Here is a 920676-nt window from a genome sequence, read left to right as displayed (position 1 = left end):
GCACAGGGCGTGGATCGGCTGCGGCGCTTTTGTGCCATGATCGATCGTCTCTACGCGCGTTGCCGCGAAGGTGACCCCATCGCCGCCATTCATGAGCTGATTGACGAGATCGATTATGCCGGCTGGATTCGTCAGAACGCCTCCAGCGAAGTGGTCGCTGAAAAGCGCATGCAGAATGTCTACTTCCTGATCGAGTCGCTGCAATCGACGTTGGAGCGCTTGCAGGAAGAGGACGAAGATGTCGGTATTGAGGATGCCATTGCCCGGCTGGTGCTGCTTGATATGCTCAATCGTCAGGAAGAGGAGGATGACTCAGACCGGGTGCAGCTGATGACACTGCATGCGTCCAAGGGACTGGAGTTCCCCCATGTGTTCCTGCTAGGCATGGAAGAGGAGCTGCTGCCCCACCGCAACAGTATCGAGATGGATACCATCGAGGAAGAACGGCGCCTGGCCTACGTTGGGATCACCCGGGCGAAGCAGACTCTGACCATGACCTTGGCCAAGCAACGTCGGCAGTTTGGCGAGTGGATCGAATGTATGCCCAGCCGTTTTCTGGATGAGCTGCCTCCGGAGGATGTGGAGCATGAGGGGCGGGGGGATGCGCGTCCTGAGCAGAACCGGGCGCGGGGACAGGCGACCTTGAACAGTCTCAAGGGCATGTTCGACGACCTCTGAGGACATTGCCGGGGCGAAATATCAGGTTCCCGCCCCGGCGACTGTCACCGGTTTTTCAACAGGCGTTATCCATATACCAGCTCCGGCAGCCAGGTCGCCAGACCGGTTTGCCAGGCCAGCAGGCCCAGAATAGCCAGCTGGATCAGGATGAACGGAATCACACCCTTGTAGATTTGCCCGGTAGAGATATGTGCCGGGGCCACCCCACGCAGGTAGAACAGGGCAAAGCCGAAGGGCGGGGTGAGGAAGGACGTCTGCAGGTTGATCGCCAGCATCACGCCCAGCCAGATCGGGTCCAGCCCCATGCTGAGCAGGATGGGAGCAACAATCGGAACGACCACAAAGGTGATCTCGATGAAATCGAGGAAGAAGCCGAGCAGAAACACGATCAGCATCACAATCGCCATGGCGCCCACGACACCACCGGGCAGGTCATGAAGGAAATCGCGTACCAGGTCATCGCCGCCGTAGCCACGGAACACCAGGGCGAAAATGGAAGCGCCAACCAGAATGATGAACACCATGGAGCTGACCTGGGTCGTGGAGCGCATCACTTCGTTTAGCGTCTTCAGACTGAAGGCTCCTCGCATGGCAGCCAGCGCCATGGCACCTACGGCACCCACGGACGCCGCCTCGGTCGGGGTGGCAAAACCGCCCAGAATCGAACCCAGCACCAGACCGATCAGCACCACGGGGGGAACCAGTGCCTTGAGTGCGCGTATCCAGAGGTTGGTGATCTGGCTCAGCTCTTCTTCAGGAATGGCCGGCACTGCCTGCGGGCGGGTAATGGCGATGAACACCATATAGCCGATATAGGCCACCACCAGCAGCATGCCCGGAATCAGTGCGCCGAGGAAAAGGTCGCCAACGGTAACGGTTTCCGGCGAAAAGATGCCCTGGTCGATCTGAGACTGCTGGTAGGCAGAGGAGATTACATCGCCCAGCAATACCAGCACGATCGATGGCGGGATAATCTGGCCCAGCGTACCGGACGCGCAGATGGTGCCGGTGGCAATGGCCGGATCATAACCGCGCTTGAGCATGGTCGGCAGCGACAGCAGGCCCATGGTGACCACGGTCGCACCGACGATGCCGGTACTGGCCGCCAGCAGCATGCCCACCAGAGTAACGGAAATCCCCAGGCCTCCGCGCATGGAGCCGAACAGGGCGGCCATGGTGTCAAGCAGTTCCTCGGCGATGCGCGATTTCTCCAGCATCACCCCCATGAATACGAACAGGGGAACGGCGATCAGCACTTCGTTGTTCATCACGCCGAAAATGCGGTTGGGGACTGCTTCCAGAAAGACGCTGTCGAAGTGACCGGTCAGGGTACCGATGGCGGCAAACAACAGACCGGTACCGGCCAGTGAAAAGGCCACCGAGTAGCCCATCAGCAGAATGATAATCGCACCAACGAACAGCAGCAGGGGCAAAAGTTCGATCACAGGGCATGCTCCTCTTCAGCAGGAGGCAGGTGGGCATTTCCGCTCAGGACCAGCAGGCTGCGCAGCAGCTCGGCGATTCCTTGCAGAACCATCATGGCCGGCATTGCCAGCAGGGCCGACTTCAGGATATAGCGATAGGCGATACCGCCGGCTTCCTGAGAGCCTTCCTGCAGTTCCCATGAGGTAGCGACATATTCCCAGGAGATCCAGAACAGGAAAATGCAGACCGGCAACAGCAGGAACAGGGTTCCGAACAGGTTGATCCAGGCCTTGCCCTTCTCGCTGAGTGGGCGGTAGATGATATCGACACGAACGTGTCCGTCATGCTTGAGGGTATAGGCAGCCCCGAGCAGGAACACGAAACTGTGCATGTAGATCACGGACTCCTGAAGGGCGATGTTGCCTTGTTCGAAGACGTAGCGCATGACGACGACGACAAAGGTAACCACGACCATCAGCAGCGTCAGCCAGGCGATCAGGCGGCCGGTCCATTCGCTGAAGCCGTCCAGCAGCCTGACCAGAGCGGCAGCAGTGGGGGATAGATTCATTTTTGTTCTCATTCAGAGTGGACAAACGGTCAAAAGTATATCAGCAAAAACCGGCAGGGCGGCACGCCTCATGACTACAGATCGGGCCGTCAAAACCGTACAATGGTCGAACAGACACCAAGGTGGAGACTTCCCATGACTGAACTGCTCAATCTGGAGCCCGAGCTGGAGACTTTCGAGCCCTGGCAGCTGACAGCCTTTTCGGCAGCGCTGACCGAGCGTATGTTCCCCAATTTTGCGCTCTTCGCACGTTTGGTCGAGTTTGGTGATGCAGCCAAGCTGCGCCAGATCCTCGACGGCGTATGGGATAGCCTGTCCGGCCAGGGCGCGAAGATGAACTTCGAGGTGCAGCTCGACGCAGTCGAGGCCAACATGCCGGATCTGGACGAATTTGACATGTACGGTGCGCTGCCGGCGCTGGACGCCGTGGTGGCGCTGAATGCCACGCTGAACTGCATTCTGGAGAAGGATGCATCGGTCGCGGCCAGTATCGGTCAGCTGTCCCGTGAGTGTGTGGCGACCTTCCTCGAAGTGAGCGAGGGTGATGACCAGATGTCCGACGAAGAGCTGGTCAAGTTGATCAATACCCACGACCTGATGCAGGCAGAAGACGCCTTTCGTGACGAGGTGATTGAGCGATTGCGCAGCCTGAAACACGCCAAGCCCGATTTCATCGCGGCCCTGCGTGAACTGGCACGCAATGAAGGGGTCAGTAACATCGGCATCAGTGACGACGATTGATCATGTTGCGCTTGGGACTGATATTGCTGGTGGTGCCGGCCGTGTTGTTGATGGCTGGCTACATGTTTGACCTTTCGCTGGCCGATGCCTGCCTGGATCAGGGCGGCTCCTGGAACTATCTCACCACTGAGTGTGATGATGCCGGGAAGGATCACCCCTTTGTGCCCTTTATGGTCCGTCACCCGCTCTGGGTGAACGGTGGCATGTTGCTGTCGGTCGTCGGGTTGCTGATTTGCATGGCCGGATTGTACCGCCGTCGCTGAGACCGATACGGAGTTTTCAATGCTGAAAAAGATCATCCTGGCGCTGGTGTTGATACCGGTGCTGATGGGACTGTTTTTGTGGCAGGTACAGCCCGCCTGGTGGCAGGCAATGCAGGCGGAATGGCTCGCGGACTTCAATGCCGAGCGGGCCGAGCAGGCCGAACTCTGGCGCGATCAGGGGCAGGCATTCGCACGGGGCAACGGTCAGACGGCGTGTCTGGAAAAGGCGCTCAGTGACTTCGATGGTTGCACCGGCTTTGAGTGTACCGTCAATCACGGTCGTTTCCTCAGGGCCTGCCTGGAAGCAGCCGAGCCTGACGAAGGGTTCTGCAATGACGTACCTGCGTTTCGCGAAGAGCCGACCGAAGATGATAAAAGCTGGGCCAAGCACGCCTGCTGGGACCGCAACATCCGTGGTGAAGGCTGCCGCCTGCTCATGCGTCAGCAGCAGCTGTTTTGCAGTTCCACCGGCGCCAATGTCACGGCCGGTGGAGATAAGGGCTAGTCAGATCGTCAGGACCAGCTTGCCGCGGATATGCCCCTTGGCGCTCAGCTGATGGGCCCTGGCCGCTTCACTGAGTGGCAGGCTGTCGGCCAGATTAAGCAGAACCTTGCCGGACGAGGCCAGCTTGGCAAGCTCCTGCAGCTGCTGTCCATCTGGACGGGCGCGAATGCCGCTGACATTCAGCCCCTGAGCTTCCCCGGCGGCGATCACCTCAGCCGCAGTGACCGATGGCAGGGTGACCATGCGGCCCTGAGGTGTCAGGCATGCCAGCGCCCGAATCGCGGTTTCACCCCCGACACCGTCAATGATCAGATCCACGTCGTGGATCAGGTTCTCGACCTGCTGACGGCCGTAGTCGATGACATCGTCACAGCCGAGGCTCTGCAGAAAACTCTTGTTGCCGGACGATGCCGTGCCGATCACATAGGCTCCTTTCCACTTGGCCAACTGCACCGCCAGATGACCCACACCCCCGGCTGCCGCCAGCACCAGTACCGACTGGCCGGGCTTGAGCTGACCCTCTTCGAACAGGGCCTGCCAGGCGGTCAGACCCGCCAGTCCCAGACCGGCAGCTGACTGGGGATCGAGAGCGGCAGGGCGGTGTGCGATCTGATCAGCGGGGGCGATCAGGTATTCGGCATAGCAGCCGGTTTCCTTGGGGAAATTGACGAAGCCCAGCACCTCTTCTCCGGCCCTGAACGCCGTCACCCCCTCTCCCAGGGATTCGATGGTGCCGGCGAACTCCCAACCGGGGCAGAAGGGCAGCGACTCGATGAAGGCACTGGCACCGCCCCCTGAACAGGTCTTCCAGTCGATCGGGTTGACGCCCGCTGCACGGTTGCGGATCAACACTTCACCCGGCCCCGGAACGGGCTTGTCGATGTCGTCCAGCTGCAGGTTCTCAGGGCCGCCAAAGGCATGGATGCGTATCGCTTTCATGTTAATCTCCCCGGTTTCTCGGTCCATTCACAGGCCGGTAACAGTCATCTACTGACAGCAAGAGTAAAGTGATCTCCACTGATCTGGCAAACGTTGTTACAAGGAGAATAGATGAAAGGTAACCCTGTTCGTGGCGCCAGCTATCTGCTGCGTGGTGCTGCCATGCTGCCTCAGCCCGGTATTCGGCACTTTGTGCTGGTCCCCTTGATGGTCAATGTGCTGCTGTTCATCGGCGCTATCTGGCTGTTGATCGAACAGTTCGGCGTTTGGGTCGACTACTGGCTGAGTTTTCTGCCTGGCTGGGCCGATTTTCTGACCTGGCTGTTCTGGCCGGTCTTTGCCTTGCTGGTGCTGGTGACCGTCTATTACGGTTTCAGTATCGTGGCCAATCTGATTGCGGCGCCGTTCAACGGCTTTCTGTCCGAAAAGGTTGAAAAGAAGTTGCGTGGCGCGCCGGTGACCGACGAAGGCTGGGCGGAAATGCTGGCGATGATTCCACGGGCCTTGCAGCGGGAGTTGCACAAGCTGGCCTATTACCTGCCGCGCTTTCTGCTGGTCCTGATTATCACCTTTATCCCGGGGGTGAACCTGATCGCGCCAGTGCTCTGGTTCCTGTTTGGTGCCTGGATGATGTCGATTCAGTACTGTGACTACCCGATGGATAACAACAAGGTCAGCTTTCGGCAGATGAAACAGTTGATGAAAGCGCGCCGCGTGACGTCGATCGGCTTTGGCGGTCTGGTGCAGCTGGGTATGCTGGTCCCGGTGATCAACCTGATCCTGATGCCGGCGGCTGTGGTGGGTGCCACTATCTTCTGGGTCGAAGAATACGCCAGCGAAGCGCGAGATATCACTCCCCGTCGTTGACCGGGACGACCATGTCGGGCGGGAAGTGGCAGGTAAAGGTGCTGCCCTTGCCCGGTATGCTGTCGATGCTCAGATGGGCATCGTGGCGGACCAGCACATGTTTGACGATGGCCAGCCCCAGGCCGGTACCACCGCTGGCAGAGGAGCGGCTTTCGTCGATGCGATAGAAGCGTTCGGTCAAGCGCGGGATATGCATGGCCTCGATGCCGATCCCGTCGTCACTGACGGAGAAGTGGCCGCCCTTGTGATCGACCCACCAGCGCAGCGTGATATGACCGTTGTCCGGGGTATAGCGTACGGCGTTGAACACCAGGTTGGAGAAGGCGCTTTGAAGCTCGTTGGCCTGACCCAGCAGGTCGTATTCCTTGTCCACATCCAGACTGAAGCTGTGACCACGGCCAGCGGCCAGGGCTTCGGCGTCTTCATGCATGCGCTGAATCAGATCATGGATCAATATTGGATGTTCATCGCTGATATGGTGGCTGGCCTCAAGGCGCGACAGCAGTAACAGGTCGGTAACCAGACCTTCCATGCGTCCGGCCTGCTGCTGCATCTGTTCAAGGCCGCGTTCCAGCGGGCGTGGCAGCGCCTGATCGAGAAAAGTTTCCAGATAACCCCGAATGACTGTCAGTGGTGTGCGCAACTCATGGGATGCATTGGCGACAAAGTCCTGTCGCGTCTGCTCAAGACGCATCAGACGGGTGATGTCACGCGCCACCAGCAGGCGGTCGCCTTCCCCGAACTTGGTAATCTGGTATTGCAGCTGAATATCGCCATTGATCGGAGATGGCAGTTCCAATGGTTCCTGATAATGCCCCTTGCGGAAGTAGCGCACAAAACGGGGATCACGCAGCAGATTCATCAGCGGTTTGCCGCGGTCAGAGGTCGCTTTTAACCCCAGTAGGCGATCGGCAGAGCGGTTCCACCACTCCAGATTGTTCTGGTTGTCGATGATGACAATGGCGTCGTTGAGCGCGGCCGAGGACTGCTGAAAGCGGGAGATGATGCCGCGCAAATACTGCTCGCGCGAACGACTGCGCTTCTGCAGGCGCGACAGCTCGTCGAACAGATCGCCCCAGGCGCCATCCGCTTCCGGGGGTTCTGAGCCATCCTCGCGCTGTAGCCAGTCACTGAGTCGATTAAACTGACGAACCTGCTTCAGGCTCCACAGCAGAAGTCCCAGGCTGAGCCCTGCCATCGGATAGCCGAATAGAAGGCCAACCAGCAAGCCGGTGGAGGCCAGTGCCATCAGACTGATAATCAGGGCGTGTCGTGATACATGCATCGAGAGGCTCCATCCTGTGGTCGATCATGCCGGTGGGGACCGACAAGTTCAAGCGACCTTGGCCGAGAAGCGGTAACCGGTGCCCCGTACAGTCTGGACCAGATAGTCATGACGCTCACCCAGCGCCTTGCGCAGGCGACGGATATGCACATCCACGGTGCGCTCTTCGACGTAGACGTTGCCGCCCCAGACCATATCCAGCAGCTGGCTGCGGGAATAGGCGCGGTCCGGATGGGTCATGAAGAACTGTAACAGGCGGAACTCGGTGGGTCCCAGATCGACCGGCAGGTCATCGGCGGTCACGCGATGAGAAACCGGGTCCAGTGTCAGGCCGTCGACAGTGACGGGTTCTTCCACACCCTTGGGGGTTGTGCGGCGCAGGACCGCCTTGAGGCGAGCAACCAGTTCACGGGGTGAAAAGGGCTTGGTGATGTAGTCATCAACACCCGCTTCCAGTCCCTTGATCTTGTTGTCTTCATCCGTCTTGGCCGTCAGCATGATGATCGGGATATCGGCGGTCACTTCTTCCTTGCGCAGGCGACGTGCAAACTCGATTCCGCTGGTGCCGGGCATCATCCAGTCCAGCAGCACCATGTCCGGCTTGTTGTCCACGATCTGGGCATGAGCGTCCTGGGCATTGTCGGCTTCGCTACATTCGTAGCCGGCCATTTCCAGGGCAACGGCGATCATCTCACGGATAGGTGCTTCGTCATCGACGATCAGCACGCGTTTTGATGCAGACATCGTTTTCTGCCTCATCTACAGGTGTTATCGGAGGCCTCTATTACAAGACGTTTCCGTTACACTAATATGACACAGACCTGCATAAACGGGTATCTGTCATAAAAGATCAGCAATTTCCTGCGCTTAGCGGCTGGTGTAGTCCAGAATAATCGCGATCAGCACGACCAGTTCGGCATAATGGTTATTGAGAAAGGCGCGGAAACAGGGCATGCGTTCACGGTGGCGAATCAGCCACTGCTGATACATGAAGAAGCCCAGAGCGCCCACCAGTCCCAAGTGGAACCAAAGGCCCATCTGCTCTAATTGCCCTACCCAGATCAGGATGACCAGTGCGGCCAGCTGCAACAGGCCAATGATCAGCTTGTCATGTTGGCCGAACAGCACAGCGGTGGATTTGACGCCTATTTTCAGGTCGTCGTCACGGTCCACCATGGCGTACTGAGTGTCATAGGCCACGGTCCACAGTATCTTGGCTGCGTACAACAGCCAGGCGGTCAGTGGCAGCTGTGCCTGCACGGCGGTAAAGGCCATAGGAATCGCCCAGCCGAAGGCCGCACCGAGCACTACCTGTGGCAAATGGGTATAACGTTTCATGAACGGGTAGACAAAGGCCAGCGCGAGACCGCCGAAGGACATCAGGATGGTCAGGGTATTGGTGAGCAGCACCAGCAGAAATGAGATCAGCATCAGGCCGATGAACAGGCCTATCGCTTCACGCTCAGTGACCCGGCCCGATGGCAGGGGACGTTGATGCGTGCGTTTCACGTGTCCGTCGATATGGCGATCGGCAAAGTCGTTGATTACGCAGCCGGCAGAGCGGGTCAGGAATACGCCAAGGCTGAAGATGAGCAACAGCTCCAGCGAAGGTGTGCCTTGCGCGGCAATCCACAATGCCCAGAGCGTAGGCCACAGCAGCAGGTAGGTGCCAATAGGCTTGTCGGCACGCATCAGATGGATATAGGCCTGCAGGCGCTCTTTCAAAGGGCGTTCGGCTGAAGCTTGCACGGGTTACTCCTGCTCGGTAAATCAGAGCGGGTATTGTACGTGCTCCATCGCCGGGAGAAAAACCTCACATACCAGCAAAGGCTTGTTGTGCAGTCGGAATACGGAGCGCCGGGCCCAGAGCTGGCTGCCGTCATCATCCTGCAGGCAGCAGGCCATCAGCGGGCCGCGTGCCAGGCTGGGATCACTGAACATCAACGACCCCAGGGATCGATTGCCGAGCAGGGCCAGACGTCGCTCGCGGCCGGTCAAGGTCGTGGCGGGCAGCACGGAACGTGCGTAGACCCAGGGGGTGCCGTTACGGCCCAGCAGTTCCACTTCGCGGATCAGGGCCAGCTGACGTGGTGGCATGTTCAGCGCACGGGCTTCATCGCGGGAGGGCGTCGCCCAGCGCTGTGACAGCACGCGCACGGCAAACTCGCCGCCAGCGGCACGGGTCAGGCGTTGGGTCAAGGAGCCGGTGTCCTGCAACCATGGACGCCAATGATGGGGTGCATCATGGACACCATCGGCGCACGTCCAGCGATTCAGTTTAAGCGGATTGAGAAGGGCACTACGGGCTGACACGTCCACCGATTCCAGAAAACGAAAGGTGAGAGTGTAGCATCAGGCAGCGACAACTGCTGACGATAAAAACGTCAGCAGTTGTGCTGTAAGACCAGCGGGCAAGGGCTTACTCTTCGTTGCCCTCATCCTGAAGGCTGCCCTCGGCTTCTTCCTGTACCGTCTGCTTCATCTGCTTGAGGCTCTGGTGGCGCACGTCGGTACCACTGACCTGATAGATCAGGTGCTCGGACAGGTTGCGGGCATGGTCGCCGATACGCTCCAGGCTGCGCAGTACCCAGATCACGTTGAGCACGTTGGAGATGGCACGGGCATCCTCCATCATGTAGGTGACCAGGGAACGCATGGCGGTCCGGTATTCCTGATCGACGTTCTTGTCCTGCTTGGCCACGCGGTAAGCCATTTCCAGGTCATTACGGGCAAATGCAGTGAGCACGTCCTTGACCATGTCGCGTACCAGGTTGCCGATATGGCGGACTTCCTGGAAGCCGCGCTGGTTGGCGCCGCTGTCGGCCAGTTCGATCGCCATCTTGCAGATGCGAGTGGCTTCATCACCGATGCGCTCCAGATCGGCGACTGCACGGCTGATCGATACGATCAGGCGCAGGTCGCTGGCGGCCGGTTGGCGACGGGCGATGGTGGTGGTGCACTGCTCGTCGATCATCAGTTCCATGGCATTGGTCTGCTGGTCGATGCGGCGGGACTGTTCGGCCAGTTCCACATCACCGTTCAGCAGTGCCTCAATGGCATCGCTCACCTGACGTTCAACGATGCCACCCATGGTCAGCATCTGTGTGCGGATTTTCTCCAGCTCTTCGTTGAACTGCTGGGAGATATGGGTCGAGTAATTAGCGTTTTCGAGTTCCACGATCGGTTTCTCCGTTGCTGGCACGGGCCACATTAACCGTAACGGCCGGTGATGTAATCTTCAGTCTGTTTCTTTTCCGGTTTGGTGAACAGTGCGTCGGTAGCACCAAACTCGATCAGATCGCCCATGTACATGAAAGCGGTGTAGTCGGAGACGCGGGCCGCCTGCTGCATGTTGTGGGTCACGATAACGATGGTGAAGTTATCCTTGAGTTCGTGGATCAGTTCCTCGATTTTCAGTGTTGAGATCGGGTCCAGAGCTGAAGCCGGTTCGTCCAGCAGCAGCACTTCCGGCTTCACCGCGACAGTACGGGCGATGACCAGACGCTGTTGCTGGCCACCGGACATGCCCAGTGCGCTCTCGTGCAGGCGGTCCTTGACCTCATCCCAGAGGGCAGCGGAACGCAGTGCCCACTCAACGGTTTCGTCGATCACGCGCTTCTTGTTGATCCCCTGGATACGCAGGCCATAAGCCACGTTTTCGTAGATTGATTTGGGGAAGGGGTTCGGTTTCTGGAACACCATGCCGACACGGCGGCGCAGGTCCGCAACGTTGACGGTGCGATCGTAGATATTGTCACCGTCGAGCAGGATCTTGCCAGTGATGTTGCAGCTGTCGACCAGATCGTTCATGCGGTTGAAGCAACGCAGCAGCGTGGACTTACCGCAGCCGGACGGACCGATGAACGCAGTCACGCGGTTCTTCGGGATATCCATGTTAATGCCGTGGAGGGCTTCCTTGTCGCCGTAGCTCAGGCGCAGGTCCTGAACCTGCAGTGTGATCTGCTCGTCGGCCAGGTTCAGGTTGCTCTCGCCGCGCTGCATGGAGGCAATATCGATGGCGTGGGTTTTGGCTTCGCTAGTCATATCGGTAAACCTTCAAATTATCAGTCTTTAGCGGGCGATTACATCTCAAGCGCTTTGTATTTTTCGCGCAGGTGGTTGCGGATCGCGATGGCCGAGAAGTTCAGCAGGGCGATCACCACCACCAGCAGGAACGCGGTGGCATAGACCAGCGGACGGGCCGCTTCCACGTTCGGGCTCTGGAAACCAACATCATAGATGTGGAAGCCCAGGTGCATGAATTTCTGATCCAGGTGCAGGAACGGGTAGTTGCCGTCCAGTGGCAGGCTCGGGGCCAGCTTGACCACACCCACCAGCATCAGCGGTGCCACTTCACCGGCCGCACGGGCAATCGCCAGAATCACGCCGGTCATCATTGCCGGGCTGGCCATCGGCAGCACCACTTTCATCAGGGTTTCGAACTTGGTCGCACCCAGTGCCAGGGAGCCTTCACGGACCGAGCGCGGGATTCGGGCCAGGCCCTCTTCAGTCGCCACGATCACCACCGGTACAGTCAACAGTGCCAGGGTGATGGAGGCCCACATCAGGCCACCGGTACCGAAGGTCGGTGCCGGCTTGGCTTCCGGGAAGAACAGGTCGTCAATGGTGCCACCCAGGAAGTAGACGAAGAAGCCGAGGCCGAATACCCCGTATACAATGGACGGTACACCGGCCAGGTTGTTCACCGCAATGCGAATCAGGCGGGTCACAAAACCCTGCTTGGCGTATTCGCGCAGGTAGACGGCGGCAATGACACCGAACGGGGTGACCAGTACGGACATCAGGATCACCATCATCACGGTGCCGAAGATCGCCGGGAAGATGCCGCCTTCGGTATTGGCTTCACGCGGCTCGTCGGAGAGGAACTCCCACAGCTTGGCCGCATAATGCATCAGCTTGTCACCGGTACCCATGTTGTTGGGCAGGAAGGCACGGACAACCTTTGCCAGACTGATTTCGACTTCACGACCATCAGCGATCTCGGCCACGAAGCTGTCACGGTTGATCTGGGTGTAGAGGTCGATCAGATCCTGCTGCAGCACTTCATAGTCGGCATTCAGCTCGGCGCGGCGAGCTTCGATGTCGGCATAGGCCTGAGCGTCGGTGGACTGTTTCAGCTCCAGCGAACGCTCTTTCAGGCGCAGGCGTTCCAGCTCGTAGTTGATGCTGCCGATCTTGTGCTTCTCGATCTCCAGGATCTGCTCACGGATCTCCAGTACACGATCAAGTCGATCCTGGAACGTTGCCCAGAGGTTGAGGTACTCATCCGACTTGGCATGGCCTTCGTAACGGGTAACGGTTTCACCGTTTTCACGGATTTCGCGCAGATAACCGTAGAAGTTGCCCCATTCCAGGCGCTCTGCCGCCATGATCATTTCGGGGTAGGTCTTGTCCGTAATCAGGTGGTCCATCGCCCAGACGAAGTCGGCTGAACCGAAATCACGGTTGCCCACCTTGAGCAGGTCACGGCGCATCGCTTCCACGCCTTCCGGAACCTCAACGCCGGCGCCCCGCAGCTGCTCGGCCGGTACCATCTCCTGCTGCACCATCTCACCCATGATGCGGCGGCTTTGCTCGCCCTGAGTGTAGGTGGCCTGGATCACGTCGGCAGGCCAGAAGTGGGCCAGGCCGCGTACGGCGATCAGGCCCAGCAGGCCGACCACCATGATGACACAGATCGCCACAGCGCCGGCATTCAACCAGACCCAGGGAGAGCCGGACTTGGTCCATTCGCTTACTGAATAACGCATCTATCTAATCCTCACTCTCACCGATCACAGGGAACCGTATTTCTTGCGCAGGTGCTGGCGGATCGCTTCGGCCAGGGTATTCACCACGAAGGTGAACAGGAACAGCACGAAGGCGGCCAGGAACAGGGTGCGGTAGTGGGTACTGCCGACCTCTGACTCCGGCATTTCCACCGCGATGTTGGCGGCAAGAGTACGCATGCCCTCGAAAATGTTGACGTCCATGATCGGGGTGTTACCGGTGGCCATCAGTACGATCATAGTTTCGCCGACGGCACGGCCCATGCCGATCATCAGCGCGGAAAAGATACCCGGGCTGGCAGTCGGCAGCACCACGCGGGTCAGGGTCTGCCAGGAAGTGGCGCCCAGAGCCAGAGAGCCGTAGCTCAGGTGCTTGGGTACAGCGAAGATGGCGTCCTCGGTGATCGAGAAGATGGTCGGAATGACCGCAAAGCCCATGGCAATACCGACTACCAGAGCGTTGCGCTGGTCGTAGGGAATGCCGACTTCGTTGCTCAGCCAGGTCGGCATGTGGCCACCGAACAGAGCATCTTCAATGGGGCTTGCCAAACCAAGTCCCACCCAGGTCGCCAGAATTACGACCGGAATCAGCAGGGCAGCGTCCCAGCCTTCCGGCAGCAGGAAGCGGATCTTGTTGGGCATGTTGTTCCAGGCAAAACCGAATAGCACGATTGCCACCGGGATGATCAACAGACAGACGAAGATGCCCGCCAGATTGGCTTCCATGAACGGAGCCAGCCAGAGGCCGGCGAGGAAGCCCAGAATAACGGTTGGCAGGGCTTCCATCAGCTCGATGAACGGCTTCACCTTGCGACGCATCGCCGGCACCATGAAGTAGGCGGTATAGATCGCGCCACAGATGGCCAGCGGCGTCGCCAGCAGCATGGCGTAGAACGCCGCTTTCAGGGTGCCGAATGCCAGCGGCATCAGGCTGTATTTGGGTTCGAAGTCGTTGTTGGACGCGGAAGACTGCCATACGTACTCCGGCTCCTCGTAGCCTTCATACCAGACCTTCTCCCAATAGGCGCTCCAGGAAATTTCTGGATGTTCGTTGTCGACGTGCCAGAAGCTCAGGCGGTCGCCGTGCTGAACCAGCAGGGCATCGGCACGCGGTGCCAGAGCGATGGCGTCGGCTGCTCCGCTGAACAGGGGCTCGCTGAGTGCCTGACGGTTGGCGGTGCTGCTGTACAGGTTCAGGGTGCCGTCAGCGGCCAGGGTAACGATGCCCTTGCGGCGCTGCTCGGTGGTCAGGTTGATAACGGGGCTGCTGTTGTGTTCAAAGCTGCGGATATGGGTCAGCTGGAACTGGTTGGCTTCATCGCGCACGAAAAACCACTGCGACAGCTTTCCTTTGGCGTCGCCGATGATCAGCGAGTTGCCGCCCAGCAGCAGTTCAATGCTGGTGATCTCGGTTTTGGAGACCTCGACCAGCTGCGTGACTTCCGGGTTGCGTCCCAGTGCCATGACCGCAACCTTGCCCTGCGGCAGACTGGCCATCAGCCAGCGTCTGTCCGGGGTCAGCAGCAGCTTGTTCGGTTTGACACCGATGTTGGGCAGGGTGCGGCTGCTCTGTTCGATTTCAACCTCACCGGTGAGGAAGTTCTCGCTCATGGACAGGGCCAGCTCGACCAGCTGGCCCTGACTCAGGGCAATCAGGCTCCATTCGTCGCTGTCGCGGTTGACCGCCAGCTGTTCGATGGGCCCGTCCGCGACCTGCAGGGCGTCTTCGCCCAAGGGATAGACCAGCTCGGGAATAAGCACGCGCTTGCCGTTGGGATAGGTGGCCTTGTAGTTGTGCTTGATCACCTTGACGCCGCCATCGCTGAGGCCGAGCGCGAAGGTCTGGCTGGCTTCAGACAGCAATGTAAAGCTGCTGATCGTGACGCCTTCCGGCAGTGACAGTGTTTCTTCTTTCAATACCTGGCCACTGGTGCTGTCAAAAAAGACCAGTTGACCTCTGTCGGTGGCACGGAAACCGATCTCGGCCTGCTCCTCGACGGCCAGATAGAGCGTACGGCCCTGACCGGGCACGGCATAACTCACTTCCTGCTGGCCGCCCCAGGGCTCGATACTGGCCGAACGGAACAGCGGCGCAACCTCGTACAGCAGGTAGAAAAAGATCATGACGACAGCGAGGATGACGCTGATACCGCCGATGGCAATGCCGCTGGCCGCCAACTTGTCCTTCAGCATGCGCGCCTGTCGCAGACGGCGCTGAGCGGGGGTGTTGAAGTCCAGCTCCGGCACGGTGTTGGTTTGCTCAATACTCATGGTCGAGGGTCCTGAGAAGTGTCGAACTTGATATGGCGGGTACAATAAGTCAAATAGATGACTTTTTTGTTACAGCTGTAACAAAAGCAAAAAAAGGGAGCCCTTGGGCTCCCCTTCCAGATCAGGTTCGGTACCTTACAGGCCCAGATCCTTCATCTGCTTCTCAACAACCTTGGCCGGCAGCGGGATGTAGCCGTCCTTTACGACCACTTCCTGACCTACCTTGGACAGAACCAGCTTCAGGAACTCACGCTCCAGCGGCTGCAGGTCCTGGCCCGGCTTCTTGTTGATGTAAACGTACAGAGAGCGCGCCAGCGGGTACTTGCCGGTTACAGCGTTTTCCGGGGTCGGATCAACATAGTCAGTACCGGACTTGGACAGTGGCAGAGCGCGGACAGATGCGGTCTTGTAGCCGATGCCGGAGTAGCCCAGCGCGTTAACAGAAGTGGAAACGGACTGAACAACAGAGGCAGAACCCGGCTGTTCGTTTACGCCGTTCTGGAAGTCGCCTTTACACAGAGCCACTTTCTTGAAGTAGCCATAGGTGCCGGATACAGAGTTACGACCGAACAGCTGGATGCTCTGATCAGCCAGAGAGCCGCTGACACCCAGCTGGTTCCACTTGGTGATTGATTCCGGAGCACCACACTTGCGGGTAGAAGAGAACACGGCGTCAACCTGGTCGATGCTCATGCCCTGAATGGGGTTGTCCTTGTGTGCAAAGACCGCCAGTGCGTCGATGGCAACAGCGACCGGAGTCGGCTTGTAACCGAACTTCTTCTCGAACGCTTCGATTTCCTTGTCCTTCATCTTACGGCTCATCGGGCCGATGTTGGACGTACCTTCAGTCAGTGCTGGCGGCGCAGTTGAGGAGCCTGCAGCCTGGATCTGAATGTTGACGTTCGGGTAGTTACGCTTGAACTCTTCAGCCCAGAGGGTCATCAGGTTCGCCAGCGTGTCAGAGCCGACACTGGACAGGTTACCGGAAACGCCAGAGGCTTTTTCGTATACCGGCAGGTTCGGGTCGAGCAAGTCGCTTGCCTGAGCAGTGAAACAGGTCGCGGTCATGGCGACGGCTGCAAACAGCTTTTTCATCGGTTTCATCATCGGCTCCTGAGTTAGGAAACGGGTTAGTGAATTGACATGAGCGCACTATAGGGAGGCTTTGTGACGTTAAGATGACAGTGATGGCATTAGCCGTCAGTCCGTGATGACCGGATGTTTTTGGGGCTGTCCTTTGGGTGCAACCTTAGTAGTATATGCACTGCAGCATAAACCGGGGCCTGAGGCTCTTTCCATCCAGTGAGATCGCGATAATGACAACAAGTGAAGATCAGCTGCTGACGCCCGAGGGTGAACTCAGCCTGCAATTGCCAGCAGGGGCCGAGGCAGTGAACATGTTTGGTGATGTCTATGGCGGCTGGGTTGCTTCCCAGCTGGTACTGGCCAGCGAGATTCGCGCCGGTCAGGAAGCGCGGGGGCGCGTCGCCACAGTATCGGTCGGGCGCATGGGGTTCATGTCGCCGGTGATGCGGGGGACAGTGCTGAGCTTTTATACCCGTATTCTGGAGCGCGGACACAGCTCGCTGCGGATTCAGGTCGAGGTCTGGGGACGTTGTCCTGACGGTAATGAGCTGCGCAAGGTAACCAGCGCAGAGTGTGTGCAGGTCGCCATCGACCAGCAGGGCCATATTCGCGCCCTGCCGGAAAAGGGCTGAGCCGGCCGGGCGTGCACCGGCCCGGCCATGCCGTTAGCGCCTCAAAGCATCATCGCGGCGCCGCCGGCGATAATTGCGGTCATCATGATATTGAGCACGACGCCGGCACGCATCATCTGCCGTTGTGGCAGATAACCGGAGCCGTATACGATGGCGTTCGGCGGGGTTGCCACCGGCAGCATGAAGGCGCAGGAGGCCGCAATGGCGATGACCACCGCCATGATGTCCTTCGGCAGTCCCATGGTACCGGCGATACCCACAAAGATCGGTACCAGCAGTGCGCTGCTGGCGGTGTTGCTGGCGATCTCGGTCAGCATGACGACGAAGGCGGCCACGACCAGCAGGAACAGGGGAGCGGATGCCCCAGCCATGAAATCACTGATGCCCTGTGCCAGGAACAGACTGGCACCGGTCGCCTTGAGCATGGCCGAAAGGGTCAGGCCGCCACCGAACAACAGCAGTACGCCCCAGTCTGCCGATTCCTCGATTTTCTTCCAGTTGACCAGCTGCAACATGCACAGCAACAGAATCGCATTCAGCGCGATGATCGAATCCAGCCCCTTGCTGATGCCGATCAGGCCGGACAGCGGCTTGCTGAACAGCCACATGGCCACGGTCAGTGCGAATACGCCCAGCGTCATCCACTGCTTGCCGGTAAGCGGCTCATGGCGATGCACGGCCGGGAAGCGGTGGCTCATCTCCGGGCGACACAGGAAGTAAAGGGCGATAATCATTAACGGCAGCGACAGGACCACGGTCGGAATACCGAACTTGAGCCAGTCGGTGAAACTCAGGCCGACTTCGGCTGCCGCAATGGCATTGGGCGGTGAGCCCACCAGCGTCCCTATGCCCCCGATGTTCGCGGAGTAGGCCACACCCAGCAATACGAACCAGTAGGTGCGCTGATTGTCTTCATAGGGCAGCTGGCGCAGCAGGCCCAGCGCCAGTGGCAACATCATGGCTGTGGTAGCGGTATTGGAGATCCACATCGACAGGCCGGCTGCGGTCAGGAACAGCAGAATCGATGCCGTACCGAGATGTCCACGCGCAAGACGGATTACGTGGCCGGCGATGTGCTTATCCAGCCCCTGTGCATTCAGGGCCGCGGCCAGGCCGAAACCACCCAGGAACAGGAAAATGATCGGGTTGGCAAAGTTCTTCAGCGCATCGGCTACCGAAAACACACCCGCCACCACGGTCAGTACCGGCACCAGCAGTGCGGTTACGGTAATGTGGAAGGTTTCGGTCATCCACAGGATAGCGATGGCCGCCAGAATGGCGAGACCTGTACGCAGCTCGGGTTCCAGCGGGGCCAGAAACCAGATGCCGGCCGCACTGAGCACCGCCAGCAGAAAAGTGATCCACTTGCTGGACATGAGTATCTCCAGAACAGGTTGAAAGGAGCGCGAATTCTACACAGTTGACCCTGCAGGGGCTACTTTGGTCGAGTGTCCTATCAGCCAGTGTAGAAAGCTTCAGCCGAAAAACCAGTAACCGCAGAAGATGGCGGCCACAATGCCGGCAAGATCGGCACTCAGACCACACCAGAGGGCATGGCGTGTGTGGCGGATGCCGACGGCGCCGAAATAGACTGCAAGCACGTAAAAGGTGGTCTCGGTAGAACCCTGAATGATCGACGCGAGCTGGGCGGCGAAGGAGTCGACGCCGTGGGTATTCATGGTCTCCAGCATCATGGCACGGGCGCCGGAACCGGACAGGGGCTTCATCAGCGCCGTGGGCAGCGCGTCGGCGAAGCGGGTATCCAGACCGAACAGGGCAATGCCTTCCCTCAGCAGCCAGATGAAACCCTCAAGAGCACCGCTTTCGCGCAGGACGCCGATTGCCACCAGCATCGCCAACAGGTAGGGAATGATCATGATGGCGGTTTCGAAGCCTTGCTTGGCTCCTTCGATAAAGGTTTCGTAGACGTTGACCTGGCGGCGATGCGCCAGCAACAGGAAAAGCATGATGGCGCTGAACAGCAGCAGGTTGCCGACCAGCGCCGACTGTCGCTGGAGCTCGTCCACACTCAGGGTGGCAAAGTAGCCGATGAACGCCAGCAGCAGGCTGATGCCGATGCCGAACCAGAGCAGCAGGGTCCGCTGCAGCAGATTGATCCTCTGGACCCAGCAGGTCACCAGCAGGCCAACCAGTGTGGAGCAGCTGGTAGCGATCAGGATTGGAATGAACACGGCGGTAGGGTCGGCCGAACCCTGCTGGGCGCGGTAGAGAAATACGGTAATCGGGAACAGGGTCACCGAGGACGTGTTAAGCACCAGGAACAGAATCTGGGCGTTGCTGGCGGTATGCTTGTCAGGATTCAGCGTCTGCAGATCCTGCATCGCCTTCAGGCCCAGGGGGGTGGCCGCGTTATCGAGGCCGAGCAGATTGGCAGACAGGTTCATGGTCATTGAACCGATTGCCGGATGGCGTGGCGGCACCTCCGGCATCAGTCGGGTGAACACCGGACCCAGCAGGCGTGCCAGCGCGTCGACCAGTCCTGAAGCCTCTGCCAGCTTCATCATGCCGAGCCAGAAGGCAAGTGTGCCGATCAGGCCAATGGCCAGCTCGACGGTCAGTTTGGACATGTTGAAGGTGCTTTCCACCATGCGCTGGAACACGCCGGAATCACCCATGCCGAGCCACTGCCAGCAGGCGGCGACAAAAGCGATCAGAAAGAAACCGAGCCAGATCCGGTGCAGCATGGGATACGTCCTGTGGAATGCATGCTTCGATTCTAACGAGCGCAGAAAGGTCTGACCACCGGAGGGCAGATGTAAGGTGCCGATGACGCGTGATTAGCCGCGCCTTGCGGACCAGGCTGGGCTGCCGCTTTCCCTGGTGGCAGCCAGCCGCGTTCACGCAAGAGTCTCCGTCCTGTCACCGTCGGTGACGGGGCTAGTCCTTCAGCCGCCAGCAGGTCACCTCCGAAAGGGTATGCTGGAACTTGCGTCGAGTTTCCCGGATCACGAAGGGTATATCTTCGGGGCCTCGGATCCGCTCGAAGTGCGCATCCAGCACTTCATGCAGACCATCGAGGGTGGTGAAGCTTTCGCCGTCACGCTTCAAACCACCCAGCCATTCCTCCTTCGGCGTGTGCTCTTCGAGCCAGGTATAGGGTGACGCAATGACCAGTACTCCGCCGGGGTTCAGGCGAGTGTGTACCTGTGAGAGAAACTGGTGCGGGCTGTACAGGCGATCGATGAGATTGGCTGCCAGAATCAGGTCATAGCCGCTGAGGATCGGTTTCAGGTTACAGGCATCACCCTGAACGAACTGAACGCGGCCAGCGGTGTGCGACAGATCCAGTGAAGTCAGGTCACGTTCACAGTAGCTGACCAGCTCACCTTCGTCGGCCAATGTATAACGCAGCCGCCCATGCTGCTGGAGCTGTACGCCCAGATTGATCAGGCGAGCAGAGAAATCGACGCCGTCCACATGCTGGAAGTGACGGGCCAGTTCGAAGCTGGCGCGACCGGTGGCGCAGCCGAGGTCCAGCGCCCTGCCGTTAGGCTCGCCAGCAACCTCAATGGCCAGTCGAGCCAGTGTCTGCGGAAAATTGGCCACGCCGAAATATTGATCACCATAGTGGAACTCAGCGTACTGGGAGGCAAGCTCGTCGCTCTCGTAACGAGAGGAAGGTGCCGCTGCCGGCAACTCGCCGGCGACATAGCGAAAACCGGCATGCTGGAAGAAATGGCGTCGAAACGCATAGCGGGCAGTGCGCAAGCTCTCGTTGCCGCAGGAGATCCAGCTGCCGCCCTTGATCAGGTTGTGGCGATCATCAAAGGTCGGCGTGGTGAAGTCGTCATAGAAGGGGTGCACTTCAAACCCTTCGAATGGATAGATGGGAGTCTGCGTCCACTGCCAGACATTGCCGCTGATATCGAAGAAGTCGCCCTGTGCAAAGCGATACACCGGGCAGGATGAGGCGAAATGATCCAGGTGCAGGTTGGCATTGACGAGCTGGCCCGGCCCGGGCTCGGCGACGCGGGCGATGTCATAGAGTCGGTACCATTCGTCCTCGCTGGGCAGGCGAATCGGCTGGTCTGTCTGCTCTGCTTTCCAGCGGCAGAAGGCTTCTGCCTCGTGACAGTTGACCTCGACCGGCCAATCCCAGGGCATGTAGACCTGTTCGCACATCAGCCGCAGTTCCCAGTCGTGCTCGCTACGTACCCAGAACTCGGGGTGCGTAGCGTTGGCAAAACGGCACCAGTTCCAGCCTTCTTCGCTCCACCAGCGTGCATCGGCATAGCCACCGGCTTCAACGAAAGCCAGAAACTCCTGATTGGAAACCAGCATCTGCGCGGCCTTGAATCCTGCCAGTTCAACCTCGCGGTGGCCGTATTCGTTGTCCCAGCCGTAGCGACTGTCGTCTCGCGACTTGCCCAGTTGAACAGTGCCTGCAGGGATGTCGATGAGCTGATTGGCCGGGGCAGGTCCTGAATCGCGACAGGGCGTCCAGGCCGGGTGGGGCCGCACATACTTGAGATCGTGCTGGCGAATCAGCACCGATGAGGTTTCCAGGTGGATGCGCTCGTGCTCGATGCCCATCAGGATTGTCCACCATGGATGATCCCAGCCGATGGGGGTCTGCAGCGGCGTTTCGGCAATCACCTTGTCCACCGTTTGACGAACACGATTGCGATAATCTCGTACGTCGGTGACGGAAGGCCAGTGGTAGTGTTCGTCGTTGAGGTCATCCCAGCTCATTTCGTCGACCCCGACCGCGAAGATGGACTCGAAATAAGGGTTGATGCGTTCTTCTACCAATCCGGCCAGCAGCAGTTTGTTGATGAAGAAGGTAGCGGTATGACCGAAGTAGAAAATCAACGGGTGGCGCAGCGGGATGGGTTTGACATACCAGGCTTCGTCACAGGTCAGCACTTCAAACAGCTGCTCGTAACGGTCGAAGGTATCGTGGAAATAGTCACGAATTTCACGGCGCAGTGTATCCGAGTCGGTATTATCCAGTCTTGGTGTGCGCGAGAAGCGTTCCATGTGCAGTCCTGCCCGGTTGAGACCTTGAGTCAGTTGAGTATAGACAGCCGGTGTGGACGCTGGATGAAAGCCCCCGACCGAATCCTGTGGGGACTGATACTGCTTGAATGGCGGTTTGGATCAGGGCCGGCAGGCGATGCCTGCCGGCGGAGGGCGTTCGGATGGAGCGAGCGCTTAGTCGAGCTGAGACAGGTCGCGTACGGCACCCTTGTCAGCCGAGGTGGCCAGCTTGGCGTAAGCCTTGAGTGCCGCAGAGACCTTGCGCGGGCGCTCTTCGGCCGGTTTCCAGCCCAGCTTGTCCTGCTCGGCGCGGCGCAGGGCCAGCTCCTCATCGGACACCAGCACGTTGATGGTGCGGTTGGGAATGTCGATCAGGATGCGATCGCCGTTCTTCACCAGACCGATGGCACCACCCGCGGCGGCTTCCGGAGACGCGTGGCCGATGGACAGACCGGAAGTACCACCGGAGAAGCGACCGTCGGTCAGCAGGGCGCAGTCCTTGCCCAGACCCTTGGACTTCAGGTAGGAAGTCGGGTACAGCATCTCCTGCATGCCGGGGCCGCCTTTGGGACCCTCGTAACGGATAACGACCACGTCACCGGCTTTCACTTCATCGTTAAGGATCTTTTTAACGGCCTCGTCCTGGGACTCCATGACGTTGGCAGTGCCTTCGAACACCAGAATCGACTCGTCGACACCGGCGGATTTCACCACGCAGCCATCCAGGGCGATGTTGCCGTAGAGCACGGCCAAACCGCCCTCCAGCGAGAAGGCGTTCTCGATGGAGCGGATGCAGCCGTTGGCACGGTCGCCATCCAGTGTCGGCCAGCGGGTGGCCTGGCTGAATGCCTGCTGGGTCGGAATGCCGGCCGGACCTGCCTTGAAGAACTCGATCACTTCAGGCGTCGGGTTGCGCATGATGTCCCATTCGTCCAGCGCGTCCTTCAGCGTGGCGCTGTGTACGGTCGGCACATCGGTGTGCAGCTTGCCGGCGCGATCCAGCTCGCCGAGGATGCCCATGATGCCGCCGGCGCGATGGACGTCTTCGATATGGTATTTCTGCGTATTCGGCGCCACCTTGCAAAGCTGGGGCACAACGCGGGACAGGCGGTCGATATCCTTCATGGTGAAGTCGATCTCCGCTTCCTGGGCGATCGCCAGCAGATGCAGGATGGTGTTGGTGGAGCCGCCCATGGCGATATCCAGGGTCATGGCGTTCTCGAAAGCCTTGAAGCCAACGGCACGCGGCAGGACACTCTCTTCGTTGTTGTCGTAGTAGCGCTTGGCCAGTTCAACAATGGATCGACCTGCACGTTTGAACAGCTGCTCGCGATCGGCATGGGTCGCCAGCATGGTGCCGTTGCCCGGCAGGGACAGGCCCAGTGCCTCGGTCAGGCAGTTCATGGAGTTGGCGGTAAACATGCCGGAGCAGGAACCGCAGGTGGGGCAGGCAGAGCGCTCGACTTCAGCCACTTCCTCATCGGACGCGTTCGGGTCGGCCGCCAGCACCATGGCATCCACCAGGTCCAGCTTGTGCTCGGACAGTTTGGTCTTGCCGGCTTCCATCGGGCCACCGGAGACGAAAATCACCGGGATGTTCAGGCGCATCGCCGCCATCAGCATCCCCGGGGTGATCTTGTCGCAGTTGGAGATGCACACCAGCGCATCGGCGCAGTGGGCGTTGACCATGTACTCCACGGAGTCGGCGATGATGTCACGGCTGGGCAGCGAGTACAGCATGCCGTCATGGCCCATGGCGATACCGTCATCCACGGCGATGGTGTTGAACTCTTTGGCGACGCCACCGGCGGCTTCAATTTCGCGGGCAACCAGTTGGCCCATGTCCTTGAGGTGGACGTGACCGGGCACGAACTGGGTAAAGGAGTTGGCAACGGCGATGATCGGCTTGTGGAAATCCTCGTCCTTCATGCCGGTGGCGCGCCAGAGGGCGCGGGCACCTGCCATGTTGCGGCCGGCGGTTGAGGTCTTGGAACGATACTCAGGCATGGGGCTCCCCTCGGAATCCGGTTCTCAAATAAGCTCGAGTATATCAGATAAACGGCGCACGCCGAGGCCGAAGGAAAGGCCGTATTTTCGTCTACACTGAGCATGAGAACTCAGGCAAAAGGAGCATCATCATGCGTGTCGGCGTGCCCAGAGAGATCAAAAACCGCGAATACCGTGTCGGCATGACCCCGATGGGCGTTCGGGAGCTTGTGGAACAGGGGCATCAGGTGCAGGTGGAGCAGAGCGCTGGCGTGGCGGCCGGCTTCAGCGATCAGGCCTATGAACAGGCGGGAGCCGTGCTGGTGGATGATCCGCGTGCGGTGTTTTCCTGGGCTGACCTGATCGTCAAGGTGAAGGAGCCCCAGCCGATTGAATGTGGCTGGCTCAGTGCCGATCAAGTGCTGTTTACCTATCTGCATCTGGCGGCTGATCGGGCATTGACCGACGCCTTGCTGGCAAGCGGCTGTACCGCGATTGCCTATGAAACGGTACAGGATCGCCACGGAGGCCTGCCGTTGCTGGCGCCCATGAGCGAGGTGGCCGGTCGTATGGCGGTGCAGGCCGGTGCCCATTGTCTGGAGAAAGCACAAGGCGGTCGAGGCGTTCTGTTGGGCGGGGTTCCCGGTGTCAGTCCCGGACGGGTGCTGATCATTGGTGGCGGAGTGGTGGGGGAAAACGCGGCTTACATTGCCTTGGGAATGGGGGCGCAAGTGACCCTGCTGGATAAATCGATTCCCCGTCTGAAACAGCTGGATGAGCGTTTCAACGGCACGCTGAATACGTTGTATTCCACTCGTGAAAACATAGAGCAGCAGCTTTCACAGGCTGATCTGGTGATCGGTGCGGTCCTCCTGCCGGGCGCAGCGGCTCCCAAACTGGTCACCCGCGATATGCTGGCGAGCATGCAGGCCGGGGCGGTGCTGGTGGATGTGGCGATTGATCAGGGCGGCTGTTTCGAGACCAGTCACCCCACCACCCATGATGATCCCGTGTTCGATGTCGACGGTATCGTCCATTACTGCGTAGCCAATATGCCGGGGGCGGTCGCACGGACCTCAACGCTGGCGCTGACCAACGCGACCCTGCCCTATGTGGAGCAGCTGGCGCAGCATGGCTGGCGTCGAGCGTTGCAGGACGTCCCGGGGTTTGCCAGTGGCCTGAATATTCATTCCGGCCGCGTGACCTGTGCTGGCGTGGCCGAAGCTTTTGATCTGACGCTGTATACCCCCGAGGAAGAGCTGGGCGGCGCTTGAAACGCGCTGCTGCTCACTCTATGCTCGGAGGCTCCCATATGAGGAGTTTCTGATGCACGAAAAGAACAAGATACATTCAGATCTCTGGCTCAAGCGTATGATGAAGCTGGGTATTCCACTGGCACTGACCTGTGTGCTCAGCCTGTGGATCGGCCAGTGGATCGGCAGCGGCCTGCTGGGCTGGGTGTTCATTCTGACCCTGCCGCCGGTGCTGGTGATCGGACTGGCTTACAACGTGCGTTATCTGCTGCTGATGCAGCGAGCCAAACGCACCTCTTCCGAATCCTGAAACAAAGCGTGTCGACGAGGTAATCATGGAAAAGAATATCGGTATTCTGGATCAGCTGGTACGCGTATTGATCGGTCTGGTTTTCATCATTCTCATTTTCTTCGGACCCCAAACCTGGTGGGGCCTGATTGGCGTGCCGATTATCGCAATCGCCATTTCGGGTACTTGTCCATTGTACAGCCTGCTGGGTATTCGCACCTGTCGCCGCAGCGCCTGAGGTTCATGCGCTGTTCAGACCACCGGTTCTAGCATCGCAACTCATATATTGTTGGCAACCACATCACCAAATCAGCACCGCAAGGAGGAACGAGGATTGGAGGCGCGATCTAGACGGCAGAGCCGGTTCTGGCTGCCAATGGGACTGGCTGCCCTGTTGGCTGCCATCTCCCAGCCAGCCATTGCCGAGCCCCGAGATGACCGACGTACGGAAAGTGTGGTCAGCTCCCAGCGTGTTGACCTGGTGCAGGCTTCCCGAATCGCTCGGAGCGAGTTGGGTGGTGAGATTATCAAGGCTGAACTGACGCGTTATCAGGGGATGGATGTCTACATGGTCCGTCTGCTGGATCAGGGTCGGGTGCGTGAAGCCCTGGTGGATGCCGCAACGGGGGAAATGCTAACACCGGGACAGAGCGAGAAGATTGAATGAAGGCACTGATCGTAGAGGATGACAGCGACCTGCGTCGTCAGCTCAAGCAGCAGCTGGAGCAGCGTGGCTATACCGTCGAAGAAAGTGGCAATGGCCGTGAGGCGCTCTATCTGGGGCAGGAGTACGAATACGATATAGCGGTCGTTGATATCGGATTACCCGAAGTGTCCGGCCTGGATGTGATTCGAGGCTGGCGTGCCGATGGCAACACCATGCCTGTTCTGGTGTTGACCGCGCGGGGCGATTGGCAGGACAAGGTGGAAGGGCTGGAAGCAGGTGCCGATGATTACCTGGCCAAGCCGTTTCACAGCGAAGAATTGCTGGCCCGGCTGAACGCCTTGGTACGCAGGGCCTCCGGCCATGCCAGTCCGGTCCTTAGCTATGGGCCGTTGGAACTGGATACATCGGCTCGGGTGGTCAGGCTCAACGGTGAAGAGGTGCGTTTGACCAGCTATGAATATCGTACGCTGGAATACCTCATGCTGAATGCCGGCAAGACCATTTCCAAGGCCGAGCTGACCGAGCATCTGTACCACCAGGACTATGATCGCGACAGCAACGTGCTGGAGGTCTTCATCCGTCGCTTGCGTCAGAAGCTTGACCCCGACCAGAGCCTGAAGCCGATCACGACTGTGCGCGGCCTCGGTTACCGCTTCTCGCTCGAGAGCGCCGATCAGGAGTGAGATCGTCCAAGGCCGTCCCGCTGTCACTCCGAGGGCGCCTGCTGCGCGCCTCGGCGGTGATTCTGCCACTGGTTATCGTCTTTGCAGGGCTTGCGCTGCTCAAGGCTTTTCACTCCAGTCTGGAAAACGCCGAAGCGTCCCAGGCTCGCCTGCAAGTGTATCTGCTGCTTGGCGCGATCGAGGTGGATCAGGGGCGCTTGCGTCTGCCTGACAGAGTATTGGACCCCGGTTTCAGTCAGCTGGGGTCTGGTGTTTACGGTTTTATTCACGATCCGGATGGCCGGCTGTTCTGGCGTTCCAACTCGAGCCTGGTACTGCCGGACGAGATGGTGCAACGCCTGCCCAGTCGCGCGTTGAATCCGGGGCAATCGCTGTTCAGTCATTTGCCGGACCAGCAACTTTACCTGTTTCAGTACCCGGTGATCTGGGAAACGGCCGTGGGCGACATGCGCTTCCTGATCTCCGTGCTGCGCAGCGATGAGCAGATTCGCAACGAAATGAAGGACTTCAGCCTGCAGCTGCTGGGATGGCTGAGTGGCGTGTGTCTGGTTGCTCTGCTGGCCCAGTATTTCATCATGCGTTGGGGGCTTCGGCCGCTGGACCTGATGGCCCGCGATCTGGAGCGGATCGAGGCCGGTGACACCGATCGGCTGGACGGCCGATACCCGATGGAAGTGCAGGGTGTCACGGCAAGCCTCAATCGTCTGATCGATGCTGAGCGCAAGCAGCGAGAGCGCTATCGCAATACCCTCGGTGACCTTGCGCACAGTCTGAAAACGCCACTGGCGGTGATTCGGGGGGCTGGCGAAGAAGGGCTCGACTTCGATGCCTATCGTCAACAGGTCGATGAGCAGGCGCAACGTATGCAGCAGATTGTCCAGTATCAGCTGGCCCGGGCCGTGAAAAGCGAAGGGCGGATGCTGGCGCAGGCACTGTTGGTGGCGCCGGTTGTGGAGCGGTTGCTGAATGTGATGGAGAAGGTGTACGCGCGTCAGCCCAAGGAGGTGGAGGTTCGTCTTGACCCGACCGCAGGGTTCGCGGGAGACGAGCGTGACCTGATGGAGCTGCTGGGCAACCTGATCGACAACGCATTCAAGTATGGTGACTCTCATGTAAGAGTCGAAGTGGAACAGGCCGGAGGGGTGCTGCAGATCGCCGTCAGCGACGATGGTCATGGCGTGGCACCGCGGCAGCGCCAGGTGATCCTGCAGCGCGGTGCCCGTTTGGATACCCAAACGCCAGGGCAGGGGATTGGCCTGGCGGTGGCGCTGGATATCGTCAGCAGTTATGACGGTGAGCTGGAGGTCAGCGAGTCCGACCTTGGCGGTGCCTGTTTTCGTGTGATCCTGCCGGGTGAGAAGCTTACGCCAACGGCTTGAAGAACACCTTGGAGTTGCGCTGGAAGTTGTACAGCGCCTTTTTCTCCTGTGGCAACTGCTCCAGCTCGGCAGGGGCAAACCCGCGTTCCACGAACCAGTGTGCCGTGCGAGTGGTCAGTACAAAGAGGCGCTGCAGGCCCAGTGCCCGTGCCTGCGCTTCAATGGCCGCCAGCAGGCGGTCACCGCGCTGGCCGCCACGATAGGTGGTATCGATGGCAACACAGGCCAGCTCACCGATCGCTTCGTCGGCAAAGGGGTAGAGTGCGGCGCAGCCGATGATTGCCCCGTCACGCTCGACGACCGTGAACTGCTCGATTTCGCCTTCCAGCCGTTCTCGTGAGCGGCGAACCAGAATTCCCTTTTCCTCCAGTGGCGCGATCAGCTCCAGAATACCGCCCACATCTTCAATGCTGGCGGGGCGCACCTGCTCATAGGAGTGGCTGACTACCATGGTGCCCTGACCGTCTCGGGTAAACAGCTCGGCCAACAGAGCACCGTCTTCCTGATAGCTGACCAGGTGGCAACGCGGTACACCCTGCTGACAGGCGGTAGCGGCCGCATCCAGCAGGCAGGCGGTTTCGCTGTACGGCTGTTCCGGATCCTCGACCCGTGCCAAATACTGGTGCACCAGACGTGCGGCGGTTTCTGCCAGTAGCTCGCTGCGCAGTTCGCCGCGACTGTCGTGGATACCAGCCTGGGAGCCGAACAGGATCAGCTTGTCTGCCTTGAGCGCGATGGCAGTTTGGGTCGCGACCTCTTCGACCGACAGATTGAATACCTCACCGGTAGGTGAAAAACCCAGATTCGACAGTAAAACGATCTGGTTAAGGTCCAGCAGCCGGCGAATGCCTTCATGATCCACTCGGCGCAACTCTCCGGTATGGCCCATATCGACACCATCAAGCACACCCACCGGGCGAGCGGTGACGAAATTGCCGCTGCACAACCGAATGCGTGCCCCGTGCATGGGGGTGTTGGCCAGGCCCATGGAAAAGCGTGCCTCGATCTCGGTGCGCAGGCTGCCGACTGCATCGATGACGCACTCCAGGATTTCGCTGCTGGTGACGCGCAAGTCATGGTGCAGGCGGGTTTCCAGGCCACGCGCCTGCAGGCGCTGTTCTGCCTGAGGTCGGGCACCGTGAACCAGTACGAGGCGTACCCCCAGACTGTTGAGCAGGGCGATGTCATGTACGGTGTTGGCGAAATGGGTGTCCGCGATCGCTTCACCGCTGAGCATCAGCACGAAGGTTTTACCCCTGTGAGCGTTGATGTAGGGGGCAGAGTGGCGGAACCAGTGGACGTAATCGGTGGTGACGTCGCTCAAAATCAGCTCCTTGTGGGCTCAGAGACAGTAATGGGCTATCAGGCTGCGCAGCAGCTCAACCGTGGGCTTGATCTGGTCCAGTGCCAGGAACTCGTCCGGTTGATGGGCCTGATTGATGCTGCCGGGTCCCAGCACGATGGTATCCATGCCCAGCGCGTCGAGGAAAGGCGCTTCGGTGCCGAAGGCCACGGCCTCGGCGCGGTGGCCGGTCAGCTTCTCGCTCAGACGGACCAGTTCCGACTGCGCAGGGGTTTCAAAGGGCGGAATGCCCGGGAACAGCGATTCGGTTTCGATCTGCACACCGAAGCGGTCACTGAGCGGGCGCAGGCGCTCGCCGATGGCGTTGCGCAGCCCGTCCAGCGTCATGCCGGGCAGGGGGCGCAGGTCATATTGCAGCTCGCAGCTGCCGCAGATTCGATTGGCGCTGTCACCGCCGTGAATGCAGCCCAGATTCAGGGTCGGGACTGATACGGCGAATTGCTCGTTACGGTACTGCTGTTGCAGTTCCTGGCGCAGCTGCAACAGTTGACCAATCGCGGCATGCATCGCTTCCATGGCATTGGCGCCCAGCGAAGGGTCGGACGAATGACCGGAGCGTCCCTGAATGCGAATGCCTTCCATCAGGATGCCCTTGTGCATCCGGATCGGTTTCAGGCTGGTCGGCTCCCCAACGACTGCCGCACGGGCCAGCGGCCGACCGGCCTCCACCAGCGCTCGTGCGCCGGACATGGAGCTCTCCTCGTCCGCCGTCGCGAGAATAATCAGGGGCTGCTTCAGCTTCTGGTCGACAAACTGGCGTGCCGCTTCGATCGCCAGGGGGAAGAACCCTTTCATGTCACAGGTGCCCAGTCCGTAGAGGCGGTTGTCCCGCTCGGTCAGGAAAAACGGGTCTGAGCGCCAGAGTTCCGGATCGCATGGAACAGTATCCGTATGTCCGGCCAGAACCAGCCCTCCGGGTCCCGTGCCCAGCGTAGCGATCAGGTTCGCCTTGCCGGCGTGGCCGGGGATGTGCATGACCTCGGTCTGGAAACCCAGTTGTTCAAGCCATTCGTGCAGGTGCTCGATCACGGTCAGATTGCTCTGATCAAGCGAACGGGTGGCAGAACTGATGGACGGGGCTGCAATCAATCGGTGCAGCATCGTCAGCGTATCGGGTAAGGGTGCGGGCATGATTGTGAGGGCTCCGTTATTTGCCCTCATTGTGCAACCTTTCGTGAAAGGGGTCTATGCCGATCGTGCAGGAGCCGGATGGGCACCGGCTCCTGCTGTCAGGCTCAGGTGAACATGCCCTTGAGCATGAAGAAGAACATGATGGCCAGGATGGCACCGGCCGGCAGGGTCACGATCCAGGAGATGAAGATGGTTCCGACTACCTTCAGGTTCAGGGCGGCCATGCCGCGGGCGAGACCGACACCCAGTACGGCACCGACCAGCGTATGCGTGGTGGAGATCGGCAGACCTGTGCCTGAGGCGACCACGACCGTCGTCGCAGCGGCCAGGGTTGCGGCAAAGCCACGGCTGGGCGTCAGTTCGGTAATGTTCTGACCCACGGTAGCGATGACCTTGTGGCCGTACATCACCAGACCGGCAACGATACCACCACCGCCGAGCAACAGAATCCACGCCGGCATGGCGGTCTTCTGTGCGACTTCACCCCCTGCACTGACGACGCCGACGATAGCGGCCAGCGGGCCTACAGCGTTGGCCACGTCGTTGGAGCCATGTGCAAATGCCATGGCGCAGGCGGTGAACATCATCAAGATACCGAACACCTTTTCCACGCTGGTGAAGTGGAAATCACGGTCGGCATTGGGGTCGACCTTGATTTTGCGCTGCATGAACACACCTACGGCCATGGTGAGCAGGCCGATGATGATGGAGATGCCGGCGCTCTGGAACCAGGTTAGGTGCAGGCCGATGTGCTTCAGGCCCTTGGTGAAGGTCACCATGGCGATGATGAAGCCGACCAGGAAGATGTAGTAAGGCACGTAACGCTTGGCGTTGGCGAAGGGGTTCTCGGTATCCAGAATCAGCTTCTGCACACTCCTGAACAGGAAGAACGCAATCAGGCCTGCAGTGACGGGCGAGACCACCCAACTGGCGACGATGGTGCTGACTTTGGACCAGTGGACCGCTTCCATCGAAACACCCACCGCAGCAAAGCCGACGATGGCGCCAACGATGGAGTGGGTGGTGGAAACCGGCCAGCCGAAATGAGTCGCTACCAGCAGCCAGATACCCGCTGCCAGCAACGAGGCCATCATGCCGAAGACCAGCAGTTCCGGGGTGCCAGCGAGCAGGGAGGGTTCAATGATGCCCTTGCGGATGGTGGCCGTTACGGCACCACCGGCCAGATAGGCACCGGCGAATTCAAACAGGATAGCGATCAGGATCGCCTGCTTCAGGGTCAGGGCACGAGAACCGACGGAGGTCCCCATCGCGTTGGCGACATCGTTGGCGCCTACACCCCAGGCCATGAAAAAGCCGAAGACACAGGCCATGATGACCATGATGTTGCCGTACTGAGCAATGATATCCATTGTTTAGCCTTGGTCGTTTGAGTTTATCGAGCGAGAAGCAGCTGCAGGCGGTTACCAACCTGCTGGGCACGGTTGGCCAGGTCGCCAACCCACTGAATGATCTGGTAGAGGAACATGACGTCGATCGGGTAGAGCTCACGCTCGACCGCGAACAGGGATGAACGCAGCTTGCGCTCATGTTCGTCCGCCTTGTGCTCCAGCTGGTCCAGTTCGGTGATCAGACGTTCGACGATGTCGACTTCGTGACCGCGGAAACCGGCCGCCAGCAGCTCGTCAAGTTCGCTCAGCGCCAGTACGGCCTGTTCGATGGCCAGCAGTGTGGTACGCAGGAGCTCGAGCAACTCTTCCTGAATCGGCTGAGGAATCTGCATCTGACGTCCCAGCATCAAGCCGGCGATGTCCTTGGCGCGGTTGGCGATCTTGTCCTGCATGCGCAGCAGGTCCAGCAGATCGGTGCGGGGCACCGGCAGGAACAGGCTGGCGGGCAGGCGCTGTCGGATGTCACGTTTCAGGTCGTCTGCTTCGTTCTCCAGCACGGCGATGCGTTGCTGGCATTCGGTTGCAGTGTTCCAGTCGTTCTTGATCACCGCCTCGAAAAAGGGGATCAGTTCCGCGGCGCTTGCCTGTGCCTTTACGATGTGTTCCTGCATCGGCTTGAACGGGGAACGAGCAAACATTTGCAGAATTGGGCTGTTTACCATGTTGCGGTTCCTGTTGCAGGTGGAAAATTCGGCGCAAGTATACGTGTTGATGTCATATATCTGTAGTGATGTCGTCACAAAAAAAGCCGAAATCTGACGTCCATCAGCGCAAATCCTTGGGTACACTGGTAAAAAATTTACCGGTGCTGGAATATGGCAACAGAAACCGAACTGAAACTGCAGCTGAATGCTGCAGATGTGGATGCTTTCCGCAATCACTCCCTGTTGAAGGCTGTCACGGCTTCAGAGCCCAGTGTGCTGCTCAATACTTATTATGACAGTGCCGACCTTTTACTGGCCGGGGCTAGGGTCGCGCTGCGCCTGCGCAGGCAGGGTGAGCGGATTATCCAAACCCTGAAAACCAGCGGACATAGCGTCAACGGTCTTCACCAGCGTGGTGAGTGGGAATGGGAGCTGGTGCAGCCTGTGCTGGATATGCAGAAGCTGAGTGGTGAAATCTGGCCGAAGAGTCTGCCGCCTGCAGAGCAGCTGCAGCTGTTGCCGGTATTCACCACCGATTTCGAGCGTGAAACCTGGCAGGTCTGTTTTCAGGGAGCCGAGATTGAGGTGGCGCTGGATCAGGGTCATATCCGCTGCGATTGCCCTGAGGGCGGTGCCCTGCAGGACGAAATCCTGGAAGTGGAACTGGAACTCAAGTCTGGCGAAACAGCCTCCCTGTTGGCGTTGGCCGATGAGCTGGGACGCAGCCTGACGTTGCGTCCGTTCGATCCAAGCAAGGCTCAGCGGGGATATGAGCTGTTTCGGAAGTGCCAAGAGCAGATGCAATAAGGGGAAGGCGATGCAACAGGCAGATCAATGTTTTACCTCCGTACCGGCAGCTCTGCACCCGCTGCTGGAGCGAAACCTGGCCCGCGTTGAGTCCGCGCTGGCCAGCATGCAGGCGCTGCCTGAGGAGTTGCATGCCCAGCTGGCCCGAGTATTGGTCGGCAGTGACTATGTGGCGGAACAATTGCAGCGTCACCCCGACTGGCTGGCCGAGCTGATCAGCAGTGGCGACCTGCAGCAGGCCTATGCGGATTCGACCTATGCTGAACGTCTGCAGGCGCGGCTGAGTACGATTACCGATGAGAAAGAACTGCACCGCCAGTTGCGCCTGTTCCGCCAGCGCGAGATGGTACGCCTGATCTGGCGTGACCTGAATCGGCTCACTGACATGAGGGGCACAACGCGCGAACTGTCCCGCCTGGCCGATGCCTGTATCGACCGGACACTGGACTGGCTGTATGAGCAGGCGTGTCAGCGCTGGGGTGTGCCGCATTCTCGCCCCGATGCCAATGGTCTACGCCACCCGCAGCGGATGGTGGTACTGGGTATGGGCAAGCTCGGTGCCGACGAGCTGAACCTTTCCTCCGACATCGATCTGATCTTCTCCTTCCCGGCCAATGGTGAAACGGACGGTGAACGCAAGAATCTCGATAACCAGGATTTCTTCATTCGATTGGGGCAGAAGCTGATTCAGGCGCTGGATAACCTGACCGTGGATGGCTTCGTCTTCCGTGTCGATATGCGTCTGCGCCCCTTCGGTTCGGCAGGTCCTCTGGCGTGCAGTTTTGCGGCGATGGAAAGCTACTATCAGGATCAGGGGCGCGACTGGGAGCGCTACGCCATGATCAAGGCACGCGTGGTGGCGGGTGACAAGGTAGCAGGTGCGGAGTTGACGCAGCTGTTGCGTCCTTTCGTCTACCGCAAGTACATCGACTTCAGTGCCTTTGAGTCGTTGCGCGATATGAAAGCCATGATCAACCGGGAGGTTCGGCGCAAGGGGCTGGATCAGAACGTCAAGCTTGGTGCCGGCGGTATTCGCGAGGTGGAGTTCATTGCTCAGGCCTTCCAGTTGATACGGGGCGGGCGTGATGCCGAGCTGCAACAGCGGGAACTGCTGAAGATCCTGCCGCTGCTGCCGGACAAGGTCGGTATGCCGGAGGAAGCGGTGGCCGAACTGACCGAGGCTTATACCTTCCTGCGCAACGTAGAGCACGGTATCCAGGCGATCGCCGACAAGCAGACACAGGAACTGCCGGCAGACGAAGAGGGACGCGCCCGTTTGGCTTTTGCTCAGGGCTACGCCGACTGGAATGCCCTGGCCGATGCTTTGGACCGCTATCGTGCGACCGTGTCTCGCCATTTTGCGGACGTCATTGCACCCTCCGAAGAGTCTGAAGCCCAGGACGATGATCTGCGGACCGAGTGGTTGGCACTGTGGCAGGGGATGATGGACGACGAGTCGGCACAGGCCTTCCTCGCCGAACAGGGTTATGGCCAGCCTCAGGTCGCATTGAAGGCTCTGCAGGACCTGAAGGGACTGCGCACGGTACAGATGCTTCAGCAGGTGGCGCTGGAACGGCTTGAGGCCGTATTGCCGGCGCTGCTGGAACAGGCGGGGCAGTGTGACAACCCCGAGGTCACACTGGGACGTGTCTTGGTGCTGGTACAGGCGGTTCTGCGTCGTTCAGCCTACTTCGTACTGTTGGCCGAAAACCCGGCGGCACTGAAACAGCTGGTGCGCTTGTGCTCGGCCAGTGCCTGGTTCGCCGAACAGCTGTCCAGGCAGCCGGTGTTGCTGGATGAACTGATCGACCCGCGGACGCTGTATTCGCCACCGGATCTGTCGGCGTTGAGAACCGAGCTGCGCCAGCAGCTGCTGCGCATTCCCGAAGATGATATCGAGCAACTGATGGAGACGTTGCGCTACTTCAAGCATGCCCACATGCTGAAAGTGGCGGCTTCCGATATCACCGGCGTGTTGCCGTTGATGAAGGTCAGCGACTACCTGACCTGGCTGGCGGAAGCAGTGCTGGAAGCGGTGCTGGAGATCGCCTGGCGCAACTTGACCGAGAAACATGGCACGCCACAGAGAAGCCCCGGTATCCCCTGTGACCCGGACTTCATCATTGTCGGTTATGGCAAGGTGGGTGGGATCGAGCTGTCCTACGGCTCTGACCTGGACCTGGTCTTCCTGCACGATGCGGCTGCCAACCTCGAAACCGATGGTGACCGCCCGATCGCAAACAGCGTCTTCTTCAACCGTCTGGGGCAACGCATCATCCATATCCTCAATACCTTCACGCCGTCAGGCATTCTCTACGAGGTGGATATGCGCCTGCGTCCTTCCGGCAACTCGGGCCTGCTGGTCAGCTCATTGAGCGCCTTCCGCGAGTACCAGGAAAAGGACGCCTGGACCTGGGAGCATCAGGCGCTGGTGCGGGCGCGGGTGGTGGCCGGCAGCCCGGCACTTGCCGAGCGCTTCGAACAGGAGCGTCGAGCTATACTGTCGAAGCCGCGTGAGGTGGAGCAGTTGCGTACCGAAGTGGCCGAGATGCGAGCCAAAATGCGTGAGCATCTGGGCAGCAAACCCTTACCCGAAGACGCCCCTTCGGTGTTCAATCTGAAGCAGGATCGCGGTGGTATCGTCGATATCGAGTTCATGGTGCAGTATCTGGTGCTGCGTCATGCGGCAGACCTGCCGGAGCTGCTGCGCTGGACGGACAATATCCGTATCCTCGACAGCATCGAGGCAGCAGGTCTGTTGACCTCGGATGAAGCTGAGTTGTTGCGTGAAGCCTACAAGGCTTACCGTGCTGCCGGGCATCGTCTGACACTGCAGAACCTGTCCGGTGTGCTCGGTGAAGAGGAGATGCGCGAGTATCGTGAAGGTGTGGCCGCGATCTGGCAGCGCTTACTGGGCGCCTGAGTTTCGCGGGATGCTGAAAGCAAAAAGCCGACGAAAACGTCGGCTTTTTTGTGTCGCCAAGGAAGGGTTACAGGCTGGTCAGCCAGCCATGGGTGTCGGCTGCCTTGCCCCACTGAATGTCGTTCAGCGCGCGGCGCAGGCGCAGGGTGGTTTCACCGACACCGCCGTTGCCGACCTGATATTCCTTGCCCTTGTAGATCAGTGTGCCAACGGCCGTCAGTACGGCGGCTGTGCCGGAGAGTGCTGCCTCGCAGCCCGGGCGAGCGCTGCGCTCGAGCAGTTCTTCCACGGTCAGTTCACGCTCCTGAACATCCATACCCATGTCGCGAGCCAGGGTCAGGATTGAGTCACGGGTGACGCCGTGCAGGAAGGTGGTGTCCAGCGCCTTGGTGATGATTTCGTTACCGTCGATCAGCAGGAAGTTGGCAGCACCGGTTTCCTGAACGTCACCGCCCGGGCAGAACAGTACCTGATCGGCCTGGTATTCGGCGCGTGCTTTCATAATCGGCTGCAGGGCGCCGGCATAGTTGCCGCCGGATTTGACCACGCCCATGTGCGGTGGGCAGCGCATGCCTTCGTCGTCCAGCAACAAACGCAGAGCCTTGTCGCCACCGGTGAAGTAATCCCCGACCGGAGACAGCAGCACGTACAGGCAGGATGTCAGTGAGGGTACGGCTGCCTTGCCGATCGCCGGTTCGGTACCGATATGAGTCGGGCGAATGTACATGGAGCCCGGAGGCGCCGGTACTTCATCGGCAAAGCGGGCAACGATGTCACGGATCATGGATTCCATCATGGCCTCATCGAACGCCGGCAGGGCCAGCAGTTCGGAACTCTGTGCCAAGCGGCGGATGTTTTTGTCCATGCGGAAAATCTTCACCGAACCGTCTTCGTGGCGAAAGGCCTTCAGGCCTTCGAAGCAGGTGCTGGAGTAATGCAGGACGTGAGCCCCCGGGTGCAGCTGCAGACTGTCGCTCGATACCACCTCGGCGTCGCTCCACTGAGAGCCGTCGAACCAGGAGATCGCCATTTCAGGCATGAAAACGGAACCAAAAGCAGACATAAAACCTTCCTAACAAGCTGGTTTGAAAGAGTTCGAGGAGGTGAAACCGCAGGTGCATGGCGCGGAGAGCTGCAGCAATCATAGATTGTATGCATTCATGACAAAAATGGAATGACCCAGACGCAGAAATAGTGTTGCGCGCTTCGATGCAACCCCATGCCGGTGGTACCATTGTCGTTTTGGCGGCAGACATTAGGGGTTATATGTGCCGCCGGTTGCGGAGACCGATGTGAGCGGCAGCGATAACAGCAAACAGATCTGGATCGTCAGCGATGGCAAGCCCGGGCATCTGAACCAGTCCCGGGGACTGGCCGAGGCGATCGCACGCCGGTGTGATGTCTGCATCAGCGAACAGCCGCCGATGGGAAAACTTCAGGCGCTACGGCTCTGTTTCAGTGCCGGTTTGCCCCGGATGGACGAAAAGCCTACGCTGATCATTGGCGCCGGCCATGCCACTCACCTGACGCTTCTGGCGCTGCGGCGGTTCTATCGGGCGCCGGCCGTGGTGCTGATGCAGCCGTCCCTCTCGACCGGCTTCTTCGATCTGTGTCTGATCCCCGAGCACGACCAGCCGCACAAGCGACCCAACATCATCACTACACGCGGAGCGCTGAACCGCATGCAGCCGGGAGAGAAAGTGCCGGGCAGCGGTGTGGTGTTGATCGGGGGACCGTCAAAGCATTTTGACTGGGACGAGACGGCGGTGCTGAGTCAGGTTGAAGCTCTGCTGGCGGCCGAACCACGTCAGTGGCTGATCGGTTCTTCGCGCCGCACGCCAGCCAGTACCGAACAGGCACTGGCAGCGCTGGCAGGAGGCCGCTTTGTGCCTGCGGCCGAGACCGGTCCGGACTGGCTGCCTCAGCAGCTGGGACGTGCCGAGGTCTGCTGGGTGACGCAGGATAGCGCGTCAATGGTGTATGAGGCTCTGACAGCGGGTTGCAAGGTTGGAGTGCTGACGCTCGATGAGCAGGCCGACAACCGCATCAGCCGGGGCGTCGATGAGTTGCGGGCACAGGGGCTTGTCAGCCGGGCGCCGGACTGGACGCTGGAGTGCCTGAGCATGCCCGGGATGCCGTTTAATGAAGCTGAGCGCTGTGCAGAAGCAATTTTGAAAAGAGGTTGGCTGTGAAAGTTGTACAGGTTTTGCCCGCGCTGGAGCTGGGTGGCGTTGAACGAGGAACGCTGGAGATTGCTCGAGGCCTGGTGGCGGCCGGTCATGAGTCAGTGGTGGTGTCTGCCGGTGGACGCCTGGTCGAGCAGCTGGAACGTGAAGGCAGCCGCCATGTGTCCTGGGAGTTGGGCAGAAAATCGTTGCTGACTTTCCTGCAAGCACCGAAGTTTCGCCGCTGGCTGGCCGAGGAGAAGCCCGACATCGTCCACGTGCGCTCACGCATGCCTGCCTGGGTGGTCTGGCTGGCCTGGCGCAAAATGGACCCGGCGACGCGTCCCCGATTCGTCACCACACTGCACGGGATGCATTCGGTAAACCGCTACAGCGCGGTGATGGGCAAGGGGGAGAAGGTGATAGCCGTATCCGAGACGGCGAAACAGTACCTGCTGGAAAACTACCCTGAGGTTGATCCTGCCAAAGTGACCGTGATCCATCGAGGGATCGATCCTGACGAGTTTCCTCGCGGTTACCAGCCGTCTGATGAGTGGAAACAGCAGTTCTACAGCGATTATCCGCAGGCACAGGGCAAGCGTCTTGTTTGTTTTCCTGGACGCATCACGCGCTGGAAGGGGCATCTGGATCTGGTCAATGTCGTTGCTCGACTGAGTCAGCAGCGTCAGGACTTTCATGTGCTGATTGTGGGCAGCGATCCCAAGGACAAGTTTATCCATGAGGTGAGAGCGGCGATCACAGAAGCGGGTCTGGAGGCGTATTTCTCCTTCCTTGGCACGCGCTCGGACATGAAAAACCTGTATGCCATCTCGGATGTGATGCTGTCGCTGACATCCACGACGGCGGAGGCCTTTGGCAGAACGGTGGTGGAGTGTCTGTCGATTGGCACGCCAGTGGTCGGGTATGCCTATGGGGCAGTTGCGGAGACGCTTACGGCTATCTATCCGCAAGGAAAGGTGGTTGTCGGGGATGTCGAGGGTGCGGTTCAGCGGGTCAGCAGTTTGCTAAGCAGCCGAGATGAAATCAGGGAAAATCCATATGTCCTCAGCAATATGATTAATAAAACAATCTGGCTTTATGAAGGCTTAGAGTGTTGTTGATATTATAATTGTGTAATGGTTCATTTATATGTTATTTGAATTTGAGTTGAAAATGGAGTTGTGATGTGTCGTTTTGTTTCTTGGAAAAGAGCTCAGAATGGTGAGTGTGAAATTCCAGTAGCTATTATATCTCTTGCTGGTGCGCGAGATCGAAGGAATATTCTATTGGAAAAGAAATTTCCTTCTGAGTGGGTTGAGGACTATTGGCCTGCTTCAGATATGAGGTATATTCCCTTTGAGGAACTGAATAGCTCTGACTTATACATAAAAATGAAAGAGTTCTATTCTAGAGATATACTTCCAGGAGAAATCGGATGCTTACAATCACATGCTAAAGTTATAGAGTGGTTTTTTAAAGAGACAGAGTCACCCTTGCTTATGATCTTGGAAGATGATGTTACCTCTTCTGAGGCATACAAGGATGGTTGCTTGGAAAAAATTGCTCCTTTCTTATATGAGGAGGCAATAAAAGGAGGTGCTTTTATATGTCATTTAGGTCCGCGAGGAAATCAGTGGAAAAAAGCAGCCTCAGAAAAGATTTTCACGGTGAGGCATCATAAATATAAAATAAGCTTTCATAAGCATGTGGATAAGAAAAGATCTTTGTGGTTGGCTCATGCTTATATAATTAGCAGGGAGGCTGCGAAAAGATATATTAGATGTTTTGATCAGGGCTTCTTAGCAGATGATTGGGGACGAATTAAAGAGATTTGTAAAATGGATATTACCTATGTCGTACCCGGTCTTTTTTATCAAGAAGGAGATATTGAAAGCTCGATAGATCCTGATAATAAAAGAAATTTTTCATTTTCTAATAATGTAAGGAAAAGAGGACTGAAACGATTCTTTGAATATCTTAATGGTTCTTAAGATATTGCAGTGCTTTTAGATATTAAGTAATCCTATAACAAATATTGGCGTAAGATCTTTTGCAGCCATACGAAGATACTGTTTAGATGAAAATTATTAATGTACTGGTATCTAATAAAAAAGGTGGCTTGGAGCAAGCTTTTGTTAATGTATCCAACAGTTTAGTCGTATTGGGTCATAAGGTGGAAGCCTGGATACCTGAAGATGCGCCGTATCAAAGTGCTTTGGACGAGACGGTTGAAATAGTACCTTTTTCTGCTAAAGGCTTTTATGACGTTTTGGCTATGCTGAAAGCCAGGCGACAGCTGCTACGGTCAGCACCAGATCTGATTATCACTCATAACTCCCGTGCGACGAGCATACTGGTTCGGAGTCGGTGGGGGTTACCCTTCCCCGTTTTGGGGTTCTCTCACAGTGATAAGCTTAAGCGCATGCAAGGGGTTGATACTTTAGTTGTTCTCACCGAGAAGATGAGGCAAAACAGCCTGCGCGAGGGTTTTGATGCAAGTCGGGTTGCGATATTTCCTAACATGATTTGGCATGTGCCTGAGCTATCAATAAGGAGAAGTGGGCTGGAGCCGCCTGATCCGGTTAAGTTGGGATTTATAGGTCGGGTCAACCCGGAAAAAGGAATAGATCTATTGCTGGAAGCCCTGAAGTGGCTCAAGCGGCGTGGTTTAGAACTGCGGTTACATATCGCTGGAACCGGTGATAGTGAAAGCGAGATTCGGGAGCTTACGGAAGCTCTGGGGATCAGCGAGGTGGTTGTTTTTGATGGCTGGGTTGATGACATCGCAGACTGGCTGCAGAATATCGATTTGGCCGTTTTTCCTTCTCGGTATGAGTCGTTTGGAATAGTGGTGCTGGAAGCCGCAGCATATGGATGCCCTGTGGTCTCGACCAAAACTGATGGGCCAGCGAGTCAAATTACTCATGACCAAGATGGTTGGCTGGCAGAAGTCAATAGTGCTGAATCGCTCGCTGAGACTCTGCAATATGCAATAGAAAGCTATACAGATTGGCCGAATGTGGTGGGCAAGGCCCACGAGCGAGCGCGCAGGTACAGTATGGACGCATTGTTACCACGGTTACAGCAGTTGCTGGAACGGGCGGTCAATGATGGACGGACACAGTAGGCGTCAAAGGGGCAGGGTAAGTGCCTACCCTTTTAACACAAGTCTTTCTGTTAGAGATAATCTATGGATGCTTTAATTATAAGGGGGGTTATGATACTGCTTCCATACTCATTAAGGTGGTCATCGTCTGAATAAAGTGGGCGCTTGCCAAAGTGCGTAGTGCATGAATGTTGATCGCACAAAATAGTGTGCGGTAAAACCACTTTAGCCATGTTTTCTCTCTCTATGCTCGATATGGTATCTAAAACATCTCTTTGGCGTATGTCAAAATCAGAGCGCTTCGAAACTGGGAGCGAAAACCCGTTATAAATTGATCTAATCATGGTTTCCGGAACATCAAAATCGACTTCAGGCACTGGTCCTACAACAATAACCTGAGCTCCTTTTTCTTTTAATATGGATACCGTGTACTTTAGTGCCTGGTCAAAAGAGGTCTTCTCACCTGTTGCACGGCTAAATATCTCTTTGCTGCTCTGTCCGTCACTTGGTGCGGGGACCGGCGATGCAAGAGTTGCCCATCGACTCACCAGTACTATGTTTCTTATAATGCCCTGTTCTATGCGCTCTAGTATCCCTTGTGCGAGCTCGGCACACTCCTCTCTATTTTTCCGCTTTGAAGTATAAACACCTATAAGTGGTGGGCAGTCGGCCATAGTTGCAAAGACAACGGACTGATCCATTGCGGCAAGCTGTGGACGCAGTGTTGATCCGAGCATTCCTGCGTGCGAGTCACCCCAGACGAGGAAATCAAACTGTGATTTATTTAGTATTTCTCCACATACAGACGCTTTTCTCTGCGACCAACCCTCAATTGCAGGGCATGGGTGACTACTAACATTTACGGTGTCAGAATAAATTGCTAATGCTTCCTCATTCAATCGTTCGGGCAGGCCTTTCGTTTGCTTGATGACAATAAATGCCATGAACACTAACGAAAGTGGAACAGCAAAATGCAAAAGTGTTCTGGTCTCTTTAGATTTGCCTAGTTTACGTGCAGGAAGCTCCACAAACTTGAAAAGTACAATGGCGCTGACAAATGATAATGAGAAAATTAAGGCCTGTTCGACAGGGGTTGTGATCTCAGAGCCAGAATGTAACTCATAAAAAACGATAATTGGCCAATGTGTCAGATATAACGAGAAGGATATTTTACCAACAAAAACGAGTGGTTTTGATAATAAAACCTTGCTGAGATATGAATTTTCATGGTTAAAAGCAATAATAAGCGTAGTGCTTAAGACTGGAATCAATGCAAAAAAACCGGGGAAAAATCCATTGTTTTCGACGCAAATAGTTGAAAACAAAATGCCGGCCATGCCGATGTAGGACATCGATGAATATCTTTCCCTCCATGTGAAGTAACTTTTTCGCTCCAAAATGGCAATAAGTGCACCGACCGAAAATTCCCAGAATCGGTGTGTGGGTAAATAGAAAGCATCACCCTGATCGCCAGACAAGTATATGGAAGATACATTTAGGATGAAGCTTCCCACTAAAGTAAAAAACAGTATCTTGGAAATGAGTTCGATGGATTTCTTCCTACTTGCGATCAGAAGCATCAATGGGGCAATAAGATAAAACTGCCCCTCCACACCCAGTGACCATGTATGTAGAAGAGGAGATGACTCTGAAAGTGGAGCAAAATAATTTCCTGACAAATCATTGAAGTGAAAGTTCGACAGGTTCAATGCAGCAGAAAGGGCTGATTTTGAGAAATTGGTTAACTCAGAAGGTGTTAAGATAAACAGTGCAGGTATGAACGTGGCAGCCAAAAGTACGAGAAGAGCAGGTTGTATGCGATAAAGTCTTCTTTTGAAAAAATCCTTGAAAGAAAAGCTACCCTCTTCAATAGAGGGCAGTGTACCTTTAAAAATGACATAGCCCGAAATTACAAAGAAAACATCTACACCAACAAAGCCCCCTTGAAAGTAAGATATACCCAAATGATAAGCTATGACAGATAAAACCGCGATTGCACGAAGTCCATCTATGTCCCGACGGTATGACATTGTAGATCCTTAACGAATTTTATATAGGCTTATATTGGTTTGCTGGATTGATGCTTTAGTATAATATGCTATTTTTTTTCTTGTGTTCTTTCTCGAAAAGTTTTATCTGTCTCAAGAAGCGGCTATATGCGAAGTTTACCGCATAGATATAGCCCATTAACCCTCCGCGCCAATATCCCCTGAAAAAATAGCCAACGATAAAGTATATCCAGAGCTCTGTCAGGATACGAAATGTCGATGGCTTGCGACCACGTGCCAGCATGTCATCGGACTGAGCCTCAGTATATTCGTTCATTTTCTCAATACGCTGATGGAAAGAACGGAGGGAGTCATGTGCCATGCGCCCCTTTAGTTCAGCTGTTTTGCTTCCGGGCAGCATATGAACCCGGTCATGGACAGTGCTGGTACTATAGCGCCCTTTGGATTTACGGTAGAGACGCACAGGCTTGTAGGGCGTATAGGTACTTAGTCGGTTGGAACAGTACAGGCGGTCGTGAATGGCAATGAAATATCCGTCCGCTTGCCGGGAGGATTCTGTAAACAGCGTTACAATTTCCGACTTCAGTTCAGGCAGAATGCGTTCGTCAGCATCAATATTGAGTATCCAGTCATTTTTCGCCTGGTCCTCGGCGAAACGCTTTTGCAGGCCATACCCTGGCCAGTCATGATGGATGACTTTGGCGCCCAGAGCAGCTGCGATGTTTTGAGTACCGTCTGTACTGCCTGAGTCCACTATGATGACCTCATCAACCCAGTCGCGTACGCTCTCGATTGCCATGCCGATTCGCTCGGCCTCGTCTAGAGTGATGATGGTGACACTGATCGGCAGAGTGTTGTTGGTCATGAAATGCCTGTTGGTTTTAAAAAACGAGAGGTTGCTATAATCGCAATCTATTGTCGGGGTAAACTCGTTCGCCTGGCAAGTTTTGTACATCGACAGGAGTTCCCGTGAGCCGGATTCAGACGCTTCAGATTATCGGCAGCAAGAAATTGGGTGGTGCTGAAAGCTTTTTTGTTCGCCTGCACCAGGCCTTCAATCAAACGGCTGATGTTGGCTCAGTTGCTGTAGTGCCTCACAAAAGTGAGCTTCTGCATCAACTGGCTGCGCCGGCAACAACCTGTGCCATGCGAAGCGTTTTTGACCCCTTTTCACGCTTGAGCTTAAGTTCGCTGATTCGCAAAGAGCGTCCGGATATCGTCCAAACCTGGATGGGGCGAGCAACACGTTCGGTAAGCCTGAGGCCTGGCAAGGGGCCAGTGCATGTGGCTCGATTAGGCGGGTTTTATAACCCTGATCATTATCGTCATGTGCATTCGCTGGTCGGAAATACCCGGGGGATTTGTGATTTCCTGATCAGGAATGGGTACCCGTCAGAGCGCGTACACTTCATCAGCAATTTTGTTCCGGCCCCTCAGCCTGTGGATGCTGCAATAAGGCAGCAATGGAAAACTCGTCTTGGCCTCGGTGACGACCTGGTCATTTTTGCACTTGGACGCTTGCATCCAAACAAGGCTTTTGACACCTTGCTGGATGCCTTTTCCGTCTTGCCGAAGGAAATTAACGGGCGTCGTGTACAACTGCTTTTAGCGGGTGATGGCCATTTAGCTGATGCGTTGAAGGATCAGGCCCGCAAGAGTGTTGCTGCCAGTCGGGTTCATTTTCTGGGCTGGCAGTCAGATCCTGCGCCGTTTTTCGCGCTTGCAGACCTTTTCGTGTGCCCATCTCGTCACGAGCCGCTTGGTAACGTGATTCTGGAAGGTTGGGCTCATGGGGTGCCGGTTGTATCCACTCGAAGTGACGGTGCTTTGGAGTTAATAACCGATGGTCGTGACGGCCTATTAACCAATATTGACGCTCGCGAAGAGTTATCAGCAGCCATGCATCAACTGCTAACTGCCCCTGCTGACCAGAAAGAGGCCATGGTGACGGCAGGGCGCCAAACGCTGGAGCATCGCTTTGGTCAGGCTACAATCGTTTCGGCTTATCGTTCCTTGTATGAACAGTTGTTGGGAGGGGTAAGCTGATGTGCGGTATAGCCGGCATATACACTCCTGGCCGTGATATTGAAGGCAGTTTGTGCTCGCAACTGGCCAAGGCGTTATCGCACCGAGGCCCTGACGGTCAGGGACTGTTTTCAGAACACGGGATAGCACTGATTCATACTCGACTTTCAATAATCGATCTTGAAAACGGTCAGCAGCCATTGTACTCCAGCGACCATCGCCAGGTTCTGGTGGCCAATGGTGAAATCTACAATCATGTTGAACTTAGGCAAACTCTGGCTGAGCGAGGGGGCGAATTCAGTACGAAGTCTGATTGTGAAGTCATAGTTTCTTTGGCTGGTAACACAACAGATGCAGGCTTTGCAAATCAGCTGGAAGGGATGTTTGCATTTGCCTTGTTTAACCGTGACAAGGGCGAGTTGCTTCTGGTTCGTGACCGTTTAGGAATCAAGCCGCTATATTACTGTGAAGTATCCGGCGGCATTGCTTTTGCGTCAGAAATAAAGGCCTTGATCGGTGTACTGCCGGAGAGGCCTCGGCCCAATCTTGAGGCTGTGGGGCGCTTTCTGCAGATTAACTTTGCTTCTGGTGAGAATACTGCGGTCCAGGGTATTCGGCGTATTCCTCCAGGTGGGTTTCTAAAGGTCTCACCTGATGGCTGCATTGAATCGGGTCTTTGGTGGTCACTTGAGGAAGCCCTTCAAGAGCAGCCAGCATTTGAGGGTGATGAAGTTGCAGCGCTGACAAAATTTGATCAATTAATGAAAGATGTTCTGCAAAAGCATTTGCGCTCTGATGTGCCGGTAGGCTTATTCCTCTCGGGAGGTATAGATTCTTCCATATTGGCAACAGAACTCAGTCGGTGCCGCTTTGATGAAGAATTTCCCAAGGCTTGGAGCTTGGCCTTTCCCGGATCTTCTGTTCATGATGAGTCCGAGTCTGCCGGAGCTGTAGCGGGAGCCTGCAGTCTTGAGTTGGAGTGTGTGAAATCCGAGCCAATCGAGCTGTTTGATCACCTTGTGTACGCAGTATGGGCCAGTGATGAACTGATGGGTGATTTTGCGTCCCTGCCTACTTTGATGCTCGCTGACAGAGCAGCGCAAAGCCATAAGGTTGTATTAAGCGGTGAGGGTGGTGATGAAGTCTTTGCTGGCTATGGGCGTTATCGTATGACCCCGTTGCAGCAGTGGATGGCCCGTTTACGAGCACCCGGGAGTGGCGGGTTTCGGACCAAAGGGCGCTTTAATCGACCACAGTCACTCTGCCTGATCCAATCATCCCAACGGTCAAATCTTTTTGAGCATTGGCGAACTCCTTTTGTCAATAGTTGGAAAAGGTTTGCATCCTTTGATCGACTTACCCGGATGCAGGCGACCGATATTACAACTTGGTTAGTGGATGATTTGCTGGTCAAGGCTGATCGGATGATGATGGTTAAGGGGGTGGAAGGCAGAGTGCCATTTCTTGATCATCGACTGGTGCTGTTTGGTTTGTCTTTGCCCGTGGCTCTGAAACACCGTGGACGATTGGGTAAATATTTACTGCGCAAGTGGCTGAAAACACATTTGCCCGAAGTTACGCAGGGGCGTAAAAAGGGCTTTTCCGTACCTGTCGTTGATTGGGTTAGATCATTGGATCCACTTCGGCTTGAGCAGGCGCTGATGCGTTCTCCTCTGTTAGTTGACATCGTAGCGCACAAGGAGCTCAGGTCGTTGCTTGTGGCGCTTCCCAAGCTGGACAAAAAACTGGTTGAACCTATTGCTGCATTGCTTCAGCTGGCGATCTGGCATCGCCTTTTCATCGAAGGGTCAGGTGAAAAACCACCTGAAAAAGTAGATCCTTTAGAATGGTTGTTGAGTTAATCATCGTGGTTTCTGATACAGGTAATTCTTGCCCTTTGGGTGAGTCTTGAAGCGTCGATGAACCCACATGTACTGAGCAGGATCTTTTCTGATGGCACGCTCTATCTCAGCATTGATTCGGGTCGCATCAGCTTCCTCATTACCAGTCGGAAAGGGTGTGATTACGGGGAATAATTCCAGTTCATACCCTGAGTCGTCAGGAAGCCTGTGTTGGGCCAGCATAAGAATCGGAGAATCATTAAGGCTGACCATGCGTGTGGTAGCCGTGATGGTGGCTGCCGGGATGCCGAAGAATGGGGCATAGACTGACTGGTGGCTGCCAAAGTCCTGATCGGGAGCATACCAGACAATATGGTTGCGCCTAAGCGCCTTCAGGACCTTGCGAATTTCCGAGCGCTCAATGACTAGTTCAAAGCAGCGCTGGCGACATCGCGTAATCACCTTTTCAAGCAGCGGGTTGTTGTGACGGCGATACATGGCGTCGACTTGATAAAAATTCGAGAACAATAACCCGCCCAGGTCCAGGGTAGAAAAGTGTGCGCCCAGTAGAATGACGCCCTTGCCTTTTGCTAGCGCAGCTTCCAGATGCTCTTGTCCCTTCAGCGTGAAGTGCCCTTTCAGCTTTTTTCGCGGTGTCCACCAGGCCATGGCGGTCTCAAATAGTCCAATGCCGTTGTTGGCGAACACGGCTTTGACCATCTTCGATTGTTTCTTGGCGTCCAGCTCTGGGAAGCAGAGCTGGATATTGACCTCGGTTACATGTCGCCGACGCGGGCTCATGTAAAACAGAATTCGGCCCAAAATGCGTCCAAGGCGAATCTGCCAGCGCCAAGGGAGACGGTTTAGCATCCATAACAGACCGAGACCGATGTAGATCGGCCAGAATCGTGGAGTCAGAAAGTGCTTGTCGATGTCGGTGTGTTGGCTCACGGGCAATCTTGTAACCAGTCATGTCTACACAGATTGTAAAGTGGAGCCTTGTATCGAGCAAACAGACATGGGGTGTGGGGCCCCATGCCGAAGGCTCTCGTGATATGATGAGTTCCTTATTCCGGACCAGATGGCTGAAAGGTTACAGATGAAAATAGCAGTTGCAGGTACAGGCTATGTCGGGCTATCCAATGCGGTTTTGCTGGCTCAGCATAACGAAGTAGTGGCGCTGGATATTGTCCGTGACAAAGTTGATCAACTGAATCGAGGTGAGTCACCAATAGAGGATGTTGAAATAAGCGCGTATCTGGCATCCGGTAAGTTAAAGTTCAATGCCACACTCGATAAGCACGAAGCTTATGCTGGTGCCGATTTTGTGATCATAGCAACGCCGACTGATTATGATCCCCAAACGAACTATTTCAACACCCAAAGTGTTGAAACAGTGGTTCAGGACGTGTTGGAGGTTAATCCACACGCTGTGATGGTGATCAAGTCTACAGTGCCTGTAGGGTATACGCGTGAGTTGAGTGCGCGCTTGAATACGGATAATCTCATTTTCTCGCCAGAATTCCTGCGTGAAGGAAAGGCGCTTTACGATAACTTGTATCCTTCACGCATCATTGTGGGTGAGCAATCCGAGAGAGCTGAGTGCTTCGCAGGTTTGCTCAAACAAGGGGCGCTGAAGCTGGATGTGCCGGTGCTGTTTACCGATGCCACGGAAGCAGAAGCCATTAAGCTGTTTGCCAATACCTATCTGGCAATGCGGGTTGCATACTTTAATGAACTTGACACCTATGCCCAGGCCCATGGCCTGAACACTCGCCAGATCATTGAGGGTGTTGGTCTCGATTCCCGTATTGGTAACCACTATAACAATCCTTCGTTTGGGTATGGGGGGTATTGCCTGCCGAAGGACACCAAGCAGTTGCTGGCCAACTATGATCAAGTACCCAATAACCTGATACGCGCGATCGTGGACTCTAATACCACGCGAAAGGATTTTATCGCCAACGCTGTCATCGCACGCAACCCGAAAGTGGTGGGTGTCTATCGTCTTGTCATGAAGTCCGGCTCGGATAATTTCCGAGCTTCCGCAATACAGGGGGTGATGAAGAGAATCAAGGCTAAAGGTATTGAGGTGGTTGTGTATGAGCCAGTGCTGGAAGATGATCTTTTCTTTAATTCCCGTGTGATCCGTGACTTGGACGAATTCAAGCGGGTCAGTGATGTGATTTTGGCCAACCGTCTGGCAGACGAGATTCGGGACTGTGAAGCCAGGGTCTTCACGCGTGACCTGTTTGGCAGCGACTCCTGAGGCAATACTATGAAAATACTGGTCACCGGAAATGCCGGCTTTATTGGTTTTCACACCACGATGAAACTGCTCCAACGGGGTGATGAAGTGGTGGGTTTTGACAATGTCAATGATTACTACGACATCGGTCTGAAGGAAGCCCGTTTGAAGCGGCTTGAGGAAATTGCCGCTGAAACTGGCGCATATTACCAGTTTATTCGTGCCAACCTTGCTGAACGTGAAGCTGTTGAGTCCTGTTTCGCAGAGCACCGATTTGACCGTGTAATTCATTTGGCTGCTCAGGCAGGGGTGCGGTATTCGATTGAAAACCCACATGCCTATGTGGAAAGTAATGTTGTCGGCTTCGTGAATGTTCTGGAAGCCTGCCGTCAGCAACAGGTTGGGCATCTGACTTATGCCAGCACCAGTAGCGTATACGGTGCCAATACTCGAATGCCATTCAGTGAACATGATGGTGTCAATCACCCAGTACAGTTTTATGCTGCCACCAAGCGCTCCAATGAATTGATGGCTCACAGTTATAGCCACCTGTTCAACTTGCCCACCACGGGGCTTCGTTTCTTCACGGTCTATGGCCCTTGGGGACGTCCGGATATGGCGCCTCACCTGTTTACCAGCCGCATTTTGGCGGGAGAACCAATCAAACTGTTCAATAATGGAAACCACTCGCGTGACTTCACTTATATCGACGATATTGTTGAAGGTGTGATCCGTGCCAGCGACCAGCCAGCAAGCAGTAATCAGGATTGGGACAGTGATCATCCTGACCCTGCAACCAGTCATGCACCTTTCAGACTCTATAACATCGGCAATAGTGATGCGGTCAAACTAGTGGATTTCATCGCAGCGATCGAAGCGGCGACCGGGAAGCAGGCACAGAAGGAAATGTTGCCGTTGCAGCCTGGCGATGTGCCGGATACCTTTGCTGATAGCAGTGCACTGGAGCAAAGCGTCGGCTATAGACCCGCAACGTCTGTTGAGGAGGGTGTACGGCGTTTTGTTACCTGGTATCGAGAGTACTATGCAGTCTAAAACGATTCCTGAAATTGACGCTCATTCGTCAACCGATAGCGCTTGGCAGACCTATAAGCGCCTGTTGGTCTATATAAGACCTCTCTGGTTCATATTCGTCATCAGCTTCATCGGCTTTGCCATCTATGGTGCAGGCCAGGCGCTATCTGCCAAGTGGCTGGAAATGGTGGTGGATACCGTACAGAAAAATGACTATGACCAGCGCTGGTTTTTGGCTGCATCGGTGATGGGCATTTTCATCCTGAGAGGGCTGGGAGGCTTTATAGGCAATTACAGCATCGCGTATGTAGGACGTGAAGTTATACATAGGCTTCGTACTCAGGTCTTTGAGCGCCTGCTGCTATTGCCCTCCGGCTTTTACAGTCATCATTCCAGCGGAGAACTACTGGCTAAGCTGACGTATAACGTAGAGCAGGTCACTGAAGCAGTAACCAGTGCGATCAAGGTGCTGTTTCGCGAGGGACTTACTGTCGCAGGCCTGATGGGCTACATGTTCTACTTGAACTGGAAGTTGACCCTGATATTTATTGCTGCCGGTCCACTGATTGGCTTGGTTGTTTCCATGGCATCCAGGCGGATGCGAAAGTTGAGTCGACGGATCCAAAAGTCGGTGGGGGACATCACAGAAGCGGCCTCAGAGTCGATCAAGGGCTATCAGGTCGTAAGGATTTTTGGCGGTGCGGACGCTGAGCGCGAACGGTTTAATCAGGTCAGTCTGCATAACAAGCGTCAGTTCATGAAGCTGGTGGTAACCCAATCCCTCAATACCCCGATTATCCAGTTGCTGGTCGCACTGGCGCTGTCGGCACTGCTGTTCCTCGCCATGCATCCGGATGTCATGGGCAGCATGACGACAGGCGGTTTTGTGGCCTTTCTGACTGCGGCAGGGATGATTACCAAGCCCCTGCGTCTGCTGACGGATGTAATTTCCATCGTTCAGAAGGGTATTGCGGCGGCCGAAAGTCTGTTCCAGGTGCTGGATGAGCCGGCAGAGGAAGATAGTGGCACCCGTCAGCTGGAGCAGGTGGGTGATATCGAGTTTCGTCATCTGGGCTATGCCTATCCGGGGACGGAGAAGCAGGTGCTGCAGGACATCTGTTTGACGTTGCCGCGAGGTAAAAGCGTGGCACTGGTAGGGCGTTCCGGAAGTGGCAAGTCGACCCTGGCCAGCCTGTTGCCGCGTTTCAATGACGGCTGGAGTGGCGAGCTGCTGATCAATGGTGAGCCGCTGGAGTCATTCACGCTGGAAAGTCTGCGCAGCAATATCTCTCTGGTGAATCAGAACGTGGTGCTGTTCAACGGCACTATCGCCGAAAATATCGCCTACGGCTCCATGGCCGGAGCCAGTGAATCGGCTATTCTGGCGGCGGCCGGGGCCGCTCATGTGATGGAGTTCGTCGAGCGACTGCCTGACGGGATCCACACCCGGGTCGGGGAAAACGGTGTGCTTCTGTCTGGGGGGCAGCGCCAGCGAATTGCGATTGCACGCGCGATCTTGAACGATGCACCCATTCTGATTCTTGACGAAGCAACCTCTGCTCTTGATACAGAGTCCGAGCGACATATTCAGGAAGCACTGGAAGAAGTGATGCGCGGCAGAACCACGCTGGTGATTGCCCATCGGTTATCCACTATCGAAAAAGCGGACATTATCGTCGTAATGGAGGACGGTCGAATCATTGAGCAAGGCTCACATTCTGAACTGCTGGAACGGCAAGGTGCTTATGCAAACTTCCATATTTTGCAGGCTGATTCGGAGTGAGCAAGATGAGCAGCGCGGCTCCGATCTCTTTGCGAGGGCTGTTATGGCTTTTGGCTCTGCAGCTGATCAGCTGGGGGGTGTTGCCGGGACTGCTGGTAGAAAGTCTGCCCTTGGATGTAGTAGAGGGAGTCTACTGGGGGCAAGAGTGGCAATGGGGCTACTATAAGCACCCACCTTTACCTGCCTGGGTAGTGTATCTGTTTGAGTATGCTATTGGGGATGTCGGCCCGTTTCTGCTCAGTCAGATCTGTATCGGGTTGACTCTGCTATGCGTATGGAACCTTGGCTGTCGTCTGCTGGACAAGGAGCGCGCAGCCTTTGGTGTCATGGCGTTGCTCGGTGTGTACTTCTTCACTTGGCCAACCATTGAATTCAACCATAACGTGGCACAGATGCCGATTTGGGCGGCAGCGGTGTTGTTGTTTCATCGTGCCACCATGCATGGCCGCTGGGTTGACTGGCTGCTGTTGGGGCTGCTGTCAGGCTTGGGTCTGTTGACGAAATACTCCTTCATCATGCTGCTGGCTGCCATGTTCCTGTGGTTGGCGCTGCATCCCACCCTAAGAATGATGTTGCGTAAACCGCAGCCCTGGCTGGGGGTATTGGTGATGTTGGCGGTCTTTCTGCCTCACCTGCTCTGGCTGATAGCACATGATTTTTTGCCGTTCAGTTATGCCTCTGCGCGCTCGGCTGCAGCGGCAGCGACTGAATCTCGCTGGCTGGGGCCATTGAAATTTTTGTTGGTCCAGCTTGTGGATCACATGCCACTGTTATTGCTGCTGCTGATCGCCGGCTTTTGGCGTCCGCGTTGTTGGCAGTACCCCGTTGAAGGCTCGTCTTTTCTGTTCTGGGTGGGATTAATGCCCGCTGTTCTGACGGTTTTGGGTGCCATGATCACCGGTGCGGGTACCCGGGATATGTGGGGTGCACCCATGTGGAATCTGTCCGGTTTGATTCTGGCATCGATGATTCCACTTGAGGTGTTGCGTGAACGCTGGCACCGTCTCAGGTGGGCTTTTGCCTTATTCCTGATGCTCCTGGGAGTGTTGATGTTGCTGTTTGTGGGTTTCAAAGATCAAATCCGCAACAAGCCATCACGAACCGGTTGGCCAGATCAGGCACTGGCCGATTCGCTGCTACAGCAGTGGCAGCAGCATACTGAATGTCCGCTTCAGTTGGTCGCGGGTGATTATTGGTTGGCCGAGATGGTTGCCATTACACTGAGTCCGCGTGCTTCTGCCATACCTGATGCAGATAAAGACTTGGCTCCGTGGGTGGATCTACAGCGAGTGCAACAGCAGGGGGTTATGTTGTTGTCTACAAGGCAGTATTCGGATGTCGATACACTCGAGCTGGGTGAGCCTGATATGAGCGGAGAGGTAGTTGTCAGCTGGCCTCGTTTGCCAGAACATGAAGGTCTTAAGGTTCGGTGGTTCGGATGGATGCCAGACGATTGCAGGGGAGCTAAATGAGCCTAAGGCGTGGACATTTTTCTCGTTATGCTCTCATTGGCATCATCAATACGGGGTTACACTGGGCTGTTTTTGGTGTGCTGGTATGGAGTGGCACTAGTCAGGCTGTCAGTAATTTATTGGGTTTCATCGTTGCAGTCAGTTTTAGCTTTTTTGCGAATGCACATTGGAATTTTCGTGCAAAGGCATCGGCTGTGCGATATGTCCTTTTTGCGGGTTTTATGGGGGGGATGAGCTGGCTGACCGGAGCGGCTGCTGACTACATCAAACTGACTCCTTATTTGACCCCCATAGCATTTTCAGTATTTAGCCTGACTGTAGGGTTTGTCTACACACGTCTGATCGTTTTCAAGGAAGCTCCGTGATGAAGATATCGCTAGTTATTCCCGTATTAAATGAGGAAAAGGCCATACCCTATTTTTATAGGGCCGTTCGGGCTTCAAAAGAACTGGAAAATTTTGATATCGAACTAGTATTTGTTGACGACGGAAGTACAGACGAGACAGCCAATATCATCGATGCACTGTCGGTTAATGATCAGAACATTGTCTATATAGGACTAAGCCGCAATTTTGGTAAGGAGGCGGCGCTTTTTGCAGGACTTGAATACGCCAGTGGAGACGCAGTTATTCCCATTGATGTCGACCTGCAAGACCCTATCGAGGTTATTCCTCGTTTAGTGGCGAAATGGCAGGACGGCTACGATGTTGTTCTGGCTAAGCGAGCTGATCGGTCGAGTGACCACTACTTGAAGCGAAAAACGGCGCAATGGTTTTACCAGATTCATAATGCAATTAGCAGCCCTAAAATAGAAGAGAATGTGGGTGATTTCAGGTTGATGTCCAGGATGGTTGTGGAAGCGATAAAGCAACTTCCTGAGCGTAAGCTGTTCATGAAGGGTGTGCTTTCCTGGGTTGGATTTCCAACAACAGTAGTTGAGTATTCGAGGGCTGAACGCGTAGCGGGTGATTCCAAATTTAGTGGATGGAAGCTCTGGAATCTTGCGCTTGATGGTATTACTGCCTTCTCGACAGTCCCGCTAAGAGTGTGGACCTACGTTGGCGTTATTATTGCCTTGCTTGCGTTTTTCTATGCAGCCTGGCTGGTATTTGAAAAGCTGTTTTGGGGTAACCCGGTGCCAGGCTATCCCTCTATAATGGCGGTGATGCTGTTTTTAGGCGGCATTCAGCTCATTGGTATCGGCGTTTTGGGCGAATATATTGGTCGTATCTACACTGAGGTAAAAAGCAGGCCAAGATATATCATCAAAAAAGCCAATAGGCCGGACATCATGAATCAGGCTGACTAATGGTCGCTCGATATCTCTATACGTTGCTTTTTTATTTGCTGGCTCCGCTCCTGCTGTTGCGCCTCTGGTGGCGGGGGCGCAAGGCGCCGGGGTACAGGCGCAACTGGACGCAGCGGTTGGGGCTGGGTCCCGTGATGCATGAGCGCGTCATTTGGGTGCATGCGGTTTCGGTCGGCGAGACGGTGGCAATCGCGCCGCTGGTGCGCTGGTTGCTGGAGCGTTATCCGCAGCATCGTGTGTTGATGACCAGCATGACTCCAACAGGCTCCGAACAGGTCAAGGCCTTGTTCAGTGACCGGGTCGAGCAGCGATTTTGTCCCTGGGACCTGCCTCTGGCCCTGAGAGCCTTTCTGCGCCGCACACGTCCGGAATTGTGCATCATTGTCGAGACCGAGCTCTGGCCCAATCTGGTGGCACAGTGCAGCCGTGCCGGTGTACCGGTGATGTTGGCCAATGCGCGGCTGTCGGCACGTTCTGCTCGCGGCTATCGCAAGTTTGCCGCGCTGACGCGCCCGATGCTGAGACGCTTGAGTCTGATTGCGGCGCAGAATCCGGCCGATGCCGAGCGTTTCATTGCGTTGGATATGCCGGCTGAGCGCGTGGTGGTCACCGGTAGCATCAAGTTCGATTTGCAGCCCGACTGCGACAAGGTCAGAGCCGGGCAGGAATTGCGCCGGCAATTGGGCAATGAGCGTCCGGTTCTGATCGCGGCCAGTACTCATCAGGGTGAGGATGAGGTGCTGCTGGAGGCCTGGCGACAACTCAAGGCGAACTACCCGGAGTTGGTACTGATACTGGTGCCGCGCCATCCCGAGCGCTTTGCCAATGTGGCCCAACTCTGTCGTCGCTACACGGACCAGCTGGTCTGCCGCAGCCGTGGAGAGTCACCAGGGCTGCAGACCGAAATTTATCTGGGCGATACCATGGGCGAGCTGGTGCTGCTGTATGCGGCGGCCGACATCGCCTTTGTGGGTGGCAGTTTCAGTGGTACCGGTGGTCACAATCCGCTTGAACCGGCTGCGCTGGGGGTGCCGGTGGTGATGGGACCGGACTGCTTCAATTTCCAGGTGATTACCGATGCGCTGATCGAGGCGGGTGGTCTGGTGCGTGTCGATGATACGGATGGCTTAATGACGCAACTGTCTGTCTGGCTGGACGATGCGGATGAGCGCCGCGACGCGGGACGGCAGGGGATGGACTTTGTCGAGGGCAATCGTGGAGCGTTGCTGCGACTGCAGCAGGCCGTCGAGCGCCTGCTGCCCTGAGTGAATGCCGTGTTGGCATACTTGCTCAGATATCGCTGAAGTCGAAAGACTCGCCGGCCTGTTCAAGGAACGCGGCCTGCAGAACGTCTGCCAACGGAGCCTTGTCTGTATCGCGTAACCACTGCTCACCATCATGGTCGAAGTGGAAACCACCATTGCGGGTCGCGACCCAGAGCTGTTTGACCGGCGGCTGGCGGGTAAAAATGATCTGGCTGCCGTTTTCACATTTCACCGTCATCATGCCTCCCTGGCTTTCGTAGTCGAGATCGCTCTCGGCGTCGTCCAGGATCTCTTCGATCTGCTCAAGGGTTGCGTCCACCCGGCTCATGAATTCGGATTCGGTCATCGCTGCGTCTCTCTGCATGAAAAATCGATGGATGAGTATAACTCAGCCGCAGGCGGTACTCAGCCCTTGTAGCTGAGGGTATAATCGGTCGATTAATAGCCTGTGGGCGCCGCCCCGGGGATAACCGGATATACAAGGATTGATGATGCTGAAACGCTGCTGGCCAGCCCTGCTGCTGGGGGTTCTGCTGCTGTCGGGTTGTGGTCAGAAGGGCCCGTTGTATCTGCCCGATGAAACCGCCTCACAACATCAGTCACAATGAGAGATTCCATGGACAATTTCGAATACCGCAATGGTCGCCTGCACGCCGAAGAGGTAGCGCTGAGCCGCATCGCCGATGAGTTCGGCACCCCCACCTATGTTTATTCCCGTGATGCGCTGGAACGTGCGTATCTGAGCTATGCGCAGGCGCTGGAAGGCCGTGATGCGCTGGTTTGCTATGCCGTCAAGGCCAACTCCAATCTGGCGGTCCTGAACGTACTGGCGCGTCTGGGGGCCGGTTTCGACATTGTTTCAGCCGGTGAGCTGGAACGTGTGCTGCGTGCGGGTGGCGATCCGGCGAAAGTCGTGTTTTCAGGTGTTGGCAAGCAGCCCGCCGAGATCCGTCGTGCACTTGAAGCCGGTATTCTCTGCTTCAACATCGAGTCCGATGCCGAGCTGGACCGAGTCAACGCCGTGGCGGGCGAAATGGGCGTCAAGGCGCCGGTTTCCTTCCGCGTCAACCCGGACGTGGACGCTGGTACTCATCCCTATATCTCCACTGGTCTGAAGGAAAACAAGTTCGGCATCGCCATCGAAACAGCGGTCGATGTGTATCGCCGTGCCGCCGCGCTGGAGCATGTTGAGGTCGTGGGTATGGATTGCCACATTGGCAGCCAGCTGACCGAGGTCAGCCCCTTCCTCGACGCCATCGACCGCCTGTTGGTGTTGCTGGATACACTGGCGGCAGAAGGTATTCGCATCCACCATCTGGATCTGGGTGGTGGTCTGGGTGTGAACTACACCGACGAGACACCGCCTACGCCAGGCGAATACATTGCGCAGGTGCTGCAGAAGCTGGAAGGTCGTGATTACAAGTTGATCTTTGAACCGGGACGTTCCATCGCCGCCAATGCCGGTGTGATGCTGACCCGTGTCGAGTTCCTCAAGCAGAGTGGTGACAAGAATTTTGCCATCATCGACGGTGCCATGAATGACCTGATTCGTCCGTCGCTTTACGGTGCTTATCAGGAGATTGTGCCGGCCGAGTTGCGTGAGGAAGGTGAGACCCAGGCCTGGGATCTGGTGGGGCCGGTCTGTGAGACCGGTGACTTCCTCGGTAAGGACCGTCAGCTTAACCTGCAGCCCGGCGACCTGCTGGCAGTATGTTCTGCCGGTGCCTATGGCTTTGTCATGGCGTCCAACTACAACACCCGCCCGCGTCCGGCCGAGGTGATGGTGGATGACAACAAGGTGTATCTGGTGCGCGAGCGTGAAACCCTGAATGACCTCATGCGTGGCGAGCAGCTGCTGCCGGCACAGTCCTGAACGGGGAGCGCATCAATGCTGGTACGCTTCACCAAAATGCACGGTCTGGGTAACGATTTTATGGTGATCGATGCCGTTTCCCAGCGTGTACGCATCACTCCCAAGATCGTGCGCAAACTGTCGGATCGCCATCTGGGAATCGGCTTTGACCAGCTGCTGCTGGTTGAACCTCCGAGCCGTCCGGATATGGACTTCCGTTACCGTATCTACAACGCGGATGGTTCCGAAGTGGAACACTGCGGTAACGGGGCGCGCTGTTTCGGCCGTTTCGTCCGCGAACGCCGGTTGAGCATCAAAGACGAGATTCACGTGGAAACCGCCCGTGGCCAGGCGGTGCTCTACCTGCTGCCGGACCGTCAGGTGGATGTCGACATGGGCGCGCCTGAGCTGCAACCTGCCGAGATCCCCTTTCAGGCGGACCAGCAGGCGGTAACCTACAGCGTCGAAGTAAACGGCGAAAGTGTCGAGCTGAGTGCCGTTTCCATGGGTAATCCGCATGGTGTGCTGGTGGTCGACAATGTCGACAGCGCTCCCGTGGAGACGCTTGGGCCGGCATTGGAAGCCCATCCGCGCTTTCCGCAAAAGGCCAATATCGGCTTTATGCAGGTGGTGAACCGGGGCGAGATCCGACTGCGTGTCTATGAGCGCGGCGCCGGCGAGACACTGGCGTGTGGTACCGGCGCCTGTGCTGCCGTTGTGGCCGGACGTCTGCGTGGCCTGCTCGACGAGGAGGTGCTGGTACATCTGCCCGGTGGAGATCTGCGTATCCGCTGGCCGGGTGAAGGGAAGGCCGTGCGCATGACCGGTCCCGCCACAACCGTTTTCGAAGGACAGATCTACCTATGAACGACGCAAGCGAAGTACTGGAACAAACGGAAGTGACCGCTGATCTGGTCGCCGACTATCTGGCTGCGCACCCTGATTTCTTCAGTCAGTACACCCATCTGCTGGAAAAGCTGTATGTACCGCATCAACGCGGTAATGCCGTGTCGCTGGTGGAACGCCAGACTTCACTGTTGCGTGAGCGTAATCAGCAATTGCACGGGCACCTGTCCGACATGATCGATGCGGCCCGTCACAACGATGTTCAGTTCGAGAAGACCAAGCGCATGGTACTGGCGCTGCTTGAAGCCTGGACACTGGATGACGTGGCGGTGGCGATCGAAGAGAGCCTCTGCCGTGACTTCTACGGCGATGAAACCGTACTGCTGCTGTTCAGTGAACGCTCGCTGGACAGCAACAGCGTGCGCACCCTGGCTCGTGCAGAAGATTCGCTGGTGCAACCGCTGATTGAAACCAATCTGCCCAGCTGTGGCCAGCTTTCCGAGGCGATGAACCGCTTCCTGTTTCAGGAGCGCAGCGTCAAGGTGCAGTCAGCCGCCGTGGTGCCTCTGGTCAAGGGGGATACGCTCGGGTTGCTGGCGATTGGCAGTCATGATCCGAACTACTTCCAGAGCAGTCAGGGTACCCTGTTCCTGAGCTATGTCGGCGAAGTGTTGAGCCGGGTCATTTGTCGCATCCTGCAGGAACAGGAGCGCTGAAATGTCCGCGCCGGCCGAAGCCGATTGGCCGCAGCACTTTCTGCACTACCTGCGGGTAGAGCGTCAGCTCTCCCCGCATACGCTGAAGAACTATCAGCGTGACCTTGAAACCCTGCTGGCCGAGATAGGTCAGGATACCCACCCCTGGAGCGAGCTGGACGAAACCGGTCTGCGCTATGCCATCGGAGCCCTGCATGCTCAGGGACAGTCGGGCCGCAGTCTTCAGAGACTGCTCTCGGCGACGCGTACGTTCTACCGTTTTCTGGCCCGCGAAGGTTGGGTGAGCCGTAATCCGGCGCTGTCGGTCCAGGCGCCGAAAGTCGCCAGGCGCTTGCCACAGACACTGGATACTGAACAGGTCGGTGCTCTGCTGGACGTTTCGGGTGATGAGCCGCTGGATATCCGAGATCGGGCCATCATGGAACTGATCTACTCTTCTGGCCTGCGCGTATCCGAGCTGGTTGGCGTGGACCTGCGCGATCTGGACCTGGCCGAGGGAGTCATCGTCGTGCTTGGCAAGGGCAACAAGACGCGTCAGCTGCCGGTTGGCCGAGTGGCCCGGGAGGCGATTCGGCGGTGGCTGCCTGTGCGCCGGATGCTGGCGCATGCCGATGAAGTTGCGCTTTTCGTCGGCCAGCAGGGGCATCGGCTCACGACTCGAGCGGTGGAGCAGCGGCTGCGAAAGCGCGGCATCGAACAGGGCACTCAGGGACGGGTCTATCCTCACCGTCTGAGACACAGTTTCGCCAGCCATCTGCTGGAGTCCAGTGGCGACCTGCGTGCCGTGCAGGAGCTGTTGGGCCATGCCAATATCAGTACCACCCAGATCTATACCCACCTCGACTTCCAGCATCTGATGGAGGTTTATGAACAGGCGCATCCGCGGGCAAGGGAGAAACGCGATGATTAAGTGTGTGACCTTCGACCTGGACGATACCCTCTGGGCGGTCGATCCGGTGATCCATCAGGCCAATCAAACGCTCTGGCAATGGCTGGAAGCGAATGCGCCGCTGTTTACGGCCTGCCATCAGCTGGAGGATCTGGCAGAGGGCTCGGCACTCAGGGGTTCGCTGTTGCAGGAGATGCCGGAGATCGCGCACAGCATGAGTCTGATTCGTATCAAGCTGCTGGAGCGGGGCTGCCTTGCTGCCGGTTACAACGCGACCGAAGCGATCCTGTTGGCAGAGCGTGCCTTCGAGGTGTTCCTGCAGGCTCGGCATCAGGTTGAATTGTTTGAGCATGCTCAGGCGATGCTGGAGCAGCTTCGTCTGGACGGATATATCATTGGTGCGTTGAGTAACGGCAATGCGGATGTGGGCCAGACCCTGATAGGGCATTTGTTCGATTTTCAGTACAACGCCGATACGGTCGGATATGCCAAACCGCATCCGCAGATGTTTACCCAGGCCTTGCACCATACCGGCTTGCGGCCGGAGCAGGTGCTTCATGTCGGCGATCATCCCATCAACGACATTCAGGCCGCGCGAGAGGTGGGGATGTGGACGATCTGGGTGGATCTGCCAGGGCAACAGTGGCCACAGCCGGCCCGTGCCGATGCACGGGTCAGCTGCCTGTCGGAGATTCCGCTGCAGGTGCAGCGACTGGCGTCACAGGGTGAGAACCGAGTGACGCTCTAACCGGCTCAGGTGCGGAAACGAGAGACGGCCGTCTGCAGTTCGGTTGCCTGCTGCGCGACCAACTGGCTGGCATCGGCGTTCTGGCCCACCTGATCGTTGGCGACTGCCATGATGCTGCGGATATGCTCGATATTACGGGTGATCTCGGCGGCCACCGAGGCCTGTTCTTCGGTCGCCGATGCCACCTGAGTCGTCATGTCGACGATGCTGGCAGCACCACTGGTGATGGTGTCCAGTGCCTCAATAGTGGCGGAGGCTTCGGCGGCGCTCTGCTCGCTGTTGCTGACACTCTCCTGCATCAGTCGGCTGACGTTGTGAGTCTGCTCCTGCAGGCTGCGGATGCGCTTCTCGATATCGGCAGCGGACTGCTGTGAACGGGATGCAAGGGTGCGTACCTCGTCGGCCACGACCGCAAAGCCACGTCCCTGCTCGCCGGCTCGAGCGGCCTCAATGGACGCATTCAGCGCCAGCAGGTTGGTCTGCTCGGCAATATCCTTGATCACATCCAGCATGGTGCCGATGCTGTCGCTTTCGCTGCGCAGCTGATCGACAACGCCTGCGGTCTCGCGGGCTTTCTCGGCCATCAACTGAAGGGCATCAATGTTGCTGCGCACGCGAGCAGCGCTCTCGCTGGCATCCTGCTGTGCCCGGGATGCAGTCGCAGCCGTGTTTTCGGTATTGCCGGCGATTTCCTGCATGGAGCTTTCCATCTCCTGAACGGCAGCGGCAACCTGAAGCACCTGAGCCTGTTGCTGGTTCAGTCCCGAGGAGGTATCCCGCGTGGTGGCCGACAGCTGCTCGGCGGCGGTGGCCAGCTGAGCCGAGGTTCCGGCGACACGTGCGATCAGACCGCGGAAGCTGTCCATCATCCGATTGAAGTCTTCAGCCATCCGTGCGACTTCATCCTTGCCGTCGGTGGCGATTCTCAGTGTCAGATCGTGCTCGTCGCTGGCCTGTTTCATGGTGGCCGCCAGTGCGTTGATGGGGCGCAGGATGCTGCGGCCCATCAGCACGGCCGGAATAACCGTGGCCAGAATGGCCAGAGCCATGGCAATAAGCGCAGTAGTCATCAAGCGCTGCTGTTCACTGTCCATGCGTTTGTTGAGGTGCTCCTCCAATTCGACCTGAAGTTCATCCGTGCTTTTGACGGCCTGACGCATCTGGCCCATCAAGCCTGCATCTTCAGTTAGTCCCAGCTGGATATAGGCATCGACCAGGCGTTGAAAGTGCTCACGGTACTGCGCCAATAATGGCTTCAGAGAAGCGCTTTGGGACGGCAGCAGTAACATGTCGAGCTGCTGTTCGAAGAGGGTGGTTTCCTTGAGGAAACGGTCAAGGTATTTGGTATCCAGTCGCAGCAGGAAGTCCTTTTCATGGCGGCGCAGCATCAGCAGGGTGCTGAGAAGCTCGCTGTTGTCGGTGGCGCGGATTTCAGTTTCAACTCCATGAATGGCCGCTCGCAGTGCACCCCGAAGGCCTGACTTTTCATCCAGACCGATTTCGGTCCGCAGTTCGCTGACCGCCGCGAAAGAGCGATCATAGGTTTGCATGCGTTTGTCGAAGGTGTTGAGTTCATCCTGAAGCTCGGGTTCGGGCAACAGCTCTTTCAGTTGTTCCAGCTCGGTCTTGAACTCCGTGTAGGTGTTTTGGAAACGCCCAAGATAGCTGTCATCCAGGCGTGCCAGAAAGTCCTTCTCATAACGTCGCAGGTCCTGCTTGCGCCCTTCTACATGCGCCAGGGTTTCGCTGATCAGTACCAGCTCACGGTATTGCCCCAGGGTATTGAAAATGATCACCCCCATACCGATAAAGCCGACCAGTATGAGTGCGATCAGTGTGCTGAGTTTTTGTTTGATGGTCATGCGCGCAGGTTTCCAGTACCAGGTGACAGGATAAATGCCGGATAACGGGCGTATTAAAGCAGTCTTCAGTCCAGAAACAGGGCCAGCAGGTCATTCAGGAACAGGCGGCCTAGGGGGGTCGGTGCCAGTTTGTTTGTGTCGTTGACCATGAGTTCGCGTTGCCGGGCCTGCTGTAACAGCGCCTCAATCCTTGACAGGCTAACTCCAGTTCGCGTCTCGAACAAGTCCGAAGATACACCCTGAGTCAAACGCAAGGCATTGAGCATGAATTCGAAGGCGCGGTCTTCCGGCATGATGGCCTCTTCACCGGCGAGACGACGTTGTGGATCAAGATAGCCCTTGGGTTGGCGCTGCTTGTGGCGACGGTGAATCTGCAACTGACCATTGGGGTCCAAATGGCTGATCTTGCCGTGGGCGCCGGCGCCGATGCCCAGATAATCACCGAATTGCCAGTAATTGATATTGTGGCGCGCCTGTTGGCCCGGACGGGAATAGGCCGAGATCTCGTACTGGGTGTATCCTGCTGAGTCCAGCAGGCTTTGGCCCTGCTCCTGAATGGCCCAAAGGGCTTCATCGACGGGCAGTTGCGGCGGGCGGGCGTGGAACTCGGTGTTGGGCTCAATGGTAAGTTGGTACCAGGACAGGTGTCCGGGGTCGAATGCCAGGGCCTGTTTCAGGTCGTCCAGTGCCTGGTCAACGCTTTGGTTGGGCAGGCCATGCATCAGGTCGATATTGACGCGTGGAAACAGTGCAACGGCTGCTTCAATGGCGTGCAGGGCTTCATCGGGGTTGTGAATACGGCCAAGGCGCTGGAGGTGTTCGGCATTGAAGCTCTGTACGCCGATGGACAGGCGGTTGATGCCGGCGGCACGGTAAGCTTCGAAACGTGCCTGTTCAAAGGTGCCCGGGTTTGCTTCCAGAGTAATTTCGATATCTTTTGCCAGAGGGCTACGGCCGGAAATGCCCTTCAGCAGCCGGTCGATGGCGCTGGCACTGAACAGGCTGGGCGTTCCACCACCGATGAAAATCGACTCCAGTGGGCGTCCTTCAGCCAATACTAGCTCCGTTTCCAGGTCATCCAGAAGCGTATCTACATACACCGCTTCTGGCAGCTGTTCCGGGGCCGCATGAGAGTTGAAATCGCAATAGGGGCACTTGCGTACGCACCAGGGGATGTGCACGTAGAGTGAAAGCGGCGGCAGCTGGCTCATGCGTGCTTGAGCCAGGGGCCAATGGCATTGATGAATTGGCGTACCGCCTTGCCGCGGTGGCTGTACTGTTGTTTCTGCTCAGAGGTCAGCTCAGCGCTGGCACAGCCCGTTTCCGGTACATAGAACAGAGGGTCGTAACCAAAGCCGTTGTGTCCACGCGGCTCTGTCAGAATGCGGCCATCCCAGCTGCCTTGGCAGATCAGCGGGGTCGGGTCCTCGGCGTGGCGCATGAAAACGAGTACACACTGAAAGCGTGCGCTGCGCTTGTCTTCCGGCACCTGTGCCAGTGCCTGCAACAGTTTGGCGTTGTTTTCATCATCGCCGCAGCCTTCGCCGGCGTAGCGCGCCGAGTAAATACCCGGCGCGCCATTCAGGGCATCCACTTCCAGTCCGGAGTCATCAGCCAGTGCCGGCAAGCCGGTGATACGGGCGGCATGACGTGCCTTGAGGATGGCGTTTTCGACAAAGCTCAGGCCGGTTTCCTCAGCGTCATGCACGGCGAAGTCCGACTGGGGCATCACTTCGATCTGCAAAGGCGCGAAGATTTCACCGAACTCTTTCAGTTTGCCGCGATTGCCGCTGGCCAGAACGATCTTGTTTATCATGTGATTCCGTTATGTCAGTCGACGTAGAAGCGTTGGTCGAATTCAATGGTGTACGCCGGCTTGTTGGGGTCCGGCTGCACACTGAGCGTGATTTTCAGCTGCTCGTCCTCGGTGAAACGAAAGCCACCGATGTAATACAGGGCATTGCCTTCATCAATCTTCTTGAACTCCAGCTGTTGCGCCTGCCCCAGCAGGTTGGCCGCCTGTCCGGAAACCACGGCGGTGCTAGCAGACTTGCTGCCGTCTTCCTCGATTTTCAGCACCGATACATTGACCAGCGCACGGTACTTGCTTCGGATCAGCCCGTTCTGTTGGGCAACTTCAGGGGTGATAAAGCTGGAGTTGAACGCGTTGTAGTGGATTTCATAACGGCCGTCGGACACCGCCTGTTCAGCCAGGGCGATGGGGCTGAACAGCAGTGTCGCAGCGGTCAGTAAACGGCTCAGGGTGGCAGAGTAGAAGCGCATGATGTCCTCCTTATGTTCCCGGGGCGTCCTAGCGGGTGATACGGTAGATGGCGATTTCGCCGAGCATGTTTGGCCACAGCTTAATCCACCAATGGTGGCGATGCTGGTGGTCGACCACGGTACGGTCCAGAATCTGGATGTTGCGGTCGACACACAGTTGCTCGAAATCCTTGAAGGTGCAAAAGTGGATGTTCGGCGTGTTGTACCAAGTATAGGGCAGAAACTTGGATACCGGCATCTTGCCACGGAACGCCAGATAACCACGGGCGCGCCAGTGAGCGAAGTTGGGGAAGGTGACGATGCATTCGCGCCCGATGCGCAGCATCTCGTCAACGATCAGGTCCGGACGGTGCATGCTTTGCAGGGCCTGTGTCATCACCACGGTGTCAAAGCTGTCGTTGCCGATCGAGGCCAGGCCGTCGTCGATATCCTTTTCGATGACGCTGACGCCCTTCTCGATGCAGGCGGTCAGGTTGTCATGATCGATCTCAAGGCCATAGCCGTTCACGCCTTTTTCCTGCGTCAGGTGGGCCAGCAGTTCACCCTCGCCGCAGCCCAGGTCGAGTACCCGCGAGCCGGGCGCAATCCATTCGTTGATGATCTCCAGATCAGCGCGCATCGTTGGTTTCTCCTTTGGCTGTGGGCAGGGCATCAGCGATACGGTTCATGTAACTGCTGAACACCTCCATGTAGCGAGGGATGGGAATCAGGAAGGCATCATGACCCTGAGGCGCATCGATCTCGGCATAGCTCACCGGTTTGCCGGCCGCTACCAGGGCATCGACCAGTTCCCGTGACCGCTCGGGCGAGAAACGCCAGTCGGTGGTAAAGGACGCAACCAGGTACTTGCACTGGGCGGGCGCCAGCGCTGCGGCCAGGTTGTCCCCCTGTTCTCCGGCCGGATCAAAATAGTCCAGCGCCTTGGTCATCAGCAGGTAAGTATTGGCGTCAAAGGAAGAGGAAAAGCGCTCACCCTGATATTGCAGATAGGACTCCACCTCGAACTGGGGGTTGAAGTCAAAACTGAGTTTGCCGTCCCTGAGTTCGCGGCCGAATTTCTCGCGCATGCCGTCATCGGAGAGATAGGTAATGTGGCCGACCATGCGTGCCAGCATCAGACCGGTACGAGGCACGGTGTCATGCTCGTAGTAGTGGCCGTCGTGAAACTCGGGGTCCTTGGTGATGGCCTGGCGAGCCACTTCGTTGAACGCAATGTTCTGGGCGCTGAGCTTGGCGGCCGAGGCGATGACCACGCAGTGGCGCAGCCGCTCCGGATAGCTGATCGACCATTGCAGAGCCTGCATGCCGCCCAGACTGCCGCCCACCACAGCGGCCCACTGTTCAATGCCCAGATGGTCGGCCAGCAGCGCCTGGCTATGTACCCAGTCCTGCACTGTCATGATCGGAAAATCGGGGCCGTAGGGTTTGCCGGTATCCGGATTCAGGCTGATGGGGCCGGTAGAGCCATGGCAGCCGCCCAGATTGTTGAGGCTGACCACAAAGAAGCGATTGGTATCGATAGCCTTGCCGGGGCCGATGGCCGAGTCCCACCAGCCGGGCTTGCGGTCTTCCATGCTGTGATAACCGGCGGCATGGTGGTGACCGGACAGGGCATGGCAGATCAGGATCGCATTGGAGCGATCCGCATTAAGCTCGCCATAGGTTTCAATCATCAAATCCCAGCTGTGCAGCGTACGGCCGCAGCTCAGGTCGAGCGGGTGATCGAAATGGATACACTCGGGGCTGACCAGCCCCACGCAGTCATCGGGTATTACAGCAGGCATGATGGTTCTCACTCGTCAGGATGCAGGAAAGTCTGGGTGGCGCCTCGCGCCTCGATTCGAGCATCACATGTCGTAGTGCAACACCCGGCAGAGCATCAGAAACCTGGCTGTAAACAACGTGGTGTCCTTTTAATTCGTTGAAAGGGCGAGCGCGTCCGGCAGCTTGGCGGGTGCGTGGATGCGCACCCGTTTTTCCCGGCCCAGTTCACCGCTGATGATACTGACATCCCGTTTGGCAACACCGAAGGTCTTGGCCAGAAACTTGACCAGCGCCGCGTTGGCGCGACCTTCGATCGGTGGTGCCGCGATGCGGATCTTAACACTGTCTCCGTGCAGCCCGGAAATCTCGTCGCGGGACGCCTTGGGCTGCAGGTGACAGCGCAGGATCAGATCTTCTCCCTGCCAGCTATAGTAGGGCCCCGCCATGTCAGATGACAACAAAGGGCTTCAGATAGCTCTGCACGATCTGGATCAGCAGGAAAATCAGGATGGGCGACAGATCCAGGCCGCCGATCGGCGGAATGACCTTGCGGGCCAGCGCGAACAGGGGCTCAGTCAGCTGCAGCAGCAGCTGGGGAGCCGGATGGTAGCTGTCCGGGGCGACCCAGCTGATGATCACGGCGCCCAGAGTGGCCCAGAAGTAGATTGTCAGCAGGGTGTTGAGTACGCCGGTCAGCGAGAAGATCAGGACGTGCAACGGGTTGATAGACCCTCCTGCCGACGCGAACAGCGGCGAGAATTGTACCAGCACCAGGATGGCGATCGCCTTGACCGCGAGGGCGACGATCAGCGTTGCAAGGTCAAAACGGCCACGTGGGCGAATGATGCGCTGCAAGGGGCTGACAATCGGCTGCGTCACGCGCACCACCGATTGGGAAATGGGGTTGTAGTAATCAGCCTGGGAAAGCTGCAGGGCAAAGCGCATCAGCAGCAGGAAGGAAAAAATGCCTCCCACCAGGCTGACAATAAGGGTAATCGGATCCTGTCCCATGATCGGTCCTGTCTATCGAGTTGAGGGTCAGTCTTTACACAGCTCGTTGGCCATCTCGACGGCTCGGTCGCGGCAGGCGGTCATCGCCTTGTCCACGATCGCTTCCAGCCCTTCGGTCTGGAAGGTCTTGATGGCCTGTTCGGTCGTGCCCTTGGGCGACGTCACGCGGCGGCGCAGCTCGGCGGCATCCACATCGCTGCTGCTGGCCATGCGTGCGGCCCCCAATGCTGTTTGCAGCGTCAGGTCACGTGCAGTGGCCTCACTCAGGCCCAGCTTGACGCCAGCGGCCGTCATCGCTTCCATCATCAGGAAGTAGTAGGCTGGTCCCGAGCCGGAAACGGCGGTGACGGCATCAAGCTCGGCTTCGCTTTGTACCCAGAGGGCGATGCCCACGGCTTGCAGGATCTGCGTGGCCTGTTCGCGCTGAAGCTCACTGACCCGTGCATTGGCGAACAGACCGCTGGCACCTGTTTGCACCAGTGACGGGGTGTTGGGCATGCAGCGCACAACCGCGACATCCCCGCCCAGCCAGCGCTCCAGCGCCTCGAGGCTGATGCCGGCAGCGATGGAAACGAACAGCGGCTGATGCTGCCGAGCCGCATCGGCCAGTTCGGAGGCGACAGCCTGCATGATTTGCGGCTTGACGGCCAGCACCACCAGGTCCGCTGCGGCGACTGCTTCCCGGTTATCGGTGGTGGTGTTCAGTCCCTGTGCGGCCAGGTCTTCCAGGCGGGCAGACTCGGGTTCAGCGGCCCAGATGTTCTGCGCAGCAAAACCGTTCTCGAGCAGGCCGCCGATGATGGCGCGGGCCATGTTGCCGGCACCGATGAAAGCGACTACGGGTTGTTGGCTCACGAATCTACTCCTGTGGTTCAAGCGTTGTTGGTGGCGCGGGTATTGGCATAGTTGCGCGGGCCGAAGAGCGCGGTTCCGATCCTGACGATGGTCGAGCCTTCGGCAATGGCCGCATCCAGGTCAGCGGACATGCCCATCGACAGGGTGTCCAGCTGCGGCAGGTCTTGCTGCAGACTGGCCATCAGCTCGCGCACGCGGGCGAAAGTTGCGCGTTGAAGAGCCGGGTCCGTCTCCGGTTCGGGTATCGCCATCAATCCGCGCAGGCGCAGGTTGGGCAGTGCACTGACCGCACGTGCCAGCGCGGGCAATTCTTCGGGCGTGCAGCCGGACTTGCTCGCCTCGTCACTGATGTTAACCTGCAGACAGATGTTCAGCGGCGGCAGTGAGTCGGGGCGCTGTTCTGACAGGCGCTTGGCAACCTTCAACCGGTCCACGCTGTGCACCCAATCGAACCGTTCGGCGATGGCACGAGTCTTGTTGGACTGTATCGGGCCGATGAAGTGCCATTCCAGTGACAGGTCCTGCAGTGCTTCGATCTTGTCCAGGGCTTCCTGCAGGTAGTTCTCGCCGTAAGCGCGTTGGCCGCAGGCGTGAAGCTGACGGATTTCGTCCGCGCCCCGGGTTTTGCTGACGGCCAGCAACTGGACGCTTTCGGGCGTGCGCTGGCTGTTCCGGCAGGCGCTCAGGATCTGCTCACGAACACTGTCATACTTGTCTGCTAACATAATCACCCATGAATACTGACGACTGTCATTGGCACGTTATGCCTATTCTGCTAGAACAGTAAAGTTTAATGGAAGCTGCCTCGGATCTCGACTGCTTATGGATATTACTGAACTTTTGTCATTCTCCGTGCAACAGGGTGCCTCCGACCTGCACCTGACGGCCGGCATGCCGCCTATGATCCGTGTTGACGGTGATGTTAGGCGTATCAAACTCCCGGCTCTGGATCACAAACAGGTCCATACGCTTGTCTATGACATCATGAATGACAAGCAGCGCAAGGAGTATGAAGAGAACTACGAAGCGGACTTTTCCTTTGAAGTGCCCAAGCTGGCTCGTTTCCGTGTCAACGCCTTCAACCAGCACCGTGGCGCGGCGGCGGTGTTCCGTACCGTACCGAGCAAGGTGCTGACCATGGAAGACCTGGACATGGGCAAGGTGTTCAAGGATCTGTCCGAGCAGGCGCGAGGCCTGGTGCTGGTAACCGGGCCGACCGGCTCAGGTAAGAGTACCACCCTGGCGGCGATGATCGATTACATCAACGATACCCGCTCCGATCACATCCTCACCATCGAAGACCCGATCGAATTCGTCCACGAGAGCAAAAAGTGCCTGATCAACCAGCGCGAAGTGCATCGTGATACCCACAGCTTCTCCAACGCGCTGCGTTCGGCGCTGCGTGAGGACCCGGACGTGATTCTGGTCGGTGAGATGCGTGACTTGGAAACCATTCGTCTGGCACTGACAGCGGCCGAAACCGGTCACCTGGTGTTTGGCACCCTGCACACTACCTCTGCGGCCAAGACCATCGACCGTATCATCGACGTATTCCCGGCTGCGGAAAAGGACATGGTTCGCTCCATGCTGTCCGAATCCCTGCAAGGGGTCATCTCGCAGACACTGCTGAAGCGGGTCAAGGGTGGCCGAGTGGCTGCTCACGAAATCATGATCGGCACTCCGGCTGTACGCAACCTGATCCGTGAAGACAAGGTAGCGCAGATGTACTCGGCGATTCAGACCGGCGCGGCCTATGGCATGAAAACGCTGGACCAGTCGCTGACTGAACTGATGCAGAAGGGTATCATCTCCCGGGAGCTGGCCCGCGAGAAAGCGAAAAACCCCGCCGCCTTCTAAGGCTGGATGAAACAGGAGCCAAATTGTGGATTTTACCCAACTATTGAAAGTAATGGTGGATCGGGGAGCCTCTGACCTGTTCGTCACCGCCGGTGCGGCGCCGTCGATCAAGGTGGATGGCACTATCCGCCCGTTGACCAAGGAAAAGCTGAAACCCAGCCAGACACGGGCGCTGGTCTACAGCACCATGAACGACAAGCAGTTGGCCGAGTTTGAAGGTACCAGCGAGTGCAACTTTGCCATCAGCGCACCGGGCATTGGTCGTTTCCGTGTCAGCGCGTTCATGCAGCGCAACACGCCGGGCATGGTGCTGCGCTCGATCAACAGCCATATCCCGAGTATGGACGAGCTCAAGCTGCCGAAAATACTGCGTGACCTGTCGATGACCAAGCGTGGTCTGATCCTGTTTGTGGGTGGCACCTCTACCGGTAAGTCGACCTCGCTGGCGTCGATGATCGATTACCGTAACGAGAACCATGCCGGTCACATCATTACTGTTGAAGACCCGATCGAGTACGTTCACAGTCATAAAAAGAGCATCATCACCCAGCGCGAAGTGGGCATCGACACCGAGTCGTTCGAAGTCGCGTTGAAGAACACCCTGCGTCAGGCTCCGGACGTGATTCTGATGGGTGAGATCCGCTCTGCCGAGACGATGAAGTACGCGCTGGCCTTCGCTGAAACCGGCCATCTCTGTCTGGCTACCCTGCACGCCAACAATGCCAACCAGGCACTGGATCGTATCATCTCCTTCTTCGGTCCCGATCATCATGATCAGGTATGGATGGACATGTCCCTGAACCTCAAGGCGATCGTGGCGCAGCAGCTGCTGCCAACTGTTGATGGCAAGGGGCGCCGTGCGGCCATCGAAGTGATGATCAACACCCCGTTGATTCAGGACCACATCCGCAAGGGTGAGGTGCATGAGATCAAGGAAGTGATCAAGAAGTCTGGCAACCTGGGCATGCAGACCTTCGATCAGGCCCTGTTCAACTTGTACCGTGACGGAGTCATTACCTACGAGGTGGCTCTGGCCCATGCGGACTCGGCCAACGATCTGCGTCTGATGATCAAGCTGGATTCCGAGACCAGTGCCAAGGCTGATGCTCAGGAAGCGGATATGCCGAGCTTCACGTTGCAGGATGAGGATGACAGCCTCAACATTACCGGAGATCTGGACGTCAAAGGCATGTAAGCCCGTCAGCGGGAAGTCCATGCTCAGTCCCGAGCCGGGTTTATGCCTGTTTCACCTCAAAACGCCCGATGCACAGCATCGGGCGTTTTGTTTCAAAGCCAGACGTGGCCGCTTGCTGTTGTAGATATCCACTGACTCATTAACCGCTCTGCGTACCTGATTAAGCACACCCGGTTGAGTCCTGATCCCGTAATCCATATGCGCACGCGCAACTCGTTGCCTCATCACGCTCGGCCAAAACAGGGACGGGGATGCGGGAATTTTATTCAGACGGGACAAAAGCATAAAAAAGGGCAGCTAACGCTGCCCTTTTTATCGTCAGTTGCCGGAGCCCTGAGGAAGGGGCAATGCCGGCAGTTGAGGGGCGACGCGCCCGAAATTGGCCTGCATCAACTGGGCGGCGCGTTCGGTTTCTCCCAGGTGTTGCAGCAGGCGCTGAAGTTCGCTGAACGTTTCCACTCGAGGGTCCAGCTCGAAGCTGCGTTCGAAATGACTGATCGCCTGTCCCCACAGCTCGTTGCGCATGCTCAGGCGCCCCAGGGTCAGTTCAAGCTCGGCACAATCGGGGTGTTTCTTCTGCCAGCCCTTGGCGATATTGAGCTGTTTCTGCGGATCCTTGCCGGCAAGGGTGCCATAGGCTTCAACCAGGCCGATATCCCACTTGCGTTTGATCAGGTCCAGCAGCACCTCTTCGGCCTCGGCCTCGGCGCCGATCTGGCGCATCAGGTCGGTGTAGCGGCCAATGAGAGCCGGGTCCCGCAACAGATGCTGTGGCACGGCCTGCCAGCTGCGGCTGAGGGTGCGCAGTTTTTCCTGGTCATCAGCTTCAGTGGGCAGCGTCGTCAGGCTCTGCTCCAGTCGCTGCAGGTGGCACTGTTGTTCCAGTTCGGCCAGTTGAGTGTCATTGAGTACCCCCTGGCGTTTCAGCTCAGGCATTAGCTGAATCAGGGCCAGCCAGTCTTCAAGGCGCAGATATACCTGCTGCAGCAGGCGCAGAACCTGAGTGTTTTTAGGTGCCTGTCGGCGCAGGTTGAGCAGGTTGGCCAGGCAGGGCTCCAGCTGTCCCCGCTCCAACTGGAACTGGGCCTGAGTCAGCCCGATCGCCACTTCGGCCTGAGGCGTGGCCGAGCGAGCCTTGTTCAGCAGTGCATCGGTACCGCTGCTGTCTCCCTGCTCATGGGCGGCACGGGCGGCGGCCAGATAGTTGATGGCAGGCAGGTCCGAGCGCTCGGCAGCCTGGCTAAGGTAACGTTGCGCTTTCCACCAATTGCCTTCTGACAGGGCCACCATGCCCTTGAGGGACTTGCGTTGACTGATGCGCTGGTTGCGGCGGCTTTGCCAATCACGGACCCGAGCGCCAGGCACGCGGATACCCGAGATCAGGTTGAGCAGCCAGTGTCCCAATGCAAAACCTATGATCAGCAACAGCAGCAGTACCCAGAGGCTGGTTTCGATCGTCGTCTGTTTATAGGCGAGCAAAACATATCCGGGGTCCTGCACCATCATCTGTCCCAGCCAGGCGCCAACGACCAGAAAGAGGAGGAGGAAGATGAACAGTTTCTTCATCGATCAACCCTCCGCTCGCAGGTCCTGCATCTGACGCAGGTAGGTTTTCAGACTGGTCAGCGAACCGGAAATGTCAGGCAGTTCCGGTGCAATATTGACGGCCTTGAGTTCTTCCAGGCCACGCAGCATCGCCTGAGTGGTGGCGTTTTTGGCGTCGAAATGGGTGCTGATCCAGTCATGAGCCTTGGTCAGGCTGGCGTCATAGGCCTGCTGCTTGCGCTGCAGCAGTGCCATTTGTGCCTGCTCCAGCATCAGGTGCAGGTTTTGTTGCAGGAAGAAGGTCTGCTCCGGGGACATCAGCGGTTTGACCGGTTCGTCATGATGCTGGATCACAATCAGCGTCTCGAACTTGTCCATCGCCTTGTTCCAGCTGGCCTTGAGACCATCACCCCATGACTGCTCCACACTTTCCGGTGTGATCTCCTCCAGCAGGGCCGGCAGCTTTCGCTTGTCGGTGATCGGAGTAACGCGCAACTCATCCACCTGACGGTTCAGTGCGGCCAGCTTGAGGAAGACGCCTTCAGTGTCCAGGCGAGGCACGGCTTCCAACGCGGCAATATCTTCGGCCAGGGCCTTGCGCACATCATAGAGGGTGACGTCATCGGTTTCGCGCAGGCTGTCATCAGCAGATTTCAGCAACGTGAGCGCGCCGGATGCGGTCTGTTCCATCAGTACGCGCTGGTTGGCCAGGCGCAGCAGGTATTCCACCTCGGCCAGCAACCAGTCCTTGCGACTGACTTCGGCATCGGCGGTGACCTGCTGGATGCTTCGGGTCAGTCGGTCCTGTAACTCGTCGATATTGGCCTTGTCCGCTTCGGCTTTCGCCTGCAGCTGTCCAAGCTGCTGGCTGACGCTGGCAACCGTCTGGGCGGTTTCGGCACGGCCATTGGCGATCAGGGTTTCCACCTGCTGGCTGATCTGGCTCTGCAGCTGGTTGTTCTGCTGTTTTAGCTGCCAGCCTTCCCAGACCAGATAGGCCCCTCCACCCAGGGCGACGACGGAGAGCAACAGGGCCAGTTTACCGGGCCAGGTTGCACCGCAGCGTTTTTCTTTGCTGGACGGGGCGGTCGGAGCGTCCTTTGCAGGCTCTTTGACGGCGTCGGTGTTGTCAGCGGGTTGTTCAGGCGCAGCGGAAACCGCTTCGGTTGTCGTGGCCGTGGGGGTTTTGCTGTCATCAGGCACTGGGGTTGAGGTCTCGCCGTCTTGTTGTTCGGTGGTTTCGTTGCGGGTCTCTTTCATGCCGTTTTCCGATGGTCAGGCGGGTAGCAAGGCATCGACCATTGATTGGTCGTCCGGTCCCTGGGCTACCCGGATTCGGTTGAATCCCAGCGAACGAGCCAGCTCGGCAAGGCGGGCACTGGGAACGATGATCAGGGTGTCGGTCAAGGAGGCGGCTGCGGGTCCACACAGCTGCAACAGATTTCGTAAGGCTTGACCACTGGTGATCAGAATAGCCGATAACGGTTGTGCATAAATAGTACTTTGGATAACCGCAGCGTCATACTCCGGGCAGGCGCGGCGGTATATGTGCGCAAGGTCGACGCGGGCTCCACGCTGGCGCAAGGTTTCGGCCAGCAGTTCTCGGCCGCCTTCGGCGCGCAGTATCAGAACCCGTTCGCCGCTCAGCTGTTGCATGGACGGGTCGGCCAGCAGTGTCTCGGAGTCGAAACCGCCCTCGGCATGCCAGGCTGCAAAACCCAGTTGGTTCAGGGTGTCGGCGGTCTGTTTGCCGATGCCGACCCAGCGCACCCCCAGCGGCAGCTGAGGCCAGTACTCATCGATCCAGTCAGCACCAATACGGGCGGCGTTGGGGCTGACGAAAATGACATCGCGGTACAGGTCCAGATCCAGGATGCAGGCCTTGCACTGCTGATAGTCGGATCCATCCTGCTCGCGGGTCGGGATGATGTCCAACAGTGGGAGAGCAGCAGGTTCAGCTCCCAGCTGCTGCAGGCGGTCGATCTGGCGGGCAGACTGGTGAGCCGGGCGGGTTACCAGAACCCGCTGGCCGCTCAGCGGTTTATCCACGTTCGCTGTAAACCTCGCGCAGAATCTCGTCAGCGCCGGCTGCCAGCAGGCGCTCGGCCAGGGTGATGCCCATGGTCTCGGCCTCGGTGCTGGGGCCCCGGATTTCGTCACGCAGTACGCGTGTGCCGTCCGGGCGGCCCACCAGACCGCGCAGCCAGAGCTCATCACCGTCGCTGTTCAGTGTGGCATAGCAGCCGATCGGAACCTGACAGCCACCTTCCAGACGACGGTTCATGGCGCGTTCGGCCATGACTCGGCTGGCGGTTTCTGCATGGTGTAGAGGCTTGATCAGTTCGATCAACTCGGCGTCGTCGTTGCGGCATTCGATGCCGACGGCGCCCTGGCCGCCTGCCGGAAGGCTCTGTTCGGGCGTGATCTCCTCGCGGATACGCTCGCCCAACTCCAGACGAAGCAGGCCCGCGGTCGCAAGGATAATCGCGTCATATTCTCCGGCATCCAGTTTGCCAAGACGGGTCTGCACGTTGCCACGCAGGAAGCGTACCTGCAGGTCAGGGCGGCGCTCGCGGATCTGTACCTCGCGGCGCAGGGAGGAGGTCCCGACCACTGCGCCCTGAGGCAGATCATCGAAGCGATCATAGTCGTTGCTGACGAATGCGTCGGTCGGGCGCTCGCGCTCACAGATGACCGGTAGACCCAGTCCCTCCGGGAACTCCATCGGTACATCTTTCATTGAATGCACGGCGATATCGGCCTCGCCATTGAGCAGGGCGTGCTCCAGCTCCTTGACGAACAGACCTTTGCCGCCGATCTTGGCCAGCGGGGTGTCGAGGATCTTGTCGCCGCGGGATTCGATCTTGAGCAGTTCCACCTGAATGCCTGGATGGTGCCGTTCCAGCTCCGCCTTGACGTACTCGGCCTGCCATAGGGCCAGCAGGCTGCGGCGGGTGGCGATGCGGATGGTGCGGGACATGAGACTCTCCTTATGCAAGCGTCAACCCGGTATGCGGGGAAATAAACGCGATTGTACCAGAAGGGGATCAGCAACGGCCAAAGGGTGCAGACGCAAGACTGATGCAGGGCAGGGTTGCTATAATCGTCTGCAAACAGACAGGGCCGCTGTGGTGGCCGCATCAGTAGCAGGAGATTCCCGGCATGAGCCAGAAGACCAATCAGCAGTGGGGTGGCCGCTTTAACGAGCCTACCGACGCTTTTGTTGCCCGTTTTACCGCGTCCGTCGATTTCGACCAGCGCCTCTACAAGCAGGATATTCAGGGCTCGGTGGCACATGCACGCATGCTGGCCAAGGTCGGTGTGCTGACCGAGGATGAGCGCGATGCGATCATCCGTGGGCTGGGCGAAATCCGTGTCGAGATTGAGCGCGGTGAATTCGAGTGGTCCGTCGAGCTGGAAGATGTGCACATGAACATCGAAGCGGCCTTGACCAAGAAGATCGGCATTACCGGCAAGAAGCTGCATACCGGCCGTTCGCGCAACGATCAGGTAGCGACTGATATTCGTCTCTACATGCGTGACGAAATCGACCTGATTATGGCCGAAATCAGCCGCTTGCAGCAGGGGCTGCTGGATCTGGCCGAGCAGGAAGCGGACACTATCATGCCGGGCTTTACTCATCTTCAGACCGCTCAGCCGGTGACCTTTGGTCACCACCTCATGGCCTGGTTCGAGATGCTCAGCCGTGATTACGAACGCTTTGCCGACTGTCGCAAGCGCGTCAACATCATGCCGCTGGGAGCTGCTGCGCTGGCCGGGACTACCTACCCGATCGACCGTGCCTATACCGCCGAGCTGCTGCAGTTCGATGCCCCGGCGGGTAACTCGCTGGATGCGGTATCGGACCGTGATTTTGGTATCGAATTCTGTGCCGCGGCCAGCGTGCTGCTGATGCACATGACCCGGATGTCGGAAGAACTGGTGCTCTGGACCTCGGCCCAGTTCAACTTCATCAACCTGCCGGACCGCTTCTGCACCGGTTCTTCGATCATGCCGCAGAAGAAAAACCCGGATGTGCCCGAGCTGGTGCGTGGCAAGAGCGGGCGTGTGTACGGTCACCTGATGTCTCTGCTGACACTGATGAAGTCCCAGCCGCTGGCTTACAACAAGGACAACCAGGAAGACAAGGAGCCGCTGTTCGATGCTGTCGATACAGTGAAGGGATGCCTGCGTGCCTTCGGTGATATGGTGCCGGCAATTGAATCGCGCAAGGAAGAGATGCGTGAAGCGGCGCGTCGAGGCTTCTCCACCGCGACCGACCTGGCGGACTATCTGGTGCGCAAGGGCGTGGCTTTCCGCGATGCGCACGAAATTGTCGGTCTGTCCGTCGCCTACGGCATCAAGACCGGCAAGGACCTGTCAGACATGACGCTGGAAGAGCTGCAGCAGTTCTCCGATACCATTGAGCAGGATGTATTCGAAGTGCTGACGCTGGAAGGTTCGGTGGCGGCGCGTAACCACATTGGCGGTACTGCGCCGGATCAGGTGCGTGCGGCGGTAATCCGCGGTCGTGACCTGCTTGCAGTTCGTGCCGACTGATTCGCTGCGTTGAGTGGAGCGGGTGCCTGGCATCCGTCCTGATGTACAAAAGCCGCCCTTGGGCGGCTTTTGTTTTTCTGCGCATGCGATCAGCGCAGTGTGATATCCACCATCAGGTCACCTGCAATCGCTTCCAGGGCCTGCTGCAGCTCGTCCGGGTCCAGATCGGCCGGGGCCAGCAGTTCCGCTTCAGCCTTGAACAGCTCTTCCGCTGACATCGAACCGGACGTCAGTTCGGTGCTCAGACGCTCGACGTTGATATGGCGGGCCGCCAGCGCCAGTGAGATCTCGCGCACAATGCCCGGCTTGTCGTGGCCGACCAGCTCCAGTGTCATGGGCTGCATTTCGCTGACCGGCGGAGTCTCTTCACTGCGCTCGGCCGTGACCTTGAGTCCCTGTCCTTCCAGCGCCTGAAGTGCGGCGATCAGCGCATCGGCCTGGCTGTCAGGCACTTGGGTAATCAGAATGCCGGCGAACTTGCCTCCCAGGCGTGACATGCCGGACTCCAGCCAGTTACCCTGATGTTCGGCGATGGTGCGGGAGAGGAGTCCGACCAGACCCGGCTTGTCCGGCCCGATGACCGTGAGAACCAAAGATGTCAGCATGATGTTTGGCCTTTTCTTGGATAGGTTTGTGACAACGTTCGTTGTCGTCTTGTAAAGGAATGTATATCAGATGCAGCAGATTATCACCGCTCTATGGCCGGTTTTTGCGTTGCTGATGCTGGGTGCCTGGGCCCGGCGCAGTGACTTTCCCGGCGAGGGCTTCTGGCAGCCGGCAGAGCGAGCGACTTACTATGTGCTTTTTCCAGCCCTTCTGGTTGAGCGCCTGGCGCAGGCACGTTTGGGGGGAGATGCCTCATTGTTGCTGGTCTCCGCAGTACTGGGCCTGTTATTGGCCGGAACTGTTGTCTGTCTGCTGTCGAAGCCGCTGTTAAAGTTGGGAGCAGCGTCTTATACCTCCTTCTTTCAGGGTTCCATGAGGTTCAACACCTATGTGGCACTGGCGATAACGGCAGCGCTGTTTGCCGATGCCGGTATCGTCTATGCAGCCGTAATTACGGCAGTCATGGTGCCGTTGCTCAATTTGCTGTGCATCCTGGTGTTTGCAACCACCGCGTCGGAAAAGCCCTCCTGGAGAAGAGTCATCAGAACCCTGCTGGCAAACCCTCTGATACTGGCCTGTCTGCTCGGAATTGGGCTGAGTCTTCTGGAATGGCCATTACCGGAGGTCTTGACCTCGGTGCTGGAGCTGCTCAGCAGAATGGCGTTGCCGCTGGGGTTGCTGGCTGTGGGAGCTGGCCTGAATCTGCGTGCCTTACGTCATGGTGGGCGAGCATTGGTGGCATCCAGCCTGGTTAAGCTGCTGTTGCTTCCGCTGCTGGCGCTCTCATTGGCAGGTGGATTAGGGTTCGATACAACCATGACGGGGGTACTGGTGGTGTTCGCGTCCGTACCGACCGCGACCTCGGCCTACATTCTGGCGCGCCAGTTGGGAGGCGATGCCGAGTTGATGGCCGCCATCATTACCGCGCAGACTCTGCTATCGATGTTGACCCTGCCGGTGGCATTGATGTTGATTTGAATGTATTCAATAGGCGACATGTTAAGCTTGTAGAAGGCTTCTTTTCGGCGAAGATCATGAAAGATCTGAAAAAGTGGCCCTAAAAGGCAAAAAAAATTCCACAAGACTTGCAAAAAAACGCTTTTATGGAAGACTAGGGTGAGTTTTCGGGGGGTGTTGCCTCGAACTTCAGTCAATTTCCTGTAACTTATTCGCAAAGTTCTGATGCCATGAACAGAAGTCCGGATCTAGTATTGGTGCTCGTTGTTGTCTTTGTTGTCGGTGCGGTCATGACCGGTATCTCGCAAAGTGACCTGCAGATTGCGGCGATGGTTCAGGACGTCTTCAACAGCTGATCCGGTAGAAACAGCAGTCAGTGGCTATCCCGTCCAGCGGCACGTCCCAGGACTCAAGTGGCAGTCTGTCCTGACGCTGGAAATCGTGCGCCAACCCGATGAGCCGAGGTCCCCTGATAGCCTTATTCTGCAGTTTGAAGGCGAAAGTACGGTCGTAATAACCCCCTCCCATCCCCATGCGGCCGCCATCGGCCGAGAATGCAACCAGCGGCATCAGTACCAGATCCAGCGCGAAAGCCGGGCGAACGGGTTTGCCTTGAAGAACGGGCTCCAGAATGCGGTAGCAGTTGCGTCTCATGGGGGTATCACGGTTGTAGGGAGTGAACCAGAGACGGTTGTGACGAATAGGGTGTAGTACCGGCAGGTACAGCTGTTTGCCGAGCCTGCGGCAGGTGTCGACCAGCAGGGTGGGGTCGATTTCGCCGTCGTTGGGCAGGTAGAGTGCGATGTGTCGAGCCTGTCGAAACCAGAGTTGTGTGCGGATGATTCGACAGAGAGAGCGGGCTGCCTGGCGCTGCTGCTGAGGGCTGAGGGCCCTTCTGCGGGCACGCATCTGGCGACGGAGTGTCTTGCGATCCTGCATCATGGTGATAAAGGCTTCCCAGAGTGCCGGTGTCGGTCGTGGCCCTGAACCCTAAGGTTCAGAGTGGAGACGTTCACAGGTGAATTAGGCTTTCCGTCGAGCGGACATGCTCACAACACCTGTTTCACACCTCCTGGGTACTGCTTATCGGCTCGAGGGACTTGACCGACTGTCGAACACTCCAGGAACCTGATTCCATTATACCCTTTCGATAGTCGATGTCAGCCCTTGATATTTTGCCGGACTTTGCTAAGCAGGGGGATTATCCCTTTGTCATAAAAGGGTTTTTCAGGAAGTTGAAGAGTTTTCATGAGCCCTGGAGGGCGGTGTTCGCGCCAGTCCCTGATCAATTTTCTGACCCAGACGTCGGAGGTTGGTCTCAATATTCTGGCGCTGCTCTTCACGGCTCTTGATCAGCTCGTGAGACATGTTCAATGCGGCCATGACCGCGATCCGCTCCAGGCCGATGATCTTGCCCGATTGACGAATATCCTGCATCTTCTGATTCAGGTAATCGGCTGATGCCAGCAGCTCTGCCTCGGCGCCATCCGGGCAGCTGATGGTGTATTCCTTGTCCAGCAGCTTGACAGTGACAGTGCGTGCATCCGCGCTCATGAGTTCTGCTCCAGTGCCTTGAGTCGCTGTATCATCCCTTCGACTTTGTTGCGGGTCTGGTCGTTAAGCTGTACCAGTTGCGCACGTTCTTCGCGCAGTTGCGCATCCTGCTGACGCAGTTGACGATTTTCCAGCTCAAGTTGCTCTACGCGTGCCAGCAGCTGGTCAATCTTTTGTTCAAGTGCGTTGAAATAGTGTTCGCTCATGCCAGACCCCATGCAATAACCCGCTGACTATAAACAGCTGCCATCACAGGGTCAATCGACACTCCGTGGCTCTGTTTATAGTGAAATGCTAGCATAGAGATCAATGCGGTGCCGGTTCTGTCCGGTTACCCTCGGCACAATAGACATAACCCCGGATAGATGATTATGACCCACGAACAGGCCGCTGCAGTTGAACTGCCGGATTTCGATACCCTGGCTGACTGGCTGGTTGAAGAGGGGGCGTTGACCGTATCGCCGTCGGAGCTGCACGGCTTGCTGGCCGGACAGGTGGCCGCCGGTGCCCGTTTTGACCCGGTTACGCTGCTGCAGCGTATACAGGAACTGTTCGATATAGAGCCCTTGCAGGGGGAAGGCGTTCGCAAAAGCATCATGCAGCTTTATCTGGCGACCCTGCAACAGTTTGAAGCCCCTGACTTCAGCTTTGAGCTCTTGTTGCCCGAAGATGATCAGCCGTTGGCGGTTCGTGCCGAAGCGCTGGGCATCTGGTGTAGCGGTTTTCTTAGTGGTTTCGGCCTGCAGGAGCGCAAGGGCCCCCAGGGGCTGTCAGTCGAGGGCCAGGAAACCCTGAGGGACCTTGCCCAAATCGTGCAGATCAGCACCGAGGCCGATGCCGATACTGAAGAAGATGAGGGTGATCTGATGGAAGTGCAGGAATATGTGCGCATGGCTGCCCTGCTGGTATTCAGTGAATGCAACGAACCTGATGGTCAGGCTGCACCGGAAGCTGGCGCCGAAACCCCTGTGTTGCACTGAAGGTTTCAGAGTCCAATGATGAAAATTGCTCAGGATGAATACGCCCGTCGTCGCGCTGCACTGCTGCAGCAATTGCCGGCTGGCAGTGTGGCGCTGGTGTCTGCCAGCCACCTCAAGAGTCGCAATCGTGATGCCGAATATGCGTTCCGGCAGGACAGCGACTTTTATTATCTGACCGGATTCAATGAGCCCGATGCCCTGCTGTTGTTGAGCCCGGGACGCGCCGAGGGAGAGTTTGTGCTCTTCTGTCCGCCCCGTGATCCACAGATGGAGGTCTGGACCGGATATCGTGCCGGTCCAGAGGGATGTGTGCGTGACTTTGGTGCCGATCAAGCGTTTACCCTGAACGAACTGGAGCAGCAGATGCCGCAGCTGCTCGATGGCGTACATCGACTTTACTACGCGCTGGGCAGCGATGAAGCCTTGGATGCCCGGGTGCGCGGCTGGCTGAATCAGGTGCGTGCCCAGGCGCGTCAGGGCGCTCAGGCTCCTGAAGAACTGGTACTGCTGGACAATCTGCTGCACGAGCAGCGTCTGTTCAAGAGTGAAGCAGAACTGAGGGTGATGCGCAGGGCTGCCGAGATCTCTGCCGAAGCTCACTGTCGGGCCATGCGTCTGTGCCGTCCCGGCCTTTTTGAATATCAGTTGGAAGCGGAAATTACCGCTTACAGCATGCAACAGGGGGCTCGCTTCCAGGCTTATTCGCCAATCGTAGGCGGTGGTGCCAACGGCTGTATCCTGCACTATATCGAGAACACTGCCGAGCTGAGAGACGGGGACCTGGTGTTGATCGATGCCGGTTGTGAGCTGGACAATTATGCCAGCGACATCACCCGGACCTTCCCGGTCAACGGACGCTTCTCGCCCGAGCAGAAGGCGCTGTATCAGCTGGTGCTGGACACGCAGCTGGCCTGTATCGACGCCATGCGGCCAGGTGTGCCCTGGAACCGTATTCATGACCTGTCGGTGGAGCTGCTGACAGAAGGGCTGATCAAGCTTGGCTTGCTGCAGGGTGCGCGTGATGCACTGATCGAAGAAGGTGCCTACCGCCGCTTTTACATGCACCGTATCGGTCACTGGCTGGGTATGGATGTGCATGATGTCGGTCAGTACAAGTTCAATGGCGATTGGCGACCGCTGGAGCCGGGTATGGTGATGACCATTGAACCGGGCCTCTATGTGGCGCCTGACGATGAAAGCGTAGCGCCTGAGTGGCGCGGCATCGGCATCCGTATCGAGGATGATGTGCTGGTAACCGAGCAGGGTGCCGAAGTGCTGACAGGCGGCGTGCCGAAAACCATTGCCGATATCGAAGCGCTGATGGCGCAGAACTGAACGGTCGGAGGCATTTAGGATGCAGCAGTATGACCTGATCATCATCGGCGGCGGCATGGTGGGCGCCAGTCTGGCAGCCGCGTTGCTGCCGACGGCTGAAGCGCTGGGATTGCGGATGGCTCTGGTTGAAACTCAGCCATTGCCCGAAGCCGGTGAGCCGGTTTTTACTCCCAGTTATGACGCCCGCTCCACGGCGCTGGCGCAGGGCGTACGCACGCTGTACGGTCGGATGGGGATCTGGTCGGCGCTGGAGTCGCATTTGACACCGATCGACCAGATCCATGTCTCGGATCGAGGGCGCTTTGGCTGTACGCGTTTGCATGCCAGCGAGGAAGGCGTTCCCGCCCTTGGCTATGTGGTAGAAAACCATTGGTTGGGGCAGGTGTTGATCAGTCATCTGAAGCAGCATGCCGGACAGCATCTGACGTTGATATCACCTGCAGAGGTTGAAGCGTTGACGCCCACAGTGCAGGGGCACCAGGCTCGGCTGAAAACGGCACAGGGCGAGCAGTTGCTGTCGGCTGAGCTGGTGGTGATGGCGGATGGTGGTCGTTCTGCGCTGCGCGAGCGTCTCGGCATCCATTATCGTGAGCAGGCCTATGGTCAGCATGCTCTGGTGGCCAATGTTTCTCTGGATCGTCCTCACCACAATGTCGCCTATGAGCGCTTTACCGAAGCGGGGCCGGTTGCCCTGCTGCCGGGTGAGAGCCTCAACGGCAAGGTGCGTTGTGGTCTGGTGTGGACCCTCTCCGATGATGTTCTGGACGAGGTGCTGGCGCTGGATGATGCTGATTTTCTGGCGCGGTTGCAGGATACCTTCGGATACCGGGCCGGGCGCTTCACGACCGTTGGTGAGCGTTATCATTACCCTCTTAAACTGACGCAGGCCGAGGAGCAGGTACGCAGTGGTCTGGTCTTACTGGGCAATGCTGCTCATGCACTGCATCCGATTGCGGGTCAGGGCTATAACCTGGCGTTGCGCGGCGTTGTGGCCCTGGCTGATCTGGTTATTGCCCGCAAGCGGGCAGGCTTGCCGCTTGGAGGGCTGGAAGGCCTGAGTGAGTTTGTCGAACAGCGTCGCCAGGATCAGCAGCGCACCATCATGTTCAGCGACCAAACCCTGAAACTGTTTACCAGTGGCAACCCGTTGCTGCGGCTGGGTCGGGGGCTGGGGTTGCAGTTGCTGGACAGCTGTCCTTTTAGCAAGACCCTGTTTGCACGCGCGGCCATGGGGCTGGATCAACCTGCAGCGCGCCTGCGCTGATATCGGAGGGCCGATAGAATGAATGAGCAGCATTCCGATCAGATAACGGCGGATCTGGCAATTGTGGGTGCCGGTATGGTCGGGCTGGCGCTGGCGCTGGCGCTGGCGCTGGCGCCCTCGGGGCGGCGTATCTGTCTGTTGGAGCAGCGCCCGGGCGACAGTGAAACCTGGCTCGAACAGCTCGCTGAGCAGCCGTCGCAACATTATGACCCTCGTGTGAGTGCGCTCAACCTGGCTTCGGTACGACTGCTCGAGCAACTGGGTGCCTGGGCGTCGATCCAGAATCAATACCGGGCCTGCGCCTATCGCGACATGAAAGTGTGGGATGGCGAAGGCAGCGGTCGCATCCATTTCAGTGCCGATGCGCTGCATGAGGAGTGTCTTGGCTATATCGTTGAGAATTCGGTTATTCAGGCGGGTCTGCTGCAGCAGCTGACACGGTATGACAATCTGCAGCTGCTCACCGGTATTGGCTTGAAACAGCTATCAGCGCCTCATGAGGATGGCAGCCGGCTGCTGGAGCTGAGTGACGGTCGCCGCCTGTCGGTGCCGCTGGTGGTGGGTGCTGATGGTGCGCTGTCGAGAACCCGTCAGTTGAGCGGTGTGGGCGCCACCGAATGGGATTACGGTCATCATGCCCTGGTGACGACCATCACCACTGAACGTGAGCATGGCGAAACCTGCTGGCAGCGTTTTACTGAGGATGGCCCGCTCGCGTTTCTGCCGTTGGCCGGTGATCGGCACAAGAGTTCCATCGTCTGGTCGACCTCCCCGGAGCATGCCCGTGAACTGATGGCGTTGTCTGATGACGCCTTCCGCCAGGCGCTGGTGCGAGCGTCTGATGAGTGTCTGGGGGGGGTTCTGGAGAGTGCAGAGCGTAAACTGATCCCGCTGCGTCAGCGTCATGCGCATCACTATGTGGAAACGGGGCTGGCGCTGGTGGGGGATGCGGCACACACGATCCATCCGCTGGCAGGCCAGGGCGTGAACCTCGGCTTTATGGATGCCGCGGCTCTGGCTGATGTGATCGAAGCGGCCTGGGCGCGTGGTGAGGCGATAGCCGAGGAGCGAGTGCTGCGCCGCTACCAGCGTCAGCGTCGCAGCGCCAATCTGTGCATGTCAGCAGCGATGGAAAGCTTTCGTCGTCTGTTTGCGCCTCAGCCGGCTCCTGTGCGCCTGCTGCGCAGCTGCGGGATGAATCTGATGGATCGTCTCGAACCGGTCAAGCAGCATCTTGTACTTCAGGCTATGGGGTTGTCTGGTGAGTTGCCGCAACGACTGCAGCGGCAGGTCACTTGACAGGCGGTTAAAGATTGATCTGCAGCGCAAATGCCGATACATTGTCTTCCCTTTTTTTTTGTTAACCAGTTGCGACGCGGCTTCGGCTGCAGGTTCGGAACACTGTTGCAGATGAGTTTGCCGATGGGACACAAGACCGCACTTCACGCACAACATCATGCACTTGGCGCCAAACTGGTCGACTTCAGCGGCTGGGAAATGCCGCTGCATTACGGCTCTCAGGTAGAGGAACACAACAAGGTGCGCCAGAGTGCGGGCATGTTCGATGTCTCGCACATGACGATTGTTGATGTGTCCGGTGCCCAGGCGCGTAGCTATCTGCGCCACTTGCTGGCCAACGATGTGGCAACCCTGAAACAGAAGGGTAAGGCGCTCTACAGTGCCATGCTGAATGAGAAGGGCGGCGTCATCGACGATCTGATCGTTTACCTGATGACCGAGCCTGACACCTCCGGGGAATGGTATCGAGTGGTTGTGAACTGTGGTACCCGCGAGAAGGATTTGCGCTGGATGGCTGATCAGGCCGTACGCTTCGATGTGGCGCTGACCGAGCAGCCGGAACTGGCGATGATCGCGATTCAGGGTCCCAAGGCGCGTCAGCGTGTTGAACAGGCGGTCAGTGAGTCCCGTGCGCGCATGATTTCGGAGCTCAAGCCGTTTGTCGGTCAGGAGTCCGAGGGCTGGTTTATTGCACGAACCGGCTATACTGGCGAGGACGGGCTGGAAATCATGCTGCCTGAAGATGAAGCAGCCGATTTCTGGCAGCAGTTGCTGGATGCCGGTGTTGCGCCTTGCGGCCTGGGTGCCCGTGATACTCTGCGTCTTGAAGCCGGTATGAACCTGTATGGCTCCGATATGGACGAGGAGATCTCGCCTCTGGAAGCCGGTATGGGCTGGACTCTGGCGCTGGAACCGGCTGACCGTCAGTTTGTTGGCCGTGAGGCAGTTGAAGCCCTCAAGGCCAAGGGTGTCGAGCGTAAACTGGTAGGTCTGGTGTTGACCGAGCGCGGTGTCCTGCGTGCTCACCAGAAAGTGGTGGTCGATGGGCTGGGCGAAGGTGAAATCACCAGTGGCAGCTTCTCGCCGACCCTTGGGTATTCAATTGCACTGGCGCGTGTGCCGGCTGCAACCGGAACCAGTGCCGAAGTCGAGATGCGTGGCAAACGTGTACCGGTACAGGTGGTTAGACCACCGTTCGTACGCCATGGCGAAAAAGTATTTTCCTGAACGAGCCAGATAGGAACCCGAGATGAGCAATGTTCCGAATGAACTGAAATATGTGGCCAGCCACGAGTGGATCCGTGATGAAGGTAACGGCATCGTGACCATCGGTATCACCGATCATGCCCAGGACCTGCTGGGTGACGTGGTTTTTGTAGAGCTGCCGGAAGTGGGCGCGGAAGTATCGGCTGGTGACGACACAGGTGTAGTCGAGTCGGTCAAGGCGGCTTCCGATGTCTACGCGCCGCTGAGCGGTGAAGTGGTTGCCATTAACGAAGCGCTGGAAGATGCGCCGGAAACGGTTAACTCGGACCCCTATGGCGATGGCTGGTTCTTCCAGCTGAAACTGAGCGATACCAGCGAGTTGGATGACCTGCTGGACGCTGACGGTTATGCCGCTCATTGCGAAGCCGAAAGCTGAGCAGTTGATCTTATCGACCGGATTCCCGTGGGTGAATCCGGCCGACCCCTACCCACTGTCCCGGCCTGTGCCGGGACAGTCATTTCAGACCTAAGACAGAGCACGATGAACCTCAAACCTCTCATTCTTCAGTCGGGTGCCGATCGGCGGCTGCGTGGTGGCCACCTCTGGATCTACAGCAATGAAGTCGATAACAAGGCCACGCCACTGAAAGGCTTCGAGCCGGGCGAGCAGGTGATTGTGCAGGACGCACGCGGCAAGGCGCTGGGCATCGCATCGGTTAACCCCAATACGCTGATATGCGGTCGCCTGATGAGCCGTGACGTGCGTCACCCATTGGATCGTTCATTGCTGGTACACCGCTTCAATGTGGCCAAGTCATTGCGTGAACAGTGTTTCGATACGCCTTGCTACCGAGTGATCTTCGGCGACGCCGATATGCTTCCCGGGCTGGTCGTGGATCGCTTCTACGACATTTTCGTGGTGCAGATTTCCAGTGCCGGTATGGAAGTGATGCTGGAGCAGATCATTGATGCCTTGAATAAGGTGTTCCAGCCTCAGGCGATTGTGTTGCGCAATGATGGCAAGATGCGCGCAACCGAAGGGCTGGAAACCTACATCGAGGTGGTGCAGGGCGAAGTACCTGAATTGGCACCGCTGACCGAAAACGGTGTCAACATGGTCGCTCCGGTGTTGACCGGTCAGAAAACCGGCTGGTTCTATGATCACCGTGAAAACCGCGCGCGCATGCAGACGCTGGTAAAAGGCAAGCGGGTCCTGGACCTGTTCAGCTATGTCGGTGGCTGGGGTGCTCAGGCGCTGGCGGCAGGTGCCAGCGAAGTGGTCTGTGTGGATGCCTCTGTCACTGCACTGGAAGTTGCCGCCGAGAATGCTCGTCTCAATGATGGTGAAACTCGCTTCCGTGGGCTGCAGGGGGATGCTTTTGACCTGTGTAAGGCGCTGGTGGCAGACAAGGAGCGCTTCGATGTGGTGATTGTCGATCCACCCGCCTTCATTGCACGACGCAAGGATATCCGTAACGGCGAGCGAGCCTATGCTCGGATCAACAATCTGGCGATGCGCCTGCTGAGCAAGGATGCCACACTGATCTCGGCCTCCTGCTCCATGCATCTGGCGAAGGACCGTCTGGTAGATATTCTGCGCTCCAATAGCCGTGAGCTGGACCGCAATGCGCAGATCTTCGCTCAGGGCAGTCAGGGTGCGGATCACCCGATCCATCCTGCGATTCCCGAGACAGAGTACCTCAAGTCCTATTTCCTGCGAGTGCTGCCGTCCAGCTGATCGTCGCGCCAGAATCCATGATACCCTTGCGGCTCTGATCGCACGCCGGCCTTTGGGGTCGGCGTATCCTGCGACCTGACAGCACGAGGAAAGTATCGATGGATTATCTGACACTGGGACAATCTGACCTCAAGGTCAGCCGTATCGCCCTGGGTACCATGACCTTCGGGCGCCAGAACAGCGAAGCTGAAGCCTTCGAGCAGCTCGACTATGCGCTGGAGCGTGGTGTCAATCTGATTGATGCTGCCGAGATGTATCCGGTGCCGACCGCGGCAGAATTTCAGGGCCGTACCGAGCTCTTCATCGGCAACTGGATGCGTCAGCGCGGCAACCGAGATCAGGTAGTGCTGGCAACCAAGGCGACCGGCCCGGGAGATATGGTCAGTTATTTGCGCCCGGATATCCGCCATGATGCACACAATCTCCGCATCGCTATCGAAGGCAGCCTCAAGCGGTTGCAGACCGATTACATCGACCTATATCAACTGCACTGGCCGGATCGGAGCACCAATTATTTCGGTCAGCTGGGTTACCGGCACGATCCCGGTCAGCCGGGGACGCCGCTGGAGGAGACGCTGAGTGTACTGGCTGAGCTGGTGCGCGAAGGCAAGGTTCGCTACGTCGGCCTCTCCAACGAAACGCCATGGGGGACCATGAAGTGCCTGCAGCTGGCTGAGCAGTCAGGTCTGCCGCGTATTGTGTCTGTTCAAAACCCCTACAGTTTGCTCAATCGCACCGCCGAAGTCGGACTGGCCGAAGTGTTGCTGCGGGAACAGGTCGGGCTGCTGGCCTATTCACCGCTTGGCTTTGGTGTCCTGAGTGGCAAATATGCCGGTGGTACCCGTCCTGCAGGGTCTCGCCTGGCGCTTTTCCCGGAATACAAGCGTTACCTGACCGAGCAGGGTCAGGCCGCGACGCAGTGTTATCTGGAGCTGGCGGCAGAGTTTGGCCTGGACCCGGCGCAAATGGCATTGGCTTACGTCAACACGCGCCCCTTTCTGGGCAGCAATATCATCGGTGCCACGCGCATGGAACAGCTGAAGGCCAACCTGGATTCTCTGGAGGTCAGCCTTAGTGCAGAGTTGCTGGCGCGCATTGAAGCGATTCATCAGCGTTACCCCAACCCCTGCCCCTGATCAGAACAGGTCCGGGGAAGTGGCTGATGATTCTGCGACGGGATTGACTGGCCGATCGACGGCTCCTTTTGCCATACTCAGGGTAAACCCGAGCGGAAGGAGAAAGCAGCATGATGCAGCAACAGCAAGTTCAGGATCTGATGCAGCCGGTTCCCCACCCATTGCATGTAGATATGTCGCTGTCACAGGCGGTCGATCTGATTCTGCAGTCCGGTCAGATGGGCTTGCCAGTAGTCGATGACGACCGCCAGGTTGTCGGCTTCGTATCCGAGCACGATTGCATCGACTATCTGATCAGCGGCAGCTATCACTGCGACAGTCGTATCCAGGTGAATGACATCATGTACCGGGAGCCGCTCTGTGCGTCACCCACGGAAAGCATCATCGATCTGGTGCAGAAGATGGGGGGCGACAAGCCCAAGACCTGGCCGGTCGCCAAGGATGGGCGGCTGCTCGGTGTGATCAGCCGCCGTCAGATCATGCAGGCGTTGAATGCCAGCATGAAAGGGTGTCGTTCACACGTCTGATGCCGGCATCAGGTCCAGAATGGGCCAGCCCCGTCCCTGAGCGGTTTCGCGCAGACGGTCGTCGGGGTTGGTTGCCACAGGGTTGTCTACCACTTCCAGCAGGGGCAGGTCGTTGTTGGAATCACTGTAGAACCAGCTGCCTGTCAGGCTGTGACCGGTTTCCTTGAGCCAGGCGTTTAGGCGGGTGACCTTGCCGCCCTGGAAGCAGGGTGTGCCGGCAACCTTGCCGGTGAACTGGCCGTCGATCATTTCCGGGTCGGTCGCCAGCAATGCATCTACGCCCAGTCGCTGTGCGATCGGAGCCGTGACAAAGCGGTTGGTCGCGGTAATGATCAGCAGGAAATCCCCTTTTTCACGATGAGACGCGAGCAGCTGTTCCGCCTTCGGCAGAATGATTGGTTCGATGCATTCCTGCATGAATTCGGCGTGCCAGATATCCAGCTGTTCCGGGGTATGCTGGGCCAATGGATTGAGGGCGAAGTTGAGGAACTCGTGAATATCCATCTCGCCACGCAGGTACTCCTCGTAGAAGCGGTCGTTGGCGGCACGGTACTCGTGTTCATCGACGATGCCCTTGCGGCAGAGAAACTCGCCCCAGGCATGGTCGCTGTCACCCCCGATCAGGGTGTGGTCCAGATCAAAAATAGCAAGGCTCACGCAGGACTCCTCAGCATTGGGCCGGCGCCTGGCCGGACAAATAAAAGCGCAAGCATAGACCCGCAGGGGGGGGGGTGCAATCGGCGTTCCAGCCTGCTATTTGCCAAACCGCCGATCTGTGGAACAATAAAAACCAAAACACTTATAGATCGGGATCATAATTGTGATTGATGCAGATGGATTCAGACCCAATGTCGGAATCATTCTGGTTAATTCGCAGGGTCAGGTTCTTTGGGCAAGACGCATCGGGCAGAACGCCTGGCAGTTCCCGCAAGGTGGTATACAGTCAAGCGAAACACCCGAGCAGGCGATGTATCGTGAACTCGGAGAAGAGATCGGACTGTCGCCCTCGGATGTGGAAATTCTGGCGGTAACGCGCGGCTGGCTGCGTTATCGTCTGCCCAAGCGCATGATCCGGCGACACTCGCACCCTGTGTGTGTAGGCCAGAAACAGAAGTGGTTCCTGCTGCGTATGCTCAGTGATGACAGTGCAGTGAGGATCGATCATACCGACTCGCCCGAGTTTGACGGCTGGGAGTGGGTCAGCTACTGGTATCCTCTTGGGCAGGTGGTGTCCTTCAAGCGAGAGGTGTACCGTAAGGCGATGAAGGAGCTGTCGCCCAGGTTGGCGCGCCTCCAGCAGGCCGCACACTAATGACAAGAGGAGCCACCTGATGAGTATGCTGAGTGTGCTGCGCAAGATCGTTCAGGAGGTCAGTACGGCGCCAGACCTGGATTCCGTACTCGACCTGATTGTACGGCGCATTCAGCAGGCGATGAAGACTCAGGTGTGCTCCATCTTTCTGTTTGATCCCACGCGTCAGCGCTATGTGCTGCGTGCAAGTCAGGGGTTGAATCAGGAGGCGGTTGGCAAGGTCAGCCTGTCACCGGCAGAGGGGATCGTCGGGCAGGTGGGGCAGCGTGCCGAGCCGATCAATCTGGAGGATGCCTCCCGACATCCCGCCTTCCATTATCTCAAGGCCACCGGGGAAGAGCGCTTTCATGCTTTCCTGGGTGTGCCCATCATTCATCACCGCAGCGTACTGGGCGTGCTGGTGGTGCAGCAGATCGAACACCGTCGTTTTGATGAAAGCGAAGAAGCCTTCATGGTGACCCTGTCGGCTCAGCTGGCGGGGATTATCGCCCATGCGGAGGCTACCGGTTCAGTCAATTCCGAACAGCAGCCGCAGACACAGGTCAAGCCGCAGCGGGATCGTCATTTCACGGGCGTTGCCGCGGCTTCCGGGGTGGCGATCGGAACCGTCGTGGTGGCAACGCTGGCGGCAGAGCTGGAAACGGTGCCGGATAAACCGGCCAAGGATGTGCAGCAGGAGCTGGACGCTTTCCGAGTGGCGCTGGAAGCGGTGCGTGATGATATCCGTACGGTCAGTAACAGCCTTGCGCGCAGGTTGCGTTCGGATGAACAGGCGCTGTTCGATGTGTACCTGCGCATGCTGGATGATCAGGCATTGGCTGGCGAAATCGAGGCACGTATCAAGGCCGGAAACTGGGCTCAGGGGGCGCTGCGGGAGGTGGTGCTGGCTCAGGTACGCCAGTTCAACTCCATGGAGGATGCGTATCTGCGTGAGCGGGCCAGCGATATACGTGATCTGGGACGGCGCATTCTGGGCTATCTGCAGGAAAGTGCCGGGCCGCAGGAAGTGGAGTGCAGTGAAGAGAGTATCCTGATCGCCGATGAGCTCTCGCCGGCGATGCTGGGTCTGGTGCCTGAAGACAAGCTGGTGGGCCTGGTGTCGGTCAGCGGTTCAGGGACCTCCCATGCGGCCATCATGGCGCGCTCGGTGGGTATCCCGACGGTCATGGGGGTTGTGGACCTGCCGTTCACCCGTCTCGAAGGGCGTCAGGTGATAGTCGATGGCTATTCGGGGCGTGTATATGTCAATCCGTCAGAGCAGTTGCTGGAAGCATTTCGCGAAGTCATGCGCGAGGAGCGCGCCGTGGCCGCCGAATTGGAAGGATTGAAGGATCTGCCGGCGGAGACCACTGATGGTTATCGTATGCCGCTCTGGGTGAATACCGGCCTGGTGGCGGATGTGACCCGCTCGCTGCAACGGGGAGCTGAAGGGATAGGGCTGTATCGTACCGAGATCCCGTTCATGATCCGTGATTTCTTCCCCAGTGAGCAGGAACAGTTGCAAAGCTATCGCAGCCAGCTGGAGGCGTTTGCGCCGCGCCCGGTTACCATGCGAACGCTGGATATCGGTGGTGACAAGGCGCTGCCTTATTTCCCCATCGAAGAGGATAACCCCTTTCTCGGCTGGCGCGGCATCCGTGTCACCCTGGATCATCCCGAGATATTCCTGGTGCAGGTCAGAGCGATGCTGCGGGCATCGGAAGGACTGAATAACCTGCGCATCATGCTGCCGATGGTGACCAGTGTACACGAGGTTGAAGAGGCCATGCGCCAGATCGACCGGGCGCTGCAGGAGCTGCAGGACGAGGGCTACAAGGTTCAGCGGCCGATGGTCGGCGTGATGGTCGAGGTGCCGGCCGCGGTGTATCAGGTGCGCCGGTTTGCGCGCATGGTCGATTTTGTTTCCGTCGGCTCCAACGATCTGACTCAGTACATCCTGGCGGTGGACCGAAACAACCCGCGTGTGGCCGGTCTCTATGCAGCCTACCATCCGGCGGTTCTGAGGGCGCTGCAGTATATTGCCCGTGAGACGCGCAAGGAGGGCAAGCCGGTGTCGATCTGTGGTGAGATGGCGGCCGACCCGGGCGGTGCGCTTTTGTTGATGGCCATGGGCTACGAAGTGCTGTCAATGAACGCCAACAATTTGCCGCGCGTGAAACTGGCGATTCGAGGCGTCAGTCTTGCCCGGGCTCAATCCCTGCTCAGTCGCGTCCTGCGCATGGATGACGCCGAAGAGATCCATCAATATCTGCGCCAGACCCTCAAGCAGCTGGGGCTCGGCCAGTTGACCCGGCCTCGTCTGCCGAATCAGCCTTCCTGAAGGCGCGGCACCAGCGGCGCACGGTCGAGCACAAACTGACGTCGCCCTGTCGGCTGTGCCTTGGCGTCATAGCTTTCCTCAAGCATGAGCAGGCGGCCGCGGCGGTGCTGCAGCATCAAGGTACTGCCTCGGGTGCCATAATCCTCGGACACGATAAAACATGACGATAGCAGGCGCTCCCGTTCCAGCGGCAAACCGGTATCGGGGAGCCGTGCGTCCGCAGGTCGGCTAAGTTCATGCAGCAGGCGCAGCAGCCTGTCAGGCTCAAGCCGGTTTTGCGCCAGCGCCTGTTGCAGGCGGGCACGTGCGAGCAGGGTCTTGGGCCAGGGGGTGTTCAGCAGCGCGTTGCTTAGGCCGAACACGCCTTGATGCAGAGGGCTGCAGCGATCCGTGACATTACTGTAATGAAACCACCCCTGTTCGTCCCGCAGCAGCAGGTTGAAACCGGCAAAGCGAGAGGCATCGAGTTCGGCGCAAAATTTGTCTGCGGGTGTCGAAGAGTTCAGGAAATCGTTGACCAGCTGGCCGCGAGACTGGGCCTGTTGCGGAACCGGGCGGCGCAGGTTGCGATGGTTGGTCACCATGGCAAAGCGGTTGTTGTCTCCCAGGCCCATCCAGCTGCCGCCGGCACGCAGGTCGCGTCCTCCCAGGATAGGCAGGTCGGGCCAGACGCTCAGCGGGCGGGTGGGGCGCGCGTGGAACTCGTCACGATTGGCGATCAGGATAAGTGGCCAGTCAGGGTGGGCGTTCAAGGCAAAAACAGCTAGACACATGGCATCAGGTTTCATCTGCAGGATTCAGGCTCTAAGATAGTCGGCTTTACCCTGCGGATAAACGAACATGTTGATGACTTTAGCACTTTACCTGCTGCTCGGTGCCCTGGCGGGTGTCGTGGCCGGGCTGTTCGGGATAGGGGGCGGACTGTTGATCGTGCCTGTCCTGGTCTTCTCCTTCCAGCTGCAGGGGATGGATCCTGCCGTGCTGACACATATGGCGGTGGCCACTTCACTGGCAACCATTGTCGTAACATCCATCAGTTCGGTGCGGGCTCATCAGCGGCATGGCGCCGTGCGCTGGGAACTGTTCAGGCCGCTGGCAGTCGGTATTCTCGTCGGTGCGATCCTTGGGGTGAATACGGCGGTTCAGTTGAGTGGTGGCGCTTTGCAGATCGCCCTTGGTCTGTTTGTGCTGGTCGTCGCTGTGCAGATGGCGTTCAATCTCAAGCCCGGTGCCGGTGATCAGAAGCCAGGCAAGGGCGAGCTGGGCGTCTCCGGTGGCGTCATCGGCTGGGCGTCCTCGATCTTTGGTATTGGCGGCGGCACGCTGACAGTGCCCTATCTCAGCTGGCGGCGCGTGTCCATGCAGCAGGCGGTTGCAACATCTGCCGCCTGTGGCTTGCCGATCGCGTTGATGGGTGCGATGACCAATATCTGGGTTGGCTGGGATAAGGAGTCACTGCCGGACTGGAGTCTGGGGTATGTCTATCTGCCTGCCTTCGCCGGCATCGTGATGACAAGCTCGCTGACGGCTCCCTTGGGTGCCAAACTGGCCCACAGCCTGCCGCAAGCAGTGCTGAAGAAAGTGTTCGCTGTCTTTCTGGTGGCAGTGGGTATGCGTTTCATTGTTACCAATCTGGGATAAGCATCTATGTGGGTACATGACATCAATCCGCTGGCGCTGGAGCTGGGGCCGCTGAAAATCCACTGGTACGGGCTGATGTATCTGATCGGCTTTGGTGCGGCCTGGTGGCTGGGCAACGTCCGCGCACGCAAGGCCAGCTCCGGCTGGACCGAGCAGCAAGTATCGGACCTCATATTCTGGGGCGCCATTGGTGTGATTCTGGGCGGGCGCATGGGATATGTGCTGTTCTATAACTTTGATTACTTCCTGCAGGATCCGCTCTGGCTGTTCGCCGTCTGGGAAGGCGGGATGTCGTTCCATGGTGGCCTGATCGGTGTGCTGGTTGTATTGGCGCTGTTTGCGCATCGATATGGCAAGACCTTCTTCGAGATCGGCGACTTCGTTGCCCCGCTGGTGCCCATCGGTTTGGGCGCTGGACGGTTGGGGAATTTCATCGGTGGTGAAGTATGGGGGCGTGTGACCGATGTGCCCTGGGCCGTGATCTTCCCGCGGGCCGGTGACAGCCTGCCACGACACCCGTCGCAGCTGTATGAAATGGCGTTGGAAGGTGTGGTGCTGTTTATCCTGCTCTGGTGGTACTCGGCTCGACCGCGGCCGCGCATGGCCGTCTCGGGACTGTTCCTGCTCGGCTATGGCGGGTTCCGCTCACTGGTGGAGCTGGTGCGTGAGCCGGACGGGCATCTTGGCTTTATCGCCTTTGAATGGCTGACTATGGGGCAACTGTTGTCATTGCCGATGGTGCTGTTGGGGGCTTTGCTGATGGGGTTGGCATACCGTCGTCAGGCATAGGGTGATCTGGTCTATGCTGGATAAAGACCATAGAATGGCGGCTATTTGTTTTATAGAGTGGGGCGGCTATGCAGCAGTATCTCGATCTGATGCGGGACATTATCGACAATGGCGTGGATAAGGGTGACAGGACCGGGACCGGGACTCGCTCCCTGTTCGGCCGCCAGCTGCGCTTCGATCTGTCGCAGGGTTTCCCTCTGCTGACAACCAAGAAAATCCATCTCAAGTCGGTTATCTACGAATTGCTCTGGTTTCTCTCCGGCAGCACCGACAACACCTGGCTGCAGGAGCGCGGGGTGCGCATCTGGAATGAGTGGGCGCTCGAGGACGGTGATCTGGGTCCGATCTATGGCAAGCAATGGCGTTCCTGGGCCTGTCCGGATGGCTCAACCATCGATCAGATCGCGACAGTTGTTGAGCAGATCAAGCGTACGCCCAACTCCCGTCGCCTGATTGTGAGCGGCTGGAACCCGGCGGATCTGCCGGACGAGACCATCAGTCCTCAGGACAATGTACGCCAGGGTCGTGCCGCGCTGCCGCCCTGTCATACGCTGTTTCAGTTCTACGTCGCCGAAGGCAGGGTAAGCTGTCAGCTGTATCAACGCAGTGCAGACTATTTTCTCGGTGTACCGTTCAATATTGCCTCCTATGCGCTGCTGACGCACATGGTGGCCCAGCAGTGCGACCTGGAGGTGGGAGAGTTCGTCCACACCTTTGGTGATCTGCACCTCTATCACAACCACCTCAATGATCCGACCATCGTACAGGAGCAGCTGTCACGAACGCCCAAGACGCTGCCGCAACTGAAAATCCGTCGCCGCCCCGCCGACATTTTCAGTTACGAGTATGAGGATTTTGAAGTGGTCGGCTACGACCCGGATCCGGTTATTCGAGCCCCCATCGCCGTCTGAAGCAAGGAGAGTACATGCGTCTGGCCATGATAGTTGCCCAGTCCGAAAATCGGGTGATCGGCATCAACAACAAACTGCCCTGGTATCTGCCGGAGGACCTGAAGTATTTCAAAAGGGTCACACTTGGCAAACCGATCATCATGGGACGCAAAACGTTCGAGTCGATTGGCCGACCGCTGCCGGGACGCACCAATATCGTCATTACCCGTGACAGCGAGTGGAATCATTCCGGTGCCCGAGTCGTCCACAGTCTCGATGAAGGGCTGGCGCTGGGAGAAAGTCAGGCGCTGATTGATGGTGTCGACGAGGCTGTTGTAATCGGTGGTGCCGAAATCTATGCCCTCTGTCTGCCGCGTGCCGATCGTCTCTACCTGACCCAGGTTCATGCCGAAATTCAGGGTGACGCTTTCTTCCCTGCGCTGGAGAGCAGTGAGTGGCTGGAAGTGGCGCGAGAGGATTTCCCCGCGATTGAGCCCAATCCCTACGATTACAGCTTCATTGTTCTGGATCGCAATTCGGGTGAGGGTGCGCATGCTGGATAAATTGCTGTGGGTGCTGGCGGATGGTGCCTTCCACTCCGGCAGTGAGCTGGGGCGGGTGTTGGGTATCAGCCGCAGTGCGGTATGGAAGCATATGCAGCGCCTGCAGGATCTGGGGCTGGAAGTCTACAGCGTCAAGGGGAGAGGTTATCGGCTGCCCGGTGGGCTGGATCTAATCGATACAGAACGTCTACAGGGTTCTCTTGAGGCAGCCGGGCTGACAGATCGACTGGCCAGAGTAGAAGTGGCGATTGAAACCGATTCGACCAATGTTCAGGGACTTCAGGCTCTACAGCAGGGCGTGAGCAGTGGTCTCTTCGTGGCCGAGTATCAGCATGCCGGGCGAGGTCGTCGGGGGCGTCAGTGGCTGAGTCCGCTGGCATCCAGTCTGTGCTTTACGCTGGCCTGGCGGTTCAATACCGGCGTGGCTGCGCTGGAAGGGCTTAGCCTGGCCGTAGGGCTGGCGCTACAGCAGGCACTGGAGGAACTGGGCATTGATCGGGTGGGGCTCAAATGGCCGAATGACCTGTTGGTGGAAGATGCCAAGCTGGCTGGTATTCTGATCGAGCTCAGCGGCGATGCGGCCGGAGAATGTCAGGTTGCCATTGGTGTCGGCCTGAACGTGGCATTGCCAGAGGGTCTGGCGGAACGCCTGGATCAGCCCTGTATTGACCTTCGCACACTTGGTTTCAAAGGTGACCGAACAGAACTTCTGGCCGTACTGTTGCGACAGCTGGTACAGGTGTTGCAGCGTTTTGAATCCGGTGGTTTTGCGCAGTTAAGGCCGGCCTGGGAAGCGGCCAACGTGTTTCAGGGGCGCAATGTGCGTCTGACGTCCGGGGCGCATGTGTTTGAGGGTGTTTGCCTCGGTGTGACCGACCAGGGTGGCTTGCGGTTGCAGACTGACCAGGGCCAGGAAGTCTTTCACGGTGGTGAAGTGAGTGTGCGCGCACATGAGACGGCTTGAACTGGATGCAGGTAATACCTTTATCAAATGGCGCCTCATCGAGCATGAGCAGATCATCGGTCGTGGGCGCTGGCTGACTGCCGAGTTCAGAGCAGAACAGTTGCAGGAGTGCGAGCAGCGTCCGGATGTGGTCTGGTTGGCCTCGGTTGCTGGAGATGGACTCAATCAGGCGCTGGCGGTCGCGGTAAAGGAATATTGGCAGGTTTCACTGCAGCGTGCGCGAAGCGTCGCGCAGGCGGCGGGTGTCCGCAACAGCTATGCAGATCCTTCCCGAATGGGTGTAGATCGCTGGCTGGCGATGCTGGCAGCCTGGAAGCTGGTAGGCCGCTCCTGCTGTGTAGTGGACTGCGGCAGTGCGATTACAGTGGACTTGCTTGATGACCAGGGTCGTCATCAGGGGGGATATATCCTGCCCGGTATCAGGCTTATGCAGCAATCACTGCTCGGCAATACGGCTGAAGTGCGTGTGGATCGAGACGTTGAGCATTATTCGGTGGCGCCGGGGTGTGACACCAGCAGTGCCGTAGCGCATGGCGCCAACCTCTTGTTGTTGTCACTGGCGCAGCAATTGCGGAGCGGGGTTCCCGGGGTTGACGTTGCGGGGGCTGTGCTGGTGACGGGTGGGGACGGTGCTCAACTGGCAAGTTTGATGCCGGGAGCTGAGTTGTGTCCGGATCTGGTCATGGATGGCCTGCGATGGGCGCTGGAGTAAACCAATGATGCGATGGCTGGCGCTGCTGCTACTGTTGCTGAATGCGCTGTTGTTGCTGTGGTATGCGCAGCAGCAGGCAGCAGAATCGCCGCCGCCGCAGTCAGAACAGATCAGTCGCTTGAGGCTGCTGCATGAGTTGGGAGGGGCTGAAACGCTCTTGCCACGAGCACAGGTCTGTTACCAGTTCGGTGAGTTCAGCTCGCGCGCGGAGGTTGAGACGGCTGCAGGTCGACTGCGGGGGCTGGGGTTTGAGGCCGATATATCGAAGGCGCCGCCAGGCGTCATTGGATACCGCTTGCGTCTGCCGCGACCGGCCGAGCCGGGGGCGCAGCTTGAACTTCTGGATCGACTGGCACTTGCGGGCTGGGTGCCGCAAACATTTGGGGGTGACTTTGTGCTGGGGCCTTTCATGGGAGAGGTTGCGCGGCAACAGGCAGAAGCGGAACAAAAGGCCATCCGATCCGTGCTGAAACTTGATCTTGCAATGGAGCCGATTCACGATGAAACCCCACTGTTTCGTATACTGGCGAGCATTGCGGAAGGCAGTATTCAGGAGTCCGGATTAGGGCAAATGATGAAGGCTGGCTGGCCTGGAATAAAAATTGAAAAAAAATTGTGCGAGGGGGTTGCGTACCCCCAATCGGATCAGTAAGATACGCACCACTTCGACAGGCAAGGCCGGTATAGCTCAGTTGGTAGAGCAACTGACTTGTAATCAGTAGGTCCGGGGTTCGACTCCTCGTGCCGGCACCATGTCTGTAGAAGGTTTGAAAGGCTGGTGGGGTTCCCGAGTGGCCAAAGGGATCAGACTGTAAATCTGACGCGCAAGCTTCGGTGGTTCGAATCCACCTCCCACCACCATCTCCGTTAAAGCGGGTATGGTATAGTGGCTATTACCTCAGCCTTCCAAGCTGAAGAGGCGGGTTCGATTCCCGCTACCCGCTCCAAACGGAGCAAAAGGAAATAGCGTTATGCTCATGTAGCTCAGGGGTAGAGCACACCCTTGGTAAGGGTGAGGTCGGCGGTTCAAATCCGCCCATGAGCTCCAGTTTTGATGAAGGGTAGATATAGCGATATGTCTACCCTTTGTCGTATTTGGCGTACTTGAAACGACTTGATCAGGTTGACCTTGCCATGGCTAAACAAGCATTTGAACGTAACAAGCCGCACGTTAACGTAGGTACCATCGGCCACGTTGACCACGGTAAAACCACTCTGACCGCTGCGCTGACTCGCGTATGTGCAGAAGTATGGGGCGGCGCTGCCGTTGCTTTCGACGGTATCGATAACGCACCGGAAGAGCGTGAGCGTGGTATCACCATCTCTACTTCACACGTAGAGTACGAATCACCGACTCGCCACTACGCGCACGTAGACTGCCCGGGACACGCTGACTACGTTAAGAACATGATCACTGGTGCTGCTCAGATGGACGGCGCTATCCTGGTATGTTCTGCTGCTGACGGCCCCATGCCGCAGACTCGTGAGCACATCCTGCTGTCTCGTCAGGTAGGCGTACCTTACATCGTTGTGTTCCTGAACAAAGCGGACATGGTTGACGATGAAGAGCTGCTGGAACTGGTAGAGATGGAAGTTCGTGAGCTTCTGGACCAGTACGAATTCCCGGGCGACGACACTCCGATCGTTGTGGGTTCTGCACTGATGGCTCTGAACGGCGAAGACGAGAACGGTTACGGTACTTCTGCTGTCAAGAAGCTGGTTGAGACTCTGGACGAGTACATTCCTGAGCCGCAGCGACTGGTAGACCTGCCGTTCCTGATGCCGATCGAGGACGTATTCTCTATCTCCGGTCGTGGTACCGTAGTAACCGGTCGTATCGAGCGTGGCATCCTGAAAGTGGGTGACGAGATCGAGATCGTTGGTATCAAGGACACCACCAAGACTACCTGTACTGGTGTTGAGATGTTCCGCAAGCTGCTGGACGAAGGTCGTGCAGGCGAGAACGTTGGTGCGCTGCTGCGTGGTACCAAGCGTGACGAAGTTGAGCGTGGTCAGGTACTGTCCAAGCCGGGTTCAATCACTCCGCACACCAAGTTCGAAGGCGAAGTATACGTACTGAGCAAGGAAGAAGGCGGTCGTCACACTCCGTTCTTCAAGGGCTACCGTCCGCAGTTCTACTTCCGTACCACAGACATCACTGGTGCCTGTGAGCTGCCGGAAGGTGTTGAGATGGTAATGCCGGGTGACAACATCCAGATGACTGTTACCCTGATCAACCCGATCGCGATGGAAGACGGTCTGCGCTTCGCAATCCGCGAAGGTGGTCGTACTGTCGGCGCCGGCGTTGTATCCAAAATTATCGAGTAATTTTCGATAATTACCTGTTGCATGCAGGTGGGGAGGCGCATATAATGTGCCTCCCTGTTACGCAACAGGCCAGTAGCTCAACTGGCAGAGCAGCGGTCTCCAAAACCGCAGGTTGGGGGTTCGAGTCCCTCCTGGCCTGCCATTCCTAATCGGGAATGGTGTCACACAAAGCGCAAGCTTTCATTAAGCCGAGGCTCCAAGCGTGAACTCTAAAGTGACTTCCGAAGGATCTAAACTCGATGGCCTGAAGTGGGTTGTCGTGGTCGCATTGGTGGCGGCTGGTGTTGTAGGGAACTCCATTTTTGCTGGTGAGTCTCTGCTCTATCGTGTGCTGGCACTGGTTGCGCTGGCTGTGGTTGCAGGTTTTGTTGCGCTACAGACGGCTAAAGGCAAAGCATTTTTTCAGCTGTTTAAAGAAGCCAAGAACGAGATTCGCAGGGTTGTCTGGCCGACGCGTCAGGAAACGCTGCAGACGACAGTGATCGTCGTATTGGCTGTGTTGCTGGTTGGGCTGGCGCTCTGGGGGCTTGACTCCCTGTTGGGGTGGCTGGTTTCCGGTGCTATTGGTTAAGAGGTGTAAGCATGGACATGGACAAGAAGCGTTGGTATGTCGTGCATGCCTACTCCGGCTACGAAAAGCGCGTCATGAACGCCCTCAAGGAGCGGATCGATCTGCATGGTATGCAGGATCTGTTTGGTGAGGTGCTGGTACCGACCGAAGAAGTGGTCGAGATTCGTGACGGCAAGAAGCGCAAATCCGAGCGCAAGTTTTATCCGGGGTATGTCCTGGTCCAGATGGTCATGAATGACGAGACCTGGCACCTGGTTAAGAACACTCCGCGTGTGATGGGCTTTATTGGCGGTACGGCAGACAAGCCTGCACCGATCACCGAGAAAGAGGCGCAGGAGATTCTTCAGCGCGTCGAAAGTGGTGTCGATAAGCCGCGTCCCAAGACTGTATTTGAACCGGGTGAGATGGTGCGTGTCATCGACGGTCCCTTTGCTGACTTCAACGGCGTGGTCGAAGAGGTCAACTACGAGAAGAACCGTCTGCAGGTTGCCGTGCTCATCTTCGGTCGTTCGACTCCGGTTGAACTGGAATTTACTCAGGTCGAAAAGGCCTGAGTCTGGTAACGAAGCCGCCCGAGGGCGGTTTCGTTGTTGTAAGAAATGGGGAGCCCCAAGGGCGTTTGAACCCAAAGGAGTAGCTTAATGGCTAAGAAAATCAATGCTTATATCAAGCTGCAGGTAAAAGCAGGTCAGGCTAACCCGAGTCCTCCCGTAGGTCCGGCTCTGGGTCAGCACGGTGTTAACATCATGGAGTTCTGTAAAGCGTTCAACGCACAGACTCAGAGCATGGAACCGGGTCTGCCGATTCCTGTGGTTATCACTGTATACAGCGACCGCAGCTTTACTTTCATCACCAAGACTCCTCCGGCGTCTATCCTGCTGAAGAAGGCCGCTGGCCTGAAGAGCGGTTCTGCACGTCCGAATACTGAGAAAGTGGGTTCTGTTACCCGTGCTCAGCTGGAAGAGATTGCGACCACCAAGATGCCGGACCTGACTGCTTCCGATATGGATGCAGCTGTTCGTACCATCGCAGGTAGCGCACGTTCCATGGGTCTGGTCGTAGAGGGTGATGAGTAATGGCTAAGCTGACTAAGCGCCAGAAGGCGATCCGTGAGAAGGTTGAAAGCGGCAAGCTGTACCCGGTTGCAGACGCAGTAGCGCTGCTGGGTGAGATCTCTGCAGTCAAGTTCACCGAGTCTGTTGACGTTGCTGTGAACCTGGGTGTGGATCCGCGTAAATCTGATCAGGTTGTGCGTGGCTCAAGCGTGCTGCCGAACGGTACTGGTAAAGATGTACGTGTTGCCGTATTCGCTCAGGGTGAAAACGCTGAGAAAGCGAAAGCAGCAGGTGCTGACGTGGTTGGCTTCGATGATCTGGCTGAGCAGGTCAAGGCTGGTAACCTGGATTTTGACGTTGTGATCGCAACTCCGGACGCTATGCGTGTGGTCGGTCAGCTGGGTCAGATCTTGGGTCCGCGTGGTCTGATGCCGAACCCGAAAGTTGGTACAGTGACTCCTGATGTGGCCACTGCTGTCAACAATGCCAAGGCTGGTCAGGTGCGTTTCCGTACCGACAAGAACGGTATCATCCACTGCTCCGTTGGCAAGCTAGGCTTCGAAGGCCAGGCTATCAAGGAAAACGTGGAAGCACTGCTGGCTGAGCTCAAGAAGCTGAAGCCTGCGTCTGCCAAAGGCGTATACGTTAAGAAAGTGACCCTGTCCACTACCATGGGCCCGGGTCTGGCGATCGATCAGTCCTCTCTGAGCTTCTGATCGACGTAAAGGTTTTTTGAGGGTCTTCGTGACCTGTAATACAGAGACGAAGGCCGTCAAAGACCGCAGGTGATGTTCCACCTTCGGGTGGCGGCATCTTAATGGAAACACCAGCCTGCGCAGACGGTGAGATTCACGCGAATCAAAAACCACCGTACTCAGAAGCCCCGCAAGGGGTGGTTGGTAAACAGTCGAAAGACTAAATCCAGGAGTAAATCGTGGCATTAGGACTCGAAGACAAAAAAGCGATCGTCGCTGAAGTCCAGGAAGCTGCCAAGTCTGCTCTGTCTGCAGTTGTTGCCGATTCTCGCGGCGTAACTGTAGAGCAGATGACTGCTCTGCGAAAAGAAGCCCGTGAAAATGGCGTATGGCTGAAAGTCGTACGTAACACCCTGGCTCGTCGCGCAGTAGAAGGCACTGACTACGCATGTCTGCAGGACAGCTTTGTCGGTCCGACCATCATCGCATTCTCCACCGAGCACCCGGGTGCCGGTGCGCGTATCCTCAAGGATTTCGCGAAGAGCAACGAGCAGTTTGAACTGAAAACTGCTGCGTTCGAAGGCGAAGTGGTTGACATCGCAATGCTGGCAAGCCTGCCGACTTACGACGAAGCTATCGCCAAGCTGATGAGCGTCATGAAAGAAGCTGCAGCTGGCAAGCTGGTTCGTACCATTGCGGCAATTCGCGACCAGAAAGAGCAGGAAGCTGCCTAAGACTTCTTCTTGGCTGTTTCTTGAAAGTTTTAACGAGCTATCGCTCTACCCAATTATCAGGATTTGAATCATGTCTCTGACTCACGAAGATATCATCAACGCTGTTGCTGAAATGTCTGTTAAGGACGTTGTTGCTCTGATCGAAGCAATGGAAGAAAAATTCGGTGTTACCGCTGCTGCTGCCGTAATGGCTGGCCCGGCTGGCGACGCTGGTGCTGCTGAAGAGCAGACTGAGTTCACCGTTGTTCTGGCTTCTGCTGGTGACAAGAAAGTAAACGTCATCAAGGCTGTTCGTGGCGCTACCGGTCTGGGCCTGAAAGAAGCCAAAGAACTGGTTGACGGCGCTCCGTCTACAGTGAAAGAAGGCGCTTCTAAAGAAGAAGCTGAAGCTCTGAAGAAAGAGCTGGAAGAAGCTGGCGCGACTGTTGAGCTCAAGTAATCGCGTTGATGCGCAAAAAGCAGCGTAAAACTGCTTGAAAAGCGTATGGCTGGTGGCGTTACGCCACCGGCCTTTTTCCGTTATTTATAGACAGCAAATAAATAATGGCTACACAGCCCGTTCGCAGGCCTGCGAGGGGGACTGGCTTCTCAACCTGGGTGCAGATGCTGGGGAACACTGATGGCTTATTCATATACTGAGAAGAAACGCATTCGCAAGAATTTCGCTAAGTTGCGGCAGGTTATGGATGTGCCATACCTGTTGGCGATTCAGCTCGACTCCTACCGTCGCTTCTTGCAGGACGGCAGCGCTGGCGAAGGACGTCGTGACGAAGGCTTGCACGCTGCGTTCAATTCCGTATTTCCAATTGTCTCTTACTCTGGCAACGCAGCCCTCGAGTACGCCGGCTACCGCCTGGGCGAACCCGTATTCGACGTGAAAGAGTGTCAGCAGCGTGGTATCACCTACGCAGCGCCTCTGCGCGTCAAAGTGCGCCTGGTGATCTATGACCGCGATTCGTCTACCAAGGCGGTCAAAGACATCAAGGAGCAGGAAGTCTACATGGGCGAAATGCCCCTGATGACTGAAAACGGTACCTTTGTTGTAAACGGTACCGAGCGTGTAATCGTGTCCCAGTTGCACCGTTCACCGGGTGTGTTCTTTGACCATGACAAGGGCAAGACTCACTCCTCCGGCAAACTGCTGTATTCCGCACGTATCATTCCCTACCGTGGCTCCTGGCTCGACTTCGAGTTCGATCCCAAGGATAGCCTGTTCGTACGTATCGACCGTCGCCGTAAACTGCCGGCAACGATTCTGCTGCGTGCGCTGGGTTACGAAGCGGAAGAGATTCTGGAAACCTTCTTTGATACCACTGGCTGGACTCTGGAAGACGACAGCATCTGGATGGACCTGATTCCGGAACGCCTGCGCGGCGAAACCATGTCCTTCGAAATCAAGGACCCGGAAGGTAACGTCATTGTGGAAGCGGGTCGTCGTATCACCCCGCGTCACATTCGTCAGATGGCCAAGGCCGGTATGCAGCAGCTGAATGTTCCGGCTGAATACCTGATCGGCAAGGCGCTGGCACGTAACCTGGTCGATCCGACGACCGGTGAGCTGATCGCCAACTGCAACGCCGAGATCACCGAAGAGCTGATCGGCAAGATGCAGGTGCTGGGCATTGATCGCATCGAGACACTGTACACCAACGATCTGGATTGTGGATCGTTCATTTCAGACACTCTGCGTATCGACCCGACCCGCAACCAGCTTGAAGCACTGGTCGAAATCTACCGCATGATGCGTCCGGGCGAGCCGCCCACGAAGGAATCAGCTGAAGGGCTGTTTGAGAACCTGTTCTTCTCTGACGAACGCTATGACCTGTCCGCGGTTGGTCGTATGAAGTTCAACCGTCGCCTGGGTCGCGAAGAAGTGACTGGCAATGGCATCCTGGATAAGGATGACATTCTGGACGTGATGAAGACCCTGATCGACATCCGTAACGGTAAGGGCACTGTCGACGACATCGACCACCTGGGTAACCGTCGTATCCGTTCCGTCGGTGAAATGGCCGAGAACCAGTTCCGTGTCGGTCTGGTTCGTGTTGAACGCGCCGTGCGTGAACGTCTGTCCATGGCTGAGTCCGACAACCTGATGCCTCAGGATCTGATCAACGCCAAGCCGGTGGCCGCTGCGATCAAGGAGTTCTTCGGTTCATCCCAGTTGTCCCAGTTCATGGACCAGAACAACCCGCTGTCCGAAGTGACGCACAAGCGACGTGTGTCTGCCTTGGGTCCGGGTGGTCTGACCCGCGAACGTGCTGGCTTCGAAGTGCGAGACGTACACCCGACTCACTATGGTCGTGTATGTCCGATCGAGACTCCTGAAGGTCCGAACATCGGCCTGATCAACTCGCTGGCGGTATTCGCCCGCACCAACGACTACGGCTTCCTGGAAACACCGTACCGTCGTGTCGTCGATGGCAAGGTAACCGACGAAATCGATTACCTGTCCGCGATTGAAGAAAACAAGTATGTCATCGCCCAGGCCTCTGCAGCCATGGATGATGAAGGTCGTCTGACTGATGAACTGGTTGCAGTGCGTCACCTGAACGAATTCACCGTAATGGGCCCGGAACGTGTCCAGTACATGGACGTGTCGCCGCGTCAGGTGGTATCCGTTGCAGCGTCCCTGATTCCGTTCCTTGAACACGATGACGCCAACCGTGCATTGATGGGTTCCAACATGCAGCGTCAGGCCGTGCCGACTCTGCGTGCCGAGAAGCCGCTGGTGGGTACCGGTATCGAGCGCAACGTGGCTCAGGACTCCGGTGTCTGTGTGGTTGCTCGTCGTGGCGGTGTGATCGAGTCCGTAGATGCTGCGCGCATCGTGGTTCGTGTTCACGATGACGAAGTACAGGCCGGTGATGCCGGTGTGGATATCTACAACCTGACCAAGTACGTGCGGTCCAACCAGAACACCTGTATCAACCAGCGTTCAATTGTGAACCCGGGTGATGTGGTACAGCGTGGTGACGTGATGGCCGATGGCCCGTCTGTCGATCTGGGTGAGCTGGCACTGGGCCAGAACATGCGTATCGCGTTCATGCCTTGGAACGGTTACAACTTCGAGGACTCCATCCTCATCTCCGAGCGTGTGGTTCAGGAAGACCGTTTTACCACTATCCACATTCAGGAACTGACCTGTGTGGCTCGTGATACCAAGCTGGGGCCGGAAGAAATTACTTCCGATATCCCCAATGTGGGCGAGTCCGCGCTGGCCAAGCTGGATGAAGCCGGTATCGTACATATCGGTGCTGAAGTGGGGCCGGGCGACATTCTGGTCGGTAAAGTGACACCAAAAGGTGAAACCCAGCTGACACCGGAAGAGAAGCTGCTGCGTGCGATCTTCGGTGAAAAAGCGTCCGATGTTAAGGACACTTCTCTTCGCGTGAAGACCGGTACTGTCGGCAAGGTGATCGACGTTCAGGTGTTCACCCGTGATGGTGTACAGAAAGACGAGCGTGCTCTGTCTATCGAAAAGTCCGAGCTGGATGCGATCCGCAAGGACCTGAACGAAGAGTTCCGGATTGTCGAGCAGGCAACCTTCGAACGTCTGCAGCGTAAGCTGGTTGGCCTGAGTGCTGAAGGCGGCGCTGGCCTGAAGAAGGGCGAAGTCATCAGTGACGAGTTCCTGGCAGGTCTGAAGAAGTCCGAATGGTTCAAGATTCGTGTCGCAGACGAAGCGATCAGCGAAGAACTGGAACTGGCCAAGAAGCAGCTGGAAGAGCGTCGTGAGCAACTCGACAAGCGCTTCGAAGACAAGAAGAGCAAGCTGCAGACCGGTGATGATCTGGCTCCGGGCGTACTGAAGATCGTCAAGGTTTACGTGGCCACCAAGCGTCGCGTACAGCCGGGTGACAAGATGGCGGGTCGTCACGGTAACAAGGGTGTTATCTCCGTGATCATGCCGGTGGAAGACATGCCTTACGACAAGCATGGTGAGCCGGTAGACATCGTCCTTAACCCTCTGGGTGTACCTTCACGTATGAACGTGGGTCAGATCCTGGAGACGCACCTGGGTATGGCGGCGACCGGACTGGGTCGCAAGATCAATGCCATGCTTGAGCAGGAGCAGGCCAAGGCCGAGAAGGTCAAGGCGCTGCGTGAATTCCTGCACCAGATCTACAATGGTGAACATGGTGGTCGTCCTGCCGGTCATCAGGAAGATCTGGACAGCTTCAGTGATGATGAAATCCTGGAACTGGCGGCTAACCTGCGTCGTGGCGTACCGCTGGCAACGCCGGTATTCGATGGTGCCAAGGAAAGTGAAATCAAGGCGCTGCTGCGTCTGGCAGATATGGACGACAGTGGTCAGGTACGCCTGTACGATGGCCGCACCGGTGACCTCTTCGACCGTCCGGTAACCGTAGGTTACATGTACATGCTGAAGTTGAACCACCTGGTCGACGACAAGATGCACGCACGTTCCACCGGCTCCTACAGCCTGGTTACCCAGCAGCCGCTGGGTGGTAAGGCGCAGTTCGGTGGTCAGCGTTTCGGTGAGATGGAGGTCTGGGCACTGGAAGCTTACGGTGCCGCCTACACCCTGCAGGAGATGCTGACCGTGAAGTCGGACGATGTGAATGGCCGTACCAAGATGTACAAGAACATCGTCGACGGCGATCATCGTATGGAACCGGGCATGCCGGAATCGTTCAACGTATTGATCAAGGAAATCCGCTCACTCGGTATTGATATCGAGCTTGAGAGCGAATAAGTCCTGAATGATCACCAGTCGGGGCCCTTTTCGATAAAGGGCTCCGGCGCAGAGAACTCCGCGAGGAGCTATAGACAATGAAAGATTTGCTGAATCTGCTGAAGTCCCAGGGACAGTCCGAAGAGTTCGACTCCATTCGCGTATCCCTGGCATCACCGGACATGATCCGTTCCTGGTCCTACGGTGAAGTTAAAAAGCCGGAAACTATCAACTACCGTACCTTCAAACCGGAGCGTGACGGCCTGTTCTGCGCCAAGATCTTCGGCCCGGTGAAGGACTACGAGTGTCTGTGCGGCAAGTACAAGCGCATGAAGCACCGTGGTGTTATCTGTGAGAAGTGTGGCGTTGAAGTGACCCAGACCAAAGTGCGTCGTGAGCGCATGGGTCACATTGAGCTGGCCTCTCCGGTTGCTCATATCTGGTTCCTCAAGTCACTGCCGTCCCGTATCGGTCTGATGCTGGATATGACCCTGCGTGACATCGAGCGTGTGCTTTACTTTGAGTCCTTTGTCGTAATCGAACCAGGCATGACCACGCTGGAGCGTGGACAAATGCTGAACGACGAGCAGTACTTTGAAGCGCTGGAAGAGTTTGGCGACGAATTCGATGCGCGCATGGGTGCCGAGGCGGTCAAGGAACTGCTGGCTTCCATCGATCTTGAAGAAGAGTGTCAGCAACTGCGTGAAGAGCTGCCGCAGACCAACTCCGAAACCAAGATCAAGAAACTGTCCAAGCGTTTGAAGCTGCTCGAAGCTTTCCTGAAGTCCGGCAACAATCCTGCCTGGATGATCATGGAAGTGCTGCCGGTTCTGCCGCCGGACCTGCGTCCGCTGGTACCGCTGGATGGTGGCCGATTCGCGACCTCCGATCTGAACGATCTGTATCGTCGCGTGATCAACCGTAACAACCGTCTGAAGCGACTGCTGGACCTGAATGCACCGGACATCATCGTGCGCAACGAGAAGCGCATGCTGCAGGAGTCCGTCGATGCACTGCTGGATAACGGCCGTCGCGGTCGTGCCATTACCGGATCCAACAAGCGTCCGCTGAAATCCCTGGCCGATATGATCAAGGGTAAGCAGGGTCGTTTCCGTCAGAACCTGCTCGGTAAGCGTGTGGATTACTCCGGCCGTTCCGTAATCGTGGTCGGTCCTTACCTGCGCCTGCACCAGTGTGGTCTGCCGAAGAAAATGGCATTGGAACTGTTCAAGCCGTTCATCTTCTCCAAGCTGGAATTGCGTGGTCACGCGACCACTATCAAGGCCGCCAAGAAGATGGTCGAGCGCGAAGAGCCGCTGGTTTGGGATATCCTCGATGAAGTGATTCGTGAGCACCCGGTTCTGTTGAACCGTGCGCCGACACTGCACCGTCTGGGTATCCAGGCGTTCGAACCGGTCCTGATCGAAGGTAAGGCGATTCAGCTGCACCCGCTGGTCTGTGCGGCTTACAACGCCGACTTTGACGGTGACCAGATGGCAGTACACGTGCCGCTGACACTGGAAGCCCAGCTCGAAGCCCGTGCGCTGATGATGTCGACCAACAATATCCTGTCACCGGCGAACGGCGAGCCGATCATCGTGCCGTCTCAGGACGTGGTACTGGGTCTGTACTACATGACCCGTGAGCGTGTCGCTGCCAAGGGCGAAGGCATGGTCTTCTCTGACATCAAGGAAGTCCAGCGTGCCCACGGCGCCGGTCAGGTGCATCTGCAGGCGCGTATCAAGGTCCGTATCCGTGAAGTTATCCGTGATATCGAAGGCAACGTAGAAGAGCGCTATGGCTTGCAGGACACCACTGTCGGTCGTGCCATGCTGTTCGATATTGTTCCGGCGGGACTGCCGTTCTCTCTGGTCAACCAGACCATGAAGAAGAAGGCGATCTCCAAGCTGTTGAACGAAGCCTATCGCCGCTGTGGTCTGAAAGATACGGTTATCTTTGCTGACCAGCTGATGTACACCGGTTTCCGTCAGGCAACCATGTCCGGTTCTTCTATCGGCGTAAACGACTTCGAAATTCCGGCCGAGAAGGTTGAAATCATCGCCGAAGCGGATGCCGAAGTTAAAGAGATCGAGCGTCAGTTCGCTGACGGTCTGGTAACTCAGGGCGAGAAATACAACAAGGTTATCGACATCTGGTCACGTGCCAACGAGCTGCTGGCCAAGAAGATGATGGATAACCTGAAAGTGGATATCGTGACCGATGCTGAAGGCAATCAGATAGAGCAGGAGTCGTTCAACTCCGTCTACATGATGGCCGACTCCGGTGCGCGTGGTAGCGCCGCTCAGATTCGTCAGCTGGCCGGTATGCGAGGCCTGATGGCGAAGCCGGACGGCTCCATCATCGAGACACCGATCGTAGCGAACTTCCGTGAAGGTCTGAACGTACTCCAGTACTTCATCTCCACGCACGGTGCGCGTAAGGGTCTTGCAGATACTGCATTGAAGACCGCTAACTCCGGTTACCTGACCCGTCGTCTGGTTGACGTGGCTCAGGACGTGGTGATTACGGAAGAAGATTGCGGTACCGATCGTGGCGTTATCGTACAGCCGATGATCGAGGGTGGTGATGTGATCGTGACCCTGGGTGAGCGAGTACTGGGCCGTGTTGTGGCCGAGGACGTGCTGAACCCGGCCGAGACCGAAACGCTGATCCCGGCAGGTACCCTGATCGATGAAGCCTGGGTGCATCGTCTGGAAAATGATGAAGCCTACAGCGGTATTGATGAGATCGTGGTTCGCTCTGCAATCACCTGTGAATCTCAGCACGGTATTTGCTCCAACTGTTATGGTCGCGACCTGGGTCGTGGGCATCTGGTCAACCGTGGTGAAGCTGTCGGTGTAATCGCCGCTCAGTCAATCGGTGAGCCGGGTACACAGCTGACCATGCGTACGTTCCACATCGGTGGTGCGGCTTCTCGAGCGGCTGCGGTTGACAGCATTCAGGTGAAGAACGGTGGCGAGATTCGTCTGCATAACCTGAAGTTTGTAGAGCGTACCGATGGTAACCTGGTGGCCACTTCCCGTTCCGGTGAGCTGGGCGTCACCGATGAGCACGGCCGTGAGCGCGAGCGCTACAAGCTCCCATACGGTGCCATCATCAAGGTACGTGACGGCTCCAAGGTCGATGCCGGTGCTGTTGTCGCCAACTGGGACCCGCATACTCACCCGATCGTCACTGAAGTGGCGGGTAAGGTCGAGTTCGTCGGCATGGAAGACGGTATTACCATCAAGCGTCAGACGGATGAGCTGACCGGTCTGTCCACGATCGAAATTCTCGATGCGAAGGATCGTCCGCAGGCTGGCAAGGACATCCGTCCGATGATCAAGCTGGTCGATGCCAATGGTAACGACGTGTACCACCCGGGTACCGAAATGCCGGCGCAGTACCTGCTGCCAGCTAAAGCGATCGTCAACCTGAATGATGGTGCGGAAGTACAGATCGGTGACATCCTGGCGCGTATTCCGCAGGAAGGCTCGGTCAACAAGGACATTACCGGTGGTCTGCCACGAGTTGCCGACCTGTTCGAAGCGCGTAAGCCGAAAGAGTCTGCCGTACTGGCAGAAGTGTCCGGTAGCGTAACCTTCGGCAAGGAAACCAAGGGCAAGCGTCGCATCGTGATTACGCCGAATGACGGCAGTGATCCGGTTGAGACCATGATCCAAAAATGGCGAAACCTGAACGTATTCGAAGGTGAAACCGTTGAGAAGGGTGAAGTGCTGTCTGACGGTCCGTCGAACGCACATGACATCCTTCGAATTCTGGGTGTTAAAGAACTGGCCAAGTACATCGTCAGCGAAATTCAGGAGGTTTATCGCCTCCAGGGTGTTGCGATCAACGATAAGCATATCGAAGTAATCGTGCGCCAGATGTTGCGCAAGGCTGAAATCGTTGATGCCGGTGACTCTGACTTCATTCCGGGTGACCAGGTTGAATACGCGGCTATCGTTGAAGAGAACAAGCGTCTGGAAGCCGAAGGCAAGATTACCTGTAAGTACGAGCGTGTACTGCTGGGTATCACCAAGGCATCTCTGGCAACCGAATCCTTCATCTCTGCGGCGTCGTTCCAGGAAACGACTCGCGTACTGACCGAAGGTGCGGTAACCGGCAAGCGCGACTTCCTGCGTGGCCTGAAAGAAAACGTTGTTGTGGGTCGTCTGATTCCGGCAGGTACCGGTTTGGCGTACCACAGCGAACGCAAGCGTAAACGTCAAATGGCAACAGAGGGCGTCACTGTAAGTGCAGAAGAAGTGCAGCAGGCACTGACGGAAGCACTGAACGCCTCCATGTCGCCAGACGCTGAGTAAATATTGCTCAATAATTGACGTCGGGGGCCGGAATTGATTAAAATTCCGGCCCTTTCGTGCTGGATAGCAATCCGGCTTTTTAATGGTGCTTATAAACCAAACGTGGAGTTTGCTTAATGGCAACAATCAACCAGTTGGTACGCAAGCCGCGTAAGCGCAAGGTACAGCAGAGCGACGTTCGTGCGCTTCAGGCATGTCCGCAGCGTCGCGGTGTATGTACCCGTGTTTACACTACTACTCCGAAGAAGCCGAACTCGGCTCTGCGTAAAGTATGTCGTGTGCGTCTGACCAACGGCTTTGAAGTGTCTTCCTACATCGGTGGTGAAGGTCACAACCTGCAGGAACACTCCGTTGTTCTGATCCGTGGCGGTCGAGTAAAGGACCTCCCGGGTGTTCGTTACCACACTGTTCGCGGTTCTTTGGACTGCTCTGGTGTTAACGATCGTAAACAGGGTCGTTCCAAGTACGGTACCAAGCGTCCCAAGTCCTAATTCCGTCGGTCCGACGGTAGCGCTGTTCCAGCAGGTGGCCGCTTAGGGTTACGCAGCTGTTAAAGCAAGACCGAAAGACGATAAGAGTAAGGGCGGATGTGTATACATACCGCAATATCCTGAAGACCTTAAACAATTTTTAGAGGGCTTATCCATGCCAAGAAGACGCGTCGCTGCGAAGCGTGAAATCCTGCCGGATCCTAAGTTCGGTAACATTACTCTGGCAAAATTCATCAACCACCTGATGGTACACGGCAAGAAATCTGTTGCTGAGCGTATCGTTTACGGTGCGATGGAAAAGATTGAAGAACGCACCAAGCAGGACCCGCTGGAGCTGTTCGAAAAAGCACTGGAAACCGTACAGCCGCTGGTTGAGGTTAAATCCCGCCGTGTAGGTGGTGCTACTTACCAGGTGCCTGTAGAAGTACGTCCCGCTCGTCGTATGGCTCTGTCCATGCGCTGGCTTGTAGATGCTGCCCGTAAGCGTGGTGAAAAATCCATGGCGCTGCGTCTCGCTGGTGAGCTGGTTGACGCTTCCGAAGGTCGTGGTGCTGCTGTCAAGAAACGTGAAGACGTGCATCGCATGGCTGAAGCCAACAAGGCTTTCGCTCACTACCGCTTCTAAACATCAGAGGAAATTGTCGTGGCTCGTAAGACACCTATCGAGCGCTACCGTAATATCGGTATTTGCGCTCACGTAGACGCCGGCAAGACCACCACTACAGAGCGTATCCTGTTCTACACAGGTCTGTCTCACAAGATCGGTGAAGTGCATGACGGTGCCGCTACCATGGACTGGATGGAGCAGGAACAGGAGCGTGGTATTACCATCACCTCTGCTGCTACTACCACGTTCTGGGCGGGTATGAACCAGCAGTTCGACCAGCACCGCATCAACATCATCGATACTCCGGGGCACGTTGACTTCACTATCGAAGTAGAACGTTCACTGCGAGTACTGGATGGTGCTGTAGTGGTTCTGTGTGCATCTTCCGGTGTACAGCCGCAGACCGAGACTGTATGGCGTCAGGCCAACAAGTACGAAGTACCGCGTATGGTGTTCGTCAACAAGATGGACCGCGCCGGTGCAGACTTCTTCATGGTTGAGTCTCAGCTGAAGAAGCGCCTGGGCGCTGTAACTGTGCCGATCAATATCCCGATCGGTGCGGAAGACAACTTCAAGGGCGTTGTCGACCTGATCCGCATGAAAGCAATCATGTGGAACGAAGCAGATCAGGGTATGACCTACGAGCTGGAAGATATCCCGGCTGATCTGCAGGCGAAGGCTGAAGAATACCGCGAGATGATGATCGAAGCGGCAGCCGAAGCCAGTGAAGAACTGATGGACAAGTACCTCGAAGAAGGTGAGCTGTCAGACGAAGAAGTTAAGGCCGGTCTGCGTCAGCGTACTCTGGCTAACGAAATCGTTCTGATGGCAGCCGGTTCTGCATTCAAGAACAAGGGCGTTCAGGCGGTTCTGGATGCGGTCATCGAATACCTGCCGTCTCCGACTGAAGTTAAGGCGATCGAAGGTACTCTTGACGACGCGGCTGAAACTGTTGCGACTCGTGAAGCTGATGACAATGCACCGTTCTCTGCGCTGGCATTCAAGATCGCAACCGACCCGTTCGTAGGTACACTGACCTTCGTTCGCGTCTACTCCGGTGTTCTGAACTCTGGTGACAGCGTGTACAACTCTGTCAAGCAGAAGAAAGAGCGTGTTGGTCGTATGGTGCAGATGCACGCCAACAGCCGTGAAGAGATCAAAGAAGTACTGGCAGGTGACATCGCGGCCCTGATCGGCCTGAAGGATGTGACCACTGGTGATACCCTGTGTGATCTGGACAACAAGATTGTTCTGGAGCGCATGGAGTTCCCTGAGCCCGTAATCGCTGTTGCGGTAGAGCCGAAGTCCAAGGCCGACCAGGAGAAAATGGGTGTTGCACTGGGTAAATTGGCCCAGGAGGACCCGTCTTTCCGTGTTGAAACTGATGAAGAAACCGGTCAGACCATCATCTCCGGTATGGGTGAGCTGCACCTGGACATCATCGTTGACCGTATGAAGCGTGAGTTCAAGGTGGAAGCGAACATCGGTAAGCCGCAGGTGGCCTACCGTGAGCGTATCCGCAGCTCTGTTGTGGCAAACCACAAGTTTGCTCGTCAGTCCGGTGGTCGTGGTCAGTACGGTCACGTAGTGATCGAGTTCAGCCCGAGTGATGATGAAGGGCTGGAGTTCGTGAACGAGATCGTTGGTGGTGTAATTCCGAAGGAATACATCCCGGCAATCCAGAAAGGTATCGAAGAGCAGATGAAGAACGGTGTTATCGCCGGTTATCCGCTCATCGGTCTGAAGGCACGTCTGTATGACGGTTCCTTCCATGAAGTTGACTCCAACGAGATGGCGTTTAAAATCGCCGCATCTCAGGCTCTCAAGAAGTATGCACAGCAAGCAAATCCGTGCCTGCTTGAGCCGATGATGAAAGTTGAAGTTGTAACCCCTGAAGAGTACATGGGTGACGTGATGGGCGACCTGAACCGTCGTCGTGGTCTGGTTCAGGGTATGGAAGACAGCACTTCCGGCAAGATCATCAATGCTCAGGTACCCCTGGGTGAAATGTTCGGTTACGCTACTGACCTGCGCTCTGCGTCTCAGGGTCGTGCGACGTATTCCATGGAGTTCGAGTGCTACGCTGAAGCTCCGCAGAATATCGCCGAAGCCGTTATCAAGCAGAACTGATAAGCCAATTACTGAATCAAGAGGATTTAATTGTGGCTAAACAAGCATTTGAACGTAACAAGCCGCACGTTAACGTAGGTACCATCGGCCACGTTGACCACGGTAAAACCACTCTGACCGCTGCGCTGACTCGCGTATGTGCAGAAGTATGGGGCGGCGCTGCCGTTGCTTTCGACGGTATCGATAACGCACCGGAAGAGCGTGAGCGTGGTATCACCATCTCTACTTCACACGTAGAGTACGAATCACCGACTCGCCACTACGCGCACGTAGACTGCCCGGGACACGCTGACTACGTTAAGAACATGATCACTGGTGCTGCTCAGATGGACGGCGCTATCCTGGTATGTTCTGCTGCTGACGGCCCCATGCCGCAGACTCGTGAGCACATCCTGCTGTCTCGTCAGGTAGGCGTACCTTACATCGTTGTGTTCCTGAACAAAGCGGACATGGTTGACGATGAAGAGCTGCTGGAACTGGTAGAGATGGAAGTTCGTGAGCTTCTGGATCAGTACGAATTCCCGGGCGACGACACTCCGATCGTTGTGGGTTCTGCGCTGATGGCTCTGAACGGCGAAGACGAGAACGGTTACGGTACTTCTGCTGTCAAGAAGCTGGTTGAGACTCTGGATGAGTACATTCCTGAGCCGCAGCGTCTGGTAGACCTGCCGTTCCTGATGCCGATCGAGGACGTATTCTCTATCTCTGGTCGTGGTACCGTAGTAACCGGTCGTATCGAGCGTGGCATCCTGAAAGTGGGTGACGAGATCGAGATCGTTGGTATCAAGGACACCACCAAGACTACCTGTACTGGTGTTGAGATGTTCCGCAAGCTGCTGGACGAAGGTCGTGCAGGCGAGAACGTTGGTGCGCTGCTGCGTGGTACCAAGCGTGACGAAGTTGAGCGTGGTCAGGTACTGTCCAAGCCGGGTTCAATCACTCCGCACACCAAGTTCGAAGGCGAAGTATACGTACTGAGCAAAGAAGAAGGCGGTCGTCACACTCCGTTCTTCAAAGGCTACCGTCCGCAGTTCTACTTCCGTACCACAGACATCACTGGTGCCTGTGAGCTGCCGGAAGGTGTTGAGATGGTAATGCCGGGTGACAACATCCAGATGACTGTTACCCTGATCAACCCGATCGCGATGGAAGATGGTCTGCGCTTCGCAATCCGCGAAGGTGGTCGTACTGTCGGCGCCGGCGTTGTATCCAAAATCATCGAGTAATTTTCTCGCATGATATGAACTGAAAAAGCCCTCTTCGGAGGGCTTTTTTTGTACCTGGTAATAATGTTGACCTGGCTGGTTAAAAATTAAACTTTTGGTTGACGCTAACTTGCTCAATGAGTAAAATTTGCGTCCCCTTCATTCGAGGGGAGGTCGGCTATTGCCGTTAAAAAACTTACAGGAAATGCGTGATCAGAATGCAGAACCAAAAAATCAGAATTCGTCTGAAGGCTTTTGATCATCGCCTGATCGACTCATCTGCTCAGGAGATCGTTGAGACTGCTAAGCGGACAGGTGCTCAGGTGCGTGGTCCGATCCCACTTCCTACTCGCAAAGAGCGTTACACTGTACTGATTTCTCCGCACGTCAACAAAGACGCGCGCGATCAGTATGAGATTCGTACGCACAAGCGTGTTCTGGACATCGTTGAGCCGACAGAAAAGACTGTCGACGCACTGATGAAGCTGGATCTCGCTGCGGGTGTAGAAGTGCAGATCAGCCTCGGCTAATACGCACTGCGCAGAATTATTCAATTAATGAAGCGCTATTTGTGGAATGCGCCTGAAAAGGGCAGCCATAGTGGGTGACAGCCCCGTACACAACTGGCAAGAGGTAAAAACATGTCTGTAGGACTTATCGGACGTAAAGCGGGTATGACCCGCATCTTCACTGAAGATGGCGTGTCCGTGCCAGTCACCGTCATCGAAATGGAACCGAACCGTGTAACCAGCATCAAGACTGTCGAAAACGACGGTTATGCGGCGGTACAGGTGACTACTGGTAGCAAGAAGGCTAATCGCCTGAGCAAGCCGGAAGCTGGTCACTTTGCCAAAGCTGGTGTAGAAGCCGGTCGCGGTTTGTGGGAGTTCCGTCTGAATGGTGACGAGGAAATCAACGTTGGCGATACGCTGACAGTTGAGCGCTTCGAAGCAGGTCAGAAGATCGATGTTACCGGTCAATCCAAAGGTAAGGGTTTCCAGGGTGGCGTTAAGCGCTGGAACTTCGCTACTCAGGACGCGACTCACGGTAACTCCGTTTCTCACCGTGCTCCGGGTTCCATTGGTCAGTGCCAGACCCCGGGTCGTGTATTCAAAGGTAAAAAGATGGCCGGTCACATGGGTGCCGAGCGTTGCACCGTACAGACTCTGGAAGTCGTACGCGTTGACGCAGAACGCAACCTGCTGATCGTCAAGGGTGCAATCCCGGGCGCCACCGGCGGCGACGTCATCGTTAAACCTGCTGTTAAAGCACGCGCCTGAGGAGGATTGCCATGAATCTGAATCTGACTGGAGCCACTGGATCGGTTGAAGTATCCGATCTGGCATTTGGTAAAGAGTTCAATGAAGCGCTGGTACACCAGGTCGTGACTGCCTATATGGCAGCAGGTCGTCAGGGTACTAAAGCGCAGAAAAACCGTTCCGCAGTTTCTGGTGGTGGCGCCAAGCCGTTCCGTCAGAAAGGTACCGGTCGTGCCCGTGCGGGTACTAGCCGTTCACCGCTGTGGCGTGCGGGTGGTGTAACCTTCGCCGCTCAGCCGCGTAACTTTGCTCAGAAAGTAAACAAGAAGATGTACCGCGCTGCGATGCGCTGCATCCTGTCTGAGCTGGTTCGTCAGGAGCGTCTGGTTGTTGTTGAAGACTTCCAGCTGGAAGCACCGAAGACCAAGCAGTTTGTTGCCAAGCTGGATGAACTCAAGCTGGACAACGCGCTGCTGATCACCGAAAACGTCGAGCAGAATCTGTATCTGGCTGCTCGTAACGTACCGCACGTTGACGTGCGCGATGCGGCAGGTATCGACCCGGTTAGCCTGGTTGGTTTCGAGAAGGTCCTGGTGACAGTTCCTGCTCTGAAGAAAATTGAGGAGGTGTTGGCATGAACCCGGAACGCATTTACAAAGTGCTGCTCGGACCGCACATCTCTGAAAAGGCCACAATCGTAGCTGAAGGCAGCGAGCAGGTTGTTTTCCGCGTGGCTAAAGATGCAACCAAGCCGGAAATCAAGAAAGCCGTTGAAGAGCTGTTCAACGTAAAGGTTGCAGGCGTAAACGTCCTGAACATCAAGGGTAAAACCAAGCGCACCATGCGTGGCATGGGTAAGCGTAGCGATGTTCGCAAAGCGTACGTTCGTCTGGCTGAAGGCTCTGAAATCGATTTCCTGGCAGGCGAATAACGAGGGGTTGAACCATGGCAGTTATTAAAGCAAAGCCGACCTCTGCTGGACGTCGTCATGTCGTTAAGGTGGTCAGCGAAGGTCTGCACAAGGGCAAGCCGTTTGCTGCGCTGGTCGAAAAGAAAAGCAAGACTGGTGGTCGTAACAACAACGGTCGTATTACGACTCGTCATATCGGCGGTGGTCACAAGAGCCACTACCGTATCATCGACTTCCGTCGCAACAAGGATGGTATCCCGGCTCAGATCGAGCGTCTGGAATACGATCCCAACCGTTCTGCCAACATCGCGCTGGTGAAGTACGCTGACGGTGAACGTCGCTACATCATCGCACCGAAAGGTCTGCAGGCCGGTGCGCGCATCGTCTCTGGCGATGACGCTGATATCAAAATCGGTAACACTCTGCCGCTGCGTAACATTCCGCTGGGTAGTACTGTTCACTGCGTAGAACTGAAGCCTGGCAAAGGCGCTCAGATCGCGCGTTCAGCAGGAACCTCTGCACAGCTGGTAGCCCGTGAAGGTGCATACGCTACTCTGCGTCTGCGTTCTGGCGAGACCCGCAAAGTGCTGGTCGATTGCCGCGCTACTCTGGGTGAAGTGAGCAACTCTGAGCACAGCCTGCGTCAGCTGGGTAAAGCTGGTGCCAAGCGCTGGCGTGGTGTTCGTCCGACCGTTCGCGGTGTGGCGATGAACCCGGTTGATCACCCGCATGGTGGTGGTGAGGGTCGTACCTCTGGTGGTCGTCACCCGGTTACTCCGTGGGGCGTGCCGACCAAGGGTCACAAGACTCGCAAGAACAAGCGTACTGATAAACTGATCGTACGCCGTCGTCAGGCTAAATAAGAGGAATCAGCTGTGCCACGTTCACTGAAGAAAGGTCCTTTTATCGACCTTCACCTGTTGAAGAAGGTAGAGGCTGCAATCGAAGCTAACGAACGTCGTCCGATCAAGACCTGGTCACGCCGTTCAACTGTGTTCCCGCAGTTCGTTGGTCTTACCATTGCAGTACACAACGGTCGTCAGCATGTCCCGGTTTTCATCACCGAAGACATGGTCGGCCACAAACTGGGCGAGTTCGCTGCGACACGTACATACCGCGGTCATGCAGCCGACAAGAAGGCCAAGAAGAAGTAAGGGGGTAGATGATGGAAGTTATCGCCAAGCACACAGGCGCCCGCATCTCCGCCCAGAAGGCCCGACTGGTCGCTGATCAGATCCGTGGTAAATCTGTGGGCGAAGCTCTGAATATCCTGGCGTTCAGCACGAAGAAAGGTGCGCACCTGGTCAAGAAGGTTCTGGAGTCTGCTATCGCGAATGCGGAGCATAACGAAGGTGCCGATATTGATGATCTGCGCGTGTCAGCTGTCTTCGTCGATGAAGGGATGACCATGAAGCGTATCCGGCCGCGTGCCAAGGGTCGCGCTGATCGCATCCTGAAGCGTACGTCACATATCACCGTCAAGGTGGCAGACTAAGAGCTGATTGCTAGGAGAGTTCAATATGGGTCAGAAAGTCAATCCGACCGGTATTCGGCTTGGTGTCGTTAAGGACCATACCTCTGTATGGTACGCCGACAAGGCTGAATACTCTGCAAAGCTGCTGAATGACCTTCAGGTTCGTAAGTACCTGGATGAGCAGCTTAAGAATGCATCTGTAAGCCGCATCGAAATCGAGCGTCCGGCACAGAATGCCAAGATCACCATCTACACGGCTCGTCCGGGTATCGTGATCGGCAAGAAGGGCGAAGACGTCGAGAAGCTGCGTAACGCTGTTTCCCAGATGATGGGTGTGCCTGTTCACATCAACATCGAGGAAGTACGCAAGCCGGATCTGGATGCGAAACTGGTTGCACAGAGCGTTGCCAGCCAGCTGGAACGTCGCGTCATGTTCCGTCGTGCGATGAAGCGCGCGGTTCAGAACGCCATGCGTCAGGGCGCCAAAGGCATCAAAATTCAGGTTAGCGGACGTCTTGGCGGTGCCGAGATTGCTCGTACTGAATGGTATCGTGAAGGTCGTGTTCCGTTGCACACTCTGCGTGCGGACATCGATTACGCTACCTACGAAGCCCACACTACTTATGGTGTGATCGGCGTTAAAGTCTGGATCTTCAAGGGCGAGATCCTCGGCGGTATCGAACAGGTACGTGCTGAGAAGAACGCGCCCAAGAAGAAAGGTAAGTGAGGTAGACGTCAATGCTGCAACCGAAACGACTGAAATACCGTAAGGTAATGAAAGGTCGCAACCGCGGCCTGGCACAGCGCGGCAGCAAGGTCAGCTTTGGTGAATTTGCACTGAAAGCGACCGGTCGTGGCCGTATCACTGCTCGCCAGATCGAAGCGGCCCGTCGTACCATGACCCGTCACGTCAAGCGTGGTGGTAAGATCTGGATCCGTGTTTTCCCGGACAAGCCGATCACTACCAAGCCGCTGGAAGTACGTATGGGTAAAGGTAAGGGTAGCGTGGAGTACTGGGTAGCTCAGATCCAGCCGGGTAAGGTTCTGTTCGAAATGAGCGGTGTGCCTGAAGAACTGGCTTCTGAAGCTTTTGCTCTGGCTGCTGCCAAGCTGCCGGTTTCCACCACAATTGTTAAACGGACGGTGATGTAATGAAAGCTACTGAACTGCGTGACAAGTCCGTTGAAGAGCTTCAGCAGGCTCTGCTGGGTCTTCTGAAGGACCAGTTCAACCTGCGTATGCAGAAAGCCACTGGCCAGCTGGCACAGACTCACCTGCTGGGTCAGGTTCGTCGCGATATTGCTCGCGTTAAGACTCTTCTGAACGAAAAGCAGGTGACCAAATGAGCGCGGAAAAACGTACTCGGACTGTGACCGGTAAGGTCGTCAGTGACAAGATGGATAAAACCATCACAGTTCTGGTTGAGCGTAAGGAAAAACACCCGATCTACGGTAAGTTTGTGAAGCGCTCCACCAAACTGCATGCTCACGATGAGAAGAATGAGTGTCAGATGGGTGACCTGGTGACAATCGCCGAATCCCGTCCGCTGTCAAAGACCAAAACTTGGTCTCTTGTTCGCATTGAAGAGCGTGCAGCAAAGGTGTAAACTAGTGCGCCTTTGCTCCATTATGCCAGTTCACCGCAGCTGAAATGATGTTGCGGTGACGGTTTATACAGTTTGTGGAGTAGACCATGATTCAGACTGAAACGATGCTTGATGTTGCTGACAACAGCGGCGCCAAGCGTGTGCAGTGTATTAAGGTCCTGGGTGGTTCTCACCGCCGCTACGCCTCTGTTGGCGACATCATCAAGGTGACCGTCAAGGAAGCAATTCCGCGTGGCAAGGTAAAGAAAGGCCAGGTACTTAAGGCTGTCGTAGTACGTACCCGTAAAGGTGTTCGTCGTCCTGACGGCTCACTGATCCGCTTTGATACTAACTCTGCGGTTCTGCTGAACGCCAACGACGCTCCGATCGGTACTCGTATCTTCGGGCCAGTAACGCGTGAACTTCGTACTGAGAAGTTTATGAAGATCATTTCCCTGGCGCCTGAAGTGCTGTAAGACCGCTCTTTGAGTGGTTCTTATGAAGAAAACGCCATTCCCGACAGGGTTTGGCGTTTTTGAGCATGAGAGGGTAGCAGGAAACGACAAGGTAAAATAATGCGTAAGATTCGTCGCGACGATGAAGTCATCGTTATCGCAGGTAAAGACAAGGGCAAGCGTGGCAAGGTAATGCGCGTGCTCGAAAACGATCGTCTGATCGTGTCTGGCATCAATATGGTCAAAAAGCACCAGAAGCCGAACCCGATGCTGGGTCGTCAGGGTGGAATCGTTGAGAAGGAAGCGGCTATCGCTACTTCAAACGTAGCAATTTTCAACCCGCAGACCGGTAAAGGTGATCGTGTAGGCTTCAAGCTGCTTGAAGACGGCACCAAGGTACGTTTCTTCAAGTCCACCGGCGAACACGTCGGCGGTGATAAGTAAGAGAGGTTGGTGCAATGTCAAGACTGAAAGCGCTTTACGAAAACGAAATCAAGCAGAAGCTGAAAGAAGAGCTGAACAGCCCGAACGTTATGGCCGTTCCGCGTGTCACCAAAATCACCCTGAACATGGGTGTGGGTGAAGCTCTGGGTGACAAGAAGCAGCTGGAAAATGCCGTTGCTGACATGACTGCTATCGCAGGTCAGAAGCCGGTAGTGACCAATGCTCGTAAATCCATCGCGGGCTTCAAGGTTCGTGAAGGATGGCCGATCGGCTGTAAAGTCACTCTGCGTGGTCAGCAGATGTGGGAATTCCTGGATCGTCTGGTAGATATCTCTATCCCGCGTATCCGTGACTTCCGTGGTCTGAACCCGAAATCTTTCGATGGCCGTGGCAACTACAGCATGGGCGTTAAAGAGCAGATCATCTTCCCGGAAATCGACTATGACAAAGTCGACAAACTGCGTGGCCTGGATATCACCATCACCACCACCGCGAAGAACAACGACGAAGGTCGTGCACTGCTGACCGCTCTGCAGTTCCCGTTCAAGAAATAAGGCAGGGGTTCCCATAATGGCCAAGGTTTCAATGATTCAGCGTGAGCTCAAGCGCGAAAAACTCGCTACCAAGTACGCTGCCAAGCGTGCTGAGCTCAAAGCAATTATCGCAAACCCGAACAGCTCTGAAGATGAAGTTTGGGATGCACAGGTCGCGCTGCAGAAGTTGCCGCGTGATGCCAGCCCGGTGCGCAAACAGCGTCGTTGCCAGGTTACCGGTCGTCCGCATGCGGTTTACCGCAAGTTTGGACTGTGCCGTAACCAGCTGCGTGAAGCTGCAATGCGCGGCGATGTTCCGGGCCTGAAGAAGGCAAGCTGGTAAGCTTGCAAACGGTAAGCTCAGTGGTCAGGGCAGGTTCGTCCTGCTACCGCACTGCGCTGCACTTAAGAGGACGTTAATAGCATGAGTATGCAAGACACCCTCGCGGATATGTTTACCCGTATCCGCAACGGACACATGGCTGAGAAAGCCCATGTTGCCATGCCGTCTTCCAAGCAGAAGGTTGCTGTTGCAACTGTACTGAAGGACGAAGGCTACATCGCCGACTTCTCTGTTGAAGGTGATGTTAAACCTGTACTGTCTATCGAACTGAAGTATTTCGAAGGCAAGCCGGTTATCGAAGAGATCAAGCGCGTAAGCCGTCCGTCTCTGCGTATCTACAAGAGCGCAGCAGATCTGCCGAAAGTGGCAGATGGCCTGGGTATCGCAATTGTCTCTACCAGCAAAGGCGTCATGACTGATCGCGCTGCTCGCAAAGCAGGCATCGGTGGTGAAGTCATCTGCACGGTCTTCTAAGAGGTATTCCAATGTCACGAATTGCGAAGAAACCCGTAGTTGTACCGGCAGGTGTTGAAGTTAAGCTGGCTGGCCAGGCTCTGTCCATCAAGGGCAAGAACGGTCTGCTGAACCTGGACCTGCACCCGTCTGTTTCTGTTGAACAGGCTGAAGGTCAGTTGGTATTTGCTCCGCGTGATGGCGCCAAGCAGTCCATGGCTCTGACCGGCACCACTCGTGCTCTGGTCAACAACATGGTTGTCGGTGTTAGCGAAGGCTTTTCCAAGACCCTGACTCTGCTGGGTGTTGGTTACCGTGCGCAGGCAAAAGGCAATACGCTTAACCTGACGCTGGGCTTCTCTCACCCGATCGATTACGAACTGCCCGAAGGTGTTTCTGCCGAAACCCCGAACAACACCACTATCATTGTCAGCGGTGCTGACAAGCAGCGTGTTGGACAGGTGGCTGCAGAAATTCGCGCATTCCGTCCGCCTGAGCCGTACAAAGGCAAAGGTGTTCGTTATGCTGATGAATATGTACGCCGTAAAGAGGCTAAGAAGAAGTAAGGCAGGGTCATGAACGATAAAAAGCAAGCTCGTATTCGTCGTGCGCGTCGTTCGCGCATGCAGATGCGTGAGCAGGGCGCAGTTCGCCTTTGCGTGAACCGCTCTCCGCGTCACATTTACGCGCAGGTTATCTCTGCTGACGGCAGCCAGGTTCTGGCTTCTGCCTCCACAGTCGAGAAGGAACTGCGTGAAGGTGCTACCGGTAACATCGAAGCAGCCAAGAAAGTGGGTGCTCTGATCGCCAGCCGTGCTAAAGAAGCAGGCGTATCCAAGGTAGCGTTTGACCGCTCCGGTTTCAAATACCACGGTCGTGTTGCAGCTCTTGCTGATGCTGCTCGCGAAGGCGGCCTGGAATTCTAAAGGTTTCTAATATGGCAAATCACGAACAGAAAGACGGTGAACTGCAAGAGAAGCTGGTTCAGGTAAACCGCGTCGCTAAAGTGGTAAAAGGCGGTCGTATCTTCGGTTTCACAGCGCTGACTGTCGTTGGTGACGGTAACGGTCGCGTAGGCTTCGGTCGCGGTAAAGCGCGTGAAGTACCTGTTGCTATCCAGAAAGCGATGGAGCAGGCGCGCCGTAACATGATCAGCGTTCAGCTGAACGGCCACACTCTGCAGTACCCGGTAAAAGCCCGTCACGGTGCTTCCAAGGTTTACATGCAGCCCGCTTCTGAGGGTACTGGTATCATCGCCGGTGGTGCGATGCGTGCAGTTCTCGAACTGGCTGGTGTTCACAACGTACTGGCTAAGTGCTACGGCTCTACCAACCCGGTAAACGTAGTGCGTGCAACCATCAACGGTCTGAAGCAGATGTCTGCTCCGGAAGATGTTGCAGCCAAGCGTGGCAAAACCGTCGAAGACATTCTGGAGGGTTAAACCATGGCTAACACTGTAAAGGTTACCCTGGTACGCAGCACCATCGGTCGTCTGCCGAAGCACATCCAGACTGTTAAAGGCCTGGGTCTGCGTCGTATCGGCCACACTGTTGAGCTGGAAGATACCCCGGCGGTGCGTGGCATGATCAACAAAGTCAACTACATGGTTCGTGTAGAAGGCGAGTAAGAGGAGTCACCCAATGCGTTTGAATACTCTGCGCCCGGGCGCTGGTTCCAAGCACGCTCCCAAGCGTGTAGGTCGTGGTATCGGCTCCGGTCTGGGTAAAACTTGTGGCCGTGGTCACAAGGGTCAGAAATCCCGCTCTGGCGGCAGCGTCAATCCGGGTTTTGAAGGCGGTCAGATGCCAATTCAGCGTCGTCTGCCGAAATTCGGTTTCACCTCCCGTCAGGCGCGTTACGTGGCTGAAGTTCGTCTGAACGAACTGGCTGCTGCCGGTGTCGACGTTGTCGATCTGGCTGCGCTGAAACAGGCTGACATCATTCGTGAAGAGATCAAATCTGCACGTGTGATTCTGTCTGGTGAGATCAACAAGGCAGTCACCGTTAAAGGTCTGAAAGTGACCAAAGGTGCACAGGCTGCGATCGAGGCTGCTGGCGGCAAAGTCGAGGCGTAAATGGCTAAACAAGGACAAATACCGGCAGGCATGCAGAGCGGTCTGAAAGAGCTTTGGGCTCGTCTCAGATTCGTTCTGATCGCGATCATTGTTTACCGCATCGGGGCACATATCCCGGTGCCGGGAATCAATCCTGATCGCCTTGCTGCGCTGTTTGATCAGAACCAGGGAACCATCCTCAGTCTGTTCAACATGTTTTCGGGTGGTGCTTTGGAGCGCATGTCGATCCTGGCACTGGGTATCATGCCCTACATCTCTGCCTCTATCATTATGCAGTTGATGACCGTCGTGAGCCCTCAGCTCGAGCAGTTGAAAAAAGAAGGGGAAGCCGGGCGGCGTAAAATCAGCCAATACACACGCTACGGAACAGTCGTTCTTGCGACGTTGCAGGCGTTTGGTATGGCGGTTGGTCTGGCAAACCAGGGCGTTGCCTTCGTGGCAGACTTCAGCTTCTACTTCGTTGCTGTCGTGACTCTGGTGGCTGGTGCTGTCTTCCTGATGTGGCTGGGTGAGCAGATCACTGAGCATGGCATCGGTAACGGCATCTCGATTCTGATCTTTGCCGGTATTGTGGCGGGTCTGCCCAGTGCGATCGGTCAGTCCTTTGAAGCGGCGCGTCAGGGTGATCTCAACATCCTGGCGTTGCTGGCCATTGCTGTCCTGGCGATTGCCACTGTTGGTTTTGTTGTGTTCATGGAGCGCGGCCAGCGTCGCATCACCATCAACTATGCGAAACGTCAGCAGGGTCGCCGTGTCTATGCGGCTCAGTCCAGTCATCTGCCGCTGAAGGTCAACATGGCGGGTGTTATTCCGCCGATCTTCGCGTCCAGTATTCTGCTGTTTCCTGCTTCAGTTGGTCAGTGGTTTGGCCAGTCTGAAGGTATGGAATGGTTGCAGGACGTGGCTTTGGCTCTGGGTCCGGGACAGCCGCTGTACATTCTGCTGTTCGCGACTGCGATCGTATTTTTCTGCTACTTCTATACTGCGATTGTTTTCAATCCGCGTGACGTAGCCGATAACCTGAAAAAATCAGGTGCCTTTATTCCGGGGATTCGTCCTGGTGATCAGTCTGCACGGTACATTGATTCCGTGCTGAGCCGCCTGACTCTGTTCGGTGCGCTTTACATCACGGCAGTTTCACTGATGCCCCAGTTTCTGGTGGTGGCGTGGAACGTGCCTTTCTACTTCGGCGGTACTTCACTGCTGATCGTAGTGGTTGTGGTGATGGACTTCATGGCGCAGGTGCAATCGCATCTGATGTCGCACCAGTATGAGTCCCTGATGAAAAAATCGAATCTTAAGGGCGGCGCAGGTTTGCTGCGCTAAGCCTAACGAGGTGGATCATGAAAGTACGCGCATCTGTTAAAAAGATTTGCCGTAACTGCAAGATCGTACGCCGCAACGGTTCCGTGCGCGTGATCTGCAAAGTGGAACCCCGACACAAGCAGCGCCAGGGTTAATCCACAGCTGGCCGGGAGTGGAAGCGCGCAGCCTTGATTTATTTTTGATCAGGGTATATCATTGCGCGCCTTCCACGAACTAAAGAATGATTGGTTCTGGTGAGCATCTCCCAGAACACTAATATGGAGTACATTGAATGGCCCGTATAGCTGGCGTCAATATTCCTGACAATAAGCATGCGGTAATTTCTCTGACTTACATTTTCGGGATTGGCCGCACGACTGCCAAACAGATCTGTGATGCGACCGGTATTGAGCCGAGCACTAAGATCGCAGACCTGTCTGAAGAGCAGCTCGATAATGTTCGTGGTGAAGTTGCCAAGTTGACTGTTGAGGGCGATCTGCGCCGTGAAGTCAACATGAACATCAAGCGTCTTATGGACCTCGGTTGCTACCGCGGCCTGCGCCACCGTCGTAACCTGCCGGTGCGTGGTCAGCGCAGCAAGACGAATGCGCGTACCCGTAAAGGACCGCGTAAGCCGATCCGTAAGTAAGCGATAGGAATTTCCGAATATGGCTAAGCCAGGTAATCGCACTCGTAAAAAGGTTAAAAAGCAGGTTGCGGATGGCCTCGCGCACATCCACGCCTCTTTTAACAACACTATCATCACTATTACCGATCGCCAGGGTAACGCTCTGAGCTGGGCGACTGCAGGTGGCTCCGGCTTCCGTGGTTCCCGTAAGAGCACCCCGTTCGCAGCTCAGGTTGCGGCCGAGCGTGCCGGTCAGGCAGCTCTGGAATACGGTCTGAAAAACCTCGACGTGTTTGTGAAAGGCCCGGGACCGGGTCGTGAATCCGCCGTTCGTGCCCTGAACGGTTGTGGTTACAAAATCACAAATATCACGGACGTGACACCGATTCCGCACAACGGTTGTCGTCCGCCGAAGAAGCGTCGCGTTTAATCTGGAGACGGTAATATGGCTCGTTATCTTGGACCTAAGTGCAAGCTGTCCCGTCGTGAAGGCACCGACCTCTTCCTGAAGAGCGGTGTCCGCGCGCTTGATAGCAAGTGCAAAGCAGAAACAGTACCTGGTGTTCACGGCGCCCGTCGCGGTCGTCTGTCTGAATACGGTCTGCAGCTGCGTGAAAAACAGAAAGTTCGTCGTATCTACGGCGTTCTGGAACGTCAGTTCCGTAGTTACTACAAAGAAGCTGCACGCCGTAAGGGTGCAACTGGTGAAAACCTGCTCCAGCTGCTGGAAGGCCGTCTGGACAACGTTGTATACCGCATGGGTTATGGTTCTACCCGTGCAGAAGCACGTCAGGTTGTCTCTCACCGCCAGATCACTGTAAACGGTCAGGTTGTGAACATTCCTTCCTACCAGGTACAGGCTGGCGACGTAGTAGCAGTTCGTGAAAAAGCCAAAAACCAGCTGCGTATCAAGCACGCTCTGGATCTGGCTGCTCAGCGTGCCCCGGTTGAGTGGGTTGAAGTTGATGCTGCGAAGATGGAAGGTACTTTCAAGTCCCTGCCGGAACGTAGTGATCTGTCAGCCGACATCAACGAGCACCTGATTGTCGAGCTCTACTCGAAGTAATTTTGAACTCTTGACTGGTGGAACTATGCAGCGTTCAGTAAACGAGTTTCTATACCCACGTCACATTGACGTGCAGGAGATTAGCAAAACCCGCGCTAAAGTGACTCTTGAGCCGCTTGAGCGGGGGTTCGGCCATACTCTGGGCAATGCGCTGCGCCGTATCCTGCTCTCTTCCATGCCGGGTTGTGCAATTTCGGAAGTAGAGATCGAAGGTGTACTGCACGAGTACAGCAGCATCGAGGGTGTTCAGGAGGATGTCATTGAGATCCTGCTGAACCTCAAAGGTGTTGCTCTTGCTCTGCATAACGGTGATGAAGCGCTCCTGACTCTTTCCAAGTCAGAGGCCGGTCCGGTGACTGCTGGTGATATCCAGCTGAACCAGGACGTTGAGGTTGCAAACCCGGAACATGTGATTGCGCACCTCAACCCGGGTCATTCGCTGAACATGCAGCTGCGTGTGACGCGTGGCCGCGGTTATGTCCCGGCTGACGCACGTGTGAGCGACGAAGACGAAACTCGTGCCATTGGACGTCTGCAGCTGGATGCCAGCTACAGCCCTGTTCTGCGCGTATCTTATGCTGTAGAAAGCGCGCGTGTAGAACAGCGTACCGATCTGGATAAACTGGTGATCGACATCGAGTCTAACGGCACGATCGACCCTGAAGAGTGCATCCGTCGGGCGGCAACCATTCTGCAGCAGCAGCTGGTTGTGTTTGTCGATCTTGAAGATGCTGGCGAACAGACCCGTGCAGAGCCGAATGAACCGGAGATTGATCCTGTTCTTCTGCGTCCGGTCGATGACCTTGAGCTGACTGTACGTTCCGCGAACTGTCTGAAAGCAGAGCAGATCTACTACATTGGTGATCTTATCCAGCGCACCGAAGTAGAACTGCTGAAGACTCCTAACTTGGGCAAGAAGTCACTGACCGAGATTAAGGATGTGCTGGCATCCAAAGGTCTGTCGCTTGGCATGCGTCTGGAAAACTGGCCTCCGGCCAGTCTGAAAGGCGATGACAAGGTTGCCTCTTGAGTCTGACTTCGTAACCCTAGTTACAAAGGATTTAGAAAATGCGTCATCGTAAATCTGGTCGACACTTGAATCGTACAAGTGCTCACCGCAAAGCGATGTTCAAGAATATGGCAGTGTCTCTGTTCGAACATGAACTGATCAAGACTACTCTGCCTAAAGCAAAAGAACTGCGCCGCTTTGCTGAGCCGCTGATCACTCTGGCCAAGACCGACTCGGTTGCTAACCGTCGTCTGGCGTTCTCCCGTACCCGCAGCAACGAAGCTGTTGGTAAACTGTTCAACGAACTGGGCCCGCGTTACGCGACTCGTCCGGGTGGTTATATCCGCATTCTGAAATGCGGTTACCGCGCAGGCGATAAAGCACCGATGGCTTACGTTGAGCTGGTTGATCGTCCTGCTGGCCTGGCTGTAGTTGAAGAATCTGCTGAAGATTAATCATTACTGCGACAGCATTAAAAAACCCGGTCCGTAAGGCCCGGGTTTTTTTGTGTCTGTGGATAACTTGAATCGGGGGCGAGAGGATTCGCCCCTGATTTGTTAGCCGAGCAACGGCTTGAGGAAGCGGCCGGTGTGCGAGACTGCGCTGGCGGCCACCTGTTCGGGCGTGCCTTTGGCGATGATCTGGCCACCCCCGCTGCCACCTTCCGGTCCCAGATCGACAATCCAGTCAGCGGTCTTGATCACGTCCAGGTTATGTTCGATCACCACAATGGTGTTGCCGTGATCGCGCAGTCGGTCGAGTACGTTGAGCAGCTGCTGGATATCGTAGAAGTGTAGACCCGTTGTCGGTTCGTCGAGGATATACAGTGTTTTGCCCGTATCGCGTTTGCTCAGTTCCCGTGCCAGCTTGACCCTTTGTGCTTCACCGCCGGACAGTGTGGTGGCCGCTTGGCCCAGTCGTATATAGCTCAGACCTACATCAATCAGCGTCTGCAGGCGGCGGGCCAGAGCAGGGATCACATCGAAGAATTCCCGTGCATCTTCGACGGTCATTTCGAGCACTTCGTCGATACTTTTGCCCTTGTAAGTGACTTCAAGCGTTTCCCGGTTATAGCGTTTGCCTTTGCAGATGTCGCAAGGGACATAGATATCGGGCAGGAAATGCATCTCGACCTTGATCACGCCATCGCCCTGACAGGCCTCACATCGACCACCCTTTACGTTGAAACTGAATCGACCCGGTTTGTAGCCGCGGGAGCGTGCTTCTTTCGTCCCTGCAAACAGTTCCCGAATGGGGGTGAAAATACCGGTGTAGGTGGCCGGATTTGACCGAGGCGTCCGCCCAATGGGGCTCTGATCAATATCGATCACCTTATCGAACAGCTCCAGACCTTCAATACGCTCGTGTGGGGCCGCATCCAGTGTGGTGGCATGGTTCAGTTCGGTTGCGGCAACCGGGTAGAGGGTATTGTTGATCAGAGTGGACTTGCCCGAACCGGATACACCGGTTATGCAGGTCAATAATCCCACCGGGATTTCAAGATCGACGCCCTGGAGGTTATTGCCAGTGGCTCCGATCAATCGCAGCATCTGTTCAGGATCAGCCTCCTTGCGTTGTTTCGGGATGGCGATTGAGCGTTCTCCACTGAGGTACTGGCCAGTGATGGACTCGGGTGTGGCCATAATATGCTCCGGCTTGCCGGCAGCAATGACATGGCCCCCGTGCACGCCGGCGCCGGGGCCAATGTCGATCAGATAGTCAGCCATGCGAATGGCATCTTCGTCATGCTCCACCACAATGACGGTATTGCCCAGATCTCGCAGGTGTTTCAGGGTTTCCAGCAGGCGTTCATTGTCACGCTGGTGCAGTCCGATGGACGGCTCGTCGAGCACGTACATGACGCCTACCAGTCCGGCACCGATCTGGCTTGCCAGTCGGATACGCTGTGCCTCGCCCCCTGACAGGGTCTCTGCACTTCGTTCAAGTGACAGGTAATCCAGCCCCACGTTGACGAGGAAGGTGAGTCGGTCCCGTATCTCCTTGAGGATCTTCTCTGCAATTTCGCCCTGTTTGCCACTCAGATGGAGCGTGTTGAAGTACTGCTGTGCCTGGCCGATCGGCATACGTACGATCTGCGGCAGAGTGTGCTCGTCGATATAGACATGACGCGCGTCGCGTCGCAGACGGGTGCCGTGGCAGGACGGGCAGGGTTGCATATTCAGGAACTTGGCCAGATCTTCACGCACGCTTTCCGATTCGGTTTCCCGGTATCGACGTTCCAGATTGTTGATGACGCCTTCAAACGGGTGCAGCTTCTGTACCCGGACACCGCGATCATTACGGTAATAGAAGGCGACCTCTTCATTGCCGCTACCTTCCAGTATCACCTTTCGATGCTTGTCAGACAGCTGTTCAAAGGGGGTATCCAGATCGAAACCGTAATGATCGGCGACAGCCTGTAGTTGCTGATAGTAATAGAGGCTGCGTTTGTCCCAGCCACGAATGGCCCCCTGTGCCAGGGGCAGTGAGGCATCCTGTACCAGCTTTCGGGGGTCAAAGAATTGGCGTACGCCAAGTCCATCGCAGGAAGGACAGGCGCCATGAGGGTTGTTGAACGAAAACAGGCGTGGCTCGAGCTCCTGAATGCTGTGGCCACAGGTTGGACAGGCGAAGCGGGCCGAGAACACCATCTCTTCAAGCCTGTCTTCCATTGGTGCCACCTTGGCGATCCCGTCAGCCAGTTCCAGCGCCGTTTCGAAGGACTCGGTCAGTCGCGTCTGCAGGTCATCCCGGACCTTGATGCGGTCAATCACCACCTCGATGTCATGCTTGCGATTCTTGTCCAGTGCCGGAGCATCATCCAGGTCGACCACCAGCCCATCAATACGGGCACGGACGAATCCCTGAGTACGCAGCTGGTTGAGAGTATGGAGGTGTTCACCCTTACGGCCCTGGACAATGGGTGCCAACAGCATCACCTTGCTGCCTTCCGGCAGGGCCAGTACCTGGTCTACCATCTGGCTGACCGTCTGTGCGGCCAGAGGCAGGTCGTGATCCGGACAGCGGGGCTCACCGGCACGGGCAAACAGCAGGCGCAGATAGTCGTAAATTTCGGTAATGGTACCAACGGTGGATCTGGGATTGTGCGAGGTGGATTTCTGCTCGATGGAGATGGCCGGTGACAGACCCTCGATGTGGTCCACATCCGGCTTTTCCATCATCGACAGAAACTGGCGCGCATAGGTCGACAACGATTCGACGTAACGTCGCTGTCCTTCTGCATAAAGGGTATCGAAGGCGAGTGAGGATTTACCCGACCCGGACAGACCGGTGATCACGATGAGCTGGTCGCGCGGGATATCGAGGTCCACATTTTTCAGGTTGTGGGTACGGGCGCCCCTGACCAGAATCTTGTCCATTACTGCTCCGCTGTAACTGGCAAAAAGAACCATTATAGAGGTTTGCTGCAGGTGGCTAAACCGCCGTTGCGCTATGGGCGTGACTTACTATAGGAAGGCGCTGTGTGGTATTCTCAACCACTAATGAAGCGGCAGGACGCTGCAGCAAGATTCAATCGAACAACGGGAGACAACTGATGGCGCGTGGCATCAATAAGGTGATTCTGGTCGGCAACCTGGGAGGCGATCCTGAGGTGCGCTACATGCCGTCCGGCAATGCCGTTACCAATGTAACACTGGCAACCAGCGAGAGCTGGAAAGACAAGCAGACCGGTCAGATGCAGGAAAGGACCGAGTGGCACCGGGTGGTGTTCTTTAACCGTCTGGCCGAAATCGCGGGTGAATACCTGCGCAAGGGATCCAAGGTCTATGTAGAAGGCTCTTTGCGTACTCGCAAATGGCAGGGTCAGGATGGTCAGGATCGTTACACCACCGAAATCGTTGCCAGTGAAATGCAGATGCTCGACGGTCGTGGTGGCGCAGGTGACGCCGGCGGCTACCAGTCACAGCCTGATCCGATGGGATACGGTCAGCCGCAGCAGCAGGCCCCTCGACGTCAACAGGCGCCGCAGCAGCCGCAGCAGCAGGCTCCCCAGCAGCCGGCGCCTGGCTTTGATGATTTTGACGACGATATCCCGTTCTAAGCTACACTGCTTCTGCGCCTGAAAGCCCCGCCTTCGTTGCGGGGCTTTTGACTTTTATGGGTGAATTTTTTCGTCAATGACAGGTGTGCCGGTGCCATGCTTTGGGGTATGCTCGGGTTTACCGCAACAGCGTAAAAGTCACCTTTTTCAGTCGTTAAGGTCAAAATTTCCAGTATGCCAGCGAGCGCTTATACAACCTCAGCCAAGGTTCTCATCGTCGGGGCGGCGGGCCAGGTAGGTCACGCACTGACCGAACTGCTGGAGCAAGCTTCGGGCGTTGAGCCTGTTGCGCTGGGTCGACGTCAGCTGGATATCACTGACCCCGCAGCTGTCCGCAAACAGCTGGAGAAACATCTGCCGGATTATGTGATCAACTGTGCCGGCTTCAATCGTGTTGATGCGGCTGAACGCCAGCAGGATCAGGCATTGTCGATTAATCGTGACGGGGCGCACAATCTCGCGCTGGCAACGGCTGCACTGAGCATCCCTTTGCTTCATCTGTCATCCGATTACGTATTCGATGGGCACTATGCCAGTGGTTATGGTGAAGAGGATGAAGCTTCTCCCCTGGGCGTTTTTGGTCGTAGCAAATGGCTGGGTGAAGAAGCGATCAGGGCGGCTCAGCCTCAGCATCTGATTCTGAGAATCAGCTGGGTGTTCAGTGCCCGTGGCGAGAACTTTCTTCTGCGGACATTGGAGCAGGCGCGCCACGACAGCCTTATCGAGGCGGCAGATGATCGCCGTGGCTGCCCCACATCGGCGGAAGATGTTGCGCGTGTACTCCTGGCCATACTGCGTCAGCTGACCTGCGGTATCGATGTCTGGGGGACCTATCACTATTGCGGTGCCGAAATCACCACGCGTTATGGTTTCAGTGAGGCTATTCTCGCGGCGGCACGCCAATACGAAGAGCTGAAAGTCGAACGGCTGCAGCCGGTGGCCTCATCCAATCTGCAGGCGCTGGCCCAGCGTCCGGCTTCGTCGGTGCTCAAATGCCGCAAGCTGCTTTCTACCTTCGGCATACGCCAACGCCCCTGGCGCAGTGAGTTGCAGCGTGTCATCAGGGAAATATACGGCGAACTCTAGGCTCGCCGCGTTTCTCTGGCCGATCACACCATCCCCAGTGTTGCCGAATGGGTCATGGCAACCCCCAGAATATAGCCAAGACTCAGCAAGGCCGCGATCAATGCGAGGCTGCGCGTCTTGAGATTCCGTCCCCGTTTCAGCGCTACCGTACCAAAGCCGATATAGGCGACCAGACCCAGCACCTTGGCTGTCAGCCAATGATGGGTCAAGGGATACTGTTCAATGACCAGCATCAGGCCGATCGCGCTGAGCAATAGCAAGGTGTCAATAACATGCGGTACAACCTTCAGCCAACGGGTATTGAGTGCTCGAGGCCAGGTGTAGAGCAGAAAGGCGCGCAGCAGAAAGAGCGCGATGCTCAGGCCCACCATTGTCAGGTGGCTGTGCTTCAGAATCATGTATGTATTCAAGGTGAGTCTATCCCCGTAACCAATAATTGGGTTTTGTGCATATACTGAGACGCAGGCACGGCGTGTAGCAGCCGATCCGTGAACAGAACTATAACCGGCGGCCAGGGTCTTTTGAATCATGAGTCAGAATGATACAGCCCTAATTGATCGCTTCGGGCGGCAGATCCACTACCTGCGACTGTCAGTGACGGATCGCTGCGACTTCCGCTGTGTCTACTGCATGAGTGAGCAGATGCAGTTCCTTCCTCGTGAGCAGGTTCTGTCATTGGAGGAGATGCTGGCGCTGGCGCAGGCATTTACGGAGCTGGGCGTACGCAAGATTCGGCTGACGGGTGGCGAACCACTGGTCAGACGCAATGTGCTCTGGCTGATCGAGCGCTTGGGAGAATTGCCGGTTGAGCTGGTCCTGACCACCAACGGTTCCCAGTTGCAGCGTTTTGCTCAGCCGCTGCGCCAGGCGGGCGTCAGTCGGCTGAACATCAGCCTTGATAGTCTGGATCCCGAGCGTTTTCGCAATCTGACCCGTAACGGCCGACTGGACCAGGTGCTGGCCGGGATCGATGCCGCCTGCGATGCGGGCTTCACCCGTATCAAGCTGAACACCGTCGTGTTGCATGGGCGCAACGAGGATGAAGTACCGGCACTGGTCGAGTATGTACGGTCTCGGGGGCTTGATATCAGTTTCATTGAGGAGATGCCGCTGGGGCGCATCAGTGAGCATGATCGGTCTGAAGCCTTCTGTTCCAGTGACAGTCTCCAGGCCAGACTGGCCGAACACTATACCCTGATTCCAACTGCCGAACGCACAGGTGGGCCCTCCCGTTATTTCCGCATGCCAGACAGCGACAGCCGTATTGGCTTTATCTCGCCGCACAGCCATAACTTCTGTGGCGACTGTAACCGTGTGCGGGTAACGGCGGAGGGGCGTTTACTGCTGTGTCTCGGTAACGAACATTCCGTCGATCTGCGAGCACTACTGCGCCAGCCGGGCTGTGATGCGGAACAGTTGCGCCAGGCGATAGTCGATGCGATGCAGATCAAGCCTGAGCGCCATCATTTCACTCTGGATGAAGAACCCCAGATTTTGCGTTTCATGAACATGACCGGGGGCTGAGCCCCTGTTGATCCGATAACCGATGAGGAAAGCCGGTGAACGACAACAGACTGCAACCGCTGGATATAGCGGTCCTGACCATCTCCGATACCCGTACTCCCGAAACCGACCGCTCCGGCGATCTGTTGGTAGCACGCCTGCAGCAGGCCGGTCACCGTTTGGCCGATCGGGGGATAGTGGCAGATGACATCTACCAGATCCGTGCACGGCTCTCAGCCTGGATTGCGGATGCCGGTGTTCAGGTGGTGATCACCACAGGGGGGACGGGATTTGCTCTGCGTGATTCTACTCCCGAAGCGGTGACGCCTTTGCTGGACAAGCAGGTAGAGGGATTCGGTGAACTGTTTCGGAGCATCTCCCAGGGTGAAATTGGCACCTCCACCATTCAGTCACGTGCCTTGGCTGGACTGGCCAATGGTACTCTGATTGCCTGCCTGCCGGGGTCTACCGGGGCCTGTGCCACAGGCTGGGATCAGCTGTTGGCTGAGCAGCTGGATAGCCGGTTCAAGCCCTGTAACTTCGTCGGCCTGTTGCAGGCGGCTCGGGAGGCTCGTGCATGAGTCCGTTGATCCCGGTCGAGGAAGCGCTTCATCAACTGCTTGAGCTGATGCCATCGCCTTCAGAAGTCGAAGAGTTGTATCTGAAGGATGCCTGGGGACGTGTTCTGGCCGAGCCGGTTGTGGCCGATGTGGACGTGCCGCCAGAGGCCAACAGCAGCATGGATGGTTACGCTGTCAGGGTGGAGGATCTTCAGGCGGTGTCGGTCCTGCCGGTCTCCCAGCGCGTTCCGGCCGGCTCGGCTCCCGTGCCATTGGAGCCGGGTACGGCAGCACGGATCTTCACCGGTGCGCCCATTCCCGCAGGAGCCAATGCGGTGATCATGCAGGAGGAGTCGGTCGAGGAGGGCACTGGAGTGCGCTTTACGGCCGGTGTGCGTCCTTTGCAGAATATCCGTCCCCGTGGGCAGGATATTCAGGCCGGTGAGGCGTTGCTGGCGGCAGGTGAGCTGCTTTCGGCACAGGCGATGGGGGTACTGGCATCGGCAGGCATCGAACGGGTCAGGGTTTATCGACGCCCTCGGGTGGCTCTATTGTCCACTGGCGATGAGCTGGTGCAGCCAGGTCAGCCGCTGGCGCCGGGGCAAATCTACGATGCCAATCGTTTTCTGATCACCGGGCTTTTGCAGCAGGCCGGTGTGGTTTCGATCAGCACCTGGCACGCAGTCGATACGGCAGAAGCCACGGCAGATGTATTGCGCAAGGCAGCCGCCGACAGTGACCTGATCCTTTCCAGTGGTGGGGTCTCCGTAGGCGAAGAGGATCATGTGCGCAATCAGGTAGAGGCCTTGGGTGCGCTGCAGATATGGCGCATCAAGCTCAAACCGGGCAAACCCTTTGCCGCAGGTCATGTTGCGGGGACGCCGTTTATTGGGCTGCCGGGTAATCCGGCCTCGAGCCTGGTGACTTTTTACCTGCTCGCATTGCCGGCTTTGAGGCGGCTTCAGGGGCTGCGGTACAAGCCTTTGTCCGGTTGGACGCTGCCCGCCGGATTCAGTCGTCAAAGGCCCATTGGTCGTGACGAATTCTTGCGCGTGCGGGTAGAAGAGGGCCGCCTGGTACCTCAAGGCAACCAGAGTTCAGGGGTATTGAGCAACAGCCTTAAGGCAGAAGGGCTGGTCAGGGTGCCGGCAGACAGTTGTGTTGAGCCGGGGCAGCCATTGGCGTTTCTGCCTTTCAGTGTGCTGTCAGGCTGACGGCGCATGCCGCCGGTATGCAAAAGCGCGCCTCAACAGGGTAAAATGTGTGCTTTTCAGCAGCTAGAGGCTGATAGCCGCGAATGAATGCACAACGCCAGGTACAAGATCCCTTTCAGGAGATCCGCCCCTATCGAGATAACGAAGTCGAAGCCGTCCTGCAGCGTCTGGTGCGGGATGATGAATGCATTTCGGCCCTGACGCGTTACCAGTTTCCAAATGCTTCAGGGCCGCTGGGCTGGTTGCTGCGACCGCTGGTGCGCATTGCCGTGGCAGCCCGTGTAGGTGATATCGAGGATGTACAGGGCTTCCAGATGATGGTGGCCAGCTACATGCAGAAGATGATCGCCCGCACGACCACCCGGGTGAGCTGTTCAGGGCTGGAGCGACTGGACTCGAACGAGGCCTATCTGTTTGTGTCCAATCACCGTGATATCGCCATGGATCCCGCTTTCGTGAACTGGGTGCGTTATCAGGGCGGCATGTCCACTGTGCGTATTGCCATTGGTGACAACCTGTTGCGCAAGCCATATGTCTCCGATCTTATGCGGCTGAACAAGAGCTTCATCGTCAACCGCTCTGCCAAGGGGCGTGAAATGATGACGGCACTGACTCAGCTCTCGGCCTATATTGATCACAGCGTCTGCGGGGGGCACTCGGTCTGGATTGCGCAACGCGAAGGGCGGGCCAAGGATGGCAATGACCGGACGGATCCGGCGTTGATGAAGATGTTCTACATGTCTCACCGCAAGCAACGCTCCCTGAGTGAAATGGTGGAGCGACTGAATATTGTGCCGGTGTCCATCTCCTATGAACTGGATCCCTGTGATGCTCTCAAGGCGCAGGAGCTGGCGGCCGTGGCGCTGCATGGCAGTTACCAGAAGTCGGAGTTCGAAGATATCAACAGCATCGTGCGGGGCATTACTGGCGACAAGGGGGCTGTGCATGTTGCCTTTGGAACCCCGTTGAGCGGCGAATTCGAATCGCCCGAACAGTTGGCGGCCGAGATTGATCGTCAGATTCACCTCAACTACCGGCTGCACCCGACCAATCTGGCGGCGGCAGGGGAAGAGGTCGATGCCGAGCAACGGCAGGCGTTCGAAGCGCGCCTGGCCAGTGTCGACGCTGAAGCTCGACCTTTCCTGCAGCAGATGTACGCCAATCCCGTCATCAATCAGCGGCAGGCTGAACAGGAGCATTCATGAGCAAGTTGACCCATCTGGACGCCCGCGGTCAGGCCCGTATGGTCGACGTCAGCGATAAGGCGGTGACGGTGCGCGAAGCGCTGGCGTGTGGCTGGGTCGAAATGCAGCCGGAAACCCTGAAGCTGATTCTCGAAGGTGGCCATCCCAAGGGGGACGTGCTGGCAGTCGCGCGCATTGCCGGTATTCAGGCCGCCAAGAAAACGCCTGACCTGATTCCATTGTGCCATCCGCTGATGCTCAGCTCGGTCAAGGTTGAATTGAATCCCGAGCCCGAGCACAACCGCGTCAGTATCGAGGCGCGCTGTCGGCTCAGTGGTCAGACCGGTGTTGAGATGGAGGCCCTGACCGCTGTCAGCATTGCTGCACTGACGCTCTATGACATGTGCAAGGCGGTGGACAAGGGGATGCGTATCGGCGGCATCGAGCTGGTCGAGAAGACCGGCGGCAAGAGCGGAGACTGGCACCGGGAGGAACAGCCATGAAACTGGTTTATTTCGCCCGAATCCGTGAGCAGCTGGGTTGTGATGAAGAGGAGATGGCTTTGCCTGACGGTGTGACCACTCTGGCCGAGCTGATTGAGCGGCTGGTGCAGCTGAGGGGGGAAACCTGGCATCAGGTGCTTTCAGCCCCCGATCTCATCTGCGCGATCAATCAGGAAGTGGCAGCTTTGGATGCCACTCTATCCGATAACGACGAGGTGGCGTTTTTCCCACCGGTAACAGGAGGCTGAGGTGACAACCTCCCAGACTGAGTCCAAGGCAACACCACTGCTGTTTCTGCGTTCACTTTTGTATTACGCCGGCTTCTACCCGGTGACCATGGTGTTCTCCATCATCTGCCTGATCGTGGGGCCTTTGCTGCCGTTTCGGGCTCGCTTCAAGTTTCTGACCCTGATCAACTATTTCTATATCGCCTGGCTGAGAATTTGCTGCGGCGTCAAGGTTAAGGTGACAGGGCGCGAGCACTTGCCCTCAGCTGGCAGCTATGTGGTCATCGCCAATCATCAAAGCGAGTGGGAAACGCTCTATTTTCAGTTGCTGATCCGTCCTCAAGCGGTAGTCCTCAAGCAGGAACTGTTACGCATCCCCTTGTTTGGCTGGGCGCTGGCGCTGCTCAAGCCGATCGCTCTGGACCGTAGCAAGCGCCGAGGCGCGCTTAAGCAGTTGCTGGAGCAGGGCAAGGCGCGTCTGGCAGATGGCATTCCGCTGTTGATCTTTCCTCAGGGGACGCGGGTACCCACCGGTGAACTGGGTAAATGGAACAAGGGCGGCGCCATGCTGGCGGTCAGCAGCGAAGTGCCTATGATACCTGTGGCCCACAATGCGGGGCTGTTCTGGCCCGGTAAATCCTTCATCAAGTACCCGGGAACCGTGGAAGTGGCTGTTGGACCGGCGATCGATACCCGTGGCAAGAGCGTGGAGGAAGTCCATGAGGTTGCGACGGTTTGGCTGGAAAGCACCATGCGTGCCCAGGGGAGTCTGGACTGACTCTTTTGCAGGCATAAAAAAACCGCTCCATGAGCGGTTTTTTTATGGGTGGCTGCTGACTTGCAGAGCCACCTTGGGCGGGATATCGCTTAGCCCTCGTACTTCTCGAACACCAGTGTGGAGTTGGTGCCACCAAAGCCGAAGCTGTTGGACATGACGCGCTTGAGATCGACGTTGTCCTTGCGCTCGGTGACGACCGGCATGCCTTCGGCTTCCGGATCCAGCTCTTCGATGTTGGCAGAGGCGCAGATGAAGTTGTTCTGCTGCATCAGGATCGAGTAGATCGCTTCCTGAACGCCAGTCGCACCCAGCGAGTGGCCAGTCAGAGACTTGGTGGAGCTGACCGGCGGCATATCGTCGCCAAAGGTCTGCTTCATCGCTTTCAGCTCCTGAATGTCACCGGCCGGAGTGGAGGTGCCGTGGGAGTTGATGTAGTCAATCTTGCCGTCAACGGTAGACATTGCCTGCTGCATGCAGCGAACCGCGCCTTCACCGGACGGAGCCACCATGTCGTAGCCGTCTGAAGTGGCGCCGTAGCCCACCAGTTCGGCGTAGATCTTGGCGCCACGTGCCTTGGCGTGCTCCAGTTCTTCCAGTACCAGCATGCCGGCACCGCCAGCAATGACGAAGCCGTCACGGTTGGCATCGTAGGCGCGGGAGGCTTTTTCCGGAGTGTCATTGTACTTGCTGGACAGTGCACCCATGGCATCGAACATGACGCTCAGGGACCAGTGCAGTTCTTCACCGCCACCGGCAAAGATGACATCCTGCTTGCCCAGCTGGATCTGCTCCATGGCGTTACCGATGCAGTGCGCACTGGTCGCGCAAGCGGAGGTGATGGAGTAGTTCACGCCCTTGATCTTGAACGGGGTTGCCAGACAGGCTGACACGGTAGAGCCCATGGTACGGGTTACGCGGTAGGGGCCTACACGACGCACGCCCTTTTCGCGCAGGATATCAGCGGTCTCGACGATATCCGCAGAGGAAGCACCACCGGAACCGGCGATCAGGCCAGTACGTACGTTGGACACCTGGTCTTCGCTCAGACCTGAATCTTCGATCGCCTGCTTCATCGCCAGGTAGGCGTAGGCGGATGCATTACCCATGAAACGACGCAGTTTGCGGTCGATCAGGGCATCCAGGTCGATATCGATGCTGCCGGCCACCTGGCTGCGGAAGCCGAGTTCTTTGTATTCCGGCTGAAACTTGATACCGGAGCGGCCCTGCTTCAGTGAGTCCAGAACTGTTTCCAGGTCGTTACCCAGGCAGGATACGATTCCCATACCGGTCACTACGACGCGTCGCATGTGTAGCCTCTCTTCAAATCAATCAACAATGTGCAGTCTTATTATAGGCAGATCAACGAGCCTGAAGTTCAGGCTCAGAAGCTGTCGGTCTGTTTGAACAGGCCAACGCGCAGGTCCTTGGCAGTGTAGATCACACGACCATCAACGGCGACGGTGCCATCTGCAATGCCCATCACCAGCTTGCGTTCGATGACACGCTTGAGCTCGATGTGGTAGGTCACCTTGCTGGCAGTAGGCAGTACCTGGCCGGTGAACTTGACCTCACCGGAACCCAGCGCACGGCCGCGGCCTTCATTGCCACGCCAGCCCAGGAAAAATCCGACCAGCTGCCACATGGCGTCCAGACCCAGACAGCCGGGCATCACCGGATCGCCGGGGAAGTGGCACTCGAAGAACCAGAGGTCGGGGTGGATATCCAGTTCGGCAATGATCTCGCCCTTGCCGTACTGACCACCTTCGGTGTTGATGTTGATGATGCGATCCAGCATCAGCATGTTGCCGACCGGAAGCTGCGCATTGCCAGGGCCGAACATTTCGCCGTAGCCGCACTTCAGCAGCTCTTCGCGTTCAAATGAGGAAGGTCGTGTCATAAGAAACCGTATTTCCAGAGGCATTTCATCAATATTTCGGCGATTATACCGGTTTGCGGCCTTTCAGGCACGAGCTGTGTCATGTAATTTGCTCATCCATAGGGCTAATGAGGGGTGTAAGGATGGAACATGCATTCTGGCATGCCCGCTGGCAGGAGGGGCGTATCGGTTTCCACCAGGCCGATATCAACCTTTGGCTGCGGCAATACTGGTCCCGTCTGGGCGTTTCCGGGGACGCTCGGGTGTTGGTGCCCCTGTGTGGAAAGTCGAGCGATATGCTTTGGCTGCGTGAGCAGGGGCATCCGGTGGTTGGAGTCGAGCTCAGTGATCTAGCCTGTCGCGACTTCTTTGTCGAGCACGGTACCCAGGTAACGCCTGTGGCGGTTCCGGAAGGGCATACACGAGAGCGCGACGGCATCACGCTCTGGTGTGCCGATTTCCTCGAGCTGGGTGCTGAGCATTGGGGTGAAGTGGCCGCCGTGTATGACCGCGCGGCATTGATCGCGCTGCCACCACCCATGCGGCGCAGCTACGCTGCCCATCTGCGCAGGCAGCTGTCGTCAGGGGTTGAAATGTTGCTGGTGACCCTGGAGTTTCCCGGTGGCGAAGGCCCCCCTTTCTCCGTCACTGAGGCTGAAGTCCGGCAGCTGTTCGAGCCCGGTTTTACCGTCGTGCGTCTGGATCAGGCGGAGGTGGAAAATGAGCGGCGTGAAGTGGTGTACCACCTCACGCGTCAGTGACTCGGGTCAGCTGGTGCGGCCAAGTGCCTGCTCGGTCAACGTGATCAGCGTGTCACGGAAAGAGCTGGCCGGCAGGGTATCCAGTGCTCGGGCGGCTTTGTCCAGCTCGGCCTGGGCTTGCTGGCGAGTGTAGTCGATGGCTCCGGTGCGCTGGACGATATCCATCACCGGTTGCAGATCGTTCAGGCCACCCTCGCGGATGGCATGACGGATGAGCTTGCGCTCTTCGTCGTCGCCGACGCGCATGGCATAAATCAAAGGCAGCGTAGCCTTGCCTTCTGCCAGGTCGTCACCAACATTCTTGCCCATGGTCGCGCTGTCAGATAGGTAATCCATCAGATCATCCACGATCTGGAAGGCGATGCCCAGATGGCGGCCGTAAAGACGCAGCGCTTCGCGGTGGTCGGCGGGCGCGTCGGCCAGAATTGCTCCAACTTCTGTTGCCGCCTCGAACAGCATCGCGGTCTTGCCGAGGATGACCTGCATATAGGATTCTTCGGTGGTATCCGGGTTGCGCTGATTCAGCAGCTGCAGTACTTCGCCTTCGGCAATCACTGTCGTCGCGTTGGAAATCACCTGCATGATTTCCATGCGACCGATCTCGACCATCAACTGGAAGGAACGGGAATAGAGGAAATCGCCGACCAGAACGCTGGGCGCATTGCCCCACTTGGCATTGGCGGTAGCATTTCCACGGCGAAGCTCGGAGTTGTCGACGACATCGTCATGCAGCAGAGTGGCCGTGTGGATAAATTCGATTACGGCCGCAAGCGGGATGTGCTGTTCGCCTTTATAGCCACAGGCATTGGCACTCAGCAGTACCAGCAGAGGGCGCAGGCGCTTGCCGCCGCCGGAAACGATGTAGTGGCCGATCTTTTCCACCAGCGGGACATTGGAGCCCAGGTGGTTAAGAATATAGTCGGTAACGGCATCAAACTGCGGCTCAATCGCCGGATTTAGCTGGTGTGGCTGCATGGACGGGGTTCTGTATATGGACTGAACACCCGCCGCATGCTAGGCGGCGGTCCCGAGAGTGTCAAGTCGGGGGCTTTGGCGGTGCCGTACAGGGTCGGAAAAGGGCAGAAAACCGTGAAAATGCTTGCGGTAAAGTCGGGAAATGCAGTAAAATACCGCGCCTTAAACCTGTCCACCGACGCTCCCTACCATAGGGTGCCAGAGATCCTCAGGATCCCGGCCATTAGAAGTAGGTTTCGTATCCAGTAGCCGGGCAGGTTAACCTTGGAGAAAAGCATGTTTGCAGTAATCGTAAGCGGCGGTAAGCAGTACCGTGTGCAGGAAGGACAGACACTGAAGCTGGAAAAACTGGCTGCTGAAGCAGGTTCCAGCATCGAATTCGACCGCGTCCTGCTGGTCGGCAATGGCGATGACATCAAAGTTGGTGCGCCGGTTGTAGATGGTGCCAAAGTGGCTGCTGAAGTCGTTTCTCACGGCCGTGGCGATAAAGTGACCATCATCAAGTTCCGTCGCCGCAAGCACCACATGAAGCGTCAGGGTCACCGTCAGTGGTTCACTGAAGTCAAGATCACTGGCATCAGTGCCTGAGAAACCGAATAGGAGATTGAAGAATGGCTCATAAGAAGGCTGGTGGTTCAACGCGTAACGGACGCGACTCAGAATCGAAACGCCTCGGCGTCAAGCGCTTCGGCGGCCAGGCTGTTGCAGCAGGCAACATCCTGATTCGTCAGCGCGGCACCAAGTTCCACGCTGGCACCAATGTTGGCCTGGGCAAGGACCACACTCTGTTCGCAACCGCTGATGGCGTTGTGAAGTTCGAGACCAAGGGTCCGAAAAACCGCAAATACGTGAGCGTCGTTCCTGCCTAAGCAGTGAGTGATGACCGCGTTAAAAAGCTCCGCCCAGGCGGAGCTTTTTTCGTTGTAAATCCGGGTGTCGGACAGTCGCTGGCTGCCGGGTATCCGGTCGAGGGTGTATGCTGAAGGGTACCCCCGGAATGACAAGAGTTGGAGGTAACGATGAAATTTGTCGATGAGGCGACCATTACGGTGCAAGCTGGCAAGGGTGGTAACGGCTGTCTGAGCTTCCGGCGCGAAAAGTTCATTCCCAAAGGGGGTCCGGATGGTGGTGATGGCGGTGATGGCGGTTCCATCTTCGTTGAAGCCGATGAGTCCCTCAATACGCTGATTGACTACCGCTTCACCCGTCGCTACGACGCCCAGAATGGTCAGGGTGGTGCCAGTCGCAACTGTACCGGCGCCAAGGGTGAAGATCTGGTGCTGAAGGTGCCGGTGGGCACTACGGTCGTGGACGTAGACACCAATGAGGTGCTGGCGGATCTGACGCATGTTGGTCAGCGCGAAAAGATCGCCCAGGGTGGTTGGCATGGTCTGGGTAACACCCGTTTCAAGAGCAGTGTCAACCGCACTCCGCGCCAGACTACTAAGGGCAGCGAAGGTGAGTTGCGTAACCTGCGCCTGGAGCTGAAAGTGTTGGCAGACGTGGGGCTGCTGGGTCTGCCGAATGCCGGCAAGTCCACGTTGATCCGTTCCATCTCGGCGGCCAAGCCCAAGGTGGCCGACTATCCGTTCACCACGCTGGTGCCGAACCTGGGTGTGGTGCGCACCGAAGCGCATCGCAGCTTCGTCGTGGCGGATATTCCGGGCATCATCGAGGGTGCGGCTGAAGGCGCGGGGCTGGGGATTCGCTTCCTCAAGCACCTGGCTCGTAACCGTGTGCTCTTGCATCTGGTGGATATGGCGCCCTGGGATGAAACCACACCGGCAGAAGCAGCCGTCACGGCGGTGCGCGAGCTGAAGAAATTCAGTGCGACACTGGCACAACAGCCGCGCTGGCTGGTGCTGAACAAGCTGGATATGCTGCCGGAAGACGAGCAGGATGCGGCCTGTCAGGCGGTGATTGATGCGCTGGAATGGGAAGGGCCGGTGTATCGTGTTTCAGCGCTGAACAAGACGGGTCTGACGCCGCTGGTGCATGACCTGCAGGAATACCTGGATCGTCGTGCCGAGGCGATCGCGGAAGAGCCTGAGCTGTTGGAAGAAGAGCGTCGTACGCGTGCGCTGATCGATGAGGAAGCGCGTGAGAATCTGCGTCGCCTGCGTGCTGAAATGCGTGCGCGTCGTGAGGCAGAAGATGACCTGGATGATGATGACTTCGATGATGACGATTACGATGTCGAAGTGGAGTATGTTCGCTGACGGAGTAAGAACAAGGTGACAGCGGGACGTAAAGGCTTGGCCCAGCCGGGGCGCTGGGTGGTCAAAATTGGTAGTGCGCTGCTGACCAATGATGGTCAGGGGCTGGATCAGATCGCCATTGCCGGTTGGGTCGATCAGTTGGTCGAGCTGACGCGGCGCGGTGTCGAAGTGATTCTGGTGTCGTCTGGGTCCGTGGCGGAAGGGATGACCCGTCTGGGCTGGTCCGAACGACCGCGTGAGATTTACCGTCTGCAGGCGGCTGCGGCTGTAGGGCAGATGGGGTTGGTACAGGCCTATGAAACCAATTTTCGTCGCCACGGCATGCATACGGCTCAGGTGCTGCTGACCCACGACGACCTGTCCAACCGCAAGCGTTACCTGAATGCCCGCTCGACCCTGCGTACCCTGATCGAGCTGGGTGTTGTCGCTGTCGTGAATGAAAACGATACAGTCGTCACCAGTGAGATACGCTTTGGCGATAACGATACCCTGGGTGCGCTGGTGGCCAATGCGGTCGAGGCGGATGCCCTGATCCTGCTGACTGACCAGAATGGCCTGTATACAGCGGACCCGCGCTCCAATCCTGATGCCGAACTGATCTCCGAGGCGATGGCCGAGGATGAGCGCCTGGCAGCCATGGCCGGGGGCGGTGGCAAGCTGGGGCGTGGTGGCATGGCGACCAAGGTGCGGGCAGCCAAGCTGGCGGCACGTTCCGGTGCTGTTACGGTGATCGCCAGTGGGCGTGAGCCTGATGTGCTGCTGAAACTGCATGCCGCGGAGCAGGTCGGTACCCTGTTGCTGCCTGAGCGTGAGCCGATGGTTGCGCGCAAGCAGTGGATTGCTGGTCACCTTCAGGCGCGTGGCACGCTGGTGCTGGATGCGGGTGCTGTCGCGGCATTGACCGAGCGGGGTAAGAGTCTGTTGCCGGCGGGGGTGCGTTCCGTGTCGGGAGATTTCTCCCGTGGCGAGATGGTCATCATGATGGATGAGATGGGGCGTGTGGTGGCGAGAGGTCTTGCCAACTACGGTGCCGAGGATGCGCGCCGGATTATCGGCCGCCCGAGCCGTGATATCGAAGCGTTGCTTGGCTTTATGGGTGAAGAGGAGTTGGTGCACCGGGATAATCTGGTGCTGGCCTGACCCCTGAATGACAGGCACAAAAAAACCGGCTGATGCCGGTTTTTTTGTGCTTGATCAGGCGGTAGCTTACGCTGCCATTGCCTTGATGCGAGCGGTCAGGCGGCTCTTGGTGCGGGCGATCTTGTTCTTGTGGAAGATGCCCTTGTTTACGGAGCTGTCCATGATCGGCTGAGCGACCTTGAATGCTTCCTGTGCAGCAGCCTGGTCACCGCTGTTGATAGCAGCGATTACTTTCTTGATGTACGTGCGCGCCATGGAGCGCAGGCTAGCGTTGTGCTGACGACGCTTCTCCGCCTGACGAGCGCGTTTTTTGGATCCTGCGGAATTAGCCACGATCCGGCTCCTTCAATAATTGAGTTGATCAGATTACGGCGCTGTAATGCCGAAAATTAGACGCGACATTATTCATGTACCGGTCATTGATGTCAACCAAATGACCCGCTTTAGACGCTGGACTTTGTCTGTTTTCTAATCAGAGCTATGATCGGCGCACATTTTTGCAAGTGGTAGGGATAGGTTGTGACGGAAGAGGCGAAGAAATCGGGCGCAGGGCTGCTGCGTTCCAGCGGCATCGTCGGCATCATGACGCTGCTGTCGCGGGTGCTTGGGCTTGTGCGCGATGTGGTCATCGCGGGCTATTTTGGTGCCAGCGGCAGTGCCGATGCCTTCTTCGTGGCGTTCAAGGTTCCCAACTTTTTGCGCCGTCTGTTTGCTGAAGGGGCTTTTTCACAGGCCTTTGTACCGGTGTTGTCGGAATATCGCACTCAGCGTGATCTGGCCGCCGTGCAGGTGCTGGTCAATCGGGTGGCGGGCGCACTGGGATCGGTGCTGGTGGCGGTTACCGTGCTGGCCGTCATCGGCGCCCCGCTGTTGGCGGCACTGTTCGCGCCGGGGTTTTACATGACCGGCGGCGAGAAGTTCGCGCTGGCCTCTGAGATGCTCAGAATCACCTTTCCCTATCTGCTGCTGATCTCCCTGACCGCGTTTTGTGGCGCCATCCTGAACAGTTATGAACGCTTCGCCATCCCCGCCTTTACGCCGGTGCTGCTCAATCTTTGCCTGATCGGCTCCGCGGTCTGGCTCAGCCCCATGCTGGAAACGCCGATCATGGCGCTGGCCTGGGGGGTGCTGATGGCAGGGGCGGTACAGTTGCTGTTCCAGTTGCCGTTTCTGGCCCGGCTGCGGCTGCTGCCGGTACCCCAGCCCAGCTTCCGTGACGAAGGGGTGCGCCGGATTCTCAAGCTGATGCTGCCGGCGCTGTTCGGTGTGTCGGTGGCGCAGATCAATCTGCTGCTGGATACGGTGCTGGCGTCCTTCCTGCAAACCGGCAGCGTGTCCTGGCTGTACTATTCCGACCGTCTGTCCGAGCTGCCGCTGGGCGTGTTCGGTATCGCCATCGCCACGGTGATCCTGCCCAGTCTGTCACGCACCCATGCAGCGCAGAATCCTGAGCGCTTTGCGCAGATGCTCGACTGGGGTATCCGCATGATCCTGCTGATCGGCGTGCCGGCAGCACTGGCGCTGGCGCTGCTGGCTGAACCGCTGATCGCCACCCTGTTCCACTATGGCGAGATGACCGACCGCGACGTCATGATGTCGGCCTTGAGTCTGCGCGCCTATGCCTTCGGTCTGTTGGCCTTCATGCTGATCAAGGTGTTGGCACCGGGCTACTTTGCCCGCCAGGACACCCGCACGCCGGTGAAAATTGCGGTCAAGGCGATGATGGCCAACATGGTGTTCAACCTGATCCTGATCTGGCCGCTTGATCATGCGGGGCTGGCGCTGGCAACCTCGCTCTCGGCATTCCTCAATGCGGGCTGGCTGCTGCACGGCCTGCTCAAGGAAGGGGTGTTCCGCTGGCAGCCGGGCTGGGGCGTGATGCTGTTCCGCCTGCTCAGTGCCTCATTGGCACTGGTGGCCGCGTTGCTGCTGATTCAGCAACAGTTGGGCGACTGGCTGCAGGCAGGGCTATGGACACGGGTTCAGTGGATGGCACTGCTGGTCGTGGCAGGGGGCGGTGTCTACCTCCTGACCCTGCTGGCAACGGGCCTGCGTCTGCGCCATTTGCGTGGTTGAACACTTTCTGAGCGGTACTCGCAGTGGCCAGAGTACGATATACTGCGCAGTCCATATTTCTGGCGCTGGTTCAGCAACTGCATGGAACTGATACGAGGCTTACACAATCTGCGAGACCGACACCGTGGCTGCGTTGCCACGATCGGCAATTTCGATGGCGTCCACAGGGGGCATCGCAAGGTACTGGCTCAGGTCAAGGCCAAGGCTGCTGAGCTGGGGCTGCCCAGTGTGGCGATCATTTTCGAGCCGCAGCCGCGTGAGTTCTTCGGTGGTGAGCGTGTACCGCCGCGCCTGACCCGGTTTGACGAGAAGGTGCGCCTGTTGGCCGCTGAAGGCGTAGATCGGGTGCTGTGCCTGACCTTCAATGCCCGTCTGCGCAGCATGTCGGCGGAAGCCTTTATCGACGAACTGCTGCTGCAGGGGCTGGCGGTCAAACATTTCGTGGTCGGCGATGACTTCCGCTTCGGCTGTGATCGCCGTGGTGACTTCGACATGCTCTGTGCCGCCGGTGAGCGCCACGGCTTCAGCGTCGAAGGCACCACTACCTTCCAGCTGGAAGGGGACCGTGTCAGCAGTACCCGCATCCGGGGTGCTCTGCAGCAGAACGATTTTGACCTGGCCGCCGAACTGCTGGGCTGGCGCTATGCCGTCACCGGCCGAGTGATGCATGGCCAGAAGCTGGGCCGCCAGCTGGGCGTACCAACCGCCAATGTGCGCATGCACCGTTATGCATGTCCCCTGCGTGGGGTTTTTGCCGTGCATGCCCATTTCAACGGACGCTGCCTGCCCGGCGTCTGCAACGTGGGCATGAGGCCCACCGTAAGCGGCCGCCAGCCGGTGCTGGAGGTCCATTTGCTGGATTACTGCGGAGAGGAACTCTACGGCCGCCTGATGCGGGTCGAATTCCTCCATTTCATCCGCGAGGAGCGCGCCTTTGATGGGCTGGATGCGCTCAAGACACAGATAGAAGCCGATATTGAACATGTCCGCGCCTGGTTCGCCCAGGCGGGCCGGGACTGACCTTACCTCTGGAAGCGACCTGTTATGACCGACTACAAAGCGACACTGAATCTGCCGGAAACGGCATTCCCGATGCGTGGCAACCTGCCACAGCGCGAACCCGCTCGTCTGGCGCGCTGGGATGAAATCGACCTGTATCGTCAGTTGCGCGAAGCGGGCAAGGGCCGTGAGCCGTTCATCCTGCACGACGGCCCTCCCTACGCCAACGGCAATATTCACATCGGTCATGCGGTGAACAAGGTGATCAAGGACATGATAATCAAGTCCAAGACACTGAGCGGCTTCGATGCGCCCTACGTGCCGGGCTGGGACTGTCACGGTCTGCCGATCGAGCACAAGGTCGAAACCCTCATCGGCAAAGCCGGCGAGAAGGTGCCCTATCGCGAATTCCGTCAGAAGTGCCGTGAATACGCGACCGAACAGGTTGCCGGTCAGAAAGCTGACTTCATTCGTCTGGGTGTACTGGGCGACTGGGACAACCCCTATCTGACGATGAACTTCGACACCGAAGCCAATATCGTGCGTGCGCTGGGCAAGATCATCGAGAACGGTCATCTGGTCAAGGGCTACAAGCCGGTCTACTGGAGTGTGGTCGGTCAGTCCGCACTGGCCGAAGCGGAAGTGGAATATCAGGACAAGACGTCCACCGCCATCGATGTACGCTTCACCTTCGTGGATCAGGACAAGGTGCTGGCGCTGTTCGATACCGCTGCGGGTGAGGCTCCGGTGTCCGTCGTGATCTGGACCACCACTCCCTGGACCATTCCGGCCAACCAGGCCGTATCCCTGAACGGCAACCTGGATTACGCGCTGGTGGAAGCGCACACCGAGCAGGGTGTGGATCGCATGGTGCTGGCCGCGGATATGGTTGACGACATCATGGCGCGCTGGGGTGTGCAGCAGTATCAGGTACTGGCTACCTGCAACGGCAGTGCGCTGGAGCTGCTGCAGCTCAAGCACCCGATCTATGACAAGCAGGTGCCGCTGATCCTCGGTGATCACGTGACCACCGATGCCGGTACCGGTGCCGTTCATACCGCGCCCGACCACGGCATGGAAGACTTTACCGTGGGGCAGGCGTACGGCCTGGGGACCCTGAATCTGGTGCAGGCCAACGGTACCTATACCGATGCGGCCGGCGAGTTTGCCGGTGTGCATGTCTACAAGGCTGATGGCCCGGTGTGTGAAGCACTGGAGCGAGAAGGCAAGCTGGTGCACATGAAGCGCTTCCAGCACAGCTACCCGCACTGCTGGCGTACCAAGACGCCGCTGATCTACCGCGCCACACCGCAGTGGTTCGTGTCCATGGAAGCCAAGGGACTCAAATCCCAGGCGGTGGATGCCATCAAGGGTGTGCAGTGGTTCCCCGAGTGGGGTCAGAACCGCATCGAAGCCATGGTTGATCAGAGCCCGGACTGGTGTGTTTCCCGTCAGCGGACCTGGGGTGTGCCGATCACCCTGTTCACGCACAAGCAGACCGGTGAGCTGCATCCGCGTACGGCTGAACTGATCGAGCAGGTCGCGCAGAAGATTGAGCAGGGCGGCATCGATGCCTGGTTCGAACTGGATGCAGCCGAACTGCTGGGTGACGAAGCGGCCGACTACGACAAGGTCACCGATACTCTGGATGTCTGGTTTGACTCCGGCGTGACCCATCATGCCGTGTTGCGTGAGCGTGACGGTCTGCGTTTCCCGGCCGATATGTACCTGGAAGGTTCCGACCAGCATCGCGGCTGGTTCCAGTCCTCACTGAAAACCTCCATCGCCATCAACGGCTGCGCGCCGTACAAGCAGGTGCTGACGCACGGTTTCACCGTCGACGAAAAGGGCTACAAGATGTCCAAGTCGCTCGGCAACGTGATCGCGCCGCAGGAGGTGACCGACACCCTGGGTGCCGACATTCTGCGTCTGTGGGTGGCGTCAACCGACTATTCCGGCGAGATGGCGGTTTCCACACAGATTCTGCAGCGTACCGCTGACAGCTACCGTCGTATCCGTAACACCGCACGCTTCCTGCTGGCCAACCTGAACGGCTTCGACCCGGCTACCGACATGGTGGACGCGGCCGACATGCTGGCACTGGATCGCTGGGCGGTCGATGCGACTGCTCGCCTGCAGCAGAAAGTGGTGGCGGCTTATGACAGCTACCGTTTCCTCGATGTCTACCAGCAGGTTCACCATTTCTGCGTGCAGGAACTGGGCGGTTTCTATCTGGATATCATCAAGGATCGTCAGTACACCACGCAGCCGGACTCTCTGGCCCGTCGTTCCTGTCAGACGGCGCTGTTCCATATCGCGCAGGCCCTGGTGCGTTGGATCGCACCGATCCTCAGCTTCACCGCTGATGAGATCTACGAAGTCCTGCCGGGCGAGCACAAGGACTCTGTCCTGCTGACCACGTGGTACGAAAACCTGTTCGAACTGGCTGAGGACGATCCCTTCGGTCGTGAGTTCTGGCAGCGTGTCATGGCGGTAAAAGATGCCGTCAACAAGTGCCTGGAAGATGCCCGTAACGAGAAGCTGGTGAAGGCCTCCCTGGCCGCCGAAGCGACCCTGTATGTGGATGACGAGCTGCACGCGGATCTGTCTCGTCTGGGCGATGAGCTGCGCTTCGTGCTGATCACCTCCGAAGCGACCCTGAAGCCGCTGAGCGAGGCCGGTGATGCCCGCCTGACCGATGTGGAAGGACTGAAAGTCGCCGTGGCGGCGTCCGCGCACGCCAAGTGTGGCCGCTGCTGGCACCACCGCGAAGAGGTGGGCAGCAACAGTGAACATCCGGAACTCTGCGGTCGCTGTGTCACCAATGTGGAAGGCGAGGGCGAGCAGCGCGAATTTGCCTGATGACGAACGTCGCTACTCCCACCAAGGAAGCCAGCGCCCTGCGCTGGCTCTGGTTGACCCTGCTGGTGCTGGTTGTCGATCTGTTCAGCAAGTATCTGGCTGACAGTCTGCTGACCTACGCCAGCCCGGTGCCACTGCTGCCGGTGTTTGATCTGACCCTGCTGTACAACACGGGGGCGGCATTCAGCTTTCTGGCATCGGCGGGAGGCTGGCAGCGCTGGCTGTTTGTCGCCATTGCCGTGGGCATGAGTGGCTTCCTGCTGCACTGGATGTGGCGGACGCCCCGCAGTCAGCGTTGCCTGGGTATCGGCCTGGCGCTGGTACTCGGTGGTGCTCTGGGCAACCTCTTTGATCGTAGTGTTCATGGCCATGTGATCGATTTCATTTCGCTGCACTGGGCCAACCACTACTTCCCGGCATTCAATATCGCCGATTGTGCCATCACGCTGGGCACCGGCCTGCTACTGATCGACATGTTCTTCCTCAGTGGCAAAGAGACAGACTGAAACAGGAATCCAAGAATGACAGACGCCGTTATTGGCCCGGGTAAGGCCATTACGCTGCACTTTGCGATCAAGCTTGAAGATGGTCAGGTGATCGACAGCAACTTTGGCGCCGCGCCGGCACAGTTCACCTTCGGTGACGGCAACATCCCCGAAGGTTTTGAGCAGGCCTTGCTGGGGCTGAAAGAGGGCGAGCAGGCACGACTGACCATCGCGCCCGAGCGTGGCTTTGGTATGCACAACCCGAGCAACATTCAGGTGATGCCGCGCAGCCAGTTCAAGGACATGGAGCTGGAACCGGGGCTGGTGGTGTCCTTCCAGGAGCCGGGTGGTGAACTGCCGGGCGTCATCACCGACTTCAACGATGACAAGGTCACCGTGGACTTTAACCACCCCCTGGCTGGCAAAACGCTGATTTTCGAAGTGGAAATCAAAGCGATCGAAGCGGTCTGAGTGCTGAACCCGTGGTTGCCCGGCTCCTGTGCCGGGTAGCCGCGTTCTTGCGCGGGGTGATCGATTCCCGTCTGTGGTGTCCGGATCGCCCATCCATGGCTCTTGCCACGTTGTTCACTGTCCGTCTCCCAATGTGCAGTTCACCTCTCGGTTCGAGTGCAGAACGGATCTTTTTTGATCTGGGTCAGGACAGCGTTACGAGCGCAGACGAAACAGTGTTTTGCGTTGCGAACTTTCCTCCAGCTGCGACCATACTCAGGGATCGGGGCGAAGATTTACTCGTTAACCAGACGGATGGTACTGCGCAGGCAGGTCCCAAGGGCCATGCTGCATTCAGGTGCCCGGGAGTGTTCAGGAAGAGCCGTTGGCTGTTTTCCTGATCGGGTGGGTGCGTTCGGAGCGGGTGACCCCGGCATCATGATTCATCATCGGTTCCACAAGGGGTGGAACTGACTACCAAGACGTAATGAGGGAGCGTCGATTCATGTCCGAATTTCTGATTGTGGGTGCCGGTGTTATCGGTTTGATGACGGCACGCCTGCTGGCTCAGTCTGGAGCCAAGGTAAAACTGATTGAGCGTGGCCAGAGTGCGCGTGAAGCATCCTGGGCAGGGGGTGGTATCGTGTCACCGCTGTACCCCTGGCGTTATCAGGATGAGATCACGGCACTGGCGCTCTGGTCGCAGAGCAGCTACGTGCATCTGGCGCAGGAGCTGCTGGCCGAAACCGGCTGCGACCCTGAGCTGCGCCAGAAAGGCATGTTGATGATCAACGTGGCTGACGAAGCCGATGCACTGGCGTGGGCAAAGCGTTTTCACCGTCCGCTGACCAAGGTGGATGCCGAGTTTATCTACCGCACCGAACCCCATCTGGCACCCGGTTTCGAATCGGCGATCTGGATGCCCGAAGTCGCCAGCATCCGCAACCCGCGCCTGGGACAGGCGCTGCGCAAGAGTGCGCAGCTGAACCCCAACATCACTCTGTGCGAAGAGAGTGAGGTGATCGGGTTTACCACCTTCGGTGAGCGCGTCAACGGCGTGAAAACCGCCCATGGCGAACACAAGGCAGATGAGGTCATTCTGGCCGGAGGCGCCTGGAGCGGTCAGTTGTTGGCGCAGCTGGGGCTGGAACTGCCGGTGGAGCCGGTGCGTGGTCAGATGATGGTGTTCAAGGCCGTTCCGGGTGTGGTCGAGCGTGTGGTGATGCTGGATGGACGCTACGTGATTCCGCGCAGCGATGGCCGGGTTCTGGTCGGCAGCACTCTGGAGCATGTCGGCTTCGACAAGTCCACCACGGAAGATGCCAGCCGGGCGCTGTTCGATACCGCCACCCGCATCGTTCCCGAACTGGCCGATTACGAAGTCGAACACCACTGGGCCGGACTGCGTCCGGGATCGCCGAACGGCGTACCCTTCATTGGTGCCGTGCCCGGCTGGAAAGGGCTGCACCTGAATACCGGTCATTACCGCAATGGTCTGGTGCTGGCGCCGGCATCGACCCGTTTATTGGCCGATCTGCTGCTTGAACGTTCACCCGTGATCGATCCTGATGCATACTCTCCGGCTGGACGTTTAAAAGCACGCTGACATTAGCGGGAGATCGATGAGCACACCTTTACGGGTCCTGATGGCCCAGCTGAACATGCTGGTCGGGGATATCCCCGGCAATACCAGCCGCGTTATTGAAACCGCACTCAAGGCACGGGATGAGCACCAGGCTGATCTCGTGCTCTTTCCCGAGCTGGCCCTGAGCGGCTATCCACCCGAAGATCTGTTGCTGCGCCCCAGTCTGGAGCTGCGTATCGATCAGGCGCTGGAGCGTATCAAGGCGGAAGTCAGCGGTATCACGCTGGTGCTGGGTTACCCCCGTTATGTCGAGGGCGCGCTCTACAACATGGCGGGCGTAATCCGTGACGGGGAGCTGATCTGCGAATATGCCAAGCAGTGCCTGCCCAACTTTCAGGTGTTCGACGAACAGCGTTACTTTGTTGCCGGCAGTCAGCCCGGTGTGTTCGAGCATCAGGGCGTACGCATCGGCCTGAGCATCTGTGAAGACATCTGGCACAGTGGCCCCACGGAACAACTGGCCGAAGCCGGTGTGGATCTGCTGCTGAGCCTCAATGCCTCGCCTTACCACATGGGCAAGGAAACCCAGCGGGCCGAAGTGGTGGCCCAGCGGGCGCAGCAGGTCGGCGTGCCGGTGGTCTACCTGAACCAGGCCGGAGGCCAGGACGAACTCATCTTCGACGGCAACTCGCTGCTGATTTCGGCACAAGGTGAAACCCTGTTCCGCGGTGCGCATTGCGAAGAGGCGCTGTACACGGTGAGCTTTGACCCGGCGACCGGCCAGCTGACACCGGAGCAGACGTCTGCTCCCGCGCTGGAGCTGGAGGCGAGCGTCTACCAGGCTCTGGTCATGGGCGTGCGTGACTACGTCAACAAGAACGGCTTCCCCGGCGTGGTACTGGGTCTTTCCGGTGGTATCGATTCGGCCCTGACTGTGGCCGTGGCGGTGGATGCGCTGGGTCCGGAGCGGGTGGAAGCGGTGATGATGCCGTTCCGCTGGACCTCGTCGATGAGTGTTGAAGATGCCGAGGCGGAAGCCCGGGCACTGGGCATTCAGTATGACGTCGTCTCCATCGAGCCGTTGTATGACAGCTTCATGCAGCAGCTGCAGCCGCTGCTGTCCGGCTATGCGCCGGATACCACCGAAGAAAACCTGCAGGCGCGCTGCCGCGGGGTATTGCTGATGGCGATCTCCAACAAGAAAGGCTACCTGGTGCTGACCACCGGTAACAAGAGCGAGATGGCCGTGGGCTACTCGACCCTGTACGGTGACATGGCCGGCGGTTTCGATGTGCTCAAGGATATTCCCAAGACGCTGGTGTATCGCCTGTCGCGTTACCGCAATTCACTGTCGCCGGTGATTCCGCAGCGCGTGATCGACCGTCCGCCATCGGCGGAACTGGCGCCGGACCAGACCGATCAGGACAGCCTGCCGGATTACGATGTGCTGGACCGGATTCTGGAACTCTATGTCGAGCGCGACTATTCCGCTCAGGCGATCATCGACGAAGGCTTCGAACCGGCCGACGTCAACCGGGTTCTGCGTCTGGTCGACATCAACGAGTACAAGCGCCGTCAGGCACCGGTCGGCCCTCGCGTCACCCAGCGCGGTTTCGGGCGCGATCGCCGTTACCCGATAACCTCGGGCTGGAAGGCCGGTATCTGACCGGCCACTGACACGCGCACTGCGTAGCTATGTGATGTTATCCACAGGCTCAACGTAAAAAGGCCAGCAGATGCTGGCCTTTTTCGTATGTGCAGTCAGAGGGACGCTTACTTGGCTTCTTCTGTTTCCTCGTCGTCGAAGACGCCGAAGGTCATGCGGCTGAACAGGGAGCGTTCGTTCTTGTCCTCTTCGGCGTCGGCACGCTGCTGGGCCTGGGCACGCAGGCGGTCAGACGGCGGAATGGGGCGGGCCGGTTCTGCCGGTTCCACGCCACCCAGCAGACCGAAGGTGGCGGTCTGCAGCAGAGTCGCGCTGGCCTTCTTGAACGGACGGATTTCGTATTCGGGGTAGTTCAGCTGCAGCACTTCCAGCGAGTTCTTGGCCAGGTCATGCATGCCCAGCTCGGTGTAGGCTTCGGCCATGATGGCCAGTGCATCGGGGACTGCCGGGGTTTCCTGCAGATTCTCGACCACGTAGCGGCCACGGTTGGCTGCCGCCACCCAGGCTTCACGCTTCATGTAATAGGCGGCCACATGAATCTCGTGCGCCGCCAGACGGTTTTTCAGGTACTGCATGCGCTTCTGGGCGTCCGGCGCGTACTCGCTTTCCGGGTAGCGGTTGAGCAGGGTGGAGAAGCTCTCGAAAGATTCCAGTGCGGCACCCGGGTCACGCTGGCTGACATCGATCGGCAGATACTTCTCGAAGAAGGAGCGGTCCTGCTCGAAGGCGGTCAGGCCCTTCAGGTAATAGGCGTAGTCCACATTGTCATGGCTGGGGTGCAGACGAATGAAGCGGTCGGCGGCGGCACGGGCCGATTCAGGCTCGTAGCTGCGGAAATAGGCGTAGATCAGTTCCAGCTGGGCCTGTTCGGAGAAGCGTCCGAACGGGTAACGCGCTTCCAGCAACTGAAGCTTCTCGATTGCAAGGGCGAAGTTGTCCGCCTCCAGGGCACTCAGTGCCTCATCGTAGAGCTGTTGTTCGGGAACATCCGGAGCCACTTCCTTTTCCCCCCCAAACCAGGAGCAGGCGGAAAGCAGGCTGAAAAGCACCACTGTGGCGAAGACTTTCAAGGGTCGCATGTTTGATCATTCCTGATACTGGAGCCGGACTCGGCGTGACTGGCCGTATTCAGTTATACTGGCCGGTAATTTCCGGTCTATTTAAACATAACCGGAGCCCATGCCCAAACCTCCGCCGACGAAGAATCATACAGATGTCAGAACAGCTAGAACTCGAAGTACAGGTACCGGCCGAGATGTTCGGAATACGCCTTGATCAGGCCGCCGCACAACTCTTTCCGGATTACTCTCGCTCCCGCATTCAGGGCTGGATCAAGGACGGCAATCTCAAGGTCGACGGTGAGGTCAAGCGCCCGCGTGACAAGCTCAATGGCGGTGAGCGGATCGAGGTGCGGACCGAGCTGGCGCGGATCGAACACCACGAAGCCGAGCCGATTCCGCTCGATATCATTTACGAAGATGATGACATTCTGGTGATCAACAAGCCGGCAGGGCTGGTGGTGCATCCGGCCGCCGGTCATGACAGCGGCACCCTGATGAACGCGCTGCTGCACCATTGCCCCGACATCGCTCAGGTACCGCGTGCCGGTATCGTCCACCGTCTGGACAAGGACACCACCGGCCTGATGGTGGTGGCCAAGACGATTGCCGCGCAGACCGAGATCGTCGCCCAGCTGCAGGAACGCAGCATGGGGCGTGAATATGAAGCGGTGGTCAATGGCGTGATGACCGGTGGCGGCTGCGTGGACGAACCCATGGGGCGTCATTCCAAGAACCGACAGAAGATGGCGGTGGTCGGTCTGGGTAAGGAAGCGGTGACGCACTACCGGGTACTGGAGAAGTTTCGCGCCCATACCCATATTCGTCTGAAGCTGGAAACCGGACGTACCCACCAGATCCGTGTGCATATGGCCCACATCAACTATCCTCTGGTGGGTGACCCGCTCTACGGTGGTCGCTTCCGTCTGCCCAAGGGGTGCAGCCCGGCAATGCAGAAGACGCTGCGCAACTTCCGCCGTCAGGCACTGCACGCCAAGAAACTGGAGCTCTGGCACCCGACTACCGGTGAGCTGGTTTCCTGGGAAGTGGACCTACCCGAAGACATGCAGCAGCTGCTGGCGGTGCTCAAGCGTGATGCTCAAGAGTACGACTACGAACTATGAAACTGATTCTGCCTGAACAGCCTCTGGCACCCGGCGTACAGGCGCTGACCACCACCCGTGACGGCGGTGTCAGCGGTGCCCCCTGGGACAGCCTGAATCTGGGCGATCATGTCGGCGACGACCCCGCCGCCGTGGCCGAGAACCGCCAGCGCCTGCAAACGGCGCTGGGTGTCAGCCAGCCGCAATGGCTGACGCAGGTACACGGTGTTCAGGTGGTTGAAGCGCAGGATGATGGCGTGGTGCGGGAAGCGGATGCCTGCTGGACCCGCCAGCCCGGCGTAGTCTGTGCGGTGATGACCGCCGATTGCCTGCCGGTGCTGTTCGCGGCCGCAGATGGCCGTTGTGTGGCTGCCGCCCATGCCGGCTGGCGCGGGCTGCTCAACGGCGTGCTGGAAGCCACCCTGGCAGCCTTTGATGATCCGGCCCAGGTCAATGCCTGGCTGGGTCCGGCCATCGGTCCGGCAGCCTTCGAGGTGGGACCGGAGGTGCGTGAGGCCTTTCTGGCCGTGGATGCGGATGCCGAGCTGGCGTTCAGTCCGTCACCCCGTCATGAGGGGCGCTGGATGGCTGATCTCTATGCGCTGGCGCGCCGCCGACTGCAGGCCGCCGGTGTGCGGACCATCCGGGGAGGCGAGCATTGCACCCATGACGAGCACGAACGCTTCTTTTCCTACCGTCGTGACGGCCAGACCGGTCGCATGGCGAGCCTGATCTGGATCACATAACCGACCTTGCTGTTCAACGGCTCTGTCCTGAATTCTCTTTTAGCTGACGTCTGCTGATCTGCACGAAAGACACAAAAAAAGGGGCTGCCCGCGATGAAAGAGCAGCCCCTTTGTCGTTCTGTGTGATCTGTCAGGCGCCGATCACACCGCCATCTTCACGCTGCACCACCATGATGGTGGAACGCGGCTTGCTGTTGCCGCCCGCCGGGAAGTGGGACGGTTCCAGATCTTCACCCGGGTGCTGTACGCCGATAAACACGGTGCGATGATCCGGTGAGAACGCCAGACCGGTAATCTCGCAGGCGATGGGGCCGGTGGCAAAACGGCGGATCTCGCCGGTCTGCGGGTCGGCACAGAGCATCTGGTTGTTGCCCATGCCGGCAAACTCGCCCTTGTTGGAGTACTTGCCGTCGGTCTGGATCCAGAGGCGACCGGCGTCGTCGAAGCCGAGGCCATCCGGGCTGTTGAACATGTTGTCGGCGGTGATGTTGTCACTGCCGGCATAGAGGCCTTCAGCCAGGGTCGGGTTGCCGGCGATGGCGAACAGGTCCCAGTCAAAGGTGCTGGCCGTGTGGTCGCCGTTATGCGGCCACCAGCGCACGATCTGACCATAGTTGTTCTTGGCGCGCGGGTTGGGGCCGCCCACCGGCTGGCCGTCCTTGCCGCGGTTCTTGTTGTTGGTCAGGGTGCAGAACACCGCCTTGTTGTCCGGGTGTACGGCGACCCATTCCGGACGGTCCATGGTGGTGGCGCCCACCTGAGTGGCGGCTTCACGGGCAAAGATCAGCACTTCCGCCTGATCGGCAAAGCCGTTCTCGGCGGTGAGTCCGTTCTTGCCGTGGCTCAGCTCGATCCACTCGCCCTGACCCTTGATCTCGCCATCGTTGGCGGAGAAACGGGCCACGTACAGGGTGCCTTCTGCCAGCAGATCACGGTTGGCCTGCTGGTTGTCGGCGTTGTACTTGTCCCTGGAGACAAACTTGTACAGATGCTCGCCGCGCTCGTCATCACCCAGATACACCACCACGTGACCGGACGGATCGATGGTCAGGGCGGCATTCTCATGCTTGAAGCGGCCCAAAGCGGTGCGCTTCTTCGGCGTAGAGGTCGGGTCCATCGGATCGATCTCGACCACCCAGCCGAAACGGTGCGGCTCGTTCGGGTGCTTGGCCAGATCGAATCGCTCGTCGTGGCGATACCACTGATAGTCACGGTTGCCCGCTTTCAGACCATAGCGCTGGTCACGCGAGGGCAGCTCGACCTCATCCTGCGCCGAGGCGAAGTACTTGTGGAAGTTTTCTTCGCAGGTCAGGTAGGTGCCCCAGGGCGTCTGGCCGTTGGCGCAGTTGTTGAAAGTTCCCAGTGCGCGGGTGCCCTTGGGATCGGCGGCGGTCTGCACCAGGGCATGGCCCGCGACCGGTCCGGTCAGCTCCATCGGCGTGTAGGCGGTGATGCGGCGGTTGTAGTCGGAATCCCGATTCACCTGCCACTCACCCTTGGCGTTGCGGTGGATTTCGAAGATGGATACACCGTGCGCCGCCTGGGATTTTTTCACCTCGTCGGCAGTCAGGTCCTGCTTGCCCTGATGGGCGAACAGGTATTCGTAGTTGGTGTATTCGTTGTTCACCGCCAGCAGGGCGCGGTCTTCGCCCAGCGGGAAGAAGCTCATGCCGTCGGTGTTGTCACCAAACTGGCCCGCCTGGGCGGCAGCGTTCTGGGTGCCGGACTCATCGAAGGCGGGCGCGCCCTTGAGAATGGGGTCGCCCCAGGAGATCAGCGGCTTGGCGACATAGCCCTCAGGCACAACGAAGCTGTCGGCGGTACTGGCCGGTACGGCCTTGAAGCCGATCAGCGTGCTCGGGGCCGGGCGCGTTGCGGCGGCCACCGCCTGTGCCAGCGGGCTGGCGGCCAGGAACAGTCCCATCGCCGCAGCACCGCCGCGGAGGAAGTTGCGGCGGCTGACACCCTTGGTGGTCAGGCGGTCAAAATCGGTCTGTTCCAGTTCCGGATGATCTTCGGGATCAAAGCGTTCGTGCTGACTCATGTCACGGTTCCTGTGTTGGGTTACTGCTCTCGGGCAATCGATCAGCGCAATGTTGTAGCAGTGTGCTATTACAAAAATAAGAAAGTCGACCTCTGTATAAGAAATGACTAATTTAATTGCCGCCCCATCTTGAAGCGGCAACAACTGGCCCTATCTATAGAGGTAACAGAAACGCCGAACCGTCTGACCCTGTAATGTCGGACCTGCGGCACAGAGAGATCCACAGGAGACCTCATGCGACCCGACAAATTTACCTCACGACTTCAGGAAGCCCTGTCCGATGCCCAGTCGCTGGCGATCGGCAAGGACCACAACATGATGGAACCGATCCATCTGCTGGCCGCTTTCCTGCAGCAGCAGAACGGATCGGTGGCGCCGCTGCTGCGTCAGGCCGGTGCCGATCGGATGACCCTGACCGCCAGGGTAGGCGAAGCCCTCGACCGCCTGCCGGTGGTGAGCAGTCCCGACGGCGAGATCCGCCTGTCCCAGAACATGGCCCGCCTGTTCAACCTGACCGACAAGCTGGCGCAGCAGCGCGGCGACCAGTACATCGCCAGTGAGCTGGTGCTGCTGGCGATGCTGGACGACAAGGGCGATGCCGGCAAGGTCCTGAAGGACTGCGGCGTGAACCGTCAGTCACTGGAAAACGCGATCAACAACATGCGCGGAGGCGACAGCGTGAGCGACCCCAATGCGGAAGAGACCCGGCAGGCGCTGGGCAAGTACTGCATCGACCTGACCGAGCGTGCCGAGTCCGGCAAGCTGGACCCGGTGATCGGCCGTGACGACGAAATCCGCCGCACCATTCAGGTGCTGCAGCGCCGCACCAAGAACAACCCGGTCCTGATCGGCGAACCCGGTGTGGGTAAAACCGCCATCGTTGAAGGGCTGGCGCAGCGCATCGTCAACGGCGAAGTGCCGGAAGGACTCAAGCGCAAGAAGGTGCTGTCGCTGGATATGGGCGCGCTGATCGCCGGGGCCAAGTTCCGCGGCGAGTTCGAGGAGCGCCTGAAGGCGGTGCTGAACGAACTGGCCAAGCAGGAAGGACAGATCATCCTGTTCATCGACGAGCTGCACACCATGGTCGGCGCCGGCAAGGGCGAGGGGGCCATGGACGCGGGCAACATGCTCAAGCCGGCGCTGGCGCGTGGCGAGCTTCACTGCGTGGGTGCCACTACCCTGGACGAGTACCGCCAGTACGTGGAGAAGGACGCCGCGCTGGAGCGCCGCTTCCAGAAGGTGATCGTCGATGAACCCTCCGAAGAGGACACCATCGCCATCCTGCGTGGCCTCAAGGAGCGTTACGAAGTGCACCACGGCGTCGATATCACCGACTCCGCGATCATCGCCTCTGCCAAGCTGAGCCAGCGTTACATCACCGACCGCCAGCTGCCGGACAAGGCGATCGACCTGATCGACGAAGCCGCCTCCCGCATCCGCATGGAGATGGATTCCAAGCCGGAAGAGATGGACCGTCTCGACCGCCGTCTGATCCAGCTGAAGATGGAGCGCGAAGCGCTGAAAAAAGAGAAGGACGAAGCCTCACGCAAGCGTCTGGAAGAGCTGGAGCACAACATCGGCAAGCTGGAGAAGGAATACGCCGACTTCGAAGAGGTCTGGAAGGCCGAGAAGGCCAGTCTGCAGGGCTCCCAGCAGATCAAGGAACAGCTCGACCAGGCCCGTGTCGAGATGGAACAGGCTCGCCGCGCCGGTGATCTGGCGAAGATGTCCGAGTTGCAGTACGGCCGCATCCCCGAGCTGGAAAAACAGCTGCAGGCCGCGGACAGTTCCGAGCAGCAGGCAGAAGAGCACAAGCTGCTGCGCAACAAGGTGACCGAAGAGGAAGTGGCCGAAGTGGTCGCCCGCTGGACCGGTATTCCGGTCAGCAAGATGCTGGAAGGCGAGCGCGAAAAACTGCTGCGTATGGAAGATGCCCTGCATCAGCGCGTGGTGGGTCAGAGCGAAGCGGTGGTGGCCGTGTCCAACGCCGTGCGCCGTTCCCGTGCCGGTCTGTCCGACCCCAACCGTCCCAACGGTTCCTTCCTGTTCCTCGGCCCGACCGGGGTGGGCAAGACCGAACTGTGCAAGGCGCTGGCCAGCTTCCTGTTCGATACCGAGGATGCGATGGTGCGCATCGACATGTCCGAGTTTATGGAGAAACACTCCGTCGCGCGTCTGATCGGTGCGCCTCCGGGCTACGTCGGTTACGAAGAGGGTGGTTACCTGACCGAAGCCGTGCGCCGCAAGCCGTATTCGGTGCTGCTGCTGGACGAGGTGGAGAAGGCGCACCCGGATGTGTTCAACATCCTGCTGCAGGTGCTGGAAGACGGCCGCCTGACCGATGGTCAGGGCCGTACCGTGGACTTCCGCAACACCATCGTGGTGATGACCTCCAACCTGGGGTCTGACCTGATCCAGAACTACAGCGATGACGACGACTACAACCTGATGAAACAGGCGGTCATGGAAGCCGTGGGCACTCACTTCCGTCCCGAGGTGATCAACCGTATCGACGAGGTGGTGGTGTTCCACAGCCTGCGCAAGGATCAGGTGGCCGGCATCGCCGAGATCCAGCTGGATCGTCTGCGCCGCCGTCTGGCCGAGCGCGAGCTGAGCATCAAGCTGACCAGCACAGCCATGGACAAGCTGGTGGAAGTGGGCTTCGAGCCGATCTACGGGGCGCGGCCGCTGAAGCGGGCGATCCAGCAGTGGATCGAAAACCCGCTGGCGCATCGCTTGCTCGCCGGGGAGTACGAGCCGGGCCGGGAGATCGTGGTCGATGTAGAAGCAGGGGAGTTTACCTTCAGGTAATGGGGCAGGGTCCGCTGGACTATACTCAAACGGCTGAATACCACTCCAATGGGAGGTGAGTCATGTCCAGAATAAAAACCCTGTTCGTTACCGCGCTGTTGGCGTCCACCGTATCTGCACCGGCTTTCGCATACCACTGCCCGATGGATGCCAAGGCGATCGAAAACGGACTCGCCAACATCCAGGTCAGCGACGAAGTGCGCAGCAAGGTTATGCAGCTGCATGATGAAGGCATGGCCGCGCACAAGGCCGGAGACCATCAGGACGCCGAGAAGAAACTGGCCGAGGCGATGCGGATGCTACTGAACGCCGCCGGCATGTAAAACCGCAGGGATTTGAACGAAGTGCAAAAGCCTGCCGAGCGATCGGCGGGCTTTTTTTGTGTTCCCGATCGGGCTCCGATGCTCGGTTGCCCCGAGGGGAATGCGGTGCAGGTTTCAAGTGCCCGGAATTTTACTTAGGTTGGGTAGTCAGCTCAGATCAGGCTGGCTATAGTGTTGGGAATGGATGACAGGGAGTACCGTGCGGGTTGGTTGCAAGCACGGTGGCGTTCAGTACGTGATGAAGGAATATCAGGGATGTTTATACCCCGTCTATGCTTACCTCTTATGCCTTCATGGCTGTCTTCACAGCCAGTACCCGCTGGGCGCCTCTCTGTCGAGCAAAAATACCTTTTTTTCCGTTTGCTGAAAATTAAGCTCTTATTTATCAACCGCTTATGAATTGGCTCGAGAATTAAAAGGTATACCCGATAATAATTATTATGAGGTCGAAGACCTCATTAACAGACTGTTACGCATCAACCATATTCAAATTCTTATGAGGAAGTTTTGAATGAGCTATGAAGTAATAAAAATTGCAGCTGACAAGCTTACATATCGTGAAAAAATGAAGCTTGCCCAGTACCTGATTCAGGCGGCAATAAAAGAAGAAGAAACTCTTAATCCAACAGAACGATTGGTAACCAGCTCCAATGGTCATCAGAATAAGGCTGCTGAGACCAAAAAAGATCTAAAAGGTCAGGAGCTGATCTCGTATGCAAAGGAAAGGCTCGCAAAGTCAAAACCAGGGAAACATCAGTCTTTGAAAAACTTTATTGGCGCTATGTTTCAATTCCAGGGCGGTATTGAAGATTCAAGAATTGATGATATTGTAAACAGCCTAGAAAAAGAAGGATTCCTGACTATTAGTGGCTCAAAAGTTAATTATGCACATTGATGATTAAAACAAATTATGGAGTAGTATATGGAAATCATGGCGTTTATTGGAATCTTAATATTAATCATCGGTGGAATTGGTTTTCTAATAGCGGCGTTTAGAACCAGTGTTCTTTGGGGGTTGGCGTGTCTACTAATATCACCTGTTTCTATAATATATTTAGTATTGCACTGGCCAGAAGCTAAGAACCCATTCTTTCTTCAGCTTGCTGGACTTTCAGTAGTACTTTTTTCAGGATTTATGGGTGCAGATATGCCGCTACCTTAAATTCATAACAATAGTAAGCACTTGACCCAAAAAAGCTACGCTTTTCCGGTCAAGTGTTACGAGCGTTAGCAGTACATGAATATATGGATTTAAAATGAAATTTGATGCGATCAACTTTGAAAATAAGTTCTCTAAATTTACTGAACACTGGTCTCCTCGTGTTGTTGCAGAAATGAATGACTATCAATTTAAGTTAGTTAAAGTTGAAGGTGAATTTGTTTGGCATGACCATCCTGATACAGATGAAGTATTCATCGTTATTGAAGGCACTCTTAATATTGAATTCCGTGATGGCGTTGTTAGCCTCGATTCAGGTGAAATGTTTGTAATCCCTAAAGGTGTAGAACATAAGCCTGTTGCACACAGTGAATGCAAAATTATGCTCGTTGAGCCGAAAGGTGTTGTCAATACTGGTGATTCAGGTGGTGAGCTAACAGCCAAAAATGATGTTTGGGTGTAAAGTACTGCTAACAAGTCAAGCAAGTGGGACGCCGAAAGGCGGCGCCCCTTCTTGAAGCGTTAGTGCTTGAGGAGTGGGAATGTCGCCAATAGAAAAGGATTATCGAGGAATCGATGGATATATATTCCTTACGGCATGTAAGTACTACCGTGCGGCCAATTACATTCCAAAAAGTGACAGAGGTGCACCATATTACGTGAATTTAGCATTTGCTATAGAGTTATTCATAAAGTGTTTAGATGTTTCTACAAAAACAATTTTCGAAAGCGAACTTCCATTTCAAATGATAGAGCATGAGCAAACTATTCATGCACGAATTAGAGGCCACTCTTTGAAAGGTATGTACGAAAGCCTTCCCGAGCAAATGAAAGAGCATATAGCTGAATGCTATTTAGAAGCCACAAACAATAATATATTAGATGATTTAGAAGAAATTAAAAATGTTTTTGTAGAATGGAGATATCATTTTGAACAGCAAAGTATATCGGTGTCAGTGGGTATATTAGAAAGAATTGCCGAGTTTTTTAAAGGTTATATAGACTCGGTGCTGAGCCACTAACTGTGGGTGCTAAGGAGGTTGTTCACGCCGGTTAAGTTCGAGATGCTGGTTATCGCCAAACAAACAGCACAGAACAACCGACATGAACAACCCTCACAAGAATGCCCGAACTACGCCTCATATTCGAGCCCTGATCGTTGATCGAGCCCTCCGTAAGCGGCAGCCGGTGCGAGACATTGCCAGCACTTTTGGTATCAGCACGCACACTGTGTACAAGTGGATTGCTCGTTATCGAGAGGCAGGTGAGGCTGGTCTTGAGTCAGCATCCAGCCGTCCCCACGCCTCACCGAGGCAGATGCCGAAACAGTGGGTTGAGCTGATTCAGAAGATGCGCCTGACACTCAAGTGGACTGCCAAGCAGATCGCACAGGCACTGAGTCTGGCTTACTCCACAGTGACAGCTGTACTGCGCCGACTTAAGCTCAATCGAGCCTCACACCTGGAGCCGGTGCAACCTGCGCAGCGCTACGAACACCCCGCGCCGGGTGACATGCTGCATATGGATATCAAGAAGCTGCCTCGCTTCGACAGGCCCGGCCACCGCGTGACAAACAACCGTCGCCAGAATACCCGAGGTGCGGGTTATGAGTGCGTTCATATCTGTATTGATGATCACAGCCGCTGGGCGTTTGCCCGGGTACTACCAGATGAGCAGCAAGGCACCACAACGCGCTTTTTGGAAAACGCTCTAGCGGCCTACCGCGGAATAGGTGTAGAGGTGAAACGCCTGATGACCGATAACGGTCCAGCCTATCGTTCCCGTCGGTTCAATGCAGTTTTACAACGGGAAGGGATCAAGCATGTATACACGCGCCCATACACGCCCAGAACGAACGGCAAGGCGGAGCGATTTATACAAACAATGATCAGGGAGTGGGCATATGCAGTGCCCTACGCAAACGACATATCAAGGGCCTGGGCGCTGACAGACTGGATCAACCACTACAATAAACAGCGCCCTCATGGCAGTATCGGAAATCTACCGCCGGTGTCTCGAATACCGAAGCTGCGTGAACAAGGTGTTTAGTATTCACAACTAACAAGTAATTGTAGTCGCCCGCAAGCGGGCTGGGACCTCCGCTGCTACGCAGCTCCGGCCCCTAAATTAGGCGTTATGCGCAAGAGAGAAAACCGCATGGAATATAAGAAAGGCGATAGGGTCAAACATCCGAAAATAAACGACTGGGGGCTTGGGGAGGTCCTAGAGGACAGCAACACCGAGTCGGTCAGGGTGTTTTTTGTTGGCGTTGGAGAAAAAGTACTGTCTTTGAAGTATGTCCAGCCAATGAAGATCACAGGAGATGAAGCATCTCATCCAGTCCTTGATAACTTAAAGATCAATAAGTCCGCAAGCGGTATTAAGTATCAAAGCCTGCCTCAGTCTATTCAGTTCTTTCTAGCGCAGTTCCCTGAGGGGTTCTACGGCAAGAAATTCAGAGAGCATGAAAGAGAGTATAAAAATAAGGCACATACTCTAGCCCAAGAGCTTTTGGGGCAGGTGCCTTATGACTCGCTGTTAGAAACTGAGGATTATGTAGAAATCGCCAAACGAGCTTTGAAGATCGTCAATGCGACCAATTTGATATTCCCAAACGAAAAGATGTCGTTAAAGGACGGCTTGGTAGAGCCATCGGCGCAGAAGGAATTTGCCGTCGCATTGCATTCATTGTTGTATGGCAATGGAGTACTGGAGAAGCGGTTTGTTGCTTTTGCCAAAGTCTTAGAAAAAATTGAGGCTGCGAAATGGACAACAGCCACATACTTCTTGTTTATCGTAGATCCTTCTAAATTTATGTTTGTCAAGCCAACCATCACACAATATTCGTCTGAGCTTTGCGGATTCGAGATCAACTATAAACCACAGTTAAACTGGCTTACTTACAAATCTGTCCTGAGCTTTTCCGAGTATCTTTTCTCAGAAATATCTGATTTAAAACCAAGAGATATGATTGATGTTCAGTCATTTATGTGGTGTATCGCGCCCGGAACATATCAAAGCGCATAACAAGTGACTGTGGTGTCCAGCATAAATAATCAGGCTGTTTTTTGACGCCAGAGCTCTTCGTTTTTGAGCATGGTATTGAGCACGACAATGAGCTTGCGCATGCAGGCAATGATGGCCACTTTGGGCAGCTTACCTTGCGCCTTCAGGTGCTCGTAGAAGCGTTTGAACACAGGGTTACATTGGATTGATGACAGCATCGCCATAAACATGACTGTGCGGATACGGTGACGACCTCCCCGGATGCGTCGCTTGCCATTCCAGGTACCGCTTTCGCGGTTCATGGGGGCGACACCAACCAGGGCAGCGATCTCTTTGCGGTTGAGTTTGCCGAGTTCTGGCAGCTCGCTGAGCAGGGTATAGGCGAGGACTTTTCCAACGCCGGGTACACTGGTCAGGATCTCGGTTTTGACACGCCAGTGCTTGACCTGCATAACCGCTTCATCGATCTGTTTGGTGATGGTGTTGATCTGAGTTTGTAAGGAGCGCAGCAAGGTTTTGATGGAGCGGTGTAGCGCCTTGGGTAGGATCTGGAGACGGTTTTTTTCCATCGTCTGCATCTCAAGGAGCTGGCCGCGTCGAATCAGCAAGTCCTTAATAAGACGGGATTGTTTGTCTGGAATCGGCTTGATCTCGGGCTGTATGGTGGCCGCGAAGCGAGCGATGACACCGGCGTCAATCTTGTCCGTTTTGGCCAGTACCCCAATGGCCTGCGCATAACGTCTGACACTGATGGGGTTGACGACGACAATGGGTAGATTCGCCTGGTCGCAGGCAAACACGAAGGCGTGTTCATAGCGCCCTGTGGCTTCGACCACGATGCGTTCGATGTTGCGCTTTTTCAGCACGTGAACGACCTTGAGAATGCTGTCCTCGTCGTTCGGAATTTGAAAATGGAGGTCCAGCGGATGCAGGACGATATCGAGTTTGGATTTGCCGACGTCTACGCCGACGTTGATGCTGATTTGGCTTTCCGTGTTCATGGTAATAAGCTGACTCTGCCTTGCTATGCGGGCTCGGGGCCCCGATGACTGTTCGAGTTATCGCTAAAGAGTCATGCAGCGCTACACACTTGTTATCGGTCTCTCGCAAGAGGAGCCGGCGCTACACCGAGCTGCTGCATGAAGGCCCTCAATGGCCGTTGAGGGTGGGTCCCAATTTACCCGGAAAACACACGGAATTATCCATACAAGTTACTCTAGGTGTGGGTGCTAAGGAGGTTGTTCACGCCGGTTAAGTTCGAGATGCTGGTTATCGCCAAACAAACAGCACAGAACAACCGACATGAACAACCCTCACAAGAATGCCCGAACTACGCCTCATATTCGAGCCCTGATCGTTGATCGAGCCCTCCGTAAGCGGCAGCCGGTGCGAGACATTGCCAGCACTTTTGGTATCAGCACGCACACTGTGTACAAGTGGATTGCTCGTTATCGAGAGGCAGGTGAGGCTGGTCTTGAGTCAGCATCCAGCCGTCCCCACGCCTCACCGAGGCAGATGCCGAAACAGTGGGTTGAGCTGATTCAGAAGATGCGCCTGACACTCAAGTGGACTGCCAAGCAGATCGCACAGGCACTGAGTCTGGCTTACTCCACAGTGACAGCTGTACTGCGCCGACTTAAGCTCAATCGAGCCTCACACCTGGAGCCGGTGCAACCTGCGCAGCGCTACGAACACCCCGCGCCGGGTGACATGCTGCATATGGATATCAAGAAGCTGCCTCGCTTCGACAGGCCCGGCCACCGCGTGACAAACAACCGTCGCCAGAATACCCGAGGTGCGGGTTATGAGTGCGTTCATATCTGTATTGATGATCACAGCCGCTGGGCGTTTGCCCGGGTACTACCAGATGAGCAGCAAGGCACCACAACGCGCTTTTTGGAAAACGCTCTAGCGGCCTACCGCGGAATAGGTGTAGAGGTGAAACGCCTGATGACCGATAACGGTCCAGCCTATCGTTCCCGTCGGTTCAATGCAGTTTTACAACGGGAAGGGATCAAGCATGTATACACGCGCCCATACACGCCCAGAACGAACGGCAAGGCGGAGCGATTTATACAAACAATGATCAGGGAGTGGGCATATGCAGTGCCCTACGCAAACGACATATCAAGGGCCTGGGCGCTGACAGACTGGATCAACCACTACAATAAACAGCGCCCTCATGGCAGTATCGGAAATCTACCGCCGGTGTCTCGAATACCGAAGCTGCGTGAACAAGGTGTTTAGTATTCACATCTAGGGACAAATTTACGCTGCTTTACGCTGCGCTTCGGTTTGCCCCAAACGGGCATTAAACAACCGATTAGCCTATCGCATTATAGATACTCTTATCGCCATGACCCGAACCACTCCAGTACAGCGAGGTGATGCATCTAATCAATGGATGAGCGTCGTTAACGTAGGTGTCCTGTGCTATCTCGCATGCTGGCACGGCCAAATATAGAGATCAGCACCAGGCTGACTGCAATGGCTTGCCATCGGGCCGCTATGCCGTCCCGTTGGGCGGTCATCAAACGGCTGAAATGTGCGGTATTCAGATTGGGCGGATCGCAGTAGAATCGCAACCTTTAAGATCATTATCGGAGTAATCGCCCTATGGGTAGAGCGTATCAGAACCGTAAAGAGTCAATGGCCAAGACCTCGGACATGAAGGCCAAGCTCTACAGCCGTTACGGGCGTGAAATCTATGTCACGGCCAAGTCTGGCGGGGTTGACCCCGATGGTAACCTGGCGCTGCGCGGCCTGATCGATCGCGCGAAGAAAGAGCAGGTTCCCGGGCACGTTATCGAAAAGGCGCTCGACAAGGCCAAGGGCGGTGGCGGCGAAGATTACTCTCCGGCGCGATACGAAGGTTACGGCCCCGGCGGCAGCATGGCCATCATCGAATGTCTGACCGATAACCCCAACCGCACCTTCGGCGACGTGCGCCAGGCGTTCACCAAGACCAAGAGCAAGATCGGTACTCAGGGCAGCGTCAGCCACATGTTCGATCACTGCGCCATCTTCGTCTTTGCGGGCGATGATGAAGAAGCGGTGCTTGAAGCGCTGATGGAAGGGGACGTTGACGTCACCGATATCGAAAACGAAGACGGCAAGATTTCCGTATTCGCCCCCAACACTGAATACTTCAAGGCCAAGACGGCCCTGATCGAGCGCTTCGGCGAGATCGATTTCGACGTCGACGAAATCCAGTTCATCCCGCAGAGCTACACCACCCTGAGTGGCGATGATGTGGCACTGTTCGAGAAGTTTCTGGCGATGCTGAACGATCTGGACGATGTACAGCAGGTGTACCACAACGTCGAGCTCTGAAGGGGCTGACCCCACGCCAATATCGCCCGGTCATGGGGGCGCAGGAGGAGGTGCCACGGCGCCTCCTTTTTTTATCCGCAGACTCTGGCTGCGACGAGTGCCTGGCTTGCACAGTACCTCATCTGACGGTGGAGCTTGTGGGCCTGAACGCATATAGTGAAACTCTGTTCAGTGCTGCCGAGGTCGTTGTTCAACCGTGACAAATCCAAGTCAGTATGACCATCTGGTCCATATCGAAACCCATGAGGAATTGCGGCTCTATGAGCTGATTCCCAACGTGGTCTGGGTGTTTGATATCGACAAGCACGGCTGGTGGTGGGGCAACTCGGCGGCGGTGGCGTTCTGGGGGCTGGATTCGCTGCAGGCGCTTATCGACAAGGACCTGTCCGGCGATACCCAGGGCGCACGTGACCGTACGCTGCAAACCTTTGAGCTGGCCGTGCGCGAAGGCCTCACCGTTGATCCCTGGACGACCTATCCGAACGGCAAGCCCAAAACCCTGCTGATGATGCATCGGGCGGTGTTGCTGGGGCCGGATCGGCATCGCGGCATCATTGCCTATATCAACGAGCAGGTGAACATGGGCGAGCAGCCGGAGAACCTGCTACTGATGGAAGCGATGCGCTACACCAGGGTGCCGGCCACCACCTTTACGCTGGATGGCGACCCGGTGGTGGAAAACCCTGCTGCGACCGATGCCTACAACTACCTCTATGACCAGCCGCTGGACGAGGGCAGCTGTGCCTTTGTCGCCCGCTTTGCCGATCCGGCCCAGGGGCGTGCCTGTCTCAAGCGGGTGCAGGCAGGCGAAGAGGGGCGCTGGGATTTCATCATGCAGACCGCGGAGGGCGCGCGGCGACACAGTCTGGATATTCGCCGTACCCGCCACCCGCTGAACGGCGACTTTCTGTTTCTGGTGGTGGAGTACGATTTCACCGAACTCTATGAAGCGCTGGAAGAGATCGAGGCCGCGCGCGCCAGGTTGCATGATATTGCGATGAAGGATGCGCTGACTGGGGTCAATAGCCTGCATTACATGCAGGAGGCGGCCAAGACCGAATTGGCGCATGCAGCCCGTCATCAGCAGACGCTCTGGCTGATGTTCATCGATCTGGACGGGTTCAAGTCGATCAACGACAGCCTCGGCCACAGCGCCGGTGACGAGGTGTTGTGTGAAGTTGCCAGACGCCTGCAGGCGGTGATCCGTGCGGAGGATCTGCTGGCCCGGATCGGTGGTGACGAGTATGTGGTGCTGCTGTCTCATGCCAGCACCGAAGCGGATACCACCGCCGTGGCCCAGCGTATTCTGGATCGCCTGCAGGAGCCGATCCCGGTTGCGGGTGAGTCGGCCCGTGTCAGCGCCAGTATCGGCATCGCCCGTTTCCCGGACGATGGGGCGGATCTGGAAGCGCTGCTGAAAGCCGCCGACGCCGCCATGTACCGGGTGAAAAAGGACGGCAAGAACGGTTTTGTCTTTGTGCGGCCCGGTGACGAGGCCGAGTAGCCTTTAACGGCGGATACCGGTGCTCTGTCCTTTCGGGCGCCTCGCTTCTGTTGCCGAACAGGGGCGCGCGTGTATGATCTTTCTCGCCGTCGATACCTGCTCTTCTGGCCGGACGATCGGTCGCAAGGGGAATTCCAATGAGTGTCGATATCTGGCTGTACTATCTGCTGGCGGTGCTGGTGCTGACGGCCTCTCCCGGTCCCAGTTCGTTGCTGTGCATGACCCGGGGCGTGACCTCCGGCTGGACGTCGGGGGCCTATACCGCCCTGGGCAGTCTGACGGCGATTACCGGTATTCTGACGCTCTCCTTTACCGGTCTGGGGCTGGTGGTGGCTTCGTCCGATCTGCTGTTCACACTGGTGAAGTGGAGCGGGGCGGTCTATCTGGTTTATCTGGGGATAAAATCGCTGCTTTCCCGGCAGGAAAGTTATGCACAGGCTGAATTGCGCGGGCCCGGCGAGCGTCGCTTCAAGGCCCATTTCGCCAGCGGCTTTATTGTCGGGGCCAGCAACCCCAAGGCGATCCTGTTTTTTACCGCGCTATTCCCCCAGTTTATCGATCCGGCGGCCAATCTCTGGCTGCAGTATCTGGTGTTTGCCGGCACCTTCGTCGTGTTCGAGCTGTCCTGGCTGCTGTTTTACGCCTATCTGGGGTCACGCTCCTCCGGCTGGATTTTTGCCTCCGGCCGGGCCCGGCTGTTCAACCGCCTGACCGGTGGTGTGTTCATCGGTGCCGGAGCGCTGTTGTCCACCTCGAGTCGGATCTGATCCTTCACCACCCGCCCGAGGCCATGAAGCCCTGACCGGCATGGCGTACACTGTTCTGTACGCCGAGACGTTTGCCACAGCCACAAGGAGCCGGTGATGACCCAGGACCAACTGCTGATCGTGCTGATTCTGCTGGCCACCATGGTGATGTTCATCTGGGGGCGATGGCGGCATGACATGGTGGCCGGTGGTGCATTGCTGGCGTGCGTGCTGACCGGGCTGATCGATGCCGAAGCGGCGTTTCTGGGGTTTGCCCATCCGGCGGTGGTGACCGTGGCCTGCGTGCTGGTGCTCAGTCGCGGCCTGCAGATTTCCGGCGCGGTCGATGTGCTCACCCGCCATGTGCTGCCGAAACAGGCCGGGCCGGTGCTCAGTATCGCGGCACTGACCGGACTGGGGGCGTTTCTGTCCGGGTTCATGAACAACGTGGGGGCGATGGCCCTGTTGATGCCGGTGGCGATGCAGCTGTCAGGGCGACTGAACCTGACCCCGGGGCAGGTCCTGATGCCGCTGGCCTTCGGCACCATCCTGGGCGGCATGACCACGCTGATCGGCACCCCGCCCAACCTGATCGTCTCGGGCTTTCGCAACGAGAGCATCGGCAGCGGTTTCGAGATGTTCGACTTCGCCTTTGTCGGGATGGCGGTCGCCCTGTTGTGCGTACTGTTTATCGCTCTGCCGGGCTGGCGGCTGGTGCCGGCGCGCAAGCAGCCGGGTGCCGAGGGCTTCGATACCGGCGCCTATTTCACCGAGGTGCGGGTGCTCGAGGGCAGCAAGGTCGCGGGCATGCATATTCGTGAGGCCGATGCCGCGCTGGGCGAGACCGAAGCCCAGATTACCGGCATGATCCGCAACAACGTCCGTATCAACGCGCCCTTGTCCGGCCGCTATATCAAGGCCGGTGACATCCTCATCATTGAAGCGGACGTGGAAGCGCTGACCGGCGTGATCGGCGCGCTGGGGCTGGCGCTGGAAGAGGCCGAATCCCCGGACGATGACGCGGACAAAGAGACCGGCAAGGGGGATGACGAGTCGGCGTCGAAAAGCGCCAAACCCCAAGGTAAGGATGAGGAGCCGGCCGAGGCTGAGGCGCCGATTGAGGAACCCGGCAGTAACGGCGAGGGCGTTATCCTGATGGAGCTGGTGGTGCGCACCGAATCGGCGCTGCAGGGGCGTTCGGCCAGCGACATGAAGTTACGCACCCGTTACGGCCTGAACCTGCTGGCCCTGTCCCGCGAAGGTTCCCGCTCCCGGGCACGCCTGCGGACCATGAAGATCAAGGCAGGCGATCTGCTGCTGATGCAGGGCTCGGAAGAGGCGTTGAGCGAATTCGCCGCCGATCATGGCTGTATTCCTCTGGCCGAGCGCGAGCTGCATCTGCCCGAACGGGGCAAGGCGCTGGCCGCAACGCTGATCATGCTGGCCTCGGTGGCGGCCGCCGCCTTTGCGCTGCTGCCCACAGCCATCGCCTTTGCCGCCGGGGTGCTGGCGTCCATGGCTGTGCGGACGGTGCCCCTGCGTTCGGTATATGACGCGATCGACTGGCCGGTGATCATCCTGCTCGGCGCACTGATGCCGGTGGCCTCGGTGATGGAAAGCACGGGGACAGCAACACTGGTGGCGGAGCTGCTGATGGAGCACGTGGCACAGGGCAGCACGCTGGTGGCGCTGGGGCTGATCCTGACATTGACCATGCTGATCTCCAGCGTGGTCAACAATGCCGCCACGGCGGCGGCCATGTGTCCGATTGCGCTGGGCACCGCCGCGACCCTCGGCGTGCAGGCCGACGCCTTCCTGATGGCGGTGGCCATCGGGGCGTCCTGCGCCTTTCTGACCCCGGTCGGCCATCAGAACAACACCCTGATTCTGGGGCCGGGCGGTTTCCGCTTCGGCGATTACTGGCGTCTGGGGCTGCCGGTTTCCATTCTGGTCGTGGTGATCAGTATTCCGTTGCTCTGGGTGGTGTGGCCGCCCTGACGGGCGGCGTGATGACGCGTTTACAAATCTTTTACAAAATCCCTACACCCATCTGACCATCCGGCTTTCCGTCGGGCCTAGAGTGCAGACACTACGTTTGCTATCAACTGCACAAGGAGTCGGGTCATGAACATCTTCAACCCTTTAAAACGCGGGATAAGCGCACTTTGGCTGCTGCTGTGCCTGCCGCTGCTGGCGCAGGCACAGGAGGTCAAGCTGGATCTGAGTCTGGCGACGCCGGTCATGACGGCCAACGCCGCGCAAAAGGCCTATATCAAAATCTCACTGGATGGCTTCGCGCTGGAGGGCCATGCCGAACGCACGCCCGCCAATGTGGCGATCGTGCTGGACCGCTCCGGTTCCATGGGCGGCGACAAGATCCGCCACGCCCGCGAGGCGGCGATCATGGCGATCGGGCGTCTGGATGCGCGTGATATTGTCTCGGTGGTGGCCTATGACTCTCAGGTGGAGGTGGTGGTGCCCGCCACCCGTCTGTCTGATCGTGAGCCGGTATATCGTGCGGTGCGCCAGATCCGGGCCGGAGGCAATACGGCGCTGTTTGCCGGGGTCAGCAAGGGGGCGCAGGAGCTGCGCAAGTTTCTCGATCTGAACCGGGTCAATCGAGTCATCCTGCTGTCCGATGGGCTGGCCAACGTGGGTCCCCAGTCGCCGTCCGAACTGGGACGCCTGGGGCAGTCGCTGGCCAAGGAGGGCATCAGTGTCACCACCATCGGCCTTGGGCTGGGCTATAACGAGGACCTGATGACCCAGCTGGCGGGCATGAGTGACGGCAACCATGCCTTTGTGGAAAACGCCGCCGATCTGGCGCGCATCTTCCAGTACGAGTTCGGTGACGTGATGTCGGTGGTGGCACAGGATCTGATCATCGAGATCCGCTGCCTCAACGGCGTACGCCCGCTGCGCCTGCTGGGCCGCGAAGGCGAGGTCGTCGGGGACCGGGTGCGTACCCGCCTGAACCAGCTGTACAGCGAGCAGGAAAAGTATCTGGTGCTGGAAGTCGAAGTGCCGGCGCAGCAGGCGGGCCGCGAACTGGAGCTGGCCAGCGTGCAGGTCGACTACGCCAATCTGGCGACACGCCAGACCGACCGTCTGGGCGGGCGCATACTGGCCAGTTTCAGTGCCTCTGAAGAAGAGGTACAACAGGCGGTGGATAAACCGGCCCTGGAATCGGCGGTGGAGCAGGTGGCGAATGAGTACAGCCGTGAGGCGGTCGAGCGCCGGGATCGCGGGGATGTGGCGGGTGCCAGAAGCCTGCTGGAAAAAAGCGCCGAGTTTCTGGGGTCCCAGGCGCAGGCGCTGAGTTCACCCCGGCTGGAGGCCCAGAAAGAGGAGGCGCTTGAGGATGCAGATGCGATATCCTCGGAGGACGACTGGAATCGTCAGCGCAAGGAGTTGCGTGAGAAGCAATACAAGCGTGCGACCCAGCAAAGCTATTAACTGAGCTGCTCACCGGGGTTTGCGTGATGTTCAAATCCTGGGTTGATTCGGGAGAGCCATGAAATACCGCGCCGTGCTGTTGCTGATCCTGCTGGTGTTGCTGCCCCTGCTGCTGACGGGCTGGCTGGGGTATCGTCTGCAGCAGAACGAGCAGCAGCTGGTTGGCATGCAGCTGCAGAAGCTGATCGAGCAACAGCTGGAGTCGGTGGATCAACAGCTGCAGACGCATTTCCAGCAGCTGGAACGTCTGCTGCGGCGTCAGGCCAGCGATCTCTACCAGCTGGCGGACCCGGACTATTCAGCCGAACAGCTGCGCCGTTTTGTCAAAAGTTCGGCCCAGGTACAGCAGCTGTTTGTACTCGGGGCCGATGATCAGCGCCATTTTCCGCCGCGCCATCAACCGCTGAGTCTGGATGAACAGCGTCTGGTCGAACGGCTGCAGCCACTGTGGCAGTCACCGGGGCTGTTTCGCCCCACCGATGGCGACCCGGTGGCGGCCCTGAACCAGAATGAGTCGGCCCCGGCTGCAGCCGCCGAACGCCAGCGTTTGCTGGCGCCGGCACTGTCCGGGTCGGCGGATTACTTTGCCAGCGGCCAGCTGGTGCAGCGTGCGCCGGCCGAGTTGTCGGCGCCGATCAATGATTATGCCGCCAAGGCGGAGTCCTTCACCCGCCGCGCACCGGCTGCCCCCGCTGTGAGCCGGTCTGCCGAGAGAGCTGAATCGGTCGAATCAGAGGCGGCGGCAGCATCGATTGCCGCAACAGCCGATATCGCCGTGCCTGAAACGACGGCGAGCGGCTGGATCGCCTGGTACGTGGATGCCAGGCTGCTGCATGTTTTCTGGTGGCGTGATCCGGCGGGGCGCACGCTGGGGTTCGTCCTCAATGATGCCCGTTTGCTGTCCGACCTGATCAACCGCCTGCCGGATGCCGCAGCCGGCAGCGAGGCGCTGGGGGATGCGCAGATTCGTCTGCTCGACAGTCAGGGCAGTCCGCTGTACAGCTGGGGCCAGTATCAGGGCAAGGGGCCTGCGCTGCGCAGCCTCGGCTTGAGCCACCCGCTGGGCAGCTGGAGTCTGGAATACCATGCACCGGCGCTGCAACAGGCAGCCGCCCCCCTCTGGCTGACGCTGGTGGCGCCGTTGGTGCTGCTGGGCGCCGGGCTGGCAGCGCTGGGCTATGGACTCTATCGTGAACAGCGACGTGAGCTGGAGCTGGCCGCGCAGAGGGTCAACTTCGTCAATCAGGTGTCCCACGAACTGAAAACGCCGCTGACCAATGTGCGCCTGTACGCCGAAATGCTGGAGCAGCGTCTCGAAGGCGAGGAGGACGCGGCGGTGAGCCGCTATCTGGGGGTGATCACTAACGAAAGCCAGCGCCTGTCGCGGTTGATCGAAAACGTGCTCAGCTTTGCCCGCCTGCAACGCCAGCAGCTGCCACCGGCACCGGAAAGCGCTGACCCGGATGAACAGATCGAACGCATTCTGGGCACCTTTGCTCCGCTGCTGCGCCAGCGCGGCATAGAACCCCGCTTCGAACCGGGCATCGGTCAATGCATGCACTACGATCCGGCCACGCTGGAGCAGATTCTCAACAACCTGCTCAGCAACTGCGAGAAATATGCGCCGGACAGCGGCGAACTGCAGTTGCGCTCATGGCGGGAGGGCACCTCGCTCTGTGTGCGGGTACAGGATGCCGGTCCCGGGATCGATGCCGCTGACGCCGCCCGCGTATTTGAACCCTTCTACCGCAGCAGCAGCCGACTGACCGATGGTATCACCGGTACGGGCATCGGCCTGGGGCTGGCGCGGGATCTGGCCCGTGCACATGGTGGTGACCTTACTCTGGAAGCCAGCGAGCAGGGCGCGCGCTTCCTGATTCGACTGGAGGCCGAGAGATGAAGATTCTGATCGCCGAGGACGACCTCAATATTCGCCTGGGGCTCAAGGACCTGCTGGAGGCCGAAGGCTATGAGTGCCTGGAAGCGGCGGACGGCGAGCAGGCGTGGAGCCTCTACCGCGAGCAGATCGCCGAGCAGGCGGCCCCGGCGCTGGTGCTGCTCGATATCATGATGCCCAAACTGGATGGCTATGCGCTTTGTCGCCGCATCCGTCAACAGGACCAGCAGCTGCCGGTGATCTTCATTACCGCCAAGTCGGAGGAGATCGATCAGGTACTGGGGCTGGAACTGGGCGCCGATGACTACATCAAGAAGCCGTTTGGCAGCCGCGAAGTGATCGCGCGCATCCGTGCCGTCACCCGCCGCTGTCTGACGCAGAGGGCGTCCGCACAGGAAGCCGCAAGCTTCCATATGGCTGATCTGCAGGTGTTCCCCGATCAGTTGCGCGCCGAGCGCGCGGGCCAGAAAATCGACCTGAGCCTGAGGGACCTGCGCATTCTGCAGCATCTGCATCGCAATCGCGGCCGGGTACTGAGCCGAGACGAGCTGTTCGATGCCGGTTGGGGCCGGGAGTATCTGCCCAGCAGCCGCACGCTGGATCAGCATATCTCCAAGCTGCGCAAGGCGGTGGAGCAGGACGCCCAGGCGCCGCAGATCATCGTTACCGTGCATGGAGTCGGCTACCGATTTGATGGTTAATCCGGGCCTTCGGGTCCAAGCGGGCAGGCATTTCGGGCTGTTCTTGTACAGTTGCGAAAAGCACTGCCATGCTGTGAACGTATGCATTCAATCTCAATTGACGAGGTGGCAAGATGAAAATCGGACTGGCTGTACTGATGGGACTGACACTGGCATTTGGCGGGCTGGTGCAGGCGGCACATCATGAAGGTGGCAAGGAGAAGTCGCGTGACATGCCGGCGCAGAGCTATGAAGAGCAGCGCGAGGAAATGAAGCAGGAGCGCGAAGAGATGCGCGAGGAGCGCAAGGAGCAGGATCAGCTCTATCATGACGAGCGCAAGCAGGACGGCGAAGCCTATCGCGGGGAGCGCAAGCTTGAGGGCGAGATGCACCGCGAAGAGCGGAAAGGTAAATAAGCAGGCGCTGCAGTGCCGGGAGCGGAAACATCGTCCACCGGCATAACCGGCAGCGCAGCATTTTTGTCTTGGGGAGAGTCTATGTCCGGCTGCGGCTGTGAAATGGAAGCGCGTAATGCGCAGGAACGGAAGACGCTGCTGATTGTACTGGCGATCAATGCGCTGATGTTTGTGTTCGAGTTCGGGCTGGGCTGGCTGGCCCAGTCCACCGGACTGATCGCCGACTCGCTGGACATGCTGGCGGACGCCTCGGTCTACGCCATCAGTCTCTACGCGATTGGCCGCAGCGAGTTGCTCAAGCGCCGTTCGGCGCGGCTGAGCGGCTTGATGCAGATCGGACTGGCAGCACTGGTGCTGGTCGATGTGGTGCGCCGTTTCATCTACGGTAGTGAACCGGTCAGCACACTGATGATGTCGGTCGGGCTGGTGGCGCTGATTGCCAACGTCATCTGCCTGAGCCTGATCATGAAGCATCGGGACGGCGGCGTGCATATGCGCGCGTCACTGATTTTTTCCGCAAATGATGTCATCGCCAATGCCGGTGTCATCCTGTCCGGTGCGCTGGTCTGGTGGCTGGGTAGCCGCCTGCCGGACTTGCTGATCGGCCTGGTGATCGCGTTGCTGGTGCTGCACGGCGGTATCCGCATTCTCAGGGAAGCGGCCGAGGATGAAGACGGTTGTCAGGAGGGACGATGACTAATCTGCATGACGATATCCCGGCTGAACTGCCGCAGGAGGTGTTTACCGACCTGCTCAACGCCGGCACGGTCCGCATAGAACGCATACTGTCGCACGGCCAGACCTCGCCCGACTCGGGCTGGTATGACCAGGACGAACACGAATGGGTGCTGGTGTTGCAGGGCGGCGGTGAGCTGACCTTCGACAACGGCGACTCGATTCGGCTGGGCCCCGGCGACTACCTGAATATTCCTGCCCATACCCGCCACCGGGTCAGCTGGACCGATTCTGAGCTAACCACGATCTGGCTGGCGGTGTTCTACCGCTGAAACCGGTTCGGGTTTCAGAATGGAGTGTCTGCTGTTTGGCGAGTAAAATGGGATTTCATAAGGACACTGTGGATAAAAAACGACTAAACAACCGTTTTTTGTCGCAACGCAGTCCTCGGGGCTTCAGTCCGAGCACGCTTTGTGGGACAGTGTTGCATCCAGGCAGCAGTGATGAAAAAAACAGGGTTCGATGAGCAAACTGAATATTCTGGTCGTAGATGACGCCCGTTTTATCCGTGAGCGCGTAACCTCCATGGTGCGCGAAGCCTTCCCCGACTTCAATGTGCAGGCGGTGGAAAATGGTTTGCAGGCACGGCAGGCGATGCAGCAGAAAGCCTATGACCTGATCCTGTGTGACTGGGAAATGCCTGAAATGAGCGGGCTGGAAGTCCTGCAATGGACCCGCGCTCAGGACAGCTACAAAACCACCCCCTTCCTCATGGTGACCAGCCGTGGCGAGCGCGAGTACGTGCTCAAGGCCATTCAGGCCGGCGTCAATGACTATCTAGGCAAGCCGTTCACCCGCGAGCAGCTGGTGCAGAAGATGGTCAAGGCGCTGAGCAAGCGTCAGCAGTTGAGCCCCGAGCAGCAGGCCCGTGCGTCGGCGATGCTGGCGGCCGACCAACAGAAAAAGACGACCAGTGCGGCCCCGAAAACCCAGGCCAAGCCGAAGGGGCTGGCCCAGCTGCGTAACAGCCACCAGACTTTCCGCTGTGCCATCAAGGATCTCAACCTGCGTGAGGTCAAGGTGGTCATCAAGAATGAAGGCGTGTTCCCGCAGGTGCTGGAGCAGGTCGTGGTCGATATCGAGCAGCTTTCCGGTGACAGCGTTGCACGGATCAACGGCTTCGTGACCTCGGTGCAGGCCACGGAACAAAAGCTGGATGCGTCTTACGTGGATGTGCGCGTCAGCTTCATGGACGACGACCCTGACAAGCTGGCGCATTTGTCCAAATATATTGCCAGCGTTCGCTGACACGGGAGGTCGTGATGAGCCGTTCACTGCTGCGTCTGGGGTTTTTGACCCTGTTGCTGCTGGGAGGCTGTGCGGCCCCACCTCCGCCCCCTGTCAAGGTGGTGACCGAGCCTCAGATTGAACCTCTGACACTGAATCTGGTGCCTGTTTATGATCGTCAGACCGGCGTGGTACTGGCACAGGCGCTGGTCCGTCACTATCTGCAGGGCCCTCACTATCGCATGTCGACGCCGTTGCTGCTGACGCAGCAGTACCGCGCCGGTACTGAACTCCATACTCCCGATGCCCGTCGGTTGATGGTGACCTATCACAGTGATCAAGACTGGGGCAGCCTGGCCGTGACGGCGGGGCAGGGCAGTATCATGAACGCCTTTCGAGTGCAGCGCGACGGTGAGCAGGGCTATGCATTGGTGCTCAAGCGCGTACGTATCTGTCTCAACACCGGAGCGGATCGCGCACCGAGTTGGCAGGGTGGGCGCTGGGAATTCTCATCCCTTAAACCGGGCCGATTTGAATGCAGCGGCCAGACCAAGGGCTCGCTGTTCCAGCTGGGCTCGGGCCTGCCTGGGGTACTGGGTCCCTATGCCGAAGCCGGTGATACCGTGCTTTATGCCCGCGACTGGAGTACCCTGCAGCAAATCGCCAGCCTGCTGGCGCACCAGTTTCCGCACCTGAAGGTGCCCCGAGTTCACTAACGCCGCCAATGAGCGGCGTCCGTTCCGGAATCGCTTATGCTCAGTTATCAGCACGGCTTCCATGCCGGCAACTTCGCCGATGTGCACAAACATCTGGTCCTGACCCTGCTGCTCCAGTCCCTGAATCGCAAGGCCAAGCCCTGGAGTTACCTGGAAACCCATGGTGGCCGTGCCCGTTATGACCTGAGCAGCGAACAGGCGTTGAAGACCGGTGAGTTCCGTGACGGTATCGCCCGTCTCTGGCAGCAGCCGGTTCCCGAAGCCGTGCAGGAGTATCTGGAGCAGGTGGCCAAGGTCAATGCTGGCGAGGCGCTGACCACCTATCCCGGCTCGCCCCTGCTGGCGGCACAGATGGCCCGTGACGCGGACAACATCAACATCATGGAGCTGCACCCTGCCGAAGCCGAGGCGCTGAAGGGCGTTTTCCGTCAGGATACACGGGTAGCCGTGCATCACCGCGATGGTTATGAGGGCGTGCTGGCACTGTTGCCACCCAAGCCCAATCGGGGTGTGGTACTGATTGACCCGTCCTTTGAGGTCAAGCAGGAATACCGGCAGCTGGTGCGTTTCGTCAACAAGGCCTGCAAGCGCTGGCCCAACGGCTGCTTTGCGATCTGGTACCCGCTGTTACCGGCAGATCTCTGGCGACAGATGAAGCAGGAGCTGGCTGAGAGCGGGATTCGCAAGATCCTTTGCAGTGAGCTGGAAGTGGCTTCGGCTGATGGCGAGCGGGGGATGTATGGCAGCGGTATGCTGGTGATCAACCCGCCCTGGCAGCTGGACCAGACGTTGGCCGAGGTTTCGCCCTGGCTGGTGGAGCAGCTGCAGGTAGAGGCGGGCTGCGGTACCTGGCGCGTGGACTGGCTGGTACCGGAATAAGGCTGAGCAATCGGCGCTTAGTAGAGCGCCTTCTCGTCACGTACGACGTCGATCAGAAGCTCAAGAAAGAGGCGGTCGGCGTCACTGTGTTCAACCGGAATCTTGACGTTGGTGGTGGAGGTCAGCTCGTCGGCGATCAGGACGTGGGCATTTTTGTCGTTGAAGTGCTTGCGCGCGATCTCCAGCGCCCGTTCACTGATCTCCGGTTCCACCAGCACCTTGCGGATAAAGCGCAGCAGCTCGTTGATGACGCGCTCCTTGTTTTTAATCTCGGCAATACTCATCTTGTGCTCTCCGGCAAAGAAACTGAAGTCGCACCTACTATACCGCCAATAACGGGCAACGCCCAGCCTATGCCTTTAGTGGTAAATCGCTCCCCATAGGGTAAGTAGGCGGTTGATCGAATATTGTCAAGGTGCGAAAATGCATGGCTATTTGTTTCCAGGCTTGCGGTGGTAGGAAATCCCGAGACCGCGGGTGGTTTTAAGCGCTACCCGGCTTAAGTCTCAGACAGGTCTGTTGGGCAAGAAGATCCTCGCCCGACCAGCACCCGAACACGGCCATCGTTATCTCCCGTCAGGGAAGGTCGCGGTTGCGACAACATCAGACCGCGAGCGGACGTGTTCATCGTTGCAGAAACGCTGAAACTGTTACACCGGCAGGGTGCCGGTGCTGAGTAGAGGGTACAACAGTGGAATTACTTTCAGGCGCAGAAATGGTGGTACGCGCCCTCAAAGACGAGGGTGTTAAGTACATCTACGGCTATCCGGGCGGCTCGTTGCTACACGTGTACGATGCGCTGTTCCAGCAGGAAGATGTACAGCACGTTCTGGTGCGCCATGAGCAAGCTGCAACTCACATGGCGGATGCTTATGCGCGTGCTACCGGCAAGGCCGGCGTCGCGCTGGTGACATCCGGCCCGGGTGCAACCAACGCCATTACCGGCATTGCGACCGCATTTACCGACTCCATCCCGATGGTGGTGATCACCGGCCAGGTCATGAGCCACCTGATTGGTGAAGATGCGTTCCAGGAAACCGACATGCTGGGCATTTCCCGCCCGGTGGTGAAGCACAACTTCAGCGTACAGCGTCCGGAAGATATTCCGACCATCGTACGCAAGGCGTTCCACATCGCCGAAAGCGGTCGTCCGGGTCCGGTCGTGATCGATATCCCCAAGGATATGACCACTCCGACCGAGCGTTACCCGTACGAATATCCCAAGCAGGTGAAAATGCGTTCCTATACGCCGATCACCCGTGGTCACAGCGGCCAGATCAAGAAGGCAACCGATCTGCTGTTGAACGCCAAGCGTCCGGTGATCTATACCGGCGGTGGTGTCATCCTGGGCGGTGCCAGCGATGAACTGACCGAGCTGTCTCGTCTGCTCAACTTCCCGGTAACCAACACCCTGATGGGCTTGGGCGGTTTCCCGGGTACGGATCGCCAGTTCATTGGCATGCTGGGCATGCATGGCAGCTACGAAGCCAACATGGCGATGCACCATGCCGACCTGATCCTGGCTGTGGGCGCACGCTTCGATGACCGTGTGACCAACGCCACCGACAAGTTCTGTCCGACGGCGAAGATCATTCACATCGATATCGATCCGGCGTCCATCTCCAAGACCGTTCAGGCGGATATCCCCATTGTGGGTCCGGCCAAGGTGGTTCTGGAAGAGATGATTCAGCTGGTCAAGGGCAGCAAGAAGCAGCCGGATGCGGATGCCCTGAGTGCCTGGTGGCAGCAGATCGACGAGTGGCGTCAGCGTCACGGCGGTCGTTACCGCACCGATGACTCCGAGCTGATGAAGCCGCAGCAGGTCATCGAGATGCTGAGCAAGGTCACCAACGGGGATGCTTTCGTGACCTCGGATGTGGGTCAGCACCAGATGTTCGCGGCGCAGTACTACAAGTTCAACAAGCCGAACCGCTGGATCAACTCCGGTGGTCTGGGCACCATGGGCTTCGGTCTGCCGGCGGCCATGGGTGTGAAAATGAACTTCCCGGATGCCGACGTGGCCTGTGTCACCGGCGAGGGCAGTATCCAGATGAACATTCAGGAACTCTCCACCTGCAAGCAGTATGACCTGCCGGTGAAGATTCTCTGCCTGAACAACCAGTCGCTGGGCATGGTTCGCCAGTGGCAGGACATGAACTACGAGTCCCGCCACTCCCAGTCCTACATGAAGTCGCTGCCGGACTTCATCAAGCTGGTTGAAGCCTATGGGCATGTGGGCATGAAGGTCGACAAGTATGCCGACCTTGAAGGTGCCATGCGTGAAGCCTTCGCGCTGAAGGACCGTCTGGTATTCATGGATATCGCGGTCGATCCGTTCGAGCACGTTTATCCGATGCAGGTACCCCGTGGTTCCATGCGTGACATGTGGCTGAGCAAGACAGAGAGGACCTGAGCATGCGCCATATCATTTCAGTCCTGATGGAGAACGAACCGGGTGCCCTGTCGCGCGTGGTAGGTCTGTTCTCCCAGCGTAACTTCAATATCGAGTCGCTCACCGTGGCGCCGACCGAAGACGCGACCCTGTCGCGTCTGACCGTGACCACCATCGGCAATGACCGTGTGGTGGAACAGATCACCAAGCAGCTGAACAAGCTGATTGACGTGGTCAAGGTGGTCGATCTGTCCGAAGGCGAGCACATCGAGCGCGAAGTGATGATGATCAAGCTGAAGGCCAGTGGCCAGATGCGTGCGGAGATCAAGCGTACCTGCGATATCTTCCGTGGTCAGATCATCGACGTGACCCCGACTACCTACACCGTGCAGCTGGTGGGTGCATCCGACAAGCTGGATGCCTTCATCAACGCGCTGGGCAGCGCTTCCATCATGGAAGTGGTGCGCTCCGGTGTGTGTGGTATTGCACGTGGCGAGAAGGTGCTGAGCCTCTAAGGCCCGACCGGTCGCCACAAAAAAACCGCTGCCCGTGCAAACGGCCAGCGGTTTTTTATTGCCTCAGGGCGTGTTGCCTTAGTGAGCATCCAGCTGGTTGCGCTTCTCCTGCCGCCACAGCACCCAGCCCGCGATCAGGACTGCCAGTGTTACCAGACCTACGATGATGGTAGCCAGGGCGTTGATCTCGGGGCTGACTCCCAGACGGACACTGGAGTACACCACCATCGGCAGGGTCGTGGAGCCGGGACCGGACACGAAGCTGGCGACGACCAGGTCATCCAGTGACAGCGTAAAGGCCAGCAGCCATCCTGCGATCAGTGACGGTGCAATGATCGGCAGGGTGATGGCAAAAAAGACCTTGATGGGGCGTGCTCCCAGATCCAGTGCGGCTTCTTCCAGCGACAGATCCATGTGTGCCAATCGACTCTGTACCACTACGGTGACATACGCCATGGCGAAGGTGGTATGGGCGATGACGATGGTGGTCATGCCGCGCCCGGCAGGCCAGCCAATCACCGTTTCCATGGCCACGAACAGCAGCAGCAGTGACAGGCCGATAATCACTTCCGGCATCACCAGTGGCGCGGTGACCATCACTTCCAGTGAGCCGCGGCCACGGAAGCGGCGAAAGCGCACCAGGGCCAGAGCGGCCAGCGTGCCCAGAATAACCGCCAGAGTGGCGGTCAGGGCCGCGATGCGAACACTGAGCCAGGCCGCGCTGAGCAGCGGGCCGTTGTTGAGCAATTCGCCGTACCATTTGGTGCTGAACCCTCCCCAGACGGTCACCAGTCGACTCTCGTTGAACGAGTAAACGATCAGGCTGACGATCGGAATATAGAGGAAGGCATAGCCGAACAGCAGAATGGTGATCAGCAGTGGCAGTCGTCGGTTCATGCGGCAGCCTCCTCTGCGCGGCGCTCGAAGTGACGCAGCAGCACAAACGGCAGAATCAGCGCCACCAGCAGCAGCGCGGCCAGCGAGGACGCCAGCGGCCAGTCCTTGTTATTGAAGAATTCGATCCACATCAGCTTGCCCAGCATCAGCGTATCCGGCCCACCCAGCAGGTCGGGGATGACGAACTCGCCCATCACCGGAATGAACACCAGCATGGCCCCTGCCAGTACGCCCGGCATCGACAACGGCAGGGTGATCAGCAGGAACTGCTTCCACGGGCGGCAGCCCAGGTCAGCCGCCGCTTCGAGCAGGGTCAAATCCAGCCGGATCAGCGTGGCATAGAGCGGCAACACTACGAACGGCAGGTAGTTGTAGACGACGCCGATATAGACCGCGAGCGGGGTGTGCATAATCTCCAGTGGGCTGTCGATCAGGCCCAGTCCCATCAGCAGGTTGTTGAGCAGACCGTTGCCCTTGAGAATGCCGATCCAGGCGTAGATCCGGATCAGGAAGGAGGTCCAGAAGGGCAGAATGATCAGCATCAGCAAAGGCAAACGCCAGTGTGACGGCGAACGAGCGATCGCATAGGCCATGGGGTAGCCGATCAGCAAGCACAACAGGGTGGAGACCGTGGCCACCTTGAGTGAGCCGAGCAGCGCACTCAGGTAGAGCGAATCCTCCAGCAGCAGCTGGTAATTGCTGAAATTGACCACGATGGTAACGAAACCGTCCTCGATTTCGCGGATCAGGTCCAGATAGGGCGGCTGCGCCAGAATCGGCTCGGACAGACTGATCTTGAGCACGAACAGAAACGGCAGCAGGAAAAACAGTGCCAGCCAGAACCAGGGGACGGCGATGATCAGATTACGCGCCGGGGGCAGGTACTGTTTCAGCTTCATTCGGTCAGTACCCCGCAGCTGTTGGCAGACCAGCCCAACAGCACCTCCTCGTCCCAGGTCAGTGGCTGTTCGGCCAGCGCCTGTACGTTCGACTGGGTGAACTGAACCCGTTTGCCGCTGGCCAGCTCCACGTGGTAGATGGACACGTCGCCCAGGTAGGCGATCTCCTTGATCACGCCGCGTAACTGGTTGGGTGCATCGGCGTCCAGATGGCTGATGACGCGCACCTTTTCCGGACGCAGGGCGAGGGTGACCTCCATGCCTGGTACCAGTGGCTGACTGTGACGGACCAGCAATTGGCCGCCCGCCTCGTCACACTGCACCAGCACCTGATCATCGTCCTGCTGCACCACATAGCCTTCGAACAGGTTTACCGAGCCGATGAAGCTGGCGGCATAACGGGTGGACGGGAATTCGTACAGGCGACGCGGCGGGTCCACCTGTTCGATACGGCCCTCATGCATCAGGGCGATACGCGAGGACATGGTCATCGCCTCTTCCTGATCATGCGTGACCACGATAAAGGTGATACCCAGACGTTCCTGAATGTTGACCAGCTCGAACTGGGTCTGTTCGCGCAGTTTCTTGTCCAGCGCGCCCAGTGGCTCGTCCAGCAACAGGATCTTCGGATGCTTGGCCAGTGCCCGGGCCAGAGCGACACGCTGACGCTGTCCACCGGACAACTGGTGAGGCTTGCGCTGGGCGAGCTTGTCGATCTGCACCAGGGCCATCATCTCGGCCACGCGCTCCTGGCGCTCGGCCTTGGCCATGCCTTCCTGTTTCAGGCCGAAGGCGATGTTGTCCGCAACGTTCATGTGCGGGAACAGAGCGTAGGACTGAAACATCATGTTGACCGGGCGTTCATAGGGCGGGATGTCGGTGACATCCTGGCCATCGATGAAGATGCGGCCGCTGGTGGGGGTTTCGAAGCCGGCCAGCATGCGCAGCAGGGTGGTTTTGCCACAGCCGGAAGATCCGAGCAGGGAGAAAAATTCGCCCTGATGGATATGCAGGCTGACATCGTCAACGGCATAGAAGGAGCCGAAGCGTTTGGTGACATTCTCGATACGAACGATCGGTTCGCCTTCCGGTGCCTGCCAGGGCTCCTCGGGCTTGAACTGACGAACACTTGCCATGGGTGGAGAGATCTCCCGATAAAAAGACGCCCCTGATGTCAGGGGCGTCTCAGGTTCAGGTGGTCGGATTTACTGGCCGGTCTTGACGCGGGTCCAGGTGCGGTTCATGTCACGCATCTCGCGCTCTGATGGTGTTTTCAGCACGATCAGTTTCTCGCGTGTCTGTTCGGGCGGGTAGATACCGGCATCGTTGCGGATCTCCTCATCGACCAGATCGGTGGCTGCTGTGTTAGCGTTGGCATAAGCCACATAGTTGGTGATCGGCGCGATCACTTCCGGCTTGAGCAGGAAGTCGATGAACTGGTGTGCGGCTGCCGGGTTCGGAGCATCGGCCGGTACTACCATCACATCGGTCCAGACCACGGCACCCTCGGATGGCACCGCATAGGCCACTTCGACACCGTTGCCGGCTTCGGCGGCACGGTCGCGGGCCTGAAGCACATCGCCAGAGTAGCCGTGGGCCACGCAGAGGTCACCGTTGGCCAGGTCGTTGATGTACTGGGAGCTGTGGAAGTAGCGGATATGCGGACGAATGGCGCTGATCGTGTCAGCGGCTTCGTTGATTGCTGACTTGCTGAAGTCATCAGTGGGCAGACCCTTGTAGGCGCGGGCTGCTACGAAAACTTCCGTGGGGTCATCCATCAGGCTGACGCCGCATTCGGCCAGTTTGGCTACGATTTCCGGGTCGAACACCAGACGCCAGGTATCCAGCGGCATGTCGTCACCCAGGATTTCACGAACCTTGTTCACGTTGTAACCGATGCCGGTGGTACCCCACATGTAGGGCACCAGGTGCTTGTTGTCAGCATCGATATCCGCCAGTGATGCCATGATCACCGGGTCCAGGTTACCCAGATTGCTCAGCTTGCTCTTGTCCAAAGGCTGATACAGGCCGGCCTTGATGTGACGATCCGCAAAGGGACGTGCTGTCGGGAACGCCAGGTCATAGCCGCTGCGACCGGCCAGCAGTTTGGCCTCCAGCACTTCATTGGAATCGTATACGTCATAGACCACCTTGATACCCGTTTGCTGCTCAAACTGAGCAATCGTATCTTCGGCGATATAGTCCGACCAGTTATAGACATGCAGCTCTTCAGCGCTGCTTGCGGCTGCGCCACTCAGCATCAGAGCGGGTAACAGGTATTTGATTCCATTGAACATTTTTTTCATCGCCTTGGATCTCCGGCAACGCTGTGAATGGCAGGGAAATGGGCATCCCCAGGGTGATGTGGCTGCGATCGCAGCGGACACGCTTCAAAGCGAGAATATGGAGTAAAAAACCGCTAAAAAAAAGTATTTTTTGCGCACTGAATAAACTTTTATTCATCGCGGTCCGTACCCTCTTGGGTATTGTTATCGCAACCTGAGTGACGCAGTTGTCTATAGTGTTGGCAGTATAAACGGAGGAATGCATCCATGTGTGATATCAAGGGCTGTGGCTCCAAACCGGTGGCAGAGCTGCCGACGATCTCGATCGAGCAGCGCCGCCGTTTCCTGAAAGGCATGCTGGCGCTGCCACTGGCGGTGGTCTTGGCTGACCCTCTGCTGGCTCAGGCTGCCGGTCAGCGTACCCAAAAGGTTGAGTTGCCTCTGAGTACCGGCAGTGAGGCAGGTGCGCACCTGGCGATCCCCGAGGGTGAAGGGCCTTTCCCCGCCGTCGTATTGATTCATGAATGGTGGGGGCTGAACGACCAGATCAAGGCGGTAGCGGCGGAGCTGGCCGAGCAGGGGTTCATCGCGCTGGCGGTGGACCTGTATGGCGGCAAGGTGGCCGATACCCGAGAAGGTGCCATGGCACTCAAGAACGCGGTTGATCCGGCCGTGGCAACCTCAACCCTGACGGGCTGGATCGACTGGTTGCGCCAACATGAGTTGAGCAATGGTCGGGTCGGGACGCTGGGCTGGTGTTTCGGTGGCGGCTGGTCACTGGATGCCTCTCTGGCAACCCCGGTGGATGCCACGATCATCTATTACGGCAATGTGCGCCGTACGCCTGAACAGCTGGCGTCGTTGCAGGGGCCGGTACAGGGGCATTTCGGCACCCTGGACAAGAGTATCGACGAAGAGATGGTGGGCAGTTTCGAGCGGGCGATGGCGAAGGCCGGTAAAGACCAGCTGCAGATACACTGGTATGTCGCGGATCATGCCTTTGCCAACCCCACCGGTGCCCGCTATGACGAAGAAAATGCGGCGCTGTCCTGGTCCCGTTCACTGGCTTTCCTGCATCAGCATCTGGGCGGCCTCTGATCAGAACGGGAAGAGTAATGGCGTCAGCGTCAGGGTCAGCACCAGTGCCAGCAGCTGCAGGGGAATACCGACGCGGGCGAAGTCGGCAAAACGGTAGTTGCCCGGTGCCAACACCAGCGTATTGACCGGTGAAGCGATGGGGGTCGCAAAAGCGGTCGATGCTGCAATGGCCACTGAAATCATTACCGGCTCAGGGTTGATGCCGAGCAGCTGGGCGGTGCTGAGTGCTACCGGCGCCACCAGCACCGTAGTGGCGGTATTGGAGATGAACTGACTCAGCAGCGATGTGATCAGGAACATACTGGCACAGAGCACCAGCGGACTGCTGTTGCCGATCAGGCTGATCAGGTGCTGGACCATAAAGTCCAGGGCGCCGCTGCGTTCCATTGCCAGTGCCATGGGCAGCATGCCGGCGATCAGGATCAGGCTGGTGGCGTTGAGCGAACGGTAGGCTTCCTTCAGGTTGACGCATCCGCTGAGGATCATTCCCAGTGCCGCCAGCAGGATGGCGCTCAGGTTGTCCAGCCAGCCAGTGGTCATGGTGACCAGCATGGCCAGAAGGATGCCCAGTGCCAGCGGGGCGCGGCTGCCATGGGTGGGGATCTCTTCGAGCTCGGGAGGCAGATTGAGCACCACCAGTTCGCGGCCTTGTCCCAGATTGCGGATCCGTTCCCAGCTGCCGGCCAGCAGGAGAGTATCGCCGGCGGCCAGCTCGGTGCTGGCAAAGTGCAGATCACTCAGTTCACGGTTACGGCGCAAGCCGATCACGCTCAGGCCCAGACTCTCTCGCAGCCGCGCCTGTTTGACGGTCTGGCCACACAGCCGAGAGTCTGGTGGCAGCAGGACTTCTGCGAGCCCGGCGCTCTGCTCGAGTCGACTGACATCGCCCGATGGGCAATCGAGGACGCGCAACGCCTGTTCTTCGCAAATACGTTCCAGGCAGGCGTGATCGGCATACACCAGCAGCTGGTCACCGTATTGCATGCGGGTATTGGCCAATACCGGAATCAGGCTCGACAGCCAGCCGCCACTGCGCGAGATTGCGATCAGAGTGACTTCATATTCGGTTCTCAGCGCCGCTTCGGCCGGAGTCTTCTGCGCCAGGGGACTGCCCGGCAGCACTTCCAGCTTGTGCAGCTGACGGGACAGATCATAGCGCTCATAGAGCGCACGTATGCCCTCACGCTCGTCCGCTTCCGGCGAGTGGTCGGGCAGCAGGCGTCGAGCGATCAGGATGAGGTACAACATGCCTGCCACCAGCACCGCAAGACCGATGGGGGTAAAGTCGAAGAAGCTGAAAGGCTCCAGCCCGCTGCTGCGCATCTGACCGCTGACGATGATGTTGGGCGGGGTGCCGATCAGGGTCAGCATGCCGCCGATCAGGGCGGCGAAGGCCAGCGGCATCAACAGCCGCGAAGGCGCAAAGCCCGAGCGCCGGGACAGGCTCATCACCACCGGCAACAACAGGGCGACGGCACCGGTAGAGCTCATGAAGGCGGAGAGCAGCGCTACAACCGGCAGCAGGAAGAGCAACAGACGGGTTTCGCTGTCGCCGCCCACACGCAGCAGCCAGCTGCCGGTCGCGCTGGCAATGCCTGTTCGCAGCAAACCTTCCCCCACAACAAACAGGGCTGCAATCATTACTACCACCGGCTCGCCAAAACCGGAGACGGCTTCGGCCGGGGTGATGATGCCACTCAGTGCCAGAGAGACCACCAGCATCAGGGCGACCAGATCCATGCGTATCCGATCGCTCAGGAAAAGGGCGATAGCGCCACCGAGCAGTGTAAAGACGATCAGCATGTCTGCGGTCATGACAGGGGCTCCAGATGCGAATCGGGCTCCGGGTCCAGCAGGGACCAGAAGGCATGAATGATGGGCGAGCGCAGCTTGCGCTCCTGAGCAAACAGACCGATTTCGTAGGGTTCCAGCGCAGGCTCCACGGGGAGTACTTCTACCCGGTCGGCCAGAGGGCTGTTCTCGAGCACGATCTGGGGCACCACGCCGATGCCAAAGCCCAGGCTTACCATGCTGACGATCGCTTCGTTACCGGTGACCTGAGCGTAGATGTCGGGCTGGATCTGCTGGCTGGCGAACCATTGGTTGATTCGCTCACGGGAGATGCCGCTTTCCGGCAGGATCATCGGCTGGCGACGCCAGTCGTTCTGATTGAGGGTCTGCTCGACCGGGGCTATGAACAGCAAGGGGGTACGGTCCAGTGGCCGGAAGGCAATGCCCGAGGGCAGTTGCGCCGGGCGCGCGGCGATGGATATCTCTTCGCGGCCGCTTTGTACGCGGGCGACGGCATGTTCAGGGTCACCGGTGTGTAACTTGATTTCCACCTGGGGATAGAGGTGACGAAACCGACTCAACAGTGAATAGAGGAAACTGTAACTGGCGGTGACGGAGCAGTAGACGCTGATTTCACCGCGCAGTTCTCCTGCTCCTTCAAGTAGCGAATGCCGGATTTGCTCCCACTGTTGCAGCGTTTCGCGAGCATACTGGGCAAAACGGTTGCCCTCGGCGGTGAGTTCGACGCGTCGGTTGTCACGCAGAAAAAGCTCCACGCCCAGAGACTCCTCCAGCTGCTTGATGGCGCGACTCAGCGTGGAGGGGCTGACATGGCAGGCTTCGCTGCTGCGGCCGAAATGCAGCGTCTCGGCCAGATTCAGGAACAGACGCAGGGAGCGGGTATCCATAGTGTTTCTTTATATGAAATGTAATGTTTCAAATATATCATTTTACGCAACAGGAAGGATCCCTTAATGTAGCCACCATTGCTATAGTCATTGCGGCTAGACGCACACGAATCCCAATCTTCAAGTCAAAGGATCAGAACCATGCAGGTTTATTACGATAAAGACTGTGATCTCTCCATCATCCAGGGCAAGAAAGTATCCATCATCGGTTACGGTTCTCAGGGCCACGCGCATGCATGCAACCTGAAAGACTCCGGTGTTGACGTGACCGTTGGTCTGCGTGCCGGCTCTTCTTCCCGTGCCAAGGCTGAAGCTCACGGTCTGAAAGTCGCTGACGTGGCTGACGCTGTTGCTTCTGCTGATCTGGTGATGATCCTGACTCCGGACGAATTCCAGGGCCAGCTGTACAAGGAAGAGATCGAGCCGAACATCAAGCAGGGCGCTACCCTGGCATTCGCTCATGGTTTCTCCGTTCACTACAACCAGGTTGAGCCGCGTGCCGACCTGGACGTGATCATGATCGCGCCGAAGGCTCCTGGCCACACTGTACGTAACGAATTCGTCAAGGGCGGTGGTATCCCCGACCTGATCGCGATCTTCCGTGACGTTTCCGGCACTGCCAAAGAAGTGGCCCTGTCTTACGCCATGGGTGTTGGTGGTGGCCGTTCAGGTATCATCGAAACCACTTTCAAGGACGAGACTGAAACCGACCTGTTCGGTGAACAGGCTGTTCTCTGTGGTGGTGCGGTTGAGCTGGTTAAAATGGGCTTCGAAACTCTGGTTGAAGCTGGCTATGCTCCTGAAATGGCGTACTTCGAGTGTCTGCACGAACTGAAACTGATCGTAGACCTGATGTACGAAGGCGGTATCGCCAACATGAACTACTCCATCTCCAACAATGCCGAGTACGGTGAGTACGTAACCGGTCCGGAGGTGATCAATGAACAGTCCCGTGCAGCAATGCGCAATGCACTGAAGCGCATCCAGGATGGCGAATACGCCAAGATGTTCATCGCGGAAGGTCAGACCAACTATCCGTCCATGACTGCACGTCGTCGTAACAATGCCGCTCACCCGATCGAGCAGACCGGTGAGAAACTGCGTGCGATGATGCCGTGGATCGCAGCCAACAAGCTGGTCGACAAAGAAAAGAACTGATGCACTGAACGCATCCTTTCTCCACTGCCGGGCTCATGCCCGGCAGTTTTCGTTATAGGGTTTCCCTCGTTATTCTCCCTGCTCAAATCTTGCCTGCATTAATATGGTGCAGGATGGCACCACTGTTGATCATCTCCTGTCATAAAACTGTTACCAGAACTAAGCAAAAGCTGTGCTACCTTGAATAGGCGTAAGGATTGCATGGATTTGGCACGGTCGCTGCAAAGCAATGGTGATGACCGGTTGCCGTTGATTTCCGGTCTCTCCTTCCAAAGTATGACGCCGAGATCACCTTTAATTGATCCAGGTCGTAAATTGGATTCTGAGTGCTTGAACTCTGCTGGTCCCGTGCTATCAATGATTGCCACTAATAAAAATAACATGATGATAGTGTGAGCACGGACTTGTGCGGTGACCGGATGCAGCACTCGCTATCATCAGTCAAGGAAGCGTTCATTATGTCTACTATCGATTTTTCTGCTCTGTGTGAGCAGGCGAAAGCCTATTCCGGATTTGAACCTGAAGATGCCGCTATCCTGGCCCAGGAAGCTTCCCGCCTTGAGCCCCACCTGAAAACGATCACCGATGCGTTTTACACTGAGTTGCAAACCATTCCTGAGGCGTTGCCGTTCCTTGAGGGCCGTATCGATGCGCTGAAAACGACGCACACCGCTTGGCTTTCCAAGATATTCCATGGTCCCTATGACGCCGAGTTTGCGGCTTACATGCATCAGGTCGGTGTGGTTCATGTGCAGGTGAAACTGCCGGAGAAGTTCATGACCAGTGGCATTGGTCTGATTAACAAGCACCTGATTCCATTGCTGCCTCAGATCTACAAGGATGAACCGGAAATGGTTGGCCCCTTGCTCAAGGCGCTCAATGCAGCGACCAGTTTCTGCCTGTTGATCATGCTGGAGTCCTATCGAGGTCATGAGCTTGAACGCTTCATGGAAGTGACCGGCATCAGCCGGGTTCTGTATAACAATCTGGCGGCGGCCTATCGTAATTCCCGCGAACGCGCCGCCTGATAACGTTTTGAATCGAGTTTAGCCCGCCGCTTTCATCTTCCAGCCTCCTGCCGCCGACTGTCGGGAGGAGGCGCCTCTTGACAGTTGTACCGATTCGTAACACATTCGATTACACCCATTTTCGCAACGGAGTGGTGCATGCGACAGCATGTACCTGGCCGCAAGGACGATTATATCAATGCGACAGATCGACTTTTCTCAGCTCAATCATCAGGCCAAGCAGTTTTCAGGATTTGAACCCGAAGATGAACAGGTGCTGATGCAGGCGCATGCTCTGCTGACCGGGGAGCTGGACCGTGTTACCGATGCCTTCTATCAGGAACTGGGGCGTATCGAGGAAGCCCAGCCCTTTCTGGAGGGGCGGCTGGAGGCACTCAAAAGCACCCACCGGCGATGGCTGGAGCGCATTTTCTCAGGGCCTTATGATGAGGATTTTGCTGCCTACATGCACCATGTCGGTGTAGTGCATGTGCAGGTGCGCCTGCCGGAACGATTCATGGCCAGCGGCATCGGTCTGATCGGCAAGCACCTTATTCCTGTGTTGACCGAAGTCTGCGGCGCGGACCTCGATCGGCTAAGCAGTCTGATGAAAGCAGTCAACGCAGTCACGACCTACTGTCTGATTATCATGCAGGTGTCATACCGAGAACACGAGCTGGCTCGTTTCATGGATGTGACCGGCATTAGTGAAGCGCTCTACGCCAATCTGGCGGCCGCCTACCGTGAAAAGAACGGCAGTTCGTCTAACCAATAGCTCCTCGGCACCAGGTTCAGCTGCAAATACTCCAGTGGGCCTGGACGTACATCCTTGATATTTGGAATAACCGTGCGAGAATGGCGGGCTTTTAATCGCCGCTCGTTACGGTTCCATTTCAACCTTATTTTTCAAGGATGTACTCATATGAGTCAGATCAACTTCGCGGCTCTGTGTGAGCGTGGCAAGGCATGCTCAGGGTTTGATGCAGAAGACGAACAGGTACTTATCGCCGAAGGTGCCAAACTGAAACCCTATCTGGCGGACGTGACCGAGCGGTTTTATCAGGACCTGCAGCAGATTCCGGCAACGGCCCCGTTCCTTGAGGGGCGACTGGATGCGCTCAAAGCCACCCACATAGCCTGGCTCGAGACCGTATTCAGCGGACCTTATGACGCCGATTTTGCTGCGCGGATGCACAAGGTGGGTGAGGTGCATGTGAAGGTCAAGTTGCCGGTTGAATTCATGTCCAGTGGCACTTTGCTGATCAAGAAACATCTGATCCCTATCCTGACGCAAGTCTATGCCGGTGATGTCGAACTGCTTGGGCGCATGGTCAAGGCGGTCAACGGGGTAACCGGGTTTTGCCTGATCATCATGCAGGAGTCCTATCAGAGTTCTTTGCTGGCGCAGGAACTGGACAAGTTCATGGCGATTACCGGTATCAGTCGTGCCTTGTTCAACAATCTTGCCGCGGCCTACAAGGATGATGAGGGCAGTGCTGCAGCCTGATGACATTGGGCTTGAGAGCCACTGTCGAGTAGAATGCAGATTCAGCGTTTTGACAGAGGTTACATCATGAATGATCAGCCACAGGAACCGGTAACAGAGCCCGAAAAAGGGGCGGAGCAGGCAGCCTCGGCCTCCAGTCCACATCGTCGTCGTGGTGTGTACTTGTTGCCAAACCTGTTTACGACCGGTGCGCTGTTTTCAGGCTTTTATGCCATCGTGGCTGGTATGAACGGCCAGTTCGAGTCGGCGGCCATCGCCATTTTTGTGGCCATGCTGCTGGACGGGCTTGATGGGCGTGTCGCGCGCATGACCAATACCCAGAGCCAGTTCGGGGCCGAGTATGACTCTCTCTCGGACATGGTTTCCTTTGGTGTTGCGCCGGCGCTGGTGGCCTATAACTGGGCGCTGGGCGATATCGGCAAGCTGGGCTTTTTTGCTGCCTTCATTTACGCCGCCGGCGGGGCGCTGCGGCTGGCCCGTTTCAATACCCAGATCGGATCCGTCGACAAACGCTACTTTATCGGCCTGCCCAGTCCGGCGGCCGCTGCTACTGTGGCCGGTCTGGTGTGGGTATGCAGCGAGTACAGTGTCGATGTGGCTGGCTGGGAGTACCCGATTGCGCTGTTCGTGGCCTTGGCCGGGGTGCTGATGGTCAGTAATACCCTGTACTACAGCTTCAAGGATGTGGACTTTCGCGGCAAGGTGCCGTTCTGGATTCTGGCGGTTATCGTGCTTTGTCTCGGGATTATCTCGATCAGTACCTCGGTATCCCTATGGGCACTGTTCCTCTGCTACAGCCTTTCAGGGCCCCTGCTGTGGGTCTGGCGGCGTTCTCGTCAACGCGCATAAATATAAAAAAGCAGGCTCCGGCCTGCTTTTTTATTGCCTGTGTGGGCAAAAAGGGAACCGGCTTCGTATGCTTTGTCTAACAGTGCGTAGTATGACAGGAGTTTCCCATGTTGATTCGCAAAGCCCCCGATATCGCCCCTTCAGAGATTACGCCAGAGTCGATCTACCGACAGCGTCGTCAATTCATTAAGGGACTTGCTGCAGGGAGTGCGCTGTTGATGAGTGGGCCTGCAGCGGCACTGTCCGGCAGTGCGCGGGAGGATGAAGGCCTGCGTGCAACAGGACCTGAATGGCTGCAAAAGAAGCTTGAGGCTGCGACCGCCTCGACGGAATTTTCCACGGCAGAGAAGCTTACGCCCTTCGAGCATGTGACCAGCTACAACAACTTCTACGAATTCGGCTTGGGCAAGTCTGATCCGAAAGCCTATGCTCAGGGGTTGCGAACTGATCCCTGGAGCGTTGAGGTCAGCGGCGCAGTTCATAAGCCAGGCCGCTATCATCTTGAGGACCTGCTCAAGGGGGTTGATCTGGAGGAACGAATCTACCGCCTGCGTTGCGTCGAAGCCTGGTCAATGGTGATTCCATGGGTGGGCTTCCCGCTGGCCTCGCTGCTTAAACGATTCGAACCGACCGGCAGTTCGCGTTACGTGGCGTTTACCACCCTGCATGATCCTGAACAGATGCCGGGGCAGCGTTCCCGCTTCGGTACCATCGACTGGCCCTACGTGGAAGGGTTGCGAATGGACGAGGCGATGCATCCACTGACGATCCTTGCCGTTGGAGTGTACGGCAGTGCGCTGCCCTCTCAGAACGGTGCGCCTCTGCGGCTGGTAGTGCCGTGGAAGTATGGTTTCAAGAGTATCAAGTCGATCGTGCGTATCCATCTCGCTGAACAGATGCCGCCGACCAGCTGGAATCGCACGGCACCTCAGGAGTACGGTTTCTACGCCAATGTGAATCCGGCTGTGGATCACCCTCGTTGGAGTCAGTCTACGGAGCGGCGTTTACCGTCTTCACTGTTCAGTCCCAATATCATCGATACCCAACCGTTCAACGGCTATTCCGAGCAGGTCGCCCATCTTTACAGTGGTATGGACTTGAACAAATGGTATTGAGCATGACCGCTGTACACCGTCACCCGGTCGGCCGATGGCTGATCTGGTCGCTGTTTTTCGTCGGCAGTCTGCTGCCGTTGGGGTGGATTACCCTGCAGGCTGTGCAGCAGAAGCTGGGAGCCGATCCGGCCCAGGTGATTGTTACGTTTCTCGGGATCTGGGCCCTGCGCTACCTGTGGGTAACCCTGGCGGTAACGCCGCTACGTCGTCTGTTCGGCATGGGGTGGTTGCAACGCTACAGGCGTATGCTCGGATTGTACGCGCTGTTCTATGCCTCTCTGCATCTGCTGGCGGTGGCCACATTTATCCTCGGTTGGCGTCCGGACCTGTTGCTGAGGGAGCTGACCGAGAGACCCTATATCATCGTCGGGTTTACCGCGTGGGTCCTGTTGTTGCCACTGGGCATAACCTCGACTCAGGGCTGGCAGCGGCGGCTGGGCAAGCGCTGGAAAACGCTGCACTGGCTGATCTATCCGATTGCGCTGCTGGTGCTGTTGCACTTTGCCTGGCTGATTCGTGCCGGCTATCTGGAAGTGTTGATCTATACCCTCATACTGGCCTTTTTGCTCGGATATCGCCTATACCTCAAGGGGAGGTGAGCATCATGTCCGACAAACCAACCCTCTGGCAGACACTGCTCAGTGTGCTGTCCAGTTTCTTTGGCGTGCAGTCCGAGCACAATCGGGAACGGGATTTTCGGAACGGCCGGCCCGTACACTTCATTCTGATCGGGCTGCTGATGGCAGCCCTGTTCGTCATTTCCATCATTTTGCTGGTGCGCTGGGCGCTGATTCTGGGTGGAGCCTGAATCTGCGCTCTGAACTTGCGCTTTCAGACGGCCTGCTATACTCGAGTTAACCGGATCACCTGTGAGGGAGCACGATGAGCCTCCCTCTGGGTCAAGACGGGGAGGCCTGAATGATGGTAAGGACAATAATAACAACCATCGGCTCGGGGCTTGGATTGACGCTGTACTCGGCAACCGCTGCGGCGGCCTGGGAGGTCAATCTGACACCTGGTGTCACGGATGTCAGCCGTTCGGTTTTCGATCTGCACATGACGATCTTCTGGATCTGCGTAGCCATTGCCCTTGTGGTATTTGGCGTCATGTTCTGGTCGATCTTCCACCACCGCAAGTCACGTGGTGCCAAGGCACACAACTTTCACGAGAATACGCTGGTCGAAGTGATCTGGACGATCATTCCTCTGGCTATTCTGGTGGCCATGGCGGTCCCGGCTACCGCTACGCTGGTGCAGATGTATGACTCTTCGGAAGCGGAGCTCGACATACAGGTCACTGGTTATCAATGGAAGTGGCGATACGATTACCTTGACCACGACCTGAACTTCTTCAGCAATCTTTCCACACCGCGCGAGCAGATCACGAACGAGGCCGACAAGCAGGAACACTATCTGCTTGAGGTTGATCGTCATCTGGTGGTTCCGGTGGCAACCAAAATACGCTTTCTGCTGACATCCAATGACGTTATCCACAGCTGGTGGGTGCCGGCACTGGCGGTCAAGAAAGACGCCATTCCGGGGTTCATTAATGAAGCCTGGACCGTCATTGACGAGCCGGGTATCTACCGAGGTCAGTGTGCCGAACTCTGCGGCAAGGACCATGGCTTTATGCCCGTGGTGATCGAAGCCGTCAGCCAGGATGATTTTCAGCAGTGGCTGGCGGATGCGCGGGCGGAAAAGCAGAGTGCAGCCGCGGCGGCCGAGCGTACCTGGACGCTGGATGAGTTGATGCAACAGGGCGAGCAGGTGTACCTGCGTGCCTGTGCGGCCTGCCACTTGCCCAACGGTGAAGGGGTGCCCGGTGCCTTCCCGGCATTGAAGGGGAGTCCGATAGCCTTGGGGGATGTGGCCGGGCATATCGATATTGTTCTCAACGGCAAGAGCGGTACAGCGATGCAGGCGTTCCGCGATCAGCTCAGCGCTACCGAGCTGGCAGCCGTGATCACCTACGAACGCAACGCCTGGGGCAACAGTCTTGGCGAGGCGGTGTCCCCCGTGCAGATTGCGCGCCTGCTGGAGCCGTCAACAGGGGAGGCTGAGCAATGAGTACGCTGGAAACGACCCTGGAGTCTCATGAACATGCACATCATGGCCCGGCCAAGGGAATAGGGCGATGGCTGTTTACAACCAACCACAAGGATATCGGCTCCATGTACCTGTGGTTCAGCCTGCTGATGTTCTTCATCGGTGGCTGCATGGCGTTGCTGATCCGGGCTGAGCTGTTTCAGCCGGGACTGCAACTGGTTGAGCCGGGCTTCTTTAACCAGATGACGACCATGCATGGCCTGATTATGGTGTTCGGTGCGGTGATGCCGGCCTTTGTGGGACTGGCCAACTGGATGGTTCCCATGATGATCGGCGCCCCGGACATGGCTCTGCCAAGGATGAACAACTGGAGTTTCTGGATTCTGCCGTTCGCCTTTGCCATGCTGGTATCTACCCTGTTCATGGATGGCGGTGCTCCCAACTTTGGCTGGACCTTTTATGCGCCCCTGTCCACGACCTATGCGCCTCCCAGTGTGACCTACTTCATCTTTGCCGTGCACATGATGGGAATCAGCTCGATCATGGGGGCAATCAATATCATCGCCACCATTCTCAACATGCGCACGCCGGGCATGACGATGATGAAGCTGCCGCTGTTCTGCTGGACCTGGTTAATTACAGCTTTCCTGCTGATCGCAGTCATGCCGGTATTGGCCGGTGTCGTCACCATGATGCTGATGGATATCCACTTCGGCACCAGTTTCTTTAATGCTGCCGGCGGTGGAGATCCGGTACTGTTTCAACATGTGTTCTGGTTTTTCGGGCATCCCGAAGTCTACATCATGATCCTGCCGGCCTTCGGCATCATCAGTCATATCATCCCCACCTTTGCCCGCAAACCGCTGTTTGGTTATGCCTCGATGGTGTATGCCACGGCTTCGATCGCCATTCTGTCGTTTCTGGTATGGGCGCACCACATGTTCACTGTGGGTCTGCCGCTGGTGGGTGAGCTGTTTTTCATGTTCGCCACCATGTTGATCGCGGTTCCCACCGGGGTAAAGGTGTTCAATTGGGTGGCGACCATGTTCCGAGGTTCCATGACCTTCGAAACGCCGATGCTGTTTGCGCTTGCGTTCGTCGTGCTGTTCACCATCGGTGGCTTTTCCGGGTTGATGCTGGCGATCGCGCCAGTGGACTTCCAGTATCACGACACCTACTTCGTGGTCGCGCATTTCCACTACGTGCTGGTGCCCGGTGCGGTGTTTGCAATCATGGCGGGCGTGTATTACTGGCTGCCGAAGTGGACCGGACACATGCTCAATGAAACCATGGGCAAACTGCATTTCTGGATCAGTTTCATTGGCGTCAACATCACTTTCTTCCCGATGCACTTCATCGGTCTGGCCGGTATGCCGCGACGCATACCGGACTACGCATTGCAGTTTGCGGACTTCAATATGGTGGCGTCTATCGGTGCCTTTATCTTCGGGCTATCGCAGCTGATTTTCCTGTGGAACGTGATTGCCTGCGTGCGGGGTGGTCGCAGGGCAGAGGCTCGTGCCTGGGAGGGTGCCGAAGGGCTTGAGTGGGAGGTGGCCTCGCCGGCCCCGTACCATACTTTTGCCACGCCACCGAAATTGCCGGAGACGCCGCGATGAGCATTCACGCCGATAATCGGCGGTTGGTCAGGCGGCTGGTGCTGGGAGCCGTGTTGATGTTCGGTTTCGGCTTCGCGCTGGTACCGCTCTACGATGTTTTCTGTGAGGTCACCGGGCTTAACGGGAAGATCACTAACACCGGGCCCGTTGTGGTCGATGGGCCTGATCGATCCCGTCAGGTGAAGGTCAGGCTAATTGCTGTCCACAACGAAGGGATGCCCTGGACCTTTGATCCGACCGATAACGTCATAGAGACACATCCCGGAGAAATGAAGCAGACTTCCTTTCGTGCCGCCAACCCGACCGGTCGGCGAATGGTGGCTCAGGCCATACCTTCGGTGGCACCGGCAGAAGCGGCTCAATACCTTCACAAGGTGAACTGCTTCTGTTTCGAGCAGCAGGCCCTTCTGGCCGGCGAGTCGATCGAGATGCCGCTGCTGTTCGTCATCGACAAGAAATTACCCGAGCATATCCGCTCGCTGACTCTGTCCTACACCCTGTTTGATATATCACCGGAAGTATCGACAGCGGCGATGGCCGAGAAGGAGCAATCGCTATGAGCAGCTCAACCTACTATGTACCTGAACAAAGCCGCTGGCCGATTCTGGCGTCGATAGCCCTTTTTCTGCTGGCTTACGGGGCGGGAACCCTGTTGAACGCGATGAATGCGGACCGGGGAGGCGGTCTGGGGCTGGTGCTGCTGCTCGCGGGAGCTTTGATGATGGGGCTGATACTGGTGGGCTGGTTTGGCAATGTCATCCATGAAAGTCGGGACGGGCTTTATTCACCACAGATGGATCGTTCTTTCCGATGGGGGATGAGCTGGTTCATCTTCTCTGAAGTGATGTTCTTTGCCGCCTTCTTCGGTGCACTTTTCTATGTTCGCACTCTGGCGTTGCCCTGGTTGGGAGGAGAAGGTGACAAGGGAGTCAGTCAGATGCTCTGGCCGGAATTCACGGCCCAGTGGCCGTTGTTCAATCCTCCGGATGCCGAGCAATTTCCCGGCCCTCGTGAAGTGATCAGTCCCTGGCATATTCCGCTGCTCAATACCTGCCTGTTGGTTACGTCAAGTTTCACCCTTACGCTGGCGCATAAAGCCTTGCTGAAAAACGAGCGCATGCAGGTCAGGCGCTGGTTATTTCTGACCATTGTGCTGGGTCTGGTGTTCCTCGGTTTTCAGGCCTACGAATATGTCGAGGCCTATCATGAATTGGGGTTGACCCTGCAATCGGGCATCTACGGTGCCACGTTCTTCATTTTGACAGGTTTTCATGGCCTGCATGTGACCTTGGGTACGCTGATGCTGATCATCATTCTAGGTCGCATTGTCGTGGGGCATTTCAGTCCACGCCAGCACTTCGGTTTCGAGGCGGTTGCCTGGTACTGGCACTTCGTGGACGTGGTCTGGATCGGTTTGTTCCTGTTTGTTTATGTGCTTTGAGCCTTACCAGGGAGCGTGAGGGTGCAACTGTCCGGTATTGAAACCATAGATCAGAGCCAGAATCAGCAATGCGCTGAGAATGACCCGCCAAAGGAGGCGATTGGCGGTGGTGCCATCGGATGATGGACTCCTGAGCAGTGACCAGAGGCTGCTGAACAGGGCAACAACGATGGCGATGAACAGGACCAGAATCAGCAGACGAAACATGGGAGTACCTCCTTGGCGAATACCTCCAGTAAAGCGGATAGCCGGCGTCGATTCAAACGTGTGCGGTTGTTGCTCTGGTTGTTGGGTGTCCCTCTGCTGTCATCACTAGGGGCATGGCAGCTTCAGCGTGCTGACCAGAAAGAGACCTGGCTGCAACAGTTGCAAGATGCACCGGCAACGACGGTCACCGGTGCGCTGGAGCGGTTAGAGCATTACGACTGGGTTCCGGTGCGATTTGAAATTGAGCTGGTACCGATAAAGGTGTTTCTTCTGGATAACAGAACCTGGCGGGGCCGCGTGGGGTATGAAGTGGTCGTTCCGGTCCGCGTCGATGAGGGGAATTGGTGGCTTGGAAGTCTGGGCTGGATTGCGGCGCCACCACGCCGGGATCAACTGCCTGATGTTCAGTTGGTCCCCGGCTGGAGGATGGTGGAAGGGGTGCTATCGAGGCCGTTTGAGTCGGTAACCCTGGCTGCCAGCCAGATGGAAGCCGGCTGGCCTAGGCGCATGCAGTCCATGGATCTCCAGCAGATTAGGGAAGCGCTTGCGGTGCCGGTCGAACCTTTGGTTCTGCACCTGAAGACGGCGGTGAGCGAGATGATTATGCCAAGAGAAAACATCTATACAGGGGTAGAGCCGCAACGTCATATCGGATATGCCGTGCAATGGTTCGGGCTGGCGCTGGCGCTGGCGATCTGGCTGGTATGGGTCGGACGCCGGGAACGACGGGAGGTCTCTCATGAACAGTAACCGCAGGGTTTTCTGGCTGATCTGGGGGGTGGGGCTGGTACCCGTGATACTGGCCATGCTGGCTTGGGTGAGTGGAGTTGGCATCCCAGACAGAGGGGTTAATCATGGGGAGCTGGTCCAGCCTGTTCGCACGATTGACCAATGGGGCGGTGAGCTCGACAGGCATACAGGGCACTGGTCACTGGTGCTGGTTCATGAATCGAGCTGCCCTGATGGATGCAACGATCGACTTGAGGCGTTGAAGCGGGTGCATGATGCGCTGGGACGGGAGGCGGATCGCGTGCGAGTTGACGCTAAATTGTCTGGAAATTTGAATCCTGGCATTTGGGTGGTAGATCCCTTGGGCAATCTGGTGCTCAAACATCCCTTGAGTTTCGAGGGGGACGCGCTACTGACTGATATGAGGCGTCTGCTCAAGGCATCGAGGTTGGGATGATGAGATGGTCTCTGCGTCTGGCGACTCTGGCTATTGGGCTAGCTCTGGTCGTGGTGTTACTGGGAGGCTGGACACGTCTCAATGATGCCGGTTTGGGTTGTCCCGACTGGCCAGGTTGCTATGGCACCTGGATTCTTCCCGATGATCATTCCGAGTTGTCTGAAAGACATCCCGGTGTAGTCATTGATCTGCGCAAGGGATGGATTGAAATGGTCCACAGGTATGCGGCTGGCACATTGGGGGTATTGATCCTGCTGATGTCAGTGATGGCGTATCGACAGCGTCATCGTCATGGTTACCCCGTGGCGTTGTCATATGGACTGTTATTGCTGGTGGTTGCTCAGGGCATATTCGGCATGTGGACAGTAACACTGAGATTGCTGCCAGCGGTGGTAACCCTGCATCTTTTGGGGGGGCTGGCGACGCTGACGTTGTTGATCCTTCTACGCCAGAGGCTGATGAGAATGGTGCAAAAGGAGTCGCATACATCCGCAAGTCCCTGGGTGCGATTGATGTTGATGGCCTTATTTGTGCAGTTAGCGCTGGGGGGATGGACCAGCACCAACTATGCAGGATGGGCATGCAGTGATTGGTTTTACTGCCACAGGGATCAAGTGGTCGATTACGATTTTGTGGCCGGGCTGAACCCGGTGATGAGTGTAGGCCCCAATTACGAAGGTGGTTTGCTGCCGGCAGAGGCGCGGGCAGCTATACAGGTCACACACAGGCTGGGAGCCCTGATGCTGTTTGTCGTTTCATTGCTGGGGACAGCAAAGCTTTGGTGTCGTTCAGGGTTAAGGCGGCCACTATGCGGGTACTGGATATTGCTATTGACTCAAGCCGGGCTGGGGGTCGCCAATGTCATCTGGTTGCTCCCGCTCGGGTTGGCGGTTGCCCATCATGCTGGTGCCGTTGCACTGCTGTTAATGCTGATGCACTTGAACTCTCGCGCACGTGTTGCAGAACAGGAGATAAACCATGGCTACCTTGTCGCTCACTGAACATCAAGCTGGTTCAACCTCATGGCGAGACTATCTGGCGTTGTGCAAGTTGAGGGTAGTGGCCGTGATGCTGTTGACACTGGTAGTCGGTTTCTGCCTTGCCTCTCCCTCAGCTCCCGATCCTGTCTTGCTGGCGCTGACCTGTTTGGGGGTAGGGCTGGCGGCGTCATCGGCCGCTGCGATCAATCATGTGCTGGACTTCAACATTGACTGTCACATGGCACGAACAGCCAGACGCCCTTTGCCTCAGGGGCGGCTCAGCCCCAGAAGCGCTCTGATATTTGCCGCCATATTGGGCATATCGGGGATCGCACTGTTGGAATTGACCGTTAATAGTGTCACCGCCTGGCTGACGCTAGCCTCGCTGATCGGATATGCCGTCATATATACGGCGATTCTGAAACGGGCGACTCCCCAGAATATCGTTATAGGGGGTGTTGCAGGAGCTGCTCCACCATTGCTGGGCTGGACAGCTGTTACTGGCAGTGTTGACTATCAGGGCCTGCTCCTGATGCTGATTATTTTCACCTGGACGCCGCCGCATTTCTGGGCGCTCTGCATAGCACGACGTGATGATTATGCTCGGGCTGGTGTGCCGATGTTGCCCAACACGCATGGCGTGCACTACACACAAGTACAAATTCTGCTCTATACACTGCTGACATTGATTGCGACGCTGCTGCCGTTTGTAACGGGAATGAACGGCTGGTTTTATCTGTCAGGGGTAACGTTGATTAACCTGCGCCTGCTTTATTGGGCGCTTAAGTTAAATCATTCAACAGAAGTGGCTGTACCGATGAAAATGTTTCGTTACAGCATTGTGTACATCATGTGGCTGTTTGCCATACTTCTGATAGACCATTACGGGCATCTCTTCGTATAACCCTTCGGGAAAATAAAGCAACCAACGAACGGAAGCGGGCACTATCGAAAATAAAAATTGATGTGGCCCGGGGCCATACCCGGACTGCAAGGAGGATAGACCTATGTTCCTGCAGCATATGATGGGGGTTTTCTACCATCCCAAACAGGAGTGGCGCTCAATACGTAAGGAGCACTACTCAGCCGTACATGTATTCCTTGCCCAAATCAGTATCCTGGCAGCGATTCCTGCAGTATCGCTGTTCATCGGGACGACTCAGGTTGGCTGGAGCATTGGTGGTACCGAGTTCGTCAAGCTCAGTGTCAGCAGTGCCTTACCAGCAGCCATCGCCTTCTATGTTGCCATGTGGGTAGCTGTGGGGTTTATCGCATGGGCGGTACACTGGATGGAAAAAACCTATGGCGGCAATGTCTCATTTGAAGAGTGTCTTGTGTTGACAACTTTCACAGCAACACCGCTATTCCTGTCAGGGTTGGCCGGGCTGTACCCGATGCTGTGGTTCAACGTTATCGTAGGACTTATAGCCTTGTCCTATACAATTTACCTGCTATACACAGGTGTACCGGAGATTATGCAAATCCCTGAAGACAGGGCCTTCTTCTTCTCGACTTCAATTTTAACTGTGGGCTTGTGTGTCCTGGTGGGCCTGATAGCGGCAACTGTAATATTGTGGGGTACATTTGTGCCGCTAAGCTACACCGGTGGATAAAACCGGATCCGCATGGTGAGCGCCCCCCCTTTGAGGGGCGCTCATTTGCGTTTTTAACCTTTTTGAAATCTTTTTACAAAAAGGCGTTGACACCCAGGCGGGGATGCGTAGAATACGCCTCCTCGCTTGAGACGACAGGGTTCGCGAAACACTGAACGGCTTTAGTGAGAAGGAGATAAGTTCTTGAAACTGAATAGGTTTCTGATGTAGAATCTGCCTCCTTGATCTCAATCGGATCGTTGTGAAGTGTTACGACACTGAAACAAAAAACGAAAAAAATGGTTGACATCGAAAATCGGCGTAGTAAGATATGCGCCTCGCTTGAGACAACAGGTTGCGCTACGGCGCGGTTGGCCAAGCCCGCTCTTTAACAAATTGATCAGGTAATATGTGTGGGCGCTTGTCAGGATTGAGCACGCAAAGCTTAATCAAGGCAAGCAACCTAACTGAATATTCATTTAGCGTTGTGTAATACCTTGAGCCGAGTCTGAAGGGATCATTCCTCCTTTCGTAAAAGACTCAACCAAAGATTTAAACTGAAGAGTTTGATCATGGCTCAGATTGAACGCTGGCGGCAGGCCTAACACATGCAAGTCGAGCGGCAGCGGGATCTAGCTTGCTAGATCGCCGGCGAGCGGCGGACGGGTGAGTAACGCGTGGGAATCTACCTGGTAGTGGGGGACAACAGTCGGAAACGACTGCTAATACCGCATACGCCCTTCGGGGGAAAGTGGGGGATCTTCGGACCTCACGCTATCAGATGAGCCCGCGTCGGATTAGCTGGTTGGTGAGGTAAAGGCTCACCAAGGCGATGATCCGTAGCTGGTCTGAGAGGATGATCAGCCACACTGGGACTGAGACACGGCCCAGACTCCTACGGGAGGCAGCAGTGGGGAATATTGGACAATGGGGGCAACCCTGATCCAGCCATGCCGCGTGTGTGAAGAAGGCCTTCGGGTTGTAAAGCACTTTCAGCAGTGAGGAAAGGTGTGTCGTTAATACCGGCATGCTGTGACGTTAACTGCAGAAGAAGCACCGGCTAACTCCGTGCCAGCAGCCGCGGTAATACGGAGGGTGCAAGCGTTAATCGGAATTACTGGGCGTAAAGCGCGCGTAGGTGGTTTGGTCAGTCAGATGTGAAAGCCCCGGGCTTAACCTGGGAACTGCACCTGATACTGCCAAACTAGAGTACGGTAGAGGGCAGTGGAATTTCCGGTGTAGCGGTGAAATGCGTAGAGATCGGAAGGAACACCAGTGGCGAAGGCGACTGCCTGGACTGATACTGACACTGAGGTGCGAAAGCGTGGGTAGCAAACAGGATTAGATACCCTGGTAGTCCACGCCGTAAACGATGTCAACTAGCCGTTGGGGGACTTGATCCTTTAGTGGCGCAGCTAACGCGATAAGTTGACCGCCTGGGGAGTACGGCCGCAAGGTTAAAACTCAAATGAATTGACGGGGGCCCGCACAAGCGGTGGAGCATGTGGTTTAATTCGAAGCAACGCGAAGAACCTTACCTACTCTTGACATCCTGCGAACTTGGTAGAGATACCTTGGTGCCTTCGGGAGCGCAGTGACAGGTGCTGCATGGCTGTCGTCAGCTCGTGTTGTGAAATGTTGGGTTAAGTCCCGTAACGAGCGCAACCCCTATCCTTATTTGCCAGCACTTCGGGTGGGAACTCTAAGGAGACTGCCGGTGACAAACCGGAGGAAGGTGGGGATGACGTCAAGTCATCATGGCCCTTACGAGTAGGGCTACACACGTGCTACAATGGCCGGTACAGAGGGCCGCGAACCTGCGAGGGTAAGCTAATCTCAGAAAACCGGTCGTAGTCCGGATCGCAGTCTGCAACTCGACTGCGTGAAGTCGGAATCGCTAGTAATCGCGAATCAGAATGTCGCGGTGAATACGTTCCCGGGCCTTGTACACACCGCCCGTCACACCATGGGAGTGGGTTGCACCAGAAGTAGCTAGTCTAACCTTCGGGAGGACGGTTACCACGGTGTGATTCATGACTGGGGTGAAGTCGTAACAAGGTAGCCCTAGGGGAACCTGGGGCTGGATCACCTCCTTAAACGATTGCGAAGTTCTGGCAAGCGTTCACACATATTACCTGATCGAAAGTTGAAGCAGACGGAGCTTTAAAACGTGTACTCATAGCTGAGTCCATCTTTTAAAGCTTCTTAGCTTTAAACGCTCTTTAACAAATTGGATCTGAAAGATTGTCTTGTATTGTTTGATACAAGCGCCAACCGGCGATAATCGTTACGAACCATTCATTTTTCCAGACGCCTTCGGGTTATATGGTCAAGTGAATAAGCGTGCACGGTGGATGCCTTGGCAGTCAGAGGCGATGAAGGACGTAGTAACCTGCGATAAGCCTCGGGGAGTCGGTAAACAGACTTTGATCCGAGGATTTCCGAATGGGGAAACCCACCCGCTTGCGGGTATCTCTTAACTGAATACATAGGTTTTGAGAGGCGAACCCGGGGAACTGAAACATCTAAGTACCCGGAGGAAAAGAAATCAACCGAGATTCCCTTAGTAGCGGCGAGCGAACGGGGACCAGCCCTTAAGCTGTGATGTGGTTAGCAGAACACTCTGGAAAGTGTGGCCATAGTGGGTGATAGCCCCGTATGCGAAAACCTATTTACAGTGAAATCGAGTAGGACGGGACACGTGTTATCCTGTCTGAATATGGGGGGACCATCCTCCAAGGCTAAATACTCCTGACTGACCGATAGTGAACCAGTACCGTGAGGGAAAGGCGAAAAGAACCCCTGTGAGGGGAGTGAAATAGACCCTGAAACCGTGTACGTACAAGCAGTGGGAGCCGTTTTCGGACGGTGACTGCGTACCTTTTGTATAATGGGTCAGCGACTTACTTTCAGTGGCAAGCTTAACCGTTTAGGGGAGGCGTAGGGAAACCGAGTCTTAATAGGGCGCCAAGTCGCTGGGAGTAGACCCGAAACCGGGCGATCTATCCATGGGCAGGTTGAAGGTTGAGTAACATCAACTGGAGGACCGAACCGACTACCGTTGAAAAGTTAGCGGATGACCTGTGGATCGGAGTGAAAGGCTAATCAAGCCCGGAGATAGCTGGTTCTCCTCGAAAGCTATTTAGGTAGCGCCTCATGTCTCACCTTGGGGGGTAGAGCACTGTTTCGGCTAGGGGGTCATCCCGACTTACCAACCCGATGCAAACTCCGAATACCCAAGAGTGCAATCATGGGAGACACACGGCGGGTGCTAACGTCCGTCGTGGAAAGGGAAACAACCCAGACCGCCAGCTAAGGTCCCAAAGTTCTAGTTAAGTGGGAAACGATGTGGGAAGGCTTAGACAGCTAGGAGGTTGGCTTAGAAGCAGCCACCCTTTAAAGAAAGCGTAATAGCTCACTAGTCGAGTCGGCCTGCGCGGAAGATATAACGGGGCTCAAACTAGACACCGAAGCTGCGGATGCCTTAGGGCATGGTAGAGGAGCGTTCTGTAAGCCGTTGAAGCGGAAGCTGTAAGGCACCGTGGAGGTATCAGAAGTGCGAATGCTGACATAAGTAACGATAAAGGGGGTGAAAAACCCCCTCGCCGGAAGACCAAGGGTTCCTATCCAACGTTAATCGGGGTAGGGTGAGTCGGCCCCTAAGGCGAGGCTGAAAAGCGTAGTCGATGGGAAACAGGTTAATATTCCTGTACCGCGCATAACTGCGACGGGGGGACGGAGAAGGCTAGGCCAGCGCGGCGTTGGTTGTCCGCGTTTAAGGGTGTAGGTTGAGGAGTTAGGCAAATCCGGCTCCTTAAGACTGAGACCTGATGACGAGACTCTTTATGAGTCGAAGTGGTTGATGCCATGCTTCCAGGAAAATCCTCTAAGCTTCAGGTTATGCGGGACCGTACCCGAAACCGACACAGGTGGTCAGGTTGAGAATACCAAGGCGCTTGAGAGAACTCGGGTGAAGGAACTAGGCAAAATGGTGCCGTAACTTCGGGAGAAGGCACGCCGGTGTTGGTGATGAGACTTGCTCTCTAAGCTGATGCCGGTCGAAGATACCAGGTGGCTGCGACTGTTTATTAAAAACACAGCACTCTGCAAACACGAAAGTGGACGTATAGGGTGTGACGCCTGCCCGGTGCCGGAAGGTTAATTGATGGGGTTAGCTTCGGCGAAGCTCTTGATCGAAGCCCCGGTAAACGGCGGCCGTAACTATAACGGTCCTAAGGTAGCGAAATTCCTTGTCGGGTAAGTTCCGACCTGCACGAATGGCGTAACGATGGCCACACTGTCTCCACCCGAGACTCAGTGAAATTGAACTCGCTGTGAAGATGCAGCGTACCCGCGGCTAGACGGAAAGACCCCGTGAACCTTTACTATAGCTTCACAGTGGACTTTGACATTACTTGTGTAGGATAGCTGGGAGGCTTTGAAGCTCGGACGCCAGTTCGAGTGGAGCCGTCCTTGAAATACCAGCCTGGTACTGTTGAGGTTCTAACTCAGGTCCGTAATCCGGATCGAGGACATTGTGTGGTGGGTAGTTTGACTGGGGCGGTCTCCTCCCAAAGCGTAACGGAGGAGCACGAAGGTACCCTCAGGCTGGTCGGAAATCAGCCAATGAGCGCAAGAGTAGAAGGGTGCTTGACTGCGAGACAGACACGTCGAGCAGGTACGAAAGTAGGTTCTAGTGATCCGGTGGTTCTGTATGGAAGGGCCATCGCTCAACGGATAAAAGGTACTCCGGGGATAACAGGCTGATACCGCCCAAGAGTTCACATCGACGGCGGTGTTTGGCACCTCGATGTCGGCTCATCACATCCTGGGGCTGAAGCCGGTCCCAAGGGTATGGCTGTTCGCCATTTAAAGTGGTACGCGAGCTGGGTTTAGAACGTCGTGAGACAGTTCGGTCCCTATCTGCCGTGGGCGTTTGAGATTTGAGAAGAGTTGCTCCTAGTACGAGAGGACCGGAGTGAACGAACCTCTGGTGTTCCGGTTGTCACGCCAGTGGCATTGCCGGGTAGCTACGTTCGGACGGGATAACCGCTGAAAGCATCTAAGCGGGAAGCCTCCTTCAAGATGAGATCTCACTGGACCCTTGAGGTCCCTGTAGAGCCGTCCGAGACCAGGACGTTGATAGGCTGGGTGTGTAAGCGTTGTAAGGCGTTGAGCTAACCAGTACTAATTGCTCGTGAGGCTTGACCATATAACGCCCAAGGCGTTTGAAATGAATGGTTAGAAAGATTATCGTAGCTCGTAAGAGCACCGGTTGAACGCTTGTAGCGACAACACAGACAGTCACGAATTTCAGATCTGATTTGTACCAGTTTTGCTTGGCGACCATAGAGACGTGGAACCACCTGATCCCATCCCGAACTCAGCAGTGAAACGCGTCATCGCCGATGGTAGTGTGGGGCTTCCCCATGTGAGAGTAGGTCATCGCCAAGCACTTATTTAAGCAGAACCCCGGTCTCGTTGAGGCCGGGGTTTTTGCGTTATGGGCCTGGCGATGACAGCAGAGTCTGTGCCTGTGTGCCTTGAGGGGCGATGACGCTGGTCAACTAGTCTTGTCAGTCAGCAGTTTGGGCTTTACAGGACGTATCCGGTTCTCTCCAGAGGTTATCCCCAGGACGCTATTTCGAGCTCAGATAACAGCTCGGTGTTGTTGACGCTAACGGCTGGGCGGGCTTGATGCTGCAGATAACAGGTTTATCCACAAGCCGGAGCATTGATGGCGGGTGTGGATAAAGGATCAGCGGTATGTGTATCAACAGATGACGCACCCGGTAAGGTGCCTGATTACATGAGACTGGGGATAAAAAGAAGGGCCCTGACGCATCCGTGTCTTAGGGCCCTGTCACCGACTTCCATGTCAGTCGCCGCGTATCTCCTACGCAGACGTCGAGGTGCTGATGCTCCACTCAGCTAGTCACCGCCTGTGAACCTCTGAGATATAGGTTAGTCCCTACGTCTTACCAAAGATATAGGAATAATTCCTAAAAGCCTCATGTAGGTAGGACGGAAAGCGTTAGTGCAATAGTATCGATGACCTATGGCAATAACAGGAAGTCTTTATCGCAGTAGGAGTGAGGTAATGGAAATATTGGCCATGTCGACTGAATCATTACAAGCGGCAAAATCTTCAACGATAACTGGAAGCTGATCTGCAGGCGCTGCGACGACAAAAAAATCGTGCTTAATAAGGATGTGACCTTGAGTTGAGCTAAATACGTCTGGCTTATGACTTGGGTTAGGGGGCGGGCTGCGGCCCCTAAGAGCAGGTCTGTTTTGGCTCAAGAGGCCAAAATAAAAAAGGCCTGCATTCTTTATGCAGGCCTTCGGAATTCTGGTGCCCAGAGGCGGAATCGAACCACCGACACGGGGATTTTCAATCCCCTGCTCTACCGACTGAGCTATCTGGGCTAAGGAGAGCGCATTTTTCCACTATCACTCTTTGCTGTCAAGCATGTGGCTGTTTTTAATTATAATTTTCTTGGTTGCTTTGTGTGAACCGGCTGATCATATGCGTTAGCGCGCTACTGATGCTTGCAAGCTCACCTGCAAGTTGGCGATTGTTATCCGCTTCTGCTGCTGCATCTGATGCAAGGGCGGCGCTCAAGTTTATAGTGTCTTGAATCTGGGTTGTGGTTTGAGACTGCTGTTCGGTGGCGGCCGCAATCATGGCGTTCATGTCGTAAATGTCGCGAATCGCAATATCGATTTCTTGAATTGAATCGCGGGCATCCTCAATTGCAGTGACCGTGGCATCGACCAACCCTTTTTGCATGTCCACACATTGGCTTGCAGTTTTGGATGCGTCGTTAAGCTTGCTAATGATGCATTGAATCTGCTCAGCAGACTGGGCGGTATTATTCGCCAGGTTTCGTACTTCATCGGCTACAACGGCAAAACCACGTCCAGCACTGCCTGCGCGTGCCGCTTCGATGGCCGCATTCAATGCCAGCAAATTGGTCTGGTCTGCAAAACCGTGAATGACGGTCAGTACTTCTCCAATTGCTAATGTATCCTGTCTGAGCTGTTCGATACTGCGCTCGGTGCGCTCGGCTTCCTTGCTGAGTTGGACGGCATATTCGCTGGTTTTGACTATCTGTAGGCTGCCCTGTCTTACCTGTTGCTGGACACGATGTGTTGCTGAGCTTGTATTGCCTGCATTGTTGGCAACGTCCTGATAGGAGTTGGTCAGTTGCTGCATCTGCTCTGCAGATTCAGAGGTTTGTTGTTGCTGCTGTTTAACTACATTCTCAATTCGTGCCGAACTGTTAGTGGCTCTGGCCTGCAGGGCAGAAAGTAGACGGGTCTGTTGGCTCACTTGGCTGATCAACTGTTTAAAGTAGCCCTGAAGCTTGACCAAGGCATCGTCAAGGCTGCGCGCTTCAACAAAACGGCTGCTGAAATGAATGCTGGTACTCAGGTCGCCTTCCGCAAGTTGCCCGATAAAGCGACATGCGGTAATGATCAATGCGGCCAGGCGTTGCAGCAGAAGCCCCATCAAGGAGCCAGTAATCAACAGCAAGGCAACTGAGATGCCAAGTATCCAATATGTATTGTTCAAGATGGCACGGAAGGAAGTATTCAGAGCATCTTCAATCTGTCCCAGATCTTCTTTGAGTGATACCAGTGCGCTAGTCGCAGCCTCCTGGCCACGCTGTTTCAACTGACTGAATTTGCCGGCGTTTTCAAGCTCCTTCGGATAACGGCTCACCAGTTCGTGGACCTGTGAACGTGGTTCATCTCCCAGTTCAACCTGATCCTGAGTGCTGTTCCATCCCATGAGCTCGGCCATGGGATCAATTTCGGTAACCTTGTATATGCCAAGGGGCTTGAGCGACTGGATGCTGTCTGCGGTGGCCTTCATCTGTTCAAGATGCTGCTCAATTGAAATCAGGGTTTCCTGATCCAAAAGAGCAAAGTAGCGTTGGCGCAATAATGTAAGATGATGCAGTTCGGCGAGAAGTTTCGCGCTGAGGTTCAGGTAAGCGATGGCGTCTGACCGTTTTTCATCCTGTTCACTACCTTTAATGGCATATTCACTCAGGCTGTTGAGGCTATATGCCAACTCACGTTCATTATTAATGAGCAAAGCTTGAGGGTTCGCCAACTTGCCAGCGGCCCTTAGTTCCGGTAATGCCTTTGCCTGCATGTGTGAAAGGGCGTCATGAATGCGTTGTCGTGCGGTTTCATCGAACCACAGTGTCTGAGTGTTGGTGTCTAGTGCTGCTTGAATACCTTGCTCAATTGTAATCAGCTCGCTTGCATCACCGGAGAGTAGATAGCGGTTGGCCGGCTGCTCTATCCGGTTTTGTATTTCCAGTGTGTATTGCTGATAGTCAGTATTGTTACTGAAAGCCTCATCCAGTCGCATCAAGGACCAGATGACGGATATCGTAAGCGCAGTCAGCATCACAAGGAGGGTCAGGGACGATAGTCGTGCTACAGTAGAAATCTTCATCACATGCCTGCCTGGGGGATATTTAACGCGCGACAGTGTATGAATGTTCTATGACACTCAGGTGACGGCTGGTCGGAATCAGTGCGTGGACTCCAAGGCGTGGATCGTCTAGAATACAGGGGTTTAACCTGCTAAGAATGCAGGCCCAAAACAGCCAGAACTATTAAAGCGAGGTAAGCGTCCAGTTTTGCCTCGCTTTTTTGCACGTATACTATCCAACTGTCCAGACTATGCAGCGCACGCGCGGGGAGGTTCAATTGACGCGACCAGCCATTCTAGCCCTTGAAGACGGCAGCATTTTCAGGGGAATAGCAATTGGCGCCGATGGTGAGTCCAGTGGTGAGGTGGTGTTTAACACCTCTATGACCGGATATCAGGAGATTCTGACCGATCCGTCCTACTGCCGCCAGATTGTGACCCTGACTTATCCACACATCGGCAACACCGGTGTCAATGCAGAAGATGCAGAGTCTGCCAAGACTTGGGCCGCCGGTCTGGTCATTCGTGACCTGCCTCTGCTGGCCAGCAACTTCCGCAGCGAGAAGGCGCTCGACCAATACCTTATTGATAACAATATCGTCGGCATTGCTGATATCGACACTCGTCGCCTGACACGCATCCTGCGTGAGAAAGGTTCGCAGAATGGGTGCATCATGGCCGGTGATGATCTGGACGAAGAAAAGGCCCTGGCGGCTGCGCGCGCTTTCCCGGGCCTCAAAGGCATGGACCTGGCAAAAGAAGTCAGTGTGACCGAACGTTACGAATGGCGTTCCAGCACCTGGAAACTGGGTGCAGGTCACGAGGACAGAGCTGACGCAGAATTGCCGTTCCACGTGGTTGCCTATGACTTTGGTGTAAAGCACAACATCCTGCGGATGCTGGTCGAGCGTGGCTGTCGCCTGACCGTAGTGCCGGCCCAGACCCCTGCTGCAGAGGTGCTGGCTCTGAATCCGGACGGTGTTTTCCTCTCCAACGGTCCTGGTGATCCCGAGCCCTGTGATTACGCCATTGCTGCAATCCGCGAGATCCTGGAATCCGGTATTCCGGTATTCGGTATCTGCCTGGGTCATCAGCTGTTGGCGCTAGCGTCAGGTGCCAAGACCGTGAAGATGAAGTTTGGTCATCATGGTGCCAACCATCCCGTGCAGGACCTGGACAGCAAGCATGTGATGATCACCAGCCAGAACCATGGCTTCGCCGTTGATGAAGAAACGCTGCCGGCGAACCTGCGTGCAATCCATAAATCCCTGTTTGACGGCTCACTGCAGGGGATCGAGCGTACTGATGTGCCGGCGTTCAGCTTCCAGGGTCACCCGGAAGCTAGCCCGGGTCCACATGATGTGGCTCCCCTGTTCGATCGTTTTATTGAACAGATGAAGGCCCGTCAGGCCTGATAGCGCCCTGATAAGTCAGTGACAGAAACAGAGACGACCGGTTAAGACAGATGCCAAAACGTACGGACATTAACAGTATTCTCATCCTTGGTGCAGGCCCGATCGTGATCGGACAGGCTTGCGAATTTGACTATTCCGGTGCCCAGGCGTGTAAGGCACTGCGTGAAGAGGGTTACCGAGTCATTCTGGTCAACTCCAATCCGGCGACCATTATGACCGACCCGGCGATGGCTGATGCGACTTACATCGAGCCGATCAACTGGAAGACCGTTGCCAAGATTATCGAAAAAGAACGTCCCGATGCATTGCTGCCGACCATGGGTGGTCAGACGGCGCTGAACTGTGCCCTTGATCTGGACCGTGAAGGCGTATTGGCCGAATTCGGTGTGGAAATGATCGGTGCGACGCAGGACGCCATCGACAAGGCAGAGGACCGTGAGCGCTTTGACAAGGCGATGAAAAACATCGGCCTGGAGTGCCCGCGTGCGGCGATCGCTCACAGCATGGAAGAAGCACTGCAGGTGCTGGATTCCATCGGTTTCCCTGCAATCATCCGTCCGTCCTTTACCATGGGTGGTTCTGGTGGTGGTATCGCATACAACCGTGAAGAGTTCATCGAAATCTGCGAGCGTGGTCTGGACCTGTCCCCGACCAACGAGTTGCTGATCGACGAGTCTCTGATCGGCTGGAAAGAGTACGAGATGGAAGTTGTTCGCGATAAAAACGACAACTGTATCATCGTCTGCTCCATTGAAAACTTTGACGCCATGGGTGTTCACACCGGTGACTCCATCACCGTAGCGCCGGCCCAGACGCTGACCGACAAGGAGTACCAGATCATGCGTAATGCATCGATCGCGGTGCTGCGTGAGATCGGTGTGGAAACCGGCGGTTCCAACGTACAGTTCGGTGTTGATCCGAAGACCGGTCGTATGGTGGTCATCGAGATGAACCCACGCGTATCCCGCTCTTCCGCACTGGCATCCAAGGCGACCGGCTTCCCGATTGCCAAGATCGCTGCCAAACTGGCGGTGGGTTATACCCTGGACGAGTTGCAGAATGATATTACCGGCGGTCGCACTCCGGCGTCTTTCGAGCCTTCCATCGACTACGTCGTGACCAAGATTCCGCGCTTTACTTTCGAAAAATTCCCGCAGGCGAATGACCGTCTCACCACTCAGATGAAGTCTGTAGGTGAGGTGATGGCGATCGGTCGCTCTCAGCAGGAATCCCTGCAGAAGGCACTGCGTGGTCTGGAAGTGGGTTCTACCGGTTTCGACCCGATTGTTGATCTGACGGCTGAAGATGCACGTGACACCATCGTTGCCGAACTGTCTCAGCCGGGTGCTGAGCGTATCTGGTATATCGGTGATGCTTTCCGCCTGGGTATGAGCGTAGACGAGATTTACAAGCTCAGTGGCGTCGATCCCTGGTTCCTGGTGCAGATTGAAGACCTGATCAAGGACGAGAAGCGCGTATCTGAAACCGCTCTGAGCGAACTGGATAAGGATCAGATCTTCCGCCTCAAGCGCAAGGGGTTCTCTGATGCTCGTCTGGCAGCCCTTTTGGGTGTCAGCGAGAAGCAGTTCCGCAAGCACCGTCAGAATCTGGGTGTGCGCCCGGTATTCAAACGCGTTGATACCTGTGCTGCTGAGTTTGCCACAGATACCGCCTACATGTACTCCTCTTATGAGGATGAGTGTGAAGCCAATCCATCCGATCGTGAAAAAATCATGGTCATCGGCGGTGGCCCGAACCGTATTGGTCAGGGTATTGAGTTTGACTACTGCTGTGTACATGCAGCACTGGCGGCGCGCGAAGACGGTTACGAGACCATCATGGTCAACTGTAACCCGGAAACCGTGTCGACTGACTATGACACCTCCGACCGTCTGTTCTTTGAGCCAATCACGCTTGAAGATGTGCTGGAAATCGTCAATGTCGAGAAGCCCAAAGGCGTCATCGTTCAATACGGTGGTCAGACACCCCTGAAACTGGCTGTTGCGCTGGAGCAGGCAGGTGTGCCGATTATCGGTACCAGTCCTGAAGCGATCGACCGTGCGGAAGACCGTGAACAGTTCCAGCAGATGCTGAAGCGTCTCGGATTGAAGCAGCCGGAAAACGCGACTGTTCGCAGTCTGGAAGAAGCGATTGTTGAAGCCGGCAAGATCGGCTACCCGCTGGTGGTTCGTCCGTCCTACGTGTTGGGTGGTCGTGCCATGGAGATCGTCTACAAGGAAGATGAGCTGCGTCGCTACATGAACACGGCTGTTCAGGTATCCAACGACGCGCCGGTTCTGCTGGATCACTTCCTTAATGCTGCGGTCGAAGTTGATATCGATGCGGTCAGCGACGGCAAGACCGTGGTGATCGGTGCCATTATGCAGCATATCGAACAGGCAGGCGTGCACTCCGGTGACTCTGCATGTTCTCTGCCGCCGTACAGTCTGGCAGCAGACGTACAGGATGATATGCGCGAGATGGTCCGTAAGATGGCGCTGGAACTCGGCGTTGTGGGTCTGATGAACGTGCAGTTGGCATACCAGGATGGCGAAATCTACGTCATCGAGGTGAACCCGCGTGCCTCTCGTACAGTTCCCTTCGTGTCCAAGTGTATCGGCACTTCGCTGGCGGCCATTGCGGCGCGTGTCATGACCGGCAAGACGCTTGAAGAGCTGGGCTTCACCGAGGAAATCGTGCCCAAGCACTTCAACGTGAAGGAAGCGGTGTTCCCGTTCAACAAGTTTCAGGGGGTCGACCCGATCCTTGGTCCTGAAATGAAGTCTACCGGTGAAGTGATGGGGACCGGAGCGACCTTCGGCGAAGCGTTCATGAAGGCGCAGATTGGTGCTGGTGAAAAGATGCCGTCTGCGACCGGCAAGGCGTTTATCTCCGTACGTGACGTTGATAAGGCAGCTGTTGTGCCTGTTGCCAAAGAGCTTTCAGAGCTGGGCTTTGCGCTGGTGGCAACCGGTGGTACGGCAGCATTGCTGGAAGATTCCGGGTTGACCGTTACGCGCGTCAACAAGGTAGCGGAAGGTCGTCCGAACATCGTCGATATGATCAAGAATGGCGAAATCAGCTATGTGATCAATACGACAGAAGGCCGCAAGGCGATTGCCGACTCCGCTGAAATCCGCCGCTCAGCGCTGCAGCATAAGGTGCCTTACACCACGACCCTGGCAGGTGCTGCTGCAACAGCTGAAGCCTTGAAGTATGGTGAGGAAAAAATGGTCCGTCGTCTGCAGGACCTGCATGCAGGAGTGGCAGAATGAAACGTGTCCCGATGACCGTTGCCGGTGAGCGGATGCTGCGGGAAGAGCTGAGCGACCTCAAGTCGGTTCAGCGTCCCGCTGTAATCGCGGCGATCGCTGAAGCGCGTGAGCACGGTGATCTCAAGGAGAATGCCGAATACCATGCGGCTCGCGAGCAACAGGGGTTTATCGAAGGCCGAATCCGGGAGCTGGAATACAAGCTGTCTCAGGCTCAGGTGATCGATGTCACCGAAATTCCTCACTCGGGCAAGGTGATATTCGGTACCACGGTTGAGCTGATCAATATCGATACCGACGAAGAGGTACGCTACCAGATCGTGGGTGACGATGAGGCGGACATCAAAAAAGGGAAAATCTCCGTTAACTCGCCGATCGCGCGTGCGCTGATTGGCAAGGAAGAGGGAGATATCGCGGCGGTTCAGACGCCTTCTGGTGTTACCGAGTATGAAATTGCCGAAGTGGCTCATATCTGAGCCACCATCGGAACCAAAAAAAACCGCCGAACTCTCGGCGGTTTTTTTATGCTTGCACCTCAGCGCATGAGGTTGGACAGTTTCGGATTGGGTGTCTGCGCTGCGCGATAGATCAGGGCAATATTGCCAATTTCCTGAACCAGCTCCGCTTCGACGATTGCGCAGAGCTCACGAATCAGCTGTTTTTTTACGGTACGATCACCGACTGAAAACTTCACCTTGATCAATTCGTGGTCTTCGAGTGCGCGATCCACTTCCAGCTGGATGTTTTCGGACAGCCCGTTACCAGCCACCATAACGATCGGGTTCAGGTTGTGGCCTAGGGTGCGGAAATGCTTCTTTTGCTCAGGCGTCAAGCTCATACTAGAATATGGTGCCTCTTGATTGGGGGAGTATCCCCGTTGATCAAATAAACGTCTATTTTACCTGACTCCTGAGGTGCTGAGTAGCGTCGTTGGGAGCATGGTCTTCGAGAGGGCTCTGAAAGCGTCATCGGTTGTGTGCTGTAAGGAACATTTTTGCCTCATGCCGATCAAAAAAAGCGCACGGGCCGCGATCAGGCGCATGCTCGGATGTGCATTAGAGTGCGTACAACGATAAAACAGGTTGCGAAGCGGTGCTGATTCAGTAACAGTGACAATCACACGCGGCCGACAGAATTGAGAGAACAGAGGGTGCTCCATTGAACGATATGGCAAAAAATCTGGTGTTGTGGCTGGTGATCGCAGCAGTGCTGCTCACCGTCTTCAACAATTTCAGTGCCGAAAACGAGAGTGGCAAGCTGAGCTACTCCGATTTTGTGGCCGAGGTGCAGGCTGATCGAGTGTCAAAAGTGACGATCGATGGCTATACCATTATTGGCCAGCGCAGTAACGGCGATCGTTTTGAAACCGTACGTCCGGCTGTTCAGGACCCCAAACTGATTGATGACCTGCTGCAGCACAACGTTGTGATCGAAGGTAAGCAACCTGAACGCCAGAGCATCTGGACGCAGCTGCTTGTCGCTTCGTTCCCGATCCTGGTCATCATTGCGGTATTCATGTTCTTCATGCGTCAGATGCAAGGCGGCGGAGGTGGCAAGGGTGGCCCCATGTCGTTTGGCAAGTCTAAAGCGCGCATGATGGCTGAAGACCAGATCAAAACGACTTTTGATGATGTGGCCGGTGTCGAAGAGGCCAAGGAAGAAGTAAAAGAGCTGGTTGATTATCTGCGAGATCCCGGCAAGTTCCAGCGCCTGGGTGGTCATATTCCTCGTGGCGTACTGATGGCAGGGTCTCCGGGTACCGGTAAAACTCTGTTGGCGAAGGCGATTGCCGGTGAAGCGCGGGTTCCTTTCTTCAGCATTTCCGGTTCCGACTTCGTGGAAATGTTCGTTGGTGTGGGTGCGTCTCGTGTCCGTGACATGTTTGATCAGGCGAAAAAGCATGCGCCCTGTATCATCTTTATTGACGAGATTGATGCTGTTGGTCGTCACCGTGGTGTTGGCATGGGTGGTGGTAATGATGAGCGTGAGCAGACACTGAACCAGTTGCTGGTCGAGATGGATGGTTTTGAGGGCACCGAAGGGATCATTGTGATTGCCGCAACCAACCGTCCCGATGTGCTGGACCCTGCTCTGCTGCGCCCAGGTCGCTTTGACCGACAGGTACACGTGGGCTTGCCGGATATCCGAGGCCGTGAACAGATCCTCAAGGTTCACATGCGCAAGGTGCCGTTGGGCGATGACGTCAAGCCGGAGTTGATTGCACGGGGAACTCCAGGCTTTTCCGGTGCCGACCTGGCAAACCTTGTGAACGAGGCTGCCCTGTTTGCTGCGCGTAACAACCGTCGCACGGTGGGGATGGAGCAGTTTGAGCAGGCCAAGGACAAGATCATGATGGGCGCCGAGCGCAAATCCATGGTGATGTCCTACAAGGAACGCCTGAACACCGCGTACCACGAAGCCGGTCATGCGATCATCGGCCGTGTCATGCCGGAACATGATCCGGTGTACAAGGTCTCCATCATTCCGCGTGGCCGAGCCCTGGGCGTGACCATGTTCCTGCCGGAAGAGGATCGATACAGTCACAGCCGTCAGTGGATCATTTCGCAGATCTGCTCGCTCTACGGTGGTCGTCTGGCTGAGGAGATGACGCTTGGTAAAGAGGGTGTCACCACCGGTGCGTCAAATGACATTCAAAAAGCAACGACGCTGGCACGGAATATGGTTACCAAGTGGGGCCTGAGTGAAGACCTGGGGCCGCTTCTCTACGGCGAAGAGGACGATGATCCGTTCGGTCGTGGCATGGGGCAAGGTGCCAAACCGATGTCCGAGGAAACCCAGCGTCGTATCGATGCGGAAGTAAAGCGCATTATCGATGAGTGTTACCAGAAGGCATCCCAGATTCTGCATGAAAATCGCGATATTCTGGATGCCATGGCCGAAGCGTTGATGAAGTACGAAACCATCGGAGCGGAGCAGCTGGATCAGTTGATGGCACGTACTGACGTCACCCCTCCAGACGGTTGGGTTGAAGCACAGGAGCGTGCAGACCAGGCGGAGCGTGATGTGCAGGAAATGAAACAGCGTGGCTCTTCCGAGCATGAAGAACAACAGTCGGATCCTGAGAGGGGTCAGGACGATGCACATCAGGAAACGCCGCGTGATGACAATGACAGTCCTAATGACGATGATCATAATCCCTGGCATCGCCCGGGTGACCGCAGCTAGGTCATGATCTGATATGATAAAGCCGGCCTTATGGTCGGCTTTTTTGTATCCGGCTCAGGCTAAATGTCTTAATAGCGAAGTGGACAGAAACGATGACGGTATTGCAGTGTGCCGGGCGTAAGCTCGATCTATCGACAGCTCAGGTAATGGGTATCCTCAATGTTACGCCGGATTCCTTTTCGGATGGTGGCAGTGTCTACAGTGATCGTAAGCTGTCTGTGGAAATGGCATTGCGTAAAGCCATTCAAATGGTCGATGAAGGGGCAACCTTGATCGATATTGGTGGTGAATCTACTCGTCCGGGTGCCGATCCGGTGCCGGTAGAGGAAGAACTGGAACGCGTGATACCGGTGGTCGAGCGATTAAGCCAGGAAATTGACGTTATTCTGTCCGTGGATACCAGCGCACCGGAAGTGATGCGTGCGGCGGCTGATGCCGGTGCGGGGCTGCTTAATGATGTGCGTTCCTTTTCACGTCCGGGAGCGTTTGAGGTGGCAGCTTCCACTGAACTGGCGCTCTGTGTCATGCACATGCAGGGCAGCAGTCCGGCGACCATGCAGTTGAAACCCGAGTATGAAGATGTGACGGAAGAAGTGGAACATTTTCTGCAGTTTCAACTTCAACGTTGCAGTGATGTCGGTATTGCACAGGATCGACTGCTGCTGGATCCCGGATTTGGTTTCGGCAAGACCCTGCAGCATAATCTTGAATTGCTGAACCGAATGGAGCGTTTGCAGGGGCTGGGTGCGCCTCTGCTGGTGGGAACTTCACGCAAGTCCATGGTTGGCATGACACTGAACAAGCCTGTGGATCAGCGCCTTTATGGCAGTCTGGCAACTGTCGCGCTTGCGATCAGCAAGGGAGCCAAGATCATTCGGGCGCATGATGTCGCGCCAACGGTAGATGTGGTGCGCATGACTGAAGCGGTTATCAATGAAAAAGCGGAGAGTAACGGGTGAGCAGGAAGTATTTTGGAACTGACGGTATTCGTGGTGAGGTAGGGCAGTTTCCGATCACCCCCGACTTTGTACTCAAGCTTGGCTGGGCGGCGGGCTGTGTCTTTGCGCGTGAGGGTCGCAGCAAGATCCTGATTGGCAAGGATACACGTATTTCCGGCTACATGTTCGAATCAGCCCTGGAGGCAGGGCTCTCTGCAGCCGGGGTGGATGTGCTCCTGACTGGCCCCATGCCGACGCCGGCGATTGCCTATCTGACGCGCACCTTCAGGGCTAATGCCGGTATCGTGATCAGTGCTTCACATAATGTCTATTCGGACAACGGTATCAAATTTTTCTCAGCGGACGGCACCAAACTGCCTGACGAGGTTGAACGTGCGATCGAAGCACAGATGGATCTGGCCATGACCACTGTGCCATCAGCGGAATTGGGCAAGGCGCGTCGTATTGAAGATGCTGCCGGTCGCTACATTGAGTTCTGCAAGGGCACACTGCATAACCGCTTCAGTCTCAAGGGGATGCGAATTGTGCTCGACTGCGCCAATGGTGCAACCTACCACGTGGCGCCAAAAGTGCTGAGCGAATTGGGCGCTGAGGTCATCGAGATCGCCTCCTCACCCGATGGGGTTAACATCAATGATGCCTGTGGCGCGACCGATCCGGCACGCTTGCAGAAGGTTGTACTGGCTGAAAAGGCAGATCTGGGTGTGGCGCTGGATGGCGATGGTGATCGCATCATGATGGTCGATCATTGCGGCGAAGTGGTTGATGGTGATGAGATCCTGTTCATTATCGCAACTGCGTTGCAGCAACAGGGTGAATTCGAAGGGGGAGTGGTGGGCACGTTGATGTCCAACTTCGGCCTGGAGCAGGCGCTTAAGCGCAAGAATATTCCTTTTGTGCGTGCCAACGTCGGTGACCGTTATGTCATCGAGCAGTTGCATCAGCGTGGCTGGGTTCTTGGAGGCGAGAGCTCGGGGCATATTGTGTGTGGTCACCTGACAACGACGGGTGATGGGCTGGTAGCGGCACTGCAAGTCCTTAAGGCCATGGTCGATGCTCAACAGGACTTGAACACGCTCAAGTCCGGTATGCAGAAGATGCCACAGACCATGATCAATGTTGCGATGCCTTTCAAGCAGGACCCGATGCTGCATGATGAAGTGCAGGCAGCTGTCCAGGCTGTTGAGTCAGAGCTGGGGCAGCGGGGGCGAGTCTTGTTGCGGCCATCAGGCACAGAGCCGGTTGTCCGAGTCATGGTGGAAGGCGAGGATGCAGCTGAAGTCAAACGCCTGTGCACAGGACTGGCACTGAGTGTTGAAAAAACGCTGCAGGCCCTTGTCAGCTGATTTGGCCTCGGATAATATATGCGCCTCTTTCGTAAGGGGATATCGATGCGCAAGGCACTGGTAATCGGTAACTGGAAGATGAATGGCCTGCAGGCGCGCAATGACGAGCTTGTTCGGTCTGTTGCTTCTGGTGTTGCAGATGAGGCTTTTGCAGGTGTTGATATCGGTCTGTGTCCTCCGTCTGTGTACCTTCAGACGATAGGGCTGCAGCTGGCTGGTACGTCGGTTGCGCTGGGTGCTCAAAATATGAGTCAGCATGCCAGCGGTGCCTATACGGGAGAGGTTTCTGCCGAAATGCTGGCAGATGTGGGCTGTAGTCTGGTCATCCTTGGGCACTCGGAGCGTCGAGCGCTTTTTAACGAAAGTGACGAGGATGTGGCAGCCAAGGTCAAGGCGGCATTGGCCGCGCAGTTGACACCTGTTGTCTGTGTGGGCGAGACTCTGCAGCAGCGTGAAGCAGGTGAGGCTGTATCAGTAGTATCTGAGCAGGTGCTGCAGGCTCTGAGTGACCTTGATGTTGCAATGCTGGAGCAGGTTGTTGTGGCTTACGAGCCGGTCTGGGCGATAGGCACAGGCTTGACTGCTTCGCCGGAACAGGCCCAGGAGATACATGCAGCGTTGAGAAAGGTGCTGAGTGGTCTCTCTACTGACGCGGCCGATAAAGTGCGAATTTTGTACGGTGGCAGCGTGAATGCGGCAAATGCCGATGCGCTGTTCGCGAAGCCTGATATTGATGGTGGTCTCATTGGAGGTGCATCATTGAAGGCTGAAGATTTTATAGCGATCTGCCGTGCGGCGGCAGTCGCCGGCTAAACGGTATCGATAATGGAAAATGTTATTCTGATCGTTCATGTGCTGCTGGCTGCCGCGATTGTTGCTCTCGTGCTGCTGCAGCAGGGCAAGGGTGCTGAAGCAGGCGCCTCCTTTGGTGGTGGTGCATCACAAACTGTATTCGGTAGCCAGGGGTCAACCAGCTTTCTGGGTCGGCTTACTGCAGTCATGGCTGCAGGTGTGTTTGCAACCAGTTTTGCACTGGCTGTCTACGCCAAGCAGAAAGCAGAAAATGTAAATGATGCTGGTATTCCTGCCGCAGAAGTGATTGAATCTGCAGCGGAAGTTCAGCAGAGCCTGCCGGCGCTGGAAAGCGAAAAGGCAGCGCAGCCGGAATCTGATATCCCGGTTGCAGAGTAAGTTTTAAGCCGAAGTGGTGAAATTGGTAGACACGCCATCTTGAGGGGGTGGTGAGCTATGCTCGTGCCGGTTCGAGTCCGGCCTTCGGCACCATTTGTAAAGCAGGCAGGTGTTGTGTATAATGTGCACCTGTTTCTGATGCGGGGTGGAGCAGTCTGGTAGCTCGTCGGGCTCATAACCCGAAGGTCGTTGGTTCAAATCCAGCCCCCGCTACCACTTTTTTTACGAAAAAGCCCCTAGTTAGGGGCTTTTTCGTAGGTGATCAACAGGCATCAGGTGCCGCGTCAGAAATGGGTCCTAAGAGGCCCATTTTTTGTTTCAGGCATTCCCAGAATGAGGTCTTCGTCAGTGTCAGCCAAACTTAATGCCTTGCAGGAATTGATAGAGCCAGCCGTAAAGGCGCTGGGTCTTGAGCTATGGGGGCTGGAGTTCAACTCTGCCGGTCGCCACAGCACGCTGCGTATCTTCATTGAGGGTCCGGAAGGCGTCACCGTGGATGACTGTGCGCGTGTCAGCCATCAGGTAAGCGGCATTCTGGATGTGGAAGATCCGATCCAGGAACAGTACATGCTGGAGGTATCCTCTCCGGGTATGGACCGGCCGTTGTTCACGCTGGAACATTTTCAGGCGTATGCCGGACATATTGTGCAGTTGCGTTTGCGAGTGCCCTTTGAAGGGCGACGGAAGTTCAAAGGCCTGCTGAACGGCGTCGAAGGTGACGAAGTTCTGCTGGTTGTCGATGATGAAGAGTATTTGTTGCCGATCGACTATATCGATCGAGCCAACGTGATTCCCCAGTTTTAACACCGGTTTGAGGTTTGGCGAGGCAGTCGTATGAATAAAGAGATTCTACTGGTTGCAGAAGCTGTTTCTAATGAAAAAGACGTGCCCAAAGGCGTCATTTTTGAAGCGATAGAAGTTGCTCTGGCCACGGCTACAAAGAAACGCTATGACGAAGAGGCGGACATCCGCGTCGAAATTGATCGTGCAACCGGCGACTACGAGACTTGGCGTCGCTGGCTGGTTGTCAGCAATGACGAAGTGCCCGCTTTGGGCACCGAGCTGACGCTGGAAGAGGCGCACGAGATCGATACTAACCTGCAGCCGGGTGATACCTACGAAGAGAAGGTTGAATCTGTTGCCTTCGGTCGTATTGCTGCACAAACGGCCAAGCAGGTCATCGTACAGAAAGTACGTGAAGCCGAGCGTGCCAAAGTGGTCGAGCAATATCAGGATCGCAAAGGCGAGCTGGTAGCAGGCACCGTAAAGAAAGTAACCCGCGACAACATTATCGTTGACTTGGGTAATAACGCTGAGGCGCTGCTGCCGCGTGAGAATCTGATTCCGCGTGAAAGCTTCCGTATGGGTGACCGTGTGCGCGCCGTTTTGCAGGAAGTACGCAGTGAAGGACGGGGTCCACAGCTGATCCTGAGTCGTACCTCCAACTCCATGCTGATCGAACTGTTCAGCATCGAGGTGCCCGAGATTGCGGAAGACGTAATCGAAATTCGTGCTGCGGCGCGTGATCCGGGGGCTCGTGCCAAGATTGCGGTGAAAACCAATGACGGTCGCATCGACCCTGTTGGTGCTTGTGTTGGGATGCGAGGCTCGCGAGTGCAGGCAGTATCCAACGAGCTGGGTGGTGAGCGTGTGGATATCATCCTCTGGGATGACAATCCTGCGCAGCTTGTGATCAATGCCATGGCTCCGGCAGAAGTGGCGTCCATCGTGATTGATGAAGAGAGCCACTCCATGGATGTGGCCGTTGCTGAAGATGCGCTGGCAATGGCGATTGGCCGTAGTGGTCAGAATGTACGTCTGGCCAGTGAATTGACTGGCTGGGAACTGAATGTGATGTCGGAAGCAGAAGCCGCCGACAAACAACAGTCTGAGGTGGGTGCTGTGGTCGACACGTTCGTCAAGCACCTTGATGTTGATGAAGAGCTGGCAGAAGTCCTGGTGGCCGAAGGTTTCACCTCGCTGGAAGAGGTGGCCTACGTACCGGTCGACGAAATGCTCGAGATAGAAGACTTTGACGAAGACCTGGTAGAGGCACTTCGTGCGCGCGCCAAGGATGCCCTGATTAATCTGGCAATTGCCAGTGAGGAGCAACTGGGTGACGCTGAACCGGCAGAAGACCTGCTGACAATGGATGGTATGGAACGACCGCTGGCATTCCAGATGGCGTCTCGTGGCATTGTCACCATGGAAGATCTGGCAGAGCAGTCTGTCGAAGATCTGCTGGAAATTGAAGGGCTGACCGAAGAAAAGGCGGCCGAGCTGATTATGACCGCTCGTGCGCCCTGGTTTGCACAAGAGCAGTAAACGCCAGCGGAAGAGGAGAACACATATATGGCAGAACTAACCGTCAAGAAACTTGCCGATGTGGTTGGTGTATCCGCTGAGCGTCTGCTGACGCAGATGCAGGAAGCCGGCATCAAGGGCAAGAAAGTTGACTCCAGCGTTTCGGAAGAGGAGCGCCTGGCGCTTCTTAGCCATCTGAAGCGCAGCCACGGTGAAAAGGCAGATGCCGCCGAACCGAGCAAGATTACCCTGAAGCGCAAGACCAAATCGCAGCTGAAAATTTCCAGTGCATCCGGTCAGCGTAAAACCGTCAGCGTCGAAGTGCGTAAAAAACGCACCTACGTCAAGCGGTCCGTACTCGAAGAAGAGACCAAGCCAGCAGAAGAAGTGATTGCAGCAGCACCAGCAGAAGCCGCGGTTGAAGCTCCCGTGCAGGAGGTCACTGTGGCCGCTGAGGCTGCTGTACCGGCACCGGCCGCAGAACCTGTCGCCGAGAAAAATGAACCGCCAGCAGCCGTTGCCGAGCCGGTTGTTGCCGATAAGCCGGCTGCTCCAGCCGCAGATGAAGCGACTGCTGAGCCTGTGCATGAAAACCCGCGCCGCAAGGACAAGGAAAAGTCTCGCCGTAATGACGATGATGAGCGTCCGCGTCGTGGCAAAGGTGGCAAGGGTGGTGCCCGTCAGGAACAGGACAGTCGAGGCAGTCGTCGTGCCAAGGGTGGCAAACGTGCGGCAGCAACCGGCGTTCGTGGACGTGGCGGCAACCAGAATCAGCATGGTTTCGAAAAACCGACTGCGCCGGTCGTGCATGAAGTCAGCATCCCTGAAAGCATCACTGTGGCCGAGCTGGCCAAGAAGATGTCCATCAAGGCGGCTGAAGTTATCAAGGTGATGTTCAAGATGGGCGCCATGGCGACCATCAACCAGGTACTGGACCAGGATACTGCCGTACTGGTGGTGGAAGAAATGGGCCATATTGCCAAGCCGATGCAGGAAAACGCTATCGAGGACGCGCTGATTGAAAGTGTTCAGGCGGCTCAGGGCGAGCAGGTTGGTCGTGCACCGGTGGTGACCGTGATGGGTCACGTTGACCACGGCAAAACATCGCTGCTGGACTACATCCGTCGCACCAAAGTCGCGACTGGCGAGGCCGGTGGTATTACCCAGCATATCGGTGCCTACCACGTCGAAACCGACAACGGCATGGTGACGTTCCTGGATACACCGGGACACGCGGCCTTTACCGCCATGCGTGCGCGTGGTGCCCAGCTGACCGATATCGTGGTGCTTGTGGTTGCGGCTGACGATGGCGTAATGCCGCAGACCGAAGAGGCGATCCAGCATGCGAAAGCGGCCGGTGTACCTCTGGTGGTTGCGGTCAACAAGATCGATAAGGAAGAAGCAGACCCGGATCGTGTTAAAAACGAGCTGGCGCAGCGTGACGTGCTTCCGGAAGACTGGGGTGGAGACGTTCAGTTCGCCCATGTATCCGCCAAGAGTGGTGAAGGCATCGATGCACTTTTGGATGCCATCCTGCTGCAGGCCGAGTTGCTGGAACTGACCGCCGTTAAAGATGCACCGGGTCAGGGTGTGGTGGTTGAATCCCGCGTCGACAAGGGTCGTGGTTCCGTATCCACACTGCTGGTTCAGAACGGTACTCTGCGCAAGGGCGATATCGTGCTGGCCGGTCTCCACTACGGCCGTGTACGTGCCATGCTGGACGAGAACGGTAATCCGATCGACGAAGCCGGTCCGGCCATTCCGGTCGAAATTCTCGGCCTGGACGGTACTCCGGATGCCGGTGACGAGTTCACCGTCGTATCCAGCGAGAAGAAAGCACGTGAAGTGGCTCTTTTCCGCCAGGGTAAATACCGTGAGGTCAAGCTGGCTCGTCAGCAAAAAGCCAAGCTGGAGAACCTGTTCGAGAACATGCAGGCTGGCGATGTGAAGTCGCTGAACATCGTCCTCAAAGCGGACGTGCGTGGTTCTCTGGAAGCGATCATCCAGTCTCTGGAAGACCTGTCCACCGACGAAGTGAAGGTGAACATTGTCTCCAGCGGCGTGGGCGGTATCGCGGAAACCGATGCCAACCTGGCACTGGCCTCTTCTGCCATCCTGATCGGTTTCAACGTTCGTGCCGACAACCAGGCCAAGGCCGTGGTTGAACGCGAGGAACTGGAGCTGCGTTACTACAGCGTCATCTATGACATCATTGATGACGTCAAGCAGGCGATGACCGGTCTGTTGTCACCGGAATACCGTGAAGAGATCGTCGGTGTTGCCGAAGTGCGTGATGTGTTCCGTTCGCCGAAGCTGGGTGCGATTGCTGGCTGTATGGTTACCGACGGTACCGTCTATCGCAACAAGCGTATCCGTGTTCTGCGTGACAACGTGGTGATCTACGAAGGCGAACTCGAGTCTCTGCGTCGTTTCAAGGATGCCGTGGCTGAAGTGCGCCAGGGTATGGAGTGTGGTATCGGGGTGAAGAACTACAACGACGTGAAGGTCGGTGACCAGATCGAAGTCTTCGACACCGTAGAAGTACAGCGTACGCTGTAAGCGGAGCATTATGGCACGCGATTTCAAACGAACTGACCGCGTAGGAGACCAGATCCAGCGTGATCTGGCCTCCCTGATTCAGCGCGAAATCAAGGATCCACGGCTGGGCATGGTCACGATTAGTCATGTCAAGGTGAGCAAGGACCTCGGCTATGCCGATGTCTATTTCACCGTCATGGCGTTTGGTGAGCTGTCTGAACTGGACGCGATCAAAAACGCCAGCCAGATCCTTAACAACGCTGCCGGTTTTCTGCGCACCGAGCTGGCCCGCGGTATCAAGCTGCGGGTGATGCCGCAGTTGCGTTTCCACTTCGACGAGAGTGTGGAGCGTGGCCGTCACCTGCATGGCCTGATCGAAAAGGCCTGGCAGCAGGAAGCCAAGCGCGCGGATGAAGACGAAGACAACCACGGGAATTGAACGCTATGGCCCGTAAACCAAAAGGCCGCCCTATTAGCGGCCTTTTTCTGTTGGATAAGCCTCAGGGATTGTCCTCCAATTCGGCATTGCAGCGAGTCAAGCGTCTCTATGGGGCTGCGAAGGCAGGGCATACCGGTGCACTGGATCCATTGGCAACAGGGCTGTTGCCGATCTGTCTGGGGGAGGCGACCAAGTTTTCCCAGTACTTGTTGGACTCTGACAAGCGTTACCTGACAACGGCGAAGCTGGGGCAGCGCACCGATACCTGTGATGCCGAAGGACAAGTGATCGAGGAAAAGCCAGTACCTCAGGATCTGAGCTCCGAGCAGATTGAAGCCCTGCTTGAGGAGCATTTCAAGGGTGAAATTGAGCAGGTTCCACCCGTGTATTCGGCGCTCAAGCTCAATGGTCAGCCACTGTATAAGCTGGCGCGACAAGGGGTCGAGGTGGAAGTCAAGCCGCGTCAGGTTCGAATCCACGAGATCAGGCTCTTGGCTGTGCGTGATGATGAAGTCGACCTGGAGGTGTTCTGCTCCAAGGGAACTTATATTCGCAGCATCGTTGAAGATTTGGGCCTGTTGCTCGGCTGTGGTGCCCATGTGACCGTGCTGAGACGTCTGCAAACCGGTCCTTTTGATGCCTCGCAGATGATGACGCTGGAACAGTTGCAGAGTCTGGCAGAACCGCGTGGTGACGAGGCCGAAAACAGCATACATCAGCGCCTGGATGCGTTATTATTACCGGCTTGGAGTCCGGTGGCTCAGTTACCGGCTCTTGAATTGACGACAGAGGAAGCGGACCGCATTCGTGTGGGGCAGCGCTTTCGTGCCGTCAATGCAGGCTCGCTTCAGGGTGAGCTGCGTCTTTTTGCCAATGGGCAAGACAGTTTCATGGGCATCGGCGAGATCGGTGTCGATGGTGTACTAAAGGCCAAGCGCCTGGTGAGCACCGTCTGATTTGTTTGGCCGTAAGGGCTGACTGACGCTGCACTGAAAATATGCTCGGTGCAGCGCGACTATCAATCCGCAGTACTCGATACTGTGTGCATATTAACCAAGGAGATTACAATGGCTCTTTCTAACGAACAAAAAGCGGCAATCGTAGCTGAATTCGGTCGTGGCGCTGGCGACACCGGTTCTACCGAAGTTCAGGTTGCGCTGCTGACTGCGAACATCGAAGGCCTGCAGGGTCACTTCAAGTCGCACAAGCAGGACCACCACTCTCGTCGTGGTCTGATCCGCATGGTAAACCAGCGTCGTAAGCTGCTGGACTACCTGAAGAAGAAAGATGCTGACCGTTACCTGGACCTGATCGGTCGTCTCGGTCTGCGTCGCTAAGCAGTACCCCTCTGAGGCCATACACTGTATGGCCTCAGTCTTATTTAACCCCGCCATACTGACACAATCATCCAGCCTGTACTCAGTTGTCCATTGCAGGCAGTGAACAACTGAGTACCGGCTTTCAAAGAGGAATGGTTGGTCAGCCCGCGGGATAAACACTCACAAAAGGAGTTTTTATCGTGCAAGCGATTAGCAAAACATTCCAGTTCGGCAAGCATGAAATCACCATCGAAACCGGCAAGGTTGCCCGTCAGGCAACCGGTGCTGTCATGGTGACCATGGGTGGTGTTCAGGTTCTGTGTACCGTTGTTGCGGCCAAGGACATGAAAGAGGGTCAGGACTTCTTCCCCCTGTCCGTTCACTACCAGGAGAAGTACTACGCAGTTGGCCGTATCCCGGGTGGCTTCTTCAAGCGTGAAGCGCGTCCGTCCGAGAAGGAAACCCTGACCTCTCGCCTGATCGACCGTCCGATTCGCCCGCTGTTCCCGAAGGGCTTCATGAACGAAGTACAGGTGATCTGTACCGTCATGTCCGCTGACAAGGTGAACGACCCGGATATCGCAGCGATGATCGGTACCTCTGCCGCACTGGCAATCTCTGGAATTCCGTTCCTGGGCCCGATCGGTGCTGCTCGTGTCGGTTTCACCGAAGAAGATGGCTACCTGCTGAACCCGACCTACGATGAGCTGGCCAAGTCTGAACTGGACATGGTAGTAGCCGGTACCAATGATGCGGTACTGATGGTTGAGTCTGAAGCTCAGGAACTGACCGAAGACGAAATGCTCGGCGCCGTGCTGTTTGCGCACCAGGAAATGCAGGTGGTGATTAATGCCATCAACGCACTGGTGGCTGAAGCGGGCAAGCCGAAGTGGGAGTGGCAGCCGGCTGAGAAGAACGAAGCACTGATTGCTCAGGTGCGTGAGCTGGTGGGTGAAGGCATCGCCGCTGCCTACCAGATCGCTGACAAGATGCAGCGTCAGGGCACTCTTTCAGAGCTGCGCAGCAAGGCTGTTACAGCTCTGGCAGGCAGTGAAGAAGGTCAGCCGTCCGATAAGGAAGTGGCCGGCATCTTCAATTCTCTGGAAAAAGAGATCGTTCGTAACCGTATCATCGACGGTCAGCCACGTATCGATGGTCGTGACAATAAGACCGTGCGTGCCATCGATGTTGAAATCGACATCCTGAAAGGCGTACACGGTTCTGCCCTGTTCACCCGTGGTGAGACTCAGGCCATTGCGACCTGTACTCTGGGTACCAGCCGCGACCAGCAGATCATCGATGCGCTGGAAGGTGAGCGCAAGGATCCGTTCATGCTGCACTACAACTTCCCGCCGTACTCCGTCGGTGAAGCGGGCCGCATGGGTGCGACCGGTCGTCGTGAAATCGGCCATGGCCGTCTGGCGCGTCGTGGTGTTGCCGCGGTTCTGCCGACTCAGGAAGAATTCCCGTACACCATCCGTATCGTATCCGAGATCACCGAATCCAACGGCTCCAGCTCCATGGCGTCTGTCTGCGGTGCCTCCCTGTCCATGATGGACGCGGGTGTTCCGCTGAAGGCACCGGTTGCCGGTATCGCCATGGGTCTGGTGAAGGAAAATGATCGCTTTGCCGTCCTGACCGACATCCTGGGTGACGAAGATCACCTGGGTGACATGGACTTCAAGGTTGCCGGTACCGAAGCAGGCGTAACTGCACTGCAGATGGACATCAAGATCACCGGTATCACCGAAGAGATCATGGAGATCGCGCTGGAACAGGCGCACGAAGCTCGTAAGCACATCCTGAAAGAGATGGCCAAGGTCATCGGCTACGCGCGCCCGGAACTGCCGGATAACGCACCGGCCATGCAGCTGATCAAGATCAACCCGGAAAAAATCCGCGACCTGATCGGTAAGGGTGGTGCGACCATCCGTGCCCTGACCGAAGAAACCGGTGCCATGATCGACATCGAAGATGACGGTACTGTCCGCATCTACGCTGACGACAAGGCCAAGGGCAAGGCGGCTCTGGATCGTGTCAATGCGATCACGGCTGAAGCCGAAATCGGCAAGATCTACGAAGGTAAGGTTGTGCGCATCGAAGAGTTTGGTGCCTTCGTCAACATCCTGCCGGGCAAGGATGGTCTGGTCCATATCTCCCAGATCGCCAAAGAGCGCGTCAACAAGGTTACCGACTTCGTCAACATGGATGATGTTGTGAAAGTGAAGGTCCTCGACGTTGATATGCGTGGTCGTATCAAGCTGTCCATGAAGGATCTGGAAGCGGATGATGCTGTGTCCTGATAGGGGATAACAGCCCTGCCAGAGAAACCCCTGCCGGTTCGCCGTCAGGGGTTTTTTTATGCATGTTGCCAGGGCTGTACGAAAGACCGGGTTTCAGGGGCGCTTGTGCCAGGTTCTGAGTGGATGGTGATTGGCGCTGCAGCTAAAGGGGAGGTGCGGCTGCCGAAGCAGCCGCACGAGAGATCATGAGGGCTGGTCGTCAGCTTTCATCACGCAATAGATGCGGTAGGCGAAAATGGTTGGCAGTACGCCCAGGAACTGGATGACCAGCGACACCAGCATCATCGCGCCTTTTTGGTCGCGCAGAACTTCCCCCATCAGGGTTTCGGCCAGTAGCAGTACACCGAAAATCAGTGCCAGTCCTTGTAGCAGGGGCCAGAAGAAATCGGCTGTTTTTTCCCAGCTGCTTTTCAGGGAATCCACAGGACCCATGCCTTCCATGACACAGTAGAACTCGGCAAAGGCCAGGCGTATGCCAATATAAATGCCGGGTATGATCAACAGGACCAGGCCGAAGGAGATGGCCAGTACCGAGAGGATATAGGTCACCAGCAGTCGGCCCCAGCACGTCATGCTCAGTGCCAGTGCGCGGCCGACCGTCAGTGGTTGGCTTTGGAGTACCGACTGCAGGTAGAACAGTGTCGCGCCCCAGTAGACAGGCATCAAGGCGAGGTCCAGAGCCGAGCTGATGAACATGTTGCGTTGCACCATCTCCATCGGCAGATCCTCGGTATTGCTGGGCAGCTGTTGAATCAGTTGGAACTGCACAAAAGCCAGAAGTGCCAGGAATGGCAGCTGAATCAGTGCCAGACGATTCAGGTGGTTGCGAAAGAAAAACAGGCTTTGACGAAGGTAGTCGAAGGTCATGAGCATCCCTGTGACTGAGGGTTGATCGGTTTACGCAGCCGCACCAGCTTGAACTGGCCAGTATCCAGATGCGTGTGGATATCTGTGAACAGATCGCCGGCCTTGCGTTCCAGTGGAATATGTTGGTTGACCACAAAACAGGCGGTTCCGTTCGCACTCAGCAGGCGCTGCGCAGCGTGGAGAAAACGGTCCGTCAGGTCGCCGTCAACGGAAAAGCCGCTATGGAACGGTGGATTACAGACGATCAGGTCGAAACCTGACGTCAGCCGGTCACCTGCGTTGGACGCGATGACTTCGGCCTGTTCAAGTCCTGCTTTATCCAAATTGTAGCGGCAGGCGGTGAGAGCTGCTGCATTGTTATCGCTGCAGACCAACCGAGTATTATTATTGGTTACATTCAGGGCGAGGTAGCCGAAGCCACAGCCCAGATCCAGAACGGAGCCGTCGAACGGTATGGGGGCATTCAGCATGCTGGGCAAATGTTCTATCAGCAATGCGCTGCCTCGGTCGATCTTGTTCCAGCCGAACAAGCCCGGTTTTGACCAGTATTCATGCTGCGCGTCTTCACAGACCGGACGAAGTTCAGTGTAGCGTTGATGGTCCGGGCACTCACCGGCTTTGCTGCCAGCGCCGATTTCAGCAAGCCAACTCTCCTTGCCCAGCTTCTGCTCCCGGCGGACGCCGCCGAGACAGCTCTCAGCCTTGCGTGCATAGGTGCGTATGCCTTCGCCCTTGTCACCCAGCAGGACCAGACTGCCATCAGGGCAGAGCAGACGTCGGGCTTCGTTAATCAGGAAGTGTACGACGGGCTTTTCCTTGGAGACGCGGTAGAGAATAAGATCAAAATGTTCATCCGCGCAGGCTGATAGATCGAAGTCACTGAAACGGGCCTGCCAGCCTCGTTGCTGCAGGCGCTCAATGACATCGAGGCGATTGCCTACAACCTGAACCGATGGATTGGCGGGCACATCCAGCTGGATATTTTCGTCCACCAGCCAGAGAGTGTTGCCTGTGGCGTTGCGCAACAGGCGGTTGAGTTCGGTGGTCAGCAGGTCCATGTCAGATACTGGCAATCTCTTCGTCGGTCAGTTCACGGTATTCACCCGGCTCCAGCATCTCATCAAGGATGATGGCACCGATCTGCTCGCGGTGAAGGGCTTCAACATGGTTGCCGATGGCGGCAAACATGCGCTTGACCTGATGGTAACGTCCTTCATGCAGGCAGACACGTGCTTCATGTGTCGACAAGATTTCCAGCTCGGCCGGTTTGGTGCGTTGTTTTTCACCCTTGAGCATGAGTCCGTCCGCAAACGTGCGTACAGCATCCTCCGGAATCGGGTCCGAGGTCGTGACATGGTAAACCTTGCCGGTCTTGTGATTCGGGGAGGTGACACGGTGGGCCCATTGGCCGTCATCGGTAAGCAGCACCAGACCAGTGGTATCAATGTCGAGTCGGCCGCAGATATTCAGCCGCTCAACTCTTGGCAGTTCCAGCAGGGTCAGCACTGTCGGGTGGGTCGGGTCGTCGGTCGAGCAGACCACGCCTTCCGGCTTGTTCAGCATCAGGTAGCGGGTACGCGGTGCTTCCAGGGGCATGCCCTGCAGACAGATATCGTCGTTTTCGTCGACCTTGCGTCCAGGGTCGCGTTCCGGCTCGCCATTAACAGTCACTTCGTCTGCATGCAGCATACGCTTGACCTCTTTTCGCGAGAAGTCGGTTACCTGGGTAATATATTTGTCGAGTCGCATGTGAACCTGCAAAACAGTCAAAAGGTCTAGTATATAGTAGCGGCCGAAGCGACCACAGGGCGTTGTGAAAGCCGTGGCCGAATCCGCTAGAATGTCGCTCTAAATTTGATTGTTGAGGTGGCTGTGAAGCTTTTTGTCGATAACCTGACCCATGTGGATTTTTCCTATTTGCACCCCGAGCGAGGTCTGCTCGGCGAGTCATGGGCAGTGCAGCTGGTATTGGATGGCAGTCTGGATGAGCAGGGAATGATCTGTGACTTTGGTGTCGTCAAGCGTCGCGTCAAGCAGTGGCTGGATGCCAATGTTGACCACCAGCTGGTGGTACCCGCGCAGATGAGCGGCTTGAAGCTGAGTACTCTCAACGGTGTTACCGAGGTTGACTGGTGTTACCCGGATGGCCGTCGTTTTCTGTGTCGAGCGCCAGAACAGGCAATCGCCGCGGTGCCGGTCAAGGCGATTGATGAGCGAAGCTTGGCACACTGGTGCCGTGATCAGCTGTTGACGCTGTTTCCTGATCAGGTCAGAGGAGTGGAATTGGCGTTCGTGCCAGAGTCAATTGACGGCCACTTTTATCATTACAGTCATGGATTGCAGCAACATGACGGTAACTGCCAGCGCATCGCCCATGGCCACCGTTCAAAGATCGAGATCTACCGTAACGGTCATCGTGATGAGGCGTTGGAAGGCGTCTGGGCCGAGCGTTTCCGTGATATTTATATTGGTACTCGTGCCCACCTGAACACCGATGCCAATGGCGAGCATCATTATGCCTATATGGCCCCTCAGGGGGCTTTCGAGCTGATTCTTCCGGCTGACTGTTGCTACCTCATTGATACCGAGACAACCGTAGAGCAGATCGCCATGCACCTGGCTGTCGAGATCAAGGCAGACCACCCCCATGACGAAGTCGTCGTGCGGGCATTCGAGGGGATCGGCAAGGGGGCCATTGCCACGGCTTGAGGTGTTGCTATCCTTCTGGATAACCAAAACAGCCGCCTCCTGGGCGGCTGTTTCATTGCGGCTCACACCATGGTCAGTCGCGTTCGATGGCCAGAGCAGTACCCATACCACCACCGATGCACAGAGTCGCAAGGCCTTTCTTGGCATCACGTTTGATCATCTCGTGTACCAGGCTGACCAGAATGCGGCAGCCTGAAGCGCCGATGGGATGGCCAAGCGCGATGGCACCGCCGTTGACGTTGACAATGTCGGTGTTCCAGCCAAGGTCCTTGTTGACCGACATGGCCTGAGCCGCGAAGGCTTCGTTGGCTTCTACCAGCTCCAGATCATCAATGCCCCAGCCGGCTTTTTCCAGTGTTTTGGTGGTGGCGCAGATCGGACCGGTACCCATGATGGCCGGGTCAACGCCGGCAGAGGCATAAGCCTTGATGCGAGCCAGTGGTTTGAGGCCCAGAGCTTCTGCCTTTTCGGCCGAGCAGAGGATCACGGCGGCGGCACCATCGTTGATTGTGGAGCTGTTACCGGCGGTAACAGTACCATCTTTCTTGAAGGCGGGACGCAGCTTGCCCAGCGCTTCGGCGGTGCAGCCAAAGCGAGGCTGTTCATCGGTATCGAAAACAACCGGGTCGCCCTTACGCTGCGGGATGCTGACCGGAATGATCTCATCCTTGAAACGGCCGGACGTTACGGCGGCTTCGGCCTTGTTTTGGGAGGCCGCGGCGAAGGCATCCTGCTCCTCGCGGCTGAAGCCGTACTTCTCGACAATGTTCTCGGTGGTGATGCCCATGTGATAGTTGTTGAAGGCATCCCAGAGACCATCGTTGATCATGGTGTCGACCATCTTCCAGTCGCCCATGCGTGCACCGTTACGTGAGTTGGGCAGAATATGGGGGGATTGGGACATGCTCTCCTGTCCACCGGCTATGATCACGTCAGCATCACCACAACGGATCGCCTGAGTTGCCAGCTGCAGGGCCTTGAGACCTGAGCCACATACCTTGTTGATGGTCAGGGCGGGCACTTCCTGCGGGATGCCGGCATTGATCATCGCCTGACGGGCCGGGTTCTGGCCGCAGCCTGCAGTCAGTACCTGGCCCAGGATCACTTCGTCCACTTCCGCCGGGTTGATACCGGTCTGTTCGATGAGCCCTTTCAGTACAGCAGTACCCAGTGAAGCAGCAGTGAGGGAGGAAAGTGAACCATTGAATGCACCAACCGCCGTACGACCGGCGGCAACGATCACAACATCGCGCATAGTAAGTGTGCCTCTTTCATTCATATCATTATTGATCCTGTGACCATGCTAATGACGCTCGGTGACCGGGATATTGCATCCTGGTGCGCACAGGTCTGGTCACGCATGGGCGTGTAACCACGAGGTCTTTCGAGTCTGCGTGATGTGGGAAGGAGGTGTCAAGTAGACGAAGAGATAAGCTTGATGCACCGCACAAAAAATGTAAGCCCTATATAAAAGGCTTACACTGGCATTATTGTGCGGTGCGAAGAGATTCAGATTTCGATGTTGTCGATCAGACGGGCGCGTCCGAGAAACGCAGCGGCCAGAATGACCTTATCATCCTCAGGAAGTGCCGGCTTTAAAGTATCGCGATTCAGGATACGGAAGTAGTCACGGCGGAAACCGGCCGCTTCCAGAGAGCTCTGTGCAGAGTCCTCCAGAGCCGAAAAATCCTGAGCTCCGTTACGAATGGCCGTGGCCGTTTGCTGCAGGGTACGCTGCAGTAGCGGCGCAAGCGCCAACTCTTCTGGTGTCAGGTAGCCGTTTCGTGAACTGAGTGCGAGGCCGTTATCGGCCCGCTCTGTCGGAACACCGATGATGTCAACGGGAATGCAAAGGTCACGAACCATCTTGCGGATCACGGCAACCTGCTGGTAATCCTTGAGGCCGAATACGGCGATATCCGGTTGCACCATGTTGAACAGCTTGCACACTACCGTGGTGACACCCCTGAAATGGCCCGGGCGGCTGGCGCCGCAGTGAAGATCGGAGAGACCGGGAACTTCTACAAGTGTTTGCTGCTCCTGGCCTTCCGGATAGACTTCTGCAACCGAAGGGGCGAATACCAGGTGGCAGCCTGCGGCTGCCAAATGCTGCTGGTCTTCCGCCAGTGTCCGCGGGTAGCTGTCCAGATCCTCGTTGGCACCGAACTGCAACGGGTTGACGAAGATACTGGTAATAACTACATCTGCCTGCTGCAGAGCTGTTTCGACCAGACGCAGATGCCCCTGGTGCAGGTTGCCCATGGTTGGAACCAGCGCAATACGTTTACCGGCCTGACGGTGCTGGCGCACCGCTGCTCGCAGTTCAGCGATGGTGTGAAGCGTTTGCATTGTTAGTCGAATCCATGTTCATCGGCCGGGAATTGACCGCTACGTACCTGTTCACCGTAGAGACGGAAGGCATCCTGAATGCTATCGGCTTCGGGCATGAAGTTCTTGACGAATTTGGGTGTGCGGCCGGGAGTAATACCCAACATGTCGTGCATCACCAATACCTGCGCGTCGGTATGAGGGCCTGCGCCGATACCAATGACCGGGATCTCGACATTTCGGGTGATCTCGTCGGCCAGCAGTGAAGGCACACATTCCAGCAGCAGCATGCTTGCACCAGCCTGTTCCAGACGTTTGGCGTCTTCCAGCATCTTCAGGGCTGAATGCTTGTCACGCCCCTGGACACGGTAGCCGCCCAGCTTGTTGACTGCCTGGGGTGTCAGCCCCAAATGGGCGCATACGGGGACGCCGCGTTCGGCCAGCAGACTGACGGTCTCACAGAGCCAATCGCCGCCTTCCAGTTTGACGATGTGTGCTCCGGCCTGCATCAGGACAGCGGCGCTTTCCATCGCCTGTTCGGGGGTGGCGTAGCTCATGAATGGAAGGTCGGCCATGATCATGGCGCCCTGATTGCCGCGGGCAACACTGGCGGTGTGGTAGGCCATTTCTTCAACGGTAACGGGCAGGGTGCTGTCCTGTCCCTGCAATACCATGCCGAGTGAGTCACCGACGAGGATCATCTCGATATCGGCACTGCTGACCAGATGTGCAAAGGTGGCATCATAGGCGGTCAGTACGGCAAACTTCTCGCCCGCCTGTTTACGGGCGCTTAGGGTATGCAGCGTGATGTTACTCATAGCATTCTCTTTGTTATCAATGAGACGCCGATCAGTTCGGCCTTGAGCGGATTATAACGATATACGCTCCAACGTGCCCAGTGGGCAATGGACTAGATGCTCGGACAAGGCTGAGCCGTCCGGCAAGAGCAGTTCCGGATCGATTTCAGCCAGAGGCCAAAGCACGAAGTTGCGTTCCAGCATCCAGGCATGGGGAACGGTCAGCCGTTCTGTCGAGATGGTACGGTCATCAAACAACAGAATATCCAGGTCCAATGTCCTTGGGCCCCAGTGAATCTTGCGTACGCGCTGGTGCGTCTGTTCGATCGCCTGAAGGGCATCCAACAGTTGCTCGGGTTCAAGCTCCGTCTCCAGAGCCGCCACGGCGTTGATGTAGTCCGGTTGCCCGGGAGGGCCAACCGGATCCGAGCGGTACAGGGATGAGCGCGCGGCCACGCGGCTTTGGGGAATATCACCCAGCTCAGTGAGAGCGTCGATAACCTGTTGTCGTGGATCATCGAGGTTGCTTCCCAAGCCAATATAGGCGCGTTTCACTCTCACTCTCCCTGGCTATGTTCGTCGTGCTGCGGACGCTTGCGCGGGCGGCGACGGCGCTTACGCTTGGGTTTCTCACCATGCTCTTCCGGCATCATCTCGCGACGACTGCCCGGGTTGGCGGCCTGATACTCTGTCCACCACTGGCTCAAACCGCCCAGATCTTCACCACTGTTCTCACGTAACAGCAGGAGGTCATAGGCGGCACGGAAACGAGGATGTTCCATCAACTGATCAGCACGTCGTCCCTGACGGCGAGGCAAGCGTAGCTGCAGTTCCCAGATTTCACGAACAGGAGTCGAGAAGCGGCGTGGAATAGCGGTGCATTTAACCTGCTCGGCCAGTACCTGGTTAGCGGCTTCATGAAGTAGAGGAACGGGCGGCAGATCAGACGTGGCTTCCAGTTCGCGCATGCGTTGCTGCAGCGGATACCAGAGCAGGGCCGCAAACAGGAACGCCGGGGTAACACTTTTGCCCTGAGCAAGACGACGGTCGGTATTGCACAGTGCATTGATTAGCAGTGTTTCGACCGGATAATCGTCACTTTCCAGTGCCTGGTCTGTCAGTGGAAACAGATACTGAAACAGGCCAAAGCGTTGCAGCTGACGATAGGAGGCTTCACCATGTCCCGATTGCAATAATTTGAGGACTTCGTCGAAAAGGCGTGCCGGAGAGACGTTGCGCATCAATGGGGCCAGTTCGCGGATCGGATTAGCGGTTTCCGGTTCGATCTCGAACCCAAGTTTTGCCGCAAAACGTGCTGCTCGCAGCATGCGTACGGGGTCTTCACGGTACCGCTCGTTGGCATCACCGATCATGCGCAGGCAATTGTTCTGCAGGTCTTCGTATCCACCCGCGAAATCAAGAATACTGTGGTCCTTGATGTCGTAGTAAAGAGCATTGACGGTAAAGTCGCGGCGCAAGGCGTCTTCTTCAATGGTGCCATAGACGTTGTCACGCAGGATCATACCTGTCTCTGCCGTACGAGCCTGGTCGCGGCTGACTTCATCCTGATCATGTGATGCACGGAAGGTAGCAACCTCAATAACCTCACGGCCAAAACGTACATGCAGCAGCTTGAAACGTCGGCCAATCAGGCGCCCGCGGCGAAACAGTTCAACGGCTTCTTCCGGATGCGCTGATGTCGCGATATCAAAATCCTTGGGTTTCAGGCCACGAAGCAGGTCTCGGATACAGCCGCCTACCAGGTAACCTTCATGGCCTGCATCTTCGAGTCGGTAGACCACTTTCATTGCGTTGTCGTCGAGATAGCGACGAGGAATCTGGTGAGCCTCTTCCGGAATACGGCGGTAGCCATCTTCAGTTGCAGGAGCGACGGAAGCGGTGGTGAGGTCAGTGTCAGTATTGCTGGAGCGCTTGCGGATCAGGATCCAGGCGGCCAAAGCGGCAGCGAGCACTGCAATAACGATTAATAGAGTGGTCGGCATGGGTTGAGCTGTGTCCCTGTCTGTAACGTCTCACGGATGGCGCATCATAACACCTGGTTACCCTTAGGGCATAAGGTTGGGTGTAATGGAAACGGAGACAGCAGTGATCGGAAGATGTTGGGTAGCGAGCGAGGAGGGAGTGGGGTGTCGGTCGCAAAGTGACAACGTAAAACTTAGCTTGTTGTTTTTGTTCCTAAGAGCACTGATTGGGGAGCGCTTCTGTGTCACTTCGACGACCGACTAAGCCTCATTGTTATTTTTATTCGAGGCGGGTCTCTCATCTACAGGACCGTTTTTATTTTTATTGCTGGTCAGGCGTCTGAGAGTCGTTGTTGTTGTTCTGATTAGATAAAAGCATTACTCGTGCCAACTTTTTTAAGTTATTGTTTTATAATGATTGTGTTCTTTCGGACTAGTTCTTTGGGTCTATTGCGGGAACAGAGTGTTACCAGAATATACGCAAACTGTTTCCGAGGTGGGTAGTTCGGTAACCATGTTCTGTGTATGGGTATAGGTTCGTCAGTATTGGCTTTAGGGAGCGCTGTCTTCAGGCGGGGCAGGTGAGTTCAGCCTATCTGTAAGGATGCGGGATCACTCCAGCGTTAGGTGTTGAACAAACGCTAGGACTATATTGTTATCCTTGGCCCAAGGGTGGCTGGCGCGATCAGAGGTGTGGAGTAAAGCGTGCTGGTGTACAGAGGTACAGAGGTACAGATGTGTAGGGGGGCTGTGTTAGGGGGGGTATCGGTCGTAAAGTGACAACGTAAAACTTAGCTTGTTGTTTTTGTTCCTAAGAGCACTGATTGGGGAGCGCTGCAGTGTCACTTTAACGACCGATTAAGCCTCATTGTTATTTTTGTTCGAGGCGAGTCACTCATCCGCATAACCTGTTTTTATTTTTATTGCTGGTCAGGCTTCAGTGTGTGCGTTGTTGTTGTTCTGTCTTAAATAAAGCATCATTCATGCCAGTAATCATAACTCTTTGTTTTTAATTGTTATTGATCGTTGGTCTTGATGCTTTGGTATAAAAATAACAACGGAGTGTTACCCAAATATACATCCTGAGGATGTGTCTGGGTATTTGGGTAACACTCTGGGGTGTTACCGGATGTTACCCTTTGGGCTTGCGGGGGATGCCCAGCTTTTGGCGCCGTTCCCAAAGGCTTTTGCGGCTGATCCCCAGTGTCTTGGCGAGTTCGGTTTCGCTCATCTGGTCCTGGTTTTCCAATACAAAGCGCTGGAAGTAATCATCCAGAGACAAGTCAGTGCGCGGACGTTCGCTTTCACTCTGGACGGGCTGTTGAGACTGTCGGTATTGGCTTTCCAATTCGCTAAGGCTCTGTGACTCGACTTCAAGCCCCAGTAAATCAGGCGTGATCTGGTGGCCATCGGCGAGAATGACGGCTCGTTCGATGGCATTTTCAAGTTCACGTACGTTACCGGGCCAGCGGTAACTGCGCAGAAGCTGGCTGGCTTCCGGTGTGAAGCTGAGCTGCTCACAGCCGAGTTTGTGACTCTGCTTTTCCAGAAAGGCTTCAGCCAGTTCGAGGATGTCATTCTCGCGTTCGCGCAGTGGCGGCATACGCAGTTCCATGACATACAGACGATAATAAAGGTCTTCTCGGAACTGACCAGAGCGGGCACGACTCTTGAGGTCGCGGTGAGTCGCGGCAATCAGGCGGACATCGACCGTCAGCGGCTGGACCGCGCCCACGCGGCGAATTTCACCCTCTTGCAGGAAGCGTAACAGGCGGGCCTGGGCCTCCAGCGGCAGTTCGCCGATCTCGTCAAGAAACAGTGTGCCGCCATCGGCTGCTTCAATCAGGCCGCTACGACTGCTGGTTGCTCCGGTGAAGGCGCCTTTCTCGTGACCGAAAAGTTCGGATTCGATCAGTGTTTCCGGAATGGCTGCGCAGTTGACACAGATCATGGGTTTGCCGGCACGAGGACTCTGCTCGTGGATGGATCGAGCGGCCAGTTCCTTGCCTGTGCCGGACTCACCCAGAATCAGTACGGTGGCATCGGTACGGGCAACCTTGGCAATGCGGCGATACAGCTCCTGCATGGCCTGACAAGAACCGATGATCAGGGTCTGACCGTTGCTGTCGTCTTGTGCCATTTCGGTTTTAGCGACGGGAGCAGAGTGCTGTGCCAGAATGCCAGCGACAGTACTGAGCATTTCATCATGATCGAACGGCTTGGCAATGTAGTCGACGGCACCGAGTTTCATAGCGTCTACGGCAGAACGAAGGCTGGCGTAACTGGTCATGATCAACACCGGAACCTGGCCGGCCAGCTCAATCAGGTCGGTTCCCGGTGCTCCGGGCAGTCGCAGGTCAGAGATGATCAGATCAAAGCTGTTCAGGCTGTAGTTTGCGGTAGCATCGGCCACTGAGTCAGCATCGCTGATCTCGTAACCGTTTTTTTCCAGCAGGCGTTTCAATGCCGAGCGGATGATATTCTCATCCTCAACAATCAGAATTCGACTCATCCGGACAAACCTTCTCCATCTGCCTCCGGCTGTTCTGCACTGGCAGAACCTTGCAGCCGGGGTAAAGTGATAATGACCCGAGTGCCTTTGTTCTGTTTCTTGTTGGCCGGACTCACAATCTCGATACTACCATAGTGCTGGGTGATGATGTTGTAGACTAAAGGCAGACCCAGCCCCGTTCCCTTACCCGGCTCCTTGGTGGTAAAGAAGGGTTCGAACAGCTGCTCCAGGTGTTCTTCCGGGATGCCGCAGCCCTCATCAGTGATCAGGATGCGACTGCTGTGTTCATTGACCTCAGAATCGATGAGGATATCGCTCTCGGCGGGAGAGGCGTCACTGGCGTTGTTGAGCAGGTTGACGAACACTTGCAGCAACAGCTGCAGGTCGCCCTGAATCAGCAGTTTTTGATCGACATTATTAACGAAGTGCTGCTGGCGCCCATGGCGGTCCAGCGTCACCAGATGGATCGCTTCCTCAATGCAACTGAACAGGTTCAACGGCTCCAGGTGACCCGGGCCTTCCTGGCGGCCGGTGTGCGCAAAGCGGATCAGCGACTGCACAATGCGGTTGATGCGTCGTGTCTGGTCGACGATCTGATCTCCCGTTTCCAGCACTTCAGGCTGCTCGGTTTCCAGCTTCAGGTTTTGGGCAAGGCATGCAATACCGGTGACCGGGTTGCCGATTTCGTGAGCAACTCCGGCTGCAAAACGGCCAATCGAAGCGAGACGCTCACTGTGCGCCAGTTTGCGCGCCATCAATTGGTGCTGCGTTTCTTCTTCAATCAAAAGTACCACGCCCTGAGCCGGGGTATCATCCAGTCGTGCCTTGTGCAGGCTGAACCATCGCTGAGCGCCTTCCAGTTCGATACACTCGGCACTTTGATGTAAGGCATCAGTGGCCGCAAAGCGCTCCAGCAATTCCGACCAGGGTTTTGGCAGTTGATCAAGCAGAACTCCCAGCGTGCTGTCCGAGGTCAGTCCGGTATAGGCCTCGAGTTCCGCGTTCCAGAACAGAATGCGCTGCTCCGCATCCAGTGTGCAGACTCCAATCGGCAACCTTTGCAGAGTGGCGCGGTGGTAACGGCGCAACTGGTCCAACTCGGCCGCCAGGCCCGACAGACGCTGGTCATAGGCTTCCAGTTGCTGTTCCAGCAGGTGGACATTGCGTGCCTTAAAGCCGCCGCTGCTGGCAGGCGTGTCCAGCGGTTGCAGCAGCGCTGCCGCTTCAACCGGGCCAAGCAGGCCGGACAGATTTTGTTCCAGTTGTGCACGCAGCCGCAAACTGTCCAGCGGGGACAGTCGACCGACGGGTAACTGAAGTTCGTGCAGCGCCCGTCGAACTTCACGCACAGCGGTATTCTCGCCCAGTCGTGGCATCAGTCGATTGACGAAGTCGGCATCACTTTGTACCTGGATTCCCTGGTCCGAGGGGCGGGGGAGGGCATTGAGCAGGCATGCTTCTGCGGCTTGGCGTTCCTCCCTTCGTCCCGGGAACAGCAAGGAAACGGTAACCAGTACCAGGCTATTGGCCAGCAGTGAAACCAGTGCGATCTGATACCCGTGCTCGGCAGGTCTTGCCGGATCCATTCCGGTTTCAAGCGCTCCCATCATGGGCAGTAGCAGGCCCAGTGCCCAGACGGTGAAGCCAGCTCCGACGCCGGCCAGAAAGCCATTGCGACTGGCTGCCGGCCAATACAGTGTCACGAGTACGCCGGGCAGAAATTGCAGGAAAGCGATAAACGCCAGCAGTCCCAGCTGGTTGAGCGCAAACCGGTGGCCGATGAAGTGGAAAAAAAGATAACTGCCGAGCATGACGGCCAGGATGATCAGACGGCGTACCCACAGCAGCCAGGCATAAAATCGCACATTATCCGGCACCTTGACGAGCGGCAACACCACATGGTTCTGCAGCATCGAAGCGAGCGCGACGGTGGCAACTATGATGATGCCGCTGGCGGCGGACAGGCCACCAATGAATGCCAGCAGACTCAGCCAGGGGAGTTGCAGGGTCTGGCCCAGCTGTATCACCAGATACTCGGGGTTGTCGATCGCATTGCTCTTGATGGCCGCCCACAAAATGGGTGGCACCGCCAGGGCCAGCAACAGCAGGAATAGCGGGAGGCCCCAGCTGGCTCGATACAGGCTTTCGGTTGGCAGGTTCTCGGTGAAGGCGACATGAAACATGTGCGGCATGACGAAGGCGCAGGCAAAAAAGGCCAGCAGCAGCACCTGCCAGTGATCGACCGGGGGCTGGCGCAACTGCTGCAGCTGTTCAGGGTGCTCTGACAGCCAGTCGATCAACCCACTGGGGCCATCCAATACCGCAAAAAGGGCATAACCCGCGATGATCAGCAGTGCGAGCAACTTGACCAGAGATTCGGTGGCAATGGCAAAAATCAGACCGTTATGACTGTTACGCAGGGAGGCGTGACGAGCACCAAACAGGATGGTGAACAGTGCAATGACGGCACAGAAACCGATCGCGGCCTGATTGGAGGAAATCTGTGGGTTGAGCATCGGCAGTGAGTCGGCCAATGCCTGAATCTGGATCGAGATCAGTGGCAGGCTGGTGAACAGCATCAGCAGGGTGGTCAGGGTGCCGACCCGGCCGCTGCGGAAACGGAACGCAAACAGGTCCGCTAATGAGCTGAGCTGGTGTCGTCGGGTGATACGCAGAATGGGGATCAGAATCAGTGGGGCCAACAGAAACGCTGCCGATGCGCCCAGATAAGAGACCAGGTAGAGATATCCCGATTGATGGGCGACGCCAAAGATACCGTAAAAAGTCCAGGCGCTGGCAAATACGCCGAGAGCCAGGACATGTACCAGAGGGTGGTGAATCAGGCGATCGGGCAGGCGTTTACGTTCGGTCAACCAGGCTGCACCAAAGAGCAGCAGCAGGTAGCCACAGCCCAACAGCAACAAAGTGGAGAGATCAAAGTTCATGATGTCGTTGACGCCATTCGATGGCCGCCGTGATCAGAATCAGCAGGGCCCAGACCAGGAAAGGTGCTGACCAGTGATGGTCGCTGAACAGCCACCAGTCGATCAGTTCAGGAATCAGTACCAATGCGGCTAATGTCAGCAACAAGAGGCGATGGCGAATCATTGCAGCAAGGCCTGTGTCGAAGCAAGGTGGCCTGAAGGGAATGTATCAGGCGTCAGATGCAGTCTGGCCGGAATGGCATCCGGACGCCAGGATTGAATGCCCCAGTGCAGGAGTTCGTCCAGACTGGCATCGATCAGTTCGGCAGCAGGGTCCTGTCCCAGTAACTGCAGCGCGAGCAGCAGCAGAGTCTGGCGCTCACGGGGATCGATAGCGGGCGCGAGGTTTTGCTTGCTCAGCTTTTGTCCCTGGGCATTGGTAATGACCGGAATATGGGCATAGCGTGGACGCGGGTATCCCAGTTGGTCCTGTAGCTCCATCTGATGCGGGGTTTCATCGATCAGGTCGCTGCCCCGCAGGACCTCGTTGACTCCCTGCTCGGCATCGTCCACGACCACGGCCAGCTGGTAGGCAAACAGTCCATCCCGGCGAAAGACCACGAAATCTCCTTCATGCCCTGACCAGTGGTAACGGCGCACGCCCTGAATTCGGTCATCGAATTGCTGGTCGGCTCGGGTGTGGCGCACGCGGTATGCAATATCCGAGTGTTCATCGGGGGGGTGTCGCAGGCAGTGGCCGTCATATCCCAGAACTCCCCGGGCTCGCAGCTGTTTGCGGCTGCAGCGGCAGGGATAGGCTGTATCGAGTACGATCAGCTGTTGCAGGGCCTCTTCATAGAGCTGCTTGCGCTGGCTTTGGTATACCACTTCCCCGTCCCAATGCAGACCAAAGGCATCCAGCGTACGCAGGATCGAGTCGGCAGCACCGGGCTGTTCACGTGGAGGATCGAGATCTTCAATACGCAGCAGCCAACGGCCGTTTCTGGCTCGAATATCCAGATAACTGGCCAGAGCGGCCAGCAGTGAGCCGAAATGCAGAGGGCCGGTAGGGGAGGGGGCGAAACGTCCGATACAGGGCACGATTAGCGCTCAACCAGCTGTCTGAGGTGCCAGTAGAGGCACCTCAGTTCAGATCTCAGCGGCCGATCTGCTTTTCCTTGATCTCGGCAAGGGTCTTGCAGTCGATGCAGAGGGTAGCAGTCGGTCGTGCTTCCAGACGGCGTATTCCGATCTCGACGCCGCAGGCCTCGCAGTAGCCGTAATCGTCGTCATCGATGCTGTCGAGTGCTTCATCGATCTTGCGAATCAGTTTGCGTTCACGGTCGCGGGTGCGCAGCTCCAGACTGAATTCCTCTTCCTGGCTGGCACGGTCACTCGGGTCAGCGAAGTTGGAGGCTTCCTCTTTCAAGTGGGTGATGGTGCTGTCAACCTCTTCCATCAGCTCACGTTTCCAGGCAAGCAGGATTTTACGGAAATGGTCTTTCTGCGCATCATTCATGTACTCCTCGCCATTATCCAGCGGATAGGGTTCGAAATGCATGAACTGTGTGTTGTTGGTATTCGGCATTGGCGCAGCCTCACGTCATTGGGGGGTCAGACTCTTTCAGAGCGCAATTGCTCCGGCCCAGCGCCCCTGATATGGGAACACTATGTGCTTTAAAAGCCGGTGAAAGTACCAGAAGCCCACTCTTTAGGCTAGACCCCTTTGTGGTTTTTGCCATCCCATTGATATCAGGCAGAAGTTTTGCGGGATACAGCTACGACGAATGTCGATATACTGCGGCGGGTGTTGAATAGAGAGACAAATCGATGAATAGAGGCTGGACTGAACGGGCGCGCGAGATCGATTCGTTCAAGGTAATGGATCTGCTCAAGCGAGCCGCTGAGCTTGACGCTGCCGGGCATGATGTAGTGCATATGGAAGCGGGCGAGCCTGATTTCCCGACGGCTGAACCGATCCTTGCTGCAGCCCAGAAGGCTCTTGCTGCGGGCCAAACCCGCTACACCCCGGCCGGGGGGATTCCCCAGCTGCGTGAGGCGATTGCCGCGTTTTATCAGCAGCGTTATGGCGTCAGCATCACGCCACAGCAGGTGTTGGTAACGGCGGGTGCTTCAGGTGCGCTGCTGTTGGCCTTCGCCCTGCTGGCGGCTCCGGGCAGCCGTTTCCTGCTGGCTGATCCGGGTTACCCCTGCAATCGACAGTTTTTGCGCCTGCTGGAAGCGCGAGGCCAGTTGGTTCCGGTGGGGCCTGAAACCAATTATCAGCTCACGCCGGAGTTGATTGAACAGCATTGGCAAGCCGATACCGCGGGTGTCCTGCTGGCATCCCCTTCCAACCCAACCGGTTCTGTCGTACCGGTCGGGCAGTTGGCTGATATCGCTGCAACGGTCGACCGCCTCGGCGGTGCACTGATTGTGGATGAGATCTATCACGGCCTGACCTATGGCTTCGATGCTGAGACCGTACTCAGTGTGGCACCCAATGCCGTGGTGCTGAACAGTTTTTCCAAGTACTTCGGCATGACCGGCTGGCGCCTGGGATGGCTTGTGGCTGAAGAGGCGGCGGTGGCCGAGATGGAAAAGATGGCCCAGAACCTGTTCATCTCACCGGCAACGCTGTCACAGTACGCGGCACTGGCGGCGTTTGAACCTCAGACGCTGCAGATATTCGAACAGCGTCGGGCTGCCTTTGCGGAGCGTCGGGATCGACTGGTGAGTGGGCTGCGCGAGCTGGGTTTCGGTATTCCTCTCATGCCTGAGGGCGCGTTCTACGTCTATGCCGATGCATCTCATCTGACCGACGACAGCTACGCCTATTGCTGGTCATTGCTGGAAGAGGATCATGTGGCGGTCACTCCGGGGGCCGACTTCGGTTGTAACCATCCGGAGCGCTATATCCGCTTCTCATACACGACGGGGCTGGACCGCATCGAACTGGCGCTGGCGCGTTTGAAACAGCGTATCAGTCGCGGCTGAGGTAGACCTGGCCGTCCCTGACCGTGCAGGACAGTGCATCCAGCTGCTCGCCCGGGCAGGGGCCGGCCACACAGACACCATCTTCGATGCCGAACAGGGCGCCGTGAGTGGCGCACTGGATAAACTGCTTTTCGTAGTCGAGGAACTGATTCGGCTGCCATTCCAGGCGTATACCCCGGTGCGGGCAGCTGTTTTTCCAGGCCAGCACCCGCTCCCCGCGACGCAGCAGGAGCAGGGCTGTGCCGTCATCGAGCTCAAAACCGCGGCCTTCCACCGGGTCGAGTTCATCGATTTGGCATAGATGGATCTCGTTCATATCAGTCCCCAATCAGGCGTTGAGCGCGCAGTTGTGCCATCAGCTGCTCGATCGCTTCGTCATCGCGGGTATCCACTGGCAGCGTGATCAGCTGTTCTTCACTGCTCAGAGGTTGCATGACGCTTAACTGTTCGCGCATGACCTCAACATCCGCATCGGAGGGGTCTCGTCCCTCTTCCTGGCGCCGCTTGAGCCGGGCCTCAATCAGGTTCTGTTCACAGTGGCAGCTGATAATCCTCACGGGCAGGTCAAGCGTGTTGGCCAGCTCGACATAGGCATTACGGGTGCGCTGGTGGATGAACGTTGCGTCAACGACGACCGAGTAGCCAGCCTTGAGCATCAGCGTGGTGGTTTCCAGCAGGTGCTGGAAGGTACGGCTGTTCATCTCAGCGCCATACATTTCCAGCGACATTCCCTGCAGACTGAGCTCGCGGTACAGCCGCTTGCGCTCCACGTCGGAGCGGATACGGATGACACCAACGGCTTCTGCAAGACGTTCGCTGAGGTAACTCTTGCCGCTGCCGCTGACGCCGTGCATCAGGAATACGGCAGGAGAGCGCTCACGGCAGTAGTGTTCCGTCAGTTTCAGATAGTGACGACAGGTGGGCACATCAGGCTGGGTGCCCAGCATTGCGACTTTGGCCCGGACCATGGAGCGATAGGCCTTGTAAAAGTTCAGTAACGGCAGGGCAGAATAGTCGCCGGTCAGCTCCAGATACAGGTTAAGGCAGCGGTTGGCCCAGCGGAACTGCTGATTGGCTTCCAGGTCCATCAGCAGGAACGCCAGATCGGAGATGGTATCGATCCAGCGGAACTCCAGGTTGAATTCGATGCAGTCAAAGAGCCGCAGTTCGTCGTGGAACAGGTTGATATTGGCCAGGTGCAGGTCGCCGTGACACTCACGGACATGCCCCTCGCGCTTGCGCTGGCGCATGAGCCCTTCCAGTGCCCGGAAGTTTTCTGCCGTGCGTGTGGACAGCTGCTGCAGCAACGCCCAGTCATCTGTTTCCAGGTGATCTGGCGGGATGAAACGGTAGTTGTCGGCAACGACTTCCCAGAGGGTGTCGGGTTCACCCCAGGGGCTGTCTTGGGCGACGATGGGAATGCGCTGGTGAAAAGCAGCAATCTGCTCGGCCAGCAGATCAATCCAGTGGGTTTCGAACAGGTGGCGCTGCAGCAGGCGGTCAAGGCGCAGTTCAGGATCGAACTGGTACATTTTGACCGCATACTCGATGATGCCCTCGTCTGCTTCCAGCTCGGGGGTTTCGCTGCTGCCGCCGATCGGAACCAGGCCGATATAAATGTCCGGTGCCAGTCGCTGATTCAGGCGCACTTCTTCCTCACAGCAGTGACGGCGCTGTTCCAGCGTCGTAAAGTCCAGAAAGCCGAAGTTGACCGGCTTTTTGATCTTGTAGGCGTACTCCCCGGTGAGCAGCAACCAGGATATATGGGTTTCGATCACCTCGACCTGTGCAACTGCATGTGGATAGCAGGCTGGGTCGCGCAATGATTCGATCAGTTTGGGTAACATGAGGCTCCAGCTGTTGTCAGCGATGGCATGAGATTATACTGACCCGATGAGTAAAAAGAGAACTCCCCCCGCTAAAGGGCGCCGGACGCGCCGATCCAAACAACCTTCCCTGATGGCTCGAATGCTCCGCTGGCTGTTTAAGCTGGGGCTGGTGCTGACAGTGATCCTGGCCGTTGGTCTGATCTATCTTGATGCTCAGGTACGCAGCAAGTTCGAGGGCAAGCGCTGGGCTGTGCCGGCCAAGGTTTATGCCAGGCCGCTGGAGCTCTACCCCGGACAAAACCTGAGTCGGGATGAACTCAGGCAGGAACTGAAGGGGCTGAACTACCGATTCGTGCGCAGTGCTGACCAACCCGGTGCCGTGGAGTGGGCCAGCAGTCGTGCCCGTATCCATACCCGCGGGTTTAATTTTCCCGATGGTGAGGAACCGGCGCGTAACATGTTGCTGACTTTTTCAGGCAGCACGTTGAGCGATATCCGCGATGCCGAGGGGCGCCGATTGCCGCTGGTGCGACTTGAACCGATGCTGATTGGTGGCATCTATCCCAAGTCCAATGAGGACCGTGACCTGATCAAGCTCGAGGAAGCGCCGCCCCATTTGGCTCAGGCGTTGGTGGCGGTGGAAGATCGCCGTTTCTATGAGCATTGGGGGGTGTCTTTCAAGGGTATTGCGCGTGCCATGTGGGTCAACATGCGTGCCGGTCGCTTCGTGCAGGGGGGCAGTACGCTGACCCAGCAGCTGATCAAGAACTTCTATCTGACATCCGACCGGACGCTCAGTCGTAAACTGCTTGAGTTGCCGATGGCGATGCTGCTGGAGCTGCACTACGACAAGGACGAAATCCTTGAGGCCTACCTCAACGAAGTCTACCTCGGACAGTCAGGAAATCGTGCAATTCACGGCTTTGGGTTGGCCAGTCAGTATTATTTTGCTCGTCCGGTGCAGGAACTGGAGCTGGATCAGGTGGCGCTGCTGGCCGGGATGGTCAAAGGGCCGTCCTGGTATGATCCGCGCCGTCACCCTGAGCGAGCACTGGAACGGCGTAATCTGGTGTTGAAGATGCTGCGTGATCAGGGACAGATCAGCCAGGCAGAGTATGATGATGCACGCCAGCGTACTTTAGGGGTGGTCAAGCAGCGCAGTCTGCACAAGGGAGCCTTTCCGGCCTATCTGGATCTGGTCAAGCGCAAGTTGCGGGAAGAGTACCGGGATGAGGATCTGAGTACGGAAGGGCTGCGTGTATTCACTGCGCTGGATCCATTGGTGCAGACCCGCGCAGAAGCTGCACTCGAGACCAGTATTCAGGGACTGGAGAAGCGTTACGGGCAGAAGGCACAGGGACTTGAAGCCAGTATGGTGGTGACCGATCCACAGACCGGTGAAGTGCTGGCGTTGATTGGTGGTCGGGAGACCCGCTATCAGGGCTTCAACCGTGCACTGGATGCGTTGCGTCCCATCGGCTCGCTGGTCAAACCGGCGGTCTATCTGGCCGCTCTCGAGAAGGGATATACGCTCAATACTCTGCTGGAAGATGAACCGTTCAGCGTCAAGCTGCCGGATGGGTCGCTTTGGCAACCACAGAACTTTGATCATCGCAGCCATGGGCTGGTGCCTCTGCACCGTTCACTGGCGTTGTCCTACAATCAGTCCACGGCCAGATTGGGGATGGAGGTAGGGCTGGAGCGAGTGATCGACATGCTCGAGCGTCTGGGGGCGGAACGTGAGCTCAAGGCCTATCCATCCCTGCTCCTGGGGGCGCAATCGCTTTCGCCGCTGGAACTGGCCAGTATCTATCAGACAATCGCAGCCAATGGCTTCCGCATGCCGCTGAGGGTCATCCGCCGGGTGACTGATGCCGAAGGTGAAGAGCTGTCACGTTATCCGTTTACCCTGAAACAACAGGTCAAACCTGAAGTGGTGCATCTGTTACAGTATGCGCTGCAGGAAGCAGGGCGAGAGGGTACGGCGCGCAGTGCCTATTCGGTATTGCCGCAGAATCTCAACCTGGCAGGCAAGACCGGTACGTCAAATGATCAGCGAGACAGCTGGTTTGCCGGTTTCACCGGTGATCGGCTGGCGGTTGTCTGGCTGGGGCGGGACGATAACTCGCAGCTGCCGTTTACCGGCTCTGGTGGTGCATTGCGGGTGTGGACCGAGTTCATGCGTCGCGAAGAACCTGAGCCTTTCATCGCGACACGGCCGGCTGGCGTCGAATATGTCTGGATCGATGAAACGACCGGCCTGCGCTCGGATGAGCGCTGCGAAGGTTCACGCCTGCTGCCGTTCCTGATGGGTACTGCGCCTGAAGAAAAGGTCGACTGCGGTCTGGACAATCCGGTCAGACGCTCACTGGACTGGTTCCGCAACTGGTTTAACTGAATTCTAGAAGGACGCCATGAAAAAGGTTTATCTGATGGTGGGGCTTGCGCTGGTGGTCACTGGCTGTGCAGGTCCCAACCCTTATGTCTACAAGGCACCTGTAGAGGATCGTAGCCGTACACCTCAGTCCTCTGAGCCGGGGACCGTTGTACCGGTTGACCCTGTGCCGGGCGTAAAAGTCACCCCTATTGGTGGGGCGCCCGTGATTCGGGCGCAGCGCGAGGAAGAGGACAAGCCGGTCCAGATCCAGGCACCGGTCGAGCAGGTTGTGAGTCAGCCCCAGAGCCCCGCCGTGATTGCGCTGCTTGAAACCGCCCGCCAGGACAGCAGCAGCGGCAACCTGCGTACCGCCCAAAACCGTCTGGAACGAGCGCTGCGTATTGCGCCTCGAGATCCTGAAGTGTATATCCAGCTGGCTGATGTACAGCGCCGTCAGGGGCAGTTTCTTCAAGCCGAGCAGGTAGCGCTTAAGGGTGTGAGTGTCGCTGCGGGTCAGAAGAATCCCTTGCGTCGGCTGTGGAGTCTGATTGCGGATATTCGCCAGGAAGCGGGTAATGCGGCGGGCGCTGCTGAGGCCCGCCAGAAGGCAGCGGCCTACTGAGCCGCTGTTTGCCTGGAGGTCTGTTGCAGCAGTGCCCAGCTGAGCAGCAGTAGTCCCGACGCCTGAGCCAGCTGGCGCGCGACTGCTGGCAGCTCAGCAACCATCAGTGTCGAGGCGCTGAGACTGATCAACAACAACGGCGCCGCGACTGCGCAGGCCAGTCGTGAAAGTATCGGCTGCAGGCGCCAGGCCGATACCAACAGGGCAGCGGCCAGCGCCAGGCTGAGCCAGAGCGTGTAGTCCTCTCCAAGCCCCATACGGCGGCATAGCTCGAACAGCGCAAAGAGCGCCAGCAGCCAGCGTCCCCAGCCGGCCTTCGACCAGTACCAGTTCATGGCCAAAGCCAGTGTGGCCGTTGCCAGCAGTGGCAGGCCGGCATATACCGCCAGATTATCCAGCAAGCGCTGCAGCGTGGCGACATCCTGCGAGTCCGGTGTCAGCAGGAGCTGCCCCATTGCTGACATCGCAACAAAGAGCAGACTCAAACTGCTGACTTGCAGCTGCGACTGAGGCGCCTGGGCCAAGGTTTCACTGCGCCGGAACAGCAGCACAGCGCTGGCCAGTGCCACGATCAATAACAGGCTGTTACCGAGCATCGGTGATCAGCCCGCCAGCTTGGCAAAAACACGGTCGGCAGCTGCCAGGGTAGCATCCAGCTCTGCTTCGGTATGGGCGTTGGAGACGAAGCCGGCCTCGAAGGCAGAGGGTGCCAGGTAGATGCCTTCTTCCAGCATGCCGTGGAAAAACTTGCCAAACCGTTCGGTATTGCAGGCAGTGGCTTCGGCAAAGCTGCTGACCGTCTCCTGCTCGGTAAAGAAGAGACCGAACATGCCGCCGACACAACTGGTGGTAAACGGGATGCCATGTCTGGCGGCCATGGCTTCCAGGCCCTGGGTCAGGTACTCGGCCTTGGCGCTCAGCGCTTCATGAATACCTTCCGCCTTCAATGCGGTCAGCATTGCCAGGCCGGCAGCCATGGCCAGCGGGTTGCCGGACAGTGTGCCTGCCTGATAAACGGGTCCCAGAGGAGCGATGTGCTCCATGATCTCGCGCTTGCCACCGAAGGCGCCCACTGGCAGGCCGCCGCCAATGACCTTGCCCAGTGTGGTCAGGTCCGGCTTGATATTGAAGTACTCCTGGGCACCGCCCAGCGCAACGCGGAAACCGGTCATGACTTCATCGAAGATCAGCACGCTGCCGTACTGATCGCAGACGTCGCGCAGGCCTTCAAGAAAGCCTTCCTTCGGCAGGATGCAGTTCATGTTGCCGGCCACGGGCTCGACGATGATGCAGGCGATCTGATCACCGATTTCGGCAAATGCCTGGCGCACGTTGTCGATATCGTTATAGGTCAGGGTAATGGTGTGCTCGGCCAGTGCGGCAGGCACGCCCGGAGAGTTGGGTTCACCCAGTGTCAGTGCGCCGGAACCGGCTTTCACCAGCAGGGAGTCGGAGTGGCCGTGGTAACAGCCCTCGAACTTGACAATCTTGTCACGACCGGTGAAACCGCGGGCCAGTCGGATAGCGCTCATGGTGGCTTCGGTGCCTGAGCTGACCATGCGTACCAGTTCCATCGACGGTACCAGTTCGCACACCAGGTCAGCCATTTCGGTCTCGATAGCGGTCGGAGCCCCGAAGCCCAGACCGTTGTCCAGTGCTTCGCGTACGGCATTGATCACGGGCGGGTATGCATGGCCCAGCAACATGGGGCCCCAGGAGCCTACGTAGTCGATGTAACGCTGATCGTCCTCATCGAACAGGAAGGGGCCTTCACCACGCTTGAAGAAAATCGGTGTGCCGCCCACGCCCTTGAACGCGCGTACCGGCGAATTGACGCCGCCCGGGATGTGGGCCTGAGCGGCCTGGAACAGAGATTCTGAACGTGACATGGGACACTTCCTTTAATCTTGAAAATGGTTGGTTACGAAATCTGAAATTGTTGGGCGAAGCGGTTGGCCTGCCGTTCTATGTCATCGGCAGCAAACAGTGCATGTACCACAGCCACCAGATCGGCACCGGCTTCAATGACCGTGGCCGCATTATCCACGCTGATTCCGCCGATCGCTACTACGGGAACATCCAGCTGTGCCCTTGCCTCCTGCAGCAGGCCGAGCGGGGCGGGTGTGGCACCGGGTTTGGTCAAGGACGGGAAAAATGCGCCGAAAGCGACATGATCGGCACCCTGACGTATGGCGTGATGTGCCAGTTCGAGACGGTCGTGACAGGTTTGGCCGATAAGAGCCTGTTTGCCCAGATATTCCCGTGCGGCAGCGACGCAGCCATCCTGCTGTCCCAGATGGACCCCGTCGGCACCGCTGGCCTGAGCCAGTTCTACATCATCATTGATCAATAGCGGGCAGTCATATTGCCGACAGAGATCCAGCAGCGCGCGGGCCTGGCGCAGGCGCTGTTCATGGTCATGGGACTTGTCGCGATACTGGAGCAGGCGCATGCCGCCTTTAAGGGCGGCCTCTACCTGTTCGAGCATGGCAATATCGGTGGGCATCAGTTTGGCATCGGTCAGGCCGTAAAGGCCGTGCAGTCGGGTCATGACAGGGTCTGTTTCCGGTTGTAATACTCTTCGATCTGCTGGCGGCTGATAAGGCCCAGAGGTTCGTCACGATTGCTGACAACCAGCAGGTAATTCAGCTGCTTTTGCTGCATCTGATCCAGCGCTTCCTTCAGAGTGGCGCGATAGAGTAAAGGTTCAATATCCGATCGTTGGGCCGGGAGGCTCAGCAGGTCAATGGGGGTGCTGTCGTCAGCATCTTCAGGCAAGCCTTCCAGATGTTGACGCAGGTCTGCAGGCGGCATCAGAACCGGTCGTGAGTCGGTGTTTACTAACAGCCAATGCGGCGCAGCTTCGAGCAACAGGCGCGCTTCGGACAGTGAGAGCTGTGAAGGCGTCGGGCTGAAATCACGCTGCATCAGGCTGCCCACCGCGGCACGAGACAGGATTTGTGCCAGCGGTGCCTGCCGAAGGTCCAGTCCCTGGTGCTGCAGGGACGCATGAAAGATCGACGGCAGGCCAAAACCGAATCGGGTGGTCAGATTGGCCACCAGAATAGCCAGCATGCCCGGCAGTATGATGCTGGTGTTCTGAGTCAGCTCCAGCATGGCCAGCAGTGCTGCCAGGGGGGCATTCAGCAGGGCAGCCATCATCGCTCCCATGCCCAGCATGGCATAGAGACCAGTATGAGGGGTATCCGTGATTAATGAGCCGATGGCGCCCAGCAGGGCACCGGCCACCACACCGATGAACAGGGTTGGGCCGATCAGGCCAGCCGGGATACCGAGGCCGATCACGATCGGGGTCAGCAGGCATTTGGCCAGCAGCAGGCCGGCCAAAAATAATATGGGTTCCGGTTCCGTGAACAGGGACTCGATGGTGTCATAACCGCCTCCCATCACCTCTGGCCACTGCAGGGCCACTATACCGGTCAGTAATCCGGCCAGCAGGAAACGAACCGGAAATGGCCAGTGCTTGAGCTTGAGGACCTGCATCTGCAGCAGGTGGAATCCGGTTGCCAGCAGGCCGCATACCAGTCCCAGCACCGCAATCAGTGGTAACTGGGTGAGCTCTTCGATGGACAGGTTGGGGGCAGTAAATACCAGGGCCTCTCCGACCAGTGCGCGAGAGACAATATCCCCGACCAGTGCGGCGACCATGACCGGCAGGAAACCGATCAGGGTGTACTCCAGCAACACCACCTCCATAGAGAAGATGACGGCTGCCAGCGGGGTATTGAAAGTGGCAGCGATCCCGGCGGCAGCGCCGCAGCCCACCAGTACGCGCATGGAGTTGTTGGGCAGATACAGTCGTTGACCCAGCAGGCTCCCAGCCCCGGCGCCAAGGTGCACGGCGGGTCCTTCACGGCCGACTGAATGGCCGCTGGCCAAGGCGATCAGTGCAGCCAGTCCCTGAATAAACAGGTTGAAAATGGGGAGTCGGCCTTCGTAGTTGGTCAGGCGTTCAAGCATGTGGACGATACCAACCGCTCGGGCATGAGCAGGAACCACGGCAAACAACAGGATCAGCAGCAGACTGCCCCCCAGAGGCAGCAACAGGCGATGGATATCATCGAGCTCTTCAAACCGCTCGGCGCCCCCCGGCAGTAGCCAGGCCTGCAACAGGGTGTCGGCTGAGCGAAAGAGGCTGATGAGCCCGCCGGCCGCGAGACCGGCCAGTATGCCCAGTATGACCAGCTGAGGCAGGGCGTCTGCATGCGCCAGGCGCTGGCGAAAATGTTCCAGTGATAGCGGTCGATGTGGCATGATGGCCTGTTCAGGGGATCATAGTCATCTGCTGAGCAGCTAAGTAGTATACCCTAACAGTTTTTACGCACTGATGAGAGGTTGATGTGGTTAAGGTAGGTATCGTCGGCGGCACCGGCTACACCGGTGTAGAGTTGTTGCGTCTTCTGGCAAACCATCCGCAGGCCAAGGTGGAGGTGATTACTTCCCGCTCCGAGGAAGGGATCCAGGTCGCAGACATGTTCCCCAACCTGCGTGGCCACTACGACCTCGCATTTACGGTGCCTGACGTGGATCGTCTGGCTGCCTGCGACGTGGTGTTCTTCGCGACCCCTCATGGCGTCGCCATGAGCATGGCGCCTGAGCTGGTTGACCGTGGCGTTCGTATTATTGACCTGGGTGCGGACTTCCGTATCAAGGATATCGAGCTTTGGGAAAAGTGGTACAACCTGAAGCACACGTGTCCGGACCTGGTTCAGAAGGCGGTCTACGGCTTGCCTGAAGTCAACCGTGATGCGATTCGTGAAGGGCAGCTGATTGGTTGTGCCGGCTGCTACCCGACAGCTGTTCAGCTGGGCTTCCGTCCGCTGCTCGAAAACGGACTGATCGATCACCGTCGTTTGATCGCCGACTGCAAGTCCGGCGTTACCGGAGCGGGTCGCGGTGCCAATGTGGCGATGCTGCAGGCAGAATCCAGCGAGAGTGTGAAAGCATACGGTGTGCCGGGTCACCGTCACCTGCCGGAAATCAAGCAGGGATTGAGCGGCATGGCTGGCCGCCCTGTAGGACTGACCTTCGCGCCGCACCTGATGCCAATGATTCGTGGTATCCACGCGACCCTGTACTCGATCCTGAAAGACCCGGTGGGTCCGGACCTTCAGACGCTGTTTGAAGAGTTCTACCGTGATGAGCCGTTCGTTGACGTGCTGCCGGCGGGGTCCCATCCGGAAACCCGCAGCGTTAAGGGCTCCAACATGTGCCGGATCAGTGTTCATCAGCCGCAGGGCGAAGATACAGTAGTGGTGCTGTCTGCCATCGACAATCTGGTCAAGGGTGCATCCGGCCAGGCAGTGCAGGTCATGAATATCATGTTTGATCTGCCGGAAACCGCTGGCCTGGAGCAGGTTGCATTGATGCCCTGATCTGCCAATACTTGACCGATTTACTCGGTTTAGGCAGAATGCGCTGTATCAAAGAGGGTTTAGTGTAACTATGAGCGATACTGCACAAGCGCCGGCGCTGTTGTTTACTGAAGCGGCGGCCAACAAGGTCAAATCATTGCTGGAAGAAGAGCAGAACGATAACCTGAAACTGCGTGTCTACATCACCGGTGGCGGTTGCGCGGGCTTCTCCTATGGTTTTACGTTCGATGAAAACATGGCGGATGACGATACCGCCGTCGAACGTGACGGTGTGATGCTGGTCGTGGATCCGATGAGCTTCCAGTATCTGGCGGGCGCCGAGGTGGACTATAAGGAAGGGTTGCAAGGTTCACAGTTTGTGATCAACAACCCTAATGCCACTACGACCTGTGGTTGCGGTTCGTCTTTCTCGATCTGAGCCTTTCTGTGGATCATCTTTAAAAACGCCGGCTTTTTATGCCGGCGTTTTTGTATTTGTAGTCAGCCGGTTCAGGCGGGATAAATGGCACCCAGAATACGGTTTCCCTGTGCTCCGGTAACGGCTGCCAAACTGGATGTTTGCCGGTTCAGTGTGCGCATGGCGAACCAGGCAAAGGCTGCGGCTTCTACCCAATCAGGCGCCAGTCCAAGTGCTTCGGTGGACGTGATTTCAGTATCCGGCAGGTGGTGTTGCAGGCGGTTTTGCAATGCGCGATTGTGGCTGCCTCCGCCACAAAGGAATAGCCTGGGATGGTTCAAACCGTGTTGATCGATCGCCTGTGCCAGCGAGACCGCCGTCAGCTCAAGCAGAGTGGCCTGTATGTTCTCGGGTGAGGGTGCTTCATCCAGTGTATCCAGCATCTGCTGCAGCCAGGGAAGGTCAAACTGTTCTCGTCCGGTGCTTTTGGGCGGTTTGCGTTGGAAATAAGGGTGCTCAAGCATTCGTTTAAGCAGTTCAGGTTGGACTTGTCCGCTGGAGGCCCAATTTCCGTCCCGGTCATAGTCCAGCCCGCGTTGTTGCCGTATCCAGCTGTCCATCAGTACGTTGCCGGGCCCTGTATCATAGCCCAGAACAGGCAAATCCTCGTGACCAGGCAGCAGGGTGATGTTGGCCATGCCGCCAAGATTGACAACCACTCGATCCTGTCCCGGTTTACCGAACAGCGCCTGATGAAATGCGGGAACCAGAGGGGCTCCCTGGCCGCCAGCAGCCAGATCGCGGCGACGGAAGTCGGCCACGGTGGTGATGCCTGTCTGTTCGGCAATGCAGGAAGGGTCGCCAATCTGCAGGCTGAAGTGTCGTTCGGGGCGGTGGCGGATGGTCTGGCCATGGCTGCCGATGGCGCAAACCTGTTTGGCGAGGAAGTTGCTGTGAGTCAGAAGTGCATTGGCTGCATCGGCAAACAGTCGGCCGAGCGCAACGTCCAGACTGCCGAGCTGGTCGATTTCATTCGGACCGCAGTGGTTCAGCGTCAGGATCTGTTGGCGCAAAGTGGCCGGTAAAGGGTAGGAAAGGCTGGCATGGAGCTGAAACTCAGGTACAAAGCTGACAAGGACGGCATCGACACTGTCCAGGCTGGTGCCAGACATGAGTCCAATGTAATACTCAGGTTTCACTTCGGGCTTTCCTCGTCACTCAAGGCCAGGTGGATATTGGCATGTTGATTGAGTACCGCCAGTAAACGTTCGGATTCAGCCTGGAAAGCAGCACGCTCCTCGCTGGCGACTGGTTCCGCTGCCGGCAGGGCTACGGTCAGCGGGTTCTTGTGAACGCCGTTGCTGCGGAATTCGTAATGCAGATGGGGTCCGGTGGCCAGGCCTGATGCACCGACATAGCCAATCACTTGGCCCTGCTTGACCCTTGCACCATTATTCAAGCCCTTCTGGTAGCGGCTCAGATGGGCGTACAGCGTTGTGATGTTGCCGCCATGCTGCAGAATGATGGTGCGACCATAACCGCCCTTGGTGCCGCGCCAAATGATTTTGCCATCACCGGCGGCCTTTATGGGTGTTCCGGTGGCCGCGGCATAGTCGACACCTCGGTGGGGGCGTTTCTTGCCCAGTACCGGGTGGTAACGCTCTGGCTTGAAGCGGGAGCTGATGCGGCTGAAGTCCACCGGTGAACGCAGGAAAGCCTTGCGCATGCTACGTCCGTCGGGAGCAAAATACTGACTGTTGCCTTTGCTGTCAGTGAAGCGGATAGCCGAGAAGGTTTTGCCCTGGTTGATGAATTCTGCGGCGAGTATGCGACTCTGATCCAGCGGCGCATCATCGAGATAGTCCTGCTCATACAGTATCCGAAAGCGGTCGCCTTCACGAATATCCAGTGCAAAATCGATATCCCAGCCAAAGATCTCGGCCAATTGCATAATGGTCTTGTTGGAGAGTCCGGCTTCTGACGCGTCCAGAAAAAGGGAGCGGGTAATGGTGCCTTCAGCATAGGCAGTTCGGCTTTCAGGTGTACGTTCAAGTTGCTGGACCTGGTAGCCGGTGTCGGTCAGTTCAATTAGCGTAGTATTCAGTCGGTCCTGGGCATGCCGCAGTTTACGCAGCAGCCCATCCTCTATCAGAAAGGCCAGTGTCTGCCCCGGGCGCAGCCGGGATAAGGCATCGCTGCCACTGACGGCCTGTGAAATGCGGTAGACATCACGTGGACCAAGTCCGGCACGCTTGAATAGCGTGGTCAGGTTATCGCCGCTTTTTACAGGGTATTCAACCCAGTTCTCAACGCGCTGAGGTACAGGTTTGAGAGCTGGGGCGGGCTCTGCCGCAATTTCTGGAGTATCCAGGCTGTCAGGCTTGGGCTCAGGCTCCGACGGTGTCACTGCAGGTGTTGTTGGATTACTGACGGAAGACGAATCGAAAGGGGTAGAATTGACAGGCTCTGCAGGTGATTGCTCTTTAGGCCAAACAAGGACAATGGTGATGACTGCGATCAGAATGGCCATGGAGGTCATCAGGTGTAGTCTTGGCAGACGGCGGAGTTGAAGTATCAGCGGGGTCACTTGAGTACCTATTACAACAGGGCATAAAAATAGAACGACAGCTCAGTATAACGAAAATTCCCGGCCGTTGACGGGATCGCTCATGGCACCTGACATGGAGCATGTTTGTTCAGTCATCAGCGAAGGTTTAGAATGCTGCGTCTGCTTACTTTAATTCAATAGAGAGATTTCGGCGGTATGAACGCAAACAGCTTGATCGATGACCTTAAAGCCCGTGGTCTCATCGCACAGATGACCAATGAAGAGGAACTGGCAGAGCATTTGGCTCAGGGACCGGTTACCCTTTATTGCGGCTTCGATCCGACTGCCGACAGTTTGCATCTCGGTCACCTGGTGCCTCTATTGATGCTGAAGCGATTCCAGGATGCGGGGCATCGACCCATTGCTCTGGTTGGTGGCGCAACGGGTCTCATTGGCGATCCGAGCTTCAAGGACCAGGAGCGTCAACTCAACTCTGAAGAAGTAGTGCAGCAGTGGAGTGAATGCCTCAAGTCTCAGATCAGTCGCTTCATTGAGTTTGATGGCGCAGATGGCGCAATTCTGGCCAACAACTACGACTGGACTTCCGGGGTGGATGTGCTGAGTTTCCTGCGCGATATCGGCAAACACTTTACCGTCAATAAAATGATTGCCAAGGAGTCGGTTAAGCAGCGTATCGAGCGTGAAGGTTCTGGTCTGTCGTTTACTGAGTTTACCTATCAGATTCTGCAGTCGTACGACTTCCAGCAGTTGAACAGCAAGTACGGTTGCACCATGCAGATCGGTGGTTCGGATCAGTGGGGCAATATTGTTGGCGGAATTGAGCTGACCCGCCGTGTGAATGGTGCGTCCACGCATGCGCTGACGTTGCCGTTGATCACCAAGTCCGATGGTACGAAATTCGGTAAAACCGAAGGTGGTGCGGTTTGGCTGGATGCGAAGAAGACCTCGCCTTATGCCTTCTACCAGTTCTGGCTGCAAACGCCTGATGCGGATGTATATCGCTTCATGAAGTTCTTTACCTTCCTCCCGGTTAGTGAGATCGATGCGATTGAAGCGGCTGATCGTGAGCGTGCAGGTCGACCGGAGGCGCAGCGTATCCTGGCCGAGCAGATGACAGCGCTAGTTCATGGTGAGGAAGCACTACAGGCAGCACGTCGTATAACTGAAGCACTTTTCTCCGGAGATCTGTCAGAACTGAGCCTGGAAGACTATGCTCAGCTGGAGCAGGATGGCTTGCCGGCGACTCAAGTACCGGCTGATCTGGGAGAGTTGCCACTGACAACTCTGTTTGCCGATGCTGGGTTGGCCTCATCAGGCAAGCAGGTCAAGGACGCGCTGCAGCGTAATGCCGTAATGATCAATGATCAGGCATGTGGCATGGATCAGAATATGAATGCGGCGGCACTGTTTACCAAGGAAGCCGGGCGTTTCGGTAAGTACTTCCTAGTGAAGTTGGGTAAGAAGAAACACCATCTTTTCTATCTGGGCTAAGGCAGGGAAAAGGCGGGTGTTAAACAGGCGCATTGAGCGCCTGTTTTTATTTTTAACCTTTTTGAAATCTTTTTACAAAAAGGCGTTGACACCCGGGTGGGGATGCGTAGAATACGCCTCCTCGCTTGAGACGACAGGGTTCGCGAAACACTGAGCGGCTCTAGTGAGAAGGAGATAAGTTCTTGAAACTGAATAAGTTTCTGATGTAGAATCTGCCTCCTTGATCTCAACCGGATCGTTGTGAAGTGTTACGACACTGAAACAAAAAACGAAAAAAATGGTTGACATCGAAAATCGGCGTAGTAAGATATGCGCCTCGCTTGAGACAACAGGTTGCGCTACGGCGCGGTTGGCCAAGCCCGCTCTTTAACAAATTGATCAGGTAATATGTGTGGGCGCTTGTCAGGATTGAGCACGCAAAGCTTAATCAAGGCAAGCAACCTAACTGAATATTCATTTAGCGTTGTGTAATACCTTGAGCCGAGTCTGAAGGGATCATTCCTCCTTTCGTAAAAGACTCAACCAAAGATTTAAACTGAAGAGTTTGATCATGGCTCAGATTGAACGCTGGCGGCAGGCCTAACACATGCAAGTCGAGCGGCAGCGGGATCTAGCTTGCTAGATCGCCGGCGAGCGGCGGACGGGTGAGTAACGCGTGGGAATCTACCTGGTAGTGGGGGACAACAGTCGGAAACGACTGCTAATACCGCATACGCCCTTCGGGGGAAAGTGGGGGATCTTCGGACCTCACGCTATCAGATGAGCCCGCGTCGGATTAGCTGGTTGGTGAGGTAAAGGCTCACCAAGGCGATGATCCGTAGCTGGTCTGAGAGGATGATCAGCCACACTGGGACTGAGACACGGCCCAGACTCCTACGGGAGGCAGCAGTGGGGAATATTGGACAATGGGGGCAACCCTGATCCAGCCATGCCGCGTGTGTGAAGAAGGCCTTCGGGTTGTAAAGCACTTTCAGCAGTGAGGAAAGGTGTGTCGTTAATACCGGCATGCTGTGACGTTAACTGCAGAAGAAGCACCGGCTAACTCCGTGCCAGCAGCCGCGGTAATACGGAGGGTGCAAGCGTTAATCGGAATTACTGGGCGTAAAGCGCGCGTAGGTGGTTTGGTCAGTCAGATGTGAAAGCCCCGGGCTTAACCTGGGAACTGCACCTGATACTGCCAAACTAGAGTACGGTAGAGGGCAGTGGAATTTCCGGTGTAGCGGTGAAATGCGTAGAGATCGGAAGGAACACCAGTGGCGAAGGCGACTGCCTGGACTGATACTGACACTGAGGTGCGAAAGCGTGGGTAGCAAACAGGATTAGATACCCTGGTAGTCCACGCCGTAAACGATGTCAACTAGCCGTTGGGGGACTTGATCCTTTAGTGGCGCAGCTAACGCGATAAGTTGACCGCCTGGGGAGTACGGCCGCAAGGTTAAAACTCAAATGAATTGACGGGGGCCCGCACAAGCGGTGGAGCATGTGGTTTAATTCGAAGCAACGCGAAGAACCTTACCTACTCTTGACATCCTGCGAACTTGGTAGAGATACCTTGGTGCCTTCGGGAGCGCAGTGACAGGTGCTGCATGGCTGTCGTCAGCTCGTGTTGTGAAATGTTGGGTTAAGTCCCGTAACGAGCGCAACCCCTATCCTTATTTGCCAGCACTTCGGGTGGGAACTCTAAGGAGACTGCCGGTGACAAACCGGAGGAAGGTGGGGATGACGTCAAGTCATCATGGCCCTTACGAGTAGGGCTACACACGTGCTACAATGGCCGGTACAGAGGGCCGCGAACCTGCGAGGGTAAGCTAATCTCAGAAAACCGGTCGTAGTCCGGATCGCAGTCTGCAACTCGACTGCGTGAAGTCGGAATCGCTAGTAATCGCGAATCAGAATGTCGCGGTGAATACGTTCCCGGGCCTTGTACACACCGCCCGTCACACCATGGGAGTGGGTTGCACCAGAAGTAGCTAGTCTAACCTTCGGGAGGACGGTTACCACGGTGTGATTCATGACTGGGGTGAAGTCGTAACAAGGTAGCCCTAGGGGAACCTGGGGCTGGATCACCTCCTTAAACGATTGCGAAGTTCTGGCAAGCGTTCACACATATTACCTGATCGAAAGTTGAAGAGAGCGTAATCAGCCTGGTGCTGAATATGTAGGCTTGTAGCTCAGTTGGTTAGAGCGCACCCCTGATAAGGGTGAGGTCGGTGGTTCAAATCCACTCAGGCCTACCAATTTCCTCACGGCCTGGCCGATGGGGAAGCGACTCGATGGGGCTATAGCTCAGCTGGGAGAGCGCCTGCTTTGCACGCAGGAGGTCTGCGGTTCGATCCCGCATAGCTCCACCATTCCTTAGATGCCTGGAATGGTCAAGAAAGTTTTAAAACATACGCTCTTTTGAGTTTATCTTTTAAAGCTTCTTAGCTTTAAACGCTCTTTAACAAATTGGATCTGAAAGATTGTCTTGTATTGTTTGATACAAGCGCCAACCGGCGATAATCGTTACGAACCATTCATTTTTCCAGACGCCTTCGGGTTATATGGTCAAGTGAATAAGCGTGCACGGTGGATGCCTTGGCAGTCAGAGGCGATGAAGGACGTAGTAACCTGCGATAAGCCTCGGGGAGTCGGTAAACAGACTTTGATCCGAGGATTTCCGAATGGGGAAACCCACCCGCTTGCGGGTATCTCTTAACTGAATACATAGGTTTTGAGAGGCGAACCCGGGGAACTGAAACATCTAAGTACCCGGAGGAAAAGAAATCAACCGAGATTCCCTTAGTAGCGGCGAGCGAACGGGGACCAGCCCTTAAGCTGTGATGTGGTTAGCAGAACACTCTGGAAAGTGTGGCCATAGTGGGTGATAGCCCCGTATGCGAAAACCTATTTACAGTGAAATCGAGTAGGACGGGACACGTGTTATCCTGTCTGAATATGGGGGGACCATCCTCCAAGGCTAAATACTCCTGACTGACCGATAGTGAACCAGTACCGTGAGGGAAAGGCGAAAAGAACCCCTGTGAGGGGAGTGAAATAGACCCTGAAACCGTGTACGTACAAGCAGTGGGAGCCGTTTTCGGACGGTGACTGCGTACCTTTTGTATAATGGGTCAGCGACTTACTTTCAGTGGCAAGCTTAACCGTTTAGGGGAGGCGTAGGGAAACCGAGTCTTAATAGGGCGCCAAGTCGCTGGGAGTAGACCCGAAACCGGGCGATCTATCCATGGGCAGGTTGAAGGTTGAGTAACATCAACTGGAGGACCGAACCGACTACCGTTGAAAAGTTAGCGGATGACCTGTGGATCGGAGTGAAAGGCTAATCAAGCCCGGAGATAGCTGGTTCTCCTCGAAAGCTATTTAGGTAGCGCCTCATGTCTCACCTTGGGGGGTAGAGCACTGTTTCGGCTAGGGGGTCATCCCGACTTACCAACCCGATGCAAACTCCGAATACCCAAGAGTGCAATCATGGGAGACACACGGCGGGTGCTAACGTCCGTCGTGGAAAGGGAAACAACCCAGACCGCCAGCTAAGGTCCCAAAGTTCTAGTTAAGTGGGAAACGATGTGGGAAGGCTTAGACAGCTAGGAGGTTGGCTTAGAAGCAGCCACCCTTTAAAGAAAGCGTAATAGCTCACTAGTCGAGTCGGCCTGCGCGGAAGATATAACGGGGCTCAAACTAGACACCGAAGCTGCGGATGCCTTAGGGCATGGTAGAGGAGCGTTCTGTAAGCCGTTGAAGCGGAAGCTGTAAGGCACCGTGGAGGTATCAGAAGTGCGAATGCTGACATAAGTAACGATAAAGGGGGTGAAAAACCCCCTCGCCGGAAGACCAAGGGTTCCTATCCAACGTTAATCGGGGTAGGGTGAGTCGGCCCCTAAGGCGAGGCTGAAAAGCGTAGTCGATGGGAAACAGGTTAATATTCCTGTACCGCGCATAACTGCGACGGGGGGACGGAGAAGGCTAGGCCAGCGCGGCGTTGGTTGTCCGCGTTTAAGGGTGTAGGTTGAGGAGTTAGGCAAATCCGGCTCCTTAAGACTGAGACCTGATGACGAGACTCTTTATGAGTCGAAGTGGTTGATGCCATGCTTCCAGGAAAATCCTCTAAGCTTCAGGTTATGCGGGACCGTACCCGAAACCGACACAGGTGGTCAGGTTGAGAATACCAAGGCGCTTGAGAGAACTCGGGTGAAGGAACTAGGCAAAATGGTGCCGTAACTTCGGGAGAAGGCACGCCGGTGTTGGTGATGAGACTTGCTCTCTAAGCTGATGCCGGTCGAAGATACCAGGTGGCTGCGACTGTTTATTAAAAACACAGCACTCTGCAAACACGAAAGTGGACGTATAGGGTGTGACGCCTGCCCGGTGCCGGAAGGTTAATTGATGGGGTTAGCTTCGGCGAAGCTCTTGATCGAAGCCCCGGTAAACGGCGGCCGTAACTATAACGGTCCTAAGGTAGCGAAATTCCTTGTCGGGTAAGTTCCGACCTGCACGAATGGCGTAACGATGGCCACACTGTCTCCACCCGAGACTCAGTGAAATTGAACTCGCTGTGAAGATGCAGCGTACCCGCGGCTAGACGGAAAGACCCCGTGAACCTTTACTATAGCTTCACAGTGGACTTTGACATTACTTGTGTAGGATAGCTGGGAGGCTTTGAAGCTCGGACGCCAGTTCGAGTGGAGCCGTCCTTGAAATACCAGCCTGGTACTGTTGAGGTTCTAACTCAGGTCCGTAATCCGGATCGAGGACATTGTGTGGTGGGTAGTTTGACTGGGGCGGTCTCCTCCCAAAGCGTAACGGAGGAGCACGAAGGTACCCTCAGGCTGGTCGGAAATCAGCCAATGAGCGCAAGAGTAGAAGGGTGCTTGACTGCGAGACAGACACGTCGAGCAGGTACGAAAGTAGGTTCTAGTGATCCGGTGGTTCTGTATGGAAGGGCCATCGCTCAACGGATAAAAGGTACTCCGGGGATAACAGGCTGATACCGCCCAAGAGTTCACATCGACGGCGGTGTTTGGCACCTCGATGTCGGCTCATCACATCCTGGGGCTGAAGCCGGTCCCAAGGGTATGGCTGTTCGCCATTTAAAGTGGTACGCGAGCTGGGTTTAGAACGTCGTGAGACAGTTCGGTCCCTATCTGCCGTGGGCGTTTGAGATTTGAGAAGAGTTGCTCCTAGTACGAGAGGACCGGAGTGAACGAACCTCTGGTGTTCCGGTTGTCACGCCAGTGGCATTGCCGGGTAGCTACGTTCGGACGGGATAACCGCTGAAAGCATCTAAGCGGGAAGCCTCCTTCAAGATGAGATCTCACTGGACCCTTGAGGTCCCTGTAGAGCCGTCCGAGACCAGGACGTTGATAGGCTGGGTGTGTAAGCGTTGTAAGGCGTTGAGCTAACCAGTACTAATTGCTCGTGAGGCTTGACCATATAACGCCCAAGGCGTTTGAAATGAATGGTTAGAAAGATTATCGTAGCTCGTAAGAGCACCGGTTGAACGCTTGTAGCGACAACACAGACAGTCACGAATTTCAGATCTGATTTGTACCAGTTTTGCTTGGCGACCATAGAGACGTGGAACCACCTGATCCCATCCCGAACTCAGCAGTGAAACGCGTCATCGCCGATGGTAGTGTGGGGCTTCCCCATGTGAGAGTAGGTCATCGCCAAGCACTTATTTAAGCAGAACCCCGGTCTCGTTGAGGCCGGGGTTTTGCGTTATGGGGCGGTAGAACCGAGCGCAGAAAAGCAGCCGATCCTGTGATCGACTGCGTTGTCTCTTGGATAACGGGGTTATGCCATCAAGTGATGGCCAGCATCGATATGGATGCGGTTACCGGTCAGTGCGGATGCATGATCGCTGATCAGAAAGGCGGCCATGCGGCCCACATCATTAGGGGTACCCAATCGGTGCAGCGGGGAGCGGCTGACAGCGTCTTCCATCAGTTCGTCAAAGGCATTGATACCGCTTGCAGCTCGTGTCGGCATAGGGCCCGGCGAGAGCGAGTGGACGCGAATATTCTTGGGGCCCAGTTCCGAAGCAAGATAACGGACAGAGCTCTCAAGTGCGGCTTTCACGGGTCCCATGAGGTTGTAGTGTTCAACAACGCGCTCGGCACCGTGATAACTCATCGTTAACAGGGTTCCACCAGAAGGCATTAAATCGCGGCTAAGGCGTGCCATTCGGATGAAGGAGTGGCAGGAAATATCCATCGCCTGGCTGAATCCTTCCGCTGAAGAGTCAATCAGCTGGCCGTGTAGCTCATCCAGCGGGGACCAGGCGATGGAATGGATTACGAAATCCAGTTCACCCCATTCATCTTCCAGCTTTTTGAATACCGCTTCCAATTGCCCCGGCTCGGCTACGTTGCAAGGCAGCAAGAAGCTTGCATTCAGTTGTTTTGCCAAGGGTTCTACAAAAGGCAGCGCCTTGTTGTTCAGGTAGGTCACGCACAGCTCGGCTCCCAGTGATGCCAAGACTTCTGCACAACCGTAGGCAATACTGTGGCGATTCGCGATACCAAAGATCACGCCACGCTTGCCGGTCAGATCGATCATCCTGCTCTCTCCTTAATCACGAGACTTCAATAATGGTGTATTTGGATGACAGTGAAATGAAGCTCAGAGCAGAGCCCATGGGCACCAAAACTCCATGAGCTTCATAACGCGACCTTGAACGCTGCCTGGCAACGATCAAGGTCGTTAGGGAAGGTTTTGAAAGTGTAACTGATTGTTGGAGCTAGGCCTCAGGTAAATCAGGCTGAGGTCTTCCAATGTGATAGCCTTGGGCGTAATCGATACCACTTTGCTTCACCAGTTCCAGTACCTCTTCAGTTTCGACAAACTCGGCTACAGTCTTAAGCTTAAGCTTCTTGGCCAGCTCGGTGATGCTGGTGACAAATGCCAAATCTCTGGGGTCATTGGCCATATTGGCGATGAATTCCCCTTCAATTTTGACGAAGTCGATCGGCAGATACTTGAGATAGTGGAAGGACGAAAAACCTGAACCAAAGTCGTCTATGGCCAATAGGTAACCCGAGTCCTTGAGGCTACGTACGAAGTTTTCCAATAGCGCGATGTTTTTGACCGTATCCCTCTCGGTGATTTCGAACACAATTCGTTCGGGCACCATATTGTACTTCATGGTCAACTCATGCAACGTCTGCAGAAAGTCGCGCACCAATACGGCTCTGGGCGAAAGGTTGATAAACAGCAGGCCGCGGTAATCCCTCTCTTGTACCATGGCAAAGGCCTTGTCCATGACAATGTAGTCCAGCAGGTGGACCTTGCCCATGGACTCCGCTATCTCGATGAATTCTCCCGCGGACATCAACTGCTGATTCGGCAGGCGAAGTCGGCTCAATACCTCCACGGCCGGAATGCCTTCCTCCAGTGGCTGTATTGGCTGGAACACAGGGATGATACTGCGCTCTTCAATGGCGTTGTTGACCAGCAGCATCTTCTGATTGAGGTCGTTGAAAATATCAGCGACATCATCCTGATGGGGAAGGCTGATCCGGTTTTTACCCTGGCTTTTGGCACGGTACATCAGGTTGTCCACAAACATGAACAGGTCCTTGCGATTGTCCGCATGGTCAGGGAAACACCCGACGCCAATTGAACCGGTCACGCGAATGGTTTCTTTGTTATCGGTTTCCAGTGCGAATGACTGCAGACACTGCAAGAGCTGCTCAGATACCTGCTCCGTTTCCTCCTGGGTCGTTTCCGGCAGTATGACCACGAACTCATCGCCGCCGTAACGTGCCAGAATATGGCCCGTTTTCAGCACGTTTTGCATCGACAGGGAAAGTTGACGCAGGAGGGTGTCTCCTGTGGCGTGCCCATAGCCATCATTGATCGCCTTGAAGTTATCAAGATCGATCAGCATCAATGCCACCTGGTAACCATGGCGTTGACTTCGATCCAGTTCGTAGTCCAACAGTTCCCAGAACATGCGCTGGTTATACAGGTTGGTCAGCGGATCGCGAGTTGCGTAGTACTCCAGATCTCGGGTGTATTTGTAGATAGCCTTGACTGAGCCGACAACGTTCAGCAGTGTCGACAGGATGCTTTCCAGTACCAGAACCTTGGTGTTGTCCTTGACGATATCGGCATGTACACCGATGCCGACTATGCCGCCAATCTTGGGCGTTACCACCAACAGAGATTTGGTCTGAAGTTCAATTTCCTCGGCGGCCAGGGCCATCTCGCCACTGCTTTGCACGGCATTATGGTGAATCACGATTTCGCCGGGCAAGGTAAAACTGTCATTGTCACGCAGTCGTTTTAGAACGGCACTTTCCATCATTTTCCGGGTTTCTGCCGTTGGTGGGTGCAGCCAGAAAATCTCCAGGTCAAAGATCTCGTCATCCACTTTGAAAATGGAAAACATGGTGTAGATCTGGATAACCTGGTTTATGTCCAGCATCAACAGGTTGATGTATTCACGCCAGTCTCGTACGACCTCTGAGGTAATCACGAACTTTTCCAGCAGGCGTATTTCGAACTCAAGCAGATCCTTATCTACTGCAATTGATCGCAGTCTTTCTGCCAGCGTTTCGACCTGAGTAAAGATGTGATTGATTTCACGAAACCCCATCTCCTGACGGTGGCTGGACAGCTGATTCAGATCCTGCAGGGAGTCCACACGGGCAATCCCGTTGCTCAGTTCCTCCACGGAACGGTTGACCTTGAATGTGACCTTGCGTACTGCCCAGAAGCCGAATAGCGCCGGCAGGGGAGAAAGCAATAACAGATAAGCCAGCAGGTTACGGGTTGCACTGTCGAACTGGCGCCCCAGGTCCTGATGCACTTCGATCAGCCCCAGGTTGTCGCCGACCTGTGCATTGATATGACAGCCAAGGCAGACCTCACGTGCCTGCAGGGGATACAGAAATCGCTGCTGATCGCCCTCTGTAATTTCCATGCTCTCGCCGCTTTTCATTGCCTGGCGCATCATGGCATCCAGCGGTGGTTGATCAATTTCACCGAAACGTTCGACCACTCGGCTGCCGCGATAGAGCGTCACTGCCAATCCTGATACGTCGTGTTCGGGACGGGATAGCTGCTGAATGAATTGCTCCAGCTGCTGACGGGTCCAGCCTTGGCTCATGACCAGATACATGGAGTTGAACGTACTTTCCGCGACGGCACGTGCCACTTCTTCGGCGTTATCCCGCACACTGGCATAATAAGCTTGCCTGCATACCAGCAGCAGAACCATGAAACCGATGGCCGAAAACAGCAGGGTCCGGTTGAGCAGGTAGCCGCGAATGGAAGGTGCTTGGTCGCGTTCAGTCATTTGGATAAACCATTGTAATTATTGTCGGCGTATTCTAAGCCCTTGGACTGGATCTATCTGTAGACAAATTGTTTGTCGTTGATGCCAGTCAATTTATGACCACAGGTTAATATTCATCCCGGATGAGGCCCCCAAGGACGGTGAACCTATGCAATCCGTTCACGGCGGTAGTATTCTTGCGCCTGAAGCAAGCAGCAGGAGCAGGAGTGTGAGCGAGGTCAACAGGGACGCCCTATCCACAGGTCTGGCGATTATCCACGGCAATCGTTTGGAGTCACTCCGAGAGGTGCTGGTGCACTGGATGCGAAGTAATCCCCTGGGGGTACTCGAGAACGAAACCATCCTGGTGCAAAGCAACGGTATCGCACAATGGCTGCAACTGGCACTGGCGCGCACGCCTGATGATGCCGAACAGCCCGGTTGCGGTATTGCGGCGGCACTGGATATCAAGTTGCCGTCGGCATTCCTCTGGCAGGCCTATCGCGTCGTGCTCGGCGCAGACCAGGTCCCTAAAACCTCACCCTATGACAAATCGCGTCTGACCTGGCGTCTGCTGAGACTTTTGCCCGATCTGATCGAGCAGCCTGAGTGCACACAGCTTCGCCGCTTCCTGGCAGATGATCTGACGGCTCGCAAGGAGTATCAACTGGCCGAGCGTCTGGCTGATCTTTACGACCAGTACCAGGTTTATCGTGCCGACTGGCTGGGAGCCTGGGCTGAGGGGAAAGATCTGTTGATTGATGCTCAGGGGCAGGAACAGCCGCTTCCGGACGAGCAGCGCTGGCAGCCACTGCTTTGGCGTGCCATCCGGGCCGATATGGACGATGCGCAGCGAGGCCTGAGTCGTGCCGATCTGCACCGGCAATTTCTGCAGGCCTGCCAGAATCTGCACAGTCGTCCTCGATCCTTGCCGCGACGGGTGATCATATTCGGTATCTCTGCATTGCCGCAGCAGTTTATCGAGGCACTGTCCGCGCTGGCCGAACACACTCAGGTGCTGCTATGTGTACACAATCCTTGCCGTCACTACTGGGCGGATATCATCGACGGCAAGGAACTGCTGCGCAGCTCTCACCGGCGACAGATGCGCAAGGAGGGCATGCCGGCTGAGATCAGCGATGCCGATCTGCACCTCCATGCACACCCGTTACTGGCGGCCTGGGGCAAACAGGGGCGTGACTATATTCGGCTGCTGGATGCGTTTGATGACCCGCGCCAGTATCGAGACTGGTTCCAGCGCATTGATCTTTTTGATGAGCCCAGTCCTGATCCTGCCTCTCTGTCGATACTGAACCAGATTCAACAGGACATTCTCGAGCTGGAACCTCTGCCCGAGACTCCGCGACTTTGGCAGGAGGGCGATGACTCACTCACCTTCCAGGTCGCTCATAGTCGCCAGCGTGAAGTGGAAATTCTTCATGACCAGATGCTGCAATGGTTTCAGGATGACCCTGATCTAAAGCCGCGCGATATCATTGTCATGGTGCCGGATGTGAACCAGTATGCCCCGCATATCCGCTCGGTGTTTGGCCGCCTGTCGCGTCAGGATCCTCGCTTCATCCCGTTTACGCTGAATGACCAGCAGAACCGTGGACAGGCTCCATTGCTGATCGCGCTGGAGCTGCTGTTGCAGTTGCCGCAGGAACGTTTCGGCATCAGCCAGCTGTTCGACCTGCTGGAAGTGCCGGCCCTGCGTGAGCGCTTTGGTATGGCCGAAAGCGACCTGCCCCAGCTGCAGCACTGGATTCGTGACTCGGGTATCCGTTGGGGGCTCGACAGCGCCCAGCGTGCCGGGCTGGAACTGCCTGAAGGGCTGGAGCAAAACACCTGGCTGTTCGGTCTGAAGCGCATGCTGCTGGGCTACATCATGGGAGATCAGCAGACGTTTGCCGAGATCGAGGCCTACGCTGAAGTGGGCGGACTGGAAGCGGCACAGGTCGGCCCACTGGCAGAACTGGTCGCCGCACTGCTGCAGTTGCGTGAGCACTTGCTGGCCCCCAAGTCCTGTAATGACTGGAGTCTGGTGCTGACTGAACTGCTGGAGCGTTTTCTGCAGCCGGTCAGTGATCAGGACCTGATGTTGATGGAGCGACTGACCCAGCGCCTGCAGCAGTGGCAGGAAGCCTGCATCGAAGCGGCACTGGAGCGTCCATTGCCGCTGGAGGTCGTGCGCGACAGCTGGCTCGACGGCATCGACGAAATGAGCCTGTCGCAGCGCTTCCTCGCGGGGGCGGTCAACATTGCAACCCTGATGCCGATGCGCGCCATCCCCTTCCGTCGCGTCTGCCTGCTGGGAATGAATGATGGTGACTACCCACGGGTGCAGCCCCCCATGGACTTTGACCTAATGGTGGGCCGCTATCGTCCGGGTGACCGCTCGCGTCGCGAAGACGACCGCTACCTGTTTCTGGAGGCACTTTTGTCGGCTCGCGATGCACTCTATATCAGCTGGGTGGGGCGAAGTGTGCGTGACAATGCTGAGCAACCGCCGTCGGTACTGGTCGCCCAGTTGCGTGATCATCTGGAACAGGGCTGGCAGAGCGCGGATGGTGACAAGCTGCTGGAACAAATGACGACGGAACATCCGCTGCAGCCATTCAGTCCGCGCTACTTCGAGCAACATCCACGCCTGTTCACCTATGCTGGCGAATGGCGCGAAGTTCATGAAGGAAGCACGCAGCAGGCGCTGAATACTCTGCCGCCTGTTGAGGTGCCTGAGGCAATCAGCCTTAAAAACTTGCAGCGCTTTCTGCGTTATCCGGTACACACCTTCTTTAATCAGCGTCTGGGCGTCTGGTTTGACACGCTTGAAGAGGTTCAGGAGGAGCATGAACCCTTCCGTTTCGATCGTCTGGACCAGTTCCGACTGGGGTCCGAGTTGATCGAAGCTGGCCTCAAGGCGGAGAGTCACGATCAGGGCATCCAGTTGCAATTGGCGCGCTGGCAGCGTTCCGGTGAATTGCCTTTGGGGCCTTATGCTGAGCGGGCACTGCGTGAGATTGTGAGTCCCGTGACATCGACGTTGAGACACTTGCATCAGTTACAGGTGGATTGGCAGCCCTTGCCTGAGCCTCTGGAGCTGCAATTAACGCTCAGGACGGATGGAGAAGAGGTCGTGCTGGAGGACTGGATAGGGGGGCTCTATCGCCACAGCACTGGCCATGAACTGGCGCTGATACTCTCCTCGCCCCAGGCGATCAGTGACAAGGGGGCGCCCCGCTGGCATCGTCTGGTGCGCGCCTGGCTGGATCACTTGGCAGTCAGTGCTAGCGGGTACTCACTGACTACCTTTCTGGTGGGGCCGGATACCAGCGCTTTGATACGTCCGATGGCGGCAGCACGGGCTCAGGCGCTGCTGAATGATGTCCTAGCGCATTACCTGAAAGCACTCGAACGGCCCGCCCCACTGGCCTGTCGAACCGGCCTGGCGCTGCTGAGTGCGCCGGATGACAAGGAACCGATTGAGATGGCTGCCAATGCCTACAACGGCAACAGCCGTTACCCGGGAGAAGGTGAGACTGACCGCTATCTGCAACGTGCCTGGCCGGAGTTTGATGCCTTGCTCGCCGCAGGCCTGGAAGATTGGGCACAGGCGCTTTATCAGCCGCTGATTGAACAGGGTGAACTGCTGTCAGGAGAGGGGCATGAGTAAGACTACTGCAGCACAGCCACAAATGCTGGATGCGTTGACTTTTCCGTTACACGGGCAACGATTGATCGAGGCCAGTGCCGGTACCGGCAAAACCTTTACCATCGCAGCCCTCTATGTGCGTTTGGTACTCGGTCACGGTGATGCCGAATCAGGCTTTGGTCGTCCACTGCTGCCGCCCGATATCCTGGTGGTGACCTTTACTAATGCGGCGACCCGAGAGCTGCGTGACCGCATCCGCAGTCGTCTGGCCGAGGCTGCTCAGGTGTTCAGAGGCAAGGGCTGGCCAGATCCTTTCCTGCAGCAACTGTTGGCTGAGCCAGAGTACATGGAGGATGAGGCGCGGGCTCTGGCGGCACGCAAGCTGGAGCAGGCCGCCGAGTGGATGGATGAGGCTGCGGTGTACACCATCCACAGCTGGAGTCAGCGCATGTTGACCCAGCATGCCTTTGATACCGGCAGCCTGTTTCGCCAGCAGTTGGAGCAGGACGATACTGAGCTGCTGTCAGAGATGGCGCGTGATTACTGGCGCAGCTGGTGCTATGCGTTGTCACCCGCCGCGGCTGAAGCGCTGAGCGACCTGGCATCCGACCCTGATGGCCTGCTGAAATCGATTCGGCCGCTGCTGCAGCCGGGTGAGCAAAGCGTTTATTTTCAGGGTGAACCCGTCACAGCGGTTCTGTCGCCCGCAGATTATGCTCGGCAACTCAGTGAGTGGTTACCACATAAAGAACGACTTGAAGCACAGGCCCGGGCGCTATGGATCAAAGAGCGGGAGGCGATTGACGCTCAACTGCTCGAAGCGGCGACCAGAAAAATACTGAATAACCAGAGTTACAAGCCTGCTACTCTGCCAGACAAGCTGGCCGAGATGACAGCCTGGGCCGAAGGGGGGGCGCTGTCCGCCGACAAGCTGGAGCACTTTGGTCAGGCCAAGCTGATTGCCAAAACCGCCAAGGCCAAGCAGGGACAGACACCGGACCATCCGGTCTTTGAACTGTTGCAGCAACTGGTGGACTATCTGGCAGGACAGCCTCCGGTACAGCCGGTACAGCTGCATGCTGCACGCTGGATCCAGCAGCGTTTTGCACGCGCTCGGCAGCGCGCTGCGGCACTGGGCTTTAACGACATGCTGGTGCGACTGGACGAGGCGTTGCAGGGCGAAGGCAGCGAGCATTTGGCAAGCAGAATTCGCAACCAGTATCCGGTGGCATTGATTGATGAATTCCAGGATACCGACCCGCTGCAGTACCGTATCTTCAGTCGTGTCTATCAAGGCACTCATCCAGGGGCAGAAATGTCCATGCAGGAACGTTCTGCCTTGCTGATGATCGGTGACCCCAAGCAGGCGATCTACGCTTTCCGCGGCGCGGATATCCATACCTATCTGCAGGCACGACAGGACACCGCCGGCCGGCACTACACGTTGGGTCGCAACTTCCGCTCTTCGAATGCACTGGTCACAGCGGTAAACCGCCTGTTCCAACAGGCCGAGTCCAGCCAGTCGGCGGGCGCTTTCCGTTTTGCTCGTGACGGTGACAACCCGCTGCCATTCATTCCGGTGGAAGCCAATGGTCGCAAGGAGGTGTTTGAGGTCGACGGGGGGCGGCCAGCAGCGTTGACCCACTGGCTGCTGGCCGATGCAGAGGCCGATGGCGTGGCGGTGGGAGACTACCGTCAGCTCATGGCAGAACACTGTGCCAGCGAGATCTGTCGTTTGCTGACAAAGGCTCAGCGTGAGACGGCAGGTTTTCGTCATCCCGATGGGCACCTGACGGCTCTCAAACCCAGCGACATCGCCATCCTGGTGCGCAGTGGCAATGAGGCACGGATTATTCGGGAGGCGTTGGAACGGCGCGCCGTGCGCAGTGTGTATCTTTCTGATCAGGCTTCGGTCTATGCCAATACCGAGGCTGAGGACCTCTGGCGATGGCTGCGAGCCTGTGCCGAACCGGAGCAGGCGGATCGTTTGCATGCGGCACTGGCCACGACAACGCTGGATCTGGGGTATGCGTGGCTTGAACAGCTGAGTCGTGATGAACAGCTGTGGGAACAGGAAGTGGAGCGCTTCCGCGGTTTGCGTGATACCTGGCAGCGACAGGGTGTATTGCCCATGGTTCGCCACCTGCTCGACGGCTTCGAACTTCCGGCCCGACTGTTACAGAAGACCGGCGGTGAGCGTGTACTGACCAACCTGCTGCACCTCGCGGAGTTGCTGCAGAATGCCAGCAGCCAACTGGAGGGGGAGCTGGCACTGATCCGACACCTGCAGGAGCAGATCCTCGACAGCAGCAATGCCAGCGAAGAACATGTCATGCGACTGGAGAGTGATGCCGACCTAGTGCAGGTGGTGACCATCCACAAATCCAAGGGGTTGGAGTATCCGCTGGTGTTCCTGCCCTTCATCTGCAGCTACCGGGAGGTGAGCGCCGACAGTGGCAGCTACCGCTATCAGACCGAAAAAGGCGTTGTGCTGGAGTTGGACAGCAGCCATAAACAGGCTCGGGAAGCTGCCGATACCGAGCGGCTTCAGGAAGATCTGCGTCTGCTGTATGTGGCTCTGACCCGGCCTGTGCATGCCTGCTGGCTCGGGGTGGCGGCCATCAAACGCAACCGCTCGCTCAGTGTGCACAAAAGTGCCTTTGGCCAACTGCTGGGGTGTGCTGACAAGACCGACAGCGCCACCCTGAGTCGCTTACTGCAACCTCTGGTCAGTGATGGTGTCATCGAGATGAGCATGCCGCCACCTATCGACACGACCTTGCTGCCGGAATCTTTATCAACCAAAGCGTTGGCTCCCGCGCGCAGCTGCCACCGGCCGGTGGCAGGTGAACGCTGGTGGATCGCCAGCTACAGTGCCATTGCCCAGCTGCAGGCGCGTGAAGACATCGCAGCACCAGCGAACTCTGAACCGGTCGAAACCGCACGTGAGGAAACCGCGCGTGAAAGCCGGGATGAGACGACTGCCACCGCTGCGGTGGTCGAGTTTGACTATGATCCGCATCATTTCTGGAAAGGACCCCAGGCGGGTACCTTCCTGCACGGTATATTGGAATGGGCTGCTGAACAGGGCTTCGAACAGGTGGCTGATGATGACAGCCTGCGTCAGGACTATCTCGCACCGCGCTGCCAGCGTCGAGAATGGCAGCCCTGGTTGCCGGTATTGGATTGCTGGTTGAAGCAGCTGTTGATCACGCCTCTGCCAATGGGCAGGCACGCTTTACCTTTGGCCGGATTGAGTACATGGCAAGCGGAACTGGAGTTCTGGTTCGAAGTAGCCGATGTGCCGGTTACACGGCTGGATCGACTGATCCGGGAACATGTATTGCCGGGACAGCCGCGGCCATCGCTGGCGCCGCAGCAACTGGGTGGCATGCTCAAGGGATTCATCGACCTGGTGTTCGAGCACGAGGACCGTTATTGGGTGGCCGACTACAAGTCCAACTGGCTGGGGCCGGATGACAGCTGCTACAGCAAAGCGGCCATGCAAGCGGCCATACTGGAGAAACGCTACGACGTTCAGTACGTGCTCTATCTGGTAGCGCTGCACCGGCTGCTTAAGGCGCGCTTGCCGGGCTATGCCGATGACCCGGTCAGCGGTTACCGACACCATGTGGGTGGTGCGCTCTACCTGTTCCTGCGCGGCATCAATGAAACCGAGCATCACGGCTGTTTTGTCGATTGTCCTGAGGCCGCGCTGATCGAAAGGCTGGATCGTATGCTGGCGGGCGAGGAGGTGTCGTATGGCTGAGCAGAATGATCTCTTCGCGACTGAAAGCCGACTGCATGCTGCGCTGACGGACTGGCCCTCGCTGGAGCATCTGCTGCAGCGCTGGCAGGCGCGTGGCTGGATTCGCGCACTGGATCTGGCCCTGGGGCGCTTTCTGCAGGAGCTGGAACCGGATACCTCACCGTTAGTGCTGCTCGCAGGTGTGCTGGCCAGTCACCAGCTCGGACGTGGTCATATCTGTGCCGATATCGACAACCTGCTGTCAGCACCGGATACGGCGCTGTCACTGCCACCGGATGGCGAGTTTGGTGAGGCCCTGCCGGATAGACCGGTTGAGCTGCTGCAGGGAGTTGGGCGCAGCGAATGGCTGGCCGCTTTGCGGGCATCCTCGCTGGTGGGAGCCGGTGATCCGGCTACGCCGCTGGTATTGGAGCCCGAGTCAACGCGGCTCTATCTCTACCGCCAGTGGCGCTATGAAGTACAGGTCGCCGAGAGAATTGCCGCACGTCTCTCGCCGCTGCCGCAGCCGGCAGCCGGATTGAAGCCGCGACTGAGCGAACTCTTTGCACCGGTAGAAGGACGTCTCGACTGGCAGCAGCTGGCCTGTGCTTTGGTGGCCGGTCGTCGTTTCGGCATCATTACCGGTGGTCCGGGTACCGGCAAGACCACCACCGTGGTCCGCCTGCTGGCACTGCTGCAAAGCCTTGCCCGGGATGATGGTCGCGCCCTGCGTATTCGTCTGGCTGCGCCGACCGGCAAGGCCGCGGCTCGCCTGACCGAGTCGATCAGCGGGGCGGTTGGACAGCTGCCACCCCACCTGCAGCAGGATATTCCGCTTGAAGTCACGACCCTGCATCGACTGCTGGGAGCCCGTCCCGGCACGCGCCGTTTTGTCCATCATGCGGATAATCCGCTGCATGCGGACCTGATCGTGGTCGATGAAGCGTCAATGATCGATCTGGAAATGATGCATCAGCTGCTGTCAGCATTGCCGAACAGAGCCCGACTGATTCTGCTGGGTGACAAGGACCAGCTGGCCTCGGTTGAGGCCGGCTCGGTGCTGGGGGATCTCTGTGAAGGGGCCGATCTAGGGGGGTACACCGTCGAAACGCTGAACTGGCTGGAAGGTCAGACCGATCAGGCAGTGGCCGAGTGGCAAGCCGCCGAGGGGGAAACCTCCAGCCAACCACTGGCACAGTCGATTGCGATGCTCAGGTACAGTCACCGTTTTGGTGCCGACAGCGGCATCGGTGCGCTGGCGCGGGCGGTCAACAGCGGTCAGCCGGAGCAGGTACAGCAGGTGTTGCAGGCGGGGTACGCCGACCTCGGAGTGACCATACTCAAGGGAGGCGAGGACCGGATGCTGGAGCGGCTGGTGCTTGAGGGCGGTCATCAGGCACCGGCTGCTGACGGTACTGCCCCCGAAGGGTATCGGCATTATCTGCAGCAGTTGGCAGCCTTGCGTCCGGCCGAAGCGGCACCGGAAAGCCTCGACCATTGGGCCCGCGAGATTCTGGAAGCCTTTGGGCGCTTTCAGCTGTTGTGCGCGCTCAGGCGAGGCCCCTGGGGCGTCGAAGGGCTTAATGATCGTATCGCCACGGCACTGATGAAAGCGGGGCTGATCGAACGATCGGAAGGCTGGTACGAGGGACGACCGGTACTGGTGACCCGCAACGACTATGGCCTGGGGCTGATGAATGGTGATATTGGCATCACACTGGCAATACCTGATGGCCGTGACGGACAGAGTTTGCGGGTGGTGTTTCCGCTGGCGGATGGCTCGTTGAAGTGGGTGCTTCCCAGCCGATTACAGGCGATTGAAACCGTGTATGCCATGACCGTACACAAGTCACAGGGGTCAGAGTTTGCGCATACGGCGCTGCTGCTGCCACCGACAGCCAACCCGGTACTGACACGGGAGCTGGTCTATACCGGTATTACCCGTGCCAGTCGATGGTTCAGCCTGCTGCTGGCACACAGAGGGCGACTGGATGATGCCGTGCGCGTGCGTGTTCGTCGTGCCAGTGGTTTGAGAAGCCGACTGACGGAGTCTGGCAGCATGGTGGGTGACGTCGCCAGATTCTCCCGATGGGCTTTTTAGTCTTTTCAATATGGCATATGATTATTCTTGATTAGAATAACATTAATTAGATATACCGAATTTATCGGGGGATGCCATGTTGAAACGATACTGGCGCCTGACGCTTGCCGGTGCTTTATTGGTCAGCGGCACAGTTCAGGCTCAGGGGGAAGTCACGAATGGTCAACAGGTGGCCATGCAGGGAGATGGCAGCGGGGCACCCTGTCTGGCGTGCCACGGTCTGGATGGAGCTGGCAACAATGCAGCCGGCTTTCCGCGTCTGGCTGGACTGGATGAAAAGTACATCGCCAAACAGATTCGTGACTACAACAGCGGCCAGCGGGTCAGTCCGATCATGCAGCCGAATGTGGATAATCTGAGCGAACAGCAAATTCTTGCTGTGGCGGCATATTATGCCCAGCAGCCGGTTCCGGCTGCGCCAGCCGCAGGCGACGCTGAGTTGGTGGCGCAAGGGGAAAAAATCGCCAAACGGGGGGACTGGAACCATTACATTCCGGCCTGTGAAAGCTGCCATGGTCCCGACAATCAGGGGATGGGCGCAACCTTCCCGGGAATTGCCGGCCAGCATCCAAACTACATCAAGCAACAGCTCAATGCCTGGCGTGCCGGCGATCGTCATAACGACCCCAACCAGCTGATGACCGGCGTGGCTGAACGTCTCAGTGAGCAGCAGATAGAAGCAGTGGCAGCCTACCTGGGAGCACAGCAGGCGGTCGCCGCCAACGGAGGGCCGCAATAATGAACAGCCAGTATCTGATGATAGCCCTCGGAGCCACGGTCCTGAGCCAGGCGGTGCAGGCTGCTGATGTACTTGTGCCGGTGAATCTACCCGAAAGCAAGCCCGGTCAGTATGTACATGAAGCGCCGACCCTCGATGATTTGATGGCTGATGAAACGATCAACCCGGAACTGCGCAAGGTCATCCTCAAGGGATATGACATGTTCATGAATACCCAGCAGTTCCGTGGTGAGTACGTGTTCAACGACATGAACTGCAAAAGCTGCCATATGGGTGAAGGACGCATGAATTGGTCCGGTCCTGTATGGCCTGCAGCCACAACGCTGCCTGACTACCGTGGCAAGAACAAGCACGTCAATTCACTGGAAGAACGTATTGCCGGCTGTTTCTCGTACTCCATGAACGGCAGGCCGCCTGCTTATGGCAGCGACGATATGTTGGCTCTGGCGGCCTACCATCAGTGGCTGGCCAAGCGTGCGCCAGTGTATGAGCGCAACATTGCCGGCAGAGGGTTCAGCCACCTGGGTAAGCAGATTCCCGGTGATGTGAGTTATGAAAAGGGTAAGGCCATCTACGAGTCGAACTGCGCCATCTGCCATGGCAGTGATGGTGCGGGCCAGAGGAAGGATGGCAAGGTAGTGTTTCCGCCGTTGTGGGGCGATGGCGCCTATAACTGGGGAGCGGGCATGACCCGGGTCTTCACTGCGGCTTCGTTCATCAAGAACAACATGCCGTTGAGCAAACCGGGTTCGCTGAGCGATGACGAGGCCTGGAATGTAGCCTGGTATATCAACAGCCAGGAACGGCCTCAAGATCCTCGCTTTACCGGTGACGCGCGGGAAACCCGTGAGCAGTTTATCGGCTTCCACAAACACACTCGCTATGGCACCGAAGTCAACGGTCGTGTGTTGGGACAGCATGATAACACCGGTGAAAAGCCATTCCTCAAGCCTGACAACCTCAAGCCACGTACTTTCGAGTAAGAACGGCATATCGGCGGCAGGCAGGAAGGATGGCCTGCCGTCGCCTTTGAACTTGGGAAACCTTTCCGTTACCGATTGCGTAATGAGAGGCAAGGGCCTTCTCTGGCATAATGCACCTGCAGCCAACCGCGCAAGAGGACAACATGAGCAACACTTTGATCTATAGCCTGATCGCCATCGGCCTGTTGGCCATTGTGATTCTGTCTGCCGTTATTTACCGTCAACTCAGTCGGGCACGAGCCCGGCAACAGCAGCAGGCCGCGCGTGAAGCGGCTGCTCTGGCCGCATTGGAAGAGCGTCATCAGTATCTGCAGGAAAGCATTCGTCTGGTGGCCGGTGCCATCTTGCATGACGAAAAGATGACCCTGACCGAAGGCTGTATCCGTCTCAAGGTACTGTTGGAGAATTTTCGGCCCCAGCTGCTGCAGCAGGAGGCCTATGCCGTGATTACCGAAGTGCATGACAGGACCAGCCATATTCCGATCAAGGAGGAGTGGCAGGCACTGCCGAAAAAACTCAAACGCGAATATCAGCAGGAGATGGAAGCGCTGGAAGCTGAACATCAGGAAGCGGTCAATGCCATTGCCCGTGAACTGAGCAGCGGTGAGCCGCTGAAGTAGGCAGCATGGCCGAATTCTTCATCGCCTTTGTGGTATCCCTGCTGCTGATCGGAGGCCTGGTTGTGGCGCTCATATGGGGGCGTGCGCCGACCTGGCGACCGGATCGGCGTAAGGTGCTGGAGCTGATGCGGCAGGTTCAATCGGGTGATGCACGACGCGATGAATGGGAGATGTTTGTCGGTTTTCCGGTGCTGCATGACCCGGAGCTGGAGTCGATCCGGCGTCGCTGTGTGGATATTCACGAAGGCGACGATACCCATCCTCCGGCCAGTGATGGCCTGGCCCCCTATCTTTATGATCGTGCAGCGCGCAAGCGTCTGGCCGAGGTGCAGCTAGAGCTCGAGCAGCTGATCAGGGATGAGCCCTTCTTTCGCCGTTTCTAATCAGTGATATTGGTGGTGTTCGATCAGCCTGCGCAGACGGAAACAGCGTTTCCAGCACAGGGGAATGTCGCCGGCGACCGCAGCCTGATGCAGATCGGCTACCGCTGCTTCCAGCTCCGGTAACTGGTATAGCCCCGCCAGTCCCAGCAACTGGTGGGCGTGACGCCGGATCACCTCAAGTTGGCCTTCTTCCACAGCCGGGCATAGAGCGTCCAGTTGCTGCTCCAGCTCGCGATGCAGTTCCTCCGGGTCGACATGTTCCAATAGCTCGGCAGGCGTTTGATCCGAGCCCGTTGCAGACACTCTGCAGAGTCGATCCAGGTGGGCGAACAGTTCTGGCAGCTTGACCGGCTTCATCATCACCGCGTCGGCACCGGCCTGCTGCAGTGCCTGATGCTCGTGGGGCATCACATTGGCAGTCAGCGCGATAATCGGTGTCTGTTTATCGAGGCGGCGTATCTGCCGGGTTGCTTCGATCCCGTCCATTTGTGGCATATGCACGTCCATCAAGACCAGATCAGGCCGCTCCTGACGGAAGCGCTCTACTGCCAGCGTGCCAGAGACCGCTGTGATCACTCGGGCTCCCGCCTGATTCAACACCTTGTAGATCAACAACCGGTTGAAGTCGTTGTCTTCGGCCAGCAGTACCTTCAGCGGGCAGCTGAGCTGGTAGTTGCTGGTGTACTCTTGGGCGGTGTTTTGTGGTGTTTCCGACAGTGAACCGGTGGCCAGAGGCAAGGTCAGGGTCAGAGCGACGCGAGTGCCTATGCCTTCCTGGCTTTCCAGTTCCAGATTGCCGCCCATCATTTGCGTCAGGCGATGCGCGATCACCAGACCCAGCCCTGAGCCGCCGTAACGACGGCTGATGGTATTGTCGGCCTGACTGAAGGCCTGGAATAGGTGACGCTGGTGTTCCGGCGAGATGCCGATGCCGGTGTCGCTGACACTCAAGGTCAGCTTGCAGTGGCGGCCCGCACGGATGGCTTGTGCACTGAGGCGAACCTCTCCGTCCTGGGTGAATTTGATTGCGTTGCTCAGCAGGTTGGTCAAGACCTGAGATAGCCGGGTCGGGTCACCGACCAGCGCTTCAGGCAGTTCCGTTGACAGTTCCTCGATCAGGGTCAGTCCCTTATGTTGGGCCATGGGGGCCTGCATCTCCAACAGGTTGAGCAGACATTGGCGCGGGCTGAAGGGAAGCTGTTCCAGCTCAATGGCATCGGACTGGAGGCGGGAAAAGTCGAGGATATCGTCAATGATGGTTAGCAACAGCGTTGAGGTCTGATCGATGATCTGACAGTACTGCTGTTGCTCCTGCGTCAGTTGGGTACGCTGCATCAGTTTGGAAAAGCCCAGTACCGACGTCAGCGGTGTCCGCAATTCGTGACTCATGCGTGCCAGGAACTCATCCTTGGCATGGTTGGCTTCATCAGCCTGCCGTCGAGCCAGAGAGAGGGCTTCGTTCTGCTGCTCCAGATGACGCAGTGTGGTGGTCAGCTGTCGGGTCGCCTTGCTGATCTGTTCAGACTGTTCGCGGCTGGAAGCCTGGATACGGGAAGCCATTCGGTTTATGCCGCGTGCCAGCCTGCCCAGCTCTCCAGAGGCCTGAGTTGTGGCGGCTCGGGTATCCAGCTGTCCCTCCTCCAGCCGTTCCACGACCTGGCTCAGCGCCTGAATCGGACGGGTAATACGCAAGCCAAAACGTCCGGCGACAACGGCCGTCACCAGCAGGCCAGCCCCAATCAGCAGCAGGCTATTCATCAACATTTCGCGGCGCGCACCGGCATGGCCATCGGCCGACAATACCATGGCCACCCAGCCGCTGTTGCCGGGTTGCGGCGCTGCCATGGCCAGTTCCGGGTTGTTCTCCAGCAGCAGTGCGCTGGTGGTGATTGGACTGAAAAACAGCCAGCTTTTATCGAGCGCCTGGTGGGAGGGGCTGGCAGGGCTGAGCTCTACCGGGAAAGTCTGGCTCCGGTGCAGCAGGTTGAAGTCGGCATCGTAGAACAGAATATCGCGCACTTCGGGGTGGGTTTGCCGGGTTTTCTGGCTGAGAATGCGCAGCTGATATCGGTTGCCGCTGATAACACCGAATTCAGCTGCTGAAGCCAGCAGATCAGTGATCAGGTGGCCCCGCTCGAGCATTTTATCGGTACTGTCGGACAGGCGGCTATAGGTGAAGTAGGACCCCAGTATGCCGGCTAGGGTGAGCATCGGAACCAGTGCCAGCAGCAGCACCCTGCTGCGGATACTCAGTTGATTGCCCAATCCCCCCATCAGCGCCTTGCCTCCAGCCGTAACAGTTCCTGCTCCAGTGCTTCGCCTGAGGTTAGTTTCAGATTTAGCGTGCGCGCTGCGACGGTATTGATGCTGACATCAAAGTAAGCGGGGTAACTGGGAGGGGGCAGAGCTTCGCCAGCGGAGAGCCGGTTCAACCATTCACCTGCCTGTTGACCGATCTGGGTGGGCGAGGAGTGAACGGAAGCGGTGGCACCGGCGTTGGTATAACTCTCAGAGAAGCCGATGACGGGCACCTGGTTACGCAGTGACAGATACAGCAGCCATTTGGAGATGGCGCGGTTGAATACTGAACTGTCCGGGATCACCAGAAAAAGGTCGCTGTTCTGGATGACCGGTGTCAGTTTCTCAACGGGGTTATCCTGAGTGGTGAGATAAGACAGCTGCAACTCAAGCCCTGCTTCCTTGCTACCGCTCTCAAGCTCACTTCGTAGTGATTGACTATTATTGCCCAGTGCCGAACCCAGAAAGCGTGCATCGGGCCTGACCAGTTTTGCCAGACGTATCTGTCTCAGCAAGGGCTGGTCGATAAAAATGGCGCTCACCTGTGGCTGCCCCTGTTCAGGCAGTAGCTGTCGTTTCAGTTGCACGAAGGTGGTTGAAGGCAGGAAGCTGCATACCAGACGGGTATCCGGATGGTAGCGACTGAGCATCTGTTCGCAGGCACGGCTGCCAACTGCCAGAATGGTGCCGCGGTGACTGTCGGTGGGAGTCAACTGGTCCGGTGTGGTCACGACAGGAGGCTGCTGTGCCGTCATCATGACAGCATCACGGACCTGGTTGTAACTGGGACTGAAATCGCTGAGTACCAGCAGTACCGGCTCGGCACGCAAACCGGCGCCGAACAGGCAGAATATCAGTCCCGGCAGTAATCTGCGGGTCAATAGTCGGGTGATCCTGTCCAATCCTTGCATCCCTGTGATCATCCAAACTCCGGATTAATGGTACCTGAGCATCAGCTGCAGCCAGACTCGTCGGTCAAACAGATTGTATTCATAGAACTCGGCGTAGGTGGGACCAAAGGCGTTCTGTACCGTCACGGATGCTTCCAGTTCGGTGTCGGCGCCAAGCTGCCAGTTGTGAGCGGCGCGCAGGTCGGTGCGCTGGTAGCTGTTACGCCACCCGCCTTCCAGCCAATCAACACTATCCATATAGTAGTGCATCAGGCTCAGGTTCAGATCACCCGTGGGCTCCCAGTTCAGCATCAGGGATGCGGTGTGCAAGGGGGTTAGAGAATCATCCTGACCGAAAGCCTTACAGACTGACTCGGGGCCTTGATCCCAGTTTTTTACATCATTGTCGGTGTAGGCGTAATTGAGTAAATACCAGAACGAAGAAGTTGGCTGATGCTTGAACTGGAATTCGACACCGGAGTTATTGATGTCTGAAATATTGTCCTGCTGCCTTACACGCGCATCAATCTCGGGTTTACAACCTGCAATTCCAGTATATGGATTATCTGGGTCATTTGGCTCCAGCCATTGATAATTGAAGCGATCCAGCCCTGTAAAATCAGTAGACGGGTCATATGGCCGCCACGCGCTTGAAATGCCTGAACGTATCCTTTCGTGAAAGACACGAGCATCCAGATATCCTCTGTTATCCTCAAAAGCCAGATAGTAACCAAGCTCCAGGGTTTTGATCCGTTCAGGCTTCAGGTCAGGGTTTGTGCTGGCATCGTAGTCGTAGACGGTAATGTCATTGGTGAGACCAGCAATAGTGGGGGCAAAGATTGCGGCATTACCGTAGCGTTCCAGCAATGACGGCAGGCGTTCACTGATTGAATATGACAATCTCCAGCTCTGTTGGCTGCTTGGGTGAAACATCACTGCATTTCGGTATGAAAAGGCGTCATTGCCCTCAGAGCTATCTTCATACATCAGGCCTGAGTTCAAATTCCAGCGCTGTGTTAGTTGCCAGTCGAGGTTACCGAAGGCGCGCCATCGATCTTCTGAAACGCCGCCTGATTGCAGCAGAACGTCACTGTGGATTTGCTCTCTGCGATATCCCAAGCCACCAACCAGATCAAAATTTTTGATACGTTCAGTTATTTGCAGCTCGGTGTCATAGGTATGACTGGTGCCATGCTCGGAGTCTTCACGCAAGGTGTTTACCTGACGATAAGCATCAACCAGCTCTTCCGGTATCCCTTCTTCCTCAATCAAATACTGGCGGGACATCAAATCTGTGCTTAAATCCAGATAATTGTGATAAGCCGTCAACTGCAGGGTACCGGTATCGGAATACAGATTCTGATACTTGATCGACTGGTAGCTGGCATTATGATCACGGCGATTGTATTGATTATCTGCGTCATCTGCCTGACCCACATCGGTATACCCCCGATCCACCCCTGCCTGTATCCACAGGGTATCGGTCAGCGTGGGTGTGTAGCTGCCGCTGAAACTGAGGTAGTTGTGCTTCATGCCGTCTTCGAACAGGTCGGAACCCTCGTTCTGGCCGTGCCCGCCGGACAGACGATAGCTCCACAGGCCCAGGGTATCGGTGTGGCCAAAACGCAGTTCGCGGGTGTCCATGCTGCCGCCGGTGACGTTGACATAGCCACCCTGTTCAGCGGCCGGTTCGCGGGTGATGACGTTGATTGAACCCATAAAGGCGTTGGAACCCTGAGTCGGCACGTTGGAGCCACGGACCACTTCGATGCGGTCGATATCCTCCAGATTGATCCCCAGCGAAGTCCAGTCCACGGTGGCCAGCAAAGGCAGGTAGACACTGCGGCCATCCACCATGACTTCAAGCCGGCGAGGGAAGTCGTCGCTGGCGCCGTGGTAGGTGGTGGCAAACTTGTTGGCACTGACATGGTAGCTCTGAAATCCGGGAACCAGGCGCATCAGGTCGGGGATGTTGCGGGCACCGGACGCTGAAATCATATCGCGGGTAATAATGCTGATGGAGGCCGGTGATTCGGTCAGCCGTTGTGAAAGCCTTGTGGCCGAGGTGATTTCAGGGATTTCGGTGAGAAAAGCCTGTTCGTTCAGGTAAAAGGTTTCATTTGCCTGGGACGGTTGGGCAAAAAGTCCAATTCCCAGTAACGGGGCCAAATAGAGAGGGCATCGTGATCCACGAAAAATCATTCCAGCTCCGGAATAACATCATTATTTGATTTTCAGTCCCACATACAACACGACGGCAGCCATAATGGCGGCTTCGATAATGAAACCGTTTTGCTCAATAATCCAATCCAGCATGAGCCTATTCTACAGTGAGCCTGTGGTTAGACCAGAGCATTTGTTGAGCGCATCCAGCTGTCTCCGGTACTATTTGACCTCTATCATTAGCCGAGTCTGTCATGCACTACCCTGAAACCAAATTGCCGAAGGTCGGTACCACGATCTTTACGCAGATGTCTGCGCTGGCGCAAGAGCATCAAGCGATCAATCTTTCTCAGGGCTTTCCCGATTTTGATGGTCCTGAAGCCCTGCTTGCTCGGGTCGATCACTATATTCGTCAGGGGGCCAACCAGTATGCTCCGATGAGTGGCGTGCCGGCTCTGTGTAACGCCATTGCCGCCAAGGTCGAGCGTTGTTATGGGCGCAGGGTGGATGCAGCCAGCGAAGTCACCGTGACCTCGGGGGCAACAGAAGCACTGTTCGCCGCGATATCAGCGGTGGTGCGACCTGGCGATGAAGTGATCCTGTTTGATCCGGCCTATGACAGCTACGATCCGGCGATTACGCTCAATGGAGGTCGTGCCATCCACCTGCAGCTGCCACCGCCCAGCTTCGCGATCGACTGGGATGACGTTGCTCGTGCGATCACGCCACGGACGCGGATGATCATCCTCAATACACCGCACAACCCCACCGGGCAGACACTGAGCGCGGCCGATATGCAGGCCCTGAGCGAGTTGGTAGCCGGTACCGATATTCTGTTGCTGGCCGATGAGGTGTATGAGCATATCGTCTTCGATGGCGCCGAGCATCAGAGCATCAACCGCTATCCGGCTCTGGCCGAGCGCAGCTTTGTCGTATCCTCCTTCGGCAAGACCTATCACACCACCGGCTGGAAAATCGGCTACTGCGTTGCCCCGGCAGCGCTGACCGCAGAGCTGCGCAAGATTCACCAGTATCTGACCTTCAGCACCAGTACGCCGATGCAACTGGCGCTGGCGGACTATCTGACAACAGACCCTGAACATGATCAGGCACTGCCGGCGTTCTATCAGGCCAAGCGGGATCGCTTCAACGCGCACATGGCGGACAGCCGCTTCAGCTTCACCCCGGCGGCGGGTACCTATTTCCAGGTGATGGACTACAGCCGTATCAGTGACTTGCCGGATACCGAATTCGTGCTCTGGTTGATTGAGAATGCCGGCGTGGCGGCGATTCCGCTGTCGGTATTCTGTCAGCAGCCGCCGGAGATGAAACTGGTGCGCTTCTGCTTTGCCAAAAATGAAACCACCCTGGATCAGGCCGCGGAGCGACTATGCAGAATTTGAGAATCAGTCTTGTCCAGACGCATCTGGACTGGCAACACCCGGCTGCCAACCGTGAACGCCTGACGTCACTGCTGGCTTCGCTGGAAGGTCAGACGGACCTGATCGTGCTGCCCGAAATGTTCACCACCGGCTTTACCATGTCACCAGGCGAGGTGGCCGAGCCCATGTCCGGTCCGACGCTGGCGTGGATGCAGCAGCAGGCGCGCAACCTGGGTGCGGCTGTATGCGGCAGTGTCGTAATCGAAGACAGTGGCTACCGTAACCGCCTGCTGTTCGTGACGCCGGAAGGTGAGGTGCACTACTACGACAAGCACCACCTGTTCCGCATGGCCAATGAGCATGAGTACTACGCGGCTGGTGAAAGTCGCAGCATCATCGAATACAAGGGCTGGCGCATCCTGCCGCAGGTCTGTTACGACCTGCGCTTCCCGGTCTGGTGTCGTAACCGTGACGACTATGACCTGCTGCTCTGCGTGGCCAACTGGCCCGCGCCGCGTCGTCATCCCTGGCGTACGCTTCTGCTGGCACGGGCGATTGAAAACCAGTGCTATGTGGCCGGTGTGAACCGCGTAGGTGAAGACGGCAAGGGACTGGAGTACAGCGGTGACAGCCTGCTGGTGGATTTTAAGGGACAGGCCCTGCTGGATGGTCCGGCCGGTGAGCCTTTCATCAAGACCGGGCTGCTCAACGGTGAAGACTTGAAACAGTTTCGCCACAATTTCCCGGCCTGGCAGGATGCAGATGACTTTGTACTGACGGAAATGACGGGAGTGAGCCAATGATCGATACCGCTGCCCAGCAGATTATCGATGCCGGTCGCTGGATCGACGCTCAGGGCTGGTGCCCGGCAACCGGCGGCAACTTTTCTGTTCGTTTGGGAGCTGAGCGGGCATTGATTACCGCTTCAGGCTGTCACAAGGGGCATTTGAGTGCAGACCAGCTGTTGCAGGTGGATCTGGATGGGCTGCCTCAGGAGAGCCTGCTCAAACCGTCAGCCGAAACCCTGCTGCATACCCGCCTGTATGAACTGGATAGCGGCATTGGTGCCGTGTTGCATACTCACTCGGTGGCCTCTACGGTGCTGTCACGGCTAGAGTCGGGCGACTGGCTGACCATCAGCGGTTACGAGATGCAGAAATCACTGAGTGGCAACCACACCCACGATGCCAGTATCCGCATTGCAATTCTCGACAATGCCCAGGATATGCCGGCACTGGCTGCCGAGCTGAGCCAATGCTGGCAAACCGAGCCTCTGGCCTGGGGGTTCCTGGTGCGGGGGCACGGCCTCTACACCTGGGGACATGATATGAGTGAGGCGCGCCGCCATCTGGAAGGGCTGGAATTTCTCTTTGCCTGTGAGCTGGAGATGCGTCGATTGGGCGCAGGAGTTTGAGCACAGCCATGACCACATTCACCGGCATCAATGCCATTTTGACGGATATCGAAGGCACCACCACCGATATCGATTTTGTCCACAAGACGCTGTTTCCCTATGCGCGTGAGCGCATGGTTGAGTTTATCCACAGTCATCCGGATGAGCCGGCGGTCGCCGAAGCCGCGAGCGCGCTGGGTGTTGCGGTTGATGATCTGGATGCCATCGCCGAAGGGCTGATCCACTGGATTGATCAGGACAAGAAGGAAACGGCGCTGAAGTCGCTGCAGGGACTGATCTGGGTTCAGGGGTATGAGCAGGGTGATTTCACGGGTCATCTTTACCCGGATGCCTATGAAGGCCTCAAGCGCTGGCATGACGCAGGCAAGCAACTGAACATCTTTTCCTCCGGCTCGGTAAAAGCGCAGAAGCTGCTCTACGGGTACAGCGACTTTGGTGATCTTACGCCACTGTTCAGTGGCTATTTCGATACCACCAGCGGTGCGAAACGCGAGCCGGTTGCCTACGAGCGCATCGGTGCAGCGATTGGGCGGCCTGCCAGTGAGATCCTGTTCCTGTCAGATGTGGTGCAGGAGCTGGATGCGGCAGCGGTGACAGGCATGCAGACCTGTTTGCTGGTCCGTGGCGAGCGCCCGGAAGGGGCCGAGCGTCATTGCGCTGTGGAAAACTTTGACCAGATTGAACTTGATTGAGGACGGATACAGCATGAGTGCGATCCAAATTCTGGCTGACCAGAGCGCCGAACTGATCGGCAGCAGTAACGATTATCATGAAATTCAACAGATCCTCAGCGGTATCGGTGTACGCTTCGAACGCTGGGAAGCCGATCGCGAGATCACCCCGGGAATGGCCAACGAGGAGATCCTCGAGGCCTATGCCAAGGAGATCGAGCGACTGAAAAGCGAGGAAGGCTATGTCACCGTAGATGTGATCAGCCTGCAGCCTGATCATCCCGATCGTGCGGCCCTGCGTGACAAGTTCCTCAGCGAGCACACCCATTCCGAAGATGAAGTGCGCTTCTTTGTTGATGGCGAGGGCATGTTCTACCTGCACGTGGAAGACAAGGTCTATCAGGTGCACTGCTGCAAGAACGACCTGATCTCGGTACCGGCCAACACCACTCACTGGTTCGATATGGGGCCGGCCCCCCGCTTTACCGCGATCCGCCTGTTCAACAACCCGGAAGGCTGGGTGGCGAACTACACCGGGAATGATATTGCCGATCGCCACCCCCGCTTCGAACCTGCCGCCTGAGCCGGTTCAAGTCACTTCCAGTGAAGCTGCCCGTACTCCTGGCTTGCAGAGCGGGCAGTTGAAGGGATGCAGGGCTTATCCGCGTATCTGATCGACAGTCGTCGACTCAGCCCTTGGCCGCGATGGCCGTGACGATACCCTCACGGTCATAGACCCCCGTATCCAGTATCCAGCCAGTGACCAGTTCGGCCGGGGTAACATCGAACGCCGGGTTGAAAACGTCCGATGCTTCCGGGCTCCAGCGAACGTCGCCAAAGCTGCCGCTGACGCCTTTTATCTCTTCGGCGCTGCGCTGTTCGATCGGGATCGCCTGGCCGTTGGGACAATGCGGGTCTACGGTCGTCCAGGGCGCCACGACATAGAAGGGCACCTTGTGGAAGTGGGCGTTGACCGCCAGATTGTAGGTGCCCACCTTATTGGCGAAATCGCCATTGGCGGCGATGCGATCGGAACCGACCAGAATGGCATCCACCTGACCATCCCGCATCAGGATGGCCGCCATGCTGTCGCACTGGATCTGATGCGGAATGCCGAGACGGTTCATCTCCCATGCGGTCAGGCGCCCGCCTTGCAGCAGCGGGCGCGTTTCATCGACCCAGACGTGGCTCAGTTTGCCCTGACGGAAAGCTTCGGCGATGACGCCGATGGCCGTGCCTGCGCCTGCAGTCGCCAGGCTGCCGGTGTTGCAGTGGGTCAGTACGCGCGCGTTCTCCGGCAGTAGCTCGGCACCGAATTCGGACATGCGCTGGCACAGGGCAACATCTTCTTCAAACAGTGTTTCGGCGCAGGTGACGAGTGCGGAGGGACCCTGATCAATGACCGCCAACATGCGGTCGAGGCAGTTCATCAGGTTGACCGCTGTGGGGCGGGCTTCACGCAAAGTCGCTGCTGCTTCCCGCAGTTCTGCTTCGCTCCAGCCCTGTTCGGCCAGGTGGGCCAGCAGCAGGGCTGCACCGATACCGATCAGCGGCGCGCCACGAATCTGCAGCTTGCGGATCATCGCCACCATCGCCTCCACCGACTCGCAGGGCAGCCAGCGTTCGCAGTCCGGCAACTGGTGCTGGTCCAGCAGTTCAAGGCGATTGTTCTGGTAGCGCAGTGCAGTGGAGATCAGCTCTTTCATGGCCCGGTTCTCGGCAGTGGTCAAAAGCGGAGAGCTTAAGGGTTATAGGAATATCTGAAAAGAGTCTGAACACCCGAGCGGTTTTTTGTCAGAATGCGGTCATTATCCATTCATGGACAGAACCACAATGATCGAACATAAATTCAATGATGATGCCGCGGTGATCGCCTTTGTTCGCCGCCATACCCGCCTGTTTGCCGAAGATGCCGTGCTCAAGGTCAGTGAGATTGGTGACGGTAACATCAATTTTGTCTATCGCGTGGCCGAGCCGGGTGGTGCCAGCGTGATCGTCAAGCAGGCGCTGCCGTACGTCCGCATTATTGGTGAAGGCTGGCCCCTGTCACTGGACCGGAACCGTATCGAGGCTGAGGCGCTGGTGCTCGAGGCTGAACATGCCGGCGACTGGGTACCCGAGGTCTACCATTACGAGCAGCCGCTGGCGGCCATCATCATGCAGGATGTGGGCGATCATCAGAACCTGCGTCATGCCCTGATTGCGCGCCGTCATTTGCCGCAACTGGCTGAACACCTGGGCCTGTTCATGGCACGCACGCTGTTCCATACCAGTGATATGCGCCTGGATGCCCATCAGAAGAAAGACCTGGTGAAGCGGTTCATCAACCCGGATCTGTGCAAGATCACCGAGGACCTGTTTTTCATCGATCCTTTCTGCGATCACGAGCGCAACGCCATCAACCCGCCGCTGCTCCCTGTCGCTCAAGCGCTGTGGCAGGACGACCTGCTCAAGGCAGAAGTGGCAGAACTGAAGTATGCTTTTCTTAACCGTGCCGAGGCACTGCTGCACGGCGACCTGCACTCCGGTTCCATCTTTGTTACCGAAAACAGTACCAAGGTGATTGACCCCGAGTTCGCCTACTTCGGGCCGATCGGTTTCGATGTCGGTAGCCTGATCGGTAATCTGCTGCTTAACTGGTGTGGTCAGCACCGTTTGGCGGGGGATGAGGCGGAACGTGAAGCCTGGCGCGACTGGCTGCTGGTGCAGCTGGAAAAACTCTGGCACCACTTCAGCCAGGAGTTCGGTCGGCTGATGCGTGAAGACACCCGGGATCCGAGCCTGCAGAACGAACACTGGCAACAGCGTCGTCTGCTGCACATCTGGCACGACAGTCTCGGTTTTGCCGGTACCGAGCTGATTCGCCGCACCATTGGTCTGGCCCATGTGGCAGATCTGGACATGATCGAGGATGAACAGCAGCGGGCTCAGGCTGAAGCAATGGCGCTGCATCTGGGACGCGAGCTGATCATGGAACGTACCCGAATCAGTTCGATGGAGGGGCTGGTCGATCTGATTTGCCAGCTCAACGACTGATAACACGACGAGACATGCGCATTGACGATGGAAAAACGACTGCTGCTTAACTGCGATATGGGCGAGAGCTTTGGTCTCTGGAACATGGGGCTGGATGATCAGGTGATGCCGCTGGTCGATATGGCCAACATTGCCTGTGGTTTCCACGCCTCCGACCCGGTCACCATGACGCGAACGGTGCTGATGGCCAAGCATGCCGGAACGCTGATCGGTGCTCATCCCAGCTATCCGGATCTGGTGGGGTTTGGTCGACGCAGCCTGCAGTGTCATCCTCAAGAAGTGGTCTCGATGATCCAGTACCAGATCGGCGCGCTGGATGGCATTGCCCGGGCACATGGCATGAAGATCAGTTATGTCAAACCCCATGGGGCAATGTACAACGACATGATGAAGGATCACGGCATCCTGCGCGCAGTTCTGGAAGGGGTGACGCAATATGACCGCAGCCTGCCGTTGATGCTGATGGCTACTGCCGATAACAGTGCCGTCAGAGCTATCGCCGAGGAGTTTGACGCCTTGTTGCTCTTCGAAGCCTTTGCAGACCGAGCCTATGATGAGCGCGGATTTCTGGTGCCACGCAGCGTGGCGGGTTCGGTCTACCATGACGAAGCACGGATTCTGCAACAATCGTTGCAGCTGGCCAAAGAGGGGGTGGTGATGACTCTCGAGGGGACTCAGGTAACGCTGGAAGCGGATACCCTTTGTGTGCATGGCGATAATGCCGAGTCGGTCCAGGCAGTGCAGCATATCCGTGCTGCTCTGGACAAGCTCTACGCAGGCAAAGAGGCATGATTCACTGGAGCATCGATAATGCCGGTCCGGATGCGTTGATCATCCGCTTTGGCCGACAGATCGATGAAGCGCTGGTGCCGGTCATTCGCTGTGCGACAGACCGGTTGGCCAGTGAACTTGGCGACCAGCTGCGGGATCTGGTGCCTTCGTATACCTCCCTGATGGTGGTTTACAACCCGCTGCAGACAGACTTTGCCGGTCTGGTGAGCAGGATAAATGGCCTGTTATCCGGGCTGGATATCGCCCATGCCGAAACAGGACGCCTGGTGGAAATCCCGGTCTACTATGCACCCGAAGTTGGACCTGATCTGGAACGGGTGGCGCAGTTGCACGGTATCGATGTTGATGAGGTGATCCACCTTCATTCCGCACGGGAGTATCACGTCTTTGCCATCGGCTTTGCCCCGGGGTTTGCCTACATGGGACAGGTGGATACCGCCTTGAGGACCCCTCGGCTGGAAACGCCGCGGACGCGAGTCCCTCGGGGATCGGTGGCCCTGGCTGATCAGCAGACGGCAGTATATCCGCTGACCTCACCGGGGGGCTGGAACCTGTTGGGGCGCACCGCGATGAAAATGTTTGATCCGACGCTGGACCGACTTTGCCCCGTGTCTGCCGGTGATCGGGTACGCTTTGTCCCCATCACCCAAGCCGAATATCTGGCGGCCGGGGGAGAACTGATGTGAGCGGGCTGCGCGTACTCAATCCGGGAATTCTATCCCTGGTTCAAGATCTGGGTCGTTTCGGTTATCAACACCTTGGGTTATCCACCGGTGGCGCGGCTGATGAGCAGGCCTATCTCTGGGCGAATCGCCTGCTGGGTAATGCGCCCGATGCGGCTGCCATCGAGATCTGCTTTGGGGGACTTCAGCTGGAGGCCGAGATCGCCACTCGCGTTGCTGTGACCGGTGCCGACCTGCAACTGACGTTGAACGGAGAAGCGCAGGACGTTTGGCAGACGATCAACCTGAAACCCGGCGACCGTCTGGCATTTGGGTACCCCAGGCAGGGGGTGCGCGCATATCTTGCCGTGCAGGGAGGCTTCAGGGTAGAGCCAACATTTGGCTCGGTTGCTACAGTCATGCGTGAGCAGATCGGTGGCCTTGATGGAAAGGGCAGCAAGCTGGCATCGGGTGATCGTTTACCCTGTCAGGCCCACTCTCCTGGACGTCTCTTCAGTGTGCCCAGCCGCTTTCGGCCGAACTACGCCCAGCCGCTGACACTCAGAGTCATAGAGGGGCATCAGGTAGAACTGTTTTCGGGAGACATGCTCACTCGATTCTACAGCCAGGGGTACACGATCAGCCCGCAGAGCGACCGTATGGGCGTTCGCCTGCGAGGGCCACAATTACACTCGTTGGTCGACGGGATAATTTCCGAGGGCATCAGCTTTGGTGCCGTGCAGGTACCCAAGGATGGACAGCCGATTATCCTGTTGAAAGACCGTCAGACCATCGGTGGTTATCCCAAACTGGGGACGGTATTCGCGCTGGATGCTTTCATGCTGGCTCAATGCCAGCCGCAGACTGAAGTTCATTTTGCTCCCATGTCTTTGCATGAGGCTCAACGGCAGCTACAGCAGTTCTATCGCTTCTTCGGAGTCTGAACGGAGCTCGGTCGGTATCAGTGCGTCAATAGGTGCTTCACAAATGGTTAAAAAAGCATCAAACTGATCTGCGATCCGAGGGCAGAAACTACATTAACAATAATGTCTGCCGTTTCACCTGAACATCTTGAATGGACATTCAAATGCAGGGCACAGGGAATAGCCGTATTTTCAAGGCTGCAGCCATCAGCCGTGACAAGCGCAAAGTGGCCGGATATGTCATGGGGCTGCTGCTTATCGCCGTTGCGATTACCTACAGCCACTTTATTATCGATCGTCTGATTACCCGCAATAATCAGGATCGACAGACGGTCAACATGGGCTATCAGCAGAACATGCAGGCCCAGCGCATTAATCACCTCGCGTTTCGCTATATCCTCTCTTCCGGTGGGCATGAATCAGATATCTCTCGTCAGCAACTTGCCAGTGCGGTCAACGAAATGTACGACCTGCACCTCAGCCTTTTGAAAACCCCTCCCTCAGTTGAATACGCTGCCGCCGCTGATGCCATCTATTTTGATGCTCAGCATGAACTGGATCTCAAGATCAGAACCTATCTGGGAGCGGCCCGGGAGCTGGCCGAGAAACCGGCGGAACTTCTGGCTCCGGACAGTCCTCTGGCGCGCTTTCTGGAACGACACAACACCGAAGCCTTGCAGCAAGGATTGAATTTGGCTCTGGAGCGTTACAAGGCGGCCGATTCTGACGCGGTGACACAGCTGCGCCGAGTGCTCTGGGGGCTGTTCGTGCTGGTACTGCTGCTGGTCATTCTGGAGTGGCGTTTTGTGTTTCATCCCATATTTAATGGTCTTGAGCGGCAGGCTAACGACTATCGCAAGCAGGCCCATACCGATCCGTTGACCGGCTGCTATAACCGTCGACATTTCATGATAGCAGCGGAGGAGGCGTTTCAGCGGCTACAGCTGGCCGGGGGAGAATGTTCGCTGCTGGTGCTCGATATCGACTACTTCAAGTGGGTCAATGACAGCTACGGTCATTGCACGGGGGATGAAGTGATTCAGGCATTGGTCGATAGCTGTATGGCAAGCTTGAAAAAAACAGATCTGTTTGGTCGTTTGGGTGGGGAAGAGTTTGCCATCCTGCTGCCGGACACAGGCCCGGTGCAGGCTGCGGGCATGGCCGAACAGCTCAGGCAGCAGATCGAGAAGCTTGAGGTTAACCAGTATGACGCCGAAGCCCGGATTACGTTCACGGTCAGTATCGGTGTGACCGATATATCGTCTGGCGACCTCTCGCCGGTTGATGCGATCAACCGTGCCGATATCGCTCTTTATCAGGCCAAGTCGGCCGGTCGTAACCGGGTCATCATCAATGCGTCCGGCAAGGATGATGACCGGAGTTCACCGGCCATTGAAAGCCTGTCGGCATTGGGTGCCGAGTCCTGAATACTGGGCTCAGGTTTCCTGTTCCTGTGCGGGCATCAGTCCGGCCAGCAGACGATCCAGATTGTTGCGCAAGCCGTTTTGTACCTGTTCCAGTGCTTCCTGGAAGCGGCTGTCCTGCTCCACCAGTCCGGTCATGAGATCGCGACCGACCTGAGCCGGTGATTGCAAGAAGCCCAGAGAGGGGGCGCTGACGCTATCGGCCAGGTCTTTCATCAGCTGACCCAGGCGCAGTCCAGGCAGATCCCGGGGTTGTTCCAGATTGCCAACCTGCTCGTAAGTGCTGGCCTGAGCCCAGCTGCGGCTGTAACTCATGTTCAGCTCCATGGATTGCAGCTCACTGGCGTCAAAGCTGATGTCGGCGCTTTGGTCGAACGCTTTTTGCACATCGCCGTTGAAGAACTCGTCCGCTACACCGGAAATATCGCGCACCATCTGCTGCAGGGCCTCCAGCTCGCCTTCGTCCAGTTCGCCCTTGACGCTGAACTGGTACTGGCTGCTCTCGCTGCGACTGACATCCATCCAGGCCACCGCATTGCCTTCGCTGTCAGCCCCGGCCCCGAAGGTGGCGTCGTAACTTTGATTACGACTGAAGTTGATGGTTACCTCATCACCATCCCGGGTTTTCACCGTGAGCGACATGTCTTCAGCGTTGCGGTAACGTTCGGCCGCTCCCATTACGGCCTGTGCTGTCGCCTCACGGCTACCGGGTGCGATGCCGGCCAGCGCTTCGAAGGTAAGCTTCTCCGTCTCATCCACTTGCTCCGCGATGCTGCCATTAAGCACATTGAGATTATCCAGAATGTCGCGGGCTTCCTTGAAACCCTTTTCAACCCCTTTCACTGCCGCTTCGTACATCTGGTTCAAGCGCTCATCCGAAGCACCACGGGCGCGAGCGGCCTCCAGACCCTTGGCAACAAAGCCGCTAATGCGCTCGGCAACCTTGTCGGGGGTAAACTGTTCGGCATCCAGCCCGGAGAGTTTTTCCGCCGTCATTCCCGGAATCTGCTCGGCCAGTTTGCCCAGCAGAACCTGTGTCGGGTTCTGAGCCGCTGTGCCGCGATTCCCCGGCGCTGTCTCTGTCTGTGGGCGGGCTGAGTATATCTGTGGGGTGGAGCTATGGATTTTCATGATCAGCTCGATTTCTTGGATTGATCGAATATTGCACAGTTATCGGCAGGTTGGAGCAGGGCTTGAATGTTGATCTTGTCGTGTTAAAAACACGTAAACGTAAGTATCTGTTATATGGAGAAACATGAATGCGAACACGCGCACCTGATGAGCCATGCCAGCTCTGTGGCCGCAAGATCGCGCTGACCTTCCACCATCTGATTCCACGAAAAATGCATCGTCGGCCGCGCTTTTACAAGCAGTATACCCGAGAACAGCTGAATCAGGGCATCTGGGTGTGCCGTGCCTGTCACCGAGGTATTCACAAGCACTACGACGAGATGACACTGGCCCGGGACTACAACACCCTGGAGCAGCTGCAGACCGATTCGCAGCTGCAGAAGCATGTGGCTTGGGTCGCGAAGCAGCGTCAAGCATGAGCCGTTTGGCCCAGTCTGGTTACCGGAGCCTCTCTGGCCCTGGTGAATTTCGGCTTTCCTCGCAGTCATCTGCGGTTATGATAATGCTATGAACCTGACCTTCCTTGGCACCTCCTCAGGTGCGCCTACCCGTCAGCGTAATGTCAGTGCCACGGCTGTTCAGCCTGAATATGGCCGTGCCTGGGTGATGGTCGATTGTGGTGAAGCCACTCAGCATCAGCTGTTACGGACACGGCTTTCGCCCCTGAAGCTTGATGCCATTCTGATCACGCATGTGCACGGTGACCACTGTTACGGCTTGCCGGGTCTGCTGGCATCCTGCCAACTGAATGGTCGGACCGAGCCATTGACCCTGGTGGGGCCCGCGGCCGTGTGGGCCTATCTGCAAGCGGTGATCGAGCATACCGAGATGCGCATCGATTATCCGCTGAAGTTTATCGACGTATCGAAATCTCTGGCGCTGGAGCAGGGCGGCTTTCATATCACCGCCTATCCTCTGAGCCACCGTTCTGAATGCTGGGCTTACCGGTTGCAGGAGTCTCGGGTGCCATTGAAGCTTGATGTTGCAAGGCTTGAGGCTGAAGGCGTGATGCCGTCACCGCTCTATGGGCGTCTGCAGCGGGGGGAGAGTGTAACACTGGACGACGGCCGTCAGCTTGAAGGCAAGGATTACTGCATCCCCTCGTACCGCGCACGGGCCGTTGTGATCGGAGGGGATAATGACCGGCCTGAACTGTTGGCAGAAGCCTGTCGTGGCGTACAGTTACTGGTGCATGAAGCGACCTACACCGAGGATGTGTTGCAGCAGGTCGGTCCTGAGCCGCAGCATAGCAGTGCCGCGCGCGTGGCGCGCTTTGCCGAGCAGGCAGGCGTCCCTGCGCTGGTGCTGACTCACTTTAGTCCTCGTTATCTGTTGCGGCCGAGGCGAGGAGGCGATCGATCGGTCGATGAGCTGTACATTGAGGCGCAACGATTCTTTGCAGGGACCCTGTTCATGGCCGAGGATTTTCAGACCTACAGGGTCCTGCGAGACGGCAGGGTAGTCGAGGCGTCCGACTAGAAGTGTCATCAGAGTACGGCTTCAATGGCTTCAATCAGCTCCCGGTCATCCGGTGAGGTCATGCTTGAGAACACAGCCGTTACCTGGCCCTCTTTATTGATCACGTACTTGTAAAAGTTCCAGCGTGGGGCTTTGCCGGTTTGGCGGGCAATCTCCCGGAACACAGGATGGGCATCGCTCCCGCGTACCGGAATGGGCGCAAACATGTCAAAGGTCACGCCGAAGTTGTAGCGGCAGACCTTGGCAATCTTGGCTTCATCCTTGGCTTCTTGCATGAAGTCGTTGGACGGGAAACCGACCACCCTCAGTCCTTTCTCCTTGTAGGTCTGGTGTAAGGCCTCCAGACCTTCAAACTGAGGGGTAAAACCGCAGCGGCTGGCCGTGTTGATCACCAGCATTGGCTGCCCCGCATACTGGGATTTCAGGTTGACTACTTCGCTGGAGTGCAGTCGTTTCAGCTGATGATCCAGCAGGGCGTTGAGGTCGGGCTCGGATGCGGCAGCCTGCTGACAGAACAGCAGGCCGAAGATGGTTGCGAGAACAGGTTTCATGGTTGGACTCCTTGCTATAAAAGCTCTTACGCAAAAACACGATTTTGGTTCAGCGCAAAGGCGTACAACCCCGGCCTCTGTTATGTTTAAAGCACCGATGAACGTCAGTCGCCAGTCTGGAGAAGGTCATGGAACCTGCAAGCAGTAGCCGTATTCTGCGTGGAGCAATCGTTGATTGCCTTGATGACCCTGCGATCGCTGGCGAGTCGGCTGTACGCTATTTCGAAGATGGGCTCTTGTGGATCAAGGATGGCAGAGTCCATGCGGTCGGTACAGCGGGTGAGTTGGCGGCACGTCTGCCTGCAAATGTGGACATCGAAGATCGTCGCGGTGGCCTGCTGGTTCCGGGGCTGATTGACACCCATACCCATTACCCGCAGCTCAGCGTAGCGGGCAGTCCCTCCGGTTCCCTGTTTGAGTGGCTGGAGCGTCGTGCCTTTCCAGCCGAGTCGGCGCTGGCTCAGCCGGGGCTGGCGGAAGTGATGGCGCATCGCTTCATCGCCGAGATGCTGCGCAACGGGACAACGACGGCGATGGTCTTTGCCGGGGTACAGCCTGAAAGTGCGGATGCCTTTTTCCAGCATGCACAGCATCTGGGACTGCGCATGGTTGCAGGCAAAGTGTTGCAGGACCGGATGGTGCCTGAAGCGCTGCGTGAGGCACCTGAGCAGACGCTGGAAGCGACTGATCGGCTGATTCAGCGTTGGCACGGACGTGATCGTCTGGCTTATGCGCTGACGCCACGTTTTGCCCCCGCCTGTTCTGAAATGTTGTTGAGTCAGTGCCGTGACTGGCTGCGACAATCGCCCAGTCTTTATCTGCAGACGCACCTGGCAGAGACCGAAGAGGAGTGCGATAGGGTCGCGAAGCTGTTTCCTCGTGATCGCGGGTATCTGGACCTTTATGATCGCTTCGGGTTTCTGCGTGCAGGTACGATCTTTGCCCATGCCATCTATCTTCAGGCTGACGAGCAGCGAAGACTTGGTGAGAGCGGTGCTGCGGTTGCGCATTGTCCTTCCTCAAACCTGCTGCTGGGCTCTGGTTTGATGCCTCTGAGGGCATTGCAGGACACCGATGTCCTGTTGTCGGTCGGTACGGATGTGGGAGCCGGTCCCAGTTGTTCGGTGCTGAAAACACTGGCGGATGCTATCCGCGTCCAGCAGCTGCGTGGCGAGCCCATGGGCATGTTGCAGGCGTTCTATCTGGCGACCTTGGGGGGCGCCAGAGCGCTTAAGCTGGAACAGCAGATTGGCAGCTTTCGTGTGGGGAATGAAGCCGACTTTCTGGTGCTGGACCTGGAAGCGACGCCGGAATTGGCCGAGCGTACCGCTCGCGCGAACAGTCTTGAAGAACTCATGGGACTGTTGATTCTGCTCGGTGATGATCGTTTGGTCGTTGAAGTGAATATTCAGGGACGAAGACTCATCCCGGTGGGAGCCTGATCAGCTGTTCGATTCGCGGGTCGTTTGGCTTGTATGCAAACCGGTGGCACTTGTCGCGGGCAGGCGTACAATGAGCCCATTTCTCAGACAGGGAGTGTCCCGGTGAAACACCTAAGCTTCAGCCTTAGAGGGCTGGCCCCGGAAGTGGTCGTCATGCTGGCTGGCATCGTGGCTGCGCTGCATATCGGCAAGTTGCCGCCGGCAATTCCGGTGCTGCAGGCGGAGCTTGGTGTTACCTTGGTACAGGCCGGTTTTCTGCTGTCACTGGTCCAGTTGGCAGGAATGATCGGCGGGGCGTTGATCGGTGTACTGGCCGACAGCGCTGGTCTCAGGCGCAGTGTTCTGACCGGTTTAGGCATCCTGACAGCCAGCAGCGTGATGGGTGGACTGGCCTCCTCAGCGACAGAGTTATTGTTGTTGCGAGGACTGGAAGGGGTGGGTTTCTTACTGGTTACCCTGTCGGGCCCCGGGTTGATCCGTCAGCTGGTTTCAGTCGAAAAGCTCAGCTTGCGTCTGGGCTGGTGGGGGTGCTACATGGGGTTCGGCACCGGCACTGGCCTGCTGATTGGTCCCTGGCTGATGCAGCAGCTGGGTTGGCAGGGCTGGTGGTGGTTGATCGCGGCGATAACGCTGGTGATGCTGGCCTGGGTGCTGATGGCCGTCCCGGCAGATCGGCGTGATCATGATCCCAGAGCGGGCTCCCCTCTATCAGGGCTTAGAGTACTGGCCGGGCGCTTGAAGCTGACACTCAGCAGTCCGGGGCCCTGGCTGGTGGCGCTGATATTCCCGATGTATTCCGGGCAATGGCTGTCCGTGATCGGCTTCCTGCCTTCCATCTACACACAGGCAGGGCTGGAGGGCGCGGTCGTTGGCGTGTTGACCGCGATTGCGGCGGTGGCAAACGTGGTAGGTAACGTCGCGTCCGGGCGTCTGTTGCAGGCTGGAGTGGGCGCGCGACAACTTCTGTATCTCGGCTTTGCCGTGATGACCCTGACCACCTGGACCGCGTTCTCCTCCATGACCTCTGATATGCCCTGGCTGCGTTATGGCGCCGTGCTCGTGTTTTCGTCAGTCAGTGGCGTGATTCCGGGGGTCCTGTTCTCATTGGCGGTCAGGTTGGCGCCTGACAGTTCAGTGGTGTCGACCTCTGTCGGCTGGATGTTACAGCTGTCGGCACTGGGTCAGTTTATTGCACCACCGATCATCGGGGCGCTGGCGGTATGGGCCGGGGGCTGGCAGTTGACCTGGCTGGCGACAGGGGGGCTGTCCCTGTTGGGGGTGTTGCTGGTCACGCGAGTTGCCCGTCTGCTCTAGATCTGGAAAACAGGTTCCAGCGCCGGTATTGAACGTCTCGGTTGCGGGATATTATCGGCACCGGCCTCTGTCATTGCCCAGTGCACGCGCTCCTCTGGCGTCAGGTGGGGGCGTTTGAGGGCCTCAACTGCGTGTAGCCGCGGCAGTAATCCCTGTCCGTTGGCGACCTGGATTGCCAGTCCCGGCCGTGCATTCAGCTCCAGCAGCAATGGCCCCCGGGTTGCGTCCACCACCAGGTCGACACCCATGTAGCCCAATCCCGTTGCCTCATAGCAACGGCTGGCCATGTTGAGCAGGTAATGCCAGTTGTCGATCTGAATGTCGGCCAGATTCAGCCCGTTGTCCGGGTGCTGCTCAATCGGGCGATCAAACTGGACAGCGTTCAGTGCCCGCCCATTGGCCAGGTTCAGACCCACGCCCACAGCGCCTTGATGCAGGTTGGCCTTGCCGTCAGAGGCATGTGTGGCCAGGCGCAGCATGGCCATGACGGGGTAGCCTTTGAACACGACGATGCGGATGTCGGGCACGCCTTCGTGGGAGTAGCGCGACAGTCGCGGGTCGCAGCGGACCAGTGCTTCGATCACGGCGACATCGGGCGAGCCGCCCAGTGAATAGAGTCCGGCGAGAATGTTGGACAGATGGCGTTCGATATCGGCCAGGCTGACCCGGCTGCCGGAGGGTTTGACGAAGTCATCACCTTTACGGCCGGTGATCACCAGAATCCCCTTGCCGCCGGAGCCTTTTGCCGGTTTGATGGCAAAGCCATCCAGATCGGCAACACGTTCGCGGAAATGGCCAATCTCGTGCTGCTCGCTCACGACCTGCAGCAGCAGGGGGCTGGCTACTTCGTGCTCCTCAACCACCTGTTTGGTTTTCAGCTTGTTGTCGACCAGCGGGAAGGCGCTGCGGTCGTTGTAACGGGCGATGTAGTCGACGTTGCGCTTATTCATGCTTAGCATGCCCTTGCGCTTGAGGTCGCGTGGCCGAATCCAGTCAAACATCACTGATACCTCTTCATGGGGGCAAATCGGCGCAGCTCTGTCAGCTTGTAGCCGGTATACTGGCCCAACAGCAGAATGATGCCCAGTACCACCAGATGCAGTTCCGGGAAGTTGAAGCTGATGTGCTCAGCCAGGGGCGCACGCATCACCAGATAGGCCAGGATTGCTACGATCAGACTGCCAGCTCCTTGAATAAGCACCTCATGGGCGCCTTCCTCCTCCCACAGGATCGACATGCGCTCGATAGTCCAGGCGAGAATCACCATGGGGAAAAAGGTGACCGTCATGCCGGTACTGAACCCCATCTGGTAGCCGATGATGCTGATTCCGGCCGTGATGAACAGCACCAGGATGATCAGGGCCGAGATGCGGGACACCAGCAGCAGGTTGAGGCTGGACAGGTATCCTCGCATCAGCAGTCCCAGAGTGACGACACCCATGAAGGCGGCCAGTCCCGGCAGCAGCGAGGTTTGCACAAAGGCGACGGCAATGAGCACCGGCATGAACGTGCCGGAGGTCTTGATACCGACGAGTATGCGCATCAGGCAGACCACCAGGGCACCAAAGGGCAACAGCAACAGCATGCGGAACATGCCCTGTTGTTCTACCGGCAGCTGGTAGAGGCTGAGTGAGCCGAAGGCGCGTTTATTGGCTTCGGCGCGAACGATCTGCAGGGCTGGTACGGTCTGGCGCAGCATGGAGAAGCGTACAATCGAATCGGTCCCGCCGGTCACATCCAGCAGTGAGCCATCAGTTTCGCGCCAGAGCAGGACATCAGCCGGTACGCCCTGGATGCCGGTTCTGGGGTTGAAGGTCAACCATCGCTCGCCATCATGTACCTGGAGCCAGGGCTGAAGGGTCTGCTGACGGCGGGCATCTTCCAGCTGCAGGCCGTCGGCAATACGGGCCGGAATGCCGGCAAAGTTCAGCAGTCGATACAGTGTCGGAGCCAGGGCGGCATCACTGAGCAGCAGGCGGGTATTCTGGTCAGGCGTCGCGCTGTTGAGCAAGCCGATCAGTTCTCGAGTCATGCTGGCGGGTCCGCTGGAACGTGCTTCCGCTTGCAGCAGCAACGCACGAGCCGCAGTGGCATCGGGTTCTTCCAGAAAAATCTCGGCTGGTTTTATGACGCCCGGCTCCAGCAGAGTGTCACGCTCAGCACTGTCAGGTATCAGGCGGGTTTTAAAGTAAAGCGTCTGCGGTCCGGCGGCATCACGGATGGTCCACTCGGCACGGCGATCACCTTGGTGCTCGGTGATGGCAAAACCATAGCCGGGAGACGCAGCCTGCTCGGTCAGGGTGTGAAAACCGGGTGGCTGATCCGGAATGTTAAGATCGACACTGACGGGTTCTCCCCAGGCCTGAAAGTCGATCCGTGCTTCCACCAGCCATACAGGCTGTTGTGCGCCGGGTAGCCAGGGGACTCCCATCTGCTGGTGGCGCAGTACAGCCAGCAACAGCCCGGCTGCAATCAGCAGTAGAGTCGCCAGGTAGAAAGGCGTTTTGGAATGGCGTATCAAGGGGTATCTCCTGCATCATCGGCTTGCAGCAATGTATCCGGCAGAGTGGTGACATATTCGCGACCGACATCGATCAGCATGACATCACGCAGCACATTGCGGCCAATCAGCATCGGATACGTCAGATGGCTGCGGTCACTGAGTGTGAATTCTGCACTCTGACGGTGATTGCCGATGACGAATGGCAACTCAACCACCGGGCGCCGTTCGGCATCCTCGGTATTGGACTGGATGATGTTGGCATTACGTGAGAGTTCTCGTTCCAGTGTGATGCGCTCGCCCGATTGCGGGTTCTGGATGTCAAACCGCACCCAGTTCCGTCCATCGCGTTCGAAGCGCAGGATGTTGCTGGCATGAAGCGATGAAGTGGTGGCTCCGCTGTCGATGCGAGCATCCAGCATCAGTCCCGGCAAAGCCAGATAGATTTTTTCCACTTCGCCCACCACCAGTTTGCCTTCATAGTGCCCTGAACCAGGCTGGCTGGACGGGGGCAACTGAGTGCGGTTGCGTGCGGGGCGAAGCCTTGAAAGCTTTTCGTTCTGTTCATTGAGCGCGTCTCGCAGCTCCTGGCGCTGAAAATGCTGGTTGCGATTCAGCGTATCGAACTGCTGCTGGCTTAAAGCCGCAAGGGTGTCCAGACGGCTCTGCTGCTGGTGCAGCTGCAGGCTCAGTTGGTCGAGTTCTGCACGCTCCAGAAACAGGTAGCGGTCATGGCTGCAGGCTGCCGTCAGGCTGGCCATGATCAGTAGTGCGATTAGACGAAATTGTTTGAGAAGACTCGGCATTGAACAATCTCCAGGGAGCAGAACCCGACTGACTGGGGCTGTTGGAGGGGCTGATGTTGGCGCGGATAGTGCATTTGTTTGACTGAACAGACGATTAAGTCAGGCTGAAATCATCGACTATGCTGGACGGCAGTCATCGGGGTATTTTCGGGACGTGGAGTTTGGTGGCGCATAAACAAAAACACCCCTGCAGAAAGCTGTATCTATACAGCGCTCTGCAGGGGTGCCTATCCTGCGAAACTGTTGGGGTGAATCTCTCCTTCGGTAACCCGGCAGCCGTTTCCGTTGGCCCTGAGCTTTGCGCCGGTCTTACGACCGTTGCCTTTTCGAGAGAGACTCTTCGCTGGAAAGCGGTTTTAGCTGAACGCATCAGCACAAAACCTGAAATGAACCTTAGCAGCAATTGGCAAAGTTTGCCAAAGAAATAAGCTGTGCCAGATCAAATAAATGCCTTGTTTGTCTCTTTAGTGAGACATTTTTGGCGTGTTTAACAGCGCTGCTTATTCGCAGGCAGCAACATTATCGCGTCTTTCTTGATGATGCATCCGGCTATCAGGTCATACGAAGAGTATTTATTTTCAATAACTTAGCGGTATTTGTAAATATTCTTTCTTTTTGTTTGGTTTTTTGTCTGTTTTCTTGTGCTGTATGGCTTCTTGAATATCAATATTCGAAGCACCTTTCTTAATGTAAGCGGTAGACTGCCTCTCAACCCTGATCCTGTGACAGGCCGCGCTCTGTAGCAGGCATAACAAGAATAATTGCAGTACTGAGGTGCGGTATGACCCGCAAACGATCCCTATCAGTCCGTCTGTATCAATGGTTACAGATTCAATACGGACTTATGTCTTCCCGGTTCCAGTCCCGATGTCATTGTGCTCGGGCATCTCACGTTCAACCTGCAAACTGCCAGCAGTCTTTCGCCTGGAGTCTTATATCCAGATCTGGCTGTGGGTACACACATGCAGTGGAGCGCTGAACAGAGTTATCTACGGCTGACTCTCTGGACAAGTCTTTCGGCTACCAAGGCCCCTGTCGAAAGAGGAATGCGAGTAAACCTCTCCCAACATCCAAAAAGAAAAATAGGTAAGTTCATGAAAGCAAATAAACTTCCACTGGCTCTCGCTGCGCTGGGCATGATTACATCAGCGCCTGTAATGGCGGCTGACAGTGATGACGGCATGAAGGTCAATCTGGACTTCCGTACCTTCTACATGAATCGCGACTTCGATCAGGGTATCCCGGATACGATCGCGGCGGGTCAGGCGTTCCGCTTTGAGCTCCTGTCTCCGTACTGGAATGACATGGTCGGCGTCGATGTCTCCGCCGTTCATGTGGCCAAGCTGGAAGGCGACAAGACCGTAAACTCCTCTGACGTGCTGACGCCGGAAGGTGATGGCTACACCACGCTGGAACAGGCTTACCTGAAGCTGCGTCCGGTCGAGAATGTCGACCTGAAACTGGGTCGCATGATTCTGATGACGCCGCTGCTGAACGACCTGACGTCGCGCATCTCTGCACCGAGCACCCAGGGCTTCTACGGTGAAGCCAAACTGGGCAGCGGCAAGCTGTATGCGATCTACTCCGATAAGGCGTCGATGAACAACAGCGAAAAGTTCAATAAATACCGTGCCGCCAATGGTGAAACCTACGACATCAAGTCACTGGGTGGGACCTATGACTTCGGTAATGGCCTGAGTACTCATCTGCAGTATGCCGTGGCGGACGACTACCAGAAGCAGCTTTATCTGAATGCAAGCTACACCACCAAGCTGGCTGATCATGATGTTTTGTTGGATCTGACCCATATGCGTGGTGAGGCGGATGGCGACCTGTTTGTAGATGAAAACTATGACAGCAACCTGACCGGGCTGACCGGTCGTCTGTCCAAAGGCAACTGGGCATACACGCTGGCCTACCAGACCATCGGTGGCAGCGATGCATACGACCAGAAGTGGAATGATTCGGATGTCGTCGCAGCCGATAATACCCAGTTCTTTACCTGGGGTGCTGTGCAGCTGCTGGACTTCAATGCCAAGGATGAACAGTCGCTGCAGTTCCGTGTCGACTACGATGTGCCCTCCGTTCCGGGTCTGCACCTGATGGCCCGTCATACCGAGTCTTGGGATATCGACTATGCCGGTGGCGATGATGGTCAGCGCCGTGAAACCAACTTTGACGCCAAGTACACGCTGCAGGACGGTGCCGCCAAAGGACTGAGTCTGCGACTGCGTGTGGCGCATGCCGATGGTGACGCGGCGGTCGTGCCGCGTATCAACGATATTCGTTTCATCGCCGAATATCGCACCAACCTGCTGTAACCCCTCCAAAACCGGCGCTGATTATTCATCAACAAGCTCCTGACTCAGCGCCGGACATCATCTGCTGGTATGTGAATCCCGTTACTTGTAAGCGGCTTTTGGGAGGCTTCGGCCTCCATTTTTTTCGCTGCCATACCCCATCAGATCCTCCTGAACCACGAATGTCCTTACCCATGGATCAAGGTGCTCATTCCTGAACGGAGCATGCGTCTCTGGGAGTCCGGCCAAATTGACATGATGATCATCATGCCATAAGGTCACTCGCATGATGATTATCATGCGAGGTGCCTTGTGAGTGTTCGCGAGCAAAAAAAACAGGAATCGCGCAGGAAAATTCTGGATGCAGCAGCACGACGACTGCGTGAGGAAGGGCTTGATGGCGCCGGTATTGCGGCCGTGATGGATGATGCCGGACTCACTCATGGAGCCTTCTATTCTCACTTCAAAAACAAGGATGAGCTGGCGCGAGCTGCATTTGTGGAGGCCTTGTCCGGCAACCGCGAGGGCTGGACGCGAGGGCCTTCATCGGAGCCCCAGACCGATCGCTTCGAACGTCTGGCTCAACGTTACCTGACCAGGGAGCATCGTGACCGTCTGGATCGTAGTTGTGCACTTGCTGCGCTGTGCTCGGAGGCTGCACGTGGGGATGATGCTTTCAAGCAGACATACGAGGCGGAGCTTTACAAGTCGCTGTCAGCCATCATGCAAAAGGAAATTGCGGATCTGGATGAGCAGGAATTCAGTGATGCTTTGGCTTTCATGGCGATGATGTTGGGCTCACTAGCCCTGTCAAGAGCGGTGGATTCGGAACAGCTATCAGAAGCAATACTGGAAGCCGGTAAACGGCATGCCGGTCGAATGACGCAGTGAGGAGTGTATGGAAACAATGAAGAACAAGGCTAATCCCGTACTGGACGATTTTCCGGCCAAGGCGTTTGACAAGATCCGTTATTCGGATACCGACCGCCAGGGGCACGTAAACAATGCGGTGTTTTCAACGTTTCTGGAAACCGGACGGGTTGAGATGCTGCTTTCACCTGAAGAGCCGATGCTGTCAGAAGGCACGTCTTTCGTGATTGCCAATTTGAATCTCCAGCTGTTGGCCGAAATACACTGGCCCGGAAAAGTGGATATCGGCACAGGGGTCCTTAGTATCGGCAACAGCTCGATTCGGTTGTATCAAGGAGTGTTTCAAAATGGGCGCTGTGTTGCCACCGCGGAAACAGTGATTGTTCAGGTAGATGATACTACGGCCCGCTCCTCGAGCCTGAGCGAGCAGGCCAGAGCCCTGTTGTCACGCTATCAGTTTGATCAATAAGCCACGACAGGCAGTCCGCCTGGCGATCGATCCATGCCATCTCTAATGGTCATGGGCGGACTCACTTACGTGTGAGCCCGCCCTGAGTTGAGCGGTCTGAAATGCCAGGCTAAAGCTCATGAATCATCTGATCCAGATCGATTCGGTGTTCGTCGTGGACATGTTCCAGCAAATGGTCGATGAAGAGTCGGGTTTTGGCTGGCAGGTAGTGTCTTGACGAGTAGTAAATCATGACCTGAATGGGGTCGGCTTCATATTCTTTCAGTATGCGGCGGAAGCAGCCCTGTTCGATACAGGTCTCGGCGTATCCAATGCCGACGGCAGCAATGCCCATCCCCATTTCCACGGCTTTCATTGCCGCTGACATGTTGTTAACGATCAGGTTTCCCCGAGGTTCAATCTGAATCAGTTCACCGTTGACCCGGAAGTTCCAGGTTTTCTTTCTGCCTGTGGTAGAGGAGCGGTAGGCGATACAGTTGTGCCCTGAGAGCTGTTCGGGCGTTTCCGGTTCGCCATGTTTTTCCACATATTCACAGCTGGCAACCAGTACCGGTTGAAGCGGGTAGAAGTCACGTGCAATCAGGCGGCTGTCCTGACTTAACATGACACCAATGCCGACATCCGCTCCCTCCTTGACCAGATCACCGATACGATCATCGAATGTAAGATCAAGCTCAATATCGGGGTATTTATCCAGAAAAGAGGGAATCAATGGAAGCACGACCATGCGTCCAAAACTGTCCGGCAGGTTAACTTTCAAGCGTCCATGGGGCGCCTTGTGTTTGTCGGTGCTGAGTCGAATCTGATCCTCCAGTTGCTCAACCAGATGCCCCGTTCTTTTATACAACTCATGGCCGTCCTCGGTCAGAGTGAGCGAATGCGTGGTTCTGTGAAACAGGCGCAGCTCCAGGTTTTTCTCCAGCTGTGCGACTGCCTTGCTGATGGCGGCCGATGAAACACCAAGCTGGCGGGCAGCCGCTGAAAAGTTACCGTTCTTCACGACCGCGATGAAAACGTTAAGCTGATTAGGGATCATGGTTGGCTATCCGGGGCATTTTCAACCGTGTCACAGCCCTGCATGAGGGCTGTGTCGACAGGTCAAGATTTTGGCTCGAAGTCATTGGCGCTATGACGTTCAGCCAGCTGAAGCGACTCCTCACCCCAGACTCGGTTAACCCTGCGTCCACGTTGTACTGCCGGACGCTCGAAAATTTCGTCAGCCCAGCGCTGAACGTGAGGGTAGTCTGAAACCGAGAGAAATTCCGCTGCATTGTACAGGCCGCCTCTGACCAGAACGCCATACCAGGGCCAGATGGCGATGTCTGCAATGCTGTACTCATTACCGGCGATAAAAGGACGTTCGGCGAGCAGGCGATCAAGCACATCCAGTTGGCGCTTCGTTTCCATGGTAAAACGGTTAATCGGGTATTCAAACTTTTCAGGTGCGTAGGCATAAAAATGTCCGAAACCGCCTCCCAGATAGGGGGCCGATCCCATCTGCCAGAACAGCCAGTTCATCACCTCGGTTCGCGCCTGAGGCTCTTGTGGCAGAAAGGCACCGAACTTCTCAGCCAGGTAGAGCAGGATCGAACCGGACTCAAAAACACGGATCGGGCTTTCACCGCTGTAATCAACCAGAGCGGGAATCTTAGAGTTCGGGTTGACCTCAACGAAGCCGCTTGAAAACTGGTCGCCCTCACTGATGCGAATCAGCCAGGCGTCATATTCAGCACCCTCAAGGCCCAACTGCAGCAGTTCTTCCAGCAGAACCGTTACCTTGACGCCGTTAGGAGTGGCCAGTGAGTACAACTGTAATGGATGCTGGCCTTTGGGAAGGGCCTTGTCGTGAGTTGCACCGGCAACCGGACGGTTGATATTGGCAAACTCGCCACCGTTTGCGCTGTCCCAACGCCATACTCGGGGAGGGGTGTATTGCATGCTCATGGATCACTCCTTCAGACGCGCTTGATGAAAGATGGATATGACGATGAAGGCATCCTGTCTGGTTCACCCTGACGAGTGGCGCATGCCTGAGGCCGCTGATGTCAGGCTCTGTCGTTCATCGTGCTGAATGCTTTACGGTGACTCCTGGATAAGAACAGACTACGACAGCCTGAATTGTGGTTGTAGTGGTACAGCGCTTTAAATGGTTTCAACTTATGGTTTTCACCAGCTCTTGATTATTCTGGCTTGTTGGAAAAACAAGTTGCCTCTCGAATCAGCTGCCTGATGGCCTCAAAACGGACCGGCAGTTTGCGGTTACGCTTACCGATGAGATACAGCGGTTGCTTCACTGCCTGTGCGGGAGTGTGGATGACCAGCCTGTCTTTGTGCGGGAAATTGTGAATCGCAGGCTGAGGCAGTACGGTAAAACCGATGCCTTTGGCGACAGGCAGCAGAATCTGGTGTAGCTGATTGATGTAACCAACCTTGGGTAACTGATGAATATCCAGATTTTCCAGCTGCGGGATGCCGCACATCGAACAGTACAGCTCCAGATAGTGCAGGGCGTCCGGGTGGTCGATCAGCCCCAGTGCGTGCAGCCTGTCCGGAATGCCAGGAAGGGTACTGTCCACATCTGGCAGGATCAACGAAAGAGTCTCAAAGCCCAGTGGTTCAACCTCATAAAGTCCGGGCGTGGGCGGGCTGGTGACCAGGCCAAGGTCGATGGTCCCTTCACTGACATGCTGGAGAATCCGCTGATTGGGAGCAGCTTCAAGTTCAATCGTGAGCCCGGGATGCTGTACCTGCATGTCGAGCAGCGCGGGGTAGAGTTCCATAGCCATAGCACCTGAACAGGCAAGCCGGCACAGCCCGCTATGTGGATCGTCTGCACCCAGTTGAGTCAGAAGCTCTGCCTCTTTCTGCTGCAACTCAATCGCATATTGATAAACCGAGCGTCCCTGTTCAGTAAGCTCGAATCCCTTGCCTTCTCGACGCAGCAACATATGGCCGCAGGCTTGTTCCAGCTTGCGGATATGTTGGCTGACGCCGGGTTGGGTCATGTGCAGTTTCTCGGCCGTTTGAGTGAAGTGACCGATTTCGACCAGCGTACGAAAGGTTGTGAGCCAGACAGGGTTTAACATTTAATAACCAATTATTATCAAAATTAAAATAAATGATAATTTCAAATCATATTGGCTCCTGTCTAGTCTTGTTACACGTTTAATGACACCGAATCAGGAGTGAAACATGAATCCTTATCCACGTTCCTTTTCGCATATCGGTATCTCCGTGCCGGACCTGGAAAAAGCCGTCGAGTTTTATACCCAGGTAATGGGCTGGTATCTGATCATGGAGCCAACCGAGATCATCGAAGATGATTCTGCTATCGGCGAGATGTGCACCGATGTGTTTGGCGAAGGCTGGGAACGATTTCGCATTGCCCACCTGTCCACCGGTGATCGTATAGGGGTCGAGCTGTTTGAGTTCAAAAATCAGGAAAATCCCGAGAACAATTTTGAATACTGGAAAACCGGTGTATTCCACTTCTGCGTACAGGACCCGAATCTGGAAGAGCTTGCCGACAGAATCGTTGCTGCCGGCGGTAAAAAGCGTATGCCGGCGCCGCGATACTACTATCCCGGTGAGAAGCCTTACCGCATGATCTATATGGAAGACCCCTTCGGTAATATCGTCGAGATCTATAGCCATAGCTATGAGCTGCATTACGCCAGTGGCGCCTACAAGGGATAACTGACGGGGAATGTTGATATGAAAGGGTGTAATGCCCAGCACGAGTCGAGTTGGCATTCACCCCCCGTTGTGGATGCCGGTACAGCGTTTAATCCTGTAGGAACTTGAATTATGGCTTGGTTTCAACTTTTTTTCATAACGGTTCCAAAGCTGAAAGGGGTACACCTGCAGACCGGCTTCTGATGCAATGGGCATCGGTTTGTGCAAACAGGCTTAAGGCTCTGTGGCCTGTATTTTATCGAATGAGCGAGGAATTATATGACTGACCTCTTTACGCCCGTACAGCTCGGTGCCGTCACACTGAGTAATCGAGTGCTGATGGCGCCACTGACCCGCTGCCGCGCGGATGCGGATCATGTGCCCACGGATCTGATGGCTGAGCATTACGCCCAGCGCGCGTCTGCTGGGTTGATCATCGCCGAGGCGACAATGGCAATGGAAGGCTGTTCGGCGTTCTGGCGTGAGCCGGGTATCTATTCCGAGGCTCAGGTTGCCGGCTGGAGAAAAGTGACCGATGCCGTACATGCCAAAGGGGGCAGGATCTTTCTGCAGATCTGGCACGGTGGCCGTGCGTGCCACCCGCTGCTGAATGAAGGGCGTGAGCCGGTTGCGCCCAGTGCCATCGCCATTACCAACGATCAGGTGCATACACCGGAAGGCAAACAGCCCTACACCGTGCCGCGTGAGCTGCACGATGATGAGATCCCGGCCATCGTTGAAGGCTTCAAGAAAGCAGCTGAAAACGCCAAGCGTGCGGGATTTGATGGTGTAGAGGTGCATGGCGCCAACGGCTATCTGCTGGATGAGTTCCTGCGTGATGGGGCCAATCATCGTGAAGGCCCTTACGGCGGCTCAATCGAGAATCGTGCCCGTTTGCTGCTCGAAGTGCTGGAAGTCGTGACTCAGGTATGGGGTGGTGACCGTGTTGGTTTGCGACTGTCTCCTTTGAACAGCTTCAATAGCATGAAAGACAGCGATCCGGTGGGACTGGTGACCTGGCTGGCCGAGCGGCTCAATGATTTTGATCTGGCCTATTTGCACCTGATGCGCGGTGACTTCTTCGGAGAGCAGCAAGCGGATGTGATTACGCCGGTGCGAGCGCGCTATCGCGGCAAGCTGATTCTGAATATGGGGTATACCGGTGATGAAGCCAGTTCCGCGGTGGCTGCGGGTCAGGCAGACGCCATCGCATTTGGCGTGCCTTTCATTGCCAACCCGGATCTGCCGGAGCGCCTGAAAATTGGAGCAGAATTGAATAAGGCTGATCCGGCTACCTTCTACTCGCCGGGAGCTGAAGGCTATACGGATTATCCGGTCATGGAAGAACGGGCGAATGCCTGACTGAACGAAATGCGGGAGCCTATGCTTCCGCTTTTTTCATGAGATGGCGCCCCAGGCAGGACTCTAACCTGCGACCTGCCCCTTAGGAGGGGGGAGGTTTGGCTGTTTCGGGGTGTTTCATGAAATATCAGGTTGTCTCATGACGTATCAAAAATAATATATAAAACAGTATCTTAAGATTTTTTGCCTGACTCAGGCTGTCTCTTCAACTCTCAATAAAACTCGCGCTATACTGTGCTGGGTGGTGGGCCGCTTGGTGGGCCGCTGATAGGCCAAATATCTGTTGAGCAGAGCACAGCATGACGCAGCACGTACTCAGTTCTCATCGTGAGATTCAGGCACTGAAACCCTCAGGCCACAAAACAGTGGAGCGCTTTCGAGTGTCCTCGCGGCACGGTGCGGGTTTATATATCGAACTGCGCGGAGACCGGGTCAGCAAGCGTTGGGTTTACCGGTTCAGGCTCGGTAACAAGCGACCTGACTATGTGATTGGTACGTTTCCATCGGTTAGCCTGAAACAGGCCAGAGAGATGCACGGCCAAGCTGTGCAGCTGGTCAAGCAGGGCATTGACCCTCGTTACTACCGCGCCGCAGAAGTGGCCAGAAACACACAGGCCTGGACGATGCAGGAAGCGTATTCGCATTGGATACAGCACTATGCATCGAGTCAAGGACGTAGCGGGTACCCGCCAACGGAGAAAACCGTCAACCAGATGCAGCGTCGGTGGCGCTTACATCTGCAAGATGAGTTGGCGTCGTTTCGGGTCATGGACCTGACGCGACCAAAACTCATCGAAGTGCTATCAACAGCGGCCAGCAAGGCGCGAGAGGAGGCCAGGCAGTGTCTGAGCCTTTTAAAGGCACTGCTCGAATACTGTGAGGACATGGAGCAGATCGAGGAAAGCCCGGCAGCGACTATTACTCCGAAGAAGATCAAAGCGCGCCCCTCACCTCCGAAGAAGCGTTTTCTCACCTTGCCGGAGCTTAGGCAGCTACTTATCGTTCTGGACCAAGGGGCCGGACGAGCCAGTCCCAGTACCTGCAATGCGATCAAACTGATTATCGCAACGGGGGCGAGGCGGAGTGAGGTTTCTCAGCTTTGCTGGTCGGAGCTGGATCTTGAAAACGGTGTTTGGACATTACCGGGCCATCGCGTCAAAACTCGACAGGAACGGCGCATTAAACTCTCTCAGTATGCACTGGACGTGCTGCGCCTGCAGCGACAATTCAGTCACTCAGAATATGTGTTTGAGTCGCCACGTAAATGTGGAGCGCCAATAGGCATTGATGTGCTGACCAGAGCGGTCAAACGTTTTCAGGGGCGTGATGCGAAGGAGCAGAATCTGAAAGCGCCACTGGCACATTTAGAATCTTTCGGGGTGCATGATCTGCGCAGAACAGTGACCACTGCATGGACGGATCATCTTGATGTAGACAAGTTGCTGGCTGATGTAATGATCGGTCACTCGGAGCCACGTCTGATCGCTACGTATAACCGTGCGGACCGGTGGCCGATGCAGGTACGAGTCTGGGATCGATGGGGTGAAACGCTAACACGACTGACGTCTGATCAGCACGGGCAGGGTGAAATAGCGCATAACACCAATGTAATTCACGTGCAGTTTGGAAATCGGTAATCGACTGAATACCAATTCAATGGTGTCCGAACTGAACAGAGGCCGTTAGTTAGGCCTCTTTGGTATGGTTTTTGTCACGAAGAGCGCGCCACTGATCGGCTCCGAGCCTGATCCATTCCTGGATCTCTGACTCCCGCCACGACACTCGCCCACCCGAGATTCGGACACGCTGCGGAAACTCTCCGGCCTCCATCTGTCGGTAAATGGTTGCCCGGGAGATCCCAGTCACGTTAACCACATCATTGATATTCATCATTCGATCCAGCATACCCACCTCAATCAAGAACAAATAGCTACTATGATCCACTTGCAGGCCGTCTCGCCCAGCAGATGCGGATGTACATTATTTTGATATGAAAATTGCACCGTTTGGGCTCGTCAAAGTGACAAAAAACCGCAAAAAATCGGTGATGAATATCTGAAGTCGCGTGGTTTTGTGGATATTTACTGTCGACTTGCAAAGGAATCGAATAGGTATCGGGGGCAGGTCAGCTTTTCGAGGGATTTAGAGCGCAGCGTGATTCCGTGATGATTCTCAACTGTTTCTGATTATACTGATGGCATGAAGCATTCAGAGATTGGCCTGAACATTAGAACCTATGATGAAGAGGGAAAAAGCCACTCCCACGACCATCATCAGCTTGTACTCCCCTTAGTGGGAAAGTTGTCTTTGTCAATCGATGCAATGGACGGAGAGGTAGCTCAGCATCGAGCGGCCATCATTCCGTCGGGGAGTGGTCATGGGTATTGTGCGACCGAATATAACCGGTTTTTGGTTGCCGACGTGCCAGAGGGTTTAGCCCCGGCGCTAGACAAGCTACCTTGCTTCGTGGACCTAGATCCAGCATTGCTCCACTACATCCAGTTCCTTCACGCACAGCTTCAAAATGGGACTGAGTCAGATTTCACCCAGCATCAAATGTTGCTTCTTCTGATTCAGTTACTTCAGGAGCGGCACGGAAGCCAGTTGAAGCTGGACCGCAGAGTGCTCGCAGCCAAACAATATCTCGATGACCATTTTAGCCAACCATTATCCCTGTCGGATGCAGCGGCGGTGGCACATCTGAGCATTCGGCAGCTGAACGATCTTTTCCGGCGCCAAGTCGGAATGACACCGCATCAATACCTCACGGAGCTGCGAATGAAAGAGGCTTGGCGGCTTTTGGAGCAGTCAGACCTCAGTATCCAGCGAGTTGCTGATGCCGTCGGTTACTCCTCGTTATCTTCCTTCAGTGACCGGTTCAGAGTCCACTTCGGTAAGTCGCCCAGACACTTCCGCCGTATTTCGAAATAGTTCCGCCAAGATTCAAAAGAACCTTTTACCCGCCCTAGATACCCTCTTTCGAAATTATTCAAACATGAGCATTTCGGGGAGGGTTGCATGGCATCTGTTAAAGCGGCGACGTGGATCGGTTCAATTTCCGTTCTGTTTTGGGGCACTCTGGCGCTGCTGACCAAGCTTTCTGGTGGAGAGATTCCCGAGTTCCAGCTTATGGCCATGACCTTCGGCATCGCGTTTCTGCTGATGTGCTGCCGCTGGCTGCTGTCCGGGCATACGGGCGTGCGGTATTTAAGCCAATCACCGCTCGCGTGGTGCATAGGTGTTGTCGGCTTGTTCGGTTATCACTTTGCCTATTTCAAGGCCATGACGCTGGCACCAGCCGTTGAAGTGAGCCTTCTGGCTTACCTTTGGCCTTTGCTGATCGTTCTGCTTTCCGCTCTCTTGCCGGGCGAAAAATTACGAATTCAGTACATCGTTGGGGCCGTGGTTGCCTTGGCTGGTTGCTGGCTGTTGATCAGCCGAAATACGGACGGGTTTGCCTGGGAGAATCTGCCGGGCTACGTGGTTGCTCTGTCTTGTGCGCTGATTTGGTCCTCTTACTCCGTTCTTAGCAGGCTGGTTCGCACAGTGCCAACAGATGCTGTGGGCTGGTTCTGTGGTGTTACAGCCATTCTGGCTCTGATCTGCCACCTATTGTGGGAGGAAACGGTATGGCCTGAGGGCGAGATGCAATGGATTGGTCTGGTCGGGCTGGGCCTTGGGCCGGTTGGCATCGCATTCTTCACTTGGGACTATGGTGTGAAACACGGGAACATCCAGTTACTGGGAACCCTTGCATACAGTGCGCCACTGATTTCAGTGATCCTGTTGATCTTTGCCGGATATGGTGAGGCTACATTTGCGGTGTTGAGTGCCAGCATTCTGATCGTCATTGGCTCTTTGATCGCTGGGCGAGCGAAAAGCCGGGCGGTCGCCGAGCCCGAAATGTTAACTGACTGATTACTTCAAAGGAGCAGCGAGATGATTACTTGGGACGATTTCGAGAAAATTGAATTGCGTATCGGAACCATTATTGACGTGGCGGATTTCCCCGAAGCGCGCAAGCCTGCCTATAAACTGCGGGTGGATTTCGGGCTGGATATTGGTATCCGTAAGTCGAGTGCTCAGCTCACGAGTCTGTATGACAAGGAATAACTCATAGGTAAACAGGTTCTTGCTGTTACCAATTTTCCGCCCAAGCAGATTGTAGTGGTTCAATGATTCCGGACACCAACGTAGGTGGTAAGATCACCACCATTAACGAGGTGTCTGATGACCAGAAAGCGACGTTCCTTTACTCCGGAATTCAAGCAGGAAGCAGCCAGCCTGGTGCTGGATCAAGGTTACACCATCGCCCAGGCGAGTACGTCCTTGGGCGTGGGTGAAAGCTCTTTGCGGCGCTGGGTTCAGCAACTGACGGATGAGCGTGAAGGCATTACCCCGAAGGGCAAGGCTTTAACCCCGGAGCAGCGCCGTATTCAGGAGCTGGAAGCTCGCTGCAAACGCCTTGAACAAGAGAAAGACATACTAAAAAAGGCTACCGCTCTCTTGATGTCGGACGACATGAATCGTACGCGCTGATAGACCAGTTGAGTGAGCACATGCCTGTTGAAATGGTCTGCAATGCGTTCGATATCAGCCGCTCCAGCTATTACGAGTACCGCCAACGGCGGAACCATATAGACATTGAGCGTCTGGTCCTGAAGGCTCAGGTAAATCGCCTGTTTACCAAGAGCCGCAGTTCTGCTGGCAGCCGAACAATCAAAGGCATGCTCAGCGAGGAAGGCGTTGTTATTGGTCGATTCAAGGTTCGACGACTGATGAGCGAGCTGGGGCTGATCTGTAAGCAACCAGGCCCTCACGCCTACAAGCAGGCCACCCTTGAGCGACCAGACATCCCGACCATCTGGCCCGTGAATTTACAGTAGAACGGCCCAATCAGGCGTGGTGTGGAGACATTACCTACATCTGGAGCGGCCAGCGGTGGAGCTATCTTGCTGTCGTACTGGATCTGTATGCACGGCGTGTTGTTGGTTGGGCAATGTCCTCCAGCCAGGATGCCGACCTGGTTGTCAAAGCTCTGGACCACGCCTGGGAGCAACGCGGTCAACCAGAAAAAGTCATGTTCCACTCGGATCAGGGGAGCCAGTATGCCAGCCGTAAGTTCCGCCAGAGGCTCTGGCGTTATCGAATGACACAAAGCATGAGCCGGCGTGGCAACTGCTGGGATAACGCCCCGATGGAGAGGCTGTTCCGGAGCCTGAAATCTGAATGGATGCCGGCTCTGGGGTATCGGAACCTGCTCGAGGCTAAAAAGGATGTGGGTGGCTATCTGATGGACTACTACAACCGGCAACGACCTCACGCATTCAACAACGGTATTTCACCCGTTGTCGCAGAGGAGAACCTTAAAATACTGTCCGGGATTAGTTGACCACTACAGTCTGCAGGTTTTGGAGAAAATAAGCTCTTCTAATGAGGTGACAAAAGAGAAGCAGTTTGGGTAATTTTTATAACGAGTGCTTGGGTAATCCTCCCCTTTTTGCGTGTTGTCTTCGCTCAGCTGAATTCACCCATCTCAATTGCATCCAGAACACGGGATACCAGTTGCCGTCCTGTAAACGTGTCGAACAGATCCCCGGGCTTGCTACCGCCGAGTGCCGTGATGGGCTGATGCAGCCACTCCTGCGCTCGTTGCTCTGATTCCCATACATCCGTGACTTTCTGTAGCAGCCTCACTGTATCGAGAAATTGTTCCGAATCGGACAGGTTCAGGTGTGGTGTGTTGAGCAGGACTTCACATTGGGTTGGTGGAACACCCAATGCATATGCGATCAGGGCCTGTTGACCCGTTGTATCAATGACGAGCCGTACCCAGTGTCCCGGCACACCGCGTCTGCAGCAGCGGATGAACTCCCAGGGGTTTTGCAGTAATTCAGAAGGGATAACCCCAAAGACGAGATTGCTCCTGCTATTGGATTTCATTCGCTGATCCTGATTGATGCGGGTTACAAAGGCGCTGGCACTTGCTGAGTCTGTCTCTGATTAGATTAATACATACAGCACATAAATCATTGCAACACCCTGATGTTCTTGAACGTTCGGGTGGTTTCTATGATGATGAAGTAAGAAGCAATAGTAAGCTGTGAGTAAAAGCCGCATGAAGGCAAAGGCGCATACCAGTACTCTCGCCAAATTTGTGGTTGGCATTGGTGCATCGGCGGGTGGGCTGGAGGCGATCCGGCCGCTGTTGGCCCAGCTCAGGCCTGCCGGTACCACCGCCTATGTGATTGCCCAGCACATGTCGCCCCAGCATCGCAGTATGCTGGTTGAAATTCTTGCCAAGGAGTGTCCGATCACGGTGGTTGAGGCCAGTGATGGGGCGCCACTTCAAGCGGATATTGTGTACATCAGCCCACCCAACCGTGACGTGCTGGTGCACGATGGAAAAGTGTTGCTTCATGAGCTTGATCGTGACGTTGGCCCCAAGCCCTCGATCGACACCCTGCTTATCTCCATTGCTGAAAGCTTCGCCGAAAAAGGTGCCGGCATCATTTTGTCAGGTACAGGCTCCGATGGCAGTCATGGCTGCCGGGCTATCCGCGCTGCTGGCGGGCTGACCATCGCGCAGACTCCGAAAACGGCTAAATATGACGGCATGCCGAATGCGGCGATTCGGTCGGATGCCGTGGACATTATCCTGGAGCCGGCGGAAATCGGTCGAAATTTGCCGGATATCCTGCAGAGAGCTCAGGGCGACCAGATTCTGCTCGAGGAGCATGGTGGGGATGAGTCTAGTGCCTACGATGCATTGCTGCGCGAGATCTATCAGGCCACTAAGGTGGATTTCAGCGAATACAAGAAAGCGACTCTGCTTCGCCAGACCAATCGTCGACTGACGAGCCTGAGGTTGTCTTCGTTCGCGGACTATCTGCAATATATCCATGAGGATCCTGATGAGCTGCAGCGGCTGAAAAAGAGCTTTCTGATCTCAGTGACCAGTTTCTTTCGCGACGGGGATGCCTTTGACAGCTTGAAAGTTATACTGGAGCAGATGCTTCAAAAGCGGATCAGTAATCGCCGGGTGCGTATCTGGGTGCCCGGTTGTGCCACTGGGGAGGAGGCTTATAGCTTCGCCATACTCTTGCACGAGATTCTCGGCAACCGAGTCGAGGGCTACAGCATCAACATCTTTGGCACCGATATCGACCTCGTGGCCACGGAGATTGCTCGCAAGGGGGTATATTCGGCTGCCGCTTTAGAGGCGCTGGATCCGGGGCTGCTGGATAAGTATTTCGTCAAGGAGGGACGTAATTACAAGGTCAGCAAACGTATCCGCGATATGTGCGTGTTCGCCCGCCATGATCTGGTCAGCGATCCGCCGTTTCTACGGATGAACCTGATTAGCTGCCGTAATTTGTTGATCTACCTGCAGAACAGCCTGCAGGACAAGCTCATCAACAATTTTCACTATTCATTGGCATCTCAGGGCATCCTGTTTCTGGGTAAGTCGGAGTCGATTAGCCGCGCCCGCAGCGGGCTTTTTCATGCGCTGGACGAGCGCAACAAGATTTTCGAGCGCCGGGACGGCGTCAAAACTCGGGCAATCATCGGGGCTTTCGATCCGCTGATCGTCAAGGAGCTGGCTGCCGAGTCGCGCAGGCCTCCACTGGAACTGAAGAAGGAGGCGGTCAACCGCTGTCTGCTGAAGGCCTATGCGCCACCGAGTGTCTTGATCAACAGCGATTATCAGCCGCTGCACTTTTTCGGTGATACCAGTGCCATGCTGACCATTCCAGAAGGCATGGCAGATTTTAACCTGTTGGCGCTGGTGCCGGAGGAGATGCGCACCGAGCTAAGGGCTTTGCTGTACCGTGCACAAAACAGTAGCCATGAAGGACCGATCGAGCATCCGATTACCCTGCAATTGGATGGGAAGCGCACGGCACTGAAGGTGGTCGTGCGGCCTATCCGTACCGAGGACAATCAGGAATCTCTCTTGCTGGTTTCGTTTGAACCACCGCGGGTGCTGTTGGCAGCCGATACAGACGAGGCTGCCGGGGACCACAACACCCGTGCCCGAATTGAGGCACTGGAAAGCGACCTGTCCAGTACTCGCGAGCATTTGCAGGCCGTGATCGAGGAGCTGGAAGCCTCCAACGAGGAGCTGCAGTCTCTGAATGAAGAGTTGCAGGCCGCCACCGAGGAGCTGCAATCCTCCAACGAGGAGCTGAGCACGACCAACGAGGAACTCCAGGCGTCCAACGAGGAGCTGACCACCCTTAATGATGAGTTGCAGGCCAAGTCGGAGGAGCTGGGTCTGCTCAATTCGACGCTGAACAACATTCAGAGCTCGATCAATATGGGCCTGGTGGTGCTTGACGAAGATCTGCGAATTTTGCGTTATACCCCTCGTGCGGTGCGGGTATTCGGGATCACGCCTGATGATATCGGGCGCCGTATTCAGCAGATCTCAACCCGTATGAGAATCGACAACTTTGCCGATGTGCTCGATCAAGTGGTGCGCAATCGCGAGGCCGCCACGCTCGAAGTGTCGAATGAGCAGGAAACCTATATCATCAATGCCTCGCCCTACCTGGTGGCCGACAACTGCATTGCCGGGGTTATCCTTACCTTCTCCGACATCACCGAACTGTCCAGGACCCGGCAGCAGAGGGCAGCGGCAGAGAGCAAGTTCCGCTTGATTGCGGACTCGCTGCATGAAGTGGTTTGGATGAGCTCACGCGACTTCAGTGAACTTCTGTATATCAGTCCGGCCTTCCGACACTACATGGGCTTGGCCGAGCATATCCGCATAGGTCAGGTAGCGACGTATCTGGATGCCATCCACCCGGACGATCGGGCAACCTTCGAACAGGCCGTGCAGCAGGATACCTGGGACGTCAAGTACCGGCTCCAGACCAAAACCGGCAGCACCCTGTGGTTGCAGGACAGGGGCGGCCGCTTCTATGACGAAGCCAATCAGTGTGAGATCTTGATCGGCAGTGCCATCGACATCACTCAAGCAACAGCCTTTGCGCATCAGCTGCAATACAGCGAAGAGAAATTCCGTACGGTGTTTGAAAGCTCCAACGTGGGGATTGTGCTCAGTGATGAGGGCGGTGAGATCCTTGAGGCCAACGCCTTTTTCTGTGGCTGGCTGGGGCTTGACTCTGACACCGTTCGAGGTCGTTCGTTGTCCGACTTCGTGCACTCCGACGACCTTGGCAAGGATGCAGGGCTACTCCAGCAGCTGCTCGCGGGTCAGATTGGCAGTTACAAGACTGAGAAGCGCTATCAGGGGCTGAACGATGAGTTGCGATACGGTCTGATCGATGTGAGCCAGGCTCGCATGGCTGAAGCGCAAGCGGAGGAAGCGCGCACGGTAGTGATCAGCGTGGTACAGGATATTACCGAGCAGGTGCGTTCGCGTCAGCTGATCGACCGTCAGGCCAACTACGATGCCCTGACGTTACTGCCTAACCGTAACTTGCTTCAGGATCGCCTGGACGAGCTGATCAAGCATGCCAAGCGTTCTGGGGAAATCGTTTTTGTGTTGTTCATTGATCTGGATGGGTTCAAGGAGATCAATGACTCCTTTGGCCACGATATCGGCGATATAGTGCTTAAGGAAGTGGCGAGCCGATTGAGTGCTTCGGTCCGGGAAAGCGATACTGTAGCCCGATTCGGCGGTGATGAGTTCGTGGTGCTGGTCAGCGACAGCAATGATATTAAGGCTGTTGACCAGGTGCTGCATAAAATCCTGACCCGCGTGCATCAACCGATTCTGGTCGGTGAACAGTCGTTCATTATCAGTGCCAGCATCGGTGTGTCTAACGCGCCTCACGACAGTGTCGATGCTGTGACACTGATCCGCTATTCCGACACTGCGATGTACATCGCCAAGCGGGATGGGGGCAATGCATTTACATTTTTCTCTCCGGAGCTGAACGAGCAGGCTCAGTGTCGCCATGATCTTAAGCGCGACATGCAGGCTGCGATCACTGATCACCAGCTGGAGCTGTACTTTCAGCCGATCATTGATCCTCATGGTGAGACGGTCTCTCATGCTGAGGCACTGTTGCGCTGGCAGCATCCGGTCAGAGGTATGATTCCCCCGGGTACCTTCATTCCCATGGCCGAAGAAACGGCGCTGATCGAGGAGATCGACCTCTGGGTGTTTGCCCAGGTGGCGGATTACCTGTCCCGTCACACTGACTATGCAGGAAAGATCTCTTTCAATATGACCGCACGTACCCTGATGAGCACGTCGTTTGGTCAGCTGGTCGAGCAGCATCAGGGAATGCTCGAGAGGATGGTGATCGAGATTACCGAAAGGGTGTTTCACAAGTATCCCGAATCGCTGTCCAGTGTGCTACGTCAGCTTCGGCGCCAGGGTTGCCTGATCAGTCTGGATGATTTCGGCACGGGCTATTCCAACCTGGGACGGATCAAAAGCCTGCCGCTCGACGTTATCAAGCTCGACAAGACGTTCACCGATACCGTTTCTAGCAGTCACAGTAAGTATCCGATTATTGAGGCGGTGTTTAACATTGCCGAAGCGATCGGCAGTCGGGTGATTGTTGAAGGGGTGGAATCAGAAGAACAGAAGCAGTATTTCGAGCAGTTCGACAAGGTACTGATCCAGGGATATTACTACTCCAAACCGCTGCCGGAGAACCGCTTCCTCAAATTTCTCGACCAGATGGCATGAGGCAGGTACTTGGTGCTGCGTAAATGCAGTACAGTGGAAACTGGTTTGGTTACCTGTTTCATAACGCCATAGCATTATGGGCACGCTCAGCCACAGTTAGCTGGTTAGACGTTGGTTAAGTTTCAAAAAAGGGGCGGACATCCGCCCCCATCACGACTCCTTCTCGTTTCAGCGGAACTTCTCAATTTCCGAAATTGCCGTATTCCACTTTCGCATCAGCCTTGGCATTCCGGTCGCCAGCAGCGCCCGGCATAGCCGTCTGGCATTAGCCCCATACAGGCTGACATAGTGTGCCCTTCCATCGCGATGCAGATAGCGTGAGGGTTGTGCTTGAGTAATGCTCCCCCAGCTTTGCTCCAGCCAGTCGGCAAAGCTCTCGGAAGCTGTGACCATCTCAATTTTGAGTGTGCCACCGGTGATGCCGATAAAGCCATCACCCTCAATAAGGCCGACATGGAAAGCCAAAATTTGCTCGGGGGTGAGCAACGCTTCATTAGGAGGCTGCAGGGAGAACGTTTTGTTCGGCGTCAGGTTCCAGAACCGCTCCAGATCCTCAATCCACTGTGGGACACCTGAAATGCGCAGCTCAGTCTGGGGGTATTCATCGGCTCTGTATTCTCGGATAACACCGGTGTAACCCGAAGCGGTACGCAGGTATTCCAGCAAGTGACGGTCCTGGGCCTTGAGCGAAATGCCAACCTGATTGATGGTTTTGCCAGCGCTCTCAGGACGAATCCAGCCGTCTGCTGCCAGCAGGCCAGCCAGATAAGAGTTTTCGAGGCTGGGGACACGAAAGAAGTCATGGTCCTTTTCGTACTTGGCCTGTTTGAGCGGGTTTTGAAATGCGACGTTGAGTCGCTGACCACGCTGATTGACTGAGCCTTCGCTGCGGCCCAGTGCCCTCGCGATCTCTGCCCGAGTCATCGAGTGAGCGTGCTGCAGGATAAAGCGGTCCTCCTCAGGAGTATACAGCTGGCAGTCACGGGCATGATGACTCAGCCCCAGTGTGTGAGCTTTACCACGTACCGAGCGATGGGTTCGGCCAAGTGACTGAGCAATCGACAAGGTCGGCGTACCTGTTTCATAGCCCTGCTTCAAGGCCGCTACCTCATCGTCATTCCATGGTCGTTTGTTGATGCTTGTCATACTATGTTCCTTATTAAGTTCATGTGATCAGTTATCTGATCACTCGCACTTTTAACGTATCGCATCTTTTGATTATTTCAACTTACAGTTGATAACCGGAGTGAGCTTGATGCTTAGATTCCATTTGAAAGAATTGATTGCTGAGAAGGAGTTCCAGGAGGGACGACGGATCACGGTGAAAGAAGTGGCAGAGGTAACAGGTATTAACCGTATGACACTTTCCAAAATTATCAATCACCGGGGACACAGTACGGTGACTGACAACCTGGACCGGTTATGTGCGTACTTTGACTGCCCCATTGAAAAGCTCGTGACTTACGTAAAGATGCCGGAGGGTGAGCGTGAAGCAAGATCTAAATGAGAGTGACAGCTTGACTGCTGGTGCTAAGCGCAAAAAACACAAACCGTACCGTGAGCAAACGCCTTTAGGCTTGGAGTCTCTGCTTCAGGAAGGGATTTTTGAGCTGACTGATGAAGATCGAGAATGGATCAATGCGCCTGCTGTGGGGCGGGAAAGGATTGAGTGATGCTAAGTGATAGCAGGCAAAGATCGGTTAGTTTGTTTAATGATCTGGACTGGCCCCGCGAAACCCAGGTGGGATTTGACAACCACTTGGAACAGCAGAGTTCTTGCCTGTATTGGAGCTGCCCGATATCGAGGACATCCTGGCCAGTACCGTCGAATCTGGCGCCCGCAATCGTCGTTTGCTGATCAAGGACAAGTATCAGCGTCAGCGCCGAAAAGAGTACGCCCAGCATATTCATGGCATCGCATCACGGCTAGCCGGTGTAATGCAGGGCCTGCTGATAAGCATCGATCAAGTCACGCTTTGTTGAACTGAATTTCGAACAACTGGAACAGGTCGTCCCCACCGCAGCACTGGAACGTTTTGATCTCCGGCACGAGATGACCAAGAAAGGTATTTTTCGACCGGCGGTATCGATAGGGTAGCGCCAGCTTAATTTTTGTACATTTGATTACCTAGCCCTCTCGTTTTACTCACGGAAAGCAGGTATGCGACATGGACTGTCGTTCTACTTATTTATAGTTACGACTGTCGCTTGGCTCTTGGCGGGCACTGATAGGCAGCTGCGAAACATGAACGTAAGGGCACGATTTGGACGTGTTTGCATGTCATCTATCGACTCCAATTTGCAGCCCTCTCAGAGCCCGCAACCGATATGTAACCTGAAACAGGCATCAAAAAGGATTTTCCGATGAAAAAAATCATTGTGTTCGCTGTCCTGGTTCTCTCTGTGGTGGGCTCTGTCTACGCAGCTAACAACCAAATACTGATGAAGCCCATGAATGCAGTTTTGGCAGAAGATCCACGAAATACCGGCATCAAAATTGAGAGTCACTACAAGGACTATGTCCAACCCTCAGTGCTGGTGATTAACATTGAGTCTATCCCCGGTGACAAGAGCCCCGCTGACGTTTTCCGCATCCTGCTTCAATACGCACACCGGGTGCAGGAAATGGACTTTGAGAACGTTTTACTCAATTCAAAGGGGACGACAAAGTTCATGCTCAAAGGCAGCTATTTCAAAAAGATAGGCACGGAGTACAAGGTTCAAAATCCGGTCTACACCATGCGAACATTCCCCGAGAACGTGTATCTGCCAAATGGCAGTCGGGCATTCTCTTCTTGGAGTGGCGGGTTGCTGGGTGTAACCCGGAAACAGATTGAAGATTTCACGGAGTTTCACAAGCGGTGGTATATAGAGGACATGCTGTAACCATCATCTCACCGGACGACAACCGTATTGCTTCAACTGACAAGGATGCCGCCATGAGTGCACGACAAGATACACTATTCCGCTACCTGAACATGCTGCAGCTCATTCCTCGCGCGCCTCATTACCGTGCGACTTCAACACTTCAGGCGTTGCTGGAAGAGCGAGGTTTCAAGGTGGATATCCGTTCCATTCAGCGTGATTTGGAAAAAATGTCCGGGCATTTCCCCCTTCTATGTGACAAGTCCAGTCGTCCGTTTCGGTGGTCCTTCGACCCTGGGTTCAAAAGTAACCTTCCAGCCATGGATACAGCGACAGCTCTGACGCTGGTAATGGCAGAAGAGTACTTGACTGGCTTGCTACCCCAGGTGGCGATTGACCAACTGGGTGGGCAATTCCACAACGCTCGAAAGTACTTGGATAGCCTTGAGCGAAATAGCTTTGCGCATTGGACACAGCTAGTGAAAGCGATCCCAAACGGGAAAGCACTGATACCCGCACCTATTTCACATGATGTGTGGCAGTGGGTGACCGATGCTTTGCTCAACGGATATGCTTTGGATGTCGAATATCTGAGCCGTGCCAAGAGTCAGGTGAAGTCTTTTGTTCTACACCCACTGGGTCTGGTGGCCCGACACAGTGTGACCTACCTGTTGGCGACCGTGAATGACTACGATGATGTTCGACAGTTTGCACTTCACCGAATTCAATCCGCGACTAGAAGTGATACTGCGCTTAGGCCGAAGGTCGACTTTAATCTTGAGGAATACATAGCCCAAGGAGCCTTTGGGTATCCCGTAGACGGCGGTATGGTCAAACTCAAGGCCAAAGTTCGACCTGATGTTGCCTGGATGCTCTCTGAAACCCCCGTCAGCTCGATTCAATCTCTTGGCGAACCCGATCAGGATGGCTGGGTCTTGTTGGATGCTGAAGTTCCAAACGACCAACAAACTCAATGGTGGCTGCAGGGATTCGGTTCAGCCGTTGATGTACTGGAACCACTGAGTTGGCGCGAAGCCATTCATCAACAAGCTCGGGAAATTCTCGGTTTGGATTAAAAGGGGGGATTTATCAGGCTTCTGCGACATGAACTGTCGCATGCTCTGTCTATGATGCCTGAAACAAACAACGGAGATGGATGACCATGAAAAGAGCAATTGTTTTATTACTTTCCGCTGGGCTCACCGCCACAGCTCAAGCTATGCCTACGGATAAGGAAATTGCTGCCTGTGCCATTGTGGAAGGCGACCTTTCTCGCCTGGAGTGCTACGACACCTTGGCACAGCGCTATGGATTAAATGGCCCGCAAGCACAGTCGGTCAATGTGTCAGGTAATGGGAAATGGGCTGTTAATGTTGAGACGAACCCCATTGATGACAGCAAAACGGTGACTCTTCTCCTTAAAGCCGATGAAGGTCAGAGTCGTTGGGGAAGCCCCGTGGCTATGATTGCCCGATGCCGCAGCAATGAAACAGACCTTTTCATTGTATGGAATGACTACCTGGGTAGTGAAGCGGATGTTCTCAGCCGTGTGGGTACCGAGAAGGCCCGCACTCGCCGCTGGTCTATGTCGACGGATAGTAAAGCAACGTTTCACCCCCAGCCGATCGCTTTTCTTAAATCCATGATGGAGGCAGACAGCTTGGTTGCACAAGTGACGCCATATAACGAAAGCCCGGTGACTGCGATATTTGATATCAAAGGATTGAGAGAGGCCATCAAGCCTCTTCGTGAAACCTGCCACTGGTAAGGGAGAGGGTTATGAAACCGACCACTTTGGGCTGGATGGGCACATTGCTGCTGTTCGTTGGTGTATTCACGCCGATTGTGAGTGTCCCTTTCATGGGGAATGTGAACTATTTTCGTAATGGTGAAGGAGACGGTGTGTTGGTGCTAATCCTTGCCGGCATTTCAGCTATTCTGTTGCTAAAGGAAAAGCTGCGGGGACTTTACTTAACAGCAGGCCTAAGCCTTGCCGTCATGCTATTCAGTTTTTTTCATTTCCAATCTGGTATGTCTGAAGTCAGAACTGAGATGGAGAAAGATCTGGCTGGGAATCCCTTTCGAGGCCTGGCTGACATGGCAATGGAGTCGGTTCAGCTGCAGTGGGGCTGGGCCGTGCTTCTGGTTGGTGTGGGTTTGCAGCTAGCTTGTGCTCACAGCCAAAACAGCAAATGACGCAGGCATCAGACACCATGTACTTTGTGTTGTATCCTTACCCGTTTGAACGAATGGGTTACGAGTATCGGGATGCGCCACTTCAGTTATGACAGTGATTTGACCGGCGGCTCTCTCATGGTGAGAGAGTCTCGGGTCATTGCAGACTTGCTGCTCAAAGACGCAACTCCGGAAGAGTGGCTTGATGCCATCCAGACAGATAATCGGCTCCAGAAGCCCACAGCCGCAACCGCAAGGCGTATAGCGCAATCGGTTCGTAAGCGTCTTGAACGCATGGAGCCTTCGTTCTGGCAAGCGATTCGAGATGGCGATGATGAGCTCGCAACACAAGCATCCTTTTGTGCAGTGCTTGAGCGCAACTTATTGTTGGTCGAGTTTATCGAGTCGGTTCTGCGGGATGCTTTTGTCACCCAGGCCGGTAAGCTGCATATTTGGCAGTGGAGCGATTTTTTGGATGAGCGTGCCCATAAGGATTCCGCCTTGGCCGACTGGTCGATGACGACCAGGCGCAAGACAGGGCAAGTGGCATTCCGGATATTGGCAGAGGTGGGGTTGTTAACCGATACGCGCTCGCTGACGCTTCAGCATCTGCTCGTGCGTCCTGAAGTCAGGGTGTTGCTGGATGATACCTACCGTCATCGTATTCGAGGATGTTTGGAAGTTTCGGGCGCCGCCGCAGGGTGAAATGAGCAAGGAGCCAGCATGAACCAGCCGTTACAAGATCGGCTTAACCAGATCTATGACAAGGTCCAGAGTGAAGAGTTTTTGCAGGGGCAGGGGCTGGGCAATGAAATTGCCTTCTGGATTTTTGATTATCATCCCAAGCACGAGCTTCAGGTACGAGAGCATCTGAGCTTTCTGGTGTCCCAGCTGGGCAAGAAAAATCCGAATATGAAGGTTGCCAGCATAAACTTGCTAGAGGTTATGAGGGATTACCTGGCCAGTCGCAACTTTTTGGAGAAGGCTTGTGCCATGCAGGTTGCGAAGGGTGATACGGCCTTGTTGAAAGCACTTTCCGGCCCAATGCACATGGACAAATTTGCCCCCTTCTTGATGGAGCAAACCCAAGCAGCTGACCAGGATGTGATCTTTTTACACGGCATTGGCTCTGTATGGCCTGTTCTGCGTGCCCACAATCTGCTCAACAAGCTGCATGCGCTTCTGGGGCACAAACCCGTGGTGCTGTTCTACCCGGGGCATTACAACGGGCAAAGCCTGACGCTGTTCAATCAAATACCCAGCAAAAACTACTACCGGGCATTCACGCTGGTACCGCGTGCATAACCCACTGTGACTGGCAAGGATGATGCTGTATGACCATCAAGAATCTTTTCTTTAAGCCTCTCGATCGTTCTATCAATGGTGTGGTTAAAGCCGACCAAAATGATGACGCAACCGTCTGGCAAGAGCTCGATGAGTACGTCGTCACCAATGAGCTGGAAAAGCACTTTCGGCACTTTTTTGAGTCATACAGCACCGACCTGCGTGATCCGTCAATTGCCGGCCGGGTGGGCATTTGGATTAGCGGCTTCTTTGGCTCCGGTAAGTCCCACTTCCTGAAAACCTTGTCTTACCTGTTGGCCAACATTACCGCACACGATGCCGATGGCAGCGAAAAGCAGGCGGTGCAGTTTTTCGATGAGCACAAACTGCGTGATGCCATGATCCGTGCCGACATCGACAAGTCGGTCTCCAATCCTGCTGATGTCATCCTGTTTAACATTGACAGCAAAGCCAGCTCAAACGATCAGGGCAACCCGATTCTCAATGTGTTCCTGCGCGTGTTCAACGAGTACCAGGGGTTCAGTGGCGACCATCCGCATATTGCGCATATGGAGCGCCACCTGACCCAGAAGGGGGTGTATCAGGCCTTTTGTGATGCGTTTGCTGAAGCCTCCGGCATGGAATGGCAGGCGGAGCGTGATGGCTACCAGTTTTATCAGGACGACATTGAGCAGGCGATCGGCAAGGCGCTGAATCTGTCACCAGATGCGGCCCACAAGTGGTTTGAAGAATCCGAAGAGACTTTCTCGGTATCCGTGGAGAACTTCTGCCGTTGGGTGAAGGAATATCTGGACAGCCAAGGGGCTGATCACCGCATGGTATTCATGGTGGATGAGGTGGGCCAGTTCATTGGTTCTGACACTAAGCTGATGCTGACCCTGCAGACGATCACGGAAAACCTCGGCACCATCTGTCAGGGTCGAGCGTGGATTGTGGTGACATCCCAGGCGGACATGGATGCCGTGCTGGGTGAACTGACGTCGTCCAAGGTCAACGACTTCTCCAAAATCGCCGGTCGATTCAAAACACGCCTGTCCCTGTCCAGCTCCAACACGGATGAGGTGATTCAAAAGCGTTTACTGCGCAAAACGCCGGAAGCGGAAGAGCAGCTGCGTTCAACCTGGGCTCAATACGGCGATATCCTGCGCAACCAGATTACGTTTGACCGATCCGGCCCGACGTTGCGCAATTTTGATGGCCCCGAAAGCTTTGTAGCCAACTACCCCTTCGCACCCTATCACTTCCAGTTGGTGCAGAAGGTGTTTGAAGAGATCCGTAAAGTGGGCGCCACCGGTGCTCATCTGGCCTACGGTGAGCGCTCCATGCTGGATGCATTCCAGATGGCGGCTATGAGCCTGGCTAACCAGGAGATCGGTGCGCTGGTGCCCATGCACGCCTTTTATCGGTCGGTCGAAGGCTTTCTGGACACGGCCGTAAAACGCACCATCGACCAGGCCGCTGAAAACTCGGGGCTTGAGCCAGCCGATATCGACATTCTTCGTACCCTGTTCATGATCCGCTATGTGGATCTGATCAAAGGCACCGCCGACAATCTGGTCACGCTGTCGATTGATACCATCGATACCGACAAGCTGGCACTGCGCAAGCGTATTGAAGAATCCCTGTTGCGTCTGGAAAAAGAGAGCTTGATCACCCGCAATGGTGATGAATTCCTGTTCCTGACCAATGAAGAGCGGGACATCACGCGCAAGATCAAAGCGACTGATATCGCCAGTAATGACGAGAACAAGGAGCTGGGCAACCTGATCTTCAAGGACCTGTTTAAGGATCAGAACAAGTACCGCCATCGTCCGAACAAGACTGACTACAGTATTGGCCGCTACCTGGATGGCCACTCACTGGACGGACGCTACGAAGCCGATCTGCGTGTTGAAGTTATCTCTCCGCTGGACTTGGATTACGAGCAGTACGGTGAAGCGGGCTGCATCAACAAATCCACCGAGGGTACAGGGCAGGTTCTGATCAAACTGCCTGACAACAAAACCTTCTTTGATGAGCTGCGAACCTGGCTGAAGACCAACAAGTTCATTCGTTTGAATGACGATGGCACCAGTACGGATCTGACCCGGATACTGGCAGACCGTGGCCGCGAGAACCAGGAGCGCCGCAAGCGCCTGCGGGCCACGCTGGAAGATATGCTGCTCAACGCCGAATGCTATGCCCTGGGCCAGCATCTCAAGCTGAGCCAGAGCAGCCTGTTGTCACGGTTGGATGATGCCTGTCAGTACCTGCTGGAGAACACCTACACCAAGCTGTCCTATCTGCAGGTGCTCCAGCAGGATCCTCTGCGCGAGCTGAAAGCCGTGCTGACCATGGACGACATTGGTCAGATGGGCCTGACACTGGATGGCGAAGCCGGTAACCCGAAAGCCACCAAGGATGTCGAGCAGTACATTGGCCTGCGCGCCTCCGGTAACGACCGTCTTCTGGTCAGCGATATTGTCGAGCGTTTCAGCAAGCGTCCCTATGGCTGGCCGGATAATGAGATCCTTCTGGTACTGGCCCGGTTGGCCGCAGCAGGGCGCCTGACCTTCCACACCGATGGTCCGGCACTGCCACTGGATGAGATGTTTGACCGCCTCACCAATACCCGCAAACGCAGCGAAGTTAAGGTGCAGAAAAAGCGCCTGACCGAGGATGCGGTGCTGAAAAAAGCCCGTAATCTGTCACAGGACCTGTTTAATGCTCTAGGCCCTGAGAACGAAAAAGACCTTTACGAGTTTTACCGGCAGCATCTGGATACATGGCTCACTAACCTGACCGGCTATGAGAACCAGATGAAAACCGGCCACTTCCCCGGTAAATCCAGGGTTGAGGCATCAATACGCACGTTGAAGGATCTGCTATCGAATACCGATAGTGTGGAGTTCTTCAAAGTGCTGACCGATAACCAGGATGACTACCTGGATCTGGAGGAAGACTACCGCGACCTGCATGAGTTTTTCACCAAGCAGCTCCACAGCTGGAAGCAGTTAACAGCTGCAATTACGCACTTCGAGAAAAACCGTCCGGCACTGGAGCGGGATGAAAAAGCAAAATCCGGGCTGAAATCGCTGCATGACCTGTATAAGGCGGACTCTCCCTACAACCAGCTGCACAAAGTCACTGAGTGGATTGAGCAGGTGGAAGCCGTCAACACCGCTTTGCTGGACGAAAAGCGCCAGCATGCCCTGGAACGGGTTGATGAAAAAATTACCCAGCTTCAGGGCGAGATCCAGAAGAGCGGCATCGAAACGCCGGAACTGAGTAACCGGCTGCTGAGGCCACTGCAGTTGATCAAGGCCGATGTTGAGACCGAGTCCAGTATCGCCAACATCTATTTGCTGCAGACAGAAACCGCCAAGGATCGGCTGGACGAGGCCCTGTATGAGCTGGAAACCGCCATACAGGCTGAAGCAGAACGTCAGGAACGTGAAGCAGCGGCTGCATTGAAGGCTGCGGAAGCGGCCAGCACAGCGACAGGCGTGAGTGACGACGCCCCGGCCTTTGTGCCCAAGGTGGTCAAGAAACCGGTTGCGCGGCCCAAGCCGGTTGTCGAAGTCTCCGCGACCAGTGTGTTCAACAAGGTCAGCAGTGGAATCTATTTGGAATCCGACTCGGATATTGAACGGTTTGTGGAGGCGCTGCGCGAAGAGTTGCAGTCTGCAGTGAAGCAGGACAAGCGGGTGCGCCTGAGGTAACGAGCTGACCGTGCGTGTCCCAAAAAAGCGAAAAGCCCCAATGCACTCACAGGGGCTATAACGCCGACCGGGCACTCCCAGTCCACTTGCTGATTACTTTAGAGCGCTGTAAACACGTCGTCAACGGCTGCGGGTGGGGTATATGGCAGTGCAGAGAAATGGATGAACCCGCATGGTGTCGGTGTTTTGATCTGCAATGGGTGCTTGATCTTTTACTGCAAGCTGATCAAGATTGTCCCGTGTCCTAGGACGCAGGACAGATAAGACGAGGCTCTGATGAAAAGTCAAGACATTGTGTTGCTGCTAAAACTGATTTCGCTGCATAAGCACGAAAAAGCCCATGCAGGTGAAAATGGTAAACGATCAGCTTGGCCTAATGATTGGCAGGACTGGGGCGTTGAAATAGAGACCCTGAGTCGTGCTGCAGGTGTGCCGGAGGCGACTGTTTTGCAGGAGCAGCTCTACAGTGTGCGAAACCTTGAACAAGAGACAGGTATCAGTAAATCGCAGGTCAGTGCCAGCCTGAAGCGATGCCTGGACGTAGGGCTTGCCAAGCGAGACCGAAAAACGGATCTTCCGCGCACCAATACCAAGGCTCTGTTCCAGTTTCTGGTACACGGGGTTCGTTACGTTTTTCCGGCCAAGGCCGGCGAATTAACGCGGGGGATCGGTACTTCGTTTGCGGCTCCTGTACTGGAGGGAAAACTGATCTCCGGGGGGGATCTGGTACCCGTATGGCCCGATGCCAGGGGAAACCAAAAGGGGCTGTCCGTCACACCCTTACACCCTTCTGTCCCTTACGCGGTACGGCGTGACCCCGAGCTGTATGCCCTACTGGCGTTGGTGGATGCGATCCGTCTGGGTAATCCGCGAGAAGCCAACTTGGCTGCCGACCTCTTAAAAGCTCAAATGGATGTGAAAGCATGAGTACACAACAGATACAACGTGCGATGCTCAAGCAGGTAGCTGTGGCGCTGGGTCCTGATCTGCGTGCCAGGATGGCGTTTGTTGGCGGCTGCACAACGGCCCTGTACCTGAGTGATGAGTTCACGCTTGAACAAGTGAGACATACCGATGATGTCGATATCATCGTGCATGTGATGGGACGCGCCGACTTCTACACACTGCAAGAAACCCTAAGAAAAGCTGGTTTCCGAGTATCCATGCCGGATCCGGGTGAGAAAACACCTCCCGTCTGTGCCATGCAGCTGGGTGAACTGCGCGTGGATTTCATGCCGGACGACCAGAGTGTTCTTGGCTTCACCAACCGTTGGTATCAACAGGCCCTGAGCACCGCCACACCCTATGAATTGGAGCCTGGGATAACCATTAACCTTGTGGATCCTGTCTACTTTGTTGCGACCAAGCTTGAGGCCTGGAAAGGACGTGGCAACGGCGATGCCCTCAGCAGCCATGACATCGAAGATATCCTGAATGTAGTGGACGGCCGGCCGGAGCTTGTATCCGAGATTGTTGCGGGCCCGACTGAAGTTAAAGCCTATATCGCAGGCGAAATTCGGGCGTTGTTGGACGACAACAACTTCGAGTACGCCGTTGCGAGTCAATCCGGCAACGACAGTGATCGAGAAGACATACTGTTCGAACGTCTGGAAGCATTAGCGAAAGGATGAGTCTGATGCAAATGGAGTGGCAGAGTCGAAAAGGAAACGCCCGATTACACAACTCCGATGCCGTAGCGCTTTGTGCCTGGGATAACAAAGCCGTCATTGCGCTCGTCGATGCGGCTGAGTCCAACACCAGTGTTGAACTTGCCTCACGCTGGGCACGGGCATGTGTTTGGGCTGCTGTTCGCGCACATGATCGCCTGAGTACTTCAGACTCAATCATCTACGCTCTCAAGCATGCTCATACGAAACTCAGATCCCGGCATTTGCATGAGCGTGCCAGCTACCTGATAGCGTCGCTGGACCTGGATCGGCATGAAGGAACTCTGATTTTTGCGGGAGACTGCCTGTTAGGTATTAGCGGCGCGGGTACGCCTGTTTGGCTCAATACCCCGCATACAGTGGAAGCTCATTACCACCATTCTTCAACTGAATGCCCCACGGAAATTCAGGGCGCTGAGCACATCCTGACACGCGCGTTCAAAGGTCGTCGCTTTACCACCCCGGTGCGCCGGTCATTCGTTTGGTCCAAAGGCGTCAGCCTGTTGTTCAGCACCGATGGCCACTGGCGTGAGCATCTGCGTGATGGGGTCTCCCTTACCGATCTACAGGACGACGCCAGCGTTCTGTGCCTCGCCGCTGGGACAACACCACTCAACGTCTTCCAGCACACTGACGCATCGAATCTAATTATTGTTGACCGGGACGATTTGCCCGACATAGATCAGGAAGCGCTATGAACACAGCCAACATCAAGAAATACGCCCCCAAGGCCCGCCAAGACTTCATTGCCGCCATGACTAAACAGGCAGCGCTCTATGGTGTGACGGCCAAAGGCTGTGAGCCAATGGAGATACGCGGTGACCTGGCACTGATCGGCAGCCGCACCTTTCCAAAGGCCATTAGCCGTGCACGCGATGCGTTGGTAAAACGCATTGAGCAGATCGGATTCGCTCAAACGATGGAGCAGGCCGCATACAGCTGGTTTAACCGCCTCTGCGCCATCCGCTACATGGAAATTCATGGCTATCTGGATCATGGTCGCCGGGTGCTCAGCACCGCATCAGGCGAAGCGGGTACGCCTCAGATTCTGGATGATTGTCTTGATATAGAACTGCCGGGCCTGGACAGGGCCAAGGTCGCGGATCTGAAACTGGATGGCACCCAGGATGAAGCCCTTTACCGTGAGTTGCTGCTGGCACAGTGTCATGCCTTGCATGAAGCCATGCCGTTCCTGTTTGAAGAGTTGGATGATGCCACCGAGCTGCTGCTGCCGGACAACCTGACCAAAACCGACTCGCTGATTCGTGCTCTGGTCAGCGCTATTCCTGAAGAGGATTGGCAGGATGTCGAGATCATCGGTTGGCTGTATCAGTTCTACATAAGTGAAAAGAAAGACCAAGTAATCGGCAAGGTCGTCAAAAGCGAAGATATCCCGGCCGCTACCCAGCTGTTCACGCCCAACTGGATCGTACAGTACCTTGTTCAGAACTCGGTAGGGCGCCAATGGCTGCAGACCTACCCGGACAGCCCGCTGAAAGACCAGATGCCGTACTACATTGCACCGGGTGAGCAGCCTGCAGAGGTACAGGCTAAGCTGGATGCTGTCACGCCAGAGAGTATCGACCCTGAATCCATCAAAGTCTTGGATCCGGCCTGTGGTTCCGGCCACATTCTGGTGGAGGCCTACAAGCTGCTCAAATCCATCTACGAAGAACGCGGCTACCGTACCCGTGATATTCCACGGATGATTCTGAACCACAACCTGTTTGGCCTGGATATTGACGACCGCGCCGGCCAGTTGGCCGGGTTCGCACTGATGATGCTGGCCCGCCAGGATGACCGCCGACTGTTCAGCCGAGTCGCCAGTGGTGATGTGAGCCTGAATGTCCTGTCCCTGCAGGAAACCGGGCACCTGGATATGAACCAGCTCTGGCGCTCACTGAACCTTGGGGGCGAGTGGCAGCAGGGCAGCTCGCAGAGCCTGTTTGAGAGCGAACAGGCGGACCTGAGCAGTGCCAAGGCCGATAACCGCTATCAGCTATTGGAGCGCACCCTGGCGCGTTTTAGCGAGGCCAAAACCTTCGGTTCCCTGATTGAAGTGCCTGCGGAAGATGCCGAACCGCTCAAGGAATTACTGGATAAGCTCACCCAGCTGGCAAAGGAAGGGGATTCCATGCAGAAGCCAGCAGCGCTGCAGTTGTTCCCCCATGTGCAGCAGGCGTGGGTACTGGCACAGCGTTATGATGCGGTAATAGCCAACCCGCCTTATATGGGTGGAAAAGGCATGAACGCACAACTGAAAGATTGGGCCAAAAAGTCTTATCCAGACAGTAAATCAGACCTTTTTGCCATCTTCATCGAACGAGGGTTTGAATTACTCAACCCATTTGGCTTTAACGCGATGGTGACCATGCAAAGCTGGATGTTCCTGTCTTCTTACGAAAAGTTGCGCATGAAAATTCTTACTGAGTCGTCCATCGAGTGTATGGCTCATATGGCGAATATGGTTATGGGGATCGCTTTCGGTACAGCAGCCACTGTCTGCAGGAAAGGGGGGCACACCGAAACAAAAGGTGCCTATTGCTATGTTGAGTACGAGGATATTGGCGATGATGATCGGCCAGTTTCCTTTCCCCCGCTCAACGAGAGAAACCTGAAAGCCGCTAAGCAGGCGAGCTCATGAACGTATCCACCACCGATCTCGCTATCGCCTGGCGTAAAGCCAAGGTAGACCTGTACTACTCGACCAACCCGCAGTTGTTCGGGATGGCAGACTACGAAGATAACCTCGTCGAAAATCTTGAGTGCCTTTGTGACCGCATCAATAGTGATGATGAAGGTTGGGTAGTTGATCCTGACTTCCTTGGCGCTTGGATATTGGTACCCAAGTCGATCAATCCCGCTGATGACAAAGAATCCAAAGCAGACTCAGGGCTTATTTTCGCATCACCTGATGACGAATGGACGCGGATGGTTGAGGGCGATGACAAGCCTACCGCAGAGTTCCGGCTCATGGCTCGGTGCAGCATAGATCTCCACGTTCTATCGACATACTGGATGCTTAAAGTCGGAGACAAGTTCGATAATGCACTCAGTGATAACGTGTATGGCAGCCGTCTGCGACGAAACAGACATAACAAGATCAATGAGCAAGCCCTGGGATCCTTCAAGCCCTACCTGAAACCATTCCGAGACTGGCGAGACGGTGGCATCAAAGCTATGAAGTCAGCTTTGGCTGACAAAAAGAAAGTGTTGGCGCTTACGGCGGATGTTAGTAGTTTCTACCATGAGCTGAATCCTGATTTCATGCTGGATGATGACTTCCAAAAGCTGGCAGGTGTTGACCTGAAGGCGCCAGAGGAAAAGCTGCACCGCTTATTCATCACGGCTGTGAAAGCTTGGGCTCAAAGTACGCCGTTAAAGAAGGGGTTACCCGTTGGCCTGCCAGCCTCTGCCGTTATAGCAAATGCTGCCTTGCTCAGAATGGACCAGTTTATCGAGCAGCAAGTTGTGCCACTCTACTACGGCCGTTATGTAGATGACATGATGCTGGTCATGGAGAACACCAGCGGTATTAAGAGTACTGAGAAGTTCTGGGAGTGGATCTTCAGCCGCGATGGAGGCAAAGACCTTTTCAAGAATGAGCAGCGCAGTATCCTGTTCTGTCCACCGTACCTAAAAGGAAGCCGTGTCGCTTTTGAGAACGACAAAAACAAGTTGTTTGTTCTGTCAGGTGAGTCGGGTGCTGCTCTCATCAACGCGATTTCGGAACAAATTAATCATCGTGCAAGCGAATGGCGTTCTTTACCTAACTTGCCTGAATCGCCCGGGACTGTCGCCACTGACCTGCTAAAGGCCACGAATCACGCAGGAGAACAGGCAGACAACCTACGCAAGACAGACGCATTAACGCTACACAGGGCGGGATTTGCTCTTAACCTGCGCGACTACGAAGCCTATGAGCGTGACCTGCCGCCAGATGCCTGGAAGCAGCATCGGTATGCTTTTTATCGTGCGGTTATGGATCATTTGCTTACGCCGGTAAAGTTCTTCGAGCTGTCCCAGTATCTGCCTCGAATTATCAGAATGGCGACGGCATGTCAGGACTTCGAGCGCCTGGGAGAATTGCTTAGGGCGCTGGAGGCGTTGGTTGCGAAGGTTGAACAGCACTGCGAGATTACTATCAAATCAGGCACTTCCGTACCTGATGAAGCGTTTGAATGCTGGAAAACACCACTATATGAATCAATAGCTGAGAGCTTTGTATCCGCTTGGCCTCCAAAACTAAGCCGCGAGGGCAAAATCGCGTGGGAAAAATTCGAAAGCTCATCTGGTGCGGGGACGATTTACGAGTCTCACCTGACCGCGACCCTGGATCTTCGATCCTTTTTGCAAGGTTACCTTGATACCTCTCGTATCCAAAACCTGAACAAAGAGCATTCCCGGCTCTTCAGCTATGACTTGGCACATACCCCTCTGCGCTTTATTGGCCTACCGAAAGAAATGGTGACGCAAAGAGGTGTTCCCGCCCGCAGCAAAATAATGCTCATCGACCCGTCTGGCCTACTTCTCGATGAAGTAATCGCTGGCATTCGAAAGTTGGGAGACTGGATAAAGTTCCAAAAGGGCGTTCCGAGTGGACTGGTCTTCTCAACACGTCCCTTTAGCCTCAACGAGTTATACCTGGTTGCGCCAGACCCGTTTAACCCAACTCAGTGGGAACAGTTAAACGATGCCATCTACGCCTTACGAGGCTTTGAGTTGACGGACCATAAGATGCCTCAATGGGATAGACCCAAGAGGCTGCTGCGCATTCCAGACGGCGAAAAACGGGCCAAGCAAACCATCGCGGTATCAAGTTGGGAAACCAAAGATAGCAGTTTTGTAGCTGCCGTCATGCGCCAGCCTGACCCGGATGTTCGTAAGCGTTTTGAGCGCATTAATCGATTGATTAATGAGCTGATATCCAGACCAGATGGTGCCGGCTACCTGATCCTGCCGGAGCTGGCTCTACCGCCTCAGTGGTTTATGCGCATTGCTGAAAAGCTGAAAGGTAGAGGCATTTCCTTGATCACCGGTGTGGAATACCTGCACGCGCCAAAGAAAAAAGTACGTAACCAGATTTGGGCATCACTGACACATGATGGCCTTGGGTTCCCATCGTTGATGATTTACCGGCAAGACAAGCAGTTCCCCGCGTTGCACGAGGAACAAGAGCTTTTTCGGTTGGCAGGTTTGGAGATGGTTCCGGCTCAAGGTCAGCAATGGAACAAGCCGCCGATTATCCAGCATGGTGATTTCCGCTTTGCATTGATGATCTGTAGTGAACTCACCAATATCCGATACCGCGCAGATCTGCGCGGGGAAATCGACGCCTTGTTTGTCGCTGAATGGAATCCGGATACTGATACCTTCAACGCATTAGTAGAGTCCGCTGCACTGGACATCCATGCCTACATCATTCAGTGCAATAACCGCCAGTTTGGCGACAGCCGCATCCGCGCTCCTTACAAGGATCGCTGGAAGCGAGATCTGCTGCGTGTCAGAGGCGGAAACCACGATTACTGCATTACGGGCGAAATCGACATCCTCGCCCTGCGCCAATTCCAGTCCAGCCACCGTTCACCATCGAAGGGCTTCAAGCCTGTACCCGATGGTTTCAATAACGACATGGCGCACGACCGTAAAGAATTACCGAAAGGGGAATAATTATGAGTCAGGAAAAAACCAAGGATATGAGCCAGTATTTCTATCGGGCTTCGGCGGCGGATTTCATGAAGATTCCTGGTGGGCCGGTGGCTTATTGGATTAGTGAGAAGCAACTAAACTGTTTTGAAAACTATCCTTCTATTTCTAGGTATGCAACCTCCTCAAATGGTGTTCAAACCGGAAATAATGCCATTTATGTTAGACTTTGGTCAGAAGTATCTATTTCAAAAATTAATGATAAGTGGTACCCATACAATAAGGGTGGTGCTTATAGAAAGTGGTATGGAAACTTTGATTACGTTGTTAATTGGCAGGATAATGGAAATGAAATAAAGTCTGAAAAGAACTTTTGCGCACGAGGCGAAGAGTTTTATTTTTCTTCTGGAATTACTTGGTCTGATGTAACAAGCGGAAGACTTTCATGCAGATACTTACCTAATGGTTTCATTTTTGATGCCTCTGGTCCGTCTGCTTTTTTTAAGGCCCCAGATCTTATCGAGATCGGCGTGGCCTTAATGAACACAAAGTTCTCTGATTATTGGTCAAAAATACTAAACCCAACATTACATTTTCAGTCAGGGGATTTTAGAAAGCTAACTTTGGCCCCAGGCTATATTAATGATGAAGTTCGATTGGTCTCTAAATCATTGATAGCTATTGCCAAAAGTGATTGGGATGCTTTTGAAACGTCATGGGACTTCACGGTTAACCCTATGGTAGAAATAGCCCATGATAAGATCCCAATAAGACATGGATATCAGGATCTTTGTGTTAAGTGGGATGAGATGGTTTTAAAAACAATTGAGTTAGAAAAGAAAAACAATAGACTATTCATCGATGCATATGGATTAGCAGGAGAACTGGATCCTGACGTTTTTTCAGAGGAAGTAACTCTTAATTGTAATCCTTTTTATCGATACGGTTCAAAAAAGGATGAACAAGAAATTAGGCTTTTACTTCAATGTGAAACAATTGAAGAATTGTTGTCCTATGCCATTGGCTGCATGATGGGCCGTTACTCCATTGATAAGCCCGGCCTGATTCTCGCCAGTCAGGGCGAAACCCTGGAGGACTACCTGAAGCAGATCCCGTCGCCGCGCTTTATGCCGGATGATGATGCCATCCTGCCGCTGACCGATCAGGAATGGTTTGCCGACGACGCTACCAACCGCTTCCGTGAGTTTGTCCGAGTAGTTTGGGGCGATGAGCACCTGCAGGAAAACCTCGATTTCGTGGCCGAAAGCCTGTGCCTGCACGCTATCAAACCCAAGCGGGGCGAATCCGCCCTGGATACCATCCGCCGCTACCTGAGCACCCAGTTCTATAAGGATCATATGCGCACCTACAAGAAGCGCCCGATCTACTGGTTGTTCAGCTCAGGCAAGCAGAAGGCTTTCGAATGTCTGGTCTACTTGCATCGCTACAACGAAGGTACCCTGGCACGTATGCGTACCGAATACGTGATTCCGCTTACCGCTAAGCTTACTGCCTATGCTGACAAGCTGGAGCAGGATAAGGCCGCCAGCACATCCGCTGCTGAAACCAAGCGCTTGGAAAAAGAGATCAACACCCTGCACAAACAGCAGGCTGAACTGGCTGAGTTTGATGAAAAACTCCGTCACTTTGCAGACCAGCGAATCGCACTGGATCTGGATGATGGCGTGAAGGTGAACTATGGCAAGTTTGGGGATCTGTTGGCTGAAGTAAAAGCTGTGACGGGTGAAAAGCCTCAGTGAGCTACTCGCGAAATAAAAAACATCATGAAGCAGAGTGAACAAGCATGGATCAGACACTCAACGAAAGCTACTTACAGGAAGTTGCCCAAGAGGAATTGGAGATCCTTGATGGGATTATTGAATATGCGGAAAAAATGATTCGTGATGGTGATTTGAAATACAGAGGGCTGAAGCGCAGTGCGTATTCAAAGGCGTTGAAGCTGGATCGTGAGCAGGGAGGCATTACTATTTTTCGACTGGGCATGGAATCCCTAGTCTACCCTAGCCATCGCTCCGGGTATGTTACGCCCCACTCACCTGTTGGTCGGTTATGCTCTGTCGCCGGTATGGGTTATGAGGGCTACTCGCAAGCATGGGGGAGCTATAAAGTCGCAGAAGAACGTCAGTTTCGGCGACACGGCTTTGAAGAGCTGGAGCGACACGCACGAAACTTCATGGCTATGAAAGTTGAGAATAATGATGGTAGTGGCAGAGTTATGGACTTAAGAGCCTTTATTGAAAAAGCGCTTCTTAGCGTAAGAAAGGCTGTTCATCAGACGCCGCCTGAACCACAGGTTCCAACAACCGAACCGAATACAGTGTTGCCGGCGCCTGTCAGTGATCAGTCAGATGGTCAGCCGAGCGAGGAGACTGACACCTTTTCACTTTTGATCGTAGATGATGACGATGAGCAAGCCTTATTATCCTTCTCCGAAATAGATGATCATGAAGACGAGTACGCCGTTGAATCTTCGTCTGGCATAACTCTAGACGATCATTTTTTTCTAAACAGAACCCATGGTCAGGATAAAATTATTTCCCGTGCCCCCGTTGGCCCCATGTGGGTAGAAGGTGTGGCTGGATCAGGGAAAACGTCCGCAGCGTTGGGGCGCACCAAGATGCTCTGCGACTTTAATTCCAATGAAGTCTCTGATCGAGATACATTTCACGCAATTCTGGGCGATGATTTTGATTATTGGGAGGCACAGTTTGCTGGGAAATTCTCCCAAGAAGGCAGCGTTGGCTTTGTTCGTACCGCTGAGCTGATTCAGTACCTCAAAGAAACATGTAGTCAGCTCGGTATGCCTAGCCTGCCTGTTCTTGAGTACCACGAGTTGCGCGCTCGTTTGAGGGCTTATCGAAACCTTGAGTCGTCGGGAATCAACGGTGCTCGTTTTAAGCACAGCAGTGAGCCAGGAGACCCTTTGACCACAACGCTAGCCTGGTTAAACGCCTCGCGAAGAGAGGTGGCGAAGATCATAGCTGAGGACCTTGTTGATCAAGCTACCAGAATTAATAGCGACAAGCTGAACAGCTTTACGTCTAGCCAAAAAGCACTGTTTTCGGTCGCTAAAAAAAATCTTTTGAGTGAAGTCGAAAAGATTGCGTTAGAGCTGAGAGGAGCAAGTTCGCCGGAGCGTGCAATTTATGGCTTGGGAAGGAAGTTGCTTCGAAAAATAGAAGAAGTAACGCAAAAAATTCTCGGGGCAGACTCACTCTGCGTTTTGGTTGGAGGTCGAGTCGTGTATGGCAAGAGTATTCAGGAGCTTGCGCCAAAGCTTGCTGAGTCTGCAACAGACCTTTTTCTCGATACAGGCAGTATTCTGGTTCTCTATGATCTAGAGAAAAATGCTCAAGGTGAAGGTAACGTTAAGCCAGTTACCGTCCCTACAGCCTCAAGCAGGCAATACGAATTTCTGTCTGCTGAGGGCCAGGTTCTATCTTTTGACGAAGCCTTGGAGCTTGCCAGAAATGGTAAGGGCGTTATTGCTAGAGTCCCTAATTTTTCTGAAAAGGGTCGGTTTAATGCTGTATTTATGCCGGTAGATGAACTATTCATTCGTCTTGGCTCATCTGGTTCATTGCTGTACTTGGATGGTGAGGTTCTGAAACGTTTGAAGGTTTACCGTGGCCTTGGTAGTCAGGCGGTGAACGACGTCGAAAAGGAAGAAAGAAAGCTATTTCCACGTAGAATATTTATGCGATCTGCCATAGATTGCTTGGCAAAGCCATTGAAAAACATTGCAGGGTCTTATTCGAAAGCCCTGAGCTCTGCTGCTGCTCATTTCCCGGAAAAACATATCGCACAGGAAGTGTATGAACGGCTAGAAACAAAAAAACTGAATGATTCAGATATAGATCTGCTGTTGTGCCTGGCCCATGACCTGAGCATTGGCGTGAGCTCTACATTACCACCCAGTCTCCGTGAGCCAGCGTATTATCAAAGTGTTTTTGTCGACGAGGTGCAGGATTTCACTGAACAGCAGATTTATCTCATGACCTCACAGGCGGATCCCCTTTTTACTGCTGTTACGGTAGTAGGTGATCGCTCGCAGCAGTTGCTGCGAAATCAAGAAATTCATATTGGAAAATGTTTCCCGATTGGACATTATCCTCAGTTTGTTGAGCTTGACGAGAACCTGCGGCAAAAATCCGAGCCTGAACTTGCATCCTTCAGCGCCAATTTGCGAAATTTACTCAGCAAAGGGAATGAAATAGATATAGAGATTTTTCATTCTGCATTGGAGGTCAGATTTAATGGTGAAGGAGAGCCACATAATCTACGAGATTTTAGTGCTCGCCATGATGAGCTTCAGTATATATGCGAACTGATTTCAGAGACTCCCGAAGATCAGTCACTTGCAGTCGTATTGCCTGATCTTGAGGCTGCCAAACTATTTCACAGTTACTGTGAGGAAAAACTGGACGGTAGTTTCAGGAAAATGAGCATGTCTGAGCATATTGAACTAAATAAAAAGTACCTGGTGCATTTCACGTCTGTCTTACATGTGAAAGGGCTTGAGTTCGATGTTGTGCTACTGCCCATGCTCGACCAGTATGATCTTTCACAGCCAATATTTCGCAATCGGCTTTACGTGGGATGTACACGTGCAAGAAATAGATTGGTCATGAGCAGGTGCGGCATCTCGTCTCAGTAGTATAAAAATGGCGAGATGGTTCTTTTTTGGTAAGCAAGCATACGGCTCAAAATGGATAAATTAATGCATAAGGATCACCTATGGCCAAGTACGAAGTGAAACAAACCGCCGTCAGTCAGGTGCTGGCCGATGTGCGCAGTGACAAAATCGCAATACCGGAGCTGCAGCGCCCGTTTGTTTGGAAGACATCCCAAGTCAGGGATCTTATGGATTCCTTATACAATGGCTACCCGGTTGGTTATCTGATCACCTGGCAGTCGGTTGGTGCGAAGCTCAAGGGCGGGCAGGTCGCTGCTCACCAGCAGATCCTGATTGACGGTCAACAACGTGTCACTGCATTACGTGCAGCCATTGCGGGCCAGCCGGTAGTAGGCAAGCGCTATGAAAAGAAACGAATCGCAATCTCCTTCAATCCACTGACTGAAGAGTTTGCCACTCGCACTCCAGCTATCAGTAACAGCAGCCAGTGGATCCACGATATAAGCGAGTTCTTTTCTGGTAGCAGTCAGCTGACCTTTCTACGTAAGTATTTCGACAAGAACCCTGATGCTGATGAAGCACAAGTCGAGGCGGCGGTTGCAAGGCTGGCCGGTATCGAACACGCACAAGTGGGGGTGATCTCACTTGCGGACAATCTTGATGTCGACACTGTGGCCGAGATCTTTGTTCGCATAAACGCGAAGGGGGTCCCGCTGTCCAGTGCGGATTTTGTGATGAGCAAGATTGCCACTTACGGTGATGAAGGCCGGAATCTGCGAAAGTTGATCGATTATTTTTGCCACCTGTCGGTATCCGGGCATGCCTTTGAAGACATTCGTGAGAATGATGCGGAGTTCAGCGCCTCGGGCCATCTCAACAAAATCCAGTGGCTGAAAAGCCAATCTGATGAGTTATTCCAGCCGGAGTACACCGATGTTATCCGCATTGCCGGTCTAGTGGGCTTTTCCCGCGGTAAGGCTGCAGCCATTGTCAGCGAGCTATCCGGCTTAGACCCGGAAACGCGCAAGATCGATGAAAGTCGTATACCGGACGCCTATGCACGCTTCGGCCATGCACTCGACAAAATGGTGAGCAAGACCCATTTTGAGCGCTTCGTTATGATGATCAAGTCGGCAGGCTTTATTGATGCAAGCATGATCGGCTCCAAGAACGCGCTCAACTTCGCTTATGCGCTGTATCTACGACTGCGTAACAATGACCAGCTGTCTGAAGGCCAGCGCTCACAGCTGGTGAAACGATGGTTTGTGATGACGCTATTGACCGGGAGGGCAGTAGGCAGTTTCGAATCCACCTGGGAAACCGATCTGCGCCGTATTGAAGACCAGGGCGCTGCTGAGTACCTGTACCTGATCGAAACATCCGAGTTGGGCGAGGGGTTCTGGGAGGTTACATTGCCACAGGAGTTGGTATCACCGAGTAAGCGAAGCCCCGCATTTCAGATCTTCCTCGCCGCACTGGTAAGCAAAGGCGCACGGGGCTTTCTGTCAAAATCCATCAATGTTGCCCAAATGATCGAGGGGCATGGCGACATGCACCATATCGTGCCGAAAAATCACCTGATCAAGAACGGTTACCCGAAGCAGGGTGACTACAATCAAGTGGCCAACTTCGCACTCACAGAAACGCCCATCAACATCGCTATTAAGGACTACCCACCGACAGAGTACATGACATGGCTGAGCGGACAGATTGATACGGGTGAGCTGAAACTGGGTGAGATTACCCAACAAAGTGACTTGGAGGCCAACCTGTCCGAGAACGCGATTCCGGCGTTTATCGGTGAAGTGAACGCGGAGAACTACTCTGAGTTTCTTGAAGCAAGACGTAAGCTGATGGCCTTGATGATTAGGGATTACTACTTGGCATTGTGATGAGCAGTGAGCTGGCTGCGTTGGTTTAAGTGAAAAACAGGCATGGGTAAGTTCTGGAGATTATGTGATGGATCAGTCTGTTCTGGAAACTCAGGTTCTGAAGTTGCTGGAACTGCATGCGCCGATCAAGGCGCGTAAGCTGGCCGCCATTTTGGCAGAGGAGTTTGGTAAGCATGTGGATCGCAGCGATGTTAATTCAATCCTGTATCGGCTTAAATCCGAAGGCAAAACGGTAGTTGATAGCAATTATCAATGGCGAATTGGTGGCCAGTCCGTTTCCACTGCAGGAACAGCAAAGCGTGGAAAAAGGGTAACAGCCATGGAGCCGGCGCAGCCGAGTATTGTGTTTACACCAGAGCAGCAGGCGGTCATTGATTTGGACCCGTCTATGCATCTGCTGATTCGAGGGCAGGCCGGCAGCGGAAAAACGACTGTGTTGGCAGCTAGAGCCGGCCGGATCCTGTCAGCCATGAACAAGGGCTCACTGCTTTTCCTTACATACAATTCTGCGCTTTCAGCCTATGTGAAAAGGGCTTTTTCCCAGTCAGGCATGAAAGGTGATATTGATGTCAGAACTTTTCATGATTGGGCACGTAACGCGGCCAAAGGGCTTGGTTTTGAGTTCACAGGCTGGGTAGATGGCAAGGTCCGCAGCGAGCAGATCAAAGCCTGTATCGAAAAAGCCAAGAGCGAGGTCGGGAACCACCGGTTATTTGATTTCCAAGCGTCACCTGAACTGCTCGCTTGGTGGGGGGATGAGATCGCTTGGCTTTTTGGTCAGCATATTACGCATTTGGATGAATATCTTGCCGTTGAGCGTAGTGGCCGGGGTACGGCTATCCGCATATCACAGGAAGATCGGCGCTTTGTCTGGTGTGTTTTCGAGCTCTATGAAGAGTGGCTTGAGAATACCCGGCAAGAAGATTACGACAATCCGGCAGGTCTTATACTGAGAGCGTTGATGGAGCGGGGCGGAGATCTGCCTGATGAATATCGTTACGATCACGTCATGATCGACGAAGTACAGGATTTCGACAAAAGCTGGTTGTTGATAGCTGCAAAAATTCCGCGAGTTTCTCTCAGTATGGCGGGCGATCTTGCGCAAAAAATCTATCGCCGTAGCTTCAGTTGGTCATCTGTGGGCATTCAGGTGCAGGGTGGTCGGTCAAAACGATTGGCTGCAAGCCATCGCACCACCCGCCAGATCATGGATGTGGCAGAATACCTGCTGGCTGATAACGACGTGACTCAAAGCCCTGATTTCACTTCGCCAGATCGACCAACCAAAAACGGCGACAAGGTTAAGCTTTTGCTTGCGGATACCCCTAAGCATGCCTACGAACAAGGCTATGACTGGATTGCACATAAATTCAAGCGCCTACGTTCCACATCGGTTGCCGTTGTTTTGCCCTTTTCCCGCCAGCTGTTTCCTGCACAGAAAGCTCTGGAAAAGCGAGGCGTGAATGTTAAGAGAGCTAAAGGGGCTGGATTGGGTAACTTTGGTGGCGGTGTTGTGGTGACTACCTTTCATCAACTTAAGGGGTTGGAGTTTGATCATGTCGTGATCATGGGGTTGCATGATGCACAGTACCCGGGGCGGCTGCTTGAGAGCATGCCTCAGGAAGATCAGGGTGAGGAAATCAGTCTCATGCGACGTGTGCTATATGTCGCAATGACACGTGCCAAACAGAGCGTGACGTTGGTTGGGTCAGCCCCTTTCTGCCGCTTCTTCGATGAAGTCCCCTCAGAGGTGATGGAACGGGTATGAAAATACGAATCAACAGAGCGAGGCTTTACCCATGAACCTGGTTGAAGAGTAAGAGGCCAGCCTCCAGAGCAGGCGGCCCGGACATAGTGGACACGGCCGCTCCCTAAAATTGTGATGTAAGGGACTACGGTGAAGAACTACACTTTTGCAGTACTGGTTGATGGCGAGAACGCAAGCCCAAAAGACTTTCCGGGAATCATCCGGGAGGTGGAGAAGCAGGGTGATGTTGCCATTCAGCGGGTGTATGCCGACTGGACACAGCCGGCCCACTCAAACTGGAAAGAGACTCTGCATAGAACCGGTGCCCGTCCGGTGCATCAGTTCAATTACGGCAAGGACGCTGCGGATCACGCGCTGATCATGGATGCCATCGAACTGACCATGAATACCCCCAGGATCGATGCCGTTTGTATTGTATCGTCGGATGGTGGCTACCATACCTTGGCCCTCAGGATCCGCGAGAAAGGCCTTTATGTGATGGGCATTGGCAAGCGAAACACACCGGAACGTCTTCGTCGTGCCTGTCATCATTTTGTCTATAGCGACTTGCTCGATTTTGCTTCAGATGATACCGAGGAGACCAAGGAGGACCTGGATCTGGATCGGATTTTGTTGAAGGCCTTCAACGAAGCCCAAGAGGACAATGAAGCCGTGTACCTGGGCATTCTGGGCACTCACATCAAACGTATAGACCCGGCTTTTGACCCGCGTAGCTACTCTTTTAAAACGCTGAAGGGGCTGGTCCAGGCCAGCTCTCATCTATTCAAAGTCGACGATAGCAATAAAAGCCAATGTTTTGTCTCGCTCTGTCCGAGCGTAGTTGGGGGGAAGCTTTACCCTGAAGAAGAGGGCGTGATCTCGCGTTGGATTAATCATTACGGTTTCATCGACAACAGTAACGGCTCATATTTCTTCAACAAAATCAACGTAGTGAGGGAACACAGGGAAGAGGTACTCAAAAAGGGTGACAGAGTTAAATTTAAAGTCATCAAACGCCCTAACTTGAGTGCCGATAGCAGTGCCGAACGGAATGGCAAAGCAAATGAAATTCAGCTGATACAATAGCCTTCTTCAGTCTCACCGCGCCATGAACAGCAATGGATCTGATCTCGGAACACTATGGATACACAACAACTGACCCAAGGCCTGCACCAGGCATTTTTTAATGAGCAACACCGTTTGGTGTTCTGGTACGACCCTGAGCAGAGCTTCAAGGAGTCTGTGTCCGAGTTGGATCTGCCCGATGTCACTGTGCTGAACATGGAAGACCGATCTACGTTGGAAACCAAGCTCTTGCTTGAGCTGGAGGACGCTGAAGGCCGCTACCTGCTGTACTTCCCCGGTCCCGAGCCAGAACCGGAACACGACTGGTTGCTGGATATGAAGCTGTATTCTCGCACCTTCCATGCTGATCGAATCTCCATGATCTTCAACGACCTGGGCCTGCAACAGCAGAGCTTGAGGCAGCACCTGTCTCTACGCGAGAAGTTTTTCAGCAACAAGGCCCGTGTCGAGTCCCTTAAGCGCTATATCCAGCCGGATGCCGATGAAGAGATGCTCGATCTGGGCATGATTGCTGTGGTGATCGGTGCCTTCAGTTCTGATGTGCCGACGATTCTATTCACATTGGCCGATGAGCTGGCTGAAGAGGACGCTGGGCTTGAAACACCACCGCCCTCGCTGAAAGAACTCGAAAAATTCCAGCTGGTACCAGCACTCGTATCTGCACTGCAGACTGAGGTGGGGTACCCGGCTTCAACCGAGGAGCTGAATGGGGAAGCAGGCTTTAATTTTGGTCAGTTCCTGATCCGTCTGCTTACCACCGGTTTCTGTGAAAGCATCGGTGATATTCCGGACTGGGCACGCAGCATTGCCATCTCTACAGCCAATGCCCGGGCGACCTCACGTGCCATGCTGTCACGCTGGCGCGATAGCTCTCGCTACTGCGAGGCCTATGACAAGGTCTCTGGTTGGGTGGCCAATGCCCTCAATATCAAGTCACGTATCAGTGACCTGCCGATTGACTCACTGGCACAGGTAGTTACCTTCCAGGACGTAGAGAACCGCATTCTGGTTGAACTCGTCAGTGCCATACCTCAGGCACAGCCCTCAGCGCTGGCTGTGTTTACCAGGCTCATTTCAGATCGACTCGACGGCTACTGGGCTTCTCGTCACAAGGACGATGATATCCGCCGGCGCTACCGTACTGTTTATACCGCCATTTCTGCCGCGATTGATCTGTTTGCATTGCGCCAACAGCATGCTGATGGTTTCCATTACACCAGTGTTGAGCAGCTGTATAAGGCGTATGAGTCCGAGTTGTATCTGTTCGACATGCATTACCGACACTATTGTGCGGCCAGTCAGAAGGCGCATGTAGAACTGCTGAAGCAACTGGATGAAGCGGTCGAGTCCTGTTATGCCAACTGGTATCTGGATCGTCTGGCATACAACTGGAGCGAGAAGGTTGAATCCGAGCAGGCCTTAGCTGAATGGCGTGTCCCAGGCATTTCTAACCAACAGGACTTTTACCGGCGCTGGGTACAACCCCAATTCGAGGGACGTAACAGCAGCAAGCGCCTTGTGGTGATTATTTCGGATGCCTTACGCTACGAAGCGGCCATGGAGCTCCGTGAGCGCATCAACGTCAAACGCTACAGTGAAGCCAAACTGCACAGCCAGTTAGGCGTGCTGCCCAGTTACACCTCACTGGGGATGGCTTCATTGCTGCCACACCAGGCGCTTGAATACCGAGATGGGACCAGTGGTGATGTCTTGGTGGATGGTCAGTCCACCGCCAACACGGCAGCACGTAATAAAATATTGACGGCTCACAATGGAATGGCAGTAACGGCCGATGATGTGAAAGGCTGGTCCCGTGATCAGGGCCGTGAAATCCTCAAGGATCAACAGCTGGTCTATGTCTACCATAACGTGGTGGATGCCCGCGGTGACAGCGCCTCAACCGAGTCTGAGACATTCGATGCGGTTGAGGATGCCATCGAGGAGCTGACCGAGCTGAGCCGCAAGATCCTGATGCACTTCAACACCAGTACGGTGCTGATCACGGCGGATCACGGTTTCCTGTATCAGCGCAGCAAGCTGGATGCGGTAGATCGCACCGCACTGGTCGACAAGCCGGACAATTTAACCAAATCCAAGAAGCGCTACGTGATTGCTCAATCCCTGCCGGACACAAACGGTGCCTGGAGGGGTAATACCCGGGACACTGCAGGTACAAGCTGCGATACGCAGTTCTGGATCCCGAAAGGTGCGAACCGTTTTCACTTTGTCGGTGGTGCGCGTTTTGTGCATGGCGGTGCTATGCCACAAGAGATCGTAGTGCCTGTTCTGACCGTTCACCAGTTGCGTGGAGAGAAGGCCGCACGACGTGATCGCCGGCCGGTTGAAGTCATCTCCGCACAGACCAACCTCAAAATGGTGAACAACATCCAGCGCTTTGACCTCATGCAGACGGAAGCTGTGAGTGACTTTGTAACGCCTGTAACCTTGTCTGTCGCTATTTATGAGGGTGAACAGAAGGTATCCAGCGAAGAGGTGGTGACATTTGATAGCACGTCGGAATCAGTGAGCGAGCGCGTGAAGTCAGTACGACTTTCCCTGTCAGGAACAGACTTTGACCGCAACTGCGATTACCATCTGGTTCTGAAGAACAAAGACCTGAACACTGAAGTTGAGCGATACCGCGTGGTCATCGACCTGGCGTTTACTGACGACTTCTTTTGATTGAGACATGCACATGGAAATGACGACTGACGCAGACCTGGACCAGCTTCTGAACGAGCATTTTGCCGGCAGGGTGGTCCGTAAAGATCTGACCAAACTCATCAAGGAAGGTGCCAACGTTCCGGTATATGTGCTGGAGTATCTGCTGGGCATGTACTGTGCTTCTGATGATCCTGAAGTGATTCAGAAAGGGCTGCAGAACGTTAAAACAGTACTTGCAGAGAACTATGTACGGCCCGATGAAGCCGAGAAGGTTAAGTCGCTGATCAGAGAGCGTGGAAGCTTCAAGGTCATTGATCGGGTACAGGTTACCTTGAATGAGCGCAAGGACTGCTATGAAGCCAGCTTCAGCAACCTAGGCATCAAAAATGCCGAGATCGGTGCCGGAATCGTCAAAGAGTTCGAGAAGCTGCTGGTCGGTGGTATTTGGGTCATTGCTACGCTCAGCTACTACTACGAAGAAGGGCAGAAAGGTTCACCGTTTGGCGTTACGGTACTGAAGCCGATTCAGATGCCCAATATGAACATGGCCGAGCTCTTCGCGGGTCGTTCACATTTCACAGCGGATCAGTGGCGTGAAACCCTGATACGTTCCACCGGCATGGAACCCGCCACACTGGATAAAGACGTTCAGTGGCACCTACTGGCACGGATGATTCCGTTTGTTGAGAACAACTACAACGTTTGTGAACTTGGGCCACGCGGGACCGGCAAAAGTCATATTTACAAGGAGTGCTCGCCCAATAGCATTCTGGTATCCGGCGGCCAGACTACGGTTGCCAATCTGTTCTATAACATGAGTAGCCGTCGCATTGGTTTGGTCGGCCTCTGGGATCTGGTTGCCTTTGATGAAGTGGCCGGTATCAGGTTCAAGGACAAGGATGGCGTGCAGATCATGAAAGACTACATGGCCTCAGGCTCGTTTGCCCGCGGCCGTGAACAGATCGAAGCATCTGCCTCCATGGTCTTCGTGGGTAACATTAACCAGTCTGTTGAGTCCTTGCTGAAAACCAGCCACCTGCTGGCTCCATTCCCCGAGGACATGATCGACTCGGCGTTTTTTGATCGCTTCCACGCCTACATCCCCGGCTGGGAGATTCCCAAGATGCGCCCGGAGTTCTTCACCGATCGCTACGGCCTCATCGTCGACTACCTGGCCGAATACTTCCGCGAGATGCGCAAACGTAGCTTCTCTGATGCCATTGATCGTTTCTTCAAGCTGGGCAGCAACCTCAACCAACGTGATGTCATTGCCGTGAGGAAGACCGTATCGGGCCTGCTGAAGCTGCTATACCCCCATGCCGGATCCAGCCATGATCTGACCAAGGAAGAGGTTCGCCCCTGTCTTGAGTACGCACTTCAGGTTCGCCGTCGCGTGAAAGAGCAATTGAAGAAGATCGGTGGTATGGAATTCTACGACGTGCACTTCAGCTATATTGACAACGAAAACCTGGAAGAGCATTTCGTTACAGTCAAAGAGCAGGGTGGTGGGGTGCTGATTCCCGAAGGCCCGGGCAAGCCTGGATTTATTCATACCATCGGCTTGAGCAATAAGGGTGTGCCGGGTTTATACCGCCTGGAGCTACAGGTAACCAAGGGTAGCGGCAAACTGGCCACGTCGGGACTGTGGAATTCCACTGCAGCCAAAGAGCAGGTCAAAATTGCCTTTGATTATTTCAAGGCCAATGCATCTCGTATTTCGGGATCAGCCAAGGTCATGGAGCATGATTTCCATCTGCATGTGGTAGAGCTTCAAAATACTGGCCCATTAAATTCTTTGGCATTATCCAGCTTGGTTGCTTTCGCTTCAGGTTTAATGGGTAAGCCTGCACAGGCTCAAATGGTTGTGCTGGGTGATATGAGCTTGGGTGGCAGTGTAACACCCGTACAAAGCATTCCAGACTGCCTGCAAGTTGCATTCGATGGCGGTGGCAAACGCGTGGCACTACCTATGACAAGTGCAGCCGATATTCCATCCATACCGGCAGAGCTGTTTACCAAGTTCCAGACAAGCTTTTATGCGGACCCGGTTGATGCTGTGTTTAAAGTTCTGGGGGTTGACTGAAATTGGCTCTTTGCAGGCGTATAGTGACCAAGGTCAGCTAATTCAGGAAGAAAGGTCATAGCGTTAACATCTCGTGAGCGCACCTGTTCAAGGATTATTTAATGATAATCTCTGAGCTTTTACATAAAAATTCGTGTTTAGATTGCTTAATTATTCATGATCGATTGCTCTATCATATACATGAAAACGTTGGATAAAATACCATGTGCTTTTTGTTTTAGTCCGGATTAACACTTTTCTAATGATGTTGGTAAGCACCTTGTAGATTTTAGGAATTTCTATGAGGTCAGCCTGAATGATTACCTGTTGAGTGAATTGTACGCTTCAGCCGAATCCTGTGACCAGACTGTCGTTGCTGATTTTATTAAAAATGATATCAACCGTCAGAAAAGGGTCGAGATTGCCATCAATCGGGCGAAATAGCTTATGAGGTTGCATACTTTAAGCTTGCTTGTACAAGCTGACTAACTTTGATAGCCTATTCTCGTTCATCGCTGCAGCATGATCTGCAGCGGCAGGCGGAGCTGAACTGCTTAAACACCCAGCAATGTAAATTACCTCACTGAAATTCTCTCTGTCTTGGAGTGCCCGGACATCAGTCCGTCTGCACTACATGTAAATTAATTTCGCTCAGTTAGTCGGCGGATCTGTTGAACTATCCCCTACACTGGACCGAAAGCCTTATGGGCGACCGCCCAAAATGTACAAACCCAAATCGCTCCACCTATCCAATCGAACCAGTTGCGATGTAACTGGCGCGACCACCTGTTAGCTATTTGAAATTGGACAAGCTTTAGTACCTGTCTTGAAGACAGCACTCTGACCAGCCCGTCCTAACGGCTGCCAACAACTTTTTTTTCAGTAGTCGCTGGAAATGAGATGAGCTGAGTTAATGGGCTGTAAGCTAGGTAGTACGTGCCCTCCAGAAAACCTGTCAAGACTAAACCCGGACTAAACTACGGTTTTGCCTGCTACCAGGCGGGTATGTCCGAGGTGGCGTCTCGGAATATGGCTCTGGCCCTCCTACTGATGTCTGCTGGCGTAGCAGCATCAGCCTCACCCCGCATGTGTATGGGGGAACATTCGATATACACATTTAGATGAGGAGAAATTGTCGTGTGTGATTCGACGCGTTGCCGCTGCCCCGATAGTTGGGGCTCCCACTTACTGGTCTATGACGGGGGACGGCGACAGTGCGCGAGTGTTATGGCCGTCCCCCAGGTTTGGACCAGACATTTGGCGCACAAATCACACTTTTTTCATTATTTGGAGTTTTTTTATGGCTAGTAACAACAAGCGTAAACGTTATCAGAAGCCCAACTTTGGGCTTGGTAGAACTATTATGTTTGCAGTGGCTGTTGTGCTGAACCTGTATTACGGTGGCGGGCACTACAAAACCAGAGCTGCGCACGTAAGTCGATTCAGAAAGTTTTTCAAATTTCTGAAGCAGCATGGCATCAACGATGTGCGTAATGTTGGTGTTGAGCATGCTGAGGCCTATGCTCAACACTTGACCAGTCTGCTTGATGCTGGACACATCAGTTTGAGTTATGCACACAATCTGGTCAGCTCGTTCAATGTAGTGATGCAAGCCTTTCGCCGTGATGAGGCTATAAAAATCACCGCATCTGATTACTTTGCTTCGCGTTCATATGTCCGAAAAAAGACCCCGGATATGAATGATGCCTCGATTAATGAGGCGATTGAGATCATGGAGGCAAGAAGTGAACGACGAGCAGTCGCACTACTGAAACTGATCCGATTTTTTGGTCTTCGCCTACGTGAGGGTATTTTGGCTGATCTGGACCGTTGGTGGAATGAATACCAGAAAACTGGTTTTGTGAATGTTATTGACGGTACCAAAGGGGGTAGGAAATCACCTGATCGATTGATTCGTGTTACGCCAGAAGGAAAAGAAGCCCTTGAATATGCAATTTCAGTCAGAGCGAAAGAGTCCAAGAATCTGTTAGCAACCAATGAAAGTTTGATTGGATTTGTGAATACAGTTGTAAAACGCATGCGTAATTTTCTGAAAGAGTACGGAATTGTAAATATTCGTGAAGTGAGGACATATTTTATGGTTGAGCTGTTTGAAGCAGTGACAGGATTAAGGGCTCCTGTTCGTGACAAATCTACACTGGAAAACGAAAAGTTACTTCGGCAGGGATATGAGGCGGTAGCACAAGCTGCAGGCCATGACCGAATTGGTATTGCACGAGCCTATGTTGGATAAAAGGGTATATATGGTTATCAAAAAGCTGGCAAACAATATTAAGGATGTTCATGTTACTAAAACAGTTGACGGAGTGAAAAAGAAAGTTAGTGCCGAGCCTGTTACTGTCCAAAAACATGAAGCCCGTAAACAGCGAATCTTGGAGGCAATTGAAGCTCGCTATCCAAAAATTAAATTTGAGTGGCAGCTGAAGTGCAAACACTTTATGTGGGTTAAAAATGAGTTCCTGAAGGGTTATGCAGAATCAACAAAGCGGGACTATATCCGAACGATGAGGCTGATGATTACGGCACTTGGGAAAGAGCATTGGTTGCATATTCTGGACATTGCCAAGACTGAATCCAAGGGCGGTAGGCCAAGTGCGTTCGCAGTACGTAAGTCCAAACGTATGTACTGATAGAAAAATATCAGGACTCATAGCTCTCAAATGTAGCCATGGAAGGCTATTTCACCTTCGGTATGTACAGTAACAGTATGTACAGTGATGGTAATTACCTGACAGATTCCTCATCACTCGTCAAACAGCCAAGCGGGGGATTTGCAACCTAATTGTGGGTGCTAAGGAGGTTGTTCACGCCGGTTAAGTTCGAGATGCTGGTTATCGCCAAACAAACAGCACAGAACAACCGACATGAACAACCCTCACAAGAATGCCCGAACTACGCCTCATATTCGAGCCCTGATCGTTGATCGAGCCCTCCGTAAGCGGCAGCCGGTGCGAGACATTGCCAGCACTTTTGGTATCAGCACGCACACTGTGTACAAGTGGATTGCTCGTTATCGAGAGGCAGGTGAGGCTGGTCTTGAGTCAGCATCCAGCCGTCCCCACGCCTCACCGAGGCAGATGCCGAAACAGTGGGTTGAGCTGATTCAGAAGATGCGCCTGACACTCAAGTGGACTGCCAAGCAGATCGCACAGGCACTGAGTCTGGCTTACTCCACAGTGACAGCTGTACTGCGCCGACTTAAGCTCAATCGAGCCTCACACCTGGAGCCGGTGCAACCTGCGCAGCGCTACGAACACCCCGCGCCGGGTGACATGCTGCATATGGATATCAAGAAGCTGCCTCGCTTCGACAGGCCCGGCCACCGCGTGACAAACAACCGTCGCCAGAATACCCGAGGTGCGGGTTATGAGTGCGTTCATATCTGTATTGATGATCACAGCCGCTGGGCGTTTGCCCGGGTACTACCAGATGAGCAGCAAGGCACCACAACGCGCTTTTTGGAAAACGCTCTAGCGGCCTACCGCGGAATAGGTGTAGAGGTGAAACGCCTGATGACCGATAACGGTCCAGCCTATCGTTCCCGTCGGTTCAATGCAGTTTTACAACGGGAAGGGATCAAGCATGTATACACGCGCCCATACACGCCCAGAACGAACGGCAAGGCGGAGCGATTTATACAAACAATGATCAGGGAGTGGGCATATGCAGTGCCCTACGCAAACGACATATCAAGGGCCTGGGCGCTGACAGACTGGATCAACCACTACAATAAACAGCGCCCTCATGGCAGTATCGGAAATCTACCGCCGGTGTCTCGAATACCGAAGCTGCGTGAACAAGGTGTTTAGTATTCACACCTAATCATACGCTTGAATCTCCATTTGCATAAACAACACAGAGTAATGGCTAAGGTTAAGCACGTGCCAAGTGGTGGGCCGCTTGGTGGGCCGCTGGGTATTTTAGTGCGAATTTCGAGCTGTCTGAGAGAACGTATGTCACGTAAGTCTTTGAAATAAATGGCGCCCCAGGCAGGACTCTAACCTGCGACCTGCCCCTTAGGAGGGGGCTGCTCTATACAACTGAGCTACTGAGGCGCTGAGAAAACGGAAAGGATTCTAACTTCAAGACGATGTTTTGACTAGGCTTTGCCAAGACTGCGTTGACCTTCATAACGACCCTTGTCGCCTCTCTGGTCATAAATGGTATTGCCCTTGGCATGTCCTTGAAGGAGGGCCAGCAGCTGATCTGCGTTCTGTTTGTTGCGGACCAGCACCTGTTCATTGCGCTGGTTGAGCAACTTGACCTTTTCCAGGGCAGACTCCAGCTTGTGCCAGCCATTATTCAGCCGACCGCTATCCGGCTGTGGCGCCTGGGCGATTAATGCCAGCACTGAATCTCGATCATGGCCAATCTGCAACTGGTCGAGCAGGGCATTTCGCTCACGAATGCTGCGATCAAATGCCAGCAGGCACTCATGCTTGTCGCGATTGCTTTGCTCCAGTGCTTCAAGATCCCGACTTTTCAGAGCGTCCAGTTCTGTCTCCAGAAGCTCTTGCAGTTGCTGCAACAGCTTGATGCCCTGAACAATCAGGCCACCAAGCTGGTTGGTAATCTCGGGGGAGAGCGGTGCAGTCATTCAGTGGTTCAGCCCAGAAGCTTTTCGAAATCGAGCATGCGCTCGGCGATACGCTCGTTGTCGATCTTGTAGCTGCCATTATCGATAGCAGCCTTGATCTGAGCAACACGGTCCGAGTCTACTTCAGCGTTGCCTTGAGAGCTGCTGGAGCGCTGCAGTGCTTGAGCAGCATCGCTGATGCGCACGGTATCACTCTGCGCTGGCTGAGTGTTTTGTGCGGCAGGGGTGTCCGTACGCGGAGCCTTGTCAGCGGCCTGCTCGGTGACTTTGCCGCGGTTACCAGCCGTTTGAACGGACGATAGGCCGGGAAAATCGATAGCCATTTTGAATTACCTCGCAATCAGTTCTATGCAAAGGTATCGGTCGCATTGACTGAAACTTTAAGGTTTTTTGTCAGTGATCAACAATTGTTTTCATTATATCGGAAAGCCGGAGTTGCCGCGAATCTTAGGTCAGGGTACCTGAACCCTGCCTGGGCCAGTGACTTGAGCACGAATTCTGTTGCCGGAGCGATTGTTGGTCACGTCAATAGTGTCACCAATGCGTCCCTGATCCTGAGCGGTGCCTTCGGTTCTGATCAGAACACTGCCGCGTCGTGCTTCAATGATGACCGGGTCGCCGCGATCCACTGCATGGGCTAGAGTTAGCATGCGTGGAGTAATGACGGTGTCGGTGCTGATGTTGATACGGGCCATGCGCCCGCTCACATCCTGTTGGCGTTGGAAGTAGTCACCTCCGAGCGAAGTTACGTCCCGCTCCTGCAGTTGCAACATGGAAGCTCGAATTTGGCTGCCTTTGACTATAGGTGTGGCAGCCATGACCACAGGCTTGAAAACCTGAACCTGTCCGGTCACGAAGAGGCTCCAGCGCGGCTGAGAGCATCCGACCTTGGCTGTGATGCGAGAGCCGCTGCTAAAAGGCAGGTTGACGTTCAAGGGGTGTCCGCATGGAGGGAAATTCAGTTGCGAGCTAATTGGGTTCAGCTGCACCTCGACACGGCTGTCTGGTACTTTTTCACCAAAGTGTTGTTTAATGGCATCAGTTACCTGTTGCGTGATCTGGGTCGAAGGATTGTCAGCTCTTGCCGAAAAGGAGTGAAATAATGCACAAGTTATGGCAAAAACAGCGGCAACAGATGTTAAAGTATGTTTATTCACGCGGGCGTCCTGGCATATAAGGCCGGGATGAACTCATCGTTAGTGACCTCGGGGTTGTTTAGATCATGTCAGGGATCCTGGATACTGTAAACCTGCGTACGCAGATGGTGGGGCAGAACCGTTTGGAGCTGCTGCTGTTCGGGCTGGAAAGCAGTCAGAAATACGGCATCAACGTCTTCAAGGTGCGCGAGGTGCTGCAATGTCCCGAATTGACCGAAGTGCCGCGGCAAACATCGGCTATCAAGGGGATGGCCCATATTCGGGGCGAAACCATTCCGGTGCTTGATCTGTCGGAAGCAATTGGCCGTCGGCCAATACCTGAAGAAGATCAGCCCAAGGCGTTCCTGATTGTAGCTGAATACAACCGCCGTACACTGGCATTCATGGTGCGTAAGGTCGATCGTATCCTGAATACTCAGTGGGACCAGATCATGGCGCCACCCAAGGAGATCGGCAACGAGAACTATCTGACAGCTGTTTTCGAGTATGAGAAAAAGCTGGTTGAAATTCTCGATGTTGAACAGATCCTGGCTGACCTTTATCCGATGTCGACGGATATCAGTGATGATGTGGCCACCAATGAAGAGCGCGAGAGGGCGCGTGAGTACAATGTGCTGATCGTGGATGACTCGGCTGTAGCGCGCAAACAGATGCAGCGTAGTCTCGAGGATCTCGGCGTGAAGGTGTCGGTGGCCAATAATGGCCGTCAGGCGCTGGATCTGCTGAAAGAGCTTTTGAGCAAGGATATCGATGTTGAAGAGCTGTTCCTGATGGTGATCTCCGATATCGAGATGCCGGAAATGGATGGTTATACCCTGACTTCAATGATTCGCGAAGATAAGCGCATGTCCGGCCTGCATGTTGTGTTGCACACATCCCTCAGTGGTGGCTTCAACGTTTCTATGGTCAAAAAGGTCGGTGCAGATGGCTTTTTGGCCAAGTTCAACCCCAATGAATTGGCCGGTGTCGTGGTCAATCGCATGCGACAGGTTGATCACCAGGGTTAAAGGAGCATTGCTGGGTGACTAACGGCTTTAGTATCACGTCGGAGGAGTTTCGGGAATTTAGCGGCTTTCTGGAAAAAAGTTGCGGGATTCTGCTGGCAGAGCACAAGCAATATCTGGTGCAAAGCCGACTTGGCAAGATCATGCAACAACAGGACTGCAAAAGCCTGAAGGACTTGGTGACCCGTCTCAATCGCCCGGGGGGTGGTGCTCTTAAGGAGCAGGTGATCGATGCCATGACCACCAACGAAACGCTTTGGTTTCGTGATATCCACCCCTACGAAATTCTCAGAGATCGACTGCTGCCTGAACTTAAGAACGGCAGTCGTTTCCAGAAGCTGCGGATCTGGTCTGCTGCCTGTTCGACTGGGCAGGAGCCTTATTCGGTCAGCATGATCATCGAAGAATTCAAACAAGCCAATCCGGGGGCGTTTTCGTCCGGTGAGGAAATTCTGGCAACCGATATCTCATCGACTGTGCTGGCGCAGGCCCGCCGGGGTGAGTACGAAATGCTGGCGCTGGGGCGAGGGCTGTCACAGGATCGTCTGCACAAGTATTTCCGTTCGCTGCCCAGCGGCAGTTGGGCTATTAATGACAAGATCAAAAGCCGTGTCCGGTTTCAGAGCCTGAACCTGCTGGGGCCATACAACACTTTGGGTCAATTCGACCTGATTTTCTGTCGTAATGTGCTGATCTATTTTTCATCCGACGTGAAGCTCGAAATCCTGCGCAAGATGCACCGCCAGCTGAAGCCAGGTGGTTACCTGTTGCTGGGTGCCTCCGAGTCACTGTCCGGTCTGTCCGATCTCTACAAAATGATTCACTGCCGTCCCGGCATTATTTACCAGGCCATTTGACGCTGTATAACATTCGCTGAAGCGGCAAAGCATGGTCATGCCTTGCCGCTTCATCCGGTATACGGTTGCCGCTTCTTCCTGCTTTGCCGGGCTTTCTGTTCATCGTAATCCTCTCTGTCCCAGGTATTACCGCACTTCTCTAATACTGGCATATGAATTGCATCCATACATGCGTAGCGAAGTAAACTGTTCACGCATAGTAGGGGATGTATATGGCAATCAGTTTTGATGCAGCACTGGGAGTTCACGATGATGCGCTGGCACTGCGTGCCCGTCGTGCTGAAGTGCTGGCCAATAATATTGCCAATGCCGACACCCCCAACTACAAGGCGCGTGATCTGGATTTTGCCGCCATTCTGGCGGGTCAGGGTCGTGAGTTTGAGCTGCCCATGGAGCGCACCGAGTCCACGCATCAGAGCGAGTACCTGGAGCCTGATATGGCAGCTGACCTGTTGTTCCGTACGCCGCATCAGCCGTCTGTCGATGGCAATACAGTTGAGCTGCAGGAAGAAATGGCCCGTTACACCGATAACGCCATTCGCTACCAGGCGTCTTTCCAGTTCCTGAACAGCAAATTTCAGGGCCTGACTCGCGCAATCAAGGGTGAATAAGCATGTCACTGAGTAACGTCTTCAACATTTCAGGCTCTGCCATGACTGCGCAGACCGTGCGCCTGAATACCACCGCCAGTAACCTGGCTAACGCGGAAAGCGTCAGTTCCAGTGAGGGTGAAACCTACCGTGCCCGCAAGCCGGTGTTCTCGGTCAAGTCGATCGAACCTGAGCAGCTGCCGGAGGCGTATCGTTCACTGGTGCCCGGTCAGGGTGTCCAGGTGGATCAGATCGTTGAGAGTGACGCCCCATTGCGCATGGCTTATGAACCCAATCATCCGATGGCAGACGAAAACGGCTATGTCTGGTACCCGAATGTCAACGTGGTAGAGGAGATGGCCGACATGATCTCGGCTTCTCGTTCCTTCCAGATCAACGCCGATATTATGAACACAGCTAAACAGATGCTGCAGCGTACGCTTACGCTGGGGCAGTGATAGCAGTTGAGAGGAGTGCGCCATGAGTAATGTAAACGGCGTCGGCAATAACAACGTTTATGACCAGATCAACCAGCTGAACAAAAATCAGTCCACCAAGACAGACGGTATGTCTGAGGACCGGGAAATGTTCATGAAGCTGTTGATTGCCCAGCTGCAGAACCAGGACCCAACCAGTCCTGCCGACACCTCTGATTTCATGCAGCAGATGTCGACGCTCAGCAACGTGGAGAGCATTCAGAATCTGGCCAGCACCATGGAGAGCATGAGCAGCACGCTGATCAGCAGTCAGGCCGCTCTACAGGCGTCTTCCATGGTTGGGCAGCGAGCATTCGTGAATACCAACATCGCGCAGTTGCCCCAGACGGGAGGAACGGTTGATGGGTTGGTATCAACAAAGGCCAGCTCCAGTGATATCCGCATTTCCATTTACGACGGAGCAGGCAACCGTGTCGACAGGGTCAGCATGGGTGCCATGCCGCCAGGTGATCACAACTTCGTTTGGCAGGCCAATGAAAACCTGCCTGCCGGTAACTACCGCATCGTGGCTGAAGCGGCCAGTGGTGTGGACGGCACCTATGAAGAGGTGGCGACCTATATGGGATTCAATATTAACAGTGTCACGCTCGGTCAGAACGGTATTGGAATGAAGGTGAACACCAATATCGGTTCCATTGATATGAGTGAAGTGAAACAGCTCGGTTAAGTGAGGTAAACCAATGGCAGGTTTTAATACGGCCGTCACCGGTCTGAAAGCATCCACGACGCTGCTGGATGTGGCCGGTAACAATATCGCCAACTCCAGTACCGTAGGCTTCAAGTCTTCTCGTACCGAGTTTGGTGACATCTATGCTACCGCTGTTGTTGGGGCGGGTTCATCCAATACTCCGGGGTCTGGTGTGACGGTCACCGATATCGCCCAGGACTTCAGTGGTGGCACCATCGAATTCACCAACAGTAACCTGGACCTGGCGATCAACGGTTCCGGTTTCTTCATGCTGGATGATGGCCAGGGCAACATCACCTACACCCGTGCCGGTGCTTTCGAGCTGGACAAGGAAGGCAATATTGTCAGCAAGAACGGCAAGTATCTGCAGGGCTACGGTCTGGATGCTCTGGGTAACCAGCTGCCGATCCAGAATCTGGCAGTGTCCGAGAAGGAAAGCCCGCCCAAGGCCACCGAACGCATCGGTCTGTCGTTTAACATCAATGACAACAAGGACGCTTCTGATCTCAGCCGAGTGTTCAGCAAGACTGATCCGGGCTCCTATACCTACTCCACGACTGTGGGGACATTCGATAGCCTGGGTAACGAACACAGCATACGCTTCTATTTTGCTGAACAGCGCCCGGTGCGAGAGGTGTATGCCTATGAGATGGCGGGTGCCACTTATACTCCTGAAGATACATCTACCGTACCAGTAACTCCTGCTTCGTTCTCTTATCCTTCAGGCGCGCAGCAGATGGAGTTGTCCGGACTGACGTTCGGTGCGGGTGCTGATTTGGAGTTTGACCTATCAGCGGTGAAAAGGGATATAGGAGGGAATGCCTACATTCCGTTAACCACGGATGCCAAGGCTAGATTGGCTGATCCAGTGGACGGTGATCCTCGGATTGATCCGAATTCTGTTTATTATGATGATGCCAATGGTCGTTTGGTTTTCGAATTGAACGCCGAATACTCACAATATGGAGACCCTATTGCTACCGCTGGCGGTACGCCGTTGACAACAGAGTTGGCGACGCAGGATTCGGAGCGTGATGCAAATGAAGTTCAATCAATCTACTTGGACGCCAGTGTCTTTAATGATGCGACAGGGCTACCGAATGAAACGATTATCAACATCAGTGGTAAAGAGATTGTCGTACCTGCAGAAACCAGTGTGCAGGGCTTTGGTGAACTGATTGATGGCGCTGAACAGGCGATCAAGGATCTTAACCCGGATATCGAAACGGTAGAGTTCATCAATGATGGTGAGCCGCGTATCGAGATCACTTGGAAAGCTGAAACAGGTGATCAGCCGTTTGTTGGGGTCTCTATCAACTCGGGCGATGCTTTATTCTTTCGCAACAACAACATTACAACAATGACCCAGTATGCATGGGAAACCAATAAGGGTGACAATTCCTTTGTAGGGGCTTACAGAGCCTATGCGTTCTTGAATGATACTGAACAGCTGAACCTGGGCAAAGCGCCAGATCCGGGTTCAAACAGCCCGTCCAGCTCGGAAGTGGGCCCCATTATGATTAACTTCAACTCGACAACGGGTATTCTGGAGGCGGTTAACGGGGAGGATGTGGGTTCCAGCGGGCTAGCGCCGAGGGTAACAATTCTTGGGGCGGATCCAGCGAATCCTGAGGATACGATATTGGAGTCTGATGTGGACCAGCTGGCAGGTATCCAGCTGGATATTTCCGGTTCCAGTCAGTTTGCCTCCGAGTCGATTGTTAAAAGTCAGTCTCAGGACGGTTATACAAAAGGGGATTTGATCGGGGTCAGCTTCGCCGAAACCGGTGAAATGGTCGCCAGCTACAGTAACGGCCAGCGTGCCAACCTGGGACTGGTTGCGGTCGCGACCTTTGAAAACCAGGATGGCCTGCAGCCGAGTGGTAACACCGAGTGGATCTCGACCCTTGCTTCGGGCAATGCCATTGTGAACCCGCCTGGTACGGGTTTGAATGGTACGCTACGTTCTGCAGCTCTGGAGCAGTCTAACGTGGATCTGTCGGCTGAGCTGGTGAAGCTCATCGAAGGGCAGCGTAACTTCCAGGCCAACTCCAAGACACTGGAAACGCTGAATACCGTGACGCAGGCGATTCTGCAGATCTGATCAGCGACGTTCTTCACGCTATCCAAAACCGGGCATCTGCCCGGTTTTTTGTTTTCTGGCATGAGGTTTGCTTTGTATCAGCTATAGCCCCAAGAACGGCAATCCTTTACCGGAGTAGTTAATGGACAAGGTTCTCTATGTGGCCATGACGGGCGCTCGCGAAAATATGCGCGCCCAACAGGCTCATGCCAACAATCTGGCAAATGCGACCACGACCGCTTTCAAGAGTGATCTTGAGCAGGCCCGTGCCATGCGGGTGCTGGGTGATGGTCATGAGTCGCGGGTGTACTCAATGAGTGAACGTCCAGGCACAAACCTGGAAAGCGGCACTCTGATGCAGACCGGCCGTGATCTTGATGTTGCGGTCGATGGTGAAGGCTGGCTCACGGTCATCGGACCGGACGGCAAGGAAGTGTACACCCGCAATGGAGCGCTGCAGATCAATGCCGCTAACCAGCTGGTAACGGGCAGTGGTTTGCCGGTCATGGGCAACGGTGGTATTCCGATCGTGTTGCCACCGGCCGAAAAAATAGAGATTGCCACTGACGGTACCATCACCATTCGTCCGCTGGGTGAGAATGCTGCTGAGCTGGCACTGGTTGACCAGATCAAACTGGTACGTCCACAACCCGGGCAACTGTTCAAGGGGCAGGATGGCTTCATGCATACCGATAATGACGTCCCGCTGCCGCCGGCATTGGATGTGCAGGTGCGCTCGGGCTATCTGGAAGCCAGTAACGTCAATGCGGTTTCCGATCTGACGGCGATGATCAGCCTCTCTCGACAGTTTGAGATGCAGGTCAAAATGATGAAAACCGCGGAAGAGAACTCCTCTGCCGCCGCCAAAATTCTGCAGATGAGCTGATAACGTTTAAGGAGTTTCAACGATGCATGGTGCCTTGCATGTCGCCAAAACCGGTCTGAGCGCTCAGGATACGCAGCTCAAGGTCATTTCCAACAACCTGGCCAACGTGAGTACGGTGGGTTTCAAAAAGGACCGGCTGGAGTTCGAAGACCTGTTATACCAGACCCGTCGTCAGCCCGGCGCTGCGACCGGTGAGGATTCACAGCTGCCCTCAGGTTTGCAGCTGGGCAGTGGTGTGCGCACGGTTGCGACGCAGAAGCTGTTCTTCAATGGTGACATGCAGATCACGGATCAGCCGTTTGATCTGGCTATCAATGGACGCGGTTTTCTGCAGATTCAGATGCCCAGTGGCGAAATTGGCTATACCCGTAATGGCGAGCTGCATCTGGATGGCGAAAACCGTCTGGTAACCGCCGAGGGTTACCCGGTCGAGCCAGCGATTACCTTGCCGGGAGAAGTGACCAACTTTTCAGTCGGTGGTGACGGTACAGTGACCGTTACCGTTGCGGGTGATCCCGCCCCGGTAGAACTTGGTCAGCTGGAGCTGGCTGATTTTGTCAATCCGCAGGGCCTTCAGGCGATTGGTCAGAACCTGTTTACCGAAACGGCTGCCAGCGGGGCGCCACTGATCGGTGTACCTGGTGAAGAAGGGCGTGGCATCCTTAAACAGGGTATGCTGGAAGGTTCAAACGTCAACGCGGTTGAAGAGCTGGTCGACATGATCACCACCCAGCGTGCGTATGAAATGAACTCAAAGGTGATTTCGACCGCTGATGAGATGCTGGGCTATGTCAGCCAGCAGCTTTGATGAGCTGAACAGAGGATAATGAGGATGAAAGCGGGTATGCGGGCTCTGGCGATGGCAGCGGTGATGGTGCTGGCGGGTTGTGTCAACAAGGCCCCCAAGCCGGACAATCCCTACTATGCGCCTATTCAACCCGTGCAGATGCAGCATCCTCAACCGGCTACGGGGTCCATTTACAATGCGGCCACGAGCATGGACCTGTACAGTGACGGCCGGGCACATCGAGTCGGCGACATCATTACAGTGGTGCTGACCGAACGCACCCAGTCTTCCAAGAGTGCCTCGACCACCGTGGACAAGAGCAACAACATGTCCATCGGTGCGCCCAATCTGCTGGGGCGTGATCTGACGGTTCTGGGCAACCCGCTGAGTGCGTCGATGAACTCTGACTCGGCCTTTGATGGCGAAGGCTCATCGGACATGAGCAACAGTCTCAATGGCAACATCACGGTGACGGTGCATCAGGTGTTGCCCAACGGAGCGCTGCTGGTGCGTGGCGAAAAGTGGCTGACCCTGAATCAGGGGGACGAATATATCCGTGTCAGCGGCCTGGTACGCAAACAGGATATCGGGCCGGATAATACCGTGGAATCCACACGCCTGGCCGATGCACGTATCACTTACAGCGGCACCGGTGCCCCGCATGATTCCAACGTCATGGGCTGGCTGGCACGCTTCTTTATCAGCCCCTTGTGGCCTTTCTGAGGTTTTGACTATGGCTAAATGGTTGCAGTCATTCGTATTGATCCTCATTGCGGTGCTGGCACTGCCGGTGCAGGCCGAGCGGATCAAGGATATCGCCAGTGTGGCGGGTGTGCGTGCCAACCAGCTTGTTGGCTATGGCCTGGTCGTTGGACTTGATGGCACTGGCGACAAAACCAGCTTCACCTCGCAGACGTTCCGCAACATGCTGAACAACTTCGGTGTCGCCATTCCGCCGAATGTGGATCCCAAATCGAAGAACATCGCAGCGGTTGCCATCCATGCCGAGCTGCCTCCCTTTGCCAAACCCGGGCAGACCATCGACATCACCGTATCCACCATCGGCGATGCCAAGAGCCTGCGTGGCGGCAGCCTGCTGATGGCTCCGATGAAAGGGGCCGACGGCAATATCTACGCGATCGCACAGGGCAATCTGGTGGTTTCCGGTTTTGGCGTCGAAGGTAATGACGGCTCACGCCTGTCACTGAACGTACCCAGCGTGGGTCGCATACCCAACGGTGCGACCGTTGAGCGAACCGTGCCCAATGCCTTTGCCCAGGGCGACAGCCTCATGTTCAACCTGAATCAGCCCGATTTCACCACTGCACGGCGTGTGGCGGAACAGATCAACAGCCTGTTGGGACCGGACATGGCGATGGCGCTGGATGCGGCCTCCATCCGCGTGCGTGCGCCGCGGGATCCTTCCCAGCGAGTCTCTTTCCTGTCAGTGCTGGAAAACCTGCAGGTCGATCCCGGTCAGGAAGTGGCTAAGGTCATCATCAACTCACGGACCGGCACCATCATCATCGGTCAGAACGTGCGTGTATCGCCCGTGGCGATCACCCATGGCGGCCTGACTGTGGCCATCAGCGAAAACCTGGATGTGTCCCAGCCCAATGTGCTGGGGGGTGGACAGACGGTAGTTTCACCGCGCAGTGATATCGAAATCGATGAGGGTTCAGGCCGCATGTTCGAGTTTGCGCCCGGGGCAACGCTCAGTGACATTGTGGAGGCGGTGAATCAGGTGGGCGCAGCTCCGGGTGACCTCATGGCGATTCTTGAAGCGCTCAAGCAGGCCGGCGCTCTGAAGGCAGAACTGGTGGTGATCTGATGGCGATCAAAAGTGGATTCGATCCTTCCTCGTCCAGCTTGTTTACCGACCTGAACCAGCTGCAAAAACTCAAGGGACAGGCGCAAAGCGATCAGCAGGCGGCGCTCAAGGGTGTGGCCCAGGAGTTTGAGCAGCTGTTCATGAACATGATGCTCAAGAGCATGCGCCAGGCCAACGATGTGCTGGCCACCGACAGTCCGTTCAACTCCAGCGACGTCAAGTTTTATCAAGAGATGTTCGACCAGCAACTGACGCTGGACCTGTCGAAGAAGGACAGCATCGGTCTGGCCGATATCATCGTCAAACAGCTGAGCCAGAAGCTCGATGCCGTGCCTCGGGCCGATACGGATGACGACGAGCAGCAGGACCGTTCATTCACCGAGCAGATGCTCAATCGTGCGGTCGCCAGCGGTCCCGTCAATCAACCGGCAGGCATGCCCTATAGTGCTCCGGTGGCGAATATTTCTGCTGGGCAGGAGGATGAGGCGCTCGACGAAATGGCGGCAACCGGTTCTTCCAGCGATGAGAGCGGCGATGCCTTGCCGGCCCGTTTTGAAACCCCGGCCCAGTTTATCGAACAATTGATGCCGCTGGCTGAAAAAGCGGCCGCCATGCTGGGGGTGAATCCCTCCGTGCTGCTGGCTCAGGCGGCTCTGGAAACCGGTTGGGGCAAGTTCATTACCCGTGACGCAGGGAGTGGGCAAAGCAGCCGAAACCTGTTCAACATCAAGGCAGACAGCCGTTGGCAGGGTGATACTGTGCAGGTGCAGACACTGGAATATCGTGGCGGTGTGCCGGAAAAGGAACAGGCGCGCTTCCGGGCCTATGACAGCTACGCCAACAGCTTTAACGATTATGTCGATTTCCTGCGCACCAATCCGCGTTATCAGCAGGCACTGGAAAACGGTGCCGACCCGACGCGTTTCGTACGTGAATTGCATAACGCCGGCTATGCCACCGACCCTGAATATGCCACCAAGATCGAACGTATCTTCAACGGTGAACTGCTGGCCGGGCTGGGTCACGGGGCTCAAGAAGGCTGAGAGCCAGCCGATACAGGCTGAATAGAGTCAAACGGGCGCAATAGGGCCGTCTGGGAGAGTAAAAATGAGTTCAAGTATCCTTAATATCGGTATTCAGGCGCTGAACGCCAACCAGACGGCGTTGTCGTATATTGGTCAGAACATTGCCAATGTGAATACCGAGGGTTACACCCGCCAGACCGTCCAGATGGGCACCCAGCAGCCGCCGATTCTGGGGGTGCAGGTCACCGATATCCAGCGGATGACAGACATGTTTCTGGTCAGTCAGGTGTGGGCGGATAACTCGGTATTCAGCAGCAACGAGGCCTTCTCAGAAAAGATTGCACAACTCGACCAGATGCTGGTATCCGATGCTACCAGCCTCTCTGCCTCTATGGATAGTTATTTTGCTGCGCTGCAACAGGTTGTTGACGACCCTCTGTTTATCGCCAACCGAGAGCTGTTCCTTGCGGAGGCTGATTCTCTGGCAAACTCGTTCCAGGACTTTGATCGAAAATTGCGTTCCCAAACTGATCTGATCAATACCGAAATCCGCAGTGTCACCGATACGGTCAACTCGATCACGCAAAATATCGCCGACCTGAACGTTCAGATCAGCTCCATTGAGGCCTCGGGGAAAAGTTCCAACGAACTCCAGGATGAGCGTGATCGGCTGGTCAAGGAATTATCTGGCTATGTCACCACCAATGTTATCTCCCAGGACGGCATCACCTACAACGTCATGATCGGCTCAGGTCAACCCCTGGTGGTTGGCAACAGTGCCGCCAGGCTGGAAGTAAGAAACAGTGAATCGGATCCGACCCAGATCGATATCTTCATGAAAAACGGATCGGGTGTGGATGCCAAGGTCACGGATCAACTGGGAGCAGGTGCCATTGGTGGGCTGATTCGGTATCGAGACCAGGTTCTGCAACCGACGATCAATGAAGTGGGCCGCCTGGCCATTGTGTTCTCCACGACCATGAATGAACAGCACCGCAAGGGCATGGACCTGAACGGTGATATTGGACAAGACCTCTTTGCGCCCATCACCGAAGGTGAAGTCACGGCCCATGCGCGCAATGAAAGTCAAAATACTGTGGCACGCGTCAATTTCTATGATGTTCAGGCACTGACCGGCAGTGACTATGAGTTTGAGCGGACGAGCATTGATGATTTCATGCTGACGCGCATGAGTGATGGTCGCCGTTTCAGCATGGCGGACCTGACCGAGGTTGGTTCGGCTGCAGAGCTGGATCAGTCCGGCGTATTTTATCGTGACCCCGTCAGCGGAACCTTGAATGTCAGTCTGGATGGTATGACCTTCCAGCTAAAGGGTGATCCCGCGGTCGGTGACAGTTACCTGATTCAGCCAACGCGCTCGGGCGGGCAGTTGATGGATACGGCATTGACCAACCCTAAAATGCTGGCACTGGCATCCCCCTTGCGGATAGAGCCTTCGACGATCAATACCGGGAATGCTGAAATCAGTCTGGTCAATGTGACGTCGGCCGAGGATACCTCGCCGCTTCGAAATGGCACGGCGCAGCTGCCGTTGGAAATTGTATTCAACGCACCCGATGAAGATGGAAACATCACCTACAACGTCTACATGAATGCGAATTCCGATAACCCTGTCATCTACGATGGTATGGAGAATATGCCGTACTCTGATGGCGAACCCATGGCCTTCACGCTCGACGGTTATGAAATCACTTTTGACAACCAGCCCAACCCGGGTGACCGTTTCACCATCGAGTTCAACACTGATGGCTACTCGGATAATACCAATGCGCTGGCAATGTCGGACTTGCAGAATCAGTCGTTGGTGAATGGGTACAGTTACCAGGATACCTATGGTCAGATGCTGGCAAAGGTGGGAACGCAGGCCAGCAATGCCCAAATCGCCTATACCGCCAGTCAATCCGTATTGATATCAAGTGAGAATGCCCTGCAAAGTGTCGCGGGCGTCAATCTCGATGAAGAAGCTGCGAAACTGGTGCAATACCAGCAGGCCTATTCGGCTTCAGCTCAACTTATTTCGGCCTATCAGACGATCTTTGACAGCCTGATCAGTGCTGTCCGGAGGTAAGTATGCGCATCTCGACGGGGCAAATATTTGCCAATGCCAACCGTAACATGATGGAAAACCAGACTTCGTTGCTTGAGATTCAGGACAAGCTCTCCAGCGGCAAGAAGTTCACCTCCCTCGCCGAAGATCCGGTCGGTGCCAACCGTGTGGTCTCGCTGAAGCGCGAACTGGCTCAGCTGGACATGTTTCAGGGCAATATCGATGCATCACGGCGCCGTCTGGAGCTGGAAGACGCCACCTTTGCCGATCTGAACACGGCGATGGACCGTATGCGCGAACTCAGTCTACAGGCGCGCAACAACACCAATACCGATGCCGACCGCCAGGCGATTGCTTATGAGTTGGAGCAGCTGGTGGAATACTCGGCCGGTCTGATGAACACCCGTGATGCCAAGGGAGAATACATCTTCTCTGGCAGTAAGGGGACAACCCAGACTTACATCAAACAGGATGACCGCTACTACTACCAGGGCGACAGCACGGCACGCAACATACAGATATCCAGTGCGCTCTATACTCAGTCGACCGATGCCGGTCGAGACCTTTTCGAGTCAATCAGTCAGGCTCCTGAGCTGAGCGTAAGCGGCGAAATGGCAGTTGCTATCACTGGATACGAAGTGACAGATCCGGCTCTTTACGCGGGCCTGATGCGCAGCACCGGCGACCTTGAGCTAAGGGTTACCGTGGGGACTGATGGTGCCTTGCCGCCTTCGGTGCCGGCGCCCGAATATCGCTATTCGCTGCTCGACAGTGCGGGCCGGCCGGTACGCACGGCGCCACCGGAGAATACTCCGATTCAGGATATTGTCTTTGACCCGGCCGATCCGGATGAACGTCAGGTGTCACTGAATTTGGCAGGCATAACCCTGGACCTTACCCTGCCTGATAACACTTTCGTCGATGATACGGCGGTTCAGGTAAGTGGTGAGGGGGAGGCTTATTTTGCCAACACAGCCGGAAACCCGACGCTGAGCGACTCTCAGGTATTCACCGACCTGATCAGTGCAAACGGTCCGCTGACGGTCAAGGTCGCCTATGATCCTGCAGCGGTAGGCTCCGAATACACCTACACGGTTGAAAATGCCGCCGGAGATCCGGTTGCCGTACCGGGTTTGACACCCAATGACGACCTGATCGAGCTCGATGGCTGGCGTGTACAGATGCAGGGCGGCAGCGATCCCTATAGCACAGCGTTTACTTTGGCGCTCGAACCGCCCCAGGCTGCCCGTCTGCGTTTTGAGCAACCGCCCAGCAACGTATTGAATGCAGTGATGGAAACGGTTGAAGCCCTGCGCGAGCCGGTGCAGGGGGATCAGGAAGCCTTGACGCTGCAGAACGAGCGGATTGACCAGGCGCTGAATGAAATCAAGGCCTCACAGGAACGTATCGGCGAATCCATCTCCAAAGTGGGATCACGCCTGCGGACACTGGAAAAGGCGGAGTTTACCAATACCGATTTCAAACTGATGACGGAAGGGACCCTGTCAGCGGTACAAGATCTGGACTACGCCGAAGCCTCTACCGACCTGGCCAAGCGCCAGTTGGCTCTGGAGGCGGCCTATGCCAGCTTTTCCAAAATCCAAAACCTGAGTCTCTTCGACTACATTCGCTGAGGGGTGATCAGCAGGGGACCGCTCAGGGCGTGCTGTAAGCATTACGCATCTTGCGGCCCTTGTTGATCGCCTGCTTTTCTTTTACCAGACGGCTTGTCTCGGCATCTGCCAGTTGCATCAGCTGGTCGTTAAGCCGACGAATCGCCAGCAGCCTGTCTCGCCACTGTGCCGCTTCGGCGGTGCTGCCGATATCGATCTGCTCCAGCTGTGCGACCAGTGTCAGGCGAGCCTGTTCATGCTGTTGAAAGGTATCCCAATCGCCTGCCTTGGCCAGTGTTAGCAGCTGCTGTGTGTCGGCTTCCAGCCGTGTGATCAGTTGTTCGGTATCCATCTCTACCCACCCTTGTCTGTGCGTAGCTACTAGCCTGACAACATTTCCTGACAAAGTCGAAATTTTTTCTAAAGGCCCTGCGCAAGGCGCCGATAACCTCTTCAGGTTCAAAGGGGAATGCTCCCGAACACTGCATCAATACACCCGCCAGACAATGCTGGCAGGCACTGAGGAGAAACACTCATGGCTTTGGTAATCAACTCTAACATCGCGTCACTGAATGCTCAGCGTCAGCTGTCTTCATCCCAGAACACTCTGGACACCACCATGGAGCGCCTGGCCAGTGGTAAGCGTATCAACTCTGCGGGTGATGACGCCGCCGGTCTGGCGATCTCCAACCGCATGACCTCCCAGATTCGCGGTCTGGACCAGGCGGTGCGTAACGCTAACGACGGTATCTCCATGATTCAGACCGCCGAGGGTGCGCTGTCCGAATCTACCAACATCCTGCAGCGTATGCGTGAACTGTCCATCCAGTCTGCGAACGGTATCTACAGCAACGAAGACCGCGCCAGCCTTCAGGCTGAAGTCGAGCAGATGAAGTCTGAGCTGACCCGTATTGCAGAGACCACCTCGTTCAACGGCCAGAAGATTCTGGATGGCACCCTGGGTGAAATCGGTCTTCAGGTCGGTTCTGAGGCCAATGAAACCATCTCACTGAACATGGGCTCTGGGTTCGATGCCGCATCTCTGGGTGCGTCCGAGGGTGGCGTGAGTTCTGGCAGCTTTACATTGGCAGAAACTTCTAGTACTGGTTTGAGCGGCGCATCTGGCAGCCTGGAAACACTGGATGCTGGTGATTTGACAATCAATGGTATTGATATTCCGGCTGCACAAACATCGTCTGATACAGTGTCGTCTTCTGATAACGCTGCTAGTGCTATCTCCTTGGCTGAAGCGATCAATAGTGTTTCCGATGAAACAGGTGTTGTTGCTGAAGCTAACGCAACCACTTATAGCTTGGATATGGCTAATGCTTTTTCTGCGACCTCACTTGGTGATGGTGATCTGGTTATTAATGGAGTTGATTTGGCCGCGGCCTCAGGAATCACTGGGAGTAACGCAGGCTTGGTTGATCACATTAACTCCTTTGCAGATCAGACCGGCGTGACTGCAAGTGTTTCAGGTAACAAGCTAACTTTCACAGCGGTTGATGGCCGAAATATCCAGCTAGAGTCTGATGCTGGTACAGCAACTATTACCGCCACTGCTATTGATACAGTGCAAACAGGGACTGTGACACTACGCTCCAACGAAGCAATTGACATTGGTGGAAACGAACCTGCCGCGTTGGGCTTTGAAGCTGGTGCGGTAGAGGCCAATACCAACCAGGCGATGCAGGATGTTTCTAGTGCTGCTTCCTTCGATTTGACGGTGGTTTATAATGGTGATGCTACTGATGTTTTGACCATTAATGGGCAAGATATTTCTTACGATACAACCGTTGACGCAGAAACTTCCGCTCAGACATTGATGGCAGAAATCAACAAGCACTATGAAACCACCGGAGTGCGTGCGGAAGAGAAGGCTCCGGGAGTTCTTACCCTAACGGGTATTAAGGATGTCGAAATATCCTATAAGACCGCCGGTGGTACAAACACATATACAACATCAAATTTGTCCGATGGTGATGTTGGTGCTGCTTTAACTGCTGCAGGTGCTTCGCAGGTAGTTGATCAGCAAGATTTTGAATCCATGGCTAATGGTGATCTAACCGTTAATGGTTACACTGTAGACTTTGAGGGTGCTGCTAGTTCGTTCACGGACACTTCCTTCTCTTCTGGCTATGCCAGTGCTGCTTTCACTGCTGCAGCCATCAATAATACGGATGGTTTGAAGGACCAGGTTGTGGCAACCGCTTACACAGAAGTTAATCTGGGTAAGGTTTCCGGTGCCGACATGAAAGACGATTTTAGTCTCACCATTAACGGTCTCAATATCGATATCGACAATCCAATCAAGGATAACGATGAAAATGGCAACCTGGTGGGTCAGCTGAATACTGCATTCTCTGGTGCTGCAGAAGGGGACGAAGCGTACGGGTTGGTAGCTTCCATCAATGATGATGGTGAACTGCTGATCTCAGCAGATGATGGTCGCAATATTACGATTTCGGTCGCAGCTGGTTCCGATGTTGGTGGCAATACACAGGTTGTTAACGGGGAGAGCCTGTTGGCAAACTTTGATGTCACACGAGACTCTGCCATTACAGCTAAGGGCACCGTTTCTCTGGAAGCCAAAGATGGCTTTAGCATCAATGAAATCGGCGGTGATAAGCGCTCTCTGGCCGGTATCGAATCCGGAGGCAACAGCGTAGCGGATATCGATATCACTACAGCGGCGGGTGCTCAGGAAGCGATCGATATCCTCGACCGCGCGATCGAAACCATCGGTCAGGCCCGTGGTGACCTGGGTGCGGTGAACAACCGTCTGGACTTCACCATCAGCAACCTGAGCAACGTGTCCGAGAACGCCAGTGCAGCCCGCTCCCGTATCGTGGATGCGGACTTCGCCAAGGAAACCGCCAACCTGTCGCGTGCCCAGGTACTGCAGCAGGCGAGCCAGGCAATGCTGGCCCAGGCCAACGCGCGACCACAGCAGGTTCTGTCACTGCTGCAGTAAGCATCAAGTCGGCGCTATACTTGATGAAAGACAAAGGCTGCCCGCTAGGGCAGCCTTTCCCAGTAAGAGGTACGGGTTATGAGTATCGACACTTCGGGTCTTGGTAGTAATCCCTCATCCATGCAGGGAGCATCTTCCCGTCAGCTGCCTGATCTGCAGTCCAGCGGCGTGACTGTGCAGCAGGTTGCTACGGTGAATGACCGTAACAACGCGGTACAACAAAGCCAGGCAGGCGTTGAAGTTTCAGCAGAAAAACTGCAGGCTGCTGTCGAGAAGATGAACGAATTGATGAAGGAGAGTGATCGCTCCCTTCAGTTTTCCGTTGATGACACCAGTGAAAAGGTGGTCATTAAGGTTGTTGATCAGCAAACGGATGAAGTGATCCGCCAGATCCCGTCTGAAGAAACCTTGAAGTTCTCCGAGTTTCTTCAAGGAATGGTGGGTATGATTTTTGACGAAAAGGCTTGAGGGCTCGCCCCCTGAAGCCAGGGATTGAGGTGGCCTGAATGTCCAACATCATCAACACCCTGGGAGCCGGTTCCGGTATCGACACGACGGCACTGGTATCCCAGCTGGTTGAAGTGGAGCGCGCCCCGCAAGAGGCACGCCTGAATTCCCGCGAACAAAAGCTGGACGCCCAGATTTCGGCCTACGGGACCCTGAAAAGTGCCCTGTCCGAGTTCCAGTCCCTGATGTCCCCCCTTGCTGACAACAACACCTTCAATGCCCGCTCCGTGGCACTGCCTGAAACTGACGTCATTACACCCAACTCGCTGGCGGCGGGTGCCCAAGTGGGGACTTACCAGATCGAGGTGGTGGATATTGCCCGCTCCCAGTCACTGGCAATGGGTTCGACGGATGACAAGAAGGCAGCACTGGGTGCCAGTGGTCAGATGAGCATCCAGTTTGGTGAATGGAGTTACACCGGCGTAGATGCTGACATTCCGGATAACTTCACCATCAACGATGAGCGCGCAGCGCTGAACATCGATATTGACCCCAGTGATACTCTGGAAACGATCGCAAAAAAAATTAATGACTCCGACAGTGGTGTCCAGGCCAGTGTGTTGGGAGTGGACGGCCAGTATCAGTTGATGCTGACGGCGCCTTCGGGAGCCAGTAATGCCATGCAGATTACGGGAGACGATCCATCACTGTCGGCATTCGAGTTCAATAGTACCAATTACGCTTCGGTGACAGAAACGCAGCAGGCCAGTGACGCGGTGCTCAAGGTGAACGGTCTGAGCGTGCGTCGAGATACCAACCAGATCAACGATGTGATCGAAGGGTTCGATTTCACGCTGAACAAGTCCAGCGAAGGTGAAAAACTCACCTTTGCCGTCGAGGCCGATACCGGCGTGGCGCAACAGGCGATTCGTGATTTTGTCGAGGGCTATAACTCGCTCTACCAGACCATGCAGAACCTGACCGGTTACACCCGGGATGAGGACAATAATCTGGTGCGTGGCAGTCTGTCGACGGATGGCCTTGCGCGAAGCATGTTCAGTCAGTTGCGGGGACTCATTGGCGCCGAAGTGGTCGGTGTGGACTCCGGTTTTACCGCTTTGACGAATCTCGGCATTCGAACGCAGCTTGATGGTACGCTGGAGATCGAGGAAGACACTTTCAGCAAGGCGTTCACTGAGAATTACGAATTTATTGAAACGCTGTTTGCCCGTGACACCCGGTCTGGTAGTAACTACGTTGATGTACGCTTGGGCAGCTATGCGTCTAAAACTGTACCGGGCGACTACGAGGTTGAGATTACGCAGGACCCCAGTCGAGGTTCAATCGGTGGAAATGCGATCAGCGCGCTGAACTTTGATGCGGTCACGGATAGCTTCACGACCGCGCTGGACACCTCGGTGGGCGATTACAGCTTCAAGATCTCGGTCGATGGTGTGCAGTCAGATACCATTACCCTCAGCGGAAGTTATGCGTCTGCAGAAGAGATACGGGCAGAGCTGCAGTCACTGATCAATGGTGACAGTAAGATCAGTGAAGCGGGTGCTGGTGTGGATGTAACCTATGATGCCGCAACCGACAGCTTTGCCTTTAACTCTCGCACCTATGGCAAGAGCTCCTCGGTTTCGTTCAGTTCGGCTTCCGCTGATATGGCCAATCTGGGGATTTCCAGTGCGTTGTCCGGCACCGCTGGTAAGGATGTCAAGGGAACCATTAACGGGGAACCCGGCTTCGGGACTGGCCGTGTTCTCTTGCCACCTTTGGGGTCTGACGCATATGGTATGACCTTGAATGTCAGGCCTGGAGCAGCAAGTGAAGGTGTTTTTACGGCAAGCTTTTCGCAGGGCTTTGCAGGCACCATGGACAAGCTGATCAACAGTATTCTGGGCGCGGAAGGTGCAATCGCTTCCCGCGAAACGACCATTACGGATCAGCTGGAAGATGTTAGCTATGAGCGTTCCGAACTGGATCGCAAGATGTCAAGTTATGAGGAGCGTTTGACGCTTCAATATCTGAATATGCAGAAGATCGTCGATAGCTTGAACTCAACGGGCAGTTCTCTGGATGGCATACTTGACCGCTTGCCATTCACAGCCAAAGACTGATTTTTCATCGGGCCAAAGGAGAGCCGAACCAAGATGAATACGAATGCTCTTAATCAGTACAAGAGTGTCAACCTCAATGCGGCAGTGGAAGCGGCAAGCCCACATCAGCTAGTCAGCATGCTGTTCAGAGGTACTCTGGAAGCACTGGCAAAAGCGAGTGGTGGTATTGAGCGAAAGGATATCCAGCTGAGAACCACCCAGTTGAACAAGGCGTGTGAGATCCTGATCAATTTGAAAGGCTCTCTGGACCTGGAAAAAGGCGGAGAAGTCGCCGAGAATCTGGATCGCCTCTATGACTACATGGTGCGCACCCTGATTGAAGCCAACCGCAATAATGACCTAGCAAAAGTGAAGGAAGTGAGTGGGTTGGTTGCTGACATTGCAGAAGGCTGGGCTCAGATTCCTGTTGAGGAGCATCAGACGTCCGCGGATAAGGCTTAACCTCTCTTTTCCGTAATACACGAAACCGGGCCTTTGCCCGGTTTTTCTTTATCACCACTTAGTTGATGTCAATCTATTGACATCCCGAGCCTATCCAGTACCTTTGACAGAATCCTGACGAACCTCTGGATTCTTCCATGCAAGCACCTGACACTTCCATTGCCGGTTTCGAGCTGCTGATTCTGGATGACGATGCCGAACGGCGTCAGTCGCTGCACACCTGTTTTGCCTTTGTTGGCCTCAACTGCCATATTTTTGACTTTGTGACTTGGCTGCAGCAGGGCAAGGCGTTTGATTTGGCCAATATCGGCCTGGTGGTGATCGGCGAGAGCAGCCTGCCGATTGCGATGAGCAAACTGATTGCCGATCTGGATGCCGCGCGTATTCGTCCCAAACTGCTGGCCTGTGAATGGCCCGAGCTGTCGACGGACGATTTTGCCCGTCATGCCATTCTGGGCTTGCTGGCCTCGCCTTACCGTTATCCACAGTTGATGGACTGGCTGCATCTGTGCGGTCTGATGCACGAACAGCAGTTGGAACATGCGCCGCAACAGGCTGAAATGCCCGGTTTTGTCGGGCAGAGCCGGCCGATCCGCGATATCCGTAACATGATCGCCAAGGTCGCGCCGCGGGATATCAGCGTGCTGATTACCGGTGAGTCAGGTACCGGCAAGGAGGTGGTTGCACGCTGCCTGCATGAGCACTCACCACGTTGCGAAGGGCCTTTCGTGCCGGTGAACTGTGGTGCCATTCCGTCTGAATTGCTGGAAAGCGAACTCTTTGGTCACGAAAAGGGCGCCTTTACCGGTGCGATTTCCAGCCGGCCGGGCCGCTTTGAGCTGGCCAATGGCGGTACTCTGTTTCTTGATGAGATCGGCGATATGCCGCTGCCGATGCAGGTGAAGCTGTTGCGTGTGATTCAGGAACGTCAATTCGAGCGTGTCGGTGGCAGCAAGACGCTGGAAGTGGATGTACGTATCGTGGCGGCTACGCACAAGAACCTGGAATTGATGATACAGGACGGCCAGTTCCGCGAAGATCTCTATTACCGGCTGAATGTGTTCCCAATCGAGATGCCGGCGCTGCGTGATCGAATCGACGACTTACCATTGCTGATCAACAACCTCTGTGAGCAGCTGGATGAGGGGACGGTGCTGCAGTTTCACCCGGCGGCGCTGGAGTCACTGAAACGTCACCCCTGGCCGGGCAACGTGCGTGAACTGGCCAACCTGATCGAGCGGCTCAGTATTATTCATCCCGGCGGTGTGATCGGTGTCTCCGAGCTGCCGCCAAAATTCCGTCACCTCGAAGAACCGAATCCCGAACGATACGAGCAGCTTGCGTTGCCGGATACCGATGATGAGCCGGTGACGGAACCGCATGTGAGTGAAGCGGGTATGGCGTCCCTCAATGTGCCTGCCCCTGTGCAGTTGACTGCCGAGGGGATTGACCTCAAGGGGTGGCTGGAAACGCAGGAGCGTGCCCTGATTCGTCAGGCCCTTGAAGAGGGGGGGCAGGTGGTCTCTCGGGCGGCGAGGCTGTTGCAGATCCGACGTACCACGCTGGTGGAAAAGATGCGCAAATACGGAATTGAACGCCAGTGACCGATCGTCATCTGCTTGAACGGCGTGTGGCCGAACTGGAAGCCGAACTGGCTCAGGCGCGACAGTCACAGCAACACCTGCAGGGATTGATCGAGCGCATCCCGGGCGGGGTGCTGGTGATAGGCCAGACCGGACGGATCAACGACTATAACCCTGCCGCCGAAACCCTGCTTGGGCTTGAACTGGCCGGTAAAAGCTGGCTGGAGGTGATCAACCTCTGCTTTGCGCCTCGGCCGGATGATGGGCATGAAGTATCACTGAAGAACGGCCGACGCGTCAGCCTGTCGACCCAGGCGCTGGAGTCCGAGCCGGGGCAGCTGGTCTTCATTACCGATCAAACCCACACGCGTACCCTTCAGGAGCAGCTTCATCACTATCAGCGTCTCTCCGAGATGGGCCGGATGATGGCCTCGTTGGCACACCAGGTCCGCACGCCCCTGTCTGCGGCGCTGCTTTATGCCAGTCATCTGATGGCGCCTGAACTGGATGACGACAAGCGGATTCGTTTCGCCGGCAAGGTGAAATCGCGGCTGACCCATCTGGAGCAGCAGGTACGGGACATGCTGATCTTTGCCCGTGGCGAGACCCGACTGGAAGATCGAGTCGATGGCCGCACCCTGATGGCACGCCTGGAAGACCTGCTGGATCAGCCGCTGACCCAGTACGATGCCGACTGTGACTGTATCAACGAGGCGCCCGATGCATTAATCCAGTGCAATCTGGAGGCACTGCTGGGAGCCGTGCTCAATCTGATCAACAATGCGCTGCAGGCCTGTGGCGAAGGCTGCGAGCTGCAACTGCGCATCAGTCGAGAGGCAGACCGTATGTTGATTGCGGTGTGTGACAACGGCCCCGGCATGGATATGGCGACACTGCAAAAGGCACAGGAGCCTTTCTATACCACCAAGTCGCACGGTACCGGACTGGGGCTGGCCATCGCCCAAGTGATGGCGCGGGCACACCACGGGGCTTTCGAGCTGGACTCAACGCCGGGGCAGGGGACCTGCGCCCGTTTTCGTCTACCTTTATTGAATACTAGCGAACAGGAAGTGACATGAGCGCGACCGTTTTGATCGTTGAGGATGATGTGGATCTGCGCGAGGCGATCACCGATACCCTCGCGCTGGCCGATATTCGTTACCTGGAAGCCGGCAGCGCCGAAGAGGCGCTGGAACTGCTGAAGCAACACTCCGTGGATATGGTGGTATCCGATGTCAACATGCCGGGGATGGACGGGCACGCGCTGTTGGCGCGGTTGAAGGAGACCTTGCCGGCGCTGCCGGTGGCGCTGATCACGGCCTATGGTCAGGTCAGCAAGGCGGTGGAGGCGATTCGCAATGGTGCCGTCGATTACCTGATGAAGCCATTCGAACCGGAGCAACTGATCGAGCTGATTCGCACCCATGCTCAGGGACTGAGCATGGCGACCCGGGATGAACCGGTGGCTCAGGCACCGGGCAGTCGTCAGCTGCTGCAGCTGGCGCAGCGAGTGGCCGCGACTGATTCTACCGTACTGATTACCGGGGAATCCGGCACCGGCAAGGAGGTGCTGGCGCGCTATATTCATGATCACTCCTCGCGCGCGGACAAACCGTTCATTGCCATCAACTGTGCCGCCATTCCTGAAAGCATGCTGGAGGCCACGCTGTTTGGTCACGAGAAAGGAGCCTTTACCGGCGCCGTCAGCAGCCAGCCCGGCAAGTTCGAACAGGCCAATGGCGGTACCCTGTTGCTGGACGAGATCAGCGAAATGGACCTGGGGTTGCAGGCCAAGCTGTTGCGCGTGTTGCAGGAGCAGGAAGTCGAGCGGATCGGTGGTCGCAAGGTGATACCGCTGGATGTGCGGGTGCTGGCAACCAGCAACCGTCAGTTGGAGCAGACGGTCGCCGAAGGCAAGTTCCGTGAGGATCTGTACTACCGGCTCAACGTCTTTCCCCTGCAATGGCAGCCATTGCGTGAGCGGATCGAAGATATCGAACCTCTCGCCTTGCGCCTGCTGGCACACCATTGTCGCAAGATGGGGCGAGCCCCGGCGTCGCTGGACAGTGCGGCGGTGCAAAGCCTCTGTCAGCACAGCTGGCCGGGCAACGTCCGTGAGCTTGATAACGTCATCCAGCGTGCCCTGATCCTGCAAGGTGGCTCGCGAGTGCTGGCATCCGATCTGCACCTGGGCAGCCAGGCGATCCCGCTGACCTCTTCCATGGCTGACGTCGCTCCTGAGACCGTCGAAGAGCCGATTGCGGACGGGTTATTGGGTAATGACCTCAAGCAGCATGAATACCAGCTGATCGTCGAGGCGCTGAAAGCGACCTCCGGAAGTCGTAAGGAAGCGGCCGAAAAGCTTGGCATCAGCCCCAGGACACTAAGGTATAAGCTGGCCCGAATGCGTGAGGAGGGAATTGATCTGGAGTCGATGCTGGCCAGTTAGTGAGTGATCGCTTACCCGGGGCTTTAAGACTTTTGTCGTGATCCGAGTAGACCAATGTCTAATTCAGGGGGATGGATCGGCTTGGGTATAACCCTCTTAACAAAATCGAATGCGTCGACCATATCAATAACAACAAATGCGGCGTGAACAGGTATAACAACAAAACGCAAGTTAAGGGCATCACGATGAGTGAACAAAAAGTATACCCGGTCGATCCGGCTTTCGCTGCCAAGGCGCATATCGACAATGACGCCTATCTGGCGATGTACGAGCAGTCGATCAACGATCCGGAGACCTTCTGGGGCGAGCAGGGCAAGCGTCTTGACTGGTTCAAGCCGTACACCCGCGTCAAGAACACCTCTTTCGATCCGCACAGCGTCGATATCAAGTGGTACGAAGACGGTGAGCTGAACGCCTCCTACAACTGTCTGGACCGTCATCTGGAAACCCGCGGTGATCAGGTTGCCATCATTTGGGAAGGTGATGACCCGAGCGAAGACGAAAAGATCACTTACCGCGATCTGCACGCGCGTGTTTGCCGTTTCGCCAACGCCCTGAAGGCCAAAGGTGTTCAGAAAGGCGATGTGGTCACACTGTACATGCCGATGATCCCGGAAGCGGCGGTGGCCATGCTGGCCTGTGCACGTATCGGTGCGGTTCACTCCATCGTATTCGGTGGCTTCTCACCGGAAGCTCTGGCGGCTCGTATCGAAGGCGCCAACTCCAAGGTGGTGGTGACCTCCAACTACTCCCTGCGTGGCGGCAAGGTGGTTCCGCTGAAAGCCAACGTCGACAAGGCACTGGATAGTCATGATGCCGGCAATCTGGTCGAAAGCGTATTCGTCGTCAAGCGCGTTGATCAGGACGTAGCCTGGAATGACAGCCGGGATGTCTGGTACGAAGAAGCCGTTGCTGCAGCTGATGCTGATTGCCCGGCCGAGCCGATGAACGCCGAAGCACCGCTGTTCATCCTCTACACATCCGGCTCCACCGGTGCGCCCAAGGGCCTGAAGCACACAACCGGCGGCTACATGGTTTATGCATCCATGACGCACCAGTACGTGTTCGACTACCAGGAAGGTGATATCTACTGGTGTACCGCTGACGTGGGTTGGGTAACCGGTCACAGCTACATCGTATACGGCCCGCTGGCCAACGGCGCCACCACGCTGATGTTTGAAGGTGTGCCGAGCTATCCGGACAACAGCCGTTTTGGCCGTGTCATTGAGAAGCACAAGGTTAACCAGTTCTACACCGCTCCGACCGCCATCCGTGCGCTGATGCAGCAGGGGGAGGACGTGCTGGGTGATTCCGACCTGTCCAGCCTGAAATTGCTGGGCTCCGTGGGCGAGCCGATCAACCCGGAAGCCTGGGAGTGGTACCACCGTGTTGTCGGCAAGGGTAATTGCCCGATCGTCGATACCTGGTGGCAGACCGAAACCGGCGGCATCATGATCGTGCCGCTGCCGGGCGCTACTCCGACCAAGCCGGGTTCTGCAACCCGTCCGTTCTTTGGTGTTCAGCCGGCACTGCTGGACAATGAAGGCAACGAGCTGGAGGGTGCTACCGAAGGCAACCTGGTGATCAAGGACTCCTGGCCGGGCCAGAGCCGCTCCATCTGGGGTGATCACGAGCGCTTCACTCAGACCTACTTCTCCAGCTTCAAGGGCGTTTACACCACTGGTGATGGTGCGCGTCGCGATGAGGATGGCTACTACTGGATCACCGGCCGTGTTGATGACGTGATCAACGTGTCCGGTCACCGCATGGGTACCGCTGAAGTGGAATCCGCGCTGGTGGCTCACCCGGCAGTTGCTGAAGCCGCAGTGGTGGGCTACCCGCATGATCTCAAGGGACAGGGTATCTACGTGTATGTCACTCTGCAGACCGGCTTCGAGCAGTCTGATGAGCTGATGAAGGAACTGCGTAACTGGGTTCGTTCCGAGATCGGACCGATCGCGTCTCCGGACCTGATCCAGTTCGCACCGGGCATGCCGAAGACCCGTTCCGGCAAGATCATGCGTCGTATCCTGCGCAAGATCGCTGAGGATGATTTCGGTTCTCTGGGTGACACCTCTACACTGGCTGATCCGAGCGTCGTCGACGACCTGATCGAAAACCGCATGAACCGTAAGGGCTGAGACTAGTCAGTACTTGCTAACAAAACGCTCCCCGGTGTAAGTCGGGGGGCGTTTTTTTGTGTGCAACCAGTCGGCTTGCACTCGCTGAGTGCGGCTTTGTCGACAAAATGGTGCTATTATTCCCCACCGGAAAATCTCAACGTTCGCCACCTTCGGAAAGCCCTGCCCCAGTGCGGCAGTCGCGCCTTGACCGGAGTACCAGGGAGACGATCTATGCAACTGGCCCAGAAGATCATTATTGCTGACGACCATCCTCTTTTCCGCGCTGCGCTGCGTCAGGCGGTGACCCAGGCGGTACCGGGTGTCGAGATCGTGGAAGCGGACAGCCTCGCGGCGGTTCAGGAAGCGGTAGAGAAGCATGGTGATGCTGATTTGGTCCTGCTGGATATTCATATGCCGGGTACGCATGGTTTCTCGGGCCTGGTGTTCCTGCGAGGGCAGCATCCAGGCGTGCCGGTTGTGGTGGTGTCCGGTAGCGAAGAGCCGCATGTCATGAAGCGTGCCATCGACTATGGTGCTTCTGGTTTCATTCCCAAGTCGGCTCCACTGGAGACGATCTCCGAGGCGATTACCGCTGTACTGGAAGGGGAAGAGTGGCTGCCTCAGGAATTGACCGACAACATGGATGATGTCAGTGAAGAAGATCAGCAGTTTGCGGCCGCATTGGCATCGCTGACGCCGCAGCAGTTCCGCGTGTTGACCATGTTGACCGAAGGTCTTTTGAACAAGCAGATCGCCTATGAACTGAGCGTTTCCGAAGCGACCATCAAGGCCCATGTGACAGCCATCCTGCGCAAGCTGGGTGTTCACAGCCGTACACAGGCCGTTATTGCCGCCCAGCGTCTGGGCGTTGAGCCTCCCAAGACCGAGGTCTGATCCTTCCGGCGCAATCCGCTCAATCTGGCTGACAAGGCCGGTGCGCGGGGGCCCTCCGCTATACAGACTACCCGCCGCCTGTGAGGCAGCGGGTTTCTGCCTCAGTCTTGCGTTGCCTGATCCTTTTCCGCGCGCGTATTGGCCACAATCTTGTTGATCATCGCTCTCAGGGCCGCCGGTTTGACCGGCTTGGTGAGCAGTTGCGCGCCTGCGTCCTCGATTTCATCACGAACCTCGTCGGTACGGTCGGCAGTGATCACGATGGCTGGCGAGAAGTATTCCCGTTCCATAGGTTGTCCGGCCAGCCTGGCCAGCTGGCGCAGGGCCATGATGCCGGTATCATGTTCGCCCAGGTGGTAGTCGGCCAGCACGATATCCGGTATCCACTGGCGGGTCTGAAGTGCGTTCAGGGCTTCGTCTGCCGACAGGGCGGTCACCACTTCACACGACCAGCCGTTCAGCAGGGCGCTCATGCCCTCGAGGATCTTGGGCTCGTTATCGACAACGAGTACCCGAACGCCGTTAAGACCTTTGCTGCGAATCCAGCCGCGTTTTTCAGGGCGCGCCTTCTGCGCCTTGCTCGGATCACCCAGGGGCAGTGTAATGCTGAACACCGTGCCTTGGCCCGGCCATGAACGCACGTTGAGCTGATGTCCCAGCATGCGTGCGATACGCTCGGTGATTGCCAGACCCAGACCGAGCCCTTTGACCTGACTGTGCTTGGGGTTGTCGATCCGCTTGAACTCTTCGAACACTTCTCGCAGCTTGTTTTCAGGAATGCCCACGCCGGTGTCCCAGACTTCCAGTCGCAGCTGTTTGCCCACCCGTCGCGCTCCCATCAGTACGCGGCCCGAGCTGGTGTAGCGCATGGCGTTGGAAAGGAAGTTCTGCATGATGCGGCGCAGCAGCGCCTGATCGGAGTAGACCACCTGCTTGCAGCAGACGGTATCGAACTTGAGCGTCTTCTCCTTGGCCAGCACGCTGAACTCGGTGTTGAGCGTCTGGAAGAGTCCCTCCAGAGAGAAGTGGGTCAGCGAGGGTTCCAGTGCCCCGGCATCCAGTTTGGAAATATCCAGAATGGCGGTGATCAGTTCTTCTGCGGCCTTGAGTGAGCCATCCAGGTTTTCCACCAGCTGGCTGGTTTCCTTGCTGTGACTCTGCTGAGCCAGTGCCGACGTAAACAGACGTGCCGCGTTCAGCGGCTGCAAGAGGTCATGGCTGGCGGCGGCGAGGAAGCGGGTTTTGCCGAAATTGGCGGCTTCCGCATCGGATTTGGCCTGGCGCAGTTCATCCTCCATCAGTGCGCGAATGGTGTTCTCCTTGCGCAGCTCCTTATTGACCACCGACAGGGCGTGGGTACGTTCGCGGACGCGCTGTTCCAGATTTTCGTTGGTCTCCTGCAGTGCCTGCTCGGCTTTTCGCCGCTCGGTAATATCCTGATACAGGGTGAAGTAACCCAGTACATCACCATACTCGCCGATATGAGGAATATAGGTGACTTCGGCGTAGCGAGAGCTGCCGTCCTTGGTGGGCAGTCGGGTTTCAAAGCGCTGGCGCTCACCCTGAAGAACAGCGTCAATATACTGACGCCGGTGGATATACTCCTCCACTGGCAGGGCTTCCAGTGCGGATACGCCCGCGATGTTGTGCCGATCGAGTCCGAAGGTATCGGCATAAGCCTTGTTGATAAACAGGAAACGGCGCTCGGGGTCCAGGTAGCCGATCAATACCGGTACATTGTCGGTATAGATGCGAATGTTCTGCTCGCTTTCGCGCAGGGCTTCTTCGATTCGCTTGTGGTCGGTGATGTCCATGTAGGTATTGACGTAGCCACCGTTGGGCATGGGGTTGCCACGTACTTCCAGTACTGTGCCGTCGGGGCGATAGCGCTCGTAGGAGTGGGGCGCTCCTGAGCGAATCGAGTCCAGTCGCATGCGCACCTGATATTCCACGTCGCCCAGTCCGTACTCGCCCTTGATGGCGTTGTAACGGAAGACCTCTTCGATGGGGCGGCCTATGCACACCAGCCCTTCCGGATAATTGAACATTTCGATATAGCGCTGGTTCCAGGCCACCAGGCGCATCTGCTGGTCTACAACGCTGATGCCCAGGCTGATGTTCTCGATCGTGGACTGCAACAGAGAACGGTTGAAACGCAGTGCCTGGGATGCTTCGTCGACGATGGTGACCACATCGCCGATTTCCATCTCTTTCCCGCGCAGTGTGGAGTCCATGACGATACGGGCCGAGGAGGCACCGATGGCGCCCGCCAACAGACGCTCGGTATGCTGAATCAGCTCGGGGGTGGCCTTCTCGGCTGCCATCGGGGGGCCGTCACCCTGCTTCTGGCCGAAGCTGCTGAAGGCCTGTCGGGTTCGGCTCATGCCGAGGAAGCGCTCACTGAGCATCTGCAGATCGCCGACGGTAACCTGGCCAAAGTGACGTGAAGGGTCGGCGATTCCCTTGGCAGAAATGTTCACGAAAGCACTGGCCTGGATGCGGTCGACCAGACGTTGGGACGCTAAACGGGACACCAGCACGAACAGCAGGGTATTGATGCCCAAACTCCAGATGACACCGTGTGTCAGCGGGTCGAGGCCTGTCAGGCCAAACAGGCCCGTTGGGCTGAACCAGTTGTCACTTCCATTGAGCTGAGGCAGCCACTCATAAGGAATCAGGCGTGCGGAATTCAGTGTGGGCAGCACCAGCGTATAGATCCACAGCAGGAAGCCGGCGGTGAGTCCGGTGAGAACACCATGACGGGTGCCTCCCTTCCAGTAGATCCCGCCGATAATGGCCGGCAAAAACTGAATGGCGGCGACAAAGGCCAATAAGCCGAAGGAGGCAAGAGGGCCCTGATCTCCGAGAATACGATAGTAGAAATACCCCATCAGCAGCAGGCAGAAAATCGTGATGCGGCGAACGCGCAGCAGCAGCGCACCCATGTCCTTGGACTGGGACAGATGCAACCAGGAAATGCGGAACAGTAATGGCATGACGATGTCGTTGCATACCATGGTGGCAAGCGTAATGCTGGCGACGATGACCATGCTGGTTGCGGCTGACAGGCCACCGATAAACGCCAGAGTGGCGAGTTTTTCATAGCCCGCATCCAGCGGCAGCATCAGTACGAAGGTGTCGGCATCGACGTTGCCCTCGGTGAAAGTGACCAGACCACCGGTGGCAATTGGCAAAACGAACACGGCCATCAGGATCAGGTACAACGGGAACAGCCAGCGCGCCGTAAACAGGTTTCCGCGTCGGGTGTTCTCGACAATGCTGACATGGAACTGGCGTGGCAGGCAGATCGCGGCGGCACAGGCGAGCACGATCTCGGTCATGAAGCCGGTATTGAGGGTGGTGTCGAAATTGGCGTTATAACGCAGCTGGGCCTGGATCTGAAAAGCAAGGTCATCAAGTCCATCAAAAAGACCGAATACGACGAACAGGCCGATGGCGACAAAGGCGGTCAGTTTAACCAGGGACTCGAACGCCACAGCCAGGACAAGTCCCTCATGATGCTCGGTCGCATCGATGTGCCGGGTGCCGAACAGGATGGCAAAAACGGCCATCAACAGGGCCACGAATAGCGCGGTATCGCTGCCCTTGCTCAATGCCTCTGTCGCGCCGGGTGCCAGGGCATTGTAACTGATGGCCACGGCTTTCAACTGCAGGGCAATATAGGGAATGGTGCCCAGTACCGCAATGATGGTGACCAGCACAGCCAGGCTTTGGCTCTTGCCGTAACGGGACGAGATGAAGTCCGAGATGGTCGTGATGTTCTGCTGCTTGCTGACCAGGAAGATCTTCTCGATGACTCTGATGGCCAGCAAAAAAACGATGACGGGACCCAGGTAGGTTGCCAGAAACTCCCAGCCGGTCGAGGCTGCACGCCCGACGGCACCATAGAAGGTCCAGCTTGAGCAATAGACTGCCAGTGACAATGAGTAGACCACGGGGTTGCTGGCCCATTGCTTGCCGGCACTGCTTTTGTCACCGAAATAGGCAATAGCGAACAGGAGGCCCAGGTAGGCCAGAGATATGAGAATGATGGACCAGCCGGACAACATAAGGTGTCTCTCGTTTCGTGGTTTGACACTGATTCTAACGCTTGGCCATCAGCCTGTAATGTTGACCGTGGCAGAATGAGGCTGTTGAGCTGCCTGGAGCGTCAGGGCACTTGACTATTGTCTTACATGAGCCAAGTCATGTTTTTGACGCAATCGCATAACCTATTGATTAATAAGAGCTAAGTGGTGGTCGAGTATTTTATGGATAGCCTGTTCTACTAAAGTCGGGGTTTTGCTTGATCCCCGTCTTTATGCAAGATCAGGTTGTATTTTCTCGGCTCCAATAACAAGAAATCGGAGAAACACCATGGCAGATGATAAATCCAAAGCTGCTCAATACTGGTCGACGAACCTTCGTCTGATCCTGGGTAGCCTAGTCGTTTGGGCCTTTGTGTCCTACGGCTGCGGCATCCTTTTCCGTCCCTTGCTGTCCGGCATTTCCGTCGGCGGTACAGACCTGGGCTTCTGGTTTGCTCAGCAGGGCTCAATTCTGGCCTTCATCGGTCTTATTTTCTTCTATGCATGGCGCATGAACAAGCTCGATAAAGAGATGGGACTGGAGGAGTAAGTCGATGGATCAGTTTTATATAAACCTGCTGTTCGTAGGCGCCTCTTTTGCGCTCTACTTCGGCATCGCAATCTGGGCCCGTGCGGGTTCCACCAAAGAATTCTATGTGGCTGGCGGTGGTGTCCACCCGGTTGCCAACGGTATGGCTACGGCCGCTGACTGGATGTCTGCGGCTTCCTTCATTTCCATGGCGGGCCTGATCGCTGCCGGTGGTTATGCAAACTCTACCTTCCTGATGGGCTGGACTGGCGGTTACGTCCTGCTGGCGATGCTGCTCGCACCTTACCTGCGTAAATTCGGCAAGTTCACCGTACCTGACTTCATCGGTGACCGTTTCTACAGCAAGCCGGCCCGTCTGGTCGCAGTTGCCTGTTTGATCGTTGCGTCCGTAACCTACGTTATCGGCCAGATGGCCGGTGCCGGTATCGCCTTCTCCCGCTTCCTGGAAGTGGACAAGGACACTGGTCTGGTCATCGCGTCTGTAGTGGTATTCTTCTACGCCGTACTCGGCGGCATGAAGGGCATCACCTACACTCAGGTTGCCCAGTACTGCGTACTGATCGTGGCTTACACCATTCCGGCGATCTTCATCTCCCTGGAACTGACCGGCAACCCTCTGCCGCCGTTGGGTCTGTTCAGCGACCACACCGCTTCTGGCATGCCGCTGCTGGCCAAGCTGGACCAGGTGGTTCAGGATCTGGGCTTTGCTGCCTACACGGCTGACGTACCGAACAAGCTGAACATGGTACTGTTCACCCTGACTCTGATGATCGGTACTGCAGGTCTGCCGCACGTTATCATCCGCTTCTTCACCGTACCCAAGGTAGCTGACGCTCGCTGGTCTGCTGGCTGGGCGCTGATCTTCATCGCTCTGCTGTACCTGACTGCACCGGCTGTTGCTTCCATGGCGCGTCTGAACCTGATCAACACTGTTTACCCGAATGGCGTTGATGCTCAGCCGATCCAGTACGAAGATCGTCCGGAGTGGATGAAGACCTGGGAAGAGACTCAGCTGATCAAGTTCGAAGACAAGAACAACGATGGTCGTATCCAGTTCTACAACGACAAGGCTGACATGTCTGACAAGGGCTGGGCTGGCAACGAGCTGACCTACAACCGTGATATTCTGGTACTGGCGAACCCTGAGATCGCACAGTTGCCGGGTTGGGTTATCGGTCTGATCGCAGCCGGTGGTCTGGCGGCGGCACTGTCCACTGCGGCAGGTCTGTTGCTGGCAATCTCCTCTGCGGTAAGTCATGACTTGATCAAGAATTCCATCAATCCGAACATCTCCGAGAAGGGCGAGTTGATGGCGGCGCGTGCCTCCATGACTGTAGCGATTGTGGTGGCGACCTATCTTGGCATGAACCCGCCGGGCTTTGCGGCTCAGGTAGTGGCTCTGGCCTTCGGTATCGCGGCCGCATCCATCTTCCCGGTTCTGATGATGGGTATCTTCTCCAAGCGCATCAACAACAAGGGCGCCATCGCAGGTATGCTGGCCGGTCTGGTAACCACTCTGGTGTACATCTTCATGTACAAGGGCTGGTTCTTCATCCCGGGTACTGCGAACCTGCCGGACAACGTGGATAACTGGATTCTGGGTATCTCTCCGCTGTCCTTCGGTGCCATCGGTGCGATCATCAACTTTACTGTGGCTTTCGTTGTCTCCAATGCAACTGAAGAGCCGCCGGTTGAGATCCAGGAACTGGTTGAAAGTGTGCGTTACCCGAAAGGTGCTGGCGCTGCCGTTGACCACTGAGTCATAATGACGCCAATGGCAGGTTTCTCTGCCAAGCGTTGAACCACCTCGGGCTTCCAACTGGAAGCCCGACTTTTTTCAGGAAGTGGAAGTATGATCTGGAATCTGATCGCAACTGTAGTCGCTGGTCTGGGGGCTGCGGGTATCGCTCTGATACTGCGCTCGCTGAGTCGCAAGAAGCTCCCGAAGTGGATCGTGCCCGCCTTTGCTGGCCTTGGCATGCTGGGATATCAGATCTATATCGAGTACACCTGGTACGATTTCAAGCGTCAGCAGCTGCCGGAAAATGCTGAAGTGTTGGATGTTCGTAATGACAGCATGATCTGGCGCCCATGGACATACCTCTACCCCATGACCGTCGGCTTTACCGTGATTGATGCCGACAGTTTGCGCGATACTCTGGTGGGTGATGAGCGAGTGGTGGAGTTCGTGCTCTATCGTTTTGAAAAGAGCTATGTTGACCAGGTCAGCCATCATGCCCAACTGCTCAACTGTGCAAGCGGTGAGATGTTCGAGCTGGATGAAACACGCAAGCCGCTATTGAGCTCCCGTGAGATGCTTTCGGCAGATTCTCCCGTCCGCGTACGCGTCTGCCCCTGAACGAGGATGTGTCTCGACTAAAGTCGGGGCACCTTTACCTTCCTGGGTTTGTTAGATTCAGGGATACCCTTAGGGCTATCACCGCAAATAACAACAACAGGATGGTGTCATGTCTACCCAAAGCGAAAGCGCCAGCTCATATTGGCGTGAAAATCTGCGCATCATAACGACCTATATGGTCATCTGGTTCGCGGCCTCTTATGGTTGCGGCATTCTATTCGTTGACGAGCTGGACAAGATCCAGTTTTTCGGCTTCCCGCTTGGTTTCTGGTTTGCCCAGCAGGGCGCGATCTATGTCTTCATCGGTCTGATCTGGGCGTATGTATTCAGCATGAACAGGCTGGATGAAAAATACGACGTGCATGAATAACAATAACAAGTTAAGGATGGCTTCGTTATGAGTCTCGACCTGCTCACCTATATATTTATCGGTGGCTCCTTTGCACTCTATATCGGTATCGCGATTTGGGCCCGTGCAGGATCAACCAAGGAATTCTACGTGGCCGGCGGTGGTGTTCCCCCCGTGGCTAACGGTATGGCCACGGCAGCTGACTGGATGTCTGCGGCTTCTTTCATCTCCCTTGCGGGGATCGTGTCCTTTATCGGCCGTGATGGTGCGGCTTACTTGATGGGCTGGACCGGTGGCTATGTACTGCTGGCGATGCTGCTGGCACCTTATCTGCGCAAATTCGGCAAGTTTACCGTGCCAGACTTTGTGGGTGACCGTTATTATTCCAACCTTGCACGCACCATTGCGGTTGTCTGTACCATCGTTATCTCCTTTACCTATGTCGCTGGTCAGATGCGTGGCGTGGGTATCGTTTTCTCACGTTATCTGCATGTAGAAATTGAAACCGGTGTCATTGTCGGAATGGTCATCGTGTTTTTCTATGCGGTGCTGGGTGGCATGAAGGGCATTACCTACACTCAGGTGGCGCAGTACTGTGTTCTCATTCTCGCCTTCATGGTGCCGGCGATCTTCCTGTCAATGCAGGTAACAGGGCACTTCGTGCCCCAGGCCGGCCTTGGAGCGACTCTGGAAACCGGCAAGTCGGTACTTACAACGCTGAATGAGTTGTCGGTTGAACTGGGATTCGCGGAGTATACCCAGGGGAATAAAACCACCATCGACATGTTCTTCATTACGGCTGCGCTGATGTGCGGTACCGCAGGTCTGCCTCATGTCATTGTGCGCTTCTTCACCGTTCCGCGGGTCAAGGATGCGCGTATTTCAGCCGGTTGGGCACTGATTTTCATCGCGATTCTCTATACCACAGTGCCTGCTGTTGCCGGTTTTGGTCGTGTGAACCTGATTGAAACCATCAACGGTAAGGACAATGCCGGTGTTGAGTACACTCAGATGCCGGAGTGGTTCAAGAACTGGGAAGCCTCCGGACTGATTGCCTGGGCCGACAAGAACGGAGACGGCAAAGTGTATTACTCGGCTGGTAATGCGTTTGAAGGTGGCAAACCTCAGTATGACGCAACGGGCGCGCGTGGCGAGCAGGGCGAGCGACTGACCACTAACCCGTCTGACAGTGCCAGCGAGGTCTATGTGGATCGCGATATAATGGTGCTGGCGAACCCGGAGATTGCCAATCTGCCGGATTGGGTCGTTGCCCTGGTAGCCGCAGGCGCCGTGGCGGCAGCGCTTTCGACGGCGGCAGGTTTGCTGCTGGTGATCTCGACGTCGATTTCACATGACCTGATGAAAAAGACTATCAATCCCAATATTTCCGATAAGCAGGAGCTCACATACGCTCGTCTGGCGGCGATTGTGGCGATCATCATTGCCGGTTACTTCGGGATTAATCCGCCTGGCTTTGTGGCCCAGGTGGTGGCTCTGGCCTTTGGTATGGCGGCATCTTCGGTGTTCCCGGCAATCATCATGGGCATCTTCAGTACGCGCATGAATACTCAGGGAGCGGTAGCCGGCATGGTTGTTGGCCTGACCACTACCATCGCTTACATCGTCTACTTCAAGTTCATGGGTGGTACCGCTGATGAGTGGTGGCTTGGCATTTCACCGGAAGGCTTCGGTACTGTCGGCATGCTTCTGAACTTTATTGTGGCGACGCTGGTATCGCGTATGACCCCTCAGCCGCCGCAGGAAATTCAGCACATCATCGAGGATATTCGTATCCCGCGTGGTGCGGCTGAAGCCCAGGTGCATTAATCGACAGGCGGTGAACAAGCGGGGACATGCCTGAGTGGTGAGGTATGTCCCCGTTTGATTTTGACCTACACAACAGGAGGGCAAGCGGATGCCGAATTCCTTCAAGATGGATAACATCCCGTTCAGCTTGCTGAACGAGGATGAGCAGAACCTGCTGCGGGCCAACCTCGACATTGCTTATTACCAGAAGGGTGAAACCGTTATTGCCGCTGGTGGCGTTCCGGAAGGGGTCCATGTGATCCTCAAGGGTCGGGTCAGTGAAAGCGAAGCCTCTCAGGCCGACGGTCAAGCAGCTCAGCATGTTTATGTGCACTATGAAAACGAGGATTACTTTGGCGGCTGGTCGGCCATCAGAGGGAAGGCGATCCACAACTTTGTCGCCGAAGAGGAAACCATCTGCCATATCCTGCCGACCCGTACTCTGCTTGACTTGATGGCGACCAATGCCCAGTTCGCCGACTATTTTCAGCAGAATCTGGCGGTAAAGCAGGAAATCGTGGCGCAGCATGGCAGCAATCAGGATATGGCCGAGTTCATGCTGGCCAAGATTACGGATGCAGCCGTACGGGACCCGCTGATTGTCGAAGAGGGGACCAGTATTCGTGAAGCCACAGAGCTGATGCGCAGTCATAAGGCGGATTGTGTCTTGGCACGCAAGGGTGGACGTCTGGGCATGGTGACCGGTACCGACCTGTTGGATGCGGTCGTACTTAACCAGCTGCCGCTGGAGGCCGACGTATCAGACATTGCCAGTTACAGGCTGGTGAGCATTGATCACGAGGATTATCTGTTCAACGCCCTGGTGATGATGACTCAGCAACAGATCGAGCGTGTGGTGGTCATGGCTGGCCAGGACATGGTGGGCGTGGTTGAGTTGACGGATGTACTCAGTTATTTCTCCAGTCATTCTCACGTCATCGGCTTGCGTATTGAGCGTGCCGCCAGTATCGATCAGCTGCGTGAAGCCGCTCAGGGCCTGAATGATCTGATCAAGGCGCTGATATCGACCGGAGTCAAGATTCGTTTCACCATGGATCTGTTGGCGGCGATGAACGGTCGTATCATTTCGAAGTTGTTTGACCTGACCATTCCTGCTGACATGCAGCCACACGTATGTCTGATCGTAATGGGCTCTGAAGGTCGCGCCGAACAGATCATGAAAACCGATCAGGATAATGCGCTGATTTTCAGGGAAAACCTGGCCTGGCCCGAGATGCAGGCCACCATGAATCGTTTTAGTGAAACGTTGATATCGTTTGGTTTTCCTCCTTGTCCGGGCAACATTATGGTGTCGAACTCCGAATGGGTTAACTCTGTGGGCGACTGGACCCAGAAGATGAGCGATTGGGCAGCGACCTGTGAGGGTAACTCGCTGATGAAGCTTGCAATTGCGGTCGATGCCAAGCCTGTTGCCGGGAATGAAGCACTGTTCAAGGTGGCGCGTAACTGGTTCTTGCGTCACCTGCGCAATAACGATGTGTTCTTCTCGCACTTTGCACGGGCTGCGGTCGAGTTTGATACCCCGTTGACATTTTTCGGCAACCTCAAGGATAGAGGACAGCTGGATATCAAGAAGGGCGGGATTTTTCCGATCGTGCACGGCATTCGAACCATGGCGCTGGAGCATCGTATTCTCAAGACCAATACCTTCCAGCGCATCGAACTCCTGGTTGAGCAGGGGGTGATGCAAGAGGAGCATGGTAAGGACATGGCTGAAGCATTGGCGCTGTTTATCCAGTTACGCTTGCGTCAGCAGATTCGTCGTGCGGAAGTTGCCGACGATGGTATCGATCCATCACCCAACCAGATCGACCTGCAGCAACTGAACAAGCTGGAACGGGATCTGCTGCGTGATGCACTGCACGTAGTGAAAGGATTCAAGAAACATCTGGCACAGCGCTATCATTTGGGAGGTTAAGCCAACATGATCATCCCGCGCTCCATACGGCGCCTGAAAGAAAAGCGAGAGCACCGAGAAGGCCCCTGGGCTCACCTGTTTGAGGGCTATAAGGGTGATGAGGTCGTGTCCCTGGACTGCGAAACCACCAGTCTGGACGTCAAGAAGGCCGAAATCCTGTCGATTGGTGCCGTGCGGATTAAAGGCCGCAAGGTGATCACCAGTGAACGGCTTGATCTTAAACTGAAGCCTCCCGAGAGTCTGTGCGGCGACTCCATCAAAATTCACAAGATTCGTGCCAGTGATTTGGCAGACGGTATCGAGTTGGAGGATGCGCTGGAGCAAGTGCTGGAGTTTGTGGGTAACCGCCCGATTCTGGGGTATTACGTCAACTTCGATATTCGCATGCTGGACAAGTTCATCCGACCTCGTTACGGTTTCGGCTTGCCAAACAAGGCGATAGAGTTGTCGCATGTTTACCATGACATCATCAAATGGAAGCATGTGGGCGGTGATGTGGATCTGCGTTTCGATACCATTGCGGGCAAACTGGATATTCCGATGCTGGAACGTCACACGGCATTGGGAGACGCGATCACGGTTGCCTTGATGTATGTACGCTTGAAGTACGGCCTGACACCTAACAGTAGTTACTGAGTGTCAAATTCTCGGGTATCATGGCGAAGCGGGCTATTGGCCCGCTTTTTGCTTGAGTGCTAGGGTGAAGTTGACAGGCGTCAGAATGCGTCAGTTAATTGTCGGCTTCTTCGCTACCTTGCTTGAAGAGCAAGGGGGAGCCCCTATAATGTCAAAATATTGCCGCAGGGAGAGAGGGAAGCATGGTCGAACGTGCGGATATCAACAGCCTGCTGTCACAGATGCGCTCAATCAAAGCCGAGATGCAACAGGGCGTGGCTCCCATTGCCAGGCCTGACTTTGAACCACAGGGTATTAGCCGTGCCGAGAGCAACGGGTTTGCGGAGCTGCTCAAGAATGCTGTGGATAAAGTCAACGAGCATCAGCAGGAAGCATCCAGGCTGCGTACAGCCTATGAGCATGGTGATCCATCAGTGGATCTGCCTCAGGTGATGATTCAGGCACAGAAGGCCTCGGTTTCATTCCAGGCGATGACACAGGTGCGTAACCGACTGGTTACGGCCTACGAAGATGTGATGAAAATGCCGATTTAACTCGGTTAACGGTTAGGATTAAATGGATAATTCGGCAACACAGGCCAGCAATAAAGGCAGTTTGATGTCAGGCTTTAACAGTCTGGGCATCCTGCGTCAGCTTGGCCTGATGGTAGGCCTGGCGGCGAGCATCGCTATTGGATTCGCCGTCGTGCTCTGGTCACAGAAGCCGGATTACCGTGTTCTTTTCTCCAATCTCAACTTTGCAGACGCCAATGAGGTGATTGAGCAGCTGAAGCTGTTCAATGTGCCCTACAAGTTTGATGCGGATGGTCGTGCGATTCTGGTTCCTGAAGAGCATGTTCATCAGGCGAGACTGAAGCTGGCGTCGGAAGGCTTTACCGCTGACAAAACCGTTGGCTTCGAACTGCTGGATCAGGACCAGGGATTGGGTACCAGCCAGTTCATGGAAAACGCCCGTTTCCGGCGCGGTCTGGAAGGCGAACTGGCACGCACGATCAGCAGTATGCTGGCGGTTCGATCGGCACGCGTTCATCTGGCGCTGCCCAAGGAATCTGTTTTTGTCCGCGACCAACGCAAACCGCGCGCATCCGTTTTCATTGAAATGTTTTCCGGGCGCTCGCTGTCCCGGGATCAAGTGGTGGCGATTGCCAATCTGGTTGCTTCCAGTATCCCTGAGCTGGCAGTAGAAGATGTCACGGTTGTCGACCAGAAGGGGCGCCTGCTCAATACCCGGGATCAGGATGAGGATGTTGTTCTGGCTGCGAAGCAGCTGGAGTACACCCGTAATGTCGAACAAACGCTGGTCAACCGTGTTAACAGCATCCTTCAGCCGGTGCTGGGGCTGGGGAATTTCCGTGCCGAGGTGTCCACCGATATCGACTTCACGGAAGTTGAACAGGCTGATGAGGTCTACAACCCTGATCTGCCAGCGCTGCGCAGTGAAAAGACCCTGGAAGAGCGGCGTGCATCCGGTGACATCGCGCAGGGGGTGCCGGGCGCACTCTCCAACCAGCCGCCGGGGCCCAATGCTGTCCCTGAAGAGTTTGACGGTGATGCAAGAGGGGGAGCTGGTCGAGCGGGGAATGGCTCCAGTCGAGAGCAGGCGGTGCGCAACTATGAGCTCGATCGTACGCTCAGTTATACCCGTCATCAGACCGGTGTGATCAAGCGCTTGAGCGTAGCCGTGGTGGTGGATGACATGACCACGACCAACCCGGAAACCGGCGAAAACCAGCGCATGCCCTGGTCTGAAAACGAACTGCAGCGACTGCAGGTGCTGGTACGGAATGCAGTGGGGTATTCGGCGGCTCGCGGCGATAGTGTCACCGTGATTAATTCACCTTTCGTGCCGCCCGAGCAGGTCAGTCTGGAAGATCCCGCTTTCTGGGAGCAGGACTGGTTCTGGGATATTATGAAGCAGGTGATGGCCGGCCTGTTTGTACTGCTGTTGATTCTGGGCGTTCTGCGACCAATTCTGAGAAGTCTGGCAGAAGCTGGCAAACACAAGGAAACGCTGAGTCTTGGGCCTGCGGGCGAAATCTCGGCTGACCTTGAAGGACTGGAAGGCGCGGGTGTTGCCGATGACAAGGTCACCTTGGGTGGCAGCAAAGGCGACCGCGGCGTGTTGCCGACGCCAAATGAAAGTTTTGATTATCAGCTGAATGCCATCCGCAGCATGGTGGCAGAGGATCCTGAAAAAGTGGCGCAAGCGGTTCGGCAGTGGGTGATCGAACATGACCGATGAGAGCGATCTCTCTGATATCCAGAAGGCGGCAATATTGCTGATCAGTCTGGGTGAGTCTGATGCGGCCGAGATACTCAAGCATTTGGGGCCTAAGGAAGTGCAGCGTATTGGTGAGGCCATGACCCAGCTGGACAATGTGCCTCAATCCCGTGTTGAAGCGGTCGTGGCTGATTTCATGAATGTGGTCAGTGATCAGACGGGTATTGGTATCAACAACGACCGTTATATCCGTGCGATGCTGAATCAGGCGCTCGGCGAGGAAAAGGCCAAAACACTGATCGACCGAATTCTGTTCAGCACCAATACGTCGGGGCTGGATACCATGCGCTGGATGGACCCGCGTCAGGTTGCAGAAGCGCTGCGCTATGAACATCCACAGATTCAGGCGGTTGTGGTGGCTTACCTTGATGCCGACCAGGCCGCGGCAGTTTTATCCTTTTTCGATGAAAAGGTACGTCTTGAGATACTCATGCGTATTGCCGCGCTGGATCGTATCCAGCCGCAAGCGCTGCAGGAACTCAACGATATGTTCGAAAGTCAGTTTGCCGGCAGCAAGGCCAGTCAGTCGCGTACTCTGGGTGGTGTGCGTTCTGCTGCCAATATCATGAACTTCATGGAATCTTCGCTCGAGGCTGAGTTGATGGAGGGTATCCGTGACAATGATGAAGGTCTGGCAAACGAAATCTCCGATCTGATGTTCGTGTTCGAAAACCTTGCAGATGTCGACGATCGCAGTATCCAGGTTATCTTGCGTGAGATCTCGACCGATAGCCTGGTGCTGGCGCTCAAGGGCGCCGATACGGCATTGCAGGAAAAAATCTTCAAGAACATGTCCAAGCGTGCAGCCGAGCTGTTGCGTGATGACCTCGAGGCCAAGGGGCCGGTTCGCGTTTCTGAAGTGGAAGAGGCGCAGAAAGAGATTCTTACCGTTGCACGTCGCCTGGCTGACGAAGGTGAAATCATGCTGGGTGGTTCCGGTGAAGAGATGATCTGATGAAGAATGATGCTCCGATCCGCATACGTGCAGCTGAAGCCGGTCCGGTTGAGCGCTGGCTGCCGCCTGATGTAGGAGCTGAAGCACCGGTCGTGCAGGCGTTGGCGCGCAAGCCTCAACAACCGTTGGCCGAGGTCGATATCTCTGTTGTCGAGGAAGAGATATTTGCCGAAAAATTGACGCTCTCTCAGTGGGAAGAGCTGTGTGAGGCGGCCCGTCAGGAAGGCTATGCCGAAGGTCTTCGGCAGGGGCAGGACGAGGGGCGTAAACAGGGCTACGAGCAAGGGCTGCAGCAGGGGCTGGAAGCGGGGCAGTCCGAGATCAGTTCGCGTATCCAGCAACTGGATGCGCTGCTGCAACAGCTGCAAACTCCATTGGAACAACAGCGGGAAGCGCTTGAGAGCACTCTGATCCAGCTGGTGGTTGAGCTTTCTGAGGCAACCGTTAAAGCTGAACTCAGTCTCAACATCGATCTGTTGCTGCAGAGTGCTCGTGAAGCTCTGTCTCAACTGCCTGAGGGCAGTGGCAAAGTGGTGCTCAGTGTGCATCCGCAGCAGCATGCAGCTCTGTCTCCTTTGGTCGATGACCTCAATCTCTCGCTTGTAGCTGACGAATCCCTGCTGCCGGGCAGCTGCCGGGTTGACAGTGGCAGCTGTCGTGTCGACTATCAGGTAGAGCAGCGTTTTCGTCAGGTCGCTGATCAGTTGCTGGCGCGTCTGATCAAAACGGTTGACTCTGCCACAACCTGAACCCTCTGTATGGATATACCCAGTGCCGGATCTCGATCAACGCCTCAAGCGTTATCTCCAGTGTGAGTACGAGCCACCTCGTCCAGATGTTGAAGGGCGTGTCACTCGTTTGATCGGGTTAACTCTGGAAGCGGTCGGGCTCAAAGCGGCGCTCGGTGATTACTGCCTCGTGTCTTTGCAGGAAGAAGGCAGTGTTGAGGCCGAAGTAGTCGGCTTCTCGGGTGACCGTATCTACCTCATGCCGCTGGACAGTGTTGATGGTCTGGCCCCGGGTGCTGCCGTACGCCCCAAGGTGGGAGCCAGCCTGGTGCCGGTGGGCTTTGGGCTGTTGGGCCGGGTGATTGACGGCATTGGGCGCCCTCTTGATGGAAAGGGGCCACTGCGGCCCGATGATATGGTGACCTTGCATGGCGAAACGATTAACCCCTTGCATCGTCATCCCATTGAGCAGACGCTGGATGTCGGTGTTCGTGCAATCAACGGTTTGTTGACCGTAGGGCGCGGACAGCGCCTGGGGCTTTTTGCAGGCAGTGGTGTGGGTAAGTCGGTATTGTTGGGTATGATGACACGCTTTACCGAAGCCGAGATCACCGTGGTAGGGTTGATTGGCGAGCGTGGTCGAGAAGTGCGCGAGTTTATTGACCATAGCCTGGGCGCAGAAGGAATGGCGCGCTCGGTCGTGGTGGCGGCACCGGCCGATGACTCTCCTTTGATGCGTTTGCGAGCCGCACAATTGACGACCCGTATTGCCGAGTACTTTCGGGCTCAGGGCAAAAATGTACTCTTGCTGATGGATTCTTTGACCCGTTATGCACAGGCTCAGCGTGAAATTGCGCTGGCGGTTGGTGAGCCGCCCGCGACCAAGGGTTATCCACCTTCAGTGTTTGCCAAACTACCGAAACTGGTTGAGCGGGCCGGTAACGGGAGTACCGGCGGTGGCTCCATTACGGCTTTTTACACTGTGTTGACTGAAGGGGATGACCAGCAGGACCCGGTAGCCGACTCCGCACGGGCCATTCTGGATGGTCATTTCGTGCTGTCGCGCAGTCTTGCCGAACAGGGACACTATCCAGCAATTGACATTGAGGCATCCATCAGTCGAGCCATGCCGCAGATCGTCGACCCCCAGCGGCTGAATCTGGCGCTGCAGTTCAAGCGCCTCTATTCTCGCTATCAACAGAATGCGGATCTTATTGCCGTGGGGGCTTATGCGCGTGGCAGTGACCCAGAGACTGATCGTGCCATCGATATGTTGCCGGCCATTCGTGCCTACCTGCTTCAGGGCATGAATGAACCCATGCCGATGCAGCGTTGTGTGCAGGAACTGGCGATGGTGATGTCACCACCGCCTCAGCAGCAGAATAATGCGCCCCAGGCGCAGATGCTGAGACGAACACCGTGATGCAGGGGTTGAGGTGTTATGAGCAAATTGCGTTCTAAGCGTTTGGAAGTGGTTCTTGCGGTCGCCGAGCGTAAACGCCGTGAGGCTGAGCGCTTTCTGGCTGATGCTCAGCAGCGGGTCAGTCAGGGTGAGCAAGGCATCGGCCAGCTGGAGAACTATCTCTTAGAGTATCAGCAACAGTTCACGGCAACGGGGCGTCAGGGGACCAGCATAGGTGCGCTGCAAACGCGTCAGGCATTCATGCAAAAGATCAGCAGTACCGTTCAGCAGCAGGAGCAGGCGCTGGTGCAGGCGCGGGAGCAGTTGCAGCAGGTTCAGGCTTACTGGCAGCAAACCTATGCGCGTGAGAAAGGCATAGAGCGGTTGATCGAGAAGGCGCGCGATGCTGAATCCCACGAGCGCGAGCGCAAGCTGCAGCAGGAAATTGATGAACGCTCTCAACATGTACGCCCGCGCTATATTTAAGGCTGGCATCTAAATTGCTTATTCTTGCTGTCACCCTTTGCAGGAAAGAGCCATGGCCATCATCAAAACGGGTTCAAACGCAGCGCTGCCGCTGAATCTTGTTGCCTTGCCGAGCGCGCCTCTGAGCGCATCGCCCGCGGCAGCTATGCCCGAGGGCGCTTCTTCAACTCCCGGCTTTCACTTGCTGTTCCAAGGTTCCTTGCAGGCTCAAGGGGGACGAGCGCTTCAGGTCGAAAACGGAAAGTCCTTGCCACCGGGTGGCGAACTGTTGCCGGATGACAGTACTGATACTGAGGCGACGCTTACCGCTGCAACGTCGAGTGAAGAAGGTGCTGCTGAAGGACTGCTAAAAACCTCCGCCGGAGATGAAAGTGCCCTGGTAGATGAGCGACTTGCCTTAGCTTTGCCGGCACAGAGTGAAATCAAAGCTGCGTCTGCTCCCTCATCGGTACATGCTGAAAGCATGGATAAGACTGCGCCTGAGGCGCTGGCAGCGGCTGCCGAGCAGCCGCGTCAGGCCTCACTGACAGAGGCTTCTGCCCGTGCTCAGTTGGTAGCGGAGCAGGGACATGCCGGGCGAGCCACCCCTGATGCTGTCATTTCAGCAGATCATGCCGAACCCTCGACTGAGCTCAGTGATCACGCCCGAATGTCCGCTCAAGCCGCTGAAAGGGCTATGCCCAGTCCGGCTTTGCCGGCAGACGCGGCCGTGGCAGCTTCTGCGTCCACGCAGACAGTATCCGCAACCTCAGCTGATGCTCTTGCCGCAACCGCGCCCACTGGGGTCACGGCTACGGCCAGGGGGCAGGCGGACACTCTCGCTGCTGCAACCACTCCCGCCAAACCTGCTGTCGTAACCGATGCGCCAGCTAAGCCTGAGGCTGCAACTATCCTCGAGGCTACGAAGGTGCAACCTGGGGAGCCCTCCATGGCTGAGCGACCGGCAAATGCGAAGGATGCAGGCCGAGTCACCCCGTCCTCGGCGATGCCGGCAGCCATGACTGTTAATGGCGCCGCACAGGATATTGGGCAGCAGACAATCACAACGGGTCCTCTTGATGTGGCTGCCATCGGCCAGCCAGCTGTAGATGGGCCTGCTGCAGAGAAGGCTTCGCAGGTGGTCCAATCCGCGGGTGTGATGGTGGCGGACGGCACTGAAACCGACAGGACTACGCCCGCCCCGTCAGCGGCTCTGGCTGCAGGTGTTGCCGACTCAGTTGACGTTGATAAAGAGGCTTTAGTACAGCCTGCGGGTACCGTTACGGCCATGACCGATACGTCTGGTGTTACCAGTGCGTCGCGTTCGGCTGGAGTTTCCCCTGAAGTGGTTGATCTGGCAGGCAAAGACGTGCCGGCCAGTTCACTGGGGGCTCGCCCCGACGGGGCGCGCTCAACGCTGGATATGCCCCCCCCCGCGTGTGGACTCTGTTGCCCAGAGTGCTCAACTGCAGGTGCAAGCCGATAGCGGAGAGTCGTCTGATCTCGGCCAGTCATCTCGCCAGGACAACCAGAATGCAGCCTTCAGCGCTGCAGTTCAGGGGCGAGGGCAGAACCATGCGCAAGCAGTCGCTTCTCCGTCCGGACAGACCTTTGCACAACAGTTGCAACAGCAGTTGGCCGAGCCTCGTTGGGGGCGCCAAGTGGGTGACAGGGCGATCATGATGGCTCAACACGGTCCTCGCACTGCCTATATACAGCTCGACCCCCCGGAACTGGGCGCCATGCAGATCAGGGTACACCTGCAGGGGCAGGATCAGGTCAGCATCAGCTTTACCAGTGCCAACCCGGTGGTGAGAGAGGCGCTGGAGCAGCAGATGCCGCGTCTGCGCGAGATGTTTGCCGATCAGGGCTTGAATCTGCAGGACTCATCGGTCTCGGATGAGGCGCGCCAGCAGGGATCCGGGCAGCGTGATCAGGCCGACTCCTTCGGTCGCCAGGGCGGCTATGGCGGCGGTGAAGGGAGCGACGCCGAACCTCTCCCAGTGCCCTCTGTGGCAGTAGGGTTGGTGGACTATTACGCCTGATGCTACAGCCCGAAAAACAGTGTGTTATATTAGGTGCCTGATCGGAAGGACGCTACAACCGGTGGAGGCATGAATGGCGACTAATGCAGCTGTTGAGACCGAGTCGGTCGAGGGCGGCAAGGGCTCCAAGAAAAAACTGATTATTATCCTGGCACTGGCCGCCGTTCTGCTGCTCGGTGGTGGTGCTGGGGCGGCCTATTTTCTGCTGTCCGGTGATGAGGCTGCTGAACAAACATCTCAGGCCGTAGCCGAACCCGTACGCCATGAGGCGATCTACACCAAGGTACGCACGCTGGAAGGTAAGCCGTCCTTCGTTGTCACTCTGCAGTCAGCGGATGACAAGCGTCATTACTTGCAGGCATTTGTTGAGGCGAAAAGTCGCAACCCGGTTGTGGATGAGGCCCTGAAGCTGCATATGCCTTTGATAGTGGCCCGTCTGAATGCATTGTTCAGTGCCCAGTCTTTTGAAGACTTGCAAAGTATTGAGGGTAAAAAGGCCCTGCGTAATGAAGCTACCGCGCTGGTTCAGTCGATCATGCAGGAAAAGATCGGTGAGCCCGGCGTAGAAACCATTCTCTTTACCAATTTTGTTATGCAGTAGGATGAACTAGATGTCGGTCAAGGATCTGCTCTCCCAGGACGAGATCGATGCGCTGCTCCACGGCGTGGATGACGGTGACGTCGACGCCGATGAAGGAGGGAGGGTCGACTCTGAGGATGGCATACAGCCTTATGATCTGGCGAGTCACGATCGAATCGTGCGTGGGCGCATGCCCACGCTGGAGATGATCAACGAGCGCTTTGCCCGGCATACCCGTATCAGCCTGTTCAACCTGTTGCGCCGAACCGCCGATGTCACAGTGGGTGGCATTCAGGTAATGAAGTATGGAGACTATATCCATACGCTGTACGTCCCGACCAGCATGAGTCTGGTAAAGGCACACCCGCTTCGTGGCACTGCCCTTTTTATCATGGATGCACGCCTGGTATTCAGGCTGGTTGATCAGTTCTTCGGTGGTGATGGTCGCCATGCCAAGATCGAAGGGCGAGAATTTACCCCGACCGAGACCCGTATTGTTCATAAGACGCTGGAGCAGCTGTTCGAAGACCTGCAGGATGCGTGGCGACCGGTGATGCCATTGAGGTTTGAGCATGTGGGGCACGAGGTCAACCCGGCCATGGCTAACGCAGTCAATCCGACTGAAGTGGTTGTGGTGAGTACTTTCCAGATTGACCTTGAGGGCGGGACCGGTGAGCTGCATGTCACCATGCCTTACGCGATGCTGGAGCCGGTGCGCGATCAGCTGCTGTCAGGCGTACAGAATACCGAAGAGCAGAAAGATGAGCGTTGGTTGCGTGCCTTGCGTCGTGACATCATGATGGCGACGCTTGAGCTGGATCTTCGGGTGGCTGAGCGTGAACTGACACTGAGAGATGTCATGGAGCTTGAGGCCGGGGATATCATCCCGATAGAGCTGTCTGACAGCTTGCAGCTCAATGCCAACGGTATTCCGCTGTTTAACTGTCAGCTGGGTACTTCGCGTGGCAACCTGGCGGTGAAAATCAAGGATACCATCAAGCGGCCGGACTCCGAATGAGCCGGCCTGCGGAGAGAACAACGTGAGCGACGAGAACAACAACCAGGATCAACAGGCTCTGGCCGATGAATGGGCTGCGGCACTGGAGGAGCAGACTGGCGAGGCGGGTATTGATGCCGATGCCTTGCTGGATGATGTTCAGGCGCAGTCCGCGCCACCGGCTCAGGGGGTCGAGCTGGACGAGCTGAAGGATGAGTCGGTTCCGGTGGCCGACCCCAAACTCGATGTCATTCTGGATATTCCGGTCACCTTGACCATGGAGGTCGGTGGTACTGAAATCGCCATCCGCAACCTGCTGCAGTTGAGTCAGGGCTCTGTCATCGAGCTGGATCGCGTGGCCGGCGAGCCACTGGATGTGAAAGTTAATGGAACCCTGATCGCGCATGGTGAAGTCGTGGTGGTGAACGACCGCTATGGTATCCGCCTGACTGATGTGATCAGCCCACAGGAACGTATCCGGCGGTTGAAATGAGATCACTGCTTGTGATGCTGGCGCTCTTGCCGGTGACGGCGAGTGCGGCAGAAGAGGCCGCGACGCCACGGGCAGAGCTGCCCGATCCTCTATCCTGGGGAAGTCTGCTGCAATTGGCGCTGGGGCTGTTGTTGGTGGTGGGTCTGATCCTGTTGCTCGGTTGGCTGGTCAGACGCGTCAACGGTGCAACGGCCTCGGGGCAGGGGATGAAAGTGCTGGCAGCACTGCCGCTGGGGCAGCGTGAACGGGCAGTGCTGGTGCAGGTCGGACAAGAGCAGATTCTATTGGGCGTGTCCCCGGGGCGAGTCAGCCTGCTGATGCACTTTGAAACGCCTGTTGTCGATTCCGAAGCGGTACGCGGAGCTGCCTTTGCTGATCGTCTGCATCAGGTGTTGGGGCGTGGAGGCCCCGAATGAGAGGGCTGGTCGGCTTATTGCTCATGTTACTGCCGTTTGGCTCAGTGCTGGCGGCGGACACCGGTATCCCGGCGGTCACCCTGGTGACCGGCGAAGACGGCACTACCAACTACAGCGTCACTATCCAGATTCTGGCGCTGATGACATTGCTGACGTTCCTGCCGGCAATGTTGATGATGATGACCTCCTTTGCCCGCATCATCATTGTGTTTGCGATTCTGCGTCAGGCGCTGGGTCTGCAGCAAACACCATCCAACCAGATCATCATAGGCCTGTCGCTGTTTCTGACCCTGTTCATCATGTCTCCGGTGCTGGAAGAGGTGAACACACGAGCCGTCCAGCCCTACATGGCTGAGGAGCTTGCGCCCATGGAGGCTTTTGAAGCGGCGGGAAGGCCGTTTCACGAGTTCATGCTGCGTCAGACGCGTGAAAGTGATCTGAATCTGTTTATGCGTATTTCGGAAACCCCCCCAGTGGAGCGTGCCGAGGAGATACCCTTTACCATTCTGATTCCTTCGTTCATTATCAGTGAGCTGAAGACCGCCTTTCAGATCGGCTTCATGCTGTTCATACCCTTCCTGGTTATTGACCTGGTGGTCGCGAGTGTGTTGATGGCGATGGGTATGATGATGCTGTCTCCAATCATCATTTCATTGCCCTTCAAGATCATGCTGTTCGTGCTGGTGGACGGATGGGCCATGGTGGTAGGTACACTGGCGGCCAGTTTCGGCGTTTAGGAGGGCAAGATGGATCCCGGCATGATACTCGATCTCTTTGGCCAGGCGCTCTGGCTGATCGTGGTGATAGTGGCCGTGATCGTTGGCCCTTCGCTGGCGGTGGGGCTGGTCATTTCGGTTTTTCAGGCCGCCACTCAGATCAACGAGCAGACGTTGAGCTTTCTGCCAAGACTGATCGTGACGCTGTTGGCGGTGATGTGGGCCGGTCCCTGGATTGTTACCCGGATCTCGGACCTGTTCAACTACCTGTTCCTCAACATACCACGCCTGATTTCATAGGCCGGTCATGGAAGTCAGCCTGCTGCAGGTCGAGTATTGGGTTAATGCCTTCCTCTGGCCCCTGTTCAGGGTCATGTCATTCTTCATGGCGATGCCGATCATCGGCACACAGATGTTGCCGACACGACTGCGCCTGGGATTGGCGCTGGCTGTGACCGTGCTGCTGGTACCTGTATTGCCGCCGATGCCGGATTTTGACAGCCTGTCCTTGCAAAGCTGGATTCTGATTGCCCAACAGGTATTGATCGGCAGTTTGCTGGGGTTCTCGGCCAATATTTTGCTGCAAAGCTTTGTTGCGGGCGGTCAAATGATGGCGATGCAGATGGGTCTTGGCTTTGCTTCCATGACCGATCCTGCTAACGGAGTCAATGTTGTGATTGTGGCTCAGATTTATCTGATGCTGGTGATGATGTTGTTCCTGGGCATGGATGGCCACCTGGTGCTGATCGAGATTCTGGCGCAGAGCTTTTATGTGCTGCCGGTCGGGGCGGGAAGTCTCAGCCAGGCCACTCTTTGGCAGATGGCCCTGTCCGGTGGCTGGCTTTTCATGGCGGCGTTGCTGATGGCGCTGCCGGCAGTAACGGCGCTGTTGGTGGTTAACTTTGCCTTTGGCATCATGACCAAGGCGGCGCCTCAGTTGAATATCTTTGCCATCGGCTTTCCCTTCACCATGCTGATGGGGATCTTCATTGTCTGGGCGAGTCTGTCCGGCTTCTTCAGCCACTACCAGGTGTTCGCCGGGGAGTGGCTGGACGTGGTCGCCGGTTTGCTGACAGCGGAGGGGTAAATGGCAGAAGAAACCGGCCAGGAAAAAACAGAAGAGCCAACGGCCAAGCGCCTTAAAGAGGCGCGTGAAAAAGGCGATATTCCCCGTTCGCGAGAGCTTTCTGCAACGGCGCTCCTGCTGGCGTCAGCCGCATCGGCGTTATTGTTCGGCAGTCAGGTGGCGGGCAGTATGATGGATATCATGGTCGAAAGTTTCACCCTGGATCGCCAGGATGTTTTCGATCCCTCAAGGATGTTCACCCATCTCGGTGAGGCCCTTTATGATGGCTTCTTGAGCCTGTGGGGCTTCTTTCTGCTGACCCTTCTGGCTGCGCTTCTCAGTCCTATCGCACTTGGTGGCTGGAACTTCAGCGGTCAGGCCATTCAGCCCAAAGGCAGTCGCATCAATCCCCTGAGCGGGATCAAGCGCATGTTTTCCCTGAAGGCGCTGATTGAACTGTTCAAGGGCTTGGCCAAGTTTCTGTTGGTTGGCTCCTTTGCCATCATGGTGCTCTGGCTCGATCAGCCAGATCTCATTGCGCTGGCGAGAGAGGCAGTGGAGCCGGCGATCGCGCATTCGTTACAGATACTGGGCTGGTCCTTCCTGGTGATGAGCCTTTCATTGATCATCATTTCACTGATTGACGTCCCTTTTCAGCTGTATGACTACAACAAGAAGCTGAAAATGACGATGCAGGAGGTGAAGGACGAGATGAAGAACACCGAGGGTAAACCTGAGGTGAAGGGACGTATCCGGCAATTGCAGCGAGAAATTGCCCAGCGCAGGATGATGTCCGAAGTCCCCGAGGCAGATGTGGTCATTACCAACCCGACTCATTACGCCGTGGCGCTGAAATATGACCAGCTGGGGGGAGGGGCGCCCCGCGTCGTTGCCAAGGGGGCTGATTTTGTGGCCTTGAAGATTCGCGAGATTGCCGAAGAACATGATGTGCCGCTGTTGTCGGCACCGCCGCTGGCACGAGCGCTCTATCATGCGACCGAGGTTGGTGATGAAATCCCGGCGGGTCTTTATCAGTCGGTAGCCCAGGTACTGGCCTATGTCTTTCAGCTCAAGCGCTACAAACAGCGACTTGAGGAAGCACCTACACCACTGCGTGACGAAGATATTGAAATTCCTGAGGAGTTTCGTCGCGATCCCGAGGAGTAATTGGCGGGATTCTTGCATTACTTCTTTGTATACGCGTGTAAAATGTCAAAAAAACATCAGCTGCACCGTTAATAAATACTGGCTTAGTCTGTGATTGGCCGGTCTGTGTCTTTTGTTTGTCGTTTTTTTGACGCTTTGGAGGAAGAGTGGAGCGGGACGCTATCCTGAACAATGTCCGTGGCCTGACGCAGGGGAATCTGGGGATTCCCCTTTTGCTGTTGGTCATTTTGGGCATGGTTACCCTGCCAATGCCCCCCTTCCTGCTCGACGTTTTCTTTACCTTCAACATCGCTTTGTCGATTGTAGTACTGCTGGTCAGTATCTACGCCTTGCGACCGTTGGACTTTGCTGTTTTCCCGACGATTCTGCTGGCGGCAACCCTGTTGCGTCTGGCATTGAATGTCGCATCTACCCGAGTGGTACTGCTGTTTGGTCACGAGGGAGGTGATGCTGCCGGTAAGGTGATACAGGCTTTCGGCGACGTGGTGGTGGGCGGTAACTATGTGGTCGGTATCGTAGTATTCCTGATCCTCGTGATCATCAACTTTGTCGTGGTGACCAAGGGTGCCGGTCGAATTTCCGAAGTAAGCGCACGATTTACCCTGGATGCGATGCCGGGTAAGCAGATGGCCATCGATGCGGACCTGAATGCCGGCCTGATCAATCAGGATGAAGCCCGTGAGCGACGCCGGGAAGTGACGCAGGAAGCAGACTTCTATGGTGCCATGGACGGTGCGTCCAAGTTCGTACGCGGCGATGCCGTGGCTGGTATCCTGATTCTGGTGATCAACCTGCTGGGTGGGTTGGGCATCGGTATGGTACAGCACGGCCTCAACTTTGATATGGCGCTGCAGTACTACTCCTTGCTGACAATCGGTGATGGCCTGGTGGCGCAGATTCCATCATTGCTGCTGTCTACAGCTGCAGCGGTAATGGTCACGCGAGCCAACTCCTCCGAGGCGATGGGGACTCAGGTCTTCCGTCAGATGTTCTCTTCCCCGCGTGCGCTGAGTGTGGCGGCTGCCATACTGTTCATCATGGGTATAGTGCCTGGCATGCCGCATGTTGCGTTTATCGGTCTTGCGGCTGCAGCAGCGGGTGGAGCCTGGTGGATCAAACAGCGTGAAGTGCAGCGGCAGGTCGCAGCGGTAGAAGCGGCAGAGCAGGAGCAGGCGGCTCCCAGCGAGTTGCCGGCTGAAGAGCATAAAGAGCTTGGCTGGGATGACGTCATGCCTGTGGATATGATCGGTCTTGAGGTTGGTTACCGATTGATCCCGATGGTGGATAAGATGCAAGGTGGTCAGCTATTAGGGCGGATCAAGGGCGTACGCAAGAAGCTGTCCCAGGATCTCGGGTTTTTGGTACCCTCGGTACATATCCGCGATAACCTTGATCTGCTGCCGGGCGCCTATCGCATTACCCTGATGGGAGTGATTGCGGGTGAGGCTGAAATCTATCCGGACAGGGAATTGGCGATCAACCCTGGACAGGTTTTTGGCGAACTCAGTGGCGTCAAGGTCAAGGATCCGGCTTTCGGGTTGGATGCCGTGTGGATTGAAAAGAGTCATAAGGAACATGCGCAGACACTGGGCTATACCGTAGTAGATGCCAGTACGGTCGTTGCGACGCATATCAACCAGGTACTGCAGACGCACTCCCATGAACTGCTGGGGCATGAAGAGGTGCAGCAGTTGTTGGATCTTCTGAGCAAGTCTTCGCCCAAGCTGGTTGAGGAGTTGGTGCCGAAGAAACTGTCGATCAGTGCACTCCTCAAAGTTCTGCAGAACCTGCTGATGGAGCAGGTTCCATTAAAGGACTTCCGTTCCATTGCTGAGGCGTTGGCTGAGGCGGTACAGAGGACGCTGGACCCTCTGGCGCTGACAGCGGCAGTGAGGGTGGCGTTGTCCAGACTGATTGTGCAAACCATCAATGGCTCGGAGCCTGAGCTGTCAGTGATTACCCTGGAGCCGCAGCTGGAACAGATGTTGCTGGGCTCCATGCAGCAAGGGCAGGGCGATGAAGGTCTGGTGTTGGAGCCGGGTATGGCCGAGCGCTTGCAGCGCTCGCTGGCTGAAACGGCCCAGCGTCAGGAAATGGCCGGCAAGCCTTCAGTCCTGTTGGTAGCCGCACCGGTGCGTCCGTTGATGGCTAAATTTGTGCGTTATGGGGAACACCAGATTCATGTACTCTCCTACCAGGAGATTCCTGAAAACAAGAAGGTCACCATCGTAGCCACTGTAGGTGGACAAAATGGCTAGGGTTTGGCGACAGGCGGCCGATAAGGGAAGGATATGAAAGTCAAACGTATCTTTGCACCTGATATGCGTCAGGCCATGCGTCGGGTCCGAGAAGAAGTCGGTGCCGACGCGGTCATTATCTCCAACCACCGGGTGGCGGGTGGGGTTGAAGTAGTGGCTGCACGGGAAGATGAGTATGAGGCAGCGCAGGCTGAACTCAAGCGCAACCGTGCATCACGCCCGACAGCTGATCGTCGTGAGGAGCAGATTCGTATTCTCACGGGTTCCCATTCGCATCAGTCGGAGCAGGCCAGTCGTAATGCGGCACTTGAGGCCGAGCTGAACAGAACGCGAGCGCGTATCGCAGAGGCCAGTCGGCGCATGTCCGAGCCGGAGGCCCGTGCAGACCGTAACGTCAACCGGCAGATCAATGACGAAGATGACGAGGATTTGCGGTCCATTCTCGAATCGCTAAAAGCCCGTAACCGTCGCCGTGGAGTTCCTGCTCCTTCAGAACCGACGCGTCCAGCGACCAGTGAGATAGCTCGCTCCACACCGGCACGCAGAGAGCCGGTATATGAATCCGATCCCATGGTGCCGGAAGAAGATCCTGCGTTGCGCAACATGCAACAGGAAATTGAAGAGTTGCGCCGGATGCTGCAGCAGCGCACCGAGCAGGGTCTCGAGCCCAGAATGTCTGAGCCTTCTCATCGGCAGGTCGCCAAACGTTTGCAAAAATTGGGGCTGGGTGCTGCGCTTGTCCGTCAGTTGATGAGCGGTGTTGAAGCCGAACTGAACGTCGACGATGCCTGGCGAAATGTGTTGGCAAGGTTGGCTGATTCCCTTCCCGTACTGGGTGAAGAGCTCATCGAGCGTGGTGGCATGATCATGTTTGTGGGGCCGACCGGTGTGGGCAAGACCACAACCATCGGCAAGCTGGCGGCTCGATATGTGCTTCAGCACGGCAGTTCCAGTGTGGCGCTGGTCACCACCGATTGTTTTCGTATCGCGGCCCATGAGCAGCTGAAGACCTTTGGTCGGATTCTGGATGTACCCGTTCGGGTGGTGGATGAAAATCACAGTTTGGAAGAGGTACTGCAAAGTCTGAGGAACAAGCGGCTGGTATTGATTGATACTGCGGGTATGAATGCTTTTGATCCTCAGGGGCAGCTACAGATGCAGATGTTGTCCGGGGTCACCCTGCGACTGAAAAAATTGCTGGTACTATCCTGTTCCAGTCAGCTCCAGCTAATGCGCAGTGCCTATGACAATTATGCTGAGCTGGGTTTGCAAGGCTGTGTGTTGAGCAAGACTGATGAGTCGGGCAGCCTGGGTGAAGCACTGACTCTTGTGGTCGAGAAGCAGTTGCCGATCGCGTACGTGACCGATGGTCAGAAAATTCCAGATGATATCGGAATCGCACAGCGCAATGATCTTGTCAGTCGGACGGTTGTAATCGCGCAGCGCAGTGCTCGGCCCGAGAGTGGTCTTGATGTCGATGATTCGCTGTTCGGGACGGGGTAAGGAGTAGTTGATGAAACAGACCCATCCCGTCAAGGTGATTGCGGTAACCGGTGGTAAGGGCGGTGTCGGCAAGACCAGTGTGTCCGTCAATCTGTCGGTTGGACTCAGTGAGATGGGGCGCCGAGTGGTGCTTATGGATGCTGACCTGGGGTTGGCGAATGTGGATGTCATGCTGGGACTTCGCCCGCAACAGAACATAGCGGATGTACTGGCCGGGCGCTGCTCTTTGCGTGAGGTTATGGTGCCGGCAGGTGAGAATTTCTGGATTGTGCCTGCTGCTTCGGGCACTCAGGAAATGACGGCGTTGAGTGCCCATGAACACGCCGAGCTGATCCATGCGTTTAACGATATTGCCGATGACCTCGATGTGCTGGTCATTGATACGGCGGCCGGTATTTCGGATTCCGTGGTCAGTTTTGTACGTGCGGCTCAGGAAGTAATGGTGGTAGTCTGTGATGAGCCAACATCGATTACCGATGCGTACGCATTGATAAAGCTACTGAATCGCGACTACCAGATGACAAGGTTCAGGGTTCTGGCCAATATGGTAAGAACAGATACCGAGGGGCGCAGCATGTTCAATAAACTGTTGACGGTTACCGACAGATTTCTGGATGTTACGCTTCAATACGTGGGCTCAATCCCTTATGATGAATCGGTTCGCAAAGCCGTACAAAAGCAAAGGGCTGTGCTCAGGGCAGCACCCAAGGATAAGGCGGCCCTGGCCTACCGTCAGCTGGTCAATAAGGTTGACAGCTGGCCAGTCAGCAACAGCCCCAGAGGACATCTGGAATTCTTTGTCGAACGGCTCGTGCAGGGCGCGCGCCTACCCTGAAAGATGCAGATATGTACAACGTAGTGGAGTTTAAATCAGGTCCGGAGCTGATTCAGGAGTACACCCCGCTGGTGCGGAGGATTGCACATCACCTGATGGCGCGCCTGCCCAGCCATGTGGTGCTGGATGATCTGATTCAGGCCGGCATGATGGGTTTGCTCGAAGCCGCCAGCCGCTATGATGCCGGAAAGGGGGCGAGTTTCGAAACCTATGCGGGAATCCGGATTCGCGGCGCGATCATTGATGAAGTGCGTCGGGGCGACTGGACGCCGCGTTCGGTGCATCGCAATGCGCGACGGGTCAGTGAGGCCATTGCACAGGTAGAGAATCGCACAGGGCGTGATGCCAGCGACAGTGAAGTGGCAGCTGAGTTGGGAATCAGTATCGCAGAGTACCAGTCATTGCTGCAGGATTCGGCCGATAGTCGCTTGTTCAGTTTTGATCAGTTGACTGAAACGACCGAAGATACGCCAGCAGAGCAGTTTACCTCGGCTGAACCAGAGCCTGGGCAGATGCTGGAAGACAGTGGTTTCAAACAGGCGCTGGCCAATGCAATTGGCGGGCTGCCTGAGCGGGAGCGGCTGGTGCTGTCGCTGTACTATGATGAGGAACTGAATCTCAAGGAGATCGGCCAGGTACTGGGCGTCAGTGAATCACGTGTCAGCCAGATCCACAGTCAGGCTGCATTGAGGCTTCGTGGGCGCTTGCGGGACTGGTGTTGAGCGGTATGATCAGCTGGTCAGAGTTTCATTTGGAGATGTTTTCTGAATTGGGAGAAGTGTCTTGAAAAAAGACATCAAAATACTTGTTGTAGATGATTTCTCTACGATGAGGCGCATCATCAAGAACCTGTTGCGTGACCTTGGGTTCACCAATGTCGATGAGGCGGACGACGGCAAGACCGCGTTGCCGATCCTGAAACAGGGTAATGTGGACTTCCTGATTACCGACTGGAACATGCCCGAGATGACCGGTATCGACCTTCTTAAGGAAGTTCGTGCGGACGCCGCGCTTGCTCATATTCCGGTACTGATGGTTACGGCTGAGGCCAAGCGTGAGCAGATTATTGCAGCGGCTCAAGCCGGCGTGAACGGCTATGTAGTGAAACCCTTTACGGCTGCGGTGCTGAAGGAAAAGATCGACAAGATCTTTGAACGTATCGAAGGCTAACAGCTTTATCGAGGAGTTTTGATGGCAGCGCAAACGGCCAGTAAGGTGGATTTCAACGGCTTTGACGAGTTTCTGCGTGACCGAGCACGCACGCTGGTGGCGGAGCTTGAAGCTGGAAACTTGTCTGCAGCAATGGGGCTGATCAACGAGCTCCAATACGCCCGTCATCAGGTGTTTTACAACGAAGTTGGCCACTTGACACGCGGTTTGCATGAGGCGATCAAAGCGTTCTCCAGTGATATGGGTGACAAAATGCCGGTGGGCGGAGACGAAAGTCTCGCCGCTATGGGGGATGCTTCCGACCGGCTGAACTACGTTATTGAACTGACAGAAAAAAATGCGCACGAGACCATGGACCGAGTCGATCGTTCTCTGAGTCTCGTGGATAAACTGGATCAGCAAAGTGAGCGCTTCAAGGAGTTGCTGTTGCTGGTCGGGCAGCTGGAGGGAGATTTTGAAGCCCTCAATGGAACCTACGACCGTACTTGTGAACTGAAAAACCAGTCCGAAAAAACCATCACCGAGTTGCGCACCACTCTGACCGATATTCTGGTGTCTCAGGGGGTGCAGGACATTACTGGTCAGTTGATCCGACGTGTGATCACCCTGGTGACTCAGGTTGAAGGTCAACTGGTGCAGTTAATGGATATGGCGGCGAAGGTTGAACAACTGAGCAGCCTGGATGCGCCGGCAGTGCTGTCACAAGACGATATTCCCGAAGTGTCACCTGCGAAGCCTGAAGCCAAAAAGGACAAGGATCCGATTAAGGCTGAGGGCCCGCAGTTGCCAACGGGAAGTAAGGATGCGGTGTGTAACCAGGACGATGTTGATGACCTGCTGTCCAGCCTGGGATTTTGATAGGAGCTCGCGATGAGTTTGGATGTCGATCAGGAAATTCTGGAAGATTTTCTCGTAGAAGCCGGAGAGATTCTGGAGCAGCTCTCCGAGCAGCTCGTGGATCTGGAGCAGCGTCCCGACGACCGGGATCTGCTGAATGCAATCTTCCGCGGGTTCCATACCGTTAAGGGGGGCGCTGGCTTCCTGCAACTGGATGCGATGGTGGAGTGCTGCCACAAGGCAGAAAACCTCTTTGACCTGCTGCGCAACGGTGAGCTGAGCGTCAGTTCAGAGTTGATGGATGTGGTACTGCAGGCATTGGATGCCATCAATGCCATGTTTGAATCCGTTCGTGCCGGACAGGAACCTGAGCATGCTTCAGCAAACTTGCTGCAAGCGCTGGTGACCTTCGCCGAGGGCGGCGCGCCGGCTCCGGTGGCAAGTGCGCCGGCTCCTGCGCCTGCCAGGCCCGCCCCCGTTGCTCCGCAACCCGCGGCTGAGCCTCTTGCTCCAAATCCCAATACGCCGATGGATGACTTCGAGTCATTGTTGGGCGATTTGGCCGGTAGCCACTCCGAAGTGCCTGCCTCATCGGGCGCAGATGCGGGTAGTGGAGATGACTTGATTACTGAAGACGAGTTCGAAGCCCTGCTCGATGAACTGCACGGTCCGGGCAAGGGGCCGAGTGTTGCTGATGCAGACGGTCCCGCGAACGTTGAAGTGTCAACCAGCGGTGATGATTTGATCAGCGATGATGAATTCGAGGCACTGCTGGATGATCTTCAGTCGTCCGGACAGGGGGCCTTCGCTCATCTTCAGCATCCGCCCGCTGAGGCGCCCAAACCTGCCGTTGCCGCCGTTAAAGCAGAGCCGCGCATGAGTGCGCCTGCGGTGGTCGCGGCTCCACCCATGGTCGAAGAGCCTGTTGAAATAAAGGAAACCAAGGCCAAGCCCTCTGCCAACAAGCCTGCCGCCGAAAGCAACGTACGTGTGGATACGCGTCTGCTGGACAAGATCATGAACATGGTCGGTGAGCTGGTGCTCGTGCGTAACCGTCTGGTGCGCCTGGGTGGAACTCGCGAAGACGAGGAGATGGCCAAGGCACTGGGGACCCTGGATATGGTCACCGCTGACTTGCAGACCTCGGTCATGAAGACTCGCATGCAGCCGGTGAAAAAGGTCTTTGGCCGCTTCCCGCGCCTGATTCGCGATCTCTCGCGCAACCTGAAAAAAGAGGTTCGCCTGGAGCTGCGCGGAGAGGAAACCGATCTCGACAAGAACCTGGTCGAAGCCCTGGCTGACCCGCTGATTCACTTGGTGCGTAATGCCGTCGACCACGGTATAGAAGCACCGGATAAGCGTGCCGCCATCGGCAAGCCGCGTGAAGGCCACGTGCTGCTGTCGGCTGAGCAGGAAGGCGACCACATCCTGCTGATTATTCAGGATGACGGTGCCGGTATGGACCCCGAAATCCTGCGTAATCTGGCGGTCAAGCGCGGCATGATGGATGCTGAAGCCGCTCGTCGCCTGACCGATCAGGAATGTTTCAACCTGATTTTCCAGGCTGGCTTCTCGACCAAGACCGAGGTGTCAGATGTGTCGGGCCGCGGTGTTGGCATGGATGTGGTGAAAACCAAGATCACCCAGCTGAACGGCACACTCAGCATCGATTCCATTCTTGGTCAGGGTACCCGGATCGCCATCCAGGTTCCGCTGACACTGGCAATCATGCCTACATTGATGGTGATGCTGGAAGGCCAGGCCTTTGCGCTGCCATTGGTGAACGTCAATGAAATCTTTAACCTGGACCTGACCAAAACCAATATCGTTGATGGCCAGCAGGTGATCATTGTCCGAGATCAGGCGCTGCCGCTGTTCCACCTCAAGCGCTGGCTGGTACAGGGTCAGGCGGGAGCAGAACTTCCCGATCAGGGCCACGTGGTGATCGTCAGCGTCGGTACGACCCGCGTTGGCTTCGTTGTCGACCAGTTGGTAGGACAGGAAGAAGTGGTGATCAAACCCTTGGGCAGCATCCTGCACGGTACTCCGGGCTTGTCCGGCGCGACGATTACCGGCGATGGCCGTATCGCTCTGATTATCGATATACCTAACTTGTTGAAATATTACGCATCGACCTGAAGCGGCAGGCGTATATGAGGGATCTTTATGCCGGTTAAAGTGCTGATTGTCGATGACTCGGGGTTCTTCCGTCATCGCATCGAAGAGATGCTGCGGGATGATCCCAGGCTTCAGGTGGTTGGTACGGCTGTGAATGGCAAGGAGGCAGTCGAGCAGGTCAAGCGGCTGAAGCCTGATGTGGTGACCATGGATGTGGAAATGCCGCAGATGAACGGCATTGAAGCAGTGCGCATAATCATGCGGGAAGCACCAACCAATGTGCTGATGCTCTCCTCGCTCACCCACGAAGGCGCGCGGGTTACCCTGCAGGCTCTGGAAGCCGGAGCCGCTGATTATCTGCCGAAGGACATTCGCGCCTGGATGGACAAGAACAGCGGCGTTCGCTCCCAGCTGATCGACCGACTGGTCGCGCTGGGCCGTACTCGGCGTTTCCGCCAGAGCAGTGCATTTGAGCGCTCCTACCCGGGACGCGAGCAGAAAGGGACGACGATGGTATTCCGTCCCGATGAAACGCCCCCAGTGCGCCCCTCCCGTACATCACCTGCACCAGCAACTCGGTCGTCAACCACTATGTCGAGCGCAGATATGCGGCGTTCGCCATCTGCACCGGCTCAGCCCTCTGCGTCTGGTGACAGTGCAACCACACTTGCCTCAAGGGTCAAGTTTCCGGACTGTAAGCTGGTGGTCATCGGTGCATCAACGGGGGGGCCTGCCGCTCTGCAAAAGGTCCTGACGCAACTGCCTGCGAATTATCCTTACCCCGTTCTGTTGGTGCAGCATATGCCCAAGACCTTCACTCAGGTCTTTGCTGAACGACTCAATCAGCAGTGTCAGATTCGCGTAAAAGAAGCTGAAGATGGCGACCGCCTGGTTCCTGGTCAGGCATTGCTGGCGCCCGGTGGGCTCCAGATGATGCTGGACCCACGACAGAAGGACAGGGTACGGATCCTTGTCGGCGACGAGCGCATGACGTATAAACCCAGTGTCGATGTGACCTATGCCTCGGCGGCAAAAACCTTTGGTAACAAAGTGTTGGGCGTCATCCTGACCGGCATGGGCTCTGATGGCTGTGACGGTGCGCGGCTGCTGAAGCAGGCGGGTTCAGCCATGTGGGCGCAGAATCGTGAAAGTTGCACTATCTACGGCATGCCTCAGGCGGTGGTCAATGCAGGACTGGCCGATGCCATCCTTGAGCTTGACGACATTGGACCACTGTTGGCGCAGCGCGGATCGCGTTAAGTCGTAGCCTTGCAGACATAACAGGATCATAAACAGATGCAGGTATGGGCAGTTGCTAACCAGAAAGGGGGCGTGGGCAAAACCACCACGGCGATCTCTCTGGCCGGACTATTGGCGGAAGTCGGTTATCGAGTGTTGCTGGTTGACCTCGACCCTCATGGCTCAATGACCAGTTATTTCCGTTATGACCCCGATGAACTGGAGCGCAGTGTCTATGACCTGTTCAGTCAAACGCGTGTTGATGCCGAACAGGTACGTGAGCTGATTCTCGATACCAGTCATGACAGCATCAAACTGATTCCGGCATCAACGGCGCTGGCAACGCTTGAGCGTAAGGCAGTAGCACAGGAAGGCATGGGATTACAGGTTGCCAAGGCGCTACGCCATTTGCAGGCTGAATACGACTATGTGTTGATCGATAGTCCTCCTGTTCTGGGCGTTCTGATGGTCAATGCATTGGCGGCCTGTAGTCACCTGCTGGTCCCGGTGCAAACCGAATTCCTGGCGTTGAAAGGTCTGGAGCGCATGGTACGAACCATCCAGATGATTAATCGCGCACGCAAGAACAAGTTACCGTTTACGATCGTACCGACCTTTTATGACCGCCGTACACAGGCTTCAGTGAATAGTCTCAGGGAGCTTCATGCGCATTACCCGGAGCACCTTTCCAATGCGGTCGTGCCCGTCGATACCAAGTTCAGAAATGCCAGCCTCAAGGGGCTGGTGCCCTCGTCACTCGATGCGGGTAGCAGAGGGGTGCACGCCTATGCCCGTCTGCTGCGTAGTCTGCTGGAACCACGAGAACAGGAGTGACCGATGGCGGATCAAAAGCAAGTTGTCTACGAATATCTCGAAGCTTTGTTGAACGACTCTCCGCTGTTGGACGAGGATGAAACCGGCCAGGTTACTGATGACGTCCAATCGGCGGCTGACGTGCAAGAGGCACCGGAAGAAAATTCGGTTATCGCGGGCTCGACGGAGGCGGTAACGACCAACACAATGGCTGTTGAGCCTGAGCCTGAGCCTGAGCCTGAGCCTGAGCCTGAGCCTGAGCCTGAGCCTGAGCCTGAGCCTGAGCCTGAGCCTGAGCCTGAGCCTGAGCCTGAGCCTGAGCCTGAGCCTGAGCCTGAGCCTGAGCCTGAGCCTGAGCCTGAGCCTGAGCCTGAGCCTGAGCCTGAGCCTGAGCCTGAGCCTGAGCCTGCACCAGCGCCGGCTCCCCAGCCGGTCGCAGCAGAAGCGCCTGAGGCCTTGCCCCTACCTCCTGCAGCAGCCAAGCTGGGAGCTGAGGTCAACTGTATTCTCGTAGACATGCATGGTCTCAAGCTGGCCATACCCTTCGACTTTGTTGAAGGCTCCCTGCACCTGGCCGATATTTCCATGAGCCTGGATGGGCCTGAGTGGATGATCGGACGCTTTGGTCAGGAGCCCGCTTGGACCCGGATCGTCGATACGGCACGATGGTTGATTCCTGAACGCTACAAGCCCGAGTACTCGCGTTATTCGGAAATTGTCATCCTGAAAGGACGCCGCTGGGCGCTGGCCTGTGATGAACTGGTGCAGTCAGTGCGTATTCCGACCGCAGCAATCAACTGGAACCGGGACCCGAACCACCGCGCCTGGTTGATGGGGACCTATATGCCGGAGCGTTGTGCCATTCTTGATATTGAGCACATGCTGCTCGACTTCGAGGCCGCCTGTGTATGAAGTCGATGAAGCCAAGGGCGTGATCAGTTACACTGCACTTTTTCCTAAACTGGTTTAATCGGATCAGGATTCGGGTGTGGCTGAGTATTCTCTGTTCTTCATGCTGTTGCTGACCCTGATCGCCTGTGTGGCGGTCGGGATCTGCCTTTATGTATTGGTGCGTCTCAAGCGCCAGGAGCGGCAGCATCAGGCGTTGATCAACGTGTTGCGCAATGAGATTCGTTCGATGACCAATGGATCCATCGGCATGGGCAAGCGTTTGATGGCGATCGAACGCAAACTCAATATCACGGTAGAGAAGCAGCAAGAGCTGGAGAATCGTGATCCGGGCGCCCTGGCCTATAACCAGGCGGCCAAACTGATGGAGATGGGAGCGTCAGTGGATGACTTGGTGCGTAACTGCGGTATTGGACGCCCCGAGGCTGAACTCATGGCGCTGTTGCACCGTGAACTCCACAGCAACGAGCTGTTGCCGGATCGTCAACAACGTCACTGATTGCCAGCTGTATCGCCACTGTCCCTGAGTCCGTAGGCAAACGCGATGACCTCGGCAATGGCGCGATAGAGCGCCTCCGGAATTTCCTCTCCCAGCTCCAGCCGAATCAGTACTTCGATCAGCTCCGGACTCTGGTGAATGTGGATGTCATGTTCCTCAGCCAGCGCCAGAATCTGTTCTGCTATCAAGCCGCGCCCCTTGGCCACTACGCGCGGGGCACCCGGATTGTCGGGGTCGTACTTCAGTGCAACGGCACTGCGCTCTTTATCCACAGGCTTGTTCATGTATGCACGTCCACCAGGCGGCGTTGGATGTCATTCAGCTTGGGTTGTTGAGGTTTACCCTGGCGTGCCTGGATATGATCAACAATGAAGCCCTTGTCGTGTAGCGTCTGGGTAAAAGGATCCAGCTGTTGCTCTATCCGGCGCAGGGTCGGGAGCGCCTCCGCCCAGAACTGCAGTTGCAGCCGCCAGCCTTCGTGAAGGCTGAGGCGCACATCGACACTACCCTGTTGATGCAAGTCGAAACTCAACGCTACATTCCAGAATGACTGATACTCACCATCAGGGTCAGGGCGCCGTTGCTCGGTGATTGTCAGCTCGGCGTTATCATGGCGTTCCTCCAGGCGAATCGGTATATCCAGCCTGAAAACACGTTCTTGCCCACCATCCGGCAGCTCCTTCCAGGCCTGCAGGCTGCTGACCTGCTGGCTGGTACTGCGTGCCTGAAGGGCTTCTACCAATCGTTGCATCTGTTGACGTGGTTCAGGTGGTAGCTGCTCGGCTGCTTTCAGCAGTTGTCCCAGCTGCTGCTTGAGGTTCAGCGGGGGCTTGTCACTGTTGCCGCTTCGAGCCAGCTGGGATTCGGTCAGCAGACCGCCCTGTTGCAGGTTACGCTGAATGGCTTGGTCAGCGTCGGGGCTGCCGGGGGTAACACTGAACAGGCTGAGCATGGATTGCACCAGCTGACCGATGGCTCCCTGGCCTCTTACAGCGGGTGTTTGGCTCAACTGAACCAGTTGGTTGAGTGCATCGCCGAGCGGAATCTGCTGCGGCAGCGCTTGCCGAAGCGCCTGCTGCAGAGCGCTTTGGGCAGCGGGACTCTTGCCGGGTGATTCGGGAGGAGGTGCTGCTTGCATCTGGACCTGCTGCTCGTTGACCCGTGTCAGTGTCACTTGCTGGCCTGCCTGAAGCGGTCTTGGGCTGATCAGCTGCACTTGCTGGCTTTCGATCCTGAGCTGAACAAGGTGCATGACCGGCTGGCGGGGTTGATGCTGTGACAAGGTCTGCAGCAAAGCGCTACCCGCCAGGCTGACGCGGGCCGCTGCAGGCGGTGTGTTGGCCGACTCACGAGAACTGGTGCCTGAGTTGACCGTATCGGATCGGGCGGGTTGGCCCCGAGTTTCCTGAGGGCTGTTCGGGTTCTGCGGTTTGGGATCAGCTGCAGAGGTGGGTGCGGCCGGTGTTGAAGAAGCACGAACCTCTGGGCTGGTAGGAGGTAGCGGGACTGAAGGGCTGGCAGTGCGCTGACCAGCGGGTGCGGACTGTGCAGGCGTACCGGTTGTCTGTGAGCTTGTGGTGTTTGCAGATGGAGAATTGTTGCTCGAAACAGTCGAAGTAACGGTGGTGCCTTTGTTGCTCGCCCCGGCTGCCAGTGCTTCACCCAGTTGGCTGACTTGTTGCAACTGTGCGCTGAAGACTCTGGCCGGTGTAGTGGATGTGGCCGCGCCATTGGATGGGCTGGCGTTTGGGCTTCCTCCTGCCGCCGGAACGTTTCCCGCAGCCGAGCCTGTCGCCGAAGCGGAGCGACTGGCAGAAGACGGTGGTGGGACAGGCGATGTTTGCCCGGCCTGGCTGCTCTGGACAGAAGGCATTGCTGAGCCCTGAGAGGCCCCCGCTGTGGCTGTGGTGCTGCTGCCGGATAATGTCGAAGATACTGGCGAAGAGGTTGTTGCCGGATTCCTGGCGGCTGGTGTCGGAGGTGCTTGTGGCGGAGTTGTGGGTGGCCGAGGCGGTGAGGACGATGCTGCAGCAGGTGCAGGTGCTTTAGGCGTGGTCGTCGCAGTTGAAGTTGTGGATGTCGCCGCGGGTGTTGACGCTGAGGTTTGTGATTGTGTTGCGGCTCTGGCAGATGTGGGCTCTGCGGTGCCCGGTTGTGTTGGTGTTGAACTGACCACGCGTGCCGGCAAGGTGACATTCAACGGCAGTGCTTGTTGCAGCTGTGCAGCCAAGGTCGCCGGTGCCTGCAGCAACAGAGAAGGGCGTGCCTGTATGACGGCTGCGTTGGGTGTTTGCGGAGACGGCAGCGTCAATTGCAGCTCGCCACCGGGGCTTCTGCTGAGTGTTACCCTGTCCCCTGTATTCAGAGGGGCGCGGGTGATCAACTCAAGCAGCCGGTTGTTGATCTCCACTTGTACCTTGAGCACCTGGCTGCCGGCGTCACCCGAAGATACTTGTCGCACAACGGCTGAAACTTCTCGCCCACCCGTCGGCAACAGCTGGTCTATGGCAGCCGTTTTGGTCGTGCTGCTGGTGATGCTGCTGCTTGAGGTGGTGGTCGTAGGTAGCACCCGTTTACTCCATGCTGGCTTAAAGTTGAGCCTGACGGTGGTCTGCCAATCTGTATATAATGGCGCCTCAGTTCATTATCGACCAGCCGCATGTTTTTTGAAGGGCCTACGCGTGTCTGAACAGCTCTTGTCAGTACAGAAGCTATTTTGCGAACGGGATGATCGGGTGCTGTTCAGTCAGCTCAGTTTTGCCCTTTCTGCTGGGGAAATTGTACAGATCGAAGGCCAGAACGGCAGCGGGAAAACGACCTTGTTACGTATTCTCAGCGGTCTGTCGCGAAACTTTGAAGGTGAAATTTTCTGGCGAGGTGAACCCGTTGCCGAGATTCGAGAGCAATTTTGCCGCGAAATGCTTTATTTCGGTCACCATGCCGGCGTCAAATCCGTTCTGACCCCCGAAGAAAACCTGCGCTGGTACGCTGCCCTGAGTCCCGCGATTGATGCCTCTGGTATTGCTGATGCGCTGGAACAAGTGGGTTTGAAGGGTTTTGAGGATGTTCCCTGCCATTCGCTTTCAGCGGGTCAAAACCGGCGTGTCAGTCTGGCGCGACTGTATTTGAGTCAGGCCCCACTCTGGATTCTCGATGAACCTTTCACTGCGATTGACAAGCGAGGCGTTGCGGCCAAGGAGCAGCTATTGCTGCAGCATGCCCAGCGGGGAGGCAGTGTGATTCTGACCACGCATCATGAGCTGGGTATTCGCGGCCCTGTTCGCAAGATCAATTTGGATCAGTTGGCGGGAACTTCAGCATGAGAATGGACACTAATTCCCGACAATCAGCTGCACCCGGGGTGGCAGGTCTTTTCATGGCGACCTGCCGACGTGAGTTTTTGCTTTCATTCCGACGCAAGAGCGACCTGGTTAACCCGCTGATTTTCTTTTTGATGGTGGCGACTCTGTTCCCGCTGGGGGTAAGTCCTGAGCCCGGTTTTCTGGCCCAGATCGCCCCGGGTGTCGTTTGGGTGGCAGCCTTGCTGGCAACGCTGCTGTCCATGGATGCGCTGTTTCGCTCCGACTATGAAGACGGGTCACTGGAGCAGCTGCTGCTGAGCCCTCAGCCGCTGTTTATAGTGGTGCTGGCAAAAGTAGTCGCCCACTGGATGATGACGGGCCTGGCACTGACTATCATGGCGCCATTGCTTGGCCTGATGCTGTTTCTGCCTTCTGAGGGGATGCCGGGCCTGATGCTGAGCCTGTTGCTGGGAACGCCAACGTTGAGCCTGGTGGGTGCCATCGGTGCGGCCCTGACCGTGGGGCTGAAGAAGGGGGGAGTATTGATCTCCCTGCTGGTGTTGCCGTTGTACATTCCGGTGTTGATCTTTGGATCCAGTGCCGTGCAAGCGGCAGTAACCGGATTGCCGCTGGGTGGCTATCTGGCGTTGCTGGGAGCCTTGTTGGCTCTGGCACTGGGACTGGCGCCGTTGGCAATCAGTGCGGCACTGCGAATTTCGATCAGTAGTTAAAAGAAGAGACATTATGGCCGAGAAAAAATGGATGCCGCGCTGGTTTTACCAACTTGCCTCGCCGCGCTGGTGCTACGAAATTACCGGCAAGCTTTTGCCCTGGTTTTTCGCCGCTGCAGTTGTGTTGCTGATCGGTGGCGCTGTCTGGGCACTGCTCTTTGCCCCGGCTGATTATCAGCAGGGCAACAGCTTTCGCATCATTTATCTTCATGTGCCCTCCGCCATTCTGGCCCAGTCGGCCTATATGTTGATGGCGGTTGCCGGTGCTGTCGGCTTGATCTGGAAAATGAAAGTGGCCGACATGGTGCTCAAGTCGGCGGCCCCGATTGGAGCCTCCATGGCCGTGCTGGCATTGGCTACCGGTGCCATCTGGGGCAAGCCAACCTGGGGCTCCTGGTGGGTGTGGGACGCCCGTCTGACATCGATGTTGATTCTGTTTTTCCTGTATCTCGGTGTCATGGCATTGAACTCCGCGATAGAAAACGAGTCCACTGCTGCTCAGGCATCGGCGGTGCTGGCGCTGGTGGGGCTGGTGAATATCCCGATCATCAAATATTCGGTGGAGTGGTGGAACACCCTGCATCAGCCAGCCACCTTCAAACTGACTGAAAAACCGGCCATGCCGGCTGAAATGTGGCTTCCGCTGCTGGTGATGGTAATCGGCTTCTATTGCTTCTTTGCCGTCAGCCTGATGCAACGGTTGCGGAATGAAATTATCTGGCGTGAACGCCGTACTGGCTGGGTACGCGAACTTCTGAACAAGCAGTGAGGTCGAGGTGAGTTTCGATAGCTTCTCCGAATTTCTGTCCATGGGTGGCCATGGCCTCTATGTCTGGCTCAGTTATGGTCTGGGTGTGGTAATTCTGGTTGCCAACCTGATTGTGCCGAAACTGGCTCGTGATCACCTGCTGAAGGAGCAGAAGCGTCGTTTGCGTCGTGAGGAGGGGGTACGATGACACCGAAACGGAAACAGCGGCTACTGGTCGTGCTGTTCATAGTCTTCGGCGTTAGTGCGGCCGTTGGCCTGACATTGTTTGCGCTTAATCAGAACATCAACCTGTTCTATTCACCGACCCAGATAGCGGCTGGTGAAGCACCGGTTAATACCCGTATCCGTGCCGGTGGCATGGTCGTGGATGGCAGCGTCAAACGTGACTCGGAATCCCTGTTTGTGCGCTTTGATATCACGGACTATGACAAGACGGTCACTGTTGAGTACACCGGTATTCTGCCGGACCTGTTCCGCGAAGGTCAGGGCATTGTGGCTCAGGGCTCACTGAATGAGCAGGGCGTTTTACAGGCCGTTGAAGTACTCGCCAAGCATGATGAAAACTATATGCCGCCAGAAGTGGCCGAAGCTTTGGAAAAGGCCGGAAAAATGCCGATGCCAGAAGGCCAGGAGTTCAATAAATGATCATTCCGGAGCTGGGTGAATACGCCCTTATTCTGGCACTTTGTCTTGCGGTCCTGTTGGCTACGGTTCCACTGGCTGGTGCCACACGCGGTAACACCTTGTGGATGTCCTATGCTCGACCACTGAGCAAGGGGATGTTCCTGTTTACTCTGTTCAGTTTCCTGTGTCTTTCCTGGTCATTCATTGATAACGATTTCTCCGTAGTCTACGTCGCCAGCAACTCCAATACGGCACTGCCCTGGTATTACCGCCTGAGTGCGGTGTGGGGCGGACATGAGGGTTCTCTGCTGTTGTGGGCGCTGATTCTGGCCGGTTGGACGCTGGCTGTGGCGGTGAAAAGCCGCAACCTGCCTCAGGACATCATCGCCCGAGTTCTGGCGGTGATGGGATGGATCTCCATCGGTTTCTATCTGTTCATCCTGTTTACTTCCAGCCCGTTTGAACGTTACCTGCCGGGGTATCCGCAGGAAGGTGCTGACCTCAACCCCCTGCTGCAGGACTTCGGCCTGATCGTGCACCCGCCGATGCTCTATATGGGGTATGTCGGCTTTGCCGTTGCCTTTGCCTTTGCCATCGCAGCACTGCTCAGCGGTCGCCTGGATGCGGCCTGGGCGCGCTGGTCTCGTCCCTGGACTTCTGTAGCCTGGGCATTCCTGACGCTGGGTATCGCTCTGGGCAGCTGGTGGGCCTACTACGAGCTGGGCTGGGGGGGCTGGTGGTTCTGGGACCCGGTGGAAAACGCCTCTCTGATGCCCTGGCTGGTGGGTACGGCACTGGTACACAGCCTGGCCGTCACCGAGAAGCGCGGCGTATTCAAAAGCTGGACAGTCCTTTTGGCCATCTTTGCCTTCTCGCTCAGCCTCCTCGGAACTTTCCTGGTGCGCTCAGGCGTATTGACCTCGGTGCATGCCTTCGCATCTGACCCGGATCGTGGCCTGTTTATTCTGATCATGCTGGCGGTCGTAATCGGTGGCTCTTTGCTGCTCTACGCGCTGCGTGCCGGTCAGATGCGCAGCGAATCCAGTTTTGGTCTGCTTTCGCGCGAAAGCCTTTTGCTGGTCAACAACGTGCTGCTGGTGGTGTCCTGTGCAATGGTACTGTTGGGCACTATCTATCCGCTGATCGTGGATGCCTTGGGCATGGGCAAGCTATCCGTGGGCCCGCCCTATTTTAATGCTCTGTTTATTCCGCTGATGTCGATCATGCTGGTCTTCATGGGAGCTGGTGTCATCAGCCGCTGGAAGCAGACACCGCTGAGCATGCTGGTGCAGCAGCTCTGGCTGCCGGGCATTGCGGCGATCGTTTTGGGGATTGGTGCAACCTGGCTCTATGCCGGTGAGCTGGAACACTGGGTCACGCTGGGCATCGTGCTGGCCTGGTGGGTTGTGCTGGCAGGGTTGCGTGATCTCTACAACCGTCTGCGTCACCGCAGCGAGAAGCTGGCCGGTCTGCTGAAGCAAAGTCGCAGCTACTATGGCATGGTGCTGGCGCATCTTGGGGTCGCGGTTCTGGTCGTCGGTGTGGCGCTGGTGTCCATCTACAGTGAACAGCGTGATCTGCGTATGCAGCCGGGAGATTCAGTCACCTTCCGCAATTACACCTTTGTTTACGAGGGTAACAAGCATGTGGAAGGTCCCAACTACACCTCGGATCAGGGCCAGATCAGGGTGTTGTACGAAGACGAGCCTTATGCCCTCATGCGTCCCGAAAAACGTCTGTATACGGCACGTGGCAATGTCATGACCGAAGCGGCGATCGATCCCGGTTTTACCCGTGACTTGTATGTGGCACTGGGCGAACCGCTGGAAAATGGTGCCTGGGCTGTGCGTGTACAGTATAAGCCCTATGTACGTTGGCTCTGGCTGGGGGGGCTGTTGATGACTGCCGGTGGCTTGCTGGCTGCTTCGGATCCACGTTATCGCAAACGTATGCGTTCGGCTGAAGCCTGATACAGAGAGGTTCTGATGAATAATCGTAAGCTGTTTGCATTTATTCCGCTGGTGATCTTCATCGTGTTGGGCATCTTCCTCTGGCGGGGGCTGTCGATCGATCCTACCGAGCTGCCTTCCGCGCTGGCTGACAACAAGCGGCCGGTGCCGGCGTTCGAGCTGCCATCCTTGACTGAGCCTTCGGTGATGTTGAGTAATGCCGACCTAAAAGGTGAGGTTGCTCTGCTGAATGTCTGGGCCACCTGGTGCCCGACCTGCAAGGAAGAACATGGCTTCCTCAACCGCCTGGCTCAGGATGAAGGCGTGACCATCTACGGGATCAACTACAAGGACGAGCCTGCCAAGGCACGTGAGTGGTTGCGCCGTTATCTCAACCCGTACAAGAAGGTCATTCTGGATGAAAAGGGAACGCTTGGCCTGGATATGGGCGTATATGGCGCACCTGAAACCTATGTGCTCGATGCAGACGGTGTGGTGCGCTATCGACACGTCGGCGCCGTGGATGCCAGTGTCTGGAAAACCCTGCAGCAGGTGATGGCACAGGTTGAGCAGGAGGCGGTGAAATGAAGGCCTTGCTGCTATCCCTGATGCTGTTGTTGCCGTTCTCGGCACAGGCGGCGATTGATGCTTATGAATTCTCTGATGAGCAAAAGGAGGCGCGCTTCCAGCAGTTGACAGGCGAACTGCGTTGCCCCAAGTGTCAGAACCAGAATATTGCCGATTCCGATGCGCCGCTGGCGTCAGACCTGCGACGTGAGGTTCATCGCATGCTGGAAGAGGGAGAGTCGGATGAAGGGATCATCGACTTCATGGTGACCCGCTACGGTGATTTTGTGCTTTACCGCCCTCGTGTTAACGAGACAACCTGGCTGCTTTGGTACGGTCCTTTCGTGCTGCTGGGCATTGGTGTACTGGTCGTTGTTCTGATCAGCCGAAATCGTCGCCAGAGCACGCCGACAGGGCCTAAAGCCTCATCAGAGGTGGGTGGTCAGTATCAGGCCAGTGAGGGCCTCACGACTGAGGAGGCGGAACGCCTGAACAAGTTACTGCAACGGGATTCTGATCAATGACCAATTTGTGGATAGGGATCGGCGTACTGACGCTGATCGCCATCGCCTTCATGTTCTGGCCTCTGCTGCGTCACCAGCGTCTGGTGCGCACGGAAGTGGCAAAACGCCAGCAGCAGAATATTGATATCTTCCGCGAGCGTTTGGCTGAGCTGGAAAATGAACGTGCGCAGGGTACGCTGGCCGATGAAGAGTTTGCCACACTCAAGCTCGAGCTGGAGCGGAACCTGCTGATCGATGCGGAAGAGCAGCCGACACAACCGGTGAAGGCCGCTCGTGTCGGACAGGCGCAGCTGGTAACCGTGACGTTGCTGGCGCTGATGATTCCGGCGGCAGCCCTTGGACTATACAACCACCTGGGACGTGCGGATGACTTGGCGGTGGCATTGAACATGCCTGCACCGGGTGAAGGTCAGCCTACTCTTGAGGAAGCCCTGGCCGCGCTTGAGCAGCAACTGGAAAACAACCCCGAAAATCCGGAAGGCTGGTACCTGTTGGCCAACACCCACATGAACAGCGGCAATTATGCTGCGGGGGTGCAGGCGTTTGAGCAAGTGCTCAAGTATCTGCCGCAGGAAGCGCCTCAGTATCCCAGTGTGATGGGGCAGCTGGCTCAGGCGATGTTTTTTGCCAACGAAGGTCTTATGGATGAGCGCATCCGTACGCAGATTGATGCTACCTTGGCTCTGGAACCCAATGAAATCGCGGCGCTGGGGCTTCTGGGCATTGATGCCTATGAGCAGCAGAATTTTACCGGGGCCATCGAATACTGGCGCAAGGCTCTGATCAATGCTGATGGCGCTGCCGCCGAATCCCTGCGCAGCGGCATCCTGCGTGCCCGTGACGAACTCCGTGCCGCTGGTCAGCCGGTGCCGGACCTTCCCGAATTGGCTGAAGCCCGTATTATCCTGCAGGTGTCGCTGGCACCAGAGTTGGCCGATCGTGTCGACCCGGAGCAGACGGTATTCATCTTTGCGCGCCCAATCGGGGGACGCATGCCGTTGGCGGCCGTGAAGCGCCAGGTCAAGGATCTGCCGCTGGAGATCGAACTGAATGACTCCATGGCAATGACACCTCAAGCCCGACTGTCTTCTCAGCAGGCGGTTGAAGTCAGTGCGCGGATCAGTCAGTCAGGGCAGCCCACGCCTCAATCCGGTGATCTTCAGGGTGCGTTGAGCCCGATTGCTACTACTGGCAACGCCGAGCCTGTTACACTGGTCATCGATCAGGTGGTACAGTAATCTTCGGCGACAATTTAACAGGGTAAGGCGACAACATGGATATCAGTCTGCGCGAGTGGCTTATCATCGGCGGTGTACTGATTGTGATTCTGATTCTGGTAGATGGATGGCGCCGAGTCAGTGCCAACCGCAGCCGTCTGCGGTTGGAAATTGACCGTACCCTGTCCGAGCTGGCAGAAGACGATCCTCACAATCCTGAGCTGCCAAATGGTGGCGCACGCGTACGTGATCCCCAGGGGCAGACCCGTGCTGAAACGCAGAGAGTCGAGCCTGGCTTTGCCGATGATCAGTTCACGGCATCGCCGACACCCGAGCCATCGCTGAAAGAGATGGATCCGCTGTTTGATGATATTCCCTCGGGCGTGGTGCCTTCTCGTTCCGAGGCCAAGCCTGTCAAGAGCCGGAAAAAAATTGACGTGTCTTCCTCTGAGGCTGCTGCGCAGGAAGAGCTGGAACTGACTTTGCCGGCCGACCCAGTATCGCCAGAGTTGAAGCCGTTGGACCTGGATCAGCCGATACCGGTGCTGTTTGACGAAATCAACCCGCGTGATAATCCCGAGCTGCCGGATGATACGCTTGCTGCCTACCGTCAATCGATTGACGATGCGGAGCAGCAGGCAAGTCAGGAAGAGCCAATCTCACGTGCTGATACTGCCCCGGAATTGCCAACTGAGGATTCGGCAGAGATTGCAATCGAAGTGGCGGCGACCGAAACCAACGTTACATCGGATGAGGTTTCCGAGAGTCCGAAAAACGAGTCCACAGACAAGGCGCGCAGTGCGCGAGGGCTGAAAAGTCTGCCAGACCCCGAACATGTTCTGATCATCACCGTGGTCGGTCGCAATGGCAAACATCTGCCCGGGCCTGCGTTGGACAAGATTGTGACCGCCTGTGGCATGGAGTGGGGAGACATGTCGATCTACCACCGCCCGGAGGACAGCAATCCTGATGCGCCCATCCAGTTCAGCATGGCCAACGCGGTCGCGCCGGGGACTTTTGATCCGGATAACCTGGAGGCGCTGGAAACGCCGGCCGTGACCTTTTTCCTGTCGTTGAACGAGCCCTCGGATGCCATGACCGCCTATGAATGTATGCTGGCAACTGCCGAGACGCTGGCCAAGCATCTGGATGGTGATTTGTTGGATGAGGACCGCTCGGTGATGCGTCCTCAGACGAAGGAACACTACCGCGAACGCATCCGCGACTTTGAGATGCATCGACGTCAACGGCGGGCCAACTGAGGCCCGCTTTTGTTTCAACTCGACTTAGCCAGAATTGAATGAGCCTGCCTGAATCCGTATCCACTCGCGCTGAACAGCTGCGCGCCGAGATTGAACAACACAATTACCGTTATTACGTACTCGACCTGCCGAGCGTGCCCGACAGTGAGTATGACCGCCTGTTCCGTGAGCTGCAGCAGCTGGAAAGCGAATACCCCGAGCTGATCAATGCCGATTCGCCGACCCAGCGGGTTGGCAGGAAGCCGGATACCGGCTTTGCCGAGGTCGCACATGAACAGCCGATGTTGTCACTGGATAACGCGTTCAGTGAAGAGGACATGGCGGCATTCGTCCGCCGCCTTCTGGATCGTCTGGGTCTGGCCGCGGACGATAAACTGGATTTTGCCTGTGAACCGAAGCTGGACGGTCTGGCCGTGAGCCTGATGTACGAACAGGGGCGGCTTGCAAGGGCAGCGACACGAGGGGACGGTTATACCGGTGAAGACATCACGCTCAACGTGCGAACGCTGAAATCCGTTCCCTTGCGATTGATGGGGTCTGGCTGGCCGGATCGACTGGAAGTGCGGGGAGAGATTTATATGCCCCGCGCTGGTTTCGAGCAACTGAACGAACAGGCCAGAGCCGCCGACGAAAAGATCTTCGTAAATCCGCGCAATGCCGCTGCCGGCAGCCTGCGTCAGCTGGATCCGGCCATCACGGCCAGACGTCCTCTGGAGTTCTGTTGTTACAGTACCGGTGTTGTGGAGGGAGGCGAGCTGCCGCAAACGCACGCGGCCAGGTTGAAGCAATTGAATGCCTGGGGCCTGAAGATCAATAGCGAGATGCGTGTGGTTCAGGGGCTGGAGGGCTGTCTGGAGTATTATCATGCGCTGGCTTCGAAACGCGACCAGTTGGCCTATGACATTGACGGGATCGTGTTCAAGGTCGACCGTCTCGATCTGCAGGCAGAACTGGGGTATGTGGCACGGGCGCCACGTTGGGCGATTGCACACAAGTTCCCGGCTCAGGAGGAGATTACACGGCTGAAGGCCGTTGAGTTCCAGGTTGGGCGTACAGGCGCCATCACGCCGGTGGCGCGCCTGGAGCCGGTGTTTGTGGGTGGTGTTACCGTCAGCAATGCCACCCTGCACAATATGGATGAGATCGCGCGTCTGGGGGTCAAGGCAGGGGACCATGTGATCGTTCGCCGTGCCGGTGACGTCATCCCGCAAATCGTACAGGTGGTGGAAGACAGGCGAACAGGGGACGAAACCGAGGTACAGATTCCACGCCACTGCCCGATTTGTGGCTCTGATGTTGAGCGCACGCGTCTGGTTAAACGTGGCAAAGGGCGTGAGCAGGTCAGCGAGGGCGCAATCTATCGGTGTGTGGGACGCTTGTCCTGCCGTGCCCAGCTGACTCAGGCGCTGATCCATTTTGTGTCGCGCAAGGCAATGGATATCGATGGCCTGGGCGAGAAGAGTATCGAACAGCTGGTCGAACGTGATCTGGTCAAGTCGCCGGCCGATCTCTATCGCTTGCAGGTCAGTGACTTCCTGACGCTTGAGGGCTTTGCCCAGTTGTCCTCGGAGAATTTGTTCAACTCCATAGCCGCCAGTCGTCAGGTCGAGCTGGCTCGTTTTATCTATGCGCTGGGGATTCCTGAGGTGGGTGAGGGGACTGCCAGAGCACTGGCGGGCAAACTGGGGAACCTGCAACGGTTGCGGGAGGCCGAACCTCTGCTGTTGACCTGGTTGCCTGATATCGGTCTGGAAGTGGCGCATGAGATCCATAACTTCATGCAGGATGATCACAATCGTCAAGTTATTGACGATCTGCTGGCGCAGGGTATCCAGCTGCAGAACGAGCAGGGCGTTGCTGCCGAACTGCAGGGCAGCATCAGTCTGGAGATGTTGATCGAACGTCTGGACGTACCCGGTGTCGCCAAAACCGGTGCTCAGGCATTGGCCAAGTACTTCAAGGCCCTCGAACCCATGCTGGCAGCTGATGAATCAGTGCTGGCCGAGATTCCCAAACTGAGCAAGAAAGCCCGAGAGGGTCTGATCGGCTGTCTGAATCAGCCTCATTGGGTCGCAACTGCGCGTGCACTCGAGACACAGTTACTGGCGTTTGGCATGCACTGGAGTTGTGAACCGGAGAGTCCGGCAGCTGCATCTGCACAGCCTCTTCAGGGGCAGACCTGGGTGCTGACGGGGACGCTGGAGCAGATGACGCGCGATCAGGCCAAGGAGCGCCTGCTGGCACTGGGTGCCAAGGTCAGCGGCAGTGTCTCCGGCAAGACTCATACCGTGGTCGCCGGCCCAGGCGCAGGCTCCAAACTGACCAAGGCCGAGCAGCTCGGCGTGCCGGTGCTGGATGAGGCCGCGTTCCTGGTGCAGTTGGCGGAGTGGGAATCGGCATGATCGTCCCCTGGCAGGAGTTGGCGCCCGAGACGCTGGATAACCTGATTGAGGAGTTTGTCACCCGGGATGGAACCGACTATGGTGATCAGGAATACAGTCTGGCGCAGAAAGTTGCGCAGGTCCGCGTTGCGCTGGCGCGTGCCGAAGCCGTATTGGTCTTCAGTGAGCGCAGTGGCCTGTGTAATATCGTACCGGCCGAGCGAGTCAGCGACTGGGAACAGTGAGGTAGACCCCTATGGAACAATTGGATCAGATCACATCCATGATTGCACTTTCCATGGGGGTAGCCTGGGCCAGTGGCATTAACCTGTACGCTACGGTCCTGATGCTGGGTGTATTGTCCAACATGGGGCATTTGACACTGCCGCCAGGGCTTGAGGTTGTGGGTGATCCGCTGGTGCTGATGGCAGCCGGTTTCATGTACTGTGTGGAGTTTTTTGCTGACAAGATCCCCGGGGTCGACACTGGCTGGGATGGCCTGCATACCTTCATTCGCATTCCAGCCGGGGCTGCATTGGCAGCAGGGGCTGTGGGAGATCTGAGTCCTGCCGTTGAGCTGGCTGCGGCCCTGACTGGGGCTTCACTGGCGGCAGGCAGCCATGCACTGAAGTCAGGCACCCGTGTCCTGATCAATACTTCTCCTGAGCCAGTGACCAACTGGACAGCCTCTTTCAGTGAGGATCTGTTGGTGATTGGGGGGCTTTGGGCTGCACTGAATCACCCGCTCTGGTTCCTTGCGGGACTGGTTCTGTTTATCCTGCTGTTGGTCTGGCTGCTGCCCAAACTCTGGCGGGCGATCAAGCGGGTGTTTGCGGCGATTGCCCGCTTTTTCCGAGGAAGTGGCTCTGTTAATGATTCGTTAACCGATACCGCTACACGGGCATCTGGGCGTGAGCTGCCGCCACGGTAGAGGTTCAGGCCCAGCGATCCAGTCCTTCCTCGTTGATCAAAATACGGATCAGGTCAGTACGGCAGACGATGCCTTGCAGCTTGTCTTCAGCGCTGATCACCGGTACCGCTGTAATCGCATAGCGAACGAAGCTTGCGGCCAGGCTAGTGACGGGAGTATCCGGTGAGGCGACGACCATCTGTTTGTGGTAGGCCTGGCTGATGCTGATGGGTGAGTCTGTCCCATGGCGAATAACGTCCTCCCGTGACAGCAGACCAAGTGCACGCTGCTCACCATCAATCACTACCAGATGGGACACTTCATGGGTTCTCATCAGTTCCCAGGCCTGCCTCAAGCTGGTTTCCAGCGGTGTTGTCAGCACAGGGCTGGACATGATTTGTGCCGCTTTGAGCACCGGGCGCTGCGGTGTGCTCGGTGTTGCCCCACTCTTCTGATAGGTTTTGTAACCGCTGCTGCTTTGCTGAGGAGCCTCGAAGCGCTCGCGCGATAGTTCGATCCGCTTTTCCAGGTCCTGTTGCTGGCGAACAGGATCATCACTGCCGGGAACGGCTGCATTGGCTTGACTGGCGCTCATCGCTTCGACGCCCCGTTGACGGAACAGGGAATCTACAGGCGTCTGGATACGATACCCCTGGTCATATATCACAAGCGCCATAACGTACTACCTCCGCTATTGCACCGGATAAACCCGGCCTATTCTGATTATAGCGTCTGCCGAATCAGATTCTTGATAGTAAAGCGAGCCGGGTTGAGAATGTTCGCCAGCTCAGCTTCCAGTGGCAGGGGCGCTCCGCTGATCAGAGCGGCCACCAACTGGGCACTTATTGGACAGCTGATAAGGCCTTTTGATCCATGCCCCGTGTTGACGAACAGGCCTGGCAGCAGGGGGGGAGGTGTATCAAATGGCCAGCGAGCATCGTCACGGAGTTTGGCATAGGTGTCGATGAAAGCCGGCAGATCCGGAACCGGACCGACCAGCGGCAGGTAATCAGCGCTGCTGCAGCGCAGGGCAACACGGCCCTGCAACGGCTGTGCTGTCAACTGGCTGCCGAGCCGAGGCAGTGCGCGGCACAGAATATCAAGGTTGTGTCGATGCTCTTCTTCACGAACCTCAAGGTCGGTATCCCGAAGTTTGAAAGATGCGCCGAAGCAGTAACGCCCGTTCAGTGGAGGCGAGATGTATCCTTCTCCACACACGACGGTTTTCAGTGGTCTGGCATCATCAGGCTGGTCGGCCTGGCTGGTCTGGCCACGGATCGGCTTGAGGGGCAGATGGACCAGTTGCTCGAATCTCAGTGCTTCATTGGCACAGCAGACCACTACGTGACTGGCCGAGAAGGAGGTTCCGTCCAGCAACCAGCCATTGTCGGCTAGCTGCAGGGCCTGCACCTGAGTGTTGTAATGACACTCGATCAAAGGGTGATCAAGCAGGTGGCGGCAGAAAGTCGGTGGGGACACCCAGCCGGCATCAGGAAAAAACAGCCCGGGGTAGGGACAGTCCTGTCCGGTCAGCGCACTGGCTTCCGCCTCTGAGGTCATGTGTACCAATGAATGGGGATAAGCTCCCGTGTCCACCAGCTGCTGCTGGCGTCTGTACTCCTTGTCACTGGTCGCCAGCTGGAGCACACCGCACAGCTGGCCAATATCCGCCTGCAGGTGATGTAACTGGCGTATCAGGCCTGCCGTGTAACTGAGGCCGGCGAGATGAAAACGACTGTGTGCCGTTGGTTTGGCAGGCAGTTTGGCGTAGAGGGCACCCTGAGGGTTGCCAGAGCCTTCCAGAGCTGGTTCAGGCTGCCGTTCGAGTACGTGCACCCGGTAGCCAAGATCTGCCAGAGCGCGAGCGGTACTGGCCCCGGCCAGCCCCGCGCCAATGACAACGACGGGCTGCTTGCGGGTATCGGGCACAGGACGCTGGAACCAGATCGGTTGGCTGTCGGGACTCCCCGGCAGAGGATCAGCCATGAAGGTGCCACTGATCATCTCCCGCTTGCGACCGAAGCCCGGTACCTTGCGAATTTCAAAGCCAACGGCCTGCAGACCTCGACGGACAATACCGGCGGCGGTGAAGGTGGCACAGGTAGTGCCAGGGCGACTCAGGCGTGCGATCTGCATGAAGAGCTGATCATTCCAGAGCTCAGGATTCTTCGCCGGAGCAAAGCCGTCGAGAAACCAGGCATCCACACGAGCATCCAGCTGTGGCAAGGTCTCCAGTGCGTCGCCGAGTAACAGGGTCAGCAGCACACGGCCCTGATCAAGTCTCAGGGTGAAAAAACCGGGCACCGGCTCGGGATAGCTCTCGATCAGCTGTGCTGCACCCTCGGCAAACTGTGGAAAGGCCGACAGGGCGCGTGCCAGATCCTCTCGCGTCAGTGGATACTTTTCACAGGAAATGAAATGCAGCTGACCCTCACGCGGGGCCTTCTTCAGCCATAGTGCTCGAGCACAGAGAAAATTGAGCCCGGTACCGAAGCCGGTTTCAGCAATGACAAAACTGCCGTGATGATGGGCAGCAAATCGTTCTTCCAGGTGGTTGGCATTGAGGAAAACGTGCTCGGTTTCCGCGACACCTCCCTCACGGTTGAAATAGATATCCCCGAACTGTTCTGATTCGGGAATGGATTCCTGCCACTGCAGACGCGCGGTGGAGAGTTTTTCAATCATGATCGGCAGGCTTGGGCGGTTGCTGCTCGCGCGCGCACTCCATCAGATGCTGGGAGCGGGTACGTCGAAGGGCGCGGTTCTCATGGTGTAATGCAGTTTTGGCCAGCATGTGGGCCGTGATGGGAGCCGTGATCAGCAGAAACAATGTAATCAGCAGCTCATGCAGGCTCAGATACCCCTGATTGTTCGTCATCATCACCATGGAGGCGATCAAAATACCGCCCATGCCCACTGTTGTCGCCTTGGTCGGTGCATGCAGACGGGTGTAAAAGTCAGGCAAACGGATTAGACCGATGGAACCGACCAGCACGAAGATGCCACCGATCAGCAGTAGAATGGTTATCAGCAGTTCAACCCAGAAATTCATCTCAGTTCCTATTCAATGATGTCGCCACGCAGCAGGTATTTGCAAAGGGCCACGGTACTGACGAAGCCGAGCATTGCAATCAGCAGGGCCGACTCGAAATAGAGATTGGTGCCCATATGCATACCGTAGAGCAGGATCAGGGCGATACTGTTGATATACATGGTATCCAGCGCGAGGATACGGTCAGAAAGATCCGGCCCGCGCAGCAAACGCCAGAGGTTGAGGATCAGCGCCACGCAGAGTATGCCGCTGACGATCAGGATAGCGGTGTTCAGCATGCAAAGATCTCCTTGAGCGGGGCTTCGTAGCGGGACTTGATGGTCTCGATCAGGGCCTGCTCGTCGGTCAGGTGCAGGGCGTGTACATACAGCCAGCGGCGATCTTCAGACAGCTCGGCGCTGACGGTTCCCGGTGTCAGCGAGACGGTACTGGCCAGAATGGTCAGCGGCAGTTCTGAGGTCAGTTCCAGAGGCACGGCGACAAATGCGGGCTGGAGTTTGCGCATGGAGCCCATGACCAGCAGTGCAACCTCGACGTTGGCGACCACAATATCGCCCAGTACCCGCAGGACATAGCGGACCGCTAGGAGCGGACGGCGTACGACTGGCTGAGGTATCTGCAACGGGGCACACAGCAACGGAATAGTCAGCGCCAGAAAGGCCCCCAGTACCAGATGACCTGGGGCTGCACTATTGTTCAGCAGCAGCCAGACCACGAACAGCAACAGGCTGTGAACCGGCATCGGCAACCAGCGAAAGCGTTTCATGACTCACCTCCCGGCAGCAGCAGATGAAGTGACTCCGGAACCTGATGCAGCTGTTCGGCTGCAGCCGCCGTGTAATCAGTAATCGGGCCGCCCAAAACCACCATCAGCGGGGCACCCAGCAGCAACAGAGCGACGGCGGCAATGTGCCAGCGTGATGCCGGTTCGGACTGTGATTTATCGCTGCTGCGACGCCAGAAAAGGGTCGTGCCGCCACGGGACAGAGCGATGATGGCGATCAGACTGCTAAGCAGTATACCCGGCCAGGCCCAGAACATTTCGGTCCCGCTCTGTGCAGCCTGCAGCAGCATGACCTTGCCGACAAAGCCCGAGAACGGCGGGATACCGGCAACTGTCAGTGCGGCAACGAAGAACATGATTCCCAGCAGAAACGGCTGGCGTACCTTACGCGACATCACGAAGCGATCACCGGCCTTGCCTCGCTGGTGACTGATCAAATCGGCAATCATGAACAGGGCTGCACATACCAGGGTACTGTGGACCAGGTAATAGAGGCCTGCGGCCGTGGCTTGCTGATTCATCAGGGCGACTGAAATCAGCAGCGTACCGACGGATACGATCACCAGGTTGGCCGTCAGTTCGCGCAGGTTGGGGCTTGCCAGTGCACCGATGCTGCCCGCCAGCAGAGTCAGCAGGGCCAGCGGCCAGATCCAGGGCTGCGCCATGAATGCCAGGTCACCGGCATTGGCACCGAAGATTACGGTATGGACACGGTAAATACTGTAGATGCCCACCTTGGTCATAATGGCAAACAGGGCCGCCACCGGCGCGCTGGCAGAGGCATAGGTACGGGTCAGCCAGAAGTGAAGCGGCAACATCGCAGCCTTGAGGCCGAATACGGCGAGCAGCAGCAGGCCACCGGCCTTGGCCAGCACCTTCTCGCCTTCAGAAAGGGCTGCGACCTTGGTGGACATGTCGGCGATGTTGAGTGTGCCCAGGGTGCCGTAGAGGATGCCGAGCGCGAACAGGAACAGGCTCGAACCGAGCAGGTTCAGCGCTACGTAGTGAAAGCCCGCCTGGGTCTTCTGCTTGCCGCCGCCGTGAATCAACAGCGCATAGGAGGCAATCAGCAGTACTTCGAAGAACACGAACAGGTTGAAAATATCACCGGTCAGGAAAGCACCGTTGATCCCCATGACCTGTAACAGCACCAGTGGGTGGAAATAGGCTCCGGTGCGGTCGTCACCGGCACAGGCATACAGCAGGGATGCCAGACCCAGCAGAGAGGTCAGCATCACCAGCAGGGTTGATAGCCGATCGGCCACCAGAACGATGCCATAAGGGGGCTGCCAGTTGCCCAGCACATACAGCTGGATGCCTTCAGTCTGGCTCTGTTGCAACAGCAGCACGGCGCTGAGCAGGGTCAGTGCCGCGACGACCAGTGCGCCCAGGCGTTGCCGCTCCAGCGTGGTTGCCAAAGGTGGTAGCAACAACAGCAGACCGCCGATCAAAGGTAACAGGATCGGCAGAATGGTGAGGTGTTCGCTCATGCATGCTCCTTCTTGCGGCGCGGCTTCGCTTCAGGCTGCGGCGGCAGGCGACCATCCACATGGTCGTTGCCCAGGTCTGCACGGGCTCGCATCGCCAGAATGACGATAAATGCGGTCATCGCAAAACCGATCACGATCGCGGTCAGTACCAGCGCCTGAGGCAGCGGGTCGGTATAGCTGAAAGACGTGCCGAGGATGGCGGCGCCTTCCAGCTTGAGACGGCCACTGGAAAACAGGAACAGGTTGACGGCATAGGAGAGCAGGGTCAGTCCCATCACCACCGGGAATGTGCGTCCCCGCAGGCACAGGAACACGCCCGAGAAGGTGAGCAGGCCGACACAGGCGGCATATACAGCTTCCATTATTCAGACTCCGGCTGAGTAGGACGATGGCTGGTCGTAAGCTTGCCCAGGTTGGCAAGAATCAACAGAGTGGCGCCGACTACGGTCAGGTAGACGCCCAGGTCGAAGATCATGGCACTGGCCAGCTCGAACTCTCCAATCCAGGGCAGATGGAAGTAGTCGAACCAGGAGGTCAGGAACGGGCGTTCGAAAACCCAGCTGCCGAGACCAGTCAGGGCGGCGATCAGAACACCGCTGGCAATCAGCCACTGGTAGTCGATTTTCAGACGCTCTTTGATCCAGTCCACACCGTGGGCCACGTACTGCTGAACCAGCGCGACCGAGGTCACCAGACCGGCGATGAAGCCACCGCCCGGCAGGTTGTGACCACGCAGGAAAATATAAACCGAGACCAGCAGGGCCAGCGGCAACAGACTCTGTGAAATGACGGCCAGCATCACTGGGTGACGATCACGGGCCCAGGGCCGACCATTCTCGTCACCTGCCGGCATGAACAGGCGCATGCGGGCAATCAGCTTGAAAATACCCAGGGCGGCGATACCCAGCACGGTAATCTCGCCCAGAGTATCGAAGCCACGGAAGTCCACCAGAATGACGTTGACCACGTTGGTGCCGCCGCCTCCGGTTTTGCTGTTGGCGAGGAAGAAGTCGGAAATACTGGTTAACGGTCGTGTCATCAGTGCATAGTTGATGGTGCCGATAATCCCGCCGATGATGGCCGCTATTCCCAGATCACGCACCACCCTGCGAGGCGAAGACTCCTTCGGCGTTTTCTGAGGCAGGAAAAACAAGGCCAGCATCAGCAGGATCACGGTGACCACTTCGACCGAGAGCTGGGTCAGAGCCAGATCAGGGGCAGAGAAGCGGGCAAAAGCAATCGATACGATCAAGCCGACCACAGACAATGTCAGCAAGGCAATCATGCGCTTGCGGTGCCAGATCATGGTGGCCAGCGCGCTGAGGCACAGCAGAACGGCTGCCGTTATCTCAACGGCATCGATCGGCAAGTGCGGCCGCAGACCTGCGGTGGTATTCAGATCCATCAACGGCCCGGCAGTCAGCACCAGCGCGAACAGCAGCAACAGAACCATGTAGCGCTGCAGGGAGCCGTTCTCAAACACCTTATGGGCCTCAGTAGCGCCTGCTACAAGGGACTGGATCAAGCGCTCGAACACCAGCTTGGCATCGGTTTCAGGGAACTGTGCCTGGAATTGAAACAGGTGGCGTCGGTTGTAATAGATGACCAGGCCACCCAACATGGCGATCAGGCTCATCACCAGTGGCAGGTTAAAGCCGTGCCAGATGGACAGGCTGTATTCAGGCAGGTTGCCGGCCAATACGGCAGACGAGGCTGAGGCCAGCAGATCGCCGACGATAAATCCCGGGAAAATGCCCACCAGCAGACAGAGCGCTACCAGAACTTCCACCGGGATGCGCATGTAGCGCGGCGGTTCATGTGGTGTCTTGGGCAGGTCGATCGGCTCTCCATTGAAGAAAACATCATGAATGAAACGGGTCGAGTAGGCGACAGAGAATACGCCGCCCAGCGTTGCCAGCACCGGTACCATCCAGGAGAGGGAGCCCAAGGCGACCTGGTGCAGGGTTTCGGCGAAGAACATTTCTTTCGACAGGAAGCCGTTGAGCAGAGGCACACCTGCCATGGATGCCGCCGCGACCATGGCCAGCGTGGCGGTATATGGCATGTATTTCCACAGGCCGTTCAGCTTGCGCATGTCGCGAGAGCCGGACTCATGGTCGATGATGCCGGCGGCCATGAACAGGGAGGCCTTGAATGTGGCATGGTTGATGATATGAAACACGGCGGCGACAGCGGCCAGCTGTGTATCCATGCCCAGCAACAGGGTGATCAGACCCAGATGGCTGACGGTTGAGTAGGCCAGCAGGCCCTTGAGGTCGTGCTTGAACAGCGCGATGTACGCGCCCAGCAGCAGAGTGGCAAGGCCGGTCAGGCTTACAATCAGGAACCAGAGTTCGGTACCGGAAAGTACCGGGTAAAAGCGTGCCATGAGGAATATGCCGGCTTTGACCATGGTAGCCGAGTGCAGGTAAGCACTCACCGGGGTCGGCGCGGCCATTGCGTGGGGCAGCCAGAAATGGAACGGGAACTGGGCCGATTTGGTAAAGGCACCCAGCAGCACCAGCACCAGCGCGATTGGGTAGGCGGCATGCTCTCTCAGGGTATCGCCGCTGGCCAGTACCACATCGAGGTCGTAACTGCCGACGATCTGGGCAATCAAAAGCAGGCCAGCCAGCAGCGCAAGGCCACCGGCACCGGTGACGGTCAGGGCCATGCGGGCACCCTTGCGGGCGTCACTCTTGTGATTCCAGAAACTGATCAGCAGGAAGGAGCTGATGCTGGTCAGTTCCCAGAACAGCCACAACTGAATCATGTTATTGGACGTAACGATGCCCACCATCGCCGTCATGAACAGGATCAGGTAGGCGTAAAATCGTGACATCGAGTCCTGTTGTGACAGGTAGTAGCGGGCATAGAGGATGACCAGCAGACCGATGCCAAGGATCAGAATACAGAAGAGTAACGCCAGACCATCAAGCCGGAAGGACAGGTCCAGTCCCATGGCAGGGATCCAGCTGAAGCTCTGCAACAGCGTGTTCCCCTGCAACACCTCCAACGACAGGTTAAGCACTATGGCCAGTGCAATGGCAGGGAGTATTGCCGTGAACAGGGCGCAGGCGCTACGCCCGAAACGTTCACTGAGCAGGGGAACCAGGGTGCCAAGGAGTGGCAGTAGCGGGATCCAGAATAAGCTCATCAGCGGGTCGGGCTCCGGTCGGTCTTAGTGAACATGTATTAGAAACGAATGATATTGTCTCAAGGGAATGCCCTTTTATACCGTTTGGCACAGCAGGCGTCTACCGTTGACAAGACGGACAGGACACGACCTCCGTACCCTTGTCGAACTCAGGTACGGAGGTCTGAAGTGGCTGGATTCAGAACAGCAGAGACTGAACGGTGTCCAGTATCTTGGCTTCGGTCCAGGGTTTGGTCAGGTAAGCCGAAACACCAGCGGCCTCGGCTTCGCCGCGGTGCTTGTGGGTCGACCTTGAAGTGATCATCACGACCGGGATATTACTGAACTTGTCACTGTTGCTGATGATCGCCGACAGCTCCATACCGGTCATGCGAGGCATCTCCAGGTCCGTCAGGATCAGCTCGGGTGGATCGGAACGGACCTTGTCCAGTGCATCCAGACCGTCGATGGCGGTGGATACCTGATAGCCACTGTCGCTGAGCAATGTTGCCAGTGTCTTGCGAGCACTCAGGGAGTCGTCAACGACCAGCACATGAGGCAAGCGCAGTTCGAAAGTCGCATCCGACGATTCGTGGGTCGGACCCAGAATGGAGTCGCGGTCAAGGATGCGTGCCTGGAGGTCGATGATCGGCGCGACATCACCGTTGGCGAGGATGGTAACCCCCGGAACACCGGCAATATCCGGCAGGTGTTCGCCCAGAGACTTGAAGACCAGCTCTCGGTGCGCCAGTACCTCTCGTACCAGCACTGCCGCCTTGCGACCATGGTCAAGGGTGACCATCAGTACCGGGTGGATACGGGTGTTGTGGTAGTCCTTGGACGGTTCGCCGATCAGGCTTTCAAGCGTGTAGGCGGGATAGATACCTTCTTCGGTACTGAAAGTCAGGCCGTTATCGGTCTGTTGCAACTCACCATCCAGCGACAGCATGCTCTGTTCGACTGTGTGACTCGAAAGCGCAAACACTCGCCGGCTATCGGAACGTACCAGCAGTGTGTGCACCAGCAGTGACGATGCCGGCATTGAGAGTTCGAAACGACTACCCTGGCCCTGCGTGGAGTCGATGTTCAACGACCCCTGCATTCGGGTGACCTGCTGATACACGACATCCATGCCGATGCCGCGACCGGATAGCTGACTGATCTCGTCTCGGGTCGAGAAGCCCGGTACCAGAATCAGACGCTGGATGTCTCGATCACTGAGTTCGGTATCGGGGCTGATCAACCCCTTGCGCTCGGCGATATCGCGCACGCGCGCAAGGTTGATGCCGGCACCATCGTCTTCGCAGCTGACATGAACCTTGCCGTTCTGCTGACTGAAACGAATGGTCAGTGTTCCGGTTTCGTCCTTGCCGGCTTCGAAACGCAAGTGGGGCGTTTCCAAACCATGGTCGACCGCGTTTCGGATGATGTGCATCAGGGGGTCGGCCAGCTGGTTGAGGATCTGGCTGTCCATCATCACATCCTCGCCCTCGATCACCAGCCGAGCTTCCTTACCGGCAGCGCTGCAGGCCTGGCGCATGATGCGTTGCATACGAGAACTGATTGTTTTGACGGCAACCAGTCGGGTATGCAATACGTTATCCAGAGACTCTTTTTGCAGGTTGCTCTGGCGCACGTGAAGTTCTGCCAGCTGGCGCAGCTGGTGATCCGCTTCATGATCCACTTCACGCACGTCCGCCACCGCTTCCTGCAACTGTGACAGTGTGGTGTGCATGGTGTTGTAGCGGTCCATCTCCAGGGGGTCGAAATTACTGTCACCCTCATGGAGATGATTGTTCAGTGTGAAGTGGTCCTGCAGCTGTTGCTCAAGATCAAACATCACCTTCTGCAGTGCACGCTGACGTTCTCGGTTGGAGCGACTGAGTCGGCGCAGCTGTGTCAGGGTGTCTTCAAACTGCGCATTCAGCGTGCTGGATTCACCCGCGATACGGAACAGGTTGTCGAGGATGCTCACCGGGATACGCAGGTGAGCATGTTCCTTCTCGCCTTCATGGCCGGCAGAGGGTGCCGGTTTGGGAGCGGATTTGGTTTTCGCAGGGGCTGGTTGAGCAGCCTTGTCGGCTTCGGTCAGTGCTTCGGATGCGCATTCGACGCCCTCGGTCTGCAGACGATAGAACCAGGTCATCATCTGCTGGAGTTCATGCTGGGCGTTGTCCGGTGCATCGGATGACTCGGTGATGCTCTCGCTCATTTGAGCCAGGCAGTCAGACGCCTCGGTCAAATCGTGGGTCAGGCGGCTGCCGGGGAACATCTTGGCATTGGTCAAGACCTCGAGAATATCCTCAAGGTGGTGGGTCAGATTGGCCAGGCCTTTGATGCCGGCCATGTTGGCCAAACCCTTGATGGTATGCGCGGCACGCTGAGCGCTGAGCAGAGCGTCAGCTTCATGATCGACCAGAACCGCCTGCAGTTGCTGCTGGAATTCCTCGACCAGCACCGGCAGCTCGTCGTACAGCATCTCCATCAATTGAGGATCGATATCGTCGCTGACGGCCAGGCTGACATCTTCCGGTGTGGCGGTTTCACATTCGATGTCATCCGGGGACTGGATGCTGGCCAGCGCCAACAGGCCGGAGATAAAGGCCGCCTGCTGAGCGTCAGCGTGGATCGGCAGGCACTCATCACTGATGGCATCGATCAGATCTTCCCGAATCCCCTTGTCAGCCAGAGCATCCAGATGCTGATGAATCGCCTGTAGACAGGCGTTGAAATGCAGGCACTGCTCGTCCCCGAATTCCTCCGGGTGTTGGCGGAACCAGGCGAGGTTACGGCTCAACCCCGTCAACAGCAGATGCAGGCCGTTGAGCTGAATCGTGGTACAGGCTCGAGCCAAGGGGGTCAGTGCATCCTGACTGGCTTCCAGCAATGCGTCGGAACAGCTGGTTCCGGCATTTGCCCATTGCTCCTGCAACGCCTGCAGAGAGCCGATCAGCATGGTCAGTATGCCGGGATCGACCGATGGGCCCGCCTGTTCCAGCAAAGCCATGTCGATATCACAGAATGCCGGTTTTTCAACCGCAGTGGCTTCGTTCGGAGCTGTCTCCGGCTCTGCTGACTCCTGAGCGGAATCGGACGTAGATGGAAGAGCAAAGACTTCGTGCAGCAGCTCTCGCTGGCCCTCGATGTCGTCCTCATCCAGAGGCTCGGGCCAGTCCGGAGAGGCCAGCAACTGCAACACCGCTTCGGCGCTGCCCAGTGACTGGGTTTCGATCAGGTCGTGCAACAGCGGTTTGATCTGCTTGATCAGAGGAAGATCCAGATCATCACAGCTACAGATCAGTTCAGTGCTCAGTGCAACCAGATCCGCCAGCACAGGTGTGTCGCTGTCAGCCAGCGGCTCACTCAGGCCTGTGAGCATCTCAGCCAGCGATTCTGGCGAATCAGCCGTATCCAGAATGGACGCTGTATCCGCGTGTACCTGCGTGGAAGCTACCTGTTCAGATTCCGCAGGTAGATCAGGGGTATCCGAAACTGCTCGCTGAGAATCGCCGGCCTCTGAACCTTGTTCGTAAAACCCGTCGAGGAGCGCCCGCTGGTCAGCAATATCCTCGGCCTCCAGCGGCTCGGGCCAGCCATCGGCTCCGAGCAGGTCGATAACGGCGTAGGCATGATCACGCTCAGGGCTGTCGATCAGGGCCATCAATACGGATTTGGCGCGCTCGATGACGGGCAGGTCGAGGCTGTCACAGCTGCTGATCAGCTCGGTTGCCAAGGCGACCAGATCAGCCAATAGTGGGTTGTCCGATTCGGCCAGCGGCTCGTTGAGCTCGTTCAGCAATTCCACCAGCGCCTCGGGGGAGTCAGCATCATTCAATGGTGAGGCAGGCTCAGAATCGGCAGATGGCTCGATAGAGGGCGTCAAGGGCTCGGCTTCAATCGACTGAGGCTCGTCTTCGGTGTCATTAGCGGCCTGGTCGGTCGTGACGGCTTCGGTGAAGACCTCGTCAAGAAGCGCTCTTTGATCGGCGATATCATCAGCGTCCAGGGGTTCAGGCCAGTCATCATCCCCCAGCAGGTTGATAACAGCTGCCGCTGTGTCACGGTTTGGCGACTCGATCAATGCCAGAATGCGCGCCTGAGCTCGTTCAATGATTGGCAAATCCACAGTATCGCAGTGGCTGATCAGCTCGATGGCCAGAGCGACAAGGTCGGCCGGTAAGGGGTTGTCGGCTTCGGACAGCGGCTCGGCCTGAGCCGTCAGCTGTTCAGCCAGTTCTTCCGGAGACACCATGGCTTCTGCTTCTGCTTCTGCTTCTGCTTCTGCTTCTGCTTCGGCAAAGGCTTCGCTCAACAGCTCACGTTGACCTTCGATGTCTTCGGCATCGAGTGGTTCGGGCCAGCCAGTATCGCTCAGCAGGTCGATGGTCGCCTCGGCATTGGCACGGTCCGGTGTATCGATCAGGGCGAGCAATTGAATCTTGGCGCGAGCCAGAATCGGCAGTTCAGGATCGTCACAACTCTCGATCAGCTCGGTTGCAAGCGCCACCAGCTCGGCTGGTAGCGGGTTGTCCAGGTCTGCCAGTGTTTCTGCCTGCTGTTGTAGCGATTCAGTCAATGCCTGCGGCGTTTCAAACGGGGTATCAGCTTCTGCAGACTCGACAGGGGACTCGTCGTCGATGATCAAGTCACCAAGGTCAAACAGAAAGTCTTCCTCTTCATCAGGACTATCCACCGCCGTTGATGCTTCCATCTGGAGCAGGGCAGTCTCGTCTTCCTGTTCTCCCTGAGTGGTCTGCTCGACCTGAATCTGTTGCCAGTCTTCATGCAACAGCTCCGGTAGCGCTTCCAGATCCTCTGGGTCAAGCGGAGACTGCCAGTGACTGCCACTGAGTGCTGACAGGGTCGCTGACAGCTGCTCACCGGCTGGTTGAGCTTTCGCGACCGAAGGTATCAGGGATAAGAGCGTCAGCAGTTGCTGCTGCTGCTCGGCCGAGAGCACAGATGTTGGCTCTTCGGCTTCAAGCAACTCTGCTATTAGAGCCAGAAGGTCGGCGCTGCCGGACCAGCCGGCCTGGAAACAGGCGTCAGCCAGAGGGGGCAGCTGCTCAGTCAGCTGTGCTGGTTGAACTCCGGCGGTATTTCCCAACAGCCTTTCAACTGCAGCAAGTTGGGACTCCGGCTCTGACCATTGCGCCATGTCGGTCGTCACGCTTTACTCCGAATGCTGCAGTTTGAATACGCTGATGGAACGCTGGAGCTCATCTGCGGCGCCTACCAGGCGTTCAGACAGCTGCTTCTGCTGCAGCATTTCGCTGTTGGTCGCCTGGGTGAACTCATTGATACTGCCTGCACGCTGACGCAGGTTCTGAGCCAGCTTGGCCTGGCCTGTAGCGTTCTGCGCGATACGGACAACGGATTCAACCAGAGACTGCGTGGTTGCGCGGGTTTCTTCCATACGCTCACCGGCCTGCTCTGCCAGACGTGTGCCTGCGACTACATCCTCGATTACGGTGTTGATTACGTGGATGGTATCCGCAGTCTCGAGCTGGATGTTGTTGACCAGACTTTCAATCTCGGAGGTCGCTTCGCGGGAGTTCTCCGCAAGACGCTGTACCTCGTCTACTACCACCATCAGACCACGGCCGGCTTCACCGGCAGAGGCTGCGTGCATACTGGCGTTCAGGGACAGGATGTGGGTACGTTCTGAAATGTTGTTGATCAGGTTGATGATGCCGCCGATCTCCTGGGAACGTTCGCCCAGTCGCTTGATTCGCTTCTCTGCCTCGTGAATGGTCTGGCGAATCTTGTTGATGCTGTCGATGGTGGCAGACACCGACTCCTTGGCGTTCTCTGATGTGCTGATCGCTTTTTGCGAGGCACTGTTGGTGACGGCTGCCAGCTTGGCAATCAGCTGCATCGCCTGAATGGCGGAGTCGAGACCTTCGAGGGTTTCGTTGATCTCTTCCTGCTCTTTGGTTGCCTGTAGCAGCACGGCTTCAGACTGGGTTTTAACCTGAATGGAGGTGCTGTTCACCTCCTGGGTTACCGCACTGACTTCACGCAATACGTTTTCGATGGAGTTGGTCAGCTGGTTGATGGAGTCAGCAACTGCACCGGTGATGTCCTCGGCGACCGGAACGCGCACGGTCAGGTCACGCTGACTGATCTTGAACACGCTCTGGATCAGCTCGATGATGGACGCATTGAGCTTCTTGTTCTCGGCAGCCTGCTTGGCCAGCGCTTCCTCTTTTTCATCCAGCAGGGTATCCAGTACGGTAGCCATCTGGCCGAGCTCGTCCTTGGTCTCAAGGCGTGTACGGGCTTCGGTGTCACCGGCACGTACAGCGTCCACGGTATCCTGAATCCGCTGTACCGGGTCCAATACGCCGTACTTGGTGATCGCCAGCGCGATTGCCAAAGCAAGACCCAGTACCACCAGGGAAGCAAAGAACAGTTTGATCATCTGCGACATCGCCGCAGTTCGTGCCTGGCCATCCTGATCCGCATAGACATCGGTAAGCAGCTGCAGGCTGGCGTTCACTTCTCGCAGATCTGACAGCAGTGTGCCGAAGGTCTGCTGCATCAGCGCTGCCTGTATCGTGGGCGAAGCGCCCTGAGAGCGAACTTCAACCAATCGATTCATCTTGTCAGCCAGCCCGAGCGCGTCCAGTCGCTGCTGGATGTTCTGGCGATCCTCGTTGCTGCGCAGGCGTTGCATCAGCGATTTCAGGCCATTGTTAAAGTTCTCGGCCGCGACGGCGAATTCGGTCAAGTTCTTGTCGCTGGGCGACAGACGTGCCTCGGTCAGGGCCTGCTGAACATCCACCAGCATGAAGTCGAGGCGTGAAGTGTCTTCAGCCAGCTGGCGGGTCTGTCGGCTGACAGACTGCGACTGCTCATCGATGACGATGGTCTGATAGTAGGCCACGGCAATTGCGATGATGCCTGCGATCAGAAGCACACCGGAGATGGCGAACTTGATCCCCATCCGTATGTTCTGCAGTTCCCAGAAAAGAGGCATGTCTAGTTCCTTTCAGCAAAATGGACGGCTAAAGGTGTTATTCAAACAACGCAGCCGGTTGATAGAAGGTCTTTTTCAGTTTTATCAGCAGCTCCCGGTGATCAAGCTCGAACCAGGTCGTTTCCAGGGCTCGGTACTGCTCGCTCAGGAAGGGCTGAAGAGGCTTGGGGGCGGGAGATGCTTCGGCGTCAACCATGCCGAGCCGCTCAGGGTCGGTCACTACCGAGGGGATTTGCGTCAGCAGGAAACCCGCTGTATGGGGTTGCTGATCCAGCAGCAAAATCCAATAGGGTTCCCTCATATCGGTACGCTCCTGAGTTGCCAGATAAGGCAAGTCATAGACCGGTACCGTGTGGCCACGATGGTTGATGAAGCCCGCAAACCAGGGCGGGCTGTCTGGCAAGCCGCAGACAGGACTTCGGGATGCAAGCTCGGAGAAGGTGCCAGCTGTCAGCAGGTAATGCTGTCCGGCGAGCTCGAAACCGTGCCGAATCTCGTCAAAGCTGGGGCCGTCTTCCTGAGGGAGGCTAAGGGAAAAGGCAGGGCTGTCGGACTGGATCAGCTCATCCATCAAAGCAGCGCTCCCCTCAACTGAAAGCCTTAACCTGGTCCAGGATTTCCTGGTCAGTGTAGGGCTTGGCAACGATGGCACTGGCACCCTGCAGCTGGGCCCAGACGCGGTCGGCATCCTCGTGCTTGCTGGATACGATCACGACCGGGATGCCTTTGGTTTCGGCGCCGCTGGTAATCTGGCGACAGGCCGAGAAGCCATCCACCTCCGGCATGACGATGTCCATGAATATCAGATCTGGCTTTTCCTGCTCAGCCAGATTGATACCTTGCTGGCCATTGGCCCCGACGATGATCTCCGCACCTGTCGAAACCAGGATCTCGCGCAGCCGCTGCTGCTGTACCGGATCATCCTCTACGATCAGAATCTTGTTGACTGCCATGTGTGTATTTCCAGTATTCGCTCTAATTGATCCAGTCTTTATTTCTTGAACTCACTGACCCAGCGTGAAACACGCTTGATCACCTTCTGGAATTCCACGTGATCGATCGGCTTGGTCAGGTAAGTGGATGATCCTGCCATTATCCCCTTCACTTCGTCCAGAGGGGATGTTTTCGACGATAGCATGATAATGGGGGTTTTTTTCAGCCCCGGCATCTGGCGCAGTCGTGTGCAGGTTTCAAATCCGTCGATACCCGGCATCATGATGTCGAGGAAGATGAAGTCGTAGTGGTTCTTCTCGGCTTTATCCAGAGCGGTTTCGCCGTCATCGGCGAAGTCGATTTCCACCGGCTGATCCATGTGCTGCAGCTCTTTCGCCAGCATCTGTTGCATGGGGTGACTGTCATCAACCACCAGTACCGAGTAGCTGTCATCGCTGTGCTGTTCAGCCAGTTCGGCTTGCTGGCGTCTCACGGCTTCGATCTGGGCATCGTACTTGCTGAACGGATTATCCTTCTCGGCTTCAGCTTCAGTCGTGATGGTCTCGAGTGCCAGCTCCGGTTCTTCTTCGGCCAGAGTATCGACTGAGGTATCGATTGCAGCCTCTGCTGCGCCTGTCTCAACCGGTACTGCAGAAACGTCAGTTTCTTGACGCTCAACTGTTTGTGCAGATGTGCCCACAGCCGTACTTTCGACAGCCTCAGCAGCAATGACTTCTGCTACCACCGGTTCGCTTTGAGGCAGCGGCTCATAGGCTTCCAGTGTGCGCAGCACACGCGATGAAATAAATGGCAGCTTGATATGAGCCTGCTGGTCGCTGTCGGGCTTTTTCTTGTTAACAAGAATCAGTCTTTCCTGATAAGACTCAGGAAATTCTGCGACTTCACTATGGTCATCAAGGGTGTCCCCGAATACCAGCAGTACATCCGGCAGTTCCGCCGGTTCGAATGCAGTCAGAGACAGTGTCTTGCTCTTGGAGAGGGTCAGAATCTTTTCCAGCTTCTTGAGCTGATCTTCCGGGAAACCGATTGTCCCAATCTTCATGCGTCTTCCCTGTTCAGTAAGTCCGGGTAGCTCAGGCCCGCGGACGAGGGTAGGAATGGATGCATATTCAAGCACGTAAATAATGCAGTTCGGTTAAGGTTTTAGACCATCCGAACAGTGATGACAATAGCGTAACTTCATAAAAAGCCATTCTTTTGTTGTGTGTATGCTTATGGAGACGTCAGGGGCTTTTTTGGTAAAACGCATGTTCAGAAAAAAGGGTCTGGCAGGGGGTGGGGTCTGTCTGTCCGTGGGTGTACAGGGGTGAGGTTTTGTTGGTTTTTCAGGCAGGTAGGAGTCATGCCGGCATGACAGTGACGCTGTCATGTGTGCAGTGCATCAGGTAGGAGTAATGGGTGTGTGATGTGGATGGTGGGCCCACCAGGACTTGAACCTGGGACCAACGGATTATGAGTCCGCTGCTCTAACCAACTGAGCTATAGGCCCTAAAAAAGAGCGCCAATGATAGCATGTCCTGTCATTGGCGCAATATGATGAAATTAAACGATTATTCGTCGATAAACGTGCGCAGGTGATCGGAGCGGCTTGGGTGGCGCAGTTTGCGCAGTGCCTTGGCTTCAATCTGACGAATACGCTCACGGGTGACGTCGAACTGCTTGCCCACTTCCTCGAGGGTGTGGTCGGTGTTCATGTCGATACCGAAGCGCATGCGCAGGACCTTGGCCTCACGCGCGGTCAGGCCGGAGAGGATTTCACGAGTGGCTTCACGCAGGCCTTCGCCGGTTGCGGTGTCTACCGGTGAGGACAAGGTGGTGTCCTCAATAAAATCACCCAGGCTGGAGTCTTCGTCGTCACCGATCGGGGTTTCCATGGAGATCGGCTCTTTGGCGATCTTCAGTACCTTGCGAATCTTGTCTTCCGGCATTTCCATGCGTTCGGCCAGCTCTTCCGGAGTGGCTTCGCGGCCCATCTCCTGCAGCATCTGGCGAGAGATGCGGTTGAGCTTGTTGATCGTTTCGATCATGTGTACCGGGATACGGATGGTACGAGCCTGGTCAGCGATGGAGCGAGTAATCGCCTGACGAATCCACCAGGTGGCATACGTGGAGAACTTGTATCCGCGACGGTATTCGAACTTGTCGACCGCTTTCATCAGGCCGATATTGCCTTCCTGAATCAGGTCGAGGAACTGCAGGCCGCGGTTGGTGTATTTCTTGGCAATGGAGATAACTAGACGCAGGTTGGCCTCGACCATTTCTTTCTTGGCGCGGCGGGCGCGGGCTTCACCGATGGAAAGGTCACGGTTGACCTCTTTGATCTCGGCCAGCGTCAGACCCGTGTTTTCTTCAATTTGCAGCAGGCGGCGCTGTGCGCGCTGCAGGTCGGACATGTGGCGACCAATGGCGGCAGCGTAAGGCTTGTTGCTGTTGGCCAGTTCTTCCAGCCATGCGTGGCTGACTTCATTGCCGGGGAAGCTCTTGATGAAATCGGGGCGCGGCATCTTGGCGCGCTGCGTACAGATGCGCATGATGCTGCGCTCCTGCTTGCGGATATTCTCGACACAGTCACGTACACGCTCAACCAGCAGGTCGTAGTAACGCGGGGACAGCTTGATTGGCGCAAAAGCGTTAGCCAGTGCCATGGCTGCGAATTCGATCTCGTCCGCTGAGCCATTGCGGGCAACGGTTTCGTTGAGCTTGTCCAGGCATTCCTGAATCAGGCCGAAACGCTGGCGTGCTTCTTCGGGGTCCGGGCCGCGCTCCTTGTCGTCACTGGAGTCGCTGTCCTTGTCATCATCGTCATCATCGTCGTCATCGCGGTCGTCCTGGTCATCATCGTCCAGGTCGACAGGTGCATCAGTCTCGTCTTCCGGTACGTCAGCATCAGGGTCGATATAGCCGCTGAAAATGTCGCTCAGGCGACCTTCTTCCTGCAGTACCTGATTGTAGGCATCGAGAACGATATCGACGCTGCCCGGGAAGCGTGACAGGGCCATCATCACTTCACGGATGCCTTCCTCAATCCGCTTGGCGATATCAATTTCACCTTCTCGCGTCAGCAGCTCAACGGTACCCATTTCACGCATGTACATGCGGACCGGATCAGTGGTGCGACCGGCATCGGATTCTACTGCAGCCAGTGCGGCTACGGCTTCGTCGTCGGCTTCGTCGGCTGAGTCGCCGCCGCTCAGCAGGAGGTCTTCGGCATCCGGTGCTTCTTCAGCAACACGAATACCCATGTCGTTGATCATGCGGATGATGTCTTCGACCTGATCCGGGTCGGCGATGTCCTCCGGCAGGTGATCGTTAACCTCGGCATAGGTAAGATAGCCCTGCTCTTTGCCTCGGGCGATCAGTTCCTTAAGACGAGACTGCTGTTGGGATGTGTCTGACATAGAACCCCTGCAACGAATGAATGCTGATGTGACTGATGGCGGAAAAATAAGCGCAGTATTATACCCGATCGGGCTGTTTTCGGCTACAGGAAGCTGATTGCTGCACTGCCGGTATAGACCGCTTCGTTAAGAGAATAGACCAGAAATCAGGCGTTTGCCTGAAAAAAACATGCCTGTTTTTTTAATGTTGTCTGTTCAGTAACAGTTGCTGAAGGTCGCGCTTCTCTTCATCTGTTAATGGGGATTGGCGTGATTTTTTCAAGAGTTGATCCAGCTGTGCTTCCTGGCGGCGGGCCAGCAGGCGCTTGAGCGTATCATCGAGCAGGCTGGCAGCGTCCACGTCGCCGAGGATGGGGTCCAGATGCGATATCTCGTTCAGTAGCATCAGGTCGGAACGGTGCTCTTCTGCATCTTGCCAGTCGACCAGTAGAGTCCCCAGTGAGCTGCTGGGGTCTTTTTGCAGATAGTCCAGCAGATTGATCAGGACCTCAATGTTGGGCTCGAGCAGAGTACGAAAACTGTCGGCTGCCGGTGCGCTATGAGCCAGCTCGGGGCGATGCAGCAGTATGGATACCGCCTGATTGACGAGGTTTCGTGAGCCCTGATTTCCGGGGCTGTTGGCGCTCGCAGTTCGGGGGCGCGGTGTGCTTCGAGGGGCGGAATGGTCGGGCCGGATCTGGGTTTCGGCGTAATTGTCGTAGCCGTAGTTGCTGTCATCGTAATGATCATGGCTGGCATATTCGCGAGGATCGTAATGTCTCTCGGCGGATGCAGTGCTCTGAAAGCGGCTGGGGGCAGGCTCGTGAGTGGCCTGGTGCAGGTCGATGACGCTGCTGAGCTGTTCAAGGCTGAGTCCGGTGATGTCACAAATGCGGTCCAGCATCATCTGCTTCAGCAGGCTGGGTTGCATCGAGTTAATCAGGGGCAGGGCTGTGTTGCTGAACCGGGCGCGCCCATCCATGCTGGTCAGATCAGCCTCTTCGCTCATGGATTTGAAGAAGAATTCGCTCAATGGCAGGGCCTGGCTGACGCGCTCGCTGAAGGCGGCCTCACCTTCCTTGCGTACGAGTGTGTCCGGGTCTTCGCCATCCGGCAGGAACAGGAAGCGCGCCTCCTGACCATCCTTGATGACGGGCAGGGCGGTATTCAGGGCGCGGCGAGCTGCCGTGCGACCGGCCTGATCGCCGTCGAAGCAGAAGATTACCTCGGGGACCAGTTTGAACAGGCGCTCCAGGTGTTGCGCCGTGGTTGCCGTCCCCAGAGTGGCAACAGACCAGTGAATGCCGTGCTGAGCCAGGCTGACCACATCCATATAGCCTTCAACAATCAGCAGCCGGTCCAGATGGTTGCTGTGCTTGCGGGCTTCGTAAAGACCGTAAAGTTCACGTCCCTTGTGGAATGTGGGAGTTTCAGGTGAGTTCAGGTACTTTGGCTTGTCGTCACCCAGAACACGGCCGCCGAAGCCGATGACACGGCCTCGTACATCGCGGATCGGGAACATGATGCGATCGCGGAAACGGTCGTAGTGGCTTTGTTTGTCTTCGTTGTGGATCACCATGCCGGACTGTTCAAGCAGGGCGGTCGCGTTGCCGACCTGGTCGAAGTGGCGCAGCAGGTTATCCCAGCCAGGCGGGGCGTAGCCGATGCCGAAAGCGGCGGCAATCTGGCCGCTCAGGCCGCGCTGTTTCAGGTAGCTGACGGCGCGTTGGCGGTCTGTTGACTGGCGCAGCTGTTGTTGAAAAAAGGTGTTGGCCTGTTCAAGGACTTCAAACTGGCGCTTGAGTTGCTGCTCGCGTTGATGGTCAATCTGGCGGCCTTCTTCGCGGGGGACTTCCATGCCAGCGAGCTTGGCCAGCTCTTCAACGGCTTCGGGGAAGTTAAGGCGGTCGTATTCCATCAGGAAGCCGAGCGCATTGCCTCCGGCGCCGCATCCAAAGCAATAATAGAACTGCTTGTCGGGGCTGACCGAGAATGAGGGGCTCTTTTCCTTGTGGAACGGGCAGAGGCCAGAGTAGTTCTTGCCTGCGCGCTTGAGTTTGACGCGGCCGTCTACGACATCAACGATGTTGATGCGGGCCAGAAGGTCGTCAATGAAGTGCTGGGGTATTCGACCTGCCATGTTCGCTCCGCGGACAGGTCAGCGTATGCGGACCCTTAGAGTTTCTGCTTCACCAGGCCGGAGATGCTGCCCATATCGGCGCGGCCCTGAACCTGGGGTTTGACGATTGCCATCACTTTGCCCATGTCCTGCATGGAGCTGGCGCCGGATTCGGCGATGGCGTCATCAATGATCTGAGCAATCTCAGCGTCGCTGAGTGGCTGCGGCAGGAAAGTTTTAATCACCTCCAGCTCCTGCTGCTCCTTCTCTGCCAGTTCGGGTCGCTCAGCCGCCTCGTACTGGGTAATGGAGTCTCGTCTCTGTTTGACCATCTTGTCCAGCACGATCAGGATGCGATCGTCATCGAGTTCGATGCGTTCGTCCACTTCGATACGCTTGATTTCCGCCAACATAAGGCGAATGGTGCCAAGACGAGCTTTGTCTTTGGCGCGCATGGCATCTTTCATCTGTTCTGTAATGCTAGCTTTCAGATCAGACATAGGATGCTCCTTCGAGAGTGCTGTGGGTCAGGTTACAGAGTAATCAGATCAGTACAGACGTACGCGGCGAGCGTTTTCGCGCTGAACTTTTTTAGCGTGACGCTTAACGGCAGCAGCGGCTTTACGCTTACGAACAGAAGTGGGCTTTTCGTAGCATTCGCGACGACGCACTTCAGCCAGGATGCCGGCTTTTTCGCAAGAACGCTTGAAACGACGCAGAGCAACGTCGAACGGCTCGTTATCTTTAACTTTAACCTGAGGCATTAGATTCTCCCGGTTGGTTGTTGATGTTAAGACCTCCTTTTCAGTATATGCAAAGGCGCAGATACAGAAAGAAGGTCGCATATTTTAGTCAGGCGGCAGCAGCGTGTAAAGACAGAACCTCGTGAATTTTGCCGCCAACTGAAGGATAATAGTGCCCTGTTTGAATCGCTTGTACCGAGGGGCCGATATGCGAGTGCTGGGCATAGAAACATCCTGTGACGAAACCGGTGTGGCGCTGTATGACAGTGAGCGAGGCTTGCTCTCTGACGCGCTCTACAGCCAGGTCAAGATGCACGCCGAATACGGTGGTGTGGTGCCGGAGCTGGCGTCGCGTGACCACGTCCGCAAGCTGCTTCCTCTTATTCGCGAAGTCATGGCGAAGGCTGACCTGCAGCTCTCGGATGTTGATGCCGTTGCCTATACCGCCGGTCCCGGCTTGATTGGCGCTCTGATGGTAGGCGCTTCAACCGGGCGTGCACTGGCGCTGGGGTTGGGTGTGCCGGCCGTCGGGGTGCACCATATGGAAGGGCATTTGCTGGCGCCGATGCTGGAAGAAAATCCGCCATCCTTTCCGTTTGTCGCGTTGTTGGTGTCCGGTGGGCATACCCAATTGGTACGGGTTGACGGTATCGGCCATTACGAATTGCTGGGCGAGTCGCTGGATGATGCGGCCGGCGAAGCGTTTGATAAGGCGGCCAAGATGCTGGGGCTGGACTATCCGGGCGGCCCGTTGATTGCCAAATTGGCTCAGCAGGGTAACCGTGACCGTTATCGTTTCCCGCGGCCGATGACCGACCGTCCGGGTCTTGATTTCAGCTTTTCCGGCCTGAAAACCTTTACCCTCAATACCGCCAATGATGCGCGCGATGCCGAAGGCAATATTGACCCCCAGACGATGGCTGATATTGCCTGTGCCTTTGAGGATGCCGTGGTCGATACGCTGGCGATCAAGTGCCGCCGGGCGCTGCAGCAGACCGGCATGAAACAGCTGGTGATTGCCGGTGGTGTCAGTGCCAACCAGCGCCTGCGTGAGCGTCTGGCCGAGGTGGTGAAGAAGGAGCGTGCGGGGCTGTTTTATGCGCGGCCTGAGTTCTGTACCGACAATGGCGCAATGATCGCCTATGCCGGCTGTCAGCGTCTGCTGGCGGGTGAACAGGCTGATCTGACCATTCTGGCAAGGCCCCGTTGGCCTTTGGATACGCTGGACGCGATCTGATCAGAAACGGTGTTCGCGGCCGCTGATCAGCTTGCGAATGTTGCTGCTGTGTCTGAGGATCAACAGCAGCGACGTGATGGTAAACGGCCAGAGCAGTGCGGGTGTCAGCAGGTAGCAGAACAGTGGGGTGACCGCAGCGGTTGCGATTGAAGCCAGCGACGAGATGCGGCCGAACAGAAAAATCAGTCCCCAGAGCAGGAGCTGGCAGAGCGCCAATGGCCAGGACAGCAGCAGGGAGCATCCCAGCGTTGTGGCTACGCCCTTGCCGCCCCTTAGGCTGAAGAAGGGGAACAGGTGGCCGCAAACGGCCGCAAGCATTACCCAGCCCTGTAGCAGGGCTGACGCGCCAGTATTAATTGCCAGCAGCACGGCGGCAGCACCCTTGCCAAGGTCTGCCAGCAAGGTCAGCCCGGCGGCCTGAGGGCCTCCGGTGCGCAGCACATTAGTGGCACCCGGGTTACCAGAACCCTTGCTGCGGGGGTCATCAAGTCCCATTGCGCGACAGATCAGTACGGCGCTGGGAATGGAGCCCATCAGATATGCACAGAACAGCAGCAGGTAATCGGGCATGCAAGAGTCCGCTACAAACGCCAGTCGTGACGATGCACTGCCCGTAAGTGGCGTGATAAATTGACAGGCACCTACAACAAGCATATACAAGCGCGCACCAGGCCTCAATCAACCTGGGCGTAATCGCAGAAACAGGAGACAGGATGGATATCGTTTATATACGTGAGCTGCAGGTCGAGACCGTGATCGGCATCTACGATTGGGAACGGGAAGTGCGCCAGACCGTCAGCCTGGATCTGGAAATGGGAACCGATATTCGTGCCGCGGCGGCGACGGAAGATATTGAGAACACCCTGAATTACAAGACCGTGGCCAAGCGCCTGATCGCGTTTATCAGCGAGAGCGAGTTTCTGCTGGTGGAAACCATGGCCGAAGAGATTGCGCAGATCGTACAGAACGAATTCAAGGTGCCCTGGTTGCGCCTGCGCCTGAGCAAGCCCGGGGCTGTGCGCGGTGCCCGTGATGTCGGCGTGATCATTGAACGAGGGACCCGGGACTGATGGCGCAGGTTTATCTGAGTCTGGGCAGCAATTGTGAGCGTGAGCGCTATATTTGCGCCGCGCTCGATGCATTGGCTGATCGCTTTGGCGAGTTGCTGATTTCGTCGGTTTACGAAAGCGAAGCGGTAGGGTTCGACGGAGACAATTTCTACAATCTGGTTGTCGGTATGGAAACCGAACTGGATGTGGCCACGCTGTCGGCCTGTCTGAAGGGAATTGAAGATGACAACGGCCGTGATCGCAGTGGCCCCCGTTTCAGCGGTCGTACGCTGGATATCGACATCCTGACCTATGGCGATCTGAAACAGCCTGAGGCAGGGGTGCAGTTGCCACGCGACGAGATCCTGCAAAATGCTTTCGTGCTGCGGCCATTGGCCGAAGTGGCTCCCAATGGGCGTCATCCGGTACTGGAACAGTCTTACGCGGAGCTATGGCAGCAGTATGATCGCCAGCAAAAACTCTGGCCTATCGATTTCGACTGGCAGGGGCAGCGAATTTCTCGGGCGGACTCAGCTGTAGAGTGAGCGCCCGCCATCCACCGCCAGTACCTGGCCGGTCACATAACCTGCATTAGCAAGATACAGTACAGCGTCAGCGATATCCTGCGGGCGGCCGGTCCGCGCCAGTACGGTTTTATCCACAACCGCCTGACGTGCCTCCTTACTCAAGGCGGCTTCGGCTTCTGGCCAAAGAATCGGGCCTGGAGCAATACCGTTGACACGCACTTCAGGCGCCAGCTCTCGCGCGAGGCTCAGCGTCATCATCTTCAGGCCAGCCTTGGCTATTGAATAGACGGGATAACCCGCAAGCCCTCGTTCCGCATGCACATCAATCAGATTGATCACGCAACCGCCGGTGCTTTTGAGCAGGGGATACAATGCCTGAGTCAAAAAGAAGGGTGCACGCAGGTTGCTGTTGATCAGTGCATCCCAGTCCTTTTGGCTGACATCGCCTACCGGGGTCGGATAGAAGCTGGATGCGTTGTTCACCAGCAGCTCAAGCGAGCCTGATGCTTTGACCTTCTGCGCCAGTTGCTCCACCTGTCCCATCTGTTCAAGATCGGCCTGTATGCAGGTACAACTGTTATCCCTGAGCTTATTGAGTTCATCGCACAGCTGGGTAGCGTCATCTGCAGATTGGCGGTAGTGCAGGATCAGGTCATAGCCGGCTGTGTGCAGCTGGCGAGCAATCTGGGCACCGATACGACGTGCGGCGCCCGTGATCAATGCACGAGGATGGCTCATCGGTTATCCCCTTCGTGGTATTCCGAGCACAGCTGTTGCTGACGCAGCGCCAACGCTTCTCCCAGGGCCTTGCCCTTGTAACCTTCAGCCATGAGTGCGCGGCTGTCGATCACCTTGATGGCCTTGAGCAACCGTTGCAATGCGGACGGGCGTCCATTCGGCAGTGACGGGAAGATCGCTCGGGTAATGGATACCAGGTCATCCAGCAGCTCGGGTCGGCGTAACAGATCGAGTCCTTTGAGCAGCTGCAGGCGCTGCTCTCCATCCAGACGATCAAACTGACTCAGTGCCTCCGCATACTGACGGACTTTAAGCGCCAGATCCCGGAAACGGTTGGGTATACGCAGCTGCAGGCACAGTTCGGTGATGTCCGCTTGCGCCTCGTTCTGCTCCAGCTGCTCGGTCAGAGTCCAGGTCAGTAAAGCGAATACGCGTTCGGCGGGCTGAGGTAATGCGCCCGGTAACTGTGTGCTGAGCTGCAGCAGACGGTCACAATCAAGGGTACGGCTGTGGGGGAGCAGTCTGGACAGTGCGCCCACTTCCTGAAGCAGTCTGAAAAAATGTGCCGGGGATTGTGTCGCCAGTGCGCGCTGGCATTCCTGCCAGACTCGCTCGGGTGTCAGGTGATCCAGTTCGTCACCCTGACTGAGCTCGCGCATCAACGCAAGGGTTTCGTCCGCGACGGTAAAGCCCAAATGGGCGAAGCGGGCATAGAAACGTGCCACGCGCAGCACTCGCAAGGGGTCCTCAACGAACGCTGGGGACACGTGGCGCAGCAGGCGCTGTTCCAGATCTCGGCGGCCACCCCAGGGATCGTGCAGCTCGCCGTTTTCGCTGCGCGCGATGGCATTGATGGTCAGGTCGCGGCGAACCAGGTCATCTTCGAGGCTGACCTCGGGGCTGGCATGAAAGGTAAAGCCCGTATAGCCCTTGCCGCTTTTGCGCTCGGTGCGGGCAAGAGCGTACTCCTCCCCGCTGTCCGGATGCAGGAAAACCGGGAAATCCTGGCCGACAGGCTTGAAACCGCGTGCCAGCATTTCATCGGGAGTGGCGCCAACGACCACCCAGTCACGATCCTTGACCTCAAGTCCAAGCAGTTCGTCACGAACGGCGCCGCCGACCAGGTAGATCTCCATCAGCGCTCGCAACGATCCGGGCACTGGGCGCGCCAGGCTTCGAAGCCACCATCCAGGCTGTAGACCTCTTCAAACCCCTGGTGGGCCAGATAGGACGCAGCCGACTGGCTGCTGATGCCATGGTAGCAGCATACAATCAGCGGCCTGTCGAAATCGGCCTGGCCAATGTACTCAGGCAGATTATGGTTGTTGAGGTTATAGGCGTTGCTGATGTGAAGCTCGGCAAAGCTGCCCTCGTCACGAATATCGACAATCTGGGCGCCCTGATCGATCAGTTCACAGGCCTGTTCGGTGTTGATGCAGCGGTAATCGGTCAAAACTCATTCTCCGGGTTTGCGGTTGCCAGGGCAGGGCTGGCTGAACCAGCTGCCGTCTTCCAGTCTAACGGCTGTCAGGGCATTTCCCCAAACACAGCCGCTATCCAGCGCAGTAATGCCGGGCAATCGTTTGAAGCCAAGTGCGGCCCAGTGGCCGAACAGCTGGTGACGTTTCATCGGCTTGGTACGGGTGTGCTCGAACCAGGGAGCAAAGCCCCTGGGGGCCGTTTCCAGACCGCCATTGGCTTTGAATTCCAGAGTGCCGTCGGCCTTGATAAAACGCATGCGAGTAAAGTAGTTGGTAATGGCACGCAGGCGGTCCATACCGGTCAGGCTGTCACGCCAGCGATCCGGCTGGTTGCCGTACATCTGCTGGAAGAAGTCGGCCGCATCAGCATGCTGCAGGGCCTGCTCCAGCTCGTGAGCGTACTGTCGGGCCTGCTTCAGTGACCAGATATGGGGGATGCCGGCATGCGTCATCACATACCCAAGGCTCTTGTCGTCATGCAGGAGCGGACGGGACTGCAGCCAATGCATCAACTCGTCGCAGTCGTGAGCGTCGAATACAGGCACCAGCGTTGGGTCCGGCTTGCGGCCGCTGCCATGATAAAGCGCGAGCAGGTGCAGATCATGGTTGCCGAGTACGGTAATGGCACGCGCTCCCAGCTCCTTGACGAAACGCAGTGTTTCCAGTGATCCCGGACCTCGATTGACCAGATCGCCGGTTAGCCAGATCCGGTCGTCATGACCGAAACCGATCTGATCCAGCAGTTGCATGAGTTCCGCGTAGCAGCCCTGAATATCACCGATCGCGAATGTCGCCATGGAGACCCCTGTTATGCAAATGGGGCGATGATAGCCTAGCCCGCTATCCGGGTGAACCTTGGGTCGCCGCACATCAGCCAAAAAAAAGAGGCCCTGAAGGGCCTCAATGATAAAGACGTATGTTGAGAGAACCGCCCTCTGCCCTCGTCCATGATGGCAGAGGCTTGATCGACTTAAAGGTCGAAGGTCTTGCTGATGGTGAATACGAATTCGGAATCCTTCTCGCCGTCACCGTCAAGTTCAGCATCCAGCTGCTTGATGAATGCCAGGCTCATATCCAGGCCCTGATAAGTGGTGCCGTAGCCGGCTTCAATGTAATCACCGTCGTAATCCTGGCCGAATACGCCATAGGTCAGGTAGGCGCCTTCATAGTCACCTGTCAGGCTGAAGAAGGTGTAATCGGCATCGTCGCCGCTGCCGTCAACATTCTCGCGGCCCAGAACGAAGTCGGCACTCAGGAACTTGTAGCCTGCACTGAGGATAAGTTCGTGGTAGTCGGATGCGTCATTAATGGTGTAGAAGTAGCCTGCGTAGCCTACGTCGTAGGTGAAGTCTTCATACTCGCCAGCGTAGCCACCGTAGAGATCATATTCGATCTCGGCATCATCCAGCTGAGCGCCCCAGGTGCCAACGTAGAAACCGTTGCCGAAATCATAGTCGGCACCGGCCATCAGGCTGGCGTTGTTGGCAGTCTGATCGATACCGCGGAACCAGTAATCGCTCATGGCGCCGACGTTAACAGAGAGCTCTGCACTGGCAGCAGCGGAAGCAGTCAGCAGGCCGGCAGCGATCAGGCTTTTAGTGAATTTTTTCATCATCATCCCCTTTCAGTTTCTAATGCTCAGCAAACAGCAAGTGCAGTTTGTTGCATTGGTATTAGCTAGAGGCGTGCCATGTTTGTTAATTATCTTTTTATTCAATTGGTTATATGGAGATTTGTGACAATGATGTTAATCTCTAAGGGGTGAGCGGGTGCGCCATAATGGTGCGTTTTGCTGCATAAGAGGGCGCAACTGCGGTCAAAAGAGGTGCAGATGAATCTGTCGCAAAGCTTTGAGCCGGTCTGGCATCCTAAATGTCGTGTACTGGTGCTGGGGTCAAGCCCGGGCCTGGCATCCTTGAAAGCGCAGTCATACTACGCTCACCCGCGTAATGCCTTCTGGCCGATCATGGCGCGTCTGTGTGGCTTTGAGTCTGGACTCTCATATTGTGCGAGACTGGAGTTTCTTAAGGTGGCTGGTGTGGCGCTCTGGGATGTGGCGCAGCTCTGTGAGCGGCAGGGCAGCCTGGATGCCAATATTCGACAGCAGTCGGTGGAACCCAATGATATCGAGTGGCTGGCAGGGCAGATGCCTGATCTACAGTTGATCGCTTTCAATGGTGGCGCCGCCGAGCAGCTCTACAAGCGCCACTTCAAGTCTCCACCGCCGCTGCAATTCAAACTCATGCCATCGACCAGCCCTGCCCATGCCTCCCTGTCACTTGAGCAGAAGTATGAATACTGGTCAGAGCTGCAGAAGTACTTGCGGGTGCCGGGTTGAGATCTGTCGCTAAAACCGCACGTGTTGAGTGGTTAAATATTGATCGTGCTAGTATGATGGCAAATCACTGTGAGATTGGCTGTCGTCACAGCCATGATGAATCTACACCTGATCGGACAGAGTGCGGTGGGGAATACGATGGATCGACAGCAGCATATTCTTGATCTTACCGGGGATTTTGTCGCCAGCGTCAATCGAGAATTCGGAATAGAATATATTAATCATTCGGGCCGAACCCTTCTTGGTATTGCAGTGAATCATGATCTGCATGCAGAGCCTCTTTATGTTCCCCAGTTCCACGATTCCGCTACCTGGCAGCGGTTGGCCGAAGATATATTTCCGCAAGTTGTAGACCAGGGGCAGTGGAGCGGTCAGCTGACGCTGCATGCGCTGGATGGAGAGACCGTTCCCATATTGATGAAGTTGCTGCCCTACCTGGATGAGACTGGTGAGGTTAGCGGGTTCACGGCGATCGGTCATGACTTGCGGCTGCGTCAGGCGTTGCAGACACAGCAAGCCATGGCGGAGCGTATTCTGGACAGCACCATTGAAGGCATCATGGTCACCGATTCGGCCGCACGGATTCAGCGTGTCAATGCAGCGTTCACCCAGATCACCGGTTACCAGTCTGACGATGTGGTCGGCAAAACACCCAAGTTTCTGCGCTCCAATCATCATCAGCAGTCTTTCTACGACCTGATGAATGCGTCGTTGCAGGAGTCCGGTCGCTGGCAAGGTGAAGTCTGGAACCGTCGCAAGTCCGGAGAGCTCTATCTGCAATGGATGTCGATCAGTGCGTTGCGTGATGACCGGGGCTGTATCAGTCATTTCGTGTCGATCTTTCATGACCTGACCGAGATGCGTGCGAAGGAAGCCGAAATTGAGTTGCTTGCCTTCAGTGACCCGCTGACCGGCTTGGGTAATCGGCACAAGCTGAATCAGGCGCTCAAACATCAGCTCAAGCGCGACCAACAGAGATCGGGTGCTCACCTGGCTCTTTTATGTATCGATATTGGCCAGCTTTCTCCAATCAATGACCGTTTCGGGATGAAAGGAGGAGATGAGCTGATCAAGTGTCAGGCAGAGCGCCTTAACAAACGCCTGGGACGGGACTTGCACTTGTACCGTCTTGTTGGCGACGAGCTGGTTGCACTCATGGTCGATATCACCGATCCAGCCGACGTGGCACGTTATGCCAGCGACTGCATCCGGCAGCTTCAGGAGCCTGTTTTTCTCAATGGTGAAGCGATTCGAATGAGTCCCGCGATTGGTATCGCGCTCAGCCCCAAGGATGCCACTGAGAGCGACGTTCTGTTATCCAATGCACAAACCGCAATGCTGGCGGCCAAACAGCAGGGGCGTGACAGCTATCATTTTTATGACGAAGCGTTGAGCTGTGAGATGCGACAGCGACTGATGCTGGAGCAGCAGTTGCGCTTGGCCGTGAAGTCAGGTGCTTCCATGGGCCTGGAGCTTTATCTGCAGCCTAAGGTGCACCTTGGCAGTCGTCAGCTGGCGGGTGCCGAGGTGCTGCTGCGTTGGCAGCATCCCGAGAAAGGGATGATCTCTCCGGCGGAGTTCATTCCTTTGGCGGAAGAAAGTCGCCTGATCGTTCATCTGGACCGTTGGGTATTTGAGCATACTTGCAAGCTGCTCAGCCATTGGCAGCAGCAAGGGTTTGTGTTGCCGGCGCTGAGTATTAACTTATCTGCCCGCCAGCTGCAGGAGCCTGATCTGGTGGAATGGTGTCAGGCGGTCATCCATGAATATGGCTTGAGTGCCTCGATGATTGAGCTTGAAATTACCGAGACCGCATTCATCAATCTGTCTGACAGTGTGCTGGATCAACTGACAACGCTTCGGTCTGCCGGTTTCCATCTCGCGCTGGATGATTTTGGCACGGGCTATTCCAGTCTGACCTATCTGCGCCGACTCCCGCTGGATGTGGTCAAGATCGATCGCAGTTTTGTGGCGGATATTTCTCAGGATGCCCGGGCAACAACGCTGTTGCGTGGAGTCATGCAGCTTTTGCATGAGCTGGATTTCTCGGTCGTGGCGGAGGGGATAGAAACGACTGAACAGGCGGAATTGCTGCAGCAGATCGGTTGCCGGCTGGGGCAAGGGTTTCTGTATTATCGCCCAATGCCAATCGATGAGTTTGTTGGTTTGCTTGATCAGAAATAATGGCGGGATGGTCCAGTGTGCGCGGCGCTCGAATGTTTGTATCGCACAAACGAAAAAGCCGACTTCTTTCGAAATCGGCTTTCCCTGAATTTGGTAGCGGGGGCTGGATTTGAACCAACGACCTTCGGGTTATGAGCCCGACGAGCTACCAGACTGCTCCACCCCGCATCAACTTGATGAAGCGTATATTACGGATCTGGGGCGCTAAGGTCAAGTCTTTGTTACACTTTTTTATTCTGCTTACGGATCTGTTCAGCCTGGTACCAGGTAATGAACTCTGACAACAGGCGCTGGTCTCGGGGGGACAGCCCGGAAAAGTCAGCGCACCAGATGACACCACTCTTGCGGATCAGGCGTAGAGTGCAGTCGATTCGGTGAACCTGCTTGCCGACCCTGAACTTGATGCGGGAAGGGTAGTACTGCAGCGTCAGAAGCGACTCTGTCGTAAAGGCGATACCGGTGGCAGACAGATTTTCGACTTTAACAGACTCTCCGTTGACCTGTGCTCGTAAGGGAGCATCAGCATCAATCTGCAGTCGATAGGCCCGTCGGCCACTGTCGGCAATATCCGGAATATGGATCTTGGGTTTCATCAGTCTAAAGCCCGTTTTTCCAGCACAAATTCGATGCGGCGGTTGATGGCGCGGTTTTCGGTCGATGTATTGGGTACAAGCGGCAAAGAGGATCCATACCCTGTTGCTGTCAGTCGCTTGGGGTTGATGCCGGCATCTACCATGTAGCGTAGCACTGTTGTGGCGCGAACGGCTGACAGTTCCCAGTTGGACGGGAACTGAGGTGTGCTGATGGGGATGTCATCGGTGTGCCCCTGGATTTCCAGCTTGTAGTCGGGGTTCTGCGCCAGTGTGTCCAGCAGGGCATCCAGCATTGGCAGCATGGCATAGTTGAATGTGGCCGAGCCGGAGTTGAACAGCAGGCCGCCTTTTACTCTGAGACTGAGCTTGCCATCCTTGGGAGTGCCAATTTCAATCGCATCCTGCATTTGCATCTGCTCAAACGCATCATCCAGGTCGCGGTTCAGCCGCTCCCAATCCAGTTTTAAGGCCCGTGCGCGGCGATCTTCTGCAGACTCTTCGCCCTCATCTTTGCTGTTCGCCTTGCTTGGGGATTCCACAATAGCCTCATTGATCTCCTCGGAAGGATTGCCGGGCGCATTGTGTTCCAGTGGTATCAGGTTGTTGGGAGCACCGGAAACCGCGCGCTGAAAAGCGGTCTGGAATGAACGCATGGCTTCGACAAAACGCTCTTTCTCCAAATTGGACATGGAAAAAAGCAGCACGAAAAATACCAGCAGCAATGTCATCAGATCGGCATAGGTCATCAGCCAGCCTGGAGTGCCGGATTCATCCGTGAGTTCACGCCGCCGACTGTTCATGAACGATCCTTGGCAGCCTGAGGCGCCGCTTTGTCAGCCGCTGGCTGTTTGTTGCGGCCAATCTTGATCGGTTTGCGCTGTGCTTCCGGCAGGTATGAGGCCAGCTGTTCATACACATGCATATAGTGGTCATTGGTCAGGATGCTGATGCAGCCTTCACGAATGATTTCCAGATTGGTAACTTCTGTCAGTGTACGTGCATGGAGTTTGCCAGCAATGGGCAGGAAAACCATGGTTGCCAGCAGGGAGCCGTAGAAGGTGGTCAGCAGTGCCACTGCCATGGCGGGGCCGATGGTTTCCGGGTTGCTGAGCTGGCTCAGCATCTGGATCAGACCGATCAGGGTACCCAGCATGCCGAATGCCGGTGCATAGGCCGCCATTTTACGGAAGACGTCCTGGACTGCATGATGGCGGGCAATCAGAGAATCGATTTCATTCTGCAGGGTGTTGCGAATGACCTGCTCCGAGGCAGCTTCTGAAAGCAGGTTGCAGGCACGTTTAAGTACGTGTGAATCGCTTTCAACGTCTCCGAGTTTGAGCAGGCCGTGACGGTGGGAAACCCGGCTCAGCTCAAGCATGGTGTCGATCATTTCCTGAGGGTTGGTGTTGTCACGGGTGAAAACGATCCACGCGGCCTTGAATGCATTGAGTACATCCTTGAATTGTACCGTCAGCAGGGTCGCAGCAATGGTGCCGCCTGCAACGATCATCAGGCCGGGGACATTGAGAAAGACATCGGCATTACCGCCCAGAAAAATAGCGCTGATGATCAGGGCCAGACCTGAGATAATACCGAGAAGCGATGCGAAATCCATGAGCTTGAGTACCCTGTGTCAGTCAGAACTGGCCTGATGGAAACGAAAGCCGAGTATAACAACAGCAAGACGATGACGTCAGACTACTTTATTGGCCTACCGCAATGGAAGCATCCGGAGTGGAACCGCAGCCTGCTTCAGAACCCCGAGCAGGGTGATCTTGAGCAGTATGCGGCCAGTTTCAATTCGGTTGAGGGAAATACCACCTTTTATGGCTTGCCTGGTGTTGCCAGTGTGCGTCGTTGGGGGGATGAGACGCCACCGGGGTTTCGCTTCTGCTTCAAGTTTCCACAGAGCATCAGTCATCAGGGCGCGCTGCGTCATGTGAGTGACGAATTGAGTCTTTTCCTCGATCGGCTGCAGCCGCTGGCATCGAAGCTGGGCATGTTGTGCCTGCAGTTGCCCTCTCGATTCGGTCCGGAACATTTGCCAGAACTGGTGCACTTTCTTGGCGAGCTGCCGGCCGGATTGCGCTATGCGGTTGAAGTGCGACATCTGGCATTCTTCCAGCGCGGTGAAGAGGAACGAAGGTTCAATGATGTCCTGGAGCGCTTCGGCGTGAACAGGATCAGTTTCGACACCCGTGCACTCTTTGCCAACCCTCAGTCAGACCCGATTACCCGTGAGGCTTTGCAACAAAAGCCTCGGTTGCCGCTTCGTGTGCTGGCTACAGGCGACGCGCCGATGCTCAGGTTTATTTCGCCACTGGATCTGCAGCAGGGGCAGCGCTGGTTGCGGCCCTGGGTGGGACAGGTGTTGCGCTGGATTGAAGAGGGCAGGACCCCATTCATTTTCATGCACACGCCGAGTAATGGAGAAGCGCCAGAATTGGCGCGCTGGTTCGCACAAGAGTTGCAGCAGCGCCAGCCAAAGCTGGCGCCGGGGTTTTACGACTGGACGGAGCGCACCCCTGTGCGGCGCCAGCCGGGTCTGTTCTGAGTCAGTGTAATGCGTTGGGTTGGGCGAGGGTGAAGGCAGGGATCAACGCATCGAAGCCGGTACCATCAGCCGTTTCCATGCGGTACTGACCCTGCATGCTGCCCACCTCGGTAGCCAGAACGGTTCCGCTGGTATACTCGTAGGTTTGCCCCGGTTCGATCACCGGCTTCTCGCCGACAACGCCCTCGCCCTCGACTTCCTGTACGTGCTCATTGCCATCGGTAATACGCCATTTACGGCGCAGCAGCTGTACACTTTCCGGGTTGTGGTTGGTGATGCTGATCTGGTAGGAGAAGACAAAACGGTGTGCATCCGGCTCGGACTGGTCCGGCAGATAAGTGGTAACAACGTTGATCTCGACGTTACGGCTGTAATCGGTGGCATCCATCAGTTCGGATCTATCCTCTCGGTATTATTCGCGTGAAGACGGCGCTTCGGCCGCATCGGTCAGGGCGTCGCTGATCGCCACGAATTCGGTCAGAGTCAGCCTTTCGGGGCGCAGGCCCGGATCGATTCCCAATGCTTCCAGTTGTTCGGCACTGATCAGCTGTTTCAAGTTATTACGCAGGGTTTTGCGTCGTTGACCAAAAGCGGTACGCACGACGTTCTGCAGTTGCTTAACATCCTTGGCCGGAACGGGTGGCTTATCATAGGGCACCAGTCGCACGATGGCGGAATCGACTTTCGGTGCCGGTGAAAAGGCGCCTGGTGGCACGATGAACAGAGGCTCAACATGGCAGTAATACTGCGCCATGATGCCCAATCGGCCATAGTGGTTGTCGCCAGGTCCTGCTGCCAGGCGATCGACCACCTCCTTCTGCAGCATGAAGTGCATGTCCTGGATCAGGCCATTGAAGCTGAGCAAATGGAAAATCAGCGGTGTCGAGATGTTGTAGGGCAGATTGCCCACGATACGCAATGGGCGCTCATCATTTTTCAGCCCGGCAAAATCAAACTTCAGCGCATCGGCTTCATGAATGGTGAAAGTATCGGCGTAACGGAAAAACTGTGTACGCAAGACCGGGATCAGGTCTCGGTCAAGCTCGACCGCTTCAAGTTCGCCATTGCAGGCGTTGAGCAGCTCTTCAGTCAGTGCACCAAGGCCGGGGCCAATCTCGACCAGATGCTGGCCTGGCTGAGGGTTGATGGCGCGGATAATGCGGCCGATCACGCCCTGATCATGCAGAAAGTTCTGGCCAAAGCGCTTGCGTGCCTTGTGACCTACGGGTTTTTTACTCATTGGGTCAGTTACCTGATTGGTGGCGCGCCATATCCAGCGCGAACTGAAGAGCCGTCTGCAGGCTGCCCACATCCGCTCGTCCGGTGCCGGCCAGATCCAGGGCAGTCCCGTGGTCGACCGAAGTGCGGATGATAGGCAGGCCAAGTGTGATGTTGGCGGCACGACCGAAGCCCTTGTATTTCAGGACAGGCAATCCCTGGTCATGGTACATCGCCAGCACTGCGTCGGCGTCTTGCAAATGATGTTCGGTAAAGAGGGTGTCGGCTGGCAATGGACCGATCAGTCGGGCGCCACGGGCGCGGAAATCATCCAAAACGGGCGTGATGGTGTCGATCTCCTCCCGTCCCATATGACCGCCTTCTCCTGCATGAGGGTTTAGGCCTGCCACCAATACACGCGGTTGGTCGATACCGAATGAGCGGGTCAGGTCATGAAGCAATACTTCGATCACGTCCTGCAATAGCGGGCGAGTGATCGCAGCAGGTACATCGGCCAAAGGCAGGTGAGTGGTTGCCAATGCAACCTTCAGGCCTTCGGTGGCCAGCATCATCACCACCTTGTGGCTGCCGGTCATCTCCTCAAGAAACTCGGTGTGGCCGCTGAAAGGAATGCCGGCATCGTTAATCACGCCCTTGTGCACCGGTGCCGTCACCAGCGCATCGAAGGTGCCTGACATGCATCCCAGCGTGGCTTCTTTTAGGGTGCTCAGCACGTAGGCGGCATTAGCCGGGTCCAGTTGCCCGACCTGGCTCGGAGCCGTCAGGTCAACAGGATGGCAGTAAAGGCTGCCTGGCGGGGCGGGCTGAGCTGGCGTCGACGCATGGAAGGGCAATATCTGCAGCGGCAGACCGAGCAGCTCGGCACGCGCCAGCAGCAGCTCGGGGTCGGCAACCGCGATCAGCTGGCAGGGGTGTGCCTGCTGTGCCAGCTGAACGCAGAGCTCGGGGCCTATGCCTGCCGGCTCTCCCGGGGTGATGGCAATGCGCGGACAGCTCACGATCAGATCTTGCGCTCAATGTAGGCCTGAGAACGGATCTCGCGCAGCCAGTTGCTCAGTTCCTCGCTGAACTTGCGCTGACGGATGCTGTTGCGGGCCTGGGATTCAAGCATTTCTTCACCGAGGTCTTGGGTACGATAATCCTGGACCTGCAGAATGTGCCAGCCGAAACGGGATTCGAAGGGCTCGCTGATTTCACCCTTGCTGGTGCTGTTCATGACCTGCTCGAACTCGGGTACCATCTGGCCGTCCTGAGTCCAGCCCAGATCGCCGCCCTGAGAGCCACTGGCTGCGTCATCGCTGTAACGGCGAGCCAGTTCATCGAAGGGCTGACCCTCACGCAGGCGCTGGTACAGGTCATCGATGAGGCGTCGGGTCTGCTCGGGGCTGCGGATCTCGTTCGGCGTCAACAGGATATGACGCACTTTCGTCTGTTCAACCAGCTGGACTTTGCCGCCACGCTTGTTTTCCACCAACAGCAGGTGGAATCCGCCAGGCGTACGGACCGGCTGGCTCACTTCGCCGGGAGAAAGCTTGTTGATTGCCTTTGCCAGTGCTTGCGGTAACTCTGACTCACGGCGCCATCCCAACTCTCCACCCTGAAGGGCATTGGGCGCGTTGGATACGGCAATGGCCAGTTCAGCAAAGGGCGTGCCCTGTTCGAGCTGGCGTCGTGCCTCCATCGCCTTGGCTTCAGTCTGACCGATCATCTCGGGGGTGGCGCTCTCAGGCAGCGCAAAGAGGATGTTACGCAGCTGGTATTCAGCCTGAATCTGTTGCTGGCCCAGTTCGGAGTCGAGGAAGTTCTGCACTTCCTGTTCGGATACGTTGATGCGACGGTTGACGCTGCTTTGCTGAACCTGAGTGAGCAGGATTTCGCGGCGGATCTGTTCGCGTGCCAGGGCGTAGTCCTGACCTTCTGCCATCAGGGCGTCACGGAACTGGGGCAGCGTCATGTTGTTCTGCGCGGCGATGCGGTTAAGCGCCTCGTTAAGCTGGCGATCGGAAACGCGGATACCCTGGCTTTCAGCGATCTGCAGCTGGATACGCTCGAGAATCAGCCGGTCCATCACCTGCTGGCGCAGGACGTCCTCCGGTGGCAGCCGGGTTTCCTGGCGCGCGGCGATCTGCTGGCGGACCAACTCAAGACGCTGGTCCAGCTCGCTTTCCAGTACGATATCTTCGTTGACGACCGCAGCGACACGGTCCAGTACCTCGGCCTGCAGTGAAGCCAGTGGGGCTGTCAGCAGCGCCAGGGCCAGAAGGGGCTGTCTGAGTTTAGAAAGCGCCATTGTCATCCTCGTCATATCCGGTGAGTTCTTCCAGGAATTCGCGTCCCTGTCCCTGGCCGAAAGTGCCCAGTCCACGAAGCACAAACTGCAGGAAAATACCGTTGTCGGTTTCAAATTCATTGATGTTGTTGCTCGGGTCTACGACCCAGCTGCGTCCGGTCAGGCGGACTTTCCAGCAGCAGCTGGAATATTCGACACCCAACAAGGTCTCAAGGTTCTCGCTGTTGTCCAGATCCTGCTGCCAGCGGCCATAGCCTGTCCAGCTGTCGCCCAGGGGCCAGCGGAAGGCAATATCCAGCTGCTGGTGAGCACGTGGGTCCGTGGGAGCATCACTGTACTTGTCGATGTTGTCGCGGTAATTCACGTAGAGCAGGCGTTTGTCGTCAGGCAGGAAACTGAGCTTGTAGTTATGCTCCAGCACCTCGAAGCCATCACGGTCAATCTCGCCGTTATGGGTCAGGCGGAGGCTGGGCGTGAGGTTCCAGTTCAGAAGGGTGGCAAGGTTGGAACTGCTTTCTGTCCCAGTGACGTCACCCGGACGCAAAGCGGGTGCCTGGCGATCCTGGAAATAATAGGCCTGAGCAATACCGACCCGCAGTTTTTCCCTGCCCTGTTCCGAGTAGATGGCGCTGGACAGGCCCAGAGTCGCCTGACTGGTGTCGGCAACGCGGTCATTGCCGCTCCAGCCGGTTTCGTGGAACAGGTTGTAATAGGTGAAATCGAGTTGCGAAGAGTCAAACGCCGGGGTCTCGCTCTGATCGTCCGCGTCAGCGTGCAACAGCAGCAGCCTGGGTTCGAGGGTCTGGGTATATTGCCCGTCGGCCAGCTCAAGTGAACGTTCAAGAATCAGACCTGAATCGATGCTCAGCACGTTGGCGCTGACGGTCTGGCTGCCGCCAAGATCGGCATCTCTGTCATTATCCAGATCATACTGGGTGTGCCACAGCATGGCGCTTGGACGCAGGTAGCCCCAGGGGCGCTCAAAAGCCAGCCCCAGTCGGGGACGCAAGTGGATGCGATCGCCGATGGTTGCATCCGCATCGTCGACCGGCGCATAAGTGCCGGTCAGGTCGCGTTCGAAGCGGGTGTATTCTGCGCTGTAACTCACATCAAGCAGGCCGCCGATACGGTTTCGGCCACCGTTGAGCAGAAGCTGCGGTACCCGCTCGTAAGGGGAAGTGCCGTCGATCGTCTGGTAGCCTTGGGTGCGCAGGGTCAGGTTCCAGTCAGGCTGGAGATAGCGCAGTTCGAGCAGCTGATCCAGATGGTCATGCCGCTGGATATCGAGACTGGTGCCCAGGTCTTCGAAATAGTCGTCATCACTGACACGCGTGTAGTCGATGCGGGTGTAGAGTCGTTCCATCGGTGAGCCCTGGTGCTCAAGCCCGAGCAGCCAGCGGGAGTCATCGTACTGACTGTCGTCGGCCAGCCAGGCGGTGCTCAGGACATTGTGTGACCAGCGGTTCATGTAGCGGAATTCGTTTTCCAGCAACAGGCCTCGTTCACTGATCAGGCGAGGTGTCAGGGTGTCATCGAAATTCTCGGCCAGGTTGAAGTAATAGGGCACGGAGATATCGACACCATCGCTTTCGGAGTAGCTGATGCTGGGATACAGGAAGCCGGACTGACGTCGCTCGTCGATCGGGAACGACAGATAGGGTGTGTACAGTACAGGAATGCCTGCCACATCCAGTGTGGCGTGGCGGGCAACACCTCGACCGGTTTCCGGATTGATCTCGATACTATTGGCTGCAATCTGCCAGGCGTTACTGCCCGGCTCACAGTAGGTGATAGAGCCTTCTTCCAGCCCGATGCGACTGTCTCCGAATCGTGTGATCAGGCCGGCTTGTCCACGCATGTGTTCTTCATGCATCACGTACTGAGCATTGTGAAAGCGTGTATCGCCGCTCAGCAGGTTCGCGTCGGCCTGTTCGCTGGTCAACAGCAGTCCTTTTTCACGATAACGGACTTCACCGAACAGGCGAGCATATTGGGCCTGTTGATCAAGTTCGCCGTGGGTACTGGTAATCAGACGTCCGCCACGCTGCAACTGAATGCCACCGTCCAGTCGGGTGACACCTCCAATCTCGGTGGTGGATGACAGAGCGTTGATGTAGATAGGCTGCTGGTCAAGCGGGCGGTCGTCTTCCAGATAAACGAAGTCCGGCTCAACATAACGTCCTCGGCAGGCACCGGGGGCTTCGCCCGGTGCATAGGCGTACCAGTCGAGCGCGGCTGCACTGGCGGGTGTTCGCGTACTCAGGGAGGCAAAGCTTGTTGCCGCGGGAGCAGCGCCCGGAACCTCCTTGCAGTCCCAGCTATTGCCGCTGGCATCACAATTCCACTCTGGCTTGCCGGCAACTGCAACTTGTTGTTCGCGGCCGAGAACCGCGGTGCCGGCAACCTGGGGGGCTCGACCTGGGGCAGGTTGCTGATTGCAGTCCCAGCTGTCACCGGAGGCGACACAGTTCCAGTCATTCTGAGCTGAAGGCGCCGATGCGGTAGCCGGTGTTGCGGTCTGCGTCGGCTGGCTTCCGGCAGGCTCGGGCCAGGCGATGGGGGCCGGTGCCGCCGTCGTGATGACCGCCGCAGCCGGAGCCGGTGAAACCGGCTCAACCGCTACAGTCTCATCAGCGGGTTTTGATGTCGGCACAGAGTCCTGTGATGCGGTACGTGTTTGCTCCGACTGCTGCTGGGATCCATCGCTGCTCGGGATCTGACGCGGCTGAGAAGAGAGTTCATTCTGCTGGGCCTGCTGTTGCATCAGGCTTTCATTGACTTCGCAGTCCCACTCGCCGCTGGGCGTCAGGTTGCAGCTCCAAAGGCGCTCGGGGTTCTCCTGAGCATGCAGTGTCTGTGCACTGATCGCAGCAGCTACCGCCAGTGTCAGTTTAAATGCAGCACGGGTGTCAAAGGGCATCAGGTCGCTATCCAGTTGCGGTCGATGGCTGGTTTCACGCCAGCTCTCAAGTCGAGTACCATATCGAACCATGCATGATAAAGCATTCACAACTTCAAGTGCTAGAGGATAGAAGCGAATGGGGCAGAGGCTGAAGCAGCTTTCACAGTGGGTACAGCAACAGGCGAAAGATCAGGAAATGCAGGTTGCAGCCGAACTGGAGCCGGTTTCCGGTGATGCCAGTTTTCGCCGGTACTTCCGTGCGCGGGGCGAGGAAGGCAGCTGGATTGCCGTGGATGCGCCGCCGGAGCATGAAGACTGTGAACCCTTTATCGCCGTCGCTCAGGGGTGGCTGGCTCAGGGCGTGCCGGTGCCGCGGGTCATCGCCAGCGATCTTGAGCAGGGGTTCATGCTGCTGGATGACTTTGGTGATGAGCTCCTGTTGCCTGGGCTCGATGACGTCAGTGTCGAAGCGCACTACGCTCAGGCAATGGAGATTCTGCGTCAGATTCAGCGCACCAATAATCCTCAGTTGCCACCCTATGACCGGGTGATGCTGGCGCGTGAGATGGCGCTTTTTCCGGAATGGTTTCTGACTCGCCTGCTGGGGCTGGAGCTTTCGGAAGAGGAATACACCCTGATTGGTCTGGTGGCCAAGCTGCTGATTGAGTCTGCGCTGGCGCAGCCGCAGGTCAGTGTTCACCGGGACTATCACTCGCGCAATCTGATGCTGCGGCCCACGCAAGGGCTTGGCGTGATCGACTTTCAGGATGCGGTCAAAGGGCCGGTGACGTACGACCTGGTGTCGCTGCTGCGTGATTGTTACGTTGACTGGCCGGATGAACAGGTCCGGTTCTGGGTGGAAGCTTTCCGGCAGCGCTTGCTTAAAGATGGAATCGAAGTGGCCGAATCCGCCCTGTTCCAGCAGCAGTTCGACTTGATGGGGATGCAGCGTCACCTGAAGGTGTTGGGTATCTTCAGTCGCCTTTGGCTGCGGGATGGCAAGGAGGGCTATCTGGATGATCTGCCGCGGACCCTGTCCTATCTCTATCGCGTATCCGCCCGTTACGAGGAACTGGATACCTTTACCCGCTGGCTGGAGAAGCGAGTGATCCCTGCTTTTGAGGCTCATCCTCGCTTCAAGGATCAGTCGCTGGCGCATTGGTGGGCTTGAATGAAAGCGATGATCCTGGCAGCGGGGCTGGGTACGCGCATGCGTCCGCTGACGCTTACGACACCCAAACCGTTGCTCAGAGTGGGCGGGAAATGCCTGATTGAACATCATATCGAGCGACTGGTCGCAGCGGGTGTCCGGGAAATTGTCATCAACCATGCCTGGCTGGGTGAGCAGATTGAAGCTTACCTGGGCGACGGTAACCGATACGGTGCTCGCATTCGTTACTCCGCGGAGTCAGAACCGTTGGAAACAGGTGGTGGTATTCGTAAGGCACTGCCACTGCTCTGCGATCAAGGTGAATCCGCGTTCATTGTTGTCAACGGGGATCTGTTCAGTACCCAGCCTCTGGCTGACCTGTTGCAGATAAATCCGCCTCCAGGAGGGGCGCACCTGGTCTTGACAGCCAATCCCGAGTGGCACCCGGAAGGCGATTTTGCGTTGGCAGCGAATGGTCAGGTGTCCGTGGATGGGGATTGTCGGCTGACTTTCAGCGGCATGAGTGTGCTGACTCCTGAGTTGTTTGACGGTGTCGATGAGCAGGCCTTTGCCTTGGCGCCGTTGTTGCGACAGGCGATGGCAGCAGGACGAGTTACCGGTAGTCGGCTGCAGGGGTACTGGGAGGATGTGGGGACGCCGGAGCGTTTGCAGGCATTGGATCGGCGCTTGCGGGCCGGTGATATCTGAGAGGAGAGAGCATGCAGGACTTGATCGCCCAACTGAAACAGTTTCGCACCGGTCTGATAGTGGGGGGACTCATTGGTCTGTTGACCGGAGGTCCGATAGGGTTGTTGCTCGGAGGTACTGTCGGGTTTCTGTTGCAGCGCTCACTGAGCAACAAGCTCAGAGCCTATAACCCTCAGCAGCTGTTTTTTCGCGCGACCTTCTGCGTGATGGGTAAGTTGGCCAAGGCCGATGGCCGGGTCAGTGAAAGCGAGATTGCTTTTGCACGTGAAGTCATGACGCGCATGGGGTTAAGTGAAGCGCGTCGAATGGAAGCGATCGAGTGCTTCAACGAAGGCAAGAGTGAAGCTTTCGATATCGCTGAAGTAATGCGGCCACTGGCGATTCTGCTGCGTCAGCGTGCGGCCGTGAAGCTGATGTTCGTGGAAATCCAGCTACAGGCGGCCATGGCAGATGGGGAAGTCAGTGCGGCGGAGCAGGCAGTACTGCAACAAGTGTTTGCTCACTTGCAGTTTTCACAGCAGGAAGTGGAGTTGCTGATGTCGCGGATGAGGGCTGAGGATGCCTTTCGCCGCCATTCCTGGGACTCCCATCAGCATGGCGGTGGCGTGAACGATGCGAGTTTGCTGGCCGATGCCTACGGTGTTATCGGTGTCAGTGCCGAGGCCAGTGACGCCGAGGTGAAAAAAGCCTGGCGCAAACTCATGAGTCAGCACCACCCTGACAAGCTCATCGCTAAAGGACTGCCGGAAGATATGGTGCAGCTGGCCAAGGAGAAAACTCAGGAAATTCAGGCAGCCTATGACCGCATCAAGGCAGCCCGAGGGATGCGCTGAGTCATCGTTGTGCCTGAGGCGCTTGTCGTAAGGCCGCCCGTCCAGGGGGTGTTTGCGGAAGTGCTCCATCGGCGGGTGATGTTTCGGGCTCATCTCTGGGGGTGTGGCTGAGTAGAGTGCGCTCCAGCATGCCTCGAACATGTCTCGCCAGCCGAGGCATATCGCTATGCCATCCCCTGAATACCCCGGGTAACCGGCTTTGATGATATCGGCTAAGCCCCAGACGAGCAGCTTCAAGTCGTCGCAGGCCGGCACTGGGTTCGGCGTCGGGGTAGCCCGGAAGAGGAGCGTAATAGAGGTCGAGCACCTGATGGAATTCGAGCTCTGTCAGCAAAGTCTCCAGTGACGTCTTCGCCAGGGTGTCAGGGGCCGGGTTGATCAGAACCAGTGCGGTGTCTTTCCCTTCTTTGATGGCAAGTATGGTACTCCATATGGCGCCTTTGCCAATTCCAATCAGAACCTGTTGCTTGCCTTTGTTCCGCTGTTCCAGCGCCTGCCATGCCAGATCAAGCCGTTGCTGCAACTGCTCTGGGTATGGCGGTATCTGGGGTGTTGTGATGTCGGCAGAATCGGCAGTTACCTCGGTCGGGGGAGCCGTAGGCGCAGGGACGGCAGGGGGTGGTGTCTCTGCTGCTGTTGCTGGCGAGTCGTTGCCGGGTGACGTTTTAATGGCGGTCATCACCGGCAGAGAACGCTCAGGCAGCTGAGGAAGAGGAGGTGCTGGAGGCTCCAGCGCCAATACGGACCAGCCGTGTTCCGGCAGGTAGGATGTCAGTGCTCGAACTTGCTCCAGCCAGCCTTTACCTGTGCCAGGGTCAGGAATGATCAGCAGTGCACCGTGAGGCCTGGGGGTCATGGCGGGCCGATACAGCAGGCTGAATCGGTCGTCATTGGCCTGGATATCCAGCAATTCATGGCTGCTGTCCAGTTGTTGCAGAACCTGCCGGTTGGCGTCGTCAATGCCGGCGCTGTGGCGTGGCTGTTCGGCCGCCAGGCACAGGGGACTCAGGATGCAGAGCAGAAGCGGGGCATATTTCAACATGCCACGATTATCGAGCCTTCGTTCCCGGCCCGCAAGCCTGTTTTCGAGGCTGAATCCCCTGTCCTCCTTGGGGTACAATGGCGCAAATGTTAACCAACGAACGAATGACCATGGCCGATTTCAAAATTGCTCCTTCCATCCTTTCTGCTGATTTTGCCCGTTTGGGTGAAGAGGTCGAAAACGTATTGGCAGCAGGTGCCGATATTGTTCACTTTGACGTGATGGACAACCACTATGTGCCCAACCTGACCATTGGTCCCATGGTGTGCAAGGCGCTGCGTGACTACGGTATAGAAGCCCCGATCGACGTCCATCTGATGGTCAAGCCGGTAGATCACATGATCGGTGAATTCATCAAGGCGGGGGCCAGTTACATCACTTTCCACCCGGAAGCATCTGAGCATATCGACCGTTCCCTGCAGATGATTCGTGATGGTGGTTGCAAGTCCGGTCTGGTATTCAACCCGGCGACTCCGTTGCATTACCTTGACCACGTGATGGACAAGGTGGACATGATTCTGCTGATGTCGGTCAACCCGGGGTTCGGTGGCCAGAAGTTTATCCCGTCGACTCTGACCAAGCTGCGTGAAGTGCGCCAGCGTATCGATGACAGCGGTTTTGACATCCGTCTGGAGGTGGATGGTGGTGTCGGTATCGGCAATATCGCCGAGATTGCAGCAGCCGGTGCCGATACGTTCGTGGCCGGTTCAGCCATCTTCAATACCGGCGATTACGCGGCCACCATCGCGCACATGCGTGCTGAACTGGCCAAGGTATCCAGTTGATGCGAAGCCTGTTTAATGGAGAGCTGCCTGCCTGCGTGATGTTTGATCTGGATGGCACGCTGGTAGACAGTGCTCTGGATCTGACGGCTGCTGTGGATAACATGCTGCAAGCGCTTGGGCGAGAGCCTGCGGGTGAAGACCGGGTGCGTCAGTGGGTGGGCAACGGCGCGCAGGTGCTGGTTAAGCGTGCCCTCAGTGGCGAGATGTACCCGACCGAGGAGGCAGTGGAGCCTGAGTTGTTCCAGGCGGCTTTTGATGTCTTTCTGGCGGCATATGCGCAAAGCAATGGACGCTACAGCAAGCTGTACCCGGGTGTGGAAGAGCTGCTTGCCTGCTTGCGGCAGGCCAGTGTGCCCATGGCGGTCATCACCAACAAGCCGATAGCGTTTACCACGCCGCTGCTCAAGGCGCTGAGTATTGATCACTATTTCGATCAGGTGCTGGGCGGCGACAGCCTGCCGGTGAAAAAACCTGATCCCCTGCCGCTGCTGACCGTCCTTGAAGCGGCAGGCTGCGCACCGGAACAGGCACTTATGCTGGGGGACTCCCGCAACGACGTGGTGGCTGCACGTGCTGCTGGCTGCCCGGTGATCTGCGTCAGTTATGGTTATAACCACGGAGAGCCAGTGGAAGCCTGCTCGCCCGACCGGGTTGTGGACAGTTTTGCCGAGTTGATGTGAAAGGCGTCCAGATAGCCGGATGGTTCGCTCAATTGGATTGCCAGGTATCTGTGAATAGGTCCTGGCATGGTAAGGCAGCTTGACCGACGTATTGGATATTAACCCTCAGCCAAAAAAGGAATCTGGACTGATGCGCGCTTTTTCACCGATTGTGCTGGCGATTGCCCTTTCGGGTTGCACGACCTATCCACTTGGATTGGACGAGGAAAGCTGGCGAGAGCTATCACCACAGCAAAAGCTTGAGGCGAGCCAGAAACAGGCTGAGCTGGATCAGGCGCGTAATCTCAGGTTGGCTCGGGAAGCCGAGGCGCGCGCTGAAGAAGCGCGTGAGGCTGCCAATAAGCTGATGCTGCTGAGGCACCAGGCTAAATATGGTGAACGGGTCCAGTGTGTGCTGGAGCCGGTCAGTCATCACCGATCAGGGAAGTGGAGGCGGCTTGAACCGGCTGCGCTGGATTTGGTGCTGGGGGTGCGCATGAAGGTTGATCTTTACGAGACAGGCCGGTCCTCGCGGGCTCGTGAAGCCATTGCCTGGTTTGATGGTCAGCGTGTACAGATCTGTCCTGGCGAGTATGCTGCTCGGCATCAACCAGAGGCCTGTGTTGTGGCTGTTGGGCATTATCGAGACTATCGCCGTGGCATGCTGCGGCAGATCGACTCTGACGGTTTCCTCAAGGGAGAGCTGGACTGCAGCTTTGTTGGTCGCGAGCCCTATTGATGCTTTGATCACATGTATTGTGGCAGAAAACAAAAAGACCGGCCTCCATCGCGGAAGGCCGGTCTTTTGTATGGGGTGTGATCAGCGCTATCAGTCGCAGAGCGCGTCCAGCTTTTGCTTCAGGATGCCGGTAACGGCGCCCGGGTTGGCCTTGCCGCCGGTCGCCTTCATCACCTGGCCCATGAAGAAACCGATCATCTTGCCGCGCTTGTCCGGTTCGGCGGCCTTGTACTGCTCCACCTGTTTGTCGGCATTGGCGATCACCTCGTCGACGATCTTTTCGATCGCGCCGGTGTCGGTAACCTGTTTCAGGCCTTCGGCTTCGATGATCTCGTCAGCGCTGCCGCCCTTGCTCCACATGATCTCGAACACCTTCTTGGCGATGTTGCCGGAGATGGTGTTGTCCTTGATGCGGACCAGCAGTCCTCCGAGTTGTTCGGCGCTGACCGGGCTGTCCTTGATATCGGTGTCGTTCTGGTTGAGGAACTTGGCCAGTTCGCCCATCACCCAGTTGGCGGCCAGCTTGGCATCGCCGGACTGCTTGACGACCTGTTCGTAGTAGTCGGCCTGGGGGCGGTAGGCAGACAGCACGCCTGCATCGTATTCGGACAGGCTGTACTCGCTCATGAAACGATCACGGCGGGCATCCGGCAGCTCCGGCAGCGTTTCGCGGATTGCTTCAATGTAGCTGTCGTCGATGATCACAGGCAGCAGGTCCGGACAGGGGAAGTAACGGTAGTCGTTGGCTTCTTCCTTGGAACGCATGCTGCGGGTTTCGTTTTTATCCGGATCGTACAGGCGCGTTTCCTGCACCACCTTGCCGCCATCTTCGATCAGGTCGATCTGGCGCGCCACTTCAGTGTCGATGGCGCGTTCGATGAAGCGGAATGAGTTGATGTTCTTCAGCTCGGTGCGGGTGCCCAGCTCTTCCTGGCCCTTCGGGCGTACGGATACGTTGCAGTCACAGCGCATGGAGCCTTCGGCCATGTTGCCGTCGCAGATGCCCAGCGTGGTGACGATGGCGTGGATCTTGCGTGCGTAGGCTGCGGCTTCCTTGGAGGAACGCATATCCGGCTCGGACACGATCTCGACCAGCGGGGTGCCGGCACGGTTGAGGTCGATGCCGGACATGCCGTGGAAATCTTCATGCAGCGACTTGCCGGCGTCCTCTTCCAGATGAGCGTGATGGATGCGCACGCGGCGCTGTACACCCTCATCGGTTTCGATGTCGACAAAGCCCGGTCCGACAATCGGCTCAGCCAGCTGGGTGGTCTGGTAGCCCTTGGGCAGGTCCGGATAGAAATAGTTCTTGCGCTCGAATACGGAGCGCTTGCCGATCTCGGCGTTGACCGCCAGTCCGAACATCACCGCCATGCGCAGCGCGTTCTCGTTGAACACCGGCAGGGTGCCGGGCAGGGCCAGATCAACGGCACAGGCCTGGGTGTTGGGCTCGGCACCGAAAGCGGTGCTGGCGCCCGAGAAAATCTTGGTCTTGGTGGCGAGCTGGACGTGGATCTCCAGACCGATAACAACTTCCCATTCCATGATTACACCTCCACTCCGGCCGGGATCTGTTTATGCCAGTCAGTTGTCTGCTGGAACTGGTGTGCGATGTTGAGCAGCTTGGCCTCGGCGAAGTAGTTGCCGATGATCTGCAGGCCCACCGGTAGACCGCCGGTCTGGCCGCAGGGTACAGAGATGCCCGGCAGGCCTGCCAGGTTCAGTGACAGGGTGAAGATGTCTTCCATGTACATGGAGACCGGATCACTGCTCTTCTCGCCCAGTTTGAATGCCGGGTGGGGTGTGGTCGGCCCCATGATGACATCGACGTCGTTGAGCACGTTGATGAAGTCCTGTTGAATCATGCGGCGAATCTGCTGCGCCTTGCGGTAATAGGCGTCGTAATAGCCCGCGGACAGGGCGTAGGTGCCCACCATGATGCGGCGCTTGACCTCGGCGCCGAAGCCTTCGCCGCGGCTGCGCTTGTACAGGTCTTCCAGATCGACCGGGTTATCGCAACGGTAGCCGTAGCGTACGCCGTCAAAACGGGACAGGTTGGAGGACGCTTCTGCCGGGGCCAGGATGTAGTAGGCCGGGATGCACAGTTCGGTGTTGGGCAGGCTGACTTCTTTGACGGTCGCGCCCAGTTTCTCGAACTCGGTCACTGCGTTACGCACCTGCTCGGCGACACCGGCGTCCAGCGCCTCGGAAAAGTACTCCTTGGGCAGGCCGATTTTCAGACCGGCCAGTGGCTGGTTGAGTGCCGCGGTGAAGTCTTCCATGTCGCGCTCGGCGCTGGTGGAATCCATGGGATCGAAACCGGCCATGGCATTCAGGATCATGCCGCAGTCTTCGGCGGTCTGTGCCATGGGGCCCGCCTGATCCAGTGAAGAAGCGAAGGCGATCATGCCATAGCGGGATACACGGCCGTAGGTCGGCTTGAGACCGGTAATGCCGCACAGAGCTGCCGGTTGACGGATAGAACCACCGGTGTCAGAGCCAGTGGCCGCAGGGGTCAGCCTTGCCGCTACGGCTGCCGCGGAGCCGCCGGACGAGCCGCCCGGGACGCGCTCGGCATCCCAGGGGTTGCGAACGGCGCCGTAGAAGCTGCTTTCGTTGGAGGAGCCCATGGCGAATTCGTCCATGTTCAACTTGCCCAGCATGACGGTGCCGGCGTTCTTCAGCCGGCTGACAATGGTCGCGTCATAAGGGGAAACGAAGTTGTCCAGCATTTTTGATGCACTGGAGGTGCGTACTCCCTGGGTGCAGAACAGATCCTTGTGTGCGATCGGCAGACCGCACAATGCACCGGCGTTGCCCGCGGCACGGGCCTCATCAGCGGCCTTGGCCTGAGCCAGTGCCTGTTCTTCGGTGACGGTAATGAATGAATTGTACCGGCTGTCCAGCGCGTTGATACGCTGCAGGTAGGCCTGGGTCAGCTCGCTGCTGCTGAAATCGCCGCGCTCCAGCCCTTGGGCGAGCTCGGCAAGTGTCTTGTCAAACATGTCGATGTCCTTGAACCTGAGGGCGGATTATTCGATGACCTTGGGTACCAGGAAGAGCCCTTCCTCGGTGGCGGGTGCGACCGATTGCAGTACTTCACGCTGGTTGCTTTCGGTAACCTCGTCGGCACGCAGGCGCTGTACGGCGTCCAGGGGATGAGCCAGGGGCTCGACCCCTTCGGTGTTGGTGGCCTGCATCTGGTCCACCAGACTCAGAATGCTGTTGAGGGATTGGCCGTAGCTGTCGATATCGGCCGCATCGATCTGCAATCGTGCCAGATGGGCTATCTGTTCCACATCGGATCGGTCCAGTGACATAGGTCCGCTTCTCGCTTTGATCAGTCTGTCCGCTTGAGGGCGGCTTAACGCCGAAAGCCCCGTCGCGATTGAATTTGGAAAGGGTGAATGGCGCATAAGATAGCATGTTTGTACCTTGCCCAAAATCCCTGCCGTTGTTAGAGTTGTGTGCTTTCAGACTAGCGGCCGCTCCGCCTAATCTCAGGGTACCCACAGCAACATGTTCAAGAAAATTAGAGGCCTGTTTTCCAGTGACCTGTCCATTGATCTGGGCACCGCCAACACACTGATTTACGTACGTGACAAGGATATCGTGCTGGATGAGCCATCCGTTGTGGCCATTCGGGTAAACGGCAATCAGAAGTCGGTCGCCGCTGTTGGGGCGGACGCCAAGCGCATGCTTGGGCGTACGCCGGGCAACATTACCGCTATTCGACCGATGAAAGATGGCGTGATTGCCGATTTTCATGTCACAGAGAAAATGCTGCAGTACTTCATCAGCAAGGTGCATGACAACAGCTTTATGACACCGAGTCCGCGTGTTCTGGTGTGTGTGCCGTGCAAATCCACTCAGGTTGAGCGTCGTGCCATCAAGGAATCGGCGATCGGTGCGGGAGCCCGTGAGGTCTATCTGATCGACGAGCCGATGGCGGCCGCGATCGGGGCCGGTCTGCCGGTCGAAGAAGCCAGCGGCTCGATGGTCGTGGATATCGGTGGCGGTACCACCGAAATCGCGGTGATCTCTTTGAACGGTATCGTCTATGCCGAATCGGTTCGCGTCGGTGGTGATCGCTTTGATGAGGCGATTGTAACCTACGTGCGCCGCAACTATGGCAGCCTGATTGGTGATTCGACCGCCGAGCGGATCAAGCAGGAGATCGGTACCGCCTACCCGTCCAGCGAAATCCTCGAGATTGATGTACGTGGCCGTAATCTGGCCGAAGGGATTCCGCGCAGCTTTACACTGAACAGCAACGAGATCCTCGAAGCGCTCCAGGAACCCCTGTCCGCAATCGTGCAGTCGGTAAAAAGCGCGCTTGAACAGTGCCCGCCGGAACTGGCGGCCGACATCGCTGAGCATGGTATTGTGCTGACCGGTGGTGGTGCTTTGCTGCGTAACATTGACCGTCTGGTCAGTGAGGAAACCGGCCTGCCGGTGATCGTGGCTGAAGATCCGCTGACCTGTGTTGCCCGTGGTGGTGGCAAGGCATTGGAAATGCTGGATAAGCATACCTTTGAAATTTTGACCAGCGAGTGACGGTGGCGGTGCGCGGACAGCGTGAATTTGAATGGGGTACCCGGCGACGGTGGACGGTTGTCCGGGAGGTGAGCCATTAATCCCATTTTCCGCGGTCGCTCTCCGCGCCGTCTGTTTCTGCTGCTGGTCGTGCTGGCCGGCCTGCTGATTGTGGCCGACTTGAACTGGCCGAAATTGAAAGAGGGGCGTGCCTGGCTTTCGTTGTTGGTGACGCCGCTGCAGTGGGTCGTCGATATTCCTACCCGGGTAGCAGACAGCCTTTCGGATGTGCTGGTCGATCGTGCCAGTCTGGTGCGGGAGAACGAGGCACTCAAATCCGAAGCGCTGGTGCTAGAGCGTAAGGTTCAACAGATGGCAGCGCTGGCGGCAGAGAATATCCGCTTGCGTGAGCTTTTGGGGGCCGGTGAACGGTTGGAGCCTGAAACGCGTCTGGTTGAGTTGATCGGCGTGAACCCTGACCCTTTCCAGCACGAAGTGATTCTGAACAAAGGCTCTGAGGACGGCGTCTTTGCCGGCCAGCCGGTGCTGGATGCCGGCGGTGTCATGGGACAGGTGGTATCACTGGCTCACTATACCAACCGCACCATGCTGATCACCGATGCCCGCTCAGCCATTCCGGTTGAAGTCAATCGCAACGGTTTTCGCGCCATCGCTCTCGGCAAGGGCGCGCTGGATGAGCTTGAACTGGAACATGTGCCGGATACGGCTGATATCCGCGAAGGTGACCTGTTGGTAACATCCGGGCTGGGCGGTCGTTTCCCGCGAGGCTATCCGGTGGCACGAGTCAAGGAAGTGATCCGGGACCCAGGTCGTCCGTTTACGCTTGTCAAGGCTGAGCCAACAGCGCGTTTGGATCGCAGCCGCCACCTGCTGCTGGTGGATTACCGCGTTGAACCCGCCGGGCTTGCAAAAGGGGCCGTGGATGGCTGAACAGCGTGGCGGCGGCGGGTTGATTATCTTTGCCACCTTTCTGGTCGGCATGGTACTTAGCCAGATGCCGTTGCCGGAAATGCTCGTGTGGGCGCGGCCGGAATGGATCGTCCTGATTTTGATTTACTGGGTGATGGCGCTGCCGCACCGTGTCGGGTTGGGCAGTGCCTTCATGCTCGGTGTGCTGCTCGACGTGGTACGCGGCAGCGTGCTGGGTCTGAGTGCTCTTTCCCTCACCCTGATCGCCTTTTTTGTGCTTGTCTTGTATAAACGCCTGCGCATGTTCCCGCTCTGGCAGCAGTCCCTGATGGTGCTGGTACTGGTCGGTATCAATCAGTTGCTGTTTCATTGGATGCAAAGCATCACGGGCACCACCGGTGACTCCCTGCTGTTTCTGTTGCCGTCCCTGGTCAGTGCCCTGGTTTGGCCCTGGTTGTACCTTCTGCTGCGCGCCGTGCGCCACACCTTCTATATTCAATGAGTGTTATGCCTGAACTGATCCTTGCATCTGCTTCTCCGCGTCGTCGTGAGCTTCTGTCTCAGATCGGTGTAGAGTTTACCTGCCGTCCGGTGGATATTGATGAAACCCCACTGCCGGATGAACCCCCGCGTGCCTATGTGGAACGATTGGCACTGGAAAAGGCGCGCGCCTGCCAGCAGCTTAATCCGGGCACGGTCGTATTGGGGTCAGATACCAGCGTGGTTGTGGATGGATGCATTTTGGGCAAGCCGGTCGATGAAGCGGATGCGGTGCGCATGCTGATGCTGCTGTCTGGTCGTCAGCATCAGGTCATGACTGCGGTCGCGCTTGTGGATGATCAGCGGCAGTGTGTCGAGACAGTCATTACGGACGTTGCCTTTGTCGAACTGGATGAGGCCCGTTGTCGGGCGTACTGGCGCACCGGGGAGCCTTGCGACAAGGCCGGAGCTTATGGCATACAAGGATTGGGAGCGGTGCTGGTACGCGGCATCGAAGGCAGTTACTCTGCAGTTGTAGGGTTGCCGCTGATGCAAACGGCCGCTCTGTTGCAACAGTTCGATATCCCGATCTGGCAGCAGTCGATAATCATTAAAAACAGCTGATCGAGGACACAGAGGATGGGTGAGGAGATCCTGATCAACTTCACGCCGATGGAAACGCGCGTGGCAGTGATCGAAAACGGCATGCCCCAGGAAATCTATGTGGAGCGGGCCAAACGTCGCGGTATTGTCGGTAACATCTATCAGGGCAAAGTGGTTCGGGTATTGCCCGGAATGCAGGCGGCGTTCGTTGATATCGGTCTGGAAAGAGCGGCTTTTATCCATGTGGATGAAGTGGTTGATCAGTCGATGCCCAGCGAACAACGCAACAGCACCTCCATTGCTCAGGTATTGCGTGAAGGGCAGTCGTTGCTGGTGCAGGTGACCAAGGATCCGATCGGAACCAAGGGGGCCCGCCTGACCACCCATATCTCCATTCCTTCCCGTTATCTGGTATTGATGCCAGGCAGCACACATATCGGTGTGTCCCAGCGTATTGAAGACCCGCAAGAGCGTGATCGCCTGCGCGGACAGATGCAGGAACTCATGCAGGACGAGTCGAATACGCCGGAGTGGGGCGTTATTCTGAGAACCGTGGCGGAAGGTGTGTCTGAAGTCGAGCTGGCCAGTGATCTTCAGTTCCTGCGTCGTCTGTGGGACTCCATCCGTAACAAGATCAAGCAGGTCAAGGCACCGGCCATCGTCTATGAAGACTTGCCGCTCAATATGCGTGCTCTGCGGGATATGGCGCATGCCGGCGTCGAGCGCATTCGTATCGACTCGCGCGAAACCTTTCAGCGGGCCAGTGAGTTCGTCAAGGCGCTGGTGCCCGAGATCGAAAATAAGCTCGAGTACTACCCTGGCGAACGGCCGATTTTCGACATGTTCAACGTCGAGGAGGAGATGCAGAAAGCGCTGGGGCGTAAGGTGGAGCTCAAGTCCGGCGGCTACCTGATCTTCGACCAGACCGAGGCGATGACCACGGTTGATGTGAACACCGGCGCTTTTGTTGGCCACCGCAATCTTGAAGAGACCATCTTCAAGACCAACCTGGAAGCGGCAACGGCCATTGGCCGCCAACTGCGTTTGCGCAATCTGGGCGGGATCATCATCATCGATTTCATCGATATGGAAGATCCGGATCATCAGCGTCAGGTGTTGCGCACGCTTGAGCGCGTGCTGGAGAAGGATCATGCCAAGTGCAAGGTCACGGGCGTATCGGAGCTGGGCCTGGTTGAAATGACGCGTAAGCGTACCCGGGAAAGCCTGGAGCAGGTTCTCTGTGAGCCTTGCAGTCACTGCCAGGGACGGGGTTCTCTGAAAACTCCGGAAACGGTTTGCTACGAGATTTTCCGTGAAATCCTGCGTCAGCACCGAGCCTACGACACCGAAACCTATCTGGTCCTGGCGGCTCAGTCCGTGGTGGATCATTTGCTGGATGATGCTTCCGACTATGTTGCCGAACTGGAGGACTTCATCGGCAAAACCGTGCGTTTCCAGGTCGAGCCGCTCTATACGCCGGAACAGTTCGATGTTGTCCTGCGCTGACCGAGCAGGGACATGCGCCGTCATCTGAGCAGGGCCTGGTGGCTCAGTGTCGTTCTTCTGCTGCTGTTGGCACTGCTGCTGACAGCGGCGCGTCTGGGCCTGCAGCACATTGATCGCTGGCGCCCGAATATTCAGGCAGTGCTCAGCGAGATGCTCGGCGTACCCGTCGATATTGGCCGGTTACAGGGGCAATGGAACTATGCCTACCCTGTCCTGAACGCTCAGAACATCAGTATTCGCACCAGTTCAGACGAGGGTATTGAAGGGCACCTTAAGCTGCAGCAGTTGACCCTTGAGCTGGATCCTTTTGCTTCCCTGTTATCCCGTGCACCTGTTTTTCACCGTTTCGAAGCCAGTGATGTCAGTATCCGATGGAACCAGCGGGGTGGTGCCTGGTTACACCGTCCCGGAGCGGCCCCGGGGGCGACGTCAGAAGGGATTGCTGAAGCAGTGTGGGAGCGACTTGTAGCGGTATTGCTGCAACAGCCCTATGCCGTGATCCGTAATGTGGAACTGACTCTGGTGCCAGAGCAGGGGCAGAGTCTTGTCATTACGCCGGCTGACCTGGAGCTGGAGAATGCCCGCCAGGATCATCGTCTGAGCGGGCTTTTCCGGATGCCCCTTCTGGGTGAGGCGGCCGAAATGAAGTTCATCGTTGAGGCCGAGTCGGTTAAGCAAAGAGCGCTGGATGCTCGGTATCAACTGTATCTTGAGTTGAATCATTTGGGCCCGGAACTGTTTCAACTTTTTGGTCAGCAGCTCGGGATTGAACAGCTGAACCTGAATACGCGGATCTGGAGCTCGTTCGATCAACGGCAGTTGCAACATGTGCAGGCAGAGGTCGAACTTGAGCAGCTGGACGTTGCCGAAGCAGGGCTGCCCTATCCGCGTTCAGGGGGCTTCAGTGCCAGCTTGCAGCCAAGGGGGGATGAATACCAGCTGCAGCTGACACAGCTGCAGCTGGCTCATGAAGCAGGTCGCTTTGAGCTCCCCATGCTGATGGTACAGGCACCCTTGTCATTACAACCGCATACTTGGAAGGCTGGTGTAGCCGAGCTGGACCTGGGCGCATTGTCGTCTTGGCTGGCGCAGGCGCCGGGGCTGCCTGTGAAGGCGGGCGAGTTGCTGGAGGCGTTAAACCCTCAAGGCAAACTGCAGCAGTTGAGTGTGCAAAGTCCTGCTGGCGCCAACTGGCAGGATTTACAATTTGAAGCCGATTTGGACCGTTTACAGGTTGCCGCCTGGCATGGTGCCCCGGCACTGGAGGGGATCAGTGGCAGTCTGAAAGCAGGGCTCAGACAAGGACGGATCGACTTGATCAGTGATGACTTTGTCATGCACTTTCCGGAACTGTTCTCGAATCAGTGGCGTTATCCAGAGGCACAGGGACGTATCACCTGGGCGCTGGATGATCGTGGCATTCGTGTCGCCAGTGAGCGTTTGCAGTTGAAGGATCCGCATATTCAGGCATCAGGTCGGTTCAGTATCGATTTGCCCTTTGATCGCGGTGAACAAAGTGAGCTGGTGCTTTTGATCGGCATGACGGACAGCGATGGCTCTCAGGCCTCCATCTACACGCCTGCACGTGAAGTCGGAGAAGGCCTGCATCGCTGGCTTGAGGAAGCGCTCCAAGGGGGGCGACTGAGACAGGGGGGGCTGCTGCTGCGCACGGGAACGCGCAGGAATGACAGTCCACGCGCTCCCGTGGTTCAGCTGTTCTTCGATGTGGCCGAGGGGCAGCTGGCCTATCAACCCGAATGGCCGGCGGTCGAAGATGCGGATCTTTTTGTGCTGGTACGTGATGCGGGACTGGCGATCAATATCAACCGGGCGCGACTGTTGAACAGCACGATTACCTCCGGCTGGGTTTACCTGCCACCCGGAGAGCGTCAATTGCAGATTGAGGCTGAACTCAATGGGCCGGTGGGTGATCTGGATCATGTGCTGAAGGAAACGCCATTGGCAAAGGTACTAGGGCCATCGATTCGTGACTGGTCTTTGAGCGAGGGCAAGGCCCTTAGTCGACTAGGCCTGGGTATTCCGCTGCAGGCGAAACCGCCATTGGTTAACCTTAATGTCGCTCTTGAAGATGTGACCCTTTCAGGACAGAGCGGCAACTTGAATGTCAGTGACATTCAAGGAGTCCTGAAATACACCACGGGTGCAGGGCTGAATGCTGATGGGCTGCAGGGCCGCTTTCTTGAGCAGCCGGTTTCCGCCGATATCAAAACGGAAGGTGAGCGTTACCGTATTCAGCTGGAGGGGCGTGCCGAGATGGAGCGGTTGCAGCGGTGGCTGCAACTGCCGGTGTTGCAGCTGACAAAAGGGACAACTGCCTGGCAGGGGCAGTTGCAGATATGCTCAGAAAGGGAAGAGTGCCCACAACTGGAGATCCAATCCGATCTCCAGGGCGTTGAATTGGAGTTGCCGGGTATCCTGGCCAAGTCTGTACAACAGATAGCACCGCTGAAACTGAAGCTTGGCCTGTCTCCAGAAGTGATGGTCAAATCGTTGGACCTGCAATTGCCCGCCGATGGTATAGCGCCGCTTAAAGTGAGCGCACAGTCGTCTGGCGAGCCACTGGAACTCAGGTTCGAGCACCCTCAGCTGACGGGGAATCTTGTTCTGGCAAACGAGTCTGAGCCGCTATCGCTCGATCTGGAGCATCTGCAGCTGGATGCTCTGATGCCCGCTAAGCAAGCAACGGATGCTGAAGGTGTATCAGCGACACCGGCGGTTGCGAACAGGTTCGGAGGTCAACTGCCGGTTGCAAGGGTGAGAATTCAAGACTTGTGGTTTGCTCAGAAGCCATTGGGAGACTGGCGCTTTGCATTGGAGCCAAGTCCCGGTCGTCTGCGGATTCGTGACCTGCAGGCCTATCCCGAGCAGTTTGTATTGCGAGGTGAAGCCGACTGGATTCAGGCTGAAGGTGGCTCAACGGCGGTGACGCTCAAGCTGGTCGGGGATGATCTGGGGCGGTTGCTCAAAAGCTGGGGTCATGGCCGCGTCATGGAAACGCAGCAGGTTGAAGCCATGTTGCAGTTGCAGTGGCCGAACGCTCCCTGGCAGTTCGACCTGGCTCAGCTAGATGGCGAGTTTCAGTTCAGCACGGCCGAGACGCGCTTGATTGAAACCGCAGACAGCACCAATTTCCTGCGTATATTCGGTATCCTCAATTTCAATTCACTGGCTCGCCGGCTCAGATTGGACTTCAGTGACCTGTTCAAGAGAGGAGTTAGCTTCGACCGTATCAGTGGCCATTATCGCATCGAAAATGGGGTAGCGACGACGCTCGAGCCGCTACGTATGGAAGGGCCTTCTGCCAATATGGCACTCACGGGACATGTAGACCTGGCCGCTGAAGAGCTGGATAACAGGGTCGAGGTGACCTTGCCGATCACCAGTAATGCGCCGCTGGCGGCAATTTTGCTGGGTGCGCCGCAGGTTGCCGGAGCCGTATTTGTCATTGATAAGCTGATCGGCGACAAGCTGGAGCGTTTCAGTACGCTCAAATACAGTCTCAAGGGGCACTGGGATGACCCACAGCTGGAGCTGCAGGCCGGGTCCGAGAACTAGCCGGGCCTGATCAGAACTGAACCGAATCAGGCCTCATACAACTCACGAATATAGCGGAAGAGTTTGCGGGCCTGTGCCGGAGCCTGCTCACGCTGGCGTTCGCGCTGAGCATTTCGTACCAGCTGGCGCAGGTGCTGAATGTCCGCATTGGGACGCTGCTCGATAAAACTCTGCAAATCCTCGTTTGTGCCGTCAATCAGGCGTTCCCGCCAGCGCTCCATCTCGTGGAACAGCTGGTTATGGGTCGCGCTGGCTGAGTCGAAGCGATCGACCACTTCACGGATGGCGTCGGCATCTGCGGTACGCATCAGTTTGCCGATGTACTGCAAATGACGGCGCTTGGCACCGTTGGCCTTGATGCGGGCGTACTCTTCTATCGCAGCGCGCAGCTGACCGTCAATCGGCAGCTTCTCCTGTTGGTCGCGGCGCAGTTCGGTCATTCGCTTGCCCAGCTCCTGCAACTCTTCGGCGTCGCGCTTGAGCTGAGACTTGCTGGGCGGCAGGTCATCGATGTCGTCGTGGTGTTGAGAATCAAAGTCGGTCATATCAGTGTCCATCAAGCAAAAAACAGCGTTGCCAAGCCAAGAAAGGCGAAAAAGCCGACAACATCGGTAATGGTGGTCAGCAGGACGCTGCCGGCCAGAGCCGGGTCAATTCCCACTGATTTTAGTACCATTGGCAGCAGGGTGCCCGCCATGGCGCCTGCCACCAGATTGATTACGATCGCCAGTGCGATCACTACGCCAACGGTCATGTCCTGAAACCAGAGTACCGCGACCACTGCAACGACCAGTGCCCACAGCAGCCCGTTAAGTGCTCCGACAACCAGCTCGCGGTTGAATAGCCAACCAATGTTGGACCGTTCTACATGCCCCAGTGCCTGGCCGCGGATAACCAGCGTCAGTGTCTGGCTGCCGGCAATGCCGCCCATGGATGCCACAATGGGCATCAGTACCGCAAGGGCAACGACCTTATCAATGGTGTCCTCGAACAAGCCGATCACGGCAGATGCGATGAAGGCGGTAATCAGGTTGATACCGAGCCAGACAGCACGTCGCCGGGTCGTTCTCATGATGGGGGCGAAGGTATCTTCGTCTTCGTCAAGGCCCGCCATACTCATAAGTGAGTGGTCAGCATCTTCACGAATAACGTCTACCACGTCGTCGATGGTGATACGGCCCAGCAACTTGCCGCTATCATCGGTGACCGGGGCGGAAATCAGGTCCAGCTGTTCGAACAGTCGGGCCACTTCTTCATCCGGCGTGTCGGCTGTAATGGCATTGACGTCGGTATTCATGATTTCGCGGACCAGAACATCCGGGTCCGTGGTCAACAGCCGGGTCAGCGGCAAGACACCAATATAGGATCCCTTGCGACTGACCACAAACAGGGTGTCAGTGGTTTCCGGGATTTCCTTGTGGCGGCGCAGATAACGCAACACGGTTTCGGCTGTAATGTCGGGCCGGATGGTCACCGTGTCGGTGTTCATCAAGCCACCAGCCGTATCCTCAGGATAGGAGAGGACCTGTTCGACGCGTTCACGGTTCTCCTGGTCCATGATTTGCAGCAGTTCCTTCATTACCCGGTCGGGCAACTGCTGAAGAATATCGGCCATATCATCCGTCTCCAGCGATTCAGTGATCGCCAGTACTTCGGATGCCTCCATGCGGCTCAGAATTTCGGCCTGGGCATCGTCACCGAGATACTGCAGGACTTCGCCTTCCAGTTCCTGGTTAAGCAGATTCCACAGGATCTGGCGTTCGCGGGGCGGGGTTTTTTCGAGCAGGTGCGCGACTTCTACCGGTCGAAGGCCTTTGTTGAGCATGAATCTGAGCTGCTGGAGTTCACCCACTTCAAGGGCGGCACTGAGGGTTTCCAGATTGGATGGGGTATCCGGCTGGCTCATTGGCGGATCTCACTCACAGGGCATGAACAGATACAAAGCTGAGGTAGAACAGATGGCGAGTCGAGACTGTTACTCGGGTTCGTCGAAACGGTTGTTGATCAGCAGTTCCAGGGCTTCGAGTGCCGCCTCTTCATCCTCACCATGGGCACTCAACTGCAATTCCGTCCCTTTGCTGGCGGCCAGCATCATTACGGACATGATGCTCTTGCCGTCAATTTCGCGTGTATCGCGGGTGATGCGGATGTCGGACTGAAACTGGCTTGCGGTCGTGACCAGCTTGGCCGCGGCCCTGGCGTGAAGGCCGAGCTTGTTGATGATGGTCAGTCGCTTTTCAATCATGTTGTTGTCCCGTCGCAGGCTGACTCAGTTCACGGTGTAGCACCTGAACATTATCCATATGCGCGCGGAAATAACCAGCCAGTTGCTCGGTAACATACACGGATCGGTGCTGGCCACCGGTACACCCTATCCCGATCGTAATATAGCTGCGGTTGTTGGCGCGAAAGCGCGGCAGCCACTTATGCACAAAAGTGCGGATATCGTCCACCATTTCAGCGACTTCATCTGACTGGGACAGGAAGTCGATCACCTCCTGATCACGACCAGTGAATCGGCGCAGATCAGGTACCCAATAGGGGTTGGGTAAAGAGCGCACGTCGAAGGTGAAGTCGACATCCAGCGGGACGCCATGTTTGAAGCCAAACGATTTGAACTGCAGCGACAGGGTCTGTTCACTGCGACCGGCGACTCGCAGCTTGACTTCGTCTCTGAGCTCATACAGTGACAGGCGCGTCGTATCGATCCTTAAATCTGCCAGGTTGGCAATTGGCTCCAGCAATTCACGCTCGGTACGTATGGCCTGCTGCAGGCTCTGATCCTGGTCGGTCAAGGGGTGACGGCGGCGTGTGGCATTGTAGCGTCGTAACAGGGTTGCTTCGCCTGCATCGAGAAACAGGGTCTCGCTACTGAGGCCTGGATACTGGCGCAGCTGCTGCATAACGTCCGGAAATTGTTTGAGATTGCTTGGCAGGTTGCGTGCATCAATGCTGACGGCAATTGCCTGAGCCGGATGTGTTTCGGCGAGCATAAGACGAATCAGTTCGGGCAGCAGCAGCGCAGGCAGGTTGTCAATGCAGTAGAAACCGACATCTTCCAGTGCCTGCAGTGCGGTACTCTTGCCCGACCCTGAGCGGCCGCTGAGAACGACCAGGCGCATGCTAGCGCTCCTGGCACAGGCCCTGAACACGAGTGAGCAGACTTTCGGAGTCTGTACAGGCGCGCAGTGCTTCGCGTGTTTCGGAGTCGTTGAACAGTTCCGCCAGTCCGGCCAGTGTTTGCAAGTGTTCTTCAGCCCCCTGCTCGGGCACCAGTAACAGGCAAACCAGATCTACCGGGCGATTGTCGATGGCATCGAAATCGATCGGGGAGGCCAGTGTCATCAGCATGCCTACAGCACGGTCGACACCGGCCATGCGACAATGAGGAATGGCGACGCCTTCACCGATGCCGGTGCTGCCAAGGCGCTCACGATTGATAAGGCCGCTGAAGATGTCTTCAGCGGCCGGGCCATTCAATTGCTCAGCAATTGTTTGACTGGCGAGTTCGAGAACTCGCTTCTTGCTGACCACATCCACATGGCAGAGAGTGAGGGGTGGGGTCAGCAGTTCAGATAGTTGCATGTCGTGACGTGCTGCTACCGGTTATTTGTGGGATTTCATTTTTTCTTTGTGCTTGATGACCTGTCGATCCAGCTTGTCGACCATGCCATCAATAGCGGCGTACATGTCATCGTGCTCGTGAGCCGCAAACACTTCGCCGCCAGCCAGGTGAATATTGGCTTCCGCTTTCTGGCGCTGCTTCTCAACACTGAGTGTGACCTGTGCATTAGTGATGTTATCGAAGTGGCGTTCCAGACGGTCAAACTTGGTGCGTACGTACTCGTCCAGGGCGTCAGTCAGTTCGACATGGTGGCCAGTGATGTTGATCTGCATAGGTATTTCTCCTCGTCATTGGTACGTTCTTTCAGCGTACCTTACTACTTCCATTAAACCAGACGCTTGCGCTCATTAGAAGGTGGAATGTTCATCGCCTCACGATATTTTGCAACGGTGCGTCTGGCGACGTTGATTCCCTGCTCTTTTAACAGCTGAGCGATCTTATTGTCACTGAGTGGTTTGGCTGTATTTTCGTTACTGACCAGTTTCTTGATCAATGCCCGGATTGCGGTTGACGAGGCTGCGCCTCCGTCTGAGGTGCTGACATGACTGGAGAAGAAGTACTTGAGTTCGAAAATGCCCCGAGGGGTGTGCATGTACTTTTGCGTCGTCACCCTGGAAATAGTGGATTCATGCATGTCGACCGCCTCGGCGATGTCGTGCAGTACCATGGGCTTCATGCCTTCTTCGCCCTCCTCAAAGAAATCGATCTGGCGAGCAACGATCTCGGTGGCGACCTTGAGCAGGGTTTCGTTGCGGCTCAGCAGGCTTTTCAGAAACCAGCGTGCTTCCTGCAGGTGATTCTTCAGGTAGGTGTTGTCGGCACTGTTGTCCGCACGCCGAATCAGGTCGGCATATTGGGTGTTGATTTTCAGTCTTGGTGACGCTTCAGCGTTAAGACTGACGTTCCACTGCCCCTGTATCTTGCGCACGATGACATCGGGGATAACGTATTCGGGTGGCTCAGAACTGATCAGCGTGCCGGGTTTGGGATTCAGGGTCTGAATCAGGCCTATCACCTGCTGTAGACTTTCTTCCTTGAGGCGCAGGCGGCGCATCAGGGTGCGGTAGTCATGGCTGCCCAGAAGGTTGAGGTGATCACGCACCAGGCGCATGGCATCACCGAGTAAGGGGGTGCTTTCCGGCAATTGGCGCAGCTGTAGCAGCAGGCACTCGCTGAGGTCACGGGCGCAGACGCCGGCAGGATCAAACTGCTGGACCCGGTGCAGTACCGCTTCGATCTCGTCAATTTCGCTGTCGGCGAAGAGTTGGGGCTCACTTTGTTGGAAATGCTCCAACACTTCTTCGATGCTGGTTCGCAGGTAGCCATCGGCATCAACGGCATCAATCAGCGCGAGGGCGACCATGCGATCATTGTCACTCATTGGTGTCAGGTTGAGCTGCCACAGCAGGTGATCCTGAAGGTCTTCCTCGGTGCTGTCGTTGTCACCCGGATCCCAGTCGCTGTCGCGTTCCGGGCCAGGTGAGCTCTGGTGCTGAAAGGTATCGTCCCATTGGCTGTCAGTTGCCAGCTCGACCGGAATCTGTTCATTCCAGCCCTCTTCGCTGCTGCTGTCATCCCAGCTGTCCTGCTCTTCGGTTGCAGTGGTGTGCTCGGTATCGCGAACACGTTCCTGATCTGAGCTGGAGTCTTGTTTCTCGGTGTCGGTCTCGGCGTTGTCCTGCTCCTCGTCCACTTCCAGCAGGGGGTTGCTGTCCAGTGCTTCCTGAATTTCCTGTTGCAAGTCCAGAGTGGAGAGCTGCAGCAAACGAATTGCCTGCTGCAGTTGGGGGGTCATTGTCAGCTGCTGACCGATCTTGAGTTGTAACGACTGCTTCATATGCAAACTGCCAGGTTGACCGAGTTGGAAATTGACATGACTGCTTTCACTCAGAGAGCAAACTGCTCGCCCAGATAGGCGCGGCGGACCTGTTCGTTATTCAGGATATCCTGAGGGCTGCCCTGTGCCAGGATACCCCCTTCACTGACGATATAGGCCCGCTCACAGATATCAAGAGTCTCGCGTACATTATGGTCGGTTATCAAAATGCCGATATTGCGGGACTGCAGATGTCGAATCGTTTGTTTGATGTCGCTGACCGAAATGGGGTCGACGCCGGCAAAGGGTTCATCGAGCAGGATGAAATCAGGCTCAGTGGCAAGGGCACGTGCGATCTCGACCCGACGGCGTTCACCGCCGGATAGGGCCATGCCAAGACTGTCGCGAAGATGGGTGATATGAAACTCCTCAAGGAGTTCTTCCAGCAGCGTCTTGCGTTGACCCGTAGAGAGATCCTTGCGTGTTTCCAGTATGGCCATCAGGTTGTCATGAACGCTGAGCTTGCGAAAAACCGAGGCTTCCTGTGGCAGATAGCCGATGCCTCGCCGGGCTCGCTCGTGCATTGGTAAACGGGTGACATCATCCTGATCGATACGAATGTTGCCGTGGTCGGCGTTGATCAGGCCGACGATCATGTAAAAGCAGGTTGTTTTGCCGGCACCGTTGGGGCCCAGCAATCCGATGATCTGGCCGCTGCTCATCTCCAGTGAGACGTCACGGACGACCTGGCGTCCCTTGTAGCTTTTCGCCAGGTGCAAGGCCTGCAACTGTTTTACCTGTGTGGACATCAGTTACCCTCGGTCTTCGGCTGGATCACCATCTGTACGCGCTGGCCGGAATCACTGTCACTGCCGTAGGCATTTACCACGGCTTTTTCCATGTTGTAGATGATGCGTTCTCCGGTAAAGGTGTCACGCCCCTGGTCAACACGTGCGGATTCGGTAATGGTGATCTCCTGCTTGTTGACGCGGTAGTCCATGCGTTCGCCGTAGGCCTTGGTGACCGGCTGATTCCGGCTCGGCTGTTGCTGGAATTGAGCCGGATTGCCGGTGGAGATGATGCGCTGTACGCCTGCGTCATTGCGGTGCAGTTCAACCCGCGCACCTCGGATGATCATGGTGCCCTGCACGATTTCAACATTGCCGGTATAAACGGTGATGCCGGAACGCTCGTTCATGCTGGCACTGTCAGCACTGATGTGTATGGGCTGCTGACGGTCATCCGGCAGGGCCTGAGCCAAAGAGGGTAGGGTTAGAAGGGTGGCCAGAAGCAGGTAGCTGAGTTTATTGCACATGGTATTCACCCTTCACGTCCGAGAGCAGGTCTATCCGTTGTTGGTCAAAATACAGGTCCATGCCAATCGCCGACGTCGTGTCCTGACCGCGTTTGATCAGCACCGGTTGGTCGGTGTGAGCGTAGTCACGGGGCGGATAGAGGGTCAATTGGTCTGTTGTCACCAGGCCGGGTAGCCCGGTAGCCGGATTATCATGAAGCTGAACATTACCTGCAAGCAGGATCTGTTCCTGTGAGTCCGGCAGAGTGCCTTCATCTGCACTGAGCAGGTATTCTCGATCGGCTGCGGCCGGGACTCGAGTCAGCGGAGTTTCCAGGATCATGGCCGCTCGATCCGGGTAGTGTTGCATCAGGGGGGTGGTCAGAATCTGACCGACGTTGCCATCATTCTTCCAGCGCGTAATTTCGGCACTGCGGATGAAAAAATCCACTTGCTCCACCGATGTGCTGCTGACCTGGGAATCACTGTCTTCTGGGCTGCCTAACCCCCACCAGAACAGGGGGGCTGCAACCAGCGTCGCGGCGATCAGCAAGCGCTGGCGCTGGCTCAGCATCCACGATACTCCGCATAAATGGCGTCGAGTTTACCTTGGGCGGCCAGTATCAGCTCGCAGAATTCGCGCGCCGCGCCCTTGCCGCCAGCAGCGCCGGTAACCCAGTCGGCTTCCTTGCGAACGAGTGGGTGGCCGTTGGGAACGGATGCGCCGAATGCGCTGGCGCGAATGGCCGCCAAGTCAGGCAGATCGTCTCCAATATAGGCAGTGTCGGCTGCGCAATGACCGCTCTGAGACCAGAGCTCATCCAGGGCAACCAGTTTGTCCTCTCGCCCCTGGCGCAGGTAAGTGATGCCCAGCGCTTCTGCTCGCTGTTCGACCTGCGGTGAACGACGGCCAGTGATGATGGCTGTTTCGATACCGCAGCGCTGGAGCAGTTTGATGCCTAGGCCGTCAAGCGTGTGGAAACTTTTGACTTCACGGCCGTCGGCAAGAAAGTTCAGACGTCCGTCAGTCAGAATGCCATCGACGTCAAATACCGCCAGTCGAATGCAGGTCAGCGCTTCGCGAAGCTGTGGGGAAAGGCTATCCAGTTGCATCAGATGACTCCTGCTTTAAGCATGTCGTGCATGTTGAGGGCGCCAACGGGGCGGTTGTCTTCATCGACGACCAGCAGGGCGTTGATCTTGCGTTCCTGCATCAGGCTCAGGGCCTCAGCCGCCAGAATGCCAGGGCGCACGGAGGTACCTCCGGCCGTCATGACATCCTTGATCAGGGTCGTTGCCAGGTCGACACCCTGATCCAGGGTCCGGCGCAGGTCACCGTCAGTGAAGATCCCGAGCAGGCGCTGGTCCTCGTCCGTAACCGCGGTCATGCCCAGGTGCTTGCGGGTAACTTCCAGCAGTGCCTCGCGAACAGGAGTGTTGGCCTTGACCACCGGGATGTCCTTGCCTGTGTGCATGATGTCATCCACTTTGAGCAGCAGTCGGCGTCCGAGACTCCCGCCCGGGTGTGAGAAGGCGAAGTCTTCACTGCTGAAACCACGGGCCTCCAATAGCGCGATCGCCAATGCGTCCCCCAGCACAAGCTGGGCCGTGGTGCTGGACGTCGGGGCCAGGCCGAGTGGGCAGGCCTCTCGGTCAACCGGAATATGCAGGTTGATATCGGCGGTGCGTGCCAGAGTGGAGCTGGCGTTGGCGGTCATGCTGATCAGTGGTGCCCCCATACGCTTGATCAGGGGCAAAATGGTGACCACTTCAGCGGTTTCACCAGAGTTGGACAGAGCCAGCACAACATCATCGCCGGTAAACATGCCCAGATCACCATGGCTGGCTTCTCCGGGATGAACGAAAAAGGCGGGTGTGCCGGTGCTGGCCAGAGTCGCAGCGATCTTGTTACCGATATGACCTGACTTGCCCATCCCGGTCACAATGACGCGTCCCTTGCAGTGGAACATCAGGTCGCATGCCTGGCTGAAGTTCTGATCCAGATGATTCAGGAGTTCCTGAACGGCCTCCAGTTCAAGCCTGATGGTCTGGCGGCCGGATTTCAGATATTCGGTGGCTGTCATGGGTCTGGTGTTTGCCTTTGATCACAAATTCAAAACACTATTCTACCTCAGACCCGGGGTGAGCACGAACCCCTGCAACCCTGTTTAGATTCACGTTTGCACGTGAGAGTGGTATATTTCGCTGTCAATTTTGGGCCGGGCAGACTGTGCCGGTGGTAAGAAAGGAAGCAGGAGTTTCAGGTAAATGAAGCCTGAGCACGAAAGCATTATCGATATTCGCGGTTTGAGTTTCTTCCGTGGCGAACGGGCAATCTTTGATTCTGTGGATATCACTATTCCTCGCGGTAAGGTCACTGCGATCATGGGGCCTTCCGGCACCGGCAAGACCACGCTGTTGAAGCTGATCGGGGGGCAGTTGCGCCCGGAAAGCGGACAGATCCTGCTGGAAGGCATGGATATTCCCGGGTTGGGGCGCCGCGAACTCTTCGAGGTGCGTGAGCGCATGGGCATGCTGTTTCAGAGCGGTGCTCTGTTTACGGACATGAGCGTATTCGAAAATGTTGCCTTTCCGTTAAGGGTGCATACCGAACTGCCCGAGGACATGATCCGCGATGTGGTTCTGATGAAGCTGCAGGCCGTAGGATTGCGCGGCGCTCGCGACCTCATGCCCAGTGAGCTGTCCGGTGGGATGGCGCGGCGTGTGGCGCTGGCGCGAGCCATTGCGCTCGATCCCGATATCGTCATGTATGATGAACCCTTTACCGGTCAGGACCCCATTGCCATGGGGGTGCTGGTCAACCTGATCCGGCGCTTGAATCAGGCGCTGGGGCATACCAGCATCATCGTTTCTCACGATATCAATGAAACACTTGGGATTGCCGACTACATTTATCTGCTGTCTGATGGCCGTGTCATCGCCAAGGGCACCCCTGAAGAACTTGCCGATATCGATTCGGAACAGGTTCGCCAGTTTATGAAAGGCTTGCCTGACGGGCCCGTGCCTTTCCATTTCAAAGCGCCTGATTACCATCAGGATCTGCTACAGGAATACTGATCATGCTGGATATTCTGCAGAGGCTGGGGCACAAGGCCCTGTCTCGCCTGGCAGCCATCGGGCGAGCCGGTCAGATACTGCTGCAGTCGCTGGTGGCAGCGCCTCAGCCTTTGACCATGCTGCCGCTGATACTGAAACAGATCTACTTCGTCGGTGTTCTGTCGCTGGTGATTATCATTGTCTCCGGTGGCTTCATCGGTATGGTGCTGGGGCTGCAGGGTTACACGATTCTGGTCGATTACGGTTCCGAACAGGCCGTTGGCCAGATGGTGGCCCTGAGTCTGGTGCGTGAGCTGGCGCCGGTGGTGGCTGCTCTGCTGTTCGCAGGGCGTGCCGGTTCTGCCCTGACGGCCGAGATCGGTCTGATGAAGGCCACAGAGCAGTTGGCCAGTCTGGAGATGATCGGCGTCGATCCACTGCGGAGGATCGTGGCACCGCGTCTTTGGGCCGGGTTTATCTGTATGCCGATTCTGGCGATCATCTTTGCTGTTGTAGGCATTTGGGGCGGGGCCCTGGTGGCGGTTGACTGGTTGGGTATCTATGAAGGCTCCTTCTGGGCCAACATGCAGCAATCAGTGGATTTTTACGATGATGTTCTGAATGGCATCATCAAAGCGGTCTGTTTCGGGGTGGTGGTGACCTGGATAGCCGTATTCGAGGGATACGACTGTATCCCGACTTCTGAGGGAATCAGTCAGGCGACAACCCGGACTGTAGTGTACTCATCGCTGGCTGTGCTGGGTCTGGACTTTATCCTGACTGCACTGATGTTTGGAGAACTGTAAACATGCGTATGCGAACCGTCGAAATCGGCGTGGGGGCGTTCATGCTGGCGGGCATTCTGGCGCTGGTAGTCTTGGCGCTGAATGTCAGTGGGCTGAATCTGTCCGAGCAGGCTGGTGGCTACAAGGTGTATGCCCGTTTTGACAATATCGGTGGCCTGACGCCGCGTGCCAAGGTGGCAATGTCGGGAGTGCAGATTGGTCAGGTGACGGCAATCCGCATCGACAAGGATATGCTGATGGCCGAGGTTGAAATGGAAATTTTCAACGACGTGGACTATCTGACTGTCGATAGTTCTGCCAGTATTTTGACTGCGGGGCTGCTGGGTGAGCAGTATATCGGAGTGGTCCCGGGGGCCGAGGAAGATCTGTTGGGTGACGGTGACTTCATTCAGGATACCCAGTCGGCACTGGTGCTCGAAGAGCTGATCGGCAAGTTCCTGTTCAACAAGGTAAGCGAGTAAGACAATGAAACAGTGGATGACAGCCCTGCTGCTGGCAGCAACCATGTGGGTCAATCCGGCTGTGGCCGAAGCGAACTGGCAGGAAGCCAGTGAAGTCGTCGATGCCGCTACGCGGGATATGCTGGCGCTGATGGGGCGTGAAGAGCTGACCCAGGAGGAAAATACCGAACTGCTGATGCAGGAGATCGAAACGATCATCTCGCCTGTGGTGGATTTTCCCTATATTGCCAAGCATGTAATGGGCAAGTATTACCGTCGTGCGTCCGACGCCGAACGTGAGCGTTTCGCTGACGTATTCAAGACGACCCTGCTGCGTACCTATGCCAAGTCCATTGCTGGCTTCGATCTCAAGGAATACAGCATTCAAAGCCCCACCGCTGAAAGTCCTGAGCCGGAAAAACAGGTCATCAGCGTGGATGTCAGCTCCGGTAACGGTGAGATTTACACCCTGGTGTACTACATGCTCAAGCAGGAGCAGCGCTGGACGCTGGTTAATGTCATGGTGGATGGTATCAACCTGCGCATCACGTTCCGCAACCAGTTTGCCGATCTCTACCAGCAGAATCGCACCATCGCTGCGACCATCGATGCCTGGGCGATCAAGATGCAGGACGTCAAGCTGGAGAAAACGGGCAGTGAAGATGACAGCAGCGAAGGTTGAAAGCCAGGGCAACGGCGTAGTCAGGGTTTCGGGTGACCTGACTTTTGCAACCGTCTTGAAGCTGCGCCCGCTGCTGCTTGAACAGCTGCGCAGCAGTGGTTCTCAATGCACACTCGACCTTTCGGGTGTTGAACGCGTGGACAGCTCTGCGCTGTCATTGTGGCTGGTATGTCAACGACAAGCGCTGAAACAGGGCCAACAGCTGAAGTTGTCGGCTGTGCCGGACGACTTCGCGGCAATCGCGGATCTGGTAGGCCTGGATGAGGAACTGACCAGGGCGGCCTGAGCAGAATCGCCTTTTGGCCCTTGTTTCGGTATGATTTCGCCCATTATTTCCGAGTACACGTTAGGCAGGGGAGTCCCGCATGCAGGCTGAAGAAGTCAAACAGATCCTGGAACAGCAGCTCGAAGGCTGCACCGCATACACCGAAGGCGAAGGCTGTGATTTCAAGGTCATAGTGGTTGGTGAGGTGTTTGCCGGACTGACGCCTGTCAAGAAGCAGCAGCTGGTTTACGCCTGTCTGAGTGATCAGATTGCCAGCGGCGCCATTCATGCTGTCACGATCAAAACCTATACCCCGGAGCAGTGGGCAGCGCTGAGCTGACACCACACAGGAAACCCTGATGGATAAACTGATTATTGAAGGCGGCGCCTGCCTGAATGGTGAAGTCCGAATCTCCGGTGCCAAGAACTCCGCACTGCCGATTCTGGCGGCTACGCTGCTGGCCGATGAGCCGGTCACCATCTGCAACCTGCCTCACCTGCATGACATCACCACCATGCTGGAGCTATTGCGCCGCATGGGTGTCGATCTGGTCATTGACGAAAAACTGAGCGTCGAACTGAACGCTACCACAATCACTGACCTGTGTGCGCCCTACGAGCTGGTCAAAACCATGCGTGCTTCGATCCTGGTTCTTGGACCGTTGCTGGCGCATTTTGGCCGAGCTGAAGTGTCCTTGCCAGGTGGCTGCGCCATCGGCAGCCGTCCTGTCGACCTGCATATCCGCGGTCTGGAAGCCATGGGGGCGGACATCAAGGTGGAAGGTGGTTATATCCGTGCCAGTGTTGATGGCCGCCTTAAAGGTGCACGTGTATTCTTCGACGTGGTCACCGTGACCGGCACCGAGAATATCCTCATGGCTGCAGCCTTGGCTGAGGGTGTAACAACGATCGAGAACGCGGCTCGTGAACCTGAAGTCGTTGATCTGGCCAACTGTCTGAATGCCATGGGTGCCGATGTGCGCGGAGCCGGTACCGATACCATCACCGTTCATGGTGTGGAGTCGCTGAAGGGCTGCCGTTACTCGGTGTTACCGGACCGTATCGAGACCGGTACCTTCCTGGTGGCTGCAGCTGCCACCGGTGGTCGTGTGAAGTGCAAGAACACGCGTCCTGATATTCTGGATGCCGTGCTGCAGAAGCTGACCGAAGCCGGTGCCGAAATTGAGACCGGCGACGACTGGATCAGTCTGGATATGCATGGTCAGCGCCCCAAGGCCGTCAGCATCACAACCGCACCTTATCCGGCTTTCCCGACTGACATGCAGGCCCAGTTTGCGGCGCTGGATGTGGTGGCAATGGGTGTCGGCAAGATCCGCGAAACGGTGTTTGAAAACCGTTTCATGCACATGCAGGAGATGATCCGCATGGGCGCAAATATCTCCATCGAAGGCAATACCGCCGTGATCGAAGGTGTACGTCGACTGCAGGGCGCGCCGGTTATGGCGACAGACCTGCGTGCGTCGGCCAGCCTGGTCATCGCCGCGCTTGTGGCCGAAGGGGAGACCGAGATCGACCGTATTTACCATATCGATCGCGGTTATGAATGTATCGAAGAAAAACTGCAGCTACTGGGTGCACGCATCCGTCGTGTTCCCGGCTGAGTGAGCGAAGAGGCCCATGAAAAAACAGCTGACCATCGCCCTGTCCAAGGGGCGCATCCTGAAGGAGACCCTGCCGTTGCTGGCAGCGGCTGATATCGTGCCTGCCGAGGATATCTTCAGCAGCCGTAAACTGATCTTCGATACCAACCATTCCCATATCAAGCTGGTGGTGATTCGTGCCACCGACGTGCCGACCTATGTTGAATATGGCGGTGCCGACATGGGCGTGGCGGGCAAGGATGTGCTGATGGAGCATGGCGGGGCCGGGCTGTACGAGCCGCTGGACCTGGAAATCGCCAAGTGCAGGCTGATGGTGGCGGGCATGAAGGATGCCGCACCCGTCGAGGGCCGCATGAAGGTGGCGACCAAGTTCGTCAACCTGACCCGTGAATACTTCGCGCGTCAGGGGCAGCAAGTCGACATCATCAAACTCTACGGAGCGATGGAGCTGGCGCCGATCATGGGGTTGGCGGATCGAATCGTGGATATCGTCGATACCGGCAATACCCTCAGGGCCAATGGCCTTGAGCCGATGCAGCACATTGCTGACATCAGTTCGCGCCTTGTCGTGGGCCAGCCGTCGATGAAAATGAAGCATGCACTGATTCAGCCTATTCTGGATCAGTTGCAGCAAGCCATCGATGCACGCCGGGAGGAAGCAGCATGAGCATTACCATCAAGCGTCTGGATGCGGCTCAGGCCGATTTCGATCAGCAGCTGGACCAGTTGCTGGCGTGGGAAAGCGTGTCCGATGACAAGGTAAACGGTATCGTCAATGAGGTGATCGCGAAAGTGCGTACCGAAGGCGATTCCGCGCTGGTGGAATACACCAATCGCTTCGACCGTACCTCTGCGAACAGTATTGAGGACCTGGAGCTGGGGCAGGCGCGACTGCAGCAGGCCCTGGACAGCCTGCCGGCTGATCAGCGTGCCGCGCTGGAGAAGGCTGCCGAGCGCGTGCGGGCCTACCATGAGCGTCAGAAAGGCGAGTCCTGGCAGTACACCGAAGCTGACGGCACCATGCTGGGCCAGCAGATCACTCCGATGGATAGAGTCGGGATCTATGTTCCCGGTGGCAAGGCGGCTTACCCGTCTTCGGTCCTGATGAATGCGCTGCCGGCGCATGTGGCTGGTGTCAAAGAGATCATCATGGTCGTGCCTACACCTGAAGGTGTGGTGAACGAACTGGTACTGGCAGCGGCTGCACTGGCCGGTGTGGATCGCGTCTTCACACTCGGAGGTGCCCAGGCGGTGGCCGCACTGGCATACGGCACTGAAACCGTACCCAGGGTGGACAAGATCGTTGGTCCCGGAAATATATTCGTTGCTACGGCCAAGCGAGCAGTATTCGGTACCGTAGGTATCGACATGATTGCCGGTCCGTCGGAAATTCTGGTGGTCTGTGATGGTCAGACCGACCCGGACTGGGTGGCGATGGATCTGTTTTCGCAAGCTGAGCATGACGAGGACGCTCAATCGATCCTGGTGTGTCCGGATGCGGACTACATCGATCAGGTCGAGGCCAGCATTAACAAGCTGCTGCCGACGATGGAGCGTCAGGAAATCATCCGGATCTCGCTTGAGAACCGTGCCGCGCTGATCAAGGTGGCTGATATGGATCAGGCGGCCGAGGTGAGCAACCGCATAGCACCTGAGCACCTTGAGCTGTCTGTGGAAGACCCTGTTGCCTTCCTGCCAAAGATTCGTCATGCCGGCGCAATTTTCATGGGACGTTACACCGCTGAGGCACTGGGTGACTATTGTGCAGGTCCTAACCATGTGTTGCCAACCTCCGGTACAGCGCGTTTCTCATCGCCGCTGGGGGTATACGATTTCCAGAAGCGTTCCTCGCTGATCATGTTCTCGGCTGAGGGTGCATCGGAAATGGGTAAGGTAGCGTCTGTTTTGGCTCGGGGTGAAAGTCTGACGGCTCACGCACGTTCTGCAGAGTACCGAATCAAGGACTGATGCCATCTACTGTACAGGCAATAAAAAAGCTCCTTCGGGAGCTTTTTTATTGCCGTAAACCGCCAGTCTTAATCCTGGTCAGTTGCGTGTTTGCGGTCGTTCACCAATGGTCGCATTCAGGCTCATTTCATGGCCGTTACGCAGAATCCCCAACTCGACCTTGTCCCCGGGCTTGAAACGGGCGATTCGGTTCATTGCCTTGCGACTGGTGGTAACGGCTTCGCCTGCGATCTGCAGCAGGACATCGCCGGGCTGCAGACCGGCCTGATGCGCCGGACCATTGCGGAAGATGCCGGCGATGATCAGGCCCGTGCGATCACCGACGCCAAAGGACTCCGCCAATCGGGGTGTCAGTTCCTGGATCTCGATGCCAAGCCAGCCGCGAATGACCCGGCCATGGCTGATCAGGTCCTGCATGACCTGGCTGGCGAGCGTGGAAGGAATCGCAAAACCGATGCCCTGTGAGCCGCCGGACTTGGAGAAAATCGCGGTATTGATACCAATCAGGTTGCCGTAGGCGTCGATGAGGGCACCACCTGAGTTGCCCGGGTTGATGGCAGCGTCGGTCTGGATGAAGTCTTCATAAGTGCTGAGTCCTAAACGATTGCGACCGGTCGCACTGATGATTCCCATGGTGACAGTCTGGCCGACGCCAAAGGGGTTGCCGATCGCCAGCGCGACATCGCCAATACGCAATTCATCGCTGGCCAGCGTAATGCTCGGCAGGTCATCCAGATCAATCTTGAGTACAGCAAGGTCGGTTTCCGGATCAAGGCCGACCACTTCGGCAACCGCCTCACGGCCATCACGCAAGGCAACCACAATACTGTCGGCGCCACTGATGACGTGGTTGTTGGTGACGACATAGCCCTGCTCGTTGAGGATAACACCGGAGCCAAGGCTGGATTCTATCCGCTCACGCTGTGGTAATTGTTCCGCATTGAAAAACTTGCGGAAGAAGGGGTCGTTTAGCAGCGGGTTGATGGGCTGACGCACCAGTGTACGGGTGTAGATGTTCACCACGGCAGGTGCTGCACGGTCAACGGCATCTGCATAGGAGACGACGCCGCTGCCAATGGCTGCCGGGGTATCAATAGACGCGGCTTCACGGATTTCGACAGTGGTGACCGGTGGTGTAACCAGTTGAGGATACAACTGCAGAATCAGCAGTGCGGCCAGAATGCCGGTGACAACAGGCCAGATCAGATAAGAGACTTTTCGCATCGACTTGCTTGCACCTGTAAATCATTTCAGTATGCCCATTATACGTTTACGTACTTAAGTTGAACAACGCGGGAGATTTCATGGCCGTTGCAATCGATCATCTGGTGCGCTACTGCGACCAGCTGCTGGAGACAGGGCGTTTTCGGGACTACTGCCCCAATGGACTGCAGGTAGAAGGACGCTCCGAGGTGAAGCGGGTAGTCAGTGGCGTAACCGCCTGTCAGGCCTTACTGGATGAAGCCCTGGCCTGGGAAGCGGACCTGGTACTGGTGCACCATGGCTATTTCTGGAAGGGAGAGCCGGTTCAGGTGACCGGCATCAAGCGTAAACGCCTGCATACTCTGCTGGCAGCGGATATGAATCTGGTGGCATATCATCTGCCACTGGATGCTCATGCCGAACTGGGGAATAACGCCCGGCTGGCACAACGTTTAGGGATTACTTTGGAGGGCCCGCTGGAGCCCGGGCAGGAACCGGCGATAGGCAACATCGGCTTACTGGATCAGCCGCTGACTTTGCAGGCGTTTGGTGAGCGGGTTGAACAGGCGCTTGGGCGGGCACCACAGATGATTTCGGGAGGGGATCACCTGATTCAGCGGGTTGCGCTTTGCACCGGTGCCGCCGAGCGAATGATCGATCTGGCGATGCTGCAGGGGGCGGACCTGTTTCTCAGTGGTGAAATTTCGGAACCAGTGGTGCATACCGCCAGAGAGGGCTGTATCCATTACTGTGGTGCCGGTCACCATGCAACCGAACGCTATGGGGTTCAGGCATTGGGTGAACATCTGGCCGAGCATTTTGGTCTGGAGCACCGGTTTATCGATATCGACAACCCGGTATAAGGCTTTTAAAAAGACACGGGCGGGTATTACCCGCCCGCTGGAAGACTGCTGGCTATCAGAAAATCAGGCCTTTGCTCGGCGTGCTTCTTCTGGAGCGTCATCGCCATAGGCGGTTGGGTCGCTGGTAGCGGGATGTGCCGCTAGCTCCTCATCCTGTTTTTTACGGTCAAAGCCGTACTCTTCGGACAGGGTTCCGGCCTCATCCGGCTTCTTCGGCGCATAATCGCGTGGAGGTTCGGGCAGTTCTTCCTGCTCGTGGTTGTCCAGAGCGTCGGTTACCGTGGGAATGTCAGCGTTCATACTCGGGCGCAGCTCATGCTGCAATGCGGCAGATGCGGGCAGACCCGGGCACAGGCTCTCGGCGCTGGCCGCTAGATGCTGATGAACTTTACGGTACTGATCGGTCAGGCCATTGACCAGTTCAGCCGTCTGCTCAAAATGTCTGTTGACCTGGCGCTTGTAGCTGTCCAGCTCGGCGCGCGCATTGTCCAGTTCGTCAACCAGCTCCTGCTCACGATTGGAGCTGCCACCGGCACGTCCCAGCAGAAAACCGATCAGGGCGCCAATGCCAAGGGCGACCAGGGTTACAATCCAGATATTCGTTTGTTCCACGCATCTATCCTCGATCACATAATCTGTTCACAGGGGCATATTAAAGCAAAGCGGCCCTGAAACCCATGCGGACGATCATTATCCTTGGCTCGTCCCGAGTGTCCATTGTCGGTTGGTCGAGCCTGCGGGATCAAGGGGGCCGTAAAAAACGATGTAAAGCTGTCTCGGGACAGGTTTTGATTTTTTGCCTGGCATGGCAATAGTGCGATTTTGTTATAATATCGCGGTAACGCTGGATCCCCTGTTGGGGGAGATGCATATTTTGGGTGGCCGAGCGGCATGGTCACCCCGTAGTGGGACAGGTCGAAATTGAAGTATCAGGAAACCTTGAATGCGATTTATGCACAGCTGGACCGGCTGGGTGATCTGCCGGTATTCAGTGCAACCGTCAACCGTATTCGACAGGTAAGCAGCTCCCGTGAAAGTGACGCCATGGCTTTGGCCATGGCTGTCATGAAGGATGCGAACCTGTCAACCAAGCTGTTGAAAATCGCCAATACGCCCAGCTATAACCGCAGCGGTGGACAGATCAGTGCCGTGTCGCGGGCTGTCGTCCTGATCGGCTTTGAACGCATCCAGAACCTGTGCGTTACGCTGAAGCTGATTGAAAGCTTCAGAAATGAGCAGCCGAACGCGGGTGTTGAGCAACTTTTGATCAGGGCGTTTCTGAATGCTTCGCTGGCGCGTGAGCTGGCGGCCGCCGCGGGTGCGCTCGATATTGAAGAAACCTACATCTGTGGCCTGTTGTATGGCCTGGGTGAAATCATTGTCGCGTTCACGCTGCCGGATACCTATGCCGAAATGTTGCGTCAGCGTGAGCGCGCCAAGGAGCGCTGGCCGCGGATTCAGCTGCAGCAATTGGGGGGTAATTTCAGCGATATCGGGCAGGACCTGGCACAAAGTTGGGGCTTCCCCAAGAATGTGGTCCAGGCGATGGATCCACTGACAGCCGATCAGCTGCGTGGCAATGGTCGCCTCAATCACCGTCTGGCTGTTGGTTGTCATGACTTGTTGGAGCTGGTCTATCGCCGAGATACTGCTGGAGAGTTGGATTACTCCTCGCTACTGGGAGAGCTGGCTGAAACGACTCGGCAGCCTGTGGATAACATGGACCGTTACATCAGCGAAGCTTTTCGTCAGGTCTGTGATCTGGCCGACGAATATGGTGTACAGCACCGTCTGGTCAGTCCACAGCTGAGCCTGTCTGACGACCCTGCACTGGATGAAATGACGCGTAAGCTGGCTTATTACGTGCGTTCTCGGGAGGCTCGCAATCCTGCAGTCTTCCCGGATGAATCGGCTGAACAGCATCAGCCGGCTCGTGAAACCCTGCTGATGGAGCGACAGCTGCACCATCTGCAGCAGATGAACGAACTGATTGCGGCTCCGACCAGTGCCAGTGACATTATTGAGGCGGTCGTGACGGCGATTGCCGAATCCAGTGCGCTTGAGCGGGTGGCCTTCTGTCAGCTGAGTGCAAATGGACAGGAACTCAAGGCACGCATTTGCGCGGGCAAGGATAAGGACAAGGACATACTCAAGACATTTTTCCAGCTGCACCGACAAATGCCCGGAGCACTGTTGTTCTTCCGTATCCTTGAAAAACGGATGACGCTGCTGGTTCCGGACAGTGATGAGCCCGGCTGGCAGGAGCGTCTGCCGGAACACTTCCTGCAGGGAGTTGGTCCCAAGGGCTTTATCATGGCGCCTCTGGTGGTGAAGGACAGAGTGTTGGGGCTGATGTATGCCGACAAGGGGGAGGAGGTCGAAGACCAGGAGTTCAAGGTCTTCAACCAGTTCATGATGCAGGCCCGCCTGGGACTGGAAATGCTGCATAGCCGGCGTTAAGCGGGCCGGCAGTTGCAGACTCAGGACTGTTTCGGTCGGCGGGGTTGCCAGAGTATTCCTTCTCCACCGTCACGGCGACTCAGCACGCGGGCGCATACGAAGAGCAGGTCGGACAGCCGGTTCAGATAGGCGACCCCCTGGGGATTGAGAGTCTCGGCTTCGGCCAGGGTGACGGCACGTCGCTCGGCTCGGCGGCAGACACTGCGGGCCAGGTGTGCCTGAGCTGCTGCCCGGCTGCCGCCCGGGAGAATGAACTCCTTCAGCGCAGGCAATGATTCATTCAACTTATCCAGTTCGGCTTCGAGCCATTCGACCACCTCAATGGTGATGACCGTATAATTCGGATCGGCCACTGCCAGCTCGCCGCCAAGATCAAACAGGTCGTTTTGTACCCGCAGCAGCATATTGCTCAGACTGTCATCAGCCGGCAGCTCTGCCAGCAGGCAACCCAGCAGGCAGTTCAGTTCATCCACATCGCCCAAGGCTTCGATGCGAGGGTGGTATTTGGCTACCCGGCTGCCATTTGCCAGGCCTGTAGTGCCCTTGTCGCCGCTGCGGGTGTATATGCGAGTCAGTCGATTGCTCATACGGATTCCTGCGCTGATGATGAGTGGCGTTTCTGCTTCAGGCTCACATGGGCGGGCTGAACGATCAGTGGGTCCGGCTCCATGTCGATCTCTTCATTTGGTTCGGGATACGGCAGTTGGCTGAGAATGTAGCGCATTGCATTCAGCCGAGCCCGTTTCTTGTCATCCGACTTGATAATGGCCCAGGGGGCATCCGCGGTGTCCGTGTGGAAAAACATCGCTTCCTTGGCCTCGGTATAGGCATCCCACTTGTCCAATGAAGCCAGGTCTACCGGAGAAAGCTTCCAGTGTTTCAACGGGTCCGTGCGCCGTGACTGGAAACGCTCGAATTGCTCATCTCGACTGACTTCAAACCAGAGCTTGAACAGGCGGATGCCGCTGCGCACAAACATCCTTTCAAGCTCGGGGGTCTCGCGCATGAACTCCAGATACTCTGAAGGGGTACAGAAATCCATGACCCGCTCGACTCCAGCCCGGTTATACCAGGAGCGATCGAAGAGTATGATCTCGCCAGCCGCAGGCAGATGCTTGATATAGCGCTGGAAATACCACTGTGTCTTTTCTCTTTCAGTCGGTTTTTCCAGTGCGATGACACGCGCACCGCGGGGGTTCAGGTGCTCCATAAAACGTTTGATGGTGCCACCCTTGCCGGCTGCATCCCGTCCTTCGAAGATGATCAAAACCTTCTGGCCGGTCTCGCGAACCCAGCGCTGTACCTTGAGCAACTCAATCTGCAACAGGCGCTTTTCTGCCTCGTAAGCGTCACGCTTGAGCTTCTTGGTATAGGGGTAAATGTCGTCCAGTACAGGTTTGTCTGCCTTGCTCATCGGGTATATTTCCCTGGGCTCTTGGCCCTTATTGCTTGCAAAAGAGAGAGGTTGACCGGGACTGCTATGCCCAGTTGTTGGGCTTGTTCACACAGAAACCCGGTAATCTGTTCAATCTCGCTGCGACGTCCATGGCGAATATCCTGCAGCATGGACGAGAAGTTGTCCCCTGTAGCTCTGGCGACGGCTGCCGCACGTTCTTCAAGGGGCTCAGGAAAAAGTTCAATGCCGGCTGCGGCTGCGACCTGTTCTACCTCCCGGCAGACACGGCGCATGGTTTCTTGACGTTCAGAGGTCTCGATCAGTGCGCCATTGCGACAGTCAAACAGTGCCGTCAGCGGATTGATGGCGCAATTGATGGCAAGTTTGCGCCACAGGTACGGTCGTATATCAGGGCAGGGGTGAAGCGTAATATCCAGAGTGTCCCAGCCTGAAGGCAGCAGAGGCGAGTGCTGGGTCAACGGGCCTATGTGTGTCTCGCCGCGGCTGACACAGTGCAGCTGGTGACGTGACTCGAGCCAGGCTCCAGCGGTTGTCGTGGCAGTCCAGAGAGAAATGTCCTTGAGCTGCTCCAGCAATTGCTGCTGTTGTCCCATGCCGTTCTGCAACAGTACGACTTCGGCTTCCGGTTGCAGTCGTGACTGTATGGCTTCCATGGCACTCAGGGTATCATACGCCTTGGTTGCGACCAGAAGGTGCCGCACAGGCACTTCAGTGTCAGGCGTTTCCAGCTGGCAGTATGTCTGGTGCTGCTGATTCGCTTCGGTTATCTCAAGCCGGCCATCGCCTGGCCATTGCTCGAGAGTGGTTCGGTTGCGCAGAATCAGACTGACCTGATGCCCTGCCTGGGACAGAAAGTCCGCCCAGAGGCAACCGATGGCACCTGCGCCGAGGATATGCCAGTGCATGGAAACTCCGTAGCAAATGATTTGATCTTAGCCCTGTTGCGACAGGGAGTGAAACCGATATTAACAGGAGAGAGCTATGCCTTCATTCGACGTCGTATCCGAGCTGGATATGCATGAAGTAACCAACGCCGTAGACCAGGCCAACCGTGAGCTGCAAAGCCGCTATGACTTCAAGGGCGTCAAGGCCTCGTTTGAACAGAATGGCGAAACGGTAACTCTGGAAGCAGAGGTGGATTTCCAGTTGCAGCAGATGCTGGAGATGCTGAAGGCGAAGCTGACCAGCCGCAAGATCGATATCAAATGTATGGAAGTGAAAGACCCTGATGTCAGTGGCGTCAAGGCGAAACAGGAAGTGCTGCTGCGCCAGGGGCTGGATCAGCCGATGTGCAAGAAGATCGGCAAGGTGATCAAGGATGCAAAACTTAAAGTTCAGACTCAGATTCAGGGCGACAAGGTCCGTGTAACCGGCAAGAAGCGGGATGACTTGCAGGAAGCGATTGCGCTTTTGCGGGGAGCGGATATCGAGCTGCCGCTACAGTACAACAACTTCCGCGATTGATGATTGGCGGACGCTGTCGTGATGGCAGCGTCCGTGCTTTGGTGTCCTAGTCCTGGCAGCAGAGCAGAAACAACTCTCGTGCCAGTGCCTGCTGGTCGCTTTCACCACTGCGAAGAAAGTCCTCGGCCATCAGCCCGCCCTTGTTCAAAAGGCGGTGTAGTTGTGCTCCTTGCCATTCCAGCAATGTCATTCCGCTGCTTTTGTCACTGATGCTGAGCTTTGGGGTTGGGTGTTCCAGCCAGGCGTTAATTTGAAAGGTCATGAGCATCCCTCCGTTCATGATGAGTATGCTCGACTATAATGGCCTCTTGTTAGCATGTAAATGATAATTGTTATTATTTAATATCGCTTGCGCTGAGTCCGTTAAATCGCTCTCTGAGCATCCAGAGCATGATCAGGGAAGGCAGCACCATGAGGGCAGTTACAATGAAGAAGCGTTCCCAGCTGCCCAGCCAGTCGACTGTATAACCGCTTAAGCCGGCCAACGTGGTGCGGCTCAGGTTGCCCAGGGATGCCAGCAGGGCATATTGCGTTGCACTGAAAGCCCGGCCGGTCAGCAGTGTCAGGAAGGAGACAAAGGCGACGGTGGAAAAAGCGGTTGTAAAGTTATCCACAACCAGTGTCATCAGTAACAGCCACTCGAGCGGGCCTGCGGCGGCGATGACGGCAAACATCAGGTTGCTTGCAGCCATGGCGCTTCCGCCCAGCAACAGTCCTTTGACCACGCCAAAGCGGGTATTGAAGGCACTGCCGAGCAGGGTAAAACTGACGGTGATGAACCAGCCGAACAGTTTGGTGTATTCCCCGATCTGCTCGTTAGTGAAGCCCACTTCCTTGTAGAAAACCACTGACATGCGCCCCAGAAAGGCCTCGCCAATCTTGAACAGGAAAATGAACAGCATCAGCATCAAGGCGACCTTGATACCGTTCTTACGGAAAAATTCAGCAAAAGGCTCAAACACCGTCACGGCAAACCAGGTGATCCAGTGTTTGCCATGCAGCTCGCGCTGATACTGTCGCTCTGCCTGCGCCTGCAGTTGCTCTCGGGCTGTAACCGGTTCGCGTACCAGCAGCGTAAACAGCATCAGCAACAGGATCACTCCGGCCATAAGCAGGTAAATGTTGTTCCAGCCCAGTTGATCGGCCTGGGCAAAGGCCAGGTAACCTGGCCAGGAGTAACCGGTCCACCAGCCAATGATCGCGATTGCTGCGGCCGGAGGCAGAGACGCTTTTTCGTGGGGTGCAAACTGATCGATACGATAGGCATCAACGGCAATATCCTGGGTGGCAGAACTGGCTGCGATGCCGAATGCGAAGAGCCCCGCCATCAGCAGGTGTGAAGCAGGATTTACTGTGGCCAGCAGCAGCGTAAAGATCAGCATCATCAGTTGGGTCAGCAGAATCCAGCTGCGTCGCTGGCCCAGCCGGCCGAGCAAAGGCAGGTGTACACGGTCAACCAATGGTGCCCAGAGGAAGTTGATGGCGTAGACAGTGGCGACACTCCCCAATAACCCGACTTCAGCTCGGGCGACACCGGCGTCAGTGAGCCAGCCGCTGAGGACGCTTCCGGTGAGCAGGAAAGGAAAGCCGCTGCAACAGCCCATCAGAAAGATCCATAACAGGCGGACGTCCCGGTAACGGGCAAAGGTTTCTTTCCAGGCGTGAAGCATTCCGGGCAATTCCCTGCAGGTGAAAGGCGATCAGTATACCAAAGCGAACCGACCGTCGGCTTAATTGCCTTATAAGGCTACGGCCGTGCAGGAAAACGGCCGTAGCGCGAAAAGAGCGTCAGATACGCAGGGCGCCGTCCACCTCGATGCAGCGACCGTTGACGTAGTCGTTCTCGAGGATGAAAGAAACAGTCCGGGCAATCTCTTCTGGCTTGCCGAGGCGCTTGGCCGGGATGCCGGCTGCAATCTTCTCCAGTGCTTCAGGCTTCATGCTCATCACCATCTCGGTACCGATATAGCCCGGAGCGATAGAGGCGGCACGAATGCCGTAGCGAGCCAGTTCCTTCGCCCAAGTGACTGCCATGGCTTCAACCCCGGCCTTGGTGGCGGTGTAGTTGGTCTGACCCATATTGCCGGAGCGGGAGACGGAAGAAATGTTGATGATGCAACCTTCGGAGCCGGTTTCGATCATTTTGGCTGCGGCTTCGCGGGCGCAGAGGAAAGTGCCGGTCAGGTTGACATCAATAACCTGGTTCCACTGTTCCATGGACATTTTGCCCACGACCTGGCCGTCTTTGACCTTCAGGAAAAGACCATCCCGGGTGATACCGGCGTTGTTGACCAAACCGTTGATTGCGCTGAAGTCTCGAGCGATATCGGTGAACAGCTGCTCAACCTGGGCTTCATCCGCAACGTTGGCGATGTAGGTGCGAGCTTCAACGCCCTGCTCCATGCACAGGCCTGCGGTTTCATCCAGATCCGGTTGGCTCAGGTCCACCAGTGCAAGCTTGGCGCCTTTTGCTGCCAGTTCCAGTGCCATTGCACGACCCAGACCACGGCCACCACCAGTTACCACTACGACTTTATCTTTGAGTTCCATCGGGGGAATACCTCTGCTGAATGGAGATTTTATTATTGTGCAGCGCAATATATTGCACTGCAACAATCTAATCGTCATCGTCCAAAAAGTCTATATATGTCACAAAAAAGTCACTAAAAATGGTGAAAATCTGAAAATTTGCATGGCCAAAATGGACGTATTTGTGTGCCTAATTTATTGTTTGTTAAGGGTTTTCCCTTATGATTTTGGCGCCATTCCTTGACGGTTATGGCTTGGTTGAACCGAACAAAAATGGAAGAATCCAAGGCTAGAATCCACGCACAACAACGCGAGAGACCTCATGCGCTTCCTCTTTCTGCTGTTCATCATCATCCCGATAGTCGAAATCACCATACTGATTCAGGTTGGGCAGGCGATTGGCGCCTGGTACACCGTGGGGCTGGTGTTGCTGTCTGCGTTCATCGGCGTCAACATGTTGCGTCATCAGAGCCTGTCGACTCTGGCACGAGCCCAGCAGCGGATGAATGATGGCGAGATGCCGGGGCAGGAAATGGTCGAAGGCATCGTGCTGGCCGTAGGGGGGGCGCTGCTGGTGACGCCGGGTTTTGTCACCGACGTTATAGGCTTCAGTTGTCTGATACCCGGTATACGCAGGCGGGTCGTCAAGGCGTTGCTCAGCCGCTTTACCGTCATTGCGGCCAGTCACACAACTCAAACTCATTTTCAACAGGACTATCATTCAGAACCACATGCCGACCAGGTGCCACCACGTGACGGCGATGTGATCGACGGTGAATACACGCGCCGGGACTGAATTTTATCCACCGTGCTTGAAATCTCATCGATGGCCCTCATCTCTGTGTCATCAGAATGGGGTGCCGTTGACCGAAAAAAAATTGTTGTCCGGGTATTGAAAACCTGTTGGCCTTCCCCCATTTAAGATGCAAATCGTTTTTGGGCATTGAATGCCCCTATTAACAACAACATCGCATTGGATCCTAGATACCAGGAGAACAACCAGATGAAAATTCGTCCACTTCACGACCGTGTTGTAGTTCGTCGCAGCGAAGAAGAGACCACTACGGCTGGCGGTATCGTCCTGCCGGGCTCTGCAGCTGAGAAGCCTAACCGTGGCGAAGTCGTGGCAGTCGGCCCGGGTCGTACACTGAACAACGGTGATGTTCAGGCACCGTCCGTAAAAGTGGGTGATAAGGTCCTCTTCGGCCAATATGCCGGTTCTAATACCGTCAAGATCGACGGCGATGAACTGCTGATCATGCAGGAAAGTGAGATCTACGGCGTCCTGGAAGACTGATATCAGCTTCGCGTCGCTTAAATCGTCAACTTTTTAACTCGATTACAGATACAGGACTAGCTAACAATGGCTGCTAAAGACGTACGTTTTGGTGATGATGCTCGTCAGCGCATGCTGCAGGGCGTGAATATTCTGGCAGATGCGGTTAAGACCACTCTGGGCCCGAAAGGCCGCAACGTGGTACTGGACAAGGCTTTCGGTGCGCCGACCGTGACCAAAGACGGTGTTTCCGTCGCCAAGGAAATCGAACTGAAAGACAAGTTCGAAAACATGGGCGCACAGATGGTCAAGGAAGTGGCTTCCAAGGCCAACGATGTTGCGGGTGACGGTACTACCACTGCGACCGTTCTGGCGCAGGCGATCGTGAACGAAGGCCTGAAGTCCGTAGCGGCTGGCATGAACCCGATGGACCTGAAGCGCGGTATCGACAAGGCGGCGGCTGCGGTCGTTCAGCAGCTGGCCGAGATGTCTGTTCCCTGTGAAGATTCCAAGGCCATCGCTCAGGTTGGTACCATCTCTGCCAACTCTGACGTTGCTGTCGGCAGCATCATCGCCGAAGCGATGGAAAAGGTCGGCAAGGATGGTGTTATCACTGTTGAAGAAGGTTCCGGTTTCGATAACGAGCTGGACGTTGTAGAAGGTATGCAGTTCGACCGCGGTTACCTGTCTCCGTACTTCATCAACAACCAGGACACCATGACCTGCGAGCTGGAAGACCCGTTCATCCTGCTGGTCGACAAGAAAATCACCAACATCCGTGAGCTGCTGCCGGCTCTGGAGCAGGTTGCCAAGGCATCCCGTCCGCTGCTGATCATCGCTGAAGACGTTGAAGGTGAAGCGCTGGCAACTCTGGTGGTCAACAACATGCGCGGCATCGTCAAGGTGTCTGCCGTGAAGGCACCGGGCTTCGGTGACCGTCGCAAGGCGATGCTGCAGGATATCGCGATCATCAGCGGTGGTCAGGTAATCTCTGAAGAGATCGGCCTGAGCCTGGATACCGTGACTCTGGAGCAGCTGGGTACTGCCAAGCGTGTCAACATCACCAAGGAAAACACCGTGATTGTTGATGGTGCCGGTGCCAAGGCTGACATCGATGCCCGTGTTCAGCAGATCCGTGCGCAGATCGAAGAAACCTCTTCCGACTACGACCGCGAGAAGCTGCAGGAACGTGTTGCCAAGCTGGCGGGCGGTGTTGCCGTGATCAAGATCGGTGCCGCGACCGAAGTCGAAATGAAAGAGAAGAAAGCCCGAGTTGACGATGCGCTGCACGCCACTCGCGCAGCTGTTGAAGAAGGTGTGGTACCGGGCGGCGGTGTTGCTTTGATCCGTGCGCTGAGCAAGGTTGAAGGCCTGCAGGGCGACAACCACGATCAGACCATCGGTATCCAGCTGGCCCTGCGTGCCATGGAAGCTCCGCTGCGCCAGATCGTCGCCAACGCCGGTGGCGAAGGTTCCGTGGTTGTGAACAAGGTTCGCGCAGGTGAAGGTGCTTTCGGTTTCAACGCAGGTACCGAAGAGTACGGCGACATGATGGAAATGGGTATCATCGACCCGGCCAAGGTAACCCGTTCTGCACTGCAGGCGGCTGCGTCTATCGCCGGTCTGATGATCACCACCGAAGCCATGGTTGCTGATCATCCGGAAGAAAATGCAGGCGGCATGCCGGATATGGGCGGCATGGGCGGCATGGGTGGCATGGGCGGCATGATGTAATCATGCCCCCGATCCCCTGATCGATACCAAGCCCCGCCACAGCGGGGCTTTTTCGTTTTTGGCAAACCTGCTAGGGTTGAGCGCCTGTTGGACAGCAAAGAATGAACATCGATGAGTGAGCGTAAGGAGCCGGGCCTGAACCCGGAAGGGTTGGAATCCCTGGTCGTTGAGCCGGCGCCGCGTCATGCGGGGCGTGTACCGCAAGCCAGTCAGGACAAAGGGAGTGGTGGTCTCCTGATCACGGTCATTCTGCTGCTATTGGTGGCCGGAGGTGGCTATCTGGGCTACACCCTGATGCAGCAGCAGGAACAGCTGCAGCAGTTGCAGGCGCAGTTGGGACAGGCGCAGTCAAGAGTCGAGTCGCTTGAAGCCTTGCTGGAGGTCACTTCCGACAGTGCGGAGCAGTCCGGCCAGACGCTGCAGCAGCGTTTGCAGGATGTAGACGCTCGCATGAAAGAGCGGTTCACGCATTTCGATTCGGAAATCGCCAAGCTTTGGACCATCGCCTATCAGCGCAACAAGCCTCAACTTGAGCAGCTTGCGGTGCAGCTGAAACAGCTGCAGACTCAGATGGCTGAAGCGGAAAAAACGCTGGTAACTCTGGGCAAGGAGGCTGCCAAAGCGAGCGATGCACTGGCACAGGCCGGTTCACTCAAGGCTGAGCTGGTAGCCCAAAAAGAGGCCTTGCAGGTACGTCTGGCGGCAGCCGAAAAACAAATGGACACGCTTGAGCAAGGTTTGAGACTGGAAAGCGAAGGGCGCCTCAGAGTACAAAAGCAGCTCACCGATCAGCTGACGGAGCTGGCGGGTGGGTCGGATGTCTCTGCCCAGCTGGCACAGCGTATTCGTCAAAATGAACAGGCGATCAAGGCGATCGACGGAACCCGCCGACAGTTGAGTCAGGATCTGTTACGCATTCGTCAGCAATTGAACAGCTTGCAGCTGCGTTTGGAGCAAGGCTGAAACCTCCATGGAGAATCAACAATGATCAAGGTATATGGCAGTGTGTTTTCCCGTGCCGGTATGGTTATGCTGGCGCTGGAGGAGTTGGGGCTTGAGTATGAAGCGGTCGACATGCTGCCGCGCAGCGAGCAGACGCGGTCAGAAGAATATCGGGCATTGAACCCGACCGGTAAGATTCCGACACTGGTGGACGGTGACCTGGTGCTGTTCGAGACCCAGGCCATCCTTTACTATCTGGCGCGCCAGTACGGCAATGGACGCCTGTGGGCTGAAACCCCTGCCGCCGAGGCGGATATCCTGCGCTGGTCTCTGTATATCAGTAACCAGATGGAAGTGCCGGCACTGGATATGCTGATCCAGTTCAAGTTCAGCCAGGGTGAGCCCGATCAGGCTGTTCTCGACCGTGCCAGCGCCGAGTTGAACCGCTTCCTGCCGCTGCTGGAGCAACAGTTGACGGGGCGTGAGTGGATCAGTGGGAATCATTTCACCATTGCGGATATTCATGGCGCCATGGTGCTGAGCTGGCCGAAACTGGCAGGGTTCGACTACAGTGTCTATCCCGAAGTACATCGCTGGATCAAGTCAGTGCTGTCGCATCCGGCACAAAAACGTCTGATGGCTAAAGCAAAAGGATGAAGCAGCCTGTCGCATGAAGACAGGCGTCTGTTATGAACAAGATCAGAACATTTTTTGCATTGCCGATTCCAGAGCGTATCGCGCGGCCTTTGTCTGACTGTGCTGATACGCTGTGTGAATATGACCGCGGGCTGGATGCTCATTGGGTGGACTCATCCAACTACCATTTGACGCTCTGCTTTCTCGGCAACATCAGTCTGGATCAGGTGACCGAGCTGGAGCATTTGACCCGTGAGGCACTGGCGGAACAGTCCGGCTTCATGGTGCCTCTGGATCAGCTGGGCTATTACAAGGCCAATCCGCGGCTGGGGGTTCTGGCTGCGCTGATCAGCGATCATGAACAGCTCTATGCCCTGCATGATCGTATGGTCAATATCGCCAAAAAAGCCGGAATCCGATATGATGAGCGCGACTTCATGCCCCATGTGACGCTGGCACGCCTGCCGGCCAAGAACCGCTTCGAGGCTCCCGAACATTGGCCTCAGCCTGGACTGATCACGCCGGCAGACTCGGTCGTGCTGTTCCAGAGCCGCCCCGGGGAGCGTGGTTCCATCTATACGCCACTGTTTGAAGTCCACCTGTCTGCCTGAGCCCGTGTCCGGACTCAGGCCCGTTAACCTCAAGTAGTTACAGATTCTATGCGAACACCAGAATTGCTGTCCCCGGCCGGGACGCTGAAAAACATGAAGTACGCTTTCGCCTATGGGGCGGATGCGGTTTACGCGGGTCAGCCGCGCTACAGCCTGCGGGTGCGCAATAACGATTTCACCCACGACAATCTGGCCGAAGGCATTCGCATCGCCCATGAGCTGGGCAAGAAGTTTTTCGTGGCGAGCAACATCCTGCCGCACAACTCCAAGCTCAAGACCTACATGAAGGATCTGGACCCGGTAATTGCCATGGGGCCGGATGCTTTGATCATGTCCGATCCCGGTCTGATCATGATGGTCAAGGACAAGTACCCGGATCTGCCGATCCATCTGTCTGTACAGTCCAACACCATGAACTGGGCATCGGTGAAGTTCTGGCACCGCGCCGGTATCGAACGCATCATCCTCTCCCGTGAACTGTCGCTGGATGAAGTGGCCGAGATTCGCCAGCAGTGTCCGGAGATCGAGCTGGAAGTATTTGTGCACGGCTCGCTGTGCATCGCATACTCCGGCCGCTGCCTGCTCTCCGGGTACATCAATCACCGTGATCCGAACCAGGGTACCTGTACCAACGCTTGCCGCTGGAAGTACGATGCTCATGAGGCGAAGGAAGACGAGTCCGGTGATGTAGTGCCGGTACAAGCGCCGGTGCAGTCGTTTGATCCTGCCGAGGCGGCGGCTGGCGAACAGCCTGCCCTGGGTGAAGGCAAGCCGAGCGACAAGATCTTCCTGCTGCAGGAGGAGACGCGTCCCGGCGAATATATGCCGGCGTTCGAGGATGAGCACGGCACCTATATCATGAACTCCAAGGACCTGCGTGCGATCCAGCACGTGCATAAACTGGCCGAGATGGGGATCGATTCGCTCAAGATCGAAGGGCGTACCAAGTCCCATTATTATGTTGCTCGCACCGCTCAGGCTTATCGCCAGGCAATCGACGATGCCGTCGCTGGCAAACCTTTCGATATGAACCTGATGGATGTGCTGGAAAACCTGGCCAACCGCGGTTATACCGAGGGCTTCTACCGTCGCCATGTGCATGATGAGTACCAGAACTATGAAACCGGCAGTTCCGTTGGTGTTCATCAGCAGTTTGTGGGGGAAATCGTCGGCCATGATGCGCAGAAGGGCTTCATCGAAATCGACGTCAAGAACCGCTTCGAGCTGGGTGACACTCTGGAATTGATGACGCCGGCCGGGAACAAGCGCTTCAAGCTCCAGGAAATGCTGAACAAGAAAGGCCAGCATACAGAAGTGGCGCCAGGCTCCGGTCATCGAGTCAGCGTTCCGGTCGACTTCGATACCGATATGACCTATGCGCTGTTGATGCGCGACCTGCCCAATGCACCCGAACGGGGCTGAGGCTGCCGTCGGACAGTGAGGGAGCCTGGCTCCCTCTTTTTATTCCTGATGGATGATACTGGATAGAGGCAATGAGCATGTCGTACACGGCCCCTCAGGATCTTGGCAAATATGCCTTCTTCCGTGCCTTGAGGCCTTTCTCCTTTCCGGTCGCGCTGGTGACCTGTCTGATCGGGATTCTGCTGGCCGCGCAGCAGCAATGGATCGACCCAGTCGAAGCGGTGATGGTGTTGATTGGCGGAGTGCTGTTACAGGCCGGTGTCAACCTGATCAATGATCATGCCGATATCAAACTGCTGAGACAGCAGTCGCAGGATGGACGCCGGATCGAGGCCATTCGCCGCAACTTTCGTGTTGGCATGCTTTGCTTTTTGCTGGCAGCGGCCATCGGCTTTCATTTCGTCATTGAGCGGGGCCTGGGCTTTTTGCTGCTGTGCCTGCTCGGGCTGATTGGTGCCCTGGGCTACACCGTGAGCCCGATCAATTATAAAAACCGCGGGTTGGGCGTGATTCTGGTGTTCTGGCTGATGGGGGTTTTGATGATCGCCGGCAGCGCTGTGGCATTGGGGGCGTCCATAAGTCTTGCACTGGCACTGCATACCCTGCCGGTCAGCCTGCTGGTGTCACTGCTGTTGCTGAGCAACGAGTTGCGTGACTACGAGACCGACCGTCGTGACGGTCTGCAGACACTGGCGGTGAAGATTGGCTACCAGCCTGCAGTGAGAATTTACTTCGGCCTGATGGCTGCCGCCTATCTGGTGGTGGCGCTGTTGATGGCGCTTGGACTGTTACCGGGAGCCTTCTGGCTGTTGTTGAGCCTGCCGCTGGCACTCAAGCCGGTAGGCCTGCTGCAAGCGCCTGCCGGGCAAAGAGGGCCGCTGACGCCAGCCACTGCACGACTGCTGTTGGGGTTCGGTGTGCTTTTCTGTGTGGCTCTGGCCGATCCCTGGCCATTGTCTGTCTAATACCAATACCTGAGAAGTCGCATTGCCAAATTGATGTATAATGCGGCACCAGATTCTGCCAGTGCTCGGACGTGCCCAACCGGGGCGCCTCCGACCGCATGAACACAAACCAAGCCAGATTGGAGAGTCGTCAATGAGCGTTATTCGCCAGGATGATTTCATCAGCAGCATCGCCGATGCGCTGCAGTTCATTTCCTACTACCACCCGATCGACTTCGTGCAGGGTGTGCATGAAGCCTATCTGAAAGAGGAAAACCCGGCGGCGAAAGACGCCATGGCGCAGATCCTGATCAACTCCCGCATGTGTGCCGAAGGCCACCGTCCGATCTGTCAGGATACAGGTATCGTAACCGTATTCCTGAAAGTCGGCATGAACGTGCAGTGGGATGCCAAGATGTCCGTGACCGACATGGTCAATGAAGGCGTGCGTCGCGCCTATATGAACCCGGACAATGTGCTGCGTGCCTCCATCCTGGCGGACCCGGCCGGCAAGCGTCAGAACACCAAGGACAACACTCCGGCGGTCATCCACTACGAGATCGTCGAAGGCGACGAAGTGGAAGTCCATGTGGCGGCCAAAGGCGGTGGTTCCGAGAACAAGTCCAAGATGGCGATGCTCAACCCGTCCGACAGCATTGTGGACTGGATCGTCAAGACCGTGCCGACCATGGGTGCCGGCTGGTGTCCGCCGGGCATGCTGGGTATCGGTATCGGCGGTACCGCCGAGAAGGCGGCCGTGATGGCGAAAGAGTCCCTGATGGATCCGATCGACATCCACGAGCTGCGTGAGCGCGGTCCTCAGAACCGTGTTGAAGAGCTGCGTCTGGAGATCATGGACGCGGTCAACGCGCTGGGTATCGGGGCTCAGGGTCTGGGCGGTCTGACCACCATCCTGGACGTTAAAATCAAGGACTACCCGACTCACGCGGCGTCTCTGCCGGTGTGCATGATCCCGAACTGTGCCGCCACCCGTCACACCCACTTCACCCTGAACGGCAACGGTCCGGCTGTACTGACGCCGCCGAGCCTGGATGACTGGCCGGAAGTGACCTTCGAGGTCGGTGCCAACACCCGTCGAGTGAACCTGGACGAAATTACCCCGGAAGCGGTGAAAGAGTGGAAGGTCGGTGAGACCATCCTGCTGAACGGCAAGATGCTGACCGGTCGCGACGCTGCGCACAAGCGCATGGTCGAAATGCTGAACAACGGTGAAGAGCTGCCGGTCGATCTGAAAGGCCGCTTCATCTACTACGTGGGTCCGGTCGATCCCGTCCGTGATGAAGTGGTAGGTCCGGCGGGTCCGACCACCTCTACCCGTATGGACAAGTTCACTCGCCAGATCCTGGAAAGCACAGGCCTGCTGGGCATGATCGGCAAGTCCGAGCGTGGTCCGATTGCCATCGACGCGATCAAGGACAATCAGGCGGTCTACCTGATGGCAGTGGGCGGTGCAGCTTACCTGGTATCCAAGGCGATCACTCATGCTGACGTTATTGCCTTCCCGGAACTGGGTATGGAAGCGATCTACGAATTTGAAGTGAAGGATATGCCGGTCACCGTGGCCGTCGATACTTCCGGTGAGTCTGTTCACACCACCGGCCCGGCCAAGTGGAAAGATATCATCGCCCACAAGGCGGTTTGATGCTGAATTCCTGATCCACCCCTGATTGATGAAACCCCGCTTCGGCGGGGTTTTTTATTGCCTGTCATCAATGCATCTTCGTGTCTATTGGCAGGCACGTCGATCAAGGAATTGATGCGCAGATTGAATGTATTGCTCAAATAGTAAATAATGCAAATCGTTTTCATTAACCTTACTAATTGAGTTTTACATGGACCGGATGCCATTTAAAGTGGTCATGCTGTCTGTGCCGGTACTGCTGCCTGGATTGTCTCAGGCCGGTACCCTGGAGCAAAACCAGCAAGTCCTGGAGCAGGCTCACAGGCAAGGTGCACAGGTGCAGCGCAGTATTGATCAGCTGGATCAACAGACCCGAGAGAACTACGAAACCTACAGCGCCACCTTGCGTCAGACTGAGCTGATAGAGGCATACAACCGCCAGTTATCACGCATGGTTGAAGATCAGGTGCGTGAATTGGTCGATATCGACGAGCAATTGAACACTCTTGCGCACACCGAGCAAGCCGCCTTGCCGTTGCTGGTAAGGATGCACGCGATGCTGAAACAGTTTGTGGCTCGGGATCTGCCGTTCCTGACCGAAGAGCGTGAGCAACGTGTCGAGCGTCTGGCACGTCTGCTGGACCGTGCCGACATCAGCCTGGCAGAGAAGTATCGCCAGATTCTGGAGGCCTACCAGATCGAGGCGGAATACGGCCGCACCCTGGAAGCCTGGAGTGGCACCCTGGATCAGGGCAATCAAGCCCGTGAAGTCACCTTCCTGCGTCTGGGGCGCGTAGCCTTTTACTACCAGACGCTGGATGGCGAGGAGAGCGGTCGCTGGAGTCGCCAGAAGGGGGGCTGGGAGCAGCTTGGGTCTGACTTCGGCTGGCCGATCCGCAAGGGTATCAGTATGGCCCGGCAGCAGTCCGTACCCGAACTGCTCGAACTGCCTGTGGAGTTGACCTCCATTGACCAGAACGGAGGGGCTTCATGATGGTTTTGACCCGTACACTGACCGTGCTGTTGCTGGTAATCAGCATGCCCACCCAGGCCAATGAGCTGCAGCAGCTGTTGCAGCAGGTGCGTTCCCAGGCAGCCAGTGATCATCAGGTCGATACCGTGCGCCTGGCGGAGTTTCGTTCCGGTCATGCTCGTCAGCAGGCGTTGCTGGAACAGGCCAAGGCACGCCTGGCGAAGGCCGAAGACGAGCAGACCAGGCTTAAAGAGCAGTTCCAAAGCAATGAAGATGCACTGACCTCGCAGGGCAAGACCTTGCGGGTGCGCACTGGCCAGCTGGGCGAAGTATTCGGCGTTGTTAAGCAGCAGGCGCAGGAGCTGAAAGGGCTGGTGGATGACTCCATGATATCCGCGCAATACCCCGAGCGTGCCGAACTGCTGGCTTTTGCGGACCTGAAACGTATCCCGACGCTGAACGAGATGGAAGGGCTCTGGTTCCTGCTGCAGCAGGAAATGACCGCCACCGGTGAAGTCATCCGCTTTACCGCGCCCGTGATTCAGGCGAACGGTGTACGTGGCGATATGGAGGTGCTGCGGATCGGTCCCTTCACGGCGCTGACGCAGCAGGGGCATTATCTGAAATTTGCCGGTGATCAGTTGCAGGTGCTGCCGGTACAGCCAGCCGGCAAGGTGGTTGATCAGGCGCGGGCCTTTGTACAGGGACAGGGTGAAGCCCTGGTGGTGGATCCCAGCCGCGGCAACCTGCTGGCCTTGCTGTCACAAACCCCCAACCTGAAAGAGCGTATCGCTCAGGGTGGACTGGTGGGCTACATCATTCTGGCGCTGGGTGGCATCGGTCTGCTGGTAGCGCTGTGGAAACTGCTGACGACGCTGAAAATCGAACTCAGCGTCCGGGCTCAACTGCGCAATGGCGATGAGGCCTGTGAGCGCAATCCACTGGGGCGTGTGCTGGCGGCAGGTCAGGCGGGTCGCACCTCGGATGAAACCGAGCTGCGCGTGGATGAGGCCCTGCTCAAGGAAGCACCATTGCTGGAGCGCGGACTGACGCTGCTCAAGCTGGTGGCGGCGGTGGCGCCGCTGCTGGGCCTGCTGGGCACCGTCACCGGCATGATCGGCACTTTCCAGAGCATCACCCTGTTCGGCACCGGCGATCCCAAACTGATGGCCGGTGGCATCTCTCAGGCACTTATGACCACGGTGTTGGGGCTGTGCGTGGCCATTCCGCTGCTGTTCTGCCATAGCCTGCTGGCGGCGCGCAGCCGCCGCCTGCTGCAGCTATTGCAGCAGAAGGGGCTGGCGCTGCTGGCGACCCAGCGTGAACAACTCAGCGATGCTGAAGAGGCCCGCCATGCTGCCTGATCTGGCCCAGTTCGAAGCAGCTCTGGCGGGCTTCTTCAATGCCGGTGGACCGGTGCTCTGGTCGCTGCTGCTGGTCAGTCTGGTGCTCTGGGCGCTGCTGCTGGAGAGGATCTGGTTCCGCTGGTTCGATTTCCCGCGCCGTATTCGTCGCTACCGCATGTTACCGGGTGGTGGTCGGCGCCGGCTGGAGCGTGCCGATCTGTTGCTGGACCTGCAGGGTGCCTTGCCCTTGATCCGCACGCTCGTGGCGCTCTGCCCGTTGATCGGTCTGTTGGGCACGGTGACCGGCATGATTCACCTGTTCGACACCCTGGCGCTGAATGGCACGGGTAATCCCCGGCTGATGGCGGCGGGTGTGGCCCGTGCCACTCTGCCGACCCTGGCCGGCATGGTGGTGGCGGTCAGTGGCCTGCTGATCTGGAATCGACTGGCGCGCTGGAGCCAACTGCAACGAACTCGACTGGATGTGAAGGAAGCCAGAGGATGAGGCAACGACTTAATCTGGAGATGATGGACAACGATGCCGAGATCGACATGACGCCGATGCTCGATATCGTGTTCATCATGCTGATCTTTTTTATTGTATCGACCAGCTTCGTGCGTGAAGCGGGGATCGAGATCGAACGTCCGGTATCAGACACCGCCGAGGTCAAGGAAAACCAGGGCGTGATGCTGGCGATCACTGCCCAGGACGAAGTCTGGCTGGACCGCCAGCCGGTGGATGTGCGCATGATCCGGCCGACGCTGGAGCGGCTCAAGGTGGAGCAGCCCGACCTGGGAGTGATGATTCAGGCGGACAAGGACGCCAGGACAGGCCTGCTGGTGCAGGTGATGGATCAGGTCAAGCTGTCCGGTGTGGAGCAGGTTGCCGTGGCGACGCGTGAAGGGACTAACTGATGCGAGTGTTGTTGTTCCTGCCGCCGGCGCTGCTGGTCAGTCTGTTGCTGTTTTTGCTGATGGCGCATCTGGCCGGTATCGGACGCACGGTGGAACCCGAGCCCTCGGTACACACCGCAATCAATCTGCACCGGTTGAAGCTGGACTCGGATATCCAGGTGCGCGAGCGGGAGTCCCTGCCGCCACCTGAGCTGCTGCCGGAGCCGCCGCCGACGCCATCGACACCGGACATGTCATCGCCGGTGGCGATGAATACGCCTTCGGTTGCGCTCAATATGCCGACACCCAAGGTTGAGGTCGGCATGAAAATCAATGCCACCGTCGACCTGTCAGCTGCCCAGCCGATCAGTGTGGCCACGCCGGCCCCATCGCCCGGCATGGCGGTGAACCTGAACGCGACACCGGTATCGCGGATGAACCCGCAGTATCCACGGCGGGCGCTGACCCGCCGTATCCATGGCCATGTGGTGGCCGAGTTTACCGTCGACAGCAAGGGGCGAGTGGTGCCGGACTCGTTCAAGATTATCGAAGCCGAACCGCCGGGCATGTTCGATCGGGCCGTTGAGCGTGCGCTGCTGCGCTGGCGCTTCAACCCACTGACCGAAAACGGTGCCGCCGTCCCTTTCCGGACTCGTCAGCGGCTGGAGTTCAAACTGGAGTAAATCATGAAACGGATGATGCGATCTCTGTGTCTGTCAGTCGGGCTGCCGGTCTGGCTGATATTCAGCGCTGGTGCGATGGCCGAGACGGTGCAGCTGTCGCCGGGCGTGCTGCAGCAACTGAGCCAGGCGCAGCAGGCACTGGCCGAGGGAAATTATCCACAGGCCGAGAAAGTGTTGAAAGCCTTGTCGGCGCTGGAACTGAGCAAGCCTGCCAGGGCTTATACGCTACAGTTCCGGGGCAGCCTGGCGCTGGTGCAACAGCAGTCACAAGCCGCACTCCAGCATTTCGCAGCCGCCTATGCACTAGACGCCTTGCCACAGGCTGATCAGCGACGCCTGCTGCATACTGTGGCCCAGCTGCAGATGGGGCAGGAGCAATGGCGTAAGGGGGTCGCTTCGCTGCAACAGTGGATGCAGCAGGTACGTGCGCAGGGCGGCCAGAGCGAAAACATTCGCGCCGAGGATTATCTGATGCTGGCACAGGGATACTCCCGGCTGGATCAGTGGTCGCGGGTGATCCAGCCGGTCAGGACCGCGATCCAGATGAAAGGACGAGCGCCTGAGGACTGGTATCGCCTGCAACTGGCCGCGCACTTTCAGCTCAAGCAATGGAAGGGCGCGACTTCGGTGCTGGAGTTGCTGGTTAACTGTTATCCACAAAAGGCCCGGTACTGGGAACAGCTGGCCAGCGTCTACCAGATCCGTGACCGCCATGCCGATGCGCTGAGCACCCTCAGGGCCGCCTGGCTGGCCGGACAGTTCAGTCAGGAACACCAGTACATCTGGCTGGCGCAGATGCTGCTGCAGCAGGGGCTGCCGCAACGAGCGGCCGAGCTGCTGGATGAGGCGATGACCAAACAGCAGGTAAAGCGTACGCTCAAGCATGAGCGGCTGCTGGCGCAAACCCAGTTGCAGGCGAAGCTGTATACGGCCGGTCGTGCGACGCTTCACCGTATCGCCCAACGCAAGCCGGACTACCAAACCTGGCGGCAGCTCGCCTACCTGGACATGCAGCTCAAGCATTGGGATGCGATGAAACGAAGCATTGATCAGGCAGTAGTACTCAAGCCAGATGCGGCCGACCTGTTTTTGCTCAGTGGCATTGCCGACGTTAATCGATCGAACTATGACCAGGCTCGGGCCAGTTTTATCCGTGCCCACAAGCATGATGCCACCCGAGCCCAGGCACAAAGCTGGCTCAACTATCTGGATCAGGTTGCGGGGCCGCGTCGGGAGACGGGGCGCAGCTAACGGGCAGAAAAAAGGCGCCGGATATGGCAGGATACGCACTTGTTCAACCAGGTGTAGATCATGCGCAATTCATCCGAATCCCTGTCCGGTCGAGCCCCGCAACAGCAGTGGTCGACTCGAATCTCTTTTGTACTGGCTGCAGCAGGGGCAGCCGTTGGCCTGGGCAACATCTGGAAGTTCCCTTATGTCGCCGGTGAAAACGGCGGCGGCGCCTTTATCCTTGTCTATCTGGCCTGCATAGCGTTGCTTGGCGTGCCCATGCTGATGGCCGAAGTACTCATCGGTCGTCGTGGTCAGCAGAACCCGGTGAACTCCATGGCGTCGCTGGCGCAGGAGGCAGGCGCCAGTCCCGCATGGAAAAATGTCGGTCGGCTGGGTGTGGTGACCGGCTTTCTGCTGCTCAGCTTCTATGTTGTGGTGGCGGGTTGGGCGCTGGCCTACATCCCGCTGACTGCTGCCGGTACCTTCACCTCGATGCAGCCGCCGCAGATCGGCCAGTTGTTCGATAGTCACCTGCAGCAACCGCTGCCGCTGGTCGGCTGGAGCACGCTGGTGCTGCTGCTGACCCTCGGAATTGTCGGCCGAGGCGTGCGTCAGGGCCTCGAGAAAGCGGCCAACCTGTTGATGCCGCTGCTGTTCCTGTTTCTGCTGATCCTGGTGGGCTATGCCGCGACCACTGGCCACTTCGGTGATGCGGTCGATTTCATGTTCCGGCCCGACTTCGACAAGCTCAGCGCCTCTGGTGTGCTGATTGCGCTGGGGCATGCCTTCTTTACGCTCAGCATCGGTGGCGGTGCCATGATGATCTACGGTTCCTACCTGTCGCCGCAGATCTCCATCGCCCGCACCTCGATTCTGGTGGCGGTGCTGGATACGGCGGCCGCGCTGTTGGCGGGGTTGGCGATCTTCCCGATCGTGTTTGCCTACGGCCTGGAACCGGGTGGCGGCCCCGGCCTGATCTTCGTGACCCTGCCGATTGCCTTTGGTCAGATGCCCTTTGGCACTCTGTTTGGCACCCTGTTCTTCGTCATGTTGTCGGTGGCGGCACTGACCTCGGCGTTCTCGCTGATAGAACCCGCCATTGCCTGGCTGACCGAGAAGCGAGGCATGTCACGGCTGCGGGCCAGCGTGCTTGGCGGCAGCGGCATCTGGCTGCTCAGTCTGGGCACGGTGTTCTCGTTCAACATCGGGGCCGACTGGACCCTGGCTGGCAAGACCTTCTTCGAGGCGCTGGACTATCTGATCTCCGGCTGGATGCTGCCGCTGGGCGGTCTGCTGATGGCGCTGTTTACCGCCTGGGTGATGAAACCGGAAACCACGGCACTTGAACTGGGTGGAGACAGTGCGGGTTATCGCCTCTGGCTGCTGCTGATCCGTTTCCTGGTGCCGGTGGTGATTCTGGTGATCTTCTTGCAGGCAATCGGTCTGATCGGGCTGTAACGTTCAGGGGCAGTTCCCGATCTTCGGGGGCTGGTTCAGCAGGTTTCTGCAGAAAAATAAAAAAAGCGCCCGGAAGGGCGCTTTTTGCTGTGTGCAGGGAAGGGCAACTCAGAAACTGTAGGTCGCGGACAGCCAGTAGTTGCGGGACTTGGCCTTGACGTTGTAATCATCGATGTAGTTCGGCTCCCAGGTAACACCACCATCCTCGGTGGTAAAGACCGTCTGGTAGGTGGTGAAGTCCTCGTCCAGCAGGTTGTTGATGCGGGCGTTGAGGGTCAGGTTTCGCGTCACCTCATAGCTCGCGCCCAGGTGATAGAGGGTGTAGTCCTTGTAGTATTCCGGGTAGTCGACACCGTCATCCCAGCCGCGCGGTGTACTGGTGAAGCGCTTGGAGCGCATCTCGGCGGTCAGGTAGGTATTGAGGCTTGGCGTTGCCTGCCAGTTCAGCGTGGCATTGGCCATGTGTTTGGCGGTGCCGCTCAGCGGCTCGCCCTTGTTGTCGCCGCTGGTGATGCGGGCATCGGTGAAGGTGTAGTTGACGCGCAGGTACAGCGTCGGTGTCAGATGCAGTTTACCGGCCAGTTCGACACCGTCGATCTGGGCGCTGTCGATATTGACCAGCTGACTGAAGGTGTAGCCGTTACCGAGTACCTGATTCCATTCCGGCGCCAGGTTGGCACAGTTGTCGGCGTCGGCCGCCGGGTCGTCACAGTGATAGATGCCATCGCCACTCTCGATCTTGTCCTTGAATCTGTTGGAGAACAGTGTGGCGTTAAAGTTATGGCCATCCGGGTGGGAGTAATACACCGCCAGCTCGCTGCTGACGCTGGTTTCCGGTTCCAGGTCCGGGGTGCCATGGAAGGGGCGCGTGCCCTGGCCGCCGAAACCAGTGATACCGTCGTAGAGGTCGCTGGCCTTGGGCGCCTTGTAGCCGGTGCTGACACCGCCTTTCAGTGTCCACTCCGGCGAAATCGCCCAGTTGGCGTAGGCGCGCGGGCTGACGTGGCCACCGAAGATGTTGTGGTGATCATAGCGGACACCACCGGTCAGGGTCAGGTCCTGGGTGATGCTCCAGTTGTCTTCAGCAAACAGGGACCACTGCTTGTGTTCCTGTACGTTACCGGACGCAAAACCGCTGCCATTCATGCCGAACGTACCGTCTTCCATCTCCGCATCCACGTACTGCCCACCGTAGACCAGCCAGTGGTTGCCGATCTGGCTGTCGAATTTAACGTCCAGCGTGGTCTGGCGTGTTTCCAGTGTCCGCTTCTGCCGTGGCAGGAACGCGGCCTCGATCTCGGCATCGGTGGCACCGTTGGCAACCATCTGCGCGTACAGCAGGCGCTCATCGGCGGTCAGTGGCAGGGTGCGGCCATCATTGCTGGTGGCGATATGGTGCAGGCTGACCGTGCTGTGTCCGAAGGACCAGTCGCCTTCGTGGGTCAGAGATACCTGGTCACGGCTGAACTCCTGCTCCAGCGCATATCCGGCACGGGGCAGGCGGTCGACGCTATCGGTGGTGCCCAGCGGGTTGGCTCCGTCCACCGGCACGTTGTCATATTCCTGACGCGAGGTCTCGAGGTCGAGCATCAGCAACTGGTTATCGGTCGGCTTGAAATCGAACCTCAGGCCCAGATTGCGGTTTTCGTTGTCGACTGTCTTGCCGCCGGCACCGTAACCCAGCTCGCGCGGTACCGGGTCACCGTTGGGATCGGTGATATCGTCAAAGTCGGGTGTGGACGCATCGCGCTGGTACAGACTGCCTCGCACGTTAAGGCCCAGCACGCCGTCAATCATCGGGCCGCTGATGGAAAAGTCGGTGGTGCGATCGTTGCCAAAGTCATCGTTGGACTCAATGGTCTGGCTGTGGGACACGGAGCCATGCCACTCGCTGCCAACCTTCTTGGTGATGATGTTGATGACGCCCCCAAGGGCATCGGCGCCATAGAGCGTTGAAGCGGGGCCACGGATGATCTCAATGCGTTCGATCATCTCCCTGGGTGGAATATGGTTGAACTGGTTGCCGCCGAAATTGTTCGGGTAGATGTCACCGATGTTGTTCTGGCGTTTGCCATCGATCAGGATCAGGGTGTAATCGGCCCCCATGCCGCGGATGCTGATCCCGCCCTGACCGGTCTTGTCCGTGGTCTCCCCCACATCGACCCCTTCCACTTCACGCACTGCATCCAGCAGGGTGAGGTAGGGTTTCTGTTTGAGCTCTTCCTGGCTGATCACGGTGATGGAAGCAGGGGCATCGGTCAATTTCTGTTCGATGCCAGCCGCACTGACGACAACAGTGTCCTGATTGATTGTGCTGTTGGCCTGAGCGTTGGCGGCGGCGATGGCGGTGGTAAGAGCCACGGCGGCAGCGTGTTGGGGGGAAATTCTCAAGGTTCAACTCCTTTGCTGGTTGTTATCGGCCTGTTGCTGCGTTGGGCGCGGCATCTCCAAGCGGGGAAGGAGGTTAAAGTTTTGTTAAAATTAAATCAATAGTAAGAATCATTATCATTCGTTGTATGTAAATGATAATTACTATATTCTCTGCGCTCTATCGAGTTCAGGACAGGTTGGCAAATGAAGGACATAGAGGTCACACCCGGAGGGAGCGGAGGAAATCAGGTTGAGGTGTCGGGCCAGCGTCGTTCCACCTGGCTGCGCCGGTTACTCAGCTGGCACTGGATCAGCTCAGCCTTCGCACTGTTCGGCATGATGCTGTTCGCCCTGACCGGTTTCACGCTCAACCATGCCGGCCAGATTCCCGCCTCGAAACAGGTGGTGACGATTAATGAGCAGCTGGCTGACGAGCTGCTGCAGCCTTTGCGTAAGGCGCAGCTGTCCGAAGCCCTGTTGCCGGCAGAGCTTCTGGACTGGTTGTCGAGCCAGCATGAGTTAAGCCTGCCATCAGGTCAACCAGAATGGTCCGAATTCGAAGTTTACCTGTCATTACCTCGCCCGGGAGGCGATGCCTGGCTGAGTGTGGACCTGGAAAGCGGTGAGTTGCTCTATGAGTCCACCGACCGCGGCTGGATTGCCTACCTGAACGATCTGCACAAGGGGCGGAATGCGGGTCAGGCCTGGAGCCTGTTCATCGATTTTTTTGCGCTGGTGTGCGTGGTGTTCAGCCTTACCGGGCTGGCCGTGCTTTGGCTGCATGCCCGTGAGCGGGCTGCGGTCTGGCCGGTCACCGGGCTGGGGGTGATGGTGCCTCTGCTGCTGGCGGTTTTGCTGGTGCATTAAGGAGAGGGTATGCAATGGAAAAAACTGACGGCGGCACTGCTGCTGTCTTCAGCGACGGGCCCGGTGCTGGCGGTCGCGCTCAGTGTGCAGGTGGAAATTCCGTCGCTGCAGGTGGCCGAATATCACCGCCCCTATGTGGCGCTCTGGATCGAAACGGATAAGGGGCGTCATCAGCAGGATCTGGCCGTCTGGTACGACCTGGAGATGAAGGATAACGAGGGGACCAAGTGGCTCAAGGATCTGAGTCTCTGGTGGCGGCGCAGTGGGCGCCAGCTGGAGTTTCCGGTAGATGGCCTGTCGGGGGCTACGCGCCCGGTCGGCACTCATGAGCTGTTTTTTGCAGCGGATTCGCCGCAGCTGGCCAATCTGCCTGAAGGGGCATATCACCTGGTGGTGGAGGCTGCCCGTGAAGTGGGCGGACGCGAAGTGATCCGCCTGCCGTTCCAGTGGCCCGTCACACATACGCAGCAGCAACAGCAGCAGGGCGAGCATGAGCTGGGACGTGTCGCTCTGCAGTTAATGCCCTGAACAGACTATTGAACGAGAAGGAGTGCTTATGAATATCAAACGCTTGAGTGCCTGTGCCCTGCTGGCGCTGGGGTTGGGAGCGGTGGCGACCGCACAGGCACACCGTGCCTGGATGCTGCCGTCGGCTACCGTGTTGTCTGGCGACAATGCCTGGGTCACAGTGGACGGTGCCGTCTCCAACAGCCTGTTCTACTTCGAGCACCATCCGTTGCGACTTGAGCGTCTGGAAATTCTGTCTCCCACCGGTGCCCAGGTTGAAGCCCAGAACAGGGCGGAGGGACGCTACCGTTCCATGTTTGATGTTGAGCTGACCGAAGAGGGAACCTATACCCTGCAGATGCACCGCCAGGGCGCTTTTGCACGCTACCAACTGGATGGCGAACCCAAACGCTGGTCCGGCCCGGTGAACAGAATTGACGAAATTCCGGCCAATGCGACCGATCTTCAGGTCAGCGAAATCGACAGTCGCATGCAGGTGTTTGTCACCCGAGGGGAGCCGAGCAATGCCAACTTCAAGCCGACAGGGCAGGGTATTGAACTGCTCCCCTTGACCCATCCCAACGACCTGGTTACCGAAGAGCCGGTGAGTTTCCAGTTCCTGGTGGATGGCAACCCCGCGGAGGGACTGTCACTGCTCCTCATTCGTGACGGCATCCGTTACCGCGATCAAGTCGGGGAAATTGAATTGACCACCAACGCAGAGGGCCGGGTGGAGCTGGTGTTCGATGAACCGGGCATGTACTGGTTGGAAGTGGAGTTGGAGCAGCCGAGCCAGCACATTGACGGGGCCAAGCGCCGACTGAGCTACAGTGCCACGCTTGAGGTGTTGCCGCTTTGAAAATCGGCCTGAAAAGCCTGTGCTTGTTGCTGGGGCTGGCCTTGCTGTTGGTCTGGCAGCTGGAGGGCCTGGCGTCTGAGCGACGCTGGGGGGCGTCCATTGCACTGGTGTTGTACGCCGGTGTGCTGGCCGCTGCCTTGCGGCGTGCCCGTCCTGATGGGGCGGATACGGATGCTTGCCCTGATTACCGTGTCGCCTATGCCACTGAAACCGGAACGGCCCGCCAGCTGGCTCAGGAAATCTGTAAACGCCTGCGCAAAGCGGGTTTCACGGCCGCGCCAGTGGCACTGAATCAACTCTCGACGGTGCCAGTGCCCGAAAGGGCACTGCTGCTGGTAGTGAGTACCACGGGGAATGGCGATGCACCCAAAACGGGCATCGGTTGGGATGATGGGGAAGTATCGATGCGCTATGCCGGCTGCCCCTTTGCCCTACTGGCACTGGGGGACCGCAATTATCCCCGTTTCTGCGCCTTCGGTCTGGACGTCGCGCTGCACTTGCAGGCGGCAGGCGCCAAGCCCCTGTTTGCCCCGGTTCAGGTCAGCCAGGCGGATCCCAGGATGCTCGATGTCTGGTTTCGGCAGCTGTTGCCGAAAGCTGATTGATGCCGTTGTACCGTCTGTCCGGACTGGGTGCGGATGCGCTCTTCGCTGCGCTGATCGGATTTGCCAAGGCCAGTGGCAAAACCAGTGATACTGAAGGGCGTGGAAACCGTGGCACAGTTCGAGCACGCCCGTGAGCCTGGGGTCGATGCGGTGCAGGAATTCCTGTTTCGGGAGCGCTTTGTCGAGGTGTGGCAACCCGGCGTGGGGGACAATGATCGGCTGGATGGACAACCTTTCATACTGTGAATGAAATCCTGCCGCTCAGTCCGGGACCGGCGGCAGGGAGAGGGCAAGTCAGTCGTCGCAATCCTTGCGCAGTGCCTCGTGACTCTGCTTGCTGTGCTGACCAATGCGGCCGACCAGATCAGAGGCTGCGTCAGCGTCCTGAGCCTGTTCAGCCTGTGCCAGCTGATGCAACAGTTCAGTGAGCTGATCCAGCCCCTGTCGGTACTCTTGCATCATTTCCGGCCGCTGCTCGACAGGCAGGTCGTGCAGCTTCAGGGGCTGCTCATCCGCTGCGGCATGCGTAAGCTGAAGCATTTCCTCACGTGCAAGGCGCATCTGCGACCAGTCTGTTGTCGACAACGCCTGACGGTAAGCCTTGAACTGCTGCTTCAGAGACTCCATCTGTTCACCCAGCTGAGTATCCTGGCAGTGGTTGCTGTGGGCGCTGCCAGTCATTGGCAATACCCACAGGCTCGTTGTTAAAAGTGCAGTCGTTATTGTTTTCAGCATCATGTTTCCTTTTAACCAGATTGTTCTGCTCAGAACCAGAAACGGACACCCAGCAGCCACCGGGTTTCGTCGACCTCATGGCCGCTGTCTCGTGCCAGATCGGCCGAGTCGCCCAGCTTGCGCTCCCAGCTGACGCCCACGTAGGGCGCAAAGTCGGGACGTATTTCCCATGCCAGACGCAGCTCCAGGTGCAGATCGGCCAAGCCGCTGCCCTGGTGTTCGTTCGGGTCGGAGAAGTTGTGTGCAGTCAGGCCGACTTCAGGGCTTAGCACCCATTGTCGCGTCAGGCGGATTTCACGCTCAAGGCTCAATTCAGCCGTGAGGTCGGTGCCGGGGCCTGCCAACAGGTGCATTTCGGTTTCGATGAACCAGGGCGCGGTGCCGCTGACGCCCACCAGGACGCGATCATCACGGCTGTCTGTCAGAGGTTCATGCTGCCACCCCAGTTCCAGGTCCCAGTAGGGAGCGATGGCGCGACGATAGAACAGGCGCAGCTCCTGTTCTTCACTGCGCCCATCCAGTCTTGAGCCTTCGCTGGTCAAGACCAGCTTGTGGAAGTCGGTGCCCAGCCAGCCCTCGATGTTCCAGTTCAGGCGGGTATCGCCTTCACTGTAGGCTCCCTCCAGTTGCTTCACGTCCAGCTTGCCCAGTACCGGGTCGTCACTCATGCCGGCCAGAGCAAGGGAAGGCGTGAGCAGGGCCAGCAGTGGCCAGTGTTTGTGCAGTTTCATACCGTGTCTCCTCAGCTGACCACGACTTTTCGGAACATGCCCATCATGTGAAAGAGCAGGTGGCAGTGGAATGCCCATTCGCCACGGGCATCGGCAGTCACCAGATAGCTCAGGCGGGCACCGGGTTGTACCACCAGCGTGTGTTTGCGCGGCAGATGGGTGGCATCACCGGTCTCAAGGTCGCTCCACATGCCGTGCAGGTGAACCGGATGCGGCATCATGGTGTCATTGACCAGCGTAATGCGGACACGCTCTCCGTATTGCAGGTGGATCGGCTCGGCATCGGCATAACGGATACCATTGATCGACCACATGTAGCGACTCATGTTGCCGGTCAGGTGCAGCTCAATCTCTCGTCCCGGTTCACGGGTGTCCGGCGTGGGATAAAAACTGCGCAGATCGGCATAGGTGAGGACCTTGCGGCCATTGTTGCGCAGCCCGACGCCGGGATCGTCCAGGCGATACTGCGGATCTTCTGCCCGCATATCCACATGGGGGCCGTACTCGCTGTCGGCATGCATGGTCATGCCGGCAGAGAGGGGGTGACCCTGATAGGTTGGTACTGCCCCGTGGCCCGATCCGTGGTGTCCGTGGCCGGAACCATGCTGCATGCCGGCTGGCATGGCGTGGTCGTGAGTCATGACACCGTGATCCATGGCCATGCTCGAGTGATTGGAGTGCGACATGGAGGTCTGACCGGATGGCATCGCGGCATGGTCTTGATGCATCATCCCGCTGACCGGAGCCGACATGCCATGCAGGCTGTGATCTGTGCCCATGGAGGGCATGTCGTGGCTGGAGTGCTCGCCATGTCCGTGCGCGTCCATGGCCATGCCCATATCCATGTGAGTCAGTTCGGGTGCTGGGTCCAGCGCGGGCGGTGTGGCCCGCAGAGCCGGGTCCGGAGTCAGGTGACCGTGGGCGTAACCGGAACGGTCGATCGCCTGGGCAAAAAGGCTGTAGGCCCGCTGCTCCGTCGGCTCGACGATGACGTCGATGGTTTCGGCCACACCAATACGGAATTCGTCCACACTGACCGGTTGCACGTACTGGCCATCACAGGCAACGACAGTCATTTTCAGACCGGGGATACGCAGGTCGAAGAACGTCATCGCTGCCGCATTGATGATGCGAAGGCGCACTTTTTCCCCCGGTGTATACAGGCCGGTCCAGCCGGTGGCCGGTGTCTGGCCATTCATCAGGAAGGTGTAGGTGTAACCCGTGACGTCGGAGATGTCGCGATCACTCATGCGCATCTTTTCCCACATCTGCCGACGAGAGAGAGCGGTGTTCATCCCGTCGCGCTGAATCTCGGGAATGAGGTCATCCGTCAGGCTACGCTCGCGACGGTTGTAGTAGTGACTCATCTTTTTCAGGTTGGCAAAGATCCGCTCAGGCGGCGTATCGCTCCAGTCGGACAGCATTACCACATGGTCGCGGTCGTAACTGAACGGCTCGGGCTCCTTCGGGTCGATGATGATGGCGCCGTAGAGCCCGGTTTGCTCCTGAAAGCCAGAGTGGCTGTGATACCAGTAGGTACCGTTTTGCTGCACATCGAACTCGTAGGTGAAGGTTTCACCGGGGGCGATACCATCAAAGCTCAGTCCCGGGACGCCGTCCATCTCGGTGGGCAGGATGATCCCGTGCCAGTGGATGGACGAGTCGGTATCAAGCCTGTTGTGCACGTTCAGCCGAACACGGTCGCCCTCTCGCCAGCGCAGAATGGGAGCCGGCAGCGATCCATTGACGGTGGTGGCCAACTTTTCCTTGCCGGTGAAATTGACGATCTGGTGGCCGATCTCCAGATTGAAATCAGAGCCACTCAAAACGGGGTGTGACTGTGCTGTCGGCGTAGCTGCTGCCAACAGTGGGCGTGCGTTGAATCCCAGTCCTGTTACCAGGCCACCCAGGGCCAGTCCCTGGACGAAGCGGCGTCGTGAGGGCGCAGCCAGATTGTTGTCCTTGCTCATGAAGTACTCCTGAATTGCTAACGATTGTAGAGCCGCACATACAGTGCAGTGCGGCGGTGATCCGTTGCGTTTCAGGCTCTTGGAGGGCGGTGCAACCCTGACGGGAACAGGGGATGGTAGAGATTCGGTGGCAGGGCGCCGTGCACGTTGCCGGCGCTGCTCAGTTCGGGAAGACCGGTCAATACGGGAGCACAGTGGCTGGTGCAGCTGCTCAAACACTGCTGCCAGCAGGCGAGCTCCCCATCGCTGGAATCAGAGCAGTCATGTTCATGTGCCATCATGCCGCTGGCCGATTGATCGGCAGGCATGGGCGACGCCGATGCCAGAACAGGCATCAGCAACAGCAGCATCAGTGCTGCGGTGCTCAGCAGTCCGGTCAGTCGTTTGGCGTGCATATCAAACATGACAGTCTCGTTTGGAGTTTGGCATAGTATAAAACGCAGACCGGTGCTTCGATCAAGAGTTCCGGCAAGTTCAATTTCCCAGTCATATGCATCAGAGGCACCTTGGCCAACCGCCGTTCTTCTCCACTGTTTTGCTACCTGTTTCGTCCACTGTGGCGTGTGTTGTGGCGTGCCTTGCTGGCTCTCGGAGTTTTGCTCACCCTGCTGATACTCAGCCTGAAGGTGATCGATCCGCCGATCTGGTCCTGGCTGATCTGGCGTGAAGTGACCACACCTGCGGGCTATCCGGATAACTATCGTCACCACTGGGTCGACATTGAGCAGATCCCTGTCAAGGTGCAACTGGCGGTGGTCGCATCCGAAGACCAGCGTTTCCCGTTGCATGGCGGGATTGATCTGCAGGCGGTGCGCGAGGCGGTGGAAGATGCCCTGGACGGCAAGGGGCTTAGAGGTGCCAGCACACTGACCCAGCAGACGGCCAAAAATCTGTTCCTCTGGCCCGGGAGGGACTGGGTTCGCAAGGCTCTTGAAGCACCTCTGGCCTTGATGCTTGAGGGCATTCTGGGGAAGCGGCGTATACTGGAGTTGTATCTGAACATCGCCGAGTTTGCGCCCGGTGTCTATGGCGTGGGGGCGGCCAGTGAGTACTGGTATCAGCGGCCAATCGAACAGGTGAGTGCCGATCAGGCGGCTAGGCTGGCGGCCATACTGCCCAACCCCTGGCTTTATCAGGCGCAGCCGGCCAGTGCGTATGTGCGCCAGAAGGCCGACTGGATTCGCCAACAGATGCAACAACTGGGGCCGGATTGGATTGAACGGCTGGATTAGTCTGGTTATAAAAGGTTCAGTTTTTATTGCATTTGCTGTATAAAAGGCTCCTTCTCGGCGCATGATGACGCCATTCTGCTGCATGGACGCTTGTCGAGTTGCTCGATAAAGCGCGCAACCTCTTGATTCCGTTTGCTGCTTTGCCTACCCGGCGAAGTGGTGAGTAATATTTGACCTGATCGGTCAGGCATGATTCGGATACCAACATGACGAAAAATTCTCCGTTGGCCCTGTTGCCTCTAGGGCTGTTCCTGGCACTGTTTATCGGCAGTGGTCTTTATTATCACGCAGCCGGTACTGACTTTGCGTTCTACCAGATCTCCGCGCCAGTGGCGATTCTGCCGGCTATTGTTCTGGCGTTGATGTTGCAGAAGGGGCGTCTGAACGAGCGCATTGAAACCTTCATTGCCGGTGTTGGCGACAATACCATCATCACCATGGCGCTGATTTACCTGCTCGCGGGCGCGTTTGCCAGTGTCGCCAAGGCGGTAGGTGGCGTTGATGCCACGGTCAACTTCGGTCTCAGCATCATTCCGCCGGAACTGGTATTGCCTGGTCTGTTCGTGATCACTGCCTTTGTGGCAACCTCGATGGGTACTTCCATGGGTACCATCGCGGCCATCGCTCCGATTGCGGTGGGCGTGGCCGAAGCCACCGATCTGTCGCTGCTGCTGACCGTAGGAACCGTGGTGGGTGGTGCCATGTTCGGCGACAACCTGTCGATCATCTCTGATACCACCATTGCGGCCACCCGTACTCAGGGCTGTGAGATGCGCGACAAGTTCCGTCTGAACTTCAAGATCGCACTGCCTGCGGCGTTGCTGACACTGGTGTGGCTGTATGTTCAGGGCAGCAGTGCACAGGTCGAAGCCCCGGGCGATTATGAACTGATCAGAGTGCTGCCGTATCTGGCCGTGCTGTTGCTGGCGCTGTCTGGACTGAACGTTATGCTGGTGCTGTTCGTCGGCATCCTGCTGGCAGGGGCCGTGGGTCTTTTTGCCACCGAAGGCTACAACGTGGCGCAATGGTCCAAGGATATCTATGCCGGCTACACCGGCATGCAGGAGATTCTGATTCTGTCCCTGTTGATCGGTGGTCTGGGTGCCCTGATGAAGTCCCAGGGCGGTCTGGTGTGGCTGGCGGGCATGATCGATAAGCTGTCTCGCCAGAGCGAAGATCCCAGGAAACATCGCCGTTCCGGCGAGTTCAGCATCAGCGCGGCTGTGGCGCTGACCAACGTGTGTACCGCCAACAATACGGTCGCGATCATCATCTCCGGTGGTCTGGCCAAGGATATTGCCCAGCGTTACGGGGTCGATCCAAGGCGCAGTGCCAGCCTGATGGATATCTTCTCCTGTGTGGTACAGGGGATGCTGCCCTACGGTGCCCAGGTGCTGTTGGCCGGTTCTATCGCCAAGCTGTCCCCGCTGGAGATCATTGGCAATATCCACTATTGCTGGATACTGGCTGCGGCGGCACTGATCTCAATCGTGATCGGTTACCCTCAGCCCAAAGCGCGAAGCTGAGCGAAGCAGACGCAAATATCTGCTGTCTGGTGTGAAAACGGCTTCTGTGGATGCAGGAGCCGTTTTTGCTTGGGATAATGGTGGCGCATCGTTTCATCCTGAGTCATTGACGCTGGTCGGAACTGCTCAAAAAGTGCGCTATACTCCCGCCCCATTTCCGAGCGTTGATGTCAGGTTTTCAGATGCCCGCAGTTACCCCGATTTTTGAGTATCCCAAGTACTGGGCTGAATGTTTTGGTCCGGCTCCCTTTCTGCCCATGTCTCGCAAGGAGATGGATCAGCTGGGGTGGGACAGCTGCGATATCATCATCGTCACCGGTGATGCCTACGTCGATCACCCGTCATTCGGCATGGCGATTATCGGCCGCCTGCTGGAGGCTCAGGGGTTCAGGGTGGGTATCATTGCTCAGCCGGACTGGCATTCGGCTGATGCATTCAAGGCGCTGGGCAAGCCCAACCTGTTCTTCGGCGTTGCGGCGGGCAACATGGACTCGATGATCAACCGCTACACGGCAGACCGGAAGATCCGTTCCGACGACGCCTATACGCCGGGTGGCAAGGCGGGCAAGCGCCCGGACCGTGCCAGTCTGGTCTACAGCCAGCGCTGCCGCGAAGCCTATAAGGACGTGCCCATCATTCTCGGTGGCATCGAAGGCTCATTGCGCCGCATCGCACATTACGATTACTGGCAGGATAAGGTGCGTCGCTCCATCCTGCTGGATGCACGCGCCGATCTGCTGCTCTACGGCAATGCCGAACGTGCCGTGGTCGAGGTGGCTCACCGTATCGCCCGTGGCGAACCGGTCAACGAAATTACCGATGTGCGCGGCACGGCGTTTGTACGCAAGGATACGCCCGAAGGCTGGATGGAGATCGATTCCACCCGTATCGACCGTCCGGGCAAAATCGACAAGATCATCAATCCTTACGTCAACACCCGTGACCTGGAAGCCTGTCAGCTGGAAAACGGCCGCGAGGGTGGCGAAACCGCCGAAATGGATGCCGAGGACGAAGTGCAGATTCTGCACATCGAACCGCGGGTGAAGCTGGATCGCAGCAAAACCGTCATTCGTCTGCCGTCGTTTGAAAAGGTCAGCAAGGATCCGGTGCTTTATGCCCATGCCAACCGGGTACTGCATCTGGAAACCAATCCGGGCAACGCTCGCGCACTGGTCCAGTTGCACGGTGATCAGGAGGTCTGGCTCAATCCGCCGCCGATCCCGCTGACCACCGAAGAGATGGATCATGTGTTCGGCCTGCCGTATCAGCGGGTGCCTCATCCGGCCTATGGCAAGGAAGAGATTCCGGCGTACAAGATGATCCGTTTCTCGGTCAATATCATGCGAGGCTGCTTTGGCGGCTGTACCTTCTGCTCCATTACCGAGCATGAAGGTCGCATCATCCAGAACCGATCCCACGAGTCGATTCTCAATGAGATCGAGGAGATCCGTGACAAGGTGCCGGGCTTTACCGGCGTGATCTCCGATCTGGGTGGTCCCACGGCCAACATGTACCGGCTGGCGTGCAAGAGCCCCGAGATTGAGGCGGCCTGCCGTAAACCGTCCTGTGTGTTTCCGGGCATCTGCCAAAACCTGAATACCGACCACAGTTCACTGACCTCGCTCTACCGCAAGGCACGTGATCTCAAGGGCGTGAACAAGATCCTGATCGCCTCGGGGCTGCGCTATGATCTGGCGGTGGAAGATCCCGAGTACGTGCGTGAGCTGGTAACCCATCATGTCGGCGGTTACCTGAAGATCGCACCGGAGCATACCGAAAGGGGCGTGCTCGACAAGATGATGAAACCGGGCATCGGTACTTACGATGCGTTCAAGAAGATGTTCGAGAAGTTCTCGAAAGAGGCGGGCAAGGATCAATACCTGATCCCGTACTTCATTGCCGCGCACCCGGGTACCACCGATGAAGATATGATGAACCTGGCGCTGTGGCTCAAGCGCAACGGTTTCAAGGCCGACCAGGTGCAGGCGTTTTATCCTTCACCAATGGCCACGGCTACAGCGATGTATCACTCCGGTCGTAACCCCTTGCGTAAGCTGACGTACAAGAAGAGCGGGGAAAAGGTGGAGACGGTCAAAGGGGAACGTCAGCGCCGCCTGCACAAGGCGTTCCTGCGTTACCACGATCCTGAAAACTGGCCGCTGCTGCGCGAGGCTCTGACAGCGATGGGGCGTGCCGATCTGATCGGGGATGGTGAAAAGCAGTTGATTCCGGCCACCCAACCGGATGACGCCCAGCATGTCAGCCCACGCCGCAAGAACTCACCCAAGTCGGCTCGCGCCGGCAAAGGTCGAGTGCTCACTCAGCATACGGGATTGCCGCCAAGAGCAGGCAATAAACCGGGTAAGAGCAGCCGCAGCAAGCCGGCTGCCGGTCGCAAGCGACGGGCCTGAACCCGGCTGTTGCAGGTAGGGAGAAGGGGAGCAAGACGGATGTCCCGCTCCCTGTTTTTCAGGTTTTGAAACGCTGAATCATCTGGCTGAGCTGCTGCGCCATCTGTAGCTGCTGCTGGGCATGCTCAGACAGTACGCGCGCGCTGCTGCTGATGGATTCGGCGCTGGTATCGATGCCGGCGATATTGCGACCGATGTCACTGATTGCGGTGGACTCTTCTTCGGCCGCCGCTGCAATCTGGGTCGACATATTGGTAATGTTGTCGATGGCGTCAACGATCGCATCCAGTGCGCTTTCGACCTCCCGCGCACGTTCGGTGGCCACTTCCATGTCGCGCTGATTGCTCTCAACCAGGTCGCTGGCCTCTCGGGTTTCCTGCTGCAGCTTGCGAATGATCTCGTCGATCTCGGACGTGGATGCCTGGGTACGCTGCGCCAGTGTTCTGACTTCATCGGCCACGACCGCAAAACCTCGACCATGCTCACCGGCACGGGCTGCTTCGATCGCCGCGTTCAAGGCCAGCAGGTTGGTTTGCTCGGATACATTGTTGATTACACTGGTGACGTCAGAGATGCGTTTGCTACTGTCGTTCAGGCGGGCGGTCATTTCTGCCAGGCGGCGGCTGTCACTGGCCAGATTGGCAACGGCATGTACGGCTGCGCGCACCTTCTCGTGTCCGTTTTGAGCCAGCGAGTCAGCCTGCTGTGCCGCACTGGAAGCACTGATTGTACTGTTGGCAACATCCTGTACGGCCGTTGAGACTTCTTCGACCGCCGCTGCCACCTGCATGGTTTCATCACTCTGCAGCTTCAGACTTCTTTCCGCTTCCTGCACGATTTGGCTGGTATTTTTCGACTCAGCACTGAGTTGCTGGCTGGAAGCAGCCACTTCGCGGATAGCCGAGGCAAAGGTGTCCAGCGTGTGGTTCAACTGCTCCGCTACGGTACCCAACTCGTCACGGGAATAGACACTGGCACGTACCTTGAGGTTATGTTCGTTACGCACTTCGCGCATGGTCGCTGCCAGCGTATCGACCTGGCGATGCAGGCCTCGAATGATCCAGAAAGACACCAGTCCGACCAGCAGCAGGATACCCAGCAGTGAAGATGCGGCGATCCAGATTTGTTGCAGGGCGGCGTCATGAGCGGAACGGGCACTGCCGAGGAGGCTGTCGGCCAACTGGTCTTCAAACTTTTTCATGGCATTGATGCGATCTGTTGCACGATCGAACCAGAGAGTCCCCTCTACACCAAAATTGCCTTCTGAAGCTTTCTCATGAGCGGTCTGGCGCAGCAGGGTTACGGCGGTGAATTCTCGGGAGTTCGCCAGTGTAGCCAGTGCCTGCACCTTGTCGGTGGATGCCAGTGCACGGAACATGTTCAGGTAGGTGTCCTGCTCCGACACAAGATTGATGAAACGGGAATACAGCCCCGGGCCAAATTGATTGCTGGCGAAGACGTTGCTGAGCACGGCCCGCTCGATACCGGCGCGTTCCTTGGCTTGCATGAATGCGAAAAAAGCACCTGCGCTGCGCGCGATACCGGCATCACTGCTAATGCCCGAGGTTGTCGCGGCGATGCTGAGTAGGTCAGCGTTGAGCTGGGTGTAGTAGCCCAGCGCCTTGCCCAGCGGGATGTTCCGTTGGTCAGCACTGCTGCGAATACTGCTCAGCTGGCTCAGCTGCTGCTCGATCTGTCCCAGCATGCGCCTGATACCTGCCGTCGCAAATTGATGCTGCTGCAGATAGCCTTTCCAGCGTTGCAATGCCTGGTCGGTCAACTGGCGCTGCTGTTGCAGCTTGTCGGCAAAGGCTTGTGTCCCGGAACCGAGCCAGCCGCTGGTGGCACCGCGTTCCTTTTGCAGCTCATGTACGAGTGCGCTGTTGAAGGTGGTCAGTTCGACCTCTTCTTCGAGTATCTGCAACTGTTTGGCCTGCTGATACTCTGTGAGTACCGAACTGCCAAGAAGCATGGACAACGCCAACAGGGGGAGAAAAATCAACAGCAGGATCTTGTGAATGAAGCGAATATTCATGGCGGGTCGTCCCTGAATATGGTGCTCTGGGCACAGAATATGAATGATGTATACCGAAGAGATTAGAGCAGAACCCCTGGGTTTACTACTTAATAATCGATGGCGGGGCCTGTGAAAAATCGGGCAAAAAATGCGTGACAGAGCATTGTAATTGGTCTTGACTGGGGTATGATGCTGTAAAGATATTTTATCCGGTGCTGTCAAGACCGCTTGGAATCGGGATGACAGAAGCCTTTTCAAAGGCAGCCGGGCGACCGGAGTAATCCGGTACGGAGTTAGATTTACTTGATACGACTGTACTTCAGCGGTCTGATAGCCGCCCGCAAGACTTCAACCGCCGCACCCAAGGCTGTGGCAAGAAGCGTATTACCCATCTGTTCGGCACTTCCCGCATCGCAGATGGTTTCCCGCTTGTTTTATCTCCCGCTCTTTTCTCATGTTTCTCACACTTTCCCTTTTGACTATCGCAGCCGTTTCCTTGGGCTTGCACCTGTTTGCCGTCACGGGATAGCAATGAAGCATGTCTACACTGGGGAGATATGAAGTTTTCGGCGGTACTGATGCGATGAGTGTCTGTACCAAGGAAGATTTCCGTTCCTGAAAAGTCGGGAACAGGATGAGCCGGTAGCCAGGAGGCTGCTGGCTTCCGGATCGGCATGAAGCCGGTTCCTAAGATCGGATGGCACCTGGGTGCGTCCAAACATAAGAAAAACCAGCGCATTGCTGGTGTACATGCAAAAGAAAGAGGCAAAAAATGTCACAGCTCGTTACCGGTACCGTTAAGTGGTTCAACGATGAGAAAGGCTTCGGCTTTATCCAGCAGGAAAATGGCCCGGACGTGTTCGTTCACTTCCGCGCTATCAACGGTACTGGTCGTCGTACTCTGCACGAAAACCAGACTGTAACTTTCGAAGTTACCCAGGGCCAGAAAGGTCCGCAGGCTGAAAACGTAACTGTTGTAGCCTAATCGCTGACAGTCCGTATTCGCAACAGCGGGCGCTCTGCCCGCTGTTCTATTTCTACACTTCGTGTTCAGGCACGTGGAACTGCAAGCGGAAGCTGCAGGCCAGTGTCGCTCTCTCCCAAAAGCCAGGGCTGATTAAGCTCTATCGCCTGCTTCAAAAACTGCCATAGCAGACGTACTCGCTGTAGCTGGCGCTGTTCTCCGCGCGCGGCAATCCAGAACTCTCGACATATATCGATCTCCGTTTTCAGCACCGCTTGAAGGATGGGATCCTGCTCTGCCATGAAACAGGGCAGAACGGCCAGTCCGGCGCCTGCGCGAACCGCGTGAAACTGGGTGATGACACTGGTGCTGCGTTGGGCAAAGTGCGGCGGGGAGGGTAGTTCTCTTAATAAGGGATCCAGATAGCAGAGCTGGTCACTGAAGATCAGGTCGTCCACATACCCGATCAGTTCGAAGCGGGACAGCTCACCGATACAGTTCGGAATGCCTCTTTGGTCCAGATAGCCCTCCTCTCCATAGAGTCTGAGCCGGTAGTCGCAGAGCCTTGAAACGACCATCTCGGCATTCTTGGGTCTGTCGATGGTGATCGCCAGATCGGCCTCGTGTCGGCTCAGGTTCACTGCACGCGGCAGTGCCAGCAATTCCACGGTGATGTCGGGATAGCGGCGTTGAAAGGCGGACAGCAGCGGTGTAATGACATAGGTTCCGAACCCTTCGGTGACGCCCAGGCGGATCTGACCGCTCACCTGCAGGTTCTGGTTGCTGATGCTTTCGTTCGCTCCGGTGGCCTGTCTGGCCATCTCTTCTGCAAACAGCAGCAGCTGTTCGCCTGCCGGTGTCAGTCGGTAGCCATGAGTGCTGCGTTCAAATAGTTGTGTGTTGAGATCCGTTTCAAATCGACGAATGCGGCGCGATACCGTCGAGTGGTCTATGTTTAATCGGCGTGCGGCATCGGTGAGCCGGTCAGCACGGGCGACTTCGAGAAAGATCTGGATATCCTGCCAGTTGAGCATATGAATTCCCTGTGCATTTTTGCACAGCCAATGTGCTCGGCTGAGCGTTGTCTGTCAACCGGATGCGCCGCTAGACTCGAATACAGCCTCAAACAGGGTTTTGTTTTGCCTGAATACACAAAAAATATAAGGAGATCAGGTGTATGTCGGTTCGAGAAATTCCACTTTTCATCAACGGCGAAGCGGTACGTTCAGTCAGCAATGATTGGCGCGATGTGGTCAATCCGGCCACTCAGGAAGTGGTTGCACGGGTTCCCTTTGCCACCGAAGAGGAAGTGAACCGCGCAGTTGCGTCCGCCAAGGAAGCGTTCAAGAGCTGGCGCAAGGTGTCACTGGCACAACGCATGCGCATCATGTTGCGCTTCCAGGCGCTGGTGCGTGAGCACACAGCAGAGCTGGCAGCCCTGATTACCGAAGAGCATGGTAAAACCCTGCCGGACGCCGAAGGTGAAGTGGGCCGTGGTCTGGAAGTGATTGAACATGCCTGCTCCATTACCTCACTGCAGCTGGGTGAGATCGCAGAGAATGCGGCCGGTAACGTCAATGTCTACTCGCTGCAGCAGCCACTGGGCGTTGGTGCCGGTATCACCGCATTCAATTTCCCGGTGATGCTGCCCTGTTTCATGTTCCCGCTGGCGATCGCTACCGGTAATACCTTCGTGCTCAAGCCATCCGAGCAGGACCCGACGTCCACCATGCGACTGGTTGAGCTGGCCCATGAAGCCGGTATCCCGGCGGGTGTACTGAACGTGGTTCACGGTGGTCCTGAAGTGGCCAACCAGATCTGTGACCACACCGATATCAAGGCGTTGTCATTCATCGGTTCCACTCACGTTGGCACACACATCTATGACCGTGCCGGTGCCGCCGGTAAGCGCGTGCAGTCGATGATGGGTGCGAAAAACCACTGCGTGATCATGCCTGATGCCAACCGCAGTCAGGCGATCAACAACGTGATCGGCTCCTGTTTTGGTGCTGCGGGTCAGCGTTGCATGGCCAACTCTGTTGTGGTGCTGGTTGGCCAGGCAAAAGAGTGGCTGCCCGAGATTATTGAAAGCTCAAAGTCCATGAAAGTGGGGCCGGGTACCCAGCGTGATGCTGATCTGGGCCCGCTGGTATCGCCGCAGGCGCGTGACCGTGTGGTCAGCCTGATCGATTCAGGTGTTGCCGAGGGGGCGACGCTGGCGCTGGATGGTCGCAACATCAGCGTTGACGGCTATCCGGACGGCAACTTCGTCGGTCCGACCATCTTCACCGACGTGAAGCCCGGCATGCGCATCTATGACGAAGAGATCTTCGGCCCGGTGATGTGCGTAGTTTGCGTCGATACCCTCGATGAAGCGATCGAATTCATCAATGCCAATCCCAATGGCAATGGTACCTCTATCTTCACCAACTCCGGTTGGGCCGCACGCCGTTACGAGGCTGACATCGATGTTGGCCAGGTCGGCATCAACGTGCCAATTCCGGTGCCGGTGGCCTTCTTCAGCTTCACCGGCTCACGTGGCTCAAAGCTGGGTGACCTGGGCCCGAACGGCAAGCAGGCGATTCAGTTCTGGACTCAGACCAAGACCGTGACCTCACGCTGGTTTGAGCCGGACAGCGAGTCAGAAGGCGTCAATACCACTATCAGCATGAAATAAGATTATCTCCGGCGCGGCCCCTCCCTGTGGGCCGCGCCGCTGCATTCTGTTTTCACCCGCAATAACAACAAAAGGAAGTGAAATCATGAGTCAGTTCTCTCGTATTACCACCGCCCTGGGCGCCGGTGCCGCTGCACTGGCACTGTCCACCACCCTGCATGCGGCAGGGCCGTCCAAACTGGACGTGGCCAACACCTTCAACACCAACCTGTTCATCGGCGAAGGTGCCGTGCGTTTTGCTCAGGAACTGGAAACCGTCACCGACGGTAAGGTAAAGCTGAAGGTGCACAACCCGGGCGACCTGGTACCGGCGTTTGAGGTCTTCAATGCGGTGTCTTCCGGTGCAGTGCCGGCAGGCTGGGACTGGATCGGCTACTGGGCAGGTACCGTGCCCGTGACCAACCTTTACGGTGCGCTGCCCTTTGGTCCGACCCCTGAAGCGTTCATGTCCTGGATGTGGTCCGGCGAAGGTACCGAAATTCTGCAGAGTGCCTACGACCAGTACAACGTGAAGGTGCTGCCGTGCTTTATCTCGCCGCAGGAAACCGGTGGCTGGTACAACAAGGAGATCAAGGACATCAAAGACTTCGAAGGTCTGCGGATGCGTATCTCCGGCCTCGGTGCCAAGGTGCTGAACAAGTATGGTGCCTCTACCCAGCTGATTCCGGGTGGCGAGATCTATCTGGCGCTGGAGCGTGGTCGTATCGACGCTACTGAGTTCTCAGTACCTCAGGTTGACCAGATCATGGGCTTCGAGGATGTGACCAAGTACTACTACTTCCCGGGTTGGCACCAGTCAGCCAGCTGGTTCTCGTTCATCATCAACAAGGATGTCTGGAACGAGTATGACGATAACACCAAGGCCAAGTTCGAAACCGCCTGTCGTGCCACCCTGCAGTGGGCCATGTCAGAAGCGCCGGCCGAGCAGATCCGTGTGATCCGCAAGCTGGAAGAGAAGGGCGTTGAAGTAAAACGCTTCCCGGAACCGGTGCTGGCTGAGCTACGCAAGGGCTGGGATGAAGTACGTGAAGAGGAGATGAAGAACAATCCTCTGTTCAAGAAAGCGTACGAATCGCTGATGGAACACAGCAAACTGGTGGATGAGTGGTATGAGCTGCAAGCAACTCCGCGTTAATCCACAGCTGCCCGGCTGGCGCCAGACTGGCGCCCGCTGGTGCGCCTGCCTGGCCTGCCCGTTGATCGGGCTAGGCCGCTGGCTTGGTCGGATCAGCAGCTGGCTGGTGCTGGGCGTCATGCTGGCGGTTCTGGCTACGGTGCTGATGAATGCGCTGGGCATCAATGAGCTGGTGCGCTGGGAAGAAAAGGTCCTGCTGCTGGGCAAGGCGATTACCATCAACACGGTGACCGAGCTGCAGTGGCATCTTTTCGGCCTGCTGACCCTGATCGGGGCCAGCTATGCCATGCATGCCAACATGCATGTGCGGGTCGACATGCTGCACCATCGCATGTCGCCCGCGACCCGACACTGGGTCGAAATCATCGGTCATCTGGTGTTGCTGATTCCGTTCTGTGTACTGATCGCCTGGCTGTCCAAGCACATGGTGCAGATGTCCTATGTTTCGGGAGAGCAATCCAACTACGGCGGCCTGACCGACCGTTTTCTGATCAAGGGAGCATTGCCGGCAGGGCTGCTGCTGCTGGCATTGGGCGCGCTGGGGCAAGTGTTCGATCGCCTGTCGCGCATACTGGATCCGGCACGTGATGTAGAGGAGAGCTCGGATGCTGGATGAATATGGACTGGCCATTGCGATGGTCGTGGCCCTGTTGATAGGGATTTTCAGCGGCTATCCGGTGGCGTTTCTGCTCGGTGGCCTGGGTATACTGTTTGCGTTTATCGGTGACATACCGCTGCCGTTTCTGGGCACGGTCGCGTCACGCATTTTCGGCGGGGTGATCGAGAACTGGCTCTTGATCGCCATTCCGCTGTTCGTCTTCATGGGGCTGATGCTGGAGCGCTCCGGTGTCGCCAAAAACCTTTTGTTGACCCTGCAGCGTCTGTTCGGCAATGTCCGTGGTGGTCTGGCGGTATCGGTGGCACTGCTCGGTGTGGTCATGGCGGCCAGTACCGGCATTATCGGTGCTTCGGTGGTGATGCTGGGCCTGCTGGCACTGCCCGTGATGCTCAAGCAGGGCTACAAGCCCGAGATGGCTTATGGGGTCGTCGCGGCATCCGGCACTCTGGGGATTCTGATCCCGCCATCTATCATGCTGGTGCTGATGGGTTCGATCATGCAGATCTCGGTGGGTGACCTGTTCAAGGCGGCGCTGATTCCCGGGCTGATGCTCGGCGGTCTCTATACCCTTTATCTGCTGATCGCCGCCTGGCTGAAACCGGAATGGGCGCCGCTGGCGAAGGAAGGGAATGCCCCTGAAACCGCAGAGCCGCAGATACCTCTGGCAGTCGCCTTGCTGCGTGATCTGTTGGGGCCGGTGGTGCTGATTGTGGCGGTACTGGGCTCGATCATGGCAGGTATTGCCACGCCGACCGAAGCGGCGGCAATCGGGGCGGCCGGGGCCATGCTGCTGGCGCTGTTCCTGCGTCAATTGAATGTGCAGGCTCTGCGTGATGTCTGCCGATCCACCTCCAAAACCTCGGCGATGATCCTGTTCGTGGTGGTCGGCGCGACCTGTTTCAGCGTGGTGTTCAAGCGCCTGGGTGGCGCGGACATGATCGAAGAGCTGATCACCGGTACCGGCCTTGGCCCCTATGGCCTGCTGCTGTTGCTGATGGGACTGATCTTTCTGCTGGGCTTCTTCCTTGAGTGGATCGAAATCAGCTTCGTCATCCTGCCGCTGCTGTTGCCGGTGGTGGGCGATCTGGACTTCGGTGGCATCCTTCAAGGCGAGGCGGTGATGGTCTGGTTTGCCATCCTGGTAGCCATAAACCTGCAGACCAGTTTCCTGACGCCACCTTTCGGCTATGCACTTTTCTATCTGAAAGGGATCACTCAGGGCGGTGTCAGTATCGGTACCATCTACAAGTCGATCATTCCCTTCGTATTGCTGCAGCTGGCAGGATTGGTGCTCTGCATCCTCTTCCCGTCCATCGTGCTCTGGCTACCGGGGATGACAGAGTAGGGGATAGGTTGATCCAGCCTGTAACAGGGATAAAAAAGCAGCCGTTATCGGCTGCTTTTTCGTTGAACGTGTTTGCTTTGGCTGTCCCCCGCCACAGTTGTGTGAAAGTCGTCCAGTGACGGAGACCTTCCTGATGGCGGTTGTCAAAACTTATACGGCGGTCTCTTCAAGAGCTTCAAGCGGCCCAAAGAACTCATAGCGGATTTGCTCTTCAGGAATATTCAGGGCTTTGAGGTCCCGGTAGCAGTTCTGCATGAACGCCTTTGGACCGAGAAAATAGACGTCGGGACTTTTATCCAGCGGGATAAGGGATTCAAGGCGCATACGGTCAAAGAAGCCCGTGGGTATATCCTTGTCTTCAGGTAGTGGCTCACTGTAACAGTAGCTGACATGCAAATTCTCGTGCTCTGATGCCAGCTGGTCGACTGTCGCCTTGAAGGCATGGGTTGAACTATTCAGAGCGCCATGAGCGAAATGTACTTCGCGTCCGGATGCTAATGCAGAGTGCAGCATACTGATTGTGGGGGTGATGCCAACGCCGCCGGTCAGAAGCACCAGAGGGCGCTCACTTTTTGTCAGAATAAAATCCCCGCAGGGCGGTGTAAGTCTGACTGTCTCGCCTTCCTTAAACTTGTCATGGAGATAATTGGAGACCCTGCCGTTAGGTTCGCGTTTAACGCTGATCCTGTAGTGAGGATTGTTGGGGCTATCGGATAGTGAATAGTTGCGTCGGGTGGTCTCACCATCGATTTCAAGAATAAGAGTTGTGAACTGTCCCGGCTGAAATTCGGCAACAGGCTGGTCGTCCGTGGGTGCAAAGTAAAAAGACGTGATAACCTCGCTCTCGCGTACTTTGCGCACCAGGCGAAATTCACGCTCTCCCCGCCAGCCGCCTGATTTCTTTTCATTATTGCGATAAACACCTTCTTCAGCCGTGATCAGGATATCGGCCAGTTGTTGGTAAGCCTCTCCCCATGCGTTCAATACCTCATCCGTGGCGACATCACCGAATACCTCTTTAATCGCTGCCAGCAAGCATTCGCCAACAATGGGGTAGTGCTCAGGCAGAATGTTCAGCGAAGCGTGCTTGTGGACGATGAGTGACACTGCATCACCCAGTAATTCCAGTCGATCCAAATTGCTGGCGTAAGCGACCACTGCATTAGCCAAGGCTTGACGTTGGGTGCCTTGAGCCTGGTGGGCCTGGTTGAAGTAGGCTTTAACTTGAGGATAGCGCTTGAACATGAGCGGGTAGAACACCTCGGTAATGGCGCGCGCATTCTCTTTCACAGCAGGTAGCGTTGCGGCGATGATTTCCCGGGTTTGATTGGACAGCATGGTTTTCTCCTTGTTGGCTGGCATAGAGCCATCAGTGTTTGCTGTCATATATGCGGGAATTGTGCCAACACTAAAAAGATTGATATTGTTTACATGTTTAGGGTTTTTTGTCTTTATGACATTTAAAAATATTGTTTAAAGAACAATGAGGTTGTGGAAATGACTTCTTTTGCTATGGCGGATTCGATGATATCGGTTGTATCAGACCTCTCTCGCCAGATTCCTGCAGGTACCCGCTATCAGCGTTTGTTGGAATCCATACATTGTCATTTCCACTGCGATGCTGTGGCGCTGCTCAGGCTGCGCGGTACAGCACTCCATCCTTTGGCTGCTTTCGGTCTTTCGGACGATACATTGGGGCGTACTTTTCTGGTCGAAGACAATCCTCGACTGGCACGAATACTTCTGAGCCGGGAGCCAATACGGTTTGAGGCCGATTCTGAATTGCCAGACCCTTATGACGGCCTGGTTGACTCACCTGATACAAGGCTTCATGTGCATGACTGCATGGGCATTGCTCTCTATGTCGAAGACAAGCCTTGGGGAATATTAACGCTTGATGCTCTTGAGCCTGGGGCATTCGACAGTATTGATCCAATGGAGCTTCGCGCCTTTATTCGCCTGGCAGAAGCTTCAATCAAGGTGGCTGGATTAATACAGTCCCTGGAGTTGCAGGTCCGAAAAGAACACGAGGTGGCCAGACTTCTGTCGGAGGATGTGAAGCGTAGCGAGTTGATAGGAGGAAGTCCTGTCATCAAGTCACTGATTGCAGAATTGGATCTGGTCGCCGGATCCGACTTGTCGGTACTGATCAGTGGGGAGACCGGTGTTGGGAAGGAATTGGTGGCCCGCCATATCCATGTGGCTTCGTCGCGTGCTGAAGCGCCTCTAGTCTATGTCAACTGCGCAGCATTGCCGGAAAATCTGATTGAAAGTGAGCTCTTCGGTCATACCAAAGGCGCTTTTTCGGGAGCGACTGGAGCGCGTGCCGGGAAGTTTGAGCTTGCAGATGGAGGCTCTTTATTTCTGGATGAAATAGGGGAGTTACCCTTGGGCATGCAGCCCAAGTTGTTACGAGCGTTGCAAACAGGAGAAGTTCAGCGGGTTGGCAGTGACCGTTATCATCGGGCAGATGTGCGCATCATTGCTGCAACGAACAGAAATTTAAAGCAGGAAGTCGTAGCGGGTCGATTTAGAGCTGATTTATACCACCGGCTGAGTGTTTACCCTGTCCTGGTACCACCTTTGCGTGAGCGGGGGCGGGATGTTTTGCTTCTGGCAGGTCATTTTCTGGAGCTTAATCGCCGCAAGTTGGGGTTAGGCTCACTGCGTCTGGGTCGTAGCGCTTGTTCAGCGCTCTTGGAGTACAGCTGGCCGGGAAATGTACGTGAGCTGGAGCACCTGATCAGTCGGGCCGTGCTCAGATTGTCGGCTTTAAGGAAACAGTCTGGCAGGGTGCTGACTCTCGACGCCGAATTGCTGGAACTCCCCAGAAGTGCTGATTTGCAGGGGGCTGTCAGAGCGGCATGTCCAACACCAGTGGAAGAGCCTGGTGCCAAAAGGGGGCAGAGCCTCAAGGAAGCAACAGACCTGTTTCAAATTGATCTGGTGACAGCCGTTCTGCGCAGAAAGTCCTGTAACAGGACTGCTGCGGCACGAGAGTTGGGCGTCGATCCCGGCAATTTCAACCGCTTGCTGAAAAGGCTGGGAATTAATGTAGAGGAGATTAAGAAGGGGATATGACAGCCCGTGATCGCTTTTCAACCCATCAAGCAAGCGATTAACGTCTTCTCAATTATTTCATATGCCAATGGTTGGCGGGTCAGAATCTCCAGCCGTGAATCACGCCGCCAGGCCGATTCGTTAATGTCGGCCTGCTGGCCGGCATTGCGGTTATAGCTGACCCAGGCATGGCCGATTCTGAGTACGGCCTTGAGTCTTAATATGCCTTCCATCGTGTCCAGCGTGGGCTGAATGGCCTGCCAGTCAAAACGATCCTCGGCAGCAAAGATCCAGCCGTAACTGTAGTAGCCGCCCTGACTGCCGTTTTGGCGCACAGGCTTGCTTGGTTCGGCGACTGTGGGCGGGTTTATCGGTGCCAGAATGTTGGGGCGTGCTGGCGTGGCGGCATGGGCCTGTGGATAACGAGCCTGACGCTGGATCTGGTGATCCAGGTCCAGCCATTCACGGGCCAGTTGGCCATGCGTGGTAGCATGGATCGCTGTCTTGGGCGGAAACAGGTTGGCCGACAGCTCGCGTGCTTCGGTGATATTGGCCTCATCGGCCAGGTCGGTGCGGTTGAGCACGATGATATCGGCCAGGTTGAGCTGATCAATGAAGCTGGGGTGGCGCAATGTCTCGGGTTGGAGCAGTACGCCAGGGTCGAGCAGGCAGATGATGCTGTGCAGTGTCAGTACGCTACGGAACTGTTCGCTTTGCAGGGTATCGATGATGCGCGCCGGGTGGCCGAGCCCTGTGGGTTCGATCAGCAAACGGTCGGGGCGAAAGCGGCGCAGCAATGTGGCCAGAGTGATTGGCAGGCTGGGACCCAGAGCACAGCAGAGGCAGCCGCCCGCCAGCTCTTTCACTTCGATACCGTCCTGTTGTTCGATCAGGCTGCCATCGATTCCGACCTGGCCGAACTCGTTCACCAGTACCGCCCAGCGTTCGTCGTCGGGCTTGTGCTTGAGCAGGTGGTTGATGGCGGTAGTTTTACCGCTGCCGAGAAAACCGGTGATGATGTTGGTGGGAACGGATTGGATGATCGCCTGGCTCACACTCTGTGTACTCCTGATGTTACAGGGTAACGATTGTGGGCCAGGGGGGGATCACTGGCAAGTCAGGCGCAGACCTTTTCGTGCTTGCGCTTGGCTTCCAGATAGCGAGGCATGGGACCAATATCCTCATAAACCGGATCACCGTCCTCAACCCGAATCACCCGGGTGCCGGGCTTGTAGGGCATGTGCGCCTCGATGTCGGTGAGGATGGTATGCAGCAGAATTGGAGTCAGCTCGACGATATCCATGCCGTACACTTCAGCCAGTGCCTGCAACCGGACCATGTCCTCACGGTCGATCGGCAGGGTGACGGTCTGTTGATGGGCATGCCGTTGCGAGTGTTTCTCCAGCTGATCGAGCAGGGTGGCGATGTGGCTGTCGGGCATGGTGTGGCTCCTCTCACTGGACCGGATCGCTCCCTTGAAACCTGCCAAGGGAGCACTCCTGTTCAGCATAGACGACAGCCTGCGGCCATGCACAAACGCGGGTGATCAGCGCTTGATAAAGCCTTTTTTGTTCAGGAACGGCAGCATGTGCGGGCGGGCTTCCTTGACCAGCATGCCGGAGATCTGCTCGCTCCAGGTCATCTCCTTGTTGCCCCCGGTGCGGGTGCGGTAGTAGTCGCGTACCTCTGCGTCGTAGGCGGCGATGTGCTCGGCATCCTGACTGTCATCATAGCGATCCTGCTTGAGCACCACCTCAAGCGGCAGTCGCGGCTTGATTTCCGGATTCTGATCCGGGTAACCCAGGCAGAGGCCAAAGACCGGATAGACCAGTTCCGGCAGTTCCAGCAGATCGGCAACCGCTTCGATCTGGTTGCGCAGGCCGCCGATGTAAACACCGCCCAGTCCCAGAGACTCGGCTGCCACCATCACGTTCTGGGCAAAGAGCGCGCAGTCCAGTGACGCGGTCAGGAACTGCTCGGTGAAGCCGGATTTCATCTCGGCATCGTGCATGCCACAGGCCAGCTGATGGCGCTTCATGTCGGCGCAGAACACCAGGAAGACCGGCGCTTCAGCGACATAGGCCTGGTTGCCGGCCATCTCGGCCAGCGCTCCGCGGCGCTCGCCTGGGCTGACCTGAATGACCGTGCAGGCCTGAATGAAGCTGGAGGTGGCGGCTGACTGACCGGCCTTGATCAGCGTGTTCACGGTGGCCTGATCGATCGGCTCTGCGGTGAATTTGCGGATGGAACGGTGTGCGTTCAGCAGTTCGATCGTTGGGTTCATGCTGTTCTCCGTAAAGGTGTGCTTGGCGCGATTATACATGGATCAAACGGAAGGTCAGGTTGATACGGGGATCATTGCAGCGGCGGCTGCGGGGCAGGCTGTGTTGCCAGTGACGCTGTGTCGGCCCCGCCATCAACAACAAGGACGCGTGCCCCAGATCCAGCCCGTGGGTCTGGCGGCTGGCGTTGTGCCGCAGACGGAAACGGCGCGTAGCGCCTAGGCTGACGGAGGCGATCAGCGGGTTTGTGCCCAGCTCGGATTCGTTGTCTGCATGCCAGCCCATGCAGTCCTGTCCGTCACGGTAAAGGTTGAGCAGCAGGGCATTGAAGGGCTGGTCACAAAGGTTTTCCAGACGTTTTTTTAACGCCTGCAGCTCCGGTAGCCAGACATCACCATCGAGCCGGAGGCCCGAGTAGGTGTACTGGATACCCGGGTCCGACATGAAGGCCTGCAGGCGAGGAATCAGATGTTCCTTGCCGAACAGGCGGATACGGTCCTGACGCCAGTTGACCCCGTGCAGCAGGGTGGCGAGCAGGGAATCGGCTTCCTCGGGAGCGAGAAAGCCGGGGTGGTACTGCAGCTGCGCGTCCGGCAGGGTCAGATCAGTGGCTGTCACGGTCCGCCAGCAGTTCGCGTACCGCATGGGCCAGCGGTTCGGCAATGTCGATCTGGTTGCTCAGGTGCGGGATGCAGGCGGTGGTGACTACGTCCGCAACGGCCGTCAGGCGGCCATAGGCGTCACCCGCGAAAATGCCGTGCACGCCGATGGCGACCGCGCGAGGCAGTCCGGCAGCCTGCAAATGCTTGATCGTTTCCAGCATGGTACGGCCACTGGAAATGATGTCGTCCACCAGCACAGGCGTATGTTCTGCCGCGCTCTCCAGGTCAGGCAATGATACACTGACGTCGTAGTCGCCGCGGCGCTCCTTCTGCAGTACCTGGAAAGGGGCTCCGGCCAGTTCGGCTACATGCGACACCCATTGTTCGCTTTCGCTGTCGGGGCCGATCAGCAGTGGCTTCTTGACCCGTTGTTGAATCCAGTGGGCGATCAGCGGGGCGGCCTGCACCACACGGGATGGGATCGTGTAGATCTCGTCCAGCGAGTTGTAGCGGTGCAGGTGCGGGTCCATGGTGACGAGGTAATCGAAAGCGCCGGACAGCAGGCGGGCAAAGGGTCGCGAACTGACGCACTCACCGGGCTTGAAGCGTTTGTCCTGGCGCATGTAGGCCAGGTAGGGCGTGACCAGACCGACGCTGCGGGCACCGCATTCACGCAGGGTGTCCGCGAGGAACAGCAGGCGCAGGGTGCGTTCGTCCGGGTGAAACAGGTTACACAGAATGACACAGTGCTGGTCGGTACAATCGGAGTGGATACGCAGGTAGCTTTCACCGTCGGGAAAGCGGCGCTGCTCCAGTACGCCAGCCTCTGCTTCGAGCAGGCGCGTCAGCTGTGACGCCAGCGCCGGGTCGGAATCGGGGTTGAAAATCAGCATGGTTGTACCTGTTCTCCAGAGTCGTCGCTGTCCAGTCGGATCACCTCGGTATGGTCGTTGAGATACTCAACGGCATAGTTGAGTTCCCCGGCGTTCTCGGCATGAATCATCAGCAGGATATCCTGACACTCCACCTCGTCTCCCAGCTTGACCGGAATCTCGACGCCGGCAGCCGAGTCGGCGGGCGCTCCGGCCAGCTTGGCGATCTTGGCCAGAATACGGTTGTCGATGTGGCGCACACGGCCCTTGCGTTCGGCCACCAGCGCATAGCGATAGGGGGCCACCGGCGGGTGACGCAACCCGCCCTGAGCTTCACAAATGGCACGGAACTTGGCCCAGGCGGCGCCACTGGAGAGGGTTTCTTCTGCCATGGCGATGCCTTCCTCGACGCTGATGTCCTTGACCATCGCCAGCATGGCACCGGCGACCTGCCCCGCGCGCTGACGCAGATCCTGCGGTGCATCGGGCAGATTTTGCAGCACTGCCAGCAGGTCATGAGCTTCCAGAGCCGGGCCGATGCCGCGACCGACCGGCTGGCTGCCGTCGGTGAACAGTACCTGCAGTTTGAGACCGAGGTTGTTCGCGACGACACGGAAGCTCTCAGCCAGTCGGTCAGCCGCGTCCTGACTGCGCACCTTGGCGGTCGGTCCGACGGGAATATCGATCAGCACATGGGTAGCACCCGCGGCGATCTTTTTCGACAGTACCGATGCGATCAGCTGACCTTCGCTGTCGATGTCCAATGCGCGCTCAACCTGAATCAGCAGATCGTCGGCCGGACTCAGGCGCATGGAGCCGCCCCAGGCCAGACAGCCGCCTTCGGTATCCACCACCTTGCGCATCTGCTCGAGGCTGAGGCTGACCTCGGTCAGCGTCTCCATGGTATCGGCGGTGCCGGCCGGTGAAGTGATGGCGCGGGACGAGGTCTTGGGCACGGTCAGGCCGCAGGCGGTGAGGATGGAAACCACGATGGGGGTGGTGCGGTTGCCGGGCAGGCCGCCAACGCAGTGCTTGTCGACCACCAGTGGCAACTGCCAGTCGATGGTACTGCCGGATTTGACCATGGCCTGGGTCAGCGCGGTGATTTCACGATCATTGAGACTGTCATCGCCGCAGGCTGTGATAAACGCGGCCAAGTGAACGTCGGCATAACGGCCATCGACGATATCGTTGATGATGCTCTGGAACTGAAGGTCGTCCAGTTCATGGCCGTATACCTTGGCGCGGACATGGGAGAGCGACTGGACCGGCTTGGGGTGGGACAGCCAGATTGGATCTTCAGGGCTCAGTTCCAGACGCCGCCAGGCTGACTCGGAGAAGCCGACCTCGTCATCGGCCAGCAGGTCGCTGGTGACGATGTTGAGTGAGGCGATCAGGTGATCGCTGCGGTGGGTGGTAATCAGCACCCGTGACAGGCTTTCAAATCCCTCTGAGCGGCAGACATGACTGTGCTCTGGCAGATACAGCGTCGGTTCGTGGTGGGTATCGATGCCCAGGCGGCGTGCTTTCAGTGGCGCCATCCGTTCGGGGGTCAGCATCATCATCTACAGCTCTCCTCGTGAAACAGCCAAGCGTTCAGTGTAACGCAACTGTTGTCGCAGCGGATATTCATGATGCCCGGATCAGAGCTGTCGAGAGTGGGCGGCTGCTGTTAGAATGGCCGATTCGACTTTGGATCTAGACACTGGATGCGAGCACAGTATATGGAACGCCGTTACCGTTTGGTTCTTTCCTGCCCGGACCGCGTGGGCATTGTATCGATGGTCAGTAACTTCATCTCCAGCCATGGTGGCTCAATCACCGATGCGAACCAGCATTCAGATGTCAGCACCGGCTGTTTCTTCATGCGGGTCGAGATTGACGCCAGCACCTTGCCGTTTACGCTGGATGAACTGAAAAAGGCCTTTGAACCGATCGCCGCTTCGTTCCAGATGGAGTGGGAAATTCACGATTCGGCCCGTCCCAAGCGCGTGGTGTTGATGGCCAGCCGCGAGTCACACTGTCTGGCAGATCTGCTGTACCGTTTTCACAGCAACGAACTGTTTTGCGAGATTCCCTGCGTAATCTCCAACCATGACGATCTGCGTTCCATGGTGGAGTGGCATGGCATTCCCTATCACCATGTGCCCGTCGATCCGGCTGACAAGACCCCGCACTTTGCCGAGGTTAACCGCCTGATCGCAGAGCATGAGGCCGATACGGTCGTTCTGGCGCGCTACATGCAGATCCTGCCGCCGGACCTGTGTGACCGCTATCCGCACCGCATTATCAATATTCATCACAGCTTCCTGCCGTCTTTCGCCGGTGCCAAGCCCTACCATCAGGCCCATGAGCGTGGCGTTAAACTGATCGGGGCAACCTGTCATTATGTGACTCAGGATCTGGATGCCGGGCCGATCATCGATCAGGATGTGACCCGCATCAGCCATCGTGACATGCCGGAAGATATGGTGCGTCTGGGTCGTGATGTGGAGAAGACCGTGCTGGCGCGTGGTCTGCGCTGGCATCTGGAAGATCGTGTTCTGGTGCATGGCAACAAGACCGTTGTCTTTGCCTGATGGCAGCCGCCGGGGACTGGGCTAGTATAAAGTCAGGCCGGCAACTGTTCGGCTCGACCTCATTCGAAAGCAGGAGACTTGCGGATGCTTAGATCTGTAAAAGTGCAGGACTACATGGCGACCAGTCTGATTTCGTTCAGCCCTGAAACCCGTCTGTTCGATGCCATCCGTACGCTGCAGGAATACGGGATTTCGGGTGCCCCAGTGGTCGACGCCGAAGGGCAGTTGCTGGGAATGTTGTCTGAGCTGGACTGTCTGAAAGCAATCCTGACCCTGACCTATCACGAAGAAGAGATGGGCAGCGGCGGTCACGTGTCGGATTTCATGTCGACTCCGGTGGATACCGTTGCCTATGGCGCTGATCTGACCGAAGTGTCGCAGCGCTTCATGGAACTGGGGCGCCGCCGTCTGCCCGTGGTCCATCACGGTAAGCTGGTGGGTCAGATCAGTCGACGAGATGTGCTCAGAGCCGTGGAGGAGTTTGCCAAAGATGGTTGATACAAGAGTCGAGTTTGCTCATGCGTGATTGGTTGCCCGAAGCGCCGGTACTGTTTTATCCGTCGCTGGCCCGTGAACTGGGCAGTGACGAGGCGCTGCTGCTGACGATTTACGCGGATTATGCTCGCCATGCCGGTATGCATGCCGATGATGGCAGCACCGAATGCATTCTGCCGCACAGCCGCTGGCTGCAGCTGGCCGACTTCTGGAGCGAGGAGCGCCTGCGCAGGGCAACCGACAGCCTGGCCAGCCAGGGGTGCCTGCAGGTCAGTCTGAATCAGGGGGGCAGTGTGCGTCTGCGTTTGCTGCCGCGCCCCAAAACCGAGACACCCGCTCATAAGGTGCCGGAACCTCCACCGGCCTTACCGGTACAACCGGTACAGCAGTTGCCGGTCTATGATTCGCCGCCTTCGCGTCCGGTGCGAGGTGAAACCATGATGCAGCGTCGCGGGCCTGCGCCCACCTTTGGGGGCAGTATCGGCTGGCGTCGGCACAAGGATGAGCTGCAGGCAATCTTCGAACAGGCCGAGGAACGCAATCAGCAGCTGCAGTCGATGCAGCTGGGGTGGCAGCCGTCGGACATGTTCCATGCCATGTTGCCTCGGCACTCGATCCCGCCCGAGTTTGCCAGCGAGTGCCTGGATGAGTTCGTGCTGTACTGGCTCGACAAGGACCGCAAGGAGAGCAACTGGGACCAGAAGTTCTTGGCCTGGGTCAAGCGCGAATGGGTGAAGAAACAGACACGTGATGCGCGGGAGCAACGCTACGAGCAGGAACGACAGCCAGTCACGGGGGGCAATGATGAAAACACCCGCTTCGATTCTCGGGAAAAACGCAAACGGATTACCGCAGCCATCATGGACATCAAGGACACCGACTGGTAACGCGACGGCTGACGCGGCACCCAAAACGATCAGTCCCCAGACCAAAACCCTGGTCAACATGATCTTTGCCCGCTTTATGGCAATCTACGGACACAAGTTCAAAAGCTGTTTCGAGACCGAAAATGAACTGCGCCTGGCCAAGCGGGAGTGGGCGCTGAGTCTTGAGGGCTACGGTGAAGCCGAACTGGTGGCGGCGGTCAATCGCTGCAAGGAAACCACGGCCTGGATGCCCAGCATTGCCGAGTTCATCGAGATTCTGCGCGATATCAACGGTGACTTTGGCCTTCCCGGTGTACGCGACGCCTACAGTGAAGCCTGTTTGCATGCCGAGCACCCGACACGCCATCAGTGGTCGCATCCGGCGGTTTATCATGCCGGCCGCGAAACCGGCTGGTTCCTGTTGCGCTCTGAAGAGGAGAGCAAGGCATTACCGGCGTTTCGTTACCACTACGACGTGATCTGCCGCCGGGTGCGTGAAGGTGAAGCGCTGGATCAACCGGTGCCGCCGGCCCTGGAGGACAAGCAGGCCAATACGGTGGCGGACTTTATTCAGCGTTTTACCGCTGAGCACGCACTGACACCCGAAGAGGGTGCAACTCTGCTGTATTACCTCACCCTGCCGCGTGGCAGTCGCATCCGCAAGCGGCTGCAGGCTCAGTCGCAGCAGAAACTGGAGCAGCGCGGCCTGTCGATCAAACTGCCTGACGAGGCAAGCTGAGTGAGCCCGCCCTCAGTGGGCGGGCGGGGCTTCAAAACTCTGACCAAACATCTCACCGATGGCCTGGCCCAGTGCTTCGCTGCGTTCCGGATTGCGGAAGGCCTGCAGGATCAGGGCGCGATGGACGGGCATGAACATCAGTTCGGCCAGAATGCGGCTGAAACCGGCCTGTCCTGCTTCGCCCTGAGCCAGCTGTTCAAGAAAGGCTGTCAGTACCTGTGGCTCCAGCAGGGCGCTTTCGCAACGGGTGGCGATCACGGTGATCACTTCCGGGTCACGGGCGTGGATGCTTTGCAGTACCGCCATCACCCAATGCTGTTTGGCGACTTCGTCCGTGATATTGGACAGGGCACGGCAGAGAGCGGCAACCCGGTTGCTGTTGTCAGTGGTCAGCGCCTGTTGCAGCTGCTGCACCAGCGCCTGCTGCAGAGGGGCTGCAGGCTGGATGTTTTCCAGCAGTGGGCAGAGCATTTCCAGAACCGCAGCGGGCATATCGGACAGGCGCTGACAGAGGGCGGTGCTGTTGTTTTCCTGATCCAGACGGATGATGAAGTCAGCCAGACCCTGATAGGCCAGCGACTGCCATTGTTCCAGTGGCAACTGCCCCTTGAACCAGGCTTGAGCGCGTTCGTAGTGGGGAGACGCCTGCAGTTTCATCTCACGGGCCGCCAGAGCGTGAAAAGCGGCCATGCGGCTCTGGTCAGGGGTGAACGAATAGGGGTTGTCCTTGAGCGCATCCTCGTCCAGCTGGCCATTCTTGCTGTTGATGACGTTCTGCACCAGTCGCTTGAGCAGGTCATCGCGCGCGGCCGGCGCTACCAGTCCCTGCTCATCCAGCGGCAGGCGCAGGAACCAGACCGCATTTTCGTCGCGCTTCCTGGGATTCCAGATCAATACCGCCAGCCAGGCAAGGTGCTGGAAGGGGGTCGGGTAGGGCAGCTGGGAATCCTCGATACGGCGAAAACGCTCCAGCGGCATCTTGCTGATCCGTCGCCCCATGTCGAAGACACGCAGGGCAGCACCAGTGGAACGCAGCAGTTCGGTCAGGGAATCGGGCAGGGTATTTTCAGCAGACATACACGCTCACGCAGTAATATTGAGATCGGCCGTTATCTTAACATCTCGCCGACTGCCATGCCCTTGCACTTTGGGGCCGGGTCGCGAAGTTAAGGCGCTGGCTGTGATAGATTAGAAGACGAATATGCGACAAGGACCGCTGTAACCATGATCCTGACCCTTCTGTTTGCCAGTGCGATGCTGCTGATCAGCATTGTGCTCAGTCCGCTCTCCAATCGCATCGGTATGCCGGTGCTGCTGCTGTTTCTGGGTGTTGGCCTGCTGGCGGGACAATCGGAGCTGGGGCAGCTGATGTCCACCGAGGTGGAAAGCACGTTCCTGGTCGGTCATCTGGCGCTGGCCATTATCCTGCTCGATGGCGGCATGCGTACCCGCTTCGAAACCTTCCGGGTGGGCCTGAAGCCTGCGCTGTCACTGGCAACCTTCGGCGTGGTCATTACGGCAGCCGTTACCGGCTGGGCCGCACATTGGATTCTGGGCCTGCCGCTGCTGCCGTCCCTGCTGATCGGCACCATCATCTCCTCAACGGATGCGGCGGCGGTCTTTGCGCTGCTGCAGAATCACGGTCTGCGGCTGAACCAGCGTGTCAGTGCAACGCTGGAGATTGAGTCGGGCAGCAACGATCCGATGGCGATCTTCCTCACCATCATCCTGCTTGAATTGATTACCCGCAGTACCCCGCCGGGGGTAGGCGAAGCGGCCCTGTTGCTGCTGACCCAGATGGGACTGGGAGCCGTCGGTGGTTTGGCCGGAGGCTGGCTGCTGGCTCGGGTGTTGCCGAAGCTCGCGTTGCAGGCTGCGTTTTACCCGCTGCTGGTCACGGCGGCCGGACTCAGTGTATTTGCCCTGGTCAGCCTGTTCGACGGCAGCGGGTTTCTGGCAATCTACCTGATGGGCATTCAGGTCGGAAACCGGGGACTCCGCAAACTGGACGATATCCTGCAAGTGCATGATGGTCTGGCTTGGCTGGCGCAACTGAGCCTGTTCCTGATGCTGGGACTGTTGCTTTCCCCGCACGACAAGATGGAATATATCCCCGAAGGTTTGGCGCTGGCCGCCGTGCTGATACTGATCGCCCGTCCGTTGGCAGTGTTTATCACGCTGTGGCCCTTCGGGTTCCGCTGGCGTGAACAGCTCTTCATTGCCTGGGTGGGGCTGAGGGGCGCAGTGCCGATCGTACTGGCACTCTTTCCGTTGATGGCTGACATTGAACATGCCGCGCTGTTTCCGATCATCGCCTTTATTATCGTGACCCTGTCTCTGCTGCTGCAGGGGACGACGCTGGCGCGGGCGGCCCGCTGGCTCAAGCTGGAGCTGCCGGCAGAGCCGGCGGCGCTGCGGCGCCTGAATATCGAGTGGGCATCCCCTAAGAATCATCGTTTGATGGTGTTCGAACTGGATGGTGAGCACTGGACGCCCCCGCGCACGCTGAAAGGCGTGCGACTGCCGACGGATATCGTGATGACAGCGGTATTGCGCGATGGCGTCATGCTGCCGTACGAGCCGGATCTGAAACTGCAGAGCGGTGATCAACTAGCCGTGATCGGGGAAGAAGAGGCCGAACTGCCACTGGCGCGTCTATTCAGTTCGGTTGCATCCATTCCGGCGCTTAAGGAGAGCACCTTCTTCGGTGCCTTCGAACTCAATGGCAGTGTTCAGCTTGAAGCGCTTGCCCAGAACTTTGGTATTGAGGTTCCGGTCGAATTGCACAGCCTGAGCCTGGCCGACTACATCGACTCCTGTCTGCAGGCTCCGCCGGTGGTGGGTGATCGGGCAGGACTGGGGTCGATACAGCTGGTGGTCAAGTCGCTGGAGGCGGGGAAGGTGAGCCGGGTAGGTCTAAAGTTCTGATCCTGGTCGCTGACAGTTTTGAAGCGTCATGGTTTAATGCCCGCGCATTCGCAAGGAGTATAGGGAGTCATTCGTGATAGAAGCGATCTGGATTATCTTCGCCTTCGGGTTGGGGATGGGAGTGAAACTGATCGGGTTGCCGCCGTTGATCGGTTATCTGGCAGCCGGCTTTGCCATCGTGGGAGTCGGTGATGTTGCGGGTATACCGGTTGAGGGGACAGAAGCACTGAGCCATCTGGCCCATATCGGTGTGTTGCTGCTGTTGTTCACCGTAGGTCTGAAGCTCAAGGTGCGCAATCTGGTACGGCCTGAGGTCATTGGCGGCGGTGTGTTGCACTTCGGGATTTCGATTGCCGTGTTCACGCCCGCGCTTCATCTGATCATGGGGCTCGACTGGTATACCGCGCTGATGCTGGCGGTGGCGCTCTCCTTCTCCAGTACGGTTCTGGCGGCTAAAGTACTCGAGTCCAAGCGTGAACTGCGGGCCTTCCACGGCCGTGTCGCCATCGGCATTCTGATCGTGCAGGATCTGCTGGCATTGCTGGTGATGGCGCTGGCCAGCGGCAAGACGCCTTCTGCCTGGGCGCTGCTGGTGTTTGCCGTGCCGTTGCTGCGACCGCTGATCTACAAACTGCTCGATATCAGCGGGCATGAGGAATTGCTGGTACTGCTGGGTCTTCTGCTGGCGCTGGTTATCGGCGGCAAGGGCTTCGAACTGGCAGGGTTGAGCTCGGAGCTGGGCGCGCTGGCCTTTGGTGCCTTGCTGTCCGGTCACCGTCGTGCAGGTGAATTGTCCCAATCGCTGTGGAGCATCAAGGAAGTCTTTCTGGTGGGGTTCTTTCTGCAGATCGGCATGGGAGGGCTGCCGGATACCGATGCGCTGATCTTCGCAATCGTGATGGGGCTGGTATTGCCGCTGAAAGGGATTCTGTTCTTCTTCCTGCTGCTGGGCTTCAAGCTGCGGGCGCGCAGTGCTTTCCTGTCCGGATTGAGTTTGACCAACTACAGCGAGTTCGGTCTGATTGTGGCCAGTATCGTGCTGCCCGAGTGGCTGATTCCGCTGGCCATTGCAGTGTCGATCTCCTTCCTGGTTTCGGCTCCCCTGTATCGACTGGCGCACCCGCTTTACGATCGTTTCGGCGCTTGGCTGAGTCGATTCGAGCGCAAGGGTTTTCATCCGGATGAGCAGCCGTTGTCAGTGGGGGATGCCCAGATTCTGATCATCGGTATGGGGCGCACCGGTACGGCCGCTTATGATCATCTGAAGCCACGTAATATTCCGATGCTGGCGCTGGACTCTGACCCGGCCAAAGTGGAGGCGCATGCCAAGGCTGGTCGCAATGTTGTCTTTGCCGATGCCGAGGATGTTCAGCTGTGGAAAAACCTTAAGGCACCGGCACTGAAGTATGTGATCCTGGCTGCCAATGATGTCGAGGCCAAGGTAACGGCCGCCCGACAGTTGCGCCAGTCCGGCTTTGAAGGGGTTATTGTGGCGCACAGCATGTTTGCCGACCACGCCGAGGCGATTACCCGAGCGGGTGCTGACCATACCTATCAAACCATGGCCGAAACCGGCGTGGGTCTGGCTGAGCACATCTTCAGTGCGGCCAAGCTCAAGGAAGAAGCCTGGCTCTGATCAGCTCTTGTCGGAGGGAGAGTGGTCACCCTGATCACTCTCCTGTTCGTTTACGGGCTCCTCTGGCGAAGCTGGCTTGCTGCTCGGGCTGCTGGAGGTCTGAAGCAGGACCAGCATGTATTCAAGCTGCTTTTCGATATTTTCCAGCCGGTTTTCCAGCCGGGTGATGCGATTCAGGTTCTGACGTTCGCGCTCGGCGATTTCGCCTTCATCCTTTTCGATGAAAAACACCGAGAAACTGGCGGTCAGCAGTGAAAACATGCAGATTCCGACCAGAATCAGCACTGAGCCGAACAGGCGTCCTTCGTTGGTGCTGGGCACGATGTCACCATATCCGACCGTGGTCATGGTGACCCAGGCCCACCAGATGCCGTCCAGTGGCCCGTTGAATGCCGGGTCCAGTGCGGCGATCAGGAAACCTGAAATGATCAGAAACAGCAGGCAAACCATCAATGTGGTGCCGAGGTTGTGACGGGAGAGAATGCTCCTCAGGTCCTTGGAAACCTTGAACAGTATCCCGACCATCACCAGCAGTCGCAGGCTTCGGATGGCGCCGGCATAGAATGAGTCATCGCCCCAGAGCGCAGGCAGCCCGGCGAGGATGATCACCAGGCTCATCCAGTTGTTTTTGAGATGACGCCGCTTGTCGTCGACGACGTAAAGCATCAGCCCCATTTCGATGACAAAGCCCAGCCAGATCACCCAGTCGGTGACATGGTGAGCGAAGCCATTGACGATGCCGTCCGCACGCAGATACCAGTCTACGAGTATCCACAGGGCCAGCATCAACATCGGCCATTCCAGGTTTCTGCCCCAACGCCGGGCACGGCTGTTTTCGGCGCTGGAAACGCCGCCGAAGCCCAGGCGAAACATCAGCGAGTGGTGCTTGTCGAAGCTCATAGGCGGCGCCGTTCCCTGTCGTGGTTAGTGGTGTACTCTGAGCGCTTTATCCAGCTGGCCGATCAGGTCAAGCAAGCGGTCGGTGTCTTCCTCCAGCTGTTTGAACACTTCTTCGGCCATCGGCTGAATTTCACTGTTTTGAGGCAGGGGCAATTCCCGGCTGATCATCTCTTCCAGTCTGGGCAGCAGGAGCCATTGCACCCACTCGGTGAAATCCAGCGTATCGACGCAGAACGGCTCGCGGCTCATCAGTGCAGCCGGCTCCGGTGGCTGCGACTGCCACAGTCCTTGAGCCTGCATTTCCATACGGATTTCGATCAGAACGGTACTGACTTGCTGATTTCGGTCCATGGTTACTCCTTGCGCGCAGCCTTGAGCGTATCGGCGATCAGGAAGGCCAGTTCCAGTGACTGGTCCGCGTTCAGACGCGGGTCGCACTGGGTATGGTAGCGGTCGGCCAGACCTTCTTCGGTGATCTGATAGGCGCCGCCGATACACTCGGTCACATCGTTGCCGGTCATTTCAAAGTGGACGCCACCCGCATGAGTGCCTTCGGCGTTATGCACTTCAAAGAAGCCTTTCATTTCGGCCAGGATTGCATTGACGCTGCGGGTCTTGTAGCCGCTGGACGCCTTGATGGTGTTGCCATGCATGGGGTCTGAACTCCAGACGACATGGTGCCCACTGGCTTTGACGGCGCGCACCAGTGGCGGCAGCAGTTCGGTGATCTTGTCGGCTCCCATGCGTGCGATCAATGTGATGCGACCGGGGATTTGGGCCGGATTGAGGATATCCAGCAGGCGCAGCAGATCATCCACTTGCGTGCTCGGGCCTACCTTGATTCCGATCGGATTGCGCACGCCGCGCAGGAACTCCACATGGGCATGGTCCGGCTGGCGTGTACGGTCGCCGATCCAGAGCATGTGGGCTGAACAGTCGTACCAGTCGCCGGTCAGGCTGTCCTGCCGCGTCAGAGCCTGCTCGTAACCCAGCAGCAGTGCCTCGTGGGAGGTGTAGAGGTTGGTTTCCTTCAGCTGCGGTGTATTCTCCGAGCGGATGCCGCAGGCCTCGATGAACGCCAGTGTCTGGTCGATCTGGTCTGCCAGGTGCTGGTATTTCTCGCCCTGAGGGCTCTGCTGTACGAAGCCTTGAGTCCACTGGTGTACCTTGTGCAGGTCCGCGAAGCCACCGGTGGCGAAGGCACGCAGGAGGTTCAGCGTCGCGGATGACTGGTGGTAGGCCGACAGCAGGCGCTGTGGGTCCGGCGTGCGCGCTTCTGTCGTGAAGGCGATGTCATTGATGATGTCGCCACGATAGCTGGGGAGCTCGATACCATTGATTGTCTCGGTATCGGCTGAACGTGGTTTGGCGAACTGGCCGGCCATGCGGCCAATCTTCACTACCGGGCAGCTGCCAGCGAAGGTCATCACCACTGCCATCTGCAGCAGGACCTTGAAGGTATCGCGGATCTTGTTGGCGTTGAACTCGGCAAAGCTCTCGGCGCAGTCACCGCCCTGCAGCAGGAACGCCTTGCCTTCGGCAACCTGTGCCAGGTCCTGGGTCAGTGAACGGATCTCGCCGGCAAATACCAGGGGCGGAAACTCGCCGAGCACCTTTTCGACCTGATACAGGGCGTCCTGATCAGGGTAGTTCGGGTGCTGTTTGATCGGCTTGCTGCGCCAGCTGTCTGGAGTCCAGGGTTCCATGCTCACTCTCTCACTGATGAATGGTTTTCAATGCATTGATCTTACCGCAAATAGATGGTCGCGGCAGCACGCATTCCCGGAACAGCCGGGCTGAGGAATACGTTCTGAGGGTGAGTGGCCGAGTTGTATTGAGAGCTGCGCTAACAGCACTCGGCCCTGTCAGGCTGAGCGGATGCCGTTGAGGTTGCGGAAGGTCACTTCACGGGCGGTGTTGAGGAAGTCGATCATGAAGTCGGCGTCCTTCTGGTCTTCGCGCATGGCGGCGTACAGCGTACACCAGAGCCCTTTTTCGCCCAGAGGGCGAGCCGAGATATATTCCCGCTGCAGGTATTCATGAGCTGCCCAGTTTGGCAGGGCGGATACGCCGCGTCCGCTGGCCACCAGTTGCATGATCATGACCGTCAGTTCGGAGGTGCGGATCTCGCCGGGCTCCACGCCTGCCGGATCGAGGAAACGGGTGAAGACGTCCAGCCGGTCCTGCTCCACCGGATAGGTGATCAGGGTTTCCTGAGCCAGATCCTGAGGCTGGATATGACGCTTGGCGACCAGACGGTGTTGACGGCCCATGACCAGAATCGATTCGTAACTGAACAGGGGGACATAATGGATGCCGGTTCGTTCCTCGGGATCGGAAGTGATGACCAGGTCCAGATCACCTCGTGCCAGTGCTGGCAGTGGCAGGAAGCTGAAGCCGGTGGACAGGTCCAGTTCGACTTCGGGCCAGTGCTGACGAAAATGATCGATCGTAGGCATCAGCCAGTCAAAGCAGCTGTGGCACTCGATGCAGATGTTGAGTCGGCCTGTCTCGCCACCGGCAAGGCGCATGATGTCCCGCTCGGCACTGCGTACCATGGGCAGCAGCTCGTCGGCCAGATTCAGCAGGCGCTGGCCTGCACTGGTGAAACAGATCGGTCGGGTCTTGCGGATGAACAGCGAGCAGTTCAGTCGCTCTTCCAGATCCTTGATCTGGTGGGACAGGGCGGACTGGGTCAAATGAATGCGTTCGGCGGCTTCGACAAGGCTGCCTGCATCACGCAGCGCGGCAAGCGTTTTCAGATGACGAATCTCTATCATGCCCACAGGTCAGGTCCCTCGGGTTGCGGATAAACGCCAGTATAGTACTGAATATTTACTTCTGGCGAATTGCGGCAGTCAGGAGGCCCCGCTGCCGCACTGAGGTGGTCAGGACTTGACCAGCAGGAATTCCAGCAGCGCTTTCTGCGCGTGCAGGCGGTTCTCGGCTTCTTCAAATACGACTGAACGCGGATCGTCCAGCATGTCTTCACTGACTTCTTCACCGCGGTGGGCGGGCAGGCAGTGCATGAAAATGGCGTCTTTGTCGGCCAGATCCATCAGTGCCGGTGAAACCTGATAGCCTCGGAATTCACGGACACGCTCGCGCTGCTCGTCTTCCTGTCCCATGGATGCCCAGACATCGGTCACGACCAGGTGAGCGCCTTTAACAGCCTCTTCAGGGCTTTCAAACACGCTCACCCGGTCGCTGTTGCGTGCCACCAGGTCTGAATTGGGAGCAAAGTCTTCCGGGCAGGCCACGTTGAGTTTGAAGTCGAACTGACGCGCCGCATTGATGTAGGAGTTGCACATGTTGTTGCCATCACCGACCCAGGCGACGGTTTTGCCCTTGATTGAACCACGCTGCTCAATGAAGGTCTGCATGTCGGCCAGCAACTGGCAGGGGTGGTAATCATCGGTCAGGGCGTTGATGACCGGCACCTTGGAATAGCGGGCGAAGGTTTCGACCAGCTCGTGACTGAACGTACGAATCATGACCACGTCAACCATGCTGGAAATCACGCGTGCGCTGTCTTCCACCGGTTCGCCACGTCCCAGCTGGGTGTCTCGGGGCGACAGGAACATGGCGTGACCGCCAAACTGTGCCATGCCGGCTTCAAAGGAAACACGCGTGCGAGTGGATGCCTTTTCGAAGATCATGGCCATGACCTTGTTCTTCAACGGCTCATAGGTTTCGCCCGCGTTACGCATCTGCTTGAGGATAATGGCGCGCTGCACGATCTGATGCAGTTCTTCAGGCGTCATGTCCAGCAGGGTTAAAAAGTGTCGTGTACTCATAAATGGTTTCGGTCGGCGACCTGGGTCGCCGGCTCCCGGTATCGGTTGAATTAATTGCGCTCAGTTGGCGCTGTCACGCTCTTCACCGGCATAAACCCGGATCAATTGAGCAACGGTGTTTACCAGCAAGTCAGCTTCCTGATCGGACATGATCAGGGGCGGCAGCAGACGAACGACACGGCCACCGCCGGTGACGTTCAGCAGAATGCCCTTGATCTTGGCCAGAACGGCCAGCTCACTGCCTGCCTCGGTCAGCTCGATGCCGATCATCAGGCCTTTGTTACGAATCTCTTTCACGTAAGGAGCACCGCCCAGCTGTGCACGGAAGCCTTCGGCGATGTGATTGCCCAGCACCTCGGCGCGCTGGCAAAGTTTATCCTGTTCAATGGTGTCGACAACGGCCAGCGCTGCCGCGCAGGCCAGCGGGTTACCACCATACGTCGTGCCGTGGCTGCCCGGTGTCAGGGTCTCGGCGGCGATGCCGCGGGCCAGGCAGGCGCCGATCGGGAAACCATTGCCCAGTCCTTTTGCAGTTGTCACCACGTCCGGCAGAATCCCGTTGTGCTGATAGGCGAAATAGCGACCGGTCCGACCGTTACCCGTCTGGACTTCGTCCAGCATCAGCAGCCATTGCTGTTCGTCACAGATCTCACGCAGCTGGTTCAGGTAGTCTGCGGCCGGAATATGAATGCCGCCTTCACCCTGGATCGGTTCGACCAGAATCGCGACCACATTGGGGTTGTTACGCGCCACCTGACGTACGGCCTCGACATCATCGAAAGGCACGCGAACGAAACCGCTGACCAGAGGCTCGAAGCCCTGCTGGGTTGCGCGGTTGCCCGTGGCGCTGAGAGTAGCCAGAGTACGACCATGGAACGACTGCTCCATGACAATGATGGCTGGATTATCGATGTTGCGATTGTGTCCGTAGCGGCGAGCCAGCTTGATGGCGGCTTCATTGGCTTCGGCACCGGAATTGGCGAAGAAGACATTATCCATGCCTGAGATACGGGCCAGCTTTTCGGCCAACTCTTCTTGCTTCGGAATGGTGTAGAGGTTTGAGCAATGAATCAGTTTGGCGGCCTGTTCACTGATGGCATAGGTGACTGCCGGATGGGCGTGACCCAAGCCGGTGACGGCGATGCCGCAAAGCGCATCGAGGTATTTGTTGCCAGCAGTATCGAACAGCCAGGCGCCTTCGCCATGTTCGAAGGCGACCGAGAGCCGGTTGAAAACGTTCATCAGTGGCTGCGTAGCCATGGGAGTCTCCCTACAACGCAAAAAGGCAGCCATGGCTGCCGATAAAACAACCATTCTATGAGCAGCAACACGGTTTGGCAATTCCATCCTTGGGCGAAGAGGCGTGAAATCATACAAAAAATAAGGTATTTGGCTTGAATTCTTGCGAAGTGGCACCCAAAAAGAAAGAGAGCAGAAGCAAAGTCGTTCGGTCTAACTTGAGTGGAACACTTGGTTATATGTTAAGCTGTTCTCCAGGCCAGGCCCTAAGTTGGTCTTCAAGATCAGATGTAGTGAAGGTGTTTAGATGAGTGTAGTCGACACGATCAAAGAGCAGATCGAAAACAACGCAATTCTGCTGTACATGAAAGGCACACCCCGTTTCCCGCAGTGCGGCTTCTCTTCGCGCGCGGTGGAAGCCGTGATGTCCTGTGGTGAGCGCTTTGCGTTCGTGAACATTCTTGAAAACCCGGATATTCGTGCCGAGCTGCCGAAATACGCAAACTGGCCGACCTTCCCCCAGCTGTGGATCAACGGCGAGCTGGTGGGTGGCTGTGACATCATTTGCGAGATGGCGGCCACTGGTGAACTGAAAGAGATGATCGCAGCTGCCGCTCAGGCAAGCGGCGACGACGCCTGATTTGAAATAGAGTGCCCTGTTGGCAGCCCGGTCTGCCGGCTTGGCTTATGAAGTAACATTGAAAACCATAATGAATGGAGAAAGAGCATGGGCGTACTGGTAGGTAAACAGGCTCCTGACTTTAATGCAGCAGCTGTTCTGGGCGATGGCCAGATTGTTGATAACTACAACCTCAAGGAAGCAATCAAGGGCAAGTACGGCCTGGTTTTCTTCTACCCGCTGGACTTCACTTTCGTGTGCCCGTCCGAACTGATCGCACTGGATCACCGTATGGATGCTTTCCAGGAGCGTGGCGTAGAAGTGATCGGCGTTTCCATCGATTCCCAGTTCACTCACAACGCTTGGCGTAATACCCCGGTTAACGAAGGCGGTATCGGTCAGGTCAAGTACACGCTGGTGGCTGACGTTAAGCATGAAATCTGCCAGGCATATGATGTAGAAGCCGACGCTGGTGTTGCTTTCCGTGGCGCTTTCCTGATCGACAAGGACGGTGTTGTGCGTTCTCAGATCGTCAATGACCTGCCGCTGGGTCGTAACATGGACGAGCTGATTCGTCTGGTAGACGCTCTGCAGTTCCACGAAGAACACGGCGAAGTTTGCCCTGCAGGCTGGAACAAGGGTGACAAGGGTATGGATGCGTCCCCGACAGGCGTTGCCAAGTACCTGGCTGAAGAGTCTGACAAGCTGTAATTCAGCTTCTCGATCGATCCAAAAAAAACCGCGCTTTTGCGCGGTTTTTTTTCGGACGTTTTCAATCTCGTGTCGCCAGCAGCATGTCCCAGCCGCCCAGGTCTTTCCATTGATTGACGATGGTGCAGAAGAGTTCGGCCGTTTTTACGGTATCGTAGAGCGCCGAATGTGCCTGCTTGCCGTCGAATTCGATGCCGGCAAGATCACATGCCTTGGCCAGAACTGTCTGCCCGTAGGCCAACCCTGCCAGGGAAACGGTATCGAACGTGGAAAACGGGTGGAACGGGTTGCGCTTGATATTGCAGCGTTCCGAAGCGTTAGTGACAAAACTGTGATCGAAGGCAGCGTTGTGACCAACGAGCACGGCTCGTTTGCAGCCGTGGGACTTGATCGATTTTCGGATTGGCTTGAAAATCTGTTCCAGGGCTTCCTGTTCCGCCACCGCATTGCGTGCCGGATCTTCAGGATTGATGCCGGTGAAGTCCAGTGCAGACTGCTCCAGGTTGGCCCCGGGAAAAGGGATGACATTGGCATCGTAACTCTGGTCGATCATCAGGTAGCCGTTCTCATCCATGGTCAGCGTGACGGCTGCAATTTCCAGCAGGGCATCGGTTCTCGGGTTGAAACCGGCTGTTTCGACGTCAACGACGACAGGCAGGAAGCCGCGGAAGCGTTCTGCCATGGGGTGAGGGGCGTTATGGCGGTGAGTCACGAAGATCCTTATTTGCAAGTGGATAATGGCCGCAGGCATTCTAACAGTCTGGCAGGCCGCGTCAAAACACGCTCAAGCGATGGCCTGATCAGCCGTTAACGTGTCTGTATTTGAATCAATGGGAGTCGCAATCTTGAACACCCGCTGTTTGGCCTTGTTACTACTGCTGTTACTACCAGGGTGGGCGCAGGCTGTGGTGTTCCGTGCCTCCATCGACGAGTCGGTGTGGGAGATGGAAACCTCACGCTTTTTCTGTCGGCTCAGTCAAAAGGTACCCGCATTCGGTCGTGCTCTGTTTGAGCATGAGGCGGGCGAGTCTCTGCGTTTCCACCTTCAACCCACGCAGAAAGATCAGTTGGAGGGAGAGGCCCTGTTGATGGCGAGGGCTTCCCCCTGGCAGCCGGGAGAAGCGCCCTTTAGAATCGCGCGCGTCGAAATTGATGCCAAAACGGGCGGGGTGGCTCTGGACAGTGAGGCCGCCAACAAAATGCTGGTTGCGTTACACCGGGGTATGACGCCGACTTTTTCCAGCGATAGCTGGTATCAGAGTGGTGAGCCTGTCGAAGTGGGAATTTCGGCAGCCAACTTTCAGTCAGCCTATAACGATTATCTGACGTGTCTGACGACACTGCTGCCGGTGAACTATCGTCAGGTCGCCAGAACGGCTGTGCTCTTCCCGTCTGCAACCTGGCGCTTGTCAGATGCTACCCGTGAGCGACTGGATTTGATTGCGCTGTATGTCAAAACGGATGACAGCGTGAAGTCGATATATGTCGACGGGCATTCTGACAACTTCGGTCGTCGCCTGTTGAACCGTGACCTGTCCAAGAAACGTGCAGAAGAAGTGACACGTTACCTGGTCAGTCAGGGGATACCGGAAGAGATGATCACAACCCGTTACCACGGTGAGCGCTATCCTGTAGTGCCGAACACCAGTGCCGAAAATCGAGCACGCAACCGTCGTGTTGCCATACGTTTGGAACGTGACTAACGTGCAGGCAGTTCAGCGGCAACCGGCTTTCTGATATATTATTTGCACTTGTGCCGAGTGAATCTTAGCGGCCGGTCGATCATGGTGGTCGGCCGGCAATTGTTTCTGGAGCAGCAACATGTCCGATATTAAAAAGGTCGTCCTGGCGTACTCAGGCGGTCTGGATACTTCTGTAATCGTACGCTGGTTGCAGGACACCTATAACTGCGAGGTCGTGACCTTTACTGCCGACCTGGGTCAGGGTGAAGAAGTTGAACCTGCGCGTGCCAAGGCGGAAGCCCTGGGCGTGAAGGAAATCTACATCGAAGATCTGCGTGAAGAGTTTGTTCGCGACTACGTATTCCCGATGTTCCGTGCCAACACCATTTACGAAGGTGAATACCTGCTCGGTACCTCCATCGCGCGTCCGCTGATCGCCAAGCGCCTGATCGAAATTGCCAACGAAACCGGTGCTGACGCCATTTCTCACGGCGCCACTGGCAAGGGTAACGACCAGGTACGTTTCGAGCTGGGCGCTTATGCGCTGAAGCCGGGCGTCAAGGTGATCGCTCCCTGGCGTGAATGGGATCTGACATCCCGTGAAACGCTTATGAAGTACTGTGAAGATCGCAACATTCCGGTCGACTTCAGCAAGAGCAAGAAGAAATCTCCGTACTCCATGGATGCCAACCTGCTGCATATCTCTTATGAAGGCGGCATTCTGGAAGATCCGTGGGCGGAAGCCGAAGAAGACATGTGGCGTTGGAGCGTCAGCCCGGAGCAGGCTCCTGACGAACCGACCTACCTGACACTGACTTACCGCAAGGGCGACATCGTTGCCATCGACGGTCAGGAAATGTCTCCGGCGACCGTGCTTGAGTACCTGAACAAGGTGGGTGGTGCCAACGGCGTTGGTCGTCTGGATATCGTCGAGAACCGTTTCGTCGGCATGAAGTCTCGTGGTTGCTACGAGACTCCGGGGGGCACCATCATGCTCAAGGCGCACCGTGCCATCGAGTCCATCACTCTGGACCGTGAAGCGGCGCACCTGAAAGATGAACTGATGCCGCGCTATGCCAAGATCATCTACAACGGCTTCTGGTGGTCTGAAGAACGCAAGATGCTCCAGCAGATGATCGACTTCAGCCAGCGTAACGTGAACGGTGACGTTCGTGTGAAACTCTACAAGGGGAGCGTATCTGCGGTGGGCCGTCGTTCTGAAGACAGCCTGTTCGACGAGAGCATCGCAACCTTTGAAGATGATGCCGGTTCCTACAACCAGAAGGATGCGGAAGGCTTTATCAAGTTGAACGCGCTGCGCATGCGCATCGCTGCCGGCAAAGGCCGCAACCTGCTTGAAGACTGATCGTCTGACGACCCCATGTCTTCAGGGCCATGCCGGCGTTGCCGGCATGGCCTTTTTCATATCCAGCGTTCGACGTTTTGCCCGCCTTCGCTGTGCATGCTATTTTTCCATAAGTCCCTGAAAGTGTAGGTCTATGGATACCCTTTTTGCCACCAAAAGAGCGCTTGTCGTTGACAAGCAGCTGGACGATCTCAAGTCCTTGCGCATGCTGCTGCTCAGTTTGGGGTTGGAGCAGGTGTTCGTGGCGTCTTCCGTCAACATGGCGTTATCGATTCTGCGTGAAGAGCCTGTCGACTTCTGCTTTATGGTGCATGATCTGGGCAAGAATGAAAAAAGCGGCTTGCAGCTGTTGCATGAGGCCCAGGCAGAAGGGATTTATCGTCAAAGTACGGCCTATGTATTGGTAGCAGACCCGGAAACATCGGCATTGATGTTTGGCTCTTTGGAGTCCTCACCGGATCTCTGTATCGAAAAGCCCTATCAGACCGCCCAGCTGCGCCTGTCGCTGGAGCGTCTTATGAGAATGAAGCAGTCGCTTCAGCCGCTCCATGCCTGCATGGACGAGGGGCGTTGGAGTGAGGCCCTGACGCTGTGTGAGCAAACTCAGATGCGCTTTCCTGCTCTCAAGGTGTTATCACAGCGGATGCGGGGCATTATTTTATTGCGGCTGGAGCGCTATCCTGATGCTTATCAGCAGTTTGAAGCGCTGCTGGGACAGCGTGATCAGCACTGGATGCGGGTGGGGGCCGGAGTGGCTGCCTACCGGATGGGGGATCTGGTCCAGGCCGAAGCTGCACTTGATCAAGTAATACGTCAGCGTCAGGTCTGTATCGATGCCTTTGATTGGCTTGCACGGCTGCATCGTTTGAAGGGAGAGCTGCAGCAGTCGGTCAATCTGCTGCGCAAGTCCGTGCTGCTGCAGCCAACCGTTGCGCTTTTACAGGCCAGGCAGGGCGATACTGCTGCCCGGTTGAAAGACTGGCGGCTGGCAGTCGATTCCTTTCGTGCAGCGGTTCAGTTCGGGCGTTATTCGGCTTATCAACAACCGGATTATTACTTCGCATTGGCGCAGTCATTGCGAATGCGCCTGGAGGAGCTGCAGGGTGATCAGGCTGCTGCTGCCGAAGCCGAGGCGGTACAGGTACTCGAGCGTTCGGTGGTGGACTTCGATCATGATCCGGTTGCCCAGTTCAGATCCCGCCTGTTGTTGTCGGACTTGCATCGTCAGGGTGGCGAGTCCGGGCGAGCAGAGCAATCGTGTCGTGCTGCCCTGGAATTGTTTTCAGGGCTGCCATTGGAGCTTCAGGCTCAGTGGCTCGACTTGCTGGTGGATGGGCTTGAGCACAGTTCGGTCAGCAGTCAGGCACAGAAAGTGCGTCAGGAGCTGACGCCGAAAATGTTGTCCATCGATTGGGCGCGAGCCAACCTCAAGGGCATGATGCACTTTCGCAAGGCTGAACTGCTGCTTGCCAGAGACGAGTTCGTCATGGCGCATCAGGCCTTGCCACATAATCCCAGTGTCAGCCTGAACCTGCTGCAGGCGGAGATGGAACTATTGAAACGGCAGCATGACAAAGACTCGTCCGCCATGATTCGCCGCTGCGACGATCTGCTGAACGGGCTACATTTTGCTGCCTTGACCCCGCGTCAGCAACACCGTTATCAGGCACTGGCCGAGCGTCTTGCGGGTCTGGTGCTTACAACAGGCAGCCAGCCTTCAACAGGTTCAGAATAACTGTTCGTCTTCCCGGATAAACATATTGTCCTGAACATAGTCGCTGCTGCCGGGGTCTTCAGAGTCAGGGTTGGCCAAAGAGCGAGCAACCTTGCGGCTGAGCAGCTTGCGCTGAGCCGCTGCAGGGAGATCGGTAAATCTTATGATCTGGCGATCAATCAAAGTATCGATCAGGTCTTCCAGTATACGGATGGTGGAAAGGTCAGACTCATCCAGGAAGTCGTTGGCAGCGAAGTTCTCGCCATCCAATGAGAGAAATGCCATTACCTCCGGGTCTGAAGGGTTGGCGGGCTGGGCGTCGGGAATGGCTCGATCGGTCAGCGCGGTGATTTTTCCATCCTTGTCTCGCAGCGCATAAAGCATTTTACATATCCTGAACTAAGCTGATTTTGGATGAAGTGTAGATGCTGTACGCTTAACTGTACCTCTATTGGGACTTTTATTGAATTAAAACACTTGTTAGATTGTGCTCTATTTTCTTCGACCCGGGATACCCTATGCATGGATGTTGAGAAGGACCCTTTACTGCAATGTCTGGTATTGCTGACAGAGCAGAATAATCGCCCCCGTTCACCACAGGTTTTGACGGAGGGGTTGCCTCTTGTCGATGGTCGTCTCACACCCAAGCTGTTCCTGAGGGCAGCCGCACGCGGTGGTTTTGCTGCCAAGCTCGCACAGCGCCCCCTGGGTGAATTATCCAATCTGCTTTTGCCGGCGGTATTGCTGCTTGAGGGCGAAAAAGCCTGCATTCTACAGCGACTGGACTTCGACAAGGGAGAAGCCGATGTCCTTCAGCCCGAGAGTGGTGGTGTCGCACACCTGAATCTCGATGAACTCGAGCAGGCCTATACTGGCCACGTTCTGTTCATGCGGCCTGAATACCAGTTTGGGGATACCAACAGCAGTGAGCTGAATGATCGGAGCGGTCACTGGTTCTGGAGTACGCTTTGGCGTTCGGCACGCATCTATCGTGACGTTTTGCTGGCCTCGGTACTGATCAACCTGTTCGTGTTGGCCAACCCCCTGTTTGTCATGAATGTCTACGACCGCGTCGTGCCCAACCATGCGGTAGAAACCCTTTGGGTGCTGGCGATCGGTGTGCTGGTGGTTTACCTGTTTGATTTCGGCCTGAAAATGCTGCGTTCGTATTTTATCGAAGTGGCGGGCAAGAAATCGGATGTGCTTCTGTCGGCGCGCCTGTTCGAGAAGGTAATGGGGCTGCGCTATGACGCCATGCCGAGTTCGGTTGGTGCCTTTGCCAGTAACCTGCGCGAGTTCGAGAGTATTCGCAACTTCCTCAGCTCCACGACCAATACCGTGCTGATCGACATTCCGTTCATGCTGCTGTTTCTGGTTGTGATCAGCTGGATTGGCGGCCCTCTGGTGCTGGTGCCTGCTCTGGCCATTCCGATGATTCTGATCTACGCACTGGCGATCCGGCCAAGCCTGCGCCGATCAATCGAACGTACCTTCAGTTCGACGGCGCAGAAAAATGGCACCTTGGTGGAATCACTGACAGCCATGGAGACCCTGAAGACACAGCGGGCGGCCAGTCCCATGCAGGCACGCTGGGAAGAAGCTGTGGGTTATATCGCACGCTGGGGACTGAGGTCGAGGATGTTGTCCTCGTCGGTGGTCAGCTTTGCCGGGCTGGTGCAACAACTCGCATCGGTCCTGTTGGTGATCGGCGGGGTCTACATGATCATGGAGCAGAACCTGTCCATGGGGGGGCTGATCGCCTGTGTCATTCTGAGTGGTCGCGCCATCGCTCCCTTGGGTCAGGTGGCCAGCCTGGTGGCAAACTACGAGCAGTCACTGAAAGCATTGAAAACGCTCGATGAGATCATGGCGCTTCCCGACGAACATGAGCCTGACCGGCGCTACCTGCACCGTCCCGATCTAAAGGGGGGGATCGAATTCAAGGAGGTCGACTTTACCTATCCTGGAACCGATTACGGTGCGCTCAAGGGCATCAGTTTCCGTCTCCAGCCGGGGGAAAAGGTAGCGTTGATCGGCCGTATAGGGTCTGGCAAGAGCAGTATTCAGAAACTGCTGCTGGGTCTCTACAAGCCCAGCAGGGGGGCTATTGCCGTTGATGGCATCGACCTGAATCAGATCGACCCTTCTGACCTGCGCCGCAGTGTCGGCTATGTTCCCCAGGATGTGATGCTGTTTGCCGGCAGTGTCCGTGACAACATTACCATTGGCTTGCCAAAGGCCAGTGACGAGCAGATTCTTCAGGCCGCGCGTCTTTCGGGGGTTGAGTCATTCGTCAACCAGCATCCGTTGGGTTTTGACATGCCGGTAGGGGAGCGTGGCAGTGCGCTGTCAGGCGGTCAGCGCCAGGCGGTGGCGCTGGCAAGGGCGTTGTTGCATGATCCGTCCACCCTGATACTGGATGAACCCAGTAACTCCATGGATAACGCTTCCGAGGATTATCTGCGCCGCCAGCTCAAGGATTATGCTGAACACAAAACCGTGTTGATGGTTACGCACAAGATGTCGCTGCTGGATTTGGTTGATCGTCTGATCGTCATCGACGGTGGCAAGGTGGTGGCTGACGGGCCCAAGGATAGCGTGCTTGAGGCGCTGAAACAGGGACGATTGCAGGTGAGGCGCTAGGGGAAAGTCATGGGACGCAATCACACCCCTCGGCGGGGGGATATTCAATACACCAACAGCATCAGTGAAGCGATGCTGGAACAGGCCCCGAAGGGGGCCAGCCTGCTGCTTTGGTCAGGTGCGCTGTTTATCGCATTGGCACTGATCTGGGCCAATTGGGCCGAACTGGATGAAATCGCTCGAGGTGAAGGCGAGATCATTCCATCGCACCAGCTTCAGATAGTGCAGAACCTGGAGGGCGGTATCGTTTCCGAGATTCTGGTGCGAGAAGGGCAGTTGGTTGAGCGTGGTGAGGTGCTGCTGAGAATCGAAGACAAGCGTTTTGCCAGTTCTTTCCGTGAGAACCAGATCCGGGAACTGGAGCTGAAGGCCCGCGCGGTCAGGCTTACAGCGGAGGCTAACGATGAACCCTTCAGCATGCCTACGGATTTCGGCACTGAACATCGCAATTTGATCGAACAGGAGCTGCGCCTGTTTGAGTCGCGCCAGAAAGAACTGATTTCCAACCTGGAGGTTCTGGCCAAGCAGCGCCAGCAGCGTGAGCAGGAGCTGGTTGAAGCCAACTCCCGCATTGATCAGCTCAAGCGCAGCTATGCACTGCTGCTGCGAGAGTTGCGCATCAGTGAGCCGTTGGTCAGGGAAGGCGTGATCTCGGAAGTGGAACACTTGCGCCTTCGCCGACAGGTCAATGATCTGAGTGGCGAAATTTCCAGCATAGAGCTGAGTGTCCCGCGTATTGAAGCGGCCATCAGCGAAATCGAGCAGCGGCAGGAGGATATGGAACTGCAGTTTCGCAACCGTGCTCGTGCCGAGTTGAATGAATTGGTGGCAGAGCAGGTACGCCTTGAGCAAGCCCTGTCGGGCATGCAGGACCGTATCAGCCGAACCGAAGTTCGAGCGCCGATCCGGGGGACGGTCAAGCAGTTGATGATCAATACCATTGATGGCGTCGTCAAGCCGGGTGATCCACTGCTCAGTATTGTTCCCTTCGAAGACAAGTTGCTGGTGGAAGCGAGGATCAAGCCGTCCGATATCGCCAACATCCGCCAGGGTCAGGATGCGGTGGTCAAGGTCAGTGCCTACGACTTCGCCATCTATGGTGGGCTGGATGCCAAAGTGGTCTTTATTTCACCCGGTACCATCATGGATCCAGAGGCTAAGCTACCCTATTACTTGGTAAGGCTGGAAACCGAAGCACCCTATTTGGGTACTGAGTCAGAGCCCCTGCCGCTGATGGCAGGCATGACTGTAGGGGTTGATATTCTGACCGGCAAGAAAAGTGTCATGCATTATCTTCTTAAACCGATCAATCGTGCTACCGAGCGCGCACTGACGGAGCGATAGACATGCAGATAAACCTTTATGCGACCGAATCGGCACTCATGTCGCGCTGGCAGGCCGCATTGCATTCTGATGCCCGCTGCTGTGCCAGCCTTGCCGATGCGATGGAGCGTGAGCCGGGCTCCGTGCTGCTGGTGCACTGGAGTGGACTGGATAAGTCTCAGCAGCAACAGGTTCTGCAGGATGCCGGCAGTGGTCCCCGCGTGGTACTCGTCGATCACCCGACGCTGGAGGAAGGGGAGTGGCTGATCAGTCGAGGCATTGAAGGGTACGCGAATACCTATATCCAGCCTGATCTGTTGCCACAGGTGGTCAAGGCCGTGTTGAAGGGCGATATCTGGACCGGACCAGAGTTGATGCAGGGGTTGCTCAAGCGCTTATTGGCTCGGCAGGGGCCGGTGACCGATCCCGTCGCCGAATGGAATCTGAGTGCACGTGAGCAGCAGGTGCTGGAGCAGCTGGTGCAGGGGCACAGCAACAAACAGATTGCACGCGAATTGGAAATCACGGAACGAACCGTCAAGGCACATGTCAGCGCCATTCTCGAAAAATCGGGTGTGCGAGACAGGATTGAGCTAATTTTAATATTGAGCGGCCAGGTGCCCTCGGAGATCAACAAGCAGGAGCAGGGATATGAAATTTAAACAGTCGGTGCTGGCAGTCACCCTGAGCATAGGGTTCTCAGGCTGGGCATCTGCCGCCACGCTACAGGAAGTGGTCGTGGACAATATCGGACAGAATCCACAGGTACAGCAGGCGTTGCAAAACTATGCTGCGGTGATTCAGGAGATTCGCCAGGCCAAGGCTGGTTACTATCCGACGCTGGATGCCACTCTGGGGTACGGTTACGAGTGGACCGAGAAAGGGAATAGCGACGATGTCGAGTTGAACCGCCGTGAAGCCCGACTCAACCTGAACCAGATGATCTTCGACGGCTTCGCCACCCGCAGTGAAGTGCAGCGTCAGCAAGCACGTGCCGCTTCGCGTGCCAGCAACTACAAGGATACCGCGCAGCGTTACGTGCTGGCAGCCTCACGCGCCTATCTGGAGGTTCAGCGTCGTGAGCAGCTGCTGCAGCTGGCCAAGGAAAGTTTGTACAACCATGTCAAACTCTACGACCAGATTCGTCGTCGATCCGAGTCCGGCATGGGAACGCTGGCGTCGCTGCAGCAGGCGGAAGGGCGTCTGGCGCTGGCTGAAGTCAACATGTTGGCGGCAGACAACAACCTGCGTGATGCCCAGGCGAACTACCGTCGTGTAGTGGGCCAGTCGGTTCCCGAGTCGCTGGAGCCCTTTGACAGTTCGGTACTGAAACTGCCGGCGACACTTGAAGAGGCGGTGGCAAAGGGGCTGGCTAACCAGCCGGTTGCCAGTCTGGCTGAGGCCGATGTGGAAGCTGCCGTAGCTCAGCGCGATGCAGCGAAGAGCCGCATGTATCCGCGTCTGGACTTCGAAGTGGAGCGTCGCTGGGATGACAACATCGACGGTAATCCGGGGTCCGATGAAGATCTGACCGCCATGCTGCGCCTGCGCTACAACCTCTACAACGGTGGCGCAGACAAGGCGCGCATTCGCCAGACCGAACACCAGATCGGTGAAGCCCAGGCGATCCAGCGTGACGCTCAGTTGCAGATTCGTGAAAGTGTAGAGCTGTCATGGAACGCCTATGAAATTCTGCAGCGTCAGCTGGAGTATCTGGAAAAGCACGTTCGCTCCAGTGAAGACACCCGTGACTCCTACAAGAAGCAGTTCGACATCGGTCAGCGCTCCCTGCTTGACCTGCTGGATACCGAGAACGAGGTCTTCTCGGCCAAAAACCAGCTGGCCGAGGCCCGAGTGGACAGCGAGATTGCCAAGCTGCGTATCCTGACGGGTACCGGCGAGCTGCTGGAGGCCCTCAAGGTAGAGCTGCCGCCAGTGGAAGAGAGCGAACCGATGCCTGAACAGGTCGCTGCCAGCGGCCAATAATTGCATCCCTCGGCGCCGCTGGCTTAAAATCCCGCGCAGCCTGAGGTCTTTCTGAAGGGTTGTCCGGCTGGACAACCCTTTTTCATTTAAAGGATGCACCGAGCATGAAGTCACACAAAATTCTGGAAGCACCGATCCCGATGCGCTGGGTCGGGCCGATCAAGATCAGCGGCAATGTGGTCGACGAGAAGCTCAGCGTGCCCCTGGCCACTTATGAAACCCCGCTTTGGCCTTCTGTGGGTCGAGGCGCGCGGGTATCAACGCTTACCGACAAAGGTATTGTCACCACCGTCGTTGATGAGCGCATGACGCGCTCGATTTTGCTGGAAGCCGATGATGCGCTTGCGGCGCATCAGGCGCTGCAGTCGATCAAGGCGCGCCAGGATGATCTCAATGTCGTGGTGGCGACCAGCAGCCGCTTTGCCAAGCTGATCGATATGCACAGCCAGATTGTCGGCAACCTGATCTACCTGCGACTGGAGTTCACGACCGGGGATGCGTCCGGTCACAACATGGTCACCAACGCAGCTGACAAGCTGATCCCCTGGATCCTGAGCGAATATCCGCAGCTGCGTTACTCCTCCATCTCGGCCAATTACTGCTCCGACAAGAAGGCAACGGCCGTCAATGGCATCCTGGGGCGCGGCAAATACGTGATCAGCGAGATTCTGATTCCGCGTGACATCTGTGAACGTCGTCTGAAAACCACGCCGGAAAAAGTGGTTGATCTGAACATCAAGAAAAACCTTATAGGTACCTTGATGGCGGGTGGTCTGCGCAGTGCCAATGCGCATTACGCCAACATGCTGCTGGCGTTTTATCTGGCGACCGGGCAGGATGCGGCAAATATCATCGAAGGATCTCAGGGCGTTGTCCACGCAGAAGTTCGCAATGGCGACCTGTATTTCTCCTGTACTCTGCCCAACCTGATCGTCGGCTCGGTCGGCAACGGCAAGGGCATCGACTTTGTCGAAGAGAATCTGCGTCAGCTGGGCTGCAAGGAAGAACGCGAGCCCGGCGCCAATGCGCGCCGTCTGGCGGCGATTTGTGCGGCTACGGTGCTCTGCGGCGAGTTGTCTTTGCTGGCAGCGCAGACCAATCCGGGTGAATTGATGGAAGCCCATATCAAGCTGGAGCGGTAATGTCCGACCCGACGAACGAGCGCAAGATTGAACATATCCGAGCCATTGAGCGTGATCCCGAAACGGATCGCAACAGCCAATGGTTCGATCGCATCCTGTTGACCAATCGTGCGCTGCCAGAGCTGTCACTGGACGAGATTGATCCGAGTACCGAATTCCTCGGCAAGCAGCTGAGTTTTCCGTTGCTGATTTCGTCTATGACCGGAGGCGACCACGAGCTGGTCCGCACCATTAATACCAATCTGGCCCTTGCTGCAGAACGTTGTCAGGTGGCCATGGCCGTTGGGTCCCAGCGCGTGATGTTTACCCATCCTGCTGCTGAAGCCAGTTTTGCATTGCGCCAACATGCCCCCACTACGGTGCTGATCGGCAATGTGGGTGGTGTACAGCTCAACTACGGTTTTGACCTCGACAAGTGCCAGCGGGCAGTTGATGTGCTGGGAGCGGATGCGCTCTATTTTCATCTCAATCCGTTGCAGGAGGCGGTGCAGCCGGAAGGGGATACCGACTTCCGCGGTGTGGCCGACAAGATCGGTGCCATCAGCCGCCAGCTGAGCGTGCCCGTACTGTTGAAAGAGGTGGGGGCCGGTCTCTCGGCAGCGGATATCGCGCTGGGGCTCAAGCAGGGAGTGACCCACTTCGATGTGGCCGGGCAGGGAGGAACTTCCTGGAGTCGGATTGAGCATCATCGTCGCCATGATGGCAACGATATCGGCATTCGCTTTCAGGATTGGGGACTGCCAACCCCGGTTGCGTTGCAGCAGGCAGCGCCTTTTCTGGATCGGGCGACACTGATCGCCAGCGGTGGTCTCAGAGATGGGATTGATATGGCCAAATCTGTTATACTCGGCGCCTCGCTGTGCGGCATGGCTGCGCCCCTGCTACAGCCGGCGATGGAATCTGCTGAAGCCGTGGTGGCCGTCATTGAGCGGTTGCGGCGGGAATTTATCACTGCGATGTTTCTGCTCGGTACGCCGGATCTGCCGGCGCTGTTCCGAAACAGGGCGCTTATTGTCCAAGAGCGTTGAGGACCCTGGTCAAGTATGTCCGTTGGTATTGACGAAATCAGCTTTTACACTTCCAACTACTATCTCGATCTGAAGACGCTGGCTGAAGTGCAGGGGACGGATCCGGAAAAGTATTACACCGGTATCGGTCAGGAGAAGATGGGGATGGCGGCGCCAGACGAAGATGTCGTCACGATGGCTGCCAATGCCGCTCTGCCACTGATCGAGAGTGCGGGGCCGGATGCCATCAGTACGCTGATGTTTGCCACCGAAACCGGGATAGACCAGTCCAAGGCGGCCGGCATCTACGTTCATCGCTTGCTGGGCCTCAACAGCAACTGCCGTGTCGTCGAGATGAAGCAGGCCTGCTACAGCGCTACAGCGGCGTTGCAGATGGCCTGTGCGCTGGTGGCACGCAAGCCCGACACCAAGGTGCTGGTCATTGCATCTGATATCGCACGCTACGATCTGGATACCCCGGGTGAAGCGACTCAGGGATGTGGTGCGGTCGCCATGCTGGTGAGCAGCAACCCGCGTCTGGTCAGCATCGACCCGGAAGTCGGCAATTACACCGAAGATGTGATGGATTTCTGGCGTCCCAACTATCGATCCACCGCACTGGTCGACGGCAAGTATTCGACCAAGATCTATCTCAAGGCGTTGAAAAAGGCCTGGGAAAACTTCCGTGAAGTCAGTGATCTTGAGTTCGGTGATTTCAGCCGCTTCTGCTATCACCTGCCATTCAGCCGTATGGCGCAGAAGGCGCATCAGCAGCTGGTGCGTCATAATAAGGCAGGGCTTTCGGCAGACGAGCAGGAAGCGCAGATCGGCGATACCCTGATCTACAACCGGATCATCGGGAACAGCTATACCGCTTCCATGTATATCGGCCTGACCTCACTGCTGGAAAACACCGAAGAAGACCTGTCCGGCAAGCGGATCGGTTTCTTCAGCTACGGCTCCGGTTGTGTGGGCGAGTTCTTCTCCGGAACCGTTGTGCCCGGCTACCGCGATGCGTTGCACCTGGAACGGCATCGTCAGCTGCTGGCTGCGCGTCAGGAGATCGGTCATGACGAATACCTGCAGCTGTATCGCAACCAGGTACCTGCGGATGGTGGCGAACACGATTTTGCCGAAGGGACTACCGGTCGCTTCCGTCTGGCCGGTATCTACCATCACAAACGCGAATACGTTCCCAGCTGATGCCCACCGCCTGTGCGCCGGGGAAAATAATCCTCAGCGGTGAACATGCGGTTGTCTACGGTTCACCGGCACTGGCGCTGGCGGTGGACCGCCACATGCGGATCCATTACCGTCCCGACCAGCTGCCGCGACTGAGCTGGCACGCTCAGGAGCGTACCCACGTTCTTGGGCTGGACAAGCTCGCGAACCTGCGTCGTCGTCTCGACAGTCATTTCGAGCGTTATCTGCGCGGTGAGCTGCCGATCACGCGTATCCTGCAAAAGCCTGCGGAGCTGGCGTTTTACGCCGTGGATATGGCCCGGGTCCTCTCCGGGCTGGACATTCACCCCCGAGGCAGTCTGCGCATCGATTCTGATATCCCGATTGGTGCCGGCATGGGGTCCTCGGCCGCATTGATCGCGGCACTGCTCAAACTGTTTGGTCATTTTGATACGCTGGACGAGTTGATTCGGCAGGTACGTCATTGCGAACGTCTGCAACATGGGCGTGGCAGCATTATCGATGCTGCTGCCGTCTGCTCCGGCGGATTGGTACGCGTGCAGGGGGATCAGGTTGAACGCCTGCCGCTATCGGAGGCGGGACTGGGCGACGGTTTTTTCTGGCTGTTTACCGGCACCCCCGCATGCAGCACCGGCGCCTGCGTCGATCAGGTGCGACGTAACTTTGCGGACTCAGCCATCTGGGGCGAATTTGCCGAGACCACCCAAGCATTCGAAGTTGCATTACAGAGGGGAGACAGCCTGATCGAGCCGATCCGTCACAACCACCGTCTGCTGACCCGTATTGGCGTGGTGCCCGCACCGCTGCAACGACTGGCCGAGCTGGTCGAGCAGGCTGGAGGAGCGGCCAAGGTCTGTGGCGCCGGGGCCGTCTCCGGGGATCAGGGTGGACTCATGTTGCTGCTGTTGCCGAAAGGAATGACGCCGGCGCAGCTGCCTCTGCAGTCGGACTGGCACTGGGGTGTCTTGAAGGAGGATCTGGAAGGTGTTCGCATACTCGAAGATTAAGGTCAGCGCTCCTGGCAGCCTGATGCTCATGGGTGAACATGCCGTTCTGTTCGGCGAGCCCGCGCTGGCCTGTGCCGTAGACGCGAAGCTTGTGGTGACACTGCAGCCCCGTCAGGATCGTCTGGTCCGTATTGACAGCGCACTGGGTCAGTACCGCGGCTCACTGGATGCGCTTGAGCCCATGGCTGAGCTGGCCTTTGTGTTGGCGGTCATTGAGCGCTACCAGATGCACCTGTCGCATGGTTTTGATCTGCATATTCTCTCCGGCTTCTCTCACACCGTCGGTCTGGGGTCTTCGGCCGCGGTAACGGCTGCGACGGTCGCGGCTCTGGCGGCCTACTCCGGGCAGAGTACCGAACCTGAAGCACTGTTTCCGCTGGCGCTGGCAGCCGTGCATCAGGTACAGAACGGACGGGGCTCAGGGACTGATCTGGCGGCCAGTCTCTATGGTGGCGTGATCGGCTACGAGATGTCACCGGCCGAAGTGCGGCCGTTACCGGGTCTGCCTTCGATCGCGCTTTACTATAGTGGTTACAAAATGAAGACTCCGGCGGTGCTGGCACTGGTCGAGCAGAAGGCTTCCCGACAGCCTGAACTGTATGCTGGTCTTTACCGGCTGATGGGACAAACCTGCCGGGCTGCAGAGCAGGCGGTGCGTGATCAGGACTGGGTCTCATTGGGCGAATTGATGAATATCTACCAGGGGCTGATGGATGCGCTGGGTGTCTGCGACGCGACGCTGGCCGAAATGATCCATCGCCTGCGTGCAGAGCCGGGATGCCGGGGGGCCAAAATATCCGGGTCCGGGCTGGGCGACTGTGTGTTGGCTTTGGGGCATCTCGATGCTGAACTGCCGTGGGAAGCGATCCCGGTAACTGTGTCTGCAACCGGTGTGGAGATCTCGTATGAAACGAACTGAAGTGGTTGAGCGGTTGCTGCCGAAAGTGGTCAAGGCCTCGGCTTCGGCGGAGCAGTTTGCGCCGAGCAATATTGCCCTGTGTAAATACTGGGGCAAGCGGGATCCTGAGCTCAATCTGCCGATTAACGCGTCCCTCTCGGTATCGCTGGATTATCTGGGCAGCCACACCCGCCTGATTCCGATTGACGGGCAGGTGGACGAGGTGTGGCTCAACGGTCAACAACTGCAGCCGGGCGCCAAATTCAGCCGGAAGGTCAGCGACTTCATCGACCTGTTTCGCCGCGGGCAGGACCTGCACTTCAAGGTGGAAACCCGTAACAATATTCCGACCGCTGCGGGGTTGGCTTCCTCCGCGTCCGGTTTTGCTGCGCTGACGTTGGCACTGAATGATGCCCTGGCGCTCGACTTGCCACCGGAGCACCTCTCCATCATGGCCCGTATGGGCAGTGGCAGTGCCTGCCGTTCTCTCTTCACGGGCTTTGTCGAGTGGGAAATGGGACAGCGTGAGGATGGTTTGGACAGTCACGGCGTGCCGCTTGAACAGCAGTGGCCGGGCTTCTGCATTGGTCTGGTGGAGATCGATGCTGGGGAGAAGGCCACTGACTCTCGCTCTGGTATGCAGCGAACCGTGGAAACGGCGCACCTCTATCAGAGCTGGCCATTGCAGGCCGCCGCCGATCTGAGCAAGTTGCAGCGTGCGATTTCGGAACGCGATTTCGCTCTGTTAGGTCAGACCGCCGAGCAAAATGCGCTGTCGATGCATGCGACCATGATCGCCTCCTGGCCGCCACTGCTGTACTGGCAACCTGAGTCGGTGGCTGCAATGCAGAAGGTCTGGCAGCTGCGTGAGCAAGGGCTGGAGGTCTATTTCACCATGGATGCCGGCCCCAATCTCAAGCTGCTGTTTCAGCATCAAGACCGCGATACCCTGCTTCAGCATTTTCCCACTCTGGAAACCGTGGAGCCCTTCGGTCACTGAGCGTGGCCAGGCGTGAACCCGTGATGCCGCATCCAACGGAGAGTCTGGTTGGTCTGCCACTGACCCGTCGTCAGCGAGATCATCAGGGACGCCTGCAGTTGAGCTATTGGCTGCGCAGCGCCTCCGGTGCCCAAGAGGTTGTGATTGAGGGGGAGTCGGCGGTTGCCTTCATGCCTGAGGCCGATCGTGAACAGGCGACCTCACTGCTTGCCGGCCTGCGCGGCTGCACCTTGCGGCCACTTGCGCTGAGCACCCTGTCCCATGAGCCCGTGTGCGCACTCTATGCTGACAATCTGGCTGATTGGCATGAAGCATTGAGCCGACTGCATCAGGCGGGTATCGCACTGATGGAGGAGGATATTCGCCCGGTCGATCGCTACCTTATCGAGCGTGGCATTTTCGCCGGAGCCAGGGTTATCCACAAGGACGGTCGTGTGGCACTGACGCGCGATCCCTTTATCCCTTCTCTCAGACAGCTGTCACTGGATATCGAGACCACGCTGAGGGCTGATCGCATCCTGTCGATCGCGCTGCAGTGTGGTGAGCAGGAGGTGGTGCTGTTCAACGGTGATATTTCGACGTCTCCCGGGATGATCGCCTGCGCCGGTGAACGGGCCCTGTTGACCGCGTTGATGGAGCAGGTGCGAAGGATGGACCCGGACCTGCTGATTGGCTGGAATGTCATCGGCTTTGACCTGCGTGTGCTGGAACAGCGGGCCCGGGCGCTGGGTATCCGCTTGTGTCTGGGGCGAGATGATCAGCCACTGCGAGTGGAGCCCTCACAGACCGGTCGCTGGTTTGCCCGCCTCAACGGGCGTGTGGTTCTGGATGGCATCGATACCCTCAAAGGCGCAACTTGGCAGTTCGAGCGTTACAGTCTGGAGTTTGTTGCCCGTGAGCTGTTGGGTCGCGGCAAGCTGATCCATGACCCTGAGGATCGCGGAGAAGAGATCCAGCGTCTCTATCGTGAAGAGCCTGAAGCGCTCGCCCGTTACAATCTGGAAGACTGCCGGTTGGTAACCGAAATTTTCAAAAAGGCGGGGCTGATTCCCTATTTGCTGGAGCGGGCACGGTTGACCGGGCTGGCGCTGGACAAGGTAGGCGGCTCTTCACAGGCATTCGATAATCTGTACCTGCCCAGATTGCACCGTGCCGGTTTCGTCGCGCCAAAGTACGCTTCTGGACAGGGGGATCTGGATGTCCCGGGTGGGTTTGTCATGGAGTCGCGCCCCGGCCTTTATCGACACGTACTGGTGTTGGACTTCAAGAGCCTGTACCCCAGCATCATCCGCAGTTTCCAGATTGATCCTTTGGGGCTTGCGATGGGCACTCGTGGTGATGCGCCAGCCGATGCACTGGTGCCAGGGTTTCATCATGCCATTTTTGATCGCCGTCATGCGCTGCTGCCGGCTATCATCGAGCGTCTCTGGCACGCTCGCGATGCCGCCAAGTGTGAGGGGAATTCAGCACTGTCTCAGGCGATCAAGATCCAGATGAACGCCTGCTACGGTGTGCTTGGCTCACGGGTGTGTCGTTTTTTCGATCAGCGACTGTCCGGCTCCATTACCCTGCGCGGCCATCAGATCCTGCAGCAAACTGCCGATCATATCGAGGCGACCTACGGTCATACCGTGATCTACGGTGATACCGACTCCGTGTTCGTGTGGCTGGGGGATGACTGGCCGGACCATGAAACGGATGCCTACGGCCAGCGGTTGGCGACTGAGCTTAATCGCTGGTGGCGTGATCAGCTGCGACAGCGATTCGATATCGACAGTGCACTGGAGCTGCAGTACGAGGCTCATTACAGTCGATTTCTGATGCCGCGCATGCGCCACTCGGAAAAGGGCAGCAAGAAGCGATACGCCGGACTCAAGCGCCAGGCTGATGGCAATGAGAGTATGGTTTTTCGCGGCCTGGAGTCGGTGCGAACCGATTGGACGCCCCTGGCGCGCGAATTTCAGCAGACGCTCTATGAGTGCATTTTTCACGACCGGCCCTGGCGCTACATGTTGCAGCAGCGGGTCCGAGCCGTATTTTCCGGTGATTGTGACAGGGATCTGGTCTATCGTCGCCGCATCCGCCAGCCGCTGGAGGCTTATGTCCGCAATCGGCCACCCCATGTGCGTGCCGCCCAGCAGCTTGAAGACGACCGCCGACGTCAGGGGCTACCGGCGGCCTACCGCGTGGGCGACAGTGTTGCCTACGTGATGACGGTCAATGGCCCCGAGCCGGTCGAGCTGTTGCGCTCCCCCATCGACTATCAGCATTACATAGACAAGCAGCTGCTGCCGGTGGCCGATACCATCCTGCCGTTCATCGGAGAGTCTTTCGCTCAGCTGGTCGCACCGCAGATTGACTTGTTTTAGTCGTCAAAGCTGTAGGGGGTTACCGGCCACAAAGTCCTTGTAACGGATAATGGCTTCCAGTTCACCCTTGTCATTGATCTTGAATTTGTAGATGCGGTCACCTTTACGTCCAATGAAACGGCAGGATGTGGACTTGGTGGTCAGACAGATTTGACCGTCTTGCTGAACACTCCATGTTCCCTTGCGCGGGGACCAGAAACGCTCCTGGAAGAGCTGTCCATCCTTGCGGTAGTAGCTCCAGGTGCTGACCTTGGTGTTCAGGTTATAGGAGCGAACAGTATGTTCATTGAACAATGCTCTAACCTCTGTCGTCAGCATTTCCGGTTCAGGTTGGTTGAGGGTTGAGATTCCTGCGCAGCCACTTAAAACCGTGGCTGCGAGAAAGGGGATGGCAATATGTTTCATAGGGCAGGCCCCCGGTCCTGTTGGATGAAGTTGTGGATCTGATCCAGCATATCGGTGTGTGTAACAGAGTCGCTGAAGCTGTGGCCGACAGACCTCAGTTCGGCGAACCGCCAGGCATTGGTCTTACCGAGTGAACAGCAGAAATGGAACCAGTTGTGAGCCCGTTCCAGCCGTGTCCGTCCTTGTTGAAGGTCAATTTTCCTGCCGCTGCGCAGGCTTGAATCTACGAGGGTGTCATCTGATCCCACCATGACGAGGGTGGGTATCGACAGCAATTGTTGTTTGTTTGCGGGCCTGGGCAGCGTGTGAGGCCAGTTAGACAACCCTCTTGGATAACGTTCTTCAGGGTCGGGAAAGGTATACCAGCCCGCTGCGGCCAGAATCATGGATCGAATACGATGCGGGTAACACAGGGCATAGCGATGGCTGAACTGGGCCCCCCCCGAATAACCAAAGAGGTCGAGCTTCATCCGTGTGATGTCTGGCTGAAGCTGAAGCAGGAGTCTGTTCAAGGCAAGGTCAGCTCTGTCCAGACCGGGGTGTTGATCAAGGCGCTGATAACCAGGGAATTTCCCTTCCGTAAATTCAGGGACCAGCAATTTAATACCTTGTGCCTCGGCGATGGGGATGAAAGCCTCCAACTGTTCTTGGGCATTGCGTGAGATGCCATGCACGCATATCAGCAGGCGTTCCATGTCTCGGAGTGTATCGGGCGTATGCAACCAGGCACCCAGTTCTCCGTTTTCAATATACTCGGGCATCGATGGGATCTCGCGTGACAATAGTTTCGTGAAGGTCAGTACTGGAAAGATCCCAGACAGTGTCAACCCAGTCCGCTGGCGTCTCCGTGGTCTCGGAAGCGAGTATCAGCGTGCCGGTGAAATAGCGCTCGACATTGCGCATGAGTTCATACTCTGACAGTGATCGGCGAAGAATGGGATGATCGATCAGGATCAGAGAGGGTTTTCTCAGCAGTGCGCGACATACCTGAATAGCGAAGCATTCCTGGTCTGAAAAAGGATGTGCGTAGGGCCTGATTCTGGTCTCCAGACCTTCTTCAAGCCTTTCGATGGTCGATGTGAGTCCGCACACGTCAACAGCGCGTTCCAATTCCTCATCGCCGCCGCGGCGCATGCCGTAAGTCAGATTATGCTTGACGGTGCCGCTCCAGAGCATGGGATAGCTATCAATGATGACAACTCGGCGTTTCTGCTCCGTGGCAGAAAGTGTCTCAATCGGTACGCCGTTGATTCGGAATTCCATGTTGGCAACATCGCCGCCTTGGAGGCCAGCCTTGAGGGCAGGCAATAGGCTGTCTGCTGGGTCATGCAGCAAAACCCTGGTATGTGCGCTGGCGGTCAGCACCAGCGGGTGGGGGGGCGGCAAGGCTATTTCGATACTGACCGGCTCGCCAACGGAGGCTTCCAGCTTTTTACCCTGGTCCGTGTGGGCTTTTCGGGCCATGAACCGTTCCAGCTTGTGGCAGGCCAGTCTGTACAAGGTCCAGTACTCATAGACTCTGCCAAGGCGTCGCAATTGAGGCAGCAGGTACAGTCCGAATACCGTGATCATGACAAACTGGTCCATCGTGATGGAGCCGTTTTCGATCCGATAGTACCCCGCCAATGCCAGCGTACCGACCAGAAGCAGACTGGTCAGCTCGGTCAGGGCGCGCAGCAAGCCAACCCATAGAGCACGATGTTTCTGCTGTTTCAGCAGGCGATGACTGAGACGCTCGAAGCGTCTGGACTCTCGTCCTGCCTGATTCATTGAAAGGATCAGTGACACTCCCGATATTTTCTCGGTTGTATAGCTGATCAGGCGTGCACGCTGCTGTCTGACATTGCCGCTGGAGCGATAAAGTGCTCTGCCACATATCCAGTAAACAGGAACGGCCAAAGCCAGCAACGTCATCATAAGGACTACGAGGGTCGGGTCCAGCATCAGCAAAGAGATGGTTGCCACGCCGAGCCAGACGCTCAAAGTCATAATGGGCACCAGTCCCTGAATAATCCAGGTTCTGATAGCTCCCAGATCCCCCGTGAGGCGCATCAGCAAGCCTCCCCGGTTTATGCGTTGTGCTGCCTTGGGAGGAAGGCGAAGGAAATGGCGAAAGACCTGATTGCGCAGGCTATGAATATGCGTCAATGCCAACTGCTCTGAACCGGCTCTTTCCACGAAACGTGTTGCGGTCAGGACAGCGGCCAGTAAAAGCAGCAACAGCCACTGTTCAGAGAGGTTGCTTACCTTTTCAAGCACATGATCACGTAGCTGAGTCATGAAAAAAGAAGGCTCAGGGATTGTGCCAGGCCATTCAGACCCAGAAGGCTTAAGCTTTTCCAATGCTGCTGGCTTTTCAGGCCGATCAAAGGGCTTTCTCCTGCAGTCCGAGAGAACCCAGGTAATGATTTAATGTTGCGAATGACAGCATTTGATCCGAGGTCAGGACGGGTAACCCTGTCGCACCAGCCACCTCATCCATCAGCAAGGGTGAGCGGGTCAGAGTACCGCTGATGCCACGAATGGAAATTCCCAGCCTGGAGAGCGCCTGTGCCAGCAGGATGGCACCCGGCGTACAGTCTGCTGCGATGAAACAACTGTCGATAAGCTTGCGGAAACAGGCGCTTTCGATCACGGCCGAGGTTTCCTGTTGGAAAAAGCCATCCGCTAGCTCGATGATCAGGTAGTCGTGATGTTCATGATGAGCGAGCGCCTTGAATCTCTGTGCCATGGTGACCAGTTCAGTGACAGGGTGCTGCCAGGTGCTGGCCAGACCGGCATCGGTGAAATCGACCGCCGATGCGGCTCCTGCATCCAGAAAACGCCATAGATCAGGCCCCGATCCTGTTCCTGTCAGTTTGCAGGCCATAACACGCGGACCTCCACGACTGAGTGAATGGATCAGGTTGGCTGCCAGGGTGGTTTTTCCGCTGTTCATCCCGGTGCCCGTGACCAGCAACGTCTTGGGGCCGGCCGATGACGAGATCGGAACCAGTGGCGGTAATGAAGCGAATTGCTTCAGGTTGAGGGGAGTGCCGCTGCTGTCTGACAGGGCGCCGATAATCGTTATTTCGGTCGCGGGTTTTACCTGGGCATGCCGCTGAATTTCCCGGCCCGCTATCCCGCCGGCGGCAATCAGGTGTGCCTCATGGCTATCAGGCAGTTCAGCTGCAAACTGATCGGTTGCATAGCGCCTGCCCGCGCAAAGGATCAGCTCATCGCCGGGATAAAGGTGCGCCCTGCGCCCGTTTACCAGCTCGATGCGGGTATGCTGACGCCTGCGAGATACTTTCGCCAGAACCAGGTCACCTTCGGACAGTGGTAACCCTGAAATCAGTTGTGCACAACGAGAGAGATCAGCATGTCGGGTGACAAAACTGCGTTTGGCCTGTTGCAAGCGATTCTGTATATCTGACATGGGACCTTACTTCAGTGATTAGGTTGGATGACCTTGCGGTGCCGCCTTGCAATGGTTCTGCTGCTGGCTTTCTCAGGTGGAAGCAGGTACTCAAGCCGACGGGAGCTTGCACCACTGCGTGTTTCGCGATCGAGTTGCACCGTCATCCCCAGAGCTGGAGACCAACTGATGACGCGCGTCTCTCTGAGTACAGGAAATGACATTTTTTTATGAGCCGTGAAACGTTGGCAGTGGAAACGTTCCACGGCATAACGTTGTTTCCTTAGCTTAAGCTTCGCGCCCGGCAGTACTTCGCAAACCCATTCTCGGGTTTTGCTGGAGCCATCTTCGTACTGACGTCTGAGTTTAAAGCGTCCAATGGTTCCCGCTGGAGCCTGATGCAGTCCTTTGGGATTCCCGGATATGACTGAAACCTGGTAGTTTCGTGAGGGGTAAAGTAAGTTCTTGTATTCAAGCGCAGGGAGTACTGGCGTGAGTGAAACGCCGCTTCCGTACATCCTCCCAGACCGGGTAACCATTGTCGTATGCGACCAGCTTTTCAACGTCACCATCCGAGTAAATCGCCACTGTCCCCAGTGCTGTTTCGGCATGGACGCTGGTGTTGAGGCAAGCCAGACAAAGCAGCCCCGTGCCCAGCATTTTGAATGTTTGCATGGTGATCCCTCTTATCTGGTCTGGCGAGTTGGCAATAGTTGCATCAGTATGACTCCCGTCAGTCTGGCACCTTGAACCTTAAATATGGCTGAAAATGACGTCGGGGTCATGAAAGGAAGGCTTTTCTGGGTCCGTTGACCGAAGAGAAAGCATGAACTTGTGTGCTGATGTGGGTCAAAACCATTGATACGGATCGAATGGTTATTGATCATTCCAGGGAGAATGCATGCCCAAAGAGCCTTTTTCAACTCAGGACACAGCTTCGGCCGGACGGACAGTCGCCAGAGGTATGCACTATCTCGCCTGGATAGTGTTGCTGGCCATGCTGACGGTCTATTTCAACGATTTCGTTGGTGAGCAGCGTAATCCCAACCAGCATCTGAACTATGTCGAGGCCGGCAGTGGTGAGGTGGTACTGGCACGTAACAGGGCCGGTCATTATGTGGCTCCGGGATGGATCAATGGCCAGCCGGTCACCTTTCTGCTGGATACCGGCGCAACCCGGGTCAGTGTGCCGGAAACCCTGGCAGCACGTCTGGGGCTCAGGCGTGGCGCAGAACATAAAACGATGACCGCCAACGGGGTTATCAGTGTCTACGCCACCGAACTGGATCGCGTACAGTTGGGCGGTATCGAGTTGCGCGCAGTGCCAGCGAGCATCAACCCCTTTATGCCGGATGAGACCGTGCTGCTGGGGATGAGCTTCATGCAACACCTTGAGCTGGTGCAGCGGGACGGAGAGCTGACCCTGAGCATTCCGCGCTAGCTTGGGGATAGCCGCTCAAGCAGCAATTAAATCCGATTCTGCCCCTGTTTGAGGGGCGGAACTCTGTCATCGTGTCCGCGGATTTTCCATAATAGGTACAAAGCTTCCGGAGTGCCTCGGAATGGTCTGGGCGCGCAGGGGCATTCATCGTCACAGAACCCGGTCATCTGGACCGTTAAAGGTAAGGCAAGTATGAGCACACCCGAGGTTACCCGTGCACTTTTCGACGAAGTCATGGTTCCCAACTACAACCCCCAGCAGATGGTGCCGGTACGTGGTGAAGGCTGTCACCTCTGGGATCAGGAAGGTCGTGAATATATCGATCTGACCGCCGGCATCGCGGTCACCGCTCTGGGACATTCGCATCCGGCACTGGTCAAGGCGCTGAAAGAACAGGCCGACAAGGTCTGGCATCTGAGCAACGTGTTCACCAACGAGCCGGCTTTGCGTCTGGCGAAAAAACTGACCGAGGCAACATTTGCCGAGCGTGTGTTCTTCTGCAACTCAGGCGCCGAGGCCAACGAGGCGGCGTTCAAGCTGGCGCGCAAATACGCTCACGACCATTACGGCGAAGAGAAATCCGAGATCATCTCTTTCGTCCAGTCCTTCCACGGCCGTACCCTGTTTACCGTAACCGTGGGTGGTCAGCCAAAGTACTGTCAGGGCTTTGAGCCCGTGCCGGGCGGTATCGCTCATGCACCGTTCAATGATCTGGCGGCTGTCGAAGCGCTGGTCTCCGAGCGCACCTGTGCCATCGTGGTAGAACCGGTACAGGGCGAGGGCGGGGTTATTCCGGCTGATCCTGCGTTTCTGCGTGGACTGCGCGAACTCTGCGATCGTCACAATGCGCTGCTGATCTTTGACGAGGTCCAGACCGGCGTGGGGCGTACCGGCCAGCTGTATGCCTACATGGATACCGATGTCACCCCGGATATTCTGACCAGTGCCAAGGGCCTGGGGGGCGGTTTCCCGATCGGTGCTATGCTGACTACAGACAAGATCGCCCAGAGCTTTTCAGTAGGGACTCATGGCACCACCTACGGCGGCAATCCGCTGGCCTGTGCCGTATCGGAAGCCGTGCTGGACGAGGTCAGCCGCCCCGAACTGCTGTCCGGCGTGGCACAGAAGCATGACCGCCTGGTCGCCGCGTTGCAGGCGATCAACGCGCGTCACGGCATCTTTACCGAAGTGCGTGGCAAGGGCCTGTTGATCGGTGCCGAGCTGGTGGAGGCATGGAAAGGACAGGCGGGTCGTTTTCTGGCGGCTGCCCGTGAGCAAGGCGTGTTGATCCTGATGGCCGGGCCGGACGTGCTGCGCTTCGCGCCGCCACTGATCATTCCGGAGGCGGATATTGACGCGGCGATGGCGGGCCTCGAAAAGGCGATCGAGCAGTTGCTGCAAGAGGGGCCGGAGAGCTGATCCGACCCCGGGAGGGGTCATGGATGCAAACCTGTTTTTCCCTTGGCTGGATTGGCTCAATGAGCGCTATTCAGCCATGCTGGAAGCCACCATCAGGCTGGCCGAGATCAATTCGGGCAGCCTGAATGCAACCGGTGTCGATGCCGTTGGTGCGGCACTGGTCGAGCTTTGTCAGCCGTTGGACGGGGAGGTTCAGCGCCTGAACCTTCCCCCCTATATTCTGATTACCCCTGAAGGTGAGCAGGCCCGTTATCCTCTGGGCCATGCCATTCGTATCCGCAAGCGTCCTGAAGCGCCTTTCCAGATCTACCTCGGCGGTCACCTTGATACCGTCTATGCCCCTGATCATCCTTTCCAGCAGGTGCGCTGGATGGATGGAAATCGTCTTAACGGCCCCGGAGTCACCGATCTCAAGGGCGGGTTGCTGGTCATGATCAACGCCTTGCTGGCGTTTGAGCGCACTCCCTGGGCAGATCAGCTGGGCTGGGAAATACTGCTTAACCCCGATGAAGAAATCGGTTCACCTGCTTCGGCTGCACTGATAGCCGAAGCGGCTGAACGGGTGCAGTTGGGGCTGATTTATGAGCCTTGCATGCCGGATGGCAGTCTGGCCGGTGCACGCAAGGGCAGCGGCAATTTCAGCGTGGTGGTTCAGGGACGGGCGGCCCATGCCGGGCGCGAGCATCACCTGGGTCGCAATGCCATTCGTGCTCTGTGTGATTACATCTCGGCGCTGGATCAGCTCAACGGTCAGCGTGAGGGGGTGACCATCAACCCCGGTTTCATCCACGGCGGGGGGGCCGTTAATACTGTACCGGATCGTTGTATGGCCCGTTTCAATATCCGCATCGAACAGCCCGAGGATGAGGTCTGGTGCATGCAGCAGCTGCAGCGACTGGGTGAGACGATCAATCGGCGTGACGGCATTCACTTGCAGCTGCATGGTCGGTTTGGCCGCAAGCCCAAAGTGTTAAGCGCGGCGAATCGGGTGCTCTTTGAACTGGCGCGCAGCTGTGGTGAAGGCTTGGGGCTGTCACTGGAGTGGCATCCCACCGGCGGCTGTTGTGACGGTAACAATCTGGCCGCAGCGGGCGTCCCCAACATCGATACCCTCGGTGTTCAGGGCGGTGCCATCCACTCCAGTGACGAGTATCTCTGCGTCGATAGCCTGGTGCCGAGGGCCCGGCTCAGTGCCTTGTTACTGATGCGCCTGGCTGCTGAGCCCGAGACACGCCAGAGGATTCTCTATGCAGGAGACGGTCATGACTGATGCGCTGATGATTAACAATCACTGGTTTGCCGGCAATGGCAATGAGCTGGTGTCCCTGAATCCGGGTACTGAGGAAGTGGTCTGGCAGGGACGCTGTGCCGACAGGGCTCAGGTGGATCAGGCGGTTCAAGCGGCGCGGGCAGTTGCCGGAAATTGGGCCATGAAGTCAATGGATGCACGTCTGGCCTGTGTTCGGGCCTATGCACATCAGCTGGAACTGGAACAGGACTCGATGGCGCGGCTGATTGCCCGCGAGACCGGCAAGCCGCTTTGGGAATCTCGCACCGAAGTTGCTGCCATGCTGGCCAAGGTCGAAATCTCGATCCGAGCTCAGTCGGAACGGACGGGTGAACGCGGACGGGATATTGCCGGTGGTCAGGCCTGGCTCAGGCACAAACCCCATGGCGTGTTGGCAGTGTTCGGTCCCTATAATTTTCCCGGTCATCTGCCCAACGGGCATATCGTTCCGGCACTGCTTGCCGGCAATGCTCTGGTTTTCAAGCCCAGTGAGCTGACCCCGGCGGTCGCCGACGCAATGGTGCGTCTGTGGCAATCAGCTGGTCTGCCCGACGGTGTACTGAATCTGGTTCAGGGTGACCGGTATACCGGAGAGGCGCTGGCTCAGCATGCGGATCTCGACGGGTTGCTGTTTACCGGCAGTGCCAGTGTCGGTCATCTGCTGCATCGCCAGTTTGCCGGTCAACCTGAGAAGATCCTGGCGCTGGAGATGGGGGGCAATAACCCCCTGATTGTCGATCAGGTCGACGATCCGACAGCAGCCATTCATGAAGTGATCCAGTCTGCCTATCTCAGTGCCGGGCAACGCTGCACCTGTGCCCGTCGGCTGCTGTTGCCGGCCGGTGATTGGGGCGACCGCTTTCTGCATCGACTGACCGAGGTGGTGAACCAGATTCAGGTCGGACTGGCGTTCGACGAGCCTCAGCCGTTCATGGGCAGTCTGATCTCGGCCGGGGCGGCAGAAGGTATCCTCAACGCACAGCAGCACTTGATTGATTTGGGAGGCGTGCCTTTGCTGAAGGCTCAGCGACAGCCTGCCAGTCAGGCGCTGTTGTCTCCGGGACTGATGGATGTCAGTGCCCTCGCCAGCCTGCCTGACGAGGAGTATTTCGGCCCTCTGCTGCAGGTAATGCGGTATCAGGATATGGATGATGCGATCGAGCAGGCGAATGCGACCCGGTATGGATTGTCGGCAGGGTTGCTCAGTGATGACCGCAGTCGATTTGAATATTTCTATGCCCGCATCCGGGCCGGAATCGTCAACTGGAACAAGGCGCTGACCGGCGCATCCAGCGAAGCGCCCTTCGGCGGCGTCGGTGCCAGCGGCAACCACCGCCCGAGTGCCTGGTACGCGGCCGACTATTGCGCCTACCCTGTGTCGGGGCTGGAACTGGATGCGTTGCAGTTGCCTGAGCAGTTGGCGCCCGGATTAAGTTTGGATTAGGCAGGAGGGGATATGGCGACTGAAGTCAATTTCGACGGTCTCGTTGGGCCAACCCATTTCTACGGTGGACTGGCGGTCGGCAATCTGGCCTCGGGCCGTCATGCGGCGCGACCGTCCAACCCCAAAGCGGCTGCGCTCCAGGGACTCAAGAAAATGAAGCGCCTGTTGGACCTGGGGCTTGAACAGGCGGTCCTGCCTCCGTTGGCTCGCCCCGATCTGGCAATGCTGCGGCGGCTGGGCTTCAGCGGCAGCGATTCGGCCGTTATCGAGGCCGCCGCTCATGCGCCGGCACTGCTGCAGGCCTGTTATTCGGCGTCCAGCATGTGGGTTGCCAATGCGGCTACGGTCTCGCCGAGCACCGATACGCCCGATGGCCGCGTTCACTTTACTCCGGCCAACCTGATCAGTCAGTTTCATCGGTCGCTCGAATGTGAGCAAACGGCGCAGTTGCTGCAGCGCATCTTTCATCATCCGGGACATTTCTGTCATCACCCTCCGTTGCCTGCCGCCGCGCCCTTCGGTGATGAGGGCGCGGCGAATCACAACCGTTTATGTCGAGAGTATGGTGAACCGGGCATTGCGATGTTCGTGCACGGTGACTCGGCGCTAAGAGGCGGTCGCCAACCTCTGCGCTTTCCTGCCCGGCAAGGTATCGAGGCTTCAAGAGCCGTTGCGCGTCAGCACGGGCTGAACCCGCACAGAGTGCTGTTGGTGCAGCAAAACCCGGATGCCATTGATCAGGGCGTCTTTCACAACGATGTGATCGCCGTGGCTGACAGACGCATGTTGTTCTGTCATGAGCAGGCGTTCGTGGATCAGTCACGGATCCTGGATACCCTGTACAGGCTGATGGGCGATGAGCTGCTGATTTTGCAGGCCCCTGCTGAGTGGATCAGTCTTGAAGATGCGGTGAATACGTATCTGTTCAACAGCCAGTTGTTGCGTTTGCCCTGCGGCGGCAGATTATTGCTGGTGCCTGAGGAATGCCGCCGGCATGACAGAGTGTGGGCCTGGCTGAATGAGCAGGAAATGTTTGATGATATTGAGGTGATGGATCTCAGACAGAGCATGGATAATGGGGGAGGGCCAGCCTGTCTGCGTTTGCGAGTTGTACTAAGTGATACCGAACTGCATGCGATGCATCAGGGGGTACGCTTGACCGGGCACTTGTATTCGCAGCTGGTGGACTGGGTGGAGCGGCACTACCGTGACAGGCTTCTGCCGGAGGATCTTTCCGATCCACAATTGATGCGGGAAGTACATAGCGCACTCGAGGAGTTGAGCCGTCTATTGGCGCTGGAAGGGTTTTATCCCTTCCAGCAGTCGTAAACAGCTCATATCCCCGGGGAATCAGTCCATCCGCCAGGATGTTCAGGGGATGAGGAAAATCACCAGCTGACGCGGGCCGTGTGCGCCCATCTGCAATTTTTGTTCAATATCGGCACTGCGGGACGGTCCGGTAATCATGTTGACCGTGCGCGGCAGCCGACCCGGTGAAATTTCGCGCAGGCGGTCCCAGGCGTCTTCATAGGGGCCCACGATGTCCTGACGGCTCAGTACCACCAGATGAGTGTCCGGCAGAAAGTTCAAGGTTGTCGGGCTGTCCGGGCGCGAGTAGAGCATCAGGGTGCCTGTTTCGGCAATGCCTGCAAGGGCCAGCGTCAGGCTGGCCTGATCACCGACCTGCCCCACGCGCTGATGACACTCGATCCGCTCGTGCACGGCGGCCCAACCCAGTTGAGTCAGTGTGGCGTCGCTGGCCATTACCAGTTCGTGCTGGTTTTTCTGTTCGAGTGTATCGGCGACAGCCACCGGCAGCTGTTCCAGACTCTCCAGTTCAATCACTTCAGCGGCGGCTTCCTGTGCCATGCGAATGAACAGTTCAACCTGAGCCTCGTGGTCATGCTGGCTGCGCGACGGGATCAGGTTGCGTGGATGCTGCTGCAGGCGCTGGCGCACGGCTTCTCGCTGGGCGTCAGAGGCTTCGGCGCGGCGAAGGCCACGGCGGATATTGGCAAAGATTTCTGCACGGCTGCTCATGGTACTTTTTTCCCCGCTCATGGCTGTTTCTCCTCTTTCTGACGTTCATTCCACTGCTGCATGAAGGTCTTGCCGGTCGGCGTTGGCATGTCTCGATGGTCGGTCCAGCCGGAGGCGAGGGGCAGTTTGCGGATCTTGCCTTTGCTGCCGCCCAGCAAACGCATGAACCTGGATGCGCTGGCCGAGAACAGCCGGTAGAGTCCCGGTCGGGTGGCGAAAAAGGCCCAGCTTCCCAGGCCCCAGCGGACCGCTTTCGGGCTCAGGTGTTTTTCGAACTCTCGTTCACGCCAGTGGCGCATCAGCTTGGGCAGCGGGATGCGAACCGGGCAGACTTCTTCACATTTGCCACAGAACGTGGAAGCATTGGGCAGCAGGCCGGCTTTTTCGATGCCGATCATTTGCGGTGTCAGTACCGAGCCCATGGGGCCTGGATACACCCAGCCGTACGTGTGGCCGCCAACGGCGCCGTATACTGGGCAGTGGTTCATGCACGCCGAGCAGCGAATGCAGCGCAGCATGTCCTGCAGCTGGGAGCCGACCATGTCGCTACGTCCGTTGTCCACCAGAACCACGTGGAAGTTTTCAGGGCCGTCCTGATCATCCGGGCGGCGGTTGCCAGAGGACAGTGTGTTGTACACGGAGAACTCCTGACCGGTGGCAGAACGGGCCAAAAGACGCAGGAACAGGCTCATGTCTTCGAGGGTTGGCACGACCTTTTCGATCGATGACACCACGATATGGGTTTTTGGCAGCGTCTGGGTCAGGTCCCCGTTACCTTCGTTGGTCACGATAATGGTTGAGCCGGTCTCCGCCACTAGGAAATTGGCGCCGGTAATCCCTACGTCTGCGGCCACGAACTGCTTGCGCAGCATCTCGCGGGCCTCGGCCATTAGTTCTGCCGGATCACTGGACTTGGGTCGCTGGTGATGTTCGTGGAACGCCTCGGACACGTCTTCCAGATTCAAGTGGATCGCTGGCGCGATGATATGGCTGGGGTGGTCGCCACGCAGCTGCAGAATGTATTCGCCCAGATCGGTTTCGACAGGCCGAATACCATTTTCTTCCAGGTACTCGTTGAGGTTGATCTCCTCGGTCACCATCGACTTGCCCTTGGTGACAGTCTTGGCGTTCTGCTCGCGGCAGATCTGCAGGATCGTTTTGCGGGCGTCATCAGCCGTGCGGCACCAGTGGACCTGGCCACCGTTTTCAACGACGCGGGCTTCGAATGCTTCCAGATACAGGTCCAGATGTTCGAGGATGTGGTTCTTCAGGTCACGCGCCTGATCGCGCAACTGCTCAAACTCAGGCATGCGGGCGACAGCCGCGGCACGCTTGCCGGGGAAGCCGGCCTTAAGGTTGCCGAGCGCCTTTTGCAGGTTGGCGTCCTGCAGGGCAATGCGGGCACTTTGTTTGAATTCCGGGCTTTTGATCTGCATAGTCGTGCTCCGCTTAAAGTTCCTGACCGAGGTCGTAGCTGGCCTCGCCGATAGCCGGGGAGCGTGCCATGTCTGCCAGCAGCTCCACTACGTGGCGGACCTCCATCTCTCGCCCTTCACGCTTAAGCTTGCCGGCCATGTTGAGCAGACAGCCAAGGTCACCGCCCACCAGGGTTTCCGCGCCGCTGTTTGCGGCAAACTCGGTTTTGTTGCTGACCATGCGGTTGGAAATGTCCGGGTACTTGACGCAGAAAGTACCGCCGAAGCCGCAGCAGGTTTCCGCTTCCTGCATCTCGTTCAGCTCGATGCCGTCAATCTCGGCGAGCAGCTGGCGGGGCTGCTGCTTGATCCCCAGCTCGCGCAGACCCGAACAGGAGTCGTGATAGGTGATTTTGCCCTTGAAAGAGCTCTGGATACCGTTGAACGCGAGTATGTCTACCAGAAAGGAAGTGATCTCGAAGGCCCGCGCCTTGAGGTCTTTGGCACGGGTCTTCCAGGGGTCGTCATCGGCGAACAGTTCAGGGTAATGGTGCAACATGCCGATGCAGGAACCGGAAGGGCCAACCACGTACTGATAGCCCTCAAATGCTGCGATGGTCTGGCGGGCGATCTTGCGGCTGCTGTGATTATCACCGGAATTGAAGGCCGGCTGGCCACAGCAGGTCTGGGCGCTGGGCACTTCCACTTCACAGCCCGCCTGTTCCAGCAGTTTGACGGTGGCGAAGGCCACTTCGGGCCGGAACATATCGGCCAGGCAGGTCACGAACAGGCCGACCTTGATCGGCGGGGTATGAGTATCGGACATGGGGACAGCAACCTCTGTTTATTATCATGCTTCCATTCAAGATAGGTGATGAGTCAGAGTGCGTGAATGCTATACTGTCAACTGGTCTTACCAAGAGGCTGATGACCGTATGAGGGTAGCCCGTGAGTCTGCAGGAAAAGCTTGAATGCCGGTTGTTGGAAGGTGACTGGGTGCCGGGGCAGTCTGTACCTTCAGAGCGAGCGCTGATGCAGGAGTATGGTGCTTCTCGAGGCGCAGTGCGTGAGGCGCTGGCCGGTCTCAGGGCTACCGGTGTGATCGAGACGCATCAGGGAGGGCGTAGCCGTTGCAGCAACCTGTTGGAACCCCATCTCGAGCTGCCTCTGGTGGGGCGAGGAGAGGATATCGAGTTCCAGCTTCAGGTGCTGGAGGCACGCGCCATTCTCGAGGGCGAAGCGGCCTGGTTTGCGGCCCAGAGGGCCAGTGACGAGGAGCTGGAACGCCTGAGTCATGAATATCAGCGGATGTGCGAACGTAACCGGGGTGAAAACACGCTGGAGAAGGCCAAGGCGGATCTTCAGTTTCACATGCTGATTGCTCAGTCCAGTCATCATCTGCTCGTATGTTCATTCAGCCAGTTGTTCTACAGCCGATATTTCAATGCGATCTACAGTGTTCTTTCGCGTACGCTCAGCCGCTTTGGTCGCTATCCGGACGGTATCGCACAGCAGCATGGTGCCATTCATCGCGCCATACAGGCGCGTGATGCTCAGGCGGCTCGTGAGCGCGCCCGGGCGCACATTCTCTACACGTACGATCTGCTGAAACAGTGCCGCTGAATTCGGCGGAAGAGATCGCGCTTTCATAATGCGGGCGTTATAATCGCCTGCCGAGTCGGGCCGACTCCTGGTATCTGTCGCAGCCCCAGGACTCACGAATCAATCTAAGAGACGCTGACCTGTCGTAGGGGCCACGTCTGATAACCAAGGATTACTTCATGCCAGTCATTACACTTCCGGATGCGAGCACTCGCACCTTCAACCATCCCGTTACCGTTCACGATGTGGCAGCTGATATCGGTACCGGTCTTGCCAAGGCCGCGCTGGCCGGCAAGGTCAATGGTGAGCTGGTGGATACCAGCTACCTGATCGAAGAGGATGTGGATCTGGCGATCATCACGGCGCGTGATGATGAAGGTCTGGAAGTGATTCGTCACTCCTGCGCCCACCTGATGGCCATGGCCGTTCAGGAGCTGTTCCCGGGCGCTCAGGTGACCATCGGTCCGGTTATCAATGACGGTTTCTATTACGACTTCGCCTACGAGCGTGCGTTTACGCCTGAAGATCTGGAAAAGATTGAAGCGCGCATGAACCAGCTGGCCAAAGACAACCTGCCGGTGTCCCGCTCAGTCATGGAACGCCCTGATGCAATCAAACTGTTCCAGGACATGGGTGAGAAGTACAAGGTCGAGATCATCGATTCCATCCCGGGCGAAGAACCGCTGTCCTTCTACAAACAGGGCGATTTTATCGACCTTTGCCGTGGCCCGCATGTGCCGTCTACCGGCCACATCAAGGCGTTCAAGCTGATGAGCGTGGCGGGTGCCTACTGGCGTGGCGACTCCAAGAACGAGATGCTGCAGCGAATCTACGGTACTGCCTGGGGTGACAAGAAAGCGCTCAAGGCGCACCTGCACCGTCTGGAAGAGGCCGAGAAGCGCGATCACCGCAAACTGGGCAAACAGCTGAACCTGTTCCACATGCAGGAAGAAGCGCCGGGTATGGTGTTCTGGCACCCCAACGGCTGGACCCTCTACCAGCAGATCGAACAGTACATGCGGACCAAACAGCGTCAGCATGGCTATCAGGAGATCAAGACACCGCAGGTGGTGGAACGTACCCTGTGGGAGAAGTCCGGTCACTGGGGCAAGTTCCAGGAGCAGATGTTCACCACACACTCCGAGAGCCGCGACTTTGCCATCAAGCCGATGAACTGTCCTTGCCACGTTCAGGTGTTCAATCAGGGGCTGCGCTCATATCGTGATCTGCCGCTGCGTCTGGCCGAATTCGGTTCCTGCCACCGCAATGAGCCGTCCGGCTCCCTGCACGGCATCATGCGCGTGCGTGGCTTTGTTCAGGATGATGCGCACATTTTCTGTGCCGAAAATTCCATCCAGTCTGAGGTGGCGGCATTTATCGACTTCCTGCACGAAGTCTATGCGGACTTCGGCTTTACCGACATCATCTACAAGCTCTCCACCCGTCCTGAAGAGCGTGTCGGCTCTGACGAAAGCTGGGACAAGGCCGAAAAGGCGTTGGCTGATGCGCTGGATACCGCCGGTCTGGAGTGGGAAGAGCTGCCGGGTGAAGGCGCTTTCTACGGTCCCAAGATCGAATTCTCGCTGCGTGACTGCCTGGATCGTGTATGGCAGTGCGGTACCATCCAGGTGGACTTCTCCATGCCTGGACGTCTGGGTGCTCAGTTCGTTAACGAACATGGTGACCGTGAAACACCAGTGATGCTGCACCGTGCGATTCTGGGTTCCTTCGAGCGCTTCATCGGTATTCTGATTGAACACTACGCAGGAGCGCTGCCGCTCTGGCTGTCGCCACTGCAGGCTGTGGTGATGAATATTACCGACAATCAGGCGCAATATTGCCGAGAACTGGCAGAAAAACTTGAAAAAGCGGGCTTGCGTGCCACTGCGGACTTGAGAAACGAGAAGATCGGCTTTAAAATCCGCGAGCGTACTCTGCAAAAAGTTCCCTACCTGTTGGTGGTGGGTGATAAAGAGGTCGAGTCCGGAACCGTTGCAGTGCGTACGCGCTCCGGTGAGGACTTGGGTACGTTGTCGGCTGACGCGCTTGTGGATCAGTTGGTTCAGGAAGTGACGCGCAAGGGCCGCCAGGCATAATAAAATCGTCAGGAGATAAAGCTATCAGGCGTGATAACAGACGCGGTGGCCGTGCGCCACTGCCGCCGATTAATGAGAATATCCGTGCCACTGAATGTCGTTTGATCGGTGCGGATGGCAACCAGATCGGTGTTGTTTCGATTTCAGAGGCTCTTGAGCACGCTCAGGAAGCCGAACTTGACCTGGTTCAGATCTCGGATTCTGATCCCATTGTCTGCAAAATCATGGACTATGGTAAGCATCAGTACGAGCAGAAGAAGAAAGCAAATGAGGCTAAGAAGAAACAGTCTCAGATGCAGGTCAAGGAAGTGAAATTCCGTCCGGGTACGGAAGAAGGGGATTATCAGGTAAAACTGCGCAACCTGGTACGTTTCCTTGAATCCGGGGACAAAGGCAAGGTTACCTTGCGTTTCCGTGGTCGTGAGATGGCTCACCAGGAACTGGGCATGCAGCTGATGGAGCGGATCGAAAAGGATCTGGCTGAAATCAGTACTGTTGAACAGCGTCCGAAAATGGAAGGTCGTCAAATGGTCATGGTGCTGGCCCCGAAAAAGAAATAGTCATCCGACTGCTCGACCCGACGCCGCTCTTCACTGAGACTGGCGCCGGGTCTTGTTGTTTCTCCGGTTTGACTGACTAACAAACGAATGCGTGGAGAAAGTTAATGCCTAAGATCAAAACTGTCCGCGGTGCGGCAAAGCGTTTCAAGAAGACTGCTAACGGCGTGAAGCACAAGCAGGCCTACAAAAGCCACATTCTGACCAAGAAAAGCACCAAGCGTAAGCGTCAGCTGCGCCCGATGCTGCAGGTTCATGCTGCTGACCAGGCTCTGGTCAAGCGTATGCTGCCGTATCTGTAAGTTCTCTCTCGGTCATTATTAAGTTTTTATAGGAAGGAATTGCCATGCCTCGCGTAAAACGTGGTGTACAGGCTCGCGCCCGTCACAAGAAGATTCTGAAACAGGCCAAAGGTTACTACGGTGCTCGTAGCCGTGTATTCCGAGTTGCCAAACAGGCTGTCATCAAAGCTGGTCAGTATGCGTACCGTGACCGCCGTCAGCGTAAGCGTCAGTTCCGCGCTCTGTGGATTGCACGTATCAACGCTGCTGCGCGTATCAACGGTCTGTCCTACAGCCGCTTCATCGCTGGCCTGAAAAAAGCCAACATCGAAATCGACCGTAAAGTCCTGGCTGACCTGGCTGTATTCGAGCAGGCTGCCTTTGCTGCGGTTGTCGAGAAGGCCAAAGCTGCACTGGCGTAACCCCACCGATTGGTAGGGATGGACGGCATCGATAATGAAGTACGCAAGTACGGGCGTTGCCGTCCACATATGATCGAATCAAACAGGGGAAGGGTGCGAGCTCTTCCCCTGTTTTTGTTTGGAGCCGGAAATGGAAAATCTTGAGACCCTGTTGGCACAAGGCAAACAGGCGGTTGCTGAAAGCGATACACTGGCTGCGCTGGACGAGATCCGAGTGCAGTATCTGGGCAAAAAGGGCGAGCTGACCTCGCTGTTGAAAGGTCTGGGTAAGTTGTCTGCCGAGGAACGTCCCGCAGCAGGTGCCCGTATCAACGAAGCCAAGGAAGCGCTGCAGGCGGACATCACCGCTCGCCGTGAAACCCTGGAGAGTGCGGCGCTGGAAGCCAAGCTGGCGGCGGAAACCGTCGACGTAACCCTGCCGGGGCGTGGCCAGTCCGTAGGTGGCCTGCATCCCGTTACGCGTACCCTTGAACGTATCGAAGCCTTTTTCGGCAGCATCGGCTACAGCGTTGCCGAAGGTCCCGAGATTGAAGACGACTATCATAACTTCGAAGCGCTGAACATTCCGGCTCATCATCCGGCGCGGGCGATGCATGATACCTTCTACTTTGATGCCCACCGCCTGCTGCGTACCCACACCTCGCCGGTGCAGGTGCGTACCATGGAGTCTCAGCAGCCGCCGATCCGCATTATCTGCCCGGGTCGCGTTTACCGTTGCGATTACGACCAGACCCACTCACCGATGTTCCACCAGGTAGAAGGCCTGCTGGTCGATCGCAATATTACCTTCGCTGATCTCAAGGGCACGCTGGAGCAGTTCCTGCGTGAGTTCTTCGAGGAAGATGTGAAGGTCCGTTTCCGTCCGTCCTATTTCCCGTTCACCGAGCCGTCCATCGAGGTCGATATCGATCGTGGTGATGGCAAATGGCTGGAAGTGCTGGGCTGCGGCATGGTGCACCCGAAAGTCTTCGAATATTCCGGCATCGATCCCGAAGAGTACACCGGTTTCGCGTTTGGTATGGGCGTTGAGCGTCTGGCGATGCTCCGCTACGGCGTGGACGATTTGCGTCTGTTCTTTGAAAACGATCTGCGCTTCCTTGGCCAGTTCAAATAAGACGACAACGCACACAAACAGATTTTTCAGGAAAGCAGCATGAAATTCAGTGAACAGTGGTTGCGCGAGCTGGTCCAGCCGCAGATCGGAACTCAGGAACTGGCGGATCAGCTGAGCCTGTCCGGCCTTGAAGTGGATGGTGTTGAAGGCGTTGCCGGTGACTTCAGCGGGGTCGTTGTGGGCGAGATTCTGAGCGCCGAGCAGCACCCGAACGCCGATAAACTGCAGGTGTGCCAGGTCAGCGACGGCGAGCAAACCGTGCAGGTCGTCTGCGGAGCTCCCAACGCGCGTGCGGGTCTGAAGACCGCTTTTGCCCGTGTGGGTGCGGTTTTGCCGGGTGATTTCAAGATCAAGAAAGCCAAACTGCGCCAGGTCGAATCCTTCGGCATGCTCTGCGCAGAAGACGAGCTGGGTCTGTCCGAAGATCACGGCGGTATCATGGAATTGGCGGCCGATGCGCCGGTCGGTCAGGATATTCGTGAATTCCTCAATCTGAACGACAAGATCATCGATGTTGATCTGACGCCGAACCGTGGTGACTGTCTGAGCATTGCCGGCATGGCGCGCGAAGTAGGCGTACTGAACAAGGCCGCAGTGACCGAAGTCGCTGCTCCGGCTGTTGCACCGGTGATCGATGATCGCTTCGAAGTAGAGCTGGTTGATGGTCACGCCTGTCCGCGTTACCTGGGTCGTGTGATCCGCAACATCAACCCGGGCGTGGAAACACCGCAGTGGATGCAGGAAAAGCTGCGTCGCTCCGGTGTGCGCAGCATCGATCCGGTGGTCGACGTAACCAACTATGTGTTGCTGGAGCTGGGTCAGCCGATGCACGCTTTTGACCTGAACAAGCTCGATGGCGGTATCAAGGTGCGTCTGGCGGAAGAGGGCGAAAAGCTGGTTCTGCTGGATGGTCAGGAAGTTGAGCTGAGCATCGATACCCTGGTGATTGCGGATGCCAAGGGCCCGGTCGCGATGGCCGGTATCATGGGCGGTGAGCCCACCTCTGTCACCGATGAAACCCGTAACATCTTCCTTGAAAGTGCCTTCTTCGCCCCACTCGCAATTGCCGGTCGTGCGCGCAGCTATGGCCTGCACACTGACTCATCGCACCGCTTCGAGCGTGGTGTGGACTGGCAGCTGCAGCGCAAGGCAATTGAACGTGCTACCGCTCTGCTGCTGGACATCGTCGGTGGCGAGCCAGGTCCGGTCATCGAAGCCGTCAATGAAGCTGAACTGCCAGCAGTTGAGAAGGTCCACTTGCGCCACGCCAAGGTGACTTCAGTACTGGCACTGGAGATTCCGACTGCCGAGATCGAAGAGATCCTGACCCGTTTGGGTATGCAGCTGGAAAAGGTTGAAGACGGCTGGCAGGTGACGGTGCCGAGCTACCGTTTCGACATCAGTATTGAAGTGGACCTGATCGAAGAGATTGCTCGTGTCTACGGCTATAACAACCTGCCGGTGCACACGCCCACCGCCAAGCTGCCGATTCCGCCGATTGCTGAAGCGCGCCTGACGCTGCAGTCGCTGCGCCGTCACCTGATCGCCCGTGGCTATCAGGAAGCGATCACCTACAGCTTTATTGAAGCCGAGCTGCAGAAGTCCTTTGATGATCAGCACGATGCCATCGCGCTGGCCAATCCGATCTCCGCCGAGATGGCGGTGATGCGGACTACGTTGTGGCCGGGTCTGGCAAAAGCGCTACAGTACAACCAGCATCGCCAGCAGACGCGAGTGCGTCTGTTCGAAACCGGTCAGCGCTTTCTGCCCAAGGCGGATGAGCTGATTCAGGAGAATGTCATTGCCGGTATTCTGGCGGGCAATCGTGATGCAGAAGGCTGGACGGCCGGTAAGGAGAAACTGGATTTCTTCGACGCCAAGGGTGATCTGGAATCCCTGCTGGCACTGGGCGGTTGCGGTGGTCAGTTCAGTTTTGTGGCGGATCGCCATGTGGCGCTGCATCCGGGGCAAACGGCACGTATCGAACGTAACGGCGAAACCCTGGGATACATCGGTGCACTACATCCGTCACTGGTGAAGAAGCTGGACCTGAACGGCCCGGTTTATCTGTTTGAGGTGACGCTGGATGCCGTTACCGGTGGCAAGCTGCCGCGCTTCAGCTCATTGTCCAAGTTCCCTGAATCCCGTCGTGACCTTGCGGTGGTGGCTGATCAGGCAACGGCCTTTGAAGATATTCGTCAGGTGGTGGCAGCCGAGGCGGGAGAGTTCCTCAAACAGGTCACTCTATTTGACGTTTATCAGGGCCAAGGCATTGAACCGGGACGAAAAAGTCTGGCGCTGGGCTTGACCTGGCAGCACCCTTCGCGCACTCTTAATGAAGAAGAGATCAATAGTGCCGTGAGTGCCGTTGTATCAGCACTCCGCGAGCGTTGTGGTGCAACGTTACGAGAGTAATGACAGGACAGGGTGACCGACATGAGCTCGTTGACCAAAGCCGATATGGCCGAACGCCTCTATGATGAGCTGGGCTTGAACAAGCGCGAAGCCAAAGAGATGGTGGATTCTTTCTTTGAGGAAATTCGTGCAAGTCTGGCCCACAACGAGCAAGTGAAACTCTCCGGTTTCGGCAACTTCGACCTGCGCGACAAGCGTGAGCGCCCGGGTCGAAATCCCAAAACCGGGGAGGAGGTCCCTATCTCCGCCCGCCGCGTCGTGACCTTCCGTCCGGGGCAGAAACTCAAGGAGCGAGTGGAGATCCATGCCGGAAACCAGCCAGACAGCGTCTGAACTGGGCCCCATCCCCTCCAAGCGCTATTTCACGATCGGTGAAGCCGCTGAACTCTGTCAGCTCAAGCCTCATGTGCTCCGGTACTGGGAGCAGGAGTTCCCACAGATACAGCCGGTCAAGCGCAACAACCGCCGCTACTACCAACACAAGGACCTGCTGCTGCTGAGGCAGATTCGCAGCCTGTTGCATGAGCAGGGTTATACCATCGCGGGTGCGCGTCAGTGGCTGTCAGGCAACATGGCCGGCGACGATGCCGCGCGGTATCGACAGCTGATACGCCAGACCATCAGCGAGCTGGAAGAGATCAGGGCACTGCTGAAATCATTCTAGGCTGTTTCTTTGCCATGCCGGTCGACAGGACGAGTGGCTCAGAGCCTTCAGTGGAAAAAGCATTTCAAAAAGCTTCCATTTATCAAAACCTTGGGGTAATATTTCCACCCTCTTCGGAACTGATCATTCAGTTCCCGCCTAGTCGGGGCGTAGCGCAGTCTGGTAGCGCACTTGCATGGGGTGCAAGGGGTCGCAGGTTCAAATCCTGCCGTCCCGACCATTTAAATCAAGCAGTTATCTGTAAAAGATCCTCTCTGTAAAATCACAATGTACACAGCCGTGTACACACATGTATTTAGTCCATTGATTTAGCACTTGAATAGCATTCATATTTAATTCGATTATAATATTAGAAATACCTAATTCTTTATCTATCCATGCCTCTGACAGCTCTGCAAGAACGCTTCATCGATACCTACACCTCTGACCCTCGCAGCGCGACGGCGGCTTATGTTCGTGCGGGTGGTTCTGATGGGCCTGGTGCCAAAGTCACAGCTTGCCGTTATCTACAGCATCCGGCGATTGAGGAAGGCATTCGGCGCCAGCAGGAGCGCTTTCGGCAGGAGCAATGGGCTGTACGGGATGAGCTATTCGTCGAGCTTAAGGGAATTATCCATAGCCCTGATTGCTCGGCTAGCGAGAAGCTGCGTGCAACAGAGCTGTTGTGCAAGCTGTTTGGCCTACTGTAGATAGCTAAGGTGGTGCTGGTTCACACTGGACTCTAGGGCCCAGAATCATCTGGCACTCATCCCCCTTGACTGATTACCCGTGTTGTAAACTATGTTCTGTGACGCGACGCGCCGCCGGAAGACGCTAAAACAGACTACCCCCAAGACGCCTTGATTCGGTCAGGGGCTAATGAAGTGTTTTGGCAGCGTTAGGCGCTGATCGTCAGGTTCAAGCGTCCTTCGGCAGCTGCGCCGAAAATGTAGACCAGGTCTCGCTGGTCAATCCAGCCTTTCCCCCGTCTGTTGCCACCAGTGCGCGCGTCATTGCACCAGTAGCATGTTGAACTTCCGACCCGGCGTCGACTTGAATCGTGCCAGCGGTAGATGCCGCTGCCTCTGCATTTGGGGCAGGCGTCACCAGGCTTTAGATTCATTGCCTGTTCCATGGTTAGCGTTGGTAGGGCGTTGTATTCATGTCTCTGTGTTATGGGGGGGACTGTGCTTTTCAGCGAACGCGCTGGGCCTGAATACCAGTGGTCACCTTTAATGTAGCGATAGAGCGGTTTTCCATTTCGCTGGCCAATAAGCTGCCAGCCCTGAATGACCTTAGCCATGGGGTTTACCTCGAGTGGTGGTAGGTTGTGTGGAGTGACGTTTCGGGGAGGAGCTTATAAATCGCCGCTTTCTGCTAGCGAGTGGCTGCTACCGCAGCCGATGATGATGTGATCGAGTAGCCTGACATCGACCAAAGCCAGGGCATCTTTCAGCCGTTGGGTGATCTGAATATCGGCTCGACTCGGGCTTGAATCTCCGGACGGGTGGTTGTGAGCCACGATCAGTGCAGCGGCGTTGTGGACCAGCGCCCGTTTGACGACCTCTCGAGGGTAAACTGATGCGGCGTTAATGGTTCCGTAGAACAGGACTTCATCAGTGATGACCCTGTGACGGTTGTCTAGGAACAGCACCATGAACACTTCTTGCTCCATGCCTTCAAGCCGTGCGCCGAGGTATTCACGAACAGCATTTGGAGATGTGAGGGCGCTATGTTCTTTGTCCCTGAACTGCTCAATGACCAGTTGGCGTCCAGCCTGGATGATCTGATCAGCTGTCAGTGTGTTTTTGGTCCTGAATGTACCGTCATGTTCACGAATAAAGCCGGACAATGGGTTTGACTCGGCCTTGACCATCGCAGCGTTACCCTCCTTGAACGCGGTGCGCAGAGTGGTTACAGTTACGGTGTTCATGGTGTTTACCTCGTTGCTATTGATAGTGGTTTCGATTGCTGTGGACTCGGCGGCCTGTTGGCGCAGGTCGCCATTCATCTCGTGCTTTCTCATGCTGCTTTCTCCTTCTTGATTACACGCACGTCGTGCGCAGCCCAGTTCAGCAGGTTGCATACACGGTTGACGACTTCTCCCATGCTGCAGCCACGCGCTTGCATGGTCTGCTTCGTAGCTACGTTGGTGACGATGTAAGCGCTCATTGATGATCTCCAGGGTCGTTGGTGGGGGGGGGGCCATAGAAGGTTCCAAACCCCGTTTTTGAGATTTGATCCTCGAAACCCGACTCGAGGTGGGCACCCCCGATTTCTCGGGAACCTACATACCTACCGGCCACATGCCCCTCGACATTTGCCCCACCCTTTCCTACACTGCTCCAGTGTTTAAGACTGCATGGATAGCTACGCATGAACTCCCCACTCAAGATATATCTCTGGTGTCTCCCCCTACTCCTGGTCATTAATCAAGCGTTCTACGGCTTCTGTTTCAAAGCCCATTGCATCGGCGCAGCGCTCCCTAGTGTTGTCATAATGTCCGGCGTCCTTACCGCCGTTATATATTTCAGTGATACCCGCAACAGCGGCTCTGATTACATAGGTTCTAGCGAAGATGATGAAGGAAAGCCGCGATGAAATATCTCGTTACATTTCTCACGTTCGTTGGGGTATTTATCGTCGCTGCCTTTGTTCGCGGTGTTACCGGTGATGTGACCAGCTCTGCTATTGTCAATATCTTCGTAAGTGCTATAACCCTGTTTCTACTCTTCCTCGTCCCGTACAAGGTTTTTAAGTCTTTCAAAGACTGACTATTCCCATCCCCATCGACAAAGGACCGTCGCCATGCAGCATGTGATTCTTATCGGTTTCGGTGTGTTCGCCATGACCCTGTTCCGCGTTCTTCTGAGCGGAGCGGACATCCTCCCTACCCTTGCCTGGGTGACACCCCTGGTCGCTTTCGTCTATTTCGTTCTCGACCCTATGGGCCAGTTTGGTGACGACTGATTTTCGCTGTTTGCACATCGAAAATATTTTGCATTTTTGTGTGTGCTGAAAAAGGAATATGTGCATATGGGGCCACCGCTTAAAATATTGTTCTTGTGCCTGCGAGTGTTCCTGTGATTAATCAGGCTTTTCATGGTTTCTGCTTTAAAGCGAACCGCATAGCTGCCGCGTTCCCCCGTCGTATTGATTTCTGGTGTGTTAACCCAAGTGTATGTATCAGTAAGATGGGTCGTGGTGACCACTACAAAATACTGGCGACAAAGATTGAGGGCTTCGCATGCAGGGAGGTCCTTCTGTTTCCGCTCTACTTGCTGTGGTTGTCGCATTAGCGCTAGCGTCCAGGGAGGTGTGGACGCTAAGACCTTGCCTGGACTGGCGAACCCCGCTGGATATCTAACCACGTCCGGGTAGTCCGGGTAGTCCGGGTAGTCCAGGTAAAAAAGGAAATTGGTGTCATTACTGGCCCCGTGTGTCCCCCGGTTGGTGGTGGGGTATAGGGTGGTGTGCAAAAGAGTTTTATAAGGTGGGCAGCCCGGACACCTTGGACAGATGAGGGCAGTCGTTAGTGCGCATTGCGGTACCAAGTCGCAGCTCCTTCTGCGCCTCTGGAATATTGCCTATATTCCGTCCATACCTACGCCGCATCCTCCCAGTTGATGGGTTGTTGCAGGCTGTTTGTGAACACCTCACGGCAGATTTCGAGGTCTGGGAGCTGGTAACCCCGTTTGCGTCCGGCATCGGTCGCGGGCCGTGAGGGGCTAACACCGGCTAACCGCTTCAAGGTCTTCATCATGATGGGTTTCTTGGCAGGATATCTTTCCCTTTGCTGGGTGGCGAACTGCAAGTAATGCTCATAAAGTGCATCCGTCGGCGCAAACGTTGGCCAAACATCGTTTCCACCAAGGACTGGTTCCATGAGGACGCCCGAACTGGTGCACGGGCCAATCGCACCGCGTAACAGGCAGTCGTACCACCAAGCCGATACGCTGGGGAGACTATAGAGCTTTTGCTCAAGCAGGGCTTCAGTCTTAGGTGACTGGCGGATGTTTGAGCGGATCTCGCGGTTGAGCAGGAAGTGGAGTAATGCTTCCCGCCCTCCCGTATCGAGTTGCTCGGCGATAGCGCGAAAATAATCATGCTTTTGAGCCATCTCGTCTGATACCTGCAGTACAAAATACCGACGCTCGTCGGCGCCAGCTGGCACGGACCACTCGCTGTTGGTTGCCATCATTACGCGAGTGTAGTTGTTAACCATGATGGCATCTTTACCCTTGGCCTCAATCATCCGTTGGGGCTCGGTAATGGCGACCTTGAGCTGTTGCTCTACGCGAGCGTCAGCCGCGAATAGTGCTTCATCAGCAAAGCAGAGCAAGCAGTCCTGCAGGTGGCTGTTAAAGCGGCCAACCAGGTGGTCTGGGTTGGAGATATGCTTGTAGTGCGCACGTGCCCAGAGGCTACCAATGGTATTGGCCGTGAAGCTTTTACCAGCGCCGCGAGCGCCTTTCATCACTATGGCTACACCTGGAAGCCTGGCTGTGTTTTGGAACATATCGGCCAGCCAGTCGAGCAGGTATGTGTAGTAGGCATCGTTACCACTACAGATCACATCGCGCAGATGGTCCAGGAAAAGGCTACAGTCGCCTTCAGTCGGCTGGCATCCCCAGCCTCGGTAGAGGTTGTAGTGCCCGTCCCTATGTCCCTTTTGGCCCGGATCAAAGGTTACGCCGTTGATAAATTTTCTTCGCAACGGATGGTTCAACCATGCAGCGCCGAGCGCTTTACCCTCAAAGCTCCCATCACAGTGCAGCAGCTTGAAGTCGCTGGCGCTGAGATAATCTACTCGCTCCGGTCGCTCGCGCAGCACCACGGCTTTACCCCCGAGCGTAGTAATAGCGTACTCGGCATTCAGCTTTGCTATAGCTGCGGGAGCGCTAGCGTTGTTACGCCTGTCTGTCCGTTTTACGCTGGCGTATGTGGACTGCAGCTTCTCAAGTGGTAAAGGTGGATTACAACGAGATTGGTTCCAGGCCACCAGCATCTCCATAGCAACCTCATCGTTCTGCCTTTCCTTTATCAGACGGCCGCATAGCTGGGTTAGTGCTTGGGTGCGTTCGCCATCGGTCAAATTACGTTGGATATCGAAGCGCTCATTGCTTTGACGGTTTGGCTGCCCGCCGATGTCGCTCAAGTCCAGGCCCAGCCCTTCGATCAGCTCGGCAAGGCTATAACGGGGCTTATCATCATTGATCTCAATAATACGGGTCATAAAAGGCTTGGTGGGTCTGCCATCTTTCATCTTTTGGTGGATGAAACCGGGTGCTCGCGCCAGCCGTGGCAGGTCGCAAACGGACGTGTCGCCCTCAAACCGATATGCCAATGCTGTCTGCACAGTACTGAATTGATCCAGTGAGCAGTCCGATACGAGCCAGTAGCAGTGGTAGCGGTCAGGGCTGGACTCAATAATCACATTGGGGGCAGGCCCACCAGACATCGCTATCGCTTGTACGGGGGACAGAGGCGCACCATCCAGATCCAGGAAAAGGGCACGCACCGCCGTAACATTAGCGGCGCAGCGTTTCCCCTGGACTTGGTTTACGGCGAAGTAAACGCCGCTGTGAGTATTGTTGGTGACCAGGCTATCTTTAAGCTCTTGGTAGGTGCCGTTGAACTCCTTGGGTTGGCCTTTTTGGACAGGCAGGGTCGTGAAGCAATGGGTAGAGCCAGATTCAGTCGCCAACTGATCTAGGAGCCAGGCTGTCTGCTCGGGCTGAACATTAATGGTCATGTGTGTTCTCCTTCACCAGATGATACTGTGCAATACGGTGTTTCAGGCCCAGATCGTCAGTGGCCCATACCATCTGAGTCTTGATCTGGTGGCCGCGTATTCGTAGGTCAGCGATCCGTCCCGCCGCGTGTTGTATGCCGTGTGCACGAATGTCGAAGGTGTTCATTGCCCCCTCCTGCAATAAGGCCAGCAGGGTATTTACTTGTGGTGATGTGGAGCTATCGGGTAGAGCAATGCGGCCAGCGGCCGCATGCTCCAGATTGTGGTTAGATGGCTGCATCGAACCCCTCCAGTACCAAATTGTGGTAGCCGATGGCCTCGAGGTGTGCCCCCAGTGCTTCAATAAGGGGGTGGTGTGAGCCGGCGTCCCGTAATGCGCTATGCAAGGACATAAACCAAGCGATCCGGGGTCTTCGCTCGATAAAATTGCCATCTGCCAGTAACCAGTCGATTGCTTTCTGCTGGTCGCCTGGAGCTGCCCAGTGCGCGCGGTCAGTTTTGCAGTTCGCAAGCAGTTTGCCTAGCGTGTTCATCTGCACATAGCCGAGCTCAAAGCCCTGGCCTACAAACGCTTCCTCCAGTGTGGGCGCAGAAACGTAACCGGCGACTACTTCGACTGGGTGCTTCGATGGGCTGGTGCGCTGTTCCTTCTCGGTGGGTTCATACAGCGCGTTGACACAGGCGGATAGCAGAGCGCGATTCTGGATGTGATCGATATCGATGTGTTTCATCAGTGCGTCTCCTGCGAAAGGGAGTTGATCCAGGCTTCTATATCAGTAAGGCGCCAGCGCTTGGCGTGTCCGATATAAATGGGAGCGGGGACTGACCCGCTTTTTACGAGGTTGTGAAGGTGAGCTCGGCAGATGTCTGCGAGCTCACAGAACTGGCGTTCGTTGACGAGGCGAAGCTCTTGGAAGGGTTGGCTTGTCGCCATGGGCTTATGCTCCTGTATTGATGCTTACGGGAGCCTATGTTGCAGGACGGAGCTCTCCGCCTGTTGAAAGTGTGACAATATGGAGCAAACCCAGCCTTTTGGGCCAGGGGAGTGTGACTTTTGCAACCCAGCTTGCTGTACGGTGCCTACCTATCGTGACTTCCGCGTTAAGCAAAGTTTTGTACAGTCATTTTGAAATGAGGAGAAGTGATAGTTCTTGCCTCCTCCTTCTGGGCGTATAAATTTCGTGTCTGCTGTTGAAATAACTTCCCAGCCCGCGAACCTACCACTAAGTGATTGTTTGCCCTCGTCTACTGCTGAAAGCAACATACCAAACAGCCTCTGGGCATTGGCAGGTGACTCCTGTGCTCTTTGAGTTCCTATCATCCATACGTAGAGTTCTCGCTTTTGATCTCTTGGCGGTTTAACTCTCCCCGCAGCGACTATCCAATCTATGTAGGTCTCCGGGGGGATCTCGTCGATAGTAACCGAGTCGAAGGACGCCCATTCACCATCAGGCTGTGCAAAGTGGGGCGTGTGCTTTTGAGTAGCCCATATCTCGTAGGCAGAAGGTGAGCATGAGGCAGCACTACAGCGGTAAAAATCGACGAACCAGTATGGTAGGCGTTTTCCATAACGGACCCCTCTCTGTAAGCATTCCTGGTAAGGGTCAGAATTGAACTGGATGTCATCTGGTTCGTTACCTGACTGATTGAGCAACGATTCAAGCTCTGCTGGGCTTAAATTAGTTGTGGCTGTTTCGTTCGCAGTTTGGTCGAGTGGATTGTCAAGTTTCTCATCCCCCCTCATGGACTCCAGATACCACTCGGAATGCATGACCAGCCAAGCTAACCATTCAGGGTCATCCGCAAAACACGCAAGCGCATCCTTCGCCGCTTCCGCACGCTCTGGCTCCGTTTGGGAGTCGATGCCCAGTTGTACCATGCAGCGTGCGTACCAGCGGTAAATATCGGTCATTTATGCAGTCCTGATTTTTTGGGGGAGGGGGGGTATATGTGCTTACTCGCAGCGTCTGATCGGAAACTGAACAATGTTACCGTTCTGAGCTTCGGGCTCTTGCCGAGGTGAAAACAGCATACGTAGCTGTCGGTCCCACAATTGGTGTGCTTGGAGCCGTTCATTCCAGTATTCACCCCGGTTGTAGACGGCCAGAACGCCACCAAGAGAGTGGTTAACGCACTTCTCGATGATGTGAGGCGCAACACCCAAGTCGGCTAGACGGGTGACGAAGGTGCGGCGAAGGTCATGCGGAGTGAAAGGGTCGATCTCAAGCTCATCGTAGTGGCGCCTTAAAGCTCTGGCGATACTCTTCTCGTCAAACTGACGGTCAGGGTCACGAGGACTAGGGAAACAGTAGGTTCCGGTCGCCCCCCATTGCCTACTGTACTCGAGCACACGAAGTCCAAGATCGGTTAAAGGCACGCGGTGGGCTTTGCCGTTTTTTGATACCTGCTCAGGAATTGTCCAGGTTCCGGCTTCGAAGTCGACATCGTACCAGCGCATTGAACGCACTTCGCCTGAGCGCTGTCCAGTCAGCAAGAGGAACCAGAGCGCCAGCTTCGTTGTTTCGTGGATGTCGATAGTGGTGCTTGTGATGCGGGCATCGATGGAGCGCAAGGGAAGTTTGGTCAGTAAAGTACTGACTTCATCGAAGGATAGGTTACGCTCGCGAGGCTGCTCAATACCGCCAACTGAGCGGCGTGTTATACGCTCGGCTGGGTTGACCTCGCAGTAGCCTCGTTCAACCCCATAAGAAAACACCTGCTTCAGTAGGGATAGAAGTCGGTTAGCTGCGACCGGTGCGCCGCGTTTAACCACGCCCTGAAGCAGGTCGCTTACCTGGCGCTGAGTAATTTCAGTGGCTGGCATGCGTAGTAATCGACGGGGCAGGTCTGCGTTTAATGCCCGAGCAGCTTGCTCGGGGTCTTTGCGGTCTTTGCGCAGTCGGTTAAGGAACTCGTCACTCAGCTCCTGGAGGGTGCCTTCTGTGGCCTGGTGCTTAGGGTCGACTCCCCGTTCGAGAAGCGACTTGGTATTCCGGTGGGCTTCTTCAGCCTGCTTGAGGCCGATGCTGGGGTAGTGGCCATAGTCGATGCGTTGCTGCATACCATTTAAGCGGTATCGGCCCTGAAAGGTCATTAACCCTTGAGGGTTCTTCCTGCTGATGGGGTAGACGCGCAGGCTTAACCCTTCCCGGTGAGGTATGGAGATCTGCTTATTTATTTCGCCATTTGCCAGCAACTTCTTGATTTGACGAAGCTTACCCTGGTTCAGGTCGCCGCTTGGAATTGAAGTTTCAGCCATGATATGTCCTCTGATGATGTACGCAACAATGTACACACACAGGCGTGTTTATCGCTGTCTATTAAGGGATATTATAGCTGCTGATGAATTACAAGGATTTGAATTATATTGATTTTTTGATAGCTATAGGCAGTGGTAGACAAATCGGTTTCTGCATGGGGTGCAAGGGGTCGCAGGTTCAAATCCTGCCGTCCCGACCATTTAAAGAAAGCTGTTATATGAATCGCCTTATGGCGATTTTTTCGTTTATGGATTCTAAGCTCATTCTGTTCCCAGCTCCGTGACCGTTTGCAAGTCCTTATCCTGTATCAAGACCACTCTGTTATGTTTACCATGAGAATTGATAAAAGGATGGCTTACCTATGCAGCCGGACCCTACCCCTAAATTCTTAACCAATTCCAACTGTACAGTCCGGGATGATAAACCCCTTATATCAGGTGCACATGCCATGAAGAAATCCCGCCACACGAAAGAGCAGATCACCTTCGCCCTTAAGCAGAGTGTATAGGGTAGACCTGTCCCCAAGGTGTGCAGAAAGATGGGCATCTCGGACCCTACGTTGTACACGTGGTGAAATGGTAATCCTCCCCTTTTTAGCTGATGCCAAAAGTAGAGGCTAAGCCACTTTTAGTGGTGGCTGGCCACCATTGGCTTTGTGCGGCCGCTCATGATTGTAAAACCAGAGCCACTGCGTTGCATAATCCTGAACGTCCTCCAGTGTTTCGAATAGATGCTTACTGACCCAGCTGTAGCGGAGCGTTCGATTGTGACGCTCGATGTAAGCGTTCTGTTGAGGCTTGCCGGGTTGAATATACTCAATCCGGATGTCATGTTTACGAGCCCAGTTGGTGAATTCGTGACTGATGAATTCTGGGCCGTTGTCACAGCGAATGTGCGATGGTTTTCCCCTCCACTCAATCAACTGAGACAGGGTGCGTATCACTCGCATGGATGGCAGAGAGAAGCCTGCTTCTATTGCCAGTCCTTCTCGCCGGTAGTCATCGATCACATTGAGCAGCCGGTAGCTTCTGCCATCCGACAGCTGATCGTGCATGAAGTCGATCGACCACACCTGGTTGCGTCGCAGGGGCTGTTTCAACGGCTCCGGCTTATGGCGCTTTAGGCGCCGCCGAGGCCGTATGCGCAGATTCAATGCAAGTTCACAGTAGATACGGTATACGCGCTTATGGTTCCAGCCGAAGCCTTTCACATTACGCAGGTAGTCAAAGCAAATACCAAAGCCCCAGTCTGAATCCTGTTCAGTCAGGCGGATCAACCAATCTGCAATCTCAGCATTCTCCGATGACAGCTTGGGTTGGTACCGGTAGCAGGATTCGCTGATACCAAAGGCAGCACAGGCAAGCCGGATACTGACGCCACGGGAAGCAACATAGGTCTGTGCCATCTCCTTGCGCCGAGACGGCTTCACCACTTTTTTTGCAGTGCTTCCTGGACGATCTCGGCCTTCAGCCGCTCTTCAGCATACATTTTCTTCAGGCGGCGGTTTTCATCTTCAAGCTCTTTCAGCCGAGCCATCAACGAAGCATCCATGCCGCCGTATTTCGCCCGCCACTTATAAAATGTGGCGCTGCTCATCCCATGTTCACGACATAGTTCGGGAACTGGGGTACCTGCTTCCGCTTGTTTCAGTATCGCCATGATCTGGCTGTCGGTGTATCGGGACTTCTTCATGCAGAACCTCCTGCGTATACATTACGAGAAAATTCTACTTTTGAGCACTGCTACTTTTCGGGGGGATTACCAAATAAGTACGGTGGTTTGGGGCCTTCGGAGCTGAAGCTGCTTCAGCCGTTGGTTCTCCTTTTCCAACTTTTTGTTTACTCACAGGGCTGTGTAAACATGCGAAAAGTCTTGGTGCGACCCAATCTCGTCCCTCACCTGTTTAAACGACAATATCTGTCGCCCCGATGGTCAAAAATCTAGTCTGAGCCGGACAGAAAGGGGTATAGGTATGTCAGAACAGTACGACTTGGTGGGTGACATCCACGGCCATGCATCGGCGCTGGAGCCACTGTTGAGGGCAATGGGGTACCAGCCCAAGGGCAAGGGGTACACACATCCAGAGCGCACGCTGGTGATGGTGGGGGACTTGATCGATCGTGGACCTGAGCAGGCACGTGTGCTGGAGATCGTACGTGCGATGGTGGATTCGGGGGATGCTCTGGTCGTCATGGGCAATCACGAATTTAACGCGATCTGTTATGCCACTCTGAACGAGAGCGGTGGCTATGTGCGACCGCATATCTATAAGAATACCTACCAACATCGAGCATTTTTGAAAGCTTTCCCTTTCGGCTCGCGTCGGCATGAGGAGGCAATTGCTTTCTATAAGCAGTTACCTCTCTGGCTGGAGCTGGAAGCGTTGCAGGTGGTCCACGCCTGCTGGCACTTGCCCAGCATGAAGTCGCTACTGCCCTGGCTGGATGATAAAAATCGGATCCGGGATGAGCGCTTCTACCAGCATTATGCTTTGAAGGACGAGCCGCTTTACAGCGCAGTGGAATGCGTCTTGAAAGGTCCTGAAGTGGATCTTCCTGCCGGCGCTGAATTTACTGATAAAGATGGGATTGTGCGCAGAGAGGCGCGTATCAACTGGTGGCAGTTGCACAAGGGCGAAAGCGCCTCATTGGCAGTCAGGCCGGAGCTGCATGATGAGCATGATCTGTCGGTCCAGTATGAGCAGGCCCGGGTGTTTGAGTACAGAGGAGAGACGCTGACCTTTTTCGGACACTATTGGCAGCGAGACTTTGATCCCGAAGGAGTTCGTGGTCAACGCGCGTTTTGTCTGGATTACAGCGTTGCCAAGCAAGGTCAGCTGGTGGCGGCACGCTGGAATGGTCAACGAGAAAACATCGAGTGGTTCGCTATTCATCAGTCAGAGCGAGGCAGTTGCTGATGGAAGCTTTCTCTAATGTTCCGGTTGATCCGGATACCCGTATTCTTGCTAGTCATCTTCTGGACGTTCAAGGTCATCAGGCCTTGCTGCAGCTCTGGAGCTGGGAGGGCCTGTGCGCCATGAGTCTCATTTTCCATGAGGACGAAACAGCATCTCTGAGTGATGAAGCACTGCGCAAACTTGCGATCGTCAGTGGTATTCCGAAGGAGGGTACCAGTTTCACCATCAGCCGGAATAAACAGGGGTATGCCTTCGTAAACTTCAATTTCAGCAATGACTGAGGCCCTGGTGCCCACGTGTGCTGTGTATCGATGTCAGCGAGAGCAAACACGGATCTGCTCTTCAGCGTTCGAATGGGTGCCCCGAAGGGATATAGAGGCTGCTGTCGGTATGTAGAGAGTGCCTGTCATTGAAAAGGTGTTGCCAGAATTTCAGGGAATCAGACGGGCCCAACCGGCTTGGCGATATTTTTGAAAGGAGTCGTTATGACACTTCAGCAGGAGCTTCAGCTTCGTTTGGCAAATGTCGATCGTCGGGAGATCGCTCAGCTGATGGGCTATCGTCCCCACCGCATCGATAAGTGTGTGGAGCGGATTCAGTTACAGCTTACTGATCCTTACCTTGGGCTTGGAAAAGGCCGGTTTGACTTCAAATACAGCGATGAAGGGTTTCTGCGTGCGCTTTGTGAGCTGGTCGGATTGGGTCTTGAGACCTATGAAGATGAGATAGCAGGACTGCGTCGTGAGCTGGATGAACGCAGGCAGGTTTTTAAGTCCTATGTTTTTGTGGATACCGGGTTCCAACGCACGACCGAGCCTGTTTTTGTACTGGCCTTGAGTGAATCTCGGCGGCGTATCTATCTGGATGCTGATACCCGGATGCTGCCCATGGATCAGCAGGTATCTTGTGTGCAAAAAATGGTGCGGGATCACTTTGAAGCTTGTAAAGGTACGCTCGGTATCTGGGGTAATATCCGTCGCTACCTGTTTGTCTATGAGGAAAATGAGCAGCTGATCCTTACCCCTGATGGAATCATCGTAAGAGAAACGGTGAAGGAAGAAGCCGTTTGTGCGCAGCTGTCATCCAAGGGAAAGGTGCTATCTGGGGTATTGTTATATAATCATGCTGGCAACGAAGGATAAGCTTTATTTTTTATTAATTGGAAAAGGAATTGGAATGACAGAAAGTAAAAAATTATCTGATGTAATGCAGCTTATGAAGGGCTTTTCTGTCATTACTTTAATCATAGGATCTTTTATTTATTTTTTGGATGCGTCGGATGAAAAGGTTATTAACTACCTTGAAAAAGAAGGGTATACCAATATCGAGCTTGGATTTTATCGGCCTTTCTCCTGTGAAAAAGGTGAGCCTAACCGTGATAGCTTTAAAGCCAGGGATAATAAAGGACGTGAAATTACCGGTGTTGTCTGCTCGTCAGCAGGTGGTGGTGATTTTAGAGTCATTCTTGACGATTAGATATGGGAATGAATTTTTATTAATAAATATATGAGGTTTTATAACACCTTACGCGCACTGCGATTTCTTGTCGACCCTGCTACCCCCATTGTACCTACAGTTTTGGGGGCTCAAGATACCGGTCTTTCCTATAAGACGTTTTGGTTCACTGCCGAGGGCGTGGGCGGGGTTTTGCTGTTTTTCATGGAAGACCGGCAGCGTGTATACGTTACCGGTTATGTGGAAGATGAAAGTGTTTTTATTGTGGGGCATCATCTAAGGTTTTCACATTATGACCTTGGTTGCTTTGCGGCTTTTATCAGAATGAATCAAAGTGTAATTGAGTGCTATGCACGAGGGGATGAGGTTATACTCTCTCGAATCAGCTCAGAGCTGGCAGACATGTTGGCGCAAGCGTCTGAGCCGATTCCATATAAAATTCATAGCTGATTATTCACTTTCATCGTCATGCTCCGTCCAAGTTGGAAGCATAGACATTGCCAGGCTTTGGTAATCGTCACTGAGGCTTTCATACTCCTCTGTATCTGTTTGGCCTTCTGCTTGCAGTTGCTCCAACTGATCGGACAGTTGCTTGAGTGCTGCTTTCGACATGATGAGTCTCCTGTCTGTGGTATTTGTTGAAAAGAAACAATAGGGGGCTGGGGGCTTTCCTTTAATTGCATTGAGCAGGTCGGTTTGAATCATATCGCAGGGTAGTTCATTGTAATCTGATAAAGGGTTACCGAATGCATCCAGGATATACTTTCCGTATTAGGCCAGATTGCAAATAATCTGAATGCTGGTGTCTGAGACAGTGTCTGGTTGTCCGACGACTCTGACTTTCACATCCTTTTTTTTAGGTATAAAGGAGTACCTGTGAGCATTCCGTTGACCGTGCTGAAACAGGAAAATACGCCCGGGGGCGCAAGGATGTATCAAGGATAACCGCCAGGATCTCGTTAGTTCATGCAGCCCGGTTTTTTCGATGAATCTCTGATCGTTAATGGTCAGTATATTGGAGTACATCTGCGTTCGTCCTGATGCTTAATTAAACCAGATATTACAAGTGCTAAAAGCTCGTAACGATGGGAATGCATGCGCATGCAGGCCACTCTTTTATGTTTTCGGCGTCTGATTTTTTAATACGATCGGCCCCACGGGCACCTTTATTTACGTAGAATAAATAGCATTCATCCTGTCTGAAACTATTGATCCATTCAACAATATCGTCAAGCGTATGCGCCACCCATAGCTCATCCGGGGTAGAGTAATATTTTGGGTCAGAATAAATGCCACAAAAGCCAGGACATACGCCACAATAAAATCTGCCACCTGCATCCGTCTTAATGGTGATGATATCGTCATAAACGATGTCCACTATTTCATCTTCTGAGTCTATGTCAGGGGGGCCAACAGACAGATATAAGAAAGCATCGGCCTGTCCTGTCTCTAAGATGCGAAGCATCAGGTTTGGGTTGAGGCCCGAAAAGGTTACGGATACAAAGCCATCCATCTGTTCTACATTAGGCGGGTACACAAACCGCTTCGCGTTTTTTTCGATCCAGTATTTTGGCCCTTTCTGCAGTGGTATCACGGTGGCGTCTCCAGTTGGTATCCCTGTATCAACGTATCGTCTTGGTGCGACAGATAAGGTCGCCTGTTTTGAGCATCTGCCGATTGTTCTGTCTGTATCGGATTATGCCCATGGGCGACAAGATGTGTCTCTCCCCAAGCTTAAAGTGTGTTTCGTAACCTCGTTGGAAAGGAGCGAAGCACATGGCATCGAAAGCAATACAGATTATGGATGAGCACAGCCGGGTTCCCGTAAAAGCCTGGGTGGACGGGGTCCTGTTCGAGGATGAAGCGCGACAGCAGTTGTTGAACACCTCACAGCTGCCGATTGTGCATCATCACGTTGCGGCCATGCCGGACTGTCATTGGGGGATGGGCGCAACGGTGGGCAGTGTCATCCCGACGGTGAAAGCCATTATCCCGGCAGCGGTGGGAGTGGATATTGGTTGTGGCATGATGGCCGCCATGACGTCACTGACGGCTGCGGATCTGCCGGATTCATTGAAAGGCTGCCGTCTGATGATCGAACAGGCAGTCCCGCATGGTCGTGGTCGCAGAGGCGGCCGGGACCCAGGAGGCTGGGGGCAGCCGCCAGAACATGTAGCACGGTACTGGCAGCAGCATCTGGCCGGTGGTTTCAAATCACTGTGCGAGCGTTATCCGGCACTGGAAAAGGCCAAATACCTGGAACATCTGGGTACTCTTGGTACCGGCAATCACTTCATCGAATTGTGCCTTGATGAACAGGATCGCGTCTGGGTCATGCTGCACTCCGGCTCCCGGGGTGTTGGTAACTTGATTGCCAACCTCTTTATTGAACAGGCACGTTTGGATATGGAGCGGGTTCAGGCCAATCTGCCGGATATCAAACTGGCTTACCTAAGCGAAGGAAGCGAATATTTCGATGACTACATCGAAGCCGTTGCCTGGGCGCAAGCCTATGCCAGTGCCAATCGTGAGCTGATGATGCAGGCCACTCTGCATGGATTGAAGAAAGTCCGAGGGTTACCGGATTTCACCGCGCACCTGGAGGCGATCAGTTGCCACCATAACTACGTGTCCCATGAACATCACTTCGGGGCAGATTGCTATGTCACCCGCAAGGGCGCCGTCAGTGCACGAGAGGGCGAGCTGGGTATTATTCCCGGTTCCATGGGGGCCAAGAGCTACATCGTTCGAGGCAAGGGGAATCCGGAGTCGTTCTGCTCCTGCAGCCACGGAGCGGGACGAGCGGTATCGCGCCAGGACGCCCGCAAACGGTTCAGCGTTGAGGATCACATCAAGGCAACCAAGGGCGTTGAATGCCGCAAAGACAAACGTGTTATTGACGAAACGCCAATGGCTTACAAGGATATTGATGCCGTGATGGCGGCGCAGAGTGATCTGGTCGAAGTTGTCCACACACTCAAACAGGTCGTATGTGTTAAGGGTTGAGGCGCCACGTCCTCAACCCTGTTTAATCGAGTACAAGGGACGTGTCATGCAGAAAGAGTTTGAGGTTGATGGTATTCAGTATGTGATCGCTTTCAGTGAAGCCAGCCACAGCATCATTTTTTATATCGATGCCCTGCAGTCCAAGCGCAAGGTATATGAGCAAACCAGCCTTGAGCGTGGCTTTGGTGACGAGCCACCCGATACCGTCTGGACAATCAGTGAACATACCCGAGCACGCAATATTTTTCGGATCCTTCCGGAAGTGCGTACTTTTATCGACAACGTAATCGCACGTTACAAACCGTACTATTTCACCTATAGCGCCAACGAGCCTGAAAAAGAGCAGGTCTACAGACGCTTTGCTCACAATATCGCAAATCGTTTTGGCTACCAGTTACATGAGTTAAAGCCGGGCTCATTCCGCTTTTACAAGGTTTAGGGGCGCAGGAGGCATTGATGACCGATGCGTTTTCTCAGGGAAATGCCTTCAGACAGGCTGCCGAATACCTGGCTCAGGCACGCAGGTTGGTTATCTTTGCCGGTGCAGGCATGAGTGCTGACAGTGGCTTGCCTACGTTCAGGGATGAAGATGGGCTCTGGCGTCAGCCAGGGTCAAGTCAGTTTGAACTGGCCAGTTATAGACTTTTTGAACAGAATCCTGCCGAGTCCTGGGCGTTCTACACCGCTCGCCAGAGACGCTATGCACAGGCGTCACCTCATTCTGGCTATGCCATCCTGCGACGCTGGTGTGAACACCTGGGCGATGATCACTGCTTTGTGTTTACCTCCAACGTTGACGGCTACTTCCAGCGTGCCGGTTTTCCCGCTGACAGGGTGCTGGAATGCCATGGCTCCATTTGGCAGCACTACTGCAGCCGTCCCGAATGCGAGACCCGGCAATCAGCTACTTCGGAAGCGCAGGGCTGCGAGACAGATATTCGGGTGGCACGCTGTCAGTGCGGCGCCCCGCTGAGGCCGCATGTCATGATGTTTGGCGATCGAAGTTTTGACCATGCACGGTTGCAATCGGCCAGAGCACGCTGGGCAGCATTTCAGCAGTCATTAGGCTCGCATGAGCCTTATGTATTGCTTGAAATTGGTGTGGGTAGCACGGTCACAACGGTCGAGGATGCATGTTGGGCGCTTTCAAGGGGGGCCCTTGCAGTCATCCAGATCAACCCGACCAAGCCTGCACCTGACTCAACGTATTGTGCCTGGATCGCACTGAATGATACGGCACAGGTTGCGCTGGAAAGGCTTGAACGCTTGAGACGTAAGCATTCAGCAAGGTAAGGGCATTGATCAATGCCCCATTCACAGAGGATACACATGAAAATTCTATACCTGCATGGACTGGGTTCGTCTGGCCAATCCTCTACCGTGCAAGGGTTGAGGGCCACAGGGCTGGATGTGGTTGCGCCTGATTACAAGCCGCAACACTTTACCGAAAGCCTTAAGCAACTGGCCTCGCTGGTAGAAAACAAACAGCCTGACATTCTTGTGGGGACGTCCATGGGAGGCTACTACGCCCTGAAACTGTATGAACGCTATGGCCTCAGGACGCTGATCGTGAACACCTGCTTTGATCCGGCAACGTTGTTACAGCATTACCTTCAGGCGCCAGCCATGGACTATGTGACCGGTGAGAGTATCCAGTTTGATCAGTCCATGTTGGACGAGTTTGAGGCAGTAGAAATTCCAGGAAGCACCCGTGCGCAACTTCGGGCTTTGGTTGGCACCCGTGATGACGTGATTGACCCGGATGCACAACGGCAGTTTTATCGACAGCAGGGTATCGAGTGGCATGAGGTGAACTGGGGGCATCGTGTCGAGGATATACCGCTGCTGATCGAGCATGTTGAGCAACTACCCGGTTCTTGAGGATGTTTGGAATATGTCTGAAATAAAACATCCGCTGATTCTGGAGTACCTGGAGTTTATGAAAACTGCTGACCCATTCCTTTTTCCAAGTAATGATGCCGAGTACGAGGCGGCGCTTGAAGCAGTTGAGCAGGCACTTGAGGCATCAGAGGACTAAGAGAGTGATCGGAGAAAGCCGCTAATTAGGGTGTTAAGCGGTGCCATCTATAACTATGAATCCCAAATTCCGACGCTGATTGCATTTGAGCGCCAGGCCATGTCCTCTGGTCTGCACAGCTCAATGTTGTGGGCGTTGATGGATCAACACGGTCTTTCCGACGATGACTTTCCCGAAATTGGTGGTCCTGAAGAAGTACAAAGAGTGTTGCGGAGCCAGTCCATGCTGAAGAGGGAGTCCTTAGAGGCATTGTGTCGCCGCTTTCAGCTTTGCCCTGATCTGTTTGATTTCTTTGCCGTGTACGCTACCGCCAATACTTGATCAATAAGCGTTGGCAATGGAATTAGCCACGTTTTTGTCAGTGTCTACGCTTTATCACAAAGCGACAGGTTCTGTCGTGCTGGCTCCTTATTCTGATTGTATCGATCGGAATGGAGGACTGGTGCATGGAAAAAAATGCATTGCCGAGGCAGCAGAGCACTAGGGACACAGCACTGAAGCTTTCCCACAACTATCTTAAGCGCGCAGCCCTGTGGTCATTGCGTTTATTGGTGGACGCACATGTCTACCGTTTCGTGATTGAAGATGGACGCTTTTGTGAAGATGAGATCCTTGAGCTGGTAGAGCTGCGTGAGTTGCGCGACCAAGAGGTCACGCCGCTGAGAGCTTTGCAGCTATTTAAGTCCCGTCAGCTAGAGTTGGAACGTGAGAACATCCAACCGGCTTTACTGGATCAAAACCTGTCCCGCCTGGCCAAAGCAATTGGGATGCACAGGGTTGAAATGGAAGTGTTGGGGTTTTTGTGTGTTACTGAGCTGCACAATGGCCTCAAAGAAACCTTGTCCAAGGTATCCAATGAGTACGGATTGCCACATGTATCACAGTTGGCAGGGTTGATCTCTGTTGCGATCAGACAGCCGCGTCACCTGGTATTGGAGGCATTGTCAGTCAATGGCAACCTGTGCAGATGCCGGTTACTCGAATTCAGGGACTCCGGCCGTGATTTTAAGCTGCTCAAGAGCATCGACAGTGTGATGCTGTATGAAACGGAAGGGCCTCAGGCGCTTTTGAAGTATTTCACTCGACAGAGCAATCGCACACCTGAACTGACACCGGATGACTTCGCACATATTTCTGATCGATACAAATCACTCAAAAGCTATCTCAAGGCAGTTATTCGGTCTAAGCAGGAGGGGACCAATATTTTGCTTTATGGCCCGCCAGGCACGGGTAAAACCGAGCTGGTACATACGTTGACCAGTGAGCTTGGTGTCGATCTTTTTGAGGTGAGGTATGCCGACTCTAATGGTGTTTTTATCACGGGGCACGGGCGTTTCTCTGCCTATCTGCTGAGCCAGCAATTGCTCCGGGTAAACGTCAAATCGGTGCTCTTGTTTGATGAAATCGAAGACGTATTTACCTACCGCGAACAGACAGGCCAAAAAGCCTGGATAAACAACCTGCTGGAACAAAACCCCCGCCCCACGTTTTGGATCAGCAATGATATCGACACTCTGGATAAAGCCTATCTGCGCCGCTTCGATATGATCATCTGCATGCCGGAGCTGAACGAGGCAACACGCTTCGTTGTGGTCCAGCGCACGCTGAAGGGTATCAACGTGCGGGAAAGCTGGATGCGCAAGATGGCCAGGAAGCAGGGGCTGCAGCCCGCCCACCTGAGCCGTGCCGCCAAGGTCGTCCGCCGACTGAGATTACGTAAACCCGAGCGAGTGGAGCAGATGATGGAACAGTTGCTGAGCAGTCTTTATCAGGCACTGGGCTACCAGTGGGAGCACAAGGAGCGGCGTCCCAGCCAGTCACGCTTCAATCCGGGGCTGTCCAACACGGACTTTCCGCTGGAGCGGTTGGTAGAAGGGCTCAAGCGCAGCGGTCAGGGCCGTGTTTGCCTTTATGGGCCACCCGGTACCGGGAAGAGTGAGCTGGGGCGTTATCTGGAGTGTGTACTGAAGAAACCGCTGCTGATGAAAAAGGCCTCAGATCTGCTCGGCCCCTATGTGGGTCAAACCGAGCAGCAAATGGCTTCGGCGTTTGTCGAAGCCAAAGAAGCGGGATCGATTCTGATGATCGATGAAGCGGACAGTTTTCTGGAGCCGCGATCTGAGGCACGACAGCACTGGGAAGTCAGCCAGGTCAATGAACTGCTGGTCCAGATGGAACAATTTGATGGCATTCTGATCATGTCGACCAACTTCATTGAGCACCTGGACAGTGCCGCCTTGAGGCGGTTCGACTTCAAGGTTCGCTTTGACTATCTGGCGTTTGATCAGGCCTGGTCCTTCTTCAATCGGCTGTTGGGCATGCACCAGACACAACCCTTTTCACCTGTTGAGGTGGACGGAATTGCACCACGCCTTAAGCGGCTGACACAGCTGACACCCGGGGATTTCGCCACCGTTGAGCGCCGAGCCAAAGTATTGGGTGAAGCCCTGACGCCGGAATACCTGATCGCCGGTCTTGAGCAGGAACACGCCATCAAAACGCGTCATCAGCCCCGTGCCATCGGATTTATCAACTGAAACTCCCATCGAAACAAGGATTTGTTATTATGTCGCCCAACAGAAACACGCAATCACAGGGAGGTGGTATGAGTGGTCGCCAAGACACCCTCTTTAGATACCTGGCCATGCTGCAGCTAATTCCGCGTGCGCCCCATTACAGGGCCACGACCACGCTGCAGGCACTGCTGGAAGAGCGCGGCTTCAAGGTCGAGTTGCGCTCGATCCAGCGTGACCTTGAGAAGATGTCTGCCCACTTCCCGCTGTTGTGCGACCGCAGCCAGCGGCCTTATCGCTGGTCGTTCGATCGGGAATTCAAAAGCAACCTGCCGGCACTGGATACGGCAACGGCCCTGACGCTGGTACTGGCAGAGCAATACCTGAGCGGACTGCTGCCCCAGATCGCCATTGATCAGCTATCCGGACAGTTCGAGGCGGCGCGCAAATACCTGGATGGCATCAACGACAACCGGCTGGCGCACTGGAGCCGCTTTGTGAAAGCGATCCCCAACGGCAAGGCGCTGATCCCGGTCCTGATCGAACACGATACCTGGCAGATCGTCACGGACGCCTTGTTGAACCGGTATGCACTGGATGTGGAATACCGTAGCCGCTCCAAAGACGAGCACAAGGCTTTCACTCTGCACCCACTCGGCATCGTTGCACGCCATAGCATGTCTTACCTTCTGGCCACCGTGAACGGCTACGACGACGTGCGCCAGTTTGCGTTGCATCGCATTCTCAGCATCACCCCCAGTGAGCAGCCCTATCGTGCCCAACCGGAATTCTGTGTGGACGACTACATATCCACCGGCGCGTTCGGCTACCCGTTGGATGAACAGAGCGTCCAGCTAAAAGCCCGCATTCGACCTGAAGTAGCCTGGTTGCTGTCGGAAACGCCATTGAGTGATGTGCAAAGGCTTACTGATGAACCGGACGAACAGGGCTGGTGCTGGCTGGAAGCCGAGGTGCCTAACGACCAGCAGACCCAGTGGTGGATACAGGGCTTTGGCTCGGCGATTGATGTGGTTGAGCCGCAGAGCTGGCGGGAAGCGATCCATCGGCAGGCGCGGGAGGTGTTGGGGGGGGAGGCTTAAGTATTTTTTGCTTGGTAGTGGACTATTAGCCAGAAAGCAGTCATGTAAAATGACAGCATCCAGCCTGACATTTATACACAAAGCGCAGATTCCAAGTTGATGGCGTTAAAAGGATTTTCAGAGAAGCAAGCCATGACCGTAACCGCCTATCACGCCAAATACTATGCCTATGAGTTGACTCGACGTCATGCAGCCGATGGTGTCGATCGTCTGTCTCAATCATTGTTCGATGCCAGTGTCGATCTGAACCCGCACCAGATCGAAGCAGCCCTGTTTGCCATGCGTAATCCCCTGCAACAGGGAGTACTGCTGGCCGATGAGGTGGGCTTGGGCAAAACCATTGAGGCCGCACTGGTGCTCTGTCAGCTTTGGGCGGAACGCAAACGCAAGTTGCTGATCATTGCACCCGCCAGCTTGCGTAAGCAGTGGGCTCAAGAGCTGCTGGAAAAGTTTGCGGTACCCACAACCGTACTGGATGCCATCGCGTTGCGGAAACAGTCTGCCGGCAGCGTGATGGATACCCTGCAGCGGCTGGCGGGTAAAAGCGTCATCATTATGTCCTACCAGTTTGCGACCCGGCTGGAGGCGGAACTACGCGCCATCCCCTGGGATCTGGTCGTCATCGATGAAGCGCATAAGCTGCGCAATGCGCACCGTCAAAGCAACCGTACCGGTCAGGCCCTGCGCCGTGCGCTGGAAGGGCGCAAGAAGCTGCTGTTGACGGCCACACCGCTGCAGAACTCGCTAATGGAGTTGTACGGCCTTTCCACCCTGATCGACGAACATCTCTTTGGTGATGAGAAAGCGTTCCGCAAGCAGTATCTGAATAATCCCGATGGGCTGAATGAACTGCGTGAACGACTAAGTGGCTTTACCCAACGCACCTTGCGTAAGGATGTACTGGAGTATATTCGCTATACCGAGCGCCGTGCGCTGACACAGCCTTTTAGCCCCACCGACGAAGAACAGGCTCTCTACGAGCAGGTATCCGCGTTTCTGCTGCGCGAGGAGTCCTATGCACTGCCGAAGCGGCAGCGCCATCTGACCGGTTTGATTCTGCGCAAGCTGCTGGCCTCCAGTACGCCGGCGATAGTGGGTACACTCGAAACCATCCGCACCCGGCTGGAACTGCTGCTCGAGAACGAAGATGCGGCTGATCAGGTGAATCTGCTGGAACAGTGGGCTGAAGAGGATGACCTGGAAACCGATTACCTGGAAGAGCCGGACGAAGACGCCATTCAACCGGATGCAGTCGAGCCCAAAGACAAGACAACGCTGATCAAGGATGAGCTGGCCGAACTCAACACTCTCATCGAGCTGGCACAGGGCCTGAAAACCGATACCAAGGCGCAGTCATTGCTGACCGCGTTGCAGCTGGGCTTTGCCAACATGGCAGAGCTGGGTGCCCCGCAAAAGGCGATTATCTTTACCGAGTCCCGGCGTACTCAGGAATACCTGTACCAGTTTCTTGCCGCCAACGGCTATCAGGACAAACTGGTACTGTTCAGCGGCACCAATAACCACCCCGATACAACGGTGATTTATCAGCAGTGGCTGGAGGAGCATAAGGGCACCGATCGAGTGACCGGCTCGCCTCAGGTCGACCGCCGCACGGCGCTGATCGACCACTTCCGCAAGGATGACGGCAGTGGGGCCGAGATCATGATCGCCACCGAAGCGGCCGCCGAAGGGGTCAACCTGCAGTTCTGCGCGCTGCTCATTAACTATGATCTGCCCTGGAACCCCCAGCGCGTGGAGCAGCGCATCGGCCGTTGCCACCGTTACGGCCAGCGTTTTGATGTGGTGGTGATCAACTTCCTTAACACCCGTAACCAGGCCGACCAACGGGTGCTGGAATTGCTGTCAGAGAAACTGCATCTGTTCTCGGGCGTGTTCGGTTCCTCCGATGAGGTGCTGGGACGGATCGAAAGCGGCATCGACTTCGAAAAGCGCATCCTGTCGATCTATGAAACCTGCCGCCATCCGGATGAGATCGAAGCCGCCTTCAATACCCTGCAGGCCGAGCTGGAAGAGGCGATCAACGATCGTATCAAGGATACCCAAAGCCAGCTGCTGGAAAACTTCGATGAGGACGTGCACGACCGGCTCAAGCTCAGGCTGGATGAAGCCGAAGCGCGGCTGGATAAGCTGGGTCGCTGGTTCTGGGGTGTCACCCGCTATGCACTGCACAAGCAGGCACGCTTTGACCATGGCTCCTATGCCTTTTCACTACAGCAGCCGCCAACGGGTATCGCTGAGCCGGTTGCGCCCGGCCGCTACCAGCTGATCCGTGGCGGTGCGCAACCGGATATGCTGGCCCACGCCTACCGGCTGAGCCATCCGCTGGGGGAGTGGGCGCTGCAATCCAGCCTTGAGGCCGCCACGCCCATTGCCCAAATCACTTTCAACTACAGTGAGCACGGCAGCAAGATCAGCCTGGTGGAAAGCCTGGTCGGCCAGTCTGGCTGGCTGCGGCTGGATCGCCTGCTGGTGAGCGCCTTTGAAACTACCGAAGAGCTGCTGTTCTCCGGCCTGACCGACCAGGGCCAACTTCTGGATCAGGAAGCCTGCGAGAAACTGATGGCCATCGAAGCTGCAGCCAAGGCAACGCCCATTGACGCTGAGCCACCGGCACAGCTGAACGCCAACAGCGAGCGCCATCTCGCCGCGTCGATCGCCGAGATTCTGGAAGCCAACCAACGCCTGTTCAATGAAGAACGCGACAAGCTGGAAAAGTGGGCCGATGACAAGTTGCTGGCCGCGGAAGAGGCGCTGAAAAACACCAAGGCCCGCATTGCCCAGCTAAAGCGTGATGCACGCAAGGCCGCGACGCTGCAAGAGCAATCAGCGATCCAGACCGAGATTGCCGCATTGGAGCGCCAGCAGCGTCGCCAGCGGCAGGATATTTTTGCCGTTGAAGACGAAATCATGGAGCAGCGTGACCAGCTGATCGACTCCTTGCAGCAGAGGCTGCAGGAAACCACCGAGACTGAAACGCTGTTTATCCTGCGTTGGCAGGTGGCTTGAGCCTGGGCGCCTGAATGGTTGGTTAGGGCAGTTATCTGAATATCTCGGATAACTGCCCTGCAAGCACCCGGCGGAGCAGGTTTTCTTTACGAAATTAATTTTAACCGGCTGATCAAACAAGGCAGCCCGGTTGGCCAGAATACGAATGACGAATAATCAGGACTGGCAGTTTTGGAATCAGGAGAGATGACAATGACACATACCGACCAGCAATCAGAAGTAGCGGCACTGGGCTTTAGCCCCGATGCGCTGGCTGAGCGTAAGAACGAACTGCTTGCACTGTTGCGCCAGACGGCGCCGGAAATTGTCTGCGATAACCAGATCGATCTGGAGCGATTGAAAGCACTGCTGGGGCAGGAACGCACTGCACCGGCTGAGCATTACGAACTGAGCTGGGCCGGCAAGACCGAAGCCCGCCGCGAAATCCAGAAAACCACCAGCCATACCCTGCGCCCGTCAGAGGGTAATCCGGAGCAGGCTCCCCATATGCTGATTGAGGGTGAAAACCTGGAAGTGCTGCGGGTGCTGCAGAAGAGCTACTACGGCAAGGTCAAGATGATCTACATCGACCCGCCGTACAACACCGGTAACGACAGCTTCGTCTACCCGGATGACTACTCCGAAACCCTGGATGAGTACCAGCGCCGCACCGGTGAGAAGAACGAAGCCGGTTATCTGAACAAGCAGAGCCTGTGGAAAAAGAACAGCAAGGAAAGCGGCCAGTACCACAGCGCCTGGTTGTCGATGATGTACCCCCGCCTCTATCTGGCCCGTAACCTGCTCCGGGAGGATGGGGTGATTTTTATTAGCATCGATGATAATGAAGCAGCTAATTTGAAGCTGCTTTGTGATGAGATATTTGGAGAGGATAACTTTCTCAGTAATATTGTCTGGCAGAAAAAATATTCGCCACAGAATGATGCGAAGTATTTTTCAGACAGTCATGAGCATATTTTGTGTTATGCAAGAAATATAGAAGATTTTACTATAGGTTTACTGCCTCGTTCAGAAGAGGCTAATGCACGATATAAAAACCCAGATGATGATCCTAGAGGACCATGGAAGTCTAGCGACCTTACAAGGCAAGAGTTCAGAGAAAGGGATTACTATGCAATAGTGAATCCTGATAATGGTATGGAGTTCTATCCACCCTCAGGAAATAGTTGGGGGAGGCCAGAGTCGAAGGTAAAAGAGCTAATTGATGATGGACGTATTTGGTTTGGTCCAAAAGGTACAAGTATTCCATCGATTAAACGCTTCTTATCAGAAGTTAAGCAGGGCATCACTCCTCAAACAATATGGGAGCGTAAAGATGTTGGTGACACACAAGAGGGTAAGAAAATTGTAAAAGCATTATTTGGTAATGCTGCAATATTTGAAACTCCAAAACCCACCCGATTGATTCAACGAGCTATGCTTGTGGCCAATGTCCAGCAAGGGGATATTGTACTAGATTTCTTTGCCGGTTCTGGGACTACAGTTCATGCGGTCATGGAGCTAAATATATCTGATGGTGGTAATCGCCAATGTATCTGTGTCCAGATGCCGGAGCTTTTGGAAGAAAACAGCGAAGCCTATAAAGCCGGCTACCGCACCATCGCCGATATTACCCGTGCCCGTATCGATAAAGTGATCGAAAAGTTTAAGGCTGAATACCCGGAAAAAACCGAGGGCTTGGCCTGCGCTCATTTCACCCTGGCGCCCAGCAACTTCAAGGTCTGGCGCAATGATCTGGCAGATGCGGATGCCATTCGCCAGCAGCTGGAAATCTTCCAGCAAACCGAGAAAACGGATGTTGACGCCCCTGAAAGCCAGACCGCCATGCTGACCGAGTTGTTACTCAAGCAGGGGCTGGGTGCACTGGGTGTGCATGCCATCAGCAAACCCCGAACACTGGATTGTGGTGTGACTCTGCATCGAGTGTTGATGCCGGATGATAGTCAGCTCTGGCTCTGCTTCGAGCCCTATGTGGAGGCGCTGCGTGACGAGATTATCAAGGCCAAACCCGCCCAGATGATCATGCTCAACTCCTGCTTTGTGGGTGAAAAAGCGGACGAGCAGCTGAGCAACCTGCAGCTGGAGCTGGCCGGGCTGGATATCGGTCTACTGGTGATCTGAGGGGAGCGTTATGGCACAAGGAATGAAACTCCAGTTTACCCATCAGGCCTACCAGACGCAGGCGGTGCAGTCGGTGGTCAAGGTGTTTGACGGACAACCGTTGGCCAAAGGCAGCTTCGAGTTGGCCAATACCCATACGGGTACGGCCAGCGTGCAGTACGCGCCTGACGGTACCATCGGCAACAGCTTGCACCTGAGCGCCGAACAGCTGCTGACCAATGTACAACAGGTACAAAAGGCCAACGGACTTGAAGCTGCCAGCGAACTGGCGGCGGAGACCTGGACGTTAACCAGCGCACAGGGTGAAGAGCAGCCAGCCTTTTGTCCGCACTTCTCGCTGGAGATGGAGACCGGCACCGGTAAAACCTACACCTTTATCAAGACCATGTATGAGCTGAACAAGGTGTACGGCTTCAAGAAATTTGTGGTGGTGGTGCCCAGCGTGGCGATCCGTGAAGGCACCATGAAAAACCTGGAGGTTACGCGCAGCCATTTTGCCGCGGACTATGGCAATGAGCCCTGCCTGCCGATCCTCTACAACAGCAATCGTCTCAGTGATCTGCGCCATTTCGCCCAAAGCGATGCCTTGAGTGTGCTGGTGATCAACATCGACAGCTTCACCAAGGACAGTAACAAGATCAATCAGCCGGGTGAGCGGGCCTTTGCACCGATCGAATATATTCGCTCGGTCAATCCGATCGTGATTGTGGACGAGCCGCAGAACTTCGAGACCGATATTCGCCGCAAGGCGCTGCGGGACCTGAACCCGCTCTGTACCCTGAGGTACTCGGCGACCCATAAATACCACTACAACCTGCTGTACTCGCTGGATCCGGTGAAGGCCTACGACCTGGGATTGGTCAAGCAGATCGAAGTGGATGGCGTACAAGCCGACGAAAGCCATAACCAGGCCTTTATCGAGCTGCTGAAGATCGAGCAGAAGCCCAAAGGCATGGCCGCCAAGGTGCGCATTGACGTTAACGAAAAAAACGGCGTCAAGCGCAAGGACGTGACAATCAAGCTGGGTGACGACCTCTATACAAAATCCAAACAGCGTGAAGCCTATGCCAACGGTTATATGCTCACCGAATTTTTGAGTGATCAGGAGATCGAATTTTCCGGCGGCACCCGGCTGCGCCTGAAGGAGCAGCAAGGTGGGTTGACCGATGATGTGATGCGCTTTCAAATCGAACGCACGGTTGCCGCCCACTTTGCCAAGCTGAAAAACCTCAAGCCGATCGGGGTAAAGGTATTGAGCCTGTTCTTCATCGACAAGGTGGCCAACTACCGCAGCTATGATGAAGACGGCAACCCGGTGCCGGGCAAGTTTGCCCAGTGGTTCGAGGAGGCCTTCAACAAATATGCGCAGAAGTATCCGGGCCTGATCCCCCATGCCGCAGAAGAGGTGCACAACGGTTACTTCTCACAGGATAAAAAGGGCAAGGGCAGCAACGCCAAAACAATCTGGATCGACAGTACCGAGCGTGGTTCGAAAAAGGATGATGAGACCTATGCGCTGATCATGCAGAAGAAAGAGCAACTGCTCAGCGAGGATGAGCCTCTGCAGTTTATCTTCAGCCATACGGCCCTGCGTGAAGGCTGGGATAACCCGAACGTGTTCCAGATCTGTACCCTGAATGAAACCCAGAGCCAGATGAAAAAGCGTCAGGAGATCGGCCGTGGACTTCGTTTGGCCGTGAACCAGCACGGGGCGCGAGTAGAGGACAAGGCTGTCAACGTACTGACAGTGATCCCCAACGAAAGCTATGAAGCCTTTGCGCGTACGCTGCAGCAAGAGATCGAAGACGAAACCGGTGTCAGCTTCAAGGGACGGGTCAAAAATGCACGCGCCAAGGCCCGTGTGCAGCGCCGGGCACTCAGCGTCGAAGATGAAGCCCTGTTCAAGGCGATCTGGAACAAGATCAACTACCAAACCCGTTACAGCGTCAAGCTTGATACCGCCGAGCTGGTCAGCCAGTCGGTTGCTGCACTGAAGGACACCCATCAGTACCCCAGGGTACAGGCGCCCAAAGTTCGTTCGCTTCGCGCTCGTTTGGTCATGAAGCAGGAAGGCATTCAAGGCGTCAGGAATGCCGTTGGTGAAACGGATGCCCACTATCAAAGCCCCCGTGTACCTGATGTGTACGCCTATATTCAAAACCGCGTGCACCTGTCTCGGTCGACGCTGTTCGCAATTCTGGAGCAATCGGGGCGTTTGGATGAGCTGCTGATCAATCCCCAGGCGTCTCTGGACCTTGTAGTGACAGCGGTCCGAAAAACGCTGCAGGAGTTGCTGGTCGAGGGTATCGAGTACCACGAGATCAACGGTAAGCGGTACGAAATGACGTTGTTTGACGAACCGGTAGAGACGTACCTGAGTAGCGTTTATCCACAAATACAGGATGATCTGACCACGCCGGTTAGCAAAACCGTGTATGAGGCGCAGCCACTGGATGAAGAAAAGCAGGCAATGGGAGACGCCTTCCCCTGCGTGTTCAGTGACAGCGATGTGGAAAACCGGTTTGCACAGGACTGTTCGCTGGATGAGCGTGTGAAATTCTTCTTCAAACTGCCCGGCCGATTCAGGATCGATACCCCGTTGGGGACTTATAACCCGGATTGGGCAGTGGTGTTCGAAGGCGATACGCGGGTGTACTTCGTGGCGGAAACCAAGTCCAGCACCGTGGAAAGCGACCGCCGCCGTGATGAAAACCTGAAAATCCGCTGTGGCCGCAAACACTTCGAACTCGCAGAGGAGGATGTGGTTTACAAGGATGTGGACAGCTTGAAGGCGCTGATTGTGTGAAAGCTGCTCTTCAGGTTGGCATCTAAGCTTCTGATGTTTATGCCCGATCTGACAGCTACCCCCTTCAGGGCCTTGGCTGTCAGGTCAAAATGATTTCGGTTTTCCATCTCATAAGCTCCGAGCCAGTTACTCTTTAACTGGCTCGGCCTTCGTTCTCTGTTTCATGACTTCACCCTCTGGTCAGCTTTCAGAATATGACCTATATTTAGCACTTAATTTATTCCTTTTATTGAAGGTGCGTTATGCAACAGGTGCTTGCCAACTGCTCAGCCAGCATTTCTGAGCTGAAGAAGAATCCCACCGCCCTGTTAAAAGAATCGGGTGGTGAAACCATCGCCATCCTCAACCACAACAAACCGGCTGCTTACTTGGTGCCTGCCGAAACCTATGAATGGATGATGGATCAGCTGGAGGACCAGGCATTGTCTCAGTTGGTTGAGGAACGCAGACAGCAACGCGATCAGGCAATCGAAGTGAGCCTGGATGACCTATAAAATCAAGTTCATTCCGGCTGCACTGAAAGAATGGAAAAAACTGGCACCGTCATTGCGCGACCAGCTCAAAAAGAAGCTTTCCGAGCGGGCCGAGAACCCGCATGTACCGGCGTCCCGTCTGCGCGGTTACGAATCGGTTTACAAAATTAAAATGAAAACTGCCGGGTATCGTTTGGTTTACGAAGTTGAAGACGATGAGATCGTCATCTATGTGCTGGCGGTTGGTAAGCGTGAAAGAGACGCGGTGTACAAGAAACTTGCAGAGCGACGCTAGCTGATCCTTTGAAATACGCTGCATTGCAGCAGGGAGAGTTGCCAGGATGGCCAAAGCACCACAAACGCGACTGTCTGACTACCTTGAAAAAGTCGTCGCTGGAAAGCCGGTAAACTACAGTGTCTTTGAGAAACTGCTTGAGCTTTTCTGCATCACAAGTCGTCAGCGGCGCACTGTTTGGTGTCGAGCTGGCCGCCCCAATCAGGCCAACAAGCCCGACAGCCACTACCAGAAAGCCCTCACTCCCGATTCAGGGCTTCCAGCAATTCAATTTCAAAAATCAGATTCGCGTTAGGTGGAATCTTGTCACCGAAGCCGCGCTCGCCATATCCCATCTCGGCGGGTACCAGCAATTTGCGTTTGCCACCCACTTTCATGCCTTTGAGGCCCTCGACCCAGGCAGCGATTACTTTCTTGCGGCTCAGTACCGTCTGAAACGGTTGGGCCTTGTCATAGGACGAATCGAACTCGGAGCCATCTTCCAGAAAGCCGCGGTAGTGGGCGGTGATCAAGGCGCCGCCTTTTTTGACTTCAGTCCCTGTGCCTTCGACAAGATCCTCGATCACGAGTTGTTCAAATTCAGCCATTGTGGTTCCTGTGAGTATCGACAGTTCTCGTTTTTCAGTCACTGAAAAGAACGGCCCTGCCCGGCAGAGTACCAGGCAAGGGCCGTCAGGGGGCGGTCATTTTGCTCCCGATTGGTGATCAGTCCTCGCGGCTGGTCACTTCCAGCAGATGGTAACCGAACTGGGTTTTCACCGGGCCCTGGACTTCGTTGATCGGAGCGCTGAAAACGACGTCGTCGAAGGCTTTAACCATCTGGCCGCGGCCAAAGGTACCCAGTTCACCGCCTTGCTTGCCTGACGGGCACTGAGAGTGCTCTTTGGCCAGTGCCGCAAAATCGGCACCCGCCGCGATTTGTTCTTTCAATGCCTGACATTCGGCTTCAGTGCTGACAAGAATGTGACGTGCGCTGGCGCGTGGCATGGGTTTTCTCCTGAACAGTTGGGTAAGGAACTTCAGCATAGTCGTGGCCTTTCTGGATAGGCGAACGGTTGCACCGTTTTAGTGGTGATGACCGCCAACGCCATGTGCGTGACCATGCGCGATTTCTTCATCGGTCGCTTCGCGAACATTGACCACCTCGATATCGTAGGTCAGTGTCTTGCCGGCCAGCGGATGGTTGGTATCGACCAGCATCATTTTCAGGCCCGGCTTGATGACGGTGACCTGGCGCATGCCCTGATCAGTTTGAACCACCGCGACCATGCCGGCTTTCCAGCTGCGTACACCCTTGGGCAGGCCCTGCAGGTGTTTGAGTGGCACGCGCTGCTCCTGGCCTTCCTTGCGTTCGCCGTAAGCCTGTTCCGGTGTCAATGTCAGGTGCAGGGTATCACCGGCGGCTTTACCCTCCAGAGCTGCCTCAATGGCCGGAATCATACCGTCATGACCGTGAAGGTAAGCGATCGGGTCTGAGCCGTGGTTGGTTTCGATCTGGGTATCATCCGCATCGGTCAGTGTGTAGTAGAACTGAACCACTGTGTTGTCGGTAATCTGTGTCAACGCAAGCACCTCATGTACCTATGGCGAAATCGTGCAGTATCCGGCTATCCACAGGGCTTGGCAAGAGAACCTCAAAGTCCAGCCGATGCTGGTTTGCCGGGGTGGAAGGGGGGCTGAGTTTTCGAGTGCTGTACTAAATGCCAAGTCACTTATGGTGGCTAATAGTGATAAGCTGCCTTATCGATTGCTCATTGTGTGCTTCAGGACATGCGCATGCAATCAGGCCAGCTATACACCAATCGATGCGAGTGGCTGGAAGTGGATAACAGGGCCAAGGTGCAAGAAGCTGAAGTGGCAACGTGGCATAATCATTTTTTCGAATCATCTCAAATCCTGTCTTCGTGTCGCTCTCAGCAGGTCGGAATTCATTTCAGAAATCTCACATAGCCAATCGGCTGTGCCAACCAATCGTGAAGTGTTTTATCCCTCAGTCTTCATGATTCTTTCTTAATTACCCCTGGATGTAACAGCAATGCCATTACTGACCATACGCCAGCACAAACAGCATCCGCTATTCAGTTTGATTGAGCAGCAGCGATTTACTCTGTTCATGAAAGAAGTCGGCTCAAGAATGGTCATTTCTGCACTGTTGGCATTTGGACTGAGCTTGCTTTTTATTGAGCAGGTGGAAACCCATTACCTTTTGGTCTGGTATCTGGGCACGATTTCGATCTCGATGCTGTCTTACCGGGTTGTCAGTTACTATAAAAAGGTTGAAGGTGTTCAGCTTGATCGTGCTTCCATAGATCAATGGCGCGGTCGTAACATGCTGCTCTCCGTTGCTTGGGGAGCACTTTGGTCGTCAATGCCATTTATATTTTTCAGTCATGCAACCCCGGATCAGATATATTTTGCACTTGCGGCCGTCATCATGGCGTCCTCTATACCGTCTATCAGTATGGGGTGTTATCCCGAAATTTACATAACCTTTATTACGCCGGTCTTTCTCTCTTTATCGATCAATATATACACCATGGATGGCTTGGGGAGCACAACCTTCTATCTGGCATGTTTTGCATGGCTGACACTCTGTACTTTCAGCCTGATGATACATAAGAATCAGATAGACCTTATCGTCAAATCAGTTGAGCTGGAAAATACCAAGGAAAAGCTTAGCTTGGCCAATGAATCCAAAGACTACATGCTCGGTATTATTGGTCATGATCTGCGCCAGCCGATTCAGTCTGCGAGGCTGTATATCTCACTGTTGTGTGACAAGCTGGGAAAGCCGGAAGCGGGTGAGATGGCAATTGAATCCCTGGACGTAACCCTGGAAAACCTGAATAGAATTGTCAGTAAATCAGACCTGAAAAACCGTGAAACCCTGCTGACAATTGAAACGTTTTCGCCACAATCTCTGATCGACGCTACGCTGCGTCCTCTGGAGCAGATGATCCAGTTGAGTGGAAACAGAATTGACCTTGATCTGGAGAATATATCGCTCAGGACCGATGTTTTTATCCTCGAAAGGATTTTGGAAAATATACTGAGAAACTATCTGTCACAGACGCACCAGAATACGATTAACGTCAGCGTTAAATCATTGGATGGGGAAGTGTACATAAGGGTTTGGTGTCTTGATGTCAAGGGATATGACAGTGCGGAGAAAAGTGCGAATGACGATATTGAGCCACAACTCAAGGGTTATGGGTTGGTCATTATAGAGAGGCTGTGTCGAATACTGCAGATTAAACTATCAGTGTACAAAAGCTCAGAAGAAGGTTGGGTTACCGAGCTTTTATTACCTGATCATATGAACCCTGATATGAGAAGCTAGTCAAGATAGAAGCGCATCTGATCGGCACGATCAATACACTCTATTCTGCTGTTTACGCCCAGGCGAGAATAAAGGTGTCTGATATGAGTCTTGATGGTGTTTTCAGTTACATTCAGGCGTTCGGCAATAAGTTGGTTGCTCTCGCCCGCCAGAATCAGTGCGAGTATGGCTTTTTGACGCAGCGTTAACTCCGGCAGGTCGATGTATTTTAAACGTTTGACCTTGGAGGCGGAGTCAGAGTGAAACCTGTAGCCGTTAATGACGGCTAAAAAACACTCCTTGAATGTTTCAAGCGGGTCTGATTTGAAGATCAAGGAGACTTCGCTGAACAAGCGCTCGTCAAGGTGCAAGCTGTCAGGAGCATCTCCCGTACATAATATGAAAGCACGCTTTCCTTCAAGCTTATTGAGGTGGCGATAGGTTGTCACACCGTCTTCAGCTTCAAGGTTAAGGTCAAGCAGCACAATCGAGATGTCGGGGTTACGCAGAATCTGTTCTTCGGCCTCAGAACAGCTCTCCACGCAGATGGTTTTAATGTCATCGGCGAGCGATTCGAACCATGCGGAGATGGCGCCGGCAAAGAGTCGGTGATCATCAATGATCAATACTTTTCTGGAACTGCACATACGACCAAATCATCCCTGAAACAACGCAGTGCTGATGGATTCAGCACTGCGCACAAGATCGATAACGGTTAGAACAGCCACCGCATATTGACAGAGACGGTCTGCTCCTGAAAGTTTTCCCGACCATGCAACTTGTATTGGGCGGTAATCTCAGTGCCCGAGTCAGTGGTGTATTTGCTGCCCAGTCCGACGTCATATACCCACGCATCCGGCTTGATACCCTGAGTTGTAAAGGTCGCGCCACCTCCGGTAAAGGCCGAGGTCACAGTGGTGCGCTCGTTGAGCAGGTCATAGCCGACGGAGGCATCGGTGATGAGCAACCAGTTCGGGCTTGAGGCATAGGAAAGCTCAGCTCCGACAGACGTGATTAAGCTGCTGTAAGAGTCGCCGTTTACATCAAGATTGAGTGCGCCTGCGCCGGTTTCAGTGTAGCCGTCGATATCAATGTAGGTATAGGCGGCGCCCAGAATAGCTGCCAGGTTTGCCTTATCGGACAAGCCATAGTGCTTTTCCAGTTCAAGATTCAGGTTCGTTGCCCAGCTGTTGTAGTTCGATTGAGCTTGCGCGCTGTTGAACAGAGTGCGATGGGTTTTGTAATCTGAATAGCCCAGTCCTGCCATCGTATTCAGAACAGTGGTGCTGTCGATCATCTTGGTCAGATAACCGGTGATTTGGTAGCTGTGGACATCGGTCGTGTAGCCGCCGATTGGCATCTTGCTGTCAACCTGCCCACGTGCATAGGAGAAAGCGGCGCCAAGGTCCAGTTCTGTCGATACCCTTGTATCCATCCCCATCATGAGCCCGTAGCCATCAATATCATAGCCGGCAACCCCGTCCTGGGTGTCCTGGTCAGCCCAGCTGCCAAAGGGTTGAAGCCAGACATGGCCTGTCGATGCTGGCTCATCACCCGCACTCATGCCTGAAGCCAAACCATGCAGATAGTCGATACGTTCTCCGACCACCGCATTAACCTGGCGCGTGTCGTAATGGGCATGTTGCCCCGTGGCAGCCGATGCAGGTGCCATGGTGGCTGTAGCATTGGCCAGCTCTTCATTGGTTGCGTAGGTACCCAGGGTTTGCACGGCTGAATCCAGCTGTGCATTTCCGGTTGTCTGGTTATTGGCATAATCATTGGCAAAGCCCTGAACAACGCCGGCAGGTCCTTGGGCGGTCGTATTTCCGGCTTCTTCAACTGCTGTAATCAGGTTGCCAGATGAAGGGGTTCCCGGTGAGCCGGTAGAACCGCCACCACTACCGCTACCGCTACCGCTTGAGTTGGTTGATTCTCCCTGGCCGTCTGAGTTCAATATCAGGTCCAGGTCACTGGTGTTACGGACGGTATCAAAGTCGAAAAGAGCAGAGTTATCGGTAATATTGAAGGAGCCGTAATTGATGTTGCCGGTGGCCGTGATGACATTATCAAGGGTTGAACCAACAACGATCAGACCGTTTTGCCGGACATCAACATGCATGGTTGTCTGATCCAGATCCACGTCACCTGTAACAGCCAGTTGACCGTAGGACGTGTCATTGATCACCACCACCTGCAACGTTCCCTGTGATCCACTGAAGTCGCCGGTAATCGTTGGCGTAGCGACACTCAGATTTGATCCGGCGGTTCTATCGGCGGCATCAGGATTCAGTACCAGGGTGCCGCCGGAAAGATTAAAGTTGTCTGCCAGAAAGCTTTGATATCTCAGGGGCGTAAATACAGCTCCGTTGTCGAAGACAACATCGGCACCGGCAACATCAACATGGCCATTGAACACGGCGGAGTTGTTACCTGCGATCGTCAGCAGCCTCAAGTCATTGGTGGCATTTGCGGTGAAGTCACCCGTGATTGTGCCCGAGTTGATGAAGTTGCTCAGATCCGCTGCGGTGCTAATGAATACGGCCGTATTACCAGTGGTCTCAATCGTTCCATTGTTGGTAATAACGGTACCGGAGCCGGAAAAAAGTTGAGGTGCAAAGAACAGTGCCGTGCCGCCACCGGTATTTCGGATAGTATCGTTGTTGGTCATCGAACCCAGGGTGGATCCCACAAAATGAACGGTAGGATTGTTGTATGAGTGGTTGCTGATGACACCATCATTCAGCAGGGTGTTGACGGATGAGCTGCCATTAACGCCATACTGGGTGACAAATATGGCCCGGCCATTATTGGTATTGCTGATGGTTCCTGAGTTCTCCAGATTATCCACTGAGGAGCTGAAAGTAACCTCAAGGGTGCTTTCCGAATCCTGGCTGGTGATATCACCGGAGTTAACGATCGATGAAGCATCTGTATAGGACAGATATAACGCTTTCCCAGAAGCGGCTGGCAATGATGGAGAGGGCGACGCTTGAAGAGTCCCCGAGTTATTTAACGAAAAATCGATATTTGATGATCCATCATTAGCACCGATTGTGTAGATGCCGTTACGGCCGTCAATAGTGCCACTGTTGTTAACGGACGCGGATCCGGGATTTCCTGTGGACTGAGTGATTTCCAGCGCTGTACCGTAATCGCTGTTGATCAGGGCGCCAGCATTATTATTGATGGTCAGGTTGCTGGCACCGTTTGCGTACAGGCCTCGAGCACTGAAGTTTGCAGACGTCGACGATATTGTTCCGCTGTTGTCGATGGAAACGTTATCGGCATCAATACGCATGGCCATGCCACCTGCATTGGTCATTTCACCGTTGCTTGTGAGTGTGATGGTATCGCCATCCGTGTTCACCATGCAGGTTCCGATTGCGCCGCTGTGCGCCTGATCCAGAATGTAATCACCACTGCCGGTTGGAGTTTCCGTGCCACAGGTAAAACCTGTCGCGGCCTCCAGTTTCATCGAAGCCGAAGCCAGCATAACCGCAGAGGCCAGCAAACACAGTCTGAAGCCGTTGGCTTCTACAGGAAAAAAATGCCGAGAAGTCTGATTCATAAATAGCTCTTGAGTCTTGGGGGTCAATTGATGCCCGCAAGCATGCCCCAGCCTCACATGCCTTTCTTCACCCCTGGGGGTGAAATTTCGGTGTATGGACTAGTCTTTTACTGACAGTGAATGATGTTCTTTGGCAGGGTTTCGATCCGGCCAATGCAGGCCGAGATGCATTCCGGCATGGTGGCGGGGCTATCTGTCAGGTATTAAAAGAGACACGTCTGGTGAATTGACCAGCTTGAAAAAGCAGTCAGCGCCGTTTAGAAGGAGACGAATAATCGCCAGGCCCAGATCTTTGGTAATGTGCCCAAGGATTAGCCGCTTTTTTCATGGAAACGGAATGTGAATTTTAAACGACTGGAAACCTTTGTTTGGGTAGCAACCCTGGGCAGCTTCCGCAAGGCGGCAGAACGACAGCATACGACGCAGCCAGCGATATCCAGCCGTATTTCGACGCTGGAAGAGGAGCTGGGTGTAAAGCTGTTCGAAAGGGAAATGGGGCCGGGACCGGTCACCCTGACCTCAAAGGGCAAGGAACTGCTGCCATATGCCGAAAAAATCATCTATATGCAGGAGCAGCTCAGGAAGCGTGCCAACAATGTGCAGGGGGTGTCAGGGCTGCTCAGGCTGGGGGTTTCGGAAACCATTGTACACACCTGGTTGCCTGAATTTCTGCGTCGCCTGAACAACGAAATGCCTCACCTTGAAGTCGAGATGACGGTGGATGTGACCAGTAATCTGCGTGCCGGTCTGCTGGACCGCTCCGTGGATCTCGCCTTTCTTATGGGACCGATTTCAGACCCCAGTATCGCCAACCTGTCGCTGTGCAGTTTTCCGTTGGCCTGGATCGCCAGCCCATCACTGGGGTTGCCTGATCGTTTGCTGTACCTCGAAGAGTTGGCTCAATGGCCGATCATCACCTATGCACGCAACACCAAGCCGTTCGCGGAAATCAGTCAGCGCTTCAGAGCCATTGACGGCGCGCCGGTGCGTTTCATGTCGTCAAGCTCTCTGGCGGCCTGCTACCGGTTGACGGTCGATGGCGTCGGCATTTCAACGCTGCCGTACAGAATGATCACCGATGAGCTGGAGAAGGGCATCATTAACCGGTTGTTCGTCACCTGGACGCCGTCTGAGCTGCAATTTACCGCTTCCTACTCCGCTGTGCCCTATAACCCGATTGCCGAGCGTGCAGCAGAGTTGGCCGTTGCCGTATCAGAGGCATATGCCAGTGAAGGTGTATAAATTTTATTTATCATTAAATAGAAAAAATCATAATTAGACTTTTTTCATCTCTGGATTAGTCTGTAATGAGGTAATCAGTAGATACAAAATTAGAGGCTTAACATGACCAGGCAGGCGGTTTCTTCCTACAAACAGGGGCTGCTCGAGACGGCTCAGACGCTCAGGCAACAGATCCGTGCAGGTGAATTTACCGGCAGCACCAGTGGTCTCGCCCCCGGGCTTATCCAGGGCAATATCGTTATCTTGCCGTCTGACTGGGCTCAGGATTTTCTCTATTTCTGCCAGCTCAACCCGGTTTCCTGTCCTCTGATTGCGGTGTCCCGTCCGGGCGAGCCATTGTTGCCCGAATTGGGCGATGGTATCGATATCCGCAGTGATGTGCCTGAATACAACCTGTTCATTGAGGGTGAGCTGACGCAGACGCTCACGGACATTTCCGATCTGTGGAACGACCAGATGGTGACCTTTGTACTGGGTTGTTCCTTTTCCTTTGAAGAGGCCTTGCAGCGGGCCGGCTTGGCGGTGCGCAACATCGATCTCGGCCGCAACGTGTCCATGTTCGAAACCAGCATGCCGACGACGCCCAGCGCACGTTTTCATGGCAACACTGTCGTGACCATGCGGCCGTTTTCACCGGCTGATGCCATTCGTGCCATTCAGGTCACGACCCGTTTGCCCAAGGCGCACGGTGCGCCCGTTCACATCGGGCGCCCGGATCTGATCGGCATCGATGACCTGCAGGCACCTCACTTTGGTGACAGTGTGCCGGTGCATGACGACGAAATTCCTGTTTTTTGGGCTTGCGGTGTCACGCCGCAGGTTGCAATCCGTAATGCCAAACCCCCGGTTTGCATTACCCACGTCCCCGGCAAAATGCTGGTGACCGACAGGCTCAACGATGAGCTGGCCGTTCTCTAGGCTCAAACAACAACAAGTGGAGACTCATTCATGTTGAAAAAAATTGCCGGTATCATTGCCCTCTCGGGTGCCATGACTGCCACCGCTCACGCTGACACCTGGCATATGCCCACTCCCTACGGCGACGCCAACCTGCCCACCAAAATAGCCTACGAGTTTGCGGATGAAATCCGCGAAAAGAGTGGCGGCCAGATTGATATTACGGTGCATTCGGGAGCTTCCCTGATCAAGCACCCCGAAATCCCCCGCGCGGTGAAGACGGGACAGGTGCAGCTGGGTGAAGTTTTCATCGGCGTTATGGGCAATACCCACCCGGTTTTCAAGCATGACAATATCCCGTTCCTGGCCACCAACTTTGATGATTCCAAAAAGTTGTGGGAAGCCGCCAAGCCCGAGATCGAAAAACTGCTCGACAAGGAAGGGATGCAGCTTCTGTACACCGTGCCCTGGCCGGCACAGAGTCTGTATACCAAGTTCCCGGTGAATACCCTCGAAGACCTGAAAGGCACCAAGATGCGTGCGTACAGCCCGTCGACTTCTCGTCTGGCTGACTTGATGAACACCTCACCGACGACCGTGCAGGTGCCGGAAATTCCGCAGGCGTTCAGCACCGGCATCATCGATGCCATGATCACGTCTCCGTCCACCGGTGCCAACGGTCAGGCCTGGGACTATGTGACACACTACACTGACATCAAGGCGTGGATTCCGAAAAACATCGTGGTAGTGAACAAGCGTGCGTTCCGTCGCCTCGACAAGGAAACACAAGAGGTCATTCTGGCGGCCGCCGCGGCTGCGGAAGCCAAGGGCTGGGCGGGTGTTCGTGAGACTGCCAAGCAGGATACCGAAACGCTGGCAGCCAATGGCATTGTGGTGAGCGAACCCTCAGCAGAGCTGATGGCCGAACTGGAAAAGATCGGCCAGGTCATGATCAAGGAGTGGGAAGCTGAAGCGCCTGTAGAGGTTGGCAAAATCCTCAAGCAATACCAGCAGTAAACTCACTTGGCCCCCGAAACCTTTCGGGGGCCAATGGATGGGGCTATATCCATGTCAGCATTAAAAGACAAACTCTATCTGGCATCCGGTTATCTGTCTGGAGCCTGTATCGTCGCCATCATGCTACTGATACTGGCGCAGATCGTGGGTCGCTTTTTCGGATTCATTATTCCTTCGGCCGAAGACTTCGCCGGTTACTCCCTGGCAGCTTCAATCTTTTTCGGCCTCGCCTATACCTTTCGAGAAGCCGGCCATATCCGGGTCACGCTCGCGATTCAGCGTTTGCCGCTTAAATGGCGGCGGGCACAGGAGTTTGCGGTCCTGCTCTTCGGACTTGTGCTCAGTGGGTTCATGGCCTGGTATTGCTGGTTCATGGTGTGGGAGTCCTATGTATTTGAAGAAATGACGCATGGCTATATCGCCATGCCGCTCTGGGCTCCTCAGGTGCCTTTGGGGCTGGGGGCTTCAGCGCTGACTCTGGCCGTGCTGGATGCCCTTGTGGATGTCCTGCGCGGTGGGCTGCCGAACTATGTCGGCGCTGAAAGTGAAGTCAATCTGGAGGAAGCCTGATGGAGCCGATGACGCTGTCCATTATTCTTGCCATCAGCATGTTGCTGATGCTGGCAGTGGGGATCTGGGTTTCCCTGGCGCTGGTTGGCGTTGCTGCGCTGGGCCTGTTGCTCTCCGGTAACGAGCAGATCGGCTTGTTGTTCGGTACCTCCAGCTGGGGCGCCAGCACAGCCTGGTCGCTGACGGCCCTGCCGATGTTTATCTGGATGGGAGAAGTACTGTTCAGAACGCGCCTGTCTTCCGATCTGTTTGAGGGCCTTGCGCCCTGGCTGGGCGGTCTGCCCGGCAAGTTACTGCATGTGAATGTGCTCAGCTGTGGCATTTTCGCCGCGGTATCCGGCTCCTCGGCGGCCACCGCCGCGACCATCGGCCGCATGACCCTGCCGGAGCTTAAGGCTCAGGGGTACAGCGACCGTATGGCGGTAGGGACCCTTGCCGGTTCAGGGACTCTGGGACTTTTGATTCCACCATCGATCATCCTGATCGTGTATGGCGTCGCGGCGGAAGTTTCCATCGGCCGCCTGTTCATTGCGGGTGCGCTGCCGGGACTGCTGCTGGTAGTTCTCTTCATGGGTTACACCATGGTTTGGGCAACCCTGCACAAGGATGAACTGCCCAAGCAGAGCAAGGAGCAGATTTCACTGGCCGCCAAGATTGCTGCGCTGAGAAAACTGCTGCCCATCATGGGATTGATCGGCTTTGTGCTGGGCTCCATTTACGGTGGCTTTACGACACCAACCGAAGCGGCCGCACTGGGGGTTTTTGGCGCTCTGTTGCTTGCAGCAGTGACCGGCTCACTGAGTCTGGATAGCTTCAAGGACAGTCTGCTTGGGGCCGTGAAAAGTTCCTGCATGATCGGCCTGATTCTGGTGGGTGCGCATTTTCTGACGCTGGCCATGGGTTTTCTGGGGATTCCCAGAGCTCTGACGGAGTGGATCGGCACACTGGGACTGTCTCCGTTTGAACTGCTGATCTACCTGACCGTGTTGTTTGTGATCCTCGGCTGCTTCCTGGACGGTATTTCCGTGGTGGTATTGACCGTCGCCGTAGTGCTGCCGATGGTACAGCAGGCGGGAATCGATCTGCTCTGGTTCGGTATCTATATCGTGCTGGTGGTGGAAATGTCGCAGATTACGCCACCTGTCGGGTTCAACCTGTTCGTGATTCAGGCGCTCACCGGCAAGAACATCCTGTACGTGGCCAAAGCAGCTCTGCCTTTCTTCCTGTTGATTCTGCTGGCGATCATCCTGATCTACTGGTTCCCGGAAATCGTGACCTATCTGCCAACCACCATGACTCAGCGTTAACCAACGGCAGGGTGCCGGGGCAAAGACCCCGGCCGACCAACTTCAATCCGAGAGTACTGCATGAATGCGGCCCAACAGGCTGCAGGGCTTTCTATACCTGGAGATGACCGATGAAACTCAATTGTGACATGGGTGAGAGTTTCGGCTCATGGAGCAAAGGCATGGATGCGGATGTAATGCCTTATATCGATATGGCAAATATCGCCTGCGGCTATCATGCGTCAGATCCCCAAACCATGGACTACACGGTCCAGCTGGCGCAGCAATCCGACGTGATGGTCGGCGCGCATCCGGGATATCCTGATCTGCTGGGATTCGGGCGACGGGAGATGGTACTGAGCGCCGACGAGCTGCGCCTGATGACGGTCTATCAGCTGGCAGCTCTGGACGGAATCTGTCGGGTTAACGGTACCCGGATCCGATACGTCAAACCCCATGGCGCGCTCTACAACCGGATGATGGTTGACGAAGCTACCTTGAGTGCCTTGATGCGGGCTGTCGCTGACTACTCCGGGGACTGTCCGCTGGTTGTCATGGCGACACCGGAGTCGGATTCGGTGCGTCGATTGGCCGATCGACACGGTATCGAAGTCTGGTTTGAGGCCTTCTCCGACCGCGCCTATGACGATCATGGTCGTCTGGCTCATCGCAGTCTCCCCGGTGCGGTGCACACCACGACCGAGGCGATAGAAGCCCAGGTCCTCCAGATCCTGGAGGAGGGGACGGTCACCACCCTGAGTGGTCACCGAATTCCCATCAGTGCCGACACCATCTGCATCCATGGCGACAGCGAACATGCAGTCGCTGCGGCGCGTCATATCCGCGAAGTGGTGAGCCCATGATCCGGATGCACCCTGTCAACGAGAATACCTGGATTCTCTATCCGGGGGATGAGATCAGTGAAACGGTGGCGGCGCACGTGGCCCGGCTGACACAGAGTATCCGTGCATCTCTGGGGCACTGCCTGGTGGATATCATCCCGTCCTATACCAGCGTGCTGGTCAGTTTCGACCTGCAACAGGCCGACCGCTTTGCCATCGAGTCCAGACTGAAAGCGGCCATCGATCAGTCTGAAGCGTTGTCTGAGCAGACCATGACGGCCAGAGAGGTGGTGCTGCCGGTCTATTACGGTCCGGAAGCCGCTTTGGACATGGAGCATATCGCCCGTGAGTGTCAGCTGACTCCGGAGGAGGTGGTTCGACTGCACTCCGAGCAGATTTACCGTGTGTATGCCATCGGCTTCAGCCCCGGCTTTGCCTATCTGGGTAACACCCCGGAGCCGCTGCGAATTGCGAGGAAATCAACGCCAAGGCTCAAGGTTCCGGCCGGCAGTCTCGGGATAGCGGACAACCAAACGGCGATTTATCCATCCCAGACTCCGGGAGGCTGGCAGATTATCGGCAGAACGCCGCTGGAGATGATCGACTGGGACAGCGAGACCCTGACACGGGTGAACGTGGGAGACCGGGTGCGTTTTGAACCGGTTGACCGGGATACGTTCATCAGCATGGGAGGCCGCCTGGATGAGCTTTAAAGTGATTGATCCCGGAATGCTGGCACTGGTTCAGGACGGGGGACGATCGGGTTACCAGCACCTTGGGGTTACCACCGGTGGTCCTATGGATGAGCATGCCTTTGACTGGGCCAACTGGCTGCTGGGCAACCCGAGAGGGGCTGCAGCGGTGGAAATTACCTACGGGATGCTGGTGCTGGAAGCGCTCAGTGACATGACGTTCGCGCTGGCGGGCGCCGATCTGGACGCCAGGTTGAACGGTGACCCCCTGCCGCCATGGCAGACGCGTCAGGTGCAGGCCGGTGATCGCCTGACGTTCGGCTCGCCGGTCAGTGGTCTGCGCGCGTATCTGGCCTTCCCGGGCGGGGTTCAGGCCGTTGCCCGCTTGGGCAGCGTCGCAACGGTTATCCGTGAAAAACTTGGCGGGTTGGACGGCAGTGGCCAACCCTTGCGCAAGGATGATCATCTGCTTCCGGTGGAAGGGGGTGTCGTTGAGCCACGTACCATGCCGGACTGGGCAATCCCCGATTATGCCGAACCACTGAAGATGGGGCTGATACCGGGCTATCAGTATGAATCCTTTTCCGCGGCCCAGCGGATGAAGTTCTTTACCAGCCCCTACACGGTGACCTCCAATATTGACCGCATGGGCTATCGGCTCAAGGGAGAGCCGGTCATCAGTGAGCAAAGCGGGATTATTTCCGAAGGCATCGCCCTTGGGGCCGTGCAGATTCCTCAGGATGGGCAGCCCATTGTGCTGATGCGGGACCGACAGACTATTGGAGGCTATCCCAAGATCGGCTGTGTTTTCTCACTGGACCTGGCCAGGCTTGCCCAGCGTAAGCCCGGAGATAGTGTCGAGTTTCAGTTGCTGGATGTTGCTGAGGCGGAAAACAGGCGCATGTTGTATGACCGCCATTTCAGTGAGTGAAGCAGGGTAACTGGATGGAAAAAAGAGCGCTCTGCACGGGTTGTACAGAGCGCTCGGAGGGCTCGCTGGAGATACCCTGAAGCCAGTGTCTCAGATGTGCCTGCGGGGTGCCTATGGGAAAAAGTCCTAAATTTCTGCCGTAAAACCACTTGTAAAACAGGGGTATAGTCCGCTTTTGCTGATCATGGCCGGATACTGCCGCTGCGCGAATGCCCGTGTCATTCCGATGCTCATCTTGCCATATCCTGAATCTGGAGATCCCGCCTGCTGCCCGTGTCGAGTCTGTGAATTAGTTGAATATTCAACTAATATGTTTGGCTTGTCAGGACGTGTTTTATCGATCGAATCGGGTGTGAGGCAGTTATGAACGCAAATGAAAACAAGAACAAAATGGGCCTGAAACAGGTACTGTCAGCGGTACAGGACGGATTGTTCAGTGCAGAAGACTTCATTGCGGATTGCTTCGACCGGATCGAAAGCCGGGAGGACGAGGTCGGGGCCTGGCAGTGTCGTCTAAGTCGAGAGGCATACCTTGAGCAGTATCGTGGCAACCGCGAATTCTTTGAGCAGAGTCCGCTGAAAGGCTTGCCGGTCGGAATCAAGGACATCATCGATACGGCGGATATGCCCACTGAAATGGGCTCGTCTATCCACAGGGGGCGTCAGCCGGTGGATGATGCCAGCTGTGTGACCCTGTTGCGTGACGCCGGTGCACTGGTGCTGGGTAAAACCGTCACCACCGAGTTTGCCTATTTCCGTCCCGGCAAAACCGCTAACCCTCGTGATCTGACGCGTACGCCAGGTGGCTCATCCAGTGGTTCGGCGGCAGCGGTGGCTGACCATATGGTGCCGGTTGCCCTGGGGTCGCAGACGGCGGCTTCGGTAATTCGTCCGGCGGCCTACTGCGGTTCGGTAGGGTATGTGGGCTCTCGCGGCGAGTTTTCGCTGCGCGGCATTCAGCCCCTCGGCCAGTCACTGGACTCGTTGGGCCTGTTCAGTCGCAAGGTTGAAGATATCGAGCTGCTGCGCGGAGTCCTGCTGCGCCGACAGAATCCGTTCGACTCCAGCGAGGCTCTGAAACCGGCCAAGGTGCTTCTGTGCACCGGTGAAGCCATTGGCGAAACCAGTGCGGACATGGTGGCTGCCATCCGTCAGGTGGAATCGAAGCTGGTGGCTGAAGGTGTTGAGGTGATCGAGCCGGATCTGGGGAACTGGCTGAGTGAACTGGTTGCGCATCACGGCTGTGTGATGGCATACGAAGCCAGCCGCAATCTGGCTTATGAATCCGGTTTCCCGGAACAGCTCAGCGCGCCTCTGAAAGAGCTGATCGAAACAGGCTTGGCGACTTCGCGTGACGATTATCTGGCCTCGTTGCAGGCCGCAGAGTTGATCCGTCAGCAGCTGTTTGAGCGTTACAGTGATGTGGACGCCATTCTGGCCCCCGCCGCACCCGGCGTCGCGCCGGAAGGGCGCGACAAGACCGGAGCGCCTCACATGAGTCGTCCCTGGCAGGTCATGGGGTTGCCCGTGGTGACGCTGCCGGGTCTGGAGGATGCTCAGCAGCTGCCCTTGGGCATCCAGCTGGTTGGCAAGTCGCGGGAAGATGACCGTTTGCTGTGCATGGCGCGCTGGTTGGAGTCCCGCCTGTCTTAAGGGCACTTGCACGGGCGCGGATATGTAGACGACCTGACATCCGCGGGTGCTGATCATTACTCCAAAGTTTGCCGAAATCGGGATTTTGGACTAGGTATTTCATATGGAGCCGATCGTATAGACGAAGGCTCCGAGCTCTTGGCTGCACCTGCGCCGGGTGGACAAGCTGCAAGAGCGGAAAGGGCAGATATCAATGCCGGGTAGGGATCTTTCTGACGGCGTGACACTGACTTCGGGAGTACTCATGCCCATCAGGCTCTTCAAGGACTTTGTTGATGGCAGGATCTGCTATTACTGGTCCGATTACGGTGAGCGACAAGTGAGTCCTGCCATGGCAACCCTTCAGGAAGCCGAGGAGTGGTGGAAGCACTATCAATTCTCCCAGTTTCCTGGACGCGAGCGTCGACAGTCGATTTATGATCGCCGCAGTGATCATCACAAGCGCGAACATGTGGATCGCTTGATCAGTACATCAGGGCTGGTGAATTATGGGCGCAGGGTAACGGATCTGCCGATCAGGGTTGATCAGGACCTGGCCGCCGACAAGATACGGTTGTTGAAACGGGTGGCTGCCGAACATCCAGGGTCAGCACGTTCATTTCATTAGAGGCTTGCTACTGCGTCAGCTGGATGTTTATCCACAGCGTGGAAAGGAACAACGGGGTTTGATGCAGTGTGTTCCGGGCTTCAACGAGCCCCGGTCTTCTGCAGACTGTTGGCCATCACAATGCTGAGCAGTGCATCAATCCCCTGCTGCAGATTACCCTCGTTACTGACATGCAGGGTGTGCTCCGGCAGTGTGGCCACCATCTGTGCATGCCGCGCCAGTCGGCATTCGATTTCTTCGGCGGTTTCCCGCCCACGTTTGATCAGTCGCTGACGTAGCTTGTCCGTGGGCACATGGATCAGCACGGGGACCAGTTCTTCATACAACGTCATCGCTTTTGGCAGGTATTCGCGCGAGCCATTTACGAGTACGTGAACACCTGAATTCAGCCAGGTATCGATCTCGTTGCCGATACCGTAATGGTAGCCGTGTGAGTACCAACACATGGCGAACAGGCCAAGTTCTTCACGCAGGTGAAACTCCGCTTCGCTCAAGTGGATGTGGTTCTCACCCCCAACGTTAGCGGCACGGGTGATATAGCGATGGGCAATGCAGCACCGCACGTCGGGTGGCAGTTGCCGCCGGCAGCCTTCGAGGAGAGAGTCCTTGCCGGATCCCGAGGCCCCGATCAGATAGAAAAGTGTTCCTTTGCCCATCAGCTTGCCCGTATGTAGTTTAGGCCGAATCCAGCTGTGCAGGCCTCGTCAGGATGTTTCACCTTTACAGGTCACACGGCTCATGCATGGATTGGCAAGTGGCCGGTTTTAACCAGGATAATGGTGTCTTCCTCGACATGAGGGCAATGCTCACTCAGGTGCGGGCTGCGCAGCCAGGTGCCGGCCGAGTAACAGCCGTGCTCATCCCTGAATTCACCGGACAGCACCAGTATCTCTTCTCCACCAAAGTGACGGTGCGGTTGAAAACGTTCGCCCGCCGGCCATTTGACCAGTGCAGTGTGCTCACCTTCGAAATCGTGCAGCGGCATCACCTCAAGGCCGCCGATGCCCTCCAGCCAGGGTTGTGTGCCTGTGTCTATACTCACGCTGTGCAGGTCGTCCGCTGCAAACTGGTTCAGTTTGACGAAAATCACGCAGCCCTCTCGGCTGAAAGGCGCATGCTGGCTACCGGGAGGGTTACGGATATAGCTGCCGGCAGGGTAGTCGCCGCTTTCGTCTGAGAAGACGCCTTCCAGTACGAATATTTCTTCACCCTTCGGATGTGGGTGGCTGGAAAAGGCCGTACCAGCCGCATATTCGACGATACTGGTGGTGTGCCCGGACTCTCTCTGCTGCCTTTCCAGCGGTTTGCGGCGGACACCGGGGGCAGGACTGGGCAGCCATTCAAGCTGTCGCGTATCGATCACCAGCCGTTGGCTGAAGTCCATGTTGAAGTCTTCGGGCAAGTCTTTATGTTGCGCTTGATCAGGAACCATATTCGCCTTCTGGGTTCATAATGTTCGTTGATGCTGCTTGTAAAACGGCTGCACGACCGTTAGTTTTCGTTTCTCATCCAACGTCATTGTGAGTGCCCGTGTCGTTACCGAGCCTAGTCCACAGACAGTCTAAAGTGTATCAGGCTTTGCCGCTCTTGCTGCTGAGTCTGTTGCTGCTGGTGGGCCAGTTATCGACCCTGACGCATGCCTCTGCCTTGAAGATCACACATTCGTCTTCGGTAGAACACTGCCAGTCCGGTACCGTTTCTGACTGTCATACTGCCATGGCAGAGGAGTGTTGTACCGATACGCTCAATGACTGTGTGATCAAGTGTGCTCAGGGCTCAGCCTGGGCAGGGACACTCCCGATACAACTTTCGCTGGCGCTGGTCCGTGCCATGCCGCCTCCCGCTGAACAGCGTTTGACCGATCAGCCTCCAGAGCCTCCTTATCAGCCGCCGAGGCTGCTCCCGGCTGCCTGATTGAATCTTTTATTTACGTTGTTTGCGGCGCTATACCTGTACATGAGCGCCGAATGATGGGAGACACACCATGTCTGCACTGCACAAGAATATCCTCGTATCCGCTCTTTCCGGCCTGATGCTGCTGGGAGGAAGTCATGCGCTGGCGGCAGAAGCCGCATCCCCGGAAAAGCCGGTCAGTGTCATGCTGCAGGCGGCCAAGTCCGAGCACTTGAACGTCTACAAAAGTCCGACCTGCGGTTGCTGTGGTGACTGGATTGAACATGCCGAAAAGAACGGCTTCGAGACCAAAACCTTTCACCCACAGAACCTGACCCAGATGAAACTGGATATGGGCATTCAGGGGCGCTTTCATTCCTGTCATACCGCGGTTTCAGAGTCGGGCTACCTGTTTGAAGGTCATGTGCCGGCGAAACTGGTTAAACAGTTCCTGGCCAGCCCGCCCGAGGGCGCGCTGGGCCTGACTGCACCGGGCATGCCGATGGGAAGCCCGGGTATGGAGGTGGATGATCGTTTCCAGCCCTATCAGGTTCTGCTGATGAAGAAGGATGGTGGCTATGAGATCTACGCGACCATTGAGCAGCAGGACCAGCAGTACTGATCAGGGCATGTAAAGGGTGCGGTAGAAGCCGGCGGTGTTCAGTCTGATGGTCACCGCCTGGCTACCGCGGTTTTCCCAATACCAGCCGTGAGTACCCTTGAACGGGGCTCTTAGACTGCCGCTGGCTGATGTCAGGGCATCATCCAGCCAGTAGCTGGTGTACTCTCCTGGTGCAGCATTCTCGGCTTCGCCGTGCATATCCACATGAACCGGGCCTCCTTCGCTGGTCCAGTGAAAACTGATCGGGGCATGGGCTTCCATCACCGCCTTGAGTTCGGCGCCCTGACCCGGCAACAGAGTCAGCGTCAGCGTATCGGACTTGAATGGGCCTTCACCCGTCCAGAGTCGGTTGGCGGGAGCCGGCTCGGACGCTTGCGCTTGCAGGCGGTCGAGGCCGAGCAGGCGGCCGCTACCCAAAGGGTCGATGCCGAATTCCGCCGGCAGCACCAGTGTGATCAGCAATACCAGTGCGATCGTCAGGGTCAACAGGGTCGTCTTCAGCAATCCCTTGTTGCTCATGTGCATAACGTCAGGTGGGGTGTGCATTAATCCTCCTCGCTCAGGGCAGCAGCATGTAGCCTGAGAGCTGATAGCCGGTCAGCAGAAAGCCGAATATCATCAGTAAAGCGTTGCCTGTAATCGCCTGTCGTGATGAGAAACCACGCCCACGCCAGATGTTCAGCAAGGCCAGCATCAGGCCCAGTGCGCAGAGCTGTCCGAGTTCAACGCCCACATTGAACGCCAGAATCTTGCTGACCAGGCCGTCCTCTGGCAACGAAAAGTCCTGCAGTTTGGTGGCAAGGCCGAAGCCGTGACAGAGGCCAAACACCAGAACGGCCAGACGAGTATCCGGGCGGACGCCAAACCAGCGCTGGAACGCGCCCAGATTATCCAGTGCCTTGTAGACGATGGAGAGGCCAATAATGGCATCAATCAGAAAAGGATTGATCCGAATATCACCGAGCACACCCGCCAACAGGGTCAGACTGTGGCCCAGTGCAAAGAGGCTGACATAGAGGGCCACGTCGGTCAGACGATAGAGAAAGAAAATCACGCCAAGCAGGAACAGCAGGTGATCATATCCGGTCACCATATGCTTGGCACCCAGATAGATCCAAACGCTTAAGGCTCCCGAATCGGATTGCTGCATGAACGCGGCATCGGCACCATCGACGCCATGTGCCATGACAGGAGTCGAGAGCAGTCCTGACAGGCATAACAGCCACGCCAGCATGACATGACATTTCTTGGGCAACATGGTCGTAAAGCCAATCTGGTTTGCTGAGAAGGTTCAGACTATCAGTGCGGGAGGGGCCGGTGGCTCCTGCTTTGGTACCCTTGTTGTTGCGCGGATGTCGACTTTCGAAGGAGGGGCTGCAAGCAGCGAGGGATTGTGGGAGGTGGGCTTGCCATGTCGCGAATGAGCACCGGCACGCCAATCCGTGATTGGCGGCCGGAAAAAGTGTGTCAGACTGCCGGGCGTCAGGTTCTGAAACGTTCTACCTGTGATGAAAGCTGAGCGCTAAGGTGGGCCAGTTGTTCAGACGTGAGGGCATTTTCAGCCACCATCTGATCCATATCGCCGGAGAGGCGATTGATCTGGAAGACACCCTGGCTGACCTCCTCGGCGACCGCTGACTGCTCTTCAACGGCGGACGCAATCTGGGTATTCATGTCATTGATCAGAACAACAGCATCGGTGATCGCCATCAGTACCTCGGATGCGGCATCCATGTTGCGGACTCCCTCCGTTGCCCTTTCAATGCAGTTTCGCATAGCGGCACTGGCTTGATGGGTGCTGCTGCTCAATTTAGCTGCATTGGACTGGATACGCTGGGTGCAAGCCGAAGTGTTCTGTGCCAACTGGCGGACTTCGTCAGCAACCACGGCAAACCCGCGACCAGCCTCACCGGCTCGGGCGGCTTCAATTGCCGCGTTAAGAGCCAGCAGGTTGGTCTGGTCGGCGATATTACTGATCAACTCGGTAACTTCTCCGATCTCACGACTTTCCTCTTCAAGCGTATGCATCAGCTTGGCTGTTGTACTTATTTCTGAGGCCAGTGCATTGATTGCACTCCGCGCCAGATCCAGTGTCTGTCGGCCCTCTTGTGCCTGATGACCGGCATTTCGGGTGGTATCGGCCGTATGCTGGGCATTCATGCTGACTTCACGGAAGGAACCCGCCAATTCATTCATGGCTGAAGCCAGATGCTCGGTTTGAGCAAACTGTTGACGTGACTGATCGCTGGCTGCACGAATGCGCTGGGCAGCGTTAGTCAATCGACTTTCCAGCTCCTGGCTGCCTGACTGGGTCTGGTTAATGGCCTGGCGAATCATGAAGATGTAGTTTCGCAGTTCGCTCTCCATCTGAGAGTCCGTTTCCCGGATATCCGTCCGCAAGTCGATGAAACCATCCTGAATCGTCATGTGCGACACCAGTTGCGCCATCTTTTCGGCTTGAACTCCATCATGTTGGAGCAAGCGCGCCATATAGATCAGAAGCGCGGTTTCGAAGATCACGAAGGCTGCATGCAACAGGACAATACTTAAACCCGTCCGCTGCTCAAACACATAGACGCCTGAGCCTTGTTCCTGCAGGTAGTTGAACAGGGCATGGTGGACAGCGATAACACCAGCCGCACCGAGAATGGGTAACCAGTCGCGGTAATAAAGCAAAAAGGCCAGCAATACGAAGATGGCAAAATGGAACTCCAGCATGCCGTGGCTTTGATGAATCAGCAAAGCAGAGTAGACCATGAAAGCTAGGCCCTGAGTGACACGGGTGAGGCGGCTGCCCGGCTGCATTTTCATCAACAGGGTGCAGAGCAACGTGGTGGGCAGCCCGATGACAAGCGCTTCGGTCCAGGTTTGATACCAGTTGGCCAGTCCCAGACTGGCGACCAACAGTATCCATTGAACCCCGGTCATCAAGCGGTCTCCCTGCTGGTACAGGGAGTGCATGGAAAAATGTTGTGTTTGAGCTGTCATGTCGACACTCCATCCGATGCTGTCGACGGGTTGACTGACCAGCGGCACAGGCAACCTCGAGCGACTTGAAAAGTTTGTTGGCGCTGTTCCCCCGTCAGCAGTTGATCCAGCACCTGAGCGACATAGTCGCCACTCTTGGTGCTGCACACCGCCCCCGGGCTCCAGGGGCCCAGGTACTGGGCGCCATGTTGACTCGTCATGATCAGGGCAGCCGGACTGGCTGGTGGATAATTGGCGGCTGAGGCAACACGGACTTCTGCGCCGGGAAACTGCGCTCTTGCATCCGTCTGCTGTGAGTTGTCGGGAACCAGAATACGAAAGTGCACCTCGGAGGTGGCATAACGTGACATAAGCTGACGGACATGAGGCGTGTTGAAACGGGTACAGGGGCAGGTGTTGTCGAAAAAGTGAATAACTTCAATGGGTGCCGCTGGCGTTTGAAGGGTCAGCGCGAGTTGACCTGCGTCGAAAAGGGTATCTCCGGTGTGGGCTTCCAGTGGCTGGTACCAGCGTAACTGGAACCACCAGAATGCGACAGCCATACAGGCTGCCCAGATACATACCAACACTACACTCAGAGCACGAGATGAGAAAATCACCGACAAAAGCATGTTCAATCCTGAGGGGTGCTGATCAACGGGTTTACAGGAATATATAGGACACTGTAGACAGGATTGGATCAGGCGAATAAAACATTTTTATCTTGATTCTGTCCTTTGCAGTGCAAACATCTTTGCGGCCAAGGCAAGATCCTGCTCGGGTCGGTAGTGCTCGATGACCTTGCCGACCAGAATCAGTGTGGGCGATTTCAGTGCATGCTGCACGATCGTGGTGCTCATTGTGGCCAGTGTTGTGCGCAGTGCTCGCTGATCGGCATGGGTACCGCGTTCGACCAGCAGCACCGGCCAGTCATCCGGCAGGCCATAATGCCGCAGTTGAGTCGAAATGGTGTCCGCCATTGAAAGCCCCATATAGAACACCAGCGTTTCGTCTCGACGGGCCAGGTCGGCCCATTCAATGGGACGGTCATCACAGCTGTGCGCCGTAATCAGCCGCAGGCGCGGTGCGGTGACTCGCTCGGTCAAGGGAATGCCACAGCTGGCCGCGCAGCCGGCTGCCGCAGTAATGCCGGGAACGATGCTGAACGGAATATCCGCTGCCCTGAGGGCATCCATCTCTTCGGTCAGACGGCCAAACACCAGAGGATCTCCACCCTTTAACCTGACAACCCGCTGACCTTCACGTGCCAGCTCGACCAGCAGGGTGCAGATTCGGGACTGGCTGACTGAATGCTGACCTTTCTGTTTGCCCACATAGAGTCGGCGAATGTGCCCCGGAATCTCATGCATCAATGCGTCACTGACCAGTGCGTCGTAGACGATGACATCGGCTTTCAGTAGTGCCTTCCAGCCCTTGCGGGTGATCAGGTCAGGATCACCTGGCCCCGCGCCGACAAGATCCACATGTCCTTGAGAAGAACGAAGGTTAACCGGCGTACTCGTGCGCGGCCAGAAATTGAAAATGCCAACTGACGGCAGGGCTGAACGCAGATATTCAAGGGTCATCATTGTCTGAACCTCATAAAAAAAGCGCCTGCCTCCCAACTTCGCAGTGGGGAGAGCAGGCGCCAATGCCTCATGTAAGAGCTATGCAGACAATCTCCGGTCTGGAGAGACTGTCATTTGGATAAAGCAAGATTGATGCCTAAAAGTGATCCGAATGGAACGCGCCTTGCATTGAGAGAGTTGTCATCCTTGATTCAGCCAAGTGAGCGGAGTTTTCAATGCCGACGCATGCATCCCTGATTGAACATTTTCTTCTGGCGGCTCGAAGCAGCGAAATGCGTACTCTTGATCAGCTGGCACATGGCTGCCAACTGGTGGCGGCGGTCTGTGAACTGGTGCACGAGCTGCAGAGGGAGAGGGGGATCTCCAACATCTATCTGGCTTCGGGGGGGGCACGTTTCGGGTCGGAGCGCGAGGAGCAGCGTACACGCAGCGATACCGCAGAGCGGCATTTTTATGAATATCTCCGGCAAATGCAGGAGGGAGAACCCAGCCTTTGGGGCAGCGCCCGACTTTATCACCGTACTGCCCGGGTGCTGTTGCAGCTGGATGACTTGGCCGAGCTGAGACGAGGCATCAGGACATGTTTGCTGGATACTGCGGAAGCGACCCAAGCCTGGTCCGATCTGATCGCGGGGTTGCTGGCGATTGTATTCGAGGCGGCTGATATCGCCACCGATGCGGAAATTTCACGGGCACTGGTGGCATTGTTTCACTTTCTGCAAGCCAAGGAACATACCGGACAGGAGCGCGCCTGGGGTTCCGTCGGCTTTGCCAGCGGCAGCTTCACGCCTGAACTGAAAGCACGCCTCTTACATTTGCGGGAGTCTCAGCAGCGCTGCCTTGATGTCTTCATTCGTTTCACCGGTGAGCAGGAGCGAGTGAACTGGGCGGGTATCGAGACATCGGAGGAAACGGCTGAGCTGGCGCGATTGCGGAGAATGGTGGATGGCTTTGATCCTGCCAGCCCGATTCCGGCAGATGTCAGTGAAATATGGTTTGCCGTGGCGACATCACGCATTGATCACATGCGTCGGTTGGAGCAGCAACTGTCGGCAGCATTGATGGCGATGGCGCAGGCGCGTCTGCAGCAGGCACGTCTGGCGTTGCAGGATAACCGGTCACGACTGCAGGAGGCCTCCGAGCCTGAGTCTGGACCCGTTTCGCCACTGTCATTATTGCTGGAGAGTACAAATGACGAGTCCTCGACAATGCCGGTCAGTGGATCGGTGCGTGCACTTTACGATTTGCTGCAGGAGCAGGCCGAACATCTGCAGGAGATGAGTGATCAGCTGGAAGAGGCACGATCTGCCCTGACCGAACGCAAACTGATTGAGCGCGCCAAGGGATTGCTGATGCAGTATCAGGGCTTGAGCGAGGCTGATGCCTTCGCGGCACTGCGTCGTTCTGCCATGGAGGGACATTGTCGACTGGCCGATGTGGCCTCCCGGGTTATTGGTGCTGCCGAGAAACTCAAAGGCTGACCTGAAAGGGAGCAGATCGGATGAATATGCACCCTGCTGGTGCGCACATCCATGTGCCGGGGTCTGTTATCTCGTTGAAATACGTAAGTTTGTAAACTTGGCACAGCAGATGCAAAAGACTCACTAACAAGAACAACAAGGCCCCATTCAGGGTGCCTGTTAGTCAACTGGACAATGGCGTCCACTTCCAATTGCCGAGGCCGCGGCGATCAAGGAGGTGGGCGCTTTTTTTTTGCGTCGAATTCACCGCGGAGGTGACCATGAAACAGCGCTTGATCGTGATTGGCAACGGAATGGTCGGTCATCACTTTGTGGAACAGTGGCTGGCCAGCGAAGCGGCAGAGGACTATGAACTGACCGTCTTCGGAGCTGAACGCCAACCGGCTTATGACCGTGTACATCTGTCTGAATACTTTGAGCAGCAGAGTGCTGATCACCTGTACCTGGGTGAGCCGGGCTTTTATCAGCAACCCGGCATCGAGCTGCGTCTGGGCGAAGCAGTCACCGCCATCGACCCGGCCGACAAAACGGTTTCCACAGAATTGGGCGAGTACGCCTTTGACAAATTGGTCCTGGCAACCGGCTCCTATCCTTTCGTACCGCCGATCCCCGGGGGTGATCAGCCGCACTGTCTCGTTTACCGAACCCTCGATGACCTGGACGCCATTCGCGCCAGTGCCGATGGTGTTCACACCGGCGTGGTGATTGGCGGAGGGTTACTGGGGCTGGAAGCGGCCAATGCGCTGAAAAGTCTCGGGCTGGACGTACATGTGGTCGAGTTTGCGCCTCGGCTGATGCCGGTCCAGCTGGATGAAGAGGCTGGCGCTATGCTGCGGCGCAAGATCGAGGCGCTGGGTGTGGCGGTCCATACCGATAAGGCGACGCGTGAGATTGTCTCGGGTGAATCCGCTCGCATGAAAATGTGCTTCGCCGACGAGACAGCGCTCGAAACCGACCTGATCGTGTTTTCGGCGGGTATCCGGCCTCAGGATGCACTGGCAAAAGCCGCAGGCCTGGCACTGGGAGAACGTGGTGGGGTCGATGTGGATCAACACTGTCGAACCAGCCATCCTGATATCTACGCAATCGGTGAGTGTGCGGTCTGGAACGGCCGCCACTTCGGGCTGGTGGCACCGGGCTACACCATGGCAAGAGCGGCGGTGTCACACCTGAACGATGATGGCAAGGTCCACTTTCAGGGCGCCGACATGTCCACCAAACTCAAGCTGCTGGGCGTGGATGTAGGCTCCATCGGTGATGCCCACGGTCATACCCCGGGATGCAAGAATTATCGTTATACCGATGAACGCACCGGTGTTTATCGCCGCTTGGTGGTGTCCGAAGATGGCAAGCATCTGCTGGGCGCAATCCTCATTGGTGACAACAGCTACTACGATCCCCTGCTGCAACTGGCGCTGAATGACATGCCGTTGCCGGAGCACCCTGAAGCGCTGATCCTGCCTGCTTCAGAGGGCGGCCTGCCGACCGTGGGCAGTGCCGAAGTGCCGATGACGGCGACCATCTGCTCCTGTCACAACGTCAGCAAGGGTGACATCTGTGAAGCGATGAACGATGGCGCGGTCTCCGTCGCAGACCTCAAGGCCAGTACCAAGGCCGCCACGGGCTGTGGCGGCTGTGCAGCCATGCTCAAAACGGTGCTCGATGCGGAACTGGAAAAACGCGGGGTACAGGTCGACCGCTCCCTGTGTGTCCACTTCAGTCATACCCGTCAGGAGCTGTTTCACCTGATCCGCGTCGGTCAGATCAAGAGCTTTGGCGAGCTGATCAGCCGTCACGGTAGCGGCGGCGGATGCGAAATCTGCAAGCCGGCGGTGGCTTCAATACTCGCCAGTTGCTGGAACGAGCATGTTCATACGCCGGATTTGCTGCCCCTGCAGGATACCAATGACACCTTCATGGCCAATATGCAGAAGAACGGCACCTACTCGGTGGTACCGCGTATCCCGGGTGGCGAGATCACGCCGAAGATGCTGATTGCACTGGGCGAAGTGGGTGACAAGTATCAGCTCTACACCAAGATCACCGGAGGTCAGCGCATCGACCTGTTTGGCGCGACGCTGGACGAGCTGCCGCTGATCTGGGAAGAACTCATCGCAGCCGGTTTCGAGACCGGGCACGCCTACGGCAAGTCCCTGCGCACGGTGAAATCCTGCGTCGGCAGCACCTGGTGCCGCTTTGGCGTGCAGGACAGCGTTGGCATGGCGATCGAAATCGAGAACCGCTACAAGGGGCTGCGTGCTCCGCATAAGGTCAAGATGGCCGTTTCCGGCTGTACCCGCGAGTGTGCCGAGGCGCAGAGCAAGGATATTGGTGTCATCGCCACCGAAAACGGCTGGAACCTCTATGTCTGCGGCAACGGTGGCATGAAGCCGCGCCATGCCGACCTGTTCGCGACTGATCTGGATGACGAAACCCTGGTGCGTTACATCGACCGTATCCTGATGTTCTACATCTACACCGCTGACCGCCTGCAGCGGACCTCGGTATGGATGGAAAATCTGGAGGGCGGGCTGGATTACCTGCGCCAGGTGGTGATTGATGACAGCCTCGGATTGGCTGCAGAGCTGGAAGCCCGCATGCAGCATGTGGTCGACAGCTATCGCTGTGAGTGGAAGGAAGCGGTGGAAGATCCGACCAAGCGCAAGCGCTTCCGCAGCTTCGTCAACTCGGATGAACCGGGGCGGGCACGAATCGTGCAGGTAGTGGAGCGTGGGCAGTTGATCCCGGCGCGTGAACTGGCAGTGGAGGAAGCGTAATGAGCAACAACATGAATTGGCGGGACCTCTGTGGCCGTGATGACCTGATTCCGGGGTCTGGCGTAGCCGTCAAGATCGGCTCCCAAGCGGCTGCACTGTACTGGCCTGAGCCCGGCCGTGAGCAGTTGTTTGCCCTGGCCCACCGTGATCCCTTCTCCCAGGCCGAAGTCCTGGCCTGGGGGCTGTTGTGCGAGCAGGGTGGAGAGTGGTCGGTGGCCGCGCCCTTGTACAAACAGCATTTCAGACTCAACGACGGTGTCTGTCTGGAGCAGCCGGAGGTGGTGTTACCCACCTGGCCGGTGCGCTTCAACGGCGACCGGGTTGAAGTCGGGTTGAGCTGAACCGGAGCGGGAGAGGTTGGCATGCAGACACTATCGGAAACCGGCCTGATTGATCGTTTCGGTCGCCAGATTGATTATTTGCGTCTGTCGGTGACGGATCGCTGTGATTTCCGCTGTATCTATTGCATGACCGAAAAGGTGAGCTTCCTTCCGCGCTCACAAGTGTTGTCGATTGAGGAACTGTACGAGGTGGGGCGCAGCTTCGCCGAGTTGGGGGTGCGCCGCATTCGCCTGACCGGGGGCGAGCCGCTGGTTCGGCGCGGGCTGTTGACGCTGGTGCAGCAGCTCGGTCGTCTGCCGATTGAGCTGTCCCTGACCACCAACGGATCACAGCTGGAGAGACTGGCGGGGCCTCTGGCTGATGCGGGTGTGGATCGCATCAACATCAGCCTCGACAGTCTGCGGGCTGACCGCTTCCAGCGATTGACCCGTAACGGTGACCTGAATCAGGTACTGCGCGGTATCGATGCGGCCCGCGAAGCCGGACTCCGGCGCATCAAGCTCAACAGCGTCATTCTTCGCGGTCGCAATGACGACGAAGTGCTGGCGCTGGTCGCGTTTGCCCGTGAGCGTGGGCTGGATATCAGCTTCATCGAAGAGATGCCGCTGGGCCAGATCAGTGAGCACGATCGTGCCGAACAGTATTGCTCCAGTGAGCAGTTGCGCGCGCGCATTGAATCGCGCTATTCGCTGCTGCCGTCCACCGAGCGCACCGGTGGTCCGTCACGCTACTACCGCATGGCCGACAGTGACAGTCGCGTCGGCTTTATCTCGCCGCACAGCCGCAACTTCTGCGGTGACTGTAACCGCGTGCGTGTTACGGCGGAAGGGCGTTTGCTGCTCTGCCTGGGGCATGAACACAGCGTCGATCTGAGAGCTGTACTGCGTGACCCCACGACTGCACCTGATGCCCTTCAGCACCACATCGTCCAGGCGATGGCACTGAAACCCGAGCGACACGAATTCCGGCTCGATGACGAGCCACATATTCTGCGATTCATGAACATGACCGGCGGCTGATCAAATGGCCGCATCGAGGAGAACAGCCATGTCCGCGACCGAAACCCCATTCCAGCCACTGGCGGCCGCCGTGCTGACCGTCTCCGATACCCGCACGTCGGAGAACGATACCTCCGGCGATCTGCTGGTTGAGAACCTGCAAGGTGCCGGCCATAGGCTGGTGGATCGGGCGCTGGTTGCCGACGATATCTACCATCTGCGGGCGCAGGTTTCCCAGTGGATCGCTGACCCTGAAGTACAGGTGGTGCTGATGACCGGCGGTACCGGCTTCTCACACCGGGACTCGACGCCCGAGGCGATCCTGCCTCTGCTGGACAAGGAAATCGACGGTTTTGGCGAGCTGTTCCGCCATGTCTCCTGGCAGGAGATCGGCACCTCTACCATTCAATCCCGAGCACTGGCCGGGCTGTCCAACGGTACCCTGATTGTTTGTCTCCCCGGTTCCACCGGCGCTTGCCGGACGGGCTGGGAGCTGATCAGCGGTCAGTTGGACAGCCGGTATCGGCCCTGTAATTTCGTCGGTACGCTGATGCGCGCCCAGCAAGAGAGGAGGGCGCTGCCATGAGTTGTGATCAGCAGGGGCTGCTGCCTCTCGAAACCGCGATCGAAGCCTTGCTGTCAGACCTGGAAACTGTGGCGGCTACCGAAACTGCCGACCTGTTGCAGGCCCGCGACCGGGTGCTGGCTGAAGCCGTTCACAGCCGAGTTGATGTGCCACCGGCTGACAACAGTGCCATGGACGGCTATGCGGTCCGCCTGCTGGACCTGATCGCCGCCGGTGAAAACGGGCTGCCGGTCTCGCAGCGCATACCGGCAGGTCGAGCACCAGAACCCTTGCAGCCAGGTACAGTCGCACGCATTTTCACCGGGGCAGAAGTGCCCAGGGGGGCTGATCTGGTGGTGATGCAGGAATTGGCCGAGGTTCAGGGCCATAAAGTACGCCTGCCGCTCGGTGCTGTACCGGGGCAGAACATCCGCCGTCGAGGCCAGGATATCCACAAGGGTGGTCAGCTGTTGCCGGCTGGACGTCGTCTGGATGCGATGGCAACGGCGGTGTTGGCTTCTGCCGGCATTGATCGGGTCAAGGTGTATCGCCCCTTGAAAGTCGCGCTGCTGTGTACCGGGGACGAACTGGTATCACCGGGCCAGCCGCTGGCGCCGGGACAGATCTACAACTCCAACCGCTATCTGCTGTGCGGTCTGATTGAAACACTGGGCATGGAGGTTCTGGATATTGGGCTGGTGGCCGATGATCCGGGCAGCCTTGAGCAGGCATTACTGGGGGCTGCGGCACAGGCCGATGCCATTCTGACCACGGGCGGCGTTTCCGTTGGCGAGGAAGACCACCTGCGGCCCGCCATTGAACGGCTGGGAACCCTGAATCTATGGAAGGTCAATCTCAAGCCGGGCAAGCCCTTTGCGGCTGGCGTAGTCGCGGGTACGCCGATCTTCGGCCTCCCCGGCAACCCCGGCTCGGCGCTGCTCACCTTTGCCTTGCTGGCGCGGCCCTGCCTGAACCGGTTGCAGGGCGACACGGCGCTCAAGCCGTTCACGGTCAAGGCAGCTGCAGGCTTCAGTCGCGAGCGCCGCATCAAGCGGGAAGAGTACGTGCGCGTGTTCTGTGAAGCAGACGGCACCCTGAGGCTGGCCAGCCAGCAGAGCTCCGGAGCCTTGTCCCCCATGCTGCATGCCAATGGCTTCGCCCGACTGCCTGCCAACCAGACGGTAGAAGAAGGGCAGGTGCTGGATTTCTATCCGTTGGATGGGTGGGTGCGCTGAAGTCGGATGAGGTGAGAAAGAACTTAGAAAGTATTCATGTTCAGCACTGCATTTTCCTTCAGCGGCACCTCCAGAGAGTCCATTCGCTGTAACATCCGCATCATCCTTGATTCGCCCGATTCGACACCTTTCACCAGCTGAGGCACCCGTGCAACCGGGATGAGTGAGTGAAGTGGGTGCTTACGTCCTTCGCTGGTCAGATAGAGCCAGTGCTCGGGGTGTTGTCTGCCCGCGTGCAGCAACTGCTCGATGTGCTCGGGACGGATGCCCGGTGTATCGCAGGGCAGGATCAGGAAGGCATCGCCGGGTAGTTCCGGCAGCCACCGGGCAAGGGTGGTCAGGGGGCCGGGAAAATCGTGTTTCAGCTCGGTCAGCAACGGTAGGCCATACAGTGAGTAGAGGCCCGGATTACGACTGCAGTTGAGGTAGAGCTGATCACAGTAAGGGCGCAGGGCGTCGATTGAATACTCCACGCGTGGACGACCTTGCCAGGGCAGCAACCCCTTGTCGGCACCGCCGACGCGGGTGCCGCGCCCACCGGAGAGGATAAGACCAGTGATCATTCGCTTTTGACTCTGTCAGCGTGTGTATCCACCAGTCCTTTCAGCTCGGGCAGGCAGGAGCCGCAGTTGGTGCCGCACTTGAGCTGCTCTCCCAGTGCCTGAGCAGAGTCGGCTCCCGCCTGAATGGCTGCGATAATGTCCGGTTCGCGTACCTGGAAGCAGCTGCAGATAACGGCTCCGGAAACCTGATCGCCCGGCGCTTTGGCTTCAAGTAGCTGGCGCCGGGTGTCCAGATCAATCTGCCGAGCGAACTGCGCGTCCAGCCACCCCAGATCGGGCAATTCATGGTTCGGTTCTACCAGCAGTATCCATTCCAGTCGGCTGTCCCTGATGCCGGCGGCACGGAAGCGTCCGTTGCTCAGATCTTCCAGCCAGAGGCTGGGCGTACCGACCAGGGTTTCGCACCAGTATTGCCAGTTTTCCACAGGTTCAGCGTCGGCCAGCCGGTAGCTGACGCAGTTGGACAGCGGCACTCGCGTCCACCAGTGACCTCTGCCGGGCAGGCCATCAAGCGCGAGAGCGTCGCGCACCAGCAGTCGGGCCTCCCAGCGCATGTTCAGCGGACGCAAATCGGCACGGCCCTGCTTGGATTCGGGTTGCCCTGAAAGCGGATCGACCATCGGGGCAAACAGGGTGCCGCTGCAGCCCTCTTGAGTGAACTGGCGGGTCCAGTGCATGGGAATGAACACCTCGCCCTGTCGCTGCTGATCACTGATGCGGATACGCCCGAGATAACGACCCAGCTCGTTGTGCAGTTCGGCCAGTTGCAGGTGAGTGACCTTAAAGCGCTTGGCATCCAACGGGTGGATCTCGATGAAAGGCTCGGCATGGTGTTGCAACAGGCGGGCGGCACGGCCGGTACGGGTCATGGTGTGCCACTGGTCGCGGATACGGCCGGAGTTCACCAGTAGCGGGTACTCACTATCCGGCTGCTGACTGGGGGCCTGAGGGGTGATCGGCAGCAGCCGAGCCTTGCCGCTCGGGGTGAAAAAATGGCCATCGGCAAACAGCCGTGGGGTGCCCTCGGGAGCCTGCTTGTGTACTGGCCACTGGATCGGCTTCAGGGCGTCGTAACCGGCATCACTGAGCTCGGCCAGCGCACTGATGTCGAAGCCGCGACTGCGGTTGTTCTCGAACCCCGAGAGGCGGGCATGTTCGCGAAAGATGTCGGCCGGCGAGGCGTAATCGAATGCCTGGCCGAAGCCCAGTCGCTTGGCCAGTTCGCAGATGATCCACCAGTCGTGTTTGGCTTCTCCCGGTGGTGGTACCAGCCCACGCTGGCGCGAGATACGCCGCTCCGAGTTGGTTACCGTACCGTTCTTTTCGCTCCAGCCGCTGGCGGGCAGCACGATATCGGCCAGTTCCAGCGTATCGGTATGGGCCATGCATTCGGAGATGATCACCAGCTCGCATTTCTCCAGTGCTCGGCGAACCCGGTTGGCATCCGGCAGGCTGACCAGCGGATTGGTGGCCATGATCCACACCGCCTTGATCTCGCCGCGTTCGATGGCTTCAAACAGGGGGATCGCCTTGTAGCCTTCCTGCTGGGCCATGTTGGGCGCTTGCCAGAAGCGGCCGACCCGGTCGATGAACTCGGCTTGGCTGAAATCCATGTGGGCCGCCAGCTGGTTGGCCAGTCCACCCACCTCGCGGCCGCCCATGGCATTGGGCTGTCCCGTCAGCGAGAAAGGCCCCATGCCGGGGCGGCCAAGGCGGCCGGTGGCCAGATGGCAGTTGATGATGCTGTTGACCTTGTCAGTGCCACTGCTGGACTGGTTCACGCCCTGAGAGAAAAATGTCAATGTTCGCTCGGTGGTACAGAACCACTCCACCAGTTGCTCCAGATCGGCCAGGGGGACATCAGCTTTGCGGGCGACATCGGCCAGGTTTCCGGCAGTGGTGTTGGCCGATTCGAGCGCTGCTTCGAAGCCTTCGGTATGGGATTCGACATAGGCCTTGTCCAGCGCACCGCGCTCGGCCAGTGCAGCGAGGATGGCATTGAAAATCAGCGCATCGCTGCCCGGTTTCAACGCCAGGTGCAGGTCGGCCAGATCGGCAGTGGCGGTGCGACGCGGATCGATCAGAACAACCTTGACGGCAGGGTTGGCGGCCTTGGCCGCGACCATGCGCTGGTAGAGGATCGGATGGTTCCAGGCTGCATTGGAGCCCACCAGCACCATCAACTCGGCGTGATCGATATCCTCATAGCTGCAGGGTTGAAGGTCACCGCCGAAGGCGCGTTTATAGCCGACCACGGTGGATGACATGCATAGTCGTGAATTGGTATCCACATGCGCCGAGCCGATGAACCCCTTCATCAGCTTGTTGGCGACATAATAGTCCTCGGTCAAGAGCTGCCCGGACAGGTACATCGCCACCGAACCGGGGCCATGCTGGCGGATGATCGCTTCAAGCCGTGTGGCCAGAGTGTCCAGTGTCACGCTCCAGTCATGCTCCTGGCCATCCACACGCGGCGTCAGCAGTCGACCTTCCGGTCCGGTCGTTTCGTGCAGGGCGCTGCCTTTGACGCATAGCCGTCCCCGGTTGGCAGGATGTTCGCCATCACCGCTGACGGCGATGACCCGCTGGTCATTCGTGGTGGCACTAACCCCACAGCCGACACCGCAGTAGGGACAGGTAGTCTGGTTCGATAGGCTGGCCATGGCGTACTCCCGAAAAACACAAACGCCCACTCCGTTCGACACGCGAGTGCGATCGGAGTGGGCGTCTTTGCCAGTGATGGTGATTCATTATTACGAGAGGTCTGCAAAAGCAGTGCCAGCAATCAAGCAGGAGTAAGTGGTTGTCAGGACGCTGAAAAGCGAAGGCGGATGAACAAAAAATGCTCAGTTTTGGGGCGGAGTGCCATTTTGCAGTGCAGGCCGACGTCGGGAAGGGCAGAGCCAAAGCCGGTGAAAATCGGCAAAGGGGGCTGATTTACGGCGTTTTTTCTGTTTTGGCACAGCTTCTGCTTTGATCCCAGTAACTGGCGCTGCTTGGGCATCGCCATCACATTTCAGTTCCAACACTGACGGCAAGGGCGCCGTTCCATCAACGGAGATTGATCTCCGGGGCATGGAACGGCGCCTTTTTTGTATTTGGGGAGAAAGATCATGCTGAAACAACCGGGATCATTCAAGCGACTGCTGTTGGCGGCATCCATCGCCATTACTACCCTGACAGCCCAGACAGGGGCTCAGGCCGAAGTAGGGTATCCGGAGAAGGAGGAGCTGAAGTTCGGCTTCATCAAACTGACCGACATGGCGCCGTTGGCGATTGCCTACGAGAAACAGTACTTCGAGGATGAAGGCCTGTACGTGCAGCTGGAAGCCCAGGCCAACTGGAAGGTGCTGCTGGACCGTGTCATCGACGGTCAGCTGGATGGCGCACACATGCTGGCCGGTCAGCCACTGGGTGCAACCATTGGTTACGGTACCCAGGCCCACATCATCACTGCTTTCAGCATGGACCTGAACGGCAACGGCATCACCGTTTCCAATGATATCTGGGAGCAGATGAAGGAACACATCCCGATGGGTGAGGACGGCAAGCCGGTGCATCCGATCAAGGCCGACTACCTCAAGCCGGTGGTGGACAAGTATCGCGCCGAGGGCAAGCCATTCAATATGGGTATGGTGTTCCCGGTGTCCACACATAACTACGAGCTGCGCTATTGGCTGGCGGCCGGTGGCATCCATCCGGGCTATTACGCCCCACACAAGGGGGACACCAGTGGTCAGCAGCAGGCAGATGCGCTGCTGTCGGTAACGCCGCCGCCGCAGATGCCGGCGACGCTGGAAGCGGGCACAATTTACGGTTACTGCGTCGGTGAGCCATGGAACCAGCAGGCCGTCTTCAAGGGTATCGGTGTGCCGGTGATCACCGACTACGAAATCTGGAAAAATAATCCGGAAAAAGTGTTTGGTGTCTCCAAGGCGTGGGCCGACAAGTACCCCAACACCCACATCCGTGTGGTCAAGGCGATGATCCGTGCCGCCAAGTGGCTGGACGAGAACAACAATGCCAACCGCCCGGAAGCGGTCGAAATCCTGTCTCGCCCCACCTATGTCGGTGCTGACGCCGAAGTGATCGCCAACTCAATGACCGGGACGTTCGAGTACGAGAAGGGCGACAAGCGGGAGGTGCCTGATTTCAATGTCTTCTTCCGCCACAACGCCACCTATCCCTACTACTCCGATGCCATCTGGTACCTGACCCAGATGCGCCGCTGGGGGCAGATCGCCGAGCAGAAGCCGGACAGCTGGTACATGGATATCGCCAAACAGGTGTACCGCCCGGATATCTACCGCATTGCGGCCGAAGAACTGATTGCCGAGGGCAAGATGGCGGCCAGCGACTTCCCGGACTTTGCCTCTGAGGATGGCTTCAAGGCGCCACAGACCCAGTTCATCGATGGCATTACCTATGACGGCCGTAAGCCCAACGAGTATCTCGAACAATTCCCGATCGGCCTGAAAGGCAAGGATCAGATCTAAGCCCTGGTCAGCAGTCGGCAGGCATCCGACGGCCTGCTGACTGCCGAAAACCTGCACAGCAGGGGAGATGAAGCATGAGCAGTATTCGCATGACCCTTGCCGGCATGTCCGGCATTGCCGGGGTCAAAGCCAACGACACCTTCGCCAGCTGGCTGAAGCGTATGACCCAGACTCTCGGCCTGCCGCTGATCGGCCTGCTGGTCTTCCTGTTTATCTGGCAAGTGGGGGCCAAGCAGATCGATACCTCGCTGGGCCAGTTCCCGGGACCGACCCAGGTCTATGAGCAGGCCAACGCCCTGATCAGCGAACACTTCAACGAACGCGAGCGGGAAAGCGCGTTTTACGAACGCCAGGAACAGCGTAACGCAGAACGTGTAGCAAAAGATCCGGACTATGTGCCCAAAATCCGTGAATATACCGGTAAGCCGACTTTCTTTGATCAGATCGGTACCAGCCTGGTCACGGTGCTGGCCGGCTTCGCTATCGCCGCCCTGATCGCCATTCCGCTGGGGATCTGCATCGGTCTTAATGGTGCGCTCTACTCGGCGCTGAACCCGATTATCCAGCTGTTCAAACCGGTGTCGCCGCTGGCCTGGCTGCCGCTGGTGACCATGGTGGTCAGTGCCGCCTATGTCAGTGATGACCCCCTGTTTGCCAAGTCCTTCCTGACTTCGCTGTTCACCGTATCCCTGTGCTGCCTATGGCCGACGCTGATCAACACCGCCGTGGGCGTGTCCGCCATCAGCCCGGACCTGCAAAACGTGAGCAAGGTGCTGCGCCTGAACTGGCTGACTCACGTGGTGCGCATCGTACTGCCGTCATCGGTACCGATGATCTTCACCGGTCTGCGCCTGTCGCTGGGCATTGCCTGGATGGTGCTCATCGCCGCCGAGATGCTGGCGCAGAACCCGGGACTGGGCAAGTTCGTCTGGGACGAGTTCCAGAACGGAAGCTCCGATTCCCTTGGTCGCATCATGGTCGCCGTACTGGTGATCGGCCTCATCGGCTTCCTGCTGGACCGCGTCATGCTGCTCATCCAGCGCGCGGTGTCATGGGACAAAAACGCCATTACTCGATAAGGAGACTCCATCATGGCTGCACATCTTGAGTTAACCGACGTTTCCATCGAGTTTCCGACACCGAAAGGGGCCTTCAAGGCGCTGGATGGGGTCAATCTGAAGATCGAGCGGGGCGAGTTCGTCTCTCTGATCGGCCATTCCGGTTGTGGCAAGTCCACGGTGCTGAACATCGTCGCCGGCCTGCATCAGGCCACCACCGGCGGGGTCGTATTGGACGGTCGCGAAGTGAACGAGCCCGGCCCGGAACGTGCCGTGGTGTTCCAGAACCACTCGCTGCTGCCCTGGTTGACTGCCTATGAGAACGTGGAGCTGGCCGTGCGTCAGGTGTTCAAGGGCAAAAAGAGCAAAGCCGAAATGAAGGCATGGATCGAGCACAATCTTGAACTGGTGCACATGACGCATGCCATCCACAAACGTCCGGACGAGATCTCTGGTGGCATGAAGCAGCGTGTGGGGATTGCTCGTGCGCTGGCGATGGAACCCACCGTGCTGCTGATGGACGAGCCCTTCGGCGCCCTGGATGCCCTGACCCGAGCTCACCTGCAGGATTCCTTGATGGAGATCCAGAACGAGCTGAACAACACCGTGATCATGATCACCCATGACGTGGATGAAGCGGTATTGCTGTCCGACCGCATCGTGATGATGACCAACGGCCCGGCCGCCACAGTCGGTGAGATCCTCAAGGTGGAGTTGCCGCGCCCCCGCGACCGCATCGCGCTGGCGGATGACCCCGTGTACAACCATTGTCGCCATCAGGTGCTGCGCTTCCTGTACGAGAAGCAGCGCAAGGTGCAGCCGCTGGACAGCCGGCGCCCAAAGGGTCAGGCAGGGACTGATGCCAAGGCCCGCAAACAGGCCTGAGCGGTGCTACCGGACAAGAGGAACATGTATATGCACGCGGAACTGGTGATCGTCGGCAACGGCATGGCCGCAGCCCGGCTGGTGCAGGAGCTCAAGCAGGGCACTGGCTTTGACGGCCGCATCCTGATGATCGGCCGCGAGCCGCGCCCGGCCTACAACCGGGTGCTGTTGTCGCCGTTGCTGGCCGGTGAGGTTGAAGACCAGGCGCTGGAACTGCACAGCTTCGACTGGTACGTGCAGCAAGGCATAGAACTGCTGTGCAACGATCCGGTGGTGGTGCTGGAACCGGAACGCCACCGCCTGAGAACGGGCAGCGGCAAGCAGATTCAGTATGATCAGCTGGTGCTGGCCACCGGCTCCAACGCCAGCCTGCCGCCGTTGCCGGGTATCGATCTGAACGGGGTCATGGGCTTTCGTACCTGGCAGGATGTGGAGATCATGCGCGAAGCCGCCGCCAAGGGTGGCAGCGCTGTGGTGATCGGTGGTGGTCTGTTGGGTCTGGAAGCTGCCGAAGGCCTGCGCAAACTGGGCATGACCACCCGCGTACTCCAGCGCAGCGACTACCTGCTCAACCGCCAGCTCGACCGTCATGCCGCAACCATGTTGCAGCAAACCCTGGAAGGGCGCGGACTGGAAATCATCACCAGCGCCGGTGTCGAGTGCCTGCAGGGCAATGAAGCGGGGCAGGTCACCAGCGTGATCCTCAAGGATGGCCGAACCCTGCCCGCAAACCTGATCGTCGTCGCCGCCGGTGTCACCCCCGAAATATCCTTGGCCCGCGCTGCAGGCCTCGACTGCGACCGTGCCATCAACGTGGACAGCGAGCTGCGCACCAGCGCTGTGGATATCTTTGCGCTCGGGGAGTGCTGCCAGTTCGAGGACCATACCTACGGTCTGGTCGCGCCGATCTGGCGGCAGGCGAAAGTGCTGGCGAAGGTACTGCGCGGTGAAAGCGAGCAATATGCCGAACAACCGGTGGCCACCCAGCTTAAGGTCAGCGGCATCTCGCTGTTCTCCTGTGGAGAGATCGATGCACAGAACGCCAGCGTGGTGGAGTATCACGACCCCGAACTGGGCGATTATCGCAAGCTGTGGTTACGAGATGAGAAGCTGGTGGGGGCTGTGTTGTTTGGGGATACCCGCCAGAGCAACGATTATTTTGAGGAGTTGTTGACCCGACAAGCGTTTCTGTATTCTGGTCAAATACACTAGGCAGGCTGAGCACCTTCATGAAGCTGTAGGCAAGGTGGCAGCTTTTGTGTTTTATACCAGGCCCCCGATATCTTGTTGCCCTTACTGACCACTATTTGAGTGTATCTGCTTTTGCTCATCATCGCTGTGCTGCAGGTGTGCTCTCAGCTCTTCGTCCTGCTCCATCAGGTGCTGCAGTCGGGAACGGCTCAGGGTGTAAAGCCGAGTCGGCGTCTGCGCGACAACGGAAAGGTCTGGACGACCTTCGCCCAACAGGGCGGACTCGCCGAACGAGTCACCGGCGATCAGGGTACTGAATCGATGTTCTGCGCCGTCGCTGTGATACTCAAGGCGAAGGCTGCCACGGCTGACCATGTACAGGCTGTTGTTTTGACTGCCCTGGTGAATCAGGTGTTCGTGCTTTTCCAGCGTAATCGCTTCGCACTTCTGTGCAATCTGCTGGATCAGTCTTTGGGGCAGCTGTGCAAACAGAGGTACCCGGGCCAGCAACAATGCGGGATCATCGTTCAGTTTCTGGATCGGTTCACCGCGCAGTCTGTTTAGTCGTCGGTCCACATCCTTTTCGATCTCTTCCGCTACACCTTTGGGAATGGTGCCCAGCCGGGCTTGCTCACGTGTGGTTTCCAGTTCTGCCAGCAGGACCACGCGCTTGCTCAAGCGTTCCTGAGTGAGCAGCGCAAATTCGGGGAAGTCATTGTTCAGGCGGTGCAGTTTGTCCACCGCCAGTGTATTCCAGTGCTGATATTGAGCGACCACACGGTTCACGATGTCAGGGCGTGTGGATTCAAGACTGGCCAGATGTTCCAGAGAGTGGATGACGTGGCTGCTCCCCTGAAAATGACCCCAGACCATTTCGTAGTAGTGGCCGATGTGGGCAATTCGCAGTCGTTCGACCAGTCCGTGGAGCGGCGTATTGTCCCCCAGCAGTCTGAACAGCCAATGCTCAATGTACTCATAGTGACGGTGCTGGTTCACCTTATGTAAACCGTGGTCGTAGCGCAGGCTATCCGTCTGCTGTTCCAGAATGCCCAGCAATCGGCGTGCGGTTGATTCACTGAGATGGCCCTGATCGTACATTTCGATGTAGTAGGCTTTCTCCTCGGCCAGCGCGCGCAGGAAGAAAAGGTTGAACTCCTGTTCGCGTGTCAGTTGCTCCTGACGCAGCTGGTTGATCTGTTGTCGAGCTTTGGCGATTGCATGGTGACTGCTCAGGCTCAGTCGATGCGCGATTCGGCTCGAGAACAATCCGCCCTTCTGCAATGCGGGCAGGCGCTGCAGAGCGCGCTGGTGCGCCATCAGGTCGCGTTCGATCAATGCCAGACGGTCAGCCAGAGGCGGCTGATCCAGTTTCATGGCACGCATGGCAGGCTTGATTGTCAGGCCCTGAACCAACAGGGTAAACAGGACCGATCCGGTGACCAGGGCAATAAACAGGTCCTTGAAGGGGTAGTCGGGCAGACTCAACACGATGGCCAGCGCGATTGCACCGCGCAATCCGCCCCAGAACATGATGAAGCGATAGCCCAGACCTATGGGGTCTTGTCCGGGTAAACGACCAACCAGTGGCAGGAGTCCGAAGATGACCAGTGCGCGAGAGGCCAGCAACGCCATTATCACCCAGATCAGCAGGTGCCAGGCCGAGGCCAGCTCCACCAGATTCACCTGCATGCCCAACAGCAGAAACAACAGGGCATTAGCCGTGAAGGCCAGAACCCCCCAGAACTGCTCAAGGTAGATGCGCACCGAGCTGGCGATACGCAGACGTCCCCAGGTGCCCAGCGTCAGACCTGCGCCCAATGTGGCCATGATGCCGCTTACATGGAGCAGCTCCTCTGCGATCAGAAAAGCGAGATAAGCCAGAACACTGGTCAGGCCGATTTCAAGAATGGGGTCTGAGTCGAGCCAGCCGATCAGTTGTCCGGTCAGGTATCCGGTCAGGACACCAAACAGCAGTCCTCCGGCAAAGAGGACAATAAAATCAATGACGCCATTGCCCAGCGCCTGGCTGGACAGCGTGCCGGCGGCCAATACACCCAGCAGAATCTTGGATAGCACCAGCGCGGTGGCATCATTGAGCAGGCTTTCGCCTTCGATCAGAGTGGAGAGCCGGCCGGGGGCTCCAATCTGTCTGAACAAGGCGATCACGGCCACCGGGTCAGTAGCACTGAGAATCGCTCCAATCAGCAGGGACGCCATCAAGTCGAGGTCCAGTGCCAGCCAAACGATGATGCCGATCAGCCCGGTGGATAACAGCAAGCCTGGAATTGCCAGCGACAGTATGGGGACGGCATTGCGGCGCAGTTGGCGCGCATCAAGGTTGTAGCTGGATTCGAAAATCAGCGCCGGCAAAAAGACAAACAGAATCAGGTCGGGCGAAATGCTCAGTGCTGCTTCGGCCTTTTGCAGGGCGGGGATGCTGTCGCCCAGGGCCGTTATGGCGATACCGGTCAGTACCAGTAAGACGGTAAACGGCAACTTCGTAGAGCGCGAAACCTGATAGATGCTCAGCGCGACCAGGAGCAGCGTGAAAATGATGCCAACCAGTTCAGCAACAGGATGGAGTGCGTCCAATGCCAGCTGTCCTCCGGAGGCAAAATTGGTTGCAATGGCCCCGTCAGATATTGGATTGAGGCTTGGGGCAAGTGAAATTTGGCACCAGAGCCTTATCTGCACTTTAGCACTTAGTCGAGTCGAAGGTCACCGCGAGGCTTGACGGAGTCGAGCGCTGCCCTGTCGGGAGGAGGGTGTGCCAGAACAGGAGCTGCTTACTCCTCCACCGTTTCCACCAGTCCCAGCGCAATGGCGATCTGGACCAGTTCGGCCAGAGAGTCCACCTTCATCTTGGTTATCATGTGGGCGCGATGGCCTTCTACGGTCTTGCGGTTGATCCCCAGTTCGTCGGCGGCTTCCTGGTTGGACAGGCCTTTGACAATCAGGCCCATCACCTGCCGTTCGCGGCGGGTCAGGCTGTCGTAGCGCTCCTGCAGGCGGGATTGGGCACTTTTGCGCGCCATGCGGATACGGTCTTTTTCCAGCGCGTTGTGCACATGGTCGATCAGCACCTGATCGTCGAACGGCTTTTCGATGAAGGTCAGCGCCCCTTGCGTCAGGGCGGTGACGGCCATGTCCACGTTGCCGTGGGCCGAGATCATGATCACCGGCAGGTCGATCGCCAGTTCGGCGAGTTTCTTCTGCGCGTTGATGCCGCTCAGGCCCGGCATGCGCACGTCCATCACGATGCAGCCGCTGGCGTCGCCCGGATAGCGGTCGATGAAGTCCAGCGCGTTCTCGAAGGTGTCCACGGTCAGTCCGACGGACTCCAGCAGCCATTTCAGGGAGTCACGGACATCGGCGTCATCGTCGATGACGAATACCTTTTGAGCGTCTTGATCGGAGGTCATGCGTCTTCAGTTAACTGTGTTCACGGTGAATGAGAAGCGGCTGCCGGCGTGCGGCAGGTTTTCCGCCCATAACTCGCCGCCCAGATTCTCTACCAAAGAACGGCTGATGGCCAGACCCATGCCCAGGCCGGTGCCCTTGGTGGAGTAGAAACGCTCGAAGATATGCGGCAGGTCCTGCTCGCGGATGCCGGGGCCCTCGTCTTCGACGGTGATCAGCAGCTGGTTGCCCTCGGGCCTGACGGCGACGCGGACCGTCTTCAGTTCATGCTCGGCTTCGGTGTCGTAGGCTTCCAGGGCATTGACCAGCAGGTTGAGCAGGACCTGTTCCAGCTGGATCTGGTCGCCGCGTACGGCGGGCAGGTGGTCGTCCAGCTGGCAGAGAATACGTACATTATGGCGCTCGGCGGTAGACTCGCAGAACTCGCAGATGCCGTGGACCAGACTGGCGATATCCAGCTCGGTAACCTTGGGTTCCTGCTTGCGGGTGAAGTCCATCATCCGGTGGACAATTTCGCCAGCGCGCAGTGCGGTGCTGATGCTGCGGGTGATCGGCGTTTCGATATCCTGCCAAGTCAGTGATTCGGCACTGGCGAAGCGGCGCTCGATGCCGCGCAGGAAACTGACCATCGCCAGCAGCGGCTGGTTAAGTTCATGAGCAAGGCTGGAAGCCAGTTCCCCCATGGTGATCAGGCGGCTGGCGTGGTCGATCTCGGCCTGATACTGCTTCATCTGCGCCTCGGCGGCTTTCTTTTCGCTCAGGTCACGGGCGACCAGTGACAAGTATTCGATATCGCCGTGCAGCGAGCGATGTACCAGTAGCTCCAGCATCACCGGGATAGCGTTGCCTTCGCGGGTGTGCAGGTTCAGCTCGCCACGCCAGCTGCCTTTCTCCTTGGCGGTTGGCAGGCCATCAGCCAACAGCATCTGAAAACCTTTCTGCACCATCACATCCTGCAGTGACAGTCGGGTGTAGTCGATATGCTCCAGCGTGAGGCAGCGGCGTGCGGCTTCGTTCAGATGGGTGATCTGCAGATCCAGATCGGAAAAGATCACCAGGTCCTGGGTGCTCTCCAGTACTCGTGCCAGTCGCCGGTTGGCCTTGTCAGCCTTGATGCGATGCGAGGCATCACGAGAGACCACGAGGATCTCCTTGATCTCGTGAGTATCGGGATCACGGATGGTGCGGCTGGTGCTTTCCAGCCAGGTATAGTGACCGTCCTTGCAGCGGAAGCGGTAGGTGTGGGTATACAGGCCGCGATCATAGGTGACGCTGGGGGCGCGGTCCTGAAAATCCTTAACGTCATCGGGGTGGTAGAGGTCATAGGCCGACATGCCAACGATCTCCTCCACGGTAAAGCCCAGCAGGTGGGTCACGGCAGGGGAGGCGTAGATGAAGCGCCAGTCATCAGGGGTATGGCGCGAGATCATGTCAGTGGACTGCTCGGCCATCTCGGCGAGCAGGCGGTTGCGCTCGGCATCGTCGCTCAGGGCGGAGCGTCCTTGTTCGGGCGTCAGGGGTTTCATCGGCATTCCGGGCTCTGGGTGTGTCTGGCAGGATACAACACAGGCCAGCGGCATGGGGAGGGGAACGGGCCCCGGCGTCAGAGTGCCGGGGCTTAGTGCGTCATCGATCAGCGCAGGAACTCCATGCTGAAGGCCTTGAACTGGGCAACGTCGGAGCGACGCATCCATTCGAAGCCGACCATCTCGCGGGTGATCAGCTTGACCCCTTCCTTCTCCAGACGGCGCAGAGCGATCTCGGTGTCGAACGGGTTACGCGCCGAGATGGAGTCGGCGACCACGAACACTTCGTAGCCCTCTTCGAGCAGGCGCAACGCGGACTGCATGATGCAGGCCTGAGATTCCATACCGCACAGGACGGCCTGCTTGCGGTCAAGCTGACGGAAGGCGCTGCCAAAGTCGGGATCGTCAATGCAGGCGAAGTGGGCCTTGCCGTACAGGTTTTGGGCGCCCACCAGTTCACGCAGGCTCTCTTCGGTGTGACCCAGTCCCTGCGGGTACTGTTCGGAGCCGATGACCGGCACCTCCATCAGCTGGGCCAGTCGGGTCAGCCACTTGCAGTTGTCCACGAGCCGCTCCTGTTCGTGGACGCCCGGCAGCAGCTTGGCTTGCACGTCAACGACGATCAGTACGGACGTATTCTTATCCAACAGCATTCTCACTCACTCCTTAGCGCTTGTTTGGGATCAGGCCGGACGGCGATCAACCATGTTGGTGGCGATGCCTTCGGCGACCACCTTGTCGCCCACGCGGCAGATGGTTTCGAGTTTCACGCGACGACGCTCGGTGTTGATTTCCACCACGGTAGCGGTGGCGACAACCGTATCACCAATATGAACCGGAGCCTTGAACTTGAGCTGCTGGTCGACGTAGATGGCGCCCGGCCCCGGCAGGCGGGTGCCCAGTACGGCGGAGATCAGCGCGGCGCTGAACATGCCGTGGACGATGCGCTGTTCAAACATGGTGGTCTTGGCGTACTCGGCGTTGATGTGCACCGGGTTGTCATCACCGCTGATGCCGGCAAAGAGGATGACGTCCGCATCGGTGATGGTCTTGGCGTAGCTCGCCTGCATGCCGACTTCCAGATCTTCCAGGTAGTAGCCGTGTAGTGCCTGCATAGAATCCTGCATGTTTTTATTCCTGTTTTTATTTCATGATTCGAGACTTTGGATCTTCAGGTTAGTGGTATTTATTCAAATAGCCAAGGGTTTTTACTTGGTTTTTTAAAAAGGCTCTGCTAGCCTCGATGTACACAACGTCACCCAGCAAGCTCCGAGAGAGGACTTCGCGATGCAGACTCAGCCAGCCAATCTGTTTGAAAGAGCGTTCAAGAAGCTCGTGCCCTACAGGTTCGAAGCGGTGGCCGGCCGGCGGTCGGCGCCCGATATCATGGACCTGGATGCCGATCTGCCGGAGACCGATCTGGCCCATGTCAGGGAGTGGGTCGACAACTGTCTCGACGCCCATGCAGGACAGGTAGAGGCGCGTAATCGGGCGGCGATGCTGGGGCGCATGTACCTCAAGCTGTCGCGTACCGGCAAGGTACGGTTTCTGGGAATGCTGGCAGAGGAATATGGCATCGATGACGCCGGAGTGGAGCAGGCGATCAGTGGCTGGCAGCACGCGCAGAATGGTGAGCGTGCTCGCAAGGCTCACCAGTTGCGCAAGGCGCTGGAACCGAGCCATAACCGGCTGTTGAAACAGTTCACCGGCGTGCCGTCCGGGGTGAAGTTTCTGGTCGACATGCGCGAAGAGCTGCTGGAACTGGAAAAAGAGTACGCGACCCTCGAATCTCTGGAGGCAGATCTGAAAGAGCTGCTGGCGACCTGGTTCGATGTGGGCCTGCTGCAGCTGGAAGAGATCAGCTGGGACTCCAGCGCTGCTCTGCTGGAAAAGCTGATTGCCTATGAGGCGGTACATGAAATTCAGAGCTGGAGCGACCTGAAAAACCGGCTGGATTCCGACCGTCGCTGCTTTGCCTTCATCCATCCGAACATGCCGGATGAGCCGCTGATTTTTGTTGAGGTCGCACTGGTGAACGGGCTGGCCGGCAGCGTGCAGAAGCTGCTGGATGAGCATGCGCCCACGCAGGATATCGACACCGCCGACACGGCCATTTTTTATTCCATCTCCAATGCTCAGGCGGGTCTGGCGGGCATCAGTTTCGGCAACTTCCTGATCAAGGAAGTGGTGAAGAAACTGAGCAGTGAATTCCCGCAGCTCAAGCAGTTCGCCACTCTTTCGCCGATACCGGGCTTCGCCCGCTGGCTGGAGAACTGTACTCCCGCCACCCTTTGTGAACTCCCGGGCGGTGAACAGTGGCTGGGCCTGCCCGCACCGCGCGAGGTGTCCATGATCGAGGCCAGCGACACCCTTGAGATTCGTCAGGAGGCGCTGACCAAACTGGCCGCGGCCTATCTCTGCCTGAGCAAGAAGCACGGCAAGCGAGCGCTCGATCCGGTGGCTCATTTCCACCTGAGCAACGGCGCCCAGGTAGCGCGCCTGAACTGGATGGGCGACGTATCGCAGAAAGGCCTCAAGCAGTCTGCCGGCCTGATGGTGAACTACCTGTATGAGCTGCCCAGAATCGAGCAGCGCAGTGAAGCGTACACATCGGAGGGCGTGATCGCTCAGTCCTCTGCCATCAAGAAATTGCTTAAGTAAGTCATTAACAATAAGAAGGAGAACATCATGACCAATCGTATCGCAGTGGTAACCGGTGCTACCGGTGGTCTGGGCACCTCAATGTGTCAGGCGCTGGTGGATCAGGGACGCAAGGTGATCGGGACTCATCTGCCCAACGAGCAGGCCACGGCTCAGGCTCAGGATTGGCAGCAGACGATGAAAAGCCAGGGCTATTCGGTTGAACTCTACCCGTTGGACGTATCCGACTTCGATGGCTGCCAGGCGTTCGTGCAGCAGGTGGAAGCCGATCATGGCCCGATTGACATTCTGGTCAATAACGCCGGTATTACCAGCGATGCACCGCTGAAGCGGATGGAGCCCGGCCAGTGGAATCGTGTCATCGAGGTGAATCTGAACTCCATGTTCAACATGAGTCGTCAGGTGTTCGAGGGCATGTGTGAGCGCGGTTTCGGTCGTATCGTCAACATCTCCTCCTTGAACGGCGAAAAGGGCCAGTTCGGTCAGTGTAACTACGCTGCCACCAAAGCCGGTATCTACGGCTTCACCAAGTCCATCGCACTGGAAGGCGCGCGCAAGGGCGTGACTGTCAATGCCGTATCACCGGGCTATATCGATACCAAGATGGTACGTCAGGTACCGGAGAAGGTGCTGGAAAGCATCGTGGCCGGTATCCCGGTAGGGCGTCTGGGCCAGCCGGAAGAGATTGCACGAGCCGTAACCTTCCTGACGGCGGATGACGCAGGTTTTGTCACCGGTACCAACCTGTCCGTGAACGGCGGCCAGTACATGGACTAAGGGGACAGACAGCATGAGCGAGTACAGAGCACCCACCCGCGAAATGGAATTCGCGCTGAGACGTTTGGCCGGATTCGATGAAATGGCCAAGGCCTGCAATTACGAGGATGCCTCTCCTGATGTGGTAGCGGCGATCCTTGAAGAGGCAGCCAAGTTTGCCGGCAACGAAATCGCACCGCTCAATCGCAGCGGTGACGAGATCGGTGTGCGTCTTGATGAGGACCGCTGCGTCCAGACGCCGGACGGCTTCAAGCAGGCCTACCAGCAGTATATCGAAGGGGGCTGGGCCGGCCTGCAGTTTGACGCCGAACTGGGTGGCCAGGCGCTGCCATTCTCTCTGGCCATTCCGGTGCAGGAGATGATCCACGCCGCCAATATGGCCTGGGGGCTCTGCCCGCTGCTGTCACAGGGCGCCACCGAGGCGCTCAGTGAAAATGCCGATGAATCACTGAAACAACGGCTGCTGCCGAAGATGATCAGCGGCGAGTGGACCGGCACCATGAATTTGACCGAGCCGCAGTCCGGCTCGGATCTGGCGACCATCCGCACTCAGGCGCGGCCTGAAGGTGATCACTACCGGATTACCGGCCAGAAGATCTTCATCACCTGGGGGGAGCATGACATGGCCGAGAATATCGTCCATCTCGTGCTGGCACGGCTGCCGGACGCACCGCCGGGCGTAAAAGGGATTTCGCTGTTTGCGGTGCCCAAGTTTATCCCTGATGCCGATGGCAACCCCGGCGAACGCAACGACTGCTATGCCCTGTCGCTTGAACACAAGATGGGTATCCACGCCAGCCCTACCTGCGTCATGAGCTATGGCGAAAACGGGGGTGCGCTGGGGTATCTGGTGGGCGAGGAAAACAAGGGGCTGGCGTGCATGTTCACCATGATGAACAACGCCCGACTCACCGTTGGCCTGCAGGGGGTGGCGATCTCCGAACGTGCGCTGCAGATGGCGCGCAGCTACGTGGCCGAGCGTGTTCAAGGGACTGCACCGGGTGATCAGGGGCTTTCGCCCATCGTGCGTCATCCCGATGTACGCCGCATGATGATGACCATGAAAGCGCTGACCGAAGCCGGTCGTGGGCTGGCCTATTCCGGTTGTGTCGCGGTCGACTACGCCAAGCATGCGCAGCTCGATGCCGAGCGTCGTGCCTACTTCCAGCGCCGTGCCGACCTGCTGACGCCGCTGGTGAAAGGCTGGTGTACCGAGATCGCTCAGGAAGTGACGTCGCTGGCGGTGCAGTGCCACGGAGGCATGGGCTTTATCGAGGAAACCGGTGTTGCCCAGCTGTACCGCGATGCTCGCATCCTGCCGATCTACGAAGGCACCAACGGCATTCAGGCGCTTGATCTGATCGGTCGCAAGACCATTCGTGATCGCGGGCTGGCACTGCAGGAATTGCTGGCAGAAATGCGTGCGACAGCTGCAGATGCGCGTGCGGCGGGAGTACTGGAAAGTCAGCGTCTTGACGCTTTCGAGCAATCGATCGCTCAGCTGGAAAGTGCACTTCAGCAGGTGCTGGACAGCAGTGCCAACGAGCATTTTGTCGGTTCTGTGGCCTTCAGCTTCCTGATGCTGACCTCTACCGTCACCGCTGGCTGGCTGATGGTGAAGTCGGCGCTGCTGGCCGCGGACGACAGCGAAGGGGAACTCCTGCCAGCCAGGCAGGCAACCGCCCGGTTCTTTGTCGATCATGTTTTGCCGCGTAGCACCGGCTATCTGGCGTCTGTTCTGGCCGGTGAGGATTCCATCATGGCACTGCCGGAAACGGCACTCTGAGTCAGGCGTTAACGGAGGAAGTATGTATATCAATGGACAATGGGTGACCGAGCGGAGCCACTTTGCAGTCACCAACCCCGCTAACGGAGACGTCATCGGTGAAGTGCCCGACTGTACTGCTGACGATATCGAGGCAGCGATTGCGGCCGCCAGCGAAGCGCTGAAAAGCTGGAAGCAGACTACCGCCTATGAGCGTGCAGGTCTGCTCCACCGCGCCTGGGAAATCATGCTCAGCCGCAAGCAGGCGCTGGCCGAGCTGATGACACGGGAGCAGGGTAAACCCCTCAAGGCCTCGCTGAACGAGGTGCAGTACGGAGCCGATTTCCTGCTCTGGTTTGCCGAAGAAGCCAAGCGCATACATGGTCAGAGCATTCCCTCTTCGCGGGGCAATCAACGTTTCATGACCCAGAAGGTACCGGTCGGCGTGGTCGGGGCGATTACGCCCTGGAATTACCCGATCTCGATGATTACCCGCAAGCTGGCACCGGCGCTGGCGGCCGGCTGCACGCTGGTGCTCAAGCCCGCCGAGCATACCCCGCTGTGCGCCAAGGCGATGGCCGAGGTATTCGAGGAGGCCGGCTTCCCGGCCGGCGTGATCAATGTGATCACCAGTCTAGACCCTGCGCCGGTAGGGGAAGCCTTCTGCACCGATCCGCGTATCCGCAAGCTGACCTTTACCGGTTCTACCGCCGTGGGCAAGCACCTCAATGCACGTGCCGCCGCGCACATGAAACGGGTGTCGATGGAGTTGGGTGGCCATGCGCCCGCCATCGTGTTTCCGGATGCCGATCCTGTGCATGCAGCCAAAGGGCTGTCACTGGTGAAGTTTCTCAACACAGGACAGGCCTGCATCAGTCCTAACCGTATCTTCGTCCATGAGGCGCATGCCGAAGCCTTCCTCGCCGAACTGACCGCACGGGCCAGTCGGCTTCGCGCCGGCAACGGGCTGGATGCCGGCAGCAGCATCGGCCCCCTGATCAACGAGGCGGCACTCGAGAAGGTCGACAGCCAGGTACAGGATGCATTGGCCAAGGGCGCGACCCTGCATACCGGTGGTCAGCGCTTGATGGATGCCGACTTGAGTGGCGGTTGCTTCTATGCGCCTACGGTGCTGTCCGGTGTGACGCCGGAGATGAAAATCTATCGCGAAGAGACCTTTGGTCCCGTGGCTCCGGTGATCCTCTACAAGGATGACGACGATGTGCTCGCCATGGCCAATGATACCGAGTACGGATTGGCGGCCTATGTTTACAGCAATGACCTGTCCACGGCGTTCAAGGCATTTGAAGCACTGGAGTTCGGCATCATCGGCATCAACGATATCAACCCCACCAGCGCCGCAGCCCCCTTCGGAGGCATGAAAAACAGCGGCCTGGGTCGTGAAGGTGCGGAAGAGGGGATCGAGGAGTACCTGGAAACCAAACTGGGCGGCTTCACCCTCTGAGGTGGCCGCTAAACCCGTTCCAAACACCGTGATCTTGATAATAAGGATAAGAAAATGGAAAACATGTTTGAGCATGATCTGGACCCCGTCGAGGCCAATTCACCGGCCCTGACCCCGACCATCTTCATCAAGCGGGCCGCGCTGGCCCACCCTAACCGGACGGCGGTCATCCACGGCGACATCAAGCGGACCTGGCATGAAACCTACCAGCGTTGCCTGAAGCTGGCTTCAGCGCTGCGCAAACTGGGGGTCAAAAAGGGCGATACCGTCGCGGCGCTGCTGCCCAATATTCCCGAAATGCTGGAGTTGCACTTCGCTGTGCCGATGTTGGGGGCTGTGCTCAATGCACAGAATACGCGTCTTGATGCCAAGACCATGACGTTCATGCTCAATCACGGCAATGCTAGTGTGTTCTTCACCGATCGAGAATACAGCGAGCGTGCCCGCGAGGCGCTGGCCGGTTGTGATGCCAAGCCAAAGGTGATCGATGTGGACGACCCTCTGTTTGAGGGGGGCGAGCTGATCGGTGACATGACCTACGATACGCTCTTGCAGACCGGTGATGATGATTTCGAATGGGAGTTGCCGGACAGTGAGCTGCAATCGATCGCGTTGAACTATACCTCTGGCACCACCGGCAATCCCAAGGGAGTCGTGTATGACCACCGTGGCGCTTTTCTCAGTGCGCTGAGCAACGTGATCGGTTTTGGTCTGCCGAATGGGGCGGTGTACCTCTGGACCCTGCCGATGTTCCACTGCAACGGCTGGTGCTATCCCTGGGCGGTAACAGCCGTAGCCGGTACCCATGTCTGTCTGCGCCAGCCGCATCCGAAACCGGTGTTCGAGGCACTGTCCCGGCATGGCGTTACCCATTTCTGTGCCGCGCCCATCGTGCTGAACATGCTGATCAATGCACCTGATGAAGTGAAGCTGCCGTTCAGTCAACAGGTCACGGCCGCGACCGGTGGTGCGGCACCACCGGCCGCCACCATCGAGGCGATGGAGGAAATGGGCATCAAGGTGGTGCATCTCTATGGTCTGACCGAGACCTACGGTCCCAGCGTGGTCTGTGATTTTCAGGATGAGTGGCACCAGCTGAATCCGAAGGAGAAAGCACAGAAGATGTCCCGCCAGGGGATCCCGTTTTTGACCATGTCCGACATGATGGTGGCGGACCCGGCGACGCTGAAACCGGTCCGGCAGGATGGTCTGACCATCGGTGAGGTGTTCCTGCGCGGCAACTCGGTAATGAAAGGCTATCTCAATAACCCCGATGAATCCCGGAAGGCATTCGCCGGCGGCTGGTTCCATACCGGTGACCTGGGGGTTTGGCATCCGGATGGCTATGTCGAAATCAAGGACCGCTCCAAGGACATCATCATCTCCGGTGGTGAGAACATCTCGACGCTGGAGGTGGAAAGCGCCCTTTACCATCACCCGGCTGTGCTCGAGGCCGCCGTGGTGGCCGCGCCGGACGAACACTGGGGTGAGATTCCCTGTGCCTTCATCACCCTCAAGGCCGGAGTCGACCCCGTATCCGAAGAGGATGTGATCGCACATTGCCGGGAACATCTGGCCGGCTTCAAGATCCCCAAGAAGATCGTCTTCACGCCGGAGCTGCCGAAGACATCGACCGGGAAACTGCAGAAGCATGTGCTCAGGGCACAGCTGGGCAGTTAAAACGCCTTGGCCAGGAGTGATCATATGACAGGTCGCTCCTGTGCCAGCGCCGGTTTTCAGGATGGTCCAGTCGGTCTACGGAACCTGTCATGGAGATTACATCTATGTAATCCGGCCGGTTTTTACTTGAGTCCCCCGGCTCAACGCTTTAGATTAAAAGGCGAAATTGACAGAAACTCTTCTGGATGAACAATCGGTGCGTATACGTTCATACACAGCCCTGCTTTTGTACCTGACGACTTTCCTGTTGTCGGTCGTTGCGCGTGCTGACCAGATGCTGCCCATTCCAGTGGATGCACCGTCCCCGGGGTTCGGTCACACCTCGACAATGGCAGAGCATGCCGGGCATTTGATGCCAGACAGGCCGCCGGGATGTTCCGATCATCAACGCATGTCCGATGATGGGCTGCCTCCCAATGGTAGCTGCCAGAGTATGCCTGATTGCTCACCGGATCACTGCTTTTCCTCTCAGGGACTGCTCAATCAGGTCATCGGTGTCATCCCTCATACTGGCCGTGAGTACTTTGTCTCAGGCGGTTACCAACTCCTTTCTCTCGTACTCTCGCCACCCGGCCGCCCTCCACGCTTCGCTTGACGCTTCTGATTTATCGGCCCGGTAGGCCGATTTACACATGTTCCATGGCTTGTCCCCAGTGGGGCAGTCATATGATTGCGTTCAGACGAGGAAGTTATGACGACAGATATCAAGGCCCACCTGCGATGTTGGGGAGTGGTGGCTGGACTGCTGCTGAGCAGCTCGATCCATGCCACCGGTCTTACCCTTGAAGAGGCTGTTGACCGGGCGCTGGCTAATGACATTTGGCTGACGTCCAGCCACTACAATGAAACCGCCAAGCGTGCCATGGCCGATGCGGCCGGGGCGCTGCCTGATCCCAAAATCAGTCTTGCGCTGGCGAACGTGCCCACGGATAGCCTGAACTTTGGACAGGAGGGGATGACCCAGTTTGCAGTTGGGATTTCCCAAATGCTTCCGCGCGGCGATACCCTTGAGCTTAAAGAGCAGCGTTTCAGTCAGGAGTCGCGTTTACAGCCGCTGATGCGTCAGCAGCGCCGTGCACAAGTGCGCATGCAGATCAGTCAGTTGTGGATCGATGCCTGGCAGGCACGTGAGAGCCTTGAGCTGATCCGGCTCAACCGGAGGCTGTTCAAGCAATTGGAGAGTGTCGCAACCTCAAGTTACAGGGTGGCTTTGGGTAAAACACAACAGCAGGATGTGGTGCGTGCCCAGCTTGAATTGACCCAGCTAGAGGACAAGATCAATCGTCTTGAACTGCAGTATGACACCCTGCGTGCTCGTCTTTCCGAGTGGGTGGCCATGCCTCTGGAAAGCTCTGCCGAGGCAGCCGTAATCGCCATCTCGTCACAGCAGCCCGATATGGAGCTGGTGCGTCAGGTGCCGGCCGAGGTCGGCGACGATGGACGCGCACGTTTCTTCCTGCAGCACCCCGCTGTGGTATTGCTCGATCGGCAGGTTGAGGTGGCACAGACGGATATTCGTCTGGCCGAACAGAGCTACAAGCCCGCCTGGGGCGTCAGTGCCAGCTATGGCTACAGAGGCGAAGATCCCATGGGGCGTGACAGGGCAGACCTCTTTAGTCTTGGCGTCAGCATGGAAATGCCCCTGTTTTCCACTCGGCGACAGGATGGTGAACTGGCATCGGCTTCAACTCGGGTAGAAGTAATACGTACCGAGCGGCTGTTAAAACTGCGTCAACTTCTGGCTGCCTATGACACATCACTGGCGGCATGGACGCGTCTGAACGAACGGCTTTCTCTGTATCGCAAACAACTGCTGCCGCAGACCGCACAGGCGGCTGAGGCGGCACTCAATGCCTATACCCGTGATGCGGGGGATTTTGCCGAGGTGGTCAGGGCGCGTATTGCCGAACTGAATGCCCGTCTGGCAGAGATCGAAATCGTGGCCGAGCAGCAGAAGCAGGTCGCCCAGCTCAATTATCTGATGACCCAGGTAAGCCAGAAGGAGGAGTAAACATGAGTGGAACAGTCAAATTCCTGGGTGCCCTGGTGTTGGGCAGTGTCGTGGGCGGTGGTGCGGTTTATGTACTGAATCAGGGGGCGAGCTCCGAGGCCGGCAAAACTTCTGTTGCTTCGTCTGAACCCGAACCCCTGTATTGGGTTGCGCCCATGGATCCCAACTACCGGCGTGACAAGCCGGGCAAGTCGCCAATGGGCATGGACCTGATTCCGGTCTATGAGGAAGATGCGGCCTCCGGGGCCGATGAGGGGCCTGGAACGATCCGTATTTCGCCCGAAGTGGTGAATAATCTTGGTGTGCGTACAGCCAGCGTCGAGCACAGTGCCCTGAGTTTCGAGGTCAGCACGGTCGGTTATGTGCAGTACGATCAGGACAGAATCGTTCATCTGCATCCCCGTGTAGAAGGCTGGGTGGAACGGATTCATGTTCAGGCCGCCGGGGAACCGGTCGAGCAGGGGCAACCGCTGTACGAATTGTATTCGCCGGCATTGGTCAATGCTCAGGAGGAGATGCTGTTTGCGCTGGGCCGAGGTGATACACGCCTGGCACAGGCAGCGGAGTCTCGCTTGCGCTCCCTGAACGTGTCGGATGAAGTGATCCAGACGTTGCGTCGAGAGCGCAAGGTATCACAGACAGTCACCTTCTATGCGCCCGCGACGGGCGTGGTAGACGATTTTACGTTGCGTGAGGGGTTGTTTGTGCAGCCCGGCATGACGCTGATGTCCATTGGCAGCCTGGACGAAGTATGGGTTGAGGCCGAGGTATTTGAGCGTCAGGCCAGCCTGATTCGAACCGGCTTGCCGGTTAGCATGGAGCTGGACTATCTGCCGGGGCGCGAATGGCAGGGCAGTGTGGATTACATCTACCCGACCCTGGACCCGAATACTCGCACCCTGAGGGTGCGTATGCGTTTCGACAACAGTGATCACCTGCTCAAGCCCAACATGTTTGCACAGGTACGCATTCATAATGATACCGATATCGATGTGCTCAGCGTGCCCCGCGAGGCCGTGATCCGTGGGGGAGACAACAATCGCGTGGTGCTGGCGCTGGGCGAGGGCCGCTTCAAGTCTGTACATGTCAAGATCGGGCGCAGTGACGGCAGCAGGGTCGAAGTGCTGGAGGGCATCCGTGAAGGAGAGCAGGTAGTCACGTCTGCCCAGTTCCTGCTCGACTCCGAATCCAGCAAGACCTCTGATTTCAGTCGCATGTACTACGGTGATGCCGATGACAACAGCCCCACCGCTATGGCTGGTGGGAGCCTGACCACACCTGGGCGTGTTTGGGTCGATGCGACCGTCAATGCGGTGATGCCTGAACAGGGCAAGATCAATGTCAGCCATGCGGCTATTCCCGACTGGGGCTGGCCTGAGATGCGTATGGACTTCAGTGTCTCCGAGTTTGTTGATATGTCCGAGTTGGTGCCCGGTGCCCAGGGGCAGATCGAAGTGCTCAAGCTGGATAGCGGCGGTTACGAGGTTGCTGATGTGTTCTTGTCGAATGCAGAGACTGTCAGTGGGGATACTCAGGCAGAAGGCAGCTCGCCCACAGGCACGCCATCCCGTGTCTGGGTTGATGCCACCGTGCATGAGGTGATGCATCAGCACGGCAAGATCAACGTGAGCCATGCTGCAATTCCCGCTTGGGGCTGGCCGGAGATGCGCATGGATTTCAGTGTCTCCGAGTTTGTCGATATGGCGGAACTGGCGCCGGGTGCCAAGGGCCAGATCGAAGTGAGCAAGCTCGACGGTGGTGGATATGAGGTGATTGATGTCTTCATTACCGAGCCGGGAGAAGGCGCTTCGGCTTCGTCCGCAATGGAAAGCATGGATCACAGCATGCACTCCATGGAGCAGGATGTGTCCGGTAACGGCAAGGAGGCGAAATGATTGAGTCTGTCATTCGCTGGTCGGTCTGCAACCGCTTCTTCGTGCTGCTTGCAACCCTGTTGTTGCTGGGTTGGGGCGGCTGGTCACTGAAGAACACTCCCATCGATGCAATACCGGACCTGTCTGATGTTCAGGTGATCATCAAGACCAGTTACCCCGGACAGGCACCGCAAGTGGTCGAGGATCAGGTGACCTATCCGCTCACCACCGCCATGATGTCGGTGCCTGGTGCGGAAACTGTCCGCGGCTTTTCCTTCTTCGGTGATTCCTACGTATATGTAATCTTTGACGAAGATACCGATATCTATTGGGCGCGCAGTCGAGTGCTGGAGTACCTTTCTCAGGTCGCACCATCGCTGCCGGAAAATGCTCGTCCCCAGCTGGGGCCTGATGCAACCGGGGTTGGTTGGGTGTATCTGTATGCACTTCAGGATACCAGCGGCAAGCATGATATCGGCGAGTTGCGCTCGCTGCAGGACTGGTTCCTCAAATACGAGCTGCAAACAGTCCCCGGTGTCTCCGAAGTCGCGGCGATCGGAGGCATGGTCAAGCAATATCAGGTGCAGGTGAATCCTGAAAAGCTGAGAGCCCTCAATATTCCCTTGGCCCAGGTGAAGAACGCGATCCGCCAGGGTAACCAGGAGGTGGGCGCGTCAGTGGTGGAGTTGGCCGAGGCTGAGTACATGGTGCGTGCCAGCGGTTATATCCAGAGCGTGGAGGATCTGAAAAGTATCCCGCTTGGTGTCAACGTCAAGGGTACCCCCCTGCTGCTGAAGGACGTGGCTGAAATCGGTATCGGGCCGCAAATGCGTCGTGGCATTGCAGAACTGAACGGTGAAGGTGAAGTGGTTGGTGGCGTGGTCGTCATGCGCTTTGGCGAAAACGCTCAGCAAACCATAGAAGGGGTAAAGGCGAAACTGGAATCCCTGAAAGCCGGATTGCCCGAAGGGGTGGAGATCATCACCGTCTACGATCGTTCAGGCCTGATCGGTCGCGCTGTCGAGAACCTCTGGCACAAGTTGCTGGAGGAGTTCGTGGTTGTTGCGCTGGTGTGTATGTTGTTCCTGTTTCACGTTCGTTCATCGCTGGTGGCTATTGTCAGTCTTCCGGTCGGCATTCTGGCGGCTTTTGGGGTCATGCATCTGCAGGGCATCAACGCCAATATCATGTCCCTTGGCGGTATCGCTATCGCCATCGGTGCGATGATCGATGGCGCCATCGTGATGATCGAGAACATGCACAAGCATATGGAGCGTACTCCGCTGACGCGGGAAAACCGCTGGAAAGTGGTGGCAGACTCCGCTTGTGAAGTGGGGCCTGCACTCTTTTTCAGCCTGTTGATCATCACGGTCAGCTTTGTCCCGGTGTTTACACTGGAGTCTCAGGAAGGGCGGATGTTCACGCCGCTGGCATTCACCAAGACGTATGCCATGGCCTCTGCTGCGGCTCTGGCGATCACGCTTGTGCCCGTGCTGATGGGATACTTCATTCGCGGCAAGGTATTGCCCGAGCACAAGAACCCGATCAACCGGCTGCTGACCGCCGTTTATTTGCCAACCTTGAAGGGGGTTCTGCGCTATCCAAAGACGACCCTTCTGGGCGCACTTGCGGTACTGGCGCTGGGCTTTTGGCCAGTGGATAAGATCGGCAGCGAGTTCATCCCCAACCTGGATGAAGGTGATCTTATGTATATGCCGACAACCTATCCCGGTATTTCCATCGGGCAGGCAAGGCAGGTACTGCAGCAGACCGACAAGCTGATCGCGACGGTACCGGAAGTCGAAAGCGTTTTCGGTAAGGTGGGTCGTGCCGAGTCGGCCACTGATCCGGCTCCCTTAACCATGATTGAAACCTTCATCCAGCTGAAACCGCGAGAGGAATGGCGAGAGGGCGTCACCACGGAAAGCCTCAAGCAGGAGCTGGATGCTTTGGTCAAGCTCCCGGGAGTGACCAATGCGTGGGTGATGCCGATCAAAACCCGTATCGATATGCTGGCGACCGGAATCAAAACGCCGGTGGGCATCAAGATCGCGGGACCTGAGCTGTCCCAAATACAGGCCATCGGACAACAGCTGGAGACGATTCTGAAGGAGGTTCCGGGGACCGCATCGGTCTATTCCGAGCGTGTGGCAGGCGGTCGTTACATCAAGGTCGATATTCAGCGGGGTGATGCCGCCCGTTATGGCTTGAACATCGCCGACATTCAACAGATTGTAGCCAGTGCCGTGGGAGGAATGAACGTCTCTCAGACCGTCGAGGGACTGGAGCGTTATCCGATAAACGTACGTTATCCACAGGAGTACAGGGATTCGCCTGAACAGTTGGCGTTGTTGCCGATTGTAACCCCCTCTGGCCAGCGGATCGCTTTGGGCGATGTCGCTCATATCTACATTGAAGATGGTCCTCCAGGCATCAAGAGTGAAAACGCACGCCTGAATGGCTGGACCTTTATCGACATTGAAGGGGTAGACCTCGGTAGCTATGTTTCCCGTGCTCAGGCGGTGGTCGCCGATGAACTGGAACTGCCTGCAGGCTATTCGATCAGTTGGTCGGGGCAATACGAGTACATGCTCAGGGCGAAGGAGAAACTGACATATGTAATACCCCTGACACTGGCGATCATTGTGGTGCTGCTGTATATCAACTTCCGCAACCTGACAGAAGTGGCCATCATCATGGGTACGCTGCCACTGGCGATGGTGGGTAGCGTCTGGTTGATGTACTGGCAGGGCTTTAACTTTTCAATCGCGGTGGGCGTCGGCTTTATCGCCCTGGCGGGCGTGGCGGTCGAGATCGGAGTCATCATGCTGGTCTATCTTAATCAGGCGTGGCGGGAGATGCTGCAGCGATGTGCCGCGCACCAGGTATTACCTCGAGAGGAAACACTGCGTCATGCGGTTCTGCATGGTGCCGGTCTGAGGGTGCGTCCCGTTATGATGACGGCCGCTGCAATCATCGTCGGTCTGCTGCCCATCCTTTACGGTAGCGGGACAGGCTCCGAAGTGATGAGCCGTATCGCTGCACCGATGGTGGGCGGGATGGTCAGTGCTGTAGTGCTGACCCTGCTGGTCTTGCCTGTGGTCTATTACCTGTGGCGCCTGCGTTCATTGCATACCCTGACACCTGAATCACTGGCAGAGGCTTTTCCGGTGACCCAATCCAATAAAACCAACGAAAAGGAAACATCCTGATGCGCATGTTCAAATCCCTTTTGGCCGCAGGCCTGATTGCACTTGCTACTCCGGCTCTGGCACACACTGACATGATGGGCAGTCACCCAATGGACGGGGCGATGATGATGGAGCAAGTAGGAGAGCTTAAGCTGAACTTCGGCAAGCCGGTTCGTCTTGTCAATGTAAAACTGATCAGCTCGGACAACCGACCCGTCGCAATCGATTTCAGCCCGATTATGGAACCCGGTACAGATTTCAGCGTGCCCGTGCCTGTATTGAAGCCTGACAACTACACCGTGCATTGGACGACGATGGGAGATGATGGACACAGGATGAAAGGTTCCTTCGGTTTCATGCAGCACTGATCAAACCGGGCTGCCTGTAACTCTGGTTGCAGGCCCCGCCCGGTCAATTAACAGAGGAGAACTCACTATGTGGGGTGATTATCAGGCCCATGGCTGGGGCTGGATGCTGTTTGGCGGCATTCATATGCTGTTGTTCTGGCTGTTGATGGTGTTGCTGATCCTGGCCTTGGTTAAATGGCTGAAAGGGTCGAGTGACTCCGAGAAGCGTGATTCTCGTGAGGCTCTGGCGATTCTTGACGAGCGTTTGGCGCGAGGAGAGATCGATATGGAAACCTACCGCAAGCTCAAACAGGAGCTGCAGCAACGGTAGCCGCGAGGATAATGGGCGTCGGCGGGTGACCGCGGGATTGTTGCCCCGGCTGCGTTCGAAGACTGATGGGTTGAAGGAGGTGCTGTGAGCGGTTGGGAATGGCTGACACTGGCTTCACGCTGGGGGCTTTACCTGGGAATGGTCATCGCAGTGGGGGGAATCGCCAGCGAATGGTTGCTGCAACGTTATCGTGCTTTGGTTCCAACACTAAACCGCTATACGTCGCTAGGCATTTTGGTGGCCCTCCTTGCCTTGGGTGTTCATTTCTTAAGTCGTGCAGGCGCATTGGCGGAAGCCGGTATCGGCGGAATGTTTGACCCTTTGATGCTTCAATTCATATGGCACTCTACGGTGGGCGACGCATTGCTGATAACAGCACTGGGTTTGCTGTTACTGGGGGGCTCCCATCTTGTCAGTATACGCTCCGCGGCTACCGGCATCCTGCGCTGGATACAGCTGGGGACGGCCATAGGCGGGATGGCGATTCTGGCTTTTTCGTACACGCTCAGTGGGCATGTGCAGAGCGAAGGGCTCATTGGTGCGTTGACGCTAACGGTACACGTACTGTTGATATCCTGGTGGATGGGGTCATTGTATCCGCTCTGGTTGGCAACCCATCGTCTCGATTCTGATAGCAGTCATGCGGTACTGGAGGTATTTGGCAGGCTGGCTCTTCCCGCTGTCGTTATGGTGTTAGCCGCGGGCATGTTGTTGAGTTACCGTTTGACCGGTTGGTCAAGCGAGGTGCTGGGCAGTCGGTATGGTTTTTGGCTGATACTTAAAGTGGCGTTGGTGGCAATCATTCTGCTTCTGGCCGCCTTTCACAAGTTCTATCTGGTTCCTGCCCTCAAGCAGGCAGGAGATGCCCGCTCAATGAAGCGTTCGCTGCTTCTGGAAAAGCTTGTTGGTATGGCGATTCTTGCTGTTACTACAGTGCTGGCCGTGCTGGTGGGACCGGGGCATTAGGCTTCAGGAGCGCTCTTCCAGTACATAACCCATGCCTCTGACGGTGTGGATCAGCTTGGTGTCGAAAGGGTCGTCCACCTTACCTCGCAGGCGTCGAACGGCCACTTCGATGACGTTGGTATCACTATCAAAATTCATGTCCCAGACCTGGGAGGCAATCAGTGATCGAGGCAGGATTTCCCCCTGGCGGCGCATCAGCAATTCGAGTAAGGCAAACTCCTTGGCCGTCAGATCGATACGCTGCTGTTGTCGGCTCACTTTCCTCTTGATCAAGTCAAGTTGGAGGTCCGCAACCTTCAGCAGAGTGGATTCGGCGGGAGTGCGGCCGCGGCGCAGCAGGGTTCGTACCCTTGCCAGCAGTTCGGAAAAAGCGAATGGCTTGACGAGATAGTCATCCGCTCCCAGTTCCAGTCCCTTAACCCGGTCATCCACATCGTCCAGCGCCGTCAGAAACAGGACGGGTGTGGCGTTTCCATGTGTGCGAACCGACTGTATGACTTGCCAGCCATCCAGTTCCGGCAGGAGCACATCGAGTATGATTAGGTCATAATGTTCCGTCGTCGCCAATGTCAGGCCTTCAAGACCGGTACGAGCCAAGTCGACACTAAAGCCTGCTTCGCCCAATCCCTGGCGAAGATAATCTCCGGTTTTGATCTCATCTTCTACGATTAACAGCTTCAACGTGATTTCCTCAAGAGTGTGCGGTTGCCTTTTGAATTGAGCCGGTTTCGTACTCGAGCGGCAGTAACAGCATAAAACAGGTTTCTTTGATCGTTGAAGTGACTGAAACATCGCCACCGTGTGCGCGAGCGATGGCACGCGTAATGGGCAGGCCCAGTCCGGTTCCCTCGTTTGATCCATGGAGACGTGAAGGATCGCAGCGATAGAAACGGTCGAAGATATAGCGCATGTCCTGATCGCTGATGGGAGAACCCGGATTACAGACCATGACTTTGCAGTAGGGGGGATGTGTTTCGATCTCTATCCGGATCGCTCCTCCGGGGGGAGTATGGCGTACGGCATTGGAAATCAGATTGCCAAGGGCGCGTTCGATCATCAGGCGGTCGCCGTGCACCCAGCCAAGCCCTTGCCGTTTGAGTTTGACTTGCCGATCTTCTGCTAAAGCTTCATAGAAATCACAGAGCTTGTTGACCTCTTGCGCCATATCCACCTTGTCAGTGGATGGAAGCTGAAGGCCGTTGTCTGCCTTTGCCAGAAAAAGCATATCGGAGATCATGCGCGAGAGTCGTTCAAACTCCTCAAGGTTCGAAGCAAGGATGTCGGAATACTCTTCGCAACTGCGTGCCTGCGACAGTGATACCTGGGTTTGGGTCATCAAGTTGCTCAAAGGTGTACGCAATTCATGGGCGATGTCAGAGGAGAAGTGGATAAGCCGACTGAACGACTCTTCCAGGCGGTCCAGCATGAGGTTCAGCTCACCTCCCAGTTCGGCAATTTCAGCCGGGACGGATTCTATCGGCAGACGCTGGTCAAGCCGTTTGGCAGTAACGGACTGAGCTCGGGCCTTGATGACCCTTAGCGGCGCCAGTCCTTTACGAACCGCCAGCCAGCCAAACAAGGTGCTGAGGAGGGTTGCCAGCAGCATGAAAGTCATCAGTTGGGCAACGAAGGTTTGCATGAACAAGGTATGACGAGTCGTCTCGATACCGCCGCGGATCACCACCGCTGATTCGGTATCATGATTTAACTGATGAAGCAGGGTAATGCCGCGATAACCGGTTCCTTCCTGAGACCACTCTGATCGGTGACGCTTGCCAGGTTGCAGCTGCTGTTCGTGTGCGGGTGGTAATGACAGCGGTGCAGACTCAAACAGCATCTTGCCGGTGCTCGATTCGATGTTCATCACCAGATAGCTATGACTAAGCACGATTTCGCTGAGCATGAGTGCGAGATCACCGCTGTTTATCGGGTCAGGCGTCTGCTCAAGCATGCTGATCACCTGGTCCAGCTTGTCGTCAATCTCAGCAAAATCCTCAGCTGCAAAATGCTGCTCAACCGAGCGTTGTATGAGGAAACCCAGCCCGGCCAGAATGCAGACGGATACCAGTGAAAAAAGCAATGTCAGGCGAAGCGTCAGGGACATCATAAGGGTTCACCCGGTTGGAAATCGGTTCGGTTGTTGAATCAGCCATCGGGCTCGTGCAAGTGTGCCATCCTGCACGCGAAAAAGCCGGATTATGACGAAATTGTAATGTGCCGGTCAGTACGTCGTCGGCACGATGGTCCATACTGTTTGATGAAAACCAGACAAGGAGTATCCGATGGATTCAGAACATCAATCTGCCCAAGGGAAACCCTGTCATCAGCATGGCAGCTCAGCGCAGGCCGCTGCAGTGCCTCAACAGGTACTGATGATTGAGGGGGCTGGCTGTGCCAGCTGTGTTGGCAAGATAGAGTCGGCTATACACCGTGTTCCGGGCGTGCAAGAGGCGAGCATGAACTTTGTCGAACGCACGGTGACGGTAACCGGTGAGGTGTCGGCTGATGTCTTGATTCAGGCGGTGGAGCAGGCCGGCTACGGTGCCAGGGTCACTTCTGAAGAAAGCAGTGCAGAGCTGTTGGATGAAAAGGAACAGGCTGATCGGGAGTACTACAAGCGTTTACTGCGCGAGATGAGCATTGCGCTTGGATTGGGTATTCCTCTGATGATCTATGGCCTTGTCATTGGTGAAATGACAGTAACCACCACCATGGAACGCGTTGCCTGGGGGCTGGTTGGCCTGGCGACTTTGGCGGTGATGCTGGTATCAGGGCGGCATTTTTATGTGGGAGCCTGGAAGTCGGTCCGCAACCATAGTGCCAATATGGATACCCTGATCGCGCTGGGTACAGGAACCGCCTGGCTCTATTCCATGGTGGTCGTGATGGTACCGGATGTGGTCCCCTTGATGGCACGTCATGTCTATTTTGAAGCCACAGCGATGATCATAGGCCTCATCAATCTGGGCTTGGCCCTGGAAGTACGAGCCAGGGGGCGTACATCCGAGGCGATCAAGCGTCTGATCGGATTGCAGGCGAGAACCGCCAGAGTCTTTCGTGACGGGCGAGAAGTCGATGTTCCGATTGAACAAGTGCAAAAGGGTGATCAGGTCAGGGTCAGGCCGGGTGAAAAAATTCCGGTTGATGGCGTGGTATCGGATGGGCATTCGTCGGTGGATGAATCCATGTTAACCGGTGAGCCCATGCCGGTAGAGAAGACCGTTGGCGACGAGATTGTTGGCGGGACACTCAATAAGTCGGGCTCCCTGCTCTTCAAAGCGACCAGAGTCGGCAAAGATACGGCTCTGGCGCGTATCATTTCCATGGTCAAGCAAGCACAAAACTCCAAGCCTCCCATTGGAAGGCTGGCTGATGTCATTTCAGGCTATTTCGTTCCAGCCATCATGATCATTGCGGTCATCAGTGCCTTGATCTGGTTGAACGTTGGACCTGAACCGACGGTTGCCTTTGCCGTGGTTTCGGCCACTACGGTTCTGATTATCGCATGCCCTTGTGCGCTGGGTCTGGCGACGCCGATGTCGGTAATGGTCGGGGTCGGCAAGGCCGCAGAGGCTGGTGTGTTGATTCGAAATGGTCAGGCTTTGCAAACAGCCTCCAAAATTACCGCCATGATTCTGGATAAGACCGGAACCATCACAGAGGGGGCTCCCAGAGTAACCGAGGTGGTCCCGGTCGGTGATATGGATGAGGCGAGTGTTCTGCGATTGGCGGCGACACTGGAGCAGGGCTCCGAGCATCCTTTGGCTCAGGCAATTGTCGAGTCTGCACAGGATCGCGATATTGAGTTGGGAGAAGTCGACGGGTTCAACTCCATCGCTGGCCACGGCGTAGAAGGTCGAGTGGATGACTGCTCATTGCTGTTTGGCAATGAAAAACTGATGCGCGACCGGGAAATCTCAATCGACGCTTATCTGGAGCAAGCGCAGAGTATGGCGGCTCAGGCCCGCACTCCAATGTATTTGGCATCAGGTGAGCGATTGATTGCCCTGATTGCCGTTGCCGACCCGATCAAGGAAGACTCGGTTGAAGCGATTAAGCGGCTACAGAACGATGGTATTCGCGTGGTTATGCTGACTGGAGATAACCGTGACACCGCAAAAGCTGTTGCCGAGCAGTTGGGTATTGAAGAGTTCTTCGCGGAAGTGTTGCCGGAAGACAAGTCAAGCAAGGTTGCCGAGCTCCAGCAGCAGGGTGAAATCGTGGGTATGACAGGTGATGGGATCAATGATGCTCCCGCCCTGGCCCTGGCGGATGTGGGCTTCGCAATAGGCACGGGTACTGATGTGGCTATTGAGAGTGCCGACGTCACCCTTATGAGAGGTTCACTGCACGGCCTTGCTGATGCAATTGCCGTGAGCCGAGCGACCCTGAGGAATATACGGCAGAACCTGTTTGGCGCGTTTATCTATAACGTGGCCGGGGTGCCCGTGGCCGCAGGTGTGCTTTATCCGTTCTTTGGCATGCTGTTAAGCCCTGTTATTGCGGGAGCCGCGATGGCCTTTTCGTCGTTGACAGTGGTGACCAATGCCAATCGCCTGCGTTTATTCAAGCCGGAAGACCACTGAAAGGGAGTCAGTATCATGATGGTGATTAATATACTGGGTGTGCTGTTGATAGCCCTGATCGTCTGGTGGTTTTGGCTTTACCGGGAACCCGCAGCAGCCATGGAAGCCGGGGAGGTGACGATTGAGGTAAAGGACGGTATTTATTCACCGGCGCACATCCGCCTAAAGGCCGGGCAGTCTCTGAGCCTCAAATTCATTCGCAGGGACCCTTCGCCCTGCGCGAGCGTGGTTGTTTTCGAAGATTTTGATGTCAGTGAGGAGCTGCCCTTGAACAAGGCCCGAAAAGTGGAATTACCGCCGATGCAGCCGGGTCGCTATCCCTTTACATGCCAGATGCAGATGTACAAAGGAGAACTCATTGTGGAAAAGGCTGCTGATGCTCATGGGTGACTTCGAGCACAAACCCGGTGTGAAAGAAGTGAACCTGGTCAGCCGTAAAATGAGGTTGGTTGATGTTAAGGCTCAGGCTGAAAACGCATTGGTCGAGGCGGTCAGACAACTGTTCGGGATGGATCGAGTGGTGTTTGATGCCCCTAACGCCACTCTGTATTTCGATTACGATGCGACCCATTGCAGCCTGGATAAGGTAGAGGGCGTTATCCGAAACATGGGTGCGAAGTTCGACACTGGCTGGTGGAGTCGGTTCAAGCGCAGCTACTATCGGTTCGTCGATCAGAATATGAAGGATAACGAGGCGCACGAACCTCACTGCTGTAATAAGGTGCCACGCAAGTAGCGACTATCTCGGTCATCATCACCGAGTTGGAGGAGCGAATGGAGGATGCCAGCAACCACCAGAATCGTCTCACCGCGACTCGGGTTGGTATTGATACCAGTCAGGAGTCGGTGGCCTACATGCGTGATGATTGCCTCATTTGCCGTGCAGAAGGCTTTGGTGGTCAGTCACGGGTTGAAGTTTCAGCCGGAGACAAGAACATCATCGCGCGGTTGAATGTAGTGGAATCGGGAACAGGAATATTATCGCCGGGGTATATCGGTCTCTCGAAGGTCGCATGGGAGCGCTTGGCACTGGAGGAGGAGCGGGAGGTGAGCGTCAGCCACCCGGCATGGGTCAGCTCCTTGAGTCATGTACGCCGAAAAATCTTCGATTTACCACTGAGTCAGAAACAGTTCAATGAGATCGTTCGTGATATCCAGGCTGGCCGATATACCGATGTGCACATTGCCAGCTTTCTAACGGCCTGTGCCAACCGCCTGGATATCAATGAGATCGCATACCTGAGCCGGGCCATGGTTGATATCGGAGCGCGGATGACCTGGCCAGATGCCGGCATCGTGGTAGACAAGCATTGTATCGGTGGCTTGCCCGGCAATAGAACGACTCCGATTCTGGTATCGATAGTGACGGCTGCGGGGCTGGTCATGCCAAAGACATCTTCACGCTCGATTACTTCACCAGCCGGTACCGCTGACACCATGGAGGTTCTCACTCGCGTGGATCTGGATATGGAGACGATCCGGCGTGTAGTGCAGGAGCAGGGTGGCTGCCTTGCCTGGGGCGGTAATGCAAACTTGAGTCCCGTTGACGACATCCTGATTCGGGTCGAAAAAGCGATGGACCTGGATAGCGAGGGCCAGCTGGTTGCCTCGGTGATGTCGAAGAAAATAGCGGCAGGGTCTACCCATATTCTGATTGATATTCCCGTCGGGCCAACTGCCAAAGTGCGTTCCATGTCAGCGGCCAAAGCTCTGAAACAGGTTTTCGAGCGGGTTGGCGCGTGCCTCGGAGTTGTTGTAATGCCCGTCATCACTGACGGTCAACAGCCAATTGGTCGCGGGATAGGTCCGGTTTTCGAAGCTGGAGATGTTCTGGCTGTTCTGCAGAATCGAGAGGATGCGCCGGCAGACTTGCGTGAGCGAAGTATCATGCTGGCCGGTCTGGTGCTCGAAATGGTTGGGCGTTGTGAAGCAGGCCATGGCAAGGCGCTGGCTCAGCAGTTACTCACATCCGGGGCTGCCTGGGACAAGTTCCGAGGGATCTGTGAAGCCCAGGGGGGCCTGAGATCATTGCCACCTGTATATTTTCGATACCCCTTGAGAGCGAAGAGCAGTGGAACAGTTACGGCTATCGACAACCGGAAATTGGCAAATCTGGCCAAGTTGGCTGGAGCGCCTAATGCCAAATCAGCCGGTATTCGATTGTTGGCCAAGGTTGGGGACAGGGTATGCAGTGGAGAAACCCTGCTGGAGATCTGGGCGGAAACGCAAGGTGAGCTTCGTTATGCACAATCCTATTTGGTTCAGGTGCAAGACATGATTCAGCTGGAATAGTGCCTTTGGTCATTACAAGTTAATCACCCGTACCTGAGGGGCACTGTTGCTTAAAGGGCTCCCGCAAGGGGAGCCCTTCGTGAGGCAGGAATTAAAGTCGTTCGAAGATCACGGCGATGCCCTGACCACCGCCGATGCACATGGTCACCAGGGCGTAACGGCCTTCAATACGCTGAAGTTCATAGAGCGCCTTGGTGGCGATATAGGCACCGGAGCAGCCGACCGGATGGCCCAGTGCGATAGCACCGCCGTTGGGGTTGGTCTTGTCGAGATCCAGCCCCAGTCCCTTGGCTACGGCCAGTGCCTGAGCTGCAAAGGCTTCGTTGGATTCGATCACATCCATCTGGTCCAGGGTCAGGCCGGCTTTTTCCAGCGCCAGACGTGATGCCGGGATCGGGCCTTCGCCCATGATTTCGTTGGAGACTCCAGCCAGCGCATAGGAGACCAGTCGTGCGATTGGCTTGTGGCCATCACGTGCGGCGGCTTCCGCAGAGGCCAGTACCAGATAGGAAGCACCATCGTTGATGCCGGAGGCGTTACCGGCGGTGACGGTGCCGTCCTTCTTGAATGCAGGACGCATACCAGACAGTGACTCTGCCGTCGTGCCCGGCTTCACATGTTCATCGGTATCGACGATCTGCTCACCCTTGCGTGTCTTGATGCTGATCGGCACGATCTGGTCCTTGAAACGACCTTCTTCGATGGCGGCGGCGGCACGACGGTGGGACTCGGCAGCAAATGCATCCTGCTCTTCACGGGAGATGTCCCATTTTTCGGCCAGGTTTTCGGCCGTGATGCCCATGTGCCCGGCTCCGAAGGGGTCGCTCAGAGTGGCAACCATCATGTCGACCATGCTGGTATCGCCCATGCGGGCACCGCTGCGCATGGCGGTTGACAGGTAGCCGGAGCGGGACATGACTTCGACGCCACCGCCGATACCGTATTCGTAATCACCCAGCATGATGGTCTGGGCGGTTGAAACCACGGCCTGCAGACCTGAACTGCACAGGCGGTTAACCGCCATGGCGACCGAGTTCATCGGCAGACCCGCCTGAATGGACGCCACGCGGGCGACATAGGCAAAGCGGGAGTCGGTGGGGATGCAGTGACCGGAGGTGACGTAGTTGATCGATTGAGGATCAACGCCCGAGCGCTCGATGGCCGCCTTCATGACCTGCCCGGCCAGTTCTGCCGGCTCCAGCTGGCTCAAGCCACCACCGAATGATCCGATCGGAGAGCGGGCGGCGCTGAGTACAACCACTTCGTTATTCTTGTGCATCTTGGTCTCCATCATGTAGCGGAATAGTCGCGTTAGATATTCGATCCTCCGATCGGGCACCACAAGGTCTGAAGGGACTAGATTACTGTTCCTCCGGGAGCCGGATTGGAGGGTTTTCCCTGAACAACTCAGTACTCTTATACGTGAAAAGCGTGCAAGATATAAGCGCTTGAGCCCTTGTCTGCGCGGATTATCGGCATCTTGTGAACAGAATACCGGCGTCAGGTCTTCCTTCCGGCAGGGGTTGTGCTGAAACATCTCCCATATACCGGGTGACCACCTTGTTGGCCCAGCGCCACACATTTAACTGTTACAGGCACACGTGCATCATGAATATGTTTTCTGCCAGAGGCATCGTTATCGCCACGGTTCTCTATCTGGGCATCCTCGCCGGAGTGATCGTCAATGGCAGCGGCTGGGCAGCACTGGCTGATGCCAAGATCGTGTGGGGCTTTCTTGCATATGGCTGGCCATTCCTGCTGCCGATGGCACTTGTGTTGATCCCTCTGGTTGCCCTGTTGGCCGAGGGCTGTTGTACCTTGTTTGAGCAGGAGGAGACGTCGTAAAAAGCACTCATGGCTGAATGTCTGGCAGCCCTGAAACTGTTGCATGCACCTGCTCCGATGCTTCAGAGGCAGCCTGTAGCATCGGAGCCTTAAGTACCTTCAATGCCCTGACTGCGTTTCAGTAACTCTTGTAGGGCAAAAACTTGCCCGACATCACCATGTTGACCCGGTCACCGTTCGGGTTTTCTTCGCGCTGGATATCCAGAGAGAAATCGATGGCACTCATGATGCCGTCACCAAACTCTTCGTGAATCAGCTCCTTCATGGCGCCACCGTAGACGCTGACGATCTCGTACAAACGATAGAGCAGTGGATCGGTGGGGATACCACCATCGCCCTTGTGTGGCACGATTTGTAGCCAGGCGATGGCTTCATCACTGAGTTCGAACAGCCGACCGATGGTTTCAGCCTGCTCCTTGTTGAAGGTCATCTGGCCGAGGCAGGCGGCGGTAGTCCATTCCTTGGACAGGCCCAGTTCGGCGGCAACGACCTCCCAGCGCAGGCCTTTGCTGACCTTGGTGGCGAGGATCATACGGGTCACGTCTTCTCTGCTGCTGATCATAAGTAACTCCTTGCGTTTTGCTTGCTTAGGGTGTGTGCGTGAGCAGGTAAACCACGGTCAGCGCCAGTCCAAGGGAAATACCCTGCCAGAACCGCACCGGGCTGCGTTCGATCAGCGGCGGTTTGGTGCGGTTAAGGAATCGCTGGCTGGGGTGGCGCAGGTCGTAAATGAATTCCGACAGGTCCTGGTAACGCCTGTCCGGGTCCGGGTGCAGGGCCTGTTTCAGGGTGTCATCGATCCAGGCCGGGATCTCGCGGTCTTCGTCCAGAACCGAGTCATATGACAGACGTTGTTGCGCGGCCCGGGTTCGGGTGCGGGCGACCTGGTTGCCGTAGGGGAAACGCCCGGACAGCATCTGATAGGTGATGACGGCCAGAGAATAGAGGTCGGCACGCCAGTCACCGTATTCGCCGATGAAGTATTCCGGTGCCGAGTAGAGAGCGGTGCCCAGCAAGTGGGGCTGCTCCAATGAATGGGCCGATTCAACGATACCGGCTACACGGGTGGCGCCAAAGTCGATGATGCGCACGGTACCCGCGCTGTCGATCATTACGTTGTCGGGCTTCAGGTCCTGATGCACCATTTCACGGCGATGAAACGCCAGTAGTCCGCGAGCGAGCTGATCGATGATGTTGCGTACACTTTCCAGATCGGGCCAGGGGTGATCACTGATCCACTGGGATAGTGTTTGTCCATCAATATATTCGGTTACGGTATACAGGTAATGACGCGGTCGGTTGGGAGGCATCGCCTTGAGGACATGGGGACTGTTGATGCGCCGGGCGATCCACTCTTCCATCATGAAGCGTTCCAGGTAGGCCGGGTCTTCTCCCAGATCGATGGAGGGCGTCTTGATCACCACCTGCTGCCCAGACTCCATATCCTGCGCCAGAAACACATGGCTGCGGCTGGTCGCATGGAGTTCACGCTGTATGCGGTAGCCTTCAAACACCATCCCGGGTTCCAGTGCGGGGGGAAGAGGCAACTGTTCCACCTGTTGTTGCAACACTTGATGACCCAATGACGGCAGATCATCGACACGCAGAATCTGCAGGGTCAGGTTGTCGGGACTGCCCTGTGCAAAGGCGGTTTCGACAATCGCCCGAGCGGCGTCGTTGAGGTTGTCGGTATGGGTGTCGAGCAGGGCAAGGATGTCAGCGTTATCCACATGCTCGTAGACGCCATCGGTGGCAAGCAGATAAAGGTCTCCGGGTTCAAGAGACAGAATCTGGTAGTCCAGTTCCAGTGAGTCGTCGATGCCCAGAGCACGGCTGAGGTAGCTTTCATGACCGGATATCCACAGGCGGTGGTCCTTGGTCAGCTGTTCCAGTGTGCGGTTGCGGACGCGATAGATTCGCGTATCTCCAACGTGGAACAGGTGAGCACTGCAGGCCTTCAGAATCAAGGCACTGAACGTACAGACATACCCCCGGTTGTGGTCCTGACGGTATTCACTGCTGGCGGTTTGGGCGTAGAGCCAGGAGTTCGTGGCCGAGAGTACCTTTTCGGCGGATGTTTTGACTGACCAGGTTTCTGACGTACAGAAATAGTCATCGAGAAAGGACTTTACGGCGGCGGCGCTGGCGATCTGGCTGACGTCGCTGGAACTGATTCCATCGGCCAGTGCCAGAGCCGCTCCCTTGAGACTGAGCTGGGGCTCTGAAGGGATCAGCGCGCCGTGAAAATCCTGATTGCCGGGCTTGCGTCCCTTGTCAGTGAACTGTCCCAGGCTGAGTTTCAGTCCTGAATTCATGATCTGTGCTCTCCCGGTGGGTTGCTGGGTTGCGCAGAGTAGGGGCAGCGTCCCTCAGGAGACGCTGCGGCTGGAGGATGATGAAATCAGGCAGAGGTGGTCGCCGGTTTGGTGCCTGCAGTGGTTGCCACTTTTCGCTTGGCGCCGGTACGTACATGGGTGGTGTAGAGGGTCAGACCGGTAAAGGCGAGGCCACCGACCAGGTTACCCAGTGCGGTTGGAATCTCGTTCCAGATCAGGTAGTCCGCGACAGAGAAGTCGCCGCCCATGATCATGGCGAACGGGAACAGGAACATGTTGACCACAGAATGCTCGAAGCCCATGAAGAAGAACAGCATGATCGGCATCCACATTGCCAGCACCTTGCCGCTGACATGGGTTGAAATCATGGCGCCGACCACACCCATGGACACCATCCAGTTACACAGCATGCCGCGGATGAAGATGGCAAGCCAGCCATCCGCACCATAGGCGGCATAGCCGACGGTACGCGCTTCACCGATGCTGGCGACTTTCTCGGCGATGGCACCGCCGTCGGTGTTATATCCCATGGTGAAGATGTAGGACATCATGACGGCGACGGTAAATGCCCCCGCGAAGTTGCCCACGAATACCAGCCCCCAGTTGCGCAGGATCTGTGATGGCGTAACGCCCGGGCGCTTGTCGAGCCAGGCCAGCGGCGTGAGCATGAATACCCCGGTGAGCAGGTCAAAACCCATCAGGTAAAGCATGATGAAACCGACTGGGAACAGCAGAGCGCCGATCAGAAATACGCCGGTTTGAACGGCCACGGTCACGGCAAACACAGCGGCCAAGGCCAGTATGGCCCCGGCCATATAGGCTCGGATCAGGGTATCGCGGGTGGACATGTGAATCTTGGCTTCGCCAGCATCCACCATTTTGGTTACAAACTCGGTTGGCATCAGATAGGCCATGGTGATCACCTCTTGTAGAGACAGTCGTTCAGGAGTGCGCGAGAGCCATAAAAAAACGGCGCTCAGACACCACCGGCCGTTGCGGGTGGGGTCTGAACGCCGTTGTCCAATGACACTCAATTTTCTCTGAAGCCTGCGTTGGCTTCATCTACGCTGAACGTTGCAGAGTGTGTGCCAAAATGAAAAAGATTTTTTAAGTGTTTGTTTATGAATCCTTTTTATGTATTGGGTCTTTAGAATTACCAAGCGAGGCGCTGCGCGCAAATGGTGCGTGGCCATACGTTTGTGCGCTGCAATAGCGCACGTTGATCCTTGCCGGGAGTGTTAAAATGCAAGCTACCATCCATTTGATGCACAGGAGTGTCCATGCCTTCCTCTATCAGTCAGCCTTTGCCATTGGCGTTCTTGTTGCAACAGGTCGAAGCCATTGCACGTGAAGCCGGTGCCGCGATCCTTGATATCTACGGTGAAGATGACTTTGGTGTAGAGCATAAGGCCGACGAATCTCCCCTGACGCGGGCTGATCTGGCGGCCAACAGGGTGATCGTGGAGGGCTTGAGTGCTTTGGTGCCGACTCTGCCGATCCTGACCGAAGAGGCAGTGGAGGACTTTACCGGTCCTGATGATCAGGGCCGTTACTGGCTGGTGGACCCGCTGGATGGCACCAAGGAGTTCATCAAGCGTAATGGAGAGTTTACCGTCAATATTGCCCTCATCGAGCAGGGGCGTCCGGTGCTGGGGGTGGTGCTGGCGCCGGTACTGGATACTCTCTGGCTGGCGGCCGAAGATCTGGGCGCCTTCCGCATTGATGGCGAGGGCGAGCGTCAGGCCATCAAGGTCAGTACCCACACACCCGATGCGCCTTGGAAAGTCTACGGCAGTCGTTCACATCTGGGGCCGCATACGCTGGCCTGGATGGAGGCGTTGGGCTCGTATGAACTGATTCGCATGGGCAGTTCGATCAAGCTCTGTCTGGTGGCCGAAGGCAAGGGGGATCTGTATCCCCGGCTGGGGCCGACCTGCCTCTGGGATACGGCCGCCGCGCATGCGGTGATCAGCGCTGCGGGCGGGCAGTTGCTGACCCCGGAAGGGGATGAGCTGAGTTATGCCGACACAACTGAAACCCTGAACCCGCATTTTATCGTGTATGGTGGTTCGAAGCCGGAGTAAGCGCTTGCATGGCTCGAAAGCGAGCTATGCAAGCCAGCCAAACTGCCCCTTGATCCATACTGCCAATCGGCTCAGGAGCCAAACACGGTTTTCAACAGATCAGTGGTGCGTGCCACCGGATTTTCACGGATTTTCTTTTCTTCCTGTGCCAAGCGCAGGAAAAGCCCATCCAGGGCTGCTTCTGTTACGTGATTACCCAGGTTCGGACTCATGCCCTGCAGCATGGGGACCTGCTCTTCAGCCTGTGAGACCAGCAGCTGATATGCCTGAATGACGCCGGTACTGGCCATTGCCTGCTCAATCAGAGGTTTCAGTTTTGCACTGAGTGGATCATGAGTCTTGTCGCGAAAATAGTCGGTGGCGGCGGTGTCACCACCTGAATAGATGCGGCGAGCGTCGTCCAGTGTCATGTTTTCCAGCGTATCCATGAAAATGGGAGTGGCTTCGCTGATCGCCTGTTCGGCGGCAGAGTTCATGCTGGCCTCGAAAGCATCTACCTGTGCGCCCAGACCATAGTTGCGCATCAGTCCGCCAACGGATTCGAGCATGCCGGGCATGGGGATACGGACATCGGCGTGGTTGGCGAAGCCACCATTGGCTGCCAAACGGTCAATGGCTCGTTCACCTCCGACCCGCAAGGCTTCCTTCAAGCCCTTGGCAAGGGTGGCAGTGTCCACACCCTCAGGAACGGCAGTGGAGCTGCTTTCAGAGGAGGTTTGCTGTTGCAGGATCTTTTCTCCCTGTTTCAGCGGGTCATCCCAGCCGGCCTGAGCCGGGGATAGAAGCGTCAGCGACAGGGCAAGGCCGGTGACAATGGATACTCGAGTGTTCATGGTGGAATTCTCCTGAGGGGCGAGCGCCCTGTCAGTATAGTCGGCAGTTCGATCAGTGATGTTTAAGCCATGCTCGCACGGCGGGCCAGCGATTGACCAGCATGGCGAGGAAAATCAGCGCACAGCCGCTGAACTGCAGAGTGGTCATCGACTCGCCTAGCCAAAGCGCAGCCAGTAGTGCGGTCCAGACCGGCTCCAGGGTCATAATGATGGCCGTATGGCTGGGGGGAGCCAGGCTTTGAGCATGGGTCTGCACCAGAAAGCGCAGGCTGGTAGCGATGAGGGCACTGGCGATCAGCCAGCCCCAGATTGCCGGAGGCTGATTGAAGTTCCAGTCCTCAATCAACAGCGAGATGGTGCCGGTTATCAGGCCGGTGATCAGCAGCTGAACTGCTGTGAGAGGCAGTGCTGGCAGGCGCGTGGCGGCGCGGCTGTTGAGTATGAACGTGAACGAGAACAGCAGGGCCGAGAGCAGGAAAAACAGCTCAGCCAGGCCAAGATGGAACTCGCTGTCCAGTGACAGACAGGCGAGCCCTGTAATGACAAAGGGAATCGACAGATAGACGTAGGGGCCTGAGCGGTCACCAAAAAACAGACTGATCAGGGGAACCAGAACCACGCCCAGTCCGGTCAGGAAGGCACCTATGCCGACATGGCTGGTCATCTCCAGTGCCAGAATCCAGAAGGTCAGGGCGGTCCCGAAAAAAGAGCCAACCAGACAGGCACTTTTCCATTGCTGGCCATTGAACATGCGCATGGCAGACCAGCCAATGGCAGCCAGAATCAGGCCCGCGCTGACAAAGCGCAGTGCCATGAACAGAAGTGGGGCGAGGCCCTGAACGGCTTCACGGGAGAAAATCCAGCCGGCTGCTGCCAGTATCGTGGTGAGCAGTAACAGCAGATCGGCTTTATGGTGTGTGGACAAGATCAGCATCCTTTGCGTTGTCATCGGGCAGGGGGCAGAGCCAGGGCAGCATTTTAACAGATCGCATGCTGGTGATGAGGACAGAACAAGTCAGATATGAAAGTCGCTTTGAAGCGGGCCCTCGGGAAGGCAGAAGGTTCAGCCGGCCCTGGCCTCGGTATCAGGCATCAGGAAGTGACCGGTTGAGAGCATTTCTACAATCTTGTCCAGTCGCTCGGGACGGCTGAAGTAGTAACCCTGAAAACGTTGGCAGCCCATTTTGACCAGAGCGGTCACCTGTTTTTCCAGCTCAACGCCTTCCACAACAACATGCATGTTGTGGCTACGAGCGATATAGATGATGCTCTGAATCATGTTGGCGGCTCGTTCGTCGTCGAGCATGCTGTCCACGAAGCTCTTGTCAATCTTGAGCTCGTCGATCGGCAATTTGCGTAACAGGCTCAGCGACGAATAGCCCGTACCAAAGTCATCCATGGAGATACGAATGCCCTCCCTTCGCAGATGTTTGACGGTGCTGAGAACCTGATCGAAATTGTGCATGACAAGGGTTTCCGTGACCTCAAGAACGAGTTCCTGAGGGGGAATGCCCCAGGTATTAAGAGCGTGTAAAACGCTTTGAACAAAGTCGGGTTGTTCAAACTGTATTACGGAGATATTGATGCCGAGATCCAGTGTGATACCGCAGTCTCTGCGCAGTTTGGCGTATTCCGACAGGCTGGTATCCATAACAAAGCGGCCGAGGCTGATCATCAGGCCTGTTTGCTCGGCGACTTCAACAAATTCGGCGGGCGATACGAACCCAAGTTCTTCATCATGCCAGCGCACCAGTGCTTCAAGGCCTACCATATGCCCCTTTTCATCCAATTGCGGCTGGTACACCATGTTCAGCAAGTCGCGGCTCAAGGCATATTTCAAACGTTGTTCAATGGTCAGCCGTCTGAGGTAAGCCATCTCCATTTCGCTACGATAGATACAGAAGGAGTTGCGGCTTTGTTTGGACTTGTACAGCGCCAAGTGAGCACTACGTAACAGGTTGCTGTTGGACTTTCCGTGTTCGGGATAAATGGCCAGTCCCACGCTTGCGGTCAGCTGAATTCGAAAATGTCCGACATCGAAACTCTTGGCCAGTTTTTCGACCAGTGTTTGGCAGGATGTCTGCAAATGCATCAAGTCGGTGTTGTAGGTCGTGATAACAAATTCATCGCCACCGAGTCGGGCAAGCAGATCACCGGAATCCAGCATTGTTTGCAGCCGTCGGGCGAGTTCGATCAGGGCTTGGTCCCCGGCTTCCTGTCCGTAGCGGTCGTTAATGCCTTTGAAGTTGTCGACGTTGATCACGACAACGGTGAAAGGCTTCTGGGCAGCCAGCAGCTCATTCATTTTACCGAGCAGGCCAGCCCGATTGAGGATCCTTGTCAGGTCATCATGGGTGGAGTGGTAAAAAAGCTCCTGGTTGCGCTTCTTGGCGGCGTTATCAATGATGCGGAACAGGAACAGCAAGACTGCTGAGATGCCCAGATAAATCAGCAGGTACTGGACGAATGCGGCAAAGAAATCCTGCCAGATCGGCTTGAAGCGCGTTTCAGAAACAATCCAGAGTTGATAGCGTGGATTGAAGATGGCGGCTGTCAGCGTACGCTGGCCATTCAGTTCGGTGGTGAGTGTGAAGGCCTTATCGAGCTGTTTGATTTCAGCTTCCGTCATCCCCAGTTGAGCTTCATACTTCAGGCGTTTTTCACGTCGCTCTTCCATGGTCGTCAAGGCACGTGAATACCAACTTGTGTGGCTGTCTTCACGTGATATGTATTGCACGTAGCCATCGACTTCCCGGAACAGCATCACGCTATCGTCCGGACCATTATGCAATTGTTTGTCGAAAACGCCGCCACCGGATCCGAGCCGCAACCCGGCTGTCATTACGGCTACGACTTCACCCCTGTCGTTACGCAGTGCCTTGCGTATCGGAATAGTCCAGGTATCACGGGGTTCAGAATAGTAGGTCCTGCCGAGCACCATGGTGTCAGTTTCCAGTGTTTGTGCAAAACTTTCGGCAGTCGCAGGGTAGGTTCGCAGATTGGGCAGTTTCGAAAGATCAAGGTTGGAGCTGACGCGCACCAGCTTTCCGTCCGGTCGAGCAAGGCCAAAACCGATCAGGGCATTGTCGACTTTGAGAACGTTATCCAGCAACGGAACGGCTTCACTGGTATCGAATACATCACCTGTTCTCATCAGTTCTCGACCGATGACATCCAACACCAGCTCTTGGGTTCTCAATACGCTGTCTACCGCCTGAGAAACCAGCTGTGCTCTGCTCATGTGATAGGTTTGATAGCCGATATAGATGGATTGCCAGCGGTTGTACAGGATGACCGAGAGTAAAAGAGCGCCTCCCAGCAGGATCAGCCAGCAGAGCGTCCAGAGATTGCGTTTTAAAACAGCCATGGCACTTGTCCGGAGTGGCACTTGATGAATAATGTCATGGCGCTCTCTGCCCAGGCTAGCGGTGACAATTTGGCTTCAGTATCGTTACTGCAATATATGCCAACACTATAGTAAAGAATACGTTACAACGAGATGTTTCGGTTCACTGGGTCTGGATCAAAATCAGCGTAAAATCATTGGCAAAGTGCAAACAGCTGAGCACGGCTTGAGATACCCAGTTTTTCATAGGCGCGCTTGCGGTAAGTGATCACACTGCTGACGGCTACATCCAGTTCGGCCGCAATGGCTTCGTTCTTCTTGCCACGCAGCACGGCGCGACAGACCTGCTGCTCACGCTCTGATAAAAACGCCAAGGGGCCCTCCAGCCGAAGTCGTTCATTCAGCTCGAAGTGTTTACTGATAAGGATGCTGATCAGGGCGCACACACTCTGGCTGAAGTCTTTGCTGTCGAAACGGGCATCGAAGCCGGGGTCTCTGCGGTAGAGGTTTATATAGTAATTGCCCTGGTCTGTACCGCGAATGATCGAAATCTTGTCGGAAAAGCCGGGTGTCTCGAAGAACGCTTTCCGGTAATGAAGCCCCATGTCACCACTGACCGAGTTGAAACGTACGACTTCCACCGCGCCGGACATGATGGTCTTGAGCGTCTTGAAATTGGGATCCTGCAAATAGTGTCGATCGCTGACGTAAGCTTCTGCCAGACGTTTGCCGGAGGCTTCGCGTGCATAGTCCTTATAGATCAGCGTTGATACCTGTTTGCCGTCCGCACAATAGAACACCATACACTGTTCGGTACCGAACTCGCGCTGGAGCCAATCCAGGAATGCATCATAAAAACCGGTGGTGCCCAGCTGTTCCAGAACATTGAGAATATCCCCGGACGGTATCCAGCCTGGCGTCAGGTTACAGGCAGTATCAGTGGCGGGAAGCGGATCTGGCATCAGCAGTCTCCGTCAGGAAGGTGATTACAGCTTAGTGTATAACGGCGAAGGATATTATGGAGCGGATGGCGTGTAGGGGAAAGCCGGGGGAGGGATACCTGTATCCCAGCACCGCCGTCTCTTTCGGTACTGGAGGTATCCCGAGTGACCGGCCCGGGGGCCGGTCTAGTTGGAAAAGCAGGGATGCCGATTAGAGACCGGCAAGACCCTTGAGTACCTTCTTGAAGGTTGCCAGCTCTTCTTCGCTGAACTGACCAAACATTTTGTCCTGTTCCTGCAGAGAAAGTTTCCACAGAGCCTCTGCCTGATCATGGCCTGCTTCGGTAATGGTGAAGCAATTCTCATTGCAGGTTACCAGGCCTTTGCTCTTCAGGATCTCGATGGCGTTATCCACTTCCTGATCCGGCATGTTGACTTCCTTCAACAGCTCATCACGGCTCAGCTTGGGCGTTTCCTGCAACACCATCAGCATGCGTGCTTCGCTGGTCCGCAGACCGGAAGACAGCTGCAGCGGGGTGTAATCGGCCTGGTAGGCACGTGTGGCCTGCAGCATCAGGTAGTAGTAGTTGTTCTCGAAGCGTGACTTCAGACGCTCGACAGCCGCAGGCTGGTCGTCCTGCTTGGCCGGGAAGCGGGAGTGCGGCATGACCACGGAGTAGCTGCCCTGATGGTACAGCAGGGGGGCGCGGCCTGCGTCTTCGAAAGCGACAACCTTGCCGATCAGGATCCAGTGGTCACCACCGTCTACGGTTTCGTAGGACTCACACTGGAAGCAGGCAGAGGTGTGCGGCAGCAAAGGCGCACCACCGAAACCTTCGGTGTACTCAACGCCGGCGAACTTGTCTTCGCTGGGACGGGCAAAGTGATTGGAAATTTCAATCTGGTCGGCCGCCAGGATGTTCACGGCGAAGTGGGTGGCCTTTTCAAAGATCTCGCAGCTGCCGGAGCGCTTGTCGATGCTCCACAGAATCAGTGCCGGTTCCAGAGAAACGGAATTGAAGCTGTTGGCAGTTACACCGGTCTTGACGCCATCGGGTGTCTGGGCGGTAACAACGGTAATGCCGGTGGCAAAGTTGCCCAGCGCACGACGAAAGGCTTTGGGATCGAATTCAGTGACTTGATTGCTCATATCAGCACCTGGATGTTGGGTTCTTATGTTGGGCTGCAGCACCGCAGTGACATGGGGTGGTTACAGGCACAGATATGCCTGCCGGATTAGCAGCCTGTCCCGTGAAAACAGGGACAGGGCGCACAACTTGCGTGTGCGCCCGGTTATATGCCTTGTAGCGGCTGGATCAGAGCAGGGTGGGATCCGGCTCAAGACCCAGAATTTCACGACCGATGATCTGGGCGCATACATCGTAGTCAGTGTAGGCATGAGCCGCAGTCATGTTGGACTCGCGCCACAGGCGCTGACCTTCACGGTCGGTGTACCAGTTGGAGGCGCCCATCACGGCCCACAGACGGTTAACGGCTTCGACGCACATCTTGATGGCATAGGCCTGGTTGGTACGCCAGTGCGCCAGTGTGTAGCGATCCGGGTACTCGTGACGCTCACCGTATTCCTTGTGCTCGTTCCAGGTCTTCTCCAGGTAAGCACGTGCAGCACAGACCTGCTGATAGGATTCGGCGATACGCAGGATCGGCGGAATGGATTCTTTAACCTGTGCACCGGTGTAGGCACGTACACGGTTCTGGGTGATTTCCTTGTACACGTCGATCATGCGCTCGGCCACACCCAGGCTCATGGCGGCGAAACCACAAGCGAAGTACGGACGGTACGGAGTGTGATAAATCTTGCTGTCCGGGTACAGGGAACGGCCCTTGTGACGGCCTTCCATCATATCCTTGGCTGCCTGGATACGGTGCTCAGGTACAAACACGCCCTTGATGCTGGCGGTTTTGGTACCACTGCCCTGCATGCCGGCTGAGTGCCAGTCATCAATGATGGTGAACTCGCTCTTGGGAATCACGGCAAAGCTGTAGATTTTCTCGCCTGCGTCGTCAAATCGGTTGAAACCAACGATGATCCACTGGGCGTGATCGACACCGGAGCTCCACTTCATGTCGCCGGTGAAGAGAATGCCGCCTTCCACTTCTTCATGCTTGCCGAAAGGTGCGATGGAGCTGGATGCAACAGCGTCCGGGTTTTCACCCCAGAACTCGTCCTGGGCTTCCTTCGGGAACATGGCCATCTGGTGGTTGTGGGTGCACAGCAGGCTGTAGGCCCAGGCTGTGGAGCAGCAGGCACCAGCCAGAGCTGCGATGCAGTCGGTGAATTCTGGCAGGCTAATTTCCAGACCCCCGTAAGCTTTCGGCAGGAAAGCACGGTTCAGACCGATGCCGTGCAGCATATCAATGTTTTCCTGCGGCACCATGCGCAGCTCTTCAGCCTTGCTGGCATTTGCGCGAATGGCCGGAAGGATCTCTTTGAGTTTCTCAAGCATCGGATTGTGCATAGTCATCTGGATCTTCTCTCTTCTAATAGTCTGAAACTGCTGCAACCGCGTTGGGCATTTGGGGAACCGGTTAGCAGCGAAATAGGGATCCGCTAGGATTTACCGATTATGCGGAGCTATGCCGATACAGGAAATGTAAAAAACTGGTTAGTTGTTGTATTTTTCTGTATTCACCCCTGCGTGACGCAGGGGGACCACTTCAGTATAGACAAGCGGAAATGCAGGCAATTCAATCATGATTGCGGGTGAGTGCCAGGGCGGCCAGTGAGCCAACTCCGGTGAGGCCAATAATCAGGGTCATTGGCAGCGGTGAGCCATCATGCAGTGCACCGGTGGTTGAACTGGCCAGAGCGCCCAATCCGAACTGACAGGCGACGGCCAGACCTGCTGCGGCACCGGCCTGTTGAGGATAACGAGACAACAGGCTGGCCATGCAGTTCGAGCCCAGTACACCTGTCACGCTGACGAAGCCCAGCAGGCCCGCCACAATAAGCGGCAAGCCACCCAGCCCCGTCGTGCCTGCAAAGATCAGAACCAGACCAGACAGGGCGGCCAGTCCAGCGCCGGCTACCAGCAGTTTCTGGGTACCGAAGCGGCCGACATAGCGGGCGTTAAGACTGACCAGTACGATAATGCCGCCGATATTGAGGCTGAAAAACCAGGCGTAATGCTGGGGGCTGACGCCAAAATATTCGATATACACGAACGGAGATGCCGTGATGTAGGAAAACATGCCGGCAAAGGTCAGGCCCATGCAGAGAATGTAACCGATCGCGACAGGCTGCATGCCGATCTGAAGATAGGCCTTGAACACCGCCAGAATGCTGGCGTTGCGAGAGTCACCGTGATGTGTCTCGGGAATCTTCCAGGCGCTGAAAACCAGCATCAGCGCCGCGAAGGCAAAGAGCACCATGAACAGCGAACGCCAGCCGGATATCAGAATCAGGTAGCCGCCGATCAGGGGGGCGATCAATGTCGCAATCATGGTGACCAGGTGCATCAGTGACAGCACGCGAGCGGCTTCATTGAGCGGGAAAAGGTCGCGAACGATGGCGCGTGCCAGTACCGATGCAGCAGCACCGCCCAGCGCCTGCATGAAACGCGCCGCAATGAGCCATTCGGCACTGTCAGCCAGGATGCAGCCGATAGTGGCGACCAGATAGAGGCCGATGCCACCCAGCAGCAGACCACGGCGACCGAATTTGTCCGAAAGGGGCCCATAAAACAGCATGCCAATGAACAACCCGATCAGGAAGGCGCTGATGGTCAGCTGAATGCTGGACTCCGGGGCCTGAAGGTCCTCGGCAATGAGAGGCAGGCTGGGCAGGTACATGTCGATCGACAGTGGACCGAAAGCGACGAGCGCGGCCAGCAGTACGATCAGGCGTTTGGGGTTGGCTACCGATGACATCATGGACTCCGGTGTTGTGTCGGGGTTGGCGTCAGAGTTTTGATGAAGCAAATCTTACCACTGTCGGGCATGTATTTAATATATTAACTAGATTGCGGTGTCGAATGTACAGGTCCCATAACAGTCTAGACCTGAAACGAAAACGGCCTGCAAAGGCAGGCCGTTAAGTGCAGGGTGATCAGTCTGGCGCTTAAACGCGGCTTGAACCCGGTTCGAAGCTCTTGGTCACGGAAGCCTGAGGGCCTGGTACCTTGTCGCCGCTGACGGCTGAGACCGGGAAGATGGCATTGATCTGGCCGGTGCCGGAGCTGCCGAAGTAAGGGGTCACCACTTCGGCCTTCTGGTCGTACTCGGACCAGCCCAGAGCGCCCAGCAGCATGGCGGTGTCATGCATGAAGCCTTCGCCGTGACCTTTCACCGCATACTCCGGCAGCATTTCGCAGAAGTCTTCCCATTCGGCATTTTCCCACATGCGCACAACTTCATGATCCAGGCGCTCAAGGAACGGAGACCAGGTCTTGGTGGCAAAGTCCGGAGCCTGGCCGTTCTGAGCAAAGCGGTGCGACAGAGAGCCGGAGGCGAGGATCGCAACCGTACCCTCGTACTTCTCTTCGATCGCCTTGCGCAGTGCCCAGCCCAGGCGTGCACTGTCGTTCAGGTAATGCACGGTGCACATGGCGGAGATGGAGACTACCTTGAAGTGGCGATCTTCGTTCATGTAGCGCATCGGTACCAGAGTACCGTATTCCGGATCCAGGGAGGTGGAATCATGGGCCAGGGTTTCGACACCCTGAGCGTTGCACTCTTCGGCGATCAGGCGACCCAGTTCCGGGTTGCCGTCATATTCAAACTCCATGTTGGAGATGAAGTGCGGCAGCTCGTTGCTGGTGTAGGTACCGGCCCAGTGAGCGGCGCAATTGATATGGTAATTGGCATTCACCAGCCAGTGGGTGTCGAACACCACGATAGTGTCAACGCCCAGTTCGCGACAGCGGCGGCTGATCTCTTTATGGCCATCAATGGCAGCCTGACGGAAGCCTTTCTGAGGACCGTCCAGTTCCGACAGGTACATGGACGGAACGTGTGTGATTTTTGCAGCTAATGCGAGTTTACCCATGAGGCTATCCTCTTCTATTTGTATCGGGCATACACCCGGTCAAGCATTGGGCATCAGGACTGTGGAGTCGATGCCGAATCCGTTGTTAGGCGGCCTGCTCGCCATGCCTGCCAGTGCGCAAGCAGAGCAATACAGGGGGCCAGCAATATGCAGCTGAACAGGGTGGTGATGCCTAGCTCCAGCAGCCAGGGTACCAGCTGAGCGATGGCGGCTCCGGTCAGCAGCTGGATGAAGCCCATCAGCCCTGAAGCCGTTCCGGCCGAGCCGGTCGCGCAGCTGATCGCTGCGGACTGTGCATTGGGCTGGCTCAGCCCGCGGCCAAAGGTAACCAGTGCCATCGGCAAAAACAGGGAAGCGAACGTCAATGCCCCTGACAAAGCGAACAGCAGCAGTATGGCTGCGCCGATCAGCGACAATACGTTGCCCAGCAGGACCATCTGGTCGATGCTGAAGTGGCGTGCCAGCTGAGTTGAGCTGAAACTGCCGAGCATGAAGGCCAGCGATACCGCCAGGAACCAGAGACCGAAGTCTGCGGAATCGCCCTGTAGCTGGTCCACGACCAGGTAGGGGCTGCTGCCGACAAACAGGTAAAAGGCCGAGGCGATTGCCGTGGTGGAAACCGCATAGCCCAAGTATTGACCTGATTGCAGCACTTCGCCATAACGGCCAACCAGACTGCCCAGCCGCAGGTTTGGACTGCGTTCAGTGCAGGTTTCAGGCAGCTGAATCAAAGCGAACAGCCAGACCAGTGCTCCCATCACGATCGACACGTAAAAGACCGACTGCCAGCCACTCCAGAGGTTGAGGTAACCGCCAAGAGTCGGAGCAATCGACTGCGCGATGGCAATTGCCATGACCACGTAACCCATGCGTCCGGCAGCGCCGGCACGGCCATGGACATCCAGAATGATGGTACGTGCCAGCACCATGGCCGTGCTGCCGCCCAACGCCTGGAGCACGCGTCCGGCAATCAGCCATTCCACACCTGTGGCCTGTGCAGCCAACAGGCTGCCGGCGACATGAAGGCCCAGCCCGGTCAGCAGAATAGGTCGGCGGCCAAAAAAGTCGGCCAGCGGTCCTGAAATCAGCTGACCAAAAGCCAACGTCAGCAGGTAGGCGGTGAACGTGAGCTGGATGGTGCCGATATCCGCATGCAGCGCCTGCGCCGCATCCGGCATGGCCGGGACGAAGGCGTTCAGCGCCAATGGACTGGCCATGGCGATGAAAATCAGCAGGATAAGGGAAGGCGGTTGTCTCAACGATTGACCTGTTCAGCTTGAAGGCAGGGGCCGAAGCCCCTGACCTGATCCCTATTTCGGATCGCGAATGACCAGCAGACGCAGTTCGGTCATGTCTTCGATGGCGTAGCGAACGCCTTCACGACCCAGACCACTATCCTTCACGCCGCCGTAAGGCATGTGGTCAACACGCCAGGACGGTACGTCACCGATGACCACACCGCCGACTTCCAGTTCGTTCCAGGCTTTCTGGATCTTGTAGATGTCGCGGGTAAAGATGCCTGCCTGCAGACCGAAGTCTGAGTTGTTGACCTCTTTCAGAGCGGCATCGAAGTCAGTGAACTTGGACAGGATCGCAACCGGACCGAAGGCTTCCTGAGTGTTCACGTTCTGTTCCGGATCCACGTTTTCCAGCAGGGTGGCCTGCAGCATCGCACCCTCACGCTCGCCACCGGCCAGTACCGTGGCGCCGGCTTCTTTGGCTTCCAGAACCCAGTTATGCAGTCGGGTCGCTTCCTTCTCGGAGATCATCGGGCCGATAAAGGTGCTTTCGTCTTTCGGGTCACCGTGTACCAGACCGTTGACTGCGGCGGACAGCTTGTCACGCACTTCATCATAGTGCTTCTCGTGCACCATGATGCGCTGCACGCTGATGCAGCTCTGGCCGGACTGGTAGTAAGCGCCGAAGACGATACGGGCAACGGCATCATCGATATCGGTACCTTCGTCAACGATGCAGGCCGCATTGCCGCCCAGTTCCAGTACCACCGGCTTCTTGCCGGCCTTGGCCTTCAGCTGCCAGCCCACATCCGGAGAACCGGTGAAGCTCAGCAGCTTCAGGCGGTCGTCGGTGGTGAACAGATCGGCACCGTCACGGTGGCAAGGCAGAATGGAGAAGGCACCTTTCGGCAGGTCGGTTTCCGCCAGGATTTCACCGATGATGATCGCACCAATCGGCGTCAGGCTTGCAGGCTTCAGGATGAACGGGCAGCCTGCCGCAATCGCCGGAGCAACCTTGTGCGCGGCCAGGTTCAGCGGGAAATTGAACGGGGAGATGAAGGAGCAGGGACCGATCGGTACACGCTTCCACATGCCGGTGTAGCCTTCGGCACGGGGGCTGATGTCCATCGGCACCACCTCGCCACCGATGCGGGTGGCTTCTTCCGCCGCGATACGGAAGGTGTCGATCAGACGGGTCACTTCACCACGAGCATCCTTGATCGGCTTGCCGGCTTCGATGCACAGGGCAACGGCCAGTTCTTCGGCACGTTCTTCAAAACGCTTGACGCAGTAGTTCAGGATATCCTGACGCTTGTATGCCGGCAGCTTGCTCATTGCTTCGGCGGCAGCATCGGCAGCGGCAATCGCCTGATCGATGGCAGCAGCGTCAGCCATGGCAACGCGAGTGGCCACTTCACCGGTGAACTTGTCGTACACCGCCAGGTCCTGGTTAGGAGCCTGGGCTTCATTGGCCAAGTAGTAAGGGTAGGATGCTTGCAGCATGGGATGGGTCTCCGTCTGCTTAATTTATGTTGGGTTATCGTGTATTCGTTATCGGCCTCCGGCTTGCGCCAGAGGCATCAGGCTTTAGTTAACTTAGTCGATCGGGAAGATCACGTTGGCCTGACCGGTGCCGGAGCTCGGGAAGTATTCGCCAATCAGCTCACCCTTGCCGGTGTACTTGTCCCAGCCCAGTGCACCGAACAGCATGGCTGTATCGTGCATGCCGCCTTCACCGCAGCAGTACTGAGCATATTCGGGCAGCATTTTCAGGAAGGTGTCGATCTCGCCGTTCTGCCACAGTTCCAGCACGCGCAGATCGACCTGCCGGTTGAACTCGCGAGAGATGGTGAACGTGCCGTTGTTGGCTTCATACAGGTCGTTTTCCCAGATCTTGTGCGACAGGGAACCTGAGGCCAGCAACAGTACCTTGCAGTCGCTTTCCTTTACCGCTTCGGTGATAGCCTCTCCCAGCTTGCGTGAGGCTTCCAGGCTGTGCACCGTGCACCAGGCCGCGATGGAAACGATGGGCATGTCGCCCGGTTCCATGAAGTGCATGGGGACCAGGGTGCCGTATTCCAGATCCAGCGTTTCCACCTGGTGAGACAGGGTAAAGACACCTTTCTCGGTCGCCTTGGCTGCGATGGCATCACCCAGAGCCGGGTTGCCGCGGTAGTCATATTCCAGGTTCTGGATGAAGTGCGGGAACTCGTGGCTGGTAAAGCAGCCTTTGAAGCGGGCATTGCTGTTGATGTGGTAGCCGGCGTTGACCAGCCAGTGGGTGTCCAGAACGATCACGGTATCGGCACCGGCCTCACGCGCTCGGCGCATGATCTCGCGCTGACCATCGATTGCCTGTTGGCGGCAACCCTGCAGTTTACCCGGCTGCTCTGACAGCAGCATGGTCGGGACATGTGTAATTTTTGCAGCTAGTACGATTTCGCCCATGGTCACACCTTTTTATTTTGGCGGGTCGACAGATCTGGTCGGTGAGGCAAGGGACTGCCCGGGGGCAAACAGATCAATCCTGAGAATGTCCGCACTTTGTTAACATGTTAAGTAATGCTAGTTAACATGTTATCTAATGTCAACGGCTCCCCGAAAGGGGCGCCGCTAAACAACAGAAAGGATTATTGACAGGGGTCAGGGTTTGATCTGGCAGAGCATGTTGAGCAGTTTGTCCAGCTGCTCCATGTTCTCGCGTGAGAACTGATCGGTGATCTCCTGGTAGCGTGCTTCCAGCGTCGGTCTTACCTTATCGAACATTTCCTTGGCCTTGTCGGTCAGGCTGATCAGCACACGGCGCTGATCTTCTGGAGAGCGACGGCGCTGAATGTAATCCTGCTGCTCCAGGCGGCTGATGATGCCAGTCAGACTGGGACTGAGAATGCAGCAGAGCTCGGCCAGTTGTTTGGATTCCAGTTCGCCATGCTCGTCCAGTGCACGGATGATACGCCACTGCTGCTCGGTCAGGGGGATCTCCTGAAGGATGGGACGAAAGAAGCCCATGGTGACCTCACGGGCCTTGAGCAGCTTGAGCGGTATGGAGTCTTCGTATTTGCGCATGAGAGAGATATTACCCGTTAACTGGCGCTGGCTCGGTTGCATCAATAGATTCCCATAAACGGCAGCATATAGATCAGAACCGAGGCTGCGGTCAGCATCAGCACCGAGTAGGCCAGATTGTTTCTTAGAATGGTGCGGCCGGAACAGTTGAAGCGGGCCTGCAGAATGAAGTTTACACCACTGAACAGGCTACCGGACATCGACACCGAAGTTGCAATTATATAAGCGATCGCCATCAGTGTCGGGGCTGTGGTGACATCCGCCAGCAGTCCTGCGCACGTGGCCACCAGCGCAAACTGGTGAATCCCCAGAAAGGCGAAACCAACGATGCTCCACATCACCAGAATCGCCACGGTGGCATCGGTTTGAGCAAAGGGCAGGCTGAACAGATCAGCGCCGATACAGGCTTTGACCCCGGCCGCCAGGAAGCCGGCACTGAGGAAGAGAGTCACTTCTCCACGGGTATCAGCCAGCCGCTGCAGCACATGGCCACAAACATGGCTGGCCGCTTCGGCGGGTCCTTGTCGCAGTGTCAGCAGCAGGACAGGCGTCAGTACGGCCAGCACCGCCACGACCCCGACCGTGGGCAGCTCTGGCCACACACCACTGACCAGCAGGATAGCTGCGATCAGACATGCCGGCATCATCAGGCTACGGCCTGTCATCGGGTAGCCCTGGTAGTGGTCAAATTCAGGTGTGTAGCGATGACGGGCTTCAATCAGCGTATAAATCAGACCCAATAACGCCAGCGCGAGGGTATAGGGATAGATTGCATAAAGCTCCGTACCGGGCACCTGTTCCAGCACCAGTGGCAGAATGCTGAGAAATGGAGACCAGAGAATGGCTAGACTGAAGCCTCGGGCGAGAATGATCTGTGACAGTGACGACAGCGTGCCCTTGCGTTTGAGCTGTTCGCCGACCAGCAACATCGATGAGAAGTTGGCGACCGAGGAGAGGACATGCATGCCTGCAAGGGTGGTGACAAAGCTGCGTGCGCCTGGCCTGTTGTCCACTGGCTCAAGGCGGGTGCTCAAACGGATGAAATTGACGGCTGCCAGCAGCATGGCCAGCTTCAGATGCTCGCCCAGAATGGCCAGAGGCTGGATGTGGGCGCCGCCATGCCAGGCCCAGGCGATGAACCCGCATCCTCCACCCAGCAACAGATAAATGGGCAGCCGCTGCTTGGGTGTCAGGCGGCTGAACTCCAGCGCGACAAATGTCCAGGCGCAAACCGTAGCAATCTCTGCGGTGTCAGCCAGCTGGAAGGTATCCAGCAGGGCGAGCAGCAGGGTCAGGAAGATCATCAGCCCCGAGAGTGCATCCCGGTAGCCGCTGAATGTGGATTTGGCGGTGGTAGAAACTGTCATACCGCCATTTTATTAATATGTTAATTAGTAGTCCAGTTGTCGTGCTTGTGCTCGTTTCGAAATCGCTGTGCCGTCATGCCGGTATGGCGTTTGAAAAAGCGCGAGAAGTACGCGGGGTCGGTGAAGCCCAGCTGGTAGCAGATGTCACTGCTGGACAGGTCGGTAAAAACCAGCAGACGCTTGGTTTCCTGCACGATACGGTCATGAATCAGCTTCTTGGGTGATCGGTTGGAGACGCGCTGGCAGATCTGATGCAGGCGACTTTCCGAAATTCCCAGCCGATGGGTGTAGTCGGGCAGGTGCATGTGATCACGAAAGTGTTCTTCCACCAGATCGGTAAAGCGGTGGAAAACACGCAAGTCGTCATTATTCACCGTCGTGCTTTCGGCTTCCTTGGGGGACAGTCGCGAAATCTGGATCAACAGCAGCCGCACCAGTGTATGCAGGGTCAGGCGCTTGGCTGAACGCTCGCGATACCACTCGACCTTCAGGTTACGGAAGGTCTGGGTGATCAGTGGCCATTGCAGGCGTTGCTCAGGGTCCAGTTCGTCCCGCACGATACACAGCCCGTGATTGAATTCGGTGTCCATCTCCTGTTGCAGTCCGTCCTTCAGCAACTGCCAGACGATGGATTGATGAATGGTAAGTACATGTCCGCAGGCTGCTCCTTCAGTCAGGAACGAGTGGGGCACGGATGCAGGGGTCAGTAACAGAGCCGGACCGCGGGCGTGGTAGATGCGGTCGTCGATATGGAAGCGAATCTCGCCACGGTCGATATAGTGGATCTGCAGGTACTGGGCGTGACGGTGAACCGGCATGTCGCGGCCATAAAAGGCGGCCAGGTTTTCCAGCACGTCATAGTGAATGGGCGCATCGAGATAGCGCCGGTCATAGTCCTGTCCCAGGATGATGTTGGGAATCCATTCGGTATGGGAGTGATCGCTCATGAGGCGACTATAGCAGAAGTGGGGCAGGGCCGGAGCGCCGTGCGAAAGGCACGGGCTCCGGAGAGGTCTGCGGACAGAACAGGATCAGTTCTTGCCCAGCTGAGGTACCTTGTGAGTACCGTGTGCGATGCAGACGTTCTTGGTTTCCATGTAGAAGTCGAAGCTCCAGTCACCGCCGTCGCGACCGATACCGGACATCTTGATACCACCGAACGGAGACGGCAGGTTACGGTTGTTTTCGGAGTTCACCCACAGCATGCCGGCTTCGACGTGCTTGGCCATGCGCATGGCGCGGCCGGTGTTCTCGGTCCAGATGTAGCCGGACAGACCGTATTCGGTATCGTTGGCGATGGCGATCGCTTCTTCTTCGGTGTCGAAGGAGATGGCGGTCAGAACCGGGCCAAAGATCTCTTCCTGAGCGATGCGCATCTTGTTGTTGGCACCGGTGAACAGCGTCGGCTCCAGGTAGTTACCCGCCGGGTTGATGTTGCCGCGTGCTTCGTCGATACGCTTGCCGCCAACCGCGATGTTGGCGCCATCTTCTTTGGCGATGTCGAAGTAGCTCAGTACCTTGTTGTAGTGCTCAACGTGTACCAGCGGGCCGACTTCAGTGTTCGGATCCAGAGAGTGACCAACCTTCAGGTTGCGTACACGCTGTTCCAGTGCCGCCATGAACTTGTCACGGATGCCGCTCTGAATCAGCAGACGGCTGGAAGAGGTGCAGCGCTGGCCGTTCAGGCTGTAAATCATGAACACAACGGCATCCAGCGCGCGCTCGAAGTCAGCATCGTCAAAGACGATTACCGGGTTCTTGCCGCCCAGCTCGAAGTGCATGCGCTTCAGCGTGTCGGCACCCTGACGCATTACGTGGGAACCGGTGGCGGATTCGCCGACCAGTGCAACGGCCTTGATGGCCGGGTGCTCGGTCATGCGCTTGCCAACGCTCTCACCGAAGCCGTTGACCATGTTCCAGACGCCCTTGGGCAGGACTTCGTCGGCGATCTCGGCCAGGATGTAGGCGCTCAGCGGCGTCAGTTCAGCCGGTTTGTGAACCACGGTGCAGCCTGCAGCCAGCGCCGGGGCGATTTTCCAGGTAGACAGCATGAACGGCGTGTTCCACGGCGTGATGATGCCAACCGGACCGATTGCCTTGCGGATGGTGTAGTTGGTGTGTTCTTCCTGATGCAGTGCCAGACCGTTCTGAGCTTCCGGTGCCTTGTCAGCGAAGAAGCGGAAGTTGGCGGCGCCACGGATAGCCGCCTGCTTCATGAAGCGGATGGCCTGACCGCAGTCCATGGACTCGACCAGCGCGATTTCGTCGGCGCGCTCAACCAGGCGGTCAGCGAACTTGTTCAGCAGACGCTTGCGCTCGGTACCCGGAGTGGCTGCCCAGGCTTCGAATGCATCTTCGGCAGCCTGGCAGGCAGCGTCCATGTCAGCGACAGAGCCGGCCATGATCTTGCCGATGGAGCTGTTGTCGGTAGGGGTTACGTTGTCGTATTCGGTACCGCCGTTACCCAGGGTGAATTCGCCGTTGATGTAGTGGCCGGTGGTGTTGTTCTTGAAGCGCTCCAGGTATTTCTGTGCGCGTTCGAGGTTGGTATCCAGAGTATCGCTCATGGTTCGTCTCCCGTTCAGTTCTATCCTGGAGCCGCTTCGGTCAGGGCTCCAGGACGGGTCTTATTCTCAGTATTTGTCGCCGTAGTATTCCTGCTCGCTGACCATGCGGGTCTCCAGTGAGCAGATGTCTTCGATGGTACAAACGATGGTGTCGCCCGGCTGGCAGTCAACGATTCCGTGTGGTGTGCCGGTGCAGATCATGTCACCCGGGTTCAGGGTCATGACCTTGCTCAGGTATTCGATCACGAAGGGCACGTCAAAGATCATGTCCTTGGTGCTGCCATCCTGAGTCAGCTTACCGTTGACCGTGGTGGTCAGTTTCAGTGCGTTGGCATTCGGGATGTCGGCAGTATCGACGATCCAGGGGCCCATCGGCAGCAGAGAGTCTCGGCTCTTCACGCGCAGGTTCGGGCGGTAGTAGTTTTCCAGGTAGTCGCGGATGGCAAAATCGTTGCAGACGGTGTAGCCAGCCACGTAATCCAGGGCATCTTCACGCTTGATGTTCTTGCCGCTCTTGCCAATCACTGCGACCAGTTCGCACTCGTAGTGCTGGTATTCGATGCCGTCGGGACGGTAGCTGACCTGCTTGTGACCGGTCAGCGTGTTGGCGTGCTTGATGAAAATCAGGGGCTCTTTCGGCGGCTCGAACGCCAGCTCGGTGGCGTGATCCGCATAGTTGATGCCTAGCGCAAAAATGGTACCCGGCTCTTTTACCGGCGGCAGCCAGGTGATCTGATCGGAGTCCAGCGCGACGTCCAGCACTTCACCTTCAGAGGTGGTGATGCGGTCGTTGGCGTCAATGTCGATGTCCAGCTCGCGGCCGTCAAAAATGATGCGTGCGTGTCTCATGGCTCAGGCACCTCCCAGAGTATTTGTCAGGGTGCCAACACCCTCAATGCTTGCTTCAACCTTGTCGCCCTTGGCAACGGCTACGCGGTCACCGGCAAAGCCGACGGCGATGATTTCGCCGGCCTGCAGGGTCATGATGCGTGAAATGATGCTGATCAATTCAGCAACGCTTCGTTCCATGTTGCCCAGCTCGAAAGTGCTCTTCAGCTCGCCATTGACGCTGATCGTTACTGTCAGGGCGTCCGGATTGGCGATCTTGTCGGCAGCAACGATTTCCGGACCCACTGGTGCAGAGGTGTCCAGGCACTTGCCCTTGATATCAGGGCGGTAGTAGCTTGCTTCCGGCAGGGAGAAATCGCCAACGATGGTGTAACCCGCAACGTAATTCAGGGCGTCTTCAGCGGAGACACGGCAGGTTTCCTTGCCGATCACCACGCCTAGGCTGGCACCCACGACCATCTCGGCTACATCGTTACCGTCGAAGTCCTTGGCCCACTCGACTTCAGCGCCATCAACACTCCAGGTGTTGCGTGGCTTGTAGTAGAGCACCGGCTGGGTCGGCGGCTTTTTGTACGGGGCTTCGTTGAATGTGGCATCCAGAGCAGCCAGCTGTGCCTTGTCGTTCAATGCGACACAGACCAGCTTGCTGTTGACCAGAGTGTTTGCAGTCATGATTAACCTTCTCGTGTTGGGACCGGCGATCAATAGCCGGCCTGAGGTTTTTCGTCTTCAACCGGAGCGCCCTGCTTGAAGCGCTGGGCCAGCTTGCGGGTTTCATTGGCCAGGATCATGGTGTCGACACCGACGCCTACGAAGTTGGCACCCTGCTGGACATAGTTCTCGGCCAGTGACGGATCGAGGCAGAGCAGGCCAGCATACTTGCCGGCATCACGAATCTTGTTCAAGCCGGTGTTGATCGCCTCGACGACCACCGGGTTGCCGGCATCGCCGATATAGCCCATGGACGCGGACAGATCGGAGGGGCCTATGAACACGCCATCCACACCTTCCACTTCAAGAATGGCATCGAGGTTTGCCATCGCGCTGGCGGTTTCAACCTGTACGATCAGGCAGATCTCGTCATTGGCTTTCTTCAGGTAACCCGGCACCTGATTCCAGCGTGCGGCACGGGCCAAAGAGGTACCCAGACCACGGATGCCCTGCGGCGGATAGCGCACTGCCTGGACAAGCTGGGCGGCCTGTTCAGCGGTTTCCACCATTGGAACCAGCAGGGTCTGAACGCCGATATCAAGCAGCTGCTTGATCAGTGCGGTGTTGCCTTCGACGCAACGTACGATCGGGGCTACGTCGTACGGAGCCATCGCCTGCAGGTGGGACATGATGGTACGCAGATCGAAAGGGGCATGCTCGCCGTCAATCAGCAGCCAATCGAAACCGGCAACAGCCGCGATTTCGGCAGCGCTGTTGTCCGGGAGACCCAGCCAGAGACCGTACTGGGTTTCGCCGCTGGCCAGCCCCTGTTTGAAGCGGTTTTTTGGCAGTTCCATTCGAGTTTCCCCAGTCGTCGATTAGGCGAAGTTCAGGGTGACGCCACCCAGAGAACCAAAGTCGGCGTGTACGGTGTCGCCGGCCTTGACCGGAACCGGACGCGTGAACGAACCGGACAGGATGATCTGGCCCGGTTCAAGACCAATGCCGTGCGGTGCAAAGCGTTTGCAGACCCAGGTGATGCCTTTCAGCGGGTTGCCCAGTACGCCACCTGCCAGACCGGTCTCTTCGATCTGGCCGTTCAGGTACAGCATGCAGCCAGCCCAGCGCAGGTCGATGTCCATCGGCTTGATCGGGCGACCGCCCATGACGATACCGGCATTGGCCGCGTTATCGGAGATGGTGTCGAATACCTTGCGGGTGTAACCGGTTTCCGGATCGGTGCGCAGGCAGCGAGCGGCAATCAGCTCCAGTGACGGAATCACGTAGTCAGTTGCATCGATGACGTCGAAGATGGTGACGTTTTCGCCGAACAGAGGCTTCTTGAGAATGAACGCCAATTCCACTTCGATGCGCGGATCGAGGAAGTCGGACGCCTTGATGGTCGCGCCGTCTTCAAACAGCATGTCGTCCAGCAGGACACCGTAGTCAGGCTGGTCGATATTGGAAGACATCTGCATGGCACGAGAGGTCAGGCCGATCTTGTAGCCGATTACCTTGCGACCTTCTTCGATCTTGCGGTCAACCCAGGCTTTCTGCACGGCATAGGCGTCAGCCATGTCCATTTCCGGATGCTCCAGGGTCAGTGCCGGAATCTGCTTGCGGTTCACTTCAGCTTCGTACAGGCGATCGGCGCAGGCCTTGATCTGCTCTTTGTTCAACATGCTCGACAACACCTTCTTGTTATCCATTGCGTTCACTGACTGTGCGCGGCAGGTACTGATCGGCGGCACAAACACCGACAGGCAGGCACAGACCATTTAATTGGCATTTTAGTTAACATCTTAACTAAGTCAATACCTCAATATGACAACTTTAACTACAGTTATAGTCAGGATTTACCCCGGTGATCTGGAAAATGTTGCAACTTCAACCTTATTGACAACAGTTAATATGTTAATTAGATTTCGCTCGTTTGCCTTGGCCCCTGTGTGCCTTCATTCGGGGGCAAAATGGCTCAAATCAACCCTTGAGGGAGAGTACCGAGATGCCGCATTTCATTGTCGAATATTCTGGTAATCTGCATGATCGCCTTGATTTTCAAGCGCTTTTTAAAGAGCTGCACGAGTATGTGGTCTCCACTGGTGCTTTCCCGATCGGGGGCGTTCGCAGCCGGGCGATCCGCTGTAACGACTTTCGCGTGGCAGATGGTCGGGAGGACTTTGCCTTCCTGAACCTGAATCTGAAAATCGGGCACGGGCGGGATATGGAGCTGAAAAAAGAGGTGGCGGAGCAAGTGTTCAAGATCCTCTGTGACTGGATGAAGCCCATCACCGATGAAAGTTATGTGCAGATCTCCTTCGAGATGACCGAGCTGGACCCGGTGTTGAAGTTCAACAAGAACAACATCCACCCACTGTTTGCCGACAAGGCATAAGTTCAGGCGAGCGGACACCATAAAGGGACAGCCCCTGATTAAAGGGGCTGCCGAACAATAAGCCGCTGATAGCGGCAAATTAGAAAGACCGTAGCAACAGACGAGAGACCGGGAGATACACCGTGAAGACATTTTTCAAATCCATGGCCAGTGCGGCAGCGCTGACACTTGGACTGAGCGCATCCGCGCTTGTGTCAGCGGAAACAACGCTGATCGTTGGCACCTGGCAGCCGCCGGGTAACCCGATGAATGCCGTTGTTTGGCCGACCTGGGCCGAATGGGTGGAGGAAGCCACGGAAGGGCGTGTCAAGGTCAAGATCGAGCAGGATGTCGGTCACCCGAAAACCTACTTCCAGCTGGTGGAAGATGGCGTAATCAATGCAGGCTGGAGCTACCACGGTTACGGCCCCGGTCGTTTCAAACTGCCGGTTGCCGTTGAGCTGCCGGGCCTTAATGTCAGTGGCGAAGCTGCGTCCGTTGCGCTCTGGCGCACACAGCAGAAATACTTTGCTGAGGCGGGTGAGTTTGAAGGTCTCACGCTGCTGGGTATGTTTACGCATGGCCCGGGTCAGTTGCATACCATCAACCCGATCGAAGACCTGGAAGACCTGAAAGGCAAGAAAATTCGCATTGGCGGTGGCGTTCAGACTGAGCTGGCTGAGCGTATGGAGATCACCGGTGTTGCGGCACCGGGATCCAAAGTATACGAAATGATGCAGCAGGGCGTGATCGACGGTGTTTTCATGCCTGTCACCGAGCAGAAATCTTTGCGCCTGCATGAAGTGGCCCCCAATGTGACCCTGTTCCCGGGTGGCATGTATCTGGGCAGCTTCTCCATGTTCATCGATCCCTATTTCCTGGAAGACCTGGACCCGAGAGATGCTGAAGCGATCCTGAGTGTTTCAGGTGAAAAACTCTCTGCGCTGGCGGGTCGCGCCTGGGATCAGGCCGATGTGGACGGTCTGGAAGCCGCGAAGGCGGCTGGCGTTAACATCAAGGAGCTGGGTGCCAACGATCCGATGACGCTGGAATTCCGTGAACTGATCAAAGGTATGGATGACGCCTGGATTGAAAGTGTTTCCGATCGTGGTGTTGATGCACGTGCTGCTCTGGAAGAGCTGCGCAGCATCGCACGCGAGTACGAAGCGCAGAAGCAGGAGTAATCCATGTCATTCAGTGCCTGGTTGAAAACGCACTATGACGAGAAGGGGCCGGTCCGTTGGCTGGCCTTCTTCCTCGAAGTGGTGTCGGCAAGCGTTCTCTTTATTCTGATGGCCCTGACCTGCGTCGATGTCATTGGGCGTTATCTGTTCAACAGCCCGTTGCATGGCGGCACCGAACTGACCGAGATCGGTCTGGCGGTGATGGTCTTCGCCGCGATGCCGGTCGTGACCTGGCGCGGCGGCCATATCGTCGTCGACCTGCTGGACCGTTTTCTCGGCTCCAGGGTGGTCAAGGTGCTGGCACTGCTGGCTGCGCTGGTGATGTCCTCGTCGCTGTACTTTCTGGCGCTGCGGATCTTCGAGCTGGGCGAGCGTTCCATCCGTCGTGGCGTGGTGACCGAATTCCTGGCCATGCCGTCCGGTTACGTCGTGCAGTACATCGCGATCATGAGCTGGGCCACTGCCTTCGGCATGATCACCTACGGCGTCTATCGCATTCTGTTTCAGAATAAAGCCTAACTTCACTCGGACACAGGTATCTCTTTATGTCAGTTGTACTGATCGGCTTTGCCGTCCTCCTGTTCCTGATCATTGTGGTAAGGATGCCGATCGCATTTGCCATGGGCCTGGTCGGCTTCTTTGGCTTTGCCTTTTTGCAGGGGCTTGAACTGAGCAATATCGCCAACTTCCGCTGGACAGGCGCCCTGTCCATGGCGTCCAACCGCGTGATCGACACCGTGCAGGAATACAGCCTGTCGGTGATTCCGCTGTTTATTCTCATGGGTAACCTGGTCACCCGCTCAGGCCTGTCCCATGAGCTTTACGCTGTTTCCAACGCTTTCCTCGGCCACCGCAAGGGCGGCCTGTCGATGGCAACAGTGGTGGCCTGTGGCGGCTTCTCCGCCATCTGCGGTTCCAGTCTGGCGACCTCTGCCACCATGTCCAAGGTGGCGATGCCGCCGATGCGCAAGTACGGTTACTCTGATGCGCTGGCGACCGCGTCCATCGCGGCCGGTGGTACCCTGGGTATCCTGATCCCGCCCAGCGTGATTCTGGTGATCTACGGTCTGCTGACCGAATCCTCCATCCGTGAACTCTTCGCGGCCGGTTTCATCCCGGGCATCCTGGGTATCCTGCTGTATCTGGTGGCCGTGCGTTATGTCGTCTGGCGTGATCCCAGTGCCGGTCCGGCGGGCGAAAAGACCGAATGGCCCGAGCGTCTGCAGGCGATGAAGGGTGTCTGGGGCGTACTGGTACTGTTCACCGTGGTGATGGGCGGTATCTACCTGGGCATTTTCACCCCGACCGAAGCGGCGGGTATCGGTGCCGGTGGTGCCTTCCTGATTACCCTGTTCCGTGGTCGTCTGACGCTGCGCAACCTGTTCGAGACGCTGACCGATACGGCGCGCACCTCGGCCATGCTGTTTGCGGTGGTGATCGGTGCACTGATCTTCTCCGACTTCATCAACCGTGCCGGTCTGCCGGACATGCTGCTGGAGTTCGTAACCGCGCTGGACGTCGCGCCGATCGTGGTCATTCTGGCGATACTGGGTATCTACATCGTGCTGGGCATGGTGTTTGAAAGCCTGTCGATGATGCTGCTGACGGTACCGGTGTTCTATCCGCTGGTGGCGAGCATGGGCTTTGATCTGGTGTGGTTCGGGATAGTCGTCGTAGTTGTGACCGAGATCAGTTTGATTACACCGCCGGTGGGTATGAACGTCTTCGTACTCAGTGCGGTGTTGAGAGATGTGAAAACGGGCACTATCTTCAAGGGTGTGACGCCGTTCTGGTGCGCCGACATCGTGCGCCTGGCGCTGATCGTATTCATTGCCCCGATCGCGCTCTTTTTGCCGGAGTTGCTTTACCGCTAAGGCGGTAAAGCAACAGCTTCATGTATCAAAAAATTGATGGTATAACGGCAAACAGGTGTACTGTTGTCACCGAAGGGGTGTATACCTTAGTAGATAAAAGCACGATCTACGCCTTGCTTGAAGCGACAAAGTGATACAATATTTATCGTTTAAGACGTTCTTGAGTATCGCAATACAATAATGAAATAAAAAACGCAGGAGCAACATGATGATTAAAACAATAAAGTCTGCCAGCACAGCCGCTATCCTGGCCGCAGGTCTGTCCTTCTCTTACAGCGCTGCCGCAGCAGATCACACTCTGATCGTGGGTACCTGGTTGCCGCCGACAGCTGCACAGAACGCTGTTGTTTGGCCGACTTGGGCGAAGTGGGTAGAAGAAGCGACTGAAGGCCGTGTCGAAGTTAAAATCGAATACGACATGGGTCACCCGAAGACCTACTTCCAGCTGGTTGAAGACGGCGTAATCGATGCTGGCTTCAGCTACCACGGTTATGTACCGGGTCGTTTCAAACTGCCGATCGCAGCTGAACAGCCGGGTATGGGCGTAAACGCAGAAGCGGCTTCCGTAGCTCTCTGGCGTGTGCATGAAAAGCATTTTGCCAAGGCAAACGAATATGCCGGTCTGGAGCTGCTGGGCCTGTTCACACATGGTCCGGGTCAGATCATGACCACTTTCCCGGTTAACAACCTGGAAGACCTCAAAGGCAAGAAGATCCGTATCGGTGGTGGCGTTCAGGCCGCAATCGGTGAGCGCATGGGCATCACCCCTGTGGCAGCTCCGGCGACCAAAGTATACGAAATGATGCAGCAGGGCGTTATCGATGGCGCATTCCTGCCGGTCGGCGAGCAGAAATCACTGCGTCTGGCTGAAGTAACCAAGGATCTGAACATGATCCCGGGTGGCATGTATCTGGGTACCTTCTCCATGTTTATCAACCCGGACTTCCTGGAAGACCTGGATCCGAAAGATCGTGAAGCGATCATGAGCGTATCCGGTGAAAAACTGTCTGCACTGGCAGGCAAGGCCTGGGAACAGGGTGATATCGATGGCCTGGCCTTCGCGCGTGAAAAGGGTGTGAACGTAGTTGAGCATGATGCTTCTTCTGCATTCGTACAGCAGTTCAATCAGCTGACTGAGGGCATGGATCAGGCCTGGATCGACAGCGTATCCGATCGCGATGTAGATGCTGCCGCTGCTCTGAAAGAGATGCGCGCTATCGCTCGCGAGTACGAAGCTCAAAAGCAGGAGTAATCCATGTCATTTAGTGCCTGGTTGAAAGCGCACTATGACGAGAAGGGGCCGGCCAAATGGCTGGCCTTTTTTCTCGAAGCGGTTTCCGCGCTGGTTCTTTTCTCTCTGATGGCGTTGACCTGTGTCGACGTTGTCGGTCGTTACCTGTTCAACAGCCCGCTGCATGGCGGTACCGAGATGACCGAGATCGGTCTGGCGGTGATGGTATTCGCAGCAATGCCGGTCGTGACCTGGCGCGGCGGCCATATCGTGGTCGATCTGCTGGATCGCTTCCTGGGTTCGAAGATCGTCAAGGCGCTGGCCCTGTTTGCCGCACTGGTAATGTCGTCTTCCTTGTACTTCCTGGCACTGCGCATCTTCGAGCTGGGCGAGCGTTCCATTCGTCGAGGCGTGGTCACCGAGTTCCTGGCGATGCCGACCGGTTACATCGTGCAGTACATCGCGATCATGAGCTGGGCAACCGCCCTCGGCATGATCACCTATGGTGTCTACCGTATCCTGTTCCAGGATAAAGACTAACCCGAGGGCAGGTAATATTATGTCAGTAGTATTGATCGGCTTTGCCGTTCTTCTGTTCCTGATCATCGTGGTGCGAATGCCGATCGCATTCGCCATGGGGATCGTCGGCTTCTTTGGTTTTGCCTTCCTGCAGGGCCTGGAGCTGAGCAACATTGCCAATTTCCGTTGGACGGGTGCCCTGTCCATGGCATCCAACCGCGTGATCGATACCGTGCAGGAATACAGCCTGTCGGTGATTCCGCTGTTTATTCTCATGGGTAACCTGGTGACCCGCTCAGGCCTGTCCCATGAACTCTATGCCGTTTCCAACGCTTTCCTTGGTCACCGTAAGGGCGGTTTGTCGATGGCGACTGTTGTCGCTTGTGGCGGCTTCTCTGCCATCTGCGGTTCCAGCCTGGCGACCTCTGCGACCATGTCCAAGGTGGCGATGCCGCCGATGCGCAAGTACGGTTACGCCGACTCTCTGGCCACGGCTTCCATTGCCGCAGGTGGTACTCTGGGTATCCTGATCCCGCCCAGCGTGATCCTGGTGATCTACGGTCTGCTGACCGAATCCTCCATCCGTGAACTCTTCGCGGCCGGTTTCATTCCGGGCATCCTCGGTATCCTGCTGTACCTGGTCGCGGTGCGTTACGTGGTCTGGCGTGATCCCAGTGCCGGTCCGGCGGGTGACAAGACCGAGTGGCCTGAGCGTCTGCAGGCAATGAAAGGTGTCTGGGGCGTGCTGGTACTGTTCACCGTGGTGATGGGCGGTATCTACCTGGGTATCTTCACCCCGACCGAAGCGGCGGGTATCGGTGCCGGCGGTGCCTTCCTGATCACTCTGTTCCGTGGTCGCATGACCCTGCGCAACCTGTTCGAGACATTGACCGACACGGCGCGCACCTCGGCCATGCTGTTCGCGGTGGTGATCGGTGCACTGATCTTCTCCGACTTCATCAACCGTGCCGGTCTGCCGGACATGCTGCTGGAGTTCGTGACCTCCCTCGACGTAGCCCCGATCGTCGTGATCCTTGCGATTCTGGGTATCTACATCGTACTGGGCATGGTGTTTGAGAGCCTGTCGATGATGCTGTTGACCGTACCGGTGTTCTATCCGCTGGTCGCCAATCTGGGCTTCGACCTGGTGTGGTTCGGGATAGTCGTCGTAGTTGTGACCGAGATCAGTCTGATTACACCGCCGGTAGGTATGAACGTCTTTGTTCTCAGTGCAGTATTAAGGGATGTGAAAACGGGTACGATCTTCAAGGGCGTGACCCCGTTCTGGTGTGCCGATATTGTGCGTCTGGCGTTGATTGTATTCATTGCCCCGATCGCACTCTTTCTGCCGGAGCTGCTGTACCGCTAAGCGGTACAGCCTTTCCTGTCCTGCAAGGATAGAGGAGTAGTTGTATGTTCCATGATGTAAAAAAGATTCTGTACGTCTCTGATCTTGAGAAAGGCTCTCGTCCGGCTTTCCGTGCTGCAGTCAGCCTGTGCGGTCACTATTCTGAATCTCAGATCACCTATCTGCATGTGATCGAATCGCTGTCGGGCACCACCCGCAGTGTGCTGAGCAACATGATGGAGAAGGAAGAGATCGACGAAATGCTGCAGAAGGGTGTCGAAGCCCTGAGCGTGAAGATCCGTGAGCGGATCGAACGCTTCTGTGCCGAAGAGCTGGAGGAACATGAAGTCCTCAGCCTCAAGAACATCGATGCGCGTGTGGAAGAGGGCACTCCCTGGCGCAAGATTCTTGAAGTGGCCGATGAAATCAAGGCCGACGTCATCGTTATGGGTACCCGTAAGCACAGCGCACTGGGCCAGATGCTGATGGGCTCCACGGCGACCAAGACGCTGACGCACTCCAAGCGTCCGGTGCTGATTGTGCCGTTGCCTGCTGCCTGATCCTCGCTGTATCCAAGCCCGGCTGTCCTGATGGCCGGGCTTTCCTCAAGACTTTCTACCTTCAATGACTTGCGGCCATGGCCACAACTTGCCAGTACTCCTGCTGCAGACAACAGACATGACTTTTTTGTCTTGGCGCACGTAAGCTGCCACTATATGGACTGTTTCAGTATTCGCCGTTCGGGTGTCAGCGGATGTCTTTTGGGTACTACAAATTTTTCCCCTTTCTGAAGTGGCGAGATCGAGTCACATCAGACAGTCTGAAAGCCGACCTGATGGCCGGGTTGACCGGGATGGTACTGGTGCTGCCCCAGGCAGTGGCTTATGCCTTTATCGCCGGATTGCCGCCGGAGTACGGTCTTTATACTGCGATGGTGTCGGCAGTCATTGCGTCTTTGTTCGGATCGTCCTGGCATCTCATTTCAGGCCCGACCGCGGCACTGTCGATTGTCGTGCTGAGCGTGATCAGCGGACTGGGTGAGTTTTCCACCGAGCAGTATATAGGACTGGTGATCAGTCTGACGCTGTTAACCGGGTTGATTCAGCTGGCTCTGGGACTGTTTCGTATGGGCAGTCTGGTCAACTTCATATCCCATACCGTCGTGATAGGCTTTACCGCGGGGGCTGCGATTCTGATTGCGGTCAGCCAGTTGAAGCACCTGCTGGGTATTGATGTCCCCAGTGGATTATCGATGATGTCTACGGTTGAGCATCTCATGCAGGGAGCCGATGGCTTGAACCAGGTGGCATTGCAAGCGGGACTGGTGACCCTGGGGGTGGCGGTACTGGTTAGAAAATTGAACCGCAAGTGGCCACACCTTCTCATCGGAATGGCCGCGGGCAGTTTGGCCTGTTATTTTCTCGACCCTGCCGGGGAAACAGTGGCATATGTGGGCAGCTTGCCCGGCCAGCTGCCGCAGCCGGTGTTGCCGGAATTCTCCTTTGCGACCTTACAGGCACTGGCGCCCGGAGCCTTGGCTGTCGCACTGTTGGGGCTGATCGAGGCGGTCTCCATTGCGCGGGCCATCGCGGTTCGTTCCAACCAGCAGATTGATGGCAATCAAGAGTTTCTGGGTCAGGGGTTGTCCAATGTGGTCGGCAGTTTCTTTGCATGTTATGCCAGTACCGGCTCTTTCACCCGCTCCGGTGCCAATTATGATGCTGGGGCGCGTACGCCGCTGGCTGCCGTGTTTGCCGCGCTCCTGCTGGCTATTGTGGTACTGGTCGCTCCTCAACTGACGGCCCGGCTGCCACTGGCCGTCATGGCCGGTTCCATTCTGCTGATCGCCTGGAACCTGATCGATTTCAGCGGTATTCGTCATATCCTGTCCAACAGTCGCTCAGAAGCCGCAATTCTGGTGGTGACCCTGTTCTCAACACTGCTGGTCGAGCTGGAATTCGCCATCTACATCGGTGTGATGCTGTCACTGGCGCTCTATCTGCGGCGGACATCACAGCCGCGGGTCACTCAGGTGGCGCCTTTACAGAAAAGCGAGCGTCGCCATATTCGCAATATTGAGCGCTATGATCTGGAAGAATGCCCGCAGCTGAAGATTATCCGCGTCGACGGCTCGCTGTTCTTTGGTGCTGTTGACCATGTCCAGCAGGAGATTCGGCGGCTCACAATGCCCGGCAGCGGAGTCAGGCACATTCTGCTGGTCGGCAAGGGGATCAACTTCATTGATGTGGCGGGTGTGGAGATGCTTCATCAGGAGATCAATCGCCTGCATATGATGAGCGGGGATATCCTGTTCAGTTCATTGAAGGGGACTGTCATGGATGAACTTGAGCGGACGGGCGCGCTCAAGCTGCTGGGGGAACAGCGTTTTCACGATACGCCGCGCTCGGCCATTGCAACACTGATTCCGCAACTGGATCAGGACCGATGTGCCACCTGTACCAAACGCATTTTTGGCGACTGCCCACCGCTCCGCGAGGAATAGCGGCCACAGCGTTATGCCGTGGCCGAGACGTCGCCACCTTGGTCAGTGCTGCAGGAAGTCCAGTACCATTCGGTTGAAGCGGTCGGCATGCTCCCACTGTGCCCAGTGTCCGCACTGGTTAAAGATGTGCAGCTGTGAATTGGGGATGCCGGCAATCAGACGCAGGCCGGTATCCATCGGCACGAAGCGGTCCTGACGCCCCCAGATCACCAGCGTATCCTGTTTGATTTCAGGCAGGCGCGGGCTGAAGTCCGGGAACTGCTTCGGGTTCGCTTCGAGGCTTTTGACGAAGTTTTCCAGGTGATCACGACGCTTGAGCATGTTGTCCAGACGCGCCTGAAACAGTTCTTCGGTCAGGTCACTGGTGTCGAACACGAATACCGACATCATTTTCTTCAGGTTTTCGATGGTGGGCTCACGGTAAAGGCCTTGCAGCAGCTTGATCCCTTCTGCGGGCATCGGCGTGAACAGGCTGGCACCACCGGTACCACCGCCCATCAGGACCAGTTTGCCAACGCGCTCGGGGTTGGCCAGCGTGAAAGCGACGGCGCTGTGTCCCCCCATGGAGTTCCCAAGAATATGGATCTTGTCCAAGTCCAGGGCATCAACCACTGCCTTCAGCGCACGGGCGTTCAGGTCGGAACGTGAACCTGTGCAGACGATGGAGTCGCTTTTGCTCCATCCGGGGCAATCCAGCAGGATGACACGGTAACCGGCCGTTACCAGGGGCTCGATATTGCGGTTAAAGTTGGCCCAGCCGCTGGCTCCGGGGCCTGAACCGTGCAGCATCACGACAGTTTCACCTCCTTCGCCGCAGTCGTTGTAGTGCAGCTTGACCGGCTGTCCGTCCAGGGTGATGTCGATGAAGCGGCTGCTGTCCGCTTCAGTAATGTTCATGCTCATGTCAAAAATCTCCTGTCTCTGAAAACAGTACACCCCGGCATGAGCCGGGGTGAAGGTAAAAGGCTTGCTGGCTTACTGTGGAATCTGTCGGAAGCCGCCATTCAGGTAGATCAGCGCTTCGCCATCATCCCGCTCGCGAGTGGCCAATACCTCACAGAGGAAGGCATGATGAGTACTCTCATCGAATACCTTGACTACGCGACAGTCAAAGTTGGCCAGTGCGTTCTGAAGTGCAGGTGCACCGGTTACCAGGGTGTCCCAGTGACCATACTCGAATCGGGACTCGCCCTGAACATCCTTTATCATGCCCGCGAATGCCTTGGCGATCTCCTCCTGGTCCCCGGCCATGATGTTGACACACAGGGCGCCGTTCTTGAGGATCAGTTCGCTGGCGTAAACCCCTTTATTGACAAAAACGACCAGTCGGGGAGGGTCGGCGGTGACGGAGCAGACAGCCGTTGCTGTCAGGCCGGCTCGAGCCTTGTCATCACCTGTGGTGATGGTGCTGACACCCATGGCGAAATGACGCATGCCGTTGCGATGCGCATCGGCACTGACCATTGGTTTGTCACTCAGGTCTGCATTGGGTGTCCAGTCAAGCAGCTGGTTGATGTGCTGATTCATGGCGCTTTCTCTTGCTATAGGGTCAGAATCCCCCGGCTGCAGGGCCGGGGGCTGCGGGATCAGGCCTTGACGCCAAACGGATTCGGTTGTGGCAGCGGGTTACCCAGCAGGTGGCCACCCAGCAGATCACCGATGTTGTCCTGGTTCTGGGTGATGTGGTTGGCACCCACCAGGATGTCGCGCATCTGGCGCTGCATCGGATTGTTCAGCCAAACGCCACGCGTGGAGGTCTTCTTGAAGATCATGTGTGCAGCCTCGAAGCAGTCACCACCGGTGAACTGGTTGGTGGCGAAGTGGCGGACGCGAACATCGGTCGGTACCAGTTCGCCACGAGACGCATAGCTCCAGGCTTCATCGGTGTTGCACAGCACACGTGCTTCGGCGCCGGTGATCTTGGCCAGTGCTTCACCCAGGCGAGACTTGATGAACGGATCGTTGACCGCAGCTCCGACTGCCTGGTTCAGGTTCTGGCGTGGCACCATATGCTCGACATAGAGATCCACCATGCCGCGGGCCATACCGATGATCACCGAAGAAACCGCTGCGTAGAACACGTAGAAGAACGGCATCTTGAACAGGTTTTCAACCTGGCCGTGGGACTCCTGGTCGTAGGCGCCGATGACGTGGCTGCGGTAGGCCGGTACGAAGACGTCCTTGATTACCAGCTTCTTGCTGCCCGTACCTGCCAGGCCGACCACATGCCAGTCATCAACGATCTCTTCGATCTGCTCACGCTGTACCCAGAAGGAACGGAACACCATCTCACCGTTTTCCTGAACGCGGCCACCCACAAAGGCACCGCCTGCGGCGTGGTCGCAACCGCTGGAGGTCAGCCACTCACCATTCAGACGGTAACCACCTTCAACGGCTTCTACGGTGCCGAAGGGGGCGTAGGAAGAAGAAACCAGCCTGGTATTGTCTTCGCCCCACAGTTCGTCGCCAACCTGTTCGGGCAGCAGTCCCACTTCAAACGGATGAACCCCCAGTACCATCACGTTCCACGCGCTGGATGGGCATCCGCGGGCCAGCTCGATCAGGACACGGTTAAGGACGTTCGGATTCATTTCGTAGCCACCCCAACGCTTTGGCTGCAGGATTTTGAAGAATCCGGCTTCCTGGAAGTCCTTAATGGTTTCCCGGGATACCATGCGAGCTTTTTCGCAGGCGTCGGCACGTTCGCGCAGAGTCGGGATCAGGTCACGTGCGCGCTGTACGATCTCTTCTTCGGTCGGGATCGGGGTAACGATTGCATTCATATCGGGCTCTCCAGATGAATTCGATTTATTGTTCAGCTGTGGTCAGCTCAGGCGGGGGTGGCGCTGACCACGCCGTAGCCCGCAATCCATTCGTTGATCGGACGGTAATAATCCTTGCGTGCCTGGTAAGGGCCGCAGGCAGCCATTGCGGCAAAGGCGGCGACCCAGGTGCGTACCTCGTGGGTAGAGCGTCCTGCCTCTGCAGAGATCTGCTGGATGTCAAAATCATCCACCTGTTCAAGCGCACCGCTCTGCAGCAATTCGATGAAGGCTTCATCCCACGCCGCATTCAGCGGAGTTTGCTGGCACAGTTCTGTGCCATAGATCTTGCCGGCGGCGATGGTGCGGGCTTCACGGGCCGCGCGGGCCTCCGGGGTCGGGTTACGGCCGCAGATCAGGAATTCCTTAACTTCCTCAGGGGAGTCTGCCAGCAGCGGAACGGGGGGCTCATGTGATAAGCCACCGGTACCCAGGATCAGGACACGCTTGTTCAGCCCGGCCAGGAAGCGGCCAACGGCCTCGCCCAGTTTGCGAATGCGACGGTAGGGCACAAACGGAGGTGCCACCGAGTTGATGATGATCGGAATCACCGGGTAGCGGCTCAGGCTGCCGGTCATCTCTTCCAGCGTCTGGGTGCACCCGTGATCGACCTGTAGTCGGTGGGAGAGCGCGATGTCCAGATCACTGTCCATCAGATGGCGGGTCAGCTCCAGTGCCAGTTCGGAGTCAACAGACAAAGACCCCGGTAGAGTGCCATAGTCACCCACCGACTCGGCTGCTGTGGCAACAACAAACGGAGGCATCAGGTCGTAGAACAGGCCGTTGTAGTGGTCAGGTGCGAACACCAGAATAAGCTCAGGATCGAACGCTTCCACTTCTGCACGTGCCGTATTCAAAACCGCGTCCACTTCGGTAACAACATCTGCGCCAGGATCATTTCGGCCACGCAGCGGGGTATGCGACAGGCATTTAAGCATGATGCTCATATCTCTACCTTCTTTTTATCTGTATGCAGGAGCGAGAGACATATTTATGCCAAGCTCCATGCGTATTTTCGGAATGAATAAATGCCGTTTCAGCAGCGATCTAAAATATGATGACCAGATACAATCGCCAGGGTTAATTGGGTTTGTGGAAACCCTTACGATTTATTTAGGATGGATTCTGGACAGAGGGAAAAATAACATCAAGGAAAAACAGACTCGAGGTGCACATAGTGCACAGCGGGTGTGGACAGTGTCAGCGAATCTGCGGAGAAAGGCTGCGCTCGATTCGATTGACGATTGATTGCATCGACTTGAGATAACGCTTTGCCGCTTCTTCAATGGTCATGGCGTCTGCGATGTACACCAGGTTGAGGCAACCCAGTACACGATCTTCATGGCGAATCGGCAGAGCAATGGCGGCGATACGGCCCTCTTCTCCCCAGTCACGGTAGTTGGAGCCGTAACCATCCTGACGGGTTTTGCGGATCAGCTTGTCAACATACTCCGTGTCACGGGCCAGGCGTCCCTGGCTGTCCTCCCGGCTGGCCAGAAGCTGAAGAATCTGATTGCGTTCCTGTTCCGGGCAGTTGGCGATATAGGCGCGACCGGCAGCGGTCAGCAGCATCGGCAGACGACGCCCGACCATGGATCGGTGAAATGAAAGGCGGCTGAAGCGGTGTGTGGTTTCCCGGATGACCATGGCGTCCACATCCAGCGTCGAGATGTCAGTGGGCCAGACGACTTCCTGCAGTAGCTGACCCAGCAAAGGCGCTGCAAACTGGGATACCCACTGTTCATCGCGAAAGCCCTCACTGAGTTCACGCACCTTGAGCGTCAACAGGTAACTGTCGTCGGATTCACTGCGGCGGACATAGCCTTCATGCTGCAGGGTTTCCAGCAGCCGTCGTACGGTGGTGCGATGCAGTCCGGTCTTCTGTGCCAGCTCGGTGATGCGTGCGCCGCCATCGCAGCGGTTGAGACAATGCAGCAGTGACAGTCCGCGCATCAGTCCCTGAACCAGCTTGTACTCGCCCTGTCCCGGAGGATTGTCCCGTTCAGACATGGATAACTCCTTGTGGAAAATTGTGCACATAGTGCACCCTACGTTCGATTTCTGTTGCTGTCCCTGACGCGCTGTTCCTATACTCCGGGACATAATAAAAACATGCCTTCTCGGAGTCCACAGATGATATTCGATGGATCAAGCAGTCACGCCTGTATAAAACTATATAAAGTCATTGGCTTAAATATAGTTAAAATCCGAAGCAAGAGTCGTGAATATATTTCTGTTTTGGCCATTGGTTTTATTCCCGATATCAATCTGTATATGCCTGCTCAGTGTGATATTGGCTTAAGCCAAGATATCAACGTCAGTTAATTCTCCGCATTGCCTGTTTTTATCAACCCGAAACTGCCCCGTCGCCTTACTGTGATGCACTGCCAGGGTATGGAGTCACATGTTGAACGAACAACAGCTAAACGAGATGGCTGAGCGCTTGCGCACAGCTGAAGAAACCAACGAAGCCACCGCACCGGTCCGGGATCTGCTGGATGCTCAGGATGCGGCCTTGGCCTATCGTATCCAGCAGATCAACACCGAGCATGCCGTTGCTCAGGGGCGCCGTATCGTCGGGCGCAAGATCGGCCTGACCAATCCACGCGTGCAGGCTCAGCTGGGTGTCGATCAGCCGGATTTCGGTACGCTCTTTGCCGACATGAGCTTCGGCGACAACGACATCATCCCCGTTAACCAGGTCATGCAGCCCAAGGTCGAGGCCGAGATCGCGTTCATCCTTGAGCGTGACCTCCCGCACCATGACTGTACCCATGCCGAGCTGATGCAGGCGATTGGCTGGGTGGTGCCGGCGCTGGAGATCGTTGGCAGCCGCATCCGCAACTGGGATATCCGTTTTGTCGACACCGTAGCGGACAACGCTTCCAGCGGCTGCTTCGTACTGGGTACACCGGCTCACCGGCTCGATGGCATCGATCTGCGCGGTGCCGAAATGCGCATGACCCGCAACGGTGAAACCGTCTCTACCGGCAGTGGCGCCGAGTGTCTGGGAAATCCACTCAACGCAGCCCTTTGGCTGGCACGGACCATGAGCCGTATGGGCACGCCGCTGAAAGCGGGTGATCTGGTCCTCAGTGGCGCGCTTGGGCCGATGGTGGAGTGTGCCCCGGGAGATCGTTTCGACGCCGAAATCAGTGGTGTCGGCCAGGTGGCCGTCCAGTTTGCGCAGGCAAGCGCCTGAAACTCTTGCAGCAGGAGTCAGAATGAAAAAGACCAAAGTAGCCATCATCGGTTCCGGTAACATCGGTACCGATCTGATGATCAAGATCATGCGCAACAGCGAGTGCCTGGAGATGGGCGCGATGGTGGGCATCGACCCTAATTCCGATGGCCTGGCCCGTGCTGCGCGCATGGGCGTTGCCACCACCCACGAAGGGGTGGAGGGACTGGCGAATATGCCGGTGTTCGAGGAGATCGATATCATTTTTGATGCGACCTCGGCCAAGGCGCATATGCACAACGAGGTGTACCTGCGCGGCAAAAAGGAATCGCTCAAGTTTATCGACCTGACCCCGGCGGCAATCGGTCCCTATTGTGTGCCGGTGGTTAACCTGGAGCAGCATATCAACGAGGGCAACGTGAACATGGTGACCTGCGGTGGCCAGGCGACCATCCCGATGGTGGCAGCCGTATCCCGCGTGGCCAAGGTGCACTATGCCGAGATCGTCGCTTCCATCTCCAGCAAGTCCGCAGGCCCCGGTACCCGTGCCAACATCGACGAGTTCACCGAGACCACCACCAAAGCAATCGAAGTGGTGGGGGGAGCCAGCAAGGGCAAGGCAGTGATCATCCTGAACCCTGCCGAGCCGCCCCTGTTGATGCGCGATACCGTGTACGTTCTGTCAGAGAAGGCCGATCAGGCGCAGGTGGAAGCGTCCGTTGAGGAGATGGCGGCTGCCGTACAAAGCTATGTGCCGGGCTACCGCCTGAAGCAGAAAGTGCAATTTGACGAGATCCCTGAGGATCAGCCGATCCACATTCCGGGTCATGGCCAGTTCAGTGGCCTGAAAACTTCCATCTTTCTGGAGGTGGAAGGTGCGGCCCACTACCTCCCGGCCTATGCCGGCAACCTCGACATCATGACGTCTGCTGCGCTGGGTACTGCCGAGCGCATCGCCAAGTCACTGGTTAACTGAGGACGACAAACATGACCTTCAATCCCGGCAAGAAACTCTATATCTCTGATGTGACGCTGCGCGACGGCAGCCATGCGGTGCGCCACCAGTACTCAATCAAGAACGTACAGAATATCGCCCGTGCGCTGGACAAGGCGAAAGTCGATTCCATCGAGGTCTCGCACGGCGATGGTTTGCAGGGCTCCAGTTTCAACTACGGCTTTGGCGCGCATACCGATCTTGAATGGATCGAAGCGGTCGCTGAAGTGGTCGAGCATGCCCAGATCGCCACGCTGTTGCTGCCCGGCATTGGTACCGTTCACGATCTGGAAAATGCTTACAAAGCGGGTGCCCGCATCGTGCGTGTCGCGACTCATTGCACCGAGGCGGATGTTTCCCGCCAGCATATCGAACATGCCCGCACGTTGGGCATGGATACGGTCGGCTTCCTGATGATGAGTCACATGCAGACCCCTCAGGGCCTGGCCGAGCAGGCCAAACTGATGGAGAGCTATGGTGCCAACTGTATCTACGTGGTCGATTCAGGCGGTGCCATGGGTATGCAGGATATCCGTGACCGTTTTCGTGCGGTGAAGGATGTTTTGGAGCCGTCGACCCAGACCGGTATTCATGCCCACCACAACCTCGCACTCGGTGTAGCCAACTCCATCGTTGCAGTGGAAGAGGGCTGTGACCGTGTCGATGCGTCCTTGGCCGGTCAGGGGGCCGGTGCCGGTAACGCACCGCTGGAAGTGTGCATTGCCGCTTTCGACAAGATGGGCTGGGAGCACGGCACCGACCTGTATGCGCTGATGGATGCGGCTGACGACATCGTGCGTCCGCTGCAGGACCGTCCGGTCCGCGTGGACCGCGAAACTCTGGCGCTGGGTTATGCCGGCGTTTACTCGAGCTTCCTGCGTCACTCCGAAGTGGCGGCTGAAAAATACGGCCTGAAGACCGTCGATATTCTGGTCGAGCTGGGCAAGCGCCGCATGGTCGGTGGTCAGGAAGACATGATCGTGGACGTGGCTCTGGATCTGCTCAAGCGTCAATAAAACCCGAAGGGCCGGCTTTTGCAGGCCCTTTGCTTATGACTTTTTCGACACACCAAGCAACAAGTAATAGCACTTGATAACCATAACAAGACAGGTACGACCCATGAAAAAGACGAAGTTTGCCGCCCTGGCACTGGCTGCTGCCGGTACCCTATTCTCTGCTTCAGCCTGGAGCCAGACCGTGATGCGTTTCGCCAGCTGGATGCCACCTACGCACCCGGTGAATGAAGTGGTGCTGCCCACCTGGAAGCAGTGGATCGAAGAGGCCACTGACAACCGCGTGACGTTGGTGGTCGAGTACAACCTGGGCCACCCGAAGACCATGTTCAACCTGGTGGAAGATGGTGTGGCCGATGCCAGCTGGGGCTACCACGGTTACGTGCCGGGCCGCTTCCGTACAACCCAGATCGTTGAACAACCGTTGCTGGGCGTATCGGCCGAGGCGGCTTCTGTCGCTCACTGGCGTGTGCACCAGAAATATTTCCAGAATACCTATGAGTTTGACGGCCTGGAGCTGGTCGCGCTGGTCACCCACGGACCGGGTCAGATCCACAGTACTTTCCCGGTCAACTCCATCTCTGATCTCCAGGGCAAGAAAATCCGTGTTGGTGGTGGCGTTCAGTCCGTGATTGGTGAAAAAGCGGGACTGGTGCCTGTCTCTGCGCCGGCACCCAAGGTTTACGAAATGCTGCAGCAGGGTGTCATCGACGGCGTGTTCCTGCCGGTCTGTGACGTCAAGAACCTGCGCCTGGATGAGGTGATCAGTGATACTACCCAGCTGCCGGGTGGCATGTATCTGGGCAGTTTCTCCTTCTTCATCAGCCCGGATTTCCTTGATGACCTCGACCCGAAAGATCGTGACGCGATCCTCAGTGTCTCAGGTGAAAAATTGTCTGCACTGGGCGGTTGGGCTCAGGATCAGTCGGACATCGCAGGTCTGGAGCAGGCGCGTGCCAGCGGAGTTAAGATCAATGTGGTTGGCGAGAACGACGCCTTGGCTCAGGAATACAAGGCGCTGGCTGAAGGCATCGATGAAGCCTGGATTGAAAGCGTAGCCGATCTGGCTGTGGATGCACGAAGCGCTCTTGAGGAACTGCGCCAGATTGCCCGTGAGTATGAAGCCCAGGTTGTTGCAAAAGTTCAGGAGTAAGCATGTCATTTGCCGCTTGGCTGAAAGCGCATTATGACGAGAAAGGGCCGGCCAGATGGCTGGCCTTTTTTCTCGAAGTGGTTTCCGCGCTGGTTCTTTTTTCTCTGATGGCCTTGACCTGCGTCGATGTCATTGGGCGTTATCTGTTCAACAGCCCGCTGCATGGCGGCACCGAACTGACCGAGATCGGTCTGGCGGTGATGGTCTTCGCCGCGATGCCGGTCGTGACCTGGCGCGGCGGCCATATCGTCGTCGACCTGCTGGACCGTTTTCTCGGCTCCAGGGTGGTCAAGGTGCTGGCACTGCTGGCTGCGCTGGTGATGTCCTCGTCGCTGTACTTTCTGGCGCTGCGGATCTTCGAGCTGGGCGAGCGTTCCATCCGTCGTGGCGTGGTGACCGAATTCCTGGCCATGCCGTCCGGTTACGTCGTGCAGTACATCGCGATCATGAGCTGGGCCACTGCCTTCGGCATGATCACCTACGGCGTCTATCGCATTCTGTTTCAGAATAAAGCCTAACTTCACTCGGACACAGGTATCTCTTTATGTCAGTTGTACTGATCGGCTTTGCCGTCCTCCTGTTCCTGATCATTGTGGTAAGGATGCCGATCGCATTTGCCATGGGCCTGGTCGGCTTCTTTGGCTTTGCCTTTTTGCAGGGGCTTGAACTGAGCAATATCGCCAACTTCCGCTGGACAGGCGCCCTGTCCATGGCGTCCAACCGCGTGATCGACACCGTGCAGGAATACAGCCTGTCGGTGATTCCGCTGTTTATTCTCATGGGTAACCTGGTCACCCGCTCAGGCCTGTCCCATGAGCTTTACGCTGTTTCCAACGCTTTCCTCGGCCACCGCAAGGGCGGCCTGTCGATGGCAACAGTGGTGGCCTGTGGCGGCTTCTCCGCCATCTGCGGTTCCAGTCTGGCGACCTCTGCCACCATGTCCAAGGTGGCGATGCCGCCGATGCGCAAGTACGGTTACTCTGATGCGCTGGCGACCGCGTCCATCGCGGCCGGTGGTACCCTGGGTATCCTGATCCCGCCCAGCGTGATTCTGGTGATCTACGGTCTGCTGACCGAATCCTCCATCCGTGAACTCTTCGCGGCCGGTTTCATCCCGGGCATCCTGGGTATCCTGCTGTATCTGGTGGCCGTGCGTTATGTCGTCTGGCGTGATCCCAGTGCCGGTCCGGCGGGCGAAAAGACCGAATGGCCCGAGCGTCTGCAGGCGATGAAGGGTGTCTGGGGCGTACTGGTACTGTTCACCGTGGTGATGGGCGGTATCTACCTGGGCATTTTCACCCCGACCGAAGCGGCGGGTATCGGTGCCGGTGGTGCCTTCCTGATTACCCTGTTCCGTGGTCGTCTGACGCTGCGCAACCTGTTCGAGACGCTGACCGATACGGCGCGCACCTCGGCCATGCTGTTTGCGGTGGTGATCGGTGCACTGATCTTCTCCGACTTCATCAACCGTGCCGGTCTGCCGGACATGCTGCTGGAGTTCGTAACCGCGCTGGACGTCGCGCCGATCGTGGTCATTCTGGCGATACTGGGTATCTACATCGTGCTGGGCATGGTGTTTGAAAGCCTGTCGATGATGCTGCTGACGGTACCGGTGTTTTATCCGCTGGTGGCGAGCATGGGCTTTGATCTGGTGTGGTTCGGGATAGTCGTCGTAGTTGTGACCGAGATCAGTTTGATTACACCGCCGGTGGGTATGAACGTCTTCGTACTCAGTGCGGTGTTGAGAGATGTGAAAACGGGCACTATCTTCAAGGGTGTGACGCCGTTCTGGTGCGCCGACATCGTGCGCCTGGCGCTGATCGTATTCATTGCCCCGATCGCGCTCTTTTTGCCGGAGTTGCTTTACCGCTGATTCCATTGCAGGGATCTGCCAGGGACCGGCAGGCCCATCCCTGTATCCTCAAGGTTCTACCATTTCTTCATGCCACACAGCCTGTAAACCCTGATTTACAGTCCTGTCAGAAACATCACGCGTTGCAAAAAATATACAGGCCGAGTGTCCAACGTCTGTTCGATTAGTGTCTATAGTATGGGATAGACGTTCCGTCCTGGCCGTAACAAAGGTCGTGCGTTCAGGGGGTACTGAAACAGGCACGTTGGTACCGCTTTCATGCTCTGAGTCTGCCACTGCAGGCGAGGAGGAATGAAATGAGTGAGTTAGCGGCCTCCCAGCAGCAGGATCCTGAGGAGGTGTTGGTCAATGAGCTGGTCAGCTCTGGTCTGATCAGTGGCAGTGACCTTGAGCGTGTCAGCCAGATGCGCCAGTCGCAGCCTGAGCCGGCTTCCTGGCCAACATTACTGGTGCGCCTTGGCCTGGTCGCGGAGCGCGACATGGCCAACGCCCTTTCCCGCCATCTGAACGAGCCTGTGCTGTCCCTTGCTGAGTTAAGCGCTGACTGTGACCCCGAACCCGGCCTGTCCGAGCGCTTCATGCGTGACAATCAGGTGCTGCCACTGCAGGTTGAAAATGGCCTGCTGACGCTGGCGATGGCCGATCCCTTCAACCATTTCCTGATCGATGCCGTTATCATGGCGCGAGACCAGCAAGTCAGGCCTCGTGTCGCGATTGGCTCGGAGATTGTTCAGGTGCTGGATCAGGTCTATGGCGAAGGCCAGAGCCAGATGGGGGATATCCTCGCCGATGTCACGCCGTCTGAAGATCAGCAGGAAAGCGTTGAAGAGCTGATGGATATAGCAAGCGGTGCGCCGGTAATTCGCCTCGTCAACCTGATCATTCAGCGCGCCGTGGATGCCCGAGCTTCAGATATCCATATCGAACCCTTCGAGAATCAGCTCAAGGTACGCTACCGCATCGACGGGGTGCTTCAAGAGGGGGAAGCGCCGCCGGTACAGCTCTCACCGGCGGTAATCTCGCGCGTTAAAATCATGGCTCGGCTCAACATTGCCGAGCGCCGGTTGCCGCAGGATGGTCGCATCGAGATGAGGGTGCAGGGCAAAGACCTGGACATGCGTGTTTCCACCGTTCCCACGATGCATGGCGAGAGCGTGGTGTTGCGCCTGCTCAATCGAGAAAGCATCTCTTTCGACTTTGAATCCCTTGGCTTTACCGAGGACTGCCACCGTCAGCTGAACGAGCTGTTGGCGATCCCGAACGGCATGATTCTGGTCACCGGTCCGACCGGCAGCGGTAAGACCACCACCCTGTATACCGCCTTGCATCAGCTCAATACCCCGGAGCGCAAACTGATCACGGTTGAGGACCCGGTGGAGTACCAGTTGGCCGGGATCAATCAGATTCAGGTGCAGTCCTCCATCGGGCTGACCTTTGCCAACGCGCTGCGTTCCATCGTGCGTCAGGACCCGGATGTCATCATGGTGGGCGAGATGCGTGACCTGGAAACGGCCCGTATCTGTGTCCAATCGGCGCTGACCGGGCATCTGGTGTTATCCACCCTGCACACCAATGATGCCGTATCCAGCATCACTCGTTTACTGGAGATGGGCGTGGAGGATTATCTGCTGACATCAACGCTGAATGCGGTTCTGGCCCAGCGTCTGGTTCGTGTGCTTTGTCCCCATTGTCGAGAGCCCTATGAGGTGCTCCCTGAAGTTGAGCGTGAATTGGGTCTGTCTCGATTTGCCAAGGCAGAGGGGCCGTTGCAATTATGGCGTGCCTCCGGTTGCTCTCATTGCCAGGGAACAGGGTTTTACGGGCGATTGGTCATCCATGAGCTGCTGCAGATGAATGAAGAGATCCGCCGTCTGGCGCTGGATCATGCTGATGCCGGACGGATGCAGGCAGCTGCCCGTGCGGCGGGGATGCGGACCATGTATGAAGATGGCTGTGCCAAGGCACTGCAGGGGCTCACCAACCTGGAAGAAGTGATCCGGGTGACGCAGGAGTGATTGATTATGCCCCAGTTTCTCTATCGTGCAGTGACCCAGGAGGGTGAAGAGTTCAAGGGTGAACTCGAAGCGCGTGACAGTGACAGCGTAGTGCGCCAGCTCCAGTCCAAAGGGTTGATACCGCTGCTGATTGAACCGGCTGCTCAGGGTAAAGACTTCTGGCATTGGTTGAAACTTGATAACCGTCGTCACACGCAGCTTCAGCAGGTGTATCAGTTCACTCAGGAGCTGTCGGAACTGATGCACGCGGGACTTTCCCTCGACCGCGCACTGACGATCATGTTGCAGGTCAGCCCTGATCCGGCGCAGCAGGCGCTGCTGAAGCGGGTCCAGGAGGGGGTTCAAAAGGGACGTTCACTGTCCAAAGCGCTGCAGGAACAGGACGGACTGTTTACTCCCTTCTATGTCAGCATGGTCCATGCCGCCGAGAGCGCGGGCAGTCTGGATACGGGGCTCGCCGATATGGCGGCCTATATGGAGCGCAGCAAGGCGCTCCGGGAAAAGGTTACCTCTGCACTGCTGTATCCGATGATTTTGCTCGTCGTCGCCATTCTGTCACTGATCATCATCCTGACCTACGTGATTCCCCAGTTCGAACAGCTTTTTGCCGACATGGGGCAGGCGTTGCCTTTGCCAACGCGTGTCGTGATGGCTGTTGCCGACTTTATTCAGGCATTCGGTCCCTGGGTACTCATTGGATTGGTCCTGGTCGGCATAGGGGCAAGGCGGTACCTGAAAGATCCCGAGGCGCGCTTGCGTCTGGATAGCCTGAAACTGGATTTGCCCCTGGTCGGGGGGCTCAATCAACGACTGGAGACCGCCCGCTTCAGTCGAAGTCTGGGGACGCTGCTGCGTGGAGGCGTTCCCATGGTCAGTGCCTTGCAGATTGCACGAGATACCCTGAGCAATGCGCAATTGATCGAGGTGGTGCGTCAAGCCACTGAAGAAGTCCGCGCCGGTCGCCGCCTGGCCGACCCCTTGCAGGCGAGCGGCCGTTTCCCGCTGTTGGCGATACAGATGATCCGGGTGGGCGAGGAGACCGGTGAGTTGGACGAAATGCTGCTGAAAATTGCGGACCTTTACGACCGTGAGGTGGGGGTCAGCATCCAGCGCATGCTGACCATACTGGAGCCGCTGATGATTGTCGGTCTTGGGCTGATGATTGCCGGCATCATCATGTCGATCCTCGTTGCCATCATGTCGATCAATGAGCTGCCGTTGTGACAACACTGGGGCAGCACGAAGAGGTGAAGTTATGAAACAGCGTTATCGCTCCCGATTCCTTGCCCACAGCGGTTTTACCTTGCTGGAACTGCTGGTGGTTCTGGTCATCCTCGGGTTGCTGGCCAGCCTCGTGGGACCTCAGGTATTGCGTCATGTGGGGTCTTCCAAGACTCAGACGGCAGCGCTGCAGATCGAAGAGCTCAGTGCCGCGCTGGATCTGTATCGTCTTGAAGTCGGCAACTACCCCAGCTCTCAACAGGGGCTGGATGCGCTGGTGAGCGCCCCCGGTGGCGTCAGTAACTGGAATGGTCCCTATCTGAAGAAAAAGGTCGTACGCAAGGACCCCTGGGGGAACGACTATCACTATCGCTTCCCCGGTGAGCACGGAGAGTATGACCTTTACTCGCTGGGTGCCGATGGTCGTGAGGGGGGAGATGGAGAGAATCAGGATGTGCGCAGCTGGGAGTAACCACAGAGCCGCTATCCACCACGCAGGCATGACGTTGCTGGAGCTGCTGGTGGTGCTGGTGATCGCGGCGCTGATGTTGGCACTGGTAGCACCGAATATCGGCAAGGTCCTCCCGGGGGCTGAATTCAAGGGCTTTGCACTGCAGAGTGCGGCCCTGCTCCGGGAACTCAGAAGCGAAGCCCTGACCCGTTCGGAGCGGCGTAGCCTTGAGCTCGTGGTCGATGAAGGGTGGTACAGCATTGATGGCTCCCCCCGACTGGCCTGGCCCGAGGATGTCGAGGTGGAGCTGGACGTGCGCGATTTGCCCGGAAGGGAGTCTTTGACGCCGGATAATCCTCAATTGATCTTTTACCCGGATGGCAGCAGTAACGGTGGCGTTTTATCGATGAGCCAGTCCGATGGCGACCAGTATCGAATCCGGGTCGAGGCCTTTACCGGCAGGGTGACGATCGATGGCTAGGTCGGAGACGCCGCAATCCGGATTCACCTTGCTGGAGGTGCTGGTGGCCTTCGTCATTCTGGCGGGCACGCTGGGCGTGATGATGCGCATCAATGCTCAGGCCCTGGATACCAGTATGCGTGCCGCTGAGCGGCAGCAAGCGTTGATGCTCGCCGAATCGCAACTGGACAGAGTGCTGGCGCGTTCTGACTTGTTGCCCGGGACTGAGCGGGGGGACTTTGAACTGGACGGCTTTCGCTGGCAGCTGGAAGTCAGTCCGTTCACGTTTCCGGGCCAGGAGGAACTGGTGATGGAGTCCAGAATCATTCCCTACCGCATTGATATTTCAGTGTATTGGGGGGCGGCATCGGAGCTGCAATTAACGACACTCAGGTTGGGAGTCGCACCATGATGTCCCGTCGCATAAACGGCTTTACGCTGGTTGAACTGCTGATTGCGCTGGTCCTGATGGGATTGGTGATGATGCTGCTGTTTGGTGGTTTGCGGTTGAGTACACGCAGCTGGGACAGCAACGACCGGTATCAGCAGCAGGTGGCGGAACAATTCCAGTTGCAGCAGCTGTTGCGCTATCTGGTGTCACAAGCGAGAAACCAGCGGGTACGTGGGCCGGGCGGAGAGGTTTCGCTGGCCTTCATGGGGGCTGCCGATGAGCTGGTTTTTGTGGCGCCCGGGCGTGCAAGTGAGCCGGATGATTCGCTCTACTGGTACCGATTGTTCATGAGCGATCAGCAGGAGCAAAGTGCGCTGGTGCTTCAGGCCCGTCCTTATGAAGAAGCGGAGTGGGTGGATTGGGAGATGCTGTTTTCCCCCGGTGAACTGACGGCAGAGGGGGAGGAAGTCCTGATCGAAGAGTATGCCCTGATGTCGCTGCCGACCGCTCAACTTGAGTTGAGCTACTGGGAGCAGCCGGATCAGTTTCTGGTGTCACAGGCCGACTGGATTGACCAGCTGCAGCTGCCCAGACTGGTTGAATTCAGGGTTCTGACCCCTGATGCCGAAGTGTCCGCCCGGTCCTGGCCTCCACTGGCCATCGTACTGGAGGAATACAGCCATGCCTTGCGTCAGCGCTAGTCGCGAGAAGGCGGTTAATCCCGTGCCCCGTGGAGTGATTCTGGTCACTGTCCTCTGGGTGCTGGTGTTGTTGAGCCTGATCGCAACGAACCTGTCTTTGGCAAGCCGCAGTTTCAGTCGTCAGACGTTGAATGTGGAGCAGGGAACCCGGGCAGGGCTGGCAGCGGATGCGGGTATCAGCTGGGCGATGTGGAACCTGCAGCAACCGCCCGCCGATGGTTGGCTGGCAGACGGAGCCGTGCACTGGTTGTGGCTGGATCAAACCCGTGTCGGCGTCAGACTGCAGGATGAAAGCGGCAAGCTGGACCTGAATGCGGCACCGGCCGAGCTGTTGGATGCTCTGCTCTTGCCGGTGATCGAGGACAGCCTGCAGCGTGCGCAGCTGGTGGCCGCCATCGAGGACTGGCGTGACAGCGATGATCTGGTGCGGCTGAACGGCGCAGAGGTTGCCGAATATCAGGCTGTGGGCCGTGAGGCTGGCCCGGCCAACCGACCCTTTGCCTCGCTGCAGGAGTTGAACCTGGTCCTGGGCATGAGCAACGAGATATACACCTACCTGTTGCCTCATCTGACGTTGATGACGCGGGTACGCACGGTCAACCCCAGGGTGGCCTCGTTCGAAGTGCTGATGGCGTTGCCCAACGCCAGTGAACAGGTTGTCAGAGACTTCATCGAGCAGCGCCGAGAAGCCTGGGAGCAGGGCCTGCCGTTTCCTGAACTGCCGTTTGATGCTGCTCCCTATACCGATGAACGGCGCAGCGGTTTGCATTTTCGCGTAGACGTTGAAGCCCGCCTGGGGGAAGAGGTTCGCTTGCGGCGTGCGGCTCGTCTGATGAGACAGGGCGCCCGCATACGGCTGACTCCCGAACGACCCTTGCCCGGTGACATACCCTGGGCAGGTCCAGAAGAGGAAGGCACATCATGAAGACACAAGCAGGCCAACTATTCCTGCTGGTCAGTCGAGTCAGAATGTTCTGGAACTGGTGGCTGACCGAGCTGCAAGCAGCCGTACCGGCTCGCTGGCGCAGGCAATTGAAAGCACGGGTGCGTCAGCTGACCTACACCGGCGATGCCTTTGAACTTGAACAGGGTGGCAAGCCCCTGCGGATCGACAGGGACCAGCTGAATGGCAACCCGGCATTAAAAGGTTGGCAGCATCAGGGCAGGGAGCGTAACCCCTTGCTGGTCGTGTTGCCACTGAAGCTGCTGCTGCACAAAGTGATCCAGTTGCCGGCAGCGACCGAGCCCCGGCTTTCGGCCGTGCTGGGATTCGAGCTGGATCGCCATACTCCATTCAGTGCCGATCAGGCCAGTTACAGTTTCAAGGTGCTTAAACGGGATCGGACACTTCAGCGCATTGAGGTTGATCTGTTTGTTTTACCCAATACTCGGCGTGAACAACTGTTGCAGACCCTTAACAATGCGGGCCTGAAACCTGACTGGATCCTGCCTCAGGGGCAGGAGGCTGATCCCCATTTGCGCAATCAGCTGAACCTGTTGCCGGAAAGCCAGCGTCCGCACAAGCAGATTCGCAACCGTTGGCCGTGGCTGGTGCTGGTGGCGGCAGCGTTCGTACTGGCCATCCTGTTCTACTATCAGGACAGGCACTTGCAGGCTTTGCAGGCCGAGGTCGGACCCCTGCAGCAGCAAGCGGAAGAGGCGCAAACGGTCAGGGGGGAGGCCAATACTCTGGAGCAGGGATGGCGCTTTCTTTACGAGCGCCGTATGGCGCAGCCTTCGCCGCTGGTGCTGCTGGATGAGGTGACGCGGCAGCTGCCGGATCACACCTGGATTAATCGGCTGGAACTGGAAGGAGGGGAGCTGCAGCTTCAGGGCGAATCGTCCAGTGCTTCCGATCTGATCAGTCAACTTGAAGGATCTGCGTTGCTGCGCAACGTCAGCTTTACGTCTCCTGTGACGATCAACCCCCGCTCAGGCCGCGAGCGCTTTGGTATTCGTGCCCAGGTGACCCAGGAGGTGCAGCCATGAACGCTTCGTCTTCTACTCGCAGCCGATGGCTGGCACTGGGGCTGTTGTTGCTGGTGGTGCTGTTGCTGGTGCGTGTACTCCTCGTGCCTCTGTGGCAGCACTGGTTTACGACGGCCGATGCGATTGATGCTCTGGAAACACGTATCGATGTCTACGAACGGTTGATCAGTGCCTTGCCTCAGGAGCAGGAACACCTGCGCGTGCTCAAGGCCAATACACCGGTAGCGGAGTGGCTGCTGGAGGAATCGACACCGGCACTGGCTGCGGCCAGGTTACAGCAGCTGCTGCACAGCCAGGCGAGCCGGAATGGGGTCCAGGTTATCAGTACCCAGATCGTCAATGTCGATGATTCAGGCGTGTTACAGCCGGTGGCCATTCAGGCTCACCTGAGAGCGGACCTGTCCGAGCTGGTCAGTTTGCTGTATCAGCTGGAGGCCGGACAGCCGCTGCTGTTTTTCGACAGCCTGGCACTGTTGGCCAACCCCAGGGCTCAGAACCGGACACGGCAGAGCCGCAGCGGCGCCAACGTCAACCAACTGGATGTACGGCTGAACCTGACCGGCTATACAGCAGGGGAGGCTGAGCTATGAACTATCCAATCGGTTTTTTGGTGGCTGTGTTGCTCCTGTTTGGGGTTCACACCTCAGCCAGCGCCGAAACCACGCCTGCTGACAGCGGTGAAGGCCTGCCGGCTTTGTCGTTGCCGCCATTTCCTCCACTGAGCCAATTCAATGAAATTCTGGAGCGCCCCCTGTTCAGCCCCAGCCGCAGACCCGCTGCTGACGACAACGCCATGCTTGGCATGGCAACCGCAGAAGAACTGAGAGAACAGTGGAAGCTCACGGGCATCATGCTGGTCGGAAGCGAATTCAAGGCGATGCTGAGGCAGCGAAATGGTGATCAGCATCGAATACTGGGGACCGGTATGCCGCTGGACGATACCTGGGTCCTGACCGAGATCCACGGCAACGACATCCTGTTGGAAGCCGGAGATGTACAGGTACTGATGCAATTACGAGAACCGAGGGACACCGAACCCAGAGAGGTTCCTGCCAATGAACGTACAGAAGCAAAGGATGAAGGTGCCGATGGTGCGGCATCTCAGCCAGACGAGCCACAACCCAAGGAGGTGTCCAATGAATAACTGCGTCTCTTCAGCTGTGGACCACCCGCGGGGGATCAAGCGCGCGGTGCGCCACCTGATCTTGCTCTTTGCAGTGATGGGGCTTAGCGCCTGTGCACTGGAAGGCACACAGAACCCGAATGCACTGGATAGCCCCTGGCGTCAGCCGGATGAAGGCCGTTACAGCTTCACCTCTACGTCCCGTACGACCAGTGAGGCCAGTGTTTCACCCACCAATGAGGGGGCTCGCTACAGTGTGGAAAGCTCCAGTACTCCCGGAGGGGAAAGCCCTCGCGCCGAGTACTTCACGGGAACGGGTACCTTCATCGACCTGAGCGCATCGCCCCCGGGCGAGCCCATCAACGGCGATATCACCTTCAATTTCCAGGATGCCGAGATCAGTGAAATCGTTCGCACCATTCTCGGCGATATTCTGCAGGTCAACTACATTCTGGATGATCGGGTGAGAGGGATTGCCAACATGCAGACGGTACGCCCGATCAACCGCGAGGCACTGATCCCAACACTGGAAAAGCTGTTGCAGGTGAACGGAGCGGCGTTGGTGGATCAGGGAGACTTCTATGAGGTGCTGCCCATCGACAGTATCAATGGCGGTACAGTGAGCCTCAAAGCCAATTTGAGTGCTGACCGAGGCTACCAGATGCTGGTTATTCCGCTGCAGTATATCGGTGCTCAGGAGATGGTGAAGATTCTGGAACCCATGAAACCGAGGCAGGGCTTGCTGGAAGCGGATGTGCGCCGAAACATGGTGACGCTGGCTGGCACTCAGGCAGAGTTGATTAACCTCAAGGAGACCATCAAGGCATTCGATGTGGATCAGTTACAGGGGATGTCCGTTGGCCTGTTCCGGTTGCAGGCCGTCGACCCTGAACTCTTGATGACCGAACTGGAGGTGATCTTCGGTGATGGCGCTGAAGGTCCCCTGGCGGGCGTCGTCAGCTTCCTGCCGATTGAGCGGTTGAACGCACTCTTGGTGATTACGCCGCAAAAGAAATACCTCAGAGATGCAGGCGCCTGGATTCGGCGGCTGGACCGCACGGAAGGTGCTCAGGGGCTGGGCATGTACGTGTATTACGTGCAGAACGGGCGGGCCGAGAACATGGCTGAAATGCTGGACGAGTTGTTCGCTGGGCAGCGCCGCAGCCGTGCCGACCGTGACAGCAATCAGCCGCGACCCGCGACACCGGCCAGTGAGGACGCAACCGGGGAAGGTGAGAGCGGAGCCGCGCAGAGAGCTGACACGGCGAAGATGAGGACGCAGACGCGAGCACGACGCCGCCAGCGAGCGCGCGAGAGCGGAACAGCGCGCACAGACGCGACGCGCACGCGCAGTGACGCAGGACAGCCAGACAGAGCGCGCGCGAACGCAGACGACAGCGAGACCGGCACGGCCGACAGACCGCAAGAGAGACGCCGAACGACGCACAACACCGACTAGCACATGCATGTCGGTGATGTGATCATTGCCGACAACGAGAACAACGCACGTTGATCATGGCCTCGCCAACTGACTACGACAAGGTTTATCGGGCGATCCAAAAGCTCGATGTACTGCCGTTGCAGGTGCTGGTTGAGGCCACCATCGTTGAAGTGTCGCTGGAAGATGAGCTGCGCTATGGCCTTAACTGGTTCTTCAAGAGTCACCTGAGTGGCTCCAGCAAAGGCGTGGGAACGCTTGGCAGTTTCTCACTGGCCGCTGCTGATGTGATCAACAGTGCCACCTTTGAAGTGTTCAAGGCTGGCGAGACACGTGCCTTGCTGAACCTGCTGGCTTCGGACTCGCGGCTTAACGTGATCTCCTCACCATCGCTGATGGTGCTGGACAACCGCACGGCAGAGATTCGGGTCGGAGATCAGGTGCCGATTCGTACCTCATCGACCACCAATACCGCCAGCGACAACCTCAACACCACGAGCACGATCCAATACCGCGATACCGGTGTGCTGCTGGAAGTGACTCCCAGAGTGAATGCCGGGGGGATGGTGGTGCTCGATATCACCCAGGAAGTGAACGATGTGGCTGAGGAAACCACCAGCTCCTCGATAGACTCACCCACGATCACTCAGCGTCGAATCAACACCAGCGTGGCTGTTCAAAGCGGCGAAACTCTGGTGTTGGGAGGCCTGATCAAGGAAAGTCGCAATAACGGCAGTGAAGGCGTGCCCTACCTGCGCCACATGCCGGTGATCGGCTGGGCCTTCGGCAGCCGTGGCAAAAGTGTATCGCGCACCGAACTGGTGGTCATGATCACGCCCACCGCCGTGACCGATACCGCCGATGCGCGTGAGGTGACCCGAGAATATCAAAACAAGCTGCGAGGACTGGAGTTGCCTGCGCGACCCATGGATAAGCGTTAATCTCCACTGTTAGTTCCCCCTCCTCAACAGGCCCGGCACTCGTCGGGCCTGTTTTATTGTTGGTACTCCTGTTTACTGCTCCTTACAGGCGGTTGAAGCTCTTCCAAGCTATTGATTATTAAGAGCCTGTATAGGCTGGCGTTTCAATTGGCTATCAAGTTGCTGAACATATCCCTCCCTCTTCTACACCATAAATATCTTTGAAAGTCCTTATAAATCATGGCCTTGAATGATTGGCACGTTCCTTGTACCAAACAGGGCACCATGCGGCTTTGGCGATTGAATGACGCCAGGCGTATTTCCCGATGCTGAAGGAGATGAGCCTGGTGGTAGAGGGGTGAGGCGAAGCCTCGATTCTCAACTATTCATCAAGCCATTGTGATGCTGACTGCTGTGGTACCCATACCGGGGCTGCAGTGGTATCGGAGCTGAGGAAAACCGAGCAGTGTGCCAAAGCCGCAATCAGCTACCGAGCGCAAGGGGAGATGGAGCAACTCGACACGGGTTCAACAATAACAAGGCCCATGTCGAAGGAGGTGGGACATGTCGTCCCGAAATTCATATGCCATCAGCTGGCGAAAGCTGCTCTGGATGCCTTTTGCATTGGCCATGTTGCTGATGTCCTGGGCTTCTCAGGCAACTGAACCGGTGCAGATTGGCTTTACTCTGGAAGGCTGTCGTCTGGAAACGGGCGCAACCTATGATCAAACGACCTTTACCTGTACCGATGAAGGCTACGTCACCGGTAACCTGGGTAAACAATGGAACGAGCTGGACTATGTGCCGCACAGGGTCACCCTGCATAACGGTAACGGAGCCCAGACGTTCGACTTCATCGTGGCCGGGGACTATACCCCGAACAGTGTCAGTACCGTGGGCTGGGATGATATCACCGAGCTGACGCTCAATACCGCCCTCTCAGACGGTACCTGTAACCCTGTTGTATCGGGTCCGGTTTCGATCACGCCTCCAGGCGATGGTGCCGGTGGGGCCTACGAGACCATCTATCGTGAGATCGAAGCCACCATGGCAGCCGGTGAAACCTGTGTGTATGACTATGCACAGCGTCTGTCGTTAGGGGCCAGTGAGTTCAGTGGTTCTTCGCTGCAATCCAACCTATGGAACGAGTTTTTCGCGAACTCCAACATCGGTCAGAAGCGTATCCAGTTGCCGGTGGCCGACATTCTGCCGCAGGACCTGAACAAGGATATGAATGCACAGCAGGATACCGTTTACATCTGGAACCTGACCAAAACCGCCACCCCGTCTGATCTGTCGTTCCAGAACAGCTGTGAACGCGACGATCCGATGACCGAAACCACCACCATTCGGATCGAGTGGCAGCGTTTGCCGGGTGAGTCCGGCATGGTCACCGTGGTCACCAACATCTACGCCTACAACCCGGCGCATCTGGATGTTCACGTCAGCGTGACCGACCGGATCTACGGTAATCTGGGCAGTGGCGAGGTGCTTCTGGGCACTGCCAGCGCAGATGATGTGCTGGTACCGGCCGGTGACACCGTCAAGTTGCTGACCCACACCATTCCGGATGTGGATCCTAATGTCTATGGCCTGAACGATATTGCCCATGCCACCTACAAGATCGGTGAAATTGAAGTACCCGGACAGACTGATGCTTTCGCCTCAGCCGAGGTACAGCCGAGCGGTAATGAAGTAGACGCAACTTCAGTCATTACGGATGTGGAAGGCCCGATCTCCGGTTTGGGCTACATGTTCTCGGTTGATTCCGTCGATGGCAGTGGCGACTTTACCGATGGCTACACGCTGGGCAGCATGACCGCTGGTTCGGTGAGCTGGGCATCCACAGAGCAGACAGGCGATGGCTATGTCGAATTCGTCAAAACCATCTACCTGGATGAGCCGCGAGATAGCCAGGGTGAACTGCCGGATACTGCAACCCTGCAGGCCTCCAATGGCTACAGCGTCAGCAAGAATGCCAGTGTAACCTTCGCGGACTACCCGCTGGTTGAACTGACCATTCACAAATCGATCGACCTGACACTGGATGATGGGGAAAGCGCAAGCTTCTTCTTCGATGTCTACCAGGTTGTTGAAGGTGACGACGATCTTCTGGTCGCCGAAAACGTCGAAATCGGCTTCGGCCCGGGTGAACTCAGCAACCATGTGGTTGTGGGTAACCTGGATCCGAATCAAACCTATCGCGTCGTAGAAGTCAGCGGCAGTGATGGTTTTACGCTGGATAGCGAGCAACAGGCTAGCATCCTGCTGCCGATCTGTGGCGGCGATGTCTACTTTGTTAACGAAGCTGAACCCGCCAAGGCCAAAGCGATCAAGGTCACCGTGCCTGCAAGCGAAAGTCCGGCTGGCTTTGAGTTCCTGTTGACCGGCCCGGGGCTGGGTGCTGGCGTTGCCGCAACCTCTGATGGCGATGGCAATGCGTTCTTCAGTGCCGACCTGTTCGAGGGTGAATACACCATCACCGAACTGCCGCGCGAGGGCTGGGAACTGACCGATGTCAGCGGTGGCGAGTCTAACAGTGTGGCAGGTGCTTACTGTACCTTTACGGTTAACCTGCCGGAGAGTGCAGATTACGAGTTCTACTGCACCTTTGAAAACACCAAGCTGGCGACCATCATCATCACCAAAGTCGTGGAGGGTAACAACGCGCTCAACCTGGCGGGTGATTTCTACTTCGACAGCAGTGTGGGCAGCTTCGATGCCTTGCTGGCCGCACAGAGCTGGCATTTCGACAGCAGCGCACTCTCAGGTGACAGTGTGTCCCATACCTTCACCAACCTGTCTCCGGGCAGTTATGACGTGACCGAGATGGACCCGACGCTGAGTCTGTTCAGTCTGACTGACATCAGTTGTACTGACCCGACTGCCGATAGCTCAACCGGCGGCTTTACCGCCAACATTGCGCTGGCAGCTGGTGAGACTGTTGAGTGTACCTTCACCAACACCAAGCTGGCGGCTCCGGGCAACCTGATCATCTACAAAACCACCATTGGTGATATCGGCAGCTTCGACTACGTCAGTGCTGATGGCAGCCTGCCGCCGTTCAGTCTGGCCACCTTGAGTGAAAACACCCCGACCACCGGGCCTCAGGCAACCTTCCTGAACCTGGAACCGGGTGTTTACAACCTCAACGAAGTGGTGCCGACAGGCTGGGATCTGACCGGGCTGTACTGTGTGGATGACCGGGAGATCTATGCCCCGACAACCTGGGATCAGGGTACGGCTGCTGTTAGCGTCAGTATCGATGATGCCGAAACCGTCGAGTGTTACTTCGAGAACACCAAGCGCGGTAAGGTCCTGGTGGATAAGGTGACTTACCCGTCCGGTGACGAGCAGTACTTCGACTTCACCTCCAGTTTCGGACCTTTCGAACTGCAGGATGCAAGTCCGCTGTTTGACTCTGGTCTGGTGGTTCCGGGCATCTACAACGTCGCAGAAGTAGGTGAAGCCGGTTGGGATCTGACCAACTACTACTGCAGCGATGGCAGCGATCCGAGTGCGATCGATCTGGCCCCGGGTGAAAACGTGACCTGTACGTTCGAGAACACCAAGCGCGGTAAGGTCCTGGTGGATAAGGTGACTTACCCGTCCGGTGACGAGCAGTACTTCGACTTCACCTCCAGTTTCGGACCTTTCGAACTGCAGGATGCAAGTCCGCTGTTTGACTCTGGTCTGGTGGTTCCGGGCATCTACAACGTCGCGGAAGTGGGTGAAGCCGGTTGGGATCTGACCAACTACTACTGCAGCGATGGCAGCGATCCGAGTGCGATCGATCTGGCCCCGGGTGAAACCGTGACCTGTACGTTCGAGAACACCAAGCGCGGCCAAATCATCATCACCAAAGTGGTGGAAGGTAACAATGCCCTCAACCTGGCGGGCGACTTCTACTACGACAGTGGTGTAGGCAGCTTCGACGCCATGCTGGCTGCACAGAGCTGGCACTTCGACAGCAGCGCCCTTTCCGGTGACAGTGTCTCCCATGCCTTCATGAACCTGCTCCCGGGCAGTTACGACGTGACCGAGATGGACCCGACGCTGAGTCTGTTCAGCCTGACTGACATCAGCTGTACCGACCCGACCGGTGACAGCTCAACCGGTGGCTTCACCGCCAACATCGAGCTGGCACCAGGCGAAACTGTTGAGTGTACCTTCACCAATACCAAGCTGGCGGCTCCGGGCAACCTGATCATCTACAAAACCACCATTGGTGATACAGGCAGCTTCGACTACATGAGTGCCGATGGCACCCTGCCGCCGTTCAGTCTGGCCACCTTGAGTGAAAACACCCCGACCACCGGGCCTCAGGCAACCTTCCTGAGTCTGGAACCGGGTGTGTACAGCCTCAATGAAATGGTACCGGCAGGCTGGGATCTGACCGATCTCTACTGTGTGGATGATCGCGAGATCTTTGCGCCGACAACCTGGGATCAGGGAACGGCTTCAGTCAGTGTCAGCATCGATGATGCCGAAACCGTCGAGTGTTACTTCGAGAACACCAAGCGCGGCTACATCATCGTCGATAAGGTGACCGATCCGGCAGGCGATCTGCAGGAGTTCGGCTTCAATCCGGACTATGCTGATCCGTTCTTCCTGGCTGATGCCAGCACACCGCACATGTCCGATGCGCTGGTATACGGTATCTACTCCGTAAGTGAAACCGTACCGGATGGCTGGGATCTGACCGACTCCTACTGCAGTGATGGCAGTGATCCAAGTGCCATTGATCTGCAGCCGGGCGAGACCGTGACCTGTACCTTCGAAAATACCAAGCGTGGTATGGCAGAAGTACTGAAAACCGTCTCCGGCATCGCGCCGAATGGTCTCTATCCGGTCTTCAACTTCCAGATTCTGTCTGGCGGTAGTGCGGTTGCCGAAGCGACCAGCGATGCAATCACCGGTTTTGCGACCTTCAGCTGTGTTGCTGGCGCAGACCCGAGCATCTGTGTCGACGTTGGCGGTATGGCCAAGCTGGTACCGGGGGACTACGAGTTCTGCGAACTCGATGTTCAGCCGGGCTGGACGCTGACCGGCAGCGGTAACGAAGGCCTGCTGACCTGGTACTCCTGGAGTATCGGCGAAGACTACATGGGTGAATGTGCCGCCTTCATGCTGAGTCCGGATGAAACCGAGCAGTTCGATGTGGACAATACACCGCCTCCGGGTGGCAAGGCCCACACCATCGGCTTCTGGAAAAACTGGACCAGCTGTGACGGCAAGGGTAACCAGTATGATCGCTGGCTGACCGATCCGGAATTCTACAACATTCTGGATGAGTTCCTGCCGATCTACCTGCACCCGGAAATGGAAGTCAACCTGTGTGCCGTAGGTGTCGATATCCTCGACAAGCGCGACTATGCGGACCCCGCAATGGTGGGTGATGGTAGTAAGAACGCCAGCGATGCCGCCTATGGCCTGGCTGCCCAGCTGATGGCTGTACAGCTGAACATTGCGGCTGAAGCGGCTGTCTGTCCGGAACTGATGGATGCCAAAGTAGCTGCCGAGCAGCTGCTGGTTGAGATCGGTTTCACCGGCACAGGCGACTACCTGAGCAAACCGAAGGGAACCGACCGGTTACTGGCTCAGGAAGCCAAGTACCTGGCCGGAATTCTGGATAGTTACAACAACAACCTGCTCTGCCCGTTCGTCAACGGTGACTGAACAGGGCCCTTCACGGGCATAAAAAAGCCGCAGCGGGGCAACCCGCTGCGGCTTTTCTCGTTGTCAGGAGGGTTACTTGTTATTGCCCTTGCCCTTACTGCCGGAAGTCGTACCGCCAGAGTCGCCAGCGATCAGCTGAATGTAGACAGTGGCCGTCGCTGACTTCTCCCCATCGGAAATGATGTAGCTGAAGCTGTCATCCTGCTTGAACGGCTTGCCCGGTGTATAGGTCAGAGTGCCGTTGGCATTGAGTCGAACTTCGCCCTTGCTGCCCTGGGTAAAGCCGGTGATGCGCAAGGCGCTGCCCTCGGGGTCATGATCATTACTCAGCACCGGAATGGTGACGCTGGTAATGCTGTTCAGCGTGACACTGTCATCAGTTGCGACGGGCGCCTTGTTAACGGTCGGTTCCGGCGTGGGCTCAGGGGCCGCGGCAACACTGATGCTGACAGTGGCTGAATCGGTCGCTCCCTGAGCGTCACGAATGGTGTAGCTCAGGCTGGTGGTGCCGCTGAAGCCGCTGGCAGGTGTGAAGGTCAGAGTCCCGTCTGCATTGATCGCGGCACTGCCCTGATTGGCGTTAACAGAGACCAGTGTGATTGCATCGCCTTCAGGGTCGTAGTCGTTGGCCAGAACTGCAATCTTCACGGCTGTTTCAAAAGCGGTACTGGCGCTGTCGTTGTTCGCGACCGGAGCGCGGTTGGGGGCAGGTGCAACTTCAATGCTGATATTGGCACTGTCACTGCCGCCACGTCCGTCACTGATGCTGTAGCTGAAACTGGTCAGCCCGCTGAAGCCGGTCGCCGGTACGTAGGTGATGCTGCCATCGGCATTAATGGCGGCAGAGCCGTTGGTCGCATTGACCGCGGTGACCTGCAGCGCATCGCCATCAGGATCGGAATCGTTGGCCAGAACCTTCACGGTGACCGGTGTTTCAAATGCGGTGCTGGCGGTGTCGCTCATGGCATTGGGAGCACTATTGGCGATCGGGTTGTCGATCACCAGAGAAACGCTGTCCTGAGCCTGCAGGCTGCCTGAAGTGGCGGTCGCATTCAGTGTGTAATAACCATCCGTCGCCGTATCGGCTGTGGTGATGGTCCAGCCGAGGCTGCGCGTTTCACCGGGTGCCAGTGTCAGACTGGTGCTGGCCAGCGCGTTGTTCCAGCCGGCAGGTACACCGGTGCTCAGGTTATAACTGCTGCTGGTACATGCGCTGCCGTCACGGTTGGTGAGCGTGAGCGTGTAGCTCTGACTGGCACCTGCCTGTGTCCAGACGGTTTCTCCCGGGGTGATGCTCAGAGCCGGTGCGACAGGGGCACAGCTTTCAGCGCTGCCATCCAGCTGGACATTCACGCCAGCGCGACTGCCGTCAACCCACTCTGTTGCCAGGGTGACCCCTGCATCGGTATCGGTGAACTGGCGACCCACTTCCAGAGCAGGATCACGCGTGTCCGTGTAATTGGACGCCGTGCTGCCCGGTGTCATATCCAGCATGAAGCTGCTGTTACCCTTGTTGCTGATGCCGGTATGCACGACCACACCGTTTTGTACGTTGGCGTTGCTGCTCAGGATACTGTCATAGCCGCTGCCCTGACGGTACTCAACATAGAGCCAGCTCTGCTCACCGGAGGCGGCGTCAATGCCGCGGGCAATTTTCAGTGCCTTGGGGCCAGAACCGGGCAGGGTTGCATAGGGCTCGAGTGCGTGCACGCCGCTGCTGGTGACCGTTTGAATGTGGCGGCTGTCGAGCCATCCCAGGCGCTCCTTCTGGAAAGCGGTGAAATGACCGCTGACGCGCCCCATGATGTCGACGCCGTCGCCGTACTCGTCATTGGTGCAGTTGCTGCCCATGACCTGTGAACCACACTCCAGAGCATGTGAGTGGAAGAGGCCCAGGTTGTGTCCCATTTCGTGGGCAATGGTGAACCAGTACATGGAGCCGTTGATCAACATGGTGGAGGTGGTACCACCCACAGAGCCGACACCGGAAAAGCCACAACCGGAGGTGCTGGGCATGGCGAAAATCAGACGGTTGTACTGCCCAAGGTCATAACCGGCATTTCGTGCAGCGGTGGTCGCTGCATCGACAATAGCGGTCGTGTTGCAGCCGGAACTGCTGATTGAGAGATTCAGCCAGGGTGTGACGTCACCGGTCAGCCAGGTCTGACCGAAAGAGTTTTCATGAATAAAGTCGCTGGCCTGATCGAACACGGTGCTGCGTGCCTGCTCGGGTGTCCAGGGCTCGGACCGGTTATCGGTGAAATTGACGTTGATGACCAGCGTGGTCTGGGCGCCCAAGGTCGCACTGGTCGCCTCGGCGGTTCCGCCGTTGCTGCCGCCGGTTGCATCACCGCCTGCGGCCAGCATCAGCTGGTCGGCATCGACCGCCATGTCGCCATCGACAGAAGCGGTGCGCTGATCGTTGAACAGGGCACCGGTCAGCTCCACCTTCTGTCCATGATGCAGCTCGGGACGGTTGCCGGCCACATGCATTTCAAAGCGTTCACCAAAGGGTGTTTTCAGGAAATGACGCAGTTTGTGAGAACCGTCTTCATAGTCTTCATAGAAGACTTCCAGCTCACCGGCCAACTCAACTTTCTGTTCCAGCTTGGCAAGCACATCGGCCGGCATGCCAACCTGTTTCTCTTCCGGAATGGCTGCGCTGAGCACGGCAGCAGGGTTCGAGGCCATCAATTCCAGTAAGAAAGCACGGCGTTGCTCCGCTTTTTCGACCATCTGCTCCGTCAGGCGCGCTTTCTCTGTCCCCTGAGCCTTGGCCCAGCGTTTTTGGATAGCCATCAGTCCCTGAGTGTGTTCAAACGCCTGCTGGCGTGCGGCTTCAGCTTTGGGGTTCGGAGCCGTGAGTGCTGCCTGACCGGGCTGAAGGGCGTGGCCGGGTGCCGCCTGTGCAGGCAGGGTGATGAATCCGAGCGTTGCGGTGATAGCGGTCGCCATCAATGAGCGAGCAAGCGTGGGTCGATCAAGGCGCATGGATCTCTCCTGAATAGTGATAATCGGAGTGATCCTCCAGCCGGGGCAGGGCACATCTCTACTTCGGTAGTCCGGCGGGCCTGATATAACCAGTGCTAAGGGCACATCAGGTTCCGTGACTTTGCGCCACCCGTTTTCACGGGGTTTGCCTTTTCGGTAGAGGATCAAAATTTAATAAAACGTTTATGCCCGGGCTGCCTGCGGATGGAATGTTAATGTTTCATTCAGAATACACTGTATTAACAACGTTACTTATCAGAGAAAATATTGTTATTTCAGTGATATAGCGTCTTTTTCCGCTTAGGCTTATGTATAGGGCATATAACATGTTTCTGTTCGGGATTGATAATAACAAGGAGCAATTGTCGAGTTAAGAGGAGGGTTTTGTGTTAAGTTTAAGTACATGTTTTAAAAGTGATTCGTATAGTTTACAAAAAACATTTTTCTTTTGTTATTTGTTTATTTGATGAAACATTTTTGCTGTGTTAAGTGCAATAAATCCTTGCTCTGTCTTATTTATAAGACGCTGAAAGCGCATAAGTGTTAACTATAATTTACACATTTTCTTAAAAACAGGGCTGGAAAAATTTATAGAATATTTTGTTATAAATGATTTCATAAGTATTCTCACGGCGCTGCTCCCCAGGCTGAGCTACGCTTAGGTTGCTCATCTGCATAAAAGTGAAGGCGGTGAGCTTCATGGCCCGTTTCGATCTCTCAAGCGTTTTCAGGAGGGGAAAGATGAGTCTGCCAGCGCGTTTCTCCGCTAGTGTCATCCATCTGTTGATTTGCCTGGTTGGAATCGGGGCTGTCCTTATGTCTCCGGTTTCTGCAGATGAAGTGTCGGAGCCGGATCCGGCAATGGTAGAACGGCTGAAAGCCGAGGTTATAAAGGAGATTAAAGAGAGCGGTGTGTTGCAGCAGGAGATAGAAGCCGGTATTGAAGCCTACATTGCCCGCGAAAGGGAATCTCGAGTGAAGGCTCAGCAGCAGGCACGTCTTGAGCAGGAGCAGCTGGCTTCACACAACCTTCAGAGCGTGCGCCGTTATACCCAAGGCAGGGATCATCTCTATGGTAACCCGGATGCAACCATCACGTTGGTCGAGTACTCGGACTTTGAGTGCCCCTATTGCAAGCGTTTCCATAACACACCCAAAGCACTGGTGGAGCAGTATCAGGGGCAGGTCAATTGGGTTTATCGACATTTTCCGTTGAGCTTTCACAACCCGGGTGCTCAAAAGCAGGCAGAAGCTTCCGAATGTGTGTTCGAGCAGGGAGGCGATGCGGCTTTCTGGACATTTGCCGACACGCTCTATCAGCAGACCCGGTCTGGCGGGAATGGCTTCCCGTTGGGAAAACTGGGTAGCCTGGTGGAGAAGCTGGGTCTTGATAGAGCCATGTTCCAGCAGTGTTTGGACAGCGGTAAATACGCTGATCGCGTAAAGGAGGATCTTGTAGAGGGCAAGCGTCTGGGGATCACCGGAACGCCGGGAAATGTGCTGATTAATAATGTGACTGGACAGGTGGTACTCAAGGTCGGTGCTCATCCGTCCGGAATTTTTGTCCGTGAAATAGACACGATGCTCTCCGAACCAAACGTCTCGTCCTCCGAATCGGCACAGTAATATTGGCCGATCAATCCTCCGTGCACACCGCTGTCGATGTCGGAACCGGCAGAAAATACAGTGGTGTAACACGGCATTAATAAAGATTTACTACGAAAACCTAAGGAAGCTGTGATTAAGTCCGGGATACCGGGCTGATCCTCTATTCTTATCTGAGCAGCCCCCTCAGGAGCGCGGATTGACCTGTCTTAGGTTGGTCATAACTGCCCTTTGAGGCAGTCCAGACGGATTAACCCTGTGCTCTCAACATCTGATCCACACGAACAACGTTGGCCAGCGCAAATAGCATCGCCAACTTGCCGTCGTTTTTCATCAGTCCGCGATAACGTGCTTTCACAAAGCCAAACTGGCACTTGATGATCCGGAAGGGATGTTCCACTTTTGCCCGCACACTCGCCTTGAGATATTCGGTGCGGATTCTGACTTTGTTGATGCGGGGATGCTTTTTCAGAGCTTGGAGCGTCCCCGGTCTTTCTGCGATGTGCCAATCAGCCCGAACATGCTTCAACTCATCCCGTTTCTCCGCGCCACGGTATCCCGCGTCCGCGAAGATAAAGGACTCATCACCATGCAGTACATGACCGGCCTGATTAAGATCGTGCTCATGAGCCGCTGTCGTCGTGAAACTGTGAGTTACTCCGGTTCGTGCATCAACACCGATATGCGCCTTCATTCCAAAGTGCCATTCATTGCCTTTCTTGGTCTGATGCATCTCCGGGTCACGCTCACCGGCTTTGTTTTTGGTCGAACTCGGAGCCTCAATAATGGTGGCATCAATCAGCGAGCCTTCTTTGAGCAGGACACCGGCTTCCGACAGCCACTGGTTCACCTCTTCAAAAATCTGGCGAGCTAAACCGTGCTGTTCCAGCAGGTGTCGAAACTTCAAAATAGTGGAGTGATCAGGTATCGCCTTGTCCAGTGACAGGCCCGCAAAGAGTCGCATGGATGCAATCTCGTACAGTGCATCTTCCATGGCGGGGTCACTCAGGTTGTACCACTGCTGCATACAGTGAATCCGAAGCATCGTGGACAACGGGTACGGTCGGCGACCGTTGCCTGCCTTGGGGTAATGAGGTTCGATAACCGCTTCGAGACGGGCCCATGGGATCAGCTTATCCATCCGCCCAAGAAACTTCTCTTTCCGGGTCTGGCGACGCTTGTTGCTGAACTCGCTATCAGCGAATGTGAGCTGCTGATCCATCCGAACGTCCTCAATGTGTTTGTACCGGGGATTGTCTCATGCTGGGGACTTGTTCACATGTTCCCTAATCAATTCAAAAGCTTATGTTTTGTGTAGCGGTTTGTTGTACCGCCTTGTATGGATAATTCCGTGTGTTTTCCGGGTAAATTGGGACCCACCCTCAACGGCCATTGAGGGCCTTCATGCAGCAGCTCGGTGTAGCGCCGGCTCCTCTTGCGAGAGACCGATAACAAGTGTGTAGCGCTGCATGACTCTTTAGCGATAACTCGAACAGTCATCGGGGCCCCGAGCCCGCATAGCAAGGCAGAGTCAGCTTATTACCATGAACACGGAAAGCCAAATCAGCATCAACGTCGGCGTAGACGTCGGCAAATCCAAACTCGATATCGTCCTGCATCCGCTGGACCTCCATTTTCAAATTCCGAACGACGAGGACAGCATTCTCAAGGTCGTTCACGTGCTGAAAAAGCGCAACATCGAACGCATCGTGGTCGAAGCCACAGGGCGCTATGAACACGCCTTCGTGTTTGCCTGCGACCAGGCGAATCTACCCATTGTCGTCGTCAACCCCATCAGTGTCAGACGTTATGCGCAGGCCATTGGGGTACTGGCCAAAACGGACAAGATTGACGCCGGTGTCATCGCTCGCTTCGCGGCCACCATACAGCCCGAGATCAAGCCGATTCCAGACAAACAATCCCGTCTTATTAAGGACTTGCTGATTCGACGCGGCCAGCTCCTTGAGATGCAGACGATGGAAAAAAACCGTCTCCAGATCCTACCCAAGGCGCTACACCGCTCCATCAAAACCTTGCTGCGCTCCTTACAAACTCAGATCAACACCATCACCAAACAGATCGATGAAGCGGTTATGCAGGTCAAGCACTGGCGTGTCAAAACCGAGATCCTGACCAGTGTACCCGGCGTTGGAAAAGTCCTCGCCTATACCCTGCTCAGCGAGCTGCCAGAACTCGGCAAACTCAACCGCAAAGAGATCGCTGCCCTGGTTGGTGTCGCCCCCATGAACCGCGAAAGCGGTACCTGGAATGGCAAGCGACGCATCCGGGGAGGTCGTCACCGTATCCGCACAGTCATGTTTATGGCGATGCTGTCATCAATCCAATGTAACCCTGTGTTCAAACGCTTCTACGAGCACCTGAAGGCGCAAGGTAAGCTGCCCAAAGTGGCCATCATTGCCTGCATGCGCAAGCTCATTGTCGTGCTCAATACCATGCTCAAAAACGAAGAGCTCTGGCGTCAAAAAACAGCCTGATTATTTATGCTGGACACCACAGTCACTTGTTAACGTTCGTTCCCCCAATAACGCCTTTTCTTTTCAAAAACTTTCTTAAATTCAGTAGCTTATATTATTGGCACGCCCCTTGCAGTTCAGTTGGCAGCAGTCTTGGGTGCGGGTGAGTGCCGCGTCTGATACTGGAGGGGAGCGCAGATCATTCGTAATGTCGTTTTGTGCTCCCGCTGAAGGTGGCTTCACTCTGGTCACTGCATGGTCGAGGGAGTGTCATGCGACAGGCAGCGTACGAGGGCAAGGGGACCTGTCGAATCCACCGGATACAGGGAGAGCAAAAACAACCACTAATGACTGGGATGGTGGGCGAGAGCGAGCCTTTGTGGTCATGGAGGTGGGAAATGAAATCTTTCAAATATCGATGTACAGCCTCGTTAACGCGATTGTTCAAATTGCTTGCGCTCAGTTTGCCTCTGGTTTTGGTACTGGCATTTAACCCCGGTGATGCATATGCCGTGTGCCAGGGGCCGGCCAGTACGACGCCGTCGCTGTTCGAAGATGATGACGGCGATCTGGCGTATACCGGAACCTGTGCCGATGGTGTGACCGATTCGGACCTGGACTGGAATGACTTCGATCCGGTGACCTGGATCGGAACAGCACCTGATCAGACCGGGTCATCGGAAGCAATGGGCTGGCGCTTCGTGGGTGTCGAAGATGCCCAGGTATCGTCTGATGATATCGGCTTCGTTGGTGGTACCAAACAGGATGATGAGTGTGCCATTGTGCGAAATGCCAAGTCGCTCAACAAGGGTGACCTCAAGCGTATCTATCTGTCTGATAATACGATCAACGGAGACATTTTCCTGAATCTGGCCTGGGTTCGAATTCCTCAGAACTCAACCACCGCTTCGGCCCACGTCGCCTTCGAATTCAACAAGGGCGAAACACCCTGTCCGAGCGGCTCGGATGGACTGGTCGAACGTTCACCGGGCGACATGTTGATCGTGTACGACTTCGAAGGTGGTGATGCTGCGCCGACCATCAAGCTGGCACGCTGGACTATCACTGCAGGCGATTCCTGTGATGTAGCCAGTCATGCACCGCCGTGCTGGGGGACCGCGACTGAACTGGTTTCCGTCGGTGCTGCCGAAGCCGCTGTTAATGTGGGTGGAAGTGTTCAGGACTTCCTTGGGCCTGATGGCGCAGAATGGCTGGGACCGGTTGAATTTGGTGAAGCCGGTATCAACCTGACCGCAGCCGGTGTCTTTGCACCGGGTGTGTGCGAAAGCTTCGGTTCGGCCTTTGCGGTCAGCCGCTCGTCCGGTAACTCGGGTACCGCACAGATGAAAGACCTGGTCGGTCCGACACCTTTCGAGCTGGATAACTGCGGTACCATCATTATCGAGAAAGAAACTATCGGTGGCGATGGCACCTTTGGCTTCTCGGTTTCCGGCCTTGATCTGACCGCGGTATCCACCTCCGGTGGTTCCAGTGTCACCAGTAACAGCTTCAACCTTGTGACCAGCAGCAACTATGACGCTATCACCATCACTGAGGTACCCGTGGGTGTGTACACGGTTGAAGAAATCAGTGCCGGTGCCGGGTTCTCCTTCAAGGATCTGGTGTGTGTGGATGACTCTGATGGTGGTTCCAATAATGTGAACACATCTTCACCGTCCTCCCTGCAGACCGGTGGCTCACCTGTCGCGACTATCCGGATGGATCTGAAGGAGCAGGTCACCTGTACCTTCCGTAACGAACAGGCCTACCTGACCGTTAACAAGGCCGTGGTTAACGCCTGTACCGGCAATAATAACGACGGTGGTGTGTTTGACCTGCTGATTGACGGCTTCGTTGAAGCAAACGATGTGGGTAACGGCGGTACAACCGGCTCGGTAACTGTCGGAGTCGGCAGCCACACTGTCAGTGAAACCAACGGTGACAGTTCAGCCGTCGACGAATACTACGTCGAGATCAGTGGTGACTGTGACAGCAGTGGCAATGTGTCGCTGGTGGGTGGTGACAGCAAGTCCTGCACCATCACCAATGTGCGCTTGCCGCATATCAAGGTGACCAAAGTGGTCAATGGACCGGCTGCCGCATTTGACCTCTATATCGATGGTCAGCTGGTGTTTGATGATGCCGGTAACGGCGATTCCGCTGAAGTGGCGGTTTCCCTCACCGGTCCTCATACCATCAGTGAAAAAGCCAGTGATGGCTCTGATGTAGATCCGGCAGCCTGGTTGACTGCCATAACCTGCAGTGATGGTACTTCTGTTCAGGCTGCTACCAGCCTGTCCGGAATTTCGGCCGGCTCGGGTGAGCTGGTGGAATGCACCATCTACAACAATGCGGTTTCAGCAGCGGCCGCCTGTGTCGAGCCGAACGGTTTGTAACGGCTTGACCTGATATAAACGATTAAAGGCGATGGGGGTGACCCCATCGCCTTTTGCGTTACTTGTTGGGCCCGCTTCCCTTGCCGTTACCCTTGCCGCCTGTGGTGCTTCCATCGGTGCTGCCACTGTCGGTACTGGTGCCGGGAGACACCAGGACGACAGCTGAAGTGGTATGAAGGCCGTCACTGATGGTGTAACTGAAACTGTCTGGACTGTTGAAATTCTTGGCAGCCGAGTAGGTCAGGGTGCCATCCGCGTTGAGGCTGACTCTGCCTTTGCTGCCCTGAGTCACCGCGATCACCTCGATCTTATCGCCATCCGGATCGTAATCGTTACCGAGTACGGCAATGGTGACCGAGCTGCCTTTTGACGTTGTGGCGCTGTCATCATTGGCGATCGGGGCAGTATTGGTTGCCGCGACCACTGTAACGATGACGCTGGCGCTGTCGCTGCCTCCCTTGCCATCAGTCACGGTATAGTCAAAGCGGTCGGTTCCGCTGAAGCCTGCTTTGGGCTGATAGCTGAGCGTACCGTTGGCATTTACGCTGACGCTGCTGTTACTGCTGGCATACACGGCCGCGATGCTGAGGCTGTCGCCATCAGGATCAGAGTCGTTGGCGAGGACGGCAATGGTCAGCGGGCTGTTCTCGGCTGTTTCAGCAGCGTCATTCTGGGCCGTCGGTGCACTGTTGGTGTCGGGTCTGCTGACCACGTAAGTGGCAGTGGTGGTTGCTCCATGGGTGGCGGTTGCAGCACTGATCACGACATCATAGTAGCCATCAATCGCCTCGCTGGCGGAGGTGACGCTCAGGTCCACAGATGCACTCGCACCCGGTGCCAGTTGCAACTGGTTGCTGCTGAAAGCCGCGGTCCAGGCAGAAGGAAGTACGGCTGAGAGGTTAACCGTGGCGTTGCTGCAATTGAGGCTATCGTTATTGGTGATGGCCAGTGTGTAGATGACGCTGCTGCCCGGGGCTACCCAGGGACCGACGCTCGGAGACAGTGACAGTGTCGGTGCTGCAGTCACACAAGGCTGGGGGCCCAGCGCGACATCGACGGCCACGCCATTGGTGTCATTCCACAGAGTGCTGATGGTCACACCGGCTGCAGAGTCGGTAAAGCTGTCGCCCGTCATCAGGGCCGGGTCAGCCCAATCGTCCCAGGGATCACTGGACGGAGTCATGTCGAGCAGGTGGCTGCTGTTGCCATCTGCATCCTTGGCGGTGTGTACGACCACACCATTCTGAACATTGGTATTGGTGGCGAGGAAATTATCGAAGCCAATGGCCTGGCGATACTCGATGTAGTACCAGCTTTTCTGGCCGGTTACCGGATCGACCTCTTTCAGTACACGCAACGCCTTGGGTTTGGTGCCGGGGGCTGTTTCGTAAGGCTCAAGCTCATAGGTGCCGTTGGTTTCGGCGGTGACCAGTCCGTTCAGCCAGCCCAGACGTGCTTTCTGGAAGGCATTGAAATGAGCGCCGTTGCGGTTGCCCATGGTATCGAGCAGGTCGCCATACTGAGAGACAGAACAGTTATCCCCGACAGCAGTGGCACCACAATCACTGGACTTGGAGTGATACAGGCCGAAGTTATGGCCCAGTTCGTGGGCCACGATATTGAGCCTGAAGCTGCCGTTGATCCACGCCGTGCCCGGGTTGCCTCCCATGGTACCCAGCCCGGCCCAGGAGCAGCTGTTCTTGGGGAATACATAGAGGTAGCGGTTATAGCCGGAGGTGTCGACGCCCGCCTGAGCGGCTGCCTCGTTGGCCAGGTTGGCAATGCTGACATAGTCACAGCTGGTGCTGCTCAGCGGCAGGGTATACCAGCCGGTGACGTCACCGCTCAACCAGGTCTGGTTGTTTGAGTTCTCACGGAGGAAGTCGCTGACCTGACCAAAGACCAGATCCTGGGCCTGCTGCCGGGTATACGGCTGATCGGTCTTGTCCTGGAAGTTGACCAGGAAGACGAGAGTACGCTTTTCACCGAAGGTGTTGGCCAGCTCCGCGGCAGGTGTGCCACCATTGCTGCCACCGTCCGGGCCGCCATCGGCAGCCAGGGTGAGAATGCTGTCGTCATCCGATGCCAGTGCCAAGTGACCATCGGTGTTCACATCGTCCAGTAACAGGCCATTGACCCGTACGCGAGCTCCGTTCAGCAGTTCTGGGCGCTTGCCGGCATAGTGCAGTTCGAATCGCTCACCAAAGGGTGTCTTGAGGAAATGGCGCAACCGGTGGCTGCCGTCTTCATAATCCTCGACGAGGGCCTCCAGTTCACCTTCGGTTTCCAGTCGCTGGGAAAGCAGGGACTGAACTTCCGCTGGCATCCCCAGCTGCTTCTGTTCAGGAATGGCGACTCGAATGACCTCAGCCGGATTGCTTTGCAGCAACTCCAGCAGAAAAGCATGGCGTGCTTCGGCCTGAGCCAGAAGCTGCTCCAGCGCTTGTGCCCTGTCACGCCCCTGCGCCTTCAGCCAGCGCTTCTGCAGCGCCAGCAGCGACTGAGTGTGATCGTAGGCTTGCTGTCGAGCTTCAGCAGAGGTCATGTTGGGGGCGGTTGCCGCTGCATGTGAATGAGCATGATCCTGCGCTGCAATTGCAGGCGCTGCTGTAAAGCTCAAGGCTGCGGTCAGGCCAGCGGTTAACAGAATGTTGGCAACAGAGGGACGTGCGCGGTGCATGGATCTCTCCTGAATAGTGATAATCGGAGTGATCCTCCAGCCGGGGCAGGGCACATCTCTACTTCGGTAGTCCGGCGGGCCTGATATGACCAGTGTCAATGGCACATCAGGTTCCGTGACTTTGCGCCACCCGCTTACACGGGTTTTGCCTTTTCGGTAGAGGATCAAATGTTCATTCAGCATCACCCGAGTGGCAGGTGATGGCTGTTCTTCAGCCTCGGTCAGCCGGCAACTGGTTAACCTCTGCAACATGTAAAGCTTTACAGATTTATACAGTTGATAAGTCTGAAAAGTGTTTACTTAATGCTCGGGGCAACCGTTTTTTCCAGCCGTATGTAAAGCCTTTATGACGATTGTTGTTGGTGGCCGATATTAACAGGGAGGGAATTTAAGGTTAAGAGGGGTATTTGCTGTTAAGTTTTTAAAGACTGAGTGTAAAATGGCTCAATAATCTTACAGTCTATAAATCGATAAGCTTAAATGTTAATTAAATGAAACACATTGGTTAGGTAATATTGTTAATTTATCTGTGTCTGTATTCAAGTGGGGACAGGGTTAATTAAAAAGTGTTTCACAAGATTTACATATTGCACTTGGCTGAATAGGGAAAACTTTTTAGATTTTTTTGCTATAAGACATGCGTGTTTACTACACGTGCCCGTCTTTAATGCGGTTGTTCTCATCCCAGAGCGTGATCATTCCAGGCACCGTATGCGTTTCTACAGAGGGGAAGGTGGGCTTGCGACGCCGCCAGGCGGTTGAGTATTCAGTGGCAGTCTCACGAGGCAGGTAGGCATGATCTTCGTCCGCCTGAGATAACAGGGCCTCCTGGGGGCTTTCCGGTTGGCTCCGGATGAGACGGTGATTGGTGAATGCCTTGCGCAAATGCTTCATGACAGCAGCCTCGCCTTGGTCCTGTGAATGCAGCAGTTTTCAGACCAGAAAACAGGGAGTCATTTTAATACAAGGAATTAGAAGAGATGAGGCGCCGCTTTTCGCGCATGAAAGAGTAAATCTGTAAGCCGTGAGCAACAGCAGACTGAGGGGGGCGCTCAGTCTCAGTGTTGTGGGGATTCCTTATGATGTTGCAGGTGATGTTTCTCCATCATTCGATAGAGCGTCACGCGTGAAACTTCGAGTACCTTGGCTGCCTTGGAAACGTTGTGATGGCACTGGGACAGGGTGTGCTCAATCACTACTCGTTCGGCCTCAGCACGGGCTTCTTCCAGTGTTTTAAGTGCTTCCTGAGAGGCGGCTTGAGGGAGCAGCATGCTGCTTTCCAGATTCAGGTCCTGCGGCGTGATCATCTGGTTATCGCTCATGATCATGCCGCGACGGACTCGGTTGATCATCTCACGCACGTTGCCCGGCCAGGCGTGACGGTTGATGGCGTCGATCGCTTCCTGAGTAAAACCTTTCAGCTGACCCTTCTGATCGCTGGCGAACTTGTTGAAAAAGAATCGGGCCAACAGTTCCTTGTCTTCGCCGCGGTCACGCAGTGGCGGCACCTTGATATTGAGTACGCTGAGTCGATAGAAGAGATCCTCTCGGAAGCGCCCCTCCTTGACCGCCTTTTCCAGGTCGATATTGGTGGCGGCGATTACCCGGGTATCAATTTCAAGGCTTTGATTGGAGCCCAAGCGTTCGATGGTGCCCTCCTGCAGGAAACGCAGCAAATGGGCCTGCAGGTTGGCAGCAAGGTCGCCGACTTCATCCAGAAACAACGAACCTTGATGAGCCGCCTCAATGCGGCCTAACCGGCGCTGGCTGGCGCCGGTAAAGGCGCCTTTTTCATAGCCGAAAAGCTCTGACTGAATCAGGCTTTCCGGCAAGGCACCGCAGTTGACGGCGATAAAGGGATGCTCCTGACGGTTCGAGCGCTGATGGATCGCGCGCGCGATCAGCTCCTTGCCGGTACCACTCTCGCCCGTAATCAGTACAGTGGCATCTGTTTGAGCCACCTTTCGGATCTGCTCGAAGATATCCAGCATCTGTGGGCTTGAGCCGACCATTTCGAAGGGGTTGTCATCGTCGAGCTTGCGGCTTTCCAGATGTTGCAGGTGGTAAAGACCATAGGCATGCCCGAGGATGATCGCCAGATGGTCAATGTTGTTCCCGAGGGGCAAAGAGCAGTAATCGTAAAAATTTTCGAACAGCATTCGGCGCAGGCTGACGTCCTGAAGCTGCTCAGGCCAGATAGCGGCTATCCAGGCAATCTGGTGATGTTGCTGGAAAAAATGAATCAAGGCTTCATTGTTCGACCTTTCGCTCCAGTCGAAGCAGGCCAGCCCGACGATAAACGGTTCCGCTTGAAGCAGGCTTTCCGCTTCCGACAGGCTTTCGGTTTTATACAAGCGCCAGCCCTGCAAACTGGCGGGTGACAATTCAGGGTGAGGTCGACTTGACAGGTCGATCAGTATGAGGGGGCGTTCCGTCTCTGGATATTTTCTCTCCTTGGTGTCGTGAGTATTCATCTGCGTCACCTTGCTGGTTTACAACCCAGTTCAGAGCTTGGACTAGACTATTAAAAATTGTAGTCACTCTTGGCAGAGTATGGCTGTATTAATAATCAACCAAATGTTTGAATGCCTGCATCATATTCATGTTGATTCATGTTTATTACAGCTGAATCCTCCCTCCGTCCTGAAAAAAAGCCACTATAGTTAATCCAGGTTGGCAGCCAACAGGCGGGCATGTATATGTACTGTGAATATTTTGGTCTGCGCGAGCCGCCTTTTTCAATCGCGCCCAATCCGCGCTATCTCTACATGAGTGAGCAGCATGAAGAGGCCTTGTCTCACCTGCTGTACGGTATTGATGCCGATGGCGGCTTCATTCTGCTGACGGGGGAGGTGGGTACCGGCAAGACGACCTTGTCACGGCGCCTGATTGAGCAACTGCCCGACACGACGGACTTTGCGCTCATTTTAAATCCTCACCTTCAGCCGGTGGAACTGTTGCAGGCGGTGTGTGACGAACTGCGCCTGACGCCTGATCCTGAGCGCCCCTTGTCGATGAAATCCCTGTGCGACTGTATTTATCGGTATCTGCTCCAGCAGCACGCCTGTGGTCGGAATACATTGCTCATTATTGATGAGGGGCAGCAACTCCCGTTTGAATCTCTGGAGCAACTGCGTCTGCTGACCAACCTTGAAACCAGTGATGCCAAGCTGCTCAAGGTTGTGCTGCTGGGACAACCCGAGCTGCTTCAGCGACTGGCGCAGGACGATCTGCGCCAGTTGTCTCAGCGGATCAGTGCCCGCTTCCACCTGGGGCCTCTGGCCGAGGCCGATCTGCCGCACTACATTCACCACCGGTTGCAGATCGCCGGCTTGAGTCGCCCCGTGTTTCCTCCGGCAACGCTCAAATACCTCTATCGCCTGTCTTCGGGCCTGCCGCGCATCATCAACCAGATCTGTGACCGCGCACTTTTGGGGACCTATGTGCAGACCCGCAATGAAGTCAGCGTAGAGACGCTGGAAAAGGCTGCCCGTGAGGTGCTGGGGAATGTCGAGCCGATGCCGGTTGCCGCCAGTGGACGTCGCCCGCTGTACTTATGGCTGTTGATCGCGTCGCTGGTCGGGCTCTTGGGATGGGGCGCGGGGCTTGCGGCCTCGATGGTGGTTTCAGGCCAGTGGGAGTGGCAACCCCTGGAGCAGGACGCGGAAGTGATAACAAAGATGACAGACGCGGAGCGCCTGGCGATGAGAGCACAGCTTTTTCCCTGGGAGAAAGTGGCCAATCATCAACCGGCTGATGTCGTGCCTCAGGAGGATGAACCTGACGACGAACCGGAAACGAGAGTGGCCGTTAGTCAGCCAGCTCTGATCCCGGTCGCTGCAGAAACGCTTGAGGGCAATCTTGCCGCAGCGCAGCCGCTGGAACAGGTCCAAAGCTGGGAGGATATGCGGCTCTGGACTCCACCGGATGATCCGGATCTGGCACAGGTGCAGGCGTTCAGGGGCTTGTTTCAGCGTTGGCAGTTCGACTATGACCCGCGAAAAGAGCCAGTCGTCTGTGATTTCGCCGAGCGTCAGAGGCTGGGCTGCCTGACGCTGGAAGGGGAGCTGCAGTTGCTGGAACGGCTGGATCGTCCGGCTGTCGTTACGCTGAAGTACCAGCAGCACACCTATGCGGCCCTGCTGATGTCGCTGACACAGGATGAGGCACAGTTGCGCGTCAACACCGAAGTTCGCAGGGTGTCACGAAGCCTGCTGCAGTCACTGTGGGGCGGACAGTTCACACTGCTCTGGCAGTATCCCCCCGGATACCATCAACCGCTCTGGCCCGGTGCCAGAGGGGACGAGGTGGCCTGGCTCAACCAGCAGCTCAGCCTGCAGCTGGATGGACGTGCTGATGCCCCTTTGAAGTCCCGCTATGACGCCGAACTCTATCTGCGAGTAAAGGCATTTCAGCAGCAGCAAGGGCTGGAAGTGGATGGTGTGGCGGGTCCCTTGACGCTGATTCAGCTTAACAGCCTGGTGCTGGCCGAGCTGCCAAGACTGCGCAGCTAGGAGGCGTTCATGTCCTATATTCATGATGCTCTCAAAGCCTCTTCCGAGCAGCGCAAGGCTGCTCAGGGAACACCAGAGCCTGCCTCCGAACCGGCACCGCTTGAGGTGACGCAGCGCCGACGTGGCTGGTCGCCGGGTCTTGTTCTGCTCATTCTGTTGCTTGGGCTGCTGCTGTACTGGTTCTGGCGCACGCCCGTGCAGCAACCGGAGGACTCGGTTGACAGGGTTCAGCCTGCGGCAGCGAAGACTGAACCGGTAGCGGCCGCGCAGGACGAGCCTGACTTGAGCGGTGTAAAGATCGCCATCCGCACGCCCGCGGTCACCGCCGCTCCCCGTCGAGCGGAGGCTCCGGCACGTGCGGAGAGTCCCGATACTGCCCCCTCAGGACCGCCGACAGCGGCGGCATCTGTTGAATCGCCCCCTGCAGCGTCCGACCCCGGACCCTACGCGGACCTGCCTTATTTGCGCCAGTTACCGGTCGATCAGCAGCGCGAGCTTCAGGAGATTCGCTTTACGGTGCATATCTATTCGGACGAACCCGGTTCAAGGCTGGTCAAGTATGATGGCAGGGTCTTGAGGGAGGGGGATTTTGTTCGTCCAGGACTGAGGATTGAGGCGATCATTCCGCGTGGTGTCGTGCTGCAGTTTCGGCAAACCCGCTTCAAGGTTCCCGCGCTTTGAAAACGGCATCAGCGGCTAGATCAGATGTCATCTGAGGCTGGTATACTCCGCGCCTGATTTCAGAGACAGGTAGTATCCGTATGTTTTCCACCATGATTTCCCCGGCGTTTTACGATACCGATGGGCTGGGGCATATCAACAACACCCGTGTTCCTCAGTGGTTCGAGGCGGCGCGTAACGAACTCTTCCGGATCTTTACCCCTGATCTCGATATGAAAAAATGGCAGTTGATCATGGCGCGCATCGAGGTGGATTACCTGGCTGAGCTGTTCTATGGACGCAATGTCGAAGTGCGTACCTTTGTCTGCAAGATAGGCAACAGTTCGTTCACCGTATTGCAGGAAGCCTGGCAGGGTGACAAGCTCGCAGCCCGAGGCAAGGCATTCATGGTACGGTATGATTTTGCCAATGGGCGAGCCATGAGCCTGACCGATGAGCAAAAGGCCAGCCTCGAGGTACATTTCAAGGCCGACACATGATGTACAACCCTGTTTGATAATGACTGGATCACAAGGAGCGTCCATGTCCGAGTCCAACCCCGTAAGTTTTTCAACCGGTTTCAAATGGCTGCTCGGACTGGCGTCGCTGGTGGTCATTCTGGGAGCGCTCAAAATCGCCGAGGCGGTGGTGGTGCCCATGCTGCTGGCGGTCTTTATCGCCATCATCTGCGCACCGCCGCTGGCGTGGATGACCTCCCATCGGGTCCCGCCCTGGCTGGCGATCATGCTGCTGGTGTTTGTCTTGATGATCTTCAGCTGGGTGCTGGTGCTCTTTGTCGGGTCGGCCATCGACACCTTTACCCTGAGACTGCCGACTTATCAGGCGAGGCTGCAGGATGAGGCGGTCAAGCTGCTGCCTTATCTGGAGCGGCTGGGTTTGCCCGTCACCCGTGAACAGCTCCTCAACCACTTCAACCCCGGCTCGGTGATGCGGTTGGCGGGCAATGCGCTGACCAATCTGGGCGGGCTGCTGACCGATCTCATGCTGATCGTGTTCGTAGTGATCTTCCTGCTGCTGGAAGCCACCCTGTTGGGTGACAAACTGCACAAGGCACTCCCCAATGCCGAGCATTCGTTGAATCAGGCCGGTGATTTCGTACGCAAGGTCAACAAATATCTAGTCATCAAAACCACGGTCAGTCTGGCGACTGGCTGCCTGATCACCCTGTGGCTATGGATTCTCGGTGTGGACTTTGCGCCTCTGTGGGGGCTGGTCGCCGCGCTGATGAACTTCATCCCCAATGTGGGTTCGATCATTGCTGCCGTACCCGCCATTCTGCTCTCGGTCGTACAGCTGGGCCTTGGCGATGCGGCGCTGGTCGCGGCCGGCTATATCGCGGTTAACGTGTTGATGGGCAACGTGCTTGAGCCGCGCTACATGGGGTCGGGACTGGGGCTTTCGCCACTGGTCGTGTTCCTGTCCTTGATGGTGTGGGGATGGCTGTTTGGCCCTGCCGGTATGTTCCTGTCGATCCCGCTGACCATGATTGCCAAGATTGCACTGGAACAGAACCCGTCGACCCGCTGGGTTGCCATCATGCTGGGTAACTGACATTTTTTGAATAAACCCTTAGGGCGATCATGGGGTGATCGCTCCGTCAGATGAAGGGGGCTGTGAAGGATTCACCCATGTTGCCAACCGAAAAAGTGCTGCTTGAAATCAAACGCTCGCCGCTGGCGCTGGGCGCAGGCCTGAGGGACCTGACCATTGCGCTGGCAATAGGCTGGCTGGGCTGGCGTGTAATGGCGCCAGTGCCGTTCTGGGACAGCTGGTGGCTGGTCACCGAGTATCGCAAGCTGGCAACTCGCTTCCTGTGGGAAGGAGCCGGTATTCCGGCCAGCTGGATCGCGGCTGCGCTGGGGCTGGTGGCGCTTTGGATCGGCCTGAGTGCCTTGCGCCAACTGGTGACCGAAGTGAGCCGTCGCTATCGGCTGACCGGCCAACGGGTGCTCGCGCACAGCGGAGTACTGGGGCGCAGGGTTGATCAGCTCTACCTGCTCAGTATCGACGGTGTCTCTCTGGAGCAGAGCCTGTTCGGACGTCTGTTCGGCCATGCCAGCCTGATCGTGGCCGGTCGCGGCAATAACCACATTCGCTTTGACTTTGTTCGTCGGCCTGATGAGGTCAGAGACAAGATCGACCGCTGTGTGCTGGCACGTCGCAACCGGACGAAGACATAAAAAAACCGCCCCGAAGGGCGGCAAAATCAGCGTGTCGATGAAGAGAGAGTTGAATCAGTTGCGGATCAGGTGATCGAACGCACCCAGCGCGGCGGTCGCGCCTGACCCCATCGAAATGATGATCTGCTTGTACGGCGTGTGGGTCACGTCGCCGGCGGCAAATACACCCGGCATGGAGGTGGCGCCGTGGCCGTCGATGACGATCTCGCCGCGCTCGGTCAGTTCCAGCGTGTCCTTGAGCCATTCGCTGTTCGGCACCAGACCGATCTGAACGAAGATACCGGCCACGTCCAGTACGTGTGTCTCGTCGGTACGGCGATCCTTGTACTTCAGTCCGATCACCTTGTTGCCGTCGCCCAGCACTTCAGTGGTCATCGCCTGCTTGATGATGGTCACGTTGGGCAGGGACTCGGCCTTCTTCACCAGTACATCGTCGGCGCGCAGGGTGTCCAGCTCCAATTCGATCAGCTCGCCTTTCCTCAGTTTGGCTGCGGACTGCTCGGTGATGACCTCAACCTCGTACGTCCTTGACGTGCTGCTCCTGCAGCTCGGCATCGGCCTTGGACGGGTGGCCACCGGCCTGCAACAGGGCCAGTACCAGCGAGGTGAATTCGTGGCCCATGGGGACACCGGCAAAACTGACGCGCGCAGCTTCACCGGTTCTGGCAATGGCCAGGCTCGGCTTGCTGCGGGCGTCGCCGGCGGGGTGAATCGGGTCTTAGATCTTGCCAACCAGATCCAGAGACGGTGCCAGAGTGGCTTCGCCTTCTTTCCACTTCGCCGGGCACACTTCACCCGGGTGAGAGGCCACGTACTGAGCGGCTTTCACCTTGCGCATCAGGTCGTCAGCGTCACGGCCAATACCTTCGGCCGTGATCTCAACCGCCTGGATGATGCCTTCCGGATCGATCAGGAAAGTCGCGCGGTCTGCCAGGCCCAGGCCTTCACGCATCACACCGAAGTTGTTGGTGATGGTGCCGGTCTGGTCGCCAACCATGTAGTAGTTGATCTTGCCGATGGTGTCGGACGTATCGTGCCATGCCTTGTGGGTGAAGTGCGTGTCGGTGGACACGGAGAAGACTTCAACGCCCAGCTTCTGCAGCTCTTCGTACTTGTCAGCCAGGTCACCCAGCTCGGTCGGGCAAACAAAAGTAAAGTCGGCCGGGTAGAAGAAGAAGACAGCCCACTTGCCTTTCACGTCTGCTTCGGTGATTTCAACGAACTCACCCTGTTTGAACGCAGTTGCTTTGAACGGTTTAATCTCGGTGTTAACGATACCCATTGTGATTTCTCCTGAACTCGATTGAGTGGAACGCTTGAAAACAGGACCCATACTAGCGCTGGCGCTGAAAGTCATGAAATTAATTAAACCTAATAATTTGATAGATTTAGTCAATGAATGTCCCGCCTGAACAATAATAGAAAGCCTTTATGACGTTGATAGGAGGATTCACTTGGAATCGACGCTGTGGTCTGAACTAAGCTGAAGGCTGAATTGGGCCACAACGTAGGAGGCAACACATGCAGACCAATCGCATCGGTTTGGATACGGAAAAATCCACACAGCTGGCAAAGCGCCTGAACGAGCTGCTCGCCAACTACCAGATCTTCTACATGAACGTGCGCGGTTATCACTGGAATGTGCGCGGCCCCGAGTTCTTCGAGTTACATGTCAAGTTCGAGGAACAGTACAACGATCTGCTGTTGAAAGTGGACGAAATCGCCGAGCGTATCCTGACTCTGAGTCAGCAGCCGGTTCATGCCTTCAGTGACTATCTGGAATACAGCTCCATTCGAGAGGCAAAGGATGTGCATGAAGGCAAGGCCTGTGTGCAGGGTTTGCTGGATGGCTACAAAACACTGATCGGTATGCAGCGTGAGATCATGGAACTGGCGGGTGATGCGGACGACGAGGGTACCGCGACGCTGATGAGTGACTACATCACCCAGCAGGAGAAAACCGTGTGGATGTTCAGCGCCTGGATGGGATAAGCCAGGATGCTTCGATGGATATGAAAAAGGCGCCCTGGGGCGCCTTTCTTGCGTTTGGATGATCAGCCTTCCAGCTTCCAGCGCAGCGTTTCACCGGCGCGCAGCGGCACGATGATGTCACTGCCAAACGGCATCTCCGCCGGAACCTGCCACTCCTGCTTCACCAGCGTGACCGTATCGGTGTTACGCGGCAGGCCATAGAAGTCGGCACCATAATGGCTGGCAAAGCCTTCCAGTTTGTCGAGAATGCCCAAGTCTTCGAAGATCTCGGCGTACAGCTCAATGGCGGCATAGGCGCTGTAGCAGCCGGCGCAACCACAGGCGTTTTCCTTGGCGCCTTTGGCGTGAGGGGCCGAGTCGGTACCCAGGAAGAACTTCTTGCTGCCGCTGACAACCGCATCCTGCAGCGCCTGCTGGTGTACGTTGCGCTTCAGAATCGGCAGGCAGAACAGGTGGGGGCGGATACCGCCGACCAGCATGTGGTTACGGTTGTACGCCAGGTGCTGAACCGTGATGGTCGCACCCACGTTGTCACCGTGGGCATTGACGAACTCGGCTGCATCCCTGGTGGTGATATGTTCAACCACCAGCTTCATGTTCGGGTGACGGCCTGCCAGCGGGGTCAGAATCTCATCTAGAAACTGCTTCTCACGATCAAAAATATCCACGTGGTTGTGGGTCACCTCACCGTGTACCAGCAGCGGCATACCCGCTTCGTCCAGGGCTTCACAGATCGCATCCAGCTTGCCCAGGTCCGTGACACCTGAATCGGAGTTGGTGGTCGCTCCGGCCGGATACAGCTTTACGGCTGCCACTTTGCCGGTGGCCTTGGCTGCTGCAATCATCTCCGGCGACGTGTTGTCCGTCAGGTAAAGCGTCATCAACGGATCAAAATCACAGCCTTCGGGCACCTCGGCCAGAATGCGCTCACGGTAGGCCAGAGCCTGCTCGGCATCGGTCACGGGCGGTCTGAGGTTTGGCATTACGATGGCGCGGCCCATCTGGCGGGCAGTGGCGGGTACAACATGCTGCAGCACCTCGCCATCACGCAGATGCAGGTGCCAGTCGTCGGGTCGGGTTATAGTCAGGCGTTCAGTCATCATAATGTCCAGATAGTACGATTTGATGCCGCCAGTATAGCGGATTCACCTGCTTCGTCCGAATGGTTCGTCCAAATGGAACAGGCCAGCAATACTGCTTGTGCGAAATAATCAGGTCGACCAGTGACACGAGATGGTCGGTGAGAAGGGTATTCCGGTGGATCAGAGCGACATCGGTATAGCGGTGAAACAGGGTATTTAAAACTCTGGCTTGATCTGTATTATGGTTGCCCTTGTCCGTAGGCACGGACACTGGGTAAAGCTGTTATCATAGCGCGGTTTTGGCCCTGTCACTGGCAGGGAATAAAAGGAAGGTAGGGATACTTTCCATCGAGAAAACAGAAGGGTTTTGAGGATCGCCCGAGGCAACCTCCGGGCGGTAGCGTGGTTAATCCGCACGAGGCAAAGGATATGCCCTATCAGCGAATCGAACACCACGGTGCACGCTCCGGCGTGACCGGTTCCTGTCACCAGTTACACATTGATGCCGATACCAGCCTGCTGATCGACTGCGGGTTGTTTCAGGGAGCGGAAGCGCAGCGTCAGTCACAGGCAGACCCGCACACCATCGACTTCGATATTAGAAGCGTACGCGCACTGGTGGCCACTCATGTACACATCGACCATGTGGGGCGCATCCCCTGGTTGCTGGCGGCGGGGTTCAAGGGGCCGATCATCTGTTCGCAACCTTCGGCACGCCTGTTGCCGCTGGTGCTGGAAGATGCCTTCAAACTGGGCATCAGCCGTGAAAGCGACAATGTCAAACGCTATCTGGCGAGGGTTGAGCAACAGATCATTGCGCTGCCTTACCGGCAGTGGTTCACGCTGGTCGATACTGCGGAAAACCGGATTAAGATCCGTTTGCAGCGAGCCGGGCATATCCTGGGCTCGGCTTACGTGGAGATCGACTGCAACGGTGAACGGATCGTCTTTTCCGGTGACCTGGGTGCCAGTCATACGCCGTTGCTGCCCGCACCCGAGCCACCAGAGCGAGCCGATGTGCTGGTGCTGGAAAGCACCTACGGTGACCGCAACCATGACGATCGCGAGACACGCAAGTATAGACTCAAGGGCGCGATAGACCGGGCGCTGCGCAACCAGGGCAGTGTGCTGATACCGGCATTCAGTATCGGCCGCACCCAGGAACTGTTATACGAGCTGGACGAGATCCTTGAGGGCCAGCTGCCGGTGATCCTCGATTCGCCCTTGGCCAGCCGCTTTACGGCCGCCTACCGCGAACTCAAACCCTTTTGGGACGAGGAGGCGCATGACCGGTTGCGGCAGGGCCACAAGCCCCTGGCATTCGATACCTTGATCACTGTCGATAGCCATGAGGAACACATCAAAATGGTGCGCCACCTGTCCGCTACAGGCCGCCCGGCCATTGTCATTGCCGGCAGCGGCATGTGCAACGCCGGACGTATCGTCAACTATCTCAAGACGATGCTGGGTGACGAGCGTCATGATGTGCTCTTTGTCGGTTATCAGGCAGAGGGTACGCCGGGGCGGGATATTCAGACCTATGGCCCACGCAAGGGATATGTCGAGCTGGAGGGTGAGCGCTATGACATTCGCGCGAACATCGACACCATCGGTGGATATTCAGCCCATGCCGATCAGCAGGGACTGGTGAGCTTCGTCAAGGGCATGCGGCACAAGCCGAGGGAGATTCGGCTGGTGCATGGGGACAAGGGCGCGAAGCAGGCGTTGAAAGAAGCGTTGGTAGTGGCAGATATGAGCAATACAGAGTTTAAAATATGACCGCGCAAGACATCCGCTGGCATCAGCGCTACCAACAGTAGTGCAACGCTTTCACACTGCTTGAACAGGCTATCCGCATCCAGCAGCCCAGCGTGGTCGAGCGTGCCGGCATTATCACTACACACACCTACAACGAAGCAACCGCCATCGTCGTTGAGCAGAAAATCCGCGATGACGACTATCCGCTGCTGGTGCAATTGCGTGATCGATTCGCAGGTATACTCAACTCATGAGCTTGGAACAGCAAACCGGCCTCACGGCACGCGACTTGGAACTGATCGCCCAGGCCGCCGCACGTGAGCCTGAAATCGAGCACCTGATTTTGTTTGGCTCCCGCGCCAAAGGCAACTATCGCAAAGGCTCAGACGTTGACCTGGCCGTGCAGGGCGCAGGTGTCACCTATGACAGCATCACAACCCTGGCCGAGCAGCTTAATGAAGTAGCACCGCTGCCCTACATGTTTAACGTACTGGACTACAACACCCTGGCAGAACCGGCAATCAAAGTACATATCGACCGCGTAGGGATCGAGATTTACACAAGGACCAACACATGACCCAACTCACCTGCTTCAAAGCCTACGACATTCGTGGCCAACTGGGCACCGAACTCAATGAAGGCATCGCCTACCGTATTGGCCGTGCCTATGCCCAATACCTGAATGCGAAAAAAGTTGTGGTCGGCGGTGATGTACGTGCCACCAGTGAAGCACTAAAGCAGGCCTTGGCACAGGGCATAATGGATGCCGGTTGTGACGTGATCGATCTGGGTATGACCGGCACTGAAGAAGTCTACTTTGCCGCATTCCATCTGGATGTAGACGGCGGCATCGAAGTTACCGCCAGCCACAACCCCGTCGACTTCAACGGCATGAAGCTGGTTAAACGCGATGCTCAGCCGATCAGTGGCGACAGCGGCTTGAAAGAGATTCAGCAGCTGGCTGAACAACAAGAGTTCACCAAGCCAGAGCATACCGGTCAAATCAGCAAGCTAAACCTGCGACAGGCGTACCTGCAGCACCTGCTGACCTACATTGATGTGCAGCAGCTCAAGCCATTGAAGCTGGTCGTCAATGCCGGTAACGGGGCCGCCGGGCCGGTGATCGATGCGCTTGAGGCTGAACTGAAACAGCGTGGTGTACCGATCACCTTTATCAAAGTACACCACCAGCCCGACCCGACCTTCCCCAACGGTATTCCAAACCCGCTACTGGTGGAAAACCGTGATGCCACCGCCCAAGCTGCTGTCGAACACAAGGCCGATATGGGTATCGCCTGGGATGGCGACTTTGACCGCTGCTTCCTGTTTGACGAACAGGGCCAATTCATCGAAGGCTACTACATCGTAGGCCTGCTGGCCGAGGCCTTCCTGAAAAAACACCCCGGCGAAAAGATCATTCACGACCCACGCCTGACATGGAACACCATCGACATCTGCCAACAATACGGTGGCCACGCGATTCAGAGCAAAACCGGCCATGCCTTCATTAAAGAGCGCATGCGCAAGGAAAACGCCATCTACGGCGGTGAAATGAGTGCTCACCACTACTTCCGCGACTTCGCCTATTGCGACAGCGGCATGATCCCCTGGTTACTGGTGGCCGAGCTAATCAGCACCGAGAACAAACCACTCTCGCAACTTATCCACCAGCGCCAGCAAGCCTACCCCTGTAGTGGCGAAATCAACTTCAAGGTGGCGGACGTTAAGGCCTGTATCCAGAAGGTTAAAGCTCACTTTGCGGCTCAAAACCCGTTAATCGATGAAACGGATGGTTTGAGTATGGAGTTTGCCAACTGGCGGATGAATATTCGTGGGTCGAATACTGAGCCGTTGTTGAGGTTGAATGTTGAGAGTTTAGTAAATGATGAAGTGATTAAAAGTGCCCTAAGTAATGTTAAAAAACTGATACTGGCATAAGCATGAGTCTCACTAGCAAGATACCGCTGTGGCCTCTTCAATGTTAGAAATGGGATATTGAGGCTCATCTACGCATGTTTGAAGCCTATCTGACTCTAGCTCTGGTGTTCGCAGTATTGGTACTACTGGCGACCACTCGGCTGCCTGCTGATGTGATCCTCGTTGCGGCTCTGGGCTGTTTAATGATTACTGGTATTCTGACGCCAGCGGAGGCGCTGAATGGCTTTTCCAATCCTGGTGTGATGACCATTGCCGTGCTGTATGTGATTGCGGCCGGGTTAAAGGATACCGGTGCCATTCAATACATTGCGCACGGACTGCTGGGGCAGCCGCGTACTACCCGTCAGGCGCAGGGGCGACTTTTGCTACCGGCTTCACTTCTGAGTGCGTTTATGAACAATACGGCCGTGGTAGCCATGCTGATACCAGCTGTTCAAGACTGGAGTCAGCGCATTCGCATCTCATCGTCAAAACTGCTATTGCCGCTGAGTTATGCCGCTATCATGGGTGGCACGCTTACGCTGATCGGCACCAGCACCAACCTGGTTGTGGATGGTTTGCTGCAACAACAGAAAGGCGTTGCGCTGGGCATGTTTGAGTTGGCGTGGCTGGGTGTACCGATTGTATTGGTCGGTGGCAGCTTCTTGATCCTGTTCGGTAATCGGTTGTTGCCCAGTCGCCAAGGCGCGGTTGAGCAATTGAGCCGGGCACGTGAATACGAGGTGGAGGTAGAGATTGCCCAGAATAGCCCGTTGATCGGTAAAACCATTGCAGAAGCGGGTTTGCGCAGTCTGACCTACACCTATTTGGCGGAAATAGAGCGCCGTGGCAAACGACTGCCAGCCGTAGATCCGGACACCTTGCTGGAAGCTGGCGACGTTTTATTCTTCATTGGTGCCTCAGAGGGCGCCAATGAGCTGCGCAAAATACACGGCTTGCAACCCGCCAGTGAAGCGGTGCAAAAACTGAATATGGCCCATCACCAGCGCCATCTGGTGGAAGCGGTGGTGGGGCCGGATTTCCCCGCACTGGGCAAAACCATCAGGGAATCAGCGTTCCGTACTCGTTACAAGGCAGTGATTCTGTCTGTCTCGCGGGGTGGATCACGACTGCAGGGCAAACTGGGTGATATCCACTTCAATGTTGGTGATACGTTGTTGATGGAAGCCGGTGAAAACTTTGTAGAGCAATACCGCTTCCGCCGGGATTTTTTGTTGGTTAGCTTGCTTAACAACTCGACACCCCCGGATTTTCGTAAGGCGCCGATAGCGCTTGGCTGGTTAGTGTTTTTGATCGGCGTAAGTACAACTGGGCTGCTTAGCATTCTTGAAGCCGCATTGATTGCGACGGGTGGCATGCTCTTGACACGCTGCGTGACAGCCAGTCGTGGTCGTGGGGCTATCGATCTGAGTGTCCTATTGGTCATAGCGGCATCCTTTGCACTGGGTATGGCCATGACCAAAACCGGTGCCGCACAAATACTGGCGGATCTTATTCTGGGTGGAGCAGGCACCACCATGTCACCCTGGGAGGTATTGGCGCTGGTGTATCTGATGACCGTTATATTTACAGAGATGATCACCAATAATGCAGCCGCAGTACTGATGTTTCCGGTTGCCATGGCAGTAGCCGATCAACTCGGCGCAAGTTTTATGCCCTTTGCCATTGCCGTGATGTTCGCAGCATCGGCCAGTTTTATTACGCCCTTGGGATACCAAACCAACTTAATGGTCTATGGTCCCGGTGGTTACAAAATGGTGGACTACCTGCGAATCGGTTTGCCATTAAGCCTGTTGACCGGTGCAACCGCTATTGGGCTGATACCTTTGATATGGAGCTTTTGATGTGTCGATAAATATCCAATCTGTCATTAGCCTGGCAAAACAAGCCGGGGACAACATCATGCGCATCTATCAACAGGACTTTGATATTTACGACAAGACTGACTCAAGCCCGCTGACCGAGGCAGACTTGACCTCTCATCACTGCATTGTACAGGGCCTGGCTGAGTTAACGCCGGATATCCCGGTATTATCAGAAGAGTCTACCGGCAATGAAAATACAGAACGGCTAAGTTGGTCGCGCTACTGGCTGATTGATCCATTGGACGGCACCAAAGAATTCATCAAGAAAAACGGTGAATTTACCGTCAATATCGCATTAATTTACAACCACCGCCCCGTGCTGGGCGTAGTCTACGTTCCAGCCAAACACATTACCTATTATGGCGAAGTCGGGCAGGGTGCATTCAAACAGACACGCACGGAAACCAGCCAGATCAGTCCGGCTGCAATCCCCGAAGATAATGGCACTTGGCGTATAGTGGGCAGCCGTTCACACCAATCTGATGCCTTTAAAGCGTTTGCCTCAGCGCTGCCCAACACCGAAATTGTCGCCATGGGTAGTTCGCTCAAGTTGTGTCTGGTGGCCGAAGGTGCTGCCGACTTGTATCCTCGCTTGGGGCCAACCAGCGAGTGGGATACGGCCGCCGCCCAAGCAGTGGTTGAAGCGGCGGGTGGCCAGGTACTGGAGTACCCCTCATTGCAGCCGTTAAGGTACAACACTCGGGCCGATACACTGTTGAACCCCTGGTTCATTGTCTGTACAGCACCCGCGCCACTTTGGGCTAAGCCATTAACAGCTGCAGCCAGCGCCTAAGCCCTGTCACAGTTTTAAAATCAGGAAAACACGATGTCACTGACTCACCTGCAACGGCTGGAAGCCGAAAGCATCCACATCATGCGTGAGGTTGTCGCTGAAGCGGAAAACCCCGTTATGCTGTATTCCATTGGCAAAGACAGTGCTGTCATGCTGCACTTGGCAATGAAAGCCTTTGCGCCCTCGGTACCGCCGTTTCCGCTGTTGCACGTTGATACCCGCTGGAAGTTTCGCGAGATGTACGAGTTTCGCGACCGCATGGCGAAAGAAGTGGGTATGGATTTGCTGGTGCATATCAATCCGGAAGCTATCGAAAAGGACATTAACCCCTTTACCCATGGCTCGGCTATTCACACCGACATCACCAAAACAGAGGGCCTGAAGCAGGCGTTGGATAAATATGGCTTTGATGCTGCTTTTGGCGGGGCCCGCCGTGACGAAGAAAAGTCTCGCGCCAAGGAGCGTATATTTTCGTTCCGCACGGCGCAGCATCGCTGGGACCCCAAAAGTCAGCGTCCTGAGCTGTGGAAGCTCTATAACGCCCGCAAGCATAAGGGCGAAAGCATCCGTGTGTTCCCACTTTCCAACTGGACCGAGCTGGATATCTGGCAGTACATCTTCCTGGAAAATATTCCCATCGTGCCTCTGTATTATGCTGCCGTGCGTCCTGTAGTAGAACGTGATGGCACCTTGATCATGGTAGATGACGACCGCATGCCGCTAAAACAGGGCGAGAAGCCTGAGCTGCGCAAGGTCCGTTTCCGTACATTGGGGTGCTACCCGCTGACTGGTGCCGTCGAATCTGAAGCCGATACTCTGCCGGCCATTATTCAGGAAATGCTGCTGACCAAAACGTCTGAACGCCAAGGGCGTGTCATCGACCACGATTCCGCCGCATCCATGGAGAAGAAAAAGCAGGAGGGCTATTTCTGATGGCACACGTATCCGAATTGATCAGTACCGATATCGAAGAGTACCTCAAGGCTCATGAAAACAAGGGACTGCTGCGCTTCATCACCTGTGGCAGCGTAGACGACGGCAAGAGTACCCTGATCGGCCGCTTGCTGTATGAATCCAAGATGCTGTTTGAAGACCAACTCAGCGCCATCGAAGCTGACTCGAAAAAATACGGCACCCAGGGCGATGAGATCGATTTTGCCCTGCTGGTTGATGGTTTGGCTGCAGAGCGCGAGCAGGGCATAACCATTGATGTGGCCTATCGCTTCTTTTCCACCGACCGCCGCAAGTTCATTGTGGCCGACACCCCGGGGCACGAACAATACACCCGCAACATGGTCACCGGTGCCTCTACCGCCGATGCTGCAATACTGATGGTGGATGCGCGTAAAGGCATCTTGACCCAGACGCGCCGCCACAGCTATCTGATGTCCCTGATCGGCATTCGTCACATTGTGGTCGCCATTAATAAGATGGATCTGGTGGGGTATTCTCAGGATACCTACAACGCGATCATTGCCGAGTACAGCGCTTTCGCTCGTGAGCTGGGGTTGGAGGATGTCACCTACATCCCAATGTCCGCGTTCAAGGGGGATAATATCGTCAACCATGGTGATAACATGCCCTGGTATCAGGGCACCACGCTGATGTCCTACCTGGAAAGCGTGGAGGTCGACGATGAACGTCTGCAGCGTGGTCCCTTCCGTATGCCCGTACAGTGGGTGAACCGTCCCAATCTGGATTTCCGTGGCTTTGCCGGCACCATCGCAAGCGGCGTGATTAAACCCGGCGATGCAGTCCGAGTACAGCCATCGGGTAAAACCAGTACGGTGGCCCGTATCGTTACTCATAACGGTGATTTGGGACAAGCTGTTGCTGGCCAATCGATTACTCTGACATTGGCAGACGAGATCGACATTTCCCGTGGTGATGTGATCTCGGCTGTTAATGCACCGGCACAAACCGCTGATCAGTTTGATGCCAATATTGTATGGATGCATGAGGAACCCATGCTGCCGGGCCGCCCCTATCTGATGAAAATCGGCACCCGCACCGTGACGGCACAGATCAGCGCTATTAAACACCAGCTCAATATCAACACACTGGAAAAGCAGCCCGCCAGGCAGTTGGAACTAAACGCCATTGGTGAATGTAACCTGAGTCTGGACCGTGCCATCGCCTTTGATGCCTATAAGGACAACCAGGACACAGGTGGCTTTATCCTGATCGACCGCCTGACCAATAATACCGTTGGGGCGGGCATGCTGAATTTCGCCCTGCGTCGCAGCCAGAATATCCATATGCAACATCTGGATGTGGACAAGGCTGTCCGAGCGGCTGCCAAGCGGCAGAAGCCTTGCGTGCTATGGTTTACCGGCCTATCCGGCGCAGGTAAATCCACAATTGCCAACTTGGTGGAAAAGAAACTTCACGCCATGGGCCACCATACCTATTTGCTGGATGGTGACAACGTCCGCCACGGCCTGAATAAAGACCTGGGCTTTACCGATGCCGACAGGGTGGAAAACATCCGCCGTGTGGCAGAAGTTGCGAAACTTATGGTGGATGCCGGGCTGATTGTGATTACCGCCTTTATCTCACCCTTCCGATCAGAACGCCGGATGGCACGTGATTTGTTTGGAGAAGGTGAGTTTATAGAAGTGTTCATCGATACGCCTTTGCAAGTAGCAGAACAGCGCGACCCTAAGGGGCTGTATAAAAAAGCCCGGCGCGGCGATTTGAAAAACTTTACCGGTGTTGATTCAGCCTATGAAGCGCCAGATAACGCAGAAGTAAAAATTGATACGGTTACAACGAGTCAAGAAGCTGCAGCCGATCACTTGGTAAATCTTCTTACTATGAATAATCTGGGATGATGGCTGTTTTTTGCTTTACAGAGAGAACTATCTGATATGAAACTCCTCGTCACCGGCGGTGCCGGCTTTATCGGCTCGGCGGTTATCCGTCATATCATCCAGAAGACTCAGGATAGCGCCGTCAACGTTGACAAGCTCACCTATGCAGGCAACCTGGAAAACCTGAGTGAAGTCGACAGCTCCGATCGCTACGCTTTCGAGCAGGTGGATATATGCAACCGTGCCGAGCTGGAGCGCGTATTTGCTGAGCATCAGCCGGATGCCATCATGCATTTGGCAGCTGAAAGCCATGTAGACCGCTCCATCGATGGACCAGCCGCCTTCATCGAAACCAACATCGTTGGCACCTACACACTGTTGGAAGTGGCGCGCAATTACTGGCAGGGGCTGGATGACGCCCGCAAGCAGGCGTTCCGCTTCCACCATATCAGCACCGATGAAGTCTACGGAGACCTCCCACACCCGGCTGATACCAATCCTGTAAGCGCAAGCTTACCAGCCCACGATACTAAAGTTTCTGTACGAGCGAGCTTATCAGCTCGCGATAATGACCTGCCGCTATTCATCGAAACCACCGCCTACGCACCCAGTAGCCCCTATTCAGCCAGCAAGGCCAGCTCAGACCACCTGGTACGTGCCTGGATGCGCACCTACGGCTTCCCGGTACTGGTGACCAACTGCTCCAACAACTACGGTCCCTACCACTTCCCGGAAAAGCTGGTGCCGTTGATGATCCTCAACGCACTGGAAGGCAAGCCGCTGCCGGTCTACGGCAAGGGCGACCAGATCCGCGACTGGCTCTATGTAGAAGACCACGCCCGGGCACTGTATAAGGTCGTTACCGAGGGTAAGGTGGGCGAAACCTACAACATTGGTGGCCATAACGAAAAGCAGAACATCGACGTGGTACACACCATCTGCGATATCCTGCAAGAACTGGCCCCGGCTGCAACCCACTACCGGGACCTGATCACACACGTACAAGACCGCCCCGGCCACGACCGCCGCTACGCCATCGACGCAAGCAAAATTCAGCACGAACTGGGCTGGCAACCTGAAGAAACCTTCGAGTCCGGCATTCGTAAAACTGTGCAGTGGTATCTCGACAACCTGGAATGGTGCCGCCGCGTACAGGATGGCTCCTACCAGCGTGAGCGCCTTGGGCAGCTCTGATAGCAACGCGTTCAGTTACAAGGACAGACCATGAAAGGCATTATCCTCGCCGGTGGCTCCGGCACCCGTTTGTATCCGATCACCAAGGGCGTGTCCAAGCAGTTGCTGCCCATCTACGACAAGCCGATGATCTATTACCCGCTCTCGGTACTGATGCTGGCGGGTATCCGTGACATTTTGATCATCTCCACCCCCGAAGACCTGCCCAACTTTGAAAAACTGCTGGGCGATGGCAGTAACTTCGGCATTCAATTCAGCTACGCCGAACAGCCAAGCCCGGATGGTCTTGCGCAGGCCTTTATCATCGGTGAAGACTTTATCGGTGATGACAGCGTGTGCCTGGTACTGGGCGACAACATCTTCTACGGTCAGGGCTTCTCGCCCAAGCTGAAACAGGCCGCTGCCCGCACCTCCGGCGCCACTGTATTCGGCTATCAGGTTAAAGACCCGGAGCGCTTTGGCGTGGTCGCCTTCGATGACAACAACAAAGCGATCTCCATTGAAGAAAAGCCCGAACAGCCCAAGTCCAACTATGCCGTGACCGGCCTCTACTTCTACGACAATGACGTGGTGGAAATCGCCAAGCAGGTGAAACCCTCGCACCGTGGCGAGCTGGAAATCACCAGCGTCAATCAGGCCTACCTTGAGCGTGGCGATCTGAATGTCGAATTGCTGGGCCGTGGTTTTGCCTGGCTCGATACCGGCACCCATGAAAGCCTGTTGGAAGCGAGTAGCTTCGTGCAGACCATTGAGCATCGCCAGGGGTTGAAAGTGGCGTGTTTGGAAGAGATCGCCTTCAACAATGGCTGGCTCAGTAAGGAAGCGTTAAAAGAGCAGGGGCAGGCATTAAGTAAAAATGGCTATGGTCAGTACCTGCTCAGGCTGGCGGGTGAATGCCGATGAGCAATTTGGTGAAGCTGATAGATTTACCGCCATTGGGGGATGATCGTGGGTCGCTGGTTGCCGTTGAAGCAAACAAAACAGTCCCTTTTGATATTAAGCGTGTGTACTACATCTTTGGTACCAAGCCAGGTGTCGCGCGCGGGTTTCATGCCCATAAGGCACTAAAGCAAGTAGCAGTGTGTGTGACTGGTAGTTGCCGCATGTTGCTGGATAATGGCCGAGAAAAAGAAGAATTATTGCTTGATTCACCAACGAAAGGACTCGTAATCGAAGATTTGGTTTGGCGGGAGATGCATGACTTCACTCCCGATTGCGTGTTACTGGTACTGGCCAGCGAGCACTATGACGAAGCAGATTATATTCGTAATTATGATGACTTCCTTAAGGTAGTGGGAGTATGAGCTTTATTCATCCACTGGCCGACGTAGCCACTTCATCCATCGGCGAAAGTACACGAATTTGGCAGTTTGTCGTGATCCTGAAAGGCGCTAAGATCGGTAAAGAGTGTAATATCTGCGCTCAAACCTTGATCGAAGGTGATGTCGTTATCGGCGACAGAGTGACATTGAAATCGGGTGTGCAACTGTGGGATGGCACACGTATTGAGGATGATGTATTCATTGGTCCCAATGTTACCTTCACCAATGATCCTTACCCCCGTTCCAAAGAATATCCTGAACAGTTCTCTGGCATCACGATCAAGCGCAATGCCAGCATAGGCGCCAACGCAACCCTGCTGCCCGGCACCACCATCGGTGAATATGCCATGATAGGCGCAGGCGCTGTAGTCACCAAGGATGTACCTGCATACGCTGTTGTGGTGGGTAATCCTGCAAAAGTCATCAGGTATGTAAACAAATGATCCCTTTTCTTGACCTCAAAGCCATTAACGCTCAATACCGCCATGACTTGATTGATGCCGCTACCCGTGTAATCGACTCCGGCTGGTACATTCAAGGGACAGAGCTGAAAGCGTTTGAGTCAGATTTTGCGGCCTACTGCGGCGCCCAGCATTGTATCGGTGTAGCAAACGGCCTGGACGCATTGACACTGACTCTGCGCGCCTGGAAAGAACTCGGCAAATTGAAGGAAGGCGATGAAATCATCGTCCCTGCCAATACCTATATTGCCAGCATCCTTGCGATCACTGAAAACCGACTGCAGCCGGTACTGGTTGAGCCTGACGAGCACACCTACAATCTATGCCCGACTAAAACAGCAGCTGTTATTACCGCCAACACCAAAGCCATCCTTGCAGTTCACTTATATGGTCAGTTGGCCCCCATGCCTGAACTGATGGCATTGGCTGATGAACATGGCCTATTGGTACTGGAAGATTCTGCTCAGGCGCACGGAGCTGCGATCAACGGTAAAAAGGCGGGCAGCTGGGGCCATGCCTCGGGTTTCAGTTTTTATCCCGGTAAAAACCTTGGTGCGCTTGGTGACGCGGGTGCGGTTACGACCAATGATGATGAACTGGCAACAATCATTCGTGCCTTGGGTAATTACGGTAGCCAAAAAAAATATGAAAACCTCTATCAGGGCGTCAACAGCCGCCTGGATGAGATGCAAGCGGCTATGCTGCGGGTGAAGCTACAACACCTTGATACAGAAACCCAACGGCGCAAAGAGATTGCACTGGCCTACGCCAAAGGCATCACACATCCCGCACTGTCACAGCCAATAACAGCGCACAGCACACTGACATCATTGGAAAATCACGTATTCCATCTATACGTTATCCGCACAGCAGAGCGTGAAGCTTTGCAGACGCACTTGGCTAACACAGGCGTCCAAACACTGATTCACTACCCGATCCCGCCGCATCAACAACAAGCCTACGCAAAGTGGAATGAGCAGTCTTGCCCGCTGACAGAAGCCATGCATCAGCAAGTGCTGAGCCTGCCGATCAGCCCGGTGATGACTGATGATCAGGTAGACGCTGTTATTGCCGCCTGTAACAGCTTCGAGATGCCGTAACGCATGACACTGATTAAAACCAGCCTGCTCAATGGCATAGCGGTTGTTATCAAGATGCTGACCTTGCTGGGCCTGAACAAGATACTGGCTATCTATGTCGGCCCATCGGGTTACGCTGCGTTGGGGCAGTTCCAAAATGCAGTGCAGATGATCACAACGCTGGCCAGCGGCGCGATCAATACTGGCGTTACCAAATATACGGCTGAATACCACGAAGACGAAGCCAAACAGCATGCCGTATGGCGAACAGCTGGCACTATCTCATTGGCTGGTTCGGTGTTGGTTGCATTAGCTGTTATTGCGCTCAACAAACCTCTGGCGGGTTGGTTCCTTAAAGATGAGAGCCTTGGCAGCGTTTTTATTTGGTTTGCGGCAACACTGGTGCTATTTGTGTTGAACACCCTCTTGCTTGCCATTCTCAATGGTAAAAAAGAGATACAGCGCTATGTAACCGCCAATATTGCCGGTAGCCTATTTGCTCTGGCGATAACGTCCGTCATGGCGATTCAGCTGGGCCTTTATGGTGCTCTGGTTGCGCTGGCTATTTACCAGTCTTTGACCTTCTTCGTGACACTGTTTCTCACCTACAAAGCCAGCTGGTTCAAACTACGCTACCTGCTAGGCGGTATTGATAAGCAATCTGCCAAGAACCTGGCCAAATTCACCGCCATGGCGCTTACCAGTGCCGCCTGCGTACCGCTCAGCCACATCCTGATCCGTAACCACCTGGGTGAAACCCTTGGCTGGGACGCGGCTGGTTACTGGGAAGCCATGTGGCGACTGAGTGCAGCCTATCTGATGTTGGTGACAACCACATTGAGTGTGTACTACCTGCCTAAGCTTTCAGAACTGCAAGAGCCTGCTGATATTAAAAAAGAAATACTGCAAGGATATAAAATTATATTACCAGTTACGGCTGCGTGTGGGTTGGTTATCTATCTGCTTAGGGATTATATAATACGTGTGCTGTTTACGGCTGAGTTTGTCGAAATGGAAGTGCTGTTTGGCTGGCAGATGGTAGGGGATGGGATTAAAATAGCTAGCCTATTGTTAGGTTATGTTATAATTTCAAAGGGAAAAGCCACCTTCTTTATATTAAAAGAACTGTTAATTAGTATTTTATTTTTATTGCTAGTAGTTTTGATTGTAGATCGCTATTATTTGCAAGGGGTTGTACATGCATATGCGTTGACATACACAGTCAACTTGATAGTGATGGGTATTTATTTACATAAGCAGCGGGTTTTTTGAATAATGTATAAGCTAGTCATCCACATGGGATTGCCAAAAACGGCAACCACATCACTTCAAAATCAGATATTTTTAAAACTTCATCAAGAAGGTAGAATTAACTTCTTGGGGCGTGCTTATACTAGCCATCATCATAATTATTTCAATCCTATAGGCGAAATCATTAATCTGATAAGTTCAGAAGATGAAGTTTATAATGAAGACTTGTTACGTGATCAGTTCAATAAGTTATTAAGCAAAAATAAAGTAAACTTGATTAGTGAAGAATCTTTAACAGTATCAAGTATTATTAAACTTGATACTGTTTATAAAAAGTTAGCAAGCCTATGTAAAGATTGTGAAGTTGAGATATTGCTGGCACTTAGAAATCCCGTTGACTTTATTTATAGTACTTATATTGAAATGCACCGCTGGAAATATCATAGAATTAAGGGGAAAGATACATTCTATAGTTTTTATGAATGTTTAAAGAAAGATCAGCTTAACCCAGAATACGACATGTTTTTTTTTGATAGGTTGTTTAGAAAGGTTAAGAATCAATTTAAAAATATTAATTTTTATTTCTTTGAGGAGTTCAAATTAGATAAAGAAAAATTAACGCATCTACTCTCACAACTACTCGAATTAAGGCAAGATGAGTTGTCATTCGCTGAAACCATGAGAGAAGAAAATAGCCGAATAAAAACTAAGACTGGAAAAGAAGGTGAGTCAATTTCATTAGATCAAATCATACAGCCTTTTATAATAAATCGATTGCCCAGAGTATTTGTTCGAAAAGCCAAAAAGATTAAATTGTTAAAAAAGATGCACCAGGCTTTAATGAGATTTTCTTCATCTATTAGTGTTTCAAATAGACCTGTTCATCCAATTTTAAGCAACACAATGATTATTGATATTAATTCAACATTATTTGTAGATAAGTTATCCTTTTCGGAGGAGTTTGGTGTAAAGCTTGAGGATTTGCACAGATTTCGCTATTGGGAAAATTATGAATAGGAATTATTATTCATTGTAATGCTCACAAAACAGTGTCGATAATCATTCTATGCTTTGAGTTATTAATATATTAATGGCTTTTAAAATCGATAGGTGGCATGTAATAGTGGAAAATGAAAAAAATCCTTTAGTAAGCATTGTAATACCTTGCTACAACCATGATAAATACGTACAAGAATGTATAAGAAGTGTTATCGCGCAAGACTATGAAAATATCGAGCTGATCATAATCGATGATGGGTCGAAAGATGAATCTGTAATTAAAATTCAAGAACTTGTGCCTCAGTGTGAGAAGCATTTTATTCGATTTGATTTCAGAACAAGACCAAATAAAGGTTTGTGTGTGACACTTAATGAGGCGTTGGAGTGGTGTGAAGGGAAGTATGTATCATTTATAGCAAGTGATGATGTCATGCGTCCGTACAAAACACGTGAGCAAGCTTATTATTTAGAAAATAATTTAAATTCAATAGGTGTTTTTGGTGGTGTAGAGGTTTTATACAAGAATAACTATAAAAAAGAAATTAAAAAGAATAAAAATAGCTATAACTTTGATGATATTTTATTGCATAAACATAATCTACCTGCTCCGACATCAATGTTAAGACTAGATAATGTGAGAGCAGTTAATGGCTTTAGAGAAGGTTTTATAATCGAAGACTGGATAATGTGGTTGGATTTAACTGAAGCCGGTGGAAAGTTAGATTATATTGATAAGGTATTTTCTTTATATAGAAGGCATGACAATAATTTATCCGCCAATTTAGAAAAGATGTATGCAGGTAGAATGCAGGTAGTTGAAGTATTCAAGAATAAAAAAAATTACAATAAAGCTAAGGCTCGTGTCAATTTAATACAGGCTAGGGATCTTCAAAATTACAATAAATATGAATCTATTAGGTTTGCATACAAATCAGTGTTGGCCGACTTTGGAATTCTATTTTCAATTTCTTTTATTAAGTTTTTAATAAAATTTTTTATTTTTAAGAGAGGAGGAGTCAACTGATTAATCTTTTTCAAATAAGCGCTATAAAACGGTTTATACCATATAATATATTTCTAGCGCAGAGTTAAATAAGTTAATAAACTTATGGTTTTCAACCTCTAAATATAACGATTAGAAGATCCTTTTATATCTTCGATATTATATTGTTTAATACCTAAGTGTTTGCTAAATTAAAAAATTCGTGGGGTGTTTGATTTGTCATTATCAGTAGGTATTACTATTAACTCAATAAGCTATACCCCTGAAGCATATGCTTATTCTAATTACTTAAAATCAAAGGGTTTAGATGTTCAGTTGGCAGAATCGCATTTACTAGACCCTTTGCACGATGTACATATATACTTCATGGGGCTTTTACCTTTTTGGAAAAAAAAAGGTGCTTGGCGAGAAATACATGAGTACCAGAGCCTTTCAACACCGCCTTTTGCGCGCACAAAAGACTTCACAAAAAAAATTCTTAATCGAAAGCCTGACGGTCGAATTTTTTTAAATCAGCTTGTACATAATCAGCTTGGTTTTCGAGGCGAAGCACCCTTTATTTATCGTGATATGGGGGTTGATGACGCGCTTTTCCAAAAACCAAGTGAAAATCCACTATATGATATTGTTTATTGTGGTTCTATTGGCGGACGTGTGGGGTTGCTTGATGAGCTAAAAAGGTTGTCAGAATTAGGTTTTAAAGTGCTTATGATTGGTAGTGTTGATAATGGTGTACGCCAAGATTTTTCAGGGAATAAAAATATATTCTTTACAGGTAGGGTTGAAAGAAAAGACTTGCCTGAACTCTATCGTAACTGTAGAGCAGGTTTAAACTATACGCCGGACATCTATCCTTTTAACATACAAACAAGCACTAAAACTCTGGAGTATTTGGCATCAGGGTTAAGTATTATTTCAAATAAATATCAATGGGCTGAAGATTTTTTTCTTGAAAATAATATATCAGTTACATGGCTTGACTGTATTCGCAATGTGAAGGATCTTAAAATAAACAATTCAAATCATACAAGTCTAAGTGATGAAGTATCATGGAGTGCAATATTGGATAAATCAAGATTTTATGAGTTTATATTAAATTCATAATAATTGTTAATTTATCAAAGCATTATATATTTCGGCCTTGGGGGTATTTTTGAATACTAAATTTTATTTTTATTTATTTTTATTTGTCCTTGGCTTTAAAGTTATAACATTGTTAGTTATATCTTATATAGGTAATGATTTTTTTGGTGGGGGGAATGACTCCAATTACTATCATGCTTATGCCGTTGGTGATGTGGATGTCGCTGTAAATCTTTGGCCTATCTTACTAAGGTATCTGAATGAATTAGGCTTCTACTCACGTGGCGGAGTCACTTTTCTATTAACTTTGCTTGGAGTATTCGTCATTCCATTCATGGTTGCTAATCTTTCAATAATAAAGTCAAGCTTACTCAAGAATCGCGTTTACTGGGCTGCTGTATTTGTTGTTAGTTGTTATCCTACCCTTACGTATTTGACAACAGATATGTATCGGGATGTTTCTATGGTATTTCTATGGCTGGCTGGTGTGTTTGTTTACAAAAAACTAACAGAAGTAAAAAAAGTATTTTTTAGGATTTGTTTGATTTTATTGGGATTGGTTATCGCATATATTTTATACCTTTTTAGGCCATATTTAGGCTTTGGTTATATAATTTCACTCCTTTTTTCTTCACTATATAGTTTTAAAAGGTACCCGTTTTGGCTTACGCTTGTTGCATTCGTAGTATTGCTTCAGGTGATGTTCTCTATAGGGGTGCTTGAACCGATTCTAAACTATAGATCAATTTTCCATGAGAACATGATTGGCGGGAGTAATATCGGCTTGACGTTTTCTTCTTCATTAACCTTTATAGCTGAGGTTTTGGCATCTTTTGTTTTTCAGATTCTCGGGCTTTACTTAATAAGTTTTTCTGCAGTGGTTGCATTCATACTCGAGTCAGCACCATTTATTTTTTTGCTGATTTATCTTGTTAGAAACCGAAAGTATTCGAATAATTTTATAGATTACCTTATTGTTTTCTTCGTCGTGTATACAACAATATGGTTAATTGGTAATGATAACCTTGGTACAGCCGCTCGACTGCGGATGTTTAGTTATATTTCTATTTTAATAGCATTTTTTATAGTCTATCAGAATAAGATGGCTTACGCTCTCAAGTATAAATAATCATTGGTTTATGTATTAATGAAAATTGTATTAATTTCCCAAAACGCATCACCTGGTCTTTTAATATTTCGTGTTGATTTTATCCGTTATATGGTTTTGTCAGGTCATAGCGTTTATTGCTTTGCATTAGATTACACGGATGAAAGCAAAGCCGTTGTAGAAAGCTTGGGGGCAATCCCTGTTGACTACAAACTTAATAAAACTGGTTTAAACCCAATAAAAGACTGTATTGATACTTTTTCTTTGTCAAAAAAGTTGAGAAAAATAAAGCCGAATGTGGTCTTCAGTTTTTTTGTCAAGCCATCCATTTACGGTACATTGGCAGCTTGGCTTGCAGGTGTGCCCAGGCGTATTGCTATGCTGGAGGGGCTGGGATATATACATACTCCTTCAAAAAACGGAATGAGCCTTAAAAAAAGAGCGCTACAGGCCGCTCATGGTGTGCTGTCGACACTTGGCTATTCAGTAGCAGATGAGGTGTTGTTCCTTAATCCTGATGATCCTAATGATTTGTCACGTAAAAGCTGGATTAACCAAAAAAAAATCAGAGTCATAGGCCCTATTGGGTTGGATTTAGAAAAGTACCCATTCAATCTTCTTGCAAAAAGTAAGCCTGTGCGATTTATATTTATCGCAAGACTTTTGGCTGAGAAAGGAATATTTGAATACCTTGCTGCTGCACGGATAGTAAAGAAAACATATGCTGATGCTGAGTTCATTATTCTCGGTGGGCTAGACTCTTTTAACCCTACTGCACTTTCTGAATCAGAGCTACAGGCTGTTATTGATGAAGGTCTTGTTATTTACCCTGGGCACGTCAGCAGCGTTCATGAATGGATTGCTAACTCACACGTTTTTGTATTGCCATCCTATCGAGAGGGCTTTCCTCGAAGTACACAAGAAGCAATGGCGACTGGTCGTGCCGTCATTACAACGGATGTTCCGGGGTGCCGAGAAACGGTCATTGATGGTGTCAATGGCTTCCTGGTTCCGCCTTGGAACCCAGATGCGCTGGCTCAAAAGATGATCTATCTAATTGAGCACCCTTTAGAGCTGAAAAGAATGGGAGAGGAAAGCCACCGCATTGCAGTCGAGCAGTATGATGTGCATAAGATTAACCCGGTTCTCGCATCGATAGTGACGGGAGAAACACAGTGATTCTGGTAACGGGGGGGGCAGGCTACATAGGTAGCCATACCTGTCTAGAGCTGCTGCAGGCGGGTAAGCCAGTGGTTGTTCTGGATAACTTATCCAATTCATCACCTGTGAGCTTGGCGCGAGTGCAAACGCTTACGGCTCAGGAAATCATCTTTATAGAAGGTGATATACGAGATGAAGTCTGTTTGCGCGCAGTGTTTCAGGCGTATCCGATCAGTGCTGTTATACATTTTGCAGGCCTGAAGGCGGTCGGTGAGTCAGTTGAACAGCCCTTGCGTTACTATGAAAATAACGTGGCCGGTACGGTTTGTTTGCTGCAGGTAATGGCTGAATTTGGATGCAAACAACTGGTGTTCAGCTCGTCTGCAACGGTGTATGGCGATCCTGCCAGTGTGCCGATTCGTGAAGACTTTCCACTTTCTACGACGAACCCCTATGGCAGTTCAAAGTTGATGGTTGAGAACATGCTGCGAGACCTGGCAACAAGCGATGCTGAGTGGTCCATTGCACTGCTACGGTATTTCAATCCGGTGGGGGCGCATGAATCAGGCCTTATTGGGGAGGATCCGGACGGTATCCCCAACAACTTAATGCCCTACATTGCACAGGTAGCGGTGGGCATGCATGAATCACTCAATGTCTTTGGCAGTGATTACCCTACAGCCGACGGCACGGGCGTTCGCGATTACATCCATGTGGTAGATCTTGCCAAAGGGCACCTTAAGGCGCTGGATGCACTGGTGTCTAATCAGGGGGTCTTAACCGTTAATTTGGGGACTGGTCGGGGTTATTCTGTATTGGAAGTCGTCGCAGCGTTTGAGCGCGCATCCGGGCGCAAAGTGCCTTACACTCTGGCTGATCGTCGGCCCGGAGATATAGCTCAATGCTATGCTGACCCAAGTCATGCCAAGCAAGTTCTTGGCTGGCAGGCAGAGTATGATCTCGAACGCATGTGTGAAGATGCATGGCGGTGGCAGAGCCAGAATCCTAATGGATACAAGGGCGAACATTAAATGGCAGTCAATATTCTCCTGACCGGTGCCACCGGTTTTCTCGGCAATCGACTTGCAACGGCCTTGCAGTCCAAATCTGATGTAAACCTGACCGCTGCCGTACGCCGACCTGTTGAAAGCCTCGCAGCGAACATCGTTGAAGTGCAAGGTCTTGATGTCAGTACCGACTGGTCCGCCGCCTTGATCAACCAACAAGTCGTCATCCACGCCGCCGCCCGTGCGCACATCATGAAAGACGAAGTGGCCGACCCGCTGGCAGAATACCGCCGAGTCAATGTGGAAGGCACGCTTAACCTTGCCCATCAGGCAGCAGCGACAGGCGTTCAGCGTTTTATCTTTATCAGTTCAATTGGTGTAAACGGCAATATAAACACGAAGCCGTTCACTGAAGATGATACGCCGAACCCCGCAGAGTTGTATGCCCAGTCGAAGTGGGAGGCGGAGCAGGGCTTGTGGGAAATCCAGCGTGAAACCGGCATGGAGCTGGTGATCATCCGTCCACCGCTGGTATATGGCCCCAACGCCCCCGGCAACTTTGGAAACTTGATGCGCTGGGTTGAAAAGGGGGTTCCGTTACCCTTGGGCGCCATCCACAACCAGCGCTCTTTCGTGGCGGTGGATAATCTGGTTGACCTGATCATCACCTGCATCGATCACCCGGCAGCGGCCAATCAGGTCTTTCTGGTGGGGGATGGGCAGGATCTGTCGACCACCGAGCTGTTGCGAGGCGTTGCAAAGGCAATGGGCAAGCCCTATCGGTTAATCCCGGTCCCGGCATCGATGCTCAAGCTGGGTGCTACAATGTTGGGTAAAAAGTCAGTCGCACAGCGATTATTGGGCTCGCTTCAGGTAGATATCAGCAAGGCGCGTAATCTGCTGGGGTGGGAGCCACCGGTGTCGGTGGAAGAAGGGTTGAAGAGGTGCTTTAAGTGATTCGACTATTTGATTTTGTATTTTCCTTGCTGGGGCTGGTGTGCGGCTTTCCGGTGCTGTTGTTGCTGGCGTTGATCGGCCTTTTTGATACCGGCTCGCCCATCTTTCGGCAGGAGCGAGTAGGGCGGCATAAGAAACCGTTTACGTTGGTGAAGTTTCGTACCATGCGTAAGGACACCGCTTCGGTGGCCAGCCATCTGGCCAGTGCCGATGCCATTACCCCCTTTGGCCGCTTTTTGCGCCGTACCAAGCTGGATGAACTGCCGCAGCTGTGGAACGTGCTCAAGGGTGAAATGAGCCTGGTCGGGCCACGTCCTTGCCTGTTCAATCAGCAAGAGTTGATCGCTGAACGAGAACAACGCGGTGTGCTCAATGCTCGCCCCGGCATTACCGGTCTTGCGCAGGTGAATGATATCGATATGTCCACACCTGAGCTGCTGGCCGAAACCGATCAGGCCATGCTGCAGACCCTGACCGTGGGCGCTTATTTCAAGTACATTTTTATGACCGTTGCCGGGAAGGGAGCGGGTGACAGAGTCAAGTCGTAAGGCTTCCCTGATCTTAATCATGGCGTAAATATCAAATTCAAAGGTTAACTCAAACGTTTGCGTGTTAAGGGATACTAAAATACTCCACGGACGGAGGTTATATGAAACTGATCGTGATCTGTTCGGATGGGACTTGGCAGTCCCCGGAATCCGATCATGCCACCCATATTCTGCGCATGGCACGCGGCATCGCCGCGGAGGATGTGCATGGCCACAAGCAGGTGGTGTTCTATGATGCCGGTGTCGGTACCGGCAGTGACAGGCTTTCCGGCGGCCTGACCGGCAAGGGCCTGGATCGCAACATCCTCGATTGCTACCGTTTTCTGGTTCACAACTACGAAGAGGGTGACCGTCTTTACCTGTTTGGCTTCAGTCGCGGTGCCTACACCGTGCGTTCCCTGGCGGGCTTGATCGCCAATGCCGGCATTGTTCGCCGTGAGCATGCGGCCAAAATAGCCAGTGCTTACTCACTCTATCGTCGCCGTGGTGCTGGCTCAGTGCCTGAGAGCCGCCGTGCGACTGTGTTCCGGCAGGCCTATGCGGTGGCGGATATGAGCCCTGTCCATTTTATCGGTGTGTTCGATACGGTTGGGGCCTTGGGCATACCCGCTCCCTTTTTGGGCACACTGGGTTCTTCCCGTTATCTGTTTCACGATACCGAGCCCGGCCGGGTCATCCATCACGCACGGCATGCGGTTGCCATTGACGAAAACCGCCAGGACTTTGAACCGGCCCTGTGGCGAACCCGTGGCGAGGTCGATCTTCAGCAGGTGTGGTTTGCCGGTGTTCACTCCGATATTGGTGGCGGTTATCCTGACCGCCGCTTGGGGGACCATGCCGCATGCTGGTTGATGCAGGAGGCCGAGCACCACGGGCTGTCATTCGCTCCACACTTTCACCGGGGCTTGATGCCTGACCATGCAGCTCCCCAACACGACGAGTACAAGGGACTTTATCGCGCCATGCGTCTGCAAGTGGTGCGCCATGTTGAGCCGGTCGTCCATGTCAGCGTGCAGCGGCGCTGGCAGGATCAGCAGGTGAAGTATTCCAGCCCGGCGTTGCATGGAATGTTGCAGCGCATCGGCCACGACTGGTCGCGGGTTCAATTGGTGCAATAGGTCTTGTTAGGCGGTCAGCTGGCTCCAGGGATGAATAACGCCGGCCAAGGTCTGTAACCTTCAACCCGGCCTTGCGTATAATCGATGTTCAATGGTGATAGCCTGTTGTACCCGGCCAGGAAAGGACATAGATGAAGAACGTGGAAGCCACCGATCAGCTGCATCAGCGTGCGGCTGAAATGCCAAGCCTGAGTACTCTGTTTGCATTTGATCCAGAGCGGGGCGGTACCTATCGCGTCAGCGGAGCGGGTATCCAGCTGGATTACAGCAAGCAGCGTGTGGATACGTCCGTATTGACGCTCTTGGCCCGGCTGGCCGAGCAGGCCGGTGTCGAGATTGAACGTGCACGTCTCCTGACTGGCGAGGTGGTAAATCGTACCGAGAACCGCGCCGCCTGGCATACAGCCCTGAGAGCTCCGGCAGAACAGCATTCAGAGCCCCAACGGTGTGTAGAAGAGCAGCTGCAGCGCATGACGCAGCTGGTGGATAAAATTCAGTCGGGTGTCTGGCGCGGTTTTTCCGGCAAGCGTATTACCGATGTGGTCAATCTGGGCGTTGGGGGGAGCGATCTTGGCCCGTTGATGGTCACCCATGCTCTGCGTGAATATGCCGAGCCTGCTGCACGTGCGCTCAAAGTGCATTTCGCTTCGACCATCGATGGCAGCCAGTTATTCGATCTGCTGGATCACCTGAATCCTGAAACCACGCTGTTCATCATTTCGTCCAAGTCCTTTACCACCATCGATACCCTCTCCAATGCCGATACGGTTCGTTCCTGGCTAGCCGGGCATTGTGATGATCACGCACTGGTGGTGCGCTGTCATTTTGTCGGTGTTTCTGCATCGGCCCAGCGCATGGCTGACTGGGGGTTGCCGCCGGAAAACCAGTTGCACTTTTGGGAGTGGGTTGGTGGGCGCTTTTCATTGTGGTCGACCATCGGTTTGCCAATCGCTCTGGCGCTGGGAATGAGCATATTCCGACAGCTGCTGGCCGGGGCTCATACCATGGATGAGCATTTCAGGACCGCACCACTGTTGCAGAACCTGCCGGTCATGCTGGCACTTCTGGGTATCTGGAATGTTAACTTCCTTGATATTAGAGCCCATGCCATTCTGCCCTATGATGGTCGATTGAAGTACTTCCCCCCCTATCTTGAGCAGCTGGAAATGGAGAGCAACGGCAAGTCCGTCAGCCAGGCGGGGGAGCCGCTGGATTACTCGACCTGCCCGGTCCTCTGGGGAGAGATCGGTGCCAATGCCCAGCACGCCTTTTACCAGCTTTTGCATCAGGGGACTCAGGCGGTCGCCTCGGACTTCATTCTGTCAGCACGTCGCTATGAGGCACTGGATCATTACGCCCACAGCGAACAGCTACAGGCGCAACATCAGCTGAATATTGCCAACTGCCTGGCGCAGTCCCGTGTGCTGGCGTTTGGAAGTGAAGCGGTTGAGCCCAGTGACAATCCCTGGCGGCAGTACCCGGGCAACCAGCCATCCTCGACGCTGCTGCTGGAGCGTTTGGACCCGCAATCCCTGGGGGCGCTGATCGCCTTGTATGAACACAAGGTGTTCACTCAGGCGGTCATTTGGGACATTAACCCTTTCGATCAGTGGGGTGTCGAGTTGGGCAAGCAGGTCGCCTTGCAGCTGCAGCCGTTGCTGGCGGAGTCTGCCGATATCAGTGGAACGACGCTCGACAGTTCAACCCGTGCGTTGGCGCTGAGTATTCGTGCTCATCGGCTGGCCTCACGCAATCATCAGGGAGACCCGTCATGAGAGTACATGTCCTCGGTGATAACCTGGAGGCCTGGACGCTGGCCGGCGCCCTGGCACAAACCGGCTGTCGTGTCAGTCTGAAGCAGACAGGACTTCCGCGGGCCGATTCCGACATGGGTGAACCGGATCTGCAGCAATTGCTTGAGCAGCAGCAGGCGGCCGGGCGGCTGCAATTGGGCCGTGAGCACGAAGCAGCGGACCTGTTGCTGGTGGCTGAACGACACGCTTCGCAGGAATCTCTGCAGGCTTCAGTTCAAGCGTTTTTGGGCGCTCTGGATGCCCAGGATCAAACCGGAATGCTGGTGGCGCTGGTTCAACCGGTCGCAATTGGTACCACCGAGCAGCTGCAGCAGTGGCTGGATGATCATGGGGCGGGACATGTGCGTGTGCTGTATTGGCCTGCCTTCATCCAATCAGGGCGCGCCCTTGAAAGCGTGACCCGGCCTGAGCGAATTCTGCTGGGCTGTGATGATGAGGCTGCTATCAGGGTGATACGGCGTTTGCTCACACCTTTTAACCGGCGCCGTGATACCTTGCTGGTGATGTCGCCCAAAGAGGCCGAATTAAGCAAGCTGGCAATCAACGGCATGCTGGCAACTCGTATCAGCTATATGAATGAACTGGCCCAGTTGGCGGCTGACAAGGGGATTGATATCGAGCGCGTGCGCCAGGGAATGGGGACTGACTCCCGTATCGGCTTTCAGTATCTTTACCCCGGTTGTGGCTTCGGTGGCGAGTCGTTTCTGGAAACCCTGGCCCAGTTGAATCGAGAGCTGGACAACAAGGAGGAACCCGGGTTGTTGAGCCGGGTGTTTGCCATTAACGAGCAGCAGAAGGACCTGTTGTTTCAGAAGTTCTGGCGTTATTTCAAGGCGGATATTCAGGGGCGCACCGTGGCGCTTTGGGGCTGTGCATTCAAGCCCAACACCTCTGGGGTGGAAGGCAGTCCTGCGTTGACACTGCTGCGTGCGCTGTTGGCCCATGACGTCAAGGTCAGGGTCTATGACCCCATGGCACTGCCAACCCTGCGCCGCACTCTGGGCGATCAGCCGGGGGTCAGCTATATGGACTCGGCCGAGCAGGCGGCAACGGGAGCCGATGCACTGATGCTGGTCACTGAATGGAAAGAGTTCTGGAACCTGGATATGGAAGCGGTGCTGGCCAGAATGAACACGCCGCTGCTGCTGGATGGTCGTAACCTGTTCGAACCTGAACGTATGGCCGAACTGGGGTGGCATTACTCTGGAGTAGGGCGCGGAGTGGCCATTTAAGTGGCCAGGGGTCATGAAGGGCGGGACTATGGTCCGTCGAAGTATTCATATGTATAGGATGAGCGGATGTTCTCGGGTGTGATACGCGCGTTTCTTAACGCATCACGGCGGCAGAAGCAGGTGGTGTTGATTCTGTCGGACCTGGTGATGCTGTTCTCTGCCTGCTGGATGGCCCTGTCGCTGCGGCTGGGTGAGATCTGGTTGCCGATCACCCAGTACTGGATCCCCTGCCTGCTGGTGCCGCTGATCTCGGTACCGGTGATGGCGAAGATGGGCCTCTATCGTGCCGTGATCCGGTACATGAGCCATACGACACTCTGGGTATCGGTCAAGGCCGTGACAATTTCGGTTCTTATTTGGACCGCGGTGATCATGCTGCTGCAGGTGCAGGTGCCGGTGCCGCGCTCCGTACTGTTCATCTACTGGTTTACGGCCGTGCCCCTGGTAGCCGGCAGCCGGTTATATGCTCGCTGGCTGATTCGTCATTGGTTGTCAGCCGGTCGACGTCGCTATGCAGAGGCACCGGCCGTAGTGCTCTTTGGTGCCGGCAGCGCCGGTACTCAGCTGGCATCGGCGTTGAGTCATTCAGTCGAGATGTCGCCCGTGGCCTTTATCGATGACGACCCGCAAAAGCAGGGGACCGAAATTGCCGGGCTGAGGGTCTATGCGCTGGATGCCTTGCCGGATTTGATCGAGCGTTATGGAGTGGAGTCCGTCCTGCTCTCCATTTCCAGCCTCAGTCGCAGTGAGCGCCGCATCATGGTGGAGCGCATCGATGCTTATCCGGTCTCGGTCAAGGTGGTACCCGGTGTGGCCGAGCTGGCCAGCGGCGAGATCGACGTCAGCGACATTCGAGACGTGGATGTAGTGGATCTGCTGGGCCGTGACGCGGTGGAACCGAACGAAGCCTTGCTGAGTGCCTGTATTGGCGGACAGGTGGTGATGGTCACCGGCGCGGGCGGTTCCATCGGCTCTGAGCTGTGCCGACAGATCATCCGGTTACAGCCTCGTGCGCTGGTGCTCTTTGAGCTTTCGGAATACGGCCTGTACGCCATTGAGGGCGAATTGCGCACGCAGGCCGAAGCGCTGGGCGTGCAGCTGTTGCCGGTATTGGGCTCGGTACAGGATCAGGCGCATCTGGAGCAGGTGATGCGTCACTATGGCGTGAACACGGTCTATCATGCGGCCGCCTACAAACATGTACCCATCGTGGAGTTCAACATGGCTGCGGGGCTGCGCAATAATGTGCTGGGCACGCTGCGCACGGCAGAAGCCGCCATCGCCAGCGGTGTCCGTAACTTCGTCTTGATCTCGACGGATAAGGCGGTTCGGCCCACCAACGTGATGGGGGCCAGTAAACGCCTGGCCGAAATGGTGCTCCAGGCTCTCAGTGAGCGTGAGCAACATGCTGGCCACCCTATCCGCTTTGCGATGGTGCGTTTTGGCAATGTATTGGGATCATCCGGTTCCGTGATCCCATTGTTCCGACGCCAGATCGAAGCGGGAGGCCCGGTGACGGTCACTCACCCCGAGATCACCCGCTACTTCATGACCATTCCTGAAGCGGCGGCCTTGGTGATCCAGGCAGGCTCGATGGGCAACAGTGGTGATGTGTTCGTGCTGGATATGGGGAAACCGGTAAAAATCGTCGATCTTGCCCGGGAAATGATCCGGCTGGCGGGGCTCAGGGTCAGGGATGAAACCTGTCCGGACGGCGATATTGAAATTCACTTTACCGGTCTGCGCCCCGGCGAGAAGCTCTATGAGGAATTGCTCATTGGGGGCGATGTGAAGGGCACCGATCATCCCATGATCATGCGTGCCTCCGAAGAGATGCTGTCCTGGCAGCAGCTGGTCCCGGTACTGGAACAGCTTGAGCATTGCACCGGGCGCTGGCAGCATGAAAAGATGCGTGAGCTGTTGCTGAGCACTGTTAATGGTTATCGGCCTGAGTCTGAAATCGTCGACCTGCTCTGCAAGGAGGAGTCTGTTGACAGCCTGGTTGAAAAAGCCGTCTAGGGCGGTGTTGCAAGCCGGGATCAGTTGCATGCTGCTGGTCATGCTGACTGTACCGGTCGCGGCAGCGTCTGATGAGCCTGGTCACAATACGGATCTGAGTCAAAAGCTCAGCGTTCAGGTATCACGCTGGCTTGAACAGGCCGAACAGAACGATGCTGCAGCGCTTTTCAATCTTGGACAGTTTTACCGCAAGGGCGTGGGCATGGCGCCTGATCTTAAGCAGGCTGAATTCTTCTATCGACGCGCCGCAGAACTGGGGCATCGTGCAGCCCAGTTGAACCTGGGTACCCTGTGCTATTTCGCGGACGATGAGCATGGCCGTGCTGACGAGGCGCAATACTGGTGGCAAAAAGCCGCCGAGCAGGGTGAGGCGCAGGCGGCTTTCCAATTGGGTCTGCTGTATTTGAACGGGGCTGGCAAGACGATTTCGGCTGACATTGAGCAGGCCCAGGTGTGGCTCGGGCGAGCCCGTGACAACGGCCACCCTCAAGCAAAAGAAGCGCTGGCACAGGTTGCGCGGCTTATGCAGGCGCGTGATCAGTCCCTGGGTGTCCGTTTTACCGTGCAGATGGGGTCGTTCTCCGATCTGGAGGGGGCGAAAGCGGGGGGGCTGCGGCTACAACAGCGGTTTGCTAGCCTCAAGGGGGTGCCCGTCGAGGTGCGGTCAGCACGACTGGATGACGGTCGAGTGATACACCGTGTGCATGCAGGACATTATGATCGGCGTGATCAGGCTCAGCAGCTCTGCAGATCCCTGCAGGAAGAGGGGCAGAGCTGCTTTGTCGTACAGGAGTAGTGCCGAAGTCAGTTTCTGTGTTTGGTCTTGCGATGGTAACGGGCCTGCAGGCCGATGGCGCAGATCACCACAAAGGTGGCGGCATTAGCCGGTATCTGCAGGTTGAAGTCGGCAAAGGAGTGGATCAGTAGCCCCAGCAGGGCCATGGACACGCCGAAGCCGAGTCCACTGCGGTACCAGGACTGGCGATGCCAGAGTGCACGCAGGGCATGGTTGAGCGCAAGAAGGACGAAGGCGGCCAGCGGCAGGGTGCCGATCAGTCCATACTCGATCAGGAACTGCAGGTAGTCATTGTGGGTATGGTCATAATGACCGCGGAGTTCCGGCCCCGGATATTGCTGGAAACTGCTTTCGAAGGCACCGGCGCCAAAGCCGGTCAGTGGCCGGTCTTCCAGCTGTTGGAGGGCATAGGCAAAGACATCCGTTCGCACGACATTTTTCTGCTGCACGACCACGCCATCTTCAATGCGGTCTTCGATCTGGGTTGTGACCAGACGATCCTTCAACTGCTCCAACCCGAAGAACTGACTGATCACCAGCACATCGATCACGATCAGGCTGGCCAGAATCAGGCCATTACGCAGACGATGTTCCTTGTTGAGCAGGATAAACAGTCCGCCGATGATCAGCAGCGCGGCAAAAAAGGCCGTATTGCCCATGCGTGAACGGGTCATGACCAGTGCGATGACCATGATGACCAGTGCCAGTCGCAGGCGGGCCTTGGGGCCCATCAGCATGTCCAGCAGGCTACGCCAGCGCAGGGGGGAACCGTCTCGCAGGGCCATCAGAAGCCCGATGCCGCAGCCCAGAGCCATGACCATATAGCCGGCCAGATGGTTGCGATTGACGAAGGTGCCGGTGACGACTCCCCGGTTATGAACTTTGGGCTCAAACAGAAGCCACTCGATCCCTGACAGGGTCATGAAGGTGCCATAAAAGGCCTGTAGCGTGGCGCTGATCACCAGAACGCTGACCAGTAACGTCAGGCGGCGACGGGTATGGAAGAGGCCGACGACGAGTATGAACAGGCAGCTGTACCCCAGTCCCAGCATCAGATAATAGAGCGTGCGGCCGACGTCGGTTGTCAGGCCCAGCAGCCACTGCAGCAGTACCCAGAGTTGGGTGAGCAGCAACAGCCCCAACAGGGGGAGAGCGGGCTTCAGGGCACGGTTATGGGACTCGTGCTTCTGCAGTTGCAGTAACCCCCAGCCGATGGTAAGGGCGGCGGCAACCAGGCAGAAAAGCGCACCGGCCCAGACGCGGTTACTACCCATGGGCAGCGGCAGCCACACCAGCAACGCCAGTGTGCCGAAAATCAGGCTGTTTTCCAGTAGTGAACGAGTCTGGCGCATGGCGTTCGGAGGTCCTTGATGCAGTGTGAACAGAAGCGGGGCTGCGTCCGGCAGCAAAACATGCGGCCCGATTTTAATGATCCGGCTCGGACAAGGCCAGCTCATACTTTTGTTTGAAAAAAACTGACAGAAACCTGACGGTTTATGGGGGGGTAAGGTAGAAAAAAAGCTTGTAAAGCAATACACTCCTAACCACTTATAGCTAATTTACTTTGGTGCCCTTTGCCGGACCCATGTCGTTCCGAGCTGGACGAGAAAACCGGTGCGCTCAGACATACAACTTGTGAGGACGTAATCATGCGCAAGACGCTTTCTACTCTTTCCCTGGCCGCTCTGCTGGCTTCCGGTAATGCGCTGGCTGATCAGGCAACCCTGACCGCACTTCAGAATGCCGGTATTCAGATGAGCCAGGCTGTTCAGGATCAGGTGCTGGCGGCATCCGCGACCGATGAAGCGGCGATCGAAGCAGCCATCAAAGCAGTCGTTCAGGGACTGGGCAGCGATACGGCTGCGATTGCCAATGCTGTCAAGGCAGCAGTAGCCGCCAACCCGAGCTTGGCCGCTAAAATCGCAGCGGCTGCGGCTTCTGTTGCGCCTGCGGCTGCGAAGGAATCAATCACAACCGCCGCCGTTGATGCTGCAGTTGAGGCGGGTGTCATGACGCAGGAACAAGCTGAGAGCACTATCACTGCCAGTGTGAATGAAGCGACCACGACACAGCAGACTGGTGGTGAAGGCGGTGGTGATACCCAGAATGTTGAAGGCGACACCACACCGGGTGAAGGCGGTAGCAGCAGCGGTAGCAACAGCCCTGCCTGATGGCCGGATTAAAATTCTGATACAAGCCTGACCGAGCTGTCAGGCTTTTCACCGGACCAATTAGAAAGGCTTTTAAGCATGCGTAAAACATTTACTCTTAACGCCCTGTCGGCTGCCATCCTGCTGGCAGGCAGCAGCAGCGCTCTGGCAATTGAAGCAGCGTCCATGAACCTGGGTGGCATGAAGTTCACCCCGACGCTGCAGCTGTCCGAGCGTTATGATGATAACTTCCGCGAGTCTGGCGATGACGAAGAGTCTTCCTGGATCACGGCCATCAATCCGACATTCGAGCTGGCGGCTCAGGATCGCTTGAATATCTACAAGCTGACCTACTCCTTCAACAGCGAAATTTTCCACTCCAGCCAGCACGACAACAACACGGATCATCACCTGGATCTGGATTCACACATGGAGTTCAGCGCGCGCAGCCGTCTCGATCTGAACGCCGGCTTCGACAGGATCGAAAACGTGGCTGACACCGAGGTGGCGGGTGTGAACGACAAGTTCCATACCTACAACATCGGCGGTACCTACGGTTACGGCGCCAAGTCGGCCACCATGCAGTTCGACCTGTCGGCCAACCAGGAATGGCTGCGTTACGACAATGAAGGCGGCATCAATGACGACCTGGAACGTGACACCACGACTCTTGGTGCGACCGCTTACTACCGTCTGGCACCGAAGACCCGTGCGCTGTTTGAGGTGCGTTACACCGATAATGACTACAAGCTGGCGACGTCTACACTGGACAGCGATTCCATGGCCTATCTGGTGGGTGTCACCTGGGACGCAACTGCCAAGACCAGCGGTACCGCCAAGATCGGTTACGAAGACAAGGAATTCGACAGCGCGACCCGTGAAGACACCAGCGGCAGCATGTGGGAAGTGGGTGTGACCTGGAAGCCGCGCTCCTACTCTGCGTTCACCCTGCAGACCAATCGCAGCCTGGATGAAGGTTCCGAAGGTGCTGAAGACTACATCGAAACCACACGTACCAGCCTGAACTGGAACCACCAGTGGTCTGATCGTATGTCGACTGACGTGAACTACAGCTTCACTGAGGAAGAGTACGAAACCAACCGTGAAGACGAGACCGATGCCTTCGGCGTAGGCGTGAACTACGAGCTGCGTCGCTGGTTGAGCGTGGGTGCCGGCTACAAGTTCAAGGATGTGGACTCTACCGTTGCTTCCGAGAGCTACGATCGTAACCTGTACCAGGTGAAACTGACCATGGGTCTGTAATGGTCCTCGATCTGTGAAAGAGGGGAGTTGATACTCCCCTTTTTTATGTTGGGCCACTTGAGAGGCAAAGCAAAATGATTCAGCGTTTACTCGCGCCCGTCTTACTCATCCTGTCCTTTCTGCTGCCGGCCGGACATGTATGGGCAGCAGGAGACAGCCAGTACAAGCTGGGATCCGGTGATGTCATTCGCATCAATGTCTTCGGTGAAGAGGACTTGAGCTTCGATCAGATACGCATGACCGATGCGGGGACCTTTTCCTACCCCTTCCTCGGGGAGGTGCGTGCACTCGGCAAAACCGTTGCCGAGCTGGAAAACATCATTACCCGTGGACTCAAGGGTGATTACCTGATCGACCCGCGAGTGTCGGTCAGTATCATTGAGTACCGTGATTTCTTTGTGAATGGCGAAGTCAAGAATCCAGGTGGCTATCCCTTCAAGCCGGGACTGACCCTGCGCAAGGCCGTGGCATTGGCCGGTGGTCTGACCGAGCGTGCCTCGGAAAGCAAGATGTCGGTGATTCGGGAGGTGGGCAGAGACAAGCAGACCTTCAAGGCGACCATGGACACGCCGATTCAGCCGGGTGACATCATTACTATCGAGCAGAGCTTCTTCTGATTATGGCAAACACGAACATTCAGCCGGAGAAGGCATCTCTGGCGCAGCGCCTGGCAGATGACGAGATTGATCTGCTGCAGCTCTGGCAGACCATTTGGCGGCGCAAATGGAGCATTATCACCCTGATGCTGGTGGTGATGATGCTGGCCACACTGGTCGTTCTGAGCCTTACCCCAATTTACAAGGCATCTGCCACCCTGCTGATCGAGCAGAAAACAGCCAAGGCCGTATCCATTGAGGATATCTATGGTCTGGAAGGTGGCAGCAGCGAATACCTGCAGACACAGTTCGAATTGTTGAAGTCGCGCGAACTGGCCGAGCGTGTGGTGCGTCAGTTGAATCTTACCCTGCACCCTGAGCTGGACCCGCGTCAGCAGCCGGAACCGCTGATCGACGTGCGTGGGCTTTTCAGCAAGTTCGATGTGCGTGATTGGCTGCCCATGACCACGCCTGATGATCTCGAAGAAACCGAAGAGATGACCGAAGCGCGCATTTTTGACCAGGTGGTCAAGTCATTCATGCAGCGCACGACGATCTCGCCGGTGATGAAAACTCAGCTGGTCAAGGTCGAAGTCGAGATGGCGGATCGCCGTCTGGCGGCTCAGGCGGCGAATGCACTGGCCAATGCCTACATCGAGAGCCAGTTGGAAGCCAAGCTGGATATGACCCAGACAGCGACCAACTGGATGAACGAGCGTCTGGCGGGCCTGAAGGAAAAACTGCAGGAATCCGAGCGCCGTTTGCAGGAGTTCCGTGAAGCGGAAAACCTGGTCGATCTGGAAGGTGTCACGACGGTTGCCGGTGGCGAGCTGTCTCAGACCGGTGATCGTCTGATCGATGCGCGTCGCAATCGTGCTGAAGCTGAAAGTCAGTACCGTCAGGTTGCGTCCATGAAAAGCAGTGGCTGGCAGCGCCTGGCGTCTGTTCCTGCCGTGATGAGCAACCCGCTGGTGCAGCAGTTCAAGGCCGAAGAGGGTCGGGCAAGCTCAAGGGTACAGGAACTGTCCCGTCGATACGGTCCCAAGCACCCGAAAATGATTTCGGCTCGAACCGAGCTGAATGCGGCTAGCGCCAACTTGAAGGCCCAGGTGGATCAGGTCGTTGCATCCATCGAACGTGAGTACCAGCTGGCCACGGCCAATGAGCGTTCGCTGCAGAGCTCGTTCAATCAGAACAAGGAGCAGATACAGGACATCAAACGCAAGGAGTTCAAACTGCGTGAACTTCAGCGTGAAGTGGACACCAACCGCTCCCTGTACGACACCTTCATGACTCGCTTGAAGGAAACCTCCGCAACGTCCGACTTTGAAGCGGTTAACGCGCGAGTGGTTGACCCCGCGGTGGTGCCGGACCTTCCGGTCAAGCCGAAGAAGAGCCTGATTGTGGCGCTGGCCGGTATTCTGGCGTTGATGGCAGGTGTTGCCATGGCGCTGTTGCAGGAATTCCTTAACAACACCTTCAAGAGCACCGAAGATGTCGAGAACAAGCTGAACCTTCCGGTACTCGGTATTCTGCCGATGCTGAAGGGCAAGGAGCGTCAGGACATCGCACGCATGTTCGTGAAGGATGAGGACAAGTCGTTTACTGAATCGATCAGAACCATCAGAACCGGTGTGGTGCTGTCCGGCCTGGATAATCCCCATAAGGTGCTGGTTGTGACCTCCTCCATTCCGGGTGAGGGCAAGAGTTCCGTTTCGGCCAACCTGGCGTTTGCTATGGGCCAGATGGAAAAGGTACTGCTGATCGATGCCGATATGCGTCGTCCAACGGTCGCCAAGAGCTTCGACTTCCCGGTTGGTACGCCCGGTCTTGCCAACCTGGTGGCCGGTACGGCACGTCTGGATGACTGTCTGCACGAACTGGGTGACGGTGTGGATGTGATGACGGCGGGTACGGTGCCGCCCAATCCGCTGGAGCTGCTGTCTTCTCAGCGCTTTGCCAAGGTGCTGGAAGTCCTTGAGAAACAGTATGACCGTATTATCATCGATTCACCTCCCACTCAGGCTGTGAGCGATGCACTGGTGCTGTCGACCCATGCCAATGCGCTGATTTACGTGATCAAGTCAGACGCCACGGCTGTGCCGCTTGCCAAGCGGGGTGTCGGCCAGCTGTTGCAGAACAATGCTCCGGTCACCGGTGTGGTGCTGAACCAGGTCGATATCAAGAAAGCGAAGAAGTACGGCTACAGCTACGGTGGTTACTACGACTACTACGGCTACAGCGGTAGCAAAGAGGCGTAATGTCATGGGCATGATCGATCTGCATAACCACCTTCTGCCCGGAATCGACGATGGCGCCGAAGATGTGAGCAAGTCGATCGAGCTGGCACGCATGGCCGTTGCGGACGGGATTACCCATCTTGTCTGCACGCCTCATATTCACCCAGGGCGTTATGAGAATTCCCCCGCGACTATCGAGCCCGCGTTGGAGCTATTTCGCTCGGCGCTGATTGAAGCCGGCATTACCCTGAAAGTCTCCTCTGCGGCTGAAGTCCGCTTTGGGCTGGAGCTGATGGAGGGCGTGGCGCGCCAGGCTGTTCCCTTCCTGGGGGAGCGGGAAGGGCGCAAGGTGATGTTGCTGGAGTTTCCTCACGGCGAGATTCCCTTCGGTGCCGAGAAGCTGACCCGCTGGCTGATGGATCGCAGGATCACGCCGATGATCGCGCATCCTGAGCGCAACAAGGCCGTGATGAAGTCCCCATCCAAGCTGAAACCTTTTCTGGATCAGGGCTGCCTGCTTCAGGTCACGGCGGCGTCGGTCGCAGGTCGTTTTGGTGAGTCTGCTCAGAGCATTGCTCATCAGCTGTTGGCAGAAGACAAGGTGTTCATTCTGGCGACAGATGCCCACAACAGTTCTCATCGTCCCCCTGTCTTGCGCGAGGGTTTACAGGCGGCAGCTGCCATCGTGGGTGATCGTCAGGCGGCGGCACTGGTAACCACCAACCCCTGGTCGATTGCCGAGGTGCATTTCTGATGCCGACCGCTTCAGATAGCCTTGCCCCTGTGTGGCGTAAGCCCCTGGCTTTGGTGATGCTGTTGCTGGGTGGCGTGCTGCTGGTGGTGGCTTTCCGTGTGCTGGTGGCGGATGTGGCCGCGGTGCAGGCGCAGATGTTTATCGATGACTGGATTGAGAAGCGCAAGGCTCCCCAGTCGCGTGCCTGGCACGTAGCGGATGCTGCAGCCGAGCGAGCCATTCGCTGGTACCCCAGTGAGAACGGCCTCTACCTCACGCGAAGGGCGCAGATCATGGAGTGGCAGCAGCTGAATGCACCTCGTGGTGCGCAAGAGGCGCGCAGTGCCCGTGAAGCGGCGATCAGTCTCTATCGCCAAGCGATTGAAACGCGTCCCCTTTGGCCGTACACCCACAATGAACTGGCTTACGCCAAGCTGCGCAATCTTCAGTTCGATGCCGAGTTCCATCAGGCACTGGCCGATTCTGCTCGCCTGGGGCCGGGTCGTATGCCTGCACATGCGATGAGGGTTGAAATTGGACTCATTGCCTGGCCGCAAATGGATGCCACTGAACGTCAGGGAATCTGGCAATCACTGGAAACGGTGCTGGAGTATGAACCTCGCCGAGCGCAATCGCTGAGGCGACTGGCGCAGCGGGCTCAGCTTGATGTTGAGCTCTGTCGTCAGCTTGACCCGGAACTGCTGCAACGCAGGCGGTGGTGTCAGGGGTAATCGACTTGAGGCTTGCCGATCAGCGCCCGTCTTATGACGGGCGTTTTTGTATTGGTTACAGCTGTGCAAGAAAGGCTTTCAGATCGTCGGCGGTTTCTGCGTGCTTCAATCCGAACGCGATGTTGGCCTGCAACAGTCCTGACTTGTTACCGCAATCGTAAAGATCACCGGTCATGGTGTAAGCGTTCAGCGAGCCCTGTTCAAGGTAGCTTTTGATGGCGTCCGTGAGCTGGATCTCGCCGCCAGCACCTGGCAGGGTAGTGGCCAGCAGCGACATCACACGGCCCGGCAGAATGTAGCGCCCTACAATTGCCAGATTGGAAGGTGCCTGCTCGCGGGGCGGCTTTTCGACGACATCGTACATCGGTGATGATGTTCCTGCCGCAGGGGCATTGCCTTGACAGTCCACCACACCGTAACGTTCGACGTGTTCTTCCGGCACGGCTTCTACCATGATCTGGCCGGTGCCCGACTCAAGGTAGGCGGACACCATGCCCTGCAGGTCACTGCAATCGGTGCGGGAGTCGATCAGCATGTCCGGCAGCATCACGGCGAAATCCTCTTCGCCGATCAGGCCGGCCGCACAGTGCACGGCATGGCCGAGCCCCAGGGCCTTGTCCTGGCGAACGCTAACCAGTTGAACACCTTCCGGCAGTACGTCACGGACGCTGGCCAGCAGCTGGTCCTTGCCCTTGGCTTCCAGAATCTGCTCCAGTTCCGCATTGTGATCGAAGTGGTCCTCAATCGCAGATTTGCCACTGCGGGTAACCAGAATAATCTGCGTAAACCCGGCCGCGATGGCTTCCTCAATGACATGCTGAATGACCGGCTTGTCGACTACTGGCAGCATCTCTTTCGGAATTGCCTTGCTGGCAGGCAGAACGCGGGTGCCCAGTCCGGCAACGGGTATAACGACTTTGCTGAGCATGAAGAATCCTTGGTCTTGAAAAGCTGCTGCGCAGTATACCTTTATTCGTTTATGAATGTGATGACAGCTGCCGGTTGGCCAGCCGCTCGGCGTTACGCAGTGCCAGCGCTTCAATGGTCAGGGAAGGGGCCTCGCCGTTGCCGCTGTTCGTGAACAGGCTGGCGTCGCTGATGTAGAGGTTATCGATGCCGTGAAATTGCCCCTCGGGACTGGTCACCGAGTCTTTGGGGCTTAATCCCATTCTGCAGGTTCCCAGCGTGTGTGTGCTGTTGAGGAAGTCGTAACTGCCATACTCTTCAATCATTCCTGAAGCGCCACACAGTTGAAGAACCTGGCGGCAGGAGGCTTGCATCTGGCCTAGCCGCTCAAGCTCGGTATCCGGTAAGTGGTGGTGAATTCGAGCCAGTGGTTTGCCGAAAGCATCTTTCTTTTCAGGGTCCAGGTCGACAAACGTTCTCGCGTTGGGCATGGCAGCTCCAATGGCGCTGATGCTGAGTGCCTTGCCGAATTGTTGCCGCATGGCCTGCTTGTGTTCTGCGCCCCAGCCAGCAATTGCGCGTTGGGCGTAGTTCACCGGGCCGCTCAGGCGAATTTCGGTTGTGCTGACGCCCAGTCGATACCCTTCGGAAGACGCTTTACAAGGGTCCCAACAGATCATGTCAGCCGGCAGTCCACGGTGAGTCAGAATATCGGCTGAAACCAGTCCGCTGCTTACCCAGTTCAGGTGCATCATCAGATGCTTGCCGATCTGGTCATTCAGCGCCGCTACGCCGGGCGAGTTAAGCAGCAGGCGAGGGGTTTCCATACTGCCCGCCGCAACGATCACCTGGTCACAGGCCTGTCGATGTTCAGTACCCTGTTTGTCTCGATAGAGTACATGAGTGATTTTTCTGTCTTCGCTCATGACCAGTTCCGTGGCCTGACACTCGGTGCGTAATTCCAGCAGCCCCGTTGATTGAGCTTGCTTAATGAAAGTGACATCCACCGAGCCCTTGTCTCCACGCGGGCAACCGAGCTGGCAGTTGGCACAGTAGTTACAAGCCGGGCGGCCGCTCAGGGCGCGGGAAAGTGCTGCACGGGTATTGGCAACCCAGTGAAATTGCTTGCCGCTGTGCTGCTTGACCCACTTTGAAGCTGCGCAGAAGGGGTGGGCCGGTTGAAGTGTCTGCTCACTTCTCCAGCGCGGGTCATTATCTGCTGGGGCATCCCCTGCAACGCCGATGATGGTTTCGGCCAGGCTGTACCAGGGTTCCAGGCTGTCATAATCAAGGGGCCAGACAGGTACCCCCGAGCCTGAAGTCGGTTTAAGGCTGAAAGGCATCATGCGATGAGCTTCACCGGTGAAGTGCAAAGTGCTGCCGCCTACGCCGCGGACATGCTGATGACCAGTCCCGTTGCTCAGCCGGGTGTTGCCTGTATTGATACGCCCACCGACGGCATTCCATGAACGCAGGTGATCCCAACGGGGCACCAGTGTCTGCAGAGGGGCGAAGCTGAAGCGTGACTGGCTGCCCTCCTTGTATGGGAAGCCCTTGAGTTCCCAATCGGGGCGATGGAGGCTGTATTCACTCGACGGGTTGAAAGAGGGGCCTGCCTCAAGGGCAATGACCGGGATCCCCTTTTGGGTCAGCATCCAGGCCGCTGCTCCACCTCCGGCGCCGGTTCCGATTACCACAACGGGAGCGGGCATGATCAGATTTCCTTGTAGCCGTGTGGTTGAGGTGGTTGACTGATCGCCAGGCCTTTCCAGCTGTCGGGGTGACTGTAATAAAAGCCCATGGCGTCATGCCTGAGGCGATTGAACAATTGGAAGGGATAGCTGGATTCCGGTTGTCGAGACATCCACTGCATGAGTGCCTGCTTCTGATGTGGAGGCAGACTCGTGAATTGGCCTCGTGATTGGCGGTCCAGCCAAAGACACCCTTTGCGAATGAAACGCTCCAGCAATGGCCTTTGTTCAGCCTGCTGCCAAATGCGCAGATGGACCTTCAGCGCGGACGCTGAAGGACTATACCCATCTGCAGGAATCAGGATGTCCACGAAGTCGGCGAGTGTGGCCAGGGCTTCGTCATGCTGTCCTGCGGCTACAGGGAGACCCCATGCCAGGCCTAATGAGCCCAGCATGGTGGTGAACTCTCGTCGTGTTATTCCGGCGACTGGGTCTGAATCGGGACGCCGAATGAGCATTCGCTACCGCCGTTGATTGGAATGGTTCCGCTTGGGCAGCGGCTGCGTGTTTCATAGTCGCTAACAGTGTTCACACCGCCATAAAACTGGAAGGGGGTTTCACCTCCAGTATACTGGACGCCAGCCGTCACATGGTTACCCTGTGCACCCAGACTGCCGGCAAAACTCCGATTCTGCAGGCTGTAACCAACACCCAGTTCGCCCTGAACATCTTCATCGCCGGCAATGCCTTTCAACTGAAGCAGGTCGAAGCCCTTGTTGAGGATGAACGAGGTAGACAGGCCGTAACCGGTCACATCACCGTCGACATCGACCTCAACGTTGCGGTAGCCAAGCTCAAGCTGGGGGACAAAGCCCTCACCGAAAACCCAGTTAAAACCAAGGTAGAGCTCGTCGTCATTATAGTCGGCTGGCACTGCCGGAAGTACTGCGTTGCCTGCAAAGCTGGTGGCTGGCAGGGCTGCGCAGGAACATAGCAAGAAGGATAGCAGGGCTTTTTTCATTTCGGTCTTTCCTTGTATTTGCCTTTTAGTGATGCGTTATAGCAACACACATTCTTTAAAAGACATTGGTTAAAAATCCATCAGCGCACTCTACGTGTAACACCTGTTTGAATCAAGCCCGAACGCTTTTGCTCAGTCAGAACTAGCGGAAGTGCTCTCTGAAGTTGCTTCCGCCTTTTCGGCAGCGGCCTTCTGTTGCTTCTGTTCTTCCTGCCACTGGCGCAGCTCTTCATAGTAGAGGTCCCAGACGCAAGGTTCGCAAGCGCTTTCACAGCACTCGCCATCAGCGGGAGGGGTCGGTTTTTCCATCATGATGTATAGGCTTTAACAGTGTTTAGGATAGTGTAACGGTCGCAGGACTCAGTGGCCATGCACCTTTTGGTGGATCATGGAGGCCAGTTTGCACACGCCGGGGCGAGCCAGTTCGCCATCGGTCAGAATCAGGTAAAGCTCTACACTGCGTTCAGTGCTGTTACCGAGTGGCAGGGGCTTTAGCAATCCGTCATCAAGCGCTTGCTGAATTCGTGTTACCGGGTACCAGGCGTAACCAATCCCTTTGCAGGCGGCCAGTACGGATGTGCCTATATCGCTCACTGTCCAGCGCTGCTCTGCCCCTAGCCAACCTGAATCTACGCTGCGACTCCCGGAGTCTCTAACGACCAGCTGACGATGCTGACGCAGGTCTTCCAGGGAAAGTGTGCGGTTCATCTGGTGTAGCGGATGGTCGGGGTGTGCACAGGCGATGAAGCGAACATCCATGAGCTTTTCGCCCAGAAAACCCGGGGGTACGCGACCGCTGATGGAGAGATCCACCTGCCGTTTGAGAACGGCCTCGTCGCTACCGCTGAGCACGGTTTCAAGCAGTTCAATGCGGGTGTGGGGGTGCTGTTCGGCGAACAGAGCCAGTACTTCCAGCATCCATGCGCTCGGGAAGATGGCATCCATGGCCAGGCGAATCTGGGCCTCGTAACCCTGGCTGAACTGCTGGGCAAGCTCTTCTGTTTGCTCTGCCTGTGCCAGCAGACGTTTGGCATGGCGATAGAGTGTCTGGCCCGCTTCGGTCAGGGTGGCCCTGCGGCCTGACAGCTTGAAAACACGCACGTTCAGGCTGCCTTCCAGTTTTTGAATGGCATAACTGACCGCTGACTGGCTTTTGCCGAGCAGTTCGGCTGCCTTGGCGTAGCCGCCGGCATCAACAACTGCCACCAGTGCCTGCCACTGTTCGAGGGTAACCTGCATGCAGTTATTTCCTTTAATTAACAATTGCTTATATCAGCCAATAGCGTAATTCTGGACGCTACTTTCGGCTGCGGATGATGTTACTACTTTGCCGCGGCAACAGGTTGTGGCAATCTGTAAAAAAAATAATAACACCTTAGGGATGAGAGTCATGGCACTTCCGGATTCTTACCTGCGGCCTTTCTGGTGGCGTCTGTTCACCGAGAAGTCTGAACCGTTGGAATGTTTGAGGAGGGCGGCCGAATCGATGTCGAGTGATGTGCTCGATGAGTTCGGGCTTCCACCTCGTTATCATGCGCTCGCAGGGGAGCTGCAACGCCTGATCACACATGTGGATGCTCAGGAGCGAGCCCTGCATCAGAAACGGCAAGCCCTGCAACAGCTGTCAGCAGTTCTGGAGCAGAGCCCCGCCTGTATCATCATTACCGGTCTTGATGGCCGTATTCTCTATGTTAATCCCGGGTTTAGCCGAGTAACCGGTTACACCGAGGATGAGGTGCGAGGCCGTCCGGTCAGCATGCTCAAATCCACACGTACCCATGCGGACACCTTCGGTCAGCTTTGGCGAGACCTTCAGGATAAGGGGGAGTGGCATGGTGAGCTGCTCAATCGCCGCAAGAACGGGGAGCACTATTGGGTGGCGGCCTCTATCTCGGTGTTGAGAGATGAGGCTGGAAGGCCTGAACGTTATTTGTCCATCCAAGACGACATCTCCCTTCGCAAGCAGTATGAAGCCCAGCTTTTCTACCGTTCCAACTATGACCTGTTGACGGATTTGCCCAATCGGCAGTTGATGCTTGATCGTCTCGAGCAGGCACTGGATATGGCGCGCCGCTCCAGGCATCGTTTGGCGACTTTCCTGATTAACCTGCGTCAGTTCCGTCGCGTCAATCAGGCCCATGGTCATGATGTGGGGGATAAGGTGCTCTGTCAGGTTGCCAGCCGGTTGGAGCAGGTGCTGTCACCGACCGAAAGTCTGGGACGCCTGGGTGCTGACGAATTTCTTGTGGTCATGCCCGAGGTCAGTCGATTACAGGCGGTAGAGTATCTGGGACGCTGTTTGCAGCGTCAGCTTGAAGAGCCGTTCTACCATAATGGCGTGGAACTTCGTCTGGGAGGCAGTATCGGCATCTGCCTGTATCCGGGAGATGGTGATACTGCCGAGGTGCTGTTAAGAAATGCTGAAACCGCCATGCAACAGGTGCCTCGTGACAGGGACGGGGGATGCTGCTTTTTCCGTGACGAAATGAACCATCAGGCCCGTCAGGCGCTGGAGATGGAGCGGGCCTTGCACCAGGCGCTGACGGAGGAGCAGTTTGAAGTCTGGTATCAGCCTCTCCTGAATCTGCAGACGAGGCAGGTGAGAGGTGTAGAGGCGTTGGTGCGTTGGAGGAAGCCTTCAGGCGAAATGGTGTCGCCGGATCGTTTTATTCCTCACGCAGAGGAAAGCGGCCAGATTATCGAGCTGGGCCGTTGGGTGTTGAAAAAGGCGGTCAGGCAGGTGGCAGGCTGGCAGCAGGTGTTGAGAAAGCCACTGGGGGTATCGGTTAATATTTCGCCTCGCCAGTTAACGCATCCCGGCTTTGTAGATGAAGTGGCACGGCTGCTTCGTGACTCAGGTTTGGCTGAAGGTACTCTGGAGCTGGAAATCACCGAGTCGATCTTTCTCGATATGAGCTCGGAAGAGGAAATAGTCAGCCTGATCGAGCAGCTGCAGCAGTTGGGAGTTCGCCTGGCGATCGACGATTTTGGAACCGGTTTCTCGGCGCTCGGATACCTGAAGCGTTTCCCTGTGAATACACTGAAAATTGACCGTGAGTTCGTTCGCGATATCCATCAGGACATGAATGCCGCAACTCTTTGCCAGGCCATTATCTGGATGGCACGCGGTCTGCAAATGGATGTGGTGGCAGAAGGAGTGGAGTGCGAAGCTCAACTGGAGATGTTGTCACAATCCGGCGCAGCGACTGCGCAAGGATTCTTTATTGCCAAGCCGATGCCTGCACAGGATGCCCTGGTCACGGTTGCACGAATGGAGGAGAAGGAGCCGGGTTGGTCCCGCATCTGAAGGAGGAGGTTATTAGACCGCTTCGCCCAGATACAAGGCTGAATACGCTGGATAAACTGAGGATAAAATCTGGAGCGGGAAACGAGACTCGAACTCGCGACCCCGACCTTGGCAAGGTCGTGCTCTACCAACTGAGCTATTCCCGCAATGGCATCCCGTAGGGGGTTCGAACCCCTGTTACCGCCGTGAAAGGGCGGTGTCCTAGACCACTAGACGAACGGGACACTTCAATCACTGTCGTTGCCCGACAGCGACGCGAATATTAATGGGGCAGAATTGGAGCGTCAAGCGTTTTTTGACACTTTTTGTTATAGAATCAACATCTTTGGTGTTCGAGTGAATAGGTGACAGGACATGAGTCCGACGCAGACGGGGTTGATCATCGTAGCCGTAATCGTGGTGATGGCAATGATCGCCTTTACCATCCAGACGGTCGAAAACCAGAGGCGTGAACGTCGCATGCGGTTGCTGCTATTGAAGGATCAGGTACGCCGGGCAACTCATTTGTTACACACCTTGCCGGAACACTATATCACCCGTGAAATCCGTGATGTGTTGGTAAGGTACGCGCAGCAGCGCTGGAAAAGCATTCTGGAACTCGAAAGCAGCAATGATAATCGGCAGAAACTCAATGAGTTGAACGAATTTGCCAGCCTGCCTCTGCCGGTCGTTGAGCACCCTGCAGGATCCATGACGCTGCACACTGATCGCAGTCATGCCGAGCGAACGGCATCCTTGTTGCGGGAGCTGTTCCAATTTCTGTCTGAACTGAAAGCCAGCGGCCTCCTGTCCGGTGTGCATGCGTCCGAAGTGATCTATCAGGTCAAGGAGGCCTATACCCGAACACGTATCGATGTTGAACTGATGGATGCGATCGAAGTTGAGGCCGGCCGTGGTGCGGCGGCTGCATTACCCCGTTTTCGGACCGCTTGCTCCAAGCTGCAGAGCCTCAATCAAACCCAGCAGCTGGACCGGCAGCTTTATGAGCTGGGTACACACATGGAAAAACTCCAGATACAAGTCGAGGAAGAGCGCAAGGCACGTGAAGCCGAACAAAAAAAACGGCTTGCAGAAGAAGCTGCAAAGCAGGACCGTTTCAAGCCGGGAGGTTTCAGGCATTAGCGTTAAAACAACTTCATCCTTAAGGGCTTTATCTCTACAATGCCCGCCCTAAGTGTGTTGGCAGGGCGCTTGTAAAAAAGCGGCCCTCTAATAAGTTGAGATTGCCCCCGTGCCCCCAGAACTTAACGCTATTTCGAGTGATCCGCTTGAACGGCTGAGCTTCATGCAAGCCAGTCTGGATCACCTGACCGACCTGGTCATCGTGACTGATGCGAGCTCAGACCCCGCCATCATCTATGTCAATCAGGCTGTCGTTGGCCGGACCGGTTATTCGCGACAGGAACTGATTGGACAAAGCCCGAGAATTTTTCAGGGAGAGGATTCCTGCCCTAAGGCGATTGCGCGAATGGGCAAGGCTATCCGTGCCTGTGTACCTGTAAGAGTGGAATTGCTCAACTATGATCGTGACGGGCATCCCTACTGGGTGGATCTGCATATAACCCCGCTGCGTGATCACTCGGGTACCGTTACCCATTTCGTCAGTACACAGTCCGATGTAACGGAGCGCAAGCGTACCGAAACTGAGTTGTTGATGTTCAGGACTGCGATCGACCAGAGCCCGTCCAGTGTCATCATTACAGATCGTTCGGGGCGTATTACCTACGTCAACAGGGGTTTTGAGCATAATTCGGGGTATAGCAGCGCTGAAGTTATGGGGCGCAATCCCGGTTTTCGTGCATGGAAACCCAAGACGGCAGAAGAAAAACGTCAATTCTGGGACTGTCTCTATGGGGGGCAGGCATGGCGAGGCGAGTTTATTAATCGTCATCAGAGAGGGCATCGCATGGTCAAGCGGGCCGTGGTGTCGCCAGTTGAAAACCCCGAAGGTGCGATTACACACTTTCTCTCGGTTGAGCAGGACATAACCGCCGAGAAGGAAGCTCAGGAGCAGTTGGAATTCCTGGCCTATCACGATCCGGTAACCGAGCTGCCTAACCGTCGACGCCTTTTCAGCCAGCTGAGCGAGTTACTGACGCTAATGCGCCATGACAGGGAGTTTGTGCTGGTACTGATGGATCTCGACGGCTTCAAGCGCATTAACGATGCCTATGGTCACCTGTTCGGTGATCAGTTGCTCAAGGCAATGGGGCAGAGGCTGCAACAGCATGCCATTCGTCACGAAAGTGAGCTGGTGGTTCATCTCGGAGGCGATGAATACTGTCTGCTGTGGCGCCTGGCGGAAGAGAATCCAGAGGCAGATCTGACCCGAAGGCTGGAATCAACACACCGTCTGTTAAGTCAGCAGATGATGATAGAGCGACAGACGTTGTCGATGACCGCTTGCATGGGGATCGCCTGGATTGACGATGCCAGTGAAACCGTCACCTCTATCCAGCGGCGGGCAGACCTGGCCTTATATCAGGCGAAGCAAGGGGGGAGGGGCAGTCACGCCTTTTTTGTCCCTGAACTCGACGCAGTTGCCCGCCGAAGAGTTCACCTTGAGGAAGGACTGCGTCTTGCCATTTTGCGCGATGAGCTGAGTATCGCGGTGCAGGCCCAATGGACGCCTTCAGGTCAGCTGCAGGCAGGAGAAGTGCTGGTGCGTTGGCTCAAGGGGCCTGATGGAAACCCTGTGTCACCGGGGGAGTTTATCCCCGTTGCTGAATCATCAGGCTTGATCAAACCTCTGACGCTGCTGGTGTTCAGCAAGGCGCTGGATCTGGCTGCTGAGCTGCAGGCGCTGGAGCTTGATATTCCGTTGTCGGTCAACTTCAGTACCGAGCTGTTTCGTGATGAGTCGATCATTAATGGTGTGCTGGAGTTGTTGGATGAATCAGGCGTTGCTGCGGATAGGGTGGTGCTGGAAATCACTGAAAGCCTGTTGATCGATACTCAGCCATGGGTGCAGGACAATATGGCCCGTCTGGCTGCTCGCGGACTGAGTTTCTCACTGGACGATTTCGGCACGGGTTATTCCAACCTGGCATATCTCAAGCGGATGCACCTGAGTGAACTCAAAATCGACAAGCGTTTTGTGGATAATCTCCCCGGGGACGAGGATAACAGGACCATCGTACGTTCTATCTTGTCCATCGCGCGTCAGTTTAAGTTGAGGGTTGTTGCGGAAGGAGTGGAGACAGAGGAGCAGATGGCATTTCTGGCTTCACATGGTTGTGACCTTTTGCAGGGCTACCTGCTGCACAAGCCCGAACCGGCCGAGGCCTGGGTTGCGAAACTGAGCAGGCAAAAAAATTAAGAAATTGTAAAAAAAGGGGTTGATCCCATCAGAGGCCATACGTAATATATGCGCCTCCTCGATGAGGAACGCAAAAGCGATTAAAGTAGTGTCCCGTTCGTCTAGTGGTCTAGGACACCGCCCTTTCACGGCGGTAACAGGGGTTCGAACCCCCTACGGGATGCCATGCGGGAATAGCTCAGTTGGTAGAGCACGACCTTGCCAAGGTCGGGGTCGCGAGTTCGAGTCTCGTTTCCCGCTCCAAACGCTTTTGCAAACAGGCTGCGTCCCGTTCGTCTAGTGGTCTAGGACACCGCCCTTTCACGGCGGTAACAGGGGTTCGAACCCCCTACGGGATGCCATCGCGGGAATAGCTCAGTTGGTAGAGCACGACCTTGCCAAGGTCGGGGTCGCGAGTTCGAGTCTCGTTTCCCGCTCCAAATGCCTGTCATTTTTCAGTGTGTCCCGTTCGTCTAGTGGTCTAGGACACCGCCCTTTCACGGCGGTAACAGGGGTTCGAACCCCCTACGGGATGCCATCGCGGGAATAGCTCAGTTGGTAGAGCACAACCTTGCCAAGGTTGGGGTCGCGAGTTCGAGTCTCGTTTCCCGCTCCAAATTTTCTCCTCCGTATTTCCAACGTCTACAGCCTTGAATCTGGGCGACCCATTTATTCTGATTGGGTTCACGACCGGAACGCCGGCCGGATCTAGTCTCGTTTTCCCATTTGAAATCTTCTCCTCGGTTTTTCCAGCTTCTATAGCCCTTAATCGGTGGATCCATTTTTTCTGGTTGAGTTCGAGGCCGTGGTGTCAGCTGGATTGAGTTTCCCTGCTCGGCTTCAAATTTTTCTTTGGGCATCAGGCCTTGTGTGGCTGGTCTTGCACGGATCATCTGTGATGATGTCCGGCAGTCGGCCTGTTGTTATGAATGCAACAGGCCGGTAGTGATCTGGCATCAGTGTCGGGTATCTGAACCCGGCTCGAAAATAGCCTGTCGCAGCTGCAGGTAGTCGATTTCGCCGTGCTGTGCCTCGGCTTCAGCCAGGGCTTCATCCAGTTGCTGGAACTGCTGGATCTCCTCATCACTCATGAAGTGCAGGCACTCACCGCCAAACAGCCAAAAAAGATCGCGCGCCACCAGGTGGACGTACTGCGGGTAAACGCGCACAAAACGCACCATCAGGTCCTGGCCCAGGTCGAAGGCTGCAGGCTGATGCGTATCATAAGCTTCCACCAGTTCGGCAAACTGATCCAGAAACTCCAGATTGACCGGATCGGCCTTGTCGCCCTTGAAAGTATCCTGTTGCATCAGGTTGTTGTAGGCGATCTTCAGCAGGTTGAGGTGAAATGCATGGGAATCGGTCACGCGTTGCTCCAGAGAGTTGCAGATATAAACAGGATCACCCGGGCAGGAAGCCGGGCTGCAGAACAGGTACAATGGAGGGCTTGGGTTGAATTTTCAAGTTCCGGCCCTATCTAGTAGTCCTTTCTAATATAGAAACCGGTTGTTTCTTCCAATACAGGCACAAAGGCAGGACATGACGACAGCTTTATCGATACAGGACCTGCGCAAGGTCTATGGTAATGGCTTCGAGGCGCTCAAGGGTATCTCGCTCGAAGTTCAGCGGGGAGATTTTTTTGCATTGTTGGGCCCCAATGGCGCCGGCAAGTCGACCACGCTGGGCATCGTTTCCTCGCTGGTGAACAAAAGTTCAGGCAAGGTCAGCGTCTTTGGTCATGATATCGATACCCGGCTGACGCAGGCCAAACAGTGTCTGGGGGTTGTGCCGCAGGAGTTTAATTTCAACCCCTTCGAAAAGGTGCTGGATATCGTGGTCACTCAGGCGGGTTACTACGGTATCGGGCGCAAACAGGCCACAGAGCGCGCTGAGCATTATCTGCGCAAGCTCGGCCTCTGGGAAAAGCGTAATGAACGTGCTCGCATGCTTTCTGGCGGTATGAAGCGCCGATTGATGATTGCGCGTGCCCTGATTCATGAACCCAAACTGCTGATTCTGGATGAGCCCACTGCAGGTGTGGATATCGAGCTGCGTCGCTCCATGTGGGATTTCCTGACCGAGATTAATGCGGCAGGCACCACGATCATCCTGACGACGCACTATCTGGAGGAAGCGGAAAGCCTGTGCCGCAATATCGCCATCATCGATCATGGCACCATCATTCAGAACACCAGCATGAAGGCCTTGCTGCAGCAGCTTGATACGGAAACGTTCATTCTCGACCTGAAAGAGGATCTGGATGAAGTGCCGACACTGGATGGATATGTCATTCGTTCGCGGGATGCGCATACGCTCGAGGTTGATGTGCCCAAGTCCGCTGGCCTGAACGCGTTGTTCCAGCATCTGGCCGCCAAGGGGCTGGAAGTCACCAGTATGCGAAACAAGGCGAACCGTCTGGAAGAGCTGTTTGTCTCGCTGGTCGATAAGAACCTGAAACAGGAGAGTGCATGAATACCCGGTTGCTTTGGACCGCCTTCGTTACCATTGTCGTCAAGGAGATCCGTCGTTTCACCCGCATCTGGGTGCAGACTCTGTTGCCGCCCGCGATCACCATGACGCTGTATTTCATCATCTTCGGTAACCTGATTGGCTCCCGCATCGGGGAGATGGGTGGCTTCGATTACATGGAGTACATTGTGCCGGGTTTGATCATGATGTCGGTGATCACGAATTCCTACGGCAATGTGGTGTCCTCCTTCTTCGGTACCAAGTTTCAACGCAACATTGAGGAACTGCTGGTCTCACCGGTGCCCAACTGGATTATCCTGTCAGGTTATGTGATTGGAGGGGCGGCCCGGGGTCTCGGGGTCGGCTTTATCGTGACGCTTTTGTCGCTGTTCTTTACCGACCTGCAGATCCATCACCTGTTCATCACCATTGCGGTGGTGTTGCTGACCGCGATTCTGTTTTCGCTCGGGGGCTTTATCAATGCGGTTTATGCCAAGACCTTTGACGATATTGCGATCGTGCCCACCTTCATTCTGACGCCTTTGACCTATTTGGGCGGGGTGTTCTACAGCATTCAGCTGTTGCCCGAATTTTGGCAGGGCGTGTCCCAGCTCAATCCTATACTGTATATGGTGAACAGTTTCCGATACGGCATTCTGGGTGTCAGTGATATCGATATCGGTTTTGCTTTCGCCATGATCATTGGTTTTATTCTGCTGCTGGGCGGCTACGCTCTGCACCTGCTCAATACCGGCAAGGGGATTCGTGAATGAGCGAACATCATCAGGTCAAGGCGTCTCCGCTGGGGCAGGAGACCGTCTATGCCAACCAGTATGACCCTTCACTGCTGTACCCCATCGCACGCGATCTGAACTGGGAGGCGAAGGGGGTTAAGCGGGCATCCTTACCGTTTCGTGGCCTTGATATCTGGAACGCATATGAGGTGTCCTGGCTGGACCAGGGCGGCAAGCCCGTGGTGCGCATCGCGGAGTTCCGTATTCCGGCCAGCTCTCCAAACATTATCGAATCCAAGTCGTTCAAGCTCTATTTGAACTCGTTCAATCTGAGTCGCTTTGATAATGAAGCTCAGGTGAAAGAGCGCATGAAGCAGGACCTTTCCGCAGCAGCGGGTGGGCCGGTTGAAGTGATTCTGACACCATTGACGGCGCCGGTTGATGTTGTGCAGCTAAAAGGGCGCTGTCTCGACGAGCTTCCGCTTCAGGTGGAGCATTACACTCCTGAGCCCGAGTTGCTCAAGGCTGCGGGGGCAGTTCAGGAAGAAACGCTGGTCAGTCATCTGCTCAAGTCCAACTGTCCGGTGACCGGTCAGCCGGACTGGGCCAGTATCCAGATTCGCTACAAGGGGCCGCAGATCGACCATAAGGGGCTGCTGGCGTACCTGATCTCCTATCGGGAGCATGGTGACTTCCATGAGCAGTGTGTGGAAAACATCTTTATGGATATCTGGCAGCGTTGCCGGCCTCAGAAGCTGAGCGTCTATGCGCGTTATGTGCGTCGTGGTGGGCTGGATATCAACCCCTATCGCTCCAGTATCAATGATGTGCCGCAGAACCTTCGCCTGTCGCGCCAGTAATCTGAATGAGGAACACAATGGAAGCTCTTGACGCTCTGATTAACCGTGTCTCCAGTCCGCGGCTGGAGGGTCCTGCACCATCCAGTGAACAGCTGGAGCAGTTGCTCAAGGCCGCATTGCGGGCTCCTGACCACGGTGCGCTGCGCCCCTGGCGGTTCATCATCACCGAAGGTGAGGGGTTGGTAAAGCTGGGACGGCTGTATGCGGATGCCGCTCGGGCCGATGACCCTGAATTGGCTGATGCGCGCTATGAAAAATACTGCAACATGCCACTGCGTGCGCCCATGGTGATTACCGTCGTGGCGGTGACCAGTGATCATCCCAAGGTGCCGATCAGTGAACAATTGATATCGGCGGGTTGTGCTGCACATTCAATCACTCAGGTTGCTTACGCAATGGGTCTGGGGGCCATGTGGCGTACCGGCGAGATGGCCTATCATCCAAGGGTCAAGCAGGGGCTGGGCCTCCTCGAGGGTGAGGAGATTGTCGGCTATCTCTATCTCGGTCAGAAAAGCCGTGATCGTGAAGCGCCACAGCTGGCGATTGAGGAATTCGTCACCCGCTGGCAAGGTTGAGTCTCTTTTCTCGAATTTGGCATAACAAGGACAGGACCGTGCAGACCAATACCGCTGACTTCTTAAGCTGGCTGAAGACACAGATTCCGCTGCTGGAGCACTTGGGGATCGATCGCCTTGACTGGAATGGTACGGCGCTGGAAGTGCCAACACCTTTGGCGCCCAATGTGAATGACAAGGGGACCGGTTTTGGAGGCTCCCAGGCTGCGATCAGTACCGTAGCCGGCTGGTGTTTGACGACTCTTTGTCTCAAGGAGCGTGGGCTGGAGTGCGATGTCGTGATTGCAGACAGCCATCTGCAGTACCTCAAGCCGGTCACGGCAGACTTCGTTACCCGGGTGTCATTGGCGGACACCGCTGATGCGGATGCGCTGGCCGCCAGGGTGTCAGAGCGAGGCAGGGCCAAGCTCGAGCTGGTGGTGGAAGTGGTCTGCAACGATCAGGTGTGCATGCGGCTGCAAGGGGTCTACGTTGCCATTCGGCGTTAGCGGAATGGCATTACTGCAGGGCGGGTTCTTCAGCGCCTGAGCTTATTCACCCTGACGGGTAGAGGTGATGGTCCGGCTCAGCAGTATTACGGGCACGATGCCCACCAGCACGATCAACAGCGCCGCCAGTGCGCTGGTTTCCAGCATTTCATCAGACGCATACTGGTACACGTAGGTGGCCAGCGTATCGTAGTTGAACGGTCGCAGGATCAGGGTCGCCGGCAGCTCCTTCATCCCATCCACAAATACGACCAGCAGAGCCGTCAGCAGACCGCCCCTGATCAGCGGCAGGTGCACCTTGCGCAGGGTTTGCAAGGGATTCATGCCCAGTGAGCGTGAGGCCATGTCCATGCTGGGTGTCACCTTGGCCAGAGAAGACTCGACACTGCCTGAGGATACGGCGAGAAAACGTACGCAATAGGCAAAGACGATCGCGAAAGGAGTTCCGCTGAGCAGCAGGCCAGTGCCGAAACCGAAATGTTCGCGCATGAAGGCGTCGATGCTGTTATCGAAGGCTGCCAGCGGAATGATGACGCCGATCGCCAGCACAGCGCCGGGCAGGGCATAGCCCAGGCTGCTCAGTCGGGTGGCCAGAGCCAGAGACTTGAAGCCCGGGTAGAGGCGCTTGCTGTAGGCCAGAATGACAGCGACGGCCACTGTGAGCAGAGCGGCAAGTGCTGAAAGCGTGAAGCTATGGCTGGCATGGGCCAGAAAGTCGGCTTCGGTAAACTGATCAAGACGGGGCAGGGCATAGTTGCCCAGCACCATAAAGGGGATCAGGAAGCCCAAGAGTACCGGCAGGGCGCAGGCCAGTGTTGCCAGTGCGGATCTCACCGGTGACAGCGAATAGCGGTCAATGCTGCGGAAACGATCACTGGCGTTGAATTGCTTTTGCCGTGAGCGTGCGATGCGTTCCAGGCTGATCAGCATGATGACGAAGACCAGCATCAGGGTCGCGATTTGAGCAGCAGCCCCCAGGTTGCCCATGTTCAGCCAGGCATCATAAATACCGGCCGACAGGCTCTTGACGGCAAAGTAGTCCACGGTGCCGAAGTCGTTCAGTGTTTCCATGGACACCAGAGACAATCCGACAGCAACCGCTGGGCGTGCGACCGGCAGGGATACGCGGTAGAAGCTTTGCATTGGTGAACACCCGAAGATGCGACTGGCGTCACGGATGCTCATTGACTGTTCCAGAAAGCTGGCGCGAGAAAGCAGGTAGACGTAGGGGTAGAGTACCAGCGTCAGCATGCTGATGGCGCCACCCAGGCTTCGAATTTCGGGGAACCAGTAGTCCTGGGCAGTTTGCCAGCCAAACAACTCACGCAGGAAGCTCTGAACCGGGCCAGCATATTCCAGCAGGTCGGTGTACAGATAGGCAATGAGGTAGGCGGGCATGGCAAAGGGCAGCAACAGCGCCCATTCGAAAATGCGCCGACCGGGAAAGTTGCACATGGTGACCAGCCAGGCGGTACCGACGCCAATGATCACCGACAGGCTGCCAACACCTGCCAGCAGCAGCAGGGTCGTTTTGACATAGATCGGAAGAATGGTATCGACCAGGTGTGGCCAGATGTTTTCCGTCGGAAACAGGGCCAGCCAGAAAACGGCCAGCACCGGTAGCATCACCAGAATGGCACTGCCCCAGGCAACCGAATACCAGCCTGGCATGAAGCGGCGAGGCTTGCGGGTATCGATGAGCGGTGCAGCAGTAGCGGTGATATCGGTCATGATTCGGTAAGACGCACTGAAACGGTAGCCGGGAAGACTACCGTTTCAGCGAGAAAGTGTCGATTATTCAATGACAAATCAGTTGTCAAAACCGACCTTGTCCACCAGGCGGGATGCTTCTGCACGGTGTTTGACGACATCGCCCAGGTTGACTTCGTCAGCCTTGAATTCGCCCATATGCTCCTTCAGCAGGCCGGACCATTCGATACCCGGGCGTACCGGGAACTCGAAGTTGACTTCGGCGTACATCTTCTGAGCCTTTTCGCTGGTCAGGAACTCGATCAGCTTGATGGCCGCTTCCGGATGCGGAGCATGCTTGGCAAGCGCGGCACCGGAGATGCTCATGTGAGCGCCACGGTCATCCTGGTTCGGGAACACAAGGTTAACGGACTTTGCCCATTCAACCTGTTCCGGCTCTTTCTCGTTGGTCAGCATTTTGCCGTAGTAGTAGGTGTTACCCAGCGCCAGATCACACTGACCTTCCTTAACAGCCTTAACCTGCGCGCGGTCGTTACCCTGAGGGTTACGTGCCAGGTTGTCCTTCACGGCTGCCAGCCACTGCTCGGCCTGCTCGGCACCGTTATGCTCGATGAGTGAACCGATCAGAGACAGGTTGTAGGAGTGCTTGCCGCTACGCGTACAGATGCGACCTTTCCACTTAGGATCAGCCAGTTCTTCATACGTCTTGATTTCGCCTGGCTCAACACGGTCTTTGGAGGCGTAGATGATGCGGGAGCGAGCTGTCAGGCCAACCCACTTGTCTTCCTTGGAGCGGTAGTGAGCCGGTACGTTGGCATCGATCACATCGCTATCGATCGGAGCCACCAGGTCACGCTCGACAGCGTCATGCAGGGGGCCGATATCGGAGGTCAGGATGACGTCGGCAGGAGAATTGGCGCCTTCGTGTTCCAGTCGCTCAAGCAGGCCTTTCTTGGAAAAGATAACGTTAGCCTTGATACCGGTTTCAGCGGTAAACGCTTCCAGCAGCGGTTTGATCAAGAACTCCTGACGGTAGGAATAGATGTTCACTTCTTCCGCTGCCTGAGCAACGCTGCCCAGAGTAGAAAGAGCCAAACCTGCCAGTAATGCTTTTTTTGCAGTCATCGTTGTCTCCATAAAATCCGGGTGGGAGCTGTCCCGGTGTCGATACTAGGTAAAAACTTAATGCGAATTATTATCAGTCTTTGTCCTAGTGTCAATGGTATTGAGTATGATTCTTGTTTTCGGTCAATTTTGGAGATTATATAGGGCTTCTCTTACGCAGTGCCTTGCGCTGGATCAGGACTCCAGCGGGAACAGGCGGGACAGCAGAACAGGAACGGCGGTTTCGACTCTGAGAATGCGGCGACCCAGATGGATGGGGCTCAGGCCTGCCTCCTGCATCTTTTCGACTTCATAGGCGATAAAGCCGCCTTCGGGACCGATGGCCAGTGTGGTTGGTGTGTTCGTGGCTGCCGGGCAGGGCTGGGCTTGGTAGGGGTGAGCAACCAGGGCGCGAGTATCGTGCGCCAACGCGGGCAGTTCGTCCTCGACAAAAGGCTTGAAGCGCTTGCGCAGATGAACTCGCGGCAGCAGCGTATCGCCGGCTTGCTCCAGTCCCAGCAGCAGATGCTCTCGGATTTTTTCCGGGCGAAGAATGGGAGTTGACCAGTAGCTCTTGTCAACGCGGTAGGAGTTGATCAGCCAGAGGTCTTTAACCCCGAGTGTAGCGATCGTCTCTAGCGTCCTCTTGAGCATTTTCGGGCGCGGCAGGGCCATGATCAGCTGCAGCGGCAGCGGTTTGGGCGGCGCTTGATCGAAATGGACGCAAAGCTCAATCTGTCGATCACAGATCGCGATGACTTCGCCTTCCCCGATCATGCCGTTGAGTACACCGACTCGAAATTTCTCGCCGATCCGTGCCTGGTGTACGCTGCGCATGTGCTGAAAACGCCGGTCACGGATGCGGACATGATGCGGGTCGAGAAAGTCGGCGGTATAAAGCAGGATCAGGTTCACGAAGAATACCGGGTGGTGGAAAAGCGCCGATCATAGCATCCCTGCTTAATCGGTAAAGAGCTCAGGCAAGCTCCAGTTTTTTCAGGCGGTAGGCAAGTTGCGGGCGTGTCATCCCCAGCAGGCGGGCTGCCTGGGAGACATTGCCGTCAGAGCGGTCCATTGCCCGGCGGATCAGCTGTTCTTCCATCTGCTCCAGGCTGAATTCGTCATTGAGCAGCTGCTCGCACAGCTCCGATTGAGACAGTCCGGTCTCCGCCGAGTTACTGGCAATCTGCTGTGCCAACACGCCCTGACGATTGATACTGTTCAGCGGGTGGGTCGGTTCCGAGAGTGACGGGAAAAAGGCGTCAAGATCGATGGTGTGATTATTGTCGGTCAGAATCACGCCACGTTCGATCATGTTCTCAAGCTCACGGATATTGCCCGGCCACTTGTAATGCATCAGGGCCTGCATGGCCATATCGGAAACGCCCTGGGTCCGTTTGTTGTAGAGCGTGTGGTATTTTTCCAGGAAATGGCTGACCAGCAGCGGGATATCCTCGGTCCGCTCCCGCAGGGGCGGGATGTGAACCGGGTACACATTGAGACGGTAGAACAGGTCGGCTCTGAACTTGCCGTCACTGACGGCCTGTTCCAGGTCTTCGTTAGCCGCAGCCACGACTCGGACGTCGATACGACGGGTGCGGGTATCACCGACACGTTCCATTTCGCTTTCCTGGAGTACGCGCAGCAGACTGGCCTGGGCTCGCGGTGACAGCTCTACGACCTCATCGAGGAAAATGGTCCCGCCGTTGGCGCGTTCAAACTTGCCTTCTCGGGATTGGGTGGCCCCGGTAAACGCTCCCTTCTCGACCCCGAAAAGTTCCGCCTCGATCAGGTCCGGTGGGATACAGGCGCAGTTGACCGCCACGAACGGCTTGTCGGCTCGATCTGAGCTCTGGTGAAGGCCTCGTGCAACCACTTCCTTGCCGACACCGGTTTCACCTTGCAGCAATACCGTGACCTTGCTGGTCGAGGCCCGCCGAATCATCTGGCAGACATTTTTGAAAGCCCCGGATTGGCCCACCGAGTTGAACAGCAGGTCTTCGCTTTGATCACTGTTGCGGAAGTTGTCACGCAACTCGCTCAACTGGCTTTGCAGGCTGAACAGTTCGTCTGCGATACGGTCGGGTAGCAGGTAGCGCTCCAGTTCTTCCTGATCTTCCCACTCCTCGGCGGGCTTGCCCACGATGTGACAGTGGTCCGCACCCATTCCGGCGCAGGCGGTTTCCTTGAAGATGATGTTACGGCCCATAAAGAAGCTGGTGTAGCCGCTGGCGTAACCGATCAGAGTCCAGCAGATGGGTTCATCTGCCGGGCCAAAGTCGTGAAGGTGAACATCCGCTTCGTAGGAATCGAACCAGTCGAATTCTCCATTAAACGTGCCGGCATCTACGTCGAGTTGAAGCGTAACGGGCTTGGCGACAACCATCCCCTTGATGCCGTGAAGCTGGGGGCCGACGAAAAAGGCGGCTTCCTTGGACATGTTCGGGCGAACCTTGGCAACCAGTTCGGCATCTTTCCAGCCGGCATGGTAGCCAAAACGCATCAAGAAGCCTTTTGCACGATGGATACCAAGGGTTTCAATGAGTTCCTTGCGCAAAAGTCCCATGCCACTGGAATGAATCATCAGCATGCGCTGCTCATTCAACCAGATCTTGCCATGTTCACTGTCGAATCGTATCTGGGCCAGCAGGTCACTGATGCCTGTGGCTTCGAAGGTCTGGGTAATAGCCATAGTTGTTTTTATACCGGCTGATAGCGATTTGTGAGCCAAAAGTGGACTGCAGGTCCATTTTTATTGTTGGAGTAATTCGTCTCTTTTGGGAAGCGAAAGTCACGATACTACAACTAAAGTCTTACACTTTGGTAGCGGTTAAAAAACATCCATTCTGATCATTTGATTAAAAAAATCACCGGAATTTTGATCATTTGATCAGATCTGAAGTCAGCCCTGACCATCGGGTGCACGAGGCCATGACCACTGGTGTGATGAGTGAATGAATTCGTAACATGCTGTTTATTATATATTTTTTATCTCTCAGGTGTCTGTTTTTTTAAATTCGGTGATATTTGGCACGTCCATTGCTGTAGTGCTCTGTGAACACATGCGTTGATGAGCAGAGGATAACAATGACAAAACTCGAACTGCACACAAGCAACGATGATCTGCCCAAGCGGCAGGGCTTCGACCGCCTGACCAAGTACATCCGGGTTCGCAGTGAGCCGGATGCTCGCTTTATCGAATTTGATTTTGCCATTGGTGATCCCTCCCTGTTTGTCGAACTGGTGATGCCCAAGGGGGCCTTTGAGGCTTTCTGTGCCGCCAACGACGTTGTGCACATGACTGAAGATCAGATCCGCGAAGTCGACGCCGAAATGGAGAAATGGCGTTACGGCGAGGAAACGCTGATGTCGCATAACCACAACCGAGCTTCCGAATAACAACAACTGCAGCCTGGGAAGAGTTCCATGACCATAGAGATCAAAACCGCCACGCTGGAACCGGTCCGCAATACCTACGCCAATGTGGAGCGTCGCTTCGGTGACAAGCCGGCTACCCGCTATCAGGAGGCCACCTACGACCTCCAATCTGAGACCAACTTTCACTATCGACCGCTGTGGCAGCCCGATCTGGAGCTGAACGATCCGCGTCGCACGGCCATCGTCATGAGTGACTGGTATGCGTTCAAGGATCCACGCCAGTTCTACTACGGTGCCTATGTTCAGCAGCGTGCCAAGATGCAGGAAGTGGCCGAAAGCAACTACAGCTTCTTCGAGAATCGTGATCTTGCACGCTTCCTGAGTGACGACGCTCGGGCTGAAGTCATCCGATATCTGGTGCCGCTGCGCCATGTCGAGCACACCGCCAACCTGAACAACATGTATGGCACGGCATATGGCTACGGCACCGCGATCACTCAGGCGCAGTTGTTTAACGCCATGGATCGTCTGGGTATGGCGCAATATCTGTCGCGTATCGGCCTTATCCTGGATGGTAATAGCGGTGATGCCCTTGTCGAGGCCAAGCAGCAGTGGCTGGAGGCAGATATCTGGCAGGGGCTGCGTGCTCTGTGCGAGGAAACGCTGGTCACCGAAGACTGGTTCGAGGTGATGCTGGCGCAGAACCTGGTGCTCGACGCGCTGATCACCGATCTGGTTTACCGCCAGTTCGACCAGAAACTGAGCGATCAAGGTGCCCAGGATATCGGCATGCTGACAGAGTTCATGCAGTTGTGGAACAAGGACGCTACCCGCTGGATGGATGCCGTACTGAAGACAGCTGTTGCCGAGTCGAATGAGAACAAGGAGCTGCTGCAGCAGTGGATCGAAAAATGGCGTGGCAAGGCTGCCGAAGCATTGTCGCCACTGGCTGAAGCGATGCTGGGCGAAAGCGCCTTGGCCGAAGCTCTTGAGCAGCTGGACAAACGAGTCGCCAAAGCAGGTATCAAGTAACCATTCGGCATCAAATAACAACAAGGAATCCGAGCTATGTCCAAAGTTTATATCGCACTGCAGGATAACGACGAGTCCCGTTACATCGTTGAGGCGATTGAGGAAGACAACTCCGAGGCGACCGTGATCCACATGCCGGCCATGATCCGCATCGAGGCGGAAAACTTCCTCGCGGTGAAGCGTGAAACCGTTGAAGAGAAGATGGGGCGCGACTGGGACGTACAAGAACTGCACGTCAACCTGATCACCCTCGGTGGCAACGTGGATGAAGACGATGATCAGCTGACGCTGACCTGGAACGAATAAGAACAAGGTGAACCCGATGGCAGCCAAGAAACTCAACATCAAAGACAAGTACCGCCTGTTGACCCGTGATCTGGACTGGGAATTTTCCTACCAGGACCGCAACAAGGCGTTCCCGTTCGAGGAATTCGAAGGGATCAAGATCACTGACTGGTCGAAATGGGAAGACCCCTTCCGCCTGACCATGGACGCCTACTGGAAGTACCAGGCAGAAAAGGAGCGCAAGCTCTACGCGATCTTTGACGCTTTTGCCCAGAACAACGGCCAGCTGAACATCTCCGATCCGCGTTACGTTAATGCGCTGAAGATCTTCCTGACCGGCGTTTCACCGCTGGAATACCAAGCGTTCCAGGGCTTTGCCCATACGGGCCGTCAGTTCGGCGGCGTTGGTGCTCGTGTCGCCTGTCAGATGCAGTCGATCGACGAACTGCGTCATGTGCAGACGCAGGTTCACGCCATGAGCCACTACAACAAGTTCTTCGATGGCCTGCAGGACTGGTCGCACATGCACGACCGTGTTTGGTACCTGTCCGTGCCCAAGTCCTTCTTTAACGATGCCCGTGCAGCCGGCCCATTCGAATTCATGGTGGCAATCGGTTTCAGCTTCGAATATGTGCTGACCAACCTGCTGTTTGTTCCGTTCATGTCCGGTGCTGCCTATAACGGCGACATGGCAACCGTCACCTTCGGCTTCTCCGCCCAGTCGGACGAAGCACGTCACATGACCCTGGGTCTGGAAGTGATCAAGTTCCTGCTTGAGCAGCACGAAGATAACGTGCCGATCGTGCAGAAGTGGATCGACAAGTGGTTCTGGCGTGGCACTCGTCTGCTCACCATCGTCTCGATGATGATGGACTACATGCTGCCGAACAAGGTGATGAGCTGGAAAGAAGCCTGGGAAGTGTACTTCGAGGAAGCCGGTGGTGCTCTGTTCAAGGATCTGGCTCGCTATGGCATCCGCATGCCGAAGTACGCCGATATTATCGAGAAAGAAAAAGAGCATGTTTCGCACCAGGCCTGGTGGACCTTCTATACCCACGGTCATGCGGCTGGTTTCCATACCTGGATTCCGACTGACGAAGAAATGGACTGGCTGAGCGAGAAGTACCCGGAAACCTTCGACAAGTACTACCGCCCGCGCTGGGAGCTGGCGAAAGAGATGGAAGCCAAGGGTGAGCGTTTTTACACCAAGGCGCTGCCGCAGCTGTGCACAACCTGTCAGATCCCGATGCTGTTCACCGAGATGGATAACCCGACTCAGATCAGCTACCGCGACTCCATCTACAAGGGTGATCGCTATCACTTCTGTTCCGATGGCTGCAAGGACATCTTCGACGACGAGCCGGAGAAGTTCGTTCAGTCCTGGCTGCCGGTACACCAGATCTTCCAGGGCAACTGTGGTGGCCCTGGTGTCGAGGATATCCTGCGTGACTATTACCAGATGAACGTCGGTGTGGACAACATGGATATCAAAGGCTCTCCGGATGAAGAGCGGTGGAAAAAGTGGAAGGGCGTGGCCTGACAGGCAACTGAGAAGCTGGCTGCGTTGGCTGCGCGTCGTTAAATCAGGCTCAAGTCGGTTATTTCGAAACGTAAATTCCCCCGTTTCGCCGACTTTTGCCCTGCGCAGCCTGCTCCGCCCATGCTTTTCAGCTGCCTGTATATAAAGAACAAGCTGAGGATAAGAATAATGCCAGTACATGCGATTACGCCGGATTACACAGGCGACATCAAAGACCGTTTGGAAAACTTCCACGGCAACCAGATTGTTTATGTGGGCTGGGATCATCACCTGATGTTCTGTGCTGCCTTTGCCTACCCGCTGCCACCGGAAACGCCGTTCCGCACCCTGCGCGATGAAGTGATGCCGGAAGCTTTTTCACTGCATCCTGAGTGGAGCCAGATCGACTGGAACAAGACCGCCTGGCTGCTGGATGGCGAGCCCTTTGAGCCGCAGCTGGACGTGGCTCTGAAAGACCAGGGAGTTGGGCACAAGTCCCTGTTGCGCTTCCAGACCCCGGATCTCAAGGGTTACAAGAGCGCTGGAGTCTGAGGAGAGTCGTCATGAGTTACGAAGTGACCGTAGAGCCGACCGGCGATGTGATTGAAGTGGAAGAGGGGCAGACCATTCTGGATGCCGCTCTTCGCCAGGGTGTCTGGCTGCCTTTTGCCTGTGGTCATGGTACCTGTGCCACCTGCAAGGTGCAGGTGCTGGAAGGTGATGCCGATGTGGGCAATGCGTCCCCGTTTGCCTTGATGGATATGGAGCGTGATGAAGGCAAGGTGCTGGCCTGCTGTGCCATGCCTGAGTCTGACATGGTGATCGAAGCCGACATCGATGTGGATCCTGATTTCCAGGGCTATCCGGTGCGTGACTTTGTCGGCACAGTGACCGATATCGTTGATCTGTCACCGACCATCAAGGGAATTACCTTTGAACTGGACGATGACATGGAATTCCAGGCTGGGCAGTACATCAACCTCCGCATCCCGGGTGTTGAAGGGACTCGTGCCTTCTCCATCGCCAACAAGCCGTCCGACAGTCGTTCCCTGGAGCTTCACATTCGTCTGGTTCCGGGCGGGGCAGGGACAACCTGGCTGCATGAAACCCTGCAGGTGGGGGATACGCTTGATGTATCCGGTCCTTACGGTCAGTTCTTCGTACGCAAGTCGGATGATCAGGGGGCGATTTTCATCGCCGGCGGTTCCGGTCTGTCCAGTCCGCAGTCAATGATCCTTGACATGCTGGAAGAGGGCGACACTCGCCAGATCTACCTGTTCCAGGGCGCGCGCAATGTGGCTGAACTCTACAACCGTGAGTTGTTCGAGGCACTGGATCGCGACCATGACAACTTCCACTACATACCGGCTTTGAACGAACCGCAGGAAGAAGATCACTGGGAAGGCTTCAAGGGCTTTGTCCATGAGGCGGCAGCCAAATATTTCGACAACCGTTTCAGTGGGCACAAGGCTTATCTGTGTGGGCCTCCGCCGATGATCGACGCGGCGATTACCACCTTGATGCAGGGACGTCTGTTTGAGCGTGATATCCATATGGAGCGTTTCGTAACCGCGGCCGATGGTGCTCAGGAGCAGACCCGTTCGGCCTTGTTCAAACGCATATAGGCTCCAGCGTATCTGAGCCGGCGCTCTTGTGGTGGAGCATCCGCTTTCGGGATTACATGTTTCCACTGCAGGCGCTGGCAGGCTTTGTCAGAACATCCGATGATCGAGACAGAGTTGTTGCCCTGCTGGGCAGGAAACGAGGACGAACAATGCATAACAATAATGAAGCACGTCCCGACTCGGAGGTGCAGACAGTTCATCACATCGCCCTCAATGAAGAGGTTGAAAGCTTCAAGGCCAGTCCTGATATCAGTGTGCTGGTAGCGATGGAGCGTGCCGGGCAGCGCCTGATACCTGTGGGCTGTCGTGGTGGCGGTTGTGGCAAGTGCCGCATCCGTATTGTGCAGGGGGAGTATTTCAGCAAACGAATGAGCCGTGCCTGGATTTCACCAGAACAGGAAGCCGAAGGCACGGTGCTGGCTTGCCGGGTGTTTGCCCGAAGTGATCTTGTGATTGAACCGGATCCGCCTGAAATCGGCACCAGCTGTCATGCGGCGGACCAGTCTGGCCAATAGAACAATAAAAGGTGAAGAACATGAAGAAAGGTGTAATGCGTCCGGGACACGTTCAGATTCGAGTTCTGGATATGGATGAGGCTCTCAAGCACTATGTTGACCTCCTGGGCCTGATCGAAATGGATCGTGACGACCAGGGGCGTGTCTATCTCAAAGGCTGGACAGAGGTGGACAAGTATTCCGTAGTACTGCGTGAAGCTGACCGTGCGGGTATGGACTTCATGGGGTTCAAGTGCGTCAGTGAAGAGGCGCTGGATGAGTTGCACAAGGGGCTGACTGAGTTCGGTTGTGAAGTAGAAGTCGTGCCCGAAGGCGAGCTGAAGGACTGTGGCCGTCGCCTGCGCTTCCAGGCACCGAGTGGTCATAGTTTCGAACTTTATGCCACCAAGAAACAGACCGGCAAGTGGGGTTTGAGCAACAGAAATCCTGAAGCCTGGCCACGCGGCCTGCAAGGCATGAAGGCGACCCGCTTTGACCACTGCCTGCTGTACGGTACAGACCTTGATCGTACGCTGGAACTGTTCCGTGATGTGCTGGGATTCGATCTGGCCGAGCAGGTGCTGACGCCCGATGGCAAGCGCGTTGCGCAGTTCCTGACCGTTTCCATGAAGGCTCACGACGTGGCATTCATTGATCATCCAGAACCGGGCATGTTCCACCATGCGTCCTTCTTCCTCGATACCTGGGAAGATGTGCTGCGCGCCGCTGACCTGATCTCGATGACCGATACCTCCATCGATATCGGCCCGACCCGTCATGGCCTGACCCACGGCAAGACCATCTATTTCTTTGATCCGTCCGGTAACCGTACCGAGGTGTTCTGTGGTGGAGACTACCACTATCCGGACCATGAACCGGTGACCTGGGATGCCGGTGAGCTTGGCAAGGCGATTTTCTACCATGACCGTCAGCTCAATGAGCGCTTCCTGACCGCACTGACCTGATCCAGCAGGCGCTTAATCCAGTCTGCAAAAACGCCCCTCGTTCGAGGGGCGTTTTCATTTGGACCTCAGCTCAAGGCCGGATAGTCGGTATAGCCTTTTGCAGTGGAGGCATAGAAGGTGGCGGGATCCTGCTCATTCCAGTCGGCGCCTTGAGCGATGCGAACAGCAAGATCGGGATTGGCAATGTAGGGTTTGCCGAAGGCCACGGCATCTGCATGCCCGTCAGCGACATAATTCTGGGCAGATTCAGCGGTAAAGCTTTCGTTGGCGATGTATACCCCGCCAAACTTTTCCTTCAGCATCAGGCTGATGCTGTCGTCAGCCACGTGCTCACGGGTGCAGATGAAGGCCAGCCCGCGTTTGCCCAGGGCTTCGGCAACATAACCGTAAGTGAGTTCGCGATCACTGCAGCTGACATAGTGGGAATCGGCTCGTGGTGACAGGTGCATGCCGACGCGATCGGCACCCCAGACGGATATCACCGCATCGGTAACTTCCAGCATCAGGCGTGCCCGGTTCTCAAGAGAGCCGCCATACTGGTCGCTGCGATGATTGGTACCGTCCAGCAGGAACTGCTCCAGCAAATAGCCGTTGGCACCGTGGATCTCGACCCCGTCAAAGCCCGCTCGCTTGGCATTTTCGGCACCCTTGCGGTACGCCTCGATAATGGCCGGGATTTCATCGGTTTCCAGCGCGCGCGGCGTGACATAGGGGGTCTTGGGGCGGATCAGGCTGACATGGCCATCCGGGCGAATGGCGCTGGGCGCGACCGGTGTTTCACCGTTCAGGTAACTGGGGTGGGAGATGCGTCCCACATGCCAGAGCTGCAGGATGATCAGGCCACCTTCGGCATGCACGGCATCCGTCACTTTTTTCCAGCCTTCGACCTGTGCCTCGGACCAGATCCCTGGAGTGTCAGGGTAGCCGACGCCCATTGGCGTGATGGAAGTGGCCTCTGAAATGATCAGGCCAGCATTGGCGCGCTGGCGGTAGTACTCCACCATCAGTTCGCCGGGGACGCGATCGGCTTCGGCACGGCAGCGTGTCAATGGGGCCATGACGATTCGGTTGCGCAGGTTCAAGGCACCTGCACGGAGCGGATCAAACAGGGTTGGCATCGGTCACTCCACATGATCTGTAATATGTATTACAGATCATGTGGGTGTTACGCCGATTTTTCAAGCGACGATTAGGGTATCCCGGTTCATGCCTGTTGCAGGCGCTTGCCGGTGATATTGCCAATCACGCCGCCTGCGACCATGAATACCAGGAAGATCCAGCCTGACAGGGAGAAGTTGGCGATCGGGGTGAACAGGGCACCCACGTTGCAGCCGTTGGCAAAACGAGTGCCCAGCCCCATCGCCAGACCGGCGATGACAAGTAGCATGGCTTCCTTCAGGCTCAGGCGCATTTTCGACATGCCGCTGAAGAAACGTCCGGCCAGCAGCAGAGATACTACAGAGCCCAGCATGATACCGATGTTCTGTACATTTACCGGATGACTGAAGAACGGCATGGTGAATGCCTGTACCGGACGGTGAGTGAATTCGGCGATGGCTGCCGGATCGGCGCCGAAGGCAATCAGCAGGCGGCCAAACCACAAACCGAATGGAGTGGACGCACCCCAGCCGGCACCGGTCACCCCCATCAGCAGGACAAACAGGATCACAATAACGGCGATGCCGGTGGTCATCGACCAGCGGGAAACAAACAGTGCTTCATAGGTCTGACGACTGAAGAAAGGGTGCTCACCCAAATTATGGGGCTGCTGTACGGCCTGTGCGTGCTCGGCAGCCACGCCGATATAGGTATTGTTGCGGCGACGGCGTTGCTCATATCGATGCGCCAGCCAGCTGACGCTAGCCGCCAGCAGCGCGGTCAGAACGATCGCACCGAAATAGCCTTTCATTGGATCGCTGGGGAACAGGTCCGGCAGGTAGACGCCCTGATTGGCATAGGTCTGGGTCGAGATCAACGTGTCGGTGATCCAGGGCTGAGTCGCCTGCAGCGGGAAGCCCAGAAAAACGCCTGCACCGAAGCAGGTCAGGATCAGTGCCGGGCGTGTCAGGTTGCTGGAGAAATAGGTCAAGACGCCTGACGCACAGCAGCTGGCGAAGGACATGCCAAAACCGAACAGTAGGCCGCCCAGGATCAGTCCAGCGTTGATCGGGTTGACCCATAGATCAAGGTCGCGCGGGTTCTGATTGTAGAGGAAGGCAGTGGAGGCGATGGCGGTGGCGGTGAACATCAGCATCAGCGCGCGCATCAACTTGGTTGAGCCCGCGCGGTAGGCGCGGTTCACGCTGCCGGCAAAACCGAGGGCGGCACGCGTCAGGGCATAGCCCAAGCCCAGGCCGATCAGCAGGCGGAAGAAGATATCGGGCTCCAGTGCCGAGCCGCCGGCGATCAGAATGACTGTCAGGAGCAGAAATCCGCTCAGGTTTTCAACTTTGTTCATTGGTACTTCCAAAAGGGTAAAACGGCCGAGCCCTCGCTGTCGTGACAACGTGCCCGATTGAAGGGGGGCCATCCTAAGTCTTTTCAGCTATCGATCAATATTACGTAAAGACTAATATGTAATAAGCAAATAACCCTTTTGATTTTTATTCGCCTCCCGAGATCTGCAGTGCTCCCGGAATAGGGAGCGCGGTGACGGGTTAAGGTTTTTGTCTTCCGAAAAATACAGTTAACGATTTGCGCAATTATCCACAGACTCTTTGATGATTTGATCAATTGGAATTGATGATCTGAGCAGGCAGTGTTGAATTGAATGGTCGTGCTACTGGTTTTTGCTTTTCTAACATATTGTTTATAAAGGGATGTGTTTTGTTTTTGGCCTTGATGGTGAATTCTGGCACAGGGGTTGCTGTATCTGGTTGAAGCCGAACATTCGTGCCCATTCATCCAGAAGAACAACAAATGATGAAATCAGAAGCAGAAACCCATGTGGGCAGCCGTGTAGTCAAGCGTCTGCCACTCCAAAATGTCGCCCGGAAGAGAAGTCGTCTAATGCAGGCGCTGACGCTGGGTGGTTGTGCATTTCTTCTGTCCGCCTGTGAAGCCCCTCTCAACCTGTCAGGTGTCGAACAGGAACTGGACAAGTCCGTTCGCCGTACTGATCAGATTCAGTCGCTGGCCGCAACCGAAAAGGTTCAGGTCGCAGTGGGCAGTAATGGTCTGGTGCTGACCCGCCCGAATGCCGAATCTCCCTGGCAGCGTCAGGTGCTGGAAGGTGAACCCAATCTTATCGATGTGGAAGCCTGCCCCGATGGCAGCCTGATCGCGCTGAGTTTTGAGCGTCAGCTCTGGATGGCAGACGTCAACGCGCAGCAATGGCGCCGCTCCGATATTCCGACTCCCGAGAACATGCTGGATGCCGAGTGTGCCCTTGATGGCAGCTACTGGGCCGTGGGCAGTTTCTCCACGCTCATGGTCAGTCGTGACGGGGGGCAAAACTGGTCCGAGAACAGCTTGAACGAGGATGCGATGCTCAGCTCCATCCAGTTCCTGGATCGGTCAACCGGTTATGTCACCGGGGAGTTTGGTGTCGTTGCCCGCACGGATGATGGAGGTCAGAGCTGGGAGACACTCGATTATATTCCTGACGATTTCTACCCCCAGGCCGCGCATTTCAGTTCACGTGAAACCGGTTGGGTTGTGGGCCTGGACGGCATGATCCTGCATACCCGTGACGGAGGGCAGAGTTGGGAGGCCGAGAGTACCCCGGTTGTCGCTCCGCTCTATGGCATTGCTCAAACCGATTCCGGTCTGTTTGCAATGGGTGAGAACGGCACCTTGCTGATCCGTTCGGATGAGCAATGGCAGCGCCTCGGCGCACCGGCAATGCCGGTCTGGCTGCGTTCAGCCATCGAGCAGTCCAATGGCGAACTGCTGGTCGCTGGCGGAGCCGGCACCCTGCTGTCTCTGTCTGTCCAAAAATAACAATACGACGGTTCTATCATGGATAAACGATCTGCCAGTGCCCATAAGGCCACTCACTGGTTGCACAGCCTCGATCAGAAACTGTTCAACTACCCCAAAACCATCCTCACCCTGATTGTGCTGGCCACCATCTGGTTTGCAGCGCAGATTCCGGGCGTGAAGATGTATTCCGATTTTGCGGACCTTCTGCCTCAGACGCACCCGTATATTGAGCTGCATAACGAGATCAAGGAGTCGTTTGGCGGTGCCAACGTGATCATCGTCGGGGTCGAGTTCACCGAACACGATATCTTTGACAACGAAGCTCTGGCGCGCATTCACCGCATTACCCAGGCCGTGGACTCCCTGCCAGGAGTCGACCACAACCTGGTCACCAGCGTAACCCACCGCAATTCGCGCAAGGTCTGGCTGACACCCGAAGGCAACGTTAACTCGGAGCCCTACTACAACCCCGAGCATACTGATCTGAGTGATACTCAGCTGAATGATCTGCGCAAGGATGTGGCTGCGGACCCTCGCGTGCTCGGACCACTGGTCAGCCCTGATCTGCACATGGCGCTGGTCAAGGCGCAGCTGATCGAAGGGAAGCTGGATTATGCGGCCACCTATGAGCATATTCAGAAGATGCGCGAGCAGGAAGCGGCCAACGGCGTCAAGATCCACGTGACCGGTCAGCCAATGCTGGTGGGCTGGGCCTACCAGTATCTGGATCAGATCATAGAGATCTTCCTGTTTACCGCACTGATCATGTTGTCGCTGCTGGTGTTCTACTTCCGCAAGGCGTATGGCATTTTCATCCCGTTGGCGGGCGTCATCGTTTCCTCCATCTGGGGTATCGGCATCATTTCGCTGTTCGGATATAACCTGGATCCGCTCAGCCTGGTGATTCCCTTCCTGATTTCGGCACGTGCCATGTCTCACGGTATCCAGCTGGTCGAACGTTACTATCTGGAGCTGAACACTCACGACAACAACCATGTTGCTGCGCGCCTGACGTTCGAAAGCCTGTTTCGTCCGGGGAGCCTGGGAGTGGTATCCGATGCGATCGGTCTGCTGCTGATAGCCATCGGTTCGATTCCGCTCAACACCAAGCTGGCTCATTACGCATCCATCTGGGCGCTGAGCATCATCATTACGGTGCTGCTGGCGGTGCCGCTGCTGCTGTCTGTATTGCCGAAGCCGAAAAATACCGGCATCAAGCATAACCTGTTCCGTAACGTGGGATATGTCTGTGCCGATCTCATCAGCGGTGAGAAAGCGGCCCGGAAAGCGTTGGGAGTAGCCGCCCTGCTGTTGGCTGCGGGCTTCTATTTCTCGTCCCACGTGGTGATCGGAGAATCCGAGCCGGGCTCACCGATTCTGTACCAGGATCATGATTACAACCGCTCCTCCAAGGCCATCAATGACAGCTTCCCGGGCTCCGAGGAGATGTACATTGTTGCCGAAACCGACGAGCCGGGTGGTATCAAACGTCCCGAGGTGCTGAAGGCGCTGGCGGATCTTGAGCGCCACATGCTGCTGGATCCGGGAGTGGGCGGTGCCAAGGGTATTCCCGATCTGGTCAAGCAGGTGAACCGTCTGCTGCACAACAACGATCCGCGCTGGGCGCAGATTCCGGATGACCCCATGTACGTCGGCGGCCTGATGTTCACCTACATGATGTCCAACCCGATTCCGGGAGCGTTGAAAGAGTTCGTTGACAGTGATGAGCGTGTCGCCAACCTGGTGTTCTATTACAAGGATCACAAGGGTGAAACGCTGCGTCGTGCGGTTCATACCGCCAAACAGTGGATTGCCGAAAACGAAGGTAAGGTGGATGGCCTGACCATCCGTTTGGCCGGCGGCACTATCGGTGTTATCGCGTCCCAGAACGAAGCGGCTTTTGAGACCAATCTCTGGGTGCTGCCGCTGGTGTTCCTGCTCATCTTTGTCATGGTCACCGTTTTCTACACCTCCATCATGGCGGGAACCATGATGTTCGGTGCCATGCTGTTCGCAACCACGCTGACCTATGCCTACATGGGCTTGAGCGGAATGGGCATCAACTCCAATACCGTGCCGATCATCGCTGTTGGTGTCGGCATCGGTATCGATTATTCCATCTACATGATGGACCGCATCCGCTCCGAAATGGTGGCGCTGGGTGATCTGCACGCGGCCGTGCGCCGAGCGATCCGCACCACCGGTCTGGCTGTGAGCTTTACCGCTATCACATTGATTGCCGGCATCGTTATGTGGGTCGTGCTTTCCGATCTGCGTTTCCAGGCTGAAGCGGCCTTGCTGCTGATCGTCATGGTCGTCCTGAACGGCGCTGCGGCAATGTTGCTGGTACCCAGCTGGGTGCTGGTGTTCAAACCCAAGTTCATCTGCAAGGCCTATGCCGATGAGGATGGCGTCATTCACGCCGACACCTCGGAGACGCAGGCGACAGTGGAGGGGGCAGGCGAAGTCTCTCCACAGGAAAAGGAAGTTCCGGCTTCCCTTGTCATGACAACCAAGGCTTAAACCATAAGAGGCCAACACCCATGTCGAAAACAATAACAACGACATTTTCTCATCTCGCTCTGGGCGTAGCAGCAGCTTTGGGCACAGGAATTGCCCTGCCGGCTGCAGCCGCCGAAACCACCTGGGCCGGTTTTGTCGAGAATGCCACTTACTACCGTGATGGCGTCGGCATTTCCAAGTTCCGTAACACTGCGCAGGGGGAATTTGAAACTCGTTTCGAGTCCGATACTTTCCGCTCACTGAAACTGAACGGCGTTTTGCGTGGCACCTATGACGGTGTGTATGACCTGAATGACGACGAGTTTGGCAAGGATGCACAGCATGCCTACCTTGGCCAAAACTGGCATGGTCAGGATACTTCCACCGCAATCCTGACACCCGGTGTCTCCTTTCCGTGTGAGAATGATCCAACTCTGTGTGGCAACCTGGACGGCTACATGGATCATGATGAAAACGATGCCAGGTTCCCGGAATTCAACGACAAGCTGGACTTCATTCGTGAGCTATACGTCAGCGCCGACAAGGAGCTGAACAACGGCGATATTCTCTCGGTGAGACTGGGCAAGCAGCAGGTGGTATGGGGCAAGACCGACCTGTTCCGCGTGCTGGATGTGATCAACCCGGTGGATTACTCTCGCCACAATATCTATGACGAGCTCGAGGATATCCGTATTCCGCAGTGGATGCTGACGGCCGAGTGGCGCATGGGGCCCAACAGTGTTTTTGACGATTCCAACCTGTCGCTGGTGTGGAACTTCGACAAGTTCCGTCCCAATAATCTGGGTACCTGTGGTCAGTCCTACCGTATTCTGGATGCGGGCTGTTTCTTCTCTTCTTCAGCCAACCTTCAGCTGATCCCTGGTGGCCCCTATAGTCAGCCGGTACCCATCATTCATGATGTCGAGGAACCAAACTGGAGTCTCGCCAATACACAGTTAGGCATGAAGTGGGAAGGGGTTTATGGTGATGCAACCTTCTCTGTAAATGCTTTGACTTACCGCCAGCAGTTGCCGTCACTGCACTTCCGTCCTCTGGCGCCGGGTGCTCCTGTACCTGCTGCAGATGGCGTTTTCGATATCAAGTTCCCGCGGGTTAACCTGGTTGGTGGTTCTATCGATTACTACTCCATGGATATGGATGCCGTTTGGCGTCTGGAAATGGCGTACACCGAAGGCGAAGAGATGCCGCGTGATACCAACGGTCACAAGGAAACCGACATGCTTCGGTACGTAATCGGGTTTGATAAGAACATCATCATTCCGGAACTGGGCACCCGCAGTGCCTTCCTGCTGTCCACGCAGCTGTTCGGTGAGCACATCCTGGATCATGAGGCGGATATGCCGAATGACGAGGATAACTGGATCGCCACCGTGCTGTTCAAGGGCTTCTACATGAACAACCGCCTGAGCCCGCAGGTCATCGTTGCTCATGACTTTGCGGCCAAGTCCACGGTCTATGCGCCCAGTGTGTCCTGGACGCCGGACAACCACTGGATGTTTAACCTCGGCCTGAACTTCAAGACCGGCGGCAATGAAACCTTCCCGTGGAGCGTGGCTTCGGCTTTCGGTGATTCCTCAGCTCAGTTTGAACCTCTGGCCCGCTTTACCAACGGCCCGATCGGTGTCGCCAACGAAGAAGATGAAATTCAGCTGACCGTGCGATACAGCTTCTGATCAACGGACTCGATAATAAGGAAAAGAATTATGTTGAAGAAAACACTGCTCTCCGCCGCGATCGCCATGACAGTGGCGACCGGTGCTCAGGCGGCTGATGTATCCGAAGAGATCATTCAGCAATCTTTTTACCCTTACGCAAATGGCGCGCCCACTTTCGAAGGGCTTCAGGCAGGCATGACCATCAACCAGGGTAATGTCGAACAGTTCAAGGACGTGCTGGACCCGGGCATGTACCGGTTTATCAAGAACGGTGATACCGAGATCAAGGTGGGGGCAACGACCTCTTTCGATCTTCATCCGAGCTATGTGGAGGCTACCCGCAAGTACTCCGGTGATGTAGCACTGGGTGCCGGTCACGGTGAGATCTCACCGACAGTTGCCGGCCGTCCTTTCCCGGCTGAGCCTTCCACTGATGACCCGCGTGCGGGTGAGAAACTGGCCTGGAACTACAAGTATGGTTACAACTGGGGGGACTCCGCTGCCATCGCGCCGTTCTACTGGACCATGCGTGACATGGAAAGCGGTAAGAAGGAGCGTGTGCTGAAGTTCAACTTCCACTTCCTGAACTTTACTCACCGTACATCCCAGGAGCCTTATCCGAAGATCGAGCCCAACCCGTCCGAGCTCTTCCGCGGTATCTACGCACAGGTACTGGAACCGTTCGATGTGAAGAACACCCAGCTGTTGATCCACCGCTTCGAGGATGACACCAAGGTCGACAACGCCTACCTGTATCTGGGCTTCCAGCGTCGAGTGCGTCGCCTGTCTTCTGGTCAGACTACTGATGCCTTCCTCGGGACAGACGTCATGATCGAGGACTTTGAGGGCTACAACGGTCGCATCAGTGACATGAAGTGGAACTACCAGGGCACGCGCTACATGCTGATGCCGTTCTTCAACCATAACGAGCTTGCGCTGGACGCCGAGACTCATCAGGACGATGACGGCTATCAGGTTGTGGCTTTCGGCGGCAAGGGTGGCTGTTTCCCGAACATCACCTGGCAGCTGCGTAAGGTGTACGAAGTTGACTCCGTACCTGTCGACGAAAACCACCCGATCAGCAAGCGTACCCATTTCATGGACGCTCAGACGTTCACGATTCCGCGTACCGTGGTGTATGACCGCAAGGGTGACATGTGGAAGAACTGGGTGATCGGCCAGGCGCATCCGGATCATCACCTGCCGGTGAACAAGGGTACCGGTGTATCGATCGATGATGCTTTCACCATGATCGATATTCAGGCCAACCACTGCACTACCGGTCAGTTCAAGGGGATCGTGGATCCTGAAATGAGCCCGGTGGACAAGTTCAGCGTGCAGAACATGCGCGCCTCCGGTAACTGATCCGGAGTTCCCCTCTCATCAGCTCTTTTGGCCCGGGCAACGTCCCGGGCTTTTTTATGGCGCTTCAGTTCCAGTCGGCACCCTGAACCAGATTGTCGTAGATTTTGGCCAGCAGGGTGTTTGCACGGCTGATTTGAGCAGAGGTCAGTCCCTTGAAACTGCGTTTGAACAGCTGGCTGACAGAGCCGCGAATTTCTTCCAAACGATCCAGGCCCTTGTCTGTCAGTGAAACCAGCGTTACCCGCCCATCCTCGGGGGAGGTCTTCAATATGACCAGACCTTCATCCCGCATCCGGTAAAGAATCTTGGTGGTGGTCGGCAGTTTGGCGACGGCGTGATCGGCGATTTCCGAAATACTCAGTTCCGAGTGTTCCTTGAGAATCATGATGATACGCCAGCGCGGTACATCCATATCGACCTTTTTCAACAGGCGCTCCATCTCCTGGGTGTAGCGCGCATTGAGCTGGGCAACCCAGTAAAACGGAAACTCCCGTCGTTTGAAGTTATCGCTTAGCGGGTCGTACATGTCGGCTTTGCGTTTATTGCTCATCGAGAAAAAGACTCTCCGGATCGGACACTGGAAACGCGGGTGTCGATAATAGTTGATTTAGAAAGTATATCCTGATTTGAAATGCAGTGAAATTTTTTGGTGCGTTTTCTTGTTTTTGCTCCATTTTCGAGCTTCATTGTCATCCGTTTTTGGGATCTATACATATCAAAAATGGTTTTTCTTGTATTTCGAGTTTAATCATGTGAAGGTTTTGTTATCGGTTTTTTGCTGTTTTTGTTGATTTTTGTGACTCTTTAATCGTTATTTTGGCGATTTTTTTCTTTTTGGCATGCGCTTTGCTTTTGTCGACTTATCAGTGTTTGAGCGGCCTGATGGGTTAGATTTGTGTCATCCAATTAGTTGACGAATCAAGTGATAGGTGAAATTCTTTGTGCAGCTATCGAGGCAAATGGCAGTCGCCAAAATTGCCTGGAACCGCAGGGAGTTCTTGGCCGGATGGCCTCAGGCGGTTGCGTGGCCGCCTAACAATAAAGACAACAAATACGGGAGCCGAGCGATATGCCTGGTTATCAGATTGATAAATCCCTTTGGGGTGGGGAAGCGGTATTCGATGCCCTGCTGAACGAGGTGCGTGAGCGCCGGCAGGAATTCGAAGATCAGAAGTACATCTCTCAGGACATCATTGAGTCCTTCAAGGATGTCGGTGTTTACCGTGCAATGGTCCCCAAGGCATTGGGAGGCGATGAGCGCACCCCGATGGAATTTCTGCAGATGGTCGAAGCGATGGCCGCTGCCGATGGGTCGGCCGGCTGGGTTGCCAGCTTCGGTATGAATCCCGCCTATCTGGCAGCATTGCCGCCGGAAACCATCGACAAGGTGTGGTCAGAGACCCCGAACATCGTGTTTGCCGGCGGTATCTTTCCGACCCAGCCCGCGAAAAAAGTGGATGGTGGTTACATTGTCAGCGGTCGCTGGAAGTTTGGTAGTGGCTGCATGGGGGCCTCCCTGATCGGCGTTGGCATTCAGCCTGAAGGTGGCGAGCCGTTGCCGCGGATGGCGGTGATGCCTGCCAGCCAGGTCAAGATCGAGCCCAATTGGGATGTGATCGGCATGGTCGCCACCGGCAGTCACGATCTGGTTGTGGAAGAGGTGTTCGTGCCGGAGGAGTGGACCTTCGTGCGCGGCGGCAAGCCCAATATCGATTCTGATTTCTTCCGCTATCCCTCGCTGGCCTTCGCAGCTCAGGTACTGTCCGTGACCACTGCCGGTCTGGCACGTGAAGCGCTGGATGTGGTTCAGGGTATGGCCGCAGGCCGCAAGTCTGTCACGGGCGCGCCGAATCTGGGTGAGCGTGAATATGTCCAGATCGAAATCGCCAAGGCTGAAGCCAAGGTTCGTGCTTCTCGTGCCTTCTTCTACGAAGCAACCGAAGAAGCATGGAACAGTATTCAGGCAGGCGGAACACCCTCGCGTGAGCAGATCAATCTGGTCCGCCTTGCGACCACCAACCTGACCCATGAATGTGCTGAAGCCATCCGCATCGCCTATCAGGTGGCCGGTATGACCAGCACCTACAACGATCATCCGCTGTCCCGCATTCTGCGTGACTCCATGATGGCGACACAGCATGCCTTCATGGGCGCGGTCACCCTTAAAAATGCCGGTGCCATGTTCTTTGGCCACGACCCGTTGCCGGGTTACCTGTAACTGAACAATAACAAGGAGACACACCATGAGTGACAAGAAACCCCTGCGCGTACTTTTTTGCATGGGCATCAACCAGAACTTCATGGATGCGCCCCGTGATGAGCAGCTCGATGTATGGGCGGCTTTCGGTGAAATGTGGAATGGCATCCATGACATGGATGGCGTTGAGGTGATCGGCAACATGGATGATGACCAGAGCATGGTCGGTCCCTCCAGTGGCTATCCCTGGACCACTTACCTGCTGGCAGACGTGCAGGATTACGACACCGTGGTGGCCTGCTGCAACCTGTTCCGCAGCACTGAAGTCGGCAAGGGCCCCTACAAGCTGTGGCGCTATGCCAAGGTTGAAGCGCGAATCGGCCGCGAACTGATTGTTCAGCGTGCCTGAGGACAAGCGAATGACCGAACTGGAGCAGCTGCGTCAGCGAGTCACTGCCCTGGAAGCCGCCCGTGACGTCAGTGCCTGCCTGCATGAATACATGCAGCTGTGCGACTACCTGGATGAAGGGTTCGACCTGGATCCGCTGATGGCCCTGTTTACCGAAGACGCCGTCTGGGAAGGGAAAGGCAAGCGTTATGCCGCGACCTTTGGTCGTCGAGAAGGGCGTGAAGCGGTCAGGGCGATGTTTGAGAAGTACACCCAGCCGCCGGCACATTTCGCACTTAACGTGCACTTTCTGACCTCCGAAAAGGTGAAGGTGCTGAGCGAAACCGAAGCCGAGGGGACCTGGGTGCTGCTGCAGACCGCAACCTTCACGGACGGTCGCTCACAGCTCAGCAGTGCGCTGCTCAATGTACGTTTTCGCAAGGAAGACGAGCGCTGGAAGATCGCTCATTTCTGTACCACCAGTCGCTTCAACCGCCCAGTGGAGACTCCCTGGGACAACCCAAAGCCACTGCCGGTACCTGAAGAATAAGCGCACGGCGGCAGAAACCGTCGAGCGAGCCTGATAAAGAGAAAAAGACCATGAGTGAACTGATCGAAATGCAGAATATCAGCCTGAAAGCGGCTGAGATGGTAGAAGAGGGTCGTGTACACAAGGACCTCTACTCCAACCCGGAGATCTTTGAAGAAGAACTGGACAAGGTGTTCAACAACACCTGGGTCTTTGTTGGTCATGAAAGCGAAGTGCCGGAGGCCGGCAGCTTCAAGACGGCTTACATCGGTCGTCAGCCGGTCATTCTCAGCCGTGACCGCAAGATGAACCTGCACGTGTTGCAGAACCGCTGCCGTCACCGTGGTGCCACGGTATGTGAGGCGCGCAAGGGCAAGACCAAGGCGTTCACCTGTCCTTACCACGGTTGGGGCTATGGCCTGGACGGCAGTCTGCGTGCACTGCCGAAGCCGGAAGAGTATGACGGTGTCTTCGACAAGAACGATATGCCGCTGGAAAGCCTGCGTGTCGAAACCTATCAGGGCATGGTGTTCGCCACGTTCAATGACGGTATCGAGCCGCTGGAAGATTTCCTGGGCGGAGCCAAGAAGTGGATCGATCTGTTCATGAAGCAGGGTGGCGGCTATCCGGTGAAGGTGCTGGGCGAACATCGCTTCAACTTCCCGGGCAACTGGAAGATCCAGCTGGAAAACACCACCGATGCCTATCACTTCCCGATCGTGCACAAGTCGTTTGTGAGCTCGCTGGATGAGGCGACCGCCGACATTTTCGACTTCCTTGATGGTGAAGGCTTTGTCGAAGACCTGGGCAATGGCCACAGCGTGATGGTGATGATTCCGCAGCTGGTCGACCTGGAAGAAGACCTGGATCAGCCGATTCCGGAGCGCTTTGCTTCTCTTGCTCAGGCGCTGCGCGATGAGGGCAAGTCTGAAGATGAGGTCAAGAAGCTGGTGCGCGCTGCACATGGCACCGGTTTCAACCTGAACCTGTTCCCGAATGTGTCCTGCTCGATGGCGTTCTTCCGTGTACTGCGTCCGGTCAGCGTCGGCGAAACCGAGATTCAGCACGTGGCACTGGGTGGTGAAGGTGCGCCCACTGCGTTCAACCGCAAGCGCATGCGTCTGCATGAGCACTTCCAGGGCCCGATGGGCTTCGGTACTCCGGATGATGGCGAAGCCTGGGAGCGTGTTCAGAAGGGCGCCATGGCTGGCACCGACGGCTGGATTCTGGTGAACCGCGGGATGAACAACCTGCATGAATCCAAGGATGGCAATGTGGCCGGTGCGGTGTGCTCCGAAACCGGCATGCGCGGTGCCTACCGCCAGTACAAGAAGATGATGGCCGCCGGAGAGGAGAAATAAGCGATGAAATCCAATACTGAACTGCTGGCACAGGTAACCGAATTCATCGGTTATGAAGCGGACCTGCTGGATCACAAGGGCTATCAGGAATGGCTGTCGCTGTGGACCGATTCCGGTCTCTACATCGTGCCGGCGGACCTGAATGAGACCGATTACCTGAACACGCTGAACCTGGCGCTGGACGATGCCGACATGCGTCGCATGCGTGTCGCCCGACTGGAAAACGGAGAATCCGTTTCGGCGCTGTCCGTGGGTAACACTGTTCGCATGATGTCACGAGTGCGCGTGCTGGAAGCCGGTGATGACGTTGTGATTGCGCGTTGCGCCATGACCCTGAACGAGCTGCGTCACGGCAAGCTGGTGACCTATCCGGCCAACGTGGAATACACCCTGAAGCCGACCTCTGATGGCTTCAAGCTGGAACAGAAAGTCGTCAAGCTGCTGCACGCTGACGGCTTCCTGCGCACTGTCAGCTTCATCTTCTAAGGAGGCCGTCATGTCGACACCCGCACAGTCTCAGGTGGCACTGGTCACCGGTGCCGCCCAGGGCCTGGGCAACCACATCGCCCGGCGTCTTCATGACGCCGGCTACCGGGTGGTGCTCAGCGATATCAATGCCGAAGCGGCACAGCAGGCGGCCGATGCGCTGGATGCCAGTGGCGAAACGGCTATGGCCGTCACCCTCAATGTGGCGCTGAAAAGCGATTTTGAGTCGGCACTGGATCAGGTCCTGAACCGCTGGGGTGCCCTCCATGTGCTGGTGAACAATGCGGCCGTGACCCGTGCGACTCCGGTCATGGAGATTTCGGCTGAAGAGTTCAACGACATCGTCAACATCAACCTGGGCGGCACCTTCGTGGGGTGTCAGGTGATGGGACGCTACATGGCTGATCAGGGCTACGGGCGCATTATCAATATGTCCTCCCTGGCCGGACAGAACGGCGGCACCTCGACCGGTGCTCACTATGCTGCTTCCAAGGGCGGCATCCTGACGCTGACCAAGGTGTTTGCCAAGGAGCTTGCCGCCCGTGGCGTGACGGTGAATGCCGTCGCTCCCGGTCCGATCGACTCACCGATGGTAAAAGCGCTGGTGCCCGAAGAACGGCTGCCCGCATTGCTGGGCGCCATCCCGGTTGGGCAACTGGGCGATGCCGATTTCATCGGCGACATGGTGGTGCAGCTGGCACGTCCCGAGGCCTATTTCACCACCGGTACAACTCTGGATATCAACGGCGGCTTGTTCATGCGCTGAGGCAAGACCTATGACTAGCAGTATCGATAACACACTTATCAACGTGACGGTAACCCGTCGCGATGACCAGACCGACGAAATTGCGGTGTTTGAACTGGCGGCGGCTGACGGCAGCGTGCTGCCGGCCTTTGAGGCCGGTGCCCACATCGATGTGGTGGTGGCCCCTGAGCTGATCCGACAGTATTCCCTGAGCAACGCGCCGGGTGAAACAACCTATCGTCTGGGCATTCTCAACGACCCCAATTCTCGCGGAGGTTCACGACAGATCCATGCCGAATTGCAGGCCGGTGCCCAGGTTCAGGTCAGCGCACCGCGCAATCATTTCCCACTGGAGATGGATGCGGAACACAGCCTGCTGATCGGCGGTGGTATCGGCATCACGCCGATGATTGCCATGGCCTATGCGCTGAAGGCGGCCGACAAGTCTTTCGAACTGCACTACTGCAGCCGCAGTGAAAGCAAGGCGGCGTTTCTGGATGAGCTTAAGCGCGAATTCGGCGACCGTCTGGTGCTGCATTTCGATGATGCCGGCGAAGAGAGTCGTATCGATCCCAAGGCGCTGGCCGAAGCACGCCCGGAATCACACCTGTATGTCTGTGGCCCAAGCGGCTTCATGGATTGGGTCATTGCGCAGGGCAAGGCGGCAGGTTTGCCGGAGAAGCAGATCCATTTCGAATACTTCAGTGCCGACGTCGACATCAGTGGCGAGGCGTTCGAGGTGTACGCCGAAGCCAGTGATGTCACCGTTCAGGTAGGACCCAACGAAAGCATCGCCACCGCGCTGAAAGCGGCGGGTGTAAAGGTTCAGATGTCCTGCGAAGAGGGCGTATGCGGCACCTGCATCTGCGATGTGATTGAGGGAACTCCTGATCACCGTGACCATTTCCTGACCGATGAGGAGAAAGAGGATAACGACCAGATCGCGCTTTGTTGCTCCAGAGCGAAGAGCAGCCGACTGGTTGTGGATATTTAGCCATTTGATGAACCCATGTCGTGACCCAGTCTCGGCAAAAACCGGTTTAACCGGAAACAAAACCCATAGGGGAGTGATAACAATGAAAACGATTCTCCGTGTTGCAGCATCTGCAACTCTTGCACTTCTGGCAACCACCGCTACTACGGCTAATGCTGAAACGCGACTGACCATGTCATCCTGGCTGCCGTCCGGCCACCCGTTGGTCAAGGACGTCATGAAGCCCTGGGCTGAAAGTGTCGAAGAAGCGACCGAAGGGCGCGTGAAGATCATCATGCTGCCTTCAGCGCTGGGTCACCCCAAGGTTCATTATGATATCGCCCGTGAAGGTCAGGCCGATATCACCTACAGCGCGCACGGCTACACGCCTGGCCGCTTCAAGCTCTACAAAATGGTTGAGTTTCCGTTCGGCGGTAACAGCGCCGTGGGCACTTCAGTGGCCTACTGGAATGTCTACAACGACTATCTGAAACAGGCTGGCGAACACAAGGACGTCAAACTGCTGGGTCTGTTCACCCACGGTCCGGGCCACATCCACAACAGCAAGCGCACTGTTAATGCTTCTTCTGACCTCGAAGGTCTGAAACTGCGTGTCGGTGGCGGCATCATGAACGACATCGCCACCGAGCTGGGTGCCGTGACGCTGCAGAAGCCTTCTTCCAGCACCTATGAGCTGGTGTCCAGTGGCGTTGCCGATGGCACCCTGTTCCCGCTGGAGTCTGTACCGGCTTTCAACATTCAGGACAAGACTACACACACCACACTGGTGCCGGGTGGTCTGTACAACTTCAGCTTCTTCCTGGTCATGAACCGCGACCGTTTCGCGGATCTGCCTGAAGAGGACCAGAAGGCGATCGAGTCTGTCTCCGGTGAGGCCTTCGCTCGTCTGGCTGGCCAGATGTGGGATACCCAGGATGCCAAGGGTCTGGAAGCAATCAAGGCCAATGGCAATGAAGTGGTCACCGCCAATGAAGCTTTCCTGACCGAAATCCGCAACGCCAGCGCACCGATGGAAGCCGAGTGGCTGAAAACAGCTGCAGAGCTGGGTGTTGATGGCAAGGCGGCACTGGAAGCGTTCCGCAAGCTGAGCCAAGAGCAGGCTGTGGCGCAAACACGCTGAGGGTAAACGATGAACTCAACTCGCACACAGAGCAATGGTTGGCTGGATCGTGGAGAGGGAGTGCTCAAGACGCTGCTGAATGGAACAGCTGCTCTCGTCATGTTTTTGATGATGGCGCTGACCCTGGTGGATGTCATGGGGCGTTACCTGTTCTCGGCTCCGGTGACCGGTGCCTTTGAGGTGACGGAGTTGATGCTGGCAGCGGTGATCTTTCTGGGATTGCCGCTGATTACCGCTGAGGGTGGCCACATCGCTGTGGACATCCTCGACTCGGCACTGAGTGACCGGGTCCGTGCGGTGCAGTACTGGTTGGTCGGTCTGATCAACGTGCTGGCATTCGGCATTTTCTCCTGGATGCTCTGGGAGCACGCCTTCAAGGTGCTGCGATATGAAGATACAACGGCGGTGCTCCAGATCCCCTATGCCTGGCTCGCCTTTCTGATGGCGGTCACCGCTTCGGTGTCCACCCTGATCCTGTTCATCAAGCTGCTGTTTGACCGAAACGGCAAGACCTCGAGAGGAGAGCAGTAATGGAGGCAAGTCTGATCGGCTTTGCGGCACTGATGGTGCTGATATTGGCCCGGGTGCCGCTGGGGATTGCGATGGGGGTTGTTGGTGTGGTCGGTTTCGCACTGGTCCAGCAACTGACCTATGGCAATCCGCGTGGCTGGGATACCGCGCTAAACATGATCGCATCCACTGCGTTCGATACCGGTCTGGCCTATGGCCTGTCGGTGGTTCCACTGTTCCTGCTGATGGGTAACCTGATTACGGAATCGGGGATGTCCAAGGAACTTTACCGTGCTGCCAACGCCTTCCTGGGACACTTCAAGGGTGGTCTGGCACTGGCAACCGTAGTCTCCTGCGGTGCATTTTCCGCTGTATGCGGCAGCTCCATGGCAACGGCTGCCACCATGTCCAAGGTGGCGATGCCCTCCATGCGTGAATACAAGTATGCCGACAGCCTGGCCACGGGTGCCATTGCGGCCGGTGGCACACTGGGTATTCTGATTCCGCCCAGCGTCATTCTGGTGATCTACGGTCTGATGACCGAAAGCGATATCGGCAAGCTGTTCATTGCTGGTCTGATCCCGGGGCTGATCGGTGTCATCCTGTACATGCTGGCGGTGGTCTTTGCAGTCCGCCTGAAGCCCGAGATTGGGCCGGCCGGCAAACGTTCGACCTGGAAAGAGCGCCTGATCTCGATGAAAGGCGTCTGGGGGATCAACCTGATCTTCATCATCGTCATGGGCGGTATCTATGCCGGTATCTTCACCCCCACCGAAGCGGCGGGTATCGGTGCTTCGGGAGCGTTCCTGATTGCACTGTTCAGCGGCAAGCTGAGTTTCAAGATGTTCCAGCGTTCGTTGACCAATGCCGCACGCACAACCGCGATGCTGTTCTTCCTGGTCATTGGCGCGGTGATCTTCTCCAACTTCATCAACCTGACCGGCATGCCGATGATGCTGAAGGACTGGGTGACCGAGTCCGGCTTCAGCCCTTTCATGGTCATCCTGATTCTGGTGGGCGTGTATCTGCTGCTCGGCTGCGTGCTGGAAAGCATGTCGATGATTCTGCTGACCGTACCCGTGTTCTATCCGATGGTGGAAGCGATGGGCTTCGACCTGATCTGGTTTGGCATTCTGGTCGTGGTGGTAACGGAAATCAGTCTGATCACACCACCGGTTGGCATGAACGTCTTTGTGCTTCGCGGAGTGGTGCCTGATGTAAAACTGTCCACCATCTTCCGCGGTGTGACGCCATTCTGGCTGGCTGACATCGTGCGTCTGGTGCTGATTATCACCATTCCGTCCCTGTCCCTGATGCTGCCGAATGCAGTGGGCTAGGACTCAAGCGACAACCTATAAGAATAATGATGAGGTAACCCAATGAAGAAAGGTGTAATGCGTCCAGGACACGTACAGATCCGCGTACTGGATCTGGATGAAGCGCTCCAGCACTACGTGGACCTGCTGGGCCTGATCGAAATGGACCGAGACGATCAGGGCCGTGTCTACCTTAAAGGCTGGACCGAAGTGGACAAGTATTCCGTTGTGCTGGTTGAGGCTGACCAGCCGGGTATGGATTTCATGGGCTTCAAGTGTCTCAACGAAGCCACCCTTGATGAACTGCAGCGAGCGTTGACCGACTACGGTGTTGAGGTTGACGAAATTCCTGCAGGCGAGCTCAAGGATTGTGGTCGCCGTATCCGTTTCCAGGCACCGACAGGCCACCAGTTCGAGCTGTTTGCCACCAAGGAGCAGACCGGCCGCTATGGCGTCGGTAATCACAACCCGGAAGCCTGGCCGCGTGACCTCAAGGGCATGAAGGCGCAGCGTTTCGATCACTGCCTGTTGTATGGCCCGAATCTGGATCAGACCTATGACCTGTTTCGCGAGGTGCTGGGCTTTGATCTCTGTGAGCAGGTGATGACGCCGGATGGCAAGCGGGTGGCACAGTTCCTGACCACCAGCATGAAGGCCCACGATATCGCCTTCATCGATCACCCTGAGTCGGGCAAGTTTCACCACGCCTCCTTCTTCCTGGAGACCTGGGAAGATGTGTTGCGCGCGGGCGACCTGATTTCGATGACCGATACCTCGATCGATATCGGCCCGACCCGTCACGGTATCACCCACGGCCAGACCATCTATTTCTTTGATCCGTCCGGCAACCGTAACGAAGTGTTCTGTGGCGGTGACTATTTCTACCCTGACCACGAACCGATTACCTGGGATGCGGACAAGCTGGGCAAGGCGATTTTCTATCATGACCGCCAGCTCAACGAGCGCTTCCTGACCGCCCTGACCTGATGCTGGAGAGAGCGTATGTCATTTGATCCCAAAGATTTTCGTCGGGCGCTGGGCAAGTTCCCGACCGGCGTAACTGTCATTACCACCCGAGATGCCGAGGGTAACCCGATCGGCATGACGGCCAGTAGCTTTAACACCCTGTCGATTGAGCCGGCGCTGGTGCTCTGGAGTATCGACAAGGGGGCCTGGAGCCTGGACGCCTTTACCAAGGGCAACGGCTTTGCCATCAATGTGCTGCGTAATGACCAGGTCGAGCTGTCAAACGGTTTTGCCCGTCGTGGCGAAGACAAGTTTGCTGGAGTGAAGACTACCGATTGCTCCAATGGCGCACCCTTGCTGCCTGACACGGCTGCCTGGTTTGCCTGCAAGACCTGGGAAGTGTACGAAGGCGGCGACCACTTCATCATCGTCGGAGAGGTCACTGAATACCACTACGAAGACAATGTCAGCTCGCTGGTGTTCCATAACGGCCGCTACGCCGTACCTGAGAGCCATCCGGCGATGCAGGCACCGACGGAGTCACTGGAAGCACGTGGTTTCCTGGGGGATTACCTGCTGTATCAGCTGCGCCAGACACTCAATGCCTACGCAGCGGATTTTTATCCGCAGCTCAGCCATTACGGTGTTACCGCCGAGGAGTGGCGAGTGCTCACGCTACTGGCAGATGGCCAGCCGATGGCGCAGGAGCAAATCAGCCGCTTCGTGTCCCAGCCGATGAAGGAATTGGCAGATACCGGGGAATGGCTGCAGGACAAGGGCTTGCTGCAGGTAACCGACCAGGGCTTCGCTTTGACCGACAAGGGACAGCAACTGGCGACTCAGCTGTTGGATAAGGCCATCGAGCATGAAAAGCAGGCCATGTCCTGCCTGAGTACAGATCAACAGCAGGTACTCAAAGAAAGCCTTCAACTGTTGCAGAAAGGTTTCGCAGGTTAGTCAGGGCTTCAATCAGGGAGAGAAACCATGAAGAAGATGCGAGTGCTAAGCGTAGCGGTCATGGCTGCCCTCTACGTAACAGGGGCGCAGGCGGCCAGGGTATCCATGGATGTTCAGAGTGCCTGGCCGCTGACGCTGCCGGCCAGTGGTCAGAATGCCGCTCACTTTGCCGAGCGGATCAATGCCAAGGGAGAAGGCAGTCTCAAGGTCAAGCTTTACTCGGCGGGCAAGCTGGTACCGCCGTTGCAGATCTTCGATGCGGTACAGCAGGGCAGTCTTGATGCCGGCTATACCTCGCCGCTTTACGTGGCGGGTCGCTTCCCGGCCGTGCAGCTCTTTGGCGGTGTCCCTTTTGGACCGGATGCCATGGATTATCTCGGCTGGCTCTACAATGGTGGCGGTCTGGATATCTGGCGTGAAATCTATGCCAGACAGGGTGTGGTGCCCGTGCCCTGTGGCCTGATGGACTCCGAGGCTGGGGGGTGGTACACCTTCGAGATCAATACGGCTGAAGACCTCAAGGGCAAGAAAATACGCTTCGCAGGGTTGGCTGGAGAGGTGATGAAAAAGGCCGGAGCCTCGGTTGTTCTGCTCAGCGGCGGTGACATCTATCCCAATCTGGAGCGTGGCGTGATCGATGGGACGGAGTTTTCCATGCCAGCCATCGACGCCGCCATGGGCTTTGAAAAGGTGGCCAAGTACTACTATCTGCCCGGTTGGCATCAGCCCGCGGCCATTAATGAGCTGATCATCAACAAGCGCAAATGGGATGCGATGGATGAAGCCCAGCGTGGGTTGATAGAAGATACCTGTCGCGAGACCCATATCTGGTCGATCACGTCTACCAGCATTCCGAACGCCGAAGCGATCGCCAAATTCAAGGCGGCAGGCACTGAAGTTCGGGCCTTCCCTGAAGAGGTGATGCAGGTGTTCCGCCAGGCAACCGAAGAGGTGATGGCAGAGCAGGCGGCAGCCGATGCCGACTTCAAGCGGGTATGGGATTCATTGCAGTCCTACCGTGAAAAAGTGTCCCTGTGGAGCACTCATAAATCCGACTGAGTCCTGACGGGGCGGGTGGTTGCCCGCCCCGTTATCGTCTTGGAGGTTGATCATGCCTATCCGAGCCTTGGCGGCAAGCCTTGAACGTCTTTCAGTGATCATTGGCAAGAGTGGGGCGCTGATCCTGCCGCTGCTGGTGCTGACCATTCTGGTCAACGTTATTCTGCGTTACGTCTTCGATATCGGCTTGATCGAGCTGGAGGAGTTGCAGTGGCACCTCAATGCCACCGTGGTGATGTGCTGTCTCGCCTTTGCACTTCAGGCGGATGAGCATGTGCGCGTCGACCTGTTGTACAACCGCCTGACATCTTCCGGCCGTGACTGGGTCAATCTGCTGGGGCTTGTCCTGCTGTTTCTGCCCTTCACCGGACTGGTGACCTGGCATGCCTGGAAGCTGGCGGCCTATTCCTGGGAGCTGAAGGAAGGCTCTCCGATGCCATCCGGCTTGCCGGCACGTTACATCATTAAGGGGATCATGGCGGCCGGCATGACGCTGCTGTTGCTGCAGGGGATTGCGCTGCTGCTGAACTGCCTCGTTCGTCTTGCAAGCCGTCGCGCCCACTAGGAGTTGCTGCCATGGATGCCCTTTTTGTCTTTCTGATTTTCGGCACCTTCATGCTGATCCTGTTTTCAGGATTCCCCGTTGCATTTGTGCTGGGTGGGGTCGGCGTTCTGTTTGCAGCACTGGGCAGCGTGCTGGAGCCACTCGAAATTGCCGAAGTGGCCGAGTTGCGCATGATCGGATTCGTCTCCAACCGTGTTTTCGATACCCTGTCGAGCTATTCACTGATCCCCATGTCGATGTTTATTTTCATGGGCTACATGCTTGACCGCTCAGGAATAGCCGAGCGGTTGATTCTGGCGATGCGACGGGTGCTGGGGCCTGCTCCGGGTGGACTGGCGATCGCCGTGGTCCTGATCGGTGTGGTACTGGCGGCCTCCACCGGTATCATCGGGGCTTCCGTGGTGCTGCTGGCGACCATCGCCTTGCCCACAATGGTGCAGTCGGGATATGCGCGTTGGCTCAGCGCCGGTACCGTCGGCGCGACAGGCTGCCTGGGCATTCTGGTGCCGCCATCGATCATGCTGGTGGTGATGGGGGATCAGCTTCGTATACCAGTGGGCGACCTGTTCATGGGCGCCATCCTGCCGGGGCTGTTGCTGGCAGGCTGTTTCATAGTGTTTCTGCTGGGATATGCCTTGCTGCGGCCTGCTGAGATGCCTGCAATGGACAGGACCGAGGAGACCGGCAGCCTCTGGGAACTGTTACGAGACATGGCCGGGGCGCTGCTGGCGCCTTTACTGCTGGTCATCGCTGTGCTGGGCTCGATTCTGGCAGGCATCGCATCACCCACAGAGGCCTCCGGAATCGGTGCTGCCGGCGCGACTCTGTTGGCCTTTTCGGCCAGGCGGCTAAGCTGGCATGACCTGCGCCAGGTCTGCTACCAAACCGGACGCACGGTGGCGTTTCTGTATGCCCTTATTTTTGGTGCGTCCTGTTTCTCAGTCGTGTTGCGCGGTTACGGTGGTGACGAAGTCATTGAAAATGCGCTCTATGCCTTGCCGTTCAGTCCCGAAGGGGTACTGGCACTGGTGATTCTGGTGGTTTTCCTGTTGGGTTTTTTTCTCGACTGGATGGAAATCGTCCTGATTGTGGCACCGCTGGTCATGCCGATTCTGACCGGGTTTGGCTTCGAGCCCGTTTGGGTGGCGATTCTGATAGCGCTTTGTCTGCAAACCTCATTTCTGACCCCTCCTGTGGGCATGGCCCTGTTCTATATTCGAAATGCCACGCGGGATATCAGCATGGTTGAAATCTACAAGGGCGCGATGCCCTTTGTCGCGCTTCAGGTGCTGACGCTTGTGCTGGTCGCGCTGTTTCCGTCGCTGGCGCTGTGGATGCTGAAATAGCGGAATCGCTGCTGGCGTTCTTCATCTACACTGGGTAAGGCCCCCAATAACCGAGGGAGGTCCTATGTACGCACGTCATTTAACCTTCAGGTCTACACCCGACAACAGGCCCGAGATTGAAGCCTTTGCCGGTGAAGTCTACGCGTTCTTTCAAACGCTGGACGGCTTCGTCAGTGTGGTGTTTGGGGTCTCGGAGGACGAAACCGAGTACGGCTCCTTTTCTTTGTGGGATACCCGAGAAGCTGCCGAGAATGCCGGTAGGCGCGCAGGAGAAGAGATTGCGACCAGACATAAGAGGGTCATGATGACCAAGGCGGAAGTGAAATACTTCGAGGCATTCTCCCCGGCACAACTGAACCGAAGAGATTGAGCCTGATCGAATATTGCCTGGTTCTGGCGGTCGTGAGCAGCGATGGCTCGGCCGATTTCCTTTTGGTGAGCTGACGAATGTGGCCAGGTATTTAAAAGGTCGTTGCAGCTGGCCTTGGACAAAATCTCAAAGCCTGACCGACAGGATGTCGATGCTTAATACATGAAGTGGATTTTAATCACGACCTCCGGCGACAAAGTGTCGAAAAGACCAAAAGATGACGAAAGTTGCACTTTGGTTGTACAATCGCGCGTTTAAATTTTATTGATGGTCGCTTGTTCGATCGGGTTGAACCCATGACCGAAAAAAATACCGCCCTTGAATTAATCGATATTCATAAATCCTACGGATCGCTGGAAGTGCTCAAAGGGGTATCCCTGAGTGCCGGTGATGGTGAAGTGATCTCGATTCTGGGCTCGAGTGGTTCCGGCAAGAGTACGCTGCTGCGATGCATCAACCTGCTGGAACGTCCAAGTCGTGGACAGATCAGGATTGCAGGCGAAGAACTGAATCTGGTGACGGGCAAGGACGGCGACTTGCGCGCTGCCAACATCCGTCAGCTCGAACGCATGCGTTCGCGTATCGGCTTCGTGTTCCAGAACTTCAATCTCTGGCCACATAAATCCATTATTGAGAACATCATCGAGGCTCCTACTCAGGTGCTCAAGCAGTCTCGCGACCAGGCGATCAGCCGTGCCGAGGAACTGCTTGATCGCGTCGGGCTGCTGAACAAGCGTGACGCCTATCCGGCCAACCTGTCGGGTGGGCAGCAGCAGCGAGTGGCCATTGCCCGTGCGTTGGCGATGGATCCTCAGGTGCTGCTGTTTGACGAACCCACCTCTGCTCTGGACCCCGAGCTGGTCAATGAAGTGTTGGCCGTGATGCGCTCGCTGGCAGAGGAAGGCCGCACTATGCTGATAGTGACCCACGAGATGCGCTTTGCGCGTGAGGTGTCCAGTCAGGTGGTGTTCCTGCATCAGGGACAGATCGAGGAATCCGGTACTCCGGAAGAAGTCTTTGACCGTCCGCGCTCACAACGAGTGCGAGACTTCATGGCCAGCCACGCCTGAATGACCTCACAAGGGTCTTTTAAGGCAGGCTAACTCCACAAACTCAACTGGTATAACGCTATGAAAATCAAAAAAATTCTGCAGACTGTTGCACTTGGCGCCCTGACTGTACTGGGTAGCACTGCGGCTATGGCTCAGGACAAGGTACGTATCGCCACTGAAGGTGCCTATGCTCCCTTTAATGCCATCAACGAACAGGGTGAGCTGATCGGTTTCGACGTTGAGATTGCCAGGGCACTCTGTGCGGAAATGAAGGTTGAGTGTGAAATTGTCGCACAGGACTGGGACGGTATCATTCCGGGTCTGATGGGACGTAAATATGACGC

The 920676-nt window shown here is 56.3% G+C and carries 853 protein-coding genes, 22 tRNA genes, 6 rRNA genes, 1 other RNA gene, 3 pseudogenes and 3 riboswitches (2 of these 888 running past the window's edge); of the genes and pseudogenes, 600 read left to right on the top strand and 285 right to left on the bottom strand.

Annotated features, from left to right (window positions below):
• Positions 1-678, top strand: the 3' portion of a protein-coding gene (gene rep, locus LN244_RS15885) for a DNA helicase Rep (RefSeq protein ID WP_239040727.1). The gene continues 1338 nt to the left of window position 1, outside the view; the window shows 678 of its 2016 coding nt (coding positions 1339-2016); its start codon lies off the left edge, out of view; it ends in the stop codon at positions 676-678.
• A 65-nt stretch (positions 679-743) separates the two neighbouring features.
• On the opposite strand, the gene LN244_RS15880 is transcribed toward rep, so the two are convergent.
• Together LN244_RS15880 and LN244_RS15875 are read right to left on the bottom strand one after the other, a co-directional pair.
• Entirely contained in the window at positions 744-2123 is a 1380-nt protein-coding gene (locus LN244_RS15880; RefSeq protein ID WP_239040726.1) for a TRAP transporter large permease, read from the bottom strand.
• Positions 2120-2671 carry a TRAP transporter small permease subunit gene (locus LN244_RS15875; RefSeq protein WP_239040725.1) on the bottom strand — a complete coding sequence of 184 codons (552 nt, stop codon included), beginning with the start codon at positions 2669-2671 and terminating at the stop codon, positions 2120-2122. Before LN244_RS15875 ends, LN244_RS15880 begins: the two co-directional genes overlap by 4 nt.
• A 135-nt stretch (positions 2672-2806) precedes the next feature.
• On the opposite strand from LN244_RS15875, the gene LN244_RS15870 reads away from it, so the two are divergent.
• Genes LN244_RS15870 through LN244_RS15860 form a run of 3 tightly spaced genes read left to right on the top strand, consistent with a single transcriptional unit; the run spans position 2807 to position 4180 of the window.
• A complete protein-coding gene (locus tag LN244_RS15870) occupies positions 2807-3412 on the top strand; it encodes a YjaG family protein (RefSeq protein ID WP_239040724.1) in 606 nt (201 codons plus the stop codon).
• Positions 3413-3414: 2 nt separating this feature from the next.
• Entirely contained in the window at positions 3415-3675 is a 261-nt protein-coding gene (locus tag LN244_RS15865; RefSeq protein ID WP_239040723.1) for a hypothetical protein, read from the top strand.
• 19 nt (positions 3676-3694) lie between these two features.
• Positions 3695-4180 (top strand): hypothetical protein, encoded by a 486-nt coding sequence (locus LN244_RS15860; RefSeq protein ID WP_239040722.1) that lies wholly within the window; start codon positions 3695-3697, stop codon positions 4178-4180.
• Here LN244_RS15860 and LN244_RS15855 read toward each other — a convergent pair whose 3' ends face one another.
• Positions 4181-5119, bottom strand: a complete 939-nt coding sequence (locus tag LN244_RS15855; protein ID WP_239040721.1) for an NADP-dependent oxidoreductase — start codon at positions 5117-5119, stop codon at positions 4181-4183.
• Between the two features lie 111 nt (positions 5120-5230).
• Between LN244_RS15855 and cysZ the strand changes: the two genes are divergently transcribed.
• A complete protein-coding gene (cysZ, locus tag LN244_RS15850) occupies positions 5231-5986 on the top strand; it encodes a sulfate transporter CysZ (RefSeq protein ID WP_239040720.1) in 756 nt (251 codons plus the stop codon).
• Here the strand turns inward: cysZ and phoR are convergent.
• The 9 genes from phoR to LN244_RS15805 form a co-directional block, all read right to left on the bottom strand.
• The gene (gene phoR / locus LN244_RS15845; protein WP_239040719.1) at positions 5970-7271 is read right to left on the bottom strand and encodes a phosphate regulon sensor histidine kinase PhoR; all 1302 of its coding nucleotides are present in this window, start codon (positions 7269-7271) and stop codon (positions 5970-5972) included. The two genes, cysZ and phoR, sit on opposite strands and share 17 nt — an antisense overlap.
• Positions 7272-7319: 48 nt before the next feature.
• Positions 7320-8015: a phosphate regulon transcriptional regulator PhoB gene (gene phoB, locus LN244_RS15840; protein WP_239040718.1), complete on the bottom strand. Its 696-nt coding sequence runs from the start codon at positions 8013-8015 to the stop codon at positions 7320-7322.
• A 123-nt stretch (positions 8016-8138) separates the two neighbouring features.
• Positions 8139-9020: a 4-hydroxybenzoate octaprenyltransferase gene (gene ubiA, locus LN244_RS15835; RefSeq protein ID WP_275424697.1), complete on the bottom strand. Its 882-nt coding sequence runs from the start codon at positions 9018-9020 to the stop codon at positions 8139-8141.
• Between the two features lie 21 nt (positions 9021-9041).
• Complete coding sequence (locus LN244_RS15830) at positions 9042-9584, bottom strand: chorismate--pyruvate lyase family protein (RefSeq protein WP_239040717.1); 543 nt, start codon at positions 9582-9584, stop codon at positions 9042-9044.
• A gap of 106 nt (positions 9585-9690) precedes the next feature.
• On the bottom strand, positions 9691-10449 hold the full coding sequence (phoU, locus tag LN244_RS15825) for a phosphate signaling complex protein PhoU (RefSeq protein ID WP_239040716.1): 759 nt from the start codon (positions 10447-10449) through the stop codon (positions 9691-9693).
• A gap of 32 nt (positions 10450-10481) precedes the next feature.
• A complete protein-coding gene (gene pstB, locus LN244_RS15820; RefSeq protein ID WP_275424696.1) occupies positions 10482-11315 on the bottom strand; it encodes a phosphate ABC transporter ATP-binding protein PstB in 834 nt (277 codons plus the stop codon).
• A 38-nt stretch (positions 11316-11353) separates the two neighbouring features.
• Entirely contained in the window at positions 11354-13042 is a 1689-nt protein-coding gene (gene pstA / locus LN244_RS15815) for a phosphate ABC transporter permease PstA (protein ID WP_239040715.1), read from the bottom strand.
• Positions 13043-13066: 24 nt separating this feature from the next.
• A complete protein-coding gene (locus LN244_RS15810; protein ID WP_239040714.1) occupies positions 13067-15331 on the bottom strand; it encodes an ABC transporter permease subunit in 2265 nt (754 codons plus the stop codon).
• A gap of 135 nt (positions 15332-15466) precedes the next feature.
• The gene (locus LN244_RS15805) at positions 15467-16435 is read right to left on the bottom strand and encodes a PstS family phosphate ABC transporter substrate-binding protein (RefSeq protein WP_239040713.1); all 969 of its coding nucleotides are present in this window, start codon (positions 16433-16435) and stop codon (positions 15467-15469) included.
• A gap of 212 nt (positions 16436-16647) precedes the next feature.
• Here LN244_RS15805 and LN244_RS15800 point away from each other — a divergent pair, with 212 nt between their 5' ends.
• Positions 16648-17049: an acyl-CoA thioesterase gene (locus LN244_RS15800; RefSeq protein ID WP_239040712.1), complete on the top strand. Its 402-nt coding sequence runs from the start codon at positions 16648-16650 to the stop codon at positions 17047-17049.
• A 41-nt stretch (positions 17050-17090) separates the two neighbouring features.
• Here the strand turns inward: LN244_RS15800 and LN244_RS15795 are convergent, their stop codons facing one another.
• The 4 genes from LN244_RS15795 to ilvD all read right to left on the bottom strand — a co-directional run bounded on the left by LN244_RS15795 (position 17091) and on the right by ilvD (position 24057).
• Positions 17091-18425, bottom strand: coding sequence for an SLC13 family permease (locus LN244_RS15795; protein ID WP_239040711.1), 1335 nt, complete (start codon positions 18423-18425; stop codon positions 17091-17093).
• Positions 18426-18524: 99 nt separating this feature from the next.
• On the bottom strand, positions 18525-19754 hold the full coding sequence (locus LN244_RS15790) for a nucleoside recognition domain-containing protein (RefSeq protein ID WP_239040710.1): 1230 nt from the start codon (positions 19752-19754) through the stop codon (positions 18525-18527).
• A 193-nt stretch (positions 19755-19947) separates the two neighbouring features.
• Positions 19948-22050, bottom strand: coding sequence for a 5-histidylcysteine sulfoxide synthase (ovoA, locus tag LN244_RS15785; RefSeq protein WP_239040709.1), 2103 nt, complete (start codon positions 22048-22050; stop codon positions 19948-19950).
• A gap of 174 nt (positions 22051-22224) precedes the next feature.
• The gene (gene ilvD / locus LN244_RS15780; RefSeq protein WP_239040708.1) at positions 22225-24057 is read right to left on the bottom strand and encodes a dihydroxy-acid dehydratase; all 1833 of its coding nucleotides are present in this window, start codon (positions 24055-24057) and stop codon (positions 22225-22227) included.
• 131 nt (positions 24058-24188) lie between these two features.
• Between ilvD and ald the strand changes: the two genes are divergently transcribed.
• The 6 genes from ald (at position 24189) to LN244_RS15750 (ending at position 28307) form a co-directional block, all read left to right on the top strand.
• A complete protein-coding gene (gene ald, locus LN244_RS15775) occupies positions 24189-25310 on the top strand; it encodes an alanine dehydrogenase (RefSeq protein WP_239040707.1) in 1122 nt (373 codons plus the stop codon).
• A gap of 52 nt (positions 25311-25362) precedes the next feature.
• The gene (locus tag LN244_RS15770) at positions 25363-25599 is read left to right on the top strand and encodes a hypothetical protein (RefSeq protein ID WP_239040706.1); all 237 of its coding nucleotides are present in this window, start codon (positions 25363-25365) and stop codon (positions 25597-25599) included.
• A gap of 25 nt (positions 25600-25624) precedes the next feature.
• Positions 25625-25816, top strand: coding sequence for a YgaP family membrane protein (locus LN244_RS15765; protein ID WP_239040705.1), 192 nt, complete (start codon positions 25625-25627; stop codon positions 25814-25816).
• A 96-nt stretch (positions 25817-25912) separates the two neighbouring features.
• The gene (locus LN244_RS15760; protein WP_239040704.1) at positions 25913-26245 is read left to right on the top strand and encodes a PepSY domain-containing protein; all 333 of its coding nucleotides are present in this window, start codon (positions 25913-25915) and stop codon (positions 26243-26245) included.
• Complete coding sequence (locus LN244_RS15755; protein ID WP_239040703.1) at positions 26242-26928, top strand: response regulator transcription factor; 687 nt, start codon at positions 26242-26244, stop codon at positions 26926-26928. Before LN244_RS15760 ends, LN244_RS15755 begins: the two co-directional genes overlap by 4 nt.
• Positions 26925-28307 (top strand): ATP-binding protein, encoded by a 1383-nt coding sequence (locus LN244_RS15750; protein WP_239040702.1) that lies wholly within the window; start codon positions 26925-26927, stop codon positions 28305-28307. Before LN244_RS15755 ends, LN244_RS15750 begins: the two co-directional genes overlap by 4 nt.
• Here LN244_RS15750 and argA read toward each other — a convergent pair.
• The 4 genes from argA to LN244_RS15730 all read right to left on the bottom strand — a co-directional run bounded on the left by argA (position 28291) and on the right by LN244_RS15730 (position 32872).
• Positions 28291-29631, bottom strand: coding sequence for an amino-acid N-acetyltransferase (gene argA / locus LN244_RS15745; RefSeq protein WP_408904448.1), 1341 nt, complete (start codon positions 29629-29631; stop codon positions 28291-28293). The genes LN244_RS15750 and argA overlap by 17 nt on opposite strands.
• A gap of 18 nt (positions 29632-29649) precedes the next feature.
• Positions 29650-30801: an acetylornithine deacetylase gene (argE, locus tag LN244_RS15740; RefSeq protein ID WP_239040701.1), complete on the bottom strand. Its 1152-nt coding sequence runs from the start codon at positions 30799-30801 to the stop codon at positions 29650-29652.
• A 104-nt stretch (positions 30802-30905) separates the two neighbouring features.
• Positions 30906-32171: an inorganic phosphate transporter gene (locus tag LN244_RS15735; protein ID WP_239040700.1), complete on the bottom strand. Its 1266-nt coding sequence runs from the start codon at positions 32169-32171 to the stop codon at positions 30906-30908.
• A gap of 23 nt (positions 32172-32194) precedes the next feature.
• Positions 32195-32872: a TIGR00153 family protein gene (locus LN244_RS15730; RefSeq protein WP_239040699.1), complete on the bottom strand. Its 678-nt coding sequence runs from the start codon at positions 32870-32872 to the stop codon at positions 32195-32197.
• Between the two features lie 153 nt (positions 32873-33025).
• Between LN244_RS15730 and LN244_RS15725 the strand changes: the two genes are divergently transcribed.
• Positions 33026-33661 (top strand): CYTH domain-containing protein, encoded by a 636-nt coding sequence (locus LN244_RS15725; protein WP_239040698.1) that lies wholly within the window; start codon positions 33026-33028, stop codon positions 33659-33661.
• A gap of 10 nt (positions 33662-33671) precedes the next feature.
• A complete protein-coding gene (gene glnE, locus LN244_RS15720) occupies positions 33672-36584 on the top strand; it encodes a bifunctional [glutamate--ammonia ligase]-adenylyl-L-tyrosine phosphorylase/[glutamate--ammonia-ligase] adenylyltransferase (RefSeq protein ID WP_239040697.1) in 2913 nt (970 codons plus the stop codon).
• 67 nt (positions 36585-36651) lie between these two features.
• On the opposite strand, the gene LN244_RS15715 is transcribed toward glnE, so the two are convergent.
• Complete coding sequence (locus LN244_RS15715) at positions 36652-37647, bottom strand: branched-chain amino acid aminotransferase (protein ID WP_239040696.1); 996 nt, start codon at positions 37645-37647, stop codon at positions 36652-36654.
• Between the two features lie 229 nt (positions 37648-37876).
• Here LN244_RS15715 and LN244_RS15710 point away from each other — a divergent pair, with 229 nt between their 5' ends.
• The 4 genes from LN244_RS15710 (at position 37877) to LN244_RS15695 (ending at position 41876) form a co-directional block, all read left to right on the top strand.
• Positions 37877-38776, top strand: a complete 900-nt coding sequence (locus LN244_RS15710) for a mitochondrial fission ELM1 family protein (protein ID WP_239040695.1) — start codon at positions 37877-37879, stop codon at positions 38774-38776.
• A complete protein-coding gene (locus LN244_RS15705; RefSeq protein ID WP_239040694.1) occupies positions 38773-39870 on the top strand; it encodes a glycosyltransferase family 4 protein in 1098 nt (365 codons plus the stop codon). The genes LN244_RS15710 and LN244_RS15705 overlap by 4 nt, the downstream gene beginning before the upstream one ends.
• Positions 39871-39933: 63 nt before the next feature.
• Positions 39934-40740, top strand: a complete 807-nt coding sequence (locus LN244_RS15700) for a glycosyltransferase family 25 protein (protein WP_239040693.1) — start codon at positions 39934-39936, stop codon at positions 40738-40740.
• Between the two features lie 86 nt (positions 40741-40826).
• On the top strand, positions 40827-41876 hold the full coding sequence (locus LN244_RS15695) for a glycosyltransferase family 4 protein (RefSeq protein WP_239040692.1): 1050 nt from the start codon (positions 40827-40829) through the stop codon (positions 41874-41876).
• 50 nt (positions 41877-41926) lie between these two features.
• Here the strand turns inward: LN244_RS15695 and LN244_RS15690 are convergent, their stop codons facing one another.
• Positions 41927-43885: an acyltransferase family protein gene (locus LN244_RS15690; protein WP_239040691.1), complete on the bottom strand. Its 1959-nt coding sequence runs from the start codon at positions 43883-43885 to the stop codon at positions 41927-41929.
• Between the two features lie 55 nt (positions 43886-43940).
• A complete protein-coding gene (locus LN244_RS15685) occupies positions 43941-44729 on the bottom strand; it encodes a glycosyltransferase family 2 protein (protein ID WP_239040690.1) in 789 nt (262 codons plus the stop codon).
• 104 nt (positions 44730-44833) lie between these two features.
• On the opposite strand from LN244_RS15685, the gene LN244_RS15680 reads away from it, so the two are divergent.
• Together LN244_RS15680 and asnB are read left to right on the top strand one after the other, a co-directional pair.
• Entirely contained in the window at positions 44834-45910 is a 1077-nt protein-coding gene (locus tag LN244_RS15680; RefSeq protein WP_239040689.1) for a glycosyltransferase, read from the top strand.
• Positions 45910-47751 carry an asparagine synthase (glutamine-hydrolyzing) gene (gene asnB, locus LN244_RS15675; protein ID WP_239040688.1) on the top strand — a complete coding sequence of 614 codons (1842 nt, stop codon included), beginning with the start codon at positions 45910-45912 and terminating at the stop codon, positions 47749-47751. The genes LN244_RS15680 and asnB overlap by 1 nt, the downstream gene beginning before the upstream one ends.
• On the opposite strand, the gene lpxL is transcribed toward asnB, so the two are convergent.
• The gene (gene lpxL, locus LN244_RS15670) at positions 47752-48681 is read right to left on the bottom strand and encodes an LpxL/LpxP family Kdo(2)-lipid IV(A) lauroyl/palmitoleoyl acyltransferase (protein WP_239040687.1); all 930 of its coding nucleotides are present in this window, start codon (positions 48679-48681) and stop codon (positions 47752-47754) included. It abuts the gene before it with no gap.
• Positions 48682-48829: 148 nt separating this feature from the next.
• Here lpxL and LN244_RS15665 point away from each other — a divergent pair, with 148 nt between their 5' ends.
• Genes LN244_RS15665 through waaA form a run of 7 tightly spaced genes read left to right on the top strand, consistent with a single transcriptional unit; the run spans position 48830 to position 56839 of the window.
• The gene (locus LN244_RS15665) at positions 48830-49999 is read left to right on the top strand and encodes a nucleotide sugar dehydrogenase (RefSeq protein WP_239040686.1); all 1170 of its coding nucleotides are present in this window, start codon (positions 48830-48832) and stop codon (positions 49997-49999) included.
• A gap of 9 nt (positions 50000-50008) precedes the next feature.
• Positions 50009-51031 (top strand): NAD-dependent epimerase, encoded by a 1023-nt coding sequence (locus tag LN244_RS15660; protein ID WP_239040685.1) that lies wholly within the window; start codon positions 50009-50011, stop codon positions 51029-51031.
• The gene (msbA, locus tag LN244_RS15655) at positions 51021-52793 is read left to right on the top strand and encodes a lipid A export permease/ATP-binding protein MsbA (RefSeq protein WP_239040684.1); all 1773 of its coding nucleotides are present in this window, start codon (positions 51021-51023) and stop codon (positions 52791-52793) included. Before LN244_RS15660 ends, msbA begins: the two co-directional genes overlap by 11 nt.
• Positions 52794-52798: 5 nt before the next feature.
• Complete coding sequence (locus tag LN244_RS15650; protein WP_239040683.1) at positions 52799-54265, top strand: glycosyltransferase family 39 protein; 1467 nt, start codon at positions 52799-52801, stop codon at positions 54263-54265.
• Positions 54262-54630 carry a GtrA family protein gene (locus LN244_RS15645; RefSeq protein WP_239040682.1) on the top strand — a complete coding sequence of 123 codons (369 nt, stop codon included), beginning with the start codon at positions 54262-54264 and terminating at the stop codon, positions 54628-54630. The genes LN244_RS15650 and LN244_RS15645 overlap by 4 nt, the downstream gene beginning before the upstream one ends.
• Complete coding sequence (locus LN244_RS15640) at positions 54630-55574, top strand: glycosyltransferase family 2 protein (protein WP_239042434.1); 945 nt, start codon at positions 54630-54632, stop codon at positions 55572-55574. Before LN244_RS15645 ends, LN244_RS15640 begins: the two co-directional genes overlap by 1 nt.
• A complete protein-coding gene (gene waaA, locus LN244_RS15635) occupies positions 55574-56839 on the top strand; it encodes a lipid IV(A) 3-deoxy-D-manno-octulosonic acid transferase (protein WP_239040681.1) in 1266 nt (421 codons plus the stop codon). Before LN244_RS15640 ends, waaA begins: the two co-directional genes overlap by 1 nt.
• A gap of 25 nt (positions 56840-56864) precedes the next feature.
• Here the strand turns inward: waaA and cyaY are convergent, their stop codons facing one another.
• On the bottom strand, positions 56865-57203 hold the full coding sequence (gene cyaY / locus LN244_RS15630; RefSeq protein WP_239040680.1) for an iron donor protein CyaY: 339 nt from the start codon (positions 57201-57203) through the stop codon (positions 56865-56867).
• A gap of 127 nt (positions 57204-57330) precedes the next feature.
• On the opposite strand from cyaY, the gene lptM reads away from it, so the two are divergent.
• The 6 genes from lptM to LN244_RS15600 are packed head-to-tail and all read left to right on the top strand — an operon-like array spanning position 57331 to position 61890.
• Positions 57331-57447 carry an LPS translocon maturation chaperone LptM gene (gene lptM, locus LN244_RS15625; RefSeq protein ID WP_239040679.1) on the top strand — a complete coding sequence of 39 codons (117 nt, stop codon included), beginning with the start codon at positions 57331-57333 and terminating at the stop codon, positions 57445-57447.
• Between the two features lie 8 nt (positions 57448-57455).
• Positions 57456-58712: a diaminopimelate decarboxylase gene (gene lysA, locus LN244_RS15620; protein ID WP_239040678.1), complete on the top strand. Its 1257-nt coding sequence runs from the start codon at positions 57456-57458 to the stop codon at positions 58710-58712.
• A gap of 15 nt (positions 58713-58727) precedes the next feature.
• Positions 58728-59558 carry a diaminopimelate epimerase gene (dapF, locus tag LN244_RS15615; RefSeq protein WP_239040677.1) on the top strand — a complete coding sequence of 277 codons (831 nt, stop codon included), beginning with the start codon at positions 58728-58730 and terminating at the stop codon, positions 59556-59558.
• Entirely contained in the window at positions 59555-60253 is a 699-nt protein-coding gene (locus tag LN244_RS15610; protein ID WP_239040676.1) for a DUF484 family protein, read from the top strand. The genes dapF and LN244_RS15610 overlap by 4 nt, the downstream gene beginning before the upstream one ends.
• Position 60254: 1 nt before the next feature.
• Entirely contained in the window at positions 60255-61163 is a 909-nt protein-coding gene (xerC, locus tag LN244_RS15605; RefSeq protein ID WP_239040675.1) for a tyrosine recombinase XerC, read from the top strand.
• Entirely contained in the window at positions 61156-61890 is a 735-nt protein-coding gene (locus LN244_RS15600; protein WP_239040674.1) for an HAD family hydrolase, read from the top strand. The genes xerC and LN244_RS15600 overlap by 8 nt, the downstream gene beginning before the upstream one ends.
• A gap of 5 nt (positions 61891-61895) precedes the next feature.
• On the opposite strand, the gene LN244_RS15595 is transcribed toward LN244_RS15600, so the two are convergent.
• From LN244_RS15595 to LN244_RS15550, 10 genes are all read right to left on the bottom strand, one after another.
• Positions 61896-63752 (bottom strand): methyl-accepting chemotaxis protein, encoded by a 1857-nt coding sequence (locus tag LN244_RS15595; RefSeq protein ID WP_239040673.1) that lies wholly within the window; start codon positions 63750-63752, stop codon positions 61896-61898.
• A 65-nt stretch (positions 63753-63817) separates the two neighbouring features.
• Entirely contained in the window at positions 63818-64963 is a 1146-nt protein-coding gene (gene hemW / locus LN244_RS15590) for a radical SAM family heme chaperone HemW (protein WP_239040672.1), read from the bottom strand.
• A complete protein-coding gene (locus LN244_RS15585) occupies positions 64960-65568 on the bottom strand; it encodes an XTP/dITP diphosphatase (protein ID WP_239040671.1) in 609 nt (202 codons plus the stop codon). The genes hemW and LN244_RS15585 overlap by 4 nt, the downstream gene beginning before the upstream one ends.
• A gap of 14 nt (positions 65569-65582) precedes the next feature.
• Positions 65583-66035, bottom strand: a complete 453-nt coding sequence (locus LN244_RS15580; protein WP_239040670.1) for a DUF4426 domain-containing protein — start codon at positions 66033-66035, stop codon at positions 65583-65585.
• Positions 66036-66063: 28 nt separating this feature from the next.
• The gene (gene metW, locus LN244_RS15575) at positions 66064-66654 is read right to left on the bottom strand and encodes a methionine biosynthesis protein MetW (RefSeq protein ID WP_239040669.1); all 591 of its coding nucleotides are present in this window, start codon (positions 66652-66654) and stop codon (positions 66064-66066) included.
• On the bottom strand, positions 66644-67819 hold the full coding sequence (gene metX, locus LN244_RS15570) for a homoserine O-succinyltransferase MetX (protein WP_239040668.1): 1176 nt from the start codon (positions 67817-67819) through the stop codon (positions 66644-66646). Before metX ends, metW begins: the two co-directional genes overlap by 11 nt.
• A 129-nt stretch (positions 67820-67948) precedes the next feature.
• Entirely contained in the window at positions 67949-68245 is a 297-nt protein-coding gene (locus LN244_RS15565; protein WP_239042433.1) for a DUF167 domain-containing protein, read from the bottom strand.
• 1 nt (position 68246) lies between these two features.
• The gene (locus LN244_RS15560; protein WP_239040667.1) at positions 68247-68810 is read right to left on the bottom strand and encodes a YggT family protein; all 564 of its coding nucleotides are present in this window, start codon (positions 68808-68810) and stop codon (positions 68247-68249) included.
• Between the two features lie 27 nt (positions 68811-68837).
• Positions 68838-69665 (bottom strand): pyrroline-5-carboxylate reductase, encoded by an 828-nt coding sequence (proC, locus tag LN244_RS15555; protein WP_239040666.1) that lies wholly within the window; start codon positions 69663-69665, stop codon positions 68838-68840.
• A gap of 17 nt (positions 69666-69682) precedes the next feature.
• Entirely contained in the window at positions 69683-70390 is a 708-nt protein-coding gene (locus LN244_RS15550; protein WP_239040665.1) for a YggS family pyridoxal phosphate-dependent enzyme, read from the bottom strand.
• A 97-nt stretch (positions 70391-70487) separates the two neighbouring features.
• On the opposite strand from LN244_RS15550, the gene LN244_RS15545 reads away from it, so the two are divergent.
• Both LN244_RS15545 and LN244_RS15540 read left to right on the top strand, forming a co-directional pair.
• A complete protein-coding gene (locus tag LN244_RS15545) occupies positions 70488-71522 on the top strand; it encodes a type IV pilus twitching motility protein PilT (RefSeq protein WP_239040664.1) in 1035 nt (344 codons plus the stop codon).
• 25 nt (positions 71523-71547) lie between these two features.
• Entirely contained in the window at positions 71548-72717 is a 1170-nt protein-coding gene (locus tag LN244_RS15540; protein ID WP_239040663.1) for a PilT/PilU family type 4a pilus ATPase, read from the top strand.
• Between the two features lie 318 nt (positions 72718-73035).
• Here the strand turns inward: LN244_RS15540 and LN244_RS15535 are convergent, their stop codons facing one another.
• Genes LN244_RS15535 through hemC form a run of 4 tightly spaced genes read right to left on the bottom strand, consistent with a single transcriptional unit; the run spans position 73036 to position 77242 of the window.
• Positions 73036-74283 carry a heme biosynthesis HemY N-terminal domain-containing protein gene (locus tag LN244_RS15535; protein WP_239040662.1) on the bottom strand — a complete coding sequence of 416 codons (1248 nt, stop codon included), beginning with the start codon at positions 74281-74283 and terminating at the stop codon, positions 73036-73038.
• Between the two features lie 3 nt (positions 74284-74286).
• Positions 74287-75522, bottom strand: a complete 1236-nt coding sequence (locus tag LN244_RS15530; RefSeq protein ID WP_239040661.1) for a uroporphyrinogen-III C-methyltransferase — start codon at positions 75520-75522, stop codon at positions 74287-74289.
• 15 nt (positions 75523-75537) lie between these two features.
• A complete protein-coding gene (locus LN244_RS15525; protein ID WP_239040660.1) occupies positions 75538-76311 on the bottom strand; it encodes a uroporphyrinogen-III synthase in 774 nt (257 codons plus the stop codon).
• Positions 76304-77242, bottom strand: a complete 939-nt coding sequence (gene hemC / locus LN244_RS15520) for a hydroxymethylbilane synthase (RefSeq protein ID WP_239040659.1) — start codon at positions 77240-77242, stop codon at positions 76304-76306. Before hemC ends, LN244_RS15525 begins: the two co-directional genes overlap by 8 nt.
• Before the next feature lie 182 nt (positions 77243-77424).
• Here hemC and argH point away from each other — a divergent pair, with 182 nt between their 5' ends.
• Positions 77425-78822, top strand: coding sequence for an argininosuccinate lyase (argH, locus tag LN244_RS15515; protein ID WP_239040658.1), 1398 nt, complete (start codon positions 77425-77427; stop codon positions 78820-78822).
• A gap of 89 nt (positions 78823-78911) precedes the next feature.
• Here argH and LN244_RS15510 read toward each other — a convergent pair whose 3' ends face one another.
• The gene (locus LN244_RS15510) at positions 78912-79427 is read right to left on the bottom strand and encodes a glycine cleavage system protein R (protein WP_239040657.1); all 516 of its coding nucleotides are present in this window, start codon (positions 79425-79427) and stop codon (positions 78912-78914) included.
• 70 nt (positions 79428-79497) lie between these two features.
• On the opposite strand from LN244_RS15510, the gene LN244_RS15505 reads away from it, so the two are divergent.
• Entirely contained in the window at positions 79498-80406 is a 909-nt protein-coding gene (locus LN244_RS15505) for an AEC family transporter (protein ID WP_239040656.1), read from the top strand.
• A gap of 209 nt (positions 80407-80615) precedes the next feature.
• Entirely contained in the window at positions 80616-80741 is a 126-nt protein-coding gene (locus LN244_RS16465) for a hypothetical protein (protein ID WP_275424695.1), read from the top strand.
• On the opposite strand, the gene LN244_RS15500 is transcribed toward LN244_RS16465, so the two are convergent.
• The 4 genes from LN244_RS15500 to LN244_RS15485 form a co-directional block, all read right to left on the bottom strand.
• A complete protein-coding gene (locus LN244_RS15500) occupies positions 80731-81327 on the bottom strand; it encodes a 5-formyltetrahydrofolate cyclo-ligase (RefSeq protein WP_239040655.1) in 597 nt (198 codons plus the stop codon). The genes LN244_RS16465 and LN244_RS15500 overlap by 11 nt on opposite strands.
• A gap of 8 nt (positions 81328-81335) precedes the next feature.
• Positions 81336-81515: non-coding RNA, 6S RNA (gene ssrS, locus LN244_RS15495), on the bottom strand.
• Between the two features lie 97 nt (positions 81516-81612).
• Entirely contained in the window at positions 81613-81939 is a 327-nt protein-coding gene (locus LN244_RS15490) for a cell division protein ZapA (RefSeq protein WP_239040654.1), read from the bottom strand.
• Positions 81936-82145, bottom strand: coding sequence for a TIGR02449 family protein (locus LN244_RS15485; protein ID WP_239040653.1), 210 nt, complete (start codon positions 82143-82145; stop codon positions 81936-81938). Before LN244_RS15485 ends, LN244_RS15490 begins: the two co-directional genes overlap by 4 nt.
• Before the next feature lie 165 nt (positions 82146-82310).
• On the opposite strand from LN244_RS15485, the gene LN244_RS15480 reads away from it, so the two are divergent.
• The 9 genes from LN244_RS15480 to LN244_RS15440 all read left to right on the top strand — a co-directional run bounded on the left by LN244_RS15480 (position 82311) and on the right by LN244_RS15440 (position 91424).
• A complete protein-coding gene (locus LN244_RS15480) occupies positions 82311-82919 on the top strand; it encodes a UPF0149 family protein (protein ID WP_239040652.1) in 609 nt (202 codons plus the stop codon).
• An 18-nt stretch (positions 82920-82937) separates the two neighbouring features.
• The gene (gene pepP, locus LN244_RS15475) at positions 82938-84254 is read left to right on the top strand and encodes a Xaa-Pro aminopeptidase (protein WP_239042432.1); all 1317 of its coding nucleotides are present in this window, start codon (positions 82938-82940) and stop codon (positions 84252-84254) included.
• Between the two features lie 19 nt (positions 84255-84273).
• Complete coding sequence (gene ubiH, locus LN244_RS15470; RefSeq protein ID WP_239040651.1) at positions 84274-85518, top strand: 2-octaprenyl-6-methoxyphenyl hydroxylase; 1245 nt, start codon at positions 84274-84276, stop codon at positions 85516-85518.
• Between the two features lie 18 nt (positions 85519-85536).
• Positions 85537-86817 carry an FAD-dependent oxidoreductase gene (locus LN244_RS15465; RefSeq protein WP_239040650.1) on the top strand — a complete coding sequence of 427 codons (1281 nt, stop codon included), beginning with the start codon at positions 85537-85539 and terminating at the stop codon, positions 86815-86817.
• A 123-nt stretch (positions 86818-86940) separates the two neighbouring features.
• Positions 86941-88044, top strand: a complete 1104-nt coding sequence (gene gcvT, locus LN244_RS15460) for a glycine cleavage system aminomethyltransferase GcvT (RefSeq protein ID WP_239040649.1) — start codon at positions 86941-86943, stop codon at positions 88042-88044.
• 22 nt (positions 88045-88066) lie between these two features.
• Positions 88067-88459, top strand: coding sequence for a glycine cleavage system protein GcvH (gene gcvH, locus LN244_RS15455; RefSeq protein WP_239040648.1), 393 nt, complete (start codon positions 88067-88069; stop codon positions 88457-88459).
• Between the two features lie 105 nt (positions 88460-88564).
• Entirely contained in the window at positions 88565-89761 is a 1197-nt protein-coding gene (locus LN244_RS15450; protein ID WP_239040647.1) for a class I SAM-dependent rRNA methyltransferase, read from the top strand.
• A 98-nt stretch (positions 89762-89859) separates the two neighbouring features.
• The gene (locus LN244_RS15445) at positions 89860-90897 is read left to right on the top strand and encodes an NADP(H)-dependent aldo-keto reductase (RefSeq protein WP_239040646.1); all 1038 of its coding nucleotides are present in this window, start codon (positions 89860-89862) and stop codon (positions 90895-90897) included.
• A gap of 110 nt (positions 90898-91007) precedes the next feature.
• The gene (locus tag LN244_RS15440; RefSeq protein WP_239040645.1) at positions 91008-91424 is read left to right on the top strand and encodes a CBS domain-containing protein; all 417 of its coding nucleotides are present in this window, start codon (positions 91008-91010) and stop codon (positions 91422-91424) included.
• Here the strand turns inward: LN244_RS15440 and LN244_RS15435 are convergent.
• Positions 91413-92081: a histidinol-phosphatase gene (locus LN244_RS15435; protein ID WP_239040644.1), complete on the bottom strand. Its 669-nt coding sequence runs from the start codon at positions 92079-92081 to the stop codon at positions 91413-91415. The two genes, LN244_RS15440 and LN244_RS15435, sit on opposite strands and share 12 nt — an antisense overlap.
• A 163-nt stretch (positions 92082-92244) precedes the next feature.
• Between LN244_RS15435 and LN244_RS15430 the strand changes: the two genes are divergently transcribed.
• Entirely contained in the window at positions 92245-92736 is a 492-nt protein-coding gene (locus LN244_RS15430) for an RNA pyrophosphohydrolase (protein WP_239040643.1), read from the top strand.
• A 25-nt stretch (positions 92737-92761) separates the two neighbouring features.
• Entirely contained in the window at positions 92762-95056 is a 2295-nt protein-coding gene (ptsP, locus tag LN244_RS15425) for a phosphoenolpyruvate--protein phosphotransferase (RefSeq protein WP_239042431.1), read from the top strand.
• Here ptsP and LN244_RS15420 read toward each other — a convergent pair.
• Positions 95044-95844 carry an NRDE family protein gene (locus tag LN244_RS15420; RefSeq protein WP_239040642.1) on the bottom strand — a complete coding sequence of 267 codons (801 nt, stop codon included), beginning with the start codon at positions 95842-95844 and terminating at the stop codon, positions 95044-95046. The two genes, ptsP and LN244_RS15420, sit on opposite strands and share 13 nt — an antisense overlap.
• Before the next feature lie 52 nt (positions 95845-95896).
• On the opposite strand from LN244_RS15420, the gene LN244_RS15415 reads away from it, so the two are divergent.
• The 53 genes from LN244_RS15415 (at position 95897) to rplQ (ending at position 133449) form a co-directional block, all read left to right on the top strand.
• On the top strand, positions 95897-96697 hold the full coding sequence (locus LN244_RS15415; RefSeq protein WP_239040641.1) for a sulfite exporter TauE/SafE family protein: 801 nt from the start codon (positions 95897-95899) through the stop codon (positions 96695-96697).
• A 6-nt stretch (positions 96698-96703) separates the two neighbouring features.
• Entirely contained in the window at positions 96704-97486 is a 783-nt protein-coding gene (gene lgt / locus LN244_RS15410) for a prolipoprotein diacylglyceryl transferase (RefSeq protein WP_239040640.1), read from the top strand.
• 68 nt (positions 97487-97554) lie between these two features.
• Positions 97555-98397 carry a thymidylate synthase gene (locus LN244_RS15405; RefSeq protein WP_239040639.1) on the top strand — a complete coding sequence of 281 codons (843 nt, stop codon included), beginning with the start codon at positions 97555-97557 and terminating at the stop codon, positions 98395-98397.
• Positions 98398-98411: 14 nt separating this feature from the next.
• On the top strand, positions 98412-98939 hold the full coding sequence (locus LN244_RS15400; protein ID WP_239040638.1) for a dihydrofolate reductase: 528 nt from the start codon (positions 98412-98414) through the stop codon (positions 98937-98939).
• Complete coding sequence (gene birA / locus LN244_RS15395; RefSeq protein WP_239040637.1) at positions 98929-99903, top strand: bifunctional biotin--[acetyl-CoA-carboxylase] ligase/biotin operon repressor BirA; 975 nt, start codon at positions 98929-98931, stop codon at positions 99901-99903. Before LN244_RS15400 ends, birA begins: the two co-directional genes overlap by 11 nt.
• Positions 99890-100615 (top strand): type III pantothenate kinase, encoded by a 726-nt coding sequence (locus LN244_RS15390; RefSeq protein WP_239040636.1) that lies wholly within the window; start codon positions 99890-99892, stop codon positions 100613-100615. Before birA ends, LN244_RS15390 begins: the two co-directional genes overlap by 14 nt.
• A gap of 4 nt (positions 100616-100619) precedes the next feature.
• A complete protein-coding gene (locus LN244_RS15385) occupies positions 100620-101267 on the top strand; it encodes an SPOR domain-containing protein (protein ID WP_239040635.1) in 648 nt (215 codons plus the stop codon).
• Between the two features lie 25 nt (positions 101268-101292).
• Positions 101293-101368: transfer RNA gene (locus LN244_RS15380), tRNA-Thr, on the top strand.
• A 24-nt stretch (positions 101369-101392) separates the two neighbouring features.
• Positions 101393-101476: transfer RNA gene (locus tag LN244_RS15375), tRNA-Tyr, on the top strand.
• Between the two features lie 11 nt (positions 101477-101487).
• A tRNA-Gly gene (locus tag LN244_RS15370) sits at positions 101488-101562 on the top strand.
• 26 nt (positions 101563-101588) lie between these two features.
• Positions 101589-101663: transfer RNA gene (locus LN244_RS15365), tRNA-Thr, on the top strand.
• Positions 101664-101749: 86 nt separating this feature from the next.
• Positions 101750-102943, top strand: coding sequence for an elongation factor Tu (gene tuf, locus LN244_RS15360; RefSeq protein ID WP_239040624.1), 1194 nt, complete (start codon positions 101750-101752; stop codon positions 102941-102943).
• A 66-nt stretch (positions 102944-103009) separates the two neighbouring features.
• Positions 103010-103085, top strand: a tRNA-Trp gene (locus tag LN244_RS15355).
• A gap of 60 nt (positions 103086-103145) precedes the next feature.
• A complete protein-coding gene (gene secE, locus LN244_RS15350) occupies positions 103146-103514 on the top strand; it encodes a preprotein translocase subunit SecE (RefSeq protein ID WP_239040634.1) in 369 nt (122 codons plus the stop codon).
• 11 nt (positions 103515-103525) lie between these two features.
• Complete coding sequence (gene nusG / locus LN244_RS15345; RefSeq protein ID WP_239040633.1) at positions 103526-104068, top strand: transcription termination/antitermination protein NusG; 543 nt, start codon at positions 103526-103528, stop codon at positions 104066-104068.
• An 87-nt stretch (positions 104069-104155) separates the two neighbouring features.
• Positions 104156-104590 carry a 50S ribosomal protein L11 gene (gene rplK, locus LN244_RS15340; protein ID WP_239040632.1) on the top strand — a complete coding sequence of 145 codons (435 nt, stop codon included), beginning with the start codon at positions 104156-104158 and terminating at the stop codon, positions 104588-104590.
• A complete protein-coding gene (gene rplA, locus LN244_RS15335) occupies positions 104590-105285 on the top strand; it encodes a 50S ribosomal protein L1 (protein ID WP_239040631.1) in 696 nt (231 codons plus the stop codon). Before rplK ends, rplA begins: the two co-directional genes overlap by 1 nt.
• Positions 105286-105503: 218 nt before the next feature.
• A complete protein-coding gene (rplJ, locus tag LN244_RS15330; RefSeq protein ID WP_239040630.1) occupies positions 105504-105998 on the top strand; it encodes a 50S ribosomal protein L10 in 495 nt (164 codons plus the stop codon).
• A 70-nt stretch (positions 105999-106068) separates the two neighbouring features.
• The gene (gene rplL, locus LN244_RS15325; RefSeq protein ID WP_239040629.1) at positions 106069-106437 is read left to right on the top strand and encodes a 50S ribosomal protein L7/L12; all 369 of its coding nucleotides are present in this window, start codon (positions 106069-106071) and stop codon (positions 106435-106437) included.
• Positions 106438-106617: 180 nt separating this feature from the next.
• Positions 106618-110718 (top strand): DNA-directed RNA polymerase subunit beta, encoded by a 4101-nt coding sequence (gene rpoB, locus LN244_RS15320; RefSeq protein WP_239040628.1) that lies wholly within the window; start codon positions 106618-106620, stop codon positions 110716-110718.
• A 77-nt stretch (positions 110719-110795) separates the two neighbouring features.
• Positions 110796-115022: a DNA-directed RNA polymerase subunit beta' gene (gene rpoC, locus LN244_RS15315; RefSeq protein ID WP_239040627.1), complete on the top strand. Its 4227-nt coding sequence runs from the start codon at positions 110796-110798 to the stop codon at positions 115020-115022.
• A 116-nt stretch (positions 115023-115138) separates the two neighbouring features.
• A complete protein-coding gene (gene rpsL, locus LN244_RS15310; RefSeq protein WP_010325525.1) occupies positions 115139-115513 on the top strand; it encodes a 30S ribosomal protein S12 in 375 nt (124 codons plus the stop codon).
• 154 nt (positions 115514-115667) lie between these two features.
• Entirely contained in the window at positions 115668-116138 is a 471-nt protein-coding gene (rpsG, locus tag LN244_RS15305; RefSeq protein WP_239040626.1) for a 30S ribosomal protein S7, read from the top strand.
• Positions 116139-116156: 18 nt separating this feature from the next.
• Positions 116157-118250 (top strand): elongation factor G, encoded by a 2094-nt coding sequence (gene fusA / locus LN244_RS15300; protein WP_239040625.1) that lies wholly within the window; start codon positions 116157-116159, stop codon positions 118248-118250.
• A 32-nt stretch (positions 118251-118282) separates the two neighbouring features.
• Positions 118283-119476 (top strand): elongation factor Tu, encoded by a 1194-nt coding sequence (tuf, locus tag LN244_RS15295; RefSeq protein WP_239040624.1) that lies wholly within the window; start codon positions 118283-118285, stop codon positions 119474-119476.
• Between the two features lie 197 nt (positions 119477-119673).
• On the top strand, positions 119674-119985 hold the full coding sequence (rpsJ, locus tag LN244_RS15290) for a 30S ribosomal protein S10 (protein WP_209287949.1): 312 nt from the start codon (positions 119674-119676) through the stop codon (positions 119983-119985).
• A gap of 111 nt (positions 119986-120096) precedes the next feature.
• Positions 120097-120735, top strand: a complete 639-nt coding sequence (gene rplC / locus LN244_RS15285) for a 50S ribosomal protein L3 (protein WP_239040623.1) — start codon at positions 120097-120099, stop codon at positions 120733-120735.
• Between the two features lie 11 nt (positions 120736-120746).
• Positions 120747-121352 (top strand): 50S ribosomal protein L4, encoded by a 606-nt coding sequence (rplD, locus tag LN244_RS15280; protein WP_239040622.1) that lies wholly within the window; start codon positions 120747-120749, stop codon positions 121350-121352.
• Positions 121349-121645 carry a 50S ribosomal protein L23 gene (rplW, locus tag LN244_RS15275; protein ID WP_239040621.1) on the top strand — a complete coding sequence of 99 codons (297 nt, stop codon included), beginning with the start codon at positions 121349-121351 and terminating at the stop codon, positions 121643-121645. Before rplD ends, rplW begins: the two co-directional genes overlap by 4 nt.
• 14 nt (positions 121646-121659) lie before the next feature.
• Positions 121660-122487: a 50S ribosomal protein L2 gene (rplB, locus tag LN244_RS15270; protein ID WP_239040620.1), complete on the top strand. Its 828-nt coding sequence runs from the start codon at positions 121660-121662 to the stop codon at positions 122485-122487.
• Positions 122488-122499: 12 nt separating this feature from the next.
• The gene (gene rpsS, locus LN244_RS15265) at positions 122500-122778 is read left to right on the top strand and encodes a 30S ribosomal protein S19 (protein ID WP_010324100.1); all 279 of its coding nucleotides are present in this window, start codon (positions 122500-122502) and stop codon (positions 122776-122778) included.
• Between the two features lie 8 nt (positions 122779-122786).
• On the top strand, positions 122787-123119 hold the full coding sequence (gene rplV / locus LN244_RS15260) for a 50S ribosomal protein L22 (protein ID WP_425542769.1): 333 nt from the start codon (positions 122787-122789) through the stop codon (positions 123117-123119).
• A 25-nt stretch (positions 123120-123144) separates the two neighbouring features.
• The gene (rpsC, locus tag LN244_RS15255; protein ID WP_239040619.1) at positions 123145-123825 is read left to right on the top strand and encodes a 30S ribosomal protein S3; all 681 of its coding nucleotides are present in this window, start codon (positions 123145-123147) and stop codon (positions 123823-123825) included.
• Positions 123826-123836: 11 nt separating this feature from the next.
• Positions 123837-124250 (top strand): 50S ribosomal protein L16, encoded by a 414-nt coding sequence (rplP, locus tag LN244_RS15250; protein ID WP_239040618.1) that lies wholly within the window; start codon positions 123837-123839, stop codon positions 124248-124250.
• Entirely contained in the window at positions 124250-124444 is a 195-nt protein-coding gene (gene rpmC, locus LN244_RS15245) for a 50S ribosomal protein L29 (RefSeq protein WP_217335254.1), read from the top strand. The genes rplP and rpmC overlap by 1 nt, the downstream gene beginning before the upstream one ends.
• Complete coding sequence (rpsQ, locus tag LN244_RS15240) at positions 124441-124704, top strand: 30S ribosomal protein S17 (protein ID WP_106591412.1); 264 nt, start codon at positions 124441-124443, stop codon at positions 124702-124704. The genes rpmC and rpsQ overlap by 4 nt, the downstream gene beginning before the upstream one ends.
• 86 nt (positions 124705-124790) lie before the next feature.
• Positions 124791-125159 carry a 50S ribosomal protein L14 gene (gene rplN / locus LN244_RS15235; protein WP_239040617.1) on the top strand — a complete coding sequence of 123 codons (369 nt, stop codon included), beginning with the start codon at positions 124791-124793 and terminating at the stop codon, positions 125157-125159.
• Between the two features lie 99 nt (positions 125160-125258).
• Positions 125259-125582 (top strand): 50S ribosomal protein L24, encoded by a 324-nt coding sequence (rplX, locus tag LN244_RS15230; RefSeq protein ID WP_239040616.1) that lies wholly within the window; start codon positions 125259-125261, stop codon positions 125580-125582.
• 14 nt (positions 125583-125596) lie between these two features.
• A complete protein-coding gene (rplE, locus tag LN244_RS15225) occupies positions 125597-126136 on the top strand; it encodes a 50S ribosomal protein L5 (RefSeq protein WP_239040615.1) in 540 nt (179 codons plus the stop codon).
• A gap of 16 nt (positions 126137-126152) precedes the next feature.
• Positions 126153-126458: a 30S ribosomal protein S14 gene (gene rpsN / locus LN244_RS15220; protein WP_239040614.1), complete on the top strand. Its 306-nt coding sequence runs from the start codon at positions 126153-126155 to the stop codon at positions 126456-126458.
• Positions 126459-126539: 81 nt separating this feature from the next.
• Positions 126540-126932, top strand: a complete 393-nt coding sequence (rpsH, locus tag LN244_RS15215; protein ID WP_239040613.1) for a 30S ribosomal protein S8 — start codon at positions 126540-126542, stop codon at positions 126930-126932.
• Between the two features lie 11 nt (positions 126933-126943).
• Positions 126944-127477, top strand: a complete 534-nt coding sequence (gene rplF, locus LN244_RS15210; protein WP_239040612.1) for a 50S ribosomal protein L6 — start codon at positions 126944-126946, stop codon at positions 127475-127477.
• A gap of 9 nt (positions 127478-127486) precedes the next feature.
• The gene (gene rplR / locus LN244_RS15205) at positions 127487-127837 is read left to right on the top strand and encodes a 50S ribosomal protein L18 (RefSeq protein ID WP_239040611.1); all 351 of its coding nucleotides are present in this window, start codon (positions 127487-127489) and stop codon (positions 127835-127837) included.
• 11 nt (positions 127838-127848) lie between these two features.
• A complete protein-coding gene (gene rpsE / locus LN244_RS15200; protein WP_239040610.1) occupies positions 127849-128352 on the top strand; it encodes a 30S ribosomal protein S5 in 504 nt (167 codons plus the stop codon).
• Between the two features lie 3 nt (positions 128353-128355).
• A complete protein-coding gene (rpmD, locus tag LN244_RS15195; protein WP_239040609.1) occupies positions 128356-128538 on the top strand; it encodes a 50S ribosomal protein L30 in 183 nt (60 codons plus the stop codon).
• Positions 128539-128551: 13 nt separating this feature from the next.
• A complete protein-coding gene (gene rplO / locus LN244_RS15190; protein ID WP_217335263.1) occupies positions 128552-128986 on the top strand; it encodes a 50S ribosomal protein L15 in 435 nt (144 codons plus the stop codon).
• A complete protein-coding gene (gene secY / locus LN244_RS15185) occupies positions 128987-130312 on the top strand; it encodes a preprotein translocase subunit SecY (RefSeq protein ID WP_239040608.1) in 1326 nt (441 codons plus the stop codon). It begins immediately after the preceding gene.
• A 17-nt stretch (positions 130313-130329) separates the two neighbouring features.
• Positions 130330-130446 (top strand): 50S ribosomal protein L36, encoded by a 117-nt coding sequence (gene rpmJ / locus LN244_RS15180; RefSeq protein ID WP_007021200.1) that lies wholly within the window; start codon positions 130330-130332, stop codon positions 130444-130446.
• Between the two features lie 137 nt (positions 130447-130583).
• On the top strand, positions 130584-130940 hold the full coding sequence (gene rpsM / locus LN244_RS15175) for a 30S ribosomal protein S13 (protein WP_239040607.1): 357 nt from the start codon (positions 130584-130586) through the stop codon (positions 130938-130940).
• 19 nt (positions 130941-130959) lie between these two features.
• Positions 130960-131349: a 30S ribosomal protein S11 gene (rpsK, locus tag LN244_RS15170; RefSeq protein WP_106591399.1), complete on the top strand. Its 390-nt coding sequence runs from the start codon at positions 130960-130962 to the stop codon at positions 131347-131349.
• 15 nt (positions 131350-131364) lie between these two features.
• On the top strand, positions 131365-131985 hold the full coding sequence (gene rpsD / locus LN244_RS15165; protein ID WP_239040606.1) for a 30S ribosomal protein S4: 621 nt from the start codon (positions 131365-131367) through the stop codon (positions 131983-131985).
• Between the two features lie 25 nt (positions 131986-132010).
• The gene (locus LN244_RS15160; protein ID WP_239040605.1) at positions 132011-133015 is read left to right on the top strand and encodes a DNA-directed RNA polymerase subunit alpha; all 1005 of its coding nucleotides are present in this window, start codon (positions 132011-132013) and stop codon (positions 133013-133015) included.
• A gap of 38 nt (positions 133016-133053) precedes the next feature.
• Positions 133054-133449 carry a 50S ribosomal protein L17 gene (gene rplQ / locus LN244_RS15155; protein WP_239040604.1) on the top strand — a complete coding sequence of 132 codons (396 nt, stop codon included), beginning with the start codon at positions 133054-133056 and terminating at the stop codon, positions 133447-133449.
• A gap of 102 nt (positions 133450-133551) precedes the next feature.
• Here rplQ and uvrA read toward each other — a convergent pair whose 3' ends face one another.
• Positions 133552-136374 carry an excinuclease ABC subunit UvrA gene (gene uvrA / locus LN244_RS15150; protein WP_239040603.1) on the bottom strand — a complete coding sequence of 941 codons (2823 nt, stop codon included), beginning with the start codon at positions 136372-136374 and terminating at the stop codon, positions 133552-133554.
• Positions 136375-136550: 176 nt separating this feature from the next.
• Between uvrA and ssb the strand changes: the two genes are divergently transcribed.
• Both ssb and rfbD read left to right on the top strand, forming a co-directional pair.
• A complete protein-coding gene (gene ssb, locus LN244_RS15145; protein ID WP_408904447.1) occupies positions 136551-137057 on the top strand; it encodes a single-stranded DNA-binding protein in 507 nt (168 codons plus the stop codon).
• A gap of 174 nt (positions 137058-137231) precedes the next feature.
• Positions 137232-138143 (top strand): dTDP-4-dehydrorhamnose reductase, encoded by a 912-nt coding sequence (gene rfbD, locus LN244_RS15140; RefSeq protein ID WP_239040602.1) that lies wholly within the window; start codon positions 137232-137234, stop codon positions 138141-138143.
• 23 nt (positions 138144-138166) lie between these two features.
• Here the strand turns inward: rfbD and LN244_RS15135 are convergent, their stop codons facing one another.
• On the bottom strand, positions 138167-138541 hold the full coding sequence (locus LN244_RS15135) for a SirB2 family protein (protein WP_239040601.1): 375 nt from the start codon (positions 138539-138541) through the stop codon (positions 138167-138169).
• A 130-nt stretch (positions 138542-138671) separates the two neighbouring features.
• Here LN244_RS15135 and moaA (LN244_RS15130) point away from each other — a divergent pair, with 130 nt between their 5' ends.
• The 7 genes from moaA (LN244_RS15130) (at position 138672) to LN244_RS15100 (ending at position 144112) form a co-directional block, all read left to right on the top strand.
• Complete coding sequence (gene moaA / locus LN244_RS15130; protein ID WP_239040600.1) at positions 138672-139667, top strand: GTP 3',8-cyclase MoaA; 996 nt, start codon at positions 138672-138674, stop codon at positions 139665-139667.
• Between the two features lie 35 nt (positions 139668-139702).
• Positions 139703-140227: a molybdenum cofactor biosynthesis protein B gene (moaB, locus tag LN244_RS15125; RefSeq protein WP_239040599.1), complete on the top strand. Its 525-nt coding sequence runs from the start codon at positions 139703-139705 to the stop codon at positions 140225-140227.
• Positions 140224-141420: a molybdopterin molybdotransferase MoeA gene (locus tag LN244_RS15120; protein ID WP_239040598.1), complete on the top strand. Its 1197-nt coding sequence runs from the start codon at positions 140224-140226 to the stop codon at positions 141418-141420. The genes moaB (LN244_RS15125) and LN244_RS15120 overlap by 4 nt, the downstream gene beginning before the upstream one ends.
• Positions 141421-141503: 83 nt before the next feature.
• Positions 141504-142625, top strand: coding sequence for a 1-acyl-sn-glycerol-3-phosphate acyltransferase (locus tag LN244_RS15115; protein ID WP_239040597.1), 1122 nt, complete (start codon positions 141504-141506; stop codon positions 142623-142625).
• Positions 142622-143107, top strand: coding sequence for a cyclic pyranopterin monophosphate synthase MoaC (moaC, locus tag LN244_RS15110; protein WP_239040596.1), 486 nt, complete (start codon positions 142622-142624; stop codon positions 143105-143107). Before LN244_RS15115 ends, moaC begins: the two co-directional genes overlap by 4 nt.
• Positions 143104-143355 (top strand): molybdopterin converting factor subunit 1, encoded by a 252-nt coding sequence (gene moaD / locus LN244_RS15105; RefSeq protein ID WP_239040595.1) that lies wholly within the window; start codon positions 143104-143106, stop codon positions 143353-143355. Before moaC ends, moaD begins: the two co-directional genes overlap by 4 nt.
• A gap of 1 nt (position 143356) precedes the next feature.
• Positions 143357-144112, top strand: a complete 756-nt coding sequence (locus LN244_RS15100; RefSeq protein WP_239040594.1) for a lysophospholipid acyltransferase family protein — start codon at positions 143357-143359, stop codon at positions 144110-144112.
• An 89-nt stretch (positions 144113-144201) separates the two neighbouring features.
• On the opposite strand, the gene fabB is transcribed toward LN244_RS15100, so the two are convergent.
• Both fabB and fabA read right to left on the bottom strand, forming a co-directional pair.
• Complete coding sequence (fabB, locus tag LN244_RS15095) at positions 144202-145419, bottom strand: beta-ketoacyl-ACP synthase I (protein WP_239040593.1); 1218 nt, start codon at positions 145417-145419, stop codon at positions 144202-144204.
• A 74-nt stretch (positions 145420-145493) separates the two neighbouring features.
• Positions 145494-146009 (bottom strand): 3-hydroxyacyl-[acyl-carrier-protein] dehydratase FabA, encoded by a 516-nt coding sequence (gene fabA, locus LN244_RS15090; protein WP_239040592.1) that lies wholly within the window; start codon positions 146007-146009, stop codon positions 145494-145496.
• A gap of 122 nt (positions 146010-146131) precedes the next feature.
• Here fabA and tmpT point away from each other — a divergent pair, with 122 nt between their 5' ends.
• The gene (gene tmpT, locus LN244_RS15085) at positions 146132-146749 is read left to right on the top strand and encodes a thiopurine S-methyltransferase (protein WP_239040591.1); all 618 of its coding nucleotides are present in this window, start codon (positions 146132-146134) and stop codon (positions 146747-146749) included.
• 6 nt (positions 146750-146755) lie between these two features.
• Here tmpT and LN244_RS15080 read toward each other — a convergent pair whose 3' ends face one another.
• Complete coding sequence (locus LN244_RS15080; RefSeq protein ID WP_239040590.1) at positions 146756-147724, bottom strand: polyprenyl synthetase family protein; 969 nt, start codon at positions 147722-147724, stop codon at positions 146756-146758.
• A gap of 276 nt (positions 147725-148000) precedes the next feature.
• Between LN244_RS15080 and rplU the strand changes: the two genes are divergently transcribed.
• The 4 genes from rplU (at position 148001) to proB (ending at position 151083) form a co-directional block, all read left to right on the top strand.
• Complete coding sequence (rplU, locus tag LN244_RS15075; protein WP_239040589.1) at positions 148001-148312, top strand: 50S ribosomal protein L21; 312 nt, start codon at positions 148001-148003, stop codon at positions 148310-148312.
• Between the two features lie 23 nt (positions 148313-148335).
• On the top strand, positions 148336-148593 hold the full coding sequence (gene rpmA, locus LN244_RS15070) for a 50S ribosomal protein L27 (protein WP_239040588.1): 258 nt from the start codon (positions 148336-148338) through the stop codon (positions 148591-148593).
• A gap of 150 nt (positions 148594-148743) precedes the next feature.
• Positions 148744-149943 carry an Obg family GTPase CgtA gene (gene cgtA, locus LN244_RS15065; RefSeq protein ID WP_239040587.1) on the top strand — a complete coding sequence of 400 codons (1200 nt, stop codon included), beginning with the start codon at positions 148744-148746 and terminating at the stop codon, positions 149941-149943.
• A 15-nt stretch (positions 149944-149958) separates the two neighbouring features.
• Positions 149959-151083: a glutamate 5-kinase gene (gene proB, locus LN244_RS15060; protein ID WP_239040586.1), complete on the top strand. Its 1125-nt coding sequence runs from the start codon at positions 149959-149961 to the stop codon at positions 151081-151083.
• A 66-nt stretch (positions 151084-151149) separates the two neighbouring features.
• Here the strand turns inward: proB and rpsT are convergent, their stop codons facing one another.
• Entirely contained in the window at positions 151150-151416 is a 267-nt protein-coding gene (gene rpsT / locus LN244_RS15055) for a 30S ribosomal protein S20 (protein WP_239040585.1), read from the bottom strand.
• A 249-nt stretch (positions 151417-151665) separates the two neighbouring features.
• On the opposite strand from rpsT, the gene murJ reads away from it, so the two are divergent.
• The 7 genes from murJ (at position 151666) to LN244_RS15020 (ending at position 161206) form a co-directional block, all read left to right on the top strand.
• Positions 151666-153159 carry a murein biosynthesis integral membrane protein MurJ gene (murJ, locus tag LN244_RS15050; RefSeq protein WP_408904469.1) on the top strand — a complete coding sequence of 498 codons (1494 nt, stop codon included), beginning with the start codon at positions 151666-151668 and terminating at the stop codon, positions 153157-153159.
• An 81-nt stretch (positions 153160-153240) separates the two neighbouring features.
• Positions 153241-154179 (top strand): bifunctional riboflavin kinase/FAD synthetase, encoded by a 939-nt coding sequence (gene ribF, locus LN244_RS15045; protein WP_239040583.1) that lies wholly within the window; start codon positions 153241-153243, stop codon positions 154177-154179.
• 24 nt (positions 154180-154203) lie between these two features.
• The gene (gene ileS / locus LN244_RS15040) at positions 154204-157020 is read left to right on the top strand and encodes an isoleucine--tRNA ligase (RefSeq protein WP_239040582.1); all 2817 of its coding nucleotides are present in this window, start codon (positions 154204-154206) and stop codon (positions 157018-157020) included.
• Positions 157020-157526, top strand: coding sequence for a signal peptidase II (gene lspA / locus LN244_RS15035; RefSeq protein ID WP_239040581.1), 507 nt, complete (start codon positions 157020-157022; stop codon positions 157524-157526). Before ileS ends, lspA begins: the two co-directional genes overlap by 1 nt.
• A 15-nt stretch (positions 157527-157541) precedes the next feature.
• Complete coding sequence (locus tag LN244_RS15030; RefSeq protein WP_239040580.1) at positions 157542-157976, top strand: FKBP-type peptidyl-prolyl cis-trans isomerase; 435 nt, start codon at positions 157542-157544, stop codon at positions 157974-157976.
• 484 nt (positions 157977-158460) lie between these two features.
• A complete protein-coding gene (gene thiO, locus LN244_RS15025) occupies positions 158461-159561 on the top strand; it encodes a glycine oxidase ThiO (protein ID WP_239040579.1) in 1101 nt (366 codons plus the stop codon).
• A gap of 16 nt (positions 159562-159577) precedes the next feature.
• Positions 159578-161206 (top strand): NAD+ synthase, encoded by a 1629-nt coding sequence (locus LN244_RS15020; protein WP_239040578.1) that lies wholly within the window; start codon positions 159578-159580, stop codon positions 161204-161206.
• Positions 161207-161313: 107 nt separating this feature from the next.
• Here the strand turns inward: LN244_RS15020 and LN244_RS15015 are convergent, their stop codons facing one another.
• Entirely contained in the window at positions 161314-162285 is a 972-nt protein-coding gene (locus LN244_RS15015) for an outer membrane protein assembly factor BamD (protein ID WP_239040577.1), read from the bottom strand.
• 134 nt (positions 162286-162419) lie between these two features.
• On the opposite strand from LN244_RS15015, the gene rluD reads away from it, so the two are divergent.
• The gene (rluD, locus tag LN244_RS15010; RefSeq protein ID WP_239040576.1) at positions 162420-163388 is read left to right on the top strand and encodes a 23S rRNA pseudouridine(1911/1915/1917) synthase RluD; all 969 of its coding nucleotides are present in this window, start codon (positions 162420-162422) and stop codon (positions 163386-163388) included.
• Entirely contained in the window at positions 163385-164113 is a 729-nt protein-coding gene (gene pgeF, locus LN244_RS15005; RefSeq protein WP_239040575.1) for a peptidoglycan editing factor PgeF, read from the top strand. Before rluD ends, pgeF begins: the two co-directional genes overlap by 4 nt.
• Positions 164114-164243: 130 nt before the next feature.
• Here pgeF and LN244_RS15000 read toward each other — a convergent pair whose 3' ends face one another.
• Complete coding sequence (locus tag LN244_RS15000; RefSeq protein ID WP_239040574.1) at positions 164244-166157, bottom strand: PhoX family protein; 1914 nt, start codon at positions 166155-166157, stop codon at positions 164244-164246.
• A gap of 234 nt (positions 166158-166391) precedes the next feature.
• Here LN244_RS15000 and clpB point away from each other — a divergent pair, with 234 nt between their 5' ends.
• From clpB to LN244_RS14960, 8 genes are all read left to right on the top strand, one after another.
• Positions 166392-168968: an ATP-dependent chaperone ClpB gene (gene clpB / locus LN244_RS14995; RefSeq protein ID WP_239040573.1), complete on the top strand. Its 2577-nt coding sequence runs from the start codon at positions 166392-166394 to the stop codon at positions 168966-168968.
• 62 nt (positions 168969-169030) lie between these two features.
• Positions 169031-169291, top strand: coding sequence for a hypothetical protein (locus LN244_RS14990; RefSeq protein WP_239040572.1), 261 nt, complete (start codon positions 169031-169033; stop codon positions 169289-169291).
• Positions 169292-169802: 511 nt separating this feature from the next.
• Positions 169803-170186 carry a hypothetical protein gene (locus LN244_RS14985; RefSeq protein WP_239040571.1) on the top strand — a complete coding sequence of 128 codons (384 nt, stop codon included), beginning with the start codon at positions 169803-169805 and terminating at the stop codon, positions 170184-170186.
• 27 nt (positions 170187-170213) lie between these two features.
• Positions 170214-170453, top strand: coding sequence for a hypothetical protein (locus tag LN244_RS14980; protein WP_239040570.1), 240 nt, complete (start codon positions 170214-170216; stop codon positions 170451-170453).
• A 94-nt stretch (positions 170454-170547) separates the two neighbouring features.
• Positions 170548-170913 (top strand): cupin domain-containing protein, encoded by a 366-nt coding sequence (locus tag LN244_RS14975; RefSeq protein WP_239040569.1) that lies wholly within the window; start codon positions 170548-170550, stop codon positions 170911-170913.
• Positions 170914-170992: 79 nt separating this feature from the next.
• Complete coding sequence (locus LN244_RS14970; RefSeq protein WP_239040568.1) at positions 170993-171472, top strand: hypothetical protein; 480 nt, start codon at positions 170993-170995, stop codon at positions 171470-171472.
• Positions 171473-171554: 82 nt separating this feature from the next.
• Positions 171555-172499, top strand: coding sequence for an IS481 family transposase (locus LN244_RS14965; RefSeq protein ID WP_239040410.1), 945 nt, complete (start codon positions 171555-171557; stop codon positions 172497-172499).
• A 108-nt stretch (positions 172500-172607) separates the two neighbouring features.
• On the top strand, positions 172608-173477 hold the full coding sequence (locus tag LN244_RS14960; protein WP_239040567.1) for a DUF3553 domain-containing protein: 870 nt from the start codon (positions 172608-172610) through the stop codon (positions 173475-173477).
• A gap of 29 nt (positions 173478-173506) precedes the next feature.
• Here LN244_RS14960 and LN244_RS14955 read toward each other — a convergent pair whose 3' ends face one another.
• Positions 173507-174457, bottom strand: coding sequence for an IS110 family RNA-guided transposase (locus tag LN244_RS14955; RefSeq protein ID WP_239040020.1), 951 nt, complete (start codon positions 174455-174457; stop codon positions 173507-173509).
• Positions 174458-174758: 301 nt separating this feature from the next.
• Between LN244_RS14955 and LN244_RS14950 the strand changes: the two genes are divergently transcribed.
• From LN244_RS14950 to LN244_RS14885, 14 genes are all read left to right on the top strand, one after another.
• Complete coding sequence (locus LN244_RS14950; protein ID WP_239040410.1) at positions 174759-175703, top strand: IS481 family transposase; 945 nt, start codon at positions 174759-174761, stop codon at positions 175701-175703.
• A gap of 369 nt (positions 175704-176072) precedes the next feature.
• Positions 176073-176789 carry a YebC/PmpR family DNA-binding transcriptional regulator gene (locus tag LN244_RS14945; RefSeq protein ID WP_239040566.1) on the top strand — a complete coding sequence of 239 codons (717 nt, stop codon included), beginning with the start codon at positions 176073-176075 and terminating at the stop codon, positions 176787-176789.
• Between the two features lie 196 nt (positions 176790-176985).
• Positions 176986-178293, top strand: coding sequence for a GGDEF domain-containing protein (locus LN244_RS14940; RefSeq protein ID WP_239040565.1), 1308 nt, complete (start codon positions 176986-176988; stop codon positions 178291-178293).
• A 137-nt stretch (positions 178294-178430) separates the two neighbouring features.
• Positions 178431-179060, top strand: a complete 630-nt coding sequence (locus LN244_RS14935) for a LysE family translocator (RefSeq protein ID WP_239040564.1) — start codon at positions 178431-178433, stop codon at positions 179058-179060.
• A gap of 96 nt (positions 179061-179156) precedes the next feature.
• Positions 179157-181037: an SLC13 family permease gene (locus LN244_RS14930; protein WP_239040563.1), complete on the top strand. Its 1881-nt coding sequence runs from the start codon at positions 179157-179159 to the stop codon at positions 181035-181037.
• Between the two features lie 126 nt (positions 181038-181163).
• On the top strand, positions 181164-182495 hold the full coding sequence (locus LN244_RS14925; protein ID WP_239040562.1) for a vWA domain-containing protein: 1332 nt from the start codon (positions 181164-181166) through the stop codon (positions 182493-182495).
• A gap of 58 nt (positions 182496-182553) precedes the next feature.
• Positions 182554-184395: a sensor histidine kinase gene (locus LN244_RS14920; RefSeq protein ID WP_239040561.1), complete on the top strand. Its 1842-nt coding sequence runs from the start codon at positions 182554-182556 to the stop codon at positions 184393-184395.
• Entirely contained in the window at positions 184392-185093 is a 702-nt protein-coding gene (locus LN244_RS14915; RefSeq protein WP_239040560.1) for a response regulator transcription factor, read from the top strand. The genes LN244_RS14920 and LN244_RS14915 overlap by 4 nt, the downstream gene beginning before the upstream one ends.
• A gap of 113 nt (positions 185094-185206) precedes the next feature.
• Complete coding sequence (locus LN244_RS14910) at positions 185207-185488, top strand: hypothetical protein (protein ID WP_239040559.1); 282 nt, start codon at positions 185207-185209, stop codon at positions 185486-185488.
• Between the two features lie 81 nt (positions 185489-185569).
• The gene (locus LN244_RS14905; protein ID WP_239040558.1) at positions 185570-186184 is read left to right on the top strand and encodes a cation diffusion facilitator family transporter; all 615 of its coding nucleotides are present in this window, start codon (positions 185570-185572) and stop codon (positions 186182-186184) included.
• On the top strand, positions 186181-186495 hold the full coding sequence (locus LN244_RS14900) for a cupin domain-containing protein (RefSeq protein WP_239040557.1): 315 nt from the start codon (positions 186181-186183) through the stop codon (positions 186493-186495). The genes LN244_RS14905 and LN244_RS14900 overlap by 4 nt, the downstream gene beginning before the upstream one ends.
• Before the next feature lie 190 nt (positions 186496-186685).
• A complete protein-coding gene (locus tag LN244_RS14895) occupies positions 186686-187471 on the top strand; it encodes a response regulator (RefSeq protein WP_239040556.1) in 786 nt (261 codons plus the stop codon).
• Between the two features lie 14 nt (positions 187472-187485).
• The gene (locus tag LN244_RS14890) at positions 187486-188166 is read left to right on the top strand and encodes a hypothetical protein (RefSeq protein ID WP_239040555.1); all 681 of its coding nucleotides are present in this window, start codon (positions 187486-187488) and stop codon (positions 188164-188166) included.
• A 36-nt stretch (positions 188167-188202) separates the two neighbouring features.
• Entirely contained in the window at positions 188203-189045 is an 843-nt protein-coding gene (locus tag LN244_RS14885) for a 23S rRNA (adenine(2030)-N(6))-methyltransferase RlmJ (RefSeq protein ID WP_239040554.1), read from the top strand.
• Between the two features lie 17 nt (positions 189046-189062).
• Here LN244_RS14885 and LN244_RS14880 read toward each other — a convergent pair whose 3' ends face one another.
• Positions 189063-189329, bottom strand: coding sequence for a hypothetical protein (locus LN244_RS14880; protein WP_239040553.1), 267 nt, complete (start codon positions 189327-189329; stop codon positions 189063-189065).
• A gap of 407 nt (positions 189330-189736) precedes the next feature.
• Between LN244_RS14880 and LN244_RS14875 the strand changes: the two genes are divergently transcribed.
• Positions 189737-191458 (top strand): acetolactate synthase 3 large subunit, encoded by a 1722-nt coding sequence (locus LN244_RS14875; protein WP_239040552.1) that lies wholly within the window; start codon positions 189737-189739, stop codon positions 191456-191458.
• 2 nt (positions 191459-191460) lie between these two features.
• Positions 191461-191952 (top strand): acetolactate synthase small subunit, encoded by a 492-nt coding sequence (gene ilvN / locus LN244_RS14870; RefSeq protein ID WP_239040551.1) that lies wholly within the window; start codon positions 191461-191463, stop codon positions 191950-191952.
• A 78-nt stretch (positions 191953-192030) separates the two neighbouring features.
• Here ilvN and LN244_RS14865 read toward each other — a convergent pair whose 3' ends face one another.
• The 5 genes from LN244_RS14865 to LN244_RS14845 form a co-directional block, all read right to left on the bottom strand.
• On the bottom strand, positions 192031-192849 hold the full coding sequence (locus LN244_RS14865) for an ABC transporter permease subunit (RefSeq protein WP_239040550.1): 819 nt from the start codon (positions 192847-192849) through the stop codon (positions 192031-192033).
• The gene (locus LN244_RS14860; RefSeq protein WP_239040549.1) at positions 192846-193748 is read right to left on the bottom strand and encodes an ABC transporter permease subunit; all 903 of its coding nucleotides are present in this window, start codon (positions 193746-193748) and stop codon (positions 192846-192848) included. Before LN244_RS14860 ends, LN244_RS14865 begins: the two co-directional genes overlap by 4 nt.
• Positions 193745-194884, bottom strand: coding sequence for an ABC transporter ATP-binding protein (locus LN244_RS14855; protein ID WP_239040548.1), 1140 nt, complete (start codon positions 194882-194884; stop codon positions 193745-193747). The genes LN244_RS14860 and LN244_RS14855 overlap by 4 nt, the downstream gene beginning before the upstream one ends.
• 69 nt (positions 194885-194953) lie before the next feature.
• Complete coding sequence (locus LN244_RS14850) at positions 194954-196054, bottom strand: polyamine ABC transporter substrate-binding protein (RefSeq protein WP_239040547.1); 1101 nt, start codon at positions 196052-196054, stop codon at positions 194954-194956.
• On the bottom strand, positions 195978-196211 hold the full coding sequence (locus LN244_RS14845) for a hypothetical protein (RefSeq protein WP_239040546.1): 234 nt from the start codon (positions 196209-196211) through the stop codon (positions 195978-195980). The genes LN244_RS14850 and LN244_RS14845 overlap by 77 nt, the downstream gene beginning before the upstream one ends.
• Positions 196212-196300: 89 nt before the next feature.
• Between LN244_RS14845 and LN244_RS14840 the strand changes: the two genes are divergently transcribed.
• On the top strand, positions 196301-197131 hold the full coding sequence (locus LN244_RS14840; protein WP_239040545.1) for a dienelactone hydrolase family protein: 831 nt from the start codon (positions 196301-196303) through the stop codon (positions 197129-197131).
• Here LN244_RS14840 and LN244_RS14835 read toward each other — a convergent pair whose 3' ends face one another.
• Both LN244_RS14835 and ilvY read right to left on the bottom strand, forming a co-directional pair.
• Positions 197132-198946, bottom strand: coding sequence for an SLC13 family permease (locus LN244_RS14835; protein WP_239040544.1), 1815 nt, complete (start codon positions 198944-198946; stop codon positions 197132-197134).
• Positions 198943-199830 (bottom strand): HTH-type transcriptional activator IlvY, encoded by an 888-nt coding sequence (gene ilvY, locus LN244_RS14830; protein ID WP_239040543.1) that lies wholly within the window; start codon positions 199828-199830, stop codon positions 198943-198945. Before ilvY ends, LN244_RS14835 begins: the two co-directional genes overlap by 4 nt.
• Positions 199831-199962: 132 nt before the next feature.
• On the opposite strand from ilvY, the gene ilvC reads away from it, so the two are divergent.
• The 12 genes from ilvC to LN244_RS14770 all read left to right on the top strand — a co-directional run bounded on the left by ilvC (position 199963) and on the right by LN244_RS14770 (position 210572).
• Positions 199963-200988, top strand: a complete 1026-nt coding sequence (gene ilvC / locus LN244_RS14825; protein ID WP_275424724.1) for a ketol-acid reductoisomerase — start codon at positions 199963-199965, stop codon at positions 200986-200988.
• Between the two features lie 458 nt (positions 200989-201446).
• Complete coding sequence (locus LN244_RS14820) at positions 201447-202016, top strand: protoglobin domain-containing protein (RefSeq protein WP_239040541.1); 570 nt, start codon at positions 201447-201449, stop codon at positions 202014-202016.
• A gap of 178 nt (positions 202017-202194) precedes the next feature.
• Positions 202195-202770, top strand: coding sequence for a protoglobin domain-containing protein (locus LN244_RS14815; RefSeq protein WP_239040540.1), 576 nt, complete (start codon positions 202195-202197; stop codon positions 202768-202770).
• Positions 202771-202917: 147 nt separating this feature from the next.
• A complete protein-coding gene (locus LN244_RS14810; protein ID WP_239040539.1) occupies positions 202918-203502 on the top strand; it encodes a protoglobin domain-containing protein in 585 nt (194 codons plus the stop codon).
• A 66-nt stretch (positions 203503-203568) separates the two neighbouring features.
• On the top strand, positions 203569-204351 hold the full coding sequence (gene pssA, locus LN244_RS14805) for a CDP-diacylglycerol--serine O-phosphatidyltransferase (protein WP_239040538.1): 783 nt from the start codon (positions 203569-203571) through the stop codon (positions 204349-204351).
• 107 nt (positions 204352-204458) lie between these two features.
• A complete protein-coding gene (gene msrP, locus LN244_RS14800) occupies positions 204459-205466 on the top strand; it encodes a protein-methionine-sulfoxide reductase catalytic subunit MsrP (RefSeq protein ID WP_239040537.1) in 1008 nt (335 codons plus the stop codon).
• A gap of 2 nt (positions 205467-205468) precedes the next feature.
• Positions 205469-206065 carry a protein-methionine-sulfoxide reductase heme-binding subunit MsrQ gene (locus LN244_RS14795; RefSeq protein ID WP_239040536.1) on the top strand — a complete coding sequence of 199 codons (597 nt, stop codon included), beginning with the start codon at positions 205469-205471 and terminating at the stop codon, positions 206063-206065.
• Positions 206066-206070: 5 nt separating this feature from the next.
• On the top strand, positions 206071-206274 hold the full coding sequence (locus tag LN244_RS14790) for a DUF2970 domain-containing protein (RefSeq protein WP_239040535.1): 204 nt from the start codon (positions 206071-206073) through the stop codon (positions 206272-206274).
• A 113-nt stretch (positions 206275-206387) separates the two neighbouring features.
• Positions 206388-207533, top strand: coding sequence for a cytochrome c oxidase subunit II (gene coxB, locus LN244_RS14785; protein WP_408904468.1), 1146 nt, complete (start codon positions 206388-206390; stop codon positions 207531-207533).
• Positions 207530-209131, top strand: coding sequence for a cytochrome c oxidase subunit I (gene ctaD, locus LN244_RS14780; RefSeq protein WP_239040533.1), 1602 nt, complete (start codon positions 207530-207532; stop codon positions 209129-209131). The genes coxB and ctaD overlap by 4 nt, the downstream gene beginning before the upstream one ends.
• Entirely contained in the window at positions 209128-209691 is a 564-nt protein-coding gene (locus tag LN244_RS14775) for a cytochrome c oxidase assembly protein (protein ID WP_239040532.1), read from the top strand. Before ctaD ends, LN244_RS14775 begins: the two co-directional genes overlap by 4 nt.
• The gene (locus tag LN244_RS14770) at positions 209688-210572 is read left to right on the top strand and encodes a cytochrome c oxidase subunit 3 (protein ID WP_239040531.1); all 885 of its coding nucleotides are present in this window, start codon (positions 209688-209690) and stop codon (positions 210570-210572) included. The genes LN244_RS14775 and LN244_RS14770 overlap by 4 nt, the downstream gene beginning before the upstream one ends.
• A gap of 3 nt (positions 210573-210575) precedes the next feature.
• On the opposite strand, the gene LN244_RS14765 is transcribed toward LN244_RS14770, so the two are convergent.
• Complete coding sequence (locus LN244_RS14765) at positions 210576-210779, bottom strand: DUF2909 family protein (RefSeq protein WP_239040530.1); 204 nt, start codon at positions 210777-210779, stop codon at positions 210576-210578.
• Positions 210780-210791: 12 nt separating this feature from the next.
• On the opposite strand from LN244_RS14765, the gene LN244_RS14760 reads away from it, so the two are divergent.
• The 8 genes from LN244_RS14760 to rrf (LN244_RS14725) all read left to right on the top strand — a co-directional run bounded on the left by LN244_RS14760 (position 210792) and on the right by rrf (LN244_RS14725) (position 219991).
• On the top strand, positions 210792-211529 hold the full coding sequence (locus LN244_RS14760) for an SURF1 family protein (RefSeq protein ID WP_239040529.1): 738 nt from the start codon (positions 210792-210794) through the stop codon (positions 211527-211529).
• On the top strand, positions 211519-211965 hold the full coding sequence (locus tag LN244_RS14755; RefSeq protein ID WP_239040528.1) for a thioredoxin domain-containing protein: 447 nt from the start codon (positions 211519-211521) through the stop codon (positions 211963-211965). Before LN244_RS14760 ends, LN244_RS14755 begins: the two co-directional genes overlap by 11 nt.
• Positions 211962-212966 (top strand): COX15/CtaA family protein, encoded by a 1005-nt coding sequence (locus LN244_RS14750; RefSeq protein WP_239040527.1) that lies wholly within the window; start codon positions 211962-211964, stop codon positions 212964-212966. The genes LN244_RS14755 and LN244_RS14750 overlap by 4 nt, the downstream gene beginning before the upstream one ends.
• Positions 212944-213849 carry a heme o synthase gene (gene cyoE / locus LN244_RS14745; protein WP_239040526.1) on the top strand — a complete coding sequence of 302 codons (906 nt, stop codon included), beginning with the start codon at positions 212944-212946 and terminating at the stop codon, positions 213847-213849. The genes LN244_RS14750 and cyoE overlap by 23 nt, the downstream gene beginning before the upstream one ends.
• Positions 213850-213952: 103 nt before the next feature.
• The gene (locus LN244_RS14740) at positions 213953-214558 is read left to right on the top strand and encodes a Yip1 family protein (RefSeq protein WP_239040525.1); all 606 of its coding nucleotides are present in this window, start codon (positions 213953-213955) and stop codon (positions 214556-214558) included.
• Between the two features lie 533 nt (positions 214559-215091).
• Positions 215092-216633: ribosomal RNA gene (locus LN244_RS14735) — 16S ribosomal RNA — on the top strand.
• Positions 216634-216864: 231 nt separating this feature from the next.
• Positions 216865-219749, top strand: a 23S ribosomal RNA gene (locus LN244_RS14730).
• Between the two features lie 126 nt (positions 219750-219875).
• Positions 219876-219991: ribosomal RNA gene (gene rrf, locus LN244_RS14725) — 5S ribosomal RNA — on the top strand.
• Together the 16S, 23S and 5S rRNA genes form the textbook arrangement of a ribosomal RNA operon.
• 899 nt (positions 219992-220890) lie before the next feature.
• On the opposite strand, the gene LN244_RS14720 is transcribed toward rrf (LN244_RS14725), so the two are convergent.
• A tRNA-Phe gene (locus LN244_RS14720) sits at positions 220891-220966 on the bottom strand.
• Positions 220967-221021: 55 nt separating this feature from the next.
• Positions 221022-223013 (bottom strand): methyl-accepting chemotaxis protein, encoded by a 1992-nt coding sequence (locus tag LN244_RS14715; RefSeq protein ID WP_239040524.1) that lies wholly within the window; start codon positions 223011-223013, stop codon positions 221022-221024.
• A gap of 257 nt (positions 223014-223270) precedes the next feature.
• Between LN244_RS14715 and carA the strand changes: the two genes are divergently transcribed.
• The 3 genes from carA to greA are packed head-to-tail and all read left to right on the top strand — an operon-like array spanning position 223271 to position 228155.
• Positions 223271-224407: a glutamine-hydrolyzing carbamoyl-phosphate synthase small subunit gene (gene carA / locus LN244_RS14710; protein WP_239040523.1), complete on the top strand. Its 1137-nt coding sequence runs from the start codon at positions 223271-223273 to the stop codon at positions 224405-224407.
• A gap of 50 nt (positions 224408-224457) precedes the next feature.
• A complete protein-coding gene (gene carB, locus LN244_RS14705; protein WP_239040522.1) occupies positions 224458-227682 on the top strand; it encodes a carbamoyl-phosphate synthase large subunit in 3225 nt (1074 codons plus the stop codon).
• Positions 227679-228155: a transcription elongation factor GreA gene (gene greA / locus LN244_RS14700; protein WP_239040521.1), complete on the top strand. Its 477-nt coding sequence runs from the start codon at positions 227679-227681 to the stop codon at positions 228153-228155. Before carB ends, greA begins: the two co-directional genes overlap by 4 nt.
• A gap of 59 nt (positions 228156-228214) precedes the next feature.
• On the opposite strand, the gene LN244_RS14695 is transcribed toward greA, so the two are convergent.
• On the bottom strand, positions 228215-228517 hold the full coding sequence (locus LN244_RS14695) for a YhbY family RNA-binding protein (protein WP_239040520.1): 303 nt from the start codon (positions 228515-228517) through the stop codon (positions 228215-228217).
• 329 nt (positions 228518-228846) lie between these two features.
• On the opposite strand from LN244_RS14695, the gene ftsH reads away from it, so the two are divergent.
• The 14 genes from ftsH to pnp all read left to right on the top strand — a co-directional run bounded on the left by ftsH (position 228847) and on the right by pnp (position 243264).
• The gene (gene ftsH, locus LN244_RS14690) at positions 228847-230865 is read left to right on the top strand and encodes an ATP-dependent zinc metalloprotease FtsH (protein WP_239042428.1); all 2019 of its coding nucleotides are present in this window, start codon (positions 228847-228849) and stop codon (positions 230863-230865) included.
• Positions 230866-230957: 92 nt separating this feature from the next.
• Positions 230958-231824, top strand: coding sequence for a dihydropteroate synthase (folP, locus tag LN244_RS14685; protein ID WP_239040519.1), 867 nt, complete (start codon positions 230958-230960; stop codon positions 231822-231824).
• Positions 231821-233170 (top strand): phosphoglucosamine mutase, encoded by a 1350-nt coding sequence (gene glmM / locus LN244_RS14680; RefSeq protein WP_239040518.1) that lies wholly within the window; start codon positions 231821-231823, stop codon positions 233168-233170. Before folP ends, glmM begins: the two co-directional genes overlap by 4 nt.
• A gap of 45 nt (positions 233171-233215) precedes the next feature.
• Positions 233216-233983 (top strand): triose-phosphate isomerase, encoded by a 768-nt coding sequence (tpiA, locus tag LN244_RS14675; protein ID WP_239040517.1) that lies wholly within the window; start codon positions 233216-233218, stop codon positions 233981-233983.
• Positions 233984-233995: 12 nt separating this feature from the next.
• Positions 233996-234361 carry a preprotein translocase subunit SecG gene (gene secG / locus LN244_RS14670; RefSeq protein WP_239040516.1) on the top strand — a complete coding sequence of 122 codons (366 nt, stop codon included), beginning with the start codon at positions 233996-233998 and terminating at the stop codon, positions 234359-234361.
• 7 nt (positions 234362-234368) lie between these two features.
• Positions 234369-234454, top strand: a tRNA-Leu gene (locus tag LN244_RS14665).
• A 46-nt stretch (positions 234455-234500) separates the two neighbouring features.
• Positions 234501-234577 (top strand) — tRNA-Met (locus tag LN244_RS14660).
• A 132-nt stretch (positions 234578-234709) separates the two neighbouring features.
• Positions 234710-235165 (top strand): ribosome maturation factor RimP, encoded by a 456-nt coding sequence (gene rimP, locus LN244_RS14655; RefSeq protein ID WP_239040515.1) that lies wholly within the window; start codon positions 234710-234712, stop codon positions 235163-235165.
• Positions 235166-235195: 30 nt separating this feature from the next.
• On the top strand, positions 235196-236686 hold the full coding sequence (gene nusA, locus LN244_RS14650; RefSeq protein ID WP_239040514.1) for a transcription termination factor NusA: 1491 nt from the start codon (positions 235196-235198) through the stop codon (positions 236684-236686).
• 27 nt (positions 236687-236713) lie between these two features.
• Entirely contained in the window at positions 236714-239224 is a 2511-nt protein-coding gene (gene infB, locus LN244_RS14645; RefSeq protein ID WP_239040513.1) for a translation initiation factor IF-2, read from the top strand.
• A 10-nt stretch (positions 239225-239234) separates the two neighbouring features.
• Positions 239235-239642 (top strand): 30S ribosome-binding factor RbfA, encoded by a 408-nt coding sequence (gene rbfA, locus LN244_RS14640; protein WP_239040512.1) that lies wholly within the window; start codon positions 239235-239237, stop codon positions 239640-239642.
• Positions 239643-239647: 5 nt separating this feature from the next.
• A complete protein-coding gene (truB, locus tag LN244_RS14635; RefSeq protein WP_239040511.1) occupies positions 239648-240598 on the top strand; it encodes a tRNA pseudouridine(55) synthase TruB in 951 nt (316 codons plus the stop codon).
• Positions 240599-240709: 111 nt separating this feature from the next.
• The gene (rpsO, locus tag LN244_RS14630) at positions 240710-240979 is read left to right on the top strand and encodes a 30S ribosomal protein S15 (RefSeq protein WP_239040510.1); all 270 of its coding nucleotides are present in this window, start codon (positions 240710-240712) and stop codon (positions 240977-240979) included.
• Positions 240980-241161: 182 nt separating this feature from the next.
• Entirely contained in the window at positions 241162-243264 is a 2103-nt protein-coding gene (gene pnp, locus LN244_RS14625) for a polyribonucleotide nucleotidyltransferase (protein ID WP_239040509.1), read from the top strand.
• 183 nt (positions 243265-243447) lie between these two features.
• Here the strand turns inward: pnp and LN244_RS14620 are convergent, their stop codons facing one another.
• The 3 genes from LN244_RS14620 to rsuA are packed head-to-tail and all read right to left on the bottom strand — an operon-like array spanning position 243448 to position 245880.
• Positions 243448-244131, bottom strand: a complete 684-nt coding sequence (locus tag LN244_RS14620; RefSeq protein WP_239040508.1) for a YciC family protein — start codon at positions 244129-244131, stop codon at positions 243448-243450.
• On the bottom strand, positions 244128-245189 hold the full coding sequence (locus LN244_RS14615) for a methyltransferase (protein ID WP_239040507.1): 1062 nt from the start codon (positions 245187-245189) through the stop codon (positions 244128-244130). The genes LN244_RS14620 and LN244_RS14615 overlap by 4 nt, the downstream gene beginning before the upstream one ends.
• A 1-nt stretch (position 245190) precedes the next feature.
• Positions 245191-245880 carry a 16S rRNA pseudouridine(516) synthase RsuA gene (rsuA, locus tag LN244_RS14610; RefSeq protein WP_239040506.1) on the bottom strand — a complete coding sequence of 230 codons (690 nt, stop codon included), beginning with the start codon at positions 245878-245880 and terminating at the stop codon, positions 245191-245193.
• 123 nt (positions 245881-246003) lie between these two features.
• Between rsuA and LN244_RS14605 the strand changes: the two genes are divergently transcribed.
• Positions 246004-246840, top strand: coding sequence for a 6-carboxytetrahydropterin synthase (locus LN244_RS14605; protein WP_239040505.1), 837 nt, complete (start codon positions 246004-246006; stop codon positions 246838-246840).
• A 73-nt stretch (positions 246841-246913) separates the two neighbouring features.
• Here the strand turns inward: LN244_RS14605 and LN244_RS14600 are convergent, their stop codons facing one another.
• The 10 genes from LN244_RS14600 to dksA form a co-directional block, all read right to left on the bottom strand.
• The gene (locus LN244_RS14600; RefSeq protein WP_239040504.1) at positions 246914-248095 is read right to left on the bottom strand and encodes an acetyl-CoA C-acetyltransferase; all 1182 of its coding nucleotides are present in this window, start codon (positions 248093-248095) and stop codon (positions 246914-246916) included.
• Positions 248096-248349: 254 nt separating this feature from the next.
• Positions 248350-249189, bottom strand: a complete 840-nt coding sequence (gene panC / locus LN244_RS14595) for a pantoate--beta-alanine ligase (RefSeq protein ID WP_239040503.1) — start codon at positions 249187-249189, stop codon at positions 248350-248352.
• A gap of 2 nt (positions 249190-249191) precedes the next feature.
• Complete coding sequence (panB, locus tag LN244_RS14590; RefSeq protein ID WP_239040502.1) at positions 249192-249986, bottom strand: 3-methyl-2-oxobutanoate hydroxymethyltransferase; 795 nt, start codon at positions 249984-249986, stop codon at positions 249192-249194.
• 51 nt (positions 249987-250037) lie between these two features.
• On the bottom strand, positions 250038-250520 hold the full coding sequence (gene folK, locus LN244_RS14585) for a 2-amino-4-hydroxy-6-hydroxymethyldihydropteridine diphosphokinase (RefSeq protein WP_239040501.1): 483 nt from the start codon (positions 250518-250520) through the stop codon (positions 250038-250040).
• A 2-nt stretch (positions 250521-250522) separates the two neighbouring features.
• Positions 250523-251968 (bottom strand): polynucleotide adenylyltransferase PcnB, encoded by a 1446-nt coding sequence (gene pcnB / locus LN244_RS14580; protein WP_239040500.1) that lies wholly within the window; start codon positions 251966-251968, stop codon positions 250523-250525.
• Positions 251969-253079: 1111 nt separating this feature from the next.
• Entirely contained in the window at positions 253080-254459 is a 1380-nt protein-coding gene (locus LN244_RS14575; RefSeq protein ID WP_239040499.1) for a sigma-54-dependent transcriptional regulator, read from the bottom strand.
• Positions 254456-257404, bottom strand: a complete 2949-nt coding sequence (locus LN244_RS14570) for a sensor histidine kinase (RefSeq protein WP_239040498.1) — start codon at positions 257402-257404, stop codon at positions 254456-254458. The genes LN244_RS14575 and LN244_RS14570 overlap by 4 nt, the downstream gene beginning before the upstream one ends.
• Complete coding sequence (locus tag LN244_RS14565) at positions 257394-257567, bottom strand: hypothetical protein (RefSeq protein ID WP_239040497.1); 174 nt, start codon at positions 257565-257567, stop codon at positions 257394-257396. The genes LN244_RS14570 and LN244_RS14565 overlap by 11 nt, the downstream gene beginning before the upstream one ends.
• Positions 257564-258484 carry a tRNA glutamyl-Q(34) synthetase GluQRS gene (gene gluQRS, locus LN244_RS14560; RefSeq protein ID WP_239040496.1) on the bottom strand — a complete coding sequence of 307 codons (921 nt, stop codon included), beginning with the start codon at positions 258482-258484 and terminating at the stop codon, positions 257564-257566. Before gluQRS ends, LN244_RS14565 begins: the two co-directional genes overlap by 4 nt.
• Positions 258485-258539: 55 nt before the next feature.
• Complete coding sequence (gene dksA / locus LN244_RS14555; RefSeq protein ID WP_239040495.1) at positions 258540-258971, bottom strand: RNA polymerase-binding protein DksA; 432 nt, start codon at positions 258969-258971, stop codon at positions 258540-258542.
• 242 nt (positions 258972-259213) lie between these two features.
• Here dksA and LN244_RS14550 point away from each other — a divergent pair, with 242 nt between their 5' ends.
• Positions 259214-260380, top strand: coding sequence for a pyridoxal phosphate-dependent aminotransferase (locus tag LN244_RS14550; RefSeq protein WP_239040494.1), 1167 nt, complete (start codon positions 259214-259216; stop codon positions 260378-260380).
• Here the strand turns inward: LN244_RS14550 and LN244_RS14545 are convergent.
• Both LN244_RS14545 and LN244_RS14540 read right to left on the bottom strand, forming a co-directional pair.
• Positions 260367-260696, bottom strand: coding sequence for a Rieske (2Fe-2S) protein (locus tag LN244_RS14545; RefSeq protein WP_239040493.1), 330 nt, complete (start codon positions 260694-260696; stop codon positions 260367-260369). The two genes, LN244_RS14550 and LN244_RS14545, sit on opposite strands and share 14 nt — an antisense overlap.
• A gap of 1 nt (position 260697) precedes the next feature.
• Positions 260698-262227 (bottom strand): bifunctional aminoglycoside phosphotransferase/ATP-binding protein, encoded by a 1530-nt coding sequence (locus LN244_RS14540; protein WP_239040492.1) that lies wholly within the window; start codon positions 262225-262227, stop codon positions 260698-260700.
• Positions 262228-262339: 112 nt separating this feature from the next.
• Between LN244_RS14540 and mrcB the strand changes: the two genes are divergently transcribed.
• A complete protein-coding gene (gene mrcB / locus LN244_RS14535; protein ID WP_239040491.1) occupies positions 262340-264607 on the top strand; it encodes a penicillin-binding protein 1B in 2268 nt (755 codons plus the stop codon).
• A 16-nt stretch (positions 264608-264623) separates the two neighbouring features.
• The gene (locus LN244_RS14530) at positions 264624-265208 is read left to right on the top strand and encodes a tetratricopeptide repeat protein (RefSeq protein ID WP_239040490.1); all 585 of its coding nucleotides are present in this window, start codon (positions 264624-264626) and stop codon (positions 265206-265208) included.
• Here the strand turns inward: LN244_RS14530 and LN244_RS14525 are convergent.
• The 4 genes from LN244_RS14525 to LN244_RS14510 are packed head-to-tail and all read right to left on the bottom strand — an operon-like array spanning position 265202 to position 269483.
• Positions 265202-265804, bottom strand: a complete 603-nt coding sequence (locus LN244_RS14525; protein WP_239040489.1) for a hypothetical protein — start codon at positions 265802-265804, stop codon at positions 265202-265204. The genes LN244_RS14530 and LN244_RS14525 overlap by 7 nt on opposite strands.
• Before the next feature lie 6 nt (positions 265805-265810).
• A complete protein-coding gene (gene hemL / locus LN244_RS14520; RefSeq protein WP_239040488.1) occupies positions 265811-267097 on the bottom strand; it encodes a glutamate-1-semialdehyde 2,1-aminomutase in 1287 nt (428 codons plus the stop codon).
• A gap of 32 nt (positions 267098-267129) precedes the next feature.
• Positions 267130-267759, bottom strand: coding sequence for a thiamine phosphate synthase (thiE, locus tag LN244_RS14515; protein ID WP_239040487.1), 630 nt, complete (start codon positions 267757-267759; stop codon positions 267130-267132).
• Positions 267756-269483, bottom strand: coding sequence for a chloride channel protein (locus LN244_RS14510; protein WP_239040486.1), 1728 nt, complete (start codon positions 269481-269483; stop codon positions 267756-267758). The genes thiE and LN244_RS14510 overlap by 4 nt, the downstream gene beginning before the upstream one ends.
• Before the next feature lie 86 nt (positions 269484-269569).
• On the opposite strand from LN244_RS14510, the gene argC reads away from it, so the two are divergent.
• Both argC and erpA read left to right on the top strand, forming a co-directional pair.
• Positions 269570-270604 (top strand): N-acetyl-gamma-glutamyl-phosphate reductase, encoded by a 1035-nt coding sequence (argC, locus tag LN244_RS14505; RefSeq protein WP_239040485.1) that lies wholly within the window; start codon positions 269570-269572, stop codon positions 270602-270604.
• Between the two features lie 70 nt (positions 270605-270674).
• The gene (erpA, locus tag LN244_RS14500; RefSeq protein WP_239040484.1) at positions 270675-271022 is read left to right on the top strand and encodes an iron-sulfur cluster insertion protein ErpA; all 348 of its coding nucleotides are present in this window, start codon (positions 270675-270677) and stop codon (positions 271020-271022) included.
• 71 nt (positions 271023-271093) lie between these two features.
• On the opposite strand, the gene LN244_RS14495 is transcribed toward erpA, so the two are convergent.
• Both LN244_RS14495 and LN244_RS14490 read right to left on the bottom strand, forming a co-directional pair.
• The gene (locus LN244_RS14495; RefSeq protein ID WP_239040483.1) at positions 271094-272200 is read right to left on the bottom strand and encodes an anhydro-N-acetylmuramic acid kinase; all 1107 of its coding nucleotides are present in this window, start codon (positions 272198-272200) and stop codon (positions 271094-271096) included.
• A complete protein-coding gene (locus LN244_RS14490) occupies positions 272197-273531 on the bottom strand; it encodes an OapA family protein (protein ID WP_239040482.1) in 1335 nt (444 codons plus the stop codon). Before LN244_RS14490 ends, LN244_RS14495 begins: the two co-directional genes overlap by 4 nt.
• A 234-nt stretch (positions 273532-273765) precedes the next feature.
• On the opposite strand from LN244_RS14490, the gene tyrS reads away from it, so the two are divergent.
• The 6 genes from tyrS to rrf (LN244_RS14460) all read left to right on the top strand — a co-directional run bounded on the left by tyrS (position 273766) and on the right by rrf (LN244_RS14460) (position 280733).
• Positions 273766-275061, top strand: a complete 1296-nt coding sequence (tyrS, locus tag LN244_RS14485) for a tyrosine--tRNA ligase (protein ID WP_239040481.1) — start codon at positions 273766-273768, stop codon at positions 275059-275061.
• 532 nt (positions 275062-275593) lie between these two features.
• Positions 275594-277135 (top strand): 16S ribosomal RNA (locus LN244_RS14480).
• A gap of 86 nt (positions 277136-277221) precedes the next feature.
• Positions 277222-277298 (top strand) — tRNA-Ile (locus tag LN244_RS14475).
• A gap of 38 nt (positions 277299-277336) precedes the next feature.
• A tRNA-Ala gene (locus LN244_RS14470) sits at positions 277337-277412 on the top strand.
• A gap of 194 nt (positions 277413-277606) precedes the next feature.
• A 23S ribosomal RNA gene (locus LN244_RS14465) occupies positions 277607-280491 on the top strand.
• Between the two features lie 126 nt (positions 280492-280617).
• Positions 280618-280733: ribosomal RNA gene (gene rrf, locus LN244_RS14460) — 5S ribosomal RNA — on the top strand.
• Between the two features lie 121 nt (positions 280734-280854).
• Here rrf (LN244_RS14460) and fabI read toward each other — a convergent pair.
• Together fabI and LN244_RS14450 are read right to left on the bottom strand one after the other, a co-directional pair.
• Entirely contained in the window at positions 280855-281619 is a 765-nt protein-coding gene (fabI, locus tag LN244_RS14455; protein WP_239040480.1) for an enoyl-ACP reductase FabI, read from the bottom strand.
• Between the two features lie 181 nt (positions 281620-281800).
• Positions 281801-284362 carry a putative bifunctional diguanylate cyclase/phosphodiesterase gene (locus tag LN244_RS14450; RefSeq protein ID WP_239040479.1) on the bottom strand — a complete coding sequence of 854 codons (2562 nt, stop codon included), beginning with the start codon at positions 284360-284362 and terminating at the stop codon, positions 281801-281803.
• 208 nt (positions 284363-284570) lie between these two features.
• On the opposite strand from LN244_RS14450, the gene recC reads away from it, so the two are divergent.
• From recC to LN244_RS14415, 7 genes are all read left to right on the top strand, one after another.
• Positions 284571-288014 carry an exodeoxyribonuclease V subunit gamma gene (gene recC, locus LN244_RS14445; protein WP_239040478.1) on the top strand — a complete coding sequence of 1148 codons (3444 nt, stop codon included), beginning with the start codon at positions 284571-284573 and terminating at the stop codon, positions 288012-288014.
• A complete protein-coding gene (gene recB / locus LN244_RS14440) occupies positions 288007-291762 on the top strand; it encodes an exodeoxyribonuclease V subunit beta (protein WP_239040477.1) in 3756 nt (1251 codons plus the stop codon). The genes recC and recB overlap by 8 nt, the downstream gene beginning before the upstream one ends.
• Positions 291755-293842, top strand: a complete 2088-nt coding sequence (gene recD, locus LN244_RS14435) for an exodeoxyribonuclease V subunit alpha (protein ID WP_239040476.1) — start codon at positions 291755-291757, stop codon at positions 293840-293842. Before recB ends, recD begins: the two co-directional genes overlap by 8 nt.
• A 76-nt stretch (positions 293843-293918) precedes the next feature.
• The gene (locus tag LN244_RS14430) at positions 293919-294581 is read left to right on the top strand and encodes a c-type cytochrome (RefSeq protein ID WP_239040475.1); all 663 of its coding nucleotides are present in this window, start codon (positions 293919-293921) and stop codon (positions 294579-294581) included.
• A complete protein-coding gene (locus LN244_RS14425) occupies positions 294581-295564 on the top strand; it encodes a c-type cytochrome (protein ID WP_239040474.1) in 984 nt (327 codons plus the stop codon). The genes LN244_RS14430 and LN244_RS14425 overlap by 1 nt, the downstream gene beginning before the upstream one ends.
• Positions 295565-295707: 143 nt before the next feature.
• Positions 295708-296184, top strand: coding sequence for a DUF2489 domain-containing protein (locus LN244_RS14420; protein WP_239040473.1), 477 nt, complete (start codon positions 295708-295710; stop codon positions 296182-296184).
• A gap of 5 nt (positions 296185-296189) precedes the next feature.
• Entirely contained in the window at positions 296190-296567 is a 378-nt protein-coding gene (locus LN244_RS14415) for a hypothetical protein (protein ID WP_239040472.1), read from the top strand.
• Here the strand turns inward: LN244_RS14415 and LN244_RS14410 are convergent, their stop codons facing one another.
• The 3 genes from LN244_RS14410 to LN244_RS14400 are packed head-to-tail and all read right to left on the bottom strand — an operon-like array spanning position 296568 to position 301957.
• Positions 296568-298832: a hybrid sensor histidine kinase/response regulator gene (locus tag LN244_RS14410; RefSeq protein ID WP_239040471.1), complete on the bottom strand. Its 2265-nt coding sequence runs from the start codon at positions 298830-298832 to the stop codon at positions 296568-296570.
• An 8-nt stretch (positions 298833-298840) separates the two neighbouring features.
• Positions 298841-299788, bottom strand: coding sequence for an ABC transporter substrate-binding protein (locus LN244_RS14405; protein ID WP_239040470.1), 948 nt, complete (start codon positions 299786-299788; stop codon positions 298841-298843).
• Positions 299789-299800: 12 nt separating this feature from the next.
• Complete coding sequence (locus LN244_RS14400) at positions 299801-301957, bottom strand: TonB-dependent receptor plug domain-containing protein (protein WP_239040469.1); 2157 nt, start codon at positions 301955-301957, stop codon at positions 299801-299803.
• 215 nt (positions 301958-302172) lie between these two features.
• Between LN244_RS14400 and LN244_RS14395 the strand changes: the two genes are divergently transcribed.
• Genes LN244_RS14395 through LN244_RS14375 form a run of 5 tightly spaced genes read left to right on the top strand, consistent with a single transcriptional unit; the run spans position 302173 to position 305968 of the window.
• On the top strand, positions 302173-303321 hold the full coding sequence (locus LN244_RS14395) for a pyridoxal phosphate-dependent aminotransferase (RefSeq protein WP_239040468.1): 1149 nt from the start codon (positions 302173-302175) through the stop codon (positions 303319-303321).
• Positions 303309-304103: an amidohydrolase gene (locus LN244_RS14390; protein ID WP_239040467.1), complete on the top strand. Its 795-nt coding sequence runs from the start codon at positions 303309-303311 to the stop codon at positions 304101-304103. Before LN244_RS14395 ends, LN244_RS14390 begins: the two co-directional genes overlap by 13 nt.
• Complete coding sequence (locus LN244_RS14385) at positions 304100-304714, top strand: methylthioribulose 1-phosphate dehydratase (protein ID WP_239040466.1); 615 nt, start codon at positions 304100-304102, stop codon at positions 304712-304714. Before LN244_RS14390 ends, LN244_RS14385 begins: the two co-directional genes overlap by 4 nt.
• Before the next feature lie 8 nt (positions 304715-304722).
• Positions 304723-305406: an acireductone synthase gene (gene mtnC / locus LN244_RS14380; RefSeq protein WP_239040465.1), complete on the top strand. Its 684-nt coding sequence runs from the start codon at positions 304723-304725 to the stop codon at positions 305404-305406.
• Positions 305407-305419: 13 nt separating this feature from the next.
• Positions 305420-305968 carry a 1,2-dihydroxy-3-keto-5-methylthiopentene dioxygenase gene (locus LN244_RS14375; protein ID WP_239040464.1) on the top strand — a complete coding sequence of 183 codons (549 nt, stop codon included), beginning with the start codon at positions 305420-305422 and terminating at the stop codon, positions 305966-305968.
• A gap of 106 nt (positions 305969-306074) precedes the next feature.
• On the opposite strand, the gene mtnA is transcribed toward LN244_RS14375, so the two are convergent.
• The gene (gene mtnA, locus LN244_RS14370; RefSeq protein WP_239040463.1) at positions 306075-307091 is read right to left on the bottom strand and encodes an S-methyl-5-thioribose-1-phosphate isomerase; all 1017 of its coding nucleotides are present in this window, start codon (positions 307089-307091) and stop codon (positions 306075-306077) included.
• Positions 307092-307218: 127 nt separating this feature from the next.
• Between mtnA and mtnK the strand changes: the two genes are divergently transcribed.
• The 5 genes from mtnK to LN244_RS14345 all read left to right on the top strand — a co-directional run bounded on the left by mtnK (position 307219) and on the right by LN244_RS14345 (position 312225).
• Positions 307219-308421, top strand: coding sequence for an S-methyl-5-thioribose kinase (gene mtnK / locus LN244_RS14365; RefSeq protein WP_239040462.1), 1203 nt, complete (start codon positions 307219-307221; stop codon positions 308419-308421).
• A 27-nt stretch (positions 308422-308448) separates the two neighbouring features.
• Positions 308449-309213: a 5-oxoprolinase subunit PxpA gene (locus LN244_RS14360; RefSeq protein WP_239040461.1), complete on the top strand. Its 765-nt coding sequence runs from the start codon at positions 308449-308451 to the stop codon at positions 309211-309213.
• Complete coding sequence (pxpB, locus tag LN244_RS14355) at positions 309210-309899, top strand: 5-oxoprolinase subunit PxpB (RefSeq protein WP_239040460.1); 690 nt, start codon at positions 309210-309212, stop codon at positions 309897-309899. Before LN244_RS14360 ends, pxpB (LN244_RS14355) begins: the two co-directional genes overlap by 4 nt.
• Positions 309896-310819: a 5-oxoprolinase subunit C family protein gene (locus LN244_RS14350; protein WP_239040459.1), complete on the top strand. Its 924-nt coding sequence runs from the start codon at positions 309896-309898 to the stop codon at positions 310817-310819. The genes pxpB (LN244_RS14355) and LN244_RS14350 overlap by 4 nt, the downstream gene beginning before the upstream one ends.
• Positions 310820-310962: 143 nt before the next feature.
• Positions 310963-312225, top strand: coding sequence for a GGDEF domain-containing protein (locus tag LN244_RS14345; RefSeq protein ID WP_239040458.1), 1263 nt, complete (start codon positions 310963-310965; stop codon positions 312223-312225).
• Positions 312226-312234: 9 nt separating this feature from the next.
• Here LN244_RS14345 and LN244_RS14340 read toward each other — a convergent pair whose 3' ends face one another.
• Positions 312235-313353 carry a DUF5610 domain-containing protein gene (locus LN244_RS14340; protein WP_239040457.1) on the bottom strand — a complete coding sequence of 373 codons (1119 nt, stop codon included), beginning with the start codon at positions 313351-313353 and terminating at the stop codon, positions 312235-312237.
• Between the two features lie 128 nt (positions 313354-313481).
• Here LN244_RS14340 and LN244_RS14335 point away from each other — a divergent pair, with 128 nt between their 5' ends.
• Positions 313482-313772, top strand: coding sequence for an HNH endonuclease (locus LN244_RS14335; RefSeq protein ID WP_239040456.1), 291 nt, complete (start codon positions 313482-313484; stop codon positions 313770-313772).
• A gap of 88 nt (positions 313773-313860) precedes the next feature.
• Complete coding sequence (locus LN244_RS14330; protein ID WP_239040455.1) at positions 313861-314832, top strand: ribonuclease Z; 972 nt, start codon at positions 313861-313863, stop codon at positions 314830-314832.
• A gap of 8 nt (positions 314833-314840) precedes the next feature.
• Here LN244_RS14330 and LN244_RS14325 read toward each other — a convergent pair whose 3' ends face one another.
• The gene (locus tag LN244_RS14325; RefSeq protein WP_239040454.1) at positions 314841-315383 is read right to left on the bottom strand and encodes a glutathione peroxidase; all 543 of its coding nucleotides are present in this window, start codon (positions 315381-315383) and stop codon (positions 314841-314843) included.
• 128 nt (positions 315384-315511) lie between these two features.
• Between LN244_RS14325 and guaD the strand changes: the two genes are divergently transcribed.
• Complete coding sequence (guaD, locus tag LN244_RS14320) at positions 315512-316825, top strand: guanine deaminase (RefSeq protein ID WP_239040453.1); 1314 nt, start codon at positions 315512-315514, stop codon at positions 316823-316825.
• 102 nt (positions 316826-316927) lie between these two features.
• Complete coding sequence (locus LN244_RS14315; protein ID WP_239040452.1) at positions 316928-318139, top strand: MFS transporter; 1212 nt, start codon at positions 316928-316930, stop codon at positions 318137-318139.
• Here LN244_RS14315 and LN244_RS14310 read toward each other — a convergent pair.
• The 3 genes from LN244_RS14310 to LN244_RS14300 are packed head-to-tail and all read right to left on the bottom strand — an operon-like array spanning position 318136 to position 321445.
• Positions 318136-319140 carry an alpha-L-glutamate ligase-like protein gene (locus LN244_RS14310; protein WP_239040451.1) on the bottom strand — a complete coding sequence of 335 codons (1005 nt, stop codon included), beginning with the start codon at positions 319138-319140 and terminating at the stop codon, positions 318136-318138. The two genes, LN244_RS14315 and LN244_RS14310, sit on opposite strands and share 4 nt — an antisense overlap.
• Entirely contained in the window at positions 319140-320660 is a 1521-nt protein-coding gene (locus LN244_RS14305) for an inactive transglutaminase family protein (RefSeq protein WP_239040450.1), read from the bottom strand. Before LN244_RS14305 ends, LN244_RS14310 begins: the two co-directional genes overlap by 1 nt.
• Positions 320657-321445, bottom strand: coding sequence for an ATP-dependent zinc protease family protein (locus LN244_RS14300; RefSeq protein WP_239040449.1), 789 nt, complete (start codon positions 321443-321445; stop codon positions 320657-320659). Before LN244_RS14300 ends, LN244_RS14305 begins: the two co-directional genes overlap by 4 nt.
• A 260-nt stretch (positions 321446-321705) precedes the next feature.
• A riboswitch (cyclic di-GMP riboswitch) is annotated at positions 321706-321778 on the bottom strand.
• A 761-nt stretch (positions 321779-322539) separates the two neighbouring features.
• Between LN244_RS14300 and LN244_RS14295 the strand changes: the two genes are divergently transcribed.
• From LN244_RS14295 to LN244_RS14285, 3 genes are all read left to right on the top strand, one after another.
• Positions 322540-323766, top strand: a complete 1227-nt coding sequence (locus LN244_RS14295; protein WP_239040448.1) for an OprD family outer membrane porin — start codon at positions 322540-322542, stop codon at positions 323764-323766.
• A gap of 291 nt (positions 323767-324057) precedes the next feature.
• Positions 324058-324636 carry a TetR/AcrR family transcriptional regulator gene (locus LN244_RS14290; protein WP_239040447.1) on the top strand — a complete coding sequence of 193 codons (579 nt, stop codon included), beginning with the start codon at positions 324058-324060 and terminating at the stop codon, positions 324634-324636.
• A 16-nt stretch (positions 324637-324652) separates the two neighbouring features.
• Entirely contained in the window at positions 324653-325084 is a 432-nt protein-coding gene (locus LN244_RS14285; protein ID WP_239040446.1) for an acyl-CoA thioesterase, read from the top strand.
• 109 nt (positions 325085-325193) lie between these two features.
• Here the strand turns inward: LN244_RS14285 and LN244_RS14280 are convergent, their stop codons facing one another.
• From LN244_RS14280 to LN244_RS14270, 3 genes are all read right to left on the bottom strand, one after another.
• A complete protein-coding gene (locus LN244_RS14280; protein ID WP_239040445.1) occupies positions 325194-326120 on the bottom strand; it encodes a LysR family transcriptional regulator in 927 nt (308 codons plus the stop codon).
• 62 nt (positions 326121-326182) lie between these two features.
• On the bottom strand, positions 326183-327028 hold the full coding sequence (gene yghU, locus LN244_RS14275) for a glutathione-dependent disulfide-bond oxidoreductase (protein WP_239040444.1): 846 nt from the start codon (positions 327026-327028) through the stop codon (positions 326183-326185).
• Positions 327029-327264: 236 nt separating this feature from the next.
• Positions 327265-328170, bottom strand: coding sequence for a LysR family transcriptional regulator (locus LN244_RS14270; RefSeq protein ID WP_239040443.1), 906 nt, complete (start codon positions 328168-328170; stop codon positions 327265-327267).
• Positions 328171-328276: 106 nt separating this feature from the next.
• On the opposite strand from LN244_RS14270, the gene LN244_RS14265 reads away from it, so the two are divergent.
• From LN244_RS14265 to LN244_RS14255, 3 genes are all read left to right on the top strand, one after another.
• Positions 328277-328780, top strand: coding sequence for a lactoylglutathione lyase family protein (locus tag LN244_RS14265; protein WP_239040442.1), 504 nt, complete (start codon positions 328277-328279; stop codon positions 328778-328780).
• 258 nt (positions 328781-329038) lie between these two features.
• Positions 329039-330121, top strand: a complete 1083-nt coding sequence (locus tag LN244_RS14260) for an alkene reductase (RefSeq protein ID WP_239040441.1) — start codon at positions 329039-329041, stop codon at positions 330119-330121.
• A gap of 299 nt (positions 330122-330420) precedes the next feature.
• Entirely contained in the window at positions 330421-331758 is a 1338-nt protein-coding gene (locus tag LN244_RS14255) for a tyrosine-type recombinase/integrase (protein WP_239040440.1), read from the top strand.
• Between the two features lie 49 nt (positions 331759-331807).
• Here LN244_RS14255 and LN244_RS14250 read toward each other — a convergent pair whose 3' ends face one another.
• Entirely contained in the window at positions 331808-332026 is a 219-nt protein-coding gene (locus tag LN244_RS14250) for a helix-turn-helix transcriptional regulator (RefSeq protein WP_239040439.1), read from the bottom strand.
• Between the two features lie 294 nt (positions 332027-332320).
• On the opposite strand from LN244_RS14250, the gene LN244_RS14245 reads away from it, so the two are divergent.
• The 4 genes and pseudogenes from LN244_RS14245 (at position 332321) to LN244_RS14230 (ending at position 335513) form a co-directional block, all read left to right on the top strand.
• Complete coding sequence (locus LN244_RS14245) at positions 332321-333052, top strand: AraC family transcriptional regulator (RefSeq protein WP_239040438.1); 732 nt, start codon at positions 332321-332323, stop codon at positions 333050-333052.
• 87 nt (positions 333053-333139) lie between these two features.
• Positions 333140-334039 carry an aromatic amino acid exporter YddG gene (gene yddG, locus LN244_RS14240; RefSeq protein ID WP_239040437.1) on the top strand — a complete coding sequence of 300 codons (900 nt, stop codon included), beginning with the start codon at positions 333140-333142 and terminating at the stop codon, positions 334037-334039.
• 21 nt (positions 334040-334060) lie between these two features.
• Positions 334061-334234, top strand: coding sequence for a hypothetical protein (locus tag LN244_RS14235; protein ID WP_343774675.1), 174 nt, complete (start codon positions 334061-334063; stop codon positions 334232-334234).
• Positions 334235-334351: 117 nt separating this feature from the next.
• Positions 334352-335513, top strand: a pseudogene (locus LN244_RS14230) (IS3 family transposase).
• 125 nt (positions 335514-335638) lie between these two features.
• Here the strand turns inward: LN244_RS14230 and LN244_RS14225 are convergent.
• Positions 335639-336064, bottom strand: a complete 426-nt coding sequence (locus tag LN244_RS14225) for an antitoxin Xre/MbcA/ParS toxin-binding domain-containing protein (protein WP_239040436.1) — start codon at positions 336062-336064, stop codon at positions 335639-335641.
• Between the two features lie 160 nt (positions 336065-336224).
• Here LN244_RS14225 and LN244_RS14220 point away from each other — a divergent pair, with 160 nt between their 5' ends.
• On the top strand, positions 336225-340793 hold the full coding sequence (locus LN244_RS14220) for an EAL domain-containing protein (RefSeq protein WP_239040435.1): 4569 nt from the start codon (positions 336225-336227) through the stop codon (positions 340791-340793).
• 168 nt (positions 340794-340961) lie between these two features.
• Here LN244_RS14220 and LN244_RS14215 read toward each other — a convergent pair whose 3' ends face one another.
• Complete coding sequence (locus tag LN244_RS14215; RefSeq protein ID WP_239040434.1) at positions 340962-341939, bottom strand: hypothetical protein; 978 nt, start codon at positions 341937-341939, stop codon at positions 340962-340964.
• A gap of 109 nt (positions 341940-342048) precedes the next feature.
• On the opposite strand from LN244_RS14215, the gene LN244_RS16460 reads away from it, so the two are divergent.
• The 25 genes from LN244_RS16460 to LN244_RS14090 all read left to right on the top strand — a co-directional run bounded on the left by LN244_RS16460 (position 342049) and on the right by LN244_RS14090 (position 376090).
• Positions 342049-342300 carry a helix-turn-helix domain-containing protein gene (locus tag LN244_RS16460; protein ID WP_275424693.1) on the top strand — a complete coding sequence of 84 codons (252 nt, stop codon included), beginning with the start codon at positions 342049-342051 and terminating at the stop codon, positions 342298-342300.
• Positions 342281-342466, top strand: a complete 186-nt coding sequence (locus tag LN244_RS14205) for a hypothetical protein (protein ID WP_239040433.1) — start codon at positions 342281-342283, stop codon at positions 342464-342466. Before LN244_RS16460 ends, LN244_RS14205 begins: the two co-directional genes overlap by 20 nt.
• Positions 342467-342569: 103 nt before the next feature.
• The gene (locus LN244_RS14200) at positions 342570-342776 is read left to right on the top strand and encodes a hypothetical protein (protein ID WP_239040432.1); all 207 of its coding nucleotides are present in this window, start codon (positions 342570-342572) and stop codon (positions 342774-342776) included.
• 381 nt (positions 342777-343157) lie between these two features.
• Positions 343158-343679 (top strand): hypothetical protein, encoded by a 522-nt coding sequence (locus LN244_RS14195; protein WP_239040431.1) that lies wholly within the window; start codon positions 343158-343160, stop codon positions 343677-343679.
• Positions 343680-343732: 53 nt separating this feature from the next.
• A complete protein-coding gene (locus LN244_RS14190; RefSeq protein ID WP_239040430.1) occupies positions 343733-344734 on the top strand; it encodes a helix-turn-helix transcriptional regulator in 1002 nt (333 codons plus the stop codon).
• An 86-nt stretch (positions 344735-344820) separates the two neighbouring features.
• Positions 344821-345426, top strand: coding sequence for a type VI secretion system-associated protein TagO (locus LN244_RS14185; RefSeq protein WP_239040429.1), 606 nt, complete (start codon positions 344821-344823; stop codon positions 345424-345426).
• An 11-nt stretch (positions 345427-345437) separates the two neighbouring features.
• Positions 345438-345854, top strand: coding sequence for a hypothetical protein (locus LN244_RS14180; RefSeq protein ID WP_239040428.1), 417 nt, complete (start codon positions 345438-345440; stop codon positions 345852-345854).
• A gap of 72 nt (positions 345855-345926) precedes the next feature.
• Positions 345927-346538, top strand: a complete 612-nt coding sequence (locus tag LN244_RS14175; RefSeq protein WP_239040427.1) for a DUF1819 family protein — start codon at positions 345927-345929, stop codon at positions 346536-346538.
• Positions 346539-346556: 18 nt separating this feature from the next.
• The gene (locus LN244_RS14170; protein WP_239040426.1) at positions 346557-347138 is read left to right on the top strand and encodes a DUF1788 domain-containing protein; all 582 of its coding nucleotides are present in this window, start codon (positions 346557-346559) and stop codon (positions 347136-347138) included.
• Positions 347139-347167: 29 nt separating this feature from the next.
• Positions 347168-350839, top strand: a complete 3672-nt coding sequence (gene brxC / locus LN244_RS14165) for a BREX system P-loop protein BrxC (RefSeq protein ID WP_239040425.1) — start codon at positions 347168-347170, stop codon at positions 350837-350839.
• Positions 350840-351115: 276 nt separating this feature from the next.
• Positions 351116-351766, top strand: coding sequence for a hypothetical protein (locus LN244_RS14160; RefSeq protein ID WP_239040424.1), 651 nt, complete (start codon positions 351116-351118; stop codon positions 351764-351766).
• Complete coding sequence (locus tag LN244_RS14155) at positions 351763-352470, top strand: hypothetical protein (RefSeq protein WP_239040423.1); 708 nt, start codon at positions 351763-351765, stop codon at positions 352468-352470. The genes LN244_RS14160 and LN244_RS14155 overlap by 4 nt, the downstream gene beginning before the upstream one ends.
• On the top strand, positions 352467-353204 hold the full coding sequence (locus LN244_RS14150) for a hypothetical protein (protein WP_239040422.1): 738 nt from the start codon (positions 352467-352469) through the stop codon (positions 353202-353204). Before LN244_RS14155 ends, LN244_RS14150 begins: the two co-directional genes overlap by 4 nt.
• Complete coding sequence (pglX, locus tag LN244_RS14145) at positions 353201-355150, top strand: BREX-1 system adenine-specific DNA-methyltransferase PglX (RefSeq protein WP_239040421.1); 1950 nt, start codon at positions 353201-353203, stop codon at positions 355148-355150. Before LN244_RS14150 ends, pglX (LN244_RS14145) begins: the two co-directional genes overlap by 4 nt.
• The gene (locus tag LN244_RS14140) at positions 355147-358176 is read left to right on the top strand and encodes a reverse transcriptase domain-containing protein (protein ID WP_239040420.1); all 3030 of its coding nucleotides are present in this window, start codon (positions 355147-355149) and stop codon (positions 358174-358176) included. Before pglX (LN244_RS14145) ends, LN244_RS14140 begins: the two co-directional genes overlap by 4 nt.
• Before the next feature lie 2 nt (positions 358177-358178).
• Complete coding sequence (pglX, locus tag LN244_RS14135) at positions 358179-359912, top strand: BREX-1 system adenine-specific DNA-methyltransferase PglX (RefSeq protein WP_239040419.1); 1734 nt, start codon at positions 358179-358181, stop codon at positions 359910-359912.
• Positions 359913-359956: 44 nt separating this feature from the next.
• Positions 359957-362830 carry an ATP-binding domain-containing protein gene (locus tag LN244_RS14130; RefSeq protein ID WP_239040418.1) on the top strand — a complete coding sequence of 958 codons (2874 nt, stop codon included), beginning with the start codon at positions 359957-359959 and terminating at the stop codon, positions 362828-362830.
• Positions 362831-362910: 80 nt separating this feature from the next.
• Entirely contained in the window at positions 362911-364701 is a 1791-nt protein-coding gene (locus LN244_RS14125; protein WP_239040417.1) for a GmrSD restriction endonuclease domain-containing protein, read from the top strand.
• 67 nt (positions 364702-364768) lie between these two features.
• Entirely contained in the window at positions 364769-366469 is a 1701-nt protein-coding gene (locus LN244_RS14120; RefSeq protein WP_239040416.1) for a 3'-5' exonuclease, read from the top strand.
• A 129-nt stretch (positions 366470-366598) separates the two neighbouring features.
• Entirely contained in the window at positions 366599-367534 is a 936-nt protein-coding gene (locus LN244_RS14115) for an NYN domain-containing protein (RefSeq protein WP_239040415.1), read from the top strand.
• Between the two features lie 54 nt (positions 367535-367588).
• Positions 367589-370216, top strand: a complete 2628-nt coding sequence (pglZ, locus tag LN244_RS14110) for a BREX-1 system phosphatase PglZ type A (RefSeq protein ID WP_239040414.1) — start codon at positions 367589-367591, stop codon at positions 370214-370216.
• A gap of 13 nt (positions 370217-370229) precedes the next feature.
• Entirely contained in the window at positions 370230-372281 is a 2052-nt protein-coding gene (gene brxL, locus LN244_RS14105; RefSeq protein ID WP_239040413.1) for a protease Lon-related BREX system protein BrxL, read from the top strand.
• Positions 372282-373560: 1279 nt separating this feature from the next.
• A complete protein-coding gene (locus LN244_RS14100) occupies positions 373561-374514 on the top strand; it encodes an integrase domain-containing protein (RefSeq protein WP_239040412.1) in 954 nt (317 codons plus the stop codon).
• A complete protein-coding gene (locus LN244_RS14095; protein ID WP_239040411.1) occupies positions 374477-374911 on the top strand; it encodes a hypothetical protein in 435 nt (144 codons plus the stop codon). The genes LN244_RS14100 and LN244_RS14095 overlap by 38 nt, the downstream gene beginning before the upstream one ends.
• Before the next feature lie 234 nt (positions 374912-375145).
• Positions 375146-376090 (top strand): IS481 family transposase, encoded by a 945-nt coding sequence (locus LN244_RS14090; protein ID WP_239040410.1) that lies wholly within the window; start codon positions 375146-375148, stop codon positions 376088-376090.
• 169 nt (positions 376091-376259) lie between these two features.
• Here LN244_RS14090 and LN244_RS14085 read toward each other — a convergent pair.
• The 4 genes from LN244_RS14085 to flgA form a co-directional block, all read right to left on the bottom strand.
• A tRNA-Arg gene (locus LN244_RS14085) sits at positions 376260-376336 on the bottom strand.
• A gap of 44 nt (positions 376337-376380) precedes the next feature.
• Positions 376381-376878 carry a flagellar protein FlgN gene (flgN, locus tag LN244_RS14080; protein WP_239040409.1) on the bottom strand — a complete coding sequence of 166 codons (498 nt, stop codon included), beginning with the start codon at positions 376876-376878 and terminating at the stop codon, positions 376381-376383.
• 8 nt (positions 376879-376886) lie between these two features.
• Positions 376887-377201: a flagellar biosynthesis anti-sigma factor FlgM gene (gene flgM / locus LN244_RS14075; RefSeq protein ID WP_239040408.1), complete on the bottom strand. Its 315-nt coding sequence runs from the start codon at positions 377199-377201 to the stop codon at positions 376887-376889.
• 129 nt (positions 377202-377330) lie between these two features.
• A complete protein-coding gene (gene flgA / locus LN244_RS14070) occupies positions 377331-378035 on the bottom strand; it encodes a flagellar basal body P-ring formation chaperone FlgA (protein WP_239040407.1) in 705 nt (234 codons plus the stop codon).
• 65 nt (positions 378036-378100) lie between these two features.
• On the opposite strand from flgA, the gene LN244_RS14065 reads away from it, so the two are divergent.
• The 13 genes from LN244_RS14065 (at position 378101) to flgL (ending at position 391985) form a co-directional block, all read left to right on the top strand.
• Positions 378101-379042 (top strand): chemotaxis protein CheV, encoded by a 942-nt coding sequence (locus tag LN244_RS14065; RefSeq protein ID WP_239040406.1) that lies wholly within the window; start codon positions 378101-378103, stop codon positions 379040-379042.
• 14 nt (positions 379043-379056) lie between these two features.
• Complete coding sequence (locus tag LN244_RS14060) at positions 379057-379896, top strand: CheR family methyltransferase (protein ID WP_239040405.1); 840 nt, start codon at positions 379057-379059, stop codon at positions 379894-379896.
• 212 nt (positions 379897-380108) lie between these two features.
• On the top strand, positions 380109-380507 hold the full coding sequence (flgB, locus tag LN244_RS14055; protein WP_239040404.1) for a flagellar basal body rod protein FlgB: 399 nt from the start codon (positions 380109-380111) through the stop codon (positions 380505-380507).
• A 2-nt stretch (positions 380508-380509) separates the two neighbouring features.
• Positions 380510-380944 (top strand): flagellar basal body rod protein FlgC, encoded by a 435-nt coding sequence (flgC, locus tag LN244_RS14050; protein WP_239040403.1) that lies wholly within the window; start codon positions 380510-380512, stop codon positions 380942-380944.
• A gap of 22 nt (positions 380945-380966) precedes the next feature.
• Entirely contained in the window at positions 380967-381650 is a 684-nt protein-coding gene (locus tag LN244_RS14045) for a flagellar hook capping FlgD N-terminal domain-containing protein (RefSeq protein WP_239040402.1), read from the top strand.
• A gap of 13 nt (positions 381651-381663) precedes the next feature.
• Entirely contained in the window at positions 381664-383775 is a 2112-nt protein-coding gene (locus LN244_RS14040; RefSeq protein ID WP_239040401.1) for a flagellar hook-basal body complex protein, read from the top strand.
• Positions 383776-383896: 121 nt separating this feature from the next.
• On the top strand, positions 383897-384640 hold the full coding sequence (gene flgF, locus LN244_RS14035; protein ID WP_239040400.1) for a flagellar basal-body rod protein FlgF: 744 nt from the start codon (positions 383897-383899) through the stop codon (positions 384638-384640).
• A 22-nt stretch (positions 384641-384662) separates the two neighbouring features.
• On the top strand, positions 384663-385448 hold the full coding sequence (gene flgG, locus LN244_RS14030; RefSeq protein WP_239040399.1) for a flagellar basal-body rod protein FlgG: 786 nt from the start codon (positions 384663-384665) through the stop codon (positions 385446-385448).
• Between the two features lie 24 nt (positions 385449-385472).
• Entirely contained in the window at positions 385473-386150 is a 678-nt protein-coding gene (gene flgH, locus LN244_RS14025) for a flagellar basal body L-ring protein FlgH (RefSeq protein WP_239040398.1), read from the top strand.
• Positions 386151-386160: 10 nt separating this feature from the next.
• Complete coding sequence (locus tag LN244_RS14020; RefSeq protein WP_239040397.1) at positions 386161-387258, top strand: flagellar basal body P-ring protein FlgI; 1098 nt, start codon at positions 386161-386163, stop codon at positions 387256-387258.
• Positions 387258-388301, top strand: coding sequence for a flagellar assembly peptidoglycan hydrolase FlgJ (gene flgJ / locus LN244_RS14015; RefSeq protein ID WP_239040396.1), 1044 nt, complete (start codon positions 387258-387260; stop codon positions 388299-388301). Before LN244_RS14020 ends, flgJ begins: the two co-directional genes overlap by 1 nt.
• Positions 388302-388365: 64 nt before the next feature.
• Positions 388366-390372: a flagellar hook-associated protein FlgK gene (flgK, locus tag LN244_RS14010; protein ID WP_239040395.1), complete on the top strand. Its 2007-nt coding sequence runs from the start codon at positions 388366-388368 to the stop codon at positions 390370-390372.
• A gap of 2 nt (positions 390373-390374) precedes the next feature.
• A complete protein-coding gene (gene flgL / locus LN244_RS14005) occupies positions 390375-391985 on the top strand; it encodes a flagellar hook-associated protein FlgL (protein ID WP_239040394.1) in 1611 nt (536 codons plus the stop codon).
• 22 nt (positions 391986-392007) lie between these two features.
• On the opposite strand, the gene LN244_RS14000 is transcribed toward flgL, so the two are convergent.
• Positions 392008-392316, bottom strand: a complete 309-nt coding sequence (locus LN244_RS14000) for a flagellar protein FliT (protein ID WP_239040393.1) — start codon at positions 392314-392316, stop codon at positions 392008-392010.
• Between the two features lie 183 nt (positions 392317-392499).
• Here LN244_RS14000 and LN244_RS16455 point away from each other — a divergent pair, with 183 nt between their 5' ends.
• The 9 genes from LN244_RS16455 to LN244_RS13950 all read left to right on the top strand — a co-directional run bounded on the left by LN244_RS16455 (position 392500) and on the right by LN244_RS13950 (position 404998).
• Positions 392500-394938 carry a flagellin N-terminal helical domain-containing protein gene (locus LN244_RS16455; protein WP_275424692.1) on the top strand — a complete coding sequence of 813 codons (2439 nt, stop codon included), beginning with the start codon at positions 392500-392502 and terminating at the stop codon, positions 394936-394938.
• 78 nt (positions 394939-395016) lie between these two features.
• Positions 395017-395406, top strand: a complete 390-nt coding sequence (locus LN244_RS13985; protein WP_239040392.1) for a flagellar protein FlaG — start codon at positions 395017-395019, stop codon at positions 395404-395406.
• A 38-nt stretch (positions 395407-395444) separates the two neighbouring features.
• Positions 395445-397508 carry a flagellar filament capping protein FliD gene (fliD, locus tag LN244_RS13980; protein ID WP_239040391.1) on the top strand — a complete coding sequence of 688 codons (2064 nt, stop codon included), beginning with the start codon at positions 395445-395447 and terminating at the stop codon, positions 397506-397508.
• 33 nt (positions 397509-397541) lie between these two features.
• Entirely contained in the window at positions 397542-397949 is a 408-nt protein-coding gene (gene fliS, locus LN244_RS13975; protein ID WP_239040390.1) for a flagellar export chaperone FliS, read from the top strand.
• Positions 397950-398086: 137 nt separating this feature from the next.
• Positions 398087-399553, top strand: a complete 1467-nt coding sequence (locus LN244_RS13970) for a sigma-54 dependent transcriptional regulator (protein ID WP_239040389.1) — start codon at positions 398087-398089, stop codon at positions 399551-399553.
• A complete protein-coding gene (locus tag LN244_RS13965) occupies positions 399550-400611 on the top strand; it encodes a sensor histidine kinase (RefSeq protein ID WP_239040388.1) in 1062 nt (353 codons plus the stop codon). Before LN244_RS13970 ends, LN244_RS13965 begins: the two co-directional genes overlap by 4 nt.
• Complete coding sequence (locus tag LN244_RS13960) at positions 400608-401981, top strand: sigma-54-dependent transcriptional regulator (RefSeq protein ID WP_239040387.1); 1374 nt, start codon at positions 400608-400610, stop codon at positions 401979-401981. Before LN244_RS13965 ends, LN244_RS13960 begins: the two co-directional genes overlap by 4 nt.
• Positions 401982-402166: 185 nt before the next feature.
• Positions 402167-404122, top strand: a complete 1956-nt coding sequence (gene acs, locus LN244_RS13955) for an acetate--CoA ligase (protein WP_239040386.1) — start codon at positions 402167-402169, stop codon at positions 404120-404122.
• A gap of 213 nt (positions 404123-404335) precedes the next feature.
• Positions 404336-404998: a response regulator transcription factor gene (locus LN244_RS13950; protein ID WP_239040385.1), complete on the top strand. Its 663-nt coding sequence runs from the start codon at positions 404336-404338 to the stop codon at positions 404996-404998.
• A gap of 101 nt (positions 404999-405099) precedes the next feature.
• Here the strand turns inward: LN244_RS13950 and LN244_RS13945 are convergent, their stop codons facing one another.
• Complete coding sequence (locus LN244_RS13945; protein WP_239040384.1) at positions 405100-409068, bottom strand: NahK/ErcS family hybrid sensor histidine kinase/response regulator; 3969 nt, start codon at positions 409066-409068, stop codon at positions 405100-405102.
• A gap of 307 nt (positions 409069-409375) precedes the next feature.
• On the opposite strand from LN244_RS13945, the gene LN244_RS13940 reads away from it, so the two are divergent.
• From LN244_RS13940 to LN244_RS13775, 34 genes are all read left to right on the top strand, one after another.
• Positions 409376-409636, top strand: coding sequence for a DUF4212 domain-containing protein (locus tag LN244_RS13940; RefSeq protein WP_239040383.1), 261 nt, complete (start codon positions 409376-409378; stop codon positions 409634-409636).
• A gap of 4 nt (positions 409637-409640) precedes the next feature.
• A complete protein-coding gene (locus LN244_RS13935; protein WP_239040382.1) occupies positions 409641-411395 on the top strand; it encodes a sodium:solute symporter family protein in 1755 nt (584 codons plus the stop codon).
• A gap of 93 nt (positions 411396-411488) precedes the next feature.
• The gene (locus tag LN244_RS13930) at positions 411489-411995 is read left to right on the top strand and encodes a hypothetical protein (RefSeq protein ID WP_239040381.1); all 507 of its coding nucleotides are present in this window, start codon (positions 411489-411491) and stop codon (positions 411993-411995) included.
• Positions 411996-412104: 109 nt separating this feature from the next.
• Positions 412105-412365 (top strand): DUF4212 domain-containing protein, encoded by a 261-nt coding sequence (locus tag LN244_RS13925; RefSeq protein WP_239040380.1) that lies wholly within the window; start codon positions 412105-412107, stop codon positions 412363-412365.
• A gap of 27 nt (positions 412366-412392) precedes the next feature.
• On the top strand, positions 412393-414171 hold the full coding sequence (locus LN244_RS13920; protein WP_239040379.1) for a sodium:solute symporter family protein: 1779 nt from the start codon (positions 412393-412395) through the stop codon (positions 414169-414171).
• A gap of 88 nt (positions 414172-414259) precedes the next feature.
• The gene (locus LN244_RS13915; RefSeq protein ID WP_239040378.1) at positions 414260-416089 is read left to right on the top strand and encodes a putative nucleotidyltransferase substrate binding domain-containing protein; all 1830 of its coding nucleotides are present in this window, start codon (positions 414260-414262) and stop codon (positions 416087-416089) included.
• A 6-nt stretch (positions 416090-416095) separates the two neighbouring features.
• The gene (locus LN244_RS13910) at positions 416096-416725 is read left to right on the top strand and encodes a 3'-5' exonuclease (RefSeq protein ID WP_239040377.1); all 630 of its coding nucleotides are present in this window, start codon (positions 416096-416098) and stop codon (positions 416723-416725) included.
• 182 nt (positions 416726-416907) lie between these two features.
• The gene (gene fliE / locus LN244_RS13905) at positions 416908-417258 is read left to right on the top strand and encodes a flagellar hook-basal body complex protein FliE (RefSeq protein WP_239040376.1); all 351 of its coding nucleotides are present in this window, start codon (positions 416908-416910) and stop codon (positions 417256-417258) included.
• 22 nt (positions 417259-417280) lie between these two features.
• Positions 417281-418966: a flagellar basal-body MS-ring/collar protein FliF gene (gene fliF, locus LN244_RS13900; RefSeq protein WP_408904446.1), complete on the top strand. Its 1686-nt coding sequence runs from the start codon at positions 417281-417283 to the stop codon at positions 418964-418966.
• Positions 418956-419960, top strand: a complete 1005-nt coding sequence (gene fliG, locus LN244_RS13895) for a flagellar motor switch protein FliG (protein ID WP_239040374.1) — start codon at positions 418956-418958, stop codon at positions 419958-419960. The genes fliF and fliG overlap by 11 nt, the downstream gene beginning before the upstream one ends.
• A complete protein-coding gene (locus tag LN244_RS13890; RefSeq protein WP_239040373.1) occupies positions 419960-420709 on the top strand; it encodes a flagellar assembly protein FliH in 750 nt (249 codons plus the stop codon). The genes fliG and LN244_RS13890 overlap by 1 nt, the downstream gene beginning before the upstream one ends.
• 22 nt (positions 420710-420731) lie before the next feature.
• Entirely contained in the window at positions 420732-422111 is a 1380-nt protein-coding gene (fliI, locus tag LN244_RS13885; RefSeq protein WP_239040372.1) for a flagellar protein export ATPase FliI, read from the top strand.
• Positions 422112-422129: 18 nt separating this feature from the next.
• Positions 422130-422576 carry a flagellar export protein FliJ gene (gene fliJ, locus LN244_RS13880; RefSeq protein WP_239040371.1) on the top strand — a complete coding sequence of 149 codons (447 nt, stop codon included), beginning with the start codon at positions 422130-422132 and terminating at the stop codon, positions 422574-422576.
• A 52-nt stretch (positions 422577-422628) separates the two neighbouring features.
• Complete coding sequence (locus LN244_RS13875; RefSeq protein ID WP_239040370.1) at positions 422629-424041, top strand: hypothetical protein; 1413 nt, start codon at positions 422629-422631, stop codon at positions 424039-424041.
• Entirely contained in the window at positions 424028-424600 is a 573-nt protein-coding gene (locus LN244_RS13870; RefSeq protein ID WP_239040369.1) for a flagellar hook-length control protein FliK, read from the top strand. Before LN244_RS13875 ends, LN244_RS13870 begins: the two co-directional genes overlap by 14 nt.
• 73 nt (positions 424601-424673) lie before the next feature.
• On the top strand, positions 424674-425201 hold the full coding sequence (locus tag LN244_RS13865) for a flagellar basal body-associated FliL family protein (protein ID WP_239040368.1): 528 nt from the start codon (positions 424674-424676) through the stop codon (positions 425199-425201).
• 10 nt (positions 425202-425211) lie between these two features.
• Positions 425212-426198 (top strand): flagellar motor switch protein FliM, encoded by a 987-nt coding sequence (fliM, locus tag LN244_RS13860; RefSeq protein ID WP_239040367.1) that lies wholly within the window; start codon positions 425212-425214, stop codon positions 426196-426198.
• 22 nt (positions 426199-426220) lie between these two features.
• Positions 426221-426670: a flagellar motor switch protein FliN gene (gene fliN, locus LN244_RS13855; RefSeq protein WP_239040366.1), complete on the top strand. Its 450-nt coding sequence runs from the start codon at positions 426221-426223 to the stop codon at positions 426668-426670.
• Positions 426667-427086, top strand: coding sequence for a flagellar biosynthetic protein FliO (gene fliO / locus LN244_RS13850; RefSeq protein WP_239040365.1), 420 nt, complete (start codon positions 426667-426669; stop codon positions 427084-427086). Before fliN ends, fliO begins: the two co-directional genes overlap by 4 nt.
• Positions 427083-427823, top strand: a complete 741-nt coding sequence (gene fliP / locus LN244_RS13845; protein WP_239040364.1) for a flagellar type III secretion system pore protein FliP — start codon at positions 427083-427085, stop codon at positions 427821-427823. Before fliO ends, fliP begins: the two co-directional genes overlap by 4 nt.
• 9 nt (positions 427824-427832) lie before the next feature.
• Positions 427833-428102 (top strand): flagellar biosynthesis protein FliQ, encoded by a 270-nt coding sequence (gene fliQ, locus LN244_RS13840; RefSeq protein ID WP_239040363.1) that lies wholly within the window; start codon positions 427833-427835, stop codon positions 428100-428102.
• Positions 428103-428109: 7 nt separating this feature from the next.
• The gene (gene fliR / locus LN244_RS13835) at positions 428110-428889 is read left to right on the top strand and encodes a flagellar biosynthetic protein FliR (protein WP_239040362.1); all 780 of its coding nucleotides are present in this window, start codon (positions 428110-428112) and stop codon (positions 428887-428889) included.
• The gene (gene flhB / locus LN244_RS13830) at positions 428890-430035 is read left to right on the top strand and encodes a flagellar biosynthesis protein FlhB (RefSeq protein ID WP_239040361.1); all 1146 of its coding nucleotides are present in this window, start codon (positions 428890-428892) and stop codon (positions 430033-430035) included.
• A gap of 146 nt (positions 430036-430181) precedes the next feature.
• Positions 430182-432293 (top strand): flagellar biosynthesis protein FlhA, encoded by a 2112-nt coding sequence (gene flhA, locus LN244_RS13825; RefSeq protein ID WP_239040360.1) that lies wholly within the window; start codon positions 430182-430184, stop codon positions 432291-432293.
• A 33-nt stretch (positions 432294-432326) separates the two neighbouring features.
• Complete coding sequence (gene flhF, locus LN244_RS13820) at positions 432327-433796, top strand: flagellar biosynthesis protein FlhF (protein WP_239040359.1); 1470 nt, start codon at positions 432327-432329, stop codon at positions 433794-433796.
• Between the two features lie 10 nt (positions 433797-433806).
• Positions 433807-434631, top strand: coding sequence for a MinD/ParA family protein (locus tag LN244_RS13815; protein ID WP_239040358.1), 825 nt, complete (start codon positions 433807-433809; stop codon positions 434629-434631).
• A gap of 11 nt (positions 434632-434642) precedes the next feature.
• Positions 434643-435353 carry an RNA polymerase sigma factor FliA gene (locus LN244_RS13810; protein ID WP_239040357.1) on the top strand — a complete coding sequence of 237 codons (711 nt, stop codon included), beginning with the start codon at positions 434643-434645 and terminating at the stop codon, positions 435351-435353.
• 61 nt (positions 435354-435414) lie between these two features.
• Positions 435415-435801: a chemotaxis response regulator CheY gene (gene cheY / locus LN244_RS13805; protein ID WP_239040356.1), complete on the top strand. Its 387-nt coding sequence runs from the start codon at positions 435415-435417 to the stop codon at positions 435799-435801.
• A gap of 21 nt (positions 435802-435822) precedes the next feature.
• On the top strand, positions 435823-436659 hold the full coding sequence (locus LN244_RS13800; protein ID WP_239040355.1) for a protein phosphatase CheZ: 837 nt from the start codon (positions 435823-435825) through the stop codon (positions 436657-436659).
• A 12-nt stretch (positions 436660-436671) separates the two neighbouring features.
• Positions 436672-438777, top strand: coding sequence for a chemotaxis protein CheA (locus tag LN244_RS13795; protein WP_239040354.1), 2106 nt, complete (start codon positions 436672-436674; stop codon positions 438775-438777).
• A gap of 27 nt (positions 438778-438804) precedes the next feature.
• On the top strand, positions 438805-440016 hold the full coding sequence (locus LN244_RS13790) for a protein-glutamate methylesterase/protein-glutamine glutaminase (protein ID WP_239040353.1): 1212 nt from the start codon (positions 438805-438807) through the stop codon (positions 440014-440016).
• 36 nt (positions 440017-440052) lie between these two features.
• Entirely contained in the window at positions 440053-440829 is a 777-nt protein-coding gene (locus tag LN244_RS13785; RefSeq protein WP_239040352.1) for a ParA family protein, read from the top strand.
• Positions 440830-440832: 3 nt separating this feature from the next.
• Positions 440833-441720 carry a chemotaxis protein CheW gene (locus tag LN244_RS13780; protein WP_239040351.1) on the top strand — a complete coding sequence of 296 codons (888 nt, stop codon included), beginning with the start codon at positions 440833-440835 and terminating at the stop codon, positions 441718-441720.
• 76 nt (positions 441721-441796) lie between these two features.
• A complete protein-coding gene (locus tag LN244_RS13775; RefSeq protein ID WP_239040350.1) occupies positions 441797-442216 on the top strand; it encodes a DUF2802 domain-containing protein in 420 nt (139 codons plus the stop codon).
• On the opposite strand, the gene LN244_RS13770 is transcribed toward LN244_RS13775, so the two are convergent.
• Both LN244_RS13770 and fliK read right to left on the bottom strand, forming a co-directional pair.
• On the bottom strand, positions 442210-442500 hold the full coding sequence (locus LN244_RS13770) for an EscU/YscU/HrcU family type III secretion system export apparatus switch protein (protein WP_239040349.1): 291 nt from the start codon (positions 442498-442500) through the stop codon (positions 442210-442212). The genes LN244_RS13775 and LN244_RS13770 overlap by 7 nt on opposite strands.
• Positions 442497-443354, bottom strand: coding sequence for a flagellar hook-length control protein FliK (gene fliK, locus LN244_RS13765; protein ID WP_239040348.1), 858 nt, complete (start codon positions 443352-443354; stop codon positions 442497-442499). The genes LN244_RS13770 and fliK overlap by 4 nt, the downstream gene beginning before the upstream one ends.
• Between fliK and LN244_RS13760 the strand changes: the two genes are divergently transcribed.
• The 15 genes from LN244_RS13760 to LN244_RS13690 all read left to right on the top strand — a co-directional run bounded on the left by LN244_RS13760 (position 443349) and on the right by LN244_RS13690 (position 456473).
• Positions 443349-443495 carry a hypothetical protein gene (locus LN244_RS13760; RefSeq protein WP_239040347.1) on the top strand — a complete coding sequence of 49 codons (147 nt, stop codon included), beginning with the start codon at positions 443349-443351 and terminating at the stop codon, positions 443493-443495. The genes fliK and LN244_RS13760 overlap by 6 nt on opposite strands.
• 319 nt (positions 443496-443814) lie before the next feature.
• Positions 443815-444102, top strand: a complete 288-nt coding sequence (locus tag LN244_RS13755) for a hypothetical protein (RefSeq protein WP_239040346.1) — start codon at positions 443815-443817, stop codon at positions 444100-444102.
• A gap of 12 nt (positions 444103-444114) precedes the next feature.
• Positions 444115-445539, top strand: a complete 1425-nt coding sequence (gene ccmA / locus LN244_RS16470) for a cytochrome c biogenesis heme-transporting ATPase CcmA (protein ID WP_338037878.1) — start codon at positions 444115-444117, stop codon at positions 445537-445539.
• Between the two features lie 53 nt (positions 445540-445592).
• The gene (ccmB, locus tag LN244_RS13745) at positions 445593-446249 is read left to right on the top strand and encodes a heme exporter protein CcmB (RefSeq protein ID WP_239040345.1); all 657 of its coding nucleotides are present in this window, start codon (positions 445593-445595) and stop codon (positions 446247-446249) included.
• A 13-nt stretch (positions 446250-446262) separates the two neighbouring features.
• Positions 446263-447018 (top strand): heme ABC transporter permease, encoded by a 756-nt coding sequence (locus LN244_RS13740; RefSeq protein WP_275424690.1) that lies wholly within the window; start codon positions 446263-446265, stop codon positions 447016-447018.
• A gap of 7 nt (positions 447019-447025) precedes the next feature.
• Complete coding sequence (ccmD, locus tag LN244_RS13735) at positions 447026-447205, top strand: heme exporter protein CcmD (RefSeq protein WP_239040344.1); 180 nt, start codon at positions 447026-447028, stop codon at positions 447203-447205.
• Positions 447202-447663, top strand: coding sequence for a cytochrome c maturation protein CcmE (gene ccmE / locus LN244_RS13730; RefSeq protein WP_239040343.1), 462 nt, complete (start codon positions 447202-447204; stop codon positions 447661-447663). Before ccmD ends, ccmE begins: the two co-directional genes overlap by 4 nt.
• Positions 447663-449612, top strand: coding sequence for a heme lyase CcmF/NrfE family subunit (locus LN244_RS13725; RefSeq protein ID WP_239042424.1), 1950 nt, complete (start codon positions 447663-447665; stop codon positions 449610-449612). Before ccmE ends, LN244_RS13725 begins: the two co-directional genes overlap by 1 nt.
• A gap of 15 nt (positions 449613-449627) precedes the next feature.
• The gene (locus LN244_RS13720) at positions 449628-450179 is read left to right on the top strand and encodes a DsbE family thiol:disulfide interchange protein (RefSeq protein ID WP_239040342.1); all 552 of its coding nucleotides are present in this window, start codon (positions 449628-449630) and stop codon (positions 450177-450179) included.
• On the top strand, positions 450176-450682 hold the full coding sequence (locus LN244_RS13715) for a cytochrome c-type biogenesis protein (protein WP_239040341.1): 507 nt from the start codon (positions 450176-450178) through the stop codon (positions 450680-450682). The genes LN244_RS13720 and LN244_RS13715 overlap by 4 nt, the downstream gene beginning before the upstream one ends.
• A complete protein-coding gene (gene ccmI, locus LN244_RS13710) occupies positions 450679-451920 on the top strand; it encodes a c-type cytochrome biogenesis protein CcmI (RefSeq protein ID WP_239040340.1) in 1242 nt (413 codons plus the stop codon). Before LN244_RS13715 ends, ccmI begins: the two co-directional genes overlap by 4 nt.
• A gap of 35 nt (positions 451921-451955) precedes the next feature.
• Entirely contained in the window at positions 451956-453161 is a 1206-nt protein-coding gene (gene zipA / locus LN244_RS13705; protein ID WP_239040339.1) for a cell division protein ZipA, read from the top strand.
• A gap of 38 nt (positions 453162-453199) precedes the next feature.
• On the top strand, positions 453200-455563 hold the full coding sequence (gene ligA, locus LN244_RS13700) for an NAD-dependent DNA ligase LigA (protein WP_239040338.1): 2364 nt from the start codon (positions 453200-453202) through the stop codon (positions 455561-455563).
• Positions 455560-455787, top strand: coding sequence for a YheU family protein (locus tag LN244_RS13695; RefSeq protein ID WP_239040337.1), 228 nt, complete (start codon positions 455560-455562; stop codon positions 455785-455787). Before ligA ends, LN244_RS13695 begins: the two co-directional genes overlap by 4 nt.
• Positions 455788-455798: 11 nt before the next feature.
• Positions 455799-456473 (top strand): DUF4126 domain-containing protein, encoded by a 675-nt coding sequence (locus tag LN244_RS13690; protein ID WP_239040336.1) that lies wholly within the window; start codon positions 455799-455801, stop codon positions 456471-456473.
• A gap of 4 nt (positions 456474-456477) precedes the next feature.
• On the opposite strand, the gene LN244_RS13685 is transcribed toward LN244_RS13690, so the two are convergent.
• The 18 genes from LN244_RS13685 to rpsU all read right to left on the bottom strand — a co-directional run bounded on the left by LN244_RS13685 (position 456478) and on the right by rpsU (position 479110).
• Positions 456478-457128, bottom strand: coding sequence for a CBS domain-containing protein (locus LN244_RS13685; protein WP_239040335.1), 651 nt, complete (start codon positions 457126-457128; stop codon positions 456478-456480).
• Positions 457129-457175: 47 nt separating this feature from the next.
• Positions 457176-459137 (bottom strand): bifunctional tRNA (5-methylaminomethyl-2-thiouridine)(34)-methyltransferase MnmD/FAD-dependent 5-carboxymethylaminomethyl-2-thiouridine(34) oxidoreductase MnmC, encoded by a 1962-nt coding sequence (gene mnmC, locus LN244_RS13680; protein ID WP_239040334.1) that lies wholly within the window; start codon positions 459135-459137, stop codon positions 457176-457178.
• Positions 459130-459504, bottom strand: a complete 375-nt coding sequence (locus LN244_RS13675) for a Na+/H+ antiporter subunit G (RefSeq protein ID WP_239040333.1) — start codon at positions 459502-459504, stop codon at positions 459130-459132. The genes mnmC and LN244_RS13675 overlap by 8 nt, the downstream gene beginning before the upstream one ends.
• Before the next feature lie 8 nt (positions 459505-459512).
• A complete protein-coding gene (locus LN244_RS13670; protein WP_239040332.1) occupies positions 459513-459782 on the bottom strand; it encodes a K+/H+ antiporter subunit F in 270 nt (89 codons plus the stop codon).
• On the bottom strand, positions 459776-460270 hold the full coding sequence (locus LN244_RS13665; RefSeq protein WP_239040331.1) for a Na+/H+ antiporter subunit E: 495 nt from the start codon (positions 460268-460270) through the stop codon (positions 459776-459778). The genes LN244_RS13670 and LN244_RS13665 overlap by 7 nt, the downstream gene beginning before the upstream one ends.
• Positions 460267-461778, bottom strand: coding sequence for a monovalent cation/H+ antiporter subunit D (locus tag LN244_RS13660; protein ID WP_239040330.1), 1512 nt, complete (start codon positions 461776-461778; stop codon positions 460267-460269). The genes LN244_RS13665 and LN244_RS13660 overlap by 4 nt, the downstream gene beginning before the upstream one ends.
• Positions 461775-462140 carry a Na+/H+ antiporter subunit C gene (locus tag LN244_RS13655; protein ID WP_239040329.1) on the bottom strand — a complete coding sequence of 122 codons (366 nt, stop codon included), beginning with the start codon at positions 462138-462140 and terminating at the stop codon, positions 461775-461777. Before LN244_RS13655 ends, LN244_RS13660 begins: the two co-directional genes overlap by 4 nt.
• Entirely contained in the window at positions 462140-464935 is a 2796-nt protein-coding gene (locus LN244_RS13650) for a monovalent cation/H+ antiporter subunit A (protein ID WP_239040328.1), read from the bottom strand. Before LN244_RS13650 ends, LN244_RS13655 begins: the two co-directional genes overlap by 1 nt.
• Before the next feature lie 178 nt (positions 464936-465113).
• The gene (locus tag LN244_RS13645) at positions 465114-470084 is read right to left on the bottom strand and encodes a hybrid sensor histidine kinase/response regulator (RefSeq protein WP_239040327.1); all 4971 of its coding nucleotides are present in this window, start codon (positions 470082-470084) and stop codon (positions 465114-465116) included.
• A gap of 3 nt (positions 470085-470087) precedes the next feature.
• Positions 470088-471896 carry a methyl-accepting chemotaxis protein gene (locus tag LN244_RS13640; protein ID WP_239040326.1) on the bottom strand — a complete coding sequence of 603 codons (1809 nt, stop codon included), beginning with the start codon at positions 471894-471896 and terminating at the stop codon, positions 470088-470090.
• A 37-nt stretch (positions 471897-471933) separates the two neighbouring features.
• On the bottom strand, positions 471934-472467 hold the full coding sequence (locus tag LN244_RS13635) for a chemotaxis protein CheW (RefSeq protein ID WP_239040325.1): 534 nt from the start codon (positions 472465-472467) through the stop codon (positions 471934-471936).
• 16 nt (positions 472468-472483) lie between these two features.
• The gene (locus LN244_RS13630; RefSeq protein ID WP_239040324.1) at positions 472484-472849 is read right to left on the bottom strand and encodes a response regulator; all 366 of its coding nucleotides are present in this window, start codon (positions 472847-472849) and stop codon (positions 472484-472486) included.
• 38 nt (positions 472850-472887) lie between these two features.
• Positions 472888-473892, bottom strand: a complete 1005-nt coding sequence (locus LN244_RS13625) for a response regulator (protein WP_239040323.1) — start codon at positions 473890-473892, stop codon at positions 472888-472890.
• 370 nt (positions 473893-474262) lie between these two features.
• A tRNA-Ile gene (locus LN244_RS13620) sits at positions 474263-474339 on the bottom strand.
• 61 nt (positions 474340-474400) lie between these two features.
• Positions 474401-476248: an RNA polymerase sigma factor RpoD gene (gene rpoD, locus LN244_RS13615; RefSeq protein ID WP_239040322.1), complete on the bottom strand. Its 1848-nt coding sequence runs from the start codon at positions 476246-476248 to the stop codon at positions 474401-474403.
• A 181-nt stretch (positions 476249-476429) separates the two neighbouring features.
• Positions 476430-478367 (bottom strand): DNA primase, encoded by a 1938-nt coding sequence (gene dnaG / locus LN244_RS13610; RefSeq protein WP_239040321.1) that lies wholly within the window; start codon positions 478365-478367, stop codon positions 476430-476432.
• Positions 478368-478402: 35 nt separating this feature from the next.
• Entirely contained in the window at positions 478403-478846 is a 444-nt protein-coding gene (locus tag LN244_RS13605) for a GatB/YqeY domain-containing protein (RefSeq protein WP_239040320.1), read from the bottom strand.
• 48 nt (positions 478847-478894) lie between these two features.
• Positions 478895-479110 (bottom strand): 30S ribosomal protein S21, encoded by a 216-nt coding sequence (rpsU, locus tag LN244_RS13600; RefSeq protein WP_239040319.1) that lies wholly within the window; start codon positions 479108-479110, stop codon positions 478895-478897.
• Positions 479111-479297: 187 nt separating this feature from the next.
• Between rpsU and tsaD the strand changes: the two genes are divergently transcribed.
• Positions 479298-480326 (top strand): tRNA (adenosine(37)-N6)-threonylcarbamoyltransferase complex transferase subunit TsaD, encoded by a 1029-nt coding sequence (tsaD, locus tag LN244_RS13595; RefSeq protein WP_239042423.1) that lies wholly within the window; start codon positions 479298-479300, stop codon positions 480324-480326.
• Here tsaD and plsY read toward each other — a convergent pair whose 3' ends face one another.
• Entirely contained in the window at positions 480327-480896 is a 570-nt protein-coding gene (gene plsY, locus LN244_RS13590; RefSeq protein WP_239040318.1) for a glycerol-3-phosphate 1-O-acyltransferase PlsY, read from the bottom strand.
• A 143-nt stretch (positions 480897-481039) separates the two neighbouring features.
• On the opposite strand from plsY, the gene folB reads away from it, so the two are divergent.
• Together folB and folK (LN244_RS13580) are read left to right on the top strand one after the other, a co-directional pair.
• Entirely contained in the window at positions 481040-481396 is a 357-nt protein-coding gene (gene folB / locus LN244_RS13585) for a dihydroneopterin aldolase (RefSeq protein ID WP_239040317.1), read from the top strand.
• Positions 481396-481920 carry a 2-amino-4-hydroxy-6-hydroxymethyldihydropteridine diphosphokinase gene (gene folK, locus LN244_RS13580; protein ID WP_239040316.1) on the top strand — a complete coding sequence of 175 codons (525 nt, stop codon included), beginning with the start codon at positions 481396-481398 and terminating at the stop codon, positions 481918-481920. The genes folB and folK (LN244_RS13580) overlap by 1 nt, the downstream gene beginning before the upstream one ends.
• On the opposite strand, the gene LN244_RS13575 is transcribed toward folK (LN244_RS13580), so the two are convergent.
• The 5 genes from LN244_RS13575 to LN244_RS13555 form a co-directional block, all read right to left on the bottom strand.
• Positions 481906-482640, bottom strand: a complete 735-nt coding sequence (locus tag LN244_RS13575) for a pteridine reductase (protein ID WP_239040315.1) — start codon at positions 482638-482640, stop codon at positions 481906-481908. The two genes, folK (LN244_RS13580) and LN244_RS13575, sit on opposite strands and share 15 nt — an antisense overlap.
• The gene (locus LN244_RS13570; protein WP_239040314.1) at positions 482637-483800 is read right to left on the bottom strand and encodes a hypothetical protein; all 1164 of its coding nucleotides are present in this window, start codon (positions 483798-483800) and stop codon (positions 482637-482639) included. Before LN244_RS13570 ends, LN244_RS13575 begins: the two co-directional genes overlap by 4 nt.
• A complete protein-coding gene (glpE, locus tag LN244_RS13565; protein ID WP_239040313.1) occupies positions 483776-484093 on the bottom strand; it encodes a thiosulfate sulfurtransferase GlpE in 318 nt (105 codons plus the stop codon). Before glpE ends, LN244_RS13570 begins: the two co-directional genes overlap by 25 nt.
• Before the next feature lie 3 nt (positions 484094-484096).
• Entirely contained in the window at positions 484097-484918 is an 822-nt protein-coding gene (locus LN244_RS13560) for a symmetrical bis(5'-nucleosyl)-tetraphosphatase (RefSeq protein ID WP_239040312.1), read from the bottom strand.
• A 173-nt stretch (positions 484919-485091) separates the two neighbouring features.
• The gene (locus LN244_RS13555) at positions 485092-485733 is read right to left on the bottom strand and encodes a TorF family putative porin (protein ID WP_239040311.1); all 642 of its coding nucleotides are present in this window, start codon (positions 485731-485733) and stop codon (positions 485092-485094) included.
• A 219-nt stretch (positions 485734-485952) separates the two neighbouring features.
• On the opposite strand from LN244_RS13555, the gene LN244_RS13550 reads away from it, so the two are divergent.
• Both LN244_RS13550 and LN244_RS13545 read left to right on the top strand, forming a co-directional pair.
• Positions 485953-486459 carry a DNA-deoxyinosine glycosylase gene (locus LN244_RS13550; protein WP_239040310.1) on the top strand — a complete coding sequence of 169 codons (507 nt, stop codon included), beginning with the start codon at positions 485953-485955 and terminating at the stop codon, positions 486457-486459.
• Positions 486460-486597: 138 nt separating this feature from the next.
• The gene (locus tag LN244_RS13545) at positions 486598-488643 is read left to right on the top strand and encodes a putative bifunctional diguanylate cyclase/phosphodiesterase (protein WP_239040309.1); all 2046 of its coding nucleotides are present in this window, start codon (positions 486598-486600) and stop codon (positions 488641-488643) included.
• 91 nt (positions 488644-488734) lie between these two features.
• On the opposite strand, the gene LN244_RS13540 is transcribed toward LN244_RS13545, so the two are convergent.
• The 4 genes from LN244_RS13540 to LN244_RS13525 all read right to left on the bottom strand — a co-directional run bounded on the left by LN244_RS13540 (position 488735) and on the right by LN244_RS13525 (position 490851).
• Positions 488735-488811 (bottom strand) — tRNA-Met (locus LN244_RS13540).
• Between the two features lie 53 nt (positions 488812-488864).
• Positions 488865-489236 (bottom strand): PilZ domain-containing protein, encoded by a 372-nt coding sequence (locus LN244_RS13535; protein WP_239040308.1) that lies wholly within the window; start codon positions 489234-489236, stop codon positions 488865-488867.
• A complete protein-coding gene (locus tag LN244_RS13530) occupies positions 489236-490036 on the bottom strand; it encodes a flagellar motor protein MotB (RefSeq protein WP_239040307.1) in 801 nt (266 codons plus the stop codon). Before LN244_RS13530 ends, LN244_RS13535 begins: the two co-directional genes overlap by 1 nt.
• The gene (locus LN244_RS13525; RefSeq protein WP_239040306.1) at positions 490033-490851 is read right to left on the bottom strand and encodes a motility protein A; all 819 of its coding nucleotides are present in this window, start codon (positions 490849-490851) and stop codon (positions 490033-490035) included. The genes LN244_RS13530 and LN244_RS13525 overlap by 4 nt, the downstream gene beginning before the upstream one ends.
• 36 nt (positions 490852-490887) lie before the next feature.
• On the opposite strand from LN244_RS13525, the gene LN244_RS13520 reads away from it, so the two are divergent.
• Entirely contained in the window at positions 490888-491790 is a 903-nt protein-coding gene (locus LN244_RS13520; protein ID WP_239040305.1) for a DUF72 domain-containing protein, read from the top strand.
• A 1-nt stretch (position 491791) separates the two neighbouring features.
• Here the strand turns inward: LN244_RS13520 and apaG are convergent, their stop codons facing one another.
• From apaG to lptD, 5 genes are read right to left on the bottom strand one after another with little or no spacing between them, the layout of a single operon-like run.
• Positions 491792-492178, bottom strand: coding sequence for a Co2+/Mg2+ efflux protein ApaG (apaG, locus tag LN244_RS13515; RefSeq protein WP_239040304.1), 387 nt, complete (start codon positions 492176-492178; stop codon positions 491792-491794).
• 24 nt (positions 492179-492202) lie between these two features.
• A complete protein-coding gene (gene rsmA, locus LN244_RS13510; RefSeq protein WP_239040303.1) occupies positions 492203-493030 on the bottom strand; it encodes a 16S rRNA (adenine(1518)-N(6)/adenine(1519)-N(6))-dimethyltransferase RsmA in 828 nt (275 codons plus the stop codon).
• Positions 493031-493034: 4 nt separating this feature from the next.
• On the bottom strand, positions 493035-494027 hold the full coding sequence (pdxA, locus tag LN244_RS13505; RefSeq protein ID WP_343774079.1) for a 4-hydroxythreonine-4-phosphate dehydrogenase PdxA: 993 nt from the start codon (positions 494025-494027) through the stop codon (positions 493035-493037).
• A 2-nt stretch (positions 494028-494029) separates the two neighbouring features.
• Positions 494030-495319, bottom strand: a complete 1290-nt coding sequence (locus tag LN244_RS13500; RefSeq protein WP_239040302.1) for a peptidylprolyl isomerase — start codon at positions 495317-495319, stop codon at positions 494030-494032.
• Positions 495306-498239: an LPS assembly protein LptD gene (gene lptD, locus LN244_RS13495; protein ID WP_239040301.1), complete on the bottom strand. Its 2934-nt coding sequence runs from the start codon at positions 498237-498239 to the stop codon at positions 495306-495308. Before lptD ends, LN244_RS13500 begins: the two co-directional genes overlap by 14 nt.
• A gap of 118 nt (positions 498240-498357) precedes the next feature.
• On the opposite strand from lptD, the gene LN244_RS13490 reads away from it, so the two are divergent.
• From LN244_RS13490 to djlA, 3 genes are read left to right on the top strand one after another with little or no spacing between them, the layout of a single operon-like run.
• Positions 498358-499392 (top strand): aminoglycoside phosphotransferase family protein, encoded by a 1035-nt coding sequence (locus LN244_RS13490; protein ID WP_239040300.1) that lies wholly within the window; start codon positions 498358-498360, stop codon positions 499390-499392.
• A complete protein-coding gene (murU, locus tag LN244_RS13485) occupies positions 499393-500079 on the top strand; it encodes an N-acetylmuramate alpha-1-phosphate uridylyltransferase MurU (protein ID WP_239040299.1) in 687 nt (228 codons plus the stop codon). It begins immediately after the preceding gene.
• An 11-nt stretch (positions 500080-500090) separates the two neighbouring features.
• The gene (gene djlA / locus LN244_RS13480) at positions 500091-500912 is read left to right on the top strand and encodes a co-chaperone DjlA (RefSeq protein WP_239040298.1); all 822 of its coding nucleotides are present in this window, start codon (positions 500091-500093) and stop codon (positions 500910-500912) included.
• 1 nt (position 500913) lies between these two features.
• Here djlA and LN244_RS13475 read toward each other — a convergent pair whose 3' ends face one another.
• Complete coding sequence (locus LN244_RS13475) at positions 500914-501954, bottom strand: DUF3530 family protein (protein ID WP_239040297.1); 1041 nt, start codon at positions 501952-501954, stop codon at positions 500914-500916.
• Between the two features lie 110 nt (positions 501955-502064).
• Between LN244_RS13475 and rpe the strand changes: the two genes are divergently transcribed.
• The 3 genes from rpe to LN244_RS13460 all read left to right on the top strand — a co-directional run bounded on the left by rpe (position 502065) and on the right by LN244_RS13460 (position 504137).
• Complete coding sequence (gene rpe, locus LN244_RS13470) at positions 502065-502739, top strand: ribulose-phosphate 3-epimerase (RefSeq protein WP_239040296.1); 675 nt, start codon at positions 502065-502067, stop codon at positions 502737-502739.
• A complete protein-coding gene (locus tag LN244_RS13465; RefSeq protein ID WP_239040295.1) occupies positions 502739-503419 on the top strand; it encodes a phosphoglycolate phosphatase in 681 nt (226 codons plus the stop codon). The genes rpe and LN244_RS13465 overlap by 1 nt, the downstream gene beginning before the upstream one ends.
• A 130-nt stretch (positions 503420-503549) precedes the next feature.
• Positions 503550-504137 carry a hypothetical protein gene (locus LN244_RS13460; protein ID WP_239040294.1) on the top strand — a complete coding sequence of 196 codons (588 nt, stop codon included), beginning with the start codon at positions 503550-503552 and terminating at the stop codon, positions 504135-504137.
• Positions 504138-504227: 90 nt separating this feature from the next.
• On the opposite strand, the gene gatB is transcribed toward LN244_RS13460, so the two are convergent.
• Genes gatB through gatC form a run of 3 tightly spaced genes read right to left on the bottom strand, consistent with a single transcriptional unit; the run spans position 504228 to position 507457 of the window.
• Entirely contained in the window at positions 504228-505682 is a 1455-nt protein-coding gene (gene gatB / locus LN244_RS13455) for an Asp-tRNA(Asn)/Glu-tRNA(Gln) amidotransferase subunit GatB (protein WP_239040293.1), read from the bottom strand.
• A gap of 2 nt (positions 505683-505684) precedes the next feature.
• Positions 505685-507142: an Asp-tRNA(Asn)/Glu-tRNA(Gln) amidotransferase subunit GatA gene (gene gatA / locus LN244_RS13450; RefSeq protein WP_239040292.1), complete on the bottom strand. Its 1458-nt coding sequence runs from the start codon at positions 507140-507142 to the stop codon at positions 505685-505687.
• Between the two features lie 27 nt (positions 507143-507169).
• Positions 507170-507457 (bottom strand): Asp-tRNA(Asn)/Glu-tRNA(Gln) amidotransferase subunit GatC, encoded by a 288-nt coding sequence (gene gatC, locus LN244_RS13445; protein ID WP_239040291.1) that lies wholly within the window; start codon positions 507455-507457, stop codon positions 507170-507172.
• Between the two features lie 199 nt (positions 507458-507656).
• Between gatC and LN244_RS13440 the strand changes: the two genes are divergently transcribed.
• From LN244_RS13440 to LN244_RS13415, 6 genes are all read left to right on the top strand, one after another.
• Positions 507657-508694 (top strand): rod shape-determining protein, encoded by a 1038-nt coding sequence (locus LN244_RS13440; protein WP_239040290.1) that lies wholly within the window; start codon positions 507657-507659, stop codon positions 508692-508694.
• A gap of 75 nt (positions 508695-508769) precedes the next feature.
• Complete coding sequence (gene mreC / locus LN244_RS13435; RefSeq protein WP_338037896.1) at positions 508770-509624, top strand: rod shape-determining protein MreC; 855 nt, start codon at positions 508770-508772, stop codon at positions 509622-509624.
• Positions 509617-510105: a rod shape-determining protein MreD gene (gene mreD / locus LN244_RS13430; RefSeq protein WP_239040289.1), complete on the top strand. Its 489-nt coding sequence runs from the start codon at positions 509617-509619 to the stop codon at positions 510103-510105. Before mreC ends, mreD begins: the two co-directional genes overlap by 8 nt.
• Positions 510106-510110: 5 nt before the next feature.
• The gene (locus LN244_RS13425; RefSeq protein WP_239040288.1) at positions 510111-510707 is read left to right on the top strand and encodes a Maf family protein; all 597 of its coding nucleotides are present in this window, start codon (positions 510111-510113) and stop codon (positions 510705-510707) included.
• Between the two features lie 15 nt (positions 510708-510722).
• Positions 510723-512192, top strand: a complete 1470-nt coding sequence (gene rng, locus LN244_RS13420; protein WP_239040287.1) for a ribonuclease G — start codon at positions 510723-510725, stop codon at positions 512190-512192.
• 12 nt (positions 512193-512204) lie between these two features.
• Complete coding sequence (locus tag LN244_RS13415) at positions 512205-515768, top strand: YhdP family phospholipid transporter (protein ID WP_239040286.1); 3564 nt, start codon at positions 512205-512207, stop codon at positions 515766-515768.
• 26 nt (positions 515769-515794) lie between these two features.
• On the opposite strand, the gene yjgA is transcribed toward LN244_RS13415, so the two are convergent.
• The 12 genes from yjgA to LN244_RS13355 all read right to left on the bottom strand — a co-directional run bounded on the left by yjgA (position 515795) and on the right by LN244_RS13355 (position 524587).
• Positions 515795-516313 (bottom strand): ribosome biogenesis factor YjgA, encoded by a 519-nt coding sequence (gene yjgA / locus LN244_RS13410; protein WP_239040285.1) that lies wholly within the window; start codon positions 516311-516313, stop codon positions 515795-515797.
• 11 nt (positions 516314-516324) lie between these two features.
• Entirely contained in the window at positions 516325-517674 is a 1350-nt protein-coding gene (mgtE, locus tag LN244_RS13405) for a magnesium transporter (protein WP_239040284.1), read from the bottom strand.
• Positions 517675-517743: 69 nt separating this feature from the next.
• Positions 517744-518013: an HPr family phosphocarrier protein gene (locus LN244_RS13400; RefSeq protein ID WP_239040283.1), complete on the bottom strand. Its 270-nt coding sequence runs from the start codon at positions 518011-518013 to the stop codon at positions 517744-517746.
• Positions 518006-518890: an RNase adapter RapZ gene (rapZ, locus tag LN244_RS13395; protein WP_239040282.1), complete on the bottom strand. Its 885-nt coding sequence runs from the start codon at positions 518888-518890 to the stop codon at positions 518006-518008. The genes LN244_RS13400 and rapZ overlap by 8 nt, the downstream gene beginning before the upstream one ends.
• 1 nt (position 518891) lies before the next feature.
• On the bottom strand, positions 518892-519353 hold the full coding sequence (locus LN244_RS13390) for a PTS sugar transporter subunit IIA (RefSeq protein ID WP_239040281.1): 462 nt from the start codon (positions 519351-519353) through the stop codon (positions 518892-518894).
• Positions 519354-519374: 21 nt separating this feature from the next.
• Positions 519375-519665, bottom strand: a complete 291-nt coding sequence (gene hpf, locus LN244_RS13385) for a ribosome hibernation-promoting factor, HPF/YfiA family (protein ID WP_239040280.1) — start codon at positions 519663-519665, stop codon at positions 519375-519377.
• Between the two features lie 53 nt (positions 519666-519718).
• Positions 519719-521230, bottom strand: a complete 1512-nt coding sequence (locus LN244_RS13380) for an RNA polymerase factor sigma-54 (RefSeq protein WP_239040279.1) — start codon at positions 521228-521230, stop codon at positions 519719-519721.
• A gap of 50 nt (positions 521231-521280) precedes the next feature.
• A complete protein-coding gene (lptB, locus tag LN244_RS13375) occupies positions 521281-522018 on the bottom strand; it encodes an LPS export ABC transporter ATP-binding protein (protein WP_239040278.1) in 738 nt (245 codons plus the stop codon).
• Positions 522018-522524, bottom strand: coding sequence for a lipopolysaccharide transport periplasmic protein LptA (gene lptA / locus LN244_RS13370; protein ID WP_239040277.1), 507 nt, complete (start codon positions 522522-522524; stop codon positions 522018-522020). The genes lptB and lptA overlap by 1 nt, the downstream gene beginning before the upstream one ends.
• Positions 522514-523077, bottom strand: a complete 564-nt coding sequence (gene lptC / locus LN244_RS13365) for an LPS export ABC transporter periplasmic protein LptC (protein WP_239040276.1) — start codon at positions 523075-523077, stop codon at positions 522514-522516. The genes lptA and lptC overlap by 11 nt, the downstream gene beginning before the upstream one ends.
• Positions 523071-523616: a KdsC family phosphatase gene (locus tag LN244_RS13360; RefSeq protein WP_239040275.1), complete on the bottom strand. Its 546-nt coding sequence runs from the start codon at positions 523614-523616 to the stop codon at positions 523071-523073. Before LN244_RS13360 ends, lptC begins: the two co-directional genes overlap by 7 nt.
• A complete protein-coding gene (locus LN244_RS13355; protein WP_239040274.1) occupies positions 523616-524587 on the bottom strand; it encodes a KpsF/GutQ family sugar-phosphate isomerase in 972 nt (323 codons plus the stop codon). Before LN244_RS13355 ends, LN244_RS13360 begins: the two co-directional genes overlap by 1 nt.
• Positions 524588-524771: 184 nt before the next feature.
• Between LN244_RS13355 and LN244_RS13350 the strand changes: the two genes are divergently transcribed.
• The 9 genes from LN244_RS13350 (at position 524772) to hisD (ending at position 531343) form a co-directional block, all read left to right on the top strand.
• Positions 524772-525581, top strand: a complete 810-nt coding sequence (locus tag LN244_RS13350; RefSeq protein WP_239040273.1) for an ATP-binding cassette domain-containing protein — start codon at positions 524772-524774, stop codon at positions 525579-525581.
• A gap of 2 nt (positions 525582-525583) precedes the next feature.
• Positions 525584-526366, top strand: coding sequence for a lipid asymmetry maintenance ABC transporter permease subunit MlaE (mlaE, locus tag LN244_RS13345; protein ID WP_239040272.1), 783 nt, complete (start codon positions 525584-525586; stop codon positions 526364-526366).
• Between the two features lie 2 nt (positions 526367-526368).
• On the top strand, positions 526369-526827 hold the full coding sequence (gene mlaD, locus LN244_RS13340; protein WP_239040271.1) for an outer membrane lipid asymmetry maintenance protein MlaD: 459 nt from the start codon (positions 526369-526371) through the stop codon (positions 526825-526827).
• A 4-nt stretch (positions 526828-526831) separates the two neighbouring features.
• Positions 526832-527488 carry an MlaC/ttg2D family ABC transporter substrate-binding protein gene (locus LN244_RS13335; protein ID WP_239040270.1) on the top strand — a complete coding sequence of 219 codons (657 nt, stop codon included), beginning with the start codon at positions 526832-526834 and terminating at the stop codon, positions 527486-527488.
• A complete protein-coding gene (locus LN244_RS13330; protein WP_239040269.1) occupies positions 527469-527774 on the top strand; it encodes an STAS domain-containing protein in 306 nt (101 codons plus the stop codon). Before LN244_RS13335 ends, LN244_RS13330 begins: the two co-directional genes overlap by 20 nt.
• A 79-nt stretch (positions 527775-527853) precedes the next feature.
• Entirely contained in the window at positions 527854-528093 is a 240-nt protein-coding gene (locus LN244_RS13325) for a BolA family protein (RefSeq protein WP_239040268.1), read from the top strand.
• A 19-nt stretch (positions 528094-528112) separates the two neighbouring features.
• Positions 528113-529375, top strand: a complete 1263-nt coding sequence (gene murA, locus LN244_RS13320) for a UDP-N-acetylglucosamine 1-carboxyvinyltransferase (protein ID WP_239040267.1) — start codon at positions 528113-528115, stop codon at positions 529373-529375.
• 16 nt (positions 529376-529391) lie between these two features.
• Positions 529392-530042, top strand: a complete 651-nt coding sequence (hisG, locus tag LN244_RS13315) for an ATP phosphoribosyltransferase (protein WP_239040266.1) — start codon at positions 529392-529394, stop codon at positions 530040-530042.
• Positions 530039-531343 carry a histidinol dehydrogenase gene (hisD, locus tag LN244_RS13310; protein ID WP_239040265.1) on the top strand — a complete coding sequence of 435 codons (1305 nt, stop codon included), beginning with the start codon at positions 530039-530041 and terminating at the stop codon, positions 531341-531343. The genes hisG and hisD overlap by 4 nt, the downstream gene beginning before the upstream one ends.
• 78 nt (positions 531344-531421) lie before the next feature.
• Here hisD and LN244_RS13305 read toward each other — a convergent pair whose 3' ends face one another.
• Entirely contained in the window at positions 531422-532567 is a 1146-nt protein-coding gene (locus LN244_RS13305; protein ID WP_239040264.1) for a Do family serine endopeptidase, read from the bottom strand.
• An 80-nt stretch (positions 532568-532647) separates the two neighbouring features.
• On the opposite strand from LN244_RS13305, the gene LN244_RS13300 reads away from it, so the two are divergent.
• Positions 532648-533409 carry a Nif3-like dinuclear metal center hexameric protein gene (locus LN244_RS13300; protein ID WP_239040263.1) on the top strand — a complete coding sequence of 254 codons (762 nt, stop codon included), beginning with the start codon at positions 532648-532650 and terminating at the stop codon, positions 533407-533409.
• 63 nt (positions 533410-533472) lie between these two features.
• On the opposite strand, the gene LN244_RS13295 is transcribed toward LN244_RS13300, so the two are convergent.
• On the bottom strand, positions 533473-534021 hold the full coding sequence (locus LN244_RS13295) for a YhcB family protein (protein WP_239040262.1): 549 nt from the start codon (positions 534019-534021) through the stop codon (positions 533473-533475).
• A 327-nt stretch (positions 534022-534348) separates the two neighbouring features.
• On the opposite strand from LN244_RS13295, the gene LN244_RS13290 reads away from it, so the two are divergent.
• Positions 534349-535869 carry an HDOD domain-containing protein gene (locus LN244_RS13290; protein ID WP_239040261.1) on the top strand — a complete coding sequence of 507 codons (1521 nt, stop codon included), beginning with the start codon at positions 534349-534351 and terminating at the stop codon, positions 535867-535869.
• Positions 535870-535889: 20 nt separating this feature from the next.
• On the opposite strand, the gene LN244_RS13285 is transcribed toward LN244_RS13290, so the two are convergent.
• The 3 genes from LN244_RS13285 to LN244_RS13275 are packed head-to-tail and all read right to left on the bottom strand — an operon-like array spanning position 535890 to position 538191.
• A complete protein-coding gene (locus tag LN244_RS13285; protein ID WP_239040260.1) occupies positions 535890-536456 on the bottom strand; it encodes a cob(I)yrinic acid a,c-diamide adenosyltransferase in 567 nt (188 codons plus the stop codon).
• A complete protein-coding gene (gene ppk2 / locus LN244_RS13280) occupies positions 536453-537283 on the bottom strand; it encodes a polyphosphate kinase 2 (RefSeq protein WP_239040259.1) in 831 nt (276 codons plus the stop codon). Before ppk2 ends, LN244_RS13285 begins: the two co-directional genes overlap by 4 nt.
• The gene (locus tag LN244_RS13275) at positions 537280-538191 is read right to left on the bottom strand and encodes a ketopantoate reductase family protein (protein WP_239040258.1); all 912 of its coding nucleotides are present in this window, start codon (positions 538189-538191) and stop codon (positions 537280-537282) included. The genes ppk2 and LN244_RS13275 overlap by 4 nt, the downstream gene beginning before the upstream one ends.
• A 76-nt stretch (positions 538192-538267) precedes the next feature.
• On the opposite strand from LN244_RS13275, the gene LN244_RS13270 reads away from it, so the two are divergent.
• A complete protein-coding gene (locus LN244_RS13270; protein WP_239040257.1) occupies positions 538268-538750 on the top strand; it encodes a YajQ family cyclic di-GMP-binding protein in 483 nt (160 codons plus the stop codon).
• 46 nt (positions 538751-538796) lie between these two features.
• Here the strand turns inward: LN244_RS13270 and LN244_RS13265 are convergent, their stop codons facing one another.
• From LN244_RS13265 to LN244_RS13255, 3 genes are all read right to left on the bottom strand, one after another.
• Positions 538797-539012 carry a hypothetical protein gene (locus tag LN244_RS13265; protein ID WP_239040256.1) on the bottom strand — a complete coding sequence of 72 codons (216 nt, stop codon included), beginning with the start codon at positions 539010-539012 and terminating at the stop codon, positions 538797-538799.
• Positions 539013-539085: 73 nt separating this feature from the next.
• Positions 539086-540420 (bottom strand): AmpG family muropeptide MFS transporter, encoded by a 1335-nt coding sequence (locus LN244_RS13260; protein WP_239040255.1) that lies wholly within the window; start codon positions 540418-540420, stop codon positions 539086-539088.
• A gap of 118 nt (positions 540421-540538) precedes the next feature.
• The gene (locus LN244_RS13255) at positions 540539-541300 is read right to left on the bottom strand and encodes an SDR family oxidoreductase (protein WP_239040254.1); all 762 of its coding nucleotides are present in this window, start codon (positions 541298-541300) and stop codon (positions 540539-540541) included.
• Positions 541301-541601: 301 nt separating this feature from the next.
• On the opposite strand from LN244_RS13255, the gene LN244_RS13250 reads away from it, so the two are divergent.
• The 16 genes from LN244_RS13250 (at position 541602) to LN244_RS13175 (ending at position 557073) form a co-directional block, all read left to right on the top strand.
• Positions 541602-542075, top strand: a complete 474-nt coding sequence (locus LN244_RS13250) for an FxsA family protein (protein ID WP_239040253.1) — start codon at positions 541602-541604, stop codon at positions 542073-542075.
• Between the two features lie 207 nt (positions 542076-542282).
• Positions 542283-542576 carry a co-chaperone GroES gene (locus LN244_RS13245; protein WP_239040252.1) on the top strand — a complete coding sequence of 98 codons (294 nt, stop codon included), beginning with the start codon at positions 542283-542285 and terminating at the stop codon, positions 542574-542576.
• Between the two features lie 66 nt (positions 542577-542642).
• Positions 542643-544289, top strand: coding sequence for a chaperonin GroEL (gene groL / locus LN244_RS13240; RefSeq protein WP_239040251.1), 1647 nt, complete (start codon positions 542643-542645; stop codon positions 544287-544289).
• A gap of 111 nt (positions 544290-544400) precedes the next feature.
• Positions 544401-545252, top strand: a complete 852-nt coding sequence (locus LN244_RS13235) for a coiled-coil domain-containing protein (protein ID WP_239040250.1) — start codon at positions 544401-544403, stop codon at positions 545250-545252.
• A gap of 21 nt (positions 545253-545273) precedes the next feature.
• The gene (locus tag LN244_RS13230; RefSeq protein WP_239040249.1) at positions 545274-545888 is read left to right on the top strand and encodes a glutathione S-transferase family protein; all 615 of its coding nucleotides are present in this window, start codon (positions 545274-545276) and stop codon (positions 545886-545888) included.
• A gap of 32 nt (positions 545889-545920) precedes the next feature.
• A complete protein-coding gene (gene thpR / locus LN244_RS13225; protein ID WP_239040248.1) occupies positions 545921-546478 on the top strand; it encodes an RNA 2',3'-cyclic phosphodiesterase in 558 nt (185 codons plus the stop codon).
• A 48-nt stretch (positions 546479-546526) separates the two neighbouring features.
• Positions 546527-547900 carry a prephenate-dependent tRNA uridine(34) hydroxylase TrhP gene (gene trhP, locus LN244_RS13220; RefSeq protein ID WP_239040247.1) on the top strand — a complete coding sequence of 458 codons (1374 nt, stop codon included), beginning with the start codon at positions 546527-546529 and terminating at the stop codon, positions 547898-547900.
• 71 nt (positions 547901-547971) lie between these two features.
• Positions 547972-548865, top strand: coding sequence for a prenyltransferase (locus LN244_RS13215; protein ID WP_239040246.1), 894 nt, complete (start codon positions 547972-547974; stop codon positions 548863-548865).
• A gap of 133 nt (positions 548866-548998) precedes the next feature.
• A complete protein-coding gene (locus tag LN244_RS13210) occupies positions 548999-550507 on the top strand; it encodes a fumarate hydratase (RefSeq protein WP_239040245.1) in 1509 nt (502 codons plus the stop codon).
• Between the two features lie 190 nt (positions 550508-550697).
• Positions 550698-551480, top strand: a complete 783-nt coding sequence (locus LN244_RS13205) for a DUF3450 domain-containing protein (RefSeq protein ID WP_239040244.1) — start codon at positions 550698-550700, stop codon at positions 551478-551480.
• The gene (locus tag LN244_RS13200) at positions 551477-552823 is read left to right on the top strand and encodes a MotA/TolQ/ExbB proton channel family protein (protein WP_239040243.1); all 1347 of its coding nucleotides are present in this window, start codon (positions 551477-551479) and stop codon (positions 552821-552823) included. Before LN244_RS13205 ends, LN244_RS13200 begins: the two co-directional genes overlap by 4 nt.
• Entirely contained in the window at positions 552813-553310 is a 498-nt protein-coding gene (locus tag LN244_RS13195; protein ID WP_239040242.1) for a MotA/TolQ/ExbB proton channel family protein, read from the top strand. Before LN244_RS13200 ends, LN244_RS13195 begins: the two co-directional genes overlap by 11 nt.
• Positions 553307-553720, top strand: coding sequence for an ExbD/TolR family protein (locus tag LN244_RS13190; RefSeq protein ID WP_239040241.1), 414 nt, complete (start codon positions 553307-553309; stop codon positions 553718-553720). Before LN244_RS13195 ends, LN244_RS13190 begins: the two co-directional genes overlap by 4 nt.
• Positions 553720-554382 (top strand): energy transducer TonB, encoded by a 663-nt coding sequence (locus LN244_RS13185; protein ID WP_239040240.1) that lies wholly within the window; start codon positions 553720-553722, stop codon positions 554380-554382. The genes LN244_RS13190 and LN244_RS13185 overlap by 1 nt, the downstream gene beginning before the upstream one ends.
• 3 nt (positions 554383-554385) lie before the next feature.
• On the top strand, positions 554386-555633 hold the full coding sequence (locus LN244_RS13180) for a tetratricopeptide repeat protein (RefSeq protein WP_239040239.1): 1248 nt from the start codon (positions 554386-554388) through the stop codon (positions 555631-555633).
• A 60-nt stretch (positions 555634-555693) separates the two neighbouring features.
• Complete coding sequence (locus tag LN244_RS13175) at positions 555694-557073, top strand: sodium-dependent transporter (RefSeq protein WP_239040238.1); 1380 nt, start codon at positions 555694-555696, stop codon at positions 557071-557073.
• Between the two features lie 108 nt (positions 557074-557181).
• Here the strand turns inward: LN244_RS13175 and LN244_RS13170 are convergent, their stop codons facing one another.
• Entirely contained in the window at positions 557182-559464 is a 2283-nt protein-coding gene (locus LN244_RS13170; RefSeq protein ID WP_239040237.1) for a TonB-dependent receptor domain-containing protein, read from the bottom strand.
• A gap of 183 nt (positions 559465-559647) precedes the next feature.
• Between LN244_RS13170 and LN244_RS13165 the strand changes: the two genes are divergently transcribed.
• The 6 genes from LN244_RS13165 to LN244_RS13145 are packed head-to-tail and all read left to right on the top strand — an operon-like array spanning position 559648 to position 562527.
• Positions 559648-560310 (top strand): PepSY-associated TM helix domain-containing protein, encoded by a 663-nt coding sequence (locus LN244_RS13165; protein WP_239040236.1) that lies wholly within the window; start codon positions 559648-559650, stop codon positions 560308-560310.
• 9 nt (positions 560311-560319) lie between these two features.
• A complete protein-coding gene (locus LN244_RS13160; RefSeq protein WP_239040235.1) occupies positions 560320-560838 on the top strand; it encodes a DUF2271 domain-containing protein in 519 nt (172 codons plus the stop codon).
• 28 nt (positions 560839-560866) lie between these two features.
• Positions 560867-561676 (top strand): DUF4198 domain-containing protein, encoded by an 810-nt coding sequence (locus LN244_RS13155; RefSeq protein WP_239040234.1) that lies wholly within the window; start codon positions 560867-560869, stop codon positions 561674-561676.
• Positions 561673-562281 (top strand): flavodoxin domain-containing protein, encoded by a 609-nt coding sequence (locus tag LN244_RS13150; protein ID WP_239040233.1) that lies wholly within the window; start codon positions 561673-561675, stop codon positions 562279-562281. Before LN244_RS13155 ends, LN244_RS13150 begins: the two co-directional genes overlap by 4 nt.
• Positions 562281-562415, top strand: coding sequence for a hypothetical protein (locus LN244_RS16450; RefSeq protein ID WP_275424688.1), 135 nt, complete (start codon positions 562281-562283; stop codon positions 562413-562415). The genes LN244_RS13150 and LN244_RS16450 overlap by 1 nt, the downstream gene beginning before the upstream one ends.
• Positions 562390-562527, top strand: a complete 138-nt coding sequence (locus LN244_RS13145) for a hypothetical protein (RefSeq protein WP_239040232.1) — start codon at positions 562390-562392, stop codon at positions 562525-562527. The genes LN244_RS16450 and LN244_RS13145 overlap by 26 nt, the downstream gene beginning before the upstream one ends.
• A gap of 48 nt (positions 562528-562575) precedes the next feature.
• Here LN244_RS13145 and LN244_RS13140 read toward each other — a convergent pair whose 3' ends face one another.
• The 4 genes from LN244_RS13140 to LN244_RS13125 form a co-directional block, all read right to left on the bottom strand.
• Positions 562576-562962, bottom strand: coding sequence for a cytochrome b562 (locus LN244_RS13140; protein ID WP_239040231.1), 387 nt, complete (start codon positions 562960-562962; stop codon positions 562576-562578).
• Positions 562963-563045: 83 nt separating this feature from the next.
• Positions 563046-563747 (bottom strand): copper resistance protein B, encoded by a 702-nt coding sequence (locus tag LN244_RS13135; RefSeq protein WP_239040230.1) that lies wholly within the window; start codon positions 563745-563747, stop codon positions 563046-563048.
• Positions 563748-563758: 11 nt separating this feature from the next.
• On the bottom strand, positions 563759-565717 hold the full coding sequence (locus LN244_RS13130; protein ID WP_239040229.1) for a copper resistance system multicopper oxidase: 1959 nt from the start codon (positions 565715-565717) through the stop codon (positions 563759-563761).
• 71 nt (positions 565718-565788) lie between these two features.
• Complete coding sequence (locus LN244_RS13125; RefSeq protein WP_239040228.1) at positions 565789-566121, bottom strand: hypothetical protein; 333 nt, start codon at positions 566119-566121, stop codon at positions 565789-565791.
• A 102-nt stretch (positions 566122-566223) separates the two neighbouring features.
• On the opposite strand from LN244_RS13125, the gene mtgA reads away from it, so the two are divergent.
• From mtgA to LN244_RS13110, 3 genes are all read left to right on the top strand, one after another.
• A complete protein-coding gene (gene mtgA / locus LN244_RS13120; RefSeq protein ID WP_239040227.1) occupies positions 566224-566949 on the top strand; it encodes a monofunctional biosynthetic peptidoglycan transglycosylase in 726 nt (241 codons plus the stop codon).
• Positions 566950-567155: 206 nt separating this feature from the next.
• Complete coding sequence (locus LN244_RS13115) at positions 567156-568475, top strand: Na+/H+ antiporter NhaC family protein (RefSeq protein ID WP_239040226.1); 1320 nt, start codon at positions 567156-567158, stop codon at positions 568473-568475.
• A gap of 182 nt (positions 568476-568657) precedes the next feature.
• Positions 568658-570886 carry a YgiQ family radical SAM protein gene (locus LN244_RS13110; protein ID WP_239040225.1) on the top strand — a complete coding sequence of 743 codons (2229 nt, stop codon included), beginning with the start codon at positions 568658-568660 and terminating at the stop codon, positions 570884-570886.
• Between the two features lie 58 nt (positions 570887-570944).
• Here LN244_RS13110 and LN244_RS13105 read toward each other — a convergent pair whose 3' ends face one another.
• The gene (locus tag LN244_RS13105; RefSeq protein ID WP_239040224.1) at positions 570945-572921 is read right to left on the bottom strand and encodes a methyl-accepting chemotaxis protein; all 1977 of its coding nucleotides are present in this window, start codon (positions 572919-572921) and stop codon (positions 570945-570947) included.
• A gap of 754 nt (positions 572922-573675) precedes the next feature.
• On the opposite strand from LN244_RS13105, the gene LN244_RS13100 reads away from it, so the two are divergent.
• Complete coding sequence (locus LN244_RS13100; protein ID WP_181740479.1) at positions 573676-573888, top strand: cold-shock protein; 213 nt, start codon at positions 573676-573678, stop codon at positions 573886-573888.
• Between the two features lie 65 nt (positions 573889-573953).
• On the opposite strand, the gene LN244_RS13095 is transcribed toward LN244_RS13100, so the two are convergent.
• Positions 573954-574901 (bottom strand): LysR family transcriptional regulator, encoded by a 948-nt coding sequence (locus tag LN244_RS13095; RefSeq protein ID WP_239040223.1) that lies wholly within the window; start codon positions 574899-574901, stop codon positions 573954-573956.
• Positions 574902-575044: 143 nt separating this feature from the next.
• Between LN244_RS13095 and LN244_RS13090 the strand changes: the two genes are divergently transcribed.
• The 4 genes from LN244_RS13090 to LN244_RS13075 all read left to right on the top strand — a co-directional run bounded on the left by LN244_RS13090 (position 575045) and on the right by LN244_RS13075 (position 579643).
• The gene (locus LN244_RS13090) at positions 575045-576544 is read left to right on the top strand and encodes a CoA-acylating methylmalonate-semialdehyde dehydrogenase (RefSeq protein WP_239040222.1); all 1500 of its coding nucleotides are present in this window, start codon (positions 575045-575047) and stop codon (positions 576542-576544) included.
• 85 nt (positions 576545-576629) lie between these two features.
• On the top strand, positions 576630-577679 hold the full coding sequence (locus LN244_RS13085; RefSeq protein WP_239040221.1) for a TRAP transporter substrate-binding protein: 1050 nt from the start codon (positions 576630-576632) through the stop codon (positions 577677-577679).
• On the top strand, positions 577654-578295 hold the full coding sequence (locus tag LN244_RS13080) for a TRAP transporter small permease subunit (RefSeq protein WP_239040220.1): 642 nt from the start codon (positions 577654-577656) through the stop codon (positions 578293-578295). The genes LN244_RS13085 and LN244_RS13080 overlap by 26 nt, the downstream gene beginning before the upstream one ends.
• On the top strand, positions 578285-579643 hold the full coding sequence (locus tag LN244_RS13075) for a TRAP transporter large permease (RefSeq protein ID WP_239040219.1): 1359 nt from the start codon (positions 578285-578287) through the stop codon (positions 579641-579643). Before LN244_RS13080 ends, LN244_RS13075 begins: the two co-directional genes overlap by 11 nt.
• A 150-nt stretch (positions 579644-579793) precedes the next feature.
• Here the strand turns inward: LN244_RS13075 and hmpA are convergent, their stop codons facing one another.
• Positions 579794-580981 carry an NO-inducible flavohemoprotein gene (gene hmpA, locus LN244_RS13070; protein ID WP_239040218.1) on the bottom strand — a complete coding sequence of 396 codons (1188 nt, stop codon included), beginning with the start codon at positions 580979-580981 and terminating at the stop codon, positions 579794-579796.
• Positions 580982-581140: 159 nt separating this feature from the next.
• On the opposite strand from hmpA, the gene norR reads away from it, so the two are divergent.
• Positions 581141-582724: a nitric oxide reductase transcriptional regulator NorR gene (gene norR / locus LN244_RS13065; protein WP_338037876.1), complete on the top strand. Its 1584-nt coding sequence runs from the start codon at positions 581141-581143 to the stop codon at positions 582722-582724.
• Between the two features lie 17 nt (positions 582725-582741).
• Here norR and LN244_RS13060 read toward each other — a convergent pair whose 3' ends face one another.
• The 6 genes from LN244_RS13060 to LN244_RS13035 form a co-directional block, all read right to left on the bottom strand.
• Complete coding sequence (locus LN244_RS13060; RefSeq protein WP_239040217.1) at positions 582742-583758, bottom strand: CobW family GTP-binding protein; 1017 nt, start codon at positions 583756-583758, stop codon at positions 582742-582744.
• Between the two features lie 62 nt (positions 583759-583820).
• Entirely contained in the window at positions 583821-584144 is a 324-nt protein-coding gene (locus LN244_RS13055; protein ID WP_239040216.1) for a hypothetical protein, read from the bottom strand.
• Positions 584145-584249: 105 nt separating this feature from the next.
• Positions 584250-584987: an oxygen-insensitive NADPH nitroreductase gene (gene nfsA / locus LN244_RS13050; RefSeq protein ID WP_239040215.1), complete on the bottom strand. Its 738-nt coding sequence runs from the start codon at positions 584985-584987 to the stop codon at positions 584250-584252.
• Between the two features lie 31 nt (positions 584988-585018).
• Positions 585019-585603, bottom strand: a complete 585-nt coding sequence (locus LN244_RS13045) for an alpha-ketoglutarate-dependent dioxygenase AlkB family protein (RefSeq protein ID WP_239040214.1) — start codon at positions 585601-585603, stop codon at positions 585019-585021.
• On the bottom strand, positions 585590-586480 hold the full coding sequence (locus LN244_RS13040) for a ribose-phosphate pyrophosphokinase (protein WP_239040213.1): 891 nt from the start codon (positions 586478-586480) through the stop codon (positions 585590-585592). The genes LN244_RS13045 and LN244_RS13040 overlap by 14 nt, the downstream gene beginning before the upstream one ends.
• Positions 586474-588021 (bottom strand): thymidine phosphorylase family protein, encoded by a 1548-nt coding sequence (locus LN244_RS13035; protein ID WP_239042419.1) that lies wholly within the window; start codon positions 588019-588021, stop codon positions 586474-586476. The genes LN244_RS13040 and LN244_RS13035 overlap by 7 nt, the downstream gene beginning before the upstream one ends.
• Before the next feature lie 162 nt (positions 588022-588183).
• Between LN244_RS13035 and purU the strand changes: the two genes are divergently transcribed.
• The 4 genes from purU to LN244_RS13015 all read left to right on the top strand — a co-directional run bounded on the left by purU (position 588184) and on the right by LN244_RS13015 (position 591138).
• Complete coding sequence (gene purU, locus LN244_RS13030; protein WP_239042418.1) at positions 588184-589038, top strand: formyltetrahydrofolate deformylase; 855 nt, start codon at positions 588184-588186, stop codon at positions 589036-589038.
• An 84-nt stretch (positions 589039-589122) separates the two neighbouring features.
• On the top strand, positions 589123-589536 hold the full coding sequence (locus LN244_RS13025; RefSeq protein ID WP_239040212.1) for a CBS domain-containing protein: 414 nt from the start codon (positions 589123-589125) through the stop codon (positions 589534-589536).
• Positions 589537-589556: 20 nt separating this feature from the next.
• On the top strand, positions 589557-590420 hold the full coding sequence (locus LN244_RS13020; protein ID WP_239040211.1) for a DnaT-like ssDNA-binding domain-containing protein: 864 nt from the start codon (positions 589557-589559) through the stop codon (positions 590418-590420).
• Positions 590338-591138, top strand: a complete 801-nt coding sequence (locus LN244_RS13015) for a replication protein P (protein ID WP_239040210.1) — start codon at positions 590338-590340, stop codon at positions 591136-591138. Before LN244_RS13020 ends, LN244_RS13015 begins: the two co-directional genes overlap by 83 nt.
• Positions 591139-591150: 12 nt before the next feature.
• On the opposite strand, the gene LN244_RS13010 is transcribed toward LN244_RS13015, so the two are convergent.
• Positions 591151-592215, bottom strand: a complete 1065-nt coding sequence (locus tag LN244_RS13010; protein WP_239040209.1) for a DUF3549 family protein — start codon at positions 592213-592215, stop codon at positions 591151-591153.
• Between the two features lie 147 nt (positions 592216-592362).
• Here LN244_RS13010 and LN244_RS13005 point away from each other — a divergent pair, with 147 nt between their 5' ends.
• Together LN244_RS13005 and LN244_RS13000 are read left to right on the top strand one after the other, a co-directional pair.
• Positions 592363-594066: a potassium/proton antiporter gene (locus LN244_RS13005; RefSeq protein WP_239040208.1), complete on the top strand. Its 1704-nt coding sequence runs from the start codon at positions 592363-592365 to the stop codon at positions 594064-594066.
• 73 nt (positions 594067-594139) lie between these two features.
• Positions 594140-595702: a cation:proton antiporter family protein gene (locus LN244_RS13000; RefSeq protein ID WP_239040207.1), complete on the top strand. Its 1563-nt coding sequence runs from the start codon at positions 594140-594142 to the stop codon at positions 595700-595702.
• Here LN244_RS13000 and LN244_RS12995 read toward each other — a convergent pair whose 3' ends face one another.
• The 6 genes from LN244_RS12995 to LN244_RS12970 form a co-directional block, all read right to left on the bottom strand.
• The gene (locus LN244_RS12995) at positions 595703-596602 is read right to left on the bottom strand and encodes a potassium channel family protein (RefSeq protein WP_239040206.1); all 900 of its coding nucleotides are present in this window, start codon (positions 596600-596602) and stop codon (positions 595703-595705) included. It lies immediately after the preceding gene.
• A 24-nt stretch (positions 596603-596626) separates the two neighbouring features.
• Complete coding sequence (locus LN244_RS12990) at positions 596627-596953, bottom strand: YqcC family protein (protein ID WP_239040205.1); 327 nt, start codon at positions 596951-596953, stop codon at positions 596627-596629.
• A 2-nt stretch (positions 596954-596955) separates the two neighbouring features.
• Positions 596956-598308, bottom strand: a complete 1353-nt coding sequence (locus LN244_RS12985; RefSeq protein ID WP_239040204.1) for a class II 3-deoxy-7-phosphoheptulonate synthase — start codon at positions 598306-598308, stop codon at positions 596956-596958.
• 159 nt (positions 598309-598467) lie between these two features.
• On the bottom strand, positions 598468-599382 hold the full coding sequence (locus tag LN244_RS12980) for a LysR family transcriptional regulator (RefSeq protein ID WP_239042417.1): 915 nt from the start codon (positions 599380-599382) through the stop codon (positions 598468-598470).
• A gap of 108 nt (positions 599383-599490) precedes the next feature.
• Positions 599491-600399, bottom strand: coding sequence for an ornithine carbamoyltransferase (gene argF, locus LN244_RS12975; RefSeq protein WP_239040203.1), 909 nt, complete (start codon positions 600397-600399; stop codon positions 599491-599493).
• Positions 600400-600459: 60 nt separating this feature from the next.
• Positions 600460-601659 carry an aspartate aminotransferase family protein gene (locus LN244_RS12970; protein WP_239040202.1) on the bottom strand — a complete coding sequence of 400 codons (1200 nt, stop codon included), beginning with the start codon at positions 601657-601659 and terminating at the stop codon, positions 600460-600462.
• Positions 601660-601945: 286 nt separating this feature from the next.
• Between LN244_RS12970 and grxD the strand changes: the two genes are divergently transcribed.
• Positions 601946-602278, top strand: a complete 333-nt coding sequence (gene grxD, locus LN244_RS12965) for a Grx4 family monothiol glutaredoxin (RefSeq protein ID WP_239040201.1) — start codon at positions 601946-601948, stop codon at positions 602276-602278.
• An 87-nt stretch (positions 602279-602365) separates the two neighbouring features.
• Entirely contained in the window at positions 602366-602968 is a 603-nt protein-coding gene (locus LN244_RS12960; protein ID WP_239040200.1) for a peroxiredoxin, read from the top strand.
• 61 nt (positions 602969-603029) lie between these two features.
• Here LN244_RS12960 and rnt read toward each other — a convergent pair whose 3' ends face one another.
• A complete protein-coding gene (gene rnt, locus LN244_RS12955; protein ID WP_239042416.1) occupies positions 603030-603650 on the bottom strand; it encodes a ribonuclease T in 621 nt (206 codons plus the stop codon).
• 163 nt (positions 603651-603813) lie between these two features.
• Here rnt and LN244_RS12950 point away from each other — a divergent pair, with 163 nt between their 5' ends.
• From LN244_RS12950 to LN244_RS12940, 3 genes are all read left to right on the top strand, one after another.
• Positions 603814-604671, top strand: coding sequence for a flagellar protein MotY (locus LN244_RS12950; RefSeq protein WP_239040199.1), 858 nt, complete (start codon positions 603814-603816; stop codon positions 604669-604671).
• A gap of 118 nt (positions 604672-604789) precedes the next feature.
• Positions 604790-606016 (top strand): argininosuccinate synthase, encoded by a 1227-nt coding sequence (locus tag LN244_RS12945; RefSeq protein WP_239040198.1) that lies wholly within the window; start codon positions 604790-604792, stop codon positions 606014-606016.
• Positions 606017-606149: 133 nt separating this feature from the next.
• Positions 606150-607751 carry a response regulator gene (locus LN244_RS12940; protein WP_239040197.1) on the top strand — a complete coding sequence of 534 codons (1602 nt, stop codon included), beginning with the start codon at positions 606150-606152 and terminating at the stop codon, positions 607749-607751.
• Here the strand turns inward: LN244_RS12940 and LN244_RS12935 are convergent.
• Positions 607743-608114: a hypothetical protein gene (locus tag LN244_RS12935; RefSeq protein WP_239040196.1), complete on the bottom strand. Its 372-nt coding sequence runs from the start codon at positions 608112-608114 to the stop codon at positions 607743-607745. The genes LN244_RS12940 and LN244_RS12935 overlap by 9 nt on opposite strands.
• 138 nt (positions 608115-608252) lie before the next feature.
• Between LN244_RS12935 and LN244_RS12930 the strand changes: the two genes are divergently transcribed.
• The 11 genes from LN244_RS12930 (at position 608253) to LN244_RS12880 (ending at position 622308) form a co-directional block, all read left to right on the top strand.
• Positions 608253-610373 carry a type I secretion system permease/ATPase gene (locus LN244_RS12930; protein ID WP_239040195.1) on the top strand — a complete coding sequence of 707 codons (2121 nt, stop codon included), beginning with the start codon at positions 608253-608255 and terminating at the stop codon, positions 610371-610373.
• Between the two features lie 9 nt (positions 610374-610382).
• On the top strand, positions 610383-611717 hold the full coding sequence (locus LN244_RS12925; protein ID WP_239040194.1) for an HlyD family type I secretion periplasmic adaptor subunit: 1335 nt from the start codon (positions 610383-610385) through the stop codon (positions 611715-611717).
• A gap of 2 nt (positions 611718-611719) precedes the next feature.
• A complete protein-coding gene (locus LN244_RS12920) occupies positions 611720-612358 on the top strand; it encodes a response regulator transcription factor (RefSeq protein ID WP_239040193.1) in 639 nt (212 codons plus the stop codon).
• Entirely contained in the window at positions 612348-613682 is a 1335-nt protein-coding gene (locus LN244_RS12915; RefSeq protein ID WP_239040192.1) for a TolC family outer membrane protein, read from the top strand. Before LN244_RS12920 ends, LN244_RS12915 begins: the two co-directional genes overlap by 11 nt.
• Positions 613683-613786: 104 nt before the next feature.
• Entirely contained in the window at positions 613787-614824 is a 1038-nt protein-coding gene (locus LN244_RS12910) for a hydroxymethylglutaryl-CoA reductase (protein WP_239040191.1), read from the top strand.
• The gene (fni, locus tag LN244_RS12905; protein WP_239040190.1) at positions 614824-615852 is read left to right on the top strand and encodes a type 2 isopentenyl-diphosphate Delta-isomerase; all 1029 of its coding nucleotides are present in this window, start codon (positions 614824-614826) and stop codon (positions 615850-615852) included. Before LN244_RS12910 ends, fni begins: the two co-directional genes overlap by 1 nt.
• Positions 615853-615867: 15 nt before the next feature.
• Positions 615868-617034, top strand: coding sequence for a hydroxymethylglutaryl-CoA synthase (locus LN244_RS12900; RefSeq protein ID WP_239040189.1), 1167 nt, complete (start codon positions 615868-615870; stop codon positions 617032-617034).
• On the top strand, positions 617034-618041 hold the full coding sequence (locus tag LN244_RS12895; RefSeq protein WP_239040188.1) for a mevalonate kinase family protein: 1008 nt from the start codon (positions 617034-617036) through the stop codon (positions 618039-618041). The genes LN244_RS12900 and LN244_RS12895 overlap by 1 nt, the downstream gene beginning before the upstream one ends.
• Positions 618019-618960, top strand: a complete 942-nt coding sequence (gene mvk, locus LN244_RS12890; RefSeq protein ID WP_239040187.1) for a mevalonate kinase — start codon at positions 618019-618021, stop codon at positions 618958-618960. Before LN244_RS12895 ends, mvk begins: the two co-directional genes overlap by 23 nt.
• Positions 618947-619939, top strand: a complete 993-nt coding sequence (gene mvaD, locus LN244_RS12885; RefSeq protein WP_239040186.1) for a diphosphomevalonate decarboxylase — start codon at positions 618947-618949, stop codon at positions 619937-619939. The genes mvk and mvaD overlap by 14 nt, the downstream gene beginning before the upstream one ends.
• A gap of 23 nt (positions 619940-619962) precedes the next feature.
• Complete coding sequence (locus tag LN244_RS12880; protein WP_239040185.1) at positions 619963-622308, top strand: DNA polymerase II; 2346 nt, start codon at positions 619963-619965, stop codon at positions 622306-622308.
• Between the two features lie 3 nt (positions 622309-622311).
• On the opposite strand, the gene LN244_RS12875 is transcribed toward LN244_RS12880, so the two are convergent.
• From LN244_RS12875 to LN244_RS12855, 5 genes are all read right to left on the bottom strand, one after another.
• Positions 622312-622713 (bottom strand): hypothetical protein, encoded by a 402-nt coding sequence (locus tag LN244_RS12875; RefSeq protein WP_239040184.1) that lies wholly within the window; start codon positions 622711-622713, stop codon positions 622312-622314.
• Entirely contained in the window at positions 622710-623474 is a 765-nt protein-coding gene (locus LN244_RS12870) for an alpha/beta hydrolase (protein WP_239040183.1), read from the bottom strand. Before LN244_RS12870 ends, LN244_RS12875 begins: the two co-directional genes overlap by 4 nt.
• Positions 623458-624993 carry an ABC transporter transmembrane domain-containing protein gene (locus LN244_RS12865; protein WP_239040182.1) on the bottom strand — a complete coding sequence of 512 codons (1536 nt, stop codon included), beginning with the start codon at positions 624991-624993 and terminating at the stop codon, positions 623458-623460. The genes LN244_RS12870 and LN244_RS12865 overlap by 17 nt, the downstream gene beginning before the upstream one ends.
• A gap of 85 nt (positions 624994-625078) precedes the next feature.
• Complete coding sequence (locus LN244_RS12860; protein ID WP_239040181.1) at positions 625079-626131, bottom strand: hypothetical protein; 1053 nt, start codon at positions 626129-626131, stop codon at positions 625079-625081.
• Between the two features lie 450 nt (positions 626132-626581).
• Positions 626582-626785, bottom strand: a complete 204-nt coding sequence (locus tag LN244_RS12855) for a hypothetical protein (protein ID WP_239040180.1) — start codon at positions 626783-626785, stop codon at positions 626582-626584.
• A 226-nt stretch (positions 626786-627011) separates the two neighbouring features.
• On the opposite strand from LN244_RS12855, the gene LN244_RS12850 reads away from it, so the two are divergent.
• The 5 genes from LN244_RS12850 (at position 627012) to astB (ending at position 633031) form a co-directional block, all read left to right on the top strand.
• Entirely contained in the window at positions 627012-627551 is a 540-nt protein-coding gene (locus LN244_RS12850; RefSeq protein WP_239040179.1) for a retropepsin-like aspartic protease family protein, read from the top strand.
• A gap of 192 nt (positions 627552-627743) precedes the next feature.
• Positions 627744-628970: an aspartate aminotransferase family protein gene (locus LN244_RS12845; protein ID WP_239040178.1), complete on the top strand. Its 1227-nt coding sequence runs from the start codon at positions 627744-627746 to the stop codon at positions 628968-628970.
• Positions 628971-628989: 19 nt separating this feature from the next.
• Entirely contained in the window at positions 628990-630240 is a 1251-nt protein-coding gene (locus tag LN244_RS12840; protein WP_239040177.1) for a hydrolase, read from the top strand.
• Positions 630233-631702: a succinylglutamate-semialdehyde dehydrogenase gene (gene astD, locus LN244_RS12835; protein WP_239040176.1), complete on the top strand. Its 1470-nt coding sequence runs from the start codon at positions 630233-630235 to the stop codon at positions 631700-631702. The genes LN244_RS12840 and astD overlap by 8 nt, the downstream gene beginning before the upstream one ends.
• Before the next feature lie 12 nt (positions 631703-631714).
• Positions 631715-633031 (top strand): N-succinylarginine dihydrolase, encoded by a 1317-nt coding sequence (gene astB / locus LN244_RS12830; protein ID WP_239040175.1) that lies wholly within the window; start codon positions 631715-631717, stop codon positions 633029-633031.
• Positions 633032-633073: 42 nt separating this feature from the next.
• On the opposite strand, the gene LN244_RS12825 is transcribed toward astB, so the two are convergent.
• Genes LN244_RS12825 through LN244_RS12815 form a run of 3 tightly spaced genes read right to left on the bottom strand, consistent with a single transcriptional unit; the run spans position 633074 to position 635983 of the window.
• Positions 633074-633763 (bottom strand): LutC/YkgG family protein, encoded by a 690-nt coding sequence (locus LN244_RS12825; RefSeq protein ID WP_239040174.1) that lies wholly within the window; start codon positions 633761-633763, stop codon positions 633074-633076.
• Complete coding sequence (locus LN244_RS12820) at positions 633760-635178, bottom strand: LutB/LldF family L-lactate oxidation iron-sulfur protein (RefSeq protein ID WP_239040173.1); 1419 nt, start codon at positions 635176-635178, stop codon at positions 633760-633762. Before LN244_RS12820 ends, LN244_RS12825 begins: the two co-directional genes overlap by 4 nt.
• 13 nt (positions 635179-635191) lie before the next feature.
• Complete coding sequence (locus LN244_RS12815; protein ID WP_239040172.1) at positions 635192-635983, bottom strand: (Fe-S)-binding protein; 792 nt, start codon at positions 635981-635983, stop codon at positions 635192-635194.
• 122 nt (positions 635984-636105) lie between these two features.
• On the opposite strand from LN244_RS12815, the gene LN244_RS12810 reads away from it, so the two are divergent.
• The 11 genes from LN244_RS12810 to LN244_RS12760 all read left to right on the top strand — a co-directional run bounded on the left by LN244_RS12810 (position 636106) and on the right by LN244_RS12760 (position 644997).
• Positions 636106-636780, top strand: a complete 675-nt coding sequence (locus tag LN244_RS12810) for a FadR/GntR family transcriptional regulator (protein ID WP_239040171.1) — start codon at positions 636106-636108, stop codon at positions 636778-636780.
• A 158-nt stretch (positions 636781-636938) separates the two neighbouring features.
• A complete protein-coding gene (gene thrS, locus LN244_RS12805; RefSeq protein ID WP_239040170.1) occupies positions 636939-638855 on the top strand; it encodes a threonine--tRNA ligase in 1917 nt (638 codons plus the stop codon).
• Positions 638852-639415 carry a translation initiation factor IF-3 gene (infC, locus tag LN244_RS12800; RefSeq protein WP_430438249.1) on the top strand — a complete coding sequence of 188 codons (564 nt, stop codon included), beginning with the start codon at positions 638852-638854 and terminating at the stop codon, positions 639413-639415. Before thrS ends, infC begins: the two co-directional genes overlap by 4 nt.
• Before the next feature lie 104 nt (positions 639416-639519).
• Positions 639520-639714: a 50S ribosomal protein L35 gene (rpmI, locus tag LN244_RS12795; protein ID WP_239040169.1), complete on the top strand. Its 195-nt coding sequence runs from the start codon at positions 639520-639522 to the stop codon at positions 639712-639714.
• A gap of 44 nt (positions 639715-639758) precedes the next feature.
• Positions 639759-640115, top strand: coding sequence for a 50S ribosomal protein L20 (rplT, locus tag LN244_RS12790; protein WP_239040168.1), 357 nt, complete (start codon positions 639759-639761; stop codon positions 640113-640115).
• A 130-nt stretch (positions 640116-640245) separates the two neighbouring features.
• The gene (pheS, locus tag LN244_RS12785) at positions 640246-641229 is read left to right on the top strand and encodes a phenylalanine--tRNA ligase subunit alpha (RefSeq protein WP_239040167.1); all 984 of its coding nucleotides are present in this window, start codon (positions 640246-640248) and stop codon (positions 641227-641229) included.
• 39 nt (positions 641230-641268) lie between these two features.
• On the top strand, positions 641269-643644 hold the full coding sequence (gene pheT / locus LN244_RS12780) for a phenylalanine--tRNA ligase subunit beta (RefSeq protein ID WP_239040166.1): 2376 nt from the start codon (positions 641269-641271) through the stop codon (positions 643642-643644).
• Positions 643645-643665: 21 nt separating this feature from the next.
• Positions 643666-643977 carry an integration host factor subunit alpha gene (ihfA, locus tag LN244_RS12775; RefSeq protein ID WP_239040165.1) on the top strand — a complete coding sequence of 104 codons (312 nt, stop codon included), beginning with the start codon at positions 643666-643668 and terminating at the stop codon, positions 643975-643977.
• On the top strand, positions 643949-644308 hold the full coding sequence (locus LN244_RS12770) for a MerR family transcriptional regulator (RefSeq protein ID WP_239040164.1): 360 nt from the start codon (positions 643949-643951) through the stop codon (positions 644306-644308). Before ihfA ends, LN244_RS12770 begins: the two co-directional genes overlap by 29 nt.
• Before the next feature lie 143 nt (positions 644309-644451).
• Positions 644452-644528, top strand: a tRNA-Pro gene (locus LN244_RS12765).
• Between the two features lie 157 nt (positions 644529-644685).
• Positions 644686-644997: a terminase small subunit gene (locus tag LN244_RS12760; protein ID WP_239040163.1), complete on the top strand. Its 312-nt coding sequence runs from the start codon at positions 644686-644688 to the stop codon at positions 644995-644997.
• Between the two features lie 647 nt (positions 644998-645644).
• Here the strand turns inward: LN244_RS12760 and radC are convergent.
• Positions 645645-646313, bottom strand: coding sequence for a RadC family protein (gene radC / locus LN244_RS12755; protein ID WP_239040162.1), 669 nt, complete (start codon positions 646311-646313; stop codon positions 645645-645647).
• Positions 646310-646459, bottom strand: a complete 150-nt coding sequence (locus LN244_RS12750; RefSeq protein WP_239040161.1) for a hypothetical protein — start codon at positions 646457-646459, stop codon at positions 646310-646312. Before LN244_RS12750 ends, radC begins: the two co-directional genes overlap by 4 nt.
• 636 nt (positions 646460-647095) lie before the next feature.
• On the opposite strand from LN244_RS12750, the gene LN244_RS12745 reads away from it, so the two are divergent.
• Positions 647096-647257 (top strand): hypothetical protein, encoded by a 162-nt coding sequence (locus LN244_RS12745; RefSeq protein ID WP_239040160.1) that lies wholly within the window; start codon positions 647096-647098, stop codon positions 647255-647257.
• A 634-nt stretch (positions 647258-647891) separates the two neighbouring features.
• On the opposite strand, the gene LN244_RS12740 is transcribed toward LN244_RS12745, so the two are convergent.
• The 5 genes from LN244_RS12740 to LN244_RS12720 all read right to left on the bottom strand — a co-directional run bounded on the left by LN244_RS12740 (position 647892) and on the right by LN244_RS12720 (position 653301).
• A complete protein-coding gene (locus tag LN244_RS12740) occupies positions 647892-650042 on the bottom strand; it encodes a DUF5906 domain-containing protein (RefSeq protein WP_239040159.1) in 2151 nt (716 codons plus the stop codon).
• Positions 650032-650322, bottom strand: a complete 291-nt coding sequence (locus LN244_RS12735) for a helix-turn-helix domain-containing protein (RefSeq protein WP_239040158.1) — start codon at positions 650320-650322, stop codon at positions 650032-650034. Before LN244_RS12735 ends, LN244_RS12740 begins: the two co-directional genes overlap by 11 nt.
• Complete coding sequence (locus LN244_RS12730; protein ID WP_239040157.1) at positions 650309-650773, bottom strand: hypothetical protein; 465 nt, start codon at positions 650771-650773, stop codon at positions 650309-650311. The genes LN244_RS12735 and LN244_RS12730 overlap by 14 nt, the downstream gene beginning before the upstream one ends.
• 353 nt (positions 650774-651126) lie before the next feature.
• Entirely contained in the window at positions 651127-651954 is an 828-nt protein-coding gene (locus tag LN244_RS12725) for a hypothetical protein (RefSeq protein WP_239040156.1), read from the bottom strand.
• Between the two features lie 42 nt (positions 651955-651996).
• Positions 651997-653301 (bottom strand): tyrosine-type recombinase/integrase, encoded by a 1305-nt coding sequence (locus LN244_RS12720; RefSeq protein WP_239040155.1) that lies wholly within the window; start codon positions 653299-653301, stop codon positions 651997-651999.
• A gap of 449 nt (positions 653302-653750) precedes the next feature.
• Here LN244_RS12720 and LN244_RS12715 point away from each other — a divergent pair.
• Positions 653751-653873 (top strand): annotated as a pseudogene (locus LN244_RS12715) (transposase); the annotation flags it as partial.
• Positions 653874-653918: 45 nt separating this feature from the next.
• On the opposite strand, the gene LN244_RS12710 reads toward LN244_RS12715, so the two are convergent.
• A protein-coding gene (locus tag LN244_RS12710) for an IS3 family transposase (protein WP_239039826.1) occupies positions 653919-654994 on the bottom strand; the annotation gives its coding sequence in 2 pieces (ribosomal slippage) (positions 653919-654745 and positions 654745-654994; 1077 coding nt in all).
• 280 nt (positions 654995-655274) lie between these two features.
• On the opposite strand from LN244_RS12710, the gene LN244_RS12705 reads away from it, so the two are divergent.
• The 4 genes from LN244_RS12705 (at position 655275) to LN244_RS12690 (ending at position 657695) form a co-directional block, all read left to right on the top strand.
• Entirely contained in the window at positions 655275-656219 is a 945-nt protein-coding gene (locus LN244_RS12705; protein ID WP_239040154.1) for a metallophosphoesterase, read from the top strand.
• Entirely contained in the window at positions 656219-656500 is a 282-nt protein-coding gene (locus LN244_RS12700) for a hypothetical protein (RefSeq protein WP_239040153.1), read from the top strand. Before LN244_RS12705 ends, LN244_RS12700 begins: the two co-directional genes overlap by 1 nt.
• A gap of 204 nt (positions 656501-656704) precedes the next feature.
• Positions 656705-657361, top strand: coding sequence for a hypothetical protein (locus LN244_RS12695; RefSeq protein WP_239040152.1), 657 nt, complete (start codon positions 656705-656707; stop codon positions 657359-657361).
• A 34-nt stretch (positions 657362-657395) separates the two neighbouring features.
• Positions 657396-657695 carry a hypothetical protein gene (locus tag LN244_RS12690; RefSeq protein ID WP_239040151.1) on the top strand — a complete coding sequence of 100 codons (300 nt, stop codon included), beginning with the start codon at positions 657396-657398 and terminating at the stop codon, positions 657693-657695.
• Between the two features lie 429 nt (positions 657696-658124).
• On the opposite strand, the gene LN244_RS12685 is transcribed toward LN244_RS12690, so the two are convergent.
• Complete coding sequence (locus LN244_RS12685; protein ID WP_239040150.1) at positions 658125-658286, bottom strand: hypothetical protein; 162 nt, start codon at positions 658284-658286, stop codon at positions 658125-658127.
• A gap of 457 nt (positions 658287-658743) precedes the next feature.
• Positions 658744-659268, bottom strand: coding sequence for a hypothetical protein (locus tag LN244_RS12680; protein WP_239040149.1), 525 nt, complete (start codon positions 659266-659268; stop codon positions 658744-658746).
• Positions 659269-659450: 182 nt separating this feature from the next.
• Here LN244_RS12680 and LN244_RS12675 point away from each other — a divergent pair, with 182 nt between their 5' ends.
• The 13 genes from LN244_RS12675 to LN244_RS12615 all read left to right on the top strand — a co-directional run bounded on the left by LN244_RS12675 (position 659451) and on the right by LN244_RS12615 (position 675050).
• Positions 659451-660680, top strand: a complete 1230-nt coding sequence (locus LN244_RS12675) for an RtcB family protein (protein WP_239040148.1) — start codon at positions 659451-659453, stop codon at positions 660678-660680.
• 46 nt (positions 660681-660726) lie between these two features.
• The gene (locus LN244_RS12670) at positions 660727-661119 is read left to right on the top strand and encodes a hypothetical protein (protein WP_239040147.1); all 393 of its coding nucleotides are present in this window, start codon (positions 660727-660729) and stop codon (positions 661117-661119) included.
• 17 nt (positions 661120-661136) lie between these two features.
• The gene (locus LN244_RS12665) at positions 661137-661973 is read left to right on the top strand and encodes an SIR2 family NAD-dependent protein deacylase (RefSeq protein ID WP_239040146.1); all 837 of its coding nucleotides are present in this window, start codon (positions 661137-661139) and stop codon (positions 661971-661973) included.
• A gap of 36 nt (positions 661974-662009) precedes the next feature.
• Entirely contained in the window at positions 662010-662561 is a 552-nt protein-coding gene (locus LN244_RS12660) for a YqiA/YcfP family alpha/beta fold hydrolase (protein WP_239040145.1), read from the top strand.
• A gap of 13 nt (positions 662562-662574) precedes the next feature.
• A complete protein-coding gene (locus LN244_RS12655; RefSeq protein ID WP_239040144.1) occupies positions 662575-662718 on the top strand; it encodes a hypothetical protein in 144 nt (47 codons plus the stop codon).
• Between the two features lie 30 nt (positions 662719-662748).
• Positions 662749-663039, top strand: coding sequence for a hypothetical protein (locus tag LN244_RS12650; RefSeq protein ID WP_239040143.1), 291 nt, complete (start codon positions 662749-662751; stop codon positions 663037-663039).
• Between the two features lie 125 nt (positions 663040-663164).
• A complete protein-coding gene (locus tag LN244_RS12645) occupies positions 663165-665255 on the top strand; it encodes an AAA family ATPase (protein ID WP_239040142.1) in 2091 nt (696 codons plus the stop codon).
• A gap of 68 nt (positions 665256-665323) precedes the next feature.
• On the top strand, positions 665324-666331 hold the full coding sequence (locus tag LN244_RS12640; RefSeq protein WP_239040141.1) for a helix-turn-helix transcriptional regulator: 1008 nt from the start codon (positions 665324-665326) through the stop codon (positions 666329-666331).
• A gap of 132 nt (positions 666332-666463) precedes the next feature.
• Positions 666464-669358, top strand: coding sequence for an SNF2-related protein (locus LN244_RS12635; protein WP_239040140.1), 2895 nt, complete (start codon positions 666464-666466; stop codon positions 669356-669358).
• 192 nt (positions 669359-669550) lie between these two features.
• Positions 669551-671476 (top strand): site-specific DNA-methyltransferase, encoded by a 1926-nt coding sequence (locus LN244_RS12630; protein ID WP_239040139.1) that lies wholly within the window; start codon positions 669551-669553, stop codon positions 671474-671476.
• Positions 671477-671486: 10 nt separating this feature from the next.
• Positions 671487-674282 (top strand): restriction endonuclease, encoded by a 2796-nt coding sequence (locus LN244_RS12625; protein WP_239040138.1) that lies wholly within the window; start codon positions 671487-671489, stop codon positions 674280-674282.
• Between the two features lie 242 nt (positions 674283-674524).
• The gene (locus LN244_RS12620) at positions 674525-674776 is read left to right on the top strand and encodes a type II toxin-antitoxin system Phd/YefM family antitoxin (protein WP_239040137.1); all 252 of its coding nucleotides are present in this window, start codon (positions 674525-674527) and stop codon (positions 674774-674776) included.
• Positions 674766-675050, top strand: a complete 285-nt coding sequence (locus LN244_RS12615) for a type II toxin-antitoxin system RelE family toxin (RefSeq protein WP_239040136.1) — start codon at positions 674766-674768, stop codon at positions 675048-675050. The genes LN244_RS12620 and LN244_RS12615 overlap by 11 nt, the downstream gene beginning before the upstream one ends.
• A 239-nt stretch (positions 675051-675289) precedes the next feature.
• On the opposite strand, the gene LN244_RS12610 is transcribed toward LN244_RS12615, so the two are convergent.
• The 3 genes from LN244_RS12610 to LN244_RS12600 form a co-directional block, all read right to left on the bottom strand.
• The gene (locus LN244_RS12610) at positions 675290-675637 is read right to left on the bottom strand and encodes an FKBP-type peptidyl-prolyl cis-trans isomerase (protein ID WP_239040135.1); all 348 of its coding nucleotides are present in this window, start codon (positions 675635-675637) and stop codon (positions 675290-675292) included.
• Between the two features lie 118 nt (positions 675638-675755).
• Positions 675756-676037 carry a peptidylprolyl isomerase gene (locus LN244_RS12605; RefSeq protein ID WP_239040134.1) on the bottom strand — a complete coding sequence of 94 codons (282 nt, stop codon included), beginning with the start codon at positions 676035-676037 and terminating at the stop codon, positions 675756-675758.
• A 78-nt stretch (positions 676038-676115) separates the two neighbouring features.
• Entirely contained in the window at positions 676116-676613 is a 498-nt protein-coding gene (locus tag LN244_RS12600) for an FKBP-type peptidyl-prolyl cis-trans isomerase (RefSeq protein WP_239040133.1), read from the bottom strand.
• Positions 676614-677085: 472 nt separating this feature from the next.
• On the opposite strand from LN244_RS12600, the gene LN244_RS12595 reads away from it, so the two are divergent.
• Positions 677086-678390, top strand: a complete 1305-nt coding sequence (locus LN244_RS12595) for a sensor histidine kinase (protein WP_239040132.1) — start codon at positions 677086-677088, stop codon at positions 678388-678390.
• On the opposite strand, the gene LN244_RS12590 is transcribed toward LN244_RS12595, so the two are convergent.
• Together LN244_RS12590 and LN244_RS12585 are read right to left on the bottom strand one after the other, a co-directional pair.
• On the bottom strand, positions 678387-678995 hold the full coding sequence (locus LN244_RS12590; RefSeq protein ID WP_239040131.1) for a response regulator transcription factor: 609 nt from the start codon (positions 678993-678995) through the stop codon (positions 678387-678389). The two genes, LN244_RS12595 and LN244_RS12590, sit on opposite strands and share 4 nt — an antisense overlap.
• A gap of 89 nt (positions 678996-679084) precedes the next feature.
• The gene (locus tag LN244_RS12585) at positions 679085-681937 is read right to left on the bottom strand and encodes an autotransporter family protein (RefSeq protein WP_239040130.1); all 2853 of its coding nucleotides are present in this window, start codon (positions 681935-681937) and stop codon (positions 679085-679087) included.
• 339 nt (positions 681938-682276) lie between these two features.
• On the opposite strand from LN244_RS12585, the gene LN244_RS12580 reads away from it, so the two are divergent.
• The 10 genes from LN244_RS12580 to LN244_RS12535 all read left to right on the top strand — a co-directional run bounded on the left by LN244_RS12580 (position 682277) and on the right by LN244_RS12535 (position 691674).
• Positions 682277-683179: a LysR family transcriptional regulator gene (locus tag LN244_RS12580; RefSeq protein ID WP_239040129.1), complete on the top strand. Its 903-nt coding sequence runs from the start codon at positions 682277-682279 to the stop codon at positions 683177-683179.
• Positions 683180-683281: 102 nt separating this feature from the next.
• Positions 683282-684097, top strand: coding sequence for a putative hydro-lyase (locus LN244_RS12575; RefSeq protein WP_239040128.1), 816 nt, complete (start codon positions 683282-683284; stop codon positions 684095-684097).
• A 30-nt stretch (positions 684098-684127) separates the two neighbouring features.
• Complete coding sequence (locus tag LN244_RS12570; protein WP_239040127.1) at positions 684128-685093, top strand: TRAP transporter substrate-binding protein; 966 nt, start codon at positions 684128-684130, stop codon at positions 685091-685093.
• Between the two features lie 51 nt (positions 685094-685144).
• Entirely contained in the window at positions 685145-685663 is a 519-nt protein-coding gene (locus LN244_RS12565) for a TRAP transporter small permease (RefSeq protein ID WP_239040126.1), read from the top strand.
• Positions 685663-686970 (top strand): TRAP transporter large permease, encoded by a 1308-nt coding sequence (locus tag LN244_RS12560; RefSeq protein ID WP_239040125.1) that lies wholly within the window; start codon positions 685663-685665, stop codon positions 686968-686970. Before LN244_RS12565 ends, LN244_RS12560 begins: the two co-directional genes overlap by 1 nt.
• 110 nt (positions 686971-687080) lie before the next feature.
• Entirely contained in the window at positions 687081-687812 is a 732-nt protein-coding gene (locus LN244_RS12555; protein ID WP_239040124.1) for a 5-oxoprolinase subunit PxpA, read from the top strand.
• Positions 687809-688504, top strand: a complete 696-nt coding sequence (pxpB, locus tag LN244_RS12550) for a 5-oxoprolinase subunit PxpB (protein WP_239040123.1) — start codon at positions 687809-687811, stop codon at positions 688502-688504. Before LN244_RS12555 ends, pxpB (LN244_RS12550) begins: the two co-directional genes overlap by 4 nt.
• Positions 688494-689414 (top strand): 5-oxoprolinase subunit C family protein, encoded by a 921-nt coding sequence (locus LN244_RS12545; protein WP_239040122.1) that lies wholly within the window; start codon positions 688494-688496, stop codon positions 689412-689414. Before pxpB (LN244_RS12550) ends, LN244_RS12545 begins: the two co-directional genes overlap by 11 nt.
• A 363-nt stretch (positions 689415-689777) precedes the next feature.
• Positions 689778-691067, top strand: coding sequence for an amidase (locus tag LN244_RS12540; protein ID WP_239040121.1), 1290 nt, complete (start codon positions 689778-689780; stop codon positions 691065-691067).
• Between the two features lie 244 nt (positions 691068-691311).
• Positions 691312-691674 carry a hypothetical protein gene (locus LN244_RS12535; RefSeq protein WP_239040120.1) on the top strand — a complete coding sequence of 121 codons (363 nt, stop codon included), beginning with the start codon at positions 691312-691314 and terminating at the stop codon, positions 691672-691674.
• A gap of 80 nt (positions 691675-691754) precedes the next feature.
• Here the strand turns inward: LN244_RS12535 and phnN are convergent, their stop codons facing one another.
• Together phnN and LN244_RS12525 are read right to left on the bottom strand one after the other, a co-directional pair.
• Positions 691755-692330: a phosphonate metabolism protein/1,5-bisphosphokinase (PRPP-forming) PhnN gene (gene phnN, locus LN244_RS12530; RefSeq protein ID WP_239040119.1), complete on the bottom strand. Its 576-nt coding sequence runs from the start codon at positions 692328-692330 to the stop codon at positions 691755-691757.
• An 80-nt stretch (positions 692331-692410) separates the two neighbouring features.
• Positions 692411-693106: a cupin domain-containing protein gene (locus tag LN244_RS12525; RefSeq protein WP_239040118.1), complete on the bottom strand. Its 696-nt coding sequence runs from the start codon at positions 693104-693106 to the stop codon at positions 692411-692413.
• A 146-nt stretch (positions 693107-693252) separates the two neighbouring features.
• Between LN244_RS12525 and LN244_RS12520 the strand changes: the two genes are divergently transcribed.
• Complete coding sequence (locus tag LN244_RS12520) at positions 693253-693588, top strand: hypothetical protein (RefSeq protein ID WP_239040117.1); 336 nt, start codon at positions 693253-693255, stop codon at positions 693586-693588.
• A gap of 70 nt (positions 693589-693658) precedes the next feature.
• Entirely contained in the window at positions 693659-694189 is a 531-nt protein-coding gene (locus tag LN244_RS12515) for a DUF411 domain-containing protein (RefSeq protein WP_239040116.1), read from the top strand.
• Here LN244_RS12515 and LN244_RS12510 read toward each other — a convergent pair whose 3' ends face one another.
• The 5 genes from LN244_RS12510 to cobA form a co-directional block, all read right to left on the bottom strand.
• The gene (locus LN244_RS12510) at positions 694190-694735 is read right to left on the bottom strand and encodes a hypothetical protein (protein ID WP_239040115.1); all 546 of its coding nucleotides are present in this window, start codon (positions 694733-694735) and stop codon (positions 694190-694192) included.
• Positions 694736-694748: 13 nt separating this feature from the next.
• Complete coding sequence (locus LN244_RS12505) at positions 694749-695447, bottom strand: HupE/UreJ family protein (protein WP_408904445.1); 699 nt, start codon at positions 695445-695447, stop codon at positions 694749-694751.
• Between the two features lie 224 nt (positions 695448-695671).
• A complete protein-coding gene (locus LN244_RS12500; RefSeq protein ID WP_239040114.1) occupies positions 695672-697177 on the bottom strand; it encodes a methyl-accepting chemotaxis protein in 1506 nt (501 codons plus the stop codon).
• Positions 697174-697719: a DUF6436 domain-containing protein gene (locus LN244_RS12495; RefSeq protein ID WP_239040113.1), complete on the bottom strand. Its 546-nt coding sequence runs from the start codon at positions 697717-697719 to the stop codon at positions 697174-697176. Before LN244_RS12495 ends, LN244_RS12500 begins: the two co-directional genes overlap by 4 nt.
• 156 nt (positions 697720-697875) lie before the next feature.
• Positions 697876-698745 (bottom strand): uroporphyrinogen-III C-methyltransferase, encoded by an 870-nt coding sequence (gene cobA / locus LN244_RS12490; RefSeq protein WP_239040112.1) that lies wholly within the window; start codon positions 698743-698745, stop codon positions 697876-697878.
• 215 nt (positions 698746-698960) lie between these two features.
• Here cobA and LN244_RS12485 point away from each other — a divergent pair, with 215 nt between their 5' ends.
• From LN244_RS12485 to LN244_RS12460, 6 genes are all read left to right on the top strand, one after another.
• Positions 698961-700226, top strand: a complete 1266-nt coding sequence (locus tag LN244_RS12485; RefSeq protein ID WP_239040111.1) for a nitrate regulatory protein — start codon at positions 698961-698963, stop codon at positions 700224-700226.
• 260 nt (positions 700227-700486) lie between these two features.
• Entirely contained in the window at positions 700487-703003 is a 2517-nt protein-coding gene (nirB, locus tag LN244_RS12480; protein ID WP_239040110.1) for a nitrite reductase large subunit NirB, read from the top strand.
• The gene (gene nirD, locus LN244_RS12475) at positions 703003-703344 is read left to right on the top strand and encodes a nitrite reductase small subunit NirD (protein ID WP_239040109.1); all 342 of its coding nucleotides are present in this window, start codon (positions 703003-703005) and stop codon (positions 703342-703344) included. The genes nirB and nirD overlap by 1 nt, the downstream gene beginning before the upstream one ends.
• Positions 703345-703365: 21 nt before the next feature.
• On the top strand, positions 703366-704364 hold the full coding sequence (gene moaA, locus LN244_RS12470) for a GTP 3',8-cyclase MoaA (RefSeq protein ID WP_239040108.1): 999 nt from the start codon (positions 703366-703368) through the stop codon (positions 704362-704364).
• A gap of 28 nt (positions 704365-704392) precedes the next feature.
• Positions 704393-704929, top strand: coding sequence for a molybdenum cofactor biosynthesis protein B (gene moaB / locus LN244_RS12465; RefSeq protein ID WP_239040107.1), 537 nt, complete (start codon positions 704393-704395; stop codon positions 704927-704929).
• On the top strand, positions 704926-706143 hold the full coding sequence (locus LN244_RS12460; protein WP_239040106.1) for a molybdopterin molybdotransferase MoeA: 1218 nt from the start codon (positions 704926-704928) through the stop codon (positions 706141-706143). Before moaB (LN244_RS12465) ends, LN244_RS12460 begins: the two co-directional genes overlap by 4 nt.
• A gap of 23 nt (positions 706144-706166) precedes the next feature.
• Here the strand turns inward: LN244_RS12460 and mobA are convergent, their stop codons facing one another.
• The gene (gene mobA, locus LN244_RS12455) at positions 706167-706706 is read right to left on the bottom strand and encodes a molybdenum cofactor guanylyltransferase (RefSeq protein WP_239040105.1); all 540 of its coding nucleotides are present in this window, start codon (positions 706704-706706) and stop codon (positions 706167-706169) included.
• Positions 706703-709369 carry a nitrate reductase gene (locus tag LN244_RS12450; protein ID WP_239040104.1) on the bottom strand — a complete coding sequence of 889 codons (2667 nt, stop codon included), beginning with the start codon at positions 709367-709369 and terminating at the stop codon, positions 706703-706705. Before LN244_RS12450 ends, mobA begins: the two co-directional genes overlap by 4 nt.
• A gap of 450 nt (positions 709370-709819) precedes the next feature.
• Here LN244_RS12450 and LN244_RS12445 point away from each other — a divergent pair, with 450 nt between their 5' ends.
• The 4 genes from LN244_RS12445 to LN244_RS12430 all read left to right on the top strand — a co-directional run bounded on the left by LN244_RS12445 (position 709820) and on the right by LN244_RS12430 (position 714357).
• Complete coding sequence (locus tag LN244_RS12445) at positions 709820-711202, top strand: CmpA/NrtA family ABC transporter substrate-binding protein (RefSeq protein ID WP_239040103.1); 1383 nt, start codon at positions 709820-709822, stop codon at positions 711200-711202.
• 74 nt (positions 711203-711276) lie between these two features.
• The gene (locus LN244_RS12440) at positions 711277-712281 is read left to right on the top strand and encodes an ABC transporter permease (protein ID WP_408904444.1); all 1005 of its coding nucleotides are present in this window, start codon (positions 711277-711279) and stop codon (positions 712279-712281) included.
• Positions 712282-712293: 12 nt separating this feature from the next.
• Positions 712294-713145, top strand: coding sequence for an ABC transporter ATP-binding protein (locus LN244_RS12435; RefSeq protein ID WP_239040102.1), 852 nt, complete (start codon positions 712294-712296; stop codon positions 713143-713145).
• Positions 713146-713175: 30 nt separating this feature from the next.
• Positions 713176-714357 (top strand): NAD(P)/FAD-dependent oxidoreductase, encoded by a 1182-nt coding sequence (locus tag LN244_RS12430; RefSeq protein WP_239040101.1) that lies wholly within the window; start codon positions 713176-713178, stop codon positions 714355-714357.
• 81 nt (positions 714358-714438) lie between these two features.
• Here the strand turns inward: LN244_RS12430 and LN244_RS12425 are convergent, their stop codons facing one another.
• From LN244_RS12425 to LN244_RS12405, 5 genes are all read right to left on the bottom strand, one after another.
• On the bottom strand, positions 714439-716928 hold the full coding sequence (locus LN244_RS12425) for a cation:proton antiporter (protein ID WP_239040100.1): 2490 nt from the start codon (positions 716926-716928) through the stop codon (positions 714439-714441).
• 194 nt (positions 716929-717122) lie between these two features.
• Positions 717123-717758 (bottom strand): response regulator transcription factor, encoded by a 636-nt coding sequence (locus LN244_RS12420; RefSeq protein WP_239040099.1) that lies wholly within the window; start codon positions 717756-717758, stop codon positions 717123-717125.
• Between the two features lie 6 nt (positions 717759-717764).
• Complete coding sequence (locus tag LN244_RS12415) at positions 717765-719282, bottom strand: PAS domain-containing sensor histidine kinase (RefSeq protein ID WP_239040098.1); 1518 nt, start codon at positions 719280-719282, stop codon at positions 717765-717767.
• A gap of 107 nt (positions 719283-719389) precedes the next feature.
• Positions 719390-719935: a hydrolase gene (locus LN244_RS12410; RefSeq protein WP_239040097.1), complete on the bottom strand. Its 546-nt coding sequence runs from the start codon at positions 719933-719935 to the stop codon at positions 719390-719392.
• A gap of 30 nt (positions 719936-719965) precedes the next feature.
• Positions 719966-720397, bottom strand: coding sequence for a MaoC family dehydratase (locus LN244_RS12405; RefSeq protein WP_239042412.1), 432 nt, complete (start codon positions 720395-720397; stop codon positions 719966-719968).
• Between the two features lie 172 nt (positions 720398-720569).
• On the opposite strand from LN244_RS12405, the gene LN244_RS12400 reads away from it, so the two are divergent.
• From LN244_RS12400 to LN244_RS12345, 12 genes are all read left to right on the top strand, one after another.
• Positions 720570-721943 carry a malonyl-CoA decarboxylase domain-containing protein gene (locus tag LN244_RS12400; protein WP_239040096.1) on the top strand — a complete coding sequence of 458 codons (1374 nt, stop codon included), beginning with the start codon at positions 720570-720572 and terminating at the stop codon, positions 721941-721943.
• A gap of 27 nt (positions 721944-721970) precedes the next feature.
• Positions 721971-722720, top strand: coding sequence for an acetoacetyl-CoA reductase (gene phbB / locus LN244_RS12395; RefSeq protein WP_239040095.1), 750 nt, complete (start codon positions 721971-721973; stop codon positions 722718-722720).
• 13 nt (positions 722721-722733) lie between these two features.
• Complete coding sequence (locus tag LN244_RS12390) at positions 722734-724506, top strand: acyl-CoA dehydrogenase (RefSeq protein WP_239040094.1); 1773 nt, start codon at positions 722734-722736, stop codon at positions 724504-724506.
• A 22-nt stretch (positions 724507-724528) separates the two neighbouring features.
• Positions 724529-725950, top strand: coding sequence for an NAD-dependent succinate-semialdehyde dehydrogenase (locus tag LN244_RS12385; RefSeq protein WP_239040093.1), 1422 nt, complete (start codon positions 724529-724531; stop codon positions 725948-725950).
• A 54-nt stretch (positions 725951-726004) separates the two neighbouring features.
• Entirely contained in the window at positions 726005-727630 is a 1626-nt protein-coding gene (locus LN244_RS12380; protein WP_239040092.1) for an AMP-binding protein, read from the top strand.
• 196 nt (positions 727631-727826) lie between these two features.
• Complete coding sequence (locus LN244_RS12375) at positions 727827-728225, top strand: hypothetical protein (protein ID WP_239040091.1); 399 nt, start codon at positions 727827-727829, stop codon at positions 728223-728225.
• Positions 728226-728321: 96 nt separating this feature from the next.
• On the top strand, positions 728322-729641 hold the full coding sequence (locus LN244_RS12370; protein WP_239040090.1) for a TolC family protein: 1320 nt from the start codon (positions 728322-728324) through the stop codon (positions 729639-729641).
• A 2-nt stretch (positions 729642-729643) separates the two neighbouring features.
• Entirely contained in the window at positions 729644-731536 is a 1893-nt protein-coding gene (locus LN244_RS12365) for an efflux RND transporter periplasmic adaptor subunit (RefSeq protein WP_239040089.1), read from the top strand.
• Positions 731533-734727 carry an efflux RND transporter permease subunit gene (locus LN244_RS12360; RefSeq protein WP_239040088.1) on the top strand — a complete coding sequence of 1065 codons (3195 nt, stop codon included), beginning with the start codon at positions 731533-731535 and terminating at the stop codon, positions 734725-734727. The genes LN244_RS12365 and LN244_RS12360 overlap by 4 nt, the downstream gene beginning before the upstream one ends.
• Positions 734727-735074, top strand: a complete 348-nt coding sequence (locus LN244_RS12355) for a copper resistance CopC family protein (protein ID WP_239040087.1) — start codon at positions 734727-734729, stop codon at positions 735072-735074. Before LN244_RS12360 ends, LN244_RS12355 begins: the two co-directional genes overlap by 1 nt.
• A gap of 67 nt (positions 735075-735141) precedes the next feature.
• A complete protein-coding gene (locus tag LN244_RS12350; RefSeq protein WP_239040086.1) occupies positions 735142-735384 on the top strand; it encodes an SHOCT domain-containing protein in 243 nt (80 codons plus the stop codon).
• 84 nt (positions 735385-735468) lie between these two features.
• On the top strand, positions 735469-736350 hold the full coding sequence (locus LN244_RS12345) for a copper resistance D family protein (RefSeq protein WP_239040085.1): 882 nt from the start codon (positions 735469-735471) through the stop codon (positions 736348-736350).
• Between the two features lie 3 nt (positions 736351-736353).
• Here LN244_RS12345 and LN244_RS12340 read toward each other — a convergent pair whose 3' ends face one another.
• Positions 736354-737031, bottom strand: a complete 678-nt coding sequence (locus tag LN244_RS12340) for a heavy metal response regulator transcription factor (protein WP_239040084.1) — start codon at positions 737029-737031, stop codon at positions 736354-736356.
• Between the two features lie 10 nt (positions 737032-737041).
• Positions 737042-738457 (bottom strand): heavy metal sensor histidine kinase, encoded by a 1416-nt coding sequence (locus LN244_RS12335; RefSeq protein WP_239040083.1) that lies wholly within the window; start codon positions 738455-738457, stop codon positions 737042-737044.
• 175 nt (positions 738458-738632) lie between these two features.
• On the opposite strand from LN244_RS12335, the gene LN244_RS12330 reads away from it, so the two are divergent.
• From LN244_RS12330 to LN244_RS12315, 4 genes are read left to right on the top strand one after another with little or no spacing between them, the layout of a single operon-like run.
• Positions 738633-740936, top strand: a complete 2304-nt coding sequence (locus LN244_RS12330) for a heavy metal translocating P-type ATPase (RefSeq protein ID WP_425542789.1) — start codon at positions 738633-738635, stop codon at positions 740934-740936.
• Between the two features lie 15 nt (positions 740937-740951).
• Positions 740952-741326 carry a cupredoxin domain-containing protein gene (locus LN244_RS12325; RefSeq protein WP_239040082.1) on the top strand — a complete coding sequence of 125 codons (375 nt, stop codon included), beginning with the start codon at positions 740952-740954 and terminating at the stop codon, positions 741324-741326.
• Complete coding sequence (locus LN244_RS12320; RefSeq protein ID WP_239040081.1) at positions 741295-741672, top strand: cation transporter; 378 nt, start codon at positions 741295-741297, stop codon at positions 741670-741672. The genes LN244_RS12325 and LN244_RS12320 overlap by 32 nt, the downstream gene beginning before the upstream one ends.
• 38 nt (positions 741673-741710) lie before the next feature.
• Positions 741711-743228 carry a thymidine phosphorylase family protein gene (locus tag LN244_RS12315; RefSeq protein ID WP_239040080.1) on the top strand — a complete coding sequence of 506 codons (1518 nt, stop codon included), beginning with the start codon at positions 741711-741713 and terminating at the stop codon, positions 743226-743228.
• A 91-nt stretch (positions 743229-743319) separates the two neighbouring features.
• Here the strand turns inward: LN244_RS12315 and LN244_RS12310 are convergent, their stop codons facing one another.
• Positions 743320-744507 carry an acetyl-CoA C-acyltransferase family protein gene (locus tag LN244_RS12310; protein ID WP_239040079.1) on the bottom strand — a complete coding sequence of 396 codons (1188 nt, stop codon included), beginning with the start codon at positions 744505-744507 and terminating at the stop codon, positions 743320-743322.
• A gap of 329 nt (positions 744508-744836) precedes the next feature.
• Between LN244_RS12310 and LN244_RS12305 the strand changes: the two genes are divergently transcribed.
• Positions 744837-745073: a hypothetical protein gene (locus LN244_RS12305; RefSeq protein WP_239040078.1), complete on the top strand. Its 237-nt coding sequence runs from the start codon at positions 744837-744839 to the stop codon at positions 745071-745073.
• A gap of 118 nt (positions 745074-745191) precedes the next feature.
• Here the strand turns inward: LN244_RS12305 and cynS are convergent, their stop codons facing one another.
• The 3 genes from cynS to LN244_RS12290 all read right to left on the bottom strand — a co-directional run bounded on the left by cynS (position 745192) and on the right by LN244_RS12290 (position 748323).
• Complete coding sequence (gene cynS / locus LN244_RS12300) at positions 745192-745635, bottom strand: cyanase (RefSeq protein ID WP_239040077.1); 444 nt, start codon at positions 745633-745635, stop codon at positions 745192-745194.
• A gap of 25 nt (positions 745636-745660) precedes the next feature.
• The gene (locus LN244_RS12295; RefSeq protein ID WP_239040076.1) at positions 745661-747388 is read right to left on the bottom strand and encodes a bifunctional protein-serine/threonine kinase/phosphatase; all 1728 of its coding nucleotides are present in this window, start codon (positions 747386-747388) and stop codon (positions 745661-745663) included.
• 86 nt (positions 747389-747474) lie between these two features.
• Positions 747475-748323, bottom strand: coding sequence for a formate/nitrite transporter family protein (locus LN244_RS12290; RefSeq protein ID WP_239040075.1), 849 nt, complete (start codon positions 748321-748323; stop codon positions 747475-747477).
• 366 nt (positions 748324-748689) lie between these two features.
• On the opposite strand from LN244_RS12290, the gene cysQ (LN244_RS12285) reads away from it, so the two are divergent.
• A complete protein-coding gene (gene cysQ / locus LN244_RS12285; protein ID WP_239040074.1) occupies positions 748690-749493 on the top strand; it encodes a 3'(2'),5'-bisphosphate nucleotidase CysQ in 804 nt (267 codons plus the stop codon).
• Positions 749494-749564: 71 nt separating this feature from the next.
• Here the strand turns inward: cysQ (LN244_RS12285) and LN244_RS12280 are convergent, their stop codons facing one another.
• The 19 genes from LN244_RS12280 to hpaH form a co-directional block, all read right to left on the bottom strand.
• Positions 749565-750326 (bottom strand): DUF4197 domain-containing protein, encoded by a 762-nt coding sequence (locus LN244_RS12280; RefSeq protein ID WP_239040073.1) that lies wholly within the window; start codon positions 750324-750326, stop codon positions 749565-749567.
• A 52-nt stretch (positions 750327-750378) separates the two neighbouring features.
• On the bottom strand, positions 750379-751260 hold the full coding sequence (locus LN244_RS12275) for a DMT family transporter (RefSeq protein WP_239040072.1): 882 nt from the start codon (positions 751258-751260) through the stop codon (positions 750379-750381).
• Between the two features lie 129 nt (positions 751261-751389).
• On the bottom strand, positions 751390-753693 hold the full coding sequence (locus LN244_RS12270; protein ID WP_239040071.1) for a bifunctional diguanylate cyclase/phosphodiesterase: 2304 nt from the start codon (positions 753691-753693) through the stop codon (positions 751390-751392).
• A gap of 173 nt (positions 753694-753866) precedes the next feature.
• The gene (locus LN244_RS12265) at positions 753867-754634 is read right to left on the bottom strand and encodes a LuxR C-terminal-related transcriptional regulator (RefSeq protein ID WP_239040070.1); all 768 of its coding nucleotides are present in this window, start codon (positions 754632-754634) and stop codon (positions 753867-753869) included.
• Between the two features lie 190 nt (positions 754635-754824).
• Entirely contained in the window at positions 754825-755763 is a 939-nt protein-coding gene (locus LN244_RS12260; RefSeq protein WP_239040069.1) for a p-hydroxyphenylacetate 3-hydroxylase reductase component, read from the bottom strand.
• A gap of 166 nt (positions 755764-755929) precedes the next feature.
• Positions 755930-757099 (bottom strand): p-hydroxyphenylacetate 3-hydroxylase oxygenase component, encoded by a 1170-nt coding sequence (locus LN244_RS12255; protein ID WP_239040068.1) that lies wholly within the window; start codon positions 757097-757099, stop codon positions 755930-755932.
• A gap of 223 nt (positions 757100-757322) precedes the next feature.
• Positions 757323-758504, bottom strand: coding sequence for a Bcr/CflA family multidrug efflux MFS transporter (locus tag LN244_RS12250; protein ID WP_239040067.1), 1182 nt, complete (start codon positions 758502-758504; stop codon positions 757323-757325).
• Positions 758505-758694: 190 nt separating this feature from the next.
• Positions 758695-759621: a 3,4-dihydroxyphenylacetate 2,3-dioxygenase gene (hpaD, locus tag LN244_RS12245; RefSeq protein ID WP_239040066.1), complete on the bottom strand. Its 927-nt coding sequence runs from the start codon at positions 759619-759621 to the stop codon at positions 758695-758697.
• Between the two features lie 53 nt (positions 759622-759674).
• Complete coding sequence (locus LN244_RS12240; RefSeq protein WP_239040065.1) at positions 759675-760880, bottom strand: multidrug effflux MFS transporter; 1206 nt, start codon at positions 760878-760880, stop codon at positions 759675-759677.
• Positions 760881-760931: 51 nt separating this feature from the next.
• A complete protein-coding gene (locus LN244_RS12235) occupies positions 760932-762362 on the bottom strand; it encodes an aldehyde dehydrogenase family protein (protein ID WP_239040064.1) in 1431 nt (476 codons plus the stop codon).
• Between the two features lie 93 nt (positions 762363-762455).
• Complete coding sequence (gene hpaD / locus LN244_RS12230) at positions 762456-763307, bottom strand: 3,4-dihydroxyphenylacetate 2,3-dioxygenase (protein WP_239040063.1); 852 nt, start codon at positions 763305-763307, stop codon at positions 762456-762458.
• Between the two features lie 195 nt (positions 763308-763502).
• Positions 763503-763967, bottom strand: a complete 465-nt coding sequence (hpaR, locus tag LN244_RS12225; RefSeq protein WP_239040062.1) for a homoprotocatechuate degradation operon regulator HpaR — start codon at positions 763965-763967, stop codon at positions 763503-763505.
• Positions 763967-765292, bottom strand: coding sequence for a hypothetical protein (locus LN244_RS12220; RefSeq protein WP_239040061.1), 1326 nt, complete (start codon positions 765290-765292; stop codon positions 763967-763969). The genes hpaR and LN244_RS12220 overlap by 1 nt, the downstream gene beginning before the upstream one ends.
• A gap of 20 nt (positions 765293-765312) precedes the next feature.
• Positions 765313-766239 (bottom strand): 4-hydroxyphenylacetate catabolism regulatory protein HpaA, encoded by a 927-nt coding sequence (gene hpaA, locus LN244_RS12215; RefSeq protein WP_239040060.1) that lies wholly within the window; start codon positions 766237-766239, stop codon positions 765313-765315.
• A gap of 84 nt (positions 766240-766323) precedes the next feature.
• On the bottom strand, positions 766324-767859 hold the full coding sequence (gene hpaE, locus LN244_RS12210; RefSeq protein WP_239040059.1) for a 5-carboxymethyl-2-hydroxymuconate semialdehyde dehydrogenase: 1536 nt from the start codon (positions 767857-767859) through the stop codon (positions 766324-766326).
• Positions 767860-767925: 66 nt separating this feature from the next.
• The gene (locus LN244_RS12205) at positions 767926-768708 is read right to left on the bottom strand and encodes a fumarylacetoacetate hydrolase family protein (protein WP_239040058.1); all 783 of its coding nucleotides are present in this window, start codon (positions 768706-768708) and stop codon (positions 767926-767928) included.
• Positions 768709-768711: 3 nt separating this feature from the next.
• Entirely contained in the window at positions 768712-769380 is a 669-nt protein-coding gene (locus LN244_RS12200) for a fumarylacetoacetate hydrolase family protein (protein ID WP_239040057.1), read from the bottom strand.
• A 29-nt stretch (positions 769381-769409) separates the two neighbouring features.
• Positions 769410-770216 carry a 4-hydroxy-2-oxoheptanedioate aldolase gene (gene hpaI / locus LN244_RS12195; protein WP_239040056.1) on the bottom strand — a complete coding sequence of 269 codons (807 nt, stop codon included), beginning with the start codon at positions 770214-770216 and terminating at the stop codon, positions 769410-769412.
• 21 nt (positions 770217-770237) lie between these two features.
• A complete protein-coding gene (hpaH, locus tag LN244_RS12190; protein WP_239040055.1) occupies positions 770238-771041 on the bottom strand; it encodes a 2-oxo-hept-4-ene-1,7-dioate hydratase in 804 nt (267 codons plus the stop codon).
• Positions 771042-771364: 323 nt separating this feature from the next.
• Here hpaH and LN244_RS12185 point away from each other — a divergent pair, with 323 nt between their 5' ends.
• The 9 genes from LN244_RS12185 to LN244_RS12145 all read left to right on the top strand — a co-directional run bounded on the left by LN244_RS12185 (position 771365) and on the right by LN244_RS12145 (position 780392).
• Positions 771365-771754, top strand: a complete 390-nt coding sequence (locus tag LN244_RS12185; protein ID WP_239040054.1) for a 5-carboxymethyl-2-hydroxymuconate Delta-isomerase — start codon at positions 771365-771367, stop codon at positions 771752-771754.
• A gap of 143 nt (positions 771755-771897) precedes the next feature.
• Positions 771898-772917: a TRAP transporter substrate-binding protein gene (locus tag LN244_RS12180; protein ID WP_239042410.1), complete on the top strand. Its 1020-nt coding sequence runs from the start codon at positions 771898-771900 to the stop codon at positions 772915-772917.
• Positions 772918-772920: 3 nt separating this feature from the next.
• Positions 772921-773436 (top strand): TRAP transporter small permease, encoded by a 516-nt coding sequence (locus LN244_RS12175; protein WP_239040053.1) that lies wholly within the window; start codon positions 772921-772923, stop codon positions 773434-773436.
• A gap of 26 nt (positions 773437-773462) precedes the next feature.
• Positions 773463-774791 carry a TRAP transporter large permease gene (locus LN244_RS12170; RefSeq protein ID WP_239040037.1) on the top strand — a complete coding sequence of 443 codons (1329 nt, stop codon included), beginning with the start codon at positions 773463-773465 and terminating at the stop codon, positions 774789-774791.
• A 208-nt stretch (positions 774792-774999) separates the two neighbouring features.
• A complete protein-coding gene (locus LN244_RS12165) occupies positions 775000-776043 on the top strand; it encodes a TRAP transporter substrate-binding protein (RefSeq protein WP_239040052.1) in 1044 nt (347 codons plus the stop codon).
• 3 nt (positions 776044-776046) lie between these two features.
• The gene (locus LN244_RS12160) at positions 776047-776562 is read left to right on the top strand and encodes a TRAP transporter small permease (protein WP_239040051.1); all 516 of its coding nucleotides are present in this window, start codon (positions 776047-776049) and stop codon (positions 776560-776562) included.
• A 19-nt stretch (positions 776563-776581) separates the two neighbouring features.
• Positions 776582-777910 (top strand): TRAP transporter large permease, encoded by a 1329-nt coding sequence (locus LN244_RS12155; protein WP_239040050.1) that lies wholly within the window; start codon positions 776582-776584, stop codon positions 777908-777910.
• Between the two features lie 44 nt (positions 777911-777954).
• Positions 777955-778449 (top strand): universal stress protein, encoded by a 495-nt coding sequence (locus LN244_RS12150; RefSeq protein WP_239040049.1) that lies wholly within the window; start codon positions 777955-777957, stop codon positions 778447-778449.
• A gap of 194 nt (positions 778450-778643) precedes the next feature.
• Positions 778644-780392: a SulP family inorganic anion transporter gene (locus tag LN244_RS12145; protein ID WP_239040048.1), complete on the top strand. Its 1749-nt coding sequence runs from the start codon at positions 778644-778646 to the stop codon at positions 780390-780392.
• Between the two features lie 42 nt (positions 780393-780434).
• Here the strand turns inward: LN244_RS12145 and LN244_RS12140 are convergent, their stop codons facing one another.
• The 5 genes from LN244_RS12140 to LN244_RS12120 form a co-directional block, all read right to left on the bottom strand.
• The gene (locus LN244_RS12140) at positions 780435-781295 is read right to left on the bottom strand and encodes an alpha/beta fold hydrolase (RefSeq protein ID WP_239040047.1); all 861 of its coding nucleotides are present in this window, start codon (positions 781293-781295) and stop codon (positions 780435-780437) included.
• 72 nt (positions 781296-781367) lie between these two features.
• On the bottom strand, positions 781368-781919 hold the full coding sequence (locus LN244_RS12135) for a flavin reductase family protein (RefSeq protein WP_239040046.1): 552 nt from the start codon (positions 781917-781919) through the stop codon (positions 781368-781370).
• A 59-nt stretch (positions 781920-781978) separates the two neighbouring features.
• Positions 781979-783175: an acyl-CoA dehydrogenase family protein gene (locus tag LN244_RS12130; RefSeq protein WP_239040045.1), complete on the bottom strand. Its 1197-nt coding sequence runs from the start codon at positions 783173-783175 to the stop codon at positions 781979-781981.
• Positions 783176-783222: 47 nt separating this feature from the next.
• Positions 783223-784161: a 3-carboxyethylcatechol 2,3-dioxygenase gene (locus LN244_RS12125; RefSeq protein WP_239040044.1), complete on the bottom strand. Its 939-nt coding sequence runs from the start codon at positions 784159-784161 to the stop codon at positions 783223-783225.
• Between the two features lie 253 nt (positions 784162-784414).
• Entirely contained in the window at positions 784415-785224 is an 810-nt protein-coding gene (locus tag LN244_RS12120) for a DNA-binding transcriptional regulator (RefSeq protein WP_239040043.1), read from the bottom strand.
• Positions 785225-785618: 394 nt separating this feature from the next.
• Between LN244_RS12120 and mhpD the strand changes: the two genes are divergently transcribed.
• From mhpD to LN244_RS12025, 19 genes are all read left to right on the top strand, one after another.
• A complete protein-coding gene (mhpD, locus tag LN244_RS12115; RefSeq protein ID WP_239040042.1) occupies positions 785619-786416 on the top strand; it encodes a 2-keto-4-pentenoate hydratase in 798 nt (265 codons plus the stop codon).
• 22 nt (positions 786417-786438) lie between these two features.
• Positions 786439-787371, top strand: a complete 933-nt coding sequence (locus LN244_RS12110; protein WP_239040041.1) for an acetaldehyde dehydrogenase (acetylating) — start codon at positions 786439-786441, stop codon at positions 787369-787371.
• Positions 787372-787382: 11 nt separating this feature from the next.
• Positions 787383-788405 (top strand): 4-hydroxy-2-oxovalerate aldolase, encoded by a 1023-nt coding sequence (dmpG, locus tag LN244_RS12105; protein WP_239040040.1) that lies wholly within the window; start codon positions 787383-787385, stop codon positions 788403-788405.
• A gap of 103 nt (positions 788406-788508) precedes the next feature.
• The gene (locus LN244_RS12100; protein WP_239040039.1) at positions 788509-789555 is read left to right on the top strand and encodes a TRAP transporter substrate-binding protein; all 1047 of its coding nucleotides are present in this window, start codon (positions 788509-788511) and stop codon (positions 789553-789555) included.
• 2 nt (positions 789556-789557) lie between these two features.
• Positions 789558-790073, top strand: a complete 516-nt coding sequence (locus LN244_RS12095) for a TRAP transporter small permease (RefSeq protein WP_239040038.1) — start codon at positions 789558-789560, stop codon at positions 790071-790073.
• Positions 790074-790099: 26 nt separating this feature from the next.
• On the top strand, positions 790100-791428 hold the full coding sequence (locus tag LN244_RS12090; protein WP_239040037.1) for a TRAP transporter large permease: 1329 nt from the start codon (positions 790100-790102) through the stop codon (positions 791426-791428).
• 296 nt (positions 791429-791724) lie between these two features.
• Positions 791725-793443: a type II secretion system ATPase GspE gene (gene gspE / locus LN244_RS12085; RefSeq protein WP_239040036.1), complete on the top strand. Its 1719-nt coding sequence runs from the start codon at positions 791725-791727 to the stop codon at positions 793441-793443.
• 6 nt (positions 793444-793449) lie between these two features.
• Positions 793450-794667: a type II secretion system F family protein gene (locus LN244_RS12080; protein WP_239040035.1), complete on the top strand. Its 1218-nt coding sequence runs from the start codon at positions 793450-793452 to the stop codon at positions 794665-794667.
• Between the two features lie 31 nt (positions 794668-794698).
• On the top strand, positions 794699-795136 hold the full coding sequence (gene gspG, locus LN244_RS12075) for a type II secretion system major pseudopilin GspG (protein ID WP_239040034.1): 438 nt from the start codon (positions 794699-794701) through the stop codon (positions 795134-795136).
• Positions 795117-795596: a GspH/FimT family pseudopilin gene (locus tag LN244_RS12070; protein ID WP_239040033.1), complete on the top strand. Its 480-nt coding sequence runs from the start codon at positions 795117-795119 to the stop codon at positions 795594-795596. Before gspG ends, LN244_RS12070 begins: the two co-directional genes overlap by 20 nt.
• The gene (locus LN244_RS12065; RefSeq protein WP_239040032.1) at positions 795589-795987 is read left to right on the top strand and encodes a type IV pilus modification PilV family protein; all 399 of its coding nucleotides are present in this window, start codon (positions 795589-795591) and stop codon (positions 795985-795987) included. The genes LN244_RS12070 and LN244_RS12065 overlap by 8 nt, the downstream gene beginning before the upstream one ends.
• Entirely contained in the window at positions 795984-796667 is a 684-nt protein-coding gene (locus LN244_RS12060; protein WP_239040031.1) for a PulJ/GspJ family protein, read from the top strand. Before LN244_RS12065 ends, LN244_RS12060 begins: the two co-directional genes overlap by 4 nt.
• The gene (locus LN244_RS12055) at positions 796648-797592 is read left to right on the top strand and encodes a type II secretion system minor pseudopilin (RefSeq protein WP_239040030.1); all 945 of its coding nucleotides are present in this window, start codon (positions 796648-796650) and stop codon (positions 797590-797592) included. The genes LN244_RS12060 and LN244_RS12055 overlap by 20 nt, the downstream gene beginning before the upstream one ends.
• On the top strand, positions 797589-798656 hold the full coding sequence (locus tag LN244_RS12050; protein WP_239040029.1) for a PilN domain-containing protein: 1068 nt from the start codon (positions 797589-797591) through the stop codon (positions 798654-798656). Before LN244_RS12055 ends, LN244_RS12050 begins: the two co-directional genes overlap by 4 nt.
• The gene (gene gspM / locus LN244_RS12045) at positions 798653-799246 is read left to right on the top strand and encodes a type II secretion system protein GspM (RefSeq protein WP_239040028.1); all 594 of its coding nucleotides are present in this window, start codon (positions 798653-798655) and stop codon (positions 799244-799246) included. The genes LN244_RS12050 and gspM overlap by 4 nt, the downstream gene beginning before the upstream one ends.
• The gene (locus LN244_RS12040) at positions 799243-799800 is read left to right on the top strand and encodes a hypothetical protein (protein WP_239040027.1); all 558 of its coding nucleotides are present in this window, start codon (positions 799243-799245) and stop codon (positions 799798-799800) included. The genes gspM and LN244_RS12040 overlap by 4 nt, the downstream gene beginning before the upstream one ends.
• Positions 799793-801238 carry a secretin N-terminal domain-containing protein gene (locus tag LN244_RS12035; protein ID WP_239040026.1) on the top strand — a complete coding sequence of 482 codons (1446 nt, stop codon included), beginning with the start codon at positions 799793-799795 and terminating at the stop codon, positions 801236-801238. Before LN244_RS12040 ends, LN244_RS12035 begins: the two co-directional genes overlap by 8 nt.
• A gap of 56 nt (positions 801239-801294) precedes the next feature.
• The gene (locus tag LN244_RS12030; RefSeq protein ID WP_239040025.1) at positions 801295-802158 is read left to right on the top strand and encodes a type II secretion system protein GspD; all 864 of its coding nucleotides are present in this window, start codon (positions 801295-801297) and stop codon (positions 802156-802158) included.
• 543 nt (positions 802159-802701) lie between these two features.
• Positions 802702-807816 (top strand): prealbumin-like fold domain-containing protein, encoded by a 5115-nt coding sequence (locus LN244_RS12025; protein WP_239040024.1) that lies wholly within the window; start codon positions 802702-802704, stop codon positions 807814-807816.
• 72 nt (positions 807817-807888) lie between these two features.
• Here LN244_RS12025 and LN244_RS12020 read toward each other — a convergent pair whose 3' ends face one another.
• On the bottom strand, positions 807889-810807 hold the full coding sequence (locus LN244_RS12020) for an Ig-like domain-containing protein (RefSeq protein ID WP_239040023.1): 2919 nt from the start codon (positions 810805-810807) through the stop codon (positions 807889-807891).
• Positions 810808-810869: 62 nt separating this feature from the next.
• Positions 810870-810967, bottom strand: a riboswitch (cyclic di-GMP riboswitch).
• Between the two features lie 581 nt (positions 810968-811548).
• Here LN244_RS12020 and LN244_RS12015 point away from each other — a divergent pair.
• A complete protein-coding gene (locus tag LN244_RS12015; protein ID WP_239040022.1) occupies positions 811549-812433 on the top strand; it encodes a DsbA family protein in 885 nt (294 codons plus the stop codon).
• 229 nt (positions 812434-812662) lie between these two features.
• On the opposite strand, the gene LN244_RS12010 is transcribed toward LN244_RS12015, so the two are convergent.
• Positions 812663-813634, bottom strand: a complete 972-nt coding sequence (locus LN244_RS12010) for an IS5 family transposase (protein ID WP_239040021.1) — start codon at positions 813632-813634, stop codon at positions 812663-812665.
• Between the two features lie 322 nt (positions 813635-813956).
• Here LN244_RS12010 and LN244_RS12005 point away from each other — a divergent pair, with 322 nt between their 5' ends.
• Both LN244_RS12005 and LN244_RS12000 read left to right on the top strand, forming a co-directional pair.
• Positions 813957-814907: an IS110 family RNA-guided transposase gene (locus LN244_RS12005; protein WP_239040020.1), complete on the top strand. Its 951-nt coding sequence runs from the start codon at positions 813957-813959 to the stop codon at positions 814905-814907.
• A gap of 377 nt (positions 814908-815284) precedes the next feature.
• The gene (locus LN244_RS12000; protein WP_239040019.1) at positions 815285-817282 is read left to right on the top strand and encodes a prealbumin-like fold domain-containing protein; all 1998 of its coding nucleotides are present in this window, start codon (positions 815285-815287) and stop codon (positions 817280-817282) included.
• A gap of 58 nt (positions 817283-817340) precedes the next feature.
• Here LN244_RS12000 and LN244_RS11995 read toward each other — a convergent pair whose 3' ends face one another.
• From LN244_RS11995 to LN244_RS11985, 3 genes are all read right to left on the bottom strand, one after another.
• Positions 817341-819962 carry an Ig-like domain-containing protein gene (locus tag LN244_RS11995; protein WP_239040018.1) on the bottom strand — a complete coding sequence of 874 codons (2622 nt, stop codon included), beginning with the start codon at positions 819960-819962 and terminating at the stop codon, positions 817341-817343.
• A 62-nt stretch (positions 819963-820024) separates the two neighbouring features.
• Positions 820025-820122: riboswitch (cyclic di-GMP riboswitch) on the bottom strand.
• 488 nt (positions 820123-820610) lie between these two features.
• A complete protein-coding gene (locus LN244_RS11990) occupies positions 820611-820856 on the bottom strand; it encodes a hypothetical protein (RefSeq protein WP_239040017.1) in 246 nt (81 codons plus the stop codon).
• A 164-nt stretch (positions 820857-821020) separates the two neighbouring features.
• Entirely contained in the window at positions 821021-822436 is a 1416-nt protein-coding gene (locus LN244_RS11985) for a sigma-54 dependent transcriptional regulator (RefSeq protein WP_239040016.1), read from the bottom strand.
• A 225-nt stretch (positions 822437-822661) separates the two neighbouring features.
• Here LN244_RS11985 and LN244_RS11980 point away from each other — a divergent pair, with 225 nt between their 5' ends.
• The 5 genes from LN244_RS11980 (at position 822662) to LN244_RS11960 (ending at position 827337) form a co-directional block, all read left to right on the top strand.
• Positions 822662-824476, top strand: a complete 1815-nt coding sequence (locus tag LN244_RS11980) for an ExeA family protein (RefSeq protein WP_239040015.1) — start codon at positions 822662-822664, stop codon at positions 824474-824476.
• Between the two features lie 9 nt (positions 824477-824485).
• A complete protein-coding gene (locus LN244_RS11975; protein WP_239040014.1) occupies positions 824486-825157 on the top strand; it encodes a general secretion pathway protein GspB in 672 nt (223 codons plus the stop codon).
• 80 nt (positions 825158-825237) lie between these two features.
• The gene (locus tag LN244_RS11970; protein WP_239040013.1) at positions 825238-825636 is read left to right on the top strand and encodes an acyl-CoA thioesterase; all 399 of its coding nucleotides are present in this window, start codon (positions 825238-825240) and stop codon (positions 825634-825636) included.
• A gap of 43 nt (positions 825637-825679) precedes the next feature.
• Positions 825680-826708 carry an AI-2E family transporter gene (locus LN244_RS11965; protein WP_239040012.1) on the top strand — a complete coding sequence of 343 codons (1029 nt, stop codon included), beginning with the start codon at positions 825680-825682 and terminating at the stop codon, positions 826706-826708.
• A 77-nt stretch (positions 826709-826785) separates the two neighbouring features.
• Positions 826786-827337 carry a PH domain-containing protein gene (locus tag LN244_RS11960; RefSeq protein WP_239040011.1) on the top strand — a complete coding sequence of 184 codons (552 nt, stop codon included), beginning with the start codon at positions 826786-826788 and terminating at the stop codon, positions 827335-827337.
• Positions 827338-827391: 54 nt separating this feature from the next.
• Here LN244_RS11960 and LN244_RS11955 read toward each other — a convergent pair.
• Both LN244_RS11955 and ahpC read right to left on the bottom strand, forming a co-directional pair.
• Positions 827392-827787 (bottom strand): annotated as a pseudogene (locus LN244_RS11955) (FAD-dependent oxidoreductase); the annotation flags it as partial.
• A 268-nt stretch (positions 827788-828055) separates the two neighbouring features.
• On the bottom strand, positions 828056-828613 hold the full coding sequence (gene ahpC / locus LN244_RS11950; RefSeq protein ID WP_425542765.1) for an alkyl hydroperoxide reductase subunit C: 558 nt from the start codon (positions 828611-828613) through the stop codon (positions 828056-828058).
• A 245-nt stretch (positions 828614-828858) separates the two neighbouring features.
• Between ahpC and LN244_RS11945 the strand changes: the two genes are divergently transcribed.
• The gene (locus tag LN244_RS11945) at positions 828859-829329 is read left to right on the top strand and encodes a Dps family protein (RefSeq protein ID WP_239040009.1); all 471 of its coding nucleotides are present in this window, start codon (positions 828859-828861) and stop codon (positions 829327-829329) included.
• A gap of 62 nt (positions 829330-829391) precedes the next feature.
• Here the strand turns inward: LN244_RS11945 and pyrC are convergent, their stop codons facing one another.
• Positions 829392-830429, bottom strand: coding sequence for a dihydroorotase (gene pyrC, locus LN244_RS11940; RefSeq protein ID WP_239040008.1), 1038 nt, complete (start codon positions 830427-830429; stop codon positions 829392-829394).
• A gap of 411 nt (positions 830430-830840) precedes the next feature.
• Here pyrC and LN244_RS11935 point away from each other — a divergent pair, with 411 nt between their 5' ends.
• From LN244_RS11935 to LN244_RS11800, 27 genes are all read left to right on the top strand, one after another.
• Positions 830841-832190 carry an MBL fold metallo-hydrolase gene (locus tag LN244_RS11935; protein ID WP_239040007.1) on the top strand — a complete coding sequence of 450 codons (1350 nt, stop codon included), beginning with the start codon at positions 830841-830843 and terminating at the stop codon, positions 832188-832190.
• 92 nt (positions 832191-832282) lie between these two features.
• Positions 832283-832423 (top strand): nucleotidyltransferase substrate binding protein, encoded by a 141-nt coding sequence (locus LN244_RS11930; protein ID WP_239040006.1) that lies wholly within the window; start codon positions 832283-832285, stop codon positions 832421-832423.
• A complete protein-coding gene (locus tag LN244_RS11925; protein WP_239040005.1) occupies positions 832420-832746 on the top strand; it encodes a nucleotidyltransferase family protein in 327 nt (108 codons plus the stop codon). Before LN244_RS11930 ends, LN244_RS11925 begins: the two co-directional genes overlap by 4 nt.
• The gene (locus LN244_RS11920) at positions 832743-834107 is read left to right on the top strand and encodes a phosphohexomutase domain-containing protein (protein WP_239040004.1); all 1365 of its coding nucleotides are present in this window, start codon (positions 832743-832745) and stop codon (positions 834105-834107) included. The genes LN244_RS11925 and LN244_RS11920 overlap by 4 nt, the downstream gene beginning before the upstream one ends.
• A gap of 74 nt (positions 834108-834181) precedes the next feature.
• Positions 834182-835951 (top strand): SLC13 family permease, encoded by a 1770-nt coding sequence (locus tag LN244_RS11915; RefSeq protein ID WP_239040003.1) that lies wholly within the window; start codon positions 834182-834184, stop codon positions 835949-835951.
• 1 nt (position 835952) lies between these two features.
• On the top strand, positions 835953-836765 hold the full coding sequence (gene cysQ / locus LN244_RS11910; RefSeq protein WP_275424683.1) for a 3'(2'),5'-bisphosphate nucleotidase CysQ: 813 nt from the start codon (positions 835953-835955) through the stop codon (positions 836763-836765).
• Positions 836766-836798: 33 nt separating this feature from the next.
• Entirely contained in the window at positions 836799-837698 is a 900-nt protein-coding gene (gene cysD / locus LN244_RS11905; RefSeq protein WP_239040001.1) for a sulfate adenylyltransferase subunit CysD, read from the top strand.
• Positions 837698-839599, top strand: coding sequence for a sulfate adenylyltransferase subunit CysN (gene cysN, locus LN244_RS11900; protein ID WP_239040000.1), 1902 nt, complete (start codon positions 837698-837700; stop codon positions 839597-839599). Before cysD ends, cysN begins: the two co-directional genes overlap by 1 nt.
• A 36-nt stretch (positions 839600-839635) precedes the next feature.
• Positions 839636-840772, top strand: a complete 1137-nt coding sequence (locus tag LN244_RS11895; protein ID WP_239039999.1) for a dTDP-glucose 4,6-dehydratase — start codon at positions 839636-839638, stop codon at positions 840770-840772.
• 30 nt (positions 840773-840802) lie between these two features.
• Entirely contained in the window at positions 840803-841675 is an 873-nt protein-coding gene (rfbA, locus tag LN244_RS11890; protein WP_239039998.1) for a glucose-1-phosphate thymidylyltransferase RfbA, read from the top strand.
• Positions 841672-842076, top strand: coding sequence for a sugar 3,4-ketoisomerase (locus tag LN244_RS11885; RefSeq protein ID WP_239039997.1), 405 nt, complete (start codon positions 841672-841674; stop codon positions 842074-842076). The genes rfbA and LN244_RS11885 overlap by 4 nt, the downstream gene beginning before the upstream one ends.
• The gene (locus LN244_RS11880) at positions 842073-842537 is read left to right on the top strand and encodes an acyltransferase (RefSeq protein WP_275424682.1); all 465 of its coding nucleotides are present in this window, start codon (positions 842073-842075) and stop codon (positions 842535-842537) included. The genes LN244_RS11885 and LN244_RS11880 overlap by 4 nt, the downstream gene beginning before the upstream one ends.
• A complete protein-coding gene (locus tag LN244_RS11870; protein ID WP_239039996.1) occupies positions 842534-843655 on the top strand; it encodes a DegT/DnrJ/EryC1/StrS family aminotransferase in 1122 nt (373 codons plus the stop codon). The genes LN244_RS11880 and LN244_RS11870 overlap by 4 nt, the downstream gene beginning before the upstream one ends.
• 3 nt (positions 843656-843658) lie before the next feature.
• Positions 843659-844906, top strand: a complete 1248-nt coding sequence (locus LN244_RS11865) for an O-antigen translocase (RefSeq protein WP_239039995.1) — start codon at positions 843659-843661, stop codon at positions 844904-844906.
• 3 nt (positions 844907-844909) lie between these two features.
• Positions 844910-845902: a hypothetical protein gene (locus tag LN244_RS11860; RefSeq protein ID WP_239039994.1), complete on the top strand. Its 993-nt coding sequence runs from the start codon at positions 844910-844912 to the stop codon at positions 845900-845902.
• A gap of 106 nt (positions 845903-846008) precedes the next feature.
• The gene (locus LN244_RS11855) at positions 846009-846908 is read left to right on the top strand and encodes a glycosyltransferase family 2 protein (protein ID WP_239039993.1); all 900 of its coding nucleotides are present in this window, start codon (positions 846009-846011) and stop codon (positions 846906-846908) included.
• A 195-nt stretch (positions 846909-847103) separates the two neighbouring features.
• The gene (locus LN244_RS11850; protein WP_239039992.1) at positions 847104-847991 is read left to right on the top strand and encodes a glycosyltransferase family protein; all 888 of its coding nucleotides are present in this window, start codon (positions 847104-847106) and stop codon (positions 847989-847991) included.
• 49 nt (positions 847992-848040) lie between these two features.
• Positions 848041-849099 (top strand): hypothetical protein, encoded by a 1059-nt coding sequence (locus LN244_RS11845; RefSeq protein ID WP_239039991.1) that lies wholly within the window; start codon positions 848041-848043, stop codon positions 849097-849099.
• 18 nt (positions 849100-849117) lie between these two features.
• Positions 849118-850257 carry a glycosyltransferase family 4 protein gene (locus LN244_RS11840; protein WP_239039990.1) on the top strand — a complete coding sequence of 380 codons (1140 nt, stop codon included), beginning with the start codon at positions 849118-849120 and terminating at the stop codon, positions 850255-850257.
• On the top strand, positions 850254-851270 hold the full coding sequence (galE, locus tag LN244_RS11835; RefSeq protein WP_239039989.1) for a UDP-glucose 4-epimerase GalE: 1017 nt from the start codon (positions 850254-850256) through the stop codon (positions 851268-851270). The genes LN244_RS11840 and galE overlap by 4 nt, the downstream gene beginning before the upstream one ends.
• Positions 851271-852203 carry a UDP-glucose 4-epimerase family protein gene (locus LN244_RS11830; protein WP_239039988.1) on the top strand — a complete coding sequence of 311 codons (933 nt, stop codon included), beginning with the start codon at positions 851271-851273 and terminating at the stop codon, positions 852201-852203.
• A complete protein-coding gene (locus LN244_RS11825; RefSeq protein WP_239039987.1) occupies positions 852200-852751 on the top strand; it encodes a sugar transferase in 552 nt (183 codons plus the stop codon). The genes LN244_RS11830 and LN244_RS11825 overlap by 4 nt, the downstream gene beginning before the upstream one ends.
• A 101-nt stretch (positions 852752-852852) precedes the next feature.
• On the top strand, positions 852853-853869 hold the full coding sequence (locus LN244_RS11820) for a DUF2235 domain-containing protein (protein WP_239039986.1): 1017 nt from the start codon (positions 852853-852855) through the stop codon (positions 853867-853869).
• Positions 853870-854000: 131 nt separating this feature from the next.
• Complete coding sequence (gene pgi / locus LN244_RS11815) at positions 854001-855644, top strand: glucose-6-phosphate isomerase (protein WP_239039985.1); 1644 nt, start codon at positions 854001-854003, stop codon at positions 855642-855644.
• Positions 855641-856915, top strand: a complete 1275-nt coding sequence (locus tag LN244_RS11810) for a nucleotide sugar dehydrogenase (RefSeq protein ID WP_239039984.1) — start codon at positions 855641-855643, stop codon at positions 856913-856915. Before pgi ends, LN244_RS11810 begins: the two co-directional genes overlap by 4 nt.
• Before the next feature lie 66 nt (positions 856916-856981).
• Positions 856982-858934 carry a polysaccharide biosynthesis protein gene (locus tag LN244_RS11805; RefSeq protein WP_239039983.1) on the top strand — a complete coding sequence of 651 codons (1953 nt, stop codon included), beginning with the start codon at positions 856982-856984 and terminating at the stop codon, positions 858932-858934.
• A complete protein-coding gene (locus tag LN244_RS11800) occupies positions 858906-859730 on the top strand; it encodes an SPOR domain-containing protein (RefSeq protein WP_239039982.1) in 825 nt (274 codons plus the stop codon). Before LN244_RS11805 ends, LN244_RS11800 begins: the two co-directional genes overlap by 29 nt.
• A gap of 8 nt (positions 859731-859738) precedes the next feature.
• Here the strand turns inward: LN244_RS11800 and LN244_RS11795 are convergent, their stop codons facing one another.
• Positions 859739-861082 (bottom strand): O-antigen ligase family protein, encoded by a 1344-nt coding sequence (locus LN244_RS11795; RefSeq protein WP_239039981.1) that lies wholly within the window; start codon positions 861080-861082, stop codon positions 859739-859741.
• A gap of 297 nt (positions 861083-861379) precedes the next feature.
• On the opposite strand from LN244_RS11795, the gene LN244_RS11790 reads away from it, so the two are divergent.
• The 6 genes from LN244_RS11790 (at position 861380) to LN244_RS11765 (ending at position 867443) form a co-directional block, all read left to right on the top strand.
• Positions 861380-861901, top strand: a complete 522-nt coding sequence (locus tag LN244_RS11790) for a hypothetical protein (RefSeq protein ID WP_239039980.1) — start codon at positions 861380-861382, stop codon at positions 861899-861901.
• A 78-nt stretch (positions 861902-861979) separates the two neighbouring features.
• Positions 861980-863143, top strand: a complete 1164-nt coding sequence (locus LN244_RS11785; protein WP_239039979.1) for an outer membrane beta-barrel protein — start codon at positions 861980-861982, stop codon at positions 863141-863143.
• Between the two features lie 74 nt (positions 863144-863217).
• The gene (locus LN244_RS11780; protein ID WP_239039978.1) at positions 863218-863760 is read left to right on the top strand and encodes a polysaccharide biosynthesis/export family protein; all 543 of its coding nucleotides are present in this window, start codon (positions 863218-863220) and stop codon (positions 863758-863760) included.
• A 2-nt stretch (positions 863761-863762) separates the two neighbouring features.
• The gene (locus tag LN244_RS11775; protein ID WP_239039977.1) at positions 863763-866000 is read left to right on the top strand and encodes a GumC family protein; all 2238 of its coding nucleotides are present in this window, start codon (positions 863763-863765) and stop codon (positions 865998-866000) included.
• 4 nt (positions 866001-866004) lie between these two features.
• A complete protein-coding gene (locus LN244_RS11770; RefSeq protein WP_239039976.1) occupies positions 866005-866733 on the top strand; it encodes a tyrosine-protein phosphatase in 729 nt (242 codons plus the stop codon).
• A complete protein-coding gene (locus LN244_RS11765; protein WP_239039975.1) occupies positions 866733-867443 on the top strand; it encodes a tetratricopeptide repeat protein in 711 nt (236 codons plus the stop codon). Before LN244_RS11770 ends, LN244_RS11765 begins: the two co-directional genes overlap by 1 nt.
• A 55-nt stretch (positions 867444-867498) precedes the next feature.
• Here LN244_RS11765 and galU read toward each other — a convergent pair whose 3' ends face one another.
• The 6 genes from galU to LN244_RS11735 form a co-directional block, all read right to left on the bottom strand.
• Positions 867499-868371 (bottom strand): UTP--glucose-1-phosphate uridylyltransferase GalU, encoded by an 873-nt coding sequence (gene galU, locus LN244_RS11760; RefSeq protein WP_239039974.1) that lies wholly within the window; start codon positions 868369-868371, stop codon positions 867499-867501.
• A 49-nt stretch (positions 868372-868420) separates the two neighbouring features.
• Positions 868421-870061 (bottom strand): GMC oxidoreductase, encoded by a 1641-nt coding sequence (locus LN244_RS11755; protein ID WP_239039973.1) that lies wholly within the window; start codon positions 870059-870061, stop codon positions 868421-868423.
• 2 nt (positions 870062-870063) lie between these two features.
• A complete protein-coding gene (locus LN244_RS11750; RefSeq protein WP_239039972.1) occupies positions 870064-870495 on the bottom strand; it encodes a gluconate 2-dehydrogenase subunit 3 family protein in 432 nt (143 codons plus the stop codon).
• A 20-nt stretch (positions 870496-870515) separates the two neighbouring features.
• The gene (locus tag LN244_RS11745) at positions 870516-871061 is read right to left on the bottom strand and encodes a hypothetical protein (RefSeq protein WP_239039971.1); all 546 of its coding nucleotides are present in this window, start codon (positions 871059-871061) and stop codon (positions 870516-870518) included.
• Between the two features lie 132 nt (positions 871062-871193).
• Positions 871194-871373, bottom strand: coding sequence for an oxidoreductase-like domain-containing protein (locus LN244_RS11740; RefSeq protein ID WP_239039970.1), 180 nt, complete (start codon positions 871371-871373; stop codon positions 871194-871196).
• A 48-nt stretch (positions 871374-871421) separates the two neighbouring features.
• Positions 871422-872300: a LysR family transcriptional regulator gene (locus tag LN244_RS11735; protein ID WP_239039969.1), complete on the bottom strand. Its 879-nt coding sequence runs from the start codon at positions 872298-872300 to the stop codon at positions 871422-871424.
• Between the two features lie 151 nt (positions 872301-872451).
• Between LN244_RS11735 and LN244_RS11730 the strand changes: the two genes are divergently transcribed.
• Positions 872452-874368: a putative bifunctional diguanylate cyclase/phosphodiesterase gene (locus tag LN244_RS11730; protein WP_239039968.1), complete on the top strand. Its 1917-nt coding sequence runs from the start codon at positions 872452-872454 to the stop codon at positions 874366-874368.
• A gap of 70 nt (positions 874369-874438) precedes the next feature.
• On the opposite strand, the gene LN244_RS11725 is transcribed toward LN244_RS11730, so the two are convergent.
• Both LN244_RS11725 and LN244_RS11720 read right to left on the bottom strand, forming a co-directional pair.
• Positions 874439-874514 (bottom strand) — tRNA-Gly (locus LN244_RS11725).
• A 2-nt stretch (positions 874515-874516) separates the two neighbouring features.
• A tRNA-Glu gene (locus LN244_RS11720) sits at positions 874517-874592 on the bottom strand.
• A 130-nt stretch (positions 874593-874722) separates the two neighbouring features.
• Here LN244_RS11720 and LN244_RS11715 point away from each other — a divergent pair.
• The 8 genes from LN244_RS11715 to LN244_RS11680 all read left to right on the top strand — a co-directional run bounded on the left by LN244_RS11715 (position 874723) and on the right by LN244_RS11680 (position 878282).
• Positions 874723-875490 carry a hypothetical protein gene (locus tag LN244_RS11715; RefSeq protein ID WP_239039967.1) on the top strand — a complete coding sequence of 256 codons (768 nt, stop codon included), beginning with the start codon at positions 874723-874725 and terminating at the stop codon, positions 875488-875490.
• 109 nt (positions 875491-875599) lie between these two features.
• Positions 875600-877687 (top strand): putative bifunctional diguanylate cyclase/phosphodiesterase, encoded by a 2088-nt coding sequence (locus tag LN244_RS11710; RefSeq protein ID WP_239039966.1) that lies wholly within the window; start codon positions 875600-875602, stop codon positions 877685-877687.
• Between the two features lie 90 nt (positions 877688-877777).
• Positions 877778-877853: transfer RNA gene (locus LN244_RS11705), tRNA-Glu, on the top strand.
• Position 877854: 1 nt separating this feature from the next.
• Positions 877855-877930, top strand: a tRNA-Gly gene (locus tag LN244_RS11700).
• A gap of 22 nt (positions 877931-877952) precedes the next feature.
• Positions 877953-878028: transfer RNA gene (locus LN244_RS11695), tRNA-Glu, on the top strand.
• 2 nt (positions 878029-878030) lie between these two features.
• A tRNA-Gly gene (locus tag LN244_RS11690) sits at positions 878031-878106 on the top strand.
• A gap of 22 nt (positions 878107-878128) precedes the next feature.
• A tRNA-Glu gene (locus LN244_RS11685) sits at positions 878129-878204 on the top strand.
• 2 nt (positions 878205-878206) lie between these two features.
• A tRNA-Gly gene (locus LN244_RS11680) sits at positions 878207-878282 on the top strand.
• Positions 878283-878622: 340 nt separating this feature from the next.
• Here LN244_RS11680 and LN244_RS11675 read toward each other — a convergent pair.
• Entirely contained in the window at positions 878623-879033 is a 411-nt protein-coding gene (locus tag LN244_RS11675; RefSeq protein ID WP_239039965.1) for a PA2817 family protein, read from the bottom strand.
• Positions 879034-879205: 172 nt separating this feature from the next.
• Between LN244_RS11675 and LN244_RS11670 the strand changes: the two genes are divergently transcribed.
• From LN244_RS11670 to LN244_RS11650, 5 genes are read left to right on the top strand one after another with little or no spacing between them, the layout of a single operon-like run.
• Positions 879206-880138, top strand: a complete 933-nt coding sequence (locus LN244_RS11670) for an ABC transporter ATP-binding protein (RefSeq protein WP_239039964.1) — start codon at positions 879206-879208, stop codon at positions 880136-880138.
• A complete protein-coding gene (locus LN244_RS11665; RefSeq protein ID WP_239039963.1) occupies positions 880135-880908 on the top strand; it encodes an ABC transporter permease in 774 nt (257 codons plus the stop codon). Before LN244_RS11670 ends, LN244_RS11665 begins: the two co-directional genes overlap by 4 nt.
• Complete coding sequence (queF, locus tag LN244_RS11660; protein ID WP_239039962.1) at positions 880905-881729, top strand: NADPH-dependent 7-cyano-7-deazaguanine reductase QueF; 825 nt, start codon at positions 880905-880907, stop codon at positions 881727-881729. Before LN244_RS11665 ends, queF begins: the two co-directional genes overlap by 4 nt.
• A gap of 17 nt (positions 881730-881746) precedes the next feature.
• Positions 881747-882304 (top strand): nitroreductase family protein, encoded by a 558-nt coding sequence (locus LN244_RS11655; RefSeq protein WP_239039961.1) that lies wholly within the window; start codon positions 881747-881749, stop codon positions 882302-882304.
• A gap of 38 nt (positions 882305-882342) precedes the next feature.
• Positions 882343-882792 carry a YiiD C-terminal domain-containing protein gene (locus LN244_RS11650; protein ID WP_239039960.1) on the top strand — a complete coding sequence of 150 codons (450 nt, stop codon included), beginning with the start codon at positions 882343-882345 and terminating at the stop codon, positions 882790-882792.
• A gap of 42 nt (positions 882793-882834) precedes the next feature.
• Here the strand turns inward: LN244_RS11650 and LN244_RS11645 are convergent, their stop codons facing one another.
• From LN244_RS11645 to LN244_RS11630, 4 genes are all read right to left on the bottom strand, one after another.
• Positions 882835-884523 carry an ABC transporter permease gene (locus LN244_RS11645; RefSeq protein WP_239039959.1) on the bottom strand — a complete coding sequence of 563 codons (1689 nt, stop codon included), beginning with the start codon at positions 884521-884523 and terminating at the stop codon, positions 882835-882837.
• A gap of 78 nt (positions 884524-884601) precedes the next feature.
• Complete coding sequence (locus tag LN244_RS11640) at positions 884602-885627, bottom strand: Fe(3+) ABC transporter substrate-binding protein (protein WP_239039958.1); 1026 nt, start codon at positions 885625-885627, stop codon at positions 884602-884604.
• A 174-nt stretch (positions 885628-885801) separates the two neighbouring features.
• Positions 885802-886521 (bottom strand): 16S rRNA (uracil(1498)-N(3))-methyltransferase, encoded by a 720-nt coding sequence (locus LN244_RS11635; RefSeq protein WP_239039957.1) that lies wholly within the window; start codon positions 886519-886521, stop codon positions 885802-885804.
• A gap of 61 nt (positions 886522-886582) precedes the next feature.
• The gene (locus LN244_RS11630; protein WP_239039956.1) at positions 886583-888298 is read right to left on the bottom strand and encodes a sigma-54-dependent Fis family transcriptional regulator; all 1716 of its coding nucleotides are present in this window, start codon (positions 888296-888298) and stop codon (positions 886583-886585) included.
• Positions 888299-888693: 395 nt separating this feature from the next.
• Between LN244_RS11630 and LN244_RS11625 the strand changes: the two genes are divergently transcribed.
• The 8 genes from LN244_RS11625 to LN244_RS11590 all read left to right on the top strand — a co-directional run bounded on the left by LN244_RS11625 (position 888694) and on the right by LN244_RS11590 (position 894904).
• Complete coding sequence (locus LN244_RS11625) at positions 888694-889005, top strand: phenol hydroxylase subunit (RefSeq protein ID WP_239039955.1); 312 nt, start codon at positions 888694-888696, stop codon at positions 889003-889005.
• Between the two features lie 27 nt (positions 889006-889032).
• Positions 889033-890016 (top strand): aromatic/alkene monooxygenase hydroxylase subunit beta, encoded by a 984-nt coding sequence (locus LN244_RS11620; RefSeq protein WP_239039954.1) that lies wholly within the window; start codon positions 889033-889035, stop codon positions 890014-890016.
• Between the two features lie 36 nt (positions 890017-890052).
• A complete protein-coding gene (locus tag LN244_RS11615) occupies positions 890053-890322 on the top strand; it encodes an MmoB/DmpM family protein (protein ID WP_010322205.1) in 270 nt (89 codons plus the stop codon).
• 16 nt (positions 890323-890338) lie between these two features.
• Complete coding sequence (locus LN244_RS11610; protein WP_239039953.1) at positions 890339-891841, top strand: aromatic/alkene/methane monooxygenase hydroxylase/oxygenase subunit alpha; 1503 nt, start codon at positions 890339-890341, stop codon at positions 891839-891841.
• Between the two features lie 168 nt (positions 891842-892009).
• Positions 892010-892372, top strand: coding sequence for a phenol hydroxylase subunit P4 (locus LN244_RS11605; protein WP_239039952.1), 363 nt, complete (start codon positions 892010-892012; stop codon positions 892370-892372).
• Between the two features lie 11 nt (positions 892373-892383).
• On the top strand, positions 892384-893445 hold the full coding sequence (locus tag LN244_RS11600) for an NADH:ubiquinone reductase (Na(+)-transporting) subunit F (protein ID WP_239039951.1): 1062 nt from the start codon (positions 892384-892386) through the stop codon (positions 893443-893445).
• Positions 893446-893594: 149 nt separating this feature from the next.
• Positions 893595-893960 (top strand): 2Fe-2S iron-sulfur cluster binding domain-containing protein, encoded by a 366-nt coding sequence (locus tag LN244_RS11595; RefSeq protein WP_239039950.1) that lies wholly within the window; start codon positions 893595-893597, stop codon positions 893958-893960.
• A gap of 20 nt (positions 893961-893980) precedes the next feature.
• The gene (locus tag LN244_RS11590) at positions 893981-894904 is read left to right on the top strand and encodes a catechol 2,3-dioxygenase (protein WP_239039949.1); all 924 of its coding nucleotides are present in this window, start codon (positions 893981-893983) and stop codon (positions 894902-894904) included.
• A 65-nt stretch (positions 894905-894969) separates the two neighbouring features.
• Here the strand turns inward: LN244_RS11590 and LN244_RS11585 are convergent, their stop codons facing one another.
• Together LN244_RS11585 and LN244_RS11580 are read right to left on the bottom strand one after the other, a co-directional pair.
• Positions 894970-896022: an alkene reductase gene (locus LN244_RS11585; protein WP_239039948.1), complete on the bottom strand. Its 1053-nt coding sequence runs from the start codon at positions 896020-896022 to the stop codon at positions 894970-894972.
• Between the two features lie 86 nt (positions 896023-896108).
• A complete protein-coding gene (locus LN244_RS11580) occupies positions 896109-897362 on the bottom strand; it encodes a YeeE/YedE family protein (RefSeq protein WP_239039947.1) in 1254 nt (417 codons plus the stop codon).
• A gap of 461 nt (positions 897363-897823) precedes the next feature.
• On the opposite strand from LN244_RS11580, the gene LN244_RS11575 reads away from it, so the two are divergent.
• From LN244_RS11575 to LN244_RS11560, 4 genes are read left to right on the top strand one after another with little or no spacing between them, the layout of a single operon-like run.
• Positions 897824-898846, top strand: coding sequence for a WD40/YVTN/BNR-like repeat-containing protein (locus LN244_RS11575; RefSeq protein ID WP_239039946.1), 1023 nt, complete (start codon positions 897824-897826; stop codon positions 898844-898846).
• Between the two features lie 18 nt (positions 898847-898864).
• Positions 898865-901351 (top strand): efflux RND transporter permease subunit, encoded by a 2487-nt coding sequence (locus LN244_RS11570; protein ID WP_239039945.1) that lies wholly within the window; start codon positions 898865-898867, stop codon positions 901349-901351.
• A 20-nt stretch (positions 901352-901371) separates the two neighbouring features.
• Positions 901372-903024, top strand: a complete 1653-nt coding sequence (locus LN244_RS11565; protein ID WP_239039944.1) for a DUF1302 family protein — start codon at positions 901372-901374, stop codon at positions 903022-903024.
• Between the two features lie 30 nt (positions 903025-903054).
• Positions 903055-904371, top strand: a complete 1317-nt coding sequence (locus tag LN244_RS11560; RefSeq protein ID WP_239039943.1) for a DUF1329 domain-containing protein — start codon at positions 903055-903057, stop codon at positions 904369-904371.
• A gap of 64 nt (positions 904372-904435) precedes the next feature.
• On the opposite strand, the gene LN244_RS11555 is transcribed toward LN244_RS11560, so the two are convergent.
• A complete protein-coding gene (locus tag LN244_RS11555; protein ID WP_239039942.1) occupies positions 904436-904921 on the bottom strand; it encodes a MarR family winged helix-turn-helix transcriptional regulator in 486 nt (161 codons plus the stop codon).
• 519 nt (positions 904922-905440) lie between these two features.
• Here LN244_RS11555 and LN244_RS11550 point away from each other — a divergent pair.
• The 18 genes from LN244_RS11550 to LN244_RS11465 all read left to right on the top strand — a co-directional run.
• Positions 905441-906589, top strand: coding sequence for an acyl-CoA dehydrogenase family protein (locus LN244_RS11550; RefSeq protein ID WP_239039941.1), 1149 nt, complete (start codon positions 905441-905443; stop codon positions 906587-906589).
• 25 nt (positions 906590-906614) lie between these two features.
• Positions 906615-906977 carry an IacB protein gene (locus LN244_RS11545; RefSeq protein ID WP_239039940.1) on the top strand — a complete coding sequence of 121 codons (363 nt, stop codon included), beginning with the start codon at positions 906615-906617 and terminating at the stop codon, positions 906975-906977.
• Positions 906978-906987: 10 nt separating this feature from the next.
• A complete protein-coding gene (locus LN244_RS11540) occupies positions 906988-907506 on the top strand; it encodes a nuclear transport factor 2 family protein (RefSeq protein ID WP_239039939.1) in 519 nt (172 codons plus the stop codon).
• 50 nt (positions 907507-907556) lie between these two features.
• Positions 907557-908846, top strand: a complete 1290-nt coding sequence (locus tag LN244_RS11535; protein ID WP_239039938.1) for an aromatic ring-hydroxylating oxygenase subunit alpha — start codon at positions 907557-907559, stop codon at positions 908844-908846.
• A 3-nt stretch (positions 908847-908849) separates the two neighbouring features.
• Complete coding sequence (locus LN244_RS11530; RefSeq protein ID WP_239039937.1) at positions 908850-909332, top strand: aromatic-ring-hydroxylating dioxygenase subunit beta; 483 nt, start codon at positions 908850-908852, stop codon at positions 909330-909332.
• 10 nt (positions 909333-909342) lie between these two features.
• On the top strand, positions 909343-910098 hold the full coding sequence (locus LN244_RS11525) for an SDR family NAD(P)-dependent oxidoreductase (protein ID WP_239039936.1): 756 nt from the start codon (positions 909343-909345) through the stop codon (positions 910096-910098).
• Between the two features lie 10 nt (positions 910099-910108).
• Positions 910109-911071 carry a PDR/VanB family oxidoreductase gene (locus LN244_RS11520; protein ID WP_239039935.1) on the top strand — a complete coding sequence of 321 codons (963 nt, stop codon included), beginning with the start codon at positions 910109-910111 and terminating at the stop codon, positions 911069-911071.
• An 82-nt stretch (positions 911072-911153) separates the two neighbouring features.
• Positions 911154-912191, top strand: a complete 1038-nt coding sequence (locus LN244_RS11515; protein ID WP_239039934.1) for a TRAP transporter substrate-binding protein — start codon at positions 911154-911156, stop codon at positions 912189-912191.
• Positions 912192-912200: 9 nt separating this feature from the next.
• A complete protein-coding gene (locus tag LN244_RS11510) occupies positions 912201-912722 on the top strand; it encodes a TRAP transporter small permease (RefSeq protein ID WP_239039933.1) in 522 nt (173 codons plus the stop codon).
• The gene (locus tag LN244_RS11505) at positions 912722-914038 is read left to right on the top strand and encodes a TRAP transporter large permease (protein WP_239039932.1); all 1317 of its coding nucleotides are present in this window, start codon (positions 912722-912724) and stop codon (positions 914036-914038) included. Before LN244_RS11510 ends, LN244_RS11505 begins: the two co-directional genes overlap by 1 nt.
• Before the next feature lie 42 nt (positions 914039-914080).
• The gene (locus tag LN244_RS11500) at positions 914081-915004 is read left to right on the top strand and encodes a catechol 2,3-dioxygenase (RefSeq protein WP_239039931.1); all 924 of its coding nucleotides are present in this window, start codon (positions 914081-914083) and stop codon (positions 915002-915004) included.
• A 15-nt stretch (positions 915005-915019) separates the two neighbouring features.
• Entirely contained in the window at positions 915020-915940 is a 921-nt protein-coding gene (locus LN244_RS11495) for a flavin reductase (protein ID WP_239039930.1), read from the top strand.
• Between the two features lie 27 nt (positions 915941-915967).
• Positions 915968-916999 carry a TRAP transporter substrate-binding protein gene (locus LN244_RS11490; protein ID WP_239039929.1) on the top strand — a complete coding sequence of 344 codons (1032 nt, stop codon included), beginning with the start codon at positions 915968-915970 and terminating at the stop codon, positions 916997-916999.
• A 52-nt stretch (positions 917000-917051) separates the two neighbouring features.
• Positions 917052-917564 carry a TRAP transporter small permease subunit gene (locus LN244_RS11485; protein WP_239039928.1) on the top strand — a complete coding sequence of 171 codons (513 nt, stop codon included), beginning with the start codon at positions 917052-917054 and terminating at the stop codon, positions 917562-917564.
• 11 nt (positions 917565-917575) lie between these two features.
• Complete coding sequence (locus LN244_RS11480; RefSeq protein ID WP_239039927.1) at positions 917576-918910, top strand: TRAP transporter large permease; 1335 nt, start codon at positions 917576-917578, stop codon at positions 918908-918910.
• A 64-nt stretch (positions 918911-918974) separates the two neighbouring features.
• Entirely contained in the window at positions 918975-919280 is a 306-nt protein-coding gene (locus LN244_RS11475; RefSeq protein WP_239039926.1) for an antibiotic biosynthesis monooxygenase family protein, read from the top strand.
• Between the two features lie 296 nt (positions 919281-919576).
• On the top strand, positions 919577-920350 hold the full coding sequence (locus LN244_RS11470; RefSeq protein ID WP_239039925.1) for an ABC transporter ATP-binding protein: 774 nt from the start codon (positions 919577-919579) through the stop codon (positions 920348-920350).
• A gap of 60 nt (positions 920351-920410) precedes the next feature.
• On the top strand, positions 920411-920676 hold the beginning of the coding sequence (locus tag LN244_RS11465; RefSeq protein WP_239039924.1) for an ABC transporter substrate-binding protein. 493 nt of this gene lie beyond the right edge of the window; 266 of the gene's 759 nt are visible here — the first part of the coding sequence; its start codon is at positions 920411-920413; its stop codon lies beyond the right edge, outside the window.

The organism is Marinobacterium sediminicola, from assembly GCF_022343685.1.
Lineage (GTDB): Bacteria > Pseudomonadota > Gammaproteobacteria > Pseudomonadales > Balneatricaceae > Marinobacterium > Marinobacterium sediminicola.
This window is presented reverse-complemented; position numbering and strand designations above follow the sequence as displayed.

Excerpts from the sequence above, each read along its gene's own strand:
- LN244_RS15875 (WP_239040725.1), bottom strand. The coding sequence starts at position 2,671 with ATGAATCTATCCCCCACTGCTGCCGCTCTGGTCAGGCTGCTGGACGGC.
- LN244_RS15870 (WP_239040724.1), top strand. The coding sequence starts at position 2,807 with ATGACTGAACTGCTCAATCTGGAGCCCGAGCTGGAGACTTTCGAGCCC.
- LN244_RS15865 (WP_239040723.1), top strand. The coding sequence starts at position 3,415 with ATGTTGCGCTTGGGACTGATATTGCTGGTGGTGCCGGCCGTGTTGTTG.
- LN244_RS15860 (WP_239040722.1), top strand. The coding sequence starts at position 3,695 with ATGCTGAAAAAGATCATCCTGGCGCTGGTGTTGATACCGGTGCTGATG.
- LN244_RS15855 (WP_239040721.1), bottom strand. The coding sequence starts at position 5,119 with ATGAAAGCGATACGCATCCATGCCTTTGGCGGCCCTGAGAACCTGCAG.
- cysZ (WP_239040720.1), top strand. The coding sequence starts at position 5,231 with ATGAAAGGTAACCCTGTTCGTGGCGCCAGCTATCTGCTGCGTGGTGCT.
- phoR (WP_239040719.1), bottom strand. The coding sequence starts at position 7,271 with ATGCATGTATCACGACACGCCCTGATTATCAGTCTGATGGCACTGGCC.
- phoB (WP_239040718.1), bottom strand. The coding sequence starts at position 8,015 with ATGTCTGCATCAAAACGCGTGCTGATCGTCGATGACGAAGCACCTATC.
- pstB (WP_275424696.1), bottom strand. The coding sequence starts at position 11,315 with ATGACTAGCGAAGCCAAAACCCACGCCATCGATATTGCCTCCATGCAG.
- pstA (WP_239040715.1), bottom strand. The coding sequence starts at position 13,042 with ATGCGTTATTCAGTAAGCGAATGGACCAAGTCCGGCTCTCCCTGGGTC.
- LN244_RS15810 (WP_239040714.1), bottom strand. The coding sequence starts at position 15,331 with ATGAGTATTGAGCAAACCAACACCGTGCCGGAGCTGGACTTCAACACC.
- LN244_RS15805 (WP_239040713.1), bottom strand. The coding sequence starts at position 16,435 with ATGAAACCGATGAAAAAGCTGTTTGCAGCCGTCGCCATGACCGCGACC.
- LN244_RS15800 (WP_239040712.1), top strand. The coding sequence starts at position 16,648 with ATGACAACAAGTGAAGATCAGCTGCTGACGCCCGAGGGTGAACTCAGC.
- LN244_RS15795 (WP_239040711.1), bottom strand. The coding sequence starts at position 18,425 with ATGTCCAGCAAGTGGATCACTTTTCTGCTGGCGGTGCTCAGTGCGGCC.
- LN244_RS15790 (WP_239040710.1), bottom strand. The coding sequence starts at position 19,754 with ATGCTGCACCGGATCTGGCTCGGTTTCTTTCTGATCGCTTTTGTCGCC.
- ovoA (WP_239040709.1), bottom strand. The coding sequence starts at position 22,050 with ATGGAACGCTTCTCGCGCACACCAAGACTGGATAATACCGACTCGGAT.
- ilvD (WP_239040708.1), bottom strand. The coding sequence starts at position 24,057 with ATGCCTGAGTATCGTTCCAAGACCTCAACCGCCGGCCGCAACATGGCA.
- ald (WP_239040707.1), top strand. The coding sequence starts at position 24,189 with ATGCGTGTCGGCGTGCCCAGAGAGATCAAAAACCGCGAATACCGTGTC.
- LN244_RS15770 (WP_239040706.1), top strand. The coding sequence starts at position 25,363 with ATGCACGAAAAGAACAAGATACATTCAGATCTCTGGCTCAAGCGTATG.
- LN244_RS15765 (WP_239040705.1), top strand. The coding sequence starts at position 25,625 with ATGGAAAAGAATATCGGTATTCTGGATCAGCTGGTACGCGTATTGATC.
- LN244_RS15755 (WP_239040703.1), top strand. The coding sequence starts at position 26,242 with ATGAAGGCACTGATCGTAGAGGATGACAGCGACCTGCGTCGTCAGCTC.
- argE (WP_239040701.1), bottom strand. The coding sequence starts at position 30,801 with ATGCCCGCACCCTTACCCGATACGCTGACGATGCTGCACCGATTGATT.
- LN244_RS15735 (WP_239040700.1), bottom strand. The coding sequence starts at position 32,171 with ATGGATATCATTGCTCAGTACGGCAACATCATGGTCATCATGGCCTGT.
- LN244_RS15730 (WP_239040699.1), bottom strand. The coding sequence starts at position 32,872 with ATGGTAAACAGCCCAATTCTGCAAATGTTTGCTCGTTCCCCGTTCAAG.
- LN244_RS15725 (WP_239040698.1), top strand. The coding sequence starts at position 33,026 with ATGGCAACAGAAACCGAACTGAAACTGCAGCTGAATGCTGCAGATGTG.
- glnE (WP_239040697.1), top strand. The coding sequence starts at position 33,672 with ATGCAACAGGCAGATCAATGTTTTACCTCCGTACCGGCAGCTCTGCAC.
- LN244_RS15715 (WP_239040696.1), bottom strand. The coding sequence starts at position 37,647 with ATGTCTGCTTTTGGTTCCGTTTTCATGCCTGAAATGGCGATCTCCTGG.
- LN244_RS15700 (WP_239040693.1), top strand. The coding sequence starts at position 39,934 with ATGTGTCGTTTTGTTTCTTGGAAAAGAGCTCAGAATGGTGAGTGTGAA.
- LN244_RS15695 (WP_239040692.1), top strand. The coding sequence starts at position 40,827 with ATGAAAATTATTAATGTACTGGTATCTAATAAAAAAGGTGGCTTGGAG.
- LN244_RS15690 (WP_239040691.1), bottom strand. The coding sequence starts at position 43,885 with ATGTCATACCGTCGGGACATAGATGGACTTCGTGCAATCGCGGTTTTA.
- LN244_RS15685 (WP_239040690.1), bottom strand. The coding sequence starts at position 44,729 with ATGACCAACAACACTCTGCCGATCAGTGTCACCATCATCACTCTAGAC.
- asnB (WP_239040688.1), top strand. The coding sequence starts at position 45,910 with ATGTGCGGTATAGCCGGCATATACACTCCTGGCCGTGATATTGAAGGC.
- LN244_RS15665 (WP_239040686.1), top strand. The coding sequence starts at position 48,830 with ATGAAAATAGCAGTTGCAGGTACAGGCTATGTCGGGCTATCCAATGCG.
- LN244_RS15660 (WP_239040685.1), top strand. The coding sequence starts at position 50,009 with ATGAAAATACTGGTCACCGGAAATGCCGGCTTTATTGGTTTTCACACC.
- msbA (WP_239040684.1), top strand. The coding sequence starts at position 51,021 with ATGCAGTCTAAAACGATTCCTGAAATTGACGCTCATTCGTCAACCGAT.
- LN244_RS15650 (WP_239040683.1), top strand. The coding sequence starts at position 52,799 with ATGAGCAGCGCGGCTCCGATCTCTTTGCGAGGGCTGTTATGGCTTTTG.
- LN244_RS15645 (WP_239040682.1), top strand. The coding sequence starts at position 54,262 with ATGAGCCTAAGGCGTGGACATTTTTCTCGTTATGCTCTCATTGGCATC.
- LN244_RS15640 (WP_239042434.1), top strand. The coding sequence starts at position 54,630 with ATGAAGATATCGCTAGTTATTCCCGTATTAAATGAGGAAAAGGCCATA.
- waaA (WP_239040681.1), top strand. The coding sequence starts at position 55,574 with ATGGTCGCTCGATATCTCTATACGTTGCTTTTTTATTTGCTGGCTCCG.
- cyaY (WP_239040680.1), bottom strand. The coding sequence starts at position 57,203 with ATGCAGAGAGACGCAGCGATGACCGAATCCGAATTCATGAGCCGGGTG.
- lptM (WP_239040679.1), top strand. The coding sequence starts at position 57,331 with ATGCTGAAACGCTGCTGGCCAGCCCTGCTGCTGGGGGTTCTGCTGCTG.
- lysA (WP_239040678.1), top strand. The coding sequence starts at position 57,456 with ATGGACAATTTCGAATACCGCAATGGTCGCCTGCACGCCGAAGAGGTA.
- dapF (WP_239040677.1), top strand. The coding sequence starts at position 58,728 with ATGCTGGTACGCTTCACCAAAATGCACGGTCTGGGTAACGATTTTATG.
- LN244_RS15610 (WP_239040676.1), top strand. The coding sequence starts at position 59,555 with ATGAACGACGCAAGCGAAGTACTGGAACAAACGGAAGTGACCGCTGAT.
- xerC (WP_239040675.1), top strand. The coding sequence starts at position 60,255 with ATGTCCGCGCCGGCCGAAGCCGATTGGCCGCAGCACTTTCTGCACTAC.
- LN244_RS15600 (WP_239040674.1), top strand. The coding sequence starts at position 61,156 with ATGATTAAGTGTGTGACCTTCGACCTGGACGATACCCTCTGGGCGGTC.
- LN244_RS15595 (WP_239040673.1), bottom strand. The coding sequence starts at position 63,752 with ATGACCATCAAACAAAAACTCAGCACACTGATCGCACTCATACTGGTC.
- hemW (WP_239040672.1), bottom strand. The coding sequence starts at position 64,963 with ATGAGCCAGCTGCCGCCGCTTTCACTCTACGTGCACATCCCCTGGTGC.
- LN244_RS15585 (WP_239040671.1), bottom strand. The coding sequence starts at position 65,568 with ATGATAAACAAGATCGTTCTGGCCAGCGGCAATCGCGGCAAACTGAAA.
- LN244_RS15580 (WP_239040670.1), bottom strand. The coding sequence starts at position 66,035 with ATGCGCTTCTACTCTGCCACCCTGAGCCGTTTACTGACCGCTGCGACA.
- metW (WP_239040669.1), bottom strand. The coding sequence starts at position 66,654 with ATGCGCGCTGATCTGGAGATCATCAACGAATGGATTGCGCCCGGCTCG.
- metX (WP_239040668.1), bottom strand. The coding sequence starts at position 67,819 with ATGCCTGCTGTAATACCCGATGACTGCGTGGGGCTGGTCAGCCCCGAG.
- LN244_RS15565 (WP_239042433.1), bottom strand. The coding sequence starts at position 68,245 with ATGGCGGGGCCCTACTATAGCTGGCAGGGAGAAGATCTGATCCTGCGC.
- LN244_RS15560 (WP_239040667.1), bottom strand. The coding sequence starts at position 68,810 with ATGGGACAGGATCCGATTACCCTTATTGTCAGCCTGGTGGGAGGCATT.
- LN244_RS15550 (WP_239040665.1), bottom strand. The coding sequence starts at position 70,390 with ATGTTAGCAGACAAGTATGACAGTGTTCGTGAGCAGATCCTGAGCGCC.
- LN244_RS15545 (WP_239040664.1), top strand. The coding sequence starts at position 70,488 with ATGGATATTACTGAACTTTTGTCATTCTCCGTGCAACAGGGTGCCTCC.
- LN244_RS15535 (WP_239040662.1), bottom strand. The coding sequence starts at position 74,283 with ATGAAGAAACTGTTCATCTTCCTCCTCCTCTTTCTGGTCGTTGGCGCC.
- LN244_RS15530 (WP_239040661.1), bottom strand. The coding sequence starts at position 75,522 with ATGAAAGAGACCCGCAACGAAACCACCGAACAACAAGACGGCGAGACC.
- hemC (WP_239040659.1), bottom strand. The coding sequence starts at position 77,242 with ATGTCCCGCACCATCCGCATCGCCACCCGCCGCAGCCTGCTGGCCCTA.
- argH (WP_239040658.1), top strand. The coding sequence starts at position 77,425 with ATGAGCCAGAAGACCAATCAGCAGTGGGGTGGCCGCTTTAACGAGCCT.
- LN244_RS15510 (WP_239040657.1), bottom strand. The coding sequence starts at position 79,427 with ATGCTGACATCTTTGGTTCTCACGGTCATCGGGCCGGACAAGCCGGGT.
- LN244_RS15505 (WP_239040656.1), top strand. The coding sequence starts at position 79,498 with ATGCAGCAGATTATCACCGCTCTATGGCCGGTTTTTGCGTTGCTGATG.
- LN244_RS16465 (WP_275424695.1), top strand. The coding sequence starts at position 80,616 with ATGAACAGAAGTCCGGATCTAGTATTGGTGCTCGTTGTTGTCTTTGTT.
- LN244_RS15500 (WP_239040655.1), bottom strand. The coding sequence starts at position 81,327 with ATGATGCAGGATCGCAAGACACTCCGTCGCCAGATGCGTGCCCGCAGA.
- LN244_RS15490 (WP_239040654.1), bottom strand. The coding sequence starts at position 81,939 with ATGAGCGCGGATGCACGCACTGTCACTGTCAAGCTGCTGGACAAGGAA.
- LN244_RS15485 (WP_239040653.1), bottom strand. The coding sequence starts at position 82,145 with ATGAGCGAACACTATTTCAACGCACTTGAACAAAAGATTGACCAGCTG.
- LN244_RS15480 (WP_239040652.1), top strand. The coding sequence starts at position 82,311 with ATGACCCACGAACAGGCCGCTGCAGTTGAACTGCCGGATTTCGATACC.
- pepP (WP_239042432.1), top strand. The coding sequence starts at position 82,938 with ATGAAAATTGCTCAGGATGAATACGCCCGTCGTCGCGCTGCACTGCTG.
- ubiH (WP_239040651.1), top strand. The coding sequence starts at position 84,274 with ATGCAGCAGTATGACCTGATCATCATCGGCGGCGGCATGGTGGGCGCC.
- LN244_RS15465 (WP_239040650.1), top strand. The coding sequence starts at position 85,537 with ATGAATGAGCAGCATTCCGATCAGATAACGGCGGATCTGGCAATTGTG.
- gcvT (WP_239040649.1), top strand. The coding sequence starts at position 86,941 with ATGGGACACAAGACCGCACTTCACGCACAACATCATGCACTTGGCGCC.
- gcvH (WP_239040648.1), top strand. The coding sequence starts at position 88,067 with ATGAGCAATGTTCCGAATGAACTGAAATATGTGGCCAGCCACGAGTGG.
- LN244_RS15450 (WP_239040647.1), top strand. The coding sequence starts at position 88,565 with ATGAACCTCAAACCTCTCATTCTTCAGTCGGGTGCCGATCGGCGGCTG.
- LN244_RS15445 (WP_239040646.1), top strand. The coding sequence starts at position 89,860 with ATGGATTATCTGACACTGGGACAATCTGACCTCAAGGTCAGCCGTATC.
- LN244_RS15440 (WP_239040645.1), top strand. The coding sequence starts at position 91,008 with ATGATGCAGCAACAGCAAGTTCAGGATCTGATGCAGCCGGTTCCCCAC.
- ptsP (WP_239042431.1), top strand. The coding sequence starts at position 92,762 with ATGCTGAGTGTGCTGCGCAAGATCGTTCAGGAGGTCAGTACGGCGCCA.
- LN244_RS15420 (WP_239040642.1), bottom strand. The coding sequence starts at position 95,844 with ATGAAACCTGATGCCATGTGTCTAGCTGTTTTTGCCTTGAACGCCCAC.
- LN244_RS15415 (WP_239040641.1), top strand. The coding sequence starts at position 95,897 with ATGTTGATGACTTTAGCACTTTACCTGCTGCTCGGTGCCCTGGCGGGT.
- lgt (WP_239040640.1), top strand. The coding sequence starts at position 96,704 with ATGTGGGTACATGACATCAATCCGCTGGCGCTGGAGCTGGGGCCGCTG.
- LN244_RS15405 (WP_239040639.1), top strand. The coding sequence starts at position 97,555 with ATGCAGCAGTATCTCGATCTGATGCGGGACATTATCGACAATGGCGTG.
- LN244_RS15400 (WP_239040638.1), top strand. The coding sequence starts at position 98,412 with ATGCGTCTGGCCATGATAGTTGCCCAGTCCGAAAATCGGGTGATCGGC.
- birA (WP_239040637.1), top strand. The coding sequence starts at position 98,929 with ATGCTGGATAAATTGCTGTGGGTGCTGGCGGATGGTGCCTTCCACTCC.
- LN244_RS15390 (WP_239040636.1), top strand. The coding sequence starts at position 99,890 with ATGAGACGGCTTGAACTGGATGCAGGTAATACCTTTATCAAATGGCGC.
- LN244_RS15385 (WP_239040635.1), top strand. The coding sequence starts at position 100,620 with ATGATGCGATGGCTGGCGCTGCTGCTACTGTTGCTGAATGCGCTGTTG.
- tuf (WP_239040624.1), top strand. The coding sequence starts at position 101,750 with ATGGCTAAACAAGCATTTGAACGTAACAAGCCGCACGTTAACGTAGGT.
- nusG (WP_239040633.1), top strand. The coding sequence starts at position 103,526 with ATGGACATGGACAAGAAGCGTTGGTATGTCGTGCATGCCTACTCCGGC.
- rplK (WP_239040632.1), top strand. The coding sequence starts at position 104,156 with ATGGCTAAGAAAATCAATGCTTATATCAAGCTGCAGGTAAAAGCAGGT.
- rplA (WP_239040631.1), top strand. The coding sequence starts at position 104,590 with ATGGCTAAGCTGACTAAGCGCCAGAAGGCGATCCGTGAGAAGGTTGAA.
- rplL (WP_239040629.1), top strand. The coding sequence starts at position 106,069 with ATGTCTCTGACTCACGAAGATATCATCAACGCTGTTGCTGAAATGTCT.
- rpoB (WP_239040628.1), top strand. The coding sequence starts at position 106,618 with ATGGCTTATTCATATACTGAGAAGAAACGCATTCGCAAGAATTTCGCT.
- rpoC (WP_239040627.1), top strand. The coding sequence starts at position 110,796 with ATGAAAGATTTGCTGAATCTGCTGAAGTCCCAGGGACAGTCCGAAGAG.
- rpsL (WP_010325525.1), top strand. The coding sequence starts at position 115,139 with ATGGCAACAATCAACCAGTTGGTACGCAAGCCGCGTAAGCGCAAGGTA.
- rpsG (WP_239040626.1), top strand. The coding sequence starts at position 115,668 with ATGCCAAGAAGACGCGTCGCTGCGAAGCGTGAAATCCTGCCGGATCCT.
- rpsJ (WP_209287949.1), top strand. The coding sequence starts at position 119,674 with ATGCAGAACCAAAAAATCAGAATTCGTCTGAAGGCTTTTGATCATCGC.
- rplC (WP_239040623.1), top strand. The coding sequence starts at position 120,097 with ATGTCTGTAGGACTTATCGGACGTAAAGCGGGTATGACCCGCATCTTC.
- rplD (WP_239040622.1), top strand. The coding sequence starts at position 120,747 with ATGAATCTGAATCTGACTGGAGCCACTGGATCGGTTGAAGTATCCGAT.
- rplW (WP_239040621.1), top strand. The coding sequence starts at position 121,349 with ATGAACCCGGAACGCATTTACAAAGTGCTGCTCGGACCGCACATCTCT.
- rplB (WP_239040620.1), top strand. The coding sequence starts at position 121,660 with ATGGCAGTTATTAAAGCAAAGCCGACCTCTGCTGGACGTCGTCATGTC.
- rplV (WP_425542769.1), top strand. The coding sequence starts at position 122,787 with ATGATGGAAGTTATCGCCAAGCACACAGGCGCCCGCATCTCCGCCCAG.
- rpsC (WP_239040619.1), top strand. The coding sequence starts at position 123,145 with ATGGGTCAGAAAGTCAATCCGACCGGTATTCGGCTTGGTGTCGTTAAG.
- rplP (WP_239040618.1), top strand. The coding sequence starts at position 123,837 with ATGCTGCAACCGAAACGACTGAAATACCGTAAGGTAATGAAAGGTCGC.
- rpmC (WP_217335254.1), top strand. The coding sequence starts at position 124,250 with ATGAAAGCTACTGAACTGCGTGACAAGTCCGTTGAAGAGCTTCAGCAG.
- rpsQ (WP_106591412.1), top strand. The coding sequence starts at position 124,441 with ATGAGCGCGGAAAAACGTACTCGGACTGTGACCGGTAAGGTCGTCAGT.
- rplN (WP_239040617.1), top strand. The coding sequence starts at position 124,791 with ATGATTCAGACTGAAACGATGCTTGATGTTGCTGACAACAGCGGCGCC.
- rplX (WP_239040616.1), top strand. The coding sequence starts at position 125,259 with ATGCGTAAGATTCGTCGCGACGATGAAGTCATCGTTATCGCAGGTAAA.
- rplE (WP_239040615.1), top strand. The coding sequence starts at position 125,597 with ATGTCAAGACTGAAAGCGCTTTACGAAAACGAAATCAAGCAGAAGCTG.
- rpsN (WP_239040614.1), top strand. The coding sequence starts at position 126,153 with ATGGCCAAGGTTTCAATGATTCAGCGTGAGCTCAAGCGCGAAAAACTC.
- rpsH (WP_239040613.1), top strand. The coding sequence starts at position 126,540 with ATGAGTATGCAAGACACCCTCGCGGATATGTTTACCCGTATCCGCAAC.
- rplF (WP_239040612.1), top strand. The coding sequence starts at position 126,944 with ATGTCACGAATTGCGAAGAAACCCGTAGTTGTACCGGCAGGTGTTGAA.
- rplR (WP_239040611.1), top strand. The coding sequence starts at position 127,487 with ATGAACGATAAAAAGCAAGCTCGTATTCGTCGTGCGCGTCGTTCGCGC.
- rpsE (WP_239040610.1), top strand. The coding sequence starts at position 127,849 with ATGGCAAATCACGAACAGAAAGACGGTGAACTGCAAGAGAAGCTGGTT.
- rpmD (WP_239040609.1), top strand. The coding sequence starts at position 128,356 with ATGGCTAACACTGTAAAGGTTACCCTGGTACGCAGCACCATCGGTCGT.
- rplO (WP_217335263.1), top strand. The coding sequence starts at position 128,552 with ATGCGTTTGAATACTCTGCGCCCGGGCGCTGGTTCCAAGCACGCTCCC.
- secY (WP_239040608.1), top strand. The coding sequence starts at position 128,987 with ATGGCTAAACAAGGACAAATACCGGCAGGCATGCAGAGCGGTCTGAAA.
- rpmJ (WP_007021200.1), top strand. The coding sequence starts at position 130,330 with ATGAAAGTACGCGCATCTGTTAAAAAGATTTGCCGTAACTGCAAGATC.
- rpsM (WP_239040607.1), top strand. The coding sequence starts at position 130,584 with ATGGCCCGTATAGCTGGCGTCAATATTCCTGACAATAAGCATGCGGTA.
- rpsK (WP_106591399.1), top strand. The coding sequence starts at position 130,960 with ATGGCTAAGCCAGGTAATCGCACTCGTAAAAAGGTTAAAAAGCAGGTT.
- rpsD (WP_239040606.1), top strand. The coding sequence starts at position 131,365 with ATGGCTCGTTATCTTGGACCTAAGTGCAAGCTGTCCCGTCGTGAAGGC.
- LN244_RS15160 (WP_239040605.1), top strand. The coding sequence starts at position 132,011 with ATGCAGCGTTCAGTAAACGAGTTTCTATACCCACGTCACATTGACGTG.
- rplQ (WP_239040604.1), top strand. The coding sequence starts at position 133,054 with ATGCGTCATCGTAAATCTGGTCGACACTTGAATCGTACAAGTGCTCAC.
- uvrA (WP_239040603.1), bottom strand. The coding sequence starts at position 136,374 with ATGGACAAGATTCTGGTCAGGGGCGCCCGTACCCACAACCTGAAAAAT.
- ssb (WP_408904447.1), top strand. The coding sequence starts at position 136,551 with ATGGCGCGTGGCATCAATAAGGTGATTCTGGTCGGCAACCTGGGAGGC.
- rfbD (WP_239040602.1), top strand. The coding sequence starts at position 137,232 with ATGCCAGCGAGCGCTTATACAACCTCAGCCAAGGTTCTCATCGTCGGG.
- LN244_RS15135 (WP_239040601.1), bottom strand. The coding sequence starts at position 138,541 with ATGATTCTGAAGCACAGCCACCTGACAATGGTGGGCCTGAGCATCGCG.
- moaA (WP_239040600.1), top strand. The coding sequence starts at position 138,672 with ATGAGTCAGAATGATACAGCCCTAATTGATCGCTTCGGGCGGCAGATC.
- LN244_RS15120 (WP_239040598.1), top strand. The coding sequence starts at position 140,224 with ATGAGTCCGTTGATCCCGGTCGAGGAAGCGCTTCATCAACTGCTTGAG.
- LN244_RS15115 (WP_239040597.1), top strand. The coding sequence starts at position 141,504 with ATGAATGCACAACGCCAGGTACAAGATCCCTTTCAGGAGATCCGCCCC.
- moaC (WP_239040596.1), top strand. The coding sequence starts at position 142,622 with ATGAGCAAGTTGACCCATCTGGACGCCCGCGGTCAGGCCCGTATGGTC.
- moaD (WP_239040595.1), top strand. The coding sequence starts at position 143,104 with ATGAAACTGGTTTATTTCGCCCGAATCCGTGAGCAGCTGGGTTGTGAT.
- fabB (WP_239040593.1), bottom strand. The coding sequence starts at position 145,419 with ATGCGACGCGTCGTAGTGACCGGTATGGGAATCGTATCCTGCCTGGGT.
- fabA (WP_239040592.1), bottom strand. The coding sequence starts at position 146,009 with ATGACACGACCTTCCTCATTTGAACGCGAAGAGCTGCTGAAGTGCGGC.
- tmpT (WP_239040591.1), top strand. The coding sequence starts at position 146,132 with ATGGAACATGCATTCTGGCATGCCCGCTGGCAGGAGGGGCGTATCGGT.
- LN244_RS15080 (WP_239040590.1), bottom strand. The coding sequence starts at position 147,724 with ATGCAGCCACACCAGCTAAATCCGGCGATTGAGCCGCAGTTTGATGCC.
- rplU (WP_239040589.1), top strand. The coding sequence starts at position 148,001 with ATGTTTGCAGTAATCGTAAGCGGCGGTAAGCAGTACCGTGTGCAGGAA.
- rpmA (WP_239040588.1), top strand. The coding sequence starts at position 148,336 with ATGGCTCATAAGAAGGCTGGTGGTTCAACGCGTAACGGACGCGACTCA.
- cgtA (WP_239040587.1), top strand. The coding sequence starts at position 148,744 with ATGAAATTTGTCGATGAGGCGACCATTACGGTGCAAGCTGGCAAGGGT.
- murJ (WP_408904469.1), top strand. The coding sequence starts at position 151,666 with ATGACGCTGCTGTCGCGGGTGCTTGGGCTTGTGCGCGATGTGGTCATC.
- ribF (WP_239040583.1), top strand. The coding sequence starts at position 153,241 with ATGGAACTGATACGAGGCTTACACAATCTGCGAGACCGACACCGTGGC.
- ileS (WP_239040582.1), top strand. The coding sequence starts at position 154,204 with ATGACCGACTACAAAGCGACACTGAATCTGCCGGAAACGGCATTCCCG.
- lspA (WP_239040581.1), top strand. The coding sequence starts at position 157,020 with ATGACGAACGTCGCTACTCCCACCAAGGAAGCCAGCGCCCTGCGCTGG.
- LN244_RS15030 (WP_239040580.1), top strand. The coding sequence starts at position 157,542 with ATGACAGACGCCGTTATTGGCCCGGGTAAGGCCATTACGCTGCACTTT.
- thiO (WP_239040579.1), top strand. The coding sequence starts at position 158,461 with ATGTCCGAATTTCTGATTGTGGGTGCCGGTGTTATCGGTTTGATGACG.
- LN244_RS15020 (WP_239040578.1), top strand. The coding sequence starts at position 159,578 with ATGAGCACACCTTTACGGGTCCTGATGGCCCAGCTGAACATGCTGGTC.
- LN244_RS15015 (WP_239040577.1), bottom strand. The coding sequence starts at position 162,285 with ATGCGACCCTTGAAAGTCTTCGCCACAGTGGTGCTTTTCAGCCTGCTT.
- rluD (WP_239040576.1), top strand. The coding sequence starts at position 162,420 with ATGTCAGAACAGCTAGAACTCGAAGTACAGGTACCGGCCGAGATGTTC.
- pgeF (WP_239040575.1), top strand. The coding sequence starts at position 163,385 with ATGAAACTGATTCTGCCTGAACAGCCTCTGGCACCCGGCGTACAGGCG.
- LN244_RS15000 (WP_239040574.1), bottom strand. The coding sequence starts at position 166,157 with ATGAGTCAGCACGAACGCTTTGATCCCGAAGATCATCCGGAACTGGAA.
- clpB (WP_239040573.1), top strand. The coding sequence starts at position 166,392 with ATGCGACCCGACAAATTTACCTCACGACTTCAGGAAGCCCTGTCCGAT.
- LN244_RS14990 (WP_239040572.1), top strand. The coding sequence starts at position 169,031 with ATGTCCAGAATAAAAACCCTGTTCGTTACCGCGCTGTTGGCGTCCACC.
- LN244_RS14985 (WP_239040571.1), top strand. The coding sequence starts at position 169,803 with ATGAGCTATGAAGTAATAAAAATTGCAGCTGACAAGCTTACATATCGT.
- LN244_RS14980 (WP_239040570.1), top strand. The coding sequence starts at position 170,214 with ATGGAAATCATGGCGTTTATTGGAATCTTAATATTAATCATCGGTGGA.
- LN244_RS14975 (WP_239040569.1), top strand. The coding sequence starts at position 170,548 with ATGAAATTTGATGCGATCAACTTTGAAAATAAGTTCTCTAAATTTACT.
- LN244_RS14970 (WP_239040568.1), top strand. The coding sequence starts at position 170,993 with ATGTCGCCAATAGAAAAGGATTATCGAGGAATCGATGGATATATATTC.
- LN244_RS14965 (WP_239040410.1), top strand. The coding sequence starts at position 171,555 with ATGAACAACCCTCACAAGAATGCCCGAACTACGCCTCATATTCGAGCC.
- LN244_RS14960 (WP_239040567.1), top strand. The coding sequence starts at position 172,608 with ATGGAATATAAGAAAGGCGATAGGGTCAAACATCCGAAAATAAACGAC.
- LN244_RS14955 (WP_239040020.1), bottom strand. The coding sequence starts at position 174,457 with ATGAACACGGAAAGCCAAATCAGCATCAACGTCGGCGTAGACGTCGGC.
- LN244_RS14950 (WP_239040410.1), top strand. The coding sequence starts at position 174,759 with ATGAACAACCCTCACAAGAATGCCCGAACTACGCCTCATATTCGAGCC.
- LN244_RS14945 (WP_239040566.1), top strand. The coding sequence starts at position 176,073 with ATGGGTAGAGCGTATCAGAACCGTAAAGAGTCAATGGCCAAGACCTCG.
- LN244_RS14935 (WP_239040564.1), top strand. The coding sequence starts at position 178,431 with ATGAGTGTCGATATCTGGCTGTACTATCTGCTGGCGGTGCTGGTGCTG.
- LN244_RS14930 (WP_239040563.1), top strand. The coding sequence starts at position 179,157 with ATGACCCAGGACCAACTGCTGATCGTGCTGATTCTGCTGGCCACCATG.
- LN244_RS14925 (WP_239040562.1), top strand. The coding sequence starts at position 181,164 with ATGAACATCTTCAACCCTTTAAAACGCGGGATAAGCGCACTTTGGCTG.
- LN244_RS14920 (WP_239040561.1), top strand. The coding sequence starts at position 182,554 with ATGAAATACCGCGCCGTGCTGTTGCTGATCCTGCTGGTGTTGCTGCCC.
- LN244_RS14915 (WP_239040560.1), top strand. The coding sequence starts at position 184,392 with ATGAAGATTCTGATCGCCGAGGACGACCTCAATATTCGCCTGGGGCTC.
- LN244_RS14910 (WP_239040559.1), top strand. The coding sequence starts at position 185,207 with ATGAAAATCGGACTGGCTGTACTGATGGGACTGACACTGGCATTTGGC.
- LN244_RS14905 (WP_239040558.1), top strand. The coding sequence starts at position 185,570 with ATGTCCGGCTGCGGCTGTGAAATGGAAGCGCGTAATGCGCAGGAACGG.
- LN244_RS14900 (WP_239040557.1), top strand. The coding sequence starts at position 186,181 with ATGACTAATCTGCATGACGATATCCCGGCTGAACTGCCGCAGGAGGTG.
- LN244_RS14895 (WP_239040556.1), top strand. The coding sequence starts at position 186,686 with ATGAGCAAACTGAATATTCTGGTCGTAGATGACGCCCGTTTTATCCGT.
- LN244_RS14890 (WP_239040555.1), top strand. The coding sequence starts at position 187,486 with ATGAGCCGTTCACTGCTGCGTCTGGGGTTTTTGACCCTGTTGCTGCTG.
- LN244_RS14885 (WP_239040554.1), top strand. The coding sequence starts at position 188,203 with ATGCTCAGTTATCAGCACGGCTTCCATGCCGGCAACTTCGCCGATGTG.
- LN244_RS14880 (WP_239040553.1), bottom strand. The coding sequence starts at position 189,329 with ATGAGTATTGCCGAGATTAAAAACAAGGAGCGCGTCATCAACGAGCTG.
- ilvN (WP_239040551.1), top strand. The coding sequence starts at position 191,461 with ATGCGCCATATCATTTCAGTCCTGATGGAGAACGAACCGGGTGCCCTG.
- LN244_RS14865 (WP_239040550.1), bottom strand. The coding sequence starts at position 192,849 with ATGAACCGACGACTGCCACTGCTGATCACCATTCTGCTGTTCGGCTAT.
- LN244_RS14860 (WP_239040549.1), bottom strand. The coding sequence starts at position 193,748 with ATGAAGCTGAAACAGTACCTGCCCCCGGCGCGTAATCTGATCATCGCC.
- LN244_RS14855 (WP_239040548.1), bottom strand. The coding sequence starts at position 194,884 with ATGGCAAGTGTTCGTCAGTTCAAGCCCGAGGAGCCCTGGCAGGCACCG.
- LN244_RS14850 (WP_239040547.1), bottom strand. The coding sequence starts at position 196,054 with ATGAAAAAAATGTTCAATGGAATCAAATACCTGTTACCCGCTCTGATG.
- LN244_RS14845 (WP_239040546.1), bottom strand. The coding sequence starts at position 196,211 with ATGAATAAAAGTTTATTCAGTGCGCAAAAAATACTTTTTTTTAGCGGT.
- LN244_RS14840 (WP_239040545.1), top strand. The coding sequence starts at position 196,301 with ATGTGTGATATCAAGGGCTGTGGCTCCAAACCGGTGGCAGAGCTGCCG.
- LN244_RS14835 (WP_239040544.1), bottom strand. The coding sequence starts at position 198,946 with ATGACCGCAGACATGCTGATCGTCTTTACACTGCTCGGTGGCGCTATC.
- ilvY (WP_239040543.1), bottom strand. The coding sequence starts at position 199,830 with ATGGATACCCGCTCCCTGCGTCTGTTCCTGAATCTGGCCGAGACGCTG.
- LN244_RS14820 (WP_239040541.1), top strand. The coding sequence starts at position 201,447 with ATGTCTACTATCGATTTTTCTGCTCTGTGTGAGCAGGCGAAAGCCTAT.
- LN244_RS14815 (WP_239040540.1), top strand. The coding sequence starts at position 202,195 with ATGCGACAGATCGACTTTTCTCAGCTCAATCATCAGGCCAAGCAGTTT.
- LN244_RS14810 (WP_239040539.1), top strand. The coding sequence starts at position 202,918 with ATGAGTCAGATCAACTTCGCGGCTCTGTGTGAGCGTGGCAAGGCATGC.
- pssA (WP_239040538.1), top strand. The coding sequence starts at position 203,569 with ATGAATGATCAGCCACAGGAACCGGTAACAGAGCCCGAAAAAGGGGCG.
- msrP (WP_239040537.1), top strand. The coding sequence starts at position 204,459 with ATGTTGATTCGCAAAGCCCCCGATATCGCCCCTTCAGAGATTACGCCA.
- LN244_RS14795 (WP_239040536.1), top strand. The coding sequence starts at position 205,469 with ATGACCGCTGTACACCGTCACCCGGTCGGCCGATGGCTGATCTGGTCG.
- LN244_RS14790 (WP_239040535.1), top strand. The coding sequence starts at position 206,071 with ATGTCCGACAAACCAACCCTCTGGCAGACACTGCTCAGTGTGCTGTCC.
- coxB (WP_408904468.1), top strand. The coding sequence starts at position 206,388 with ATGGTAAGGACAATAATAACAACCATCGGCTCGGGGCTTGGATTGACG.
- ctaD (WP_239040533.1), top strand. The coding sequence starts at position 207,530 with ATGAGTACGCTGGAAACGACCCTGGAGTCTCATGAACATGCACATCAT.
- LN244_RS14775 (WP_239040532.1), top strand. The coding sequence starts at position 209,128 with ATGAGCATTCACGCCGATAATCGGCGGTTGGTCAGGCGGCTGGTGCTG.
- LN244_RS14770 (WP_239040531.1), top strand. The coding sequence starts at position 209,688 with ATGAGCAGCTCAACCTACTATGTACCTGAACAAAGCCGCTGGCCGATT.
- LN244_RS14765 (WP_239040530.1), bottom strand. The coding sequence starts at position 210,779 with ATGTTTCGTCTGCTGATTCTGGTCCTGTTCATCGCCATCGTTGTTGCC.
- LN244_RS14755 (WP_239040528.1), top strand. The coding sequence starts at position 211,519 with ATGAACAGTAACCGCAGGGTTTTCTGGCTGATCTGGGGGGTGGGGCTG.
- LN244_RS14750 (WP_239040527.1), top strand. The coding sequence starts at position 211,962 with ATGATGAGATGGTCTCTGCGTCTGGCGACTCTGGCTATTGGGCTAGCT.
- cyoE (WP_239040526.1), top strand. The coding sequence starts at position 212,944 with ATGGCTACCTTGTCGCTCACTGAACATCAAGCTGGTTCAACCTCATGG.
- LN244_RS14740 (WP_239040525.1), top strand. The coding sequence starts at position 213,953 with ATGTTCCTGCAGCATATGATGGGGGTTTTCTACCATCCCAAACAGGAG.
- LN244_RS14715 (WP_239040524.1), bottom strand. The coding sequence starts at position 223,013 with ATGAAGATTTCTACTGTAGCACGACTATCGTCCCTGACCCTCCTTGTG.
- carB (WP_239040522.1), top strand. The coding sequence starts at position 224,458 with ATGCCAAAACGTACGGACATTAACAGTATTCTCATCCTTGGTGCAGGC.
- greA (WP_239040521.1), top strand. The coding sequence starts at position 227,679 with ATGAAACGTGTCCCGATGACCGTTGCCGGTGAGCGGATGCTGCGGGAA.
- LN244_RS14695 (WP_239040520.1), bottom strand. The coding sequence starts at position 228,517 with ATGAGCTTGACGCCTGAGCAAAAGAAGCATTTCCGCACCCTAGGCCAC.
- ftsH (WP_239042428.1), top strand. The coding sequence starts at position 228,847 with ATGGCAAAAAATCTGGTGTTGTGGCTGGTGATCGCAGCAGTGCTGCTC.
- folP (WP_239040519.1), top strand. The coding sequence starts at position 230,958 with ATGACGGTATTGCAGTGTGCCGGGCGTAAGCTCGATCTATCGACAGCT.
- tpiA (WP_239040517.1), top strand. The coding sequence starts at position 233,216 with ATGCGCAAGGCACTGGTAATCGGTAACTGGAAGATGAATGGCCTGCAG.
- secG (WP_239040516.1), top strand. The coding sequence starts at position 233,996 with ATGGAAAATGTTATTCTGATCGTTCATGTGCTGCTGGCTGCCGCGATT.
- nusA (WP_239040514.1), top strand. The coding sequence starts at position 235,196 with ATGAATAAAGAGATTCTACTGGTTGCAGAAGCTGTTTCTAATGAAAAA.
- infB (WP_239040513.1), top strand. The coding sequence starts at position 236,714 with ATGGCAGAACTAACCGTCAAGAAACTTGCCGATGTGGTTGGTGTATCC.
- rbfA (WP_239040512.1), top strand. The coding sequence starts at position 239,235 with ATGGCACGCGATTTCAAACGAACTGACCGCGTAGGAGACCAGATCCAG.
- truB (WP_239040511.1), top strand. The coding sequence starts at position 239,648 with ATGGCCCGTAAACCAAAAGGCCGCCCTATTAGCGGCCTTTTTCTGTTG.
- rpsO (WP_239040510.1), top strand. The coding sequence starts at position 240,710 with ATGGCTCTTTCTAACGAACAAAAAGCGGCAATCGTAGCTGAATTCGGT.
- LN244_RS14620 (WP_239040508.1), bottom strand. The coding sequence starts at position 244,131 with ATGACCTTCGACTACCTTCGTCAAAGCCTGTTTTTCTTTCGCAACCAC.
- LN244_RS14615 (WP_239040507.1), bottom strand. The coding sequence starts at position 245,189 with ATGGACCTGCTGACCACCGAACTCAACCGCCTGTTGCGCAACGCCACA.
- rsuA (WP_239040506.1), bottom strand. The coding sequence starts at position 245,880 with ATGCGACTCGACAAATATATTACCCAGGTAACCGACTTCTCGCGAAAA.
- LN244_RS14600 (WP_239040504.1), bottom strand. The coding sequence starts at position 248,095 with ATGCGCGATGTTGTGATCGTTGCCGCCGGTCGTACGGCGGTTGGTGCA.
- panC (WP_239040503.1), bottom strand. The coding sequence starts at position 249,189 with ATGCAAACGCTTCACACCATCGCTGAACTGCGAGCAGCGGTGCGCCAG.
- panB (WP_239040502.1), bottom strand. The coding sequence starts at position 249,986 with ATGAGTAACATCACGCTGCATACCCTAAGCGCCCGTAAACAGGCGGGC.
- pcnB (WP_239040500.1), bottom strand. The coding sequence starts at position 251,968 with ATGCCGACCACTCTATTAATCGTTATTGCAGTGCTCGCTGCCGCTTTG.
- LN244_RS14575 (WP_239040499.1), bottom strand. The coding sequence starts at position 254,459 with ATGAGTCGAATTCTGATTGTTGAGGATGAGAATATCATCCGCTCGGCA.
- LN244_RS14570 (WP_239040498.1), bottom strand. The coding sequence starts at position 257,404 with ATGAACTTTGATCTCTCCACTTTGTTGCTGTTGGGCTGTGGCTACCTG.
- LN244_RS14565 (WP_239040497.1), bottom strand. The coding sequence starts at position 257,567 with ATGATTCGCCATCGCCTCTTGTTGCTGACATTAGCCGCATTGGTACTG.
- dksA (WP_239040495.1), bottom strand. The coding sequence starts at position 258,971 with ATGCCGAATACCAACAACACACAGTTCATGCATTTCGAACCCTATCCG.
- LN244_RS14550 (WP_239040494.1), top strand. The coding sequence starts at position 259,214 with ATGAATAGAGGCTGGACTGAACGGGCGCGCGAGATCGATTCGTTCAAG.
- LN244_RS14545 (WP_239040493.1), bottom strand. The coding sequence starts at position 260,696 with ATGAACGAGATCCATCTATGCCAAATCGATGAACTCGACCCGGTGGAA.
- LN244_RS14540 (WP_239040492.1), bottom strand. The coding sequence starts at position 262,227 with ATGTTACCCAAACTGATCGAATCATTGCGCGACCCAGCCTGCTATCCA.
- mrcB (WP_239040491.1), top strand. The coding sequence starts at position 262,340 with ATGGCTCGAATGCTCCGCTGGCTGTTTAAGCTGGGGCTGGTGCTGACA.
- LN244_RS14530 (WP_239040490.1), top strand. The coding sequence starts at position 264,624 with ATGAAAAAGGTTTATCTGATGGTGGGGCTTGCGCTGGTGGTCACTGGC.
- LN244_RS14525 (WP_239040489.1), bottom strand. The coding sequence starts at position 265,804 with ATGCTCGGTAACAGCCTGTTATTGATCGTGGCACTGGCCAGCGCTGTG.
- hemL (WP_239040488.1), bottom strand. The coding sequence starts at position 267,097 with ATGTCACGTTCAGAATCTCTGTTCCAGGCCGCTCAGGCCCACATCCCG.
- thiE (WP_239040487.1), bottom strand. The coding sequence starts at position 267,759 with ATGACCCGACTGCACGGCCTTTACGGCCTGACCGATGCCAAACTGATG.
- LN244_RS14510 (WP_239040486.1), bottom strand. The coding sequence starts at position 269,483 with ATGCCACATCGACCGCTATCACTGGAACATTTTCGCCAGCGCCTGGCG.
- erpA (WP_239040484.1), top strand. The coding sequence starts at position 270,675 with ATGAGCGATACTGCACAAGCGCCGGCGCTGTTGTTTACTGAAGCGGCG.
- LN244_RS14490 (WP_239040482.1), bottom strand. The coding sequence starts at position 273,531 with ATGGCCATTCTGATCGCAGTCATCACCATTGTCCTTGTTTGGCCTAAA.
- tyrS (WP_239040481.1), top strand. The coding sequence starts at position 273,766 with ATGAACGCAAACAGCTTGATCGATGACCTTAAAGCCCGTGGTCTCATC.
- fabI (WP_239040480.1), bottom strand. The coding sequence starts at position 281,619 with ATGATCGATCTGACCGGCAAGCGTGGCGTGATCTTTGGTATCGCGAAT.
- LN244_RS14450 (WP_239040479.1), bottom strand. The coding sequence starts at position 284,362 with ATGACTGAACGCGACCAAGCACCTTCCATTCGCGGCTACCTGCTCAAC.
- recB (WP_239040477.1), top strand. The coding sequence starts at position 288,007 with ATGAGTAAGACTACTGCAGCACAGCCACAAATGCTGGATGCGTTGACT.
- recD (WP_239040476.1), top strand. The coding sequence starts at position 291,755 with ATGGCTGAGCAGAATGATCTCTTCGCGACTGAAAGCCGACTGCATGCT.
- LN244_RS14430 (WP_239040475.1), top strand. The coding sequence starts at position 293,919 with ATGTTGAAACGATACTGGCGCCTGACGCTTGCCGGTGCTTTATTGGTC.
- LN244_RS14425 (WP_239040474.1), top strand. The coding sequence starts at position 294,581 with ATGAACAGCCAGTATCTGATGATAGCCCTCGGAGCCACGGTCCTGAGC.
- LN244_RS14420 (WP_239040473.1), top strand. The coding sequence starts at position 295,708 with ATGAGCAACACTTTGATCTATAGCCTGATCGCCATCGGCCTGTTGGCC.
- LN244_RS14415 (WP_239040472.1), top strand. The coding sequence starts at position 296,190 with ATGGCCGAATTCTTCATCGCCTTTGTGGTATCCCTGCTGCTGATCGGA.
- LN244_RS14405 (WP_239040470.1), bottom strand. The coding sequence starts at position 299,788 with ATGATCACAGGGATGCAAGGATTGGACAGGATCACCCGACTATTGACC.
- LN244_RS14400 (WP_239040469.1), bottom strand. The coding sequence starts at position 301,957 with ATGATTTTTCGTGGATCACGATGCCCTCTCTATTTGGCCCCGTTACTG.
- LN244_RS14395 (WP_239040468.1), top strand. The coding sequence starts at position 302,173 with ATGCACTACCCTGAAACCAAATTGCCGAAGGTCGGTACCACGATCTTT.
- LN244_RS14390 (WP_239040467.1), top strand. The coding sequence starts at position 303,309 with ATGCAGAATTTGAGAATCAGTCTTGTCCAGACGCATCTGGACTGGCAA.
- LN244_RS14385 (WP_239040466.1), top strand. The coding sequence starts at position 304,100 with ATGATCGATACCGCTGCCCAGCAGATTATCGATGCCGGTCGCTGGATC.
- mtnC (WP_239040465.1), top strand. The coding sequence starts at position 304,723 with ATGACCACATTCACCGGCATCAATGCCATTTTGACGGATATCGAAGGC.
- LN244_RS14375 (WP_239040464.1), top strand. The coding sequence starts at position 305,420 with ATGAGTGCGATCCAAATTCTGGCTGACCAGAGCGCCGAACTGATCGGC.
- mtnA (WP_239040463.1), bottom strand. The coding sequence starts at position 307,091 with ATGAAAGAGCTGATCTCCACTGCACTGCGCTACCAGAACAATCGCCTT.
- mtnK (WP_239040462.1), top strand. The coding sequence starts at position 307,219 with ATGATCGAACATAAATTCAATGATGATGCCGCGGTGATCGCCTTTGTT.
- LN244_RS14360 (WP_239040461.1), top strand. The coding sequence starts at position 308,449 with ATGGAAAAACGACTGCTGCTTAACTGCGATATGGGCGAGAGCTTTGGT.
- pxpB (WP_239040460.1), top strand. The coding sequence starts at position 309,210 with ATGATTCACTGGAGCATCGATAATGCCGGTCCGGATGCGTTGATCATC.
- LN244_RS14345 (WP_239040458.1), top strand. The coding sequence starts at position 310,963 with ATGCAGGGCACAGGGAATAGCCGTATTTTCAAGGCTGCAGCCATCAGC.
- LN244_RS14340 (WP_239040457.1), bottom strand. The coding sequence starts at position 313,353 with ATGAAAATCCATAGCTCCACCCCACAGATATACTCAGCCCGCCCACAG.
- LN244_RS14335 (WP_239040456.1), top strand. The coding sequence starts at position 313,482 with ATGCGAACACGCGCACCTGATGAGCCATGCCAGCTCTGTGGCCGCAAG.
- LN244_RS14330 (WP_239040455.1), top strand. The coding sequence starts at position 313,861 with ATGAACCTGACCTTCCTTGGCACCTCCTCAGGTGCGCCTACCCGTCAG.
- LN244_RS14325 (WP_239040454.1), bottom strand. The coding sequence starts at position 315,383 with ATGAAACCTGTTCTCGCAACCATCTTCGGCCTGCTGTTCTGTCAGCAG.
- guaD (WP_239040453.1), top strand. The coding sequence starts at position 315,512 with ATGGAACCTGCAAGCAGTAGCCGTATTCTGCGTGGAGCAATCGTTGAT.
- LN244_RS14310 (WP_239040451.1), bottom strand. The coding sequence starts at position 319,140 with ATGTTTGACTGGATTCGGCCACGCGACCTCAAGCGCAAGGGCATGCTA.
- LN244_RS14300 (WP_239040449.1), bottom strand. The coding sequence starts at position 321,445 with ATGCCGAGTCTTCTCAAACAATTTCGTCTAATCGCACTACTGATCATG.
- LN244_RS14295 (WP_239040448.1), top strand. The coding sequence starts at position 322,540 with ATGAAAGCAAATAAACTTCCACTGGCTCTCGCTGCGCTGGGCATGATT.
- LN244_RS14285 (WP_239040446.1), top strand. The coding sequence starts at position 324,653 with ATGAAGAACAAGGCTAATCCCGTACTGGACGATTTTCCGGCCAAGGCG.
- LN244_RS14280 (WP_239040445.1), bottom strand. The coding sequence starts at position 326,120 with ATGATCCCTAATCAGCTTAACGTTTTCATCGCGGTCGTGAAGAACGGT.
- yghU (WP_239040444.1), bottom strand. The coding sequence starts at position 327,028 with ATGAGCATGCAATACACCCCTCCCCGAGTATGGCGTTGGGACAGCGCA.
- LN244_RS14270 (WP_239040443.1), bottom strand. The coding sequence starts at position 328,170 with ATGTTAAACCCTGTCTGGCTCACAACCTTTCGTACGCTGGTCGAAATC.
- LN244_RS14265 (WP_239040442.1), top strand. The coding sequence starts at position 328,277 with ATGAATCCTTATCCACGTTCCTTTTCGCATATCGGTATCTCCGTGCCG.
- LN244_RS14260 (WP_239040441.1), top strand. The coding sequence starts at position 329,039 with ATGACTGACCTCTTTACGCCCGTACAGCTCGGTGCCGTCACACTGAGT.
- LN244_RS14255 (WP_239040440.1), top strand. The coding sequence starts at position 330,421 with ATGACGCAGCACGTACTCAGTTCTCATCGTGAGATTCAGGCACTGAAA.
- LN244_RS14250 (WP_239040439.1), bottom strand. The coding sequence starts at position 332,026 with ATGCTGGATCGAATGATGAATATCAATGATGTGGTTAACGTGACTGGG.
- LN244_RS14245 (WP_239040438.1), top strand. The coding sequence starts at position 332,321 with ATGAAGCATTCAGAGATTGGCCTGAACATTAGAACCTATGATGAAGAG.
- yddG (WP_239040437.1), top strand. The coding sequence starts at position 333,140 with ATGGCATCTGTTAAAGCGGCGACGTGGATCGGTTCAATTTCCGTTCTG.
- LN244_RS14235 (WP_343774675.1), top strand. The coding sequence starts at position 334,061 with ATGATTACTTGGGACGATTTCGAGAAAATTGAATTGCGTATCGGAACC.
- LN244_RS14225 (WP_239040436.1), bottom strand. The coding sequence starts at position 336,064 with ATGAAATCCAATAGCAGGAGCAATCTCGTCTTTGGGGTTATCCCTTCT.
- LN244_RS14215 (WP_239040434.1), bottom strand. The coding sequence starts at position 341,939 with ATGACAAGCATCAACAAACGACCATGGAATGACGATGAGGTAGCGGCC.
- LN244_RS16460 (WP_275424693.1), top strand. The coding sequence starts at position 342,049 with ATGCTTAGATTCCATTTGAAAGAATTGATTGCTGAGAAGGAGTTCCAG.
- LN244_RS14195 (WP_239040431.1), top strand. The coding sequence starts at position 343,158 with ATGAAAAAAATCATTGTGTTCGCTGTCCTGGTTCTCTCTGTGGTGGGC.
- LN244_RS14190 (WP_239040430.1), top strand. The coding sequence starts at position 343,733 with ATGAGTGCACGACAAGATACACTATTCCGCTACCTGAACATGCTGCAG.
- LN244_RS14185 (WP_239040429.1), top strand. The coding sequence starts at position 344,821 with ATGAAAAGAGCAATTGTTTTATTACTTTCCGCTGGGCTCACCGCCACA.
- LN244_RS14180 (WP_239040428.1), top strand. The coding sequence starts at position 345,438 with ATGAAACCGACCACTTTGGGCTGGATGGGCACATTGCTGCTGTTCGTT.
- LN244_RS14175 (WP_239040427.1), top strand. The coding sequence starts at position 345,927 with ATGCGCCACTTCAGTTATGACAGTGATTTGACCGGCGGCTCTCTCATG.
- LN244_RS14170 (WP_239040426.1), top strand. The coding sequence starts at position 346,557 with ATGAACCAGCCGTTACAAGATCGGCTTAACCAGATCTATGACAAGGTC.
- brxC (WP_239040425.1), top strand. The coding sequence starts at position 347,168 with ATGACCATCAAGAATCTTTTCTTTAAGCCTCTCGATCGTTCTATCAAT.
- LN244_RS14160 (WP_239040424.1), top strand. The coding sequence starts at position 351,116 with ATGAAAAGTCAAGACATTGTGTTGCTGCTAAAACTGATTTCGCTGCAT.
- LN244_RS14155 (WP_239040423.1), top strand. The coding sequence starts at position 351,763 with ATGAGTACACAACAGATACAACGTGCGATGCTCAAGCAGGTAGCTGTG.
- LN244_RS14150 (WP_239040422.1), top strand. The coding sequence starts at position 352,467 with ATGAGTCTGATGCAAATGGAGTGGCAGAGTCGAAAAGGAAACGCCCGA.
- pglX (WP_239040421.1), top strand. The coding sequence starts at position 353,201 with ATGAACACAGCCAACATCAAGAAATACGCCCCCAAGGCCCGCCAAGAC.
- LN244_RS14140 (WP_239040420.1), top strand. The coding sequence starts at position 355,147 with ATGAACGTATCCACCACCGATCTCGCTATCGCCTGGCGTAAAGCCAAG.
- pglX (WP_239040419.1), top strand. The coding sequence starts at position 358,179 with ATGAGTCAGGAAAAAACCAAGGATATGAGCCAGTATTTCTATCGGGCT.
- LN244_RS14130 (WP_239040418.1), top strand. The coding sequence starts at position 359,957 with ATGGATCAGACACTCAACGAAAGCTACTTACAGGAAGTTGCCCAAGAG.
- LN244_RS14125 (WP_239040417.1), top strand. The coding sequence starts at position 362,911 with ATGGCCAAGTACGAAGTGAAACAAACCGCCGTCAGTCAGGTGCTGGCC.
- LN244_RS14120 (WP_239040416.1), top strand. The coding sequence starts at position 364,769 with ATGGATCAGTCTGTTCTGGAAACTCAGGTTCTGAAGTTGCTGGAACTG.
- pglZ (WP_239040414.1), top strand. The coding sequence starts at position 367,589 with ATGGATACACAACAACTGACCCAAGGCCTGCACCAGGCATTTTTTAAT.
- brxL (WP_239040413.1), top strand. The coding sequence starts at position 370,230 with ATGGAAATGACGACTGACGCAGACCTGGACCAGCTTCTGAACGAGCAT.
- LN244_RS14100 (WP_239040412.1), top strand. The coding sequence starts at position 373,561 with ATGGCTAGTAACAACAAGCGTAAACGTTATCAGAAGCCCAACTTTGGG.
- LN244_RS14095 (WP_239040411.1), top strand. The coding sequence starts at position 374,477 with ATGACCGAATTGGTATTGCACGAGCCTATGTTGGATAAAAGGGTATAT.
- LN244_RS14090 (WP_239040410.1), top strand. The coding sequence starts at position 375,146 with ATGAACAACCCTCACAAGAATGCCCGAACTACGCCTCATATTCGAGCC.
- flgN (WP_239040409.1), bottom strand. The coding sequence starts at position 376,878 with ATGACTGCACCGCTCTCCCCCGAGATTACCAACCAGCTTGGTGGCCTG.
- flgM (WP_239040408.1), bottom strand. The coding sequence starts at position 377,201 with ATGGCTATCGATTTTCCCGGCCTATCGTCCGTTCAAACGGCTGGTAAC.
- LN244_RS14065 (WP_239040406.1), top strand. The coding sequence starts at position 378,101 with ATGTCAGGGATCCTGGATACTGTAAACCTGCGTACGCAGATGGTGGGG.
- flgB (WP_239040404.1), top strand. The coding sequence starts at position 380,109 with ATGGCAATCAGTTTTGATGCAGCACTGGGAGTTCACGATGATGCGCTG.
- flgC (WP_239040403.1), top strand. The coding sequence starts at position 380,510 with ATGTCACTGAGTAACGTCTTCAACATTTCAGGCTCTGCCATGACTGCG.
- LN244_RS14045 (WP_239040402.1), top strand. The coding sequence starts at position 380,967 with ATGAGTAATGTAAACGGCGTCGGCAATAACAACGTTTATGACCAGATC.
- LN244_RS14040 (WP_239040401.1), top strand. The coding sequence starts at position 381,664 with ATGGCAGGTTTTAATACGGCCGTCACCGGTCTGAAAGCATCCACGACG.
- flgF (WP_239040400.1), top strand. The coding sequence starts at position 383,897 with ATGGACAAGGTTCTCTATGTGGCCATGACGGGCGCTCGCGAAAATATG.
- flgG (WP_239040399.1), top strand. The coding sequence starts at position 384,663 with ATGCATGGTGCCTTGCATGTCGCCAAAACCGGTCTGAGCGCTCAGGAT.
- flgH (WP_239040398.1), top strand. The coding sequence starts at position 385,473 with ATGAAAGCGGGTATGCGGGCTCTGGCGATGGCAGCGGTGATGGTGCTG.
- LN244_RS14020 (WP_239040397.1), top strand. The coding sequence starts at position 386,161 with ATGGCTAAATGGTTGCAGTCATTCGTATTGATCCTCATTGCGGTGCTG.
- flgJ (WP_239040396.1), top strand. The coding sequence starts at position 387,258 with ATGGCGATCAAAAGTGGATTCGATCCTTCCTCGTCCAGCTTGTTTACC.
- flgK (WP_239040395.1), top strand. The coding sequence starts at position 388,366 with ATGAGTTCAAGTATCCTTAATATCGGTATTCAGGCGCTGAACGCCAAC.
- flgL (WP_239040394.1), top strand. The coding sequence starts at position 390,375 with ATGCGCATCTCGACGGGGCAAATATTTGCCAATGCCAACCGTAACATG.
- LN244_RS14000 (WP_239040393.1), bottom strand. The coding sequence starts at position 392,316 with ATGGATACCGAACAACTGATCACACGGCTGGAAGCCGACACACAGCAG.
- LN244_RS16455 (WP_275424692.1), top strand. The coding sequence starts at position 392,500 with ATGGCTTTGGTAATCAACTCTAACATCGCGTCACTGAATGCTCAGCGT.
- LN244_RS13985 (WP_239040392.1), top strand. The coding sequence starts at position 395,017 with ATGAGTATCGACACTTCGGGTCTTGGTAGTAATCCCTCATCCATGCAG.
- fliD (WP_239040391.1), top strand. The coding sequence starts at position 395,445 with ATGTCCAACATCATCAACACCCTGGGAGCCGGTTCCGGTATCGACACG.
- fliS (WP_239040390.1), top strand. The coding sequence starts at position 397,542 with ATGAATACGAATGCTCTTAATCAGTACAAGAGTGTCAACCTCAATGCG.
- LN244_RS13970 (WP_239040389.1), top strand. The coding sequence starts at position 398,087 with ATGCAAGCACCTGACACTTCCATTGCCGGTTTCGAGCTGCTGATTCTG.
- LN244_RS13960 (WP_239040387.1), top strand. The coding sequence starts at position 400,608 with ATGAGCGCGACCGTTTTGATCGTTGAGGATGATGTGGATCTGCGCGAG.
- acs (WP_239040386.1), top strand. The coding sequence starts at position 402,167 with ATGAGTGAACAAAAAGTATACCCGGTCGATCCGGCTTTCGCTGCCAAG.
- LN244_RS13950 (WP_239040385.1), top strand. The coding sequence starts at position 404,336 with ATGCAACTGGCCCAGAAGATCATTATTGCTGACGACCATCCTCTTTTC.
- LN244_RS13945 (WP_239040384.1), bottom strand. The coding sequence starts at position 409,068 with ATGTTGTCCGGCTGGTCCATCATTCTCATATCTCTGGCCTACCTGGGC.
- LN244_RS13940 (WP_239040383.1), top strand. The coding sequence starts at position 409,376 with ATGGCAGATGATAAATCCAAAGCTGCTCAATACTGGTCGACGAACCTT.
- LN244_RS13935 (WP_239040382.1), top strand. The coding sequence starts at position 409,641 with ATGGATCAGTTTTATATAAACCTGCTGTTCGTAGGCGCCTCTTTTGCG.
- LN244_RS13930 (WP_239040381.1), top strand. The coding sequence starts at position 411,489 with ATGATCTGGAATCTGATCGCAACTGTAGTCGCTGGTCTGGGGGCTGCG.
- LN244_RS13925 (WP_239040380.1), top strand. The coding sequence starts at position 412,105 with ATGTCTACCCAAAGCGAAAGCGCCAGCTCATATTGGCGTGAAAATCTG.
- LN244_RS13920 (WP_239040379.1), top strand. The coding sequence starts at position 412,393 with ATGAGTCTCGACCTGCTCACCTATATATTTATCGGTGGCTCCTTTGCA.
- LN244_RS13915 (WP_239040378.1), top strand. The coding sequence starts at position 414,260 with ATGCCGAATTCCTTCAAGATGGATAACATCCCGTTCAGCTTGCTGAAC.
- LN244_RS13910 (WP_239040377.1), top strand. The coding sequence starts at position 416,096 with ATGATCATCCCGCGCTCCATACGGCGCCTGAAAGAAAAGCGAGAGCAC.
- fliE (WP_239040376.1), top strand. The coding sequence starts at position 416,908 with ATGGTCGAACGTGCGGATATCAACAGCCTGCTGTCACAGATGCGCTCA.
- fliF (WP_408904446.1), top strand. The coding sequence starts at position 417,281 with ATGGATAATTCGGCAACACAGGCCAGCAATAAAGGCAGTTTGATGTCA.
- fliG (WP_239040374.1), top strand. The coding sequence starts at position 418,956 with ATGACCGATGAGAGCGATCTCTCTGATATCCAGAAGGCGGCAATATTG.
- LN244_RS13890 (WP_239040373.1), top strand. The coding sequence starts at position 419,960 with ATGAAGAATGATGCTCCGATCCGCATACGTGCAGCTGAAGCCGGTCCG.
- fliJ (WP_239040371.1), top strand. The coding sequence starts at position 422,130 with ATGAGCAAATTGCGTTCTAAGCGTTTGGAAGTGGTTCTTGCGGTCGCC.
- LN244_RS13875 (WP_239040370.1), top strand. The coding sequence starts at position 422,629 with ATGGCCATCATCAAAACGGGTTCAAACGCAGCGCTGCCGCTGAATCTT.
- LN244_RS13865 (WP_239040368.1), top strand. The coding sequence starts at position 424,674 with ATGGCGACTAATGCAGCTGTTGAGACCGAGTCGGTCGAGGGCGGCAAG.
- fliM (WP_239040367.1), top strand. The coding sequence starts at position 425,212 with ATGTCGGTCAAGGATCTGCTCTCCCAGGACGAGATCGATGCGCTGCTC.
- fliO (WP_239040365.1), top strand. The coding sequence starts at position 426,667 with ATGAGATCACTGCTTGTGATGCTGGCGCTCTTGCCGGTGACGGCGAGT.
- fliP (WP_239040364.1), top strand. The coding sequence starts at position 427,083 with ATGAGAGGGCTGGTCGGCTTATTGCTCATGTTACTGCCGTTTGGCTCA.
- fliQ (WP_239040363.1), top strand. The coding sequence starts at position 427,833 with ATGGATCCCGGCATGATACTCGATCTCTTTGGCCAGGCGCTCTGGCTG.
- fliR (WP_239040362.1), top strand. The coding sequence starts at position 428,110 with ATGGAAGTCAGCCTGCTGCAGGTCGAGTATTGGGTTAATGCCTTCCTC.
- flhB (WP_239040361.1), top strand. The coding sequence starts at position 428,890 with ATGGCAGAAGAAACCGGCCAGGAAAAAACAGAAGAGCCAACGGCCAAG.
- flhF (WP_239040359.1), top strand. The coding sequence starts at position 432,327 with ATGAAAGTCAAACGTATCTTTGCACCTGATATGCGTCAGGCCATGCGT.
- LN244_RS13815 (WP_239040358.1), top strand. The coding sequence starts at position 433,807 with ATGAAACAGACCCATCCCGTCAAGGTGATTGCGGTAACCGGTGGTAAG.
- LN244_RS13810 (WP_239040357.1), top strand. The coding sequence starts at position 434,643 with ATGTACAACGTAGTGGAGTTTAAATCAGGTCCGGAGCTGATTCAGGAG.
- LN244_RS13800 (WP_239040355.1), top strand. The coding sequence starts at position 435,823 with ATGGCAGCGCAAACGGCCAGTAAGGTGGATTTCAACGGCTTTGACGAG.
- LN244_RS13795 (WP_239040354.1), top strand. The coding sequence starts at position 436,672 with ATGAGTTTGGATGTCGATCAGGAAATTCTGGAAGATTTTCTCGTAGAA.
- LN244_RS13790 (WP_239040353.1), top strand. The coding sequence starts at position 438,805 with ATGCCGGTTAAAGTGCTGATTGTCGATGACTCGGGGTTCTTCCGTCAT.
- LN244_RS13785 (WP_239040352.1), top strand. The coding sequence starts at position 440,053 with ATGCAGGTATGGGCAGTTGCTAACCAGAAAGGGGGCGTGGGCAAAACC.
- LN244_RS13780 (WP_239040351.1), top strand. The coding sequence starts at position 440,833 with ATGGCGGATCAAAAGCAAGTTGTCTACGAATATCTCGAAGCTTTGTTG.
- LN244_RS13770 (WP_239040349.1), bottom strand. The coding sequence starts at position 442,500 with ATGAACAAGCCTGTGGATAAAGAGCGCAGTGCCGTTGCACTGAAGTAC.
- fliK (WP_239040348.1), bottom strand. The coding sequence starts at position 443,354 with ATGCAAGCAGCACCTCCTCCCGAATCACCCGGCAAGAGTCCCGCTGCC.
- ccmB (WP_239040345.1), top strand. The coding sequence starts at position 445,593 with ATGGCGACCTGCCGACGTGAGTTTTTGCTTTCATTCCGACGCAAGAGC.
- LN244_RS13740 (WP_275424690.1), top strand. The coding sequence starts at position 446,263 with ATGGCCGAGAAAAAATGGATGCCGCGCTGGTTTTACCAACTTGCCTCG.
- ccmE (WP_239040343.1), top strand. The coding sequence starts at position 447,202 with ATGACACCGAAACGGAAACAGCGGCTACTGGTCGTGCTGTTCATAGTC.
- LN244_RS13720 (WP_239040342.1), top strand. The coding sequence starts at position 449,628 with ATGAATAATCGTAAGCTGTTTGCATTTATTCCGCTGGTGATCTTCATC.
- LN244_RS13715 (WP_239040341.1), top strand. The coding sequence starts at position 450,176 with ATGAAGGCCTTGCTGCTATCCCTGATGCTGTTGTTGCCGTTCTCGGCA.
- ccmI (WP_239040340.1), top strand. The coding sequence starts at position 450,679 with ATGACCAATTTGTGGATAGGGATCGGCGTACTGACGCTGATCGCCATC.
- zipA (WP_239040339.1), top strand. The coding sequence starts at position 451,956 with ATGGATATCAGTCTGCGCGAGTGGCTTATCATCGGCGGTGTACTGATT.
- ligA (WP_239040338.1), top strand. The coding sequence starts at position 453,200 with ATGAGCCTGCCTGAATCCGTATCCACTCGCGCTGAACAGCTGCGCGCC.
- LN244_RS13695 (WP_239040337.1), top strand. The coding sequence starts at position 455,560 with ATGATCGTCCCCTGGCAGGAGTTGGCGCCCGAGACGCTGGATAACCTG.
- LN244_RS13690 (WP_239040336.1), top strand. The coding sequence starts at position 455,799 with ATGGAACAATTGGATCAGATCACATCCATGATTGCACTTTCCATGGGG.
- LN244_RS13685 (WP_239040335.1), bottom strand. The coding sequence starts at position 457,128 with ATGGCGCTTGTGATATATGACCAGGGGTATCGTATCCAGACGCCTGTA.
- mnmC (WP_239040334.1), bottom strand. The coding sequence starts at position 459,137 with ATGATTGAAAAACTCTCCACCGCGCGTCTGCAGTGGCAGGAATCCATT.
- LN244_RS13675 (WP_239040333.1), bottom strand. The coding sequence starts at position 459,504 with ATGAATTTCTGGGTTGAACTGCTGATAACCATTCTACTGCTGATCGGT.
- LN244_RS13670 (WP_239040332.1), bottom strand. The coding sequence starts at position 459,782 with ATGCTGAACACCGCTATCCTGATCGTCAGCGGCATACTCTGCGTGGCG.
- LN244_RS13665 (WP_239040331.1), bottom strand. The coding sequence starts at position 460,270 with ATGAAACGCTTTCGCTGGTTGCCGATGCCGGTTCACAGCCTGTTGCTG.
- LN244_RS13660 (WP_239040330.1), bottom strand. The coding sequence starts at position 461,778 with ATGAGCGAACACCTCACCATTCTGCCGATCCTGTTACCTTTGATCGGC.
- LN244_RS13655 (WP_239040329.1), bottom strand. The coding sequence starts at position 462,140 with ATGGAAGCTGTATATGCCGCCTGTGTCGGCCTGCTCACCTTCTCGGGC.
- LN244_RS13650 (WP_239040328.1), bottom strand. The coding sequence starts at position 464,935 with ATGAGCTTATTCTGGATCCCGCTACTGCCACTCCTTGGCACCCTGGTT.
- LN244_RS13640 (WP_239040326.1), bottom strand. The coding sequence starts at position 471,896 with ATGCCTCTTTTCTGGGAACTGCAGAACATACGGATGGGGATCAAGTTC.
- LN244_RS13635 (WP_239040325.1), bottom strand. The coding sequence starts at position 472,467 with ATGGATGAGCTGATCCAGTCCGACAGCCCTGCCTTTTCCCTTAGCCTC.
- LN244_RS13630 (WP_239040324.1), bottom strand. The coding sequence starts at position 472,849 with ATGGCAGTCAACAAGATTCTGATCGTAGAGGATGATCCGGTACAGCAG.
- LN244_RS13625 (WP_239040323.1), bottom strand. The coding sequence starts at position 473,892 with ATGAAGATTGGGACAATCGGTTTCCCGGAAGATCAGCTCAAGAAGCTG.
- rpoD (WP_239040322.1), bottom strand. The coding sequence starts at position 476,248 with ATGTCAGACACATCCCAACAGCAGTCTCGTCTTAAGGAACTGATCGCC.
- dnaG (WP_239040321.1), bottom strand. The coding sequence starts at position 478,367 with ATGGCAGGTCGAATACCCCAGCACTTCATTGACGACCTTCTGGCCCGC.
- LN244_RS13605 (WP_239040320.1), bottom strand. The coding sequence starts at position 478,846 with ATGTCTGATCTGAAAGCTAGCATTACAGAACAGATGAAAGATGCCATG.
- rpsU (WP_239040319.1), bottom strand. The coding sequence starts at position 479,110 with ATGCCTCAGGTTAAAGTTAAAGATAACGAGCCGTTCGACGTTGCTCTG.
- tsaD (WP_239042423.1), top strand. The coding sequence starts at position 479,298 with ATGCGAGTGCTGGGCATAGAAACATCCTGTGACGAAACCGGTGTGGCG.
- plsY (WP_239040318.1), bottom strand. The coding sequence starts at position 480,896 with ATGCCCGATTACCTGCTGCTGTTCTGTGCATATCTGATGGGCTCCATT.
- folB (WP_239040317.1), top strand. The coding sequence starts at position 481,040 with ATGGATATCGTTTATATACGTGAGCTGCAGGTCGAGACCGTGATCGGC.
- folK (WP_239040316.1), top strand. The coding sequence starts at position 481,396 with ATGGCGCAGGTTTATCTGAGTCTGGGCAGCAATTGTGAGCGTGAGCGC.
- LN244_RS13575 (WP_239040315.1), bottom strand. The coding sequence starts at position 482,640 with ATGAGCCATCCTCGTGCATTGATCACGGGCGCCGCACGTCGTATCGGT.
- LN244_RS13560 (WP_239040312.1), bottom strand. The coding sequence starts at position 484,918 with ATGGCGACATTCGCGATCGGTGATATTCAGGGCTGCTACGCGGAACTC.
- LN244_RS13555 (WP_239040311.1), bottom strand. The coding sequence starts at position 485,733 with ATGAAAAAATTCACTAAAAGCCTGATCGCTGCCGGCCTGCTGACTGCT.
- LN244_RS13550 (WP_239040310.1), top strand. The coding sequence starts at position 485,953 with ATGAATCTGTCGCAAAGCTTTGAGCCGGTCTGGCATCCTAAATGTCGT.
- LN244_RS13545 (WP_239040309.1), top strand. The coding sequence starts at position 486,598 with ATGGATCGACAGCAGCATATTCTTGATCTTACCGGGGATTTTGTCGCC.
- LN244_RS13535 (WP_239040308.1), bottom strand. The coding sequence starts at position 489,236 with ATGAAACCCAAGATCCATATTCCGGATATTGCCGACAGTGGCCGACGG.
- LN244_RS13530 (WP_239040307.1), bottom strand. The coding sequence starts at position 490,036 with ATGAACAGTCGGCGGCGTGAACTCACGGATGAATCCGGCACTCCAGGC.
- LN244_RS13525 (WP_239040306.1), bottom strand. The coding sequence starts at position 490,851 with ATGGATTTCGCATCGCTTCTCGGTATTATCTCAGGTCTGGCCCTGATC.
- LN244_RS13520 (WP_239040305.1), top strand. The coding sequence starts at position 490,888 with ATGGAAACGAAAGCCGAGTATAACAACAGCAAGACGATGACGTCAGAC.
- apaG (WP_239040304.1), bottom strand. The coding sequence starts at position 492,178 with ATGGATGCCACCGATTACAGCCGTAACGTCGAGATCAACGTTGTTACC.
- rsmA (WP_239040303.1), bottom strand. The coding sequence starts at position 493,030 with ATGAGTAAAAAACCCGTAGGTCACAAGGCACGCAAGCGCTTTGGCCAG.
- LN244_RS13500 (WP_239040302.1), bottom strand. The coding sequence starts at position 495,319 with ATGGCGCTTTCTAAACTCAGACAGCCCCTTCTGGCCCTGGCGCTGCTG.
- lptD (WP_239040301.1), bottom strand. The coding sequence starts at position 498,239 with ATGCCCTTTGACACCCGTGCTGCATTTAAACTGACACTGGCGGTAGCT.
- LN244_RS13490 (WP_239040300.1), top strand. The coding sequence starts at position 498,358 with ATGGGGCAGAGGCTGAAGCAGCTTTCACAGTGGGTACAGCAACAGGCG.
- murU (WP_239040299.1), top strand. The coding sequence starts at position 499,393 with ATGAAAGCGATGATCCTGGCAGCGGGGCTGGGTACGCGCATGCGTCCG.
- djlA (WP_239040298.1), top strand. The coding sequence starts at position 500,091 with ATGCAGGACTTGATCGCCCAACTGAAACAGTTTCGCACCGGTCTGATA.
- LN244_RS13475 (WP_239040297.1), bottom strand. The coding sequence starts at position 501,954 with ATGTTGAAATATGCCCCGCTTCTGCTCTGCATCCTGAGTCCCCTGTGC.
- rpe (WP_239040296.1), top strand. The coding sequence starts at position 502,065 with ATGGCCGATTTCAAAATTGCTCCTTCCATCCTTTCTGCTGATTTTGCC.
- LN244_RS13465 (WP_239040295.1), top strand. The coding sequence starts at position 502,739 with ATGCGAAGCCTGTTTAATGGAGAGCTGCCTGCCTGCGTGATGTTTGAT.
- LN244_RS13460 (WP_239040294.1), top strand. The coding sequence starts at position 503,550 with ATGCGCGCTTTTTCACCGATTGTGCTGGCGATTGCCCTTTCGGGTTGC.
- gatB (WP_239040293.1), bottom strand. The coding sequence starts at position 505,682 with ATGGAATGGGAAGTTGTTATCGGTCTGGAGATCCACGTCCAGCTCGCC.
- gatA (WP_239040292.1), bottom strand. The coding sequence starts at position 507,142 with ATGTTTGACAAGACACTTGCCGAGCTCGCCCAAGGGCTGGAGCGCGGC.
- gatC (WP_239040291.1), bottom strand. The coding sequence starts at position 507,457 with ATGTCACTGGACCGATCCGATGTGGAACAGATAGCCCATCTGGCACGA.
- LN244_RS13440 (WP_239040290.1), top strand. The coding sequence starts at position 507,657 with ATGTTCAAGAAAATTAGAGGCCTGTTTTCCAGTGACCTGTCCATTGAT.
- mreD (WP_239040289.1), top strand. The coding sequence starts at position 509,617 with ATGGCTGAACAGCGTGGCGGCGGCGGGTTGATTATCTTTGCCACCTTT.
- LN244_RS13425 (WP_239040288.1), top strand. The coding sequence starts at position 510,111 with ATGCCTGAACTGATCCTTGCATCTGCTTCTCCGCGTCGTCGTGAGCTT.
- rng (WP_239040287.1), top strand. The coding sequence starts at position 510,723 with ATGGGTGAGGAGATCCTGATCAACTTCACGCCGATGGAAACGCGCGTG.
- LN244_RS13415 (WP_239040286.1), top strand. The coding sequence starts at position 512,205 with ATGCGCCGTCATCTGAGCAGGGCCTGGTGGCTCAGTGTCGTTCTTCTG.
- yjgA (WP_239040285.1), bottom strand. The coding sequence starts at position 516,313 with ATGACCGACTTTGATTCTCAACACCACGACGACATCGATGACCTGCCG.
- mgtE (WP_239040284.1), bottom strand. The coding sequence starts at position 517,674 with ATGAGCCAGCCGGATACCCCATCCAATCTGGAAACCCTCAGTGCCGCC.
- LN244_RS13400 (WP_239040283.1), bottom strand. The coding sequence starts at position 518,013 with ATGATTGAAAAGCGACTGACCATCATCAACAAGCTCGGCCTTCACGCC.
- rapZ (WP_239040282.1), bottom strand. The coding sequence starts at position 518,890 with ATGCGCCTGGTCGTTCTCAGCGGCCGCTCAGGGTCGGGCAAGAGTACC.
- LN244_RS13390 (WP_239040281.1), bottom strand. The coding sequence starts at position 519,353 with ATGCAACTATCTGAACTGCTGACCCCACCCCTCACTCTCTGCCATGTG.
- hpf (WP_239040280.1), bottom strand. The coding sequence starts at position 519,665 with ATGCAGATCAACATCACTGGCCACCATGTCGAACTGACTGACGCCCTG.
- LN244_RS13380 (WP_239040279.1), bottom strand. The coding sequence starts at position 521,230 with ATGAAGCAGTCGTTACAACTCAAGATCGGTCAGCAGCTGACAATGACC.
- lptB (WP_239040278.1), bottom strand. The coding sequence starts at position 522,018 with ATGTCCACACAGGTAAAACAGTTGCAGGCCTTGCACCTGGCGAAAAGC.
- lptA (WP_239040277.1), bottom strand. The coding sequence starts at position 522,524 with ATGTGCAATAAACTCAGCTACCTGCTTCTGGCCACCCTTCTAACCCTA.
- lptC (WP_239040276.1), bottom strand. The coding sequence starts at position 523,077 with ATGCTGAGCCAGCGCCAGCGCTTGCTGATCGCCGCGACGCTGGTTGCA.
- LN244_RS13360 (WP_239040275.1), bottom strand. The coding sequence starts at position 523,616 with ATGCAACTGGATAGCCTTTCCCCACAGCTTCGCGAAGCGCTGACCTGC.
- LN244_RS13355 (WP_239040274.1), bottom strand. The coding sequence starts at position 524,587 with ATGACAGCCACCGAATATCTGAAATCCGGCCGCCAGACCATCAGGCTT.
- LN244_RS13350 (WP_239040273.1), top strand. The coding sequence starts at position 524,772 with ATGAAGCCTGAGCACGAAAGCATTATCGATATTCGCGGTTTGAGTTTC.
- mlaE (WP_239040272.1), top strand. The coding sequence starts at position 525,584 with ATGCTGGATATTCTGCAGAGGCTGGGGCACAAGGCCCTGTCTCGCCTG.
- mlaD (WP_239040271.1), top strand. The coding sequence starts at position 526,369 with ATGCGTATGCGAACCGTCGAAATCGGCGTGGGGGCGTTCATGCTGGCG.
- LN244_RS13335 (WP_239040270.1), top strand. The coding sequence starts at position 526,832 with ATGAAACAGTGGATGACAGCCCTGCTGCTGGCAGCAACCATGTGGGTC.
- LN244_RS13330 (WP_239040269.1), top strand. The coding sequence starts at position 527,469 with ATGACAGCAGCGAAGGTTGAAAGCCAGGGCAACGGCGTAGTCAGGGTT.
- LN244_RS13325 (WP_239040268.1), top strand. The coding sequence starts at position 527,854 with ATGCAGGCTGAAGAAGTCAAACAGATCCTGGAACAGCAGCTCGAAGGC.
- murA (WP_239040267.1), top strand. The coding sequence starts at position 528,113 with ATGGATAAACTGATTATTGAAGGCGGCGCCTGCCTGAATGGTGAAGTC.
- hisG (WP_239040266.1), top strand. The coding sequence starts at position 529,392 with ATGAAAAAACAGCTGACCATCGCCCTGTCCAAGGGGCGCATCCTGAAG.
- hisD (WP_239040265.1), top strand. The coding sequence starts at position 530,039 with ATGAGCATTACCATCAAGCGTCTGGATGCGGCTCAGGCCGATTTCGAT.
- LN244_RS13305 (WP_239040264.1), bottom strand. The coding sequence starts at position 532,567 with ATGCGAAAAGTCTCTTATCTGATCTGGCCTGTTGTCACCGGCATTCTG.
- LN244_RS13300 (WP_239040263.1), top strand. The coding sequence starts at position 532,648 with ATGGCCGTTGCAATCGATCATCTGGTGCGCTACTGCGACCAGCTGCTG.
- LN244_RS13285 (WP_239040260.1), bottom strand. The coding sequence starts at position 536,456 with ATGAGCAATCGACTGACTCGCATATACACCCGCAGCGGCGACAAGGGC.
- ppk2 (WP_239040259.1), bottom strand. The coding sequence starts at position 537,283 with ATGAGCAAGGCAGACAAACCTGTACTGGACGACATTTACCCCTATACC.
- LN244_RS13275 (WP_239040258.1), bottom strand. The coding sequence starts at position 538,191 with ATGCACTGGCATATCCTCGGCGCAGGTGCCATCGGTTGCCTCTGGGCG.
- LN244_RS13270 (WP_239040257.1), top strand. The coding sequence starts at position 538,268 with ATGCCTTCATTCGACGTCGTATCCGAGCTGGATATGCATGAAGTAACC.
- LN244_RS13265 (WP_239040256.1), bottom strand. The coding sequence starts at position 539,012 with ATGACCTTTCAAATTAACGCCTGGCTGGAACACCCAACCCCAAAGCTC.
- LN244_RS13260 (WP_239040255.1), bottom strand. The coding sequence starts at position 540,420 with ATGCTTCACGCCTGGAAAGAAACCTTTGCCCGTTACCGGGACGTCCGC.
- LN244_RS13255 (WP_239040254.1), bottom strand. The coding sequence starts at position 541,300 with ATGGAACTCAAAGATAAAGTCGTAGTGGTAACTGGTGGTGGCCGTGGT.
- LN244_RS13250 (WP_239040253.1), top strand. The coding sequence starts at position 541,602 with ATGCGCTTCCTCTTTCTGCTGTTCATCATCATCCCGATAGTCGAAATC.
- LN244_RS13245 (WP_239040252.1), top strand. The coding sequence starts at position 542,283 with ATGAAAATTCGTCCACTTCACGACCGTGTTGTAGTTCGTCGCAGCGAA.
- groL (WP_239040251.1), top strand. The coding sequence starts at position 542,643 with ATGGCTGCTAAAGACGTACGTTTTGGTGATGATGCTCGTCAGCGCATG.
- LN244_RS13235 (WP_239040250.1), top strand. The coding sequence starts at position 544,401 with ATGAGTGAGCGTAAGGAGCCGGGCCTGAACCCGGAAGGGTTGGAATCC.
- LN244_RS13230 (WP_239040249.1), top strand. The coding sequence starts at position 545,274 with ATGATCAAGGTATATGGCAGTGTGTTTTCCCGTGCCGGTATGGTTATG.
- thpR (WP_239040248.1), top strand. The coding sequence starts at position 545,921 with ATGAACAAGATCAGAACATTTTTTGCATTGCCGATTCCAGAGCGTATC.
- trhP (WP_239040247.1), top strand. The coding sequence starts at position 546,527 with ATGCGAACACCAGAATTGCTGTCCCCGGCCGGGACGCTGAAAAACATG.
- LN244_RS13215 (WP_239040246.1), top strand. The coding sequence starts at position 547,972 with ATGAGCATGTCGTACACGGCCCCTCAGGATCTTGGCAAATATGCCTTC.
- LN244_RS13210 (WP_239040245.1), top strand. The coding sequence starts at position 548,999 with ATGAGCGTTATTCGCCAGGATGATTTCATCAGCAGCATCGCCGATGCG.
- LN244_RS13205 (WP_239040244.1), top strand. The coding sequence starts at position 550,698 with ATGGACCGGATGCCATTTAAAGTGGTCATGCTGTCTGTGCCGGTACTG.
- LN244_RS13200 (WP_239040243.1), top strand. The coding sequence starts at position 551,477 with ATGATGGTTTTGACCCGTACACTGACCGTGCTGTTGCTGGTAATCAGC.
- LN244_RS13195 (WP_239040242.1), top strand. The coding sequence starts at position 552,813 with ATGCTGCCTGATCTGGCCCAGTTCGAAGCAGCTCTGGCGGGCTTCTTC.
- LN244_RS13190 (WP_239040241.1), top strand. The coding sequence starts at position 553,307 with ATGAGGCAACGACTTAATCTGGAGATGATGGACAACGATGCCGAGATC.
- LN244_RS13185 (WP_239040240.1), top strand. The coding sequence starts at position 553,720 with ATGCGAGTGTTGTTGTTCCTGCCGCCGGCGCTGCTGGTCAGTCTGTTG.
- LN244_RS13180 (WP_239040239.1), top strand. The coding sequence starts at position 554,386 with ATGAAACGGATGATGCGATCTCTGTGTCTGTCAGTCGGGCTGCCGGTC.
- LN244_RS13175 (WP_239040238.1), top strand. The coding sequence starts at position 555,694 with ATGCGCAATTCATCCGAATCCCTGTCCGGTCGAGCCCCGCAACAGCAG.
- LN244_RS13165 (WP_239040236.1), top strand. The coding sequence starts at position 559,648 with ATGAAGGACATAGAGGTCACACCCGGAGGGAGCGGAGGAAATCAGGTT.
- LN244_RS13160 (WP_239040235.1), top strand. The coding sequence starts at position 560,320 with ATGCAATGGAAAAAACTGACGGCGGCACTGCTGCTGTCTTCAGCGACG.
- LN244_RS13155 (WP_239040234.1), top strand. The coding sequence starts at position 560,867 with ATGAATATCAAACGCTTGAGTGCCTGTGCCCTGCTGGCGCTGGGGTTG.
- LN244_RS16450 (WP_275424688.1), top strand. The coding sequence starts at position 562,281 with ATGCCGTTGTACCGTCTGTCCGGACTGGGTGCGGATGCGCTCTTCGCT.
- LN244_RS13140 (WP_239040231.1), bottom strand. The coding sequence starts at position 562,962 with ATGACTGGCAGCGCCCACAGCAACCACTGCCAGGATACTCAGCTGGGT.
- LN244_RS13135 (WP_239040230.1), bottom strand. The coding sequence starts at position 563,747 with ATGAAACTGCACAAACACTGGCCACTGCTGGCCCTGCTCACGCCTTCC.
- LN244_RS13130 (WP_239040229.1), bottom strand. The coding sequence starts at position 565,717 with ATGAGCAAGGACAACAATCTGGCTGCGCCCTCACGACGCCGCTTCGTC.
- LN244_RS13125 (WP_239040228.1), bottom strand. The coding sequence starts at position 566,121 with ATGTTTGATATGCACGCCAAACGACTGACCGGACTGCTGAGCACCGCA.
- LN244_RS13115 (WP_239040226.1), top strand. The coding sequence starts at position 567,156 with ATGACGAAAAATTCTCCGTTGGCCCTGTTGCCTCTAGGGCTGTTCCTG.
- LN244_RS13110 (WP_239040225.1), top strand. The coding sequence starts at position 568,658 with ATGCCCGCAGTTACCCCGATTTTTGAGTATCCCAAGTACTGGGCTGAA.
- LN244_RS13105 (WP_239040224.1), bottom strand. The coding sequence starts at position 572,921 with ATGAATATTCGCTTCATTCACAAGATCCTGCTGTTGATTTTTCTCCCC.
- LN244_RS13100 (WP_181740479.1), top strand. The coding sequence starts at position 573,676 with ATGTCACAGCTCGTTACCGGTACCGTTAAGTGGTTCAACGATGAGAAA.
- LN244_RS13095 (WP_239040223.1), bottom strand. The coding sequence starts at position 574,901 with ATGCTCAACTGGCAGGATATCCAGATCTTTCTCGAAGTCGCCCGTGCT.
- LN244_RS13090 (WP_239040222.1), top strand. The coding sequence starts at position 575,045 with ATGTCGGTTCGAGAAATTCCACTTTTCATCAACGGCGAAGCGGTACGT.
- LN244_RS13085 (WP_239040221.1), top strand. The coding sequence starts at position 576,630 with ATGAGTCAGTTCTCTCGTATTACCACCGCCCTGGGCGCCGGTGCCGCT.
- LN244_RS13080 (WP_239040220.1), top strand. The coding sequence starts at position 577,654 with ATGAGCTGCAAGCAACTCCGCGTTAATCCACAGCTGCCCGGCTGGCGC.
- LN244_RS13075 (WP_239040219.1), top strand. The coding sequence starts at position 578,285 with ATGCTGGATGAATATGGACTGGCCATTGCGATGGTCGTGGCCCTGTTG.
- hmpA (WP_239040218.1), bottom strand. The coding sequence starts at position 580,981 with ATGCTGTCCAATCAAACCCGGGAAATCATCGCCGCAACGCTACCTGCT.
- norR (WP_338037876.1), top strand. The coding sequence starts at position 581,141 with ATGACTTCTTTTGCTATGGCGGATTCGATGATATCGGTTGTATCAGAC.
- LN244_RS13055 (WP_239040216.1), bottom strand. The coding sequence starts at position 584,144 with ATGCCCGACAGCCACATCGCCACCCTGCTCGATCAGCTGGAGAAACAC.
- nfsA (WP_239040215.1), bottom strand. The coding sequence starts at position 584,987 with ATGAACCCAACGATCGAACTGCTGAACGCACACCGTTCCATCCGCAAA.
- LN244_RS13040 (WP_239040213.1), bottom strand. The coding sequence starts at position 586,480 with ATGCTGATTTTCAACCCCGATTCCGACCCGGCGCTGGCGTCACAGCTG.
- LN244_RS13035 (WP_239042419.1), bottom strand. The coding sequence starts at position 588,021 with ATGATGCTGACCCCCGAACGGATGGCGCCACTGAAAGCACGCCGCCTG.
- purU (WP_239042418.1), top strand. The coding sequence starts at position 588,184 with ATGGAACGCCGTTACCGTTTGGTTCTTTCCTGCCCGGACCGCGTGGGC.
- LN244_RS13025 (WP_239040212.1), top strand. The coding sequence starts at position 589,123 with ATGCTTAGATCTGTAAAAGTGCAGGACTACATGGCGACCAGTCTGATT.
- LN244_RS13020 (WP_239040211.1), top strand. The coding sequence starts at position 589,557 with ATGCGTGATTGGTTGCCCGAAGCGCCGGTACTGTTTTATCCGTCGCTG.
- LN244_RS13015 (WP_239040210.1), top strand. The coding sequence starts at position 590,338 with ATGAAAACACCCGCTTCGATTCTCGGGAAAAACGCAAACGGATTACCG.
- LN244_RS13010 (WP_239040209.1), bottom strand. The coding sequence starts at position 592,215 with ATGTCTGCTGAAAATACCCTGCCCGATTCCCTGACCGAACTGCTGCGT.
- LN244_RS13005 (WP_239040208.1), top strand. The coding sequence starts at position 592,363 with ATGATCCTGACCCTTCTGTTTGCCAGTGCGATGCTGCTGATCAGCATT.
- LN244_RS12995 (WP_239040206.1), bottom strand. The coding sequence starts at position 596,602 with ATGAGCTTCGACAAGCACCACTCGCTGATGTTTCGCCTGGGCTTCGGC.
- LN244_RS12990 (WP_239040205.1), bottom strand. The coding sequence starts at position 596,953 with ATGGACCGAAATCAGCAAGTCAGTACCGTTCTGATCGAAATCCGTATG.
- LN244_RS12985 (WP_239040204.1), bottom strand. The coding sequence starts at position 598,308 with ATGGAACCCTGGACTCCAGACAGCTGGCGCAGCAAGCCGATCAAACAG.
- LN244_RS12980 (WP_239042417.1), bottom strand. The coding sequence starts at position 599,382 with ATGATAGAGATTCGTCATCTGAAAACGCTTGCCGCGCTGCGTGATGCA.
- argF (WP_239040203.1), bottom strand. The coding sequence starts at position 600,399 with ATGAGTACACGACACTTTTTAACCCTGCTGGACATGACGCCTGAAGAA.
- LN244_RS12970 (WP_239040202.1), bottom strand. The coding sequence starts at position 601,659 with ATGGCTACGCAGCCACTGATGAACGTTTTCAACCGGCTCTCGGTCGCC.
- grxD (WP_239040201.1), top strand. The coding sequence starts at position 601,946 with ATGAGTGTAGTCGACACGATCAAAGAGCAGATCGAAAACAACGCAATT.
- LN244_RS12960 (WP_239040200.1), top strand. The coding sequence starts at position 602,366 with ATGGGCGTACTGGTAGGTAAACAGGCTCCTGACTTTAATGCAGCAGCT.
- rnt (WP_239042416.1), bottom strand. The coding sequence starts at position 603,650 with ATGGCAGAACGCTTCCGCGGCTTCCTGCCTGTCGTCGTTGACGTCGAA.
- LN244_RS12945 (WP_239040198.1), top strand. The coding sequence starts at position 604,790 with ATGTCCGATATTAAAAAGGTCGTCCTGGCGTACTCAGGCGGTCTGGAT.
- LN244_RS12940 (WP_239040197.1), top strand. The coding sequence starts at position 606,150 with ATGGATACCCTTTTTGCCACCAAAAGAGCGCTTGTCGTTGACAAGCAG.
- LN244_RS12935 (WP_239040196.1), bottom strand. The coding sequence starts at position 608,114 with ATGCTTTATGCGCTGCGAGACAAGGATGGAAAAATCACCGCGCTGACC.
- LN244_RS12930 (WP_239040195.1), top strand. The coding sequence starts at position 608,253 with ATGGATGTTGAGAAGGACCCTTTACTGCAATGTCTGGTATTGCTGACA.
- LN244_RS12925 (WP_239040194.1), top strand. The coding sequence starts at position 610,383 with ATGGGACGCAATCACACCCCTCGGCGGGGGGATATTCAATACACCAAC.
- LN244_RS12920 (WP_239040193.1), top strand. The coding sequence starts at position 611,720 with ATGCAGATAAACCTTTATGCGACCGAATCGGCACTCATGTCGCGCTGG.
- LN244_RS12915 (WP_239040192.1), top strand. The coding sequence starts at position 612,348 with ATGAAATTTAAACAGTCGGTGCTGGCAGTCACCCTGAGCATAGGGTTC.
- LN244_RS12910 (WP_239040191.1), top strand. The coding sequence starts at position 613,787 with ATGAAGTCACACAAAATTCTGGAAGCACCGATCCCGATGCGCTGGGTC.
- fni (WP_239040190.1), top strand. The coding sequence starts at position 614,824 with ATGTCCGACCCGACGAACGAGCGCAAGATTGAACATATCCGAGCCATT.
- LN244_RS12900 (WP_239040189.1), top strand. The coding sequence starts at position 615,868 with ATGTCCGTTGGTATTGACGAAATCAGCTTTTACACTTCCAACTACTAT.
- LN244_RS12895 (WP_239040188.1), top strand. The coding sequence starts at position 617,034 with ATGCCCACCGCCTGTGCGCCGGGGAAAATAATCCTCAGCGGTGAACAT.
- mvaD (WP_239040186.1), top strand. The coding sequence starts at position 618,947 with ATGAAACGAACTGAAGTGGTTGAGCGGTTGCTGCCGAAAGTGGTCAAG.
- LN244_RS12880 (WP_239040185.1), top strand. The coding sequence starts at position 619,963 with ATGCCGCATCCAACGGAGAGTCTGGTTGGTCTGCCACTGACCCGTCGT.
- LN244_RS12875 (WP_239040184.1), bottom strand. The coding sequence starts at position 622,713 with ATGAAACATATTGCCATCCCCTTTCTCGCAGCCACGGTTTTAAGTGGC.
- LN244_RS12870 (WP_239040183.1), bottom strand. The coding sequence starts at position 623,474 with ATGCCCGAGTATATTGAAAACGGAGAACTGGGTGCCTGGTTGCATACG.
- LN244_RS12865 (WP_239040182.1), bottom strand. The coding sequence starts at position 624,993 with ATGACTCAGCTACGTGATCATGTGCTTGAAAAGGTAAGCAACCTCTCT.
- LN244_RS12860 (WP_239040181.1), bottom strand. The coding sequence starts at position 626,131 with ATGTCAGATATACAGAATCGCTTGCAACAGGCCAAACGCAGTTTTGTC.
- LN244_RS12855 (WP_239040180.1), bottom strand. The coding sequence starts at position 626,785 with ATGCAAACATTCAAAATGCTGGGCACGGGGCTGCTTTGTCTGGCTTGC.
- LN244_RS12850 (WP_239040179.1), top strand. The coding sequence starts at position 627,012 with ATGCCCAAAGAGCCTTTTTCAACTCAGGACACAGCTTCGGCCGGACGG.
- LN244_RS12845 (WP_239040178.1), top strand. The coding sequence starts at position 627,744 with ATGAGCACACCCGAGGTTACCCGTGCACTTTTCGACGAAGTCATGGTT.
- LN244_RS12840 (WP_239040177.1), top strand. The coding sequence starts at position 628,990 with ATGGATGCAAACCTGTTTTTCCCTTGGCTGGATTGGCTCAATGAGCGC.
- astD (WP_239040176.1), top strand. The coding sequence starts at position 630,233 with ATGACTGATGCGCTGATGATTAACAATCACTGGTTTGCCGGCAATGGC.
- astB (WP_239040175.1), top strand. The coding sequence starts at position 631,715 with ATGGCGACTGAAGTCAATTTCGACGGTCTCGTTGGGCCAACCCATTTC.
- LN244_RS12825 (WP_239040174.1), bottom strand. The coding sequence starts at position 633,763 with ATGAGCGGGGAAAAAAGTACCATGAGCAGCCGTGCAGAAATCTTTGCC.
- LN244_RS12820 (WP_239040173.1), bottom strand. The coding sequence starts at position 635,178 with ATGCAGATCAAAAGCCCGGAATTCAAACAAAGTGCCCGCATTGCCCTG.
- LN244_RS12815 (WP_239040172.1), bottom strand. The coding sequence starts at position 635,983 with ATGTCCGATACTCATACCCCGCCGATCAAGGTCGGCCTGTTCGTGACC.
- thrS (WP_239040170.1), top strand. The coding sequence starts at position 636,939 with ATGCCAGTCATTACACTTCCGGATGCGAGCACTCGCACCTTCAACCAT.
- rpmI (WP_239040169.1), top strand. The coding sequence starts at position 639,520 with ATGCCTAAGATCAAAACTGTCCGCGGTGCGGCAAAGCGTTTCAAGAAG.
- rplT (WP_239040168.1), top strand. The coding sequence starts at position 639,759 with ATGCCTCGCGTAAAACGTGGTGTACAGGCTCGCGCCCGTCACAAGAAG.
- pheS (WP_239040167.1), top strand. The coding sequence starts at position 640,246 with ATGGAAAATCTTGAGACCCTGTTGGCACAAGGCAAACAGGCGGTTGCT.
- pheT (WP_239040166.1), top strand. The coding sequence starts at position 641,269 with ATGAAATTCAGTGAACAGTGGTTGCGCGAGCTGGTCCAGCCGCAGATC.
- ihfA (WP_239040165.1), top strand. The coding sequence starts at position 643,666 with ATGAGCTCGTTGACCAAAGCCGATATGGCCGAACGCCTCTATGATGAG.
- LN244_RS12770 (WP_239040164.1), top strand. The coding sequence starts at position 643,949 with ATGCCGGAAACCAGCCAGACAGCGTCTGAACTGGGCCCCATCCCCTCC.
- LN244_RS12760 (WP_239040163.1), top strand. The coding sequence starts at position 644,686 with ATGCCTCTGACAGCTCTGCAAGAACGCTTCATCGATACCTACACCTCT.
- radC (WP_239040162.1), bottom strand. The coding sequence starts at position 646,313 with ATGAGAAAGCACGAGATGAATGGCGACCTGCGCCAACAGGCCGCCGAG.
- LN244_RS12750 (WP_239040161.1), bottom strand. The coding sequence starts at position 646,459 with ATGAGCGCTTACATCGTCACCAACGTAGCTACGAAGCAGACCATGCAA.
- LN244_RS12745 (WP_239040160.1), top strand. The coding sequence starts at position 647,096 with ATGCAGCATGTGATTCTTATCGGTTTCGGTGTGTTCGCCATGACCCTG.
- LN244_RS12740 (WP_239040159.1), bottom strand. The coding sequence starts at position 650,042 with ATGACCATTAATGTTCAGCCCGAGCAGACAGCCTGGCTCCTAGATCAG.
- LN244_RS12735 (WP_239040158.1), bottom strand. The coding sequence starts at position 650,322 with ATGCAGCCATCTAACCACAATCTGGAGCATGCGGCCGCTGGCCGCATT.
- LN244_RS12730 (WP_239040157.1), bottom strand. The coding sequence starts at position 650,773 with ATGAAACACATCGATATCGATCACATCCAGAATCGCGCTCTGCTATCC.
- LN244_RS12725 (WP_239040156.1), bottom strand. The coding sequence starts at position 651,954 with ATGACCGATATTTACCGCTGGTACGCACGCTGCATGGTACAACTGGGC.
- LN244_RS12720 (WP_239040155.1), bottom strand. The coding sequence starts at position 653,301 with ATGGCTGAAACTTCAATTCCAAGCGGCGACCTGAACCAGGGTAAGCTT.
- LN244_RS12705 (WP_239040154.1), top strand. The coding sequence starts at position 655,275 with ATGTCAGAACAGTACGACTTGGTGGGTGACATCCACGGCCATGCATCG.
- LN244_RS12700 (WP_239040153.1), top strand. The coding sequence starts at position 656,219 with ATGGAAGCTTTCTCTAATGTTCCGGTTGATCCGGATACCCGTATTCTT.
- LN244_RS12695 (WP_239040152.1), top strand. The coding sequence starts at position 656,705 with ATGACACTTCAGCAGGAGCTTCAGCTTCGTTTGGCAAATGTCGATCGT.
- LN244_RS12690 (WP_239040151.1), top strand. The coding sequence starts at position 657,396 with ATGACAGAAAGTAAAAAATTATCTGATGTAATGCAGCTTATGAAGGGC.
- LN244_RS12685 (WP_239040150.1), bottom strand. The coding sequence starts at position 658,286 with ATGTCGAAAGCAGCACTCAAGCAACTGTCCGATCAGTTGGAGCAACTG.
- LN244_RS12675 (WP_239040148.1), top strand. The coding sequence starts at position 659,451 with ATGGCATCGAAAGCAATACAGATTATGGATGAGCACAGCCGGGTTCCC.
- LN244_RS12670 (WP_239040147.1), top strand. The coding sequence starts at position 660,727 with ATGCAGAAAGAGTTTGAGGTTGATGGTATTCAGTATGTGATCGCTTTC.
- LN244_RS12665 (WP_239040146.1), top strand. The coding sequence starts at position 661,137 with ATGACCGATGCGTTTTCTCAGGGAAATGCCTTCAGACAGGCTGCCGAA.
- LN244_RS12660 (WP_239040145.1), top strand. The coding sequence starts at position 662,010 with ATGAAAATTCTATACCTGCATGGACTGGGTTCGTCTGGCCAATCCTCT.
- LN244_RS12655 (WP_239040144.1), top strand. The coding sequence starts at position 662,575 with ATGTCTGAAATAAAACATCCGCTGATTCTGGAGTACCTGGAGTTTATG.
- LN244_RS12645 (WP_239040142.1), top strand. The coding sequence starts at position 663,165 with ATGGAAAAAAATGCATTGCCGAGGCAGCAGAGCACTAGGGACACAGCA.
- LN244_RS12640 (WP_239040141.1), top strand. The coding sequence starts at position 665,324 with ATGAGTGGTCGCCAAGACACCCTCTTTAGATACCTGGCCATGCTGCAG.
- LN244_RS12635 (WP_239040140.1), top strand. The coding sequence starts at position 666,464 with ATGACCGTAACCGCCTATCACGCCAAATACTATGCCTATGAGTTGACT.
- LN244_RS12630 (WP_239040139.1), top strand. The coding sequence starts at position 669,551 with ATGACACATACCGACCAGCAATCAGAAGTAGCGGCACTGGGCTTTAGC.
- LN244_RS12625 (WP_239040138.1), top strand. The coding sequence starts at position 671,487 with ATGGCACAAGGAATGAAACTCCAGTTTACCCATCAGGCCTACCAGACG.
- LN244_RS12620 (WP_239040137.1), top strand. The coding sequence starts at position 674,525 with ATGCAACAGGTGCTTGCCAACTGCTCAGCCAGCATTTCTGAGCTGAAG.
- LN244_RS12615 (WP_239040136.1), top strand. The coding sequence starts at position 674,766 with ATGACCTATAAAATCAAGTTCATTCCGGCTGCACTGAAAGAATGGAAA.
- LN244_RS12610 (WP_239040135.1), bottom strand. The coding sequence starts at position 675,637 with ATGGCTGAATTTGAACAACTCGTGATCGAGGATCTTGTCGAAGGCACA.
- LN244_RS12605 (WP_239040134.1), bottom strand. The coding sequence starts at position 676,037 with ATGCCACGCGCCAGCGCACGTCACATTCTTGTCAGCACTGAAGCCGAA.
- LN244_RS12595 (WP_239040132.1), top strand. The coding sequence starts at position 677,086 with ATGCCATTACTGACCATACGCCAGCACAAACAGCATCCGCTATTCAGT.
- LN244_RS12585 (WP_239040130.1), bottom strand. The coding sequence starts at position 681,937 with ATGAATCAGACTTCTCGGCATTTTTTTCCTGTAGAAGCCAACGGCTTC.
- LN244_RS12575 (WP_239040128.1), top strand. The coding sequence starts at position 683,282 with ATGACCAGGCAGGCGGTTTCTTCCTACAAACAGGGGCTGCTCGAGACG.
- LN244_RS12570 (WP_239040127.1), top strand. The coding sequence starts at position 684,128 with ATGTTGAAAAAAATTGCCGGTATCATTGCCCTCTCGGGTGCCATGACT.
- LN244_RS12565 (WP_239040126.1), top strand. The coding sequence starts at position 685,145 with ATGTCAGCATTAAAAGACAAACTCTATCTGGCATCCGGTTATCTGTCT.
- LN244_RS12560 (WP_239040125.1), top strand. The coding sequence starts at position 685,663 with ATGGAGCCGATGACGCTGTCCATTATTCTTGCCATCAGCATGTTGCTG.
- LN244_RS12555 (WP_239040124.1), top strand. The coding sequence starts at position 687,081 with ATGAAACTCAATTGTGACATGGGTGAGAGTTTCGGCTCATGGAGCAAA.
- pxpB (WP_239040123.1), top strand. The coding sequence starts at position 687,809 with ATGATCCGGATGCACCCTGTCAACGAGAATACCTGGATTCTCTATCCG.
- LN244_RS12545 (WP_239040122.1), top strand. The coding sequence starts at position 688,494 with ATGAGCTTTAAAGTGATTGATCCCGGAATGCTGGCACTGGTTCAGGAC.
- LN244_RS12540 (WP_239040121.1), top strand. The coding sequence starts at position 689,778 with ATGAACGCAAATGAAAACAAGAACAAAATGGGCCTGAAACAGGTACTG.
- LN244_RS12535 (WP_239040120.1), top strand. The coding sequence starts at position 691,312 with ATGCCCATCAGGCTCTTCAAGGACTTTGTTGATGGCAGGATCTGCTAT.
- phnN (WP_239040119.1), bottom strand. The coding sequence starts at position 692,330 with ATGGGCAAAGGAACACTTTTCTATCTGATCGGGGCCTCGGGATCCGGC.
- LN244_RS12525 (WP_239040118.1), bottom strand. The coding sequence starts at position 693,106 with ATGGTTCCTGATCAAGCGCAACATAAAGACTTGCCCGAAGACTTCAAC.
- LN244_RS12515 (WP_239040116.1), top strand. The coding sequence starts at position 693,659 with ATGTCTGCACTGCACAAGAATATCCTCGTATCCGCTCTTTCCGGCCTG.
- LN244_RS12510 (WP_239040115.1), bottom strand. The coding sequence starts at position 694,735 with ATGCACACCCCACCTGACGTTATGCACATGAGCAACAAGGGATTGCTG.
- LN244_RS12505 (WP_408904445.1), bottom strand. The coding sequence starts at position 695,447 with ATGTTGCCCAAGAAATGTCATGTCATGCTGGCGTGGCTGTTATGCCTG.
- LN244_RS12500 (WP_239040114.1), bottom strand. The coding sequence starts at position 697,177 with ATGACAGCTCAAACACAACATTTTTCCATGCACTCCCTGTACCAGCAG.
- LN244_RS12495 (WP_239040113.1), bottom strand. The coding sequence starts at position 697,719 with ATGGCTGTCGCATTCTGGTGGTTCCAGTTACGCTGGTACCAGCCACTG.
- cobA (WP_239040112.1), bottom strand. The coding sequence starts at position 698,745 with ATGATGACCCTTGAATATCTGCGTTCAGCCCTGCCGTCAGTTGGCATT.
- LN244_RS12485 (WP_239040111.1), top strand. The coding sequence starts at position 698,961 with ATGCCGACGCATGCATCCCTGATTGAACATTTTCTTCTGGCGGCTCGA.
- nirB (WP_239040110.1), top strand. The coding sequence starts at position 700,487 with ATGAAACAGCGCTTGATCGTGATTGGCAACGGAATGGTCGGTCATCAC.
- nirD (WP_239040109.1), top strand. The coding sequence starts at position 703,003 with ATGAGCAACAACATGAATTGGCGGGACCTCTGTGGCCGTGATGACCTG.
- moaA (WP_239040108.1), top strand. The coding sequence starts at position 703,366 with ATGCAGACACTATCGGAAACCGGCCTGATTGATCGTTTCGGTCGCCAG.
- moaB (WP_239040107.1), top strand. The coding sequence starts at position 704,393 with ATGTCCGCGACCGAAACCCCATTCCAGCCACTGGCGGCCGCCGTGCTG.
- LN244_RS12460 (WP_239040106.1), top strand. The coding sequence starts at position 704,926 with ATGAGTTGTGATCAGCAGGGGCTGCTGCCTCTCGAAACCGCGATCGAA.
- mobA (WP_239040105.1), bottom strand. The coding sequence starts at position 706,706 with ATGATCACTGGTCTTATCCTCTCCGGTGGGCGCGGCACCCGCGTCGGC.
- LN244_RS12450 (WP_239040104.1), bottom strand. The coding sequence starts at position 709,369 with ATGGCCAGCCTATCGAACCAGACTACCTGTCCCTACTGCGGTGTCGGC.
- LN244_RS12445 (WP_239040103.1), top strand. The coding sequence starts at position 709,820 with ATGCTGAAACAACCGGGATCATTCAAGCGACTGCTGTTGGCGGCATCC.
- LN244_RS12440 (WP_408904444.1), top strand. The coding sequence starts at position 711,277 with ATGAGCAGTATTCGCATGACCCTTGCCGGCATGTCCGGCATTGCCGGG.
- LN244_RS12435 (WP_239040102.1), top strand. The coding sequence starts at position 712,294 with ATGGCTGCACATCTTGAGTTAACCGACGTTTCCATCGAGTTTCCGACA.
- LN244_RS12430 (WP_239040101.1), top strand. The coding sequence starts at position 713,176 with ATGCACGCGGAACTGGTGATCGTCGGCAACGGCATGGCCGCAGCCCGG.
- LN244_RS12420 (WP_239040099.1), bottom strand. The coding sequence starts at position 717,758 with ATGACCTCCGATCAAGACGCTCAAAAGGTATTCGTCATCGACGATGAC.
- LN244_RS12415 (WP_239040098.1), bottom strand. The coding sequence starts at position 719,282 with ATGAAACCCCTGACGCCCGAACAAGGACGCTCCGCCCTGAGCGACGAT.
- LN244_RS12410 (WP_239040097.1), bottom strand. The coding sequence starts at position 719,935 with ATGCTGTTGGATAAGAATACGTCCGTACTGATCGTCGTTGACGTGCAA.
- LN244_RS12405 (WP_239042412.1), bottom strand. The coding sequence starts at position 720,397 with ATGCAGGCACTACACGGCTACTACCTGGAAGATCTGGAAGTCGGCATG.
- LN244_RS12400 (WP_239040096.1), top strand. The coding sequence starts at position 720,570 with ATGCAGACTCAGCCAGCCAATCTGTTTGAAAGAGCGTTCAAGAAGCTC.
- phbB (WP_239040095.1), top strand. The coding sequence starts at position 721,971 with ATGACCAATCGTATCGCAGTGGTAACCGGTGCTACCGGTGGTCTGGGC.
- LN244_RS12390 (WP_239040094.1), top strand. The coding sequence starts at position 722,734 with ATGAGCGAGTACAGAGCACCCACCCGCGAAATGGAATTCGCGCTGAGA.
- LN244_RS12385 (WP_239040093.1), top strand. The coding sequence starts at position 724,529 with ATGTATATCAATGGACAATGGGTGACCGAGCGGAGCCACTTTGCAGTC.
- LN244_RS12380 (WP_239040092.1), top strand. The coding sequence starts at position 726,005 with ATGGAAAACATGTTTGAGCATGATCTGGACCCCGTCGAGGCCAATTCA.
- LN244_RS12370 (WP_239040090.1), top strand. The coding sequence starts at position 728,322 with ATGACGACAGATATCAAGGCCCACCTGCGATGTTGGGGAGTGGTGGCT.
- LN244_RS12365 (WP_239040089.1), top strand. The coding sequence starts at position 729,644 with ATGAGTGGAACAGTCAAATTCCTGGGTGCCCTGGTGTTGGGCAGTGTC.
- LN244_RS12360 (WP_239040088.1), top strand. The coding sequence starts at position 731,533 with ATGATTGAGTCTGTCATTCGCTGGTCGGTCTGCAACCGCTTCTTCGTG.
- LN244_RS12355 (WP_239040087.1), top strand. The coding sequence starts at position 734,727 with ATGCGCATGTTCAAATCCCTTTTGGCCGCAGGCCTGATTGCACTTGCT.
- LN244_RS12350 (WP_239040086.1), top strand. The coding sequence starts at position 735,142 with ATGTGGGGTGATTATCAGGCCCATGGCTGGGGCTGGATGCTGTTTGGC.
- LN244_RS12335 (WP_239040083.1), bottom strand. The coding sequence starts at position 738,457 with ATGATGTCCCTGACGCTTCGCCTGACATTGCTTTTTTCACTGGTATCC.
- LN244_RS12330 (WP_425542789.1), top strand. The coding sequence starts at position 738,633 with ATGGATTCAGAACATCAATCTGCCCAAGGGAAACCCTGTCATCAGCAT.
- LN244_RS12325 (WP_239040082.1), top strand. The coding sequence starts at position 740,952 with ATGATGGTGATTAATATACTGGGTGTGCTGTTGATAGCCCTGATCGTC.
- LN244_RS12315 (WP_239040080.1), top strand. The coding sequence starts at position 741,711 with ATGGAGGATGCCAGCAACCACCAGAATCGTCTCACCGCGACTCGGGTT.
- LN244_RS12310 (WP_239040079.1), bottom strand. The coding sequence starts at position 744,507 with ATGCACAAGAATAACGAAGTGGTTGTACTCAGCGCCGCCCGCTCTCCG.
- LN244_RS12305 (WP_239040078.1), top strand. The coding sequence starts at position 744,837 with ATGAATATGTTTTCTGCCAGAGGCATCGTTATCGCCACGGTTCTCTAT.
- cynS (WP_239040077.1), bottom strand. The coding sequence starts at position 745,635 with ATGATCAGCAGCAGAGAAGACGTGACCCGTATGATCCTCGCCACCAAG.
- LN244_RS12295 (WP_239040076.1), bottom strand. The coding sequence starts at position 747,388 with ATGAATTCAGGACTGAAACTCAGCCTGGGACAGTTCACTGACAAGGGA.
- LN244_RS12290 (WP_239040075.1), bottom strand. The coding sequence starts at position 748,323 with ATGGCCTATCTGATGCCAACCGAGTTTGTAACCAAAATGGTGGATGCT.
- cysQ (WP_239040074.1), top strand. The coding sequence starts at position 748,690 with ATGCCTTCCTCTATCAGTCAGCCTTTGCCATTGGCGTTCTTGTTGCAA.
- LN244_RS12280 (WP_239040073.1), bottom strand. The coding sequence starts at position 750,326 with ATGAACACTCGAGTATCCATTGTCACCGGCCTTGCCCTGTCGCTGACG.
- LN244_RS12275 (WP_239040072.1), bottom strand. The coding sequence starts at position 751,260 with ATGCTGATCTTGTCCACACACCATAAAGCCGATCTGCTGTTACTGCTC.
- LN244_RS12270 (WP_239040071.1), bottom strand. The coding sequence starts at position 753,693 with ATGGCTGTTTTAAAACGCAATCTCTGGACGCTCTGCTGGCTGATCCTG.
- LN244_RS12265 (WP_239040070.1), bottom strand. The coding sequence starts at position 754,634 with ATGCCAGATCCGCTTCCCGCCACTGATACTGCCTGTAACCTGACGCCA.
- LN244_RS12260 (WP_239040069.1), bottom strand. The coding sequence starts at position 755,763 with ATGAGCAATCAAGTCACTGAATTCGATCCCAAAGCCTTTCGTCGTGCG.
- LN244_RS12255 (WP_239040068.1), bottom strand. The coding sequence starts at position 757,099 with ATGACTATGCACAATCCGATGCTTGAGAAACTCAAAGAGATCCTTCCG.
- LN244_RS12250 (WP_239040067.1), bottom strand. The coding sequence starts at position 758,504 with ATGTCATCGGTAGCCAACCCCAAACGCCTGATCGTACTGCTGGCCGCG.
- hpaD (WP_239040066.1), bottom strand. The coding sequence starts at position 759,621 with ATGGGTAAACTCGCATTAGCTGCAAAAATCACACACGTTCCGTCCATG.
- LN244_RS12235 (WP_239040064.1), bottom strand. The coding sequence starts at position 762,362 with ATGCTGCAAGCATCCTACCCTTACTACTTGGCCAATGAAGCCCAGGCT.
- hpaD (WP_239040063.1), bottom strand. The coding sequence starts at position 763,307 with ATGGGCGAAATCGTACTAGCTGCAAAAATTACACATGTCCCGACCATG.
- hpaR (WP_239040062.1), bottom strand. The coding sequence starts at position 763,967 with ATGCAACCGAGCCAGCGCCAGTTAACGGGTAATATCTCTCTCATGCGC.
- LN244_RS12220 (WP_239040061.1), bottom strand. The coding sequence starts at position 765,292 with ATGACAGTTTCTACCACCGCCAAATCCACATTCAGCGGCTACCGGGAT.
- hpaA (WP_239040060.1), bottom strand. The coding sequence starts at position 766,239 with ATGAGCGATCACTCCCATACCGAATGGATTCCCAACATCATCCTGGGA.
- hpaE (WP_239040059.1), bottom strand. The coding sequence starts at position 767,859 with ATGAGCGATACTCTGGATACCAACCTCGAACGCGCACAGAAATACCTG.
- LN244_RS12205 (WP_239040058.1), bottom strand. The coding sequence starts at position 768,708 with ATGAGACACGCACGCATCATTTTTGACGGCCGCGAGCTGGACATCGAC.
- LN244_RS12200 (WP_239040057.1), bottom strand. The coding sequence starts at position 769,380 with ATGACTGCAAACACTCTGGTCAACAGCAAGCTGGTCTGTGTCGCATTG.
- hpaI (WP_239040056.1), bottom strand. The coding sequence starts at position 770,216 with ATGGAACTGCCAAAAAACCGCTTCAAACAGGGGCTGGCCAGCGGCGAA.
- hpaH (WP_239040055.1), bottom strand. The coding sequence starts at position 771,041 with ATGTTGAACAAAGAGCAGATCAAGGCCTGCGCCGATCGCCTGTACGAA.
- LN244_RS12185 (WP_239040054.1), top strand. The coding sequence starts at position 771,365 with ATGCCGCATTTCATTGTCGAATATTCTGGTAATCTGCATGATCGCCTT.
- LN244_RS12180 (WP_239042410.1), top strand. The coding sequence starts at position 771,898 with ATGGCCAGTGCGGCAGCGCTGACACTTGGACTGAGCGCATCCGCGCTT.
- LN244_RS12175 (WP_239040053.1), top strand. The coding sequence starts at position 772,921 with ATGTCATTCAGTGCCTGGTTGAAAACGCACTATGACGAGAAGGGGCCG.
- LN244_RS12170 (WP_239040037.1), top strand. The coding sequence starts at position 773,463 with ATGTCAGTTGTACTGATCGGCTTTGCCGTCCTCCTGTTCCTGATCATT.
- LN244_RS12165 (WP_239040052.1), top strand. The coding sequence starts at position 775,000 with ATGATTAAAACAATAAAGTCTGCCAGCACAGCCGCTATCCTGGCCGCA.
- LN244_RS12160 (WP_239040051.1), top strand. The coding sequence starts at position 776,047 with ATGTCATTTAGTGCCTGGTTGAAAGCGCACTATGACGAGAAGGGGCCG.
- LN244_RS12155 (WP_239040050.1), top strand. The coding sequence starts at position 776,582 with ATGTCAGTAGTATTGATCGGCTTTGCCGTTCTTCTGTTCCTGATCATC.
- LN244_RS12150 (WP_239040049.1), top strand. The coding sequence starts at position 777,955 with ATGTTCCATGATGTAAAAAAGATTCTGTACGTCTCTGATCTTGAGAAA.
- LN244_RS12145 (WP_239040048.1), top strand. The coding sequence starts at position 778,644 with ATGTCTTTTGGGTACTACAAATTTTTCCCCTTTCTGAAGTGGCGAGAT.
- LN244_RS12140 (WP_239040047.1), bottom strand. The coding sequence starts at position 781,295 with ATGAGCATGAACATTACTGAAGCGGACAGCAGCCGCTTCATCGACATC.
- LN244_RS12135 (WP_239040046.1), bottom strand. The coding sequence starts at position 781,919 with ATGAATCAGCACATCAACCAGCTGCTTGACTGGACACCCAATGCAGAC.
- LN244_RS12130 (WP_239040045.1), bottom strand. The coding sequence starts at position 783,175 with ATGAATGCAATCGTTACCCCGATCCCGACCGAAGAAGAGATCGTACAG.
- LN244_RS12125 (WP_239040044.1), bottom strand. The coding sequence starts at position 784,161 with ATGAGCATCATGCTTAAATGCCTGTCGCATACCCCGCTGCGTGGCCGA.
- LN244_RS12120 (WP_239040043.1), bottom strand. The coding sequence starts at position 785,224 with ATGTCTGAACGGGACAATCCTCCGGGACAGGGCGAGTACAAGCTGGTT.
- mhpD (WP_239040042.1), top strand. The coding sequence starts at position 785,619 with ATGTTGAACGAACAACAGCTAAACGAGATGGCTGAGCGCTTGCGCACA.
- LN244_RS12110 (WP_239040041.1), top strand. The coding sequence starts at position 786,439 with ATGAAAAAGACCAAAGTAGCCATCATCGGTTCCGGTAACATCGGTACC.
- dmpG (WP_239040040.1), top strand. The coding sequence starts at position 787,383 with ATGACCTTCAATCCCGGCAAGAAACTCTATATCTCTGATGTGACGCTG.
- LN244_RS12100 (WP_239040039.1), top strand. The coding sequence starts at position 788,509 with ATGAAAAAGACGAAGTTTGCCGCCCTGGCACTGGCTGCTGCCGGTACC.
- LN244_RS12095 (WP_239040038.1), top strand. The coding sequence starts at position 789,558 with ATGTCATTTGCCGCTTGGCTGAAAGCGCATTATGACGAGAAAGGGCCG.
- LN244_RS12090 (WP_239040037.1), top strand. The coding sequence starts at position 790,100 with ATGTCAGTTGTACTGATCGGCTTTGCCGTCCTCCTGTTCCTGATCATT.
- gspE (WP_239040036.1), top strand. The coding sequence starts at position 791,725 with ATGAGTGAGTTAGCGGCCTCCCAGCAGCAGGATCCTGAGGAGGTGTTG.
- LN244_RS12080 (WP_239040035.1), top strand. The coding sequence starts at position 793,450 with ATGCCCCAGTTTCTCTATCGTGCAGTGACCCAGGAGGGTGAAGAGTTC.
- gspG (WP_239040034.1), top strand. The coding sequence starts at position 794,699 with ATGAAACAGCGTTATCGCTCCCGATTCCTTGCCCACAGCGGTTTTACC.
- LN244_RS12070 (WP_239040033.1), top strand. The coding sequence starts at position 795,117 with ATGTGCGCAGCTGGGAGTAACCACAGAGCCGCTATCCACCACGCAGGC.
- LN244_RS12065 (WP_239040032.1), top strand. The coding sequence starts at position 795,589 with ATGGCTAGGTCGGAGACGCCGCAATCCGGATTCACCTTGCTGGAGGTG.
- LN244_RS12060 (WP_239040031.1), top strand. The coding sequence starts at position 795,984 with ATGATGTCCCGTCGCATAAACGGCTTTACGCTGGTTGAACTGCTGATT.
- LN244_RS12055 (WP_239040030.1), top strand. The coding sequence starts at position 796,648 with ATGCCTTGCGTCAGCGCTAGTCGCGAGAAGGCGGTTAATCCCGTGCCC.
- LN244_RS12050 (WP_239040029.1), top strand. The coding sequence starts at position 797,589 with ATGAAGACACAAGCAGGCCAACTATTCCTGCTGGTCAGTCGAGTCAGA.
- gspM (WP_239040028.1), top strand. The coding sequence starts at position 798,653 with ATGAACGCTTCGTCTTCTACTCGCAGCCGATGGCTGGCACTGGGGCTG.
- LN244_RS12040 (WP_239040027.1), top strand. The coding sequence starts at position 799,243 with ATGAACTATCCAATCGGTTTTTTGGTGGCTGTGTTGCTCCTGTTTGGG.
- LN244_RS12035 (WP_239040026.1), top strand. The coding sequence starts at position 799,793 with ATGAATAACTGCGTCTCTTCAGCTGTGGACCACCCGCGGGGGATCAAG.
- LN244_RS12030 (WP_239040025.1), top strand. The coding sequence starts at position 801,295 with ATGGCCTCGCCAACTGACTACGACAAGGTTTATCGGGCGATCCAAAAG.
- LN244_RS12025 (WP_239040024.1), top strand. The coding sequence starts at position 802,702 with ATGTCGTCCCGAAATTCATATGCCATCAGCTGGCGAAAGCTGCTCTGG.
- LN244_RS12020 (WP_239040023.1), bottom strand. The coding sequence starts at position 810,807 with ATGCGCCTTGATCGACCCACGCTTGCTCGCTCATTGATGGCGACCGCT.
- LN244_RS12015 (WP_239040022.1), top strand. The coding sequence starts at position 811,549 with ATGAGTCTGCCAGCGCGTTTCTCCGCTAGTGTCATCCATCTGTTGATT.
- LN244_RS12010 (WP_239040021.1), bottom strand. The coding sequence starts at position 813,634 with ATGGATCAGCAGCTCACATTCGCTGATAGCGAGTTCAGCAACAAGCGT.
- LN244_RS12005 (WP_239040020.1), top strand. The coding sequence starts at position 813,957 with ATGAACACGGAAAGCCAAATCAGCATCAACGTCGGCGTAGACGTCGGC.
- LN244_RS12000 (WP_239040019.1), top strand. The coding sequence starts at position 815,285 with ATGAAATCTTTCAAATATCGATGTACAGCCTCGTTAACGCGATTGTTC.
- LN244_RS11995 (WP_239040018.1), bottom strand. The coding sequence starts at position 819,962 with ATGCACCGCGCACGTCCCTCTGTTGCCAACATTCTGTTAACCGCTGGC.
- LN244_RS11990 (WP_239040017.1), bottom strand. The coding sequence starts at position 820,856 with ATGAAGCATTTGCGCAAGGCATTCACCAATCACCGTCTCATCCGGAGC.
- LN244_RS11985 (WP_239040016.1), bottom strand. The coding sequence starts at position 822,436 with ATGAATACTCACGACACCAAGGAGAGAAAATATCCAGAGACGGAACGC.
- LN244_RS11980 (WP_239040015.1), top strand. The coding sequence starts at position 822,662 with ATGTACTGTGAATATTTTGGTCTGCGCGAGCCGCCTTTTTCAATCGCG.
- LN244_RS11975 (WP_239040014.1), top strand. The coding sequence starts at position 824,486 with ATGTCCTATATTCATGATGCTCTCAAAGCCTCTTCCGAGCAGCGCAAG.
- LN244_RS11970 (WP_239040013.1), top strand. The coding sequence starts at position 825,238 with ATGTTTTCCACCATGATTTCCCCGGCGTTTTACGATACCGATGGGCTG.
- LN244_RS11965 (WP_239040012.1), top strand. The coding sequence starts at position 825,680 with ATGTCCGAGTCCAACCCCGTAAGTTTTTCAACCGGTTTCAAATGGCTG.
- LN244_RS11960 (WP_239040011.1), top strand. The coding sequence starts at position 826,786 with ATGTTGCCAACCGAAAAAGTGCTGCTTGAAATCAAACGCTCGCCGCTG.
- LN244_RS11945 (WP_239040009.1), top strand. The coding sequence starts at position 828,859 with ATGCAGACCAATCGCATCGGTTTGGATACGGAAAAATCCACACAGCTG.
- pyrC (WP_239040008.1), bottom strand. The coding sequence starts at position 830,429 with ATGACTGAACGCCTGACTATAACCCGACCCGACGACTGGCACCTGCAT.
- LN244_RS11935 (WP_239040007.1), top strand. The coding sequence starts at position 830,841 with ATGCCCTATCAGCGAATCGAACACCACGGTGCACGCTCCGGCGTGACC.
- LN244_RS11925 (WP_239040005.1), top strand. The coding sequence starts at position 832,420 with ATGAGCTTGGAACAGCAAACCGGCCTCACGGCACGCGACTTGGAACTG.
- LN244_RS11920 (WP_239040004.1), top strand. The coding sequence starts at position 832,743 with ATGACCCAACTCACCTGCTTCAAAGCCTACGACATTCGTGGCCAACTG.
- LN244_RS11915 (WP_239040003.1), top strand. The coding sequence starts at position 834,182 with ATGTTTGAAGCCTATCTGACTCTAGCTCTGGTGTTCGCAGTATTGGTA.
- cysD (WP_239040001.1), top strand. The coding sequence starts at position 836,799 with ATGTCACTGACTCACCTGCAACGGCTGGAAGCCGAAAGCATCCACATC.
- cysN (WP_239040000.1), top strand. The coding sequence starts at position 837,698 with ATGGCACACGTATCCGAATTGATCAGTACCGATATCGAAGAGTACCTC.
- LN244_RS11895 (WP_239039999.1), top strand. The coding sequence starts at position 839,636 with ATGAAACTCCTCGTCACCGGCGGTGCCGGCTTTATCGGCTCGGCGGTT.
- rfbA (WP_239039998.1), top strand. The coding sequence starts at position 840,803 with ATGAAAGGCATTATCCTCGCCGGTGGCTCCGGCACCCGTTTGTATCCG.
- LN244_RS11885 (WP_239039997.1), top strand. The coding sequence starts at position 841,672 with ATGAGCAATTTGGTGAAGCTGATAGATTTACCGCCATTGGGGGATGAT.
- LN244_RS11880 (WP_275424682.1), top strand. The coding sequence starts at position 842,073 with ATGAGCTTTATTCATCCACTGGCCGACGTAGCCACTTCATCCATCGGC.
- LN244_RS11870 (WP_239039996.1), top strand. The coding sequence starts at position 842,534 with ATGATCCCTTTTCTTGACCTCAAAGCCATTAACGCTCAATACCGCCAT.
- LN244_RS11865 (WP_239039995.1), top strand. The coding sequence starts at position 843,659 with ATGACACTGATTAAAACCAGCCTGCTCAATGGCATAGCGGTTGTTATC.
- LN244_RS11860 (WP_239039994.1), top strand. The coding sequence starts at position 844,910 with ATGTATAAGCTAGTCATCCACATGGGATTGCCAAAAACGGCAACCACA.
- LN244_RS11840 (WP_239039990.1), top strand. The coding sequence starts at position 849,118 with ATGAAAATTGTATTAATTTCCCAAAACGCATCACCTGGTCTTTTAATA.
- LN244_RS11830 (WP_239039988.1), top strand. The coding sequence starts at position 851,271 with ATGGCAGTCAATATTCTCCTGACCGGTGCCACCGGTTTTCTCGGCAAT.
- LN244_RS11820 (WP_239039986.1), top strand. The coding sequence starts at position 852,853 with ATGAAACTGATCGTGATCTGTTCGGATGGGACTTGGCAGTCCCCGGAA.
- pgi (WP_239039985.1), top strand. The coding sequence starts at position 854,001 with ATGAAGAACGTGGAAGCCACCGATCAGCTGCATCAGCGTGCGGCTGAA.
- LN244_RS11810 (WP_239039984.1), top strand. The coding sequence starts at position 855,641 with ATGAGAGTACATGTCCTCGGTGATAACCTGGAGGCCTGGACGCTGGCC.
- LN244_RS11805 (WP_239039983.1), top strand. The coding sequence starts at position 856,982 with ATGTTCTCGGGTGTGATACGCGCGTTTCTTAACGCATCACGGCGGCAG.
- LN244_RS11795 (WP_239039981.1), bottom strand. The coding sequence starts at position 861,082 with ATGCGCCAGACTCGTTCACTACTGGAAAACAGCCTGATTTTCGGCACA.
- LN244_RS11790 (WP_239039980.1), top strand. The coding sequence starts at position 861,380 with ATGCGCAAGACGCTTTCTACTCTTTCCCTGGCCGCTCTGCTGGCTTCC.
- LN244_RS11785 (WP_239039979.1), top strand. The coding sequence starts at position 861,980 with ATGCGTAAAACATTTACTCTTAACGCCCTGTCGGCTGCCATCCTGCTG.
- LN244_RS11780 (WP_239039978.1), top strand. The coding sequence starts at position 863,218 with ATGATTCAGCGTTTACTCGCGCCCGTCTTACTCATCCTGTCCTTTCTG.
- LN244_RS11775 (WP_239039977.1), top strand. The coding sequence starts at position 863,763 with ATGGCAAACACGAACATTCAGCCGGAGAAGGCATCTCTGGCGCAGCGC.
- LN244_RS11770 (WP_239039976.1), top strand. The coding sequence starts at position 866,005 with ATGGGCATGATCGATCTGCATAACCACCTTCTGCCCGGAATCGACGAT.
- LN244_RS11765 (WP_239039975.1), top strand. The coding sequence starts at position 866,733 with ATGCCGACCGCTTCAGATAGCCTTGCCCCTGTGTGGCGTAAGCCCCTG.
- galU (WP_239039974.1), bottom strand. The coding sequence starts at position 868,371 with ATGCTCAGCAAAGTCGTTATACCCGTTGCCGGACTGGGCACCCGCGTT.
- LN244_RS11755 (WP_239039973.1), bottom strand. The coding sequence starts at position 870,061 with ATGCCCGCTCCCGTTGTGGTAATCGGAACCGGCGCCGGAGGTGGAGCA.
- LN244_RS11750 (WP_239039972.1), bottom strand. The coding sequence starts at position 870,495 with ATGCTGGGCTCATTAGGCCTGGCATGGGGTCTCCCTGTAGCCGCAGGA.
- LN244_RS11745 (WP_239039971.1), bottom strand. The coding sequence starts at position 871,061 with ATGAAAAAAGCCCTGCTATCCTTCTTGCTATGTTCCTGCGCAGCCCTG.
- LN244_RS11740 (WP_239039970.1), bottom strand. The coding sequence starts at position 871,373 with ATGATGGAAAAACCGACCCCTCCCGCTGATGGCGAGTGCTGTGAAAGC.
- LN244_RS11735 (WP_239039969.1), bottom strand. The coding sequence starts at position 872,300 with ATGCAGGTTACCCTCGAACAGTGGCAGGCACTGGTGGCAGTTGTTGAT.
- LN244_RS11730 (WP_239039968.1), top strand. The coding sequence starts at position 872,452 with ATGGCACTTCCGGATTCTTACCTGCGGCCTTTCTGGTGGCGTCTGTTC.
- LN244_RS11715 (WP_239039967.1), top strand. The coding sequence starts at position 874,723 with ATGAGTCCGACGCAGACGGGGTTGATCATCGTAGCCGTAATCGTGGTG.
- LN244_RS11670 (WP_239039964.1), top strand. The coding sequence starts at position 879,206 with ATGACGACAGCTTTATCGATACAGGACCTGCGCAAGGTCTATGGTAAT.
- LN244_RS11665 (WP_239039963.1), top strand. The coding sequence starts at position 880,135 with ATGAATACCCGGTTGCTTTGGACCGCCTTCGTTACCATTGTCGTCAAG.
- queF (WP_239039962.1), top strand. The coding sequence starts at position 880,905 with ATGAGCGAACATCATCAGGTCAAGGCGTCTCCGCTGGGGCAGGAGACC.
- LN244_RS11655 (WP_239039961.1), top strand. The coding sequence starts at position 881,747 with ATGGAAGCTCTTGACGCTCTGATTAACCGTGTCTCCAGTCCGCGGCTG.
- LN244_RS11645 (WP_239039959.1), bottom strand. The coding sequence starts at position 884,523 with ATGACCGATATCACCGCTACTGCTGCACCGCTCATCGATACCCGCAAG.
- LN244_RS11640 (WP_239039958.1), bottom strand. The coding sequence starts at position 885,627 with ATGACTGCAAAAAAAGCATTACTGGCAGGTTTGGCTCTTTCTACTCTG.
- LN244_RS11630 (WP_239039956.1), bottom strand. The coding sequence starts at position 888,298 with ATGGCTATTACCCAGACCTTCGAAGCCACAGGCATCAGTGACCTGCTG.
- LN244_RS11625 (WP_239039955.1), top strand. The coding sequence starts at position 888,694 with ATGACAAAACTCGAACTGCACACAAGCAACGATGATCTGCCCAAGCGG.
- LN244_RS11620 (WP_239039954.1), top strand. The coding sequence starts at position 889,033 with ATGACCATAGAGATCAAAACCGCCACGCTGGAACCGGTCCGCAATACC.
- LN244_RS11615 (WP_010322205.1), top strand. The coding sequence starts at position 890,053 with ATGTCCAAAGTTTATATCGCACTGCAGGATAACGACGAGTCCCGTTAC.
- LN244_RS11610 (WP_239039953.1), top strand. The coding sequence starts at position 890,339 with ATGGCAGCCAAGAAACTCAACATCAAAGACAAGTACCGCCTGTTGACC.
- LN244_RS11605 (WP_239039952.1), top strand. The coding sequence starts at position 892,010 with ATGCCAGTACATGCGATTACGCCGGATTACACAGGCGACATCAAAGAC.
- LN244_RS11600 (WP_239039951.1), top strand. The coding sequence starts at position 892,384 with ATGAGTTACGAAGTGACCGTAGAGCCGACCGGCGATGTGATTGAAGTG.
- LN244_RS11595 (WP_239039950.1), top strand. The coding sequence starts at position 893,595 with ATGCATAACAATAATGAAGCACGTCCCGACTCGGAGGTGCAGACAGTT.
- LN244_RS11590 (WP_239039949.1), top strand. The coding sequence starts at position 893,981 with ATGAAGAAAGGTGTAATGCGTCCGGGACACGTTCAGATTCGAGTTCTG.
- LN244_RS11585 (WP_239039948.1), bottom strand. The coding sequence starts at position 896,022 with ATGCCAACCCTGTTTGATCCGCTCCGTGCAGGTGCCTTGAACCTGCGC.
- LN244_RS11580 (WP_239039947.1), bottom strand. The coding sequence starts at position 897,362 with ATGAACAAAGTTGAAAACCTGAGCGGATTTCTGCTCCTGACAGTCATT.
- LN244_RS11575 (WP_239039946.1), top strand. The coding sequence starts at position 897,824 with ATGATGAAATCAGAAGCAGAAACCCATGTGGGCAGCCGTGTAGTCAAG.
- LN244_RS11570 (WP_239039945.1), top strand. The coding sequence starts at position 898,865 with ATGGATAAACGATCTGCCAGTGCCCATAAGGCCACTCACTGGTTGCAC.
- LN244_RS11565 (WP_239039944.1), top strand. The coding sequence starts at position 901,372 with ATGTCGAAAACAATAACAACGACATTTTCTCATCTCGCTCTGGGCGTA.
- LN244_RS11560 (WP_239039943.1), top strand. The coding sequence starts at position 903,055 with ATGTTGAAGAAAACACTGCTCTCCGCCGCGATCGCCATGACAGTGGCG.
- LN244_RS11555 (WP_239039942.1), bottom strand. The coding sequence starts at position 904,921 with ATGAGCAATAAACGCAAAGCCGACATGTACGACCCGCTAAGCGATAAC.
- LN244_RS11550 (WP_239039941.1), top strand. The coding sequence starts at position 905,441 with ATGCCTGGTTATCAGATTGATAAATCCCTTTGGGGTGGGGAAGCGGTA.
- LN244_RS11545 (WP_239039940.1), top strand. The coding sequence starts at position 906,615 with ATGAGTGACAAGAAACCCCTGCGCGTACTTTTTTGCATGGGCATCAAC.
- LN244_RS11540 (WP_239039939.1), top strand. The coding sequence starts at position 906,988 with ATGACCGAACTGGAGCAGCTGCGTCAGCGAGTCACTGCCCTGGAAGCC.
- LN244_RS11535 (WP_239039938.1), top strand. The coding sequence starts at position 907,557 with ATGAGTGAACTGATCGAAATGCAGAATATCAGCCTGAAAGCGGCTGAG.
- LN244_RS11530 (WP_239039937.1), top strand. The coding sequence starts at position 908,850 with ATGAAATCCAATACTGAACTGCTGGCACAGGTAACCGAATTCATCGGT.
- LN244_RS11525 (WP_239039936.1), top strand. The coding sequence starts at position 909,343 with ATGTCGACACCCGCACAGTCTCAGGTGGCACTGGTCACCGGTGCCGCC.
- LN244_RS11520 (WP_239039935.1), top strand. The coding sequence starts at position 910,109 with ATGACTAGCAGTATCGATAACACACTTATCAACGTGACGGTAACCCGT.
- LN244_RS11515 (WP_239039934.1), top strand. The coding sequence starts at position 911,154 with ATGAAAACGATTCTCCGTGTTGCAGCATCTGCAACTCTTGCACTTCTG.
- LN244_RS11510 (WP_239039933.1), top strand. The coding sequence starts at position 912,201 with ATGAACTCAACTCGCACACAGAGCAATGGTTGGCTGGATCGTGGAGAG.
- LN244_RS11505 (WP_239039932.1), top strand. The coding sequence starts at position 912,722 with ATGGAGGCAAGTCTGATCGGCTTTGCGGCACTGATGGTGCTGATATTG.
- LN244_RS11500 (WP_239039931.1), top strand. The coding sequence starts at position 914,081 with ATGAAGAAAGGTGTAATGCGTCCAGGACACGTACAGATCCGCGTACTG.
- LN244_RS11495 (WP_239039930.1), top strand. The coding sequence starts at position 915,020 with ATGTCATTTGATCCCAAAGATTTTCGTCGGGCGCTGGGCAAGTTCCCG.
- LN244_RS11490 (WP_239039929.1), top strand. The coding sequence starts at position 915,968 with ATGAAGAAGATGCGAGTGCTAAGCGTAGCGGTCATGGCTGCCCTCTAC.
- LN244_RS11485 (WP_239039928.1), top strand. The coding sequence starts at position 917,052 with ATGCCTATCCGAGCCTTGGCGGCAAGCCTTGAACGTCTTTCAGTGATC.
- LN244_RS11480 (WP_239039927.1), top strand. The coding sequence starts at position 917,576 with ATGGATGCCCTTTTTGTCTTTCTGATTTTCGGCACCTTCATGCTGATC.
- LN244_RS11475 (WP_239039926.1), top strand. The coding sequence starts at position 918,975 with ATGTACGCACGTCATTTAACCTTCAGGTCTACACCCGACAACAGGCCC.
- LN244_RS11470 (WP_239039925.1), top strand. The coding sequence starts at position 919,577 with ATGACCGAAAAAAATACCGCCCTTGAATTAATCGATATTCATAAATCC.